Source organism: Halomonas sp. Y3 (assembly GCF_024137965.1).
Taxonomy (GTDB): Bacteria; Pseudomonadota; Gammaproteobacteria; order Pseudomonadales; family Halomonadaceae; genus Halomonas; species Halomonas mongoliensis.
On the sequence record NZ_CP099975.1, the window covers coordinates 3084707 to 3993642 of the forward strand.

834 protein-coding genes, 10 tRNA genes, 3 rRNA genes, 28 pseudogenes, 1 CRISPR repeat array, 2 riboswitches and 1 other annotated feature (1 of these 879 cut by a window edge) are annotated in these 908936 nt (G+C 65.8%); of the genes and pseudogenes, 353 read left to right on the forward strand and 522 right to left on the reverse strand.

What is annotated here, in order from left to right; translation table 11 throughout:
• The 7 genes from modA to gcl form a co-directional block, all read right to left on the reverse strand.
• Positions 1 to 741 carry the 5' portion of a molybdate ABC transporter substrate-binding protein gene (modA, locus tag NHL60_RS14595; RefSeq protein ID WP_253444915.1) on the reverse strand. The gene continues 87 nt to the left of window position 1, outside the view, so only the first 741 of its 828 coding nucleotides appear in the window; it begins with the start codon at positions 739 to 741; the stop codon falls past the left edge of the window.
• A 96-nt stretch (positions 742 to 837) separates the two neighbouring features.
• On the reverse strand, positions 838 to 1569 hold the full coding sequence (locus NHL60_RS14600) for a GntR family transcriptional regulator (protein WP_253444917.1): 732 nt from the start codon (positions 1567 to 1569) through the stop codon (positions 838 to 840).
• Between the two features lie 83 nt (positions 1570 to 1652).
• Positions 1653 to 3137 (reverse strand): pyruvate kinase, encoded by a 1485-nt coding sequence (gene pyk / locus NHL60_RS14605; RefSeq protein WP_253444920.1) that lies wholly within the window; start codon positions 3135 to 3137, stop codon positions 1653 to 1655.
• On the reverse strand, positions 3134 to 4453 hold the full coding sequence (locus NHL60_RS14610) for a glycerate kinase (RefSeq protein ID WP_253444923.1): 1320 nt from the start codon (positions 4451 to 4453) through the stop codon (positions 3134 to 3136). The genes pyk and NHL60_RS14610 overlap by 4 nt, the downstream gene beginning before the upstream one ends.
• A 226-nt stretch (positions 4454 to 4679) precedes the next feature.
• Positions 4680 to 5582, reverse strand: a complete 903-nt coding sequence (locus tag NHL60_RS14615) for a 2-hydroxy-3-oxopropionate reductase (RefSeq protein ID WP_253444926.1) — start codon at positions 5580 to 5582, stop codon at positions 4680 to 4682.
• Positions 5583 to 5631: 49 nt separating this feature from the next.
• Positions 5632 to 6411: a hydroxypyruvate isomerase gene (gene hyi, locus NHL60_RS14620; RefSeq protein ID WP_253444929.1), complete on the reverse strand. Its 780-nt coding sequence runs from the start codon at positions 6409 to 6411 to the stop codon at positions 5632 to 5634.
• A 28-nt stretch (positions 6412 to 6439) separates the two neighbouring features.
• Positions 6440 to 8215: a glyoxylate carboligase gene (gene gcl / locus NHL60_RS14625; RefSeq protein ID WP_253444932.1), complete on the reverse strand. Its 1776-nt coding sequence runs from the start codon at positions 8213 to 8215 to the stop codon at positions 6440 to 6442.
• A 227-nt stretch (positions 8216 to 8442) separates the two neighbouring features.
• On the opposite strand from gcl, the pseudogene NHL60_RS14630 reads away from it, so the two are divergent.
• A pseudogene (locus NHL60_RS14630) lies at positions 8443 to 8765 on the forward strand (IS3 family transposase); the annotation flags it as partial.
• A gap of 361 nt (positions 8766 to 9126) precedes the next feature.
• On the opposite strand, the gene NHL60_RS14635 reads toward NHL60_RS14630, so the two are convergent.
• The 6 genes from NHL60_RS14635 to aspT form a co-directional block, all read right to left on the reverse strand.
• Entirely contained in the window at positions 9127 to 10650 is a 1524-nt protein-coding gene (locus tag NHL60_RS14635) for a TolC family protein (RefSeq protein WP_253444935.1), read from the reverse strand.
• Positions 10647 to 12341, reverse strand: coding sequence for an FUSC family protein (locus NHL60_RS14640; RefSeq protein WP_253444938.1), 1695 nt, complete (start codon positions 12339 to 12341; stop codon positions 10647 to 10649). The genes NHL60_RS14635 and NHL60_RS14640 overlap by 4 nt, the downstream gene beginning before the upstream one ends.
• 124 nt (positions 12342 to 12465) lie before the next feature.
• Positions 12466 to 13533 (reverse strand): HlyD family efflux transporter periplasmic adaptor subunit, encoded by a 1068-nt coding sequence (locus NHL60_RS14645; protein WP_253444941.1) that lies wholly within the window; start codon positions 13531 to 13533, stop codon positions 12466 to 12468.
• The gene (locus tag NHL60_RS19675) at positions 13530 to 13874 is read right to left on the reverse strand and encodes a YtcA family lipoprotein (protein WP_367399359.1); all 345 of its coding nucleotides are present in this window, start codon (positions 13872 to 13874) and stop codon (positions 13530 to 13532) included. Before NHL60_RS19675 ends, NHL60_RS14645 begins: the two co-directional genes overlap by 4 nt.
• Entirely contained in the window at positions 13828 to 15267 is a 1440-nt protein-coding gene (locus NHL60_RS14655; RefSeq protein WP_218314611.1) for an IS66 family transposase, read from the reverse strand. The genes NHL60_RS19675 and NHL60_RS14655 overlap by 47 nt, the downstream gene beginning before the upstream one ends.
• 158 nt (positions 15268 to 15425) lie before the next feature.
• Positions 15426 to 17138, reverse strand: a complete 1713-nt coding sequence (aspT, locus tag NHL60_RS14660; RefSeq protein WP_253444943.1) for an aspartate-alanine antiporter — start codon at positions 17136 to 17138, stop codon at positions 15426 to 15428.
• Positions 17139 to 17500: 362 nt separating this feature from the next.
• Here aspT and NHL60_RS14665 point away from each other — a divergent pair, with 362 nt between their 5' ends.
• The 3 genes and pseudogenes from NHL60_RS14665 to NHL60_RS14675 all read left to right on the forward strand — a co-directional run.
• Complete coding sequence (locus NHL60_RS14665) at positions 17501 to 18898, forward strand: glutamate decarboxylase (protein WP_253444946.1); 1398 nt, start codon at positions 17501 to 17503, stop codon at positions 18896 to 18898.
• A 201-nt stretch (positions 18899 to 19099) separates the two neighbouring features.
• Entirely contained in the window at positions 19100 to 20254 is a 1155-nt protein-coding gene (locus tag NHL60_RS14670; protein WP_253444948.1) for a linear amide C-N hydrolase, read from the forward strand.
• Between the two features lie 202 nt (positions 20255 to 20456).
• Positions 20457 to 20695: pseudogene (locus tag NHL60_RS14675) on the forward strand (IS1380 family transposase); the annotation flags it as partial.
• Positions 20696 to 20746: 51 nt separating this feature from the next.
• Here the strand turns inward: NHL60_RS14675 and NHL60_RS14680 are convergent.
• The 4 genes and pseudogenes from NHL60_RS14680 to puuE all read right to left on the reverse strand — a co-directional run.
• Positions 20747 to 21160 (reverse strand): annotated as a pseudogene (locus tag NHL60_RS14680) (hypothetical protein); the annotation flags it as partial.
• Between the two features lie 68 nt (positions 21161 to 21228).
• Entirely contained in the window at positions 21229 to 21714 is a 486-nt protein-coding gene (locus NHL60_RS14685; RefSeq protein WP_253444951.1) for an ureidoglycolate lyase, read from the reverse strand.
• A gap of 9 nt (positions 21715 to 21723) precedes the next feature.
• Complete coding sequence (locus NHL60_RS14690) at positions 21724 to 22557, reverse strand: bifunctional allantoicase/(S)-ureidoglycine aminohydrolase (protein WP_253444954.1); 834 nt, start codon at positions 22555 to 22557, stop codon at positions 21724 to 21726.
• 9 nt (positions 22558 to 22566) lie between these two features.
• Positions 22567 to 23505 carry an allantoinase PuuE gene (gene puuE / locus NHL60_RS14695; RefSeq protein WP_253444957.1) on the reverse strand — a complete coding sequence of 313 codons (939 nt, stop codon included), beginning with the start codon at positions 23503 to 23505 and terminating at the stop codon, positions 22567 to 22569.
• A 381-nt stretch (positions 23506 to 23886) separates the two neighbouring features.
• Here puuE and NHL60_RS14700 point away from each other — a divergent pair, with 381 nt between their 5' ends.
• Together NHL60_RS14700 and NHL60_RS14705 are read left to right on the forward strand one after the other, a co-directional pair.
• Positions 23887 to 24633 (forward strand): aspartate/glutamate racemase family protein, encoded by a 747-nt coding sequence (locus tag NHL60_RS14700; protein WP_253444959.1) that lies wholly within the window; start codon positions 23887 to 23889, stop codon positions 24631 to 24633.
• Between the two features lie 139 nt (positions 24634 to 24772).
• The gene (locus tag NHL60_RS14705; RefSeq protein WP_253444962.1) at positions 24773 to 26149 is read left to right on the forward strand and encodes an NCS1 family transporter; all 1377 of its coding nucleotides are present in this window, start codon (positions 24773 to 24775) and stop codon (positions 26147 to 26149) included.
• An 81-nt stretch (positions 26150 to 26230) separates the two neighbouring features.
• Here NHL60_RS14705 and NHL60_RS14710 read toward each other — a convergent pair whose 3' ends face one another.
• From NHL60_RS14710 to uraH, 3 genes are all read right to left on the reverse strand, one after another.
• Positions 26231 to 26965, reverse strand: a complete 735-nt coding sequence (locus tag NHL60_RS14710; RefSeq protein ID WP_253444965.1) for a GntR family transcriptional regulator — start codon at positions 26963 to 26965, stop codon at positions 26231 to 26233.
• Between the two features lie 139 nt (positions 26966 to 27104).
• Complete coding sequence (locus tag NHL60_RS14715; RefSeq protein ID WP_253444968.1) at positions 27105 to 28304, reverse strand: urate hydroxylase PuuD; 1200 nt, start codon at positions 28302 to 28304, stop codon at positions 27105 to 27107.
• A 93-nt stretch (positions 28305 to 28397) separates the two neighbouring features.
• Entirely contained in the window at positions 28398 to 28751 is a 354-nt protein-coding gene (gene uraH, locus NHL60_RS14720; protein ID WP_253444972.1) for a hydroxyisourate hydrolase, read from the reverse strand.
• Between the two features lie 147 nt (positions 28752 to 28898).
• On the opposite strand from uraH, the gene uraD reads away from it, so the two are divergent.
• From uraD to NHL60_RS14735, 3 genes are all read left to right on the forward strand, one after another.
• A complete protein-coding gene (gene uraD, locus NHL60_RS14725; RefSeq protein ID WP_253444975.1) occupies positions 28899 to 29429 on the forward strand; it encodes a 2-oxo-4-hydroxy-4-carboxy-5-ureidoimidazoline decarboxylase in 531 nt (176 codons plus the stop codon).
• 306 nt (positions 29430 to 29735) lie between these two features.
• Positions 29736 to 31130 (forward strand): uracil-xanthine permease family protein, encoded by a 1395-nt coding sequence (locus NHL60_RS14730; RefSeq protein WP_253444978.1) that lies wholly within the window; start codon positions 29736 to 29738, stop codon positions 31128 to 31130.
• 115 nt (positions 31131 to 31245) lie between these two features.
• Positions 31246 to 31866 carry a phosphoribosyltransferase gene (locus tag NHL60_RS14735; RefSeq protein WP_253444981.1) on the forward strand — a complete coding sequence of 207 codons (621 nt, stop codon included), beginning with the start codon at positions 31246 to 31248 and terminating at the stop codon, positions 31864 to 31866.
• 93 nt (positions 31867 to 31959) lie between these two features.
• On the opposite strand, the gene NHL60_RS14740 is transcribed toward NHL60_RS14735, so the two are convergent.
• Both NHL60_RS14740 and NHL60_RS14745 read right to left on the reverse strand, forming a co-directional pair.
• On the reverse strand, positions 31960 to 32316 hold the full coding sequence (locus NHL60_RS14740) for a phasin family protein (protein ID WP_253444984.1): 357 nt from the start codon (positions 32314 to 32316) through the stop codon (positions 31960 to 31962).
• 158 nt (positions 32317 to 32474) lie between these two features.
• A complete protein-coding gene (locus tag NHL60_RS14745) occupies positions 32475 to 33182 on the reverse strand; it encodes a glutathione S-transferase N-terminal domain-containing protein (protein ID WP_253444987.1) in 708 nt (235 codons plus the stop codon).
• Positions 33183 to 33542: 360 nt separating this feature from the next.
• Between NHL60_RS14745 and NHL60_RS14750 the strand changes: the two genes are divergently transcribed.
• The 9 genes from NHL60_RS14750 to NHL60_RS14790 all read left to right on the forward strand — a co-directional run bounded on the left by NHL60_RS14750 (position 33543) and on the right by NHL60_RS14790 (position 44354).
• Entirely contained in the window at positions 33543 to 35243 is a 1701-nt protein-coding gene (locus NHL60_RS14750) for an L-lactate permease (RefSeq protein ID WP_253444990.1), read from the forward strand.
• Between the two features lie 174 nt (positions 35244 to 35417).
• Positions 35418 to 36920 carry a glycolate oxidase subunit GlcD gene (gene glcD, locus NHL60_RS14755; RefSeq protein ID WP_253444993.1) on the forward strand — a complete coding sequence of 501 codons (1503 nt, stop codon included), beginning with the start codon at positions 35418 to 35420 and terminating at the stop codon, positions 36918 to 36920.
• 14 nt (positions 36921 to 36934) lie between these two features.
• The gene (glcE, locus tag NHL60_RS14760; protein WP_253444996.1) at positions 36935 to 38035 is read left to right on the forward strand and encodes a glycolate oxidase subunit GlcE; all 1101 of its coding nucleotides are present in this window, start codon (positions 36935 to 36937) and stop codon (positions 38033 to 38035) included.
• A gap of 19 nt (positions 38036 to 38054) precedes the next feature.
• On the forward strand, positions 38055 to 39290 hold the full coding sequence (gene glcF, locus NHL60_RS14765) for a glycolate oxidase subunit GlcF (protein WP_253444999.1): 1236 nt from the start codon (positions 38055 to 38057) through the stop codon (positions 39288 to 39290).
• 10 nt (positions 39291 to 39300) lie between these two features.
• A complete protein-coding gene (locus tag NHL60_RS14770) occupies positions 39301 to 39702 on the forward strand; it encodes a heme-binding protein (RefSeq protein WP_253445014.1) in 402 nt (133 codons plus the stop codon).
• 71 nt (positions 39703 to 39773) lie between these two features.
• Positions 39774 to 40697: a DMT family transporter gene (locus NHL60_RS14775; protein ID WP_253445018.1), complete on the forward strand. Its 924-nt coding sequence runs from the start codon at positions 39774 to 39776 to the stop codon at positions 40695 to 40697.
• 93 nt (positions 40698 to 40790) lie between these two features.
• A complete protein-coding gene (locus NHL60_RS14780) occupies positions 40791 to 42362 on the forward strand; it encodes a bifunctional GNAT family N-acetyltransferase/carbon-nitrogen hydrolase family protein (RefSeq protein WP_253445021.1) in 1572 nt (523 codons plus the stop codon).
• A gap of 37 nt (positions 42363 to 42399) precedes the next feature.
• On the forward strand, positions 42400 to 43239 hold the full coding sequence (locus NHL60_RS14785) for a zinc-dependent peptidase (protein WP_253445024.1): 840 nt from the start codon (positions 42400 to 42402) through the stop codon (positions 43237 to 43239).
• 41 nt (positions 43240 to 43280) lie between these two features.
• Positions 43281 to 44354, forward strand: coding sequence for a tartrate dehydrogenase (locus NHL60_RS14790; RefSeq protein ID WP_253445027.1), 1074 nt, complete (start codon positions 43281 to 43283; stop codon positions 44352 to 44354).
• Positions 44355 to 44431: 77 nt separating this feature from the next.
• Here the strand turns inward: NHL60_RS14790 and NHL60_RS14795 are convergent, their stop codons facing one another.
• Together NHL60_RS14795 and NHL60_RS14800 are read right to left on the reverse strand one after the other, a co-directional pair.
• Positions 44432 to 45064, reverse strand: coding sequence for a cytochrome b/b6 domain-containing protein (locus NHL60_RS14795; protein ID WP_253445030.1), 633 nt, complete (start codon positions 45062 to 45064; stop codon positions 44432 to 44434).
• A gap of 2 nt (positions 45065 to 45066) precedes the next feature.
• Positions 45067 to 46608, reverse strand: coding sequence for a tetrathionate reductase family octaheme c-type cytochrome (locus NHL60_RS14800; protein WP_253445033.1), 1542 nt, complete (start codon positions 46606 to 46608; stop codon positions 45067 to 45069).
• Between the two features lie 292 nt (positions 46609 to 46900).
• Between NHL60_RS14800 and NHL60_RS14805 the strand changes: the two genes are divergently transcribed.
• Positions 46901 to 48295, forward strand: coding sequence for an FAD-dependent oxidoreductase (locus tag NHL60_RS14805; RefSeq protein WP_253445036.1), 1395 nt, complete (start codon positions 46901 to 46903; stop codon positions 48293 to 48295).
• Between the two features lie 14 nt (positions 48296 to 48309).
• Positions 48310 to 48651 carry a hypothetical protein gene (locus NHL60_RS14810; RefSeq protein ID WP_253445040.1) on the forward strand — a complete coding sequence of 114 codons (342 nt, stop codon included), beginning with the start codon at positions 48310 to 48312 and terminating at the stop codon, positions 48649 to 48651.
• Positions 48652 to 48739: 88 nt separating this feature from the next.
• Here NHL60_RS14810 and NHL60_RS14815 read toward each other — a convergent pair whose 3' ends face one another.
• Positions 48740 to 49600 carry a class I SAM-dependent methyltransferase gene (locus NHL60_RS14815; protein WP_253445043.1) on the reverse strand — a complete coding sequence of 287 codons (861 nt, stop codon included), beginning with the start codon at positions 49598 to 49600 and terminating at the stop codon, positions 48740 to 48742.
• Positions 49601 to 49703: 103 nt separating this feature from the next.
• On the opposite strand from NHL60_RS14815, the gene NHL60_RS14820 reads away from it, so the two are divergent.
• The 6 genes from NHL60_RS14820 (at position 49704) to NHL60_RS14845 (ending at position 54683) form a co-directional block, all read left to right on the forward strand.
• Complete coding sequence (locus NHL60_RS14820) at positions 49704 to 50255, forward strand: lipocalin family protein (RefSeq protein WP_253445046.1); 552 nt, start codon at positions 49704 to 49706, stop codon at positions 50253 to 50255.
• Positions 50256 to 50259: 4 nt separating this feature from the next.
• On the forward strand, positions 50260 to 51261 hold the full coding sequence (locus tag NHL60_RS14825; RefSeq protein WP_253445049.1) for a succinylglutamate desuccinylase: 1002 nt from the start codon (positions 50260 to 50262) through the stop codon (positions 51259 to 51261).
• Positions 51262 to 51488: 227 nt separating this feature from the next.
• Positions 51489 to 52259 carry an ABC transporter ATP-binding protein gene (locus NHL60_RS14830; protein ID WP_253445052.1) on the forward strand — a complete coding sequence of 257 codons (771 nt, stop codon included), beginning with the start codon at positions 51489 to 51491 and terminating at the stop codon, positions 52257 to 52259.
• A gap of 31 nt (positions 52260 to 52290) precedes the next feature.
• Positions 52291 to 52992 (forward strand): ABC transporter permease, encoded by a 702-nt coding sequence (locus NHL60_RS14835; RefSeq protein ID WP_253445055.1) that lies wholly within the window; start codon positions 52291 to 52293, stop codon positions 52990 to 52992.
• A gap of 1 nt (position 52993) precedes the next feature.
• On the forward strand, positions 52994 to 53722 hold the full coding sequence (locus NHL60_RS14840; RefSeq protein WP_253445057.1) for an ABC transporter permease: 729 nt from the start codon (positions 52994 to 52996) through the stop codon (positions 53720 to 53722).
• 193 nt (positions 53723 to 53915) lie between these two features.
• Complete coding sequence (locus tag NHL60_RS14845; protein ID WP_253445060.1) at positions 53916 to 54683, forward strand: transporter substrate-binding domain-containing protein; 768 nt, start codon at positions 53916 to 53918, stop codon at positions 54681 to 54683.
• A gap of 68 nt (positions 54684 to 54751) precedes the next feature.
• Here NHL60_RS14845 and NHL60_RS14850 read toward each other — a convergent pair whose 3' ends face one another.
• Together NHL60_RS14850 and NHL60_RS14855 are read right to left on the reverse strand one after the other, a co-directional pair.
• Positions 54752 to 55606, reverse strand: coding sequence for a cytochrome b5 domain-containing protein (locus NHL60_RS14850; RefSeq protein WP_253445063.1), 855 nt, complete (start codon positions 55604 to 55606; stop codon positions 54752 to 54754).
• On the reverse strand, positions 55603 to 56895 hold the full coding sequence (locus NHL60_RS14855) for a ferric reductase-like transmembrane domain-containing protein (RefSeq protein WP_253445066.1): 1293 nt from the start codon (positions 56893 to 56895) through the stop codon (positions 55603 to 55605). Before NHL60_RS14855 ends, NHL60_RS14850 begins: the two co-directional genes overlap by 4 nt.
• Positions 56896 to 57099: 204 nt before the next feature.
• Here NHL60_RS14855 and NHL60_RS14860 point away from each other — a divergent pair, with 204 nt between their 5' ends.
• Positions 57100 to 59124 (forward strand): PhoX family phosphatase, encoded by a 2025-nt coding sequence (locus tag NHL60_RS14860; RefSeq protein ID WP_253445068.1) that lies wholly within the window; start codon positions 57100 to 57102, stop codon positions 59122 to 59124.
• Positions 59125 to 59197: 73 nt separating this feature from the next.
• Here NHL60_RS14860 and NHL60_RS14865 read toward each other — a convergent pair whose 3' ends face one another.
• The 9 genes from NHL60_RS14865 to NHL60_RS14905 all read right to left on the reverse strand — a co-directional run bounded on the left by NHL60_RS14865 (position 59198) and on the right by NHL60_RS14905 (position 68407).
• On the reverse strand, positions 59198 to 60322 hold the full coding sequence (locus tag NHL60_RS14865; protein ID WP_253445069.1) for a 5-(carboxyamino)imidazole ribonucleotide synthase: 1125 nt from the start codon (positions 60320 to 60322) through the stop codon (positions 59198 to 59200).
• A gap of 28 nt (positions 60323 to 60350) precedes the next feature.
• Positions 60351 to 60863, reverse strand: coding sequence for a 5-(carboxyamino)imidazole ribonucleotide mutase (purE, locus tag NHL60_RS14870; RefSeq protein ID WP_253445072.1), 513 nt, complete (start codon positions 60861 to 60863; stop codon positions 60351 to 60353).
• Between the two features lie 82 nt (positions 60864 to 60945).
• Entirely contained in the window at positions 60946 to 62979 is a 2034-nt protein-coding gene (locus NHL60_RS14875) for a TRAP transporter permease (protein WP_253445075.1), read from the reverse strand.
• A gap of 10 nt (positions 62980 to 62989) precedes the next feature.
• On the reverse strand, positions 62990 to 63496 hold the full coding sequence (locus tag NHL60_RS14880) for a DUF1850 domain-containing protein (RefSeq protein WP_253445077.1): 507 nt from the start codon (positions 63494 to 63496) through the stop codon (positions 62990 to 62992).
• Between the two features lie 17 nt (positions 63497 to 63513).
• Entirely contained in the window at positions 63514 to 64473 is a 960-nt protein-coding gene (locus NHL60_RS14885; RefSeq protein WP_253445080.1) for a TAXI family TRAP transporter solute-binding subunit, read from the reverse strand.
• A gap of 164 nt (positions 64474 to 64637) precedes the next feature.
• Positions 64638 to 65852, reverse strand: a complete 1215-nt coding sequence (locus NHL60_RS14890; protein ID WP_253445082.1) for an NnrS family protein — start codon at positions 65850 to 65852, stop codon at positions 64638 to 64640.
• Positions 65853 to 65863: 11 nt separating this feature from the next.
• On the reverse strand, positions 65864 to 66868 hold the full coding sequence (locus NHL60_RS14895) for an ABC transporter substrate-binding protein (protein ID WP_253445085.1): 1005 nt from the start codon (positions 66866 to 66868) through the stop codon (positions 65864 to 65866).
• Positions 66865 to 67611, reverse strand: coding sequence for an ABC transporter ATP-binding protein (locus NHL60_RS14900; protein WP_253445088.1), 747 nt, complete (start codon positions 67609 to 67611; stop codon positions 66865 to 66867). Before NHL60_RS14900 ends, NHL60_RS14895 begins: the two co-directional genes overlap by 4 nt.
• A gap of 1 nt (position 67612) precedes the next feature.
• The gene (locus NHL60_RS14905; protein WP_253445093.1) at positions 67613 to 68407 is read right to left on the reverse strand and encodes an ABC transporter permease; all 795 of its coding nucleotides are present in this window, start codon (positions 68405 to 68407) and stop codon (positions 67613 to 67615) included.
• A gap of 195 nt (positions 68408 to 68602) precedes the next feature.
• Between NHL60_RS14905 and NHL60_RS14910 the strand changes: the two genes are divergently transcribed.
• Positions 68603 to 70699 (forward strand): TonB-dependent receptor, encoded by a 2097-nt coding sequence (locus tag NHL60_RS14910; RefSeq protein ID WP_253445096.1) that lies wholly within the window; start codon positions 68603 to 68605, stop codon positions 70697 to 70699.
• 34 nt (positions 70700 to 70733) lie between these two features.
• On the opposite strand, the gene lhgO is transcribed toward NHL60_RS14910, so the two are convergent.
• From lhgO to NHL60_RS14930, 4 genes are all read right to left on the reverse strand, one after another.
• Positions 70734 to 71930 carry an L-2-hydroxyglutarate oxidase gene (gene lhgO / locus NHL60_RS14915; RefSeq protein ID WP_253445098.1) on the reverse strand — a complete coding sequence of 399 codons (1197 nt, stop codon included), beginning with the start codon at positions 71928 to 71930 and terminating at the stop codon, positions 70734 to 70736.
• Positions 71931 to 72042: 112 nt separating this feature from the next.
• Complete coding sequence (gene glaH / locus NHL60_RS14920) at positions 72043 to 73023, reverse strand: glutarate dioxygenase GlaH (RefSeq protein ID WP_253445101.1); 981 nt, start codon at positions 73021 to 73023, stop codon at positions 72043 to 72045.
• A gap of 192 nt (positions 73024 to 73215) precedes the next feature.
• Positions 73216 to 74502, reverse strand: coding sequence for a 4-aminobutyrate--2-oxoglutarate transaminase (gene gabT / locus NHL60_RS14925; RefSeq protein WP_253445104.1), 1287 nt, complete (start codon positions 74500 to 74502; stop codon positions 73216 to 73218).
• 37 nt (positions 74503 to 74539) lie between these two features.
• Positions 74540 to 75994, reverse strand: a complete 1455-nt coding sequence (locus NHL60_RS14930) for an NAD-dependent succinate-semialdehyde dehydrogenase (protein ID WP_253445107.1) — start codon at positions 75992 to 75994, stop codon at positions 74540 to 74542.
• 140 nt (positions 75995 to 76134) lie between these two features.
• Between NHL60_RS14930 and NHL60_RS14935 the strand changes: the two genes are divergently transcribed.
• From NHL60_RS14935 to NHL60_RS19620, 5 genes are all read left to right on the forward strand, one after another.
• Positions 76135 to 77559, forward strand: a complete 1425-nt coding sequence (locus tag NHL60_RS14935) for a PLP-dependent aminotransferase family protein (protein WP_253445110.1) — start codon at positions 76135 to 76137, stop codon at positions 77557 to 77559.
• Positions 77560 to 78028: 469 nt separating this feature from the next.
• A complete protein-coding gene (gene dctP, locus NHL60_RS14940) occupies positions 78029 to 79048 on the forward strand; it encodes a TRAP transporter substrate-binding protein DctP (RefSeq protein WP_253445113.1) in 1020 nt (339 codons plus the stop codon).
• The gene (locus tag NHL60_RS14945; RefSeq protein ID WP_253445117.1) at positions 79041 to 79586 is read left to right on the forward strand and encodes a TRAP transporter small permease subunit; all 546 of its coding nucleotides are present in this window, start codon (positions 79041 to 79043) and stop codon (positions 79584 to 79586) included. Before dctP (NHL60_RS14940) ends, NHL60_RS14945 begins: the two co-directional genes overlap by 8 nt.
• A 61-nt stretch (positions 79587 to 79647) precedes the next feature.
• Positions 79648 to 80967, forward strand: coding sequence for a TRAP transporter large permease subunit (locus tag NHL60_RS14950; protein ID WP_253445119.1), 1320 nt, complete (start codon positions 79648 to 79650; stop codon positions 80965 to 80967).
• A 156-nt stretch (positions 80968 to 81123) separates the two neighbouring features.
• A complete protein-coding gene (locus NHL60_RS19620) occupies positions 81124 to 81402 on the forward strand; it encodes an XRE family transcriptional regulator (RefSeq protein WP_301271069.1) in 279 nt (92 codons plus the stop codon).
• A 95-nt stretch (positions 81403 to 81497) separates the two neighbouring features.
• On the opposite strand, the gene NHL60_RS14960 is transcribed toward NHL60_RS19620, so the two are convergent.
• From NHL60_RS14960 to NHL60_RS14970, 3 genes are all read right to left on the reverse strand, one after another.
• Entirely contained in the window at positions 81498 to 82979 is a 1482-nt protein-coding gene (locus NHL60_RS14960) for a hypothetical protein (RefSeq protein WP_253445125.1), read from the reverse strand.
• Positions 82980 to 83062: 83 nt separating this feature from the next.
• Positions 83063 to 84394: a cell wall metabolism sensor histidine kinase WalK gene (locus NHL60_RS14965; protein WP_253445128.1), complete on the reverse strand. Its 1332-nt coding sequence runs from the start codon at positions 84392 to 84394 to the stop codon at positions 83063 to 83065.
• Positions 84395 to 84464: 70 nt separating this feature from the next.
• Positions 84465 to 85142 carry a response regulator transcription factor gene (locus tag NHL60_RS14970; protein WP_253445130.1) on the reverse strand — a complete coding sequence of 226 codons (678 nt, stop codon included), beginning with the start codon at positions 85140 to 85142 and terminating at the stop codon, positions 84465 to 84467.
• Between the two features lie 228 nt (positions 85143 to 85370).
• Between NHL60_RS14970 and dsrO the strand changes: the two genes are divergently transcribed.
• From dsrO to NHL60_RS14985, 3 genes are read left to right on the forward strand one after another with little or no spacing between them, the layout of a single operon-like run.
• Complete coding sequence (gene dsrO, locus NHL60_RS14975) at positions 85371 to 86150, forward strand: sulfate reduction electron transfer complex DsrMKJOP subunit DsrO (protein WP_253445133.1); 780 nt, start codon at positions 85371 to 85373, stop codon at positions 86148 to 86150.
• The gene (nrfD, locus tag NHL60_RS14980) at positions 86131 to 87357 is read left to right on the forward strand and encodes an NrfD/PsrC family molybdoenzyme membrane anchor subunit (protein WP_253445136.1); all 1227 of its coding nucleotides are present in this window, start codon (positions 86131 to 86133) and stop codon (positions 87355 to 87357) included. The genes dsrO and nrfD overlap by 20 nt, the downstream gene beginning before the upstream one ends.
• Complete coding sequence (locus NHL60_RS14985) at positions 87350 to 90460, forward strand: molybdopterin dinucleotide binding domain-containing protein (protein WP_253445139.1); 3111 nt, start codon at positions 87350 to 87352, stop codon at positions 90458 to 90460. The genes nrfD and NHL60_RS14985 overlap by 8 nt, the downstream gene beginning before the upstream one ends.
• A 114-nt stretch (positions 90461 to 90574) precedes the next feature.
• Here the strand turns inward: NHL60_RS14985 and ilvD are convergent, their stop codons facing one another.
• The 9 genes from ilvD to NHL60_RS15035 all read right to left on the reverse strand — a co-directional run bounded on the left by ilvD (position 90575) and on the right by NHL60_RS15035 (position 100976).
• A complete protein-coding gene (gene ilvD / locus NHL60_RS14990) occupies positions 90575 to 92263 on the reverse strand; it encodes a dihydroxy-acid dehydratase (protein ID WP_253445141.1) in 1689 nt (562 codons plus the stop codon).
• Positions 92264 to 92342: 79 nt separating this feature from the next.
• Entirely contained in the window at positions 92343 to 94022 is a 1680-nt protein-coding gene (locus tag NHL60_RS14995; RefSeq protein WP_253445143.1) for a sigma-54-dependent Fis family transcriptional regulator, read from the reverse strand.
• Between the two features lie 88 nt (positions 94023 to 94110).
• Positions 94111 to 94560, reverse strand: coding sequence for a cyanase (gene cynS / locus NHL60_RS15000; protein ID WP_062375986.1), 450 nt, complete (start codon positions 94558 to 94560; stop codon positions 94111 to 94113).
• Between the two features lie 68 nt (positions 94561 to 94628).
• A complete protein-coding gene (locus NHL60_RS15005) occupies positions 94629 to 95567 on the reverse strand; it encodes an ABC transporter ATP-binding protein (protein WP_253445145.1) in 939 nt (312 codons plus the stop codon).
• Positions 95557 to 96405 carry a nitrate ABC transporter permease gene (gene ntrB, locus NHL60_RS15010; RefSeq protein WP_253445147.1) on the reverse strand — a complete coding sequence of 283 codons (849 nt, stop codon included), beginning with the start codon at positions 96403 to 96405 and terminating at the stop codon, positions 95557 to 95559. The genes NHL60_RS15005 and ntrB overlap by 11 nt, the downstream gene beginning before the upstream one ends.
• A 32-nt stretch (positions 96406 to 96437) precedes the next feature.
• A complete protein-coding gene (locus NHL60_RS15015; RefSeq protein WP_022524340.1) occupies positions 96438 to 97826 on the reverse strand; it encodes an ABC transporter substrate-binding protein in 1389 nt (462 codons plus the stop codon).
• 30 nt (positions 97827 to 97856) lie between these two features.
• Positions 97857 to 99191 (reverse strand): FAD-dependent oxidoreductase, encoded by a 1335-nt coding sequence (locus NHL60_RS15020; protein ID WP_367399331.1) that lies wholly within the window; start codon positions 99189 to 99191, stop codon positions 97857 to 97859.
• Positions 99188 to 100357 carry an acyl-CoA dehydrogenase family protein gene (locus NHL60_RS15030; protein ID WP_253445149.1) on the reverse strand — a complete coding sequence of 390 codons (1170 nt, stop codon included), beginning with the start codon at positions 100355 to 100357 and terminating at the stop codon, positions 99188 to 99190. The genes NHL60_RS15020 and NHL60_RS15030 overlap by 4 nt, the downstream gene beginning before the upstream one ends.
• Positions 100358 to 100400: 43 nt before the next feature.
• The gene (locus tag NHL60_RS15035) at positions 100401 to 100976 is read right to left on the reverse strand and encodes an OsmC family protein (protein ID WP_062375954.1); all 576 of its coding nucleotides are present in this window, start codon (positions 100974 to 100976) and stop codon (positions 100401 to 100403) included.
• Between the two features lie 365 nt (positions 100977 to 101341).
• Here NHL60_RS15035 and NHL60_RS15040 point away from each other — a divergent pair, with 365 nt between their 5' ends.
• The 3 genes from NHL60_RS15040 to NHL60_RS15050 all read left to right on the forward strand — a co-directional run bounded on the left by NHL60_RS15040 (position 101342) and on the right by NHL60_RS15050 (position 102514).
• Positions 101342 to 101704 carry a DUF5362 family protein gene (locus NHL60_RS15040; RefSeq protein WP_253445151.1) on the forward strand — a complete coding sequence of 121 codons (363 nt, stop codon included), beginning with the start codon at positions 101342 to 101344 and terminating at the stop codon, positions 101702 to 101704.
• A gap of 115 nt (positions 101705 to 101819) precedes the next feature.
• Complete coding sequence (locus tag NHL60_RS15045) at positions 101820 to 102107, forward strand: type II toxin-antitoxin system HigB family toxin (RefSeq protein ID WP_253445154.1); 288 nt, start codon at positions 101820 to 101822, stop codon at positions 102105 to 102107.
• Between the two features lie 2 nt (positions 102108 to 102109).
• On the forward strand, positions 102110 to 102514 hold the full coding sequence (locus NHL60_RS15050; RefSeq protein WP_253445157.1) for a type II toxin-antitoxin system HigA family antitoxin: 405 nt from the start codon (positions 102110 to 102112) through the stop codon (positions 102512 to 102514).
• Positions 102515 to 102591: 77 nt separating this feature from the next.
• On the opposite strand, the gene NHL60_RS15055 is transcribed toward NHL60_RS15050, so the two are convergent.
• Together NHL60_RS15055 and NHL60_RS15060 are read right to left on the reverse strand one after the other, a co-directional pair.
• Positions 102592 to 103287: a TenA family protein gene (locus NHL60_RS15055; RefSeq protein WP_253445160.1), complete on the reverse strand. Its 696-nt coding sequence runs from the start codon at positions 103285 to 103287 to the stop codon at positions 102592 to 102594.
• Entirely contained in the window at positions 103284 to 104690 is a 1407-nt protein-coding gene (locus NHL60_RS15060) for a sodium:solute symporter (protein WP_253445162.1), read from the reverse strand. The genes NHL60_RS15055 and NHL60_RS15060 overlap by 4 nt, the downstream gene beginning before the upstream one ends.
• Positions 104680 to 104790: riboswitch (TPP riboswitch) on the reverse strand. (Overlaps the previous gene by 11 nt.)
• A 206-nt stretch (positions 104791 to 104996) precedes the next feature.
• On the opposite strand from NHL60_RS15060, the gene NHL60_RS15065 reads away from it, so the two are divergent.
• Positions 104997 to 105917 (forward strand): HNH endonuclease, encoded by a 921-nt coding sequence (locus tag NHL60_RS15065; protein ID WP_253445165.1) that lies wholly within the window; start codon positions 104997 to 104999, stop codon positions 105915 to 105917.
• 5 nt (positions 105918 to 105922) lie between these two features.
• Here NHL60_RS15065 and NHL60_RS15070 read toward each other — a convergent pair whose 3' ends face one another.
• Positions 105923 to 106510: a peroxidase-related enzyme gene (locus NHL60_RS15070; RefSeq protein WP_253445167.1), complete on the reverse strand. Its 588-nt coding sequence runs from the start codon at positions 106508 to 106510 to the stop codon at positions 105923 to 105925.
• Between the two features lie 361 nt (positions 106511 to 106871).
• On the reverse strand, positions 106872 to 108371 hold the full coding sequence (locus NHL60_RS15075) for a CoA-acylating methylmalonate-semialdehyde dehydrogenase (RefSeq protein ID WP_253445172.1): 1500 nt from the start codon (positions 108369 to 108371) through the stop codon (positions 106872 to 106874).
• Between the two features lie 236 nt (positions 108372 to 108607).
• Between NHL60_RS15075 and NHL60_RS15080 the strand changes: the two genes are divergently transcribed.
• A complete protein-coding gene (locus NHL60_RS15080) occupies positions 108608 to 109555 on the forward strand; it encodes a LysR family transcriptional regulator (RefSeq protein ID WP_253445175.1) in 948 nt (315 codons plus the stop codon).
• A gap of 23 nt (positions 109556 to 109578) precedes the next feature.
• Here the strand turns inward: NHL60_RS15080 and NHL60_RS15085 are convergent, their stop codons facing one another.
• Positions 109579 to 111555, reverse strand: coding sequence for a diguanylate cyclase (locus NHL60_RS15085; RefSeq protein WP_367399332.1), 1977 nt, complete (start codon positions 111553 to 111555; stop codon positions 109579 to 109581).
• 364 nt (positions 111556 to 111919) lie between these two features.
• Here NHL60_RS15085 and katG point away from each other — a divergent pair, with 364 nt between their 5' ends.
• Positions 111920 to 114100, forward strand: coding sequence for a catalase/peroxidase HPI (katG, locus tag NHL60_RS15090; protein ID WP_253445178.1), 2181 nt, complete (start codon positions 111920 to 111922; stop codon positions 114098 to 114100).
• Between the two features lie 102 nt (positions 114101 to 114202).
• On the opposite strand, the gene NHL60_RS15095 is transcribed toward katG, so the two are convergent.
• Positions 114203 to 115675 (reverse strand): YdiU family protein, encoded by a 1473-nt coding sequence (locus tag NHL60_RS15095; protein WP_253445181.1) that lies wholly within the window; start codon positions 115673 to 115675, stop codon positions 114203 to 114205.
• A 663-nt stretch (positions 115676 to 116338) separates the two neighbouring features.
• Between NHL60_RS15095 and NHL60_RS15100 the strand changes: the two genes are divergently transcribed.
• The 3 genes from NHL60_RS15100 (at position 116339) to NHL60_RS15110 (ending at position 119839) form a co-directional block, all read left to right on the forward strand.
• Positions 116339 to 118039 (forward strand): sodium:solute symporter family protein, encoded by a 1701-nt coding sequence (locus NHL60_RS15100; RefSeq protein WP_253445184.1) that lies wholly within the window; start codon positions 116339 to 116341, stop codon positions 118037 to 118039.
• Between the two features lie 87 nt (positions 118040 to 118126).
• Positions 118127 to 118255 carry a putative transporter small subunit gene (locus tag NHL60_RS15105; RefSeq protein WP_253445187.1) on the forward strand — a complete coding sequence of 43 codons (129 nt, stop codon included), beginning with the start codon at positions 118127 to 118129 and terminating at the stop codon, positions 118253 to 118255.
• Between the two features lie 207 nt (positions 118256 to 118462).
• Complete coding sequence (locus tag NHL60_RS15110; RefSeq protein WP_253443272.1) at positions 118463 to 119839, forward strand: IS4 family transposase; 1377 nt, start codon at positions 118463 to 118465, stop codon at positions 119837 to 119839.
• 69 nt (positions 119840 to 119908) lie between these two features.
• Here the strand turns inward: NHL60_RS15110 and ltrA (NHL60_RS15115) are convergent, their stop codons facing one another.
• Complete coding sequence (gene ltrA / locus NHL60_RS15115; protein WP_253445189.1) at positions 119909 to 121198, reverse strand: group II intron reverse transcriptase/maturase; 1290 nt, start codon at positions 121196 to 121198, stop codon at positions 119909 to 119911.
• A gap of 770 nt (positions 121199 to 121968) precedes the next feature.
• On the opposite strand from ltrA (NHL60_RS15115), the gene NHL60_RS15120 reads away from it, so the two are divergent.
• Positions 121969 to 123336, forward strand: a complete 1368-nt coding sequence (locus tag NHL60_RS15120; protein WP_253444424.1) for an IS4 family transposase — start codon at positions 121969 to 121971, stop codon at positions 123334 to 123336.
• 37 nt (positions 123337 to 123373) lie between these two features.
• Here NHL60_RS15120 and NHL60_RS15125 read toward each other — a convergent pair whose 3' ends face one another.
• The 9 genes and pseudogenes from NHL60_RS15125 to NHL60_RS15160 form a co-directional block, all read right to left on the reverse strand.
• The gene (locus NHL60_RS15125) at positions 123374 to 124555 is read right to left on the reverse strand and encodes an IS4 family transposase (protein ID WP_253443267.1); all 1182 of its coding nucleotides are present in this window, start codon (positions 124553 to 124555) and stop codon (positions 123374 to 123376) included.
• A 130-nt stretch (positions 124556 to 124685) separates the two neighbouring features.
• Positions 124686 to 125951, reverse strand: coding sequence for a TRAP transporter large permease (locus NHL60_RS15130; RefSeq protein ID WP_253445191.1), 1266 nt, complete (start codon positions 125949 to 125951; stop codon positions 124686 to 124688).
• The gene (locus NHL60_RS15135) at positions 125948 to 126508 is read right to left on the reverse strand and encodes a TRAP transporter small permease (protein WP_253445194.1); all 561 of its coding nucleotides are present in this window, start codon (positions 126506 to 126508) and stop codon (positions 125948 to 125950) included. Before NHL60_RS15135 ends, NHL60_RS15130 begins: the two co-directional genes overlap by 4 nt.
• Before the next feature lie 15 nt (positions 126509 to 126523).
• The gene (locus tag NHL60_RS15140) at positions 126524 to 127507 is read right to left on the reverse strand and encodes a TRAP transporter substrate-binding protein (RefSeq protein WP_253445197.1); all 984 of its coding nucleotides are present in this window, start codon (positions 127505 to 127507) and stop codon (positions 126524 to 126526) included.
• Between the two features lie 132 nt (positions 127508 to 127639).
• A complete protein-coding gene (locus NHL60_RS15145; RefSeq protein WP_253445200.1) occupies positions 127640 to 128293 on the reverse strand; it encodes a flavin reductase family protein in 654 nt (217 codons plus the stop codon).
• Between the two features lie 93 nt (positions 128294 to 128386).
• Positions 128387 to 128875, reverse strand: coding sequence for a hypothetical protein (locus NHL60_RS15150; RefSeq protein ID WP_253445203.1), 489 nt, complete (start codon positions 128873 to 128875; stop codon positions 128387 to 128389).
• Positions 128872 to 129900 carry a tripartite tricarboxylate transporter permease gene (locus NHL60_RS15155; RefSeq protein ID WP_253445206.1) on the reverse strand — a complete coding sequence of 343 codons (1029 nt, stop codon included), beginning with the start codon at positions 129898 to 129900 and terminating at the stop codon, positions 128872 to 128874. Before NHL60_RS15155 ends, NHL60_RS15150 begins: the two co-directional genes overlap by 4 nt.
• A 91-nt stretch (positions 129901 to 129991) precedes the next feature.
• Positions 129992 to 130051 (reverse strand): annotated as a pseudogene (locus NHL60_RS19680) (hypothetical protein); the annotation flags it as partial.
• 261 nt (positions 130052 to 130312) lie between these two features.
• On the reverse strand, positions 130313 to 130594 hold the full coding sequence (locus NHL60_RS15160) for a hypothetical protein (protein WP_253445208.1): 282 nt from the start codon (positions 130592 to 130594) through the stop codon (positions 130313 to 130315).
• A 104-nt stretch (positions 130595 to 130698) separates the two neighbouring features.
• Here NHL60_RS15160 and NHL60_RS15165 point away from each other — a divergent pair, with 104 nt between their 5' ends.
• Both NHL60_RS15165 and NHL60_RS15170 read left to right on the forward strand, forming a co-directional pair.
• The gene (locus NHL60_RS15165; RefSeq protein ID WP_253445211.1) at positions 130699 to 131196 is read left to right on the forward strand and encodes a helix-turn-helix domain-containing protein; all 498 of its coding nucleotides are present in this window, start codon (positions 130699 to 130701) and stop codon (positions 131194 to 131196) included.
• Positions 131193 to 131486, forward strand: coding sequence for a helix-turn-helix domain-containing protein (locus NHL60_RS15170; protein ID WP_253445214.1), 294 nt, complete (start codon positions 131193 to 131195; stop codon positions 131484 to 131486). Before NHL60_RS15165 ends, NHL60_RS15170 begins: the two co-directional genes overlap by 4 nt.
• Positions 131487 to 131654: 168 nt before the next feature.
• On the opposite strand, the gene NHL60_RS15175 is transcribed toward NHL60_RS15170, so the two are convergent.
• Complete coding sequence (locus NHL60_RS15175) at positions 131655 to 132683, reverse strand: 5'-nucleotidase (protein ID WP_253445216.1); 1029 nt, start codon at positions 132681 to 132683, stop codon at positions 131655 to 131657.
• Between the two features lie 80 nt (positions 132684 to 132763).
• Positions 132764 to 133135: a YbaN family protein gene (locus tag NHL60_RS15180; RefSeq protein WP_367399333.1), complete on the reverse strand. Its 372-nt coding sequence runs from the start codon at positions 133133 to 133135 to the stop codon at positions 132764 to 132766.
• A 142-nt stretch (positions 133136 to 133277) separates the two neighbouring features.
• On the opposite strand from NHL60_RS15180, the gene NHL60_RS15185 reads away from it, so the two are divergent.
• Entirely contained in the window at positions 133278 to 134207 is a 930-nt protein-coding gene (locus tag NHL60_RS15185; protein ID WP_253445223.1) for a siderophore-interacting protein, read from the forward strand.
• 22 nt (positions 134208 to 134229) lie between these two features.
• Positions 134230 to 134811 carry a cytochrome b gene (locus tag NHL60_RS15190; RefSeq protein WP_253445225.1) on the forward strand — a complete coding sequence of 194 codons (582 nt, stop codon included), beginning with the start codon at positions 134230 to 134232 and terminating at the stop codon, positions 134809 to 134811.
• 12 nt (positions 134812 to 134823) lie between these two features.
• Here NHL60_RS15190 and NHL60_RS15195 read toward each other — a convergent pair whose 3' ends face one another.
• The 5 genes from NHL60_RS15195 to NHL60_RS15215 all read right to left on the reverse strand — a co-directional run bounded on the left by NHL60_RS15195 (position 134824) and on the right by NHL60_RS15215 (position 142988).
• Positions 134824 to 136173: a TolC family outer membrane protein gene (locus tag NHL60_RS15195; protein WP_253445228.1), complete on the reverse strand. Its 1350-nt coding sequence runs from the start codon at positions 136171 to 136173 to the stop codon at positions 134824 to 134826.
• The gene (locus NHL60_RS15200) at positions 136173 to 137534 is read right to left on the reverse strand and encodes an HlyD family type I secretion periplasmic adaptor subunit (RefSeq protein ID WP_253445231.1); all 1362 of its coding nucleotides are present in this window, start codon (positions 137532 to 137534) and stop codon (positions 136173 to 136175) included. The genes NHL60_RS15195 and NHL60_RS15200 overlap by 1 nt, the downstream gene beginning before the upstream one ends.
• On the reverse strand, positions 137531 to 139279 hold the full coding sequence (locus NHL60_RS15205; RefSeq protein WP_253445234.1) for a type I secretion system permease/ATPase: 1749 nt from the start codon (positions 139277 to 139279) through the stop codon (positions 137531 to 137533). The genes NHL60_RS15200 and NHL60_RS15205 overlap by 4 nt, the downstream gene beginning before the upstream one ends.
• Positions 139280 to 139504: 225 nt before the next feature.
• Entirely contained in the window at positions 139505 to 140059 is a 555-nt protein-coding gene (locus NHL60_RS15210) for a heme acquisition protein HasA (protein WP_253445237.1), read from the reverse strand.
• Between the two features lie 85 nt (positions 140060 to 140144).
• Complete coding sequence (locus NHL60_RS15215) at positions 140145 to 142988, reverse strand: TonB-dependent receptor (protein WP_253445240.1); 2844 nt, start codon at positions 142986 to 142988, stop codon at positions 140145 to 140147.
• A 192-nt stretch (positions 142989 to 143180) separates the two neighbouring features.
• Between NHL60_RS15215 and NHL60_RS15220 the strand changes: the two genes are divergently transcribed.
• Positions 143181 to 143582 carry an NUDIX hydrolase gene (locus tag NHL60_RS15220; protein ID WP_301271070.1) on the forward strand — a complete coding sequence of 134 codons (402 nt, stop codon included), beginning with the start codon at positions 143181 to 143183 and terminating at the stop codon, positions 143580 to 143582.
• Positions 143583 to 143608: 26 nt separating this feature from the next.
• Here NHL60_RS15220 and NHL60_RS15225 read toward each other — a convergent pair whose 3' ends face one another.
• From NHL60_RS15225 to NHL60_RS15235, 3 genes are all read right to left on the reverse strand, one after another.
• Complete coding sequence (locus tag NHL60_RS15225; RefSeq protein ID WP_253445256.1) at positions 143609 to 144217, reverse strand: biliverdin-producing heme oxygenase; 609 nt, start codon at positions 144215 to 144217, stop codon at positions 143609 to 143611.
• Positions 144218 to 144227: 10 nt separating this feature from the next.
• A complete protein-coding gene (locus tag NHL60_RS15230) occupies positions 144228 to 145226 on the reverse strand; it encodes a FecR domain-containing protein (protein WP_253445259.1) in 999 nt (332 codons plus the stop codon).
• A gap of 86 nt (positions 145227 to 145312) precedes the next feature.
• Entirely contained in the window at positions 145313 to 145849 is a 537-nt protein-coding gene (locus NHL60_RS15235) for an RNA polymerase sigma factor (protein WP_253445262.1), read from the reverse strand.
• Between the two features lie 127 nt (positions 145850 to 145976).
• Between NHL60_RS15235 and NHL60_RS15240 the strand changes: the two genes are divergently transcribed.
• Positions 145977 to 146492 (forward strand): methylated-DNA--[protein]-cysteine S-methyltransferase, encoded by a 516-nt coding sequence (locus NHL60_RS15240; protein WP_253445265.1) that lies wholly within the window; start codon positions 145977 to 145979, stop codon positions 146490 to 146492.
• Between the two features lie 4 nt (positions 146493 to 146496).
• On the opposite strand, the gene NHL60_RS15245 is transcribed toward NHL60_RS15240, so the two are convergent.
• The gene (locus NHL60_RS15245) at positions 146497 to 147336 is read right to left on the reverse strand and encodes a DMT family transporter (RefSeq protein ID WP_367399360.1); all 840 of its coding nucleotides are present in this window, start codon (positions 147334 to 147336) and stop codon (positions 146497 to 146499) included.
• A 151-nt stretch (positions 147337 to 147487) separates the two neighbouring features.
• Here NHL60_RS15245 and NHL60_RS15250 point away from each other — a divergent pair, with 151 nt between their 5' ends.
• From NHL60_RS15250 to recD, 4 genes are read left to right on the forward strand one after another with little or no spacing between them, the layout of a single operon-like run.
• Positions 147488 to 148462 (forward strand): LysR substrate-binding domain-containing protein, encoded by a 975-nt coding sequence (locus NHL60_RS15250; protein ID WP_253445271.1) that lies wholly within the window; start codon positions 147488 to 147490, stop codon positions 148460 to 148462.
• Between the two features lie 43 nt (positions 148463 to 148505).
• On the forward strand, positions 148506 to 152129 hold the full coding sequence (recC, locus tag NHL60_RS15255; RefSeq protein WP_253445274.1) for an exodeoxyribonuclease V subunit gamma: 3624 nt from the start codon (positions 148506 to 148508) through the stop codon (positions 152127 to 152129).
• Entirely contained in the window at positions 152126 to 155938 is a 3813-nt protein-coding gene (gene recB, locus NHL60_RS15260; RefSeq protein ID WP_253445277.1) for an exodeoxyribonuclease V subunit beta, read from the forward strand. Before recC ends, recB begins: the two co-directional genes overlap by 4 nt.
• Positions 155931 to 158300: an exodeoxyribonuclease V subunit alpha gene (gene recD / locus NHL60_RS15265; RefSeq protein WP_253445280.1), complete on the forward strand. Its 2370-nt coding sequence runs from the start codon at positions 155931 to 155933 to the stop codon at positions 158298 to 158300. Before recB ends, recD begins: the two co-directional genes overlap by 8 nt.
• Before the next feature lie 126 nt (positions 158301 to 158426).
• Here the strand turns inward: recD and NHL60_RS15270 are convergent.
• Positions 158427 to 158531 (reverse strand): annotated as a pseudogene (locus NHL60_RS15270) (IS5/IS1182 family transposase); the annotation flags it as partial.
• Positions 158532 to 158593: 62 nt separating this feature from the next.
• Positions 158594 to 159199, reverse strand: coding sequence for a LysE family translocator (locus tag NHL60_RS15275; RefSeq protein WP_253445283.1), 606 nt, complete (start codon positions 159197 to 159199; stop codon positions 158594 to 158596).
• A 232-nt stretch (positions 159200 to 159431) separates the two neighbouring features.
• Here NHL60_RS15275 and NHL60_RS15280 point away from each other — a divergent pair, with 232 nt between their 5' ends.
• Genes NHL60_RS15280 through NHL60_RS15290 form a run of 3 tightly spaced genes read left to right on the forward strand, consistent with a single transcriptional unit; the run spans position 159432 to position 161626 of the window.
• Entirely contained in the window at positions 159432 to 159641 is a 210-nt protein-coding gene (locus tag NHL60_RS15280) for a hypothetical protein (protein WP_169957623.1), read from the forward strand.
• Entirely contained in the window at positions 159638 to 159994 is a 357-nt protein-coding gene (gene tnpB / locus NHL60_RS15285) for an IS66 family insertion sequence element accessory protein TnpB (RefSeq protein WP_253445286.1), read from the forward strand. Before NHL60_RS15280 ends, tnpB (NHL60_RS15285) begins: the two co-directional genes overlap by 4 nt.
• Before the next feature lie 42 nt (positions 159995 to 160036).
• A complete protein-coding gene (locus NHL60_RS15290) occupies positions 160037 to 161626 on the forward strand; it encodes an IS66 family transposase (RefSeq protein WP_253445289.1) in 1590 nt (529 codons plus the stop codon).
• On the opposite strand, the gene NHL60_RS15295 is transcribed toward NHL60_RS15290, so the two are convergent.
• From NHL60_RS15295 to NHL60_RS15340, 10 genes are all read right to left on the reverse strand, one after another.
• Entirely contained in the window at positions 161623 to 162555 is a 933-nt protein-coding gene (locus NHL60_RS15295) for a fatty acid desaturase family protein (RefSeq protein WP_253445292.1), read from the reverse strand. The genes NHL60_RS15290 and NHL60_RS15295 overlap by 4 nt on opposite strands.
• Positions 162556 to 162778: 223 nt before the next feature.
• The gene (locus tag NHL60_RS15300; RefSeq protein WP_253445294.1) at positions 162779 to 163390 is read right to left on the reverse strand and encodes a LysE family translocator; all 612 of its coding nucleotides are present in this window, start codon (positions 163388 to 163390) and stop codon (positions 162779 to 162781) included.
• Positions 163391 to 163405: 15 nt separating this feature from the next.
• Positions 163406 to 164047 carry a molybdopterin-dependent oxidoreductase gene (locus NHL60_RS15305; protein ID WP_253445297.1) on the reverse strand — a complete coding sequence of 214 codons (642 nt, stop codon included), beginning with the start codon at positions 164045 to 164047 and terminating at the stop codon, positions 163406 to 163408.
• The gene (locus tag NHL60_RS15310) at positions 164037 to 164804 is read right to left on the reverse strand and encodes an SUMF1/EgtB/PvdO family nonheme iron enzyme (protein ID WP_253445300.1); all 768 of its coding nucleotides are present in this window, start codon (positions 164802 to 164804) and stop codon (positions 164037 to 164039) included. Before NHL60_RS15310 ends, NHL60_RS15305 begins: the two co-directional genes overlap by 11 nt.
• Complete coding sequence (locus tag NHL60_RS15315) at positions 164801 to 165205, reverse strand: DUF2000 domain-containing protein (protein WP_253445303.1); 405 nt, start codon at positions 165203 to 165205, stop codon at positions 164801 to 164803. Before NHL60_RS15315 ends, NHL60_RS15310 begins: the two co-directional genes overlap by 4 nt.
• Positions 165202 to 165798, reverse strand: coding sequence for a hypothetical protein (locus tag NHL60_RS15320; RefSeq protein ID WP_253445306.1), 597 nt, complete (start codon positions 165796 to 165798; stop codon positions 165202 to 165204). Before NHL60_RS15320 ends, NHL60_RS15315 begins: the two co-directional genes overlap by 4 nt.
• 126 nt (positions 165799 to 165924) lie before the next feature.
• Positions 165925 to 166761 carry an AraC family transcriptional regulator gene (locus tag NHL60_RS15325; protein ID WP_253445308.1) on the reverse strand — a complete coding sequence of 279 codons (837 nt, stop codon included), beginning with the start codon at positions 166759 to 166761 and terminating at the stop codon, positions 165925 to 165927.
• 112 nt (positions 166762 to 166873) lie between these two features.
• Positions 166874 to 167212 carry an AzlD domain-containing protein gene (locus NHL60_RS15330; protein ID WP_253445311.1) on the reverse strand — a complete coding sequence of 113 codons (339 nt, stop codon included), beginning with the start codon at positions 167210 to 167212 and terminating at the stop codon, positions 166874 to 166876.
• Positions 167191 to 167892 (reverse strand): AzlC family ABC transporter permease, encoded by a 702-nt coding sequence (locus NHL60_RS15335; protein WP_253445314.1) that lies wholly within the window; start codon positions 167890 to 167892, stop codon positions 167191 to 167193. The genes NHL60_RS15330 and NHL60_RS15335 overlap by 22 nt, the downstream gene beginning before the upstream one ends.
• The gene (locus tag NHL60_RS15340) at positions 167889 to 169877 is read right to left on the reverse strand and encodes a helix-turn-helix domain-containing protein (protein WP_253445317.1); all 1989 of its coding nucleotides are present in this window, start codon (positions 169875 to 169877) and stop codon (positions 167889 to 167891) included. The genes NHL60_RS15335 and NHL60_RS15340 overlap by 4 nt, the downstream gene beginning before the upstream one ends.
• Positions 169878 to 170205: 328 nt before the next feature.
• Here NHL60_RS15340 and NHL60_RS15345 point away from each other — a divergent pair.
• From NHL60_RS15345 to NHL60_RS15365, 5 genes and pseudogenes are all read left to right on the forward strand, one after another.
• Positions 170206 to 170788, forward strand: a pseudogene (locus tag NHL60_RS15345) (IS630 family transposase); the annotation flags it as partial.
• Positions 170789 to 170910: 122 nt separating this feature from the next.
• A pseudogene (locus tag NHL60_RS15350) lies at positions 170911 to 171635 on the forward strand (IS3 family transposase); the annotation flags it as partial.
• Positions 171189 to 171305 (forward strand) — a sequence feature (AL1L pseudoknot). (Overlaps the previous pseudogene by 117 nt.)
• Before the next feature lie 128 nt (positions 171636 to 171763).
• Positions 171764 to 173254, forward strand: a complete 1491-nt coding sequence (gene istA / locus NHL60_RS15355; RefSeq protein ID WP_253452147.1) for an IS21 family transposase — start codon at positions 171764 to 171766, stop codon at positions 173252 to 173254.
• Positions 173247 to 174020, forward strand: coding sequence for an IS21-like element helper ATPase IstB (gene istB, locus NHL60_RS15360; protein ID WP_133483961.1), 774 nt, complete (start codon positions 173247 to 173249; stop codon positions 174018 to 174020). Before istA (NHL60_RS15355) ends, istB (NHL60_RS15360) begins: the two co-directional genes overlap by 8 nt.
• 69 nt (positions 174021 to 174089) lie before the next feature.
• Positions 174090 to 174593 (forward strand): annotated as a pseudogene (locus NHL60_RS15365) (IS3 family transposase); the annotation flags it as partial.
• 36 nt (positions 174594 to 174629) lie between these two features.
• Here NHL60_RS15365 and NHL60_RS15370 read toward each other — a convergent pair.
• Together NHL60_RS15370 and NHL60_RS15375 are read right to left on the reverse strand one after the other, a co-directional pair.
• Entirely contained in the window at positions 174630 to 175787 is a 1158-nt protein-coding gene (locus tag NHL60_RS15370; protein WP_253445321.1) for a DNA/RNA helicase domain-containing protein, read from the reverse strand.
• Positions 175788 to 176160: 373 nt separating this feature from the next.
• A complete protein-coding gene (locus NHL60_RS15375; RefSeq protein WP_253445323.1) occupies positions 176161 to 177123 on the reverse strand; it encodes a LysR substrate-binding domain-containing protein in 963 nt (320 codons plus the stop codon).
• Positions 177124 to 177233: 110 nt separating this feature from the next.
• Between NHL60_RS15375 and NHL60_RS15380 the strand changes: the two genes are divergently transcribed.
• Genes NHL60_RS15380 through leuD form a run of 4 tightly spaced genes read left to right on the forward strand, consistent with a single transcriptional unit; the run spans position 177234 to position 181747 of the window.
• On the forward strand, positions 177234 to 178745 hold the full coding sequence (locus tag NHL60_RS15380) for a DASS family sodium-coupled anion symporter (RefSeq protein ID WP_253445326.1): 1512 nt from the start codon (positions 177234 to 177236) through the stop codon (positions 178743 to 178745).
• A gap of 46 nt (positions 178746 to 178791) precedes the next feature.
• A complete protein-coding gene (locus tag NHL60_RS15385; RefSeq protein WP_253445328.1) occupies positions 178792 to 179703 on the forward strand; it encodes an alpha/beta fold hydrolase in 912 nt (303 codons plus the stop codon).
• Positions 179700 to 181115: a 3-isopropylmalate dehydratase large subunit gene (gene leuC, locus NHL60_RS15390; RefSeq protein WP_253445331.1), complete on the forward strand. Its 1416-nt coding sequence runs from the start codon at positions 179700 to 179702 to the stop codon at positions 181113 to 181115. The genes NHL60_RS15385 and leuC overlap by 4 nt, the downstream gene beginning before the upstream one ends.
• A complete protein-coding gene (gene leuD / locus NHL60_RS15395) occupies positions 181112 to 181747 on the forward strand; it encodes a 3-isopropylmalate dehydratase small subunit (protein ID WP_253445334.1) in 636 nt (211 codons plus the stop codon). The genes leuC and leuD overlap by 4 nt, the downstream gene beginning before the upstream one ends.
• 248 nt (positions 181748 to 181995) lie before the next feature.
• Here the strand turns inward: leuD and NHL60_RS15400 are convergent.
• A protein-coding gene (locus NHL60_RS15400) for an IS3 family transposase (RefSeq protein ID WP_253445337.1) occupies positions 181996 to 183158 on the reverse strand; the annotation gives its coding sequence in 2 pieces (ribosomal slippage) (positions 181996 to 182900 and positions 182900 to 183158; 1164 coding nt in all).
• Between the two features lie 165 nt (positions 183159 to 183323).
• On the opposite strand from NHL60_RS15400, the gene NHL60_RS15405 reads away from it, so the two are divergent.
• Complete coding sequence (locus tag NHL60_RS15405) at positions 183324 to 184181, forward strand: site-specific integrase (RefSeq protein ID WP_253443977.1); 858 nt, start codon at positions 183324 to 183326, stop codon at positions 184179 to 184181.
• Positions 184174 to 185325 (forward strand): IS91 family transposase, encoded by a 1152-nt coding sequence (locus tag NHL60_RS15410; RefSeq protein ID WP_253445340.1) that lies wholly within the window; start codon positions 184174 to 184176, stop codon positions 185323 to 185325. The genes NHL60_RS15405 and NHL60_RS15410 overlap by 8 nt, the downstream gene beginning before the upstream one ends.
• Before the next feature lie 324 nt (positions 185326 to 185649).
• Here the strand turns inward: NHL60_RS15410 and NHL60_RS15415 are convergent, their stop codons facing one another.
• Together NHL60_RS15415 and NHL60_RS15420 are read right to left on the reverse strand one after the other, a co-directional pair.
• Complete coding sequence (locus NHL60_RS15415) at positions 185650 to 185955, reverse strand: hypothetical protein (protein WP_253445343.1); 306 nt, start codon at positions 185953 to 185955, stop codon at positions 185650 to 185652.
• On the reverse strand, positions 185956 to 186753 hold the full coding sequence (locus NHL60_RS15420; protein ID WP_253445346.1) for a hypothetical protein: 798 nt from the start codon (positions 186751 to 186753) through the stop codon (positions 185956 to 185958).
• Positions 186754 to 186810: 57 nt separating this feature from the next.
• Here NHL60_RS15420 and NHL60_RS15425 point away from each other — a divergent pair.
• Both NHL60_RS15425 and NHL60_RS15430 read left to right on the forward strand, forming a co-directional pair.
• A pseudogene (locus NHL60_RS15425) lies at positions 186811 to 187926 on the forward strand (IS256 family transposase); the annotation flags it as partial.
• A gap of 82 nt (positions 187927 to 188008) precedes the next feature.
• Positions 188009 to 189576, forward strand: a protein-coding gene (locus NHL60_RS15430) for an IS3 family transposase (protein ID WP_253445349.1) whose coding sequence is annotated in 2 segments (ribosomal slippage) — positions 188009 to 188474 and positions 188474 to 189576 — 1569 coding nt in all. Because the reading frame shifts where the segments join, the coding sequence is not laid out codon by codon here.
• A gap of 173 nt (positions 189577 to 189749) precedes the next feature.
• Here the strand turns inward: NHL60_RS15430 and NHL60_RS15435 are convergent.
• The 3 genes from NHL60_RS15435 to NHL60_RS15445 form a co-directional block, all read right to left on the reverse strand.
• On the reverse strand, positions 189750 to 190406 hold the full coding sequence (locus NHL60_RS15435) for a hypothetical protein (protein ID WP_253445352.1): 657 nt from the start codon (positions 190404 to 190406) through the stop codon (positions 189750 to 189752).
• A gap of 169 nt (positions 190407 to 190575) precedes the next feature.
• Positions 190576 to 190905, reverse strand: coding sequence for a DUF427 domain-containing protein (locus NHL60_RS15440; RefSeq protein ID WP_367399334.1), 330 nt, complete (start codon positions 190903 to 190905; stop codon positions 190576 to 190578).
• Between the two features lie 102 nt (positions 190906 to 191007).
• Positions 191008 to 192294: an MFS transporter gene (locus NHL60_RS15445; protein ID WP_253445357.1), complete on the reverse strand. Its 1287-nt coding sequence runs from the start codon at positions 192292 to 192294 to the stop codon at positions 191008 to 191010.
• A 274-nt stretch (positions 192295 to 192568) separates the two neighbouring features.
• On the opposite strand from NHL60_RS15445, the gene NHL60_RS15450 reads away from it, so the two are divergent.
• The 3 genes from NHL60_RS15450 to NHL60_RS15460 all read left to right on the forward strand — a co-directional run bounded on the left by NHL60_RS15450 (position 192569) and on the right by NHL60_RS15460 (position 194297).
• On the forward strand, positions 192569 to 192904 hold the full coding sequence (locus tag NHL60_RS15450) for an antibiotic biosynthesis monooxygenase (RefSeq protein ID WP_253445360.1): 336 nt from the start codon (positions 192569 to 192571) through the stop codon (positions 192902 to 192904).
• On the forward strand, positions 192901 to 193188 hold the full coding sequence (locus NHL60_RS15455) for a coiled coil domain-containing protein (protein ID WP_253445363.1): 288 nt from the start codon (positions 192901 to 192903) through the stop codon (positions 193186 to 193188). The genes NHL60_RS15450 and NHL60_RS15455 overlap by 4 nt, the downstream gene beginning before the upstream one ends.
• Before the next feature lie 107 nt (positions 193189 to 193295).
• Positions 193296 to 194297, forward strand: a complete 1002-nt coding sequence (locus tag NHL60_RS15460) for an ion transporter (protein ID WP_253445366.1) — start codon at positions 193296 to 193298, stop codon at positions 194295 to 194297.
• Here the strand turns inward: NHL60_RS15460 and NHL60_RS15465 are convergent.
• Positions 194269 to 194652, reverse strand: a complete 384-nt coding sequence (locus NHL60_RS15465; RefSeq protein WP_253445368.1) for a NifB/NifX family molybdenum-iron cluster-binding protein — start codon at positions 194650 to 194652, stop codon at positions 194269 to 194271. The genes NHL60_RS15460 and NHL60_RS15465 overlap by 29 nt on opposite strands.
• Before the next feature lie 158 nt (positions 194653 to 194810).
• Between NHL60_RS15465 and NHL60_RS15470 the strand changes: the two genes are divergently transcribed.
• A complete protein-coding gene (locus tag NHL60_RS15470; protein ID WP_253445371.1) occupies positions 194811 to 195239 on the forward strand; it encodes a hypothetical protein in 429 nt (142 codons plus the stop codon).
• Between the two features lie 39 nt (positions 195240 to 195278).
• Here the strand turns inward: NHL60_RS15470 and NHL60_RS15475 are convergent, their stop codons facing one another.
• On the reverse strand, positions 195279 to 195644 hold the full coding sequence (locus NHL60_RS15475; protein ID WP_253445374.1) for a hypothetical protein: 366 nt from the start codon (positions 195642 to 195644) through the stop codon (positions 195279 to 195281).
• 497 nt (positions 195645 to 196141) lie between these two features.
• On the opposite strand from NHL60_RS15475, the gene NHL60_RS15480 reads away from it, so the two are divergent.
• From NHL60_RS15480 to NHL60_RS15500, 5 genes are all read left to right on the forward strand, one after another.
• Positions 196142 to 196366: a hypothetical protein gene (locus NHL60_RS15480; RefSeq protein ID WP_253445376.1), complete on the forward strand. Its 225-nt coding sequence runs from the start codon at positions 196142 to 196144 to the stop codon at positions 196364 to 196366.
• A gap of 429 nt (positions 196367 to 196795) precedes the next feature.
• Positions 196796 to 197020 carry a hypothetical protein gene (locus NHL60_RS15485; RefSeq protein WP_253445378.1) on the forward strand — a complete coding sequence of 75 codons (225 nt, stop codon included), beginning with the start codon at positions 196796 to 196798 and terminating at the stop codon, positions 197018 to 197020.
• A 272-nt stretch (positions 197021 to 197292) separates the two neighbouring features.
• Positions 197293 to 199752, forward strand: a complete 2460-nt coding sequence (locus tag NHL60_RS15490) for a TonB-dependent receptor plug domain-containing protein (RefSeq protein ID WP_253445381.1) — start codon at positions 197293 to 197295, stop codon at positions 199750 to 199752.
• Between the two features lie 13 nt (positions 199753 to 199765).
• Positions 199766 to 200911, forward strand: coding sequence for a cytochrome-c peroxidase (locus tag NHL60_RS15495; RefSeq protein WP_253445383.1), 1146 nt, complete (start codon positions 199766 to 199768; stop codon positions 200909 to 200911).
• 49 nt (positions 200912 to 200960) lie between these two features.
• Positions 200961 to 201452, forward strand: coding sequence for a pentapeptide repeat-containing protein (locus tag NHL60_RS15500; RefSeq protein WP_253445386.1), 492 nt, complete (start codon positions 200961 to 200963; stop codon positions 201450 to 201452).
• 62 nt (positions 201453 to 201514) lie between these two features.
• On the opposite strand, the gene NHL60_RS15505 is transcribed toward NHL60_RS15500, so the two are convergent.
• From NHL60_RS15505 to pedF, 6 genes are all read right to left on the reverse strand, one after another.
• Positions 201515 to 202090, reverse strand: a complete 576-nt coding sequence (locus NHL60_RS15505) for a nucleoside deaminase (RefSeq protein ID WP_253445389.1) — start codon at positions 202088 to 202090, stop codon at positions 201515 to 201517.
• Between the two features lie 33 nt (positions 202091 to 202123).
• Positions 202124 to 202855 (reverse strand): oxygen-insensitive NADPH nitroreductase, encoded by a 732-nt coding sequence (nfsA, locus tag NHL60_RS15510; protein ID WP_253445391.1) that lies wholly within the window; start codon positions 202853 to 202855, stop codon positions 202124 to 202126.
• A 164-nt stretch (positions 202856 to 203019) separates the two neighbouring features.
• Positions 203020 to 204540 carry an aldehyde dehydrogenase family protein gene (locus NHL60_RS15515; RefSeq protein ID WP_253445394.1) on the reverse strand — a complete coding sequence of 507 codons (1521 nt, stop codon included), beginning with the start codon at positions 204538 to 204540 and terminating at the stop codon, positions 203020 to 203022.
• Positions 204541 to 204694: 154 nt separating this feature from the next.
• Positions 204695 to 205636 carry a quinoprotein relay system zinc metallohydrolase 1 gene (locus tag NHL60_RS15520; RefSeq protein WP_253445397.1) on the reverse strand — a complete coding sequence of 314 codons (942 nt, stop codon included), beginning with the start codon at positions 205634 to 205636 and terminating at the stop codon, positions 204695 to 204697.
• A 10-nt stretch (positions 205637 to 205646) separates the two neighbouring features.
• Complete coding sequence (locus tag NHL60_RS15525) at positions 205647 to 206480, reverse strand: quinoprotein dehydrogenase-associated SoxYZ-like carrier (RefSeq protein ID WP_253445400.1); 834 nt, start codon at positions 206478 to 206480, stop codon at positions 205647 to 205649.
• Positions 206481 to 206509: 29 nt separating this feature from the next.
• Entirely contained in the window at positions 206510 to 206920 is a 411-nt protein-coding gene (gene pedF, locus NHL60_RS15530; RefSeq protein WP_253452226.1) for a cytochrome c-550 PedF, read from the reverse strand.
• 425 nt (positions 206921 to 207345) lie between these two features.
• Here pedF and NHL60_RS15535 point away from each other — a divergent pair, with 425 nt between their 5' ends.
• The 4 genes from NHL60_RS15535 to NHL60_RS15550 all read left to right on the forward strand — a co-directional run bounded on the left by NHL60_RS15535 (position 207346) and on the right by NHL60_RS15550 (position 211166).
• A complete protein-coding gene (locus NHL60_RS15535; RefSeq protein WP_253452229.1) occupies positions 207346 to 209121 on the forward strand; it encodes a PQQ-dependent methanol/ethanol family dehydrogenase in 1776 nt (591 codons plus the stop codon).
• Positions 209122 to 209179: 58 nt separating this feature from the next.
• Positions 209180 to 209860: a pentapeptide repeat-containing protein gene (locus tag NHL60_RS15540; protein ID WP_253445402.1), complete on the forward strand. Its 681-nt coding sequence runs from the start codon at positions 209180 to 209182 to the stop codon at positions 209858 to 209860.
• Positions 209861 to 209863: 3 nt separating this feature from the next.
• Complete coding sequence (locus NHL60_RS15545; protein ID WP_253445405.1) at positions 209864 to 210442, forward strand: rhodanese-like domain-containing protein; 579 nt, start codon at positions 209864 to 209866, stop codon at positions 210440 to 210442.
• A gap of 61 nt (positions 210443 to 210503) precedes the next feature.
• On the forward strand, positions 210504 to 211166 hold the full coding sequence (locus NHL60_RS15550) for a response regulator transcription factor (RefSeq protein ID WP_253445407.1): 663 nt from the start codon (positions 210504 to 210506) through the stop codon (positions 211164 to 211166).
• A gap of 9 nt (positions 211167 to 211175) precedes the next feature.
• On the opposite strand, the gene NHL60_RS15555 is transcribed toward NHL60_RS15550, so the two are convergent.
• From NHL60_RS15555 to pqqA, 10 genes are all read right to left on the reverse strand, one after another.
• Positions 211176 to 213725: a PAS domain-containing hybrid sensor histidine kinase/response regulator gene (locus tag NHL60_RS15555; RefSeq protein WP_253445410.1), complete on the reverse strand. Its 2550-nt coding sequence runs from the start codon at positions 213723 to 213725 to the stop codon at positions 211176 to 211178.
• A complete protein-coding gene (nosP, locus tag NHL60_RS15560) occupies positions 213722 to 214924 on the reverse strand; it encodes a nitric oxide-sensing protein NosP (protein ID WP_253445413.1) in 1203 nt (400 codons plus the stop codon). The genes NHL60_RS15555 and nosP overlap by 4 nt, the downstream gene beginning before the upstream one ends.
• A gap of 36 nt (positions 214925 to 214960) precedes the next feature.
• Positions 214961 to 217393, reverse strand: coding sequence for an insulinase family protein (locus tag NHL60_RS15565; protein ID WP_253445416.1), 2433 nt, complete (start codon positions 217391 to 217393; stop codon positions 214961 to 214963).
• Positions 217377 to 219077 (reverse strand): hybrid sensor histidine kinase/response regulator, encoded by a 1701-nt coding sequence (locus NHL60_RS15570; protein ID WP_253445420.1) that lies wholly within the window; start codon positions 219075 to 219077, stop codon positions 217377 to 217379. The genes NHL60_RS15565 and NHL60_RS15570 overlap by 17 nt, the downstream gene beginning before the upstream one ends.
• Positions 219078 to 219094: 17 nt before the next feature.
• Complete coding sequence (gene ercA / locus NHL60_RS15575; RefSeq protein WP_253445423.1) at positions 219095 to 220258, reverse strand: alcohol dehydrogenase-like regulatory protein ErcA; 1164 nt, start codon at positions 220256 to 220258, stop codon at positions 219095 to 219097.
• A gap of 128 nt (positions 220259 to 220386) precedes the next feature.
• Positions 220387 to 221523 (reverse strand): pyrroloquinoline quinone biosynthesis protein PqqE, encoded by a 1137-nt coding sequence (pqqE, locus tag NHL60_RS15580; RefSeq protein ID WP_253445426.1) that lies wholly within the window; start codon positions 221521 to 221523, stop codon positions 220387 to 220389.
• Complete coding sequence (gene pqqD, locus NHL60_RS15585; RefSeq protein ID WP_253445428.1) at positions 221520 to 221795, reverse strand: pyrroloquinoline quinone biosynthesis peptide chaperone PqqD; 276 nt, start codon at positions 221793 to 221795, stop codon at positions 221520 to 221522. The genes pqqE and pqqD overlap by 4 nt, the downstream gene beginning before the upstream one ends.
• Positions 221792 to 222595 (reverse strand): pyrroloquinoline-quinone synthase PqqC, encoded by an 804-nt coding sequence (gene pqqC, locus NHL60_RS15590; RefSeq protein ID WP_301271071.1) that lies wholly within the window; start codon positions 222593 to 222595, stop codon positions 221792 to 221794. The genes pqqD and pqqC overlap by 4 nt, the downstream gene beginning before the upstream one ends.
• 39 nt (positions 222596 to 222634) lie before the next feature.
• Positions 222635 to 223564: a pyrroloquinoline quinone biosynthesis protein PqqB gene (gene pqqB / locus NHL60_RS15595; RefSeq protein ID WP_253445431.1), complete on the reverse strand. Its 930-nt coding sequence runs from the start codon at positions 223562 to 223564 to the stop codon at positions 222635 to 222637.
• A 102-nt stretch (positions 223565 to 223666) separates the two neighbouring features.
• Positions 223667 to 223738 (reverse strand): pyrroloquinoline quinone precursor peptide PqqA, encoded by a 72-nt coding sequence (pqqA, locus tag NHL60_RS15600; protein ID WP_253452235.1) that lies wholly within the window; start codon positions 223736 to 223738, stop codon positions 223667 to 223669.
• A gap of 138 nt (positions 223739 to 223876) precedes the next feature.
• Between pqqA and NHL60_RS15605 the strand changes: the two genes are divergently transcribed.
• Positions 223877 to 224740, forward strand: a complete 864-nt coding sequence (locus NHL60_RS15605; protein WP_253445435.1) for a sirohydrochlorin chelatase — start codon at positions 223877 to 223879, stop codon at positions 224738 to 224740.
• On the opposite strand, the gene NHL60_RS15610 is transcribed toward NHL60_RS15605, so the two are convergent.
• Both NHL60_RS15610 and NHL60_RS15615 read right to left on the reverse strand, forming a co-directional pair.
• A complete protein-coding gene (locus NHL60_RS15610; protein ID WP_253445438.1) occupies positions 224737 to 225489 on the reverse strand; it encodes a trans-aconitate 2-methyltransferase in 753 nt (250 codons plus the stop codon). The genes NHL60_RS15605 and NHL60_RS15610 overlap by 4 nt on opposite strands.
• Positions 225490 to 225526: 37 nt before the next feature.
• Positions 225527 to 226558, reverse strand: a complete 1032-nt coding sequence (locus NHL60_RS15615; RefSeq protein WP_253445441.1) for a C45 family peptidase — start codon at positions 226556 to 226558, stop codon at positions 225527 to 225529.
• A 232-nt stretch (positions 226559 to 226790) separates the two neighbouring features.
• Between NHL60_RS15615 and NHL60_RS15620 the strand changes: the two genes are divergently transcribed.
• The 4 genes from NHL60_RS15620 to NHL60_RS15635 all read left to right on the forward strand — a co-directional run bounded on the left by NHL60_RS15620 (position 226791) and on the right by NHL60_RS15635 (position 228006).
• Complete coding sequence (locus NHL60_RS15620; protein ID WP_253445444.1) at positions 226791 to 226994, forward strand: cold-shock protein; 204 nt, start codon at positions 226791 to 226793, stop codon at positions 226992 to 226994.
• Positions 226995 to 227132: 138 nt separating this feature from the next.
• Positions 227133 to 227345: a DUF3820 family protein gene (locus tag NHL60_RS15625; RefSeq protein ID WP_253445447.1), complete on the forward strand. Its 213-nt coding sequence runs from the start codon at positions 227133 to 227135 to the stop codon at positions 227343 to 227345.
• Positions 227346 to 227362: 17 nt separating this feature from the next.
• Positions 227363 to 227776 (forward strand): alternative ribosome rescue aminoacyl-tRNA hydrolase ArfB, encoded by a 414-nt coding sequence (arfB, locus tag NHL60_RS15630; RefSeq protein WP_253445466.1) that lies wholly within the window; start codon positions 227363 to 227365, stop codon positions 227774 to 227776.
• The gene (locus tag NHL60_RS15635; RefSeq protein WP_253445469.1) at positions 227773 to 228006 is read left to right on the forward strand and encodes a DUF1289 domain-containing protein; all 234 of its coding nucleotides are present in this window, start codon (positions 227773 to 227775) and stop codon (positions 228004 to 228006) included. The genes arfB and NHL60_RS15635 overlap by 4 nt, the downstream gene beginning before the upstream one ends.
• Here the strand turns inward: NHL60_RS15635 and NHL60_RS15640 are convergent.
• The 3 genes from NHL60_RS15640 to NHL60_RS15650 form a co-directional block, all read right to left on the reverse strand.
• Complete coding sequence (locus tag NHL60_RS15640) at positions 227994 to 229280, reverse strand: acyltransferase (RefSeq protein ID WP_253445472.1); 1287 nt, start codon at positions 229278 to 229280, stop codon at positions 227994 to 227996. The two genes, NHL60_RS15635 and NHL60_RS15640, sit on opposite strands and share 13 nt — an antisense overlap.
• On the reverse strand, positions 229277 to 230509 hold the full coding sequence (locus NHL60_RS15645; RefSeq protein ID WP_253445475.1) for a DUF3422 domain-containing protein: 1233 nt from the start codon (positions 230507 to 230509) through the stop codon (positions 229277 to 229279). The genes NHL60_RS15640 and NHL60_RS15645 overlap by 4 nt, the downstream gene beginning before the upstream one ends.
• Before the next feature lie 120 nt (positions 230510 to 230629).
• Positions 230630 to 231598: a magnesium transporter CorA family protein gene (locus tag NHL60_RS15650; protein ID WP_253445478.1), complete on the reverse strand. Its 969-nt coding sequence runs from the start codon at positions 231596 to 231598 to the stop codon at positions 230630 to 230632.
• Positions 231599 to 231768: 170 nt separating this feature from the next.
• On the opposite strand from NHL60_RS15650, the gene NHL60_RS15655 reads away from it, so the two are divergent.
• Positions 231769 to 232665, forward strand: coding sequence for a universal stress protein (locus NHL60_RS15655; protein ID WP_253445481.1), 897 nt, complete (start codon positions 231769 to 231771; stop codon positions 232663 to 232665).
• A gap of 31 nt (positions 232666 to 232696) precedes the next feature.
• Here the strand turns inward: NHL60_RS15655 and NHL60_RS15660 are convergent, their stop codons facing one another.
• Positions 232697 to 233404 (reverse strand): DUF3581 domain-containing protein, encoded by a 708-nt coding sequence (locus tag NHL60_RS15660; RefSeq protein WP_253445483.1) that lies wholly within the window; start codon positions 233402 to 233404, stop codon positions 232697 to 232699.
• A 142-nt stretch (positions 233405 to 233546) separates the two neighbouring features.
• Between NHL60_RS15660 and NHL60_RS15665 the strand changes: the two genes are divergently transcribed.
• Both NHL60_RS15665 and nhaD read left to right on the forward strand, forming a co-directional pair.
• Entirely contained in the window at positions 233547 to 236960 is a 3414-nt protein-coding gene (locus NHL60_RS15665) for a hypothetical protein (protein ID WP_253445485.1), read from the forward strand.
• Positions 236961 to 237160: 200 nt separating this feature from the next.
• Positions 237161 to 238645 carry a sodium:proton antiporter NhaD gene (nhaD, locus tag NHL60_RS15670; RefSeq protein ID WP_253445487.1) on the forward strand — a complete coding sequence of 495 codons (1485 nt, stop codon included), beginning with the start codon at positions 237161 to 237163 and terminating at the stop codon, positions 238643 to 238645.
• Positions 238646 to 238742: 97 nt separating this feature from the next.
• Here nhaD and NHL60_RS15675 read toward each other — a convergent pair whose 3' ends face one another.
• Positions 238743 to 239471 carry a trimeric intracellular cation channel family protein gene (locus NHL60_RS15675; RefSeq protein ID WP_253452238.1) on the reverse strand — a complete coding sequence of 243 codons (729 nt, stop codon included), beginning with the start codon at positions 239469 to 239471 and terminating at the stop codon, positions 238743 to 238745.
• Between the two features lie 76 nt (positions 239472 to 239547).
• Entirely contained in the window at positions 239548 to 239877 is a 330-nt protein-coding gene (locus NHL60_RS15680; RefSeq protein ID WP_253445490.1) for a hypothetical protein, read from the reverse strand.
• Between the two features lie 126 nt (positions 239878 to 240003).
• Here NHL60_RS15680 and NHL60_RS15685 point away from each other — a divergent pair, with 126 nt between their 5' ends.
• Genes NHL60_RS15685 through proX form a run of 3 tightly spaced genes read left to right on the forward strand, consistent with a single transcriptional unit; the run spans position 240004 to position 243221 of the window.
• A complete protein-coding gene (locus tag NHL60_RS15685) occupies positions 240004 to 241260 on the forward strand; it encodes a glycine betaine/L-proline ABC transporter ATP-binding protein (RefSeq protein WP_253445493.1) in 1257 nt (418 codons plus the stop codon).
• Positions 241257 to 242150, forward strand: coding sequence for a proline/glycine betaine ABC transporter permease (locus NHL60_RS15690; protein ID WP_253445496.1), 894 nt, complete (start codon positions 241257 to 241259; stop codon positions 242148 to 242150). Before NHL60_RS15685 ends, NHL60_RS15690 begins: the two co-directional genes overlap by 4 nt.
• Before the next feature lie 33 nt (positions 242151 to 242183).
• Positions 242184 to 243221 (forward strand): glycine betaine/L-proline ABC transporter substrate-binding protein ProX, encoded by a 1038-nt coding sequence (proX, locus tag NHL60_RS15695; protein ID WP_253445499.1) that lies wholly within the window; start codon positions 242184 to 242186, stop codon positions 243219 to 243221.
• A gap of 132 nt (positions 243222 to 243353) precedes the next feature.
• Here the strand turns inward: proX and NHL60_RS15700 are convergent, their stop codons facing one another.
• Positions 243354 to 244376, reverse strand: coding sequence for a DUF21 domain-containing protein (locus NHL60_RS15700; protein ID WP_253445502.1), 1023 nt, complete (start codon positions 244374 to 244376; stop codon positions 243354 to 243356).
• Between the two features lie 211 nt (positions 244377 to 244587).
• Between NHL60_RS15700 and NHL60_RS15705 the strand changes: the two genes are divergently transcribed.
• Together NHL60_RS15705 and NHL60_RS15710 are read left to right on the forward strand one after the other, a co-directional pair.
• Positions 244588 to 245085: a nodulation efficiency, NfeD-like protein gene (locus tag NHL60_RS15705; protein WP_253445505.1), complete on the forward strand. Its 498-nt coding sequence runs from the start codon at positions 244588 to 244590 to the stop codon at positions 245083 to 245085.
• Between the two features lie 6 nt (positions 245086 to 245091).
• The gene (locus NHL60_RS15710; RefSeq protein WP_253445508.1) at positions 245092 to 246141 is read left to right on the forward strand and encodes an SPFH domain-containing protein; all 1050 of its coding nucleotides are present in this window, start codon (positions 245092 to 245094) and stop codon (positions 246139 to 246141) included.
• A 45-nt stretch (positions 246142 to 246186) separates the two neighbouring features.
• Here NHL60_RS15710 and NHL60_RS15715 read toward each other — a convergent pair whose 3' ends face one another.
• From NHL60_RS15715 to NHL60_RS15740, 6 genes are read right to left on the reverse strand one after another with little or no spacing between them, the layout of a single operon-like run.
• A complete protein-coding gene (locus NHL60_RS15715) occupies positions 246187 to 246678 on the reverse strand; it encodes a GNAT family N-acetyltransferase (protein WP_367399335.1) in 492 nt (163 codons plus the stop codon).
• 4 nt (positions 246679 to 246682) lie between these two features.
• The gene (astB, locus tag NHL60_RS15720; protein ID WP_253445510.1) at positions 246683 to 248050 is read right to left on the reverse strand and encodes an N-succinylarginine dihydrolase; all 1368 of its coding nucleotides are present in this window, start codon (positions 248048 to 248050) and stop codon (positions 246683 to 246685) included.
• A complete protein-coding gene (astD, locus tag NHL60_RS15725) occupies positions 248047 to 249516 on the reverse strand; it encodes a succinylglutamate-semialdehyde dehydrogenase (RefSeq protein WP_253445513.1) in 1470 nt (489 codons plus the stop codon). Before astD ends, astB begins: the two co-directional genes overlap by 4 nt.
• Positions 249516 to 250562, reverse strand: coding sequence for an arginine N-succinyltransferase (gene astA, locus NHL60_RS15730; protein ID WP_253445516.1), 1047 nt, complete (start codon positions 250560 to 250562; stop codon positions 249516 to 249518). Before astA ends, astD begins: the two co-directional genes overlap by 1 nt.
• Entirely contained in the window at positions 250562 to 251644 is a 1083-nt protein-coding gene (locus NHL60_RS15735) for an arginine N-succinyltransferase (protein WP_253445519.1), read from the reverse strand. Before NHL60_RS15735 ends, astA begins: the two co-directional genes overlap by 1 nt.
• Positions 251645 to 251691: 47 nt before the next feature.
• A complete protein-coding gene (locus NHL60_RS15740; RefSeq protein WP_253445521.1) occupies positions 251692 to 252906 on the reverse strand; it encodes an aspartate aminotransferase family protein in 1215 nt (404 codons plus the stop codon).
• 133 nt (positions 252907 to 253039) lie between these two features.
• Here NHL60_RS15740 and NHL60_RS15745 point away from each other — a divergent pair, with 133 nt between their 5' ends.
• The gene (locus tag NHL60_RS15745) at positions 253040 to 253666 is read left to right on the forward strand and encodes a class I SAM-dependent methyltransferase (protein ID WP_253445524.1); all 627 of its coding nucleotides are present in this window, start codon (positions 253040 to 253042) and stop codon (positions 253664 to 253666) included.
• A 3-nt stretch (positions 253667 to 253669) separates the two neighbouring features.
• Here NHL60_RS15745 and NHL60_RS15750 read toward each other — a convergent pair whose 3' ends face one another.
• From NHL60_RS15750 to fabV, 3 genes are all read right to left on the reverse strand, one after another.
• The gene (locus tag NHL60_RS15750; protein WP_253445527.1) at positions 253670 to 254632 is read right to left on the reverse strand and encodes a GlxA family transcriptional regulator; all 963 of its coding nucleotides are present in this window, start codon (positions 254630 to 254632) and stop codon (positions 253670 to 253672) included.
• 78 nt (positions 254633 to 254710) lie between these two features.
• Positions 254711 to 254926 carry a hypothetical protein gene (locus NHL60_RS15755; protein WP_253445530.1) on the reverse strand — a complete coding sequence of 72 codons (216 nt, stop codon included), beginning with the start codon at positions 254924 to 254926 and terminating at the stop codon, positions 254711 to 254713.
• Positions 254927 to 254992: 66 nt separating this feature from the next.
• Positions 254993 to 256204, reverse strand: coding sequence for an enoyl-ACP reductase FabV (gene fabV / locus NHL60_RS15760; protein ID WP_253445533.1), 1212 nt, complete (start codon positions 256202 to 256204; stop codon positions 254993 to 254995).
• A gap of 179 nt (positions 256205 to 256383) precedes the next feature.
• On the opposite strand from fabV, the gene NHL60_RS15765 reads away from it, so the two are divergent.
• Positions 256384 to 256773, forward strand: a complete 390-nt coding sequence (locus tag NHL60_RS15765; RefSeq protein WP_253445536.1) for a hypothetical protein — start codon at positions 256384 to 256386, stop codon at positions 256771 to 256773.
• Positions 256774 to 256779: 6 nt separating this feature from the next.
• Here the strand turns inward: NHL60_RS15765 and NHL60_RS15770 are convergent, their stop codons facing one another.
• The 7 genes from NHL60_RS15770 to NHL60_RS15800 form a co-directional block, all read right to left on the reverse strand.
• Complete coding sequence (locus NHL60_RS15770; RefSeq protein ID WP_253445539.1) at positions 256780 to 257265, reverse strand: glutathione peroxidase; 486 nt, start codon at positions 257263 to 257265, stop codon at positions 256780 to 256782.
• A gap of 83 nt (positions 257266 to 257348) precedes the next feature.
• A complete protein-coding gene (locus NHL60_RS15775; protein ID WP_253445542.1) occupies positions 257349 to 257888 on the reverse strand; it encodes an NUDIX hydrolase in 540 nt (179 codons plus the stop codon).
• A 78-nt stretch (positions 257889 to 257966) separates the two neighbouring features.
• A complete protein-coding gene (locus NHL60_RS15780; RefSeq protein WP_253445545.1) occupies positions 257967 to 258587 on the reverse strand; it encodes a LysE family translocator in 621 nt (206 codons plus the stop codon).
• 10 nt (positions 258588 to 258597) lie between these two features.
• Positions 258598 to 259011 (reverse strand): nucleoside diphosphate kinase regulator, encoded by a 414-nt coding sequence (gene rnk / locus NHL60_RS15785; RefSeq protein ID WP_253445547.1) that lies wholly within the window; start codon positions 259009 to 259011, stop codon positions 258598 to 258600.
• Positions 259012 to 259158: 147 nt separating this feature from the next.
• Positions 259159 to 259329, reverse strand: a complete 171-nt coding sequence (locus NHL60_RS15790; protein ID WP_253445550.1) for a hypothetical protein — start codon at positions 259327 to 259329, stop codon at positions 259159 to 259161.
• A gap of 291 nt (positions 259330 to 259620) precedes the next feature.
• Positions 259621 to 260649 (reverse strand): linear amide C-N hydrolase, encoded by a 1029-nt coding sequence (locus NHL60_RS15795; protein ID WP_253445553.1) that lies wholly within the window; start codon positions 260647 to 260649, stop codon positions 259621 to 259623.
• Positions 260650 to 260757: 108 nt separating this feature from the next.
• On the reverse strand, positions 260758 to 261216 hold the full coding sequence (locus NHL60_RS15800) for a phospholipase D-like domain-containing protein (protein WP_367399336.1): 459 nt from the start codon (positions 261214 to 261216) through the stop codon (positions 260758 to 260760).
• Between the two features lie 16 nt (positions 261217 to 261232).
• On the opposite strand from NHL60_RS15800, the gene NHL60_RS15805 reads away from it, so the two are divergent.
• Complete coding sequence (locus tag NHL60_RS15805; RefSeq protein WP_367399337.1) at positions 261233 to 261367, forward strand: TIGR02450 family Trp-rich protein; 135 nt, start codon at positions 261233 to 261235, stop codon at positions 261365 to 261367.
• A gap of 24 nt (positions 261368 to 261391) precedes the next feature.
• On the opposite strand, the gene NHL60_RS15810 is transcribed toward NHL60_RS15805, so the two are convergent.
• The 3 genes from NHL60_RS15810 to NHL60_RS15820 all read right to left on the reverse strand — a co-directional run bounded on the left by NHL60_RS15810 (position 261392) and on the right by NHL60_RS15820 (position 263408).
• A complete protein-coding gene (locus NHL60_RS15810) occupies positions 261392 to 261868 on the reverse strand; it encodes a phosphate-starvation-inducible PsiE family protein (protein ID WP_253445556.1) in 477 nt (158 codons plus the stop codon).
• An 88-nt stretch (positions 261869 to 261956) separates the two neighbouring features.
• Positions 261957 to 262631: a glutathione S-transferase family protein gene (locus NHL60_RS15815; protein WP_253445558.1), complete on the reverse strand. Its 675-nt coding sequence runs from the start codon at positions 262629 to 262631 to the stop codon at positions 261957 to 261959.
• A gap of 162 nt (positions 262632 to 262793) precedes the next feature.
• Positions 262794 to 263408, reverse strand: a complete 615-nt coding sequence (locus NHL60_RS15820; protein ID WP_253445561.1) for a LysE family translocator — start codon at positions 263406 to 263408, stop codon at positions 262794 to 262796.
• Positions 263409 to 263672: 264 nt separating this feature from the next.
• Here NHL60_RS15820 and NHL60_RS15825 point away from each other — a divergent pair, with 264 nt between their 5' ends.
• The 3 genes from NHL60_RS15825 to NHL60_RS15835 all read left to right on the forward strand — a co-directional run bounded on the left by NHL60_RS15825 (position 263673) and on the right by NHL60_RS15835 (position 265763).
• Positions 263673 to 265112 carry an IS66 family transposase gene (locus NHL60_RS15825; protein ID WP_218314611.1) on the forward strand — a complete coding sequence of 480 codons (1440 nt, stop codon included), beginning with the start codon at positions 263673 to 263675 and terminating at the stop codon, positions 265110 to 265112.
• Between the two features lie 106 nt (positions 265113 to 265218).
• The gene (locus tag NHL60_RS15830; protein ID WP_253445564.1) at positions 265219 to 265584 is read left to right on the forward strand and encodes a hypothetical protein; all 366 of its coding nucleotides are present in this window, start codon (positions 265219 to 265221) and stop codon (positions 265582 to 265584) included.
• A 2-nt stretch (positions 265585 to 265586) separates the two neighbouring features.
• On the forward strand, positions 265587 to 265763 hold the full coding sequence (locus NHL60_RS15835) for a DUF1289 domain-containing protein (protein ID WP_253445567.1): 177 nt from the start codon (positions 265587 to 265589) through the stop codon (positions 265761 to 265763).
• A 515-nt stretch (positions 265764 to 266278) separates the two neighbouring features.
• On the opposite strand, the gene NHL60_RS15840 is transcribed toward NHL60_RS15835, so the two are convergent.
• The 5 genes and pseudogenes from NHL60_RS15840 to NHL60_RS15860 form a co-directional block, all read right to left on the reverse strand.
• Entirely contained in the window at positions 266279 to 268147 is a 1869-nt protein-coding gene (locus NHL60_RS15840) for a hypothetical protein (RefSeq protein ID WP_253445570.1), read from the reverse strand.
• On the reverse strand, positions 268144 to 268659 hold the full coding sequence (locus NHL60_RS15845; RefSeq protein ID WP_253445573.1) for an ABC-three component system middle component 2: 516 nt from the start codon (positions 268657 to 268659) through the stop codon (positions 268144 to 268146). The genes NHL60_RS15840 and NHL60_RS15845 overlap by 4 nt, the downstream gene beginning before the upstream one ends.
• Entirely contained in the window at positions 268647 to 269648 is a 1002-nt protein-coding gene (locus NHL60_RS15850; protein WP_253445576.1) for an ABC-three component system protein, read from the reverse strand. The genes NHL60_RS15845 and NHL60_RS15850 overlap by 13 nt, the downstream gene beginning before the upstream one ends.
• 138 nt (positions 269649 to 269786) lie before the next feature.
• Positions 269787 to 270029 carry a DUF2274 domain-containing protein gene (locus NHL60_RS15855; protein WP_253445579.1) on the reverse strand — a complete coding sequence of 81 codons (243 nt, stop codon included), beginning with the start codon at positions 270027 to 270029 and terminating at the stop codon, positions 269787 to 269789.
• Positions 270026 to 270334: pseudogene (locus NHL60_RS15860) on the reverse strand (TrbI/VirB10 family protein); the annotation flags it as partial. The gene NHL60_RS15855 and the pseudogene NHL60_RS15860, both read right to left, overlap by 4 nt.
• Positions 270335 to 270436: 102 nt before the next feature.
• Here NHL60_RS15860 and NHL60_RS15865 point away from each other — a divergent pair.
• Complete coding sequence (locus NHL60_RS15865; protein ID WP_253445583.1) at positions 270437 to 271741, forward strand: IS1380 family transposase; 1305 nt, start codon at positions 270437 to 270439, stop codon at positions 271739 to 271741.
• Between the two features lie 115 nt (positions 271742 to 271856).
• Here the strand turns inward: NHL60_RS15865 and trpA are convergent, their stop codons facing one another.
• The 7 genes and pseudogenes from trpA to NHL60_RS15900 form a co-directional block, all read right to left on the reverse strand.
• Complete coding sequence (trpA, locus tag NHL60_RS15870) at positions 271857 to 272582, reverse strand: tryptophan synthase subunit alpha (protein ID WP_253445585.1); 726 nt, start codon at positions 272580 to 272582, stop codon at positions 271857 to 271859.
• Positions 272579 to 273811, reverse strand: coding sequence for a tryptophan synthase subunit beta (gene trpB, locus NHL60_RS15875; protein WP_253445588.1), 1233 nt, complete (start codon positions 273809 to 273811; stop codon positions 272579 to 272581). The genes trpA and trpB overlap by 4 nt, the downstream gene beginning before the upstream one ends.
• Entirely contained in the window at positions 273808 to 275040 is a 1233-nt protein-coding gene (locus tag NHL60_RS15880; protein WP_253452248.1) for an aspartate aminotransferase family protein, read from the reverse strand. The genes trpB and NHL60_RS15880 overlap by 4 nt, the downstream gene beginning before the upstream one ends.
• Before the next feature lie 96 nt (positions 275041 to 275136).
• A pseudogene (gene pdxK / locus NHL60_RS15885) lies at positions 275137 to 276006 on the reverse strand (pyridoxine/pyridoxal/pyridoxamine kinase); the annotation flags it as partial.
• Positions 275961 to 276680 carry a glutamine amidotransferase gene (locus NHL60_RS15890; RefSeq protein WP_253445591.1) on the reverse strand — a complete coding sequence of 240 codons (720 nt, stop codon included), beginning with the start codon at positions 276678 to 276680 and terminating at the stop codon, positions 275961 to 275963. The pseudogene pdxK and the gene NHL60_RS15890, both read right to left, overlap by 46 nt.
• Positions 276677 to 277492, reverse strand: coding sequence for a YggS family pyridoxal phosphate-dependent enzyme (locus NHL60_RS15895; RefSeq protein ID WP_253445594.1), 816 nt, complete (start codon positions 277490 to 277492; stop codon positions 276677 to 276679). The genes NHL60_RS15890 and NHL60_RS15895 overlap by 4 nt, the downstream gene beginning before the upstream one ends.
• Positions 277492 to 278733: a benzoate/H(+) symporter BenE family transporter gene (locus tag NHL60_RS15900; protein ID WP_253445597.1), complete on the reverse strand. Its 1242-nt coding sequence runs from the start codon at positions 278731 to 278733 to the stop codon at positions 277492 to 277494. The genes NHL60_RS15895 and NHL60_RS15900 overlap by 1 nt, the downstream gene beginning before the upstream one ends.
• Before the next feature lie 107 nt (positions 278734 to 278840).
• On the opposite strand from NHL60_RS15900, the gene NHL60_RS15905 reads away from it, so the two are divergent.
• Positions 278841 to 280337, forward strand: a complete 1497-nt coding sequence (locus tag NHL60_RS15905; RefSeq protein ID WP_253445599.1) for a PLP-dependent aminotransferase family protein — start codon at positions 278841 to 278843, stop codon at positions 280335 to 280337.
• Positions 280338 to 280368: 31 nt separating this feature from the next.
• A complete protein-coding gene (locus tag NHL60_RS15910; protein WP_253445602.1) occupies positions 280369 to 281565 on the forward strand; it encodes an MFS transporter in 1197 nt (398 codons plus the stop codon).
• Here NHL60_RS15910 and NHL60_RS15915 read toward each other — a convergent pair.
• The 10 genes and pseudogenes from NHL60_RS15915 to NHL60_RS15960 all read right to left on the reverse strand — a co-directional run bounded on the left by NHL60_RS15915 (position 281562) and on the right by NHL60_RS15960 (position 290095).
• Positions 281562 to 283556, reverse strand: a complete 1995-nt coding sequence (locus tag NHL60_RS15915) for a relaxase/mobilization nuclease and DUF3363 domain-containing protein (protein WP_253445605.1) — start codon at positions 283554 to 283556, stop codon at positions 281562 to 281564. The genes NHL60_RS15910 and NHL60_RS15915 overlap by 4 nt on opposite strands.
• Positions 283557 to 283980: 424 nt before the next feature.
• The gene (locus NHL60_RS15920) at positions 283981 to 284580 is read right to left on the reverse strand and encodes a S26 family signal peptidase (RefSeq protein ID WP_253445607.1); all 600 of its coding nucleotides are present in this window, start codon (positions 284578 to 284580) and stop codon (positions 283981 to 283983) included.
• Positions 284577 to 285038, reverse strand: a pseudogene (locus NHL60_RS15925) (DUF2840 domain-containing protein); the annotation flags it as partial. The gene NHL60_RS15920 and the pseudogene NHL60_RS15925, both read right to left, overlap by 4 nt.
• Positions 285039 to 285068: 30 nt before the next feature.
• Positions 285069 to 286213, reverse strand: a pseudogene (locus NHL60_RS15930) (IS3 family transposase).
• 135 nt (positions 286214 to 286348) lie between these two features.
• Complete coding sequence (locus tag NHL60_RS15935) at positions 286349 to 286600, reverse strand: chromosome partitioning protein ParB (RefSeq protein WP_253445610.1); 252 nt, start codon at positions 286598 to 286600, stop codon at positions 286349 to 286351.
• Positions 286597 to 287235, reverse strand: a complete 639-nt coding sequence (parA, locus tag NHL60_RS15940) for a ParA family partition ATPase (protein ID WP_253445612.1) — start codon at positions 287233 to 287235, stop codon at positions 286597 to 286599. The genes NHL60_RS15935 and parA overlap by 4 nt, the downstream gene beginning before the upstream one ends.
• A gap of 286 nt (positions 287236 to 287521) precedes the next feature.
• Positions 287522 to 288364, reverse strand: a complete 843-nt coding sequence (locus NHL60_RS15945) for a replication initiator protein A (RefSeq protein ID WP_253452251.1) — start codon at positions 288362 to 288364, stop codon at positions 287522 to 287524.
• A gap of 26 nt (positions 288365 to 288390) precedes the next feature.
• The gene (locus NHL60_RS15950; RefSeq protein WP_253445614.1) at positions 288391 to 288675 is read right to left on the reverse strand and encodes an AlpA family transcriptional regulator; all 285 of its coding nucleotides are present in this window, start codon (positions 288673 to 288675) and stop codon (positions 288391 to 288393) included.
• A gap of 83 nt (positions 288676 to 288758) precedes the next feature.
• Positions 288759 to 289550, reverse strand: coding sequence for a DUF2285 domain-containing protein (locus tag NHL60_RS15955; RefSeq protein WP_253445617.1), 792 nt, complete (start codon positions 289548 to 289550; stop codon positions 288759 to 288761).
• Between the two features lie 322 nt (positions 289551 to 289872).
• Positions 289873 to 290095: pseudogene (locus NHL60_RS15960) on the reverse strand (DUF2958 domain-containing protein).
• Positions 290096 to 290379: 284 nt separating this feature from the next.
• On the opposite strand from NHL60_RS15960, the gene NHL60_RS15965 reads away from it, so the two are divergent.
• From NHL60_RS15965 to NHL60_RS15990, 6 genes are all read left to right on the forward strand, one after another.
• A complete protein-coding gene (locus NHL60_RS15965; protein ID WP_253445619.1) occupies positions 290380 to 290670 on the forward strand; it encodes a helix-turn-helix domain-containing protein in 291 nt (96 codons plus the stop codon).
• A complete protein-coding gene (locus NHL60_RS15970; RefSeq protein ID WP_253445621.1) occupies positions 290667 to 292448 on the forward strand; it encodes an SIR2 family protein in 1782 nt (593 codons plus the stop codon). Before NHL60_RS15965 ends, NHL60_RS15970 begins: the two co-directional genes overlap by 4 nt.
• 260 nt (positions 292449 to 292708) lie before the next feature.
• On the forward strand, positions 292709 to 293215 hold the full coding sequence (locus tag NHL60_RS15975; RefSeq protein ID WP_253445625.1) for a MarR family winged helix-turn-helix transcriptional regulator: 507 nt from the start codon (positions 292709 to 292711) through the stop codon (positions 293213 to 293215).
• Positions 293212 to 293988, forward strand: a complete 777-nt coding sequence (locus NHL60_RS15980; RefSeq protein ID WP_253445628.1) for a DNA alkylation repair protein — start codon at positions 293212 to 293214, stop codon at positions 293986 to 293988. The genes NHL60_RS15975 and NHL60_RS15980 overlap by 4 nt, the downstream gene beginning before the upstream one ends.
• Positions 293989 to 294002: 14 nt before the next feature.
• Positions 294003 to 294341: a DUF6616 family protein gene (locus tag NHL60_RS15985; protein ID WP_253445631.1), complete on the forward strand. Its 339-nt coding sequence runs from the start codon at positions 294003 to 294005 to the stop codon at positions 294339 to 294341.
• 305 nt (positions 294342 to 294646) lie between these two features.
• Entirely contained in the window at positions 294647 to 294946 is a 300-nt protein-coding gene (locus NHL60_RS15990) for a hypothetical protein (RefSeq protein WP_253445634.1), read from the forward strand.
• A gap of 158 nt (positions 294947 to 295104) precedes the next feature.
• On the opposite strand, the gene NHL60_RS15995 is transcribed toward NHL60_RS15990, so the two are convergent.
• The gene (locus NHL60_RS15995) at positions 295105 to 295491 is read right to left on the reverse strand and encodes an ATPase (protein WP_253445637.1); all 387 of its coding nucleotides are present in this window, start codon (positions 295489 to 295491) and stop codon (positions 295105 to 295107) included.
• An 805-nt stretch (positions 295492 to 296296) separates the two neighbouring features.
• On the opposite strand from NHL60_RS15995, the gene NHL60_RS16000 reads away from it, so the two are divergent.
• Genes NHL60_RS16000 through NHL60_RS16010 form a run of 3 tightly spaced genes read left to right on the forward strand, consistent with a single transcriptional unit; the run spans position 296297 to position 297502 of the window.
• A complete protein-coding gene (locus NHL60_RS16000) occupies positions 296297 to 296536 on the forward strand; it encodes a hypothetical protein (RefSeq protein WP_253445640.1) in 240 nt (79 codons plus the stop codon).
• A 53-nt stretch (positions 296537 to 296589) separates the two neighbouring features.
• Positions 296590 to 296895 (forward strand): helix-turn-helix domain-containing protein, encoded by a 306-nt coding sequence (locus NHL60_RS16005; RefSeq protein WP_253445643.1) that lies wholly within the window; start codon positions 296590 to 296592, stop codon positions 296893 to 296895.
• Positions 296861 to 297502 carry a reverse transcriptase family protein gene (locus NHL60_RS16010; RefSeq protein ID WP_253445646.1) on the forward strand — a complete coding sequence of 214 codons (642 nt, stop codon included), beginning with the start codon at positions 296861 to 296863 and terminating at the stop codon, positions 297500 to 297502. The genes NHL60_RS16005 and NHL60_RS16010 overlap by 35 nt, the downstream gene beginning before the upstream one ends.
• A gap of 3 nt (positions 297503 to 297505) precedes the next feature.
• Here the strand turns inward: NHL60_RS16010 and istB (NHL60_RS16015) are convergent, their stop codons facing one another.
• A complete protein-coding gene (gene istB, locus NHL60_RS16015) occupies positions 297506 to 298246 on the reverse strand; it encodes an IS21-like element helper ATPase IstB (protein ID WP_089680926.1) in 741 nt (246 codons plus the stop codon).
• Entirely contained in the window at positions 298233 to 299756 is a 1524-nt protein-coding gene (gene istA / locus NHL60_RS16020) for an IS21 family transposase (RefSeq protein ID WP_183334547.1), read from the reverse strand. The genes istB (NHL60_RS16015) and istA (NHL60_RS16020) overlap by 14 nt, the downstream gene beginning before the upstream one ends.
• Before the next feature lie 120 nt (positions 299757 to 299876).
• Here istA (NHL60_RS16020) and NHL60_RS16025 point away from each other — a divergent pair, with 120 nt between their 5' ends.
• Positions 299877 to 300263 carry a hypothetical protein gene (locus NHL60_RS16025; RefSeq protein ID WP_253445707.1) on the forward strand — a complete coding sequence of 129 codons (387 nt, stop codon included), beginning with the start codon at positions 299877 to 299879 and terminating at the stop codon, positions 300261 to 300263.
• Between the two features lie 29 nt (positions 300264 to 300292).
• On the forward strand, positions 300293 to 300655 hold the full coding sequence (locus tag NHL60_RS16030; protein ID WP_253445710.1) for a DUF2513 domain-containing protein: 363 nt from the start codon (positions 300293 to 300295) through the stop codon (positions 300653 to 300655).
• 53 nt (positions 300656 to 300708) lie between these two features.
• Here NHL60_RS16030 and radC (NHL60_RS16035) read toward each other — a convergent pair whose 3' ends face one another.
• On the reverse strand, positions 300709 to 301218 hold the full coding sequence (gene radC, locus NHL60_RS16035; RefSeq protein WP_253445713.1) for a DNA repair protein RadC: 510 nt from the start codon (positions 301216 to 301218) through the stop codon (positions 300709 to 300711).
• A 352-nt stretch (positions 301219 to 301570) separates the two neighbouring features.
• Positions 301571 to 301831, reverse strand: a complete 261-nt coding sequence (locus NHL60_RS16040; RefSeq protein ID WP_253445716.1) for a hypothetical protein — start codon at positions 301829 to 301831, stop codon at positions 301571 to 301573.
• Between NHL60_RS16040 and NHL60_RS16045 the strand changes: the two genes are divergently transcribed.
• The 3 genes from NHL60_RS16045 to NHL60_RS16055 are packed head-to-tail and all read left to right on the forward strand — an operon-like array spanning position 301830 to position 304091.
• Entirely contained in the window at positions 301830 to 302972 is a 1143-nt protein-coding gene (locus NHL60_RS16045) for a toll/interleukin-1 receptor domain-containing protein (RefSeq protein ID WP_253445719.1), read from the forward strand. The two genes, NHL60_RS16040 and NHL60_RS16045, sit on opposite strands and share 2 nt — an antisense overlap.
• Positions 302973 to 302975: 3 nt before the next feature.
• Entirely contained in the window at positions 302976 to 303563 is a 588-nt protein-coding gene (locus tag NHL60_RS16050) for a hypothetical protein (RefSeq protein WP_253445722.1), read from the forward strand.
• Between the two features lie 42 nt (positions 303564 to 303605).
• Positions 303606 to 304091, forward strand: coding sequence for a TIR domain-containing protein (locus NHL60_RS16055; RefSeq protein ID WP_249978257.1), 486 nt, complete (start codon positions 303606 to 303608; stop codon positions 304089 to 304091).
• 16 nt (positions 304092 to 304107) lie between these two features.
• Here the strand turns inward: NHL60_RS16055 and NHL60_RS16060 are convergent, their stop codons facing one another.
• From NHL60_RS16060 to NHL60_RS16085, 6 genes are all read right to left on the reverse strand, one after another.
• A complete protein-coding gene (locus NHL60_RS16060) occupies positions 304108 to 304770 on the reverse strand; it encodes a uracil-DNA glycosylase (RefSeq protein ID WP_253445725.1) in 663 nt (220 codons plus the stop codon).
• Positions 304767 to 305903 (reverse strand): nucleoside triphosphate pyrophosphohydrolase family protein, encoded by a 1137-nt coding sequence (locus NHL60_RS16065; protein WP_253445728.1) that lies wholly within the window; start codon positions 305901 to 305903, stop codon positions 304767 to 304769. Before NHL60_RS16065 ends, NHL60_RS16060 begins: the two co-directional genes overlap by 4 nt.
• A gap of 3 nt (positions 305904 to 305906) precedes the next feature.
• Positions 305907 to 306533, reverse strand: coding sequence for a hypothetical protein (locus NHL60_RS16070; RefSeq protein WP_253445731.1), 627 nt, complete (start codon positions 306531 to 306533; stop codon positions 305907 to 305909).
• On the reverse strand, positions 306533 to 307000 hold the full coding sequence (locus NHL60_RS16075) for a TIR domain-containing protein (RefSeq protein WP_249978261.1): 468 nt from the start codon (positions 306998 to 307000) through the stop codon (positions 306533 to 306535). The genes NHL60_RS16070 and NHL60_RS16075 overlap by 1 nt, the downstream gene beginning before the upstream one ends.
• 90 nt (positions 307001 to 307090) lie before the next feature.
• Positions 307091 to 307393: a DNA-binding transcriptional regulator gene (locus NHL60_RS16080; RefSeq protein ID WP_253445734.1), complete on the reverse strand. Its 303-nt coding sequence runs from the start codon at positions 307391 to 307393 to the stop codon at positions 307091 to 307093.
• A gap of 131 nt (positions 307394 to 307524) precedes the next feature.
• Positions 307525 to 307821: a hypothetical protein gene (locus tag NHL60_RS16085; RefSeq protein WP_253445737.1), complete on the reverse strand. Its 297-nt coding sequence runs from the start codon at positions 307819 to 307821 to the stop codon at positions 307525 to 307527.
• A 67-nt stretch (positions 307822 to 307888) separates the two neighbouring features.
• On the opposite strand from NHL60_RS16085, the gene NHL60_RS16090 reads away from it, so the two are divergent.
• On the forward strand, positions 307889 to 308167 hold the full coding sequence (locus NHL60_RS16090; protein WP_253452254.1) for an AlpA family transcriptional regulator: 279 nt from the start codon (positions 307889 to 307891) through the stop codon (positions 308165 to 308167).
• 8 nt (positions 308168 to 308175) lie between these two features.
• Here NHL60_RS16090 and NHL60_RS16095 read toward each other — a convergent pair whose 3' ends face one another.
• From NHL60_RS16095 to guaB, 7 genes and pseudogenes are all read right to left on the reverse strand, one after another.
• Entirely contained in the window at positions 308176 to 308700 is a 525-nt protein-coding gene (locus NHL60_RS16095; protein WP_253445739.1) for an AlpA family transcriptional regulator, read from the reverse strand.
• 3 nt (positions 308701 to 308703) lie between these two features.
• Positions 308704 to 308973: a hypothetical protein gene (locus NHL60_RS16100; protein WP_253445742.1), complete on the reverse strand. Its 270-nt coding sequence runs from the start codon at positions 308971 to 308973 to the stop codon at positions 308704 to 308706.
• A gap of 157 nt (positions 308974 to 309130) precedes the next feature.
• Positions 309131 to 309337: pseudogene (locus NHL60_RS16105) on the reverse strand (integrase); the annotation flags it as partial.
• 60 nt (positions 309338 to 309397) lie between these two features.
• Entirely contained in the window at positions 309398 to 310615 is a 1218-nt protein-coding gene (locus NHL60_RS16110) for an IS256 family transposase (protein ID WP_253442917.1), read from the reverse strand.
• A 103-nt stretch (positions 310616 to 310718) separates the two neighbouring features.
• Positions 310719 to 311780, reverse strand: coding sequence for an integrase arm-type DNA-binding domain-containing protein (locus tag NHL60_RS16115; protein ID WP_253445745.1), 1062 nt, complete (start codon positions 311778 to 311780; stop codon positions 310719 to 310721).
• Between the two features lie 299 nt (positions 311781 to 312079).
• Positions 312080 to 313657, reverse strand: coding sequence for a glutamine-hydrolyzing GMP synthase (gene guaA / locus NHL60_RS16120; protein ID WP_253445747.1), 1578 nt, complete (start codon positions 313655 to 313657; stop codon positions 312080 to 312082).
• Positions 313658 to 313666: 9 nt separating this feature from the next.
• Positions 313667 to 315136 carry an IMP dehydrogenase gene (gene guaB / locus NHL60_RS16125; protein WP_253445751.1) on the reverse strand — a complete coding sequence of 490 codons (1470 nt, stop codon included), beginning with the start codon at positions 315134 to 315136 and terminating at the stop codon, positions 313667 to 313669.
• A gap of 306 nt (positions 315137 to 315442) precedes the next feature.
• On the opposite strand from guaB, the gene NHL60_RS16130 reads away from it, so the two are divergent.
• From NHL60_RS16130 to NHL60_RS16140, 3 genes are all read left to right on the forward strand, one after another.
• Positions 315443 to 316000: a PRC-barrel domain-containing protein gene (locus NHL60_RS16130; protein ID WP_253445755.1), complete on the forward strand. Its 558-nt coding sequence runs from the start codon at positions 315443 to 315445 to the stop codon at positions 315998 to 316000.
• A gap of 117 nt (positions 316001 to 316117) precedes the next feature.
• Positions 316118 to 317491 (forward strand): exodeoxyribonuclease VII large subunit, encoded by a 1374-nt coding sequence (gene xseA, locus NHL60_RS16135; RefSeq protein WP_253445758.1) that lies wholly within the window; start codon positions 316118 to 316120, stop codon positions 317489 to 317491.
• A gap of 149 nt (positions 317492 to 317640) precedes the next feature.
• Positions 317641 to 318294 (forward strand): peroxiredoxin, encoded by a 654-nt coding sequence (locus tag NHL60_RS16140; protein WP_253445761.1) that lies wholly within the window; start codon positions 317641 to 317643, stop codon positions 318292 to 318294.
• 69 nt (positions 318295 to 318363) lie between these two features.
• Here the strand turns inward: NHL60_RS16140 and glrR are convergent, their stop codons facing one another.
• From glrR to NHL60_RS16195, 11 genes are all read right to left on the reverse strand, one after another.
• Positions 318364 to 319695 (reverse strand): two-component system response regulator GlrR, encoded by a 1332-nt coding sequence (gene glrR, locus NHL60_RS16145; RefSeq protein ID WP_301271113.1) that lies wholly within the window; start codon positions 319693 to 319695, stop codon positions 318364 to 318366.
• A gap of 123 nt (positions 319696 to 319818) precedes the next feature.
• Positions 319819 to 320394 (reverse strand): hypothetical protein, encoded by a 576-nt coding sequence (locus tag NHL60_RS16150; RefSeq protein ID WP_253445764.1) that lies wholly within the window; start codon positions 320392 to 320394, stop codon positions 319819 to 319821.
• A gap of 4 nt (positions 320395 to 320398) precedes the next feature.
• Complete coding sequence (locus tag NHL60_RS16155; RefSeq protein WP_253445767.1) at positions 320399 to 321895, reverse strand: sensor histidine kinase KdpD; 1497 nt, start codon at positions 321893 to 321895, stop codon at positions 320399 to 320401.
• 911 nt (positions 321896 to 322806) lie between these two features.
• Positions 322807 to 323721: a MurR/RpiR family transcriptional regulator gene (locus tag NHL60_RS16160; protein WP_253445770.1), complete on the reverse strand. Its 915-nt coding sequence runs from the start codon at positions 323719 to 323721 to the stop codon at positions 322807 to 322809.
• Positions 323678 to 324724, reverse strand: coding sequence for a C45 family peptidase (locus tag NHL60_RS16165; RefSeq protein ID WP_253445773.1), 1047 nt, complete (start codon positions 324722 to 324724; stop codon positions 323678 to 323680). The genes NHL60_RS16160 and NHL60_RS16165 overlap by 44 nt, the downstream gene beginning before the upstream one ends.
• On the reverse strand, positions 324717 to 325445 hold the full coding sequence (gene glnQ / locus NHL60_RS16170) for a glutamine ABC transporter ATP-binding protein GlnQ (protein WP_253445776.1): 729 nt from the start codon (positions 325443 to 325445) through the stop codon (positions 324717 to 324719). The genes NHL60_RS16165 and glnQ overlap by 8 nt, the downstream gene beginning before the upstream one ends.
• Positions 325442 to 326098, reverse strand: coding sequence for a glutamine ABC transporter permease GlnP (glnP, locus tag NHL60_RS16175; protein WP_253445778.1), 657 nt, complete (start codon positions 326096 to 326098; stop codon positions 325442 to 325444). Before glnP ends, glnQ begins: the two co-directional genes overlap by 4 nt.
• 78 nt (positions 326099 to 326176) lie before the next feature.
• Positions 326177 to 326914, reverse strand: coding sequence for a glutamine ABC transporter substrate-binding protein GlnH (gene glnH / locus NHL60_RS16180; protein ID WP_253445781.1), 738 nt, complete (start codon positions 326912 to 326914; stop codon positions 326177 to 326179).
• A 211-nt stretch (positions 326915 to 327125) separates the two neighbouring features.
• A complete protein-coding gene (argA, locus tag NHL60_RS16185) occupies positions 327126 to 328439 on the reverse strand; it encodes an amino-acid N-acetyltransferase (protein WP_253445783.1) in 1314 nt (437 codons plus the stop codon).
• 134 nt (positions 328440 to 328573) lie between these two features.
• Entirely contained in the window at positions 328574 to 329839 is a 1266-nt protein-coding gene (locus NHL60_RS16190) for an inorganic phosphate transporter (protein ID WP_253445787.1), read from the reverse strand.
• A 76-nt stretch (positions 329840 to 329915) separates the two neighbouring features.
• The gene (locus tag NHL60_RS16195) at positions 329916 to 330596 is read right to left on the reverse strand and encodes a TIGR00153 family protein (RefSeq protein ID WP_253445790.1); all 681 of its coding nucleotides are present in this window, start codon (positions 330594 to 330596) and stop codon (positions 329916 to 329918) included.
• 103 nt (positions 330597 to 330699) lie between these two features.
• Here NHL60_RS16195 and NHL60_RS16200 point away from each other — a divergent pair, with 103 nt between their 5' ends.
• A complete protein-coding gene (locus NHL60_RS16200; RefSeq protein ID WP_253445793.1) occupies positions 330700 to 331566 on the forward strand; it encodes a CYTH domain-containing protein in 867 nt (288 codons plus the stop codon).
• Between the two features lie 42 nt (positions 331567 to 331608).
• Positions 331609 to 332544, forward strand: a complete 936-nt coding sequence (locus NHL60_RS16205) for an ion transporter (RefSeq protein ID WP_253445795.1) — start codon at positions 331609 to 331611, stop codon at positions 332542 to 332544.
• A gap of 18 nt (positions 332545 to 332562) precedes the next feature.
• Here the strand turns inward: NHL60_RS16205 and NHL60_RS16210 are convergent, their stop codons facing one another.
• Together NHL60_RS16210 and NHL60_RS16215 are read right to left on the reverse strand one after the other, a co-directional pair.
• Positions 332563 to 333186 carry an L-threonylcarbamoyladenylate synthase gene (locus NHL60_RS16210; RefSeq protein WP_253445798.1) on the reverse strand — a complete coding sequence of 208 codons (624 nt, stop codon included), beginning with the start codon at positions 333184 to 333186 and terminating at the stop codon, positions 332563 to 332565.
• 27 nt (positions 333187 to 333213) lie between these two features.
• The gene (locus NHL60_RS16215; protein ID WP_253445800.1) at positions 333214 to 334158 is read right to left on the reverse strand and encodes a PHP domain-containing protein; all 945 of its coding nucleotides are present in this window, start codon (positions 334156 to 334158) and stop codon (positions 333214 to 333216) included.
• Between the two features lie 116 nt (positions 334159 to 334274).
• On the opposite strand from NHL60_RS16215, the gene NHL60_RS16220 reads away from it, so the two are divergent.
• Positions 334275 to 334574 (forward strand): YciI family protein, encoded by a 300-nt coding sequence (locus NHL60_RS16220; RefSeq protein ID WP_253445803.1) that lies wholly within the window; start codon positions 334275 to 334277, stop codon positions 334572 to 334574.
• A gap of 149 nt (positions 334575 to 334723) precedes the next feature.
• Positions 334724 to 336739, forward strand: a complete 2016-nt coding sequence (mnmC, locus tag NHL60_RS16225; RefSeq protein WP_253445806.1) for a bifunctional tRNA (5-methylaminomethyl-2-thiouridine)(34)-methyltransferase MnmD/FAD-dependent 5-carboxymethylaminomethyl-2-thiouridine(34) oxidoreductase MnmC — start codon at positions 334724 to 334726, stop codon at positions 336737 to 336739.
• Positions 336740 to 336746: 7 nt separating this feature from the next.
• Here mnmC and NHL60_RS16230 read toward each other — a convergent pair whose 3' ends face one another.
• From NHL60_RS16230 to ccmA, 13 genes are all read right to left on the reverse strand, one after another.
• Positions 336747 to 337016, reverse strand: coding sequence for a YheU family protein (locus tag NHL60_RS16230; protein ID WP_253445809.1), 270 nt, complete (start codon positions 337014 to 337016; stop codon positions 336747 to 336749).
• On the reverse strand, positions 337013 to 339088 hold the full coding sequence (gene ligA / locus NHL60_RS16235; RefSeq protein WP_253445812.1) for an NAD-dependent DNA ligase LigA: 2076 nt from the start codon (positions 339086 to 339088) through the stop codon (positions 337013 to 337015). The genes NHL60_RS16230 and ligA overlap by 4 nt, the downstream gene beginning before the upstream one ends.
• 143 nt (positions 339089 to 339231) lie before the next feature.
• Positions 339232 to 340845: a cell division protein ZipA gene (gene zipA, locus NHL60_RS16240; protein ID WP_253445816.1), complete on the reverse strand. Its 1614-nt coding sequence runs from the start codon at positions 340843 to 340845 to the stop codon at positions 339232 to 339234.
• A 226-nt stretch (positions 340846 to 341071) separates the two neighbouring features.
• Positions 341072 to 344566 (reverse strand): chromosome segregation protein SMC, encoded by a 3495-nt coding sequence (smc, locus tag NHL60_RS16245; RefSeq protein ID WP_253445819.1) that lies wholly within the window; start codon positions 344564 to 344566, stop codon positions 341072 to 341074.
• A gap of 19 nt (positions 344567 to 344585) precedes the next feature.
• Positions 344586 to 345833, reverse strand: coding sequence for a c-type cytochrome biogenesis protein CcmI (gene ccmI / locus NHL60_RS16250; RefSeq protein ID WP_253445822.1), 1248 nt, complete (start codon positions 345831 to 345833; stop codon positions 344586 to 344588).
• Positions 345830 to 346303: a cytochrome c-type biogenesis protein gene (locus NHL60_RS16255; protein ID WP_253445825.1), complete on the reverse strand. Its 474-nt coding sequence runs from the start codon at positions 346301 to 346303 to the stop codon at positions 345830 to 345832. The genes ccmI (NHL60_RS16250) and NHL60_RS16255 overlap by 4 nt, the downstream gene beginning before the upstream one ends.
• A complete protein-coding gene (locus NHL60_RS16260; protein WP_253445828.1) occupies positions 346294 to 346827 on the reverse strand; it encodes a DsbE family thiol:disulfide interchange protein in 534 nt (177 codons plus the stop codon). The genes NHL60_RS16255 and NHL60_RS16260 overlap by 10 nt, the downstream gene beginning before the upstream one ends.
• Positions 346824 to 348839 (reverse strand): heme lyase CcmF/NrfE family subunit, encoded by a 2016-nt coding sequence (locus NHL60_RS16265; RefSeq protein ID WP_301271072.1) that lies wholly within the window; start codon positions 348837 to 348839, stop codon positions 346824 to 346826. Before NHL60_RS16265 ends, NHL60_RS16260 begins: the two co-directional genes overlap by 4 nt.
• A 12-nt stretch (positions 348840 to 348851) precedes the next feature.
• A complete protein-coding gene (ccmE, locus tag NHL60_RS16270) occupies positions 348852 to 349367 on the reverse strand; it encodes a cytochrome c maturation protein CcmE (RefSeq protein WP_253452263.1) in 516 nt (171 codons plus the stop codon).
• A 1-nt stretch (position 349368) separates the two neighbouring features.
• Positions 349369 to 349608 (reverse strand): heme exporter protein CcmD, encoded by a 240-nt coding sequence (ccmD, locus tag NHL60_RS16275; RefSeq protein WP_253445831.1) that lies wholly within the window; start codon positions 349606 to 349608, stop codon positions 349369 to 349371.
• Entirely contained in the window at positions 349608 to 350348 is a 741-nt protein-coding gene (locus tag NHL60_RS16280; protein WP_253445834.1) for a heme ABC transporter permease, read from the reverse strand. The genes ccmD and NHL60_RS16280 overlap by 1 nt, the downstream gene beginning before the upstream one ends.
• A 10-nt stretch (positions 350349 to 350358) precedes the next feature.
• Positions 350359 to 351108 carry a heme exporter protein CcmB gene (ccmB, locus tag NHL60_RS16285; RefSeq protein WP_253445837.1) on the reverse strand — a complete coding sequence of 250 codons (750 nt, stop codon included), beginning with the start codon at positions 351106 to 351108 and terminating at the stop codon, positions 350359 to 350361.
• Positions 351095 to 351742, reverse strand: coding sequence for a cytochrome c biogenesis heme-transporting ATPase CcmA (gene ccmA / locus NHL60_RS16290; protein ID WP_253445840.1), 648 nt, complete (start codon positions 351740 to 351742; stop codon positions 351095 to 351097). Before ccmA ends, ccmB begins: the two co-directional genes overlap by 14 nt.
• 227 nt (positions 351743 to 351969) lie before the next feature.
• On the opposite strand from ccmA, the gene lexA reads away from it, so the two are divergent.
• Positions 351970 to 352455, forward strand: coding sequence for a transcriptional repressor LexA (lexA, locus tag NHL60_RS16295; protein ID WP_253445843.1), 486 nt, complete (start codon positions 351970 to 351972; stop codon positions 352453 to 352455).
• Complete coding sequence (locus tag NHL60_RS16300) at positions 352455 to 353075, forward strand: YigZ family protein (protein ID WP_253445846.1); 621 nt, start codon at positions 352455 to 352457, stop codon at positions 353073 to 353075. The genes lexA and NHL60_RS16300 overlap by 1 nt, the downstream gene beginning before the upstream one ends.
• Positions 353076 to 353081: 6 nt before the next feature.
• Here the strand turns inward: NHL60_RS16300 and NHL60_RS16305 are convergent, their stop codons facing one another.
• Positions 353082 to 353756, reverse strand: coding sequence for a GntR family transcriptional regulator (locus NHL60_RS16305; RefSeq protein ID WP_253445849.1), 675 nt, complete (start codon positions 353754 to 353756; stop codon positions 353082 to 353084).
• A gap of 169 nt (positions 353757 to 353925) precedes the next feature.
• Between NHL60_RS16305 and NHL60_RS16310 the strand changes: the two genes are divergently transcribed.
• From NHL60_RS16310 to NHL60_RS16340, 7 genes and pseudogenes are all read left to right on the forward strand, one after another.
• Entirely contained in the window at positions 353926 to 354498 is a 573-nt protein-coding gene (locus tag NHL60_RS16310; protein ID WP_253445852.1) for a chromate transporter, read from the forward strand.
• Positions 354495 to 355025 (forward strand): chromate transporter, encoded by a 531-nt coding sequence (locus NHL60_RS16315; protein WP_253445855.1) that lies wholly within the window; start codon positions 354495 to 354497, stop codon positions 355023 to 355025. The genes NHL60_RS16310 and NHL60_RS16315 overlap by 4 nt, the downstream gene beginning before the upstream one ends.
• 238 nt (positions 355026 to 355263) lie before the next feature.
• Positions 355264 to 356092, forward strand: a pseudogene (locus NHL60_RS16320) (gamma-glutamyltransferase); the annotation flags it as partial.
• A 282-nt stretch (positions 356093 to 356374) separates the two neighbouring features.
• Positions 356375 to 357478 (forward strand): TRAP transporter substrate-binding protein, encoded by a 1104-nt coding sequence (locus NHL60_RS16325; protein ID WP_253445858.1) that lies wholly within the window; start codon positions 356375 to 356377, stop codon positions 357476 to 357478.
• Position 357479: 1 nt separating this feature from the next.
• Positions 357480 to 357989, forward strand: a complete 510-nt coding sequence (locus NHL60_RS16330) for a TRAP transporter small permease subunit (protein WP_253445862.1) — start codon at positions 357480 to 357482, stop codon at positions 357987 to 357989.
• Positions 357990 to 357992: 3 nt separating this feature from the next.
• Entirely contained in the window at positions 357993 to 359318 is a 1326-nt protein-coding gene (locus tag NHL60_RS16335; RefSeq protein ID WP_253445865.1) for a TRAP transporter large permease subunit, read from the forward strand.
• 68 nt (positions 359319 to 359386) lie between these two features.
• Complete coding sequence (locus NHL60_RS16340; RefSeq protein WP_253445868.1) at positions 359387 to 360973, forward strand: gamma-glutamyltransferase family protein; 1587 nt, start codon at positions 359387 to 359389, stop codon at positions 360971 to 360973.
• Positions 360974 to 361099: 126 nt separating this feature from the next.
• Here the strand turns inward: NHL60_RS16340 and NHL60_RS16345 are convergent, their stop codons facing one another.
• From NHL60_RS16345 to NHL60_RS16355, 3 genes are read right to left on the reverse strand one after another with little or no spacing between them, the layout of a single operon-like run.
• Positions 361100 to 362422 (reverse strand): sodium ion-translocating decarboxylase subunit beta, encoded by a 1323-nt coding sequence (locus NHL60_RS16345; protein ID WP_253445871.1) that lies wholly within the window; start codon positions 362420 to 362422, stop codon positions 361100 to 361102.
• 10 nt (positions 362423 to 362432) lie between these two features.
• Positions 362433 to 364253: a sodium-extruding oxaloacetate decarboxylase subunit alpha gene (gene oadA, locus NHL60_RS16350; RefSeq protein ID WP_253445875.1), complete on the reverse strand. Its 1821-nt coding sequence runs from the start codon at positions 364251 to 364253 to the stop codon at positions 362433 to 362435.
• Between the two features lie 51 nt (positions 364254 to 364304).
• Positions 364305 to 364553 (reverse strand): OadG family protein, encoded by a 249-nt coding sequence (locus NHL60_RS16355; RefSeq protein ID WP_253445878.1) that lies wholly within the window; start codon positions 364551 to 364553, stop codon positions 364305 to 364307.
• Between the two features lie 179 nt (positions 364554 to 364732).
• Here NHL60_RS16355 and NHL60_RS16360 point away from each other — a divergent pair, with 179 nt between their 5' ends.
• Complete coding sequence (locus NHL60_RS16360; protein WP_253445881.1) at positions 364733 to 365692, forward strand: tRNA-dihydrouridine synthase; 960 nt, start codon at positions 364733 to 364735, stop codon at positions 365690 to 365692.
• A gap of 135 nt (positions 365693 to 365827) precedes the next feature.
• On the opposite strand, the gene NHL60_RS16365 is transcribed toward NHL60_RS16360, so the two are convergent.
• The 9 genes from NHL60_RS16365 to NHL60_RS16405 all read right to left on the reverse strand — a co-directional run bounded on the left by NHL60_RS16365 (position 365828) and on the right by NHL60_RS16405 (position 372958).
• Positions 365828 to 365904 (reverse strand) — tRNA-Arg (locus NHL60_RS16365).
• A 48-nt stretch (positions 365905 to 365952) separates the two neighbouring features.
• Positions 365953 to 366029, reverse strand: a tRNA-Arg gene (locus tag NHL60_RS16370).
• A 51-nt stretch (positions 366030 to 366080) separates the two neighbouring features.
• Positions 366081 to 366173 (reverse strand) — tRNA-Ser (locus NHL60_RS16375).
• A gap of 90 nt (positions 366174 to 366263) precedes the next feature.
• Complete coding sequence (csrA, locus tag NHL60_RS16380) at positions 366264 to 366461, reverse strand: carbon storage regulator CsrA (RefSeq protein WP_253445884.1); 198 nt, start codon at positions 366459 to 366461, stop codon at positions 366264 to 366266.
• Positions 366462 to 366660: 199 nt separating this feature from the next.
• Positions 366661 to 367911: an aspartate kinase gene (locus NHL60_RS16385; RefSeq protein ID WP_253445887.1), complete on the reverse strand. Its 1251-nt coding sequence runs from the start codon at positions 367909 to 367911 to the stop codon at positions 366661 to 366663.
• 105 nt (positions 367912 to 368016) lie between these two features.
• Positions 368017 to 370629: an alanine--tRNA ligase gene (gene alaS / locus NHL60_RS16390; protein ID WP_253445890.1), complete on the reverse strand. Its 2613-nt coding sequence runs from the start codon at positions 370627 to 370629 to the stop codon at positions 368017 to 368019.
• Between the two features lie 144 nt (positions 370630 to 370773).
• The gene (locus NHL60_RS16395) at positions 370774 to 371265 is read right to left on the reverse strand and encodes a regulatory protein RecX (protein WP_253445893.1); all 492 of its coding nucleotides are present in this window, start codon (positions 371263 to 371265) and stop codon (positions 370774 to 370776) included.
• Between the two features lie 3 nt (positions 371266 to 371268).
• Positions 371269 to 372330, reverse strand: a complete 1062-nt coding sequence (recA, locus tag NHL60_RS16400; RefSeq protein WP_253445896.1) for a recombinase RecA — start codon at positions 372328 to 372330, stop codon at positions 371269 to 371271.
• Positions 372331 to 372442: 112 nt separating this feature from the next.
• Entirely contained in the window at positions 372443 to 372958 is a 516-nt protein-coding gene (locus NHL60_RS16405; RefSeq protein WP_253445899.1) for a CinA family protein, read from the reverse strand.
• A gap of 506 nt (positions 372959 to 373464) precedes the next feature.
• On the opposite strand from NHL60_RS16405, the gene NHL60_RS16410 reads away from it, so the two are divergent.
• The 5 genes from NHL60_RS16410 (at position 373465) to NHL60_RS16430 (ending at position 379211) form a co-directional block, all read left to right on the forward strand.
• A complete protein-coding gene (locus NHL60_RS16410) occupies positions 373465 to 374061 on the forward strand; it encodes a DUF6088 family protein (RefSeq protein WP_168942966.1) in 597 nt (198 codons plus the stop codon).
• Positions 374054 to 375121 carry a nucleotidyl transferase AbiEii/AbiGii toxin family protein gene (locus tag NHL60_RS16415; RefSeq protein WP_253445903.1) on the forward strand — a complete coding sequence of 356 codons (1068 nt, stop codon included), beginning with the start codon at positions 374054 to 374056 and terminating at the stop codon, positions 375119 to 375121. Before NHL60_RS16410 ends, NHL60_RS16415 begins: the two co-directional genes overlap by 8 nt.
• An 8-nt stretch (positions 375122 to 375129) precedes the next feature.
• Positions 375130 to 376002, forward strand: coding sequence for a restriction endonuclease (locus NHL60_RS16420; RefSeq protein WP_253445906.1), 873 nt, complete (start codon positions 375130 to 375132; stop codon positions 376000 to 376002).
• 339 nt (positions 376003 to 376341) lie between these two features.
• Positions 376342 to 377349 carry an SIR2 family protein gene (locus tag NHL60_RS16425; protein ID WP_253445909.1) on the forward strand — a complete coding sequence of 336 codons (1008 nt, stop codon included), beginning with the start codon at positions 376342 to 376344 and terminating at the stop codon, positions 377347 to 377349.
• A 294-nt stretch (positions 377350 to 377643) separates the two neighbouring features.
• Positions 377644 to 379211, forward strand: a protein-coding gene (locus NHL60_RS16430; protein ID WP_249322131.1) for an IS3 family transposase whose coding sequence is annotated in 2 segments (ribosomal slippage) — positions 377644 to 378109 and positions 378109 to 379211 — 1569 coding nt in all. Because the reading frame shifts where the segments join, the coding sequence is not laid out codon by codon here.
• A gap of 38 nt (positions 379212 to 379249) precedes the next feature.
• Here NHL60_RS16430 and NHL60_RS16435 read toward each other — a convergent pair.
• Positions 379250 to 379534: pseudogene (locus NHL60_RS16435) on the reverse strand (DUF736 domain-containing protein); the annotation flags it as partial.
• A 745-nt stretch (positions 379535 to 380279) separates the two neighbouring features.
• On the opposite strand from NHL60_RS16435, the gene NHL60_RS16440 reads away from it, so the two are divergent.
• Positions 380280 to 380798, forward strand: coding sequence for a GNAT family N-acetyltransferase (locus NHL60_RS16440; RefSeq protein WP_253445912.1), 519 nt, complete (start codon positions 380280 to 380282; stop codon positions 380796 to 380798).
• Here NHL60_RS16440 and NHL60_RS16445 read toward each other — a convergent pair.
• The 3 genes from NHL60_RS16445 to NHL60_RS16455 all read right to left on the reverse strand — a co-directional run bounded on the left by NHL60_RS16445 (position 380768) and on the right by NHL60_RS16455 (position 383884).
• A complete protein-coding gene (locus NHL60_RS16445) occupies positions 380768 to 380950 on the reverse strand; it encodes a hypothetical protein (RefSeq protein WP_253445915.1) in 183 nt (60 codons plus the stop codon). The genes NHL60_RS16440 and NHL60_RS16445 overlap by 31 nt on opposite strands.
• Positions 380947 to 382980 (reverse strand): ParB/RepB/Spo0J family partition protein, encoded by a 2034-nt coding sequence (locus tag NHL60_RS16450; protein ID WP_253445918.1) that lies wholly within the window; start codon positions 382978 to 382980, stop codon positions 380947 to 380949. The genes NHL60_RS16445 and NHL60_RS16450 overlap by 4 nt, the downstream gene beginning before the upstream one ends.
• A 79-nt stretch (positions 382981 to 383059) precedes the next feature.
• Positions 383060 to 383884 (reverse strand): DUF932 domain-containing protein, encoded by an 825-nt coding sequence (locus NHL60_RS16455; protein WP_168942132.1) that lies wholly within the window; start codon positions 383882 to 383884, stop codon positions 383060 to 383062.
• Positions 383885 to 384439: 555 nt separating this feature from the next.
• Here NHL60_RS16455 and NHL60_RS16460 point away from each other — a divergent pair.
• The 5 genes from NHL60_RS16460 to NHL60_RS19690 all read left to right on the forward strand — a co-directional run bounded on the left by NHL60_RS16460 (position 384440) and on the right by NHL60_RS19690 (position 387933).
• Complete coding sequence (locus tag NHL60_RS16460; protein ID WP_168942096.1) at positions 384440 to 384964, forward strand: hypothetical protein; 525 nt, start codon at positions 384440 to 384442, stop codon at positions 384962 to 384964.
• Positions 384874 to 385902: an IS30-like element ISPsp7 family transposase gene (locus NHL60_RS16465; RefSeq protein ID WP_022964810.1), complete on the forward strand. Its 1029-nt coding sequence runs from the start codon at positions 384874 to 384876 to the stop codon at positions 385900 to 385902. Before NHL60_RS16460 ends, NHL60_RS16465 begins: the two co-directional genes overlap by 91 nt.
• Positions 385903 to 385920: 18 nt before the next feature.
• Positions 385921 to 386079 (forward strand): non-canonical purine NTP pyrophosphatase, encoded by a 159-nt coding sequence (locus tag NHL60_RS19685; protein ID WP_268870415.1) that lies wholly within the window; start codon positions 385921 to 385923, stop codon positions 386077 to 386079.
• Positions 386076 to 386870: an SIR2 family protein gene (locus tag NHL60_RS16470; protein ID WP_022964875.1), complete on the forward strand. Its 795-nt coding sequence runs from the start codon at positions 386076 to 386078 to the stop codon at positions 386868 to 386870. The genes NHL60_RS19685 and NHL60_RS16470 overlap by 4 nt, the downstream gene beginning before the upstream one ends.
• Before the next feature lie 295 nt (positions 386871 to 387165).
• Positions 387166 to 387933 (forward strand): NAD-dependent deacylase, encoded by a 768-nt coding sequence (locus NHL60_RS19690; RefSeq protein ID WP_022964665.1) that lies wholly within the window; start codon positions 387166 to 387168, stop codon positions 387931 to 387933.
• Between the two features lie 140 nt (positions 387934 to 388073).
• Here the strand turns inward: NHL60_RS19690 and NHL60_RS16475 are convergent, their stop codons facing one another.
• The 8 genes from NHL60_RS16475 to phnC form a co-directional block, all read right to left on the reverse strand.
• Positions 388074 to 388481, reverse strand: a complete 408-nt coding sequence (locus NHL60_RS16475) for a hypothetical protein (RefSeq protein ID WP_028615160.1) — start codon at positions 388479 to 388481, stop codon at positions 388074 to 388076.
• The gene (locus tag NHL60_RS16480) at positions 388435 to 389217 is read right to left on the reverse strand and encodes an MFS transporter (protein ID WP_028615159.1); all 783 of its coding nucleotides are present in this window, start codon (positions 389215 to 389217) and stop codon (positions 388435 to 388437) included. Before NHL60_RS16480 ends, NHL60_RS16475 begins: the two co-directional genes overlap by 47 nt.
• Positions 389214 to 389753, reverse strand: coding sequence for a TetR/AcrR family transcriptional regulator (locus NHL60_RS16485; RefSeq protein ID WP_022964664.1), 540 nt, complete (start codon positions 389751 to 389753; stop codon positions 389214 to 389216). The genes NHL60_RS16480 and NHL60_RS16485 overlap by 4 nt, the downstream gene beginning before the upstream one ends.
• A gap of 396 nt (positions 389754 to 390149) precedes the next feature.
• Positions 390150 to 391022: a LysR family transcriptional regulator gene (locus NHL60_RS16490; protein WP_022964663.1), complete on the reverse strand. Its 873-nt coding sequence runs from the start codon at positions 391020 to 391022 to the stop codon at positions 390150 to 390152.
• Positions 391016 to 392026, reverse strand: coding sequence for a phosphonate dehydrogenase PtxD (ptxD, locus tag NHL60_RS16495; RefSeq protein ID WP_022964662.1), 1011 nt, complete (start codon positions 392024 to 392026; stop codon positions 391016 to 391018). The genes NHL60_RS16490 and ptxD overlap by 7 nt, the downstream gene beginning before the upstream one ends.
• A gap of 8 nt (positions 392027 to 392034) precedes the next feature.
• Complete coding sequence (gene phnE / locus NHL60_RS16500; RefSeq protein ID WP_028615158.1) at positions 392035 to 392862, reverse strand: phosphonate ABC transporter, permease protein PhnE; 828 nt, start codon at positions 392860 to 392862, stop codon at positions 392035 to 392037.
• Between the two features lie 8 nt (positions 392863 to 392870).
• Complete coding sequence (gene phnD / locus NHL60_RS16505) at positions 392871 to 393734, reverse strand: phosphate/phosphite/phosphonate ABC transporter substrate-binding protein (RefSeq protein WP_022964660.1); 864 nt, start codon at positions 393732 to 393734, stop codon at positions 392871 to 392873.
• Positions 393734 to 394558 (reverse strand): phosphonate ABC transporter ATP-binding protein, encoded by an 825-nt coding sequence (gene phnC, locus NHL60_RS16510; RefSeq protein WP_023628720.1) that lies wholly within the window; start codon positions 394556 to 394558, stop codon positions 393734 to 393736. The genes phnD and phnC overlap by 1 nt, the downstream gene beginning before the upstream one ends.
• 247 nt (positions 394559 to 394805) lie before the next feature.
• On the opposite strand from phnC, the gene NHL60_RS16515 reads away from it, so the two are divergent.
• A complete protein-coding gene (locus tag NHL60_RS16515) occupies positions 394806 to 395207 on the forward strand; it encodes a VOC family protein (RefSeq protein WP_022964658.1) in 402 nt (133 codons plus the stop codon).
• 59 nt (positions 395208 to 395266) lie between these two features.
• On the opposite strand, the gene NHL60_RS16520 is transcribed toward NHL60_RS16515, so the two are convergent.
• Positions 395267 to 396834, reverse strand: a protein-coding gene (locus tag NHL60_RS16520) for an IS3 family transposase (protein WP_253445922.1) whose coding sequence is annotated in 2 segments (ribosomal slippage) — positions 395267 to 396369 and positions 396369 to 396834 — 1569 coding nt in all. Because the reading frame shifts where the segments join, the coding sequence is not laid out codon by codon here.
• Positions 396835 to 397199: 365 nt separating this feature from the next.
• On the opposite strand from NHL60_RS16520, the pseudogene NHL60_RS16525 reads away from it, so the two are divergent.
• From NHL60_RS16525 to NHL60_RS16540, 4 genes and pseudogenes are all read left to right on the forward strand, one after another.
• Positions 397200 to 397994 (forward strand): annotated as a pseudogene (locus NHL60_RS16525) (IS30-like element ISPsp7 family transposase); the annotation flags it as partial.
• A 77-nt stretch (positions 397995 to 398071) separates the two neighbouring features.
• Positions 398072 to 399639, forward strand: a protein-coding gene (locus NHL60_RS16530) for an IS3 family transposase (protein WP_253445922.1) whose coding sequence is annotated in 2 segments (ribosomal slippage) — positions 398072 to 398537 and positions 398537 to 399639 — 1569 coding nt in all. Because the reading frame shifts where the segments join, the coding sequence is not laid out codon by codon here.
• A 36-nt stretch (positions 399640 to 399675) separates the two neighbouring features.
• Positions 399676 to 399915: pseudogene (locus tag NHL60_RS16535) on the forward strand (transposase); the annotation flags it as partial.
• 184 nt (positions 399916 to 400099) lie between these two features.
• A complete protein-coding gene (locus NHL60_RS16540; protein WP_253445925.1) occupies positions 400100 to 400615 on the forward strand; it encodes a hypothetical protein in 516 nt (171 codons plus the stop codon).
• Positions 400616 to 400796: 181 nt separating this feature from the next.
• Here the strand turns inward: NHL60_RS16540 and radC (NHL60_RS16545) are convergent, their stop codons facing one another.
• Positions 400797 to 401306 (reverse strand): DNA repair protein RadC, encoded by a 510-nt coding sequence (gene radC, locus NHL60_RS16545; RefSeq protein WP_168942094.1) that lies wholly within the window; start codon positions 401304 to 401306, stop codon positions 400797 to 400799.
• A 478-nt stretch (positions 401307 to 401784) separates the two neighbouring features.
• On the opposite strand from radC (NHL60_RS16545), the gene NHL60_RS16550 reads away from it, so the two are divergent.
• The 5 genes from NHL60_RS16550 to fdxA all read left to right on the forward strand — a co-directional run bounded on the left by NHL60_RS16550 (position 401785) and on the right by fdxA (position 406688).
• A complete protein-coding gene (locus tag NHL60_RS16550) occupies positions 401785 to 401988 on the forward strand; it encodes an excisionase (RefSeq protein WP_155194220.1) in 204 nt (67 codons plus the stop codon).
• 124 nt (positions 401989 to 402112) lie between these two features.
• Positions 402113 to 402337: a helix-turn-helix domain-containing protein gene (locus NHL60_RS19695; RefSeq protein WP_155194219.1), complete on the forward strand. Its 225-nt coding sequence runs from the start codon at positions 402113 to 402115 to the stop codon at positions 402335 to 402337.
• Positions 402338 to 402358: 21 nt separating this feature from the next.
• Positions 402359 to 403609 carry a site-specific integrase gene (locus tag NHL60_RS16555; RefSeq protein ID WP_168942093.1) on the forward strand — a complete coding sequence of 417 codons (1251 nt, stop codon included), beginning with the start codon at positions 402359 to 402361 and terminating at the stop codon, positions 403607 to 403609.
• 20 nt (positions 403610 to 403629) lie between these two features.
• Positions 403630 to 406209 carry a DNA mismatch repair protein MutS gene (gene mutS / locus NHL60_RS16560; RefSeq protein WP_253445928.1) on the forward strand — a complete coding sequence of 860 codons (2580 nt, stop codon included), beginning with the start codon at positions 403630 to 403632 and terminating at the stop codon, positions 406207 to 406209.
• Between the two features lie 155 nt (positions 406210 to 406364).
• The gene (fdxA, locus tag NHL60_RS16565; protein ID WP_102627034.1) at positions 406365 to 406688 is read left to right on the forward strand and encodes a ferredoxin FdxA; all 324 of its coding nucleotides are present in this window, start codon (positions 406365 to 406367) and stop codon (positions 406686 to 406688) included.
• Positions 406689 to 407197: 509 nt separating this feature from the next.
• Here the strand turns inward: fdxA and eno are convergent.
• The 12 genes from eno to pilM form a co-directional block, all read right to left on the reverse strand.
• Positions 407198 to 408490, reverse strand: coding sequence for a phosphopyruvate hydratase (gene eno, locus NHL60_RS16570; RefSeq protein WP_253445932.1), 1293 nt, complete (start codon positions 408488 to 408490; stop codon positions 407198 to 407200).
• A gap of 32 nt (positions 408491 to 408522) precedes the next feature.
• On the reverse strand, positions 408523 to 409374 hold the full coding sequence (kdsA, locus tag NHL60_RS16575; RefSeq protein WP_253445935.1) for a 3-deoxy-8-phosphooctulonate synthase: 852 nt from the start codon (positions 409372 to 409374) through the stop codon (positions 408523 to 408525).
• A 5-nt stretch (positions 409375 to 409379) separates the two neighbouring features.
• On the reverse strand, positions 409380 to 411035 hold the full coding sequence (locus NHL60_RS16580) for a CTP synthase (protein ID WP_253445938.1): 1656 nt from the start codon (positions 411033 to 411035) through the stop codon (positions 409380 to 409382).
• 486 nt (positions 411036 to 411521) lie between these two features.
• On the reverse strand, positions 411522 to 412940 hold the full coding sequence (locus NHL60_RS16585; protein WP_253445942.1) for an FAD-dependent oxidoreductase: 1419 nt from the start codon (positions 412938 to 412940) through the stop codon (positions 411522 to 411524).
• A 169-nt stretch (positions 412941 to 413109) separates the two neighbouring features.
• Positions 413110 to 417561 (reverse strand): glutamate synthase large subunit, encoded by a 4452-nt coding sequence (gene gltB / locus NHL60_RS16590; RefSeq protein ID WP_253445945.1) that lies wholly within the window; start codon positions 417559 to 417561, stop codon positions 413110 to 413112.
• Positions 417562 to 417994: 433 nt separating this feature from the next.
• Complete coding sequence (gene aroB / locus NHL60_RS16595; RefSeq protein WP_253445949.1) at positions 417995 to 419104, reverse strand: 3-dehydroquinate synthase; 1110 nt, start codon at positions 419102 to 419104, stop codon at positions 417995 to 417997.
• A 4-nt stretch (positions 419105 to 419108) separates the two neighbouring features.
• The gene (gene aroK, locus NHL60_RS16600; RefSeq protein ID WP_253445952.1) at positions 419109 to 419651 is read right to left on the reverse strand and encodes a shikimate kinase AroK; all 543 of its coding nucleotides are present in this window, start codon (positions 419649 to 419651) and stop codon (positions 419109 to 419111) included.
• Entirely contained in the window at positions 419651 to 421705 is a 2055-nt protein-coding gene (gene pilQ, locus NHL60_RS16605) for a type IV pilus secretin PilQ (protein WP_253445955.1), read from the reverse strand. The genes aroK and pilQ overlap by 1 nt, the downstream gene beginning before the upstream one ends.
• Before the next feature lie 126 nt (positions 421706 to 421831).
• Entirely contained in the window at positions 421832 to 422320 is a 489-nt protein-coding gene (locus NHL60_RS16610; protein WP_253445957.1) for a pilus assembly protein PilP, read from the reverse strand.
• A 32-nt stretch (positions 422321 to 422352) separates the two neighbouring features.
• On the reverse strand, positions 422353 to 422973 hold the full coding sequence (locus tag NHL60_RS16615; protein WP_253445960.1) for a type 4a pilus biogenesis protein PilO: 621 nt from the start codon (positions 422971 to 422973) through the stop codon (positions 422353 to 422355).
• Entirely contained in the window at positions 422970 to 423539 is a 570-nt protein-coding gene (locus NHL60_RS16620; RefSeq protein WP_253445963.1) for a PilN domain-containing protein, read from the reverse strand. The genes NHL60_RS16615 and NHL60_RS16620 overlap by 4 nt, the downstream gene beginning before the upstream one ends.
• Positions 423536 to 424597, reverse strand: coding sequence for a type IV pilus assembly protein PilM (gene pilM / locus NHL60_RS16625; RefSeq protein WP_253445966.1), 1062 nt, complete (start codon positions 424595 to 424597; stop codon positions 423536 to 423538). Before pilM ends, NHL60_RS16620 begins: the two co-directional genes overlap by 4 nt.
• Before the next feature lie 266 nt (positions 424598 to 424863).
• On the opposite strand from pilM, the gene NHL60_RS16630 reads away from it, so the two are divergent.
• Together NHL60_RS16630 and NHL60_RS16635 are read left to right on the forward strand one after the other, a co-directional pair.
• On the forward strand, positions 424864 to 427392 hold the full coding sequence (locus tag NHL60_RS16630) for a penicillin-binding protein 1A (RefSeq protein ID WP_253445969.1): 2529 nt from the start codon (positions 424864 to 424866) through the stop codon (positions 427390 to 427392).
• Positions 427393 to 427504: 112 nt separating this feature from the next.
• A complete protein-coding gene (locus tag NHL60_RS16635; protein ID WP_253445973.1) occupies positions 427505 to 428254 on the forward strand; it encodes a YdiY family protein in 750 nt (249 codons plus the stop codon).
• 98 nt (positions 428255 to 428352) lie between these two features.
• Here the strand turns inward: NHL60_RS16635 and NHL60_RS16640 are convergent, their stop codons facing one another.
• A complete protein-coding gene (locus tag NHL60_RS16640) occupies positions 428353 to 429621 on the reverse strand; it encodes a malic enzyme-like NAD(P)-binding protein (RefSeq protein ID WP_253445976.1) in 1269 nt (422 codons plus the stop codon).
• Between the two features lie 257 nt (positions 429622 to 429878).
• The gene (gene rpmE, locus NHL60_RS16645; protein WP_253445979.1) at positions 429879 to 430091 is read right to left on the reverse strand and encodes a 50S ribosomal protein L31; all 213 of its coding nucleotides are present in this window, start codon (positions 430089 to 430091) and stop codon (positions 429879 to 429881) included.
• A gap of 174 nt (positions 430092 to 430265) precedes the next feature.
• Here rpmE and NHL60_RS16650 point away from each other — a divergent pair, with 174 nt between their 5' ends.
• From NHL60_RS16650 to tatC, 13 genes are all read left to right on the forward strand, one after another.
• Positions 430266 to 432500 carry a primosomal protein N' gene (locus NHL60_RS16650; RefSeq protein WP_253445982.1) on the forward strand — a complete coding sequence of 745 codons (2235 nt, stop codon included), beginning with the start codon at positions 430266 to 430268 and terminating at the stop codon, positions 432498 to 432500.
• 330 nt (positions 432501 to 432830) lie between these two features.
• On the forward strand, positions 432831 to 434516 hold the full coding sequence (gene argS, locus NHL60_RS16655; protein ID WP_253445985.1) for an arginine--tRNA ligase: 1686 nt from the start codon (positions 432831 to 432833) through the stop codon (positions 434514 to 434516).
• Between the two features lie 3 nt (positions 434517 to 434519).
• The gene (locus NHL60_RS16660; protein WP_253445988.1) at positions 434520 to 435245 is read left to right on the forward strand and encodes an SPOR domain-containing protein; all 726 of its coding nucleotides are present in this window, start codon (positions 434520 to 434522) and stop codon (positions 435243 to 435245) included.
• Positions 435246 to 435421: 176 nt separating this feature from the next.
• Positions 435422 to 435940: an ATP-dependent protease subunit HslV gene (gene hslV, locus NHL60_RS16665; protein ID WP_253445992.1), complete on the forward strand. Its 519-nt coding sequence runs from the start codon at positions 435422 to 435424 to the stop codon at positions 435938 to 435940.
• Positions 435941 to 435948: 8 nt separating this feature from the next.
• Positions 435949 to 437271, forward strand: coding sequence for an ATP-dependent protease ATPase subunit HslU (hslU, locus tag NHL60_RS16670; protein WP_253445995.1), 1323 nt, complete (start codon positions 435949 to 435951; stop codon positions 437269 to 437271).
• 227 nt (positions 437272 to 437498) lie between these two features.
• The gene (locus NHL60_RS16675; protein WP_253445998.1) at positions 437499 to 437882 is read left to right on the forward strand and encodes a gamma-butyrobetaine hydroxylase-like domain-containing protein; all 384 of its coding nucleotides are present in this window, start codon (positions 437499 to 437501) and stop codon (positions 437880 to 437882) included.
• Positions 437883 to 437980: 98 nt separating this feature from the next.
• The gene (gene ubiE / locus NHL60_RS16680; RefSeq protein ID WP_253452267.1) at positions 437981 to 438748 is read left to right on the forward strand and encodes a bifunctional demethylmenaquinone methyltransferase/2-methoxy-6-polyprenyl-1,4-benzoquinol methylase UbiE; all 768 of its coding nucleotides are present in this window, start codon (positions 437981 to 437983) and stop codon (positions 438746 to 438748) included.
• Positions 438748 to 439383 carry an SCP2 domain-containing protein gene (locus NHL60_RS16685; RefSeq protein WP_253446001.1) on the forward strand — a complete coding sequence of 212 codons (636 nt, stop codon included), beginning with the start codon at positions 438748 to 438750 and terminating at the stop codon, positions 439381 to 439383. Before ubiE ends, NHL60_RS16685 begins: the two co-directional genes overlap by 1 nt.
• Entirely contained in the window at positions 439383 to 441005 is a 1623-nt protein-coding gene (gene ubiB, locus NHL60_RS16690) for a ubiquinone biosynthesis regulatory protein kinase UbiB (RefSeq protein ID WP_253452270.1), read from the forward strand. The genes NHL60_RS16685 and ubiB overlap by 1 nt, the downstream gene beginning before the upstream one ends.
• 30 nt (positions 441006 to 441035) lie before the next feature.
• Positions 441036 to 441371, forward strand: coding sequence for a phosphoribosyl-ATP diphosphatase (locus tag NHL60_RS16695; protein WP_253446004.1), 336 nt, complete (start codon positions 441036 to 441038; stop codon positions 441369 to 441371).
• A 76-nt stretch (positions 441372 to 441447) separates the two neighbouring features.
• A complete protein-coding gene (gene tatA, locus NHL60_RS16700) occupies positions 441448 to 441711 on the forward strand; it encodes a Sec-independent protein translocase subunit TatA (protein WP_253446007.1) in 264 nt (87 codons plus the stop codon).
• Positions 441712 to 441717: 6 nt separating this feature from the next.
• Positions 441718 to 442158, forward strand: a complete 441-nt coding sequence (gene tatB, locus NHL60_RS16705; protein ID WP_253446010.1) for a Sec-independent protein translocase protein TatB — start codon at positions 441718 to 441720, stop codon at positions 442156 to 442158.
• Positions 442155 to 442925, forward strand: a complete 771-nt coding sequence (tatC, locus tag NHL60_RS16710) for a twin-arginine translocase subunit TatC (protein WP_253446013.1) — start codon at positions 442155 to 442157, stop codon at positions 442923 to 442925. The genes tatB and tatC overlap by 4 nt, the downstream gene beginning before the upstream one ends.
• A 152-nt stretch (positions 442926 to 443077) precedes the next feature.
• Here the strand turns inward: tatC and elbB are convergent, their stop codons facing one another.
• Positions 443078 to 443740 carry an isoprenoid biosynthesis glyoxalase ElbB gene (gene elbB / locus NHL60_RS16715; RefSeq protein ID WP_253446016.1) on the reverse strand — a complete coding sequence of 221 codons (663 nt, stop codon included), beginning with the start codon at positions 443738 to 443740 and terminating at the stop codon, positions 443078 to 443080.
• A 210-nt stretch (positions 443741 to 443950) separates the two neighbouring features.
• Between elbB and hemB the strand changes: the two genes are divergently transcribed.
• Both hemB and ppk1 read left to right on the forward strand, forming a co-directional pair.
• Positions 443951 to 444961: a porphobilinogen synthase gene (gene hemB, locus NHL60_RS16720; RefSeq protein WP_253446019.1), complete on the forward strand. Its 1011-nt coding sequence runs from the start codon at positions 443951 to 443953 to the stop codon at positions 444959 to 444961.
• Between the two features lie 43 nt (positions 444962 to 445004).
• Complete coding sequence (ppk1, locus tag NHL60_RS16725; RefSeq protein ID WP_253446022.1) at positions 445005 to 447206, forward strand: polyphosphate kinase 1; 2202 nt, start codon at positions 445005 to 445007, stop codon at positions 447204 to 447206.
• Positions 447207 to 447255: 49 nt separating this feature from the next.
• Here ppk1 and NHL60_RS16730 read toward each other — a convergent pair whose 3' ends face one another.
• The 9 genes from NHL60_RS16730 to rho form a co-directional block, all read right to left on the reverse strand.
• The gene (locus tag NHL60_RS16730; protein ID WP_253446025.1) at positions 447256 to 447768 is read right to left on the reverse strand and encodes a DUF3087 family protein; all 513 of its coding nucleotides are present in this window, start codon (positions 447766 to 447768) and stop codon (positions 447256 to 447258) included.
• 66 nt (positions 447769 to 447834) lie between these two features.
• Entirely contained in the window at positions 447835 to 448893 is a 1059-nt protein-coding gene (locus NHL60_RS16735; RefSeq protein WP_253446028.1) for a 3-deoxy-7-phosphoheptulonate synthase, read from the reverse strand.
• Between the two features lie 4 nt (positions 448894 to 448897).
• Positions 448898 to 449059: a hypothetical protein gene (locus NHL60_RS16740; RefSeq protein WP_253446031.1), complete on the reverse strand. Its 162-nt coding sequence runs from the start codon at positions 449057 to 449059 to the stop codon at positions 448898 to 448900.
• Between the two features lie 134 nt (positions 449060 to 449193).
• Positions 449194 to 449328, reverse strand: coding sequence for a hypothetical protein (locus NHL60_RS19625; protein WP_301271073.1), 135 nt, complete (start codon positions 449326 to 449328; stop codon positions 449194 to 449196).
• A 60-nt stretch (positions 449329 to 449388) separates the two neighbouring features.
• Entirely contained in the window at positions 449389 to 449517 is a 129-nt protein-coding gene (locus NHL60_RS19630; RefSeq protein WP_299311252.1) for a hypothetical protein, read from the reverse strand.
• An 89-nt stretch (positions 449518 to 449606) separates the two neighbouring features.
• Positions 449607 to 450320 (reverse strand): dihydromonapterin reductase, encoded by a 714-nt coding sequence (gene folM, locus NHL60_RS16745; RefSeq protein WP_253446034.1) that lies wholly within the window; start codon positions 450318 to 450320, stop codon positions 449607 to 449609.
• The gene (locus tag NHL60_RS16750; RefSeq protein ID WP_253446036.1) at positions 450317 to 451096 is read right to left on the reverse strand and encodes an NAD(P)H-flavin reductase; all 780 of its coding nucleotides are present in this window, start codon (positions 451094 to 451096) and stop codon (positions 450317 to 450319) included. The genes folM and NHL60_RS16750 overlap by 4 nt, the downstream gene beginning before the upstream one ends.
• Before the next feature lie 18 nt (positions 451097 to 451114).
• Complete coding sequence (gene ubiD / locus NHL60_RS16755) at positions 451115 to 452602, reverse strand: 4-hydroxy-3-polyprenylbenzoate decarboxylase (RefSeq protein WP_253446039.1); 1488 nt, start codon at positions 452600 to 452602, stop codon at positions 451115 to 451117.
• Between the two features lie 262 nt (positions 452603 to 452864).
• Positions 452865 to 454124 carry a transcription termination factor Rho gene (rho, locus tag NHL60_RS16760; protein WP_253446042.1) on the reverse strand — a complete coding sequence of 420 codons (1260 nt, stop codon included), beginning with the start codon at positions 454122 to 454124 and terminating at the stop codon, positions 452865 to 452867.
• Positions 454125 to 454548: 424 nt separating this feature from the next.
• On the opposite strand from rho, the gene ppx reads away from it, so the two are divergent.
• Complete coding sequence (gene ppx / locus NHL60_RS16765; protein ID WP_253446045.1) at positions 454549 to 456066, forward strand: exopolyphosphatase; 1518 nt, start codon at positions 454549 to 454551, stop codon at positions 456064 to 456066.
• Here ppx and tilS read toward each other — a convergent pair.
• The 18 genes from tilS to rpsB all read right to left on the reverse strand — a co-directional run bounded on the left by tilS (position 456024) and on the right by rpsB (position 476618).
• Positions 456024 to 457358 (reverse strand): tRNA lysidine(34) synthetase TilS, encoded by a 1335-nt coding sequence (tilS, locus tag NHL60_RS16770; protein ID WP_253446048.1) that lies wholly within the window; start codon positions 457356 to 457358, stop codon positions 456024 to 456026. The two genes, ppx and tilS, sit on opposite strands and share 43 nt — an antisense overlap.
• A gap of 4 nt (positions 457359 to 457362) precedes the next feature.
• The gene (gene accA / locus NHL60_RS16775; RefSeq protein WP_253446053.1) at positions 457363 to 458316 is read right to left on the reverse strand and encodes an acetyl-CoA carboxylase carboxyl transferase subunit alpha; all 954 of its coding nucleotides are present in this window, start codon (positions 458314 to 458316) and stop codon (positions 457363 to 457365) included.
• Positions 458317 to 458424: 108 nt separating this feature from the next.
• Positions 458425 to 461931 (reverse strand): DNA polymerase III subunit alpha, encoded by a 3507-nt coding sequence (dnaE, locus tag NHL60_RS16780; RefSeq protein WP_253446056.1) that lies wholly within the window; start codon positions 461929 to 461931, stop codon positions 458425 to 458427.
• Between the two features lie 22 nt (positions 461932 to 461953).
• Positions 461954 to 462580, reverse strand: coding sequence for a ribonuclease HII (rnhB, locus tag NHL60_RS16785; RefSeq protein WP_253446059.1), 627 nt, complete (start codon positions 462578 to 462580; stop codon positions 461954 to 461956).
• On the reverse strand, positions 462577 to 463809 hold the full coding sequence (gene lpxB, locus NHL60_RS16790; RefSeq protein WP_253446062.1) for a lipid-A-disaccharide synthase: 1233 nt from the start codon (positions 463807 to 463809) through the stop codon (positions 462577 to 462579). The genes rnhB and lpxB overlap by 4 nt, the downstream gene beginning before the upstream one ends.
• 2 nt (positions 463810 to 463811) lie before the next feature.
• Positions 463812 to 464579, reverse strand: a complete 768-nt coding sequence (gene lpxA, locus NHL60_RS16795) for an acyl-ACP--UDP-N-acetylglucosamine O-acyltransferase (RefSeq protein WP_253446065.1) — start codon at positions 464577 to 464579, stop codon at positions 463812 to 463814.
• Positions 464576 to 465019 (reverse strand): 3-hydroxyacyl-ACP dehydratase FabZ, encoded by a 444-nt coding sequence (gene fabZ / locus NHL60_RS16800; RefSeq protein ID WP_253446070.1) that lies wholly within the window; start codon positions 465017 to 465019, stop codon positions 464576 to 464578. The genes lpxA and fabZ overlap by 4 nt, the downstream gene beginning before the upstream one ends.
• Before the next feature lie 105 nt (positions 465020 to 465124).
• On the reverse strand, positions 465125 to 466162 hold the full coding sequence (gene lpxD, locus NHL60_RS16805) for a UDP-3-O-(3-hydroxymyristoyl)glucosamine N-acyltransferase (RefSeq protein ID WP_253446072.1): 1038 nt from the start codon (positions 466160 to 466162) through the stop codon (positions 465125 to 465127).
• A gap of 13 nt (positions 466163 to 466175) precedes the next feature.
• Positions 466176 to 466658, reverse strand: coding sequence for an OmpH family outer membrane protein (locus NHL60_RS16810; protein ID WP_253446075.1), 483 nt, complete (start codon positions 466656 to 466658; stop codon positions 466176 to 466178).
• Positions 466659 to 466717: 59 nt separating this feature from the next.
• Positions 466718 to 469057 carry an outer membrane protein assembly factor BamA gene (gene bamA, locus NHL60_RS16815; RefSeq protein WP_253446077.1) on the reverse strand — a complete coding sequence of 780 codons (2340 nt, stop codon included), beginning with the start codon at positions 469055 to 469057 and terminating at the stop codon, positions 466718 to 466720.
• A gap of 89 nt (positions 469058 to 469146) precedes the next feature.
• Entirely contained in the window at positions 469147 to 470505 is a 1359-nt protein-coding gene (rseP, locus tag NHL60_RS16820) for an RIP metalloprotease RseP (protein WP_253446081.1), read from the reverse strand.
• 39 nt (positions 470506 to 470544) lie between these two features.
• Positions 470545 to 471738, reverse strand: coding sequence for a 1-deoxy-D-xylulose-5-phosphate reductoisomerase (gene ispC / locus NHL60_RS16825; protein WP_253446085.1), 1194 nt, complete (start codon positions 471736 to 471738; stop codon positions 470545 to 470547).
• Positions 471739 to 471748: 10 nt separating this feature from the next.
• Complete coding sequence (locus NHL60_RS16830) at positions 471749 to 472549, reverse strand: phosphatidate cytidylyltransferase (RefSeq protein ID WP_253446088.1); 801 nt, start codon at positions 472547 to 472549, stop codon at positions 471749 to 471751.
• Positions 472542 to 473339 carry a polyprenyl diphosphate synthase gene (uppS, locus tag NHL60_RS16835; protein WP_301271074.1) on the reverse strand — a complete coding sequence of 266 codons (798 nt, stop codon included), beginning with the start codon at positions 473337 to 473339 and terminating at the stop codon, positions 472542 to 472544. Before uppS ends, NHL60_RS16830 begins: the two co-directional genes overlap by 8 nt.
• A gap of 55 nt (positions 473340 to 473394) precedes the next feature.
• Entirely contained in the window at positions 473395 to 473952 is a 558-nt protein-coding gene (gene frr / locus NHL60_RS16840) for a ribosome recycling factor (RefSeq protein WP_253446094.1), read from the reverse strand.
• Between the two features lie 4 nt (positions 473953 to 473956).
• Positions 473957 to 474718, reverse strand: coding sequence for a UMP kinase (gene pyrH, locus NHL60_RS16845; RefSeq protein WP_253446097.1), 762 nt, complete (start codon positions 474716 to 474718; stop codon positions 473957 to 473959).
• Between the two features lie 112 nt (positions 474719 to 474830).
• Positions 474831 to 475700, reverse strand: coding sequence for a translation elongation factor Ts (gene tsf / locus NHL60_RS16850; RefSeq protein ID WP_253446100.1), 870 nt, complete (start codon positions 475698 to 475700; stop codon positions 474831 to 474833).
• Positions 475701 to 475883: 183 nt separating this feature from the next.
• Positions 475884 to 476618, reverse strand: a complete 735-nt coding sequence (gene rpsB / locus NHL60_RS16855) for a 30S ribosomal protein S2 (protein ID WP_253446103.1) — start codon at positions 476616 to 476618, stop codon at positions 475884 to 475886.
• Positions 476619 to 476912: 294 nt separating this feature from the next.
• Here rpsB and map point away from each other — a divergent pair, with 294 nt between their 5' ends.
• From map to NHL60_RS16890, 7 genes are all read left to right on the forward strand, one after another.
• On the forward strand, positions 476913 to 477704 hold the full coding sequence (map, locus tag NHL60_RS16860; protein ID WP_253446106.1) for a type I methionyl aminopeptidase: 792 nt from the start codon (positions 476913 to 476915) through the stop codon (positions 477702 to 477704).
• Between the two features lie 4 nt (positions 477705 to 477708).
• The gene (locus NHL60_RS16865) at positions 477709 to 480393 is read left to right on the forward strand and encodes a [protein-PII] uridylyltransferase (protein WP_253446109.1); all 2685 of its coding nucleotides are present in this window, start codon (positions 477709 to 477711) and stop codon (positions 480391 to 480393) included.
• Between the two features lie 353 nt (positions 480394 to 480746).
• The gene (gene dapC / locus NHL60_RS16870; protein ID WP_253446112.1) at positions 480747 to 481946 is read left to right on the forward strand and encodes a succinyldiaminopimelate transaminase; all 1200 of its coding nucleotides are present in this window, start codon (positions 480747 to 480749) and stop codon (positions 481944 to 481946) included.
• A complete protein-coding gene (locus NHL60_RS16875; RefSeq protein WP_253446115.1) occupies positions 481946 to 482290 on the forward strand; it encodes an arsenate reductase in 345 nt (114 codons plus the stop codon). The genes dapC and NHL60_RS16875 overlap by 1 nt, the downstream gene beginning before the upstream one ends.
• 75 nt (positions 482291 to 482365) lie before the next feature.
• Positions 482366 to 483391, forward strand: coding sequence for a 2,3,4,5-tetrahydropyridine-2,6-dicarboxylate N-succinyltransferase (gene dapD / locus NHL60_RS16880; RefSeq protein WP_253446118.1), 1026 nt, complete (start codon positions 482366 to 482368; stop codon positions 483389 to 483391).
• Complete coding sequence (gene dapE / locus NHL60_RS16885; RefSeq protein WP_253446121.1) at positions 483378 to 484550, forward strand: succinyl-diaminopimelate desuccinylase; 1173 nt, start codon at positions 483378 to 483380, stop codon at positions 484548 to 484550. The genes dapD and dapE overlap by 14 nt, the downstream gene beginning before the upstream one ends.
• Positions 484551 to 484557: 7 nt before the next feature.
• Positions 484558 to 484959 carry a hypothetical protein gene (locus tag NHL60_RS16890; protein WP_253446125.1) on the forward strand — a complete coding sequence of 134 codons (402 nt, stop codon included), beginning with the start codon at positions 484558 to 484560 and terminating at the stop codon, positions 484957 to 484959.
• A gap of 90 nt (positions 484960 to 485049) precedes the next feature.
• Here the strand turns inward: NHL60_RS16890 and NHL60_RS19635 are convergent, their stop codons facing one another.
• Positions 485050 to 485514, reverse strand: coding sequence for a cold-shock protein (locus tag NHL60_RS19635; protein WP_301271075.1), 465 nt, complete (start codon positions 485512 to 485514; stop codon positions 485050 to 485052).
• Positions 485515 to 485609: 95 nt separating this feature from the next.
• Between NHL60_RS19635 and NHL60_RS16900 the strand changes: the two genes are divergently transcribed.
• A complete protein-coding gene (locus tag NHL60_RS16900) occupies positions 485610 to 485855 on the forward strand; it encodes a SlyX family protein (RefSeq protein ID WP_253446128.1) in 246 nt (81 codons plus the stop codon).
• 4 nt (positions 485856 to 485859) lie between these two features.
• Here NHL60_RS16900 and trxB read toward each other — a convergent pair whose 3' ends face one another.
• Positions 485860 to 486810 carry a thioredoxin-disulfide reductase gene (trxB, locus tag NHL60_RS16905; RefSeq protein WP_253446131.1) on the reverse strand — a complete coding sequence of 317 codons (951 nt, stop codon included), beginning with the start codon at positions 486808 to 486810 and terminating at the stop codon, positions 485860 to 485862.
• 150 nt (positions 486811 to 486960) lie between these two features.
• Positions 486961 to 487170: a CPXCG motif-containing cysteine-rich protein gene (locus tag NHL60_RS16910; protein WP_253446134.1), complete on the reverse strand. Its 210-nt coding sequence runs from the start codon at positions 487168 to 487170 to the stop codon at positions 486961 to 486963.
• A 204-nt stretch (positions 487171 to 487374) separates the two neighbouring features.
• On the opposite strand from NHL60_RS16910, the gene acnA reads away from it, so the two are divergent.
• A complete protein-coding gene (gene acnA, locus NHL60_RS16915) occupies positions 487375 to 490122 on the forward strand; it encodes an aconitate hydratase AcnA (protein WP_253446137.1) in 2748 nt (915 codons plus the stop codon).
• A 92-nt stretch (positions 490123 to 490214) separates the two neighbouring features.
• Here the strand turns inward: acnA and NHL60_RS16920 are convergent, their stop codons facing one another.
• The 12 genes from NHL60_RS16920 to radC (NHL60_RS16975) form a co-directional block, all read right to left on the reverse strand.
• Positions 490215 to 491891 carry an NAD-dependent malic enzyme gene (locus NHL60_RS16920; protein WP_253446140.1) on the reverse strand — a complete coding sequence of 559 codons (1677 nt, stop codon included), beginning with the start codon at positions 491889 to 491891 and terminating at the stop codon, positions 490215 to 490217.
• Positions 491892 to 492035: 144 nt separating this feature from the next.
• The gene (locus NHL60_RS16925; protein WP_253446143.1) at positions 492036 to 493244 is read right to left on the reverse strand and encodes a YeeE/YedE family protein; all 1209 of its coding nucleotides are present in this window, start codon (positions 493242 to 493244) and stop codon (positions 492036 to 492038) included.
• 368 nt (positions 493245 to 493612) lie between these two features.
• Complete coding sequence (locus NHL60_RS16930) at positions 493613 to 494968, reverse strand: IS1182 family transposase (RefSeq protein WP_253443240.1); 1356 nt, start codon at positions 494966 to 494968, stop codon at positions 493613 to 493615.
• Between the two features lie 69 nt (positions 494969 to 495037).
• Entirely contained in the window at positions 495038 to 496063 is a 1026-nt protein-coding gene (locus NHL60_RS16935) for a tryptophan--tRNA ligase (protein WP_253446146.1), read from the reverse strand.
• Positions 496064 to 496119: 56 nt separating this feature from the next.
• Complete coding sequence (gene ald / locus NHL60_RS16940; RefSeq protein WP_253446149.1) at positions 496120 to 497241, reverse strand: alanine dehydrogenase; 1122 nt, start codon at positions 497239 to 497241, stop codon at positions 496120 to 496122.
• Positions 497242 to 497310: 69 nt separating this feature from the next.
• Entirely contained in the window at positions 497311 to 497745 is a 435-nt protein-coding gene (locus NHL60_RS16945) for a thioesterase family protein (protein ID WP_253446152.1), read from the reverse strand.
• Between the two features lie 32 nt (positions 497746 to 497777).
• On the reverse strand, positions 497778 to 498095 hold the full coding sequence (locus NHL60_RS16950) for a DUF2007 domain-containing protein (protein ID WP_253446154.1): 318 nt from the start codon (positions 498093 to 498095) through the stop codon (positions 497778 to 497780).
• A gap of 2 nt (positions 498096 to 498097) precedes the next feature.
• On the reverse strand, positions 498098 to 499291 hold the full coding sequence (locus NHL60_RS16955) for a class I SAM-dependent rRNA methyltransferase (RefSeq protein WP_253446157.1): 1194 nt from the start codon (positions 499289 to 499291) through the stop codon (positions 498098 to 498100).
• A 16-nt stretch (positions 499292 to 499307) separates the two neighbouring features.
• On the reverse strand, positions 499308 to 500153 hold the full coding sequence (gene mutM / locus NHL60_RS16960; RefSeq protein WP_253446160.1) for a bifunctional DNA-formamidopyrimidine glycosylase/DNA-(apurinic or apyrimidinic site) lyase: 846 nt from the start codon (positions 500151 to 500153) through the stop codon (positions 499308 to 499310).
• A gap of 129 nt (positions 500154 to 500282) precedes the next feature.
• The gene (gene rpmG / locus NHL60_RS16965) at positions 500283 to 500438 is read right to left on the reverse strand and encodes a 50S ribosomal protein L33 (protein ID WP_086509014.1); all 156 of its coding nucleotides are present in this window, start codon (positions 500436 to 500438) and stop codon (positions 500283 to 500285) included.
• 27 nt (positions 500439 to 500465) lie between these two features.
• Positions 500466 to 500702 carry a 50S ribosomal protein L28 gene (gene rpmB, locus NHL60_RS16970; protein ID WP_253446163.1) on the reverse strand — a complete coding sequence of 79 codons (237 nt, stop codon included), beginning with the start codon at positions 500700 to 500702 and terminating at the stop codon, positions 500466 to 500468.
• A gap of 555 nt (positions 500703 to 501257) precedes the next feature.
• On the reverse strand, positions 501258 to 501932 hold the full coding sequence (gene radC / locus NHL60_RS16975; RefSeq protein ID WP_253446166.1) for a DNA repair protein RadC: 675 nt from the start codon (positions 501930 to 501932) through the stop codon (positions 501258 to 501260).
• A gap of 132 nt (positions 501933 to 502064) precedes the next feature.
• Here radC (NHL60_RS16975) and coaBC point away from each other — a divergent pair, with 132 nt between their 5' ends.
• The 5 genes from coaBC (at position 502065) to slmA (ending at position 506944) form a co-directional block, all read left to right on the forward strand.
• On the forward strand, positions 502065 to 503315 hold the full coding sequence (gene coaBC / locus NHL60_RS16980) for a bifunctional phosphopantothenoylcysteine decarboxylase/phosphopantothenate--cysteine ligase CoaBC (protein ID WP_253446169.1): 1251 nt from the start codon (positions 502065 to 502067) through the stop codon (positions 503313 to 503315).
• 93 nt (positions 503316 to 503408) lie between these two features.
• Positions 503409 to 503876: a dUTP diphosphatase gene (gene dut, locus NHL60_RS16985; RefSeq protein ID WP_253446172.1), complete on the forward strand. Its 468-nt coding sequence runs from the start codon at positions 503409 to 503411 to the stop codon at positions 503874 to 503876.
• 37 nt (positions 503877 to 503913) lie between these two features.
• Positions 503914 to 505308 (forward strand): phosphomannomutase/phosphoglucomutase, encoded by a 1395-nt coding sequence (locus NHL60_RS16990; RefSeq protein WP_253446175.1) that lies wholly within the window; start codon positions 503914 to 503916, stop codon positions 505306 to 505308.
• A 38-nt stretch (positions 505309 to 505346) separates the two neighbouring features.
• A complete protein-coding gene (gene argB / locus NHL60_RS16995; protein WP_253446178.1) occupies positions 505347 to 506255 on the forward strand; it encodes an acetylglutamate kinase in 909 nt (302 codons plus the stop codon).
• A 77-nt stretch (positions 506256 to 506332) separates the two neighbouring features.
• Entirely contained in the window at positions 506333 to 506944 is a 612-nt protein-coding gene (gene slmA, locus NHL60_RS17000) for a nucleoid occlusion factor SlmA (RefSeq protein ID WP_253446181.1), read from the forward strand.
• Positions 506945 to 507298: 354 nt separating this feature from the next.
• Here slmA and rpoH read toward each other — a convergent pair whose 3' ends face one another.
• The 4 genes from rpoH to ftsY all read right to left on the reverse strand — a co-directional run bounded on the left by rpoH (position 507299) and on the right by ftsY (position 511406).
• Entirely contained in the window at positions 507299 to 508165 is an 867-nt protein-coding gene (gene rpoH / locus NHL60_RS17005; RefSeq protein WP_253446183.1) for an RNA polymerase sigma factor RpoH, read from the reverse strand.
• A gap of 153 nt (positions 508166 to 508318) precedes the next feature.
• Positions 508319 to 509293 (reverse strand): permease-like cell division protein FtsX, encoded by a 975-nt coding sequence (gene ftsX / locus NHL60_RS17010; RefSeq protein ID WP_253446185.1) that lies wholly within the window; start codon positions 509291 to 509293, stop codon positions 508319 to 508321.
• Positions 509290 to 509958, reverse strand: coding sequence for a cell division ATP-binding protein FtsE (ftsE, locus tag NHL60_RS17015; RefSeq protein WP_253446186.1), 669 nt, complete (start codon positions 509956 to 509958; stop codon positions 509290 to 509292). Before ftsE ends, ftsX begins: the two co-directional genes overlap by 4 nt.
• Entirely contained in the window at positions 509955 to 511406 is a 1452-nt protein-coding gene (gene ftsY / locus NHL60_RS17020; RefSeq protein WP_253446189.1) for a signal recognition particle-docking protein FtsY, read from the reverse strand. The genes ftsE and ftsY overlap by 4 nt, the downstream gene beginning before the upstream one ends.
• 90 nt (positions 511407 to 511496) lie before the next feature.
• Here ftsY and rsmD point away from each other — a divergent pair, with 90 nt between their 5' ends.
• Positions 511497 to 512159: a 16S rRNA (guanine(966)-N(2))-methyltransferase RsmD gene (gene rsmD, locus NHL60_RS17025; protein WP_253446192.1), complete on the forward strand. Its 663-nt coding sequence runs from the start codon at positions 511497 to 511499 to the stop codon at positions 512157 to 512159.
• Between the two features lie 133 nt (positions 512160 to 512292).
• A complete protein-coding gene (locus NHL60_RS17030; protein WP_253446195.1) occupies positions 512293 to 512487 on the forward strand; it encodes a cell division protein ZapB in 195 nt (64 codons plus the stop codon).
• A 6-nt stretch (positions 512488 to 512493) separates the two neighbouring features.
• Here NHL60_RS17030 and NHL60_RS17035 read toward each other — a convergent pair whose 3' ends face one another.
• The 8 genes from NHL60_RS17035 to NHL60_RS17070 form a co-directional block, all read right to left on the reverse strand.
• Positions 512494 to 513060, reverse strand: a complete 567-nt coding sequence (locus NHL60_RS17035; RefSeq protein WP_253446198.1) for a GNAT family N-acetyltransferase — start codon at positions 513058 to 513060, stop codon at positions 512494 to 512496.
• On the reverse strand, positions 513050 to 513859 hold the full coding sequence (locus tag NHL60_RS17040; RefSeq protein WP_253446201.1) for a hypothetical protein: 810 nt from the start codon (positions 513857 to 513859) through the stop codon (positions 513050 to 513052). The genes NHL60_RS17035 and NHL60_RS17040 overlap by 11 nt, the downstream gene beginning before the upstream one ends.
• The gene (locus NHL60_RS17045; protein WP_253446205.1) at positions 513856 to 514167 is read right to left on the reverse strand and encodes a BolA family transcriptional regulator; all 312 of its coding nucleotides are present in this window, start codon (positions 514165 to 514167) and stop codon (positions 513856 to 513858) included. Before NHL60_RS17045 ends, NHL60_RS17040 begins: the two co-directional genes overlap by 4 nt.
• Before the next feature lie 66 nt (positions 514168 to 514233).
• Positions 514234 to 515658, reverse strand: coding sequence for an MFS transporter (locus NHL60_RS17050; RefSeq protein ID WP_253446209.1), 1425 nt, complete (start codon positions 515656 to 515658; stop codon positions 514234 to 514236).
• Between the two features lie 74 nt (positions 515659 to 515732).
• The gene (locus tag NHL60_RS17055) at positions 515733 to 516119 is read right to left on the reverse strand and encodes a hypothetical protein (protein WP_253446212.1); all 387 of its coding nucleotides are present in this window, start codon (positions 516117 to 516119) and stop codon (positions 515733 to 515735) included.
• A gap of 74 nt (positions 516120 to 516193) precedes the next feature.
• A complete protein-coding gene (lysS, locus tag NHL60_RS17060; protein ID WP_253446215.1) occupies positions 516194 to 517735 on the reverse strand; it encodes a lysine--tRNA ligase in 1542 nt (513 codons plus the stop codon).
• Between the two features lie 138 nt (positions 517736 to 517873).
• Positions 517874 to 518969 (reverse strand): peptide chain release factor 2 gene (gene prfB / locus NHL60_RS17065; RefSeq protein ID WP_253452275.1). Its coding sequence is split into 2 segments (ribosomal slippage): positions 517874 to 518896 and positions 518898 to 518969, totalling 1095 coding nucleotides; the frame shifts between segments, so codons are not numbered across the junction.
• A 276-nt stretch (positions 518970 to 519245) separates the two neighbouring features.
• Positions 519246 to 520598, reverse strand: a complete 1353-nt coding sequence (locus tag NHL60_RS17070) for an OmpP1/FadL family transporter (protein WP_253446218.1) — start codon at positions 520596 to 520598, stop codon at positions 519246 to 519248.
• A 307-nt stretch (positions 520599 to 520905) separates the two neighbouring features.
• Here NHL60_RS17070 and NHL60_RS17075 point away from each other — a divergent pair, with 307 nt between their 5' ends.
• The 4 genes from NHL60_RS17075 (at position 520906) to NHL60_RS17090 (ending at position 526385) form a co-directional block, all read left to right on the forward strand.
• Entirely contained in the window at positions 520906 to 521400 is a 495-nt protein-coding gene (locus NHL60_RS17075; RefSeq protein ID WP_253446221.1) for a MerR family transcriptional regulator, read from the forward strand.
• Between the two features lie 35 nt (positions 521401 to 521435).
• On the forward strand, positions 521436 to 524006 hold the full coding sequence (locus tag NHL60_RS17080; protein WP_253452278.1) for a heavy metal translocating P-type ATPase: 2571 nt from the start codon (positions 521436 to 521438) through the stop codon (positions 524004 to 524006).
• Between the two features lie 193 nt (positions 524007 to 524199).
• Positions 524200 to 524712: a GspH/FimT family pseudopilin gene (locus NHL60_RS17085; RefSeq protein ID WP_253446224.1), complete on the forward strand. Its 513-nt coding sequence runs from the start codon at positions 524200 to 524202 to the stop codon at positions 524710 to 524712.
• Between the two features lie 105 nt (positions 524713 to 524817).
• A protein-coding gene (locus tag NHL60_RS17090; protein ID WP_253445349.1) for an IS3 family transposase occupies positions 524818 to 526385 on the forward strand; the annotation gives its coding sequence in 2 pieces (ribosomal slippage) (positions 524818 to 525283 and positions 525283 to 526385; 1569 coding nt in all).
• Between the two features lie 37 nt (positions 526386 to 526422).
• Here the strand turns inward: NHL60_RS17090 and NHL60_RS17095 are convergent.
• The 16 genes from NHL60_RS17095 to rplU all read right to left on the reverse strand — a co-directional run bounded on the left by NHL60_RS17095 (position 526423) and on the right by rplU (position 541744).
• On the reverse strand, positions 526423 to 527853 hold the full coding sequence (locus tag NHL60_RS17095; protein WP_253446227.1) for a hypothetical protein: 1431 nt from the start codon (positions 527851 to 527853) through the stop codon (positions 526423 to 526425).
• 16 nt (positions 527854 to 527869) lie between these two features.
• The gene (locus NHL60_RS17100) at positions 527870 to 528658 is read right to left on the reverse strand and encodes a PilW family protein (protein WP_253446230.1); all 789 of its coding nucleotides are present in this window, start codon (positions 528656 to 528658) and stop codon (positions 527870 to 527872) included.
• Entirely contained in the window at positions 528655 to 529086 is a 432-nt protein-coding gene (gene pilV / locus NHL60_RS17105) for a type IV pilus modification protein PilV (protein WP_253446233.1), read from the reverse strand. The genes NHL60_RS17100 and pilV overlap by 4 nt, the downstream gene beginning before the upstream one ends.
• Positions 529076 to 529540 carry a GspH/FimT family pseudopilin gene (locus NHL60_RS17110; protein ID WP_253446236.1) on the reverse strand — a complete coding sequence of 155 codons (465 nt, stop codon included), beginning with the start codon at positions 529538 to 529540 and terminating at the stop codon, positions 529076 to 529078. Before NHL60_RS17110 ends, pilV begins: the two co-directional genes overlap by 11 nt.
• Before the next feature lie 7 nt (positions 529541 to 529547).
• Positions 529548 to 529958 (reverse strand): type IV pilin protein, encoded by a 411-nt coding sequence (locus NHL60_RS19640; RefSeq protein WP_301271076.1) that lies wholly within the window; start codon positions 529956 to 529958, stop codon positions 529548 to 529550.
• 109 nt (positions 529959 to 530067) lie between these two features.
• The gene (gene ispH, locus NHL60_RS17120) at positions 530068 to 531021 is read right to left on the reverse strand and encodes a 4-hydroxy-3-methylbut-2-enyl diphosphate reductase (RefSeq protein WP_253446239.1); all 954 of its coding nucleotides are present in this window, start codon (positions 531019 to 531021) and stop codon (positions 530068 to 530070) included.
• A 183-nt stretch (positions 531022 to 531204) separates the two neighbouring features.
• A complete protein-coding gene (fkpB, locus tag NHL60_RS17125; RefSeq protein WP_253446242.1) occupies positions 531205 to 531666 on the reverse strand; it encodes an FKBP-type peptidyl-prolyl cis-trans isomerase in 462 nt (153 codons plus the stop codon).
• Between the two features lie 102 nt (positions 531667 to 531768).
• Positions 531769 to 532314, reverse strand: coding sequence for a signal peptidase II (gene lspA, locus NHL60_RS17130; protein WP_253446245.1), 546 nt, complete (start codon positions 532312 to 532314; stop codon positions 531769 to 531771).
• The gene (gene ileS, locus NHL60_RS17135) at positions 532307 to 535153 is read right to left on the reverse strand and encodes an isoleucine--tRNA ligase (protein WP_253446248.1); all 2847 of its coding nucleotides are present in this window, start codon (positions 535151 to 535153) and stop codon (positions 532307 to 532309) included. The genes lspA and ileS overlap by 8 nt, the downstream gene beginning before the upstream one ends.
• A 10-nt stretch (positions 535154 to 535163) precedes the next feature.
• Positions 535164 to 536237 (reverse strand): bifunctional riboflavin kinase/FAD synthetase, encoded by a 1074-nt coding sequence (ribF, locus tag NHL60_RS17140; protein ID WP_253446251.1) that lies wholly within the window; start codon positions 536235 to 536237, stop codon positions 535164 to 535166.
• A gap of 316 nt (positions 536238 to 536553) precedes the next feature.
• Positions 536554 to 538077, reverse strand: coding sequence for a murein biosynthesis integral membrane protein MurJ (gene murJ, locus NHL60_RS17145; protein ID WP_253452281.1), 1524 nt, complete (start codon positions 538075 to 538077; stop codon positions 536554 to 536556).
• Positions 538078 to 538263: 186 nt separating this feature from the next.
• Positions 538264 to 538530, reverse strand: a complete 267-nt coding sequence (gene rpsT, locus NHL60_RS17150) for a 30S ribosomal protein S20 (RefSeq protein WP_253446254.1) — start codon at positions 538528 to 538530, stop codon at positions 538264 to 538266.
• Between the two features lie 187 nt (positions 538531 to 538717).
• On the reverse strand, positions 538718 to 539857 hold the full coding sequence (gene proB, locus NHL60_RS17155; RefSeq protein WP_253446256.1) for a glutamate 5-kinase: 1140 nt from the start codon (positions 539855 to 539857) through the stop codon (positions 538718 to 538720).
• 13 nt (positions 539858 to 539870) lie between these two features.
• Positions 539871 to 541058, reverse strand: coding sequence for an Obg family GTPase CgtA (gene cgtA, locus NHL60_RS17160; RefSeq protein ID WP_253446258.1), 1188 nt, complete (start codon positions 541056 to 541058; stop codon positions 539871 to 539873).
• An 85-nt stretch (positions 541059 to 541143) separates the two neighbouring features.
• On the reverse strand, positions 541144 to 541401 hold the full coding sequence (rpmA, locus tag NHL60_RS17165) for a 50S ribosomal protein L27 (protein ID WP_110070533.1): 258 nt from the start codon (positions 541399 to 541401) through the stop codon (positions 541144 to 541146).
• 31 nt (positions 541402 to 541432) lie between these two features.
• Positions 541433 to 541744 (reverse strand): 50S ribosomal protein L21, encoded by a 312-nt coding sequence (rplU, locus tag NHL60_RS17170; RefSeq protein WP_253446261.1) that lies wholly within the window; start codon positions 541742 to 541744, stop codon positions 541433 to 541435.
• Positions 541745 to 542027: 283 nt separating this feature from the next.
• Here rplU and ispB point away from each other — a divergent pair, with 283 nt between their 5' ends.
• Positions 542028 to 543023 carry an octaprenyl diphosphate synthase gene (ispB, locus tag NHL60_RS17175; RefSeq protein ID WP_253446263.1) on the forward strand — a complete coding sequence of 332 codons (996 nt, stop codon included), beginning with the start codon at positions 542028 to 542030 and terminating at the stop codon, positions 543021 to 543023.
• An 80-nt stretch (positions 543024 to 543103) separates the two neighbouring features.
• Positions 543104 to 543180, forward strand: a tRNA-Pro gene (locus NHL60_RS17180).
• Positions 543181 to 543275: 95 nt separating this feature from the next.
• Here the strand turns inward: NHL60_RS17180 and NHL60_RS17185 are convergent.
• The 4 genes from NHL60_RS17185 to NHL60_RS17200 all read right to left on the reverse strand — a co-directional run bounded on the left by NHL60_RS17185 (position 543276) and on the right by NHL60_RS17200 (position 547164).
• Positions 543276 to 543728: a universal stress protein gene (locus NHL60_RS17185; RefSeq protein ID WP_253446266.1), complete on the reverse strand. Its 453-nt coding sequence runs from the start codon at positions 543726 to 543728 to the stop codon at positions 543276 to 543278.
• 95 nt (positions 543729 to 543823) lie between these two features.
• Positions 543824 to 545329: a DASS family sodium-coupled anion symporter gene (locus tag NHL60_RS17190; RefSeq protein WP_253446269.1), complete on the reverse strand. Its 1506-nt coding sequence runs from the start codon at positions 545327 to 545329 to the stop codon at positions 543824 to 543826.
• A gap of 28 nt (positions 545330 to 545357) precedes the next feature.
• Complete coding sequence (locus NHL60_RS17195; protein WP_253446272.1) at positions 545358 to 546938, reverse strand: phospholipase D family protein; 1581 nt, start codon at positions 546936 to 546938, stop codon at positions 545358 to 545360.
• The gene (locus NHL60_RS17200; RefSeq protein ID WP_253446275.1) at positions 546925 to 547164 is read right to left on the reverse strand and encodes a hypothetical protein; all 240 of its coding nucleotides are present in this window, start codon (positions 547162 to 547164) and stop codon (positions 546925 to 546927) included. The genes NHL60_RS17195 and NHL60_RS17200 overlap by 14 nt, the downstream gene beginning before the upstream one ends.
• A 168-nt stretch (positions 547165 to 547332) precedes the next feature.
• Between NHL60_RS17200 and NHL60_RS17205 the strand changes: the two genes are divergently transcribed.
• Together NHL60_RS17205 and rapA are read left to right on the forward strand one after the other, a co-directional pair.
• Positions 547333 to 548148: a TlpA disulfide reductase family protein gene (locus NHL60_RS17205; RefSeq protein ID WP_253446278.1), complete on the forward strand. Its 816-nt coding sequence runs from the start codon at positions 547333 to 547335 to the stop codon at positions 548146 to 548148.
• Between the two features lie 98 nt (positions 548149 to 548246).
• Positions 548247 to 551195, forward strand: coding sequence for an RNA polymerase-associated protein RapA (rapA, locus tag NHL60_RS17210; protein ID WP_253446282.1), 2949 nt, complete (start codon positions 548247 to 548249; stop codon positions 551193 to 551195).
• Positions 551196 to 551220: 25 nt separating this feature from the next.
• On the opposite strand, the gene NHL60_RS17215 is transcribed toward rapA, so the two are convergent.
• A complete protein-coding gene (locus NHL60_RS17215; protein ID WP_253446285.1) occupies positions 551221 to 552126 on the reverse strand; it encodes a TIGR01777 family oxidoreductase in 906 nt (301 codons plus the stop codon).
• Between the two features lie 117 nt (positions 552127 to 552243).
• Here NHL60_RS17215 and NHL60_RS17220 point away from each other — a divergent pair, with 117 nt between their 5' ends.
• From NHL60_RS17220 to fabB, 11 genes are all read left to right on the forward strand, one after another.
• Positions 552244 to 553272 (forward strand): NAD(P)/FAD-dependent oxidoreductase, encoded by a 1029-nt coding sequence (locus NHL60_RS17220; RefSeq protein ID WP_253446288.1) that lies wholly within the window; start codon positions 552244 to 552246, stop codon positions 553270 to 553272.
• An 85-nt stretch (positions 553273 to 553357) separates the two neighbouring features.
• Entirely contained in the window at positions 553358 to 554278 is a 921-nt protein-coding gene (locus NHL60_RS17225) for a MerR family transcriptional regulator (protein WP_253446291.1), read from the forward strand.
• 5 nt (positions 554279 to 554283) lie between these two features.
• Positions 554284 to 555699, forward strand: a complete 1416-nt coding sequence (gene phrB, locus NHL60_RS17230) for a deoxyribodipyrimidine photo-lyase (protein WP_253446294.1) — start codon at positions 554284 to 554286, stop codon at positions 555697 to 555699.
• 40 nt (positions 555700 to 555739) lie between these two features.
• On the forward strand, positions 555740 to 556174 hold the full coding sequence (locus NHL60_RS17235; protein WP_253446297.1) for a nuclear transport factor 2 family protein: 435 nt from the start codon (positions 555740 to 555742) through the stop codon (positions 556172 to 556174).
• Positions 556175 to 556230: 56 nt separating this feature from the next.
• Positions 556231 to 557022 carry an SDR family NAD(P)-dependent oxidoreductase gene (locus NHL60_RS17240; protein ID WP_253446300.1) on the forward strand — a complete coding sequence of 264 codons (792 nt, stop codon included), beginning with the start codon at positions 556231 to 556233 and terminating at the stop codon, positions 557020 to 557022.
• A complete protein-coding gene (locus tag NHL60_RS17245) occupies positions 557019 to 558374 on the forward strand; it encodes an NAD(P)/FAD-dependent oxidoreductase (RefSeq protein WP_253446302.1) in 1356 nt (451 codons plus the stop codon). The genes NHL60_RS17240 and NHL60_RS17245 overlap by 4 nt, the downstream gene beginning before the upstream one ends.
• A complete protein-coding gene (locus tag NHL60_RS17250) occupies positions 558371 to 559150 on the forward strand; it encodes a DUF1365 domain-containing protein (protein WP_253446305.1) in 780 nt (259 codons plus the stop codon). The genes NHL60_RS17245 and NHL60_RS17250 overlap by 4 nt, the downstream gene beginning before the upstream one ends.
• Positions 559147 to 560418 (forward strand): cyclopropane-fatty-acyl-phospholipid synthase family protein, encoded by a 1272-nt coding sequence (locus tag NHL60_RS17255; RefSeq protein ID WP_253446307.1) that lies wholly within the window; start codon positions 559147 to 559149, stop codon positions 560416 to 560418. Before NHL60_RS17250 ends, NHL60_RS17255 begins: the two co-directional genes overlap by 4 nt.
• Positions 560419 to 560427: 9 nt before the next feature.
• Positions 560428 to 560955, forward strand: a complete 528-nt coding sequence (locus tag NHL60_RS17260; protein ID WP_253446309.1) for a DUF2878 domain-containing protein — start codon at positions 560428 to 560430, stop codon at positions 560953 to 560955.
• Between the two features lie 120 nt (positions 560956 to 561075).
• Entirely contained in the window at positions 561076 to 561591 is a 516-nt protein-coding gene (fabA, locus tag NHL60_RS17265; protein ID WP_119022599.1) for a 3-hydroxyacyl-[acyl-carrier-protein] dehydratase FabA, read from the forward strand.
• A 14-nt stretch (positions 561592 to 561605) separates the two neighbouring features.
• Positions 561606 to 562823, forward strand: a complete 1218-nt coding sequence (fabB, locus tag NHL60_RS17270) for a beta-ketoacyl-ACP synthase I (RefSeq protein ID WP_253446311.1) — start codon at positions 561606 to 561608, stop codon at positions 562821 to 562823.
• Positions 562824 to 562947: 124 nt separating this feature from the next.
• Here fabB and NHL60_RS17275 read toward each other — a convergent pair whose 3' ends face one another.
• The 4 genes from NHL60_RS17275 to NHL60_RS17290 form a co-directional block, all read right to left on the reverse strand.
• Complete coding sequence (locus tag NHL60_RS17275) at positions 562948 to 563676, reverse strand: 1-acyl-sn-glycerol-3-phosphate acyltransferase (protein WP_253446313.1); 729 nt, start codon at positions 563674 to 563676, stop codon at positions 562948 to 562950.
• Positions 563673 to 564566: a sugar nucleotide-binding protein gene (locus NHL60_RS17280; protein WP_253446316.1), complete on the reverse strand. Its 894-nt coding sequence runs from the start codon at positions 564564 to 564566 to the stop codon at positions 563673 to 563675. Before NHL60_RS17280 ends, NHL60_RS17275 begins: the two co-directional genes overlap by 4 nt.
• Before the next feature lie 55 nt (positions 564567 to 564621).
• Positions 564622 to 565272, reverse strand: coding sequence for a single-stranded DNA-binding protein (locus tag NHL60_RS17285; RefSeq protein ID WP_253446319.1), 651 nt, complete (start codon positions 565270 to 565272; stop codon positions 564622 to 564624).
• A 101-nt stretch (positions 565273 to 565373) separates the two neighbouring features.
• A complete protein-coding gene (locus NHL60_RS17290) occupies positions 565374 to 566762 on the reverse strand; it encodes an MFS transporter (protein ID WP_253446322.1) in 1389 nt (462 codons plus the stop codon).
• Positions 566763 to 566923: 161 nt separating this feature from the next.
• Here NHL60_RS17290 and uvrA point away from each other — a divergent pair, with 161 nt between their 5' ends.
• Positions 566924 to 569785 (forward strand): excinuclease ABC subunit UvrA, encoded by a 2862-nt coding sequence (gene uvrA / locus NHL60_RS17295; protein WP_253446324.1) that lies wholly within the window; start codon positions 566924 to 566926, stop codon positions 569783 to 569785.
• A 230-nt stretch (positions 569786 to 570015) separates the two neighbouring features.
• Here uvrA and rplQ read toward each other — a convergent pair whose 3' ends face one another.
• From rplQ to NHL60_RS17525, 46 genes are all read right to left on the reverse strand, one after another.
• Complete coding sequence (rplQ, locus tag NHL60_RS17300) at positions 570016 to 570408, reverse strand: 50S ribosomal protein L17 (RefSeq protein WP_110070687.1); 393 nt, start codon at positions 570406 to 570408, stop codon at positions 570016 to 570018.
• Between the two features lie 39 nt (positions 570409 to 570447).
• Entirely contained in the window at positions 570448 to 571446 is a 999-nt protein-coding gene (gene rpoA, locus NHL60_RS17305) for a DNA-directed RNA polymerase subunit alpha (protein WP_253446327.1), read from the reverse strand.
• Between the two features lie 79 nt (positions 571447 to 571525).
• Positions 571526 to 572146, reverse strand: coding sequence for a 30S ribosomal protein S4 (rpsD, locus tag NHL60_RS17310; protein ID WP_253446330.1), 621 nt, complete (start codon positions 572144 to 572146; stop codon positions 571526 to 571528).
• Between the two features lie 12 nt (positions 572147 to 572158).
• Positions 572159 to 572545 (reverse strand): 30S ribosomal protein S11, encoded by a 387-nt coding sequence (rpsK, locus tag NHL60_RS17315; RefSeq protein WP_013331014.1) that lies wholly within the window; start codon positions 572543 to 572545, stop codon positions 572159 to 572161.
• Between the two features lie 39 nt (positions 572546 to 572584).
• A complete protein-coding gene (rpsM, locus tag NHL60_RS17320) occupies positions 572585 to 572941 on the reverse strand; it encodes a 30S ribosomal protein S13 (RefSeq protein ID WP_253446333.1) in 357 nt (118 codons plus the stop codon).
• Between the two features lie 124 nt (positions 572942 to 573065).
• Positions 573066 to 573179 (reverse strand): 50S ribosomal protein L36, encoded by a 114-nt coding sequence (gene rpmJ / locus NHL60_RS17325; protein ID WP_008959154.1) that lies wholly within the window; start codon positions 573177 to 573179, stop codon positions 573066 to 573068.
• 76 nt (positions 573180 to 573255) lie between these two features.
• Positions 573256 to 574587 (reverse strand): preprotein translocase subunit SecY, encoded by a 1332-nt coding sequence (gene secY / locus NHL60_RS17330; RefSeq protein ID WP_253446336.1) that lies wholly within the window; start codon positions 574585 to 574587, stop codon positions 573256 to 573258.
• Positions 574588 to 575022 (reverse strand): 50S ribosomal protein L15, encoded by a 435-nt coding sequence (gene rplO / locus NHL60_RS17335; RefSeq protein ID WP_253446339.1) that lies wholly within the window; start codon positions 575020 to 575022, stop codon positions 574588 to 574590. It abuts the gene before it with no gap.
• A 3-nt stretch (positions 575023 to 575025) separates the two neighbouring features.
• Positions 575026 to 575208: a 50S ribosomal protein L30 gene (gene rpmD, locus NHL60_RS17340; RefSeq protein WP_253446342.1), complete on the reverse strand. Its 183-nt coding sequence runs from the start codon at positions 575206 to 575208 to the stop codon at positions 575026 to 575028.
• A 5-nt stretch (positions 575209 to 575213) separates the two neighbouring features.
• Positions 575214 to 575714, reverse strand: coding sequence for a 30S ribosomal protein S5 (rpsE, locus tag NHL60_RS17345; RefSeq protein ID WP_253446345.1), 501 nt, complete (start codon positions 575712 to 575714; stop codon positions 575214 to 575216).
• 11 nt (positions 575715 to 575725) lie between these two features.
• Positions 575726 to 576076 (reverse strand): 50S ribosomal protein L18, encoded by a 351-nt coding sequence (gene rplR / locus NHL60_RS17350; protein WP_023007536.1) that lies wholly within the window; start codon positions 576074 to 576076, stop codon positions 575726 to 575728.
• A 9-nt stretch (positions 576077 to 576085) separates the two neighbouring features.
• Positions 576086 to 576616, reverse strand: coding sequence for a 50S ribosomal protein L6 (gene rplF, locus NHL60_RS17355; protein ID WP_253446348.1), 531 nt, complete (start codon positions 576614 to 576616; stop codon positions 576086 to 576088).
• Positions 576617 to 576625: 9 nt separating this feature from the next.
• The gene (gene rpsH / locus NHL60_RS17360; protein WP_253446352.1) at positions 576626 to 577018 is read right to left on the reverse strand and encodes a 30S ribosomal protein S8; all 393 of its coding nucleotides are present in this window, start codon (positions 577016 to 577018) and stop codon (positions 576626 to 576628) included.
• Between the two features lie 32 nt (positions 577019 to 577050).
• Positions 577051 to 577356: a 30S ribosomal protein S14 gene (gene rpsN / locus NHL60_RS17365; RefSeq protein WP_253446356.1), complete on the reverse strand. Its 306-nt coding sequence runs from the start codon at positions 577354 to 577356 to the stop codon at positions 577051 to 577053.
• A gap of 10 nt (positions 577357 to 577366) precedes the next feature.
• The gene (gene rplE, locus NHL60_RS17370; protein ID WP_253446359.1) at positions 577367 to 577906 is read right to left on the reverse strand and encodes a 50S ribosomal protein L5; all 540 of its coding nucleotides are present in this window, start codon (positions 577904 to 577906) and stop codon (positions 577367 to 577369) included.
• Between the two features lie 18 nt (positions 577907 to 577924).
• Positions 577925 to 578242: a 50S ribosomal protein L24 gene (rplX, locus tag NHL60_RS17375; RefSeq protein WP_016419091.1), complete on the reverse strand. Its 318-nt coding sequence runs from the start codon at positions 578240 to 578242 to the stop codon at positions 577925 to 577927.
• A 14-nt stretch (positions 578243 to 578256) separates the two neighbouring features.
• Positions 578257 to 578628, reverse strand: coding sequence for a 50S ribosomal protein L14 (gene rplN, locus NHL60_RS17380; protein WP_183332926.1), 372 nt, complete (start codon positions 578626 to 578628; stop codon positions 578257 to 578259).
• A 52-nt stretch (positions 578629 to 578680) separates the two neighbouring features.
• Positions 578681 to 578941, reverse strand: coding sequence for a 30S ribosomal protein S17 (rpsQ, locus tag NHL60_RS17385; protein WP_253452282.1), 261 nt, complete (start codon positions 578939 to 578941; stop codon positions 578681 to 578683).
• Position 578942: 1 nt separating this feature from the next.
• Positions 578943 to 579134: a 50S ribosomal protein L29 gene (rpmC, locus tag NHL60_RS17390; protein ID WP_253446362.1), complete on the reverse strand. Its 192-nt coding sequence runs from the start codon at positions 579132 to 579134 to the stop codon at positions 578943 to 578945.
• Positions 579134 to 579547, reverse strand: a complete 414-nt coding sequence (rplP, locus tag NHL60_RS17395) for a 50S ribosomal protein L16 (protein ID WP_253446365.1) — start codon at positions 579545 to 579547, stop codon at positions 579134 to 579136. The genes rpmC and rplP overlap by 1 nt, the downstream gene beginning before the upstream one ends.
• 15 nt (positions 579548 to 579562) lie before the next feature.
• Entirely contained in the window at positions 579563 to 580261 is a 699-nt protein-coding gene (rpsC, locus tag NHL60_RS17400; protein WP_253446368.1) for a 30S ribosomal protein S3, read from the reverse strand.
• 11 nt (positions 580262 to 580272) lie between these two features.
• Positions 580273 to 580605 (reverse strand): 50S ribosomal protein L22, encoded by a 333-nt coding sequence (gene rplV / locus NHL60_RS17405; RefSeq protein ID WP_010626471.1) that lies wholly within the window; start codon positions 580603 to 580605, stop codon positions 580273 to 580275.
• 18 nt (positions 580606 to 580623) lie between these two features.
• Positions 580624 to 580899, reverse strand: coding sequence for a 30S ribosomal protein S19 (rpsS, locus tag NHL60_RS17410; protein ID WP_008959165.1), 276 nt, complete (start codon positions 580897 to 580899; stop codon positions 580624 to 580626).
• Between the two features lie 22 nt (positions 580900 to 580921).
• Complete coding sequence (rplB, locus tag NHL60_RS17415) at positions 580922 to 581749, reverse strand: 50S ribosomal protein L2 (protein WP_253446371.1); 828 nt, start codon at positions 581747 to 581749, stop codon at positions 580922 to 580924.
• A 17-nt stretch (positions 581750 to 581766) separates the two neighbouring features.
• Positions 581767 to 582063, reverse strand: coding sequence for a 50S ribosomal protein L23 (gene rplW / locus NHL60_RS17420; RefSeq protein WP_110070670.1), 297 nt, complete (start codon positions 582061 to 582063; stop codon positions 581767 to 581769).
• Positions 582060 to 582665, reverse strand: a complete 606-nt coding sequence (rplD, locus tag NHL60_RS17425) for a 50S ribosomal protein L4 (RefSeq protein WP_253446374.1) — start codon at positions 582663 to 582665, stop codon at positions 582060 to 582062. Before rplD ends, rplW begins: the two co-directional genes overlap by 4 nt.
• A 14-nt stretch (positions 582666 to 582679) precedes the next feature.
• Positions 582680 to 583318, reverse strand: a complete 639-nt coding sequence (gene rplC, locus NHL60_RS17430; RefSeq protein WP_253446377.1) for a 50S ribosomal protein L3 — start codon at positions 583316 to 583318, stop codon at positions 582680 to 582682.
• 165 nt (positions 583319 to 583483) lie between these two features.
• Positions 583484 to 583795, reverse strand: a complete 312-nt coding sequence (gene rpsJ, locus NHL60_RS17435) for a 30S ribosomal protein S10 (protein ID WP_045990862.1) — start codon at positions 583793 to 583795, stop codon at positions 583484 to 583486.
• A gap of 161 nt (positions 583796 to 583956) precedes the next feature.
• On the reverse strand, positions 583957 to 585150 hold the full coding sequence (gene tuf / locus NHL60_RS17440) for an elongation factor Tu (RefSeq protein ID WP_253446380.1): 1194 nt from the start codon (positions 585148 to 585150) through the stop codon (positions 583957 to 583959).
• A gap of 29 nt (positions 585151 to 585179) precedes the next feature.
• Positions 585180 to 587300, reverse strand: coding sequence for an elongation factor G (fusA, locus tag NHL60_RS17445; protein WP_253446384.1), 2121 nt, complete (start codon positions 587298 to 587300; stop codon positions 585180 to 585182).
• A gap of 48 nt (positions 587301 to 587348) precedes the next feature.
• Complete coding sequence (gene rpsG, locus NHL60_RS17450) at positions 587349 to 587819, reverse strand: 30S ribosomal protein S7 (RefSeq protein ID WP_253446388.1); 471 nt, start codon at positions 587817 to 587819, stop codon at positions 587349 to 587351.
• Positions 587820 to 587950: 131 nt separating this feature from the next.
• Positions 587951 to 588325 (reverse strand): 30S ribosomal protein S12, encoded by a 375-nt coding sequence (rpsL, locus tag NHL60_RS17455; RefSeq protein WP_110070664.1) that lies wholly within the window; start codon positions 588323 to 588325, stop codon positions 587951 to 587953.
• 160 nt (positions 588326 to 588485) lie between these two features.
• Complete coding sequence (gene rpoC, locus NHL60_RS17460; RefSeq protein WP_253446390.1) at positions 588486 to 592706, reverse strand: DNA-directed RNA polymerase subunit beta'; 4221 nt, start codon at positions 592704 to 592706, stop codon at positions 588486 to 588488.
• A gap of 83 nt (positions 592707 to 592789) precedes the next feature.
• Positions 592790 to 596869: a DNA-directed RNA polymerase subunit beta gene (rpoB, locus tag NHL60_RS17465; protein ID WP_253446392.1), complete on the reverse strand. Its 4080-nt coding sequence runs from the start codon at positions 596867 to 596869 to the stop codon at positions 592790 to 592792.
• A 235-nt stretch (positions 596870 to 597104) separates the two neighbouring features.
• Positions 597105 to 597476: a 50S ribosomal protein L7/L12 gene (gene rplL, locus NHL60_RS17470; RefSeq protein WP_253446395.1), complete on the reverse strand. Its 372-nt coding sequence runs from the start codon at positions 597474 to 597476 to the stop codon at positions 597105 to 597107.
• Positions 597477 to 597565: 89 nt separating this feature from the next.
• On the reverse strand, positions 597566 to 598072 hold the full coding sequence (gene rplJ, locus NHL60_RS17475) for a 50S ribosomal protein L10 (RefSeq protein ID WP_253446398.1): 507 nt from the start codon (positions 598070 to 598072) through the stop codon (positions 597566 to 597568).
• Between the two features lie 273 nt (positions 598073 to 598345).
• Positions 598346 to 599038, reverse strand: a complete 693-nt coding sequence (rplA, locus tag NHL60_RS17480; RefSeq protein ID WP_253446401.1) for a 50S ribosomal protein L1 — start codon at positions 599036 to 599038, stop codon at positions 598346 to 598348.
• Positions 599039 to 599040: 2 nt separating this feature from the next.
• Positions 599041 to 599472 (reverse strand): 50S ribosomal protein L11, encoded by a 432-nt coding sequence (rplK, locus tag NHL60_RS17485; RefSeq protein ID WP_016419070.1) that lies wholly within the window; start codon positions 599470 to 599472, stop codon positions 599041 to 599043.
• A gap of 90 nt (positions 599473 to 599562) precedes the next feature.
• On the reverse strand, positions 599563 to 600096 hold the full coding sequence (gene nusG, locus NHL60_RS17490; RefSeq protein WP_253446404.1) for a transcription termination/antitermination protein NusG: 534 nt from the start codon (positions 600094 to 600096) through the stop codon (positions 599563 to 599565).
• A gap of 8 nt (positions 600097 to 600104) precedes the next feature.
• Positions 600105 to 600473: a preprotein translocase subunit SecE gene (secE, locus tag NHL60_RS17495; protein ID WP_253446407.1), complete on the reverse strand. Its 369-nt coding sequence runs from the start codon at positions 600471 to 600473 to the stop codon at positions 600105 to 600107.
• Between the two features lie 71 nt (positions 600474 to 600544).
• Positions 600545 to 600620 (reverse strand) — tRNA-Trp (locus NHL60_RS17500).
• Positions 600621 to 600762: 142 nt separating this feature from the next.
• Positions 600763 to 600837, reverse strand: a tRNA-Thr gene (locus NHL60_RS17505).
• 23 nt (positions 600838 to 600860) lie between these two features.
• Positions 600861 to 600934: transfer RNA gene (locus NHL60_RS17510), tRNA-Gly, on the reverse strand.
• Positions 600935 to 600979: 45 nt separating this feature from the next.
• Positions 600980 to 601063 (reverse strand) — tRNA-Tyr (locus NHL60_RS17515).
• Positions 601064 to 601181: 118 nt separating this feature from the next.
• Complete coding sequence (locus NHL60_RS17520) at positions 601182 to 602021, reverse strand: type III pantothenate kinase (protein WP_253446410.1); 840 nt, start codon at positions 602019 to 602021, stop codon at positions 601182 to 601184.
• Entirely contained in the window at positions 602018 to 603001 is a 984-nt protein-coding gene (locus tag NHL60_RS17525) for a biotin--[acetyl-CoA-carboxylase] ligase (RefSeq protein WP_253446413.1), read from the reverse strand. Before NHL60_RS17525 ends, NHL60_RS17520 begins: the two co-directional genes overlap by 4 nt.
• Positions 603002 to 603350: 349 nt before the next feature.
• Between NHL60_RS17525 and NHL60_RS17530 the strand changes: the two genes are divergently transcribed.
• From NHL60_RS17530 to NHL60_RS17540, 3 genes are all read left to right on the forward strand, one after another.
• Positions 603351 to 603716, forward strand: a complete 366-nt coding sequence (locus NHL60_RS17530) for a transposase (RefSeq protein ID WP_253446415.1) — start codon at positions 603351 to 603353, stop codon at positions 603714 to 603716.
• A complete protein-coding gene (gene tnpB, locus NHL60_RS17535) occupies positions 603713 to 604048 on the forward strand; it encodes an IS66 family insertion sequence element accessory protein TnpB (RefSeq protein WP_253446418.1) in 336 nt (111 codons plus the stop codon). The genes NHL60_RS17530 and tnpB (NHL60_RS17535) overlap by 4 nt, the downstream gene beginning before the upstream one ends.
• An 80-nt stretch (positions 604049 to 604128) precedes the next feature.
• Positions 604129 to 605658: an IS66 family transposase gene (locus NHL60_RS17540; protein WP_253446421.1), complete on the forward strand. Its 1530-nt coding sequence runs from the start codon at positions 604129 to 604131 to the stop codon at positions 605656 to 605658.
• A gap of 204 nt (positions 605659 to 605862) precedes the next feature.
• Here the strand turns inward: NHL60_RS17540 and rrf are convergent.
• The 7 genes from rrf to lldD form a co-directional block, all read right to left on the reverse strand.
• A 5S ribosomal RNA gene (gene rrf, locus NHL60_RS17545) occupies positions 605863 to 605978 on the reverse strand.
• A 79-nt stretch (positions 605979 to 606057) separates the two neighbouring features.
• A 23S ribosomal RNA gene (locus tag NHL60_RS17550) occupies positions 606058 to 609046 on the reverse strand.
• Between the two features lie 331 nt (positions 609047 to 609377).
• Positions 609378 to 609453, reverse strand: a tRNA-Ala gene (locus NHL60_RS17555).
• Between the two features lie 6 nt (positions 609454 to 609459).
• Positions 609460 to 609536: transfer RNA gene (locus NHL60_RS17560), tRNA-Ile, on the reverse strand.
• Positions 609537 to 609634: 98 nt separating this feature from the next.
• Positions 609635 to 611173, reverse strand: a 16S ribosomal RNA gene (locus NHL60_RS17565).
• Together the 16S, 23S and 5S rRNA genes with 2 tRNA genes alongside form the textbook arrangement of a ribosomal RNA operon.
• A 587-nt stretch (positions 611174 to 611760) precedes the next feature.
• Positions 611761 to 614613, reverse strand: coding sequence for an FAD-binding and (Fe-S)-binding domain-containing protein (locus NHL60_RS17570; RefSeq protein ID WP_253446424.1), 2853 nt, complete (start codon positions 614611 to 614613; stop codon positions 611761 to 611763).
• Between the two features lie 72 nt (positions 614614 to 614685).
• Positions 614686 to 615843, reverse strand: a complete 1158-nt coding sequence (lldD, locus tag NHL60_RS17575) for an FMN-dependent L-lactate dehydrogenase LldD (RefSeq protein ID WP_253446427.1) — start codon at positions 615841 to 615843, stop codon at positions 614686 to 614688.
• Positions 615844 to 616203: 360 nt separating this feature from the next.
• Between lldD and NHL60_RS17580 the strand changes: the two genes are divergently transcribed.
• The 3 genes from NHL60_RS17580 to NHL60_RS17590 are packed head-to-tail and all read left to right on the forward strand — an operon-like array spanning position 616204 to position 620265.
• The gene (locus NHL60_RS17580; protein ID WP_253446430.1) at positions 616204 to 616989 is read left to right on the forward strand and encodes a GntR family transcriptional regulator; all 786 of its coding nucleotides are present in this window, start codon (positions 616204 to 616206) and stop codon (positions 616987 to 616989) included.
• A complete protein-coding gene (locus NHL60_RS17585; protein WP_253446432.1) occupies positions 616986 to 618890 on the forward strand; it encodes an ATP-binding protein in 1905 nt (634 codons plus the stop codon). Before NHL60_RS17580 ends, NHL60_RS17585 begins: the two co-directional genes overlap by 4 nt.
• Entirely contained in the window at positions 618883 to 620265 is a 1383-nt protein-coding gene (locus NHL60_RS17590; protein ID WP_253446435.1) for a sigma-54 dependent transcriptional regulator, read from the forward strand. Before NHL60_RS17585 ends, NHL60_RS17590 begins: the two co-directional genes overlap by 8 nt.
• Here NHL60_RS17590 and NHL60_RS17595 read toward each other — a convergent pair.
• The 3 genes from NHL60_RS17595 to NHL60_RS17605 form a co-directional block, all read right to left on the reverse strand.
• Entirely contained in the window at positions 620241 to 620912 is a 672-nt protein-coding gene (locus NHL60_RS17595; protein WP_253446437.1) for a metal-dependent hydrolase, read from the reverse strand. The two genes, NHL60_RS17590 and NHL60_RS17595, sit on opposite strands and share 25 nt — an antisense overlap.
• Positions 620913 to 621031: 119 nt before the next feature.
• Positions 621032 to 621583, reverse strand: a complete 552-nt coding sequence (locus tag NHL60_RS17600) for a gamma carbonic anhydrase family protein (protein WP_253446440.1) — start codon at positions 621581 to 621583, stop codon at positions 621032 to 621034.
• A 20-nt stretch (positions 621584 to 621603) separates the two neighbouring features.
• On the reverse strand, positions 621604 to 622944 hold the full coding sequence (locus NHL60_RS17605) for a sodium-dependent transporter (protein ID WP_253446443.1): 1341 nt from the start codon (positions 622942 to 622944) through the stop codon (positions 621604 to 621606).
• Between the two features lie 139 nt (positions 622945 to 623083).
• Here NHL60_RS17605 and prlC point away from each other — a divergent pair, with 139 nt between their 5' ends.
• The 5 genes from prlC to NHL60_RS17630 all read left to right on the forward strand — a co-directional run bounded on the left by prlC (position 623084) and on the right by NHL60_RS17630 (position 630710).
• The gene (prlC, locus tag NHL60_RS17610; protein ID WP_253446446.1) at positions 623084 to 625132 is read left to right on the forward strand and encodes an oligopeptidase A; all 2049 of its coding nucleotides are present in this window, start codon (positions 623084 to 623086) and stop codon (positions 625130 to 625132) included.
• Positions 625133 to 625196: 64 nt separating this feature from the next.
• Positions 625197 to 625442: a YheV family putative zinc ribbon protein gene (locus tag NHL60_RS17615; protein ID WP_253446449.1), complete on the forward strand. Its 246-nt coding sequence runs from the start codon at positions 625197 to 625199 to the stop codon at positions 625440 to 625442.
• A 1-nt stretch (position 625443) separates the two neighbouring features.
• Positions 625444 to 627150, forward strand: a complete 1707-nt coding sequence (locus tag NHL60_RS17620) for a Na/Pi cotransporter family protein (RefSeq protein WP_253446452.1) — start codon at positions 625444 to 625446, stop codon at positions 627148 to 627150.
• 280 nt (positions 627151 to 627430) lie between these two features.
• The gene (locus NHL60_RS17625; RefSeq protein WP_253446455.1) at positions 627431 to 628414 is read left to right on the forward strand and encodes a TAXI family TRAP transporter solute-binding subunit; all 984 of its coding nucleotides are present in this window, start codon (positions 627431 to 627433) and stop codon (positions 628412 to 628414) included.
• Between the two features lie 94 nt (positions 628415 to 628508).
• Positions 628509 to 630710, forward strand: coding sequence for a TRAP transporter fused permease subunit (locus NHL60_RS17630; RefSeq protein ID WP_253446459.1), 2202 nt, complete (start codon positions 628509 to 628511; stop codon positions 630708 to 630710).
• Between the two features lie 136 nt (positions 630711 to 630846).
• Here NHL60_RS17630 and metF read toward each other — a convergent pair whose 3' ends face one another.
• Entirely contained in the window at positions 630847 to 631689 is an 843-nt protein-coding gene (metF, locus tag NHL60_RS17635; protein ID WP_253446462.1) for a methylenetetrahydrofolate reductase [NAD(P)H], read from the reverse strand.
• Between the two features lie 114 nt (positions 631690 to 631803).
• On the opposite strand from metF, the gene NHL60_RS17640 reads away from it, so the two are divergent.
• A complete protein-coding gene (locus NHL60_RS17640; RefSeq protein WP_253446465.1) occupies positions 631804 to 632739 on the forward strand; it encodes an AEC family transporter in 936 nt (311 codons plus the stop codon).
• Here the strand turns inward: NHL60_RS17640 and ahcY are convergent, their stop codons facing one another.
• Both ahcY and NHL60_RS17650 read right to left on the reverse strand, forming a co-directional pair.
• Positions 632740 to 634149 carry an adenosylhomocysteinase gene (ahcY, locus tag NHL60_RS17645; protein WP_253446468.1) on the reverse strand — a complete coding sequence of 470 codons (1410 nt, stop codon included), beginning with the start codon at positions 634147 to 634149 and terminating at the stop codon, positions 632740 to 632742.
• A gap of 72 nt (positions 634150 to 634221) precedes the next feature.
• Complete coding sequence (locus tag NHL60_RS17650) at positions 634222 to 635142, reverse strand: LysR family transcriptional regulator (protein WP_253446471.1); 921 nt, start codon at positions 635140 to 635142, stop codon at positions 634222 to 634224.
• 116 nt (positions 635143 to 635258) lie between these two features.
• Between NHL60_RS17650 and NHL60_RS17655 the strand changes: the two genes are divergently transcribed.
• Complete coding sequence (locus NHL60_RS17655) at positions 635259 to 635621, forward strand: SMR family transporter (RefSeq protein ID WP_253446473.1); 363 nt, start codon at positions 635259 to 635261, stop codon at positions 635619 to 635621.
• Entirely contained in the window at positions 635612 to 635938 is a 327-nt protein-coding gene (locus NHL60_RS17660; RefSeq protein ID WP_253446476.1) for an SMR family transporter, read from the forward strand. Before NHL60_RS17655 ends, NHL60_RS17660 begins: the two co-directional genes overlap by 10 nt.
• A gap of 110 nt (positions 635939 to 636048) precedes the next feature.
• Here the strand turns inward: NHL60_RS17660 and metK are convergent, their stop codons facing one another.
• Positions 636049 to 637269: a methionine adenosyltransferase gene (metK, locus tag NHL60_RS17665; protein WP_253446480.1), complete on the reverse strand. Its 1221-nt coding sequence runs from the start codon at positions 637267 to 637269 to the stop codon at positions 636049 to 636051.
• Between the two features lie 279 nt (positions 637270 to 637548).
• Between metK and tkt the strand changes: the two genes are divergently transcribed.
• The 6 genes from tkt to fba all read left to right on the forward strand — a co-directional run bounded on the left by tkt (position 637549) and on the right by fba (position 644280).
• The gene (gene tkt, locus NHL60_RS17670) at positions 637549 to 639543 is read left to right on the forward strand and encodes a transketolase (protein ID WP_253446483.1); all 1995 of its coding nucleotides are present in this window, start codon (positions 637549 to 637551) and stop codon (positions 639541 to 639543) included.
• A gap of 165 nt (positions 639544 to 639708) precedes the next feature.
• Positions 639709 to 640068 (forward strand): CidA/LrgA family protein, encoded by a 360-nt coding sequence (locus NHL60_RS17675; RefSeq protein ID WP_253446486.1) that lies wholly within the window; start codon positions 639709 to 639711, stop codon positions 640066 to 640068.
• Complete coding sequence (locus NHL60_RS17680) at positions 640061 to 640777, forward strand: LrgB family protein (protein WP_253446489.1); 717 nt, start codon at positions 640061 to 640063, stop codon at positions 640775 to 640777. Before NHL60_RS17675 ends, NHL60_RS17680 begins: the two co-directional genes overlap by 8 nt.
• Before the next feature lie 67 nt (positions 640778 to 640844).
• Positions 640845 to 641924, forward strand: coding sequence for a type I glyceraldehyde-3-phosphate dehydrogenase (locus tag NHL60_RS17685; RefSeq protein ID WP_253446492.1), 1080 nt, complete (start codon positions 640845 to 640847; stop codon positions 641922 to 641924).
• Between the two features lie 36 nt (positions 641925 to 641960).
• Positions 641961 to 643130, forward strand: a complete 1170-nt coding sequence (locus tag NHL60_RS17690) for a phosphoglycerate kinase (protein WP_253446495.1) — start codon at positions 641961 to 641963, stop codon at positions 643128 to 643130.
• A gap of 85 nt (positions 643131 to 643215) precedes the next feature.
• Complete coding sequence (gene fba, locus NHL60_RS17695) at positions 643216 to 644280, forward strand: class II fructose-bisphosphate aldolase (RefSeq protein ID WP_253446498.1); 1065 nt, start codon at positions 643216 to 643218, stop codon at positions 644278 to 644280.
• A gap of 168 nt (positions 644281 to 644448) precedes the next feature.
• On the opposite strand, the gene NHL60_RS17700 is transcribed toward fba, so the two are convergent.
• Positions 644449 to 644754: a hypothetical protein gene (locus tag NHL60_RS17700; protein ID WP_253446501.1), complete on the reverse strand. Its 306-nt coding sequence runs from the start codon at positions 644752 to 644754 to the stop codon at positions 644449 to 644451.
• 396 nt (positions 644755 to 645150) lie between these two features.
• On the opposite strand from NHL60_RS17700, the gene NHL60_RS17705 reads away from it, so the two are divergent.
• Both NHL60_RS17705 and NHL60_RS17710 read left to right on the forward strand, forming a co-directional pair.
• Positions 645151 to 645840 carry an HAD family phosphatase gene (locus NHL60_RS17705; RefSeq protein WP_253446504.1) on the forward strand — a complete coding sequence of 230 codons (690 nt, stop codon included), beginning with the start codon at positions 645151 to 645153 and terminating at the stop codon, positions 645838 to 645840.
• A 72-nt stretch (positions 645841 to 645912) separates the two neighbouring features.
• Positions 645913 to 646287, forward strand: coding sequence for a translation initiation factor Sui1 (locus NHL60_RS17710; protein ID WP_253446507.1), 375 nt, complete (start codon positions 645913 to 645915; stop codon positions 646285 to 646287).
• A 6-nt stretch (positions 646288 to 646293) separates the two neighbouring features.
• On the opposite strand, the gene NHL60_RS17715 is transcribed toward NHL60_RS17710, so the two are convergent.
• Entirely contained in the window at positions 646294 to 647136 is an 843-nt protein-coding gene (locus tag NHL60_RS17715; RefSeq protein ID WP_253446510.1) for an NAD-dependent protein deacetylase, read from the reverse strand.
• A 121-nt stretch (positions 647137 to 647257) separates the two neighbouring features.
• Here NHL60_RS17715 and NHL60_RS17720 point away from each other — a divergent pair, with 121 nt between their 5' ends.
• Complete coding sequence (locus NHL60_RS17720) at positions 647258 to 648160, forward strand: nuclease-related domain-containing protein (protein WP_253446513.1); 903 nt, start codon at positions 647258 to 647260, stop codon at positions 648158 to 648160.
• A 15-nt stretch (positions 648161 to 648175) separates the two neighbouring features.
• Here the strand turns inward: NHL60_RS17720 and NHL60_RS17725 are convergent, their stop codons facing one another.
• The gene (locus tag NHL60_RS17725; RefSeq protein ID WP_253446516.1) at positions 648176 to 649525 is read right to left on the reverse strand and encodes a deoxyguanosinetriphosphate triphosphohydrolase; all 1350 of its coding nucleotides are present in this window, start codon (positions 649523 to 649525) and stop codon (positions 648176 to 648178) included.
• A 145-nt stretch (positions 649526 to 649670) separates the two neighbouring features.
• Here NHL60_RS17725 and NHL60_RS17730 point away from each other — a divergent pair, with 145 nt between their 5' ends.
• Complete coding sequence (locus tag NHL60_RS17730; protein WP_253446519.1) at positions 649671 to 649940, forward strand: type II toxin-antitoxin system Phd/YefM family antitoxin; 270 nt, start codon at positions 649671 to 649673, stop codon at positions 649938 to 649940.
• A 2-nt stretch (positions 649941 to 649942) separates the two neighbouring features.
• A complete protein-coding gene (locus NHL60_RS17735) occupies positions 649943 to 650263 on the forward strand; it encodes a type II toxin-antitoxin system RelE/ParE family toxin (RefSeq protein ID WP_253446522.1) in 321 nt (106 codons plus the stop codon).
• A gap of 1 nt (position 650264) precedes the next feature.
• Here the strand turns inward: NHL60_RS17735 and glnG are convergent, their stop codons facing one another.
• From glnG to glnA, 5 genes are all read right to left on the reverse strand, one after another.
• On the reverse strand, positions 650265 to 651677 hold the full coding sequence (glnG, locus tag NHL60_RS17740; RefSeq protein ID WP_253446525.1) for a nitrogen regulation protein NR(I): 1413 nt from the start codon (positions 651675 to 651677) through the stop codon (positions 650265 to 650267).
• Positions 651670 to 652716 (reverse strand): nitrogen regulation protein NR(II), encoded by a 1047-nt coding sequence (glnL, locus tag NHL60_RS17745; protein ID WP_253452285.1) that lies wholly within the window; start codon positions 652714 to 652716, stop codon positions 651670 to 651672. Before glnL ends, glnG begins: the two co-directional genes overlap by 8 nt.
• 289 nt (positions 652717 to 653005) lie before the next feature.
• Positions 653006 to 653572, reverse strand: coding sequence for a DUF4124 domain-containing protein (locus NHL60_RS17750; protein ID WP_253446528.1), 567 nt, complete (start codon positions 653570 to 653572; stop codon positions 653006 to 653008).
• Positions 653573 to 653734: 162 nt separating this feature from the next.
• Positions 653735 to 655111 (reverse strand): group II intron reverse transcriptase/maturase, encoded by a 1377-nt coding sequence (gene ltrA / locus NHL60_RS17755; protein ID WP_253446530.1) that lies wholly within the window; start codon positions 655109 to 655111, stop codon positions 653735 to 653737.
• Between the two features lie 533 nt (positions 655112 to 655644).
• Positions 655645 to 657051, reverse strand: coding sequence for a glutamate--ammonia ligase (gene glnA / locus NHL60_RS17760; protein WP_253446533.1), 1407 nt, complete (start codon positions 657049 to 657051; stop codon positions 655645 to 655647).
• Positions 657052 to 657564: 513 nt separating this feature from the next.
• On the opposite strand from glnA, the gene NHL60_RS17765 reads away from it, so the two are divergent.
• The 8 genes from NHL60_RS17765 to NHL60_RS17800 all read left to right on the forward strand — a co-directional run bounded on the left by NHL60_RS17765 (position 657565) and on the right by NHL60_RS17800 (position 666030).
• A complete protein-coding gene (locus NHL60_RS17765; RefSeq protein WP_253446536.1) occupies positions 657565 to 658131 on the forward strand; it encodes a hypothetical protein in 567 nt (188 codons plus the stop codon).
• A 124-nt stretch (positions 658132 to 658255) separates the two neighbouring features.
• A complete protein-coding gene (gene typA / locus NHL60_RS17770) occupies positions 658256 to 660103 on the forward strand; it encodes a translational GTPase TypA (RefSeq protein WP_253446539.1) in 1848 nt (615 codons plus the stop codon).
• Between the two features lie 123 nt (positions 660104 to 660226).
• Entirely contained in the window at positions 660227 to 660559 is a 333-nt protein-coding gene (locus tag NHL60_RS17775; protein WP_253446542.1) for a hypothetical protein, read from the forward strand.
• A gap of 124 nt (positions 660560 to 660683) precedes the next feature.
• Positions 660684 to 662129: a sodium-dependent transporter gene (locus NHL60_RS17780; RefSeq protein WP_253446546.1), complete on the forward strand. Its 1446-nt coding sequence runs from the start codon at positions 660684 to 660686 to the stop codon at positions 662127 to 662129.
• A gap of 88 nt (positions 662130 to 662217) precedes the next feature.
• Positions 662218 to 662997 (forward strand): ABC transporter ATP-binding protein, encoded by a 780-nt coding sequence (locus tag NHL60_RS17785; protein WP_253446549.1) that lies wholly within the window; start codon positions 662218 to 662220, stop codon positions 662995 to 662997.
• The gene (locus NHL60_RS17790; protein ID WP_253446552.1) at positions 662984 to 663688 is read left to right on the forward strand and encodes an ABC transporter ATP-binding protein; all 705 of its coding nucleotides are present in this window, start codon (positions 662984 to 662986) and stop codon (positions 663686 to 663688) included. Before NHL60_RS17785 ends, NHL60_RS17790 begins: the two co-directional genes overlap by 14 nt.
• A gap of 24 nt (positions 663689 to 663712) precedes the next feature.
• Positions 663713 to 664720, forward strand: a complete 1008-nt coding sequence (locus NHL60_RS17795; RefSeq protein ID WP_253446555.1) for a branched-chain amino acid ABC transporter permease — start codon at positions 663713 to 663715, stop codon at positions 664718 to 664720.
• Positions 664720 to 666030 carry a branched-chain amino acid ABC transporter permease gene (locus tag NHL60_RS17800; protein ID WP_253446558.1) on the forward strand — a complete coding sequence of 437 codons (1311 nt, stop codon included), beginning with the start codon at positions 664720 to 664722 and terminating at the stop codon, positions 666028 to 666030. The genes NHL60_RS17795 and NHL60_RS17800 overlap by 1 nt, the downstream gene beginning before the upstream one ends.
• Before the next feature lie 218 nt (positions 666031 to 666248).
• Here NHL60_RS17800 and NHL60_RS17805 read toward each other — a convergent pair whose 3' ends face one another.
• Entirely contained in the window at positions 666249 to 667454 is a 1206-nt protein-coding gene (locus tag NHL60_RS17805) for an ABC transporter substrate-binding protein (RefSeq protein WP_253446561.1), read from the reverse strand.
• A gap of 189 nt (positions 667455 to 667643) precedes the next feature.
• Here NHL60_RS17805 and NHL60_RS17810 point away from each other — a divergent pair, with 189 nt between their 5' ends.
• A complete protein-coding gene (locus NHL60_RS17810; RefSeq protein ID WP_253446565.1) occupies positions 667644 to 668705 on the forward strand; it encodes a C45 family peptidase in 1062 nt (353 codons plus the stop codon).
• Between the two features lie 95 nt (positions 668706 to 668800).
• Positions 668801 to 669574, forward strand: coding sequence for an enoyl-ACP reductase FabI (fabI, locus tag NHL60_RS17815; RefSeq protein WP_253446567.1), 774 nt, complete (start codon positions 668801 to 668803; stop codon positions 669572 to 669574).
• 28 nt (positions 669575 to 669602) lie between these two features.
• Here fabI and NHL60_RS17820 read toward each other — a convergent pair whose 3' ends face one another.
• Positions 669603 to 669875: a hypothetical protein gene (locus NHL60_RS17820; RefSeq protein ID WP_253446570.1), complete on the reverse strand. Its 273-nt coding sequence runs from the start codon at positions 669873 to 669875 to the stop codon at positions 669603 to 669605.
• A gap of 207 nt (positions 669876 to 670082) precedes the next feature.
• Here NHL60_RS17820 and NHL60_RS17825 point away from each other — a divergent pair, with 207 nt between their 5' ends.
• The 3 genes from NHL60_RS17825 (at position 670083) to NHL60_RS17835 (ending at position 673291) form a co-directional block, all read left to right on the forward strand.
• On the forward strand, positions 670083 to 670454 hold the full coding sequence (locus tag NHL60_RS17825) for a DUF6746 family protein (RefSeq protein WP_253446573.1): 372 nt from the start codon (positions 670083 to 670085) through the stop codon (positions 670452 to 670454).
• A 217-nt stretch (positions 670455 to 670671) separates the two neighbouring features.
• Entirely contained in the window at positions 670672 to 672096 is a 1425-nt protein-coding gene (locus tag NHL60_RS17830; protein ID WP_253446576.1) for a bifunctional enoyl-CoA hydratase/phosphate acetyltransferase, read from the forward strand.
• Between the two features lies 1 nt (position 672097).
• The gene (locus NHL60_RS17835) at positions 672098 to 673291 is read left to right on the forward strand and encodes an acetate/propionate family kinase (protein ID WP_253446579.1); all 1194 of its coding nucleotides are present in this window, start codon (positions 672098 to 672100) and stop codon (positions 673289 to 673291) included.
• Here NHL60_RS17835 and NHL60_RS17840 read toward each other — a convergent pair.
• Together NHL60_RS17840 and NHL60_RS17845 are read right to left on the reverse strand one after the other, a co-directional pair.
• On the reverse strand, positions 673288 to 673875 hold the full coding sequence (locus tag NHL60_RS17840; protein ID WP_253446582.1) for a DUF4202 domain-containing protein: 588 nt from the start codon (positions 673873 to 673875) through the stop codon (positions 673288 to 673290). The two genes, NHL60_RS17835 and NHL60_RS17840, sit on opposite strands and share 4 nt — an antisense overlap.
• Positions 673876 to 673969: 94 nt before the next feature.
• Complete coding sequence (locus NHL60_RS17845) at positions 673970 to 675043, reverse strand: DUF2235 domain-containing protein (protein ID WP_253446585.1); 1074 nt, start codon at positions 675041 to 675043, stop codon at positions 673970 to 673972.
• Between the two features lie 168 nt (positions 675044 to 675211).
• Between NHL60_RS17845 and NHL60_RS17850 the strand changes: the two genes are divergently transcribed.
• Entirely contained in the window at positions 675212 to 675535 is a 324-nt protein-coding gene (locus NHL60_RS17850) for an antibiotic biosynthesis monooxygenase (protein WP_253446587.1), read from the forward strand.
• A gap of 640 nt (positions 675536 to 676175) precedes the next feature.
• Here NHL60_RS17850 and NHL60_RS17855 read toward each other — a convergent pair.
• The 3 genes from NHL60_RS17855 to NHL60_RS17865 form a co-directional block, all read right to left on the reverse strand.
• Positions 676176 to 678062 (reverse strand): ATP-dependent endonuclease, encoded by a 1887-nt coding sequence (locus NHL60_RS17855; protein WP_253446590.1) that lies wholly within the window; start codon positions 678060 to 678062, stop codon positions 676176 to 676178.
• A gap of 99 nt (positions 678063 to 678161) precedes the next feature.
• A complete protein-coding gene (locus tag NHL60_RS17860; RefSeq protein ID WP_253446593.1) occupies positions 678162 to 679049 on the reverse strand; it encodes an FRG domain-containing protein in 888 nt (295 codons plus the stop codon).
• Positions 679050 to 679162: 113 nt separating this feature from the next.
• The gene (locus NHL60_RS17865) at positions 679163 to 680419 is read right to left on the reverse strand and encodes an ISL3 family transposase (protein ID WP_169957841.1); all 1257 of its coding nucleotides are present in this window, start codon (positions 680417 to 680419) and stop codon (positions 679163 to 679165) included.
• A gap of 496 nt (positions 680420 to 680915) precedes the next feature.
• On the opposite strand from NHL60_RS17865, the gene hsdR reads away from it, so the two are divergent.
• The 9 genes from hsdR to NHL60_RS17910 all read left to right on the forward strand — a co-directional run bounded on the left by hsdR (position 680916) and on the right by NHL60_RS17910 (position 694661).
• A complete protein-coding gene (hsdR, locus tag NHL60_RS17870; protein ID WP_253446596.1) occupies positions 680916 to 683342 on the forward strand; it encodes an EcoAI/FtnUII family type I restriction enzme subunit R in 2427 nt (808 codons plus the stop codon).
• Between the two features lie 118 nt (positions 683343 to 683460).
• Complete coding sequence (locus NHL60_RS17875) at positions 683461 to 684951, forward strand: class I SAM-dependent DNA methyltransferase (RefSeq protein ID WP_253446598.1); 1491 nt, start codon at positions 683461 to 683463, stop codon at positions 684949 to 684951.
• Positions 684948 to 686732, forward strand: coding sequence for a restriction endonuclease subunit S (locus NHL60_RS17880; RefSeq protein WP_253446601.1), 1785 nt, complete (start codon positions 684948 to 684950; stop codon positions 686730 to 686732). Before NHL60_RS17875 ends, NHL60_RS17880 begins: the two co-directional genes overlap by 4 nt.
• On the forward strand, positions 686723 to 690661 hold the full coding sequence (locus NHL60_RS17885) for an RNA-directed DNA polymerase (RefSeq protein WP_253446604.1): 3939 nt from the start codon (positions 686723 to 686725) through the stop codon (positions 690659 to 690661). The genes NHL60_RS17880 and NHL60_RS17885 overlap by 10 nt, the downstream gene beginning before the upstream one ends.
• Positions 690662 to 690681: 20 nt before the next feature.
• Complete coding sequence (locus tag NHL60_RS17890) at positions 690682 to 691386, forward strand: endonuclease NucS domain-containing protein (protein ID WP_253446607.1); 705 nt, start codon at positions 690682 to 690684, stop codon at positions 691384 to 691386.
• 63 nt (positions 691387 to 691449) lie between these two features.
• Positions 691450 to 691854: a transposase gene (locus NHL60_RS17895; RefSeq protein WP_253446613.1), complete on the forward strand. Its 405-nt coding sequence runs from the start codon at positions 691450 to 691452 to the stop codon at positions 691852 to 691854.
• On the forward strand, positions 691851 to 692963 hold the full coding sequence (locus tag NHL60_RS17900; RefSeq protein WP_253446616.1) for an IS3 family transposase: 1113 nt from the start codon (positions 691851 to 691853) through the stop codon (positions 692961 to 692963). Before NHL60_RS17895 ends, NHL60_RS17900 begins: the two co-directional genes overlap by 4 nt.
• A gap of 137 nt (positions 692964 to 693100) precedes the next feature.
• A protein-coding gene (locus tag NHL60_RS17905; RefSeq protein WP_253446617.1) for an IS3 family transposase occupies positions 693101 to 694275 on the forward strand; the annotation gives its coding sequence in 2 pieces (ribosomal slippage) (positions 693101 to 693356 and positions 693356 to 694275; 1176 coding nt in all).
• Positions 694272 to 694661, forward strand: coding sequence for a hypothetical protein (locus NHL60_RS17910; RefSeq protein WP_253446618.1), 390 nt, complete (start codon positions 694272 to 694274; stop codon positions 694659 to 694661). Before NHL60_RS17905 ends, NHL60_RS17910 begins: the two co-directional genes overlap by 4 nt.
• A 78-nt stretch (positions 694662 to 694739) precedes the next feature.
• Here NHL60_RS17910 and NHL60_RS17915 read toward each other — a convergent pair whose 3' ends face one another.
• Positions 694740 to 695486, reverse strand: coding sequence for an HIRAN domain-containing protein (locus tag NHL60_RS17915; protein WP_253446620.1), 747 nt, complete (start codon positions 695484 to 695486; stop codon positions 694740 to 694742).
• Positions 695487 to 695688: 202 nt separating this feature from the next.
• Between NHL60_RS17915 and NHL60_RS17920 the strand changes: the two genes are divergently transcribed.
• Positions 695689 to 696678 (forward strand): IS481 family transposase, encoded by a 990-nt coding sequence (locus tag NHL60_RS17920; protein ID WP_253446624.1) that lies wholly within the window; start codon positions 695689 to 695691, stop codon positions 696676 to 696678.
• A 158-nt stretch (positions 696679 to 696836) separates the two neighbouring features.
• Here the strand turns inward: NHL60_RS17920 and NHL60_RS17925 are convergent, their stop codons facing one another.
• The 3 genes from NHL60_RS17925 to NHL60_RS17935 form a co-directional block, all read right to left on the reverse strand.
• The gene (locus NHL60_RS17925) at positions 696837 to 697175 is read right to left on the reverse strand and encodes a hypothetical protein (protein WP_253452325.1); all 339 of its coding nucleotides are present in this window, start codon (positions 697173 to 697175) and stop codon (positions 696837 to 696839) included.
• A 57-nt stretch (positions 697176 to 697232) separates the two neighbouring features.
• Positions 697233 to 697616, reverse strand: coding sequence for a DUF4168 domain-containing protein (locus NHL60_RS17930; protein WP_253446628.1), 384 nt, complete (start codon positions 697614 to 697616; stop codon positions 697233 to 697235).
• Between the two features lie 121 nt (positions 697617 to 697737).
• Positions 697738 to 698763 (reverse strand): acyltransferase family protein, encoded by a 1026-nt coding sequence (locus NHL60_RS17935; RefSeq protein ID WP_253446630.1) that lies wholly within the window; start codon positions 698761 to 698763, stop codon positions 697738 to 697740.
• Between the two features lie 125 nt (positions 698764 to 698888).
• On the opposite strand from NHL60_RS17935, the gene NHL60_RS17940 reads away from it, so the two are divergent.
• Positions 698889 to 699761, forward strand: a complete 873-nt coding sequence (locus NHL60_RS17940; RefSeq protein WP_253446631.1) for an esterase family protein — start codon at positions 698889 to 698891, stop codon at positions 699759 to 699761.
• Positions 699762 to 699767: 6 nt separating this feature from the next.
• Here NHL60_RS17940 and NHL60_RS17945 read toward each other — a convergent pair whose 3' ends face one another.
• A complete protein-coding gene (locus tag NHL60_RS17945; RefSeq protein ID WP_253446634.1) occupies positions 699768 to 701018 on the reverse strand; it encodes a YbfB/YjiJ family MFS transporter in 1251 nt (416 codons plus the stop codon).
• A 216-nt stretch (positions 701019 to 701234) separates the two neighbouring features.
• On the opposite strand from NHL60_RS17945, the gene NHL60_RS17950 reads away from it, so the two are divergent.
• Both NHL60_RS17950 and NHL60_RS17955 read left to right on the forward strand, forming a co-directional pair.
• On the forward strand, positions 701235 to 701828 hold the full coding sequence (locus tag NHL60_RS17950) for a cyclopropane-fatty-acyl-phospholipid synthase family protein (protein ID WP_253446636.1): 594 nt from the start codon (positions 701235 to 701237) through the stop codon (positions 701826 to 701828).
• 12 nt (positions 701829 to 701840) lie between these two features.
• On the forward strand, positions 701841 to 702848 hold the full coding sequence (locus NHL60_RS17955) for an aldo/keto reductase (protein WP_253446639.1): 1008 nt from the start codon (positions 701841 to 701843) through the stop codon (positions 702846 to 702848).
• A gap of 89 nt (positions 702849 to 702937) precedes the next feature.
• Here the strand turns inward: NHL60_RS17955 and NHL60_RS17960 are convergent, their stop codons facing one another.
• Complete coding sequence (locus NHL60_RS17960; protein WP_253446642.1) at positions 702938 to 703624, reverse strand: PhoU domain-containing protein; 687 nt, start codon at positions 703622 to 703624, stop codon at positions 702938 to 702940.
• 24 nt (positions 703625 to 703648) lie between these two features.
• Complete coding sequence (locus NHL60_RS17965) at positions 703649 to 704788, reverse strand: Na/Pi symporter (RefSeq protein ID WP_253446645.1); 1140 nt, start codon at positions 704786 to 704788, stop codon at positions 703649 to 703651.
• 223 nt (positions 704789 to 705011) lie between these two features.
• Here NHL60_RS17965 and NHL60_RS17970 point away from each other — a divergent pair, with 223 nt between their 5' ends.
• Both NHL60_RS17970 and NHL60_RS17975 read left to right on the forward strand, forming a co-directional pair.
• Positions 705012 to 706190 (forward strand): UbiH/UbiF/VisC/COQ6 family ubiquinone biosynthesis hydroxylase, encoded by a 1179-nt coding sequence (locus NHL60_RS17970; protein WP_253446647.1) that lies wholly within the window; start codon positions 705012 to 705014, stop codon positions 706188 to 706190.
• Between the two features lie 62 nt (positions 706191 to 706252).
• Complete coding sequence (locus NHL60_RS17975) at positions 706253 to 706927, forward strand: hypothetical protein (RefSeq protein ID WP_253446650.1); 675 nt, start codon at positions 706253 to 706255, stop codon at positions 706925 to 706927.
• Positions 706928 to 707283: 356 nt separating this feature from the next.
• Positions 707284 to 710987: a CRISPR direct-repeat array (repeat unit 33 nt; unit sequence GTTTCTATCCGCGCGCCCCGGGCGGGGCGCGAC).
• 187 nt (positions 710988 to 711174) lie between these two features.
• Here the strand turns inward: NHL60_RS17975 and cas2 are convergent.
• The 10 genes from cas2 to cas3 form a co-directional block, all read right to left on the reverse strand.
• Positions 711175 to 711465 (reverse strand): CRISPR-associated endonuclease Cas2, encoded by a 291-nt coding sequence (gene cas2, locus NHL60_RS17980; RefSeq protein ID WP_253452289.1) that lies wholly within the window; start codon positions 711463 to 711465, stop codon positions 711175 to 711177.
• A 72-nt stretch (positions 711466 to 711537) separates the two neighbouring features.
• Positions 711538 to 712311: an IS21-like element helper ATPase IstB gene (istB, locus tag NHL60_RS17985; protein WP_133483961.1), complete on the reverse strand. Its 774-nt coding sequence runs from the start codon at positions 712309 to 712311 to the stop codon at positions 711538 to 711540.
• Positions 712304 to 713794 (reverse strand): IS21 family transposase, encoded by a 1491-nt coding sequence (gene istA / locus NHL60_RS17990; RefSeq protein ID WP_253452147.1) that lies wholly within the window; start codon positions 713792 to 713794, stop codon positions 712304 to 712306. The genes istB (NHL60_RS17985) and istA (NHL60_RS17990) overlap by 8 nt, the downstream gene beginning before the upstream one ends.
• Before the next feature lie 150 nt (positions 713795 to 713944).
• Positions 713945 to 714985: a type I-C CRISPR-associated endonuclease Cas1c gene (gene cas1c, locus NHL60_RS17995; RefSeq protein ID WP_253446653.1), complete on the reverse strand. Its 1041-nt coding sequence runs from the start codon at positions 714983 to 714985 to the stop codon at positions 713945 to 713947.
• Between the two features lie 5 nt (positions 714986 to 714990).
• Positions 714991 to 715629, reverse strand: coding sequence for a CRISPR-associated protein Cas4 (cas4, locus tag NHL60_RS18000; protein ID WP_253446656.1), 639 nt, complete (start codon positions 715627 to 715629; stop codon positions 714991 to 714993).
• 9 nt (positions 715630 to 715638) lie between these two features.
• On the reverse strand, positions 715639 to 716508 hold the full coding sequence (cas7c, locus tag NHL60_RS18005; RefSeq protein ID WP_253446659.1) for a type I-C CRISPR-associated protein Cas7/Csd2: 870 nt from the start codon (positions 716506 to 716508) through the stop codon (positions 715639 to 715641).
• On the reverse strand, positions 716505 to 716807 hold the full coding sequence (locus NHL60_RS18010; protein WP_253446661.1) for a GIY-YIG nuclease family protein: 303 nt from the start codon (positions 716805 to 716807) through the stop codon (positions 716505 to 716507). The genes cas7c and NHL60_RS18010 overlap by 4 nt, the downstream gene beginning before the upstream one ends.
• Entirely contained in the window at positions 716804 to 718582 is a 1779-nt protein-coding gene (gene cas8c, locus NHL60_RS18015; RefSeq protein WP_253446663.1) for a type I-C CRISPR-associated protein Cas8c/Csd1, read from the reverse strand. The genes NHL60_RS18010 and cas8c overlap by 4 nt, the downstream gene beginning before the upstream one ends.
• Positions 718579 to 719247, reverse strand: a complete 669-nt coding sequence (gene cas5c / locus NHL60_RS18020) for a type I-C CRISPR-associated protein Cas5c (protein WP_253446665.1) — start codon at positions 719245 to 719247, stop codon at positions 718579 to 718581. The genes cas8c and cas5c overlap by 4 nt, the downstream gene beginning before the upstream one ends.
• A gap of 349 nt (positions 719248 to 719596) precedes the next feature.
• Positions 719597 to 721822: a CRISPR-associated helicase Cas3' gene (gene cas3, locus NHL60_RS18025; RefSeq protein ID WP_253446666.1), complete on the reverse strand. Its 2226-nt coding sequence runs from the start codon at positions 721820 to 721822 to the stop codon at positions 719597 to 719599.
• Between the two features lie 483 nt (positions 721823 to 722305).
• On the opposite strand from cas3, the gene NHL60_RS18030 reads away from it, so the two are divergent.
• From NHL60_RS18030 to NHL60_RS18080, 11 genes are all read left to right on the forward strand, one after another.
• Positions 722306 to 722455, forward strand: coding sequence for a hypothetical protein (locus NHL60_RS18030; protein ID WP_253446668.1), 150 nt, complete (start codon positions 722306 to 722308; stop codon positions 722453 to 722455).
• Positions 722455 to 723189, forward strand: a complete 735-nt coding sequence (locus NHL60_RS18035) for a metal ABC transporter ATP-binding protein (RefSeq protein WP_253446670.1) — start codon at positions 722455 to 722457, stop codon at positions 723187 to 723189. The genes NHL60_RS18030 and NHL60_RS18035 overlap by 1 nt, the downstream gene beginning before the upstream one ends.
• Positions 723183 to 724073 carry a metal ABC transporter permease gene (locus NHL60_RS18040; protein ID WP_253446673.1) on the forward strand — a complete coding sequence of 297 codons (891 nt, stop codon included), beginning with the start codon at positions 723183 to 723185 and terminating at the stop codon, positions 724071 to 724073. Before NHL60_RS18035 ends, NHL60_RS18040 begins: the two co-directional genes overlap by 7 nt.
• Before the next feature lie 29 nt (positions 724074 to 724102).
• Positions 724103 to 725329, forward strand: a complete 1227-nt coding sequence (locus NHL60_RS18045; RefSeq protein WP_253446676.1) for a zinc ABC transporter substrate-binding protein — start codon at positions 724103 to 724105, stop codon at positions 725327 to 725329.
• A 131-nt stretch (positions 725330 to 725460) separates the two neighbouring features.
• Positions 725461 to 725769: a nucleotidyltransferase domain-containing protein gene (locus NHL60_RS18050; protein WP_253446679.1), complete on the forward strand. Its 309-nt coding sequence runs from the start codon at positions 725461 to 725463 to the stop codon at positions 725767 to 725769.
• Positions 725766 to 726293 carry a hypothetical protein gene (locus NHL60_RS18055; RefSeq protein WP_253446682.1) on the forward strand — a complete coding sequence of 176 codons (528 nt, stop codon included), beginning with the start codon at positions 725766 to 725768 and terminating at the stop codon, positions 726291 to 726293. The genes NHL60_RS18050 and NHL60_RS18055 overlap by 4 nt, the downstream gene beginning before the upstream one ends.
• A gap of 262 nt (positions 726294 to 726555) precedes the next feature.
• Positions 726556 to 727779 (forward strand): ABC transporter substrate-binding protein, encoded by a 1224-nt coding sequence (locus NHL60_RS18060; RefSeq protein ID WP_253446685.1) that lies wholly within the window; start codon positions 726556 to 726558, stop codon positions 727777 to 727779.
• Between the two features lie 240 nt (positions 727780 to 728019).
• Positions 728020 to 729573, forward strand: a complete 1554-nt coding sequence (locus tag NHL60_RS18065; RefSeq protein WP_253446688.1) for a fatty acyl-CoA synthetase — start codon at positions 728020 to 728022, stop codon at positions 729571 to 729573.
• 44 nt (positions 729574 to 729617) lie between these two features.
• Positions 729618 to 730724, forward strand: a complete 1107-nt coding sequence (locus NHL60_RS18070; protein WP_253452291.1) for an acyl-CoA dehydrogenase family protein — start codon at positions 729618 to 729620, stop codon at positions 730722 to 730724.
• 16 nt (positions 730725 to 730740) lie between these two features.
• Positions 730741 to 731928 (forward strand): beta-ketothiolase BktB, encoded by a 1188-nt coding sequence (bktB, locus tag NHL60_RS18075; protein WP_253446691.1) that lies wholly within the window; start codon positions 730741 to 730743, stop codon positions 731926 to 731928.
• Positions 731929 to 731961: 33 nt separating this feature from the next.
• Positions 731962 to 733614: a fatty acid--CoA ligase gene (locus NHL60_RS18080; RefSeq protein ID WP_253446694.1), complete on the forward strand. Its 1653-nt coding sequence runs from the start codon at positions 731962 to 731964 to the stop codon at positions 733612 to 733614.
• Here the strand turns inward: NHL60_RS18080 and NHL60_RS18085 are convergent.
• On the reverse strand, positions 733602 to 734639 hold the full coding sequence (locus tag NHL60_RS18085; RefSeq protein WP_253446697.1) for an AraC family transcriptional regulator: 1038 nt from the start codon (positions 734637 to 734639) through the stop codon (positions 733602 to 733604). The two genes, NHL60_RS18080 and NHL60_RS18085, sit on opposite strands and share 13 nt — an antisense overlap.
• 186 nt (positions 734640 to 734825) lie before the next feature.
• Here NHL60_RS18085 and NHL60_RS18090 point away from each other — a divergent pair, with 186 nt between their 5' ends.
• The gene (locus NHL60_RS18090) at positions 734826 to 735569 is read left to right on the forward strand and encodes an ABC transporter ATP-binding protein (RefSeq protein ID WP_253446700.1); all 744 of its coding nucleotides are present in this window, start codon (positions 734826 to 734828) and stop codon (positions 735567 to 735569) included.
• On the opposite strand, the pseudogene mgtE reads toward NHL60_RS18090, so the two are convergent.
• Together mgtE and NHL60_RS18100 are read right to left on the reverse strand one after the other, a co-directional pair.
• Positions 735477 to 736392: pseudogene (mgtE, locus tag NHL60_RS18095) on the reverse strand (magnesium transporter); the annotation flags it as partial. The gene NHL60_RS18090 and the pseudogene mgtE overlap by 93 nt on opposite strands.
• A gap of 112 nt (positions 736393 to 736504) precedes the next feature.
• Entirely contained in the window at positions 736505 to 737368 is an 864-nt protein-coding gene (locus tag NHL60_RS18100) for a LysR substrate-binding domain-containing protein (RefSeq protein ID WP_253446703.1), read from the reverse strand.
• An 88-nt stretch (positions 737369 to 737456) separates the two neighbouring features.
• Here NHL60_RS18100 and NHL60_RS18105 point away from each other — a divergent pair, with 88 nt between their 5' ends.
• From NHL60_RS18105 to NHL60_RS18125, 5 genes are read left to right on the forward strand one after another with little or no spacing between them, the layout of a single operon-like run.
• Positions 737457 to 738059: a TIGR00730 family Rossman fold protein gene (locus NHL60_RS18105; protein ID WP_253446706.1), complete on the forward strand. Its 603-nt coding sequence runs from the start codon at positions 737457 to 737459 to the stop codon at positions 738057 to 738059.
• A 10-nt stretch (positions 738060 to 738069) separates the two neighbouring features.
• Complete coding sequence (locus NHL60_RS18110; protein WP_253446709.1) at positions 738070 to 738786, forward strand: hypothetical protein; 717 nt, start codon at positions 738070 to 738072, stop codon at positions 738784 to 738786.
• Positions 738787 to 738813: 27 nt separating this feature from the next.
• Positions 738814 to 739209, forward strand: coding sequence for an NUDIX domain-containing protein (locus NHL60_RS18115; RefSeq protein WP_253446712.1), 396 nt, complete (start codon positions 738814 to 738816; stop codon positions 739207 to 739209).
• 22 nt (positions 739210 to 739231) lie between these two features.
• A complete protein-coding gene (locus tag NHL60_RS18120) occupies positions 739232 to 740119 on the forward strand; it encodes a DUF6024 family protein (RefSeq protein ID WP_301271077.1) in 888 nt (295 codons plus the stop codon).
• Positions 740112 to 740954, forward strand: a complete 843-nt coding sequence (locus NHL60_RS18125; RefSeq protein WP_253446718.1) for a DMT family transporter — start codon at positions 740112 to 740114, stop codon at positions 740952 to 740954. The genes NHL60_RS18120 and NHL60_RS18125 overlap by 8 nt, the downstream gene beginning before the upstream one ends.
• 515 nt (positions 740955 to 741469) lie before the next feature.
• Here NHL60_RS18125 and NHL60_RS18130 read toward each other — a convergent pair.
• From NHL60_RS18130 to NHL60_RS18140, 3 genes and pseudogenes are all read right to left on the reverse strand, one after another.
• Positions 741470 to 742006, reverse strand: a pseudogene (locus tag NHL60_RS18130) (IS3 family transposase); the annotation flags it as partial.
• A 59-nt stretch (positions 742007 to 742065) separates the two neighbouring features.
• Positions 742066 to 743283 (reverse strand): IS256 family transposase, encoded by a 1218-nt coding sequence (locus NHL60_RS18135; protein WP_253446721.1) that lies wholly within the window; start codon positions 743281 to 743283, stop codon positions 742066 to 742068.
• Positions 743284 to 743387: 104 nt separating this feature from the next.
• Positions 743388 to 743759 (reverse strand): annotated as a pseudogene (locus NHL60_RS18140) (IS3 family transposase); the annotation flags it as partial.
• A gap of 79 nt (positions 743760 to 743838) precedes the next feature.
• Here NHL60_RS18140 and NHL60_RS18145 point away from each other — a divergent pair.
• Positions 743839 to 744870: an IS110 family transposase gene (locus NHL60_RS18145; RefSeq protein WP_253446725.1), complete on the forward strand. Its 1032-nt coding sequence runs from the start codon at positions 743839 to 743841 to the stop codon at positions 744868 to 744870.
• Positions 744871 to 745157: 287 nt separating this feature from the next.
• Here the strand turns inward: NHL60_RS18145 and NHL60_RS18150 are convergent.
• Positions 745158 to 745421: pseudogene (locus tag NHL60_RS18150) on the reverse strand (transposase); the annotation flags it as partial.
• An 11-nt stretch (positions 745422 to 745432) separates the two neighbouring features.
• Here NHL60_RS18150 and NHL60_RS19700 point away from each other — a divergent pair.
• Positions 745433 to 745546, forward strand: coding sequence for a hypothetical protein (locus tag NHL60_RS19700; RefSeq protein ID WP_367399338.1), 114 nt, complete (start codon positions 745433 to 745435; stop codon positions 745544 to 745546).
• 82 nt (positions 745547 to 745628) lie between these two features.
• On the opposite strand, the gene NHL60_RS18155 is transcribed toward NHL60_RS19700, so the two are convergent.
• The 8 genes from NHL60_RS18155 to NHL60_RS18190 form a co-directional block, all read right to left on the reverse strand.
• The gene (locus NHL60_RS18155; protein ID WP_253446728.1) at positions 745629 to 746747 is read right to left on the reverse strand and encodes an SLC13 family permease; all 1119 of its coding nucleotides are present in this window, start codon (positions 746745 to 746747) and stop codon (positions 745629 to 745631) included.
• A gap of 217 nt (positions 746748 to 746964) precedes the next feature.
• Positions 746965 to 747906 (reverse strand): hypothetical protein, encoded by a 942-nt coding sequence (locus tag NHL60_RS18160; protein ID WP_253446731.1) that lies wholly within the window; start codon positions 747904 to 747906, stop codon positions 746965 to 746967.
• A 20-nt stretch (positions 747907 to 747926) separates the two neighbouring features.
• The gene (locus NHL60_RS18165) at positions 747927 to 749588 is read right to left on the reverse strand and encodes a hypothetical protein (RefSeq protein ID WP_253446734.1); all 1662 of its coding nucleotides are present in this window, start codon (positions 749586 to 749588) and stop codon (positions 747927 to 747929) included.
• Positions 749585 to 751372: a sialidase family protein gene (locus NHL60_RS18170; RefSeq protein WP_253446737.1), complete on the reverse strand. Its 1788-nt coding sequence runs from the start codon at positions 751370 to 751372 to the stop codon at positions 749585 to 749587. Before NHL60_RS18170 ends, NHL60_RS18165 begins: the two co-directional genes overlap by 4 nt.
• A 104-nt stretch (positions 751373 to 751476) precedes the next feature.
• Positions 751477 to 751896, reverse strand: a complete 420-nt coding sequence (locus NHL60_RS18175; RefSeq protein WP_253446740.1) for a hypothetical protein — start codon at positions 751894 to 751896, stop codon at positions 751477 to 751479.
• Positions 751897 to 751981: 85 nt separating this feature from the next.
• The gene (locus NHL60_RS18180) at positions 751982 to 754489 is read right to left on the reverse strand and encodes a TonB-dependent receptor (protein WP_253446743.1); all 2508 of its coding nucleotides are present in this window, start codon (positions 754487 to 754489) and stop codon (positions 751982 to 751984) included.
• 115 nt (positions 754490 to 754604) lie between these two features.
• Positions 754605 to 755591, reverse strand: coding sequence for a FecR domain-containing protein (locus NHL60_RS18185; protein ID WP_253446746.1), 987 nt, complete (start codon positions 755589 to 755591; stop codon positions 754605 to 754607).
• 29 nt (positions 755592 to 755620) lie between these two features.
• On the reverse strand, positions 755621 to 756163 hold the full coding sequence (locus NHL60_RS18190) for a sigma-70 family RNA polymerase sigma factor (RefSeq protein WP_253446749.1): 543 nt from the start codon (positions 756161 to 756163) through the stop codon (positions 755621 to 755623).
• Between the two features lie 98 nt (positions 756164 to 756261).
• Between NHL60_RS18190 and NHL60_RS18195 the strand changes: the two genes are divergently transcribed.
• The gene (locus NHL60_RS18195; RefSeq protein WP_253446752.1) at positions 756262 to 758799 is read left to right on the forward strand and encodes an FtsX-like permease family protein; all 2538 of its coding nucleotides are present in this window, start codon (positions 756262 to 756264) and stop codon (positions 758797 to 758799) included.
• Positions 758799 to 759953 carry a lipocalin-like domain-containing protein gene (locus NHL60_RS18200; protein WP_253446755.1) on the forward strand — a complete coding sequence of 385 codons (1155 nt, stop codon included), beginning with the start codon at positions 758799 to 758801 and terminating at the stop codon, positions 759951 to 759953. The genes NHL60_RS18195 and NHL60_RS18200 overlap by 1 nt, the downstream gene beginning before the upstream one ends.
• Positions 759954 to 760024: 71 nt before the next feature.
• Here NHL60_RS18200 and gloA read toward each other — a convergent pair whose 3' ends face one another.
• The gene (gene gloA / locus NHL60_RS18205) at positions 760025 to 760558 is read right to left on the reverse strand and encodes a lactoylglutathione lyase (RefSeq protein ID WP_253446758.1); all 534 of its coding nucleotides are present in this window, start codon (positions 760556 to 760558) and stop codon (positions 760025 to 760027) included.
• A 179-nt stretch (positions 760559 to 760737) separates the two neighbouring features.
• On the opposite strand from gloA, the gene NHL60_RS18210 reads away from it, so the two are divergent.
• Entirely contained in the window at positions 760738 to 761223 is a 486-nt protein-coding gene (locus NHL60_RS18210) for a C40 family peptidase (RefSeq protein ID WP_253446761.1), read from the forward strand.
• 6 nt (positions 761224 to 761229) lie between these two features.
• Here the strand turns inward: NHL60_RS18210 and NHL60_RS18215 are convergent, their stop codons facing one another.
• The 3 genes from NHL60_RS18215 to NHL60_RS18225 are packed head-to-tail and all read right to left on the reverse strand — an operon-like array spanning position 761230 to position 763636.
• Positions 761230 to 762612, reverse strand: coding sequence for a HAMP domain-containing sensor histidine kinase (locus NHL60_RS18215; RefSeq protein ID WP_253446764.1), 1383 nt, complete (start codon positions 762610 to 762612; stop codon positions 761230 to 761232).
• Positions 762609 to 763280 carry a response regulator transcription factor gene (locus tag NHL60_RS18220; RefSeq protein ID WP_253446767.1) on the reverse strand — a complete coding sequence of 224 codons (672 nt, stop codon included), beginning with the start codon at positions 763278 to 763280 and terminating at the stop codon, positions 762609 to 762611. The genes NHL60_RS18215 and NHL60_RS18220 overlap by 4 nt, the downstream gene beginning before the upstream one ends.
• Positions 763277 to 763636, reverse strand: coding sequence for a PepSY domain-containing protein (locus tag NHL60_RS18225; protein ID WP_253446768.1), 360 nt, complete (start codon positions 763634 to 763636; stop codon positions 763277 to 763279). The genes NHL60_RS18220 and NHL60_RS18225 overlap by 4 nt, the downstream gene beginning before the upstream one ends.
• Positions 763637 to 763747: 111 nt before the next feature.
• On the opposite strand from NHL60_RS18225, the gene NHL60_RS18230 reads away from it, so the two are divergent.
• The 3 genes from NHL60_RS18230 to thiE all read left to right on the forward strand — a co-directional run bounded on the left by NHL60_RS18230 (position 763748) and on the right by thiE (position 765894).
• The gene (locus tag NHL60_RS18230; protein WP_253446769.1) at positions 763748 to 764218 is read left to right on the forward strand and encodes a PepSY domain-containing protein; all 471 of its coding nucleotides are present in this window, start codon (positions 763748 to 763750) and stop codon (positions 764216 to 764218) included.
• Positions 764219 to 764317: 99 nt separating this feature from the next.
• Positions 764318 to 764420: riboswitch (TPP riboswitch) on the forward strand.
• A gap of 36 nt (positions 764421 to 764456) precedes the next feature.
• Positions 764457 to 765278, forward strand: coding sequence for a hydroxyethylthiazole kinase (gene thiM / locus NHL60_RS18235; RefSeq protein WP_253446770.1), 822 nt, complete (start codon positions 764457 to 764459; stop codon positions 765276 to 765278).
• The gene (gene thiE, locus NHL60_RS18240; protein WP_253446771.1) at positions 765268 to 765894 is read left to right on the forward strand and encodes a thiamine phosphate synthase; all 627 of its coding nucleotides are present in this window, start codon (positions 765268 to 765270) and stop codon (positions 765892 to 765894) included. The genes thiM and thiE overlap by 11 nt, the downstream gene beginning before the upstream one ends.
• Before the next feature lie 26 nt (positions 765895 to 765920).
• On the opposite strand, the gene mntR is transcribed toward thiE, so the two are convergent.
• Positions 765921 to 766355: a manganese-binding transcriptional regulator MntR gene (gene mntR, locus NHL60_RS18245; protein ID WP_253446772.1), complete on the reverse strand. Its 435-nt coding sequence runs from the start codon at positions 766353 to 766355 to the stop codon at positions 765921 to 765923.
• Between the two features lie 191 nt (positions 766356 to 766546).
• Here mntR and NHL60_RS18250 point away from each other — a divergent pair, with 191 nt between their 5' ends.
• From NHL60_RS18250 to NHL60_RS18260, 3 genes are read left to right on the forward strand one after another with little or no spacing between them, the layout of a single operon-like run.
• Positions 766547 to 767467: a zinc ABC transporter substrate-binding protein gene (locus NHL60_RS18250; protein ID WP_253446773.1), complete on the forward strand. Its 921-nt coding sequence runs from the start codon at positions 766547 to 766549 to the stop codon at positions 767465 to 767467.
• On the forward strand, positions 767448 to 768248 hold the full coding sequence (locus NHL60_RS18255) for a metal ABC transporter ATP-binding protein (RefSeq protein ID WP_253446774.1): 801 nt from the start codon (positions 767448 to 767450) through the stop codon (positions 768246 to 768248). Before NHL60_RS18250 ends, NHL60_RS18255 begins: the two co-directional genes overlap by 20 nt.
• A gap of 43 nt (positions 768249 to 768291) precedes the next feature.
• Positions 768292 to 769164 (forward strand): metal ABC transporter permease, encoded by an 873-nt coding sequence (locus NHL60_RS18260; protein WP_253452294.1) that lies wholly within the window; start codon positions 768292 to 768294, stop codon positions 769162 to 769164.
• On the opposite strand, the gene NHL60_RS18265 is transcribed toward NHL60_RS18260, so the two are convergent.
• The 7 genes from NHL60_RS18265 to NHL60_RS18295 form a co-directional block, all read right to left on the reverse strand.
• Positions 769159 to 770034 (reverse strand): DMT family transporter, encoded by an 876-nt coding sequence (locus tag NHL60_RS18265; RefSeq protein ID WP_253446775.1) that lies wholly within the window; start codon positions 770032 to 770034, stop codon positions 769159 to 769161. The two genes, NHL60_RS18260 and NHL60_RS18265, sit on opposite strands and share 6 nt — an antisense overlap.
• Positions 770035 to 770146: 112 nt before the next feature.
• Entirely contained in the window at positions 770147 to 771502 is a 1356-nt protein-coding gene (locus NHL60_RS18270) for a serine hydrolase (RefSeq protein WP_253446776.1), read from the reverse strand.
• Between the two features lie 157 nt (positions 771503 to 771659).
• Positions 771660 to 772703 carry an ABC transporter ATP-binding protein gene (locus NHL60_RS18275; RefSeq protein WP_253446777.1) on the reverse strand — a complete coding sequence of 348 codons (1044 nt, stop codon included), beginning with the start codon at positions 772701 to 772703 and terminating at the stop codon, positions 771660 to 771662.
• Positions 772700 to 773812: an ABC transporter ATP-binding protein gene (locus NHL60_RS18280; protein WP_253446778.1), complete on the reverse strand. Its 1113-nt coding sequence runs from the start codon at positions 773810 to 773812 to the stop codon at positions 772700 to 772702. The genes NHL60_RS18275 and NHL60_RS18280 overlap by 4 nt, the downstream gene beginning before the upstream one ends.
• Positions 773787 to 774764: an ABC transporter permease gene (locus NHL60_RS18285; RefSeq protein ID WP_253446779.1), complete on the reverse strand. Its 978-nt coding sequence runs from the start codon at positions 774762 to 774764 to the stop codon at positions 773787 to 773789. Before NHL60_RS18285 ends, NHL60_RS18280 begins: the two co-directional genes overlap by 26 nt.
• Positions 774761 to 775741 carry an ABC transporter permease gene (locus tag NHL60_RS18290; protein ID WP_253446780.1) on the reverse strand — a complete coding sequence of 327 codons (981 nt, stop codon included), beginning with the start codon at positions 775739 to 775741 and terminating at the stop codon, positions 774761 to 774763. The genes NHL60_RS18285 and NHL60_RS18290 overlap by 4 nt, the downstream gene beginning before the upstream one ends.
• Positions 775742 to 775803: 62 nt before the next feature.
• Positions 775804 to 777384 carry an ABC transporter substrate-binding protein gene (locus NHL60_RS18295; protein WP_253446782.1) on the reverse strand — a complete coding sequence of 527 codons (1581 nt, stop codon included), beginning with the start codon at positions 777382 to 777384 and terminating at the stop codon, positions 775804 to 775806.
• A gap of 310 nt (positions 777385 to 777694) precedes the next feature.
• Between NHL60_RS18295 and NHL60_RS18300 the strand changes: the two genes are divergently transcribed.
• From NHL60_RS18300 to NHL60_RS18320, 5 genes are read left to right on the forward strand one after another with little or no spacing between them, the layout of a single operon-like run.
• A complete protein-coding gene (locus tag NHL60_RS18300; protein ID WP_253446784.1) occupies positions 777695 to 777934 on the forward strand; it encodes a hypothetical protein in 240 nt (79 codons plus the stop codon).
• Between the two features lie 12 nt (positions 777935 to 777946).
• Positions 777947 to 779473 carry a sodium:solute symporter family protein gene (locus NHL60_RS18305; RefSeq protein WP_253446786.1) on the forward strand — a complete coding sequence of 509 codons (1527 nt, stop codon included), beginning with the start codon at positions 777947 to 777949 and terminating at the stop codon, positions 779471 to 779473.
• Positions 779474 to 779524: 51 nt separating this feature from the next.
• On the forward strand, positions 779525 to 780343 hold the full coding sequence (locus NHL60_RS18310; RefSeq protein WP_253446787.1) for a FadR/GntR family transcriptional regulator: 819 nt from the start codon (positions 779525 to 779527) through the stop codon (positions 780341 to 780343).
• Positions 780344 to 780392: 49 nt separating this feature from the next.
• On the forward strand, positions 780393 to 781670 hold the full coding sequence (locus tag NHL60_RS18315) for a Zn-dependent hydrolase (RefSeq protein ID WP_253446789.1): 1278 nt from the start codon (positions 780393 to 780395) through the stop codon (positions 781668 to 781670).
• Between the two features lie 6 nt (positions 781671 to 781676).
• The gene (locus NHL60_RS18320) at positions 781677 to 783092 is read left to right on the forward strand and encodes an amidase (RefSeq protein ID WP_253446791.1); all 1416 of its coding nucleotides are present in this window, start codon (positions 781677 to 781679) and stop codon (positions 783090 to 783092) included.
• A gap of 697 nt (positions 783093 to 783789) precedes the next feature.
• Here NHL60_RS18320 and NHL60_RS18325 read toward each other — a convergent pair.
• The 5 genes from NHL60_RS18325 to NHL60_RS18345 all read right to left on the reverse strand — a co-directional run bounded on the left by NHL60_RS18325 (position 783790) and on the right by NHL60_RS18345 (position 789743).
• The gene (locus NHL60_RS18325) at positions 783790 to 785094 is read right to left on the reverse strand and encodes a TRAP transporter large permease (protein ID WP_253446793.1); all 1305 of its coding nucleotides are present in this window, start codon (positions 785092 to 785094) and stop codon (positions 783790 to 783792) included.
• Between the two features lie 11 nt (positions 785095 to 785105).
• Complete coding sequence (locus NHL60_RS18330) at positions 785106 to 785717, reverse strand: TRAP transporter small permease (protein ID WP_253446795.1); 612 nt, start codon at positions 785715 to 785717, stop codon at positions 785106 to 785108.
• Positions 785718 to 785761: 44 nt separating this feature from the next.
• Entirely contained in the window at positions 785762 to 786778 is a 1017-nt protein-coding gene (gene dctP, locus NHL60_RS18335) for a TRAP transporter substrate-binding protein DctP (protein WP_253446797.1), read from the reverse strand.
• Positions 786779 to 786853: 75 nt separating this feature from the next.
• Positions 786854 to 788344 carry a CoA-acylating methylmalonate-semialdehyde dehydrogenase gene (locus NHL60_RS18340; protein ID WP_253446799.1) on the reverse strand — a complete coding sequence of 497 codons (1491 nt, stop codon included), beginning with the start codon at positions 788342 to 788344 and terminating at the stop codon, positions 786854 to 786856.
• 55 nt (positions 788345 to 788399) lie between these two features.
• The gene (locus NHL60_RS18345) at positions 788400 to 789743 is read right to left on the reverse strand and encodes an aspartate aminotransferase family protein (RefSeq protein ID WP_253446801.1); all 1344 of its coding nucleotides are present in this window, start codon (positions 789741 to 789743) and stop codon (positions 788400 to 788402) included.
• Between the two features lie 218 nt (positions 789744 to 789961).
• Between NHL60_RS18345 and NHL60_RS18350 the strand changes: the two genes are divergently transcribed.
• Complete coding sequence (locus NHL60_RS18350) at positions 789962 to 790879, forward strand: LysR family transcriptional regulator (RefSeq protein ID WP_253446803.1); 918 nt, start codon at positions 789962 to 789964, stop codon at positions 790877 to 790879.
• A 12-nt stretch (positions 790880 to 790891) separates the two neighbouring features.
• Here NHL60_RS18350 and NHL60_RS18355 read toward each other — a convergent pair.
• Positions 790892 to 791158 (reverse strand): annotated as a pseudogene (locus NHL60_RS18355) (L-serine ammonia-lyase, iron-sulfur-dependent, subunit alpha); the annotation flags it as partial.
• Between the two features lie 31 nt (positions 791159 to 791189).
• Here NHL60_RS18355 and NHL60_RS18360 point away from each other — a divergent pair.
• The 7 genes and pseudogenes from NHL60_RS18360 to NHL60_RS18380 all read left to right on the forward strand — a co-directional run.
• A pseudogene (locus tag NHL60_RS18360) lies at positions 791190 to 791789 on the forward strand (IS3 family transposase); the annotation flags it as partial.
• A 394-nt stretch (positions 791790 to 792183) separates the two neighbouring features.
• Complete coding sequence (locus tag NHL60_RS19705; RefSeq protein WP_367399361.1) at positions 792184 to 792462, forward strand: type II toxin-antitoxin system RelE/ParE family toxin; 279 nt, start codon at positions 792184 to 792186, stop codon at positions 792460 to 792462.
• A 70-nt stretch (positions 792463 to 792532) separates the two neighbouring features.
• Entirely contained in the window at positions 792533 to 792640 is a 108-nt protein-coding gene (locus NHL60_RS18365; protein WP_253452297.1) for a helix-turn-helix domain-containing protein, read from the forward strand.
• Between the two features lie 101 nt (positions 792641 to 792741).
• Positions 792742 to 793056, forward strand: a complete 315-nt coding sequence (locus NHL60_RS18370; RefSeq protein ID WP_253446805.1) for a hypothetical protein — start codon at positions 792742 to 792744, stop codon at positions 793054 to 793056.
• 95 nt (positions 793057 to 793151) lie between these two features.
• Positions 793152 to 794831 (forward strand): alpha/beta-hydrolase family protein, encoded by a 1680-nt coding sequence (locus NHL60_RS18375; protein WP_253446807.1) that lies wholly within the window; start codon positions 793152 to 793154, stop codon positions 794829 to 794831.
• Positions 794832 to 795112: 281 nt separating this feature from the next.
• Positions 795113 to 795232, forward strand: a pseudogene (locus NHL60_RS19710) (transposase); the annotation flags it as partial.
• A gap of 115 nt (positions 795233 to 795347) precedes the next feature.
• The gene (locus NHL60_RS18380) at positions 795348 to 796400 is read left to right on the forward strand and encodes a linear amide C-N hydrolase (protein WP_253446808.1); all 1053 of its coding nucleotides are present in this window, start codon (positions 795348 to 795350) and stop codon (positions 796398 to 796400) included.
• A 331-nt stretch (positions 796401 to 796731) separates the two neighbouring features.
• On the opposite strand, the gene NHL60_RS18385 is transcribed toward NHL60_RS18380, so the two are convergent.
• Positions 796732 to 797502, reverse strand: a complete 771-nt coding sequence (locus tag NHL60_RS18385) for an ion transporter (protein WP_253446810.1) — start codon at positions 797500 to 797502, stop codon at positions 796732 to 796734.
• 403 nt (positions 797503 to 797905) lie between these two features.
• Here NHL60_RS18385 and NHL60_RS18390 point away from each other — a divergent pair.
• The 6 genes and pseudogenes from NHL60_RS18390 to NHL60_RS18415 form a co-directional block, all read left to right on the forward strand.
• A pseudogene (locus tag NHL60_RS18390) lies at positions 797906 to 798339 on the forward strand (transposase); the annotation flags it as partial.
• A 31-nt stretch (positions 798340 to 798370) separates the two neighbouring features.
• Positions 798371 to 798823 (forward strand): META domain-containing protein, encoded by a 453-nt coding sequence (locus NHL60_RS18395; RefSeq protein WP_253446812.1) that lies wholly within the window; start codon positions 798371 to 798373, stop codon positions 798821 to 798823.
• A gap of 354 nt (positions 798824 to 799177) precedes the next feature.
• Positions 799178 to 800098, forward strand: a complete 921-nt coding sequence (locus tag NHL60_RS18400) for a 3-keto-5-aminohexanoate cleavage protein (RefSeq protein WP_253446815.1) — start codon at positions 799178 to 799180, stop codon at positions 800096 to 800098.
• Positions 800095 to 801051 carry an L-carnitine dehydrogenase gene (locus NHL60_RS18405; protein ID WP_253446819.1) on the forward strand — a complete coding sequence of 319 codons (957 nt, stop codon included), beginning with the start codon at positions 800095 to 800097 and terminating at the stop codon, positions 801049 to 801051. Before NHL60_RS18400 ends, NHL60_RS18405 begins: the two co-directional genes overlap by 4 nt.
• Entirely contained in the window at positions 801051 to 801506 is a 456-nt protein-coding gene (locus tag NHL60_RS18410) for a thioesterase family protein (RefSeq protein WP_253446822.1), read from the forward strand. Before NHL60_RS18405 ends, NHL60_RS18410 begins: the two co-directional genes overlap by 1 nt.
• A gap of 165 nt (positions 801507 to 801671) precedes the next feature.
• Complete coding sequence (locus NHL60_RS18415) at positions 801672 to 803285, forward strand: BCCT family transporter (protein ID WP_253446825.1); 1614 nt, start codon at positions 801672 to 801674, stop codon at positions 803283 to 803285.
• 23 nt (positions 803286 to 803308) lie between these two features.
• On the opposite strand, the gene NHL60_RS18420 is transcribed toward NHL60_RS18415, so the two are convergent.
• From NHL60_RS18420 to NHL60_RS18475, 12 genes are all read right to left on the reverse strand, one after another.
• Positions 803309 to 804283: a GlxA family transcriptional regulator gene (locus tag NHL60_RS18420; protein WP_253446828.1), complete on the reverse strand. Its 975-nt coding sequence runs from the start codon at positions 804281 to 804283 to the stop codon at positions 803309 to 803311.
• A 15-nt stretch (positions 804284 to 804298) separates the two neighbouring features.
• Entirely contained in the window at positions 804299 to 805288 is a 990-nt protein-coding gene (moaA, locus tag NHL60_RS18425) for a GTP 3',8-cyclase MoaA (protein ID WP_253446831.1), read from the reverse strand.
• Positions 805285 to 805701 carry a putative zinc-binding protein gene (locus NHL60_RS18430; protein WP_253446834.1) on the reverse strand — a complete coding sequence of 139 codons (417 nt, stop codon included), beginning with the start codon at positions 805699 to 805701 and terminating at the stop codon, positions 805285 to 805287. The genes moaA and NHL60_RS18430 overlap by 4 nt, the downstream gene beginning before the upstream one ends.
• A 43-nt stretch (positions 805702 to 805744) precedes the next feature.
• Entirely contained in the window at positions 805745 to 806488 is a 744-nt protein-coding gene (locus NHL60_RS18435) for a Crp/Fnr family transcriptional regulator (RefSeq protein WP_253446837.1), read from the reverse strand.
• Positions 806448 to 807701, reverse strand: a complete 1254-nt coding sequence (gene glp, locus NHL60_RS18440; RefSeq protein ID WP_253446840.1) for a gephyrin-like molybdotransferase Glp — start codon at positions 807699 to 807701, stop codon at positions 806448 to 806450. Before glp ends, NHL60_RS18435 begins: the two co-directional genes overlap by 41 nt.
• Positions 807698 to 808303 carry a molybdenum cofactor biosynthesis protein B gene (gene moaB / locus NHL60_RS18445; RefSeq protein ID WP_253446843.1) on the reverse strand — a complete coding sequence of 202 codons (606 nt, stop codon included), beginning with the start codon at positions 808301 to 808303 and terminating at the stop codon, positions 807698 to 807700. Before moaB ends, glp begins: the two co-directional genes overlap by 4 nt.
• A 181-nt stretch (positions 808304 to 808484) precedes the next feature.
• On the reverse strand, positions 808485 to 809306 hold the full coding sequence (locus tag NHL60_RS18450; protein ID WP_253446846.1) for a peptidylprolyl isomerase: 822 nt from the start codon (positions 809304 to 809306) through the stop codon (positions 808485 to 808487).
• A gap of 165 nt (positions 809307 to 809471) precedes the next feature.
• The gene (gene narI, locus NHL60_RS18455) at positions 809472 to 810161 is read right to left on the reverse strand and encodes a respiratory nitrate reductase subunit gamma (RefSeq protein ID WP_253446849.1); all 690 of its coding nucleotides are present in this window, start codon (positions 810159 to 810161) and stop codon (positions 809472 to 809474) included.
• A 13-nt stretch (positions 810162 to 810174) separates the two neighbouring features.
• Positions 810175 to 810954 carry a nitrate reductase molybdenum cofactor assembly chaperone gene (gene narJ, locus NHL60_RS18460; protein WP_253446852.1) on the reverse strand — a complete coding sequence of 260 codons (780 nt, stop codon included), beginning with the start codon at positions 810952 to 810954 and terminating at the stop codon, positions 810175 to 810177.
• Positions 810947 to 812527 (reverse strand): nitrate reductase subunit beta, encoded by a 1581-nt coding sequence (gene narH, locus NHL60_RS18465; RefSeq protein WP_253446855.1) that lies wholly within the window; start codon positions 812525 to 812527, stop codon positions 810947 to 810949. The genes narJ and narH overlap by 8 nt, the downstream gene beginning before the upstream one ends.
• Positions 812524 to 816300: a nitrate reductase subunit alpha gene (locus NHL60_RS18470; protein ID WP_253446858.1), complete on the reverse strand. Its 3777-nt coding sequence runs from the start codon at positions 816298 to 816300 to the stop codon at positions 812524 to 812526. Before NHL60_RS18470 ends, narH begins: the two co-directional genes overlap by 4 nt.
• A gap of 213 nt (positions 816301 to 816513) precedes the next feature.
• Positions 816514 to 817779: an MFS transporter gene (locus tag NHL60_RS18475; protein ID WP_253446861.1), complete on the reverse strand. Its 1266-nt coding sequence runs from the start codon at positions 817777 to 817779 to the stop codon at positions 816514 to 816516.
• A 155-nt stretch (positions 817780 to 817934) separates the two neighbouring features.
• On the opposite strand from NHL60_RS18475, the gene NHL60_RS18480 reads away from it, so the two are divergent.
• From NHL60_RS18480 to NHL60_RS18520, 9 genes are all read left to right on the forward strand, one after another.
• Entirely contained in the window at positions 817935 to 819872 is a 1938-nt protein-coding gene (locus NHL60_RS18480; RefSeq protein WP_253446863.1) for a type IV pili methyl-accepting chemotaxis transducer N-terminal domain-containing protein, read from the forward strand.
• A 6-nt stretch (positions 819873 to 819878) separates the two neighbouring features.
• Complete coding sequence (narL, locus tag NHL60_RS18485) at positions 819879 to 820544, forward strand: two-component system response regulator NarL (RefSeq protein WP_253446866.1); 666 nt, start codon at positions 819879 to 819881, stop codon at positions 820542 to 820544.
• Between the two features lie 289 nt (positions 820545 to 820833).
• Positions 820834 to 822426, forward strand: coding sequence for an antiporter (locus tag NHL60_RS18490; protein WP_253446868.1), 1593 nt, complete (start codon positions 820834 to 820836; stop codon positions 822424 to 822426).
• A 75-nt stretch (positions 822427 to 822501) separates the two neighbouring features.
• Entirely contained in the window at positions 822502 to 822957 is a 456-nt protein-coding gene (locus tag NHL60_RS18495) for a universal stress protein (RefSeq protein WP_183329735.1), read from the forward strand.
• Positions 822958 to 822994: 37 nt separating this feature from the next.
• The gene (locus tag NHL60_RS18500; RefSeq protein ID WP_253446871.1) at positions 822995 to 824494 is read left to right on the forward strand and encodes an MFS transporter; all 1500 of its coding nucleotides are present in this window, start codon (positions 822995 to 822997) and stop codon (positions 824492 to 824494) included.
• Positions 824495 to 824669: 175 nt separating this feature from the next.
• Positions 824670 to 825092: a hypothetical protein gene (locus NHL60_RS18505; protein WP_253446874.1), complete on the forward strand. Its 423-nt coding sequence runs from the start codon at positions 824670 to 824672 to the stop codon at positions 825090 to 825092.
• A gap of 13 nt (positions 825093 to 825105) precedes the next feature.
• A complete protein-coding gene (locus NHL60_RS18510) occupies positions 825106 to 825657 on the forward strand; it encodes a hypothetical protein (RefSeq protein WP_253446876.1) in 552 nt (183 codons plus the stop codon).
• 1 nt (position 825658) lies between these two features.
• A complete protein-coding gene (locus tag NHL60_RS18515) occupies positions 825659 to 826246 on the forward strand; it encodes a cytochrome c oxidase subunit 3 family protein (protein ID WP_253446878.1) in 588 nt (195 codons plus the stop codon).
• Between the two features lie 4 nt (positions 826247 to 826250).
• The gene (locus NHL60_RS18520; RefSeq protein ID WP_253446881.1) at positions 826251 to 826562 is read left to right on the forward strand and encodes a cytochrome C oxidase subunit IV family protein; all 312 of its coding nucleotides are present in this window, start codon (positions 826251 to 826253) and stop codon (positions 826560 to 826562) included.
• A gap of 75 nt (positions 826563 to 826637) precedes the next feature.
• Here NHL60_RS18520 and NHL60_RS18525 read toward each other — a convergent pair whose 3' ends face one another.
• The 15 genes from NHL60_RS18525 to NHL60_RS18595 form a co-directional block, all read right to left on the reverse strand.
• Positions 826638 to 826850, reverse strand: coding sequence for a hypothetical protein (locus NHL60_RS18525; RefSeq protein WP_253446885.1), 213 nt, complete (start codon positions 826848 to 826850; stop codon positions 826638 to 826640).
• A 12-nt stretch (positions 826851 to 826862) separates the two neighbouring features.
• Positions 826863 to 828803, reverse strand: a complete 1941-nt coding sequence (locus NHL60_RS18530; RefSeq protein ID WP_253446887.1) for a nitric oxide reductase activation protein NorD — start codon at positions 828801 to 828803, stop codon at positions 826863 to 826865.
• A gap of 19 nt (positions 828804 to 828822) precedes the next feature.
• Positions 828823 to 829632, reverse strand: coding sequence for a CbbQ/NirQ/NorQ/GpvN family protein (locus tag NHL60_RS18535; protein ID WP_253446890.1), 810 nt, complete (start codon positions 829630 to 829632; stop codon positions 828823 to 828825).
• A gap of 59 nt (positions 829633 to 829691) precedes the next feature.
• Positions 829692 to 831038, reverse strand: coding sequence for a cbb3-type cytochrome c oxidase subunit I (locus tag NHL60_RS18540; RefSeq protein ID WP_253446894.1), 1347 nt, complete (start codon positions 831036 to 831038; stop codon positions 829692 to 829694).
• Positions 831039 to 831088: 50 nt separating this feature from the next.
• Positions 831089 to 831535 (reverse strand): cytochrome c, encoded by a 447-nt coding sequence (locus NHL60_RS18545; RefSeq protein ID WP_253446897.1) that lies wholly within the window; start codon positions 831533 to 831535, stop codon positions 831089 to 831091.
• A 239-nt stretch (positions 831536 to 831774) separates the two neighbouring features.
• Complete coding sequence (locus NHL60_RS18550; protein ID WP_183329745.1) at positions 831775 to 832092, reverse strand: carboxymuconolactone decarboxylase family protein; 318 nt, start codon at positions 832090 to 832092, stop codon at positions 831775 to 831777.
• 78 nt (positions 832093 to 832170) lie between these two features.
• On the reverse strand, positions 832171 to 832566 hold the full coding sequence (locus tag NHL60_RS18555) for a SirB2 family protein (RefSeq protein ID WP_253446899.1): 396 nt from the start codon (positions 832564 to 832566) through the stop codon (positions 832171 to 832173).
• Between the two features lie 20 nt (positions 832567 to 832586).
• Positions 832587 to 833783, reverse strand: a complete 1197-nt coding sequence (locus NHL60_RS18560; RefSeq protein WP_253446901.1) for an NnrS family protein — start codon at positions 833781 to 833783, stop codon at positions 832587 to 832589.
• A gap of 104 nt (positions 833784 to 833887) precedes the next feature.
• Positions 833888 to 835414 carry a nitrite reductase gene (locus NHL60_RS18565; protein WP_253446903.1) on the reverse strand — a complete coding sequence of 509 codons (1527 nt, stop codon included), beginning with the start codon at positions 835412 to 835414 and terminating at the stop codon, positions 833888 to 833890.
• On the reverse strand, positions 835411 to 836280 hold the full coding sequence (cobA, locus tag NHL60_RS18570; protein WP_253446906.1) for a uroporphyrinogen-III C-methyltransferase: 870 nt from the start codon (positions 836278 to 836280) through the stop codon (positions 835411 to 835413). Before cobA ends, NHL60_RS18565 begins: the two co-directional genes overlap by 4 nt.
• 48 nt (positions 836281 to 836328) lie before the next feature.
• Positions 836329 to 837528: a heme d1 biosynthesis radical SAM protein NirJ gene (gene nirJ / locus NHL60_RS18575; protein WP_183329750.1), complete on the reverse strand. Its 1200-nt coding sequence runs from the start codon at positions 837526 to 837528 to the stop codon at positions 836329 to 836331.
• Positions 837529 to 837552: 24 nt separating this feature from the next.
• Positions 837553 to 838080: an Lrp/AsnC family transcriptional regulator gene (locus NHL60_RS18580; RefSeq protein ID WP_253446909.1), complete on the reverse strand. Its 528-nt coding sequence runs from the start codon at positions 838078 to 838080 to the stop codon at positions 837553 to 837555.
• Positions 838055 to 838537, reverse strand: a complete 483-nt coding sequence (locus NHL60_RS18585) for an Lrp/AsnC family transcriptional regulator (protein WP_253446911.1) — start codon at positions 838535 to 838537, stop codon at positions 838055 to 838057. Before NHL60_RS18585 ends, NHL60_RS18580 begins: the two co-directional genes overlap by 26 nt.
• Positions 838534 to 839052, reverse strand: coding sequence for an AsnC family protein (locus tag NHL60_RS18590; RefSeq protein ID WP_253446914.1), 519 nt, complete (start codon positions 839050 to 839052; stop codon positions 838534 to 838536). The genes NHL60_RS18585 and NHL60_RS18590 overlap by 4 nt, the downstream gene beginning before the upstream one ends.
• Complete coding sequence (locus tag NHL60_RS18595; RefSeq protein WP_253446917.1) at positions 839049 to 839522, reverse strand: Lrp/AsnC family transcriptional regulator; 474 nt, start codon at positions 839520 to 839522, stop codon at positions 839049 to 839051. Before NHL60_RS18595 ends, NHL60_RS18590 begins: the two co-directional genes overlap by 4 nt.
• Before the next feature lie 252 nt (positions 839523 to 839774).
• Here NHL60_RS18595 and NHL60_RS18600 point away from each other — a divergent pair, with 252 nt between their 5' ends.
• Together NHL60_RS18600 and NHL60_RS18605 are read left to right on the forward strand one after the other, a co-directional pair.
• Entirely contained in the window at positions 839775 to 840131 is a 357-nt protein-coding gene (locus NHL60_RS18600; protein ID WP_253446920.1) for a cytochrome c, read from the forward strand.
• A gap of 19 nt (positions 840132 to 840150) precedes the next feature.
• Entirely contained in the window at positions 840151 to 841359 is a 1209-nt protein-coding gene (locus NHL60_RS18605; RefSeq protein WP_301271078.1) for a cytochrome D1 domain-containing protein, read from the forward strand.
• 15 nt (positions 841360 to 841374) lie between these two features.
• Here the strand turns inward: NHL60_RS18605 and NHL60_RS18610 are convergent, their stop codons facing one another.
• Positions 841375 to 841773 carry a MarR family winged helix-turn-helix transcriptional regulator gene (locus NHL60_RS18610; protein WP_253446922.1) on the reverse strand — a complete coding sequence of 133 codons (399 nt, stop codon included), beginning with the start codon at positions 841771 to 841773 and terminating at the stop codon, positions 841375 to 841377.
• Positions 841774 to 841935: 162 nt separating this feature from the next.
• On the opposite strand from NHL60_RS18610, the gene NHL60_RS18615 reads away from it, so the two are divergent.
• Together NHL60_RS18615 and hmpA are read left to right on the forward strand one after the other, a co-directional pair.
• Positions 841936 to 842502 (forward strand): YIP1 family protein, encoded by a 567-nt coding sequence (locus NHL60_RS18615; protein ID WP_253446925.1) that lies wholly within the window; start codon positions 841936 to 841938, stop codon positions 842500 to 842502.
• A 112-nt stretch (positions 842503 to 842614) separates the two neighbouring features.
• Positions 842615 to 843784, forward strand: coding sequence for an NO-inducible flavohemoprotein (gene hmpA / locus NHL60_RS18620; protein ID WP_253446928.1), 1170 nt, complete (start codon positions 842615 to 842617; stop codon positions 843782 to 843784).
• A gap of 105 nt (positions 843785 to 843889) precedes the next feature.
• Here the strand turns inward: hmpA and ltrA (NHL60_RS18625) are convergent, their stop codons facing one another.
• The 7 genes from ltrA (NHL60_RS18625) to NHL60_RS18655 all read right to left on the reverse strand — a co-directional run bounded on the left by ltrA (NHL60_RS18625) (position 843890) and on the right by NHL60_RS18655 (position 852839).
• Positions 843890 to 845134 carry a group II intron reverse transcriptase/maturase gene (gene ltrA, locus NHL60_RS18625; protein ID WP_253446930.1) on the reverse strand — a complete coding sequence of 415 codons (1245 nt, stop codon included), beginning with the start codon at positions 845132 to 845134 and terminating at the stop codon, positions 843890 to 843892.
• Between the two features lie 653 nt (positions 845135 to 845787).
• Positions 845788 to 846246 (reverse strand): 2-hydroxyacyl-CoA dehydratase, encoded by a 459-nt coding sequence (locus NHL60_RS18630; RefSeq protein WP_253446933.1) that lies wholly within the window; start codon positions 846244 to 846246, stop codon positions 845788 to 845790.
• Between the two features lie 30 nt (positions 846247 to 846276).
• Complete coding sequence (locus tag NHL60_RS18635) at positions 846277 to 846981, reverse strand: succinate dehydrogenase iron-sulfur subunit (protein WP_301271114.1); 705 nt, start codon at positions 846979 to 846981, stop codon at positions 846277 to 846279.
• A 39-nt stretch (positions 846982 to 847020) separates the two neighbouring features.
• Positions 847021 to 847368, reverse strand: coding sequence for a hexameric tyrosine-coordinated heme protein (locus tag NHL60_RS18640; RefSeq protein ID WP_253446938.1), 348 nt, complete (start codon positions 847366 to 847368; stop codon positions 847021 to 847023).
• 367 nt (positions 847369 to 847735) lie between these two features.
• A complete protein-coding gene (locus NHL60_RS18645) occupies positions 847736 to 850846 on the reverse strand; it encodes an efflux RND transporter permease subunit (RefSeq protein WP_253446941.1) in 3111 nt (1036 codons plus the stop codon).
• On the reverse strand, positions 850843 to 852225 hold the full coding sequence (locus tag NHL60_RS18650; RefSeq protein WP_253446944.1) for an efflux RND transporter periplasmic adaptor subunit: 1383 nt from the start codon (positions 852223 to 852225) through the stop codon (positions 850843 to 850845). The genes NHL60_RS18645 and NHL60_RS18650 overlap by 4 nt, the downstream gene beginning before the upstream one ends.
• Positions 852222 to 852839: a TetR/AcrR family transcriptional regulator gene (locus tag NHL60_RS18655; protein ID WP_253446947.1), complete on the reverse strand. Its 618-nt coding sequence runs from the start codon at positions 852837 to 852839 to the stop codon at positions 852222 to 852224. Before NHL60_RS18655 ends, NHL60_RS18650 begins: the two co-directional genes overlap by 4 nt.
• Positions 852840 to 853141: 302 nt before the next feature.
• Here NHL60_RS18655 and ytfE point away from each other — a divergent pair, with 302 nt between their 5' ends.
• The 6 genes from ytfE (at position 853142) to NHL60_RS18685 (ending at position 858624) form a co-directional block, all read left to right on the forward strand.
• The gene (gene ytfE, locus NHL60_RS18660) at positions 853142 to 853798 is read left to right on the forward strand and encodes an iron-sulfur cluster repair protein YtfE (RefSeq protein WP_253446950.1); all 657 of its coding nucleotides are present in this window, start codon (positions 853142 to 853144) and stop codon (positions 853796 to 853798) included.
• Positions 853799 to 853992: 194 nt separating this feature from the next.
• Positions 853993 to 854988 (forward strand): peptidase U32 family protein, encoded by a 996-nt coding sequence (locus NHL60_RS18665; RefSeq protein ID WP_253446952.1) that lies wholly within the window; start codon positions 853993 to 853995, stop codon positions 854986 to 854988.
• Between the two features lie 10 nt (positions 854989 to 854998).
• Positions 854999 to 855919 (forward strand): U32 family peptidase, encoded by a 921-nt coding sequence (locus NHL60_RS18670; protein ID WP_253446955.1) that lies wholly within the window; start codon positions 854999 to 855001, stop codon positions 855917 to 855919.
• Between the two features lie 5 nt (positions 855920 to 855924).
• Complete coding sequence (locus NHL60_RS18675) at positions 855925 to 856665, forward strand: anaerobic ribonucleoside-triphosphate reductase activating protein (RefSeq protein WP_253446958.1); 741 nt, start codon at positions 855925 to 855927, stop codon at positions 856663 to 856665.
• 24 nt (positions 856666 to 856689) lie between these two features.
• Positions 856690 to 857826, forward strand: coding sequence for an AraC family transcriptional regulator (locus NHL60_RS18680; RefSeq protein ID WP_169956379.1), 1137 nt, complete (start codon positions 856690 to 856692; stop codon positions 857824 to 857826).
• A 204-nt stretch (positions 857827 to 858030) separates the two neighbouring features.
• Positions 858031 to 858624 (forward strand): DUF6448 family protein, encoded by a 594-nt coding sequence (locus tag NHL60_RS18685; RefSeq protein WP_169956377.1) that lies wholly within the window; start codon positions 858031 to 858033, stop codon positions 858622 to 858624.
• A 142-nt stretch (positions 858625 to 858766) separates the two neighbouring features.
• Here the strand turns inward: NHL60_RS18685 and NHL60_RS18690 are convergent, their stop codons facing one another.
• From NHL60_RS18690 to NHL60_RS18700, 3 genes are all read right to left on the reverse strand, one after another.
• Positions 858767 to 859093, reverse strand: coding sequence for a hypothetical protein (locus NHL60_RS18690; RefSeq protein WP_169956375.1), 327 nt, complete (start codon positions 859091 to 859093; stop codon positions 858767 to 858769).
• A 341-nt stretch (positions 859094 to 859434) separates the two neighbouring features.
• Positions 859435 to 860760 (reverse strand): HAMP domain-containing sensor histidine kinase, encoded by a 1326-nt coding sequence (locus tag NHL60_RS18695; protein WP_169956373.1) that lies wholly within the window; start codon positions 860758 to 860760, stop codon positions 859435 to 859437.
• Entirely contained in the window at positions 860757 to 861416 is a 660-nt protein-coding gene (locus NHL60_RS18700) for a response regulator transcription factor (protein ID WP_169956371.1), read from the reverse strand. Before NHL60_RS18700 ends, NHL60_RS18695 begins: the two co-directional genes overlap by 4 nt.
• 166 nt (positions 861417 to 861582) lie before the next feature.
• Between NHL60_RS18700 and NHL60_RS18705 the strand changes: the two genes are divergently transcribed.
• The 8 genes from NHL60_RS18705 to NHL60_RS18740 all read left to right on the forward strand — a co-directional run bounded on the left by NHL60_RS18705 (position 861583) and on the right by NHL60_RS18740 (position 870581).
• Positions 861583 to 861984 carry a PepSY domain-containing protein gene (locus tag NHL60_RS18705; protein ID WP_253446961.1) on the forward strand — a complete coding sequence of 134 codons (402 nt, stop codon included), beginning with the start codon at positions 861583 to 861585 and terminating at the stop codon, positions 861982 to 861984.
• A gap of 58 nt (positions 861985 to 862042) precedes the next feature.
• The gene (locus NHL60_RS18710) at positions 862043 to 862519 is read left to right on the forward strand and encodes a DUF2271 domain-containing protein (protein WP_253446964.1); all 477 of its coding nucleotides are present in this window, start codon (positions 862043 to 862045) and stop codon (positions 862517 to 862519) included.
• 28 nt (positions 862520 to 862547) lie between these two features.
• Positions 862548 to 864773, forward strand: a complete 2226-nt coding sequence (locus NHL60_RS18715; protein ID WP_253446967.1) for a PepSY domain-containing protein — start codon at positions 862548 to 862550, stop codon at positions 864771 to 864773.
• A gap of 239 nt (positions 864774 to 865012) precedes the next feature.
• Positions 865013 to 866299, forward strand: coding sequence for a ferric reductase-like transmembrane domain-containing protein (locus NHL60_RS18720; RefSeq protein WP_169956360.1), 1287 nt, complete (start codon positions 865013 to 865015; stop codon positions 866297 to 866299).
• 210 nt (positions 866300 to 866509) lie between these two features.
• Positions 866510 to 867652 (forward strand): AraC family transcriptional regulator, encoded by a 1143-nt coding sequence (locus NHL60_RS18725; protein ID WP_253446970.1) that lies wholly within the window; start codon positions 866510 to 866512, stop codon positions 867650 to 867652.
• Between the two features lie 217 nt (positions 867653 to 867869).
• Complete coding sequence (locus NHL60_RS18730; protein ID WP_169956356.1) at positions 867870 to 868103, forward strand: heavy-metal-associated domain-containing protein; 234 nt, start codon at positions 867870 to 867872, stop codon at positions 868101 to 868103.
• Between the two features lie 61 nt (positions 868104 to 868164).
• Complete coding sequence (locus NHL60_RS18735) at positions 868165 to 870024, forward strand: cation-translocating P-type ATPase (protein WP_253446973.1); 1860 nt, start codon at positions 868165 to 868167, stop codon at positions 870022 to 870024.
• A gap of 62 nt (positions 870025 to 870086) precedes the next feature.
• A complete protein-coding gene (locus NHL60_RS18740; RefSeq protein ID WP_253446975.1) occupies positions 870087 to 870581 on the forward strand; it encodes a hypothetical protein in 495 nt (164 codons plus the stop codon).
• A 98-nt stretch (positions 870582 to 870679) separates the two neighbouring features.
• Here the strand turns inward: NHL60_RS18740 and NHL60_RS18745 are convergent, their stop codons facing one another.
• The 5 genes from NHL60_RS18745 to NHL60_RS18765 all read right to left on the reverse strand — a co-directional run bounded on the left by NHL60_RS18745 (position 870680) and on the right by NHL60_RS18765 (position 877176).
• On the reverse strand, positions 870680 to 871432 hold the full coding sequence (locus tag NHL60_RS18745) for a ribonucleoside-diphosphate reductase (RefSeq protein WP_089677259.1): 753 nt from the start codon (positions 871430 to 871432) through the stop codon (positions 870680 to 870682).
• Positions 871433 to 871621: 189 nt separating this feature from the next.
• Positions 871622 to 873733: an adenosylcobalamin-dependent ribonucleoside-diphosphate reductase gene (locus NHL60_RS18750; RefSeq protein ID WP_253446978.1), complete on the reverse strand. Its 2112-nt coding sequence runs from the start codon at positions 873731 to 873733 to the stop codon at positions 871622 to 871624.
• A gap of 40 nt (positions 873734 to 873773) precedes the next feature.
• Positions 873774 to 874268, reverse strand: a complete 495-nt coding sequence (locus tag NHL60_RS18755; RefSeq protein WP_119021251.1) for an SCP2 domain-containing protein — start codon at positions 874266 to 874268, stop codon at positions 873774 to 873776.
• A gap of 275 nt (positions 874269 to 874543) precedes the next feature.
• Complete coding sequence (hemN, locus tag NHL60_RS18760) at positions 874544 to 875929, reverse strand: oxygen-independent coproporphyrinogen III oxidase (RefSeq protein WP_253446981.1); 1386 nt, start codon at positions 875927 to 875929, stop codon at positions 874544 to 874546.
• 65 nt (positions 875930 to 875994) lie between these two features.
• Positions 875995 to 877176 carry an NnrS family protein gene (locus NHL60_RS18765; protein ID WP_253446984.1) on the reverse strand — a complete coding sequence of 394 codons (1182 nt, stop codon included), beginning with the start codon at positions 877174 to 877176 and terminating at the stop codon, positions 875995 to 875997.
• Between the two features lie 77 nt (positions 877177 to 877253).
• On the opposite strand from NHL60_RS18765, the gene NHL60_RS18770 reads away from it, so the two are divergent.
• The 3 genes from NHL60_RS18770 to NHL60_RS18780 all read left to right on the forward strand — a co-directional run bounded on the left by NHL60_RS18770 (position 877254) and on the right by NHL60_RS18780 (position 878685).
• Positions 877254 to 877667 (forward strand): YbaN family protein, encoded by a 414-nt coding sequence (locus tag NHL60_RS18770; protein ID WP_253446987.1) that lies wholly within the window; start codon positions 877254 to 877256, stop codon positions 877665 to 877667.
• Between the two features lie 57 nt (positions 877668 to 877724).
• Positions 877725 to 878201, forward strand: a complete 477-nt coding sequence (locus tag NHL60_RS18775; protein WP_253446990.1) for an Rrf2 family transcriptional regulator — start codon at positions 877725 to 877727, stop codon at positions 878199 to 878201.
• Between the two features lie 172 nt (positions 878202 to 878373).
• Positions 878374 to 878685, forward strand: a complete 312-nt coding sequence (locus NHL60_RS18780) for a cytochrome c5 family protein (RefSeq protein ID WP_253446993.1) — start codon at positions 878374 to 878376, stop codon at positions 878683 to 878685.
• Between the two features lie 91 nt (positions 878686 to 878776).
• Here NHL60_RS18780 and NHL60_RS18785 read toward each other — a convergent pair whose 3' ends face one another.
• From NHL60_RS18785 to nosR, 6 genes are all read right to left on the reverse strand, one after another.
• Positions 878777 to 879304: a nitrous oxide reductase accessory protein NosL gene (locus NHL60_RS18785; RefSeq protein ID WP_253446996.1), complete on the reverse strand. Its 528-nt coding sequence runs from the start codon at positions 879302 to 879304 to the stop codon at positions 878777 to 878779.
• Between the two features lie 15 nt (positions 879305 to 879319).
• Complete coding sequence (locus tag NHL60_RS18790) at positions 879320 to 880150, reverse strand: ABC transporter permease subunit (protein WP_169956334.1); 831 nt, start codon at positions 880148 to 880150, stop codon at positions 879320 to 879322.
• On the reverse strand, positions 880147 to 881124 hold the full coding sequence (locus NHL60_RS18795) for an ABC transporter ATP-binding protein (RefSeq protein ID WP_253446999.1): 978 nt from the start codon (positions 881122 to 881124) through the stop codon (positions 880147 to 880149). Before NHL60_RS18795 ends, NHL60_RS18790 begins: the two co-directional genes overlap by 4 nt.
• Positions 881121 to 882425, reverse strand: coding sequence for a nitrous oxide reductase family maturation protein NosD (locus NHL60_RS18800; protein ID WP_253447002.1), 1305 nt, complete (start codon positions 882423 to 882425; stop codon positions 881121 to 881123). The genes NHL60_RS18795 and NHL60_RS18800 overlap by 4 nt, the downstream gene beginning before the upstream one ends.
• A gap of 86 nt (positions 882426 to 882511) precedes the next feature.
• Complete coding sequence (nosZ, locus tag NHL60_RS18805; RefSeq protein WP_253447005.1) at positions 882512 to 884425, reverse strand: TAT-dependent nitrous-oxide reductase; 1914 nt, start codon at positions 884423 to 884425, stop codon at positions 882512 to 882514.
• A 119-nt stretch (positions 884426 to 884544) separates the two neighbouring features.
• On the reverse strand, positions 884545 to 886701 hold the full coding sequence (gene nosR, locus NHL60_RS18810) for a transcriptional regulator NosR (protein ID WP_253447008.1): 2157 nt from the start codon (positions 886699 to 886701) through the stop codon (positions 884545 to 884547).
• A 203-nt stretch (positions 886702 to 886904) separates the two neighbouring features.
• On the opposite strand from nosR, the gene NHL60_RS18815 reads away from it, so the two are divergent.
• The 3 genes from NHL60_RS18815 (at position 886905) to NHL60_RS18825 (ending at position 888281) form a co-directional block, all read left to right on the forward strand.
• Positions 886905 to 887237, forward strand: coding sequence for a hypothetical protein (locus NHL60_RS18815; protein ID WP_253447011.1), 333 nt, complete (start codon positions 886905 to 886907; stop codon positions 887235 to 887237).
• 88 nt (positions 887238 to 887325) lie between these two features.
• Positions 887326 to 887646 (forward strand): c-type cytochrome, encoded by a 321-nt coding sequence (locus NHL60_RS18820; RefSeq protein ID WP_253447014.1) that lies wholly within the window; start codon positions 887326 to 887328, stop codon positions 887644 to 887646.
• 86 nt (positions 887647 to 887732) lie between these two features.
• Positions 887733 to 888281, forward strand: a complete 549-nt coding sequence (locus NHL60_RS18825; RefSeq protein ID WP_253447017.1) for a hypothetical protein — start codon at positions 887733 to 887735, stop codon at positions 888279 to 888281.
• A gap of 79 nt (positions 888282 to 888360) precedes the next feature.
• On the opposite strand, the gene NHL60_RS18830 is transcribed toward NHL60_RS18825, so the two are convergent.
• Positions 888361 to 890334 (reverse strand): TonB-dependent copper receptor, encoded by a 1974-nt coding sequence (locus tag NHL60_RS18830; protein WP_253447020.1) that lies wholly within the window; start codon positions 890332 to 890334, stop codon positions 888361 to 888363.
• 489 nt (positions 890335 to 890823) lie between these two features.
• On the opposite strand from NHL60_RS18830, the gene NHL60_RS18835 reads away from it, so the two are divergent.
• Entirely contained in the window at positions 890824 to 891507 is a 684-nt protein-coding gene (locus NHL60_RS18835; protein ID WP_253447023.1) for a sulfite exporter TauE/SafE family protein, read from the forward strand.
• Entirely contained in the window at positions 891504 to 892478 is a 975-nt protein-coding gene (locus NHL60_RS18840) for a sigma-54-dependent Fis family transcriptional regulator (RefSeq protein WP_253447026.1), read from the forward strand. The genes NHL60_RS18835 and NHL60_RS18840 overlap by 4 nt, the downstream gene beginning before the upstream one ends.
• 9 nt (positions 892479 to 892487) lie before the next feature.
• Here NHL60_RS18840 and NHL60_RS18845 read toward each other — a convergent pair whose 3' ends face one another.
• The 9 genes from NHL60_RS18845 to NHL60_RS18885 form a co-directional block, all read right to left on the reverse strand.
• A complete protein-coding gene (locus NHL60_RS18845) occupies positions 892488 to 892889 on the reverse strand; it encodes a copper-binding protein (protein WP_253447029.1) in 402 nt (133 codons plus the stop codon).
• Between the two features lie 94 nt (positions 892890 to 892983).
• The gene (locus NHL60_RS18850; RefSeq protein ID WP_253447032.1) at positions 892984 to 893535 is read right to left on the reverse strand and encodes a hypothetical protein; all 552 of its coding nucleotides are present in this window, start codon (positions 893533 to 893535) and stop codon (positions 892984 to 892986) included.
• 14 nt (positions 893536 to 893549) lie between these two features.
• Entirely contained in the window at positions 893550 to 895217 is a 1668-nt protein-coding gene (locus NHL60_RS18855; protein WP_253447035.1) for a NapC/NirT family cytochrome c, read from the reverse strand.
• Between the two features lie 166 nt (positions 895218 to 895383).
• The gene (locus tag NHL60_RS18860) at positions 895384 to 897003 is read right to left on the reverse strand and encodes a cytochrome D1 domain-containing protein (protein ID WP_253447039.1); all 1620 of its coding nucleotides are present in this window, start codon (positions 897001 to 897003) and stop codon (positions 895384 to 895386) included.
• 168 nt (positions 897004 to 897171) lie between these two features.
• A complete protein-coding gene (locus NHL60_RS18865) occupies positions 897172 to 897939 on the reverse strand; it encodes a Crp/Fnr family transcriptional regulator (protein WP_253447042.1) in 768 nt (255 codons plus the stop codon).
• Positions 897940 to 897961: 22 nt separating this feature from the next.
• Positions 897962 to 898846, reverse strand: coding sequence for a c-type cytochrome biogenesis protein CcmI (gene ccmI, locus NHL60_RS18870; protein ID WP_253447045.1), 885 nt, complete (start codon positions 898844 to 898846; stop codon positions 897962 to 897964).
• Positions 898847 to 898864: 18 nt separating this feature from the next.
• Complete coding sequence (locus NHL60_RS18875) at positions 898865 to 899338, reverse strand: cytochrome c-type biogenesis protein (protein WP_253447049.1); 474 nt, start codon at positions 899336 to 899338, stop codon at positions 898865 to 898867.
• Positions 899335 to 899898 (reverse strand): DsbE family thiol:disulfide interchange protein, encoded by a 564-nt coding sequence (locus NHL60_RS18880; protein WP_253447052.1) that lies wholly within the window; start codon positions 899896 to 899898, stop codon positions 899335 to 899337. The genes NHL60_RS18875 and NHL60_RS18880 overlap by 4 nt, the downstream gene beginning before the upstream one ends.
• On the reverse strand, positions 899895 to 901889 hold the full coding sequence (locus NHL60_RS18885; protein ID WP_253447055.1) for a heme lyase CcmF/NrfE family subunit: 1995 nt from the start codon (positions 901887 to 901889) through the stop codon (positions 899895 to 899897). The genes NHL60_RS18880 and NHL60_RS18885 overlap by 4 nt, the downstream gene beginning before the upstream one ends.
• 285 nt (positions 901890 to 902174) lie before the next feature.
• On the opposite strand from NHL60_RS18885, the gene NHL60_RS18890 reads away from it, so the two are divergent.
• Both NHL60_RS18890 and NHL60_RS18895 read left to right on the forward strand, forming a co-directional pair.
• Positions 902175 to 902765: a peptidylprolyl isomerase gene (locus tag NHL60_RS18890; RefSeq protein ID WP_253447058.1), complete on the forward strand. Its 591-nt coding sequence runs from the start codon at positions 902175 to 902177 to the stop codon at positions 902763 to 902765.
• A 22-nt stretch (positions 902766 to 902787) separates the two neighbouring features.
• Positions 902788 to 903153, forward strand: coding sequence for a DUF6164 family protein (locus NHL60_RS18895; protein ID WP_253447061.1), 366 nt, complete (start codon positions 902788 to 902790; stop codon positions 903151 to 903153).
• Positions 903154 to 903257: 104 nt separating this feature from the next.
• On the opposite strand, the gene ahpF is transcribed toward NHL60_RS18895, so the two are convergent.
• The 5 genes from ahpF to NHL60_RS18920 form a co-directional block, all read right to left on the reverse strand.
• Positions 903258 to 904814 carry an alkyl hydroperoxide reductase subunit F gene (gene ahpF, locus NHL60_RS18900; protein WP_253447064.1) on the reverse strand — a complete coding sequence of 519 codons (1557 nt, stop codon included), beginning with the start codon at positions 904812 to 904814 and terminating at the stop codon, positions 903258 to 903260.
• Between the two features lie 166 nt (positions 904815 to 904980).
• Positions 904981 to 905544: an alkyl hydroperoxide reductase subunit C gene (gene ahpC, locus NHL60_RS18905; protein WP_253447067.1), complete on the reverse strand. Its 564-nt coding sequence runs from the start codon at positions 905542 to 905544 to the stop codon at positions 904981 to 904983.
• A gap of 138 nt (positions 905545 to 905682) precedes the next feature.
• Positions 905683 to 906087 carry a ribonucleotide reductase subunit alpha gene (locus NHL60_RS18910; RefSeq protein WP_253447070.1) on the reverse strand — a complete coding sequence of 135 codons (405 nt, stop codon included), beginning with the start codon at positions 906085 to 906087 and terminating at the stop codon, positions 905683 to 905685.
• A 138-nt stretch (positions 906088 to 906225) separates the two neighbouring features.
• Entirely contained in the window at positions 906226 to 907266 is a 1041-nt protein-coding gene (locus NHL60_RS18915) for a proline racemase family protein (RefSeq protein WP_253447073.1), read from the reverse strand.
• Positions 907263 to 908456 carry a zinc-binding dehydrogenase gene (locus NHL60_RS18920; protein ID WP_253447076.1) on the reverse strand — a complete coding sequence of 398 codons (1194 nt, stop codon included), beginning with the start codon at positions 908454 to 908456 and terminating at the stop codon, positions 907263 to 907265. Before NHL60_RS18920 ends, NHL60_RS18915 begins: the two co-directional genes overlap by 4 nt.
• 191 nt (positions 908457 to 908647) lie before the next feature.
• Between NHL60_RS18920 and fadA the strand changes: the two are divergent.
• Positions 908648 to 908929, forward strand: a pseudogene (gene fadA, locus NHL60_RS18925) (acetyl-CoA C-acyltransferase); the annotation flags it as partial.
• Positions 908930 to 908936 lie beyond the last annotated feature (7 nt).

Here is a 908936-nt window from a genome sequence, read left to right on the forward strand (position 1 = left end):
CTCCTCCTGCAGCCAGGCGTAGAAGGCTCGCGCGGTCTCGCCGGCCCCTTCGACCAGCGCCATGCGCTGCACCAGGGGGGCGTGCCAGGACTCCGGAATCAGCACATGCTCGCTGCGCTCGGCCATCGCCGGGGCGAGCGCCAGGGACCAGGCCACCAGGCCACCGCGGGCGTCGCCGGAGAGCGCAAACTGAGCCGCCTGGGAGACGTTCTCGCCCAGCACTCGCAGCGGTGCCGTAGCCTCCCAGAGACCGGCATGTTCCAGCGCCTGCTTCGCCGCCACCCCGTAGGGGGCGTGCTCGGGGTTGGCCAGCGCCAGGCGCGGCCTGCCCTGCCCTGCCGCATGAGCCGCCAGCGCCTCACGCACTCCTGCCAGGGGAGCTTCCTCGCCCGGCAGATCATCGCGACCGGGGCGCTGCATCCACACCAGCCGGCCGATGGCGTAGACCACGCCCGCATCCTCGGTGCGCCCCTCATCATGGAGCGCCAGCACATAGGCCTCATCGGCGGAGAGGTAGAGCTCGAAGGGTGCCCCCTGACTGATCTGGCGGCGGAAGTTGCCGGAGGAGCCGAAGTTGAGGCGCAGGTCGCGGCCGGTCTCGGCGCGGAAGCGCTCGGCGGCCTCGGTGAGGGCAAACTGCAGATCCGAGGCCGCCGCCACCGTAGGCACATCGGCCTTGAGCAGGCCAGCCGGCAGCAGCAGCGCCAGGCCGAGCAGCCAGGCCGCGTATCGTGAACGCATGTAGGGACCTCCTGAGCGAGCGAACAGCGCGCATTGTCGTTCAGGCCAAGAGGAAACCACAAGTTGATAGGCCGACGCAGACGACCGCGATCTGGGTCAGGGCTCGGCGGCGGCTACGCCGAAGATCGCCTTGAGGTCGGTGACGCTCTCCCGGCTGCCGAGATCAAGCAGTCCCTCGAGGCTCTCCAGGTGGCGCACCACGGCATGGCGGGCGCCCTCGGCATCGCCTGAGCTCAGGGCCTCGAGGAGCCGCGGGTGGTCACCCTGCAGAAAGCAGGAGGCCAGCGTAGGGCGCTTGTAGAGGGCGATGACAATGGAGGTGCGCAACACCAGATCGGTGAGCATGGCGCCGAGCACCCGGTTGGGAGAGAGCTCGGCCAGGCGGTGGTGAATGGCCAGGGAGTGGGCGATACGCGCCGGCTCATCGCTGCGCTCATGGGCAGCGGCCTCCGCACGAGCCTCCGCCTGCAGGGCCGTCAGGGCGTCCCGGGAGAGCCTGCCAGCCAGCTGGGCGGCCACCTCCCCCTCCACCAGACGGCGGGCGTCGAAGGTCTCGCGGGTCTCCTCCACGCTGGGCGCGCGCACCCGGGAGACCTGGTTCGGCCGCTGGTCGACCACGTGGTCGGCGGCCAGCCGGGTCAGGGCCCGGCGCACCACCGAACGACTCACCCCGAAGATCTCGCCCAGGGCCACCTCGGGCAGTCGCGTGCCGGGCGCCAGGCGCTGGGTCAGCACCGCCTGGCGCACCTGCTCGACGATATGACGATCGCTGATCCGTTCACCCGCCCGTACGGCGGCCTCGACGTCTTCCTTCCAGGTCCTGCTCATGTCACGCCCCCGTGTCGCCTGGAGGCACCTTCGCACTTTTTGCCTCCACTGGCCACACGCCGCCGCCTTTATGTATACATGAACTAGACGCTATGACTCTCGTTCACGTCGAGGATCTTCATCGTGTTGGTCCCGCCGTGGGCGTTCATATGGTCGCCTCGGGTCAGGATCACATGGTCGCCCGGCTCGGCGACCCCCTTCTCTACCAGCAGGGCCAGGGCGCGGTCGTTGAGCTCGGTGGGGCTCATGTCGCTGGTGTCGAAGGGCAGCGACACCACCCCCCGATAGAGCGCCATGCGCCGCTGGGCCACGGCGCTGTGGGCCAGGCCGACGATAGGCAGGCCGGAGCGGATGCGCGAGGCGATCAGCGGCGTGTAGCCGGTGGAGGTCATGCAGGCGATGGCCGCCACGCCGGAGAGGTGGTTGGCCGCATACATGGCGGAGAGCGCGATGGTCTCGTCGATGCGCGAAAAGCCTTCATGGATGCGATGGCCGGAGGCCTGGGCGATACGTTCCCGCTCGGCCCCCAGGCAGACCCGATCCATGGCCTCGATGGTCTCCACCGGGAAGTCGCCGGCGGCGGTCTCGGCGGAGAGCATCACCGCATCGGTGCCGTCCAGCACGGCGTTGGCCACGTCGAACACCTCGGCCCGGGTGGGCAGGGGCGACTCGATCATGGACTCCATCATCTGGGTGGCGGTGATCACCGCCCGGTTGAGGGTGCGGGCACGCTTGATGATCCGCTTCTGCATGCCGATCAGCTGGGCGTCGCCGATCTCCACGCCGAGATCGCCGCGGGCCACCATGACCGCCTCGGAGGCCTCGATGATGCCATCCAGGGTCGCATCACAGGCCACGGCTTCCGCGCGCTCCAGCTTGGCCACCAGGCCGATCTCCCGGCCCGCCTCGCCGAGCAGATCGCGGGCCTCGTGCATGTCGGCGGCGCTGCGCGGAAACGACACCGCCAGGTAGTCGACGCCGATCTCGATGGCGGTAGCCAGGTCGGCCCGATCCTTGTCGGTGAGCGCCGGCGCCGAGAGGCCGCCACCCTGCTTGTTGATGCCCTTGTTGTTGGAGAGCTTGCCGCCCACCACTACCCGGGTATGGATCTCGCGACCCTTGACCGCGGTCACGTCCAGCACCACCCGGCCGTCGTCGAGCAGCAGGCGGTCGCCCTCGGCCACGTCGTCGATCAGCTGCTTGTAGTCACAGCCGACCCGGGAGGCGTCGCCGGCATCGCCCTCCAGCGCCATATCGAGGATAAAGGAGGCGCCCTCCGCGAGTTCCACGGCGCCGTCCGCGAAGCGGGCGATGCGAATCTTGGGGCCCTGGAGGTCGCCCAGGGCGGCGACGCTGCGGCCCTGGCGAGCGGCGATCTCGCGCACCTGCTCGAGGCGGCGGCGGTGGTCGGCGGCGCTGCCGTGGGAGAAGTTGAGGCGCACCACGTCGATGCCGGCCGCGATCATCGCTTCCAGTACGCCCTCGCGGTCGCTGGCCGGCCCCAGGGTAGCAACGATCTTGGTGCGGCGGATGGGAGCGTGGATGGGAGCGTGGGGGGGAAGCGTCATGGTGTCCTCGGCAAGACCAGAATGGCACGGAAATCGTTGACATTGGTGCGCGTCGGGCCGGTCACGATCAGCCGGTCGAGCGCCTCGAAGAAAGTATACGCGTCATTGCGTGACAGATGAGCGTTCGGGTCAAGTTTCATCGCCCCGGCCCGGGCCCAGTCCCCGGGGGCGTAGAGCGCCCCGGCGTTGTCCTCGGAGCCGTCGATGCCGTCGGTGTCGATGGCCAGGGCGTGAATCCCCTCGGCACCCTGGAGCGTCGCGGCAAGCCCCAGCAGGTACTCGACGTTGCGCCCGCCGCGGCCGTGGCCGCGCACCGTCACACTGGTCTCGCCGCCGGAGAGCAGCAGCAGGGGCCTGCCCCGAAGCGTGTCGCGCAGGGCGAGCGCCAGGCGCCCCTGGGCGCGGCCCAGCTCCCGGGCCTCGCCCTCCAGGTCATCGCCGAGCAGGCGCACCTCGACCCCGGCCGCCTCGGCGGCGGCACGGGCGGCCTCGAGGGCATCCGCGGCGCGCGCCAGCACCCGGGTCTCGTCACGGGCGAAGCCGGGGTCCCCCGGGCGGGGTGACGCACCGCCGGCGGCCAGGTGGGCGCGCATGCTGGCCGGCACCCGGATCGCATGGCGCTCGAGAATCGCCAGGGCCTCGGCCGGCGTGGAGCCATCCGGCAGGGTCGGGCCGGAGGCGACCAGGGAGGGCGCGTCGCCCGGCACGTCGGAGATCAGCCAGGTGACGACCCGGGCCGGATGGGCCGCCGCCGCGAGCCGGCCGCCCTTGATGGCCGAAAGGTGGCGGCGCACGGTGTTGATCTCGCGGATCGGCGCCCCGCAGCGCAGCAGCGCCCGGTTGATCGCCTGCTTCTCGGCCAGGCTGACGCCAGGGGCCGGCTGGCTCATGAGCGCCGAGCCGCCGCCGGAGATCAGCGCGATGACGAGGTCCTCCTCGCCGAGCTCGCCCACCGCCTCGAGCATGCGTCGGGCGGCCCGCTCGCCAAGGTCGTCGGGCATGGGGTGAGAGGCCTCGAGCACCTCGATGCGCTCGCAGGCCGTGCCATGGCCATAGCGGGTCACCACCAGCCCCGAGAGCGGGGCCTCGGGATGGTGGGCCTGCCAGGCGCGCTCCAGGGCGGCGGCCATGGCGGCGGCGGCCTTGCCGGCGCCCACCACCAGGGTGCGCCCGGCGGGGGGCTCGGGCAGCTGCCCCTCGAGCAGGGCATCGGGGTGCACCGCGGCCACGGCGGTGTCGGCCAGCTCGCGCAGCCAGGCGAGGGGGTCGGCCTCGCAGGGCAGCAGCGGTGTCTGCGGGGATGAGATCGCGGTCATGGGTGCTCCTCGCGGCGGGCCGGCGTCGACGGGGCCACCGCCGGCGGAAGAATACGATAGGGAATTCGGGGGTCGAAAAAGGCCCGGCGGCGGGCGGGGTTGCCTCCCGCCGCCGGGCAAGGTCGCCTTGCGGCGACCGGAAGGCAGACGACGACCCGACGCCTGCCCTCAGGGAGCAGTCATCTCCCTGTCGCCGCCGCCCCGAGAGCCGGGGCGGCGAACCGACTCATGCCGGGTTGGCCGGCGACTGGCCGACCTCGTGGCTGGCCAGGGTCTCCAGGGCACGCAGGATGCCGGCGTGGTCCCAGTCGGCGCCTCCCTGGGCGGCGCAGGCCTGGAACAGCTGCTGGGCGTTGGCGGTACCGGGCAGCGCAAGGTCGAGGCTGCGCGCCCCTTCGAGTGCCAGGTTGAGGTCCTTCTGGTGCAGCCGGATGCGAAAGCCCGGGTCGAAGGTGCGCTCGATCATGCGCGCGCCGTGGACGTCGAGGATCTTCGACTGGGCGAGGCCGCCGAGCAGCGACTCGCGCACCTTGGCCACGTCGGCACCGGCCTTCGAGGCGAACAGCAGCCCCTCGGCCACCGCCTCGATGGTCAGGGCCACCACGATCTGGTTGGCCACCTTGCAGGTCTGGCCGGCGCCGTGGCCGCCGATATGGGTGATGGTCTTGCCCATCACCTCCAGGATCGGGCGGGCGCGCTCGAAGCCGGCGTCGGTGGCACCCACCATGATGGTCAGGGCCGCATTGATGGCCCCGCCCTCGCCACCGGAGACCGGGGCGTCGACGTACTCGCCGCCCGCCTCATGGATGCGCCTGGCAAAGCCCTGGGTCGCGATGGGGGCGATGGAGCTCATGTCGATCACCAGGGTGCCGGGCTTGAGCCCCTCGATGACGCCGCCCTCGCCGAACAGCACCGCCTCCACGTCCGGGGTATCCGGGACCATGGTGATGATCACCTCGGCCTCGGCGGCCACCGCCGCGGGGTTCTCGAGCTCGCGCAGGCCCTTCTCGGCCAGGGTGGCGTCCAGCGTGCCGCGCCTGACGGTCACGACCTCGTGGCCGGCGTCCAGCAGGTGGCCCGCCATGGGACGGCCCATGATGCCGAGGCCAATAAATCCGATCTTGCTCATCATCACTCTCCTCTTGTCTCTCTTGTCGGGGTGATCCTGGGTAGAGGCGTCAGCGCCTTACCGCGTCCAGCCAGCCCAGCCCTTCCTCGGTGCGGCCCGCCGGCTTGTACTCGGCGCTGACCCAGCCCTCGTAGCCCAGGCGATCCAGGTGGGCGAACAGGAAGGGGTAGTGGATCTCGCCGCTGCCGGGCTCGTGGCGGCCGGGGGTGTCGGCGATCTGCACGTGGGCGATGCGCGCCAGGTGCCTCTCCATGGTCGGCGCCAGATCCCCCTCCATGATCTGCATGTGGTAGATGTCGTACTGCAGCTTGAGGTTGTCGCTGCCCACCTCGTCGAAGAGGGCGAGCGCCTGCTCGGTGCGGTTGAGGAAGAAGCCGGGGATGTCCCGGGTGTTGATCGGCTCGGCGACCAGCAGGATGCCGGCAGCCGCGAGCTTGTCGGCGGCGAAGCGCAGGTTCTCCACCAGGGTGGCGCGCGCCTGGTCGTCGCTCACCCCTTCTGGCTGGATGCCGGCCAGGCAGTTGACCTGGGTATTGCCCAGCACCCGGGCGTAGGCGATGGCACGCTCGACGCCCTCGCGGAACTCCTCGACGCGGTCCGGGTGGCAGGCGATGCCGCGCTCCCCGGCGGCCCAGTCGCCGGCCGGCAGGTTGAAGAGCACCTGGGTCAGGCCGTTGGCGTCCAGGCGCCGCCTGAGCTCCTCGGCCGGGTAGTCGTAGGGGAAGAGGTACTCGACGCCCTTGAAGCCGGCCTTGGCGGCGGCCTCGAAGCGGTCGAGAAACTCCACCTCTGTGAACAGCATGCTGAGGTTGGCGGCAAACTTGGGCATGGCAAACTCCTTGGGTCGTTATCGTTTCTCAGGTCAGGGCGGCGATGGAGGTGGGCGCATCCTCGTGGCACTCGGCCAGGGCCTCGAACTCGTTGACCCCGTCCAGGTCGGTGCCCATGGCGATATTGGTCACCCGCTCCAGGATCACCTCCACCACCACCGGCACGCGGTGTTCGTCGATCAGGCGGCGGGCCTCCTCCAGCGCCGGGGCGATCTCCTCGGGCCGGGTGACGCGCAGCGCCTTGCAGCCCAGCCCCTCCACCACCGAGACGTGATCCACCCCGTAGCCGTTGATCTCGGGGCAGTTGATGTTCTCGAAGGAGAGCTGCACGCAGTAATCCATGTCGAAGCCGCGCTGGGCCTGGCGAATCAGCCCCAGGTAGGAGTTGTTCACCAGCACGTGGATCCAGGGCAGGTTGAACTGGGCGCCGGCGGCCAGCTCCTCGACCATGAACTGGAAATCATAGTCGCCGGAGAGGGCGACCACCTCGGCCTCCGGGTCAGCGCGCCGCACCCCCAGGGCCGCCGGGATGGTCCAGCCCAGCGGGCCCGCCTGGCCGCAGTTGATCCAGTGGCGCGGCCGATAGACGTGCAGGAACTGGGCACCGGCGATCTGCGACAGCCCGATGGTGCTGACGTAGCGGGTGTTGCGGCCGAAGACGCTGTTCATCTCCTCGTAGACCCGCTGGGGCTTGACCGGCACGTCATCGAAATGGGTCTTGCGCAGCAGGGTGCGCTTGCGCTCCTGGCACTCCTCCGCCCAGCGTCCACGGCGCTTGAGCCGGCCGGACGCATCGAGCTCCCGGGCCACCTCGATGAAGAGTTCGAGCGCCGCCCGGGCGTCGGAGACGATGCCGTAGTCCGGCCCGAAGATGCGCCCGATCTGGGTCGGCTCGATGTCCACGTGCACGAAGGTGCGGCCCCGGGTGTAGGTCTCGACGCTTCCGGTGTGACGATTGGCCCAGCGGTTGCCGATGCCCATCACGAAGTCCGCGGCGACCAGGGTGGCGTTGCCGTAGCGGTGGGAGGTCTGCAGCCCCACCATGCCGGCCATCAGCGGATGGTCGTCGGGGATGGCGCCCCAGCCCATCAGGGTCGGGATGACCGGCACCCCGGTGAGCTCGGCAAACTCGAGCAGCAGGTCGCTGGCGTCGGCGTTGAAGATGCCGCCGCCGGCCACGATCAGCGGGCGCTCGGCCGCCTGCAGCATGGCGATGGCCTTCTCGGCCTGGGCGCGGGTGGCACGGGGCTTGAAGGCGGGCAGCGGCTCGTAGGTGTCGGGGTCAAACTCGATCTCGCTCATCTGCACATCGATGGGCAGGTCGATCAGCACCGGGCCGGGGCGCGAGGAGCGCATCAGGTGAAAGGCCTGCTGGAGGGCCCGCGGCACCTGTGCCGGCTCCAGCACGGTGACCGCCCACTTGGTGACGGGGCCGGCGATCGCCTGGATATCCACCGCCTGGAAGTCCTCCTGGTGCAGCCGGGCGCGGGGCGCCTGGCCGGTGATGCAGAGGATCGGGATGGAGTCGGCGCTGGCCGAATAGAGCCCGGTGATCATATCGGTACCGGCGGGACCCGAGGTACCGATACACACCCCGATATTGCCGGCCCTCGTTCGGGTATAGCCCTCGGCCATGTGGGAGGCACCCTCGACGTGACGGGCGAGGATATGATCGATGCCACCGACCTTGCGCAGGGCGGCGTAGAAGGGGTTGATGGCGGCGCCGGGCACCCCGAAGGCGACATCGATGCCTTCCTTCCTGAGCACGTGAACGGCGGCTTCCGCGGCGGTCATGCGAGCCATGACGAGATCCTCCAGTGAGGGTTATTGTTTTTGGAAAATCATTTTGTATGTCGAGACTAGGCCCAAAGCGAGGCGCCGTCAACAAATTTTGGAAAATATTTTCACAAACCAAGATAAGGAAAATAAACCAGCAATATCAAAGACTTGGAGCTCAGCAATGCCGGGCGATTGCTCACCCGGTCCCCTCAGACCCGGGCGTGCGGGATTAACATAGCCGGGGCGAGGCTTTGACGCCGGAACAGCGTGAAATTCAGGAGCTGAAAAAACGCAAGCTGCGTCGGGTAGAGGAAGAGAAGGAAATATTCAAAAAGGCTACCGCTCTCTTGATGTCGGACTCGCTGAGCAGTTCTCGGTAATCGAGCGACTTGAAGAGAGCCATGCGGTGCAGCACCTGTGTCGGGTGTTTGGGGTGCATCACAGTAGTTACCGGGCCAGCAGGAGAATTAAGCAGCTGGGGCTGGTGAGCACACAGCCGCCAAGCCATGCCTACAAGAAAGCTGATCAGCCGCATTTGGATGTCCCGAACCTTCTCGATCGCAAGTTCGATGTCGAGGAGCCAAGGCAGTCGGCCACTGATTATATGCTCGGTTACTACAGCAGCCTCAGGCCACACAGGCATAACGATGGACTGCCGCCGAATTTGGCAGAAAAGAACTACTGAAATGCACAAAGCTCAGTGGCCAAAACGCTGACCACCACACACAAAGACAACCCAAGAAAAACGCCGCACTCTAAATGTAGCTGCGCCTGAAAATAGTTCCACCCTGACCTCACCATAACATGACCTGCCTGCTGGATAGGTGGCAGGCACCACCATCCCAAAACTTTCGACAAGCACCTTTGATTAATTGTTAACTATTATTTCTTCGAAGGCACTTGCACGAACAGGTATCCTGCACCCCTAGGGCACTCTACAAACTCAACTGAGCATTGCCATGAGTAAGGCGCCCAGTGGCAAATGCGAGCCCTGTTGCCGCAGCAAAGGTGTCAGAAAAAGCCTGGGCTTGAATCAGGCGGGCATCATGCAACGCCAGCTTAGTTTGGCTGACCTCTGCCAGCGATGCCAAGCCATTTTCATAGAGCCCAAGGGCGGTGTCGTAGGTCTCTCGGCCGGCTTCCACCAGGGGGCCTGAGGCTGAATAGGCGGCAAGGCTACTATGCAAGAGATTGTATGATTCAATAATCTGCTGAGCAGCGATATTGCGAACTTCTAACAGATCTTCTTCGGCCGCTTCGGCCTGCATTCTTGCCTGCGTTAGTTGGGCTTGACGCCGACCTCCATCGAAAAGAGGCATTGTAACTATGACGCCCGCCAGGATCTCGTCCAGGGGACGGTTCATCGAAGCTCGCCCGCCGAAGCGGCTATCACTCAGGTCCAGTTGACCATGCACCTGGCCGACACTGGCCACAGCTGCCACCTTTGGCCTCGACTCTGCTGCGATCAGCTCTACTCCTGAACGAGATGCCCGTACCCTTGCCAGCGCTGCCTGGATGTCAGGTCGTAGCGCCAGGGAGGTTTCAATCAACTCGTCGAGTGGCCTGGGCACCTCCTGTGGAAGCGCCCTGTCTGCCAGGTCGGCAACCTGAATGGAGGAAAGGGGCGGTAGCCCCATGGTGTATATCAAGGTGGCGCGCGCGCGCTCCACCCGGCTTTCCGCCAAAGTTAGATCAAACTTCGCTCGTGCCTCGACCTGCTCCGCTTGGGCAACCTCTGCCCTGATGGCAAGTCCTTCCTGCAGTCTACCCCTGGCGACCCTGCTAAGAGTCTTCGCGTCGTCCAGTCGCTCCTGCTCGATTTGAACCATCGCTTTGGCTGCCATCAGTTGGAAGTAGGCCTCACTTACTTCGAAGATGATTCTCTGATGGGTTCCATGGAAGATGATATTGCTGGCCATGTAGGTCTGCTCAGCTATTTCTTTAGCTGCATCCCGTGCGCCAAAATCAAATAGCAACCACTCAATGGCAAGGTTGGGCACAACGTGATAACCCGTTGCCGTAAGACGGCCTGCCCCGATACCTAGCTCGGGAATAGCCGGCTCGGGGCGAGAGACCCTTTCATATCCCGCCAGAACGTTGGCGGAGAGCTGAGGGAGGTACGCGGACTCCACCACATTCACGGAGAGCTTTGCTTCACGGGCGCGAAGCCAGGCAGCACGCGTAGCGGGGTTATTACGCTGTGCAATATCGATCAGCTCCGGGAGCGTATTGCGATGTTCTGGATCCACATGCGCTGAAAGCTGGGGTGGAAGTTGAATGCGAGAGAGCGTAGGAGCAGGATCGCGCAGGGCAGCTGACAGAGCAGCACTGATGTCACCAGCTTGTAACGGCATATCTTCCATGACAGTCAGTGAGGTAGTGCGGGAGCTTTGCTGTGCGCACCCCGCCATAGCTAGGCAAAGCATAGCCAGCACAATTTTCCGGCGCTTACCTTTCATTCTTCCTCCCCTTCCTCATGCAGTGTGATGGCCAGTGCCAAAGCGCGCCTGAGAACAACATCATTACCTGCCGAAGCCTCCGTCAGATTTGAACGTTCATGCCTAGATGCCGCTGTCAGGGCTGCAGCAAGCGGCACTGCAGATGCCGTGCTAATAAGTGGTATGAGGCGCACAAGATTTAGGGTCACAGACAGCCGTTGTGAGCCGGATAAATATGCTTCCCCGGCGGGCCTCGGCCACTCGAATTTGATCACTTCGTCGGCATGCTTAGCAGCACTTATGTGGCGGTACACTGTTTCGAGATCGCCACTTCCCCGAAGCACTTTGGCCATGCTATCAAGCGCTTGATCGGTCTTGAGTCTGCGTGTAACACCCGAGCGCTCAGGCCAAAGCGATGAAAATATAATCCCTATTGTTACGATGCCCACAAGAATGCCGATGATGCGATAGCCTGCATCAGCTAGATCATAGTTAGGGCCAAAATTAAAAGGTGAACTTGGGAGCACGCAAATAAAGAAGGCAAGCGCCATTTGAAAGCCGGCATATTGAACCCTGTATGAGCCCGTAGCCACCCACCCTGAAATAAGGCTTCCTGTTGCGATCAACAAGAACAGGTGGCCTGGATCGCCAAGGTGAGGAACGACAAAGTAGACTGAAAAAACGCCCATTGCCACACCAACGAGGCAGCCGATAATACGTAACGTGCTTTTTTGTAGAGTATCGCCCGATGTGCTGAGCGCTACTACAAAACAGGTCACCATAGCCGTGTGAATATCGAAAAGCCCTATGCTTGTATACAATGAGTAGGTTATAAACACCGCCAGCAGAACTTTGAGGGAAAAGCGTATGTGAGCAGGGTTTTTAAAGGCATCATGATTGAGAAAAGGCTCTTTATCTTCACTCTTTAAAGAGGGAATAATTTCTTCACTTGGCTCGATATAGGCGCGTATAGCCCTCAAGGCGGGGCCGCTTCCCTGGGGAATTTTCACGGCCTCACCCTGAGAAATATGGTACAATATTTGGCTTAATTGAGGCTCATGAGCCCCCACTTCTGCTGTCGACTGTGCTGCCGCTACGAGCTGAAAGCTAGCTGATAGGCGGTGTGCTAGATGATCATGCTCTTCTTTGGAGACTTGACCTAGAAAGCGCGCCATACGCAGGTGATTTTCTCCAGCCACATTGCCTTCTTGAAGCAGGCGATCAGCTTCGTCCAGGGCGCCCCCTTCTAAATCTAAAAGGCGTGCCGACACCAAGAGCCGTTCATGAAGCCTCTTCTGCACCAGACGATATGGGCTACGGCCAGCAAATACGCCAAGGATGGCAAGCAGAACCATGGGTACGAAGACTACCATCCAGATCCATGTCAGTGCGCGAAGCACAAGCTCCGGCATGCCGGTATAGTCATAGGCAGAGAGAATGAAAACGATAATAAAGCCCAGTAAGCCTGCGGGTTCACCCAGCTTGCTTGCTCGTGCCAACCACATGCTGCCGAAAGTGACGCCAGCCATCATGGCCAGCCGAAGGGCCGGTGAACCTGCTACCAGCATCATAAGAAAAGCACTCAGGACAATAATGACGCTGGACGCAAGGATAAGACCGACACCGATGAGGATATTTTCGCCTGCATTATCTCTATACATCAAGAAGATGAGATAGCAGGAGAGAAGAGCTAGAGGGACCTGCAGCGTCATGGTTACTACTGCTGTCACTCCACATAGCACCGCGATATGCAGAGACATCAACAGGCGTCCGTCAAAGGGTCTGAGCTCTGTGAGCAATGACCTGAGGATACCGTAATGTGGTAGCTTCGAATTGCTACTCATGCGCTTTCGCCGAGTGGATGGTCACTGAGGCCGAGGCGCCGATGCGCATTAGCGACTCGGGGGGGGACTCAAGGCGAATGGTCACCGGGAAACGTTGAGCAACACGAACCCAGTCAACTGAGCTATCGACGACAGGAAGTCCGAGGATATTGATTTCATCTGTCGTTCTTACGCCATAGCCAAGGCTTTCGACCTCTCCACGCAGCCGCTGGTTGGGAGCCGACATCACGAAAACGTCAACCGGCGCTCCGGTTTCAATATTTGGTAGCTCAGTCTCACGAAACAGGGCAGACACCCTCCAGCCTTCTGTATCGATCAGTGTGAATAGCGGGGCGCCGGTCAGTACATGAGTGCCAACCCCAATATCAGCGCCGGTTATGCGACCTGAAACCGGAGCATAGACCGAAGTATCTCGTAGCTCGCGCTCGGCCATAGCGAGGGCGGCTCTCGCCATGGCCACCTGGGCCTGAGGAGCATCCAAAGATCCCACCAGCGTCTGAGCCGCTAGTTGCTGACCAAGCGTCTCCTCTAATGAGATCAGCGCATCTTGATGGAGTGAGCGAGCATTATCGACTTGTTGAGCCGTCACCATGCCACGGGGCAGCAGGTTTTCGAGCCGGTCCAGGGTTTGCTTGCTGAGCTCCACGTGATTGCGCGCACGATCGACCTGGCGGCCGGCAATCTCGGCGTTTGTTTGCTGCGTAGCAACCAGCCTACCGCCGGCTTCGACTTCTGCTTCGGCGAGACGTAATGCTGCACGTGCCTGCTCAACCCTGAGTTCATAGAACTCAGGGTCCACACGAAAGAGCAGGTCACCGGCCCGGACAAACTCGTTGTTCTTGAGATGCACTTCGGTAACACGTCCTGGTACGTTACTTGAGATAGGCACCGTAGTAGCTGTGATGGAGGCATGGTCGGTGCTCAGCGTTCTTTCCTGAAGCATGACGACCCAGAAACTGGCAATGAAAGCGCCTAAAACTATCGAAAATCCTAGGACTTTTGCTGCTAACGCTTGAAATGCTTGCCAGTTCATAGCCGGCCTAACTTTCTTCTCATTCATGTTGCCAGCCCCCCAGTCCAGAGTATCCAGATGATCACGCCACTCAAGATGGCCATACAAAAATACACGAACCCTGGGGCCGGGAGATGCTCATGCAGACCCGCACGAATCAGCAGTAACCTTGCCAGAACAGAGCATATGATACCGAGTAGGGCGGCCAGCAGCCAAACCGGGAAGAATGAGCCATATAGCGGTAGAGATGGAGCACGGTTATGCATGGTGCAGCCACTCATGAGCAGCGCAAGTATCATTGCCATCATGCTAGAAAACATAAGACTCTTGTAACTGTTTAGCTCACGCCGCCTGATCCGTGGCTGTAGGCTGCATGAAGGATGGCACATCACCCGCAAACAGTTGCTCCAGTGCGGTATGCGCCGCCACCCCTTGCTTGACGGCGGTCGAGAGGAAGCTGCGCATCCGGCAGAAGATCTCCGCCCCCTCCCAGGAGCGGAAGCAGCCCGAGATTTTCTGCTGGACCTTGGTCATTCGCAGATCGCGTTCCCCCTGGTTGTTGGTGAAGGGAGCGGCAGGGTCGTCGAGGAAGCGCAACACGTCGTCCTCGTACGCCTGGAGGCGTTCCAGGAGGTTGCGCGACTTGGTGCGCTTGGCCCGGCCTCGCGTTCCAGGTGGCGGTTTCACCGGCGGGGGGCACTCGGCGTCCCCTTTCGCCAGGCAATCTCGATAGCGCTGCCGCCAGGCTCGGGTCTCATCGGCCGAGAGGCAGCCGTCGGCCACCTCCACGGCGCGATGCATCTCCAACAACAGGTCATGCAAGGCCTTGGCCCATGCCTGGCCATCGTTCTCCCAGGCCGCTGTCAGCTCCCGAAGGTGGTGCGCATTACAGAGCGCGTGCCGGCAATCCGGATAGCGGTAGTAGGGCTTCCAGTGATCATGCACCAGCACGCCACGCACGAAGGGCAATACGCCGATGGCGTCCATCGCTTCCTGGCCGCGCTTGGGGTGCGGGGCCAACCAGGTCAGGGCCTCGTTGGAGGCGCTGTGTAGCCAGTAGCGTTTGCCACCGACCTGCATTCCGGTTTCATCGGCATGGACGGTGGCTGCTTCACGTAGCGCCGGGATCACCCACTCGGCGAACGCCTCGGCCCGCTGGTAGGCCTCCTGGTTGAAGGCGAACAGGGTGCCGGTGCTCAGCGACAGGCCGCACTGCGAGGTGAGCAACTCGCGGATACGCGCATAGGGCAACAGCTGATACTGGGAGAGATAGACGACATGCGCCTTGAGGCGAGGGCCATACTGGATGGGGCGAGTCACGCCCTCGGGGAATGGCGCCACGTAGCGTTGCCCCTGATCATCTTCGAGGACCTCAGCCTGATATTCGGTGACCACGGCCTGGATTACGATGTCCTGCACTTGGCGCGTTTCGACGCCGACCGGGCGGTAAGAACGCCCCTTGGGGAGTTGCCGACGATCGACACGGAGCTTGACCACCTCGTCGGGGTCCGTCACCGGCGCCAACGTCTTACCCTCATGCCCTGGCTGTCCGCCGGGGCGCCGCTCGCCTTTGGCGCGCGAGCGGCGCTGGCGATTGGGATCCTGGGACGGTGGCTTGCTGCTGTTGCGGCTACTGGTGGCCAGGCGATCGGCCATGAGCTTGACCAGCAACATCAGCACATCGATGGCCGCACGCAGCGACGGAGAGACCGTCTGGTCTTCCTTGAGCTGCTGTCGGACCCGCTCCAGAGCCTCGTCGACGTTGATATCGCTGATGGTCATGTCACCGCATAGATATGCCGAAGGATTAGGCACACTATGCCAGAAAAATCAGGTGGTTGGCGACAGGCTATCCGCAACCACCTGAATAGTTACAGACTCTTTTGATAAAGCACTATGCCTTCCATCACTGACAATACGTTTTTCTTAATTTTCACGATTTAGCTCCCGGACCCGACATGAAGGAGCAACACAATCGCCAGCCCCCAAAGGGTCAGCAGCGTATTGGATACCGCATAAGGAACTGTATAGCCGAGCATTGGGACATTGCTCTTGGCCACTTCTGACACCATGGCTCCAGAGGCTGTCGATGTTCTTGCTCCGCCACAACAGCCCAAGTTGATAGCAGGATCGAACCTGAAGATATATTTTCCGATCAGGGGCGCAAGAATCATTGGAACGCCGGTGGCGAATAGACCAGCAAAGAAGATGCCGAACCCCGCTTGCTGAAGCCCTGAAATGAAGGTTGGGCCTGCACTGATACCTACCACTGCTATGAACACATTCAGGCCAACGGAGTTCATGAACCAGAGCGTCGACTCTGGCACATTACCCATTCTAGGATTTACTGTTCGATACCAGCCAAGAAGAATACCTGCTATAAGTGCTCCGCCGGAAGTTCCCAGAGTAATCGGCACACCATGAATGGGCAGGATCAGCGAGCCGATCAATCCGCCTATGCAAATTCCCAGCCCAACCAGAACCATGTTGGTGATTGTCGCCGGTCGGTCGGCATAGCCCAGCGCATCGACTACCCTTTCAGTATGCGTTGCGGTGCCTGTGATGCGTACGATATCGCCCCGGTGCAGCTTGGTCTGGGCCAGAATAGGCACTTCCACGCCAGCGGAACCTCGGCGAATGCTGTTTAGGTAAACTCCTCTGGCAAAGGGTTCTTTGGCTAAATCAACCAACTGCTGCCCGTTGGCAGACTTGGACGTTATCAGTATGTCCACGGCCTCCACGGGTATATCGATAAGTTCTCGGTCTTCCACTTCTTCCGTCATGTTCGACAGAGCTACCAATGCCTGGCGGCGACCGGAGACCGCAACCACATCGCCGGCTGTCAGCACCAGGTCTGGCGTTAGCTCAACAAGCCGGCCATCACGGCGCAGCCCTTCGATGAACAAACGTTCACCAGCTGCTGCTTCCGCCTGGGTAAGGGTCATCCCATCCGTGCGGCCTCCTGCAGGAATCCGGAATGCCCGAATTTCATGCTGGTGCCAAGCACTCTCCATGCCACCTTCAGGGGCTCCAATGGAGTGCTCGCGCTCATAGCGCGCGCATTCCGCCTCAATGTCAACGCGCAGAAGCTTTGGACCCAGGTATGCCAAAATCCAGCCGGTACCCACCGTGCCGAAAATATAGGTGATGGCGTAGGCTACGGGAATGAGGTTTTCCTGGTCCGCAATCTCCTCTGGTGACATACCGGTGCGCGCCATGGCATCCGTGGCAATCCCGATTGAGGCGGAGATTGTCTGAGACCCTGCCAGTAAGCCGGCCGCCAGCCCCGGACCATATCCAGCAACGATGGCTGCGCCCGCCACACAGGCCAGAATTAGCACGCAGACGACGACAGCAAACAGAGCCTGAGGCAGGCCGTCGGAGGCAACTCCCCTAACGAACTGAGGTCCCACGCCAAACCCCACCGCAAACAGAAACATAATAAAAAAGATCGATTTGATTTGGTCGGATATGTCGATACCCAGTTGTCCAATGACGATGCCGGTCAACAGCGTTCCCGTAACCGCGCCGAGACTGAAAGAGCCAAACTTTCTTGCACCCACCCAGTACCCTACGGCGAGGGTGATGAAAATGGCAAGCTCAGGATGGGTGCGCAGCGTGACTGGAATCCATTCAATGAGATGGTCGACCATGTTGCCTCTTCCTTGAAATCGTGATTTATCAATGACTTAGGCTTTCATTAGAGGTGGCCATGTACGACAGCACACAAGCTCTTCCGCCAGATTTTATTAATATAGTGACAGGATTGCCAATTGTACAGAACAGAATGCGCACTAGTTAACTTTCCGTTGACAGGCGCCATGGAAACATCATGTAGGTTAAACTATGTGACCCACTTAAACCGCCAGCAACGCCATTGATCAAAAAAATCACTATAAAAACAATTGGTTATCTTTCATTTTTGACGTATGAGCAAATTTTCATGAAATTTACACCTGGATGGTCTATGGTGGAAATTGAGTGATTTCAAATGGAAAGCATGGAGAGAGCTGGCATGACCGAGAAGAATGACCTTACCTCAAGCAAAATGTCACCTTGGGACATGTTTAACATGGAAGTTCCCGAAGATCACATGCCACAACATGGAGCGCACCCACGTGCTGCCAAGGCTATTGTCAACAGTGAAGCTTGGACGGATGCACGTCCCGAGATGAACCTTTCATCATTTGTCACGACGTTCATGGAGCCTGAGGAAGTTGAGCTGGCGCGTGAGCATATTCTGAAGAATCATATAGATCACGACATGTATCCCCAGCTGTTCACCATGGAGCGCCGGATGGTGAAGTGGCTGCATACACTCTGGAATGGTCCTCGGAACGTCGAGCCCTATGGGGCTGCCACCGTTGGGTCATCCGAGGCTTGCATGCTTGCAGGCCTTGCTCATAAGTGGAATTGGCGACAGGCGCGCGAGCGGGCAGGCAAGGAGGCGACCCGCCCCAACATGGTGACAGGCGGCAATGTACAGATCGTCTGGAAGAAGTTTCTCCGTTACTTTGATGTTGAACCTAGAATTATCCCCCTCCAGCCTGGAAACTACCGTCTGACAGCCGAGCATCTAGATGAGTATGTTGATGAGAATACCATCTGCGTAGTGGCGATTGCAGGTCAGACTTTTACCGGTGAAGATGACGACATTCAAGAGATTCATGACTGGCTTGATGACTACGAGAATCGCACCGGCATCTCCATACCTATGCATATTGACGGGGCTTCAGGTGGGTTTGTTAATCCTTTTTGCTACCCTGAATATGAGTGGGACTTTCGCCTTCCTCGTGTGCAGTCGATCAACGCCTCTGGACATAAGTTTGGCCTAGTGCCGCCCGGTCTCGGCTGGGTAATATTCCGAGAAAAAAAGATCTTTAACGAGGATTTGATTTTTTACGTCAACTACTTGGGCGGTGAAATGCCTACCGCAACACTTAACTTCTCTCGCAACGCCGTACAGATTGCACTGCAATACTATGGCTTTATTCGGCTGGGCTTCGAAGGCTATCAGCGAATCATGATGAAAACGGTAGAAAACTCTCGATATCTTCGAGATCTGCTAGTGGAAAGTAGTTACTTTACCATCATGAACGAGACTCAGCGTATTCCCGTGGTGGCGCTGACCCTGAAGGATGAGTACAAGAACTTCAACGAATTTGACGTCTCGGCCAAGGTTCGCGAGCGCGGCTGGGTACTCTCCGCTTACACTATGCCGCCTGCGGCTGAGGAAGTTCGCTCACTACGTGTCGTGGTTCGCCCGCACCTCAATAGAAACGTCCTCAAGGGACTGGCGCATGATATCATCAGCGCCTGCAAGTGGCTGGAAGAGCATGGGGGAAACACTACGCCCCCCGCGCTGCACTCACACTCCTCGGAAGCATATAAAGTCGCACCCAGCAAGTGTTGAAGCGAATTATGGCTCGCGTTTTCTGCGGTAGGGCGCGAGCCTACAAGGCTATTTGCTTTAGCCGTACGTGAGGGCAGCAGGGTGTCGGGTTGTCTACAGTGTCGCCCTGCGGCAGGCAAGCATCAAGTACTCAAGAGTTACTCCTCTTGCACGGTAGTGCACCTCCCATCAGTATCAATGTCTTTTTTCAAGGGCAAGCATATGTCATTTCGTAAAAAAATAAGGCTGTCGGCTCTGGTCATCGCTGTTTCTGGCTTGGTCGCAGCGCCTTCGCTGCAGGCATGCACTTCTTTGCTCTACAGCGACTCACATAGTAACTTTTATGCGGGACGTACCCTAGAACTCCCCATGGAGCTTCCCTACAAGGTATCATACTTTCCACGAGGCACTACCTTCGGATCTCAGGCAAACAAACATCATGTTCTCGACTTCAGTGGAAAGAATGCCTTTCTTTCCATTGGTGTGCCGGACCCCTTATCCGGTGATGTCAAGGTGGTAGAAGGGCTCAACGATAAAGGGCTGACATTTAGCCTACTGGCTTTCCCAAGCGCAGAAGGTCCCATTGATATGGTGGACAATACCCAGGCAGTGCTGTCTGCCATTGACCTGGGCGCTTGGACTCTGTCTCAGTTTGATACGGTTACCGAGGTGAGAAGTGCGCTAGAGGAGCAGCCTACCATGGTGACGTCGCTACTTCCCGGAGGCCTGCTCAGCACGCCTTTTCACTATTCGCTCCATGATGCGGAAGGAAGTTCTATCGTCATTGAGTTCTTCAATGGTGAAATGAACATCATCGACAACCCTTTGGGGGTCATGACAAACGGCCCGGAGTTTTCCTGGCATTTGACGAATATGAACAATTATTCGCACCTGAGCAACATTGATCATTCGCGCCTTGATACAAAGGGAGTCAGACTAGAACAGCCTGATTCTGGGATTGCAACGGCAAGTCTTCCTTCTTCAAATACCTCGGTTGGTCGGTTTGTTCGTGCCTTTTACTATGCAAACTTTTCGGAAAAGGCAGAGACTTCCGAAGATGCTGTCTCGACACTTTCTCATATCATGAACAATTTCGACCGCCCTCGAGGCATCACGATGGATAACCGCTTCAAGGATGGTGTCGCCAATATTACTGCTCCGGGAGTGCATCACAGCCGAGTCTATACATCTGAGTATACCTCTTGGACCACCCTTACCGATCTTTCTCAGAGGAGGCTTTACCTCAGAACCTATGATAGCCTCAGTTACATTAGCTTTGATATCAACGAGTTAGCTGATGCTGGGGAACTAAGACATGTATCATTACGCGACCTCCACGGTGAGGGAAATGACATGACGGCTGCGTTATTGGATTGAAGAGATTTGCGAACGTCAAATAGTTCCTTGCAGGACTCGAAAGGAACTCTCGGTGGAGCACGACTGGCTGGCACTCTGTGTCGGCCAGTCAGGTAGCAGGTAGAGCTCCTGAATACTCGCCCAGAACACTATTGATCCCGCTTTATTTATGAGGCCGGCCTGAAAACGAAGATGGCGGATGGCATACTCTTGTAAAATCAGAGTGTTCTGCCAAGAACCTGATCCAAGAGAGCCATCCGCTATGGGTGAAAGCCCAACCCCTGGATTCTGTCCTGCAACGGGGCAGTCCGCGTTGAGCTCTACGGTCAATGCACCACCAACGACAGCAGCGGTGTGATTGAGGCGCTCGATGACAACCGGGTCGATCCGCGTCATCCGCTGCGCATTCGCCACTCGCTGGCCAGCCAGATACGCACCCTGGTGCTGCAACGGGCGATGGGCTAGATCGATCTCAACGATACCGACACGCTGGAAGCGCGCGACACCGAGTACCTGGGCCATTCGCCGGCTCCCATAGCTCCCACTTTTCTGATCGTGGATGTCCTTGACCTCCCAGTGCAGGCACTGGCGTTGCTCATCGTGTTCACGCTGACGCCAGGCATAGAACCTACTGCGGCTGAGGTCCATGACACGGCACAGCACCGCGACTGGGAAGGAGGCCTTCTCCGACTCGACGCACTGCTATCTCAGCTCGACTCTCCCGCGAAGAAGGCTGTGGTTTTTTTAAATATCCTTTTTAATCCTAACCTTAAGAACCTCTTCGCGCAGTTTCTTGATCTCGTCATCCCGCTCATCCGCCTGGTCGTCAGTCATGCCACCCTCCTGGTCACGTTGCTGGCGACACTAGGGGCCCAGCAGGCTGCGATCGATATCCAGCCGCCTGGCCGCCTCAGAGATGGCGTAGCCTCCTCAAGCTTCCCGGATGACCAAGCTTCGCCTGGCGCACACAGGATCTCAGTCCAGAAGCGTCTTGATCAGAGCGTCACGCGCAGCGCCAGCGGATGCTCGTCGCAGTTATTGCCCTCGCCGCCACGATCGACGACGAGAAACTCCCCTTCCCGCTCCAGCACCGACTGGATGACGTGCCAGGTGCCGGCGCGGTAGTTGACCCCCTGACGGCCGTCGGTGACGAAGGCGCGCACCTCGGCGGGATCGATGGTCTCGCCCGGCGGCGCCACGACCACCACAAACCTTTCTTCATGGAGCGGCATGAAGGCCTGGCTGCCCAGGGGGTGGCGCTCCAGGAAGTCGAGCTCCAGAGGAAGCGTCACCGGCTGGCTGACGAAGATACTGATCAGCGTCCGCGCGCCCTCCCCCAGGGTCTCGACCGTCGCCAGGTCGTGGTGGCGCCGGGTGCGCCCGGCGTTGATGGGAAACCACTCAGACGCCCGGGCGTCGATCACCTCGCCGAAGGGGGCGAAGGCCTCGGCGGTCAACGGCTCGGCTCTCAGTTCCAGCATGTCGTTCTCCTAACGGCCACCCAGGCGCAGCCTGGGATGGCGGTTGACGTCCTTGTAGAGCAGGTAGCGGAAGGGCCCCGGGCCACCGGCGTAGCAGGCCTGGGGGCAGAAGGCGCGCAGCCACATGAAGTCACCCGCCTCCACCTCCACCCAGTCCTGGTTGAGGTGGTAGACCGCCTTGCCCTCCAGCACGTAGAGGCCGTGCTCCATGACGTGGGTCTCGTCGAAGGGGATCACCGCGCCGGGCTGGAAGGTGACGATATTGACGTGCATGTCGTGGCGCACGTCGTTGGGATCCACGAAGCGGGTGGTGGCCCAGCGCCCCTCGGTGCCCGGCATGGGGTTGGGCTCGAGGTCGTTCTCGTTGGTGACGAAGGCCTCGGGCACCTCGATGCCCTCGACCCATTCATAGGCCTTGCGCACCCAGTGGAAGCGCACCGGCGCCTCGGCTTCGTTCCTGACCTGCCAGTCACTGCCCGGCGGGATGAAGGCGTAGCCGCCCGGCCCCATGGCGTGGCGCTCGCCGGCGAGGGTCAGGGTCATCTCGCCCTCCACCACGAAGAGCACCCCCTCGGCCTCGGGGTCGAGCTCGGGCCGCTCGCTGCCCCCGCCGGGGGCGACCTCCATGATGTACTGGGAGAAGGTTTCGGCGAAGCCGGAAAGCGGGCGCGCCAGCACCCACAGCCGGGTGCCCTCCCAGAACGGCAGGTTGCTGGTGACGATATCGCCGAAGACGCCCTTGGGAATCACCGCATAGGCCTCGGTGAACACCGCACGGTCGGAGAGCAGCTGGGTCTGGGGCGGATGGCCACCGGTGGGAGCGTAGTAGGTACGTGGTTTCATGGTATGTCCTCAGGCTTGCGGTGCCGGATGATGCTCGGCCCAGTGGCGGGCGATATCCACCCGACGCGCCACCCAGACCCGGTCGTGGGCCTCGATATGGTCCAGGAAGCGCTGCAGGGCGCGGAAGCGGCCCGGACGCCCCAGCAGGCGGCAGTGCATGCCGATGGAGAGCATCTTGGGAGACTCCTCCCCCTCCGCATAGAGCACGTCGAAGGCATCCCGCAGGTAGGTGAAGAAGTGGTCGGCGGTATTGAAGCCCTGGGGTGCGGCGAAGCGCATGTCGTTGGTGTCCAGGGTGTAGGGCACGATCAGGTGGTCATGCTCGACGCCCCGGCTGTCGGCCTCGCGGGTCCAGAACGGCAGGTCGTCGCCGTAGTAGTCGCTGTCGTAGAGGAAGCTCCCCTCGTCCAGCACCAGCCGGCGGGTATTGGGGCTGTCGCGGCCGGTGTACCAGCCCTGAGGCTTCTCGCCATAGAGGCGCTGGAAGATCGCCATGGCCTGCTTCAGGTGCTCGCGCTCGACCGCCTCCGGCACCTCCTGGTAGTGGATCCAGCGGTAGCCATGGCAGGCAACCTCGTGGCCCAGCTCCCTGAAGGCGTGGGCCACCTCCGGGTGGCGCTCCAGGGCCATGGCCACCCCGAAGACGGTGAGCGGCAGGCCGCGGCGCTCGAACTCGCGCAGGATGCGCCATACCCCCGCCCGGGAGCCGTACTCGTAGATCGACTCCATGCTCAGGTGGCGATCCGGATAGGCCGCCGCCCCGATGATCTCGGAGAGAAACTGCTCGGAGCCGGCGTCGCCGTGCAGCACGCAGTTCTCGCCCCCCTCCTCGTAGTTGAGCACGAACTGCACGGCGATCCTCGCCCGGCCGGGCCAGTTGGCATGGGGCGGGTTGCGGCCGTAGCCGATCAGGTCGCGAGGGTAGTCCGAGGCGCGGGTAGCGGTCATGGCAGAGCTTCCTGGTTGTTATGGATGTTGTTGGCGAGCGTTGGCGGCACACCGTCGAGGCGCCTGGCTGCCGGGCGCGTCTTGATAGCGCCACTTATGTATACAAAGACAAGATAAGTTGTCGTCAAGGTTAGTGCAACCGCCGAGATAAGTCCAATATTGTATACATTAAACTAGTAGTAATGTATGCATATGGTGTCTTTCCGCCGGCGTCTCGACCAAAGTCGAGCCCCGCCGGTTCGAGCGAAAAGGGGCGACACTAGAAAAAACCCTTTTATAACAGACAGCTGCACAAGCGCACACTTCGAGGAAGCGAAATTTGCCAAATACACAAAACAAGCCTATTTTGTGTACAAGTAAATCGAAAACCCAGGAGCTCCCATGCAGATACGCGTCATCAACCCCAACACCACCGCCGCCATGACGGCCACCATCGGCGAGGCCGCCCGCCGCATCGCCGCTCCCGGCACCCGCATCACCGCGACCCAGCCGCTGGACGGCCCGGTCTCCATCGAGAGCCACTTCGACGAGGCGATCAGCGCGGTGGGAGTGCTCGACCAGGTGCTCGCCGGTGAGCGCGAGGGCGCTGACGCCTACGTGATCGCCTGCTTCGGCGACCCGGGCCTGCTCGCCGCCCGCGAGCTGACCCGGGCGCCGGTGATCGGCATCGCCGAGGCGGCCTTCCACATGGCCGCCCTGATCAGCACCCGCTTCTCCATCGTCACCACCCTGGGGCGCACCGGCATCATCGCCGAGCACCTGCTGGAGCAGTACGGCTTTCGCCACCACTGCCGCCGGGTGCGTGCCGCCGAGATCCCGGTGCTGGACCTCGAGCAGAACGCCGATGCGGCCCTGGTGCGCATCATCGAGGAGTGCCGCCGCGCACGCGACGAGGATGGCGTCGGCGCCATCGTGCTCGGCTGTGGCGGCATGGCAGACCTCACCGACACCATCAACCGCGAGGTAGGCCTGCCAGTAGTGGAAGGCGTCACCGCCGCGGTCAAGCTTGCAGAAGCCCTGGTCGGGCTGGGTCTCGGCACCAGCAAGCACGGCGACCTGGCCTACCCGCGCCCCAAGCCGATGCTCGGCCAGTTCGAGCGCTTCGCCCACCTGGCCCCGGTCCGCTGACCGGCTGCCCGCGCCACCGGATAGTCAGCAGCACCCACGACAACAACAACCCGCTCCCCGGAGCACGCCACGCCGCAAGCCATCCCGGCATCTGGCCGGAAACATCTAACATCAAGCAGCGACTTGCGAGGTTCTCGACATGACCACTCCCACTTCACCGGCCACCGCCCAGGCGGCCTCCACGGCCCCCGAGGCCACCAGCCATCAGACCAAGGCCCCGGGCCAGGAGTCGCTAGCCCCCCAGCAGACTCGCATCATGGGGCGCACCTCCTACTTCCTGGCCTGGTTCGGCGGCTGCGTTTCCATCGGCACCTTCGCCATGGGCTCCAGCGTGGTGGGCACCCTCAACCTGATCCAGGCCACCCTGGCGATCGCCATCGGCTGCTTCGTGATCGGCATCGCGCTGGCCGTGAACGGCGCCGCCGGCTACAAATACGGGATTCCCTTCATGGTCCAGGCGCGCAGCGCCTTCGGCTTCGCCGGCACCCGGCTGCCCGGGCTGGTGCGGGCCGTGCCCGCGGTGGTGTGGTACGGCTTCCAGAGCTGGATCGGCGCCGGCGCGCTGAACATGGTATCGGCCACCCTGTTCGGCTTCGACAACCTGATCTTCTACTTCATCGCCTTCCAGTTCCTGCAGATCGGGCTCTCGGTAATGGGCTTCCAGGGCATCAAGTGGCTGGAGAACATCGGCAGCGTCTTCATCCTCGCCTCGCTGATGTACATGTTCTATGCCACGGTGCAGCGCTATGGCGACGAGCTCTCCGCCAGCCTGCTGACCATGGAAGGCTCCTGGGGCCTGCCATTCTGGGGCGCCACCATGCTCTTCCTGGGCATCTACAGCACCATGATGCTCAACGTCAGCGACTACGCCCGGGAGCACAAGAAGGGCACGCCCCAGAGCCTTCTCACCACCATCTACGCCATGTCGATCCTGCCCTGCACCCTGTTCATGGGCCTGATCGGCTACATGGTCTCCGAGGCCACCGGCACCGCCGACCCCATCCAGGTGTTTGCCAACGCCGTGGACAACACCCCGCTGCTGATGACCACCCTGCTGTTCATCGCCTTCGCCCAGGTGACCACCAACGTGCTCAACAACGTGGTGCCGCCCACCTACGTACTGATGGACGTCTTCAAGCTCAAGTTCACCACCTCCACGGTGATCGTCGGTCTGCTGGCCTTCGCCACCTTCCCCTGGAAGCTGGTGCAGCCCGACTCCGCCGCCGGCCTGCAGCTCTTCGTGCAGACCTACTCCGCCTTCCTCGGCCCGATCTTCGCCATCCTGGTGGTGGACTACTACATCATCCGTCGCCGTACCCTGGACCTCGGCAAGCTCTATGACGAGACCGGTCCCTACCGGGGCGTCAACCTGGCCGCGCTGATCGCCACCGCCGTGGGCATCGCCGCCGCCCTCACCTTCTCCGCGGTCTCCTGGTACGCCAGCCTGATCCCCGCCGGCGTCACCTACTACCTGCTGATGCAGCACTGGGCCCCCTGCCAGCGCTTCCGTCAGTAACTCCTCCCTCGCCCCCAACGCCAGCGCCCCGGACTCAGGTCCGGGGCGCTGGCGATTCATGGGGCAGGCGGACGCGGCTCGTCAGCGCCCGAAGATGCTGTGCAGGTCCGGCGCCTCTTCCGTCTCCTCGATGATGGAGAGCGACGCCTCGATGGCCTTGAGGTGGCGGCCCATGAAGGCCGCGGCGCGCTCGCCGTTGCCGGCCTCCAGGTAGCCGATCAGGTCGTCATGATCGTGGGACTCGCAGCCCAGGTGTCCGGCGTTGCCATAGACGGCGAGGATCAGCGAGGAGCGAGAACAGAGCCGGCCGACGAATTCGGCCAGGGTGGCATTGCCGGAGAGCTGGGCCAGGCGCTCGTGGAAGGCCGCCGAGAGCTTGATGGCCGTGCTCTGTTCGCCGGCCCTGAGCGCCTCGCGCTCACGGCGCGCCATGTCCCGCAGCTCCCTGACATCGTCATCGGTGATGCGCCGGGCCACCTCGGGCATCAGGCCGCACTCCACCATCTGGCGGGCATCGAAGACATCCTTGGCCTCGTCGGCGGTGGGGCGCGTGACGCTGGCCCCGCGGCGGGGGGTCAGGGTGACCAGCTGCTCAAGCGCCAGGCGCTGCAGGATCTTGCGGATACCGGTGCGGCTGACGCCGAACACCTCGGCGAGGGCATCCTCACGCAGGCGGGCGCCGGGCTTGAGCCGGTGCTCGATGATCGCATCGCTGATCGAGCGATAGATGGCCTCGTGACGCTCGGCGCCGTCGCCGTCCTTGCCGCGTCCGCTTCCCGACGCCTTGCGCTGGCTCTCGATATGGCGCTGACTCATCCCTCTCTCCCGGTAGCAGTTGGCCGCCCGTGGCGGGCGTCTGGAGATGATTGTATACGCCAGGCGGGCAGAGTCATCTCTTCAACGACAAGGACCCGCCGCGAGGCGGGTCCCTGCCGGGCGCGAGCACAGAGGGGCGTCATCGGGACCAGGCGGCGATGGCCTCGCGCTCCTCGTCGGTCATGCCGGTCATGTTGCCCAGGGGCATGTAGCCGCTGGCCACCACCTGCTGGATCTGGGCACGCTGGGCGGCGGTCTGCTGCGGGGAGTCATAGGCGACCCCGGCCGGCGGCGCGTTGAAGCCGGGCTGGGTGGGCTGGCTGGCATGGCAGGAGGCGCAGCGGGTCTCCATGATGGCGTGGACCTCCTCGAGGCTCACCGCGGCACGATCCGGGTCGGCGGCGGGTGACGGCGCGGGGGCGGCGATCCAGAACGCCAAGGCGATCAGCGCCACGCCGGCCGCCGGGTAGGCGGGCTTGATGCTGCCGGCATGCATCAGCACGAAGAACTGACGGATCAGGGCCCCGGCGAAGATGAACAGCGACATGATCACCCAGGCCTGCTCGTGGGAGTAGGCGAAGGAGTAGTGGTTGCTGATCATCAGCAGCACCACCGGCAGGGTGAAGTAGGTGTTGTGCACCGAGCGCTGCTTGCCGCGCTTGCCGTCCAGGGGGTTGGGGGCCTCGCCCGCCTTCATGGCGGCCACCATGCGGCGCTGGCCGGGAATGATCCAGAAGAAGACGTTGGCGGACATCGCCGTGGCCATCACCGCGCCGGTGATCAGGAAGGCGGCGCGGCCGGCGAAGAGCTGGGTGCTGAGCCAGGCCACCACCACCATCATGATGGCCACGGCGATGCTCAGCAGGCCATCTCGGGTCATGTCGGGACTGATGCGCTTGCACAGCTCGTTGTAGACCACCCAACCGCCGACCAGGAACAGCAGCGCCAGCACGTTGGCCTGCCAGCCGCTCATGTTGGCCGCCCACTCCCAGCTGGCGTTGGGATTGACAAGATAGAAGCTCGGGTTGGCCATGTAGAGCAGCACGAAGAGCGCGAAACCCGACAGCCAGGTGGTATAGGACTTCCAGAACGACCAGTGCAGGTCATCGGGCAGCTTGGCCGGCGCCGTGGCGTACTTCTGGTTGTGGTAGAAGCCCCCGCCATGCACCGCCCACATCTCGCCGAAGACCCCCTTGTCGCGGTCTTCGGCGGCCTTGGGTTTCTTGAGGCTGTTGTCCAGCATCACGAAGTAGATCGATTCGCCGATCCAGGCGATGGCCGCGATGACGTGCAGCCAGCGCAGCATGAAGTTGGCAAAGTCCAGCAGATAGGCTTGCATCAGGGGAGCCTCGACTCATGGCATTGTTGTTGGTGACCGAAGGTCAGCCTTGGTCTTGAAAACTGGCGAGTGCCGCCAACGCTCGGGATGAGGCTAGCTGCCGCGGTAGGTGGAATAGCCATAAGGCGACAGCAGCAGCGGCACGTGATAGTGCGCCTCGACATCGGCCACCCCGAAGCGCAGCGGGATCACGTCCAGGAAACGCGGCTCCTCGACCTCGACGCCCTGCCGGCGCAGGTAGTCGCCGGCGTGGAAGACCAGCTCGTACTCCCCGACGGTGAAATCATCACCCTCGAGGATCGGGGCATCGCAGCGCCCGTCGTCGTTGGTGACGACCTCCTTCAGGCGGGTACGGCTGCCGGCATCCAGGCGATAGACCTCGATGCGAATGCCCTCGCCGGGCAGGCCCCGGGCGGTATCCAGTACATGGGTGGTCAGGCGTCCCATTGTCTCGACTCCCTTAGGTGTTGGTTGATTGGCGGGTTGGATGGACGGCGGATGATTTTCCTGACAACATTTTTAGACCTTAAAAGAGTACATTTCAAAATATTTTTTGTATACATTGGCCTGCACCCCCCCAACCGGAGCCTCCCCATGACCGACAACAACAAGTTGACCCCGCGCCCCAGCGAGCTGGACAGGGCCGCCTTCGTCGCCGGCTACGGCGAGATCTACGAGCACTCCCCCTGGGTCGCCGAGCTGGCCTGGGAGCGGGGCCTCAACGAGGCCCATGACCGCCCCGAGGCCCTGGCCACCCTGATGGGCGAGATGCTGGAGAGCGCCTCCCCCGAGCGCCAGCTGGAGGTGATCCGCGCCCACCCGGATCTCGCCGGCAAGGCGGCGCTGGCCGGCACCCTCACCGACGACTCCACTCGCGAGCAGGCCGGCGCCGGCCTCGACCAGTGCTCCCCGGAGGAGATGGCCCGCTTCGAACGCCTCAACGAGGCCTACAAGGCGAAGTTCGGCTTTCCCTTCGTGATGGCGGTCAAGGGCAGCGACCGCTACGCCATCCTCGATGCCTTCGAGGTGCGCCTGGAGAACACCCCGGCCGAGGAGCGCCGCACCGCCGTGGAGCAGATCAATCGCATCGCCCTGTTTCGCCTGCAGGCTCGCGCCGAGGGCTGAGACTCGCACAGCGCTTCCGCCGATCGCAGTGGAAGCGCTGTTCCACGGGCCAACCCTCTTCATCCCCTAGCTGCTTCTCGCTGCCGCGCGGCAGGGCAGCCGACACCGCTCTCGCCACAAGGCAGCGACAACGCCTTGACCTGGAAGAGATCTACCAATGGAGTACCGAAAAAACCAGGCAATGTCTTTCATATGGAGAAATATTGTGTACATTAAATGGAAAGGATTGGTCTCAAACCTATAACAACCGACCAGTTCGCGACCCGCACGCCAGCATCAACAACAACCCAAGCTGCGAGCCTGACCATGACCAGATCCCGTTCCGCTCCCCACCCCGAGACGAACCCCACCCGCACCATCAACCGCGACCCGGATGCGATGCCGCCACTCTCCAAGGCGATTCCCCTGGGCCTGCAGCACATCATGGCGATGTTTGCCGGCAACGTGACGCCGCCGATCATCATCGCCGGCGTGATCGGCGCCGCCACCGGCGAGACGATCTTCCTGATCCAGGTGGCGCTCTTCGTGGCCGGGGTCTCGACCCTGATCCAGACCATCGGCGTGGGCCCCGTCGGCGCCCGCCTGCCCATCGTCCAGGGCACCAGCTTCGGCTTCCTGCCGGTGGCGCTCCCCCTGGCCAACGCCTTCGGACTGGCCGCCGTGCTCGGCGCTTCCTTCATCGCCGGCCTGCTGCAGATCGTGCTGGGGGCCTTCCTCAAGAAGATCCGCCACTGGTTCTCGCCGGTGGTCACCGGCATCGTGGTGCTGCTGATCGGCATCACCCTGATGCCGGTAGGCCTCAACTACGCCGCCGGCGGCGTGGGATCCGACGACTTCGCCTCACCCACCAACCTGCTGCTGGCGCTCTTCGTGCTGGTGGTGTGCATCGCCGTGCACCAGCTGGGCCGCGGCTTCGTCAAGGCCTCCTCGATCCTCTTCGGCCTGCTGGCCGGCTATCTGGTGGCCATCGCGCTGGGCATGGTGGACTTCACCAACCTGCGCGAGGCGGCCTGGTTCGCCGTGCCGAGACCGCTGCAGTACGGCATGGAGTTTCACCTCACCGCCATCGTCGGCATGGTGCTGATCATGTTCGTGGTGGGCCTGGAGACCATCGGCAACATCTCCGCCATCACCACCGGCGGCGCCGGCCGCCCGGCCAAGGACCGCGAGCTCTCGGGCGGCGTGATGGCCGACGGCGTGGCCACCTCCTTCGCCGCGCTCTTCAACACCCTGCCCAACACCGCCTACGCCCAGAACGTGGGCCTTATCACCCTGACCGGCGTGGTCAGCCGCCACGTGGTGACCATCGGCGGCATCCTGCTGATCTGCATGGGACTCTTCCCCAAGCTGGGCGGCCTGGTGGCGGCCATGCCCCACGCGGTGCTGGGCGGTGCCGGCGTGGTGATGTTCGGCATGATCGCCTCGGCGGGGCTCAAGATCATCCAGGAGTGCGAGCTCGACCAGCGCGCCATGCTGATCATCGCCGTCTCCCTGAGCCTGGGCATCGGACTGCCCGCCGTGGAGGCGATCTCCGAGACTATGCCCGGCCAGGCCGGCCTGCTGCTCAAGTCGGGCCTGGTGCCGGCGGCCCTGGCCGCGCTGCTGCTCGACGCCATCCTGCCCGGCAAGCCGAAGCGCCAACGCGGCGGCGAGGACGCCGAGGCCGAGATTCAGGCTCGCAAGACCGAACCTAGCGCCTGACGCTTCCCCGATAGGCCAGGCGCCGCCGGAGATCCCGGCGGCGCCTGTCGTTTCCGGGGGCAGCAGCGCTCGTCTCGGCTAGACTTCGAGGAGGGTGCACCGAGGAGGGGCTGTCATGTATCGAGATCGACGGGAGGCGGCCGAGCGGCTCGCCGAGCGCCTGGCCCACCTGAGGGGGGAGCACCCCCTGGTGCTGGCCATTCCCCGGGGCGGCGCCCCCATGGGCAGAGTGATCGCCGACGCCCTGGAGGGGGATCTGGACGTGGTGCTGGTGCGCAAGGTGGGCGCTCCGGGCAATCCCGAGTACGCCATCGGTGCGGTCAGCGAGGACGGCAGCGTGCACCTGGAGGAGCAGGCCGGGCAGTGCCGCCAGGAGTGGCTGACCAGGGCGATCGAGGAGCAGCGCCGGCTGATCGACGAACGCCGCCGCCGCTATACGCCGGTGCGCTCGCCCATCGACCCCGCCGGCCGCGTCGTGGTGGTGGTCGACGACGGCAGCGCCACCGGCGCCACCATGGCGGCGGCTCTCGCCACCCTGCGCCAGCGCGCCCCGGCCCGTCTCATCGCCGCCCTCGGCGTGGCGCCGCCGGATACCCTGGCACGGCTCGAGGCCCTGGCCGACGAGGTGGTCTGCCCCGAGGCACCGGCTCGCTTCGGTGCCGTGGGGCAGTTCTTCGCCGATTTCGGCCAGGTCGAGGATGACGAGGTAGTCAGGCTGCTCGGCAAGGCGCCCTGAAACGGGCCCCTCCCGCCACCTGGCAACGACAAGGGCCGCTCCTCTCGGGGCGGCCCTTGACACCCTGCTGCCGGCGAGCTGCCGGCGCCGCCCCTACTTGGCAGCGGCCGTGACGCTCTTCATGTTCGACTCGACCAGCTGCTGGCCCTTCTGCAGGTACTCCTGCCCCAGGCCGGAGAGCGCCTCGGCGTCTCCCTTGAGCTGCTCGTTGAACTGCTGGGTTGCCTTCTGCTGCCCTTCCAGCGCCTGGTTGAAGCCGTCGACGTCGCGCACCTCGACCCAGGCACGGGCCTGGGTGAAGCCCAGCTCGGTGTAGCGACGCGCCGCCTCCAGCTGAGTGGAAAACAGCTTCTCGTAATATTCCAGGGTCAGAGAGCCATAGGCCCGGACCGGCTCGGCAAACAGGGTCTGGAACTGCTCGGCACTCTTCCGAGTCGTTGCCTTGGTCATGGAACACCTCCATCTATCTCGGGAAGACACGCTTGGGTGACAGGGCTCGACGCCCGTGCTGCATTGCAACATAGCAGGCGATCTTGTGCGCCGCAACATGCCCGAGGCCCCATTTCTCTCACACTCCCGGACTTCCGCTGCTCATCACCAGGCAGCCTCTACCGGTAGGCCCCTTCCACATCGGTGATGCGCATGGCGCGGCGACCCAGGCCACCATGCTGGTCGAGCATGCGCTCCCGCCAGGCGTAGACCGGGTCGGCGTTGGAGACCAGGTCCGCGCTGGAGACGCAGCGGGCCCACATGAAGCTGCCGAAGACCAGATAATCCCCTGCCGCCGGCGCCTCGCCGTCGATATAGTCGGCCTCCTTGAGCCGGCCGCGCAGCGGCTCCAGGGCCGCATCCAGCTGGGACAGCCCCTTCGCCGGGGAGTGGAACTCCTCGAGGGTGCGGCCCAGGCGCTTCTCCCGGCTCTCGCGGAAGTAGTCGCGATCATCGGGATGGATGGCATTGAGCAGGTCCATGATGATGGTGCGCATCATTGCCGGCTGCAGGGAGCGCTCCGCATAGTGCTTGAGGAAACGAGCCCGCCCCTCGGCCAGGGAATCGCCGAACAGTGGGGACTCGGGGTAGGCGCGATCCAGGTAGCGCAGGATGGCGTAGCTGTCGGTGATCGTCTCGTCACCGTCGACCAGCACCGGCACCTTGTCGTGATCGGCAAAGGCCAGCGCCGCCCTGTCATTGAAGCGCCAGGGGCGGGTCTCGGCCTCCAGCCCCTTGTGGGCAAGCGCATAGCGCACCCGCCAGCAGTAGGGCGAGAAGCGCAGCCCCTCATCGATGCCGCAGAGATCAAAGAGCACCCGTGTCATGACCGTCCCCCATTGCAGTAAGCATACCTGCCGCAGTGTGCCAGCCTTTTCCCGCCCCCGCCACGCGGCATGCCGTGGTCCATCCGGCCCTGCCCTCCCTGTCCTTTAGTCTATAGTCGGGGCGCACCCCTGCCGTGCCGATAGCGGGCGCTCCCGAACAACCTCATGTTGGAAAAGGAGTTTTTCTATTTCAGATATCACGGAACAATGAAACATATTGGTAATACCAATTTTCCACCGCTAGCGGGTCAACGCTCGCCCGGCGTATCTTGCAGCCATCCGCCATGCCCTCCGGCAGGTGGGTCAACGCCATCTCAAGCCCAGACAACACCAACACAACAGTCGAAGGGAACCTGTCTCATGAATGACACCCTACTTGCACTGCTGGCCTTCACGCCTCTGGTGCTGGCCGGTGTGCTGCTGATCGGCCTGCGCATGCCGGCCAGGACGGCCATGCCTGCCGTCTACGTAGTCACCGCCCTCATTGCCCTGCTCGCCTGGGACATGAGCTTCAACCGGGTGCTGGCCTCGACCCTGCAGGGTCTGATCCTCACCGTGTCGATCCTCTGGATCATCTTCGGCGCCATCCTGCTGCTCAACACCCTGAAGCACTCCGGCGGCATCACGGCCATCCGCAACGGCTTCTCGGGCATCAGCCCGGACCGCCGCGTGCAGGCCATCATCGTTGCCTGGCTGTTCGGCTGCTTCATCGAGGGCGCCTCGGGCTTCGGCACCCCCGCCGCCGTCGCCGCACCGCTGATGGTGGCGCTGGGCTTCCCCGCACTCGCCGCCGTGGTGGTGGGCATGATGATTCAGTCCACCCCGGTATCCTTCGGTGCGGTCGGCACGCCCATCGTGGTGGGTGTCACCGGCGGCCTGGACCGCGCCGGCATCACCGAGACCCTGGAGGCCGGCGGCGCGAGCTGGATGGAGTACTTCCGCCTGATCGCCGGTGAGGTGGCCGTCATCCACGGCATCGTCGGCATCTTGATGCCGCTGATCATGGTGGTGATCATGGTGCGTTTCTTCGGCGCCAACCGCTCCTGGAAGGAGGGTCTCTCCATCGCCCCCTTCGCGATCTTCGCCGGCATCAGCTTCGTGGTGCCCTACATGCTGGCCGGCGTGCTGCTCGGGCCGGAGTTCCCATCGATGATCGGCGCCCTGGTCGGCCTGGCCATCGTCGTCCCGGCGGCCCGCCGCGGCTTCCTGATTCCCAAGCACAGCTGGGACTTCCCCGAGTCCTCTTCCTGGCCCGACCAGTGGATCGGCAAGCTCGAGATCAAGCTGGACGACATCGCCGGCAAGGCGCCGATCTCCACCCTGATGGGCTGGGTGCCCTACGTGCTGCTGGCCGTGATCCTGGTCGCCTCCCGCACCGTCGCCCCCTTCCGCGAGGCACTGCAGTCCCTCTCCTTCGGCTGGAGCAACATCCTGGGCGAGGCCGGCGTGTCCGGCAGCATCGAGCCGCTCTACCTGCCCGGCGGCATCCTGCTGATGGTGGTGCTGATCACCGCCCTGCTCCATCGCATGCGCGCCGGCGAACTCAAGGCCGCCTTCAGCGAGTCCTCGAAGACCATCTTCGGTGCCGGCTTCGTGCTGATCTTCACCATCCCCATGGTGCGGATCCTGATCAACTCCGGCGTCAACGCGGCGGACCTGGTCTCCATGCCGGTGGCCATGGCGCAACTGGTGGCCGACAGCGTGGGCGGGGTCTATCCGTTCTTCGCCCCGGCCGTGGGCGCCCTGGGGGCCTTCATCGCCGGCTCCAACACCATCTCCAACCTGATGCTGGCGGACTTCCAGTTCAACGTGGCCCAGCAGCTCGGCGTCTCCACCGCCTTCATGGTGGCCCTGCAGGCCGTGGGGGCGGCAGCGGGCAACATGATCGCCATCCACAACGTGGTGGCAGCCTCGGCCACCGTGGGCCTGCTCGGTCGCGAGGGCGAGACCATCCGCAAGACGATCCTGCCGACGATCTACTACCTCGTCGCCACCGGGATCATCGCCCTGATCGCCTTCTACATGATCGGCGTGACGGACCCGCTGATGCAGGTGAGTTGATGGCACGAGCATGACGCTCTCCGGGCCCCGCCGACCGACGGCGGGGCCCGGTCATTTCCCGGAATCCGGGGCACCGGAACCACGTTGATGAAAAAAATTTCCATAGAATTATGGAAATTTTTTTCATAAAATTGGTCCTACACTGAAGTGATGCCCTCCCGCTCAGGAGCCTCCATGAACACCCACTTCGATGAACGACTCGATGGCGGTCAGCCAGGACGCGATCAGTCCGAGGTGCTGGCCGACCTCCAGCAGGCGCTGCCCGGCATGACCCTGCTGCACCGCGAAGAGGACCTGCGCCCCTTCGAGTGCGACGGCCTCTCCGCCTACCGCGCCCTGCCGATGCTGGTCGCCCTGCCCGAGACCCTCGAGCAGGTCGAAACCCTACTCAAGCGCTGCCGGGCCCTGGGCGTGCCGGTGGTGACCCGCGGCGCCGGCACCGGCCTCTCCGGCGGCGCCATGCCGCTTGAACACGGCGTGCTGCTGGTGCTGTCGCGCTTCAACCGCATCCTCGAGATCGACCCCGATGCGCGCACCGCCCGGGTCCAGCCCGGAGTGCGCAACCTGGCGATCTCCGAGGCGGCCGCCCCCTACGGGCTCTACTATGCCCCGGACCCCTCCTCCCAGATCGCCTGCTCCATCGGCGGCAACGTGGCCGAGAACGCCGGCGGCGTCCACTGCCTCAAGTACGGCCTCACCGTGCACAACGTCATCAGGGTCGAGGTGCTGACTATCAAGGGGGAGCACATGACCCTGGGGTCGGACGCCCTGGACGCCCCCGGCTTCGACCTGTTGGCGTTGTTCACCGGCTCCGAGGGCATGCTCGGGGTGGTCACCGAGATCACCGTCAAGCTGCTGCCCAAGCCCGAGACCGCCAAGGTGCTGATGGCGAGCTTCGACGACATCGAGAAGGCCGGCAACGCCGTGGGCGCCATCATCGCCGCAGGCATCATCCCCGGGGGCCTTGAGATGATGGACAACCTGGCGATCCGCGCCGCCGAGGACTTCATCGGCGCCGGCTACCCGGTGGAGGCCGAGGCGATCCTGCTCTGCGAGCTGGACGGCGTGGAGGCGGACGTCGACGACGACTGCCAGACCGTGCGCCGCGTGCTGGAGAAGGCCGGCGCCACCGATATCCAGCAGGCCCGTGACGAGGCCGAGCGGGCGCTGTTCTGGGCCGGGCGCAAGAACGCCTTCCCCGCGGTGGGCCGCATGTCGCCGGACTACTACTGCATGGACGGCACCATCCCCCGCCGCGAGCTGGCCCGGGTGCTCAAGGGCATCGGCGATCTGGGCGAGGCGTACGGCCTTCGCGTGGCCAACGTCTTCCACGCCGGCGACGGCAACATGCATCCGCTGATCCTCTTCGATGCCAACCAGCCGGGGGAATTCGAGCGCGCCGAGGAGCTCGGCGGCCGCATCCTCGAGCTGTGCGTCGAGGTCGGCGGCACCATCACCGGCGAGCACGGAGTGGGCCGCGAGAAGATCCACCAGATGTGCGTCCAGTTTAGCCCCGGCGAACTTACGACCTTCCGTGCCGCCAAGCGCGCCTTCGACCCCGACGAGCTGCTCAATCCGGGCAAGAACATCCCTACCCCGGCGCGCTGCTCCGAGTTCCGCCTGACCAAGAGCGCCGGTGACGCCCCCGCCCCGACCGCCCCCGAGAGCCAAGGCTGAGAGACTTCGACGACATGGTGACGACTCACGACATTCCCGCGCATGACGCCAGCGAAGCGCTGGCCGAGCGCATCCGCCGCGCCGAGGCCGAGGGCACGCCCCTGCGCATCGTCGGCGGCGATACCAAGGCCTTCTATGGTCGTAGCGTTCAGGGTGAGGCCCTCTCGACCCGGGAGCACCGCGGCATCACCGAATATGACCCGGTGGAGCTGATCGTCTCGGTGCGCACCGGCACCCCGCTGCGCGAGCTGGAGGCCGCCCTGGCCGCCAACGGCCAGATGCTGCCCTGCGAGCCGCCCCACTTCGGCGAAGCCGCCACCGTGGGCGGCATGATCGCTACCGGCCTCTCCGGGCCGCGCCGCCCCTGGGCCGGCAGCGTGCGCGACTTCGTGCTGGGCACGCGGATCATCACCCGCCAGGGCAGCGAGCAGCGCTTCGGCGGCCAGGTGATGAAGAACGTGGCGGGCTACGACCTCTCGCGGCTGATGGTGGGCGCCCAGGGCACCCTGGGGCTGATCACCGAGGTCTCCATGAAGGTGCTGCCGCTACCCGGCGCCTCGCGCAGCCTTCACCTGGACATGCCGCTGGCCCGCGCCCTCGCGAAGCTCTCCGAGTGGGGCCGTCAGCCGCTGCCCATCACGGCCGCGGCCTGGCTCGACGGCGCCCTGCACCTGCGCCTGGAGGGCGGGCCAAGCTCCGTGGCCGCCACCGCCGAACGGCTCGGCGGCGACACGCTCAAGGCGGACTTCTGGGAGGCCCTGCGCGAGCAGCGCCTGGCCTTCTTCGCCAACGACGACGGCCGAGCCCTCTGGCGCCTCTCGCTGCCCCACCACACCCCGGCGCTGGAGCTGCCCGGCGTCGCGGAGACCGACGTGCTCTACGACTGGGGCGGTGCCCAGCGCTGGCTGAGAAGCGACCTCAACGCCGAGGCGATCCGCCAGGCGGCGGCCCGCGCTGGCGGCCACGCCACCTGCTGGCGAGGTGCCGGCGGGAAGCCGGTGGACGAACCCTTTACCCCGCTCGCCCCGGTACTCGAGAAGTACCATCGCAACCTCAAGGCCGAGCTGGACCCGAAGGGGATCTTCAACCCGGGCCGGCTCTACGCGGCATTCTGAGACTGACGGGAAACCCACGATGCAGACGCACTTTACCGAGGAAGACCTCAAGAAACCGCATATCCGCGAGGCGGACCGGGTGCTGCGCACCTGCGTGCACTGCGGCTTCTGCAACGCCACCTGCCCCACCTACCAGCTGCTGGGCGACGAGCGCGATGGCCCCCGCGGGCGCATCTACCTGATGAAGGAGATGCTCGAGGCCCCCGAGGGCGCCGACAAGGTGACGGAGGAGACCCGGCTGCACCTGGACCGCTGCCTGACCTGCCGCAACTGCGAGACCACCTGCCCCTCCGGCGTCGAGTACCACAAGCTGCTCGACATCGGCCGCGCCGAGATCGAGCGCCGGGTACCGCGCAAGCCCGCCGAGCGCGCCCAGCGCTATGCGCTGCGCAAGATGCTGGTGGAACCGAAGCGCTTCCAGGCGCTGCTGAAACTGGGCCAGACCTTCAAGCCGCTGGTCCCCGGCGCCCTCCGGGACAAGATGCCGCCGGCCCCCGTGGATGCCGGCCAGCGCCCCGACGGCAGGCAACACGCCCGGCAGATGCTGATCCTCGAGGGCTGCGTGCAGCCGGGGCTCTCGCCCAACACCAACGCCGCCACCGCCCGGGTGCTGGGTCGCCTCGGCATCGGCCTGACCCCGGTGGCTGAGGCCGGCTGCTGCGGCGCCGTGGACTTCCACCTGAACGCCCAGGAGGATGGCCGCGCCCGGGCCCGGGCCAATATCGACGCCTGGTGGCCGCACCTGGAGGCCGGCGCCGAGGCCATCGTCCAGACCGCCAGCGGCTGCGGCGCCTTCGTCAAGGAGTACGTCGACATCCTCAAGGACGACTCGGCCTACGCCGAGAAGGCCGCCCGGGTGAGCGAGCTGGCGAAGGACCTGGTGGAGGTGCTGCGCGACGAGGCACTGGACGATCTGAACGTGAAGCAGGACCGCAGGCTCGCCTTCCACTGCCCCTGCACCCTGCAGCACGCCCAGAAGCTCGGCGGCGCCGTGGAATCGGTACTGACCCGGCTCGGCTTCTCGCTGACCCCCGTGGCCGACGCCCACCTCTGCTGCGGCTCCGCGGGCACCTACTCCATCACCCAGCCGGAGCTCGCCACCCAGCTGCGCGACAACAAGCTCGACAACCTCGAGGCCGGCAACCCCGAGGTGATCGTGACGGCCAATATCGGCTGTCAGACCCACCTCAACGGCGCCAACCGCACCCCGGTACGCCACTGGATCGAGATCGTCGACGAGGCACTAACCCCCTGAGGACAACCCCATGAAGACCAAGCCCGTACTGACCCTGACCGACGTCAACGCCATCCTCGATGCCGCCGAGAAGGAGGCCGAGGCCAACGGCTGGGGCGTGACCATCGCCGTGGCCGACGACGGCGGCCACCTGCTCGGCCTGCGCCGCATGGACACCGCCCCGCCCTTCAGCGCCGACGTGGCCACCCAGAAGGCCCGCAACGCCTCCCTGGGCCGCCGCGAGACCCAGGCCTTCGAGGAGATGATCAACGGCGGCCGCACCGCCTTCGTCACCGCCCCCATGCAGTCTCTGCTGGCCGGCGGCGTGCCGGTGCTGGTGAATGGCGAGGTGGCCGGCAGCGTCGGCATCTCCGGCGTCAAGCCCGACCAGGACGTTCAGGTGGCCAAGGCCGGCGTCGCCGCCATCGCCTGAAGCGCCTGGCTGAAGTAAGCTTTAGAGCCCCGCCCCGGCGGGGCTTTCTTGTGACGGTCAACGAGGATGCCATGCCGCTGCTCTACTTCCTGCCCCCGCTGGGCGCCGTGCTGATCTGGTCAGGCAACATGACCATCAACCAGCTCACCGTCGGCGCCATCGCGCCGAGCAGCATCGCCTTCTTGCGCTGGGTGCTGGCGCTCGCCGTGCTCACCCCCTTCCTGGCACCTGCGGCCTGGAAGCACCGCGCGACGATCCGCCGCGAGTGGCCGAAACTCGCCGTGCTGGGGCTGCTCGGCATGGGGCTGTGGCAGGGGCTCGCCTACGTGGCCGCCGAGACCACCAGCGCCACCAACATGGGCATCCTGGCCGCCATGGTGCCGCTGCTCACCGTGCTGCTCAGCGCCCTGATCCTGCGCGAGCCGCCGAGCCTCGGCGGCGTAGCCGGCGGCGCCCTGGCGCTGATCGGCGTGGCCATCCTGCTGGGGCGCGGCAATCCGCTCTCGCTGCTGGAGCTGACCGTGGCGAAGGGCGACGCCCTGATGCTGGTGGCCGCCACCTGCTACGCCCTCTACGGGGTGATGCTCAAGCGCTGGCCCATCGGCCTGCCGCCCTGGGTGCTGCTCTATGCCCAGGTGATCTTCGCGGTGCTCTTCCTGCTGCCGCCCTACCTGATGGGCCCCATGACCCCGGTCGATTCGAGCAATATCGGCCTGATCCTCTACGCCGGCATCCCCGCCTCCATCATCACCACCTTCCTGTGGATGCTGGCGATCCGCCAGATCGGCGCCAGCCAGGCCAGCATCTTCATCAACCTGATGCCGCTGTTCAGCGCCATCATCGCCATGGTGGCCCTCGGCGAGCGCATCGCACTCTTTCACTTCCTGGGGGGCGCGCTGATCCTGGCCGGCGTGGTGATGGCCCAGACCCTGACCCGGCCGCTGCTGGCGGCCAGCGCCGCCGCGGCGCAGAGGGATGCCGACCGCTCGTGCTAGACTCGAATGCCAGACCCAGCATCCGCCCCAGAGCGGCTCCCTGAACAGACTCCCGCCGGGCCACCGGCTTCCCAGACATCATAAGGACGCCCCATGTCCCTCGACGACCTGCACCTGACGCTTCGCAACCTGACGCCAGAGGACTATCCGCAGCTCGAGACGCTGATGGACGCCGTCTATCACGACATCGGCGGCGCCTGGTCGCGGCACACCATCGAGACCCTGATCGACTCCTTCCCGGACGGCCAGGTGGCCATCGAGGACGACGGCCGCCTGGTGGGCATCGCCCTGACCGTGAGGGTCGACTACGACGAGTTCACCAATCCGCACAGGTACGACGACCTGATCGGCAAGCGCGAGGTGATCCTCGACGACCCGGAGGGCGACGCCATGTACGGCCTGGATGTGCTGATCCATCCGGAGTACCGCGGCTATCGGCTGGGGCGGCGCCTCTACGACGCCCGCAAGGAGCTCTGCCGCTCGCTGAACCTGCGGGCGATCCTCGCCGGCGGGCGCATCCCCCAGTATCACCAGCATGCCGAGGAGCTCTCCCCCACCCAGTACATCGACCGGGTGGCCCGCAAGGAGATCCACGACCCCATTCTCTCCTTCCAGCTGGCCAACGACTTCCAGGTCAAGCGCCTGCTGCGCGACTACCTGCCCGAGGACGAGAAGTCCCAGGGGTTCGCCACCCTGCTGGAGTGGAACAACTTCCTCTATGAGCCCGCCGAGCTGGTGCTCGACAACCGCAAGACCCAGGTGCGGGTGGGGGCGGTGCAGTGGCAGATGCGCGAGTTCGACTCGGTGGAGGCGGTGCTGCAGCAGGTGGAGTACTTCGTCGATGCGCTCTCCGGCTACAAGAGCGATTTCGCGGTCTTCCCGGAGCTCTTCAACGCCCCGCTGATGGGGCTGCAGGACCGCGCCGCCCAGCAGGACCAGATGGCCGCCGTCCGCTTCCTGGCCAGCTTCACCGAGCAGTTCAAGGCCGAACTGTCGCGCATGGCGGTCTCCTACAACATCAACATCGTGGCCGGCTCCATGATCGAGGTGGGCGAGGACGACCGGCTCTACAACATCAGCTACCTCTGCCACCGGGACGGCGAGATCGAGAGACAGGCCAAACTGCATATCACCCCCCAGGAGCGCCGCGACTGGGTGATCGAGGGGGGCGACGACCTCCAGGTGTTCGACACCGACGCCGGCCGGGTCGGCATCCTGATCTGCTACGACGTGGAGTTTCCGGAGCTGCCGCGGCTCCTGGCCGAGCAGGACATGGACATCCTCTTCGTGCCCTTCTGGACCGACACCAAGAACGGCTACCTGCGGGTGCGCCACTGCGCCCAGGCCCGGGCCATCGAGAACGAGTGCTACGTGGTGCTCTGCGGCAGCGTGGGCAATGTGCCCTCCATCGAGAACCTCGACATCCAGTACGCCCAGTCGGCGGTCTTCTCGCCCTCGGACTTCGCCTTCCCCCACGACGCCGTGCTCAACGAGACCACCCCCAACACCGAGATGATCCTCTTCTCGGACCTCGACCTGACCCGGCTGACCATGGTGCGCAACGAGGGCTCGGTGACCAACCTCAAGGACCGCCGCAAGGACCTCTTCGACCTGCGCTGGCGGGACTGGTCCTGGAAGTCCGGGGCGGACCTGGAGGAGAGCTGAGCAGAGAGCGCCAGAAGGGCCGAGTGGAGAAACGCCGATGCTGGAGCGCCTGAAACGCTGGCGGGAGTCGCGCTTTGCCGCCCGCCACCCCTTCCCCGACGACGCCTGGGCCGAGGCCCGGGCGCGCCTGCCGCTGCTCGCCGCCCTGGGTGACGGCGAGGCTGCGGCCCTGGGGGAGCGCGCCTGGCGCTTCCTGCATGCCAAGCGCCTGAGCCTGCACCCGGCGCTCGCCGAGGCCACGCCCTTCGACCTGCCTGCCCAGCTGGCGCTCGCCGCCCAGGCCTGCCTGCTGACCCTGGGCTGGAGCGACGAGGAGCACCAGGAGGCCTTCGCCAACGTCCACGAGGTGCTGATCCTGCCCGACGCCTTCCGACGCCAGGTAGAGGAGATGGACGAGTTCGGGGTGATGCACGAATACGTGGACGAGCGCGCCGGCGAGACCTCCCACCAGGGGCCGGTGGTGGTGGCCTTCCCGGACCTCATGGAGAGCGGCGACTGGAACGGCTTCAACGTGCTGATCCACGAGTTCGCCCACAAGCTCGACCTGGGCAACTCCCTGGACGTGGACGGCTTCCCGCCGCTGCCCGCCGACATCGACCCGCGGGAGTGGCACCGGGTCTTCATGGGCGTCTGGGAGGATCTCCAGGCGCATCTCGAGCGCGGCGAACCCACGCCCATCGACGACTACGCCGCCACCCACCCGGGGGAGTGCTTTGCGGTCTGCTGCGAGGCCTTCTTCACCGCCCCGGACCTGCTGCACCAGGCCTACCCGGCGCTCTATGGCCTGCTCGGCCGCTACTTCCGCCAGGCCCCCCTGGCCCGGCTGCCCGAGCGGGACCGCGCCGACATCGAGAGCACCCACCACGACCGCCACTGACTGGCCCTTACTCCATACAGCAACTTGACCAGGAGAGCAGCATGACCCAGCGCATCGCGGTAATTCCCGGCGACGGCATCGGCAAGGAGGTGATGCCCGAGGGGCTGCGCGCCCTCGAGGCCGCCGCTCGCCGCTTCGGCATCGACCTGGCACTCGAGCACTTCGACTTCGCCAGCTGCGACTACTACGCCGAGCACGGCAAGATGTTGCCCGACGACTGGTTCGAGACCCTGAAGGGCTTCGACGCCATCTTCTACGGCGCGGTGGGCTGGCCGGCCACGGTTCCCGACCACATCTCCCTGTGGGGGTCGCTGCTGCAGTTCCGCCGCCGCTTCGACCAGTACGTCAACCTGCGTCCCTGTCGGCTGCTGCCCGGTATCCGAAGCCCGCTCGCCGACCGCAAGCCCGGCGATATCGACTTCTACGTGGTGCGCGAGAACACCGAAGGGGAGTACTCCAGCGTCGGCGGCCGGATGTTCGAGGGCACCGAGCGCGAGGTGGTGATCCAGGAGACGGTGATGACCCGCCACGGCACCGACCGGGTGCTGAAGTTCGCCTATGAGCTGGCGGCCTCCCGGCCCAGAAAGAAGCTCACCTCGGCCACCAAGTCCAACGGCATCGCCATCACCATGCCCTGGTGGGACGAGCGGGTGGCCGAGATGGGCAGACGCTACCCCGACGTCGCCGTGGACCAGTTCCATATCGACATCCTCACCGCCAACTTCGTCATGCACCCGGACTGGTTCGACGTGGTGGTGGCCAGCAACCTCTTCGGCGACATCCTCTCCGACCTGGGGCCGGCCTGCACCGGCACCATCGGCGTGGCCCCCTCTGCCAACATCAACCCCGAGGGCACCTTCCCGAGCCTCTTCGAGCCGGTCCACGGCAGCGCCCCGGACATCGCGGGCAAGGGCATCGCCAACCCCATCGGCCAGATCTGGTCCGGCGCCATGATGCTCGAGCATCTGGGCCACCGGGAGGCCGCGGACGCCATCGTCGCCGCCTTCGAGGCGGTGCTGGCCGAGGGCGACAGGGCAGTGCTCACCCCCGACGTGGGCGGCAGCGGCACCACCGAGAGCCTGGGCCGGGCCATCGCGACACGCCTCGCGGGCTGATCCTTCCCCCCCTACCCCGGAAACGAAGCGGCCACCGCCATGGCGGGGGCCGCTTCGTGGTTCCGCACGTAGGCGACTCAGGGCGCTCGCGGCGGGTGCTTCACCTGCGCATCGTCGTGGACATCCTCCCAGCCGGTCACCATCGCCTTGATATGCGCCAGGGGCGTATGGCCGGCGGTGGCCAGGTAGACATGGATGATCAGGAAGGCCAGCATCAGGAAGGCGCCCAGGGCATGCAGCCAGGCCACCTGCTCGAGCCCCAGCCAGGCCGGCACGCTGTCGCGCACGCTGCCCCAGAACAGGTAGAGAAGCCCGGAGACCCATACCAGCGGGTTGATCACCAGCTTGACGCCCAGGTAGGCCAGGCGCTGCAGCGGGTTGTGCTTGCGCTCCACGGTGATCCGATAGGGGTGCGGCGCACCGACGAAGATGCCGTGGGCGTAGTAGCGCACCATGGCGCCGATACGCTCGGCGGTGGGAATGTAGTGCTTCCACTGGCCGGTGGTGAAGTGCCAGAAGATGGCGAACACCCAGAGGCCGATCAGCAGCCAGGCCGCCGCCTCATGCACGCGTACCGCCGTCTCGAAGCCGACCAGGCCGTGCACGCCGCGAATGCCGAAGCCGGTGAACAGCAGGGCGATGATCAGCGCCGCCTGGGCCCAGTGCCAGAAGCGCTCGAAGCGGGTGAAGAGATAGAGTCGCTCGCTCATGTTCAGTGCCCCTTGCTGCGGTTACGAGTGGCGAAGCGCATGGCCCCGTGGCCCAGCGCCCCCAGCAGCACCAGGCCGGCCAGGCCGAACCCGAAGCGGTCCAGCAGCTGATGGCGGTCGCGGCCCGGCATCCAGACGCCCTCTACGCCGGCCAGGCGGCCGTCATCGGCGTGGCAGGAGGCGCAGTCCAGGGCCATCTCGCCGGGTGCCACCATATGGGTGATCGGCCACAGCATCGAGGTCTCGACAAAGTCGAACTCGCCGCTGAAGGGCTGGCCCGCCAGCTCGGTCCCCGCCGCCAGCGCCTTGTCCCAGTCGTAGTTGTACCAGAAGGCGGTCTCGTCGCCGGGGATGGCCACCTGGGGCTTGAGCAGGGTCAGATGCACGGTGTCGTAGGGCTGCTTGCCCAGCGCCCGCTTGACCGGCCAGATGCGGGCATCGTCGGCACCCGGGGTGCCGTGATAGGCGTTGACCTCAACCCGCTCGCTGGGGTCGATCACCGTTTCCCCGGTCACGAAGGTGGTACTGCCATCCCACCAGAGGTACTCGGGAACCACGTTCTCGCCCGGGACGAAGTCACCCTTCTTGCTGTCGTAGATGACATAGCCATCCTCGTTCTTGATCTGGAAGGGGTTGCCCTCCTCATCCAGGCGGCCGGCGGTGGACCAGTCCCACTCCATCTTGGTCGGCACGCCGCCACGGGCAAACTCGGGAATATGGCAGGTCTGGCAGGCCAGCGACCGGGTGTGCTCGTTGAGGCGCTGGGCATGGGTGCCGCTCTCGTGGGGCTGACTGCCGTGGCAGGCCTGACAGGTGGCCGGGTTGCGCGCCTCCTGGCTGCCTCGGGTGATCGCCGGATGCGCATCCACCGCGGTGCCCTGGATGCGGCTGCCGGGCACATCATGGCCTTCGGTCTGGTGGCAGGTGCTGCAGCTGAAGTTGAGACCCGCGGCGTCCATGTGAACGTCGAGCTCGCGATGGGGATGGAAGAGCGAGGAGTCCAGGTCGCCGTGCTTCACGCCGTCGCCGCCGCCGCCGTAGAAGTGGCAGCTGCCACAGGTCTCCCGGGAGGAGGCGCCCACGTTCTGGGCCGCACGACTCAGGTCGGTCAAGGCCTCGTTGGGCCAGCCGGCCCAGCCGCCCTTCTTCACGTAGTCGCCGGTGTTGTGGCAGGCCAGGCAGTCGACCCGGGTCTCGGCGGTGAAGTCGAAGGTGTCGTCCTCCCAGCCATAGCCCACGTGGCAGGATTGGCAGAAGCCCTCGTTGGACTGGTCGGCAATACAGAAGGTATTGAGCATGGTGCGCTTGCCCAGCCGCTCACCGCCGTGGGGGTTCTCGTAGTCCCAGGTCCAGTGGCGAGTGCCCATCACCTGCTGTGCGGCCTCGGTATGGCAGCTCAGGCAGGCCTGGGTCACCTGATCGGCACTGGTAAAGGGCCCCTGCAGCTCCTCGAACCGGGTATGGTCCGCCGTGCTGGCCATGGCCGCCGACACCCACAGCGTCAACAGCAGCACAAGCCAGCGCCCCCCTCGTTTGATCGTCATGAATCTTTCCCCAGCGTCATCTTGTCATTGAAACCGTGGCGGCCCATGAGCCACCCGGTTCGGAGAAGCATGGCAGAGGCAAGGAAAGGAGGTTGTGATGCGGGTCAACAAATGGCGGGAATGCTGTCAAGACGCCACACTGCATTCATGGGCAACAAATGCACATACCTTGACTTGCGTCATGTTGCCGCAGACCAAGGTATAAGGTATGAGATTACGGCAGAATTATATAATAGCTGCGAATAAGATTATAACCACTGTTCCCCCCCGGCCACCACGCAGGAGTCCTCGCATGTCCCGCGTCCCCTTCTCTACGCCCCGGCTGGACCGGCGTCAGCTCCTCAAGCTGGGCGTCGGCGCCGGTGCTGCCAGCCTGCTTCCGCTGAGCGGCCTGCAAGCCCGCACCCTGTCAACCAGCGCCCGGATCGTCATCCTCGGCGGCGGCGCCGCCGGCATGGCCATGGCCAACCGCCTCTCCAACCGGCTCGATGGCGCTCGCATCACCATCGTGGAACCCAGGGAAACCCACCACTATCAGCCCGGCTGGACCCTGGTGGCCTCCGGCGTCTGGCGCCCGGAAAAGACCATGCGGCCCAACGCCAACTTCGTGCCCAGCGGCGTGACCTGGGTGCGCCAGCCCGCCGTGGGCATCGACGCCGAACAGCGCCGCGTCTCCCTGGCCGATGCCAGCGTGCTGGAGTACGACTACCTGGTGGTAGCCACCGGCCTGCAGCTCAACTACCACCTGATCGACGGCATGTCGCCGGACCTCGTCGGCACCCACGGCATCGGCAGCGTCTACGCCAGCATCGAGGGTGCCACCCGGACCCGGGACGCCATCGACGCCTGGATCGCCAGCGGCGGCGGCAAGGGCATCTTCACCGCCGCTCCCACCCCGGTGAAGTGCGCCGGCGCCCCCCTGAAGATGACCTTCACCACCCTCTCCCGCCTGGAGGATACCGGCCGCCGAGACGACTTCCAGGTCGACTACATGTCACCCGGAGCGGGGCTATTCAGCCAGCCCTGGATCAACGACTTCGTCAAGCAGCGCTTCGACGATCAGGGCGTCAACCGCCGCCACCACTACCGGCTCTCCGCCATCGACCCCGGCGCCCGCCAGGCCGAGTTCACCTTCGTCGGCCCGGACAGCGAGTTCACCTCCCACCATGAGCTGCGCGAAGCGGAGTTCTCCCAGGAGGGCGAGCGCAGGGTGATCGCCGACTACGACTTCATCCACGTGGTGCCGCCCATGAGCGCACCGGACTTCGTGCGCGAGAGTGACCTGATCGCCCGGGATGGCCCCTTCCGGGGCGAGTGGCTGGATGTGGACATCCATACCATGCAGCACAACCGCTATCCCGAGGTGTTCGGCATCGGCGACGTGATCGGGGCGCCGATCAACAAGACCGCCGCCAGCGTCAAGGCCCAGGCCCCGGTGGTGGAGGCCAACCTGCTGGCCCAGATGCAGTCACAGCCGCTGCCCGCCCGCCACAACGGCTACACCTCCTGCCCCATGATCACCGGGATCGGCAAGGCGATGCTGGTGGAGTTCGGCTACGACAACAACTTCGACTTCCTGCCCTCCTTCCCCTTCATCGACCCCCGCGATGAGTCCTGGGCGGCCTGGGTGATGAAGGATCGCATGCTGCAGCCGGCCTACTATGCCGTGCTCGAAGGCCAGGCCTGAGGAGAGGAGAGATAATGACGATTCAAGGTGCCTTCACCATCCTGATGTACGCCCTGGCGCCCTTCCTGTGGCTGATCGTGGCCGGCGTCGTGGTACTCGTGGCCGTCCAGCTGATCGCCCGGCTGCGCGGCTATCGCACCCTGGGCTATCGCTGCCTGGGCGCCAACCTGGCCGCGCTGCTGGTGGGCCTCTCGGGGCTCTGGTGGATTCCCGCCTTCACCAACTCCCGGCTCGGCTATGTGGCCACCGCCTTCGACTGGGTGGCGATGATCGGCGCCGTGATCGGCCTGGCCATCGCCGCCTGGCTGGTGCTGCACCCGCTCAGCTACCTGGTACGCGGCAAGCGCCAGGCCTAGCGGGAACCCGCCCCCGCCCGAGTGGGCGGGGATGCCGGCACGGGGTCTCATCGGCCCGGCACGCTCCCCGGCATCCGCAGGCCGATCCTCAGTCTGCCAGGCCCCAGCCCCCCTCCAGGATACGCACCTTGCCGGCCGCCAGGTTGCCGGCCAGGTTGCGCCCCATCTCGATGAACTCGGCGCCGAAGATCAGCGCCGGCCCCGGCAGCTGTCGCGCCGGCGCGGCGCCCGCCTCGCGACGACCGTGCTTGCGGCGCCAGGCCAGGGCCTCCTCGGTCACATCGCGTACGCAGACCGGCACGAAACCGGCCGCGGCCAGGCCCGCCTCCAGGGCCTCTCGAGGCCGCAGGTGACTGGTTGCCTCGCTGCGCGCCCAGGGCACCGGCAGCGCCAGCGGCTCGGGGTTGTCGCCGGCCACCACCTCATGCAGCAGCACCCGGCCGCCGGGGGCGAGCAGGCGGCGCCACTCGGCCAGCACCGCCGGCACGTCCGGCATATTCATCAGCGCATGCTGACACCAGACGAGATCGAAGCTGCCATCCGGCAGCGGCGTGCGAGCGGCATCGGCGCAGAGAAAGCGGGTACGCCCGGCGAGCCCCGTGGCCGCGCTCAGCCACTCCGCCGCCGCGATGAAGGCGGCGGTGATATCCACGCCGACCACCTCGCAGCCGAACTCCTCGGCCAGCAGCCTGGCGGCACCGCCGGTGCCGCAGCCCACGTCCAGCACCCGCTGCCCGGCCCGCACCTCACCGAGCCTTGCCAGGGAGCGACTGGCAGCGCGTCCGCCAAGATGCAGCTGGTCGATGCCGGCGATCTCGTCCAGGGTCAGGCGCCCGGGGTCCAGGCCCGCCTCCCGGAAGGCGGCCTGCAGCCTGTCACTCAGGCTTTCCCCGCCCCCTGCGGCGAGGGCATCATAGTGGGCATCAAGCTGGCGAGTGACATCGGTCATGGTGGCCTCCTGGCAGTGGGCGGGCCATCAGTCTAGCCTGCCGGCTCGTCATCCCCCATCCTGCAAAAGGTCGCAGTCGCCGGTGCCACGTCAAGGAGTCGCCATGCCCCGCCTTTCCCTGTTCGCTTCACTCGCCGTCCCCCTGCTGCTGGCCGGCTGCACCGGCATTCCCAGGGGCACCGAGCCTGTCACCGGCTTCGAGCTCGATCGCTACCTGGGTCCGTGGTACGAGATCGCCCGGCTCGACCACTCCTTCGAACGCGGCCTCGACTGCGTCACCGCCGACTACTCCCTGCGCGACGACGGCGGCGTGCGGGTGCTCAACCGCGGCGTGAACCTGACCGAGGGCGAGGTCAGCGAGGCGGAGGGCCGCGCCTACTTCATCGGGGACGAGGACGTGGGCCGGCTCAAGGTGAGCTTCTTCGGCCCCTTCTACGGTGGCTACAACGTGCTCGCCCTGGATGACGACTACCAATGGTCCCTGGTGTCCGGTCCGAACCGCGACTACCTGTGGATCCTGGCCCGCACCCCCACCCTGGACGAAGCGCTCTATCGCGACCTGGTCGAGCGCGCCGAAGCGATGGCCTTCCCGGTGGAGGAGCTGATCGTGGTGGACCAGGGCGAGGCCTGCGAGCCCTGGCGCGAGGAGGCCTAAGCTCATGCCCACCAGCGCCACGCTCGAGACCTGGCTTCGGGCAAGCATCGAGGAAGCCGAGTTTCCCGCACGGGGCCGGGTTCCCGGCGGGCACTTCCGCCGTCTCGGCCACGGCATGCTGGCGCTGCTGCCGGAGCAAGCCGCCCCAGAGGCCCGGGCCTGCGTGCTATCGGTGGGGGTTCACGGCAACGAGACCGCCCCCATGGAGCTGCTCGAAGGGGTGCTCGGGCGCCTGGCCAGGGGAGAGCTGCGTCTCGGCGCTCCGGTACTGCTGCTGCTCGGCAGCCCCGAGGCGACCCGCCGGGGGGTACGCTATGTGGGCACCAACCTCAACCGGCTGTTCCGCCGGGGGCTCGACGAGAGCGGCATGGAGCCCGATCGGGCCCGGGAGCTGATGGCGGCGGTGGACGGCTTCTTCGCCCGGCACGAGACGCTGCCGAGGCTGCACTACGACCTGCATACCGCCATCCGCGACAGCCGCTACCCGCGCTTCGTGGTCAGCCCCTATACCGAGCGTACCGCCGTGGAGATGGACCAGTGGCGCTGGCTCGCCGCCGCCGGCATCCAGGCGGTGCTCCACCAGCACCGCCACAGCTGGACCTTCTCCCACTACAGCAAGCACTACCACGGCGCCCAGGCCTTCACCGTCGAGCTGGGGCGCGCCCTGCCCTTCGGGCACAATGACCTGGCGCCCCTGGCCCCCATGGCCGCCCTGCTGGCCGCCCTGCTGACGGGGAGGGCGCCGGCGGAGGCGCCCCCGGGCCGGATGACCTTCTTCCGGGTGGCGCAGGAGCTGATGCGGGAATCCGAGACGTTTCGCCTGGCCTTCCCGGAAGCCACCGCCAACTTCACCGAGTTCCCCCCGGGTACCCTGCTGGCCGAGGATGGCCGTGCCGGCGAGACAAGGGTCGGGACGGCACCGCTGGCCGTGGTCTTTCCCAACGCCGAGGTGGAGATCGGCGCCCGGGCCGCCCTGCTGGTGCGGCCCGAGCCTCCTCCGGCGTGATGGCGGGCACCTGAGCCGGGCAGAGGGCAGAGGGCAGAAAAAGCCTTAAAACCACTACAATAGCAGGGTAGAATCTTGCCCCTTTGCCGATCAGCATCGACCCGGCGTCGCCGCACCCCCTGTGCCTTCCCCTGCTGCGGATGGCCGCCGCGCCGCTGGCATCGCCCCGCAAGGCGCCGCATACCCACGGCGTGACGCCGCGGCGACCCTGACCTGGAGCCCGTTCCATGGCCGAAACCCCGATTCCCCTGGAAGTCCGCAACATCAAGAAGCGCTTCGGCGACACCGAAGTCCTCAAGGGGCTGTCGCTCTCCGCCCACAAGGGGGATGTCATCACCCTGATCGGAGCCTCGGGCTCCGGCAAGAGTACCTTCCTGCGCTGCATGAACCTCCTCGAGCAGCCCGACGAGGGGGAGCTGATCGTCCACGGCGAGGAGATCCGCTTCCGGCAGACCCGCCGCGGCCGCGAGCCCGCCGACTGGAAGCAGGTGGTGCGCATGCGGGCCAGGCTCTCCATGGTCTTCCAGGGTTTCAACCTCTGGGCCCACATGACCCTGCTCGAGAACATCATCGAGGCGCCGGTGCACGTGCTCGGCAAGCCGAAGAAGGCGGCCATCGAGCAGGCCCAGGCGCTGCTCGAGCGGGTCGGCCTCTCCCACCGCGCCGATGCCTACCCGGCCCAGATGTCCGGCGGCCAGCAGCAGCGCGGCGCCATCGCCCGGGCGCTGGCCATGGACCCGGAGGTGATGCTCTTCGACGAGCCCACTTCGGCGCTGGACCCGGAACTGGTGGGCGACGTGCTCAAGGTGATGCGCGAGCTGGCCGACGAGGGGCGCACCATGATCGTGGTGACCCACGAGATGGGCTTCGCCCGAGACGTCTCCAGCCAGGTGATCTACCTGCACCAGGGCCTGGTCGAGGAGGCCGGCCCGCCGGAGCAGGTGCTGGGCAACCCCCAGTCGCCGCGCCTGAAGCAGTTCCTGGCCCCCAAGTACTGAGCGGCCCCCAAGTACCGAGCGAGAGAATACCATGCTGGATCTTCACGGCTACGGCCCGCGGCTGCTGGAAGGCGCCGGGGTCACCCTGCAGCTGGCGGTGCTGTCGCTGGCCCTGGCCATCCTGCTGGGCCTGCTCACCGCCAGCGCCCGGATGTCCCGCCACTGGCCCCTGCGCCAGCTGGCCACCCTCTATACCACCCTGATCCGCGGCGTGCCGGACCTGGTGCTGATGATGCTGCTCTTCTTCGGCGGCCAGATGGCGCTCAACGTGGTAACCGACGCCCTCTATGACCGCTTCGGGGTCGACTGGTACGTCAACCTCAACGCCTTCGCCGCCGGGGTGATCACCATCGGCTTCATCTTCGGCGCCTATATGGGCGAGACCTTCCGCGGCGCCTTCATGGCCGTGGAGCATGGCCAGATCGAGGCGGGCAAGGCCTACGGCATGACCCCCTGGCTGGTGTTCCGGCGCATCCGCTTTCCGCAGATGATGCGCCACGCCCTGCCCGGGCTCTCCAACAACTGGATGGTGCTGCTCAAGACCACGGCGCTGGTCTCGGTCATCGGGCTCTCGGACATGGTGCGGGTGGCCGCCGAGGCCTCCCGCGCCACCCACGAGCCCTTCACCTTCCTGATCCCGGTGGCGGCGGTCTACCTGCTGATCGCCAGCGTATCGGAGTGGCTATTCGCCCGGCTCCAGAAGCGCTACAACGTCGGCTTCGGAGGCCACTGACATGCCGGATATCTCACTCTGGTTCCAGGAGCTGCTGGCCGGCAACGTCATCTTCACGCCCACCACCCTCGGCTACTACTGGGATGGCCTGGTGACCACGGTGCAGCTGGTCTTCCTCTCGCTGGTCGCCGGCCTGGTGCTGGCGGTGCCTCTGGCCATCGGGCGCAGCTCCCGCCACCGCTGGATCAGCCTGCCGATCTACCTCTACACCTATGTGTTCCGCGGCACCCCGCTGCTGATCCAGCTCTACATCATCTACTACGGCGTGGTCTTCTTCGACGGCATCCAGCAGACCTTCCTCTGGCCGCTCCTGCGCGAGGCCTTCTATCCGGCGCTGATCGCCTTCACCCTGAACACGGCGGCCTACACCACCGAGATCTTCCGGGGCGCCATCAAGGCCACGCCCAGGGGCGAGATCGAGGCGGCCCGGGCCTACGGCATGTCGGACGCCCTGATGATGCGCCGCATCATCCTGCCCAGCGCCTTCCGCCGCGCCCTGCCCGCCTACGGCAACGAGGTGATCTTCATGCTCCACGCCAGCGCCATCGCCAGTGTGGTCACCCTGATGGACCTCACCGGCGCGGCACGCTTCGTCTATGCGCGCTTCTACGCCCCCTTCGAGGCCTTCCTCTTCGTGGCGGCCATCTACCTCTGCCTCACCTTCAGCATCCTCTACTTCTTCCGCTGGCTGGAGAAGCGCCTGCTGGCCCACTTGAGGCCCCAGGGCTGACGCCCGACCCACGCACCTCCTCACCCCGCCGCGGCCCCCTGCTCCTTCCGGCCGCGGCGCTCCCCCTGCGCGACAAAGCGTCAAACGCCCGTTGGAAAATCCGTCGCCAAGGGCTTTCGGCACCGCGGCGGCTGGGCTAGAGTCGTCTCCGTAGGCACCCCGGGTGCCGTCTCTCATCGCAAGGAGTTCCTCCATGAAGAAACTGCTGACCGTCTCGATCCTCGGCGTGGCCATGGCCGCCGGCACCGCCCAGGCCCGGGACTACGACCACGTGCGCATCGGCGTCGACGTCCCCTACGAGCCCATGGAGTACCGCGGCGCCGATGGCGAGCTGACCGGCTTCGACATCGACCTGGGCAACGCCCTCTGCGCCGAGATCGGCGTGACCTGCGAGTGGATCGAGCAGGAGTGGGACGGCATCATCCCGGGCCTGCTGGCGCGCAACTACGACGCCATCATGTCCTCCATGTCGATCAACGAGGAGCGCCGCCAGACCGTGCTCTTCTCCGACTCCTACATCACCATCCCCGGCGCCTGGTTCGCCCCGGCCGGCAGCGAGATCGAGGAGATCAGCGAGGAGACCCTGACCGACAAGAGCATCGGCGTGCAGCGCGGCACCACCTTCGACAGCTACGTCACCGACAACTACAGCGGCGTCGCCAGCATCAGCCGCTACTCCACCGCCGACGACATGGTGCTGGACCTGCAGGCCCAGCGCCTGGATATCGTCTTCCTGGAGTTCATCGTCGGCCAGGCCACCCTGCTTGACGCCCACGAGGACCAGTTCCAGGTGGTCGGCGAGATGGTCTCCGAGCCCGAGGAGTACTTCGGCGAGGGCTTCGGCATCGCCTTCCGCCAGCGCGACACCGCGCTCGCCGAACGCTTCAACGAGGCCCTGGCGACCCTCAAGGAAGACGGCACCTACGACGAGATCTACCAGCGCTACTTCGGCGACGAGTGATCCTCGGCACGCCATGAGCGACAAGCGGCCTCGCCATCGCGAGGCCGCTTGCGTTGGCAGAGGGTACCTCAGGGCCAGCTGTAGACGCCGCGGTTCAAGGCGTCGCGGAAGGCGGAGTGGACCTTGTTGCCGCGCAGGGTGGCGCCGCTGTAGCCGTCGATGTCCTCGGCCAGCCGCTCCGGCTCGTAGAGGGCGAAGATGGCGGTCAGCGGCTGGCCCTCGAGGGCCTCGGCGAGCTGCTGGTGCTGCGCCCACACCGGGAAGAGGTCGTCGTCCTCGTCCAGCCGGCGATAGTCCTCGCCGCGGTAGGCCAGATGGCGATAGCTGATGTTGGAGAGCCGGCCATCGCGCAGGTCGAACTGCACGTTGACCTGCATCTCGCCGCCGTCGCCGAAGACGCCCCGATAGCGGCCGTCCAGCGGCAGCCCCAGCAGCGCCCGGTGCAGGCGCTCGTCCTCGGCGGGCGAGAGCCGCACCGTGTCGCTGTCGGCTTCGCCTGCCGCCGCCTCGCCTTCCTCGGCCTGAGCCGCCGCCCCAGGTTCGATCGGCTCGCCCTCCTCATCCACCAGCCGGCCGATCAGGTACGCCTCAAGCATCCCCTCGGCCCGCGGGCTGTGGGGTACGCCGGGGCGCTTGTTGTCCCACCCCTCGGTGGACTCCCGACCGCACCACTCGAGGATCACCTCCTCGTCGGTGGGATGGTCGGGCACATAGTCGGTGATGTCGTAGACCCGACCGTGAATCGCCTTCCAGCAGCTCTCGGCGCCGTCGTGCTCGGCGAGCTCCTCGAGGGTGATGGGGTCCAGGGCGTCGTCGTCGGCCGCGTCACGGTCGCTGCTGGAGAGCGCCTGGATCGAGACCAGGGTGGCCAGACTCGCCACGAAGGCGACGAAGGCGGAGTAGGCGATCTTGTTGATGTTCATAGGAAGTCGAAGACCTCGCTGTGGATGCGTGAGGCGGGCACCCCCTGCTCGACCAGCAGCCGCTGCAGGTGGGCGTTCATGGCGGGCGGGCCGCAGAGGTAGATCTCCCGCTCGGTGAAGTCCGGGCAGTGCTCGCGCAGGAAGGCTTCGGTCATGCGCCCCTGCTCCCGGGAGAAGTGCTGGGTGAAGGTGAACCCCTCGACCCGCCCGGCGATATCTTCCAGCTCCTGCCGGTAGTAGGCCCGGGACTCGTCCTTGGCGAGATAGATCAGCTGCACTTGCCCCGCCACCTCGGCCCCGGCGGCCAGGTCGCGGGCGCCGCCCACGAAGGGGGTGATGCCGATGCCGCCGCCCAGCCAGAGCATGTCACGCTCGGGGAAACGCCGCCCGAAGAACTCCCCGTAGGGGCCCTCGACCAGCACCCGAGTCTCGGGGGTCACCGTCTGCAGGGCATGGCTGGCGTCGCCCAGGTCCTTGATGCCGATGCGCAGGCGCGCATCCGCAGGCGCCGAGGCGATGGTGTAGGGGTGCTCCTCGCCGCGCCCGTCGGCAAGGGACTCGTCCAGCGGCGAGAGGTAGACGAACTGCCCCGCCTCGTGGCGGATGCCGCTATCCTCGGGGCGCAGCACCAGCTCCACCACGCCCCGGGCCAGGGGCACCACCTCCTCGACCCGATAGGGATGGCGCCGCCTGGGCGCCACGCCCTTGCGCCAGGCGATGGCGCCGAGCCCGGCGATGCCGAGAAGCCACCAGGGCCAGGCCTCGCCGGCCAGCAGCAGGGCGTGCCCGAGCCCCAGCAGCAGCGCCGCCGCGGAGACAAGGTGCAGCCGCTTCCAGCGCTGGTAGTGAGGCTTGCCGAAGAAGTCGAAGGTGGGCGCCAGGAAGACCACCAGCGCCGCCCAGGCCAGCCAGCCGAGCCAGAGCGCCCCATGGGAGAACGGCGGGAAGAGGGTCGCCACCGCGGCGTCCAGGGAGGCCGGCACCGCAGCGAGCCCCAGCGCCAGGGCGTGGAGCATCACCAGGATAAAGGCGGCAAAGCCCAGCCAGTGGTGCAGGTGCCAGAGCCGCGCCAGCCCCCCGAAGGGGCGGTCGAAACCCGGCACCCGGCTGCTCACCGCCCCGGCCAGCAGCAGCATGGCGAGCCCCAGGATGCCGGCGACCCGGCCGATCCAGGTCAGCCAAAGCTCCGGCGGCCCGCCGAGGCCGCCCAGGCGCGGCAGCGCCACCGCAAGCGGCAGCAGCAGCGCCGCGATCAGGACCATATCGCCCGTTTTCAGCCGTCGTCGCATGCTCCCTCCCCTTTCACCGACTGACTGTACAGTGTCGCCGAAAAGCACCTCTCTTCAAGACTCGAAGTCTGGTGCCACCGAAGGTTTGATCCGGGTCAATAATCCGGCCTGTCACCGAAGTGACTCCATCCGTACACGCTGATGCAACACCGCCGGGGCAAGCTCTCCCACCGAGATACCCATCCTCATCCATGGAGAGCCCCCATGTCCCAGCATCAGTACCCCGGCCACGTCGACGCCGTTCTCGCCGATGGCGACGAGCCCATGAGCAACCCCTCGGCCAACGGCTACTTCGGCGACATCCTCGAGGCGCGCATCAGTCGCCGCGCCATGCTGCGCGGCAGCCTCGCCGCCGCCGTGGCCGGCGCCATGGCCACCAGCCTGCCCTTCGGCAGCGCCTTCGCCGCCGGTGGCGCCAGCGCCCCGGCGCCGAGCCTCGGCTTCAAGGCCATTCCGGTCAGCGCCGCCGACAGCGTGGTGGTCCCGGAAGGCTACCGGGTCAGCGCCATCCTGCCCTGGGGCACCCCGATCAGCGGCGACATGCCGGCCTTCTCGCTTGACGCCAGCGGCGAGGCCCAGGGGCACCAGGTGGGCAGCCACCACGACGGCGTGCACTTCTTCCCGCTGGAGGGCAGCTCCCGGGACGGCCTGCTGGTGATGAACCACGAGTACGTGGAGCCGCGCTTCCTGCACGCCGCCGCCGCGGGCCTGGCGCTGGACCGCAACGGCTTCCCCCAGAACGCCGACGGCAGCCGCGACGACGACCAGGTGCTCAAGGAGCTCAACGCCCACGGCGTCAGCGTGGTGCGCATCCGCGAGGACGACAGCGGCAAGTGGCAGGTGGTGGAGGACGCCCGCAACCGCCGCATCACCGGCCTGACCCCGATGCGCCTGGCCGGCCCGGTGGCCGGCACCGAGCATGTGGTGACGAAGTACAGCCCGGACGGCACCATGACCCGCGGCACCCTCAACAACTGCGCCCACGGCGTCACCCCCTGGAACACCTACCTGGCGGCCGAGGAGAACTGGGCCGGCTACTTCGCCAACGCAGACGCCGAGATCGATCGCCGCCAGGCCCGCTACGGCATCCAGACCCGCGACACCGGCCGCTACCAGTGGCACCGGGCGGCGAGCGGCGCCGACCAGTACGTGCGCTTCGACGCCAGCAGCCGCGGCGCCTCTCCCACCGAGGACTACCGCAACGAGCCCCACGCCTTCGGCTGGATGGTGGAGATCGATCCCATGGACCCGGCGGCCACCCCGGTCAAGCGCACCCACCTGGGCCGCTTCGCCCACGAGGGGGTAATCTTCGCCCCGGCGGTGGAGGGCCAGCCGGTGGTGGCCTACTCCGGCGACGACGCCCGCTTCGAGTACATCTACAAGTTCGTCTCCGCCCGCCCCTACCACGCCGCCACTGCCGACGGCTCCCTGCTCGACGAGGGCACCCTCTACGTGGCCAGGTTCCACGAGGATGGCCGCGGCGAGTGGCTCGCCCTGGCCCCCGGCGAGAACGGCCTCACCCCGGAGAACGGCTTCGCGGATCTCGCCGATATCCTGGTCAACACCCGCGCCGCCGCCGACCAAGCCGGCGCCACGAGGATGGATCGCCCCGAGTGGGGCGCGGTGGACCCGGCCACCGGCCAGGTCTACTTCACCCTGACCAACAACACCCGCCGCGAGGCGGGCGACGAGCACGCCGCCAACCCCCGCGCCGAGAACCACTTCGGGCATATCATCCGCTGGCAGGAAGAGGGCAGCCACGCCGGCACCCGCTTCGCCTGGGACCTCTTCGTGCTGGCCGGGGACGGCGACGACAGCCGCGATCTCGCCGGCGAGCCCCTGGGTCAGGAGGCGATCTTCGCCAGCCCCGACGGCCTGTGGATCGACGCCGACCGCCGGGTGTGGATCCAGACCGACATCAGCGAGTCGGTGATGAACACCGGTATCTTCGAGGTGTTCGGCAACAACCAGATGCTGGCCGCCAACCCCGAGACCGGCGAGATCCGCCGCTTCCTCACCGGCCCCGTGGGCCAGGAGATCACCGGCGTGGTGACCACCCCGGACCAGCGCACCATGTTCGTCAACGTCCAGCACCCGGGCGCCACCACCTCGGCCGAGGCCTTCGCCGCGGGCGAGCTGGTGAGCCACTGGCCGGACGGCGGCAGCGCCATCCCGCGCTCGGCGACCCTGGTGATCACCCGGGAGGACGGCGGCATCATCGGCGCCTGACGGTTAGCTCCCCGAAACGCAAGCGGCCCCGCCAGATGGCGGGGCCGCTTGCGTTGCCGACGGGGAGAGCCGTTCAGTCGGCCTGCTCGAAGCTGAAGCGCGGCGCCGGGGCCTCGGGCAGCAGGGCCGCGCAGGCGCGCACCCGCTCCATCAGCGCCTCGTGGGTCGGCGCCACCAGGTTGACGTGGGCCAGCTTGCGCCCGGGGCGCTCGCTCTTGTCGTAGCGGTGCAGGTGGGCGTCCGGCAGGGCGAGGACCGCCGCCGGGTCGCCCTCGCGGCCGATCACGTTGACCATGCAGGTGGGCATCCGCGCCGCGGTATCGCCCAGCGGCAGGCCCTGGATGGCCCGCAGGTGGTTCTCGAACTGGCTGGTCACCGCGCCGTCCATGGTCCAGTGGCCGGAGTTGTGCACCCGGGGCGCCATCTCGTTGGCCAGGAGGCTGCCGTCGGCGCACTGGAAGAGCTCCAGGGTCAGCACCCCCACGTAGTCGAGCTCGTCGAGCAGCGCGCGGATATAGCCGTCGGCGGTCTGCTGCACGCTGTCGTCCAGGTCCGGCAGGGGCGCCACGGAGTAGCGCAGGATGCCGTCCACGTGCTGGTTCTCGGCCATGGGGTAGAAGACCACCTCGCCGTCGCGGCCGCGCACGGCGATGATCGACACCTCCCGCACGAACTCCACGAAGGACTCCACGATCAGCTTCGGATGGTTGATCGAGCGCCAGGCCTGGGCCGCCTCGGCGGGGTCGCGAATCACCGCCTGCCCCTTGCCGTCATAGCCCTCGGTGACCGACTTGGCCACCACCGGACAGCCCAGCTCCCGGGCCGCGGCCTCGAGCTCGTCGGCGTGCTCCACCAGGCGGTAGGCCGGGGTGGGGATGCCCAGGCGGTCGAACAGCGCCTTCTCCTCGGCGCGGTTCTGACAGACGCGGATCGCCTCGCTGGAGGGGTAGACCGGCTTCACCTCCTCGATGGCCTGGACCAGGGAGACCGGCAGATGCTCGAACTCGTAGGTGACGAGATCCACCTTCGCCAGGAAATCGTCGAGCAGATGGTGCTGGTCGGTGTGGATCAGGACCTCACCGATCCCGGCGCTGGGGTGGCCGGTGGTATCCAGGAAGGTGAAGCGGTTGGCCAGGGGGTAGCCGGCCAGGGCCAGCATGCGGCCGAGCTGGCCGGCACCCAGGACGCCGATATTCATGGTTGCCTCCTTCATTCGTCTCTCCGGCTCAGGGCTGGGAGTCGGGACGGGGATCGGGGTTATCGAGCACCGTCTGTGTCTGCTCGGCCCGAAACGCCTCCACCGCGGCACGTACGGCCTCATCCTGCAGGCCGACGATCTGGGCGGCCAGCAGCCCGGCATTGGTGGCGCCGGCCTTGCCGATGGCCAGGGTACCCACGGCGATGCCGCCAGGCATCTGCACGATGGAGAGCAGCGAATCCAGGCCCTTGAGCGCCTTGGACTCCACCGGCACCCCGAGCACCGGCAGGGCAGTCTGGGAGGCCACCATGCCCGGCAGATGGGCCGCGCCGCCGGCGCCGGCCACGATCACCTGAAGGCCCCGCTCGGCGGCGGATTTGGCGTAGTCGAAGAGCAGGTCCGGCGTGCGGTGGGCGGAGACCACGCGGGTCTCGAAAGGCACGCCCAGGCGCTCCAGCATCGCCACGGCGTGCTCCATCACCGGCCAGTCAGACTTCGACCCCATGATCACGCCAACCTTCGGCGACTGTTCGGACTGCATCGATGCTCCTCGGCGACTGCCTGTTCAGGATAGAGAGTGCGGGAAGGAAAGCCGCACATTCTAGCCGTGCGGCCCTCCCCCGTCACCTTGACCGGCTGGACAGCGCCACCTCCCGCCGGCTGGCCAGCCAGTTGGCACCGATGGCCAGGACCATCACCGCCACCCCGGCGGCCTCCACCAGGAAGTTCGGCCAGAACACCGCCACGATGGCGCCGGCGATGGCCAGCCGCGGCAGCCACGACATCCGCGTGAACAGATACCCCTCCAGCGCCGCGGCGAAGGCCCCCAGGGCGAGGATCGCGATCAGGCCGTTCCAGGCCACCACCGCCCAGGGGCCGCCCACGATGATCTCCGGATTGAAGACCATGAACAGCGGGATCAGGTAGAGCCCCTTGGCGAACTTCCAGGCCTGGAAGCCGGTCTCCATGGGCTTGCTGCCGGCGATGGCCGCCCCGGCGAAGCCCGCCAGGGCGATGGGCGGCGTGACGTTGGAGTCCTGGGAGTACCAGAACACCACCAGGTGGGCGATCAGCAGCGGGATGCCGAACTCGGCGGTAAGCGCCGGGCCCACCAGCACGATCAGCACGATATAGCTGGCGGTGACCGGCAGCCCCATGCCCAGCACCAGGCTGGCCAGCAGCACCAGCAGCAGCGCCAGCACGATATTGCCGCCGGAGAAGGCCAGCATCATGGCGGAGAACTTCAGCCCCAGGCCGGTGAGGCCGACGATGCCGACGATGATGCCGGCCACCGCACAGGCCATGGAGACCGCCACGGCGTTGCGGGCGCCGAGCTCCAGGCCCTGCACCAGCTTCACCCAGCCGGCCCATAGCGTCGTACCGATGCTGGCCAGGGTCACCTTCTGGCCCTGGCGGGGGGCGACGAACAGAAACCAGATGGCGTAGCGCAGCACCGCCACGGCCAGCATGGTCACCACCGCGTAGAAGCCCACCCGCATGGGCGACATGTGCATCACCAGCAGCCACACCAGCACGCCCAGCGGCAGCAGGAAGTGCCAGCCCTCCTTCATCACCTCGCGCACCTGGGGCAGCTCGCTTCGGGCCATGCCCTGCATGCCCTGCTTGAGGGCGATGATATGCACGAAGAGGTAGACGGTAGCGAAGTACATGATCGCCGGCAGCACGCTGACCTTGACGACTTCCAGGTAGGAGACGCCGGTGTACTCGGCGATCAGGAAGGCCCCGGCGCCCATCAGCGGCGGCATGATCTGCCCGCCGGTGGAGGCCGCCGCCTCGATGCCCCCGGCCTGTCTGGGCTGGTAGCCCAGGCGCTTCATCAGCGGGATGGTGAAGGCACCGGTGGTCACCACGTTGGCGATGGCGCTGCCGGAGATGGAGCCCATGCCGGCGGAGGCGATGACCGCCGCCTTGGCGGGCCCGCCGCGCTGGCGCCCGGTGGCGGCATAGGCCAGGTCGATGAAGAATTTGCCGGCGCCGGTGATCTCCAGGAAGGCGCCGAACAGCACGAAGATGAAGATATAGGTGGCCGCCACCCCCAGGGGCAGGCCGAAGATCCCCTCCTGGCCCAGGTAGAGCTGGCCGACCACCCGGTCGATGTTGTAGCCGCGGTGCTCCAGGATGCCGGGCAGAAACTGGCCCAGCCAGGGCAGCTCGCCCCGGGGGCCGGCGAAGGCGTAGAGGATGGCCACGGCGCCGATGATGGTCATGCCGAGTCCCACCGCCCGGCGGCTCGCCTCCAGCACGGTGACCACGGCGATGCAGCCGACGACGATATCGGTCTGGCTCCAGAAGCCGGCGCGGCGGAAGATCTCGTCCAGGTAGAACACCAGGTAGCCGCCGGTCAGCAGGGCGCCGGCCAGAAACAGGCAGTCGAGGGCCCAGCCCAGCATGCCGCGCTTTCGATGCGGGCCGAACACCGGGAAGATCAGGAAGGCCAGCAGCATGATCAGCATCAGGTGGATGCTGCGCTGGTAGAAGAGCCCCAGGGGCTGGATACCGGCGGAGTAGAGCTGGAACAGGGAGAGTCCTACGGCCACCAGGGTGATCAGCCAGAGGATGGGGCGCGCCTGGATGGCGCCTCCCCCAGGCACGGTGACCTCGGGCGCAGTGGCGGCGGGCTTGGCGGATTCGCTCATGGGCGTCTCGTCAGGGAGTGGCTGCCGAGGTGCGCAGGTGGATCGTCACCCGTTCGCCGGCGGCCCGATCGCTCAGGCTGAGCCGGCGGCCCTCGTGCAGCAGTCGATGGTTGACCTCCGGGGAGCCGACCCGGAGGCGATAGCGGTTGCCGGGCACCGGCTCGTCGAGCCCCTCGATCCAGTAGCCGCCCTCCCCGTCGGAGACCTGCCGCCCGCGACCGGGAATATGGTCGAGGCCGGCGGCGAAGTCCGGCAGGTGGCTGCGCTCCAGCACCATCCGCCCCTCGCGGTGGCGATAGCAGTCCAGCACGGGAAAGCCGGCCACGGAGTGGTTCCACTCCAGGCACCAGGCCTCGCCCTCGGGCATCGGCAGGGAGGCGATCCGCCGGCCGCTGTCGGCGACCACCTCCAGCCGACCCGCATCGCCGGCCGACAGCGGCAGCGGGAGCAGCAGGCAGAGGGCAAGCGCCGCCGGCCCGGGGACACGGCGGCAGAGGTCATGGATCGGGGAAGGCATCGGCGTGCCCGCCTGGTTCAGGGGCTCTGGTGGTCCTGGACCTCGACGCCGATCTCCTCGTAGTAGCGCAGGGCGCCATCGTGGAAGGGCACCGGCGTGGAGTCGATGCTGAACGCCACGGTGGTGTCGTTGGCGGCCGGGTGCACGGCGATCAGCTCGTCGGTGTGCTCGAAGAGCAGCCTGGTCAGCTGGTAGGCCAGCTCCTCGTCCATCTCGCTGCTCACCGCCAGCACGTTGGGGATGCTGATGGTGTGCACCGTCTCCTCCATGCCGTCATACAAGCCGGCGCGCAGGTCATAGGGGGCGAAGACCGGCTCCGCTTCCCGGGCGTTGGCCACCTCTTCCTCGGAGAGTCCCACCAGGCGGATATCGCGGGTGGTGGCCAGGTTGAGGATGGAGCTGGTGGGCGGGCCCACGCTCCAGAAACCGGCGTCGATGTCGCCATCGCGGATGGCATCGGCGGTCTCGTTGAAGTTCAGGCGCTGGGGAGTGAAGTCGTCATAGGTGATGCCGTTGGCTTCCAGCAGGGCGCGGGCGTTGAGCTCGGTGCCGCTACCCGGCGCCCCCACGGAGACGCGCTTGCCGCGCAGGTCCTCCAGGGACTCCACGCCGGAGCCGGCCAGGGTGACCAGCTGCACGGCGTTGGGGTAGACCGAGGCCAGGGCACGGATATTGTCGAGCTGGCGCCCCTCGAAGTCGCCGGTGCCGCTGTAGGCCTGATAGACGGTATCGGCCAGGGCGAAAGCGAGATCGGAGTCGCCGCGCCACACCAGGCCCATGTTCTCCACCGAGGCCCCGGTGACCTCGGCCACCGCGCTGGCCCCCTCGATATGGCTGTTGATCATCTCGGCCAGGCCGCCGCCCAGGGGGTAGTAGACCCCGCCGGTACCGCCGGTGGCGATGGAGAGCTGCTGGGCCGCGGCCAGCGGGGCCGTCGCGATCAGCGAGGCGGCGACGGCGTACTTCATGGCATTCATGGCAATCCTCCGGGCTGAAACCCGTTTGTTGTATCGTTGTTGTCGGTGCTGGAGGGAAAGCACCTGAGGGAAACCTAGCATGGCCCCTGCGTGAGAGGCCATGGCCATATTTCTACGTTTTCAGATTTTTTCGGCAATTCCACCAAGGTCGCCTGGTCGCGCCGTCATCCCGGCAGGCCATCGGGGCGCGCCGTTACCAGATAGCGGGCATAGCCGAGGAGGTAGAGCCAGAAGGCGGCAAGCCACAGCAGCGCCGGCGCTAGCATGCCCAGCAGCAGGTAGTGCTGGGGCCAGGCCAGCGGCACGCCCACCCGCAGGGCACCGCCCAGCACCAGGCACCCCAGCGCCGGCCAGATGGCTCGGGGCAGGAGCAGGGGGCGGCCGGTATGGCGCAGGCCGGCGATGCAGAAGACGGCCAGGACGGCGGTGCCGATGGCCCCCACGAAGAGCGCATGGCGCCCCGCATAGGCGGGCCAGCTCTCCAGCAGGGCGGTCAGCCCCACCAGGGCCAGCCCCAGCGTCAGCCAGACATAGGCCAGGGTCAGCAGCAGCAGGTAGAGCCGACCCATGGCCCGCCCCCAGGGCCACTCGGAGAGCCGGTCGGCCTGGGCCGCCGCGGCGGCCAGGGCGACCCAGCCGGTCACCGGATGTCCCGGGGCCAGCAGGTCCGCCACCACGAACAGGCAGAGCACGGCCACGGCCAGGTGCTCCCGGGCCGGGGTCAACCGCTGCGGCCCCGCACGGCCGCTCTCCTTCAGCGCCGCCATGGCCACCACGCGCACGATGCGGGTCACGCTCACCGCGATCATCACCAGCAGCAGGTTGGCCGCCAGGTTGAGGATCGCCAGCATGCCCAGCCGGCCGGGCAACCAGCCCAGCCAGGCCAGATAGAAGGCCAGCTGGGAGAGACCATAGAGCAGCAGCAGGCCCCCCAGGCTCAGATGCCGCCGCCCCTCACCGCGAAGCAGCGCCGGCAGCGCCCAGGCCAGCAGCACCGCCACGAAGGCGAGGTTGATGCCCGCCACCACCAGCGCCGGCAGGCTCCCGGAGAGCCATACCGTCACGCGCCCCGCCAGCCACAGCGCCACCAGCCCGGCCAGCCGCCTGCCGGCGATGGGCGCCACGCCCGCCCAGGAGGGCACGGCGGTCAGCAGGAAGCCGGCCAGTGCCGCCAGGACGAAGCCGAACAGCATCTCGTGGCCATGCCAGGCCATCAGCGGCATGCCCATGGGCAGCGAGACGCGGTGCAGCATGCCGCCCACCCAGGGCAGCAGCGCCAGCGGCGCGTAGGCGGCCGCCAGCAGGAAGAAGGGGCGAAAGGCGTAGGCGAGGAGCGGCCAGGGTCTGCCACGGGCGGCATCGATAAGCACAAGCGACATGGCAAAGGTCCTCAGGAGCTAAGGTCGAGATAGAAGCCGGCGTCGGGCAGGCCGCCGCCGATGAAGCCCGGCGAGAGTTCGGCCAGGGCACCGAGGAAGCGCTCCAGGTCGGGGCGCGCCGCGGGAGCGTCGCGCATCTCCAGCCGCGTGCGCCGCACCGCCGCCTCTACCACCTCGGCGGAGAGCGGCGAGTGCGCCGCGCCCAGCCGCCCCGCCTCGGCGGGGTTGGCCAGGGTCCAGGCCACCGCCTCGGCCACCGCCGTCTGGAGGGCGCGCACCCCCTCCGGATGCGCCTCCAGCAGTTCCCGCCGACAGATGACGCCGGCCTGGGGCAGCGCCGCCGGCTCACCGGTGAGCCTGGCCCACTCCTCCTGGAGATCGAGCTCCAGGGGCGCCAGACCGAGCCCCACCGCCTGCAGGCGGGTGGAGGAGCGCATCGGTTCAGGCAGCACGACCACGTCCAGCCGGCGGGCCAGGAACATCTGCACGGTCTCGAAGGGGCTGGCGTGGTAGGTGATCCGCAGATCCTTCCCCACCTCCATGCCCAGGCGGCCCAGCAGGTAGCGCAACACCAGGTCGGGCATGTCGCCCCGCCAGGGGACCCCGATATGGCGCCCGGCCAGATCCTCGATGCCGGCCAGGGGGCCCCGCTCGGCCAGTACGCCGAGAGTGCCCCAGACGTTGACGTTGAGCAGCCCCACCTCGACGCCGCGGTTGTAGAGATTGGCCGCCACGTTGGTGGGCGTGGCGGTCAGCTGGACCTCCCCGCCGGCCACCCAGGCCCGCAGCTGGTCGGGGTCGCGCCAGGCGCGCAGCTCCCGCTCGCCGAACCACTCGGCCAGCCCCTCATGCTGCAGGGCCCGAGCCAGGATCACCTGGGGCAGGCCGTAGGGCGTGGCGGCGCGCAGGGGGGACCCGGCGGCGAGGCCGCTCACGGGCAGGGCCGCCAGGGTAGCCAGGCCTGCCGCCAGCTTCAGCAGCCGGCGGCGTTCGAGATCGATCATGGACGCTGTCATGACGCCACCGCCTCCTCGTCTTGATGGAACAGAAAGCTGCGAGCCACCGCGGGGTGGCGCAGCAGGGCAGCGGCCGCCTCATAGAGGAAGGCGGTATCGCGCTCGGCAAAGGGACGTGAAATGCGCTCCTCATGGACGATGCGCGCCGGCGACGGCGACAGCACCACCACCCGGTGGCCCAGGCGCAGCGCCTCGGTCAGGTCGTGGGTCACCAGCAGCGCGGCGATGCCGCGACGCGACAGCAGGTCGATCAGCAGCGCCTGGGCCTCGCTGCGCATGCCCACGTCCAGGGCGCTGAAGGGCTCGTCGAGGAGCAGCAGGTCGGCATCCACCGCCAGGGCCCGGGCCAGTGCCACCCGCTGCTGCATGCCCCCCGAGAGCTCGTGGGGGAAGTGGTCGAGCCGCTCGCCCAGCCCCAGCTCCTCGGCCAGGACACGGGCCCGGGACAGCCGCTCCCCGCGGGGCACGCCCAGCGCCTTGAGGCCCAGGGCGATGTTGTCGAGCAGCCTTCGCCAGGGGAGCAGGCGTCCCTCCTGAAAGACCATGGTGCTGCGGTGAAAGTCATCCAGGACGCGCCCCTCGCCGGGAGGCATCAGACCCGCCGCCAGGCGCAGCAGGGTGGTCTTGCCACAGCCGGAAGGCCCCACCAGGCAGACCGACTCGCCGGGGGCGATCTCGAGGTCGATGCCGTCGATAATCCGCGACATGCCCAGCACATGGCCCACACTCTCGAGTCTCAGCATCTCAGTGTCCTCCTCGCCCGGCCTGGCGCCAGGGCTCCATGCGGCGCTGCAGCGGGCGCAGCAGGCCGTGCTCGGCGGCCAGCAGCAGCGCCACCACCAGCACGATCCAGGCCATGGCGGCCGCGGTATCCAGGTTGACCCGCGCCATGGCCAGCCCCGCCCCGATGCCATCCTCGGTGGCAAACAGCTCGGCCATCACCGCCACCTTCCAGGCCACCCCCAGGGCAGTCACCAGGGCGGGAAAGACGTAGGAGACGATATGCGGCAGGGTGATATCCATGAAGCGCATCAGCGGTGGCAGCCTGAACACCTCGGCCATCTCCTGCAGCCGGCGGTCCAGGGTGAGGGCGCCCATCTGGGCGCCGGCAAAGGTCACCGGCAGCGTCGTCGCCATCACCGTATAGACCGCCGCCATCGAGCCGCTGCCGAACCAGAGAATGGCCAGCACGATCCAGGCGATGGGAGGAATGCCCAGCAGCACCGTGGAGACCGGCTCCAGGGCGCGCCCCAGGGTGCGCGACATGCCCGCCAGCAGGCCCAGGGCGGTTCCCGCCAGCCCGGCCAGGGCAAAGCCCAGCATGGCCCGCCAGGTGGTGGCCCAGATAGCACCGGCCGCCTCCCCTGCCTGCCACAGCCCGGCCAGGGCCGCCAGCGCATCCCGCGGCCCGGGCAGCAGGAAGCTGCCGTAGGCCAGGCTGCCCCACTCCCACAGCGCCACGAACAGCAGGATCCCGGTCAGGCTTCCGCCCCAGCCGAGCAGGGTCGCCACGCCCCTTGATGGCAGCGAACCTTTCATGAGCCAACCCCACCTGAAAACAAGAATGATTCGATTTTGCTTTATCCGGCCATATCGGACGTTGACGCCCGTCAACCGAATCGCCGATGGCGACCCTGGCCGCGCTCGCCTAGTCGGTCGCGACCCGTGACCTGAGTCAAAATACGAATCTAAATAAGATGCATTATATTCTCATCTTTATCGAGGAGGCTCCAGATGTCACTGCACCCCCGCTTTCACCGACTCACTCCCCTTGCGCTGGCCGTGGCCACTGCTGCCGGCTTCAGCCTGACCGCCTCGGCCCAGGAAGGCCCCGCCACCCTCTCCACCCTGACCGTGACCGCCAAGGGGTATGAGGCCGATACCCTGGACACCCCCAGCGCCACCCTCACCCTGGACGCCAGCGAGGCCTCCGCCACCGCAGGCGTCGGCAGCCTCTTCCGCGGCCAGCCGGGCACGGCGGTGCAGAGCGACGGCGCCTGGGGGCAGAACCCGGTGCTGCGAGGGCTCCAGAAGGAGAGCATCGTGCTGCAGGTGGACGGCGTGCGTCTCAACTCGGCCCAGCCCCAGGGCGCTCTGGCCTCCTTCGCCAGCCTGGGACTGCTGGAGAGCATCGAGGTGGTCAAGGGGCCCGGCTCGGTGCTGCACGGCTCGGGGGCCCTGGGGGGAGCGGTCAACCTGCGTACCCCTGACGCCACCTTCACCGACACCGCCACCCTCCAGGGGCGGGTATCGGCCAGCGCCGGGAGCGTCGACAAGAGCCTGGGCGGCGGCGCCCTCCTGCAGGCCGCCAACCCCGACCATGCCCTGGTGCTGGGTGCCACCGGGCGCGACGTGGGGGACTACGACACTCCGGAGGGGCGGGTCGAGAACAGCGGCTTCGAGTCGCACGCCTTCCTCGCCAAGTACGCCTTCCGGCTGGCCGAGGGCCACCGCCTGCAGCTCAACCTCCAGTACCAGGAGGATCGCGATGTCTGGTATCCCGGCTCGACCAAGAACGCGCCGGAGCCTTTACGGGAGGAGCTAGGACTTCTCAGTATCCACTCCCCGCGCCAGGAGCGGGAGCTCTACGAGCTGAGCTACGAGGGCGAGGTGGGCCCCGGCACCCTGGAGACCAGCCTCTACCGCCAGGAGGTGTTCCGCCAGATTCGCGGCTACTCCAGCGGCCTGGACCGCAACCAGGTGCGCAACGACGTCACCTTCACCACCGACGGCGCCCGCGCCCAGTACCGTCTGCCCCTGGGCGAGCGCCACCTGCTGACCCTGGGAGCCGAGGCCTGGGAGATGAGCGGCGACCCCCAGCGCTTCCGCTTCCAGGGGGCGAGCAATGATGAGGTTGCCAGCTCACCCTTCCGCAACGGCTTGATCGAGAGCCGCGGTGTCTTCGTGCAGGACGAGGTGATGTTCGACGACTGGACCCTGATGCTGGGGGCGCGCTATGACAGCGTGACCGGCGACGCCGACGTCAAGGGCAGCGGGCCCGGCGCCACCACCGAGGGGCTCAGAAACACCAGCGACACCCTCTCCTGGTCCGTTGGCGCCATCTACAACGCCTCGCCGCTGCTCAACCCCTACGTGAGCCTCGGCTCCGCCTACCGCGCCCCGGACATGCGCGAGCGCTTCGAGGACGCCGAGCGCGGCGACGGCTTCTTCCACCTGGGCAACCCCCAGCTCGACCCCGAGCAGTCCACCAGTCTGGAGATCGGCCTGAAGGGGCGCAGCGAGCGCGGCGAGTACCAGCTGGCGGCCTTCCATACCCGCATCGACGACTATATCGCCGGGCGAGTCACCGGCCTGACCAACCCGCAGGGCACCCCGATCAAGCGCACCGAGAACCTGGACCGGGTGGAGATTCAGGGGGTGGAGGCGGGCTTCGTCGTGCCGCTGGAGGGCGACCTGGGGGGAGGCGACTGGCGGCTGACCGGCAGCGCCACCTGGCTGCGCGGCACCAACAAGCAGGATGACGAGCCGCTCTTCCAGATGCCCGCCCCGGAGGCCACCCTGGGCATCGGCCAGCGCCCCGAACAGGGCTTTCACTGGCACGCCCAGGTGCGCGGCGTGGCCAGGCAGGATAGAACGGCGGACAGCTTCTCGAACGACACCGAACGGGCCACCCCGGGCTATGCCACCGCGGATCTCACTCTGGGCTGGAGCTTCGGCCCGGCGGGGGGCTTCAGCGACCTGGAGGCGGGGCTCGAGCTCACCAACCTCTTCGACCGCGGCTATCGCGAGCATCTCACCGACCAGCCGGAGGGGGGCGATCTGCTGGCGCCCGGCCGCGGCGCCCTGCTGAGCCTGCGCGGGCGCTTCTGACATCTTGTCTCGGCGGCGGGTGCCCCTGCTGCCCTCAGCCCTCCGCCATCGCCTTCACCTGCTCGACGATATGGGCACCGATGGGGATGGCGGAGGTCGCCGCGGGCGACGGGGCATTGCCCACATTGAGGGTGCGCCGGGTGTTCACGAACAGGAAGTCGTCGACCAGCCTGCCATCCCGGGAGACCGCCTGGGCGCGCACCCCGGCCGGGTAAGGCTCGAGGTCCTCGAGGGTCAGGCTCGGGCAGTACTTGCGCACCAGCTCCAGATACCCCCGCTTGTAGAGGGAGTTCTTCATCTCCACGAGACCCGGCCGCAGGTTCTTGCCCAGCACCTTGAGGATGCCGGGGTTGGTGAACATCCGCGCCATGTCGGTGAGCGAGATATCGCGCTTGTGGTAGCCCTCGCGCTTGAGCGCCAGCACCGCGTTGGGACCCACGGTGACGCTGCCGTCGATCATCCGCGTCAGGTGCACGCCCAGGAAGGGCATCGAGGGGTCGGGGATCGGATAGATCAGGTGGTTGACGATGGCATTGTGCTTCGCCGGCAGGCGGTAGTACTCGCCCCGGAAGGGACAGATGGTGAAACCCGGATCCCGGCCCAGCAGGCGGATCACCCGGTCGGCCATCAGCCCCGAACAGGTCACCAGGTAGCGGCCGGTGAACTCGCCGCCGCCGCTCTTCACCACCACCTCCTGGCTGCGCTCCTCCAGGCCGGTCACTTCGCAGCCGTAGCGGATCTCGCCGCCCATGCGCTCGAACTCGGCGGCCATGGCGCGGGTCACCGCGGCGTAGTCGACGATGCCGCTGGAGGGCACGAAGATGCCGCCGACCCCGGTGATATTGGGCTCGCGCTCGGCGAGTTCGCCAGCCGATAGCCACTCGCGCTCCAGGCCATTGGCCGCGGTGCGCTCCCAGAGCGCCTGCATGCGCTCCATCTCGAGCTCGCTGGTGGCCACCAGCAGCTTGCCGCAGGTGTCATAGGGGATGTCGTGGGCCTGGCAGAACTCGACGGTGGCGCGATTGCCGGCCAGGCAGAAGCGCGCCTTGAGGCTGCCCGGCGTGTAGTAGACGCCGGCGTGGATCACGCCGCTGTTGTGGCCGGTCTGGTGCATGGCCGGCCCCGCCTCCTTCTCCAGCAGCAGCATGCGCCGCTCCGGGTAGGCCTGCTTGAGCTGCATGGCGGTGGACATCCCCAGGATGCCGCCGCCGATGATGATGAAATCGTGCATCTTGTCTCTCCCGCTGAATTCGCGCTCGCCGAACACGCGAAAGCCACGCCGCCAAGGCGTGGCCAGGTTCATAGCATGACAACCGTCCGGGCTGCCGTCACTTCAGGCGCCATCACACCTGGCAAGGGTTGCGCAGGGTCTTGGCGTGGGTGAAGTAGCCGCGCTGGCGCATCAGCTCGCGGCGCAGATCGGGGTGCGGCGTGAAGCGGTCGCGGCCGTGCAGCCAGAAGTGGTTGTTGATCAGCAGGAAGCTGCCGACCGGGTTGGGCAGGGAGACGATGGCCGGGCTGTTCTCCAGGGACTCGGAGAGGTCGGTCAGCCAGTTGCCCTCTTCATAGTCCTTGGGCTGCACGAACTGGTCGATGTAGGCCATGACCGGACGCCCTTCGCAGTCCACGTCGAACACCGGGTGGAAGACGTCGCGGGCTACGTTCTTGCTGGGCGGCGCGGTCCAGCGCATCGGGCGATGGGCCAGCGGATGGGCGAAGAACTGCTCCAGGCCTTCCCAGTCGTCCAGGTGCAGCAGCAGGGAGTTGCCGCCCTCCATGTTCTGCTCGTCGATCTTCATCATCAGCACGTAGTCGGTGTCCTGCTCGACGAAGGTGCCGTCGTTGTGCAGCTCCATGACCCGGTGCGGCTGGCGCAGGTAGGAGTCGGAGTTATCGACGTTCTTGACCACGAAGCGCGCGTAGTACTGGCCGCTCATGGCGTCGTAGTTGGAGCGCCCCATCAGGTGGGCCACGGCGGTGGACACCTTGACCATGTCCTCGGCCTGCTCCACGGAGTCGAGCCCTTCCATCACCACCTGGAAACCGCCGGTGGCGCGATCCACCAGGGTATTGACCAGCACGGGCTGCAGGGTGTTGTCGCACAGGTCGTCGAGGATCTTCGCCACGCGGAAGCGCAGCATCGACTTGTACTCCAGCGCCTGTACCGGCCACTCGGCCACGGCTTCCAGGAAGGCGCTGACGACCTCGCGGGAGATGGTCAGCTGAAGCAGGCGGGGCGAGGCGGCAGACGGCGCCAGGGTGAAGCCGCGGATGTCGGCGGGCAGCGGCATGGCGACGGCGGGAAGCTGGGTCAGGATCGACATGTCAGGGTCTCCAGGGGGTGAGAGGGTGACTGCCCTCCAAAAATATCTACATTTTTGCTTTATGTCAAAATATATATTTAATGGCGATATAACTTCCTCGCCTGCCCTCAAGAACGACACCGCCGAGGCCAGGGGCCTCGGCGGTGAACGCCACGTGAGCGGAAGGAACGGGCCGGGCGCACCCGGCCCGCCTCAGGCGGTGATCGCCTCGAGGGAGTGCTCGATGATGGCGAGCCCCTCCTCCAGCACCGCGGAGGGGGCAGTGATCGGCACCAGCACCCGGATGGTGTTGCCGTAGAAACCGCAGGAGAGCAGGATCAGTCCCTGCTCGCGGGCCTTGGCGCAGAGCGCCTGGGCCTGGGCCGGGTCCGGCCGACCCTCGGCATCGAGCAGCTCGAAGGCCGCCATGGCGCCCAGGTTGCGCGCATGGCCCACCGGGGCGAAGCGCTCCTGCCAGACCGCGAAGCGCTCGGCCAGCAGGCGGCCCATCTGCTCGCTGCGCTCTAGGATGTTCTCCTCTTCGATGGCGTCGAACACCGCCAGCGCGGCCGCGCAGGAGAGCGGGTTGCCGCTGTAGGTGCCGCCCAGGGAGCCCGGCCCGGAGGAGTCCATCACCTCGGCGGTGCCCACCACCGCCGAGAGCGGCATGCCGTTGGCCAGGGACTTGGCGGTGGTCAGCATGTCGGCCTCGATGCCGCTGTGCTCCAGCGCGAAGAGCTTGCCGGTACGCGCGAAGCCCGACTGCACCTCGTCGACGATCAGCAGGATGCCGTGGCGGTCGCAGAGCGCGCGCAGCGCCTTGAGGTACTCCGGCGAGGCGATATAGAAGCCGCCCTCCCCCTGCACCGGCTCGATGACGATGGCCGCCACCCGGTGAGCCGGGATGTCGGTCTTGAAGAGCTTCTCGATGCCCTCGAGCGCCATCTCGTCGCTGATGCCGTGCAGCGGGTTGGGATACGGCGCGCGATAGACGTCACCCGGCATCGGGCCGAAGTCATTCTTGTAGGGCAGCACCTTGCCGGTCATGGCCAGGGTCATCATGGTGCGGCCGTGGAAGGCGCCGTCGAAGGTGATGACGCCGGAGCGGCCGGTGGCGGCGCGGGCGATCTTGACCGCGTTCTCCAGCGCCTCGGCGCCGGTGTTGACCAGCATCGCCTTGCGCTCCGGGCCCTTGACCGGGGCCTTCTCGCAGAGCCGCTGGCAGAGCTGGATATAGGGGGCGTAGGAGATCACCGCCGAGCAGGTGTGCATGACGCGCTCGAGCTGGTCCTGCACGGCCTTGACGATGCGCGGGTGGCGGTGGCCCAGGTTGAGCACGCCGATGCCGCCGGCGAAGTCGATCCAGCGCTGGCCGTCCTCGTCCCACAGCTCGGCGTTCTCGGCGCGGGCCACGAACTGGGCGGTGGGAGTGGCGGCGCCGTTGGCCACGAAGCGCTTCTTGAGCTCGTTGAGCTCGGCGTTGGTGAAGGTCTGGGTCATGGTGAGATCCTGGCAGAGTGTGGGTGACGCGGGGGGCTCAGAGCCCACCCACGCAGACGTACTTGAGCTCGGTGAACTCCTCGAGGCCGTGGCGCGAGCCCTCGCGGCCGAGGCCCGACTCCTTGACGCCGCCGAAGGGGGCAAGCTCGGTGGAGATGATCCCCTCGTTGACGCCGACCATGCCGTACTCGAGCCCCTCCATGACGCGCCAGATGCGGCGGTAGTCCCGGGCGTAGAAGTAGGCGGCCAGGCCAAAGGGGGTATCGTTGGCCATGGCGATCGCCTCCTCCTCGTCGCGGAAGCGGAACACCGGCGCCAGCGGGCCGAAGGTCTCCTCGCTGGCCACGGCCATCTCCGGAGTGGCATCGGCGATCACGGTGGGGGCGTAGAAGCTCTGGCCCAGCGCATGGAGGGTGCCGCCGCACAGCAGCCGCCCGCCCTTGGCCACGGCGTCATCCACGTGACGCTGTACCTTGTCGACGGCGGCCTGGTTGATCAGCGGGCCGATCATCACGCCCGGCTCGCGGCCGTCACCCACCGGCATCGCCGCGACCTTCGCGGCCAGGGCCTCGACGAAGGCGTCGTAGATTCCCTCCTGGACCAGGAAGCGGTTGGTGCAGACGCAGGTCTGGCCGGCGTTGCGGTACTTGGAGGCGATGGCCCCGGCCACGGCGGCGTCGAGGTCAGCGTCGTCGAAGACGATGAAGGGGGCGTTGCCGCCGAGCTCCATGGAGGCCTTCTTGACGGTGCCGGCGCACTGGGCCAGCAGCTTCTTGCCCACCGGGGTGGAGCCGGTGAAGGAGACCTTGCGCACGCGGGGGTCGGTGGTCAGCACCTCGCCCACCGACGCGGGGCTCGCCGCGGTGACCACGTTGATCACCCCGGCCGGGATGCCGGCCTCGCGGGCCAGGCGCGCCAGGGCCAGGGCGGTGAGCGGGGTCGCCTCGGCGGGCTTGATCACCACGGTGCAGCCGGCGGCGATGGCCGGGGCGCACTTGCGGGTGATCATCGCCATGGGGAAGTTCCAGGGCGTGATGGCCGCCACCACGCCGATCGGCTCGCGCAGCACCAGCAGGCGCTTGTCGGCGGCATGGGTCGGCAGGGTCTCGCCGGCCATGCGCTTGGCCTCCTCGGCGAAGTACTCGATGAAGCTGGCGCCGTAGGTCACCTCGCCGCGGGATTCCGCCAGCGGCTTGCCCTGCTCCAGGGTCATCAGCTCGGCCAGCCCCTCGGCCTCTTCCTGGATGCGCAGGAACCAGGCGCGCAGCAGGGCGGCGCGCTCCTTGGCCGTGGTCTTCTTCCAGGCGGCGCCGGCCGCCTCGGCGGCGGCCACCGCCTGGCGGGTCTCGTCGGCACCCAGGTCGGCCACCTGGGCCAGCCGCTCACCGGTGGCGGGGTTGGTCACGGGGAAGCTTGCGCTGCCGGTCAGCCAGGCCTCGCCCACCAGGGCGGCGGCCGTGCCGTCGATCAACAGCGAGTCGATCAGCGTCATGGGGGTCTCCTCTTGTCGGTATGGGGAAGCACGCTAGCAGCAAGGCGACCCGCCACCTATGGACCACTTCCCCGGCCAGGTGGACCAATCCTCACCCGCAGGGGATAATCGCCACACCTCGCGCCACCGTTGCCACCGCCATGCCGCCCCAGGTCTCCCTCGCCCCGCTTCTCGCCCGCGTCAGCCAGCAGCCCGAACGCCTGGGCAAGGGCGTACGCATCGAGCAGGCCCTGCGCCTGACGATCCTGCACGACTGGCCCGACGGCAGCCGGATGCCCTCCCACCGGCTGCTCTGCCAGGAGCTCAAGGTCGCGCGCGACACCCTGGCCCAAGCCATGCGGCGACTGGGGGAGGAGGGGCTCATCTTCACCGGGCAGGGCCAGGGCACCTGGACTCGCCGCCCGGTCACGCCGGACCCGACGCCGGCCGACGCCGCCCCGCGCCTCTCGACCCGGGCCGCCGCCATCCTGGACGCCCCCAGCGCCAGCGCCATCCAGAGCGGCGCCTTCATGCCCGGCATCCCGGACATCACCCAGTTCCCCATGGCCAAGTGGCGCGAGCTCTATGCCAGCGTCACCGTGCCGCGCAACGCCCTGCTGCTCTCCTACTCCGGCGGCGGCTACGGCCCGCTCAAGCGCGCCATCCGCGACTTCCTGTGGCGCTGGCGCCGGCTGGAGTGCGAGACCGACCAGATCATCATCACCGAGGGCACCCACAACGGCATCGAGCTGTGCGCCCTGGCGCTCACCGACGTGGGTGACCGGGTGCTGATGGAGTCCCCCTGCTACTGGGGGGCGCGCAACGTCTTCACTGCCGTGGGCGCCAGGGTCGACCAGCTCGCCTGGTCCCCGGAGGCGGGCCACTCCCCCGGGGAGGCGAAGGCCCCGGTGCGGCTGGCCTACTTCACCGGCTCGCACCACTACCCGCTCAGCGTGCCCACCTCCCGAGCGCACCGGCAGGCGCTCTGCGCGCGCCTCGCGCCCGACTTCGTGCTGGAGGATGACTACGAGTTCACCGGCGAGGATGGCGCCAACCTGATGTTCGACGGCCGCTCGCCCCGGCACCTGCTGGTCGGCTCCTTCTCCAAGCTGATGTTCCCCGGCCTGCGCCTGGGCTACCTGGTGGCCCCCCGGTCGCTGGTGGCGCCACTCAACCAGCTGCGCAGCGAGGTGTTCCGCGAGGGGCGCCTGCTGGACCAGGCCGCCCTGGCCCAGTTCATCGCCGAGGGGGAGCTGGACGCCTGGTACCGCCGTATCCAACGCGACTACCTGGCCCGCCAGCAGGTGATGCACGACCAGCTGGTGCAGGTGCCCGGCGTGCTCCACGTCTCCCCGCCCAGCCACTCCATCAGCCTCTGCGTGCAGTTCGCGCCGGAGGTGGATGACCGGCGCGTCGCCAGCCGCCTGCTGCAATCCCACCTCATCACCCGCCCGCTGAGCCCGGCCTGCGCCCCCGACGACCCGCGCAGCGGCCTGATCCTCGGCATCGGCATGCTCTCCGGCAACACCCTGGCCAGCGAAGCGGTACGCCTGCGCCACGTGCTGACGCGCTGCCTGGGGAGCTGACGCCCTGCCGCCCCTCTGCCACGCCAGTGCCCCCCTCTGCCACGCCAGTGCCCCCCTCTGCCCCACCCCGGCGGCTCGACCAAAGTTCCATGGACGCCCCTCATCCCCCTGAACACCCCGCCAGGCGTCCGTCAAGGCACCACGGGCAGCCGCCGCGGCCCGATTGGTCCATTTCGACGCGGCATTGGTCCATAGGCCGGCCTTGTCGATGCTGCTAGCGTGCCTTCCGTGCCTGAGGTGAACGGAAGCCGCTGCGACAAGGCCGCGGCGCCCTTCCGAAGAGTGTTAGCAGGGTAAAAATACCGACGCTAAATATAGAAATAATGGGAAAATTTCTATGGTCTGCATTTTTATCTTATGCTTAACTCGAACCACCGATGCACAATCGGCATCAAGGCTCGGACTCGCCGCCCGACAGCGAACAAGCAGACAACGAACAATCCGAAGAACCGACCACCAAGAGGCCTCCATGAAACTCTCCACCCTGTTCAAAGGCACCCTGACTACCTCGATCGCGGCATCCCTGATCGCCAGCCAGCTGGCCTACGCCGACAACATCCGTCTGCGCATGCACACCTTCTACGGCACCGAGGTGGATTCGATCGCCGCCGACCTGCGCGACCGGCTGCAGGAGGCCAGCGACGGCTCCATCCGCCTGCAGTTCTTCCGCGGCGGCGAGCTGGTCGACAGCGACCAGTTCGTGGATGCCGTGGCGCGCGGCACCATCGACATCGCCCACGGCGTCGGCAGCTACTGGCCGGGCCGCGTGGGCATCGGCACCATCGAGGGCGGCCTGCCGGGCGCCTGGGTCTCCGCCGACGAGGCCCGCGACATCTTCGCCAACCAGGGGCTGGACGAGCTGATCGCCGAGGCCTACGAGGAGCAGGGGGTCAAGCTGATCGGCCGCGGCTTCGGCAGCGATTATGGCCTGCTGACCCGCGAACCGGTCACCAGCCTCGATGACCTGCGCTCCATGCGCATCCGCGCCACCAGCTCCATCGCCACCGTGCTGGAGCAGTTCGATGTTCCCACCGTGTTCCTGCCCGGCCAGGAGCTCTACGTGGCGCTCTCCACCGGCGTGATCGACGGCGCCGTCTACGGCGGCCCGGTGGAGTACGAGCAGCTCAAGCTGCACGAGGTGGCCAAGCACTACACCGACATCAACCTGCTCAACCCGGGCTGGACCGAGAACGCGCTGATCAACCCGCGCACCTGGGAGCGCATGAGCGAGGAGCAGCAGACCATCCTGACCGAGGCGCTCGACCAGTACCTGCTCGACGTTCATCAGTGGCTGGAAGAGGGCAACCGCGCCGTGATCGAGGCGGGCGAGCTCTTCGAGATCGCCGAGCTGCCGGAAGAGGACTCCCGCCGCCTGGCCGAGGCCGCCTTGCCCATCTGGGAAGCCGAAGCCGAGAAGTCCGAGCGCAACGCACGCGCCGTGGAGATCCTGATCAACAACGCCATCGAACAGGGACGGATCAGTGAGTAATGTCACCCGCTACCTGAGGGTGCAGGATGGCCTTTCCGACTGGGTCGGGAGGGCTGTCTCCTGGCTGACGCTAGGGATCATCGGCGTGCTGCTGTACGAAGTGGTGGCGCGCTACCTGCTCAACGCCCCCACCGTGTGGGGGCACGAGCTCTCCACCATGTTCTTCGGCGCGCTGAGCATCCTCGCCGGCAGCTACACCCTCCGCCACCAGGGCCACGTCCGCAGCGACGTCGTCTACCGGCTGCTGCCCCCCAGGGGGCAGGCCTTCTGCGATGTGGTGATCTTCGTACTGGCGCTGGTGGTGCTGGCCGTGGTCTTCCGCATGGCGGTGGACTTCGCCTGGCACGCCTGGCGCATCGGCGAGTTTTCCAACCGCAGCGTCTGGCGTCCGCCGCTCTGGCCGATCAAGGCTACCATCCCGCTCGCCGTGGGGCTGCTGATGCTGCAGTGCCTGGCCGAGCTGGTACGCGGCATGCTGCGCCTGGCCGGCGTCACCTACGACGACCCCCGCGAAGATCCCGACGACAGCAACTCCTGACCCTGCGCCCGGGGCGGCTGCGTGCTCGGCCCCGAGGACACCTAATGACAAGAGCGTTCCTATGGCTGAACTCGAGCCCCTGACAATTACCGCCATCATGTTTTTCTCCATGCTGGTGCTCATGGCGATGGGGGCCCCCCTGGCTCTGGCGCTGATGATCTCCGGCATGGGCAGCGCCTACCTCATGTTCGGTCCAGGCGGCCTGGACCTGCTGCTGGCCTCGGCCTACAGCGCCATGGACAACTTCCTGCTGGTCTCCCTGCCACTGTTCATCTTCATGGGCCTGGTGCTCGAGAGGTCGGGCATCACCGACGACCTCTTCGAGATGATCCACAAGTGGATGGGCGGCATCCCCGGCGGCCTCGGCGTGGGGACAGTGCTGATCTGCGCGCTGATCGCCGCCATGGCCGGCGTCTCCGGCGCCGCGACGGTGAGCCTCGGCATCATCGCCCTGCCCGCCATGCTCAAGCGCGGCTACCACAAGCGCCTGGTCACCGGCACCATCATGGCCGGCGGCGCCCTGGGCTTCCTGATTCCGCCCAGCGTGCTGATGATCGTCTATGCCTTCCTGGCCCGGGAGTCGGTGGGCAAGCTGTTCGCCGCGGGCCTGATGCCCGGGCTGATGCTGGCCGGCATCTACATGGCCTACGTGCTGATCCGCTGCCGGCTCAACCCGGCGCTGGGCCCCGCCACGCCCCCCGAGGATCGCTTCACGACCCGGGAGAAGCTGCAGTCCCTGCGCCACGTCGTGGCCCCCGGGCTGCTGGTGGTCACGGTACTCGGCTGCATCATCGGCGGGGTGACCTCGCCCTCCGAGGCCTCCGCCGTCGGCGCCGCCGGTGCCCTGGTGCTCACCGCCCTGCGCGGCAGGCTCGACTGGAAGCTGCTGCGCTACGTGATGCTCAGCACCACCAGGATCACCGGCATGCTGATCTGGATCGCCATCGCCGCGGTCTTCTTCAGCCGCATCTACATGGGCCTGGGCGCCGGCATGGTGATCAGCGACCTGATCTACGACTACTCCCTGTCGCCCTACACGGTGATCCTCTTCATGCTCTTCAGCTTCTTCCTGCTGGGCATGTTCCTGGATGACTTCGCCATCCTCTTCATCACCGTGCCGCTCTACATCCCCATCGTGCGCGAGCTCGGCTTCGACACCACCTGGTTCGCGGTGCTGTTCATCCTCAGCATGCAGTCCGCCTACCTGACGCCCCCCTTCGGCTACAACCTCTTCTACATGCGGTCGGTGGCACCGAAGTCGATCACCATCGTCGACATCTACCGCTCCGCCCTGCCCTTCGTGGGCCTGCAGATCCTCGGCCTGGCGCTGATCGTGGCCTTCCCGGGCATCGCCCTGTGGCTGCCCAACCTGCTCTTCTAGCGCCATCTTCGGCACCATCGCGGGGGCCTGCCCGGCCCCCGCCCTTCGCCTGCCGCGGCGTCTTCTTCCTGCCACCAAAGCATCATCGAATCGACACTGGCAAAATCGCCGAAGAGACCCCATAGTGTGCATGTCGCAATCGCCCACTGGAGCATCATGAGTACTGCACGTCATACCCAAGCCGCGGACCAACTCGACCCCCCGCGAAGTAGCCCTGACCTCGACGTCAGGGACCTGGAAAAACGTACACGCCTCATGCGCATCGTGACTCGGCTGATCGCCGTCTCAGACCTCGGCTGCCGAGAGATCGCCCGCCGCGCCGGCCTGCCGGCCCAGAAGGTCAGCGACCTGCTCTCCGGCCGACTGGAGCATCTCTCCGTCGAGGAGCTGCAGCTGCTCTACCGCACCATCGACCCGGAGCCCACCGCACACTGAAGCCACATCGGTGTCCGAGCTCGATGACCCGAGATGCCAGCTGAAAAGAGCGCCCCGCGGGGCGCTCTTTTTCGTCATGTGGCGGTACGTTCCGCTCAGTCGAGCAGGGTCAGCAGCCAGTCGTTGTTGGCCCGGATGGCATCATAGAGCGCGCGGCTGCGGGCCTCGAGCTCGGCGTCGTCGCCCCAGTCGCCGGGGCGCTCGAAGGCCTCGCCACTGCGGTAGGCGTTGCCCGCCGCGGTGGCGAACCAGGCAATGGCGGCCACCTGGCGGCGCTCGTCGATCACCTCGCCATCGGCCACCGCCAGGCGGCGCTGCATGAGGCCGTCCTCACCCAACTGGTAGTCCAGCGCGGCGTTGAGGAGACGGTCGCTCAGCGCGCCGATGCCCTCGCCGAGCTCGGGGCGGGTCTCCAGGAAGCTGGAGGTGCCGTCGCGCTCGCGAAGGGTGCCGAAGCCGCCGGTCAGGTGGTTGAGGAAGCGCCACTGGCTCTCGGTGTCGACCCGCTCGCCGTCGGCCTTCACGCCCTCCTCGGTGTAGACGACCCGCTCGGCCATACCCCAGTCGCGCACCGCCTCATCGCTCTCCAGCAGCGCCAGGGTCATGTCGGCCTTGCGCTCGAAGAGCTGCTCGGCCAGGGCCCGGTCCTCCTCGTCGCCGAACACCTGAAGGATCTCGTAGAGGGCCTTGTGGCCACGCACCAGGCTGCCCAGGGTATCCAGGTGGTAGGCGCCGTCGTTGTCCAGGTCGTAGGTCTGGCGATCGCCGTCCCAGGCCGCGTCGAGGGTGCCGGCCAGGTTGCGGCTGATGGCGACCAGCCGTTCCAGCGTAATGCCGTGCGCCGCTTCCATGCGCTCCTCGCTGAGCTGGCCCATGTCATCGGCGCCGCCCGGCTTGTCCCAGCGCACCCAGGAGTAGGCCAGGCTGTGCAGCGCGTCCAGGCCGTGGGCCAGGCTGGCGGCATCGCGGTCACTGCCCACATCCTGGAAGCCGCGCTGGCCGTAGTGGCTCTGATAGAGGCGCTGGGTGATGGCCCCCAGGTAGCCCGCGGGGCCGTAGGTGATCGCGTTCTCCAGGCCATGGTCGGCCCAGCGGCCGCCGCTGTGGTGCATGTGGTAGCTGAAGGCGGCCTGGGCGAGGTCGGCCAGGTTCATCTCGCGCCCCGGTACCCATTCACCATTCTCCTGCACCATGGTGCCCACCGCGCCGTCGTCGGTGAAGAAGCCGGCGGCCTGATGCTGCAGGTCGAGCCAGGTCTGCCCCTGGGCCGCCATCGGGGCGTCGGCTAGTTCAGGGGCATAGTCCTCATGGCCCATCTCGCTGTCGCGCATGATGCGGCCGACGCTGGCCATGGCGTGCTGGACCGCCGAGATGTCGCGGTGATAGAGGGCCTCCTGATAGAAGAGCGCCTCGCCGTCATCGCCTACCTGGGCAGGGATGGGCAGGTCAACGCCGGCGGCCTCCGGCAGGGTGCCGTAGTTGGCCAGGGCCGGCAGGCTGGCGAGCGCCAGGCTGCCCATGCCGGCCGCCACGGCGCGGCGCAGCAGGGTCGGGGTCAGGCGTGGGGTAAGGGTCATCGGACTCTCCTTGTTGGCCAAGACATCACACGATGCCGAATCCTTACCTTAGCGCCCCTTCCTGAAATCCAACTGAAAGACCGTCACGGGGCCAGGGGGAGGGTCACCACCAGCCGGGTCCCTGCCCCCGGGGCGGAGAGCAGCCGGGCCTCGCCGTCGTGCTCGCGCGCCACCTCCTCGATGATGGCAAGCCCGAGCCCGGCGCCCCCCTGGTGGCGCTGTCGGGAGGGGTCCCCGCGGTAGAAGCGCTCGAAGGCGCGCCGGCGCTGCTCGTCGCTCATCCCCGGGCCGTTGTCGGCGATCTCCAACCGTGCCTGTCCCGCCTCGGCCGCCAGGCGGACGGTAATGGCCCCGCCAGACGGGGTATAGGCCACGGCGTTGTCCAGCCCGGCGCCCACCAGCCGGGCCAGCAGGTCGGCGTCGCCCACCACCCGAAGCCCCTCGGCCAGGTGGCAATCGAGCGTCTGCCCGCGCGCCTCGGCCTGGGGGCGGCGCAGGCGCGCCTGGCGCTCCACCACCGCATCCAGCGCCAGGCGCTCCCGGCGCAGCGAGAGGCCGCCGGCGTCGAAGCGGGCCAGAAGCAGCAGCGCCTCCGACAGCCGCCCCAGGCGGCGGACCTCGTCCCGAGCATCCACCAGGGTCTGGTGGTGGAAGTCATCGAGCCGCTCACGCCCCTCCCGCTCCACCAGGGCCAGGGCGGTGTTGAGCACGGTGAGAGGCGCACGCAGCTCGTGGGAGGCGCTGGCGATGAACTCTCGCTGCTGGCGAAGGGCCTGCTGCAGCGGCTGCAGGCTGCGGTCCGCCATCCACCAGCCGCCGAGGCCGGCCAGCACCACGAACCCCAGCGCCAGCACCAGCAGCAGCGCCAGCAGCTGTTCCAGGTGAGCCAGGCTGCCGCCCACGTCGGTGGCAGCATAGACGCTGCCGAGATAGCTCCCCTCGGCATCCTCCACCGGATGGCGCAGCAGGGCCAGCGTCAGGGCTCCCTCCTCGTCGGCCTGAATCTCCTCGAAGACCACCCGGCCCCGCGGCAGCGCGTTATCCTTGAGCAGCGCCAACACCTCGCCACGCAGGGATGGGCGGGTCTCGTTGCCGTGCACCAGCCGCGCATCGGGGCCCAACACGTAGTAGAAGGCGGTGCGATGGGGGCGAAAGCCGATGCTGACGTCCTCGGGACCGCGTCGGCCCGCCACCCAGGCCTCCAGATCCGGCTTGTGGACCTCCGCCTCGCGCTGGGCGAGCTGCACCAGCTCGCTCTTCAGCGACTGCTTCACCAGGGCCGAGTGCATCAGGTAGCCCACCAGCAGCACCGCGCAGAGGCCGAGCGCCATGCCCAGGGCGTAACGCCAGGCGAGGCGCCGCCGGCAGGCGTCGAGGTGAGCGAGGTCGTGGAGGGGGGGCGACGGTCGGGACATGGGGCCTCTGGGCAGCAGGCATGGCCGACCAGCATACCTCAGCGGCCTGAAAACCACCTGAAAGGTCCGCTCAGGCCTCGTCAGTAAAACGATAGCCCAGGCCGCGGAGGGTCTCGATGGGCTGGCGGGCGGCGACGCGCTCCAGCTTGCGACGCAGCAGGCGCAGGGTGGCATCGAGGGCGTTGTCGGTGACCGCCTGGTCGCGCCCCCAGAGACGCTCGTAGATCAGCTCCCGGGGCACGCTGTGGCCGGCGCGGCGCATCAGCAACTCGAGCAGCTGGAACTCCCGTAGGGTCAGCGCGACCGAGCGCTCGCCGTGGATCACGCGCCGATCGTCACACTCCAGGGTCCAGCCGCCCACCTGCAGGCAGCGCTGGCTCAGCGGGCGGCAGGCCCGGCGCCCCAGCGCCTCGAGGCGCGCCAGCAGCTCCTCGGGCTCGAAGGGCTTGAGCAGGTAGTCATCGGCCCCGGCGGCAAAGCCCTCGAGACGATCCTCCAGGGCGTCCCGGGCGGTCAGCATCAGGATGCCGCCCTCGAAGCCTTCGGCGCGGGCCCGCTGGCACAGCGAGATGCCCGCCTCGTGGGGCAGCATCCAGTCCAGCACCAGCAGGTCGTAGTCGCCCTGGGCCATCAGCGCCGCCGCCACCCGCCCGTCATGGGCCACGTCCACGGTGTGCCCGGCCTGGCGCAGCAGATGGTCCAGCAGCCGCGTCAGTCGTCCGTCGTCGTCCACCAGCAGCAGATACACCCTCACCTCCCTGTCGCATCCTGCACGTTATCGCCTTTCGAGGCTCGTGCAGAACGTGAAGAAATACAACAGTCTAGCCCAATGATTAAGGCAGCATTAAAAGCTTGCTAATAATCTCTTGATGCATATCAAGCCCCTAGACCTTGGTCGCAGGTAGGCTTTCCGGTGTCACCCCTTTCTTCCTGTCGCGGGGCGATCCCCCGCGACACCCAGGCCACCGGAGGCGCCATGGACCACCTTCGCCGCTCCCTTCTCGGCCAGCTCGCTCGCCTCAGCGCGGGTGCCGCCCTGATACCGCTCTCGAGCGTTGCCAGCGCCGGCATCAACAGCCAGCCGCCCCGCCGAGAAGGCGACCCCACCAAGCGCTACGGCATGCTCATCGACCTGCGCCAATGCATCGGCTGCCAGGCCTGCACCGTGTCGTGCCATATCGAGAACGACGCCCCCCTGGGCAAGTTCCGCACCACCGTCTCCCAGTACGAGGTGGAGCATCAGGAGACCGGCGAGCTTGCCACCTTCATGCTGCCGCGCCTGTGCAACCACTGCGAGAACCCGCCCTGCGTGCCGGTCTGCCCGGTCCAGGCGACCTACCAGCAGCAGGACGGCATCGTGGTGGTGGACAGCGACCGCTGCGTGGGCTGCGCCTACTGCGTCAACGCCTGCCCCTACGACGCCCGCTTCATCAACGACAGGACCCAGACCGCCGACAAGTGCACCTTCTGCGCCCACCGCCTGGAAGCCGGCCTGCTGCCGGCCTGCGTGGAGAGCTGTGTGGGCGGCGCGCGGATCATCGGCGACATGCGCGACCCGGAAAGCCAGATCAGCCGCATGATCGCGGAGCACCGCGACGAGCTGATGGTGCTGCAGCCCGAAAAGAACACCCTGCCCCAGGTCTTCTACCTCGGCATGGACGAGCGCTTCATCACGCGCCCGCTCGCCGAGCCGGTGGCCCTGGAAGTCCTCGACCCCCACGGCAAGGAGATGGGTTATGAATTCCATGGCCATTGAGCTGCTCGCGCCCCGCTACGCCATCGCCTGGTACCCCTGGGCGGTGCAGTACTTCTTCCTGATCGCGCTCTCCTACGCCACCCTGTGGCTGGCGGCACCGGCGCTGGTGTTCGGCAGGCAGCGCTGGCTGCCCACCGCGCGCCTGGCGATGCTGGCCTGCCTGACCACGACCCTGGTGGCCCCGGTGGCGCTGCTCGCCGACCTGCACCAGCCGCTGCGCTTCTGGCACTTCTACGCCTACGCCACCTCGAGCTCCTGGATGTCCATCGGCAGCCTGCTGCTGCCGCTCTACGTGGTGGGCGTGCTGCTGCTCGCCTGGCTGGCCTGGCGACCGGCGCTGCAGGCCAGCCGCCAGGCACCCGGCCTGCCGGGCCTCGCCGCCCGCCTGCTGTCGTTCGGCTCCGCCCCTACCCCGCGCGCGGCGCTGGTGCTGGTGGGCCTGGGCACCCTGGCGCTCTCCACCGGCATCATGCTCTACACCGGCGCCGAGCTTGCCGTGGTCAAGGCGCGCCCGCTGTGGAACACCGTCTGGCTGCCGCCGATGCTGGTCGCCACCGGCTTTATCGCCGCCGCCGGCCTGATCCTGGTGCTCAACCGGGTCAGCGGCCTGCGTGACCAGGCCACCATCGGCCAGATGCTCAGGGTGCTGCTGGGCGCCTGTCTGGTGGCCGGCCTCGTCGCCGGCAGCTGGTTCCTGGACGGCATCAACGCCAACGTCGGCTCGGTGGCCGCGGCGCTCGACTCGGTGCGCGCAAGCCCCTCCTGGCGCAGCACCGCCCTCTGGGGCGGCCTGACCGGGGTGGCCCTGTTCGGCGCCGTGCTCTACCTGCTCACCCGCCCCGCCGCCCGCCGCCCGGCCCTCTTCGCCTGGGCCTGGGTGCTGGGCCTGGTGGCCATCCACATGGGCTGGATGTTCCGCTGGGTGGTGCTGATGGACGTGCAGCACGTGGCCCGCAACAGCGCCGGCTTCCACCACTACGGCATCCCCGCCGGCTCCTCCGGCATCCTCGGCATCGTCGGCACCTTCGGCCTGTGGCTCGCCGCCGCCCTGGTGATCGACCTGCTGATCCCGTGGCGCCAGGCGCGCCAGGGCGGCAGCGCCGCCGACGTCTCGCTCTCGGACAGCACAGCGTCATCCGACAGCACCGCACAGTCCGACGCCCAACGCGCTGCACACAACATGGAAGGAGCGCCCCGCCATGGCTAAGTCCCCCGTCGATACCTCACGCCGCCGCTTCATGAAGGGTGCCGTCGCCGCCGGCGGTGCCGCCACCTTCGTCGCCGGCTACTCCGCCCCCCTGGCCAAGATGGCCAAGGGCGTCACCGGCAGCGCCGGCGAGACGCCGAAGCACCCGATCCACGGCAACTCCCTGGCGCCGGAGTATCGGGTCGACCTCGACAGCGGCGAACTGACCCTCAACCCGGACCAGCGCACCGCCTTCACCATCTGCTACGGCTGCACCACCCAGTGCGGCGTGCGGGTCCGCGTCGACAACGCGAGCGACCGGGTGCTGCGTGTCTCCGGCAACCCCTACCACCCGCTCTCCGCCGACGACCACCTGCCCATGCGCACCCCGGTGGCCGAGGCGCTGCGCCACGTCAGCGCCTACGGCGGCCAGGGCCAGGTCAACCGCTCCACCGCCTGCGCCCGCGGCAACGCCATGATGAGCCAGCTGGAGAGCCCCTTCCGCATCGACCACTGCCTCAAGCGGGTGGGCGAGCGCGGCGAGCGCCAGTGGCAGAAGATCTCCTTCGAGCAGCTGATCGAGGAGATCTGCGAGGGCGGCGACCTGTTCGGCGAGGGCCACGTGGACGGCCTGCGCGCCATCCACGACCATGACACCCTCATCGACCCGGAGAACCCGGAGTACGGCCCGAAGGCCAACCAGCTGATGGTGATGGAGGCCACCGACTACGGCCGCTCGGAGCTGCTCAAGCGCTTCACCCTCAACGGCTTCGCCACCCGCAACTACGGCCACCACGGCTCCTACTGCGGACTGGCCTTCCGCATGGGCTCCGGTGCCGTGATGAACGACCTGGGCGCCAACGCCCACGTCAAGCCGGACATCCAGAACGCCCGCTTCATCATGTACATCGGCACCGCGCCGAGCCAGGCGGGCAACCCCTTCAAGCGCCAGGGCCGGCTGATCGCCAAGGCGCGCGCCGAGGGCACCCTGGAGTACGTGGTGGTGGACCCGGCGCTCAACGCCGCCGCCTCCCACGCCGCCGACCACAACCGCTGGGTGCCGATCCGCCCCGGCACCGACAGCGCCTTCGCCATGGCCATCATCCAGTGGCTGCTGGACAACGAGGGCTATGCACGGGCGTTCCTCGAGCTGCCCGGCAAGGCTGCCGCGGACGCCGCCGGCGAGGCCACCCACTCCAACGCCACCCACCTGGTGATCGATACCGAAAACCACCCCCGCCGCGGCCGTTTTCTGATGGCCAGCGACCTGGGCCTGGCCGAGGCCGGAAGCGACGCCGATGCCCCCCTGGTGGTGGTCGACGGCGAGCTCGTTCACGGCGAGGAGGCGATGGCCGCCGAGCTCTTCGTCGACCGCGAGGTCGAGCTCGCCGGTTCGTCGGAAGGGCCTGGGAGCACCGTGCGGGTGAAGAGCAGCATGACCCTGCTGCGGGAGTCGGCCAACGAGTACGACCTGGCCACCTATGCCGAGCACTGCGGCATCCCCGAGGCCACCATCGTCGAGCTGGCAGAACGCTACGCCAGCCACGGCCGCCGCGCCGTGGTCAACTGCCACGGCGGCATGATGTCCGGCAACGGCTTCTACGCCGCCTTCGCGGTGCAGATGCTCAACCTGCTGGCCGGCAACTACAACATGAAGGGCGGCAGCGCCGTGGGCGGCGGCCAGTTCAACGGCTTCAGCCAGGGCCCCCGCTACGATCTCGTGGACTTCCCCGGCAAGCGCGGCCCCCAGGGCGTCTTCCTCTCCCGCTCGCGCTTCCCCTACGAGCGCTCCTCGGAGTACCGCCGCAAGGTCGAGGCCGGCGAGAACCCCTACCCGGCCAAGGCGCCGTGGCGCTCCTTCGCCCCGCCCACCCTCACCGAGCACCTGCCCTCGGCGCTGGACGGCTACCCCTACCCGATCAAGGCGCTGATCGGCTGCATGGCCAACCCCATCTACGGCCAGGCCGGGCTCGAGGCGATGATCGTCGACAAGCTCAAGGACCCGAAGCGCCTGGGGCTCTTCGTGGCGGTGGACGGCTTCATCAACGAGACCAACCGCTACGCCGACTACATCGTGCCCGACTCGGTGATGTACGAGGTATGGGGCTTCACCGGCGCCTGGAAGGGCACGCTGGGCCGCCTGACCACCGCCTGCTGGCCGGTGGTGGAACCGCGCCAGCAGAAGACCGCCGAGGGCGAGCCGGTGTGCCAGGACAGCTTCTTCATCGCCGTGGCCAAGCGCCTGGGCCTCGCCGGCTTCGGTGACGAGGCGATCCCGGATGCCGACGGCGAGCTGCACCCGCTCAACCGCGCCGAGGACTACTACCTGCGCGCCGCGGCCAACATCGCCTACATGGACGAGCCGCTGCCCGAGGCCGACGAGAGCGACATCGCCCACGCCGGGCTGGCCCCGCTGCTGCCGCGCCTCGAGCGCACCCTCAAGGAAGAGGAGCGCGGTCGGGTGGCCTACCTCTACGCCCGCGGCGGACGCTTCCAGGACGCCAGCGACCACTTCCGGGGCGAGCGGCTGACCAACGCCTGGCGTCGGACGCTCTGCGTCTACAACGAGGTAGTGGGCACCAGCATCGACACCATGACCGGCAAGCCCAACCGCGGCGTGCCCGGCCACAGCCTGCCGCTGCTGGCCAACCAGCAGACCATGCGCGAGGTGTTCCCCGAGGACGAATGGCCGCTGCTCGCCTTCTCGTTCAAGTCCAACCTGATGAACTCCTACGCCATCGGCAACGAGCGGCTGCGCATGATCAAGCCCTACAACCCGGTGCAGATGCATCGCCAGGATGCCGAGCGCTACGGCATTTCCCACGGCGACACCATCCGCATCGAGAGCCCCGGCGGCAGCGTGGTGGGCCTGGCGCTGGTCAGCGAGAGCGTGATGCCGGGGTCGCTGGGCATCGAGCACGGCTACGGCCACCGCGATCTCGGCGCCACGCCGCATGTGATCGATGGGGAGTCCCAGCCGGACATGCCCTGGCTGCGCGCCGGCATCAACATCAACGACCTGGGCTTCCGGGACCCGACCCGCAACGTGGACGGCACCTGGCTCGAGCCCATCAGCGGCGCCAGCGTGCGCCAGGGCCTGCCGGTAAGGGTCCGCCGCGCCTGAGCCAGCCGCGCCCGAACCAACCGAGCCTGGATCCACCACTGAAAGGCAGAGCGCCCCCGCCGGAAAACCGGCGGGGGCGCTGTCGTTGGCGCTCCTGTCAGCCGCGTGGCAGGCTCAGTCGAAGGCGTCGGTGACCGCCCCGGTGCTGGCGGAGCTGACGGTCCTCGCGTACTTGGCCAGCACCCCGCGGGTGTAGCGCGGCGCCGGCTGCTGCCAGGCGGCGCGGCGGCGCATCAGCTCCTCGTCGGAGAGGTCGACCTCGATGGTATCAGCCTCGGCGTCGATGGTGATCACATCGCCATCCTCCACCAGCGCCAGCGGGCCGCCGTCGAAGGCCTCCGGGGTCACGTGGCCCACCACGAAGCCGTGGCTGCCGCCGGAGAAGCGCCCGTCGGTGATCAGCGCCACCTCGCTGCCGAGCCCGCGGCCCATGATCGCCGAGGTGGGGGTGAGCATCTCGCGCATGCCGGGCCCGCCCCGGGGCCCCTCGTAGCGGATCACCACCACGTCGCCCGCCACCACGGTGCCGTCGTTGATGCGCGCCTGGGCCTCCTCCTCGGAGCCGAACACCCGGGCGGTGCCGGAGAAGCGCGTGCCCTCCTTGCCGGTGATCTTGGCCACCGCCCCCTCCGGGGCCAGGTTGCCGTGCAGAATGCGCAGGTGGCTCTCCGCCTTGAGGGGGCTGTCGAGTGCGGCGATGATCTTCTGGTCATCGGGATAAGGGGCGACACTGGCCAGGTTCTCGGCGAGTGTCTTCCCGGTCACCGTCAGGCAGTCGCCGTGGAGCAGGCCGGCATCGAGCAGGGTCTTCATCAGCGGCTGGATGCCGCCGATCGCCACCAGCTCGCTCATCATGTAGTGGCCGCTGGGGCGCAGGTCCGCCACCACCGGCACGCGCCTGCCGATGCGGGTGAAGTCCTCGAGGGAGAGCTCCACCCCGATGGTGCGGGCCATGCCGATCAGGTGCAGCACCGCATTGGTGGAGCCGCCGAGTGCGATCACCACGGTGATGGCGTTCTCGAAGGCCTCCCGGGTCATGATGTCCGAGGGCTTGAGGTCGCGTTCGAGCAGCTCGAGCACCGCGGCGCCCGCCGCCTCGCAGTCCGCGCGCTTGTCGCTGGAGACGGCGTTCTGCGCCGAGCTGCCGGGCAGGCTCATGCCCAGCGCCTCGATGGCCGAGGCCATGGTGTTGGCGGTGTACATGCCTCCGCAGGAGCCGGGCCCGGGGATCGCCGTCTCCTCGATCTGCTTGAGCTCGATCAGGTCGATGTCGCCGCGGCTGTGGGCGCCCATGGCCTCGAACACCGAGACGATGTCGGTGTGGCCCTTGCCGGGCAGGATGGTGCCGCCGTAGACGAAGACGCTGGGGCGGTTCAGCCGCGCCAGGCCCATCAGGCAGCCCGGCATGTTCTTGTCGCAGCCGCCGATGGCCACCAGGCCGTCGAAGCCCTCGCAGCCGGCCACCGTCTCGATGGAGTCGGCGATCACCTCCCGCGACACCAGCGAGTACTTCATGCCCTCGGTGCCATTGGCGATGCCATCGGAGATGGTGATCGTGTTGAAGATCACCCCCTTGCCGCCGGCGGCGTCGGCGCCGTCCCGGGCGTGCTCGGCCAGCTCGCCGATATGGCTGTTGCAGGGCGTGACCATGCTCCAGGTGGAGGCAATACCCACCTGGGGCTTGGCGAAGTCCTCATCACGAAAGCCCACCGCGCGCAGCATGGCGCGGCTGGCCGCCTTCCCGGGGCCGTCCACCACCTTGGCGGAGTGGCGGCGGCGGGGGTCCTTGGGGGTGTCGCTCATGGCGGGGCTCCTTGTGAAGATGGGGTAACCCTCAGAGGGTGGACCTCGAGCCCCGGGCTGTCCATAGCCGCCGGCCTGGCTAGTCGGCGAGCCCCAGCTTGTTCCAGCGGTAGCTGAACTGGCGAGGCGTCAGCCCCAGCAGCTGGGCGGCACGGGTCTTGTTTCCCCCGCTGCGCCGCAGGGCGTGGCAGAGCGCCTCGGGGCTGTGGGAGGTGGCCGGCACATAGGGGCGTACGTCGGCGACCGTCGCGGTGGCGCCCGGAAAGGGGCCCCCGCCCTCCCCCGGCAGCGGCCCGCCCGCGGCACCTCCCCCCGGCGCCCCGGCCGCCATCTCCTGCTCCCCGGGGAGGAAGCGCTCCACGTCCTCCGCCTCCAGGGCCGCCCGATCGGTCAGCAGCACCATGCGCTCGATCACGTTGCCCAGCTCGCGGATATTGCCCGGCCAGGGGTAGGCCTGCAGGCGCTCCAGCGCCCCGCCGGTGAGGTGGACGTTGCGCTGGTTGGCCTGGTTGATCCGGTTTAGGTGGTGCAGCGCCAGGGCCGGGATATCGCCGCTGCGCTCGGCCAGGGAGGGAAGCCGGATCGGGATGACGTTGAGCCGGTAGTAGAGGTCCTGGCGGAAGGCGCCCCGGGCCACCTCCTCCTCGAGGTGGCGGTTGGTGGCCGCCACCAGACGCACGTCGATGGCGAGTTCACTCTTGCCGCCCAGCCGGGTGATCGACCCCTCCTGCAGGGTGCGCAGCAGCTTGGTCTGCATGGCCAGGGGCAGTTCGCCGATCTCATCGAGAAAGAGGGTGCCGCCGTCGGCCTGCTCGAAGGAGCCCTGGCGCAGCGACTGGGCGCCGGTGAAGGCGCCCTTCTCGTAGCCGAAGAGCTCGGACTCGAACAGGGTCTCCGGAATCGCCGCGCAGTTGACCTTGATGAAGGGCGCCTCCCGCCGCGGGCTGGCCAGGTGCAGGGCCCGGGCGAAGAGCTCCTTGCCGGTGCCCGACTCCCCCAGCAGCAGCACGCTGGCGGTGGAGTCGGAGACCTGCTCGAGCTCCGTCACCGCCTGGAGCAGCCGCGGGGAGCTGCCGACGATGCCGTAGCGGCTGGCGCTGGAAGCCAGCGCCCGGGAGAGCAGCCGGTTCTGCTGCCGGAGGGATTCGGTGCGCGCCTGCATCTGGGCGTGCAGCTGCAGCAGCTGGCCGGCATAGGCCGCCAGCAGCTTGAGCATCTGCAGGTCATCCGCCAGGGGGCGCGGGCGGCGCCGTATCCGGTGGCAGGCCAGCACCCCCAGGGTGCGCTCGGCCACCCGGATCGGCTGGGCGATGAAAGAGACCGGGCCCTCCGGCAGCCGGCTGCGCGCCACCATCCGCCCCAGGAAGAGCGGGTCGCGGTCGATGTTCTGGCAGACCATCAGCTGGCCGGTGGCCAGCACCCGACCGGTGATCCCCTCGTGGAGCCCGTAGCGGCCCCGGGAGACCTCCTCCCGGGTCAGCCCGTAGGCGTAGCGGATCTCGCCGTGGCGGCCCGCCGCGTCCAGCAGCACGATCCGCCCCCGGTTGAGTCCCAGCAGCTCCGACAGCAGGTGCAGCATCTCCTGGAGCGCCGGCCCCGGGTCCGTCTTGCGCCCCGCCAGCGCCATCACCTGCTGCAGCAGCAGCATCTCCTGGGCCCGCCAGAAGGCGGGAGAGCGCTCGCTGTCGGGCTCCTCGGCCCGGCGTCCGCTCCGCTGCCGCGAAACCCGGCCTGTCTCCGTCTCGCACTCCCTCTCCATGTCGCTCCTCCCGCAACGCAGGTGCCCCCGGCCGGGCCGGGGGCAAGACATCGCGCCTCACGGCGCCTGTTCTCTGGTCGACGCCGGCTCAGTAGCTCTTGTAGGGCAGGAACTTGCCCGACAGCACCACCTTGACCCGGTCGCCGTTGGGGTTCTCCTCGCGCTGGATATCCATGGAGAAGTCGATGGCGCTCATGATGCCGTCGCCGAACTCCTCGTGGATCAGCTCCTTGATGGTGGTGCCGTAGACGCTGACCACCTCGTACCAGCGGTAGATCAGCGGGTCGCTGGGCACCTCGGTGGGCAGCGACCCCTTGTAGGGCACCACCTGCAGCCAGGCCACCGCCTCGTCGGGCAGGTCGAAGATCTCGCCCAGCACCTCGGCCTGCTGCTTGTTGAAGGTCATCTGGCCGAGGCAGCCGGCGGTGGTCCACTCCTTGCTCAGGCCCACGGCCTGGGCCACGTCGCTCCACTTCACGCCCTTGCTCACCTTGGCGGAGAGGATCATCTCGGTCACTTGCTTACGGTCGGTAATCATCGTGGTTTCTCCTGGTCACTCATCGAGGGGTACTGGGTAAAAGAGGCCGAGCGGGAAGCATCCCCGCCTCAGGCCGGGCCTGCCGCGGCGCGGCGGGGCGTATTCGTCGGCGGCTCATCATCCCGGGAGGCGACGACCTTCAGGGAGTCGAGCCCCGGCCGCACCACCCTGGGCTCGCCGTAGGCGGCCTTGAGGTCGCGCGTCTCCTGGAGCTTCTTCGAGCGGTGCACCAGGAAGTCCACCAGGTGGTTGCGCAGCCGGTAGAACTGGGGGTCGTGGTGCATCGTCTCCCGCTGCCGCTCCCGGGGCAGCGTATTGATGACGATCTCGGCGATATGGGCCCGGGGGCCGTTGCTCATCAGCAGGATCTTGTCGGCCAGCAGGATCGCCTCGTCCACGTCGTGGGTGATCATGAAGACGGTCTGACGGGTATCGGCGCAGATCCTGAGCAGCTCGTCCTGGATCACGCCCCGGGTCAGGGCGTCCAGGGCGCCGAAGGGCTCGTCCATCAGCAGCATCTTGGGCTCCACCGCGAAGGCCCGGGCGATGCCGACCCGCTGCTTCATGCCGCCGGAGAGCTCCGCGGGCTTCTTCTTCTCCGCCCCCGCCAGGCCCACCATCTTCAGGAAGCGGGCGCCGTGCTCGGCCACCTGGTTGCGCGACCACCCCGGATGGCGGGAGCGCACCGCGAAGGCGATGTTCTCCTCCACGCTCAGCCAGGGCAGCAGCGCATGGCCCTGGAACACCACGCCGCGATCGAGGCTCGGGCCGTCCACCTCCTTGCCGTCCATCACGATGCCCCCGCGGCTGGCCTGCTCCAGGCCGGCCAGGGCGTTGAGGATGGTGCTCTTGCCGCACCCCGAGTGGCCGATGATGCAGATGAACTCGCCCTTGTGGATGGAGAAGCTCACGTTCTCGAACACCGGCGGCAGATCGCTGCGATACTGCTTGGCCAGGCCCTCCACCTTGACGAAGGCCACTTCGCTGTCTTTCACATCATTCGACATAGGTCACCTTCCTCTGCAGTTGGGCAAACATCAGGTCCAGCAGCATGCCGATCAGGCCGATCATCAGGACCGCGAAGATCACGTTGTTCAGCGACAGGTTGTTCCACTCGTTCCAGACGAAGTAGCCGATCCCGGTCCCGCCCACGAGCATCTCGGCGGCGACGATGACCAGCCAGGCGATACCCATGGAGATCCGCATGCCGGTGATGATGGTGGGCGCCGCGGCGGGCAGGATCACCCGGAAGGCCTTGCGCAGGGGGTTCACCTCCAGGGTTCGCGCCACGTCCAGCCAGTCCTTGCGCACCCCCGCCACGCCGAAGGCGGTATTGACCAGCATCGGCCAGATGGAGCAGATGAAGATCACGAAGATGGCCGAGATGGTGGAGTCCTTGATGGTGTAGAGGGCGATGGGCATCCAGGCCAGCGGCGAGATGGGCTTGAGCACCTGGATGAAGGGGTTGAGGGTCTGGTAGAGCAGCGGCGACATGCCGATCACGAATCCCAGGGGGATGGCCACCGCCATGGCCAGCAGGAAGCCCGCCGCCACCCGCCACAGGGAGTGGGCGAGCTGGATGCCGATGCCCTTGTCGTTGGGGCCGTTGTCGTAGAAGGGGCTGGCCAGGTGGCCCAGAGCGCTGGAGGCGAACTCGCCAGGGGTGGGAAAGCCGGAGCTGCGTTCGCTCTCCGCGGAGAGCCCCATCAGCATGGCGTACTCCGGGTCCAGCGCCTCGTCGCCACCGCTGGCGGTGACCTGGGTCGCCGCATGCCAGATGCCGACCAGCACCAGCAGCAGCAGGCAGGAGAGCAGCCCGGCGCGCAGTTTCAGTGTCTTGTCCATGGTGTCATCCTCGATTCAGTCGGCTGTCGGGCTCAGGCCCGCGACAGCGGCAGGCTCTGCAGATACTCGTCGGCCCGATGGGGGTCGAAGGTGCGGCCCATGATCTCGAAGCTGGGGTAGCCATCCAGCGGCTCCTGCTCCGCCTCGGCCATGCCGAGCTCCGCCATCTGGCGCCTGGCGTCGGTCATCAGGAACACCTCCTCGGCCAGCGCCTTGAAATCCACCTCCTGCTTCAGGTAGCCCCAGCGCTTCATCTGGGTGAGCATCCAGGTCGCCATGCCGTACCAGGGCATCGGCTCGAAGCCGGAGCGGTCGGGCTGGTCCTGGATGCCGCCCAGGCCGTCGGCGTAGCGCCCGGTCAGCGCCTGGCGAATGACGATCTCCGGCTGGTTGAGGTAGTTGGGGGTGGAGATCGCCTCGGCGATGGTGCCGAGGTTGGCCGGATCCCGGGCCATGGCGGAGGCGTTGAGCACCGCCCGATAGAGCGCGGCGAAGGTGTTGGGATTCTCCTGGATGAACGCCTCGGACATGCCGAAGGAGCAGCAGGGGTGGCCGTTCCAGATCTCCTTGGTCAGCAGGTGCAGGAAGCCGATCTGGTCGTAGACGGCGCGCTGGTTGAAGGGGTCCGGCCCCAGGAAGCCGTCGATGTTGCCGGCGCGCAGGTTGGCCACCATCTCCGGGGGCGGCGTGACCCGAAGCTGGACGTCGTTGTCCGGGTCGAGGCCGTGCTCGGCCAGGTAGTGGCGCAGCAGGAAGTTGTGCATGGAGTATTCGAAGGGGATGGCGAAGCGGAAGCCCTTCCAGTTGCGCGGGTCGCGGTTGTCCTTGTGCTTCATGGCCAGGGTGATGGCCTGGCCGTTGGTGTTCTGGATGGTGGCCACGCGCATGGCCTGTCGCGACGAGCCGAGCCCCAGGGAGATGGCCAGCGGCATGGGCGCCAGGAAGTGGGAGGCGTCCAGCTCGCCGTTGAGCATCTGGTCGCGCACCAGGGCCCAGCCCGAGCTCTTGATCAGCGAGACGTTCAGCCCCTGTTCGGCGTAGAAGCCCAGCGGGTCGGACATGATCAGCGGCGTGGCGCAGTTGATGGGAATGAAGCCCACCCGCAGGTCCTTCTTCTCCAGCGGCCCCTGGCGCTCCTCGGCCATGGCCTGCAGGCTCTCCATGGGCAGCACGCTGGCGATGGCCGCCATGGCGCTGCCCATGCCCACCGCCTTGAGGAAGCGCCGCCGGGTGGCATCGTGGGGAAACAGTGCCTTGACCGCCGCCGCCTCCACAAAGTCCCGGGAGAGGGTATCGGGGTCCTGCGCCCTCGCCTGCCTGGCCGCTGCATCGTGGTCCGCCTGGCTCTGGTGCTGGCCGCAGCTGCAGCCGCCCAGGCGGGAGTCGCTCGAGTAGGGACGGTAGATATTGTTGTCGCTCATGGCTTGTCCTCGAAGGTGTTGTGCAAGGGGTCAGGCGGCGCGGCGGCCGGCGCCCACGCTCAGGGTGGCCAGGACGCGCTCGCCCTGGCGCTGTTCCATCTCGAGCCGCTCCGCGTCGTCGCTGACCGTGACCCAGTCGGCATCGGGATCCGGCCGACCGCTCAGGGTGATCGGCAGCTGCCGGGTCTTGAGGCGCACCACCGGCGCCGCGTGGCGGTAGCCCGGGTGGTCACGCTCCAGCAGCGCATGGGCCAGGGCCTCGGCCTGGCGCGCCAGCGGTTCGATGAAGCGACATGGCTGGCCCTCGATGGCGATGCAATCGCCCAGGGCGAAGATGCCGGGCACGCTGGTGGCCAGGGTGCGCCCGTCCACGCAGATCCCGCCGGCGAAGTCGAGCCCGGCCTGACGCGCCAGGCGCGGCTCGGTGGCAAGCCCGGTGGCGGCGACCACCTGATCCACCACCAGCCGCTCGCCGTCGGCCAGCTGCACCACCCGCTCCCCCGCCGCGTTGCGTTCGACGCCCGCGACCGCGACGTTCGGGTGCACCGCGATGCCCAGCGCCCGCTGGGCGGCCAGCAGGCGACGCCCGGCGGCCTCCGGCAGCAGTCCGGCCAGGGGGTAGGCGTGGCGGTCCAGCAGGCTCACGCGATGACCGGCCCGGGCGAGATCCTCGGCCAGCTCGCAGCCGACCATGCCGCCCCCCACCACCGCCACCCGCGCCGGCCCGTCGGCCAGGGCCCGCTGCAGCCCGCTCCAGCCGGCCAGGTCGTTGACCCGCCAGCAGTGCGCCTCGGGCAGCGCCGCGGGCAGCGCCGGCCGGGCGCCCATGGCCAGCACCAGGCCGGTGTAGCTCAGGGTGCCGCGGGTGGTACGCAGGCGGCGCGACTGCGGCGAGAGGCCGGTGACGAAGGTGCGGGGCAGCAGCTGCACGCCCAGGCGCCGCGCCGCCTCGCTCCCGGACTCCCGCACCAGGTCATCGGCGCTCTGGCCGCGGCTCAGCGCCACCGACAGCTCCGGCTTGTGGTAGCGGTCGCCCGAGCAGGCGGTCACCAGGGTGATCGGCAGGTCGCGATCCAGGGCCCGCAGGGCCTCCACCGCCGCCCAGCCGGCCAGGCCGGCGCCCACCACCACCGCACCGACGCGGCGGGGGCTGGCGTCGGCCGCCACGGCGTCCACCGGCTCCCTCGGCACGAAGGGCTCGAAGTCCGCCTTGGTCACGCCGCACAGCGGGCACTCCCAGTCGTCGGGGATATCCTCGAAGCGAGTGCCGGGGGCCAGGCCGCTGTCCGGGTCGCCCTCCGCCTCGTCGTAGATCAGGCCGCAGGCGCGGCAGATGTACTGCTGAAAGGGACGCTCCTCGCTCATGACGGCATCTCCTCGCGCATCAGGCGCGCCATCTCCCAGCGCAGGTGCTTGATGGCCGGCGTCACGATGGCCACGAAGTGCGCCTCGCGAATGCGCCGCTGGGGAGCCGCGCTCATCAGATAGCCCCTGGCCCCCTGGTGCAGCAGCGCCGACTGGGAGGCGCGCAGCGCCAGCTCGGCCCCCTGCACCCGGGCGTCCAGCACCTCGAGCAGGAAGTCGCGGCCGCCCTCGAAGGGGGTCTTCGCCAGCGTCAGGGCGCGCTGGCGCAGCTCGTCCAGCTCCGCCTGCAGGGCGTCGGGGCGCTCGTCGAGATGCTGGTTGACGTGCCCCAGCGCCGGCTCCACCTCGCGGATGGCGTCGATGCTGCCCTGGGTGACCCCCACCGCCATGCCGGTCTGCAGCAGGATGAAGGCGGCCTTGATGCGGGCGATGAAGGGGCGCGCCGGGTCGGCGATCAGCTCATCCTCGCCGACGAAGTAGTCCTTGAGGGTGATGCTCCAGGTGCTCGAGCCCTCCATGCCGGAGAAGGCCGGGCACTGGCGCAGCGCCACCTCCTCCCGGCAGTGCAGCACGAACATGATCTCGTGGGAGAGGCTGCCGTCGGCGCCCTCGACCCCGGCCAGGGCGCCGCAGTACTGGCCGGCGGCGATATGGCTCACCCAGGGCAGGGTGCCGCTGACCCGGTAGCCCCCCGGGACCCGCCGGGCCCGCAGCGCCAGGCTCTCGATCCCCGACAGCGCCTTCATGGGGTTGGAGAGCGCCGTGCCGCCGAAGCTGTCGCCACGGGCGTGGCGCTCCAGGAAGTCACCGCAGAGCGCCGGGTTGCCCGACTGCTCCAGGTAGAGGCCGAAGACATCGTGGGCCCAGACCAGAAAGCCGGTGGTGCCGCAGTGGCGGCTGACCTCGGCCATGGCGCCGATGGCCTGGTCGAAGCGCTGGCCGCGGCGGTCCAGGTGGGCCCCCAGGCCCCCGGCGCGCCCCAGGGACGCCATGATCTCCAGCGGGTAGTGGCCCCGGTCGATGCGTCCGGCCATCTCGGCCAGGGGGCCGGCGGCGATCCGCTCGACCCGCGACACGATATCGGCACTCGAGGCGTCGCCGGGTGGAAGCCCCGGGGCGGGGGGCGGCGCGGTGCGAACGGCGTTGGCAGTGGCGGCTTCGATCATGGTCATCTCTCCGTGCAGGCGTTCAGGGGTACGGTCGCGCGGCTTATTCCGGGTCCGCCAGGCTGATGCTGAAGGGGATGGGGTTACGCATGGTGTTGGCCACCGGGGAGTAGAAGTTGGCGTGCCGGACGATCTCGTCGAGCTCCTCGCGGCTGGCGTCGCCCTCGACCAGCACCTTGACGCGGATCTCCTGGAAGCCCATCTCGGGAGGCTGCTTCTCGGCGCCGCCGGCTCCCCAGGCGGCGGGGTTGCCGATATCCCCCTCCAGGAAGATCTCCAGGCGGCTCAGCTTGACCTGCTTCCAGGTGGCCACGGCGGTGATGCCCACCGCCAGGCAGCCGCCCAGGCCGGAGAGGACGATCTCGCCCGGCGCCGGCGCGGTATCCTCGCCGAACAGGTGCAGGGGCTCGTCCACCACCACCTGGTGCCCGCTGACGTGGCTGATGGTGCGGTACTGCCCTTCGGTGACGGTGTGGACCTTGTTGGTGCCCCGGGTGGCAGGGTTGCTGCGGCCCTTCTCGGCGAAGCCCAGCAGGCCGTCACGGTCGATGGGGCGCAGATAGTCGGAGCCGGTGGTGGCAACGGTGGCGGAAACGGTGGCTTCGGCGGCTTGGCTCATGGTGTTCTCCTGGGTGTCTCGAATTGCTTGATGAACGTTTTCACCAAGCAGTTGCAAGCCAGGCACCAGGAATGCCAAAAACCCTACTGAGTCTTTTATTTTCAGATACTTGAAAACCAGGCAAGGGACCTCGACCGATCCCGGGAAGCCCGACAATGTCGGACAGAGTGGCGACAATGTCGACAATTGGTGCGACGCACCATGCCAAGAGGCCATGGCGGTGCAGGGAAACTCGCCCCATCCACTCTGCCCGGACGGGGCATGGGGACGGCGACGCTGCTAGAGTGTCAGGCAGCACATCGCAGCGACGGCGCACCGATTCGCCTGTCGCCCCAACCCAGCCGTCAACCAACAGGGAGCGTTAGATGAACAACGATTCACAGGAGCTGCTGCGCGACATGGTCGAGCCGCTCTACCGCGGCAAGTTCTGGATGCAGCTCACCGGCGTTATGCTCATTCTCTCGGGCATCCTCACCGCCCTCTCCATCGTCGGACTGATCGTGGCCTGGATTCCGATCTGGGCGGGCTGGGTGCTGATGCAGGCGGCGGGCGCCGCCGGGCGGGTCTTCGAGAGCGGCGACTCCCGGGACATGAAGTTCGCACTCGGCAAGCTCAAGACCTACTTCACCATCTTCGGCGTGCTGATCCTCATCTACCTGGCCATCGCCGTGGGCGGAATGCTGTTCGGCGCCGTCGGCATGATGGGCATGATGGGCGGCCACATGTAGTCACCGGAACGACCCCGTCACGAGAGCGCCCCCGCCGGTCAACCGGCGGGGGCGCCATTGCCGTATCCGAAGGCAGAACCTATACTTTATAGCAAAATGCGATAGGGCAGCCGCCATGCATGTCATCACCCAGAAGCGCATCTGGGAAGCCAAGCAGAAATGGCCGCAGGCCGCCTCTGCCCTGGATGCCTGGTATCGGCTCATGAAGTCGAGCGAGCCCGGCAGCTTTGCCGAGATGAAGGCGCTGTTTCCCGCCACCGACAAGGTCGGCCGGCAGCATGTCTTCGATATCGGCGGCAACAAGATTCGTCTCATCGCCGTGGTGCACTATCGCTTCAGGAAGGTCTATATCCAGTACGTCCTCGATCATGCCGAATACGACAGGGGCACCTGGAAGGAGTGAACATGAACAGCATCGTCCAACAGGCGGCCGCCCACTGGCGCTTCGTGGCCCCACTGCTCAATGCCCCAGAATCGGAAGACGACTACGATGCCCTGGTCGCAGCGCTCGATGAGCTGCTGGAGCTGGTCGGAGACGACGAGGAGCACCCCCTGGCGAGCCTCGCCTCTCACATGGGTGACCTCATCGAGGAATATGACGATGCCCATCGCCCGATACCTGAGGTGAGGGGGGCCGACATGCTCCGCCACCTGATGCAGTGGCACAGCCTCGACCAGTCGAGCCTGCCGGAAGTCGGCACCCAATCGGTGATCTCGGAGATCCTCAACGGCAAGCGACGCCTGAACGTGCGCCAGATCAAGGCCCTAACCCAGCGCTTCGGGCTATCCGCCGATCTCTTCCTCGACTGAGGGGGCCTCCCCTCTTCCCCTGAGCAACGCCCACCGCAAGCAAGGCGGGTATGGCGACGGCTACCCGCGCAGCCCGCTCAGCGCGGCATCACGGCGTCGTGGAAGGCGCGCTCCCTGGCGACGGTCTCGCGGAAGCACTCGGCCATGCGGGTGAAGGCGGCGTCATCGAGCGCCTCGGCCTCCTCGTCCAGGCGGCGGCGCAGCCAGGCCACGAACTCCTGGAAGGCGGGGTTGTCGTGCAGGTCGATCCACTCCCCCACCAGGGGGTGCAGCCCCTCCACGCGGGTGATGCGCAGCGCCCACTCGAGATAGATCCACTCGGTGACCACCAGGGCGGCGAGGATCTCGGCATAGCCGCCGTCGCTTCCGGTTTCGCGCAGCAGCGCCTGGAAGGCGCGGGTCTCGGGCAGGTAGTCCGGCGCCTGGCGCTGGGCGGCGGGCACCGCGAAGGCCTCGAAGGTGCGCTGGAAGGTGCTGTTCTCGTCGCTGGTCAGCATGCCCATGAACTGCCCCAGCACCACCCGGTCGGCCATGCTCGGCGCACGGCCGATGGCGAAGCCGATCAGCGCGGTGAAGGGGTCCACGAAGCCGTAGTCCTGCACCATGTAGGCGGCGAAGTCGGTGCCGGCGAGGCGACCCTCGGCCATGGCGTCGAAGAGCGGGTGGTTCACGGTGGCGGACCAGTCGGGCTCGCTGATCTCGCGCAGCCAGTCGGTGAGGCGCGGCGCGTCCTGCTGCGCCGCCCAGGCGGTCCAGTCGGCTCGAGTCGTCATCGGGCATCTCCTTGGAGTGTCGGTTGGAATCTCGCCCCCGGGTACCGCCAGGCGATCAGCAGGCTCACCAGCGTGGAGGCGAGCAGCGCCCCCAGGAAGGGCGGAAGCGTCGGAATGCTCTCCGGGAAGGTGGCGGCGAGCACCCCGGCGGAGAGGCTCCCCAGGGTGATCCAGCCCGGCACGATCGCGCCGAGAAGACCCGCCACGCCGCCGGCCACCGCGGCGAGCGGCGACATGCGTCGCCACAGGCCCAGCAGCACCGGCAGCAGGATGGCCGCGCACAGGAGATCGGCGATCAGGAAGAGGCGCAGCACCGAGAAGCCCTGCAGCGCCACCCACACCACCGGCAGCATCAGCGCCACCGTGGCCAGGCGCGCCGCCCGCACCGAGAGACCGCGTAGGCCGGAGCTCGCCACCGCCATGGAGGCGATGGCGTTCTGCAGGGTATCGACGCTGGAGGCCACCAGGGTCACCGCCAGCACCAGGGCCGGCAGCGCCAGCCAGGCCGGCGCGGCGGAGAGCAGCGCGAAGAAGGGAATCGGCGGCTCGCCGAGCGGCAGCGCATGCATGGCCGCCACGATGCCGAGCCCGCCGATGGCCATCACCACCAGCAGGCTGCTGGCCCCGCCCAGCAGGGCCCCACGGGCCAGGGCGCGGTCATCCTCGGCGGCCCACACCCGCTGCCAGTAGCCCTGATGGAAGAGGTTGGCCGCGGTGACGGCGATCACCAGGGTGAGCGCCACCGAGAGCGCGCTGCTCGTGGGAATCGAGGGCATCACGGCTTCGGCCGGCATGGGCGGCAGCCACCACCAGGCCACGCCGCCCACCAGCACCAGCAGGGCCAGCAGCAGCCAGGCCTGCCAGCGGTCGGTGGCGAGGCTCGCCCGCAGCCCGCCCAGGGTGGTGTAGACCAGGGTGACCACCGCCACCCCGAGGATCACCAGCGCCGGCGGCACGTCGGAGAGCAGCGCGGCGATGGCGCCGATGGCGGTGAGCTCGGCGGCCAGGAAGATCGCCATGTAGGCCACCGAGACGAAGGAGACCCAGCGCCGCACCCCGGCGCCGTAGCAGGACTCCGCGAACTCGCCGATGCTGCGCCCCTGCGGCAGGTGGCGACGGATCGCCGGGCCGTAGAGCCCCAGCACGATAAAGGGCAGCGACGAGCCGATGGCGTAGCCGGCCAGCGCCACCGGCCCCACGAAGGCGCCGATCTCCGGCGGCGCGAAGAGGATCCAGGCCCCCATGCTGGAGGCCAGGAACGACAGGCCGATGGCCTGGGCGCCCTGGGAGTTGCGGGCGGTGACGTAGTCATCGAGCAGGCCATCGGCCCGGCGGGCCCGCAGGCCCAGGAAAGCAAAGCACAGAAGCGCCGCGCCGAGCACGGCAGACGTCAGGTAAGGCATGTCGCGCTTCCTCCGCCGGTATGAACCGGATCAGGTTCCAGGGTCGGCGCTTGGCCCTCTCAGCCCCCGCGGATGCGGCGGGACTCCCCTGGCGACAAGTGAATGAGTTGTGTGGGCCCGCCGCTGTCGGTAACGCGACGGGCCGGAGGCATCATAGCGAGGCCATGGGCTGGCGGCCAGAGGCTACGGGGTCACCACTGACCACCCGACCACGACGTTGGAGCCCTCTCGCGGCGAGACGATGTAAAAGCCACCCCTCTTGATTAGTATGAGCGGATACTATCGGCATAGAGCGGGGAGCAAGCCTTGCTGAATCTTGACACTCGTCTTCGACAAGCAGCCTTTCAGCGCCTTGAGGCCATCACTCGACAGTTTTCGAATGATGTCCCCTGGGAAGCCATTGCTGAACCTGTGCCTATGGGTGAAGAGACGTTCTATATCGCCAGCCGGGCCATTGGCATTTTCAAACCCAGACAGATGCCGGATGGCATTTTGAGCATCAAGACCGTGGTGCCCAAGCAGGGGCGAGTCAATATCTATTCCGATGGCGCAAGCGATGAGGGAGGCTTCTGGTACTCGCTTGAGGCGGGAGGAACAGCCAAGGCGGCAAATCGGCAGCTACTGATTAGCTATGAAAGGCAAGACCCCATCATCTACCTGATGGGCGTGGCTCCAGGTCGCTACTTCCCCTTATGGCCCTGCTATATCGATAGCGTGGACCTAGCTAGAGAGCTATGCCATGTCAGCATGCGCGAAAGAATCGGCGATGTGCGCCGTATCGCAGAGACCACCGGCACCTACGACGTCGATGAACTAGAAAAACGCTACGTCATCCGTGAAGCCAAAACGCGGGGTCATCAGGCAGAGTTCCGTGCACGCGTGATGCAGGCATACTCCAATCGCTGCGCTATGACCGGTCTACCCGTGCCACAACTGCTCGAGGCAGCCCATATCATCCCGGACCCGCATCCAGGGAGCACCACCGAAGTCAGCAACGGAATCTCTCTCAGCCGTCTTCACCATCGGGCTTACGATGCCGATTTGATTGGCATAGACCCCGACTACCGGATCCATCTAAATGACGACTTGCTATCGACACAAGATGGCCCGCTTCTCGAAAGCATGAAGCAGCTCAACGGCCACAAAATCTTCACCCCCAAGCGTTTGGATCAAAAGCCAAGCAAAGAGGCCCTTGAGCTGCGCTATCAGCAATTTTTATCTCGATAGAGCCCCTACTTCTCCCTCGCCACCCTACCCATCAGGTAGAACTCCTCGTTGGGCGGGGTGCCGGCGAGGGTGACCAGGCGGTTGGACATGCCGAAGAAGGCGGCGATGGCGCCGATGTCCCAGATGTCGCCCTGGGTGAAGCCGACCTCCAGCAGACGGGTCTGCCACTGGTCGGTGAGTTCGCCGACCTCCAGCCCCGAGTGCATGGCGAAGTCGAGCATCACCCGGTGGCGCTCGCTCAGATTCGCCACTCGGTGGTTGATGGCGACCTGGTCGGCCAGCAGCGGGTCCTTGCTGTAGATGCGCACCAGGGCGCCGTGGGCCACCACGCAGTAGAGGCACTGGTTGCGGGCGCTGGTAGCCACCACGATCATCTCCTTCTCCGCCTTAGTGAGGGTGTCGGACTCCCGCTCCATCAGGGCGTCGTGGTAGGCGAAGAAGGCGCGGAACTCGGCCGGGCGGTGGGCCAGCATCAGGAAGACGTTGGGGATGAAGCCGGCCTTCTCCTGCACCGCCAGCATGGCGTCGCGAATGTCCTCGGGCAGCTCCTGGATCGACTCGGGGATGGGAAAGCGGCTGATGGGCGCGGTCATGGTGACTCCTGGACTGTGGTTGTTATTGGAAAACATCAGTTAACGTCAACGTCAACAGGCTGTCCATACGGCGTGTGTCGAACCGGGTCCGAAAGGTACGGCGACCAGCCTGTCCAGCGGTGGTCTCCGCCGGGAGTCCTTCGGCCTCCAATCGCCCGGGGGACCCGGGCTCCTACAGAAAGACAGCCAAGGCAGCCATGAACCGAGACGGGAGGCCTGTGGCCTCCATTCGCCCGGCAGAGCCGGCCTCCCACAAGGGACCCGGGCTCCTGCAGAAAGACAGCCAGGGGAGCCGTGGACCGAAACGCACGCGGCCCCGCCTCTCTCGAGGCGGGGCCGCGTTGTTACCGAGCGGGTGTGATCAGCTCAGCGAGATGGTGCTGTTGATGCCGCTGGAGACGTTCTCGGGCTCGAACCAGCGGGCGGTGACGGTCTTGGTCTGGGTCCAGAAGGCGATGGCCTGCTTGCCGTTGGGGCCCAGGTCGCCCAGCTTGGAGGCCCGGGAGCCGGTGAAGCTGAAGTAGGCGACCGGCACCGGGATCGGCACGTTGATGCCGATCTGGCCGACGTCGATGTCGGTCTCGAAGCGACGCGCCACCCAGCCGGAGTTGGTGAAGATGGAGGTGCCGTTGCCGTTGGGGTTGGCGTTGATGAACGCGATCGCCTCGTCCAGGGTCTCGACGCTCACCACGCAGAGCACCGGGCCGAAGATCTCCTCGCGGTAGATGGTCATCTCCGGGGTCACGTCGGCGAACAGGGTCGGGCCGACGAAGTTGCCCTCGGGGTAGCCCTCGACCTGATAGCCGCGGCCGTCCACCAGCAGCTTGGCGCCCTCCTTCTCGCCGGCGGTGATCAGCCGCTCGACGCGTTCCTTGGCCTGGGGAGAGACCAGGGGGCCGAGGTCGGCGTCGGTCTGGGTGCCGGGGCCCACCTTCATGGTCCTGGTGCCCTCGACGATGTCCTCCAGCCACTCGCGGGCCTCGCCCACCAGCACCACCACGGAGTTGGCCATGCAGCGCTGGCCGGCGGCGCCGTAGGCGGAGCCGAGCAGGTTGTTGATGGCCTGGCTGCGGTTAGCGTCGGGCATGATCACGCAGTGGTTCTTGGCGCCCATCATCGACTGCATGCGCTTGCCGGCGGCGGCGGCGCGGTTGTAGAGCAGCGAGCCCACGTGGGTGGAGCCGATGAAGGAGAGCGCCTTGATGTCGCTATGGTCGGCGATCTGGTTGGCGACGTCCGGGCCACCGTGGACCACGTTGAGCACGCCGGCGGGGATGCCCGCCTCGTGGGCCAGCTCGACCAGGCGCATGGTGGAGGTGGGGTCCTGCTCGGAGGGCTTGAGCACGAAGGTGTTGCCGGTGGCGATGGCCAGCGGGAACATGAAGCAGGGCAGCATGATCGGGAAGTTGAAGGCGGTGATGCCCGCGCCCACCCCCAGCGGCTGGTGCATGGTATAAACGTCCACCTCGTTGGCGGCGTTCTCGGCCAGCTCGCCCAGCTGCAGGCTGGTGATCGAGCAGGCGTGCTCCACCACCTCCAGGCCGCGGCCCACCTCGCCTACGGCGTCGGGCAGGGTCTTGCCGTGCTCCTCGGTGATCAGCGCGGCGAGCTCGTCGGTGTGCTCGCGGATCAGCGCCTGGAGCTTGAGCATGATGCGCATGCGCTTGCCCAGCGGCACCTTGCGCCACTCCTTGAACGCCTCCTTGGCGCTGGCCACGGCGCGGTCCACCTCCTCCGCGGTGCAGAAGGGCACCCGGGCGACCACCTCCTGGGTGGCGGGGTTGACCACGTCGCGCCACTCCTGGCTCTGGGACTGGACCGGCTGGCCATCGATGAACATGGGAATTTCGCGGACTGACATGGAGCGCTTCTCCTTTACCTGTAGTGTCGCCGCCCGGGGGGCCGCCTTGTTGTTGTTACCGTCTGCCGAGTCGACATGCTGCGCCGACGTGGACCGCCCTGGCATTAGACTTTATGTGTATAAAAACACGAAAGCTGATGAGGACGAGTCTATCCAGAGGTCGGATGGCGCCACAATAGGCACTCGGGCACATTGCTTGTGCGCTGATGCACAACCATACCTATCCAGGAATCCCCATGCAGCTCGACTGGCAGGACATCCAGATCTTTCTCGAGGTGGCCCGCAGCCAGCGGCTCACCGACGCCGCCCGCCGCCTGGGGCTGGACCACTCCACCCTCTCCCGGCGCACCCGGCGCTTCGAGCAGAAGCTCAACGCCCAGCTCTTCGAGCGCAGCACCCACGGCTACCACCTCACCGAGGCGGGGCAGCAGCTGCTCGCCCATGCCGAGGAGATGGCCCGCCACGCCTTCGAGGCCGGAGAGAGCCTCACCGACAAGAACCACCAGATCAGCGGCCAGATCCGCCTGGGGGTCACCGAGGGCCTGGGTACCTGGGTGATCGCCCCCCTGCTCTCGGCCTTCTGCGAGCGCCATCCGGGAGTCACCCTGGACCTGCTCGCCCTGCCCCGGGTGGTCAACCTGAGCCGCCACGAGGCGGATCTCGCCATCACCGTGGAGCGCCCGGTCAGCCCGGGGCTTGTGATCTCGCGGCTCTGCGACTACCGGCTGCGCCTCTACGGCAGCGAGGGGTACCTCGAGCGTCACGGCACGCCGCAGCGGCTCGCGGAGCTTAGCCGGCACCGGCTGATCGGCTATGTGGATGACCTCATCTTCAGCGAGCAGCTCGGCTACCTGGCGCCGCTGCTCGACCCGGCGGTGGTGGACCCGCCGCCCCACTTCCCCCTGCGCAGCACCAGCGTCACCACCCAGCACGTGGCCGCCCGCCACGGCACCGGACTCGCCGTACTGCCCTGCTTCATGGCCGAGACGGACACCACCCTGACCAGCGTGCTGGATGATGAGGTGGAGATCGTGCGCCAGTTCTGGATCACCGCCCGCCAGGAGCAGCGCCAGCTGGCCCGGGTGCGCCTGCTGTGGGACTTTCTGCGCGAGGCGCTGGAGGCCAATCGCCCCTTCCTGATGGGGGAGCAGAAAGCGTTGGTGATCCCGCCTACGGTGCCCTGAAAGACACTCAGGTCCGGGCCAGGCTACCCACTGATGGCCGCGTCAGCGTTCACACTCACGGTGTTACGGCCCTGACGCTTGGAGGCGTAGCTGGCGGCGTCTGCCCGGGCCAGTACCGTCTCGATGGCATCATCGCCCTCCTGGAAGACGGTCAAGCCGATACTGGCGGTCACGAAGTACTCGCGGCCCTCGTGGCTGACACTCACCTGGCTCACCACGGCCCTGACCGTTTCGGCGATAGTCCCGGCCTGGCTCAGGGTGCAGCTCGGCAGCAAAAGGCCAAACTCGTCGCCCCCCTGGCGGGCCAGGTGGTCGCTGCGCCGCACTTCCCAGGCCACCACCTGGGCCACGCGCCGCAGCAGCTCATCACCGAGAGCGTGGCCGCCGTCGTCGTTGATCGGTTTGAAGTGGTCCAGGTCAAAGAGCATCAGGGCTGCGGGCGTGCCGGTCTTGGTGAAGTCGGCCAGCGCCTCCTCGAGGCGACGCTCGAAGCCGCGGCGGTTGAGCAGGCCAGTCAGCGGGTCGTGCTCCGCCTCCCAGCGCCGCAGGGCCTCCTCGTGGCGGCGCTCGGTGATGTCCTTGACCATCCCGACGATGCCGAGCGGCGCCTCGCCGCCCGCTACCGGGCTGGCGTGCACCTCCAGCCACAGCAGCTCGCCGCGGGCGTCATGCATGCGCAGCTGCCGCAGGAAGTCTTCCCGCCGGGTCAGGGCATGCTGCCAGAGGTCCAGGGCCCCCTCGCGGTCATCCTCATGGATGCGCTCCAGCACGGCCGCCGTGGTGGTGTCCGGCGCGAGCCCCAGCATGGCCACCAGAGCGGGGTTGAGGTAGTTGATCTCGCCATCAAGACTGGCCACGAACATGCCGGTCGGCGTCGATCCCAGTACGGCGTTCAGGAAGGCCTCGCGGTCGCGCAGCCGATGCAGCGCCTCGCTGCGCTCGCGTTCGAGGCGGTTGAAGGTCGCCGAGACCTGGCGCAGCTCCTGCAGGTCGGTGGAGAGCACCAGGCGCTGGCGCCGCCCTGCGCCCACCTCGCCGATCTGCGCCTCCAGGCGATGCAGCGGCGAGAGCTGACGCCCCACCCACCAGCGGGTCAGCGCCAGCAGCAGCAGGGCCGCCACCAGCCAGGTCCACCACAGCTGTTGCAAAAAGGCCTGCAGCGGTGCCAGCACCGAGCGACGCGGCATCATCATGGCCACCACCCAGTCGGCGTCCCACACCTGGCGGTAGGCCACCAGCAGGGTATCGCCCTGGAGCTCGTGGCGGGTTTCCCCCTGCCAGCCATCCAGCGCCAACTGGAAGTCCGGCGGGTCGAGCCGCGCCAGAGCATCGACAGCGCCGTTGAGGGCGCCCGGGACGAACAGGGGCTCTCCCTCGGCGGTAAAGATCGCGACGTGCCCCTGGTGCTCGAAGGAGAGCGAGGCGATGCTGCGGAAAAACTGGCCATGGGCCAGGTTGAGCATGCCCCCCACCACCCCGGCGAATGCGCCATCGTCCGTGAAGCGGGGCACCAGCATCAGCACCAGAGGCTCCCCGCTGGCGCGCCCGACGAAGGGCCGGCTCACGTAGGGCCAAGGCGAGTGGCGCAGCATCTGGAAGTATTCGGTATGGGTGGTCTCGAGCCCCACACGGCCCGGCAGCTCGGGAAGGTCGGCGACCACGCGACCCTCGGCGTCGCTCACCATGACGCCCTCGAAGTGGGCCAGCAGGCTGCGGTTCTGCCGAAGCAGAGCGGCGACGTCTTCACCGCTCCCGTCGGCCAGCTGGCCGGCCAGGTGCGAGAGCGCCATGAAGCGCTGGTGGAGGCGGTCCTGCAAGCCCCGGCCGAGCATCTCGGCCTGGTAGCCCAGGTGCGAATGGTTGGCGTCGCGGGCCAGGGTCTGGCCCATGCCCCAGGCCACGCCCAGCAGCAGGGCGATGATGACCAGCCAGGTCACCACCAGCCCTGCAAGAAGACGGCCCTGCAGCGTCTGCAGTGCCCGCCAGAAATTCCATGGCACCAGCCCTTTTCGCAACCTTCCCCCGGCGCTGCCCCGAATGACAACCAATGTCACAATTCGAGGGCATGTTACAACATTCGCCGCAAGAGGTTTACTTTCCCGAGGCCTGACGGGCCGCGTCAGGCGTAGCAGCTCCACCACCGCCTGCCGATTGAGATTGGCTATCGCAGCGGTCGACATTGCCGCATTGTGCTAATGGATCTCGGAGGAGTAGGTTAGGGGTGATCCGGACAGGAGCAGCGGCCGTCGCGCCCGCAAGGTTGGCGATGGTTGATATGGCTCATTGTCCCCCCGGGAAGTCATCGTCTATATAAGGATGGCTATTCCCGAAACGAAGCTCAACGCAGCCAAGATGGAGAGCGATATGGGTGATCAGCAGAACACTGGCAAGTGCCCGGTCATGCACGGCGGCAACACCGCTGCAGGCCATTCGAACATGGATTGGTGGCCGGAAGCGCTGAACCTGGACATCCTGCACCAGCACGATCGCAAGACCGACCCGATGGGCGAGGACTTCAACTATCGTGAAGAGGTCAAGAAGCTCGACTTCGAGGCGCTGAAGAAGGACATGCACGCCCTGATGACCGACAGCCAGGAGTGGTGGCCGGCGGACTGGGGTCACTACGGCGGCCTCTTCATCCGCATGTCCTGGCACGCGGCGGGCACCTACCGCATCGCCGACGGCCGCGGCGGCGGCGGCACCGGCAACCAGCGCTTCGCTCCCATCAACTCCTGGCCGGATAACGTCAGCCTGGACAAGGCGCGCCGCCTGCTGTGGCCGATCAAGAAGAAGTACGGCAACAAGGTCAGCTGGGCCGACCTGATCATCCTGGCCGGCACCGTGGCCTACGAGAACATGGGCCTGCCCTCCTTCGGCTTCTCCTTCGGCCGCGAGGACATCTGGCACCCCGAGAAGGACATCTACTGGGGGGCGGAAAAGGAGTGGCTGGCACCCTCCGACGAGCGCTACGGCAACGTCGAGAAGCCGGATACCATGGAGAACCCCCTGGCCGCCGTCCAGATGGGTCTCATCTATGTGAACCCGGAGGGCGTCAACGGCCAGCCCGACCCCATCAAGACCGGTGAACAGGTCCGCGAGACCTTCGCCCGCATGGCGATGGACGACGAGGAGACCGCGGCGCTGACCGCCGGTGGCCACACCGTGGGCAAGTGTCACGGCAACGGTGATGCCGATGCTCTGGGCCCGGAGCCCGAGGCGGCCGACGTGACCGAGCAGGGCTTCGGCTGGCACAACCCCAATATGCAGGGCAAGGCCGCCAACGCCGTCACCTCTGGCATCGAGGGCGCCTGGACCACCCATCCGACCAAGTTCGACATGGGCTACTTCGACCTGCTGTTCGGCTACGAGTGGGAGCTGAAGAAGAGCCCCGCCGGCGCCTGGCAGTGGGAACCGGTGGACATGAAGGAGGAAGACAAGCCCCTCGACGCCACCGACCCCTCCAAGCGTCACAACCCGATCATGACCGACGCCGACATGGCGATGAAGATGGATCCGAAGTACCGCGCCATCTGCGAGAAGTTCATGGCGGATCCCGAGTACTTCAAGGACTGCTTCGCCCGCGCCTGGTTCAAGCTGACCCACCGCGACCTGGGCCCGAAGAGCCGCTATATCGGCCCCGAGGCGCCCCAGGAAGACCTGATCTGGCAGGACCCGGTCCCCGCCGGCAGCACCGACTACTGCGTCGAGGCCGCCAAGCAGAAGATCGCCGAGAGCGGCCTCTCCATCGGTGAGCTGGTCGCCACCGCCTGGGACAGCGCCCGCACCTTCCGCGGCTCCGACATGCGCGGTGGCGCCAACGGTGCCCGCATCCGCCTGGCACCCCAGAAGGACTGGGAGGGCAACGAGCCCCAGCGCCTGGCCAAGGTGCTCAAGGTCTACGAGCAGCTCTCCGCCGAGACCGGCGCCAGCGTGGCCGACCTGATCGTGCTGGGCGGCAGCGTGGGCATCGAGCAGGCCGCCAGGGCCGCCGGCCACGATGTGCTGGTGCCCTTCATCCCGGGCCGCGGCGACGCCACCGCCGAGATGACCGACGTCGAGTCCTTCGAGCCGCTGGAGCCTGTGGCCGACGGCTTCCGCAACTGGCAGAAGAAGGACTATGTGGTCAAGCCGGAGGAGCTGATGCTCGACCGCGCCCAGCTGATGGGCCTGACCGCGCCGGAGATGACCGTGCTGGTCGGCGGCATGCGCATGCTGGGCACCAACCACGGTGGCACCAGGCATGGCGTCTTCACCGACCGTGAAGGCCAGCTGACCAACGACTTCTTCGTCAACCTGACCGACATGGCCTACACCTGGAAGTCCGCGGGCAACGGTACCTACGAGATCCGCGATCGCAAGAGCGATCAGGTGAAGTGGACCGCCAGCCGCATCGACCTGGTGTTCGGCTCCAACTCCATCCTGCGCAGCTACGCCGAGGTCTACGCCCAGGATGACAACCAGGAGAAGTTCGTGAAGGACTTCATCAAGGCCTGGACCAAGGTGATGAACGCCGACCGCTTCGATCTGGAGCAGTTCCAGAAGTGATCAGGGCCTGAGCCGGGCGCCCGCCCGGCTCATATCGGCTCACCGATACAGAGGCGCCCGGGGAAACCCGGGCGCCTTTCTTGTGCCTGAAGGCAGCAGCGATCAGGTGCCGCAGAATGTCCTGAAGACCTTCTCGGTGGCCGGCGCCGGCTCGGCGTACGCCTCCCGGCCGGGCTGCTCGGTGAAGGGGTCGGCCAGCACCTCGCGCAGGGCCTCGAAGGGGCCGAAGTCATCCTGCTCGGCGGCGGCGGCGATCATCCGCTCCACCTGGTGGTTGCGGGGGATATAGAGCGGATTGACGGCGTTCATGCGTGCGGCGATCTCGCCGGCACCGGCCGCCTCCCGGGCCAGGCGCTCCCGCCAGCGCGGCAGCCAGGCGCGCAGCGCCCCGTCGCTCTCGAAGCGCTCGAGCAGGGCGGGGGCGTCCTCCTCCACCGCCTCGCTCAGGCGGCGGAACGCCAGGGTGAAGTCCGCCCGGCCGGCCTCCATCGCCTCGAGCAGCGTCTCGGCCAGCTCGCGGTCGCCCTCCTCCTCCTGCACCAGCCCCAGCTTGGCACGAAACAGCGCCAGCCGCTCGGCCTCATGGCACGGCACGAAGGCCTCGATCACCGCCGTGGCCCGCTCGATGGCCCGCTCCTGATCCGCGTCGAGCAGGGGCAGCAGGGTCTCGGCGAAGCGCGCCAGGTTCCACTGGGCGAGCCAGGGCTGGTTGCGGTAGGCATAGCGCCCCTGCTCGTCGATGGAGCTGAACACCGTGGTCGGCGAGTAGGCCTCCATGAAGGCGCAGGGGCCGTAGTCGATGGTCTCCCCGGAGACGGCGCAGTTGTCGGTGTTCATCACCCCGTGGATGAAGCCGAGCCCCATCCATTTCGCCACCAGCGCCGCCTGGCGCCCGGCCACCGCCTCCAGCAGCGCCAGGTAGCGCTCGCCCTCCTCCAGGCCCTGGAGCTCTGGATAGTGACGCTCGATGGCCAGGTCGGCGAGGGTCCGCACCGCCTCCACATCGTCCCGGGCGGCGAAGTACTGGAAGGTGCCCACCCGCAGGTGGCTCGCGGCGACGCGGGTCAGCACCCCGCCGGGCTCCGGCACCCGGCGGAAGACCCGCTCGCCGGTGGTCACCGCGGCCAGCGCCCGGGTGGTGGGCACGCCCAGGCGGTGCATCGCCTCGCTCACCAGGTACTCTCGCAGCACCGGGCCCAGCGGCGAGCGGCCGTCGGCGCCCCGGGAGAAGGGGGTCATGCCGGCGCCCTTGAGCTGGATGTCGCGCAGCCGCCCGTCGCGGTCGACCACCTCGCCCAGCAGCACCGCCCGGCCGTCGCCCAGGCGCGGGTTGAAGTGGCCGAACTGGTGGCCGGCGTAGGCCTGGGCCACGGGCTCGGCGCCTTCCGGCAGGGCGTTGCCGGAGAACCACTCGGCGGCGCGCGCCTCGTCGAAGGCGTCGAGGTCGAAGCCCAGCGCCTCGGCCAGGGGGCGGTTGAAGGCCACCAGGCGCGGCGCGGGCACCGACACGGGGTCGAAGCGCTCGAAGAAGCGCTCGGGAAGGCGGGCATAGCGCAGGGTGAACTCGGGAAACATGGCGGCTCCGATAGGCGGCGGGGGCGTGAATACCCGAGTATAACGCTCGGAATTCTCCCTTTCGACCTATCGCCCCCATAGCGGGCTCAGTCCGCTGTCACCGGCGCCAGGGCCTCGCGGATCCGCTCGGCCAGGCACAGCAACCGGGTGGATTCGGCGAAAGTGCACGCAATTCCCCACGCTTTCGGAGGAGATTGGACATTCGCTTTTCGGGTGAGTAGGGTAATGTCCCCCGGATCAGGACAATATCGACAAAAAACCGATCCCTGACGTGCCGCGGCCCCAGCGCCCGGCCACCCTGGTCTTGCCTCACCGCAGACTGGATCGCCGTACCCTTCGACTGACCGTCGTCGACGCCATCGAGAGAGAAGGAATCCATGTCGCGCCACTACGCCGATGAGGGCCGGTGCATGCCGCGCCGCCCGCCGCCCGACCTCCCCTTAGCGGGGTAATGCCTCCACGGCAGGCTCTGCCGTGTTCGGTTGCCATCCCCTGACGCTGCGCCCATGCGCCGGCGGCACTCTGCTGCCTGCCTGCCCGCTCGCGGACCGACCGCTCGCGCCGTCACGGCCCCTGGCTCCCCCAGCATCGTCACTGCGTTCGGCACTCCGGCTCGCCCGGCGTGCCCGGGACGCCTCCGTTCCACCTACCGAGGGAATGCTCTTGAACAACGAGCTCTATCAATTCTCGACCCTGACGGTCCTTCTGCTGCTGCTCGCCTTCTACGGCGGCACCTACCTGATGACACTCGGCATCCGCAAGAAGAACGAGGACGCCGACGCCTTCATGGTCTCCAACCACCGCGTCGGCTTCGGCATCGGCGCGGCCAGCATGACCGCCACCTGGATCTGGGCGGCCTCCTTCTACGCCGCGGCCACCTCCGGCTACACCTACGGCGTCTCGGGCCCCATCCACTACGGCCTCTGGGGCGCGCTGATGATCCTCTTCATCTACCCCTTCGGCCGGCGCTTCCGCAAGCTCGCCCCCAACGCCCACACCCTGGGTGAGCTGATCCACGCCCGCCACGGCTCCTCCAGCCAGCTGATCCTGGCGCTCTCCAACGTGCTGGGCAGCGTGATCAGCCTGATGGTCAACTTCACCGCCGCGGGTGCGCTGGTCTCGGTGCTCTCGCCGCTCTCCTTCCAGGCCGGGGTGATCATCGCCGGCGTCGGCGTGCTGCTCTATACCCTCTGGTCGGGCTTTCGCGCCTCGGTGCTCACCGACTTCGCCCAGCTGGTGGCGCTCATGGCCATTGCCATCGTGATCATTCCCGCGGTGTTCTTCGCCATGGGCGGCCCCACCGAGCTGGTGGCCGGCCTCGACACCCTGACGCCGGAGCAGGCCAGCTTCTTCTCCATGGACGCCATCCTCAACCAGGGCGCGCCCTTCTTCGTCGCCGTGCTGGCCTACGCCATCGGCAACCAGACCATCTCCCAGCGCCTCTTCGCGGTGAACGAGGACCACATCAAGCCCACCTTCCTCACCGCCACCGTGGGCTACGGCGCCATCGTCATCGGCCTGGGCATGATCGGCCTGATGGCCCTGACCACCGGCATGGAGCCGCTCAACGGCGACATGAACAACCTGATCCCGCAGATGGTCTCCGGCTACCTGCCGCCGCTGTTCATCGCGCTCTTCTTCATCCTGGTGATCGGCTCGCTCTCCTCCACCGCCGACTCCGACCTCTCGGCGCTGTCGGCGATCATGATGGCCGACGTCTACGGCAAGAACATCGCCCGCGGCAAGGCCGACCCCAAGCGCATGCTGCTGGTGGGCCGCCTGACCATGATCATCGCCACCATGGTGGGCGTGGTCTTCGCCAGCTTCGCACTCGATATCCTGGTGATGCTGGTCTTCGTGGGCGCGCTCTGGGGCGCCATCGTCTTCCCGGTGATCGCCAGCTGCTTCTGGAACCGGGTCACCAACCAGGCCTTCACCACCTCGGTGCTGGTGGCCATGGTGCTCTTCTGCGTGGCGCGCTTCGAGCTGGTCTCCCTGGACGGCGGCAGCGGCCTCTTCTTCGAGCTGCTGGCAAGCGTGGGCGGCGGCGTCATCATCGGCCTGATGGTGTTCGGCTTCCTGGGTCGCACCGCGGGCTTCATCGCCGGCGTGCTGGCCCTGGTCGCCATGCTGGTCTTCGCCACCGGCTTCCTGCACGACTACACCGTGCTGCTGGCCTCGCTGACCGCCTATGGCGCCAGCACCGTGGTCTGCGTGGTGATGAGCCTGCTGAGCCGCCAGCCGGACTTCGACTTCGACACCATCCGCGAGCGGGTCGGCGACTATGACAGCCACGAGGAAGCCCCCGGCGCTGCCGACGACGACGCCCTCCCCGCCGCCACCCGCCTGGCGGGCCAGCGCTGATTGCGAGCGTTGCCCCTCACTCACACAGGCGCTGCCGTACTGCGGCAGCGCACCATGCTCCACAAGGCATGACAAGGGAGAACGAACATGACCGCCCTCTATGGTTTCTACGTCCTGATCTGGCCCGCCCTCACCCTGGGCGTGCTGGCGCTGATCATCCGCGCCGTGCTGCGCGACCGCCGCAAGGCGAAAGAAGAACAGCGCGAGCTGGTGTAGACCGCCAGCCAGCCGAACGCAACGGGCCCCTCATGGGGCCCGTTGTCGTTGCAGCCTCCGAGGCCTCCTTCGGGGTCAGACCCGAATGGCACTTACTTAAGGGCTAAAAGAGGCGTAACCCCTTGATATAAATGAAAACAGGCGTCGGATGAGGTATTGTGTAAGTCGCGAAACCACACACAACCCGCCAATCCAACGCCTGCTCTCATGACCTATCCTACTGATCTGCTTCACCAATGCCAACAGCGGCGCGTCGCGCATCATGCCAACCGCCCGGGTCACACCGAGCTATACGCTCAACTCCACGCGACTTTCGCAGCTTCCGGCCTGGATCAAGCGCTGCCGGCTTGTCGCCATCGGCTCTTTCCGCCCATGGTCACGCTGGAGACATTCATCGCGCAAGTCCTGGGAGCCGACGGCTCTTGCCAGCAAGCCGTCAACCGCCATCTCCTGACCTGGACACATCACCAGCAGGCCACGGCAAGCCCTCGTACGGGCGCCTACTGCCGGGCCCGGCAGCGACTGCCAGGCGATGTCATCGCCGACCTGACACGTCATCTTGGCCATACCCTGGCAGCAAGTATGCCCGCAGCCAGAACCTGGCAAGGCCGGCCCATCAAGCTGATTGACGGCACCACCGTGTCGATGCCGGATACGCCCGAGAACCAGCAACGCTTCCCCCAGCCAGGTAGTCAGAAGCCCGGCCTGGGCTTTCCGATGGCGCGCCTGGTGGTCATCATGGACATGAACAGCGGTGCGGTACTCAATGCCGCCATGGGTCCCTTGAAGGGCAAGGGGACGGGCGAGCATGCTCTGCTGCGGGAGATGCTCGACACCTTTGAGGCTGGAGACATCGTCATTGCGGATCGCTATTACCCGTCCTATGCCCTGGTCGCAGAACTGGCTGCCCGCGGTGTCGATGTGGTGATGCGCCAGCACTTCCGACGCGAGACGGATTTTCAGGCCGGCGACCCGCTGGGGCACAAGGATCACATTGCGACGTGGGAGAAACCCAAGAATCGCCGTGACTGGATGAGCCAAGCGGCGTTCAACGCCTTGCCGACGACGCTGTCGATGAGGGAGCTGGCGGTTGGCGGTATGGTTCTGATCACGACATGCACCGACAGAGCGGTGCCCCGTCAGCAAATCCAGGAACTCTATCAGATGCGTTGGCAGGTGGAGCTGCGCCTGCGGGACATCAAGACGACCCTGGGCATGGACCGGCTACGCTGCAAGACGCCCGCCATGGTGGAAAAGGAGGTGTGGGTGTATCTGTTGGCCTACAACCTGATCCGCCGTGTGATGGTGGAAGCCAGTGACTGGGCAGACTGCTTGCCTCAGCACCTCAGCTTCAAGCATACGGTGCAGATGGTGCGGCAGATCGCGGCACGTTCGCCGCTTCACGATCATGAGCGCGCTTGCCTCATGAAACAGATCACGACGCTTCGTGTGGGGCAGCGGCCGGGGCGGGTGGAGCCTAGAGCGCTAAAACGACGACCATCACCCCACCCGCTGTTGAAGACGCCGCGGCCAATAGCCCGAGAGCAAATCCGCCAGCATGGTCATCCGAAAAAGGTCGGGTAGACCGGGCGATTACTCGACCCGGCCCCCCACAGAGCCGGACGTGCGCGATTAACGCATCCGGCTCTTCAATCACCAGCTTCGCTGAAGGGTTCGTTGGTGCACAATCCTTGCCTTGGGTAACGGCAGGCGCTTGAGCAGCAGGTTGGCTTTATCCCACGAGAAGCCTCCCCGTTGAGAGCGACGTCTCAGCCATTTGACCCAGATCCGTCGGGCCTGATCCACAAGCGCTTTCAGCGCTTCATAATTGCCTGTGATGCCATAGTAGGCAAAGTGCCCCTTGACCTTCCGACATAGGTGGCGATGCTGGATCAGAAGGGGCTGGTGCCGATTCGCCCGGCACCAGACCGACAGGTGCCTCAAGGCTCGCTTGAGTCGATCCTTGGCCGTCTTCTGCTTGATAACCCAGTAACCGCGCCGGGACTTCCCCCAGTAGTGGGTGAAGCCCAGGAAGTCGAAGGTCTCGGCGCGCTGTCCACCGTGTGGCTGAAACCGTACCAGTCGGGTCTTGGCGGGGTGCAGGGTAAGGCCGAAGCGTGCAAAACGCCTGGGCAGTACCTCCAGCACCTTGCGGGCTTCGGCTTCGTTGCTGAAGGCGAGCACGGCGTCGTCGGCAAACCTTACCTCGAACGCGCGTCCACGCAGGCGTGGCTTGACGTCTTTCTCAAACCACTCGTCCAGCACATAGTGCAGGTAGATATTCGCCAGTAAGGGGGATATCACACCCCCTTGCGGGCTTCCTACCTCACCTTTCTGCCACTGCCCGGCCTCCAGGACTCCGGCCTTGAGCCACTTACCGATCAGGCGGAGGACGACACCGTCCTTCACTCGTTGCTGCAGAAACTCACGCAGGTGCCGATGGTCGATCGTGTCGAAGAAGGCTTGGATGTCCAGGTCAATGACCCAGCCACCTCCCATCGACATCAAGCTCTCCCTCACCGTCTCGATCGCCTGGTGCGCCGAGCGTCCCGGCCGGAAGCCGTACGAGCCGTCCAGAAAGTCGTACTCGTAGAGCGGCTCCAGCAGGGCCACTACAGCACGCTGCAGGACCTTGTCTTCGAAGGTGGGGATGCCGATCGGCCGTGTGGTGCGCCCATCTCCCTTGGGGATATGGACACGCCGCACTGGCGGCGCCCGGTAGCAACCACTCTTGGCCGCTTCCAGCAACCGCTGGATATTGGCCTCGAAGTCGCGCGCGAAGTCGTCCGCCGTCTGGCCATCAATCCCGACGGCGCCATCACGGCGCGTCATCAGGTAGGCCGTCTTCAGCCACTGGGCATCGATATGATGCGCCAGTGACGTGAAGGCACGCTGCGGGAAGCACTCTGCCAGTGCTGCTATCCGCACTTGTTTCGTGGACATGACCTCAGGTTCCTGTGCACCTGTCATGTTGCCCTCGTGCAGTTCTGATGATTGGCCGCCCCTTCCCTCCAGTGGGTCCCGTCGAGTCGGTTCCCCACCTTCCCGGGTACTATGAGCGACTCCGACTCCCGCCCCTCCATCCGGCTGGCTCCTTGTCGTCGCCTGGCCGTACCCCCTGAGTGCCTGCTGTTTGCTTCCGGTACCGTCAGGCACGACAGCACCGGACCGGGAGCTTTCTCGGCAGGCAGCCCCATGCCTGTCGTCCTGGTTTTCGGAGGAGAAGGACGGGCCTCCCAGGTTCCTGGGAAACCCCTATATGAACATGCCCTGCTCTTCGACCCCGGCGGCCCGCATCCGCCAAGCCATAAGGCGGAGACGTTTTGCCTTCCATTCTTAAGACAATGTCGGCAGCCACGTTTCACAATTTCGGGGCTCTATCACACGGCCTGCTCACTCGCTGTGTACGCTTCGCAGCGGCGGTTGCCCGACACCACGCAACACTCGCTACCGGCTGGTGGCTAGCCTTGGCCGGGTGGGACTTGCACCCACTGGGTTTCATTTCATCCTTTCAGCTGTTTGACACTGCTTCCCGGATGACCAGGCTTTCCCTGGCGCACCTTAAGTAAGTGCCATTCGGGTCAGACCCGAATGGCACTTACTTAAGGAATAGAGGAAGCGTAACTCCTTGATATAAATGAAAACAGGCGAGGGATGAGGTATTGTGTAAGTCGCAAAACCACACACAAACCGCCAATCCAACGCCTGCTTTCATGACCTATCCTACTGATCTGCTTCACCAATGCCAACAGCGCCGCGTCTCACAGCGTATCCGCCGCCCGGACCTCACCGAGCTGCGTGCTCAGCTCCATGCGGCCGGTGCCTCGTCAGGGCTCGATGAGGCGCTGGCCACTGACCGGCACCGACTCTTCCCGCCGACGGCCACCCTGGAAACCTTTGTGTCGCAGGTGCTGGATGCTGATGGCTCCTGCCAGCAGGCCGTCAATCGCCTCATGCTGAACCGAGAGCGTCCCGGGAGTGTTCGCACCGGCGCTTACTGCCGCGCTCGCCAGCGCTTGCCGGGGACGGTGGTGGCTGACCTGGCGCGGTACTTGGGTCGTTCGCTGGCCAAGGACGTTCCCTCTCGGTGGACGTGGCAGGGCCGGCCCATCAAGCTGATTGACGGGACGACCGTGTCGATGCCGGATACGCCAGAGAACCAGCAGCAGTTCCCTCAACAAACCAGCCAGACACCTGGCCTCGGGTTCCCGGTCGCCCGGCTGGTAGCCATCATGGACCTGAGCAGTGGCGCGGTGCTCAACGCCGCCATGGGGCCAGTCAAAGGCAAGGGAACCGGCGAACATGCGTTGCTGCGGGGGATGCTCGACACCTTTGAGCCAGGCGACATTGTCATCGCCGACCGCTACTTCCCCGCCTATGCCCTCATCGCGGAACTGGCATCTCGCGGCGTCGATGTCGTGATGCGCCAGCATTTCGCCCGGAAGACCGACTTTCAGGCCGGCACGCCACTGGGGAAGAAGGATCATATAGCGACCTGGCAGAAGCCCAAGGCGCGCCACGCGTGGATGAGCCAGGAGGCTTTTAATGCCTTGCCTGAAAGCCTGCCAGTGCGGGAGCTGGCGGTAGGCGGTACGATCCTCATCACGACGCTATGCTCGGCGAAGCACGCCCCCCGACAGCAACTGCAAGCCCTCTACAAGGGTCGCTGGCAGATCGAGCTGAGTTTCCGCGACATCAAGACGACGCTGGGGATGGAGGTGTTGCGCTGCAAGACGCCCGCCATGGTGGAGAAGGAAGTCTGGGTGTATCTGCTGGCGTACAACCTGGTCCGTCGGGTGATGGCCGTCTCCAGCAAGTGGGCGGACTGCTTGCCACACCAGGTCAGTTTCAAGCACAGTGTGCAGCTTTTTAGGCAGATAGCGCCATGTTCGCCTCTAACAGAGGCAGAGTACCAGCGTGTGATGCAGCAGATGACGACGATTCGGGTGGGTCAACGACCGGATCGGTTGGAGCCAAGAGCCATCAAGCGGCGACCTCGACCCCACCGGTTATTGCAAATGCCCCGCCACGAAGCACGTGAACAGATTCGCCAACACGGTCATCCGAAAAAGCTTAAGTAAGTACCATTCGGGTCAGACCCTGAGGCCTCCCCACGAATCATACGGTGACCGCCCGTTCGGCTTCTTGTCGCATCAGCCGGAGGAGCCTGTCCATTCGGCCCGCTGGATAGCGGGCCAGAATGGCTTCGCAGCCAAGCCGCCACAGCGAGAGGCTACGCCGTGATCGGCGCGTGTTGCTCTGATAGGCCGGCGCCTTCCCCGCTTGATCGAGGGATAAGCCGCTAGCCAGGAGTCGAAAGCTAGCCAGCATGGCGATGAGCAGCAGGATCTCGATGCGGCGTGCGCATCGGGTGCCATGCAAGTTGAAGGCAAATCCGAAGCGCTCACTCTTGATATCCCGAAACCCTTCCTCGATTTCCATGCGCCTGCTGTAGAGCTGTACGACCTTGGCGGCGGTATGGTGGCGGGGTGTCAGATTACTGACCAGCACCCAGGGTTCTCGATGCCCCTTGGCCACCTTGCGGCTTCGAGCGGCGCGTGACGCCCTGCCGTTCTTGTTGCGGTCTTTGCGCCCTCGGTAGGGGGCGCGGTACAGGTACAGGTGGGTCGCCAGTGACCGTGTCTTGGCCAGTGTGACGGAACCGCGCGCTGCTGGTTCGCGTGTCGCCAGCGGAAACAGTGATTCCAGGCGGCGCCAGTCGGATTCACCGTCGTGCCTCAGTTGAGTTGCCCCACGCACCCGGCCGACGTAGTACCAACCATACGCCTCGACAGCCCGTAACCAGGGCGTCTTGAAGCCGGCATCGGTGACCAGAATCGGCGTGGTCTGCGGCGGCAACATCCACGCCAGGTCAGCGAGGAGTGCTTTCTGACAACGGGGGCAGGCGTCCTTGTGGTGCACACGTTCATAGATCGGAAACGATCGCTTCCCGAAGGGGATCGCGGCACGCAGCAAAAAATGCTGCCCGCGGTCGTCGATCGGTGACCAATCGACTAGGATCACCGGATATCGCTGAGTGCCTACCAGCTGGCGAGCGACGTCCGCATAGAGCCATCGCCGCTCACGTTGCAAGTGAGGGTTGCCCAACAAACGATCGACACACTTGATCGCGTGCTTGGGCTTCGCCTGGCGCGGGAGCTGACGGCCGATTGCCGTCAGGGACAGCCGTTGCCCCATCAATAATGCCTCGACGCAGGTGGCCAGGGCATTGAAGCGTGTGGCATGCAGCAGGGAGGCTGAAGTCATCAGAATCTTGTGCAAGAATCGGGATGTCTGCATGGGCTCCTCGGCATATTGTTGGTTTGGCGATTAACAACATGCCTGCCCATGCAGACTTTTTTCAACCCTAATATTCTGATTTCCCTATGTTATTCGTGGGGAGGCCTCAGGGTCTGACCCCGAGGGGAGCTTAGCGGCCGATCAGGGCGGTGGTGAGCCAGGGCTGCCAGGCCAGCAGTACCAGGGTGGCGAGGCTCGCCAGCAGGAAGGGCAGCAGCGAGCGGAAGATGCGCATGGGCGAGGCGCCGGTCATGGAGGAGGCGATATAGAGCCCCGCCCCCACCGGCGGGGTGAGCAGCCCCAACACCAGGGTCAGGCAGACCACCACGCCGAACTGATAGGGGCTGATGCCGAACTGCTGGGTGGCGATGGGCAGCAGGATCGGCACCACGAGGATCAAGGCGGCGATGCCGTCGATGATCATCCCCACCACCAGCAGCACTGCGATCATCAGCAGCAGGAAGAGGAAGGGGTCGGTGGTCATGGCGGCGATCCAGGCCGCGGCCATCTGCGGCAGCCGCTCGTAGACGATCACCCAGCCGAAGACGCCGGCGGCGGCGATCAGCATGATCACGAGCCCGGCGTTCACCGCGGTGCGCTTGAGCACCGTCGGCAGCATGGCGAAGCGCAGGTCGCCGTAGAGGAAGCGCCCCAGCAGCAGGGCGGCGAGCGACGCCAGGGCCGCGGACTCCGTGGGCGTGGCCAGCCCCAGCAGGATGCCGCCGATGATGATCAGCGGAATGGCCAGCGCCGGCAGCCCCATCGTCAGCGCCGTCTTCGCCTCGGCCCGGGTGGGCCACTCCCCCTTGGGGTACTGCTTGACCAGCCCCACCACGGCGATGGCCAGGAAGAAGGTAAAGCCCAGCAGCAGCCCCGGCAGGATGCCGGCGATGAACATCTCGGCGATGGGCACCTGGGCCATGACGCCGAAGAGCACGAAGAGCATCGACGGCGGGATGATCGGCGAGAGCAGGCCCCCGGCGGCGGTGATCGCCGCGCTGTAGGGCTTGTCGTAGCCCTCCCGCTCCATGGCCGGCACCATGGCCCGGGACATGATGGCGATCTGGGAGGCCGCCGAGCCGACGATGGCCGCCATCATCATGTTGGCCACCAGGTTGATATAGGCGAGCCCGCCCCGAAAGCCCCCCACCAGCAGCCGCGCCAGGTCGATCAGCCGGCGGGTCACCCCGCCCTCGTTCATCAGCTCGCCGGCCAGCATGAAGAGCGGGATCGCCAGCAGGCCATAGCTCTCGATGGCCCCGAAGAGCTGCTGGGGGTAGGAGTCGAAGAGCACGCTGTTGCCCGAGGTCTGGATATAGACCATGGCGGTGAGGCCCAGCACCAGGGCAATGGGCACGGCGCCCAGCAGCAGCAGCACGAAGACCGCAATCGTCATGGCGTGGCCTCTGGCGGCGCCTGGCCGGGGTCACGCAGCCCGCGCAGGGCGCCGCCCAGGTTGACCAGGCCGTGGAAGGTCAGCGAGAGCGCGAACCAGGGCAGGATCAGCCACACCCAGAACTTGCGGATGCCAAGCGTCGAGGTGCGCTCCGAATAGATGAAGTTGAAGGTCTCCCCCTGGAAGGCGCGGAAGTCGAAACCCGCCTGGGCCAGCGCCAGGGGCTGGTACCAGCGCCAGCAGAGCCACAGCAGCAGCGCCGCGAACACCAGCACGGCGAGGTCCACCGCGGCCATCAGCAGCCGATGGCCGAAGCCCGACAGCAGGTCGCTGACCAGGGTGACCGAGATGCTCTGGCGGCGCTTGAGCACCGCGCTTGCGATCAGGAAGGTCATCCAGATCATGGCGTAGATGGCCAGCTCGCTGACCCAGTAGAGGGGGCTGCCCGCGGCGCGAAAGGCCACGTTGACCAGGATCAGCAGGGTGACCGCCGCCGCGAGCGCCGCGGCGGCGGCCTCCTCCAGGCGTGCCAGGCGATCGGAGAGGCGGGAGAGCATCGGCGCAGCGCCTCCTTACTGACGCAGGCGCTCGGCTTCCTCGCGCAGCGCCTCGAGCATGGGCGCCTTCTCGGCCCAGGTGGCCTCCCACTCGGCGATGGCCTCGCTGAAGAACTCGGCGTCGGCCTCGACGATATTGAGATCCAGCTGGCGGATCTCCTCCTCCTGGGCGGCGTCCATCGCCTGGAAGCCGGCCAGCACGTTCTCCAGGTGTTCGGCCATGGTGGTCTCGATCAGCTCGCGATCCTCGGCGGAGAGCTCGCGCCACACCCGACCCGACACCACCCCCACCATGGGAAACATCATATGGTTGGAGATCAGCAGGTTATTGGCCTGCTCGTGGAATTTGAGGATCAGGATCGAATCGAAGTCCATGTCGATGGCGTCCACCTGGCCGTTGGCCAGGGCGTCATAGACCTCGAGCAGCGGCATCGGCGCCGGCGCCGCCCCGGTGGCGGTGTAGAAGTCGCGAATCGGCTCGAAGGGGGTGATGCGCAGGCGCTGGCCGCGCATGTCCGCCTGGCTCTCGATGGGGCTGCGGCTGAGGACCTGGCGCATGCCCACCATGCCGTAGCCGAGCCCGACCAGGCCCACCTCGGCGGGCATCAGCTCGAGCAGCTCGGCGGCGGTATCGGAGCGCAGCAGCGCCGCGGCGTGATCCACACCGTCCACCAGGTAGGGGGCATAGAGGGCGCCGAAGTCCGGGATGCGGTTGGAGATCTCGGCGATGGTCAAAAAGGCCATGTCGAGTGCGCCGGTCTGCAGCTGCTGGACCATCTGCGCCTCGTTGCCGAGCTGCTGGGCCGGGTAGACGCTGACGCTGTGCTCGCCGCCGGAGCGCTCGTGCAGGCTCTGGGCGAAGGCCTCGGCCTCGGTGGACCAGAGGTGCTGGGGCGGCGTGATCAGCCCCAGGCGGAACTCCCGGGCCTGGGCGGTCAGGGAGGTGGCGGCCACGGCGGCGGCGGCCACGGCAAGCGTCAGCGTCTTGAGTCGGGTCATGGAGAGCCTCGTGTCGGTCCAGCGTGGCCCGGCCGTCTCGATGCAGTGCACGGCGGCGGGCCCTGTTATCGTCAGGCTGACGAGATTACCGCAGACGAGGCGTTGATGGCAGGGGCGACGACGTCGGCCCGGTCAGGAGGCTCCCCGCGCTTGGCGGCTCAGGGAGCTGCCCGAGGCGGGGCGCTCCACCTCGAAGAGGTCGGTGCAGCGGATGTAGTCGTTGCCCGCCAAGCGCCCGATGGGCCTGAGCCCGTCGGCATCCACGTGGCGGCCGTCCCAGAGGGTATCCTCGATGTGGATCGAGACCACCTCGGCCAGCACCAGATTGCCGGCCAGGGGCTGGTCACCGAAGCGGATGATCTCGCGCAGCCGGCAGCCGAAGGCAACCGGCGCGCCGGCCACCCTGGGCACCGAGACGCCGGGCATGGTGACCTTCTCGAGCCCGGCATGAATGAACTCATCCTCGCCGCGGGCAAGGCCCGCGCTGGTGGCGTTCATCTCCTGCACCAGCCCCTCGCCGCAGAGGTGCACCACGCACTCCTCCACCTCCTTGAGGTTGCGCACGGTATCCTTGGGGTTGGCGTCTCCGTCGAGCAGCGGCGAGAAACCGAGCACCGGCGGGTTGACGCTGACCACGTTGAAGAAGGAGAAAGGCGCCAGGTTGGCGTTGCCGGCGGCATCGAGGGTCGAGACCCAGGCTATGGGGCGCGGGCAGATGCTCCCGGAGAACAGACGATAGATCTTGCCCGGGCTGAGCGGGCTCTCTTCCAGCAGGTAGTCGCTCATGGCGGCGTCACTCCTTGGGGTTACGGGGTGCCGCCATGGTACGCCTGCCAGGCCCCGCGTCGACACCGCATGCCTCGGCGGGACCGCCGCGCGCTAGAACAACAGCGAGGGCGGCAGCGCGATGCCGATCATGCGCTGGAACAGCACCCACACCACCAGACCCACCAGCGGCGGCACGATCAGCAGCCCCTTGAGGCTGATGTTGGGCGCCAGCAGCGCGATCAGCGCCCCGTTGAAGAGCACCGTCGAGACCACCAGGCCCACGTTGAGCACCAGCCAGAAGTAGACCAGCCCCCCGCCGAGCATGACGGCAATGGAAACGCCGACAGCCACGAGGTCTTCAGGCTCGCTTCCCGGACGCTCCAGCGCACCGAGCCTGCCGCGCAGGGCAAAGAAGCCGAGCACTGCCAGCAGCCAGGCCGCCGAGCCAATCAGAAAATAGTAGGCCGTCTGGGGCATGATGTAGGAGGGCACCAGCGACGCCGGACGCCAGGCGCCGTACTGGATATGCAGCAGCCCGGCGATACCGAGCCCCAGCATCGCCGCCGCCGAGAGCAGCTCACGGGTCACTGTACGATTCATGCGCGTTTCCTCAAGGCAACGGTAAACAGCAGGATCAGCGCGAAGGCGGCCACATAGAAGCCGATCGCGATGGGACTGGTCACCAGCACCGTCCAGTCGCCGCGGCCCATGATCATCGCCTGACGCAGGGCGCGCTCGGCCCCCGGACCGATGATGAAGCCCAGCACTAGCGGCGCCAGCGAGAAGCTCATCAGGCGCAGCGTCACGCCCAGCGCCCCGGCGAACAGCAGCACCCAAACATCCACCACGGAGTTGTTGGCCGCGTAGGTGCCCACGATGGCCGGGATGAAGACCGCTGGAATCATGTAGCCCGGCTGGATCATGGCGATCCGCGAATAGTAGGGCAGCAGGATCTTGCCCAGCACCAGATTGACCAGGTTGGCGAAGATCAGCGTCAGGAAGAGCGCATAGATGATCGCGGTGTTGTCGGTCAGCAGGCTCGGCCCCGGCGTCATGCCCATCAGAATGAATGCCGCGCCGAACAGTGCCGCCGTGGCGCCGCCGGGAATCCCGAAGGCGAACAGCGGAATGAAGGTGGAGTCGCAGGTGGCGCTGTTGCCGGACTCGGCGCTCGCGATCCCCTCAAGGGACCCCTTGCCGAACTCCTCCGGCTTGCGCGAGAAGCGCTGGGCCAGGCCGTAGCTCATGAAGGCCGCCAGCGACTGCCCCGCCCCCGGCAGCGCGCCGATGAAGGTCCCCACGGCGGCGCCGATATAGGTGGCCTTGATGGTGGACTTGAACTCCGCCCAGGTCAGCTTGTCCTTGCGGATGTCATAGCCCTGCAGCAGGCTCGCCTGCTCCGCCACGCTGTCCATCAGCTTGTCGACCTTGCGCCGCCACAGCTTGGCCCCCTGGATCACCACCTCGGAGATGGCGAACACCCCTATCAGCACCGGGATCAGGCTCAGCCCACCAGAGAGCCCCGGCATCCCGAAGGTGAGGCGCGAGGCACCGGTGATGGGGTCGCGCCCGATCATCGCCAGCAGCACGCCGATGGCCGCCACCGCCAGCCCCTTGGCCACCATGCCCTGGCTGAATGCGGCAATCGAGCATCCGAATAGCCCCCTTGTAGATCTCCGCCAGCAAGCCCATGGCCATCGCCGGCTCCAGGAAGAAGACGAAGGTCAGCAGCAGAGCGATAGCCATGTCGCCGGAAAGCCCCGGGATGGCACCCATCGTGATGCCCAGCAGCACCCCGAGGAATACTTACATCAAGACATAGGGATGGAAGGCCAGCGCGCTGGCCTCGATAAGAAGGTCTACCATAAGCGCTCTCCCTCGAGGCTGGAACGTTCACGGCCGGTCGCAGCGATACCGCCCGGCGGCGCCGCTGAACGGGTCATGCCGGCTCAGTCGGGGGCGAGCAAGACGACGACGTCGCGGACCCGCTCGGTGGTGGCCTCGTAGACAGCGCGCGCTGTCGCGTCCCTGAACGTTCTACAGCCCGGCGGAGGCCTGATCGCTCATGGTCTGGGCGGTACCGGTCTCCAGGCCAGTGATGATGCACTCGGCAAGCTGATGCTGGACCTCCTCCGGCACGGAAGAGAAGTTGTAGACCAGCAGCGGCAGTTGCACCAGGCTGAGCGGGTCAGCATGGCCGAAGACCAGGGTGCTGGGCTCAACCCCGGCCAGCTCTACCCAGTCCTCGATGCTCTGGATCGCATGGTCGGCCTTGGCATAGTCGGTAGGCCTCCAAGCGGTGAGATGAACTATCGGCACCCAGTCCTCCACCTTCCTGGGCGTATCCCCCAGTGTCAGGATGACTGTCGTGCCCTCTGATACCCTGTTCCTATAAATCGACTAGGGGGCGAAAGGAGACACTCATGCCTCGTTACTCAGAGGAACGCCGGCAAGCCGTGGTCACCAAGCTGCTGCCTCCCCACAACCTCTCCCCGCAGGTGATCGCGGAGCAGGAAGGGATCTCGTTGGGCACTGTCTACAAGTGGCGCAAGGAAGCCCGTGCCGAAGGGCGCTGCCTGCCGGATGCGCTGGGCAAGGGCGCCGATGGCTGGTCATCAAAGGACAAGTTCAACACCGTGCTTGAGACCGCTTCGATGAACGCCCAGGAGACGGCGGAGTACTGCCGCCGCCGCGGGATCTACCCCGAGCAGCTGGAGCGGTGGCGCCATGACTGCGAGCAAGCCGCCAGCCTCTCGCACTCCGAACGCCAGCGTGAAGCCGATGAGGCCAAGCAGCAGCGCAAGCGCATCAAGGCGCTGGAAAAGGAGCTCGCCCGCAAGAACGAGGCCCTGGCGGAAACCGCAGCGTTGCTGGCCCTCAGAAAAAAGGCGAGGGCGATCTGGGGGGACGAGGACGCATGATCAGCACCCCAGATCGCCGACGCGCCATCGCGCTGATCGAAGAGGCCAGGGCCCAGGGAGCACGCCTGGAGACCGCTTGCCGCGAGCTGGGCATCACCGCCCGAACGTACCAGCGCTGGACGCGCGGCGGAACGCTGCACGAGGACCAGGGCCCTTTGGTCGACCGGCCGGTGCCGGCTAATGTGCTGACACCGGCCGAAGAGCAGGCGATTCTCGATGTGTGCCACCGCCCCGAGTACGCCAGCCTGCCGCCAGAGCAGACTTGTCGATTCCGCGCCAATCTAAATTAAGGCCATGACAAGCCCGAGCCCACTCGGCGGCAGGCGTGGACCTCAGGCTCTGGAGGCTCCTGCTCGGGGTGCCGTGGTACGACGTCGATGGGCCGCAGCGGATCGTGCCGCAGAACAGGCGATCGGTGGCCTGGCTGCTTGGCGGGGATGCTTCCAGCAGATTGACGCTTATGAATGACCCTCTTCCAGCGATGAATGGCCAGGTCGAATGGTGTTCTCCTGAATAGCGCCTAGCCCCTGGTTAAGTTGCCCGAACGGTACATGCACCGATGGCAAAAGATCGCTGGTGGCTGAGAGATGAGACGCCTGGTCGTCGAAGAAGATATGCGGCTTGATGATGCCGAGAACATGCTCCTTGGCGATGCCGCCGAGGAAATAGGCCTCGTTGACGGTCACGCCCCAGCTACGCATGGTATGGATGACCCGCTCATGGGCCGGCGCGTTGCGGGCCGTCACGATGGATACCCTGACCTTGGGCCGATAGGCGCCCTGGGTTTCCTCTTCGCGCTGCTTCTCCAGCATCTGGATGTGGGCGAGCTTGCGCAGAAACACGGCCAGCAAGCCCGCCGCGGGCGGTACCTGGGCATTGGCCCGTTCATACGCGTGAAATGCTTCGATCCCCTGCTGCTGGTAGATGGTTTCGGACTCGTCGGTGACCAGCACGCCGTCGAAGTCGAAGGCAATGCGCAGCTCCTCCTCATCGGTCAGATCGAGATCGCCCGATGACAGCACCTGCCCCGCCGGGTGCCCCGCCAGGATCGCCTGGTCGACATCCTGGCGATTGGCGGACAGGAAGAGGCTGATATTCAACGCCGGAATGAAGCGATGGGGGTAGCGCCCCTGGAGAAAGATAGCCCGCGTAATGCCCAGCTCATGGTGCTCGATCGACTTCATGACCCGCAGCCCGGTTTCCGGATCGTTGCGCGAGAGCAGCACCACCTCGATAGGCGGGTTGTCCGGGCTCAGCTCGTTCAACGACAGCAGGCGCTTGATGAAAGGGAAGGCAACGCCGGTACCGAGAGGCGTGTTCTCGTGATCGCGCTGGTAGACGCGATAAGAGGCTTCCCCCTGCTCACGGAAGACCCGATCGGACTCGGCCAGATCGAACAAGGCACTGGATGCCAGCCCGATTACCAGGCGTTCGCTGAGGTCATAGGCCATGGTCGTCGCTTGTTGCCGATCAAGGGTGGATTCCATTGACCATGCCCCAGGGAAGAGAATCGATCAAGCTTCGTCATTTCCGAACAGCACCCGGGGGTAAGCCTGGATCGTTCGTCTTAGCGCATGGGCCGAGAAGGCTCCGGTCGCGTAATCAGCCAGGCCGCCACCGCCACCAGTAGCGCTACGATCGCCCAGCGCAGCCAGCCCTCACCGAGGTGCAGCAGGATCATCACCATGCTGGCGCCGATCATTCCCACGGCGACGAACTTGGCTCGCCGTGGGATCGCCCGCTCCCTTTCCCAGTTCTCGAGCAGTGGCCCGACATGGCGCCGCGAGCGAATCCAGGCCTCGAAGCGCGGCGAGCCGCGAGAGGCGCAGTAGACCGCCGCCAGCATGAACTCCGTGGTCGGCAGTAGCGGCAGAAACAGGCCGAGAAAGCCCACAGCAAAGCTCAATGCCGCCAATGCCACCCATAACAATCGCACCATTACCATCGCCTCGTTAACCTACGGTTCATCCAATACCCATGAGAGTTAACGTTCCAGGCGGGGTTATTCATCATACTCAATATAATTGAGAATCATTACTACCAGTGATAGCATTCCCACCTCACCATGGGAGTCATCCACTATGCCTGGACGCACGAGCTATCGCCTTTTCGATATCACCCTGGCACGCCGTACCCAGGTCAGCCCATCGCTGGTCAGGTTCACCTTCACCGGGCCCCAGGTTGGCCAGATGGCCACTCACGCGCCGGACCAACGCATCAAACTGTTCTTTCCCAAGGACGCCAACGGCCTAGACGCGCTGTTCGAGATCGCCAAGCTGGAAGAGCACGACTGGTTCGGCGCCTATCGTGCCCTGCCCGACACCCAGCGCCCCCCTATGCGCACCTATACCATTCGCGCACTGCGCCCGGCACGCGGCGAAGTCGATGTCGAGTTCGTGCTGCATGGCGACAACGGCCCCGCCTCACGCTGGGCGATGCGCGCCCGCCCCGGCGACCGCCTGGCGATGACCGCCCCGCTGGCCAATGCCGGGGGCGAAAAGCTCGGCTATGAGTGGAAGCCACCGCGGGGTGTACGGCGCATCCTAATTATCGCCGACGAGACCGCCCTGCCGGCGGCCGCCGGCATCTTCGAAACACTCGACGACCTGCCTCTCGCCCCACGGGTAGAGGCCTTGATCGAAGTGCCGCGTAGCGATGATATCCAGCCCCTCTCTCCCCCCGCCAAGCTGCGCTGGTTGAACCGCGATAGCGAGCCGGATTGCCACCACGGCGACCTGCTGATGCGGGCCATCCGCGACATCGACCTGCACCAGGAGATCCGCGCCCTGGGCGGCCAATCGCATGGTGGCGCCACCGAGGGGCTAGACGAAGACGACGCCGCCCTGTGGGAGCCCGCCAGTCTCGACGACAATGCGCCTTTCTATGCCTGGGTGGCGGCCGAAACCAAGGTCACCCGACATATTCGCCACTATCTGGTCAATGAGTGCGGCCTGCCCAAGCAGTGCGTCACCAGCATGGGCTATTGGCGCCTGGGCAAGGCGGACAGCTGAACATCGCGTGGACCCCTGAGTCATGACAACACCGGCCAATCGCTGGCGAGACACCCCCGATCGCTATGGCCTCGTCAGCCGTCTCCTCCACTGGCTGACGGCAGCGCAAGTGATACTGTTATTCGGCGTTTTGTTGGCCTGGAAGGGATTCGGTGAGCACGCCGTCACCCTGCTGTTGGCAAGGATCGGCCCCCACGGCTCGCTGGGCGCCATGCTGCTGGTAACGACGCTGCTGCGCGCCATGTGGGCCTACCGCCAGCGCCATCACCGACCGCCCCGCCCACCAGGCTTGGGGGGATTGCTGGCTCGGAGCGTGCACCTGGCCTTCTATGCGCTGTTGATCCTGATACCGGCGATGGCCATCTTGCGTCAGTATAGCCGGGGCGGCCACCTGATCTTCTATGGCATGGAACTGATGCCGGAGGCGGAGCGCGAGATTGCCTGGATGATGGCGCCTGCCGATCTGCTGCACAGCACCCTGGCCTGGCTGCTGCTGGCACTGATCGCTGGCCATGTGGCGATGGCACTGGCCCATCGCCTGTGGCTCAAGGATGGCATCCTGGCGCGCATGCTGGGCAACCCCAGCCCCCAACAGGACACCTAACCAAACCCGCGCCTAACCTGCACCGAAAGCCTCCGCCACCCGTTCGATATCGCCAGCGTCGAGCACGCCCGCCTGCCAGCGTAGCGACAGCCAGGCGAGCAGGTAGTCGTAGCGGGCGCGGGCCAGGTCGCGCTGGGCTTCGACGTGCTGCTGTTCGGCGTTGAGGGCATCGAGGTTGGTGCGCTCGCCGCCGAGGATGCTGCGCCGGGTGGCATCGAGCCGCGCTTCGGCGGCGACCACGGCGTCGCGGTAGGCCTCGATGCGCCGCTGGCTGCTCAGGGTCATGCGGTACTGGCGCTCGACGTCGTTGAGCAGTTCGGCCATGGCGCCGTCAAGCTCGAAACGAGCCTGCTCCAGGGTGTCGCTGGCCTGACGGCTGGCGGCGCGCACGCGCCCTCCAGCGAATAGCGGAACCTGAACTTCCACGCCGATGCTGTCGGTGTCGTAGCGCTGCCCCACCTGATTCTCGGCGTTGGAGTCGGTGATCTGGCTGCGCGCCACCAGCCGCACGCTGGGCAAATGTCCGGCGCGCTGCTGGTTTCGCTGCTGCCGGGTGGCTTCGAGCAGGCTGCGCTGGGCGGCAAGCTCAGGGTTATGGGCCACGGCCAGCTCGCGCCACTCTTCAAGCGGCAGGAAGTCGGGCTCTTGCATATGCGCGGCATCGCTCAACGGCACCAGCGCCGCGGCTGGCAGGTGGCCGATCAATATCGCCAGGGCGTTGCGGGCATCCTGCCAACGGTCCTCGGCCTCGATCAGCTGTGCCGCCAGAAGCCTCCGCTGCGCCTCGATCTCCATCTGGTCGGTGCGAGTGCCCTCGCCGCCTGCCACGAAGCGTCGGCTGCGCTCGGCCTCCTCTTCCAAGGCTCTGCCATGGGCGCGCATCAGCACCACCTCCTCCTCGGCATAGAGGGCCTCGGTATAAGCCTGCAGCACCCGTACCGCCAGCGCCTGGCGCGCCCGCTCCAGGGTCAGGCCGGCGGCCTCGGCGCGTGCCTTACCCTCGCGGTACTGGGCGAATGCCGCTGCATCGAACAGCGGCTGGGTAAGGGTGAAACCAGAAGAGAAGCTGGTGTATTCCAGGTCCTGCCGGGTCGTACCCAAGGGAGTATCCTGACGAATCTCAGCGTCGTTGCGCATGCGGGTATAGCGGTAGCTCAGATTGGGCATCAGCGCGGCACGCCCCAGCGCCCGCTCATGGCTGCCCGCGGCGCTCTCGCTGCGGGCCGCTTGCCAGGTCGGGTCGTGCTGCAGCGCCAGCTCGTAGGCCTGGCGGAAATCCAGCGCCATGGCGGGCAGGGCCAGCAGTCCGCTCCCGGCCACCAGCAGCCAGGCGGCAAACCCGCGGCTAACCAGCTTATCCATCAGGCATCCCCCCAGGCGGTGCGAGCACGATCCAGCAGCGGCTTGAACAGGTAGTTGAGCAGCGTACGCTCGCCGGTGCGCACGAAGGCTTCCACCGGCATCCCGGCACGCAGCACGTCACTGCCCAGTCCCTCCAGGGCTTGCGCCGCCACTTCTACCTGAACGCGGTAGTAAGGCTCGCCACTGCGCTCATCGACCAAGCGGTCGGCGGAAACCTGGGCCACCTCGCCAGGCACCCTAGGTGTGGTGCTGCGCTCGAAGGCGGTGAAGGCAAGCTCCACCGACAGCCCAGCGTGCACCCGGTCGATATGCTCGACCGGTAACTGGCCCTCCACCAGCAGCGGCTCGTGCTCGGGGACGATCTCCATCAGGCGGCCGCCGGGCGCCACCACGCCGCCTTCGGTGTGCTGGGCCAACCCCACCACGATGCCTGCCGTCGGGGCGCGCAGTTGGGTATGGGTCAGCTCGAACTCCGCCGAGGTCAGGCGGCCGGCCAGCTCACGCATGCGCGAGCGTGCCTGGGTCAAGGCTTCGCGCACGTCGCGCTGATACTCCTCGCGGCGCTGGGTCATGCGCAGGCTGAGTTCGTCGATCTGACGCTCTGTCTGCTCCAGGGTGCCGCGGGCGGCGACCAGCTCCCCCTGCAGTTGGGCGTACTGGCTCTCGATCTCCAGTAGCCGGTTGCGCGGAATGTAGCCCTCTTCCGCCAGGCCGCGCAGGTTATCGCGCTGCTCGCCCAGCAGCGCCAGCCGCAGGCGCTTCTGCGTCAGCGATGCTTCTAGCCCGCTAGCCTGGGCGCGCTGGCCTGCCAGACTGGCGTCCAGCCCCGCCAGCTCCGAGGCGAGCGAGGCCTGACGGCTCTCGAACAGTTGGCGGTGCAGCGCCAGCACGGTCAGCCGTTCCGGGTCTGCCTGCTCGGTCAGCTCGGAGGGGAATTCGATGCTAATGAGACCGTCACGCTCCGCCTCGAGGCGAGCGATCTCCGCCAGGGTGGCGCTGTATTGGCCGCTCAGTACGTCCACCTCACTGGCATGGCGGGTGGCATCCAGGCTGACCAACACTTGGCCCTGGGTGACGCGGTCGCCCTCGCGCACCCACAGGCGCTCGACGATGCCGCCGCTGGGGTGCTCTACCGCCTGGCGGTTGCCCGACACCACCACGGTGGCGGGTACCGCAACGCCGTTGTCCAGCGGCGCCAGGGCCGCCCACACCACGAAGGCTACGAAGCCCGTCAGCAGCAGCCAGCCGCCCAGGCGACGCGGGCGCCGCCGCCGCTGCGCCATCGCTTGCCAGTCCGGCGTGGCCGACGCGATGGCAGTGCCGGTCTCGGCGCCATGCGCCGTATCGGGAGATAGGCTCATGCGCTGTTCTCCATCTGGTAGGGGCTATGCGCCATCAGGGTCGCACCGCGGGCAGCGGCCTGACGTGACGCCCCCGCCTGCAGTACCTCCTGGGTCGGGCCGAACCGCGTCTGCCGGCCGTCCTTCAATGCCAGCAGATGCGAGGTGGCCTTGAGCACCTGAGGCCGATGGGTGATCAGCACCACCGTCACCTTGCGCTCACGCAGCCACTGCAGGGCTGCCAGCAACGCCTGTTCGCCGGCGTCGTCGAGGTTGGCATTGGGCTCATCGAGCACCACCAGCGATGGTGGACCGTAGAGCGCCCGGGCCAGGCCAATGCGCTGCCGTTGGCCACCGGAGAGCCCCACGCCGCCGTCGCCCAGCGGCGTGTCATAGCCCTGGGGCAGCGATAGGATCAGCTCATGCACCCCAGCCGCCTTGGCGGCGGTAATGACCTGGGCCGAATCCGGCTCGGCAAAGCGCGCAATATTCTCCGCCACGCTGCCGGCAAACAGCTCCACGTCCTGGGGCAGGTAGCCGATGTGGGGCCCTAACTGGGCCTTGTCCCAGTGCTGGATGGCGGCGCCATCCAGCCGCACCGTGCCCACCTGGGGCCGCCATACGCCCACCAGCAGCCGCGCCAGGGTCGACTTGCCGGAACCGGAGGGGCCCACCACTCCTAGCGTGTCGCCCGGCGCCAGGCGAACATCGATCTGCACCAGAGTCGGTTTGCGGCCTCCCGGCGGCATCGCGCTAACGGCTTCTACCGCCACCTCGCCCCGCGGCGCGGGTAGCGCCATGCCCGTTTCGCGAGCAGGATGCGCCTCCAGCAGCGCCGCCAGACGCTGATACGCCAGGCGCGTGGTGCTCCACTGCCGCCAGGCGTTGATCACCTGGTCGATAGGCCCCAGCACGCGTCCCATCAGTATCGACCCCGCGATCATGGTGCCCGGGCTGATGGCGCCGCCCACCGCCAGCCAGGCGCCCAAGCCCAGCACCAGCGACTGCAGCGCCACGCGCAGGCTCTTCGATGCCGCGGTGATCAACGCCGTGCGCTCGCTGGCCAGCCCCTGCAGGGCGACGAAACCACCATGCAGCCGCGCCCAACGCTGCGACAGCGCACCCAGCATGCCCATGGCTTCGATGGCCTCGGCATGGCGCAGCTGGGCCTCGGCGGTGCTGGCTGCCTGTACCGACAGGCCGCCCGCTTCACGCAGCGGTGGCTGAGATAGCCGCTCGTTGAGCCACGCCAGGGCGACCAGTAGCAACGCGCCCGCCAATGCCAGGCAGCCGATCCAGGGGTGGAACAGGAACATCACCAATAGATAGAGGGGAAACCATGGAGCATCGAAGAAGGCGAAGATGGCGTTGCCGGTGATGAACTGGCGCAGCGAATCGAGATCCCGGGTGGCCTGGCCGGCCTGGGCACCCTGGCCGGCCAGGCCGCGCTCGAAGGCTGCTGTATAGGCCCGCTCGCCGAGCCGCTCATCCATGCGCTCGCCGACCTGGATCACCACCAGGCTGCGCACGTACTCCAGCGCCCCCATTAGCGCCAGCAGCCCCACCGCCATCAGCGTCAGCAGCAGCAGCGTGGTGGTGTTGCCCGAGGCCAGCACCCGGTCATAGACCTGCAGCATGTAGAGCGGCGGCACCAGCATCAGCAGATTGATCACTGCGCTATAGATGCCAACGCTGCGAAAGCCGCCGCGATAGGCACCCAGCGCCTGGCGTATCTCGTTACGCGGCTCGCCGCGCGAAGGTTTCATGGTGGACTGCCCCTAAATAAGCGTCGTGGAAACTCGGCGCGCCCCCGTCGGGGCCCGCTCATGTATCTGTTCCGCTCATCGCAGGGTCACGGTGGTCATGCTTGACATCGCGCCACTGCTGGCGACAATGCCAAGGCACCGCGCCCCGGGCACAAGGCCCGTGGCGCGGTGATCAAAGGTTGCGGCAAGGGGATTCCCCTTGCCTTTTTTATTAGGTGGCGATGCTCAGGCAGCCAGGGCGACGTCGAGGTCGCTGAACTCTTGCACACCCGTGGCGGAAGCCGGTGCAGGGAAGAGGTCCCCCAGTTGTGCGGTATCAAACTCGCTCTGAGTCAGCAGGCCTTCGGAAACGATGTAGTCTTCCAGCTCACCGATATTGCCATTCATCAGCCCCCAGACGATCTCGTGTACGTCATTTCCTGCACCGCTACCACTAGCGTCAAGGCCTTCGATGCCGAGCGCCCAGTCACTTAGCCCGAAGGCACCTCCTGTTGGCCCAGTGAGGCCATAGCCAAACTGGACGCTGTCCAGGTCTCCGGATAAAACGTGAGCGCCTAGGTCATACTGCAGCCCGTTCGTCGTGTCACTGCCTGCAATAAAGGCAAAATCATTGCCCGAACCGGTAATGGCATACTCCTCACCGGACAGACCGCCACTATTGAAGCCACCTGTATTTGAGTCACCATGGTCAGAGTTTTGGAAATCAAATGACCACTCCGCCAGGTAATCAGCCAAGCTCCAGTCTGCGAATTGAGCATCGTAGGTAATGTTAAAGGACATGATATGACTCCTTACTTGGTTTAAATGAAGGAGGTTCATCCCCCTTCATAGTATTCACCCATTGGGGTGAAATCGTACTCAGGGCCTAGAAACGGTATTCCAACATGCCCTGAAGTGTTCTCCCGCGGGCCAACGCCACGTTTGCAAGATTCGTATCCCCCATCGCGACCAGATAAGCCTCGTCAGTCACGTTATCCATGGCTAGACTAAAAGTTAGAGCGTCGGTCATATGGTAGAAAGCATAGAGATCATAGACCTCATATTTTGGCCATACAGCCAGGGCATAATTGGTATAGTCACGATCTTCGTAGTCGACGCTATTGCCTTCGCTATAGCGCCACCGTCCTCCGATATCCAGCCGCCCATCTAGGAAGCGGAAGCCCAGTGTGGCCGAAGCGCGATCCGCGGGCATAAAGACGGCATTACCCATAGCAGCAGCACAATTGACGATGCTGTTTCGCTCAGGGTCATCAACCGTGACGTAGCCATTTTGACGTACAGTAACGACACGGCCACTACTAAGCGTACGCTCTTGCTCGAACACTTCGCCGCTGGGCTCCCTGCGGCTTGCACCGCCGAGATAATATGGGTGATAACAGAACTCGTTACTGCCCATCATCTGGGTATAGCTCAAATCCGCGTAGGCGAATCCTGCATCATAATTTAGCTGATACTCCACGCCCTGGAAACGGGTGCTGTTCAGATTATTGACGTAGGCGGATTGGCCTAATGACGCCGAATGAAAAGCATATGGCAGGGTCACATTCGAGGCCATATAGGTGAAGTTATCAACTTTATTATCAAAATAGGCCACCTTCGCGGCGAAGCGATCGTTGCTGGTCAACAACCCACGCTTGATAATATTGAAGCCCGCCTCCCAGCTTTCCGAACGCTCTGGTTCCAAATAGGGATTGGGATACATTCTCTCAGAGCCGCCACCGTGTGGGCGGCCAGTCTGAAAGCTCTCGGTGACCGCAGGTGGTCGCCAACCCTTGCCATAACTGGTATAGAGCTGCAACCAGTCTACGCCAGGATTAACACCAACCCCCAAAGTAGGGGAAAGCCGACCATCATTACGGTCCACATCATAAGTGACAGGCACCTGACGCACTTGCCCTTCCGGATCCCAACTCGGAGTGTTGTCAATATACTGGCGTACCGTCATGCCAGTTTGTCCCTTGAGGCGGTAATGGTCATAGCGCAAGCCACCCCAAATCGATAGCCAGTCACCATACTGATAGTCAATATTGGCAAACAGACTACCCATCTGACGTTCGCCTTCCGGCGTCAGCCCCTCAACGTACGGCAGGTCAGTACTAATCGATGGTGAAGCCTGCTGGCCACCAGGCTTAAAGGTATCCTGGAATATTTCGGTGCCATAGTTGACTGCCAAGTCACCTGCGTCACCGAGATGAAAGCGTGACGTGTTTTGCGCCTGAGCACCTAACGTATCAGTTCGATAGATAGCAGTATAAGCAGGCGTTGTATACGGCGAGGTGGTTAGTTCATTATTCCATTGCTCGTTTTCAGTAGTAACAAAGTACAGCTTTGATGAAAAATCAACCAACTCATTGTCAGTGGGGTTGTATGCGTAGTCCAGTCCGTAACTTTTCGAGGTTATGTCACTCTCGCCCAGCAGCCGATACTCAATATCTTCAAGAATGCCTGATCTTGTCGTGTTTTCAAAGCGGGCATCGTAGGCTCTGGCATTTGTATCCAGATAAGTAAACTGAAGTCTGTGATCCGGATTTCCATCTATATTCCAACCAAACTTCGCTAGCCGGGAATCCATATTGCTGGAGGAGTACTCGACCGGACTATCTATAAACATTTGCAGCCGTCCTGGCTGCTGCCACTCCTGAGCGATTTCGTCACTGAGGTTGCCTACCCCGGAGGAGCCAGCATAGTAGTCGCCAAAATTTCGCTCACTATACGCCAGCAGCCCATCCACTTCTTCGTTGCCGAATGCGACAACTGCGCTACCAGTGAAGTGAGTTCCATTACCCTCGTCACCTATGCCATGGCCTGCCCGCAAGCGGCCGCCGTAACCTTTCTCGAGGTCTAGGAACTCACTGGCGCTGATAGTATTGAAAGTGGCAATACCACCGAGGACACCGGCCCCACCTTGGCCTGCGTTTGTTCCCTTATCGATAGTCACCTCTGAGATCAACTCAGGGTCGATATACATGGTGCCGTTACGTTGCTGGTGAGCATTCTGGTTGTAGTTCTGCCGCATGCCGTCGATATTCATATTGACGCGTCCATAATCCTGGATGCCGCGGATGTTCACTGATAGTCCAGGGTCACGTTGATCGACAGCGGAATATACGCCCGCCGTTTCTTCCAACATATCCGCGGCATGGCGAGGAGGCCGGCGATCGATCTGCTCGCGGCTGATCACACTCACCGAGCGCGGCTCGTGGTAGACCCAGTCGTCGCCCAGGCGGCCAGCGGTTACCGTCAGGGTGCTGAACATGACCTGATCGCCCATGGTGGTCATGGTGGCGGGCCGCGGCTCGACGAGTTCGGCAGTACGCGCATTACGGTATTCAACGGCCAATCCGCTTCCCACCAGCAGAGCATGCAGGGCCTCGTCGGCGGTCATCTCGCCCTGCAGCGCCGGCGCCACGCCACCGATGGCCCGGTCGTCCGGGCGCAGTACCGAGATGTTGGTAATGGCAGTGAATTCACCCAGCGAATAGAGCAACGACTGCTCGGGCAGATCGAAGCGGTAACGCTGCTGGGCGAGCGTCTGGTCATCGCCCTGCCCCGTCGTATCACGGCTTCCTCCCGTCTGCCCATGAGCTTCGCGCAGCCCGACGAGTATCACGAAAATCGTCAGCATCACGACGATGCCAGCCCCCTCCGCGACCTTGCGATAGAGACCTTTCCCCACGCCGGGTAGCCTCTCACTCTGTTCATGCTGCATGTGACGTTCCCTCTGCACCAGACTTATTGAATGATTTTGCTTCTCATTCAATAAACGTTCGAGGCTGAGGAGTTCCTCAATGATTCGGCCAAGATCGATTGCAATCGCGATGTTGCAGAGAACGTGCCAGCGTTACGCTAGAGTGGCAGGCTATGAGCACGGGGGCTCAAGCCTCGAAAGAAGGACAGTGCAGTGAAAACCATACCAGCCGCTTGTACCGTCATTCAGCGCGAGGATGGCGCCATCCTGATGGTGAAACGTCTTCACCCGCCCGAAGCGGGTTTATGGTCGGTGCCCGGTGGCAAGGTCGATCCAGGAGAGAGTTTGCGTGACGCCGCCGCTCGCGAGGCGTTCGAGGAGACGGGGTTGCGCGTCGAGGTTGGCCAGCGGCTCTGGACGGCACAGCTGGCCCGGGATGACGACATCATATACGAACTGCATGACTTCGCCGCTAGCCCCATCGGCGGTGTACTGCAAGCCGGTGATGACGCCGCCAAGGTGCGTTGGGTGCCTGCCGATCAGATAAGCAGTATGCCACTGGTCGCAGAACTGCTCGATCACCTACGCGCTGCGGGCTTGGCTCCCCGCCTGTAGTGATCTCGCTTGAGCGGATTGAACGTTCAACGCGCTAGCGAACGCGCCTGCGCTTCGACATAGGCGAAAGCCTCCTTGGCCCCAGCGACCGCCTGGGCGATGTCTGCCTCGCTTAGCGCTATCGCATCCAGTTGCTGGGTGAAGTGTCGCCAGTGCAGGCCGCGGCCATCGTCACTGGGCGCCAGGTGGCGCGCTCCGTAGCGGGCAGATAGCCCCAGCTCGGCGGCGCGCTTGAACAGAAAGGCCGCCCCCAGATTGGAGCCCTCGTTCACATACAGCCAACCCAGCAGATAGGACGCCGCCTCACTTGTCGGCGCTGCCAACGGCTTGGCCTTTGCCTGCCGCTCAGCGTCGACGTTCAAGTCCTGGCAGTCGCGTACCACGGCGGCGTATCGGCAGCGCGGGCCCAGGTCGGCGATCCAGTCGGCCAGCTGTGGATGGCGATAGCAGGGCAGGCAGCGCTGTTGAAAGCCATATTGCACCCGCAAGAAGCGCACATAGCCTTCCAGGTCGTCAAAAGGGCGCAGCGTCATGATCGCGTGATCGACCCGCTCATGCTGCTCTCGGGTGGCATGCTTGAGGCGCTTGCTGAGTGGCTGAACGGTGGTCTGCTCTGGCGGGGTTACGGTTTCCATGAGGGCCTCATCATAGGGAAGGGACAGTTTGCTGGGTAGCGTGCGCTGGCGACGCCAGCCAGGTAACGCCTGGCAGCCGCCTGACGGTTATCCCCAGGCTGGTTTCCAGGGCATCGAGAATGGCGTCGGGATCATGGGCGGGAAAGCTGCCGGAAAGCCGATAGGCCCCCGCCTCATCGCCGCTGACCACCACGCGCCCCGGCAGCATGCGCTCGAGCTGCACGGCCACCTCGTCGAGTGCGGTCTGGTCGAACAGCAGCTTGCCGCGGGCCCAGGCTAGCCGGCCCCTGGCATCGATCTCGCTGGGCACCCCAAGCGCTGCGCCACGCTGGAGCTCGATCATCTGGTCGGCACCCAGCACCTCCTGCTCGGTGCTGCCGCCACCCTGGCCATGGGAGACGGCGACACGCCCCTCCTCCACGGTGACACGGACACCACCGGCGCGACGCTCTACGGCAAAGCGCGTGCCCAATACCTCGGCTCTCGCCTCGCCGGCCAATACCGAGAAGGAGCGCGTCGGCTCATGGGTCACATCTACCCACAGCCGGCCTCGGCGCAGCGTCAGCTGCCGTCCGACATCCGTCATCTCGATATCCACGGCGCTATCGGCATCGAGAAACAGCCGGGTGCCATCTTCCAGCGTCACCTGCTGGCTATGCCCCGGCGCCGTGGTCAAGTCAGCCATCCACCTGTCGAATAGACCGGGATCGCGCCAGGCGCCGAAGCCGAGCAGCAGCGTCAGCAGCAGGCATGCTGCCGCCGCCCACGGCCAGGATTGGTGCGACGAGGCCGGGCGGGCACTCGCTTCGCGCTCGGCGAGCAACCTGGCCGGCGCTTCCACCGCTTGCCAGAGTCGCTCCGCCTCTGCGTAGGCCTCGGCATGACGCTCGCTCCGCGCCAGCCACGCCTCGAAATCACGCCGATCCGCCTCGTTGGCAGAGGGGGCTCTCAGGCGCAGAAACCAGGCCATGGCTTCATCGTCGAGCGTCTCCTGTGAAGGTAACGCCACCTTGGAACATCTCCTCATCGCACGCTCATCACTGTTTCGGCACTTGTGGTTGTCTTTTCTAATAACGCGTCAGTTGCCAAACTCCCTCATTCCTCGTCATGCCGACGTTGCCACTGGCGACATACCCGCATCGCTCGCATCATCTCCTTCTCCACGGTGCTCACCGACACCCCCAACCGCTCGGCAATGGCGGCATAGGTCTCGCCCTCGACGCGGTTGAGCAGGAAAATACGCCGCGTACGCGCCGGCAGTGCGTCCAACTCCGCCGTCAGGCCACCCCAGCGTTCCAACGTGGCGGCAATCGCTTCGGGACTAGGATGCGCGTCATCCTGCTCCTCTGCCTGAGCCCCCTCCTGGTGACGCTGACGTACCTTCTGGGCACGCAGATGATCGAGGGCCAGATTGTGCGCGGTACGATAGAGCAGCCCTACGGAATCATCTGCCCTCGGCTGGCGATGCCATAGCTTGACGAAGGTATCCTGAGCCAGATCTTCGGCTTCGGCCTCGTTGTCGACGATGCGGTTGATCCGCTGGACCAGTCGCGGGCGTTCCCCGAGGAACATCTTTAGCAGCGAGCGTGGTGAGGTGGGCATAGGGCAGGCAGCGTCACGTTGCGATGACATGGTTAGCGACACATCATGAAGCAAACGAGACGCATTATCAAAACAGCATCATGACGACACCGTGGACCTGCCGGCGTTGCTCATGCAACATCCAAGGACAACTGCAAGCCATTCGCAGAGGATGCCCATGCCGCTTGCCGACGCTTCCCTGACTCCCGGCTTCATGGTGGATTACTACCACCCTCCCTGTGCCGATGCCCTGGGCCTGATCCGCCTCCGCGCCAATCACGATGGCCTCACCGAGGTCGCGTTCGTCGCCAGCGAGGACGATGCTCCCCGACCGGGCGAGCTGACCGCGCGGGCCAAGGAGCAGCTCAAGGCGTACTTCACCGGCGCTCGTCGCGACTTCGACCTGCCGCTGGCACCGCATGGCACCGACTTCCAGCGCCGCGTCTGGGAGACACTGGCCAGCATCCCCTTCGGCGAGACTCGCTGCTACGCCGAGATCGCCGAACAGCTGCGCTGCAAGGGCGGCCAGCGCGCCGTGGGAGCGGCCAACGGCAAGAACCCCATCGCCATCGTGGTGCCCTGCCACCGGGTGATCGGCAGCGACGGGCGGCTGACCGGCTACGCCGGCGGCCTTGGCCGCAAGCAGTGGCTGCTCGCCCACGAAGCAGGTGAGGTGCCCCTCGCCCTGCTCTGACCTATCAGCGGGTGACGATTAGCAGACCAACCAGCAGCACCATGCCGCCCACCAAGAAGTTGGGCGTCAGCGGCTCGCCGAGCAGCAGCGCGCCAAACAGCACGCCGAATACCGGTGCCAGCAGTGAGAAAACGCCCAACTGCGAGGCGAAGTAGCGCTTGAGCAGCGCAAACCATAGCAGCAGTGCCGCCAGCGAGATCCCCAGCGTCTGGAAGGTCAGGCTGGCGACCACGGCAGCCGCAGGCAGCAACAGCAGGCCGGCGACGGCCAGTTGGTAGTAGAGCGTCTGCAGCGGAGGCGCTTCAGCGAGGGAAGAGCGCCGTATCACCAGCGTGGTCGCGGCCCAGGACAGGCCGGCCAACAGCCCCAGGATGTCGCCACGGAGGATATCGGCGGCATTGTCGATCTCGGTGTCTGGCGCCATGGCAAAGACCATCCCGCCAAACGCCAGCCCGATGCCCACCCACTGCCGCCGCGTCAACTGCTCACCCGGCACCAGCAGGTGCAATCCCAGGGCGGCAAACACCGGCGCCGTATAGAGAAACACCGACATATGCGATGCCAGGGTGTAGGTCAGCCCCCACGCCACGAAGGTGAACTCGGCGCTGAACCCCAACCCCACCAGCAGGCCGGGGCGCCAGTGAGTGCGCATATCGACCAAGCGGATGCCTTGCCAACGCACCAGGGCTGCCACCAGCAGCGCAGCGAGGGAGGAGCGTAGGGCAACCTGTGCCAGCGGCGAGATATCCGCCGCCACTAGCTTGATCGCTACCTGCTGAAAGCCCAGCGCCAGGCAGAACACGACCATCAGCACACTGGCCTGCAGATCGAGGTGGCAGCGCATCGCCGCGGGGCGCTCACTAGCCACAGGATTACTCAACGTGTTGGTATCTTGCATAGCACCTCCTCGATGACAATTAGCGCTCAGTTGAGCATTTGCCATAGGAGGCACCAACCGATTAACGTGATGGCCCAGGATCAGGAAAATTCACCCTATGAAGATCGAACGCCTGCCCCTGAACGCCTTGCGAGCCTTCGCCGAGGCGGCGCGAACGGAGAGTTTCAAGAGTGCCGCCAGCCGCTTGAACGTCACCCCCGGCGCGGTCAGCCGTCAGATCAAGCAGCTCGAAGCACGCCTGGGCATTGACCTCTTCACCCGTCACGCCAATGGTGTGCACTTGAACCCGGCCGGACGGCAACTGGCAAAAGATATCGATAGCGGCCTCGAGCGCATCGTCGCCGGGGTCATGGCGGCACGCGAGCGCGCCCACCAAGCGCCCCTGCTGACGCTTAGCGCGCCGCCATCCTTTATGCAGCTGTGGCTGTTGCCCCGTTTGGCGACGTTCGACGCCACGCTGGGCGGCCTCGATATTTCTCTGGATGCCAATCAATCGCTCACCACCCCTGCCTGGCAGGGGGCGGGCGCCCGCCTGGCGATTCGCTATGGCCGCGGCCCCTGGCCGGAGGCGCAAAGCCACCGGCTATTCGACGACGAGCTGTTTCCGGTCTGCGCTCCGTCGCTGCTGGCGCAGCACGGCCGCCCCCTGGAGCCGGCCGACTTGGCCGATCACACCCTGCTGGACGTGGCCTGGGAGTCGCTTCAGGGCATCAGCTTTCCCGGCTGGCAGGCATGGCTCGATGCCGCGGGAGTCGGCGACCGGGTCGTGACGCCACAGCGCCGCTACTCGCTGTTCAGTCTGGCCCTGGACCAAGCCATCGCCGGGCGCGGCATCATGCTGGCCAACCACCCTATCGCCATGGACCGCCTCGAAAGTGGCGTCCTCGTCCGCCCCTTCGGCGAGCGCCATGTGCTTGCCTCACCGCTGAACTACGACCTGCTGACCCCCCCTCGCGGCGAGGCACCGCCTGCGGTGGCACGCTTTATCGATTGGCTGCTGGACGAGGCCGCTGCGTTCGACCGGGACACGCATGCGAGTGGTCAGGCACCTGCGCATTTCACCGCCTACTGATTTGCGGCACCATGAGGCCTTGCCCCCGCAGGAAGTCACCACCATGCCGTTTGCTACCACGCCCCTCACTCCCGGCTTCATGGTGATCCACGGCAACCGCCTGGAGGCCCTGCGCGGCCTGGCGGTGGAGTGGATGCGCCGCCACCCCCTGGGGCCCCTGGAGAACGAGACGATCCTGGTGCAGAGCAACGGCATCAGCCAGTGGCTCAAGCTCGCCCTGGCCGCCGACGAAGCCCGGGACGGCGCCGGCATCGCCGCGGCGCTGGACGTGACCCTGCCGGCGCGCTTCCTCTGGCAGGCCTACCGGGCCGTGCTGGGAGAAGCAGCGGTGCCGCCGGTCTCGCCCTTCGACAAGCCGCGGCTGGTGTGGCGGCTGATGCGCCTGCTGCCCACCCTGCTGGACGCCTCCGTCTTCGCCCCTCTGGCGCGCTTCCTGGAAGGCGACGACGACCTGCGCAAGCGCCACCAGCTGGCCGAGCGCCTGGCCGACCTCTTCGACCAGTACCAGGTCTATCGCGCCGACTGGCTGGCCGCCTGGGCGGCGGGCGAGGACGTGCTGATCACCGCACGGGGCGAGGCCCGCCCGCTCGCCGAGGGCCAGCGCTGGCAGGCCGCGCTGTGGCGGGCGCTGCGCGACGATATCGCCGCGGACCTGGGCGAAGTGGGGCTCACCTCCAGCCGCGCCGCGGTGCATCGCCGCTTCCTCGAGGCGTGCCGAGCGCTGGGCGAGCGCCCTGCCGGCCTGCCGCGCCGCGTCATCGTCTTCGGCATCTCCTCGCTGCCGGCCCAGACCCTGGAAGCCCTGGCCGCCATGGCACGCTTCAGCCAGGTGCTGCTCTGCGTCCACAACCCCTGCCGCCACTACTGGGCGGACATCATCGAACACAAGGACCTCCTCCGAGCCGAGAGGAAGCGCCAGCGGCGCCGCCCCGGCATGCCGGCAGATCTGGCCGAGACCGAGCTGCACCTCCACGCCCAACCGCTGCTCGCCGCCTGGGGCAAGCAGGGCCGCGACTACCTGCGCCTGCTGGACGAGTTCGACGAGGCCCAGGCCTATCGGGGCCTCTTCGAGGGGGAGGCGCTGCGCATCGACCTCTTCGACTCCCCCCTGGAAGATGAGGAGGATCCCGAGCCCAGCCTGCTGCGCCAGCTGCAGGACGATATCCTCGAGCTGCGCCCCCTGGCCGAGAGCCGCGAGCGCTGGCCCGCCGTGGACCCGAGCCGCGACCGCTCGCTGCGCTTCCAGGTAGCCCACAGCGCCCTGCGCGAGGTGGAGATCCTCCACGACCAGCTGCTGGCCGCCTTCAGCGAGGACCCCAGCCTGCGCCCCCGGGACGTGCTGGTGATGGTGCCCGACGTGGACCAGTACGCCGCCGCGGTCCAGGCGGTGTTCGGCCGCCTCGCCCCCGACGACCCGCGCCATATCCCCTTCACCCTCTCCGACCAGGCGAGCCGCCACCGCCTGCCGCTGCTGATCGCCCTCGAACAGCTGCTGCGCCTGCCGGAGCTGCGCCTCTCGGTCAGCGACCTGCTCGACCTGCTGGAGGTGCCCGCCCTGCGCGCCCGTTTCGGCATCCCGGAGACGGCGCTGCCCACCCTGCGCCGCTGGATCGAGGGCGCCGGCATCCGCTGGGGGCTCGACGCCCGGCAGCGCCAGAGCCTGGAGCTGCCGGAGGGGCTCAGCGCCAACACCTGGGCCTTCGGCCTGCGCCGGCTGCTGCTGGGCTATGCGGTGGGCAGCGCCGCCGAGGGCCCCTGGCAGGGGGTGGAGCCCTATGACGATATCGGCGGGCTGGAGGCGGCGCTGGCCGGCCCCCTGGTCAGCCTGATCGACACCCTGGAGGCCCAGTGGCAGGCCCTGGCCGAGCCCTGCGACGTGGCCGGCTGGGGCGAGCGGCTGCGTGACCTGCTGGCCGCCTGTTTCCTGGCCGACGCCGACCGCGACCTGATGGCGCTGACCCGCCTCGAACAGGCCCTGGAAGCGTGGCAGGAGAGCGCCGAGGAGGCCGGGCTGACCGAACCTCTTCCGCTCTCGGTGGTGCGCGAGCACTGGCTCGCCCAGGTGGACGAGGCGAGCCTCTCCCAGCGCTTCCTGGCCGGGGCGGTGAACATCGCCACCCTGATGCCGATGCGCGCCATCCCCTTCCGCCACGTCTGCCTGCTGGGCATGAACGACGCCGACTACCCGCGGGTGCAGCGCCCCCTGGATATCGACCTGATGGCCCAGGACTACCGCCCCGGCGACCGCTCCCGCCGGGAGGACGACCGCTACCTCTTCCTGGAGGCGCTGCTCTCGGCCCGGGACCGGCTGACCATCAGCTGGGTGGGGCGCAGCATCGTCGACAATACCGAGCAGCCCCCGTCGGTGCTGCTGGGCCAGCTGCGCGACCATCTCGCCCGGGGCTGGCGGCTGGCGGGTCAGGAAAAGGGGGGAGAAGAGGAGCAGGAGGGCAAGGCGCTGCTCGAGGCGCTGACCACCGAGCATCCGCTGCAGCCCTTCAGCATCGCGTATTTCAAGGAGGGCTCGCCCCTCGGCACCTACGCCCACGAGTGGCGGGAGCTGCACCTGCCCGGTGGCGACGCCGAACCGGCCGCGGCGCCGGCGCTGGCCCCCTTCCGCCAGGAGTCGCCGCTGACCCTGGCTCAGCTGGGTGGCTTTCTCAAGGCGCCGGTACAGGCCTTCCATACCACCCGGCTCAAGGTCTTCCTGGAGACCGAGGCTCTGGAGCGCCTCGATCACGAGCCCTTCGAGCTCGACGGCCTCGACCACTGGCAGCTGCAGCACGCCCTGATCGAGGCGAGCCGCGCGGCGGTGGAGGCCGGGGAGCCCTTCGAGCCCGCCCTGGAGGCGACCCTGGCGCGCCTGGAGCGGGAGGGCCGCCTGGCCCTGGGCGGCTTCACCGAGCGCATGCGCGATGCCCTGGCCGAGCCCATGCCCAAGCTGTTCGAGGAGTACCGCCAGGTCCTGGAGGCCTGGCCCTACCCCCTGGCGGAGCCCCTCGGCGTCTCCCTGGACCTTCGGGAAGCCCTGGGCGACGGCCCGGGGCTGGAGGACTGGCTGGGCGAGCTGCGGGCCAACGACGCCATGGAGCGCTGCCGGGTGCTGCTCACCACCAGCAGCCTGGTCAACAAGGGCAGGTACCACTGGAAGCACTGGCTCGGCCCCTGGGTCGCCCACCTGGCCGGCCAGCTGGAGGGGCCCATGACCACGAGGCTGCTCTCCCGGGCCGGCGGCGGCACCCTGGCCCCGCTGCCCGCCGAGGAGGCCCATGCCCACCTGATGGCCATCGCCCGGGCCTGGCACCGCGGCATGCAGGCCCCCCTGCCCCTGGCCCGGGACACCGCCTTCGCCTGGCTGGAGAAGGGCGGCACCCCCGAGGCCATGGCCCGCTGCCTCGAGGGCCGCGCGGACGAGACGGACCAGAAGGCCTGGAGCGCCATGCAGACGGCGTTCCACGGCAGCGGCTTCAACCACGACCACGGCGAGCGCGGCCGCGACCCCTACCTGCTGCGCCAGTGGCCGGAACTGGAGGCGCTGGTGCGCTCGACCGAGGGTGGCGGTTTCGCCGCGCTGGCCGAGGCGCTCTATGCCCCGCTATTACAGGCGGTACGCAAACCGAAGGAGAAGAACGCCAGGGGCAACCAGGACAAGGGAGGCAAGGCATGAGCACCCAGGACCGTAACACGCCTCCTATCCTGGACCCGATTCGCCTGCCGCTCACCGGCAGCCGGCTGATCGAGGCCAGCGCCGGCACCGGCAAGACCTTCACCATCGCCCTGCTCTACGTGCGCCTGGTGCTGGGTCCCCGGGACGAGGCCGACACGGCGAGCTTCCCCCGCGCCCTCACCCCGCCGGAGATCCTGGTGGTGACCTTCACCAACGCCGCCACCCGGGAGCTGCGCGACCGCATCCGCGCCCGCCTGGTCGAGGCCGCCGAGGCGTTCCAAAGCCCCCTTGGGGGTCAGACCCCAAAATCCGCTGAGGGGTCTGACCCCCTGCTGGCCCTGCGCGACAGCTACCCCGAGGCGCGCTGGCCCGCCTGCGCCCGGCGGCTGCAGCTGGCCGCCGAGTGGATGGACGAGGCCGCTGTCTCCACCATCCACGCCTGGTGCCACCGCATGCTGCGCGAGCACGCCTTCGAGAGCGGCAGCCTCTTCTCCCTCGAGATGAACCTCGACCAGTCCGAGCTGGAGCTGGAGGTGGCCCGGGACTACTGGCGCAGCTTCTACTACGCCCTGGACGCCGAGGCCCTGGCGGTGGTCACCCGCTACTGGAAGAGCCCCGACGCCCTGGCCGAGGACGTGCGCCAGCTGAAGGGCCAGGTGGCGCTGCTGCCCGACGCCCCGCCTCCCGCCGGGGCGCTGGCCAGCATGCAGGCCGAGCGCGCGCGGGAGCTCGCCGAGCTCAAGGCCCCCTGGCCCACCTGGCTCGACGAGCTCGCCGAGCGGCTGGAAGCGGCCGCCGCCGCCAAGGCCTTCGACCAGCGCAAGCTCAACAGCAGGAGTCGTGCCGACTGGCTGGCAAGGCTCCGCCACTGGGCCCAGGACCCAGAGCTCGCCACCCCGGCGCTGACCGACGCCGCCTGGAAGCGCCTGACGCCCGAGGGCATCGCCGAGATCTGGAAGACGGACGAGCCCCTGGACCACCCCGCCCTGCGCGCCCTGGCCGCGCTGCCCGAACGGCTCGAGGCGCTGCCCGACGCCCGCGCCGACCTGCTGGCCCACGCCGTGCGCTGGATGAGCGAGCGCCGCGCCCGGGTGCAGCAGCGCCGCGCCGAGCTCGGCCCCGACGACCTGCTCGCGCGCCTCGACGACGCCTTCGCCGGCCCCTCCGGCCAGCTGCTGGCCGAGCAGATCCGCCGCCAGTTCCCGGTGGCCCTGGTGGACGAATTCCAGGACACCGACCCGGTGCAGTACCGGCTCTTCGACCACGTCTACCGCCTGGCCGAGGCCCCGGACCCCGAGGCCCCCAGCGGCATCCTGCTGATCGGCGACCCCAAGCAGGCGATCTACGCCTTCCGCGGCGCCGATATCCACACCTACCTGCAGGCGCGCCGGGACACCGCCGGCCGCCACGTCACCCTGGGCACCAACTTCCGCTCCGCCACCGCCATGGTGGCCGCCGCCAACCGGGTCTTCCAGCACGCCGAGGCGCACCCCGCCGGACGCGGCGCCTTCCTGTTCCGCTCCCCCGAGGGGGACAATCCGGTGCCCTTCCTGCCGGTGGCCGCAAAGGGCAGGAAGGAGTCCCTGACCCGGGACGGCGAGCCGCTGCCCGCCATGACCCTCTGGCATCTGCCTGCCGGGGAGGGCGGAGACAACGGGCTGAGCAAGAGCGCCTACTTCGACGCCATGGCCCCCCGCTGCGCCAGCCGCATGGCCGAGCTACTGATGGAGGGCCGGGCCGGACGCACCGGCTTCAGCGCGCCGGGCGAGCCCTTTCGCCCCCTCAAGCCGTCGGACCTGGCCGTGCTGGTCAACAACGGCAGCGAGGCCCGAGCGATCCGCTCAGCACTGCTGGCGCGCGGCATCAAGAGCGTCTACCTCTCCGACAAGGAGAGCGTCTTCGAGACCCCGGCGGCCCTGGAGCTGGAGATGTGGCTGGCCGCCTGCGCCGAGCCCGACAGCGAGCGGCGCCTGCATGGGGCCCTGGCCATGCCGAGCCTGGGATTATCGCTCGCCGAGCTGGACGCCCTGCAGCACGACGAACTGGCCTGGGAGTCGCGGGTGCTGCAGTTTCGCACCTATCATCGCCAGTGGCAGCGCCAGGGGGTGCTGCCCATGCTCCACCGCCTGCTGGCCGATTTCACCGTACCCACCCGGCTGCTCAGGAGTACGAGTGGGGAGAGGCATCTCACCGATCTGCTGCATCTCGGCGAGCTGCTCCAGGAGGCCAGCGCCGAGCTCGACGGCGAGCACGCCCTGCTGCGCCACCTGAGCGAGGCCCGGGCCCACCCGCCCCAGCAGGCGGATACCCATCGCCTGCGCCTGGAGAGCGACGCCGACCTGGTGCAGGTGATCACCATCCACAAGTCCAAGGGGCTGGAGTACCCGCTGGTCTTCCTGCCCTTTATCTGCGCCTTCCGCGAGAAGAAGGCCGGCGACCTGCCGCTGACCTGGCACGACGCCTCCGGGCGCCAGCGGCTCTCCCTGGAGCCCGACGAGACCGCCCTCGCCCGGGCCGACGACGAGCGCCTGGGGGAGGATCTGCGCAAGCTCTACGTGGCCCTGACCCGGGCCCGCCACGCCACCTGGCTCGGCATCGCCCCCCTCAGGGGGCTGGAGCGCAGCGCCGTCGGCCAGGTGCTCACCGCCGGGGCGCCGCTCTCGTCATCCTCGACGGACGGCCTGCTCGAGGCCCTCTTCCCCCTCGCCCAGGGCGCGGCAGAGACGGAGCTCAAGGTCGAGCCGGCGCCGGCACCCAGCGACCTCGTGGTGCCCATGGCAACGAGCGACGAGGCCCTGCGCGAGGCGCTCACCCCGGCCCGCCGCGCCCGGGAGCGCTGGTGGATCGCCAGCTACTCGGCGCTGCGCCTGGGGGGCGAAAGCATCGGTGGCGGGGAGGAAGAACCCGCTCTTCTGGAAGAGCCTGAAAGCGCTCTCCTTATAGAGCCCGAAACCGCTCTGGAAGCCACCGCCCGGGAGATGCGCGACGAGCCCAGCGACCCGGTCCAGGCCGCCCAGCCGGTAAGTGACGACTCGCTCCACCGCTTTCCCCGGGGCCCGGCGGCGGGCACCTTCCTCCACGGCCTGCTGGAGTGGGCCGGCGCCGAGGGCTTCGCCCGGCTGGCCGCCGAGCCCGAGCGGCTGAACGACACCCTGGCGCGACGCGCCAACCTGCGTGGCTGGCGCGAGCGCATCCCGGCGCTGCAGGCCTGGCTGCGCGGGCTGCTGGCCTGCGAGCTGCCGGTGCCGAACGCGCCCGAGGGCCCGGTGGCGCCGCTGCGGCTGGAGCGGTTGGAGAGCGCTCGCTATCAGGTGGAGCTGGAGTTCTGGTTCTCCGCCCATCGGGTCGACACTCGCCGGCTGGACGCCCTCGTAAGCGCTCACACGCTGGGCGGTGCCGCCCGGCCGGCCCTGGAGCGCGACCGCCTCAACGGCATGCTCAAGGGCTTCATCGACCTAGTGGTGGAGCACGAGGGGCGCTTCTACGTGCTGGACTGGAAGTCCAACTTCCTGGGCCGGGACGACGCGGCCTACTCCGAGGCGGCCATGGCGGAGGCGGTGCGCGAGAAGCGCTACGACCTGCAGTACTGCCTCTACCTGCTGGCCCTGCACCGCCTGCTGCGCTCGCGGCTGCCCGATTACGACATCGACCGCCACCTGGGCGGCGCCCTCTACGTCTTCCTGCGCGGCCTCAACGCCCCCTCCCGGGGCGTGCACCGCGAGCGCCCACCCCGGGAGCTGATCGAAGCGCTGGACGCCCTCTTCCAGGGCACCGATCTCCCCGACGACGCGGAGGCCCGCCATGAGTGACCGCTCACCCACCGCCGAGACCACCCCAAACGAGGCTGCCGGCGCCGAGGCCCTGCACGACAGCGCGGCCCTCTTCGCCCTGCTCGACCGCTGGGTGGCCCGCGGCTGGCTGCGCGCCCTGGACCGCGCCTTCGCCGCCTTCCTGGGCCGGGAGGTGCCGGACGCCCCCGCCCCGCTGCTGCTGGCCGCGGCGCTGGCCAGCCACCAGCTCGGCCGCGGTCACGTCTGCCTGGACCTGGAGCGCACCCTGGCCGAACCGGACCTGGCACTCTCGCTGCCCCCGGAGGGCGACAGCCTGGAGGACCCGCCCCCTCTGCCCAGCGCCCTGCTGGGTGAGCTCAGCCTCGCCGACTGGCAGGAAGCGCTCACTCACCCGCTGATCGTCGGCCACGGCCCCGGCAGCACCCCCCTGGTACTCGACGGCACCCGGCTCTACCTGCGCCGCTACTGGCACCACGAGCGCTCGATCCAGCACCATATCGCCGCACGACTGGACACCTCCCCACCCGGTAGGAGCCCGATGTATCGGTGGTCCGACATTTCGGCGAATGGTGCTCCTGGTGGGAGGCCGGCTCCGCCGGGCGAAGGCGCCGACAGGCGCCCGGATCAGGCCATTAACCTCGAAGCCCTCTCCCGAGCCCTCTCCGCCCTCTTCCCCGCAGGCCCCCAGCTGGACTGGCAGAAAACCGCCTGCGCCCTGGCCGCCCGCTCGCCCTTCGCGGTGATCACCGGCGGCCCCGGCACCGGCAAGACCACCACCGTGGTCAAACTGCTCGCCCTGCTGCAGACCCTGGCGCTGGGCGAAGGCCGCCGAGCGCTGCGCATCCGCCTGGCCGCCCCCACCGGCAAGGCCGCCGCCCGGCTCAACGAATCCATCGCCGGCCAGGTCAGCTCGCTTCAGCTGGAGGGTCTGGCGCCACTGCTGGCTGCCCCCGAGAAGCCTGAGGGCAGCAACCCATTGTGGGAGCCCGATTTATCGGCGAAGAAAGCGGCCTCCGAGTTCGACATCGAGTACCTGCGCCGCGCAATACCCACCGAGGTCACCACCCTCCACCGCCTGCTGGGCTCGCGCCCCGACACCCGCCACTTCCGCCATCACGCCCGCCACCCGCTGCCCCTGGACGTGCTGGTGGTGGACGAGGCCTCCATGGTCGACGTGGAGATGATGGCCGCGCTGCTCGACGCCCTGCCGCCCCGGGCCCGCCTGGTGCTGCTGGGCGACAAGGACCAGCTCGCCTCGGTGGAGGCCGGTTCGGTGCTGGGCGACCTCTGCGCCCGGGCCGAGGGGGGCCACTACAGGCCCGAGACCGCCGACTGGCTCGCCGAGGCCACCGGCCAGGCGCTGCCCCCGGAGATGATCGACCCCGCGGGCGCTCCGCTGGATCAGGCCATCGCCATGCTTCGCGTGAGCCACCGCTTCGACGCGGCCAGCGGCATCGGCCGGCTGGCCGAGGCGGTCAACCGCGATGCGGCGGGCCGCGAGAAGCGCACCGCCATCCGCGAGGTGCTCGGTCATGGCTACGCCGACCTCTCGCACCTCAAGCTGGAAACGGACAGGGATCGCGGCCTGGAACGGCTGGTGGTCTCGGGGCACCCCGCGGGCTTCCCTGATCGAGGAAAGCGCGCCGGCGAGGGGCGCGCGGTCAACGGCAGGACGCTGCCGCCGCCGGTAGGCTATCGCCACTACCTGGAGGTAATGCGGAGCCTGGACGCCATGAAGCGCGCGGCGCCGGAGGCGAGCCCGGATGGCGAGATCGACCGCGAGGCCCTGGACGACTGGGCCCGGGCGGTGCTGGCCGCCCATAGCCAGTTCCAGCTGCTCTGCGCCCTGCGCCGCGGCCCCTGGGGCGTGGAGGGGCTGAACGAGCGCATCCGCGCTGCGCTGGAGAAGGAGGGGCTGATCGACAGCGGCGACGGCCGCCGGCTCTGGTACCCCGGCCGCCCGGTGCTGGTCACCCGCAACGACTATGGCCTGGGGCTGATGAATGGCGATATCGGCATCACCCTGGCGCTGCCCGATACGGCAGCCCCGGGCGAGGGCGCCGCTCACCGGGGCCCGGCGCTGCGCGTCGCCTTCCCGGCAGGCGATGGCAGCGGGCGCATCAAGTGGGTGCTGCCCAGCCGCCTGCAGGCGGTGGAGACGGTCTACGCCATGACGGTGCACAAGTCCCAGGGCTCGGAGTTCACCCATACCGCCCTGCTGCTCCCCGACGCCCCCAACCCGATCCTTACCCGGGAGCTGGTCTACACCGGCATCACCCGGGCCAGGCACTGGCTCACCCTGGTCGAGACCGGGCGCGGCCAGCTGCTGGACGCGGTGGAGCGGCGGGTGATGCGGGTGAGCGGGTTGGGAGCCGGATGAGCGTTGGCACCCGCCCGTTTTCCCGCCACCTTGATGCGCTTATAGTGCAGCAGGCCAGCCTTTGGCCATAAGCCACCCAGTGTCAGGATGACTGTAGCGCCCTCTGATGTGTGATGTGACGGTATTCACCTGACGGTCGTCACGACGGGGACGCCCAGTCGTCTGCGGCGGCGAAACGATATCCTCGATGAGGGCCCAGCCGTGGTCGGAGATCTCGTAGCGTCCTGCCATGGGTCACCTATGCTGCTGCGACATAGGTGACATTAGCAAATTGGGGTTTTCGGACTAAACACCTAATAGGTCAGGATAACCGGCAGGATCGTGACGAGAAGCGCCGTGGCCATGACCACATTGAACGTTCGCAACTTGGCCGGCGTGTCGAGGAAGGTCGCGATGCGCACCCCAAACGCGGCCCAGATCCAAGAACTGGCGATGCCGATCGGCAGGAAAACCAGCGCCATCGCGGCGATCTGCGCATATTTGTCGAAGTCCAGGGACAGATACGCCGAAGTGGCGCCGATGGCCTGGGCCCACGCCTTGGGGTTGATCCACTGGAAGCCGGCGGCTTGCCAGAACGAAATGGGCCTGCTCTGCCGGGTACCACGGAGGGCATTAGCAGTGGCGATCAGATACGCTAGGTAGAGGATGTAGGCAAGCCCCACCATCCGCAGAACGCCGCGGACAACGGGAAACTGGAAGACATATCCGATCCCCACCGCGACGACAATCAGCATGGCCGGAAAGCCGAAGGCGACCCCCATCACATGGGGCATAGAGCGCTTCAGACCGAAATTCGCCCCCGAGGTGGCCAGCATGATGTTATTGGGGCCCGGCGTGAAGGTCATGACGAACGCGAAGCTGGCGATGGCCAGAAGCCAGGTGAGGTAGTCGTTAGCCATCGAGTGCCCCTCGGCTGGTGAATGGGTCCTGAAGGATATTGGCTTCCTTGCTGAAAATGTATTGATAGAAGGTTTTCCGTGTTGGCTTACGGTCACACTTTGTGAAGATCCCACCCCATTGCTCATCCCACTCCCGGTATATCGGATTCTCCGTAAGCGCTCCACAAACCCCATCTTCTGGCGATGACTAGTGTCCGTCAGACTGGTGTCATTCGATAGCAAGGAGGACACCATGACCGACCTGACCTCGACACAGGCCTACTGGCTGGGCCACCTGTTCCATGCCTCTTCCCGGCAACTGGCGCTGAGTGAATACGCCGAGGAGCAAGGACTGGAACTGGCGTCACTGCTGGCGTGGGAGCAGCGCCTGGAGGTACAGGGCGTGCCCGTGCCACCTCGCCACCGGCCGCTGCGCTTCGTCGCCGTGGAGGTGGCCCGATGATCCGGCCGGACACCCGGCTGCGCGTCTACCTGTGTCGCGAGCCGGTCGACATGCGCAAGCAGATCGATGGACTGGCCCTGCTGGTTCAGGAGGCCATGGAGCTCAACCCCTTCGAGGAGGCGGTCTTCGTGTTCGGCAACCGCCAGCGCGACAAGGTGAAGCTGCTGTTCTGGGAGCGTAACGGCTTCGTGGTCTGGTACAAGCGCCTGGAGCGGGAGCGCTTCAAGTGGCCGGACCGCCTGGAGGGCGACACCGTCACGCTCTCGGGCCAGGAGCTGAACTGGCTTCTGGATGGCTATGACCTCAGCGCCATGCGCCCCCATAAGGCCTTGGATCTTCAAGCGGTTGGCTGATTTTCTGCTGCTTTCAGCGGCGCCGCTTGGTAAAATGGCGGCATGATCTCACCGGCCTCGACACCTTCCGTCAGCGTCTCCCAACTGCAGCGCCAAGTGCGCGCTCAGCAGGAGGAGATTGCGCGTCTTCATCGCCTGATGGAGAAGAAGGAGGCTCAGTGGGAAGCCGCCAAGCAGTCCCTTTTTGAGCAACTCAAGCTGGCCATTGAAGGCCGGTTCGGTCCCTCTACCGAGAAGTACCGCGTCGAACAGGGTGATCTGCTCATCAACGAGGCCGAGGTGGCGGTCGATGAGGAAGAGGCCAGCGCCCAGGATGACACGGCTGACGCGCCGGCCGACCCCCACCAGCCGGCCAAGCGCCGTACCCGTGGCGGCCGCGTGGCGTTACCCCCCGAACTGCCCCGCGTCGAAGTGATCCATGAGCTCCCCGAGGATGCCCGTCATTGCCACCACGACGGCACCGAGCTCAAGGAGATCGGCAAAGAAATCAGTGAGGAACTGCACGTCGTGCCGGCGCGGATCGAGGTGATCCGCCATGTGCGCATCAAGTACGGCTGCCCAGACTGTGAAGAGGGCGTGCAGATCGCCCCGGCATCGGCCAAGCTGCTGCCCAAGAGCAATGCCAGCCCGACCCTGCTCGCCTACGTGGCCACCGCCAAGTACCAGGATGCCTTGCCGCTCTATCGGCAGAGCCAGATCTTTGCCCGGCACGGCATCGAGATCCCGCGCAACACCCTGGCCCGCTGGATGGTGCAGGTCGGCGAGCGGCTGATGCCGTTGGTCGAGGCCCTGCGACAGCACCTGCTGCAGGCCCCGCTGATTCACATGGACGAGACCACGCTACAGGTCAACGCCGAGGCCGACCGACCGGCGAGCTCAACGTCCTACATGTGGCTGCAACGCGGGGGGCCACCGGGCCAACAGGTGGTGCTGTTCGACTATGATGCGAGCCGAGCCGGCCGGGTGCCCGTGCGCCTGCTGGGTAACTACGCCGGTCGCCTGGTCACCGACGGCTACGAAGGCTATGCCGAGGTGGTGCGAAAGAACGGCATCACCCATGCCGGCTGCTGGGCGCACGCCCGTCGCAAGTTCGTCGAGGCCCAGAAAGTGCAGCCCAAGGGCAAGACCGGCAAGGCCGACTGGGCGCTCAACCAGATCCGCAAGCTCTACGCCGTGGAAACGCAGGCCAAGGCCCTGGAGCCCAAGGCGCGTCAGGCATTGCGTGATCAGAAGAGCCGCCCGCTGATCACCCAGCTGCGCGCCTGGCTCGACAAGTCGCTGACCCAGGTGCTGCCGAAGAGCGCGCTGGGCCGGGCGCTGCACTACCTGGAGGGCCAGTGGCAGCGCCTGACCCGCTTCCTCGATGACGGGTTGATCCCGCTGGACAACAACCCGGCCGAGAACGCCATTCGCCCCTTCGTCGTCGGCCGCAAGAACTGGCTGTTCAGCCACACACCGAGCGGTGCCCAGGCCAGCGCGGCAATCTACAGCCTGATCGAGACGGCCAAGGCCAACGGCCTCTCGCCCTACGAGTACCTGCAGTTCGTGTTCGAGACCCTGCCAACTCTCGGCGAGGATGACGACCTCGGCACGCTGCTGCCCTGGTGCTGGAAAGAGACTCTACCGGTCTAGCTCAGGCCGCAACAGGTGGGGTTGGTGGAGCGCTTACGATTCTCCAATCGCACTGCTTGCGACTTTGGCAGGTGCCACATAGGCACGTTCGGATTCAGGTGGTGCTCGAGATGATAGTTGTCATGATGGACGCCGGTGAGAAACCGCTCGAAGCGGTTGCCATTACGATTAAGTGTCATGTAAAGCCGGTCTCGCGACTCCCTGACTAGCGGAAAATGCTCAGCCATTTCGATAAACCAGCCCACGATCATCGCCGAGGTTACCAGAGGAACCAGCCAGAACACTACCAGCCAGTGAAAAATCCCGAAAAGCAGTGAACCGACCAATAGTGCCACCCAGATCAAGGTGAACAGCCAGGTATCAGTTTGTTGGGAGATGATCCTGTTGTCGTATCTGGCAGGAACTTGTCCCAGGAACCGATCACGGTACACATAGGGCAAGTACTGTAGAACCTTCATCCCAAGGAAGGCCTTCACGACGTAGGTCCAAAGGAACTCTAACTTCGTGCGTTTTTCATACAGACCTGCGGTCAGGTGCTGTTGGAAGTCCGGATCGTGGGCGGGATCGCCCAAGTGACCGTGATGCTGCGTCACATGAGTATAGCAGTAGCGCACGTATTTCTGCCCTACCAGATATCCCGACAGCACCGTGCCGGCAATCAGGTTCCAGTAGCGGTTTCTGGCGAGGGTATTATGTGACGCAGCATGCAGAAGATTGGCCAGCCCACGCTGTCGTGAGCCAATGACCAGCCAGGCCAAAGGATAAAACCACCAGGAGACTTTAAGGCACAGTGTAATGCAACTTCCCGTTATAAGATAATCTTTCGCCAAGTAAAGCAGGCAGTGCCAGTTATCGAGTATTGTAAGCCTCCTTATTTTCTTTTTGATCTCGAGGGGCTCAAAGCTGAGTTTGTTATCTTTCGCATCCATTCTTTTCCCATCCTTACAAGTCAATGATATAGAACGATCTTTGGCTCTCTTTCATACAGGTGGTATAACAGCAACAGTGAAGTGAAATCCAATGATTGAAAATCCCATCCGGACAAGAAGGCGGCCTGAATCAAACCAACGGGTCTTCGAGAAAGTTGGTATGGTTCATGAGAGCCCGCGAGGGCATCCGTCAGGTTATTACTATCACTGTACACCTGGCACACTAAGTTAATAAAAAATCAATCAAGAAGAAAGCAATTGATATGGAAAGAACGGCAGCCATCACAAGATTGAAAACCTTGAAATCAACGATGTGCTCTGACAACTTGCTTCCGACAAAAGTCCAGCCCCACAAAGAAAAAGCACAAATCACATAAAAAAGGCCGCTAAACAAAGCAAGCAGAGCGACATAGTTATCGCTCGTTGAAATATATATGGAAACAGCAGACAGGGACACGATCCAGGCTTTAGGGTTTGACACTTGCGCTATAATGCCAGATGAAAAACCAGGTGGAATATCAATGTTTTCATCATATGAATTAATACCAGAAGAAGCAGCAATTTTATATGCTAAATATAGCATATAGGAAGATCCGACAATAGCCATAACCTTTGCCACAATAGAGTAAGAAGTTATGAACGCCCCCAGACCAGCTCCTACAGATAACAAAATTGCGACAAATCCACTTGTAGCCCCAAGAACATAAGGAAGGCTTCGAAGAGGACCAAATCGGGCTCCTGACATAGCGGAAACGATATTTACAGGCCCAGGCGTCGCGGATGTGGCAAATGCAAACATGGCCATGGACGATATTGTTATCAAGATGTCATTCATGAGTCACCACATAGGTTACAAGTCGTGATCAGTAACTTCTCCATCGCCATCAAAGAAGAATTTGCGTTGCAGATCTACCGCATAATATTTTTTGGGCTGAATAATCCCGTTTTTATTATAGCCCGCATATTCTTCCCAATAACCAATTTCGAAATTCCGTGTTATTTCAATGCTAGAGATTGCCTTAACACATTTATATAGATACAAGCCAAAATCTATAAATCTAAGTGGATGTCCCTGCTCCAAAGGGAGCTCCTGACCATCTACCATATACGCCAACATGGCATCCCTTTTTACTGCGGAAGCGAGATGCACAGTAGAGTCATAAGCTCCCTTTCTGGTCCCATAGCTTAACTGCTTCATATAAAGTTTTGGATCATCATAATCGACACCAGCTAAATCTAGAACATCTCGAAGCAAGACGCCATCCCAATGCCGCTTGATGCTCCAGAGGCATACACAGACATTTCGACGGTTCTGGTAGATCTTGGGAAGGGACAATAAATCATCATAGGTGAGCTCAATTTTATCACCAACCTCACCGAAGATTCTTAGCCGCCATTTTTCGATATCAATCGGCACCACCCCCTCTTGAAAATAGCGTAGCGAGGAGGGTTTCTTATTCAGAAAGGGAGTGGTTTTGGTATTAACGTCCATTGAAACTTTCTCCTAATAAGACACACCGAAAACCAACTATGTTATCTCTTAATCCCGGATCATAGGAATCTCTACTTGCACAGCGTAAATTATCTTCATCATGAAGCCCAGAGCCGCCTTTCACAATGTGCGGAAGATCTTCTTGAATGAGGTAAACGGGATTGATCCGATAGTAATCCCAGTTATAGTTATTGCTCACATTATCTATACACCATTCATTGACATTCCCTGCCATGTCATGGCAACCCACTCGACTAGCGGCCTGAGGGTATGCGTTTACCTTGGTGCTACTTCGCTTAAGTTCAGCTGGCTCACAGCCGGGAGCATAATTGGCCATCTCTTCGGAGGGGGGCGCTTCACCCCAAGGATATGTATCCGTTCCCGACCCTGCTGCCATTTCCCACTGAGCCTCAGTCGGCAGCGTCTTTCCTTCATAAACTGAAAATGCCATAGCTTCCCACCAAGACACACCTGTAACAGGCTGCTCCGGCTGGTTCCAGAGAGGATCAAACCAGTATAGTGGTTCTGTGACATCCTTTTCCTTAACAAACTCCCACCCTTGGACTGACCAAAACTTTCTATTCTGATATCCACCATCCTCGACAAATTTTTTGAATCTAGCATTCGTGACTGGATACTTGTCTATCCAATAGGGTGAAAGAAAAACAGTGTTCACAGGGCCTTCATTCTTGAACAGACTGCTACCTCTTTTGAAAAATTCTGGCCTTATGTAGATCATATCCTTGGTTACAGTCATTTCAGCAGACCCAAATTTCCACTAATGCGGTTAATTGACTTTTTTTCACCGTATATTGCCAATCCGTGGATGATTAAATCGGTGCTTTTTGAATTAGAAACTTTTTCCTCGTAATCATTATAGCTTTTAGTGGCAAGTGCCATGTTGGTGAAACATGCAGAGTATAGGCCTTCTTCTTCGGCCTTTTCATGAAGGTCTTTTAGGTTCTCTGATGAAGTTTGCAAAATAGGTAGCGGAATCCTAGTTATACCTCTATAAACAACCCCTTCTTTAGTATTAACATCATGGCCGACAATCTCCGGAAAGGCTTTTCCTACGCTAAGGCTCAGAACGGCAGGGATATTCGCCTGTAACCCAGCAGGGAGACTGTTATCTACGATGATCACACCCTTCATGCTCATGAATATTCCTCTTTGCTTAAAAATAATGTCCAAAGCATTGGGATAATAAAAGTTTTACTGATTGGAACTAGGTTCTCCGCTTCGCAAGCCGGTCTTGTGGTTAGGCATGCATCTACATCCCCTATTGTCACCATGCGCGCTGCTTGGCTAGTAGAGTGAGCTTCTACCAGTTCATGTTCACGCCCTTCCAATAGTTTTCCTATTAGGTGTGAGGGGGCCTTATGCGAGGAGATGCGAATTTTGTCTTGGTGCTGGACGCTGGCTTTTGAGGCCAAAAGATATGGTGGAGTGGGAATAAAGAAGGCTGCGACTGGGATGTTTCTAGATGAAATATAAAACCTATTTATATGTTGATAAGCATTGGCCACAAGAAGGCCGGTTGCTTCTGGGTTAGCCAGCATATGTTGCTCAGCTGCTTCGTATGTGGAGAAAAGCTTTATTCTTGATTGGTTTCCTTTAATAATCTTCTTGGCTGCATGCTCGCTGCTTGTTCCTGGCGGACCTAGTGTCACTATGTCGAAGCACTCATATGCAACCTGCCTACGAGGCGTCACTAGGCTTAGGCTTTCGATAGGAAAAGATAGCGCATCCATGTCTCAGCCTCTTTTAACTGAATATCCCATAAAATCAATGTGGTGGAGACCTTAAAGGTGCATCAAAATTTCTACTGAGGGTGAGGTTCGCATAGGATAAAGCTGCTGTATTGCACGATCTAAAGGTCAGAGCGACTTGAACTGGCCGGGGGTTACACCAGTCATTTTCTTGAACACCCGAGTGAAGTGTGCTTGATCGTAAAATCCTAACTTCTGACTCACTTCACTAATTTGCTCCCTATTTCTCAATAGCCTCTTAGAGCACTTTACTCGTAGCATAGTCCAGTACGTATAAGGTGGCACCCCCATATGCTGCGTGAAGATGTTCAACAAATAATTTGGGTGAAAACCCACTTCTCCAGCCAAGGTGCCCAAAGAGATGTTTTCCTCGTCAAACACTCCGAATTCAAGATAGTCTGATAGCTGCCCTTCCAGATAGTTTTTAATTTTATTTACAGCACTAGGCTCTTTCCAGCCTCCCGTTAATGGAGCGCCACCATTCATTGCAAAAATATACTGAAGAAGATATGTAAGCTCGGTGTCTATAGCAAGCCTCCAGCCCTTATGATCATTCAGACTAAATCTCTTGCTTATATTCCTTAGCGAACTGGCTACGCAACCTCCACGATCTACTGGAGAGAATTCTTTAAATCCTGTCAACTTTACTTCAAGTAGCTCTTTGACTGATCTTTCACTGACATATAGCATCTTATATTTGAGAGATCTGCTTAAAGCATAGCCATCGTGCAGCTCATCAGGATTCATGAGTGTAAGAGTGCCTTTTGGAAAAACATTTTTCCCTCCCCGGTAATCATATCCTCCAACGCCATCCTCTATGACGCCTATTGAGAAGGCATCATGTGCATGCTTGCTAAATGGTCGGCCTTTTAAGTTTGCTTCTAAAATCTCAACGCCATCATGCCAGGCTAATTGATGCAGCCGACTTTTGATATTTGGATCCATGGAGGTAACTCCATTGATTGTATAAATGATCGGACGTAGAATTTCTTACTGCTTGCCTAAAGAAAGTTGGGGTTGTCATAATATTAATGGGTGGCATGAAAGACCTGAGACATCAAAAGCCGTTAATAAAATATGTGCATATTCCATAAAAAAACGTTCCAAGGACAGTCGGTATGGCGATGCCACTAAAAAAATTCTTGCATAAGATAATAATCAATAGTGCTACGTATATGTTCCAGCCCTGTGGCGCGAAGGGGGAGTCGAACAACATGGGAAATAGCGAGATCGTCAGCAACGCTGCCAATGCCGCAGGTCCAATGGCCGCTAGCAGCTGCCTGACGGAGCCTGGCAAGTTGCGGCGAGGCGCTGAGTGCTGCATGACCGGCAGCCACCGCAGCAGAAAGGTGACAATGCCAGCAAGCAAAATCGTCAGGTGGAGCGTCGAGAGCATGGCTTCCTCCTGAGCTGTGATGAGGCCGCTCCTAACAGCATCCCCAATGTAAGGGCGTGATAGCTTGGCAGTATCGTCTGGAGCAGGGCTGTAACCAGTACCGTAACCACAATAGTGCCGAGCCACTTCCGTACGCCGATCTCCAGTAACAGCACGAAGAACAACGCCGGCAGGATGAACTCCAGGGCCGCCGCCAGGGCGATAGGAAGCTGATCGATTTCTCCACCGAACGTCACACCCATCAGCGTGCCTGCCATCCAGGCGCCATAAGCACCGAGTTGCAGGCCCAAGTGCCACGCTTGTCGATCCTCTGGCGCAAGCTGGTCGAGACGTCCAGCTGCCGTGGCGAAGACCTCATCTGTCAAACCGAATGCCAGCAGGGGCGTAGGGTACCGCTTTCCCTGGGCCATTAGCTGTGGCATCAGAGCCGGGCCATAGAGCAAGTGGCGGGCATTCATCAGCAGCACGGCGCCGAGGGTGCCGAGCAGCCCCGCTCCTGATGTCAGCAGGGCGACGAGGATGAACTGACTTGCGCCGGCGAATACCACCATGGAGGTCAGCAGGGTGGACTGGGGCGACAGCCCCGCCTGTAGCGCGGTCAGGCCGAAGCCAAAGGCGATGGGCAGATAGCCAGCAGCGACGGAGGCACTGCCAGCGAGCCCTCTCAGGAAGGCATTCATGGTGCGCCCCCATGCTTACGGAAGGTGAAGACATGAGTACCACCTTGCCAGTCATCTGTACCCGTGGTAGCAAAGACGCGACGATGATGCAGCAGCTCGAACCCATTGAATCGAGCCAGTTCCAGGAAGCGCCGAGTATACGTCTTGCGCTCTACCTCATAATCAAAGCCGGCCACCATCGCTTGCATTTCTAGTCGAAAGAATCTGACGAAGACGCCGAGCGGGCAGTGAGCGGCCTGTTCCAGACCCTGACTATTCAGTCGGGATAGCAAGCTCCGGCAGCGCGTGACGGCTTCGTTGACCAAGCCGCGCTGCGCCTCGAGTACCGCCAGGCAGAGGGACTGGCGAATATCGTCGTGGCAACTTCGGGTATCTGCCGTAAATGCTCGGAGATCAGCGCGCTCCAGGCATGCTGTGCTAGCCAGGATATAGGCACTGTGATGAAGAACTAAGGCGCGTAGCCGGGTCTCCCGATCATGAAATTCGGGAAGAAACTCGTCGGCCACGCATAGCAGACCACCGGGTTGTAAAAGCTCCTGACACTTCTTGAGCATGAAGGGGGTGTTGAAGTGATGTGAGGCACCCACCGAGGTCAGGAGCCTCTGGCTGGCCGGAGGTGTAGCGAGTGCAAGGAAATCCCCGTGATGAGGTTTGATACGCTCTTGTCCTTTCGAGAGCGCCTTGAGATGGGCGATGGCGACGTCATCGGGTTCGACGGCTGTTACCCTTAGTCTTGGCAGTAGCTCGGTCAGCATCAGCAGGGCGGTGCCCGGGCCCGTGCCGATGTCCATGGCGTTGCCGGTTGCCAAGTCGCCGCCGAAGGCCAGGATGTCCTCTGCCATAGCGACCATCTGGCGAGCGTAAGCTGGGTGCACTAACTCATAGGCGGCGTAGTGGTCGACATCGATCCTGCTCGAAAAGGCTTCTGCTTCCTGAGAGGTTGCGTGTCGATTGAAGGGGGCTTCGAGCGTGACCGTGCCGGGCAAGGCTATGTCGCCACGCTGTAACGCGACTTCACTCGTCAGGCAGTCAAGGACAATGTATGGAGAGTGACGGTGTTTCTCCGACCGGACCGAGGTGTCAGGCAGGAAAGGAGATTCGGCCAGGCGCGCGAGCCGTCTGGCCTCGTCCAGAATATCGTCAACTCCCTCGAGAGGACTGGCCACAAAGGCCGAGGTGGTTGTCAGTGGTACGACTGCCCAGAAGGCGTCGTGAGAGTCGTGGCCAGCCACGCAGTAGATTGGCCAGGCATCACTTGCGCGCAAGCCGACATGCTCGATGACCTGCTCACCTATATCGTTGCTATCTTTTGGGGCATGGCGCAAACGTAGCAGGCTGCCCGTGAGCCCGGTGGAGGTCTCGATCGCCAGCCGGTGAAACAGGCTGCGGGCGCCTTCCCATTCCTGCGGCGTGTCGGGCCAGTCGATGGCTTGGTCCACGAGATGGAGGTGGCTGGCATCAGTGGGGTACTCGATGAACACGATTCCCACGGCTGGTTCGTCCGATGCGCCGTAGAGGTGTTCCACGTCTGCAGCATACTCACAGGATTCTCCAGGATTGAGTCGCTGGGGGCGCAGGGCATCACCCACCAGCATGCTTCCCTGTTGCACCACCACCCGCTCGCGAACGCCTGGTGCATGCGGTGCAGAGCGCCTGATGTGTCCGGCCGGCAGTGCCAGACGGTAAGTCTCGACGACCGGGTTGCTATCGTGTCGTTCGATTAAGCGAACAGACGCGCCCTGCCCGCTGAACTCGCCAGGCTCGGTTGGGCCGCTTCCATCATTGGCCACCAAGTCGCCGAAGGGCACGCCAAGCGCGTCGGCAAGTAGCCATAAGGTATCGATTGTCGGGTTTCCTTGGCCCGATTCCATCCTGGATAGCGTGGATTTTGCGATACCGCAGCGCTGGGCCAGGCCGGAGAGGGTTAGCCCCCTGTGCAGGCGAACACGTTTCAGGTTGCTGGCTAGAGTGGCGAGATGCTGCACTTCTTTCGTTCCTTAAAAGGGAATATGTTCCTTTTATAGAACGATCGAAGAGAAATTTCAAGCGCTCAACCGCATGGCGAGGCTGGTTGGAAGGGTTACCGTATTGCCGTGGGGGACGCCAGGTGCTGGCTCTCGGATCTCGTTTAGCCACCCGGGGAGCCAGCAACTATGCTGGGCGGTTATCGGCTTCGAAACCGCCTGTGGAGGAAGGCGGTCCCTCCAGCAGTTCCTATATTGGGTGAAGTGGCGGAGACACCGATCCTAACTAAGTGCCTGACCGAAAGTTTTCGTGCATAATGTGCGTAGGATAACTGACACGGACGGAACCATGGCAAGGCGCTTCGTTGCACCTCTCACTGAGTCTGAGCAGCAGACGCTGTCCTCCGCCTATCACCATGGTGAGAAGCGCGCCCTACGTCGACGTGCGCATGCCATCTTGCTGAGCGATCAAGGTCATACCATCGCTCAGATCTGTGAGATATTGCAGGTCCGCCGCGATGCCGTATCTCGATGGCTCAAACAGTGGGAGGTAGCAGGGCTTGATGGGCTGATCGACAAGCCGCGCAGTGGCCGCACGCCGGCCTTGGATGACGACGACCACCATCGGCTGCAGGAACTTGTCGCCGAACAGCCCCACCAGCTCCGCTCCTTGCATGCCCGCTTTCAGGAAGAGACGGGGAAAAACATCAGCATGGTGACGCTCCGCAGGGCGCTGAAAAAAAAATAGGCTCAGCTTCAAGCGTATTCGGTATTCACTGAAGGCACGGCGCGACGAAACGGATTTCCGCAACACTCAAGGCCTCCTCAAGGTGCTTCAGGAGCGGGAAGACCTGGGTGAGCACGAGCTCTATTACTTCGATGAGTCGGGCTTTTCGCAGTCGTCACCGGTTCCATACGCGTGGAGTCCCATTGCCCCCAGTGTCAGGATGACTGTCGTGCCCTCTGATACCCTGTTCCTATAAACCGATCAGGGGGCGAAAGGATGAACCGTACCGGGATTCCTGGAGGCGCCAAACCTTGAGAGGATGGAGCCATGAACACTTCCAAGCGATATGCACCTGAGGTCCGGCAGCGAGCCGTCCGCATGGTCTTCGACCACGAAGCCGACTACCCCTCCCAGTGGGCCGCTATCGGTGCCATTGCCCCCAAGATCGGCTGCACGCCAGAGACGCTGCGTAGTTGGGTCCGTCAGGCCGAGCGTGATGCAGGTCGTCGGGAAGGCGCGACCACGTCTGAACGCGAGCGGATCAAGGCTCTGGAGCGCGAGAACCGCGAGTTGAAGCAGGCCAACGAGATTCTCCGCAAGGCTTCTGCGTATTTTGCCCAGGCGGAGCTCGACCGCCGCGGCAAGTGATGATCGAGTTCATCGATGATCACCGGGAGTCGTACGGGGTCGAGCCGATCTGCCGAATCCTGCCGATCGCCCCGTCGACCTACTACGAGCACAAGGCCCGTGACGCCAAGCCTGATCGCGCACCACCCCGCATCCAGCGTGACCGCTGGCTGAGTGCCGAGATCCAGCGCGTCTGGGAGGAGAACTTCGGTGTCTATGGCATCCGCAAGGTCTGGCGACAATTGCATCGAGAAGCGATTCCCACCGCTCGTTGCACCGTCGAGCGCCTGATGCGCCATATGGGGCTGCGAGGCGTGGTGAGAGGCAAGCCAGTCCGTACCACCGTGCCAGATCCCAACAAGGCCTCGCCGGCGGACCTGGTGCGACGGCAGTTTCAGCCAGCTCAGCCGAATGCGCTGTGGGTGTTATAGGGCGACAATTACTCTGGCCGGCCGACGACAACTATTGTGGCCGGTTGCCCTAAGCTTGACCGCTTGTCCCGACCCACCAGGGAGCCGGTATGGCGGTCACCAGCCAACAGGTCACGCTCTATATGTCGCAACGCCAACAAGGCCAGACCCAGGAGGTCGCCGCCGCCAAGGCCGGCCTCTCCGTCAGAACCGCTCGCCGCCTCGAACGCCGGGCCGAGTCCTCTGAGCTGCCGGCACCACGGCACTGGCGAACCCGATCCGACCCCTTCGCCGATGTGTGGGAGACCACGCTCGTCCCCCAGTTGGCCGCTGCCCCGGGCTTGCAGGCACTGACCCTGCTGGAGTGGCTGCAGGAGCAGCACCCCGGCCAGTATCCGGACAGCCTGCTGCGCACCCTGCAGCGCCGGGTCAAGGGCTGGCGGGCCGCGCATGGCCCGGAGAAAGAGGTAATGTTCCCGCAAACCCATGGCCCCGGGCTGCGCGGCCTCTCCGACTTCACCGAGCTCAAGGGGATTGTCATTACCGTGGCAGGGGAGCTGCTTGATCACCGGCTCTACCACTTCCGCCTGGCCTACAGCGGCTGGTGTTATGTCCGGGTGGTGCTCGGTGGCGAGAGCTACCCCGCGCTGGCTGAAGGCCTGACCCGTGCGCTGGAGCGGCTTGGCGGTGTCCCCGCGGAGCACCGCACCGACAGCTTGTCGGCGGCCTTCCGCAACCTCGGCCGGGAGGCGGAAGCCGACCTCACCGAGCGTTATGCTGCCCTGTGCGCTCACTACGGCATGACGGCCACCCGTAATAACCCAGGGCGCGGCCATGAAAACGCCAGCATCGAGTCGCCGCATGGCCACTTCAAGCGGCGTCTGCAACAGCGCCTGACGCTGCGCGGCTCCCACGACTTCGCTAGCCTCGATGACTACCAGGCCTTCCTCGATGAGGTGACCACCGCGATCAACCGCCGCAACGCGGCCCGGATCACCGTCGAGCGTGGCGCGCTGCAGCCACTGCCCAGCCGGCCCGGTACCGACTACAGCGAGGTGACGGTGCGCGTCACTACCTCCAGCACCATCCAGGTGCGCAAGGTGCTCTACTCGGTGCCGTCCCGGCTGATCGGCGAGAACCTGCGGGTGCACCTTTACGATGATCGCTTGGTGCTGCATCACGCACAGCAAGCATTGCTGACGCTGAGGCGGCTGCATGCCACGCCGGAAAGCGGCCGGTTGCGGGTCATCGATTACCGCCATGTGATCGGCTGGCTGGTCCGCAAGCCCCGGGCGCTGGCGGGGCTGACGTTCCGCGACGACCTGCTGCCGAGTGCGGAGTGGCGCGAGCTGTACGCCCGGCTGACCGCCGCCTTGCCGGTCGCCGAGGCCTGCAAGCGCATCGTTGGCGCTCTGGCGTTGGCCGCCGAGCAGGACCAGGCCGAGGCGATCGCCAGTTACTGGCTGGGCGCCCTGGCGCGCGGGAAGAGCCCGACGCTGGCCGAGCTCCAGGCCCGCTTCGCCGCCACGCCGAGCGCCACGCTGGTTTTCCCCCAGGTGACTCAGCATGACATCGCCAGCTACAACCATCTGGTGCCCAGCGTGCCGACCACAGAGGTGTGCTGCCATGCCTGATGCCCAGACGCTGCCGCTGCTACTGCGACAGCTCCGCCTGCCCACCATGGCCGCCTGCTGGCCCCAGCTGGAAACCCGCGCCCGAGCCGAAAACTGGAGCCTGCCACAAACACTGGCCGCCCTATGCGAGCACGAGCTGGCCGAGCGTGAGCGACGCCGGCTGGCCCGGCACCTCAAGGAGGCCCGGCTGCCGGTGGGCAAGACGCTGGAGTCCTTCGAGTTCGACGCCATCGCGGCCGAGCAGCGCCGGCAACTGAGCGCCTTGGCCGGCGACACGCAGTGGGTCGACCAGGCTCACAACCTGCTGCTGTTTGGGCCCTCCGGCGTCGGCAAGAGCCACGTGGCGGCCGGGCTCGGGCATACGCTGGTCGACCAGGGTTACCGGGTGCGCTACGCCACCGCCTCAAGCCTGGTCCAGGAGCTCCAGGCTGCCAAGCAGGCACTGCGCCTGAGCGACGCCCTGATCAAGCTCGACAAGTACGCCGTGCTGGTGATCGACGATATCGGCTACGTCCAACGCAGCGAGGCCGAGACGTCAGTGCTGTTCGAGCTGATCGCCCATCGCTACGAGTCGGCCAGCCTGATCATCACCGCCAACCAGCCGTTCAGCGCCTGGGACAGTATCTTCCCCGACAGCATGATGGCAGTGGCCGCCATCGACCGGTTGGTGCACCACGCCACGCTGATGGAGCTGAGCGGGGAGAGCTACCGTAAGCGTGCTTATCAACGACAATTACAAGGAGGAAAAGCTGGGTCGTCGGACTGACGACAACTACCCACCCAACCGGCCATTTTAATTGTCGCCAAGCGGCCAAAGTAGTTGACGTCGCATAGGGTGTCGGATTTCACCTATGTCGCGACCTGGCAAGGCTTCGTCTATGTTGCCTTCGTCATCGACGCCTTTGCTCGGCGGATCATTGGCTGGCGAGTCTCCCGTTCACCCCGCACCGATATGGTGCTCGATGCGCTGGAGCAGGCGCTTCATGAACGGCCTCAGCGGCCTGGCAGCGACTTGATTCACCATAGCGATAGGGGCGTCCAATATGTCTCGATTCGATACACAGAGCGCTTGGAGGACGCCGGCATCGCCCCGTCTGTCGGGAGTGTCGGCGACTCATATGACAATGCGCTGGCCGAGACGGTGATCGGGTTGTTCAAGACGGAGGTCATCCGCCGAAGCGGGCCATGGCGGCACCTGGAGGCCGTTGAGTTCGCCACTCTGGAGTGGGTCGACTGGTTCAATCATCGGCGGCTCCTGGAACCGATCGGCAACATGCCGCCTGCTGAGCGAGAAGCGCTGTATTATGAGCAACAGGGTCAGGCCAAGATGGTGGCCTGACTCAAACCAACGAGTCTCCGAGAAAGCCGGTACGGTTCACTTCAGCGTGACTCGCTGTGCTTCATCGATGAAAAAGACCGATAACCGAGAAGCCATGATCACTTCCTTGATCTGGCTCTCTCCCATGTTTTGATACATGCCAGACTTTTCATTCAGGCGGTGGGCCTCATCCACGATTAGCGCGTGAAAAGTGTCTGGCGCGGTGTCCACGTAACTTCCCGAGCCTTTGAACAGGTTATCAATATGAGTTTTCTTTCGTGTGCCTGTCAGCCTCTTTTTGAATACCTCTCGCGGAGCTGAGTTGCGTGATACGTACTGCGTCATCATCTCGCGATTAGTCAGCTCTACCAGCAAGTTGATGGCGACCACGGACTTTCCAGTGCCTGGCCCACCCTTGACGATCAGACACTGCTTGTTGCCGCTGGTCGCTTGGTGGGCAAGATCGATGGCAGATTCATAAATCAGCTTCTGGTCATCAATCATCAGGAACTCGGCGTTGCCCTGCATCATTGATGCCAAGGCATCCGCCAGGTTCTTGCTGGGCTTTATCTCACCGTGCTCGATGCGATACATGATGTTGCTGCTATCGCCGTATTTGATGTGCTGGCTCAGAAACTTGGAAAGTTTCAAGGCATCCTGGGAAATAAAGACCGGGGCGCGGCGAGTATGGTGCTCGTAGAAGGGATCATTGATGGCGTCCCCCTGCTTCATGTTGTGCAGATAGGCGCAGGGCACCAAGCGGATCGACTCGGAGCGTACCGTCTCGTTGTAGTCCTCGATCAGTGCGCCATAGGACCACGCCTGATACGACGGATGGTTAGTCTCGCGTACGCCGCCGCCCAACTGGGTGCGCACGATGGCGTCCTTCTTCGTCACCTCGACGGACTGCCACTGTTTCAGCCCCACGATGACCGCCGCATCGTCCCGCTGGTGGTTCTTGCCGGTCAGGATGAAGTCCACGCGGCGATTGGTCAGCGGGATGTTGTACTCGATGGCCACTCCCGCCGATGCGGGAATGCCCTCGTCGAGCAGAACGCTCATCATGAAGCGCAGGGAGTTCTCCCACGACGACACCTCACTGCGCGGCGAGTTGCGGATCAGCCTGCGTGCCACCTCGTTCTCGATGGCGTCGGTGATGACGTTGGCTCGTACATCGTTGATGAACTGCTGCTTGGTGGCGTTGTAGACCAGCATACCCTAAAAATTCCTTTTATAAACAACTATTTATATAATTATAAATGTATATACATCGCATAATTATATGCACCCAACTGGCTGCTATAACATCAACTGAAGCTCATGTGCCAGCCACAGCGGGCTTGGGGAGCCATACTTACTTCAAACAGCTACGGCCCTGACGCGCACTTACTATTCATCGAGCTTGAAGCTCAGCAGTTTGCTGTCCAAGCCTTTTGCTGGGGAGGAAGGTCAGTCAATTGCCCCCGATCGCCGATAACATCTTCCGGTTAGCCAACACCGGAACAAGTGCTCCAGGGGCAACGCTCCAAGGCCCTAAATACCGCAGGCTTTGACCTTATTGGTAGAATTCAGGACTCGCATCAAAAAATCAGACCTCCAATTGCGAGAAGTGATGTTCCAAAAAATCCAGGCACACGCGAATTTTGGCCGAATTGGCAGCTCGAGTTGAATAAATTGCCCAAACATCTGCACTCTGACTGTAGTCGCTTAGTACTCGTACCAAGCTATTTTGCTTCAAAAGTGGTCCAACGTCCCACATGGAGCGTAGCAGGATGCCGCGGCCGTGCAATGCCCACTGCAGCACTATCTCGCCGTTATTTGAGGACAAGGGACCGCTGACACGAATACTCTGGGTGCGGTCGCCACACTCCAGGTCCCAGATACCGAAAGGGTTATTGCGTTCTTTGATGACGAGGCAATCGTGCTCAGTCAAATCATCCAGTGTAACCGGTGTCCCGCACCGCTCCAGATACCTGGGTGCTGCACAGAGCACGCGCTGATTCGAGATAAGATGGCGACTGATATGCTGGCCGGGCAAGTCGTCGCCCACTCGGATTTCCAGATCGAAGTCCTCTCCCACGATATCAACCACCCTATCAAACACCTCAAAGCGGATCTCCAATTCTGGAAACTGCTGCGCTAGTCCAGCGATGGCGGGTGCTACATGGTTGCGTCCAAACCCAAAACTGCTGCAGATACGCAGCAAACCGCGCGGGCTCTGGCGTGCATCGGACAGATCATCGAACAGGGTATGCATATCGTCCAGAATCTGCACCGCAGCACGTTCGGCCAGTTTCCCGTCATCTGTCAGCGCACAACGCCGGCTGGTTCGGTGAAACAGGCTAGTATTCAATACCTTCTCAAGAAGCCTTATGCGCTTGCTGACATAGGCAGGTGACACACCCAGCTCATCGGCTGCAGCCGTAAAGCTCTGTTTCCGAATGACAATCAGAAATACACGAAGGTCTTCCGGAAGCGGCCATTGTTTACGAATCGTGTTCACAGACATCACACCAAGCAGGTTACCTTCACGTAACGTAAATAATAGCATTGCTAGTGACAGATCCTGAAGCGACTCCTCAATTGATACCCAAAACGAAAAAAGTCCTCGTCGCCGAAGCCGATACAAGGGCTGCCCATGAGAACCAAAAGAGATGCTCCATGACCAGAAATACAACTACAATATCATCGCCCTCAGCTCGTACATTAACAGCACATCCCAATGGGGATGACAATACATCTAGCCATCTTGCCGCCCGGATCGGCTTCTATCTCGGACCGATCCTGTTAATTGCGTGCTTGGTGATTCCCCCACCCACGGGCATGCCCGTCTCCGCTTGGTCGACCGTGGGCATAACGTTACTGATCGCCACTTGGTGGTCGACCGAGGCTATCCCGATACCCATCACTTCCTTACTGCCCATCCTGTTGATTCCAACATTGGGTATCGGCGAAATCAGCGATGCCACCGCCCCCTACGCCAACCCGATCATCTATCTTTTCCTAGGCGGCTTCATAGTCGGCCTCGCAATGGAGCGCTGGAACCTGCACAGGCGCATCGCGCTCAACACGCTTATGCTGGTTGGTAGTTCCCCTTCGCAACAGATAGCCGGCTTTATGTTGTCCACGGCATTTCTCAGCATGTGGGTCAGCAACACAGCAACCACAATTATGATGTTGCCAATCGGCATGTCCGTGATCCACCTGTTTAATCGTGATGGAGACGACTCGGACAATGCTGAACGTACGCGCTTTGCTACTGCTCTGCTGCTGAGCATCGCTTATGCAGCAAGCATCGGCGGCGTTGCAACCCTGATCGGCACACCACCGAACGCGATGCTTGCGGGTTTTCTACAAGCGAATTACGACGTCTCTATCGGCTTCGGACAGTGGATGCTGTTGGGTATTCCGGTCGCGGCGACAATGCTTCTTTTCACGTGGTGGTGGTTGACTCGGCGCAGCTTTAAATTCCATAACGGGAACAGCCATGAACTGATTCGTGCAGAAATAGAAACGTTAGGTCCCTGGTCTAAGGCTGAAAAACTGGTCTTGGTGGTCTTTGCACTCACAGCACTTGGCTGGATCTTCAGGACGTTCATCACAAGCTACCTACCCGGTATCAACGACACTAGTATTGCTCTGATAGGCGCATTATCTCTATTTCTGATTCCGGTCGATACCAAGCAGCGCATCTTCCTGATGTGCTGGCAAGACGCCGTCAAGCTTCCTTGGGGGGTGCTGCTGCTATTTGGCGGGGGCCTGTCGCTGGCCGCAGCTATTCAGTCAACCGGGCTAGCCGAGTGGATCGCAAATAGCATCGGATCGCTTGGCACCTTACCACTACTGGGAATGATCGCACTGGTAGCGCTGGTCATTATCTTCCTGACCGAGGTTACCTCCAACACTGCAACGGCAGCCGCCTTTCTGCCGCTTCTTGCGGCGGTCGCCGTATCCCAAGGTTTCTCTGTGGAAATGATTGCCATACCCGCTGCAATAGCCGCCAGCTGCGCCTTTATGTTACCGGTCGCGACACCGCCTAATGCGATCGTCTTCAGCACTGGGCACATGCGGATACAGTCCATGGTAGCCACCGGATTTGGGCTAAATATCGTCGGTATCATGCTGATAACTATGCTAAGCTACTTCATTGTAGGTGCAATCTGGGCTTCCTAAACATTGCCCCCCCAACTTCATCACAACTTCACCAGGAGAAGTAACGATGTCTTCTAATCTTTGTCAGTTATTCCCCGGCTTCGAAATACAACATGTCGAGGTCGAGCCACAGATCTACATCAACGCTATCGTCGGCGGCAGCGGCCCAGCGCTACTATTATTACACGGCCATCCCCAGACACTTGCGATCTGGCACAAGGTAGCACCAACACTAGCCGAACATTTCACCGTGGTTGCGGCCGACCTTCGTGGTTACGGAGATTCATCGAAGCCAGTTGGCTTACCGGATCACTCGAACTACTCGAAACGGGTGATGGCACAAGATCAATTGACGTTAATGCGCCACTTGGGATTCGAAAGCTTCGACCTACTAGCACATGACCGCGGAGCTCGGGTGGCACACCGACTAGCTGTTGATCACCCGCAAGCAGTGTCACGACTGATCCTGCTCGATATCGCGCCGACACTTGCCATGTATCAGCAGACCAGCGATACGTTCGCTCGGGCCTACTGGCACTGGTTCTTTCTGATTCAGCCCGCATCGCTGCCCGAGCGTCTTATCGAAGCCGACCCCACAGCCTATATCATCGACGTGATGGGCCGGCGTAGTGCCGGTCTTGAGCCGTTCGATCCGCGAGCACTCGACGAATACCGGCGCTGCTTCGCGCTTGAGGGTACTGCTCACGGTGTCTGCGAGGATTATCGAGCCTCAGCAGGCATTGACATTGAACATGAACAGAATGATATCGATGCCGACCGACGGATCACAGCACCTTTGCTCGTGATGTGGGGCGAAAACGGCGTGATCCAGAAGTGCTTCAGACCACTTGAGGAGTGGCAGAAGCTGGCCGACAAGCTTGAAGGTGAGCCCCTTCCCTGCGGGCACTATATCGCCGAGGAAGCACCCGAGGCGCTACTCGCCAAGGTTCTACCCTTTCTGCTGGAGGTGGACGCATGAAACCGAAGACGCTGTATCGTAAAATAGTCGACTCACATACGGTTGCAGCATTGGACGAGCACAATCTTCTACTGTTCTGCGATCTACATCTCATGAACGAATACACCAGCCCGCAAGCCTTTGCGGGGCTGTACGAGCAGGACCGCGAAGTATCGATGCCGGGGCAGAACGTGGCCGTCGTGAGCCATATCATTCCCACGCATCCGACCCGGATTCGTGTTATCGAAGACACCGCATCGGCACTTCAGGCATCGAACCTGAAGAAAAACTGCGACCATTTCCATATTCCCCTGTTCGACACGAACGATGCCCTTCAAGGCATCGAACATGTGGTGGCTCCAGAGCACGGGATGATTCGTCCCGGCATGGTCGTAATCTGCGGAGACAGTCACACTACGACATATGGCGCGCTAGGAGCCTTGGGCTTCGGCATAGGAACCACTGAAGTGGAGCACGTACTGGCGACGCAAACGCTGGTCTACCGGCTCGCCAAGGACATGCGCATACGCATCGACGGAACCCTCCCCTCGGGTACGACGGCCAAGGATCTAGTACTCGCGGTAATCGGTCACATCGGAGCCCAGGGTGCTCGTGGCTACGTGGTCGAATACTACGGTACTGCCATTGATGCGTTATCGATCGAGGCACGTTTCACGCTGTGCAACATGACGCTCGAAGCCGGGGCCCGCGGCGCACTCGTGGCTCCCGATCAAAAGGCGATAGACTACGTGATGGCCCGCGCACCGGACATCACATCTGAGCATCATGACGCAGCGCTGGCGGCATGGCAGGACCTGCATTCCGACCCAGGTTGTACATTCGATGCCGAGTACCAGTTCGATGCCAGTGACGTCTCCCCTCAGGTAACTTGGGGTACCAGCCCCGACCAAGTGGTCGCCATCGACGAGCGCATCCCTGAGCTAGATGAACTCCCTGAGGGACCGGCGCGGAGAAGCGCCGAAAGGGCGTTCCACTACACTAGGTTGCAGGCGGGAGCTGCCTTGGAAGGCACTCCTGTTCAGCACGTTTTTATCGGCTCCTGCACCAACGGTCGGATCGAGGACCTACGTGCCGCTGCCAGCATCGTGCACAAGCGCCACGTCGCTCCGGGCGTCCGTGCGATGGTGGTACCCGGTTCCGGGGCCGTGAAAGCTCAAGCGGAAGCCGAAGGCCTCGATCGGATCTTTACGCAGGCAGGCTTCGAGTGGCGCAATTCCGGCTGTTCGATGTGCCTGGCAATGAATGACGATGTTTTAACCGAAGGCACACGCTGCGCTTCGACGACGAATCGCAACTTCGAGGGACGCCAGGGACGAGGTGCCATCACCCATCTAATGAGCCCGGCAATGGCGGCTGCAGCCGCTGTGGCTGGATACCTTACCGACGTACGTCGACTGGAGATCCTGCAATGACTGAGCATACTCGCATCAAGGGACGCTCTGCGTCGCTTCGCATAGAGAATCTCGACACGGACCAGATCATGCCCAAGCAGTTCCTCCGTGGCATTGACAAGTCAGGTCTGAAGGAGGGTTTGCTTTACGACCTTCGTTTCGACGCTCAGGGACAGGCACGTTCTGATTTTGTGCTCAACCAACCTTCATATGTCGGCGCATCAATTCTGATCGGTGGCTCCAACTTCGGCTGTGGATCAAGCCGCGAGCACGCGGTCTGGGGCCTCCAGCAGTTCGGCATTCGAGCCGTGATCGCTTCAAGTTTTGCCGAAATTTTCTACTCCAATGCAATGAACAACCGGTTGTTGCTGGTGACCTTGCCGCCAGAGAAAATCGCCCAGTTGATGGACGATGCCGATGCCCCCTCCAGGAATACGGTCGAGATCGACATCAAGGAGCAAAGCCTTACGAGCTATAGCGTTCAGGCTAATTTTGAACTGATGCCGCGTCACCTCAAAATGTTTCTTGAAGGTCTGGACAGTATCGGGCTTTCGTTGACCTATCAAAACGATATCTCAAAGTTCGCTGACCAACATTGGACTCACCAGCCCTGGTTGCGTGACGTGGCGGCAATCACTCATCGTCGTCTCTGAATCTTTAGAGTAAGAACTGGGTAATATAGTGAATCTGGCTGCCTGTTTTTTGAACAAACCGTGTCTCTGGTCTTCCCCCCCAGTGTCAGGATGACTGTCGTGCCCTCTGATACCCTGTTCCTATAAACCGATCAGGGGGCGAAAGGAGACACTCATGCCTCGTTACTCAGAGGAGCGCCGGCAAGCCGTGGTCACCAAGCTGCTGCCTCCCCACAACCTGATCTTACCCAGCATTGGTGGACACCGATCTAAGCGATCATTCGGGCCTCGAAGACCTCTGGGCTGATCATCCCAATCGCACTGTGCCGGCGCTGCCGGTTGTAGTCCAGTTCAATGTACTCGAACACCTGCCGTCGCATGGACTCCCGCGTTTCGAATCGCTCACCATGGATGGCCTCGACCTTGAGGCTGTGAAAGAAGCTCTCGGCACAGGCATTGTCGTAGCAGTTACCCTTGGCGCTCATGCTGCACTGGAGCTCGTAGCGGGTCAGCAGCGACTGATACAGCGTCGAACAATACTGGCTGCCGCGATCGGAGTGAACGATCACGCCCTTGGGCATCTTGCGGCTCCACAGGGCCATCTGCAGGGCATCACCCACCAGGTCGGCGGTCATCCGCTCGCTCATTGCCCAGCCGATGACCTTGCGCGAGTACAAGTCGATCAGCACCGCTAGATAGAGCCAGCCTTCACCCGTCGCGAGGTAGGTGATGTCGCCAACCCATTTTTGGTTGGGTGCCTCCGCAGCAAAGTCCTGTTTCAGGAGGTTAGGCGCCACGGGCAGCCCATGCCGTGAGTTCGTGGTGGCCTTGTACTTACGAGCCGCCTTGGCCCGCAGATTCTGGCGCCGAAGGCTTGCCGCCACGGTATTGCGGCAGATGGCGACCCCGGCATCGTTCAGGTCGTGGGTCAGCCTGGGGGCGCCTGAGCGCCCCTTTTTCTGCTGAAAGGCCAGTGCCACACGCTGGTCGGTGATGACCTGCTGGCGGCGCCGCGGTGACGGTTTGCCATCGCGCTGTCGCCAAGCGTAGTAGCCGCTACGTGCCACACCGAGGACAGCGCACATTCGCTGGATACTGAATGCCTGATGGTGCTGCTGGATGAAGGCGTACTTCACTTCAGGCTCTTCGCAAAGTACACCGCGGCCTTTTTTGTTATGGCCAGTTCCTCTGACATTTCAGCGAGTTGCCGCTTCAGCCGGGCGTTTTCATCAGCCAGTGATTGCTCGCGCTCGGAGGTGTTCTTCTTCTGTTGGGCCTTGGCGCGCCACTGATAGAGTTGGCTGGGCTGCAGGCCCAGCTCACGGGCGGCAGCGGCAGTGCCCACTCGGTCAGCGAGGGCAAGAGCTTCCTCGCGGTAGGCGTCGGAGTAACGGGCACGGGTCTTCTTCATCGGGGTAGCTTGCTTGGCCATGGGTCACCTCGTTGAGTGTACTACCTTAACGGGGTGTCCACTGTTGCTGGGCAAGGTCAGTTGAACTAAACCGCTTCGCGGTAGCTGTCGTCGAATCCTGTCTCTCGCTTTACCGAACCACACTGTTCATTGACCCCCGAGGGTCACTGAACAGGAGTGACGACGATGACTGCCTTACGACAGGCGATGATTGAGGCCATGCGTCAGCATGGCTTCGCACAACGCACCCAGCATACCTACCTGATGGTGATCACTGACCTGGCGCGCTATTTCCACCGACCGCCAGACACGTTGAGCCCTGACGACCTGCAGCGCTTCTTCAACCACCTGGTTCAGGAGCGCGGTTTGTCAGCCGCCAGCTGCCGCGTCTATCTGCACGGCGTGCGATTCCTGTACCTCCACGTGTTGCACTGGCCGTCGGTTGAGGTATCGCCCGTGGTGCCGAAGACACCGCAACGGATTCCGGAATTGCTGACTCGCGACGACGTCCGGCGGATCCTGGCCGCGTGCCAAAACCCCAAGCATCGCATGATGCTCGAACTGTGCTATGGCTGCGGGTTGCGCGTGAGTGAGGTCTGCCACCTGCGGGTCCGGGACATCGACAGCCAGCGTGGCCAGCTACGTGTCACCCAGGGCAAGGGCGCGAAGGATCGCATGGTCTTGCTATCGGTGACCCTGCTCGATCGCCTGCGTGATTACTGGCGTGCCTACCGGCCGCCGACTTGGCTGTTTCCGAGCGCGCTGTTCCCGGATCGCGCGCTGCATCCGAGCGCGCCGCAGAAGGCCTTTACCCAGGCCAAGCGCCAGGCTGGTATAGAACGGGTCGGTGGCATTCACAGCCTGCGCCATGCCTACGCCACGCATGTCCTGGAGCAGGGTATGCCCGTCCATCAGCTTCAACGGTTGCTGGGCCACCGAAGCGTCCAGTCGACGATGCGCTACCTGCACTGGCTGCCGGGCCAGCAGGGGATGAGTCAGGGCCCCATCGACCTGGTGGCCGGCCTGGAGGTGGCCCATGACTGAGACAGCCACCCTCCAACAGGCCCTGGCTCGCTTTTTCAATCCGGCCGGCCTGGATCGTCAGCGCCAACGCGTATGCCGCTATCTACTCGCCTGTCGCACCGAGGCGATGGGCGGGACGGTCTTGCAGTGTACGGACTGCGACCACACCCAGCCGCACTACTTTGGCTGTCGCGATCGCCACTGCCCGCAGTGTCAAGGCCGCGCCATGCATCAGTGGGCCGAGCGTCAGCAGGCGAACATCCTGCCGGTGCGCTACTACCACGTCGTGTTCACCCTGCCGCACAGCCTCAACGGCTGGGTCCAGCTTCACCCCGAGGTGATTTACCGACTGCTGTTCCAGAGTGCCTGGCACACCCTCCGATCCTTCGGTCGCGATCCCAAGCGTCTCGGCGGCGAGATGGGCATGAGCGCCGTGCTTCACACCTGGGGCCAGAACCTGAGCCAGCACGTGCACCTGCATTGCCTGGTCCCGGGCGGTGCGCTGGGCGACGATGGCGGCTGGCATGGGGCTCGCAGCCATTATCTGTTCCCGGTCCGAGCCCTGTCGCGCCACTTTCGCGGGCACCTGGTCAGTGGGCTGCGTCAGGCCGCCACGGCTGGCGAACTCCACCGAGTCACCCGGCCCGGTGACGTCGATGACCAGCTCAACGCCCTGATGGTCACCGAGTGGGTGGTTTACAGCAAGGACTGTCTCGAACACACCGACACGGTGGTGCGCTACCTGGCGCGCTACACGCGACGGATCGCTATCAGCAACGCCCGCATCCTCGCGGTGGACGACCGCCAGGTGACCCTGCGCTACAAGGACTACCGCGACCGTGATCGGCGGAAACAGCTCGTCCTCGATGGCGAGGAGTTCGTGCGCCGCTTCCTGCTCCACGTCCTACCCAAGGGGCTGATGCGGGTACGTCACTACGGCTTTCTGGCCAATCGTTGCCGGCGACGACGCCTGGCACAGATCCGCCAAGCGCTGGCAGTCGCTGAGGTGACGCCGGATGCCGATTCTGCCGCCAGCGACCCGGAGCCGACCTACACCTGCCCGCACTGCCAGCAACCGACACTGCGGGTGATCGGGACCCTCGCCCCGCGCAGACCCACATGTGGCCGACCACCGAACCACAGGGAGCAACGTTATCGAGCATGAAGTAACGCCATAACCCACAACGGACTCGACTATCCGGCCCGCTCGCGGGTTGCGGCGGCGCTCGTCTCGGTGATGGATGTTGGCGAGCAGGCGCGCTACATTGGGGCAAATTGGCCCCAGAGGGAACGGTGATCATGGTCAACATCACGGCTCGAACGCGTCACCACAGGTCTGTATCTGCGCGACCGGATGCCCCACCGGATGCCCCAGGCCGCACTCCGAAGAATACAATACCCTATAGAAGCTGCAGAGCAGCCTGATGGGCGGCTTAGTCCAACAGGCATTTATACGCCATGCTCCGCACGGCGAAGAAATGCTGAACAGTTATGCACCTATCTCGACTCCAAACTTCTTTACCCTGAGCTTATTAAGCTCACTCTCTGACGCAATTTTTTTAAGTGCTTCAGTTACTCTATTTGCGATTTCTTTCTGCTGATCACTGGCGTTGCCAAATTGACCAAATTTCAAACAAGTATAAATATAGGATGAAAGATGTTCGCCCTTTTCATTTTTGAATAACTGGTAGTATTCGTCAATTGACGTATTGGCAAGCACCTCTTCATCTTCCTGGCTCCATCCGTTCTTGCCTGCGATTCTTTTCAATACGTCAGCAGCACTTTCCACTGCCACCTACGCTTGATACATACCATTGAACTTGTTGACAATCTCTTCATCTCTGATATCACCGAAAAAATTAATCTCCCTCATGTTAAAAAGCTCCTTTTCGGCTTTACGTTGCTGGATATAGAAATCAATAATTTCTGAAGCTTTGCCCTCTTCACCAAGCTCTCTAAACAGCCTCACCGTTCCATTTAGGTTAGTTGGCGTTATATTTCTGACATTTTTCTTAAAGCTTTCATATAGTTTTGCAATCACTTCTTCTTCGTTGTCATCAAAGCTATCATGGTACAACTTCCAAGTTTCACTAAATGAACCTTCAGACTTTGATGCTCGTATTTTCTCGTTTTTCTTTGAGGCCTCATTTTTAAACTTTTCTTCTTCGATATATCCAGTTTTCACAGCTTCGGCAAGAACGAGATCTAGCTCATCAGTGCGCTGATATTCATAGCTACTAACCAAATTCTTCCATAGTTTTTTCTCTTCATCTTCTTCTTTTTCTTCACCTAGCCTCCATATGTCGTAACCTAGATTCGTTACAAATTCTAATGGAGGCGCCCCATCATTTGCGCAGTAGCAGCACCAAGAAAAAAGAGTCAATGAATGACGAACCTGATGTTCTATTTCTGGTTCATAATCAGCGCACAACGGAAGAACGATATTAACAAGCTGTTCAATTTTCTTCAGAACTCGAATATTTTTTATATCTAGCTTCTGAGTAAGCTCTGCGAGCTTTTCTCCGCTCTCGGCATCAGTATTGGTAACGTCCCGGGAAGAGGTGTAATTCAGACGGGAGGATGAGGTCACCATGGGCCTTCGATAAAGTTGCAAGTCGCCAAACACGCAACCAACCGAAGGAACCCCACGATGACCAACAAGAGCATGGCACTGACGGAGCTGCTTGAAAAGCGAGCGGTGGCACCGGACTTCCTGCGTGAGACGCTGGCCTTCATGCTCCAGGAGCTGATGGAGCACGAGGTGGCCGAGCTGTGCGGGGCCGATCGCCACGAGCGCTCCGAGGAGCGGGTCAACCGGCGCAATGGCTACCGGGAGCGGCCGTTGGAGACGCGTATGGGCCGAGTGGATCTCAAGGTCCCCAAGCTCCGCCAGGGCAGCTACTTCCCCGGCTTCCTCGAGCCGCGGCGGATGAGCGAGCAAGCGCTCACGGCGGTGGTGCAGGAGGCCTACGTGCAGGGCATCTCCACTCGTAAGGTCGACGAGCTGGTCCAGGCCATGGGGATGACCGGGATCTCCAAGTCGCAGGTCTCCCGACTGTGCGCCTCGATCGATGAGCGCGTCCAAAGCTTCCTGGAGCGGCCGCTGGAGGGGCACTGGCCCTACGTATGGCTCGACGCGACCTATATCAAGAGTCGAGAGCACGGCCCGGTAGCGAGCCAGGCGGTGGTGGTGGCCACGGTGGTGAATCAGGACGGCTACCGTGAGGTGCTGGGCCTCTCCGCAGGTCCGGCTGAGACGGAGGGCTTCTGGACGGCGTTCCTACGCTCGCTGGTGGCCCGGGGGCTGAAGGGCACTCGCCTGGTCATCTCCGACGCTCACGAGGGGCTGAAAAAGGCGATCGCGACGGTACTGACTGGGGCGGGCTGGCAACGCTGTCGAGTGCACTTCATGCGCAACGTGCTCTCGCAGGTCCCTAAGGCCCACCAGCCAGCGATCTCGGCGGCGGTGCGCACGGCCTTTGCCCAGCCGGATCAAGCCGCAGCGACGCGCCAGTGGCGGCAGGTGGCCGACAGCCTGCGTGAGCGTTTCGCCAAGGCGGCGGACTGCATGGATAGCGCCGAGGAGGACGTGCTGGCGTTCATGGCCTTCCCGAAAGATCACTGGCCGAAGTTGGCGTCCACGAACTGCTTGGAGCGGCTGAACAAGGAGATCAAACGGCGCAGCAACGTCGTCGGGATCTTCCCCAACAACGCGTCGGTGACGCGCCTGGTCGGAGCGGTACTGCTGGAGCAGAACGATGAATGGCAAGCCCCCAGTGTCAGGATGACTGTCGTGCCCTCTGATACCCTGTTCTTGTAAACCGACCAGGGGGCGAAAGGAGACACTCATGCCTCGTTACTCAGAGGAGCGCCGGCAAGCCGTGGTCACCAAGCTGCTGCCTCCCCACAACCTCTCCCCGCAGGTGATCGCGGAGCAGGAAGGGATCTCGTTGGGCACCGTCTACAAGTGGCGCAAGGAAGCCCGTGCCGAAGGGCGCTGCCTGCCGGATGCGCTGGGCAAGGGCGCCGATGGCTGGTCGTCAAAGGACAAGTTCAACGCCGTGCTTGAAACCGCTTCGATGAACGCCCAGGAGACGGCGGAGTACTGCCGCCGCCGCGGGATCTACCCCGAGCAGCTGGAGCGGTGGCGCCATGACTGCGAACAGGCTGCCAGCCTCTCGCACTCCGAACGCCAGCGTGAAGCCGATGAGGCCAAGCAGCAGCGCAAGCGCATCAAGGCGCTGGAAAAGGAGCTCGCCCGCAAGAACGAGGCCCTGGCGGAGACCGCAGCGTTGCTGGCCCTCAGAAAAAAGGCGAGGGCGATCTGGGGGGACGAGGACGCATGATCAGCACCCCAGATCGCCAACGCGCCATCGCGCTGATCGACGAGGCCAGGGCCCAGGGAGCACGCCTGGAGACTGCTTGCCGCGAGCTGGGCATCACCGCCCGAACGTACCAGCGCTGGACGCGCGGCGGAACGCTGCACGAGGACCAGCGCCCTTTGGTCGACCGGCCGGTGCCGGCTAATGCGCTGACACCGGCCGAAGAACAGGAAATCCTCGATGTGTGCCACCGCCCCGAGTACGCCAGCCTGCCGCCAGAGCAGATCGTGGTGCGCTTGTTCGATGAGGAGCAGCGCTACCTGGCCTCACCCTCGTCATTCTACCGGGTGATGCGCAAGCACCGCGAAATGGTGCACCGGGGCCGTGCCAAGCCACCTCAACGCCGCGCCAAGCCCACGACCTACCAGGCCACTGCGCCGAACCAGGTGTGGTCGTGGGATTGCACGTGGTTGGGCGGCCCGATCAAGGGGCAGCACTACTACCTGGTCATGATGGTCGACATCTTCAGCCGCAAGGTCACCGGCTGGGAGGTGTTCCTGGCCGAGTCGGCCCACAACTCCCGCACCGTGCTGGAGCGTGCCGTGCTGGCAGAACGGATCATTGACCAGCCGCTGGTGCTTCACGCGGACAACGGCAGCCCCTTCAAGGGCGCCACGCTGCTGGAGAAGCTGCATGAGCTCGGCATCACGCCCTCCTTCAGCCGACCGCGGGTCAGCAATGACAATCCCTACTCGGAGGCGCTGTTCCGCACCTGCAAGTACCGGCCCTGTTACCCCATACACGGGTTCGCCACGCTTAGCGACGCGCAAGAGTGGGTGGCCGGCTTCGTCCAATGGTACAACCACGAGCATCGCCACAGCGGGATCCGCCTGGTGACGCCGGCACAGCGCCATGCGGGCGAAGACAAGGCAGTGCTGGCCAAGCGCCACGTCATCAATCAGGCGGCGCGTGATGCCAATCCCGCTCGCTGGAGCGGCAAGACCCGCAACTGGACGCCGATCGGCACCGTGTCACTCAACCCGGAGCGGGAGCTCCAGGTCTCCGTCATCGAACCAGAAAAGCAGGTGGCGTGAATGACCTCAGAGGCGACAGATTCCTTGACAACTACCGCAAGTCAGCCGCCGGTACCTGAGCCTGGAGAGCCTGGCCCCGGTGCTCAAGGAGCCGACTGAGGCAGGCGCCGAACAATTGATTCACGAGGAGGCGGCGTAACAGTCAGCGAAGGCCGCGGTGGCCTCACCCGCTGTTACACCACTTGACGGGACACTACCTCAGTATTGAAGGCTATTTCAGCACTTTCAAAGGAAGTAGGATCAAACCTTAACTCAATATCGATTACTTTTTCCCTGTACTTTGTATAATCTTCTAAACCTTCCTCCTTGTCGTTCAAAAGCAATACAATCTTGCACTTTTTTTGCTCCTTTAGTTGTGACACTAACCCAAGCGCATCTTTCATCGACAAGCTTGCGCCTCTGCGTTCCAAATCATCAATGCATATCAGGGACTGATTTAGTGAGAGAAACGATATTGATTCAATTGCTGGTGTAAAGCTTTTCAACATCGACGCACCTTTAAACCAGCCTAGTGATTTTCGACCAAGGACTTCTAAAAGCCCCGTTGTATTGTTCTTGAATGTCTCAATATTAGCCTCTGTGCCAATCATTTCTCTTTTTATCGCATACTCGAATATCGTGTACTTGAACGCATCGAGTGAATTTATTCCGAATAGAGAGACATAAGAATATCGTTCGAGAGCAATGTTATTTGAGTTTTTTTCATCCAGCAAGAACTTGTTCCAACTATAAGTTTTCCCTACGCCCCATACCCCTTTGATAGCAAGCACTTCTGGCTTATCATTAGAAAGAAACTTTTGTATTTGTGACTTAACTATTTCGATGGACATGGCTAGATTCTTTTATGCAGCAGTTATATTATGTAGCATGCTAGATACCCCCAATGAACGTGCTCGCTGCCTTTCCGGCATGGCCGCTTTGGGTCGATAGCCGCCCTTCGCCCGATAAATCGGGCTCCTACAAGCCCCTTCGGTAATGGCGGAGCTGGTTTGAAATCAGTCATCCGCTGACTCCCCGGTAGAACACCAGACAGCCCGCGATATCCCCGATATTTTCCTTAGGCTGCTCATAACTCCACGCCACATCCTGGTGCTCGCCAAAGGAGAAGTAGGAGGCATCGCCCTTGAAGGGGCAGTGGGTCAGGGTGTCGGAGGGGGTCAGCAGGTCCATGCGCACGTCGTCGCGGGGCAGGTACTGCCGCGGCGGGTAGCCGCGTTCGCGCAGCTCGATGGCGCGGGTGGTGTCGGCCAGGACGGTGCCGTCGATGACGACCCGCACCCGGCGGGCGTGCGGGTGCAGGGTGATGCGGGGCTCGGGGGCATCGTCCATGATCATTCCCTGTGTGCTTTTTCTGATACGTCCACAGGGTAGCAGCCAGGGACGCAAATTTCCCTTCGCCCTTGGTGGCCAGAGGCCGGGCCCAGACTCTCCTCACGAGCCGGCGGCTGGCTGCTCCTCTTCCGCCTCGAGGGGGTCCTCCAGGGGCTCGCCCTCCTCGTCCAGGAGCTGGTGGTCGTAGGCCGCTTGGAGGCCGCTCTCCTCCTCGGCGGCCTCTTCCTCCTCCGCCTGGGCGATGGCGCCCGGGTAGAAGGGCGAGAGGATGGCCACCAGGATGCCCAGCGCGGCGAACATGGCGAAGGCATCGGCATAGCCGAAGCCCTCCACCAGGCTACCGACCACCGGCGAGCCGGTCGCCTGCCCGAGCGATACCGCCATGAAGGGCAGCACCGGCCCCACGGAAAGGCGGCCGGGCAGAAGGCGGATGCCGGTCATCAGGTAGAGCCCCGTCAGGCTCATGTAGGCCAGGCCGAAGACCAGCGCCGAGAAGGCCGTCAGCAGCGGCTGGTCGGGGCTGGCCGCGAGCAGGGCGAGGCTCGCCGAGAGCATCATCAGCATCAGGGCCTGGGTGATGGGCGGGTTGTTGCGATCGGCCAGGTCGGCCACCACCGCCCCGCCGAGGCCGGCCACACCCACCGCGAGCCACAGCCAGGCGGTGGCGCTGGCGGGCAGGCCGCCGAGGCTCACCACCAGGTCGGGCGCGAAGATCCAGTAGGCGGCGGAGACGAAGCCCATCAGGAAGGCGAAGAGCGAAAGCCGGACCAGCCGCGACCAGGGCAGCTCGTCGAGGGGCGGCGGTTCGGCTGCGTTGGCGGGCACGATCCGCGAGACCGAGGGCAGGAAGAGCCAGGCGGCGACCACGCCAAGGCCGGCCAGCACGGCGAAGGAGAGGTAGGCGAGGCGCCAGGCGCCAACCATGAAGAGCACCGTGGGCACCGCCACGATCACGCCGATGCTGGTGCCGGCATTCATCACCGAGCTGACCCGCCCGTGCAGCGAACGCCTGACGATCGCCTGCATGGCCGCCGTGAGCGCCGGCATCATCAGGCCGGTGCAGATCCCGCAGGCGAAGACCCCGGCGCCCAGCATCAGCGGGCCGCTGGCCTGGCTGATCAGCCAAAGCCCACCGGCGCCGAAGCCGCCGGAGAGCACCGCCGCGTAGCGGGCGCCAAGGTGGCGGGTGACGAGCGGCGCGACCGCCGTGGCCAGCAGGAAGCTGATCAGCGGCAGAGAACCGATGATGCCGATCACGTAGGAGGAAAGGCCCAGCTCCTCGCGGATCGGTGGCACGAAGAGCCCGAAGGCGAAGCGGGCGAGGCCGAAGCTGATCGCGATCAGTGCGGCCCCGAGTAGCGCGAATCCCGTGCTGGAAAGCCTCATCCTGCGTCCTCCGCCAGACTGCCACGAAGTGGTGGGTCGTAACCGGCGTCCGGTCGCCGCCCCTGGGTGCGCGATGGCGTGTCGGCACTCCCCCAGCGTGGAGCAGCATGGCGATATCGACAACCGTCGCGCTGTCACACGCGGAAATCTCACGCCGGCAACACCGCGGCGCCACCATGGCCACCTGCCCCCGTGCCTGAGTCCTGGCCGCGGCTTGTCGCGCCGCTGGCGAGCTGGCATCGTCGAGAGGCTGTCCCATCAACAGGAGATGCCCGTGTACATCGCCATGAATCGCTTCCGGGTCAACCCCGAGCGCGTGGAGGAGTTCGAACAGATCTGGCTGGAGCGCGAGACCCACCTGCAGGGGCTGCCCGGCTTCGAGGCCTTCCATATGCTGCGCGGACCGGAACGGGAGGATCATGTGCTCTATGCTTCCCATACCGTGTGGCACTCGCGGGAGGATTTCGAGGCCTGGACCCGCTCCGAGGCGTTCCGCAAGGCCCACGCCAGCGCCGGCAAGAGCAAGCGCGAAGGGCTCTACCTGGGCCCGCCGAACTTCGAGGGATTCGAGGTCATCCAGACCGTCGACAACGAGGAGACGACTCCATGAGCAACAAGGAAGCCTACGAACAGAAGCTGCAGGCCAAGTTGGACGAGTGGCAGGCCGAGATCGACAAGCTGCGCGCCAGGGCCAGGGGCGCCGAGGCCGAGGCTCGCATCGAGCGGGAGAAGGAGGCCGAACGCCTGGAGGCGAAGCGCGAGGAGATGCGCGAGAAGCTCAAGGAGCTGCGCGAGGCCGGCGACGACGCCTGGGACGATATCCGGGACGGCGCAGAACGCGCCTGGAAGTCCTTCAGCGACGCCTTCGAGAAGGCCAGGGACCGCTTCAAGTAAGCCCCTTGCGGCGCCAGCTCGGGCGCCGCTTCCCGGCCTCGCCGGCAGGACGGTGAGGCCAGGGTACCCCGGCATCAGGCCAACGACTTCCCGGCCAAGGAGGCGCCATGCCCGCCACCCGCGAGACTCCGCTCTCCCCCACCCTGGAGCGGCTGCACCTGGCGTGGGACCTGCTGATCATCGGGCTGGTGATCATCAACCTGGCCCTGCTGCTCTTCGACAGCCTCTTCCTACTCGCGCCCCTCAACGCCGCCTTCGAGGCCGCCGCGCCCGGGCTGCACGCCGCCTACGACCAGCATGTCCATGCCCGCTTCATCGCCATCGACCTGGCCTTCGTGGCGATCTTCATCCTCGATGTCCTGCTGGGCTGGGCGGTGGCCATCGCCGAGCGGCGCTACCACCGCTGGTTCTTCTACCCCTTCGTGCACTGGTACGACGTGCTGGGCTGCATCCCGGTGGGCGGCTTCCGGCTGCTGCGCCTACTGCGCGTCATCTCGCTGCTGCATCGCCTGCACCGGCTGGGGCTGATCGATGTGCGCCGCTGGTACCTCTATCGGGCGGTCGCCAAGTACTACGACATCCTGCTGGAGGAGCTCACCGACCGCATCGCCATCCGCATGCTCGACAACGTCCAGTCCCAGCTGCGCTCCGGCGACTCCCTCTCCACCCGGGTGGTGGAACGGGTGGTGCGGCCCCGCCAGCAGGCGCTGATCCGGGAGATCACCCAGCGCCTGGAGGCCATGGCGGGCAGCGCCTACGAACACAACCGACCGGACCTCCTGCGCTATGTGCGCGGCCTGGTCGGCCGCACCCTGGCGGAGAGCCCGGAGGTGCAGCGGCTCAGGCGCCTGCCGCTGGGCGGCCAGCTGACCCGCGGGCTCGAGGCCTCACTCGCCGACCTGGCCTGCCGCCTAGTCAACGAGGCCCTGGAGGGGCTGCAGTCGGCGGAGTTCTCCACCCTGGCGGAACACCTGGCCGAGAGCGGCTTCGACGCCTGGCTGCGCACGGACCCGCATACCGAACAGGTGACCGAACAGGTGCTGGTGGACATGCTGGAGCTGCTCAAGGAGCAGATCGCTGTCAAGGGGTGGCAGCAGCGCTATCGCTAGGCTTGCTCCGGGGCTTCGAGGGACGCCCCTGTTCGGCGCGGGTCAGTGGCTCCGCGCCGGATGGAATCCCTGGCCCCTCGGGGGGCACCATCATGCCCCGGGGCAGCCGATATACCTCCAGGCCCGCTCGCAGGAAGCGCCCCAGGGTACGCTGGCCGATATGGCGCACCAGCAGCCGCGAGACGCCCGCCTCCTGCAGGGCAGTCAGCAGCTTGCAGCGCCCGCTGCAGGTGTCGGCATTCATGGGGTTGTCGATCCAGCGGGGAGAGTCTCCCCCGACAACCAGCAGACGCGGGGATTTACCCAGATGGCCAGAAATATGCCCCTGGGTATTGACCGGAAATGCCGTGCTCATGCGCCTCTTCCTCCGTCGTTGTCGCTGTAGGCGTGTGACAGCTTCTCTCACAGGGTAATCGACAACGGCGCCGCCTTGCGTGCGACATTCTTCCGCACGGCGGCCTGCGCCGACTTTGCTAGGCTCACGGCTTCCCGACCTACAAGGAGCCGCCTCCCATGCGTCCTGTCATCCTGTTTTCCGCCCTGGCCCTGGCCTTCGCCAGCCATGCCACCGTCGCCGCCGAGCGCGATGTCTCGGAGCTGTCATCCCCCATCGTGCTGCTGACCCCGGCAGTGGCCAGAAACGCCGACCAGCTCAGTCTCAACGAGACGCAGCGTGAAGCCGTACAGGAGTGGATGGCCACCAGCCCTGCGGTACGCGAGGCCCTCGAAGACCGCGTGGTGGCGGCCCGGGCCGAGCTCCGCGAGATGATCGTGCAGGGCGAGGAGCGCGCGAAGCGCGAGGAGAAGGCCGCCGCTATCGGCGAGCTGGAAGCCGAGCTGCTGCTGATGCGCTCCGACTGTGCAGACCACTGGCGCAGCGTGCTCGACGAGGAGCAGTTTGCCCAGGCCCTCGAACTTGCCGGCCTGGCCGAAGCGCCCTGAGTCGGCCGGGGCCGCCTGTCACGAGCGGCCCCCGACGCTTCACGACGCCGACCCCATGACGCCCTCGAGCTCCTGCCGATAGGCCGCCGCGTGGCAGGCCGGGTCGACGGGAAAACGGCCGAGCTCGACCGCGAGTTCGAAGAAGCCCTGACGGGGCAAGGCCCCGCGGCGGCTGACCACCAGGGCGGCGATCAGCGGGCGCCCGGCCGCCACGTCCTCTCGCATCAGGGTTTCCAGCGCCACCGCTACCCGCCTGATGGTATGGGGCGGCACCAGCCCCAGGGCCTCGGCGGCCTGCTGGTAGGTGATCGGCACCCCCTCCGCGGGCAGCCCCTCGAGCAGTGCCCGCAGGCGCGGGGCCAGTTCGGCGCTTGCGCTCCCCGCTTCTTTCGCTTTCAAGGTCATCGGTTCGCCCTCCCCCGAGTCCTCACTGCCTTACCACGACGCCCCATGGTATCCGGGCGGCACCGCCCGCCGAAAGTCGGATAGCCGAGGCATCTAACGGGACGTATCATGCGCGCCAGTTGACCACCGGGGAGCACCTGCGAACCCCGTGATTCCGCCGCCAGGGTAATGAAACTACCCGAGGCGACGGCCCCTCTTCTGTATGTAGTCATACTACAACCTCCTCTGCGCCTAATGGCGCGTTGTTCTGTGCCTTGGCCTTCGTCATAGTGAAGCCATGGTTCAGGACAAGGCATCGCTACCCCGACCCGCGACCTGAACCCGGCTACAACCTGGCGCCATGCAAGACAGCTGATCCGGGCGCCAGCAGCGAAGGTCTTTCCAAGCTTGTAAGCCTCGCAGTTGCAGTATCGGGCACTTATCAGGCCCGACCGTAGCCAAGGCACCAGAAATGCCATCGAAGATGGCCAATGATGACCTTGCTTGAGGATTGAACCATGAACTGCATCCAGCTGAACCAACAAGCCGACCTGATCGCCAACACCTTCAGCAAGCTGGACCTCGCCAAGCTGGTGGTGGCCCTGAAGGGCACCGGTGAGTCGCTCCAGAATGCCGTCGAGGTGATCGACACCATCGACGCTCGCCAGGGCTACACCCTGCACGAGGCTTGGGAAGAGGTGCGCACCGGCGAAACTCGCCAGATGGCCACCAACGAAGACTGATCTCTCCTGCCGATTTTCCCCTGCCACATTGTGGTCTCTCTCCTCCCCTATCGGGGAGGAGTTTTTTTATTCTGCAAGGGTCGAGTGATATTCAGTAGCCTCATTACCTGATCCAGTCACTTTTCCCCTTTCTGTCGTCACTCCACAACATCCTCTTCGCCCAATGGCGCGTTGTTCATTGCCTGGCGCTACGCCATAGTGGAGCCATGGTTAGGGACAAGGCATCGCCACCGCGATCCAGCAACCTGAACCCGGCTACAACCTGGCGTTACGCAATCTTCCGATCCGGGCGCCAGCAGCGAAGGTCTTTCCAAGCTTGTAAGCCTCGCAGTTGCAGTATCGGGCTCTTATCTGGCCCGACATGAGTAGCCAAGGCACCAGAAATGCCACCCTAAATGGCCAATGATGACCTTGCTTGAGGATTGAAAAATGAACTGCATTCAGCTGAACCAACAAGCCGACCTGATCGCCAACACTTTCAGCAAACAGGACCTCGCCAAGCTGGTGGTGGCCCTCAAGAGTCACGGCGACTCCCTCCAGGATGCCGTCGAGGTGATCGACACCATCGACGCTCGCCAGGGCTACACCCTGAACGAGGCCTGGGAAGAGGTGCGCGCCGGCGAGAGCCGCCTGATGGCCGCCAACGACGACTGATTTTCGCAATTCCCCTCTGCCCCCCCCGGCCCACGGCCATAAGCATGCTCCTCCCCCTCGGGGAGGAGTTTTTTTGCGTTTGACATTTTTCATGCCAACAAGGCACTGACCTTGCATTGATCAGGTCAACATGCCTCCTGATCGCATACTTCCCCGCATCATGCGGCGTATTGCACAGGGTGCGTGAAGGACACACCAAACACAGGGATTGAAATGCGAATAATTATTATATAGATTATTATTAATACATCTCCTGCAGAATGGACCCCTGCATGCCTTCCTACCGCTCTTCGTTTTCACGTCTGGCTACCACGCTAGTAGCCACCAGCATCTCCTGTACTGCAGCCCATGCCGCGGAATCGAGGCTGCAGCTGTCGGATATCCTGATCACAGCACCCGCGGAGACTCCGGACACTCAGCGGCTTGAAGGCGACCAGGTGCGCAGCCGGGTACGCAGCGACCTGGCAGAAGCGCTGAGCCTGATTCCGTCTGTCAGGGTCGACGATACGGCCAGTTCCAGCCTGCGTCAGGGAGAGCTGAAACCAGCTGAGTTTTCCATTCGTGGCGCTGCCCCCTTCCAGAACCGCATCACGCTGGACGGCGCCAGCATCGACAGTTTTCTCGACCCCGGCCGCAAGACGCCTCCCGGCGTTGGCAGCGTGCCGGAGCGCACGGCGGTGGAGGGCCACTCGCAGGCGCTCTTCATCAACCCCGACTTCCTCTCATCCATCGAAGTTCTCGATACCAATATCTCAGCCCGCGAAGGGGGCTTCACCGGCGGCGTGGTCCGAGCAGAGACGCGGCGCTATGAGGGGCGCGACAGCTTCCAGATCAGCCATCGCCGCACCGACGACGGCTGGACACGCTTCCACGTGGATGAGGCTCAGGCCGCAGAGTTTCAGGATGGCGCTGGCCAGTATCCGACCGGCACGCCGGGTGAGTTCCAGCCCGACTTTCGCAAATCAAGCAGTGCAGTTTCCGGCACGACCCGCATCGGAGATATCGGCCTATTTGCCGGCCTGAGCGAGCAGCGCGCCACCCTTCACCAGCAGCGGTTGGCCAGCATGGACTTCGCCCAGTTTGCCGAGACGGGCCAGTTATTCAGCACCGGCGAATCGCAACGCCTGGACCGCTACTCTCGCTTTGCCACGCTGCGGGCGGACCTGCTGGAGCGCGACTATGACCTGAACGCGACGCTGGCCGTCAGCGACTACAGCGAAGATAGCTTTCTGATCAACTTCCTGGACTCCGACTTCCAGCGCGATACGCGAGGCATCAACCTCGGCATCAACCATGGCAGACGGCTCGGCGATTCCCGGCTCGACGCAAGTGTTTCCCTCGGTCACAGCCAGAACCGACGCCAGGCTATCAGCGACGAGCTCAACAACTATCAGGGCCGCAACTTCTATACCGAGGGGGCCTTCGTCGGCTCCTTCGGCAGCCTGGCCAACGAACAGTATACCGCCGGCGCACGTCTTGCCCTGACGACCCCTCTGGGCTCTGAGGAGCATAGCCTCAGCTATGGCGGAGAACTCAATGCAGCCCGCTATCAGCAGGTACGTGACCAGTCATTCACCGAGCGTACCTTCCAACCTCCCACGCCCCTGGGCCTGGCCACCGGCGGCATACCGGTCGACGAGCATATCCTGTTTCGGGAAGTCCACTACGATACCGGCACCATCCGCTTCAACAATCTGGACGCGGCGCTGTTTGCCGAGCTGGACGGCAGCGCCGGGCGCTTCTTCTGGCGACCCGGTATGCGACTGGAGCGAGACGGCTGGCTCGACAACGTCAATCTGGCACCGCGCCTGATGGCGGGCATCTATCTGGGCGAACAGGAGGAGTATCAGCTGCGTCTGGGCGCCAACCGCTATTACGGCAAGTCGTTTCTCTCCTACCGCCTTCGCGAGCGGGAAAAGTCGCTGCTGAACATTCGGCAGCGTACCGAGAGCTACAACCCGGACGCCCCGCTGGTCGAGGTTGATCCCGACCAGGAGTGGACATACCGCCAGCTGGATACTCCCTATGACGATGAATTCAGCCTCGGTCTCTACGGCCAGGTTCTAGGCGGCAGCGCCGGCCTGCAGGCTGTTCTTCGCCAGGGGCGCGACCAGATTCGCACCCAGCGGGACCCCGACAGCGACCTACGCTGGTTCGCCAACAGCGGGCGCAGCGACACCCACCAGCTGGATTTCTACTGGCATTCTGCCCCCTTTCACTGGGGCAGCAGTCTGTGGGCTATCAACGCCTCGCTCTCCTGGATGGACAAGACCACCGACGCAACTTACAGCGGGCGCTCCGGCGGCTACCTGGGAGCGGATCGCAGCGAACAAGAGGTCATCTTCGAGGGCGAGCGCATTCTTCGCGAGGAGCTGCCGGCCGCGGACTTCGCCACACCGGTCAGCGCCAATCTGGACCTTGTCACCCGCGCCTTCAACAACCGTCTGATCGCCACCAACAGCCTGTCATTCACCAACAGGGCTCGACAACTGCGGCGCACCGGCCGCGATGCCGAGACGGGGCTCGACGAGTTCGAGGTCACACGGCTGAGCAGCGCACTGCGCTGGGATCTGAGCGTGGAAGCCAGCCTGCTTGCAGGCGCGGCCTCGCCCTATCTCAAGGCCGATATCATCAACGTCGCCAACAGCCGCAACGCCATCAGTGCCGAAAGCGGCGTACAGCTCTTCGGCCTGGGCAGGCAGCTCTGGCTGGAAGTCAGCTACCGGTTCTGACGGGAGAGGCGCCATGATGAAACGCCTGACCGGCCATGGAAAGAAGATGATCATGGCAATGCTGCTGGGGACGCTGCCAATTACGGCGCTATTCCTGACGCTGCGCTCCTCTCCGGATGCACAGCTGATTGAACGCTATCGCGGCCCTCAGAGCGAGTGGCCGGCGCCCTGGATCGACGAAGGGGTAACGGCGGCTCCTCTGGCAACCCTGCCGCCAGACGTTCCCCACCCCGCCGACAACCCCGACAGCACTGCAAAGCGCGAGCTGGGCAAGCAACTCTTCTTCGAAAGGCGGCTGTCGCGTTCCGAACAGATCGCCTGCGCCTCCTGCCACGACCCAGACCTGGGGTGGGCGGATGGGCGGCGCCTTGCGATAGGGCACAACCGTCGGGTTGGCGACACCAATTCACCCACCGTAGTCAACGTGGGCTATCTGCAGGAAATTTTCTGGGATGGTCGCGCCGCCAGCCTCGAGGAGCAGGTGATCGCCAGCCTGAGCGACCCGCGGGAGATGGCGGCCGACCCAGAGCGGGCGGCGGCACGCATCGCTAACATCAGCGGCTATGCCCCTCTCTTCTCGGAAGCCTTCGGCGACAGCCGAGTAAACGCCGAGCGCATTGCTGCCGCGGTCGCCACCTTCATGCGCTCACTGCGCTTTGCCAATACCCCCTTCGATCGCTTCATGGCGGGCGAGACCGACCGGCTCGACGAGCGCCAGATTCGCGGCCTGCACCTGTTTCGCACCGAGGCACGCTGCATGAACTGTCACCATGGTCCGCTGTTAAGCGATGAGCGCTATCACCACCTTGGCACCTCTTTTCATAACGTAGGCAACTTCCAGGGGCGCTATCGAGTCACGGGCACCCCCGAGGATGTCGGCGCCTTTCGCACCCCGCCGCTGCGCGGTGCCGCCTCAACGCTGCCCCTTACCCACAGCGGCATGGCGCGCGACCTCGACACCCTGATTCGCCTCTACGAGATGGGCTGGTGGCAGAATGCCGACCTCGACGACAAGGGCAACAACATCCCTACCGCCCGTCTGTCTCCGCTTATCAAGCCCCTCTCCCTGAGCCGCCAGGACCGGGAAGACCTCAAGGCGTTTCTCGAAGCGCTGGACGGTCCGATGCCCTACATGCTCCCACCCGATGAGCTTCAGTGACGCCCTCCCGTCGCACCGACCCGTTTTCTCCCCCTGATGAGGACTTACCATGTCAGCTTCATCCCTGCTTCGCCCTCTTCTTCTGCCTGTCCTCGGGCTAACTCTTCTGCCGAACGTCGGATCCGGCGATGAGACGCACCGCATCGGCAGCTGCACGCTGGAGCCTGGCACCCGATGCACGCACCTGGCTTACGAGCTCAAGTACAAGGATCTCAAGCACCTGGACCTGCGCAACAGTGACTTCAGCCACACCAGCTTTCACGGCAGCTCGCTGGACGGCAGCGATCTACGCGGCGCCACCTTGGTAAACGCGGAGTTCGACATGGGCTCGCTCTCCGGCGCAGACCTGCGAGGGGCTGATCTGACAGACGCCTTCATGAGCCTTTCACGGATGCATCGTGTGGACCTGCGCGGCGCCACCCTGTTCAACGTTGACCTGCGCTACGCGGAAGGGGCTGCCAGCGCTCGCCTGGAGGGTGCCCGACTCTGCAATACGCGCCTGCCAGGTGGCGAACTCAGCCACCGAGACTGCCCGGAATGATAACAGGCCGACCGATAGGCGATCGTCGACATAGCGATAGCGGCAGGCAAGCATGCTAGTTATCACGGCTGACGAAAGGCGCCAAGCCCCTTCCAGTCCTCCAGGTCCAGCTCGGGCTTCTCCGCTCGGAAGCGGCCATAGAGCTCGATGCCCTGAGGGTCCTCGAGGATCTCCACCTGCACGCCCCGCTCTCTCAGCAGCGCCTCGGTGCCCGAGGCGTTGGTGATATCCCCCACCACCACCCGGGCGAAGCCGCGCATGTAAAGCAGAGTGGCGCAGATGTCGCAGGGGCTCAGGGAGGTGAAGAGCGTGGTGCGGCTGAAGTCGAGGCGCCCGGCGTCGCGAATGGCGGCGGTCTCGCCATGGTTGTAGGGGTGGCTCTCCTGCACCAGGGTGTTATGCCCCTTGCCGACGATGTGACGACTCTCGTTGTCGATGATCACCGCGCCGATGGGGCAGCCGCCCTCATCGTAGCTCTTGCGGGCCAGCAGCACGGCGATGCGCATCAGGTCGGCATCGCTCAGGCGACGCGTGAAGGCGTCGTCCATCAGCACCGGCAGGCTTGCGGTGGGCATATGGGCGATGGCGGACAGGGCCGCCTCGGTCACTTCCGTTTCGCCGTTCAGCAGCGTCTCCATGGGCACTCCTCGGTTGATCCTGTTCGCTCGGAATCACTTCATCTCGAAGCCGCGCTTGACCAGGAACTCCCGCATATGGGGGCGCAGCTTGGTATCGAAGAGCGGCGTGAGGTTCTGCGACCAGGTGCTCTGCTTGTTGCCGCCCTTACGCGACTGGTAGTAGGCGTGCATGGTGTCGTCGAAGGCGGCCACCAGCTCGCGGTCGTCGCTGTAGGTATCCTCCTTGAGGACCGCTTCCACCGGCAGGCGGGGCTTGACGTCCGGCTCATGGGCCGGGTAGCCGAGGCACATGCCGAACACCGGATACACATGGTCCGGCAGGCCCAGCAGGTCGCTGATCGCCTGGGGGTTGTTGCGCACGCCGCCGATATAGCAGATGCCGAGCCCCGCGGATTCCGCCGCCACGGCCACGTTCTGGGCCATCAGGGCGGTGTCCACGGTGGCTACCAGCAGCTGCTCGGTCATGCCGCGCACCACCCGGGCACCGGTGCGCTCGGCGGCCTCGGTGGGGCGCTTCATGTCGGCACAGAACATCAGGAAGGCACCGCAGCTGGCCACATAGCCCTGGCCGCCGGCCAGCTCGGCGATCTTCTCGCGATTCTCGGGGCGCGTCACGTGAATGACCGTATAGGCCTGCACGTGGCTGGAGGTGGCGGCTCCCTGGCCGGCGCGGATCAGCTCCTCGAGAAGCTCCCGGGAGACCGGCTGGTCGGTGAACTTGCGAATGGAGCGGTGGGACTTGAGCAGTTCGATGGTGGGGTTCATGGGGCCTCGCTGGCACGATGGAGGGGGAAACGCCTCTACATTAACGCTTTCCTCTCGCCGCTGCAGGCCCGCGCGGCATCTCGCACGAGGCAGATCCAGCGCAGAAAAAAGGGGCGGCAAGGCCGCCCCTAAACCACCACACGAGTGTCATCAGGGAGTGTCGATCAGAAGAAGCCCAGCGGGTTGGTGTCATAGCTCACCAGCAGGTTCTTGGTCTGCTGGTAGTGCTCGAGCGCCACCTTGTGGGTCTCGCGGCCGACGCCGGACTTCTTGTAGCCGCCGAAGGCGGCGTGGGCCGGGTACTGGTGGTAGCAGTTGGTCCACACCCGGCCGGCCTGGATGCCGCGCCCCATGCGGAAGGCGACGTTGATGTCGCGGCTCCACACCCCGGCGCCGAGGCCGAACTCGGTGTCGTTGGCGATGGCCAGCGCCTCGGCCTCATCCTTGAAGGTGGTCACTGCCACCACCGGACCGAAGATCTCCTCCTGGAAGACGCGCATCTTGTTGTTGCCCTTGAGCAGGGTCGGCTGGATGTAGAAGCCCTTGTCGATGCTCGGGTCCAGGCTCTCCTTGTCGCCACCGGTGAGGAACTCGGCGCCCTCCTCCCGGGCGATGTCCATGTAGGACATGATCTTGTCGAACTGCTCCTGGGAGGCCTGGGCGCCTACCTGGACGTCGGTGTCCAGCGGGTTGCCGCGCTTGATCCTGCCGACCTTCTCCATGACCTTGGCCATGAAGGCGTCGTACATGGATTCCTGGATCAGCGCCCGGGAGGGGCAGGTGCAGACCTCGCCCTGGTTGAAGAAGGCCAGCACCAGCCCCTCGGCGGCCTTGTCGATGAACTCGGGCTCGGCGTTCATGATGTCGGCGAAGTAGATGTTGGGGGACTTGCCGCCCAGCTCCACCGTGGAGGGGATGATGTTCTCGGCGGCGCACTTGAGGATATGCGCGCCTACCGGGGTGGAGCCGGTGAAGGCGATCTTGGCGATGCGCTTGCTGGTGGCCAGCGCCTGACCCGCCTCGGCGCCGTAGCCGTTGACGATGTTGACCACCCCCGGCGGCAGCAGGTCACCGACCAGCTTCATCAGCTCGAGGATCGAGGCCGGGGTCTGCTCGGCGGGCTTGAGCACCACGCAGTTGCCGGCGGCAAGGGCGGGGGCCAGCTTCCACACGGCCATCAGCAGCGGGAAGTTCCAGGGGATGATCTGCCCCACCACGCCCAGCGGCTCGTGGAAGTGGTAGGCCACGGTATTGGCGTCGATGTCGGCGGCGGTGCCCTCCTGGGCGCGGATGCAGCCGGCGAAGTAGCGGAAGTGGTCGACCGCCAGCGGCAGGTCGGCGTTCAGCGTCTCGCGCACCGCCTTGCCGTTGTCCCAGGTCTCGGCCACGGCCAGCATCTCGAGGTTCTGCTCGATGCGGTCGGCGATCCTGAGCAGGATGTTGCTGCGCTCGGCGGCGGAGGTCTTGCCCCAGGCCGGGGCGGCGGCGTGGGCAGCGTCCAGCGCCTTGTCGATATCCTCGGCGGTGGAGCGCGGGACCTGGCAGAACACCTCGCCGTTGACCGGGCTGACGTTGTCGAAGTATTCGCCCTTCACCGGCGACACGAACTCGCCGTTGATGTAGTTGCCGTAGCGCTGCTCGAAGCTGATGACGGCATCCGGGCTGCCGGGATTGGCGTAGATCATGACGCAACTCCTGTCTCTGTTGTTGTAGGGGCTCGCTCGGGCGGTGCGCCTCGGGTCTCGAGCCTGTCTTCAAGCGTAGAGGAATTCCCGACGGGCACTATCCTGCCATGGGCTCCCCTACGGGGGTCTTTAGTAGTAGTTGCAGGCGCCGACATCACGGCGCCTCCCCCCACAGCCAGCGCTGCTCGTAGCGGGGGTAGAGGTGGCTGAGGCTGCGGGTCAGCTCGTACTCCGCCAGGGCGAGGCCCGCAAAACGCTCAGGCAGCGGCGCCTCCCGCACCTGGTTGGCGGTGGCGCCTCGCGAGGCCTGCTCGTCGAAGTGTCGATCGAGCCAGGCCAGGTAGTCCCGAGTCTGCGCCAGGGCCGCACCCTCATGATCGACGGGGCCGTGGCCAGGCACCATCACCCGATAGCGCAGCGCCTCCAGCCGGTCGAGCTCCTCGATCCACGCCTGGAGCCCGGGAGTATGGGGCGTGGTGGCGGTGCGCTGGTGAAAGACCAGATCGCCGGCGAACAGCACCCCCGTTGCCGCGTCGAAGATAACCAGATCGGCACCGCTGTGGCCGCGGAAGGCATGCAGCTCGAGGGGGTAGCCGCCGAAGTCATGCCGCCCGGGCGCCACGGCGCGATCGGGCAGGCGCAGCCGGGTCCCGGCAAAGGCCTCGCCCAGCAGGCGCCTGAGGTTGGCCTCGAAGGCCGCGGCATCCCGGGCCATGGCCTCGGCGGTGCCGGCCAGGGCCAGCACCTCGGCGTTGGCGAAGGCCTGGTTGCCGAAGACGTGGTCCGGGTGGTGGTGGGTATTGAGCACCCAGCGCACCGGCTGCCCCGTCAGCGCCATGATCTCCGCCTCCAGGGCCTCGCCGAGGGTGCGGCTGGGCCCGCTGTCGATCAGCACCACGCCCTCTCCGGTGGCGATGACCCCCAGATTGGCGATCAGGCCGCAGTTGTCGGCGGCGATCTCCTCGCGAGCCCCCTCCACCACCCAGGTGGCCGGCGCCACCGGCGTAAGCTCAGGCTCGCAGGCCAGCAGCGGCGGCGCCAGCAGCGCCAGCACCGCGGCCAGGCCGGCGCGACCGCGCCTTGCATGACGCAACATGGCAGTCTCCCTAGAGGGCAATCGAGAAGCGGTTGCCGTTGTTGTCCCGGGCGCCGACCCGATACCCCCCCTCCAGAGGCTTCATGTGCAGGCCCAGGGCGGGGTTCTCGCTGACCGAGGCTTCGATGGCCAGGGTGGAGATGAGCTCGCCGCCGGCATCGAGCACCTCGAAGCGCTGGATATGAAAGGCCGGCTGGCTGGGAATCAGCCCGCTGTCCATGGGGTGCATCACCCTCAAGCGCAGCTGGCTCTGCTCGCCGTGGTCGAAGCGCCGCCCCGCCACCTCGCCGAAACGCTCTTCCCAGCGGCTCTCGGTCGTGGCGATGCCCGGCGTGGTGCAGCCACCCCCCTCGGCCTCGATATGCGTGGAGCCGATATGCCAGACGCCATGGCGCTGCACGGCGACGCGTACCGGCGAGGCCTGCTCCAGCCTCACATTGAGGGAGAGCCTGGGGAGCCCATGGCTGCGCGGGTCATAGTCGAAGATCAGGGGGATGGGGTTGAGCTCGACCCAGGCCAGCATGCGCTCGAAGTCGTCACCCAGCTCGCTGGCGTCGATATCCAGGGGCACCTGCCCGGAGTCCTCGGCAAAGCCGGGGGCGCTCAGCCGCACTCGGCTGTCGAAGACGTAGGGCGCATCGCCCAGATAGCGCTCTCGATAGAGCTCCCACATGAAGGACCCGAGCGGGTCCGCCGAGCTGGTGAAGGCCTCCTCGGCCGGGCCGGCTGGCGCCGGGCCTGGGCGCTCTGCGTCCCCCGCGCCCTGGGCCAGCCCCCACAGCGGTATGACGACCAGCGAACAGCCGCTCAGCCAGATGCCCAGGCGGTTGCGATTCTGCATCATCGGCACTTGCCTCCTCGGATGGCGTCGGATCAGCGGCCTGCCGTCTCGAAGCTGACGGTCTCGAGCCAGGCGCGTATGGCCCAGAGGCCCTCCTGGCTGACGTAGTCGGACATGCGCGGCATCAGCACGCGCCCGCCGCGCTCCGAGCCCTGGGTGACCAGCTCCTTGTACCACTCGTCTCCCCAGGCGCCGTTTTCCAGCTCGCGCAGATCCGGGGCGATGCCGCCGGACTTGGCCTCCAGCCCGTGGCAGGCCGCACAGTTGGCGTTATAGGCGGAAGCGCCCACGTCCACGGCGAGCTCATGCTGGGGGTGCTCTTCCCGATAGGGGTTCTCGTAGAGCCACTCATCGCCCAGGGGTTCCAGGCCGCGGGTATCCACCGGCTGCGGGGTCACATCGCCGTGGGAGAGCGCCTGGCCGGACAGCAGCAGCGCCAGCATCCCGGAGGCCAAAGCCGCCGAGGCGGCGTGCCGGCGGCGTGACGGTCGAGCAGTCGGTGTCATCTTGTTGTTGGTGGTGCAGCTCATGGTGCAGCCCTCGTCAAAGGAAAGGTGGAATCACCCTGCGAAGGCTAGGCAGCGGCCAGATATCCAGAAATGGCGCCTTGGTGGGCATCGCCTCCTTCCTTGGTCGTAGTGCCAAGTCAGTAGGCAAACCGGGACCAGAGTGCCTGAAACAGGAGGCCGGCCGCGCACTAGAGTGGAGTCCGATGGTCGGCAACCGCCCGACCCTTCGCTCACCTCGACATGGGAACCCCACCATGACAAGAACAACACCGATCGCCCGCCCCCGGCTCCCGATTCGCCTCAAGACCCTGACCGCCGCCGTGGCCTGCGCCTCGGCCCTGGGTCTCAGCGCCGCCAGCATGGCCACTCCCGTCACCTGGGAGGACATCCTCACCGACCACGAGAACACCGAGACGGTGCTGGGATACGGCATGGGCGTGCACGCCCAGCGCTACAGCCCGCTGGACAAGATCAACGCCGACAACGTGCACATGCTGACCCCGGCCTGGTCCCACTCCTTCGGCGACGAGATGCAGCGCGGTCAGGAGTCCCAGGCCCTGGTGCACGACGGCGTCATCTATGTCACCGGCTCCTACTCGCGGATCTTTGCCCTGGACGCCCGCACCGGCAAGCGGCTCTGGTCCTACAATCACCGCCTGCCCAACGACATCCGGCCCTGCTGCGACGTGGTCAACCGCGGCGCCGCCATCTACGGCGACAAGGTCTTCTTCGGCACCCTGGACGCCGGCATCGTGGCCCTGAACAAGGACACCGGCGAGGTGGTCTGGCGGGAGCGCTTCGGCAACCATCGCGCCGGCTACACCATGACCGGCGCGCCGACCATCATCCAGGACCAGGAGACCGGCCGGGTGATGCTGATTCACGGCTCCTCGGGCAACGAGTTCGGGATCGTGGGCAAGCTCTTCGCCCGGGACGTGGAGACCGGCGAGGAGATCTGGATGCGGCCCTTCGTGGAGGGGCACTTCGGCCGGCTCAACGGCGAGGATAGTACGCCCAGCGGCGACCCCAGCGCCCCCTCCTGGCCCGACGATCCCGACTCCGAGACCGGCAAGGTGGAGGCCTGGAGCCACGGCGGCGGGGCCCCCTGGCAGAGCGCCAGCTTCGACCCTGAGACCAACACCATCATCGTCGGTGCCGGCAACCCCGCCCCCTGGAACGGCTGGGCGCGCACCTCGCCGGACGGCCACCCCTCCGACTACGACAGCCTCTACACCTCGGCCCAGGTCGCCGTCGACCCCACCACCGGCGAGATCAAGTGGCACTACCAGCACACGCCCAACGACCACTGGGACTTCTCCGGCAACAACGAGATCGTGCTGTTCGACTACGAGGACGAGACCGGCCAGCTGGTCAGGGCCGGCGCCCACGCCGACCGCAACGGCTTCTTCTATATCACCGATCGCACCAACGGCGACCTGCTCGACGCCTTCCCCTTCGTGGACAACATCACCTGGGCCACCCATATCGACCTGGAGACGGGCCGCCCCGCCGAGGTCGAGGGGCAGCGCCCGCCCCGCCTGGAGGAGGGCCAGACCCGCTCCGAGCCGGTAGAGATCTCGCCCCCCTTCCTGGGCGGCAAGAACTGGAACCCCATGGCCTACAGCCAGGACACCGGGCTCTTCTACGTGCCGGCCAACCACTGGAAGGAGGACTACTGGACCGAGGAGGTGGAGTACAGCGAAGGCTCGGCCTATCTGGGCATGGGCTTCCGCATCAAGCGCATGTATGACGATCACGTGGGGATCCTGCGCGCCATCGACCCGCTGACCGGCGACATCGCCTGGGAGCACAAGGAAACGCTGCCGCTATGGGCCGGCGTGGTGGCCACCGCCGGCAACCTGGTCTTCACCGGCACCGGCGACGGCTACTTCAAGGCCTTCGATGCCGAGAGCGGCGAGGAGCTCTGGAGCTTCCAGGTGGGCACCGGGATCATCTCCCCGCCCATCACCTGGGAGATGGACGGCGAGCAGTACATCGGCGTGACCACAGGCTACGGTGGCGCGGTGCCGCTGTGGGGTGGCGACATGGCCGAGCTGACCCGGACGGTGGCACAGGGGGGCTCCTTCTGGGTCTTCAAGCTGCCGGACTTCGCCCGCGACCTGGCCGCCAACTGAGCCAGACGACCCCGCCGGCCGCCACGGGGCGGCCGGCTCTCTTCCGGAGGAGCGTCACATGTCCCATACCACTTCCCTGCGGCGTCATCTCGGCGGCCTCACCCTGGGGGCGCTGCTGCTCGGCCCCTCCCTGGCAGCGGCGGAGGACGCCGCCTACGAGGCGCCCGTTCACAACGGCTGCGTGCTGGAGGCGTACACCCAGTGCCCCGGCGCCGACCTTGCCGGCGCCGACCTCGCCAACCTGGAGCTGCACGGCGCCGACTTCTCCGGCGCCGACCTCACCGGCGCCGACCTGCGCCACGCCAACCTGCGCGGCGTCAACCTGGAGGGGGCCGACCTGCGCGGCGCCAACCTCAATCGCGCCCGAATGATCAACGCCAACCTGCGCGGCGCCGACCTCGGCCAGGCCAGCCTGGTGGGGCTCGAAAGCTGGAACCTGTTCGGCCAGGGGGCCATCTTCGACGGCGCCGACCTGACCGGCGCCAACCTGGAGTTCGGCCGCCTGACCAAGGCCAGCTTCCGCGACGCCATACTCCACGGCGCCAAGCTCGAGATGGCCTGGATGAACCGCACCGACATGCGCGGCGCCGACCTGCGCGACGCCAACCTGCAGGAAGCCAAGCTCAGCATGTCGCGGCTCGACCATGCCGACCTGAGCGGCGCCCGCCTGCACTACGGCAACTTCCAGCTGGTGCAGATGCAGGGCTGCACGGCCTGCCCCGTCGACTGGATGGACTGACCCATGTGGCCGCGGCTGGCGCTCACCGTGGTGCTTTTCGGGCCCTGGGTACCGGCCGCCGGCGACTCCTTCAACGCCGAGGGCTACCGGCTTCCCCCCTACCGCAGCGCCGTCACCGCCCCCCTGGAGGGGGCCACTCGCCTGAGCACCGAAGGGGTGTACGAGCTACTGCTGCAGCACGGCAGCGCCGTCTCGCTGATCGATGTCTACCCCCTGGCCTGGCAGGACGGCGTCTTCCTCCAGGCCTACCCGCACCTCTCGCTGCCCGGTGCCACCTGGCTGCCCAACGTGGGCAGCGCCGCACTCACGCCATCATGGCAGGCCTACTTCGTCGACGCCCTCGACCAGCTGGCCGATGGTCACCCCGAAACGCCGCTGGTATTCTTCTGTCGGCGAGACTGCTGGCTCTCCTGGAACGCCGCCCGCCGCGCCCGCGACCTGGGCTACCGGCGAGTCTACTGGTACCCGGATGGCATCGACGGCTGGCAGGAGGCCGGTCACGACCGGGAAGCGATATGCCCGGCTCCGCTGGGCGACCACGCCGCACTGAGTCCCTGCCAGCCCAGCGTCAGGGCGCGCTAGCGAAGGTGGGCGTGCGCTCGTCACCAGGCAGGTCCGTCAATAACAACGCAAGGCTCAGATCATGTACAAACTGCTGATCGCCGACGACCACCCGCTGTTTCGCGAGGCCATCGGCCGGGTGATTCAGGATGGGTTCGCCGGCGCCGAGATTCTGGAAACCGAGGATCTCGAGACGACGCTGGCCCTGGCCGGCGAGCATGAAGACCTCGACCTGGTCCTGCTGGACCTGAACATGCCGGGCATGAACGGCCTGGCGGGACTGATCGAGCTGCGCAACGCCATGCCCACCATTCCGGTGGTGATCATCTCCGCCGAGGAGGACAAGCAGGTGATCCTCCAGGCCGTCACCTACGGCGCCATGGGGTTCATCACCAAGTCTTCCCCCCGGGACAAGATGACCCGCGCCATCGAGCAGATTCTCGACGGCAACATCTACCTGCCGCCGGACATCATGCGGGAAACGGCCAAGACACGCCGCTCCCACCAGGAGTCGTCCATCTCGGCCCACCAGCTCGATACCCTGACCCGCAAGCAGCTACAGGTCCTCGAGCACATGACCCGTGGCGAGTCCAACAAGATGATCGCCTATCACCTCAATATCGCCGAGACCACCGTCAAGGCGCATGTCTCCGCCATCCTGCGCAAGCTGGGCGTCAGCAGCCGGGTCCAGGCCATCCTGGCAGCCAGCGATATCGACTTCAGCCGTTTTACCCGGCCGTCGTGAAGCCGCCTCTCACGGGGGGGTGACCAGCTGGGCCAGGGCCAGCCGGAGACGCAGGGGCTTCACCGGCTTGTGGAGCAGCTGGTAGCCCAGCGCGCGGACCTGCTGACGCAGGGCATTGCTGTGGTTGGCGGTAATCGCCATCACCGCCAGCGGATCGCGCCGGCGCGCATTGATCCGCTCGGCCACGGCGAGCCCGGTCTCGCCGTGATCCAGGTGATAGTCGACGATCAGCACGTCCGCCGCCGCTTCGGCCAGGTCCAGCTGGGCCGACAGCGCCGCCTCGCTCTCCGCCACCCAGACCCGACACTCCCAGCGCTCCAGCAGGGTCTTCATGGCGTGGCAGATATCGCTGTCGTTATCCACCACCCAGACCCGGCACCCCGCCAGATCGACCCGGCCGGCGGGCGGCGCCGGCAGGGCCGCCGCCCCGGGCGCAGCGGCGATCTCCCCATAGGGCAGGGTGATGCTGAACAGCGAGCCCGCCCCGACCCGGGAGCGCACCCGCAGCGGATGGTCGAGAATGCGCGAGATCTTGTCGGCGATGGAGAGCCCAAGGCCAAGTCCCCGGTCGCTGCGCACCGGCCCATCCAGGCGGCGGAACTCCTGAAAGATGGCCGCCTGTTCGGCTTCTTCAATGCCGATGCCGCTATCGCCGACCTGGATCTCGAGCCCGTGGGGGCGCCGCCGACACCCCAGCAGCAGACGCCCCTTCACGGTGTAGCGAACCGCATTGCTGAGAAAGTTGCGCAGGACCCGGCCCAGCAGCGAGATGTCGCTGACCACCACCGCCCGACAGGGCACATGGCGCAGCTCCAGCCCCTCACTGGCCGCCACCTGGCGGTACTCCCGCGCCAGGCCGTCGAGCAGCTCCGCCACGGGAAAGGCGCCGATGTCGGGGGTGATCACGCCGGCGTCCAGCCGCGAGCTGTCCACCAAGGTGGCCAGCAGCGACTCCACATCCTTGAGGGAGCGACCGATCAGGCCGACCAGCTCGCCGCCCTGGGACGTGGTGACCTGCTCCTCCAGGGCGCCCACGAAGAGCCTGGCGGCGTTGAGCGGCTGCAGCAGGTCATGACTCACCGCCGCCAGGAACTTGGTCTTGGAAAGGTTGGCCGCCTCGGCCTCGGTCTTGGCCTCGCGCAGGCGCTGCTCCGCCTGGGTGCGCTCGTGGATCTCGGCGCGCAGCTGACGATTGACCCGGGTCAGCTCGGCGGTACGCTCGCGCACTCGTTGCTCCAGGTTCTGATAGGCGTGGCGCAGCGCCTCGGTGGCGCGCCGCCGCTCGGTGATGTCGCGCACCAGCACGAAGACGCCGATCACACCGTCATCGCCGTTGCGGTGAGGCACATAGGAGCGCAGCAGCACCCGCTCCTCGCCGCTGGCGCCGGTCTCGGCCAGCTCGAAGGAGAGGCTCTCTCCCTGCAGCACCCGCTCCAGATAGGGAATCAGGCGCCGGCAGTGCGCCTCGCTGTGCAGCTCGTGCAGTTCGCCGCCCAGGCGCCTGCCCCGAGGCCAGCCGTACCAGCGTTCATAGCCGCGGTTGACGAAGGCGTAGCGCAGGTCTCGATTCAGGTAGGCGATCATCACCGGCAGCTCGTCGGTGATGGTGCGAATCCAGCGCTCCCGCTCCAGCAGGGTCTGGGCATAGTGGGTACGCTCGGTGATATCGGTGAAGGTCAGTACCCGGCCGCCGCCGGGCATGGGGTGGCCACGCACCTCCACGATGCGCCCGTCGGGGAGATGCTGCTCCCGAGCCGCGGCCAGGCTACGCACCTCGAGTCCCGCCACCAGCGGACCCAGACGCTCCAGCGGCACGGCCCCCCCGGTCGCCAGGGGAGCGGTGAGCCCGGCCAGGGCCAGGCAGCGCCGGTTGCACATCTCGAGGCAGCCGTCCGCCGCCACCACCGCCACCCCCTGGGAGAGGCTGTCGAGGGTAGCCTGGAGCAGCCGCGACTTCTCGGCCAGGGCGTGCTCGCGCTGAGCGCTCTCCTGCCGCTTGAGCTCGGTGATATCCACGTGCAGCACCACGCGCCCGCCGCCTCGGGTGGGGCGCTGATGCACCTGCAGCCAGCGTCCGTCGTGCAGCTGGTAGACGATGGAGCGGTCCTCCTTGCCCAGCCATTCACGCACCACCAGGCCCGAGCTGCGCGCCCGGTGGCGCAGGGCATCCAGGGTCATGCCGCGCCGCACGCGAATGCCCGCCGGCAACCAGAGCTCGGCGAAGCGACGGTTGAAGCGCTCGATGCGCAGGTCGGCATCGAACAGCACGAAGGCATCGGTAATGCTCTCGATGGCGTCGACCAGAGTCTGGCTGGCACGCTCCGCCCTCTCCCGGGCCTCCGCCAGCAGCCGATTGCTGCTGCGCAGCTCATGCAGGGTCTGGTTGAGCGCCCAGGTGCGCTCACGCACCTGCTCGGCCAGCAGGGCGGTATGCTCGAAGGCGGCGTAGGGGGCGCTGCGGGGCAGATTGCCCGCCTCGACCCGCTCGATCAGCGCCGCATTGATGCGCCGGAGCCGCTCCACCTCCCGGGCCAGGACCTCCTCCCGCGCTGTGGTCACGCCTGCTCTCCCGGCCGCGTCCGAGGCGGGCGCCCCAGATAGACGCCGGTAAAGGTCTGGTTGAGATGCAGGCCATCATAGTGTTCGCCATAGGTGTTGAAGCCCACCACTCGATAGCGCGACAGCAGCGACCTGGCCTGGGGAAGCAGGCCGTCCTGGTTCACCTCCAGCCGGCGCAGGCAGCAGTCGCAGCCGATCACCAGGCCGGGCTCGCCCAGGCGCTCGGCCAGGGTCTCCAGACCCGCCTCGAGCCCGCCAAGCAGCGGCGTGGGCGCCATGGCGGTCAGCACGATGCCGTTCTCCACGGCGCAGTAGAAGCTCAGGCTGTGGTCCGGGTTGACCCGCTGGATCGCCCGCACATAGCTGCGCTCGTTGAGCTTGACCGCCAGGGGATGGCGGGCGAAGACCTCGGCATCGAGCGCCTCGACGGGCACCCCCACCAGCCGCGCATACTCCAGGGCCGCGGGCTCGGCATTGAGCTCCAGCACCCGGCGCCGCTCGCGGTCCACCGCGGTCACTACCAGCTTCTCGCTGCGCGGCCGCAGATGGTGAGTGGAGAAGACCTCGAAGTCGAGCCGGGTATTGAGCATCACCACGGCGGCGGCCGCCGAGTGGAAGCGGCCGCCGCCGTAGACGTGGGTGCCCGCCAGCTTGTCGTCGCCGGCACTGCCGCCGAAGTGGGGAATGCCGGCCAGGGCGGCGTTGAGGGTCGCCAGCACCTGCTCCTCGCTGGCGGAGAGGCCGTCGAGCAGGGTCACGGCGAAGCTGTGCCCCTTGAGGGGCGCCACCCTGGCCGCCTGACACTCGCCGAGCAGGGTGTCGACCAGCGTCTGGGCGGCGGGCAGGCTGACGTTATCGAGGTCGTCGATCACCGCATGGGCGAAGGCGAAGTCGCGATCCGGAAAGCCGATGGCCACCACGCCACCCCGGGCGTAGCCTTGGGTGGTCAGCTCGCCGGCGGTGGTGCAGCCGCAGAGAGGCACGCCGCCGAAGTGGCGCTCCAGGGCCTGCCCCAGCGCGTCGAGGTCATACTCCGCGGAGCAGAAGAAGAGCACGCCGCTGGGCCGGCAGGACAGCAGGTGGTCCGCCAGCTGCCGGGCCGCCTCCTCGGGCGCGCCGGCGCAGGTGTGAGCAAAAGGGATGGCGTCCGGGCCGGACGGCGAGGTCGGCACCAGGGGCGTGGCAAGGGATGCGGTCATGGCCGGGCTCGCTCTGTCGACGAATGCCCTGCCAGTCTAGGGGGCCCCCGACCGGGGAGAAATAGCACTTGAGTGCCGCTCTCCGGCGGCCCCGCTACGACCAAGGTGGCATGCCGCGGCCTGAAGCCGATGCCATTGCCAGGCGTCCGGCCTGGCCAGCAGCCGCTCCAGACAGCCCCTCAGCACCTCGCCATCCAGCGCCTCCAGGGAACGCTCCAGCCGTCGCCAGTCGGGCTCACACGTTCCCTCCCGCAGCGCCTGCCACTGGCAGCGCCAGGCCTCGGCCTCGCTCTCGGGCACCGCCAGATCGGCGCGCAGTGCCGCCAGCCGTCGAGCCAGCTCGTCTCCTCCTGATGGCAGCAGGGCCCGCCCCTGCACGGCCAGGAAGTCCTCGATGGCCAACCGCAGCGTCTCGGCATCGGCCCCGGGCGACTGCACCACATAGCCCAGGCGCGGCCGCCCTGCCGCTTCCCGATAGCGCACCGCCGCCACATAGCCGAGCCCGCGACGCTCGCGCATCTCGGCCAGGAAGGGGCGGTCGTGGCACTGGCCCAGCAAGCGCAGGCAGAGCCGCTCCAGGGGCGTCGACTCCCCCTGGAGCAGCAGCATCAGGGCCGTCCCCTCGCCTTGCGGGGCAACCGATGCCTCCCGGCGCCGATCCGGCCTGCCGCCCGCCACGGCAGCGCTCGCCACCTCCAGCAGGCGCCGGCGCAGCATCGGCGCCGGGGGCGCCTCGGCCCAGCAGAGCGGCAGTGACGGCGTCGCCTCGGCCTGGCTCAGCCGCGCCAGCAGCCGCTGGGCCAGCAGCCCAGCGCCGGGCGCCCGAGGCAGGGCCGCCCGGGGCCAGGCCTCCAGCAGCGCCAGGGCCACGGGCGGCAGCGCCTCCTCACCGCGCAGGGCTAGCCAGGCGCCCCGGGCATCCTCACCCAGCCACAGCTCTCCGCCCCGGGCGCGGAAGGCCTGGCGCAGCGGCAGGCTGGCGGTCTCCCAGGCGGCCAGGCGCTCCCCCGACGCCGGCCAGCCGAGGCAGAGCCAGGGACGCCGGCTGGTACCGCCTCGCCACACCGTCAGGGGCCGCTCTGCGCAGCGTCTCGGCTCTCCTTGGTGACCGCGGCGCTGGCTCGCAGCGACCCAGCGCACCGGATCAGCATCTCCGGGCCAGGGAGGCGGTGGCGGGCCGCGCCGGGGCCAGGCCAGAGGCACCCAGGGCGTGGCGCTCTCCGGCACCCGGCGCACCTGCCCCGGCGGCAGCTCGCGGCAGGCGAGCAGCAGGCGCGGCAGCGTCCCACTCAACTGCACCGCCGGCGCAGGCGCCTCGGCCCGACAGCGATTCAGCGCACAGTGCCGGCGCACCTGACGCTGGGGCCACGTCGCCAGGGCTTCCTCCGGCAGCCGAGCGGGGGCGCCCGGGTCGTCGCTCCGGGCCAGCAGCGATGCCAGGCGGGAGCGGCACAGCTCGGCGGCCTCGCCCCAGTGCCGCTCGCCCGACTCGCTGAGACGCAGGGTCAGGGCCAGCGCCTCCCCGGCACCCTCCGGCCAGGCGGTGGCGGAGAGGTCCTGCAGCCAGCCGCGCCGACACAGCGCAGCGGCCAGCTCGCCATCCTCGAGCCCCAGCGCCAGCGCCTCCAGGGCATCGGCGTGCTGCGCCCGGGTTCCCGGCTGCAGGGGCCAGAGCAGCTCCAGGGCTCCGCTGACGCCCGGTGAACGCCAGGCGACGCCGCCGGGGGCCGTCCAGCGCCAGGCGACGGCGTTCGACACGCCCACGGCGTGCCCCCCTCCCCCGCCCGGCAGGCGCTGGCCGGCGGCCTGAATCGCCGCCCACTGATGGGCCAGCGGCTGCGGCGCCAGGCTGGCCAGCACCATGCGAGACGCCCGGTAGTGGCGGCGATGAAAGGCGCGCAGAGCAGGGCACGGCGCCCCCCCGAGGCTGAGCCGGTGCCCCGCATGGCAGCCTCGGGCAGGATGCTCCACCGCCACCAGGCGCGACAGGGCGGCAAGCCGATGCAGGGCCGGGTCGCCGCGGCGCGCCCGGAACTCGGCGTCGATCACCGCGATCTCCCTGGCCACCGCCTCGGGCGCCGCCTCGTCTGTCAGCAGATCCGGGGCGGCCACCAGGTCGACCAGGCGCGCCAGCCCCTCTGCCAGCTGCGCCGCCGGCAGGCTCAGGTGGTAGTCGGTGGTCGCCTCCGAGGTACGCGCGTTGTAGCGCCCGCCCACCGCGCCGACCCAGTCGGCCAGGGCGAGCCCATCGCGGCGCGGGTGAAACAGGCAGTGCTCGAGCAGATGCGCCAGGCCGCGGTGCCGCGGCGGTTCATCCAGCCAGCCGGCGGCCACGCCCAGCGCCAGCCGCGCCTGGCGCGCCGCCGGCACCTCGGCCAGGCGCACCTCGAGGCCGTTGGCCAGCCGTCCCTCGGCCAGGCGGCTGCCGGGCGGCAGCCCCCTTGGCGGCAGCTCACGCCAGTCCGTCATGGGTCAGCAGTCCATGCAGCAGCACCCGCAGCTTGCCGGGGCGCAGCGGCTTGTTGAGCACGTGGAGTCCGGCATCCCGCAGCCGCTGGCGCCACGCGTCGGAACGGTCGGCGGTGATGACGACCGCCGGCAGCGCCGGCGCCCGCCAGTGGGCGCGCAGCCGCTCGACCAGGGCATCGCCGGTATCGGGGCCGTCAAGGTGCAGGTCCACCAGCAGCGCCGCCGGCGCCTCGGGGCACGCCTCCAGCGCCTCCTCGACGTCCAGCGCCAGATGGCAGTCGAGCCCCCAGCCGCGCAGCAGCTGCCCCATGCCGACCAGGATGCTGGGTTCGTTGTCGATGACCAGCACCGGCTGGCCCGCGAAGCGCACCGGCGGCGGCGCCGGGCCGGGCGGCTCGCAGGGAGGCAGCGGCCGCCCGCGCGCCAGCGGCACCCGCACGGCGAAACAGGAGCCCTGCCCCGGCCAGGAGTCGACCCTGACCTCGAGCCCCAGTCGTGTGACGATGCGCTCCACGATGGCCAGCCCCAGCCCGACCCCCTGGCGGTCCCGGGCCCGGGATGCGCCCAGCTGGTGGAACTCATGGAAGATCACGCGGCGCTGGTCGGGCGGGATCCCGGGGCCGGTATCCCACACCTCGAGCCATACCGCCTCACCGCGGCGCCGGGTGCCCAGCAGCACCCGCCCGCTTTCGGTATAGCGGCAGGCGTTGGAGAGAAAGTTGCGCAGCACCCGGCCGAGCAGCCGGAAGTCGCTGTTCACTCGCCAGCGCCCCACCGCCTGGCGGACGCTCAGCCCCTTTTCCCGGGCCCGGGGCGCATACTCCGCCATCAGCTGACTGGCCAGCTCGCCCAGGCAGAAGTCATCTAGCTGAGGCTGGATGCGGTCATGATCCAGGCGGGCGATGTCGAGCAGGTCGGTCAGCAGCTCCTCGGCCCCCTCCAGCGAGAGGTGGATGCTGCGCGCCAGCTCCGCCTCGGCCGGGGCCAGGGGGCGCTCCTGCAGGGTGGCCACCATCAGCCGCGCGGCGTTCATGGGCTGCAGCAGGTCGTGGCTGGCCGCCGCCAGGTAGCGGTCCTTGCTGCGGTTGGCCTGTTCGGCGGCGTCTCGCGCGTCGCGCAGCTCGGCATTGAGCGCTTCGAGCTCCCGAGTGCGCGCCTGAACCCGGGCCTCCAGCTCGGCGTTGAGCTCCTCCAGCCGTCGCCGGGCACGCTCGCGCTCGGTGATGTCGGCCACGAAGGCCTCGACCAGCGAGGCCTCGCCGCCGTTGGGCTTGGGCAGCAGGGTCATGGAGACCGCCACCTCGTGGCCCTGGCGTCCCCGCAGCCGCGTGGTGAAGCCCGCCACCCGCCCCTCCCGCGCCAGCCGCCGGCGCAGGCGCTGCAGGTCGCAGGGGTCCACGAAGAGCGCCTCCAGCGTGGTGCAGCGCTTCAGGGTCTCCGCCACGGAGGCATCGCCCAGCATACTGGCCAGGGCGGGGTTGGCGGCCCGCAGCCCGCCGCTCATGGAGGCCTGGAAGATGCCGTGCAGGGCGTTCTCGAACAGCCACTTGTAGCGGTTGCGTTCGTTCTCGAGCTCGGCCATGCGCGCCGTCAGCTCGGGGTAGTAGCTCTTGCGCGCCGAGTGGCTGCCCAGCCCCAGCAGCTCGCTGACCGAGAAGCCATCCGGGTCGGTCGGCTTCTTCATGGACGTTGCCTCATCGGCTAGAGCGCCTCCTCGTAGACCACCGCCACATCGCGCTGGCTGGAGCGTCGCGGGTTGGTCAGGATGCAGGGGTCCTGCATGGCGTGACGGGTCAGCAGCGGCACGTCGCTGCTGCCGACGCCCACCTCGCCAAGCCGCCCGGAGAGGCCCACGGCGCGCTTCAGCTCGCCCAGGTGCGCCACCAGGCGCTGCTTCACCTGGCGCTGGGTCAGGCCGCGGCAGTCGATGCCCAGGGTCTCGGCCACCCGCATGAAGCGCTCGGGCGTGGCCTCGAAATTGTAGGCCACCACGTGCTCCAGCAGCATGGAGTTGCAGAGCCCGTGGGGCAGGTCGAGAAAGCCCCCGAGGCTATGGGACATGGCGTGCACCGCCCCCAGAATGGCATTGGAGAACGCCAGGCCCGCCTGCATGCTGCCCAGCATCACCTGAGCGCGCAGCTCGATATCGCCCGGGTTGGCCACCAGGGCGACCAGATGGCCATTGATCAGCCGCATCGCCTCCAGGGCATGGGCATCGGTGAGAGGCCCGCTGCCGGTGGAGACGAAGGCCTCGATGGCGTGCACCAGGGCATCGATGCCGGTGCAGGCGGTGAGAAAGGGGGTCATGGTGAGGGTGACGGCAGGGTCGATCAGCGACACGTCCGGCACCACCGACTTGCTGACGATGGAGAGTTTCAGGCGGCGGCTCTGGTCCGAGAGAATCGCGAACTGGGAGATATCCGCCGAGGTGCCCGCCGTGGAGGGGATGAAGATCAGCGGCGGAATCGGCACCCGCAGGGTGTCGACCCCTTCGAAATCGAGGATATGGCCGTCATGGGCCACCACGATGCCGATACCCTTGGCGCAGTCCATGGGGCTGCCGCCGCCGATGGCGACAATGGCCTGACAGGCATGCTCGCGGTAGACCTCGGCCCCGGCCATCACCTCCTCGACTCGGGGGTTGGGCGAGACCGCCGTGAAGCGTCGGCTATGGATGCCGGCAGCGGCCAGGTCCGCCTCCACTTCAGCGACCCAGCCCGCCGCGACTACGCCGGGGTCGGAGACCAGCAGGATGCGCTCGGCACCGAAGGTCTGGGCGTAGTTGGCCACGGCGTGACGGGAGCCCTCGCCGAAGATGATCTCGGGCGCCACGAACTTGCGCAGCGCCGTGATGCTGTGTGACATGGCGTTCCCCATGGGGTTGTCGTTATTGTACCCGGCGCCTTGCCGCTCGCCGGGTCGTCAGGGGTCAGTGCGGCAACGATGCCATGGTAGGGTGCGGCCACTCCGGCCGCCTTACACCCTTGGTCGGGCTATCCCCGCCAGATCAGACGCGAGTTGGCGCTGTTGCGGGCGGTGAGGTGCTCCAGCGGTGGCGAGCGGTGCGCCGCCTCCGCGCAGGCCTCCTCGATCAGCCGGTGCTCGGGGGACTTGCTGCAGACCGGGTCGGCAGCGGCGGGGTCGCCGGTCAGCAGGTAGGCCTGGCAGCGGCAGCCGCCGTAGTCCTGATGGCGCTCGTCGCAGCTGCGGCAGGGAGCCTTCATCCAGCCGTCGCCGCGAAAGCGATTGAAGGCCTCGCTGCGATGCCAGACCGCCTCAAGCGAGGCGTCGCGCACGTTGGGAAAGGTCATGGGCAGCTCTCGGGCGCTGTGGCACGGCAACACAGCACCGTCCGGCGCCACGGTCATGAAGATCGCTCCCCAGCCCCCCATGCAGGCCTTGGGCCGCTCGGCGTAGTAGTCGGGCACCACGAAGAGCAGACGCATCTCGCGCCCCCTGGCCGCGAGGCGCTCGCGCCACGCCTGGGTCACCGCCTCGGCCCGGGCCACCTGCTCGCGACTCGGCAGCAGGCCATCACGGTTGAGCCTCGCCCAGCCGTAGTACTGACAGGTGGCCAGCTCCACGGCGTCGGCGCCCAGTTCGTCACACAGGGCGATCAGCCGATCGACATCGTCGATGTTGTGGCGATGCAGCACCACGTTGAGCACCATGGGGTAGCCCGCCGCCTTGACCGCCCGAGCCATGGCCAGCTTGCGCCCGTGGGCCTTGGCGGAGCCCGCCACCGCGGCGGACACCTCCTCGTCGGCGGCCTGCAGGCTGATCTGAATATGATCCAGCCCGGCATCGCGCAGCGCCGCGATGCGCGCCTCGTTGAGGCCCACGCCGGAAGTGATGAGGTTGGTGTAGAAGCCCAGCTCCCGGGCCTCGCTCACCAGCGCCTCGAGGTCCTGACGCACCAGCGGCTCGCCGCCGGAGAAGCCCAGCTGGGCGGCTCCCAGCGCCCGTGCTTCGCGCAGCACGCCGCGCCACTGCTCGGTGGAGAGCTCCTCGCCATGGCGGGCGTAGTCGACGGGATTGGAGCAGTAGGGACACTGCAGGGGGCAGCGATAGGTCAGCTCCGCCAGCAGCCAGAGCGGCGCACCGGCGGAAAGTTCGGCATGGGTCCTCATGGGGTCACCTCGCGCAGCCAGCCCTGGCGGCAGGCATCGTTCAGGAAATCGTCGACGTCATCCGCCACGCCGCCGGCCGCCGGAAAACGCGCATCGAGCTCGGCCACGATGGCCGCCTGATCACGCCGGCCGTCCACCAGCGCGAGGATGGCGCCGGCGCTGTCGTTGAGCTGCACCATCCCCTCGGGGTAGAGCAGCACATGGCGCTGCTGGGCGGGCTCCCACTGCAGCCGCCAGCCGGGGCGCAGCGACAGGATACGGGCAAGGTTCATGAGAGCCCCCGGTGGTAGACGCGCCGGTCGGTGACGCTGTGGTAGGGCGGACGGCCGAGCTGATAGGCCAGGGTCATGGCGTCCAGCATGCTCCACAGCACGTCGAGCTTGAACTGCAGGATCCCCAGGGCCCGCTGCTGCCTCTCGGCGGTGTCGCAGACGGCCAGCGCCACCTCCAGACCGTGCTCCACGTCGCGCCGTGCCTCCTTGAGACGCTTGCGGAAGTAGCCGTAACCGGAGGCGTCGATCCAGGGATAGTGCTGCGGCCAGGTGTCGAGGCGACTCTGGTGGGCCTGGGGCGCAAACAGCTCGGTCAGCGAGGAGATCGCCGCCTCCTCCCAGGACGCCCGGCGCACGAAGTTGACGTAGGCATCCACGGCAAAACGCACGCCAGGCAGCACGTGCTCCTGGGACCAGAGCGCCTCGCGGCTGAGCCCCACCGCCTCGCCCAGGGCGAGCCAGGCCTCGATGCCGCCGTCGTCGCCGGCGTGACCGTCATGGTCCAGCAGCCGCTGTATCCAGCGCCGCCGGGTGGGCGCATCGTGGCAGTTGGCCAGCAGGGCGGCATCCTTCTGGGGAATCATCACCTGGTAGTAGAAGCGGTTGGCCACCCAGCCGCGGATCTGCTCCGGGGTGGCGCGACCGGCCGCCATGTCCACCTGATAGGGGTGATGAATATGGTAGTAGTCGCCCTTGGCCATCAGCGCCGCGCGAAAATCATCCGCCGACAGCGGCGACCGGGCGACGCCCGTCTCGGGGCCCGCTCGCGTGGCGCAGGGGTCTGTCCGGGTATTCAGCATGGCGTAATCTCCCTCTCCTGTTGCTTGCAGCCGGAGGCGTCACAGCATCAGTCGCATGCCGTCGAAGGCGACCTCGATGCCGTGCTCCTCGAGCACCCGGCGCTCTGCCGAACCTTCGTCGAGAATCGGGTTGGTATTGTTGATATGAATCAGGATGCGGCGGGTGGCGGCAGGCAGCGCATCCAGCTCGGCGATCATGCCGTGCTCGCCGGCCAGGGCCAGGTGCCCCATGGCCTCGCCGGTGGAGGTGCCGACCCCCAGGCGCTGCATCTCGTCGTCGTGCCAGAGGGTGCCGTCCACCAGCACGCAGTCGGCACGCTGCATCAGCTCGCGCACGGCATCGTCGGGCCGCCCCAGGCCAGGGCCGTAGAAGAGGCTCAGCCCCGAGAGGCGATCCTCGAACAGCAGCCCAAGATTATCCCCCACCCCGGGGGCGCCGCGGCGCGGCGAGTAGGGTGGGGCGTTGCTGTTCAGGGCCAGGGCGGTGATGGCCAGGCCGGGACAGCTGGGCACCGTGAAGGTCACCCGCTCGCGCCCCTCCTCCAGGGCGATGGGGCGCCAGCTCAGTCCGCCCTGCCAGTGCGCCAGCATGGGAAAGAGCGGGAAGCCCTGGCTCAGATCCTCGTGCACCCGGGGCGTGCACCAGACATCCAGCGGGCACCCCTCGCGCAGGGAGAGCAGACCGGTAACGTGATCGATCTGGGCATCCACCAGCAGCACCTCGGCGATGCCGCTGTCGCGCAGGCCGCGTCGCGGAAAGAGCTCAGGGGTTGTGTTCAGCTGAGCGCGGATATCCGGAGAGGCGTTGCACAGCAGCCAGCGCTGGCCATCCATGCTGACGGCAATGGAGGACTGGGTTCGCGGGGTCAGGCCGGGCCTGCCCTGACGCACCCCCTGGCAGTTGGGGCAGTTGCAGTTCCACTGCGGAAAACCGCCACCCGCTGCCGATCCGAGCACGATAAGCTGCATGGTGATGCCTCACGTTGTTGTTGTTCGAGGTCGTTATTCGACATCGTTGTTCGATGTCGTGGTTCGTTCGGGCCGGCCCCCGGCTGGGGCCGGCCGGCGGGCTCAGCGGTTGGCGATGTAGAGGGTCACCTCGAAGCCGAGACGCAGGTCGGTATAGTCGGGCTTGATCCACATGGTCCTTCTCCTGTTTTCTACTTGTCATGGGTGTTGGCAGCTGCCATTCACAGTTAAGCATCGGTGGGGGGACACGCATGCAGTACTTTGGAAGGAGCCCCCCTCCTCTCTTGGTTCCATCCCCGCACAGGACGTCCCATGCCTCCCTCGACTTCGATCGTGCTCCTCGACAACGGCTCCCTGCGCCCCCAGGCAACCCTCAACCTGCGCCGCCTGGCCGAGGCGCTCTCCGCGGCCTGCGGCGTGCCGGTGGAGGCCGCCTCGCTGCTGCACTCCCACAAGATTCCCGCCGAGGCGCTCGGCGGCGAGAAGGCCGTCACCCTGGGCCCGCTGGCCGAGCGGCTGGCGGCAGAGGGCGCCACCGAGCTGATCATCCTGCCGCTCTTCTTCGGCCCCAGCCAGGCGCTGACCCGCTACCTGCCCGAGCGCCTGGCGGAGGTCCAGGCCCGCTACCCGGCGCTCGCCGTCACGGTAGCGCGGCCCCTGGTGGATACCCTCGGCGGCGTGGACCTGCGCCTGGCGCAGCTGCTGGCCGACAATGTGCGCGAGGCCATGACAGGAGCGCGCCGCCCCACGGTGGTGCTGGTGGACCACGGCAGCCCCATTCCCGAGGTGGCGGCGGTGCGCAACTACCTGGCAGGCCAGCTGAGCGCCCTGCTCGCCGAGGAGGCCGAGCGCGTCACCTTCGCCTCCATGGAGCGCCGGGACGGCGATGAGTACCGCTTCAACGAGCCGCTGCTGGAGACCCTGCTGGCCGCCCCTGAGCTTGCCGGGCGCGAGGTGGTCCTGGCGATGCTGTTCCTCTCGCCGGGCCGCCACGCCGGCGAGGGGGGCGATATCGCCGAGATCTGCGCGGCGGCCATGGCCGCCTCGCCGGGCCTGACGGTGAGGCCCAGCCGGCTGGTGGGCGAGCATGACGGCCTGGTCGCGCTCCTCGCCGCTCGCCTCGAGGAGGGGCAGCGCGGCGCGCCGCTGCTGCTGGCGCTGCCGGCGTCGGGCTAGTCGCTGCCGGGCGCCACGCCGATGAAGAGGCGCATGGGGTACTCCCCCTCGGCGATCATGAAGGGTTCGTAGATGCCCTCGAGGTCCTGCTGGTGGAGCTCCAGCCCCTGGTCGCGGAAGGTCTGCTCCCAGGTCGCCTGGGTAAAGAGCCCCAGCCGGTGGTGATCCACCTGGACATCCAGCTCGCCCCCCTGACGAATCAGGAACACCAGCACGGCCTCGTACTGCTCGTCGCCGGGGGGCAGCACGTGGTTGTTCTCCAGCAGGGTGACGTGGATACCGTCGCGCTCGCCCACGTAAGCGAAGTTGTTGTCGTGGAACAGCTCCCGGGGCTTGGTCACCACCAGCAGGGCGCCGCCGGGCCGCAGGTGGTGGCGGGCGGTCTCGAAGGCCAGGACCAGGTCGTCGCGGCTGGCCATGTAGTCGATGCTGTCGGGGATCACCACGGCGTCGAACTGACGCCCCAGGCGAACGCTGCGCATGTCGCCCTGGTGGTACTCCACCTCGGGGTTGGCGCGCCGAGCCAGCCGCAGCATGGCGTTATTGAGGTCCACCCCGGTCAGGGAGAAGTGGCGCTTCAGGGCGCGGTCGTGGGCGCCGGCGCCGCAGCCCAGGTGCAACACCTCGCGAACCGGCCGCCGGGCGTGCTCCTCCATGAGGCGGTGATAGGTGGCCACCTCCTCCTCGACCCCCTGGGGGTCCTCGAGCCACGCCTCGGTCCAGGCCAGCTCGTCATAGGCTTTCCACATGGTCGCGCTCCTCGTCGGCACGGTTGATCGATACCCTCTACCCTGCGCCACTCCCCTGCCGGATGCCAGCCTCGCCGGGAACCTGAATGCGCCAGGTCACGCCCTGCGCCGCTATCCGAAAGAGCGCGGTGGCCAGGGTGTTCTCCTCGTCCGGGTCATCCGGGTCCCGGCGCAGGACCGGCAGCCCCTCCCCGCCGGTGTCATGCAGCAGGGCCAGGGGGTCACGCACCCCGGCGGCGAGCAGCGCCTCGCCGCGGCGCTGACGATCTGCCGAGGAGTCGGTGATCACCTGGGGCAGATCGAGCCGGAGGCAGTGGTTGGCGTGCAGGGCCGGCCCCTCGAGGCGCCGCCAGGCGCAACGGCCGGCCCCCACCTCGGCGCTGGCTACCTCGATCCTTCCTCCTTCGCCCCGGCCCGCCAGGGTGAAGTGGAAGCCGCCGCCGGCCGGGGCGGACTCGAGCAGCGCCCGGGCCGCGGGCAGGTCCGGCTGGCGCAGCAGCTCGCGACTGAGCACCATCCGCGGCAGCTCGGGCAGGACGCCGCTCAGGCGCAGGTTATTGACCGTCACCACCAGGCCCGCCTCGGTGACGCTGAAGGTATGCCCCGGCAGCGAGCCCGGGTAGCAGAAGCCGAGCAGCGCCGGCTGGCCGGGCGGCGCCAGCCGCGCCAGGAAGCACTCACCGTCCAGGCAGGGCAGGCCATCCTCGTTGTGGGCGATCAGCGGCTCGGGGCCCGGCAGTACCAGGGTGGTACAGCCGTCCGGCACGCCGGCCAGCAGATCGCCGCGGCAGTTCCAGGCCGCCACCTCACCAAGCGGCAGCGCCAGCCCCTCGGCGAGCCCCTCGAGCTCCTCCATCACCCAGGGCAGCCGCTCGGCGGTGGCGGCCAGCAGTCGCTGCACCCGGGCGGTGTGACGGGGAGCGGTCACCTCCCGCCACAGGGGCGTGGCCAACAGCCGCTCGTGCACGGCGCGCCTCCCTCGGCGCCCCAGCGCCAGGCCGAGCTCCCGATGGCTGCCGCCGGCCTCGAGCCAGCCCAGCCGGCTGGGACTTTCCTGCTGATCTGTCATGACGCCTCTTCCCGGCAGTTGAATGGAAACGCTTTTAAAAATAAAAGGCGAAAGGCTTTGACCCACCGATGGATACGTGACACCGTGTCTGCAGTTGGTTGGCAAGCAGCATGGTTTCAGCAGCATTCGAATTCTTTCGGCAGCCTGACATTATCTCCCTTGTTCTACCCGCTACTCATCTGGGTAATACCAGGAATATCGTAAGGCGCTCAGCGCGAAAGGATTTATTATCATGGCAACTGGCACCGTCAAGTGGTTCAACGATTCCAAGGGTTTCGGCTTCATTTCTCCGTCCGACGGCAGCGATGATGTCTTTGCTCACTTCTCCGAGATTCAGTCCGAAGGCTTCAAGTCCCTGCAGGAAGGTCAGAGCGTCTCTTTTGACGTGACCCAGGGCAAGAAAGGCCTTCAGGCGTCGAACATCAAGGCGCTCTGAGCCCCGCTCGGAACACGCCTCTCGAGCCTCGGCTCGACCAGCAGGGCCCGCCTAGGCGGGCCCTGTTGCGTTTTATGGCACCCGTTTTATGGCACCATGGTGCGGCGCCATCTTGCCCCACACACGCCGGGAGGAGACGTGAAGCCCGAAGACCTGCTGACCCTGGTGCGCATGCCCATGCCCTACGGCAAGTATGCCGGCCGCTTGATCGCCGACCTGCCCGGCCCCTACCTGGCGTGGTTCGCCCGGGAGGGCTTTCCCGACGGCGAGCTGGGCCGGCTGCTCGCCCTGATGCACGAGATCGACCACAACGGCCTGGGCGAGCTGCTCACGCCGCTGCGCCGTCGCTGAACCACGAGGAGCCCCCTATGCTGCGTATTTCCAACAGCGTGGAGCTTGGCGACTGGGAGATCGAGCTCAACGCGATCCGCGCCCAGGGCGCCGGTGGCCAGAACGTCAACAAGGTGGCCTCCGCCATCCACCTGCGTTTCGACATCCACCGCTCCAGCCTGCCGCCCTTCTACAAGGAGCGGCTGCTGGCGCTCACCGACCAGCGCATCACCCAGGACGGGGTGGTGATCATCAAGGCCCAGCGCTTCCGCACCCAGGAGCAAAACCGCGAGGACGCCCTGGCGCGGCTGCGCGAGCTGATCCGCGAGGCGGTGAAGCAGCAGCGGGCGCGCAAGCCCACCAAGCCGACCCGCGCCGCCAAGCGCAAGCGGGTCGACGCCAAGACCCGCAAGGGCAGGACCAAGGCACTGCGCGGGAAGGTGACCGAATGAGCCAGCACGAGCCCCCTGCCTCCGGGCGCCCCCCCTCCCCCTGCATCAAGGTGTGTCGCCCGGTGGGTGACACCTGCCTCGGCTGCTGGCGCACCCTGGACGAGATCGCCCGCTGGTCGCGGATGGACGACGCCGAGCGCGAGGAGGTCTGGCAGCGGCTGGACGCCCAGGCCCGGCGGGCCGCCGACGCAAAGGAGGCCGAACGGCAGGCCGAGGCTCAGCGCGGCTGAGGGTGAACCCGCAGCAGCCAGGAGGCCGCCGCCACGCCGGCCAGGCCGACCAGCGCCCCGGGCAGCGCGCCCAGCGCCATGCTGGCCAGGATGCCGGCGAAGAGCGCCACGCCGCCACTCACCACGGCCCGGCCGGCGGTGGCGGAGACGAGATCCCGGCGCCGGCGCATCTCGAAGGCCACCACGGCGGCCATCACCGGGGTGACCATCAGCAGGCAGAGCAGCAGCCACACCAGCCGTCCCCACCAGAAGCCCGCCTCCCCGGGCACTCCGGCGTCGATGGGTGCGCCGAGCCGCTCGCCCAGCCAGGCCGCCGGCAGCTCGGCAAACTTGTGCCACAGGTAGAGCGGCATGCCCAGGGCGCCAAGCAGCGTGACCGCACGGCGGATCGGACGCCGCGCCAGCAGCCGCCGGGCCGGCGCCTCGCAGGCCAGCACCGTGCCCACCTGGAGCCACATCACCCCCACCAGGGCCAGAGTGGGGGGCAGCAGGTTGCTGCGCCCGCCCACCTCGCCGTCCACCATGGCCAGCGGATAGCCGGAGGCCACGGTGGCGCCCAGCCACACCAGCCCCAGGGCCATGAACGTAAGCCCCGTGCCGGTCCCCGTGAAGCGCCCCTGGCGCCAGGCGATGCCCAGCTGCTGGGGCAGCAGCCACACCACCAGCAGGTTGAGCCAGCCCAGCAGGGTGGCGTGGTCGGTGGCCAGCTCCCCCAGGCGCAGCAGGTCCGCCGGGGAGCCAGGCCGCGCCCGCAGCAGGTCGATGAAGGCGGCAGTGGCCACCAGCAGCCAGACGGCGCGCAGCCCCAGGCGTCGGTCGGCCCGCACCGAGAGCGGCAGCAGCGCCTGGACCCCGAGCAGCATCAGCAGGAACCAGAGGTGGATGGTCAGGGAGTGGTTGAAGGGGGCCAGGAAGCGCCCCTCCATCAGGCGGGAGAGCATCGCCACCGCGGCCAGCACCGCCAGGTAGGTCACCGTGGGTCGCGCCAGGGCCAGGGCGCGACCCGCCCACCAGTGCAGCTGGCGGTGGCCGTCGCTGAGCCGCCGGCGCACCCCCAACGCGCTTACCGCCGCCGAGACGAAGACGAACAGCGGCACCACCTGCACCACCCAGGTGAAGATGCCAGCTCCCTCCCACACCACCAGCAGGTGGTCGGTGTCCACCAGGTAGCCCGCCTCCAGGCGCGGCAGGGTGGCCAGCCAGTGGCCGAGCACCACCACCAGCAGGGCGCCGGCCCGCAAGGCGTCCGGGTAGCGGTCGCGCTCCGTGCTCAATGCTGCTTCACCCGCCAGATGCGCCAGGCCAGTACCGCCAGGATGCCCAGCCCCAGCGGGGCAATGATGGCGGCGGCGATCTGGGGCACGATGGGCACGCCCAGCGCATCCAGGCTCTGCAGGCCCAGCTTGAAGAGGCTGAAGAGGTAGTAGCTGATCACGATGATCGACAGCCCCTCCACCGCCTTCTGGATCTTGAGCTGGCTGCTGGTGCGCTCGTTGAGGCTGCGTAACATCTCGGCGTTCTGCTCCTCGATCTCCACCTGGGCCCGGGTGCGCAGCAAGTCGTTGAGGCGTGCCACGCTTTCGGCCAGCTCCTCCTGGCGCCGGTGAATGGCGGCACAGAAGCGCACCAGGGGCTGGAAGCGGCGCTGGATGAAGACGCCCAGGCGCGGGCTCTCTCCCACCTTGACCTCGCGCAGCTCCTCGATGCGCGCATCGACGATGCGCCCATAGGCCTCGGTGGCGCTGAAGCGCAGCCGCGACCGGGCGCTGGCGTGCTCCAGGCGCGAGGAGAGCTCGGAGATGGCGGCCAGCAGCGGCCGCGAGCTCTCCTCCTGCTCCTCGGCGTTGCGCACCGAGAGCTCGTCCAGCTCGCGCTCGTAGGCGTCGAGCTCGGTGCGCATCTCACGGGCCAGGGGCAGGGCCAGGGAGGCCATCATCCGGTAGGTCTCGATCTCCAGCAGGCGGCGCGCCATGCGCCCCAGGCGGAAGCCATCCAGGGCCTGGTTGACCAGCAGCAGGCGATTGACTCCCTCGGGGGTGAGCCGGAAGTCGCTCCACACCGTGGCCTCGCCGTCGGCCACCTGGGAGCCGGCAGGGCCCTGGAAACCGTAAGCCTCGGGGCTGCCGGCCCAGCGGTGGGCAGCCTCCACCAGCAGCAGGGTGGCGCTGACCACCTGCTCCCGATAGGGGGTGATCAAGGCCTCCAGCAGCGGCGGCGTTTCCGGCCACAGCTTGCCCTCGGGCTCCCGTGGCACCATCAGGGTCAGGGTGAAGAACTCGGTATGCCGCTCCCACTTGAGGGCCATGCCGTCGATCTCGAGGATCTCCTGCACCACCTCGGGGTCGCGCTCCCGGTCAACGAGGGCATCGATGCGTGCCAGGAGCTCCTCGGCCTGCCCCTCCTGTTCGAGCATGGCGTAGTGGTGAACATGGGCCGGCCCGGCCAGGTGGATCGAAGGCCTGGCGTGCAGCTCGTTATGCAGCGCTTCGCGCAGTGGATGCATGGTGACTTCCCATCGGTAAAGCGTTCGAGATTGATCGTTGAGCAAAGTGTGGGGCCTGGCGGCATCCGGGCCAAGCGCTTGCGACAATGCGCCCTCCCCGTGCCGAGGGGGCAGGGGCACCTAGAACCACCCCTTGCGGCGGAACACCCAGGCCAGGGTCAGACCGATGCCCAGCATCATGCCGAGCACCACGAAGTAGCCGTAGCGATGCTCGAGTTCGGGCATATGCACGAAGTTCATGCCATAGATGCCGGCGATAAAGGTCAGCGGCACGAAGATGGCGGTGATCACCGTCAGTACCCGCATGGTGATGTTGAGCCGGTGCGAGGAGAGCGAGATATGCCCGTCCACCAGGTCGCCGCAGATGTCGTAATACATCTGGGTCAGGGTCAGCAGCCGCTCGAAGCGCTCGTGAACGTCATTGATGGCGTAGAGGGTCTCGCTGACCTCCCGGGGCAGGTGGGAGTAGTCGCTGGTGGTCAACTCCTCGGTGATCCCCAGGTGGTAGTTGAAGACCCGCCGCATCTTCACCAGCCGCGAGCGGTAGCCGATCAGCTGGCGCATCAGCTCGTCGCCGCCGCCGCCCACCAGCCCATCCTCCAGGTCGCTGAGCTGGTTCTCGAACTCCAGCAGGCTGTCCAGGTAGAAGCCCGCCGAATGGAACATCGCCTTGAGCGCCACCTGCTCGGGGGAGCGCCGCAGCAGCTCGACGCCGCCGTTGCCGAAAAGCCGGTCGATGCTCCGCGCAGGGCCGGGGTGCAGGCTGATCAGGTAGCGCTCGGCGATGAAGAAGGCGACCTGCTGGGGGACGAAGTTGAGCTCGGCGTCGAAGGCGGCGATGCCGCGATAGAGGACCAGGGTGTGCTCCTCGAACTCTTCGATCTTGGGGGGGTGGCGGTCGCGGTGGGCATCGTCGATGGCCATGGGGTGGCAGCCGAAGGCCTCGAGCAGGGCACGCTCCCGCTCCCGGGGCTCGCCCTGGAGGTCCACCCAGAGATGGGCATCGGGCATCTCGCGAAAGCGCTGGACCAGCTCCTCGCCCCCGGCCGTGGCCACTCCCTGGCTATCGATCAGCAGTGCTCGAATCATGCGGCGTCTTCCCTGGCGGCGGCGGCGACCCGCCCACTGCCCCTCACTCTAGCACTTAGAGCCACTCTCTCCCTGGCCCGCTGCCGATGGGCGACGTCAACGCCCGGAGGCTGGTAATCTAGTGTCAGCCGCGCCCCGGGGGGCGCCGACAGGAACCAAGGAGTGAATCGATGAGTGAGCAGGTCTCTCGGATCATCGTCCCAGTGGACGGTTCACCTACCGCCTCGGCCGCGGCCCGCCACGCCAGCCTGCTGGCCCGCCTGCTGGAGGTTCCGCTGCAGCTGCTGCACGTGATGCCGCTCAATCCGGCGGAGCTCTGTGACATCCCCGCCAACCGCCAGGCCGAGGCCGACCACGACCGCGCCGTGCGCCGCGAGATCGCCGAGGAGGCCTTCGTCAAGGCCCGGGAGGCGATCGACCCCGACCTGACGCCGGCCCCGGATGAAGTCGTCCTCGAGGACAGCACCTTTATCCGCCACCCGGAGCGCGCCATCGTCGAGCACGCCCGCAGCCAGCCCGACTGCCTGCTGGTGCTCGGCGCCCGCCACCTGAGCGAGGTAGGCAAGTTCGTCCAGGGCAGCGTCAGCAACGAGGTGGTGCACCGCGCCCGCTGCCCGGTGACCATCGTCCACGACGATGCCAGCATGCTGGAGGCCTCGGGCATCGGACGAGTCGTGCTGCCGGTGGACGGTTCCCGCCACGCCAACCGGGCCTGTGCCCTGGCCGCCGCCCTGGCCCGCAGCGCCCGGGTCCCCGTGGAACTGGTCTTCTGCCAGCCCGGCGGTCAGGCCGTCGGGACGGTCGACGACGAGGAGAGCCAGGCCGAGCGCGTCTTCCGCCTGGCCCGGGAGGCCCTGGGCGAGATCCCCGCCGGGGTGGAGGAGACGCTGCTGCACGAGGAGCGCTTCGCCGAGGCGATCGTGGGTCGGGCCCGCCACCACCTGGAGGAGCGCCCGATGATCGTGATGGGGCGGCGCGGGCTGGGCAAGTGGCGCGAGTCCCTGCTGGGCAGCGTCAGCCACCGGGTCATCGACCTGGCCCCCTGCCCGGTCACCGTGGTGGTGTAGGTCGCGAGGTCGTCGGCCGTAGCCGGCGACCTTACCCTTCGTAGGCGGCCTTGAGGCGGTAGAACTCGGCGACGATCTCGTCCATGGCGGCCGGGTCATAGTCGCACAGGCCGCTGACCACCAGCTTCTTGGAGCCGATGCCGATGGGCTCGCCGCCGGACTGGATGCGGAACTCCAGCAGGCAGTCGCCGCGCTTGCCGTTCACCTCCAGGGAGGAGTTCGAAAGCTCCAGGGCCGGCGCCAGCCCATCCAGGCGCTCCAGGGAGAAGCCCATGCTGTCGTAGATCACCAGGGGGCGGCGCGGATTGAACATCACCCCCTGCGCTTCCATCAGCGGTTTGAGGTAGTGGGGGAAGTTCTTGCCGGAGAAGGCCACGTAGCAGCGGGTAAAGGCCTCCACCACCGCCTCGTCACGGGTCACCTCGCCGCTGCGCTCCACCTCGAGGTAGCACTTGCCGCCCTCGTCGCAGACGCGGATTCGTCCGTCGTCGGACTCCTGGAAGCAGAGCGGCGTGCCGTCGCCGACCATGTTGAGAAAACGGAAATCCATCCGCTGGGAGAGGCCGAAGCGCCCGAGCACCAGGGCGAACAGCAGGTCCCCCGGCACGCAGAAGCGGCGTGCGTCCGGGTTGTGGATGGGGTTGTAATCGCCGGCGACTCCCTTGGCGAAACGACTGGCCTGCTCGGCGGAGATGGAGACACGGCCTCCTGCCGGCGTATGGAATTCATCGAGAAACATGCGTGCTGTGCCTGCCTTGCGTCGTTGGCGATCCAGTTCCTGCCGGCGGCTTGCCGGAGCGCAGATGATGCCATAAAACCCTGACCAACGGAGCCTCGCGAAAGGCTACCATGGGGCAGGGACCCAGGGAGGCAACGATCAGATGCCCGAAAGGAGAGCACGCAGGAGCCGAATACGGCGACTGGCCTTTGCGGCCGGCGTCGCCGTGGCGGCGCTGGGCGGGGCGGTACTCGCGACACCGACTCTGCTCGACAGCGCCTGGCTGCAGGCGCGGCTCTCGGCCCAGGAGGGGCTGACGGTGCGCTGGGAGGACTCCCGTCCCGGCTGGGGCAGCCTTGCCGTGACCTCCCTTGCCATCGAGCGCGACGACCCCACCCTGCCGCTGGCCCTGGAGGTCGCGAACGCACGCCTGGAGCTCGGCCTGCTCGACCTGCTCAGGGGGCGGCTGATGGTCCGCTCTCTGGAGGCCAGCGGCCTGGAACGCCTCGAGGTGGCCGGCCACCGGCTCGGCGGCGAGGGGCGGCTGACCCTCGACGGACTCAGCCTGACGCGGGATGACGTCGGCGTGGGACGGCTGACCCTGGCGCTGGAAAAGGCCGATATCAGCCGCGACGGCCTCGCCCTGGTGGAGGAGATCTCGCTCACCGCCGACCTGACCGCCACCCCCTTCGACCCCGCCGTCCACCCGGGTCAGGCGGCGCTGCGCTTCGTCTCCGGCGAGCTGGCGCTCGGCGCCCGTGCCGACGCCTGGGACCTCTTCACCCCCTACCTGGCAGAGCTCGGCTGGCTGGGCCTGGCCGGTCGCGGCAGCCTGGCCGGCGCCCTGACCCTGCAGGAGGGGGAGCTCGCGCCGGGCAGCCGCCTGACCCTGGATGCCCCGGCCCTCGCCGTCACCCTGGACGAGACCGTCCTGCTGGCGGAGTCGGGCGAGGGAGAGGCAGCGGCCTGGGCGCTCCCCGATGCCGCCTACCGCCTGCAGGGCCGGGGCAGGATCGCACTGGAGGTCGACGCCGAGGCCAGCCTGGCGGTCACCCTGTCGGACCTGGCCATGCACCAGGGCGACAGCCTCGCCCCGCTGCTCACCGGCCGGCACTTCCGCCTGGCGGCGCCGCTGCCCACTGACCTCGCCGCGCCCCTGGCGCCCCCCGCCACCGCCGAGCTGCGCTGGGCGGATGCCACCCTGCCCGATATCGCCGCCTTGGGCCGCTTCCTGCCTCCGGAGGGAGGCCTGGCGCTGGAGGGCGGCAGCGCGACCCTGGACGGCACGCTGCGCTACCGGGAGGGTCGTCTGGACGGCGCCTTCCGGCTGGCCGGCGAGGGGGTCGCCCTGCGTCTCCAGGAGCAGGCGCTGAGGGGGGACATGCGCCTCGACCTGGCCCTTGGCCTGCTCGACCCGGACGCCCGCCGCCTCGACCTCTCCGGCAGCCGGCTGCGCCTGGACGCCGTCAGCAGCGAGGAGGCCGAGCCGCTGAGCCTGGACCTGAGGCTGCAGGAGGCTCGCCTCGCCTCCCGGGTGCCCCTGGCAGCGCTGCGCGACCATCCCCATCCGCCCCTGGACGGCGAACTGGCCCTCTCTGGCCGCCTGGATCGGCTGGGCTTTCTCGACCCCTTCCTGGCCCGGCTCTTCGAGGGCCGGGGGGTGACCCTGAGCGGCGGCGGCGACCTGGAGGCCCGGGCCCGCCTGCGGGATGGTGCCCTGGACGCCGGCAGCCGGCTGGACGTGGCCAGCGACGCCCTGGGCGTGGGCCTGCCCTACCTGGCCGCCGAAGGGCACGGGCACTTCAGCGCCGAGTGGCGCGACCGGCCGGGCCGCCCGCTTCACCTGGCCGCGCGGCTGGAAGAGGCCTCGCTGACCCGCCACCGGGACGGCGCCCGGCTGCTGCAGGGCGCCAGCCTCGACCTGGAGGCACAGGGTGCACTGCCCGAGTCGGACGACACCTCCCTGCCCCTGAGCGCAGACATCGCCTGGCGGGACGCCCGCCTGCCCGATGTGGCGGTGCTGGCTCCCTACCTGCCCCCCGGCGCCCCCTTCGCCCTGCACGGCGGCAGCGCCGCCAGCGCAGGACGCCTGACGCTCCACGACGAGCGCCTCGGCGGCCGCCTGACCCTGACCGGGCAGCGCATCGCCGGCCGCCTGCTCGACGAGTCGGTGTCGGGGGAGCTGCACCTGGAGCTGGTCCTGCGCGATGCGGCACCGGACGGCAGCCGCCTCGACATCTCCGGCAGCCGGCTGTCGCTGGCGGCGGCCGCTCGGGGGGCCTCCGACGAGCAGCAGCTGGGCACCCTGCTGGTGGCTCGTGAGGCGCGCTTCAGCGACCTGGACGTCCCGGCAAGGCGCCGGGGCCGGCTGGTACTGGAGGGCATGGTGGACCGCCTGGGCTTCCTGGATCCCTTCCTGCCCGGGGCCCACGGCGTCACCCTTCGCGGACGGGGCCGACTGGAGGCGGACCTGCGCCTGAGCGGCGACCGGCTGCTGCCGGAGAGCCGCCTGCGCCTCGACGCCGATGACCTGGCAGTGGGCTTTCTCGACTACCGCGCCGAGGGGCGCGGCGAGCTCAGGGCCGGCATCGACGGCAGCGCCGCCACCCCCGGGGCCCGCCTGACCCTCACCCTGCCGCGCTTCGCCCTGCGCCGGGAGGCGGTGGGGCGCGGGGAGGCAGAAGCGCAACGCACCTGGCTGGCCGGCCGCCACCTGCGCCTGGAGACCCGGACCCCGCGCTTCTCCCTGAACCCCGCGGAGCTGGCCATCGATGACGTCACCACCCGGGTGTCACTGCCCATCGTCGAGGTGCCGGACCTCGGGCTCTACGCCGCCTACCTGCCCGAGGAGGCGGGCATCATCCTGGAGGGCGGCAGCGTCAGCCTGGAAGCCGAACTCGAGCTGCTCGGCAGGCGCGCCCGGGGCGACCTGCTGCTGCAGGCCTTCAACACCGAGCTTGCGCTGGCCGACCAGCGCCTCAGCGGGGACCTGCGCCTGGAGGCGCGGCTGCGCGACGGCGACCTCGAGGCACGGCGCTTCGACGCCTCGGGCTCCCTGCTGCGCCTGGACAACATCACCCGCCGGGACGCGGACGGCCAGGGCGAGGCGGGCTGGTGGGCTCGCCTCGCCCTGGAGGAGGGGCGGCTTACCTGGACCGAGCCCCTGGCGGTGGAGGCCCGGATCGGCCTTGCCATGCGCGACAGCGGCCTGCTGGCCAGGCTCTTCCTGGCCGGCGCCCGGGAGCGGGAGTGGCTGGGCCGGCTGCTGACCGTTCGGGAGGTCCAGGGCGAGGCCCGGCTGGGCATGAACGACCACGGCATCCGGCTTTCACAGGCCCGCCTCGACGGCGGCCCGCTGACGCTGCTGGCCGATCTCCACTTCCATAGCGAACGCCTCGACGGCAGCCTCTACGCGCGATTGGGCCGGCTGGCGGTGGGAGTCGAGCTCGAGGAGGGGGAGCGCACCCTGCGTTTCTGGCAGCCGCGCCGCTGGTATGAGGACGGCGCCGAAGGGGAACCGCCGGCGCTGGAGGAGACCACGCCGGAGGCGTTTCGCGAGGCGCTTCCCACCCCCTGACCCGGCTTCCCATGGGGGCACCCCGCAACCCGTGAACGGGTGTATGAAAAAAGGTCCCGAGAAAAGTCGTTAGCATGCAAAAAAAGCATGTAGAAAGGCTCTGGAATGGGCTCCCCCGCCATATTGCACTGCACCACTGCATGCTAGAATCGCCACGCTTTTACCCCCTCCCTGACCCCCTTCCACGGGACACTTCCGTCATGCTGACAATCGAAAGAACCTCCCCTCGGCCCCGGCGCCTCGCCTGGTGGTCATCTCTTGGCGTGCTCGCCACCCTTGCCCTGGTAGCCAGTCCGAGCGCCCACGCGGTCACCGGCTCCCTGGACATGACCGGCTCCCTGGTCGGCCTGCTTGCCGTGAGTATCTTCGTCCTCGCCTATGCCCTCGTTATGGGCGAGGAGAAGCTGCATATGCGCAAGTCCAAGCCGGTGCTGGTGGCGGCCGGCATCATCTGGTCGCTGATCGGCTGGGTCTATGTGCAGTCGGGCATGCCGGCCGAGGCCGAGCATGCCTTCCGCGAGACCCTGCTCGAGTTCACCGAGCTGATGCTCTTCCTGCTGGTAGCGATGACCTATATCAACGCCATGGAGGAGCGCCGCGTCTTCGACGCCCTGCGCTCCTGGATGGTGCGCAAGGGCTTCAGCTATCGCCAGCTGTTCTGGATCACCGGCGGCCTGGCCTTCGTCATCTCCCCCATCGCCGACAACCTGACCACCGCCCTGCTGATGTGCGCCGTGATCACCAAGGTGGCCGAGGGCGACAAGCGCTTCATCAACCTCTCCTGCGTCAATATCGTGGTAGCCGCCAACGCCGGGGGTGCCTTCAGCCCCTTCGGCGACATCACCACCCTGATGGTGTGGCAGGCAGGCCTGGTGAAGTTCTACGAGTTCTTCGAACTGCTGGTGCCCTCACTGGTCAACTACCTGATTCCGGCCGTGGTGATGAGCGCCTTCATCAAGAACCGCAAGCCCGACAGCCTGCAGGAGGACGTCTGGCTCAAGCGCGGCGCCCGGCGCATCATCGCGCTCTTCCTGCTCACCGTGGCCACCGCCGTGGCCTGCCACACCCTGCTGCACCTGCCGCCGGTGCTGGGCATGATGACGGGCCTTGGCTACCTGCAGTTCTTCGGCTACTACCTGCGGCGCACCCTGCCCCGCTCCCTGGAGAAGAAACGCACCCGCTACACCCAGCGCGGCGATGACAAGAAGCTGGCCCAGCTCGGTAGCGTGGTGCCCTTCGATGTCTTCAACCGTGTGGCGCGGGCCGAGTGGGACACCCTGCTGTTCTTCTACGGCGTGGTGATGTGCGTGGGCGGCCTCGGCTTCATGGGCTACCTGGGCATGCTCTCCGAGGCGCTCTACACCGGCTGGGATGCCACCTGGGCCAATATCGCCCTGGGCGTGATCTCGGCGGTGGTGGACAACATCCCGGTGATGTTTGCGGTGCTGACCATGCAGCCGGAGATGTCCCATGGCCACTGGCTGCTGATCACCCTCACCGCCGGCGTCGGCGGCAGCCTGCTTTCCATCGGCTCCGCCGCCGGGGTGGCCCTGATGGGCCAGGCCCGCGGCAACTACACCTTCATGGGCCACCTGCGCTGGGCCCCGGTGATCGCCCTGGGCTATGCCGCCAGCGTGGCGACCCACCTCTGGCTCAACGCCCACAGCTTCACCGTCTTCAACTGACGCCTCCACTTCCCCCGCAGCACCCCGGCGGCCGTTGCCGCCGGGCTCTCCTCCTCTATCTGCACTCCCCCTCCCCTCGCCGCTGGGCCACGACTCATCAGGAGCCGCGCCGACGGGACTCCCCCGGCTTGATCATTCGCACCCGGTACTTGGGACGCCCGGGGGCGGGAACCTTGCTCTCGTCCTGAACGGCCGGGGACGCCGGGGCGATCTCGACCCAGGCGAAGGTCGGCAGCGCCAGCCCCCAGTAGATGGCCGACAGGCGCAGGCAGAGGGTGGTCACGAGCGACAGGGCGATGGCCAGGGAACCGGGAGCCCCCAGGGCATCCAGGCCGACATAGGCGATGCCGCCGGCAATGGCCGCGGTGGCGTAGATCTCCTCCCGCAGCACCATGGGCACCCGGCGAGCCAGCACATCACGCACCATGCCGCCGGCCACCCCGGTAATCATCCCCATCAGTACCGCGACCAGGCCGGAGGTGCCGAGAAGAAGCGCCTTGTGAGCACCGATCACCACGAAGAGCGCCAGCCCGAAGGCGTCGGCCACCGGCAGGAAGACCCGTGACAGACGATGGATATAGTGAAAGCCGACGATGGAGAGCCCCACGGTGGCCAGGATCACCCAGAGGTAGGTGGGATCGGTGACCCAGAACACCGGCCGAACGCCGAGCACCAGGTCGCGCAGGGTACCACCCCCGATGCCGGTCACGGCCCCCAGCACCAGCATGCCGAAGGGGTCCATGCGCGACCGACAGGCAAGGATCACCCCCGACAGCGCAAAGACGATCACGCCCGCCATGTCCAGCCAGTAGATCAACCCGCTCAGCATCCCACTCCTCCTGTCGGCCAGAGACCCAAAGGCCGCACAGCATAGCCCAAAATACTCCCGAGGGAAGTCCCCTTCACCGCCCCGCCGTTGCCTGATGGGCGATGCCCCTCAAGAGCCTTCCCAGCACGTCGGCGCCGGTCAGGATACGCTTCTCCTCCCCCCAGAGCAGGATCACATCCTCGTCCAGCACATCATCCTCGCTGTGCTCGGGGCGCACCCGAAAGCGGCCGATCACCTCGCCGAGCGGGGTGTCCGGATCGCGGACCAGAATCGGCCGGTGGCAGCAGGCCAGCGGAAAGAGTTCCCCGCGGCCGAACAGGACGTCGCGCAGGAAGCCATTGTCGTCGAGCACCAGCCTCGGGGTAGCGGTCTCGTCGAGCAGAGCGACGGGGCTCTGCTGCATTGCAAAAACGCCAATTCCGCCTATTTTGTTAGATGGGGATTAGAAAAAGCCGGCGCCCCTCCTGGAACGGTTCGGCGTTGCCTCGAGGGAGCGCCGGTCGGCTCTGAAAGAGCAGGAGGTAGGGAATTGATACGCGCAGAAGGCGTTACCAAGATCTTTGGCCCGTCCCCGAAAACGGCACTGCCCCTCCTGGAAGCGGGCAAGCGCAAGAGCGATATCCAGGCCGAGACGGGGCAGGTGGTGGGCGTCAACAACGTCAGTTTCACCCTGGAGCCCGGCGAGGTGTTCGTCATCATGGGGCTCTCGGGGAGCGGCAAGTCGACCCTGATTCGCTGCATCAACCGCCTCCACGAACCTACCGCCGGGAAGATCTTCTTCCAGCACCCCGATGAGGGCGAGATCGAGATCACCCAGCTCGCGCACGAGCGCTTGAGACGACTGCGCAAGTCCCACATGAGCATGGTCTTTCAGCATTTCGCGCTCTTTCCCCACCGTAGCGTGCTCGACAACGTGGCCTACGGCCTGGAGGTCCAGGGCAAGCCGCGTGACGAACGCCATCACCATGCCCAGGAGATGCTGGAGATGGTCGGGCTCGGCGACTGGGGGCAGTCCTATCCGGCGGAGCTTTCGGGTGGCATGCAGCAGCGGGTCGGGCTGGCTCGGGCGCTGGCCACCGACGCCGAGGTCCTGCTGATGGACGAGCCCTTCTCGGCGCTCGACCCGCTGATCAAGGTCAACATGCAGGAGGAGCTGAAGAATATCCAGCAGCAGCTGGGCCGCACCATCCTGTTCATCACCCATGACTTGGACGAGGCCATGCGCATCGGCGATCACATCGCCATCATGGAGGAGGGGGAGATCGTCCAGCTCGGCACCCCCGAGGAGATCCTCGTCAACCCGCGGACCGAGTATGTGGCCCGTTTCGTCGAGCACGCCGACCCCACCGGCGTCATTACCGCCGGCACCATCGCCCTGCCCTTCGACAGCCAGACCTTCACGACGGTGAGCGAGGCCGACGGCGTGCGCTTCGTCGCCGCCGCTGACCAGCCGACGCTGCACTACGGCCTGGATGACCAGGGGCGGCTCAAGGAGGCCCGCCTGAACGAGCAGCGCCTCGAGATCCGCTCCCTCGACGAGGCGCTGGAAAGCGAGGCCCGCGGCGCCCGCCGCGAGGATCTGCTGATGCACTGCCCGCGGGAGACGGTGCTGCGTCGGGTGCTGCGCGGCCGCACCCGCACCGCCCTGCCCACCCTGGTGACCGACGCAGAGGGACGCACCACGGGCCTGATCGACGAGCTCCAGCTGATTCGCGGCATCCTCGAGAAGCGCGGGCCAGGCACCGATGCCGCCCCCCAGCCGACTGAGGAGGAGGCCACCCCATGAGCGAATTTCTCGAGCTGATGCGCCAGCTGATCACCGACCCTTTCGGACTGCTCGACGCCCTGCCGGTGCGCCAGTGGATCACCGACGCCGTGAACTGGGTAGTCAGCAACTTTCGCACCACCTTTCGGGCCTATATCAGCCCGCCGGTGCGTGGCGCCATGGAGCTGATCCAGGCGGGCCTGATGGCCATCCCCCCGGGGCTGTTCCTGATCGGCACCTTCCTGATCGGCTGGCGGGCGGCCTCATGGCGGGTCGGGCTGTTCAGCTTCATCGCCCTGGCCCTGGTGGGCTTCATGGGCGTCTGGAACGCCCTGGTGGTGACCCTCTCGCTGGTAATCACCGCGGTGCTGTTCTGCATGCTGATCGGCCTGCCGCTGGGCATTCTCTGTTCGCGCAGCGACCTCTTCGCCAAGGCTATGCGTCCCATCCTCGACATCATGCAGACCACTCCGCCCTTCGTCTATCTGGTACCGGCGGTGATGCTGTTCAGCATCGGCAACGTGCCGGGGCTAATCGCCACCATCATCTTCGCCATGCCGCCGATGATCCGCCTGACCAACCTGGGCATTCGTCAGGTACCGACGGAGTACATCGAGGCCGCCGAGGCCTTCGGCTCCACCCCGCACCAGACCCTCTGGAAGGTGCAGATTCCTCTGGCCCTGCCGACGGTGATGGCGGGGCTCAACCAGACCATCATGCTGGCGCTCTCGATGGTGGTGATCGCCGCCATCATCGGCGCCGGCGGGCTAGGCCTGGAGGTCTATGCGGGGCTCGAGCGGCTCAATATCGGCCAGGCCTTCGTCGGCGGCATCGGTATCGTGCTGCTGGCCATGGTGCTGGACCGGATCACCCAGGGACTGGGCGAGAAGGTGCCCGGCAAGGGCAAGTAGTCCCACCTGCACAATGCACACAGGAGGCATGTCATGCAGACCACAACAACACCTCGACATCCGCTGAAGCAGACTACCCTGGCCCTGTCGGCGGCCTGCCTGCTCGGCCTGGGCAGCCAGGCGGCGGCAGACGAGCAGCGACCCGGCGAGGGGGTGACGGTGCAGCCCGCCGTGGCCAGCTGGACCTCGGCGGTGCCGGTGAGCTGGACCTTTGTCGAGCTGCTCGAGGAGCTCGGCTACGATGTCCAGACGCCGATCTCGCTCTCCAACCCGGTGGCCTACCTGGCGATCTCGGAGGGAGACGCCGACTACTGGCCCAACGCCTGGTTTCCGCTGCACGAACCGCAGCTGCCCGACGGCTTCCATGACGTGGCAACCCTCTTCGACCCGCTCTGCAACGCCTGCGGCATTCAGGGCTACCTGGTCGACATCCCCTCCCTCGAGGAGTACGAGATCACCGGCATCGACGACTTCACCCGCGACGAGGTCAAGGCCGCCTTCGATGCCACCGGCGACGGCAAGGCCGATCTGTTCGGCTGCCCTCCCGGCTGGGGCTGTCACGAGGGCATCAACGCCATGCTCGACAAGTTCGAACTGCATGACCACATCAACCACGTTGACGCTGGCTATGCGGCCAACTTCGCCGAGGCGCTGTCGCGCATCCAGGCCGGCGAACCGGCGCTCTATTACACCTGGGGCCCCAGCGCCTGGCTGCTCTCCCTGGTCCCCGGCGAGGACGTGATGTGGATCAACGCTCCGGGCATCGTCGAGGACGAGGCCGAGCGCGCCGAGGGCGTCGAGGGCGCGGTCAGCGACCCCATCGAGATGGGCTTCGCCGCCGCCGATATCCAGGTCGCGGCCAACAACGACTTCCTCGAGGCCAATCCGGCCGCCGCCGAGCTGTTCCGCCAGGTGCGCCTGCCGCTGGACTGGATCAGCATGGTGGACGGCGAAATGGACGAGCAGGACCTCTCCGATGCCGAGGTACGACCGCTGGTCGCCGACTGGATCGCCGACAACCGCGATACCGTCGATGAGTGGCTGGACGCCGCCCGCGCCGCGGCCGAGTGATGCCACGCCGACAGCCGGCCTTCATACGCCCGCCGCCCCGCGGCGGGTGCAACCTGCCGCCTCCCCGGGCGCAGCTTCCCCGCGACGTGGCGCCGCGGCTGCCTGTCCCTGCCCAGCGAGCCCCCCGCCGCCTCAGCCCCTGGTCGCATCCTGATGGGCGATGCCCCTCAAGAGCCTTCCCAGCACGTCGGCGCCGGTCAGGATACGCTTCTCCTCTCCCCAGAGCAGGATCACATCCTCGTCCAGCACATCATCCTCGCTGTGCTCGGGGCGCACCCGAAAGCGGCCGATCACCTCGCCGAGCGGGGTGTCCGGATCGCGGACCAGAATCGGCCGGTGGCAGTAGGCCAGCGGAAAGAGTTCCCCGCGGCCGAACAGGACGTCGCGCAGGAAGGCATCGACATCGAGCACCAGGCGCGGGGTGGCGGCCTCGTCCACCAGCACCACCCGACTCCGCCCCGAGGCCTGCAGCGCCCGCAGGAAGGGGTCATCGGCGTGGCGGCGGAACTCGGGAAAGCGCGGCCTCGCTCCGTCGAAGGGCAGGGTAACGATGCTCGTCGGGTCGAGGCGCTCGCCCTCGCACCCCAGGGGCACATCGTCCAGGGCCAGGAAATTGATGGCCCCGCGCCCCTCTACCCGGTCGATCTCGGTCTCGGTGGACTCCATATGCAGGCGGATCAGCTGGTTGAGGTCCCGCTCCCGGTAGTAGGGGATCGCCTCGGGCCCCAGCCAGCGGTCCAGCACCCAGGCCGTGGGCCTGGCCACGGGCCAGAGCAGCAGCTGGTAGCCACGGATCAGCGGGGCCAGCAGCGATGCCATGCGCAGCGCATGGCGGGAGAAGAACGCCTGGGGGAGGATCTCGGCGCAGAGGGTGATGACGACGGTGGAGAAGAAGAAGGCCACCAGGGCCCCCATCACCGACCCGGAGAGCAGCGCCAGCAGCACATTGACCGCCACGTTGCCCCACAGGATGGTGACCAGCAGGAAGTTGGCGTCGTCGCGCAGCGCCTTGACCCGCAGGGCGCGCCGACTGCCGCGGCGCGACTCGATCTCCAGCTCCAGCTTGTTGATGGAGAAGAACGCCAGGTTGAGCCCCGAGAAGATCGCCGACTGGCTGAGGCAGAGCAGGATGCCGATCCAGGTCAGCAGGGTCATCGAGACCTCCTTGTCGGGCGTCGAGGAAAGGGAAAGCGCGCCGATGGCTCCCCGGGCGCCGGAGACGCCCCGCCGTTCTCCGGGCAGGCGTGGCCCCCGGGGCCTGAACCGAGTACCCTCGTGGAAACTTTTATGTACAGGCCCTCGCGTCTCCTGTCCGACCATAGCACGGCTTCGGACTCCACTCTGCCCCGAACTCAGGGAGAGCCCAATGGACTGGAACCCCGCCGTCATCTGGCTGATCGTCGCCCTGCTGCTGGGCCTTGCCGAGCTCGCCACCGGCGGGCTGGTGCTGCTGGCGCTGGGCGCCGCGGCCCTGCTGACCACGGCCCTGGCCGCCCTCGGCCTGTCGCTGCCCTGGCAGCTGCTGGGCATGGGCGTTTTCTCGGGTGTCCTGGTTCCGCTGGCGATCTGGGTGATCCGCCCCCGCTTCTCCCCCCGCGGCGTGGCCTACGGCACCACCGGCACCGGGGTGGAAAAGGGGCACACCTACACGACCCTGAAGCGCGACTTCGACGGCGCCAGCGGCATCAAGATCAACGGCGACTTCTATCGCCTGCGGGTCGTCGACTCGGATGAGAGAGGCGGCGGCGCAACCGACCTGCCCCCCGGCACTCGAGTCATCTTCCAGGCCTTCGATGGCACCACCGCCATCGTGCAGCTTGCCCATCCGGCGCCGGATTCCCGCGCCCGCCAACACACGGAGTAATTCCCCATGGACCTTCCCGTCAGCCCGGGGCTGATCATCGCCCTGATCGTCGTCGTTACCGGCATCCTGATCATCGCCAAGGGGCTGGTGATCGTCCGCCAGTCCGAGGTGATGGTGATCGAGCGCCTGGGGTCATTCAACCGGGTGCTGGAGAGCGGCATCAACATCATCGTGCCCTTCATCGACCAGCCCCGCGCCATCACCATGATCCGCTACCGCAAGCTGGGCGAGGAGTACCAGGCCATCACCAGCAGCGAGACGCGTATCGACCGCCGCGAGACGGTAATGGACTTCCCCGGCCAGCCGGTAGTGACCACCGACAACGTCACGGTGCGCATCAACGGCGCCCTCTACTACCAGATCATCGACCCCAAGCGCGCCGTCTACGAGGTGGAGAACATGAGCCAGGCGGTGGAGGTGCTGGCCAAGACCACCCTGCGCTCGGTGGTGGGCAAGATGGAGCTCGACAAGCTGTTCGAGTCCCGGGCCGAGGTCAACAACGAGATCCAGGCCGCCATGGAGGAGCCCGCCTCCAAGTGGGGGGTGAAGATCTCCCGGGTCGAGGTGCAGGACATCGCCATGCCCGAGGAGGTGGAGTCCGCCATGCGCCTGCAGATGGCCGCCGAGCGCAAGCGCCGTGCCACCGTGACCGAGGCGGAGGGCGAGAAGGCCGCCGCCATCGCCATGGCCCAGGGCCAGCGCGAATCGGCGATTCTCAACGCCCAGGGCGACAAGGAGTCGGCCATCCTGCGCGCCCAGGGCGAGCAGGAGTCGATCAAGCTGGTGCTGGGCGCCATCGGCGACAGCGAGGAGAACAAACGCACCGTGGTGGGCTATCTGCTCGGCCAGAGCTACATCAAGGCGTTGCCGACCATGGCCCAGGAGGGGGAGCGGGTCTTCGTGCCCTACGAGTCCTCGGCGCTGCTCGGCTCCATGGGCATGTTCCGCGAGATGGCCGGCTCCCCGGAGGACGCCGTGGCCAGCCACCTTCAGGCCAGCGGCAACCGCAGCGGCCTGCGCGGCGGCGTGGTGGGCGGAGCGGCCAGCGGCGGCTGAGTCGCGGCGCCCGCCGCCTAGGCGTGCCTCGCGGCGGGCGCAGGGTCATGCCCCCGCCAGGCGGCGCTCCATGATGATCACCCTTTCGCCGCGGTAGGGCACCCAGGCTTGCTCCTGCCAGCCGAGGCGCGCATAGAGCGCCTGCTGGTCCGGGGTAAACAGCCACAGTCGTTCGATGCCGGCCGCGCGGGCCTCGTCCTCTACCCGTCTCACCAGCCGCGAGGCGATCCCCTGCCCTCGCCACTCGGGCAGCACATAGACCGAGGCCAGCCAGGGGCCGAGGTCGTCGCGGCCGCTCATGTCATCGGCCACCAGGCTCGCCGTGCCCACCGGCCGCTCGCCCTGCAGCGCCACGAAGACCGAAGGCACGCCCGAGGGCCCGCACTCTGCCGCCAGTGATGCCCGCCGGGTGGCCAGGGTCTCCCCGGGGGAGAGCTGGCCCCACTGGTCGTGCTGCCAGCCGGCCACCCGGGCCAGATGGGGCGAGTCGGGCAGCAGCCGCTCGATCCGCACAGCCGCATCATCGCTCATGCTCATGCCCTCACCCCAGCTGGAAGGGGTAGACGCTGCCGATCTCCAGCAGGCGGCTCAGCTCATCCAGAGCGACGAGCGACTCCCGGGCCAGGGCCGGGTCGGCAAGCTCCTCCGGGGCCAGGCGGTCGCGGTAGTGGCGTTCGACCCAGGCGACCAGTTCGTCGTGCAGGGCGTGATCGAGCAGCACCCGGCCGGCCAGGGCGGCGCGCTCCTCGGCCGAGAGCACCACCCGCAGGCGCAGGCAGGCGGGGCCGCCGCCGTTGCGCATGCTCTGCTTGACGTCCTTCACCACCACCTCGCCGATGGGGTTGGCGCCGGCCAGCAGGTGGTCCTGCAGCGTGCGCCATACGCTCGCGTTCTCCTGGCACTCCCCGGGCACCACCAGGGTCATGGAGCCGTCGGGATTGGAGAGCAGCTGGGAGTTGAAGAGGTACGACCCGACGGCATCCTCCAGGCTCACCGCCTCCACCGGCACTCGCACCGGAATCAGCGGTGAATGCATCCGCTCGCGCAGCGCCTCCAGGGTGCCCGCCTCGTCCAGGAAGGCCATCTCGTGGTAGAGCAGCACGGGACCGTTGCCCACGCTGATGACGTCGTTGTGGAAGACGCCGGCGTCGATGGCCTCGGGATGCTGCTGGGCAAGGACCACCTGATGGTCGGCCAGGCCGTGCTGGCGGGCCACCGCCTGGCTCGCCTCCCGGGTCTGGCGCGCCGGGAAGCGCTTCGGGGCGGGGGAACTCTCCCCGCTCCAGCCGAAGGCCTCGCGGCCGTAGACGTAGAGGTGCACGCCGGGCTCGCCGTGGCCGCCGGCGAGTCGCGTATGGTTGGCCGCCCCCTCGTCGGAGAAGGCCGGGGTCGCCGGCAGCGCCGGATGGTGGGCGAAGTGACGCTCATGGCGGAAGATCGCCTGGAGCACCCGGCCCGTGGTGGCCGGCTCCAGAAAGCGATGGAAACTCGCCTGCAGGTTGGCCGGGGTGATGTGAACCCGGCCATCCGGCGCATCGACGCTCGGGGTCACGGTGGCGGCGTTGGCGGTCCACATGCTCGACGCCGAGCAGACCGCCCGCAGCAGCTGGGGCGCCTCCCCGGCGGCCCGGGCCAGCACCCGCTCATCGCTGCCGGTGAAGCCCAGCGCCCGCAGGGCGCCGAGGTCGGGACGCTGCTGGGGCGGCAGCACCCCCTGGAGATAGCCCGCCTCCATCAGCGCCTTCATCTTGGCCAGCCCCTGCAGGGCGGCTTCCTTCGGGTTGGCCACCAGGCCGCCGTGGCTCATGGAGGCGACGTTGCCCAGCGCCAGCCCCGCATAGTTGTGGGTCGGCCCCACCAGGCCGTCGAAGTTCACTTCCCGGTAGTCGGGGCGCCGCTCATCGCTCACAGGCTCACCCCCGGCGGCAGCTGGTCGGGCAGGTGGAGCTCCTCGCTCTCCATGGAGGCTACCGGATAGGCGCAGTAGTCCGCCGCGTAGTAGGCGCTGGGGCGGTGGTTGCCGCTCGCACCCACGCCGCCGAAGGGGGCGTCGCCGGAGGCGCCGGTGGTCTGGCGGTTCCAGTTGACGATGCCCGCCCGGATGCGCAGCAGGAAGTCCTCCCAGTCGGCGCGATCACCGCCGATCAGCCCGGCGGAGAGCCCGTAGCGGGTGTCGTTGGCCAGGCGCACGGCCTCGTCCCACTCCCCGTAGCGGTAGACCCTGAGCAGCGGCCCGAAGTGCTCCTCGTCGGGGACCTCCAGGCCGGTCACATCGATCAGCGCCGGCGAGAGCAGGCTGGTGTCCGCCTCGAGGCGCGCCATGCGGGCCAGTACCGTGGCCCCCCTGGCCTCCAGCGCCGCCTGGGCCGCGAGCAGGCCGTCGGCGGCGGCCACGCTGACCAGCCCGCCGTAGAAGGGAGCGGGCTCGCTGAACTGCCCCGCCACCCGCAGGCGCGAGATGGCATCGCCGAGGGCCTCCAGCAGGCGGTCCCCCACGGCTCCCTCGGGGACGATCAGGCGCCGGGCACAGGTGCAGCGCTGGCCGCCGGAGAGGAAGGCGGACTGCAGAATGACCAGCACGGCGGCGTCCTGGTCGGGCACATCCTTGACCACCAGGGGGTTGTTGCCGCCCAGCTCCAGGGCCAGGATCTTGTCCGGCTGGCCGGCGAACTGGCGATGCAGCAGCCCGCCGACCCGGGCGCTGCCGGTAAACAGCAGGCCGTCGATGCCGCGATGCGTGGCCAGCGCCTGGCCGGCGGCCGCCGCCCCCTGCACCAGGTTGATCACGCCGGCGGGCAGGCCCGCCTCCTGCCAGCACTGCAGGATAAGGTCGGCGGTGAGGGGCGCCTGCTCGCTGGGCTTGAAGACCACCACGTTGCCGGCCAGCAGGGCCGGCACCATATGGCCATTGGGCAGATGGCCGGGGAAGTTGTAGGGACCGAAGACCGCCAGCACCCCGTGGGGGCGGTGGCGCAGTACCGCCCGGGCATCGCCCAGGTCCCGCTGGCGCTCGCCGGTGCGCTCCTGATAGGCGCGGAGCGAGATCGCCACCTTGCCGATCATGGCGCCCACTTCGGTCCGCGCCTCCCAGAGCGGCTTGCCGGTCTCGTGGGCGATGGCGGCAGCCAGATCCTCCCGGTTGCGCTCCAGCACCTCGCGAAAACGCTCTACCAGCGCCTGGCGCTCGGCAAAGGGCGTCGCGGCCCAGGCAGGAAAGGCGTCGCGGGCGGCCTCCACGGCGGCCGCCACCTGCTCGGAGCTAGCGCCGCGCCCCTCCCAGAGGCGCTCCCGGGAGACAGGGTCATGCTTGGTGAAGCGTTCGCCCTCGCCGGCCTGCCAGGCGCTGCCCACCAGCAGCTCTCGTCTTGCCTTCATCAGCCTTCCTCCTCGCTGTCCAGGACTCTCAGGGGGGCGCCGCTCTCCACCTCCAGGCGCGCCGCCTCATCGGGGGAGAGCCGTATCACGCCCTCCTCGTCGGGGCCATGGCTCACCCAGGCGGCGCGAAAGTCGGCCATGACGGTGGTGGCCGCAAGCCAGCGGGGACGCCCCGCCGGCGCCGCCAGCCCCGACACCACCTCGGCGCGGCAGCGCCGGGAGAGGCGCACGCCGCGCACGTCGTCGATATAGGCCTCGACGGTGGGGCCGCCATCGAAGATGTCGATATACCCCTCCCAGCGCAGCCCCTCCTTCTTGAGCATGGCCAGGGCCGGACGGGTCTGCTCGTGCACCCGGCCGATGCAGGCCCGGGCCGCCTCGGAGAGAAAGGGAGTATAGATGGGGTATTTCGGCATCAGCTCGCCGATAAAGCTCTTCTGGCCGAGGCCGGTGAGACGGTCCGCCTCGTCGAAGTCGAGGGGGAAGAAGTTGGCCCCCAGGCAGTCCCAGAAGGGGCTTCTGCCCTGCTCGTTGAAGACGCCGCGCATCTCCGCCAGCACCTTGTCGGGGAAGCGGTCGCGAAACTCCGCCATGAACAGCCAGCGCATCATGGAGACCAGCGGCCCGTTGCGCTGCTCCCGGCGGTCGCCGCCCCGGTAGGCCGGGCGCAGGAAGAGCGAGGCCACCTCGGCATCGCCGGTATGGTCGGAGCAGAGAAAGAGGGTATCGATGGTGCGATGCAGGTCGAGCTGCACTGAAGAGTGGGCCAGGGTCCCCACCCGGTAGTGATAGAAGGGCACCTCGTGGCCCACCTCGCCCTCGATGGCGCAGCAGCCGGCCAGGCGGCCGCTGCCCTCGTCCTCCAGCACGAAGAAGTAGTTGCGCCGGTTCGCCGGCAGCCGCTCCTCGAAGGCGGCGATGGCCGAGTCGATCTTGGCGGCCAGGAAATCGCGGTTGTCGGGGAGCGAGGTAAAGCCCACGCCCGTTTCCCGAGCCAGGGCCTGGAGCTCGTCCAGGTCGCCCTGGGCGATGGGTCGGATACGCATCACAGCTCTCCCTCGTCATAGCCAGGCTCGTGGCCGTCGGCCTCCTCCAGGCCCGGCAGGGCCAGGGGCGCGGCCAGCACCGCCCTGCCATCCTCCACGCCCAGCTGGCGGGCGTGCTCCCGGGTCAGCATCAGCTGGCCGGTGGACGACAGCGCATAGCGCGCCACCACGCAGCGGAAGCCCTCCAGGGCCTGGTTGGCCACCATGGCCGGCGCGGCGTCCGGCAGGGTGCCGGCCGGACGCACCCGCACCGGATGCCAGGCGGCGCGCCGGAAGCTCTGCAACCGCTCGCGCTCCGCCTTGATCACCGGGCCGGCATCGAAGATATCCACGTGGCGCGAGCGCATGAAGCCCTCGGCCAGCATCTCCGCCAGGGCCCGCTCGTGGTCGGGATGCTCCCGGCCGATGGCGGCCCGGGCCCGCGGCGTCAGCAGCGGCAGATAGAGGGGGAACTGGGGCATCACCTCGGCGATAAAGCTCTTCGAGCGGATGCCGGCCAGGGCGTTGATCTCCTGGTAGTCACGGCCGAAGAAGTGGCAGCCCACGCTGTTCCAGAAGGGCGACTCGCCGGCCTCGTCCAGAAAGCCCGGAAAGGCCATGGCCAGCAGGGAGGCGAAGCGCTCCGGATACTGGGCGATGAACATCAGCCGGGCCCGACGCAGCAGGCTCTCGGCGCTGGTCCCCCGATAGCGGGGGTCCAGGGAGTAGGCGCACAGCAGACTCGCCTCCGAGACCTCGTGGGAGAGGGCCAGGGTCTGCACCTCCCGGCGCACGTTGAGCTGCTGGGAGGCGTGGATCAGCGTCTCCTGGCGGTAGGTGTAGTAGGCATCCACCGCCCCGGCCTGGGCGCGAATCGTGGCGGTGCCCACCACCTCGCCCCGCTCGAGATCCTCGAGCACGAAGGTGTAGTGCTCATCACCGGGGAAGGCCACCTCGGCGGCGAAGGCCTGGCGGGAGCGCACGATGCGCTCCTCCAGGCGATCACGATGCGCCGGCAGGTTGGTCAGCTGCGGGACGGCATCGCCGGCCAGGCGCTCGAGGGCCGGCAGGTCCGCAGGCAGCACGGGGCGAACGACCAGCATCTCGGGGCCTCCTCCAGGGAGAGCGCTCGCGGCAGCCGCGCTGGCGCTCACCGCTCGCCCACCAGGCGCGCCACGGCTCGCTCGAGGCGCGCCATGCCCTCGGCGATATCGGCCTCGGGAATCACCAGGGAGGGCGCCATGCGCAGCACGTTGGGGCCGGCCACCAGGGCCATCAGCCCCTCCTCCACCGCCAGGGGCAGGATCTCGCCGGCACGCCCCTCGAACGCCGGGGACATCACCGCCCCGATCAGCAGGCCCATGCCGCGGATCTCGCTGAACACGCCGTGCCTTGCGTTGATCGCCTCCAGATGCTCGCGGAACAGCGCATGGCGGCGCTTCACCCCCTCCAGCACCTCCGGGGTGTCGATGAACTCCACCGCCGCCAGCGCCACCGCCGAGGCCAGCGGGTTGCCGCCATAGGTGGAGCCGTGGGTGCCGAAGGCGAAAGCCGAGGCGACGCGGTCCGTGGTCAGCATGGCCCCCACCGGGAAACCGCCGCCTAGCGCCTTGGCGCTGGTCAGGATGTCCGGGGTCACGCCGAGCTGCTGGTAGGCGTAGAGGGAGCCGGTGCGCCCCACGCCGGTCTGCACCTCGTCGAAGATCAGCAGGGCATCGTGGGCGTCGCACAGCGCCCTGAGCCCCTTGAGGAACTCGATATCGCCGGGCAGCACGCCCCCCTCGCCCTGCATCGGCTCCACCATCACCGCACAGGTATCGTCGTCAATCAGGTCGCGAACGCTGTCGAGGTTGTTGTACTCGCCGTGGACGATGCCTCCGGGCACCGGCCCGAAACCCTGGGCGTACTTGGGCTGGCCGCCCACGCTGACGGTAAAGAAGGTGCGCCCGTGGAAGGACTGGGTGAAGGAGACGATACGGCTCTTGTGCTCGCTGACGTTGTCGTGGGCCCAGCGCCGCGCCAGCTTGAGGGCCGCCTCGTTGGCCTCGGCGCCGGAGGAGCAGAGGAACGCCTTGTCGGCGAAGGTGCGCTCCACCAGGGCGCGCGCCAGCTTGAGGGCCGGCTCGTTGGTGTAGACGTTGGAGACATGCCAGAGGGTATCGGCCTGGGCCTTGAGCGCCTCCACCAGCACCGGGTGGCAGTGGCCCAGGCCGTTGACGGCGATGCCGCCGGCGAAGTCGATGCACTCGCGCCCTTCCTGGTCCCACAGGCGGCTGCCCTCGCCGCGCACCGGAATCGCCTGCTGGGGGGCATAGTTGGGCACCATGTAGCGGTCGAAATCGGCGCGGGTCGGGGTCTGGCTCATGTCGCGGGTCCTCTGTGCATGATGGGGTGACTCCACCGAGTATAGGGACTTGCCGACACGACCGCTTTCACCGATGGGACAGGCAGTTGCAAAAAAGGCTAGGCTTGGAGCGATGCCGTGAGGAGGGCCACCGATGCTCAACACCACCCGCTGGAACCGCCTGCGCTACAGCCTCTATGCGCCGCTCTACGATGCCGTGGCCGAGCGCGCCTTCCGCAGACCACGACGCCTCGCGCTGGGTCAGGTGGTGTGGCAGCCCGGCATGCGGGTGCTGCTGGTGGGAGCGGGTACCGGGCTGGACCTGCCCTGGCTGCCCCGGGACGTGGAGCTCCACGCCACCGACCTCTCCCCCGCCATGGTCCGGCGCACCCGCCGCCGGGCCGAGGCCCTGGGCATGGACGTGGAGGCCACCGAGATGGACGCTTCTGCGCTGCGCTTTCCCGACGGCCACTTCGACGTGGTGGTGATGCACCTGATCCTGGCGGTAATGCCGGACCCGGCCCGCGGCCTTGCCGAGGCGCGACGGGTGCTCAGGGGGGACGGCCAGCTCTGCGTGATGGACAAGTTCCAGGCCGACGAACGCCCCGCCGGCATCGGCCGTCGCACCCTCAACGCCCTGACCAGCGCCGTGGCCACCGACATCACCCGCCAGGCGCGGCCGCTGCTGGAGGGTGCCGGCTTTCGCATCGAGCAGGACACGCCGGTGATGATGGGCGCGCTGTTTCGCGCCCTGATGGCAAGGCCGGCCAGGGACGGCTGAGCCTCAGCCCAGCCGCTCCTCGCGGGGTGACACGCCGAAGTGGTTGCGATAGGCCGTGGAGAAGTGCGCCGCCGAAGAGAAGCCGGTAAGCAGCGCCACCTCCCCCGCCGGCCGCTCGCTCTCCCGCAGCAGCCGTCGGGCTCGCTGCAGGCGCAGATCCAGGTAGTAGCGGCTGGGCACCGCCTGCAGGTGCTTCTTGAAGAGCCGCTCCAGCTGACGCCGCGAGACCCCCAGGTGCTCCGCCAGCTCGGCGGTGGTCAGCGGCTCCTCGATATTGGCCTCCATCAGCGCCAGCGCCTCCGTGAGGCTCTCCGGCGCGGCACCCGCGCTCGCCGCCGTCTGGGGCTCACTCCCCATCCGCACCCGTTCCAGCACGAAGTGGGCGGACACCCGCTCGGCCAGCTCGCTACCGTGGTGGCGGCCGATCAGGGTCATCATCATGTCCATGGCCGCGGTACCGCCACCGCAGGTCAGCCGTTCGCCGTCGATCTCGAACAGCTGGCGGGAGAGACGAATCCGCGGGTGGGCCAGGCGCACCGCCTCGAAGCGCGGCCAGGGCACCGTGGCCCGATAGCCGTCGAGCAGGCCCGCCCGGGCCAGCAGCTCAGCGCCGCCGCCGATGCCCACCATCAGTCGGCCCGGGACGGCCAGTTCGGCCAGCCGATCCAGCAGCGCCCCTTCGGCGCCCTCTGCCCCGGGGGCGCAGACCAGCAGGATATCGAGGGCGTCACCGGCCTCGGCCAGCCCAGACTCGCAGAGCAGCCGCTGACGGGAACCCGAGGTCACCGGCTGCCCCGCCAGGCTCAGGGTGGTCAGCGAATAGAGGGAGCGGCCGGCCAGCTGCCCGGCCACCGCCAGGGGCTCGGTGGCGCAGGCCTCGGTGAGCAGCGAGAAGCCGGAGAGTACCAGCACGCCAACCCGCCGGGAGCGGACTGGCGCGGCATCTGTAGGGGCGAATCGAGACATTGACGGGGTATCCGGAAACCGTCCCCCATCTTAACAGCAAGCGGCCGGGCGCAAAGGCCCGGCCGCGAGAGGAGGCTCCTACTGGGCGCCGCCGCTGTAGAGCAGCATGGCGGCCACCAGCAGGCCCAGCACCACGATGACGATGGGCAGCAGGCGCTGCATGGTCCTGGGCGGCGGCTTCTTCGCCTCCGGCTGACCGGCATCGGGCTCCGGGTTGTCGAAGTCCTCGGGTTCCAGCACCTCCTTGAGATGCTCGCGCTCCTCTTCCGGTGTCTTGCTCTCTCTGGTGTCCATACGGTCCTCCAGGGTCGGTAAGCCACCGCGTCGCAAGCCGGCTCGCCTGCCCGAACTCGCGCGCTGCTACAGGTTCACGACATCGAATTCCACGTCCGGGTTCACATCGGCGTCGTAATCGACGTCATCCCGCTCGAAGCCGAACAGCTTCAGGAACTCGTGCTTGTAACCAGCATAGTCGGTGATCGCGAAGAGGTTCTCGGTAGTCACCTGGGGCCAGAGATCCTTGCACGCCTGCTGGACGTCGTCGCGCAGCTCCCAGTCGTCCAGGCGCAGGCGGCCATCTTCATCGGTGCTGAACTCGCCCTGCTGACCCCGGGCTGAGTAGAGGTGCTCACCGAACAGACGGTTAAGCTGCTCGATGGTGCCCTCGTGGAGCCCCTTCTCCTTCATCACCTTGTAGACCATGGCGATGTAGAGCGGCATCACCGGAATGGCCGCGCTGGCCTGGGTCACCACCGACTTGAGCACCGCCACGTTGGCGCCGCCCTGGGTGGCCGCCAGGCGCTTGTCGATCTCGCCGGCGGCGCGGTCCAAGTCTTCCTTGGCCTTGCCCAGGGCGCCGTGCCAGTAGATCGGCCAGGTAATCTCGGTGCCGATGTAGCTGAAGGCCACGCTGCGGGCGCCCGGCGCCAGCACGCCGGCGCGATCCAGGGCATCGATCCACAGCTCCCAGTCCTCGCCGCCCATCACCGCCCTGGTGTCCTCGATCTCCTGCTCGGTGGCCGGCTCCACCTCGGCCTCGATGATGGTGTCCTTGTTGGTGTCGATGGCGGTGGCGCGGTAGGTCTCGCCGATGGGCTTGAGGCTGGAGCGCTTGAGCTCTCCGGAATCGGGCAGCTTGCGCACCGGCGAGGCCAGGGAGTAGACCACCAGGTCCACCTGCCCCAGGTCCTGCTGGATCAGCTCGATGGCCTTCTCGCGGGCCTCGTGGGAGAAGGCATCGCCGTTGATGGACTTGCTGTAGAGCCCCTCGGCCTTGGCGAAGCGGTCGAAGGCGGCGGCGTTGTACCAGCCCGCAGTGCCCGGCTTCTTCTCGGTGCCCGGCTTCTCGAAGAACACGCCCAGGGTGTCGGCGCCGTAGCCGAAGGCGGCGGTGATACGCGCCGCCAGGCCGTAGCCGCTGGAGGCGCCGATCACCAGCACCTTCTTCGGCCCGCTGGCCCTGTCCAGCCCCCGCGCACGGGTCGCCTCGATCTGCTCGAGCACATTCTTCTCGCAGCCGACGGGGTGGGTGGTGGTGCAGATGAATCCGCGTACCTTGGGCTTGATGATCACGTCAGACCTCGCTGTTCGTCGTTATCGGGCCGGCATCCGCCGGCCGGCTCTCATGGAGTGGCAATCGCCCTATTCTAGCGGCCGCGCCGGACGCTGTCCGCCCTTGCGCCGGCTCTTGAGACCCGGCCTCGACTGGGGCAGGATGCACGTCACGGCGGCAGGCCACGAGGAGGCACCCCATGAATGCACAGACCCTGGTCGACCAGCGCGGCGAGCTGTGGCTGACGCTGGCCACGCTGTGGCTGGAGCATGAGCCCAGCGAACGCGACTATGCCCGCATGATCGAGGTGATCGAGCGCCACGACCTGACGCTCAAGGAGCTGGAGTGGATCTTCCGGCTGGAGCTGGCGCCGGTGCTGGGGCGCCAGCAGATGTCGGTGGCGGGGGAGTGGCGCCGCTTCGACGAGCACAAGCTGATGAAGCAGCTGGTGGCGCACAACCTGCGCCTCAAGGGATGGCGGCGCGGCAGCTGGGCGCTTTTCTCGGGGTTGACCACCATGATGAGCCGGCATCGCTGGAACGAACTGATGGCCCGCCTGATGATCGAGCGGGGCGAGACACCCCCGTAAGGCCCCTCAGGCCTCGTCCAGGGCGATCTCCAGGGCTTCCCTGAGCGCCGCCTCGCCGTCCCGCGGGGCGAAGCGGCGAATCACCCCCCCGTCGCGCCCCACCAGGAACTTGGTGAAATTCCACTTGATCGCCGTGGTGCCGAGCACCCCCGGCGCCCCCCGGCGCAGCTCGACGAAGAGCGGGTGGGCGCCCGGCCCGTTGACCTTGACCTTCTCCATCAGCGGAAAGCTGACCTGATACTCCCGGGCGCTCAGGGTGCAGAAGTCCAGCGCCGACTCCGGCGACTGGCGAGCGAACTGATTGCAGGGGAAGCCGATCACCGCAAAGCCGCGTTCGCGGTAGCGGCGGTAGAGGCGCTCGAGCTCCCTGAGCTGCGGGGTGTAGCCGCAGCGGCTGGCAACGTTGACGACCAGCAGCACCTGGCCGCGCAGCGCGGCGAAGTTGAAGGGCTCTCCCTGGGCGGTCAGGCACCGGTAATCGTGGATGGACATGGTGGCAGCTTTGACTGAATCAACCATCACGATGCCACGCCCGCCGCGCGGACGCCAGCCCGCCTTTTCCACGCTGGCAAACGTCACGCTGCCAGCAGCCCGGCGTCGAGTAGCACCTGCACCGCCTGGCGGGTATCCGGCGTGACGCCGGGCAGCGCCAGGGCCTCCGCAGGCGTGTACCAGAAGGCATCGGCCACCTCTTCGGCCTGCAGCGTCAGGGGCCCGTCATGGTCGACCAGGAAGAGGCTGCCGAAGATGTGATTGCCCCCCTCGGCATGCACAAAACCACCCGCCGGGCGCAGGGCCACGCCGCGGATACCGAGCTCTTCGCCCAGCTCGCGGCGTGCTGCCACGTGCTCCGCCTCGCCGGCGCCCACCACGCCGCCGGCGGCCAGGTCGAGCCCGCCGGGGAAGACCTCCTTGGTCAGGGTTCGATGCTGCACGCAGATCTCGCCGCGGGCATTGCGCACCACCACGTAGGTCGCCCGATGCCAAAAGTGGAAGCGACGCATCTCGGTACGCCAGGCGCTGCCGCAGGGGCGATTGCGGGAATCCACCAGCTGGATGCGCTCACGGACCACATGGGGAATCGGCGGTGTCTCATCGCGAAGGGCGTCGGTCATGGGCATCTCCCGGGGAAATTCCCAAAGCCTACCCAGTCGGCGCCACGGCGTCACCTTGGCCCCCGGCGACTCGCCCCGCTAAGCCAGCAGCGGGCCGCTGACCACGCGCAGCGCCAGCCCCAGCAGCAGCAGGCCGGTAAGGCGATTGATCCAGTGGGAGCGGGCCTGCAGCCAGGGCAGCACCCGGGAGTGGGAGAGCCCCAGGGCCACCAGGGCATACCAGCCACCGTCGATGATCATGGCCGTCAGCACGATCACCGCCTTGGCCGCCAGGCTCATGTCCGGGGTCACGAACTGGCTGAGCAGGGCGATGAAGAAGAGAATCAGCTTGGGGTTGCCCAGCGCCACCAGCACCCCTTCCCGGGCGGCCTGGCGGCGCGTGGTCGGAGCCGCCCCCGCCGCCAGCGCCCCGGCACGCCCGGCGCGCAGGGCCCTGATACCGAGCCACGCCAGGTAGGCCGCCCCACCCCAGGTGATGACCTGGAACAGCGCCGGCTGCCGGACGATCAGCGCCCCCAGCCCCCACACCGTCAGCAGGGCATAGAAGCCCACGCCCAGGGCGTGGGAGAGCCCCGCGACCACGCCGGGAGCCCGGCCACCGCCCAGGGTATGGCGCAGTACCAGCGCCAGACTGGGCCCCGGAGACATGGCCCCCATGGCGCACACCGCCGCCAGGGAGAGCCACAGGGAGAACGGCATCGGGGCTTCCTCAGCGGTGGAACTGCTTCTCGCGCTCGGGCTGCCACAGGATGGCATCCACGCGCAGGCTCACCTGGTGGCCGTCGGGCAGATTCCAGTCGATCACATCGCCGACGCGAAGGCCGATCAGGGCAGCGCCCACCGGGGCCATGACCGAGATGCCATCTTCGGTGGTCGCCAGGGAGTGCGGGTAGACCAGGGTCCGGATCATCTGGCGGTTGCGGGTCAGGTCGGTAAACTGGATCCGGCTGTTCATGCTGACCACGTCGTCGGGAATCTCTTCCGGGTCGATGACCTCGCCACGCTCGAGCTCCTCCTCGAGGGCATCGGCCACGAACAGGTCCTTGTCACTGGCATCGTCGATCAGGCGCTGCAGGCGCTCAGCATCGAGGCGATTGATGATGATGGTGGGGCGGGATGACATGCGACCTCCTGGTAGCCCGTCAATGCATGGCGCAGAGTGAAACTTGGCGGCTATCCAATAAAAGATATCCAATAAAAACAGCCCTCCGCCCCCGTAGGGGGGAAGGACTGTCGACACCGCTCATCATAAGCTCAATGGCGCAGGATGTCAGGCCCCCGGCGTCGGGCCCCGACCGCGGCGGCCGGTTATCAGTACCACGGCACCCAGAACCGCAAGGGCCAGCCCCACGAAGGCCACCGGGTTCCAGGCCCGCCAGCCGTATAGCCCCAGCGCCACGCCCAGCACGATCAAGCCCCCGGCAAACCCCTTTACCCCCATGATGCGCTCCCCGACTGTCGCCACCACCCTAGCATGGGCCTCGCATAGGGACCCTGCAACCACCTGCGGAAACCGCTCGTTGACCATACCGGCCATACGGCACTGGGGAAATGATCAAAGGCACCTCCCTTTGCGGCTATGATCCAGCACCCTGACAGCAACCGAGGAGCAGCACGATGAACGCCATCAACCCCGAGAAGCGGCACCGCAGCTTGGCACTGCTATCGAAACCTGCTAACGGTTGAAGTTGCTGTTTCTGAAGCGGATCGCGCGTCTTCAAAGGTCGATGGCCTACTGCTTGGCCTTCGCCGCAGCTGCAGCCAATTGTCTTTCGAGCTCGAGAGTGAGGAAGTTCAGCGTGCCGCTGTCAGCGAACTTACCGCTGACTTCGCCGGCGATTCCGTGCTCGACAGTCAGTTCGTTCACGAGGTTGAGCTTCAGCTGGGGTGCGCCCTCGGTGAGGTCTAGGTCGCCCAGGTCGACCCAAACAATGTTGGGGCGGGTGGTCGACTCAAAAACGTAACGCTTGTTGGTCAGGTCGCTGACAGTCTGCCAAAGGGTCTGGGACGCATCAGGCTTGCCGGGGTCTGGGATACGGAACGGCTGTGCGGCGTTACGGATGACGCTGAACATGGCCGCGGTGGCCTGTAGCTGCGTCTTAGGCTGGTCCAGGCGACTCACGTAATACGCCGCCCGGGCGAATCGGTCGCTTGCGAGGGTTGACCCAGGAAGGGGTTGGTCGCCGCCAAGCCCACTGATGGTCCTGACCAGCTCAAGTTGCTGGTCGTACGTAGGTGAGTTCGTCATCACGCGGTATTCGCGGCTGTGGTAGACCTTGGGCTTACCATCGCTGTACTCGATGATGCACGAATCGCCCGTAGCGTCATCAAGGGCCAGGTGGATCGCCGGCGGTGCCCCACCGGTGGGGTCCATCATTTGCACCACTTGAACATCCGCCTTTTCGATCCATTCGACGGCTTCTGCTACGGTGGCGTAGTTGTCGAGGAAGTACTGCATCCAGATGGCCTGACTCAACTGAGTGCGGCTGTCTTCTGGGGTGCCGTAGTCCGACTCTGCCAGCCACAGCACGTGACCTGCCAGGCCGGCCTCATTCAGACCGTCGACCGAGATCATATCGAAGGCGGTCGCAACGACGCTCCCGTACTTCGATGTCCACGTCAGCTTCCCCTGCACTCCGTCGTCGCGTGTGATGCCTTTCGGCTGCGTCCACAAGTTTGTCATCAGGTCTTTGTGAAAGTCCATATTACGGCCGACGATGACCGCTCCGTTGGCATCTGGCCACATCACTCGTGTGCACATACGGCTACTCCTAACGTTACATTGCAATTGACACATTGCCAGAATAGGCCCGGCATTGCCCCTTCATTGTTGTATAGGCAGTGTAAATCACCTGCTGGGCGGTCGGCTTTAAAGGATTGGCTCCAGCATCGCGATGGTGTTGTTGGTTAACCGGCGGTGGCGGGGCCAATGAGCAACATCACCGGGATCAACACGCACAGCGCTGTCGAGGTAGTGCTGCTGACGTTGTCGGATCTGCTGGCTCAGCTTTGAGTTGTAGGTCAGGATGCTGTTCTCGTAACTGAGCTCGAAGCTGCGCCGGCCCATTTTGGCGGAGCCGATGAAGCTGATCTCACCATCGAGGGTGAGTGACTTGGTGTGCACTAGGCCACCGACGTACTTGTAGATTTGCACGCCGGCGGTAAAGTAGCTTGGCGTAATAGCTGCGGCTGGCAGCGGCTGCAACGCGGCTGTCATTGCGTTGAGGGAAGATAATGAGAGTCTCCGGGCGCTGGCACAGAGTGCGGCCTGTAAAGGTTCATTCGGCACATAGTACAGCAAGTGGACCGCGGCGAAGCCCCGGAACAAGGAGAAGCACTTCCTGGTGACGGCGCTTGAACGCGACGAGGAGGAGAACGTGGTCGCGGTGGTCCTCGAGGCCGTCTACACCCGCCGCGAGACCACCCTGCCCTGGCAGGACCTGAAGGACGACGCCACCTGGCTGATGGGCTGGCGGTGATCGTCCACGCCAGGTTTCAAAAGCCTAGTCCGGCTTGCCCACCAGCCAGTGGGTCACCCCCAGCGCCAGCACCACGGCGGCGATGGCGAGCATCTCCATGGCGGTGACGGTGGCGATATCCAGGATGATCACCTTCCGGGCGATCGCCATCAGCGCCGTGGCCACCACCAGGCGGATGGGCAGGATATTGGTGCCCAGGTAGAGGCGGATATTGATGAAGATCTCGACGGCGATCAGCACCACCATGAAGGCGCCGAAGATCACGAAGATATCGCTGACCTCGAAGAGCAGCACCGGCGGAGAGATGAACTTGGTGTAGAGCACATAGATGACATCCAGGACGCCCCAGATGATCACCAGCACCATCAGCACCGCCAGCAGCTTGATCGCCTGGCGGATGACAAGGTGGAGCCGCCGGATCAGCGGGTCCTCGTGCTCCTTGGGCAGCTCGTCATGCAGCAGCCTCGGTCCATGTCGTGCATCCTGATCATGCTGTTCCATCGCCGCCTCTCCCGGTAGCCCCCGGCGGGGGTCGAGTCCATTGATGCCCGAGCGCGCGACGCTGTCAATCCTTTCGCCCGCGGCCGGCTCAGGCTGCCCCGCCCATCCTCATGGCAGGCTCCGGCGAGATGCCCTGGGCCAGGGCCGCCTCCCGCTCCGCGGCCAGGGCGCGCTGGAAGGCTTCCCGCTGCTGCAGGCGCGCCCAATAGTCCGCTACGGCGGGCTTGAAGCGCTCTTCCAGGCCGATATGACTGGCCAGCAGCAGCGCATAGCCCACCGAGACGTCGGCGGCGGTGAAGCGCCCGGCACACAGGAAGGGCTCGCGCTCCAGGCGCGGCGCCAGGGTGCGCAGCCGCGAGAGGCACCAGCGGGCGTAGTCCTCCACCACCTGGGGCTGGCGCCGCTCCGGCGGCTCGAAGTGGCCGTAGCGCAGCACCAGGGTCTGGGGAAAGGTGAGGGTCGCCTCGCCGAAGTGCAGGAAGTTAAGGTAGTCGCCATAGGCCGGTTCACTCGCCGCCACCTCCAGCCCCGCCTCGGGACGGCGGGCGGCGAGGTACTGGCAGATGGCCGCGGACTCGGTCATGGCCACCTCGCCATCGAAGAAGGCCGGCACCGTGCCCAGCGGATTGATCTCGAGAAAGGCCTCGTCACGCATCCGGGGCGGGAAGGGGTGCATCACCAGCTCATAGGGCTGGCCCAGCTCCTCGAGCAGCCAGAGGGGGCGAAAGGAGCGTGCGCTAACGCAGTGGTGGAGTCGAGTCATGGCTGGGTTCCATTTCAGGCTTTAAGGGCATGGTGCCCCGGCACCGTCGATCGCGAAAGCCTCCGTTCCGCTGCCATCCAACGCTTCGCCGGAGCGGCACCCCAGCGAAGCAAGGTACCCGGGGCATTGAGCAAGCGGAAACTGGACTGCGCCCCCTTCCCTTCAAGGTCGGCGCATGGCGGCGACCAGAGCGCTCGCCCCGATCAGGCTGCCGGCACCTGCACGGTGAAGGATGCGGCGAAACCGGGCACTCAGCATCCGGCCGCCGGTAGTGGCCAGGAAGGTGAAGGCAAGATCGCTGAGCACGCCGATGGCCAGGAAAGTCGAGAACAGGATGGCCAACTGCGGCAGCAAGGGCTGGCTCGGTGTCACGAACTGGGGCATGAAGGCCATGAAGAAGGCCAGGCTCTTGGGATTCAGCGCGGTCACCAGAAAGGCCTTGGCCGTGCCGACTCGGATGTCCGTACCCGTCGGCTGCAGGTCGCCAAGCCGCCCCGCCTCACGCCACATCTTGATGCCCAGATAGAGCAGATAGGCCGCTCCGAGCCACTTGAACAGTTGGAACAGCTCGGCGGAGGCCATCAGCAGCGCGCCGACCCCGGCAAACGACAGGGTCATGGCCAGCAGGTCGCCCAGGAAGAAGCCCGGCAGCATGGCCAGGGCGGCGCGTCGCCCGCGGTTGATCCCGGTGGTCACCAGCAGCGCCACCGCGGGGCCGGGAGACACGATGATCAACAGGGAGGCCAGGCAGAAAGAGAGCCAGAGTTCCAACGGCATAGCGCGCTCCTCGCACGAGCGTCAAAGGGTGATATCGGTATTGTTCGGCATATGCTTAATCAAGCATCGCTGCCGCCACCTCGAAAAGCAACAGGGCGCGCCGCCCCGATTCCGTGCCATTGGCTCGACGCCCTCCCCCTCCCGGTTATCCCGCCTTTACCGGCCACGATTGTAACTATTCAGGTGGTTGCGGATAGCCTGTCGCCAACCACCTGATTTTTCTGGCATAGTGTGCCTAATCCTTCGGCATATCTATGCGGTGACATGACCATCAGCGATATCAACGTCGACGAGGCTCTGGAGCGGGTCCGACAGCAGCTCAAGGAAGACCAGACGGTCTCTCCGTCGCTGCGTGCGGCCATCGATGTGCTGATGTTGCTGGTCAAGCTCATGGCCGATCGCCTGGCCACCAGTAGCCGCAACAGCAGCAAGCCACCGTCCCAGGATCCCAATCGCCAGCGCCGCTCGCGCGCCAAAGGCGAGCGGCGCCCCGGCGGACAGCCAGGGCATGAGGGTAAGACGTTGGCGCCGGTGACGGACCCCGACGAGGTGGTCAAGCTCCGTGTCGATCGTCGGCAACTCCCCAAGGGGCGTTCTTACCGCCCGGTCGGCGTCGAAACGCGCCAAGTGCAGGACATCGTAATCCAGGCCGTGGTCACCGAATATCAGGCTGAGGTCCTCGAAGATGATCAGGGGCAACGCTACGTGGCGCCATTCCCCGAGGGCGTGACTCGCCCCATCCAGTATGGCCCTCGCCTCAAGGCGCATGTCGTCTATCTCTCCCAGTATCAGCTGTTGCCCTATGCGCGTATCCGCGAGTTGCTCACCTCGCAGTGCGGCCTGTCGCTGAGCACCGGCACCCTGTTCGCCTTCAACCAGGAGGCCTACCAGCGGGCCGAGGCGTTCGCCGAGTGGGTGATCCCGGCGCTACGTGAAGCAGCCACCGTCCATGCCGATGAAACCGGAATGCAGGTCGGTGGCAAACGCTACTGGCTACACAGCGCCTCCAACGAGGCCCTGACCTGGTTGGCCCCGCACCCCAAGCGCGGCCAGGAAGCGATGGACGCCATCGGCGTATTGCCCTTCGTGCGTGGCGTGCTGGTGCATGATCACTGGAAGCCCTACTACCGCTATCCGGATTGCCGGCACGCGCTCTGTAATGCGCACCACCTTCGGGAGCTGACAGCGGCCTGGGAGAACGATGGCCAGGCATGGGCCAAGGCCTTGCATGACCTGTTGTTGGAGATGCATCGCGCCGTGGAGGTGGCCGACGGCTGCCTCTCGGCCGATGAGACCCGAGCCTGGCGGCAGCGCTATCGAGATTGCCTGGCGAAAGGGGACGCCGAGTGCCCCCCGCCGGTGAAACCGCCACCTGGAACGCGAGGCCGGGCCAAGCGCACCAAGTCGCGCAACCTCCTGGAACGCCTCCAGGCGTACGAGGACGACGTGTTGCGCTTCCTCGACGACCCTGCCGCTCCCTTCACCAACAACCAGGGGGAACGCGATCTGCGAATGACCAAGGTCCAGCAGAAAATCTCGGGCTGCTTCCGCTCCTGGGAGGGGGCGGAGATCTTCTGCCGGATGCGCAGCTTCCTCTCGACCGCCGTCAAGCAAGGGGTGGCGGCGCATACCGCACTGGAGCAACTGTTTGCGGGTGATGTGCCATCCTTCATGCAGCCTACAGCCACGGATCAGGCGGCGTGAGCTAAACAGTTACCCACGATTTTCCGCGCAACATGCCCGCCGGTGATGTCGATTGCGGCTTCACCAGACGATTGTCCGTATCAAACCCAACGCACGGAAGTGCACCATGATCGCCAAACGCGAACGCGGCAAGCTGGAGCGGCGCCTGGTCGCCTCGCTGACCCACGCCTGCGAGCAGGCCAAGCCCCTGCTGCCCGGCTTCTGCTGGCTGACCCACGAGGTCGATTACCAGCGCTTTCCCGAGAGCCTGGTGGTGACCTGGGTATTCGACACCCACGCCCACCTGGCCCAGGCGCTCAAGGGCGATGCCCGGCACCACATCGATGAGCTGACCGCAGCGGCACTGGCCGAGGCCGGCGTCGAGGTCGGCGATGCCTCGCGACACCTCGACCTCGACAGCGAAGAGGCGTGCCAGCGGGAGCATGGCGGCGACTGGCAGCGGCGTCTAGACTCCAAGCCAACGAGGCACTGACTATGGCCAACACGATCGAGAGCCCCTGTGTGTCGGTATGCCAGCTTTCCAAAGGCCTGTGCACCGGCTGCGGTCGCAGCCTGGACGAGATACGCCAATGGAGGAGCATGAAGCGGCCCGAGAAGATGAAGACCGTGAAGCGCGCCAGCGAACGCTTGAAGAAACTCTCGCCACAGTGATGCCGCCGTGATTGGGCGGCGCTTGCCTCAGAGCCGAATCGTCCCGCGCAGATAGGGGGCCACCTGCCCGGTGAGGATGACCCGGTCGCCTCGGCATTCACAGGTCAACTGCCCCTGGCGAGCGCCCCCTTGCCGGGCCGTCACCTCCTTGTGTGGACCGGATACGCGAAGGGCCCGCCAATGGCGGGCCCTTCATAGCCTACAGGATCGCAGGGGCGATCACTCCCACTCAATCATCAACGAGGGTTCTAACCCATTGAAGGCAAAGGCTTCATGAAAGGCTGATTTTGGACTTTACCGTCGTTTTTACCGTCAGTATCACCAGCTCTTTGTTTCCGCGGGTGATGCAGCGATTTTTCCGGCGGCGGTGTTTTCCGCTCCATCATCAATCAAAAGGTATAGTACCAGAAGACGGCAACAGCATCCATATGACCAAGCCCCAGTCCCCTGCCCGACTTAGTGGCACTCGCGTAACCTCACGGCCAAGATGAAAGCGCCCCTCCCCCCGAGGACGATCACGTCTGTCTTGCCAACAAACCAAATCGGCCATTGCCTTCTAAGCCACTGAAGGTCTCAATACGAGCGACATCCCGGATAGCAGTCGGCGGATCAGAGTTTTCGATCACGATGAACTGCACCTTGCCCTTCATGCTAGCGAGGTGTTTGTAGAAATGTTCAGCAAGACCTGTCTTCTTGAGGATCTCTTCATCATCCGACAACTCACCATAGCGCGATGTCATCGGCTCACGATAAGTGAGCAACGGAGTGTCAAGAACTAGGAACCCAGGGTATGGAAGATCGTTTTCGATACAAAAAACAACAATGGCTACATTAAAAGCAGCATGGAGAATTGCTCTGACACCTTTTCCGTTGGCGGCACGAAGTTTTCCGGCAACGGTAATATCCATAGCTTCTGCGTCAAACTGCACCTTGTCTGCATCGGGAAAGCGCCATTCAGTTAGTACAGACTTCACTGTCTCACCAAACCGGAACAATGTAGTCGAATCCGGGCCTACTGATGGTGCATCGCCTTTACTACGTCGGGTTGGTTCGGCGTCGATTTCAGCTCTCCGGATAGATAGATTGGAGCGGCGCTTATAAAGGTCGAGAACATTTACTATTTCGGATCGCTTCGAAACATATATTTCGTAACTTCCTCGCAAAGAAGTTTCATGTGGGCGCGCCTTCTCAATCTCGCCATCGAGTCTATCAATCTCGTTTTTCTCCGAATCAATAGTCCGGCGCAGCCCTTCAGCCTCAGATTCAAGAGAAGCTATAGTTTGGGTCAGCTCACGTTGTTCACGTTCGATCTTGCGGGCCTCAGCGGCAGCAGCTTTATGCGCCATCGCAATTTCTTCCGCAGCATGGTTATGTTTTTGGGCATCAGACGGAGCACCACAGACCGGACAATCCATGTCGGTCATCGCCACAAGCACGAACCCTCCCTCCTCAATTGATTGCAGGCGCTGAAGGTCCGAGCTGTAGACAGCCTGTAATTTAGAGAATCGTTCAATCGTTAGATCAAGCTCTCCCGCCCTTTCTAATAACTCACGACGACGTTCTATGGTTTTTCGTCTTTTGGCTACAAGGGCATCAAGTTTTTCTTGAGCATCCTTTAGCCGAGAGGCAAGGTCACTTGCACTTCGCTCCAGTCGCCCAAGCTGCTCTTCAGTTTCCCTTTCATCTGGTGGATTCTCGCCGAGTTCCACATCGATCTGAGCAATCAACTCATCCACTAGTTCAATCTTCGCAGCCTTGGCCACTTTGCGTTCAGATGGTTTCGGTACTGTCACGGCAGCTGCGTCGTCAACACCGGTAAGCAAAAACTTGAACAGGTTCTGCTCAAAGGTACGCTGTGAAGGCGAACCTGAGGTAAAAACAGGGCTTTTCTCGGCAATTATGTCCTGCTCGGACACTACAACGTAGGGAGATAACAAGTAAATGGATAGTATATCCTTCTTGCAGTTGCCATCACGAACGACCGTTTTTCCGGCGACCCCCATCGCATCAAGCAATAAGTACGAAACGGTGTCAGTACGCTTCGAATCGTGCTGCTGACGTAACGCCAAGCCATCATTGACACCGGCCCTCTTGAGGAGCCCCTCATAGAGCCTGAACTGGCCGCCCTGCGTGGCACGGTAGAGCGTAACATCGCGACTATCAGGTAGTGTCAGACCTAGCCAAACCGATTCATAAGCAGCAATTTCTTCAATTCCGGGCAGACCCTTGGAAACACCGAGCATGAACAAAATGGCCTTCGATGCGAAGGATTTACCAGTATTCGAAGCGCCATAGATAATATTGAGCCCTTCATCAAACCCAAGTTCGGCAGGCTCAATGCCGGGACCAGTGAAGACGAGATGACGCAGCCTGATACCATTCATACTGAATGCCCCGAAGATGTGTCATCCGTAGTGAATTCCGTAGTCCAGCGCCCAATCCGGCCCTCAATGAGTTCCCGAATTTCAAAGCTCTCCTGCTGAGCAAAACGATCCGCCATCCATCTAGCTCGGTCTTTGAGCGCAAGAGAATAAGGCGCCTGCAGAAGCCCCACGTAACTTGGAGCCTCCTCACTGGCGCAAAACTCTATCCCTGCTTCGGTCTCAAACACTTCAACAAGGTGCATCTGCTGCATCATACGCAGGCTTCTCTCTACCAACTGGCGACGAACCAGGAGTTCGCCGGTACGATTAGGCAGATCGGGATGGAGACTTTCTGGTACGTCTTTTCCATCAATATCGCCTGTGTGTACGACCAGATGATCAAACCACGTCATTTCCATTAAATCGCAGTGACGTGGATAAAACGCCTCAAGCACAACCAAGGCCCGGATGCCTGTTTCAAGAGTGCTATTGAACGGATGTTTATCCAAAATACTGTCCTTTAACGATGCCATGGCAAACGCCCATCATTTGCGAACTGGTGGCAGGTCCCTTGTTTGACTTGAGGGCCTGCATGCTTCCCCAATATGCCGGATGGTTGCAAAATGGCAGCTTGCTGCATCACTTGACGCAGCCTCGCCAGCCCATTTTCATGATCATCACCATGGATTTCGACCACGCCGTGATAGATCTCATCCTTAAAATTTGGCAAGTAATCTTCAGGGGTAGAATCTCGATAAAACCTATCAAATGCCACCGAATCGAAGAAACGAGTACGCTGATCACGGAGATGTGTGCCGAACTCCGGACTGGCCAACGCTGCTGTTGCGTCTGGGAAAATTCCCGGACCTTTTTCTTCGTATAGTTTAAGGAGTTGTCCGATGTACGAAGATTCACAGACATCTATCTCATCTGGAACGACACCTCGTGGAGAAGGGCCAGGGTCTTCGTCAAACCACTTAACCAGAGCGGGTTTGCACGCGGGATCTTCGACAAGCCGCGCGGCATCGAGCCAATGGATCTGGGTGAAATCAAACGCTTTGATCGTGGCCTCAATCTCAGGGGTAAGCTGTATCGCCTGCTTTTCGACAAGCTTCCCTGAAATATCAGCATTCCAACGTTCGAGAAAGGCGGCCCTGAAGCGCTCAGGATGAGCGATAAACTGCTGCACCGCCCTGGCAACACCACGCGGTGCAACAAAAGTGTAAGAGCGCGGCAGCGAGTACTCGCCGGCTGTGGAGTGCATAAATATTTTACCGAGCTCAACGAGAGCCGAGCTTTCGGAAAGAGACTTGCTGAGCTGCTTGCATTGGAAGTTATCCCATGGACCTTCCATGCGCTTATCGGTCACATATCCCGTGACGTCTCGCCCCATATCACCTGTACCGCGCCAAAGCTCATGGCTGTGATAGTCTTTGCAGCGCTGAGCGAGCCAATCATTGACGAAGTCCTCCAAGCGATCTGCTGGAAGCGCGCGGATCAGGATGGCGTGGTTAATACGCAAAGGCAGCCCCCCTTAATTAGCCCTCAATCCCCTGCCACATTGCAAGTGAACCAATGTTATCCTTGCCGCCTTACCCCAGTTACTGCATCAACCCGAGACAGCATGCTGAATCCTGGCTGGCACCAACCATTTTAAATGCTATTCAGGCATATTGTTACCTTTTAGAGGTCGTGTCTTCCTGAACCCCCGATCCCCCGCCATGAACGCCTCCAACATATGCGGGATTAACGTCGCCGCATCGACCGCCTCGCCATAGGTCTGCGCGTGCAGCGCGGCGTAACGGTCCAGATCGGCCTTCAAGCTTGCTGGGCAGGCGAAGGTCAGCTTGCTGATCTCGGTCTTGGGCAGCGGCCCCAACCGCAGCTTGCGTGTCGTGCTCATTGCGAAGCTCCTCTATTGAAGCCTACCGGCTGGTAAGGCCGCAGCACCAAGTCGCGGTTGACGATGATGCGAACCGGCAACCCGGGCCGGCTGGTCAGAGTGGGCTGGATATTGAGGTTGCGACGTGTCACTTCCTGGCCGACCTGATTCACTGTGTCTTGCAGGCTGTCGCGGCCAGCGATGATGATCCGGTCGCCGTCCTGGCGGTTCTCCGGTGCGGCCAGTTCAGCGCCGACGCCCAGCAGTGTTGTCAGCACAGCGCCGGCGAAGATGCGGTCCCAGTGCCAGTCAACGCCATCCTCTAGCCTGGATAATGCATCAGACATGAAAAAGGCGGCTGAAAATCGGTTATAATTCAAGCTCCTACACAAGAATCAACCGCCTCAGCCGCCATGACAAAATGTACCATGCCGTCCGCCTCCTTTCCACGCTGCAGAGGTCGTCAGATCATCGCCCGTTTTGATGGCGGTGATGTCACTTCTGACGGCGGTATCCTGCTGCTGCGGCAGCTCGATCGCGAGATGGGCCTGACCCGCGCCGTCGCTCGCCGACTCAGCGACGAGCGCGACGCTCAGCGCTGCCTGCACCGCACCGAAACCCTGGTCCGGCAGCGCATGTTCGGCCTGGCACTGGGCTATGAGGATCTCAATGACCACCATGCGTTGCGTCACGACATCGCCCTGCAGACCGCCGTCGATACCGATGGCGTGCTCGCCAGTCAGTCCACCTTGTGCCGCTTCGAGCAGCAAGCTGACCGGGACTGGGCGATCACCATCCACGAGGAGATGATCGAGCAGTTCATCCGCTCGTTCCGGCGGCCACCCAAGAAGCCGCTCTACCTCGACTTCGATGCTACCGACGATCGGGTGCATGGCCAGCAGCTCGGGCGGCACTTCAACGGCTACTACAACCACTACATTTTCCTGCCGCTGTTCGTGTTCTGTGGCGACCAGCTGCTGGTCAGCTACCTGCGTCCGGCCTCGCTGGATGCCGCTCACCACGCCGGTGCCATCCTCGCTCTGCTGGTCCGTCGGCTGCGCCAGGCGTGGCCTGAGGTGAAGATCGTCTTCCGAGGCGACAGCGGCTTCTGCCGTCCGCTGATCCTCAACTGGTGTGACCGCCACGGCGTCGATTACATCATCGGCCTCGCCGGCAACAAGCGCTTGGCCAAGCTGGCTCTGAACATCGACTACGCGTCGGCCATCCGCTTCGAGAAGACCTGGGAGAAGGAGCGTGTCTTCGGCTTCATCGAGTACGCTGCCAAGAGCTGGAAGGAGCGTCGACGAAGGGTGATCGTCAAGTCCGAGACCAGCCGGCGTGGCTTCAACACCCGCTACGTGGTCACCAGCCTGCGCGGCTGCAGCGCCGAGTGGCTCTATGACCACCGCTACTGTGCCCGGGGCGAGATGGAGAACCGCATCAAGGAGCAGCAGTTCCTGTTCTCCGACCGCACCAGCTGCCACGAGTGGTGGCCCAACCAGTACCGGCTACTGCTCTCGGGGCTGGCCTATCTGCTCCTGGAGCGACTGCGTCGGATTTACCTCAAGCGCACCGACTTCGCCCAAGCCCAGGTCAATACCATCCGCCTGAAGCTGCTGAAGATCGGCGCCGTCATCACCCGCAACACGCGCACGATTCGGCTGATGTTGAGCAGCCAGTACCCGGAGCAAGACCTCTTCCTGAAGCTGGCTGGCAAACTGGTGCCTGGGTAGCGCCGCGGCGTGCTGTCCCCGGCACAGAAAACACATGGGGGTTGGGGGCAGTGCGTCCTGAGCGCAGAAAATTGATCAAGAAATAGCCAATCTCAAGCCCGGAGCGCCATCGTCTTCACCGAGCCTGAGATCTGGGAGCCTCTGGCCGGCCAGATGCAATATCCGGGCTAGCGGTATCGGCATCGCGGATGCCGAACCCGACGCCAACGGGAATGCGTACCTGCTGGCGGACACGCGCCAATGTGTCGCGTACCTGGGCCAGATCCAGCATGTTTGTGCCAGTGATGCCATTGACAGAGACACAGTAGACGTAACCGCCAGCGCGTTCAGCGACTTGGCGGATGCGCCGCTCGGTAGAGGTCGGTGCCAACAGGAATATCAGGTCGATGCCGTGGTGGCATAGTTGTGCGGCCAGGCCACTGGAAACTTCTGGTGGGTAATCGACTACCAGCACGCCATCCACACCTACTGCGGCGGCATCGGCAGCGAAGGCACCCGGCTGGCGCAGCAGGTCGTAGCGTTCGATGGGGTTGGCATAGCCCATCAGCACCACCGGCGTATCGCTGTCCGACTGGCGGAACTGTCGTACCTGTTCGAATACCTGTGACAATCCGATGCCGTGGCGCAGAGCGTGCTCGCTGGCAGCCTGGATAGTCGGGCCATCGGCGGATGGATCGGAAAATGGCACCCCCAGTTCGATGACATCGGCGCCGGCTTCGACCAGGACATGCATCAGAGCCGGAGTGATGTCGACATCGGGGAAGCCGGCAGTGACATAGGGGATCAGCGCCTTGCGCCCCTGCGACCGCAGGTGCTGGAAAGTGGTGTCGAGCCGGCTCATGGTTGGACTCCAGTGTCAGACTGGGACATCACCGTTTCCATGTCCTTGTCGCCCCGGCCGGACAGGTTGACCAGAATGACCTGCTCCCGAGGCAAGGTGGCCGCCAGCTTGACTGCGTGGGCGACGGCATGGCAGGCCTCCAATGCGGGGATGATGCCTTCCACACGGCTGAGTTGATGGAAGGCATGCAGTGCCTCGTCGTCGGTGGCCCCGACATATTCTGCGCGGCCGATCTCGTGTAACCAGGCGTGTTCCGGCCCGACACCTGGGTAGTCCAGCCCGGCACTGATGCTGTGAGTTTCCCGCACTTGGCCGTCATCGTCCTGAAGAATAAGCGAACGGTTGCCATGCAGTACGCCAGGACTGCCACGCTGGATCGACGCGGCATGCTGGCCAGTGTCCAGCCCCAGACCTGCCGCTTCGACACCGACCAGGCGCACTTCCTTATGCTTGATGTAGGGATGGAAGATGCCGATGGCGTTGCTGCCGCCGCCAACGCAGGCGATCACCACGTCGGGGTGCTGCCTTTCCAGGCCGAGGCGCTTGAGCAGTGCCGGCATCTGCTCCAGGCATTCCTTGCCGATCACAGTCTGGAAGTCCCGCACCATCGTCGGGTACGGGTGCATGCCAGCCACCGAACCGATCAGGTAGAAGGTATGATCGACGTTGGTGACCCAATCGCGGATTGCGTCGTTCATGGCGTCCTTGAGGGTCCGCGAACCGGAAGTCACCGGCACCACCGTCGCACCCAGCAAAGCCATGCGCTGGACGTTGGGACGCTGCCGAGCGATGTCCTCGCTGCCCATGTAGATCACGCACTCCAGGCCGTAGCGGGCGCAGATTGTCGCGGTGGCGACGCCATGCTGGCCCGCGCCGGTCTCGGCGATGATGCGCCGCTTGCCCATGCGTCGAGCCAGCATGGCCTGACCGATCACATTGTTAATCTTGTGGGCGCCGGTGTGGTTGAGGTCTTCGCGCTTGAGGAAGATGCGCGCACCTCCCGCTTCCTCGCTGAGACGACGGGCGTAGTACACCGGTGAGGGACGGCCGACGTAATCGGCCAATTCCTCCTCGAACTCAGCAATGAAGGTGGGATCGTCACGGTAGCGCCGATAGGCCACATGCAGTTCCTCGACAGCTTGCGCCAACGTCTCGCTGATGAAGCACCCACCAAAGCGACCGAAGAAGCCTTCAAGGTTGGGTTGGTCGTAGACTGGCTTCTGTATCATGTTGTCGACTCCTTCTGTACAGCCGCTTCAGTCGTGGTGGCACCAATCATCACGCTTGTCGACAACAAGCGAGTGACTCGCACCACGATGTCGTCGATTTGCATCTCATCGCAAACCAACGGCGGTAATAGCCGGATGACGGTGTCACGGGTTACGGTGATGAGCAGCCTCTGTTCCTCCAGCGCCCGCCCGACCAGCTCTTTGCAATTCCTGTCCAGCTCAATCCCTGCCATTAGTCCTTGGCCACGAATGGCGGTGACGTTCGGATGATCGCTCAGTGCCTTCTGCAAGCCGACGAGCAGGCGGGCGCCCAGTGCGGCGGCGCGCTCCGGTAGCTTGTCGCGGGCCATGATCTCGAGCACGGTACAGGCCACCCGACAAGCCAGTGGATTGCCGCCGAAGGTCGAGCCGTGCTGGCCGGGCGAGAACAGATCGGCTGCCGCGCCGCGCGCCAGACAGGCGCCGATGGGAAAACCGTTGCCCAGCGCTTTCGCCAACGTCATCACATCCGGCGTGATGTCCGCATGCTGGTGCCCGAACCAAGTGCCAGTGCGGCCCATGCCGGCCTGTATCTCGTCGAGCATCAACAGCCAGCCGTGTTGGTCGCACAGGGCACGCAGTTCACGCAGGTAGTTGGGGCTGGCCACGCGAATACCGCCTTCACCCTGAACAGGCTCGATCAACACCGCCACGATGTTGGGTTCCTGGGCCGCTACTTGACGGACTGCCTCAATGTCGTTGTAGGGCTGGCGCAGGAAACCGGGCAGCAATGGCTCGAAGCCTTGCTGTTTCGCGGGATTCCCAGTGGCGGAAAGCGTCGCAATGGTGCGGCCATGAAAACCATTTTCCATCACAAGGATTTTTGGCTCCGAGACCTGTTTGCGATGACCATGCAGCCTTGCCAGCTTGAGAGCGGTTTCGTTGGCCTCCGCGCCGGAATTGCAGAAGAAAGCCTTTTGCATGCCCGTCAACGCACACAGACGTTCGCCCAACCGTTCCTGCCAGTTGATGCGAAAAACGTTGGAGGTGTGCAGCAGCGTCCCTGCCTGTTTGGCGATAACGGTGGCGATCTCCGGGTGGGCGTGGCCCAGACTGGTGACTGCGACACCAGAGATGGCGTCCAGGTACTCCACGCCTTGTTCATCCCATAGCCGTGCGCCGCTACCGCGCACGAATGAAACGGGTTGACGGGCATAAGCCCTCATCAGATGGGAAGTAGCGGCTTGCATGGAAAAATCCTCGAGTCCGATTCGGTAGGTAAACTGGCGTACGCATTCGTGCGCCTGTATTTCATGGTTGTCGTGATGGCCTGCCATCGGTGGCAACAGCAGCTCGGCGCATTGCGTCTGTTTGGTATGACGTAGCGCTCGCACGACCTGGTAGCACGCTTGGGCGGCGGCCTCAGGCAGGCCCGCCCCGTTGAGCCAATGCCCGGTCAAGGTGGCGCAGAACAAGTCGCCGGTGCCCTTGACCGTGGCGTCGATACGCGGATGCGCGATGACCTTGGCTTGCGTGCGGGTGACGAGTACCACCTGCATCTCGTCCCGCGCCCAGGTATCGGGCGCGGCACTGGTCACCGCGACCCATTGGGTGCGTCCTTTCAACAAGGTGCGAGCGGCGGAGACTACGCTTTCGATATCGTGCACCGGCAGCCCTGTCAGGTACGCCAGTTCAAAGCCGTTCGGTGTCAGGCCATCGGCCAGTGGTAACAGCACTTGACGGTAGGTATCGACTAGCCGGGCATCGACGTAGATGCCGCAGTCGTGATCACCTATCACCGGGTCGATAACGACGCGCAGGTCTGTCCGCTCTTCCAGCAGCGCCCGAACCCAACACGCCAGGGCGTCAGCCTGTCGCGGATTTCCCAGGTAGCCGATCAGTATGGCACGCAAGGCATGCAGTGCCCCTCGTGCAGCCAGATCCTGCAAATAACCGTCAAACCACTCGGTTGGCAAAGCGCCGCCGTGCATCGTCGGGTAGTGTGGGGTGTTGCTGAACACCACTGTGGGAACTGCGGCTATCGATAACCCCAGCGCCTCCAGGGCCGGTACCGCAACGTTATTGCCCACCCGACCATAGACCACCTGTGACTGCACCGAGACCACATCCAACGATAGCGGTCGAGACGCCGTGAAAGGCGAGGCTTTGCTCATGGTGCCCCCTTTGACGAATAGGCATCGACCCCATCCAGCCATGCGTTGAACGCGGCCCGTGCCGCCAACGGCAAACTTGTTTGCAGAGTTTGTGCTTCGGCGCGCAAGGCGTACGGGTTGATGCCGGCCTGCATCAGCTCGCAGGCATGACTGACCAGCCAGCGTTCGATCTGACGGGGGTCGGCCTCCAAATGGCATTGCAGCGCCAGCACATGGCTCTCAATGCTGAACGCCTGGTTGGCGCAGATGGCCGTTCCTGCCAGCTGTGCTGCCCCTGGGGGAATGTCGAAGCGATCGCCATGCCAATGCAATACCGGCACCTTGCCCAGTGCCGTCAGGGGTGATGCCTCACCCTCCGGGGTTAGCGTCAATGGCGCGAAGCCGATTTCCTTGACGCCCATGCTGACTACACCCGCACCAAGCGCACGAGCGATCAGCTGCGCGCCCAGGCAGATACCCAGCAGCGGACGTCGGCTTTCCAGCCGCTGAAGAATCAGTGCCAGCTCGTCGTGGATGAAGGGATAGATGGCGTCATCGAAGGCACCAATCGGGCCGCCCAGTACCACCAGCAGATCGGCTGATGCCGTATCCACGGTACCCAGCTCGTCGGTGGAGGCATCCAGATAGCGCACGGCATAACCACGTGCCACAAGCAGCGGTTCCAACGTGCCGAGGTCTTCAAAGTCCAGATGGCGGATGGCAATGGCGGTTTTCATGGTTGTGACTCCTCTGTGCTGGGTTCGCCGGGCCAGTAGTGGCTGTCTGGCAAAGGGCGGGCACCGAAAATGGCCTGGCCGACACGCACCACGGTGGCGCCTTCCTCGATGGCGATCTCGAAGTCGCCGGACATGCCCATCGACAATTCATCCAGGCCGACGCCGGCGGGTGCGCTTTGCCACAGTCGGTCGCGCAGACTGCGCAGCAGCACGAAACATTGACGAACCCGTTCGGCTTCGCTGGAGAACAGCGCCAACGTCATCAGTCCGCGCACGCGTAACGCCGAGAATGCCGGCAGCGCCTGGACGAAGGCTGGCACCTCCTCGGGAGGCAAGCCGTACTTGCTGGCCTCGCCGGAGGTGTTGACCTGCACAAACACGTCCAGCGAGCGCCCTTCGAGGTGTAGGCGGCGGTCCAGCGCCTCGGCCACACGCAGGCTGTCCAACGCTTGGAATTCATGGGCAAAGCGCGCCACCAGCTTGGCCTTGTTGGTTTGCAGGTGGCCGATGACTGACCAGCGCAGATCGGTCAAATCCTGCATGGCCTCCCATTTGCGGTGGGCCTCCTGCACTTTGTTCTCACCCAGCATCCGGCAACCCGCGGCATGAGCCAGGCGCAGGCTAGTCTCGGGCTTGGTCTTGCTGACCGGCAGTAGACGTACCGTTGCGGGATCGCGTCCAACGCGATGGCAGGCGGCATCGATGCGCGCCTGTATCACCGTCAGGTTGTGTCGGAAATCTTCAACAGTCGTGGCCTCGGGATAGCGGCCATGCTGGTCATGAAGCGTCTGTGTGTCAGAGGGCGCCGGCATCAGTTCACCCTCTTGTTGAACGACGTCGGCGCAACGGCGGATTCCGGCGCCCGCTGCGGCAGCCGGCCATTGAGTACCGCATAGGCCACCAACCCGATCACAAGCCCCCAGAAGGCACCACCGATGCCCAACAAGGTGATGTTGGCCGCAGCCGCCAGGAAGGTAATCAGCGAGGCTTCCCGTGTCCTGGCATCGGCCATCGCGCTGGCGAGACTGCCGCCGATGGTGCCCAGCAGTGCCAACCCCGCCAACGTGGTGATGAACGTTGCCGGGAATGCCATGAAGATGGCGGCCAACGTTACCCCGAACACACCGACCAGAATGTAGAGCACGCCTGCGGCAATACCAGCGATCCAGCGCTTTGACGGGTCTTCATGTGCCTCGCGGCCGGTGCAAATGGCAGCCGTGATCGCGGCAATGTTGAAGGCATGAGAACCAAACGGCGCCATCAGCAGGGAGCCGAGCCCGGTAATCGTCACGATAGGGTTGGCACTGGTTTTGAAGCCATCGTTGCGCAGTACCAGCATGCCGGGCATGTACTGACCGGTCAGAGTAATCAGGAACAGTGGCAACGCCACGCTCAACACAGCGTTGAGCGAGAACGCCGGCATAGTGAAGACAGGGGCAGCCAGCTCCAGGCTCAACCCCGACAGATCGACACGATCCTGAATCAGCAGGAAGGCCAGTCCCAGCACCAAGATACCTACAACGGCATAGCGGGCCGAAAATCGCTTGAGCACCACATAGGCGACGATCAACAGCCCAGCCAGCAGCGGGTCAATGCTCATGCCGCCGAAGGCGCCGACACCGAACTGGAGCAGGATGCCAGCCAGCAGCCCAGCTGCCACGCCCGGTGGGATCAGGCGAATGACGCGCTCGAACCAACCAGACAGCCCAAGCACCACAAATGCTGCTGCCGAAATCAGGTAGGCACCCACCGCCTCGGCGTAAGGCGTTGTCGCCAGCGCCGTGACCAGAAACGCTGCCGCTGGCGTGGACCAGGCAGTGATGATCGGCTCGCGGGAAATCCAGCTCAGGATGATCCCTGTTACGCCCACGCCAATGGAAATCGACCACACCCACGAGGCCGTCAGCTCAGGACTGAGGCCTGCGACTTTGGCGGCCTGGAACACCAGGATGAACGTACCACCGTAGTTGACGATGACCGAGATCAGGCCGGCCACGACAGGGTGAGTGAGATCGTTCCAGCGGACGGACGAAGGTGAAGGGACGGATGACATGGCCTGATGGTGACTCCTGAAAAATGGATAAACAGGTTGTGAAACGTATTTATAGCTTTAAAATGGATGGATGTTCCCTGCCAATTTATTAAAGAGATACAGACCAATTGTTTAAGCATGCCCAACTTGAATCCGTCAAAGCCTGGATCGGCGACCCTGCGCATGGTGCCTTGCCGCTGCATGCGCGTGTGCAGCGGGCCATTCGTCAGTTGATCCTTGATGGCGCACTCGATGTGGGCAGACCACTGCCCGCGTCGCGCGCCCTGGCGAAGTCGTTGGGGGTTTCCCGCGATACGATCGAGTCGGCCTACAGCCAATTACATGCGGAAGGCTTCATCGAACGTCGTGTGGGCAGCGGCAGCTTCGTATCGGAGCGGACACAGCACCTATCAGGGCGTGGCAAGGCACGGCGCATGAAGACGCACAAGGAAACACCACGCCTCAGCCAGCGCGGTAGCGCCATGTTTCAGAGCGGCGGCGTGCGCGACTTCCTAATGCCGCGCGCCTTCGCGCCCGGCGTGCCGGAAACACGCAGCTTTCCACTTCAGACCTGGGAGCGGTTGGAGCGACAGGTGTTGAGGGAATACGGTACTCAGGCGCTGCTGCACAGCCCGCCACAGGGCATGGAGCCACTGCGGCGCGCCATCGCCGATTACGTCAATCTCGAGCGAGGGGCACGCGCCACACCCGAGCGTGTACTGGTGCTGACCAGCTCTCAGCAAGCCATGACTCTATGTGCCACCGTGCTGCTGGATGCCGGCGACCGGATCTTCATCGAAGATCCGGTGTATCACGGCGCGCGCAAGGCGTTCGATGCCGCCGGGTTGGAGTGCATACCTGTGCCACTGGATGTCGACGGTCTGCAAGTAGAGCACCTGCTTGAGTCACCGAAGGCACCCGATGAGCCAGCCAGGGCGGTATTCCTGACGCCATCACACCAATTTCCCACCGGGGCGACGCTGGCGCTGGACCGGCGGCTGGCAGTAATCGAATGGGCCAGGCAGCACCAGAGCTGGATCATCGAAGATGACTATGACAGCGAATTTCACTATGCCGGCAAACCCACCGCCTGCGTGCAGGGGCTTGATCCACACGAGCGGACGATCTACATCGGCACCTTCACCAAATCGCTGTTTCCTGGCCTGCGCATCGGCTACATGGTGTTGCCACCGCCACTGGTCGCACCCATGACCGTGGCCCGCACCCTATTGGATGGACACAGCGCGCCGATTCCGCAACTTACGCTGGCACGCTTCATTGAAGGCGGCCACTTCGGCGCACATGTTCGGACTATGCGTGCCATCTATGCCGAACGGCGCAACGTGCTGGCGCAGCTGGTAAGAAAACATCTGGCCGACTTCGTGGAACCGCGAGTGCCGGCCGGTGGCATGCAGATGCCATGTGTGTTCATCCGTGACATCCCCGAATGTGAGGCCGTGGAATCTGCGCGTCGGGCAGGAATCGACCTATTGGGACTGACAGCCCTGCATGCGTCGAGCAGACACAGAGCCGGTTTCCTAATGGGGTTTGCCGCCCATGCCCCCCACGAACTGGAAACTGCTGTCAAGAAACTCGCGAACGTGCTGCGTGCGTTGTGTCGCTGATCCCCAGCATGGGGACTAACGAGGGACAGGAATGAAATCGTCACCCAACGGGTTATTAGCCCAAGTATCCATCGCCCATCTGGTCAGCCATCTGCACATCATGGCGGTACCCGCTCTGTTGCCGCTGCTGCCTGGCGCCATGCAGGTCAGCTTTGTCGAGCTGGGCATTGCCATCGGTCTGTTCAACATCATTTCTGCGCTGGTGCAGGCACCTCTCGGCTTTCTCGTGGACCGACTGGGGGCGAGATGGATGCTGATGGCCGCACTCCTGTTGGGTGCGGCCAGTTTCGGGCTGGTCGCCGTGTTCCCCAACTACCCGTGCCTGCTCGCCACCATGATCCTGGCTGGGCTGGCAAATGGCGTTTATCACCCGGCCGATTATTCGCTGCTGTCGCGTGGCATGCCTGCGAACAGAATGGGCCGGGCGTTCTCGATCCATACCTTCGCAGGGTTCCTTGGCGGCGCTCTGGCGCCTCCCGTCATGGTCGGCGTTGCACTGCTCGTGGAGCCGCGCTGGTCCTTTGCCGTCGCGGCTCTGGCCGGATTGATAGCGTGGAGCGTAATGGCCATCAATCCGTCATTGCCGGATAGGCAACCTGATGCTGATATCGCCGAACCGCGCAAGGCCAAGGCTCGCCCAATTACCACGCCGGTGATGACCCTGGCCGTCCTGACCCTGCTGTTCACCCTGCTCAGCCTGAGCACTGGCGCCATCGAGAAGTTTTCCGTATCGGCGCTAGTCCAAGGCTTTGATGTGACGCTACCGGCGGCCAACCTGGCACTAACGGTTTTCCTGTTTGCCAGCGCCTTCGGCGTGTTGGCCGGTGGTGTGCTGGCGGATCGTACCGACAAGCACGGTTATGTGGCGGCAGCAACCTTCGCGTTAGCGGCACTCATCGTGGTGTTGGTGATCAGGATGCCGATGCCGCCCGTGGTCCTGGCTATAGCCCTGGGGGCAGCAGGTTTTCTGACCGGCATGGTGGCACCTTCGCGCGACATGCTGGTCCGTGCCGCATCCCCGGCGGGCGCTGAAGGTAGAACCTTCGGTATCGTCTCCACCGGCTTCAACGTGGGCGGCGTCATCGGACCACTCCTGTACGGCCTTCTGCTGGATCAAGGACTGGCCAGCAGTGTACTGTGGACGGCCGTTGGCTTCATGGCTGCAACCACCACTATTGTATTGCTTCAGGAGAGGCACCAGCGCATAAGGCCTGCAATGGCGGGCTAACCAATGGATGGCCCGCGTTGCCTGCCAATCTCCCAAGATACTCCGCCACCTCGCATTGTTGCCGCGATCTGCTGCCCCAGCCGCCGTTCGATCACCGGCTTCCACGGAACAAGGCTGAATCCCTTGCCGTCATCCAGCAGCGCGTAGCGTCCGCTGGCGAGCATTACGCTCCGTCGGTAGATACCTGCCACTCGCTGACCGTCAGCCACGGGGCGGTGCTCCAGTCCCATTTCTGCGGCGATATCTTGTGCGGCCTTGGCCAACTCCCGATTGCGCAGGGTAGCCAACAAATTACGCGCCAGAATCACGCGCAGGCCACGCCGCTCAGCCAATCCCTGTTCAGCCAGGAAGTCGGTGCGCTTCTGTAGCATGTTCCTGACCTCACTGCCGAAGCCCTGGTCGCCCAGTGCCTTACCTCTACCGATCAACTGCTGGTCCAGCCAGGTTGCGCCGATCGCGCGGGCCTGCCGTTCAATCGGCAGATGCGACTTCAGCTCCACCGCCACGCCGCCCAAGCGTTGCGCGTCATATTGGCGGCCACGTTCGGCCAGGTCGTCGGGCACTTTCCATAGCCCTTCGGCCACGCGCTCCACGATGCCGGCACGGCGCAGGGCTTCCAGCCGACGAACATGGGCGGCGACGACCTCCTGCGGATCACGGCCAGCCTTGGCCCGGCTTTGCTCGATTGCCAGGTGATGATCGGTACGATACAGGCCATCGCTAGCCAGAGAAGCGATGTTCTTGTCGGCCGCCCGTACCTCGGCGGAGCCGCGCACCTCCACCACCGCGCCGGTGGGATAGTTTGCCAGTTCGTCGCGGGCGTTCAGCGCAACGTAGTGGGCCTTGCCGTCGGTGCCGTCGATGACCAGATAACCCCGGTCGTGCAACTCATCGGCCAGCCCCTTCACTGCCACGCGGCCGATGACAGTACGGCCATCGTTGCCCGGCTCGAACATCACCAGCTCGCGCGGCTGGCCGCTCATGGCCCGCTGCATGGTGCGAATGATGTCGCCACGCTCGCCCAGGGCGCGCAGGGTCTTCTCCGCGTCGGCATGAATGACCCAGGTGCCGGGCTGCACTTCGTCGGCCAGGCCCAGGCGCTGCATGCGTTGCAGTCGACCGATCAACAGCAGGCGTTGGCGTTGAAACCGGGGTTCGTTGAAGCGTTCGATCTGCACCCGGCCATCCTCGCCGGCCTCGCGTTGCAAGGTGCGGTCGAGGTTCGTCCACCGCTCCTGTTCCACCTCGCGCTGCAAAGTCTGCTGGATTTCCAGTTCGGTGCGCGGCCCGAGCCATTCGGTCGCCAACTCGGCGGCGCGATGGCGGAAGCCGTAGCCGATGTAGTCGCCCGCAATGATGAGGTCTTTGCCGGTATCGTCGCGCCCGCGCACGATCAGGTGGGTATGCGGGTTGTCGGTGTTCCAGTGATCCACCGCCACCCAGTCGAGTCGCGTGCCCAGGTCGGATTCCATGCGGTTCACTAGATGCCGGGTGTAGGTTCTCAGGTCGTCCAGTTCGGCCCCGTCCTCAGGCGAAACGATGAAGCGGAAATGGTGCCGGTCGTCGGAGGCCCGCTCCTTGAAAGCGTCAAGGTCGGCCTCGTCAGTCTGCGGCCCGTAGGCCGGGCCCGGTTCGCCATCGCGGCCTGCGCCGTCGCGCTCGATGTAGCGCAGGTGCCTGGCGAGCGACTGCAGGCTGGCGTTGCGCTGATTGACCAGCAGCGTCTTGATGGTTACGCGCCGCGACATGGGCGTGAGCTTCGCACCGGCGAAACGCGCCGCCGTATGGCCACGCCCCAGGCGCGAGCCGGGACGCTGGCCGGTGCGTGCGCCACTGCCACCGGTTGCGGAATGGCGCATCGAGGACTTGCCGCCGCTGGCCTTGCCAGCCTGCTTGAGCACCTTGGACACGAAACTCTGGCCCTGGCCTTTGCCTCTGTTCTTCGGAGCACTGGGGCGCACCCGGAAATCATCGTCGCGGCGGTCGGTCATGGCAGTGCTCCTTGGAAGCTCTGGCGTGTCCAGGCGTGCAAAGCACGCGGACATGCCTGCATTGGCACGGGCCTCAACGCCTGTACGGCACGGCGGCGGAATCGCTTCGTGCCGCACCACCCCCATGTGCAGACAGGATCTGCGGGCGGCAAGGTGCCGCCCCCTTTTGTCTTGCCTTCCGCCTTTGTCCTTCGCCGGCGCTCAGGGCCTCGGCGGCCCGGCGGCGCTGAACTGCTGGCAGCCAGCCCACCGGCGAACGCGGCCATGGCCACTGGCCGGGCGCGTTCGAGGCAAGACGTCTGCACATGGGAAGGCAGCGCGGTTGCGCTCACACTGCACGAGCGACGACGCACGGAAAACCACCGACTCGGTACGCCCGAAGGCACAATGAGGCGCACAGCAACATGCAGCGAATCAGGAGCTATCATGGGCGGGCCTCTAGCCAGAGCGGGTGCGCGATGCCGATCACGGCGGATGCACTGACTGGCCCGAAATATCGACCGTCGAACGACGCCGGGTTGGTGGTGCTTAACAGGAACAATTCGCCAGGCCGAAGCTGCCGGCATTGCCGCCAGGATGGCAACGGGCGGCCCATACGATCAGCAGGCAATGTGGTCGCTACCGGCACACCGTCGATACGTACCTGATTGGCAGTAAGGCATACATGTTGCGGTGCGATGGCACCCACACGTTTCAGCAAAGGAACGTGACCTGGCAGGTATCCGCGCTGCGCCGCCAGCGCAGCGGCTTCTGGCGGCAAGGTGGTCAGAACGACGCTGCCGACTTCCAGTCGAGGCGGCAGCGGGCCGGATCGATGTTGCAGCGGATCGAGACGATACCAGCCCACAGCCACGCTGTCGGATGGGTTGTAGATCAGGCCCGGCAGAGGCTGCACGAAAGACGCCCAGGCCATTGCGGCAAGGCCGCAGACGGACAGGCCCATCAGCACGATGCGAGCGTGCCGACGCGAGCGAGGATGCGGCGAGGATTCAGAGGAGCGTGTCGCAGTGACATGAATCGTCATGACAGCGCCCTTACGGCCAGCCAGGCGGCGTGCCGCTCGGCGGTGTATTCGGGCAACGGCAAACGCGCAGTGAGCCGATTGGCGAGCGTACGCCAGTACGCGGGCGACACCGTTGCCGGTGCAATCCCCAGTGCTTCAATAGCGTCGATGCATTCCAGCACCGTGCGAACGCCATGGTCGCCTTGCGTGTGCAGCAACAGGCGTGCGCCGGGCTGCACACCAGGGATACGCTGTAGGGCATCCCGTGTCAGGCCAGCCTGCATCACCATGAGCTGCCAACGCACTGTGCCGTAGTCGTTGGCCTGCCAGAGGATGCGGCACAATATGGCGCTTGGCAGGAACACCGCCACGCGGCGCCAGCGATCGAACCGGATGATGCGCACGGGTTCGCCAAAGCGTAGGTAGAGCTTGAAGCGTGATTCGAGATAGGCCAGCGAGACGCGCGTCAGCGGTGCGCTGTTCTGGTCAAGTCGTAGCGGACACTTTTATTAAGCTGCTTCCGCGATTTTCTCGATCTCCCTCGGCGCGTGGTAGCCAAGGGTCGAGTGGAGCCGGCAGCTGTTGTACTCCATCTCGATATAGGTCACGACGTCGCGCCTCGCTGACTGGCGGGTCCAGTACCGCTGACCATCCAGCCATTCGCTCTTCAGAGAGCCGAAGAAGCGTTCCATGACCGCATTGTCCCAACAGTTCCCCTTGCGGCTCATGGAGGCCAGGAAGCCGTGCTGAACCAGTCGTTCGCGATACGCACGAGAGGCGTACTGGCTGCCGCGATCCGAGTGGTGGAGCACGCCTCGGGGAGGTCGCCGGCGGCCAATGGCCATCTCCAGGGCGTCCAGGGTGAGTGACGTCTTCATGTGGTCGGCCATGGCCCAGCCGATGACCTGTCGGTCGTAGAGGTCCAGCACGGCCGCCAGGTACAACCAGCCTTCCAGGGTCCAGATGGCGGTAATGTCGGCCACCCACGCCTGATTGGGCTCAGGCACCGTGAACTGCCGCTTGAGCAGGTTGGGAGCCACTGGCAACCCGTGGTCGCTGTCCGTCGTATGCCGGTAGCGGCGACGCTGTCGGCAGGCGACATCGGCTTCCTGCATCAGGCTACGTGCCTGATAACGACCGACTGTGTGACCTCTGCGATGGAGTTCCTTGGCCATTCGCCGGCTCCCATAGCTACCACGTTTCTGATCGTGGATGTCCTTGACCTCCCGGTGCAGGCACTGGCGCCGCTCATCGGGTTCACGCTGACGCCAGGCATAGAAGCCACTGCGGCTGACGTCCATGACACGGCACAGCACCGCGACTGGGAAGGAGGCCTTCTCCGACTCGATGAACTGGTATCTCAGCTCGACTCTCTCGCGAAGAAGGCCGTGGCCTTTTTTAAAACCTCCTTTTCAATCCGTAACTTACGCACTTCTTCGCGAAGCTTCTTGATCTCGGCATCCCGCTCATCCACCTGATCGTCAGTCACACCATCCTCTCGGTCACGTTGCTGGCGGCACCAGCGATCCAGCAGGCTGCGATCGATATCCAGCCGCCTGGCAGCCTCGGAGATGGCATAACCCTCTCCTCGCACCATGTTGACCGCCTCAGCCTTGAATTCGTCGGAGTACCGACGTCGCGTTTTCTTGGTCATGAACACCTCCAATGCCTCCAGTATGAGGCTTACCGGGGTGTCCGCTCCAATTAGACCAGTTCACGCTGTCGGCCTGACCGGGAAGCGTGACAAGCGCCGGTGGCGATGCAACCGGCGTCGCCAAAAGCGGTGTATTCATGATGGGTTCTCCGGGAACTCGCGTTCCAGCAAGGCACGCAGCAACTCGGCCACAGTCACGCCCTGCGTGAAGGCCGAGACCTTGATGCGCGCCCGCATCGCGGGCGTGATGTCGAGAGTCAATCGGGCGGTGTAGAGATCGCCCTTGTTGAGTGCGTCGGCGTCACCCTGACGAATCCACGCCTCCACATGTGGATTGGCGGGCGGACGCGTACCGATGCCGACGCGGTTGCTGCGTGCCTTGCTCATAACGGCCACCGCAGCAGTTCATCCACCAGCGCCGTGATTTCACGTGCCGCAATGCTGTCCGGCGCCGTTTCGCGTGCCAGGCGGCCAGCGGCCACGCTGTCGGCGAAGACGATGCGCTGGCGTACCTCTGCGCGTAATGCGGGCAACGGTTGTTCAGCCAGCGCCTGCCGGGCTTCACGCCCGATCACCGTGGTACTGACCCGTCGGTTGATGACAAAAGCCGCCGTTAGCTGCGGACGGAACACCTGGGCCTCGCGGACCAATGCCACCATCTCAGCACTGGCCCACAGGTCGTAGGGGCTGGGTTGTACCGGGATCAGTACGCGCTCGGCCGCCAACAGCGCGGAACGCGCCAGAGCGGCGATCCTGGGAGGCCCGTCGATGATGACGTGATCGGCCCGCCTAGCGAGTTCTGGCGCCTCCTGGTGCAACGTCTCGCGCGCGAGACCGACGGCACTGAACAGCCTGGGCAAGCCTTGCTGACTTCGGCGTTGCGTCCAGTCCAGCGATGAACCCTGCGGATCGGCATCCAGCAGGATGACATTCTGGCCGCGTAACGCGAGTTCGCCGGCGATGTGGGTGGCCAGCGTAGTCTTGCCCACGCCGCCTTTCTGATTGAGCAAGGCAACGATCATGGCGCGGCCCTCCGTGGTGGAAAGCGACGCAATGAACGGTTTGAAAAACGCCTTGGTTGTTGGTATTCGGTGGTTATCCACAGGCCCAATAACAGGGTTTTATTATTCGTTAGAAAGATATTTATGTTAGATATAAAGTTAAGGGTCGGAAAAACTCTTTCTGCCATTGGACTTACGTGCGATTTGCGCGTCTGATAGCACGATACGGGTGCGCCTGATAGCACGAGTCCCGGCGCGCCCGATAGCACGAGCCCATTCACAGCTTGTGCCGTTTTCATCCCCAGGCTTATCCCCGTGCCGTTTGCGGCACGGGCCGGAAGGCGAGAATGTCCGGTTCGCCGGGACAACGTTCGATGGACAGCTCGTAACCGGGCAGTGACTGCTTCGCCACCAGGGCGCGCAGGTCGCGGGCAAAATCGCGCGGCTGCGCCAGGCTGCCGGACTTGCGATACAGGTAAGGGACATCGAACTGCCAACCGTTTACCTGACGACCGCCATGTTTGCGCACCAGGCGGCACAGCCAGCGCTCGATGCCACCGGTGAGCCGGAAATACATCGGGTCGATGGTCAGCACCAGGGCGGCATCGAGCACGCCCGCATAGAACCAGTCCGGAAGGATCAGTTCTATGCCCATCGGTTTGCCGTTGGCATCGGCCAGCTCTTTCCACTCGTTGATCCACGAAAACCGGTGCAGACGCCGCCCGGTGGTCTCGCGGATGGAGGTGGCCACCGTGGTCGATTGCAGCCGGTCGAGAGCGGCCTTGAGGCGCTGGTAGTCCCGCAGCGAGGTACCGCGCTGGATGAAGCGCAGGATCTCGTAAGGTGTGGCCTGCATCCGGCGCGACGGCTGAATACCCGCATCGCGGGCCTCCACGATCTGGCTGGCAGCCCAGATCAGGATGTCGGCGTCCCAGATGGTGGCGATGCCGTGTTCCTGCGTGCCCTCCACGCGAAGGATAACGTTGCCGCTGCGAAAGTCGATCGGCGCGGTGCGCCGCGACTTGGCCAGCGAGAAGAAGGGATAGGACATCAGGTCTTGGGCATCGCGCGGCGCCATGTCTTCGCCCGGCAGTGCGCGGAACAGGTCGAGCTGTTCCCGCTGCCGGGCCGGCAGCGATGGGCCGGGCATGACGATGGACACCGGCGTGCCGTCGATCAGCGGCCATCACGGTAGTCACCCGCGTGGCGTTCGGCATATTCGGGATCGGACGTGGCCTCGTAACTGCGGTCATCGGCCCAGGCGTCGAGATCGGCCACGGCATACATGACGCGGCGGCCGAACTTGCGAAACTTGGGGCCGCCGCCGATCACGCGTTGTTTTTCCAGCGTGCGCGGCGACAGGCGCAGGTACTCGGCGGCTTCGTCGTTGGTCAGGTAGCGTTGGGGTTGCGCGGGCGTATCAGCAGCGGCGGCAGCAGGCCGCAAGGGAGCAGGTCGCATGGGATGCACCTCCATCGGTTGAAAACGTCCGGCCACACAGCGCGACCGGGTGGAGGCAGTCTCAAGAAACGTAGGGCGTTTGTTCAGGGATGTTTTGCGGCCACTGACGCACGTCCCTGTGCAACCGGTGGAAGTTGTGCCAGGCAGCGATAACCTCCACGCATCAATGTATTACCCCGACATACCAGACGACGCACGCGGGCGCGCAAAGCGCTGTCGGCGTGCCAGTCATCGGCAACAGCCTTGGCACCGAACAGCCCTTCGGCCACCTCGCGCTGGGACGCGCCTGCCAAGGTGGCGTCAAGCGCCTGCAAGGTGTGCAGTTCCAATAGGGTCGTAAGGGAGGGGCGCGGCCGCGTCAGCGCCACAGGGGTAATGCCAATGGCGGCGGTCAACTCGTTCAGGGAGGCAGCCAGCGCCTGGCAACGTGCCTGGGGCATGTCGCTGGCCCGGACGGCATAGACGTAAGCCATGCCATCGGCCAGGTCTGGCGCCAGCGCGAAGCGCAGGCAGCCACCCGCCCAACGGCTTACCAACAGCAAACGCTGGCCATCGTGGATCAGATGCTTATGGCCCGGAAGATGCCAAAGCGTGAAAGCTGCTGCGTCGGGCGGCGGATCAGCGTCCGGGTAGACCTGAAGCACAGCATCATGGTTGGGAAACCAGGCGGGGTGCGCGTCACGCGCATCCAGGGCCGGGTTTTCCAGTAGGCGCAGACCCCAGCGATGCCCCGCATCCAACCGGCGACGACGCCAGTCCTGGCGGTAATCAGGATGGCGGCGCAGGTACTCCCAAGCCAACCCTGGACCATCCAAATGCAGGATATAGAGATAGGCCGCTGTCGGATACCAAGACGCGGCGCTGCGATCAGCCATGGCGCAACCTCCCTCAGCTTGAGGTTCGTCGCCATGGCAGAAAGGCACGTTATGGAGCGGTCATCGAAGCGTCATGGATGAAACGTTAAACTGTCCGTATCAAGACCGATTGGCTCCAAAGCGTTGCGGGTTCCGTCCGAATGCGACGGCGGCTCGCCCCAAAACGGCGTGCCGCATCGGCCAGCCTGCCGAAAGCCACATCGGGCATCATGACTGTTTCGATCTGGCACGCACCACTTAGGTGCAAGGTTGCCCATTGAGACCCAAACGGTCTTGGGTCAGACCGAAAAAGACACAATGGGCCGCCGTTCGCCGTCCCGTCTCAGTCAGTGGCCGAGCCGCTTTCCTCGACCAGCCGCAGGTATTCCGACATCCACCGTACCGGCTGGAAGTAGCGATCACGCATCACGGGTTGCCGATGTGTCGTGCGCATCCAGCGTAAATAGGCGGACCACCGGCACCAGAGCTAAGATATCGCCATCGGCGAGGTCCTGACCGTTGGCGATCAACTGCGCGCGCTCTGCATCAGTGATGAGTGGAGTCATGACCACCCATTCTCCATGAAGAAACAAACCGCCGAACCACATCCCCTCTTGTACGTGGAAGCACCAAAGAGCAAAGCCACGAATTCACCGAAACGTAGACGCGTAAAAGCGCATTGGCGTAGGTCAGGAAAGACACAGATGCGACTCCTCGGATTTCACGCTATCCGCAAAAGCGGATTTCTGTAAAGGCACGAAGGCACAGAACAACACCAAATGAACACTATAGATTGTAGCCCTATAGGACGCAATAGGCTGTCATCTTGGTTTTTGAGGGGAAACCATTGGTGGCAGAACAGTACTCATTGGCGAAGGCATTGAAGGCAGTCAGAAAGGCGCGCGGCTTGAGCCAGGAAGCCTTCTCTGGGGTGTCCAGCCGTACCTACCTGAGCACCCTGGAACGCGACCTGAAAAGTCCCACCCTCAGCAAACTGGCCGAGCTATGCGAGGTAATGGAAATCCACCCGCTCACGCTGCTGACGCTGGCCTATGCTGGCAACGACCCCAAGAAAACAGATCAACTACTTGCACAGGTCCAGCAGGAACTCGAACTGCTCGGTAAGATTGAGGATCAATGACACTGCTCCGAAACGACCCGGTTACCCAACTCGCGTTCTCCGTCCATGAAAACAAGGGGGTCTTCGCCGTTCTGCTGGGGTCGGGCCTATCTCGATCCGCAGAAATTCCGACTGGCTGGGAAATTACCTTGGACTTGGTGCGTCGCGTGGCCATTGCCCAAGGGGTCGAAGAGCAGCCCAACTGGGCAAAATGGTATCGAGACCAAACAGGCCATGAACCGAACTACTCGGGGCTGCTGGAAGAGATCGCCAGTTCACCCGATGAGCGAAGAGCAATACTGCATCGCTACATTGAGCCAGACGAACAAGATCGTGATGAAGGCAGGAAGATTCCAACGAAGGCTCATCATGCCATCGCTCAGTTGGTCCGCTCTGGTCATGTCCGAGTCATCGTTACTACGAACTTTGACCGACTCATGGAAAACGCCCTGCGGGAACAAGGGGTGGAGCCTACTGTGGTGTCATCGGCTGATGCGCTGGCTGGTGCTGAGCCGCTTACGCATAGCCGTTGCTATCTATTCAAGCTGCACGGTGACTACAAAGATGCCCGTATCCTGAACACCGATCAGGAACTGAGTGCATACCCCGAAAGTTACGACAGGCTGCTCGATCGTATCTTCGATGAGCACGGGTTGATCATCTGCGGCTGGTCCGGGGAGTGGGATCATGCATTGCGTGCGGCTTTCCTGCGAGCACCTAATAGACGCTATCCAGTACATTGGGCGGTTCGGGGAGCATTGGGCTCCGGGGCAAGTGAACTGGCGGTGCATCGCGGCGTCAAGACGATCCCCATTGTAGGAGCGAACGAGTTCTTCCAACTGCTACAGCAACGGGTCGAAACACTTGAGCAAAGCCAACGTCAAAACCCGACAAGCATCGAACTGCTCGTTAATAGCATCAAGCGATACCTTTCAAGGCCAGAATATCGAATTCAATTGGACGAGCTGCTTTCGCAGGAAACAGAACGGTTGATGGTGCGGCTTGATGACCCGCAGTTTGCCCCTCATGGGCAGTGGAACCAGGAGGAGTTCCGATCTCGCGTCGAGCGATACAAGGCAGTGGCCGAGCCCTTGACACGCATGGCTGGCGTGTTGGGCAGATGGGGCGATGGCAATGAGCTGAACACGGTGTTGGATATCATTAGAGGTTTGTACATCCATGCCGGAAAAGTTGGCAATGGCTTGACTGTGTGGCTCGGCCTGCGCTCTTATCCTGCCGTTCTGGTGTTCACGGCCTACGGGGTCGGACTTACACGTTCGCACCGCTGGAAAACGCTACACGAATTCCTCGTTTCTCCTTGGCCGAGAGAATATCGAAATACCAAGAGAACTGTGTCCATGATGCTGCTCTGGGCTTGGAGAGGAGAAAAAAACGATCTCTGGACTCAGCTGGAAGGTTTGGACAATCACAAGACAGCCCTCAGCGATCACTTGTTTGATGTGATGAATGAATGGCGGTCCAGTTTTGCCGGCGTGTCGATGGAGTTCGAGTTGGTGTACGAAAGGTTTGAGACTCTGGCCGCATTGGCATATTTGGAAGAAGACAGCGAAGACCGTTTGGAACAGGCGTTCGCCAGTACACCTCATGGGCTGTTTGCCCGAATGCCCGTGGGGCGTGTAGGTTGGCATGAAGAATCGGCGGCTACGCTGCTGCAGGAGCTTCAGTCAGAAGCGATGATCACTGCCTTGCTGAACGCGGGATTCGCATACAAAAGTCGCCGCTTCCTCGAACTTTTCGTCGAGAGCCTGAAGCGCTACATCGACAAGATGTCTTGGTAACCCCGTTCTTCAGACAGTGACGGCCCCGCCCGGTGGACAGTACTCTTAGGCACAACCTGCTTCTGCAAGACGGAGCGTAGCCCCACGCCGCCCATTACGGCGGAGCATCAGCGCTGTCGGCGGATAGTGTGAAGAGCTGAATCCAAAGGCCCGTGACGGCGGGGACGGTACTAGGCGCGGCCCGGAAACCCGGCGACATACATTGACCGTGATTGCCCCTCCCCATATAATTAGCCGCCATACTATATGGCGGCATCATAATGAATCTTGAACAGAAATACGAGGCGCTACTGGCTGAAGCGCAGCGGCGCCAGCTTCCCGACGTGGCAGGCATCCAGCTTTGCTTCCAAACGCTCTCGCTGGCCAACGCCATCGACCGGAACTGTGCGGCGCGGCTGGCTCCGCACGGCCTCTCCGAGGGCCGCTTCGTTCTGCTGTTCCTGCTCAATTCCACCAACGAAGGGCTGGCTCCCAACGCGTTGGCCAAACAGGCGGGTGTCACAAGAGCCACGGTAACCGGTTTGCTGGACGGCCTGGAGCGAGAATCCCTGATTGAACGGCTGGCCGATGCCAGTGATCGCCGCGCGCTACGCATCCGGCTGACCCGCAAAGGAAAGAAGGTCGCCGAAAAGGTCTTCGACCAGCATGGCCGCTGGATCTCCGGATTGTTTGGCAACCTGTCCGTCTCCGAACGTGAGCAGCTGGCGGCCTTGCTCGACAAGGTGACGGGGAATCTGGATGTGACGACAGAAGGAAAGTCTTTATGAGAGAGTCAGCGCCGCGCAAGGGGGCGACCCGCGCCGCCGACATTCCTGCTGACGTGCTGAATGCCCTGTCCCACGGCAAACTGCAAAGTGCCACGCTGGTCGAGGGGCTGGCGCTCGACCAGGCAGTGCTGCTGCGCACGGTCTTTCCCGATTTGTCGCCACGCGCCCTGGAAGCCACCGACGCTGCCTGCCAGCTCGGCATCCTCAAGCGAATGGCAGGGATTGGGGCCGCGCTGCTGCACGAACTTGGTCCTACCGGCATCGCGCAATGCCAAGCCCATGCCTCGGACACTGTGCGCGGCTGGGCCTGTTTCATGATTGGCGCACAACCGGGGCCGGATTTGTCGACGCGACTGACGGCCATTCAGCCATTGGCCGACGACGCCCATTTCGGCGTGCGCGAATGGGCCTGGATGGCGGTACGTCCACACCTGACCCGGCAACTGGATACCGCCATCGAGTGCCTGGCGGCATGGGCAGTGCTGCCATCCGAACGCCTTCGGCGCTTCGCCAGTGAAGCCCTGCGCCCGCGCGGTGTGTGGTGCGCCCACATCGCGGCGCTCAAGCAGCAACCAGAGCAGGCGCTGCCTATCCTTTTGCCGCTGCGCGCCGACCCATCCACCTATGTCCAGGATTCGGTGGCCAACTGGCTCAACGATGCAGCCAGGGATCAGCCCGATTGGGTACGCAACCTGTGTGCGCAATGGCTGCAAGGCGAGCCCGCCGACGCTACGCACCGTATCTGCCAACGTGCCCAACGCAACCTGAAATGAAGGAGAACGCCATCATGCCGCACTACCTCGTCGAGCTTTACACGCCCAATACCGCATGGCGAGCGTTGCCATCCGACCTGCGGCAGCAGTTCCTTGACGGCATCCAGACGGCGATGCGCGGTTTGTCCGACCTGGGCATCGAAGTGCTGACCCTGGGCGAAACAGATATGAATATCGACCAGGCCAGCAAACATCAGTTTCTGGGGGTCTGGCGCTTCCCTGATCTACAAGCCAGGGATGCGCTGTTGGCGGGCATCAATGCCAGCGGCTGGTACGACTATTTCGACCATGTGAATGCCGCCAGTGATGACGGCGATTTTGCCCGTCATTTAGCCGCATTGGCGCTCGATTGATGATTCGCCGCGCCAGCGGCGGACGCATACCGTGCTGGGGGCATAGGTCGCTTGCACAGACTGCTGGTGGAGGCCCGAGTCATAGGTGGTTCTCCTCCCAGGCGGAGCGCCCCGATCGAGGCCAGGGCGCACTCCTTCAGTGCAGGTCAACTGGCCAGTACCTCGGCGGTTTCATCCGCCACGGGTACTGTTTCCTGACCGGGGACGCCCAAGCCAGCGGCAATATGGTCAAAGCGATGTGTCGTCAGCGGGAATCGCTATGCACAACACTGCACATTTTTTGATGAATAAGAGGAAACGTAAGCATGCAATTATTCCAGCGTATAGCAGCATCTTTCCAAACACGACGCACATGGCATCTACATGAATTGAGTGATTGGGTACTTGCTCCCCTTGGAGCCGCCTCATTCTTGATTGCTGGGTACTGGGCAATGGCGGTTACTCATGTTTTGCCTGATTTGGTTACCACGACGAATCAAACCGGGTTGACCTGGATTGGAGCTGCGGTTTTTACGTTTCTTGGTGGCCTGGGAGTGACCATCTGGTTCTACGGCTGCTTGGCGATGCGTTGCCATTCCATCCTGTTTGATCGGCATTTCCGCTGAAGCTGCGCTACCGGACAAGCAACCTCTTACCCTAGACGTAATAGTTACCATGGAGGCCTCACTGCGACGCAGGTGGGTGCGAGGACATCAGGTAACAGGCGCAACAGAAAAAAGGCGCATCGCCCCGCAGGGCGACGCGCCGGATGGTTGCCGTACGGTCAGTGCGCACACATCGCCTGCAGCTTCTCGATCACGCCAGGCTCAACGAAGACGCACGGCAGATCGACCGCGATCGGCGCATTGAACACCTTGGAGAATAGCTCTCGTTTCAAGTGTGCTAGGCGACCCGTGCAGTACGCCTGTTCAGGCTTCAAGCGGCCATCGGCCGCTGGCGAGCCGCTGCGCTCAGGATCGCATTCGACCAGTGCAACGAAACCGTCGTCGAAAAGCCGCTGGTGTTCGGCGCACAGGCCCAAGCCCGTCGTTGTGTAGCGCTCCATGCTCGCGCGCAGGCGCTTGTCGAGCAGGATGCTGCCAGTATCGAAGTGGGTGCCGCAGACCAAGCAGACACGGCGCTCCAGCGAAACATGCGATTTGTCGTTCATGATGACGATCTCCAGTTACTCGGGCGGAATTGCCCGGAACCGGCGCCAGCACGGCGCAGCGCAAGCAGTCAGGGGTCGCAGACGGCCGCCAGGACGCCAGCACGCATTGCGCGCGCAGCCCTTGACGGCGAGAACGCCGTGATACGGTGAAGGGAACAGCAAGACCGCCCCTCTACCTCTATCGCAGGCACGGACAGGCAAGCGTAGCGCGCAGGCCCGCAAGGGCGGAGGCATCAGGGATCAAGGCCGGACGGCCGTGATTCGGCACGAAGCACGGGGCGCAGCCCGCGAGCCCGACGGCGGTACGCCGGGATGCACTAGGCGTCAAGGTTCACTTAGAGAGAGGCCCGCTCAAGAGCTTCTTGTGCTGAACACTCACGGGTAAAGCACAAAATTCACTGTCAGTGACTTTTTGTTGACGCTTGCCGCTGATTGTGCTGTAATGATGTTGGCTAGGCGAACCGCCTAGGTATTTGTTCTTTGAAGTGGTGCTCTTACCGTAAAAGCGAAAGGTCAGCGTGTATTGCCTGAAGCGATTCAGGCCGCTCCTTCATCCAGTGTTGGAGATTTTGAGGCGAGGCAGGCCAGCAGCATCGGTCAGCCGCGAAGCTCGGCCCTCTAGCCGCCCGTGTGTTCCCGATTAGCCGTGCGATCTGCTGATTGTGAGCCGCACCAGATGGTTGCAGGGACGGGGCTTCAAAGCCGCGAAGACTGGTGTTGGGCTTGCGCATCGAGTTGGCTCCTTTCGGCCAATCGCCTTGTTACGGGGCTTCGGCGTTTTGCCGAGTTTACAAGGAGCACTCCAATGAAGTACGAAGCTTTGAAGAACACCATCGCAACGCTGCAAAAGCTGCGCGATGCGCATTACAGCCAACTCGATGCTGGCGCTCTGGCAGAACTGGATGATGTGTTGCAGCAACTACGCAGCATGCTTGAAGGTTCGGAAAGGCGGGAGCTTGAACGCGGTGAACTCGTGTTCCGGGCTCTGCGCATCACCGACATCGTCATCCGCGCAGTGAGTAATCTCACTGACTGGATGAAGTGATGAGAGTGAGCCAAGACGCAGCAAGCCCAATATTTGATTTATCGGAGTAACTCATGAACCTTGGACAAGCAATCAAGCTGTGCCGCACTCGGCGGGGAGTCTCCCAGGCTGATCTTGCACGTCAGGCGGAGTGCTCTGTTTCCTACCTATCCATGCTGGAAAACAACAAACGTGACCCAACGCTTTCCACCATGACCAAGATCGCACACGCATTGCGCGTGCCTGTGGGTATCCTCTTTTTCCTGGGAGCGGAAGGTGGCGACCTGGATGGCATTGACAAGTCGCTGCAAGGGGAACTTGCACGTACTGCCCTGGAATTGCTCAATGAGCCCACCAACAACCAACGCACCCTCATATAACCAACGTCGTATCGGCACACTGAATGCTCTGCACTTGCCATTGGGTATGTCTGTCGATGAACTGCTATCACTTGCCCAGCGAGCCGACGGTCTATACCGCATCGCAAAGTCCATTACCAAGCCGGATGGCAGCATCCGCAACACCTATGATGCCCTGGCACCGCTGAAGGAAGTCCACCGAAGGATCAAAAGCCAGATCCTAGATCATGTGGACTACCCACCCTATTTGACTGGAAGCGTCAAAGGCTGCGACTACAAAGTAAACGCCGCACTTCATACTAACGCCAGGATTGTCATCAACGAAGACATCAGCGGATTCTTCCCCTCTACCTCCGCAGAGCGCGTATTCAATATTTGGCGTGGACTCTTCGGTTTCAGTCAAGATGTGTCGCAATGTCTGACTCAACTAACCACTCGGCAAGGTGAGTTGCCACAAGGTGCCATCACCAGCTCGTTCCTGGCGAATCTCGTATTTTGGCAGGACGAACCAGCGCTACATGCGAGATTCGCATCTCAAGGACTTATCTACTCCCGCTACGTCGATGACATTTGTCAATGGCCATCAGAACTGACCCACCAGCGGTCAACAAAATTGACCCACCCGTGATCGTCAGCTGAGCGTCTTCTGCTTCAGCCGGTAGCTCTCCCCGCCGAGCAGGTAGAGGTGCGAGTGGTGGATGATCCGGTCGACAATCGGCACCGCCACGTTGTCGTCGTGGAAGAACTCCCCCCAGCTGGTGAAGTCCTTGTTGGTGGTGATGATCAGTGACCGGTGCTCGTAGAACCGGTTGATCAGCTGGAACAGCGCGTAGCGCGCCTGCCGGCTCATCGGCAGGTAGCCCAACTCATCGATCACCAGGGCGTCGACCTTGGCGAGCTTGTGCAGCGTCTTCTTCAGCTCGCCCTTCATTTCCGCCAGCTCCAGTTCCTCGACCAGGTCCAAGGCATTGCGGAACAGCACCCGGTAGCCGGCCTCGATGGCCTTCTGCCCGATACCGATGCTCAGATGGGTCTTGCCCACCCCCGGCGGGCCGATAAATACCAGGTTCTCGCGGTTGTCGAGGAAGGCGAAGTCCAGCAGGGCGTTAATCTGGCGCTTGGTGATGGTGGTCTGGTGCCGATAGTCGAACCCCTCCAGCCGCTTGTCGCTGGGGAATCCGGCCTGGCGCCGGTAGAGGTCGATACGCTTTGCCTCGCGGGTCTGGCGCTCGTGCTCGACCAGCATGTCGGCGAAGGCCAGGTAGGAGACCTCGTTGGCCTCGGCCTGGGCCAGCAGCTCGGTGAGGCCGCCGGCGATGGCGCCCAGCCGCAGGCTGCGGTAGCGCCCGGCGGTCAGCTCAAGCTGCCCCATGGGTCACCTCCTGCTGGCCGCTGGAGTGGCCAAGTCGGGCGTACTGAGCCAGCTCAGCCGGCGTCGTGTGAGGTCCGGCGGGGGCGTCACCGTCGTGATCCCGGCCTCTCGCCGTGGCGAGTCGGGCCGCCGCCAGCCGTTCCTTGAGGCCACCGGCGGTGAGGCGCTCCCGGGTGACCCAGTCAGCGATTAGCGCCAGATCCAGCTGAGGCTCGGCCTCCAGCACCTGCCTGGCGCCACGCAGCTGGTCCTTGTAGTGATGCGGTACGCTATGGCGCAGCTTGTCACAGAGTTGCCGGCCCAGCGACTCGCCGAGGTGGCGGGCGATAGCCTGCTCCAGATCGGTCTCCTGCTGGCGGAGATCGCGGTAGTGGTTCTCGTTGCGCAGCGTGCGGCCCTTGCCCAGGTGAAGGGCATGGGTGGCGATCTCATCGCCACTCTCCAAGTCGTGGATCGCCAGGCGGTTTTCCGCTTCCCGGACCCCGACTCGGCCCTGCTGGTAGGGCATCGGCACCGAGTACTTGTTGGCCTTCCAGGCGATCAGCCCGGTCTTGTCGACTCGGCGCGGGGCCAGGCCGTCGGCATCGCGGCCCACGCAGGCTGGGGTCAGGTAGGGGCGCAGGTGGCGCCGCTCCTCGGCGTCGAAGTGGGTCCACGGCTGCTGGCCGGTGGTGCCGTGAGTGCGCACGTTGGCGACCTCGTCGAGCCACTGGCGCACGTAAGCGCGCAGGTCGGCCTCGTCGCGGAACACCTCGCCATAGAAGGCATCCTGCTTGGCGTACTTCACCCCGGCCTCGACCTTGCCCTTGCTCTCCGGGTCGTAGCCGCAGCAGGCGCGGATCCGGAAGCCGGCGGTGGTGGCGTACTCATGGAAGCGCTGGTTCACCTCCAGCTCGCGGAACTGCTCGCTGATCACCACCATCTTGGTCTGGTCGTAGACGCACTCCTCCGGCAGGCCGCCGAAGTAGCGGAAGGCCTCGTCGTGCAGACGGATGAAAGTGACGGTATCGAGCGGCGACAGGCTGACGCCGACATAGGTCAGGCGCGAGTAGGAGAGCACGAACACCACGAAGTACAGGGGGCGCGACTCTCCGCCGATCATCACTTCGCGCAGTTCGCCCGGATCCACCTGGCACTGTACGCCGGGGACCATATCGAGCACCGGCTCATAGTAGCGCCGCTGCCGGCTGGCCACCGTGCTTTTTACCTGCTGTACGTAGCGCCGCAGGGTGCGCTCCGAGACCGCCAGCTCGCCGACCTTCTCGCGCAGCTTGCGGGCCACCTTGACGCTGCTCAGCCGGGGAAAGGTGCGCAGCAGGTAGACGATGTAGTCGCGGTGGGCGTCGAGCTTCTTCTCGCGCTCGCGGTTCGACTGCGCCGCCTCGATGGTGGCCTCGTCCTGGCGGAGGTACTTGCGGACGGTGTTGCGGGAGATGCCCAGCTCCTGGCCGATGGCACGGATCGACAGGCCTTGTCCTTCATCGTGTAACGCTTTGATCTTGTGAATCATTCCCCAGTCCTTCACATCTCCGTCCCGACCCTTGGCTGAGCCGACACGGTAGGTGGATGGTGGCAGCGCTGCCACCTCGGGGGTGGGTCAAAAGCGTTGGCCGGTACTGGGTCAATTTACTTGGCCATTAACAACATTGCTGTGTCATCAAAAGCGTTCCTGACTAATCCGGAAAAATCGGAAGTAGTGCGGCAAATATACGGTATGTTGCTCAAACATGGATATCAGCCCAAGCGGGCCAAACATGAGATTTCTACATCCGGCACTCGAATGGAAGTCACAAAGCTTTCCATCAACGCCAAGCCTGGTCTGGGGAAAGCCGTATACCGCAAAACTCGTGCTGCCGTACATGACATAGAGCAGCGCATAGAGAATGGAGAGGTGCTTTCGTTTGAACGAGGCCCCTATGCTCAAGCGATGGGGCGGGTGTTGCATCTGGAGCGGTTTCATCCAGGTAAGGCGGCCCCGCTGAAAAAGCGCCTGCTTGCGTTAAAGGAAGGCCAGTAGCCACGCCCACAGGGCAACATAGAGACAACATGAAAAGAGACTGGGATATTATCCGTGACGTCTTGATCGAAGTCGAAGCGCTGGACAGCGCTCAGTTTCAGAGCATTGAGTACGGTCCAGCCAACGAGAGCGACGAGCCTGAGAAAGATGCGCATGGCATTCTTCTATGGAAGGCTGGATTTATTGAAGGCAGTGATGCAAGTGATATGGATGGCGATGCCATCCACGCACAAGGGTTAACGTGGGCTGGTCATGACCTGTTGGACACGATTCGAAGCAAAGCCGTATGGGAGCGTATCAAGGCCACGGCGAAGGACAAAGGAATTGAATTGACATTCGACTCGGTTAAGGCGTTGGGTAAAGCTGCACTGGCTGCAATCATCGGCAGCTAACTCAGGTAGTCACGACCGAGGGCGCAGCAAAAAAGGGGCCTAAGCCCCCCGGGTCAAATCAGGCCACGTTCGGCAAAGGAAGTGGTGTCGCTACCGGCGACAACAACATGATCCAGCGTGCGCACATCCACCAGCGCCAGAGCATCCTTGAGTCGATTGGTGATGGCTTCATCGGCACGGCTCGGCTCAGGATTGCCGCTGGGATGGTTGTGCGAGAAGATCACCGCCGCCGCATTGAGCCGCAGCGCCTCCTTGACCACTTCTCGCGGATACACTGAAGCACTGTCGATGGTACCCCGGAACATCTCGGCGTACTCGAGCAGGCGATGCTGCGAATCGAGGAACAGCACCGCGAAGACTTCGTGCTCGAAGCCAGCCAGCTTGGCGCACAGGTACTCTTTGACGATAGTCGGTGAGGTGAAGGACATGCCCCGCTGCATTTTCTGGTCGATGACCTGGCGCGCGGCATCAAGAATTTGCTCCACCGACGCCGGCAGGTAACGCCCCTGAGCGTCACGCACCAGCAGAGAGGAATCGAGCGAGGAAAAAGACAATTGCATCATGATCGTGCTCCGGTTACTCGGGCGGAATTGCCCGGAACCGTGGCCAGCACGGCGCAGCGCAAGCTGTCACAGGGTCATGGACGGCTGTGGCCGCAAGCGTGCAAGGCACGCGCAGCCCTTGACGGCGAGAACGCCGTGATACGGTGAAGGGAACAGCAAGACCGCCCTCCCCACACCCACGGCCCCGTCTTTGGCATGCGGAGCGCGCAGGCCCACTAGGGCCGGAGGCGTCAGCGATGGAAGCCGAAGGGCGAGACGCCAACGGCGGCTCGATGCAAAGCACGACAGCGCGACCGGCCATGACTGCCTGGCCGGGGATGCCCCGATCAGCTATCTTTAAACCTGATTGTGGTCAGTGCCGTGCATCGGCCTGAAGGACGGCAGCATCCAGGAATCTAAAGACTGAAATGGCAGGCCGACCCACAGCGGTGATTGCAGAACCGACGGTGAATTGCTGGCAGGAGCGCTCTTCCGCAAGATCGTCTGTCGGGAAATACAAACAAGGCTGTAACGATTTAAAATAATGGGGTTGCTGCCGATATACTGCTTCTTCGTTCAGACAGGCTCGCACTTCGACAACCACGGTTGCTGCTGAAATCACAAGGAAGAACATGACCGCCCTCTATCAACTTGCAGTACTTGGTTCGCCAACCGATACCCAGCTTTCTGAGCTTGAAGAAATCGTCGAAACTGCCGTAGGCATGTTCAACTTGCGACTAGGGCATGAAGTTGGATGGGAGGTGCGCCCGGAAGAGTTTAACCCCGACCAACAGCGCTCATCCGCTGCGGTGTTTTTCGGGGGCGAGAATCCCCCCCTCGCCAACGTGGCGAAGTTGCTGGAGCGAGGCATCCCGTTACTGCCGATAGCATCCGACGTCAATCGAATTGACGCAGAGATTCCTGAATTACTGCGACCTCTCAACTGCTTAGCCTATGCCGCCAACGGGCCACAGCGTGTCGCGACCGCTTTACTTGAGTGTGTAGGGTTATTACCTCGCCAGCGCCGAGTATTTGTAAGCTACCGCCGAGGCGAAGCCCGTGAGGCAGCCTTGCAACTCTTCGATGCCTTATCCGCTCGACTATTCGATGTGTTTCTCGATACGCATGGGATTCCACCCGCGGAAGATTTTCAGACAATGCTCTGGCATCGCCTTTGCGATTCCGACGTTCTTGTGATGCTTGACACGCCAGCTTACTTTGAAAGCCGCTGGACAAGCGCAGAGTTCGGACGTGCTCTGGCGAAGGGCATCAGCGTCTTGAGGGTCGGCTGGCCAGACGCCACGCCTTCTGCTCGCACGGCAACAGCCAGCCGGGCAGAACTGTTGCCCGAGGAAGTCGATCCGGCCACGGGGCGCCTCGCAGATGGTGCAGTGGACCGCATCTGCCTGCAGCTTGAGGAAGTTCGCAGCCAGAGCCATGCAGTTCGTTCTGTCAATCTGGTAAGCAACTTGCGCAACGCTATTCAAACGATCGGCGGCCAAATCGTCGGAGTAGGCGCCAATAAGGCAGTTTATGTCCAGCTACCCGATGGACGGAGTGTGGTCGTCTATCCAACGGTCGGTGTTCCCACATCGACAACCCTGCATGACGCATCCACCAATTCGCCGGATCAATCGGTTGCCGTCGTTTATGATCATGTTGGCTTGCATCCCCGATGGCTGGGGCATTTGGATTGGCTGGGCCAGCATATCCACTCTGCGCGATGGGTCAAAGCCAGCGAGGCTGGCTGGCAATTTGCGGACTGGGAGGCCTGAATCGTGAGCGCAATCTTCCTTTCAGCCAGTGTCCCGCTAGTGGGCCGCGGCTCGTATCACGAGACTGCCAATCCATTCCTCATTCAGTGCGCTGTGAGGGAGTTGGTCATCGCCGTCATCCGTCAGCACAAGATCGTGTGGGGAGGCCATCCCGCTATCACTCCCATGATCTGGAGCATTTGTGAGGATTTGGGTGTCGATTATTCTCGGGCCGTGGTTCTGTATCAGAGCAGGTTCTTCGAGGATCGTTACCCGGATGAAAACGAACACTTTCACAATGTTGTCTTCACCGACGCAGTTCCCGATGACAGAGATGCGAGCCTGCTATTAATGCGGGAAAGAATGCTGTCGCGCGATGATCTCGTTGCCGCTGTTTTCATCGGTGGCATGGAAGGAGTGGAAGCCGAGCATGAACTCTTCAGACAATTCCATCCGGCCGCCAAGGTTCTGCCCGTACCGTCGCCAGGTGGGGCGGCTTTGAACCTAGCTAAGGACAAAGGCTATTTCACCGATGCAGATCTTGGCGATGTGGACTTTGCGCAACTTTTTCACACACACCTCGAATTAAACATTCATGGTGCAGCGGGCTGATTCTCCTCTGCCGATTCTTACTAGCCAACAAAAGGATTCGCCATGCCACGGAAAGTCTTCTATAGCTTTCACTATCAACGCGATAGTTGGCGCGCCTCCAAGATACGGAATATTGGTGTTGTGGAGGGCAACCAGCCAGCAAGCGATAACAAATGGGAAGAGGTAAAGCGAGGCGGCGAGGCCGCAATCAAGCGCTGGATTGACGATCAACTGCACGGGCGGACATGCACAATTGTTCTTATCGGAGCCGAAACGGCGAATCGCCCCTGGATTCGATATGAGATTGAGCAGTCATGGAATAGTGGCAAGGGGCTCTTGGGGATACGAGTCCATAAGTTGCTGGACCACAACCAACAACCATCAGTTACCGGGGCCAATCCGTTTGACGCATTTACCTTGAACGACGGTAGAAAGCTATCCACCGTCGTCCGCATGTACGATCCACCGGGGACCACGAGCAGCGCGGCCTATAACCACATCAGTGACAACCTGTCGGTCTGGATTGAAGCGGCGATCGCTGCTCGATAAGAAGCCAAGCCTCTCGTCAAAACAACGACCCAGTGCTCATGGGGTGTCCATAGAGCTCTGTGATTTGCTTCTGGAACTGGGTCTGTCCTCCGTAGCTAGGATGCCTCACGCAAATCACGGGCACGGAATCTATGATGCGATGAGCCGCAGCGGCGGCATCGTTACCGATGGCGACGATACGAGAGGGGCGTAGCAAGACAATAAGCTGTTGGAGCAATTCTTCGCCGGCTCGCCTCTCGCGCGCGTTGTGCTGCCGGTTGGTGAACGGATCTCCTGATTCATGCGGATGAAGAGGGAAGACATTCCAGAGGAAGATGCGGGCATCAATGTGTTCCAGCATGCCCCATATGACCGCGGCGGTTCGTTCGGCTACAGCACTACCTATCGTCGGCCGCTCGGCGACCTGATCGAGATTCCAACGCCTAGCGTGCTGGCTTATATGAACGTCGTCGGTCAGGGCTAACCCCGTACGGCGCCCTCCGCGGTATCCGAGGTCTCGTCCGATCCATATCGCGTCTACGGGCTCCTCGGTTGCACGACGCAACATAGCGGACAGTGCAGCGGCACGGCGACGTGGTGCATCGCGTCGATCATGGATTTCACAACGATCCGAATACGGATTGAAGCAGTTTTCGAACTGTAGCGAAGCAACTGCATCAACGAACGGGTGGATCTTCATTTTTCAGACTCAAGTGGCATGTATTTGATGGTGCGTTGTTCTCGGTTTCCAATGATCCAGCCACCTTGATTTGCCTTGAGCTGGCGGAAGACAGCATAGCCGTCAAGGATTGCCTTCTCCCAGAGCTTTAGCGGGCATTTCTCCACCTCGTAACCACTCACGAACTCGCCAATGGTCTTGAGAATCCCAAGTGAAACTTTTTCCTGGTCCTCGAAGAAATTCAATTCTTTGGCTCTGGAGAAAATCCAGGCTGTAAGTCCTTCCTCAACGACGATGGCCCGGCCACTGTCCTGCTCTTCATCGTATTTCGGATTGCTCTTTCGCTTGTGCTTGATCAGTGCCCGTATCACTGGCGACCAATGCAAGATGGCTACATAGGCGAAATGGAAGACATCATGGAACCGGTAGCCATCGCGGTCGGCGATATTGTCGGTCAGAGGGTCTCCAACGAATACACCCTTCCACTGGAGATAACTCTTTCCACTACCTCGTTGATTGACTCGGATTTTGAATTCCCGGGGTAGCTGTTCCTCAACTCCAAACGTACTGTCGAAATCAAGGCCGGCCAAATCATCCGCCTGCGGCTCCAAGAACGCGCCGCGAGCTTTCCGGAGATTGCCGCGAGCCACCTCCGAAAACGCAAGTTCGGCCGCGTGGATTGCATCCAGATAGGCCCGTGCGAAAGCAATCAAATCTGCACGTGCAGGCGCGCTTCCCAGCATGGCCGCCGCTGACTGCCCCAATCGGACTAATGTGGCATCCAACGAAGCAGTCGAGGCGACAGGCACAGCGATATAGGCCAACGCACCTTTAGTAATGTCACTTGCAGCGCCCACATTCTTGAAGTTCCCATGATTCGCAGCTTCCGCGAAGATCTCTTCAAGAGGAATCTGCAGGCGTCTGCAGATCGCGGCCAAGTACCAGAGGGTGTCGCCAAACTCTTCTTCTGCTGCCTTTTTGAACCCCGAGTAAGCCGTTCTCTCTCGAACACTTTTCTTGGCCGTAGCCATTATTCCGCCGACTTCTCCGTATAGACCTTGGAGGACCGGATTGAAGTCATTTGGATTGAGTACGTCTGTGGCTGCTATTTCCGCAGCGTAATCCGAGAGCAAGAGGGAGCCTTCCTTTTTCATCGGTCACCTTCGAAGAGTCAGCCATTCGAATGGAGCGCCCTGATAGCCGCTCAGATTAAAGCTGCGAACCCATTGCTCAAGGTTCTCAATCAGTTGCGCATCGTCAAAAGTGGTTAGGCCTATTCCCGTTTTGCATAGAGGGCGATTTTGCTGGTCTTTCAGTCCCTTGGGAAACTTCGGGCCCTCGCCCCCGAAATACACGAAGTCATTGCTGATCAGAACCCTATTGACACCTGTATCACGGATGACATGGTCCGGGTTGAGCGTGCCGTTGGGGCGGGAGTGAAATGAGTCTCGCTGCTGCCAGGCGATTCCAGGCGCAGCCCTGAAATAGATGTTGTCCCCGCAACTTTGCTTCCGACTCCCATTGCGGTACGGCTTCTTGCATTCAAACCGTGGATCTGCGCCATATTCGTCAAATGTCATCGCCTCGGTGACGCGCATCGCGTACACGAGATGCCCACCACGTCGGACAGTTTTATCATTGCTGCCACTGCCAACCACCCAATCACCGATGTCAGCGGATCGGCGGATATTGGGTTTGCAAGTCGCAAGCGTGCAGTAGCCATAGAAAGGATTGGGTGCGAAACCGCTGTCGTATCGCACCACATAGGAGTGAATGCGAGCCATCAGCAGGGGTGCCGCTTGAGTGGAACCGGGTCGCAGGCACCGCCGTCTGGCTTTTCCCACGAGTCCTTCCCGTTGATCGCGTCAATGATTGCATCGCCGTTCCACCCAACCAAGGCGTCGGCATATTCTTTCAGTGCCTCTGGAAGGTCGCATTCCTTCTCGCCATGCTCCCAAACACCAACAATGCGCTTGCCCTGTTTGGCCGCATATTCGATTTCCCAGTTCACCCAATCGCTATTCTTGGTCTGGGGGGAAACGTAGCAAATGAACACTCCAGCCCAGTTGATGGCCGGAGCAAGGATCTGCGTCTTTATGTAGTGCTCATCGGTAGCATTGTTGAACTTCCCTGTATGGATGGAGGAATCTCTGGCCTCAATCCCTTTTGGAGCCAACAGATCCTTCAGTTTCTGGAGTCCGTGATCGTCCTTATGGACATGGCTGATGAATACGTTCCTTTTCTCTGCCATCTGTCACCTCCATTATTTTTTTACATGGTTTGAAGTTCGTAACTATGTTTTCGGCCGCTGTGGTAGGAATCGCTGATCTGTTTGCCTTGATCAAATAATTGCCTGCAATCCCTTGTCGGCGATGACGTTAAGCAGCTTGAGCGCAGGTCCCGTGGGATGGGTTTCGCCTTGTTCCCACTTTCGCACAGTAGAAGCGGTGGTGTGCAGGTGGAGGGCGAACACCGGCTGGCTGAACTTCAACCTTTCGCGCAGGTGCTTGATGTCGGCAGCACTGAACTCCCGCACCGGCGGCGGGCAGATCGAGTCGAACTCGCGCATCGTCACCTTGCTGATCGCTCCCGCGCCGTGGAGCGCAGCCAAGTCGCCACGCAGGGATTCAATGATCTTGCTCACAATGCACCTCCAATAACACGCCCGCCTGCCACCGTGCGAAGTCCTTTCGCTTGAGGATGCGCGTCATCTCGACCTCAAAACTATACCCGATACGGGCATGATCTTCAATGTCCAAGTGCAATGGCCACCGTTCATGCAGTTGCGGCCTTCTGGAATTTGGTGAGCGCTGCATACCTTGCCTGATAGGACGTCAGGGCCTTATTCAGTGCGGGCTGCTTTTCTACATCGCGGTTGTGTACGGCGATGTCCCTGGTCCGCCGCACGTTAACGTCCGGTTCGTCAAAGTTCAGAAGATTGGCCATAGCCACCCAGCCATTACCGCCTTCCCTAGCTGTGACTCGCCCCAGCAGGTTGGCCCAATTGCCTTCAATAGCCACCATAACTCCATCGCCCCAAATCGCCTTGAGCACAGCATTGGAGTCATACATGGAATCCCAGCTACGCCAGCCCCTGCCAATACCAGGAACACCAGAGTACGAGGAATTACCTCAATATGTGGAGAGCCCCCCACTCCCCTTTCGCAGGACGATCCGCCGACAGGAACTGCGCCAGATCGTGCCCTTGGCCGAAACAACGATCTACGATCTGGAACGCCGTGGCGAATTCCCGCGCCGCTTCAACCTGACATCTCGCTGTGTGGTGTGGGACCTGGAGGAAGTGGAGGCCTGGATTGAGGAGAGAAAGCGACAATCCCGATCAGGAAAGGCAACCCCCTCTCCGGGACCAGACGTGAAGCAACGTATCACCCGTCCGGTCCGCGATCGCAACGACTGAGCGGCTGACTATGCGGTCAGCAGTTCCATCTTTACGTGGTCACGCACCGGATGACGAATGGCCTCCTTGGTGATATTCACTTGCAACGCCACTTTCGCCGCTTCCAGCACGCCAACATCTATTTGGTATCCCCCTCGCGCCTTGAGCCAGTCAAGCACTTCTGCGAGATGCCAGATCGAGGCGCTACCTTCGTGAACCGGCACGGGAAACGTCGCTCGGTGGGCAAGCATCAATTTCCGCATTGCCTGTCGGGAAACGCCCACGACGTCCGCCACATCGGTCAAACCAACAAGGTCTGGCGAGGCCTCGATCAGGCGCGCGGCAGGGACCGCGCTTTTGACATCGGCCAGAGCGGTGCGAACCGCCTCCTCCGCGCTGTCCGACTCACGGGAGAATTCCAGCGCCAGGCGACCCGGCTGCCCCACGCCCACCAGAGCGTCATCACAACCGGCAGCGCCCAGGCGCTCCACCAGCGCATCCAAGTCGCTGTCGCGGTCAGCCAACTGGTACTTCAGCGTAAAGATGTATTCCATGGCTCAATCCTCCGGTTCCGTCGCGCTCCGGCGCTTGTGGGTGGAACATTTGTCCACCACCCTGCGAAGCGCCCGGGCGTGGCTGCCGGGATTTCTCGGCGTACTCCACACACTTGCGATACAGAACTCACCGCAGCGGCATTCATCGTCATTGTAGGGGCAATAGATCTTGCCCCAGGCATGGGCACCGCCCACCTCGACTCGCCAACCTTCCTCTTCCGCATACCTGATCGCCGCTTCAATCTCTTTCTTCGGGTGTGATGGACGGGTCATTCCTTACCTCCAGTATGGGAATGACACCCAAGGTTGTCAAGTGACAACCTTGGGTCATGAAGCGCCTCCCCCTGGCCACCCCGCAGGTTCACAGAACGACCAGTGCCAGCACACCGTACTGGTACCGGGAAGCCAATGATCGCCATATTAGCGATACTCATACCGATGCCTTCAATACTGGCACCGACATGCTTTCCGGCATCAGGGACGGAACGTAGCTGCTCCCTTCCGCCCAGGCATCGATCATATTCGCCCACTCCTGCAGCATGTGCCGACGCTGCTCGGCGTACTCCGCCTTGTTGTACACCGCCCTCGAGGAGCGGCCATCTTCATGTGCCAAGGCCTTCTCAATCCAATCACGATTGGGTAGTGTCCCGTCAAGTGGTGTAACAGCGGGTGAGGCCACCGCGGCCTTCGCTGACTGTTACGCCGCCTCCTCGTGAATCAATTGTTCGGCGCCTGCCTCAGTCGGCTCCTTGAGCACCGGGGCCAGGCTCTCCAGGCTCAGGTACCGGCGGCTGACTTGCCATTCATCGTTCTGCTCCAGCAGTACCGCTCCGACCAGGCGCGTCACCGACGCGTTGTTGGGGAAGATCCCGACGACGTTGCTGCGCCGTTTGATCTCCTTGTTCAGCCGCTCCAAGCAGTTCGTGGACGCCAACTTCGGCCAGTGATCTTTCGGGAAGGCCATGAACGCCAGCACGTCCTCCTCGGCGCTATCCATGCAGTCCGCCGCCTTGGCGAAACGCTCACGCAGGCTGTCGGCCACCTGCCGCCACTGGCGCGTCGCTGCGGCTTGATCCGGCTGGGCAAAGGCCGTGCGCACCGCCGCCGAGATCGCTGGCTGGTGGGCCTTAGGGACCTGCGAGAGCACGTTGCGCATGAAGTGCACTCGACAGCGTTGCCAGCCCGCCCCAGTCAGTACCGTCGCGATCGCCTTTTTCAGCCCCTCGTGAGCGTCGGAGATGACCAGGCGAGTGCCCTTCAGCCCCCGGGCCACCAGCGAGCGTAGGAACGCCGTCCAGAAGCCCTCCGTCTCAGCCGGACCTGCGGAGAGGCCCAGCACCTCACGGTAGCCGTCCTGATTCACCACCGTGGCCACCACCACCGCCTGGCTCGCTACCGGGCCGTGCTCTCGACTCTTGATATAGGTCGCGTCGAGCCATACGTAGGGCCAGTGCCCCTCCAGCGGCCGCTCCAGGAAGCTTTGGACGCGCTCATCGATCGAGGCGCACAGTCGGGAGACCTGCGACTTGGAGATCCCGGTCATCCCCATGGCCTGGACCAGCTCGTCGACCTTACGAGTGGAGATGCCCTGCACGTAGGCCTCCTGCACCACCGCCGTGAGCGCTTGCTCGCTCATCCGCCGCGGCTCGAGGAAGCCGGGGAAGTAGCTGCCCTGGCGGAGCTTGGGGACCTTGAGATCCACTCGGCCCATACGCGTCTCCAACGGCCGCTCCCGGTAGCCATTGCGCCGGTTGACCCGCTCCTCGGAGCGCTCGTGGCGATCGGCCCCGCACAGCTCGGCCACCTCGTGCTCCATCAGCTCCTGGAGCATGAAGGCCAGCGTCTCACGCAGGAAGTCCGGTGCCACCGCTCGCTTTTCAAGCAGCTCCGTCAGTGCCATGCTCTTGTTGGTCATCGTGGGGTTCCTTCGGTTGGTTGCGTGTTTGGCGACTTGCAACTTTATCGAAGGCCCATGGTGACCTCATCCTCCCGTCTGAATTACACCTCTTCCCGGGACGTTACCCACGATTGAAGCCGACTTCATTGAGCAGCGTCGAGCCGGTACGGCGCAAATCGTGAACGGTGAAGGGTTCCAGCGGCAGTCCCTTTTTCCGCGCCTGCTCCGAAACCTTCAGAGTCACCCGATTCAGCGTGCCCATGGACATGCACTGGTCACCGTCATAACGAGCCGGGAGCAGGTACTTGGAACCACCGGCGCAGGTCTTCAGCGCGACCAGGATGTCCAGTGCCTGCCGGGACAAATAAACATTGTGGGGAAAACGGCGCTTCATCCGTTCCTTGGGAATGCTCCATACCCCGGTCTCAAAATCCACTTCATCCCAGGTCGCCTTGAGCAGCTCCCCTTTCCTCACCAGGGTCAACAGAATCATGCGCAGCGCCAGGCGAATGGTCGGCGATGTAGGGATGGTTTCCATCTCATGGACCATCAGACGGATTTCAGCGGGGGACAGCGCACGGTCCTTCGGCGCAAAGGTCGCGATGGACGAAGGGCTCACCTCGTCGGCCGGGTTGGCCACCTTCTCGCCGTGCATGATGGCATGTGCGTATACCTGTTTTACGATATCGCGGACATGGATGGCGGTTGCCGGCGCCCCGCGCTTCTTCACCTTCATGCACAGCGCCCGGAGATCGTCGGGTGTAATTTCCGCCAACAGCCGGTTCTTGAAGACCGGCAGGATATCGCGATCCACGATGTGCTTGCGCATGGCTCTGGTGCTGTCGGCCATGCCAGAGGCTTCCATCCACACATCGGTGAATTCGGCGAAGGTCTTCGCACGGGACAGACGGCGTTTTTCCCGCTGCTTCTCCTGAGCGGGAGAACGGCCCTCGGCAACCACTTTGCGAGCGTCCAGCAGGCGCTCACGCGCCAGAGCCAGGGAAATACCACCCGGCCCGTAACGGCCCAGGGTGAGGGTTTCGCGGCGGCCGTTGAGACGGTAGTCGTAGCGGAAGGTGATGGTGCCGGTTTTTGACACCGTCACGTACATACCATCGCGGTCGGCGACCTTGTAGGCGGCAGCTTTGGGCTTGAGTTTGCGTAGCGCTGTATCAGTCAGCATGTCAGGGGCTCTCCTGGGTTTGCGGTTGGTTACCGTCAAGGGGCAGGAGCCCTGATGATGTCCCTAAGCCCTTGTTATCAAAAGAAGTCAGGGCGTAGTTTTACCGTCATGCTGAAAATAGCCATGACGGTAATTGGGAGAGTCTTGCTTCGAGGGATTTGCGATACCGTCGCTTTTACCGACAGATATTTCTGCTTGCCGCCGATAGCCACCGATAGGTAACGCGACATAAATTCATAAAAATCATAAAGTTACGCCGCCCTCTCGATTGCTGCCGATAGTCCCTGAAAGACGTCTTTTCACTCCCACTCGATGGTCGCGGGCGGCTTGCTGCTCACATCATAGGTGACGCGGGAGACGCCGGAGAGCTCGTTGATGATGCGGTTGGAGACCGTTTCGAGAAGCTCGTAGGGCAGGTGGGCCCAGCGGGCGGTCATGAAGTCGATGGTCTCCACGGCGCGCAGGGCAATGACCCACTCGTAGCGGCGGGCGTCGCCCACCACGCCGACGGACTTCACCGGCAGGAAGACGGCGAAGGCCTGGCTGGTCTTGTGGTACCAGTCCGCCTTGTGCAGCTCCTCGATGAAGATGGCGTCGGCCTCGCGCAGGATGTCCGCGTACTCCTTCTTCACCTCGCCGAGGATGCGCACGCCCAGGCCCGGCCCCGGGAAGGGGTGGCGGTAGACCATGTCGTAGGGCAGGCCGAGCTCGAGACCGAGCTTGCGCACCTCGTCCTTGAACAGCTCGCGCAGCGGCTCCACCAGCTTGAGCTTCATGGTCTCCGGCAGGCCGCCCACGTTGTGGTGGGACTTGATCACGTGCGCCTTGCCGGTCTTGGCGGCGGCGGACTCGATCACGTCCGGGTAGATGGTGCCCTGGGCCAGGAAGTCCACGCCCTCGATCTTGGCCGCCTCGGCGTCGAAGACGTCGATGAAGGTGTTGCCGATGATTTTGCGCTTGGCCTCGGGGTCCGCCTCGCCCTCGAGGCGCGAGAGGAACTGCTCCTCGGCGTCGACGCGGATCACCTTGACGCCCATGTGCCTGGCGAAGGTCTCCATGACCTGGTCGCCCTCGGCCTTGCGCAGCAGGCCGTTGTCGACGAAGACGCAGGTGAGCTGGTCGCCGATCGCCTTGTGCAGCAGGGCCGCCACCACCGAGGAGTCGACGCCGCCGGAGAGGCCCAGCAGCACGTGCCGGTCGCCCACCTGGGCGCGTACGCGCTCGATCTGGTCCTCGATGATCTGGGCCGGTGTCCAGTTGCACTCGGCCTGGCAGATCTCGACCACGAAGTGCTCGAGGATGCGCTGACCCTGCAGGGTGTGGGTCACCTCGGGGTGGAACTGCACCCCGTAGAAGCGCTTCTCCTCCCAGGCCATGGCGGCGATGGGGCAGCTCGGGGTGGAGGCGGTCACGGTGAAGGCCTCGGGTACCTGGGCCACCTTGTCGCCGTGGCTCATCCAGACGTCGAGCAGGCTCTTGCCGGTGTCGTGGTCGATATGGTCGGCGATATCGCGGAACAGGGCGGTGGGCTCGTCGATGCGGATCTGGGCGTAGCCGAACTCGCGGACGTTGGAGCCCGCCACGGCGCCGCCGAGCTGCTCGGCCATGGTCTGCATGCCGTAGCAGATGCCCAGCACCGGCAGGCCCATCTCGAACACGCACTGGGGCGCCCGGGGCGAGCCCAGCTCGGTGACCGACTCGGGGCCGCCGGCCAGGATGATGCCGTTGGGGGCGTACTCACGGATCTCGGCCTCGGTGATGTCGAAGGCGCGGATCTCGGAGTAGACGCCGATCTCGCGCACGCGGCGGGCGATCAGCTGAGTGTACTGGGAGCCGAAGTCCAGGATCAGGATCTTGTGGGCGTGAATGTCGGTCATGTCTGGTCCTCAGCCCGCCCGATAGTTCGGGGCTTCCTTGGTGATCTGCACGTCGTGCACGTGGGACTCGGCGAAGCCCGCCCCGGTGATCTGGACGAACTGCGGCTTGGTGCGCATCTCCTGGATGTCGTTGCAGCCGGTGTAGCCCATGGAGGCGCGCAGGCCGCCCATCATCTGGTGAACGATGGCGCTCATCAGCCCCTTGTAGGGCACGCGACCCTCGATGCCTTCCGGCACCAGCTTCTCGGCGCCGGCGTCCTTGTCCTGGAAGTAGCGGTCGGCGCTACCCTGGCTCTGGGCCATGGCGCCCATGGAGCCCATGCCGCGGTAGGCCTTGTAGGTACGGCCCTGGAACAGCTCGACCTCGCCCGGGGCCTCCTCGGTGCCGGCCAGCAGGCCGCCCACCATCACGGCGCTGGCGCCGGCGGCAATCGCCTTGGCCAGGTCGCCGGAGAAGCGCACGCCGCCGTCGGCGATCAGCGGGATATCGTAGGGCTCCAGCGCCGCAGCCACGTTGGAGACCGCGGTGATCTGCGGCACGCCGACGCCGGCGACGACCCGGGTGGTGCAGATGGAGCCGGGGCCGATGCCCACCTTGACGCCATCGGCGCCCGCCTCGGCCAGATCCTTTGCCGCCTCGGCGGTGGCGATGTTGCCGCCGATCACCTGCAGCTGGGGGAAGGTCTGCTTGACCCAGCGCACCCGGTCGATCACCCCCTTCGAATGGCCATGGGCGGTATCGACGATGATCACGTCCACGCCGGCCTCGGCCAGGGCGGCGACGCGGTCCGGGGTCTCGGGACCGGTACCCACGGCGGCGCCGACCAGCAGACGGCCGTCACCGTCCTTGGCGGCGTGGGGGAAGGTGCGCGCCTTCTCGATGTCCTTGAAGGTGACCAGGCCACGCAGCTGGAACTGATCGTTGACGATCAGCATCTTCTCCACCCGGTGCTCCTGCATCTTGCCCTTGATGATATCCAGGCTGGTGCCTTCCGGCACGGTGACCAGGCGCTCGCGGGGGGTCATGATGTCGGAGACGCTGTCGCCGTGGTTGGGCTGGAAGCGCATGTCGCGCTCGGTGACCAGCCCCACCAGGGCCTCGCCCTCCACCACCGGGAAGCCCGAGAAGCCGTGCTCCTCGGCCATGGCCAGCAGGTCGGCCAGCTTGGCCTTGGGCCCCACGGTGACCGGATCCTTGACGATCACGCTTTCGTGCTTCTTGACCTTGCGCACCTCGGACGCCTGGTGGGCGATGGTCATGTTCTTGTGGATGATGCCGATGCCGCCTTCCTGGGCCATGGCGATGGCCAGGCGGGCCTCGGTCACGGTGTCCATGGCCGCGGAGACCAGGGGAATATTGAGGAAGAGATCGCGGGTCAGGCGGGTCCGGAGGCTGACGTCCTTGGGCAGGACCTCGGAGTAGCCAGGAACGAGCAATACGTCATCGAACGTAAGCGCTTCTTGAGCCATACGGAGCATAAGCGGCAACACCCAGTGAGCTGGTGGGAAGGGGGACGTGAAGTCAATCCGACATTATAGCGGCCGGGGGCGGGTCGCGTCACGGGGGCAGCGGCCAGGCAGGTCACCGGACGGGGGCAGCACGAACAGAGAAACACGATTCATTACCCACAATTACCGCGTCTCATCTAGGGTGAAGGGTACCCCTGACCGGCGTGGCGCACATGGACTGCCGCCCTCGCCGCCCGGCGCAGCAGCCGGGCCGCCCGGGCCGGGCCACGCCGAAACGGGGCAGGAACGCTGAACGACACGATCAAGGAGAGAAAGATGTCCTGCAAGAAGCACACCCTGACCCTTGCCATCGCCGCCCTGGCCGGCGGCCTCACCCTCGGCGCCCAGGCCCAGCCGGCCTACGAGCCCCAGGGCCTCTACTCCGCCGAGGATATCCTCGATGCCGACGTCTACCTGACCAGCGACCCCGAGGAGCGCGTTGGCGAGGTGGAAGATATCCTCTTCGACGAAGCCATGCAGGTCACCGCCCTGGTGATCGAGAGCGGCAGCGTGCTGGGCCTGGGCGGCCGCGACTTTATCGTCGAGTCGGGCCAGTTCACCCTGATGACCCATTTCGATGACGACGGGGACACCGAGCACCGCGTCATGCTGGAGGCCAGCGCCGAGGAGCTCGAGGGCTACCCTGTCTACAGTGACGACTGGTGGGAGCGAGCCCGCGAGCGCTCCCGGGAGGCCTGGCTGCAGACTCAGGAGGGGGCCGAGAGCGCCTGGCAGACCACCCAGGAGGGCGCGGAGCGCGCCTGGGAGACCACCCGCGAGAACGCCCAGCGCGCCTGGGAAGCGGCGCGTGACGCGGTCGGCGCCGACGACTGAAGCCCCCAGCCATCGGCAATTCTCGACGCCGGGCCCTGCGCCCGGCGTCTTCCGTCGGGGCCCCGCCGCCCCTGCCGGCATGGTAGGCTGGGCCGTTCTCTCAGCACGAGCCGCTCCATGGACGACACACCCGACGCCCTCTCCGTCAGCGAAGTGAACCGCCGCGCCCGCCGGACCCTGGAACAGGGGGTCGGCGAGCTCTGGGTGGAAGGCGAACTCTCCGGCGTGTCGCGCCCCACCTCGGGCCACCTCTACTTCACCCTCAAGGATGACCAGGCCCAGCTGCGCTGTGCGCTGTTTCGCACCCGCGCGCGCTTCGTGGCCGCCCCGATGCGCGACGGGGATCGGGTGCGAGTGCGCGGGCGGCTATCGATCTTCGAGCCCCGCGGCGACTATCAGCTGATTGCCGAGGCCGTGCAGGCGGCAGGGGTGGGCGACCTGCTGGCCGCCTTCGAGGCGCTCAAGGCACGGCTCGCCGCCGAAGGCGTATTCGCCAACGCTCGCCCCCTGCCCCACCCGCCTCGTCATCTGCTGGTGCTGACCTCGCCCACGGGGGCGGCGATCCGCGACGTGCTGGCGGTGCTGGCGGCGCGCTGGCCCCTGGCCCGGGTCACCCTGATACCGGTGCCGGTGCAGGGCCGCGAGGCCGCCCCGGCGATGATCTCGGCGCTGGGCCTGCTCAACCGTCAGGCCGCGCTGGACCCCGCCCGGGACGCCATCCTGATCACCCGCGGCGGCGGCAGCCTGGAGGACCTCTGGGCCTTCAACGATGAGCACCTGGCCCGGGCCCTCTTCCACTCAAGGCTGCCGGTGATGTCGGCGGTGGGCCATGAGGTGGATGTGACCCTGGCCGACTTCGCCGCCGATGCCCGGGCGCCCACCCCCTCCGCCGCCGCCGAGCAGCTGGTACCCGACCAGCGCGCGCTGGCCCAGCGCCTGGCCACGCTGGAAACGCGGCTGGCCAATGCCGTTCGCAGCCGCCAGGAGCGGGAGGGGCAGCGGCTCGACCACCTGCAGGCGCGGCTGCGCCACCCCGGTGAGGTGCTGGCCCGCCGCCGCGACACCCTGGCGCTGCTGCAGGCCCGGCTGCACCGCGCCCTGGCGGCCTGCCTGGAGGGTGAGCGCCGCCGTCAGCGTCACCTGGCGACGCGGCTGTCGGCCCAGGCACCGGCCCGGCGCCTTGCCGAGAGCCGGGAGCGGCTCTCCCGCAGCGCCGCGCGGCTGCATGCCGCCATGCCAAGGAGTCTGGCCGCTCAGCGCCAGCGGCTGGCGGCCCTGGCGAGAGAGCTGCAGGCGGTCAGCCCGCTGGCGGTGCTGGGGCGCGGCTATGCGATTCTCGAGGATGAGCGAGGCCAGGTGGTGCGCCGCGCCGGCGATACCGCTCCGGGCCAGACGCTCACCGCCCGGCTGGGCGAGGGGCGACTCGAACTCGAGGTCAGGAAGCAAGGGGCCTGCGACAACCTGCCTCGGCCGGAAAGCCCATCGGCCTGATAGGTTTTTGCATATGGATATTCCATAAGGCGATATATAGGATGGTACCCGAAGCCTGAGACGAGACGCGGGTCTCCATCACCAGGCGCCAGAGTTTCAGCGTGTGCCCCCCTGGCCACACGATTCGCTCAGCAGAGAGGAGATACACCATGTCACTGCGTATCAATGACGTTGTCCCGGATTTCGAAGCCGACACCAGCGATGGCCCCATCCGCTTCCACGAGTGGATCGGCGACAGCTGGGCCATCCTGTTCTCCCACCCCAAGGACTTCACCCCGGTCTGCACCACCGAGTTCGGCGCGGTGGCCCGCCTGGGCGAGGAGTGGAAGAAGCGCGGCACCAAGGTGATCGGCATCTCCACCGACGGCGTGGAAGAGCACAAGGCGTGGATCAAGGATATCGCCAGCTACGCCGACTGCGACGTCGGTTTCCCGATCATCGCCGATGAAGACCTCAAGATCGCCAAGCTGTTCGACATGCTGCCCGCCGACGCCTACCTGCCGGACGGCGCCACGCCGGAAGACAGCGCCACCGTGCGCTCGGTCTTCATCATCGGCCCGGACAAGCAGCTGAAGCTGGCCATGATCTACCCGATGAACGTCGGCCGTAACTTCGCCGAGGTGCTGCGCGCCCTGGATGCCCTGCAGACCGCCAACAGCCAGAGCATCGCCACTCCCGCCGACTGGACCGTGGGTCAGGACGTCATCGTGCCCCTGTCGCTCTCCGACGAGGAAGCGGTGGCCAGGTTCGGCAAGATCGACAAGGTCTTCCCCTACCTGCGCAAGGCCCCGCTGCCCCAGTAAGCGCAGCGAGAGCCGCCACGGGCTCGGCCTGTGACCCCGACGCCCCCTGCCCCGGCAGGGGGCGTCGCGTTATGGCCCACCCGGCTTGAAGGTGGCGGGCTCCAGGTCATGGCGCCCCAGCAGCTTGTAGAAGTCGGTGCGGTTGCGCCCGGCGATGCGGGCGGCCTGGGTCACGTTGCCTTCGGTGATCTTGAGCACCTTGATCAGGTAGCTGCGCTCGAAGGCGGCCCGGGCATCGTTGAAGGTGGGCAGGGCGCTCTCCTCGGCGGCCAGGGCCTGGGCCACCAGCGCCTCGGGGATCATCGCCGAGCTGGTCAGGGCCACGCACTGCTCCACCACGTTGACCAGCTGGCGCACGTTGCCCGGCCAGGCGCTGGCGGCCAGCAGGTTGAGGGCCTCCGGAGAGAAGCCCTTGACGAAGGGCTTGTGGCGCTCGGCGGCCTGGGCCACCAGGTGCTTGGCCAAGAGCGGCACGTCCTCGGCGCGCTCCTTGAGGGCCGGCAGGCGCAGGTTGACCACGTTGAGGCGGTAGTAGAGATCCTCGCGGAACTCCCCTTCGCGCATGGCGCGATCCAGGTCGCGATGAGTGGCGGAGATGATCCGCACATCGATGGGAATCGAGGTGGTCGAGCCCAGCGGTCGGACCTGGCGCTCCTGCAGGGCCCGCAGCAGCTTGACCTGCAGCGCCAGCGGCATGTCACCGATCTCGTCGAGAAACAGGGTGCCGCCATCGGCGGCCTGGAACAGGCCGTTGTGCTCGCTGATGGCACCGGTAAAGGCGCCCTTGGCGTGGCCGAACAGTTCGCTCTCCAGCAGCTGCTCCGGCAGGGCCCCGCAGTTGATCGCCACGAAGGGACGGTCGGCCCGCCGGCTGGCACGATGGATGGCCCTCGCCATCAGCTCCTTGCCCGACCCCGAGGGGCCGGTCACCAGCACGCTGACATCGGAGCCCGCCACCATGCGCGCCTGCTCGAGGAGGCGCTCCATGTCCGGGCTTCTGGTGATGATCTCGGCGCGCCAGGCGTCGTCACCCTCGGCGGCCGAGGCCGGCGCCTGGGCCAGGGCCTCGTCGATGGCGGCGAACAGCTCCTCCCGATCCACCGGCTTGGTGAGGAAGCTGAACACCCCCTCGCGGGTGGCACTCACCGCATCCGGAATCGAGCCGTGGGCGGTGAGCAGGATCACCGGCAGGCCCGGCACCTGTCGCTGCACCTCGCGAAAGAGCGCCAGGCCATCCATCTCGTCCATGCGCAGGTCGGTCAGCACCAGGTCGGGGCGGCTGAGCTCCAGGGCCTTGAGGGCATCGCGGCCGCTCTCGGCGGTGGTGACGCGGAAGCCACGGCTCTCCAGGCGCATGCCGAGCAGCTTGAGCAGGCTGACGTCGTCATCCACCAGCAGGATGTGCGGGCCGGCACCTCGACCACCAGGGCCGCGCGCACCCGGCGCCGCTCCACCGGCCTGACGGGCGCCCTGGGCGCGGGCCTGCAGGTGCAGGGGGGTCACGTGCTTCACGTCGTTCTCCTGTCAGTCGGTCTGCTGTCGCAGGTTGATGCTCTGCTCGATGGCGGTCAGCGCCTCGAGCTTCTCGGCTAGGGCGGCCTTCTCCTCCTCCAGCGCCGCGAGCCGACCCTCGGCGTCGGCCAGCTCGCCACGGACCCCCTCCAGGCGGCGCACCATGCTGCGCCGGCCCTCCAGCTCGTTGAGCCAGTAGCGCAGCAGCGGCTGCAGCGCCACCGGCGCCGACGCCAGATCGGCCTTGTAGAGCTCCGAGGCCTGGTCCCACTGGCGCTCATTGCCCCAGCTCAGGGCCACGGCCCGCGCCAGGCGCCGTTCGCTGGCGCTGCCCTCGAGCCGGGCCAGGATGGCGTCACGCCAGGCGCGATCGCCGCGCTGGGAGGCCAGGCCGAAGGCCACCCAGTCATCGAGCAGGCAGGCCGGATCGGCAAAGTCGGGAATGCCGCCCGGGCAGACGCTGGGCACGCTGTCGATCGCCGGGGCCGCATCGCGGCTGGCGCCCCCTCCGAAGGGAGCATCCGGCAGGAGCTCGCAGCCAGCCAGCCAGAGGGCGGTCATGCAGGCGAGCAGGGGGCGAAAACGCATGACATCAGTTCCTTGCAGGGTGGCTCGCCTCCTGGGCGAGCTCGGGGTTGAGGGGCATGAGGGGCAGGCTCGCGTGGAGCCCTGCCGGGAGGGTCAGGCGGAAACAGACGGCCAGCCGGGGATCCTCCACCAGCTCGAGCTGCCCCTGCTGGATCCGCGCGCAGTCCGCGGCCACCGAGAGCCCGATGCCGGACCCCTTGAGAGGCCCCTTGCGGCGCGCCTGCCCCTGGTAGAAGGCCTCGAACAGGCGCGGCCGATCGGCCTCGGCGATGGGCTCACCGCTGTTGGCCACCTCCACCTCCAGCCGGTCTCCACGCCGCCGAGCGCGGATCTCGAGCACACCACCGTCTTCACCGTAGGCGATGGCGTTGGAGATCAGGTTGTCCAGGAGACGCGAGGTGGCGGTGTGGTCCAGCGACCACTCCAGGGGGCCATCGAAGCTGCTGACCGCCATGCCCTTGTTGGCCAGCGCCAGGCGATGCTTGGCCAGCACCTCCCGCACCACGGTGGCGACATCCAGCCGCTCGGGCGTGACCTGACGGTTATGCTGCAGCAGGTTGTAGTCGAGCAGCTGCTCGATCAGCCGCTGCAGCTCGCCGCCGCTGGCATCGATCAGTTCGAGGATCTCGCGCTGGGGGGGCGACAGCTCACCGGCCACGCCGTCGGCCAGCAGGGCTGCACCCTCGCGAACGCTGGCCAGCGGCGTCTTGAGCTCATGGGACATATGGCGCAGGAACTGCTGCTTCTCGGCCTCGAGCTCCTCGAGCCGCGATGCCAGCCAGTCGAGACGCTCGTCGAGCTGCACCAGCTCTGCCGGCCCCTGTACCGGCCGCGCCGCACTGCGGGGGGCACCGCTGCCGATACCCAGGATACGCCGCTCCAGCTGGCGCACCGGGCGAATGATCAGCCAGGAGAAGAGCAGCATCAGCACCAGGCTGGCGGAGACCAGCGCCGCGGTCTGCAGCCAGAGGCGGGCCTGTACCGTCTCGGCCCGCTCGCGGATCGCCTCGATGCGGGCATCGATATGGCGGTTGGTGGCGCGACGCATCGACTCGGTACGCTCGGCGAAGGCGGGGAAGATCACCAGCTGCTGCTCGAAGAGCTCCCGAGGCAGCTCGGGCAGCCGCTCCAGCAGCTCCAGCTGACGCGCCAGCACGGCCACATCGTCCTCTTCACCCAGCAGCTCGCGCTGCTCGGCGAGCAGGTCGCGATACTCCCTGAGGCGCTCGACGTAGATATCGAGCAGGCTCTCCTGCTCGACCACCGCATACTGACGGGCGCTGCGCTCGAGCTCCAGCGCCAGGATGCCCAGGGTACGAGCGCGGCGGGTCTCCTCCACCGCCTGGCGCGCGCTGACGTCCGCCAGCCGCGAGAGCTCCGACAGGGCCTGGGCCGCCTGGAACATCAAGACGCCCAGCGGGAGCATCACCACCAGAAAGGCGAGCAGAACAAGCTGAAACAGCGAGCGGGGGCGCCAGCGACGCGTCACACGAATGGTCATGTCCAGCGTTCTTTGCAGGAGGATGGGTGGCAGAAAAAGTGGGGATACCGCCATCTTCTAGACCTTCAGGATACCAGAGTTCTGCCGGCCATCGCGGCGCCATGTTGCCTGCGCTGCCACCCGCGCGGCTGCCGGACGGAAAAAAAAGGGCCGGCAGAGCCGGCCCAAGTACGCAGGGAACTGAAGGGTCTGGAAAGCGAACCGCGCAAACCGCCTGACCGGTGCGGCAACGCGCTTTCCATGGGCCCGAGGGCCCCGAAGCCATGTGACCCCATCTGCCGCCAGGGGCTGGGGCCCCATGCGGGCAGCCTGCCTTGCGGCACACCACCCTGCTTCGTCTTCGGCACCACCGCCCCGGCCGAGCCGGCGGCGATGCTGCGCAATTCGATCCCCCCGCAGGGGGGAGAGGCATCCATGCCAGGGCATCCTTGCCCCTGAAGGTACGCGTCCTTGATCGAGTCGGTACCCGTCTCATCGCAACCTTGAGTCACACATCGCTAGGAGCAGACGCTGGTCGCTTCGCGGGTCGACACGCACAGGGCAGTGATTGCCTGACCCCCTTGGCGACCGAAGACGATTCGAGCCGTAGTGAATCGTCTCCGTTGCTCGCCTAGAGTACTGCCAACACCGTGCCAGAAACCTTGTGTTATCATTGAAAACAATGACTTAAAACTAGCTCCGGCGCTACTGACGCCAGAGCACGGCCGGAGCGGGCCCGCCAGGCACGAAAATCGGGGGAATTTCGTTGCCATATGGCGACGCCTACCTAGAGCCTCACGAAAAAATAGCTTTATAACAACAACTTAAAAAGTCACCCAATAGAGACAGCTGCCCCTCTCCTGACGCCTGAAAGCGACAGGGCGCCACGAAAGGGTTCACCACACCACCATCGAGAGCCCGACGACATGTCTTCAAGGCATCTCGATCCCCAGTTCTTCAATGAAGTGGTCACGTCGAGTGATCGCCGTGGCGGCATCATCCCCGGCCACAGTGGCACAAGCATTGATCAGGCACTCAGCCGCGGCGAAGAAGGCGACCATGCTATTGGAAATGAAGCTAGTCTCATGGGGCACCAGAATCGAGACACACGAGTGCCGCACCAGCGGAGAGCTCGCATAGTCGGTAATGATCAACGTCTTCACGCCGTGCTCATGGGCGAGGCGACAGACATCGACTACCTGACGCGTGTAGGGCTTGCAGCTAGCGGCCACCAACACGTCTCCTGGCGACATCGCCGCGAGGCCTTCGGCGATGCCGTTGCTGTAGTCGTTGAGCAACCCGACATCGGCGCGAATCATGCCCAGGCCATAGGCGATGAAACTACACAGGGCATGGAACTGGCGCACCCCATAAAGCCGAACCCGATCCGCTGACACCACCGCCTGGGCGAAGGCCTCGAGATCCACCTGCGAGAGCCCCTGCCCGAAGCGCTCGATGTTCTGTTGGTTCTCCGTGCAGAGCCTGACAGCTTGGGCCTTGAGGCACTGCCGGTCGGCCTGCAGCGCCGCGCTGGCGTGATCCCGGTAGAAGGATGCGGAGTGAGACAGTGTGCTACTCAGCAGCACACTCTGCAGGTCGCTAAAGCGCTCGTAGCCCAAAGAGCGCGCTAGCCGTGAGATGGTGGAGGGGTTGACCCCCAGATGGCGAGCAGCCGTGGAGATAGACAGCAGGGCCTGATCACCGTTAAGTTCGACCAGCCTTGCCAGCGCCTCCTGCGCCTTGGGCCCAAGGCGCAGATCAGACTCCCCCCGCGAGATGCGCAGGGAGAGTTCACGTAGGGCGTCAACCGTCTCGGGTGGATGAGCGGCACGGGTGGTGTCCGGCATAGAGGGGCGCAGCTCCTGGTCGATCATAAATTTGCCATGCTACTCCATCCGGGCCCGGTTGCATTACCGCCGTGGCCAAGGTGTTCTCTTGGTCGGGATCGTCCGGATCCTGGCGCAGGATAGGCAGCCCACTCCCCTGCCGGTCGTGAAGCACCGTTAGCGGATCGCAGTTTCCCTCCGCGATCAGCCTGTCACCTCGGATCTGGCGATCCCGGGACGAATCGGTAACGATCTGGTGCGCCAGCCCCCGAACATGGTGCAAGGCATGGTTGGCATGGACCCATGGCTTGACGATCTCTTGCGCCGACACCTCGCCCCCGCCGAACTCGACGCTGACAGCCGGACCGCCGGCGGCATCCGCCAGGGTAAAGTGGAAGCCGCCGCTGCCGGGGTGACGGCGCAGCAGCGACAGCGCCGACTCCACGTCGACCCGGTCGAGCACCGCGCGCCCCAGCACCATCCGCGGAATGTCCGGCGCCAGCCCGATCAGCCGCAGGTTGTTGACCGCCTGCACCAGGCCGGCGTTGTTGAATGCCAGGGTGTGTCCTGGCAGGGACCCCGGATAGCAGAAGGCGGTAAACCCCGGCCCCTGATCGGGCTCGCCCTCGAACATGAAGCAGTGGCCGGCAAGCTGCGGCAGGCCATCCTCATTGTGGGCGATCACAGAGCGGGTTCCCGGCACCACCAGGGTGGTGCAGCCGTCGGGCACGCTAGCCAGCAGGTCGCCGCGGCAGTTCCAGGCAAACACAGGCTCGACGGGCAGCCCCAGGCCCTCGGCAAGCCCCTCGATCTCAGCCCATATCCTAGGGAAGTGGCGCTGAGTGCTCGCGGCCATGCGAGCCATGGCCGGCTGATGCACCGGGTCGTTGAGGCGTTTCCATAGCGGGGTCGGCAGCAGCCGCTCGTGGAACGCGCGGCGACCCGCCCGGCCCAGCGCCCGGCCCAGGGTCCGGGGGGCGCCGCTGGCCCGCTGCCAGCCGATCAGAGGAGTGTGGTCAAACATGGCGTAGAAAATCCCTCATCCTGTCATTAGGTGGGCTATCGATCACCTCGGCCGGCTTGCCATCCACGGCAATCTTGCCGTGCTCCATGAAGATGAGCCGCGTACCGACCTGCTTGGCAAAGGACATTTCATGAGTTACCACCACCATGGTCATATGCTCGTCGGCCAGCGTCCGCATGACGTTGAGCACCTCTTGCTTTAGCTCAGGATCCAGCGCCGAAGTGGGCTCATCGAACAGCATCACCTTGGGCTTGATCGCCAGTGAGCGGGCAATCGCTACCCGCTGCTGTTGGCCGCCAGAGAGCTCATGGGGGTAATGCGCCTCCTTGTCGGCCAACCCCACCTTATCCAGCAGCTCGCGTGCATGACGCTTAGCCTCCTGACGCCCCACATGGCGCACCTGCCGCTGCCCAAAGGCGATATTTTCCAGAGCCGTCATCTGCGGAAAGAGATTGAACTGCTGAAACACCATGCCCGCCTCCTGGCGGATCTCGCGCAGCACCTTGTTCCCCCCCTTCACGCTTAACTGATCGACAATTAGGTCGCCTCCGCTGATCATCTCGAGGCCATTGATACAGCGCAGCAAGGTCGATTTCCCGGAGCCAGAAGGGCCCACCAGCACCACTACCTCCCCGCGGCGCACCTCCAGATCAACCTCATCAATCACTTTCAGTGAGCCGAAGTGTTTGGAAACATTGTGAAATTTAATAATGGCGCTCATAGAATTCTCATCCGCTTCTCGATCATCCGCAGGATCATCGTCAGGGTGCCGGTCATGATCAGGTAGAAAACCGCCACTGCCGTCCAGATTTCCACGGCGCGAAAGTTGGCTGCCATGATCTCTTGACCGGTTCGTGTGAGTTCGCTCACCCCAATCACAATGAACAGCGACGTATCCTTGAGGCTGACAATACACTGGTTGCCCAGGGGCGGAATCAGTCGGCGAAAGGCCAGCGGCCCCACGATGTAGACGATGACTTTCCAGCGCGGCAGTCCGATCGAGAGGCCTGCCTCGGTCAGGCCCTTGGAAATCGACAGCACCGCCCCACGGACGATCTCGGCAATATAGGCGCCCGCATTTATCATGATCGCCAGAATCGCCGTGGTCATCGGATCAATACGGATACTGGCCAGCACGGGAAGCGCAAAGTAAAGAAACATCACCTGGACAACGATAGGCGTGCCGCGAATCACCTCGACGTAAACGAAGGCGAGGCCATTGATGACATGCCCACCGTAGGCGCGCATCAGACCAACGATGGCACCGATCAGCATGCCGCCTGCCAGTCCCATTACGGTGATATAGAGCGTGACCCTGGCCCCGTCCATCAAATGGGGCAGGAATCCGGAGATGATGGACCAATCGACATTCATGCTCGAACCCCCGAGTTTCAATTTCGAGCGGGCGGGACACCCCACCAGCTCGGTGCTTTCTAGCAGGTGAAAGGAGGGTTACTGAGCGCCATCTTCGCCGAACCACTTGGCGTAGATTTCGTCGTAACGGCCATCTTCGCGCATGGATGCCAGCACGGCATTGACCGGCTCGACCAACTCACTGCCCTTGGGGAAAGCAATACCGTACTCATGCGCCATCATCTGCTCACCGACGGCCTTCACCTGGCCATCGCCGGCCGTCGCGATGTAATAGAGCACATTGGGCGTATCATGCATGGCCGCATCGACTCGCCCGGTCCGTAGCTCGAGATAGGCGTTATCGATGTTGGGAAACTGGCGCAGCTCGGTGTCGGTGAAATTCTCTCGAGCATAATCCGCCGCAGAGGTACCGGTACGCACGGCGAGGGTCTTGCCAGCTAGATCTTCGGCGCCTGTAATATCGCTATCCGCCGGCACCATAATTCGGAAACCGCTCTCATAGTAGCCGTCCGAAAAATCGATGACCTCGGCACGATCGGGTCGAATCGTGATGCCGGCGAGCGCAACATCGATCTGGCCAGTCTGCAGGCCGGGAATGATGCCGTTGAAGTCCATCGGCCGCAGCTCGTACTCGAGGTCCAGCTCATCGGAAATGATCTTCCACATATCGATGTCAAAACCGACATATTCACCATCCTGCATAAACTCGAAAGGGACGAAGGCCGTATCGGTGGCCACTACCAGACGGTCGGCCTTAGCGGTAACAGCGGCTAGAGAGAGTGCGGCGGCAGCCATCCAGGTTGTCGGCTTTTTCATGGAAGCGTTCCTCATCACTATTGATGTTGTTTGGGCAACGGAGGAGGAGCCTGACTGCCGCCATTGTGGGTGGTCGCGATTCGGCAGCGCCAAGTCCTGCAACTATATTTGCACATGATTTCACTCCGGGCAAATATTTGCATCAAGAAGGCGCGACAGTCTCGCGCCGGCAGGCTTCTGCTACCGGCGGCGTCTCAGGGTAAGGCAGCGCTCAGGCCAGCGCCTTGATCAGCACCTTGGACTTGCGGGCATGGTTGTAGGTATCACGCTTGAGCGGCGGCAGCGCCTCGATCTCGGCCAGGCGAAAGCCGTGCTCGAAGAACCAGTGGGCGGTATGGGTGGTCAGGGCGAAGAGTGAGTCGAGCCCGCGACGGCGCGCACGCCGCTCGATGTCCGCCAGCAACAGCTCGCCTCGACTGCCGCCCCGGTAGTCATCATGGACCGCCACGCAGGCCAGCTCACCCATGTCGGCGTCATTGAAGGTGTGCAGGGCGGCGCAGCCGATGATCATGCCGTCGCGCTCGATCACCAGGTAGTCATCGATCTCGTGCTCGAGGCGCTCCCGAGAGCGCGGCACCAGCATGCCGCGATGCTCCAGGGGTTCAAGCAGCTCCAGCAGGCCGCCGATATCGGCCAGCTCCGCCGGCCGCAGCTGCTCGTAGCGGTGCTGAGTGATCATGGTCCCCACCCCGTCGCGGGTGAAGAGCTCGCCCAGCAGGGCGTCGTGATCGTGCCAGGAGAGCAGGTGGGTCCGGGCCACGCCGTGACGGGCGGCCTGGCAGGCCGCCTCGAGATGCCGCGCCAGCTCGCTGCCCGGCTCAGCGCCGGCCAGCAGCGGCTCGGCCTCGGCGGGGGTCAGCTGACGCTGCATCTGACCGCTCTGGTCGAACAGCCCACAGGCTTCCCCCAGCAGGATCAGCTTGTCGGCGGAAAGCGCCATGGCGGCATGCTGGGCCACGTCCGAGGCGTTGAGGTCGAAGACCTCACCGGTGCTCGAGAACCCCAGGGGCGGCAGCACCACCAGCGAGCCCCGCTCCAGCAGTCCCTGAATGGCGGTGGCGCGCACCCGACGCACCTCACCGCTGCGGTCGAAGTCGACCCCGTCGCGCACCCCCAGCGGCTTGGCCATCACCAGGTTGCCGGAGACCGCGGTCAGCTCGACCCCGTGCATCGGGGTATTGGGCAGGCCCAGCGACAGCCGTGCCTCGAGCCAGAGCCGCTGCTCGGCGGCGGTCCGCTCGATGACACCCATCACCGCCTCGTCGGCGATCCAGCGCCCCTGATGCAGAGACGGGGTGACCCCGGCGTCATCCAACGCCTGCTGCACCTGGGGACGAACACCGAACACCACCACCAGCCGCACCCCCAGGGTGTGCAGCAGCGCCAGGTCCTGGATCAGCTGCTCCCCTCGCCCGCGCGCCATGGCCTCGCCCTCGATCAGAATGACGAAGGTGCGCCCGCGGTGGGCGTTGATATAGGGCGACGAGTTGCGAAACCAGTCGACAAAGGGGAAACGAGTGTCCAAGGCAACCCTCTTCGGCAGCGGATGCATGAGTGTCAGGCAGACGTTCGAGAATAGCAGAGCCGGGAAACCCGCGGCACCACCGGCAGGCAGGAAGCGGCAGGGCCCGCGATGCGAGCGGGCCCCGGGTCCGAGGCCTAGCCGAAGATTCCCTTGAAGGTAAAGAAGAAGAGGATGGAGAGGATGGCGCCGGCCGGCAGGGTGATCAGCCAGGACATCACGATGGTGCCGATCACGCTCAGGTTGAGTGCCGCCATGCCGCGGGCCAGCCCCACCCCCAGCACCGCCCCCACCAGGGTGTGGGTGGTGGAGATGGGCAGGCCGGTGCCCGAGGCGAGCACCACGGTGGAGGCGGCCGCCAGGGTGGCGGCGAAGCCGCGGCTCGGGGTCAGCTCGGTGATGCCGGTCCCCACGGTGGCGATGACCTTGTGGCCATAGGTGACCAGGCCGAAGACGATGCCACCGCCGCCCAGCACCAGCACCCACCAGGGCACCAGGGCGGCGCTGTCGATGACGCCGTCGCTGCGCACCACGCTGATCACCGCCGCCAGCGGCCCCACGGCGTTGGCCACGTCGTTGGAGCCGTGGGCGAAGGCCATGGCGCAGGCGGTAAAGATCATCAGCACGCCGAAGACCCGCTCCACGTTGCTGAAGCCGAAGTGGTCGTCGGCACGGCGCTCGTACTTGACGCGCCGCTCCATGAGGATGCCGAGCCCCATGATGGCCAGCCCCAGCAGGATGGCGAGCAGGAAGCTCTGGCCGAAGCTGAGGTCGAGGCCCACATGGGTCAGGCCCTTGGTCAGGGTCACCATGGCGACGATAAAGCCCACCAGGAAGACGTAGACCGGCACATAGCGCTTGGCGGCGGCGAAGGGGTCATGGGACTCGAAGATGAGGTGCTGCACCGACTTGAAGAGCACGAAGGCGATGGTGCCCGCCAGCACCGGCGAGACCACCCAGCTCGAGGCGATGGTGCCCACCTTCCCCCAGGCCACCGCCTCCATGCCCAGGCCCACGGCGCCGAAGCCGACGATGGCACCGACGATGGAGTGGGTGGTGGAGACCGGCCAACCCTTGGCGGAGGCCACCATCAGCCAGATGGCCGCGGCCAGCAGCGCCGAGAGCATGCCGTAGACCAGGAACTGGGGATCCGCATCGAGCAGCTCGGGGTCGATGATGCCGCCGCGAATGGTGGCCGTGACCTCGCCCCCGGCCAGCCAGGCGCCGAGAAACTCGAAGATGACGGCGATGATGATCGCCTGCTTGATGGTGATGGCCTTCGAGCCCACCGAGGTGCCCATGGCGTTGGCCACGTCGTTGGCACCGACGCCCCAGGCCATGAAGAAGCCGAACAGGCAGGCAAGAATGATGAAGACTTCGCCGTGCTGCGCGATGATCGACATAGGGGTTGGTTCCTATGTGGCTTGTCGAGAGTGGCGTGCGATGCCTGCCCGGCGGCGCCGGGCAGGCAAGATGGGGTCAGCGGGCCGTCAGGATCTGCAGACGGCTGCCGACGCGCTCGGCGCGATCGGAGAGCTCTCCGACCCAGTCGATGATCTTGTAGAGGAAGACCACATCCACCGGCGGCAGCTCGCTCTCCAGCTCGAAGAGCTGGCGGCGAATCGCCACCTGCTGGCCATCGGCCTGCTGCTCGAGGGTGTGCAGCTCGCGGATCAGGCGATGCATGACGTCGGAGACGTTGCGCCCGAAGCCGGACTCGAGGAGCGCCTCGAGCTCCTCCATGGCCTCCCGGGCCTGGGCGACGCAGGCCACCGCGGTGCGCATGTAGTCGCGCATGGGACCGGCCAGGGGCTCGGGCATCTGCATGCTGCGGCCGAGCATGATGCCGGTGATGTCGCGCACCTTGTTGGCCATCTTGTCCTGCACGCTGACCAGCTCAAGCAGGTCGGTGCGGGAGACGGGCAGGAAGAGGGTATTGGGCAGGTTGAGGCGCAGCTCGGTCTTGAGCTCGTCGGCCTCGTGCTCCAGCCGGGTGATGGTCTCGCGGACCCTCGCGGCCTCGGTCCAGTCGCCGGCCAGGGTGGCCTCGAAGAAGGGCAGCAGCTGGTCGGCGCACTCGTTGGCCTTGACGATATGCGCCAGCAGCGGCTGGAATGGCGAGCGACCGAACATCGCCGAGAATGGGTTGGGTGTCACCATGGAATTCTGTCGGCTTGGGGAATGGCGGCGACAGTATAGAGCCCCCCTCCGGCAGCGTCATGAAAAAATCCTCCAGAATTCATCACAGCGAGACACCATTGTCATGAGTCACGAGATCGAGCTGAAGCTCGCCCTGGGGCCGGAAGGGCCGGACGCCTTGCGCCAGCACCCGCTGCTGGCGGAACAGGCGCCGGTCGCCCGGCGCCTCGGCAACACCTATTTCGACACCCCGGAAGGCGACCTGGAGGCGGCGCGCATGGCGCTGCGCCTGCGGCGCATCGACGGGCGCACCCTGCAGACCGTCAAGACCAGCGGCGAGGGGGGCGGCGGCCTCTCGCGGCGCGGCGAGTGGGAGTGGGAGGTGCCAGGCCCCGAACTCGACCTGGCGGGCCTCGCCGGGCTGCCGCCGGCGACCCTGGGCCGCGGGGTGCTGTCGCGGCTCAGACCGCGCTTCACCACCGACTTCCGCCGGGAGAGCTGGCAGCTGGCCCACGTCGGGGCTCGCATCGAGGTGGCCCTGGACGAGGGGGAGATCCTGGCCGACGGCCGGCGGGTGGCGATCCGCGAGCTGGAACTCGAGCTCAAGGCCGGCGAGCCGGAAGCGCTCTGGTCCCTGGCCGAGGCCCTGGCCGAGTCGGTGCCGCTGCGCCCGGCGGATACCAGCAAGGCGGCCCGGGGCGGCGCCCTGCTGCGCGGTACCTGGAAGCTCCCCGAGGGCGTAGCACCCTCCGCCTGGCTGCAGCGCGCCGTGGTGGCCCTGGACGCCCTGGCCGATACCGGCGAGGCGCACTGGCGGGAGGCGGCCCGGGACGCCCTGAGCGGGCTGGCCGAGGCGAGCGGCGGCGAACTCGGCGAGGCGGCCCGGCGGCTGGCCGAGGGGCTGAACCGCGCCGACTGGCTGGCGCCCCCCTTCGGCCTCGACTTCCTGCGCCTGGCCCGCCGGCTGCCCGCCGACCGCCCGCTGGGCTGACTGGCGAGCCATCGGTGCCCCACCACCCACGGAGAGAGCCTGATGAACCTCGAGATCAGACCCGGCGGGGAAGGCCTGCGCACCCGCGCCTTCCAGATCATCTTCGAGTCGGATACCCCGGCGGCAAAGGGGTTCGATATCGCCCTGATCGTGATGATACTCGCCAGCGTGCTGGTGGTGATGCTCGACAGCGTGGCGGCCTATGCCGCTCGCTGGGGCGAGCTCTTCTTCTGGCTGGAGTGGGGCTTCACCATCGCCTTCACCATCGAGCTGGCGATCCGGCTCTACTGCCTGGAGCGACCGACGCAGTACCTGCGCAGCTTCTACGGGGTAGTGGATGTCATTGCGGTGCTGCCCACCTGGCTGGCGCTGATCGTCCCCGGCGCCCAGGCCCTGCTGATCGTGCGAGTGCTCAGGGTGCTGCGCATCTTCCGCATCCTGCGCCTGATGCAGTTCGTCGGCGAGGGGCGGCTGCTGGTCGAGTCGCTGCGCCGCGCCCTGCACCCCATCTTCCTGTTCCTGCTCACCGTCCTCTTTCTGGTCACCATCTTCGCCTCGCTGATCTACCTGATCGAGCCCGCCGAGGCCGGTTTCACCAGCATTCCCCAGGCCATCTACTGGGCCATCGTCACCCTCACCACGGTGGGCTACGGCGATATCGTGCCGGTCACCCCCCTGGGCCAGGGGCTCTCGATGATGGTGATGCTCACCGGCTACTCGATCATCGTGGTGCCCACTGGGGTCTTCTCCGCCCAGGTGATCCGCTCGATCCGGGAGGAGCGCTACTCCGACGAGGCCTGCCCAGGCTGCGGGCATGACAGGCACGAGCGAGGCGCCAGGTACTGCCTGAAGTGCGGCACCTGGCTCGACGAGGAGTCGCCGGACCCGCACCTTTCCGAGGAGGAGCGGGCGGCCTGGCACGAGGCCCGCAAGGAGAGCGACGCGGATGGCCAGGAGGGCGAGACGCCGCCGGGCTGAGCCGGCGGCAGCGGGCCACTACTCCCGGAAGGGCTCGACGTCGCCGCGTCCCTCGCGAAGGATCTTCGGGGGCAGCTCACGCAGATCCACCACGCTGGTGGGCTCCAGGTGGCAGGCGCCTCCGTCGATGATCAGGTCCAGATGGGCATCGAAGCGGTCGCGGATCTCCTCGGCGTCGGTCATCGGCAGGGTCTCGCCCACCGGGATCAGGGTGACGCTCATCAGCGGCTCGCCCAGCGCCTCGAGCAGCGCATGGGTGATGGCGTGATCCGGCACCCGCACCCCGATGGAGCGCCGCTTGGGGTGCAGCAGCAGCCGCGGCACCTCGTTGGTGGCCTGGAGGATAAAGGTATAGGCCCCCGGCGTGTGGGCCTTGAGCAGCCGGAAGACGGCGTTGTCCACCTTGGCGTAGGTGCCGATCTCGGAGAGGTCGGAGCAGACCAGGGTGAAGTTGTGCTTGTCATCCAGCGAACGCAGCCACTTGATCTTGTCGATGGCCTTCTTCTCGCCCAGGGAACAGCCCAGGGCATAGCCGGAATCGGTGGGATAGGCCACCACGCCGCCGGAGCGGATGATCTGGATCGCCTGGTCGATCAGACGCTTCTGGGGATTATCGGGGTGAAGCTGGAAGAACTGGCTCATGGTGTCGCTCCCTGTGCAGTGGCCGTGTCATCGATCGTGAGACGCTAGCGCCCGGGCCGCGTCCGCCTCCGCCGGGCCGCCAGCGAAGCCGGCCAGCCGCGGGTGGGTCCAGACCGGCGGGGTGGCGGTGCGCGGTACCGGGCTCATGCTGCCCGGGGCCAGATGGCCGCCGGGAAAGTGAAAGTCGCTGCCCACCGAGGCGAGGAGCTCGCGCTCCTGGAGCTGGCGGGCGAGGTCACGGGTCGCATCGGGATTCTGGAAGCCGCTGACCAGCTCCGCCGCCTGACCGCCCGCTTCCCGGAAGGCGTCCAGCAAGAGGCCGCGCTTGCGCCGGGTCAGGCCGTGGCGCAGCGGATGGGCGAGCACCGCCACTCCACCGGCGTCCAGCACCCAGGCCACCGCCTCGCCGAGCTCCGGCCAGTGGGACTTGACGTCGCCGGCCTTGCCGTCGCCCAGGTGCTTCTTGAAGGCGGTGGCGATATCGGGCACCAGCCCCGCCGCCACCAGGGCCCGGGCGAAGTCCGGCCGCCCCAGGGGGCGCTCGCTGCCGGCCTCCTCGCGAGCCCGGGCCAGGGCGTCGGCGAGCCCCACCTTCTCCAGGCGCTCGGCGATCTTGTGTGCCCGCTGCTCGCGCGCCTCGGCCTGGGCCGCCAGCCCCTGGACCAGGGCGCCGCGAGCCCCCTCCGGCAGCAGCCCCACCACATGGATATTGTGGCCCCGCCAGCGGGTGGAGAGCTCGGTGCCGGGGATCAGCGTTAGTCCCTCGCGCCCTGCCGCGGCGGCGGCCTCGGCCACGCCGGCCAGGGTATCATGGTCGGTAAGCGCCATATGGGTGAGCCCCCTGGCCTTGCAGAGGGCCACCAGCGCCGCAGGGGCCAGGGCGCCGTCCGAGGCGGTGGAGTGCATATGCAGATCGACGGAGAGCGGTTCGGGCTCGCCTTCGAAACGAGCGGGAAGTGATGGCATTGGCATGACGCCGACCGGCGACTTTGTCAGAATGGGTTTCCATGGTGCGCGCCAGGCCGAATCCGGTCAATCGCCGGCGCGCTTCGCGGCATCCGCCGCTCGACCCGAGGAGCCCCCCTGCCATGCTCTACGCCATCATCAGTGAAGATGTGAACAACAGCCTGGAACGCCGCCTGGCCGCCCGTCCGGACCACCTGGCCCGCCTGGAGACCCTGCGCGACGAGGGACGCCTGGTGCTGGTCGGCCCCCACCCGGCCATCGACAGCGAAGACCCCGGCGAGGCGGGCTTCACCGGCAGCCTGGTGGTCGCCGAGTTCGACAGCCTCAAGGAGGCCCAGGCCTGGGCCGATGCCGATCCCTACATGATCGCCGGGGTCTATGCCAAGGTGACCGTCAAGCCCTTCAAGAAGGTGCTGCCCTGAGCCCCTGAGGCGCCACGCTGTCCACAGGCAGGTTTTACACAGAGGCTGTGGATAACACTGTTGAAACGCCGCGGATGCCTTTCGCCAGCCGTGATGAGACGCCGCCGCGGCGCCATCGATCAAGAATCATCCACCCACCGGAGCCCTCCGTGACCGCCGCCCCCGATGGCCTGCCCCCGCTCGCCGCCCTGGAAACCGCCCGCCTCGACTGGCAGAGCGACGCCAGCGGCGAGGCCGCGCCGCACTCGGCCGCCTTCGACGACGTCTACTTCTCCCGCCACGACGGCCGCGCCGAGACCGGCCATGTCTTCCTGGCGGGTAACCGCCTGCCCGAGCGCTTCGCCGCCTGGCAGGAGAGGCGCCCCTTCGTGGTCGGCGAGACCGGCTTCGGCACCGGCCTCAACATGCTCTGCGCCTGGGCCTGCTTCGATGCCCAGGCCCCGGCCGACGCGCGGCTCCACCTGGTCTCCACCGAGAAGTTTCCCCTTGCCCGGGAGGAGCTGGCCCGGGCGCTTTCCGCCTGGCCCGACCTCGCCCCCCGCACCGCGGCACTGGTCGCCCAGTGGCCCGAGCCGGTGGCCGGCGTGCACCGCCTGTGGCTGGATGAGCGGGTCACCCTGGACCTGCACTTCGGCGATGCCGCCGAGCGGCTGGCGCTGCTCGAGGGCCGGGTCGACGCCTGGTTCCTGGACGGCTTCGCCCCGGCGAAGAACCCCGAGATGTGGCGGCCCGAGCTGTTCGAGGCGATGGCGGCCCACTCGCGCCCCGGCGCCACCTTCGCCACTTTTACCTGCGCCGGGGTGGTCAAGCGGGGCCTGGCAGCGGCGGGCTTCAGCTGGCGCAAGGTGCCGGGGTTCGGGCGCAAGCGCGAGATGCTGGCCGGCGACATCGCCACGCCACCCGGCGACGAAAGGCGCGCCCGCACGCCCTGGTTCACACCGCCTGCCGCCCGGCCCCCGCGGCAGGTGGCGGTGATCGGCGCCGGCATCGCCGGGGCCAGCGCCGCCGCCGCCCTGGCCCGACGCGGGGTCTCGGTGACCCTGATCGACCGCTTCGACCGCGCCAGCCTCGGCGAGACCCATCTGCAGGGCGCCCTCTACGTCAAGCTGGCCGTGGACACCAACCCCCAGAGCCGCACCTACCTGGCCGGGCTGCTGCACAGCCGGCGCTGGCTGGAGTGGCTGGACCCGGAACAGGCGCTGTGGCGCCCCAGCGGCGTGCTGCAGCTGGCCCTGAGCGAGAAGGAGCAGGCCCGCCAGGCGCGCTTCCTGGCCAACCACCCGCTGCCGGAGAGCGTGGTGCGCGGCCTCGACGCCGAGGCGGCCGGCGCCGCCGCGGGCATCGAGGTCCCCGGGCCGGCCCTGGACTACCCCTGCGCCGCCTGGGTCAGGCCGCTGGCGCTCTGCGCGAGCCTGGCCGCCACGTCGGGGATCACCCTTCGCCTGGGCGAGGTAACGGCACTGGACGGCGGCGCCGATGGCTGGTGCCTGACCCTGGCCGACGGCGAGCGGCTCGAGGCCGACCAGGTGGTGGTGGCCGGGGCCAGCGAGGCCGGCCGCTTCGCCCAGACCGCCGCCCTGCCCCTGCAGCCGGTGCGCGGTCAGGTCAGCCAGCTGCGGCTGCCCGAAGGGGCACCGCCGCTGGGCCGGGTGGTCTGCGCCGGGGGCTATGTGCCGCCGGCGGCGGACGGCGTGCTCAACTTCGGCGCCACCTTCGCCCCGGGGGAGACCGACCCGACGGAACGGGCGGCGGACCACGCCGCCAACCTGGCGGAGCTCGAGCGGGGCCTGCCCGCCTTCGTCGCCGCGCTGCGCGATGCCGGCACCGACCTCACCCCCGAGCGCCTCACCGGCCGGGTCGGCGTGAGGGCGGCCAGTCCCGACAAATCGCCCTATGCCGGGCCGGTGCCCGACGCCACGGCGTGGCGGGAGGACTATGCCCTGCTGACCAAGGACGCCACTCGGGTGCCCGAGGTGCCGGGACGCCACCACCAGGGGCTCTGGATCAGCGCCGCCCACGGCTCCCGGGGGCTGGCCAGCGCCCCGCTCTGCGCGGAGCTCCTCGCCTCGCGGATCTGCGACGAACCGCTGCCCCTGGAGCAGCCGCTCGCCGACCACCTGCATCCGGGCCGACGAATCATCCGCGAGCTGATCAGAGGGAAATAGGGAGGCCCTACCCCTCCTCCTCGTCATCGGCCAGGTCCCGCCCGAAGGCCCGCCACTGGGCCAGGGTCATCACCTCGGTGAGCTCGGTCTGCAGGTCGTGGGCGATGATCAGCTCTTCTCGCTCGAGCTGCCCACGGAGCTCCCCCACCCAGCCGCGCATCCCCTCGCCGGTGTCGGTGGTGTCGTAGCCCTGGCGGGTGACGAAGGCCTCCAGCAGGGCATCCAGGGTCTCGGCGGGCAGCATGCGCCAGGGCACCTCGATAAAGCGTCCGCTCATGCCTCGCTCTCCTCGTCGTCACTCTGGTTCATGTCGCTATCGCCGGCCTCCCAGGCGGCCAGCCGCGCCAGGAAGGCCGCCTCGTCGAGCACCGGCACGCCAAGCTGCATCGCCTTCTCCAGCTTGCTGCCGGCGGCCTCGCCGGCCACCAGCCCCGCGGTCTTCTTCGAGACGCTGCCGGCGACCTTGGCGCCCAGCGCCTGGAGGCGCGCCTTGCCCTGGTCCCGGGTCATGCTCGCCAGGGTGCCGGTGAGCACCCAGGTCTGGCCGGCCAGGGGCTTTGGCCGCTCGCCCACGGCCTCCTCCTCCCAGCGCAGGCCGCAGGCGATCAGGTCGTCGATGGTCTCGCGGTTATGGGGCTGACGGAAGAAGGTGTGCAGGTGGGCGGCCACGATGGGTCCCACGTCCTCCACCGCCTCCAGGGCCTCGACCTCGGCCTCCATCAGCGCCTCCAGGGTGCCGAAGTGGCGGGCCAGGTTGGCGGCGGTGGCCTCTCCCACCTCGCGAATGCCCAGGGCATAGATGAAGCGCGCCAGCGTCGTTGCCCTGGCCTTCTCCAGGGAGGCCACCAGGTTCTCCGAGGACTTCTGCCCCATGCGCGGCAGCTCGGCGAGCCGCTCGGCCTCCAGGCGGAAGAGGTCCGCCGGAGTGGTCACCCAGTCGCGCTCCACCAGCTGCTCGATCAGCTTCTCGCCGAGCCCGTCGATGTCCAGGGCGCGGCGAGAGGCGAAGTGCTTGAGCGCCTCCTTGCGCTGGGCCGGGCAGTAGAGCCCGCCTGAGCAGCGCGCCACCGCCTCGCCCTCCAGGCGCTCGACCTGGGAGTCGCAGACCGGGCAGCGCTCGGGGAAGACGATCTCCCGGGCATCCTCCGGACGCTCACCCTCCACCACCCGTACCACCTGGGGAATCACGTCGCCGGCCCGACGGATGGCCACGGTGTCGCCGATCATGACGCCGAGACGCGCGATCTCGTCGGCGTTGTGCAGGGTGGCGTTGGAGACGGTGACCCCGGCCACCGAGACCGGCTCCAGGCGGGCCACCGGGGTGATGGCGCCGGTGCGCCCTACCTGGAACTCGACGTCATTGAGCCGGGTGGTCTGCTCCTGGGCGGGAAACTTGAAGGCGATGGCCCAGCGCGGCGCCCGGGAGACGAAGCCCAGCTCCCGCTGCAGGCGCAGGTCGTCCACCTTGATCACCACGCCATCGATATCGTAGCCGAGACCGTCACGCCGCTCCCCCAGGGCTCGACAGTAGTCGACCACGCCCTCGGCGCCGCGCACCACGGCAAGCTCGCGGCTGGTGCGAAGGCCGAAGTCGCCCAGATGGGCCATCAGGGCGCTGTGGGTGGCATCGCCCGGGGCGGGCTCGATGCGCGCCACCTGATAGGCGCTGAAGCGCAGGGGGCGGGTCGCGGTGACCCTGGGGTCGAGCTGGCGCAGGCTGCCGGCAGCGGCGTTGCGGGGGTTGGCGAAGACCTTGCCCTCTTCGGCCCGGGCCCGGGCGTTGAGCGCCTCGAAGTCGGCGTGCTCGATGACCACCTCGCCGCGCACCTCCAGCAGCGCCGGCGGCCTGTCGCCGCGCAGCTTCAGCGGCACCGAGCGCAGGGTGCGCAGGTTGGAGGTGATCCCTTCCCCGGTACGACCGTCGCCCCGGGTGGCGCCGCTGACCAGCACGCCCCCCTCGTAGACCAGCGACACGGCTGCCCCATCCAACTTGGGCTCACAGCAGAAGTCGAGCGTCTCGGGATCGCACTCCAGGCGCTCCGCCACCCGCTGCACGAAGGCCGCCAGCTCCTCCTCGCTGAAGGCGTTGTCCAGGGAGAGCATGGGCACGGCGTGCTCGATCTCCGGAAAACCGGCATCCGGCGGCGCCCCGACCCGCTGGCTCGGGGAGTCCGGGGTCACCAGCTCCGGATGCTCGGCTTCGAGCGCCTGCAGCCGGCGCAGCCGGCGGTCATAGTCGGCGTCGGTGAGGCTCGGGTCGTCGAGAACATAGTAGCGGTAGTTGGCATCGTCGAGCTCGGCACGCAGGCGCGCGACCTCATCGAGAAGCTGCTGGTTGGGCTGGGTCATTGCGTCAGGGTTCTCGTCCAGGGCGAAGGCCTCGAAGCCCCCGCTTCGAAGCCGGTTATCGGCGCCTAGCTTACCAAAGCAACGACCCCCGGTGGGATGGACCGGGGGTCGTTGGCATACCGCTGGGCACAGAGCGCCTGGGACTAATTCACCTGATAGCGATGCAGGCGATGGCGACGGACGAACTCCTGCACCCGCTGACGGGCAAACTCCACGGTCTGGGCGGTCATCACGCTGTGATTCTCGTCTTTCAACTCGCCGCCGAGGTTTCGCACGATCACCATGGCGGTCTCCACCATGGCCTCGAAGGACGCGGAGGCGTCCTCCGCGCCAGGCAGCGGCATCAGCAGGGTGATGCCCGGCGTGCGGAACTCGTCCATGCCGGTGATGGGGAAGGTCCCCGGCTTGACCACGTTGACCATGGAGAACTGCAGGCGGCTCTCCGGGTCCTCGGTCTCGAAGCGGTGGAAGACCCCCATGTCACGGTCGTAGCGCAGGCCGCAGGCGAGCATCAGGTTGAGCAGAGCGGCACCGGAGAAGCCCTCCTCCTCCCGGGACATCACGCTGATGACGATAAGCTCGTCGGCGGCGCCCAGGGTCTCGCGAGCATGCTCCGCACTGACGTCATGGCGAAGCGCCTTCTCGAGCACAGGGTGCACGTGCACCTTGTCGCTCTGCAGTGGCTCCTCGGTGGCATAGGCGGACGGCTCGTTCGGATACGCCGTATCGTCGGCGGCCACTCCGGCACGCCGCGAGCGGGGCGGGGCAAAGAGCGGATCATTATCGTCGAACTCGGCGGCGGCCTGGGCCTCCTGGCGCTTCTGCTCGCGCTCGGCCTCGGCCTGCTCCCGGGCCAGCCGCTGACGCTCGGCCTCGAGGGCGGCCTTCTCCGCCTTCTCCTTCTCGCGGCGGGCCTTCTCCAGGCGCTTCTGGTCGCGGCGGTCGGCAAGGCTCTTCTGCAGCGAGGCGCCGAAACGCTTCATGGAAACGCCCATGCGCTGCGAGCCGCTCTTCAGGGAATCGCCCATGCCCTCCAGGTCGACCAGCCGATAGCGCTCGTCGTCCGGGTAGTCGTCATGGTCCTCGGGGTCCGCCGCCAGGGGCGCCTCGGTGCGGCTGGCGCTCTCGGCGGTCTCGTCATCCAGGGCGGAGAGACTCGGCTCGCGGCGCTCGGGCGCCTCCACGGCGGGCTCGCCCGAGGCAGGCGCGTGCTCAGTCGAACCGGCAGCAGCGCTGGCCTCGGCGCGGGGCGGCTTGCCCCGGTGGCTAGTCTCGGAGGTGGCCGGCGCCACGCCGGGGCTGTCGGCCGTCTCGGCGGCGCCAGGCGCGCCGGCGGGAGCCAGCGGGGCGGCGGGCGAAGCCGCCGCGGCATCTGGCTCACGGGAGGCCTGGAGGGCAGGCTCGCGCCGGGAGCGCTCGGTATCGCCCGGACTCCCTTCGTCCCTGGTGCCCTCGGCCTGCTGACGGAACCCGGCCAGCACGCGGGACGGGCCGGGGTGCTCCTGGCGCTCCAGCTTGGGTTTGGGCTGCACAGGGCTGTAGTCCGCGGGCCTGACGACGCGCGCCCCTCCGTTAGGCAGTTCCCAGTTGGCTTCTGCCTCCCGGGCCTCCAGATCTGGGTCGTCGTAGCGGGTGTCGTCGGCCGCTGCATCGAGTCGAGGAACACGCCGCTGGCGCTGCAGGCGACGCACCCCATCCACCACGATGAGGGTCACCAGCGCCAACCCCAGGATGATCAGCCACTCTCTAAGTTCCATGGGTCGTCAGCCTTTCGCTTAGGCGCCATGCCTGATGGTTGTCCGTCCATAGCATAGCGTGATCGCCGAAATAGGGGCCACTTCTTTTGATTATCGACCTCAGCGGCGCTCGCCTGCCGCAACGGTTCGGGCCCTTGCCGTCACCCTTCATTGATTCCCATGCATCCATGCGATGCAGCATGCTTTCTCTCCTTGTTACCCCTTTTAGGGTCCAGCTTCAAGTCCATCAGGCTTCGGCCAGGGCCGCCGCCTCCTCCACATCCACCGAGACCAGGCGCGATACCCCCGGCTCCTGCATGGTGACACCCATCAGCCGATCACCCGCTTCCATGGCGATCTTGTTGTGGGTGATATAGATGAACTGGACGCTTTCCGACATCTCCTTCACCAGCTTCGCATAGCGGCCCACGTTGGCATCATCCAGCGGCGCATCCACCTCGTCCAGCATGCAGAAGGGCGCCGGGTTGAGCTGGAAGATGGCAAATACCAGCGACAGGGCGGTCAGGGCCTTTTCTCCCCCCGAGAGCAGGTGGATGGTGCTGTTCTTCTTGCCCGGTGGCCTCGCCATGATCGCCACCCCGGTCTCCAGCAAATCCTCGCCGGTGAGCGTCAGCCATGCGGTTCCACCACCGAAGACTCGGGGGAAAAGCGACTGCAGGCCGGCGTTGACCCGCTCGAAGGTGTCGCGGAAGCGGGCCCGGGTTTCCTGGTCGATGCGCCGGATGGCGCGGTCCAGAGTCTCCAGCGCCTCGCTGAGCTCGGCGTGCTGGGCCTCCAGGTAGTCGCGACGCTCGGCCTGCTGGTCATACTCCTCGATGGCCGCCAGGTTGATGGCGCCCAGGCGCCGGATGCGCTCCCCAAGCTCCTCGAGCCGGGTCTGCCAGGCGGATTCGGTGGCGTTGGGGTCGAGCCCCTCGGCTAGGGTATGCTCGTCATGGCCGAGCTCGCGAAGCTGCTCATCCTGGGTCTCGGCCTTGAGGCGCAGCGCCTGCACCTGCAGGCGCGCCTCCTGGAGGCGCTCCCGAATCCCCTCCAGGCCCCGCTCATGGCCCTGTCGGGCCAGCTCATCCTCGCGCAGCCGCTCGACCAGCTCGGCGGCCCGGGCGCGCACCGCGTTAAGGGTGCGCTCCTCGCGCTCCCGGCGGTCGAGCAGCTCGTCGAGACGCTCCCGCCGCTCCTCACCGGGCTCACGCAGCAGCTCGCGCTCCTCCTCGAGCTCCTCCAGTCGCCCGCTCAACCGCTCGCGGGCCTCGCCGGCCCGGCCACGCTGCTCATCCAGGCCGCCGCGCTCGGTGGCGAGGCGCTCCTGCTCCAGGGCCAGGCGCTGCAGCTGCTCGGCCAGGGGGCGCTGACGGCTGCGCAGCGAGGCGAGCCGCTCCCTGGCCGCCTGGCGCTCGCGCTCCAGTCGCTCCCGGCGCTCGGCGCCCTCCTCCAGGCTCACCATGGCCTGCTGCCAGTGCGCCCTGGCCTCCTCGATGGCGAGCCGGGTCTCCTCCCTCGCCTCGGCCAGGCCGGCCAGCTCCTCGGCGAGCTCGGCGGCGCGCCCTTCGAGATGCTCCAGCCGGCTGGCCAGGCCGCTCTGCTGAACGGCCAGCTGCTGACGCCGCTGATCCAGGTCGCGCTCCTGGAGACGACACCCTTCCAGCTCGGCCTCGGCATGAGACACCGTCTCGGCGGCCGCCGCCAGGCGCTGCTCCTGCTCGGCCAGGCGCACCTCGACCTCGGCGAGAGCCGCCTGGACCTCGGCCTGACGACGCCGGCTCACCAGCAGCGCATCCGGGCCATCGCCCTGGCCGCGGTGGCGTACCCATCCCCGGCCCAGCCAGAGGCCGTCGGGGGTGAGCAGGCTCTCGCCGGGCGCCAGGCCATCCCGAGCAGCCCAGGCCGCCTCTCGGCTCTCGACGCAGCGAATGGGCGCCAGCCACTGGGCCGCGGCCCCCGCTCCCTTGACCCTGGCGGCCAGGCTGTTGCCGTCGGGGCGAGAGTCATCGCCCCCCGCCTCGACCAGGCCCAGCTCGGCCGGGGCGGGCGCCGCCTGGACCCGCTCATCCTCGGAAACCAGCCGGGCCCGCAGCCAGGGCGCCAGCACCCAGGAAACGGCGGCCTCCCAGCCCGACTCCACGTCGAGACACTCTCCCAGCCGGGGCGCCTCGGCCAGCCCCAGCTCTCCCAGGTAGGCCTCCAGCGCCTGGTCGTGGTCGGCCAGGCCGGCCTGGATCAGCGCCTCCAGGGAGGCCATCTCACCGGCGAGCTCGCTGCGCCGCTGGCGGTCGACCTCCCGGGCCTGCTCCGCGATCCGAGCCGCCTCGCGGGCTTCGTCCCGGGAGAGCGTCAGCGCCCCGCGGCGCTCGTCGAGGCCCTCACGCTCCAGCTCCAGCTCGGCCAGACGCTCGGCGACCTCGCCGCGCTGCTCGGCCAGCAGGGCGATATCGGGCAGCTCCTGCTGCTGCTGGCGGCGGCGCGCCTCGTCGGCGGCAAGCCGCTCCAGGCGGGACTCCAGCTCGCGCAGGCGGTCCTGGCTGCGTTCGGCATCCCGGCTGGCGCTGCGCCACCGCTCGCTGAAGGCCTCCCAGGCCGCATCGGCCTCCTCGGCCTCGGGCTCGGCCTCCTCCAGGGCGGCCTCCAGCTCCTCGAGCTCCCCCGCCACCACCTCGCGCTCCGGCACGAGCGCCTCCAGGCGCGCCTCCAGACGCGCCAGCCGCTCGCCGTCGTCCTCGCCCAGCCGGTCGAGCTCCTCGAGCTCCCGACGGGCGGCCTCGAGGTCCCGGGCCAGCTGGGCGTCACGGCTGCGCGCGTGCTCCAGGTCCTGCTCGAGGCGGGCGATGGCGGTGGTGGTCTCGAAGAAACGGGCCTGCTCGGCGTCGAGCTCCACGGCCAGGCGATCATGGTCGGCCCTGGCCTCCTCGAGGCGGGTCTCGCACTGGCGCAGCCCCAGCACCTCGCGCTCCACCGCGGTCTCCAGCTCCCGGACCCGGCTCTCCTCCTCGCCCTGGCTGGCGCGCAGAGCTCGGGCACGCAGCAGCGCCAGCTCACCCTTGAGCCGGTACTCCTCGTTCTTGAGGGTCTGATAGCGACGGGCCGCCTCCGCCTGGCGCCGGAGGCGCTCGAGCTGCTTGTCGAGCTCCTCGCGAATATCCTCCAGACGCTCCAGGTTCTCCTGGGTGCGGCGCATGCGGTTCTCGGTCTCCCGGCGGCGCTCCTTGTAGCGGGAGATGCCGGCGGCCTCCTCCAGGGTGGCACGCAGCTCCTCGGGGCGGGCCTCGATGAGCCGCGAGATCATGCCCTGGCCGATGATGGCGTAGGAGCGCGGGCCCAGGCCGGTCCCCAGAAAGAGGTCGGCGATATCCCGACGGCGACACTTCTGGCCGTTGAAGAAATAGCTGGACTGCGCCTCCCGCGTGACCAGGCGCTTGACCGCGATCTCGGCGTACTGGGCATAGGGGCCGCCCAGGGTGCCGTCGCGGTTGTCGAAGAGCAGCTCGATGGAGGCCTGCCCCACCGGCTTGCGACCGGTGGAGCCGTTGAAGATGACGTCGGTCATCGACTCGCCGCGCAGGGTCTTGGCGGAGGACTCCCCCATGACCCAGCGCACCGCGTCGATGATATTGGACTTGCCGCAGCCGTTGGGCCCGACGATGGCGGTCATATTGCCCTCGAAGGGCACCGTGACCGGGTCGACGAAGGACTTGAAGCCGACCAGGCGTATCGACTTGAGACGCATCAGCGCCTAACCGTCGGCGTCATTCGAAGACACGGTCGACCACCACCTCGACGGGGTCACCGTCGGTGGCACCCACCGGCACCCCCTCCAGGTCACCGAAGAGGTCGCCGGCCTGGGGCGTGGCATCGCCGCTGGCCGAGACGCGCACCATCAGGCGCGCCTCTCGCACCTGGGCCAGGCTCGCCTCGGGCGACATGGCGTTGCGCTCATCGAGCACGACCTCGACGGGCAGCTCCTCGGCACGGAACTGGGCCACGGCCAGGGGCGGCAGTTCGCCCTCCAGGTCCCGGGCCACCACGAAGACCGTGGCCTCGTCGCCCAGGCGTCCCTGGAGGGCCTCATCGAGGCGCACCCGCACGTGAATACCGGCGCCCTGGGCCTCGCCCATCACCGGCTCGGCGTCCGGCGTCACCCCCAGGCGCTCCTGGGCGATGCGGATGCCTTCGCGCAGCGCCTCGCCGGAGCCGGGGTCGGTCATGCCGGCAATGGCGCGCCGCCAGTAGTCGATGGCCGCCTCGTAGTTGCCGCGGTCGAAGGACTCGATGCCGAGCACGCCCAGCACCGTGGGCTGGCTGGAGTCCAGCGCCAGGGTCTCGTCCACCAGCGCCTGGACCCGGGAAGTGAGCTGGCGGTCGGCCACGAAGAACTCGATTTGGGCCAGGTTGCCGAGCAGCGAGGGGTGGCGTCCCTCGATCTCGATCAGCCGCTCCAGGGCGTTGATGGCCTGGGGGCCCTGCCCCATGTCGCGATAGAGCGGGAAGAGCGAGGCCCAGACATTGGGGTTGCCGGGCTGACGAGCCGCCTGCTCCTCCAGGCGCTCGACCATCATCGCCAGGGAGCCCTCGGGGTGGTTCTGCACCTCCTCCTGCACCGCCAGCAGCGCGAGGTCGCCCTCGGCGCCCTCCCGCTGGTACCAGAGCACGCTGGCGGCCACCACCAGCACCATCACCACCGGCACGACGACCCGGCCGGAGGCAGACGCCTTGAGCGGCGCACGCTCCAGGCTCTCGGTATCCTCCAGCAGGCTGCGCTCGAGTTCGAGGCGATCCTCCTCGTAGCGGGCCTGGTCGATATCGCCCCGCTCGAGGGCCGCCTCCAGGGAGGAGAGGCGGCGCTGGAAGATCGCCACGTTCTGCTCGGCGGTGCGATCGCTGGCCTCGTAGTCGCGCTGGGCATCGTGCAGCGCACGGGCGCGGCGCAGCGGCGCCACCAGCAGCCACAGGGCGGGCAGCAGCAGAAGGGCGAAGGCAATCCATAACAGAGTCATTCGGTTCTCTCGCGGTTGATCAGGGCTTGGAGGCGAGCACGCTCCTCCTCGGAGAGCGCCTGGGCGGAAGCGGTCTTGCGCGACCTCACGATCAGGACCACCACAATGGCCCCCAGCACCACCAGACCGGCCGGCAGCCCCCAGAGCAGGAAGGTACGACCCTCGAGCCTCGGGTTGTAGAGGATATAGTCGCCGAAGCGCTGCACCATATGGTCGCGAATCTCGATATCGGAGACGCCCTCCTGCAGCAGCAGGTAGATCCGGTCACGCATGTCGGCGGAGACCGGCGCATCGGAGTCGTTGATCGCCTGGTTCTCGCAGGTGGGGCAGCGCATCGAGGCGGTCAGGCTGCGGTAGCGCTGCTCCATGACCGGGTCGTCGAACTCGCGCACCTCGATGCCGGCCGCCTGGACCGTGCCGGCCACCAGCAGCAGGACGAGGGTCGTCAGCAGGGTTCGTATCAGCGCCATTTCTCCACCTCCGGCAGTATCTTGTCACGCACCTCGCCCGGCGAGATGTAGCCGACGTGGTGGTAGCGGATCACCCCGTCGGCATCCACCAGGAAGGACTCCGGGGCGCCGAATACGCCGAGCTCGAAGCCCAGCTCGTTATCCGGGTCGAAGACATTGATCTCGAAGGGGTTGCCGAACTCCTCGAGGAAGCCGAGCCCCTTCTCGCGGGTGTCCTTCCAGCTGATGCCCACCATGCGCACACCGTGGTGGTGGGCCAGGTCGAGCAGCTGCGGCATCTCGCGCTTGCACTCCGGGCACCACTCGCCCCAGACGTTGACCAGGGTCAGCTCGCCGGTGGTGAAGAGCGAGCGGTCGACCCGGCGCTCCGGGTCCTCCAGGGTCGCCAGGTCGAACTCCGGGAAGTCGCGCGCCATCAGCGCCGACTCCCGGTGGAAGGGGTTGAGCGACAGCCCCTGGTAGAGGAACAGCGACAGCGCCAGGAAGCCGATCAGCGGCAGCAGCAGCAGCAGGCGGCGCTTCATGCGGCCGCCTCCTTGCCCTTGCCGGAGGCGGCCTGGAGAGCGGCCTCCTCGGGGTCAGGCGCCGTGGCCATGCGGCGGTAGCGCTTGTCGTAGACGGCCAGCACGCCGCCGATGGACATCAGCAGGCCGCCGAGCCACATCCAGCGCACGAAGGGCTTGTACTGGACGCGCATGGCCCAGGTGCCGTCACCCAGATCCTCCCCCATGGCGACGTAGAGGTCGCGGAAGAAACCGGGGCGCAGCGCCACCTGGGTCATCGGCATGCCGGTGGCGATATAGAGCCGCTTCTCCGGGTTCATGGTGAAGCTGCGCTCACGATCGCCGCGCTGGACCTCGATCACCGCCCGGTCGGCCAGGAAGTTGGCACCGCGGCGGCTGGTCAGCTCGGTCATGGTGAAGGTGTAGCCGGCCACCTCCACGCTGGAGCCCGGCCCCATGCGCACGTTGCGCTCGATCTCGTAGTTGGAGACGACCGCGATCCCGACGATGGTCACCGCCACGCCCAGGTGGCCGAGCTGCATGCCCCAGTAGGCCAGGGAGAGCTTCTTGAGCCCTGCGCCGATGGAGCTGGCGTGACGCGTCTTGTCGTAGAGATCACGCAGCATGGGCAGCACGATCCAGAGCGCGGCGATCAGGCCGATGGCCACCGGCGCGCTCCAGCGCTCGGCGAAGATCAGCGGCAGCGCCGCGCCCAGGACCACGGACACCGCCGCGGCGACCCACAGCCGCTGGACCAGCAGGCTGGCCGAGGTGTCCTTCCAGCGCGAGATCGGCCCCATGCCCATGAAGACCACCATGATCAGGGTCAGCGGCACGAAGAGCGCATTGAAGTAGGGGGGCCCCACGCTGATCTTGCCCAGGTCTAGCGCATCGAGCAGCAGCGGATAGACGGTGCCCATCAGCACGGTGACCGTCATGATCACCAGCATGATGTTGTTGATCAGCAGCAGCGCATCCCGGGAGAGCCAGGTGAAGCCCACCTTGTGGCTGACCCGCGGGGCACGCAGGGCGAAGATCAGCAGCGACAGGCCAACGGTGATCCCCAGCAGGACCAGGATGAAGAAGCCCCGGGAGGGGTCGTTGGCGAAGGCGTGCACCGAGGTCAGCACCCCGGAGCGCACCAGGAAGGTACCAAGCAGCGACAGCGAGAAGGTGGAGATCGCCAGCAGCAGGGTCCAGCTCTTGAAGGCGCCGCGCTTCTCGGTCACCGCCAGGGAGTGCATCAGGGCCGTGCCGGTCAGCCAGGGCAGCAGGGAAGCGTTCTCCACCGGATCCCAGAACCACCAGCCGCCCCAGCCTAGCTCGTAGTAGGCCCACCAGCTGCCGAGCGCGATCCCCACGGTGAGGAAGGCCCAGGCCAGGTTGGTCCAGGGGCGCGCCCAGCGCGCCCAGGCGGCGTCCAGGCGACCGCCCAGCAGGGCGGCGATGGCGAAGGCGAAGACCACCGAGAAACCCACATAGCCCATGTAGAGCATCGGCGGGTGAAGGATCAGGCCGATATCCTGGAGCAGCGGGTTGAGGTCCGAGCCGTCCGCCGGCATATGGGGCAGGATCCGCTCGAAGGGATTGGAGGTGACCAGGATGAAGAGCAGGAAGCCCACGCAGACCAGGCCCAGCACGCCCAGCACCCGGGCGACCATGTCGCGGGGCAGCTCCCGGGAGTAGCGGGCGGCGAAGTAGCCCCAGCCGGCCAGCATCAGGCTCCACAGCAGCACCGAGCCCTCATGGTTGCCCCACACCGCGCTGAACTTGTAGTACCAGGGCAGCATGGAGTTGGAGTTGTTGGCCACGTTCATGACGCTGAAGTCGTCCAGCATGTAGCTGGCCGTCAGGCAGGCGTAGGCGATGGCCACGAACAGGAACTGCCCGGCTGCCATGGGCCGGGCATAGGCCATCCACAGCGGGCGGCGGGTCGCCGCGCCGGCCAGGGGCATCACCGACTGCACGATGGCCATCAGCAGGGCGATGACCAGGGCAAAGTGGCCGATTTCGGGAATCATCCTGATAAGCATGGGGTCTCCGGTTCAGTACGCGCTGCTGCTGGCGCCATTGGAGGCGCTGGCCTCCGCACGCTTGGCCGCCGCTTCAGCCTTCTGCTGGAAGTCCTCGGGCTTGTAGCCGGCATCTACCAGCGCCTGAGCCACCTCGGGGGGCATGTAGTTCTCGTCGTGGCGCGCCAGCACCTGGTCGGCCTTGAGGTAGCCGTCGTGCTGCAGCTGACCGACCACCACCACGCCCTGCCCTTCCCGGAACAGGTCGGGGAGGATGCCGCTGTAGTGGACGCGCAGGTCGTCGACGTAGTCGGTCACGTAGAACTCCACGTCCAGGCTGTCGGGGTTACGCACTACCGTCCCCTCCTTGACCATCCCGCCGGCCCGGATCTGTCGCTCGAAGGGCGCCTCGCCGGCGGCAATCTGGATGGGGCTGAAGAAGAGGTTGATGTTGGCACGCAGGGCATAGAGGGTCAGCCCCACGGCAATGGACGCCAGGACGAGCAGCCCCAGGATCACGTAGAGCTTCTGCTTGCGCTTTTGGGTCAGGCTAAGAGTCATGATGATTACCACCCACTTGATGTGAAACCTCGGCCATGTCGCCCCGCTCCGCCCCGAGGCGCTCCTCGCGACGCACCCGGCGCTGCAGGTTGCGCAGCAGCAGGCGCCGCTCGGCGCGGGCGTGCAGGACGATGACGATCAGCAGCCCGGCGGTCACGCCCCAGGCGGCCCAGACATAGGGGGCGTGCCCCCCCATGGCGAAAAACTCGTTCAGCGATTCGAAGGCCATCAGCGCTCCTCCGCGGCCAGGTCACGTACCCAGCGCTTGCTGGACTCGCGGCGCAGGATCTCGCTGCGGGTGCGCATCAGCGTCAAGGCAATGAAGAAACTGTAGAAGCCCAGCACCATGATCAGCAGCGGCGCCCACATCTCGGTGGGCATGGCCACGCGCCCGGTGATGGTGAAGGTGGCCGGCTGGTGCAGGGTGTACCACCAGTCCACCGAGTACTTGATGATCGGGATATTGATCACCCCCACCATGGCCAGCACCGAGGCGGCCCGGGAGGCGCTGTCGCGGCTCGTGAAGGCGCCGCGCAGGGCGATCACGCCCAGATAGAGAAACAGCAGGATCAGCATCGAGGTGAGCCGCGCATCCCACATCCACCAGGTGCCCCAGGTGGGCACTCCCCAGACCGCCCCGGAGAAGAGCGACACGAAGGTCATGGCCGCCCCCAGGGGCGCCATCATGGCGGCGGCCATGTCGGCCACCTTGATCTTCCAGACCATGTAGACCAGGCCGCACACCGCCATGCTGACGAAGATCGACTGGGCCAGGAAGGCCGACGGTACGTGGACGTAGATGATGCGGAAGCTGTTGCCTTGCTGATAGTCGGCGGGGGCAAAGGCGAGGCCCCAGACCGTACCGACCAGGATCAGGGTCGCCGCGGCGACCCAGAAGAACGGCTGCAACCTGGCACCGATGGCGTAGAACCACTTGGGGGAACGCAGCTTGTTAATGAAGGCCCACATGCCTCACCTCTCAACCGTTGATACTGATACGCAGCGATGCCGCCATGGCCCAGGGCGCCAGCATCAGCGCCAGGGCCAGCAGGGCACCCAGAATGGCCAGATGGGCCGCGACCCCGTCGCCGAGGATGGCCGCCTGTACCGCACCGGCACCGAAGATCAGCACCGGAATATAGAGCGGCAGCACCAGCAGCGACAGCAGCACGCCACCCCGGGAGAGTCCCACGGTGAGCGCTGCGCCGATGGCGCCGATCAGGCTCAGGCTGGCGGTGCCGAGTGCCAGCGAAACCGCCAGCGTCAGGTAGCTGCCGGCGGGCAGCGACAGCATGATCCCGAGGACAGGAGCCATCAGCGCCAGGGGCAGGCCGGTCAGCAGCCAGTGCACCGCCACCTTGGCCAGCGCCAGCATGGAGAGCGGCTGCGGCGTCAGCAGCAGCTGCTCCAGGGAGCCGTCGTCGTAGTCGCCGCGAAACAGGCTGTCCAGGGAGAGCAGCGCCGCCAGCAGCGCGGCAACCCACAGCAGGCCGGGGGCGATGGTGGCCAGCAGTTCCGGGTCCGGCGAGATACCGATCGGGAACAGGGTGATCACCAGCGCGAAGAAGACCAGCGGGTTGAGCACTTCGCTGCGCCGGCGCATCAGCAGCACCAGATCACGCTTGAGCGTTGCCCAGAGTGCGACCGCAAGGCCCGCGCCGGGTTCCCCGGTCGCCTCGACGGGGGTGCGGCTTTCTGTCGCAGGCGAGGGTGCGTTAGTGCCTGGCATGCTGCTGCCCTCCCCTGCCCAGGCGAATACGCCGCAGCTCGGCGGTGTCGCGCAGCTCGTGGTGAGTGGTCACCAGCACGCAGCCGCCGGCGCGGGCGTGAATCACCAGCCGCTCTTCCAGCGCCGCCACCCCGTCGCGGTCGATGGCGGTGAAGGGCTCGTCGAGCACCCACAGCGGCCGCGGCGTCAGTTCTAGACGGGCCAGTGCCACCCGGCGCTGCTGGCCGGCGGAGAGCTGCCCTGCGGGCACGTCCTCGAAGCCCACCAGGCCGACGGACTCCAGTGCCGCCAGGCGCGCCGCCTCATTACTGCGCGACCCGGCCAGCGCCTGGTACCAGGCCAGGTTCTCCAGAGGCGTCAGCGCCGCCTTCACGCCCGGCGCGTGCCCCAGATAGAGCAGGCTCTCGAGAAAGGCCTGCCGCGCCTCACGCATGGGCGCGCCATTCCAGTAAAGCTCCCCCTGGTAGTCAGCCAGCTGGCCGGACAGGATCTTCAGCAGCGTGGTCTTGCCGCTGCCGTTAGGCCCCTCGATGCGCACGATCTCGCCGGCGCGAATGTCCAGGTCGAGATCCTCGAAGAGCCAGCGATCATCCCGTTCACAGGCCAGTTTTCGGGCTTGCAGGCTCAGGCTCAAGGCACACTCCGTGCATGGGTAATTTGGCTCGAGACTCTACACGGAAAGCCGTTTTCCTGCCAGAAGAGCGGCTGCGTCAGCCAGTCGCGGTTGACCGGCGTCAAGCCTTCCGTCGCTAGGCGAATTTCGCCCCCCCTTGCGAACTGACCCGTCGCTGCTATGCTGTCCATGTACTGTATATCTCGACAGTATCCAGCCCGAGAGGCTGCCGACAGGAGACCCACACCATGCCCGCGAGCCCTACCCGCTTCCTGCTTCGCCGCCCCAACCTGCCCCTGGCCGAGGCCTGGGCCCTCCTCGACGACCCCGAGCCGGCAGGCACGCCCCTCGTCGAGATCCCCCTGCTCGGCAGCGTCTCGGCGGGGCTGCCCATCGAAGCCTGCGCCGACACCTCCACCATCCGGGTGCCCAGCTGCATGGTGCGCCGCAACACCTATGCCCTGAGAGTGCGCGGCAACTCCATGATCGATTGCAACATCTTCGACGGCGATGTGATCATTATCGAGCGCCAGGAGAGCGCCGAGAACGGCGAAACCGCCGTCGTGATGATCAACGACCAGGAGGTCACCCTGAAGAAGCTCTATATCGACCGCGCCGGCGTGCGCCTGCAGCCGGCCAACGAGCGCATGGCCCCCATCTTCCTGAAGAACAGCGACATCCAGGTGCTGGGGCTGGTCATGGGCGTCGTCCGCCAGGACGAGCTGGCCGCCTGATGCGCTACCCCGTCCCCGACCTGGCCGCCGGCCAGCGGCAGGAGAGCGAGATCGAGGTGGAGAAGAGCCGCTTCATCACCTGGCTCTGCCATGCCCCCGCGCCCCACGCCTTCGAAGCGCTGCTGGCCGAGGCCCGCCGCCTCCACCCGGGCGCCAGCCACCACTGCAGCGCCTTTATCGCCGGCCCGCCGGGGGAGCAGAACGCCATCGGCTTCTCCGACGACGGCGAGCCCGGCGGCACCGCCGGGCGCCCCATGTACCAGGCCCTGGAGGGCTCCGGCCTCGGCCAGGTAGGCTGCGTGGTCACCCGCTACTTCGGCGGCACCAAGCTGGGTACCGGCGGGCTCGCCCGGGCCTACGCCCAGGCCGTGCTCCACGGCCTGGAGGGCCTGCCGCGCCGCGAGGTGGTGGAGCGCCAACCGCTGCGCCTCGCCGTGGAGTTCGCCGGCGAGGCCGAGGCCCGGACCTGGCTGGCCGCCCAGGACATCCCGGTGGAGGCCGCCGACTACGCCGCCGAGGGGGTCATCCTCACCGCCGGCTGGCCAAGCGACACCCCCGTCGACCTCGGCGAACTCGAATCACGACTGCGCGGCAGGCTGATCCTGCTGCCTGCCCCCTGATTCGATTCAGGCGTCGGGCCGCTCCCCAAAGCTGCCCAGCGCTACCTCGTAGGAGCGCTGAATGTGGTCATCCATCAGCGCCCTGGCCGCTCTGGCATCACGGGCCAACGCCAGCGCCACCAGCTCACCGTGCTGAGTATCTAGCACCCGCCGCACCTCGGGGGCCTCAGGGGCCAGACGGCGATAGCGGTCGAACTGGTCATGAAGCTGCTCAATGAAGCGCAGTAACCAAGCGGACCCACAGGGCGCCACCAGCGTGCGATGAAAGCGCCCGTGGAGGTGCTCCCACTCGTCGACCTGCTCCGGGCACTCGTCGGCCCGCTTCAAACGATGGGCTGCGGCCAGCAGCTCCGACTCCCACTCCGCGTCGCCTCGCTCGATGGAGCGCACCAGCGCCATCCCCTCCAGCTCACGGCGCATCTCGGCGATGTCTTCCAGCTCATCGCGATCTAGCCGCGGCACCCGAAAACCCTTCTGGTTTTCCTGAATCAGCAGGCCATAGGCCGCAAGGCGATTGAGCGCCTCACGCAGCGGGCTCAGCCCAACGTCATAGCGCTCCTTGAGGGCACTGATGGCTATCTTCTCCCCAGCCTGGAAGCGCCCGTTGAGGAGCTCCTCCCGCAGGGTATCGTAGATAAGGCTTGACCGGGTCCGACCGCCCCTCCCCTCGAGTGCTCTCATACCACCTCCTGACCTTCTCGACGCGTCTCGCCCTGCCGCGAGAGGCATCCGTAATTGACGCCACAACGGACAGCATCCTATAGTCAAAATATAATCGATTTTTTACGGCATGCACGATATGTTATCTATTCGTCTGTGCCTGGTGCTATGACCGATACGGAAAACTCACATGCCTCCTAACCGCCAGGCGCCCATTGGCGCCCTCTTCTGGGCTTTCACCCGCATCGGCCTGCTCGGTTTCGGAGGTGGGCCCTCAATGATACCTCTGGTGCACCAGGAGGTGGTCAAACGCCACGCCTGGATGACGGATGAGGAGTTCGCCGACGTCCTGGCCATCGCCAACACCCTGCCCGGCCCCATCGCCACCAAGATGCCCGGCTACATCGGCTACCGGGTGGCGGGACTTGGCGGTTGTATCATCGCCGTGTCCGCGGTCATTGTGCCTATGATTGTTGCCATGATTCTGTTGCTCAGTGTCTTCAGCCACTACCGCGATGTCGACTGGATCCGAGGCATGGGGCAGTCCGTGGTGCCGGTGGTGATGGTGATGCTGGCTCAGCTAACTCTGGACTTCTGGCACAAGTCGCGCCTGGCGCTGGGCTGGGCTGTCAGCCTGGCCATGGCGGTCATAGCCGGCGTCCTCATCTACGGCCTAGGACTGCACCCGGGCTGGGTGATCGGAGCACTGCTGATCGCGGCCCTACTGCGCCCGGCCCAGAAGGCCTCGGAAACGCGCTCATGATCTACTGGGAGCTGTTTCTCGCCTTCTTCATCCCCAACATCATCGGCTACGGCGGCGGGCCTGCCATCATTCCACTGATCGAGGCGGAGGTGGTTGGGCGCTATGGCTGGATGAGCGCTCAAGAGTTTGCCGAGACCCTGGCGCTGGGCAACGCCCTGCCTTCTCCCATCGCCACCAAGATGGCAGGGCAAGTGGGCTTCGAGGTGGCCGGCACCGGCGGCGCCCTGGTGGCCGTGCTAGCCACGGTGGTGCCCTCGTTGCTGCTGATGCTGGGCGCCCTGGGGCTGCTCTATCGCCACCGCGACTCCCCCCGGGTCAAGCGCATGAGCCAGTGGGTGCGCCCGGTGATCGCTCTGATGATGGGCTGGCTGACCCTCGGCTTCTTCCTGGAGGGAGTCGGTGGCGCCGGCCTGCTGCACACTCTGGTGATCGGCGCCACCGCTGCCATCGCCCTGCTGCACTTCCGCGCCCATCCCGCCATTGTCGTGCTGGGAGCGCTCGTCTACGGAGGGCTCTTTCTCGGCTGACATCGCAAACCATCATCACCTGTCACCGAGCGCCTCCCGGCCACCGCTCTAAGGCATCCCTTTCACCCGAAAACTCCCGATAAATCTGCCGGGCACCGCCTGGGTCGACCCAAGGAGCTTTCGATGCGACACGATGCGCTTTACTACCCCAGCCCGTCCCGGCGCATAGCCGCCTTCGGTACCCGCGGCATGGTGGTCACCTCTCAGCCGGTGGCCGCCCAGGTGGGCATGAGCATCCTACAGCATCTGGGAAATGCCTCCCAACGGCAGTGGCCTGATCGTGCTGCAGGCGCTAGGCATGCTGGAGCGGCTGGGACCGGAGGGGCGCGATCCAGTGGAGACACTGCATCGAGGCTACCAAGCTGGCCTATATGGACGGCTTAGCCCATATCACCGAACAGAACGCCATGCGTCCGAGCGTCGAGCAGATGCTCGCCGACAGCTACCTCAAGGCTTGCGCCGGACTGATCGGCCACGAGGTCCTGGATCCGGTCCACGGCAATCCACTTACCGGCGGAACCGTCTATCTAGCCACCGCCGACGGTGAAGGCAACATGGTGTCGTTCATCCAGAGCAATTTCGAAGGCTTCGGCTCGAGCATCGTGGTGCCCGGCACCGGCATCAGCCTACAGAATCGCGGCTGGTCCTTCTCTCTGAATTCCGAGCACCCCAACGCCCTTGCCCCCGGCAAACGCACCTACCACACCATCATTCCCGGATTCGTCACCAGAAACGGCGAAGCGGTAGGCCCTTTCGGGGTGATGGGCGGCTACATACAGCCCCAGGGGCACGTGCAGGTGGTAACCGGCATGCTGCAGGACTACCTCAACCCCCAGGCAGCCCTCGACATGCCGCGCTGGAAATGGACTCAGGGCCGCACCGTCGAGGTGGAGCCACACGTCCCCGATCACCTCGCCCAGGCGCTGGCCCGGCGCGGCCACGACATCGTCAAGATGGCCGACTCGATCAGCTTCGGCCGCAGCCAGATCATCCAGCGCAACCGCGACAGCGGCGTGCTGAGCGGCGGCACCGAGCCGCGCGCCGACGGCGCCGTGCTACCCTGGTAATTGCCTGCCGGTCGTGCAAAGGCGATTCCAGCTCCCCATAACAGACGGCGCTCATATGGGCGCCGTCTGTTATGCAGGCACCCCCTCGCACTGCACCAGGATGTCGCCGCTATGCGTATCGCGACGCCATCCTGGTGCGACATAGATATGTGTCACTGCCGCTCGATACCGATGCTTGATAGCTAAATCTTTAAAAATAATAAAAATCGATTTTATGGCATGCGGCTTGCTACTTGATGAGTGCCAAGGATATTTCTCCAGCCCATCACGAAAGGTAGAGTCATGTCTCTTTCACGCCGCAAGTTCCTCACCGCAGCCGCAGCCTCGTCCACCGCAGGACTGATCCTCGGCGCACCCGCCATTGCCAACGCCCAGTCTCCCCGGCCCGTCAACTGGCGAATGACCAACGCCTACGGCCCGGGAGCGCCTTTCTATACCGAGGGCCCTGGCAGCCCCACCGACATTATCCAGAAAATAGGGGCCATGTCCGGTGGACGCTTCAACATCCAGCACTTCGCCGCCGGCGAATTGATTCCCGCCTTCGAAGGCTTCGAAGCCGTGCAAGCCGGCATCATCGAGATGAACGCCGCCAACAGCTACTTCTGGTCAGGCACCACCTTCGCCGCTCAGTACTTCACCACCGTGCCATTCGGCATGAGCTACATGGGTCACATGGCCTGGCTCTATCACGGCGGCGGACTTGAACTGTGGCAGGAAGTCTATGAGCCCTACGGCCTGGTTGCCCTGCCGATAAACAATACCGGGGTACAGATGACCGGCTGGTTCCGCGAACCCATTGAAGATGTCAATCAGCTCAGGGGGCTGCGCATGCGTATCCCGGGGCTCGCCGGCCAGGTCTATGCCGCGTTGGGGGTGGATGCACGGGTACTGCCGGGCGGCGAGATCTTCCCCGCACTGGAACGCGGTGTGATCGATGCCGCGGAATTCGTCGGCCCCTACCAAGATCGCCGCCTCGGCCTGCATAACGCCGCCAAGTACTACCACACCACCGGCTGGCACGAACCCGCCACCACCGGCGAACTGCTGATATCCAAGCCCCACTGGGACAGCCTGCCTGAAGATATGAAGATGATGGTGCGTAGCGCCTGCCAGGCGGCCTGCCTGGAGAGCCTGGCCTGGTCAGAAGCCGTCAACGGCGAAGCGCTCACCGACCTGGTGGAGAACCACGGCGTCACCGCTCAGGTACTGCCTGATCCCGTCCTGAAGGCGCTGCGCGAAGCGACCTTCGACACTCTGGAAACCGAAGCCAACGCCGATCCCATGGTGCGCAAGGTCCACGACAGCTATATGGCCTTCAAGGCCAAGCATGACCGCTGGGCCGGAGCCAGTGAAGGGCTGTGGCTCAAAGACATCCTGGGGGTGTGACATGCGCGCCGTGGAACGTATGGTCCACGGGCTCGAGGCGGTGGTCCGGCTATTTGGCTGGATCGCCGCCTGGATCTGCGTGGTCCTGGTCATACTGGTCGCCGGTGACGTATTGATGCGCTACCTCTTTCGGATCGGCGCGGTCTGGTTTCAGGAGCTGCAGTGGCACCTGATCTCTCCCATCGCCCTGTTTGGCATGTCCTATGCGCTGTACTCCGGTGAACAGGTGCGGGTCGATGTGTTCTATGAGCGCTTTCCGGAAGGACTGCGGCGCACTATCGAGGTGACCGGCGGCCTGCTGCTGCTGGCTATCGGGCTGTATGCAGCCTGGCTGACGCTGCCTTGGGTCAGTCAGTCGTGGCTGCGCAATGAAGGCTCCCCCAACCCCGGCGGGCTGCCCTGGCGCTGGGCGCTAAAATCCTTAATTACGCTCGGCTTTGTGCTGCTTGCCATGCAGAGCCTGGCGCATGTCCTGCGCCATGCCTTCGCCCTTCCGCCAAGAGGTGAATGATCGATGTCTCCCAATGAATGGCTCGCGCTCGGCATGATCGGCGCGTTCTTCGCTCTGCTGTTGATCGGTCTACCCGTCGGTATCGCCATCGCCAGCACTGCATTCTGCTTCGGCTTTATCGGCTTCGGGCCGGCACTCTTCAGCCTCTTGCCATCGCGCATCTATGGGGTGGTGACCAACTACACCTTCATGGCCATTCCGCTGTTCGTGTTCATGGGCGTGATGCTGGAAAGGTCCAGGCTAGCTGAAGAGTTGATCGACGTGGTGGGGCATCTTTTCGGCAACATCTCCGGCGGCATGGGCGTCGCCATCATCGCGGTGGGCGTGCTGCTGGGGGCCGCCACCGGCATCGTCGGCGCCACTATTGTCACGCTGGGGTTATTGACCCTGCCCACCCTGCTCCGCCGGGGCTATCCTAAGTCACTGGCCACCGGAATGATCTGCGCCTCGGGCACCCTGGGTCAGATCATTCCCCCAAGCCTGGTGCTGATCCTGCTGGCCGAGATCCTCGGCGAGTCGGTGGGCACCATGTTTGCGGCGGCGATGGTGCCCGGGCTGACCCTGGCGGCGATCTATATTGTCGCCATCCTGGTACTGGCGGCACTGCGGCCCGGCCTGATGCCACCGATTCCCGCCGCCGAACGAGCCGCACTCACGCGGGGGCAGCTGCTCCGCAAGGTAGTGCTGGTAGTAGGCCCTCCGGTAGGCCTGGTGGTAGCGGTGCTGGGCTCGATCATCGGCGGAATCGCCGCTCCCACCGAAGCCGCTGCCATGGGAGCACTGGGCGCTCTGCTATTCGTTGGCCTCTCCGGGCGCCTCAGCCTGCATCTCCTCAAGGAGGTCGCCACCGCCACCCTGATGATCTCGGCGATGGTATTTTTCATCCTGATCTGTGCCCAGGTGTTTGGCCTGACCTTCCGAGGGCTCGGTGGCGAGCACCTGGTGGCGAGGATGTTCGAGTGGGTCCCCGGCGGCGAGACCGGCGCCCTGTTGTTCATGCTACTGCTGATGTTCGTGCTCGGTTTCTTCCTCGAATGGATAGAGATCACCTATATCGCCTTGCCCCTGTTCCTGCCCTTCTTCGTGCAGATGGGAGTGGACATGGTATGGCTGGGAATCCTGGTGGGTCTGATCCTGCAGACATCGTTCTTGACCCCACCCTTCGGCTGGTCGCTGTTCTTCCTCAAGGGCGTGGCTCCCGATGATGTCTCAACGCTCGAGATCTACAAGGGTGCGCTGCCCTTCATCGCCCTGCAGTTCATGGCCGTCGCCCTGGTGTTCGCCTTCCCCTCGATCGCCACCTGGTTACCCGCCACGATCGGCTGGTAGGGCAGGGACACCACGATACCCGCTGCTGCCAGCAAGCTCGCTCTCATCCCTATCAAGAGGCACGCCCGATGATCCATACTCGACGCAGTTACGGCGGCATGTGTGTCGCCCCACACCACCTGGCAGCGGAGGCCGGTCGCGATGTGCTCAGGGCCGGCGGCAACGCTGTGGAGGCCATGGTTGCCGCCGCCGCCACCATTGCCGTGGCTTATCCGCACATGAATGCCATCGGCGGCGATGGCTTCTGGCTGATCCATGAACCCGGACGGCCACCGGTGGCCATCGATGCCTGCGGTGGCGCAGCCGGGCTAGCCACGCCCGCCTTCTATCGCGGACATGACGCCATCCCCGAACGCGGGCCCGAAGCGGCCCTGACCATGGCCGGCACGGTGGGCGGGTGGAGCGAGGCCCTGAAGGTTGCCGGCCGCTGGGGGTCGGCCGCTCCGCTGCCCGACCTGCTGGCCGACGCCATTCGCCATGCTCGGGACGGCGTGGCTGTCTCCAGAAGCCAGCAACAGCTTACCGTCAGACATCAGGCTCGCCTGTCGCAGAGCCCCGGCTTCAACGAGACGTTCCTGATCGATGGCCAGGCACCCCGCGAAGGCGAGCGGCTGCTCCAGCCGCGCCTTGCCGCGACCCTCGAGCACCTCGCCGCGGCGGGCCTTGACGACTTCTATCGCGGCGAGCTGGCCGCCAGCATGGCAAACGACCTGGATGCCGCTGGAAGCCCGCTGCGCCTGAATGACTTCAGCGGCTACCATGCCCGGCAGGTCACGCCCCTGGAGGTCAGTCTCGCAGACGCCACTCTCTATAATCTGCCGGCACCCACCCAGGGCGTAGCCTCGCTGATGATCCTCGCTCTCTACGAGCGGCTGAAGGTAGCCGAGGGCGAGAGCGTGGCGCACATCCATGGCCTGATCGAAGCGACCAAGCAATCCTTCCTGCTGCGAGACCGATATGTGACCGACCCCGGGCGCCTGCCCGAGCCACTCCAGGACCTGCTGGATAACGCTCACCTGGACCGCACAGCCGCCGAAATCGACATGCACAAGGCCCTGCCGTGGCCCCATGAGCCGGCCAGGGGGGATACCATCTGGATGGGCACCGTGGACCGCCAGGGGCGGGCAGCAAGCTTTATCCAGAGCATTTACTGGGAGTTCGGCAGCGGACTGGTGCTCCCGGAAAGTGGTGTGCTGTGGCAGAACCGCGGCATCAGCTTCTCTCTGGATGCCGACTCCCTGCGCGGACTGGGCCCGGGACGCAAGCCGTTCCACACCCTCAATCCGGCACTGGCGCGCTTTCATGACGGACGAACCCTGGTGTACGGCACCATGGGCGGCGAGGGCCAGCCGCAAACACAAGCTGCCGTGTTCTCCCGCTACGCCTTCCACGGCATACCGCTGCAGCAGGCGATCAGCGCACCTCGCTGGCTGCTGGGCCGCACCTGGGGCGAGAGCAGTACCAACCTCAAGCTGGAGTCACGCTTCCCCGAACATATGGTGGCAGCGCTTCGTGCGGCAGGGCACGATGTGGAGATGCTCCCTGAGGCCTACAGCGATACCATGGGACATGCCGGAGCCATCGTGCACCATCCGGACGGACTGATCGAAGGGGCTCACGATCCGCGCAGCGACGGCGGCGCCGCCGGCCACTGATCGACTCCCGTTGATGCCGTGAAGCGAGGAGCCGCCCGATTGCTGCTGCGCGGGCGCACAGCACATGGTGTAGACACGCCAACGGCGCCCCGAGGGGCGCCGTTGGCAGACACATACCGGCGAGCCTCAGCCCAGGTACTTGATCATCACCCCCGCCGCCACCGCCGAGCCGATGACGCCGGCCACGTTGGGCCCCATGGCGTGCATCAGCAGGAAGTTGTGCGGGTTGGACTCCAGCCCCACCTTGTTGGCCACCCGGGCCGCCATGGGCACCGCGGAAACCCCGGCGGCGCCGATCAGCGGGTTGATCGGCATCCGGCTCACCGCGTTCATCACCTTGGCCATGATGATGCCGGCGGCGGTGCCGATAGCGAAGGCCACCATGCCCAGAGCCATGATCCCCAGGGTCTCCACGGCCAGAAAGCTCTCGGCCATCAGCCGCGAGCCCACGGCCAGGCCCAGCACGATGGTGACGATGTTGATCAGGGCGTTCTGGGCGGTGTCGGTGAGGCGCTCGACCACGCCGCACTCGCGCATCAGGTTGCCGAAGCAGAACATCCCCAGCAGCGGCGCCGCATCGGGCAGGAAGAGCGCCACCAGCATCAGCAGGGCCAGCGGGAAGACGATCTTCTCCAGCTTCGACACCGGACGCAGCTGGGTCATGGTGATCTCACGCTCGCGCTTGGTGGTGAGCAGGCGCATGATCGGCGGCTGGATCATGGGCACTAGCGCCATGTAGGCATAGGCGGCCACGGCGATCGCCCCCAGCAGCTCCGGCGCCAGCACGCTCGACACATAGATCGAGGTGGGCCCGTCGGCGCCGCCGATGATGCCGATGGCAGCGGCCTGCTCGATGGAGAAGTCCATCCAGCCCATGGCCGACATGCCCACCGCACCGAAGACGGTGGCGAAGATGCCGAACTGGGCCGCCGCCCCCAGGAAGAGGGTGCGCGGATTGGCCAGCAGCGGCCCGAAGTCGGTCATCGCCCCCACGCCCATGAAGATCAGCAGCGGGGCAATGCCGGAGGCCACGGCCACCTGGTAGAAGGTGTAGAGCAGGCCGTCGCCGTAGCCGACGTTCATGGCCACGTCCTTGGCGGCGCGCAGCTGGTCCGGCGAAGCGCCGTTGTCGACCAGCGCCTTGAGGGTGGCACGCCACGCCTCCTCGCCGGCCAGCGGATCCAGGGTGGCCCCCAGGGCCGCCGCCATCTGGTGGAGCACCGCCGGGCGCGCCACCTCGATGGCCTGGTCCAGGGCCGAAATGGCCAGGCCCGCCTCGGGAATGTTGGCCAGGATCCCGCCGAAGCCGATCGGCACCAGCAGGAGCGGCTCGAACTTCTTGGCGATGGCCAGGTAGAGCAGCACCAGCCCCACCAGGATCATCACCGTCTGGCCGAGGGTCAGGTTATAGGCGCCCGAGCCCTCCCAGAGGGTCAGTAGATTCTCCATGACCGGCCTCTCAGAGCTCGATGAGTACGTCGCCGACGGCGACGCTGTCGCCCTCGCTGACCTTGACGGCGGAGACGGTGCCGGCGCTCGCGGCGCGCACCTCGGTCTCCATCTTCATGGCTTCCAGAATGATCACCACGTCACCCTCCTTGACCGCGTCGCCCGGGCGCACGTTGACCTTGAAGATATTGCCGGCCAGGGGGGCGGCGATGGTCTCGCCGGTGGCGGCCGGTGCGGCCTCGGCGGCGGGCTGGGCCGCCTGCTCCTTGACGTCGGCGATCTCGCCACCCTCGGCAACCTCGACCACATAGGCCTTGCCGTTGACCTTGACGGTGTAGGTCTCGGGGCCGGCGGACGCGCCCTGAACGGCCGGCGCCTTGGCGGCGGCTCCGCCCTTCGGCGCAGCGGCCGGCAGCTTGGCGTCGGGCGCCTGGGGCGCCGGCTCGAAGGCGTCCGGGTTGTCGCGGTTCTTGAGGAACTTCAGGCCGATCTGCGGGAAGAGCGCATAGGTAAGGACGTCGTCGATCTCACGCTCGCCCTCGGCCAGGCGGATACCGTCGGCCTTGGCCTTCCCCTTGAGCTCGGCGGCCAGCCTGTCCATCTCGGCCTCCAGCAGGTCGGCGGGGCGGCAGGTGATCGGCTCGCCGCCCTCCAGCACCCGGGCCTGCAGCTCCTTGTTGAGCTCGGCCGGGGCGGCACCGTACTCGCCCTTGAGCAGCGCCTGGACCTCCTTGGAGATGGACTTGTAGCGCTCCCCCATCATCACGTTCATCACCGCCTGGGTGCCGACGATCTGGGAGGTCGGGGTGACCAGCGGGATAAAGCCCAGGTCCTCGCGCACCTTGGGAATTTCGGCCAGGACATCGTCGAGCTTGTCGCCGGCGCCCTGCTCCTTGAGCTGGTTTTCCATGTTGGTGAGCATGCCACCGGGCACCTGGGCCACCAGGATGCGGGAGTCGATGCCCTTCAGCGAGCCCTCGAAGGCGGCGTACTTCTTGCGCACCTCGCGGAAATAGGCGGCGATCTCCTCGAGCAGCTCGAGATCCAGGCCGGTATCGCGCTCGGTGCCCTGGAGGATGGCCACCACCGACTCGGTGGGGCTGTGGCCATAGGTCATGGACATGGAGGAGATGGCGGTGTCGACGTTGTCGATGCCGGCCTCGGCGGCCTTGACGATGGTGGAGGTGGAGAGGCCGGTGGTGGCGTGGCACTGCATATGGATCGGGATATCCACGGCCTTCTTGAGCTTGGTGACCAGCTCGAAGGCGTCATAGGGCTTGAGCAGGCCGGCCATGTCCTTGATGCAGAGCGAATCGGCGCCCATGGCGGCGATGGTCTTGCCGAGCTCGACCCAGCCGTCCAGGGTGTGCACCGGGCTCACGGTATAGGAGAGCGTCCCCTGGGCGTGACCCTCGACGTTGCGCACCGCCTGGATGGCGCGCTCCAGGTTGCGGGGGTCGTTCATGGCATCGAAGACCCGGAAGACGTCGACGCCGTTGGTCTTGGCCCGCTCCACGAACTTGTCCACCACGTCGTCGGCGTAGTGGCGATAGCCCAGCAGGTTCTGGCCGCGCAGCAGCATCTGCTGGGGGGTGTTGGGCATGGCCGCCTTGAGCTCGCGGATGCGCTCCCAGGGATCCTCACCCAGGTAGCGGATGCAGGAATCGAAGGTGGCCCCCCCCCAGGACTCCAGCGACCAGAAGCCGACGCGATCGAGCTTCTCGGCGATGGGCAGCATGTCATCCAGGCGCAGACGGGTGGCGAACAGCGACTGGTGGGCGTCACGCAGGACGACGTCGGTGATACCGAGCGGGCGAGCGTTGTCAGTCATGGGTTTGACCTTGTGATAATCAGTAGGTGATAGGAAGGGTGGAAAAGGGGGTTAGCGGCGATGGCGCTGGCGATAGCGGTGCAGGGCGGCACCGATCACGGCCATCAACTCGTCATCCTGGCGAGCGGGCACCGGCGCGGAGGGGGAGGCAGCGGGCTTGGCAGGCTCGGGGGCGAAGCGCCGCAGGATCAGCGACATCAGGGTGACGGTAATCACCAGGACGGTAAGAAAAACAAAAACAAAGCCCATGCCGAGCCCCATCAGGGCCAGGCCTTCCTCCAGCAGCTCGAAATCCTGCATGCGGTGCCTCCATATGATCTTCAGCAACCATGCGGCGATCACTCATCAACATGGCGCCTTGCGCAATTTTTCTGATGCTATAACCTGCCAGATTGTCGACAAAATGCAATGGGGACATGGTGGAAGTCAGAGTTGTTAATTTACTACAAGAGGCGCCAGGCAGGCTCGGACTGGCCCCCATGGAAGGGGTCATCGATGCCCACACTCGGGCCCTGCTGACCCGTGAGCCGGGCTTCGACTGGACGGTCACCGAGTTCGTGCGCGTCGTGGATGCACGCCTGCCGCCCCGGGTCTTTCACAAGCATTGCCCCGAGCTTCTCGCCCCCGCCCTGACCACCCCCAGCGGCGTGCCGGTGCACCTGCAGCTGCTGGGCTCGGACCCCGAGGCGCTGGCCGCCAACGCGACCCAGGCCCTGACGCTCGGCGCCACCAGCATCGACCTCAACTTCGGCTGCCCCGCCAAGCTGGTCAACCGCCACGACGGCGGCGCCTCCCTGCTGCGCGACCCGGCTCGAGTCCGTCGCGTGGTGGCGGCGGTGCACGGCGCCGTGGGCGATGCCATCCCGGTCACGGCCAAGATCCGCCTGGGCTTCGCCGATCGCCGCCTGGCGCTGGCCTGCGCCCTGGCGGCCCAGGCCGGCGGCGCCCGCCAGCTGGTCGTGCACGCTCGCACCCGCAACGAAGGATACCGCCCCCCGGCCCACTGGGAGTGGATCGGACGCATCCGCTCTCGCCTTGCGATCCCCGTGGTGGCCAACGGCGATATCTGGAGCCTGGAGGACTACTGGCGCGCGCGCACCCTGTCAGGCTGCCGCGACGTGATGATCGGCCGCGGCGCCCTGGCCGACCCCTGGCTGGCGCCCCGCATCCGCCACTGGCAGAACACCGGCGAGCGCCTGCCGGAGACTCCCTGGGCGGCACGGGCCGAGATCCTGGGGCGTTTCGCCGAACGGCAGCGTAGCACGCTACCACCCCGCGTGGTCGCCTCCCTGATCAAGCAGTGGCTCAACCATATGCGCGCCCGCGACGCCGAGTCCGCACGCCGCTTCGAGGCGCTCAAGCGCATCAACGACCTGGATGCCCTGCTGGCGGGGCTGGCAGTGCCGGAAGGGGGCACAGAGGCAGCGGCGGAGGCATAAAAAAGAGGCGCACGTCGCAACGGCGACGGCGCCTCAAACGATCGCGAGGCCTGGCTGGGCCCCGGCTAGTAGAAAGGAGAGCGGAGAGTCCTGCGAAAGCAGAAGACCCGCCCTCGAAGAGGGCGGGTCTGAATCTGGCGCGCCCGGGAGGATTCGAACCTCCGACCACCTGATTCGTAGTCAGGTACTCTATCCAGCTGAGCTACGGGCGCGTAGTGCGATGATTAGCGTGATCGCCATCACGTATGACTGTTCTGAAGTGGCGCGCCCGGGAGGATTCGAACCTCCGACCACCTGATTCGTAGTCAGGTACTCTATCCAGCTGAGCTACGGGCGCACTTTCTTCAAGAGTGTTGACCAGACGATCCCGGCTTTTGGCTGAGGATCATGGCGGAGAGGGAGGGATTCGAACCCTCGATGAGGCTATAAACCCCATACTCCCTTAGCAGGGGAGCGCCTTCAGCCACTCGGCCACCTCTCCCTCATCAACACGGCGCATATCGTACCGTTTCCCAAGCGCCTTGTCCAGCGACGTTCGCCTCTTTTTTCCCGAGGCGAGCCAGAAGGCTCGCTACTCCTCCCGGCCCGGGAGCTCGTCATCGGCCTTCTCGCGCTGGATACGCTGATAGATCTCTTCACGATGCACGGCGACGTCCTTGGGTGCATTGACACCGATCCGGACCTGGTTCCCCTTGACGCCCAGCACCGTCACGGTGATGTCGTCTCCGATCATCAGGGTCTCGCCGACTCGGCGGGTCAGGATGAGCATGGCTGATCTCCTTCTCAGGCTTTAATGGAACTGTGTAGCAACGGGATATTCGCCGCGGGCGGGCGCGTCGCCTCATTATGTGCCACGACGTCTTCCGTGACCAATTCAGCAGCCGATGACACCTGACCTCCCCGTTGAAGGGAAGCCCGGTGACGGGCTCCCCTGTCAGCGTAGAAGGTGTCAGCCGCTCGGGACACGCTTATTCGCTCTCGATATCGCTCTTGTCGAGACCGAAGGCGGTATGCAGAGCGCGAACGGCGAGCTCCATCTGCTTCTCGTCGATCACCACGGAGATCTTGATCTCGGAGGTGGAGACCATGCGGATATTGATGGACTCGTCGGCCAGCACCCGGAACATCTTGGAGGCCACGCCGGCGTGGGAGCGCATGCCGACACCCACCAGGGAGACCTTGGCGATATTGTCGTCGCCGCGCACCTCGCCGCCGCCCAGATCGGGAATCACCTCCTCCTCGAGGATCTTGAGGGTCTTCTTGTAGTCCCCCTTGGCCACGGTGAAGGTGAAGTCGGTGTAGTCACCGGCCGGCGCCACGTTCTGGACGATCATGTCCACTTCGATATTGGCATCGGCGATGGGGCCCAGGATCCGCGAGGCCACGCCCGGCACGTCCGGGGTGTTGAGCAGGGTCAGCTTGGCCTCATTGGCGGTAAAGGCGATACCGGAGATCAGCGGTTCTTCCATGGAGTCCTCGTCTTTGTCGGAGTCTGCAACGATCAGGGTGCCGGGGCCGTCCTCGAAGCTCGAGACGACGCGCAGCGGCACGTTGTACTTGCCGGCGAATTCCACGGCGCGAATCTGCAGCACCTTGGAGCCGAGGCTGGCCAGCTCCAGCATCTCCTCCACGGTGATGGTCTCGAGGCGCTTGGCCTTGCTGCAGACCCGCGGGTCGGTGGTGTAGACGCCGTCCACGTCGGTGTAGATCTGGCACTCATCGGCCTTCAGGGCCGCCGCCAGGGCCACCCCGGTGGTGTCGGAGCCGCCGCGGCCCAGGGTGGTGATATTGCCCTCTTCATCCACGCCCTGGAAGCCGGCGACCACCACCACCTTGCCCTCGTCGAGATCCCCCTGGATCTCGTCGGTCTCGATACGCTGGATGCGCGCCTTGGTATGGGAGCTGTCGGTGAGGATGCCCACCTGGGAGCCGGTGTAGGAGGTCGCGGGCACGCCCAGCTTGTGCAGCGCCATGGCCAGCAGGGAGATGGTCACCTGCTCGCCGGTGGAGACCAGCATGTCCATCTCGCGGGGGGTCGGCTCGTCGTTGATCTCGTTGGCCAGGCCGATCAGGCGGTTGGTCTCGCCGCTCATGGCGGAGAGCACGACCACGACCTGGTCGCCGTTGTCGCGAAAGCCCTTGACCTTCTCGGCCACGGCCTTGATGCGCTCCACGGAGCCCACCGAGGTGCCGCCGAATTTCTGTACGTATAGTGCCATCTGCGATTTTTCCCTCGTGAGTCGGGCGCGTACGCCCGTATGAGTGAAAGGTGACTCTCTACGAACAGGGCCGGCGCCCTGCGGCGACCGGCCCTGCAACATCTCTTACGCGAGGCGCTCCTCGACCCAGGCGGGAACGCTCTCCAGGGCCCCCGGCAGGGCCGCTACGTCGCTCCCCCCGGCCTGAGCCATGTCGGCGCGGCCGCCGCCCTTGCCGCCGACCTGACCGGCCACGTGGTTGACCAGCTCGCCGGCCTTGACCCGGCCGGTAAGGTCGTCGGTGACACCGGCGATCAGGCTCACCTTGCCGGCGGCCTGGTCGGCCACGCCGAGCACGATGATGCCGGAGCCCAGCTTGTTCTTGAGCTGGTCGAGCATGCCGCGCAGCTCCTTGCCGGAGACCCCCTCCAGGCGGGTGGCCAGCACCTTGACCCCGGCCACCTCGGCCGCCTGGCTCAGCATGTCGCTGCCGGCGGCGCTGGCCAACTTGGCCTTGAGGCGCTCGAGCTCCTTCTCCAGGGCGCGGTTGCGCTCCACCAGGGAGTCGACGCGCTCCTCGACCTGCTCCGGCTTGGCCTTGAGGCGCTCGCCGATGCGGTTGAGCCGGGACTCCTGCTCACGGAACCAGGCCAGGGCCCCCTCCCCGGTGATCGCCTCGATCCGGCGCACGCCAGCGGCCGTTCCTTGCTCGCTGACGATATGGAAGCAGCCGATATCACCGCTGCGCGCCACGTGGGTGCCGCCGCACAGCTCGATGGAGAAGTCGTCGGCGCCGATGGTCAGCACCCGCACGCTGTCGGCGTACTTGGCCTCGAAGAGCGCCGCGGCCCCCTTGGCCTTGGCCTGCTCCAGGGTCATCTGCTCAACCCTGGTCGGCGCGTTGGCAAGAATCTGCTCGTTGACCAGACGCTCCACCTCGGCGAGCTGCTCGGGGGTCACGGCCTCGAAGTGGCTGAAGTCGAAGCGCAGGCGCTCCGGGGTCACCAGCGAGCCCTTCTGGGCCACGTGGTCGCCCAATACCAGGCGCAGCGCCTTGTGCATCAGGTGGGTGGCGGAGTGGTTGCGGATGGTGGCCCCGCGCAGCTCGGCGTTGACCTGGGGGCGCACCTCGTCGCCCACGGCCAGTTCGCCCTCCAGCAGCACGCCGTGGTGCAGGTGGTGGCCGCCCTGCTTCTGGGTATCGGTGACCAGGAAGCGGCCGCCGCCCTCCAGGTGCAGGTAGCCGGTGTCCCCCACCTGGCCGCCGGACTCGCCGTAGAAGGGGGTGCGGTCCAGCACCACCAGGCCGCGCTGCTCGGGCTCGAGGCCCTCCAGGGGGCTGCCCTCGCGGTCGACGATGGCGGTCACCCGGGCGCCGTCCTCCAGGCGGTCGTAGCCGGTGAAGGTGGTCTCGCCCTCCAGGTCCAGCGCCGCCCCGTAGTCGGCACCGAACTGGCTGGCGGCCCGGGCCCGCTCGCGCTGGGCCTCCAGGGCCCGCTTGAAGCCGATCTCGTCCAGGGTCACGCCGCGCTCGCGGCAGACATCGGCGGTGAGGTCGTAGGGGAAGCCGTAGGTATCGTAGAGCTTGAACACCGTCTCGCCGGGCAGCACCTCGCCATCGAGGTCGGCCAGGGCCTCCTCGAGCAGGCCCATGCCGTGCTCCAGGGTGCGAGCGAACTGCTCCTCCTCCTTGAGCAGCACCCGTTCGATCTGGTGGCGGCCATTGCGCAGCTCGGGATAGGCGTCGCCCATCTCGGCGTCGAGCGCCCCCACCAGCTTGTGGAAGAAGCTGCCCTTGGCGCCCAGCTTGTGGCCGTGACGGATGGCGCGGCGGATGATCCGGCGCAGCACATAGCCGCGCCCCTCGTTGGAGGGCAGCACGCCGTCGGCGACCAGGAAGGCGCAGGAGCGGATATGGTCGGCGATGACCCGCAGGGAGGGGTTGCGGGTGTCCTCATGGCCGGTATGCCGTGCCGCCGAGGCCAGCAGGTTCTGGAAGAGGTCGATCTCGTAGTTGGAGTGCACCCCCTGCATCACCGCGGCGATGCGTTCCAGGCCCATGCCGGTATCGATGGAGGGCTTGGGCAGCGGGTGCAGGGTGCCCTCGGCGTCACGCTCGTACTGCATGAACACCAGGTTCCAGATCTCGATATAGCGGTCGCCGTCCTCCTCGGGGCTGCCGGGAGGCCCGCCCCACACCTCGGGTCCGTGATCGAAGAAGATCTCGGAGCTGGGGCCGCAGGGGCCGGTATCGCCCATCTGCCAGAAGTTGTCCTCGTCGAGCTTGGAGAAGCGCTCGGGGTCGATGCCGACCTCCTCCTTCCAGATCTTCTCGGCCTCGTCATCGCTGACGTGGACCGTCACCCACAGCTTCTCCTTGGGCAGCCCCAGGGTCTCGGTGAGGAAGGTCCAGGCGAAACGGATGGCGTCGCGCTTGAAGTAGTCGCCGAAGCTGAAGTTGCCCAGCATCTCGAAGAAGGTGTGGTGGCGGGCGGTATAGCCGACGTTGTCCAGATCGTTGTGCTTGCCGCCGGCGCGCACGCAGCGCTGGGAGGAGGTCGCCCGCACGTAGGGGCGCGGATCGCGTCCCAGGAAGACGTCCTTGAAGGGCACCATGCCGGCGTTGGTGAACAGCAGGGTCGGGTCGTTGTCCGGTACCAGGGAGCTGGAGGGCACGACGGTATGGCCGTGCTCCTCGAAGAAACTCAGAAAGGCCTGTCTGATGTCTGCGCTTTTCATGGGGTATCCGTGGCGATGAACAGGGTGACCCGGCGGGCGACGCTGGCTCGAGGCGGACGCCGCGACGCGCCGACAACGGGCGTTTCACGGGGCCGCGGGCTGCCACCCGGGGCGTTCGCAAAGGGAGCCATTATAGCGCAGTTGTCAAGGGACTGAAGGGGCGTCCTCGTCCCAGGCGTGATCCAGGGCGTGGCGCACCTGCTCGAAATCGAAGCCGCGACCTGCCAGAAAGCGCTCGCGGCGGGCGCGTTCGCGGGGGGAATCGCCGGGGCCGGAGAAGCGCCGACGAAGGGTCTCGCAGGCCAGGGCGAACCAGTCGACCCCACCCTGCCCCTCCTGTTCGCTGAAGGCGCTGCGCACCAGCTCGCGGTCGATGCCGCGCCGCGAGAGCTCGACGCGAATCTTCAGCGGCCCCTGGCCGCGCAGGATGCGCGAGCGCAGGAAGCTCTCGGCGAAGCGCGTATCGGACTGCAGCCCCTCATCGGCCAGGGCGTCGAGGCACTCGGCCACGGCGGCCGAGTCATGCCCCTTCGCCGTTAGCCGACCCTCCAGCTCGGCGCGGGAGTACTCGCGCCGAGCCAGCAGGCGGATGGCGTCATCACGTGGCGTGGCGTCGGAATCGGCCGGGGCGAACATGGCTTAGAGCAGGTCGTCCTCGCGGCTGGCCTGGGCAGCCTCAGGCGCCTCGGCTTCCTCCTTCGGGGCCGGAGCGGCGAGCAGCTGGCCGCGAATCCCGCTCTCGATCTCCTCCATGACGGCCGGGTTGTCCTCGAGGAACTGGGCGGCGTTGGCCTTGCCCTGGCCGATCTTGTTGCCCTGGTAGCTGTACCAGGCACCGGCCTTGTCGATCAGGCTGCACTGCACCCCGAGATCGATCACCTCGCCGGCATGGTAGATGCCCTTGCCGTAGAGGATCTGGAACTCGGCCTGGCGGAAGGGCGGCGCCACCTTGTTCTTGACCACCTTGACCCGGGTCTCGTTGCCGGTGACCTCGTCGCCCTGCTTCACCGAGCCGGTGCGGCGAATGTCGAGGCGCACGCTGGCGTAGAACTTGAGGGCGTTGCCGCCGGTGGTGGTCTCGGGGCTGCCGAACATCACGCCAATCTTCATGCGGATCTGGTTGATGAAGACCACCAGGCAGTTGGCGTTCTTGATGTGACCGGTAATCTTGCGCAGGGCCTGGGACATCAGGCGGGCCTGCAGGCCGACGTGGGAGTCGCCCATCTCGCCCTCGATCTCGGCCCGGGGAGTGAGCGCCGCCACCGAGTCGATGATGATGACGTCGACGCCGCCGGAGCGCACCAGCATGTCGCAGATCTCGAGGGCCTGCTCGCCGGTGTCCGGCTGGGAGACCAGCAGGTCGTCGAGGTTGACGCCGAGCTTCTCGGCGTAGCTCGGGTCCAGGGCGTGCTCGGCGTCGATGAAGGCGCACACCTTGCCCTGCTTCTGGGCCTCGGCGATCACCGAGAGGGTCAGGGTGGTCTTGCCAGAGGATTCCGGCCCGAAGATCTCCACCACGCGGCCGTAGGGCAGGCCGCCGATCCCCAGCGCGATATCGAGGCCCAGGGAGCCGGTGGAGACCGCCGGCATGGCCACCCGGGGCGTATCGCCGAGGCGCATCACGGTCCCCTTGCCGAACTGGCGCTCGATCTGGGAAAGCGCGGCGTTCAACGCCTTGGAGCGGTTGTCATCCTGAGCCATCACGGGCCTCCTGATCAGGTCGTCGAGTGTCTTGGTACTGTATGACTGCACAGTAGTATGGCGAAAAACGCCGGCGGCGGCCAGCGAAACTTCCCCGACCGCCGCTCACGCCTCATCCGTTCGCTTCGAGGCGTCGGATCAGCCCCACCAGGGCCTCGCGCACCGCCCGTTCGCGCACCGCCCAGCGGTCGCCGGGATAGTGAAAGCGCTCGGACTCGGCGTCCTCGGCGCTGCCCCAGGCCAGCCAGACGGTGCCCACCGGCTTGTCGTCGCTGCCGCCGCCGGGGCCCGCCACGCCGCTGATCGCCACGCCGAGGCTGGCGCCGCTGTCCCGGCAGGCGCCCGTCACCATGGCCTCCACCACCTCGCGGCTTACCGCGCCGTGGGCCTCGAGGAGCGCCTCGGGCACGCCCAGCAGGCGACGCTTGGCGGCGTTGGAGTAGGTCACATAGCCGGTCTCGAAGTAGTCGGAGCTGCCGGCCACCGCGGTGATGGCGCTGGCCACCCCGCCCCCGGTGCAGGACTCGGCGGCGGTGACCATGGCTCCCTGCTGGCGGCAGAGCCGGCCCAGCCGCTCGGCCAGGGTGGTCAGGTCGAGGTTGGCCAGGTGGGCAGCGGAGTGCGGCATGTGAAGGACCTCCCGGATATCTTGCGGCGGCGCCTGACGGCATCGCTCTCTGGACGGTAGAATACTGACTTTTGCCAGCGAGTGCAGAGCCCGAACAGGATTCCGGATGTCACAGGCCACAAGCCCCTCCCATACCCCGATTGTGTAGCTAGACATGGCGGTCAACAACACAAAAATATGTGTTTTTAATTTAAATACAATTGGTTATGTAATTTACGCCACTCTACGCTGGAACGCGAAATTGGCTTAGATTGGCATGGTTTGGCGGGCAAATTGTCCCAAATTTGCCCCAAGAATCCGGCGTTCAATCTGGAGCATAGCGCAGCGTGTGTTGGCGTACTTAGCTGGCACTTGCCTGCGCTTCCACCACTGCGCTCCAGCATTCTTCACAACCTCGAAAACACCCACCTACCTTGACTCCATTACCTGGACACAAGTTGGCAGAGTCTTGCTGCTTTCATGATGTCAGAAACTGGTGTACCATTCTCACACAGTAGAGGTGTCCAATGAATACGTTGCCCGAGACCATTCTTCAACAAGCGCGATCCCTCCCCGAGGGAGGCGTTCTGTCGCCCAAAGAGTTCCTGCATCTGGGTAGCAGGTCGGCAGTGGATCAAGCATTCTCGCGGTTGGCCAAGGCCGGCAAGCTTTTGCGGGTGGCGCGCGGCACCTACGCTGCTCCGGTGGCCAGCCGGTTCGGTTCGCGCTCCCCTACCCCCGAGAAAGTCGTCAGGGCACTAGCCGAACAGAGCGGCGAAATCGTCGTGCCTCACGGGGCCAGTGCCGCCAACGCCCTGGGCCTGACACAGCAGGTTCCTATTCGCGAGGTCTACCTGACTTCCGGTCGGACCCGGAAGCTCAAGCTCGGCCGATCGGAAGTGCTGGTGAAACACGCACCACGCTGGATGTTGATCCTGGGTGCACGGCCGGCCGGCGCGGCCGTGCGCGCACTGGCCTGGATCGGGCCGGAGCACGCCGACGAGTCACTGGCATCGCTTCATCGCACCCTACCCCTCTCAGAATGGCAAGCACTGACCTCGGCACGAGCGACACTACCTGGCTGGATGGCTCAGGCCATCGGCAAGGAAGCGGCGCGTGGCTGAATACTTCTTTGATTTGAGCGAGCCGGATCAACGCGAGGCGCTGGAATACGCTCGCGCCGAAACTGGTCGCCCCGCCCACCTGCTCGAAAAGGACATTTGGGTGGTGTGGGCGTTACGCACTCTGTTCGAGTCGCCGCTGTCGGCTGATCTGACCTTCAAGGGTGGCACATCACTCTCGAAGGTCTACAAGATCATCGACCGCTTCTCCGAAGACATCGACCTGACCTACGACATCCGCAAGCTGATCCCGGACCTGATCGGCGAAGGAGGCGATTTGCCGGCAAGCCGCAGCCAGGCTGGCAAATGGACGAAGGCCGTGCGGCACCGACTGCCCGAGTGGATCACGCAGAACGTGCAACCGGTGATTCAAGCGGCCCTGACACGCGACCGCCTGGACGCCCGGCTCGAACTCGGTGGCCAAGACAACGACAAACTGTTTCTGCACTACCCTGCCCTGACGCAAGGCACAGGATACGTGGCACCTGTCGTCACGCTTGAGTTCGGTGGCCGTGCCACAGGAGAACCACACGAGGTATTTCGGGTGACCTGCGACATTGCAGAACACCTGCCCGAGGTGTCCCTCCCCACCGCCTCGCCGCTGGTCATGAGCGTCGCGCGCACCTTTTGGGAGAAAGCCACGACCGCGCATGTATTCTGCGCGCAGGGCCGTATCCGCAGTGAACGTTACGCGCGGCACTGGCACGACCTGGCCGCGATCGCACGAAGCCACCACTTCGCCGCCGTGATGGCGGACCGCTCGGTAGCAGCAGCCGTCGCTCGCCATAAGTCCCACTTCTTCATCGAGAAGGACGCTGGCGGCCAAGTCATCGACTACGCAGCGGCGACTTCAGGGCACCTGAAGATCGTCCCCGAAGGTGAGGCCAGGGTCGCTCTCGCAAAAGACTATGCGGCCATGTTGGCCGACGAAGTGATGGTGGGCGATGCCTTGCCTTTCGACGAATTGCTGAAGACATGCGCCAAACTCGAAGCAGAAGTCAATAACTACGTCGTTGCCATCAGCAATGACAACCAAAATCCAGGCTCTCAGCCTTTTCGGTGATAGTGCGTATGAGCAACATTCGATCCATCGACATGATGTTTATCGACGACGTGTTCGAGATGGAGGGCGGCTACGTCCTCAACTTCTCGGATCGTACCTTCGCGCAGTTTTTCGCCGCAGAACTCAATATCGACATCGACGACCCACTCTACGCGCGCAATGGTGGCTCAAAAGCCAAGCGCCTGCGCTGCTTCCTACAAACGGTCGATAAGCCAACCGTCGTCCGAACGTTAAAAGCTCTATGGGAGTACCGGGAGGCATTGCGGCAACGCTCTGAGCAGGCCGACAAGGTTCCAAACGCCCACGGCCGCCTCCTGTCATTGCTCAATCGGCTCGAAGGTCGGCCGGAGAGTGCCCCGTCACCAGGTCAAGCTCCGATTCCAGCATTCGATCGCCAGAAGCTGGCCCTGATTAAAAGCGATCTCCTCGCGATGACATCGCTAGAGGCGCATGCGCGTGGCTATGCCTTCGAGAAGTTTCTGCATGACTTGTTTGACACCTACGGGTTGGCGGCGCAAGAGCCATTCCGCCTGAAGGGCGAACAGATCGACGGCAGCTTTCAGTTCGGCAACGAGACCTACCTCGTCGAAGCCAAGTGGCACGGCAAGCCCATCGGTGTCGCCGAGCTTCATACTTTTCACGGCAAGATCGAACAGAAGGCCGCCTGGACTCGGGGGCTGTTCGTCAGCAATAGTGGTTTCACGGAAGATGGCCTCATCGCATTCGGCCGTGGCAAGCGCGTCATCTGCATGGACGGCTATGATCTCTACGAGACTCTGAATCGGGAAATCCCCCTCAACCACGTCCTCGAACGCAAGGTCCGTCGGGCGGCCGAAACCGGCTCACCGTTTGTGCGTGTTCGCGATCTTTTTCCGCATTGATGGTAAATAGGAAAGATGTAATAGAGCGAGAAAACCATAGCGGCTAGAGGCTTCAACGTGGCCTACGAATCCGAAAATGATCTCAATCAGTTGTGATGCAATTATTTCTATCAAGGGGGACAAGTGAAGGTACTGAGCGCAAATACTGGAGGCAATTGGCTTGAGCATCAGGCTCCCCCTCCTCCAGCTCCGGGCGAAGAACCTAAACCTGATGCGGCAACACAGGAATCGCGGCGAATTGTCTCGGACTTGTTCCGGTGTAACAACCTAGTTGTGCTATCGGGGCTCGGCACCTCAATGTGCGTTAGGGCACACCCTGGCGGCGGTGCACCGCCAACGATGAAGGATCTCTGGGATCGAGTCTCCGCACGCATAAACAGGGGTGAGATTGCAGGAATAGCCAATTTTGACCAAGTCCTAACGACAGTCGGGTACGCCGACAGGCCTAATGATATTGAGGCTCTGCTATCTCGCTGCCGCTTGGCCGAAAGCTTCCTCGCGGACCCTGAACGGACATTGATCGCCTCGTTTATCAAGCTGGCAGAACTAGAGATAGCGCTAGCGACAAACTTCGTTTGGCCGAACCATGCACTACCAGTGCATACCGAGTTCCTTCGTCGTGCAGCTAGGCGCACGAATCGAAAGTCCCGCGCGAAGATATTTACGACGAACTACGACCGATGCTTTGAGGAAGCCGGCAGGCAAGGTCGGTATGTTGTCGTAGATGGTTTTTCGCACACGTCTCCACCCACGTTCGATGCGGTTCACTTCACCTATGACATCGTGCGTCGATCGAAAGAGAGTGACACACAGGACTTCATACCGAACGTGTTCCATCTCTACAAACTCCATGGGTCTATTGACTGGACGCGCGACGAGACGACAGGCGAGATTTACAAATGGCACGGCACCGACAAGCCGCTGTTGATCTACCCAAGAAATTCGAAGTACGAACTTGCATTTGAGCAGCCGTACCTAGAAATGATTGCGGCATTTCAAGCGGCTCTACGTGAGCCGAATACTGGGTTGGTCGTGGTTGGCTTTGGCTTCAATGACAACCACCTCGCTGAGCCGATCATGTCGGCCCTGAGGTCAAACCTGAGTCTAAAGGCCGTGGCGATCGGGCCTTTTCTTGCACCCTGGGAGCAAGGCGTGCAGAACGGCCCGGGCGAAGCAGAAACAAACAAGTATCTGAGGCGAATAAAGGATCTAGCAGGCGCAGGCGATGCCCGCCTCGCACTAATTAACTGCGGTTTTGAGGATTTCATCTCATATGTTCCAGACCTGGCTGCTGAGTCCGATATGGAGCTGCACATTGAACGTCTCCGCCGTACGGAGCGTCCATGAGCAAGCTAATGATTGCACCATTCGATCAGAGTCGGTATGTCGGCACCGTATGTCATGTACGGCCAACTAACGCGGAAGTAAACCTACCCCTAGCCTCTACTCCTACCAGTTCACATTTCGCCGGATTCCCGGTCCCTGGCGGCCAAGTTGGTGAATTCGTCGTAATTGAAGGCGAGGAACACGCCGTGCTTGGGAGAGTCATTGAAGTTCGGCTTCCCCCCAGTGTCAGGATGACTGTCGTGCCCTCTGATACCCTGTTCCTATAAACCGATCAGGGGGCGAAAGGAGACACTCATGCCTCGTTACTCAGAGGAGCGCCGGCAAGCCGTGGTCACCAAGCTGCTGCCTCCCCACAACCTCTCCCCGCAGGTGATCGCGGAGCAGGAAGGGATCTCGCTGGGCACCGTCTACACCTGGCGCAAGCAAGCCCGCGCCGAGGGACGTTGCCTGCCGGACGCGCTGGGCAAAGGCACCGATGGCTGGTCGTCCAAGGACAAGTTCAACGCCGTGCTTGAAACCGCCTCGATGAATGCTCAGGAGACCGCGGAATACTGCCGCCGTCGGGGCATCTTCCCCGAACAGCTGGGGCGGTGGCGGCATGACTGCGAGCAAGCCGCCAGCCTCTCGCACTCGGAACGCCAGCGTGAAGCCGACGAGGCCAAGCAACAGCGCAAGCGCATCAAGGCGCTGGAAAAGGAGCTCGCCCGCAAGAACGAGGCCCTGGCGGAGACCGCAGCGTTACTGGCCCTCAGAAAAAAGGCGAGGGCGATCTGGGGGGACGAGGACGCATGATCAGCACCCCAGATCGCCAACGCGCCATCGCGCTGATCGAAGAGGCCAGGGCCCAGGGGGCCCGCCTGGAGGCCGCCTGCCGAGAGCTGGGCATCACCGCCAGGACGTACCAGCGCTGGACGCGCGGCGGCGAGCTGCACGAGGACCAGCGCCCTTTGGTCGGCCGGCCGGTGCCGGCTAACGCGCTAACACCGGCCGAAGAACAGGAGATCCTCGACGTGTGCCACCGCCCCGAGTACGCCAGCCTGCCGCCAGAGCAGATCGTGGTGCGCCTGTTCGACGAGGAGCAGCGCTACTTGGCCTCATCCTCGTCGTTCTACCGCGTGATGCGCAAGCACCACGAAATGGTGCATCGGGGCCGTGCCAAGCCACCTCAACGCCGCGCCAAGCCCACGACCTACCAGGCCACTGCGCCGAATCAGGTGTGGTCGTGGGATTGCACGTGGCTGGGCGGCCCGATCAAGGGACAGCACTACTACCTGGTCATGATGGTCGACATCTTCAGCCGCAAGATCACCAGTTGGGAGGTGTTCCTGGCCGAGTCGGCCTACAACTCCCGCACCGTACTGGAGCGGGCCGTGCTGGCCGAGCGGATCATTGACCAGCCGCTGGTGCTTCACGCGGACAACGGCAGCCCGTTCAAGGGTGCGACGCTGCTGGAGAAGCTTCACGAGCTCGGCATCACGCCATCCTTCAGCCGACCGCGGGTCAGCAACGACAATCCCTACTCAGAGGCGCTGTTCCGCACCTGCAAGTACCGCCCCTGCTACCCCACTGACGGGTTCGCCACGCTCGACAACGCCCGCGAGTGGGTGGCTGGCTTCGTGCAGTGGTACAACCACGAGCACCGGCACAGCGGCATTCGCTTGGTGACACCGGCACAGCGCCATGCGGGCGAAGATAAGGAGGTGCTGGCCAAGCGCCACGTCATCAATCAGGCGGCGCGTGACGCCAACCCTGCGCGATGGAGCGGCAAGACCCGCAACTGGACGCCGATCGGTACCGTGTCACTCAACCCGGAGCGGGAGCTCCAGGTCACCGTCGCCGAACCGGAAAAACAGGTGGCCTGAATGACCTCAGAGGCGACAGATTCCTTGACAACTACCGAGATCAGGTTGTGCGTGCCGTCTTCTTCTTCGATCAGGCGAGCATAGACGGTCGCCGGGAACGTGGGATCGTCGAGGGTTACGGACAGGTACTCCCGCCCGGCCTCGCTGGTTTTCTTCCACGCCGCGCCGATGTCGTGGCTTGCTGCCTGGAGGCGGAAGTCGGGGGCGTTCTCGCTGCTGCCCTTGTCGTTGGGAACCAGCTTGACCTTGACGTTGAGCGTCAGGGTGCGGATGGTGCCGGTGTAACCGTCTTTGTCTGCGGTGAAGGTGCCGATGTTGGCCATGATGTTTTCTCCTTTCGGTTGAACAAGGTTCGCGCCCATCGCGTCCTTGTTGTGATCCGGCCGGCGGGGGACGGGCTGGCTGCACCGCTTGCGGTCGCAGCGCAGTGGAGAACCGGGAGGCGAAAAGAATTTGTCCCGCGAGGAGCCGCGCAGCGGCGGGGAAATTGTTTTCACCGGACGGTTGCAGCCATGAAGCCCGAGGCGCAGCCGCGCCACCGCCAGGATTCACAACGAGACAAGGACGCATTGAGCCGAACCCTCCGAAAGGAGATGTGGCCGGCTCGGCATCCCCGCATGACGGCTGCTCCGGCTCGCCCGCTGACGCGGGCCAGGTCAACCACCCGACGACAGGCGGGAACGCCCCTGCCGCACCTTGCGGCGCCGGTCTTGAGGCGTAGCGTGGAATCTCCATAGCGGTGCCGGGCGAGTTGTCCGTAAACCGTCCTTCGTGATGCAATGGGCAGGAACCGCCAGCGTTGAGGGCGGCACGCATTTGCACAACCTGCCGCAGCAAGCGCTAGCGTGTTCGCCAGTGAGAGGCGCCAAGCATCGCGCGGCGGGGATAGCCCGCAGGGCTTTCCCCTGAAGGCAAGCGCAGCGCCGCAGGCGCGAAGGCGTGAGGGATCGAAGCCGAATGGCCGTGACAGCGAAGTCGGCACGGGGCGCAGCCCGAAAGCCCGGCGGCGCATTGCGCCGACACGCCCAGGCCGTTCTATATTTTCAGGAGGCAACCCAAGACAAACCCATGACCATCCAGCTCCGACACGAAACCCCGGACGACACTGCTGCCATCGAGGCAGTCACGGTTGCTGCCTTTGCCGATGCACCGCACACCAGCCACACCGAACAATTCATCGTGCGCGCCTTGCGCGCCGCCGACGAACTGACGCTTTCCATCGTGGCCGAAGAACACGGGCAGATCGTCGGCCACGTTGCGCTGTCCCCCGTCACGATCACGGATAGCCACCACCAGAAGGCCGAAGGCTGGTATGGATTGGGGCCGATCTCCGTCCTGCCACAACGGCAGGGGCAAGGCATCGGTTCACGCCTGATGGAACAGGCGTTGTCCGAACTGCGAGCCATGCGGGCCGCAGGTTGCGTGCTGTTGGGAGATCCCGCGTACTACGGGCGCTTTGGCTTTCAGGCCCATGCGGGCCTGCAACTGCCGGGCGTGCCGCCCGACTATTTCATGGCGCTGGCCCTGCATGGGTCAGTGCCGGAAGGCATTGCGCACTACAGCGATGCCTTCAACGCCGCCGCCTGAGCCAGCGCGAAGGCGGCGGCGTTTTGAATCGGCTGTTGGCCTTGAACACCGGGCGTGGTGCTGATCGCGGTTTTTCCTTCGTCTCGATGAGCCACCGCACAAAGCAAAGCGCCCCGGTCGAGGCCGGGGCACTTGCCTTCGGCGCGGGTCAAGCGGCTAGCGCCTCGGCGGGTTCATCCGCCACTGCCTCCGCATCCTCCGGGGCGTCCTGCTCCGGGCCTTCTTCCTGCGTTGCCTGCTGCGGGCCTCCGGCCTTGAAGATGGCGGGCATCCAGCCGGTGCCATCGGCCAGCCGCTCGGCTTCGCTGGCAATGTCGGCCTTCTTGAGCTTCGCCAGCCGGGTGACATGATCGGGTGCGAACTCGCCCACGGCTTCCAGAATCACGGCCTTCGAAACATGCCGGAAATAACCTTCGGCAGTCGGCTGCCACCATGTGGCCATGTCCAGCGCCACGGCCTGCGCCAGTTCCTTGCCGGATTGCCGCTGCGTGACTCGGGGCGTGACCACATCCACGGTGGCTGCCACGCATACCGCCAGCAACCGCACCAGTTCATCCTGCGGCATCGCCAACAGCGCGGCGAACAGTCCGGCGCTGTCTTCGGGCAGCTTCCCGGCCCACTCCTGTTGCAGTTCGCGCAAGGCCACGGCGGCAGGCGACTCCGGCCAGTCCGGGGCCATGCCTTCCAGCCGGTCTTGTACGGTCAGGCGCACACCCAGCGGCAGATCGTGGCCGTAGCGGCTGTTCTGCAAGACGACCTGCACCATGCCATGCACCACGGCAGCCAGCGCGGCTTGTGGATGCCGGGCGACTTCGATTTGCAGCGCGGCGGTACGATGGGCGCTCAACCGTTGCGCCAGCCGGTCGGACATGGCGGCGGCCTTGGGCGGTTCGGCGTCCTCGCCTTCGTCGTCGTTCCCGGCTTCCTCGCCGCCGAAACCCTGCCGCAACCGTTCCAGCGTGCGCAGCGCCTTGGCTTCGGCTTCGCGCATCAGGCCGCGATGCACCACCGCCTCGCCGCTGCGGTCGATGGTGACGATGGCACCCGCTGCGGCCTTCACGTTCGCGGCGTAGTCCTGCAAGCCATCTTCCAGCGCTTGCAACTGCTCGCCCAAAGCTTCGCCTTTCTCTTGCAGCGCATCAGCCTTTTCCTCCTCGTCAGCATCCAGCGAGGCATCCACGGCTTCGGCCAGCTCGTGCAGTTTGGCTTGCAGCTTCTCGATGCGCCCGGCTTCGCGCTTGGTCGGGTTGCGGCGCTCCCTCGGGGCACGCTGGAAGGATTGCAGGTCGGCATGGGTCACGGCGGGTGTGGCATCCACCCACGCCCATCCCTCGGCCTTCACCTCGGCGGCGATTCCCGCCAGCTTGTCTTGCGTCAGCCGTTCCAGCAACGCGGCGTCGGTCAGATAGATGCCCTCATCGCCTTCCGCGAACAGGTCGCGGCGGATGCCTCCGCCTGCCCGCTCGTAGGCGTCCAGCCCAACGAAGCGCACCAACGGATGCCGGTGGGCATCAATCTCGCGCTCGGTCAGGCGTTCGCGCAACGCGGACGGGCTACGCTGCCACGTCGGCGCATCATAGAACGCGGCCTCCTGCGCGGAATGGTCGTCGGTGATGGCAAGGGCCATCAACTGGTCGAGCGTGACGGCATCGGCCCGGTAGTCGGCCATCAGCCGGGGCGACACATTTGCCAGCTTCAAGCGGCGCTGCACCACCAGCGGCGTGACGCTGAAATCGGCGGCAATGTCCTCGATGGGCCGTCCTTCGGCCACCAGCGCGGCAAATGCCTCGAACTGGTCAGCCGGGTGCATGGCTTCGCGCTGCACGTTCTCGGTCAGGCTCACGGTGCGGGCACTGCCATCGGCCACCAGCAGGCACGGCACGTCCCAATCCTTCGGGATGCGGCGTTTTTTCGCCAGCAGCTTCAACGCGGCCAGCCTGCGGCCACCGGCCACGACTTCGTAATGCTCGCCATCACTGGCAAGGATCACGGTCAGGTTTTGCAGCAGGCCCACGCGGGCGATGCTGGCGGCCAGTGCGTCGATGGACTGGCCTGCGGTCTTGCGCACGTTGCGGCGCGACGGGCGAAGCTGCGACAGCGGCACCCGAATCAGATTCTGCGCCGGTGCGGCGGTTTCCAGCGTGGCAATAGTTTGGGTTGCGGTTTGGGTAATGGCGTTCATGGTGATACTCCTTGCGGTAATGGGGTGCAGCAGCGAAAGAAACGGCAAGGGCTGCTGCCTGCCCCTGCCGCGTAGGGGTTCAGGCTTTCAACTGGCGTAGGCCATCGGCCAGCAGCCACAGGGCGCGATTCAGGCGGACGTCCGAATCAATGCCCTGCACGGGGCGGGTGCTCTGGCGGCGTCCGTTGGCGCTGCGCCCGGACAGGCCGCCTTTGGTCAGGTTCTCTTGCGTCCGGTTGAACACGCTCCACAGATCGGGGCGGCGGTCGTCGAAGCGGCGCGGCATCAAGATTTGCGATTCGGTGATGGGCGCGGGCTTGTTCGGGTCGTCGTACTTGAGCGACAAGGCCGCACGGGCAAACACTTCGGCCTCGCCCTCGTCCAGCATGGTGGCCTGCATGGCTTCGCGGGATTCCTTCACCCGTTCAAAGCCGCTCAAGACTTCGTAAGCGCCTTCGATAACCTGTCCGGCCACGTCGCCCTTGTGGGGTACGCGCACGTCCGCCACCGTGTCACCGCACACCAAGCCGTTCTGGCAGACGAACCGGAAGGCACCGGCCAGCATTTGGTAACTGCTGGTGCCGTCGTGCGAGTTCAGCAGGATGATTTCATTGGCGATGGCGTCATTGATCTGGCTGGCATGGCGCAGGCGAATCAAGTGTTTCGTGTGTTCGCGCCTGCCTTCGTCGCGCACGCGGGTCTGCGCGACCATGAAAGGCTGAAACCCTTCCTTGCGAAGCTCGGTCAGCACTTGGCCGGTGGGGATGTAGGCGTACCGCTCGGAGCGGCTTTCGTGCGGGGCGTCCGCAAAGATGGACGGCGCTACCCTGTGGATTTGGTCATCGGACAGCGGGGAATCGCTGCGCAGTATCGGAGAACGGGAAGCGAAACGGGATGCAAGCATGGTCTTTCTCCTGACAAAAAGGGGTTGCTGTTCAAACCGCACACCGGATTCCTAGATTCGGAGCCCAGCCTTTCGGCTGTTCGGTGCGGTCGGCACGAAGAACCCGGTTGGCCTCGTTGCCACCGTCTTTCCTGAGTTCATCGCCCGCGACGGTCAGGAGCGCGCGGACGGGGGCCGTCAAGGAGGAAAGCGCAGGGGTTTGGTGCGGCCCGCAGGCGCAGCCGAGGACACGGCCCTGCGCGCCTTGACGGCACACGGGCGCGGGCTACAGTCGCGGACAAGGTGATGGAGTCAGGAAAGATGGCTGGACAGGCAACGGCCATCCCTGTGTGCCGACCGCACGGCAAGCGAAGCGCGCAGGCCCGGATCTGGAAGCCGGGCCGGAGGCGTCAGGGATGTGGAAGGCTGGCGATAACCAGTCCCATCAGGGATGAGCGAATAGCGAACCTGGAGCAGCGCGGTCCGCGAAGCGGAGACGTCAGACGGTTACATAAAAGTGGCATTATTTTTTTGATAGACTGAAGATATAAATACCCCCAACCCAGTAGGAATATTATGCAGAACCAGAGCAATGCAACATTTCACTATTGCTGCATTTACGCTGCAAAAGGCATTTACAATCCAAATCCGGAGTTGGATTCACTATTGCTGAAGGGTGAGAATATTGTGGTCCGACTTCTCGGATCAAATGCTTATGAAAGCCTGGTTGCGAGAGTTATTTCCCCGCTAGGCAAGGAAGGCATTGATGATCTTGATGACAAGGCTAGAGAAAAACTTGAACTTCGCCGAAATAGTCTGATCCTTCAAGCTCTGCATCATGCTGTGATTCACATCGAATCATGTCTACCGCTCGATGTTGTCAACAGTTATCACGAAGAAAACTCCGAATCGCCAGCCTACGTCAAAGCGCCGCTAAAATTAAATGCAGAATCTGGGCGGCGGCAAAAACTGAGTGCAACACCTGACCTTTCCGGTACGGTGCTGCCCCTATGTCTTATACCGAACTCAGCGTTGAAGAGCGCGCCACCATTCAAATCGGTCGTACCCAAGGCTTCAGCCTGCGCAGGATTGCCTGCTTGATCAACCGATCCCCTTCGACCATCAGCCGTGAGCTGCGCCGTAACCGAGGTGCTTGCGGTGGCTACTCGGCCCGCCTGGCCCAGCAGCAAATGCAGGCCCGCCGCCAGGTTTGTCGACCGATGCGAAAACTGTTGCCGGGTAGCGAGCGCTTCGAACTGGTGACCCATATGCTGCGTGAGCGTTTGTCTCCCGAGCAGATTGCCGGCAAGCTGCGCAGCATGAACATACCCAACCTGCGAGATGCCTACGTCTGTCGCGAGACGATCTACAACGCGATCTATGCCCTGCCAGTGGGTGAGCTGCGTAAGGAGCTGATCATCTGTCTGCGCCAAGGCAAGACGACGCGCCGGCCGCGCTCTGGTGGCGTGGATCGGCGCGGCCAGATCCCCGAGATGGTCAGTATTCATGTGCGCCCGCCGGAGATTGAAGACAGGCTGATGCCGGGGCATTGGGAAGGCGACCTCATCAAGGGTAAGGCCAACGCCTCGTCCGTCGGTACGCTGGTGGAACGCACCAGTGGCTACCTGATGTTGGTGAAGATGAACGACGCGACGGCGACTTCGGCGCTGGAAGGCTTCAGCGCCGCGCTCAATAGCATGCCGCTGGCGATGCGCAAGAGCATGACTTACGACCAGGGCCGGGAGATGGCGCGACACGCCGAGATCACCCAAAGAACCGGCGTGGCGATCTACTTCTGCGACCCGCATAGCCCCTGGCAGCGCGGCAGCAACGAAAACATCAACGGCCTGATTCGCCAGTACTTGCCCAAGGGCACAGACCTGTCGGTACATAGCCAGGAGGAGCTGGACGCCATTGCGCTGCAACTGAACATGCGACCGCGCAAGCGCTTCGACTTCAAATGCCCCATCGAGGTGATGGGAGAGGTCATGCAAAATGCCATGGCAATGCGGCATGATGCTCCGGCTTCAATTCAATAACCGTGTTGCACTCAGCTCCTGCAACCGCCGGGCTTTCAATGGGATTGCGTCTTCGTTCCGAATGGACACATTCAAACCTTCGCTGAAATGGGTGAGGCCAAGGACGAGATCTCCATGCGTCGTAAAGCCCTTGACCAGTTCGCGGCATACCTCAATTCCGTGAGAGGCGTGGAATGAACGCTGAATTATTCCATGCACACCGCACCAACAAGCTGATGCTGTTTGTAGGCGCCGGAGTGTCTGCCAATCTCAACCTACCAACCTGGAGCCAGCTGACATCTCACATTGCAACGGAACTGGGTTATGACCCCAAAATTTTCTCCACATATGGCACCGCGCTAGCGCTAGCGGAGTTCTATAAGAAGAAAAAGGGTAGTCTCGGGCCGCTGCGTAGCTGGATGGATCGTGAATGGCACAAGCGCGACGTAGACATCACTCAATCCGAGATTCATCGGCTAATCACCCTTGGAAAATTCTCGCGAATCTACACAACCAACTACGACCGGTGGCTAGAAATCGCCCATGACAAATTCGGCGTCCCATTCGATAAAATTGCAAGTGTAGCCGACCTAGTGTCCGTCACAGACGGCCGTCGCCAGATTGTAAAGTTTCATGGGGACTTCGATGATGACGCATCAATCGTCCTGGACGAGACCAGCTATTTCCAGAGGTTGAACTACGACTCGCCGTTGGATATCAAGCTCAGCAACGATGTCCTGGGGAACTCAGTGCTCTTCATCGGATACAGTCTATCTGACATCAATATCCGACTCCTTTTCTATCGGCTGACAGAAATGTGGGGGCGCTCCGCCATCTCATCTGCGAGACCAAAATCCTACGTTTTCACGAACCGGCCAAACCCGGTAGCACTGGAGGTTCTAGGGCAATGGGGAATCGAAATGATTGTTTCGGAGGAAGACGACCCAAAGAAAGCACTCACTGATTTCCTGAAGGAGCTAGTGAGCTAAGCATAGCTGAACGCGATTGAGTAGCTATCACCTTTAAGAATTGAGTCGACTTAGAGTGTGCTGGCGGTGTTGGGTGCCCGCTTCTGGCCGAAAGCGGTCTTTCGCATGGAGCCGCTTGCTGCCGCTCTGCTAGGGGAGCGTTTCGCAGGCACCGCCAGCAGAATTCGCGCAGATCCTGCAGCGGCCCCATTAATCCTTCGTCGTATAATCTGTATTGGCGTCGCAGGATAGGACGGGCTGGAGTCGAGCAACCGACGCAGTAACAAGGCTGCTTAAGGAGGCAGGAGATCAGGTCATGACCTATACCATTCCAGAAAAGATAATCGAGACGATACGGAAATCTAGACGAATGGTGATCTCCACCGGAGCGGGAATCTCCGCGGAAAGTGGGATAGCGACCTTTAGGGATCCGGTAGACGGACTCTGGTCTCAGTATGACCCGGAACTCCTTTCCACCCCGGAAGCTTTCCGCCGTGACCCGTCGCTAGTATGGGGATGGTACGAGACAATGCGCGGCCAGATGCGCAACGCATCTCCCAATCCAGCGCACCACGCCGTTACGGAGCTCACCGTGATTGTCCCTGAGGTCGCTTTAATCACGCAAAACATAGATGATCTGCACGAACGAGCTGGGGCTTCAGACGTAATACACCTTCACGGGAGAGTGTTTGATTCCCGGTGCTTCGCTTGTGCTCGACCTCACTATCGTCGAGACATACCAGCCACCCTTGGGGGGCCGATCGAGCCGCCTCGTTGCGGCCATTGCAACGGAAGGATTCGTCCAGGAGTGGTGTGGTTCGGGGAACAACTGCCCCAGCGCGACGTCAAGCGCGCTTTCGATGCTGCGAAGCGCTGCGACTGCCTCATTTCAATCGGCACATCTGGTGAGGTAAACCCCGCTGCGACCCTACCCGACATCGCTCTGGACTCGGGGGCAAGTGTCATACACGTCAACATTGACCCTTGGTGCCAGCACAGGCCCAACGAGTACTTGCTGGAAGGCCGAGCCAGCGAAATCATGTCGACAGTTCTAGCAGAGGCGTTCCCGAGCGGCAAAAGATAATGATCTGTACGTCACGCCAGCGGCCCACAAGCATTCGTCGCGAGAACAGATCAAGGATACCATCGGCGGAGCCCTAAGGTGGATATGGCGCCTCTATTTACAAACACCGCTGGCTCTTGGCCGGAAGCGGCCGGACGGAGTCAATTCAAAACAACTCCTTTTCTTCGCGGCTTGAAGAAAATGGCCACACAGGCGGCCGCAGCAAACATGGCCAGCGCACCGAGCGTGCCAATCGCGTTCATAGCTGCCCCGAACAGGGGGGTACCTATGGCCTGGCCGAGCGCTAGGCTGAGAAAAGGAATGCCCAGCCCAAGATCAGGACGATCCGGCATCAACTTGATGCCCTGAATCAGGAACACCCCGGTGGCTACGATGTAGGCCGCGCCGAACAGACCCATGGTGGCAAAGGCAAACACCGGCGAGAAAGCGGTCGCCGTCACACCCAGCGTGCTGATGGAGATCCCGAACAACGCGCAGCCATGAACGTGGGCTGTGCCGAACCTATTGGTCAACACGCCCGTCAGCGAGCCGCAGATACCGGAAAACACCCACCACGATCCAGACCCACGCCAGACGATCAGCCGCAAACTGAAAATCATTGCGCAGAATATCCGCCCCAAATGTCCAGACAGCAGTGCTCGCCGTCCCGGTCAACGCTGCACTTGCGCACAACGCCGGCACTCCAGGCCAGGTAAGGTATGGGAGGGAAAGCGTACCCCCTGGCTGAACGTGTCTGACAGGGGGTACAGCGAACCAGAGCCATAACGAGATCCCTGCGCCTATCAAGGCAAACAAACCGTAGAGCTCCCGCCATGCACCAGCCGCCAACAGCGCCGCCATGCCGGAAAACACGATTCCCGCCGCGGTGCCGGCATTGATCATTCCATTTGCCTTGGGGCTGTCGCGGTCATTGAAGCGTGCAGCAACAGCAGTGGCGAGCGGCGGCGAAGTTAACCCTGTACTCAATCCGGCCAGACCAATGCCCAGGCCCAGCGTCCACGCTGAAGAGGAAAACGTCACGATGCCCATGCCGGCCGTTGCCGCCAGTGCAGCTGCTAATGCGATGAACCGAGGACCCAGCTTCCCAACCCCGTAAAAAGCCAAAAGGATGCCGACGCAGTAAGCTGCAAAGGCGCTTCCGCCGACCCACCCAGCAGCGGTTACTCCCAGAGACAGGTCCTCTCGAATCTGCGGCAACAGCATCCCATACGCAAACCGCGCCAAGCCATATGAAAGGGCGGTCAAGGCAAAGCCCGCCGCCACCAGGTTCAGGTCGCGCTTCATGGCCGGTCAGTTCCAGCAAATGCAATCAGTGACAATGCCGCCTGCTTGGCATCGTCGATGACTGACGCGCCCGCTACACCGGCTCCGGCGGTGGCGCCCTCGAATAGGAGCCAGACCTGTGTGAACAGACGCTCATTGTTTTTCCCCAAAGCGAGCTTCACGCGTTCAGCCACCTCATTTCGAAACTCAGTCTTTTGGGCATCAACGAGCGAGACGACCTCCCTACTCGCCTGGGCATATTCGCTGCGCGCTCGCAGGAGCATACAGCCAAGCGTGCCGTGCTCCCGCACCCAAGCTCGAAGCGTATCGAAAAGCGCCTCGACGCTACCCGGCTGCGCTTGAAGCTGATCCATAAACGTGCGGTGCCGTTCCGCTAGAACGGCGAGCACCAGCCCGTTGCGCGAGCCGAAGTGTTTGTAGAGCGTGCGGGTGGAGATTCCAGAAGGCGCTATGAGACGGTCGATTCCGATGCCCCTAAAACCTTCCGCTTCAAACAGACGCGTAGCGCCATCAATTATTTCTGTACGTTTATTCATGCATCGAGTGTAAAACGATCGATTTACATGTCAAGCACCGGCTCTGAGTGGGCGCATCGCTGCGAAGCTAGTGGAAGATTGGCGTCTATCAGATTTCAGGCTCGCTCAAAGCGAAACGAAGCCGCGGATCCATCTCGAATCTTTCAGCCAATCTCTGGGTGACAGTCCGCATTTCGATTAGAAGGGACGGGGCAGCGCAGACTCACCGCCTTTGCTTGGCCTCATCGGCTATCAGGCCCGCTCCTGAGCCTGCGAACTATCGGTCACGGCCGAAGCGGGTCAGCGGAAAGGATGAGCATATAGATGGGCATTGTGAGCGCCAGCCACCTTGCGGACATCTCACCAGCCAGCACTTGGAAATAAGCTCTCACTTCACGTCGGCCGGGATTGAGGTCGTCACAATCCAGCTAGATCTGCCTCCTCCAATAAGTGCCGCACAAATCCCGGCGGGTGCAGATTTCCGGGAGGTTTGCGCCAGATCAGTTGGAGACGCTTTTCAAGCCCCGGGATGGGAAGAGCTACCAGCGCGCCACTGCGAACTTCGTCTTGTACTGCGGAAGCCATCACCAACGACACGCCGAGTCCCGCCCTGACCGCTTGTTTGACTGCCTCGGTGCTGCCTAGCTGCATACCGCTGCGAGGCACGCCCAGCTCGCCAAAGTATTCGGTCAGAAGCCGTCCGGTACCGCTACCCGGTTCACCTCCCAGCATCGGCAGGTCCACCAGACGATCACGTTCTATGCACCCTGCTTCAGCCAGCGCATGGTCGGGGCTGACGATAAGCACCAGCGGCTCGACCCGCCAGAGGCGGTGTTCGAAGTCGGGGTGAGGTAGCCACCATTCCATGATCGCGGCGTCGAGCTGGCCCGCCAGTAGCTGGTCGGCCACATCCGGGTTGGCGGCGATGCGCAGATCCACCTCGCCCCTCTCATTTGCGGTCGTCAGATAGCTGCGCACGAATGGCTGGAGAAGGTAGGTGCCGATGTTGGAGCTAGCCCCGACGCGCTCACGATTGCCATGCAGGGCTTCTAGCGCCCGGTCGTGCATGTCGAGCAAGGCGGTCGCATGCGGCATGAAGGCCAGCGCCCGTGTGGTAGGCTGGCAGCCGCTACGACTGCGCTGCACCAGCGTTACGCCGACCTGCTCTTCAAGCTTCTGCAAGTGCTGCGACACCGTCGGCTGGGCCAGCCCCAACGCCCTCGCCGCGCTCTGAAAACTGCCTGTTTGAACGATCGCTACCAGGCTCTTCAGCCAGACCGGATTCAACATGCGGCAGGCTCGGCCTGGGGCAGACGGTTCGCAGCGTTGATTGGGCGCGCACCTGCCAATGCCTGGATGATGTTCTGCGCTGCACAACGTTCAATCTCCAGGCGCACCGCGCGCACTGCCGACCCTATGTGCGGAGTGAACAGCGTATTCGGATGCGCGAGCAGCGCAGGATCGATCAGCCGCGGCCGGTCCGCGCGAGCCCAGTCTTCCATTTCGAATACATCCGCCGCATACCCGCCGAGCTGGCCTCGCTCAAGCGCCGCGAGCACGGCGGCTTCATCCACTACCGAACCACGACAGGGGTTTACAAGCAGAGCGCCCGGCCGTACGAGGGCAAGCAGCACGGCGTTGACCAGATGCTGGGTATCGGCATTCAAGGGAAGCGCCAGCAGGATGAAGTCCGAGCTGGCGAAGAGTTCGCTGCACGCCACCTGGCGCAGGCCGAGCCGTTGCTCGGTTTGTGTATCCAGAGCCTTCGCCTCGTGGTACTGCAGGGTCGCGCCCCATCCCTGCAAGCGCTCAGCCATGGCCAGTCCGATGGCGCCCATGCCAAGGATGCCGACCGTAGCGTTATCCAGCCCCGTGCCGTAGAACTGTGGTTGCCAGCCCTGGAACTCGCCAGAGCGGACGAACGCATCTGCTGCTCGCAGATGCCGCCCCAGCCCCACCGCCAGTCCAATCGCCAGCTCGGCAGTCGGGACGGTCAACAGATCAGGCACGAAGGTCAGCCAGACCCCGCGGGCAGTACAGGCGTCCACATCGAAATTGTCGAAGCCCTTGAGCGCGCAGCCGACTACACGCAGCTCAGGGCAGGCTTGAAGAAAGTCTGCATCGACCCGATCGGGCATGAACGCCATCATCGCCTGAGCATCGCGGCAGCGGCGCAGAATTTCCTCGCGCGTCAGCGTGCTGTCGGTCTGGTTGGTCATCAGCTCGCAATGTGGCGCCAGCAGTTGCAGGATCTCATCGTGTACCCGGTGAGTTATAACGAGTTTCGGCAGCATGGAGTTTCCTATTTGAAGCGTTTGCGCAGTACGCCGCTGAAGGCGTCTACCAATGTGACCATGGCCAGGATGACCAGCAGGATCGCGGCCACCTCCTGATACTGCATGATGCGCAGCGAGCCCATGAGTTCGAAGCCGATACCGCCGGCGCCAACCATGCCCATCACAGTTGAGGCGCGAAAGTTGTATTCCCAGCGGTAGATCGCCACGTCAGCGAACTGCGGCGTCACTTGTGGCAAAACCGCGTGGAGCAGCACTTGCATCGGCGTAGCCCCCGCAGCCCGAGCGGCTTCCACCGGCGCTTCGTCGACGTGCTCGATGGCCTCGGCGAAGAACTTGCCGACCATGCCGATCGAATGCAGACCCAGCGCAAGCACGCCTGGCAAGGCGCCGAACCCTACGGCTGCAACGAAGATGATGCCCATGATCAGCTCCGGCACCGACCGCAGGGCATTGAGCAGCACCCGGGCAACACCGAACACAAGGGGGTGCGGCGCCGTATTGCGCGCTGCAACGAAGGCCACCACCAGCGAGAACACCACTGCGATGGCCGTACCGGCGATGCTCATCGCCAAGGTGTCGATCAAGGGGCGAATCCAGCTTCGATAGCCCGAAAAGTCCGGCGGCATCGCCTCGCCTGCCAGGGTCGCGATGGAGGGCAGGCCGTTCAGCAACGTGGTGGCATCGAGCAGCCCCACGTACCAGCAGGCCAGCAGTACCACTCCGAGTACAATCGCCACCTGCCCCAGCTGGCGCCACCAACCGAGGCCGAAGCCTCGGAGGATGTGCTCGCGTTGCTCAGCAGGCAGCGCCTGCACGTCGTAATGAGTAGACATATCGGTGCTCACATCGTGGCGAAGTCGAGGCCGAGCAGCGATCCCATGTTGCGGATCACATCGTAGTCGGCGTCGGTGATGGGCGCGAAGGCCTCGGCCTTGAAGTTGCGCAGCACTTCGGGATCGTCGATACCGACGAACACATCCCGAACCTTGGTTTTCAGCTCGGGGCTCAGGTTGGAGCGCATCGCCCAGGGGTACTGGGGATATTCGCCGCTGTAACCGAGTACCTTCACTTTGCTCGGATCGATCAGGCCACGTTCGGCTACGTGATTGAAGATCACCTCCGACAGCCCACCCGCATCGGCGTTGCCGTTCGCCACGTTGACGGCAACGGCGTCATGCGTGCCGACAAAATGCTGTTCGTAATCCTGCCCACCCGTCAGCTCGGCCGTCTCGAGGAGAACGGTTTTGGGAATCAGATGGCTGGATGTCGAAGCCCGGTCACCGTAGGCCATCTTCTTGCCCTTGAGGTCGGCATAGTCGTTCACGCCTGACGCGACATTGGCGATGATCACCGAGCGATAGGTTGGCTTGCCGTCGATCACCATGGCAGCGAAGGGCTCGATGTCGCTTTTGCTTTTGGCCATGACGTAGGACAGCGGACCGAAATACGCCAGGTCGATACGGCCGAAACGCATCGCCTCGATCATCGAGGAATAGTCGGTGGTTACGATCAGCTGCACCTTCTTGTCCAGATGCTTTTCCAGATAATCCTTCAGCGGCTGGTTACGCTTGATCAGCTCGGAGGCGTTCTCGTCCGGTAGCAGGGCAACTTTCAGTACATCTGGATCGGCATCGGCCGCTACGGCGGACAAACTTGAAACAGCGGACAGCAAGCAGGTCAATAAGAGCGCGGATAAGCGTTTCATCAGGACATCTCCAGTGAAGGTTCGAGCATGACAGGTGGTTCGGCCGGAGCATTCGCTGGCTGAGTCGTAGAGCGGCCTGCATAGATGCGCTCAAGCTGCGCATCGGTGAGTTCCGAGGGCGCGGCATCGAAAACGATCTGAGAATCGGCCAGCCCGACGACGCGATCGGCGAAGCGGCGGGCATATTCGAGTTGATGCAGCGAAACGATGGCGGTGATCCCGTCTTCCTTACAAATGTCGCGCAGCAGTCCGAGAACGCGGACTGAGGTTGCCGGGTCGAGGCTGGCTACCGGCTCATCGGCCAGAATGATCGCCGGCTGCTGCGCTAACGCACGCGCGATGCCTACCCGCTGCTGCTGGCCACCGGACAATTTGTCCACTCGGCTCAGCGCCTTGTCTGCCAGTCCGACCCGGGCGAGGCAACTGAGCGCAATCTCCTGATCGGCACGCGGCAAAGGAAACAGCGAGCGGAGCGTGCTGTGAAAGGCCAGCCGGCCGGTCAGCACATTAGCCAGTGCGCTTTGACGTTCGATCAATTGATGGTGCTGGAAGATCATGGCGGTACGCCTACGATGCTGACGCAAGGCCGAGCCGCTGCCGAGCTCACCGAGTTCGCTGGTGACACTGCCGCCAGTGGGCGTGACGAGTCGATTGAGACTACGGAGCAAGGTCGACTTGCCTGCGCCCGAGAGACCAAGCAGCACGGTGAACTCACCACGCCGGAATGCAACCGAGGTATCGCTCAGGGCGGTCACGCCGCCTGGGTAGATGACGCTCAGTCGGTCGACCCAGAGCACGGCGTCCTGTATCGGGTGGGGTGTCATATGATCACCTTTCGCAATTTTACGGGCCGCAGAATTGCGGTTCGCAATGCAGAAGGTAAGCATTTTTTGTTAATGCACTGCTTCAAAATGATGACGATTCAATGAAAGCTGTGGATTTCCTCGCGAGAGCGAGAATGGCTAGGTCGACAGGCCAAATTTGTTCTCAGCGCATCAAAATCATTCAAGACCGCAGCAGAGAACCCTGACACCGTTATAGCCTACCACCCACTAACGGAGAGACACTCATATGGGCATTCGCTCCAGCAGTATTACTATCGTCACAGAAAGCCTTGTCGCCACGCGTCAGTTTTATGAACGACATTTTCAAGCCCAGCGATTGTTTGACTGCGGCTGGTATGTGGTGCTGCGTCTAAGTGGCCCAGCCGCACAGGAGATTTCCCTGATGCGTCCCCAGCAGGGAATGGAGCCGTTTAGAGGCGGTGCTTATGTTAATTTGGAGGTGGAAGATGTCGATCAACTCTACGCCAACCTGACGTGCGCAGGTCTAGAAGCGGTGAATCCGCTCGACGATCATCCATGGGGCGACCGCGGTTTCGGATTGGAGGATCCCAGCGGAGCTATCGTGTATTGCTATCAGCGCATTGAACCAGCCGACGAATTCAAGGCCTACTTCATCAAGGCCAACTGACAAATAGACTGTCGGTAGTAAGCGGTAGTTGTCAAGGAATCTGTCGCCTCTGAGGTCATTCACGCCACCTGCTTTTCTGGTTCGATGACGGTGACCTGGAGCTCCCGCTCCGGGTTGAGTGACACGGTGCCGATCGGCGTCCAGTTGCGGGTCTTGCCGCTCCAGCGAGCGGGATTGGCATCACGCGCCGCCTGATTGATGACGTGGCGCTTGGCCAGCACTGCCTTGTCTTCGCCCGCATGGCGCTGTGCCGGCGTCACCAGGCGGATCCCGCTGTGGCGATGCTCGTGGTTGTACCATTGGACGAAGCCGGCCACCCACTCTTGCGCGTCATCGAGCGTGGCGAACCCGTGTACGGGGTAACAGGGCCGGTACTTGCAGGTGCGGAACAGCGCCTCCGAGTAGGGATTGTCATTGCTGACCCGCGGTCGGCTGAAGGAGGGCGTGATGCCGAGCTCATGCAGCTTCTCCAGCAGCGTGGCGCCCTTGAAGGGGCTGCCGTTGTCCGCGTGAAGCACCAGCGGCTGGTCAATGATCCGTTCTGCCAGCACGGCACGCTCCAGCACGGTGCGGGAGTTGTGGGCCGACTCGGCCAGGAACACCTCCCAGCCGGTGATCTTGCGGCTGAAGATGTCGACCATCATGACCAGGTAGTAGTGCTGCCCCTTGATCGGGCCGCCCAACCACGTGCAATCCCACGACCACACCTGGTTCGGCGCAGTGGCCTGGTAGGTCGTGGGCTTGGCGCGGCGTTGAGGTGGCTTGGCACGGCCCCGGTGCACCATTTCGCGGTGCTTGCGCATCACCCGGTAGAATGACGAGGGTGAGGCCAGGTAGCGCTGCTCCTCATCGAACAAGCGCACCACGATCTGCTCTGGCGGCAGGCTGGCGTACTCGGGGCGGTGGCACACATCGAGGATTTCCTGTTCTTCGGCCGGTGTCAGCGCATTAGCCGGCACCGGCCGGTCGACCAAAGGGCGCTGGTCCTCGTGCAGCGTTCCGCCGCGCGTCCAGCGCTGGTACGTTCGGGCGGTGATGCCCAGCTCGCGGCAAGCAGTCTCCAGGCGTGCTCCCTGGGCCCTGGCCTCGTCGATCAGCGCGATGGCGCGTTGGCGATCTGGGGTGCTGATCATGCGTCCTCGTCCCCCCAGATCGCCCTCGCCTTTTTTCTGAGGGCCAGCAACGCTGCGGTCTCCGCCAGGGCCTCGTTCTTGCGGGCGAGCTCCTTTTCCAGCGCCTTGATGCGCTTGCGCTGCTGCTTGGCCTCATCGGCTTCACGCTGGCGTTCGGAGTGCGAGAGGCTGGCAGCCTGTTCGCAGTCATGGCGCCACCGCTCCAGCTGCTCGGGGTAGATCCCGCGGCGGCGGCAGTACTCCGCCGTCTCCTGGGCGTTCATCGAAGCGGTCTCAAGCACGGCGTTGAACTTGTCCTTTGACGACCAGCCATCGGCGCCCTTGCCCAGCGCATCCGGCAGGCAGCGCCCTTCGGCACGGGCTTCCTTGCGCCACTTGTAGACGGTGCCCAACGAGATCCCTTCCTGCTCCGCGATCACCTGCGGGGAAAGGTTGTGGGGAGGCAGCAGCTTGGTGACCACGGCTTGCCGGCGCTCCTCTGAGTAACGAGGCATGAGTGTCTCCTTTCGCCCCCTGATCGGTTTATAGGAACAGGGTATCAGAGGGCACGACAGTCATCCTGACACTGGGGGTAAGCAGCGACGTACAGTCGTTTTCGTGACGGCGACTTCGCTGCTCGGTCGACTGGACCGACTAACCGCTTTGGGAAGGAAAGCGCTTCTCCCCCGCCAGATGTTAAATTTGAGCGATGCGCATCCCTTATGAGGATTTGAAGAGCAGCGAGCTATAGCGCACGAACTTCCATATCGGAAATTTTCTTCTTCAAACAGGATGCTGGCCCGCGCCCAAACAAAAGGTGAACGGGGCGGCGGCAAAAACTGAGTGCAACACCTGACCTTTCCGGTACGGTGCTGCCCCTATGTCTTATACCGAACTCAGCGTTGAAGAGCGCGCCACCATTCAAATCGGTCGTACCCAAGGCTTCAGCCTGCGCAGGATTGCCTGCTTGATCAACCGATCCCCTTCGACCATCAGCCGTGAGCTGCGCCGTAACCGAGGTGCTTGCGGTGGCTACTCGGCCCGCCTGGCCCAGCAGCAAATGCAGGCCCGCCGCCAGGTTTGTCGACCGATGCGAAAACTGTTGCCGGGTAGCGAGCGCTTCGAACTGGTGACCCATATGCTGCGTGAGCGTTTGTCTCCCGAGCAGATTGCCGGCAAGCTGCGCAGCATGAACATACCCAACCTGCGAGATGCCTACGTCTGTCGCGAGACGATCTACAACGCGATCTATGCCCTGCCAGTGGGTGAGCTGCGTAAGGAGCTGATCATCTGTCTGCGCCAAGGCAAGACGACGCGCCGGCCGCGCTCTGGTGGCGTGGATCGGCGCGGCCAGATCCCCGAGATGGTCAGTATTCATGTGCGCCCGCCGGAGATTGAAGACAGGCTGATGCCGGGGCATTGGGAAGGCGACCTCATCAAGGGTAAGGCCAACGCCTCGTCCGTCGGTACGCTGGTGGAACGCACCAGTGGCTACCTGATGTTGGTGAAGATGAACGACGCGACGGCGACTTCGGCGCTGGAAGGCTTCAGCGCCGCGCTCAATAGCATGCCGCTGGCGATGCGCAAGAGCATGACTTACGACCAGGGCCGGGAGATGGCGCGACACGCCGAGATCACCCAAAGAACCGGCGTGGCGATCTACTTCTGCGACCCCCCCCAGTGTCAGGATGACTGTCGTGCCCTCTGATACCCTGTTCCTATAAACCGATCAGGGGGCGAAAGGAGACACTCATGCCTCGTTACTCAGAGGAGCGCCGGCAAGCCGTGGTCACCAAGCTGCTGCCTCCCCACAACCTTTCCCCGCAGGTGATCGCGGAGCAGGAAGGGATCTCGTTGGGCACCGTCTACAAGTGGCGCAAGGAAGCCCGTGCCGAAGGGCGCTGCCTGCCGGATGCGCTGGGCAAGGGCGCCGATGGCTGGTCGTCAAAGGACAAGTTCAACGCCGTGCTTGAGACCGCTTCGATGAACGCCCAGGAGACGGCGGAGTACTGCCGCCGCCGCGGGATCTACCCCGAGCAGCTGGAGCGGTGGCGCCATGACTGCGAACAGGCTGCCAGCCTCTCGCACTCCGAACGCCAGCGTGAAGCCGATGAGGCCAAGCAGCAGCGCAAGCGCATCAAGGCGCTGGAAAAGGAGCTCGCCCGCAAGAACGAGGCCCTGGCGGAGACCGCAGCGTTGCTGGCCCTCAGAAAAAAGGCGAGGGCGATCTGGGGGGACGAGGACGCATGATCAGCACCCCAGATCGCCAACGCGCCATCGCGCTGATCGACGAGGCCAGGGCCCAGGGAGCACGCCTGGAGACTGCTTGCCGCGAGCTGGGCATCACCGCCCGAACGTACCAGCGCTGGACGCGCGGCGGAACGCTGCACGAGGACCAGCGCCCTTTGGTCGACCGGCCGGTGCCGGCTAATGCGCTGACACCGGCCGAAGAACAGGAAATCCTCGATGTGTGCCACCGCCCCGAGTACGCCAGCCTGCCGCCAGAGCAGATCGTGGTGCGCTTGTTCGATGAGGAGCAGCGCTACCTGGCCTCACCCTCGTCATTCTACCGGGTGATGCGCAAGCACCGCGAAATGGTGCACCGGGGCCGTGCCAAGCCACCTCAACGCCGCGCCAAGCCCACGACCTACCAGGCCACTGCGCCGAACCAGGTGTGGTCGTGGGATTGCACGTGGTTGGGCGGCCCGATCAAGGGGCAGCACTACTACCTGGTCATGATGGTCGACATCTTCAGCCGCAAGATCACCGGCTGGGAGGTGTTCCTGGCCGAGTCGGCCCACAACTCCCGCACCGTGCTGGAGCGTGCCGTGCTGGCAGAACGGATCATTGACCAGCCGCTGGTGCTTCACGCGGACAACGGCAGCCCCTTCAAGGGCGCCACGCTGCTGGAGAAGCTGCATGAGCTCGGCATCACGCCCTCCTTCAGCCGACCGCGGGTCAGCAATGACAATCCCTACTCGGAGGCGCTGTTCCGCACCTGCAAGTACCGGCCCTGTTACCCCGTACACGGGTTCGCCACGCTCGATGACGCGCAAGAGTGGGTGGCCGGCTTCGTCCAATGGTACAACCACGAGCATCGCCACAGCGGGATCCGCCTGGTGACGCCGGCACAGCGCCATGCGGGCGAAGACAAGGCAGTGCTGGCCAAGCGCCACGTCATCAATCAGGCGGCGCGTGATGCCAATCCCGCTCGCTGGAGCGGCAAGACCCGCAACTGGACGCCGATCGGCACCGTGTCACTCAACCCGGAGCGGGAGCTCCAGGTCACCGTCATCGAACCAGAAAAGCAGGTGGCGTGAATGACCTCAGAGGCGACAGATTCCTTGACAACTACCGACCCGCATAGCCCCTGGCAGCGCGGCAGCAACGAAAACATCAACGGCCTGATTCGCCAGTACTTGCCCAAGGGCACAGACCTGTCGGTACATAGCCAGGAGGAGCTGGACGCCATTGCGCTGCAACTGAACATGCGACCGCGCAAGCGCTTCGACTTCAAATGCCCCATCGAGGTGATGGGAGAGGTCATGCAAAATGCCATGGCAATGCGGCATGATGCTCCGGCTTCAATTCAATAACCGTGTTGCACTCAGCTCCTGCAACCGCCCTGCTTTTAAATCCGTTTCTGCGGCAATGACATTTGCCAGAGGGAGTCTTCTCTCGAAAAATTATGATTTCATCCATGAGCAATACTATATTACGGATGGCAAGTCTTCGATAATAAAAAAGCTGCATCCTGCCATCATCTCCAATGGAGACTCAATGGCAGAACTCGATATGGAAGAGGTGCGAGTTGCAGAAAAAATGGCATCCATCTTCCATAGCGATAAAGAAATAAACGGAATAATTGACATATACTCAGAGTCTCTTACACCATACAAAAGAGGCCATCTTCACGCCTTTATTGCGGCATGGACAGCTCTTGAAATATTCATTGCAAAACAATTTAAAGAATTACAGTCAAGCATAACCATAAACATCAATGGCGCCACCTCACATAAGGATTTTTCAAGCCGCATGATTTCCGTCATGAATGACAAGTATCGCTTGGCAGATAAGTTTGCGGCCTTATCAAACTACTATGACAGCACAGATGCTGACAAAGACATAGCAGAGTTCAAGAGAATAAAAGAAATTAGAGATAAGTTCTTCCACAAGATGGAGGGGGAAGTGAAAAATTTGCCATTGGATCAGACTAGGCAATTGATCTCGAAATACCTTCAAATCTATCTTGAAAAAAAATATGAAGGTTTTGTTTTTCAAAGGGCTACTAGATAGCCAGCGTCATTGAAAGGGATGCACGTGTGTGGATAACTCGTTTAACGCGAGAACGCCGTCAAGATCGCCGACTCTCGTCAGGAAGCTCTAACCGCGTGAATTTCCGAGATACTGTCTAGCATTTTCAGAAGGGCCGTGCGCCCAGGCAGCTCAGCCAAAAAGGGGCCGAAGCCCCTAAGAATCAAATCAGGCCACGTTCGGCAAAGGACGTGGTGTCGCTACCGGCGACAACGACGTGATCCAGCGTGCGCACATCCACCAGCGCCAGTGCGTCCTTGAGCCGCTTGGTGATAGCCTCGTCGGCACGGCTCGGTTCGGGATTCCCGCTGGGATGGTTGTGCGAGAAGATCACCGCCGCAGCATTGACCCGCAGCGCCTCTTTGACCACCTCGCGTGGATACACCGAAGCACCGTCGATGGTGCCCCGGAACATCTCGATGTATTCAATCAGGCGATGCTGCGTATCGAGCAACAGCACGGCAAAGACTTCGTGCTCGAAGCCAGCTAGCTTGGTGCGCAGGTATTCCTTGACGACAGTCGGTGAAGTGAAGGACATGCCCCGCTGTATTTTCTGGTCGATGACCTGGCGCGCGGCATCAAGAATCTGATCTACCGACGCCGGCTGGTAGCGCCCCTGCGCGTCACGTACCAGCAGAGAGGAATCGAACGAGGAAAAGGACAGTTGCGTCATGATCGTGCTCCGGTTGCTGGGGCGGAATTGCCCGGAACCGGCGCCCGCACGGCGCAGCGCAAGCCGTCACAGGGTCACGACGGCCACGGCCGCAAGCGTGCGAGCACGCGCAGCCCTTGACGGCGAGAACGCCGTGATACGGTGAAGGGAACAGCAAGACCGCCCACACCCCGCCCACTGCACACCTGCCTTTTGGCAAGCGGAGCGCGCAGGCCCTCAAGGGCCGGAGGCGTCAGGGATCAAAGCCGGATGGCCGCGATTCGGCACGACGCACGGGGCGCAGCCCGCGAGCCCGACGGCGGCGCGCCGGGATGCCCGATGAATTGTCGTGACAGTGACGCGACAATTTCCCAAGGCCACTCCATGCTCACCTACGCCCCGCTACGCCCACACAGGTTTTCCACGCAGGTAACCTTCGTGACAATTTCTCCATGTCGATCGGCCACCGCGCCTGCCGTGGCCATGTCAGGAGAACCCCATGAGCAATCCCAGCCGATGGGTACTGATCAAGCGATTTGCCGAGGTCACTGGCTACAGCGAGAACGCCGTGCGCCACAAGGTCAAGAATGGAATCTGGGTGCAAGGGCGCATCTGGCGCAAGGCGCCGGACGGTCGCATTTTCCTGAACCTCGTCGAGTTCGAGCGATGGGTCGAAAGCGAAGCTCGCGTTACGTCGTTCTAGCCATCACGGAAGGCAATGCCGCAAGCCATCTGCCCGTTTGACAGCAAGACTTGCAATACGACCAATGGTCGTATAATGTTCAGATGTTGCCTGCGTAAGCAGCGAGTTATTGCCGTCCTTGCCCATGAGCCACTCGAAGAAGTCGCAAAGCCCAGTAGCCGCCGCTATCCGCGATGCCCGCATAGCAGCGGGCCTCACCCAATCGGAAGCGGCAGAGACGGCACGGGTATCACTACGTACATGGCAACACTGGGAGGCAGGTGACCGAGCCATGCCCCCCGGCCTGTTCGAGTTGTTCATGCTCAAGACCGGGCAATGGCCATTCAACGAAGACAAAGGGGTGAAGTAAGTAAGCATCAGAGGCAGAGATATGGCAGTCACAGAAGCCAGGAAGACCGGCTATACCGGCATCGAGATACACGGGCATTCCATCCGAGTGGACTTCATGTACAAAGGAGTCCGCCATCGGCATACCCTGGGCGTTGAGCCAACGAAAGCCAATCTCAAGCACGCCGCCGGCCTGCGTAGCGCAGCTCTGTTCGCCCTGAAATCCGGCAACTACAACGAAACCGACTACTTTCCCCATTCTCGACCGGCCGAAACTGTTGCCCAGACCAGCAAGCGCCTGGACGACCTGTGCGATCGCTACAAGCCACTCAAGGCGGTGGATATCACGCCGGAAACGCAATCACGTTATGAGAACGCACTGAACGTCTGCTTGGAGACGATAGGCCGCAACCGCCTGATCGACACACTGCTGCCGGCGGACATTCAGCAATTGCGTGTGGATCTGATCGCCACGCGCGCGGTTTCGACGGTCAACCACTATCTCGCCACCTTCTCCGGCTTCCTTTACTGGTGCGAGAACAATGGCTACTGCGGCGAACTTGGCAAGCATTGCGTGCGCTTCGCCAAGACCAGCAAAGACCCCGACCCGCTCTCCTTCGAGGAATACGATACGCTGATCGAGAAAGGCTGCCTGCACCCGATCGACAAAGCCGCCGTAACACTGGCGGTCTATACCGGCCTTCGTCCCGGTGAGCTACTGGCCTTGGCTATCGAGGATGTGGCGCCGGATTTCAGCAAGATTGTTGTACGTCGCTCGATCACCCAGTCCGTCACCTTCAAGGTACCCAAGACCAACAAGGAGCGCACGGTACTGCTGTTCCCGCCAGCACAGGACGCCCTGAAGGTGCTAATCGCCGACGCCGTACAGCGCGAAGCGGCCGCCCTGCCAGTCTGGCTCAACCGCCATGAATCCCGCACCGACCGTGTGCGCGTGCTGCTGTCGCCGAAGACGCAGGCTCGCAGAAAGGTGGTCAATGACTACTTCGTGCCGAGCGCCTGGAACACCAAGTGGGCCAATCTGATCCGGCGCGCGGGCATCCGGCCGCGCCCGCCGTATCAGACCCGCCATACCTACGCCTGCTGGAACCTGACGGCACGTGGCAACCTGGCCTTCATCGCCAACCAAATGGGCCACAGCGACTACTCCATGCTGGTGAAGGTCTATGGCCGCTGGATAGATTCAGAGTCCCCCAGGGAGCTTGAGCGTATCTGGGCGGGCATACAAAACATGGCTCGAATTGCCCCAAATTTGCCCCAAGAACTAGCGGCTTAAAATACAAATGGTTGATTTTAATGAGTAAAGTTGAAAACTCATCGCACACGCCCATGATGGCCCAGTACCTGAAGATCAAGCGCGAGCACCCCGAGGTGCTGCTTTTCTACCGCATGGGCGACTTCTACGAGCTCTTCTTCGACGACGCCCGGCGCGCCGCGGCGCTGCTCGATATCACCCTGACCCAGCGCGGCCAGTCCGCCGGCAAGCCGATCCCCATGGCCGGCGTGCCCTACCACAGCGCCGAGGGCTACCTGGCCCGCCTGGTGGCGGCCGGCGAGTCGGTGGCGATCTGCGAGCAGGTCGGCGACCCGGCGGCCTCCAAGGGCCCGGTGGAACGCCGCGTGGTGCGCGTCGTCACCCCCGGCACCCTCTATGACGAGGCGCTGCTGGACGCCCGGCGCGACAACCTGCTGGTGGCCGTGCACGCCGCCGGCGAGCGCTACGGCCTCGCCTGGCTGGAGCTCTCCAGCGGGCGCTTCAGCGTGCTGGAGGTGGAGGGCGAAGGGGAGATGCTGGCCGAGCTCCAGCGCCTGGACCCCGCCGAGCTGCTGGTGGCGGAGAGCCTCTCGCTGCCGCCGGCCCTGACCGGCCGCCGCGGCCTGCGACGCCAGAGCGACTGGCTCTTCGACCTGGAGAGCGCCAACCGCCTGCTCTGCGACCAGTTCCAGGTCCAGGACCTGCGCGGCTTCGGCTGCGCCCATCTCAGCGCCGCCCTCACCGCCGCCGGCGTGCTCATCGAGTACGCCCGGGACACCCAGCGCTCGCGACTGCCCCACGTCACCGCCATCGGCGTGGAGAGCCGCGACGATGCCGTGGTGATCGACGCCGCCAGCCGCCGCAACCTGGAGATCGACGTCAATCTCGGGGGAACCGGCGACAACACCCTGGCCAGCGTCCTCGACGTCACCGCGACGGCCATGGGCTCGCGGCTGCTCAAGCGCTGGCTCAACCGCCCGCTGCGCGACCTGGAGCGGGTCCGGGCCCGCCAGAGTGCCGTGGCCCTGCTGCTCGAGGCCGACGGCTTCGAGGCGCTGCGCGCTTCCCTCAAGGCGGTCGGCGACGTGGAGCGCACCCTGGCTCGGGTGGCTCTCTACAGCGCCCGGCCCCGGGACCTGGCCCGGCTGCGCGACGCCTTCAACGCCCTGCCGGAACTGGAGCAATCGCTTGCCGACTACGCCGAGGGCACGGCCCTGGATGAACTCCGGCGCCATATCCGGCCCTATCCCGCGCTCGCCGACACCCTGACCCGGGCCCTGGTGGAGAACCCCCCGGTGGTGATTCGCGACGGCGGGGTGATCGCCGAGGGCTTCGATGCCGAGCTCGACGAGCACCGCAGCCTGGCCGAACACGCCGGCGACTACCTGGTGAAGCTGGAGGCCCGGGAGCGCGAGCGCACCGGCCTGCCCGGCCTCAAGGTGGGCTACAACCGGGTCCACGGCTACTACATCGAGATCCCCCGGGCCCAGGCCAGGGAGGCGCCGGTGGACTATGTGCGCCGCCAGACCCTGAAGAACGCCGAGCGCTTTATCATCCCCGAGCTCAAGGAGTTCGAGGACAAGGCCCTCTCGGCCAAGTCCCGGGCGCTGGCTCGGGAGAAGCTGCTCTACGACGGCCTGCTCGACACCTTGAATGCCGAACTCGACGCCCTCCAGGCCAGCGCCCGGGCCCTGGCCTCCCTGGACGTGCTCTGCGCCTTCGCCGAGCGCGCCCGGGCCCTGGAGTTCTCCCGGCCTCAGCTGGCCGAGAGGCCGGGCATCGTCATCCGCGGCGGGCGCCATCCGGTGGTGGAGCAGGTCTCCGATGCCCCCTTCGTGCCCAACGACCTGGTCCTGGGCGACGATCGCCGCATGCTGGTGATCACGGGGCCCAATATGGGGGGCAAGTCCACCTACATGCGCCAGGCGGCGCTGATCGTGCTGCTCGCCCACACCGGCAGCTTCGTGCCGGCGGACGCCGCCGAGATCGGCCCGGTGGATCGCATCTTCACCCGCATCGGCTCCTCGGACGACCTGGCCGGCGGGCGCTCCACCTTCATGGTGGAGATGACCGAGACCGCCAGCATCCTGCACAACGCCACCGATCACAGCCTGGTACTGATGGACGAGATCGGCCGCGGCACCAGCACCTTCGACGGCCTCTCCCTGGCCTGGGCCAGCGCCGAGCATCTGACCCGCACCCGCGCCTTCACCCTGTTCGCCACCCACTACTTCGAGATGACCGCCCTGCCCGAGCAGGCCGAGGGGGTGGCCAACGTGCACCTGACGGCGGCGGAGCACCGCGACGGCATCGTCTTCATGCACCGCGTGGAAGAGGGGCCTGCCAACCAGAGCTACGGCCTGCAGGTGGCCCAGCTGGCCGGCGTGCCCCAGGGGGTGATCGCCCGCGCCCGGGAGAAGCTGGCCCAGCTGGAGCAGCAGGAGGTGGACCAGGGCAGCCGTTCGCCTCGCGCCGGCAGCAGCGCCCCGGCCCCCCAGCAGAACGACCTCTTCGCCAGCGCTCCCCATCCGCTGGTGGAGGAGCTCGGCGGGCTGGCCCTGGATGACCTGACGCCGCGCCAGGCCCTGGCGCTGCTCTACCGCTGGCGGGACGCCTTATAGCGAGGCGTGCCGCCCCTTCTCTTGCGAGGCCATGGGGCCACGACTAGAATGGTCAGATTCACCGCCGCCTTAGCATAAGAAACTCGGCTTTTATAACCGTTTCATCAACTATCCACCGTGGCCGAGCGACGCCGGCCCGAGGAAGGGAGAGTGGCATGACGTTCGTCGTCACCGAGAACTGCATCAAGTGCAAGTACACCGACTGTGTCGAGGTCTGCCCGGTAGACTGCTTCTACGAAGGGCCCAACTTCCTGGTGATCCACCCCGACGAGTGCATCGACTGCGCCCTGTGCGAGCCGGAGTGCCCCGCCGAGGCGATCTTCTCGGAAGACGAGCTGCCCGAGGGCCAGGAGCCCTTCATCGAGATCAACGCCGAGCTCGCCGAGGTGTGGCCCAATATCAGCGAGAAGAAGGACCCGCTGCCCGACGCCGAGGAGTGGGACGGCAAGCCCGGCAAGCTGGAGCAGCTGGAACGCTGAGGCCGGCGGCCGGCTCGACAGGCCGCACGCCACACGCCAAAAGAAACGCCGAATGTCTTGCGACATTCGGCGTTTCCGTTTCTGCCTGTCATGCTGGAGAACACCGGCAAAAAAGGCGGCCCGCAGGCCGCCCGCTCCTAGCTGTTCCTTGAGCGGCTCCCTCCGCCCTCTTCCCGTGATGCCTTCCCTGCCCGGAAGCGGCCTCCTGCCGCACCTGGCGCATCACTCAGCATCCCGTTGCATCCTGCCGAGAGCAGCGCGCCGCTCTCATGTCCCGAACTCATTCTCTCAGTTACACGGCACATCACAAGCCGCTGGCCGGCCGCCGTGGCCACGGACAGGGTGGCAGAGCACTCTCGGAAGGCGCAAATAAAATACCTTAAAATCAACATGATAATAAAAAACCGGCGCCACCAGGCGCCGGTTCTCCCGGACGAAGCGAGGCAATCTCTTACGCCACGTGTAAGCGATTTCCTACAAGACGCCCCGCAAAATACACCGGATGCCGCTTACTGCCCCTTGATCGCCGACAGGCCCGGGTAGGCAACCTTGCCCCCCAGCTCGCTTTCGATCACCAGCAGGCGGTTGTACTTGGCCACGCGGTCGGAGCGGCACAGGGAGCCGGTCTTGATCTGGCCGGCACAGGTGCCCACGGCGAGATCGGCGATGGTGGTGTCCTCGGTCTCGCCGGAGCGGTGGGAGATCACCGCGGTGAAGCCGGCATCCTGGGCCATGCGAATGGCGTCCAGGGTCTCGGAGAGCGAGCCGATCTGATTGAACTTGATCAGGATGGAGTTGCCGATCTGCTCATCGATGCCACGCTTGAGGATGCGGGTATTGGTGACGAAGAGGTCATCGCCCACCAGCTGCACGCGGTCGCCCAGCTTGTCGGTCAGCGCCTTCCAGCCGTCCCAGTCGGACTCGTCCATGCCATCCTCGATGGAGACGATGGGGTAATCGTCGCACAGGCCAGCCAGGTAGTCGGCGAAGCCGGCGGCGTCATACTGCTTGCCTTCGCCGGCGAGGTCGTACCGGCCCTCCTTGAAGAACTCGGAGGAGGCACAGTCGAGTGCCAGGGTGACGTCGCTGCCCAGCCGGTAGCCGGCGTCTTCTACCGCCTGCTTGATCACCGCCAGCGCCTCGGCGTTGGATTCGAGGTTGGGCGCGAAGCCGCCCTCATCGCCCACCGAGGTGGAAAGCCCCTTCGCGGAGAGCACCTTCTTCAGGGCATGGAAGATCTCGGCCCCCATGCGCAGGCCTTCGCGGAAGTTGGGCGCGCCCACCGGCTGGACCATGAACTCCTGGATGTCGACGTTGTTGTCGGCATGCTCGCCGCCGTTGAGGATGTTCATCATCGGCACCGGCATGCTGTACTGGCCCGGCTGGCCGTAGAGCTCGGCGATATGGGCGTAGAGCGGCACGCCCTTGGCATTGGCGGCGGCCTTGGCGGCGGCAAGCGACACCGCCAGGATGGCGTTGGCGCCGAGCTTCGCCTTGTTGTCGGTGCCGTCGAGGGCCAGCATGGCGTCGTCGAGGCCGCGCTGGTCGCGAGCGTCCATGCCCACCAGGCGCTCACGGATGGCGCCGTTGACCGCCTCGACGGCCTTCAGCACGCCCTTGCCCAGGTAGCGGGACTTGTCGCCGTCACGCAGCTCCAGGGCCTCCCGGGAGCCGGTGGAGGCACCGCTGGGGGCACAGGCCACGCCTACCGCACCGCTCTCCAGATGCACCTCGGCCTGCACGGTGGGGTTGCCGCGGGAGTCGAGCACCTCGAGGGCGCGAATATCGACGATCTTGGTCATGCGAGTTTCCTTCTTGTGTCAGCGTAGGGAAATCATTGGATGTCGAGGGGGGCGAAGCCCTTGACCAGCTCGTCGATGGCCTTGAGCTGGGCCAGGAAGGGCTCGAGCCGCTCCAGCGGCAGGGCGCAGGGGCCGTCGCAGAGGGCGGCATCGGGGTCCGGATGGGCCTCCAGGAAGAGCCCGGCGAGCCCCACGGCCACCCCGGCCCGGGCCAGCTCGGCCACCTGGGCACGACGCCCGTCGGCGCTGTCGGCGCGCCCGCCGGGGCGCTGCAGCGAATGGGTCACGTCGAAGAGCAGCGGCAGTCCGGTCTGCTTCATCTCGCCGAAGCCGAGCATGTCCACCACCAGGTTGTTGTAGCCGAAGCTCGAGCCCCGTTCGCAGAGCAGCACCCGGTCGTTGCCGGCCTCCTCGCACTTGCGAATGATATGGCGCATCTCGTGGGGGGCGAGGAACTGGGGCTTCTTGACGTTGATCACCGCCCCGGTGCGGGCCATGGCCACGACCAGGTCGGTCTGGCGGGCCAGGAAGGCGGGCAGCTGGATGACATCGGCCACCTCGGCCACCGGCGCCGCCTGCCAGGGCTCGTGGACGTCGGTGATGATCGGCACGCCGAAGCGCGACTTCACCTCGGCCAGGATCTCGAGGCCCTTCTCCAGCCCCGGCCCCCGATAGGAGTGGATGGAGCTGCGGTTGGCCTTGTCGAAGCTCGCCTTGAAGACGTAGGGCATGCCGAGCCGGCCGGTCACCTCGACGTAGGTCTCGGCCACCTCCATGGCCAGGTCTCGGGACTCCAGCACGTTCATCCCGCCGAACAGCATCAGCGGCAACGAATTGCCGGCCTTGAGGCCGGCAATCTCGATGGTTCTCTCGGGTGCGCTCATCCGGCTCACTCCTGGTGGGAGGCCTGGGCGCGAGTGCGCGCCGCCTTGTGCTCCAGCGCCGCATTGACGAAGCCGGTGAACAGCGGGTGGCCGTCACGGGGCGTGGAGGTGAACTCCGGATGGAACTGGCAGGCCAGGTACCAGGGGTGGTCGGGCAGCTCGACCACCTCCACCAGGGAGTTATCGACGCTCTTGCCGGAGACCACCAGGCCGGCCTGCTCCAGCTCCTCGATAAACTGGTTGTTGACCTCGTAGCGGTGGCGGTGGCGCTCGACGATCTCGGCGGCACCGTAGGCCTCCCGGGCCTTGCTGCCGCTCTTCAGCTGACAGACCTGGCCGCCCAAGCGCATGGTGCCGCCCAGGTCCGAGGCCTCGTCGCGCAGCTCGATCCTGCCTTCCGGGGTGATCCACTCGGTGATCAGGCCCACCACCGGGTGCTGGGTGTCGTGGGTGAACTCGGTGGAGTCGGCGTCCTCCCAGCCGGCCACGTTGCGGGCGAACTCGATCACCGCCACCTGCATGCCGAGGCAGATGCCGAGATAGGGAATGCCGTTCTCCCGGGCGTAGCGGGCCGTGGCGATCTTGCCCTCCACGCCGCGCTCGCCGAAACCGCCGGGCACCAGGATGGCGTCCTTGCCGGCGAGGCGCTCGGTGCCGTGGCGCTCGATGTCCTCGGAGTCGATGTAGTCGACGTTGACCTTGACCCGGGTCTGGATGCCGGCGTGGATCAGCGCCTCGTTGAGCGACTTGTAGGCGTCGAGCAGCTCCATGTACTTGCCGACCATGGCGATGTTGATCGACTTGAGCGGGTTGAGCTTGGCGTCGAGGACCTTGATCCACTCGTTGAGGTCGGCCTCGTCGGCCGTGAGGCGCAGCTTGTCGCAGACGATCTCGTCCAGGCCGTGCTCGTGGAGCATGATCGGGATGCGGTAGATGGTGTCGGCATCCTGGAGCGGGATGACGGCGCGCTCTTCCACGTTGGTGAACAGGGCGATCTTGCGCCGCTCGCTCTCCTCGAGCTCCACCTCGCTGCGGCAGATCAGGATATCCGGCTGGATACCGATGGAGCGCAGCTCCTTGACGCTGTGCTGGGTCGGCTTGGTCTTGGTCTCTCCCGCCGTTTTTATATAAGGCACTAACGTAAGGTGCATAAAGATCGCCCGGCTGGCACCCAGCTCGCTGCGAATCTGGCGAATCGACTCCAGGAAGGGCAGCGACTCGATATCGCCCACGGTGCCACCGATCTCCACCAGGGCCACGTCGAAGCCCTCGCCGCCCTCATAGACCCGGCGCTTGATCTCGTCGGTGATATGCGGGATCACCTGCACGGTACCGCCCAGGTAGTCACCGCGGCGCTCCTTGCGCAGCACGTGCTCGTAGACGCGGCCGGTGGTGAAGTTGTTGCCCTGGGTCATGCGCGTGCGGATGAAGCGCTCGTAGTGGCCCAGGTCCAGGTCGGTCTCGGCGCCATCTTCGGTGACGAATACCTCGCCGTGCTGGAAGGGGCTCATGGTGCCCGGGTCCACGTTGATGTACGGGTCGAGCTTGAGCATGGTGACCTTGAGGCCGCGCGCCTCGAGAATCGCCGCCAGCGAGGCCGACGCGATGCCCTTGCCGAGTGAGGACACAACGCCGCCGGTCACGAAGATATATCGTGTCATGGAGAACCTGTCGAAACGTGATCGGTAGGCCCGGCAGGAAGCCGCGCCAGGATGGGACGACAGGATAGCAGAGTGCGACCTTTGGCTCAATTTCAAGCCTTGGCAGCAGTTACCAGTGCCACGTCAGCGAAAGGCGCCGGGGACAGGCCGGAAAGGGGGTCCGTGGACCAGGGAGGGTCTAGGTAGCCCCCAGGGAGGGGTTCATGGCGCCCCCTTGGAGGCCTGTCGCCGGAAAAGCCTTGAGCGATGCTTCCATCTGCGATAGCCCCGCTTGGCAGCGCAGAGCCAGGGAGACCGCCGCCGGCGCCACGCCGAGCGAAACCCTGATGCTCCGCTCGCGGCCCGCGCGTCGCCGCACAACGTAATCCCTCACGGGTGCGGCTCGCTCGCCATCCCTGGCGAGCGCCACGCGGCCGCTTCGCTCCACATCAGCGCTCGGCTAAGGGCTTGTGCGGCGGCTCCCCGTCTCTCTGAGCAGTGCGGAGCCTAGACTCCCAGATAGTCCAGAATGCCCTCGGCGGCCTGGCGGCCCTCATGGATGGCGGTAACCACCAGGTCGGAGCCGCGCACCATGTCGCCGCCGGCGAAGATCTTCTCGTTGCTGGTCTGGAAGCGAAACCGGCCCTGCTCCGAGGCCAGCACCCGGTCGCGCTCGTCGAGCTCGATGCCCTGGCCGGCGAACCACTCGGCGGGGCTCGGCTGGAAGCCGAAGGCCACCACCACGGCGTCGGCGGGGATCACCTCCTCGGAGCCCGGCACCACCTCGGGGCGGCGACGGCCGTTCTCGTCGGCCTCGCCCAGGCGGGTGCGCACCACCTTCACGCCCTCGACCCTGCCCTCGCCCACCACCGCCACCGGCTGGCGGTTGAAGAGGAACTCCACGCCCTCCTCCCGGGCGTTGGCCACCTCGCGGCGGGAGCCCGGCATGTTCTCCTCGTCGCGGCGGTAGGCGCAGGTCACGCTGGCCGCGCCCTGGCGGATGGCGGTGCGGTTGCAGTCCATGGCGGTGTCGCCGCCGCCCAGCACCACGACCCGCTGCCCCTCGAAGGAGATGTACTCCTCGGGCGCCTTCTCGAAGCCTAGGCAGTGATTGACGTTGGCGATCAGGTAGTCCAGCGCCTTGTGCACGCCGGGCAGGCCCTCGCCGGGGAAGCCCCCCTCCATGTACTTGTAGGTGCCCATGCCCATGAAGACGGCGTCGTACTCCTCGAGGAGCTGCTCGATGGTGATATCGCCCCCGATCTCCACGTTGAGGCGGAACTCGATGCCCATCTCCTCGAACACCGCCCGGCGGCGCTCCATGACGCTCTTCTCGAGCTTGAACTCGGGGATGCCGAAGGTCAGCAGACCGCCGATCTCCGGATTGCGGTCGAAGACCACCGGCTTCACGCCGTTGCGGGCCAGGATATCGGCACAGCCGAGCCCCGCCGGGCCCGCGCCGATCACCGCCACCCTCCGGTCGGTCCAGGTGACCCGGGACATGTCCGGGCGCCAGCCCATGGCGAAGGCGGTATCGGTGATGTACTTCTCCACCGAGCCGATGGTGACGGCCCCGAAGCCGTCATTGAGGGTGCAGTCGCCCTCGCAGAGGCGGTCCTGGGGGCAGACCCGGCCGCACACCTCCGGCAGCGAGTTGGTCTGGTGGGAGAGCTCGGCGGCCTCGAGGATGTTGCCCTCGGCCACCAGCTTCAGCCAGTTGGGGATGTAGTTGTGGACCGGGCACTTCCACTCGCAGTAGGGGTTGCCGCACTCCAGGCAGCGGTGCGCCTGGCTGGCGGCCTCCTGGGGCTTGTAGGGCTCGTAGATCTCGGCGAACTCCCGCGAGCGGGTGCGGGCGTCCTTCTTCTGGGGGTCCTGGCGACCCACGTCGATAAACTGGAAGTCGTTGCTCAGACTGCTGGCCATGATGTCTCTCCTGGAAGTCCTGTTGGCCACCCGGCCGGGCTCCTGGCCCGGCGGGGCGCCTATCACCTTTGCCTGCGCCGGCTGGCGTCGCGCCATGCTCGCCCCGACTCGCACCGGGGTTCACTGACTCCGGCTGACGCCGCCTCTTATTCCGGCTGTCGCCGCCTCTCTACTCCGGCTGACGCCGGGATTGGGCCAACAGGCTGTTCAGGCTGGCCGCCTTGGGCTTCACCAGCCAGAAGTGGCGAATGAAGTCGCTGAAGTCCTCGAGGATGGCCTGACCCCGGGCCGAGCCGGTCTCCTCGACGAACTCCTCGATCACCTCGCGCAGGTGGCGGCGGTAGGCCTCCATGGATTCGGTGTTCACCCGGTGGATCTCCACCAGCTCATGGTTGTACTTGTCGACGAAGGTACGGTCCTCGTCGAGCACATAGGCGAAGCCGCCGGTCATGCCCGCGCCGAAGTTGACGCCGGTCTCGCCGAGCACCGCCACCAGGCCGCCGGTCATGTACTCGCAGCAGTGGTCACCGGCCCCCTCGATCACCGCGTGGGCGCCGGAGTTGCGCACCCCGAAGCGCTCGCCGGCGGTGCCGGCGGCGAACAGCTTGCCGCCGGTGGCGCCGTAAAGGCAGGTGTTGCCGACGATGGCGGTCCTGTGGCTCTCGAAGCGGCTGCCCCTGGGCGGGGTGATCACCACCTTGCCGCCGTTCATGCCCTTGCCGACATAGTCGTTGGCGTCGCCCTCCAGGTAGAGGTTGAGGCCCCGGGCGTTCCAGACCCCGAAGCTCTGGCCGGCCACGCCGGTGAAGCGGGCGGTCACCGGGGCCTCCTCGAGCCCCGCCTCGCCGTAGCGCTTGGCGATGGCGCCGGAGGTCAGGGCGCCCACGCTGCGGTCGCAGTTGGTGATGGAGAAGGAGAAGTCGCCGCCGCTCTTCTGCTCGATGGCGTCCTTGAGCGCCGCCAGCACCTCCTGGTTCTTGGCGCCCGGATCGTGGGGCACGTTGCGGCTCACCTGGCAGAACTGGGGCGCGTCCTCCGGCACGAAGTCGTTGCCGAGCAGCGGCGAGAGGTCCAGCTTGCGCTGGGAGGCGGTGACACCCTCCAGCGCCTCCAGCAGGTCGGTGCGGCCGATCAGATCGGTGAGCTGTCGCACCCCCAGCATGGCCATCAGTTCGCGCACCTCCTCGGCGATGAAGCGGAAGTAGTGCTTGACCATGTCGACGGTGCCGCGGAAGTGCTCGCCGCGCAGGAAGTCGTTCTGGGTGGCCACGCCGGTGGCGCAGTTGTTGAGGTGGCAGATGCGCAGGTACTTGCAGCCCAGGGCCACCATGGGCGCGGTGCCGAAGCCGAAGCTCTCGGCGCCGAGGATCGCCGCCTTGACCACGTCCAGACCGGTCTTGAGGCCGCCATCGGTCTGCAGGCGAATCTTGTCGCGCAGGCCGTTGATGCGCAGCGCCTGGTGCACCTCGGGCAGGCCCAGCTCCCAGGGGGAGCCGGCGTGCTTGATGGAGGTGATGGGGCTCGCCGCGGTGCCGCCGTCATAGCCGGAGACGGTGATCAGGTCGGCGTAGGCCTTGGCCACGCCGGTGGCGATGGTGCCGATGCCGGGCTCGGAGACCAGCTTCACCGAAACCTGGGCGTCCGGGTTGACCTGCTTGAGGTCGAAGATCAGCTGGGCCAGATCCTCGATGGAGTAGATGTCATGGTGGGGCGGCGGCGAGATCAGGGTCACGCCGGGCACCGAGTAGCGCAGCCGGGCGATCAGCGCGTTGACCTTGCCGCCGGGGAGCTGGCCGCCCTCGCCCGGCTTGGCGCCCTGGGCCACCTTGATCTGCAGCACCTCGGCGTTGACCAGATAGGCCGGGGTGACGCCGAAGCGCCCGGAGGCGATCTGCTTGATCTTTGAGGAGCGCACGGTGCCATAGCGGGCAGGATCTTCCCCCCCCTCGCCGGAGTTGGAGCGCCCCCCGGCCTCGTTCATGGCCTGGGCCAGGGCCTCGTGGGCCTCCGGGGACAGGGCGCCCAGCGACATGCCGGCGCTGTCGAAGCGCGGGATCAGGCTCTCGACCGACTCCACCTCCTCCAGAGGCAGCGGCTCGGCGGCGGGCTTCAGGGCCAGCAGGTCACGAATGGTGGCCGGCGGACGCTCGTTGACCAGGGCGGCGAACTTCTTCCACTTGGGGTAGCTGCCCTCCTGCACCGCCTCCTGCAGCGCCTTGACCACGTCGGGGTTGTAGGCGTGGTACTCGTGGCCGTGCACATACTTCACCAGGCCGCCCTGGCTGATGCCCTTGCGGGGGCTCCAGGCCTCGCGACCCAGCCACTCCTGCTGCAGCTGCAGCTCGGCGAAGCCGGTGCCCTGGATGCGCGAGGCCATGCCGGTGAAGCAGAGCTCCATCACCTCGTCGGCGAGCCCCACCGCCTCGAAGAGCTGGGAGCCGCGGTAGGAGGCCAGCGTCGAGATCCCCATCTTGGAGAGGATCTTGTAGAGCCCCTTCTGCAGCCCCTTGCGGTAGTTCTCCCGGGCATCGGCGGGGTTGCCGGTGAGCTCGCCGGTGTGCTGCATGTCGGCCATCACCTGGTAGGCGAGCCAGGGGAAGACCGCGGTGGCCCCCACCCCGAAGAGCACCGCCATCTGGTGGGCATCCCGGGCATAGCCGGTCTCTACCACGATGTTGCAGCGGGGGCGCAGCGCCAGCCGGCTCAGATGATGGTGCACGGCACCCACCGCCAGGGCGGCATGGATCGGCAGCTCGCCGCGCTCGAGGTCGGCGTCCGACAGCACCAGCACCACCTTGCCGCCGTTGACGGCCGCCTCGGCCTGGCGGCAGAGCTCGCGAATCGCCGCCTTGAGCCCGAGCGCCTCGGGATCATAGGCCATGCGCAGGCGGTGCGGGGCGAAGGCGGGATCCTGCTCCTCCACCAGGGCGGTGAACTTGCGCGGCGAGAGGATCGGCGTGGTCAGGATGATGCGATGGGCATGCTCCGGGGTCGCCTTGAAGACATTGAGCTCGGCGCCGATGCAGGTCTCCAGGGACATCACGATCGCTTCGCGCAGCGGGTCGATGGCCGGGTTGGTGACCTGGGCGAACTTCTGACGGAAGTAGTCGGTCAGCAGACGCTGCTTGCCGGAGAGCACCGCCATGGGCGTATCGTCACCCATGGAGCCCACCGCCTCCTGGCCGCTCTCGGCCAGCGGGCGCAGCAGCTGGTCGCGCTCCTCGAAGCTCACCTGGAACATCTTCTGGGCGACGTTCAGGGCGTCGCCGTCCATGCTGTGGAAGCTGGCAAGCTCGGTGAGCGCCGACTCCAGGTAGTGGGCCTCCTGCTTCAGCCAGCGCTTGTAGGGGTAGGCGGACTTGAGGCGTTCGTCGATATCGCCGGTATGCAGCACCTCGCCGGTCTCGGTGTCCACGGCGAGTATCTGCCCGGGGCCCACGCGCCCCTTGGCGACCACGTCCTCGGGCTGGTAGTCGTAGGTGCCGATCTCCGAGGCCAGGGTGATAAAGCCGTTCTTGGTGATCACCCAGCGGGCCGGGCGCAGGCCGTTGCGATCCAGCATGCAAAGCGCCTGGCGGCCATCGGTCATCACCACGCCGGCGGGGCCGTCCCAGGGTTCCATGTGCATGGAGTTGTACTCGTAGAAGGCGCGCAGGTCGCCGTCCATCAGCTCCACGTTCTGCCAGGCCGGCGGCACCATCAGGCGCACGGCGCGATGCAGCTCCATGCCGCCGGTCAGCAGCACCTCCAGCATGTTGTCCATGCTGGAGGAGTCGGAGCCCGTGGTGTTGACGATCTCGTCGAGCTCGGCGATCTCCGGCAGGCGCTCGCAGACGAAGTTCGCCTTGCGCGAATTGGCCCAGCCGCGGTTGGCCTCGATGGTGTTGATCTCGCCGTTGTGAGCCAGCAGCCGGAAGGGCTGGGCCAGCGGCCAGCGCGGCGCGGTGTTGGTGGAGAAGCGCTGGTGGAAGACGCAGATGGCGGTCTCCAGGCGCTCGTCGCCCAGGTCACGGTAGAAGGCCGGCAGGTCCACCGGCATCACCAGGCCCTTGTAGGAGATCACCTGCTCCGAGAGGGAGCAGACGTAGAACTCGGACTCGCTGCGCAGGGCCTGTTCGGCCAGGCGGCGGGCCATGAAGAGGTCGACCTCGAAGGTCTCGGCGCTGCCGTTCTTGCCCGGCTCCACGAAGAGGTGGCGGATGCGCGGCAGGCACGCCAGCGCCATGGGGCCGCAGACGCTCGGGTCCACGGGCACGTCGCGCCAGCCGCGAATCACCAGGCCCCGGGCGCGCAGCTCACCCTCGAGGGTGTCGCAGGCCTTCTCGGCCCTGGCATCGTCGTCGGGCAGGAAGACCACCCCCACCGCGAAGCGCTCGCCCAGGCTCACATCCAGGGCCTCTTCGGCCACTTCGCGCATAAAGGCCTCGGGCATCTTGAGCAGCAGGCCGCAGCCGTCGCCGGTCTTGCCGTCGGCGGCGATGCCGCCGCGGTGGGTCATGCAGGTCAGGGACTCGATGGCGGTGCGCAGCAGCTGATGGCTGGCGCGCCCCTCCATATGGGCGATCAGGCCGAACCCGCAGTTGTCGCGGAACTCGCCGGGCTGGTGGAGACCTCTGTTCATTGGCGTGCCTCGAGAAGGTGGTTTTATTACTGCACACCCCGTGGTATCTTAATGGGTTTTTTATTTTTCTATACGGCCCTTTCGGGCATCGGGGCTGCGCGACAAAAAGGTCGCCCAGCATAGTCACCGGCCGGCCGATCGCGCAACGCCACGACGCTCCCTACTTCAGAAAAATCACGACAAATCCGCTAGTTGCGAAACACTCCTTGATAAAAAAAGCCGCTGCGTCAACGACTTGCGACACCCATAAACGGTAATGCAACGATTCAGCCATGATGTAATACTTTAGTATAAAATCCGCCTTTTTATCCATGCGGATCACGCATAAGGCATACGGATAACACGCAACAGGAGCCACCGCCCGGCCGAAAAAAAGCGCCCGCACAGGGTGCGGGCGCCGGATGGGACAGCATGGGTAAAGGGAGCAGCGAGCTCAGTCGACCCGGGGAAACGTCTCGATCAGCGTCTCAAGGAGCTCCAACGGCGTCTCATCGTGCACGCAGGCATCGCCCAGGGCGCGCAGCAGCACCAGCCTCAGCCGACTGTCGATGTTCTTCTTGTCCAGGCGCATGCGAGCCAGGAAGTCCTCCACCGACATGTCGGCCGGCGCCGCCAGGGGCAGGCCGGCGGCCTCGATGATGGCCCGGGCGCGCGCCACCTCGGCCGCGCCGAGCCAGCCCAGGCGCGCCGAGAGCTCGGCGGCCATCAGCATGCCGGCCCCCACGGCCTCACCGTGCAGCCAGGCACCGTAGCCCTGGTGCGCCTCGATGGCATGGCCGAAGGTGTGCCCCAGGTTGAGCAGGGCCCGCACGCCCTGCTCGGTCTCGTCCTCGGACACGATCTCGGCCTTGATGGCACAGCTGCGCTCGATGGCCCGCGCCATCGCCTCGGGCGCCAGGTCGCGCAGCGCCGCCATCTCCCGCTCCAGCCAGGCGAGGAAGTCGACGTCGCGGATCAGGCCGTACTTGATCACCTCGGCCAGCCCCGCCGAGAGCTCCCGCGGCGGAAGACTGGCCAGGGTCTCGGTATCGATCAGCACCGCCCGGGGCTGCCAGAAGGCGCCGATCATGTTCTTGCCCAGCGGATGATTGACCCCGGTCTTGCCCCCCACCGAGGAGTCCACCTGGGAGAGCAGCGTGGTGGGCACCTGGATGAAGGCCACGCCGCGCTGGTAGCAGGCCGCCGCGAAGCCGACCATGTCGCCGATCACCCCGCCTCCCAGGGCAACCAGGGTACAGCGGCGATTGAAGCCCGCCTCCAGCAGGGCATCCCAGATGCGCTCGACGCTGGCCAGGGTCTTGGTCGCCTCGCCGTCGGGCAGCACCAGCTCGCGCACCTCGACGCCCTCCGGCAGGGAGGCGCGGCAGCGCTCCAGATAGAGGGGAGCCACCACCTCGTTGGTGACGATCATCACCTGACGGCCGGCCAGCCAGGGGGCCAGGGCATCGGGCTGGCCCAGCAGGCCGGGGCCGATATGAATGGGATAGCTGCGGCTGCCCAGCGACACCTCGAGGGTGCGGGAGCCGAAGGAAGTCTCGCTCATGGATTCACGCCTTGCATTTCAGGGGGTCGACCAGCCGCGTCACGCGGCGCACGATATCGTTGACCACTGCACGGGGGCCACGACGGTCGGTACGCACGGTGATATCGGCGGTGGCCCGGTAGAGGGGGTCGCGCACGCCGAACATCTCGCGCAGCACCGCCTCCTTGTCCGGCCGCTGCAGCAGCGGCCGGTTGCGATCCTTGGCGGTGCGTTTCAGCTGCTGCTCGACGGTGGTAAAGAGATAGATGACGGTGCCGCGGTCGCGAAGGATACGACGATTCTCCTCGCGCAGCACGGCACCGCCGCCAGTGGCGATCACCACGCCTTCGAGCCGGGTCAGCTCATCCAGCATCTGGGTTTCACGGTCGCGAAAGCCGACCTCCCCCTCCACGTCGAAGATCCAGGGGATGTCGGCGCCGCAGCGCGCCTGGATCTCATGGTCGCTGTCGTAGAAGTCGCGAGAAAGCTCGGCCGCCAGCAGGCGGCCGATGGTGCTCTTGCCGGCCCCCATAGGGCCGATCAGTATCAGGTTGGGTAGTGCCTGCATCAGCGAAGGACCACGCGATCGTCCAGTATTCGGGGAGTGATGAATACCAGCAACTCTACCTTTTCGTTACTCTCTTGGGTATAGCGGAACAGTCTTCCCAGCACCGGGAGGTCACCCAGGAAGGGGGTCTTGGACAGGCTGCGAATCTCCTCGGTCTGCAGGATCCCACCCAGCACCACGGTCTCGCCATCGTCGACCAGCACCTGCGTCTCTATCTCGTTACGGTTGATGGGAGGCTCATGCTGGGCGGTCAGCGTTTCGCCGAAGGTATCGTTGGTGATGATCACATCCATGATGATGCGGTTGTCCGGGGTGATCTGGGGCGTCACCTCCAGGGAGAGCAGCGCCTCCTTGAACTCTATCTGCGGATTCTCCTGGTTCTGCCCGGAAGTATAGGCACGCTCCTGGCCCTGCCGGATCACCGCCGGCCGCTGATTGGCGGTAATCACCCGAGGCTGCGACAGCGTATAGCTACGGCCCTCACTCTCCAGCGCCCTGAGCTCCAGGTCCAGCAGCAGATCGCCGGATACATAGCCGAAGGCAAAGGTGGTCATGGGTTCGCTGCTGCCCAGGTCAACGGCCAGCCCACCACCGGCTCGACTGAGTCCGCCCGGCGTGCGCCGATCGGTAGCGATGGTGGCAGAGCCGTTGTCGAAGTCGATGCGGCTGCCGCTGAAGGCCCCCCAGTTGACCCCAAGCTCCCGCGTCGCAGTATCGCTGGCGATCACGATGCGCGCCTCGATCTGAACCTGGCGCACCGCCACATCGAGACGGTCCAGTGTTCTCAGTATGGCATCGATCTGATCGGCGGTGTCCTGGATCAGCAGCATATTGGTACGCCGATCCACCGCCACCCGGCCCCGCTCGGTGAGCAGACCGAAGCCATCCTGGCCGCGCAGCAGCTCGGCCAGGTCCGAGGCTCGCGCGTAGCGAACCTCCACATACTCGGTCACCAGCGGGGCCAGAGTCTCCATCTGCTCCCTGGACTGGATCTCGAGCTGCTCACGCTGAGCCAGCTCCCCGGCAGGCGCCACCACGATGACGTTGCCCTCCTGGCGACTGGCCAGGCCGTGGCTCTTGAGGACCAGGTCGAGGGCCTGGTCCCAGGGCACATCCTCGAGGTTCAGCGTCACGCGACCCTGGACGCTGTCGCTGGCTACCAGGTTGAGGCCGGTGAAGTCGGCGATGATCGCCAGCACCGAGCGCACCTCGATATCCTGGAAGTTGAGGGAGATGCGCTCGCCGGTATAGGGGAACTGCTCGCGGACTCGCCGCTCACGCTCCTGCTGGGTCACCGGCTGAGCCTCGATGGTGAGCTGGCGGCCGCTCTGGGTGGAGACCATGGCGTAGTCGCCGCTCCCTTCGATATCGAGGGTGATGCCGTCGCGCCCGGCTCGCGGCGTGATGCGGCGCAGCGGGGTACCGAAGTCGGTCACATCGTAGACTTGGTCAAGCTCGGCCGGGAGCGCAACGCCCCGCAGCTCGGCGGTGATACGATTGCGACCGCTCTCGCGCACCCGGGCATCCACTCCGGCGCGATCGAAGGTCACCACCAGGCGTCCTGCCCCGGCGTCACCGCGCCGGAAATCGATATCCTCGACGCTGGGGCCGGCCGCCACGCTGCGGCTTGACGTCGGTGCGGCCTGGGCAGGCTGGGCGACCTCGGCCACACCGGCATCGGCGACACCACCACCGATGGCCAGCCGCAGCCGGTTGCCCTGCTCCCGGGTGCTGTAGGGCAGCGGGCCCTCCAGATCGAAGACCAGCCGAGTGCGCGAACCGGCCTCCAGGGCCGTGACCTGCTGCACGCCACCGATGCCCAGCGCATAGCGGCGCTGGTCGAGGCGATTGGCGGTTTCCATCAGGTCGATGGTCAGGCGTGCAGGGTCATCGAGGCGATAGCCTCGCACCTCGGGCACCGGTCCCGTGAAGGAAAGCTCGACCTCCAGCTCGCCGCCGCCGCCCTGCCAAAAATCGAGGCCTTCAAGGCTTGACGCCGCCATGGCGCCGACGGAAACCGACAGCAGCACGAGTATCGCCAAACCACGCTTCATGATCGACCGCATCATCCTGTTCCTGACTCCCCTGACTCCGACAGCCCTATCGACGACCGCACCGAAGACAGATTGTTGTGACACCTGTTGTACAGCATGTGCAGCTTCGCCATGCAGCATCGTTGTTCAATCCATCATCATCTCTCGGCGGCGTTCAACCCAGGCGCCTCGCTCGACGACCAGTTCCACCAGGGAGAGGGACGTATCGGTGATGCTCACGATCCGGCCGTGATTCAGCCCGAGATAGTTCCCTACCGAGAGCCTGTGCACCTGCCCCCCCGGCGCACGCACCAGCGCAGAGGGCTGACCGCCGACGCGCAGCGTACCGACCAGCTGTAGTTCGCTGAGGCCATGGGCCTCGAGCGGCTCTCGCTGGCGGTCCAGCTGAGGCATGACCGAAGCCCCATCGTCCAGCTCTCTCTCCACGCCCCTCGCCCGCATGATAAAGGGGCTTCGCAGCTCCTCGAGGTCATAGTCCACGCGCTCCACTCTCGGCACCTCCGGCAGCTCGAGCCCCTGGGCCCTGACAGCGTCACTGCGGATGGCAGCCAGCTCGCGCTCCAGGGCCACCAGCTTCGGATCGGCGCAGCCGGCGAGCAGGGCAGCGATCAGCACAGCGCCGCAGCACCCGATGGAGAGGCCACCTCTCATGACCCCCCCCCATCATGGCGGTAGCTGTAGGTCCGCGCCAGCAGCGACAGCCTCAGGTCCCGGGCGCCATCGGAACCTGGCTCCAGGGTAAAGTCATGCAGGGTCACGATGCGCGACAGGCTGGCCACATCGGCAACGAAGCTGGCAAGTCGGTGGTAGTCGCCACGCACCTGTAGATCGAACGGGCGTTCGATGAAGTGCTCCTGACTCGACGGAGAACGCAGTCGAATGAAGTCGATGGAGAGCTGGTTGTCGATAGCAGCTTCGCTGATGCTGTCGATGAGCGACGGCACCTCGGCCCCGGTCGGCAGCATCTCCTGCAGCGCTTCCATCCGGGCCTCGAGCTCCTCCATCTGCCCCCTGACGGTGTCGAGGTTGGCCGCCCGGAGGGACTTGCTGCGGAACTCCCTCACCAGCTCGACCTCCTGATCGCGCACCCGCTGCAGCTCCTGCTTGGCGGGGCTTACCAGATACCAGTGCATGCCGAGAAAGATACCCATGAAGAGAAGCAGGCAGCAGATCAACTGCAGCGACCACGGCCAGATGCCGGCCTCCTTGATGTCCAGCTCGCGCCAGTCCAGCTCCCGCAGGCGACGAATCTCGGCTTCCAGACTCATGGCGACTCCTCCGAGACGACCTCAACGACCGGCATCTGTTGGCGCATGCTCAGGCTGAAGCGCCGCTGACCGCCATCTCCCACTGCCTCCACCTCGGAGAGCACCGGCTCTGTGAACGCTGCTGCCGCCGCCAGCGCACGCAGCTGATCGGATACCTGCCAGTTGGTTTCCGCGTTGCCCGAGAGCCGCAGCGCCCCACCCTGGCGTTCGAGACGGGTGTAATGCACACCATCCACCAGGCTGGTGGTCAGATCGCGCATCACATGTACGGTCTGTGTTCGCTCCACCTGCAGCACCGAGAAGACCCGCACCCGCTCGAGCATCTGCCCGCGCACCGCCTCCAGCTCGCTGACCTCGCGAATGGCCGCATCAAGCTGGCGACTCTGGGCCTGTATATGCGCGTTGCGCTGCTGCTGGGCCTCCACCTCCTGCCCATAGTACCAACTCATGCTGTAGCCGCCGCCCAGGCCGAGTGCCGCCACCAAGACAAGCGCAACATGCAGCCGTCGGCTGCGACGCACACGCTGAGCCTCGCGCCAGGGAAGGAGGTTGATCTCGATAGTCATCCCCGGGACCTCATGGCCAGGCCGCAGGCGGTCAGCATCGCCGGCGCATCCGCAAACAGCGTCTGTACGTCAATACGGCCATTGACCTTCATCCGCGCCAGCGGATTGGCAATGACCACGTCCATTCCGCTCTCCCTCGCCAACTGTTCGGCCAGGCCGGGCAGCATGCCGGTCCCCCCCGCCAGTACCATGTGCCGAATCTCCTGGTTACGCCCGGCGGTGTAGTAGAGCTGCAGGGAGCGTCCCACCTGCTGCACCAGGGTATCCAGGAAGGGCGCCAGAACACTGCTCTCGTAGTCGTCGGGAAGGCCGCCGCGCTTCTTGGCCAGCCCCGCCTCGTCGAGGCTGAGCCCGTAGCGGCTGCGGATCTCCTCGGTCAGCTGGCGGCCGCCGAAGACGGTGTCACGGCTATAGACCACTCGCCCCTCGCGCAGCACATGGAAGGTGTTCATGGTGGCGCCGATATCCACCAGGGCCACGCAATCCTCGTCGCCAGGCAGCTGGGGCAACTGGTGGCGCACCTCGGTAAAGGCGCGCTCCATGGCGAAGGTCTCGACGTCCACCGCCTCCGGCATCAGCCCCGCCTGCAGCAGGGCATCGGTCAGCTGGCTGACATCCTGCTGCCGGCAGGCTACCAGCAGCACATCCTGCTGATCGGCATAGCGAGCGTTGAGGCCGAGTCGCTGGAAATCAAAGGCGACTTCACTGAACGGAAAGGGGATGTGCTTGTCTGAGTCGAGCTGAATGCGCGTTTCGATCTCATCGTCATTTAGGGAAGCCGGCAGCGTGAGCGTCTTGGTGATGGCGGCACTGGCAGAAACGGCAACCACGGCACGGCGGGTGTGCGGCTTGGCCTGCTGTACCGCTCGCGACAAGGCATCGACTACCTCCCCCATGTCCTGGATGCGCCGCTCGACCACCGCGCCCTCGCGCAGCGGCCGCACCGCATAGCTCTCGACCTGGTAGCTGGCGCCAGCACGCCTGAGCTCAACGAGCTTGACGGTTGCCGAGGTGATATCGACACCGATCAGTCCCTTGCTGGATGCCCTGAATCGCATCTCGGTCTTGTCCCTGCATGGTCCGTATGGATTACCGCTTGTAGTTACACCTATCTCTCACTGACAGGAGGTCGCTGAGGCCAGAGGACCTGCCCCTGTAATCAGAGGTTATATGATATTGCCGGCTCCCACACGACCAGCCGCACGGATCCCATGTCAACGCTGCGCTGGTGAGCCAACGACGAGATTCCTATAATGGTGGCTCAGCCGAGCCGGTCCCATCGCTACCGCACCGCCCCAGTTCCCTGCACGGATACCGCTTTTTCATGAAGTTTATCAGAACCCTGCTCTTCTCACTGGCCTGGCTGCTGGTGTCGCTCACCGCCGCCGCGGCCCTGGGCGTGGTGGGCGCCGCGCTCTACTTCGCCCCCGGACTTCCGGACGTGCGCCAGCTTCAGGACTTCGAGCTCCACTCGCCGCTGCGGATCTTTACCCGTGACGGCAAGCTGATCGGCGAATTCGGCGAGGAGCGCCGCATGCCGGTGGAGTACCACGAGATTCCCGAGGAGTTCATCCAGGCCCTGCTGGCCGCCGAGGACGCCCACTTCTACGAGCACCCCGGCGTCGACCCCCGCGGCCTGGCCCGGGCGGCCCTGGAGCTCGCCTCCAGCGGCGGCGAGATCCAGTCGGGCGGCTCTACCATCACCATGCAGGTGGCGCGCAACTATCTGCTGACCCTGGACCGGACCTTCACCCGCAAGATCCGCGAGATCCTGCTGGCCCTGCAGATGGAGCGCGTCCTCTCCAAGGAGGAGATCCTCGAGCTCTATGTCAACAAGATCTTCCTCGGCAACCGCGCCTACGGTATCGCCGCCGCCGCCGAGACCTACTACAACCGCCCTCTCGACGAGCTGACCCTGGCCGAGAAGGCGATGATCGCCGGCCTGCCCAAGGCCCCGTCCGCCTTCAATCCGCTGGCCAACCCGGAACGCTCGCTGATCCGCCGCAACTGGATTCTCTACCGCATGCGCCAGCTGGGGCATATCGACCAGGCCGCCTATGACGAGGCGGTCCAGGCACCGATCACCGCCCGCCGCTATGTCGCCCAGACCGAGGTGGACGCCGACTATGTGGCCGAGATGGCGCGCCAGTACGCCATCGAACGCTTCGGCGAGGAGGCCTACACCGCCGGCTACCGCATCCACACTACCCTGGACAGCGAACTGCAGCCCTTCGCCCGCCGCGCCCTGGCCGACGGCCTGATCGCCTACGACACCCGCCACGGCTGGCGCGGCCCCGAGCAGCGCGACATCCCGGCGAGTCTGGTCGAGGCCCAGGCCCGCACCGATCGCCGCGGCCTGGAGGAGGAGCTCGATGAATCCCCCGAGATCCTCGAGACCGCCCAGCGCGCCGCCGAGCGCAGCCAGACCGAGATCGAGGGCATCGAGGGCGATGTCAGCAACTGGGTTCAGGTGCTGGAGCGGACCCCCGGCTTCGGCCCGCTGCAGCCGGCCATCGTGGTGGAGAGCAGCGGTCGCGAGATGCGCGTGCTGACCCGCGGCGGCGAGCTGCGCACCATCGCCTGGGACGGGCTCTCCTGGGCGCGGGCCTACCGCAGCCCGCGGGCCCGAGGCCCGGAACCCGGCTCCGCTGCCGAGATCGCCAGCACCGGCGATCTCATCCGCGTGCTGGAGCGCGAGGACGGCACCCTGCGCCTGGCCCAGCGACCCGATGCCGAAGGCTCCCTGGTGGTGATGCACCCCGACACCGGCGCCATCCTGGCCCTGCAGGGGGGCTTCAGCTTCACGGCCAGCAAGTTCAATCGCGCCGTCCAGGCCCAGCGTCAGTCCGGCTCAATCTTCAAGCCCTTCGTCTACCTGGCGGCCCTGGACAGCGGTCTGATGAATGCCGCCAGCGTGGTCAACGACGCTCCCGTGGTGGTTCAGGACGGCAGCAACCAGCTGTGGCGCCCGGTCAATGCCAGCGGCGACTTCCTCGGCCCCACCCGCCTGCGGGTCGCCCTGGCGCGCTCGCGCAACCTGGTCACCATTCGCGTGCTCCAGCAGGTCGGCCTGGATGCCACCATCGATTTCCTCGAGGGCTTCGGCTTTGCCAGCTCGCGACTGCCCCGCGGCCTTTCCCTGGCCCTGGGCAGCGCCGACCTGACGCCGCTGGAGATGACCAACGCCTATGCGGTGCTGGCCAACGGTGGCTACCAGGTGACCCCCTGGTTCATCGAGCGCGTCACCCGGGGCGATGACGACACCCTGATCGAGGAGGCCACGCCCACCATCGTCTGCCGCGACTGCCGTGACGGCCAGACCGAGGTGGAGGTCGACGGGCGCCGCCACCCGGTGGCGCCCCGGGTGGTGGACCCGATCTCCGCCTACATCCTTACCGACATGCTGCGCGACGTCATCGAGAGCGGTACCGGCCGACGCGCGCTTGAGCTCGGCCGTGGCGATATCGTCGGCAAGACCGGCACCACCAACAACCAGCGCGACGCCTGGTTCGCCGGCTACAACGCCGACCTCGCCGCCACCGTCTGGATCGGCAAGGACAACAACGAGACCATCGCCGAATACGGTGCCAATGCGGCCCTGCCGGTCTGGATCGACTTCATGCGCGACGCCCTCGAGGGTCGCCCCGAGGCGAAGCATGAGCGCCCCGGCGGCCTGGTCACCGCCCGGGTCGACCCCGACAGCGGGCGCCGACTGCCCGACGGTCAGGGCGGCGGCATGACCGAGCTCTTCCACCCGGACCACCTGCCCGGCGTGCAGCCGCGCCGCGTCGAACGCGAGGTGGAGCAGCACAGCGGTTCCCAGGGCACCGGCTCCTACGAAGCGATCTTCTGACGCCTCGCGACCAGGGCGGCACGGACGCCGCCCTCTTCAACGCCCCTCATCAACAACGCACACCCCAAGCTCACACCCGCTGGGATTCACTCAACGGCCCCGGGGGATGCCCATGTCACACCCTGCCAGCCGCCTGCTGATCGTGGCACTTAGCCTCGGCGCAGGCGCCAATGTCTCCGCCAGCCCCTTCTACGCGCCGCCTCCCGTCGAGGAGAAGGCCCACGGCTTCAGCGGTGAGGCCGAACTCGGCTACACCCACCTCGCCGGCAATACCGACAGCCAGACGCTGATCGGCAAGAGCCAGCTGACCTGGCTGCGCGACCGCTGGACCCACCTGCTGCGCGGCGAGGTCCGCCATGTCTCCCGGGACGGCGAGGCCAGCGCCGAGCAGTATCGCCTGACCGGGCGTGAGCGCTACGACCTCGAGGGCCCCCACTATCTGTTCGGGTTCGCTCGCTGGGAGAAGGACCGCTTCAGCGGCTACGACCACCAGCTGGCCGCCATCGCCGGCTACGGCCGGGAGCTGATCCGCCACGAGCACCATCGGCTCTCGCTGGAGGCCGGCCCGGGCTATCGCCACGACCGCATCGACACGGAGCCCAACGCCTCCCTGGGCGTCGCCTATGGCGCCCTGGCCTGGCAGTTCGAAGCCAGCGAGACCACCACCCTGAAGCAGGAGCTCTCGGTGGAGGCCACCGACGACAACACCACCTCCCGCGCGCTCTCATCGCTGACGGCGCGGCTCAACTCGCGCCTGGCCCTGCGCCTCTCCCATGAAGTCAGGCGCAACTCGCAGCCGCCGGACGAAGCCAAGGCCCGCACCGACCACACCACCAGCGCCGCGCTGCTCTACAGCTGGTAGCTCACTTCACTCGACTTCCTCTCTCCCCCGGATACGACGACGCCGGCCCGAAGGCCGGCGTCGCGGAAGGCAATGTCCCGTGCGTTACACGCCGCATGCTACACGCCGTAAACGTCATCCACGCTCTTCAGCGGGTAGTGGGCCGGGTAGGGGCGGCGCGCCACGCCGGAGTCCACGGCCGCCTGAGCCACGGCGGAGGTGATGCGCTCCAGCAGACGCACATCCACCGGCGTGGGGATGATGTAGTCGCGGCCGAAGCTCATGCTCTCCTTCTCGTAGGCGTCCAGCACCGCCTGAGGCACCGGCTCCCGGGCCAGGTCCTTGAGGGCGTGAACCGCGGCCACCTTCATCTCCTCGTTGATACGGGTAGCGCGCACGTCCAGGGCCCCGCGGAAGATGAAGGGGAAGCCCAGCACGTTGTTGACCTGATTGGGGTAATCCGAACGGCCGGTGGCCATGATCACGTCGGGGCGCACCTCCCGGGCCAGGTCCGGGTGGATCTCCGGGTCCGGATTGGTGCAGGCGAAGACCACCGGGTTGGGCGCCATCTTGCGAATATGATCGGCGCTCATCAGACCCGGACCGGAAAGGCCCACGAAGACGTCGGCCCCATCGATGGCGTCGTCCAGGGTGCGCTTGTCGGTGTCGACGGCGAACATCGCCTTGTAGGGGTTCAGGCCGTCGCGCTCGGTGTGGATCACGCCGCGACGGTCGAGCATCACGATGTTCTCGGCACGCGCGCCGCAGGAGACCAGCAGCTTCATGCAGGCGATGGCGGCGGCGCCGGCCCCCATGCAGACGATGCTGGCGTCCTCGAGGCGCTTGCCGGCGATCTCCAAGGCGTTGAGCATGCCCGCCGCGGTGACGATGGCGGTGCCGTGCTGGTCATCGTGGAAGACCGGGATGTTGCACTGCTCGATCAGCGCCTGCTCGATCTCGAAGCACTCCGGCGCCTTGATATCCTCGAGATTGATGCCTCCCCAGGTATCGGCGATGCGCGCCACGGTATCGATGAAGGCCTGGGGGCTCTCGGCGTTGACCTCGATATCCACGGAGTTGATGCCGGCAAAGCGCTTGAACAGCACACCCTTGCCCTCCATGACCGGCTTGCTGGCCAGGGCGCCGAGGTTGCCCAGCCCCAGGATGGCGGAGCCGTCGGAGATGACCGCCACCAGGTTGCCCTTGCCGGTGTAGCGATAGGCGTTCTCCGGGTCGCGGGCGATCTCGCGACACGGCTCGGCCACACCCGGGCTGTAGGCCAGGGCGAGGTCCTTGGCGGTGGCGGTGGGCTTGGTCAGCTCGATGGAGAGCTTCCCGGGGATGGGCTTGGCGTGATAGTCCAGCGCGGCCTGTCTTGCGTCACTCATGTGGGTGAATTCCGGTCAGGGTGAAAATGTTGCACCACGATATAGAAAAAAGCCCCCGCGCTCAAGCTTGCGCCATTTCCTGCCTGTTGCACGCTCGTTTGACACCGATACCAACCATTTGCCGCAACTTATGGCTGAAGCTCCAGCCATAACCCAGGCCTTATCGACACCGCCGCCGCATCGGCCGCGGCGATCGGACCGAAAAAAACCCGCCTCGAAGGGCGGGTTTCCTGACAGGTCGGCGTACGCCTGGGCGATCAGCGCTTGAGTGCGGCACCGAAACGCTTGTTGAAGCGCTCGACGCGACCACCGGTGGTCGCCTGCTTCTGCTTGCCGGTGTAGAAGGGGTGGCACTGGGAGCAGACGTCCAGGGAGAAGTCCTGGCCGGAAGTGGAGCCTACCTGAAAGGTGGCACCACAGGAGCAGGTGGCGCTGACCGTCTTGTATTCGGGGTGGATACCTTGTTTCATCTTGAGCCTCGTTGAGCTGTATGCCGCCACCTGATCCGCTGCCAGGCACCGCATACGGGTTGTCTATCGGTCGCGCCGGTGGCAGGCGCGAGTGCAAACCGGTTGATCCCGCCCTGGCCGCACTCGGCAGGCAGGGAGGCGCAGCATTCTAGCAGAGCCAGTCCCGGAGGCCAATTGCCCACCACCTCTTCCCCCCGCGCCCTGGGCGTGGCGGTCCCCTCGCCGCTGCGCCGCCTGTTCGACTACCGCCCCGCCGGCACGCCGCCCCCCGGCGGCTGGGCACCCGGCCTGCGGGTGCGCGTTCCCTTCGGCCGACGCCAGGTGGTCGGCGTGGTGATGGAGTGCCGCGATCACAGCGAGCTGCCCCTGGCCGAGCTCAAGCCCGTCGTCGCCTGCCTGGACGCCGCCCCCCTGCCCGCCGACTGGCTGTGGCTGTGCCGCTTCACCGCCCGCTACTATCAGCACTCCCTGGGCGACACCTTCCACCAGGCCATGCCCACCCTGCTGCGCCAGGGGCGCGCCCTGGAGGGACGCACCCGGGAGCGCTGGCAGCTCACCGCCGCCGGCCGCGACACGCCCGCCGAGGCCCTCGCCCGCGCCCCCCGCCAGGCGGAGCTGCTGGCCATGCTCGCCCAGCACCCCCACGGCCTGGCCACCCAGGCGATCCTGGCCCAATCGTTTTCCCGCGAACAGCTCAGGGCGCTGGCCGCCAAGGGACTGGTGGCGTCTCACGAGGAACCGCTGACCGCTCGCCCCCTGCCCGACGCCGACCACCTGCTGGCCGAGCCCGCCCTGCCGCTCAACCGCGAGCAGGCCGCGGCCCTGGCCACCCTCCACGAGCGGCTGGATGCCTATCACCCCTGCCTGCTGGAGGGGGTCACCGGCAGCGGCAAGACCGAGGTCTACCTGCAGCTGATCGAGGCGGTGGTGGGGCGCGGCCGCCAGGCCCTGGTGCTGGTGCCGGAGATCGGCCTGACGCCCCAGACCCTGGCTCGCTTTCGGCACCGCTTCCGGGTGCCGGTGGTAGCGCTGCACTCCGGCCTTACCGACCACGAGCGCCTGGACGCCTGGGAGGCCGCCGCCAGCGGGCGTGCGCCCATCGTGATCGGCACCCGCTCGGCGATCTTCACCCCGCTGGCGCGCCCCGGGGCGATCATCGTCGACGAGGAGCATGACGGCTCCTACAAGCAGCAGGACGGGCTGCGCTACCACGCCCGGGACCTGGCCGTGGCCCGGGCCCACCACCACGGCATCCCGCTGCTGCTGGGCAGCGCCACCCCCTCCCTGGAGAGCCTCGCCAGGGGGCTCAGCGGCGAATGGCGCCACCTGCCGCTGACCCGCCGCGCCACCCGCCACGCCCCGGCCCGGCTGGAGCTGGTGGACCTGCGCGGGCGCCCCCGCCAGGGCGGCCTGATCCCGCCGGTCATGGAGGCCATCGAGGAGACCCTGGCGGCCGGCCATCAGGTGCTGGTCTTCGTCAACCGCCGCGGCTTCGCCCCCACCCTGGCCTGTCACGCCTGCGGCTGGCTGGCCGAGTGCGACGCCTGCGACGCCCGCATGACCCTTCACCGCCAGCCGCCGCTGCTCGCCTGCCACCACTGCGACCGCCGCCGCGCCCTGCCCGAGGCCTGTCCGGCCTGCGGCAGCATCGACCTGCGCCCCCTGGGCAGCGGTACCGAGCGCACCGAGGAGACCCTGGCCGCACGCTTTCCGAAGGTGCCGGTCTATCGCATCGACCGCGACAGCACCCGGCGCCGCGATGCCTTCGAGCAGGCGCTCGCCGAGGTGCGCCGCGGCGACCCCTGCCTGCTGGTGGGCACCCAGATGCTGGCCAAGGGCCACCACCTGCCCCATGTCACCCTGGTGGTAGTGGTCAACGCCGACGCCGGCCTCTATGCCAGCGACTTTCGCGCCCTGGAACAGAGCGCCCAGCTGCTGGTCCAGGTGGCCGGGCGCGCCGGGCGCGCCGCCCACCCCGGCCGCGTGCTGGTTCAGACCCTGCACCCGGAGGACCCGCAGCTGCGCCTGCTGGCGGAGCGCGGCTACGCCGCCCTGGCCGAGCAGCTCCTGGAGGAGCGTCGCGCCGCCGCCCTGCCCCCCTTTCGCTTCCTCGCCCTGCTGCGCCTGGAGAGCGCCAGGGAGGAGGCCGCCGGCGAGCTCGCCCGCCGCGCCGCCGGCGCCCTGCGCGGCTGGCTGGCCGAGCACGCGCTCGCGGTGGACTGCCTGGGCCCGGTGCCGGCCCCCATGGAGCGCCGCCAGGGCCGCTACCACCTGCAGCTGATGCTGAGCGCGGCGAAGCGCAGCGCCCTGCACTCGGCCTGCGCCTGGCTCACCGCCTGGCTGGAGGCGACCCCCGAGGCGCGGCGAGTACGCTGGTCGCTGGATATCGACCCCCAGACGCTGAGCTGAAAGCCGTAAACCGTAAGCCGTAAGCCGTAAGCCGTAAGCCGTAAGCCGTAAGCCGTAAGCCGTAAGCCGTAAGCCGTAAGCCGGGATGCTGCCATCACACCTCGCAACAAGGGGGTTCTTAAAGCTTAGAGCTTATGGCTTACCGCTTCGGGCGCAGCCCGGTTGGGCTTTAAAGCCGCGCCACAATTACCGATAATGGCCGGCCGTGCCCGCTAAAGGCTCCGTTTCCATGCCCACGCCCCGGGCGAGCGCCTCGTCACCGCCGGTTCATCGGCCGCTCGCTCCCCAAGGCGCCCCCAGGGCCTTCGCTCCAGGATAGAAGTTCGCCTCATGAAAGAGACCATCGTGACCCTGCTCGAGGGCGCCCTCGACACCCTCAAGCAGCAGGACCTGCTGCCCGCCGATATCGCCCCGACCATCAAGGTCGACCCGACGAAGGACAAGGCCCACGGCGACTACGCCACCAACCTGGCGCTGATGCTGGCCAAGCCCGCCGGCCGCAAGCCCCGGGAGCTGGCCGAGGCCCTGGTGGCCGCCCTCCCCGAAAGCGACGCCGTCAGCCAGGTGGAGATCGCCGGGCCCGGCTTCATCAACTTCTTCGCCGCCACCGACGCCGCCGCCCAGGTGGTGCGCCAGGTGCTCGACGCAGGCGACGCCTTCGGCCGCAGCCTGATCGGCCAGGGCCAGAAGGTGCAGGTAGAGTTCGTCTCCGCCAACCCCACCGGGCCGCTCCACGTGGGTCACGGCCGCGGCGCCGCCATCGGCGACTCCATCTGCCGCCTGCTGGAGGCGGTGGGTTATGACGTGACCCGGGAGTTCTACTACAACGACGCCGGCGCCCAGATCAGCAACCTGGCCCTCTCGGTGCAGGCCCGCGCCAAGGGGCTCGACCCCGACGACCCGAGCTGGCCCGCCGACGGCTACCGCGGCGGCTACATCATCGATGTGGCCAACAGCTACCTGGCCGGCGAGACCGTCCACGCCGACGACCGCCACGTTACCGGCCAGGGCGACCCGGAGGATCTCGAGGCGATCCAGGAGTTTGCCGTGGCCTACCTGCGCCGGGAGCAGGACCTCGACCTCAAGGCCTTCGGCGTCCACTTCGACGTCTACTTCCTGGAGTCCTCCCTCTACCGCGAGGGCAAGGTGGAGGCCACCGTCGAGCGGCTGATCGAGAAGGGCCACACCTATGAAGAGGACGGCGCCCTCTGGCTGCGCACCACCGACTTCGGTGACGACAAGGACCGGGTGATGCGCAAGACCGACGGCGGCTACACCTACTTCCTGCCCGACGTCGCCTACCACCTCGACAAGTGGCAGCGCGGCTTCACCACCGTGATCAACGAGCAGGGCGCCGACCACCACTCCACCGTGACCCGGGTGCGCGCCGGCCTGCAGGCCCTGGAAGCGGGCATTCCCCAGGGGTGGCCGGACTATGTGCTGCACCAGATGGTGATGGTCACCCGCTCCGGTGTGGAGGTGAAGCTCTCCAAGCGCGCCGGCAGCTACGTCACGGTGCGCGACCTGATCGACGAGGTGGGTCGCGATGCCACCCGCTTCTTCCTGGCCGCCCGCCGGGCCGACTCCCAGCTCACCTTCGACATCGACCTGGCGCGCTCCCAGTCCAACGACAACCCGGTCTACTATGTGCAGTACGCCCACGCCCGGGTGTGCAGCGTGATGCGCCGCGCCGAGGCCGACGGCCTGGCCTTCGACCACGCCCTGGCCACGGCCAGCCTGGGCCGGCTCGCGGAGGATCAGGAGAAGGCGCTGATGAACCGCCTGGCCCGCTACCCCGAGGTGGTCGAGCACGCCGCCGCCTCCCGGGAGCCCCAGCAGGTCGCCCAGTATCTGCTGGACCTGGCCGCCGACTTCCACACCTGCTACAACGCGGTGAAGGTGATGGTCGAGGATGACGCCCTGCGCAATGCCCGCCTGGCCCTGGGCCTGGCCACCCGCCAGGTGCTGCGCAACGGTCTCGACCTGATGGGAGTCAGCGCCCCCGAGGAGATGTAACCCATGGCGACCCGCAAGCAGCCGCCCAAGCGGCGCGGTGCTACCAGCAGCCGCCGCCAGACCGCACGCAAGCCCCGCCGCGAGTGGCGGCTGCCCGGCTGGGTCTGGGGCCTGGCCGGCCTGGTGGGCGGCTTTCTGCTCTCTCAGCACCAGCACGGGGTGGCGCCCTGGCAGGTGGAGGATTCGCCTCTGGCCACGGTGCTGCCGCGCAGCGCGCCGCCGGAACCGGAGGCCGCCGCCCCGGCCAGGCCCAGCGAACCGCGCATGCCGACCTTCGAGTTCTACACCCTGCTGCCGGAGTCGGAGGTGATCGCCCCCCGCGGGGAGATGCCCGCCTCCACGGCTCGGCCCCCGGCGCCCCCTCCTGCCGAGGAGAGCAGCGAGGCGGCGTCCGCCCAGGAGAGCGCCGACCCCATCGCCGAGGTGATCGCCGCCAACCTGGCGACCGAGCGCAGCGAGCCCACCGCCGCCGCCGAGCCCGCCAGCAACGGCCACCGCTACATGCTCCAGGCGGCCTCCTTCCGCGAATCCGGCGACGCCCAGCAGCTGCAGCGCCGCCTGCGCGACTTCGGCCTGCTGGCCCAGGTCAGCGAGGTCAGGGCCGGCGGCGGCGAGACCTGGCACCGGGTCCAGGTCGGCCCCTATGACGACAACCGCGAGCTCAGCCGCGCCCAGGACCTGATGGTCACCCAAGGCATCGAGCCGCTGCTGATCCGCCTGCAGAACTAGGCAATCACCCATTCACCGCTGCGCTCGCGACGTGGCTCGGCGACTTCATTGAAGCCTTGAATTCAGGGCGCTCCGCCCGCACCTCTCCCTTCAGCCTTATCGCGGCGCCCGGGGCCATGCCCCGCGGCGCCGAAAGTCATCGGGAGCCAGGCGCTCCCCCAAGGAGAGACTCCTCCATGACCACGATCGTATCCGTGCGCCGCGGTGACCAGGTGGCCCTGGCCGGCGACGGCCAGGTGTCGCTGGGCAACACCGTGATGAAGGGCAATGCCAGCAAGGTGCGCCGCCTCTACCGCGGCGAGGTGCTGGCGGGCTTCGCCGGCGGCACCGCCGACGCCTTCACCCTCTTCGAGCGCTTCGAGGCGCAGCTGGAGAAGTACCAGGGCAACCTGGTCAAGGCCGCCGTGGAGCTGGCCAAGGACTGGCGCACCGACCGCGCCCTGCGCCGCCTGGAGGCACTGCTCGCCGTGGCCAACAAGGACGCCTCCCTGATCATCACCGGCAATGGCGACGTGGTGGAGCCCGAGCGCGGCATCATAGCCATCGGCTCCGGGGGCAACTACGCCCTGGCCGCCGCCCGCGCCCTGCTCGAGAACACCGACCTCTCGGCCAGAGAGATCACCGAGAAGTCCTTGGAGATCGCCGGCGACATCTGCGTGTTCACCAACCACCACGTCACTCTCGAAACGCTCTGAGGCGCCCCATGACCCAGATGACCCCCCGTGAGATCGTCCACGCCCTGGACCAGTACATCATCGGCCAGCAGGACGCCAAGCGCGCCGTGGCCATCGCCCTGCGCAACCGCTGGCGTCGCATGCAGCTCGACAGCGACCTGCGTCAGGAGGTGACGCCCAAGAACATCCTGATGATCGGTCCCACCGGGGTGGGCAAGACCGAGATCGCCCGGCGCCTGGCCAAGCTGGCCCGCGCACCCTTCATCAAGGTCGAGGCCACCAAGTTCACCGAGGTGGGCTATGTGGGCCGCGACGTGGATTCCATCATCCGCGACCTGACCGAAGCCGCCATCAAGCTGGTGCGCGAACAGGCCAAGGAGGAGGTGGGCCACCGCGCCGAGGACGCCGCCGAGGACCGCATCCTGGATGCCCTGCTGCCGCCGCCCCGGGGCCAGGAGGAGGCGCCCCGCCAGGACAGCGGCACCCGCCAGATCTTCCGCAAGAAGCTCCGCGAGGGACAGCTCGACGACAAGGAGATCGATATCGAGCTGACCCAGCAGGGCCCCGGCATCGACATCATGACTCCGCCGGGCATGGAGGAGATGACCCAGCAGCTCTCCAGCCTCTTCTCCGGCATGGGCAAGCAGAAGACCGAGACCCGCCGGGTCACGGTGAAGGACGCCTTCGCCCTGCTGCGCGACGAGGAGGCCAGCAAGCTGGTCAACGAGGAGGAGATCAAGGCCCGCGCCATCGAGGCGGTGGAGCAGCACGGCATCGTCTTCCTCGACGAGATCGACAAGGTGGCCAAGGGCAGCGGCCAGTCCAGCGGCGGCGAGGTCTCCCGGGAGGGGGTGCAGCGCGACCTGCTGCCGCTGATCGAGGGCTCCACGGTCTCCACCAAGTACGGCATGGTGAAGACCGACCACATCCTGTTCATCGCCTCCGGCGCCTTCCACCTGTCGCGCCCCTCGGACCTGATTCCCGAGCTGCAGGGTCGCCTGCCGATCCGCGTGGAGCTCAACGCCCTGACCCCGGAGGACTTCAAGCGCATTCTCACCGAGCCCTCAGCGGCGCTCACCAAGCAGTACCAGGCGTTGCTGGCCACCGAGGGCCTCGAGGTGGAGTTCACCGCCGACGGCATCGAACGCATCGCCCAGATCGCCTGGCAGGTCAACGAGGGCACCGAGAACATCGGCGCGCGCCGCCTGCACACGGTGATGGAGCGCCTGCTCGAGGAGGCCTCCTACAAGGGCAGCGACATCGGCACGCCGCTGACCATCGACGCCGCCTACGTGGACTCCCAGCTCGGCGAGCTGGCCATGGACGAGGATCTGTCGCGGTATATCCTGTAACCCTGAGCAGCCGACGTTGGCAGCCTGGAAGCCGGTGTCGCACTCAGCGATCCCGTGAGCGCTGAAGCAGGCGAATCGCGGGCTGCGCGACGCCGGGGGCAGGTCGTAGAGGGGGGCCTATGCCAGGGATGGCATCGGTAGCGTCCAGGGATGGATTCACAGCGCCCCCTCGTAGACCTGTCGCCGGAGTAGTCGCGCTTTCACCAAGCCTGGACTGGAGCTGTGCCATGAGCGCCCCCATCCCCACCCGAGTGCACTACCACCGCAAGGCCCAGGAGCTGGAGCTCGGCTATGAGAACGGCGAGAGCTACCGGCTATCCGTGGAGTACCTGCGGGTCTTCTCCCCCTCCGCCGAGGTGCGCGGCCACGGCCGCGGCCAGGAAACCCTGCAGGTCGGCAAGAAGTTCGTCGGCCTGAAGGACATCACCCCGACCGGCCGCTACGCCCTCAAGCTGCACTTCGACGACGGCCACGACAGCGGCCTCTACAGCTGGGACTACCTCTGGTGGCTGATCGAGCAGCGCGAGGCCAACTGGGCCGACTACCTCCGCCGCCTGGAGGAGGCCGGCGCCAGCCGCGAGCCCCTGGGCATCGAGATCAAGCAGCTGTAAACGGCCCCCCGTCAAGACAACCGCCGCCGCGGGAGGCTACAATGGCGCCCATTCGAGGCAGCGGCCTCTCCCATGCAGCGATTCGGGAGCCCCATCGCATGAGCGCCAACCCCAGCTCCAGGGACAAGCAGACCACCCACTTCGGCTATCAGGAAGTGCCCGTCGAGGAGAAAGCCTCCCGTGTGGCCGACGTCTTCCACTCAGTGGCGGCCCGCTACGACGTGATGAACGACCTGATGTCCTTCGGCATCCACCGCCTGTGGAAGCGCCTGACCATCGAACGCTCCGGCGTGCGGCCCGGCCACAGCGTGCTGGATATCGCCGGCGGCACCGGCGACCTGACCCTGAAGTTCTCGCGCATGGTGGGGCCGCGCGGGCGCGTGGTACTAGCGGACATCAACGAGTCGATGCTGCGCGTAGGCCGCGACAAGCTCCTCGACCGCGGCGTGGGCGGCAACGTCGAGTATGTCCAGGCCAACGCCGAGTGCCTGCCCTTCCCGGACAACACCTTCGACTGCATCACCATCGCCTTCGGCCTGCGCAACGTCACCGACAAGGATGCCGCCCTGCGCTCCATGGCCCGGGTCCTCAAGCCCGGCGGCCGCCTGCTGGTGCTGGAGTTTTCCAAGCCGCCCAGCGCCCTGCTCTCCAGAGTCTATGACGAATACTCCTTCCGCCTGCTGCCGAAGATCGGCGAGGTGGTGGCCAGCGACGCCGACAGCTACCGCTACCTGGCCGAGTCGATCCGCATGCATCCGGACCAGGAGACCCTCAAGGGGATGATGGAAACGGCCGGTCTGGAGCGGGTCGAGTACACCAACCTGACCGGGGGCATCGTCGCCCTGCATCGCGGCATAAAGCTATAATGTTATTACTAGCCGGCCTGGAACGAACCCTCAACGCCCTGCTTGCCCGGGATCCCGCCGCCCCCTCGCGGCTGGCGCGCCTGGCCGGCCAGCGGCTGCTGCTGCGCCTGGAGAACCCCGAGCTGGCCCTGGCGGTGCACTTCCATCCTCAGGGGCTCGACCTGCTGCGCCCCGACGACACCGACGAGGCGGCCTTCGACGCGGTCGTGGAGCTGGATGCAGAGACCGCCGGCGCCCTGCTGGGCGGCGCCTCCATGGAGCGACTGATGTTCCAGGGCCGCCTGGCGGTACGCGGTCATATCGGCCTGCTCGAGGCGACCCGCGACCTGCTGCTCGACCTCGACCTGGACTGGGAAGGGGAGCTGGCCCGCTGGCTGGGTGATATCCCCGCCCACAGCCTGGCCGAGGGGCTTCGCCGCCTGGGCCGCTTCGGCCTGCGCACCCGGGAAGAGTTCTGCGCCGACCTCTCCGAGTACCTGGTGGAGGAGGCACGGCTGCTGCCCGGCCGCCCCCAGCTGGAGGTGCTGCGCGATCACCTCACCGAGCTCGAGGTCGCCGCCGACCGCCTCGAGGCGCGGCTGGCCAGGCTGCATCGCCGCCTGGCGGCCCGGCGCGACGCGCAGGCGGCCCCATGATGATGCTGCGGCTGCTGCGCATTCTCTGGGTGATCACCCGCTACCGGCTGGATACCCTGATTCCCCTTGAACGCCTGCCCTGGGCGCTGCGCACCCTCTTCAGGCTCTCGCCGCTGCGCCTGGTGCCCATCGGCGAGCGCTCTCGCGGGGCGCGGCTGCGCCTGGCGCTGGAGTCCCTTGGGCCGATCTTCGTCAAGTTCGGCCAGGTGCTCTCCACCCGCCGCGACCTGCTGCCGCCGGATATCGCCGACGAGCTCAAGCGCCTGCAGGACCAGGTCCCTCCCTTCCCCGGCGACCAGGCCCGGGCCGTGGTGGAAGACGAGCTCGGCATGACGGTGGCCCTGGCCTTCGCCCGCTTCGACCCGGAGCCGCTCGCCTCGGCCTCCATCGCCCAGGTGCATGGCGCCCGGCTGCACAGCGGCGAGGAGGTGGTGGTCAAGATCATCCGCCCCGGCATCCACCGGGTGATGCGCCAGGACATGGCGCTGATGTACCGCTTTGCCCGGCTGCTGACCCTGGTGCCCGAGGCGCGCCGCCTGCGCCCGGTGGAGGTGGTGCGCGACTACGAGGCCACCCTGTTCGACGAGCTCGACCTGCACAAGGAGGCGGCCAACACCTCCCAGCTCAAGCGCAACTTCAAGAACTCGCCGCTGCTTTACATCCCGGCCATCCACTGGGAGCTGACCCGCCAGCGCGTCATGGTACAGGAGCGCATCTACGGCATCCCCGTAGCCGACGTGGCCGCCCTGGAGGCCCAGGGGACCGACCTCAAGAAGCTCGCCGAGCGCGGTGTGGAGATCTTCTTCACCCAGGTATTCCGCGACAACTTCTTCCATGCCGACATGCACCCGGGCAATATCTTCGTCTCCCGGGAACACCCCCGGGACCCACAGTACATCGGCATCGACTGCGGCATCGTCGGCAGCCTGACCCGGGAAGACCAGGACTACCTGGCCCGCAACCTGCTGGCCTTCTTCCACCAGGACTACTACGAGGTGGCGGCCCTGCACATCGAGTCGGGCTGGGTGGGCGAGAACACCCGGGCCAACGAGTTCGCCGCGGCGATCCGCACCGTCTGCGAACCCATCCTGGAGAAGCCCCTCAAGGACATCTCCTTCGGCCAGGTGCTGCTGGGTCTCTTCCAGACCGCCCGACGCTTCGACATGGAGGTGCAGCCCCAGCTGGTGCTGCTGCAGAAGACCCTGCTCAATATCGAGGGGCTGGGGCGCCAGCTCTACCCGGACCTGGACCTCTGGAAGACCGCCAAGCCCTTCCTGGAACAGTGGATGCGGGAGCGCGCCGGCGTCAGCGGCTTCTGGGACTCCCTCAAGCGTCAGGCGCCCGAGCTGACTCGACAGCTGCCGGAGCTGCCCGTGCTGGCCCACCAGGCCCTCTCACGGGTCGACCAGGAGACCCGCCAGCGACGCCGCCAGGGCGAGGCGATCGGCGCCATCCGCCACCAGCTGGTGCGCCAGGGGCGGCGCGGCCGCCGGCTGCGCCTGGGGCTCCTCCTGGTGGCGCTGGCGCTGGCCTGGCAGCCGCTCTCCCAGTGGGCCGCGGACCAGCCCTGGCCGGCGTTGGCCGCCGCCGCCCTCGGCCTGCTACTGCTGGCCTGGCACTGACCCCTGAACCCTGCAACGGAACCTTAACTCATGAGCGATATTCTCGACCGGCTGCAAGCTGTCCTGGATCAACGCCGCCAGGCAGATCCGCAGGATTCCTACGTCGCCGCCTTGCATCACAAGGGCTTGAACAAGATACTCGAGAAAGTTGGCGAGGAGGCCACCGAAACCCTGCTGGCCGCCAAGGATGCCGAGGGCGGCGGCGAGGCCGAACGCCAGGCGCTGATCGCCGAAACCGCCGACCTGTGGTTTCATAGCCTGGTGATGCTATCGCATCTCGACCTCGACCACCGCGCCGTGCTCGACGAGCTGGGCCGCCGCTTCGGCGTCTCCGGCCACGACGAGAAGGCCGCAAGACCCCAGTGAGAACCGGGGCCAACCAGACAGACTCAAAGACAAAGGCTCCCGGACAGCCCGGGGCTACGACACAGAGGAAAGACCCATGTTAGGTGGTATCAGTATCTGGCAGCTGCTGATCGTACTCGGCATCATCATCCTGATCTTCGGCACCAAGAAGCTGCGCAACGTCGGCACCGACCTCGGCGGCGCGGTCAAGGGGTTCAAGCAGGCCATGAGCGAAGAGGAGAAGGCCGAGAAGAAGAAGGAAGAGGCCGAGGCGCAGGCTCGCGTGGACCACAAGGAGGAGACCAACACCTACGACGTCCAGGCCGAGCGTAAATCCGAGGAACAGGAAGAGCGCAAGTAAGCCGCCATGTTCGACATCGGCTTTCTCGAACTGATGTTCATCGGCGTGGTCGGCCTGCTGGTGCTGGGCCCGGAGCGGCTGCCCAAGGCGGCCCGCACGGCGGGTCTCTGGATCGGCAAGATCAAGCGCAGCGTCTCCGGCATGCAGCGTGAGATCAGCGCCCAGCTCGAAGCGGAGGAGCTGCGCCAGAAGCTCAACGAGCAGCAGAAGAAGCTCGACGACAGCGTGCGTCAGGTCCAGCGCGACGTGGAGAGCATCGCCGAGCCCGACCGCCCCGCCGAGGCGCCGGAGAAGGCGCCTGCCCCCAGCGCCGAACAGCGCCTGGACGACGCCCTGGCCCGCGCCCGCCGCGCCCCTTCGGAAGCCGACGCTTCGGAAGCCGCGGCGCCGAACGCCGATGAACCCACCGCGCCCTCCGCCTCCGACAAGGACGCCTCCTCACGATGAGCAACACCGGTGACCGCCCGGAACAGCCACAGGCCCCGCTGATCGAGCACCTGATCGAGCTCCGCTCGCGGCTGCTGCGTAGCGTGGTCGCCATCCTGGTGATCTTCCTGGGCCTCTACGCCTTCGCCAACGACATCTACCTCTTCGTGGCCCAGCCGCTGATGGCACTGCTGCCGGAGGGGTCCCAGATGATCGCCACCGAGGTGGCCTCGCCCTTCCTGGCACCCTTCAAGCTGACCCTGGTCGCGGCGGTCTTCATCGCCGTGCCCTATGTGCTGCACCAGGCCTGGGCCTTCGTGGCCCCGGGGCTCTACGACAACGAGAAGGCCCTGGCCATCCCCATCCTCACCTCCAGCGTCCTGCTCTTCTACGCCGGTGCGGCCTTCGCCTACTACGTGGTCTTTCCGCTGCTGTTCTCCTTCTTCACCCAGACGGGGCCGGAGAACGTGGCGGTGATGACCGACATCAACGCCTACCTGAACTTCGTCCTCAAGCTCTTCTTCGCCTTCGGGGTGGCCTTCGAGATCCCCATCGCCACCTTCCTGCTGATCGCCTCCGGCATCACCACGGTGGAGAGCCTCTCGAAGAAGCGCCCCTACATCATCCTCGGCTGCTTCGTGGTGGGCATGCTGCTCACCCCGCCGGACATCATCTCCCAGAGCCTGCTGGCGGTGCCCATGTACCTGCTCTACGAAGTGGGGCTGCTGTTCGGCCGCCTGGCGCGGCGCAAGAAGGCTCGGCGCGAGGCGGAGGAAGAAGACGCCTGAGCCATCAGCTGTAAGCTGTAAGCTGTAAGCTGTAAGCTGCTCTGCAGCCTAGAACAGATCGCCCCCATGGCAATACCATGGGGGCGATCTCACTTCCAGCTTCCAGGCGCGAAGTGCCGCTCTTCAAACTTCCGGCTCTAGCCGCTTCGCGGCTAGAGATCCATCAGCTCGTCGATGCGATCGACCAGCTTGAAGATGCCGACGGCCGCCTCGCTGATCCGGGTCGCCAGCATATAGGCCGGGGTGGTGACCACACGGTTCTCGAAGTCCACCACGATCTCCTCCACCCCGCAGCTGCGATGCAGGCCACCCATGGCACTGATGGCGCCGGAGACGCCCGGATCGTGGCCGATGGTCACGGCGATGCCGGGTCCCAGCAGCTTGGGCACCATCACCGGGGCGATGCACATCAGGCCGATGGGCTTGCGCGCCTCGTGGAACTCGCCCAGGGCCTCCGCCAGCGTCTCGAGCACCTCCATCTCGGCGCCCTTCTCCGCGAAGCTGGAGAGATTCTTGGCCGCGCCGAAGCCGCCGGGCAGGATCACGGCGTCGAACTCGTCGGCGGCCAGCTCGGCCAGCGGCGAGATCTCGCCCCGCGCCAGGCGCGCCGCCTCGGTCAGCACGTTGCGGGTTTCGCCCTCGGCCGCCTCGCCGCTGCGATGGTCGATGACGTGATGCTGCGCCATATCCGGTGCAAAGCAGCGATAGCCGATACCCAGCTGGTCAAGCCGCAGCAGGGTCAGGGTGGTCTCGTAGATCTCGGAACCGTCCTGGACGCCGCAGCCCGAGAGGATCACCGCCACCTGTTTGCTCATGCCTGTCTCCTTGCAGGATTCGCCCGCCGCCGAGGCAGGCCCGATATTCGAACCCCACACTCTAGAGCGAACGCCGGTAGGCGACAAGGCGAGACTTTCGGCGCACGGCTGCGCTGATATACTCGAGAACACACGGGTGACACTGTCACCCCACTGTCATCTTGCGTCGCCATACTCACCGGCAGTGGCGACCAACGCTGGAGAATCGCCTTGAGCTTCATGACCACCCGCCAGTTCCCCGCCACCCGCCTGCGCCGCATGCGCCGCGACGACTTCTCACGCCGCCTGATGCGGGAGAACACCTTGACCGCCGCCGACCTGATCTGGCCGGTCTTTGTTCTGGAAGGCGAGAACCGCCGCGAGGCGGTGCCCTCCATGCCCGGCGTGGAGCGTCTCTCCCTGGACCTGCTGATCGAGGAGGCGCGGGAGGCCTACGCGCTGGGCATCCCCGCTCTGGCGCTCTTCCCCGTCGTCGACGCCACCCTCAAGAGCGAGCTGGCCGAGGAAGCCTTCAACGCCAACGGCCTGGTGCAGCGCAGCGTGCGGGCGCTCAAGGCGGCCCTGCCCGAACTCGGCATCATCACCGATGTGGCCCTGGACCCCTACACCAGCCACGGCCAGGACGGCATCATCGACGCCCAGGGCTATGTGCTGAACGACCGCACCGTGGAGACGCTGCTCAAGCAGGCGCTCTCCCACGCCGAGGCGGGTGCCGACGTGGTGGCTCCCTCGGATATGATGGATGGCCGCATCGGCGAGATTCGCCGGGTGCTGGAGCAGGAACAGCTGCCCCACACCCGCATCATGGCCTACAGCGCCAAGTACGCCTCGCGCTACTACGGCCCCTTCCGGGACGCCGTGGGCTCCGCCGCCAATCTCGGCCGCGCAGACAAGAGCACCTATCAGATGGACCCGGCCAACGGCGACGAGGCGCTCCACGAGGTCGCCCTCGACCTCGCCGAGGGCGCCGACATGGTGATGATCAAGCCCGGCATGCCCTACCTCGACGTGGTGCGCCGGGTGAAGGAAGAGCTCCGGGTGCCCACCTTCGCCTACCAGGTGAGCGGTGAATATGCCATGCACATGGCCGCCTTCGAGAACGGCTGGCTGGACGCCGACAGCGTGATCCTCGAATCGCTGACCTGCTTCAAGCGCGCCGGCGCCGACGGCGTGCTGACCTATTTCGCCAAGCGAGCGGCCCGCCTGCTCGCCGCCCAGTAACGGAAGGGGCGCGGCCCCTTCCATGACCCCGTGAGAGTTGCCCATGGAAGACCGCAGCCCCGCACTCCCCGATGCGCCGCAGCCCGGTCCCGGCGAAGATGCCAGCGCCGAGCCGCCCGCGCCTCGCCTCAACCAGACCCGCACCGGCATCAAGCCCAAGGCGCCGCCGGATGCCGAGGCGGACCTTGCCGACCCGAGCCTCTACTTCAACCGCGAACTTTCCCACCTGCAGTTCAATATCCGGGTGCTGGAGCAGGCCCTGGATGAGGCGCATCCGCTGCTCAACCGGCTGATGTTCCTGCTGATCTTCTCTTCCAACATGGACGAGTTCTTCGAGATCCGGGTGGCCGGGCTGAAGCGCAGGGTCGCCATCGGCGACGAGAGCGCCAGCTTCGACGGCCGCTCGCCGCGCTCGGTGGTCGCGGAGATCTCCCGGGTGGCCCACGAGCAGATCGAGCGGCAGTACCGCATCCTCAACGAGGCGCTGCTGCCGGCACTGGAGGAGAAGGGAATACGCTTCCGCCGCCGCAGCGAGTGGACTCCGGCCCAGCGCGACTGGGTACGCGACTACTTCGAGGAGGAGATTCTGCCGGTGATCAGCCCCATCGGCCTGGACCCTTCCCACCCCTTTCCCCGGCTGGTCAACAAGAGCCTCAACTTCATCGTACAGCTGGAGGGCAAGGACGCCTTCGGCCGCGAAGGGGGGCTGGCCATTCTGCCGGCACCGCGCTCGCTGCCCCGGGTCATCGCCCTGCCCCGGGCGCTCTGCGACGAGGGCTTCGACGAGGCCGTCTTCCTCTCCTCCATGATCCACGCCCACGCCGGCGAGCTCTTTCCGGGCATGCAGGTGCGCGGCTGCTACCAGTTCCGCCTGACCCGCAACGCCGACATGACGGTGGACCCGGAGGAGGTGTCGGACCTCGCCTCGGCCCTGCGCGGCGAGCTCCTGGCCCGGCGCTACGGCAGCGGCGTGCGCCTCGAGGTGGTGGACACCTGCCCCGACGAGCTGGCGGCCTTCCTGCTCAAGGAGTTCGAGCTCGGCGAGGAGGATCTCTACCGGGTCAACGGGCCGGTCAATCTCACTCGCATGATGTCCCTGCTCGGCGAGGTGGAGCGCCCCGAGCTGCTCTACCGTCCCTATACGCCGGGGCTGCCCAAGAGCCTGCAGAAGAGCGGGAGCCTCTTCGACACCATCGCCGCCGGCGACATCCTGCTGCACCACCCCTTCCAGGCCTTCTCTCCGGTGGAGGAGCTGCTGGCCGAGGCGGCTCGGGACCCCTCGGTGCTGGCCATCAAGCAGACCCTCTACCGCACCGGCGCCGACTCCCCCATCGTGAGCTCCCTGGTGGAGGCGGCCCGCGGCGGCAAGGAGGTCACCGTGGTGGTGGAGCTGCGCGCCCGCTTCGACGAGGCGGACAACCTGGCCCTGGCGTCGCGGCTTCAGGAGGCCGGCGCCATCGTCATCTACGGCGTGATGGCCTACAAGACCCACGCCAAGATGATGCACATCGTGCGCCGGGAGAAGGGGCGGCTGCGCCACTACGCCCACCTGGGCACCGGCAACTACCACTCGAAGACCGCCAGGCTCTATACCGACTACAGCCTGCTGACCGCCAACGAGGCGCTCTGCGAGGACGTGCACCAGGTCTTCCAGCAGCTCTCGGGGATGGGGCGCGCCCGCCATATCGAAACCCTGCTGCACGCCCCCTTCACCCTCCACGACGGCATGGTGGCGATGATCGAGCGGGAGGCGGAACACGCCCGCAGGGGGCGCCGCGCCCACCTGATCATCAAGTGCAACTCCCTGACCGAGCCGAAACTGATCCAGGCGCTCTACCGCGCCTCCCGGGCCGGGGTGGAGTGCGATCTGATCATCCGCGGCCAGTGCTGCCTGCGGCCGGGCATCCCGGGCGTCTCGGAAAGCATACGCGTGCGCTCCATCATCGGCCGTTTCCTGGAGCACACCCGGGTCTTCTACTTCCACAACAACGGCAAACCCGAGGTGTGGGGCTCCAGCGCCGACTTCATGAGCCGCAACATGTTTCACCGGGTAGAGACCTGCTTTCCGCTGCTGGACCGCAAGCTGGCCGCCCGGGTGCGCAAGGACCTGGAAACCTACCTGGTGGACAACTGCCAGAGCTGGCTGCTGCAGCCCGACGGCAGCTACGTCAAGCAGCAGTCCGGCGACGCCGCGCCCATCAGCGCCCAGGAGACGCTGCTCTACGCCTACGCCGCCAAGGCCTGAGGGGCGCGCCTGCCGCCGCGCCGGTAGCGCGACGGCAGAGGCTCGGGCGTCAGCCGCGCTTGAAGGCGGCCAGGTCCTGGGGGTCGAAGCCGTCCACCGTTTCGGGCAGCCCGCGCTCCTGACGGAGTAGGCGGATCTTCTGGCGCTCGGCGATCAGCTCGGCGTCGTCATCCAGGGTGCGGCCATTGAGCTCGGCCAGCTGGGCCATGCCCTGGTGATAGAAGGTGAGAATGGAGAGCGCCGTGCCGTTGCCCTCCTCGACACCCCGGCGCAGGGCGGGCAGGTAGCCGCTGACCCGGGAGAGGTGGTGCTTGAGCTGCCAGACATAGCGCATCTCGGTCATCCAGGGGCGCTCGCGCAGCACCGCGAAGGTCAGGCTGGTCGCCACCAGGCCCAGCAGCACCCCCACCACGTTGAGCAGGAAGCCGCCGTCGAAGGCGGCCTGCAGCAGCTGGACGAAGACCAGGCCGAAGACGATCAGCTGGCCGGCCATGGCCAGGCTGATCATCTTCGCCTTGCGGCGGTAGGTCTCGGGGTCGTGCTGTTCGAACCGGAATGACATGGGGCCTCCTGGGGGCGAGCGGGAAATCGAGGTGATTATCCCGACTCGGCCCCCCGGGGTACAGGCCTACCTCAGCCGCTCGGCGGCGCCGAGCAGCAGGCGTTCGGTGGTTTCCCAGCCGATGCAGGCGTCGGTGACCGAGACGCCGTGGCGCAGCCGGCCGGGCGACAGCGCCTGCTTGCCCTCGTGCAGATGGCTCTCGATCATCAGCCCGGCCAGGGCCGTCTCCCCCGCCTCGCGCTGGGCCAGGACGTCGAGCAGCACCTCGCTCTGGCGGCGGTGGTCCTTGCGGGCGTTGGCGTGGCTGCAGTCCACCATCAGCCGCGGCGTGAGGCCGGCCTCCTCCAGGGCGCGGCGCGCCGCCTGGACGTGAGGCGCCTGGTAGTTGGGTTCGCCGTGGCCGCCGCGCAGCACCAGGTGGGTATGGGCGTTGCCGTCGGTGTCGCGAATCATCGGGCGCCCCTCGCCGTCCAGCCCGAAGTGGCTATGGGGATGGGCGGCGGCGCGCATGGCGTCCAGGGCCACGCCGATATCGCCGCCGGTGGCGTTCTTGAAACCCACCACGGCGTCGAGGCCGCTGGCCATCTCGCGGTGCAGCTGGGACTCGGTGGTGCGGGCGCCGATGGCCACCCAGGCCAGCAGGTCCTCCAGGTAGGGGGCCAGCATCGGCTGGAGCAGCTCGGTGGCTACCGGCAGGCCCAGCTCGGCGACGTCGCGCATCAGCCGACGCGAGACCTCGAGGCCGCGGGCCATGTCCCCGCTGCCATCCAGGTCGGGGTCGTAGGCGAGCCCCTTCCAGCCCACCGTGGTGCGCGGCTTCTCCACATAGACCCGCATCACCGGCAGCAGGCGGTCGGCGACCCGGGGCGCCAGCTCGGCCAGGCGGCGGGCGTACTCCAGGGCCGCCTCGGGGTCGTGGATGGAGCAGGGGCCGACCACCACCAGCAGGCGGTCGTCGCGGCCGGCGAGGATATCGCGAACGGCCTGGCGCTGGGCCTCGATCCGGCGGGTAAGCTCGGGGGCCAGGGTCAGTTCGCGGCGCAGGGCGTCCGGCGCGGGCAGGCGGCGCACGGGGGCAGCGGCAGGACGGGCGGGGTTCAGGGCGGCGGCAAGCGTGGCGTTCATGGTGTCATCGGCTCCGGGTAGCGGTCATACATCGTGTCGATCGGGTGCCACCGAACTCGCTACGGCCGGACGTGGCGGAGTGAGCCGACCGCAGCTCGCTAAATCGCCAATAGCCGTAATAGCCGATGAGGCCGGTCAGCGGGCGAATGGCGATGGATGCGGTCATGGTCTCTCTCCTTGATGTCATCTCTGTGTGGCATGCCGTGAAACGCAGAACCCCCGGGGCGGGTAGCCTTCCGGGGGTTCTGTCGGGAGGCGACCCTGGCGGGGCGTGCCTCTCGGCGATGTCGTGTCTGCTGCTCAGGACATGGCCGCCGGCACACCGGTCATAAAATAGCCATACCACCAGAAGCCCGCGCTCGCCCCCGTGCACGCGCCGGCGTCGCCTGCGTGGGCGGCGCTGTGGCAGTGCATGGCGGTGGCGAGTGGGGTCATGGTCGTCTCCTGGGCGATGGATTCATCCTGCCGCATCGAGCGGCGGCAGGCAAGTCCGTATCAGCCGGCAAACAGCTGGTACCAGCCGATGGTGGCCGGCAGGGCACTCATGGCCACGAGCACGATCAGGCCCATGATGATGGACAGCACGCCGCTGCTGTCACGGAAGTTCTCGTCATGTCCCGCCATGTGTCTCTCCTTCGGTTTGCTGTCAGGGTAGGTCCGCATTCTAGCGAAGAACCCGGCGGCGAGCACGCCACCTTGGTCGCAGGTAGGCGCTAGCGCAGGTGGCGGCCGCCATCCACTGGCAGGGTCGCCCCGGTCACGTAGCGGTTGTCGAGCAGGTAGCGCAGGGTCTGATAGATCACCCCGGGGCCGGGCACCATCTCCATGGCCGACTTGGCCCGCGCCTTCTCGACATAGGCCTCGTCGTCGCCCTCGTTGAGCATGATCAGCGCCGGGGCAATGGCGTTGACCTGGATCGTCGGCGCCAGCATGGCGGCGAAGGAGAGGGTCAGGTTGTCGAGCCCCGCCTTGGTGGCGGCGTAGGCGGCGTGCTTCTTCGACCCCTTCTGCACCACATAGTCGGTCATGTGCACGATATCGCGCTGGGGCTCGCTGCAGCGCTCCAGGAGCTCGCGTGCGTGCAGGTTGATCAGGTAGGGCGCCAGCATATGGATGCGGAAGAGCCGCTCGAAGGTGGCCCCCGCCTCGGGGCCGGTGGAATCCGGTGCCCAGTCGCTGGCGTTGTGGACGATCGCCCGCAGCGAGCTCGTCTCGGCCCTGAGCCGCTCGAGGAAGTCGAGGATGCCCGCCTCGCTTGCGAAGTCCGCCGGCAGGGTCACGATCCCCCGCTCCCGCAGCGCCGCAAGCTCCGGCCGCTCGCGGCGGTAGCTGATGATCACCGGGTGTCCGTCGTCCACCAGGCGCTCGGCGCAGTGGCGCCCCAGGCGCTGGGCGCCGCCGGTGATCAGGATCGGCGAGGCGCTCATGGGTGACTCTCCCGACGCAGGCTGCCGGTCACCGGAATCAGCGGGTCCCGGGGGGCATAGGCGAAGACGTCGGAGAAGGTGCGCGACGCCGAGAGCCCAAGCGAGGCGAGGACATCGACGCAGGCGTAGACCATGCCCGGCGAGCCGGAGAGGTAGACGTCATGGCCGGAGACATCCTCGAGCCCCGCGGCCAGGGCCTGGTCGATGCGTCCCCGGTGGCCGATGACGCCCTCCCCCGCCCAGGGCTCCTCCGGCGAAAGCTCGGTCACCGGATGGAAGCGCACCTTCGGATGGGCCTCGGCCCACTCCCGAGGCAGGCGCTCCAGGTAGAGCTGGCGCCGCTCCCGGGCCGCCCACCAGAGGTCGATCTCGCGCTCGGGGTCGGCGGCCAGCGCCGCCTCGACGATCGCCTTCATCTGGGAGAAGCCGGTTCCCGCCGCGACCAGCAGCAGCGGGCGGGTGCTGTCCGGGTCGAGCACGCAATCGCCGCCGGGCAGGCGCAGGGTCAGGCGGTTGGCGACCTGGACCAGGTCGCGCAGCCGGGCGGAGTTCTCCCGCTCCGGCCAGTGCTGGATATGCAGCTCGATCACGCCGTCGCCGCCGTGGGCGTTGGCAATGGAGAAGGGCACCCAGGTCTCGTCATCGAGCCTGAGTTCGAGATACTGCCCGGGGGCGTGGGCCACCGCCTCCGGGCGGCCCTCCAGCTGCACCCGAAAGACATCCGGGGTGAGGTCCTCGACCTCGTCGACCAGGCAGGTCAGGGTCCTTGGCGTCATGCGTGCCTCGTGGGGTTATCAGGGGGTCTTGTCGTCGGGAAGCTCGATGCCCAGCTCGTTCCAGCGCTCGCTGACGCGGGCCTTGACGGCCTCGTCCATGACGATGGGCACTCCCCACTCGCGGTCGGTCTCGCCCGGCCACTTGCTGGTGGCATCCAGGCCCATCTTGGAGCCGAGGCCGGAGACCGGCGAGGCGAAGTCCAGGTAGTCGATGGGGGTGTTCTCCACCATCACGGTGTCCCGGGCCGGGTCCATGCGGGTGGTGATGGCCCAGATCACGTCCTCCCAGTCCCGGGCGCTGACGTCGTCGTCGAGCACCACCACGAACTTGGTGTACATGAACTGGCGCAGGAAGCTCCACACCCCCATCATCACCCGCTTGGCGTGGCCCGGATACTGCTTCTTCATGGTCACCACCGCCATGCGGTAGGAGCAGCCCTCCGGGGGCAGGTAGAAGTCGACGATCTCCGGGAACTGCCGGCGCAGGATAGGAACGAAGACCTCGTTGAGGGCCAGGCCGAGAATGGCCGGCTCATCCGGCGGCCGACCGGTGTAGGTGGAGTGGTAGATGGCGCCGCGGCGCATGGTCATGCGCGTCACCGTGAACACCGGGAAGTGGTCGACCTCGTTGTAGTAGCCGGTGTGGTCGCCGTAGGGGCCCTCGGGCGCGGTGTCGTCCGGGTAGATGAAGCCCTCCAGGATGATCTCCGCCGAGGCCGGCACTTCCAGGTCGGCGTGGCCGCACCTGACCAGCTCGGTGCGCGAGCCGCGCAGCAGTCCGGCGAAGGCGTACTCGGAGAGCGAGTCCGGCACCGGCGTCACCGCGCCGAGAATGGTGGCCGGATCGGCGCCGAGTGCCACCGCCACCGGGAAGGGCTCGCCGGGATGGGCCTTCTGGAACTCCAGGAAGTCCAGGGCCCCGCCGCGATGGGAGAGCCAGCGCATGATCAGGCGGTTCTTCGAGAGCTTCTGCTGACGGTAGATGCCGAGGTTCTGGCGCTTCTTGTGGGGGCCACGGGTGATCACCAGGGGCCAGGTGACCAGAGGGGCGGCGTCGCCGGGCCAGCAGTGCTGGATCGGCAGGCGGTCGAGGTCGACCTCGTCGCCCTCATAGACGAGCTCCTGCACCGGCGCCGAACGCACCTTCTTCGGCCCCATGCTCATCACCTGCTTGAAGATGGGCAGCTTGTCCCAGGCGTCGCGAAAGCCCTTGGGGGGCTCCGGCTCCTTGAGGAAGGCGAGCAGCTCGCCCACCTCGCGCAGGGCAGCCACGGAGTCCTGGCCCATGCCGAGGGCCACCCGCTTGGGCGTACCGAAGAGGTTGCCCAGCAGCGGCATATCATGGCCCTTGACGTTCTCGAAGAGCAGCGCCGGGCCGCCGGCACGCAGGGTGCGATCGCAGATCTCGGTGATCTCGAGGTAGGGGTCCACCTCGGCGGTGATGCGCTTGAGCTCGCCCTGGGCCTCCAGGGCGCTGATGAATTCCCGCAGGTCCTTGTACTTCATTCGGGTTTCCCGGTTCCAGTACGACGAAAGGGGCAGCATAGCATGCTACCCCCCGGCCCTTCGTACAACGTTTGCACAGTTTTCTGCGCTCGGCGGCCCTTGCGCTGCTGACGAAACCCTTCAAGGCGAAGGCGTTGAAAGCTGGCCGTCGCGAGCGAAGGCGAGACAAGGCGGAAAACAGCGAAAGCGCGGAGTTTACTTCAGTAAATGAGCAGCTTGAGCTGTTTTCCAACGCAGTATCGCCAAGCGCAGCAGGCCAGAATCAACGCCGTTTCATGGCCTCGAAGAACTCGATGTTCGTCTTGGTATCCTTGAGGCGGTCGATCAGGAACTCGGTGGCCGCGGTGTCATCCATGGGGTTGAGCAGCTTGCGCAGGATCCACATGCGCTGCATCTCGTCCTCGGAGGCGAGCAGGTCCTCGCGGCGGGTGCCGGAGCGGCGGATGTTCATCGCCGGGTAGACGCGACGCTCGGCCAGCTTGCGGTCCAGGTGCGCCTCCATGTTGCCGGTGCCCTTGAACTCCTCGAAGATCACCTCGTCCATCTTGGAGCCGGTATCCACCAGCGCCGTGGCGATGATGGTCAGGCTGCCGCCCTCCTCGATGTTGCGCGCCGCACCGAAGAAGCGCTTTGGCTTCTCCAGGGCGTGGGCGTCGACGCCGCCGGTCAGCACCTTGCCGGAGCTCGGCACTACGGTGTTGTAGGCCCGCGCCAGGCGGGTGATGGAGTCGAGCAGGATCACCACGTCCTTCTTGTGCTCAACCAGGCGCTTGGCCTTCTCGATCACCATCTCGGCCACCTGGACGTGGCGCGCCGGCGGCTCGTCGAAGGTCGAGGCCACCACCTCGCCACGCACGGTGCGCTGCATCTCGGTGACCTCCTCGGGCCGCTCGTCGATCAGCAGCACGATCAGGTGGCACTCGGGATTGTTGCGGGTGATGGAGGTGGCGATGTTCTGCAGCATCAGCGTCTTGCCCGCCTTGGGCGGCGAGACCAGCAGGCCCCGCTGTCCCTTGCCGATGGGCGCGGTGAGATCGATGATGCGCGCCGTGATGTCCTCGGTGGAGCCGTTGCCGATCTCCATGCGCAGGCGCTCGTCGGGAAACAGCGGCGTCAGGTTCTCGAAGAGGATCTTCGACTTGGCGTTCTCGGGGCGGTCGAAGTTGATCTCGCTGACCTTGAGCAGGGCAAAGTAGCGCTCGCCCTCCTTCGGGGGGCGGATCTTGCCCGAGATGGAGTCGCCCTTGCGCAGGTTGAAGCGACGGATCTGGGAGGGCGACACATAGATGTCGTCGGGGCCGGCCAGGTAGGAGCTGTCTGCACTGCGCAGGAAGCCGAACCCGTCCTGCAGGATCTCGAGGACGCCATCGCCGTAGATCGGCTCGCCGCTCTTGGCGTGCTTCTTGAGGATGGCGAAGATAATGTCCTGCTTGCGGGAGCGCGCCAGGTTGTCGATGCCCATCTCGCGGGCGATCTCCAGGAGTTCCGGCACGGGCTTTTGCTTGAGTTCGGTAAGATTCATCGGTGTGTTCAGAGATTGCTCGTGGAAGCCGGGCGTCGATGCGCCGCAAATGACGGGGGGCGAGACGAAAACGCCGCATGGGGTGCGTTCAGAGCCCGGACAGGCTGCCACTCGCCGTCTTGCATCCAGATGGCCATGGGGAAGGCAACCGCCGAGGGCAGCCGGCCGATAGGGAGTCGAGGGAGCAGATTCGCTTTCGCCTGACCAGCGGCCACGGCAGGAACCGGGCTTCCGCTGAGTACAGTGGGCTGTCTGACGACTTGGAGTGACCGAGACGGGATCGCCGTGGAACGGTCGGAAAGCATTCGGAACAGGCGAACGCCTCGATACTAGACAAGGGAAGGCCCGAACGCAAGCCCTCAACAATTGACACGGCCGCAGGCGAGCCGCAACCTTTCCCCCAGTCAACTCGAAGGAAGCCACCATGACCTCGCCAGCGGATCCGGCCCCCACCCTCCCCCCGACGCGGCGGCTCGCCGCCATCGACCTCGGCTCCAACAGCTTTCACCTGCTGGTGGCCAACTACCAGGAGGAGCGCCTCCAGGTAGTGGCCCGCCTCGGCGAAAAAGTGCAGCTGGCGGCGGGCCTCGACGACGAGGGCCTACTCGACGAGGCCACCATGCAGCGCGCCCTGGACTGCCTGGCCCGCTTCGCCCCCTTCGTGGCCGACATCGCCCCGGGGCAGCTGCGGGTGGTGGGCACCAACGCCCTGCGCGACGCTGCCAACAGTCAGGCGCTGATCGAGCGCGCCGAAGCGCTGCTGGGCTGCCCGGTCGAGATCATCGCCGGCCGCGAGGAGGCGCGCCTGATCTATCTGGGCGCCGCCCACGCCCTGGCCGAGGAGGGCCGTCGCCTGATCGTCGACATCGGCGGCGGCTCCACCGAGTTCATCATCGGCGAGCGTTTCGAGCCCCAGGCCCTGGAGAGCCTGCGCATGGGCTGCGTCACCTTTACCCGGCGCTTCTTCGACGGAGGCGAGATCACCGAGAAGCGCATGCGCCGCGCCGAGCTCGCCGCCCTCTCGGAGCTGGCCAATATCCGCCGCCACTACCTGGCCCTGGGCTGGGAAGATCCGGTAGGCTCCAGCGGCACCATCAAGGCCGCTGCCGCGGTGATCCACGCCGCCGGCGACGGCCCTGAGGGGGTCATCACCCGGCAGGGCCTTACCGCCCTGCGCGAGCGGCTGATCAAGTGCAAGCGTCTGGACAGGGTGAGCCTGGAGGGGCTCAAGCCGGACCGCGCTCGGGTCTTCCCCGCCGGCATCGCCGTGCTCGGGGCCATCTTCGAGGCCTTCGACCTCGACCAGATGCGTTTCGCCGACGGCGCCCTGCGCGAGGGGGTGCTCTACGACATGGCAGGGCGCAACAGCCCCGAGGACTCCCGGCTCAAGAGCCTGGAGCTGCTCGAGCGCCGCTACGGCGTGGACGCCCGCCAGGCCGGCAACGTCGCCGCCACGGCCGGCGCGCTGCTCGGCCAGGTCCGCGACGCCTGGGGGCTCGACGACGACCAGGCCCGCTTCCTGGCCTGGGGGGCGCGCCTCCACGAGATCGGCCTGGCCATCTCCCACAGCCAGTTCCATCGCCACGGCGCCTATCTGCTGGAGCACTCCGACCTGGCCGGCTTCTCCCGCCCGGAGCAGCGCCTGCTGGCCTTCCTGGTGCGCGCCCACCGCCGCAAGTTCCCGCTCCGGGAGTGGCAGGCGCTGCCCGCCTCCGTGCACTCCTCCCACGCCCGGCTGGCCCGACTGCTGCGCCTGGCGGTGCTGCTCAATCACAGCCGCCCGGAGCAGCCGCCCGCGCCACCGCGCCTCGACGCCGACGGCGAGGCGCTGCGCCTCACCTTGCCCGGCGGTGACGACCCCATGCTGCTGCTCACCGACCTGGAGCAGGAGTGCGCCTATCAGCAGGCGGCGGGCTTCTCCCTGGAGCTCGCCCCCGCCTGAGCCCGCCACCCCTCGGCCAGCGCCAGCCAGCGCCCGGCCAGGGGGTCGAGCAGCGCCACCGGCGTCTCCGCTCCGCTGCTGCCCATCTGCCAGGCCACCAGCAGCCGCTGCCGCCGCCAGGGCGGCACCTCGAGCTCCTGCAGCAGCCGCTTGAGATCCCGGGAGCCGCGCCCCGCCAGGCGCAGGCGCTCGCCGCCCCGGCGGAGTCGAAGCGTCAGGTCGCCTTTCCCTGCCCCCTCCCCTTCCGTCGGCCCGGCCAGGCTCACCCCGCAGACGCCCAGTGGCGTGTGCAGCGGTGGTGCCCCCTCCCAGCGGCGCTCCCAGCCCGTCGGCAGCGCCGGCAGCGGCGCCATCAGGTACAGCCTACCTCGCCATAGTCGCGCCTCGGCGCCGGGCCAGGCGACGCGCGCCTCGCCGTCGAGGCGCGCCCCCAGCTGCGACAGCAGCGTTGCCAGGCGCGAGGCCGGCGGGGTGGGCAGCCCCAGCCGCTGGCAGGCGTGGCGCAGCAGCAGCCGCTGCCGTGGCGGCGAAAGCGCGCCAAGCTCGCCCGCCGCCAGGCAGGCGGGGTCGCCGCCGAGGCGCTCGAGGTCCAGCTCGGCCAGCTCGCCGAGCAGCGCCTCGGCCTCCCCGGCAAGCGCCGCGCTCCTGGCCAGCGCCGCGCCGGCCCGGGGCCAGCGCTCCTCGAGCCGCGGCAGCAGGGAGACACGCAGGAGGTTGCGATCCAGGCCCTCGTCGGCATTGGAGGGATCCTCCTCCCAGGCCAGCCCCCGCCGCGCCGCCTCGGCCTCGAGGGCCGACCGGGAAACCGTCAGCAGCGGGCGAGCGAGCGCCCTGCCCCGCCAGACGCGCCGCGACGGCATGCCGGCCAGGCCCCTCACCCCGCTGCCGCGCAGGGCGGCGAGCAGGAAGGTCTCGGCCTGGTCGTCGCGATGCTGGGCCAGCCAGAGGGTCTCGCCGGGGGCGACCCGGCGGGCGAAGGCGGCATAGCGCGCCTCCCGGGCCGCCCCCTCCAGGCCCTTCCCCGCGGCGAGGTCGACGGCAACCCGCTCGACGCAGAGCGGCACGCCAAGGCGCGAGCAGAGCCGCCGGCAGTGGCGCTCGAAGTCGTCGGCGGCGGCCTGGAGGCCGTGATGCACATGGAGGGCACGCAGCGGGCGGGGGTGGCGGCGGCAGGCGTCCGCGGCGAGGGTCAGCAGCAGGGAGGAGTCGAGGCCGCCGGAGAGGGCCACCCAGACGACGCGCCCCGGCGGGGTCTGGGCCAGGGCGCTGTCGATCACGGCCTGCAGGGGCATGGGATCAGGCGGGCATGCCATAGCTCATCAGGCGCTCGTAGCGGCGGGCGAGGAGGCTCTCCGTGTCCATCGCCGCGAGGCGGTCGAGGCTCGCCAGCAGCGACTCCCTGACCCGTTCGGCGGTGGCCAGGGGCTGGCGGTGGGCGCCCCCCAGGGGCTCCTCGATCAGGGTATCGACGAAGCCCAGTTCCTGCAGGCGCTCGGCGGTCACCCCCATGGCCTGGGCGGCATCGGCGGCCTTCTCGGCGCTGCGCCAGAGGATGGAGGCGCAGCCCTCGGGGGAGATCACCGAATAGGTGGAGTACTGCAGCATGGCCAGCTCGTCACAGACGCCGATGGCCAGGGCCCCGCCGGAGCCGCCCTCGCCCACCACGGTGGCCAGGATCGGGGTGCGCAGGCGCGACATCACCGCCAGGTTGTAGGCGATGGCCTCGGACTGGCCGCGCTCCTCGGCGTCGATGCCGGGATAGGCGCCGGGGGTGTCGATAAAGGTCAACACCGGCATCCGGAAGCGCTCGGCCATCTCCATCAGGCGGCACGCCTTGCGGTAGCCCTCAGGGCGCGGCATGCCGAAGTTGCGGCGCACCTTCTCCTTCACGTCGCGGCCCTTCTGGTGGCCGATCACCATCACCGGGCGGTCGTCGAGACGCGCCACGCCGCCGACGATGGCGGCATCGTCGGCGAAGTGGCGGTCGCCGTGAAGCTCGTCGAAGTCGGTGAAGACGTGCTCCAGGTAGTCCAGGGTATAGGGGCGCTGGGGATGGCGGGAGAGCTGGGAGACCTGCCAGGGGGTGAGATCCTTGAAGATGGACTCGGTGAGCTTGCGACTCTTCTCCTCGAGGCGCTCGATCTCGTCGCTGAGGTTGACCTGGCTGTCGTTGCCGACCAGCCGCAGCTCCTCGATCTTGGCCTGGAGCTCGGCGATGGGCTGTTCGAAGTCGAGATAGTTGGGATTCATTGGCGGACGGCCTTGTGGTGTTTCACCGCCCGGCCCGTGGCAGGCGGCGCGAAAAATGAGAAGTGGCAGGCATTATCGCACCGTGAACGCGGCGCGCAAGGCGATGCCTCAGCGGTACTTGAGCCGCACCCCGTCCTGCCCCTGCACCTCGCGCAGGCGGATCAGCAGCTCGTCGGTGGGCGCGACCCTCCAGTCCGCGTCGAGCTCCAGCCAACCGGCGGCCTCGGCATTGCGGTAGCGCAGGCGCACCGGCAGACCCTCGGCGTTGCGGTGGGGCTCCAGGCTCTCGCGCAGGGAGTCCACCAGCCGGCCGTTGATGGCTGCCCCGTCCAGGGAGAGCTCCACCGCCTGGCCGTAGCGGGTGCGCGCCGCCACCATGGGGGTGACCTCCTTGCCGCGCAGGCGCAGCCCTCCCGAGTAGTCGTCGGAGGAGACCTCCCCCTCCACGATCAGCACCTGATCGGGTTCGAGCTGACCGCGCAGCTGGTCATAGAGCTCGCCGAACAGCGACGCCTCGATGCGTCCGGTGCGGTCGTCCAGGGTCAGGAAGGCCATGGTGTCACCGCGCTTGGACTTCATGGTGCGCATGCCCACCACCAGGCCGGCGACCCGCTGGGGCTCACGCGACGGCTTGAGGTCGCTGATGCGGGTGGAGACGAAGCGCGCAAGCTCACCCTCGTACTCGTCGATGGGGTGGCCGGTCAGATAGAGCCCCAGGGTCTCCTTCTCGCCGGCCAGACGCTCCTTGTCGGTCCACTCCCGCACCCCGAGATAGTCGGCATAGACATCGCCATCCGCCCCGGCATCGTCGACGAAGGCCTCGCCGAACATGTCCATCATGCCCAGGTTCTGGTTGGTCTGGCTCTGGGCGGCGGCCTTGAGGGCATCCTCCAGCGCCGCCGCCAGCACGGCGCGGTTGGGGCCGAGGGTGTCCAGGGCGCCGGAGCGGATCAGCGCCTCCAGGGTGCGCTTGTTCATCCGCTTGGGGTCGACGCGGCGGCAGAAGTCGAAGAGGTCCTGGAAGGGGCCCTCCGCCTCCCGGGCCTCGACGATGGCCCCGATGGGCCCCTCGCCCACGCCGCGGATGGCGCCGAGGCCGTAGACCACCCGGGCCTGGTCATCCACGGTGAACTTGTAGCCGCCCACGTTGACGTCCGGCGGCGTGACGGTGAGCCCGAGGTTGCGGCACTCCTCGATCAGCGGCACCACCTTGTCGAGGTTGTCCATCTCGGTGGAGATCACCGCCGCCATGAAGGGGCCAGGATAGTGCGCCTTCAGCCAGGCCGTCTGATACGAGACCAGCGCATAGGCCGCCGAGTGGGACTTGTTGAAGCCGTAGCCGGCGAACTTCTCCACCAGGTCGAAGATGTTGCCGGCGAGCTCCTTGTCGATGCCGTTGGCCGCGCACCCCTCCATGAAGCCCGCGCGCTGCTTGGCCATCTCCTCGGGCTTCTTCTTGCCCATGGCGCGGCGCAGCATGTCGGCCTGGCCCAGGGTATAGCCCGCCAGCACCTGGGCAATCTGCATCACCTGCTCCTGATAGAGGATGATGCCGTAGGTGGGCTCCAGCACCGGCTTGAGCCACTCGTGCTGGTAGTCCGGGTGGGGGTAGGAGATCTCGGCGCGGCCGTGCTTGCGGTTGATGAAGTCGTCCACCATGCCCGACTGCAGCGGGCCGGGGCGGAACAGGGCCACCAGGGCGATCATGTCGTCCAGCGAATCGGGCAGCAGGCGCTTGATCAGCTCCTTCATGCCGCGGGATTCGAGCTGGAAGACCGCCGTGGTCTCGGCGCGCTTGAGCATCTCGAAGGTGGGGGCGTCGTCCAGCGGGATGCTGTCGATATCCAGCGGCCCCTGCCCCTCCACGGCACGCACCTTGTCGACCATCTCAAGTGCCCAGTCGATAATGGTCAGGGTGCGAAGGCCCAGGAAGTCGAACTTGACCAGGCCCGCGTCCTCGATGTCGTTCTTGTCGAACTGCACGACGAGCCCGGTGCCATCCTCGTCGCAGAGCAGCGGCGAGAAGTCGGTCAGCTTGGTGGGGGCGATCACCACGCCCCCGGCGTGCTTGCCGGTGCCGCGGGTGATGCCCTCGAGCTTGAGCGCCATCTCCCAGATCTCGGCGGCCTCGTCGTCGTTCTCGACGAACTCCTTGAGGGCCGGCTCCGCCTCGATCGCCTTGGCCAGCGTCATGCCCACCTCGAAGGGGATCAGCTTGGAGAGCTTGTCGCCCAGCGAATAGGGGCGCCCCTGGGCCCGGGCCACGTCACGCACCACCGCCTTGGCCGCCATGGTGCCGAAGGTGACGATCTGGGAGACGGCGTTGCGGCCGTAGCGGTCGGCCACATACTCGATCACCCGGTCACGCTTCTCCATGCAGAAATCGACGTCGAAGTCGGGCATCGAGACCCGCTCGGGGTTGAGGAAGCGCTCGAAGAGCAGGTCGTAGCCGATGGGGTCCAGATCGGTGATCTTCTGGGCGTAGGCCACCAGGGAGCCGGCGCCGGAGCCGCGGCCGGGGCCCACCGGGACGTCGTTGTCCTTGGCCCACTGGATGAAGTCCATCACGATCAGGAAGTAGCCGGGGAACCCCATCTGGATGATGACGTCGAGCTCGAAGTCCAGGCGCTCCCGGTAGCGCTGGTCGATCTCGGCATACTCGGCGCCATCGCGGGGGTAGCGCTCGGCGGGGAAGAGGAAGTCGAGGCGCTCGGTGAGGCCGTCGTGGGAGATCTTGCGGAAGAACTCGTCCTGGGTCATGCCCTCGGGAATCTCGAACTCCGGCAGGAAGATCTCCCCCAGGCGCACCTCCACGCTGCAGCGCGCGGCGATCATCACGCTGTTGGCGAGGGCCTCCGGGATATCCGAGAAGAGCTCGGCCATCTCCTCGGGGCTCTTGAGATACTGCTCCTCGCTGTACTTGCGCTCGCGGCGGGAGTCGTCCAGGGCCCGCCCCTCGCCGATGGCGACCCGGGTCTCATGGGCCCAGAAGTCCGCCTTCTCGAGGAAGCGGACATCGTTGGTGGCCACCACCGGGGTGCCGCTCTCCAGGGCCAGCTCCACCGAGAGATGCAGGCACTCCTCCTCCAGGGGGCGGCCGGTGCGAGTCAGCTCCAGATAGAAGCGCCCGGGGAAGGCGGCGTTCCACTCCGCGAGCAGCGCACGGGCCTCGTCGCCGTGGTCGCTGAGCAGGTAGCGGCCCACCTCGCCGTCGCGGCCCCCGGAGAGGGCGATCAGTCCCTCGCTCTGGGCCAGCACCCAGTCGCGCTTCAGCTCGGCGCGCCCCAGGCGCTGCCCCTCCATCCAGCCCCGGGAGATCAGCTCGGTGAGGTTGCGATAGCCCGTGTCGTTCATGGCCAGCAGGGTCAGCCGGTAGGGGTGCTCCTCGTCGTGGGGGTTGGCAAGCCAGAGGTCGGCGCCGATGATCGGCTTGATCCCGGCCCCCTGAGCGGCCTTGTAGAACTTGACCAGGCCGAAGAGGTTGGCCTCGTCGGTCATGGCCAGCGCCGGCATGCCGTGCTCCCCAGCCGCCTTGACCAGCGGCTTGAGGCGCACCAGGCCGTCGACCAGGGAGTATTCGGTGTGGACGCGGAGATGAACGAAGGGCGTGGTCATAGGGAGCTCGGGGCTTGGGTGTTCAGAACAGCGCCAGCTGGCGCTTGACCGGGGCGAAGGAGCGGCGGTGCTCCGGCAGCGCGCCGAGGCGCTCCAGGGCGGCCAGGTGCTCCCGGGTCGGGTAGCCCTTGTGGCGGGCGAAGCCGTAGTCGGGATGGCGGGCGTCGAGGGCCAGCATCTGGGCATCCCGGGCCACCTTGGCGAGTATCGAAGCGGCGGCGATGGCCGGGTGGCGGGCGTCGCCCTTGACCACCGGCTGCCCCGGCAGATGATGCCCGGGCAGGCGATTGCCGTCCACCAGCAGGTACTCCGCCGCCGGGGCCAGGGCGTCGATGGCCCGGCGCATGGCCAGGTGGGTGGCATGATAGATGTTGAGCGCATCCACCTCGGCGGGGCTGGCCTCGGCCACGGCGAAGGCCAGGGCCCGCTCGCGGATCTCGACGTCCAGCGCCTCGCGGCGCCGGGCGGGGAGCGCCTTGGAGTCGGTGAGCCCCTCGATGGGGCGCGCCGGGTCGAGGATCACCGCGGCGGCCACCACCGCCCCGACCAGGGGGCCGCGGCCCACCTCGTCGACCCCGGCCAGGCGCTCGCCGCGATAGTCGACCACCAGGGGCGGCAGCTCCCGGGGAGCGCCTCTCTGCCGGGTCAAGGCGCCGCCTCCTCGGCCCGCTCGGGGGCGACGCTCTCGGGCAGCGGCTCGCCGGCCACCAGCGCCTCGATAGCCTCGGCCGCGCGGCGGCTGGCATCGCGCTGCAGGCCTTGGTGCATCGCCGCGAAGCGCGCCTCCAGGGCGGCTCGGCCCGGGGCATCGTCGAGCAGCGCGCCGAGCCGGTCGGCGATCGTCTCGGGGCTCGCCGCCTCCTGGATCAGCTCCGGCACCAGGGTCTCCCGGGCGATCAGGTTGGGCAGCGAGATCCACTCGGTCTTGACCAGCCGCCTGGCGAGCCAGTGTGTCGCCGGCGCCATCCGGTAGGCCACCAGCATCGGCCGGTGGCAGAGCATCGCCTCGAGCGCCGCGGTTCCCGAGGCGAGCAGCACGGCATCAGAGGCCACCATCGCCTCCCGGGACTGGCCGTCGAGCAGGGTCAGGCGCTCTACCAGCGCGGAGCGTTCAGCAAGCAGCCCCTCCAGTTCGGCGCGGCGCTCGGGCGTGGCCGCCGGCACCACGATTTTCAGGTCCGGCCGGGCCGCGCAGAGGCGCTCGGCGGCGGCGAGAAAGGTCTCGCCCAGAAAGCGGATCTCGTTGGCCCGGGAGCCCGGCAGCAGCGCCAGCACCTCACCCTCGGCGGGCAGGCCCAGCGCCCCACGCGCCGCGAACCGATCGTTCTCGAGGGGCAGCTCGTCGGCCAGCGGGTGGCCGACGAAGGCCACCGGCACCCGGTGGCGAGCGTAGAAGGCTGCCTCGAAGGGCAGGAAGGTCAGCATGGCATCCACGGACTTCGCGATGCCCTTGACCCGCCCCTGACGCCAGGCCCAGACGGAGGGGCTGACGTAGTGGGCGGTAGTGAGCCCAGCCTCGCGCAGCTGTCGCTCCAGGCCCAGGTTGAAGTCCGGGGCGTCGATGCCGACCATGATATCGGGCCGCCAGGCCAGGGCGTCGGCCCTGAGGGCGCGCCGCACCCGGATCAGCCCCGGCAGGTGCCTGAGCACCTCGACCAGCCCCATCACCGAGAGGGTCTCCAGGGGGAAGCGGCTGTCGATGCCCTGCGCGATCATGCGCGGGCCGCCGATGCCGCGGAACTCGACGCCGGGGTGGCGCGCTTTCAGGGCGCGCATCAGGCCGGCGCCCAGGATATCGCCGGAGAGCTCACCGGCCACCAGATAGACGCGCTTGACGGCCCGCTGCTCGGGCGCCGCCATTTCCTGGGGATCCACCATCGTCAGCGCACGATGCCGCGGGAGGCGATCTCGATGGAGGCGGCGAAGGCCTCGGTCTCGGGCAGGTCGAAGCGGCTGCGTATCTGGGATAGCGCCTGCTCCACGGTGAGCCCCTGACGGTAGACCAGCTTGTAGGCCTCGCCCAGAGCGCGCATCGACTCCCTGGAGAAGCCGCGGCGTTTGAGTCCCACCAGGTTGAGGCCGTGGGCCTGGGCCGGGTTGCCGTTGATCATCACATAGGCCGGAGTGTCCTTGGTGATGATGGAGCCGCCGCCGGCCATGGCGTGGGTGCCGAAGTGGCAGAACTGGTGCACCGCGGAGAGGCCGCCGAGGATGGCAAAATCGCCGAGCTTGACGTGGCCCGCCAGGGTCACCTGATTGGCCAGGATGCAGTCGTTGCCGATCACGCAGTCATGGCCCACGTGCACATAGGCCATGAAGAGGTTGCGCGAGCCGATGGTGGTCTCGCCGCGGTCCTGGACGGTGCCGCGATGCAGGGTCACCCCCTCGCGGATCACGTTGTCGTCGCCCACCACCAGGCGGGTGGGCTCGCCGGCATACTTCTTGTCCTGGCAATCCTCGCCTACCGAGGCGAACTGGAAGATGCGGGTTCGCGCCCCCAGCGTCGTGGGCCCCTTGATGACCACGTGAGGACCGATGCGGCTGCCGGGCCCGATCTCCACATCGGGACCGATCACCGTGAAGGGGCCCACCTCGACGTCATCGGCGAGGCGCGCGGCGGGATCGACAAGGGCGGTGGGATGGATCAAGCAACCTTCCTCTCGGCACAGATGATCTCGGCCTCGCAGGCCAGCTCGCCATCCACGGTAGCATGGCAGGCGAATTTCCAGATGCCCCTCTTCTCGCGGATCACGTCGGCGCGCAGCTGAAGCTGGTCACCGGGCATCACAGGACGCTTGAAGCGCACGTTGTCGCTGCCCACCAGGTAGTAGACATAGCCATCGGCGGGCAGCTTGTTGACGGTTTTGAAGCCGAGGATGCCACAGGCCTGGGCCAGCGCCTCCACCACCAGCACGCCGGGCATGATGGGGTGATGGGGAAAGTGCCCATTGAAGAACGGCTCGTTGATGCTGACATTCTTGTAGGCGACGATGGATTCGCCGAGGCTCAGCTCGGTGACCCTGTCCACCAGCAGAAAAGGATAGCGGTGGGGCAGGTAGTCTCGAATCTCGTTGATGTCCATTACCATCGTCACAACCTCTGAAGTATCGGGAGCCCCGCCGTCCCGGCGGGTGCGAGCCGACGGCGCGGGCCGTCGGGCAGGCGGGGGATTATAGCGCCCCGGGCGCGACCCTCAACCGTCGCGCCCCTTCTCGAGCCGCGAGAGCCGCTTGGCGATGTCGTCGAGCTGCTTGAAGCGCACCGCGTTCTTGCGCCACTGGGCGTTCTTCATGGCGCCGGTACCGGAGGAGTAGACCCCGGGCTCGGTGATCGAGTTGGTCACCAGGCTCATGCCGGTGACCTGGACCCCGTCGCAGATCGTCAGATGGCCGGAGAGCCCCACGCCGCCGCCCAGCATGCAGTGCTTCCCGACCCGGGTGGAGCCGGCGATACCCACGCAGCCGGCCAGGGCGCTGTGGTCGCCGATCTGCACGTTATGAGCGATCTGTACCTGGCTGTCGATCTTGACGTCGTGGCCGATGACGGTGTCGCCGAGGGCGCCGCGGTCGATGCTCGAACAGCTGCCCACCTCGACGTCATCGCCCAGTATCACCCCTCCCAGCTGGGCGATCTTGTGCCAGCGCGCCCCGTCGTGGGCGAAGCCGAAGCCGTCGCCGCCGATCACGCAGCCGCTGTGCAGGATGGCGCGCTGGCCCACCACCACGCCGTGGCAGACGGTGGCGTTGGCGTGGAGCCGGGAGCCGGCGCCGATGACGCTGTCGGCGCCGACCACGGAGCCGGGCCCGATGATGACGTCATCGCCCAGGGTCACGCCCGCCTCGATGACGGCGCAGGGACCGACCTCGACACGCGCCCCCAGGCTGGCGGAGGGATCCACCACCGCCGAGGAATGCACACCGGCGGGCTCGCGGCCCGCTAGGGGATCGAAGAGCCGCGACAGGGCCGCATAGCCGAGATAGGGGTTGTCGAGCTCGAGGCGCGCCGTGGGGCAGGTCTCGCCATGCTGCGGATGGAGCAGCACGGCCGCGGCCCGAGCCTCCGGCAGGTCCTTGAGATAGGCGCGGTTGGCCAGGAAGGCCACTTGATCCGGGCCGGCTTCCTTGAGGGTGGAGAGGCCGACGATTCGCCGGTCGGCGTCTCCGACCAGTCGAGCTCCCAGGCGTTCGGCCAGTTCACCCAGGGTGTAGACAGGAGAGTTGCGTCGCGTCATCGGAACCGGGCCTTCACAGCATGGTATTGAGGATCTGAGTCAGCTCGGAGGTCAGGTCCTGCAGCGGCTGCTCCGAGTGCAGCACACCCATGGGCTCCACCAGCACCTTCACGCTGTGGCGGGTGATCAGCTGATCCACGGACCGCTCCAGATGTGGCTCGGCGCGCTGCAGGAACTGCTGCTCGGCCTGCTGGCGCGCCTGCATGATCTCGCTCATCAGCTGGTTGAGCTCGCCCACCTTGCGGTTGGCCTCCTGCCGCTCGCTGTCGGTGAGGCTGCCGGCGCGCTGCTGCAGGGCGTTCAGCTCCTGTTCCAGGGACTGGGCCTGGCGCTGCTGGCTGCCCACCCGGCTATCCAGCTCATCCATGGAGCGCTGGGCGGCGTCGGTCTCGAGCAAGGCGCGGCGCCAGTCGAGCATGGCGACGTCGGCCGCCTGGGCGGGCAGAGCCAGCAGCATCAGCAGGGCGAGGCCGAGGGCGGCGGTCAATCTACGCATCTCTCACTCCTTGAAGGGCCGCCCTTGCGGCCCGGCAGCGGTATGGGATCACGCCAGGGTCAGAAGGTCTGCCCCAGGGAGAACTGGAAGAACTGGGTGTCATCACCCGACTCGTCGTTGATCGGCTCGGCGATGCTGAAGGTCAAGGGCCCCACCGGCGTCAGCCAGGAGAGCCCCACGCCGACGCTATAGCGCAGGTCGCCCAGATCCACTCCGGAGCTGCAGTTCGAGGTACCGGTCTCGGTGGCATAGCAGTCGGTGAGGAAGGTATTGCCCGCATCCAGGAAGAGCGAGGTCTGCAGGGAGCGGCGGTCCTCGATAAAGGGCAGCGGGAAGAGCAGCTCGGCGCTCCCCTGCACCAGCACGTTGCCCCCCAGGGTGCGGTCGCGCCCTCCGGAGGGTGGCGGCGTGGTGCGCTGTCCCAGGGTGTTGGCGGTGAAGCCGCGCACCGAGCCGAGGCCCCCGGCATAGAAGTTTTCATAGAAGGGGTAGGGATCGCTGCCCACCGAGTCGGCGTACCCCAGCTCGCCGCTGAATTTGAGCGCCCAGTCGTGATTGTCGTTGAGCGGGAAGAGCTGACGGGCCTGGGCGCGCAGCTTGTAGTACTCGGCGTCGCTGCCGGGCACCGCGGTCTCCAGCGACAGGCGCTGATAGTTGCCGGCGGTGGGCATGATGCCGCGGTTGAGGTTGTTGCGAGTCCAGCTGGCGGTCAGCTTGAGGCTCTGGGCATCTTCGCCCTGGTCCTCCACGTACTGCTGGATCTCCTGGGCGGTGTCGCGATAAGTCTTGACCGTCAGGTCCTCCACCGCGGCGCCGAAGTTGAGACGGGTGATCTCGTTGATCGGGTAGCCGAAGTTGATCCCCGCGCCGTAGGCGTCGGTGGAGTAGGTGGAGATATCGGAGTCCTCGTAGTCGGTCTCGCGGTAGTAGAAGTTGTAGCCGCGGGAGATGCCGTCGAGGGTCCAATAGGGGTCGGTGAAGCCGAAGTTGACGCTAGTGAAGGTGTCGCTACGCTGAGCGCCGATGTTCACCCGGTTGCCGGTGCCCAGGAAGTTGGTCTGGGAGAGGCCCAGACCGTAGATGACCCCGGCGCTCTGGGAGAAGCCGACGCTGGCGGAGATGGAGCCGGAGGGCTGCTCCTCCACGGTATAGGTGACGTCGAGCTTGTCCGGCTCGCCGGCCACCGGACGCGTCTCCACGTCCACCTGGCGGAAGAAGCCGAGGCGCTCCAGGCGCTGGCGGGACTGCGTGATCGACTGGGTCGAGGCCGGCGCCCCCTCCAGCTGGATCATCTCGCGGCGCAGCACCTCGTCCTGGGTGGTGGTATTGCCGATGAACTCGATGCGGCGCACATAGGCGCGGCGGCCGGCATCGACCCGGAACGCCAGGTCCACGGTGTCGCCCGAGGCGGAGACCTCGGGAATGCCGTCCACGTTGGCGAAGGCGAAGCCCTCGGCGCCGAGGCGCGCGCGCAGCGCCTCGGAGGAGGCGGTCACGTCGCTGCGAGAGAAGACCTCCCCGGACTCGACCCGCAGCAGCTCTCGGGCCTCCCGCTCGCTGATCTGCAGGTCGCCCACGAAGCGCACGTCGCCGATGCGGTACTGGCGACCCTCGTCGACGTTGACGGTGATGAAGATCTGCGACTTGTCGGGGGTGATCGAGACCTGGGTCGACTCCACGTTGAAGTTGACGTAGCCGCGATCCAGGTAGAAGGAGCGCAGGCGCTCCAGGTCGCCGGCCAGGGCCTCACGAGAGTACTCGTCACGGGAGAACCAGCCGAAGATGCGACCGGGGCGATCGTTGAGCTCGAAGACGTCGCGCAGGGTGTCGTCGTCGAAGGCGCGGTTGCCGACCAGGTTGATCTGGCGGATGCGCGCCACGGCACCCTCGTTGATCTCGACGTCGACCTGTACGCGGCCCTCGTCGATCTCGCGCACGCTGGTCTCGATGCTGGCACTGTAGCGCCCCTGGCTCTGGTAGACGCCCTCCAGCTCACGCTGGATCTCGTCCAGGGTGGAGAGCTGGAGCACCTCACCTTCGGCCAGGCCTGCCTGACGCAGCCCCTGGCGCAGTTCCTGGTCGCCGATGCGGCGGTTGCCGGAGATATTGAGACGGCTGATGGTGGGTCGCTCCACCACCTGGATGATCAGCACGTCGCCGTCCCGGGCGAGACGGATATCCTCGAACATGCCAGTGGCGAAGAGGCTGCGGGTGGCCTCGGCCAGTTCCCGCTCGTCGACGCGATCGCGAGCGCTGACAGGAAAGGCGTTGAAGACAGAAGCGGCAGAGACCCGCTGCAGGCCTTCCACACGAATGTCCGAAACCTCGAAGGGTTGTGCCTGGGCCGTCCCGGCCCCGACGAGCAGCAGCGCTGCCAGTCCGATGGTCTTGATTCTCATGCAGTCGATTCGCTCGCGTTGATCTGCCAAACCTGTCCAGACAGGCACCTTATACATTTGTGCGGCTCGCTGACAAGACGAAGGGCCGCCTACCAGAGCCGCATCAGATCGAAATAGATTGCCATCAGCATCAGGGTGCCCACCAGCGCCAAGCCGATGCGCAGCCCGATCGCCTGGGCCTGCTCGGAGACCGGGCGCCCGCGCACCACCTCCATGAAGTAGTAGAGCAGGTGGCCGCCGTCGAGCACCGGGATCGGCAGCAGGTTGAGCACCGCCAGGCTGATGGAGAGATAGGCCAGGAAGCTGACGAAGCTCTCAAGCCCCGCCCGGGCCGAGTCGCCGGAGATCTGGGCGATGGTGATCGGCCCCGAGAGGTTCGAGGGCGAGATCAGCCCCACCAGCATCTTGCGGATGGCATCCACGGTGAGCAGGGTCATCTCGCCGGTGCGCGACACCGCCTGGCCCACCGCCGCCACCGGCCCGTAGCGGATCTCGCGGCGGTACTCCTCCGGCCACTCCACCGGGGCCACCCCGGCGCCGATATAGCCGATGGTGACGCCCTCTTCCAGCTCGTTGCTGCCGGGGGTGATGGCCAGGCTCAGGCGCTCGCCGTCACGCGCGACCTCAAGCGTCAGCGCCTCGCCCGGGCTCGCCCGCACGATGTCGACGAAGTGCATCCAGTCGTCCACCGGCGCGCCGTCCACCGCCAGGATCTCGTCACCGGCCTGAAGGCCGGCGGCGGCGGCCGCCTCGCCGGGCAGCAGCTGGCCCAGCACCGCCGGGAAGGGCGGGCGCCACGGGGTCACGCCGAGGCTCGGCAGCGGCTGGGGCGGGTCCTGGCGCACCAGCCAGTTCTCCACCGGCAGGCGATACTCCCGAGGCTCGGCGGTGGCGTCGGCGCGGGCGTCGACGGTGAGTTCGCCGCTCATGCCGATGGCGGCCACCAGCTTGAGGTTGATCTCGTCCCAGCCGCGCACCGCCTCGCCGCGCACCGCGACGATTTCCTGGCCGGCGACGAGGCCACCACGCGCCGCCGGCGAGTCGGGCTCGACGCTGCCGATCACCGGCGCCACCGTGGTGGTGCCGGCCACGAAGAGCGCCCAGTAGGCGACGATGGCGAGCAGGAAATTGGCCAGGGGGCCGGCGGCGACGATGGCGATGCGCTGCCACACCGTCTTGCGATTGAAGGCCTGGTCGAGCTCATGCTCGGGCACCGGGGCCTCCCGCTCGTCGAGCATCTTGACGTAGCCGCCCAGGGGAATGGCGGCCACCACGAACTCGGTGCCGTGGCGGTCGACCCGGGACCAGATCGGCTGGCCGAAGCCCACCGAGAAGCGCAGCACCCGGACGCCGCAGCGCCTGGCCACCCAGAAGTGGCCGAACTCGTGGAAGGTGATCAAAAGGCCCAGCACCACGATCACGGCCAGGATATTCTGGATCAGGCCCAAGTCAGTCTCCTCCAGGAAGCGTAATGAAATGACACGGGATCAGCGGCGAGCCAGCCACTCCCGTGCGGCGCGACGGGCGCCGGCATCGGCCTCAAGCACCGTCTCGAGGTCGCGGGCCGGGGCGATCGGCTCGATATCGCGCACCCGGGCGACCAGCTCGGCGATGCCGGTGAAGGCGAGGCGCCCCTCGAGGAAGGCCTCCACCGCCACCTCATTGGCCGCATTGAGCACCGCCGGCGCCGTGCCGCCCGCCGCCATGGCCTCCCGCGCCAGGCGCAGGCAGGGGAAGGCGGCCTCGTCCGGCGCCTCGAAGTCGAGCCGGGCGACCTGGAAGAGGTCCAGCGCCTCGACCCCGGCCTCGATCCGCTCCGGCCAGGCCAGCCCGTAGGCGATGGGGGTGCGCATGTCGGGGTTGCCCAGCTGGGCGATCACCGAGCCGTCGCTGTAGGCGGCCATGGAGTGGATCACGCTCTGGGGGTGCACCACCACCTGGACCTGCTCGGGCCGGGCGTCGAAGAGCCAGCACGCCTCGATCAGCTCCAGCCCCTTGTTCATCAGGGTGGCGCTATCCACCGAGATCTTGCGACCCATGGACCAGTTCGGGTGGGCGCAGGCCTGCGACGGCGTCACCTCGGCCAGCTCTCGAGCCGACCAGCCGCGGAAGGGGCCGCCGGAGGCGGTCAGCAGCAGCTGGGTCACGCCGTGGCGGGCAAGCCCCCCGCGGTGGTCAACGGGTAGACACTGATAGATGGCGTTATGTTCTGAGTCGATGGGCAGCAGGGTTGCCCCGCTTTTCGCCACCGCCTCCATGAACAGCGCCCCGGACATCACCAGGGCCTCCTTGTTGGCCAGCAGCACCCGCTTGCCGGCATCCACAGCGGCGAGCGTCGGCAGCAGGCCCGCGGCACCGACGATGGCCGCCATCACCACGTCCACCGCGGAGGCCTCGGCCACCGCCACCAGGGCGTCCGTGCCGCTCTCGACCTCGGTGGCCAGCCCCGCCTCGGCCAGGCGCGCCCGCAGCCAGGCGGCATCGGCCTCGCGGTCGAGCACCGCCACCGCCGGCCGATGTACCCGACACTGGGCCAGCAGCGCCTCTCGGGAGCGGTGGGCGGTCAGGGCATGGACCCGGTAGCGCTCCGGGTGGCGGGCGATCACATCCAGGGTGCTGGTGCCGATGGAGCCGGTGGCACCCAGCACGGTAACGGCCTGGCGACGCGGCTCGCCGCGCACTCCCCCCACCCTAGAGCCCCCCCATCATCAGCAGGGCAAACAGCGGGACGGCGGCGGTGAGGCTGTCGATGCGGTCGAGCACGCCGCCGTGGCCCGGCAGCAGCTGGCTGGAGTCCTTGATGCCGCGGAAGCGCTTGAGCATGCTCTCCAGCAGGTCGCCCAGCACCGAGACCAGGGTCACCACCAGGGTCGCCAGCAGCAGGGCCAGCCCGCCGCCGAGGCCGAGCCCCTGCCAGCTGGCAAACACCAGCGCCAGCGCGGCGGTGGCGACCAGGCCACCGGCCACCCCCTCCCAGCTCTTGCCCGGGCTTACCCTGGGCGCCAGCTTGCGCCGGCCGAAGGCGCGACCGGCGAAGTAGGCGCCGATATCGGCGCACCACACCAGCAGCAGCACGAAGAGCAGCCAGACCGCGCCGCTGTCGCGCAGCACATTGAGGCCGACCCAGGCCGGCAGCAGCACCCAGAGCCCCATCAGCAGGCGGCGCGTGGGCGAGCTCCACTGGGCCACGCCTGCGGGATAGCGGGTGACCCAGGTGAGGTTGACCAGCCAGCCGGCCACACCCAGCCACAGCGGCCAGGCCATCAGCGCCCCGCCACTGATCCATAGCATCAGCATGGCCATGGCCAGCACGCCCACCAGCATGAGGCGGTTGTCGCGCTGGCGGATGCCCGCCAGGTTGGTCCACTCCCAGCCCGCCAGCAGCACGATGGCCGCGGTGAAGAGGGCGAAGAACCCGCCGGAAAGGCCAAACAGGCCGGCCAGCATCAGCGGTGCCAGCCAGGCTGCGGTAATGATGCGCTGTCTAAGCACCTTGAGCCTCGATCTGTTCGTCGGTCATGCCGAAACGTCGCTGGCGCCGCTGGTAGTCGGCCAGCGCCTGGTCGAAGGCCTCGGCATCGAAGTCGGGCCACAGCAGTGGCGTGAAGTGGAGCTCGGCGTAGGCCAGCTCCCAGAGGATGAAGTTGGAGATGCGCTGCTCGCCGCTGGTGCGGATGCAGAGATCCACCGGCGCCACCCCGGCCAGGCTCAGCTGGCCGGCGAAGGCGGCCTCATCAATGGCGGAGGGGTCGAGCTCGCCGGCCGCCACCCGCTCCCCCAGGCGGCGGGCCGCCCGGGCCAGGTCCCACTGGCCGCCGTAGTTGGCGGCGATCACCAGGTGCAGGCGGGTGTTGTGGCGGGTCTTCTCCTCGGCCCGGGCGATATGCTTCTGGATCGAATCCGAGAAGGCCGAGGCGTCGCCGATCACCGAGAGGCGGATGCCGTTGGCATGCAGCTTGTTCACCTCCCGCTTCAGCGCCAGCAGGAAGAGTTCCATCAGGGCGCTGACCTCGGCCCGGGGACGCTTCCAGTTCTCGCTGGAGAAGGCAAACAGGGTCAGGGTCTCGATGCCCCGCTCGGCGGCGCGGCGGATGGTGGCACGCACCGCCTCCACGCCGGCATGGTGGCCGCGCACGCCGGAGAGCCCTCTGGCCCTGGCCCAGCGGTTGTTGCCATCCATGATGATCGCCACGTGGCGTGGCAGTGCGCCCCCTGGGACAGCGGGCGTGCCATCCGTGGCGCTGGAGTCTGGGGAGTGCGGTGACGTCATGGGGTCTCGCATCGGGGGGAGTGAATGAGAAGGCAGGAGGCCGCCCTCCTGGCGGCCCCGAACTTGCTCAGATCTGCATCAGATCCTGTTCCTTCAGCTCCAGCGTCTTGTCGATCTCGGCGATGTACTTGTCGGTCAGCTTCTGGATCGCATCCTCGGCCTGGCGCTGCTCGTCCTCGGTGATCTCCTTCTCCTTGAGCAGGGCCTTGACGTCACCGTTGGCGTCGCGACGCACGTTGCGCACCGCCACCCGAGCATTCTCCGCCTCCTGGCGGGCCTGCTTGATATAGCCCTTGCGGGTCTCCTCGGTGAGCATCGGCATCGGCACGCGGATGTTGTTGCCGGCGGTGGAGGGGTTGAGGCCCAGGTCGGAGGTCATGATCGCCTTCTCGACCTTGGGCACCATGCTCTGCTCCCAGGGCACCACTGAGAGGGTGCGGGCATCCTCGGTGTTGATGTTGGCGACCTGGTTCAGGGGCACCTGGCTGCCGTAGTAGTCGACGGTCACCGCATCCAGGATGCTGGAGTGGGCGCGACCGGTACGGATCTTGTTCAGGTTGCCATGCAGAGCGTCCACGCTCTTCTTCATGCGGGATTCCGCATCCTTCTTGATGTCATTGATCACGGTGTCAACCTCTGTCTATCAGCGTGCCTTCTTCGCCGCCCACCACCAGGTTGAGCAGGGCGCCGGGCTTGTTCATGTTGAAGACGCGGACCGGCATATCATGGTCACGCACCAGGCAGATGGCGGTCAAATCCATGACCCCCAGCTTCTGGTCCAGCGCGTCGTCGTAGCTCAGCTGGTCATACTTGACCGCGTCGTCGTGCTTGACCGGATCCTTGTCGTAGACCCCGTCCACCTTGGTGGCCTTGACCACCACGTCGGCATCGATCTCGATGCCGCGCAGGCAGGCCGCGGAGTCGGTGGTGAAGAAGGGGTTACCGGTACCGGCGGAGAACAGTACCACATCTCCGGAGGTGAGATAGCGGATGGCCGTACGGCGATCGTAGTGCTCCACCACGCCGCTCATGGGGATGGCGGACATCACCCGGGAGCGGATATTGGAGCGCTCCAGGGCGTCACGCATGGCCAGGGCGTTCATCACCGTGGCCAGCATGCCCATGTGATCACCGGTCACCCGGTCCATGCCCGCCTCGTTGAGAGCGGCACCGCGGAACAGGTTGCCACCGCCGATCACGATGCCGACCTGGACCCCGATACCGACCAGCTGGCCGATCTCCAGGGCCATGCGGTCGAGCACCTTGGGGTCGATGCCGAAGTCATGCTCGCCCATCAGCGCCTCACCGGAGAGCTTGAGCAGAATTCGCTTGTACTTCGACTTCTCGGCGCGGCCCTTGGCCGGCGACTCGACGTGATCGGATGTGGGCATGGCATCTCTCCTGGCATCAGCGGTGGCATGTCGGGGTGGCCGGAACGCACCGGCCGAATACGCGAAGGCGTGCGCTTGCGCGCACGCCATCGTCCTGCAGGAACCTGTGACCTTAGCTGCGCTTGGCCTGTTCCATCACTTCCTTGGCGAAGTCGACCTCTTCCTTCTCGATGCCCTCGCCCACTTCGAAGCGGGTGAAGCCTACCACCTCGCCGCCGGCCGCCTTGGCGAACTGGGCAACGCTCTGGTTCGGATCCTTGACGAAGGGCTGCTCGGTCAGGCTGTTCTCGGCCAGGTACTTCTTCAGGCGACCCTGGACCATCTTCTCGGCGATCTCGGCGGGCTTGCCGGCCATATCGGGCTGGGCGAGGATGATATCCTTTTCCTGGTCCAGCTGCTCCTGAGGCATGTCCTCGGGGCGGGCCACGGCCGGGTTGATGGCGGCGACGTGCATGGCGATATCCTTGGCCACCTCGGCGTTGCCGCCGGTCAGCACGGTCAGCACGCCGATGCGGCCGCCGTGGACGTACTCGCCCACCAGGCCACCCTCGACGGCATTGACCACCACGCAGCGGCGCACGCCGATGTTCTCGCCGATCTTCTGGACCAGCTGCTCGCGAGCGGTCTCCAGGTCACCGGCCATCACGGCGGCCACGTCTTCGCTCTTGGCGGCGAAGAAGGCGTCGGCGATCTTGTCGGCGAAGGCCTTGAAGTTGTCGTCGCGGGCCACGAAGTCGGTCTCGGAGTTGATCTCGACCATCACGCCGTAGCTGCCATCCTGGGCGACGCGGGTCACCACGGTGCCTTCGGCGGCGGTGCGGCCGGCCTTCTTGGCGGCCTTGAGGCCTGAGCTCTTGCGCAGGTTCTCGATGGCGACGTCGATATCACCGCCGGCCTCGGTGAGGGCCTTCTTGCACTCCATCATGCCGAGCCCGGTACGCTCGCGCAGTTCCTTGACCTGGGAGGCGCTGATAGCTGCCATGGGGTTCACCTCTGAATCTGTGTGTCAACGGATAGCGGACCCGTCGCTGGGACGAATCCGGCGAATACTGAGAAAAAAGGGGGCCTCGGCCCCCTTTCTCGTCTGTCCGGCCCCCTTTCTCGTCTGTCCGGCCGCCGTGGCGACGGCCACTCCGGCGCCGGCGAGCGGACAGACGGGCCGCGATCACTCGGCGGCGCTGTCGCTCTCTGCGGTGACCTCGACGAACTCGTCGGGACGACCTTCCTTCGCACGGGCGCAGGCGTCGGCGATGGCCTTGACGTAGATCTGGATGGCACGGATGGAGTCATCGTTGCCGGGGATCACGTAGTCGACGCCGTCCGGGTCGGAGTTGGTATCCACCACGCCGATGACCGGGATGCCCAGCTTGTTCGCCTCGTTGATGGCGATGCGCTCGTGGTCAACGTCGATCACGAACAGGGCGTCGGGCAGGCCGCCCATCTCCTTGATGCCACCCACGGACCGCTCGAGCTTGGCCTGCTCGCGGGTCGCCATCAGGACTTCCTTCTTGGTCAGCTTCTCGAAGGTGCCGTCCTGGTGCATGGCCTCGAGCTCACCGAGGCGCTTGATGGAGACGCGGATGGTCTTGTAGTTGGTCAGCATGCCGCCGAGCCAGCGATGGTTCACGAAGGGCATGCCAACGCGGTTGGCTTCTTCCTTGATGATCTTGCTGGCGCTGCGCTTGGTGCCAACAAACATGATCTTGTTGTTGGCCGCTGCCATCTTCTCGACCACGTCGATCGCCTCGTTGAGGGCCGGCAGGGTGTGCTCGAGGTTGATGATGTGGATCTTGTTACGGGCGCCGAAGATGAACTTGCTCATCTTCGGGTTCCAGTACTTGGTCTGGTGACCGAAGTGGGCGCCTGCCTTGAGCAGGTCACGCATGTTGACGTGTGCCATGGATGACTCCTGGAAAATCGGGTTAGGCCTCCACGCACCCCATGGATCCGACCGCCGCGCCTCGCGAGGAGACAACGACAGCACCCGGGACCATGTGCCGGTGCATGTGTGTTTTCAAGGCGTTACGTTGATTGTCGCCGTCGAGATCGCCACGCCCCTGACATCCGTACGCGAAAACCTGGGCGTATCGGGGTGCAGGAGGGTCGGGCGATTGCAGGAAGGCGCGCAGCTTTATACCATGGATCATCCGCAAGTTGAAGTCGCCAGGCGACCCCACCCTAGCCTCGAGATTCCATGAACGTACCCATCAAGACGCCCGACGAGATCGAGAAGATGCGCGAGGCGGGCCGCCAGGCCGCCAGCGTGATCGAGATGATCACCCCCTTCGTCAAGGCCGGCATCAGCACCGGCGAGATCGACCGCCGCTGCCACGACTATATCGTCGACGAGCTGGGCTCCACCCCGGCGCCGCTCAACTACCACGGCTTCCCCAAGTCGGTCTGCACCTCCATCAACCATGTGGTCTGCCACGGCATCCCCGACGACGGCAAGAAGCTGAAGAAGGGCGACATCATGAACCTCGACATCACCGTGAGGACCGCCGACGGCTACCACGGCGACTCCAGCGTGATGTTCGTGATCGGCGAGACCATCCAGGGCGAGCGGCTCTGCCGGGTCACCCAGGAGTGCCTCTACCGCAGCATCGCCCTGGTGCGCCCGGGCGCGCGCCTCTCCGAGCTGGCCCGGGCCATCCAGGGCCACGCCGAGGCCAACGGCTACTCGGTGGTGCGCGACTTCTGCGGCCACGGCATCGGCGCCGGCTTCCACGAGGACCCCCAGGTGCTGCACTACGACGGCTACGCCCCGGAGGCGGATATCGCCCTGGAGGCCGGCATGTGCTTCACCATCGAGCCCATGATCAACGTCGGCGACCACCGCACCAAGGTACTGCGCGACGGCTGGACCGCGGTCACCAAGGACCGCAGCCTCACGGCCCAGTGGGAGCACACCCTGCTGGTCACCGAGAGCGGCGTCGAGGTGCTGACCGCACGCAGCGACGAAGACCTCTCTTTCCTGGAGCGCTGAGCCCATGCTGCTCCACCACTACCGCTTCGCCCCCGACGAGAGCCTGTTCGACGTCGAGGCGTTTCGCGCGGAGCTCGCCGGCAGCCGCTCGCCCATCGCCCCCTTCAAGGCGGCGCTGCGCGAGATCCAGGCCCGGCTCGACGCGCGTTTCCGGGAAGGCGCCGATATCCGCGACCTCATCCACGGTCGCGCCTGGTGCCTGGACCGGCTGCTGGCGGTAGCCTGGGAGCAGCATGAGTGGCCCGAGGGTGAGGGCCTGGCGCTGCTTGCCGTGGGCGGCTACGGCCGCGGCGAGCTGCACCCCCACTCCGACGTCGACCTGCTGCTGCTGCTCGAGCAGGACGACGACGCCCCCTATCGGGAGCCGCTCACCGCCTTTATCACCTTTCTTTGGGACATCGGTCTGGAGATCGGCCACAGCGTGCGCTCGCTCAACGACTGCGTCCGGGAGGCGGAAAGCGACGTCACGGTGATCACCAACCTGCTGGAGAGCCGCACCGTGGCCGGCCCCGAGCGCCTGCGCGAGGCGATGAAGGCGCGCCTGGCGCCCGAGCGGCTGTGGCCCGCCGACCGCTTCTTCGAGGCCAAGTGGCAGGAGCAGATCAGCCGCCACCGCCGCTTCAACAACTCCGAGTACCACCTGGAGCCCAACATCAAGAGCTCCCCCGGGGGGCTGCGCGACATCCAGATGATCGGCTGGGTGGCCAAGCGCCACTTCGGCAGCCAGCGCTACGAGGACCTGGTGGCCGAGGGCTTCATGAACGACCCCGAGCTGCGCATCCTCAGCCAGGGCCAGGCCTTCCTGTGGCAGGTGCGCTACGCCCTGCACATGCTGACCGGCCGCGCCGAGGACCGCCTGCTCTTCGACCACCAGCGCACCATCGCCGAGCTGTTCGGCTTCCGCGACACCCCGGAGCGCCTGGCCGTCGAGCAGTTCATGAAGCGCTACTATCGCCACGTGACGGCCCTGGCCGGCCTCAACGACATGCTGCTGCAGCACTTCGACGAGGTGATCCTGCACGCCGGCGAGGCGCTGGAGACCACGCCGCTCAACGACCGCTTCGAGATCAAGGGTGGCTATATCCAGGCGCGCTCCCGCAGCGTCTTCCGGGACCGCCCCGCGGCGCTGCTCGAGCTCTTCCTGCTGATGGCCGAACACCCGGAGATCGAGGGGGTGCGGGCCGACACCATCCGCCTGATCCGCGACCACCGCCACCTGATCGACGACCTCTACCGAGACGACGTCCGCCACCAGAGCCTGTTCATGGCGCTGCTGCGCTCCGGCGGCAATGTGGCCCGCCAGCTCAGGCGCATGAACCGCTACGGCGTGCTCGGCAAGTACCTGCCGGAGTTCGGCCGCGCCGTGGGGCTGATGCAGCACGACCTCTTCCATATCTACACCGTGGACGCCCACACCCTGCGGCTGCTGAAGTTCATCCACGGCTTCCGCAAGCCGGCGGCCCGGGAGGAGTTCCCGGTGGCCGCCAACCTGGTCCACCAGCTGCCCAAGCTGGAGCTCTTGTGGATCGCCGGGCTCTTCCACGATATCGGCAAGGGGCGCGGCGGCGACCACTCGCTGCTCGGCGCCCGGGACGTGGAGGTGTTCGCCGAGCGCCACGGCCTCTCGACCCGGGATACCCGCCTGGTCAGCTGGCTGGTGGAGCACCACCTGACCATGTCCATGGTGGCCCAGAAGCGCGACATCAGTGACCCGGACGTGATCGCCGACTTCGCCCGCCTGGTGGGTGACGAGACCCGTCTCGACTATCTCTACCTGCTCACCGTGGCCGACATCAACGCCACCAACCCCACGCTCTGGAACGGCTGGCGCGCCTCGCTGCTGCGCCAGCTCCACGCCGAGGCCAAGCGCGCCCTGCGCCGCGGCCTGGAGAACCCCCTGGAGCGCGACGACTGGGTCAACGAGACCCGGGACGAGGCGCTCTCCCTGCTCGCCTCTGTGGGCGCCGACATGGCCCGGGTGGAGCGGCTCTGGGAGTCCCTGGGGGAGGAGTACTTCCTGCAGTATGCGCCCAGCGAGATCGCCTGGCAGACCCAGGGCATCCTCGCCCACGGCGAGAGCCAGCTGCCGCTGATCCTGATCAGCGCCCCGGCCGAGGACATGGCCGAGGGCGGCACCAAGGTGTTCATCCACACCCGCTCGGTGGACGACCTCTTCGCCGCCACCGCCGCCGCCCTGGACCAGCTCGGGCTCTCCATCCACGACGCCCGCATCGCCACCTCCAGCAACGACTGGACGCTGAACACCTTCATCGTCCTGGACGACCAGGGGCGCGCCATCCACGACCCGGCGCGCATCGAGGAGATCCGCGCCCACCTGGTGGAGGAGCTCGACGACCCGGACGACTACCCGGAGATCGTCACCCGCCACACCCCGCGCCAGCTGCGCCACTTCCGGGTCCCCACCGAGGTGATCATCGAGCAGGACCCGGCCAACGAGCGCACCCTGCTGGAGCTGATCGCCCCGGACCGCCCCGGCCTGCTGGCCCGGGTGGGGCGCATCTTCATGGAGCAGGACATCGCCCTCTCGGCGGCCAAGATCGCCACCCTGGGCGAGAAGGTGGAGGACGTCTTCTTCATCACCACCAAGGCCGGGGAGCCCCTCACCGACCCCGAGCGCCAGGCCCGGCTGCGCGAGCGGCTGGTGGAGGTGCTGGATGTCTCCGGCTAGGCCCGAGACGACAGAGTAGCGAGGAGCGCCGGGGATGGGGCGAAGAGGGGGTCCTATTCCAGGGGTGAGGAGCATTGCTCCGAACGGGCTGGCCATGGATGGCCAGCACCGGACCTGCAAGCGGAGCAGGACGCGAGAGCGAAGCAGGGAATCGGTAGCGCCCAGGGAAGGGTTCAGAGCGCCCCCTCGAAGGCCCGTCGCCGGATCAGCTCCAAGCGGCCAGGCAGGCAGGCGCTGCGTTTGAGGCATTCTCCCGCCTTCCCTATAATCAAGCCCCTTCCGACCACGTCTCACGACAACGACTCACATAACGACGCCCGAGGCCACGGCCGGCGAGGCGCGCCTGGACAGCCATGAACCCCGATCTCGACGTCCTCAAGCCCTATCCCTTCGAGAAGCTCGCCGCTCTCAAGGCCGGCGTGACGCCCCCAAAGGGGCTTGACCACGTGCCGCTGACCATCGGCGAGCCCCAGCACCCCCCCTACCCGGCGGCGCTGGCCACCCTGGTCGCGCGCCAGGCCGAGTTCGCCCGCTACCCCGCCACCGCCGGGCTGCCCGAACTGCGCCAGGCGATCAGCGGCTGGGCGACCCGACGCTTCTCCCTCACCGGCATCGACCCGGAGCGCCAGGTGCTGCCGGTCAACGGCACTCGGGAGGCGATCTTCGCCTTCGTCCAGGCCGCTCTGGATCGCACTCGCCCGGCCAAGGTGGCGATGCCCAACCCCTTCTACCAGATCTATGAGGGGGCCACCCTGCTCGCCGGCGGCGAGCCCCTCTATCTGGACTGCAGCGCCGAGAACGGCTTTCGCCCCGACCTCGACGCCGTGCCCGCCGAGACCTGGCGGGAGGTGCAGATCCTCTTTCTCTGCTCGCCGGGCAACCCCACCGGGGCGGTGACGCCCCTGGCCGAGTTCCAGAAGCTGATCCGGCTGGCCGACGAGCATGACTTCATCATCGCCTCGGACGAATGCTATTCGGAGCTCTACCTGGACGAGGCCGCCCCGCCGCCGGGGCTGCTCGAGGCCTGCGCGGCGCTCGGCCGCCACGACTACCGCCGCTGCCTGGTGTTCCACTCGCTCTCCAAGCGCTCCAACCTGCCGGGGCTGCGCTCCGGCTTCGTGGCCGGGGACGCCGAGCTGATCGCCCCCTTCAAGCGCTACCGCACCTACCACGGCTGCGCCATGGCCCTCCCCGTGCAGCGCGCCTCGATCACCGCCTGGAACGACGAGGCCCACGTGCGCGCCAACCGCGACGCCTACCGCGAGAAGTTCGCCGCGGTGACCGAGATCCTCGCCCCGGTGATGGCGTTCCCCACCCCGGAGGCGAGCTTCTACCTGTGGCCGGCGGTGCCCGGCGGCGACGACGAGGCCTTTACCCGGGCGCTCTACGCCGAGGAGCACGTCAGCGTGCTGCCCGGTAGCTATATGGGTCGTCCCGCCGCCAACGGCACCAACCCCGGCAGCAGCCGGCTGCGCCTGGCGCTGGTGGCCGAGGTCGACGCCACGGTGGAGGCGGCTCGCCGCCTGCGCCGCTTTATCGAAAGGAGGCTGTGATGTTCACCCTGTACGGCATCAAGAACTGCGACACCTGCCGCAAGGCCCGCAAGGCGATGGACGGCACCGGCATCCCCTACCAGTTCCACGACCTGCGCGAGGACGGCCTCTCCGCCGCCCTGCTCGAACACATCCTCGAGAAGGTGCCGGTGGTGGAGGCGCTCAACAAGCGCAGCACCACCTGGCGCAACCTCCCCGACGAGGAGAAGCAGGCGGTAGACGCCAACAAGGCCCGGGAGCTGCTGCTCGCCAACCCCACCCTGCTCAAGCGACCGCTGCTCGACACCGGCGACGAGATCCTCGTCGGCTACCGGGACGGCGACTATGACGCCCTGAGCGGCTAGGCCATCCAAACACGCGGCGGCCGCCCCGGCGGCACGCCTACCACCCGTATACGCCACCTCCACAAGGACACAGACATGCTCAGCTTTGCACTCGGTATCGGCACCCAGAACACCCAGGGCGACTGGCTGGAGATCTACTACCCGGCCCCGCTGCTCAACCCCGACGCCGGCCTGGTCAAGGCCGCCGCCAAGGCACTGGACGCCCCCGCCGGCAACGCCGCGGTGAGCTTCCTGCCCGAACAGTGCGCCGAGCTCGCCAGCGCCCTGCGCGACGCCGGCCACGCCGACCAGGCGGAGCTGGCCGAGGCCTTCGCCGCCAGCCAGCGCCCCCTGGTCGCCATGTTCCTGGAGAAGGACGACGCCCCCGAGACGGCCCCGGAGGTCTATCTCAAGCTGCACCTGCTCTCCCACCGCCTGGTCAAGCCCCATGGCCTGGACCTCACCGGCATGTTCGGCTTGCTGCGCAACGTGGCCTGGACCAGCGAGGGTCCCATCGACGTCCAGGAGCTCCCCGCCCGCCGCCTCAAGGCGCGCCTGGCCGGCCGCACCCTCTCCGTGGACTGCGTCGACAAGTTCCCGAAGATGACCGACTACGTGGTGCCCGGCGGCGTGCGCATCGGTGACACCGCCCGGGTGCGCCTGGGCGCCTACCTGGGCGAGGGCACCACCGTCATGCACGAGGGCTTCGTCAACTTCAATGCCGGCACCGAAGGTCCCGGCATGATCGAGGGCCGCATCTCCGCCGGCGTCATGGTCGGCAAGGGCTCGGATCTCGGCGGCGGCTGCTCCACCATGGGCACCCTCTCCGGCGGCGGCAACATCGTCATCAAGGTGGGCGAGGGCTGCCTGATCGGCGCCAACGCCGGCATCGGCATCCCCCTGGGTGACCGCTGCACCGTGGAGGCGGGCCTCTACCTCACCGCCGGCGCCAAGGTCACCCTGCTCGACGACCAGGGCCAGGAGGTCAGGACCGTGGCCGCCCGCGAGCTGGCCGGGCAGGACGACCTGCTGCTGCGCCGCAACTCCCAGAACGGCCGCATCGAGTGCCTGACCAACAAGAGCGCCATCGCGCTCAACGAGGCGCTGCATGCCCACAACTGATCCCGCCGGCCTCTCGCCCACCCTGCAGCTCGCCTTCGAGCTGCTGCGCCGCCCCTCGGTGACGCCGGACGACCTGGGCTGCCAGGCGCTGATGATCGAGCGCCTGGAGGCGCTCGGTTTCCGCGTGGAGCGCCTGCCCTTCGGCGACGTGGAGAACTTCTGGGCCACCCGGGGCCACCACGGCCCCCTGCTGGCCTTCGCCGGCCATACCGACGTGGTGCCGAGCGGCCCCCACACCCGCTGGGACTACCCCCCCTTCGAGCCCTGCATCGACGATGAGGGCATGCTGCGCGGCCGCGGCGCCGCCGACATGAAGGGGAGCCTGGCGGCCATGGTCACCGCGGTGGAGCGCTTCCTGGCGGCACATCCGGACCACCACGGCCAGATCGGCTTTCTGATCACCTCCGACGAGGAGGGGCCCGCGGTGGACGGCACTCGCGCCGTGGTCGAGCACCTGCGCGAGCGTCACGAGCGCCTCGACTACTGCATCGTCGGCGAGCCCTCCTCCACCGCCCGGCTGGGCGACGTGATCAAGAACGGCCGGCGCGGTTCCCTGGGCGGCGTGATGCACATCAAAGGGGTCCAGGGCCACGTGGCCTACCCCCACCTGGCACGCAACCCCATCCATCAGGCGATGCCGGCCCTGGACGCCCTGACCCGGGAGCACTGGGACGACGGCAACGACTTCTTCCCCGCCACCAGCTTCCAGGTCTCGAACTTCCGCGCGGGCACCGGCGCCACCAACGTCATTCCCGGCGAGGTGGAGGTGGTCTTCAACTTCCGCTTCTCCACCGAGGTGACCCACGAGGAGCTCCGCGCTCGCACCGAGGCGATCCTCGACGCTCACGGCCTGGAGTACGAGCTGGACTGGACCCTCAACGGCGAGCCCTTCCTCACCGCCGAGGGCGAGCTGGTGGAGGCCGCCGTGCTCGGCGTGGAGCAGGTCACCGGGCACCGTCCGGAGCTGTCGACCAGCGGTGGCACCTCCGACGGCCGCTTTATCGCCACCCTGGGCAGCCAGGTGGTGGAGCTGGGGCCCCTCAACGCCACCATCCATCAGGTCAACGAGCGCATCCGCGCCGCCGACCTGGATGAGCTGAGCCGGGTCTACGAGGCGATCCTCACCCACCTGTTCGTCAACGGCAGCGCCCGACCCTGAGGCATCCATGACCCCCGATAGCCAACCGCGCTACCCCGATATCGAGATCTACCTGGCCAAGGCCCCCATCGAAGGGGTGAGCGACTGGCTCGGCGCCGCCATCGGCGCCGAGCCCCTGGCCCCCGCCGGCAAGGGCAAGTGGCGCACCCGCGGCCACCACGAGGGGAGCGAGATCCCTGTGCTGCTGGTGGAGAAGGCCGCCGACGGCTACGCCAGCCTCTGGTTCGACAGCCCCGCCACCCCCTGGGAGAGCGACGCCGCCTGCGCCCGGTCTGCCGCCGCCCGGCTCGGCTGCGAGGTGCGCTGCTCCCTGGGCGGCTGGCAGCCCGGTGACGATCCGGACCGCTTCCTCCAGGTGCTGCCCGACGGCAGCGAGGAAGAGCTCCACTGGCCCGACTCGGGCCACTGAGCGGCCATTCGCACCCCGCAGGCCCCATAACGACAGCGCCCCGCACGAAGGCGGGGCGCTGTTATCAGGACCGACGGCAGGCGACGAAGATCAGGTGATCACCGTCACATCATCGGCCTGAAGCCCTCTTTCATTTTCGATGATGTGATAGCGGACCTTCTGCCCCTCGGCCAGGGTGCGATGGCCGCGGCCGCGGATGGCGCGGAAGTGGACGAAGACATCCTCACCGCTGTCGCGGGTGATGAAGCCGTAGCCCTTGTTGACGTTGAACCACTTCACCTCGCCGATCTCGCGATCGTCGCTCTCGACCTCGGCCAGGTTAACCAGCTGCGGGGTGAGCACGTTGACTGCCAGGGTGGCGAGAAGCAGCAGCAGGAAGACCGCCAGGGCGGCGGCGGCATAGACCACGGCGACGCCGCCGATCTCGAGGCTCGCGAACAGCGCCTCGGCAAGCTCCCCGCCGGCGAGGTGAACAAAGAGGGCGATCAACAGGGGCGCGGGGGCGGCCAGCAGCAGGCTGACCAGGGTGCAGCGAAACATGACCTTTCGATTCATGGACTCGAATGACTCTCTTGTTGGTGGATACTGGACGATAACGTTCTGGAGGTGGTGCCACGATGAACGGTGACACGCAACGAAGTGATTCTAACATGGGCGCCGATCGGGCGTCCCTCGACCTGATGGCGCGCCTGGAGGCGCTGGAGAGCCGTATCGCCTATCAGGAGCACTGGCTGGACACCCTGGACCAGGCGGTGGCCGCCCAGGAGCGGCGCCTGGCGACACTGGAGCGCATCAACGACCTGATGCAGGAGAAGATTCGCGAGCAGCAGCGGGCGCTGCAGGAGGGCGATGCGATGACACCTCGCCCCGAGGACGAGGTGCCGCCGCACTATTGAAGGTTTATAACTCGTCCAGGTAGCGCTCGGCGTCCAGGGCGGCCATGCAGCCGCTGCCGGCGGAGGTGATGGCCTGGCGGTAGACATGGTCCATGACGTCGCCGGCGGCGAAGACGCCCGGCACGCTGGTGGCGGTGGCGTTGCCCTCGAGGCCGGACTGCACCTTGATGTAGCCGCCGTTCATCGCAAGCTGCCCCTCGAAAATGCCGGTGTTGGGGCTGTGGCCGATGGCGATGAAGACGCCCGGCGCGGCCAGCTCCTTGGTCTCACCGGTCAGCGTGGACTTCAGGCGCACGCCGGTCACGCCGGTGTTGTCGCCCAGCACCTCCTCCAGGGTGTGGTTCCACTCCAGTACCACCTTGCCCTCCTCGGCCCGCTGGAAGAGCTTGTCCTGGAGGATCTTCTCCGAGCGCAGGCTGTCGCGGCGGTGCACCAGGGTCACCTTCGAGGCGATGTTGGAGAGATAGAGCGCCTCCTCCACGGCGGTGTTGCCGCCGCCTACCACCACCACCTCCTGGTTGCGGTAGAAGAAGCCGTCGCAGGTAGCGCAGGCGGAGACCCCCTGGCCCATGAACTTCTGCTCCGACTCGAGCCCCAGGTAGCGGGCGCTGGCACCGGTGGCGATGATCAGGGCGTCACAGGTGTAGGTGCCGTTGTCGCCCTTGAGGGTGAAGGGTCGGCTGCGCAGCTCCACCTCATGGATATGGTCGAAGAGCACCTCGGTGTCGAAGCGCTCGGCGTGACGCTTCATCCGCTCCATCAGCTCCGGCCCCTGCACGCCGGCATCATCGCCGGGCCAGTTGTCCACGTCGGTGGTGGTGGTCAGCTGGCCACCCGCCTGCATCCCGGTGATCAGCAGCGGCTTCAGGTTGGCGCGGGCCGCATAGACCGCGGCGGTATAGCCGGCCGGGCCCGAGCCCAGGATGATCAGGCGTTCGTGACGCACATCGCTCATGGAAGATACCTCGTGGATAGCGTTCAGGTTCTGAAGTGGCGCCATTGTACCAGTCGCGCCGGGATCCGGGCGCGGTTGAGCGGCTCCATAGCAAGGGGCTATCGAGATGGACACCGGGCCGCTGGGGTACCTTGCACTGACGCCGCGGGGCTACAGCACCTCGTCGTCGCGTCCCAGGGTCACGGTCAGCGCCTCCGGCTCGACGGGGTCGGCATCGATGCGCACCTGGATCGGCGCGCAGCAGACGTGGCAGTCCTCCCAGGTGAGCTGGCTGCCCTGGGAGGCATCCAGCAGCAGGTCGAAGGGGGCATCGCAGTAGGGGCAGCGTACCCGGCGCGGGCTCAGTGACTCTTCGTGCATGGAGACTCCCCGGCCGTCGCCGGCCTGTCACGGGATGGTGGCATCCTGGAACCGAAAGTCCCGGTCCGTTGCCTTTGAAGATGGTGGCCCGGCACCGCCGTTTCAAGCGTTCCCCCGGGCAGCGGTTGAAAACGCCGCCTATCATGACCATGTCCCAAGAATACCAGGATGGTTCGTTCACTCTCTCCGATGAGGAGGACACCGATGAGCACCGACGCGACCCCCGATACCCTCAAGACCCTCGAGGTGGGCGGCAGGACCTATCACTACTACAGCCTGCCCGAGGCCGCCCAGGCGCTGGGCAGCATCGAGCGGCTGCCCAAGACCCTCAAGATCCTGCTGGAGAACCAGCTGCGCTTCGCCGATGACGAGAGCGTCGCCCGGGAGGACATGCAGGCGCTGGTGGACTGGCAGAAGGAGGCCCGCTCCGACCGCGAGATCGGCTACCGCCCGGCCCGGGTGCTGATGCAGGACTTCACCGGGGTGCCCGGGGTGGTGGACCTCGCCTCCATGCGCGCCGCGGTGGAGTCACTGGGCGAGGACCCCGCCCGCATCAACCCGCTCTCCCCGGTGGACCTGGTCATCGACCACTCGGTGATGGTCGACAAGTTCGGCAACGCCACGGCCTTCCGGGACAACGTCGCCATCGAGATGGAGCGCAACCGCGAACGCTACGAGTTCCTGCGCTGGGGCCAGCAGGCCTTCGACAACTTCCGGGTGGTGCCGCCCGGCACCGGCATCTGCCACCAGGTCAACCTGGAGTACCTGGGCCAGACGGTCTGGACCAAGGAGGAGGACGGCAAGACCTTCGCCTATCCCGACACCCTGGTGGGCACCGACTCCCACACCACCATGATCAACGGCCTGGGCGTACTGGGCTGGGGCGTGGGCGGCATCGAGGCCGAGGCCGCCATGCTCGGCCAGCCGGTCTCCATGCTGATTCCCGAGGTGATCGGCTTCAAGCTCACCGGCAAGCTGCGCGAGGGCATCACCGCCACCGACCTGGTGCTCACGGTGACCGAGATGCTGCGCAAGAAGGGCGTGGTAGGCAAGTTCGTGGAGTTCTACGGCGACGGCCTCAAGGACCTGCCCCTGGCCGACCGCGCCACCATCGCCAACATGGCCCCGGAGTACGGCGCCACCTGCGGCTTCTTCCCGGTGGACGACGAGACCCTCAACTACCTGCGCCTGACCGGCCGCGACGACGACCAGGTGGCCCTGGTGGAGGCCTACAGCAAGACCCAGGGCCTGTGGCGCGAGCCCGGCGACGAGCCGATCTTCAGCGACACCCTGGCGCTGGACATGACCGAGGTGGAGGCCAGCCTGGCCGGCCCCAAGCGCCCCCAGGACCGCGTGGCCCTCGGCGACATGCGCGCGGCCTTCGAGAAGGTCATGGAAGAGGACGGCAAGCCGGTCACCTCCTCCGAGGAGAAGGGCCGGCTGTTTTCCGAAGGCGGCCAGACCGCGGTCGGCGTCGAGGAGAGCTACGAGCACCATGACAGTCAAGCGGTGGACCTCGACGGCGAGGCCTTCCGCCTCGACCCCGGCGCCGTGGTGATCGCCGCCATCACCTCCTGCACCAATACCTCCAACCCCAGCGTGATGATGGCCGCCGGCCTGCTGGCCCGGAAGGCCCGCGAGAAAGGCCTGACCACCAAGCCCTGGGTCAAGACCTCCCTCGCCCCCGGCTCCAAGGTGGTCACCGACTACCTCGCCGCCGCTGGCCTCAACGAGGACCTCGACGCCCTGGGCTTCCAGCTGGTGGGCTACGGCTGCACCACCTGCATCGGCAACTCCGGCCCCCTGCCCGAGGCCATCGAGAAGGCGATCGAGGACGCCGACCTCACCGTGGCCTCGGTGCTCTCCGGCAACCGCAACTTCGAAGGCCGGGTCCACCCCCTGGTCAAGACCAACTGGCTCGCCTCACCGCCCCTGGTGGTGGCCTATGCGCTGGCCGGCAATGTGCGCTGCGACCTGACGACGGACCCCATCGGCATCGGCAGCGACGGCGAGCCCGTCACCCTCAGGGACATCTGGCCGAGTCAGGCGGAGATCGCCGAGGCGGTGGCCCGGGTCAACACCGGGATGTTCTCCAAGGAGTACGCCGAGGTGTTCGACGGCGACGACGCCTGGAAGGCCATCGAGGTGCCCGAGAGCAAGGTCTACGAGTGGTCGGAGGATTCCACCTATATCCAGCACCCGCCCTTCTTCGAGGGCATGGGGCGGACGCCCGACGCCATCGAGGATGTTCAGGAGGCGCGCATCCTGGCGATGCTCGGCGACTCGGTAACCACCGACCATATCTCGCCGGCCGGCAGCATCAAGCCGGACAGCCCCGCCGGGCGCTACCTGCAGGAGCGCGGCATCAAGCCGGTGGACTTCAACTCCTACGGCTCCCGGCGCGGCAACCACGAGATCATGATGCGCGGTACCTTCGCCAACGTGCGCATCAGAAACGAGATGCTCGACGGCGTGGTCGGCGGCGAGACCCGCCACGTGCCCTCCGGTGAGCAGATGGCGATCTACGACGCCGCCATGCGCTATCAGGAGGAGGGCACGCCGCTGGTGGTGATCGCCGGCAAGGAGTACGGCACCGGCTCCAGCCGCGACTGGGCCGCCAAGGGCACCCGGCTGCTCGGCGTGCGGGCGGTGATCGCCGAATCCTACGAGCGCATTCACCGCTCCAACCTGATCGGCATGGGCGTGGTGCCGCTGCAGTTCCCCGAGGGGGAGAGCCGCCAGACCCTGGGCCTGACCGGCGACGAGCAGATCTCCATCGCGGGGCTCGCCGAGCTTACCCCGGGCGGCAAGGTGAAGGTGACGGTCAAGAGCGACAAGGGCGAGAAGCACTTCGAGGCGCTCTGCCGCATCGATACCGCCAACGAGCTGGAGTACTACCGCCACGGCGGCATCCTTCACTATGTGCTGCGCCGTATGATTGGGGCCGCCTAGGTAGTCGTCTGGCCTGCCGCGAAAGGCACCGAAAGGCGAAAGGCCCTGCCGGGATACCCGGCAGGGCCTTTTTCAATTCAGTGGATAGTGCGTCAGAAGGAGCGGCGACGGTAGGCACGATACGCCGGCGTCCAGCAGTTGCGCTCGATGGAGGCACGCAGCTTGAGGCCGTCGGTCTTCAGCGCCACGCCCTCCCCCTGGGCCTGGGCGGCCACATCGAAGGCGATCGCCTTGGAGAGCTCACGTATCCGGGTCAGCGGCGGCAGCAGCGCCCCCTCCCCCTCCTTGACGATGGGCGCCTCCCGGGCCAGCGCCCGGGAGGCCGCCATCAGCATGTCGTCGGTGACCCGCCGCGCCTCGGCCGCCACCACCCCCAGGCCGATGCCGGGGAAGATATAGGCGTTGTTGCACTGGGCGATGGGGTAGCTGCGCCCCCCATGCTCCACCGGCGGGAAGGGGCTGCCGGTGGCCACCAGGGCCGCACCGTCGGTCCAGCGGATCACGTCCTCGGGCAGCGCCTCCGCCTGGGAGGTGGGGTTGGAGAGCGGCATGATCACCGGCGTTTCGCAGCCCGCATGCATGGTGCGCACCACCTCCTCGGTGAGGATGCCCGGCCGCCCGCAGACCCCGATCAGCACCGTGGGCTGAATCCGGCGAATCGTCTCCACCAGGTCCTGGCCCTGCCAGCCCTCGGTAAGGGCCGGGTCGTGGGCCAGACGCGCCTGGAAGTCCCGCAGCCAGGTCTGGCCCGAGGTCACCAGCCCCTCCCGGTCCACCATGAAGATCCGCGCCCGGGCCTCCTTCTCGGTGAGCCCCTCGGCCTGCATGGCCACCACCACCTGCTCGGCGATGCCGCAGCCGGCGGAGCCCGCCCCCACGAAGACCACCCGCTGCTGGCCGATGCCCTCCTCGCGGGCCTGGCAGGCCGCCATCAGGGTGCCCACCACCACCGCCGCCGTGCCCTGGACGTCGTCGTTGAAGCAGCAGAGTTCGTTACGATAGCGCTCGAGCAGCGGCACGGCGTTGGCCTGGGCGAAGTCCTCGAACTGCAGCAGCACCTCGGGCCAGCGGCGCTTCACCGCCGTGATGAAGGTGTCGATGAACTCATCGTACTCCTCCTGGGAGATACGCGGATGGCGCCACCCCATGTACATGGGGTCATCCAGCAGCGCCTGATTGTTGGTGCCCACGTCGAGCATGATCGGCAGCGTATAGGCGGGGCTGATGCCGCCGCAGGCGGTGTAGAGCGCCAGCTTGCCGATGGGGATGCCCATGCCGCCGATGCCCTGGTCGCCCAGGCCCAGGATGCGCTCGCCGTCGGTGACCACGATCACCTTCACCTGCCCCTTGGTGGCGCTGCGCAGGATGTCGTCCATGCGGTGGCGATCCGGATAGGCGATAAAGAGGCCGCGGTGGTTGCGGTAGATATTGGAGAACTCCTGGCACGCCTTGCCCACGGTGGGCGTGTAGATGATCGGCAGCATCTCCTCCAGGTGCTCGGAGACCATGCGGAAGTAGAGGGTCTCGTTGTCATCCTGGATGGCGCGCAGGTAGATGTGCTTGTCCAGGTCGGTCTGGCACTGCTGGTACTGGCGGTAGGCCCGCTCGAGCTGCTCCTCGATGGACTCCACGCACTGGGGCAGCAGCCCGATCAGGTTGAACTCGATGCGCTCCTCCTGGGTGAAGGCGCTGCCCTTGTTGAGCAGCGGCATCTCCAGCAGCGGAGGGCCGGCATAGGGAATATAGAGAGGGCGCTTGTCGGTGGTCATCTCTGCTCTCGGTTGCGGTAACTGGAACGGGCCGTTGGCGCTCTGACGGCGCCTCGTCAGCACTCTACCATGCCCGAAACGACCGCGCCCCGGCCGAGGCCGGGGCGCAGTTCACGGGGCGTGTCCGCCAGGCGCGGGGCGGGCTCAGCAGCCCTTGGCCACCGGCTGGCGGCCCGCCTCGCCCTCGAAGAAGAGGGGCCGCAGGCGCACACCGAGCATGTTGCCGGCGAAGGCGGCGATGAGCCACACCCAGCCGTGCAGGCTGCCGGAGGCGATGCCCCCGAAGTAGGCGCCGATATTGCAGCCGAAGGCCAGGCGGGCGCCGTAGCCGAGCATGATGCCGCCGATCACCGCCGCCAGCACCGACTTGGCCGGGATGCGGAAGTTGGGAGCGAAGCGCCCGGCCAGGGAGGCCGCCACCAGGGCGCCGACCATGATGCCGACGTTCATCACCGTGGTGATATCGCTCCACACGCTGGCCTGCAGGGCCGCGGCGTTGCCCGGCGCCTGCCAGTAGCCCCAGCCGGTCACGTCGCCGCCCAGGAATTCGAAGCCCTTGGCGCCCCACAGGGCGAAGGCGCCAGTGACGCCCCAGGGGCGGCCGGCCAGGGCCAGGATGGCGTAGTTGAGCAGGGCCAGGGCCACGGCGCCGAACAGCAGCGGCCAGGGGCCGGTGAGCCAGCGGCGGTTGCCGGCGTCGATGCGGGGCGTCTGCTCCAGCTGGCCATGGCGGCGCTTCTCCATCACCAGGGTGAAGGCGGCGATGGCGGCGAAGAGCGCCAGGCTCACCGCGATGCCGCCACCCACGCCGGCGGTCTGCACCAGGGAGACCGGCTGCAGGGCGGGCAGGCTCTGCCACCAGGCGAAGTGGGCGGTGCCGATCACCGAGCCCACCACGAAGAACAGCAGGGTGATCAGCATGCGGGCGTTGCCGCCGCCGGCGGTGAAGAGGGTGCCGGAGGCGCAGCCGCCGCCCAGCTGCATGCCGATGCCGAACAGGAAGGCGCCGAAGATCACCGAGACACCTACAGGGGCCACATAGCCGCTCACCTCGGTGCCGAACAGGGTGCCGGCCCCCAGGGCGGGGAAGAAGAGCAGCACGGCGATGGCCAGCATCACCATCTGGGCGCGCAGGCCGCGGCCGCGGCGCTCGGTGATAAAGACCCGCCAGGCGGCGGTGAAGCCGAAGGCGGCATGGTAGAGCACCATGCCCAGCAGGCCGCCGATCACCATCAGGGCGCCGATACGGGCGCCGAAGGCGGCCCCCACGGCCAGGGCCCCCAGCAGCAGGGCGCCGGTGGCCACCGCGGGCACGGAAAGTCGGGAGCGTCGGGTCAGGGCGAGTTCACTCATGGCAGGCTCTCTCGAAGTCGGTCAGGGGGCTCTGGGGCCCCATAGAGCGAGCATGCTAATCATCTAAGCAAAGAACATAAAGAAATTTAAAAGAAAATATTAATAACTTTATAGAATATAAAAGAAACCTGATCCACCCGCCATCGCCTCGACACGAAGAAGGGGCCGAAAGGCCCCTTCCGGTCTCGCCGCGGGCATCGCCCTAGCAGTCTGTCGGACTTGAGGTTAATGGATGAGCTGAGGCGTGGGTTCTTCACCAACCCCCTGTGTTGGTGTTGGTGTGTGGCTCTTAACCTGCCCCTCAGCTTCTGCAAGGCGGTTCTGACGCCTTGCCTGCTGGCCGGTTGGGCGCGGCGAGCCCTCGGCCCTCAGCCCGCCGTCAACCGGTGCATCCGCTTGATATTCCACGCCATGGTGGCCAATCGCCACTCACCACTGACGTTCTCCAGGCCGCGCAGCGAGAACTGCCGGAACCCCATCACGTGCTTGATGATCCCGAAGACGGGTTCCACGGTATGTTTGCGCAATGCGTAGAGCGCTCGGCCCGCCTGCGTCTTCAAGCGGTGTGCCATTTGCTCGACGGGATCCTCGCTCGCCGGGGCAGGAGGATCAGCGGCGAAGCGCTCGAAGACCGGGAGGTGGTGGACGTCGCGCTGCATCGCCAACAGCGGTTCGATGCCATGGGCATGGCAGGCCTGGACATTGGCGCCACTGAAGTAGCCGGTATCGGCCAGCAGGTGGTCAGGTTTTTCCAGCGTTTCCGGGTAACCTTGCCAGGCCGTCAGTAGCGGCATGACTTGCTGCTTGTCATTGGTCGCCTGGGTGACGTGGACATGGGTCACCAACAGGCTGTCGGTATCAACCGCGGCTTGGGCGTTGTAGCACTGATCAAACCCCTTGCCGGTGACCGGCATGATGCGCGACTGCGGGTCGGTGAAATTGATCTGATCCTTGTCACGCGGGCCACCAGTGGGCGGTTCGGGGTCACGCCCACGGGGCTTCTTGCCGGCCTTGCGCTGCGCCTCCCGCCGCGCCACCTTTTCCTGATAGGCGGCTTGCTCGGTGGCGTCCCGCTCCTCGGCGCGCGCCTCGATCTTGGCCTTCGCCTCGGCGATGGCCGCCAGGCGGGCTTCACGGCGGGCAATCTCGGCGGGGATGTCCATGCCGTCGGCCGCGTCCTCCTTGTCCGCCGACTCGGCCCGCTCGGTCAGCGCTTTCACCTCTGCCCTGAACTGTGCCTCCAGCTTCTTGGCATGGCCATACGACAACGCCTTGTGCTTGCTGGCGTTGGCCTTGAGCTTGGTGCCGTCCAGGGCGATGGTGCCAAGCTTGAGCAGCTTCATCTCGCGGGCCAGCAGCAGCACCTGTACGAACAACTGTTCCAGTTCCGGCAGAAAGCGGCGGCGAAAGGTGGCCAGCGTGTCATGGTCGGGATGGGTATTGGCGGCCAGGTAGCGGAACGCCACCGAGTCATAGGTGGCACGCTCGATCTTGCGGCTGGAGACCACCCCGGTGGCGTAGCCGTAGATCAGCAGGCTCAGCAGCACCGCCGGGTGATGTGCCTTGGAACCCCGCCCCATGTAACGCCGGGTCAACGTCGAGAGGTCCAGTTGTTCGACAACATCGACAACGAACCGCGCCAGGTGACCATCGGGCAACCACTCGTCTACCGAAGGCGGCAGCAGGTAATCGGTCTGGCGGTCCACAGGGATGAAGCGGCTCATGGCGATCTTCTCAGCTCGGCGATGACGGTGGTCAGTATCTCACGGTGCGACGGAAAGTCCGACAGACTGCTAGACGAAGCGGCCCAGCCCTACCGCCTGGCGCAGGCGATCCATGGTCGGCGCCGCCTCTTCCCGGGCGCGTTCGGCGCCCTTCTTCAGCACCGCCTCGATATGGCCTGGGTCCTCCAGCAGCGCCTGGTAGCGCTCCCGGGGCTCGCGCAGCTGCTCGTTGAGGGTCTCGAAGAGACGATTCTTGGCCTCGCCCCAGCCGATGCCGTTCTCGTACTCGGTGCGCATGGCGGCGGTCTCCTCCGCCGTGGCGAAGGCGGAGTAGATCTGGAAGAGGGTGCAGGTCTCGGGGTCCTTGGGCTCGCCGGGCTCCAGGGAGTTGGTCTTGATCTTGCGCACCAGCTTCAGGAGCTTCTTCTCGGGGGCGAAGAGCGGGATGGTGTTGTTGTAGCTCTTGGACATCTTGCGGCCGTCCAGGCCGTTGAGCACCGCCACGTTATCGTCGACCACCGCCTCGGGCTGGGTGAAGTAGTCGCCCTTGTAGAGATGGTTGAAGCGCCCGGCGATATCCCGGGCCATCTCGATATGCTGGATCTGGTCGCGGCCCACCGGCACCCGGTTGGCGTTGAACATCAGGATATCGGCGGCCATCAGCACCGGGTAGCCGAACAGGCCCATGGTGATGCCCTTGTCGGGGTCCTGGTTGCCGGCGGCCTCGTTCTCCGCTACCGCCGCCTTGTAGGCGTGGGCGCGGTTCATCAGCCCCTTGGCGCAGACGCAGGAGAGCATCCAGGTCAGCTCCGGGATCTCGGGGATATCGGACTGCTGGTAGAAGATGGCGTTGTCGGTATCCAGCCCCAGCGCCAGCCAGGTGGCGGCGATCTCCAGGCGCGACTCCTGGACGCGCCCGGGCTCCTGGCACTTGATCAGCGCATGTAGGTCGGCGAGGAAGTAGTAGGACTGCACGGTCGGGTCCTGGCTCGCCTCGATGGCGGGCTTGATGGCGCCGACGTAATTGCCCAGGTGGGGAGTACCGGTGGTGGTGATGCCGGTGAGAACGCGGGTCTTCTCGGAAGCTGCACTCATGAGGAAAACGGACTCTGCTGTTCGTAAATGGCGGCTATGGTAACGCGCGCTCCCCATCAAGGCGACCGGAGCAGCGCCTGGGGCTCGGCCGCCTCGAGGCCGAAGGCCTCGGCCACCGCCCGATAGGCGACCTGGCCTGCATGCACGTTGAGGCCGGCCAGGAAGTGGGGGTCGTCGGCCAGGGCCTGCCGCCAGCCCTTGTCGGCCAGGGCGATCACGAACGGCAGGGTGGCGTTGGTGAGCGCCTGGGTGGAGGTGCGGGCCACGGCGCCGGGCATGTTGGCCACACCATAGTGGACGATGCCGTCGACCACATAGGTAGGGTCGGCGTGGGTGGTGGGACGGCTGGTCTCGAAACAGCCCCCCTGGTCGATGGCCACATCGAGCAGCACGCTGCCGGGCCTCATCTCCGCCAGCATCGCCCGGGTCACCAGCCGGGGAGCGGCGGCCCCGGGCACCAGCACCGCGCCGATCACCAGGTCGGACTCGCGCACCGTCGCCTCGATGGCATCGGCGGTGGCGAAGAGCGTCCGCATGCGCCCCTGATAGCGGTCATCCAGGACCTCCAGGCGCGGTATCGACTTGTCGAGCACCGTCACCTCGGCGCCCAGGCCCAGCGCCATGCGCGCGGCGTTCTCCCCTACCACGCCGCCGCCGATCACCGCGACCCGGGCCGGCGGCACCCCGGGCACCCCGGGCAGCAGCACGCCGGAACCGCCCTGGGCCTTCTCCAGGCCGTGAGCGCCGGCCTGGATCGCCATGCGCCCGGCCACGGTGCTCATGGGCGCCAGCAGCGGCAGGCCGCCCTGGCGGTCGGTGACGGTCTCGTAGGCAATAGCGGTGGCACCGCTTGCCATCAACCCCCGGGTCAGGGCCTCGTCGGCGGCCAGGTGCAGGTAGGTGAAGAGCGTCTGGCCGGAGCCCAGGCGCACAAGCTCCTCGGGCTGGGGCTCCTTGACCTTGAGGATCAGCTCGGCACTCTCCCACACCGCCGCTGCATCGGCCACGACCCGGGCACCGGCCGCCTCATAGGCGGCATCGTCGAAGCCTGCCCCCTCGCCGGCCCCGGCCTGCACCGTGACCGAATGGCCACGACCAACCAGCTCCCGCGCCCCGGCGGGGGTCAAGGCGACGCGGTACTCGTGGGTCTTGATCTCACGGGGAACGGCGATCTGCATGGTGGCTCCTTTGCCTGGCGTGTCCTGGCCCTCCATTACACCACAGCCCGACTCGCCCTGTCGGCACGCTCACTCCACCACGGCGGCCTCGCCGTAGATTCGCCGGTACTCCTCGGGCAGGCGCCGCGGGCGACCGCTGGAGAGCTCGATGCAGGCGAAGCGGGTGCGGGCCTTGAGCAGGGTGCGGCCATCGGCGGGGCGGACCAGCTGGAAGCGGCGGGTCAGGGTCAGGCGGCTGTCGTCGGCGATGATCCAGGTGGCCAGGGCCAGGCGGTCCCCTTCGAAGGCCGGGGCCAGGTAGTCCAGCTCGTGGCGATGCACCGCCATGCCGCGATCCAGCTCCCGGTAGCGCTCGAGGGTCAGCCCCAGGGCGTCGGAGTGGGCCCAGCTCACCCGCTCGATCCAGCGCAGGTACTCGGCGTTGTTGGCATGGTCGTACTCGTCGATGGCCGAGGGCTCGACGACGAGCTCGATCACGAAGGGGTCGGGCAGGTCCCACGCCATGGCAGGCTCCTTTCGCATCAGGGGCTCGGCGCTCAGGGGCGGTGCGCCCCGCAGCTCCAGCAGGTGTCGAAGACGCCCTCCAGCGACTCGCCGCAGCCGGGACAGCGCCAGGCCGGCGCTTCGCTCTCCCCGGACAGGGCATCGCGAATCAGCGCCTCGGCCCGCTCGCGGTTGTGGGGTTTCACCCACACCTCGGGCTCGCACTCCCCCAGGGGCAGCTCGCCGGCGCCGCCGCCCAGGGTCATGTTGCGCAGCTCGCCCGGAATGCCCGCGGCCTCCAGCAGGTTGCGCACATGGCTGACCAGCAGCGCGTTGGAGTGGGCGAAGACGCGCACCGAGTCGCCGACCATGATCAGTCCCGGAAGACCCGCACGCCCAGGGCCTTGAGATAGCTGGTCTCCGGAATCGCCGGATGCACCGGGTGATCCGGTCCCTGGTGGCCCTGGAAGAGGATCTGACCGTGGCGATCCTGGTGGCGCACCGCGCCGCGCACCGCGTCCACCAGCCGCTCCGGCGCCAGGTGCATGGAGCACGACGCCGACAGCAGCAGGCCGTCGCGGCCCAGCAGGCGCATCGCCTCGCGGTTGAGCTTGCCGTAGGCCCGCTCGCCGTTGGGGATGTCCTTGCGCTTCTTGATGAAGGCGGGCGGGTCGAGGATCACCACGTCGAACTCTTCGCCGTCGGCCTTGAGCGCCGCCAGCGCCTCGAAGGCATCGCCCTCGCCCACCGCCACCCGCTCGTGAAGGCCGTTCAGTGCGGCGTTCTCGGCCACCCGCTCGAGGGCCGCCGCGGAGGAATCCACGCAGAGCACCTCGCTGGCGCCGTGGGCGGCGGCCTGCACGCCCCAGCCGCCCACGTAGCTGAACAGGTCCAGCACCCGCTTGCCGGCCACGTGCTGGTTGAGCCAGGCGCGGTTGATGCGGTGGTCGTAGAACCAGCCGGTCTTCTGGCCGTCGAGCACCGGGGCGGCGAAGCGCACGCCGTTCTCCTCCAGCAGCACCGGGTCTGCCACCTCGCCCTTGACCACCTCGACGTAGCGCTCGAGGCCCTCCTGGCGGCGGCCGCTGGTGTCGTTGCGCAGCACCACCGTGGTCGGCGAGAGCACCTTGTCCAGGGCGTCGAGCAGCTCGGGCAGCACCGCCTGCATGCCGGCGGTATTGAGCTGCACCACCAGGGTGTCGGCGAAGCGGTCGATCACCAGGCCCGGCAGCAGGTCGCCCTCGCCGTGCACCAGGCGGTAGTAGGGGGCGGCGAAGAGGCGCTGGCGCAGGGCCAGGGCCTGGTTGAGCCGGTGCACCAGCAGCGAGCGGTCGAGCCCCTGCTTGGGCTCCCGGGAGACCAGCCGCGCGCAGATCAGCGAGTTGGGGTTGACGTAGGCCACCCCCAGCGCCTTGCCGTTGGCGGCCTCCACCACCACCTGCTGGCCAGGCTCGAGGCCCTTGAGCGGGGTGGCGCCGGTGTCGATCTCGTTGGAGTAGAGCCACAGGTGGCCGGCCTTGAGGCGACGGTCGGCGTGCTTCTTCAGGCGCAGGGAGGACAGGGTCATGGAAATCTCTCGCAAATCAGATCTGGCAGTGGGGGCAGTAGACGCTGGCCCGCTGCCCGAGGGTGACGAGGCGCAGCTCGGCGCCGCACTGCCGGCAGGGCTCGCCGTGACGGCCGTAGACGTTGAGGCGCTGCTTGAAGTAGCCCGGCTCGCCGGTACCGCTGACGAAGTCGCGCAGGGTGGTGCCGCCCTGGGTGATGGCCGCGGCCAGCACTTCCCGGGCGGCGGCGGCCAGGCGGTCATAGCGCTCGCGGCTGATGCGCCCGGCGGCGCGGCGCGGGTCGATGCCGGCCATGAAGAGCGCCTCGCTGGCGTAGATGTTGCCCACCCCCACCACCACGGCGTTATCCATCAGGAAGGGCTTTACCGCCACCCGGCGACCGCGGGAGAGCGCGAACAGGCGCTCGCCGTCGAAGGCGTCCGACAGGGGCTCCGGGCCAAGGCGCGCCAGGCGCGGGTCCTGCTCGGGGCTGCCGGCCAGCCAGTCGACAAAGCCGAAGCGGCGCGGGTCGTGGTAGCGCAGGATGGCGCCACCCTCGAGCACCAGGTCGATGTGGTCGTGCTTCTTCGGCAGCTCGCCGAGGCGGGCGATACGCAGGCTGCCGGACATGCCCAGGTGCCAGAGCAGGGTGCCGCCGGCCAGATGACCACCAGCTGAGTCGCCGCCGGCGAGCGGCACCAGCAGGTACTTGGCGCGGCGGGCGAGCTCGCCGATACGCGCGCCCACCAGGCGCTCCACCAGGTCTCCCGGCACCGGCACGCGCAGGCGCGGCTGGCGCACGATCACTTCACTGATCTCGCGCCCCTCCAGGTGGGGGGCAATACCGCGGCGGGTCGTCTCGACTTCGGGCAGCTCGGGCATGGCGGCGCTCGTTGGGCGGGGCTGTTGCGAAGGGCTCTGGCGGAGGCGGTCTACAAACGCCTGAACCCGGCTGACCAGGCAGCCGGGTTCAGAAGGACAGGTAGAACACCTGCGGAAGACGACCAAGACTTACTTGATCTTGGCTTCCTTGTACATCACGTGCTTGCGGACGACCGGGTCAAACTTCTTGAACTCGAGCTTGTCCGGGGTGTTCCGCTTGTTCTTGTCGGTGGTGTAGAAGTGGCCGGTACCGGCACTGGACACCAGCTTGATCTTGTCACGCATGACTGCTGCTCCCTGAATGGATATCGCTTAGACGGCGTCGCCGCGCTTGCGGAGGTCGCTGAGCACCGCTTCGATGCCCTTCTTGTCGATGATGCGCATGCCCTTGGAGGAGACGCGCAGCTTGACGAAGCGATTCTCGGACTCGACCCAGAAACGATGGGTGTGCAGGTTCGGCAGGAACCGACGGCGGGTCTTGCGCTGGGAGTGTGAAACGTTGTTACCAGTCACCGGGCGCTTGCCGGTAACCTGACATACTTTTGACATTGGAGCCTCCAACCGCTGGCCAGGTGTTCGATGGCCGCAGCGATCGAACCCTGAGTGTTCAAAACCTGTCGGGCAAACCGGGAGATCCCGTGAAATTTGACCCAAGGGAATTCAAAGGCTGCACTTTATACCAGAGACCGCCTCGCCGGGCAAGCGTGAAGCGGAGATCCAGCAGGACCCAACAGGGGGCGTAGTATGGCGCCGCAACAGGGGCGTGGCGCATGGGGCTTGGCGCACAGCGTCAGCCGGTGGCGGAGAGCATGCTTGCGACCCTGATTCCCGGGAGTCAGATCGACGTCAAACCCAGGAGCCGAGCGCAGCCGGGCACGCATTCTACCAAAGCGCCCAATAAAGCACCATAGTCCCCGACTGAAATCCGGGGCTATCGCAGCTGCTCCGAGGGGGAAAGCGAAAGGCGCCGGGGATAGGTCCGAGAGGGGGTCCGAGGACCAGGGACGGCCGAGGTAGCCTACAAGGAAGTACTCGTAGCGCCCCCTCGAGGGCCTGTCGCCGGAGAAGCCTTGAGCCGGGCTGCCATCTTCGATAGCTCCGGGCTTACAGCCACCCCCGCTCGGCGAAGGAGACCACCTCGCCATCCCCCACCACGAAGTGATCCAGCACCCGGATCTCGAAGAGCCCCAGCGCCTCGCGCAGCCGATCGGTGATGCGCCGGTCGGCGTCCGAGGGCTCGGCCACCCCGGAGGGGTGGTTATGGGCGAAGATGATCGCCCCGGCCCCCAGCTCCAGGGCACGGCGGGCCACCTCCCGGGGGTAGACCGAGGCGCTGTCCAGGGTGCCCCGAAACAGCGACTCGTAGCGGATCACCCGATGCTGGCTGTCGAGGAAGAGGGCGGCGAACTCCTCGTGGCCCAGGTGGCGCAGCTGGGCGGCCAGGTAGCGGCGCACCAGGGTCGGCGAGGTGAGCGCCTCGCCCCGGGCCAGCTGGCTCGCCAGGTGGCGCCGGGAGAGCTCCAGAGTCGCCTGGAGCTGAACGTACTTGGCGCTGCCCATGCCCCGGGCGGCGCAGAAGCGCTCGCGGTCGGCCTCCAGCAGCTGGCGCAGCCCGCCGAACTCCAGCAGCAGGTCCCGGGCGAGATCCACCGCCGAGCGCCCCTGAACCCCCACCCGCAGGAAGATCGCCAGCAGCTCCGCATCCGACAGCACCTCCGGCCCCAGCGCCAGCAGCTTCTCCCGGGGGCGCTCCCCCTCCGGCCAGTCCCTGATCGACATCTTCGGCTCCCTGCTCCGCCACCCGTCTGTTGACCAGTGTAGCCGCTGGCGGCTCGCAGGGTGCCTGCGCTACGCAAGGCTGGACGCCAGTGGTAAGGTAGGCGGCTGACAATCGCGCTCCGGACAACGCCCATGTCATCGCTTCCCGCCTCGTCACGCCCCGGCCACAAGGTGCTGCTCGGCATCAGCGCCGGCATCGCCGCCTACAAGAGCGCCATGCTCGCCCGCCTGCTCAAGCAGGCCGGCTGCGAGGTGCGCGTGGTGATGACCGAGGGTGCTCAGGCCTTTATTACCCCGCTCACCCTGCAGGCGCTGACCGGCGAGCCGGTACGCACCTCCCTGCTCGACCCCGAGGCCGAGGCCGGCATGGGGCATATCGAGCTCGCCCGCTGGGCCGATACCATCCTGATCGCCCCGGCCACCGCCGACCTGATGGCGCGGCTGGCCGCCGGCATGGCCGACGACCTGCTCACCACCCTCTGCCTGGCCAGCCAGTCGAGGAAGGTGATGGCGCCGGCCATGAACCAGGCCATGTGGTCCCACCCGGCGACGCAGCGCAACGCGGCCCGCCTCGCCGAGGATGGCTGGCGCCTTTTGGGGCCTGCGAGCGGCGACCAGGCCTGCGGCGACGTGGGCCCGGGCCGCATGCTGGAGCCCGAGGCGATCCTCGAGGCCCTGCTGGCGCTCTTCCAGGCGCCCGAAGCCGCGGGCCTGGCCGTGACCATTACCGCCGGCCCGACCCGGGAGCCCCTGGACCCGGTGCGCTACCTCTCCAACCACAGCTCCGGCAAGATGGGCTACGCCCTGGCCGAGGCCGCCGCCGAACTGGGCGCCCGGGTCACCCTGATCAGCGGCCCGGTCAGCCTGCCCTGCCCGGCGGGGGTCGAGCGCCTCGAGGTGGAGACGGCCGTGGAGATGCACGAGGCGGCCCAGCGCCTGGCGCCCGAAAGCGACCTCTTTATCGGCTGCGCCGCCGTGGCCGATTACCGCGCCGAGAGCGCCGCCGAGCACAAGATCAAGAAGGTGGAGGGCGAGGAGGAGCTCGTGCTGCGCCTGGTGAAGAACCCCGACATCATCGCCGCCGTGGCCGCCCTGCCGACGGAGCACCGCCCCCTGGTGGTGGGCTTTGCCGCCGAGACCCGAGACCTCGCCACCTACGCCAGGGACAAGCTGGCTCGCAAGGGGCTCGACATGATCGTCGCCAACGACGTCTCCCGGGAGGGGCTCGGCTTCGGCAGCGACCACAACGCCGCCCTGCTGCTGTGGCGCAGCGGCGACGGCGGGGTCGATCAGGAGAGCCTCGACCCCCAGCCCAAGCGCGAGATGGCCGGCGCCGTGATCCGCCGGGCGCTGGCCTGCCTGGCCCGGCCGCCGAGCCGCTGAAGGCCCAGAGCGACGCAGGCGGCCCCGCGGGCCGGCCTGCGTCAGCCCCGACTCATCCAGCCCCTCTCTCAGGCATACCCAGCAGGAAGACCGATGCCCCGACCCGACACCAAGCCGCGCCTGGCCGTGAAGCTCCTCGACGAGCGCCTGCGCGACCACCTGCCCCGCTACGCCACCGACGGCTCCGCCGGCATGGACCTGCGCGCCCTGCTCGACGCCCCCCTCACCCTGGCCCCCGGCCAGTGCGAGCTGGTGCGCACCGGGCTCGCCATCCATATCGCCGACCCCGGCCTCGCCGGCATGATCCTGCCCCGCTCGGGGCTGGGCCACAAGCACGGCATCGTGCTCGGCAACCTGGTCGGCCTGATCGACTCCGACTACCAGGGCGAGCTGATGATCTCGGTGTGGAACCGCGGCCAGCGCGACTTCACCCTCGAGCCCTTCGAACGCCTCGCCCAGTACGTGCTGGTCCCGGTGATGCAGGCCGAGCTCGAGGTGGTCGACGACTTCGACACCAGCCTCCGCGGCGCCGGCGGCTTCGGCAGCTCCGGCCGCCACTGACGCCTCTGACGCTACAAGGACAAGGAAAGGACACCCCATGACAGCCGAACGCCAGACCGTTCCCGCCTCCATCTTCCGCGCCTACGATATCCGCGGCATCGTCGACGACACCCTCACCGAAGCGAGCGTCGAGGCGATCGGCCGCGCCATCGGCAGCGAGGCCGCCGCCCGAGGCGAGTCTACCGTGGTGGTGGCCCGGGACGGCCGCCTCTCGGGCCCCCGCCTCAAGGATGCCCTGGTGCGCGGCCTGACCGCCGCCGGCCGCGACGTCATCGACGTCGGCATGGTGCCCACGCCGGTGCTCTACTTCGCCACCCACGCCCTGGACGGCACCGCCTCCGGCGTCATGGTGACCGGCAGCCACAACCCGCCGGACTACAACGGCTTCAAGATCGTGCTCGGCGGCGAGACCCTCTCCGGCGAGGCGATCACCGCCCTGCACACCCGCATCACCACGGGCGACCTGGCCGAGGGCGCCGGCAGCGTGCGCGAGGTGGACGTGCGCAGCGCCTACCTGGCGCGGATACTGGCCGACGTGCGCCTGGCCCGTCCCCTCAAGGCGGTGGTGGACTGCGGCAACGGCGTGGCCGGCGAGCTGGGCCCGCAGCTGATCGAGAAGCTCGGCGTCGAGACGCTCCCGCTCTTCGCCGAGATCGACGGCACCTTCCCCAACCACCACCCGGACCCGGGCAAGCCGGAGAACCTCCAGGACCTGATCCGGGTGGTGCAGGAGAGCGGCGCCGATATCGGCCTGGCCTTCGACGGCGACGGCGACCGCCTGGGGGTGATCACCCCCGCCGGCCGGATGATCTACCCCGACCACCTGATGATGGCCTTCGCCGAGGACATGCTCGAGCGCAACCCGGGCGCCAAGGTGATCTTCGACGTCAAGTGCACCGGCAACCTGGCTCGGGTGATCGATGAGGCCGGCGGCGAGCCGGAGATGTGGCGCACCGGCCACTCCCTGATCAAGGCGCGCATGAAGGAGACCGGCGCGCAGTTGGCCGGCGAGATGAGCGGGCATATCTTCTTCAAGGAGCGCTGGTACGGCTTCGACGACGGCCTCTACGGTGCCGCCCGCCTGCTGGAGATCCTTTCCCGCCAGGAGGAGGACGCCGACGCCTTCTTCGACCGCTACCCCCAGGACCTCGGCACCCCGGAGATCAACGTCACCGTCACCGACGAGACCAAGTTCGACCTGGTGGCCCGCCTGGCCCGGGAGGGCGACTTCGGCGAGGAGGGGGTGAAGACCACCCTGGACGGCATCCGCGTCGACTACCCGGACGGCTGGGGCCTGTGCCGCGCCTCCAACACCACGCCGGTGCTGGTGCTGCGCTTCGAGGGCAAGAGCGAGGCGGCACTCGAACGCATCAAGGCGCAGTTCGCCGCCGCCCTGGCCAAGGTAGCGCCGGAGCTGGATCTGGCGCTGTAGCCCCACACTAGCTGGACAGAACACAAGGAAGGATGGACATGACCGAACAGACCCGCGACCCCCGCCTGGTGGTAGAGGTACTCTCCGAGGCGCTGCCCTATATCCAGCGCTTCACCGGCAAGACCGTGGTGGTGAAGTACGGCGGCAACGCCATGACCGAGGACACCCTGATCGACTCCTTCGCGCGCAACATCGTGCTGATGAAGGAGGTAGGCATCAACCCGGTGGTGGTGCACGGCGGCGGCCCGCAGATCGGCGACCTGCTCAAGAAGCTCAACATCGAGTCGCGCTTCGTCAACGGCATGCGGGTGACCGACGCCGAGACCATGGACGTGGTGGAGATGGTGCTGGGCGGCCTGGTCAACAAGGGCATCGTCAACCTGATCAACCAGTGCGGCGGCAAGGCGATCGGCCTCACCGGCAAGGACGGCAGCCAGATCCGCGCCCGCCAGCTCAAGGTGGAGCACCAGACCCCGGAGATGACCGTTCCCGAGATCATCGACATCGGCCACGTGGGCGAGGTGGAGCATATCTCCACCGACCTGATCGAGATGCTCGCCGAGCGCGACTTCATTCCGGTGATCGCCCCCATCGGCGTGGATGCCGAGGGCCACAGCTACAACATCAACGCCGACCTGGTGGCCGGCAAGGTGGCCGAGGCCCTCTGTGCCGAGAAGCTGATGCTGCTGACCAACGTGGCCGGCCTGATGAACGCCGAGGGCGAGGTGCTGACCGGGCTGACCACCGCCCAGGTGGACGAGCTCATCGCCGACGGCACCATCCACGGCGGCATGCTGCCCAAGATCCGCTGCGCCCTGGAGGCGGTGAAGGGCGGCGTGAAGAGCGCCCATATCATCGACGGCCGGGTCCCCCACGCCACCCTGCTGGAGATCTTCACCAACGCCGGGGTGGGCACCCTGATCACCGACGCCAGCCAGCAGGGCTGACGCCTCCCGCTGCGGCCTTTGCGTCGCGGCGGGCACCCGACTAGCATGGGTCGACCATTAGAAAAGAAAAGAACACTATGACGCAGGCAACCCCACCCCCCAGCCGTCGCGAGCAGATCCTGCAGGCGCTGGCCCTGATGCTGGAGGAGGACAGCGGCAAGCGCATCACCATCGCCGCCCTGGCGAAGCAGGTCGGCGTCTCCGAGGCCGCCCTCTACCGCCACTTTCCCAGCAAGGCGCGCATGTTCGAGGGGCTCATCGAGTTCATCGAGGAGACGCTCTTCGCGCGGATCACCCGCATCCTGGAGGAGAGCCCCGAGGCGCTGCCCCGCTGCGGGGCGCTGCTCACCCTGCTGCTCGCCTTCGCCGAGAAGAACCCGGGGCTCTCCCGGCTGCTCGACGGCGGCGTTCTCACCGGCGAAACGGCGCGGCTGCGGGTGCGCATCCACCAGCTCTTCGAACGGCTCGAGACCCAGCTCAAGCAGATCCTGCGCGAGGCCGAGCTCCGCGAGGGGCGCCGCCCCAGCCTGCCCGCCCCCGCCGCCGCCAACCTGCTGCTGGCCGCCGCCGAGGGGCGCATCAGCCAGTACGTGAGAAGCGACTTCCAGCGCCGCCCCACCGAGCACTGGGAGGACCAGTGGGCGCTGCTCTCGACGCAGCTGCTCAGGGAGGCGCCGCAGACGGCGTAGCCGGAACCGGATTGCAGAAACGTCGCAGGCGCCCGATCTATCGGCGATAAACGCCAGAGCCCCGCCGGACTCTCATCCGACGGGGCTCTTCGCTTCCAGATCGCGCAGAATCTGCGCTCCTACAGCAGGGCGACAGAACGCCGTGGGGGGCGACAGAACGCCGTGAGGGAAGGTCGGCAGAAGGCCGTGGGAGCCCGATTTATCGGCGATTTGGCGGCGCCACCCACGGTGGCTGGCACCGCGGGAGGCCTGCGGCCTCCATCGCGCAGAATCTGCGCTCCTACAGGAGGTCGGCAGAACGCCGTGGGGGGCGACAGAACGCCGTAGGAGCCCGATTTATCGGCGATGGAGGCCTTACGCCACCAGGGCGTCACCGATCTGCTGGCGGATCTTCTTCATGGCGTTCTTCTCGAGCTGGCGGATGCGCTCGGCGGAGACGCCGTAGACGTCGGCCAGCTCATGCAGGGTCGCCTTCTCCTCGGCCAGCCAGCGGCGCTGGAGAATGTCTCGGGAGCGCTCGTCCAGGGCCGCCATGGCCAGCTGCAGGCGGCGGGTGGCATCATCTTCCCAGTCACTCTCCTCGAGCTGGGTGGCCGGGTCGGCGGAGGCGTCATCGAGGAAGTGCACCGGCGCCTGCCAGCTGCTCTCCTCGTCCTCGTTCGGCGCCGCGTCGAAGCCGGCGTCATGGGCGGAGAGGCGGCCTTCCATCTCGCGCACCACCTCGGGCTTGACGTCGAGATCCTTGGCGATGGCGTCGACCTCGTCGCTGTTCAGCCAGGCGAGGCGCTTCTTGGCGCTGCGCAGGTTGAAGAAGAGCTTGCGCTGGGCCTTGGTGGTGGCGACCTTGACGATGCGCCAGTTGCGCAGCACGAACTCGTGGATCTCGGCCTTGATCCAGTGCACGGCGAAGGAGACCAGGCGCACCCCCTGGTTGGGGTCGAAGCGCTTGACCGCCTTCATCAGGCCGATATTGCCCTCCTGGATCAGGTCCGCCTGGGGCAGGCCGTAGCCGGAGTAGCTGCGAGCGATATGCACGACGAAACGCAGGTGCGACAGGACCAGGCGGCGAGCCGCCTCCAGGTCGCCCTCGTCGTGCAGGCGATAGGCCAGCTCGCTCTCCTCCTCGGCGGTCAGCATCGGGATGCTGCCCACCGCCTGAAGGTACCCGTTGAGGTCGTGCCCCGGGGAGAGTTGGCCCACCGGAAGAAGACTGGTGCTCATGTGCAGGATGTCTCCTCGTTAGCCCAGGAATCCATTGGCATACGCTTGCCTATGATGCCAGAAACCGGAAAAAGTTCCATGAAATCACGGGATAGCCCGTGAATCCCATGCGGACGGCGGTCTGCTCGCAGGCCCTGCTCTCGCCTCGTGCCGCTAACGCGGCTTGACCTGGGCGAGGTGGCGGCTGACGGCGATCCAGGCGCCCAACCAGCCAAGCAGTATACTACAGCCTACCAGGGTCACGGAACCGACCGCCCCAAGCTGGGGCAGGCTGAAGCTCGCCCCGTAGCTGGCCGCCAGGGCCGCGACCGGCGCGGCCAGCCACTCGCTGCCAAGCGTCAGCAGCCCCCAGGCCATGAGGCCGCCGCCCAGCCCGTACCAGGCCCCGCTGTAGAGGAAGGGGCGGCGCACGAAGGCGTGGGTGGCCCCGATCAGGGTCACCACCTCGATCTCCCGCCGGCGGTTCTCCACCGCCAGGCGAATGGTATTGCCCACCACCAGCAGCACCCCGCCACCGAACAGCACCCCCAGCGCCAGGGCGACCCGCCGCCCCAGCTCAGCCAGGTGGCGCAGCCGCTCGATCCAGGCCAGGTCCAGGCGCACCTCATCGACCCCCGTCACCGACTCGAGCTCGGCGGCCAGGGCACGCACCGCCGCAGGCGCCGGGTCCGCGGGGCTCACCACCACGCTTGCCGGCAGCGGATTCTCCTCCAGTCGCCCCAGAGCATCGGCCAGCCCCAGGGAGTGCTGGAACTCCGCCATGCCCTCGGCGGCGGTGATCAGCCGGGTGCGCGCCACCCCCTCCCGGGCAGCCAGCGCCTCCTCGATGCGCGCGGCCTGGGCCTCGTCCACCCGATGCTCCAGGTAGACGGTCAGGGTCGCGCTCTCGGTCAGCTCGCTGTCGAGCAGCCGGGCACTGTCCAGGGTCAGCCAGAGCGCCGCCGGCAGCACCAGGGCGATGGCGATGGCCAGCATGGTGACCAGGCTGTCGAAGGGGGCGCGCAGCAGGCGCCAGCTGCTGTCCAGGGCCATGGCCCGATGGTGGCGCAGCCAGCCGCGAAAGCGGCTGGAGGAGCGGGTACGGTGGGTGCGGGCCCCGCGGGGCGGCGCCTCGGGACGGCGACTCATGCGGCCTCCTGATCGGCCACCAGGCGCCCGTCGCGCAGGCGCAGGATGCGGTGGCGCAGCCGGGCGATCAGCGCCAGGTCGTGGCTGGCGATCATCACCGTGGTGCCGATGCGGTTGAAGTCCTCGAAGAGCCCCATGATGTCGGCGGAGAGCTGGGGGTCGAGGTTGCCGGTGGGCTCGTCGGCCAGCAGCAGAGCCGGCTTGTTGACCACCGCCCGGGCGATGCCCACCCGCTGCTGCTCGCCGCCGGAGAGCTCGATGGGCAACGCCTTCTCCCGATAGAGCAGCCCCACCTTGTCCAGCGCCGCCCGCACCCGGCGCGCCGCCTCCCGGGGCTCAACGCCCTGGATCTCCAGGGGCAGCGCCACGTTATGGAAGATCGAGCGGTCGTGGAGCAGCTGGTGGTCCTGGAAGACCACGCCGATCTGGCGCCGGTAGAAGGGCACCTGGCTGGGGTGGAGCCGGCCGATATCGTGCCCCGCCACCAGGATACGCCCCCGGCTGGGGCGCTCCAGGCGCATGATCAGCCGCAGCAGGGAGCTCTTGCCGGCACCGGAGTGGCCGGTCAGGAAGACCATCTCGCCGCGGCGCACGCGAAAATCAAGGTTGGCGAGCGCCTCGAAGCGCCCGCCGTAGCGCTTGCCCACGTGCTCGAAGACGATCATTTCTCGGCGTCGTTCCCGTCACGGTCGAAGAGGGCGTCGACGAAGTCGTGAGCCGCGAAGGGGCGCAGGTCGTCCAGGGTCTCACCGACCCCGATGAAACGGATCGGCGTGCCAAGCTGCTTGGCCAGGGCGAAGATGATGCCGCCCTTGGCGGTACCGTCGAGCTTGGTCAGGGTAATCCCGGTGATCGGCACCGCCTCGTTGAAGGTGCTGGCCTGGGAGAGGGCGTTCTGGCCGGTGCCGGCGTCGAGTACCAGCATCACCTCGTGGGGGGCGGTGGCGTCCACCTTGCCCATCACCCGATGGACCTTCTTGAGTTCCTCCATCAGGTGGGCCTTGTTGTGCAGGCGACCGGCGGTATCGGCAATCAGCACATCGACGCCCCGCGCCTTGGCGGCGGCCACGGCGTCGAAGATCACCGAGGCGCTGTCGGCGCCGGTGTGCTGGGCGATCACCGGTACCTGGTTGCGCTCCCCCCATACCTTGAGCTGCTCCACCGCGGCGGCGCGGAAGGTATCGCCGGCGGCCAGCATCACGCTGCGCCCCTCGCGCTGGAAGCGCTGGGTCAGCTTGCCGATGGTAGTGGTCTTGCCCACCCCGTTGACCCCCACCACCAGGATCACGAAGGGGCCCTCCCCCTTGGGCGGCAGGGTCAGGGGCGCGCTCACCGGCTCGAGGAGGTCGGCCAGCTCCTCCTGGAGGGCGCGGTAGAGCGCCTCGCTGTCCTGGAGCTCCTTGCGGGAGACTCGAGCGGCCAGGCGGTCGATGATCTCGGTGGTGGCCTCGATGCCCACGTCCGCCAGCAGCAGCTGGGTCTCGAGGTCCTCCATCAGGTCGTCGTCGATCTGCTTCTTGCCGAGGAAGAGATCCGCCAGGCCGTCGGTCAGATTGGCGCGGGTCTTGCCGAGGCCGGCCTTGATGCGCGCGAACCAGCCCTTCTTCTCCCCGGCCTGGGGCTTCTCCTGCAGCGCGGCGGGAGCGGGAGCGGGAACAGGCGCCGGCTCGGGCTCGGGTTCCGGCTCGGGTTCAGGCTCGGGCTCGGGTTCGGGCTCGGGTTCAGGCTCCGGCTCGGGTTCAGGCTCGGGTTCGGGTTCAGGCTCAGGCTCGGGCTGCGGCTCCGGCTCGGGCTCAGGCTCGGGTTCGGGTTCAGGCTCGGGCTCGGGCTCAGGCTCGGGCTCGGGCTCGGGCTCAGGCTCGGGTTTCGGCTCGGGCTGCGGCTCGGGTTTCGGCTCGGGCTCGGGTTCGAGCTCGGGCTGCGGCTCAGGTTCTGGCTCGGGTGCCGGGGCCGTATCGCGGGCCGCCTCGGGCGCCGGCGGCTCGGAGCGCCCCTCCGGCTCAGCGGTCTCCTCCCCCTCGGCGGATTCAACAGCCTCCTCCTGACGCTCCTGCTCCTGGCGGGTCGCCTCTTGTTCCTGCTGCTTCTTCTTGCGCTTGAAAAAACCGAACATGGACAGAATCAGCCTTGCGAATAAACGAATCGCCACATCCTACCACCGCCCACCATGACTGTGGATAAGCCGCCGGGTACAATCCCCGCCATGACACGACGCCCACCACGCCCCCGCCGCTCCGGCAGGCCCGCCGGCGACGGCCGGCCCGGCAGCAAGAGCGCCGGCCGCCAGAGCCACGGCCGCCGGGACGCCGGCCGCCTGCGGATCATCGGCGGCGACTACCGCCGCCGCCTGCTGCCGGTGCTCGACAGCCCCGGCCTGCGCCCCACCCCGGACCGGGTGCGGGAGACCCTCTTCAACTGGCTGACCGCCGCCCTGCCCGGCGCCCGGGTGCTGGACCTCTTTGCCGGCACCGGGGCGCTGGGCCTGGAGGCGCTCTCCCGGGGCGCCCGGGAGGCCACCTTCGTGGAGCGCGATGCCCGGGTGGCCGCACAGCTTCGCGAGAACCTGGCCACCCTGGGCGCCGACACCCAGGCTCGAGTGGTCGGCGCCGATGCCGCCAGCTTCCTCGCCGGCCCCGCCGCGCCCTGCTCCCTGGTGTTTCTCGACCCCCCCTTCCGCATGGGGCTCGCCGCGCCCTGCTGTGCGGCCCTGGAGGCGGGCTGGCTGGATGAGAACGCCTGGATCTACCTGGAGACCGAGGCGGAGCTCGCCCCCGAGGTGCCGGCCAACTGGCAGCTCCATCGGGAGGTGCGCGCCGGCGACAGCCACGGGCGGCTCTACCGGCGGGCGGCAGCTCAACAACCTTGAGCGTCGCAGCAAGACGATGCTTGCTGAGGCCGAAGCGCGGCGTTACGCTGCTGCCCAGTCATCCACCAAATACAGGCTCGGCCTCGGGGAGCTTTCCAGCAGGCCCCTTCCAGAAGGACATCAGGAGAAGTATATGAGCATCGAACTCTTCAACCGGCTCGAACAGAAGGTCACCAGTGCCGTGGAGGCCCTGGAACTGCTGAAGATGGAAGCCGAGGAACTGCGTGAGGAAAACGCCCGCCTGAAGCAGGAGCGCGAAGAGTGGGAGCGCCGCCTGACCGCCGTGCTCGGCAAGCTCGACGAGATCGAGTCCACCGAAACGGCCTGAGCCGGCTCAGTCGCCGGCGGCGCCCGCCGCCAGCGCCAGCGACATCAGCAGCGCATCTTCTCGCGCGCCAGCCGCCGCCCCGCCCTGTCGGGGCGGCGTCGTTTCCGGCGATTGGCCGGTGCCCGGCAGCGGCGGATAGTAACCGCGACGCCGGCCGTCCTCCTGAAAGCCCCCACGGCGATAGAGGGCGATGGCGGCCGCATTTCCCGCCCGCACCTCCAGCAGCAGCCGCTCGCTGCCCCAGCCCCGGGCCTGATCAACCACCGCCGCCAGCAGCTTCAGGGCAAGCCCCTGGCCGCGCCGGACCTCGCTCACCAAAAGCGCCTGCAGCTCCGCCTCGAAGGGGAGCCGGGCCGCCACCGCATAGCCCACCAGCCCACCCTGCTCCACCGGCGCATTGCGCTCCATCAGGCCGAAGACCGCCGCGGCAGGGTCCGCCAGGGCCGCCCCAAGCGAAGACTCGGAGCCGCCCATGGGCCAGCCCTGGGCCTCCTCCAGCGCCACCAGGGCGGGCAGGTCGGCCTCGGTCAGGCGCACCAGCATCGGCCTCTTCCCGCTCGGACTAGCCTTCATCCGGCGCCTCCTCCGCCGCCTCGCGCCACGCCTCCCCAAGGTCCAGCAGCCGAGGCAGCAGCTCGCGCTTGGCCGCGGCGCTCTCTGCCAGCTCGCCCAGCGCCGGCCCCCGCCAGGCGGGGAGCTCCAGCAGCAGGCAGCGCTCGCCTTCCAGGCCGAGCACCTCGTCCAGCGCCGGCTCGCTGCCGAACAGCAGCAGGCGCTCGGGCGACCAGCCGCGCCGTCGCGTGCCGTCGATAAAGGCTCTGAGGCCCTCCCGGGCCTCCTCTCGGGGCTCATGGACCGCCAGCCCCTCCTGGAGCGGCCAGCGAAAGGGCTGAAACACCGGCAGCGGCGCCGCGATGCCCGCGGCGCGCAGCAGGTTGGCCAGCAGCTTGAGCTCCACGGGCTCGGGGGCCCGCTCGCCGGCCAGGACCAGCAGCCAGCGCCCCTCCAGGCAGGCCACCTGGAAGGCGAAGCGCAGCGCCTCACCGGACGCCTGGGCTTCTGGTGCGGCAGGCTCGGGCGCCACCGCGGTCTTGTCCACCGGCGCCTCGCCCAGCAGGGCGCGGGCCATGCCGGGCCGCGCCTGGCGTGCGGCCCGGGGCGGCTCCGCCTCGGCGGGCGCCGGGGCCGGAGCCTCACGGGCCTCCTCCAGCAGCGCATGCAGCCGCTCGCCCGGCGCTTCCGCGGCGGGCGCTTCGGGCAGCTCCCAGTCGCAGGCCGGGGTCGGGCGCGCATTGGGCAGCGCATAGCGCGCCACCCAAGCGGTCAGGCCCATGGCCTCCAGATACTGCAGCCGCTGAGGCCCGGTGGTCACGACTTGTTGGCGCCCTGACAGTCCGGGGAGTCGGGGCGGCGCTGACCGCTCGCTTCCCACTCGCTCGGGGTGTAGAGATGCAGCGCCAGGGCGTGGACCGGCCCTGAGAGCTCATCGGCCAGCACGGCGTAGATCTGCTGGTGGCGCTTGACGGGCATCAGCCCCTCAAAGCGCGTGGAGACCAGCGTCACCTTGAAATGGGTCTCGGAGTTGGGCGGCACGGCGTGCCGATGGCTCTCGTTCTCCACCGCCAGATAGGCGGGCTCGAGGGCCTGAAGCTTCTCTTCGATGGTGGCCTGTATGCGCATGTCGGCTTCCGGGTGATGAAGTGGAGGATCCATTGTACTCGCTCTGTCGAGCAGGAACGATGCGACTCACTCACGCGCCGCTGCTGCCTCACGCGCCGCTGCCTCCCGGGCATGGCGCTGGGCGGCGCCGGCCATCGGCACCCGGGCCAGGCTGGCACCCAGCGCCAGCAGGGTGAAGAAGGCGCCCAGCCAGAGGGTCGCCTGGATCGGCATGCCGGTGGCCAGGAAGGCGCCCACCAGAGCCACCCCGAACGACTGCCCCACGGTGCGCGAGGTGCTCATCACCCCGGAGGCGTTGGCGCTGCGCTCCCGGGGCACCGTGCCCATCAGCTCACGGTTGTTGGGGGGCTGGAAGAGCCCGAAGCCGACCCCGCACAGCAGCATACGCCACAGCACGTCGACCACCGACGCCTCGGCGCCGAGCCGCGCCAGCAGGGCCAGCCCCAGAAGCAGCAGGCCGAGCCCGGCGCTGGAGAGCAGGCTGGGGTTGAGCCGGTCGGCCAGGCGCCCGGCCCGGGGCCCCACCAGCATGATGGCCAGGGGCCAGGGGGTGAAGAGCCAGGCGGTCTCCAGCGGAGTAAAGCCCATCTCCTGCTGGAACAGGAAGGAGAGCGCCACGAAGGCCAGCCCCTGGCCCACGAAGGCGGTGCCCTGGGCCACCAGCGCCAGGCTGAAGCGCGGCTCCCGGAAGATATCCAGCGGCATCAGCGGATGGGGGGCGCGACGCTGGCGGCCCAGGAAGAGCGTGGCGGCCGCCAGGCTCACCCCCAGCCAGGCCGCCACCTGCCATGCCGGCATGCCGTGGCCGACCCCGTCCATGGCCAGGAAGAAGCCGCACAGCATGGCCACCGAGAAGAGCGCGCCGGCCCAGTCGAAGCCCCCCTCGCGGCGCGCCTCCCGGGGCAGCGCCCGCCAGGCCAGCACCAGGGCCACCGCCCCCAGGGGCAGGTGCAGCGCGAAGAGCCAGGGCCAGTCGGCCACCGAGAGCAGCACCCCGCCGACCGCCGGCCCCGCCGCATAGCCGCCGGCCACCACCAGGGCGGAGAGCCCCAGGGCGCTGCCCAGCAGCCGCGAGGGAAAGACCTGCCGGTAGATGGAGGGGCCGATGGAGAGCATGGCCGCCGCCCCCAGCCCCTGCAGGGCCCGGAAGAGCAGCAGGCTCTCCAGGCTCGCCGAGAGCGCCGCCCCCAGGGAGGCCAGGGTGAAGACGCCGACCCCGGCCACGTAGATGCGTCGGCGGCTGAGCAGCTGGCTCAAGGCGGCAAACACCAGCAGGAAGGCGGCGCAGCTGATCTGGAAGAGGTTGGTGACCCACACCGCCCGGGAGGCGGGCACCTCGAGACTCGCCGCGATGGAGGGCAGCGCGATATTGATCATGGTGGTATCCACCACCGCCATCAGGGTCCCGAGGATCAGCGCCAGCACCGCCAGGCGCCGCTCGGGGCCCGGCAGGCCGTCATCTCCCTCGCGGGTATCGAAGAGTCGGCTCATTCCATGTTCCGTCGGGGTTGAACACGAAGAAACCGGCCGAAGCCGGTTTCCATGGGCCAGCGTTCGGGCTGGGCCTAGTCCTGGTCGACGTCCAGCAGCAGCGAGTCGTCGATCTCGGAGATCTCCAGTGCCGCCTCGTCGTCGAGGTCGATGGCCAGGTAGCTGTGCTCCACCTGCAGAAAGCGCTGGAAGAGCGGCCAGTCGACGGTTTCCGGCCACTGGCGCTCGTCCTCTTCCCAGGCGCGCAGCTCGGTCTCGAGGATCTCGAGATAGCGCTCGCGCACGAAGGCCTCCAGGGCCTCCGGGGTGTCCATCTCCGGGATCAGGTAGACGGTGCTTTCGCGCTCGACGTCGGCCAGCGCCAGGTCGTCGTCACCGAGGGTGGGCTCGAGCCCGTTGATCCAATCCACGAAGTGCTGGGTCGGGCGGACGCTCAGGGCAGAGCGGTTGAGCAGTTTCATGGCGGTCTCCTCGACGTCGAAACGACGACCATTATGGGCGCTGGCCGCGGGGTTTACCAATGCTTCCCGCCCCCTCACTCCACCTCGGGGCGCATGGCCGGGAACAGCAGCACATCGCGGATCGAGGCGCTGTCGGTCAGCAGCATCACCAGGCGGTCGATGCCGATGCCCTCGCCGGCGGTGGGCGGCAGGCCATATTCGAGCGCACGCACATAGTCGGCGTCGTAGTACATCGCCTCGTCGTCGCCGGCCTCCTTCTCCGCCACCTGCTCGCGGAAGCGCTCGGCCTGGTCCTCGGCATCGTTGAGCTCCGAGAAGCCATTGGCGATCTCGCGGCCGCCCACGAAGAACTCGAAGCGCTCGGTGACGAAGGGGTTGGCGTCCTTGCGCCGCGCCAGCGGGCTCACCTCGGTGGGGTACTCGGTCACGAAGGTGGGCTGCTTGAGACGGTGCTCCACGGTCTTCTCGAAGATCTCGATCTGGATCTTGCCCAGGCCCCAGCCATCCTTGACGTCGATGTCCAGGCGCTCGGCGATCTGGCGGGCGGCGGACTCGTCGGCCAGCGCCTCGGCGTGGATATCCGGGTTGTACTCGAGGATCGAGTCGAAGACGGTGATCCGCCTGAGCGGGCTGCCGAAGTCGTACTCGTAGTGCTCGAGCACCTCACCCTCGCTGTTGCGCACGGTGTTGACCACGGTGGTGGTGCCCAGCACCTCCTGGGTGATGCTGCGCAGCATCTCCTCGGTGAGGTCCATCAGGTCGTGGTAGTCCGCGTAGGCCTGATAGAACTCGATCATGGTGAACTCGGGGTTGTGCCGAGTGGAGAGGCCTTCGTTGCGGAAGTTGCGGTTGATCTCGAAGACCTTCTCGAAGCCGCCCACCACCAGGCGCTTGAGGTAGAGCTCCGGCGCGATGCGCAGGAACATGTCGATATCCAGCGCGTTGTGGTGGGTCTTGAAGGGGCGCGCCGTGGCACCGCCGGGGATCGCCTGCAGCATGGGGGTCTCCACCTCCATGTAGCCGCGGGCCTCGAAGAAGCGGCGCATGGCGCTGATCACCCCGGCGCGGGTCTCGAACACCTGGCGGGAGTCCGGATTCATGATCAGGTCCACGTAGCGCTGGCGGTAGCGCGCCTCGAGATCGGTGAGGCCGTGGAACTTGTCGGGCAGCGGGCGCAGGCTCTTGGTGAGCAGCTTCGCCTCCACCATCATCACGTAGAGGTCGCCCTTGCCGGACTTGTGCACCGGACCGCGGGCGGCCACCAGGTCGCCGATATCCCAGCCCTTGATGTCCTCGAGCACCTCGGCGGGCAGGCCCTTCTTGTCGACGTAGAGCTGGATCTGGCCGCTGACGTCCTGGATGACGATGAAGGGGCCGCGCTTGCGCATGATGCGTCCGGCCACGCCGGCCTGGCGGTTCAGCGCCTCCAGCTCCTCCTTCTCCTTGTCGCCCAGCTCCTCGATCAGCTCGGCGGCGTGGCTGTCGCGGCGGAAGTCGTTGGGGAAGGCGCTCTCGCCGCGCTCGGCGGCCTGCTCGCGGCGCGCGGCCAGCTTGGCGCGACGCTCGGCGATCAGGCGGTTCTCATCGTTCTGCGGGGAGGGGCTCTCGTTGGCCATTTCGCTACCTGTTGGAAATCTTTGATAAGGAAACTGGGACACGCTTGCCGCTATAGCCGCGCGAGCCTGGTGGGAGGCCGGCTCTGCCGGGCGAAAGGAGGCCGAAGGCCTCCCCGCTTCGCGGTTCCAGACGGGTAACTACAGACCCTGCTTCAGGCTGGCGACAATAAACTGGTCCAGATCACCATCCAGCACCTTGTCGCAGTTGCTGGTCTGCACGCCGGTGCGCAGGTCCTTGATGCGCTGGTCATCCAGCACGTAGGAGCGGATCTGGCTGCCCCAGCCGATATCGGCCTTGGAGTCTTCCGCCTCCTGCTTGGCGGCGTTGCGCTTCTCCATCTCGTGCTCCCACAGCTTCGCCTTGAGCTGCTTCATGGCGAAGTCGCGGTTGGCGTGCTGGCTGCGCTGGCTCTGGCAGGCCACCACGATGCCGGTGGGCTCGTGGGTGATCCGCACCGCCGAGTCGGTGGTGTTGACGTGCTGGCCGCCGGCGCCGCTGGAGCGGTAGGTGTCGACGCGCAGGTCCGCCGGGTTGATCTCCACCTCGAAGCTGTCGTCGATCTCCGGCGACAGGAACACCGAGCAGAAGGAGGTGTGGCGACGGCCACCGGAGTCGAACGGGCTCTTGCGCACCAGGCGGTGCACGCCGGTCTCGGTGCGCAGCCAGCCGAAGGCGTGGTCGCCCTGGATATGCACCGTGGCCGACTTGATACCCGCCACCTCGCCGGCAGAGAGCTCGATGATCTCGGCCTTGAAGCCGTGATGCTCGGCCCAGCGCAGGTACATGCGCAGCAGCATGTTGGCCCAGTCCTGGGCCTCGGTGCCGCCGGAGCCCGACTGGATATCCAGGTAGGCGTTGTTGGCGTCCATCTCGCCGGAGAACATGCGGCGGAACTCGAGCTTCTCGAGGCTGCCCTGCAGGCCCGCCAGCTCCTTCTCCACCTCGGCGACGGTGTCCTCGTCCTCCTCCATCTCGGCGAGCTCGAGCAGGTCGCGGCTGTCGGCCAGGCCCTGCTCCATCTCGTCGATGGTCTCGACGACCAGCTCCAGGGAGGCACGCTCCTTGCCGAGCTTCTGGGCGTAATCCGGATCGTTCCAGACGCCCGGGTCCTCGAGCTCCCGGGAGACTTCCTCTAGCCGGTCTTTCTTCTCGGCATAGTCAAAGATACCCCCTCAGGACGTCTGTCCGCTCAGACAGGTCCTTGATGAGGTTGTGGATGGGGTTGGTTTCCAGCATGGCATGCTCGCCTGAATCTGCGGTGGAAAAACGGCCGCCGCGGCGCGGCATGGCGCCTGGGCCGCGGCGGCTCGGAAAAGTCATCCATTGTAGCGAACCTGGCGCCGCCCCGCATCCGCCGCGGAGCGGCTTCCGGGCAGCACCGCTATCGCCGATAAATCGGGCTCCCACCATAAAAACGGCCCCTATCAGCGATCGCCTTCCGCGGCCTGGGCCCAGACGCAGGAAACCCGGCCGAGGCCGGGTTCCCGTATCGCGCTGGCTGGCTGACACTTAGAAGCGGTAGGTCAGCTGGGCGCCGAAGCCGTGGGCCTCGTTCTTGTAGTCGGCGGAGTAGCTTGCTCCCCCAACGGGGACGCCGCCAGTCGCTTCACTTGCCAGGAGGTCACTGCGCTCCTGACTGACGCTAGTGCCTCGCTCGGTCAGGTAGGAGTAGGCGAAGTCCAGGGTCAGGTCGTCGGTCGGGCTCCAGCCTGCACCGATGGAGAAGATGCGGCGGTCGTCAGACGGAATCCGTACGCTACGACGATCATTGTTGGTCGGCGTGAAGTCCAGGGTGATACCGGCACGCAGCGCGAGCTGCGGATTGAGCTGGTACTCACCGCCCAGCGAGTAGGCCCAGGCGTTGGAGTAGTTCTGGATTTCCTGGGTGATGGTGTCGCCCTGGCTGCCCGTGACCAGGATCTGATCGAAGCGGCTCCAGCGCACCCAGGAGGCCCCCGCCATCAGCTTCAGGCGATCGGTCATCTCTTGAGTGATGGAAAAGTTCACGGTTTCCGGCGTGCTCAGGTCCAGATTGGCATCGTCGGCACGCACCACATTGCCCGCGGGATCATAGGCGCGAAAGTCACCGGTCAGGGTGTAGTCCACCTTGGAGCGATAGGTCAGGCCCAGCGTCGTCTCGGGAATCGGCTGATAGATGACGCCGATATTGTAGCCCCAGCCGTCGTCGTCACCCTCGACCCGCGAATCGATATCGTTAGCGGCATTGAAGCCAGGCTCCGAGGGCAGCTGGCGGCGCAGCTCGCCATCAACGCGGTTGTAGGTGATGCCGGCACCCACCGCCAACTGGTCATTGAAGCGGTAGGAGACCGTAGGCTGGGCGCTGATGACCGTCAGCTCGGTGTAGTTACCGAAATAGCGCCCCTGGAAGTCACCTTCATAATCGGTCTTGGAGCCGAAGGGGGCATAGACCCCGAAGCCGAAGGCCAGACGCTCATTGACCGGATGGGCGTAAAAGGCGAAGGGCACCAGAGTCCCGGGCACCATGTCGCCATCATTACCACCGGGAATATCGCCGATGGGCACCTGTACCCCCATGGGCGCTCCACCCTGAGCAACTCCCGCATCCAGCGTACGCTGGGCTTGGACGTTCTTGATATCGCTATTGACGTTCAGATAGGTCCCACCGGCCGTTACCTGGGCGCGATCCAGGAACGACATGCCGGCCGGGTTGCCGAAGACGATGGTGGCGTCGTTGACGTTGGAGCTACGCCCGGCGTGGCCATAGCCCTGGCCGCTGACGCTCTGCTCGTTGATCTGGTAGCCGCCGGCGTGGGCCTGGCTGGCGAGGGCAGCGGCGGCGATGGCCACGGCCAGGGAGAGGCGATTGAACTTGTTCTTCATGAGATCCATCCCTTGCGGTTCTATTGTCGCGTTGGCGCTGGCGTGTGCTCGCGGTGGAGACGCGCGCTTGCCCTCCCCTTTTCTCGCAACCCAACGGGCGTTTCAACCCCAAACGCTCGTTTTAATGACGCAATCGCTAATACTTTGGTTGCATGACCGTTTGATTGATCGAACTTTCAGGGAGTTAGGCAATACAGCCGTGACGGTACCACTCCCTTGCTTATCCGCCTTGACCCTTGGGTAACACATAGGTTTTACACTGAGGTCATTCGCAGACAGCGCGAGAAAGGCATCAGCGAGGCACCCCATGAAGGTAAGCGAACTGGCGAAGTCCGCCGGCGTCACCGCCGAGACCGTCCGCCACTATGTGCGCGAGGGGCTACTGCACCCGGAGCGCCACCCCGACAACGGCTACCAGCTCTTCGAGCGGGATGACCTGGAGCGGCTGCGCTTCATCCAGCGCGCCCGCACCCTGGGCTTCGGCGTGGCCGAGATCCGCGAGATCCTCGCCCACGCCGACCAGGGCGACTCCCCCTGCCCCATGGTCCGCGACCTGCTGGCCAGCCGGCTGCCGGAGATCCAGGCGCGCATCGCGGAGCTTCAGGCCCTGGCCGCGCGCATGGAGCAGGCCCTCGAGACATGGGCCGAGATGCCCGACGGCACCCCGGATGGCCACAGCCTCTGCCGGTTGATCGAAAGCTTTCCGGAGCCGCTGTGTGACAACCCGCGCGACAACCATGAGCGCAGCAACGACGACCACCGCACGCCCATCGGCGCCACATCCAGCGAGGAGACCCAGTGAACGCTCGCACCCCACTCGAACGTATCGTGCCCGGCATGAGCTGCCAGGGCTGCGTGAAGCGCATGCGCGAGGCGATCCAGGCCCGGGACCCGGAAGCCGAGGTGGTCGGCACGCCGGCCGAGAAGCACCTGGCCGTTACCACCACCCTGGACGAAGACGCCCTGGACCAGGCCCTGTCTGATGCCGGCTACCCCCCCGGCGAGCTCGAGGAGGACACGGGCAAAAACACTGGCGAGGATGCGGGCGCCGAGACGCCGGACAGCAGGGAGCCCAGGGCAGCCGAATCGGCGCCCGCCGCCGAGAGCGCGGCTCCAGCGGCATCCGGCGAGGAGCGCGCCACCGCTCGACGCCTCTCCATCAGCGGCATGACCTGTGCCAGCTGCGTGAAGAGCGTGCAGCAGGCGCTGGAGCGCACGCCGGGCGTGGTCAGCGCCGAGGTCAACTTCGGCACTCATACCGCCCAGGTTCGCGGCAGCGCCGGCGAGGCCGAGCTGATTCGCGCCGTGGAGGCGGTAGGCTACGAGGCCGAACCGATCCTCGACCTGCGCCAGGCGGAGGAGGCCCGGGCCGAGAAGGACGCCCGGGAATACCGCCGCCGCCTCAAGGGCAGCTTCTGGTCCCTGGCCCTGGCGGTGCCGCTGATGGCCAGCATGTTCTTCTACCACCCCCACCCCGTGGGCATGGGGCGGCTCTTCTGGCTGGTGATCGGCCTCTTGACGCTGGCCGTGATGGCAGGGCCCGGCCGCCATTTCTTCATCAACGCCTGGAAGAATCTCAAGCACCATCAGGCCAACATGGACACCCTGATCGCCATGGGCACCGGCACCGCCTGGATCTACTCCATGGGCGTGGTGGCCTTCGCGCCCTGGCTCCCCCACGTGGCCCACGGCATCTATTTTGAAGCCTCGGCCATGATCATCGGCCTGGTGCTGCTCGGCAACGCCCTGGAGCTGCGCGCCCGGGGGCGCACCAGCGATGCCCTCAAGCGGCTGCTGGACCTGCAGAGCCGCACCGCCCGGGTGATCCGCGACGGCGAGGAGCGCGAGCTCGACATCGACGCGGTGCGCGAGGGCGACCAGATCCGCGTGCGGCCCGGCGAGCGCCTGCCGGTGGATGGCGAGGTGACCGAGGGGCAGAGCCATATCGATGAATCCATGCTCACCGGCGAGCCCCTGCCGATGGCCAAGGCCGCCGGCGACGAGGTGAGCGCCGGCACCGTGAATGGCAAGGGCTCGCTGGTCTACCGCGCCACCCGGGTCGGCGCCGACACCCGCCTGGGGCGCATCACCGAGCAGGTCGCCAGCGCCCAGAACTCCCGGCCGCCCATCGGCGAGCTGGCCGACAAGGTCTCCAGCATCTTCGTGCCGTCGGTGATGATCATCGCCGTGCTTACGGCGCTTGCCTGGTTCAACTTCGGCGCCGAGCCCCGGGTGATTCATATGGTCGTGACGGCCACCACGGTGCTGATCATCGCCTGCCCCTGCGCCCTGGGCCTGGCCACACCCATCTCCACCATGATCGGCGTGGGCAAGGCCGCCGAGCACGGCGTGCTGGTGAGAAGCGGCGAGGCGCTGCAGGTGGCCAGCAGGCTCACCACCCTGGTGGTGGACAAGACCGGCACCCTCACCGAGGGCAAGCCCAGCGTGACCGAGGCCGAGGTGATCGACGGCGACAGGCAGGCGCTGCTGGGCCTGGTGGCGGCCCTGGAGCGCGGCTCCGAGCATCCCCTCGCCGCGGCTCTGCTCTCACACGCTGAAGAGGCCAGCGCCGAGGCCGCCGAGATTCGCCACTTCGAGAGCGTGACCGGCGGCGGCGTGAAGGCCGAGACCCTTGAGGGCAAGCCGCTGCTGCTGGGCAACGCCCGCCTGCTGGAAGAGGCCGGCATCGAGCTGGCCGGCGGCCGCGAGAAGGCCGGCGAACTGGAGGAAAAGGCGCGCACCGTGGTTTACCTCGCCGTGGATGGCAGGCTCGCGGCGCTTTTCGGCATCAGCGACCCGCTGCGCCACGACACCGTGGCGGCGGTCAAGCGGCTGCAGGCCGACGGCCTCAAGGTGGTGATGCTGACCGGCGACAACGAGCACACCGCCGCCGCCATCGCCCGGGAGGTGGGCATCGACGAGTTCCGCGCCGGCCTCCTGCCCGAGGACAAGCACGCCGAGATCGAGCGGTTGCAGGCGGCGGGCGAGAAAGTCGGCATGGTGGGCGACGGCATCAACGACGCCCCGGCCCTGGCCCGAGCCGACGTGGGCTTCGCCATCGGCCAGGGCACCGACGTGGCCATCGAGAGCGCCGGCATCACCCTGATGCGCGGCTCGCTGCACGGCGTGGCCTCGGCCATCGAGATCAGCCGCGCCACGCTCACCAACATCAAGCAGAACCTGGTGGGCGCCTTCGGCTACAACACGCTCTGCATTCCCATCGCCGCCGGGGTGCTCTACCCGATCACCGGCATGCTGCTCTCGCCGATGATCGCGGGCGTTGCCATGTCGCTCTCCTCCGTCACGGTGGTGAGCAACGCCAACCGCCTGCGGCTGTTCCGCCCCGGCGGCGAGGCCGCCGGCAGCCCACAGGGCAAGAACGCACAGGACAAGGAGGCTACCGCATGAGCTGGCTTATCAACCTGGCCGGTATGGCCCTGATCGCCCTGATCGTCTGGTGGTTCTGGATCGGCCGCTAGACGTCGGCACGCGTCAGCCAAGGCTTACAGCACGCGTCGGGGATGGCTGACAGAGCCATCCCCCGTTCGGGCTAACCTGACAGGTATTCACTTGCCGCCGATGCGCGTGCCAGGAGGAGGTCATGCGCCTCCACGCCGAGCGGGGTCTGACGCTTGCCGAGCTGCTGGTGGCGATCGCGGTACTGTCGCTTATCGTCACCGTGGGCGTTCCCGGCTATCAGCGCTTCACCGCCCGCAACGAAGTCGCCACCGAGGTCCTGCGCCTGCAGACGGCGCTGGCCATGGCGCGCAATACGGCGATCACCCGCCGCGCTACCGTGACCCTCTGCCCCAGCGCCGACGGCGTGCAGTGTCAGATTGCCAACAACGCCAGCGGCGAGGCCTGGCTAGCGCCGCTGGTCATCTTCGAGGGGCGGGGCGAGCCCGGCGACCCGCTGCTGCGCACCTTCGGCGAGAGCCGCCTGGTATCGCTGACCTACCGCAACGACAACCGCCCGGTGCGCTACACCGCCCTGGGCCGCTCCGGGGGGCATAACGGCACCTTTCGGCTATGCGGGCGGCTGGAAACAGGGGCCAAGGTAGTGGTCAGCAATATGGGGAGGGTGAGGATGGGGAGCGAGAGCCCCTTATGCTGACTCCCGCCCCGGACCGCCGTCTACTACCCCCCAGTGTCAGGATGACTGTCGTGCCCTCTGATACCCTGTTCTTGTAAACCGACCAGGGGGCGAAAGGAGACACTCATGCCTCGTTACTCAGAGGAGCGCCGGCAAGCCGTGGTCACCAAGCTGCTGCCTCCCCACAACCTCTCCCCGCAGGTGATCGCGGAGCAGGAAGGGATCTCGTTGGGCACCGTCTACAAGTGGCGCAAGGAAGCCCGTGCCGAAGGGCGCTGCCTGCCGGATGCGCTGGGCAAGGGCGCCGATGGCTGGTCGTCAAAGGACAAGTTCAACGCCGTGCTTGAAACCGCTTCGATGAACGCCCAGGAGACGGCGGAGTACTGCCGCCGCCGCGGGATCTACCCCGAGCAGCTGGAGCGGTGGCGCCATGACTGCGAACAGGCTGCCAGCCTCTCGCACTCCGAACGCCAGCGTGAAGCCGATGAGGCCAAGCAGCAGCGCAAGCGCATCAAGGCGCTGGAAAAGGAGCTCGCCCGCAAGAACGAGGCCCTGGCGGAGACCGCAGCGTTGCTGGCCCTCAGAAAAAAGGCGAGGGCGATCTGGGGGGACGAGGACGCATGATCAGCACCCCAGATCGCCAACGCGCCATCGCGCTGATCGACGAGGCCAGGGCCCAGGGAGCACGCCTGGAGACTGCTTGCCGCGAGCTGGGCATCACCGCCCGAACGTACCAGCGCTGGACGCGCGGCGGAACGCTGCACGAGGACCAGCGCCCTTTGGTCGACCGGCCGGTGCCGGCTAATGCGCTGACACCGGCCGAAGAACAGGAAATCCTCGATGTGTGCCACCGCCCCGAGTACGCCAGCCTGCCGCCAGAGCAGATCGTGGTGCGCTTGTTCGATGAGGAGCAGCGCTACCTGGCCTCACCCTCGTCATTCTACCGGGTGATGCGCAAGCACCGCGAAATGGTGCACCGGGGCCGTGCCAAGCCACCTCAACGCCGCGCCAAGCCCACGACCTACCAGGCCACTGCGCCGAACCAGGTGTGGTCGTGGGATTGCACGTGGTTGGGCGGCCCGATCAAGGGGCAGCACTACTACCTGGTCATGATGGTCGACATCTTCAGCCGCAAGGTCACCGGCTGGGAGGTGTTCCTGGCCGAGTCGGCCCACAACTCCCGCACCGTGCTGGAGCGTGCCGTGCTGGCAGAACGGATCATTGACCAGCCGCTGGTGCTTCACGCGGACAACGGCAGCCCCTTCAAGGGCGCCACGCTGCTGGAGAAGCTGCATGAGCTCGGCATCACGCCCTCCTTCAGCCGACCGCGGGTCAGCAATGACAATCCCTACTCGGAGGCGCTGTTCCGCACCTGCAAGTACCGGCCCTGTTACCCCATACACGGGTTCGCCACGCTTAGCGACGCGCAAGAGTGGGTGGCCGGCTTCGTCCAATGGTACAACCACGAGCATCGCCACAGCGGGATCCGCCTGGTGACGCCGGCACAGCGCCATGCGGGCGAAGACAAGGCAGTGCTGGCCAAGCGCCACGTCATCAATCAGGCGGCGCGTGATGCCAATCCCGCTCGCTGGAGCGGCAAGACCCGCAACTGGACGCCGATCGGCACCGTGTCACTCAACCCGGAGCGGGAGCTCCAGGTCTCCGTCATCGAACCAGAAAAGCAGGTGGCGTGAATGACCTCAGAGGCGACAGATTCCTTGACAACTACCGCTACCTCCAGAAAAGTATCCTAGGGTCCTCTAAGCTAGCCCCCCCACCAAGCTGAAAGCCTTCTAAACCTTCTGCAAACGTTACACTACCCGCACCGCTCACCTCTACATTCTTCCCCAGAAGGGATCCGGCAACCCCACCACTTCCAGTTACCCTTATATTTGAGTAGGGCGCATAAATTGCAACCTGAGACTGATTATTACCATCCACCGTCACACCGGGGCTGCCGGAAGCTTGCTGATATGCACTAAAAATCGCCAATGCCGGTCTGAGCTCCCCACTGCCAGTTTGACGGACAAATTCATCTGATACCTGCAAGTTAGTGCCACCACCCAAATTCACCTGACCCGTAGTATAAACGCTCAAGCTTGCACCTTCATCTATAGTAAGACTTGCATTCCCCCCGAGATCAAAGACCCCATCAACAATAAGCGTTACATCCCCCTTCACCACAAGCTCGCTTAGCCGCCCTTGCGTCAACAAATCACCATCAACCTTTACAGTGAGGCTCTCTCCTTCGCTCCCCAAAAAGGTAGTAGACGCATCGCTATTACCAGCACCGCCCGTCAGGGTGAGCCCGCGAGGACCTGTGTTAAAGCAGTGCGCGCAACCAGCCATACTAAACCAGTCACCAAGAGCTTGACCTGAGGGGGATTCCATCGCACTCGTAAAAAAATCACCTAGCCCGCCTGACTCGGCACGAACCTCTAGAACATCACATCCCTCAGGGTGTATATCCTGACCAGTTTGATAACTTGCAACCACTTCCATTTTTGCTGCATCGCCCTGCCACCAGGGCGGATAGTCTGGGGTTGCTTCACCTATGGCTGCCGACGCGGGAGGAGAAACACCGCCTGACATGATCAGACTGGAGCCAGCAACGACCTTGCCGTTGACTTGCCCACTTCCTGAAAGCTCTACATTTTCACACGCCTCAACCGCGGAATTGAAAGGCGAAATACCGCCAGGAACACCCAGCAAAAAAATCAATTTCACCTGCTCACTCTCCGCCAGAACCTTACGGCCATCGCCTATAAGGGCAGCCATAGCGACAATGCAGCCATCATAATTTTCGCAGCTATCAAAGATCCGAAAGTAGCACTCGACACCGTCAGGGCAGTCTGCCTCCACCGCGTCTTCAGAAAAGAACTCCTCCCCTGCGTAAAGATAGTTATCATTAGTGAAAGACTCCCAGCTCATTCCACTCAACTCATCCATATCTACCAAGGAGTCCCATTCATGCTCTTCTCTTTCACTCCATCCTTGAGCAGCCGCCACCTCAGCGGCCATCTGCACGTCTGAAGCGGCCCGATAGTTCCCCGCCAGCCGCTCATCGACCTGAGAAGACTGCATGCTCATCAGACCCAGCGTTAGCGAAACGGCCAGCAGCGACATCACAACGATTAACGCGACGCCTTTTTGTTTATGCATTTACAACCTCTACTACTCAAATACATATTCTAATAATATTAAATATGCTAATTCTAATGAGCCTGCAGTTCCTACCCTCCTCGGGGTCGGGATCGGGATCGGGATCGGGATCGGGATCGGGATCGGGATCGGGATCGGGACCGGGACCGGGACCGGGACCGGGACCGGGACCGGGACCGGGATCGGGGCCGGGGCCGGGGTCGGGGTCGGGACCGGGGAGGACGGAAGTACCGCCACCCACAGCCCTCGTGCGATTCATGGCATGAAAGACAAGAACATCCGGATCTGGCTTATTGCCTGTGGGCACAAGCTGAAACACTATAGAGACAACGCCGTCCTCGATATATTCATCAAGCACATAAAACCCTGGTCCATCAGGACCTAAAAATCCCCGAACCAGCTCTTGAAAAGCATCGTTAGTTGCACTCCCAGCACATTCTTTTACCCTTGACTCCAAGGCACCACGACTGTTGCCGCCGTCTGAAATATCTTTTAGGCGATAAGCCTTGACAATGTCATCACCCTGCGAACAGCCAGATGAAAAGTCACCTCTATTTTTCAGACGAAGATTCAAAACCTCACCATCCCACTCGTCACCATGCCAATCAGCTCGCCGAATATCTCGCAGCAGCGTCTCCACGGCGAAATTGACCGCCGCCTGTTTTTCACTCAGCCGGGTAATACGCTCGCTGGTCTGAGAGAGGGAGATAAACAGCTGACCGGCGCCCAGGATTACCACCAGGCTGACGACCATGGCAACCATCAGCTCGACAAGGGAGAAACCATTTTGCCGCTTCATTTTCATAACTGGGGCAGCCTGACATGGTAAATAAATTCAGGCTTTTCGCCTGAAGCGCGCGGCTCGTCCCATGAAATGGTTATAGTGAACCCACATTCAGAACTTGATCCATTCGACTCGGAATCTACGTCGCTTGAGTCGCTAAAGCCAGGCAGATAGCCGCTCCAGGCATCATACCAGTCGATTCCGTTATTACCTTCCCTGGCATCACTCCAGTTAGGACAGGTACCACCGGCTATCTGCGCCCAGAGCCGCTCCTGGGCATCCTGGGCCGCCAGGGTAGCGATGGAGCGCTGGTAGGCGATATGGGCACTCTGCAGCGCGTTCAGCTGCATGGCGGCGGCACCCAGCATGCCGATGGAGAGCACCAGCAGGGCAATCAGCGCCTCGATCAGGGAGAAGCCCCGGCTCGTATGAAATCTTTCAGCTCTCATCATCGCTGTCCCTTCTGCCAACCCGACCCTGGCGGGATACCTCCAGCACGCGGTCCTCGATGCCGTCATTGGATGAGCTTAGCGTGATCCGGCAGTCATCGGGACAGCCACTGCCTGCCACCGGCTTACCCAAAGCGTCGAAGGTCAACGACAGTTCAGCCGGCGATACCTGCGTTCCCGCCCCCTGCAGGCTGCGCAGCACGGTGTCATCCGCTGCCGTGACCCGATAGCCCCAAGGAGTGTTGTGAGTGAGCTCGAAGGTAACCTCGGCACGCCGTTTGATCGCCTCGCTGCGAGCATAATTCAGGCCGGACAACATCAGATTGTAGTCCGACGCCATGCGGTTCACCGCCATGGTGCGCTGAAAGCCGGGTACCGCCACGGAAGCCATGATGGCAATCACGGCCAGCACCACCAGCAGCTCGAGCAGGGTAAAACCGCGCGCTCGTCTCATGGGGCGGTTACCAGCATCCGCTGGGGCCGCGGCTACCGTCGCTGCTCAGCGTAAGATCGCCATCGCAGCCATCGCGCCGCGCCGTGCTTGCCGTGATGAGATATCCCTGCCCTCCGTTCTGAGGCGCATAGGTAATGGCATAGTTGCCGTCAGGGGAAGTGTCGGTGATCGAACAGTCGCCATAGCTGTAGCTGCGGGTATAGCAGCGCTCGAGCTCTCCTGCTGCGATATTCAGCCCGGCCTGGGCATCGGCGCGCAGCGAGCGCTCCACATACCGCTGATAGCCGGGAATCGCCACCGAGGCCAGAATGCCGACAATGGCCACGGCGATCAGCAGCTCGACTAGGGTAAAGCCGGCGCAGCCCCTCGGCGACGCGGCGGGCGTGCGGGAGCTGCGGCGAGAGCTTGGCGAATTCACGCGATATCCCCTCCACACTTCGTTACATCATGTTTCAGTATGTGGCAAGACGGGGATTTTTGATAGGGCCCCGCGCAGGGCGTTCAGCCCCTGCGCGGAGGGCGCCAGCCTATTCGCTGACGATGACGCGCTCGCGCAGCTCGCGAGGCATGGAGAAGGTGATGGTCTCGGCACGGCCGTCGAGCTCCTCGGGAGCCGCGGCGCCCAGGTCCTGGAGACGCTGGATCACCCCCTGCACCAGCACCTCCGGCGCGCTGGCGCCGGCGGTGACGCCTACGGCCTTGACTCCCTCCAGCCAGGCGGGATCGATCTGCTCGGCGTTGTCGATCAGGTGGGCCGGGGTGCCGATGCGCTCGGAGAGCTCGCGCAGGCGGTTGGAGTTGGAGCTGTTGGGGCTGCCCACCACCAGTACCAGATCGCTGCCCGCGGCCAGTTCGCGCACGGCGTCCTGGCGATTCTGGGTGGCGTAGCAGATGTCGTCCTTGCGCGGCCCCTCGATCTCCGGGAACTTGGCGCGCAGGGCGTCGATCACCTTGGCGGTGTCGTCCATGGAGAGCGTCGTCTGGGTGACGAAGGCGAGCCGGCTCGGGTCCTTCACCTCGAGGGTGGCTACGTCCCCTTCATCTTCCACCAGGTAGATGGCACCGCCGTGGGAGGTGTCGTAGCGCCCCATGGTGCCCTCCACCTCGGGGTGCCCCTCGTGGCCGATCAGCACACACTCCTGGCCGCGGCGGGCGTAGCGCAGCACCTCCAGGTGGACCTTGGTGACCAGCGGGCAGGTGGCGTCGAACACCTTGAGGCCGCGGCGCTCGGCCTCCTCCTGCACGGCGCGGGAGACGCCGTGGGCGGAGAAGATCACGATGACGTCGTCGGGCACCTCGTGGAGCTCCTCAACGAAGACCGCACCGCGCTCGCGCAGGGTGTCCACCACGAAGCGGTTGTGGACCACTTCATGGCGCACGTAGATGGGCGGCCCGAAGACGTCCAGCGCCCGGTTGACGATCTCGATGGCGCGGTCGACGCCGGCGCAGAAGCCGCGGGGGTTGGCCAGTTTGATCTGCATGAGTCTCTGCCTTGATGCGTCAGGGGCATCTGCTGGTTGATTCGTTGGGGGCTGACCGCCGAGGCCGATCGCCGATAAATCGGGCTCCTACAGGGGCCCTTGGCGATACCTCAGCGGCTGATCGCCGATGAATCGGGCTCCTACAGGGCCGGGTGGCACCGCCGGGGCGCCCTCAGCTCCGCCTTAGTGGGTCGTGGCGGGCTTAACGTCTATGACTTCCACCTCGAAGGTCAGGGTACGCCCTGCCAGCGGGTGGTTGAAGTCCACGTCGACCATGTCGCCATCGATGGCGCTGATCACCCCGGGCAGCTCGCCGCCGGAGGGGTCGGCGAAGGACATCACCGTGCCCACCTCCAGCTCCTCGTCGCCGAAGTCGTCGCGCTTGAGGCGCTGGATGTTCTGGGGGTTGTGCTGGCCGAAGGCGTGCTCCGGGGTGATCTCGAAGCTACCGCTCTCGCCGGCGGCCATGCCCTTCATGGGATGCTCGAAGCCGGGCGGCAGGTTGCCGTCGCCCACCTGGAAGGTGGCGGCGGCCTTGTCGCGGGTGGAGTCCACCACGGTGCCGTCTTCCAGCTTGAGGGTGAAGTGCAGGGTCACTTCCATGCCCTCGTCGATGCGGTACTGCTGGCTGTTCTGGTCGGTCATGGGATCTTGGGCTCGGTAAAAATGATTAGGTTCGGGGCAGCGCCGGGCCGCCAATCGCCGATAAATCGGGCTCCTACAATGTCGTTGCCATGCGCTGGTGGCTCAGCTGCGCTGGCGGGCGCGGCGCTTCTCGCCGAACACCGACTCCCAGATCAGGCCGATGGCCCCCAGGGTGATGCCGATGTCCGCGATATTGAAGGCCGGGTAGTACCAGCCGGCGACGTGGAAGGAGAGGAAGTCCACCACGTAGCCGTGCACCAGGCGGTCGTAGAGGTTGCCCAGGGCGCCGCCGATGATGCCTGCCAGAGACGCCGCCAGCAGCGTCTCGTCGCGCTTCAGCCGGGTCAGCCAGATGGTCAGGCCGAAGCTGGCCCCCACCGCGATGGCGGCGAAGAACCAGCGCTGCCAGCCCGGGTGGTCGGCCAGGAAGCTGAAGGCCGCACCGGTGTTGTGCAGCAGCGTCAGGTTGAAGAAGGGCAGCACCTCCACCGGCCGGGCGTACTCCAGCCAGGCGCTGGCGGCGTACTTGGTGGCCAGGTCCAGCACGATGATCGCCACGGCCAGCCACAGCCAGCGCAGCGGGCGCTGCATGGGCGGCACTTCCGGGTGGCTGGAAGGGCCGCCGCCGCTCGGCTTGGCGTCAGGCATAGAGGCGCGTCTCGCCGGGGCCCTCGGGCAGGTTGCTCACGCAGCGCCCGCAGAGGTCGTCGTGGCCTTCGTGCTGGCCCACGTCCTCGCGGTGGTGCCAGCAGCGCTCGCACTTTTTATGGGCGCTTGCAGCCACGGCCACCTTCAGGCCGGGAAGCTCGGTGGCCTCGGCGCTCTCTCCTTCACCCTCGGCCTCGGCGAGGGGCTTGAGGGTCACCTCGCTGGTCAGCATCACGAAGCGCAGCTCCTCGCCCAGCTTGGCCAGGGTGGCGTGCAGGGCGTCGTCCACGTAGAGGGTGACCTCGGCGGCCAGGCTGCCCTTGATGGTCTTGGCGTTGCGAGCGTCCTCCAGGCACTTGTTGACCGCCTGCTTCACCTCGAGCACCTGCTCCCAGAAGTCGCGGCCCATCTCGGCGCCGTCGTCCAGGGTCCCCAGGCCCTGGTAGTACTCCTCCAGCAGCACGCTGTCGCCGCGCTCGCCGGGGATATTCTCGAAGATCTCCTCGGCGGTGAAGCTGAGGATCGGGGCGATCCAGCGGGAGAGCGCCTCCACCACCTGGTAGAGGGCGGTCTGGGCGCTGCGCCGGGCCAGGGAGTCGGTCTGAGTGGTGTACTGGCGATCCTTGATCACGTCCAGGTAGAAGCCGCCCAGCTCCCGGGCGCAGAAGCCGTGGACCTGCTGGTAGACGTCCAGGAAGCGGTACTCCTCGTAGGCGGTCTCGATGCGCGCCTGCAGCTGGGCAGCGCGGTCCACCACCCACTGGTCCAGGGCCAGCATCTCGCCGAAGGCCACGGCGTCGCGGCTAGGCTCGAAGCCGTTGAGGTTGGCCAGCAGAAAGCGCGCGGTGTTGCGGATGCGGCGGTAGACGTCGGCGGTGCGCTTGAGGATCTCGTCGGAAACCGCCATCTCGTTGCCGTAGTCGGTGGAGGCGACCCAGAGGCGCAGGATGTCGGCGCCGAGCTTGTCCATCACCTCCTGGGGGGCCACCACGTTGCCCATGGACTTGGACATCTTGCGGCCCTGGGCGTCCACGGTGAAGCCGTGGGTGAGCAGCCCGCGGTAGGGCGGGTGGCCGTCGATGGCGCAGCCGGTGAGCAGCGAGGAGTGGAACCAGCCGCGGTGCTGGTCGGAGCCCTCCAGGTAGAGGTCAGCGCGGGGGCCGGCCTCGTGGCCGTGGGGATGCGAGCCGCGCAGCACGTGGCGGTGGGTGGTGCCGGAGTCGAACCAGACGTCCAGGGTATCGGTGACCTTGTCGTAGTCGGCGGCCTCGTCGCCGAGCAGCTCCGCCGGGGCGAGGCGGAACCAGGCGTCGATGCCCTCCTTCTCCACCCGCTGGGCGGCCTCCTCCATCAGCTCGACGGTGCGCGGGTGCAGCTCGCCGGTGGCCTTGTGCAGGAAGAAGGGGATCGGCACGCCCCAGTTGCGCTGGCGGGAGATGCACCAGTCGGGGCGGTTGGCGATCATGCTGTGCAGGCGCGCTTGGCCCCAGGCGGGCGTGAAGCGGGTGGCCTCGATGCCTTCCAGGGCGCGCTCGCGCAGGGTCTTGCCATCTTTGCCCTTCACGTCCATGCCCACGAACCACTGGGCGGTGGCGCGATAGATCACCGGGGTCTTGTGGCGCCAGCAGTGCATATAGCTGTGGGTGATGCGCTTGTGGGCCATCAGCGCCCCGACCTCGGCCAGCTTCTCGACGATCTGCGGGTTGGCCTTCCAGATCAGCTGGCCGCCGAAGAAGGGCAGGTCGTCGACGTAGACGCCGTTGCCCTGTACCGGGTTGAGCATCTCATCGAAGCTCATGCCGTAGGCGCGGCAGGTATTGAAGTCGTCCACGCCATAGGAGGGGGCCGAGTGGACGATGCCGGTGCTGCCCACCTCGCTCTCCACGTAGTCGGCCAGGTAGACCGGGGAGAGGCGATCATAGAAGGGGTGGCGGAAGTTGACGTGCTCCAGGGCCTCGCCCCGGGCGGTGGCGATCACTTCGCCCTGCAGCGCGAAGCGCTCGAGGCAGGACTCGACCAGCTCCTCGGCCAGCAGCAGCAGCCGCTCGCCGGTATCCACCAGGGCGTAGGTGAACTCGGGGTGGACGTTGAGCGCCTGGTTGGCGGGTACCGTCCAGGGGGTGGTGGTCCAGATGACGATGGCGGCCGGCTTGGGCAGCGCCTCCAGGCCGAAGGCGGCGGCCAGGCGGTCGGCGTCCTCCACCGGGAAGGCGACATCGATGGCGTCAGACTGCTTGTCGGCGTACTCCACCTCGGCTTCGGCGAGGGCCGAGCCGCAGTCGAAGCACCAGTTGACGGGCTTGAGCCCCTTGAAGACGTAGCCCGCCTCGACCATCTCGGCCAGGGCGCGAATCTCGCCCGCCTCGTTGGCGTAGTCCATGGAGCGATAGGGGTTCTCCCAGTCGCCCATCACCCCCAGGCGCACGAAGTCGCTCATCTGCCCCTGGATCTGCTCGGCAGCGTACTCGCGGCAGAGCTCACGGGCCCGCTCGGCCTCCAGGTGCTTGCCGTGGGTGACCTCCACCTTGTGCTCGATGGGCAGGCCGTGGCAGTCCCAGCCGGGCACATAGGGGGCGTCGAAGCCAGCCAGATTCTTCGACTTGACGATGATGTCCTTGAGGATCTTGTTGACGGCGTGACCGATGTGGATGCTGCCGTTGGCGTAGGGAGGGCCGTCGTGAAGCACGAACAGCGGCCGGCCCTGGCGCTCCTCGCGCAGGCGGTGGTAGAGGTTCTTCTCCTGCCACTCGGCCAGGCGCTCCGGCTCACGCTTGGGCAGCATGCCGCGCATGGGGAAATCGGTTTCTGGCAGGTTCAGAGTGTGCTTGTAGTCGCTCATATCCTGGGGGTCAGCCGTCGTCGTGGTCGGCGGGGGTCCCCGCCGAGGAATCGGAAGTCACGGCCTCGCGCGCCAGCGGCGCCGATGCCAGAGGAAGAGAATCGTCGTTATTCAGGCCGGGGCGCGGACCTGCGCCGGCTTCGGGGCGCTGTAAAGTGTGCTTGGAAAAGTACGCGCGGGCGCGGCGCTGGTCGGCCCCGATCTGCTGCTTCAGGGCGTCGAAGTGCTCGAACTTCACCTCGCCGCGCAGCTTGGCGCAGGGGAACACCGTCAGGCGCTGACCGTAGAGGTCGCCGTCGAAGTCGAAGAGGTGCACCTCCAGCACCGGCCGGTTGCTGCCCAGCGTGGGGCGCCAGCCGATATTGGCCACGCCCGTCCGTCGTCCGCCGTCGGGCAGCTCGCAGACCGCCGCATAGACGCCGTGCAGGGCCAGGGAGCGCACCGGCTGAGGCAGGTTGGCGGTGGGCACGCCGATGGTGCGGCCGAGCTTCTGGTCGGACACGACCCGACCGCCCAGGCGGTAGGGGCGGCCCAGCAGGCGAGCCGCCGCCTCGAAGTTGCCGCTGGCCAGCAGGGTGCGAATCCGCGTGCTGGAGACGCGGTCGTCGTCGACGGTGAAGGTACGGGTGTGCTCGACGCTGAAGCCGCGCCGCTCGCCCACTTCGGCCAGCAGGTGGAAGTCGCCGCGGCGGTCGCAGCCGAAGCGGAAATCGTCGCCCACCACCAGGTGGCGCACGCCGAGGCCGGCGATCAGAACCTTCTCGATGAAGGCCTCGGCGGTGAGGCCGCGCAGGGCGTCGTTGAAGGGCAGGCAGAGCACCCGTTCCACCCCCGCCTCGCCCAGCAGGCGCACCTTCTCGCTGAGGCGGGTCAGCCGCGGCGGCGCCTGGTCGCCGGCGAAGAACTCCCGGGGCTGAGGCTCGAACACCACCACGGTGACCGGCAGCTGGAGCGTGGCGGCCTGCTCGCGGCACTGATCGAGAATCGCCTGGTGGCCGCGGTGGACCCCATCGAAGTTGCCGATGGTGGCCACGCAGCCGCGATGCTCGTCGCGCAGGTTGTGCAGTCCTCGGATCACTTGCATGGCTTGCGAGCCCCGCTGCCAGGAAGATAGACGTAAAGTCGGCGATTATACCGGACAGCGAGCCCCTTGACAGCCGGGGCGGGCTTGTCCTGGCAATCCAGCGCGATTCGTTGCAGGGCACCCTGTGGGAGCTCGGGTTCCCCGAGCGAATGGAGACCGAAGGGCTCCTAGCGGCATGCGCCAACGCTAGCAACACCGCCGGGGCGCCTGCGGCGCCATTCGCCCGGCAGAGCCGGCCTCCCACAAGGTCCGGTCAGCCGGCAGGCGCCCGGTCAAAACCGCTATCGCCGATAAATCGGGCTCCTACACATTCAGGTCAGCTCTTCATCCGGAAGTGCCGGAGGCGCACGCCGGTGGCGGCGAGCCAGGCGAAGTAGACCGCCGCGCCGGCCACCACCAGGGCGGCCAGCCAGGCCACTCGCGTCCAGACGCTCCAGCCCAGCCAGGCCTGCCAGTCGGGCGCGATCAGCCACAGGCCGACCCCCATCACCGCACAGCCGCCCAGCAGCTGCACCGCATAGCGGCCCCAGCCGGGCTGGAACACCAGCACCCGCTCCTTGTGGAGCAGCCAGCCCAGCAGGCCGGCGTTCAGGAACGCCGAGAGCGCCGTGGCCAGCGCCAGGCCGGCGTGGGCCAGGGGCCAGATCAGGATCAGGTTGAAGACCATGTTGGCGACCATGGCGATGATGCCGACCTTCACCGGCGTCTTGGTGTTCTGGCGGGCGAAGAAGCCCGGCGCCAGCACCTTGATCAGCATGAAGGCCACTAATCCAAACGCATAGGCCCTGAGGCTCATGGCCGCCATGGCGATGTCATGCTCGGTCATGGCGCCGTAGTGGAACAGCGAGATCAACAGCGGCTCGGCGAGTATCGCCAGCGCCAGGGCCGCCGGCAGCCCCAGCAGCAGCACGGCGCGGATCGCCCAGTCGAGCATCTCGCTGAAGTGCTGGCCGGACTGCTCCGCGTGGCGTTTCGAGAGCGCCGGCAGGATCACGGTGCCGATGGCGATGCCGAAGACCCCCAGAGGCAGCTCCACCAGGCGGTCGGAGTAGTAGAGCCAGGAGACGCTGCCCGGCGCCAGCAGGGAGGCGAGGATGGTGTCGAGCAGCAGGTTGATCTGGGAGACCGAGACGCCGAACAGCGCCGGCGCCATCAGCACCATGATCTGCTTCACCCCGGGGTGCACGAAGCTCGGCCAGGGCCTGGGCATCAGCCCCAGGCGCACCAGGAAGGGCACCTGGAAGGCGAGCTGGGCCACGCCGGCGATCAGCACCCCCCAGGCCAGGGCCATGGCCGGCTCGGTCATCAGCGGGGTGAGCAGCAGGGCGGCGCCGATCAGCGAGAGGTTGAGCAGCACCGGTGTGAAGGCCGGGATGGCGAAGCGGTTCCAGGTGTTGAGCACGCTGCCGGCGAAGGCCGTCAGCGAGATCAGCAGCAGGTAGGGGAAGGTGAGCCGCAGCATGTCGGCGGTGAGCGCCAGCTTGGCGGGGTCGCGGCCGAAGCCGGGGGCGAAGACCCACACCAGCCAGGGGGCGGCCACCATGAACAGGGCAGTGAGCAGCGCCAGCACCACGGTGAGGCTGCCCGAGACGGCGTCGAGCAGCTCGCGCACCTCGCGCTTGCTGCCCCGGGTGGCGTACTCCGAGAGCACCGGCACGAAGGCCTGGTTGAAGGCCCCCTCGGCGAACAGCCGGCGCATGAAGTTGGGGATCTTGAAGGCGACGAAGAAGGCGTCGGCGCCGCTGCCGGCGCCGAACAGGGTGGCCACCACCACGTCGCGCACCAGGCCCATCACCCGGGAGAGCATGGTCATCACGCTGACCACCAGGCCCGAGCGCATCAGCCCACCGGCCTTGGGGGCCACCACCTTGTCCTGCTCGTCCACCGGCGCGGGTGGCGACTGTTCGCGATCCGTCACGTCTGGGTCCTCACCTGTCTGACAGCCACAAAAAAACCGGCCGCAGCCGGTCTTTCTGCTGGAGGCCCGCCCGAGCGGGGCGAGTCACTCCGTAGGCGTCCGGTCTGCTCAGGCAGCCAGGGCCTTGATGCGCGCGTTCAGGCGGCTCTTCAGGCGGGCAGCCTTCTTCTTGGAGAGCACGTCCTTGTCGGCGATGCGGTCGATGACGCGCTGGGCCTGCTTGAACTCGGCCATGGCGGTGGCGTGGTCGCCGCCGCCGATGGCCTTGATGACGCGCTTGATGTAGGTGCGCACCATGGAGCGCTGACCGGCCTTCAGTACACGACGGCCTTCGGCCTGACGGGCGCGCTTGCGAGCTTGCTTGCTGTTTGCCACTGCTATTGTCTCCTTGGAGATTTTTCGCCGCCCGTGTGGTGACGGCTTCTATAACGTATTGATCCGGCAGGAAGGCGTGAGCCTTTCCGCCGGCCTGGGCCATCTGGCCGACCGCTTGACATCAGCGGTCGTTCACGGGCCGTGTCTGAGAGGATGGCGTATCCTATCATAGCCCTTGCCAAGCTTGCTATAGCACCACCAGGTTGTCGCGGTGGATCAGCTCCGGGGCCTCCATAAAGCCGAGGATCGCCTCGATCTGATGGCTCGGCTTGCCGAGGATGCGCGCGGCATCGTCGGCGCCGTAGTTGACCAGCCCCTTGGCGACGCGCTGCCCGGTCTCGTCCACGCACTGCACCATGTCGCCGCGGCGGAACTGCCCCGCCACCGCCCTGACCCCCACCGCCAGCAGGCTGGAGCCGCTCTCGCGCAGCACCTTGACCGCCCCGGCATCCAGGGTGAGGGTGCCGCGCACCTGGAGCTGGCCGGCCAGCCAGCGCTTGCGCGCCGCCATGGGGGCCTGGTCCGGGTGCAGCAGGGTGCCCAGGCGCTCGCCGGCCATCAGCCGGGTCAGCACCTCGGGCTGGCGGCCGCTGGCGATGGCGGTGTAGGCGCCGGAGCGCGCCGCCAGGTGCGCGGCGCGGATCTTGGTGGCCATGCCGCCGCGGCCCAGCGCCCCGCCGCCGCCGGCCACCGCCGCCAGCGCCGGGTCGTCGGCGCGCCCCTCGCTGATCAGCCGCGCCTCGGGGTTGCCGCGCGGGTCGGCGTCGAAGAGCCCCTCCTGGTCGGTGAGGATCACCAGGGCATCGGCCTCCAGCAGGTTGGCCACCAGGGCCCCCAGGGTGTCGTTGTCGCCGAAGCGGATCTCGTCGGTGACCACGGTGTCGTTCTCGTTGATCACCGGCACCACCCGCAGGTCGACCAGGGTGCGCAGCGCCGAGCGGGCGTTGAGGTAGCGCTTGCGGTTGGAGAGGTCGTCATGGGTCAGCAGCACCTGGGCGGTGAGCAGGCCGTGGCGGGCGAAGTGACCCTCGTAGCACTCGGTGAGGCCGTTCTGCCCTACCGCGGCGGCGGCCTGCAGCTCGTGCACCGCCGAGGGGCGCGCCTGCCAGCCGAGACGCACCATGCCGGCGGCCACGGCGCCGGAGGAGACCAGCACCACCTCCACGCCGCGGCGATGCAGGGCGGCGATCTGGTCGACCCAGCCGCCGATGGCGGCCTCGTCGAGGCCGCGGCCGTCGTTGGTCAGCAGCGCGCTGCCGATCTTCACCACCACCCGGCGGGCGCCCGTCAGCGCCTCGCGGCCCGCCACCTGCTCGTTGCTTTCCATCGGCTCTCGACCCTCAGGGCGCGTATTCGACCTCGACGTCGTAGTCGTCGTCATCGAAGTCATCATCATCGTCATCGGCACGCTTGCGCCGGCGGCCCAGGCGCGCCTCGGTGCGGGCCACCGCTTCGTCCTCCATGCGGGCTCGCATCTCGCGGGCGCGCTCGGCGGCCTCCTCGTCCTCGTTCTCCAGCTGGCGCTGCTCGGTGAGCCAGCGGTGGGCGGCCTGGACCAGGGCGTCGGTGCCGTCGGCGGAGATCGCCGAGATGCGGAACACCGGCCCCTCCCAGCCCAGGCGGCGCACGATCTCCTCGGCCTTCGCCTCGCGCCCCTCGGCGGGAAGCAGGTCGAGCTTGTTGAGCACCAGCCAGCGCGGCAGCTCGGCCAGGGCCGGGGAGAACTCGCCCAGCTCGTGGATGATCGCCTCGGCGGCCTCCACGGGGTCGGACTCGTCGAAGGGCGCCACGTCCACCACATGGAAGAGCAGCCGGGTGCGGGTCAGGTGCTTGAGAAAGCGCAGCCCCAGGCCGGCGCCCTCGGAGGCCCCCTCGATCAGCCCCGGCACGTCGGCCATCACGAAGTGCTCGTGCATGCCGAGCTTCACCACGCCCAGGTTGGGCACCAGGGTGGTGAAGGGGTAGTTGGCCACCTTGGGCTTGGCGGCGGAGACGGCGCGGATCAGCGTCGACTTGCCGGCATTGGGCATGCCCAGCAGGCCCACGTCGGCCATCACCTTCATCTCCAGGCGCAGGTTGCGCCGCTCCCCTTCCGTGCCCGGCGTGGTCCGCCGCGGCGCGCGATTGGTGGAGGACTTGAAGTGGATGTTGCCGAGCCCCCGGCGACCGGCCTGGGCCACCAGCACCACCTGCCCGATCTCGGTGACATCGGCGATCACCTCCAGGGTGTCCTCGTCGATCACCGTGGTGCCCACCGGCACCTTGATATGCAGGTCTTCCCCGGCCTTGCCGCTCATCTGGCGACCCATGCCGGGCTGGCCGTTCTGGGCCTTGTAGAAGCGCTGATACTTGAAGTCGATCAGGGTGTTGAGGGCGTCATCACCGATCAGGTAGACGCTGCCACCGTGGCCGCCATCGCCGCCGTCGGGGCCGCCCTTGGGCACGTACTTCTCACGGCGGAAGCTGAGGCAGCCATTGCCCCCCTTGCCGGCCTCCACGATGATCGAGGCTTCGTCGACGAACTGCATCTGTCACTCTCCTGACGGTATCTACCGTCATGATACAAGAAGGCCCCGCCATGGCGGGGCCTTCCTGCGGCAAGGGTCAGGCGTCTCAGGCAGAGACGACGCTGACGAACTTGCGGTTCTTCGGACCCTTGGTCTCGAACTTGATCACACCGTCGTTCAGGGCGAACAGGGTGTGGTCGCGGCCGAGGCCAACGCCGACGCCGGCGTGGAACTTGGTGCCGCGCTGACGCACGATGATGTTGCCGGCGGTGACGGCCTGGCCACCGAACAGCTTGACGCCAAGGCGCTTGGATTCTGAATCGCGGCCGTTACGCGTGGAGCCGGCTGCCTTCTTATGTGCCATGGAAAAATCCTCCGTTCAGGGGATGGACCGCTTAGGCGGAGATCCCGGTGATCTTGACTTCGGTGAACCACTGACGGTGGCCCTGACGCTTCATGCTGTGCTTGCGACGACGGAACTTGATGATGGTGACCTTGTCGCCACGGCCGTGGGAGACGATCTCGGCAGAGACCTTGGCACCCTCGACCAGCGGAGCGCCGACCTTGACGTCGTCGTCGCTGCCGACCAGAAGCACTTCGTCGAAGTCGATGGACTCGCCGGTCGGGACTTCGATCTTCTCGAGCTTCAGGGTCTGGCCTTCCTGAACGCGGTACTGCTTGCCACCGCTCTTGATTACTGCGTACATGGTTTCTCTCCAGGACTCATCGGGGGTTGGCTCTTGATCGACCTGCTTCGAGTGGCGCCCCTTTCGGCACCATCTGACAGGGAGCGGGATGAGTGGGCCGCGCATTATAACCGCGGGCAGAGGGCGACACAACCCGATCGACGATTGCCCCGACGCCCGCCCGACAGCCGCGAGCGGGCTGCCTTGACGCCCAAGAGGGGGCCCCATAGCATGGCCGGCAACCCGATGGCCAGAGGGGGCCGCCAAGCCCCGGCCCCACCATTTCCCTGTCGAAATCGCCCACATGCCTGCCAACGCCACTACCGAAACCGCCGCCCCCTCGCCGATCCACGCCGTGGTCGCCGACGACTTCGCGGCGGTCAACCGCACCATCATGAGCCAGCTCGGCTCGCGGATCCCGCTGGTGGAGACCATCGGCCAGTACATCATCCAGAGCGGCGGCAAGCGCCTGCGCCCGCTGCTGGTGCTGCTGGCGGCCCGCTCCCTGGGCTATGAGGGCGAGCGCCATATCACCCTGGCCACCCTGATCGAGTTCATGCACACCTCCACCCTGCTCCACGACGACGTGGTGGACGAGTCGCACATGCGCCGCGGCAAGGCCACCGCCAACGACGCCTGGGGCAACGCCCCCTCGGTGCTGGTGGGCGACTTCCTCTACTCGCGCTCCTTCCAGATGATGGTGGAGGTGGGCTCCATGCGGATCATGGAGGTGCTCTCCTCGGCCACCTGCGTGATCGCCGAGGGCGAGGTGCAGCAGCTCACCAACGTGGGCAACCCGGACATCGACGAGGCGGCCTACTTCGAGACCATCCAGGGCAAGACCGCCATGCTCTTCGAGGCGGCCAGCCACAGCGGCGCCATCCTCGCCGAGGCCACCCCGGAGCAGGAGACCGCCCTGCAGTACTACGGCCGCTACCTGGGCCTCGCCTTCCAGCTGATCGACGACCTGCTCGACTACCAGGGCGACGCCGAGGCCATGGGCAAGAACGTCGGCGACGACCTGGCCGAGGGCAAGCCGACCCTGCCGCTCATCCAGGCCATGGCCCGGGGCACCCCGGAGCAGGCTGCCCTGATCCGCCGCGCGATCCGCAATGGCGGCCTCGACCAGCTGGACGAGGTGCTCGAGATCGTCAACGCCACCGGCGCCCTGGCGTACACCCGCACCCGGGCCGAGGAGATGGCCGACCTGGCGCTGGCAGAGCTCGAGAAGCTGCCCGCCTCGCCCTATCGCGACCGCATGGCGGACCTGGCCCGTCTGGCAGTGGAGCGCCAGTCGTAAGCCACGCCCGCCACTCGGGGCTTGCAAAGCCCGCGCCGGCGGGTATAATGCGACCCCGTTGAGGCATCAGCCCAACGCGTCGGAGCGTAGCTCAGCTTGGTAGAGCGCTGCCTTCGGGAGGCAGAGGTCGTAGGTTCGAATCCTGTCGCTCCGACCACGAATTCAAGGCCTTGCGGTTCTCCGCAAGGCCTTTTTCGTATGCCCGGCAGGCCCGAAGGGCGCCGCCTTCCGACGGCTGCGCCCGCCGGCGCCTCAGGTCACCGTGATCACGCTGCAGCCGGCGGTATGGCTGACCCGGTGGGAGACGCTGCCCACCACCATGCCCTTGAGATCGCTCATGCCGCGGCTGCCCATGACGATGGCGTCGGCCTTGAGCTCCTCGGCGGCCTCGATGATGCGCTCGCCGGCCTTGCCCTGGCGCACCAGCGCCTTGACCTCGAGGCCGGCCAGATCCACCGCGGCCTTGGCCTTGTCGATCACCTTCTCACCGGCCTTGCGCACCCCCTCGGCCAGCTTCTCGCGCTCGGCCTCGGACATGGGCTCGGTGCTGCCGCCCACCAGGATGCCGATATTGTCGGGAGTCGCCTCGGCGACGTTGAGCAGATGGAGAGTGCCGCCGCCGCTGCGCGCCAGCTCGGCCGCCACCGCCAGCGCCTTTTCCGCATGAACGGAGCCGTCGACGGGAACCAGTAGGGTCTTGTACATGGCGTGAATGCCCTTGTTCGCTGTTATGGAGGAAGGGGGAAGGCTCCCCTGCCCCTTCAGACTAGACCCTGTGCACGTTTCGGCAATGCCCTGGATCAAGCCGCCCAGCCGAAGCCCAGCAGCGGCATGGCCAGCGCGAACACCACCAGGGTGATCACCACCAGCGCCGCGACGCTGATCAGGGCCCCGGCCCGCACCATCTCGGCCACGCTCAGCTTGCCGCTGGCGAAGACCACGGCGTTGGGCGGCGTGGCCACCGGCAGCATGAAGGCGCAGCTGGCGGCCATGGCCACCGGCACCGAGAGCAGCAGCGGGCTCGCCCCCAGGCTGACGGTGAGCGAGGCGGTCAGCGGCAGGATCGCCGCCGCGGTGGCGGTGTTGCTGGTCACGTGGCTCATCAGCATCACCGCCAGGGCCACCATGGCCACCATGGTCCAGACGGGCCAGCTGCCGAAGACGCCCAGCCCCTCGGCCACCACGGCGGCGAGCCCGCTCTCCTCGATGGCGGTGCCGAGGCTGAGCCCCCCGCCCACCATGATCAGCACGCCCCAGGGCAGGTGCTTGGCGCTCTCCCAGTCCATCAGGAACTGGCGCTGGCGCCAGCGAGCCGGCACCACGAAGAGCAGCAGGGCCCCGATGATGGCGATGCCGGCATCGCTGAGCTCCAGCCCCAGGGCGCCCTCCAGCAGCGGCCGGGTGATCCAGGCCAGGGCGACCAGGGCGAAGATCGCCGCCACCCGCAGCTCGGGGCGGGTCATGCGCCCCAGATCCCGAGCCTGATCGGCCAGCATCTCGGCCACCCCGGGCACCTCGCTGCGCTCCACCGGGTAGACCAAGCGGGTGAGCAGCCACCAGGCCAGGGCCAGCAGCAGCAGCGACGGCGGCACGGCCACCGCCATCCACTGGGCGAAGCCGATCTCGATGCCGTAGCTGTCCCCCATGAAGCCGGCCAGCAGGGCGTTGGGGGGCGTGCCAATCAGGGTGCCCATGCCGCCGATATTGGCGGCCAGGGCGATCCCCAGCAGCAGGGTCAGCGCCATGTGACGGCTGGCGCCGGCGCCGCCCTGGCGCTCCAGCATGGCCAGCACCGAGAGGCCGATGGGCACCATCAGCGCCGCGGTGGCGGTGTTGCTGACCCACATGCTCAGGGCCGCGGTGGCCAGCATGAAGCCCGCCACCAGGCGGTCCGGGCGGCTGCCGGAGACCCGCAGCACCAGCATGGCGATGCGCCGATGCAGCCCCCAGCGCTGGATCGCCTCGGCCAGCAGGAAGCCGCCGAGGAAGAGAAAGATCAGCGGGTTGGCATAGGGCACCGCCACCGAATGGATGGTGCCCACGCCGAGCAGCGGCAGCAGCGCCACCGGCAGCAGGGCGGTGACGGCGATGGGCACCGGCTCCAGCACCCACCAGGCCGCCATCCAGGCGGTCAGCGCCACCACCTGCCAGGCCGCCAGGGGCATGCCGGCGGGAGGCTCCAGCAGCAGCAGCAGGGCCGCCGCCAGGGGGCCGAGGAAGAGGCCCAGGGTGACCTTGAGGCGCTGGCGGCGAGCCTGGCGCAGCTCGGCCTCCTCGGGGGCGTCAGTCGATGGCAGCTCGCTCATGGCGGCACTCCTTCGCTAGTCGTTCGCGCTACAGCCAGCGCTCCAGGCGCAGCAGGCGGCTCAGCCAGGCGTTGGCATGGCGCCAGGGGCCGCCGGGCTCGCGGGCAAGGCGCAGCGTCTCATCATCCTGGCGCATCTCCCAGCCCAGGCGACCCTCCTCGTCCAGGGTAACCGCATAGCTCAGCGCCGGGCTGGCCCCTACCTCCACCAGCTCCCGGAACTCCCGGGCCAGGCTTTCACTCTCCGCCAGCACGCCCACCTCGCTGTTCCACCACACCGAACGCGGGTCGGCGTTGGGCGACCCCACGAAGACGGTGTCGTCGTCCACCGCCAGGGCCTTGATATGCAGCGCCGAGGCGGAGCTTCCCGGCACGCCGATGGCGGCCTCCTCGCCGTTGGCGTGCTCGGCGCGCAGCTCGAAGAGCGCCACCCCGCTCTTCAGCAGGTCACGGCGATAGGGCATATAGGCGCCATGCACCACCGGCACGTCGGTGGCCTCCAGGGAGTTGGTGACCACCTGCACCTCGACACCCCCTTCGGCCAGCGCCTGCAGCGCGCGACTCCCTTCGGCGGTGGGCACGAAGTAGGCCGAGACCAGGCTGAGACGCGCCTCCGGCGCCAGCCGCGACCAGAGCCGCCCGCCCATGGTCTCGTCGAGCGCCGGGCGCCCGCGGCGGGCCGGCTTGCCGGGCGGGTCCCACAGCGCCTCGGCCCGCCCCCAGTGGAGGGCATCCACCAGCCGGCTGCGCTCGCGCTCCTCGTGGCGCCGGCGCAGGGCGGCGAAGTAGTCGGAGTCGTTCTCCTCGGCCAGCCAGGCGGCGAGCCGGTCGCGCAGAGCGCGCCAGGCCTCGGCGTCGGCGCGATGGTAGCGGCCGACCGGCTGGGCCAGGCCGTGATTCCAGTAGAGGTCGAAGCTCATCGACAGGGGGGCCACCACCTCCCCCAGGGTCAGCAGGTCGAGGTCGGCGAAGTTGCGGGGTTCGCTGGCGTTGTAGTACTCGTCGCCCAGGTTGCGGCCGCCGACGATGGCCAGGGCGTTATCGGCCACCCACAGCTTATTGTGCATGCGGCGGTGGTGGCGCGGCAGCACCGGGATGGTGGCCAGCACCCGGGTGGCCAGGTTGGCGCGCCCCACCGGCAGCGGGTGAAAGGCCCGCACCTGCACCCGAGGGTGGCTATCCAGGGCCACCAGCCGCTCCCCCTGCCCCACCGCGCCGATGTCATCGATCAGCAGGCGCACCTCGACCCCGCGTTCGGCGGCGTCCAGCACCTGCGCCAGCAGCGCCCGGGTGGTGAGGCCGTCGCCCATCAGGTAGGTCTGGATATCCAGGCGGCGTTCGGCCCGGGTGGTGAGCAGGGCGCGCACCGCGAAGGCGTCCTTGCCGTTGGCCAGCAGCGCCATGCCGCTCTGCCCCGGGTGCGCCTCGGCCTGCTCGGCGGCCCAGCGCCCCAGCCCGGTCTCGGCCACCTCCCAGGGCGGCAGCGCGTGGGAGTGCTCTCGGGGCACCGGAGCGCCGGCGCAGCCCGCCAGCAGGCTCAGCGCCAGCAGCAGCAGCCACAGCGCCGCCGACCGGTAGCGGCCCGGGCGGCGCGCCTCAGGTATCGCCATCGTCGTCGGCCAGCCGTCGCGCCAGCGCCTTACGCGCCTTGTTGCGCCGGTAGAGGCGCACCAGGGCGGTCCCCAGCGCCACCGTCACCATGGCCGCCAGGGTCCAGCCCTGCCAGGGGCGAGCGGCGTCGCCCATCAGCGTTTCCAGGGTGATGATCAGGATGAAGCCCAGCGCCTGGCTGGCGATGGCCAGGGCGCGCAGGGTGTCGAAGGCTGACTTGGCCATGGTGGCTCCCGTGACGAGGGTCGCTGACGGATGACAGCCATGCCGGCCGGCAGTAGGCTTGGCATGGAAAGGGACGGCGGCGTCCCGAGGGTGCCCAAGTGTAACCGCTAAGGCGCCGATCGCCGACCCTGCAGCGCCACCCCACCTCTGCCATGACCAGGAGCCCCCATGGATGCCATCGCCCTCGGCCCCGTGCTGATCTCGGTGCCGCGCCTCTACGCGCTGGGCGCCGCCGCGCTGCTGCTGGCGCTCAGCGCCTGGCTGCTGGGCCTGCCGAGGCGCGAGCACGCCCGCTGGTTCAATGGCCTGGTGCTGGCCTGGCTGGTGGGGGCGCGCGCCGGCCACGTGCTGACGCACCTGGAGGCCTATGCCGCCGCCCCTCTGGATATCCTCAAGCTGTGGCAGCCGGGCTTTCACGGCCTCTGGGGGCTGCTGGCCGCCCTGATCTGGACCGGCTGGACGCTGCGCCATCACCTGCTGCGGCTGATCGGCGCCATGGCGCTGACCGTGGGGGCGGCGAGCCTCTGGCTGGTGCTGATGACCCTGGCACCGCTGGGCGGCGGCATGCCCATCGACGAGCTGCCCGATATCACCCTGGAGACCCTGGACGGCGACAGCGTCAACCTGCGCGACCTGCGGGGGGAGACGGTGGTGCTCAACCTCTGGGCCACCTGGTGCCCCCCCTGCCTGCGCGAGATGCCGCTGCTGGCCGAGGCCGACGCCCGCGACGGCGTCACGGCGGTGATTGCCAACCAGGGCGAGGAGCTGCTGCAGGTGGCCCGCTACCTGGACGATCAGGGGCTGGCGTTCCGCTACCCGCTGCTCGACCCGCGCCAGGAGCTGATGGTGCTGCTGGCGTCCCCCGGCCTGCCCACCACCCTGCTGTTCGACGCCTCCGGGCGCACCGTGGAGCGCCACGTGGGCGAGCTCTCCCGGGCCCAGCTCGGCGCCTGGCTCGACCGCCACGGCGCCGAGAGCCCTTAAGCCCCGCGAGGCTTTGCTGTAAGATACCGCGCCCTGTTCGGTCCGCCCCGTCCCGGCGGCCATGAGCGCACCCAATCTTCAGCATCCTCCGAGGCATCATGAGCGACTTCTCCCCCGGCCAGCGCTGGATCAGTGACGGCGAGGCCGAACTCGGCCTGGGCACCATCCTCAGCGTCGACCCCCGCAGCGTCACCGTGCTGTTCGGCGCCAGCCAGGAAACCCGCACCTACAGCAGCCGCCAGGCCCCGCTCACCCGGGTGGTATTCGGCAGCGGCGACCGCATCCGCGCCGCCGAGGGCTGGACCCTCACCGTGGACGACACCAAGGAGGTCGGCGGGCTGATCGTCTATATCGGCGAGGACGAACAGGGCGAGCTCACCGAGCTGCCCGAGGCGCGGCTCGCCGACACCATGCAGTTCGACCAGGCCCGCGACCGCCTGCTCACCGGCCAGGTGGATCGCAACGACTGGTTCGACCTGCGCTTCCGCACCCTGCACCATCACCACCGCATCGAGCAGAACCCGGCGCTCGGCCTGGCCGGCCCGCGCATCGACCTGATCCCCCATCAGCTCTATATCGCCGACGAGGTCTCGCGGCGCCACGCGCCCCGGGTGCTGCTGGCCGACGAGGTGGGGCTCGGCAAGACCATCGAGGCGGGGCTGATCCTGCACCGCCTGCTGCTCACCGGGCGCGCCGAGCGGGCGCTGATCCTGGTGCCGGCGAGCCTCTGCCACCAGTGGCTGGTGGAGCTGCTGCGCCGCTTCGCCCTGGAGGTGACCCTGCTCGACGAGCAGCAGAGCCTGGCCCACGGCGACGCCAACCCCTTCGAGGCCGGCCAGATCATCCTGGCCAGCCAGGACTGGCTCTTCGCCAACCCCCACCGCCAGTCCCAGGCCCTGGCCTGCCGCTGGGACCTGCTGATCGTCGATGAGGCCCACCACCTGGACTGGAGCGAGGAGAAGGTGGGCCCGGGCTACGCCTGCGTGACCCGCCTGGCCGGCGAGAGCGAGGGGGTGCTGCTGCTCACCGCCACCCCAGAGCAGATGGGGGTGGCAAGCCACTTCGCCCGCCTGCGCCTGCTCGACCCCGACCGCTACCATAGCCTCGAGCGCTTCCGCGAGGAGGAGGCCCACTATGTGGAGGTGGCCGAGGCCATCGACGCCCTGGAGCGCCTGCCCGGCGAGGCCGCGGACCGCGAGCGGGTCGCCGCGGTGATCGACGAGGCCGACAGCCTGGCGCTGCTCGATACCCTGGCCAACCCCGAGGCCAGCGAGGCCCAGCACGCGGCCGCCCGGGACCAGCTCCGCGACCAGCTGCTCGACCGTCACGGCACCGGCCGGGTGATGTTCCGCAACAGCCGCCGCCACGTGGGCGGCTTCCCGGAGCGCCGCCTGCACGTCACCGAGCTCGCACCGCCCTCCGCCTACCGCCGGGTGCTGCGCAAGCTGGAGCGCGACGAGGACTACCTGGACGAGCTGCTGATCGAGACCGGCCTCGACCACCCTGAAGTGCTGATCTATCTCGACGCCATGTACCGGGCACTTGCCGACGACCCCTTGAACGAGGAGCCCTGGTGGCAGATCGACCCCCGAGTCAACTGGCTGCTGGAGCGGCTGGCCGATGACGGCGAGGGGGGACTCGCCGGCGACAAGGTGCTGGTGATCGCCCACGACCGGGAGACCGCCCAGGGGCTCGCCGAGGCGCTGCGGGTGCTGGGCGGCTACCACGCCCCGGTGTTCCACGAGGGGCTCTCCCTGGTGGAACGCGACCGCGCCGCCGCCGCCTTCGCCGACGAGGAGGAGGGGTGCCAGGTGCTGGTCTGCTCGGAGATCGGCTCCGAGGGGCGCAACTTCCAGTTCTGCCGGCACCTGGTGATGTTCGACCTGCCCATCCACCCGGACCAGCTGGAGCAGCGCATCGGCCGCCTGGACCGCATCGGCCAGCGCCACGCCATCGAGCTCCACGTTCCGGTCTTCGAGGCCAGCCCCGGCGAGAAGCTGCTGCGCTGGTATCGGGACGGCATGGACGCCTTCCGCGCCCCCCACGGCATCGGCAGCGAGATCTTCGACGCCTTCGGCGACGCCCTGGCCGAGGCGCTGCTCGACGAGGAGGCACTGGCCGAGGTGGTCGAGGAGACCCGGACCTTCTTCGAGAGCCGCCTGGCCGAGCGCGACGCCGGCCGCAACCGCCTGCTGGAGCTCAACGCCTGCCGCCCGGAGCGCGCCGAGGCGGTGGCCGCGGCGATCCGCGAGCTGGATGAGGACCGCGCCCTGCCCCGCTACCTGGACCTGGCCCTGGACATCTTCGGGGTCGACAGCCAGGAGCTGGGCGGCGGCATCCAGCACCTGACGCCCAGCCAGCAGATGCTCGACGGCCTGCCCGGCCTGGCCAAGGGGGAGGAGGGCTTCTCGGCCACCTTCTCGCGGCTGCGGGCCCTGGCCCGGGACGACGTCCAGCGGCTCTCCTGGGAGCATCCGCTGCTGCGCGAGATGATGGGACGGATTCTGGACGGCACCATGGGCAACACGGCGCTGGCGCTGCTCAAGCATCCGGCGCTGCCCGCCGGCCGCATGATGGCGGAGCTGGTGTTCCGCACCCACTGCCCGGCGCCGCGGAAACTGCACCTCAACCGCTTCCTGCCGCCCACCGCGGTGCGCGTGCTGCTGGACGAGTCCGGCGCCAACCTCACCGACAAGATCTCCTTTACCGGGCTCGCGAAGAACCTGCAGAAGGTCAAGAAGGCCATGGCCCGGGACCTGATCCGCAGCCGGCTCGAGGTGCTGCGCGAGCTGCTCGACCGCGGCGAGGGGGAGGCGGAGCGCGAGCTGCCCTCCATCGTCGAGGCGGCCCAGGGGCGCATGCGCGAGGCCCTGGACGGCGAGCTGGCGCGACTCACGGCGCTCGCCCGCCACAACCCGGCGGTGCGCGAGGACGAGATCGCCGCCCTGCGCGCCGAGCGCCAGGCGCTGGACGAGGCCATCGAGGGCACCCGCCTGCGCCTGGACTCGGTGCGCGTCATTGTGACGGTGGGCGAAGAAGCAAGGTAGACGGGGCTGTTCCGGCGACAGGCCTTCAGCCCAGAATATCCGCCAGGGCGGCGTCCAGGGTCTCGAACTGGAACCGGAAGCCCGCCTCCTGGAGACGCTTCGGGCGCATGTCGGCACCGGTCAGCAGCAGCCGTGACATCTCACCGAAGGCGGTCTTCAGCACGATGGCGGGCACCGGGAAGATGGCCGGGCGCTTGAGCTGCTTCGCCAGGGTGCGGGTGAACTCGGCGTTGGTGACGGGATGGGGGGCGCCGGCATTGAAGGCGCCCTCCAGCTCGTCGTTGGCGAGCAGGAAAAGGATCGCCTGCACCAGGTCCTCCCGGTGCACCCAGGGCATGAACTGCTTGCCGCTGCCGAAGCGCCCGCCCAGCCCCAGCTTGAAGGGGGGCAGCATCTTCTCCAGGCTGCCGCCGCCGGCATCGAGCACCAGGCCGATGCGCAGGATGGCGACCCGGGTACCGTAGTCCGCCGCCTCCCGGGCGGTCTCCTCCCAGCGCTTGCAGAGCCGGTGGGCGAACTCGTCGTGGGGCGGCGTCTCCTCGGTCACCTCGCGGTCGCCCTGGTCGCCGTAGTAGCCCATGGCCGAGGCCGACACCATGACCCGCGGCGCTCGCCCGCCGCTGCTCTTGAGCTGCTCGCAGAGAATGACCAGGTCGCGGGTGATATTGACCCGGGACTCGATCAGCCGCGACTTCTGGTCGTCGCTCCAGCGCCTGGCGGCGATGGACTCGCCGGCCAGGTTGACGATGGCATCGGGCGGGGTGTCGACGAAGTCGAGCACCGAGCGGCGGACCTCCGCCCCCTCGGGAAGCCGTTTGCGCACCGCCTCGGGGTCCCGGGAGACCACCAGCAGCCGATGGTCCGCCTCGGCCAGGCGCTGGCATAGCCGCTGCCCCACGAAACCGCTGCCACCGGTGATAAGCACTCGCATTGGGATCTCCTTGTCTGTCATCGATATGGACCCGGCCGAAGCCAGTCGCTGCCATAGGTTATACAGCTGTTGTACACTTCTGCTAGTCTAGCTGAAAACCCCGGAGGCAACGCGTCGATGCGCTCACCGCTCTCACACTCTACCGCCATCATCGGCGCCGGCATCGCGGGCCTCGCCTGCGCCAGGGCCCTGGACGCCGCCGGGCTGCCGGCCACCCTGTTCGACAAGGCGCGCGGCCCGGGCGGGCGCATGTCCAGCCGGCGCCTGCCGGAGGCGGTGGTCGACCTCGGCGCCCAGTTCTTCAGCGTGCGCGACCCCGACTTCAGCCGCCAGGTCGAGGCCTGGCGCCGGGCCGGCTGTGCGGCGCCCTGGCCCACCTCCCTCTGGTCGGCAGAGGCGGGCCGCTGGCAGCGCCATGCGGACGACCTGGCACGCTTCGCCGGCGCGCCGCGCATGAGCGCCGTGACCCGCCACCTGGCCTCGGGCCTGGAGGTGGTCGCCGGCACCCGCATCGAGCGCCTGGAGGGAAGTGCCGGCCGCTGGACGCTGGTGGATGAGCGCGGCGCGCGCCACGGCCCTTTCGCCCGGGTGGTGATCACGGCTCCCTCGCCCCAGGCCCAGGCTCTGGTGGCGCCCCACGACGCCACCCTGGCCGCGGCCTGCGAGGCGGTGGTCCAGCGCCCCTGCTGGGCCGCCTGGGCGCTCTTCGACGCGCCACTGCCCGCCCTGCCCGGCGTGGACGACGGCTGGCAGGCGGTGCGCCTGAACGATCCACGGCTGCGCTTCGTCACCCGCAACCAGCTCAAGCCGGGGCGCCAGGAGCAGGGCGAGAGCCTCAGCCTGCTGGCCAACCTCGCCTGGAGCGAAACGCGCCTCGAGGAGAGCCCCGAGGCCATCGGCGAGGCGCTGCTCGAGGCCTTCCGGGAGGCACTGCCCGCGGGCGTGCACCTGCCGGCCCCCAGCGCCCTGGGTGCCCACCGCTGGCTCTACGCCCAGCCCGAAGAGAGCGGCGTCGGCGAGGCGGACTACCGCCTGTCGGCCAGCGGCCTGGCCCTGTGCGGCGACGGCTGGCGCGGCCCCCGGGTCGAGGACGCCTGGCTCTCCGGCCACCATCTCGGCGAGGCCCTGGCGGCCGACGCCCCATGAATCGACCGCGACAGGAGTCCGCCATGTCAGCCATGTCAAATGTCCAGGCAGTGAGTACCGACAGGATCCGGGAGGCGGTTTCGCCATGAACGACCACTCGCAGCACGGCAGCGATACGCCGCTCTATCCGATTCGCGAGGTCTCTCGCCTGACCGGGGTGAACTCGGTCACCCTGCGCGCCTGGGAGCGCCGCTACGGCCTGATCCAGCCCCAGCGCACCCCCAAGGGCCACCGCCTCTACACCCGCGAGGATATCGAGCGGGTGGAGCAGGTCCTGCAGTGGCTCAACCGCGGCGTGCCGGTGAGCCAGGTGCGCGAGCTGCTCGACCGCCCCGAGGCGAGCGAGGCGCCGCCGGCCGACGTCAGCGACTGGCCGGGGCAGCGCGCCCAGCTGGTGACCGCCGCCGAGGCGCTGGACCTCGAGCGCCTGGCCACCCTCCACGACCGCTCCCTGTCGCTCTACCCCGTCTCGGTCTGCCTCGCCGAGCTCTGGGCCCCCGCCGTGCGCGAGCTGGAGGAGCGCTGGGGGGAGCGGCTCGGCGACACCCTGCAGCGCCTGACCCTGGAGGCCTTCCTGCGCACCCGCATCGGTACGCGCCTGCTGCACGCCAACGAGCAGGCCCGGGGCCCCGTGCTGCTGCTCGTGCCGCTGCCCGATGACCCCGGCACCCTGTGGCGCCTGCTGGCCGCCCTGGCCGCCAGCGACCGGGGCTACCGGGTCGCCCTGCTGGATACCGAGCTGCCCTTCGGCGAGCTGCCCCTGGCGGTGGAGGCCCTGGGCGCCAGCGGCGTGCTGATGGCCGGCAGCCACGCCGGCCGCAGCGACCTGGTGCGGCGCCAGCTGCCGCGCCTGGCCGAGCAGCTCGAGGTGCCCCTGGCGCTGTGCGGCCCGGTGGCGCGCATCCGCGAGGCCGACCTGGCCGACAGCGGGGTGGCCATGCTCGGCGATGACCTGGCCCAGGCCATGAACGGTCTCGCCGGCCTGCTGCCGCCCGCCGGGGAGTAAACGCCATGGCCGCTACCCTGATGTGGTTTCGCAGCGACCTGCGCGTCCAGGACAACCGCGCCCTGGCGGCGGCCGCCGCCCGCGGGCCGGTGGTGGCCGTCTTCCTGCGCGCCCTGCCCCACTGGCGGCGCCACGGCCACGGCGCCAATCAGCTCGACTTTCGCGCCCGGGGGGTGGCGGCCCTGAAGGCGTCGCTGGCCGGCCTCAACATCCCCCTGCTGCACCGCGATATCGACGACTTCAGCGAGGCCCCCACGGCCCTGCTGGAGATCGCCCGGGAGCACGGCGCCACCGCCCTGCACTTCAACCACGAATACCCGCTGGACGAGCAGCGCCGCGACGCCGCCGTGCTCGCCGCCTTCCGGGAGGCCGGCCTCGAGGCCCGGGGGCACCACGATGCCGTCGCCTTCGCCCCGGGGGAGCTCCTCACCGGCAAGGGCGACTACTACGGCGTCTTCACCCCCTTCTCGAAAAGCTGGCATCGCCAGCTGACGGCCGAGCGCCTGGCCCTGGCCGATACTCCCGCCCCCCAGGCGGAGACCGGTATCGCCTCCGACCCCCTGCCCGAGCTGCCCGACCTCGAGGACGCCCCCATCGACGGCCGCCACTGGCCCGCCGGCGAGGGGCCCGCCGCCGACCGCCTGGAGCGTTTCCTGCGCTTTCGCGGACGCTACTACGCCAAGCAGCGCGACTTCCCGGCCATTCGCGGCACCAGCGAGCTCTCCCCCTACCTGGCCCTGGGCATGCTCTCCCACCGCCAGTGCCTGCAGGCGGTGCTGGCCGAGAACGGCGGCAGCCTGGCCGAGGGCGATGCGGGCCTGGTGGCCTGGGTCAACGAGCTGGTATGGCGGGAGTTCTACCGCCACGTGGCGGTGGGCTTCCCCCAGGTGTGTCGTTACCGCCCCTTCCAGGCCCACACCGAGGCGCTGGCCTGGCGCGATGACGACGAGGGCTTCGCCGCCTGGTGCGAGGGGCGTACCGGCTATCCCATCGTCGACGCCGCCATGCGCCAGCTCGTCGCCACCGGCTGGATGCACAACCGCCTGCGCATGATTACCGCCATGTTTCTCTCCAAGCACCTGCTGATCGACTGGCGGCGCGGCGAGGCCTTCTTCATGCGCCACCTGGTCGACGGCGAGTTCTGCGCCAACAACGGCGGCTGGCAGTGGGCCGCCTCCACCGGCACCGATGCGGCCCCCTACTTCCGCATCTTCAACCCCACGACCCAGTCGAGCCGCTTCGACCCCGAGGGCACCTTCCTGGCCGAGTGGCTGCCGGCGCTGGCCGAGCTGCCGGCCAAGGCCCGCCACGCCCCGCCCCGGGACCTGCTCGGCGGCGTCGACTATCCGCCTCCCATCGTCGACCACAAGGCGGCCCGGGCCCGCGCCCTGGAGGCCTTCAAGGCCCTCAAGGCCGGCTGAGGCCGCGCCCCCGCCCTCCCATCCACCGCCGGAGCCGAGCATGACCGCCGACGAGCGCCTGGAGGCCTTCTGCGCCTTCTTCAATAAACTGGACAAAAGCTGTACAAGAGAGCTCTACGAGTTCTATACTCCTGACGTGCTCTTTATCGACCCGCTTCACCGGATAGAGGGCTCAAGGGCGCTGGAGCGCTACTTTGCGACCCTGTACGAGAATGTGACAGCGTGCCGTTTCCGCTTCCACGACCGTCAGGCCTCGGGCCAGCAGGCCTTCGTGACCTGGACCATGCAGCTGGTCCACCCGCGGCTGAACGGCGGGCGCGAGATCGAGGTCGAGGGCTGCTCCCAGCTGACCTTCGCCGAGGACGGCCGAGTGGCCCGGCACCGCGACTACTTCGATGCCGCCGCCCTGCTCTACGAGCGCCTGCCGCTGCTGGGCGGGGTCATACGGATGGTGAAGCGACGAATCGACGGCTGACCGGGGGCATCCGGCGGCCGCCAACACCGGCGCACCGCGCCGACCCAGGAGGTCCCATGCCCCTCGATGGCAAGCAACGCATCTGGCTCACCGGTGCCACCTCAGGCATCGGCCGCGCCCTGGCGCTGCGCCTGCTGGCCGATGGCCACCGGGTGGCGCTGAGCGCGCGCAGCGAATCGGCCCTGGCCGAGCTCTCCGAGGGGCATGCCAACGCCCTGCTGCTGCCCCTGGACGTGAGCGATCGCGCCGCCGTGGCACGCGCCGGGGAGCGCCTGGCGGAGGCCTTCGGCGGGCTGGACCTGGCGCTGCTCAACGCCGGCACCTGCGAGTACCTGGAGGCTCGCTCCTTCGACGTGGACCTGGTGGAGCGGGTCTTCGCTCCGAACTTTCACGGCGCCATCTACTGCATCGATGCCGCCCTGCCGCTGCTGCGCCGGGCCAGGACCGAGGGGGGCCGGCCGCTGCTCGCCGCCACCTCCAGCGCCGCGGCCTACCTGCCGCTGCCCCGGGCCGAGGCCTACGGCGCCTCCAAGGCGGCGCTCAGCCACTTTCTCGAGTCCCTGCGCCTGGACCTGCACGGCGAGGGTATCGACGTCAGCCTGATCCACCCCGGCTTCGTGAAGACCCCGCTGACCGACCGCAACGACTTCGCGATGCCGCTGCGTATCGAGGCCGCCCAGGCCGCCGAGGCGATCCTCCAGGGGCTCGCCCGCCGCCGTCTGGATATCCACTTCCCGCGCCGCTTCACCCTGCTGGTGAAGCTGATGGGGCTGCTGCCCCCGGCGCTGCGCTACCGCCTGGGCCTGCGCCTGGTGCGCCAGCCTTCCACCGCGGAGACCACCCCATGACCGCCTTTCAACACCCCTCCGGAATGGCCGTGCCCAGGCGCCGCATCGCCGTGGTCGGCAGCGGCATCGGCGGCATGGCCGCCGCCTGGTACCTGTCGAGCCGCCACCAGGTCACCCTCTTCGAGGCAGACGAGCGCCTGGGCGGACACACCGCCACCGTGGATGTCGAGCTGGACGGCAGGCACTACGCCATCGATACCGGCTTTATCGTCTTCAACGACTGGACCTACCCCCACTTCCAGCGGCTGCTGGCGCGGCTGGGGGTGCGCACCCAGCCCACCGAGATGAGCTTCTCGGTGCACGAGACGGCCCGGGACTTCGAGTACAACGGCCACACCCTGGCGAGCCTCTTTGCCCAGCGCCGCAACCTGCTGCGGCCGAGCTTCTACCGCCTGCTGCGCGATATCCTGCGCTTCAACCGGGAGGCGACCCGGGCCCTGGAGAGCGGCGACCTGGCCCCGTCCATGACCCTGGGCGAGTGGCTCGCGGCCAACGGCTACAATGAAGCCTTCCAGCGCCGCTACCTGCTGCCCATGGGGGCGGCCATCTGGTCCGGCAGCCTCCAGGAGCTGCGCGACTTCCCGCTGCAGTTCTTCGTGCGCTTCTTCCGCAACCACGGCCTGCTCTCGGTAAACGACCGTCCCCAGTGGCACACCCTGGTCGGGGGCTCGCGCAGCTATATTCCGGCGCTGACCGCCCCCTATGCCGGCCGCATCCGGCTCTCGACCCCGGTGCGGGGCATCCGCCGCCTGGTCGACGGCGTGGAGCTGCGCACCGACGCGGGCAGCGAGCGCTTCGACGAGGTGGTGCTGGCCTGCCACGCCGACCAGGCGCTGGCCATGCTGGAGGACCCGACCCCCGCCGAGCGGGAGATCCTCGCCGCCCTGCCCTACCAGGATAACGAGGTGGTGCTGCATACCGACACCCGCCTGCTGCCCCGCCGTCGCCGGGCCTGGGCGAGCTGGAACTACCGGCTGGACGACCGCGACGAGGGCCAGCGCATCTCCGTCACCTACGACATGAACATCCTCCAGCGGCTCGAGGCGCCCCACACCTTCTGCGTGACCCTCAACGACGGCGACGCCGTCGCACCGGACAAGGTGCTGGGACGCTTCACCTATGCCCACCCCCAGTTCACCCTGGCCGGCGAGGCGGCCAAGGCGCGCCACGCCGAGATCTCCGGCGCCGCCCTGCACACCCACTACTGCGGCGCCTACTGGCGCAACGGCTTCCACGAGGACGGCGTCTGGAGCGCCCTGCGGGTGGCCCGCGCCCTGGGCTGCGACGAGGAGGAGCCGCGTCCCGGCGAGCCCGGCTGGGCCCCCGCCGTTCCGGAAGAGAGCGCCGCATGAGCTGCCCCCCCCGCTCCCGGGTCTACCGCGGCACCCTGCGCCACCGGCGCTTCCTGCCGCGCACTCACGCCTTCACCTACCGGGTGTGGATGGCCTGGCTGGACCTGGACGAGCTGCCCGCGCTGTTCGACGGCGTCCCCGGCTTCAGCGCCCGGCGCCGCGCCCTGGCGCGGTTTCGCCGCGACGACTACCTGGCCCCCCACGACCGGCCGCTGAAGGAGGTGGTGCGCGAGGAGCTGGAGAAGCAGCTGGGGTTCGCGCCCGACGGGCGCATCTGCCTGCTGACCCAGCTGCGCCTGCTGGGGGTGGGGTTCAACCCGATCTCGCTCTACTACGCCTTCGACGCCTCGGGCGAGCTGCGTGCCGTGCTCGGCGAGGTGAGCAATGTGCCCTGGGGAGAGCGCGTCCGCTACGCCTGCGCCGTGGACCCGAGGCGCCAGAGCCACGCCGCCGAGTTCGCCAAGGCGATGCATGTCTCGCCCTTCAACCCCATGGAGATGACCTACCGCTGGCGCTTCAACACTCCCGGGGGCCAGCTGCTGATGCATATGGAGAACTGGCAGGCGGGCGAGCGCCACTTCGACGCCACCCTGACCCTCGAGGCCAGCCCGGCGACCCGGGGCGAGCTGCTGCGCACCCTGATGCGCCAGCCCTGGATGAGCCTCAAGACCCTGGCCGGCATCCACTTCGAGGCCCTGCGCCTGTGGCTCAAGCGCGTGCCGATCCATGACCACCCCGGCCCCGACCCGAGATCCCGTGAGGAGAGTTCATCGTGAACACCCTGCGCTCTGCTAGCACCACCCGCCCCCTGGCGGAGGAGACCGACCGCCTGACCCGCTGGCTGCAACCGCGCCTGCTGGCCCAGCTCGACCGCCTGGAGGGCGGCCAGGTGACCCTGATCGAGGGGCACCGCCGCCATCGCCTGGGCCAGGGCGGCGAGCTGAACGTCACCCTGGTGGTGCGCAACAGCCGGGTGTGGAAGCGCCTGGCCCTGGGGGGCACCGTGGGCGCCGCCGAGGCCTACATGGACGGGGACTGGGATGCCGACGACCTGGTGGCCCTGGTGCGTCTCTTTGCCCTCAACCTGGAGCGGGTCAACGGCGAGATGGAAAACGGCACCGCGCGGCTCGGCCGCTGGCTGCTGACCGCCCTCTATGGCCTGCAGCGCAACAGCCTCAAGGGCTCCCGACGCAATATCGCCGCCCACTACGATATCGGCAACGAGCTCTTCGCCACCTTCCTGGACAAGCACCACCGGATGTACTCCAGCGCCGTCTTTCCCTACCCGGAAGCGAGCCTGGAGGAGGCCTCCACCTTCAAGCTGGACCTCATGCTCGACCGCCTGGACGTGCGCCCCGAGCATCACCTGCTGGAGATCGGCACCGGCTGGGGCGGGCTCGCCATCCACGCGGCGAAGACCCGCGGCTGCCGGGTCACCACCACCACCATCTCCGAGGAGCAGCACGCGCATACCGCTCAGCGCATCGCCGAGGAGGGGCTCGGCGATCGCATCACCCTGCTCAAGCGGGACTACCGGGAGCTTCAGGGGCGCTTCGACCGGCTGATCTCGGTGGAGATGGTGGAGGCGGTGGGGCACCAGTACCTGGACACCTACCTGGCCACCCTCGACCGGCTGCTGACCGACGACGGCCAGGCCATGCTCCAGGCGATCACCATTCGCGACCAGCGCTTCGAGGAGGCCAAGCGCGAGATGGACTTCATCAAGCGCTATATCTTCCCCGGCGGCTTCCTGCCCTCCCATCGCGCCCTGCTCGACGGGCTGGCCCGCCGCACCTCACTCAACGTGCTCTCCCTGGACGAGATCGGCCTCCACTATGCGCGCACCCTGCGCGAGTGGCGCCACCGCTTCGAGGCCAGCCTGGAGACCGTGCGCAAGCTCGGCTATGACGAGCGCTTCATCCGCATGTGGCGCTACTACCTCTGCTACTGCGAGGGGGGCTTCCTGGAGCGCACCATCGGCACCTGCCACCTGCTGGTGGCCAAGCCGGGGGCGCGACCGGCGCCCCAGACCGGCGGCCTGTGAGGGCGTTCCGTGCTCGCCGCCCTGCGTGAGCCCGCCGGCCGCCGGCTGCTGATCAACTTCACCGCCTTCGAGCTGGGCTGGCTGGCCTGCGTGCTGGGGGGGTCGGCGATCGGCGCCCTGGCGGCGGCGGCGATCCTCGCCCTGCACCTGGGCTGGCAGGCGCGCCCCGGGGAGTGGCGCTGGCTGGCGGGCTTCGCCCTGCTGGGCCTGGCGGTGGACGGCGGCCTGCACCTGGCCGGCGGCTTCGATTTCGGCGAGGCCACGCTGGCCTTCGGCCTACTGCCGCCCTGGCTCTGGCTGCTCTGGCCGCTGTTCGCCACCCTGCTTCACCACTCCCTGGCCTGGCTCTGGCAGCGCCCCTGGCTGGCGGTGGTCGGCGGCGCCCTCAGCGGCCCCCTCTCTTACTACGCCGGCGCCCGCCTGGCGAGAGTCGAGCTCGCCCCCTGGCTGCTGCCCGCCCAGGCGCTGGTATGGGGCCTGCTCTGCCTGTGGCTAACCGTTCGCCTCGGCCGCGGCGAGCGCAGCACCCGGCCCTGAGCCCTTCCGCTGCGCTCTCGGCGTGCATTCCCCCTGCGTGGACAGTAGACTTAATGCCAGTCGCCTGGCGGCGGCCACGTCGCTGCCGCGCACAATAACTTCGACCTTCGGAATGACTCAGTGACCAAGCAACACTCCTTTGATCGCGAAGAACTGCTGGCCTGCTCCCGCGGCGAGCTGTTCGGCCCGGGCAATGCGCAGCTGCCGGCCCCCAACATGCTGATGCTCGACCGCATCACCCGCATCTACGAGGATGGCGGCGACTTCGGCAAGGGAGAGCTGATCGCCGAGCTGGATATCCACCCCGACCTGTGGTTCTTCGACTGCCACTTCCCCGGCGACCCGGTCATGCCCGGCTGCCTGGGGCTGGATGCCATGTGGCAGCTGGTCGGCTTCTACCTGGGCTGGCTGGGCAACCCCGGCCGCGGCCGCGCCCTGGGCTGCGGCGAGGTGAAGTTCACCGGCCAGATCCTGCCCGATGCCAAGAAGGTCACCTACAAGATCGATATCAAGCGCATCATTACCCGGCGCCTGATCCTCGGCATCGCCGACGGCACCGTGTCGGTCGATGGCCGCGACATCTACCAGGCCACCGACCTGCGCGTGGGCCTGTTCACCTCCACCGCGAACTTCTGAATCAGGAGGCTTCCATGCGACGAGTGGTAGTCACCGGCCTGGGTATCGTGTCCTGTCTGGGCAATGACCGTCAGGCCGTTCTCGAGGCGCTCAAGGAAGGGCGTTCCGGTATCCGTTTCAAGGAGGAGTACGCCGAGCGCGGCTTCCGCAGCCAGGTGGCAGGGGTGGTCGATATCGACCTGGACGCCCTGATCGACCGCAAGCTGAGACGCTTCATGGGCGACGCCGCGGCCTTCGCCTATGTGAGCATGGCCCAGGCCATCGAGGACTCGGGGCTGACCCCGGAGATGGTCTCCAGCGAGCGCACCGGCCTGATCGCCGGCTCCGGCGGCGCCTCCAGCGCCAACCAGGTCGAGGCCGCCGACGTGATGCGCGAGAAGGGCCTGCGCCGGGTGGGTCCCTACCGGGTCACCCGCACCATGGGCAGCACCGTCTCCGCCTGCCTGGCCACGCCGTTCAAGATCAAGGGGGTCAACTACTCGATCTCCTCGGCCTGCGCCACCTCCGCCCACTGCATCGGCAACGCCATGGAGCAGATCCAGATGGGCAAGCAGGACGTGGTCTTCGCCGGCGGCGGCGAGGAGGAGCACTGGACCCTCTCCTGCCTGTTCGACGCCATGGGGGCGCTCTCCACCCAGTACAACGAGAGCCCAGAGAAGGCCTCCCGCCCCTATGACCAGGCCCGCGACGGCTTCGTCATCGCCGGCGGCGGCGGCATGCTGGTGCTCGAGGAGCTGGAGCACGCCCGCGCCCGCGGCGCGAAGATCTACGCCGAAGTGGTCGGCTACGGCGCCACCTCCGACGGCCACGACATGGTCGCCCCCTCCGGCGAAGGCGCCATGCGCTGCATGCGTCAGGCCATGGCCACGGTGGACGGCAAGATCGACTACATCAACACCCACGGCACCTCCACCCCGGTGGGCGACGTGGCCGAGCTCAAGGCGATCCGCGAGGTGTTCGGCAACACCACCCCGGCCATGAGCTCCACCAAGTCGCTGACCGGCCACTCCCTGGGCGCCACCGGCGTGCAGGAGGCGATCTACTCGCTGCTGATGATGGAGAACGACTTCATCGCCGCCTCGGCCAACGTCGAGACCCTCGACGAGCAGGCCGACGGCTTCGATATCGTCACCCAGCGTCGCGATGGCGTGAACATCGAGCGGGTGCTCTCCAACAGCTTCGGCTTCGGCGGCACCAACGCCTGCCTGGTGCTGGAGAAATTCAAGGACTGAGTTCAAGGACTGGGCTCGAGGAGTGAGCCCGACAGCCTGCCCGGCAGACACGAGAACGGCGCCCCGCGGGGCGCCGTTCTCGTTCGCGTCTCGTCATCGGGCCCTGCCGTCAGCCGGGTGCCCCTCAGGCCGACGGTCGCGGCACCTCGGAGATCTCCGCCAGCCGGGCCTCGATCCACGCCTCCACCTCGACCAGCACCTCCTCCGGCGTGCGGCCGGCGGTCGCGATGGGCTCGCCGACTACCAGGGAGAGCCGCCCGGGATTCTTGATCCAGTGGCGCCCCGGCCAGCGTTCGCCGGCGTTGTGGGCCACCGGCACCACCGGCACCCCGGCACGGCAGGCGATCACCGCACCGCTCTTGTTGTAGCGCTTGCGGTGCCCCGGTGCGACCCGGGTCCCCTCCGGAAAGATCAGCACCGAGAGCCCCTCGTCCAGGCGCTGCTTGCCCTGGGTCAGCACCTGCTTCATGGCCCGGGCGGGCCGGCTGCGGTCCAGGGCGATGGGATGCAGCAGGCGCAGCCCCCAGCCGAACAGCGGGATGCGCAGCAGCTCCTGCTTGAGCACGGTGCAGACCGGTGGCTTGAGGATCTGCAGGTAGATGGTCTCCCACTCGCACTGGTGGTTGGCCAGGATAACGCAGGCCCCCTCGGGCAGGTGCTCGCGGCCGCGGATCTCGTAGCGCACCCCGCAGGCCCAGCGAAACCAGGCGGTGATCAGGTGGTTGTAGACGTTGAGCAGGCGGTAGCGGCCGCTCAGCGGCAGCAGCGGCGCCAGCGGCAGGAAGAGCACCCCGCACACCAGCATGACCAGGAAGTAGCCGACGTAGAAGAGCAGGCTGCGCAGGGCATTCATGAGGACGCGGGTCCCTCCGGCGACTCCTGGCAGCGATGGTTGGCCTGGCACCAGGCGTCCAGCATGGTCCCCACCTCCAGCCGCCAGGGTTTCTGGTGCACGCCGAATACCTCCAGCACCCGCCGGCAGTTGAGCACTCGGCGCAGCGGGTGGTCGTGGTGGTGGTGCAGCGCCTTGACCTCGCCCAGGGTCACCTGCTCGCCGCGCCCCTCGAGGCGGGTGGCGAGCTGGGTGCGCACCATGGAGACGAAGGTGTAGACGCTGACCGGCTCGGTGCCCGCCATATGGTAGCTGCCCCAGGCACCGGCCCCGCAGTGCTGCTGCTGGAGCATGCCGATCAGCGCCATGGCCACGGCGTCCGCCGAGGTGGGGCAGCAGGTGACGTCGGCCTCGCCGCGCACCTCGCGACCGCTCACCAGGGTGTCGATCAGCTCGGCCAGCCAGGCGTGGCCACCCTCCAGGGCAAACAGCGGGCCCAGGCGCACGATCAGGTGGCGCGGATGCTCCGCGCGAATGCGGTCGCCGGTGACGACCAGGCGGCGCAGGCTCTCGTCACGGGGGCGCGGAATGACATGCTCGTCGATGGGCTCGGCGAAGCCGTCCTCGTAGAGCTGGTCGGAGACGCACCACACCAGGGGGACGCCCGCCTCCCGGCAGCGCTCCATGCACTGCTCCACCGCCTCGGCGTGGGCGCTGACCTCCGCCGGCGCCGCCCGGATGGGGCGCGACAGCGGCGGAATGATCAGCGCATCCGGCGCCACCTCGGCAAGCCGTTCGGCATCGACCACGCTGGCGGCGTCGATCACCAGCTCGGTGTCGCTCCGCCGGTTGGCCTCTCGCGCCAGTGCCAGGCTCAGGCAGTGGCCGGCATCCAGTATCAGCAGCTTCACTCGTGCTCCTCCCTGCGCCCCCGGGGCTCCCGGTGTCCCGCGTCCGACAAGGTGGTCAGAACGGGATTTCGTCATCGAAGTCGTCGAAGCTGCCAGGATCCGGCGCCCCGTAGTTACCCTGCTGGTTGCCCTGCTGGCCCTGCTGCTGCTGGCCGCCCGGCTGGGCCGGCGCGGGGCGCTGCTGGGGCTGGGCCGGCCGCTGAGGCTGACCGCCGAAGCCGCCGCCCTGCTGAGGCTGACCGCCGAAGCCGCCGCTCTGCTGAGGCTGGCCACCATAGCCGCCGCCCTGCTGGGGCGCACCGCCGCCGTACTGACCGCCCTGATAGCCCCCCTGCGGGGCCTGGCCACCGCCCTGGAAATCACCGCCGCCTCGAGAGTCGAGCATCTGCATGTCGTTGACCACGATCTCGGTGGTGTAGCGGTCCTGGCCGTCCTGGCCCTGCCATTTGCGGGTCTGCAGGCGCCCCTCGACGTAGACCTTGCTGCCCTTCTTGAGATACTGCTGGGCGATCTCGGCCAGCTTGTTGAACATCACCACGTTGTGCCACTCGGTGCGCTCCTGGCGCTGGCCGGACTGCTTGTCCATCCAGGTGTCGGTGGTCGCCAGCCGCAGGTTGGCGACCGGCGCACCGGAGGGCATGAAGCGAACCTCGGGATCCTGTCCCAGGTTGCCGATAAGAATGACCTTGTTGACGCCGCGGGCCATTTGGGACTCCTTTAATCATGAATGCATGTGTCTGCAGGCAGGCCTGCAGGATGGCGCATCGGGCGCCCGGTTGCGAGCGCGGCCGAGGGTTGCGCTCTCCCTCAGGCGCGCTCCTTGCCATTATCGATCACTCTGGCCAGCGCCTGCTCGTCGAGGCGCTGGCGATCCACCTTCAGGTAGGCCAGCCGCTCCTCGGGCACCACCAGCACGTCCTCCACACCTGCCACCTCGGCAAAGCGCGCGGCGAGGCTCTCCAGGGCCGTTCCCTGGTGCTCCTCATCCAGGGCCACCACCTCGCTGGCCAGGTGGGGCGGCGGTGACATGCCCGCCATGGCCGCCAGCCAGCCCAGCGCCAGCAGGCCGGCCCCGACAAAGACCGCGGAGAGGCCCCACTGCTGGGCCAGGAAGCCGCCCAGCACCCCGCCCAGGAAGGCGCCCAGGAACTGGCTGGTGGAGTAGACCCCCATGGCGGTGCCCTTGGCGCCCGCCGGGGCCAGCTTGCTGAGCATGGAGGGCAGGGTCGCCTCGAGCAGGTTGAAGGCCACGAAGAAGAGCCACAGCCAGGCCAGCAACCCCCAGAGGCCGCCACCCAGCCCCGCCATGCCGCCCAGGCTCAGGGCGATGGCGCCGATGGCGGCCAGACACATCGCCTTCATCTGACGGCGCTTCTCGGCCAGGATCACCAGCGGAATCATGCCGATGAAGGCCAGCAGCATCACGCCCAGGTAGGTGAGGCCGTGACGCTCCACCGCGATGCCGGCCTCCACCAGCCGGAAGGGCACGGCAACGAAGATCGCCATCAGGACCAGGTGCAGGGCGAAGATGGAGAGGTCCAGGCGCAGCAGGTCCGAGCGCCCCAGGGTCGACCCGAGCTGGGCCCGGTCGATGCCCACGTCGCGATGGCGCAGGCGCCGCGGCGCAGGCGGCACCAGCCGCCACAGAACGATGAGCCCCAGCCCCGCCAGTAGCGCAGTGAACCAGAACACCGAGGAGAGCCCGAAGGCGGCGGCCAGCCAGGGCCCCAGCACCATGGCCACGGCGAAGGCCACGCCGATGGAGAGGCCGATGGTGGCCATGGCGGCGGTGCGCACCTGCTCCCGGGTCTGGTCGGCGAGCAGCGCCATGATGGCCGCGGCCACCGCCCCGCTGCCCTGCAGGCAGCGCCCCAGGATCACGCCGCCGATGCTATCGGCGTTGGCCGCCACCACGCTGCCGACCAGGAAGAGCAGCAGGCCAAAGGCGATGACCGGCTTGCGGCCGAGGCGGTCGGAGAGAGCGCCGAAGGGGATCTGCAGCACCGCCTGGGTCAGGCCGTAGACGCCCAGCGCCAGCCCCACCAGCAGCGGCGTGGCGCCGACCAGCTCATCGGCGTAGAGCGCCAGCACCGGCAGCACCATGAACAGGCCCAGCATGCGCGTGGCATAGAGGCCAGCCAGGCCGGAAATGGCACGCCGCTCGGCGGGGAGCAGCAGCCCGGAAACCTTTCGCATAGGGTTGTTGACGTTCCATGCTCGGGTGCGAGGCACCCCTGAGTGAATCGCATATTCTAGCGGCTCGCCGCCACCCAGGGAAAGCCGCACCCCGGCGTTGCTTTGCCGCCGCCGCGGGCGGGCCCGTATAATCGATCTTTTGCCGCGGCCACGAGGTAGGAATGGACAGGATTCTGGTCAGGGGTGCGCGCACCCACAACCTGAAGGAGATCGACGTCGAGCTGCCCCGGGACAAGCTGATCGTGGTCACCGGGCTCTCCGGCTCCGGCAAGTCGTCGCTGGCCTTCGATACCCTCTATGCCGAGGGGCAGCGCCGCTACGTGGAGTCGCTCTCCACCTATGCCCGCCAGTTCCTGTCGATGATGGAGAAGCCCGACGTCGACCATATCGAGGGGCTCTCTCCAGCGATCTCCATCGAGCAGAAGTCCACCTCCCACAACCCCCGCTCCACGGTGGGGACCATCACCGAGATCTACGACTACCTGCGCCTGCTGTTCGCCCGGGCCGGCACGCCCCGCTGCCCGGAGCACGGCGAGGACCTGGAGGCCCAGACCGTCTCCCAGATGGTGGACCAGGTGCTGGCCCTGCCCGAGGGCAGCAAGCTGATGCTGCTGGCCCCGGTGGTCAAGGGGCGCAAGGGGGAGCACCTGCAGCTGCTGGCCGAGCTGCGCGCCCAGGGCTTCGTGCGCGCCATGATCGACGGCCAGGTGCTGGAGCTCGACGACGTCGCGCCTCTCGACAAGAACAAGAAGCACGACATCAGCGTGGTGGTGGACCGCATCAAGGTACGCGACGGCCTCCAGCAGCGCCTGGCGGAGTCCTTCGAGACGGCCCTGGGTCTCTCCGACGGCGTCGCCATGATCCACTTCATGGAGGGCGAGCGCGAGGATATCGCCTTCTCGGCGCGCTTCGCCTGCCCCCAGTGCGGCTACTCCATCGCCGAGCTGGAGCCGCGCATGTTCTCCTTCAACAACCCCGCCGGCGCCTGCGCCACCTGCGACGGCCTGGGGGTCCAGCAGGTGTTCGACCCCGAGAAGCTGATCAGCCATCCGGAGCTCTCTCTGGCGGAGGGGGTGATCAAGGGCTGGGACCGGCGCAGCGTCTTCTACTTCAACCAGCTCCAGGCCGTGGCGGAGCACTACCGCTTCACCCTGGAGACCCCCTGGCAGGAGCTCGCCCGCCACGAGCGCGAGGTGATCCTCCACGGCAGCGGTCACGACGAGATCGCCTTCCACTACGTCAACGACCGCGGCCGCAAGGTGACCCGCCACCACCCCTTCGAGGGGGTGCTGCCCAACCTGCAGCGGCGCTACCGCGAGACCGAGTCCAATATGGTCCGGGAGGAGCTGGCCCGCTACATCGCCGTACAGCCCTGCCCCGCCTGTCACGGCTCCCGGCTGCGCAAGGAGTCCCGCCACGTCTTCATCGACGAGCACACCCTGCCGCAGATGGTGCACCTGCCCATCGGCGAGGCCTGGCGCTACTTCAAGACCCTCGAGCTGCCGGGCCGCCGCGGCGAGATCGCCGTGAAGATCGTCAACGAGATCCACGCCCGCCTGGAGTTCCTGGTCAACGTGGGGCTCGACTACCTGACCCTGGAGCGCAGCGCCGACACCCTCTCCGGCGGCGAGGCCCAGCGCATCCGGCTGGCGAGCCAGATCGGCGCCGGCCTGGTGGGGGTCATGTATATCCTCGACGAGCCCTCCATCGGGCTGCACCAGCGCGACAACGACCGCCTGCTCAAGACCCTGGAGCATCTGCGCGACCTGGGTAACACCGTGATCGTGGTGGAGCACGACGAGGACGCCATCCGCGCCGCCGACCATGTGCTCGACATCGGCCCCGGGGCCGGGGTCCACGGTGGCCGGGTCATCGCCCAGGGCACCCCCGAGGCGGTGATGGCGACCCCAGAGTCGCTCACCGGCCAGTACCTGGCCGGCACCCGGCGCATCGAGGTCCCGCCCTGGCGGATTCCCGGCAACCCGGAGAAGGTGCTCCGCCTGGTGGGGGCCACCGGCAACAACCTCCAGGACGTGACCCTCGAGCTGCCGCTGGGGCTCTTCATCTGCGTCACCGGCGTCTCCGGCTCCGGCAAGTCGACGCTGATCAACTCGACCCTGATGCCCATCGCGGCCCGGGAGCTCAACCACGCCACCAGCCTCACCCCGGCTCCCCACCGCGGCATCGAGGGGCTCGATCAGCTCGACAAGGTGATCGACATCGACCAGAGCCCCATCGGCCGCACGCCGCGCTCCAACCCGGCCACCTACACCGGCATCTTCACCCCGATCCGCGAGCTCTTCGCCGGCACCCAGGAGGCGCGCTCCCGGGGCTACAAGCCGGGGCGCTTCTCCTTCAACGTCAAGGGCGGGCGCTGCGAGGCGTGCCAGGGCGAGGGGATGATCAAGGTGGAGATGCACTTCCTCCCCGACATCTACGTGCCTTGCGACGTCTGCAAGGGGAAGCGCTACAACCGCGAGACCCTGGAGATCCAGTACAAGGGCAAGAGCATCGACGAGGTGCTGCAGATGACCGTGGAGGACGCCCTGGCGTTCTTCTCCCCGGTGCCGGCCATCGCCCGCCGCCTGCAGACCCTGCTCGACGTGGGACTCTCCTATATCCGCCTGGGGCAGAGCGCCACGACGCTGTCCGGCGGCGAGGCCCAGCGGGTCAAGCTGGCCCGGGAGCTGGCCAAGCGCGACACCGGCAAGACCCTCTATATCCTCGACGAGCCCACCACCGGGCTGCACTTCGAGGATATCCGCCAGCTGCTCACCGTGCTGCACCGCCTGCGCGACCACGGCAACACCATCGTGGTGATCGAACACAACCTGGACGTGATCAAGACCGCCGACTGGATCGTCGACCTCGGCCCCGAGGGCGGCTCCGGCGGCGGGCGCATCATCGCCGAGGGCACCCCGGAGCAGGTGGCCAAGATGGAGGCCTCCCATACCGGGCGCTTCCTCAGGCCGCTGCTGGAGCGGGCCGAGCAAAGCAAGAAAAGGACAGAAAGCGTCAACTGATGCCCCAGAGGGCAGCGGCGCCGGGGGCAGGCCTGGAGGGGGTCCTACGCCAGGGATGGCGTCGGTAGCGCCCAGGGAGGGGTTCACAGCGCCCCCGCTCAGGCCTGTCGCCGGAAAAGCCGCGGATTCAGCCCACTCACCGGAACTCCTCTCAGCATGCCCAAGATGAAAAAAACCGGCCCCTCGAGAGGGGCCGGTTTGGCGTGCCTTGGCGGAAGGCCGGTCGAGGATCACTCCTCGGCGGCAGCTTCCTCGGCCTCGACGACCGGACGGTCGACGAGCTCGACGTAGGCCATGGGGGCGTTGTCGCCGGTGCGGAAACCGCACTTGAGAATACGAACGTAACCGCCCGGACGCTCGACGTAACGCGGACCCAGCTCGTTGAAGAGCTTGCCCACCGCTTCCTTCGAGCGGGTGCGGGCGAAAGCCAGACGACGATTGGCGACGCTGTCCTGCTTGGCCAGGGTGATGAGCGGCTCGATGACGCGACGCAGCTCCTTGGCCTTGGGCAGGGTTGTCTTGATGACCTCATGCTCGATCAGCGACACGCTCATGTTCTTGAACATGGCCTGGCGATGCGAGCTGGTCCGATTCAGATGACGACCACTCTTACGATGACGCATGGTTGTGATTCCTTACCAAACTGGGACTCGAGTCGGCGCTCACGCGGAGGCCTTGTCGTCCTTCAGGCTAGCCGGCGGCCAGTTCTCCAGCCGCATGCCCAGGGAAAGACCGCGCGCTGCCAGAACGTCCTTGATCTCGTTCAGGGACTTCTTGCCGAGGTTGGGGGTCTTCAGCAGCTCCACTTCGGTGCGCTGGATCAGATCCCCGATGTAGTAGATGTTCTCGGCCTTCAGGCAGTTGGCGCTGCGAACGGTCAACTCGAGATCGTCTACGGGGCGCAGCAGGATAGGATCGATATGATCCTCTTCCTCTTCCACTTCCTGTTCCTTGTCGGCTTCCAGGTCGACGAACGCACCCAGCTGCTCCTGCAGGATGGTGGCGCTGCGACGGATTGCCTCTTCCGGATCCAGGGTGCCATCGGTTTCCAGGTTGATGATCAGCTTGTCGAGGTCGGTGCGCTGTTCAACACGCGCGGCCTCGACGCTGTAGGAAACACGACGCACGGGGCTGAAGGTCGCATCCAGCTGCAGGCGGCCGATGGCACGAGATTCATCGTCGGCGCCGACGCGGGCATCTGCCGGCTCGTAGCCGCGACCGCGCGCCACCTTGAGCTGCATCTTCAGCTCGGCGCCCTCATTGACATGGGCGATGACGTGGTCGGGGTTGACGATCTCGACATCGTGGTCGAGGGCGATATCACCCGCGGTCACGACGGCCGGGCCCTGCTTGTTCAGCGAGAGCATCGCCTCGTCGCGGCTGTGCATCTTGATCGCCACGTCCTTGAGGTTCAGGAGGATCTCGATGACATCTTCCTGGACGCCTTCGATCGCGCTGTACTCGTGATCGACGCCGCTGATCTCGGCTTCCACCACGGCGCAGCCGGGCATGGACGAGAGCAGGATACGACGCAGTGCGTTGCCCAGGGTGTGGCCGAAGCCACGCTCGAAGGGCTCGAGCACGATCTTCGCGTGATGTGCGCTGATCTCTTCGACCTTGATGTCGCGCGGACGAAGAAACTCGGTCACTGAACGCTGCATATGTACACCTATCAGGCTGCCAAACGGATACTCGGTACTCGGAGCCGACCCCCGTCAGGGGGTCGGGCGCTAGCAGCGCTTACTTGGAGTACAGCTCGACGATCAGGGCCTCGTTGATGTCGGCAGTCAGGTCGCCACGCTCGGGCAGCGCCTTGAAAGTGCCTTCCATCTTCTTGGCATCGACCTCGATCCAGGTCACATCGCCGCGGTTGGCGGCGATGGACAGGGCGTTCTGGATGCGCGCCTGATTCTTCGCCTTCTCGCGAACGGAGACCACGTCACCCGGCTTGACCTGATAGGACGCCACGTTGACGGTCTTGCCGTTCACGGCGATGGCCTTGTGGCTGACCAGCTGACGAGCCTCGGAGCGGGTCGAGCCGTAGCCCATGCGGTAGACGACGTTGTCCAGTCGGGATTCGAGAAGCTGCAGCAGCACTTCGCCGGTCGCGCCCTTGAGACGGGCCGCTTCCTTGTAGTAGTTGCGGAACTGCTTCTCGAGTACGCCATACATACGACGTACTTTCTGCTTCTCGCGAAGCTGCAAGCCGTATTCGGAAAGACGCTGACGGCGCTGGCCGTGCACACCCGGAATCTGCTCGGATTTGCACTTCTTCTCGAAGGGAGTGACACCGCTCTTCAGAAAGAGGTCGGTCCCCTCACGACGAGACAGTTTGCACTTCGGTCCAATATAACGAGCCATGAATCTGTCTCCTTAAACGCGGCGTTTCTTCGGCGGACGGCAGCCATTGTGGGGAATGGGCGTCGCGTCGGTGATGCTCTGCACGCGGAAGCCGGCGGCGTTGAGTGCGCGCACGGCGGATTCACGGCCAGGACCGGGGCCCTTGACCAGCACGTCGACGTTTTTCACACCATACTCGGCTGCAGCGGTCGCTGCACGCTCGCTTGCTACTTGAGCAGCGAACGGGGTGCTCTTGCGAGAACCACGAAAACCCGAACCACCGGCAGTCGCCCAGGAAAGAGCGTTGCCCTGGCGGTCTGTGATCGTAATGATCGTGTTGTTAAAAGAGGCGTGGATATGCGCTACCGCATCCACCACCTGCTTTTTAACCTTTTTACGGTTGCTACGCGGGTTAGCCATGTTGATGTTTCTTCCTGTCTTTACGCCAGAACGTGCGTGTTATTTGCGGATCGGCTTGCGCGGGCCCTTACGGGTACGCGCATTGGTCTTCGTACGCTGACCACGCAGCGGAAGACTACGACGATGACGCAGACCACGGTAGCAACCCAGGTCCATGAGACGCTTGATATTCAGCGTGACATCACGGCGAAGGTCACCTTCTACGGTGTACTTGCCGACCTCGGAACGCAGGGTGTCAAGCTCTTCGCTAGACAGCTCCTGGATCTTGGTGGTCGGCGCGATGCCGGACGCGGCACAGATCTCCTGTGCGCGAGTGCGGCCAATCCCGAAGATATAGGTCAGCGAGATCGCCGCATGCTTGTTGTCCGGGATATTGACGCCTGCAATACGGGCCATCAGCTTACTCCGAAATTTGAGCGGCTTGCTCGTTGGGTCATCTACAAAAGGCGCAACAGCATACCCCTTTACCCCGGAAAGGGCAAGAGGCATGCCGGCGCCGGTCCATCACAGTGCCAGGGGATCAGCCCTGACGCTGCTTGTGCCGCGGCTCGCTGCAGATGACGCGGACAGCGCCATTGCGACGAATGATCTTGCAGTTGCGGCACATTTTCTTTACGGAAGCTCGAACTTTCATCGTTCCTCTCCAAGGTTGGCTCGCGCCGCGGACCGATGCCTCGACCCGCGGCGCGCCAATTCACGTGCGGCACGCCTCAGCGCATGATGCCGCCGCTGCCGTAGCCTTTCAGGTTGGACTTCTTCATCACCGACTCGTACTGGTGCGACATGAGGTGCGACTGCACCTGGGCCATGAAGTCCATGATGACCACCACGATGATCAGCAGGGCCGTGCCACCGAAGAAGAACGGCACGTTCCAGGCCACGATCAGGAACTGGGGCATCAGGGAAACCGCAGTGATGTACAAGGCGCCGAACAGGGTCAGACGGGTCATGACCTTGTCGACATAGCGAGCGGTCTGCTCGCCCGGACGAATCCCCGGCAGGAAGGCACCCGACTTCTTGAGGTTGTCGGCGACGTCCTTGGGATTGAAGACCAGCGCTGTGTAAAAGAAGCAGAAGAATACCACCGCCGCGGCGAAAAGCAAGATGTGCAGCGGCTGACCCGGGCCAAGGGCCTGGGAAGCGCGCTGCAGCCACTCGAGGCCGTCACCTGAACCGACCCACTGCCCCATGGAGGCGGGGAACAGCAGGATGCTCGAGGCGAAGATGGGCGGAATCACGCCCGCCATGTTCACCTTGAGCGGCAGGTAGCTGCTCTGGCCGGCATACATCTTGTTGCCCACCTGGCGACGCGGGTAGTTCACCGTGATGCGGCGCTGACCGCGCTCGATGAACACCACGAAGGCCACGGTGGCCACACCCAGGGCCGAAAGGGCCAGCAGCGGCAGCACGTTCCAGGCGCCCTCGTTGCGAGCCAGCTCGAAGGCCTGACCGACGGCGCCGGGCAGGCCGGCGACGATACCGGCGAAGATCAGCAGCGAGATACCGTTGCCGATCCCCTTCTCGGTGATCTGCTCGCCCAGCCACATCAGGAACACCGCACCGCACACGAAGGTGACGATGGCGGTGAAGTAGAAGCTGAAGTCGGCCGTATAGGCGATGCCCTGGCTGGCCAGGCCCACCGACATGCCGGTGCCCTGCACCAGGGCGAGCAGCACGGTGCCGTAGCGGGTGTACTGGCTGATCTTGCGACGGCCGGCCTCGCCCTCCTTCTTGAGCTGCTCAAGATGGGGCGAGACGGCAGTCAGCAGCTGCATGATGATCGACGCCGAGATGTAGGGCATGATGCCCAGCGCCATGATGCTCATGCGCTCCAGGGCGCCACCCGAGAACATGTTGAACATGCCCAGGATGGTGCCCTGCTGCTCCCTGAACAAGGCAGCAAGCTGGTCAGGATTCATACCGGGCACGGGGATGTGGGCACCGATTCGGTACACCACGATGGCGAGGAGCACGAAGCGCAGACGCGCCCACAGTTCACTCAGACCGCTGCCCATCGCCGGCATCTTTCCTGACTTGGCCATTTAGTCCTCTACCTTGCCGCCGGCGGCTTCGATCGCGGCACGGGCACCCTTGGTGACCTTGATGCCGCGGACGGTAACCGCCTTGTTCAGTTCGCCGGAGAGGATCACCTTCGCGTGCAGCGTGGCGTCCTTCAGCACGTTGGCCTGCTTCAGGGTCTCGAGGGTGACTTCGTCACCGGCAACCTTGGCCAGTTCGGCCAGGCGCACTTCCTCGGAGACCAGCGACTTCATGGAGGTGAAGCCGAACTTCGGCAGACGACGCTGCAGCGGCATCTGACCGCCCTCGAAGCCGGGCTTGACGCTGCCGCCGCTGCGTGACTTCTGGCCCTTGTGACCACGGCCGCCGGTCTTGCCCAGACCGGAGCCGATGCCACGACCGACACGCTTCTCGGCGTGCTTGGAGCCCGGTGCCGGGCTCAGGCTATTGAGTTTCATGGATTACTCTCCCTCAACGCGCACAAGGTAGTTCACCTTGTGGACCATGCCGCGCACGGCAGGGGTGTCTTCCAGTTCAACCGTATGACCGATGCGGCGCAGCCCGAGGCCCTTCATGGTGGCCTTGTGCTTGGGCAGGATGCCGATGGTGCTGCGGGTCTGGGTAACCTTGATCGTTGCTGCCATGGTGCTCACCCCGTGATTGCTTCGACGGACAGACCGCGCTTGGCGGCGATGTCTTCCGGCGCTTGCATGGAGGTCAGGCCCTTGACGGTAGCCCGCACCACGTTCACCGGGTTGGTGGAACCGTAGCACTTGGCCAGAACGTCATGGACGCCCGCCAGTTCCAGCACGGAGCGCATGGCGCCGCCGGCGATGATACCGGTACCTTCGGAGGCCGGCTGCATGTACACCTTGGAGGCGCCGTGACGGGCCTTGACCGGGTACTGCAGGGTGCCACCCGCGAGGTTGACCTTGACCATGTTGCGGCGAGCCTGGTCCATGGCCTTCTGGATCGCGACCGGCACTTCACGCGCCTTGCCACGACCGAAGCCGACCCGGCCCTTGCCGTCGCCTACGACGGTCAGGGCGGTGAAACCGAAGATACGGCCACCCTTGACCACCTTGGCGACACGGTTGACCTGGACCAGTTTCTCCTGGAGGTCGCCGCTTTGCTGTTCGTTCTTCGCCATCGTAAAACCCTTTAGAATTCCAGGCCGCCTTCACGAGCGGCGTCGGCCAGGGCCTTGACGCGGCCGTGGTACTTGAAACCGGCACGATCGAAGGCTACCTGGGTGATGCCTGCTTCTTTAGCGCGTTCGGCAATCAGCGCGCCCACCTTGGCGGCGGCGTCGGCGTTGCCGGTAGCACCCTCACGCAGGGCCTTGTCCAGCGTGGAAGCGCTGGCGAGGACCTTGCCACCATCCGGCGAGATGATCTGCGCGTAGATGTGACGGGGGGTACGGTTGACGCACAGGCGATACACGCCCAGCTCGCGGATCTTGGCGCGAGCGCGGCGGGCACGACGGAGACGAGATTCTTTCTTCGCGTTCATAACCCTGCCTTACTTCTTCTTGGCTTCTTTGCGACGCACCTGCTCGTCGGCGTACCGGACACCCTTGCCCTTGTAGGGCTCGGGCGGACGGAAGGCGCGGATTTCCGCGGCAGCATGGCCGAGCTTCTGCTTGTCCGCGCTCTTCAGCACGATCTGGGTGTTCTTGGGCGTTTCCGCCGTGACACCCTCAGGCAGCGTGTAATCGACCGGGTGCGAGAAGCCCAGTGACAGATTGAGCGTCTGGCCCTTGGCCTGGGCACGATAACCGACGCCGATGATTTCGAGGGTCTTGGTGAAGCCTTCGTTCACGCCGGTGACCAGGTTCTGAACCAGGGCACGGGTGGTACCGACCATGGCCCAGCTCTTGGCGGACTCACTCGGAGTGAAGGTCAGCTGACCCTCTTCCTGACCGATCACCACGTCGGGGTGAATGGTCAGTGACAGAGTGCCCTGGCCGCCCTTGGCGGTCAGCTGGTCACCGTCGAACTTGATCTCGACGCCAGCGGGCACTTTTACCGGATATTTGGCTACGCGGGACATTCCAAACTCCTAGAATACGGTGCAGATGACTTCGCCACCGACACCGGCCTTGCGAGCCGCGCGATCGGTCATCACACCCTGAGAGGTAGTGACAATCGCGATTCCCAGACCATCGGCGACCTTCGGCAGCGCGTCCTTGCCCTTGTACTGACGCAGGGACGGCTTGGACACGCGCTGCAGGTGCTCGATGACCGGCTTGCCCTCGAAGTACTTGAGGGTAACGGTCAGCTCGGGCTTGGCGCTATCGGCCACCGCGAAGTCGGTGATGTAACCCTCTTCCTTCAGCACGCGGGCCACCTCGACCTTCAGCTTGGAGGACGGCATGGTGACCGTCTCCTTGGTGGCCATCTGCGCATTGCGGATACGGGTAAACATATCCGCCAGAGTGTCTTGCATGCTCATTTACGTTGCGCTCCTGATATCTCTACGTGGCGTTACCAGCTGGACTTCTTGAGCCCGGGCACGTCGCCACGCATGGCGGCTTCACGCAGCTTGTTGCGGCCGAGACCGAACTTGTTGTAGAAGCCGTGCGGACGGCCAGTGACGCGACAGCGGTTACGCTGACGCACCGGGCTGGAGTCGCGCGGCAGCTGCTGCAGCTTCAGCGTTGCCTCGAAGCGCTCTTCGTCGGAAGCGTTCACGTCCTGGATGATCGCCTTGAGCTCGGCACGCTTGGCGGCGTACTTCGCTACCAGCTTGGTGCGCTTGAGCTCACGCTCTATCATGCTCTTCTTTGCCATGGTCCCACCCTTATTTCTTGAACGGGAAGTTCAGCGCGCTCAGCAGCGCACGACCTTCGTCATCGGTGTTGGCGGTGGTGGTGATGGTGACATCCAGACCACGGATCCGATCGATCTTATCATACTCGATCTCCGGGAAGATGATCTGCTCACGCACCCCCATGGAGTAGTTGCCACGACCGTCGAAGGACTTCGGGTTGAGACCACGGAAGTCACGAACGCGGGGGATCGCGATATTCACCAGGCGATCGAGGAAGTCCCACATGCGCTCGGAGCGCAGGGTCACCTTGATCCCGATCGGCCAGCCTTCACGCACCTTGAAGCCCGCGATGGACTTGCGTGCCTTGGTCACCATCGGCTTCTGACCGGAGAGCTTCTCCATGTCACCGATGGCATTCTCGATCAGCTTCTTGTCGCTGGTCGCTTCGCCGATACCCATGTTCAGGGTCACCTTGGTGATCCGGGGTACCTGCATAACGTTGGCGTAGCTGAACTGCTCTTTGAGTTGAGCCACCACCTCGTTCTGATAACGTTCTTTCAAGTTCGCCATTTTGCTACCCGACTCGCGTTAGGCGTCGATCTGCGTCTGCGTCGACTTGTAGATACGTACCTTGGTACCGTCTTCCTTAACCTGGAAGCCGACGCGATCCGCCTTACCGGTCTCCTGATTGAAGATGGCTACGTTGGACGCGTGAATCGGAGCCTCGCGCTCGACGATACCGCCCTGATTGCCCGCCATGGGGTTGGGCTTGGTGTGACGCTTGATCATGTTCACACCGGACACGACAAAGCGGTCGTCCTTCAGGACGCGCTTGATAGTGCCTCGCTTGCCCTTGTCCTTGCCGGCGATGACGATCACTTCATCGTCACGTTTGATCTTTTGCATATCCGCCTCGCTCCTTACAGCACTTCAGGCGCCAAGGAAATGATCTTCATGAACTTCTCGTTCCGAAGCTCACGGGTCACCGGCCCGAAGATACGGGTACCGATCGGCTGTTCGTTGGTGTTGTTCAACAGAACCGCCGCATTTCCGTCGAAGCGGATCAGCGAACCGTCGGGACGACGGACGCCACTACGGGTGCGAACCACCACCGCCTTGAGGACCTGGCCCTTCTTGACCTTGCCACGCGGAATGGCTTCCTTCACCGTGACCTTGATGATGTCGCCAACGTGGGCGTAGCGACGGTGTGAACCGCCCAGCACCTTGATGCATTGCACCCGGCGCGCCCCGCTGTTGTCGGCGACATCCAGCATTGTCTGAGTCTGAATCATCGGTTTTCTCCAAACCTAATCTGACTGCACTGGTTTGACAGGCGTGAGCCGATCAGCCCTTGGCCTGCTCGACCACCTCGACCAGCGTCCAGGACTTGTTCCTGGACAGCGGACGGCACTCCTGGATGGAGACCGTGTCACCGGCCTTCGCCTGGTTCGCCTCGTCATGGGCGTGCAGCTTGGTGGAGCGCTTGACGTATTTTCCGTAGATCGGGTGACGCTCACGGCGCTCGATCATCACGACGATGGACTTGTCCATCTTGTCGCTCACCACCTTGCCGGTGAGCGTACGGGTTTTCTTCTCTGCGGCCATCTCAGTCACCTGCCTTCTCGTTGAGCACAGTCTTCACCCGGGCGATGTCCCGACGAACCTGCTTGAGCAGATGAGTCTGGCTGAGCTGGCCGGTGGCCTTCTGCATGCGCAGGTTGAACTGCTCGCGGAGGAGTTCGAGGAGCTGACTGTTCAGCTCGTCGACTGACTTTTCACGAATTTCCTGGGCTTTCATCACATCACCGTCCGTTTCGCAAAGGTGGTGGATACGGGCATCTTCTGGGCGGCGAGAGAGAAGGCCTCACGAGCCAGCTCTTCGGACACGCCCTCGATCTCGTACAGGACCCGGCCCGGCTGGATCTGTGCGACCCAGTACTCGACGGAGCCCTTGCCCTTACCCATACGGACTTCGAGAGGCTTCTTGGAAATCGGCTTGTCCGGGAATACGCGGATCCAGATCTTGCCGCCACGCTTGACGTGACGGGTGATCGCACGACGGCCGGCTTCGATCTGGCGCGCAGTAATGCGGCCGCGACCGGTTGCCTTCAGGCCGTATTCCCCGAAGCTGATCTTGCTCCCGCGATGCGCCAGGCCACGGTTACGGCCTTTCTGCATCTTGCGGAATTTCATACGCTTGGGTTGTAACATCGACTCGCTCTCCCCTTACCTGGAACCTTTCTTCTTGGAGGGCGCGGCCTGAGGCTGCTTCGCCTTGGCGCGGACCTCTTCGATGCCCCCGAGGATCTCACCCTTGAAGACCCACACCTTGACACCGATGATGCCGTAGGTGGTCTTGGCCTCGTAGGTGGCGTAGTCGATGTCCGCACGCAGGGTGTGCAGCGGAACACGACCTTCCCGGTACCACTCGGTGCGAGCGATCTCGGCGCCACCCAGGCGACCGGAGAGCTGCACCTTGATGCCGCCGGCACCCAGACGCATGGCGTTCTGTACCGCACGCTTCATGGCGCGACGGAACATGACGCGGCGCTCGAGCTGGCCAGCGATGTTCTGAGCAACGAGCATGGCATCCAGCTCGGGCTTGCGAACTTCCTCGATGTTGACGTGCACGGGCACGCCCATCATCGCGGTGACCTCACGACGCAGGCGATCGACATCCTCGCCCTTCTTGCCAATCACGATGCCCGGACGGGCGGTGTGAATGGTGATGCGTGCGTTGTTGGCCGGACGCTCGATGGTGATGCGGCTCACGGAGGCGTTCTTGAGACGCTCTTCCAGGAAGCGGCGCACTTCGAGGTCGTTGTTCAGCTTGTCGGCATAGGCGCCGCGCTCGGCATACCAGACCGAGGTATGGTCCTTGACGATACCCAGGCGGATGCCTGTCGGATTGACTTTCTGACCCATCTGGTCGACTCCTACTTCTCGGCTACCTTGACGGTGATGTGGCAGGTGCGCTTCAAGATACGATCCGCGCGGCCCTTGGCACGCGGCTTGATACGCTTGAGCGTCATGCCCTCATCGACGCAGATGGTCGAGACACGCAGCTCGTCGATATCCATGCCGTTGTTTTCTTCCGCATTCGCGATGGCGGACTGCAGCACCTTCTTGACCAGCTTGGCAGCCTTCTTCGGTGAGAAGGTCAGCAGGTCGAGCGCCTCGGCGACCGGCTTACCGCGCACCTGGTCAGCCACCAAACGGGCCTTCTGGGCGGATAAACGAGCGCCACGCAGCTTAGCTGTGACTTCCATCTCTCAATCCTCTCTGGCTTACCGTTTGGCTTTCTTGTCCGCCGCATGACCGCGATAGGTGCGGGTAGCAGCGAATTCGCCCAGCTTGTGGCCAACCATTTCCTCGGAGACATGCACCGGGACGTGCTGGCGACCGTTATGGACTGCAATGGTGAGCCCGACCATGTTGGGCAGGATCATGGAGCGACGCGACCAGGTCTTGATCGGTTTGCGGTCGCTCTTCTCCACTGCAGCCTCAACCTTCTTCAGCAGATGAAGGTCAATAAAGGGACCTTTCTTCAGTGAACGTGGCACAGCCGTTACCTCTTAATGTCTGTTACTTGGCCTTGCGGCGACGAACGATCAGCTTGTCGGTGCGCTTGTTCTTACGGGTCTTGTGGCCCTTGGTGGGGATACCCCACGGGGAGACCGGGTGACGACCACCGCTGGTGCGGCCTTCACCGCCACCGTGCGGGTGATCCACCGGGTTCATGGCCACGCCGCGAACGGTCGGACGCACACCTCTCCAGCGCTTTGCACCGGCCTTGCCAAGCTGACGCAGGCTGTGCTCGGAGTTGCTCACTTCACCCAGGGTCGCGCGGCACTCGCTCAGCACCTTGCGCATCTCGCCGGAGCGCAGACGCAGGGTGGCGTAGTTGCCTTCGCGGGCGACCAGCTGGGCGCTGGTGCCGGCGCTGCGAGCGATCTGGGCGCCCTTGCCGGGCTTGAGCTCGATGCAGTGCACGGTGGAACCCAGCGGGATGTTACGCAGCGGCAGGGCGTTGCCCTTCTTGATGGCTGCGTTCACGCCGGACTCGAGCTTGTCGCCTGCGCTCACGCCCTTGGGCGCGATGATGTAGCGACGCTCGCCGTCCAGGTACTTGAGCAGCGCGATATGGGCGCTACGGTTCGGATCGTACTCGAGGCGCTCAACGACGGCGGGGACGCCATCCTTGGTGCGCTTGAAGTCAATGATCCGGTAGTGCTGACGGTGACCACCGCCCACGTGGCGGGTGGTGATGCGACCGTTGTTGTTACGACCACCGCTGCGGGACTGCTTCTCGAGCAGCGGCGCATACGGCTTGCCCTTGTGCAGGTCGTTGCCAACGATCTTGACGACGTGGCGACGGCCGGCGGATGTGGGTTTGGTCTTGACGATTGCCATTGTCCGTACTCCTGCCCTTATTCGGCGCCAGAGAAGTCTTCAAGGGTCTCACCGGCGGCCAGCGTAACGTAGGCCTTGCGGTAACCCTTGCGATGACCCAGACCGTGCGCGGTGCGCTTGGTCTTGCCCTTGACGTTCAGCGTCTGAACGCGGTCGACCTTCTTGCCGAACAGAGCCTCGACGGCCTTCTTGATCTCGGGCTTGGTCGCGTCGCTGGCCACCTTGAACACGTACTGGTTGCGTTCGGCAGCCATGGCGGCCTTCTCGGTCACGTGCGGACCCAGCAGGACCTTGAATACACGCTCCTGGTTCATGCCAGCTTCTCCTCGAATTTGCGCAGGGCGGAGACGGTGACCAGCACCTTGTCGAAGGCGACCAGGCTCACCGGGTCAGCGGCGGCCACGTCCACCACATCCACGTTGGGGATGTTGCGGGCGGCCAGGTAGAGCTTCTCGTCGACCTCTTCGGTGACGATCAGCACCTTCTCCAGGCCCAGCTCTTCGAGCTTGGCGACCAGCTGCTTGGTCTTGGGTGCCTCGACGGTGATCTCCTCGACGGCCACCAGACGCTCCTGGCGAACCAGCTCGGAGAGGATCGAGCGCATCGCCGCACGGTACATCTTGCGGTTGACCTTCTGGCTGTGGTCCTGGGGACGCGCCGCAAAGGTCACGCCGCCGCTGCGCCACAGCGGAGAGCGGATGGTACCGGCACGAGCGCGGCCGGTGCCCTTCTGGCGCCACGGCTTCTTGCCGCCGCCACGCACGTCGGAACGGTTCTTCTGGGCGCGGGTGCCCTGGCGACCACCGGCCAGATAGGCGGTGACGACCTGATGCACGAGCGCTTCGTTGAATTCTTTGCCAAAGGTGACGTCGGACACTTCGACGGTGCCGGCGCCGGCAGCAAGATTCAGATTCATCGGTGTATTCCCCTTCAGCCTGCTTTCACGGCGCTGCGCACGATGACGTCACTACCGGTGGCACCGGGCACGGCGCCCTTGACCAGCAGCAGGTTGCGTTCGGCGTCTACGCGCACGACTTCGAGGCTCTGGACGGTGCAACGAACGCTGCCCATCTGACCAGCCATCTTCTTGCCCTTGAACACGCGACCCGGGGTCTGGCACATGCCGATGGAGCCCGGCGCACGGTGGGACAGGGAGTTACCGTGGCTGTTGTCCTGGGTACGGAAGTTCCAGCGCTTGACGGCGCCCTGGAAACCCTTGCCCTTGGAGGTGCCGGTCACGTCGATCTTCTGACCAGCTTCGAAGAGGGATACGGTGAATTCGCCGCCCACTTCCGGAGCCTCATCGCCTTCTTCAAGACGGAACTCCATCAGCGAACGACCGGCCTCGACACCCGCCTTGGCGAACTGACCCGCCTGGGACTTGGTGAGGTGCTTGGCCTTGCGGGAGCCGGTTGTCACCTGAACCGCGGCGTAGCCGTCGGACTCGACGGTCTTGACGCGAGTGATGCGGTTGGGCTCAACCTCGATCACGGTTACGGGCACGGATGCGCCATCTTCGGCAAAGACGCGGGTCATCCCGGCCTTCTTACCGACCAAACCGATAGTCATACTCAGTCTCCTATAGTGTACGGGGCTATCACCCGCTATGGCTGCCCTTTCCAGAGCATTCCACTAGCACGTTGTATGGCGCCTCACGGCGCGGCGGCTGCTGCTCATCCAAGCTCTTCGAAAGAGGCGACGAGCGCTGGGCCGCGAGTGTCTAGTGTGGAAATATCAGTCGAGCTTGATCTGCACGTCCACGCCAGCGGCGAGATCGAGCTTCATCAGGGCATCGACGGTCTTTTCCGTGGGCTCGACGATGTCGAGCACACGCTTGTGGGTACGAATCTCGTACTGGTCGCGCGCGTCCTTGTTGACGTGCGGCGAGACCAGCACGGTGTACCGCTCGCGATTGGTCGGCAGAGGGATCGGACCACGAACCTGAGCGCCGGTACGCTTGGCGGTCTCTACGATCTCCGCGGCGGACTGGTCGATCAGGCGATGGTCGAAGGCCTTCAACCGAATGCGAATCTTCTGGTTCTGCATTAGCCCTTAACTCCAATGGATCTCGACGGCGCGAGCCGTCTACCCACGCATTCAAAGGATGCGCATTATAGGTGCGCCGCGGAAGAGTGTCAAACACTCTCCGCGGTGCGCAGAAAGGGGGCCCCTGACGGAGCCCCCTTCGATCGCCATTCAGCCGAAGCTTACTGGACGATCTTGGCCACGACGCCGGCGCCGACGGTGCGGCCGCCTTCACGGATGGCGAAGCGCAGGCCTTCGTCCATGGCGATCGGGGCGATCAGGGTGACAACCATCTTGACGTTGTCGCCCGGCATGACCATCTCGACGCCTTCCGGCAGCTCACAGGTACCGGTGACATCAGTGGTACGGAAGTAGAACTGCGGACGGTAGCCCTTGAAGAAGGGAGTGTGACGACCACCCTCTTCCTTGGACAGCACGTACACCTCAGCCTCGAACACGGTGTGCGGGTTGATGGTGCCCGGCTTGGCCAGAACCTGACCACGCTCGACCTCGTCACGCTTGGTGCCGCGCAGCAGGGCGCCGACGTTCTCACCGGCACGACCTTCGTCGAGCAGCTTGCGGAACATCTCGACACCGGTAACGGTGGTCTTGGTGGTGTCACGGATACCGACGATCTCGATCTCTTCGCCGGCCTTGACGATGCCGCGCTCGATACGACCGGTCACCACGGTGCCGCGGCCGGAGATGGAGAAGACGTCCTCGATCGGCATCAGGAACGGCTGGTCGATAGCGCGCTCCGGCTCCGGAATGTACTCGTCCAGGGCCTTGATCAGGTTGGCAACGGCGGTGGTGCCCATGCCGTTCTCGTCCTCACCGTTCAGCGCCATCAGGGCAGAACCGGTGATGATCGGAGTGTCGTCGCCCGGGAAGTCGTACTCGTTCAGCAGCTCGCGAACTTCCATCTCGACCAGCTCGAGCAGCTCCTCGTCGTCGACCATGTCGGCCTTGTTCAGGAACACGACGATGTACGGAACGCCAACCTGACGGGACAGCAGGATGTGCTCGCGGGTCTGCGGCATGGGGCCGTCAGCGGCGGAACAGACCAGGATAGCGCCGTCCATCTGGGCAGCACCGGTGATCATGTTCTTGACGTAGTCGGCGTGACCGGGGCAGTCGACGTGAGCGTAGTGACGCTGCTCGGACTGGTACTCCACGTGAGAGGTGGCGATGGTGATACCGCGCTCACGCTCTTCCGGGGCGTTGTCGATGGTGTCGAACTCGCGCCAGTCACCACCGAAAACCTCGGCGGAGACGCGGGTCAGGGCCGCAGTCAGAGTGGTCTTGCCGTGGTCGACGTGACCGATGGTGCCGACGTTGACGTGCGGTTTGGAACGCTCAAATTTTTCCTTAGCCACTGCTATAACCTCTTTACGTTAGCTAACGGTTAACCGTTTTGGTTGATGACGGCTTCAACGACGCTGGACGGCGCCTCTTCGTAATCCGCAAACTCCATGACGTAGCTTGCGCGGCCCTGGGTCTGAGAACGCAGATCGGTCGCGTAACCGAACATCTCAGCCAACGGAACCCGAGCGCGGATGATCTTGCCCATGGAGGAGTCATCCATGCCCGAAACAAGGCCGCGACGGCGGTTCAGGTCGCCCATGACGTCACCCATGTAGTCCTCGGGGGTCACGACCTCGACCTTCATCACCGGCTCCAGCAGCACGGCCTTGGCCTTCTTGGCACCTTCTTTGATCGCCATGGAAGAGGCGACCTTGAACGCGGTCTCGTTGGAGTCCACGTCGTGGTAGGAACCATCGTACAGCGTAACCTTGACGTCGATCATCGGGTAGCCCGCGATGACACCGTTCTGCAGCTGCTCGTAGGCCCCTTTCTCGACGGCCGGCACGTATTCCTTGGGAACCACGCCGCCGACGATCTCGGAGGCGAATTTGAAGCTCATCTCTTCATCTTCGCCCTTGTCTTCCTTGGTGAGCGGCTCGATGCGCAGCCAGACGTGGCCGTACTGGCCGCGACCGCCGGACTGGCGCACGAACTTGCCTTCCTGCTCCACCGTGCCGCGAATGGTCTCGCGGTAGGCCACCTGCGGCTTGCCGATGTTGGCCTCGACCTTGAACTCGCGACGCATGCGGTCGACGATGATGTCCAGGTGCAGCTCGCCCATGCCGGAGATGATGGTCTGGCCGGTCTCTTCGTCGGTCTTGACGCGGAAGGAGGGATCCTCCTGGGCCAGCTTGCCCAGCGCCACGCCCATCTTCTCCTGGTCGGCCTTGGACTTGGGCTCCACGGCCACGGAGATGACGGGGTCCGGAAACTCCATGCGCTCCAGGATGATCTTGTCTTCCTGGTCGCAAAGGGTATCACCGGTGGTGACGTCCTTCATGCCGATACAGGCGGCGATATCGCCGGCGCGCACTTCCTTGATCTCCTCGCGGGAGTTGGCGTGCATCTGGACGATACGGCCGACGCGCTCCTTCTTCATCTTCACGGAGTTGAAGACGCTGTCGCCGGACTTCAGCACGCCGGAGTAGACGCGGATGAAGGTCAGGGTACCAACGAAGGGGTCGGTGGCGATCTTGAAGGCCAGGGCAGCGAAGGGAGCGTTGTCGTCCGCCTCGCGAGTGGCCACGGTGCCGTCCTTGTCGTCCAGCTCACCCTCGATGGCCTTGACCTCGGTGGGTGACGGCAGGTACTCGATGACCGCATCCAGCACCGCCTGCACGCCCTTGTTCTTGAACGCGGAGCCGCAGGTGACCAGGACGATCTCGTTGTCGAGGGTACGACGACGCAGGCCGGCCTTGATCTCTTCCTTGGTCAGCTCACCGCCTTCCAGGTACTTGTCCATCAGCTCCTCGGACGCCTCGGCGGCGGCCTCGACCATCTGCTCGCGGTACTCCGCAGCGGTCTCCTGGAGCTCGGCCGGAATATCGACGAGGTCATAGGTGGTGCCGAGGTCAGCCTCGTTCCACTTGATGGCCTTCATCTCGATCAGGTCGATGACGCCCTGGAACTCCTCCTCGGTGCCCCAGTTGATCTGGATCGGCACGGCGTTGGCGCCCAGGCGATCCTTGAGCTGATCGACGACCATGAAGAAGTCGGCACCGGTGCGGTCCATCTTGTTGACGAACACCATGCGCGGCACTTCGTACTTGTTGGCCTGACGCCACACGGTCTCGGTCTGCGGCTGAACGCCGGAAGAGCCGCACAGCACCACGACAGCACCGTCGAGAACCCGCAGGGAGCGCTCCACCTCGATGGTGAAGTCGACGTGCCCAGGGGTGTCGATGATGTTGATGCGGTGCTCATCGAACTGGTGGTTCATGCCCTTCCAGAAGGTGGTCACGGCAGCGGAGGTGATGGTGATACCCCGCTCCTGCTCCTGCTCCATCCAGTCGGTGGTGGAGGCGCCTTCGTGAGTCTCGCCCAGCTTGTGGTTGACACCGGTATAGAACAGCACGCGCTCGGTCGTGGTGGTCTTGCCGGCATCGACGTGTGCGACGATACCCAGGTTGCGGTAGCGGTTTAGTGGAGTCTTGCGAGCCACGGTGGAACTCCCCGTTGGTTGGCGGTGCGATGATTGGCGCTACGCTTATCAGAAGCGATAGTGCGAGAAAGCCTTGTTGGCTTCCGCCATGCGGTGCACGTCTTCACGCTTCTTGACCGCGGAGCCCTTGCCTTCGGCGGCATCGAGCATCTCGCCTGCGAGGCGCTGCACCATGGTCTTCTCGCCGCGACGACGAGCCGCATCCACCAGCCAACGCATGGCCAGCGCCTGACGGCGGGACGGGCGAACCTCGACCGGCACCTGATAGGTCGCACCGCCGACGCGGCGGGACTTCACCTCGACCATGGGCTGGATGGTTTCCAGCGCCTTGTCGAAGATCTCCAGCGGGTCTTCATTACTGCGCTCGGCAACCCTGTCCAGCGCACCGTAGACGATACGCTCAGCTGTGGACTTCTTCCCGCTGACCATCAGGTGGTTCATGAACTTAGCCAGACGCTCGCTTCCGAACTTGGGATCCGGGAGGATCTCGCGCTTGGCCGCAACTCTTCTTCTAGGCATGATAAGCCCTCTGTTGAAGGGTCCTTCAGGTAAACCCGAGACTCCCGCACGCTCGACTCGAACCCGCGACGCTCGACCTTACTCTTATCAGACCGATATCAATTCTGGATGAATGCGTGTACCGAGACCTATCAGGCCTTGGGACGCTTGGCGCCGTACTTGGAACGGCCCTGCTTACGGTTCTGCACGCCGGAGGTGTCCAGGGCGCCACGCACGGTGTGGTAGCGAACACCGGGAAGGTCCTTGACGCGGCCGCCGCGGATCAGGACCACGGAGTGCTCCTGCAGGTTGTGGCCTTCACCACCGATGTAGGACGAGACCTCGAAACCGTTGGTCAGGCGCACACGGCAGACCTTACGCAGGGCCGAGTTCGGCTTCTTCGGGGTGGTGGTGTAGACGCGGGTGCAGACGCCGCGCTTCTGCGGACAGGCCTGCAGCGCCGGCACGTCGCTCTTGCTGACGGGGCGCTTGCGCGGCTTGCGCACGAGCTGATTAATCGTTGCCATGGGTAGTAGCTGACTCCAATGGGTTGCCTTGGCCTTTTCCAGGGGTGCGGGCGTACCCGCCCCACTGTTAAAGGCTGCGCATTCTAATGGCTGACACCGGCTGCCGTCAAGAGCGGCGGCCCTCCCCCGCGGGGAAAGCCGCCGCGCCTAAGCGCTCGGGTCAGAGCTCCTCGTCGCCGGAATCCAGCGCGGTAAGCTGGGCGCCGAGCTCCTGCTCCACGTCGTAGGCCGACGGGGCCAGCAGGCGGTCGGTGTCCTCGCGCCGACGGCGACGCTCCGCGTGGTGGGTCAGGCCGGTACCGGCCGGGATCAGACGACCCACCACCACGTTCTCCTTCAGGCCGCGCAGGTAGTCGCGCTTGCCGGTGACCGCCGCCTCGGTCAGCACCCGCGTGGTCTCCTGGAAGGAGGCAGCGGAGATGAACGACTCGGTGGCCAGGCTGGCCTTGGTGATACCCAGCAGTACCCGCTGGTACTTGGCCGGGAATTTCTCTGCCTTCTCGAGGCGAGCATTCTGCTCCAGCACCCGCACCAGTTCGACCTGGTCGCCGGGGATGAAGTCGGAATCACCCGCGTCGGTGATCTCCACCTTGCGCAGCATCTGACGCACGATCACTTCGATGTGCTTGTCGTTGATGCCCACGCCCTGGAGGCGATAGACCTCCTGGATCTCGGCGGTGATGTACTTGGCCAGCTCCGCCACGCCCAGCAGCCGCAGGATATCGTGGGGGTTGCTGGGGCCGTCGGAGATCACCTCGCCCTTCTCGACGCTCTCGCCCTCGAAGACCGCGATCTGGCGCCACTTCGGGATCAGCGCCTCGTAGGGGTCGCCGCCGCCCTCGGGGGTGATGGTCAGGCGACGCTTGCCCTTGGTCTCCTTGCCGAAGCTGATCACGCCGCTGATCTCGGCGAGGATGGCCGGCTCCTTCGGCTTGCGCGCCTCGAAGAGGTCGGCCACGCGGGGCAGACCCCCGGTGATGTCTTTGTTGCCGGACGCCTCCACCGGGATGCGCGCCACGATCTCGCCGACGCCGATCCGCGAGCCGTTGTCCGCGGTGACGATCGCCTTGCCGGGCAGCAGGTACTGCACCGGGGTATCGGAACCGGTCACGGTAACCGGCTTGCCGGCCTCGTCGTTGAGCAGGATCATCGGGCGCTTGTCGCGGCCGGCCATGGGCCGTGCCGCCGCCTCGATCACTTCGATGGAGGAGAGGCCGGTCATCTCGTCCACGGTACGGTGGATGGTGAGACCCTCCTCCATCTCCGCATACTGCACGGTACCCTCGGCCTCGGCCACGATGGGGTGGGTGTGGGGGTCCCACTTGGCCACCGCCTGACCGGCCTCCACGGCATCCCCCTCCTTGACGGAGAGCTCGGCCCCGTAGGGCAGCTTGTAGTACTCGCGCTCGCGGCCGTGGTCGTCGGCAACGGCCAGGGCGCTGGAGCGAGAGACCACCACCAGCTTGCCGTCGCCACGCTCCACGAACTTGATGTTGTGCAGGCGCACCTTGCCGCCGTGCTTGACCTGGACGCTGTCCACTGCGGAGGCCCGGGAGGCCGCGCCGCCGATGTGGAAGGTCCGCATGGTCAGCTGGGTGCCCGGCTCGCCGATGGACTGGGCCGCGATGACGCCCACCGCCTCACCGATGTTGACCTGATGCCCGCGGGCCAGGTCGCGACCGTAGCAGGCGGAGCAGACGCCGTGGGCGGTCTGACAGCTGATGGCGCTGCGCACCACGATCTCGTCGACGCCCATGGTGTCGAGCTCGGCACACCACTTCTCGTCGAGCAGGGTGTTGCGCGGGATCAGCACCTCTTCGGTTGCCGGGTCGATGACGTCCTGAGCCACCACGCGGCCGAGCACACGCTGGGCCAGGGAGACGATGATGTCGCCGCCCTCGATGACCGGGTGCAGGGTCAGACCCTCCTCGGTGCCACAGTCGGTCTCGGTGATCACCATGTCCTGGGCCACGTCCACCAGGCGACGGGTCAGGTAACCGGAGTTGGCCGTCTTGAGTGCCGTATCCGCCAGACCCTTACGCGCGCCGTGGGTGGAGATGAAGTACTGGAGTACGTTCAGGCCCTCACGGAAGTTGGCGATGATCGGCGTCTCGATGATGGAGCCGTCCGGCTTGGCCATCAGGCCGCGCATGCCCGCCAGCTGACGAATCTGGGCGGCACTACCCCGGGCGCCGGAGTCGGCCATGATGAAGACGCTGTTGAAGGAGTCCTGCTCGACCTCGTTGCCCTCGCGGTCGACCACGGTCTCCTTGGAGATGCCGACCATCATCGCCTTGGCCACCTTGTCGTTGGCCTTGGACCAGATGTCGATCACCTTGTTGTACTTCTCGCCGGCGGTGACGAGGCCCGAGGAGAACTGGTCCTCGATCTCCTTCACCTCCTCCTCGGCGGCCTCGATGATCTCGGCCTTGGCGTCCGGGATGACGAAGTCGTTGACGCCGATGGAGGCGCCGGACCAGGTGGCCAGGCGGAAGCCGGTGTACATCAGCTGGTCGGCGAAGATGACGGTCGGCTTGAGGCCGGCGCGACGATAGACCTCGTTGAGCAGGCCGGAGATCGCCTTCTTCTTCATCGGCTGGTCGATCAACGCGAAGGGCACGCCCTCGGGCAGGATGCGGAACAGCAGCGCACGGCCCACGGTGGTGTCATAGAGGCGGCGGTGATGGCTGCGCTCGCCGCTCTCCTCATCGACATCCACCTCGTCCAGGCGCACCTTGACCCGGGCGTGCAGCGCCACGTTCTGGGTGCCGAAGGCGCGCTCCACCTCGTCGAGGTTGGCGAACACCATGCCCTCGCCCTTGGCGTTGATCTTCTCGCGGGTCATGTAATAAAGACCCAGCACCACGTCCTGGGAGGGCACGATGATCGGCTCCCCGTTAGCCGGCGACAGCACGTTGTTGGTGGCCATCATCAGCGCCCGGGCCTCGAGCTGGGCTTCCAGGGTCAGCGGCACGTGGACCGCCATCTGGTCACCGTCGAAGTCGGCGTTGTAGGCGGCACACACCAGCGGGTGCAGCTGGATCGCCTTGCCCTCGATCAGCAGCGGCTCGAAGGCCTGGATGCCGAGGCGGTGCAGGGTCGGGGCGCGGTTGAGCAGCACCGGGTGCTCGCGGATGACGTCGGCGAGGATGTCCCACACCTCGGGCAGCTCGCGCTCGACCATCTTCTTGGCGGCCTTGATCGTGGACGCATGGCCCAGCGACTGCAGCTTGGAGTAGATGAACGGCTTGAACAGCTCCAGGGCCATCTTCTTGGGCAGGCCGCACTGATGCAGGCGCAGGGTCGGGCCCACGGTGATGACCGAGCGGCCGGAGTAGTCGACGCGCTTGCCCAGCAGGTTCTGACGGAAGCGGCCCTGCTTGCCCTTGATCATGTCGGCCAGGGACTTCAGCGGGCGCTTGTTGGAGCCGGTGATGGCGCGGCCGCGACGGCCGTTATCCAGCAGGGCGTCCACCGCTTCCTGCAGCATGCGCTTCTCGTTGCGCACGATGATGTCAGGCGCATTGAGGTCGAGCAGCCGCTTGAGGCGGTTGTTGCGGTTGATCACACGACGGTAGAGGTCGTTGAGGTCGGAGGTCGCGAAGCGGCCGCCATCCAGGGGGACCAGCGGACGCAGGTCCGGCGGCAGCACCGGCAGCACCTCCATGACCATCCACGCCGGGGCGTTGCCGGAGTTGTAGAAGGCCTCGAGCAGCTTGAGCCGCTTGGAGAGCTTCTTGATCTTGGTCTCGGAGTTGGTCTGGGGGATCTCCTCGCGCAGGCGATCGATCTCCTCGCCGAGGTCGATATCCTTGAGCAGCGCCTGAACCGCCTCGGCGCCCATGCGGGCATCGAAGTCGTCACCGAACTCCTCGAGGGCCTCGAAGTACTGCTCGTCATTGAGCAGCTGGCCGCGCTCGAGGGTGGTCATGCCCGGATCGATGACCACGAAGCTCTCGAAGTAGAGCACGCGCTCGATGTCGCGCAGGGTCATGTCCAGGAACATGCCGATGCGGGACGGCAGCGACTTGAGGAACCAGATATGGGCGACGGGGCTTGCCAGCTCGATATGGCCCATGCGCTCGCGGCGCACGGCGGCCTTGGTGACCTCCACGCCGCACTTCTCGCAGATGATGCCGCGATGCTTCATCCGCTTGTACTTGCCGCACAGGCACTCGTAGTCCTTCACCGGGCCAAAGATCTTGGCGCAGAACAGGCCGTCACGCTCCGGCTTGAAGGTCCGGTAGTTGATGGTCTCCGGCTTCTTCACCTCGCCGTAGGACCAGGAGCGGATCATGTCCGGGGACGCCAGGGTAATCTTGATCGCGTCGAACTCTTCGGACTGAGACTGCGATTTGAGGACTTTCACCAAATCTTTCATGGGGTCGGCTCCGCTGCGGAGTTGTCATGGGCGGGGGCGACTTGCGCCCCCGCGGACCGTCATTCTGTGAAGCGTCGGCCGCCTCAGCTCTCGAGCTCGATGTCGATGCCCAGCGAGCGGATTTCCTTCACCAGCACGTTGAAGGATTCCGGCATGCCCGCCTGCATGGTGTGATCGCCATCCACGATGTTCTTGTACATCTTGGTGCGACCCTCCACGTCATCGGACTTGACGGTGAGCATCTCCTGGAGGGTGTAGGCGGCGCCATAGGCTTCCAGGGCCCACACCTCCATCTCACCGAAGCGCTGACCACCGAACTGCGCCTTGCCGCCCAGCGGCTGCTGGGTGACCAGGGAGTAGGAGCCGGTGGAACGGGCGTGCATCTTGTCGTCCACCAGGTGGTTGAGCTTGAGCATGTACATGTAGCCGACGGTCACCGGACGGTCGAAGGCGTCGCCGGTACGGCCGTCGTAGAGGGTCATCTGGCCCGAATCCGGCAGGTCGGCGAGTCGCAGCAGATGCTTGATCTCGCCCTCCTCGGCGCCGTCGAACACCGGCGTGGACATCGGCACGCCCGCCTTGAGGTTCTTCGCCAGGGCGATCACCTCCTCGTCGCTGAGGCTCTCGAGCTCCTCGACCCGGGTACCCGGGGTGGAGTTGTAGACCTGACCCAGGAAGTCGCGCAGCTGAGCCACCTGCTGCTCGCGGGCATCGCGCAGCATGGCGTCGATCTTGCGGCCCAGGCCCCAGGCGGCGAGGCCCAGGTGGGTCTCGAGGATCTGCCCGACGTTCATCCGCGACGGTACGCCCAGCGGGTTGAGGACCACGTCCACCGGCTCGCCGTTGTCGTCGAAGGGCATGTCTTCGATGGGCATGATCGCCGAGATGACACCCTTGTTACCGTGACGGCCGGCCATCTTGTCGCCGGGCTGCAGGCGACGCTTCACCGCCATGTAGACCTTGACGATCTTGAGCACGCCCGGCGCCAGATCGTCGCCCTGGGTCAGCTTGCGCTTCTTGTCCTCGAAGCGCTCGTCCATCTCGCGGCGGCGATTCTCCAGCTGCTCGTCGGCCTGGGCCAGCAGCTCGTTGAGGGCCTCATCCTGCAGGCGCAGCTTGAACCACTGCTGGCGCGGCAGCTCCTCGAGATAGCTCTCGGTGAGCACGTCGCCCTTCTTCAGCTTGGGACCGCCGTTGACGACCTCGCCGTTCAGGGTGCGCTTGAGACGCTCGAAGGTGGCATCCTCGGCGATACGGTAGGTCTCCTGGAGATCCTTGCGCACCTCGTCGAGCTGCATCTGCTCGATGGCCAGCGCACGGGAGTCCTTCTCCACGCCGTCGCGGGTGAAGACCTGGACGTCGATGACGGTACCGCGCATGCCGGTGGGGGCACGCAAGGAGGTGTCCTTAACGTCGCTGGCCTTCTCGCCGAAGATGGCGCGCAGCAGCTTCTCTTCCGGGGTCAGCTGGGTCTCGCCCTTGGGCGTGACCTTGCCGACCAGGATGTCACCCGGCCCCACTTCGGCACCGATGTAGACCACGCCCGCCTCATCCAGCTTGGAGAGCGCCGACTCGCCCACGTTGGGGATATCGGAGGTGATCTCCTCCGGCCCCAGCTTGGTGTCGCGGGAGACGCAGGTCAGCTCCTGGATGTGGATGGTGGTGAAACGATCCTCCTGGACCACCCGCTCGGAGAGCAGGATGGAGTCCTCGAAGTTGTAGCCGTTCCAGGGCATGAAGGCGATGCGCATGTTCTGGCCCAGGGCCAGGTCGCCCATGTCCACGGAGGGGCCATCGGCGAGGATGTCGCCGCGCGCCACCTGGTCACCGGGGCGCACGATGGGACGCTGGTTCTGGCAGGTGTTCTGGTTCGAGCGCACGTACTTGGTGAGGTTGTAGATATCGACGCCGGCCTCGCCGCCGATGATCTCGTCTTCGCTGACCCGCACCACGATGCGCTTGGCATCCACGGAGTCGATGACGCCGCCGCGGCGCGCCACGGCGCAGACGCCGGAGTCGCGGGCCACGAAGCGCTCCATGCCGGTGCCGACCAGCGGCTTGTCGGCGCGCAGGGTGGGCACCGCCTGGCGCTGCATGTTGGCCCCCATCAGGGCGCGGTTGGCGTCATCGTGCTCGAGGAAGGGAATCAGCGCCGCGGCCACGGAGACCACCTGACGCGGGGAGACGTCCATCAGCGTCACCTGCTCGGGACGCATGAAGGTGGTCTCGCCCTTGTGACGCACCTGCACCAGGTCGTCCGCCAGCTTGCCGGCCTCGTCCACGGTGGCGGAGGCCTGGGCGATGACGAAGTCACCCTCCTCGATGGCGGAGAGGTGCACCACCTCGTCGGTCACCTGGCTGTCTACCACCTTGCGGTACGGCGTCTCCAGGAAGCCGTAGCTGTTGGTGTGGCTGTAGGTGGCCAGGGAGTTGATCAGGCCGATGTTGGGACCTTCCGGGGTCTCGATCGGGCAGAGGCGGCCGTAGTGGGTGGCGTGAACGTCGCGCACCTCGAAGCCGGCCCGCTCGCGGGTCAGGCCACCCGGGCCAAGCGCGGAGACGCGGCGCTTGTGGGTGACCTCGGAGAGCGGGTTGTTCTGGTCCATGAACTGGGAGAGCTGGCTGGAACCGAAGAACTCCTTGACCGCCGCGGCGACGGGCTTGGCGTTGATCAGGTCCTGGGGCATCAGGCCCTCGCTCTCGGCCATGGAGAGACGCTCCTTGACCGCGCGCTCGACGCGCACCAGGCCCACGCGGAACTGGTTCTCGGCCATCTCGCCGACGCAGCGGATGCGGCGGTTGCCCAGGTGGTCGATGTCGTCCACCTCGCCGAAGCCGTTACGGATGTGGATCAGCTCCTTGAGCACGTCAAGGATGTCGCCCTTGTCAAGCACGCCGGAGCCGGTGTCGCTGTCGCGACGCAGGCGGCGGTTGAACTTCATGCGACCGACGCCGGAGAGGTCGTAGCGGTCCGCGGTGAAGAACAGGTTGTGGAACAGCGTCTCGGCAGCCTCCTTGGTGGGCGGCTCGCCGGGGCGCATCATGCGGTAGATCTCGACCAGCGCCTCGAGCTGGGAACCGGTGGTGTCCAGCTTGAGGGTGTCGGAGATGAAGGGGCCGCAGTCGAGATCGTTGGTGTAGAGGGTCTCGAGACGGGTCACGCCCGCCTGGCCCAGCTTCTCGAGCAGCTCCGGGGTGATCTCGGTGTTGCAGGGGCAGATCAGCTCGCCGGTATTGGGGTCGACCTGGTCATGGGCCAGGGTCTTGCCGAAGAGGTACTCCATCGGCACCTCGAGGCGCTCGAGGCCGGCCTTCTCCAGCTGGCGGATATGCTTCTGGGTAACGCGGCGCCCCTCCTCGACGATCACGGCGCCATCGGCGTCCTTGATGTCGAAGGTGGCGGTTTCACCGCGCAGGCGCGACGGCACCAGCTCCACGGAGAAGCCTGACTTCTCGACGTGGAAGACGCTGGTCTCGAAGAACTCACCCAGGATCTCCTCGGCGCTCATGCCCAGCGCGCGCAGCAGCACGCTCGCCGGCAGCTTGCGACGACGGTCGATACGCACGAAGACGCTGTCCTTCGGGTCGAACTCGAAGTCGAGCCAGGAGCCGCGGTAGGGAATCACGCGGGCCGAATAGAGCAGCTTGCCGGAGGAGTGGCTCTTGCCCTTGTCGTGGTCGAAGAAGACGCCGGGGGAGCGGTGCAGCTGGGAGACGATGACGCGCTCGGTGCCATTGACAACGAAGGTGCCGTTCTCGGTCATCAGGGGGATCTCCCCCATGTAGACTTCCTGCTCCTTGATGTCCTTGATCGCCTTGTTAGACGACTCCTTGTCGTAGATGATCAGGCGCACCTTCACACGCAGCGGCGCCGAGTAGGTCACACCGCGCAGCTGGCACTCCTTGACGTCGAAGGCCGGGGTGCCGAAACGGTAGCTGACGTACTCCAGGGCGGCGTTGCCGGAGAAGCTCTCGATCGGGAAGACGGACTTGAAGGCGGCGTGCAGGCCGACCTCCATCCGCTCTTCGGGCGAACGGTCCTGCTGGAGGAAGTCGTAGTAGGAATCAAGCTGGATCGCCAGCAGGTAGGGCACATCCATCACTTGGGGCAGTTTGCCGAAATCCTTGCGGATGCGTTTTTTCTCAGTGTATGAGTAAGCCATCTGTATTCCCCAGCTTGTTCACCATGGGTGACCGATGCGTGGTCGGCGCCACCCGACGGGAGCGGCTCCGTCAGGCGATGAAGGCAAGCGCCGTGGGGTCGCTCGCCTTCGGAATTCGGCTGGCGTTTCTGCGGCTCTGCGCAGAGGCCAGTGACAACAGAAAAAGGCCGGCAGCGGGTGTCCCGCCACCAGCCGTGGAAGCTTACGCAGCGCGTGAAGCCATGGAGCCCAAGTCTTACTTGAGTTCCACGCCTGCGCCGGCTTCTTCCAGCTTGGCCTTGGCCGCTTCTGCGTCTTCCTTGGACATGGCTTCCTTGATGGTCGCCGGCGCGCCGTCGACGGCACCCTTGGCTTCCTTCAGGCCCAGGCCAGTGATCTCGCGGACCACCTTGATGACGTTGACCTTCTTGTCACCGGCGCTGGTCAGCACCAGGTCGAACTCGGTCTGCTCTTCGGCAGCGGCTTCAGCGCCGGCAGCCGGGCCGGCCATCACGGCGGCGGCAGCAGAGACGCCGAACTTCTCTTCCATCGCTTCGATCAGCTCGACCACTTCCATGACGGACATGTCGGCGACGGCGTTGATGATGTCTTCTTTGGTCAGTGCCATTGTCACAATTCCTAACTTTGCGGGAGTCGCGGTAGCCCGTCGACTCGGGATTCAATGTTCGATTCAGGCGGCCAGCAGGAGTTCGCCGATCAGGCGGCTTCTTCTTCCTGCTTCTGGTCGCGCAGGGCGGCCAGGGTACGGACCAGCTTGCCGGCAGACGCTTCCTTCATGACGGACATCAGCTTGGCGATGGCCTCGTCGTAGGTCGGCAGGGTCGCCAGGCGGTCGATATCGGCAGCCGGGATCAGCTCGCCTTCGTAGGCCAGCGCCTTGACTTCGAAGTCCTTCTCTGTCTTGGCGAACTCCTTGAACAGACGGGCGGCAGCGCCCGGGTGCTCGGTGGAGAAGGCCAGCAGGGTCGGACCCACGAAGCTCTCGTTCAGACACTCCCACTGAGTGCCTTCGAGGGCGCGGCGTGCCAGGGTGTTGCGAACAACACGCAGCTGGACGCCATTCTCGCGGGCCTGCTTGCGCAGGTCGGTCATCTTGCTGACCGTGACGCCACGAGAATCGGCAACTACGACGGAGAGCGCATCCTTGGCCGCTTCACTGACCTCGGCAACAATCGCCTTCTTGCCTTCGAGTGCTAGTGGCACAGTGATCACTCCTTCGTGCCGGAACCTCGCAATGAGGATTCCGGTGGTTACCATCTCCTCCGCGCCTGCCCGGGGACAGGGCGGAGGTCCTGGGTGATGGTGCTCACCAGAAGCCTGGCGGCCACACCATCTGCGCAGGCCATCCCGGAGGGATGATTAAGCCGCCCTTCACGAGGAGGGGCGGCACCTGCGGTCTTTGACGGTGCCCCGCCGGCGAGTCATGACTCGACACGGGGACCGCAAAGTTCTTGCAATCGTTCGACCGCTGCCCGATCAGACCAGGGCAGAGTGGTCGAGGGTCAGACCCGGGCCCATGGTAGTGGACAGGGTGACCTTCTTGAAGTAGATGCCCTTGGAGGCGCTCGGCTTCAGGCGCTTCAGGTCGGCGATCAGCGCCTCCAGGTTGCCCTGGATGGCGGCAGCATCGAAGTCGACCTTGCCAAGGGTGGTGTGGATGATGCCGTTCTTGTCGGTACGGAAGCGCACCTGACCGGCCTTGGCGTTCTTGACCGCAGTGGCCACGTCCGGGGTCACGGTGCCGACCTTGGGGTTCGGCATCAGGCCGCGCGGGCCGAGAATCTGGCCCAGCTGGCCGACGACGCGCATGGCGTCCGGCGAGGCGATGACCACGTCGAAGTCGAGCTGGCCCTTCTTGACCTGCTCGGCCAGGTCTTCCATGCCGACGATATCGGCACCGGCTTCCTTGGCCGCATCGGCATTGGCACCCTGGGTAAAGACGGCAACGCGCACGTCTTTGCCGGTACCGTTGGGCATCACGGTTGCGCCGCGAACCACCTGGTCGGATTTACGCGGATCGACGCCCAGGTTGATGGCGACGTCCAGCGACTCCTTGAACTTGACGGTGGAGAGCTCGGCGAGCAGCGCCACGGCCTCTTCCAGGGAGTAGGCCTTGGTCGGATCGACCTTCTCACGAATCAGTTTTGCACGCTTGGTCAGCTTGGCCATGATCAGAGACCCTCCACGTTCAGGCCCATGCTGCGGGCGCTACCGGCAATGGTACGCACAGCGGCGTCGAGATCGGCAGCCGTCAGATCCGGCTCCTTGGTCTTGGCGATCTCTTCGAGCTGCTCGCGGGTCACGGTGCCAACCTTCTTCTTGTTCGGCTCACCGGAGCCGGACTTGATGCCAGCGGCCTTCTTCAGCAGGACCGCGGCGGGCGGGGTCTTGGTGACGAAGGTGAAGCTGCGGTCGGAATAGACGGTAATCACCACGGGAGTGGGCAGACCCGGCTCGATCTCCTGGGTCGCGGCGTTGAACGCCTTGCAGAACTCCATGATGTTCACGCCGTGCTGACCCAGGGCGGGGCCGACGGGGGGACTCGGGTTGGCTTTGCCAGCTGCGACCTGCAGCTTGATGTAAGCCTGTACTTTCTTGGCCATATTGGACTCCAGTTGGGTAGTAGCGCCTTGCGGCTCCCCGGTGATGCGGCCGCCTCAGCGACCGCCTTGCAGATGACAGGACGAGAAGGGTTACTCCTTCTCGACCTGTGCGAATTCCAGCTCGACAGGAGTGGCACGACCGAAGATCAGCACGCTGACCTGGAGGCGACTCTTGTCGTAGTTGACCTCTTCCACCACGCCGTTGAAGTCGGCGAAGGGGCCATCGATGACGCGAACGGACTGGCCCGGCTCGAACAGCGTCTTGGGGCGGGGCTTGTCGGTGCCGTCCTGGACGCGGCGCAGGATAGCGTCCGCTTCCTTCTGGGTGATCGCGGCCGGCTTCTCCTTGGTACCACCGATGAACCCCATCACGCGGGGTGTCTCGTTGACCAGGTGCCAGGTCTCGTCATCCATCTCCATCTCGACCAGCACATAGCCGGGATAGAACTTGCGCTCACTCTTGCGGCGCTTGCCGTCACGCATCTCGACGACTTCTTCGGTCGGCACCAGGATCTCGCCGAAGCGATCCTCCATGCCATACATCTTCACGCGCTCCTTGAGGGAGCGCATGACATGCTTCTCGAAGCCGGAGTAGGCGTGCACGACGTACCAACGCTTGGACATGAGGGCTCCTAACCAATGACGCCGGACATCGCCCAGCCAAGAAGAGTGTCGATCAGCCACAGCATCAGACCCACGACCAGCACGGCCACCAGCACGATGCCGGTGGTCTGTACGGTCTCGGGGCGGGTCGGCCAGACCACGCGCTGAATTTCCTTCTTGGCGGCGCGGGCCAGCTCGGCCAGCTCGCGGCCCTTGGCGGTGGTCAGGGCCACCACGCCGGCCAGCGCGCACAGCACAACGACGCCCAGCACACGGTAGAGCAGGGCCTGATCGGCGAACCAGGTATTGCCGACGACGGCCAGAACCAGCAGAGTGACGACAACCGCCCACTTGAGCCCGTCGTGGCGCGACTCCTGCACCTCGGCGTTATGTTTCATGGAACGAGACTCCTCAGGGCGCGGCAATCGAAACGTGAAAACATCTGGGGACTCGCCAGCCTGGGGAAGACTGGCAGGCCAGGAGGGAATCGAACCCCCAACCTGCGGTTTTGGAGACCGCTGCTCTGCCAATTGAGCTACTGGCCTGTATCTGCCTTGCGACCACCCTTTGCAGGCGGCTTCATAACAGCGGGCGCCATGTTAGCGAATCGAGCTCCGCCTGGCAACCCCTTTCCGCACAATCGCTGCCGGAAAGAGAAAAGGCGAGCCTTAGCTCGCCTTTTCAATGTGGAGCTCATGGACGGATTTGAACCGTCGACCTCACCCTTACCAAGGGTGTGCTCTACCCCTGAGCTACATGAGCATAACCTTTGCATCGCGAGATGCTGGAGCGGGCAGCGGGAATCGAACCCGCACCATCAGCTTGGAAGGCTGAGGTTCTACCATTGAACTATGCCCGCCTACCCACTCTTGCTACCTGACCCCAGACGGGATCTGGCGAAATCTGGTGGAGGGGGAAGGATTCGAACCTTCGAAGCTTTCGCGGCAGATTTACAGTCTGCTCCCTTTGGCCACTCGGGAACCCCTCCAACTGGTGGCACATCTTACCACCTCACTCCTCGGTGTCAAGATGCTGTTTTCTCAGCTTTCTCGACAAGGAAGCTTGGACAGCGCCCTTCGCTTCCCCTTGGAACGCGGCGCATTGTGTCAAAGCAGCATGGAGAATGCAAGCCCTGCCCGAATCTTTTCCAGCGAAACCGGGGGTGGCACCCGCGGAGCCCCCGACATCCGACCGGCGCGCTCGGCGGCGGTCAGCGGGAAACAGGCCTCCAGGCCGCCATAGACCATGTCCGGCCAGACGGCATGGGGCACCTGGAGCCCCCGAGAGACGACCCGGGCATCACCGCCGGTCAGCAGCAGCGGCAGGGCCACCCCTTCCATATCGCACACTTCGGCATAGACGCGGTTGATGGCGCTGACCGCGGCCATGTAGATGCCGTGGTTGACCGCCTCCACCGTGCGCCTGCCCGGCGCCAGGAGCTCCTCGGCCTCGCTGTCGGGATCGATCGCCACGTTGCGGGTGCCGAGCTTGAGGCTCTCCTTCATCAGCCTCAGGCCCGGCAGGATATAGCCCCCCAGGTGGCGCCCACCCGGCAGCACGAAGTCGATAGTAATGGCGCTCCCACAGTCCACCGCGCAGCAGCCGCCGGCCAGCTGGTAGCCGGCCAGGGCTCCGAGCCAGCGATCGACGCCGAGCCGCTCCGGCTCCTCGTAGCCGTTGGCGACCCCCAGGGCCTCGGGCGTGGAGCGCGCCACATGCACGTTGCCAACCTGACGCTGCAGCAGGGCCACCGTCTCCTCCAGCACCGCCCGACGCGCCACGCTGGAGATGCGCACCGCTTCCACGATATCGAGATCGGGAATATCGGAGCCCGGGCGCCACTCCTCCCGGGTCCAGACCGCGCCCCGGGAGCGAATCTCGCTGCTGTCGGCATCCTTGAGCCGCCACTTGGTGAGGGTGTTGCCGATATCGAGGTCCAGGATCATGGGCGAACCCGCAGGCTTATCTCGCCGCCGGCCAGGCGCTCCAGGCACCCCTCCCGACGAACCAGCAGGTTGCCCGTGGCATCCACCCCCTCAGCGACTGCCGGCTCACGGCGCTCACCGCGCAGGATATCCACGTCGTATCCGGCAAAGGCGTGTCGTGCGTTCCAGGCCTCCTGCCAGGCGGCAAACCCCTGCTCCTCGAAGTGCGCCACCAGGGGCATCAGCGCTTCGATCAGCTCCACGGCAAGGTCATTGCGGGAGAGCCCGGGGGCCTGGTCGTGGACCGCCGCTGCCGGCTGATCCAGCCCCTTCCGGAACCCCGGGGGGAGGCCCACGTTGATCCCCATGCCGATGACCACCTCACAGGGCCCTGCGGCGTCGCCGGAGACCTCCACCAGGATCCCGGCCAGCTTGCCAAGCCCGCCCTCAGGCAGCTCGAGCAGCACGTCATTGGGCCACTTGAGCCGCGGCTCGACGCCATGGCCTTCCAGGACCTGGGCAAGGGCCACCCCCACGGCGAGGCTGAGCCCCTCCAGGGAGGCAACGCCTGACTCGACCCGCCAGCCCAGCGACAGCATGAGGCTCTGCCCCCAGGGCGTATTCCAGGCGCGCCCACGCCGGCCGCGGCCGGCGGTCTGCTGCTCCACCAGGCAGACCTCGGCATGGCCGGCGCCCTGCTCGAAGCGTTCGCGCATAAAGGCATTGGACGAGGGCAGGGTCTCCTCCACGAAGAGCCGGGAGAGGTAGCTTCGGGCCTCCCGCGAGAGGCCTGCCACGATACGACCACCGTCCAGGAGCTCCAGCGGCTCGGCCAGGCGATAGCCCTGCCCTTTCACCGCCTCCATGGCGATCCCCAGCGCCTCCAGCTTGCGCAGCTGCTTCCAGACGGCAGCCCGCGATACGCCAAGCCGCTCACCCAGCTGCTCGCCGGAGTGGAACTCGCCATCGCTCAGCAAGCGAATCAGGTCTCCGATGGTCATGCGTCGCTCTCTGACGGGAAAGGACTCATTCTAGCGGATGGGGTGCCTCACCGAAAACTTTCAAAGCGACCTCATACCAGGCGCCGCCTCCTGATGCACCTCGCCCCATAACGACGACACCCCAGCCACTGAGGACTGGGGTGTCTGAGAAAACGGCGAACGGAAATGGCGCACATGAAAAAACCCCGAGCAACTGAATGCCCGGGGTTTTCTCGGTATAAGTGCCTGACGATGATCGCGCCGGGCTCCGGGGGCCGGCACTCCGTAACGGGCCGGTGAACACGCCTTCCGCGGAACCCTCTGGCCAGCGACATTAGGTGCCCACGTAACAATAGATGGGCACCTATTCATGACATCCCCAAGCACCGAACGTGAGATCCGTCGCCGCCGTCGCTACGCCCCGTCGTTCAAGGCCAAGATCGTCGCGGCCTGCCTGGAGGGCGACGCTTCAATTGCCCAGGTCGCGTTGCAGCACGGGCTCAACACCAACCTCGTCCAGACCTGGATCCGCAAGGCCAAGCGGCAGAGCCAACTGCCGGCGGTGCCGGATTTTGTGCCCCTGCCGGTGCCGCCACCGGCCGACCTGCCAACGCCACCTGCCACTGCCAGCGAGATCTGCATCGAGCTGCCCTCATCACAGGGCACGATCACCGTGCGTTGGCCGGTCGCCGAGGCGGCCCAGTGTGCCCACTGGCTAAAGGGGCTGCTGGGATGATCCGCATCGACGAGATCTGGCTGGCCATCGAGCCGCTGGACATGCGCGCCGGCCCGGACACGGCCCTGGCCCGCGTGGTCAAGGTGTTCGGCGCGGCGCGCCCGCACTGTGCCTATCTCTTCGCCAACCGGCGCGGCAACCGCATGAAGGTACTGATTCACGATGGCCTGGGCGTCTGGCTGTGCGCCCGGCGCCTGAACCAGGGCAAGTTCCACTGGGCCGGTAACTGGCACGGCGATCGCGTCGCGCTCTGCCCCGAGCAGGTGACGGCGCTGGTTCAAGGCCTGCCCTGGCAGCGTCTCGGCGCCGGCGGAGTGATCTCCGTCGTGTGATCCGCGGCACAGACGTGGCGGCCCGGCTATTCGCGGATGCGCTAATCCCGCTGTCAGCGTCGGGCTGGCATACTCGTCGGATGACCACGTCGCCCGATCTGTCTCAGCTCTCACCCGATCAGCTCCGCCATCTGGCGGCAACGCTGATGTCTCAGGTGGAAGAAAAGGACAAAGCCCTCCGCCACCGCGAGCAGGTCAACCAGAAGCTGACCTATGAATTGGCATTGCTCAAGCGCCACGCCTTCGGCAAGCGCAGCGAGCAGCTCAACGTCCTGCAGATCAGCCTGCTGGAGGAGGTGGTGGATGCCGACATCGCCGCCATTGAGGCCGAGCTGGAAGACCTGGCGCTGACGTCTCCCGCACCGGCGGCGAAGAAGGCCCCCAAGCGCGCTCCCTTGCCCCCCGAACTGCCGCGCACCGAGATCCACCATGACCCGAAGAGCGAACATTGCGCCTGCGGCTGCCAGCTGCGGCGGATCGGCGAGGAGATCAGCGAGAAGCTCGACTACACGCCGGGCGTGTTCCACGTCGAGCGGCATATCCGTGGCAAGTGGGTCTGCGACCAGTGCGAGACGCTGACCCAGGCGCCGATGCCGGCGCAGATCATCGACAAGGGCATCCCCACCGCCGGCCTGCTGGCCCAGGTGCTGATCGCCAAATATGCCGATCATCTGCCGCTCTATCGCCAGGCACAGATCTTTACCCGCGCCGGCGTGGCGATTCCGCGCTCCACCCTGGCCGAATGGGTCGGCATCTGCGGCGTGCGGCTCCAGCCGCTGATTGATGCCCTGCGTGACCTGCTGCTCCGCGAGCCGGTGCTGCATGCCGACGAGACGCCGGTGCCGATGCTGGCTCCGGGCAAGAAGAAGACGCACCGCGCCTACCTCTGGGCCTACGCCACCACGCCCTTCGCCGGGTTACAGGCGGTGGTCTACGACTTCAGCGAGGGGCGCGGTGGTCAGCATGCCCGCAACTTCCTCGGCGACTGGCGAGGCAAACTGGTGTGCGACGACTACAGCGGCTACAAGCAGAGCTTCGCCAACGGCGTCACCGAAATCGGCTGCATGGCCCACGCCCGGCGCAAGTTCGTCGATCTGCACGTGGCCGACAAGAGCCAGATCGCCGGTCAGGCCATTGAGCTGATCGGTCAGCTCTACCAAGTGGAGCGCGAGGCCCAGTCACTGAGCGCTGAAGAGCGCCAACGGCTGCGAGAGGCAAGAGCGAGGCCTATCGCCGACGCGCTGCAACGCTGGATGTTGGCTCACCGAGAGAAAGTGCCGAACGGCTCGGCGACAGCGAAAGCGCTGGATTACAGCCTGAAGCGTTGGGCGGCGCTGACGCGCTACCTCGACGACGGCGGGTTGCCGATCGACAATAACCGAGTCGAGAACCTGATTCGTCCCTGGGCGTTGGGTCGCAGTAACTGGCTGTTCGCCGGATCACTGCGCAGTGGCCAGCGCGCCGCCAACATCATGAGCCTGATCCAGTGCGCCAAGCTGAATGGCCATGAGCCCTACGCCTACCTGAAGGACGTGCTGGAACGGCTGCCGACCCAGAAGGCCAGCCAACTCCACGAACTCCTGCCCCACCACTGGCAACAACCCGGCTGATCACTGACAAGCGGTGATGCCCGGTCGCTTACGGCACTCCGGGACTCTACTCGTCTCATCCTGAGACTCGCCCTACGGGCCCGCTGACGCGGTTCCCGTTTGTTCCCGACAAACGGGTCCATGGGGAGAGCCCTGGTTCGTCACGCTGCCGCCATGCGAAAAACCCCGACCATCTCACGATGATCGGGGCTTTTCTGTATAAGTGCCTGACGATGACCTACTCTCACATGGGGAGACCCCACACTACCATCGGCGCTGAGCGGTTTCACTGCTGAGTTCGGCATGGGATCAGGTGGTTCACGCACGCTATGGTCGTCAGGCGAAAAGGGTGTGAATCATGCTGAGATACGTCTCGCGTACCCGGCGTCGTCTGTTATCGACAGACCCCTTGGGTGTTATATGGTCAAGCCTCACGGGCCATTAGTATCGGTTAGCTCAACGCCTTGCAGCGCTTCCACATCCGACCTATCAACCAGCTGGTCTCGCTGGGCCCTTCAGGAGGCTCGAGGCCTCAGGGAAGTCTCATCTTGAAGGGGGCTTCCCGCTTAGATGCTTTCAGCGGTTATCCTGTCCGCACATAGCTACCCGGCAATGCCACTGGCGTGACAACCGGAACACCAGAGGTGCGTCCACTCCGGTCCTCTCGTACTAGGAGCAGCTCTTCTCAAACTTCCAACGCCCACGGCAGATAGGGACCGAACTGTCTCACGACGTTCTAAACCCAGCTCGCGTACCACTTTAAATGGCGAACAGCCATACCCTTGGGACCGACTTCAGCCCCAGGATGTGATGAGCCGACATCGAGGTGCCAAACACCGCCGTCGATGTGAACTCTTGGGCGGTATCAGCCTGTTATCCCCGGAGTACCTTTTATCCGTTGAGCGATGGCCCTTCCATACAGAACCACCGGATCACTAGAACCTACTTTCGTACCTGCTCGACGTGTCTGTCTCGCAGTCAAGCACCCTTATGCTCTTGCACTCAATGCACGATTTCCAACCGTGCTGAGGGTACCTTCGTGCTCCTCCGTTACGCTTTGGGAGGAGACCGCCCCAGTCAAACTACCCACCACACACGGTCCTCGATCCGGATAACGGACCTGAGTTAGAACGCCAATGATGCCAGGCTGGTATTTCAAGGTTGGCTCCACCCGAACTGGCGTCCGGGTTTCAAAGCCTCCCAGCTATCCTACACAAGCAACATCAGCGTCCAGTGTGAAGCTATAGTAAAGGTTCACGGGGTCTTTCCGTCTAGCCGCGGGTACACAGCATCTTCACTGCGATTTCAATTTCACTGAGTCTCGGGTGGAGACAGCGTGGCCATCATTACGCCATTCGTGCAGGTCGGAACTTACCCGACAAGGAATTTCGCTACCTTAGGACCGTTATAGTTACGGCCGCCGTTTACCGGGGCTTCGATCAGGAGCTTCGCTTGCGCTAACACCATCAATTAACCTTCCGGCACCGGGCAGGCGTCACACCCTATACGTCCGCTTACGCGTTTGCAGAGTGCTGTGTTTTTAATAAACAGTTGCAGCCACCTGGTATCTTCGACCGCTTCGTGCTCCGACCGCGAGGGCCTTCACACTAATGCGGCGTGCCTTCTCCCGAAGTTACGGCACCATTTTGCCTAGTTCCTTCACCCGAGTTCTCTCAAGCGCCTTGGTATTCTCTACCTGACCACCTGTGTCGGTTTGGGGTACGGTCTCACTGTATCTGAAGCTTAGAGGCTTTTCCTGGAAGCGTGGCATCGATGACTTCCTGACCGTAGTCAGTTCGTCTCGCCTCTCGGCCTTAGGATCCCGGATTTGCCTGAGATCCCAGCCTACTGGCTTTCACCAGGACAACCAACGCCTGGCTCACCTAGCCTTCTTCGTCCCCCCATCGCAATACAGTGAGGTACGGGAATATTGACCCGTTTCCCATCGACTACGCCTTTCGGCCTCGCCTTAGGGGCCGACTCACTCTGCTCCGATTAGCGTCGAACAGAAACCCTTGGTCTTCCGGCGGGGGAGTTTTTCACTCCCCTTGTCGTTACTCATGTCAGCATTCGCACTCGTGATACCTCCAGCAAGCCTCTCGACTCACCTTCATCGGCTTACACGACGCTCCTCTACCGCGTGCCTGCATCCTTAAGCCTACTCATCATGATCCGCCCACCCAACTCAACGTTCGGGGAGCGCTTGAACGTCGCTTCGCGACGTTAATCGAATAGCCTTAAGTGATGCAGGCACACCCGTAGCTTCGGTACCTGGTTTGAGCCCCGTTACATCTTCCGCGCAGGCCGACTCGACTAGTGAGCTATTACGCTTTCTTTAAAGGATGGCTGCTTCTAAGCCAACCTCCTAGCTGTCTGAGCCTTCCCACATCGTTTCCCACTTAACCAGGATTTGGGGACCTTAGCTGACGGTCTGGGTTGTTTCCCTTTTCACAACGGACGTTAGCACCCGCTGTGTGTCTCCCACGCTTGCACTCACCGGTATTCGGAGTTTGCCTCGGGTTGGTAAGTCGGGATGACCCCCTAGCCGAAACAGTGCTCTACCCCCGGCGGTGATACGTGAGGCGCTACCTAAATAGCTTTCGAGGAGAACCAGCTATCTCCGGGCTTGATTAGCCTTTCACTCCGATCCACAAGTCATCCAAATCTTTTTCAACAGATCCTGGTTCGGTCCTCCAGTTGATGTTACTCAACCTTCAACCTGCTCATGGATAGATCGCCCGGTTTCGGGTCTATTCCCAGCGACTGGTCGCCCAGTTAAGACTCGGTTTCCCTACGCCTCCCCTATACGGTTAAGCTCGCCACTGAAAATAAGTCGCTGACCCATTATACAAAAGGTACGCGGTCACAGAACGAGTCTGCTCCCACTGCTTGTACGCACACGGTTTCAGGATCTATTTCACTCCCCTCTCCGGGGTTCTTTTCGCCTTTCCCTCACGGTACTGGTTCACTATCGGTCAGCCAGGAGTATTTAGCCTTGGAGGATGGTCCCCCCATGTTCAGTCAAGGTTTCACGTGCCCCGACCTACTCGATTTCACATGATCAGATTTTCGACTACGGGGCTATCACCCACTATGGCCGCGCTTCCCAGCGCGTTCGCCTAATCAGTCACATGCTTAAGGGCTGGTCCCCGTTCGCTCGCCGCTACTGGGGGAATCTCGGTTGATTTCTTTTCCTCAGGGTACTTAGATGTTTCAGTTCCCCTGGTTCGCCTCCCGACACCTATGTATTCAGTGCGGGATACCCAGCTTGTGCTGGGTGGGTTTCCCCATTCAGAGATGCCCGGGTCACAGGTTGTTTGCCACCTCGCCGAGCCTTATCGCAGGCTTCCACGTCTTTCATCGCCTCTGGCTGCCTAGGCATCCACCGTGTGCGCTTAATCGCTTGACCATATAACCCCAAAGGGTCTGGTCTGCGATAACGTACGACATTGCCGGATACGCTTGAGACGTATCACTTGTTTCTTCTGGATCACTCCAGAAGGAACGTTTGTCAGCATGATTCACATTGTTAAAGAGCGACTGTCAATCGACAGTCATAAACCTGACATCTTTTGCTGCGATGCTGGCTTATGACTGCAGATCCGATCAGGTAAGACTGCTGTAGGGGAGACGATGGTGGAGCCAAGCGGGATCGAAGTCGAACGCGACCCTGGCGCGACCTCCTGGTGCCGGCAAGCGCTCTCCCAGCTGAGCCATGACCAAGTTCCCCGAGAGGAAATTGGTGGAGCCTAGCGGGATCGAACCGCTGACCTCCTGCGTGCAAGGCAGGCGCTCTCCCAGCTGAGCTAAGGCCCCGCTAAATGGTGGGTCTGGGCAGATTTGAACTGCCGACCTCACCCTTATCAGGGGTGCGCTCTAACCAACTGAGCTACAGACCCGGCTTCCAACCACTGGGTCCGCGACCCAAACAGTCTTTTGCTCTGGTCGATCAGGTAATTCATTGTGAGCACTTGTCGCGAGTCGGTGACGTCGTCGATAAGGAGGTGATCCAGCCGCAGGTTCCCCTACGGCTACCTTGTTACGACTTCACCCCAGTCATGAACCACACCGTGGTGATCGCCCTCCGAAGTTAGGCTAACCACTTCTGGTGCAGTCCACTCCCATGGTGTGACGGGCGGTGTGTACAAGGCCCGGGAACGTATTCACCGTGACATTCTGATTCACGATTACTAGCGATTCCGACTTCACGGAGTCGAGTTGCAGACTCCGATCCGGACTGAGAACAGCTTTATGGGATTAGCTCCACCTCGCGGCTTTGCAACCCTTTGTACCGTCCATTGTAGCACGTGTGTAGCCCTACCCGTAAGGGCCATGATGACTTGACGTCGTCCCCACCTTCCTCCGGTTTGTCACCGGCAGTCTCCTTAGAGTTCCCGCCATTACGCGCTGGCAAATAAGGACAAGGGTTGCGCTCGTTACGGGACTTAACCCAACATTTCACAACACGAGCTGACGACAGCCATGCAGCACCTGTCTGAGAGTTCCCGAAGGCACCAAGGCATCTCTGCCAAGTTCTCTCGATGTCAAGGGTAGGTAAGGTTCTTCGCGTTGCATCGAATTAAACCACATGCTCCACCGCTTGTGCGGGCCCCCGTCAATTCATTTGAGTTTTAACCTTGCGGCCGTACTCCCCAGGCGGTCGACTTATCGCGTTAACTGCGCCACAAAGGTCTCAAGGACCCCAACGGCTAGTCGACATCGTTTACGGCGTGGACTACCAGGGTATCTAATCCTGTTTGCTACCCACGCTTTCGCACCTCAGCGTCAGTGTCAGTCCAGAAGGCCGCCTTCGCCACTGGTATTCCTCCCGATCTCTACGCATTTCACCGCTACACCGGGAATTCTACCTTCCTCTCCTGCACTCTAGCCTGACAGTTCCGGATGCCGTTCCCAGGTTGAGCCCGGGGCTTTCACAACCGGCTTATCAGACCGCCTACGCGCGCTTTACGCCCAGTAATTCCGATTAACGCTCGCACCCTCCGTATTACCGCGGCTGCTGGCACGGAGTTAGCCGGTGCTTCTTCTGTGGGTGATGTCCTTCCTCGGGAGTATTAATCCCAAGGCTTTCTTCCCCACTGAAAGTGCTTTACAACCCGAGGGCCTTCTTCACACACGCGGCATGGCTGGATCAGGCTTTCGCCCATTGTCCAATATTCCCCACTGCTGCCTCCCGTAGGAGTTCGGGCCGTGTCTCAGTCCCGATGTGGCTGATCATCCTCTCAGACCAGCTACGGATCGTCGCCTTGGTGAGCCATTACCTCACCAACAAGCTAATCCGACATGGGCTCATCCGATAGCGCAAGGTCCGAAGATCCCCTGCTTTCTCCCGTAGGACGTATGCGGTATTAGCCTGGGTTTCCCCAGGTTATCCCCCACTATCGGGCAGATTCCCATGCATTACTCACCCGTCCGCCGCTCGACGCCTGGAAGCAAGCTTCCATCGTTTCCGCTCGACTTGCATGTGTTAGGCCTGCCGCCAGCGTTCAATCTGAGCCATGATCAAACTCTTCAGTTTAAGATCATATAGTGCATTAAGTGCACCAAACTTGGCTCAAGGTTCAAACGTTTCTCAAAAGACCCGGAGGTCTTGACGAGTCGCTTGCCTTGATGGCTCTGTGACTGGTCACCGAACTCATCGACAAGCGCCCACATGAATTACCTGATCGATTGTTAAAGAGCGGCTTCGAACTCTCGGGCGAACCCTGTGGAGTGAAGCGTCTCGCTGTGCTGCCGACCGGAGCAGGCTCTCTTGAACTCTTCGCCTGTCGTCAGCGCCCCGCGAGGAAGGCGTATTCTACCGATTCGCTTCAGCGTGTCAAGCGGTGGTTGGCGATGCGCTGCATCCCGACCGACTTCTGCTGACTGCCCGCCCCATCCTGCCGAGGCGACTGCGAATCCAGTGGCGCACATTCTAGCGAATCTACGGCGATTGTCAACTGAAAGTTTTTCGAAGCGTTTCAAAAAACTCAGACAGATCAATCACTTCTGCCACCTGTTACCGCCTGCAACCTTGCTGGTCACCGGCAGCGGATGCGTACTTTACGGTTTTCCCCGGGGCCCTGCAAGCCCTTCCGGTAAAAAAGTTTCAGGAAGGGCTCTTCTCTAGTTTGCAGCCTCTCCCGCAGGCTGGCTGGCCCGATCCAGCAGCGAGAGAATCGAGCGGTAGGGAATGCCGCCATGCTGCGCCAACCCGATCTCGCAGGTACGCGAATTGGAGTAGCCCGCGCTGCACGCCTCCACCTGCCCGGCAAGCCCCGCCAGCGCCGAGGCGTTCAGTTCCGGCGTCGCGAATCCCTTGTCGCCGGCGAAGCCGCAGCAGGTGATCTCGGCAGGCACCACCACCTCCCGGGCGCAGGCGCGAGCCAGGGCCACCATCTTCTCACCGAGGCCCATATGGGTGCTCGAACAGGTCACATGCACCGCGACCCGCTCGTCCAGCGGAGAGAGGGTGAGGCGCGGCAGCAGGTGGTCATGGGCAAAGGCCACCGGTTCGCTGATCGCCAGGCGCTTATCCAGGCGTGACTGCAGGTGCAGCACGCAGGGGCTGGTGTCCATCAGGATCGGAAAGCGCCCGTTCTCGCTTGCCACCAGCAGTTCGCGATTCAGCTCCCCTGCCTTGCGAGCCGCCTCCTCGAACTGCCCCTTGGAGTTGAAGGCCATGCCGCAGCAGAGCCGGTCGACACCCTCGGGAATGGTCACCTCGAAGCCCGCCTTCTCCAGCAGCGACAGGGTGATCTCCATGGCGGAGCGCCTCTCCTCGCGATCCTGTCGACTGGCGCCGAATACCCGAGTAGCACAGCTGGGCAGGTAGACGACCCTGTCCCGGCCCGGCGCCGAGGACGCCTGACCGAGCACCCTGACCGGTGCGGCCTGGGGTAGCGCCGGGGTCCACTGGGGAAGGCGCTCTCCGCTGAGGCGGCGCGCACTACCGCTGACCTTCTCCATCAGGTCGTCGCCGAGCACCCGGTTGACCGTACTGGCGACGTTCAGGGCCCCTCGCGCTACGCGGGTCGCCCCGGAGAAGTGACGTCCCACACGATGGGCCAGGCCGGCCCGACTCGCCAGGCGCTCATGGCGAAGTTCGCGCACCAGGTCGCCGGTATTGATGCCCACCGGACACTGGGTGGCGCAGAGGCCATCCGCGGCGCAGGTCTCATCAACGGCATAGCCGCCGTCGACCCGCAGCCTCGCCAGGCGCTCGGCCTCCTCGCTGCCGGCCGCACCGCCTAGCGCCTCCAGGCGAGCCATCTCGCGGGCGATGACGATGCGCTGACGCGGCGTCAGGCTGAGGTCCTTCGAGGGGCAGACATGCTCGCAGAAGCCGCACTCGATGCACTTGTCGACGATCTCGTGAGCCGCCGGCAGCGGCTTCAGGTTTTCCAGATGCAGGGTGGGGTTGCGACTCAGGATCACCTCGGGATTGAGCAGGTTCTCCGGGTCGAACAGCGCCTTGATCTCCCACATCAGGGCGTAGGCGTCGGCGCCCCACTCGAGCTCCACATAGGGAGCCATGTTGCGCCCGGTGCCGTGCTCGGCCTTGAGAGAGCCGCCGTACTCGACGCCCACCAGCTGGGCGACCTCGTCCATTAGCGCCTGGTAGCGCTCCACCTCGCCGGGCTTCTCGAACCCCTGGGGAAAGACGAAGTGCAGGTTGCCCTCCAGGGCGTGGCCGAAAAGAATCGTCTCCGCATAGCCGTGGCGATGGAAGACATCGGTCAGCGCCAGCACCCCCTCGTCGAGGCGTTCGATGGGAAAGGCCACGTCCTCGATGATCACCGTGGTGCCGGTCTCGCGCACCGCGCCGACCGCCGGGAAGAGCCCCTTGCGAATCTTCCAGTACAGCTCGTAGGTGGCCGGCTCGCGGGTGAAGGTGACCGGTTCCAGGGTGCGGATACCCTCCAGGCTCGCCTGCACCTCTGCCATGCGCGCCGCCAGCTCCTCCTCGTCATGGCCGCGCACGTCGATCAGCAGCGCCGCCGCCCCGTCCGGCAGGGTGCGCAGGGCCTCGGGCATGCCGGGCTTGTCTTGCACCGAGCGCAGGGCGGCGCGATCCATCAGCTCCACGGCGGAGACCGGCGAGGGCTTGAGGGCGATAGTGGCCCGACAGGTGGTGGCCATGTCGGGGAAGAAGGCCAGCGCCGCCGCCTTGCAGGGCTCGTCCACCACGCTGTCGTAGGTGATGGCGCTGAGAAAGCCCAGGGTGCCCTCGGAGCCGATCATCAGGTGCTTGAGGATCTCGATGCCATCCTCGAAGTCGACCAGGCTGTTGAGGGCATAGCCGGTGGTGTTCTTGAGGCGGTACTTGTGGCGGATTTTCTCGGCGAGCGCCTCATTGGCGCGGGTCTCGGCGGAGAGGCGCTCCAGCCCCTCGATCAGTCCGGCATGGGAGCGCCGGAAGGCCTCGCGGCTGGCCGGGTCGGCGGTATCCAGCAGGGTGCCGTCGGCCAGGATCACGCGCAGGTCGCGCAGCGTGCGATAGCTGTTCTGGGCGGTGCCGCAGCACATGCCCGAGGCGTTGTTGGCGGCGATGCCGCCGATCATGCAGCTGTTGATGGAGGCCGGATCCGGGCCGATCTTGCGCCCGAAGGGCGCCAGCAGCTGGTTGGCCCGGGCACCGATCACTCCGGGCTGCAGGCGGATCACACGCCCCTCGTCGAGGATCTCGTGGCCGCGCCAGCCGCGGCCGAGCTGGATCAGCACCGAGTCGGTCACCGCCTGGCCGGAGAGCGAGGTGCCGGCGGCCCGGAAGGTCACCGGGATCCCCCGCGCACGGCACTCGGCCAGCGTCCGCTGCAGCTCCGCCTCGCTCTCGGGGCGCACCACCAGCTTGGGAATCAGCCGATAGAAGCTGGCATCGGTGCCATAGGCCAGGGTGCGCAGCGGGTCATCGATCAGCCGCTGCGCGGGGAGCACACCGCGCAGGGCCTCGAGCAGTTGCTTGTAGGCAGTATCCATGGAGATTCCCGGTCAGCAGAGGTGGGAGGCAGCGCCAGGAGGTAGCCCAGCGGTGTCATTCGTCCGATGCCGTCACTCGGCCAGCGCTTCGGCGGCACTCGCGACCAGGGAGTCAGGGCCGAGGTCGGCGATGGTGCGCGCGCCGGTCAGCGTCATGGCAACGCGCATCTCCTTCTCGAACAGCTCAAGCAGATGGACCACACCAGACTCGCCGGCAGCGGCAAGCGCATAGATAAAGGCGCGCCCCAGCAGCACGGTATCGGCCCCCATGGCCACCATGCGCACCACGTCGAGACCGTTGCGCAAGCCCGAATCGGCCAGAAGGGCAATATCCCCCTTCACGGCATCGGCAATGGCAGGCAGGGCGCGCGCGGTCGAGGGCACGCCATCGAGCTGACGACCGCCATGATTGGAGACCACAATGCCGTCAGCGCCGAAGCGAACCGCATCGCGGGCGTCCTCGGCATCGAGTACCCCCTTGATGATCATCGGGCCGTCCCAGAACTCGCGAATCCACTCCAGGTCTTGCCAGGAAATGGAAGGGTCGAAGTTGTCGCCCAGCCAGGCAATGTAGTCCTCGAGCTCCGTGGGCTTGCCGCGATAGTCCGACACGTTGCCCAGATCATGGGGGCGACCGTGAAGGCCCACGTCCCAGGCCCAGAGGGGGTGAGCGGCAGCCTGGAGCATGCGCCGAATCGCGCCGTGCTTGCCGCTCATGCCGGAATGGGCGTCGCGGTAGCGCGCTCCGGGCACCGGCATATCAACAGTGAAGACCAGCGTCTTCACGCCGGCGGCCTTCGCCTTTTCCAGAACGTGCTTCATGAACCCCCGGTCCTTGAGCACATACAGCTGGAACCAGATGGGGCGGTCGATCGCTGCGGCCACCTCGTCGATGGGGCACACCGACACCGTCGAGAGAGTGAACGGAATCCCCTTGCTGGCCGCGGCGCGTGCCGCCTGAACCTCGCCACGCCTGGCGTACATGCCGGTCAGGCCCACCGGCGCCAGCGCCACCGGCATAGCAAGCGATTCACCAAACAGCTCAGTGCCAAGCGACAGCGTTGACATATCCTTCAATACGCGCTGGCGCAGTGCGATACCGGCAAGGTCCTCGACGTTGTGCCGCAGGGTATGCTCGGCGTAGGCGCCCCCGTCGGCATAGTGAAAAAGAAAGGGTGGCAGGCGACGCCGTGCAGCCTGGCGGTAGTCTGTGGGGGCGGAAATGATCATGGCGGACTCTGTGTGCGGTTGTTGCGCTATTAAGGCAGCATCGCCGGTGATGGCCCCGCCGGCGTTCGGCAGGAGGCAGCGGAGTGGCCGAAAGGTGCGCAGAGCGGCGATACAAATTGGTAAAACCAAATTACCGAAATGGAGAAAGCCACATTATGGAGAGGCTCGCACAGTGTCAAATCGCGGCGAGGAATTTACCGCCCAATACCCCTATACTTTGGTATTAGCCAACAAAAACCCCAGATAAATCGCTGATATAAAATCAATTTTTCACGCCATTGCTGCATTGCACTGAAGCGGGAAGCACGCCATTATTGGTAATACCAATTAAGCGACTCGAAGACCTTCCAGGGAGCACCGATGGTTTATCAACCTGTTCGCCAACCACGCCTTGCCGATGTGATCACCGAGCGCCTCGAGGCGATGATCCTCGAGGGCAGCCTCAAGCCCGGGCAGCGCCTGCCCCCCGAGCGCGAGCTGGCCGAGCAGTTCGGGGTCTCCCGGCCCTCCCTGCGCGAGGCGATCCAGAAGCTGTCGGCGCGCAACCTCCTGGTGAGCCGTCAGGGGGGCGGCACCTTTATCTCGGAGGCGCTGACCAGCGGCTATAGCGACCCCATCCTGGAGATGCTCTCTCGCCACGGAGAGTTCCACCTGGACCTGCTGGAGTTCCGCGACGCCATGGAAGGCCTCTCCGCCTACTATGCGGCGCTGCGCTCAACGCCCACCGACAGGGCGCTGCTGATCAAGCGCTTCGAGGAGCTCGACGCCTGCTTCCAGGGCAAGGACCCGGCCCGGGAGGCCAAGGCCGACGCCGCCTTCCACCTGGCCATCGCCGAGGCCGCCCACAACGTCCTGCTGCTGCACACCATTCGGGGCATCTTCCACCTGCTGGAGAGGAGCATCGTCGACAACCTGGCCCACCTGTTCGAGAAGGAAGAGGCTCGCGGCCAGCTGATGACCCAGCACCGCGCTCTGCTGGACGCCATCCTCGAGGGGCGCGCCGAGGACGCCCGGGACCGGGCCCACGAGCACCTGGTCTACGTGGAGGAGGGCCTGCTGGAGCTGGCCCGCGCCGAGACCCGCGCCCAGCGTGCCCTGCGGCGCGCCCAGGCAATGCCGGCACCGCGCCGGGAAGCCGCCTCGTGAGGGTAGCGCCCAGCTGGCGAACCCTGCTGCTGCTGGCAGCCCCCCTGGGGCTGGCCCTGGTCATGTGGCAGTCCGCCCTGGTGGCCCGTGACCAGGCCCTGCAGACCCTGCAGCAGGACGCCGAGAACGAGCTACGCCTCTCCGCGGCGGGGCTGACCGGCCACCTCTCACGTCACGACTACCTGCCGCGGCTGCTCGCCTCCCGGGAGGGGGTCCAGCGCTTTCTCTCCTCGCCACATGCCCAGGACGCCATGCCGCTCAACCTGCTGCTGGACCGCTTCCGGGCCACCGCCGACGTCTCAGACGTCTACCTGCTCGACCGCCACGCCGACACCCTGGCCGCCAGCAACTGGCACCGCCCCAACACCTTCATCGGCCAGAACTATGCCTTCCGCAGCTACTACACCGACGCCATCGCCGGGGGCCAGGGGCGCTTCTACGGCCTGGGCGTGCAGTCCCTGGAGCGCGGCTACTACTTCTCGTCGCCGGTCTGGCTCGATGACACCCAGCCCGACTCCAGCCCCGACGGGGTCATGGTGGTCAAGGTGCTGCTCGACGCCGTGGAGGAGAGCTGGGCCGACCAGGACGCCGAGCTGCTGGTCACCGACGAGGACGACATCATCTTCATGGCCAGCCGGGCGGAGCTGCGCATGACCTCCCTCCACCCCCTCTCCGAGGAGGAGCGTCAGGCGCTGCTGGCCACCCGCCGCTATGCCGACGAGCCGCTGACCCACTCCGGCGTCGAGGTGCTCGAGCACCGCGGCGCATACAGCCGCTTGGTTCGCTTCACTGATGGCCCCCTGGCCGGCCCCCGCTACCTCAGCGTCACCCGTCCCATGACCGAGTTCGGCTGGCAGATGCATATCCTCAAGCCGCTGAACCCGGTGCTGCAGGCCCAGTGGGTCTCGGCCCTGCTGGCCGGCGGCCTCTACGGCATCGTGCTGCTGGGCGGCGGCATCGGCTGGCAGCGCCTGCGCCTGCGCCGGGAGCGCGAGCAGTTCGCCGAACGCGAGCGCCAGACCCTGGCACGGGCCAGGGACGAGCTGGAACGCAGCGTTGCCCACCGGACGCGCGACCTGGTGGAGACCAACCGCCGGCTATCCGGCGAGATCGAGGAGCGCAAGCGCGCCGAGGAGAGCCTGCGCCAGACCCGCGACGAGCTGATCCAGGCCGCCAAGCTGGCGATGCTCGGACAGCTCGCCGCCGGCATCAACCACGAGCTCAACCAGCCCCTGGCCGCCATCCGCGCCTATGCGGAGAACGCTCGCACCTTCCTGGCGCGCCAGCGCCTGGAGAGCGCCGACCTCAACCTCGAGCAGATCGTCGAGCTGACCGCCCGGATGTCGGAGATCAGCGCCCAGCTGCGCCAGTTCTCGCGCAAGAGCGGCGAAACCCTCACCGCGGTCTCCCCCGAGGCCTGCTTCGACTATGCCCTGCGCCTCTTCCAGGCTCGGCTGCGGGAAACCGGCGTGGAGGTGGTCCGCCGCTGGCCCGAGCAGGCCGTCTGGGTACGCGCCGACCTGGTCCGCCTCGAACAGGTACTCGTCAACCTGATCGGCAACGCCCTCCAGGCCATGGCCGGCACCGCCGCCCCGCGCCTGGAGCTCACCATCGACACCCAGGGCGATCAGGTCGTGATGAGCGTGGCCGACAGCGGGCCCGGCATCCCCATCGAGCACCTGGGCCAGATCTTCGAACCCTTCTTCACCACCAAGCCCACCGGCAAGGGCCTCGGACTCGGCCTGTCGATCTCCTCGCGCATCATCGATGACCTGGGCGGCAGCCTGACCGCCGCCAACTGCCCCGAAGGGGGAGCCCGCTTCACCATCCGCCTGCCCCGACACGCCATCCCATCCCCCGGCGGAGCCACCACCCACCAGGAGACTCTTCCCCATGCATGATCCGGCGGCTATCCCGGTGATGATCATCGACGATGAACCCCACCTGCGGATCACCGCCGGCCAGACCCTGGAGCTGGCCGGCTACGCACCCGCGCCCTACTCCGGCGCCGAAGAGGCGCTCGCCGCCCTGGCCCCGGACTTTCCCGGCGTGGTGGTCAGCGATATCCGCATGCCCGGCATGGACGGCATGGCGCTGCTGCGCGAGGTGCGCCAGCGGGATCCCGACCTGCCGGTGATCCTGATTACCGGTCACGGCGACATCTCCACGGCGGTGGAGGCGATGCGCGAAGGCGCCTGGGACTTCCTCGAGAAGCCCTTCGCCGCCGAGCGCCTGGTGGAGGTAGTGCGGCGCGGCGTCGAGAAACGCCGCCTGAGCCTGGAGAACCGCGCGCTCAAGGCCGAGCTGGAGGCCCAGCAGTCAGCCCTCGGCCCGCGGCTGGTGGGGCGCACCCCGGCCATCCAGCGCCTCGCCGCCATGGTGCAGCGCATCAGTCAGGTGGATGCCGACGTGCTGCTCTACGGCGAAACCGGCGCCGGCAAGGACCTGGTCGCCCGAGCCATCCACGAACGCAGCCAGCGCGCCAGCCACCCCTTCGTGGCCATCAACTGCGGCGCGGTGCCCGAGAGCACCATCGAGTCGGAGCTGTTCGGCCACGAGAAGGGCGCCTTCACCGGCGCCGTGGAGCGGCGCATCGGCAAGTTCGAGCACGCCAGCGGCGGCACGGTGTTCCTGGACGAGATCGAGTCGATGCCCCTGTCACTGCAGGTCAAGCTGCTGCGGGTACTGCAGGAGCGCAGCGTGGAGCGACTGGGCGCCAATGTGCCGATTCCCCTGGATATTCGCGTGATCGCCGCCACCAAGGTGGACCTCAAGGCCGCCGCCGAGGCCGGGGAATTCCGCGAGGATCTCTACTACCGGCTCAACGTGGTCACCCTGCCCATTCCGCCCCTGCGCGAGCGCCGCGAGGACATTCCACTGCTCTTCCAGCACTTTGCAGTGGTCGCCGCCAACCGCAGCGGCCTGGAAGCGCCGCCCCTGGACGCCGCCGGCATCAGCGCCCTGCTGGCCCACGACTGGCCGGGCAACGTTCGCGAGCTGCGCAACCTGGCGGAGCGCTACGTGCTGCTGGGCGCCGCCTTCGACTACCGCCTGGAGGCGCTGCTGGAGGGCGCCGAGAGCGAGGCCGGCGAGCTTCCGCTACCCCAGCAGGTGGAGCTGTTCGAGAAGAGCCTGATCGACCAGGCGCTGGCGCGCCATCGCGGCCGGGTCACCGAAGTGGCCGAGGGGCTGGGCCTGCCGCGCAAGACCCTCTACGACAAGCTGAAGAAGTACGGCCTCAAGGCCGAGGACTACCGCCAGAGCGCCGCGCCCTGAGCCAGCAGGCTCCACAGCGGCGCCAGCGGAGGCAGCCAGGGCAGAAGGTTGACCGCCGCCAGCAGCATCACCAGAGAGTTGCCCGGGGAGCGCCAGTCGAAGGGCTTGAGGGCCGTGCCGAAGGAGCGTTTGATGCGCGCCCCGGTGAGGTCGACGCTGTAGAGCTCATCCAGCGCCAGATGGATCACGAAGCCCAGGGTCACCGCCACCCCGTGGGCCCAGGCCAGGGTATCGGGCTGGGCAAACAGCCGATGGCTGAGCGCTGCAGTCACCAGGCCACAGAGCCCGGCCGCCAGCAGCGAGTGCCAGAGGCCGCGGTGCACGGTAAAGCGCGAGAACAGCCTTGCGCCCAGATAGCGAACGCCGAGATAGATGGCGCCGCAGGCTAGCAGCAGGCCACCGGTATCGAGCCGCCCCTGCAGCAGCAGGGCTCCGGCCACCACCGCCGGCACCGCCAGCAGGTTGAAGATCAGCCGGATGGCCTTGGAACGGTCGGCGTCGATATCGGGCAGGATGCCCCCGAAGGTCACCAGCGCCAGCACCGGCAGGGCCTCCCAGGCCGTCCACAGGCCCGCCTGCCAGCCGCCATGGGCGGCCACGGCGCCGCCGGCGGCGGCCACGCCAAGATGGGTGCGAAAATCGGCCATGCCGGGGCGAGCCCTCGATGAACTGCAGAAATGCGTACTGGATAAATCGCCAGATTATCACCGCCTCGGCATGGGGAAACAATGGCTTAGGAAATTATTCCTTCATTGCCACCGAGTCGTCACCCCTGGGCCTGACCCAGGTATTCATCCTTGAGCCTGACATAGTTGCCGGCGGTATAGGGGAAGAAGGCGCGCTCCTTCTCCTTGAGGGGACGCAGCGCCTTGGCCGGATTGCCGGCATAGACGTAGCCGCTCTCCAGGCGCTTGCCCGGGGTCACCACCGCGCCGGCGGCGATGATCACCTCGTCCTCCACCACGGCGCCGTCCATGACGATAGCCCCCATGCCCACCAGGATGCGGCTGCCCAGGGTCGCACCGTGCAGGATCGCCTTGTGGCCGATGGTGACGTCGTCGCCGATGGTCAGGGGGAAGCCGCCGGGATTGAAGTCGCTGGCGTGGGTGATATGCAGCACGCAGCCATCCTGCACGCTGGTACGCGCGCCGATGCGGATGCGGTGCATGTCGCCGCGCACCACCGCCATGGGCCACACCGAGCTGTCATCCCCAAGCTCCACATCGCCCAGCACCAGGCTGGCCGGATCGATATAGACCCGCGCACCGAGCCGGGGAGTGGTGTCCTTCCAGGGGCGAATCGCCGTTGTCGCGCTCATCGTGAAATCCTCGTGTCGGTTCAGAACAGGCCGGCCACCAATACTACCAGCGTCAGGGGAATGGCGACCCAGCGCACCAGGCCGCGCCAGACGGCGAAGGCGCCGGGCGTCACGCCGAGCGCCCGGCGGGCCGCCTCCTCGGACATCACCCAGGCGGCGAAGATGGCGATCAGCAGCCCCCCCAGCGGCAGGAAGATCTCCGGCGGGATGGTGCTGACCAGCTCGAAGGCGTTCATGCCGAACAGCGGTCGCCACTCGGCCAGGGTCGAGAAGGAGAGCACGCTGAGCAGCCCCACCAGCCAGACCGCCAGGCCCACCAGGGCCGCCGCCGGGCCGCGGGCGAGCCCCAGTCCCTGCAGGGTCGCCACCATGGGTTCGGCCAGGTTGATCGAGGAGGTCCAGGTGGCCAGCAGCAGCAGCAGGAAGAAGACGCTGAGCCAGAGCGCCCCCCAGGGCAGCTGGGCGAAGGCGACGGGCAGGGTGACAAACATCAGCCCCGGCCCCTCGCCCGGGTCCATGCCCTGGGCGAAGACCACCGAGAAGATGGCGATGCCGGCCAGCAGCGCCACCGAGACATCCAGCACCGCCACGGCGCCGGCGGCACGGGGCAGGCTCTGACGGTCCGGCATGTAGGCGCCGTAGGCCATCAGCGCGCAGGCCCCCACCGCCAGGGTAAAGAAGGCGTGGCCCATGGCGTGCATCACCACCAGCGGCGTCACCGCCGAGAAGTCGGGCATGAAGAGCCAGGCCAGGGCCGGACCGAAGCCCTCGGTGGTGGCGGCGTAGCCGGCCAGCAGCAGCAGCAGCACGTAGAGCAGCGGCATCAGCAGGTTGTTGAGCCGCTCCAGCCCCTTGGCCACGCCGGCGGCCACCACCAGCATGGTCATGGCCAGGAAGAGGGTATGGTTGAAGGTCATGCGTCCCGGGTCGGCCAGGAAGGCATCGAAGCCGGCCCCGATCTCGGCGGCCGAGGCCCCCACGAAACCGCCGTTGATGGAGGTGACCAGGAACTCGATGGACCAGCCCGATACCACCGAGTAGAAGGAGAGGATGCAGAACACCGTGAAGGCCCCGAACAGCCCCAGGAGCCGCCAGTGGCGGCTGGCGCCGACCTCGGCCGCCAGGTGGCCCAGGGACGCCACCGGGCTGCGCCGGCCGGCGCGCCCCACCATGATCTCGGCCATCATCACCGGCAGCCCCAGCAGCAGCACGAAGGCAATATAGAGCAGCAGGAAGGCCGCTCCGCCGTTCTCGCCGGTGATATAGGGGAAGCGCCAGATGTTGCCCAGCCCCACCGCGGCACCGGTTACCGCCAGGATAAAGGCGCGCCGCGTGCTCCAGCGCTCCAGGGTCTCGCTCATCGTCTGCCCTCCCGCCGGGCCATCATGAAAGGCGGCAAGCCTAGCAGGCCGGCTCCTGCCGGCCAAACGTACGCATTGAAACCCGGGCCCGGCGCCCGCATCTAAGCCTCATTACACTCCCCCGACCCCCGAGGTGCGCATGTCCCGCAACCCGCTGCTCGAATCCCATGAGCTCCCCCCCTTCCACGAGATCCACGCCGACCAGGTGGTACCGGCCGTGGAGGAGCTGCTGGCCGAGAACCGCCGCGCCATCGAGGCGCTGGTCGAGCAGGCGAGCCGCGAGGCACCCAGCTGGGCGAGCCTGGCCGCCCCCCTGGAGTCCCTCAACGACCGCCTCTCCCGGGCCTGGTCGCCGGTCTCCCACCTCAACGGCACCATGAACAGCCCCGAGCTACGCGAGGCCTATCAGGCCTGCCTGGGCAAGCTCTCCGAGTACAGCACCTGGCTCGGCCAGCATGAGGGGCTGTTCCGCGCCTGGCAGGCCCTCAAGGAGGGGCCGGCCTGGGCCGAGCTCGACGCGGGACAGCGCCGCACGGTGGAGAACACCCTGCGCGACTTCCGCCTGGCCGGGGTAGACCTGCCCGCCGAGCAGAAGCAGCGCTACGGCGAGATCAAGGCGCGCCTCTCGGAGCTCGGCAATACCTTCTCCAACCAGCTGCTCGACGCCACCCAGGCCTGGCACCTGGACCTCGCCGACGAGAGCCGCCTGGCCGGCCTGCCGGAGAGCGCCCTTGCCGCCCTGCGCGCCAACGCCGAGGCCAAGGGCCAGGCCGGCTATCGGATCACCCTGGACTTCCCGAGCTTCTTCCCGGTGATGAGCTACGCCGACGACCGCGAGCTGCGCCGTGAGGTCTATACCGCCTTCGTGACCCGGGCCTCCGATCAGGGCCCCCACGCCGGAGAGTACGACAACGCCCCGATCATGGAGGAGACCCTGGCCCTGCGCCGGGAGCTCGCCGAGCTGCTCGGCTTTGCCACCTATGCCGACCTGTCGCTGGCCACCAAGATGGCCGAGTCGCCCGCTCAGGTGCTCGACTTCCTCGAGGACCTGGCCCGCCGCGCCGTGCCCCAGGCGAAGGAGGAGTTCGCCGAGCTCGAGGCCTACGCCCGGGAGGAGCTGGGCATGGCCGAGCTCGCCCCCTGGGACGTGGGCTACGCCAGCGAGAAGCTGCGCGAGGCGCGCCACGCCATCTCCCAGGAGCAGCTGCGCCCCTACTTCCCCGCCCCCCGGGTGGTGGATGGTCTCTTCCAGGTGGTGGAGCGGCTCTTCGGCGTCACCTTCGAGGAGGACAACGAGGCGCCCCGCTACCACAAGGATGTGCGTTTCTTCCGCATCCTGGAGGGCGGTACTCCCATCGCCGGCTTCTACCTGGATCTCTACGCCCGGGAGGGCAAGCGCGGCGGCGCCTGGATGGACGAGTGCCGGGTTCGCCGCCTGGAGGGCGACAGCCTCCAGCTGCCGGTGGCCTACCTGACCTGCAACTTCACCCGCCCGGTAGGCGACAAGCCCGCGCTGCTCACCCATGACGAGGTCACCACCCTCTTCCACGAGTTCGGGCACGGCCTGCACCATATGCTGACCCGGCAGACGGTGGCGGACATCTCCGGCATCAACGGCGTGGCCTGGGACGCCGTGGAGCTCCCCAGCCAGTTCATGGAGAACTACTGCTGGGAGCGCGAGGGCCTCGACCTGATTGCCGGCCACGTGGAGAGCGGCGAGCCGCTACCCGCCGAGCTGCTGGAGAAGCTCCAGGCGGCCAAGAACTTCCAGTCCGCCATGGGCATGGTGCGCCAGCTGGAATTCTCGATCTTCGACCTGCGCCTGCACCACGAGCTCGAGGCCCCCGCGGCCGATGAGGTCCAGGGGCTGCTCGACGAGGTGCGCAGTCGCGTCTCGGTGGTGCCCCGCGCCCCCTTCAACCGCTTCCAGAACGGCTTCAGCCATATCTTTGCCGGCGGCTATGCCGCGGGCTACTACAGTTACAAGTGGGCCGAGGTGCTCTCCGCCGACGCCTGGAGCGCCTTCGAGGAAGCGGGTATCTTCGACCCCGAGACCGGCCGCCGCTTCCGCACCGAGATCCTCGAGCAGGGCGGCGCCCGGGATGCCGCCGAGCTGTTCCGCGCCTTCCGCGGCCGCGAGCCCAGCGTCGAACCGCTGCTGCGCCACAGCGGCATCCGGGCGGCCTGAACCGTCCCCCCTGCCGCCGAGCCGGCCTCGGCGGCATCGCCTTCCCTTCACCCCTGGAGACAACATGGCCGTAGCCAAACGCTTTATTGCCGGCGCCATCTGCCCGCGCTGCGCGGAGATGGACCGCATCCGCAGCTGGGAACAGCACGGCATCCGCTACCGTGAGTGCGTCAGCTGCGACTTCTTCGAGCAGCTGCCCATCGAGGACGAGACACTTCCCGAGCTGACCACCCGCGTCAACCAGGCGCGCGAGGAGCAGAGCCAGGAGGACTTCCAGCCGGTGAAGATCCTCGACCCCAAGGGACACTGACGTGAATCGCCAGGGAGTGGCAGAGGCGCTGCTGTCGCGGCGCCACCACCTGGAGGCGCTGGGGCTTGCCGCCGCCGCCGCCCTGCTGCTGGCGCGCATGGACCTGGCCACCCTGGCCGCCGGGCTCGGCCTCTTCCTGTGGGGCATGACCCACCTGAGTGACGCCATCAAGCGCCTCTCGGGCGGCACCCTGAACCGCTGGCTCCACGCGGCCACCCGTCATCCCCTGCGCGCCATCGGCGTCGGCGCCACCGCCACGGCGCTGGTGCAGTCCAGCTCCCTGGTCACCCTGCTCTCGCTCTCCTTCGTCGGTGCGGGCCTCGTCGCCCTGCCCGGCGCCATCGCCCTGCTGTTTGGCGCCAACCTCGGGACCACCACCGGCGCCTGGCTGATCTCCGGCTTCGGCCTGCGCTTCGACCTCGCCCACTTCGCCATGCCCTTCCTGGCCCTGGGGCTGCTGGGCTCGCGAGTGCTCAAGGATGGCCGCGCCGCGGCGGCCGGCGTGCTGCTGGGCATCGGCCTGCTGTTTCTCGGCATCGACTTCATGAAGCTCGGCTTCGAGGCGTGGCAGGACGGCCTCTCCCTGGACGGCCTGGCCGGCGGCAGCATCTGGCACTGGCCGCTGTTCGTACTCTTCGGCATCGTCGCCACGGTAGTGATGCAGTCGAGCCACGCCACCCTGCTGATTACCCTGGCGGCTCTGGCCGGCGGACAGCTGCCCTACCTGCCGGCCCTGGCCATCGCCATCGGTGCCAATATCGGCACCACCGTCACCGCGGTGCTGGGGGCGCTGGGCGCCGGGGCGGCGGCAAGGCGCCTGGCCGGCGCCCACGTGGTGTTCAACCTGGTCACCGCCGCCGTGGCCCTGGCGCTGCTGGTGCCGCTGGCCTGGCTGGTGGATGAGCTGGCCGAGCTGATCGGCCTCGCCGCGGACGCCTGGCCGCTCAAGCTGGCGCTCTTCCACACCCTGTTCAACCTGCTGGGCATCGCCCTGATGCTGCCGCTGATTCCGCGGCTCGCCGCACGGCTGGAGCGCGCCTTCCCCGAGCCTGCGCGCATCCCGCCCGCCCAGGCACGCTACCTGAACAGCACCGCCCTGGAGCACGCCGACACGGCACTTGCCGCCATGGAGCAGGAGTGTCAGCGCCTCAACCGGCGCGCCTACCACCTGCTCTGCTCGGCGATCCTGATGCCCAGCGCCGACGTCATCGGCCACCCGCCCAGCCGGGAGGCGGTCAAGGCGCGCATCGACCCCAGCGCCTGGCCAAAGGTCAACGCCCGCTATCACGAGCAGATCAAGCCGCTGATGGCGGAGATCCTCGACTTCTATGCCCGACTCGACATGCCCCTCACCGACGCCCAGCAGGCGCGGCTCGCCACCCTCTATTCGCGCACCCTGCGCATGGTGGAGGCGGTACGCTTCGGCGAGGTGCTGCAGCGCAGCCTGATGCGCCATGCCGCCCCGGCCAGCCCCCTGCGCGAGGCCCATGACGATATCCGCCTGGCCCTGGCCCGGGGCCTCAACCGCCTGGCCGTCGCACCGGAGTCGGCGGATGTCACCTCGCCCATCGACGAGGTGCGCGAGCAGTGGCAGCAGGCCCTGGCCGAGCGGCTGCGTCAGCACCGCCTGGACCCCTGGCTCGCCTCCTCGCTGATGAACGATCTGCATCAGGCGACGCGCCTGATGGGAGCCCTGACGCCCGCCTGACCCTCGTGCGGATTTCCGCACACGGTCACCCCCGCCGGCGTGCGGTGATCCGCCACCGGCGACCCGCCGCCTCTTCGACCAAGGTCTCAAAGCGCCAGCGCAATTGATTGAAATCATGGCTTTTGATGGCGTCTGGCCCGACCCTTGCCATGTACAGCGTTGAATCGCCTTCTCGCTCGGCGGCGGCAGGCTCCAGGGGAGCTGCCAGACTGTGCAGGCAACTGCACGGGCCCACCGACCGGGGGCACCATCCAACAATCACATGTCTCGGAGTCACGCCATGCGTCACCTCTCCACCAAGCTTCTCGCCGGCACCGTCGCCGGTTCCCTGCTGGTCGCCGCAGCCGCCGCCCAGGCCGACCGCAGCGACTGGCCCTCCAACTTCACCGTGGGCACCGCCAGTCAGGGCGGCACCTACTACGTCTACGGCTCCGGCTGGGCCAACCTGGTAGCCGACGAGCTGGGCCTCTCCGGCGGCGGCGAGGTGACCGGCGGTCCGACCCAGAACCTGGCACTGGTGCATACCGGCGACCTGGCCTTCGGCCTGACCACCATGGGCCCCGCCGCCGATGCGGTGAAGGGCGAGAGTCCGCTGGCTCCCGGCATCCCCATGGACAACGTCTGCGCGCTCTTCCCGATGTACGAGACCCCGTTCTCCATCACCGCCCTGCGCAGCTCCGGCATCGAGTCGATCTCCGATATCCCGGACGGCGCCCGCATCGGCTTCGGCCCTGCGGCCTCCACCTCCGACACCTACTTCCCGGCCATCCTCGAGGAGCTCGGCGTCGACTTCCAGCGCCGCAACGGCGGCTGGTCCGACCTGGGCGGCCAGCTTCAGGACGGCCTGCTGGACGTCATCGCCTTCGCCGCCGGCATCCCGATCCCGGCGGTCAGCCAGCTCGAGGTGCAGACCAACGTCAACATCATCGAGTTCACCGAGGAGGAGCAGGCCACGGTGCTGGAGAACTTCCCGGTCTCCGAGTTCTGGATTCCCGCCAGCACCTACAGCACCCTGGAAGAGGATGCCCGGGCGGTCTCCATGTGGAACTTCGCCATCTCCCGCTGCGACCTGCCGGAGGACTTCATCTACGAAGTCACCAAGGCGACCATGGAGAACAACGACAAGATGCGTAACGTACACCGCTCCGCCGAGACCACCATCCCGGAGAATATCGTGCACAACACCGTGCTGCCCTTCCATCCGGGTGCGGCGCGCTGGTACCAGGAGAACGGCTACGAGATCGACGAGTCGCTGATCAACTAAGCCCTTCCGCTGGCACACCTCGCCCCGCCCCGGCAGCGCCGGCGCGGGGCTTGTCGTCCCCAAGCCGTCTACCCCACCCAAGGGTGAATGTCCCATGAATCACACCCCCGACCCGCACAAGGGCTCCGAGGATGCCGCCCCGCACGTCCCCGACACCGTTGCCGAGGGCGTCGACGAGGAGATCGTCGAGTCAAACCGCCGCCTCTACGTCGGCTGGCAGTGGCTGCTCTTCGGCGCCCTGGCCATCATCTACGCCACCTTCCACCTGGTCTCCCTCAACGTCTACCCGATGGAGACCTGGTCGTTTCGCATCGTGCATATCGCCGGCGCCCTGATCCTCGGCTTCGCCCTCTACACCGGCACCCGCTTCGCCGGCGAGGCCAGCGTCAGGCAGTCGCCGCCCTGGCTGGGCTGGATCAGCTACGCGCTGCTGATTCCTGCCGGCTACGCGCTCTTCCAGGTCTGGCGCATGAACCAGATGATCGCGGGCGGCGCCATGCGCATCGACCCGGCTATCGAGGCCTGGCACTTCGGCTACCCGCTGATCTTCGCCGTCAGCGCCGCCATCCTGCTCTCCTGGACCTATCGCCAGGTGCGCCAGAAGCTATCGCCCCCCGACCTGGTGCTGATGGTCGGCGCCCTGGCCGTGGCCGGCTACCTGATCCTGATCTTCGGCACCCCGCTGCGCGCCTCCACCGGTACCGCCTTCGCCCCCATCGGCATCTCCTATGCGGCACTGGCCGGCTCGCTGCTGATCCTCGAGCTGACCCGCCGCGTGGCCGGCATGGCCCTGGTGGTGATCTCCGCCATCTTCCTGGCCTACGTCTGGGCAGGCCCCTACCTGCCGGGCTTCCTGGGCTATCCGGGGCTCTCCTTCAACCGCTTCTTCAGCCAGCTCTATACCGATACCGGCATCCTCGGCCCGACCACCGCGGTCTCCTCGACCTACATCATCCTCTTCATCATCTTCGCAGCCTTCCTGCAGGCCTCCAAGGTGGGCGACTACTTCGTCAACTTCGCCTTCGCCGCGGCCGGCCGCGCCCGGGGCGGCCCCGCCAAGGTCTCCATCTTCGCCTCGGGCCTGATGGGCATGATCAACGGCACCAGCGCCGGCAACGTGGTCTCCACCGGCTCCCTGACCATCCCGCTGATGAAAAAGGTGGGCTACCCGGGCCGCAGCGCCGGTGCCATCGAGGCCGCCGCCTCCACCGGCGGGCAGATCATGCCGCCGATCATGGGCGCCGGCGCCTTCATCATGGCCGAGATCACCGGCATCCCCTATACCGAGATCGCCATGGCGGCGATCATCCCCGCCATCCTCTACTTCCTCTCGGTCTACTGCATGGTGGACTTCGAGGCGGCCCGCAAGGGCATGCGCGGCATGCGCAAGGACGAGATCCCGCTCTTCTCGAAGCTGGCCAAGCAGGTCTATCTCTTCGCCCCCATCATCATCCTGATCGCCGCGCTGTTCATGGGCTACTCGGTGATCCGCGCCGGCACCCTGGCCACCGCCTCCGCCGCCGTGGTGAGCTGGCTCTCTCCCAACAGGATGGGCATCCGCGAGATCCTCAAGGCGCTGCAGCTGGCCGGCACCATGTCGATCCAGATCATCGCCGTCTGCGCCTGCGCGGGCATCATCGTCGGCGTGATCTCGCTGACCGGCGTGGGCGCGCGCTTCTCCTCCCTGCTGCTGGGTCTGGCCGGGGTCAGCCAGCTGCTGGCGCTGTTCTTCGCCATGTGCATCTCGATCCTGCTGGGCATGGGCATGCCGACGACCGCCGCCTATGCGGTAGCCGCCTCGGTGGTGGCCCCCGGCCTGATCAATATCGGCATCCAGCCGCTGGTGGCGCACTTCTTCGTGTTCTACTTCGCGGTGGTCTCGGCGATCACCCCGCCAGTGGCCCTGGCCTCCTATGCCGCGGCGGGCATCTCCGGCGACAACGCCATGGCCACCTCCGTGACCTCCTTCAAGGTCGGCCTGGCCGCCTTCATCGTGCCCTTCATGTTCTTCTACAGCCCGGCCATGCTGATGGAGGGCACCTGGCCGCAGATCCTGCGGGTCGGCGTCACCGCCACTCTGGGGATCGTGCTGCTGGCGGGCACCGTCCAGGCCTGGTTCTTCGGGCCGGTGAAGCTGTGGCAGCGCCTGGTGATGTTCGTGGGCGCCATGTTCATGATCTACGGCGGCATCTACACCGACGTGGCCGGCCTGGCCATCGGCGCCGCCCTGTTCATGATGCAGCGCAAGCTGCACGGCGGCGGCGGCTCGCCCCAGGCAGCCACCAGCAGCGGCTGACCGGCAAGGGCCTGCCCGGCGGGCCCTCTTCCCGGGCCGCGGTCGCCCCAACGCGCGAGGCCCCGCCATTGGCGGGGCCTCGCGCATTTATCGTGTCTCGTCCTCGGCGTAGGCGGTGACTCCCGGCCGCGCCCTCTCAACCAACAATGTTATCCAGAACCTTTAGGGTCGGGGCGGCCTGGTTCAGGGTGTAGAAGTGCAGCCCCGGGGCGCCGCCGTCGAGCAGACGCTGGCAGAGGCGCGAGATCACCTCCTCGCCGAAGGCCGCGATGGCCTCGCTGTCGTCGCCATAGGCCTCGAGCTGCTTGCGGATCCAGCGCGGAATCTCGGCTCCGCAGGCGTCGGAGAAGCGCGCCAGCTTGGTGTAGTTGGTGATCGGCATGATGCCCGGCACGATGGGCGCCTCGACGCCCAGGGCGCGCGCCCGCTCCACGAAGTGGAAGTAGGCGTCGGCATTGAAGAAGTACTGGGTGATGGCGAGGTTGGCGCCGGCCTTCATCTTGCGGGCAAAGTTCTCGACATCGCGGTCGAAGCTCGGCGCCTGGGGATGCGACTCCGGATAGGCGGCCACGGCGATCTCGAAGTGATCCCCGCTCTCCTCGCGAATGAACTCGACCAGCTCGTTGGCGTAGCGCAGCTCGCCGATGCCGCCCATGCCCGAGGGCAGGTCGCCGCGCAGGGCCACCAGGCTGTTGATCCCCTCCTCGCGATAGCGTGCCAGGAGCTCCCGCAGCTGCCCCTTTTCGCTGCCGATGCAGGAGAGGTGGGGCGCCGTGGTAATGCCCGAATCACGCACCTGACGCACCGTGTTCAGGGTGCGATCCTGGGTGGAGCCGCCGGCCCCGTAGGTCACCGAAAAGAAGCGCGGCCCGCGCTCCGCCAGGGCATCGCGCACCTTGACCAGCTTCTCCCGGCCGGCATCGGTGTTGGGCGGGAAGAACTCGAAGCTGATACCCAGCGGATGTTCCTGCGTGCTCATCGGATGACCTCATGAAAACGTTGCATAATGGTGCCATTGTGACCGCTGCATGTTCGGGGCTCCAATGAAAGATTCGCGGCCCCATCATCAATCTTCTTCAAGTTCGGAGATTCCATGACCGTCCTCGACCCGGCGACCCTGATGGGCCCGCTCTGGACCCTGCTGGCCTATATCGCCCTGGGCTGGCTGGCCGCCCGGCGGCTGGCCATCGACCCGCGCCCCATCGCCACCCTGCTGATCTATCTGGTCGCACCGCTCACCTTCTTCCGCGGGCTGGTCCAGGGCGGCCCCACGCCGGACTATCTGCTGCTGACCCTGGCCGCCTTCCTGGTTTCCAGCCTGCTGGCCCTGGCCGTGCACCGCCTGACGCGGCACCGCTTCCCCCCCCAGGAGAGCGCCCTGCTCGCCTTCTCCGCCGGCACCGGCAACACCGGCTACTTCGGCCTGCCGGTGGCCATGGTGCTGCTGCCGCCGGAGGGCGTGACCCTCTACCTCTTCTGCGTGCTGGGCATCACCCTCTACGAGTTCACGGTGGGCTTCTACCTCTCCGCCCGGGGGCAGTTCTCGGTGGCCGACAGCCTGACCAAGATCGTGCGGCTACCGCTGGTCTACGCCTTCCTGGCGGCGCTGGTGGTCAGCGGCCTGGACCTGACAGTGCCGGAGGCCGCCATGCAGGGCCTGGCGGTCTTTCCCGCCACCTATACGCTGCTCGGCATGATGATCATCGGCATGACCCTGGGGCGGGTCTCGCTGCGCGAGATCGACGGCCGCTTCATGGCCGCCTGCGTGGCGGTGCGCAGCGTGATGTGGCCGCTGCTGGCCCTGGGCAGCGTGCTGGCCCTGCAGTCCCTGGTGCCGCTCTCCCGGGAGATGGCCATGGCGCTTTTGCTGCTGGGGGTGGTGCCCATGGCCGCCAACGTGGTGGTGGTGGCCATGGAGCTCGGCATCGCCCCGGCCAAGGGGGCGCTCGCCGTGCTGGCCACCACCCTGGCCGCCCCGCTGCTGATCCCGCTCTACCTGACGCTGATGATGCGGCTGGCGGGACTGTGATCAATAGCGGTAGCTGTCGGGCTTGTAGGGGCCGTCGGCGGGCACGCCGGTGTAGGCCTCCTGGGCCTCGGTCAGGCGAGTGATCACCCCGCCGAAGCCCTCCACCATGTAGCGGGCCACCTCCTCGTCCAGATGGCGGGGCAGCACCCTGACCGCCAGCGCCTCGCGCTTCTCTTCCGCGGGCAGCTCGGCGAAGCGCCCCTGGTAGAGGTGCATCTGCGCCAGCACCTGGTTGGCGAAGGAGCCGTCCATCACCCGTGACGGGTGGCCGGTGGCATTGCCCAGGTTCACCAGCCGCCCCTCGGCGAGCAGGATCAGATAGTCGCGGCTCTCGGGGTCGAAGTGGCCCGGCCGGCTGTCCCGGTAGACCTTGTGCACCTGGGGCTTGACCTCCTCCCAGTGCCACTGGCGACGCAGGAAAGCGGTATCGATCTCGCTGTCGAAGTGGCCGATATTGCACACCACGGCCCCCGGCTTGAGGGCCTCGAGCATGGCCGCATCGCAGGCGTCGATATTGCCGGTGGCGGTCACCACCAGGTCGATTCTCTGCAGCAGCCCGCGGTCGACGCTCTCGGCGCCGCGATTGAGGCCGCCAACGTAGGGCGAGGCCACCTCGAAGCCGTCCATGCAGGCCTGCATGGCGCAGATCGGGTCGATCTCGGCCACCTTGACGATCATCCCCTCCTGGCGCAGCGACGCCGCCGAGCCCTTGCCCACGTCGCCGTAGCCCACCACCAGCGCCTGCTTGCCGGCCAGCAGATGGTCGGTGGCGCGTTTGATGGCATCGCTCAGGGAGTGGCGACAGCCGTACTTGTTGTCGTTCTTCGACTTGGTCACGGCGTCGTTGACGTTGATGGCGGGCACCCTAAGCAGGCCATCGCGCAACATCTCCTGCAGGCGATGCACCCCGGTGGTGGTCTCCTCGCTGATGCCGTGGATGGCGTCGAGCCGCTCCGGATACTTGTCGTGCAGGAGCGCGGTAAGGTCGCCGCCGTCGTCGAGCACCAGGTTGGGGGTCCAGCCGTCGGGCCCCTCGACGGTCTGCTCGATGCACCACCAGAACTCCGCCTCGCTCTCGCCCTTCCAGGCGAACACCGGGATGCCGGCGGCCGCGACAGCCGCGGCGGCATGGTCCTGGGTGGAGAAGATGTTGCACGACGACCAGCGCACGCTGGCGCCCAGATCGACGAGCGTCTCGATCAGCACCGCGGTCTGGATGGTCATGTGGATGCAGCCGGCGATGCGCGCCCCCGCCAGGGGCCGAGCGTCGCGATACCTGGCGCGGATCGCCATCAGGGCGGGCATCTCGGTCTCGGCGATGCGAATTTCGCGGCGGCCCCACTCGGCCAGGGCGAGGTCCGCCACCTTGAAGTCCTGACGGGTGGGGGGAGTCACGGCGGGCTGGGTCATGGGTCACCTCTTCCAGGGAGCAGGGTGACCTTCACTATAGGCCGCCCGCGCCGCGTCCCGCCAAGCCCCCTCTCAATCCATCAACGGCCGTCCAGCCAGCCGGCCATGCCGGGCCAGGTAGCCCCTCAGGCGCTCCAGCAGCCAGTTGGTGATTCGGCCATCGCGGAAGTCGCGGGAGCGCAACGCCACGAAAGCCTGGGGCTGCACCGCTTCGGGGTGGGCCAGCAGGGTCAGCCGGCCGTCCTCGAGGCGCTCCCTCGCCAGCGGCGCCGGCACCAGCGCCCAGCCGATGCCGTCGCTCGCCATATCGCGCATCAGCTCGAAGTGGGAGACACCGATGCGCTGACGCACATCGAGCCGCGCCTGGCGCAGCCCTCCTTCCCCGTACCAGCTCTGGGCGATGAAGGGGTGCTCGCGCAGGTCCCGCTGGGTCACTCGACCCAGCCGGGCCAGCGGATGCTTGGGCGAGACCACCATCAGCATGTCCACGTCTCCCAGCACCAGCCGCTCGCTGCCGGCCACGTGGATCTCCTCGTCCATGACCCCGAGCCCCAGATCCACGGCGCCCTCGGCCAGCGTCGTCGCCAGCTCCGCCGCCGGCGAGAGGCCGAAGCCCAGGCTCAGAGCGGGAAAGGTAGCGCTCATCTCCGCCACCAGATCACGCCAGAAGGCTTCCGGCAGCGCATCGTCGCGGGCGATACGCAGCAGCGCCTCTTCGCCTTCCAGGTGGCGATGACAGCGCGCCTCGATGGCCCGGGCCAGGTCGCTGAGGCGCCGGCAGTCATCCAGCAGCTCCAGCGCCAACGGCGTAGGCGCCAGGCGGTTGCCGCGGCGCTGAAAGAGCGTCACACCGAGCTGATCCTCCAGCGCCGATAGGCTCATGCTGACCGCTCCCCGGCTCTTGCCCAGCGCCCGTGCCGCCGCGGCGATGGAGCCGCGATGGCAGGTCTCCAGCAGCTCCTCGATCTGAATCAGCGTCATGTTGAGCGGCACGGCAGCTCCTCGGACTTGCGCATCAGGCGTCAGAATAGCTGACGCCGAGCGATTATGGCAGGCACCCGGCCCCACCTAGAATGGCACCCCACCCCATGACACGGAGAGACATTTTTATGCTGCTTGCCTGGACCTTTCTGTTGCTGGCGATCCTGACCGAGGTCTCCGGCGTCAGCACCATGAACCTGCTGAGCCAGGAGGGCGGCCCACTCGGCTACCTGGTCATGTACGCCTGCATCGCCCTCTCCTACGTCTTCCTGGGCTTCGCCGTGAAGCGCATCGCCGTGGGCGTGGCCTTCGCCATGTGGGAAGGCGTCGGCATCGCACTGATCACCGCCCTGTCGCTGCTGGTCTTCGACAGCGTGCTGTCGACCCAGGAGCTGGTCGGCCTCGGCCTGGTGGTGGTGGGTATCGTGATGATCAACGCCGGCGAAGTGCATGCCCCGGCCGCCGTAGAGGAGCACACAGCATGTCGCTGATCGGTCTGCCGCTGCTGCTGGTGGTGGGCGCCGCCGTCCTGGACGTGGCCGCCAACCTGCTGCTCAACCTCTCCGACGGCTTTCGCCGTCGAGGCTGGGGCATCCTGGCCATCCTGCTGGTGCTCGGGGCCTTCACCCTGCTGGCTCAGGCGGTCAGGCACATGGACCTGGCCATCGCCTATGCGACCTGGGGCGCCCTGGGCATCCTGGGCACCGCCCTGGGCGGCCGCTGGTGGTTCGGTCAGCGCCTCAACGCCCTGGGCTGGAGCGGCATCCTGGTGGTCATCATCGCCGTCATCGTGATCAAGACGGCCTGAGCGGGCCGCTCACCGCCCGCCCGCGAGCCATACGGCAGCGCCCGGCCAGTTCTGCTGGCCGGGCGCTGTCCCGTTCACCGGGGTGATACAGAAGGCTCGGGCGCCGGGCGTCAGAGACCAGCGGCCTGGCGCAGGGCGTTGGCGCGGTCGGTCTTCTCCCAGGGGAAGGCGGTGAAGGTCTCGGTATGCTCCTCGCCCTGGGTATCGGTCCAGGTGTAGGAGGTCTCGAAGGGCTCGCGGCCGAAGTGGCCGTAGGCCGCGGTGAGCCGGTACATGGGGTGCAGCAGGTCGAGCATGCGGGTGATGGCGTGGGGGCGCAGGTCGAAGTGCTCGCGCACCAGTTCGATGATCCGTGCGTCGTCCACCTTGCCGGTGCCGAAGGTGTTGATGGAGACCGAGGTGGGCTCGGCCACGCCGATGGCGTAAGAGACCTGGATCTCGCACTTGTCGGCCAGCCCCGCGGCGACGATGTTCTTGGCCACGTAGCGGCCGGCGTAGGCGGCGCTGCGGTCCACCTTGGAGGGGTCCTTGCCGGAGAAGGCGCCGCCGCCGTGGCGGGCCATGCCGCCGTAGGTATCGACGATGATCTTGCGCCCGGTCAGGCCGCAGTCGCCCACCGGACCGCCGATCACGAACTTGCCGGTGGGGTTGATGTGATACTGGGTAGTCTCGGAGAGCCACTCGGCGGGAATCACCTGCTCGATGATCTCGCGCTTGACCATCTTGCGCAGCTCCTCCTGGTCGATGCCCGGATCGTGCTGGGTGGAGAGCACCACCGCCTCCACCGCGCAGGGCTTGCCCTCGGCGTCGTAGCGGAAGGTGACCTGGCTCTTGGCATCCGGGCGCAGCCAGGGCAGCAGGCCGTGCTTGCGCAGCTCCGCCTGGCGCTCCACCAGGCGATGGGCGTAGTGGATCGGCGCCGGCATGAAGGAGTCGGTCTCGTTGGTGGCGTAGCCGAACATCAGCCCCTGGTCGCCGGCCCCCTGGTCCTCGGGGTGGCTGCGATCGACCCCCTGGGCGATATCCAGGCTCTGCTTGCCGATCAGGTTGAGCACGCCGCAGGTCTCACCGTCGAAGCCCACGTCCGAGGAGGTGTAGCCGATATCCAGGATCACCTGGCGCACCAGCTCCTCCAGGTCGACCCAGGCGGAGGTGCTGATCTCGCCGGCGACGATGGCCACCCCGGTCTTGACCAGGGTCTCGCAGGCCACCCGGGCCTGCTTGTCGCGGGCAATGATGGCGTCCAGCACCGCATCGGAAATCTGATCGGCAATCTTGTCCGGATGCCCCTCGGAAACGGACTCGGAAGTAAAGAGGGAGTATTCGCTCATGGCGTCCTCGACCTTGTGTGGTGCGGCAGTGCGACTGCGCCGGATGATCTGGGCGGCGCGAACGGGCGCGAAGCCCTGGCCTTTTGGGGCCAAGAGTCTACACCCTGGGGCAGGGCGAGGCATCCACGATTTGAAGCGCGGCGTCAAGTCGGCGACAATAAAGGGACCGAATTCGATTCCGCCGCGAGCGTCCCGCGGCGGCTTACCCCAGCCGGAATGCCTGCCTTCGCTGCTCCCCCAGCGAAGGCAGGCATTCTGCCGCAGGCGAGGAGCTACCCAATGCCGTCCCGTTTCGAACTGGCCAATGCCATTCGCGCCCTGTCCATGGATGCCGTCCAGCGGGCCAAGTCCGGCCACCCCGGTGCGCCCATGGGCATGGCCGATATCGCCGAAGTGCTGTGGAACGACTACCTCAAGCACAACCCGGCCGACCCCAAGTGGCCCGACCGCGACCGCTTCGTGCTCTCCAACGGCCACGGCTCCATGCTGCTCTACTCCCTGCTGCACCTCAGCGGCTATGAGCTGAGCCTCGAAGAGCTGCAGGGCTTCCGCCAGCTCCACTCCAAGACCGCCGGCCATCCGGAATACGGCTACGCGCCGGGCGTCGAGACCACCACCGGCCCCCTCGGCCAGGGCCTGGCCAACGCCGTGGGCATGGCCATCGCCGAGAAGACCCTGGCGGCACAGTTCAACCGCCCCGGGCACACCATCGTCGACCACAATACCTATGTGTTCCTGGGCGACGGCTGCCTGATGGAGGGCATCTCCCACGAGGTGTGCTCCCTGGCCGGCACCCAGAAGCTGGGCAAGCTGGTCGCCTTCTACGACGACAACGGCATCTCCATCGACGGCGAGGTCGAAGGCTGGTTCACCGATGACACCGCCAAGCGCTTCGAGGCCTACGGCTGGCACGTGGTGCCCAACGTCGACGGCCACAAGCCCGAGGAGATCAAGGCCGCCATCGAGCTGGCGAAGAGCCACGACGACAAGCCGAGCCTGATCATCTGCAAGACCGTCATCGGCTTCGGCGCCCCCAACAAGCAGGGCAAGGAGGAGTGCCACGGCGCCCCCCTGGGTGAGGAGGAGGTCGCCGCCGCCCGCCAGCAGCTCGACTGGCCCCACGCCCCCTTCCACATCCCGGAGCCCGTCTACCAGGGCTGGGACGCTCGCAAGCAGGGCAGCGCCGCCCAGAGCGAGTGGCAGGCGCGCTTCGAGCGCTATCGCGAAGAGTATCCGGCGCTGGCCCGCGAGTTCCAGCGCCGCCTGCAGCGCAAGCTGCCCGCCGACCTGAAGAGCGAAGCCCTCCAGGAAAAGGCCAACCAGGCCGAAGAGAGCATCGCCAGCCGCAAAGCCTCGCTCAACTGCCTCAACGAGCTGGGCCCGCAGCTGCCCGAGCTGCTGGGCGGCAGCGCCGACCTGGCGCCCTCCAACCTGACCTTCTGGAACGGCGCCAAGGCGATCACCCCGGAGACGCCGGACGGCAACTATCTGCACTACGGGGTGCGCGAATTCGGCATGGGCGCCATCATGAACGGCATCGCCCTGCACGGCGGCTTCGTGCCCTACGGCGCCACCTTCCTGATCTTCATGGAGTACATGCGCAACGCCGTGCGCATGGCGGCCCTGATGGATCAGCAGGCGATCTTCGTCTTCACCCACGACTCCATCGGCCTGGGCGAGGATGGCCCCACCCACCAGCCCATCGAGCAGCTGGCCAGCCTGCGCTCCACTCCCAACCTGGCCACCTGGCGCCCCTGTGACGCCGTGGAAACGGCTGCCGCCTGGGATGCCGCCCTCAAGCGCCACTCCGGCCCCTCCGCCCTGGTGCTCTCCCGTCAGAACCTGCCGCACCAGACCCGTACCAAGCAGCAGCTGGGCAATATCCAGCGCGGTGGATACGTCCTCAAGGACAGCGAAGGTACTCCGGAGCTGATCCTGATCGCCACCGGCTCCGAGGTCGGCCTGGCCATGGACGCCGCGGCCGAGCTCGAGCAGGCGGGCCACGCCGTGCGCGTGGTCTCCATGCCCTCCGCCTTCCGCTTCGACGGCCAGGAGGCCGAGTACCGCGAGAAGGTGCTGCCGAGCAGCGTCACCAAGCGGATCGCCATCGAGGCGAGCCATCGCGACTACTGGTACAAGTACGTGGGCCTCAACGGCCGCGTCATCGGCATGAGCACCTACGGCGAGTCCGCGCCGGCCGGCGACCTGTTCAAGCACTTCGGCTTCACCGTCGAGAACCTGGTGCAGGAAGCCAGGGAGCTGCTGGAGGGCTGATCCTCTCCGCTTCCGCTGCCCAGAGTGACAGGGGGCGCAGCCAGTCGGCTGCGCCCCCTTTGTTTTCAACGCAGCGCAACGTCTTCAGCGCCGCGCGGCCTCGGGACAGCCGATAGCGTGCTAACATGCCACTTCGATTCCGCCTTCTCTTCTCAAGGAGCCTCGATGCCCGTTCTGCGCGGTTTTCTCTGGCTGCTGGGCTTCCTGCTGCTCGGCGATGCGCTGGTCACCCTGACGGGGCTGCCGGTCTCCGCCGGCGTGGCGGGCATGCTGCTGCTCACCCTCTGGCTGGTGCTTCGGGGCAGCGTGAATGCCGATATCGCCGCCGCCGCCCGGCCGCTGATCAATGTGCTGGCCATGCTGATCATGCCCGGCGTCGTCGGCGTCTTCTTTATCCTCGATAGCCTGAGCGGCCAGTGGGCGGCGATCCTCGGCGCCCTGGTGGGGGGTACCCTGCTCAGCGTCTTCACCACCCTGTGGCTGATGCGCCGCCTGATCGTCGGGGAGGAGCCCGGCCGTGAGTGAGCTCCTCGACCACCTGCTGGCCACCCCGCTGCTGGCCATCGCCCTGACGCTTGCCGCCTACTTCGCCGGCGCCCGGCTGTTCCGCCTGGTGGGCGCACCGAGCTGGTGCCCGCCGATTCTGGTCGCCGCCCTGCTGCTGGCCGGGGTGCTGGCGCTGACCGGCATCGACTACGCCGACTACCGGGAGGGGGCCGGCTGGCTGATGCTGCTGCTGGGCCCGGCCACCGTGGCCCTGGGGCTGCCGCTCTACCAGCAGATGGCTCATATCCGCGACCTCTGGCGGCCGCTGCTGGTCTGCCTGCCCATCGCCTCCGCCATGGCGGCCCTCTACGCGGTGGCCATCGCCTGGCTGCTGGGCGCCTCGCCGGAGGTGATGGCCTCCCTGGCGCCGAAGTCGGTCACCGCCCCCATCGCCATCGGCATCACCGAACAGCTCGGCGGCTCGGTGGCGCTGATGATGGGGGGCCTGCTGCTGACCGGCGTTGCCGCCATCGGCTTCGTCGACCTGGTGGCCCGCGGGCTGGGCATCCGCGACCAGCGCCTGCTGGGGCTCGCCCTGGGTATCAACGGCCACGCCCTGGGCACGGTGCGCGCCTTCGAGATCGGCCCCACCGCCGGCGCCTTCGCCTCCCTGGGCATGAGCCTCACCGGCATCCTCACCGCCCTGCTGCTGCCACTGGCCTGGCGGCTGCCGGGACTCGCCGGCTGAAGTGCGCTAGAATTGCGCCTTTCATTTCCCTCGTGACACCCCGCGACCTGGAGCCTCCACCACCGCCATGGCCTACCGCATCGCCATCAACGGTTACGGCCGCATCGGCCAGTGCGTGCTGCGTGCCCTGTTTGAAGAACAGAGGGCCGAACAGCAGAGAGCCACACGGCAGCGGGGCAGAGCGATCGGCGAGAGCGCTGCGTCGCTGGAGATCGTCGCCATCAACGAGCTCTCGGATCTCGATACCATCGCCTACCTGACTCGCTATGACACCACCCACGGCCGCTTCCCCGGCGAGGTGGAGACGGGTGACGGTCGCCTGGTCATCGATGGCCACCCCATCCGGGTGCTCTCCGAATCCGACCCCGAGCGCCTGCCCTGGCGGGAGCTGGGCATCGACCTGGTGCTGGAGTGCTCCGGCAGCTTCAAGGATCGCGCCACGGCATCCCGCCACCTGGCGGCCGGCGCCGGCCGCCTGCTCTTCTCCCAGCCGGCGGAGAGCGACGTGGACGCCACCATCGTCACCGGCATCAACGACGGCGACCTGGCCGCCTCCCACCGCATCGTCTCGGCCGCCTCCTGCACCACCAACTGCCTGGTGCCGGTGCTCACTGTGCTGGACGAGGCCCTGGGCATCGAGCACGGCGTCACCACCACCATCCACTCGGCCATGAACGACCAGCCGGTGATCGACGCCTACCACCAGACCGATCTGCGCCTGACCCGCTCGGCGATGCACTCCATCGTGCCGGTGGATACCGGCCTGGCCCTGGGCATCAACCGCCTGGTGCCCCACCTGGCCGGGCGCTTCGAGTGCCTCCATGTCCGGGTGCCGACCATCAACGTCTCGGCCATGGATATCAGCCTCACGGTGCGCCGGGAGACCAGCGCCGCCGAGGTCAACGCCCTGCTCGCCGAGGCGAGCCGCGGCCGACTGGCCGGGCTGCTCGGCTACACCGAGGAGCCGATGGCCTCGGTCGACTTCAACCACGATCCGCGCTCCGGTATCGTGGACGCCACCCAGACCCGGGTGGCCGGCGGCCGCCTGCTCAAGCTGCTGTGCTGGTTCGACAACGAGTGGGGATTCGCCAACCGCATGCTCGACGTCGGCCGGCGCCTGGCCGCCCTGCCCCTCGACACCCCTTGACCGCTTTTCGTTTGCTCAGATGAGGAACACGCCCCGATGAACGTGCGCAAGATGACCGACCTCGACCTCAGCGGCCAGCGCGTGCTGATCCGCGAGGACCTGAACGTGCCCGTCAAGCACGGCAAGGTGACCAGCGACGCCCGCCTGCGCGCGGCGCTGCCCACCATTCAGGCCGCCCGGGATGCCGGCGCCAAGGTGATGCTGATGAGCCACCTGGGCCGTCCCACCGAGGGCGAGCCCGCCGAGGAGTTCTCCCTGGCGCCGGTGGCCGAGCAACTTGGCGAGCTGCTGGGCCGTCCGGTGTCCCTGGTCAAGGAGTACCTCGACGTGGCGCTGGACCTGGCCGACGGCGAGGTGGTGCTGCTCGAGAACGTGCGCTTCAACGCCGGTGAGAAGAAGGATGAGGAGACCCTGGCCCGGCAGTACGCCGACCTGTGCGACATCTACGTGATGGACGCCTTCGGCACCGCCCACCGCGCCCAGGCCTCTACCCACGGCGTGGCGCGCTTTGCGCCGGTGGCCTGCGCCGGCCCCCTGCTGGCCGCCGAGCTCGATGCCCTGGAGAAGGCGCTGGCCACCCCGGCCCGGCCCTTGACCGCCATCGTCGGCGGCTCCAAGGTCTCCACCAAGCTCGACGTGCTCAACGCCCTCTCCGAGAAGTGCGACCAGCTGATCGTCGGCGGCGGCATCGCCAATACCTTTATCGCCGCGGCGGGCCACAATGTCGGCAAGTCGCTGCATGAGGCCGATCTGATCGACCAGGCCAAGGCCCTGATGGCCAGGGTCGAGATCCCGCTGCCCACCGACGTGGTGGTGGCCACCGAGTTCTCCGACGCCGCCGAGGCCGTGGTCAAGCCGGTGGACCAGGTAAGCGACGACGAGATGATCCTCGACATCGGCCCCGAGAGCGCCACGCGCCTGGCCGCCATGCTCAAGGACGCCGGCACCATCCTCTGGAACGGCCCCGTGGGCGTGTTCGAGATCGACCAGTTCGGCCACGGCACCGAGGTGATCTCCCGGGCCATCGCCGAGAGCCCGGCCTTCTCCATCGCCGGCGGCGGCGACACCCTGGCCGCCATCGACAAGTACGCCATCGCGGACCGGGTCTCCTACATCTCCACCGGCGGCGGCGCCTTCCTCGAGTACGTGGAGGGCAAGACCCTGCCGGCAGTGGCCGCCCTCGAGGCAGCCGCCGAGCGGGCCTGATAGACTCCAGGCACTCATTACCCCATCTCCCCAACGACCGACTCGCGGCGCCCCGGGCGCCGCGGCCACGCAAAAAGGTGACACCATGGCACTGATCAGCATGCGCCAGATGCTGGACCACGCCGCCGAGTACGGCTACGGCGTTCCGGCCTTCAACGTCAACAACCTCGAGCAGATGCGCGCCATCATGGAAGCCGCCGATCGCACCGACTCCCCGGTGATCGTCCAGGCCTCCGCCGGCGCCCGCAAGTACGCCGGCGCCCCCTTCCTGCGCCACCTGATCCTGGCCGCGGTGGAGGAGTTCCCGCATATCCCGGTCTGCATGCACCAGGACCACGGCACCAGCCCCGCGGTGTGCCAGCGCTCCATCCAGCTGGGCTTCTCCTCGGTGATGATGGACGGCTCCCTGGGCGAGGACGGCAAGACCCCGATGGACTACGACTACAACGTCGACGTCACCCGTCGCACCGTGGAGATGGCCCACGCCTGCGGCGTCTCCGTGGAGGGCGAGCTGGGCTGCCTGGGCTCCCTGGAGACCGGCATGGCCGGCGAAGAGGACGGCATCGGCGCCGAGGGCAAGCTGGACATGGAGCAGCTGCTCACCGACCCGGAGGAGGCCGCCGAGTTCGTCAAGGCCACCGGCGTGGATGCCCTGGCCATTGCCATCGGCACCAGCCACGGCGCCTACAAGTTCACCAAGCCGCCCACCGGCGACACCCTCTCCATCCAGCGCATCAAGGAGATCCACGCCCGCATCCCCGACACCCACCTGGTGATGCATGGCTCCTCCTCGGTGCCCCAGGAGTGGCTCGAGGTGATCAACCGCTATGGCGGCGAGATCCCCGAGACCTACGGCGTGCCGGTGGAGGAGATCGTCGAGGGCATCAAGCACGGCGTGCGCAAGGTCAACATCGACACCGACCTGCGCCTGGCCTCCACCGGGGCGGTGCGTCGCTTCCTGGCCGAGAACCCCAGCGAGTTCGACCCGCGCAAGTTCCTCAAGGAGACCGTCTCCGCCATGCGCGACGTCTGCATCGCCCGCTACGAGGCCTTCGGCACCGCCGGCCACGCCTCGAAGATCAGGCCGATCAGCCTGGAAGCCATGGTCGCCCGCTACGAGAGCGGCGAGCTGGCGCCCAAGGTGAAGTAAGGCGCCGACGCCTGCCCGCCGCGGCAGGCGAGCACCGCAAGGGGCGGCCCACCGGGCCGCCCCTCGTCGTTTCCGTACCCAGCCGCCTCCCACCAACGACGACGCCCCCGGCCAGGGCCGGGGGCGTCAGTGAGGAAGCGGCTTCCTCGGAGGGGAGTGGCGAGGCGATTACCAGGTGGATTCCTCGTCCTCGTCAGGGGTCTCCCACTCCTGCTCTTCCTCTTCGTCGAAGGTCCACTCCTCTTCCTCATTCTCGTACTCGGTCTCGTAGTCGGAGCCTTCGGCCTCAGTGCCCGCGAAGGGGTCGTCGGTGCCGGCACCGCCCCAGTTCTCATCCGGGGCCGGCTCCTCATGCGGCGCAGGCTCCTGGGGCTCATCGGGCTGCTCGCCGAAGCCGAAGGCCAGCGGGCTTGCGGTCAGGCCAACGGTGATACCGAAGATACCGAGCTTCTTGAGAAATTCCTTGGACATCATGTTCGCGCCTCCTGTGGGGTCTGAACCTGAGTTTCCTGAAATGAAGCCTCCTGGCTTCCTGTACCGGCGGCGAGCCTGTCGTCCTGCGCCACCGGGTCCTGCTCGCCCAGAGAGTTGCAGAAGCCGGGCCAAGCCGTGCCATGAAAACGAAAAATAAATTAAAATCATAACGTTGAAATAACCCCCGCCGGCCGAAAGGCTCGCTCCGGACGCCGCACCGGGGTGGTAAAATCTGACACATGGGGCCCGCCGACACAGCCCGCCGGCCCCGAAGGACCCGATGAAGCATCTCTGCCCCCATCCGGCTCCAACAACGGAAACAGTGTTCACAAAAACCTGAAACTAGGCTTTAATATTCACATGATCACGCTCGGCAATTTCCCGCGAGGTTAGGTGATGGGCCGCCCCCTCTGTCTGCTCTTCGACTGCGACGGCACCCTGGTCGACAGCGAGCCGCTGCTCGCCGACGAAATGGCCACGGCGCTCAACGCCGTGGGCCTGCCCTTCCAGGCCAGCGACTACGTGGGTGAGTTTCGCGGGGCACGCTTCCGGCGCATCGTCGCCGCCTTGGAGAACCGCCACGGCAGCGTCGACCCGGCGGCGCTGGAGCCCCTGGAGGCGACCATGCGCGCCAACCTGAACCGCCGCCTGGCTACCGAGCTCACCCCCATCGAGGGCGCCAGCGAAGCCCTGGCCGCCCTGGCCGACTACCCCATGGGCGTGGTCTCCAACGGTCCCGAGAGCAAGATCCGCACCTCCCTCGGCGCCACCGGCCTGGATACCCTCTTCGGCGACCGCCTCTTCAGCGCCTATACCGCCAACTGCTGGAAGCCCGACCCCTGCCTCTATCGCTATGCCGCCAGCGCCCTGGGCTATTCACCGGAGCAGTGCCTGGCCATTGAGGACTCGGTGGTGGGCGTCAAGGCGGCTTTGGCGGCCGGCATGCGCGTGGTGCACCTCAATCGCTACCCCGACGTGGAGGAGACGCCGGAGGGCGCCATCATGATCACCAGCATGTTCCAGCTGCCCGCCGTGGTGGCCCGGGTGGTCATGGAGCCGGTCCTGGCCCGCGCCGCCGGGCGCTGAACCCCATGCAGCCGGCGCCCGCCGGCGCTATCATCGCCCCGACACCTTATTCACCCTTTCGGGAGTCTTCTCATGCCTTCTCTGCAGGATCAGCTACGCGGCCTCGTCTACTCCACCGAGCACGGGGAGCTCTGCCCCGACTGCCGCGAGCCGGTGGCCGCCTGCCGCTGCGCCGAACTCGCCGAACAGGCCCGGCTGGCCGAGCTCGACGGTATCGTGCGCCTGCGCCGGGAAACCAGCGGCCGCAAGGGCAAGGGGGTCACCACGGTCACCGGCGTGCCGCTCCCCGAGGCGGAGCTCAAGGTCCTGGCCAAGCAGCTGAAGAAGGTGTGCGGCACCGGCGGCGCCGTGAAGGAGGGGGTGATCGAGATCCAGGGCGACCAGCGCGAGCGGCTCAAGGCGGAGCTGGAGAAGCGCGGCTATACCGTCAAGCTGGCCGGCGGCTGAGAGGCCTCAGGCACCGCCTTCACAGAGGGCCCGCAGCGCCGCCAGGGAGGCCTCCACCGGCGCCTCCACCTTGAGGGCGTAGAGGTCGTCGGCGCGGGTGCGGCCGAGGTTGAAGCAGGCAATGGGCTTGCCCTCCCGGGCGGCCGCCCGAGCGAAGCGGAATCCCGAATAGACCATCAGCGAGGAGCCCACCACCAGCAGCGCATCGCTCCTCTCGAGCAGGCCAAAGGCACGCGCCACGCTCTCCCGGGGCACGCTGTCACCGAAGAAGACCACGTCGGGCTTCCAGATGCCGTGCCCGCAGCGGCTACAGTCGGGCACCCGGAAGTCGGAGAAGTCCGCCTCCAGGTCGGCGTCGCCGTCCGGCGCGGCCCGGGCCGACACCTCGGCCCAGCGCGGGTTGAGCCGCGCCAGCTCGGCGTGCAGGTCGTGGCGCATGCGGTTGGCGCCGCAGCCCATGCAGCGCACCCGGTCGGCCCGGCCGTGCAGATCGATCACCCGCCGGGAGCCGGCCCGCTGGTGCAGGCCGTCGACGTTCTGGGTGATGATCCCCGCCACCCGGCCCAGCGCCTCCAGCTCGGCCAGCCGCCGGTGGGCGGGATTGGGGCGCGCCTCACCGAGCACCCGAAAGCCCGCCAGGGCCCGCGCCCAGTAGCGCTGGCGCGCCGCCTGGCTGCCCATGAACTGCTGATGCTGCATGGGCGGCGAGCGCTTCCAGGCGCCGGCGGCATCCCGGTAGTCGGGAATCCCGCTGGCGGTGCTGATGCCCGCCCCGGTCAATACCGCCAGGCGCGGATGGCGCCGGGCAAAGCCCGCCAGGGCCTCGAACTGTCGCGATTCCAGTGTCACCGGCTGCTCCACGCGCCTCTCCTCGCCGCTTACCGAGTGAAAGAGAATGGCCCCGTGGGGGCAAGGTTGTCTAGAATGGCCGCAGACTCCGCCTCTCCCACAGATGGGCAAGGAACCCCCGATGGCCTGGCTGGAATACCTGCTTCCCCTGATCTTCCTCTTTCCCCTCGCCGCCCTGGCGGTGATCGTGGTGGCGCTGCGCAACCTCCATGACGCCCGGGTGCGCTCCCCCTTCGATGCCCATCCGCTGCGGGAACCCGGCCAGGGGCTGCGCGACCGCCTCGACGGCGCCTTCGCCGGCCTCTTCCTCAACGGCGCCCTGGGGCCCATCGCCACCCTGGCCCCGCTGGTCTACGGCATGGGGCGCATGCTCTTTGCCAGCGATCAGGACTGGATCGAGTGGGGGCTCTACGGGATGCTCAGCACCCTGCTGGTGCTGCTCTTCTGCTTCCTGCTGATGCGCGACTTCCAGCGTATCCGCCGCCTGAAGCTGGGGCTCGCCTGCGAGCTGGCGGTGGGCCAGGAGCTCGAACGCCTGATCCGCCCCGAGGCGCACCCCTACTACGTCTTCCACGATGTGCCCGCCCGGGGCACCCGCATCGACCATGTGGTGGTGACCCCCTGCGGCGTCTTCGTGGTGGAGACCCGTGCCCGCACTCGCCCCTTCACCCCGTCGGGCAAGGAGATCAACCTGGTCACGGTGGAGCGGGAGCGGCTGCGCTTCCCCGGCTGGAGCGAGCACGCCCCCCTGGAGAAGACCCGCGAGCTGGCCCAGTGGATGGCGGGCTGGCTCTCCGAACTGACCAGACGCGAGGTGCCGGTCATGGGGGTGCTGACCCTGCCCGGCTGGGACGTCGATGCCCGCCAGGGCCCTGAGGATCTACTGGTGGTCAGCGGCCAGGGGCTGGCCGCTCAGCTCGCCGCGCTCTGCCCCGGCGAGTTCGACAACGAGACCCACGACGCCGTGATCGGCGTGCTGCTGGAGCGGGCCGCCCGCCTCGAGCGCCTGCCCGAACGGGACTGAGCCGCCCTCGCCGGCTCAGTCCCCCCTGAGCCGGCCGCCCATCTCCTGAGCCAGGTCCACCGCATAGTGGTCGGTCATGCCGCCGATGAAGTCGAGCATGCGCCGGTAGCTGTCATAGAGGCTCCAGGAGGGGCGCGGCGTGTTCTCGCCGATCAGCGCCAGTACCCGCTGGTGCTTGAAGGTGGAGCGGCCGCTGTGGTGCAGCTCGTGTGCCGCACCGATAAAGGCCTCGAGCAGGATCCCGAGCGTCGTATAGGCCCCGATCTCCAGCTTCGCCTTGCGCTCGTTCTGGAAGATGCGTTCCCGGGCGAGCTGCTTGGCCGCCTTGACCCCCCAGTCCAGATCGGGATGGCAGAGCTCGAGCAGGTCCTGGCGCAGCCGTCCGCTCAACAGCTCCCCCTCGTGCTGCACGAAGACCGCGCCGACGTCGTTCACCGCCCGCTCCATGGCCGCCCCGCGCAGGGCGGCGATGCGCCGCCGCTGGGAGACCCGGTGGCGCTGCATGGCGGCGTAGTCGGCGGGGGCGCCGCCGGCGATCTGGGTCAGGATCTCGGCCACTTCATCGAAGCGCAGGATCCCCATCTCCAGGCCATCCTCCAGGTCGAGCAGGGCGTAGCAGATGTCATCGGCAGCCTCCACCAGCCAGGCCAGCGGATGGCGGCACCAGCGCTGCGGCCCGTTGGGCAGCAGCCCCAGGCGCTCGGCCACCTCGGCCAGCAGGTGGCGCTCGCTCTGGTAGCAGCCGAACTTGCCGGCCGCCCCGCCGTGCTCCACGGTCCAGGGGTACTTGAGCATGGTGCCCAGCGTCGCCGTGGTCAGCCGCATGCCGCCGCGGAACTGGTTGTACTCCACCTGGGTGACGATGCGAAAACCCTGGGCGTTGCCCTCATAGGTAAGCAGGTCCTGCTTCTCGAGGGGCGAGAGCCCCTCCAGCAGGCCGCTGCCGTCGCTTTCGGCCCGGGCGAACCAGTCGCGGATGGCATATTCGCCGGCGTGGCCGAAGGGCGGGTTGCCGATATCGTGGCCCAGGCAGGCGGCCTGGACGATCACGCCGAGATCCGCCGGGGTGATCCAGGCCGGCAGACGGCCGCTGAGCCGCTCGCCGACGATCATCCCCAGGGAGCGCCCCACGCAGCCCACCTCCAGGGAGTGGGTCAGGCGGGTGTGGATATGGTCGTTGTCGGTCAGGGGGTGCACCTGGGTCTTGCGCCCCAGGCGCCGGAAGGAGCCGGCGAAGACGATGCGGTCGTGATCCTTGTGGAAGGGGCTGCGGCCGATCTCGTCGCGCTCCCCGCCGGGGCGCTCCTCGCGCCGGTCGTGCAGGCGGCTCGGGTCCAGCAGCCGCTCCCAGCTCATCTGCGTCATGGGCATGCTCTCCTTGAGAGCCCCATTCTGGCAGCCCCGGCCGCCGCCGCCCAGCCCTGACGCACGTCGTTGGCCCAGTCCCCGGTTGCCGCGGCACCAAATCCGGACTAAATTCAGTCCACACATCCATGCGGAACCGAACGCCATGAAGTACTCAGAGAACATCAAGCCGATCAGTTACCTGAAGGCGAATGCCGCCGAAATTTCCCGGACGCTCAACGAGCTGCGCGAGCCCATGGTGATCACTCAGAACGGCGAGGCCAAGATGGTCGTGCAGGACATCAGGAGCTATGAGCAGACCCAGGAGACACTGGCACTGCTCAAGATCCTGGCGCTTGGCAGCCAGGAGGTCGAGCAGGGCAAGACGCTGGATGCGGCCGAGTGTTTCAACCAGTTGCGCCGAGGAGAGCGCTAGCGGTGGCGCTGCAGGTCGAACTCACTGCCTCGGCCTTCGAGGACCTTCGCGAGCTCTACGACTTCATTGCCGAAGACTCGCCCCCTGCGGCCGAGCGGCTTCTCGCCGCCATCGAGGCGCGCATCATGTCGCTGGGGCAGCACCCCGAGCGCGACAGCCATCCCCGTGAGCTGCTGGAGCTGGGTATCCGGGACTATCGCCAGGTCATCGAGCCGCCGGTACGCATCCTCTATCGTCAGCATCGCGAGCGGCTCATCGTCTACCTGATTGCCCACAGCCGCCGTGACATGCAGCGGCTGCTGGCGCGCCGACTCCTGAGCTGACTCACTCGCCGTCCGCCAGCGCCGGCAGCAGCGTCTTGAGCTTGCGGGTCAGGGTGTTGCGGCCCCAGCCCAGCAGTTCGGCGGCTTCGCCCTTGCGCCCGCCGGTATGGCGCAGGGCGGTCTCGATCAGGATGCGTTCGAAATCCGGCACGGCCTCCTCCAACAGGTGGGTGTGCCCCGCCGCCAGGGCGCGGTCGGCCCAGTCTCGGAAGGCCGTCCGCCAGTCACCGCTGACCGTCCCGCTGCCGTCGTCGGCGCGCAGCTCCGGGGGCAGGTCTTCCACCAGGATCTCGCGACCGGAGGCCATCACCGTCAGCCAGCGGCAGGTGTTCTCCAGCTGGCGCACGTTGCCGGGCCAGGCCATGCGGGTCAGATGGGTCTCGGCCTCGGGCGTCAGCACCTTGATATCGGTGGCGAGCTCCTTGGCCGCCTCGGCCAGGAAGTGGCGGGCCAGCCGCGGAATGTCCTCGCGACGCTCGGCCAGCTTCGGCAGGTGCACGCGGATCACATTGAGCCGGTGGAAGAGGTCCTCGCGAAAGCGCCCATCCTCCACCAGGCGCTCCAGGTCCTGGTGGGTGGCGGCGATGATGCGCACGTCCACCTTGACCGGCGTATGCCCCCCGACCCGGTAGAACTCCCCGTCGGCCAGCACCCGCAGCAGGCGGGTCTGGGTCTCGGCGGGCATGTCGCCGATCTCGTCCAGGAAGAGGGTGCCGCCGTTGGCCTGCTCGAAGCGCCCCTGGCGGGTCGCCGTGGCCCCGGTAAAGGCACCCTTCTCGTGGCCGAACAGCTCGGATTCGATCAGGTCCCGGGGGATCGCCGCCATGTTGAGGGCGATAAAGGGCTGGCCCGCCCTGGGGCTGTGCTGATGCAGGGCCCGGGCCACCCGCTCCTTACCGGTGCCCGACTCGCCGTTGATCAGCACGGTGATATGGGAGTGGGAGAGCCGGCCGATGGCGCGGAACACCTCCTGCATGGCCGGCGCCTCGCCGATGATCTCGGCATCCAGCCCCTCGGGCACGACGACCGGGCGCTGGCGCTCCCGGGCGTGGGCCACCGCGCGACGCACCAGGGCCAGCGCCTCGTCGACGTCGAAGGGCTTGGGCAGGTACTCGAAGGCCCCGCCCTGGTAGGAGGCCACGGCGCTGTCCAGGTCGGAGTGAGCGGTCATCACGATCACCGGCAGGTCCGGGTGGGCCTCGCGCACCCGGGCCATCAGGTCGAGGCCGTCGATGCCGGGCATGCGGATATCGGTCACCAGCACGTCCGGGGGGTTGTCGAGCAGGCCCTGCAGGGCGCTGTCGGCGCGCTCCATGCACTCCACCTTCAGGTCGGGCTGGGCGAGCGCGCGCTCCAGCACCCAGCGGATGGCGCGGTCGTCATCGACGATCACCACGCGTGCGACGTCAGTCATGGCGCTTCTCCAGGGGTATCAGCAGTCGAAATTCGGTGTGGCCGGGCTCGGAGTCGCACTCGATCAGGCCCTGATGCTGGTGCAGGATCGCCTGGGCGATGGAGAGCCCCAGGCCGCTGCCCTCGGCGCGGCCGGAGACCATGGGGTAGAAGAGGGTCTCGCGCAGCGCCTCGGGGACCCCGGGGCCGTTGTCGACCAGCGCCACCTCGCACACCAGACGGTGGCGCTCGGCCCCCAGGGTGAACTGGCGCCGCGCCCGGGTGCGCAGCACCAGCCGGGGGTCCGGCGTCCCCGCCTCGCTCATCGCCTCCACGGCGTTGCGGGCCACGTTGAGCACCGCCTGGATCATCTGCGCCTCGTCACCGGCCAGGTCCGGCAGGCTAGGGTCATAGTCGCGCTCGATGGCGACCCGGGGATGTTCGGCGAGCAGCAGCGACCTGACCCGCTCCAGCACCTTGTGGATATTGAGGGGCTCGTGGTGGGTCATGCGGTTGGGGCCGAGCATGGAGTCCACCAGGTCGCGCAGACGGTCCACCTCCTCGACGATGATGCGGGTGAACTCCCGCTGGCCGGGGTCGTCGAGGTCGCGCTCCAGCAGCTGGGCGGCGCCGCGGATGCCCCCCAGAGGGTTCTTTACCTCGTGGGCCAGGCCGCGGGTCAGCACCTTGATGGTCTCCTGGCGGGTCAGGAGCGCCTCCTCCCGGGAGATCTGCATCAGCCGGTCACGGGGCTCGACCTCCAGCAGCAGCTCCTCCCGGGAGAGCGGCGTCACCGTGTAGTCCACCACCAGGGCATCACCGGCCAGCATCACCAGGCGCGCCTCCCGCTGGGTGAAGGGGTGGAACTCGTCACGGGCCTTGCCGAGCACCTCGCCGAGCCCGTCGTCGCTCTCCATCAGCTGGCAGAGCCTTGCCCCCTGCACGCGTCCCAGGCTGATCGCCAGCAGCGCCTCGGCGGCGGGGTTCATCCACTGCAGTCTCAGCTCGCCATCGAGCAGCACCACGGCGGTGGTGAGGTGCTCCATCAGGCGCTGATACATCGAATCGGCCATATCGGCTCCACGGCTTCCCATCGCTATCTCCTGGCTCCTGCGGGATGTTCTGCAAGAAGCGCGCCAGGCCGGCCGGGCTCATGCCCCGGGGCTTGCCGGGCGATAAGGGGGCGGCTCTGCACCAAAATAGTGCACAAACGCCTGGCCTGCACCCGCCCATGACCTCAGATGGTGCGACGCCTGCACGGTCTCAGTTCAGCCGAGAGGCATCCCGCGCCTCCTGGCGGCGCAGGGGCGCCTTCCGGGCGCCGCGGCCAGGGTGCCCAGCGAGGGGGAGCTAATCGGCCGGGCGGTTGACGCTGGTCCGGTGCACATGGACGGTGACCGGCGAGGTGCGGTGGCGCACTGCCCCGCTGCTGTCCAACAGCTCCGCCTGCAGCACATGCTCGCCGGGGTCCATGTTGGCCACCATGAAGGCCGTGGTATGCATTGCCGACTGGCTGACCTGGCCATTCACCAGCAGCCGCACGCGGTGATCCTCACGCAGCTCGGGCTCAATGCCAAGCTCCACCGCGACATTGCCCGCGACCCCCACCGGAAAGGCCTGTTCATGGATAGGCGAGCGCATCCGGAAGCTGTCGTAGGGCATGAAGGGCTGGCCCGGCGAGGTTCTGGGGGCCGGCGCGGCGCCACCCTCGAGCCGTGGCGCCGGCGCGCCGGTGCGCACCTCGCCGCTGGAGGGCACCACGGTCAGCGGCGCCAGCTCCACCTGCTCGCCGCCTCGTTCGGGGTTGTCGGTAAACACCACCCTGCCCTGGGCATCGGTGATGCGATAGATCGTCTGGGCCTGAGCCGCCAGGCTGAACGATAGCCCCACCGTCAGTGCCAACATGACCTTGTGCATGACTCCTCCCCCGCGCTGCCGCCTGCCCGGCGTATCGTGACAGCCTGATCCGAATCTCGCCCCTGCTGGATAGTGAAATCGAGTAGGAGGGGGAGTCGCCTCCCCCGTCCTCTCACACCACCGGGCATACGGTTCCGTACCACGGCGGTTCACGAAGAACGACTAAGCCCTCTTGACCGTATCGAGTACCGAGATCAGGCCCTGCTGCTCGAACCATTTCCGTGGCAAAGCCTGATTCATGTGCGAGGCGCCGGCGTTCCACCAGGGACCTCGCCCATTCCCCGCTGATTTCCAGGCACGCTTGTCGCCCAGGCCCAGCGCCAGTAGCTTGCGCCGCCGGGTCCATGGGCGCTTCCACTGCCGCCAGATCACGCAGCGCAGTCGACGGCGTATCCATTGATCCAGCACTTCCAGGGGGTGCCTTACATCGACAAGGCGGAAGTAATTGGCCCAGCCCCGCAGGACGGGGGCCAGCTCCTCAATGACTCGCCGTATGTTGCGCCCCCTGCCGCGCTTGAGGATCTCGCGGACACGCTGCATCAGGCGCTGCAGGCTGGCCTTGGCCAGCGTCAGCTTCGGCAACTTGTGCCGGGTCAGCGTGTAACCCAGGTACCCCCGGTTCCAGGGTCGGTCCACCGCACTCTTGTCGCCATTGACCGTCAGCCTGAGCGAGCTCTCGAGAAAATCACTCAGACTGGCCATGACGCGCTCGCCCGCTCGCCGACTCCTGACATACACCTGCATGTCATCGGCGTAGCGGCAGAAGCGGTGACCGCGGCGTTCCAGCTCCTTATCCACGTCATCCAGCAGGATATTGGCCAGCAGCGGGCTGAGTGGCCCGCCCTGGGGCGTGCCCTGCCGGCGTGGCGCGGCCAGGCCGTCCTGGAACATCCCGGCTTCCAGATAGCGTCGGATCAGGCGCAATGCTCGCTTGTCGCGGATGCGGCGCGCGACCCGCGCCATCAGCAGGTCGTGGTTTACCCGGTCGAAGAAGGCTTCCAGGTCGAGGTCGACCACCCAGCGGTGGCCGGCAGTGACATGGGACTTCATCGCCGAGACGGCCTGCTGGGCACTGCGCCCAGGGCGATAGCCGTAACTCGATGCGGAGAATTCCGGATCGAAGATCGGCGTCAGCACCTGAAGCAGAGCCTGCTGAATCAGCCGGTCGGTAACCGTGGGGATGCCGAGCTGTCGCGTTCCGCCCTTGGGCTTGGGGATCTCGACGGCTCGGATCGGGCTGGGGTGGTACTCACCGGCCAGTAGCCGTTCGCACAGCGTTGGCCAGCATTCCTTCAGGTGGTCGGCCAACTGGTGGACCGTCATGCCATCGGCACCCGGCGCCCCCTTGTTGGCGACCACCCTTCGGTAAGCCCGCGCCATGTTGGCCTTCTCTACCACGGCTTCCATGAGCGGGGCGGGCTCCGCTTTCGTCCACGATGACGACGCCGGGACCGTCTCGACGCCCACCGGCCGGGACCCGGGGTACTGCCCCTGCCCCTCTGGGTGGGTGGCGGTATCAGCGCCACTTTCTGCCTTCATGATCGATCCTCGAGACATCATCGCCTACTCGCGGTTCTTCATGTTCGGCCCTTGGTGTCGGGGTGAGTCGACACTTACTATGGCCTCTGCTGACGTCTGGTGGCCCATCCCGCCGCCTCTCGGCGCCGGTAGCACCGTGGCAGACCACCAGACCTCCCAGGGTAAGACGCGCGACCTTCCTCCCATCTACCCGCCGCATTTACTGCCGCCCCTTCCGGATAGCTATCGGGCTTCGGGTAACTTGGCGCCCTCGCCCAGGTGCGACAGCCTCGTATGCGATTTCTGTCCGTCAGGCCGGGAGTTTGCCTTCAGCTTCCTTCAGATTCCGCCTCGCGGCGGACACCCTTGCTGTTCGGCTAGCGGTTCCCGCTATCAGGGTCCGCAGGGGACTTTCACCCCCAAGTCATCCCGAGGCACCACCCTCGGGAACAGCACCTATCGGTGCTACGCGCCATGCCTGGCGCACCAAGATAAAGGGGTTCCGCCATGGCGGAACCCCTTTCGTCTCTCAACGTCGCTGGATCGCAGGAGGATCAGCAGCTGTAGTACATGTCGAACTCGATCGGGTGGGTGGTCATGCGGATGCGCTCCACATCTTCCATCTTCAGCTCGATATAGGCATCGATCATGTCGTCGGTGAAGACACCGCCCTCGGTCAGGAAGGCGCGATCCTTGTCCAGCGCCTCCAGGGCCTGGTCGAGGCTATGAGCCACGGTCGGCACCTTCTTGCCCTCTTCCGGCGGCAGGTCATAGAGGTTCTTGTCCATGGCGTCGCCGGGGTGAATCTTGTTCTTGATGCCGTCGATGCCGGCCATCAGCATCGCCGCGAAGCAGAGGTAGGGGTTGGCGGTCGGATCCGGGAAGCGGAGCTCGACGCGCTTGCCCTTGGGGCTGGCGGTGTAGGGGATGCGGATGGAGGCGGAGCGGTTGCGGGCCGAGTAAGCCAGCATCACCGGCGCCTCGAAGCCCGGCACCAGACGCTTGTAGGAGTTGGTGGAGGCGTTGGCGAAGGCGTTCAGGGCCCGGGCGTGCTTGATGATGCCGCCGATGTAGTAGAGAGCCATCTCGGAGAGACCCGCGTACTCGTCGCCCGCGAACTGGTTGTTGCCATCCTTCCAGAAGGACTGGTGGACGTGCATGCCACTGCCGTTGTCGCCGACCAGCGGCTTGGGCATGAAGGTGGCGGTCTTGCCGTAGGCGTGAGCCACGTTGTGGATCACGTACTTCATCTCCTGGACCTCATCGGCCTTCTTGACCAGGGTGTTGAACTTGATCCCGATCTCGTTCTGGCCGGCGTTGGCCACCTCATGGTGGTGCACCTCAACGGTCTGGCCGATGGCCTCCAGGGTGTTGCACATGGCGCCACGGATATCGTGGAAGCTGTCTACCGGGGGCACCGGGAAGTAGCCACCCTTGACCCGCGGGCGGTGGGCCAGGTTGCCGCCCTCGATGGTACGGTCGGTGGCCCAGGCGCCCTCTTCGGAGGTGATCTTGTACATGGAGCCCTCGATATCGGACTTCCAGTGCACCTCGTCGAAGATGAAGAACTCAGGCTCGGGGCCGAAGAAGGCGGTGTCGCCCAGGCCGGTAGACTGCAGGTAGGCCTCTGCGCGCTTGGCGATGGAGCGCGGGTCACGCTCGTAGCCCTGCATGGTGGCCGGCTCGATAATGTCGCAGCGCAGCACCAGCGTGGAGTCCTCGGTGAAGGGGTCGAGGAAGGCGGTGCCATCTTCCGGACGCAGGATCATGTCCGACTCGTTGATGCCCTTCCAGCCGGAGATGGAGGAGCCGTCGAACATCTGACCGTTCTCGAAAAATTCCTCATCGATGTCACGGGCCGGGATGGTGACGTGCTGCTCCTTGCCGCGGGTATCGGTAAAGCGCAGGTCGACCCACTTCACGTCGTGTTCTTCAATCAGGGCGAGAGTCTTGGCAGACATGGTGTCCTCCGGTTGAGCGGTGCTCGGGGCGTTGAGGTGTTGCGAAGTTGTAGCATGCCGTGGGCACTCTGCCCACGACCACCGGGCATGACCCGATGCTGCCCAATACAATGCACGCCCCATGCCAGAATTGCACCCAGATGCAACAGGACATTGGCACAGGGCTGATTTGAAAGACAAAAACATCCCCGACAAGCGCACCACCCTGACCCGGGCCCTGCGCCTTTTCGTGGCTCACCGTCGCCTCTGCCCTCGTTTCGCACCATGTTGGTGCAATAACCGTTTTCCATGCACTGCTGCAGGGCACGCACGGTCCGACCGGCGAGTATGGTCCTGTCTCAGTCCCGGCAGAACGAGAATTGCGCCACGCCGGGGTGGCGCAACTTCACACGTAAACTCTTTGATACTAAAGGACGCTTATAGATACAATATATTACAGCAGCATACCCCCACCAGCAGCGCCTCTCGGCCGCTGGCCACCCTCCATCGCTGCGGCCAACTGTCGGAGCTCGCATGGCTACCTTCACCGCCTGCATTCTGATCGACGCCCGCAGTGCCGGCGCCAGGCTGCCCCGGCAGCTGGCGGTCGTGGCACCGCTGGCGCAGGCCTCAGGCGATGTCACCTTTACCCTCTGGGTACTGGATGACACCGGCGATACGCGCCTGCCGCGCATCGCCCAGCGCTTCGGCGCACGCCTGGTGTCGGCAACACCGCTGCCGCTGGGCCAGCGACTGAACGAAGCCATTGCCCTCAGCAATGGCGGCGTGCTGCTGTTTCCCGGCATCGGCAACGCCACCAGAGCGGAGGCCCTGGCACGGCTGGCGGCCGAGGTCGCCGCCGGAAAGCTCGACGCCGCTACCCTGCCCACCCGGCACGCTGGATGGCTGGCGCGCCTGCTGGCCAGGCTGCGGCGGCTGCCCAGCGGCGATGGCCTCTGCCTGTCCCGCAGCTGGTTCGAACGCATCGGCGGCTGCGACCCCGAGCTCGATGAGCGAGCCCTCGGGGAGCTGCTCGAACGCCTGCAGGCCTGCGGCGTCCGGATCAGGCCCGCCCGCGTTGACAGCCCATCGAAAGCGTAAATCCGCTATTCCCGGACCGGGGTAGGCTGTACAATGCTGGCCCAACCTCCCTACCCCACGCGCCCAGGGCACTGAATCGTTACGTGCAAGGAGGGTGCGCCTCTAATTCGATGAGCAGCAATCTATGACCACCGCAACGCCTTCCGAGATCGCCAATCTCCGGAACATCGCCATCATCGCCCACGTTGACCACGGCAAGACCACCCTGGTCGACAAGCTCCTCAGCCAGTCCGGCACCCTGGACCGCAAGGCCGAGGGACAGGAGCGGATCATGGACTCCAACGACCAGGAGCGTGAGCGCGGCATCACCATCCTGGCCAAGAACACGGCGATCCGCTGGAACTCGCCCGACGGCGAGGAGTACCGCATCAACATCGTGGATACCCCCGGACACGCCGACTTCGGCGGCGAGGTCGAGCGGGTGATGTCCATGGTGGACTCGGTACTGCTGCTGGTGGATTCGGTCGACGGCCCCATGCCGCAGACCCGCTTCGTCACCCAGAAGGCCTTCGCTCAGGGCCTCAGGCCCATCGTGGTGGTCAACAAGATCGACCGTCCCGGCGCCCGCCCCGACTGGGTCATCGACCAGATCTTCGACCTGTTCGACAATCTCGGCGCCACCGACGAGCAGCTCGACTTCCCGATCATCTACTGCTCGGCCCTCAACGGCATCGCCGGCCCCGACCCCGAGGAGCTGGCCGAGGACATGACCCCCATGTTCCAGGCCATCGTCGATATCGTCGAGCCGCCCAAGGTGGAGCTGGATGGTCCCTTCCAGATGCAGATCTCGGCGCTGGACTACAACAGCTATGTGGGCGTCATCGGCCTGGGCCGCATCAAGCGCGGCGCGGTGAAGCCCAATCAGCAGGTCACCGTCATCGGCACCGACGGCGCCACCCGCAAGGGCAAGATCGGCCAGGTGATGACCCACCTGGGCCTGGAGCGCGTGCAGACCGAAGAGGCCACCGCCGGCGACATCGTCTGCATTACCGGCATCGACTCCCTCTCCATCTCCGACACCCTGTGTGACCCGGCCGCCGTCGAGGCGCTGCCGCCGCTCTCCGTGGACGAGCCCACCGTCTCCATGACCTTCCAGGTCAACGACTCGCCCTTTGCGGGCAAGGACGGCAAGTTCGTCACCAGCCGCAACATCAAGGATCGCCTCGACCAGGAGCTGATCCACAATGTGGCGCTGCGCGTCGAGCAGGGCGAGACCCCGGAGAAGTTCATCGTCTCCGGCCGCGGCGAGCTGCACCTCTCGGTGCTGATCGAGACCATGCGTCGCGAAGGCTTCGAGCTGGCCGTGGGCCGCCCCGAGGTGATCATCAAGGAGATCGACGGCGTCAGGCAGGAGCCGTACGAGGAGGTGATCATCGACTGCGAGGAGCAGCACCAGGGCGCCATCATGGAGGAGCTCGGCTACCGCAAGGGCGAGATGACCAACATGAACCCGGACGGCAAGGGCCGGGTGCGTCTGGACTTCATCATCCCCGCCCGGGGCCTGATCGGCTTCCGCGGCCAGTTCATGACCCTGACCTCCGGCACCGGCATCCTGACCAGCCGCTTCGACCACTACGGCCCGCTGAAGCCCGACGCCGCCACCGAGCGCCGCAACGGCGTGATGGTCTCCATGGTCGACGGCAAGGCGCTGGCCTATGCGCTCTACGCCCTGCAGGACCGCGGCCGCCTGATCATCGATCACGGCACCGAGGTCTACGAGGGCATGCTGATCGGCATCCATAGCCGCGCCAACGACCTGGTGGTCAACCCCACCAAGGGCAAGAAGCTCGACAACATGCGCGCCTCCGGCAACGACGAGAACATCGTGCTGACCCCGCCGGTGAAGTTCTCCCTAGAGCAGGCCATCGAGTTCCTGGACGACGACGAGCTGGTGGAGGTCACCCCCAACCACCTGCGTCTGCGCAAGAAGTTCCTCAAGGAGCACGAGCGCAAGCGCGCCAGCAAGAAGTAAGGCCGGCCGCCACGCCTGAAGACGCCCGCCCGGGAACCTCCCGGGCGGGCGTTGTCGTTTCCGCGAGTCACATCTTCTATGCTGAAGGCCTGACAGCCCCTGCCACCCAACCAGGAGAGCAGCATGCACAAGCACGTGGAGTGGGACGACCCCGGCGCCGACAGCGTGATGCGCCACTTCGAGAAGGACCCCATGGGCCACTCGGCCCCCGGGCGCGGCGACATCCTCTCGGCCCGCTACCAGGGCACCGTGGTGCGCATTCGGGTCGAGGCCTACGTGGAGGGCACCAGCATCGGCGAGGTGGCAGCGATCATCGCCATCAACAATGGCCGCCGCCTCAAGTCCCACGGCAAGCTCGCCCTGGGCGATACCGTACGCCTGCCGGACGAGTCCAGGGCGCTGGAGCCTCGCATCGGCCAGCAGGACGACGACGAGGAAGAAGAGCAGGAACAGTAGTCGATAGCGACACCATCGCCGAACTTAACGGCCGGTAAACGCTAGCCAGCTGGTTCCCGAGTGCGTTTTGTCGCAAAGTGGCGGCACGGCCCACAAGGCCATACGAATCGCATCCGGAGCCTCCATGAGCAAGCATAACGTCTGGACCCACAAGGGCACCTTCCTGCTGGCCGCCGTCGGGTCGGCGGTGGGACTCGGCAACCTGTGGCGCTTTCCCTACCTCACCGGCGAGAACGGTGGCGGCGCCTTCATCCTGGTCTACGCCCTGACCATCTTCGCCGTGGGCATCCCCATCCTGATCGCCGAGACCATGCTGGGCCGCGCCAGCCGCCGAAGCCCTATCATGGGCATGCGCTTCCTCACCCGCACCCACAACACCTCGCGAGCCTGGGAGTCCATCGGCTGGCTGGGGGCCGCCTCGGCCTTCCTGATCCTGAGCTTCTACTCGGTGATCGCCGGCTGGGCCATCCACTACACCTGGCAGATGCTGACAGGCTCGCTATCCGGCGCCGATGCCGAGACCATCGGCGAAGGCTTCAACGCCCTGCTCGCCTCCCCGGCCCTGCTGACCTTCTACCACACCCTCTTCATCATCGCCTCGGGGCTGATCGTGGGCATGGGCATCCACAAGGGCATCGAGAGCGGGCTGCGCATCCTGATGCCGGCGCTCTTCGTGATCCTGCTGCTGGTGCTGGGATACGGCGTGGCCAACGGCGACTTCGGCGCCGCGGCCAGCTTCCTGTTCACCTTCAACCTGGCCGACCTCAGCCTCGAGGGCTGGCTGGCCGCCATGGGGCAGTCCTTCTTCACCCTGAGCCTCGGCATGGGCGCCATCATGGCCTACGGCGCCTACATGTCCAGCGAGCTCTCGCTGACCCGCACCGCCGTCTCCATCGCCATCGTCGACACCGCCGTGGCCATGATCGCGGGCCTGGCGATCTTCTCGCTGGTGTTCGGCGCCGGCCTCGACGCCGGCCAGGGACCGGGGCTGATGTTCGTCACCCTGCCGCTGGCCTTCGCCGAGATGCCCTTCGGCGCCCTGATCGGCGGGGTCTTCTTCATCCTGGTGCTGGGGGCCGCCATCAGCTCCTCCATCTCGCTGATCGAGCCGGTGGCCGCCTTCCTGGTGGAGCGCTTCGACCTCACCCGTCCCCAGGCGGTGTTCGGCATGGTCGTGGCCAGCTGGGCCCTGGGCCTGCTCACCGTGGTCAGCTTCAATATCTACGCCGAGGGCACCCTCTTCCACACCCTCTTCGGCCGCAGCGCCTTCGACTTCATCGAGCTGCTCACCAACATCTTCATGCCGCTCGGTGGCCTTCTGATCGCGCTCTTCGCCGGCTGGGCCCTGACCCACAGCGAGGTGATGAAGGAGATGCGCACCAACGAGACCTGGTTCGCCATCTGGCGCTTCCTGGTGCGCTTCGTGGCCCCGGCGGCGGTGGCCTTCGTCTTCTTGCGCGCCATTCCCCAGGTGGAGGGCTATCTCATCCCCACCATCGGCGCCCTGGTGATCGTCGGTGCCTTTGCCGCCGGCCGCACCTTCCTGGTGGATGACAGCCAGGAGCGCTAGCAGGATACCCGCCGCCCGCACCGCGGGCGGCGCCCAGGCATAACAGGCCACCAACAGCGGCCATCAACAAGAACAACAGGACAGTGCCATGGCAGCCATGATCGAGGTGCGTCACGTCAACAAGGCCTTCGGCGGCCTGAGGGTCATCAACGACTGCTCCCTCCGGGTCGAGAAGGGCTCCATCACCGGTCTGATCGGCCCCAATGGGGCCGGCAAGTCGACCCTCTTCAACATCATCGCCGGCGCCCTGCCGCTGGACAGCGGTCAGGTGCTGCTCGACGGCGAGGAGATCACCAACCGCCCCGCCAACGAGCTCTTCCACAAGGGGCTGTTGCGCACCTTCCAGATCGCCCACGAGTTCTCCCAGATGACCGCCCTGGAGAACCTGATGATGGTGCCGCCGCGACAGGCCGGCGAGCAGCTTTTCAGCGCCTGGCTCAAGCCCGGCGCGGTGCGAGAAGAAGAGACGGAGGTGCGCCGCAAGGCCCTCGAGGTGATCGACTTCATCGGCCTCTACCACGTGCGCAACGAGCTGGCCGGCAACCTCTCCGGCGGCCAGAAGAAGCTGCTTGAGCTCGGCCGCACCATGATGACCGACGCCCGGGTGGTACTGCTCGACGAGATCGCCGCCGGGGTCAACCGCACCCTGCTGGGCGACCTGGTGGAGAACATCGAACGCCTCAACCGCGAACTGGGCTACACCTTCCTGGTCATCGAGCACGACATGGAGATGATCGCGAGGCTCTGCGATCCGGTGATCGTGCTGGCCCAGGGCAGCGTGATGGTCCAAGGCACCATCGAGGAGATCCAGAACAACCCCGAGGTCATCGAGGCCTACTTTGGAGCGTCCCACGATGCCACTGCTTGATGCCCGCGACGTGCACGGCGGCTACGGCGGCATGAACATCCTCAACGGGGTGGACATGGCCATCGAAGCCGACGAGATCGGCGTCATCGTCGGCCCCAACGGCGCCGGCAAGTCCACCATGCTCAAGGCCATCTTCGGCCTGCTCACCGTCTCCCAGGGAGAGATCCTGCTGCGCGGCGAGCCGATCCACAACCTACCCCCCAACAAGCTGGTGCAGAAGGGCATGGGCTTTGTCCCCCAGGAGAAGAACGTCTTTCCGAGCATGACGGTTCAGGAGAACCTGGAGATGGGGGCCTTTCTCAAGCCCCAGAACGTCAAGCGCATGCTGGGCCAGATCTACGACTTCTTCCCACCGCTCTTCGACAAGCGCCACCAGCCCGCCGGCGAGCTCTCCGGCGGCCAGCGCCAGATGGTGGCCATGGGCCGAGCGCTGATGGCCGAGCCCAGCCTGCTGCTGCTCGACGAGCCCACCGCGGGCCTCTCACCGCTCTACATGAACGAGATCTTCGAGCAGGTGAAGCAGATCAACGCCGCCGGCGTGGGCATCCTGATGGTGGAGCAGAACGCCAAGCAGGCACTGGCCATCGCCGACAAGGGCTTCGTGCTGGCCGCCGGCCAGAACCGCTTCACCGATACCGGTGCCGCTCTGCTGGCGGACCCGGAAGTGGCCAAGAGCTTCCTGGGCGGCTGAGCCAGAGGCAGGAGAACAACCGTCGTGAACGAACTCGTCTTCTTCATCAACAACGTGATCATCGCCGGCAGCGTCACCGGCTCGATCTACGCCATCGGCGCCATCGGCGTCACCCTGATCTTCAGCATCATGCGCTTCGCGCACTTCGCCCACGCCGATATGATGACCTTCGGCGCCTTCATGGTGCTGCTGCTCACAGCGGCCTTCCCGGGCGTGGGCGGCATCGTCGGGCTGCCCACTCCGGTGGTGATGCTGCCGGCGGCCATGGTGCTCACCGCCCTGCTCGCCGTGGGCATCGACAAGGCCTTCTACAAGCCGCTGCGCGCCCACGGGGTCAAGCCCATCGTCATCGTCATCGGCTCGCTCGGCGTCACCCTGATGCTGCAGGGGCTGATCCGCCTCTTCGCCGGCACCAGCGGCCAGAGCCTCTACATGGCCGGGGAGCGCAAGGAGATCTATCGCCTCGCCCTGCCCTTCGAGGGGGTGCGCGCGCCCATCGTGATCACCGAGCCCCAGATCATCCTCTTCGTGCTGACCATCGCCTGCGTGGTGGGACTGCACCTCTTCCTCAACCGCTCGCGACTGGGCAAGGCGATGCGCGCCATGTCCGACAACCCCGACCTGGCGCGAGCTTCGGGCATCAACACCAACGCCATCGTGGCGGTGACCTGGGTGATAGCCGGGGGCCTGGCGGCCATCGCCGGCACCCTGCTCTCCCTGGACGTCACCTTCAAGCCCGACCTCAGCTTCTTCCTGCTGCTGCCGATCTTCGCCGCGGCCATCGTCGGCGGTGTGGGGCACCCCTGGGGCGCCATTGCCGGTGGCTTCGTGGTGGGCTTCGCCGAGACCCTTGCGGTGTTCAACTGGGCGGTGCTGCTGAGACCCATCGCCCACCACTTCCCCGAGTGGCTGGAGCTGCCGCGCAACCTGGCCTTCGTCGGCACCGAGTACAAGATCGTGGTGCCCTTTTTCATCCTGGTGGCCATCCTGGTATGGCGTCCCACCGGCATCTTCAAGGGCAAGGTGATCTGATGAACACTCAAGACAAGCGCCGCGCAGACCTGGTCAACGCCCCGTCGCGCTTTCCCCTGCGCGAGGTGGTGCTGTTTGCCGCCCTGCTGGCGGCCATCCTCGGCGTCTACCTGGCCATGGGTGCCGCCTACAGCACCCGCATGCTGGTGGAGGCCGCCTGCTACGCCATCCTGGCCCTCGGCCTCACCATCCAGTGGGGCTATGCCGGCCAGTTCAACGCCGGCGTCATGGGCTTCGTGGCCCTCGGCGGCTACTGCGCCATGGCCTTCAGCGTGCCGGTGAACCCCGCCTTCTGGGACAGCGAGCTGCCCGGGGAGCTGGCCCGGGTACTGCTCTACGCCGCGGCCGCGACCCTGCTGGTCGTTGGCGCCACCAGGCTCGACCGGCTGGGCGTGCCGAAGCGGCTGCGCACGGTGATTGCCGTCGTGCTGGCGGTGGTGCTCTACCTGGTGGTGATCAGCCTGCTGCGCGGGGTCACCGGCGAGATCCAGTCCCGGGCGGGCTTCGTGGGTGGGCTCGGCCTGCCGGCCTGGACCGGCTGGATCGTCGGCGGGGCGCTGGCCGGGGCCGTAGGCTACTTCATCGGCCATATCTGCCTGGGCCTGCGCAGCGACTACCTGGCCATCGCCACCCTGGGCATCGCCGAGATCATCAAGGCCTTCCTCAAGAACTCCGACTGGCTGACCCGCGGCACCGCCACCGTCTCGCCACTGCCCTGGCCCACCCCGGGGCCGGCGGAGCTGGGCTTCACCCTGGCCCGAGCGCTCTACCTCTCGGTGACGGCGGTGCTGATCGCGATGATCTTCTTCCTGCTGCACCGCGCCTACCACGCCCCCTGGGGCCGCATGGTGCGCGCCATCCGCGACAACGAGGTGGCCGCCTCGGCCATGGGCAAGGACATCAACAAGCGGCGCCTGGAGATCTTCGTGCTGGGCTGCATCCTGATGGGCCTGGGCGGCGGCGTGCTGGCCACCTTCAACAGCCTCTTCGACCCCAACGGCTATCTGCCCCTCAACCACACCTTTCTGGTGCTGGTGATGGTGATCCTGGGCGGGCCCGGCAACAACCTGGGCACCATTTTCGGCGCCATGGCGGTCTACATCATCTGGATCATGTCAGAGCCGCTGGCGCTGGCGGTGATGAACCTGGCGGTGCACCTGGGCGATCTCTGGTTCGGCTGGGAGCCGCCGCGCAATATCGAGAGCCGCGCCCTGCAGGCCCGGGTCTTCGTGATCGGCTTGCTGATCACCCTGGTGCTGCGCTTCGCGCCTCAAGGACTCTTACCTGAAAAGGTCAGGCACCACGGGTAGGCTTTATCGAAAACTGTCTACGCTCGGCCATACGGCGTTAAAAATCAGCTCAAGGTACTCATTTACAGCTGTAAACTCCGTCCTTTCGCTGATTTTTGCCTTGTCTGGCCTTCGCTCGACGACTTTTCGAAAAAAGCCTTATCAACGTGAAAGGCCCCGGCGGGAAACCGCCGGGGCCTTTCTGGTCAGAGTGCTCGGATCAGCTCAGTGTCAGGCGCTCAGGGCTCGACGAAGCCCTTGCTGACGAAGCGGCCGTCCTCGACCACCATCTCCACCACCACGCCCGGCACGTCGCCGTTCTCGTCGAACTCGTGGCTGCCGGAGGCGCCCTCGTAGTTGATCTCTACCCCCTGAGCGATCAGCTCCACGGCCTTCTCCCACTCGCCGGGCAGGATGATCTCGCCCGGCTCGCTGGCCACGCTGCGCAGCACCGCGGAGAGCCCCTCGCGCTCGGCGCTGCCGTTCTGCTCGATGGCCAGGGCCACCAGGAAGGCGGCATCGTAGGCCTGGGCGGCGAACACGGCACTGGGGTCGATGCCGGCGGCCTCGGCGGCCTCGTTGAACAGCTCGGTGCCCGGCAGATCGGGGCTGCCCGGGCGGGTGGCGATCATGCCCTCCAGCACGTCGGCGCCCACCGCCTGGACCAGGCTATCGCCTACCATCCCGTCGGCGCCCACATACTGGGTAAACATGCCGCTCTCGTAGGCCTGGCGCAGCACCGTCTGGCCGGAGGTGTCGGCATAGGCCAGCACCACCAGGGTGTCGGCGCCGCTGGCCGAGAGTGAGCCCAGCTCGGAGCGGTAGTCGGCGCGGTTGTCCTCGTGGGCCAGGTTCTCGGCCACGGTGCCGCCGCCGGCCTCGAAGGCCTCGCTGAAGGCCTCCGACAGGCCGCGGCCGTAATCGTTGTTCACATAGGTCACGGCTACATAGTCGATGCCCTTGTCGAGCACCAGCTTGGCCAGCATCTCGCCCTGAAAGGCATCGGAGGGGACGGTGCGGAACACCAGGTCGTTGTCGTCCAGCTCGCTCACCGCCGGTGCCGTGGAGGCCGGCGAGACCATCAGTACGCCGCCGGGAATCGCCGCGTTGTTGGCCGCGGCGATGGTCGCCCCGGTACAGAGCGCGCCGACGATAGCGGTGACGTTCTCGGTGTTGACCATGCGGTCCGCCGCGTTGGAGGCCGCCGAGGCGTCGGCACAGGTGGTATCACCGCTGGGCATCACCAGGGTCTGCCCCCCGAGGATACCGCCCTGCTCGTTGACCTGCTGCACCGCCAGGCGCGCCCCTTCGAAGATAGGCGGCGTCAGGCTCTCGATGCCCCCGGTGAAACCGCCCAGAAAACCGACCTTCACCTCGGCCTGGACCGCGCCGGCCAGGCTCAGCGCTGAGGCCGCAATGGCCATCGACAGGATGCTCTTCTTCATGTTGTTGTCCCGTTGGTTGCGAATAATATGCTGGTGACTCCCACGCTCAATCTGGAACGCCCCGCGGGAAATCTCAAGCCGTCGCTACCAACGCTGGCGGTGCCGTCCGTCAACCTCAGAGCGAGGCGGCGCGTGACGCCAGCAGACCTATACTGAGACTCTACCCCGCCAGGAGGAGGCGCTCGAACCATGCTGCAGCAGCTGCTTACCGTCACAGAACTCAGCGGCAGCCGCCGCGAGATCGGCCTGGCCCACGGCCGTACCCACGCCCTGCTGATCCAGCGTAGCCTGGAGGTCTACGACCGGCTCTTCCACGACTTCGTGGGCATCCGCTGGGTGCGGGCCCGGGCCGAGGCCAAGCGCTTCGGGCGAATGATCGAGCGCAGCTTTCCCGAGATCCTCGAGGAGATGGACGCCATCGCCGAGGGGGCCGGCGTCGAGCCCATCGATATCCTCACCCTCAACTGCCGCAGCGAGATCTCGCTGACCCGGGCCAGCGGCGGCTGCTCCGCCTTTTCCCTGGCCCACGCCGGCACCCAGTGGCTGGCCCAGAACTGGGACTGGCGCACCGACCAGCTGCACAACGTGGTAGCGCTGAGGATACAAGGCCGGGACGCCGCGCCCCTAGTCAGCGTCGGCGAGGCGGGCATGGTAGCCAAGATCGGCCTCAACGCCCACGGTATCGGCGTCTGCCTCAACGCCATCCGTTCGCAAACCTGCGGCGAGGGGCTGCCGATCCACGTGGCGCTGCGCAAGATCCTCGAGAGCCCCGATATGGAAAGCGCCCTGGCGGTGGCCAGCCGCGACCGGGTCTGCTCCCCCGCCCACTTCCTGGTAGCCAGCGCTTCGGGAGAGGCGGTGGGGCTCGAGGTGCACCCCGGCGAGCCCGGTCGGCTCGGGGCCGAGGGCGGCGTGGTCACCCACACCAACCACCTCTACGCCCCGGACGCCACCGCCCAGGTAGAGGACTTCCCCCGTCCGGATTCGAGGCCGCGACTGGTACGCCTGGACGACCTGCTGCGTCAGGCGCTGCCCGCCAAGGGCCCCGTGGATGAGCACACCCTGTTCGAGATTCTCGCCGACCACCACGGCGAGCCACTCTCGATCTGTCGCCACTTCAATCCCGCCCAGCCCCCGGAGGAGCGCATGGAGACCCTGTTCGGCGTGGTCATGAACCTCACCGAGCGGCGCCTAACCCTGCGCCACGGCAAGCCCTGCGAGACCGAGGAGACGCTGGTGGTGGCCCTCTGAGCCGCCCAGCCTCATAACAGCGGCCACATGCCGCGCCCGATTCGCTATACTGGCCACCGACTTGCTGCAATGCAGCGCAAACAGGACCCAAGACGATGGCCGATTCACCCTTCTCACTTCACGGCAGGGTTGCCCTGGTCACGGGGCTTGCCAACCGCGACAGCATCGCCTTCGGCTGCGCCCAGGCGCTGCAGCAGGCGGGCGCCCGGGTGGTGGTCACCCACATGCCCGGCGCGGAGCGCTTCGTCCACCCCCTGGCCGAGGCGCTCGGCAAGGCCGAACTGATACCCTGCGACGTTCAGGATGATGCCCAGCTCGCCGCGCTGTTCGAGCATATCGCCAGCCGGCATGGGCAGCTCGACGTGATGGTGCACTCCATCGCCTACGCCCCGCTGGAGGATCTGCGCGGTCGCCTGATCGACGCCTCCCGCGACGGCTTCCTGCTGGCCATGGACGTCTCCTGCCACTCCTTCCTGCGCATGGCGCGGCTGGCCGAGCCGCTGATGCCCAGGGGAGGCACCCTGCTCAACATGTCCTACCTCGGCGCCGAGCGGGTGGTGGACAACTACGCCCTGATGGGCCCGGTCAAGGCGGCCCTGGAGTCCATGACCCGCTACCTGGCCGCCGAGCTGGGCCCCCAGGGCATTCGCGTGCATGCCGTTTCGCCGGGGCCCATCCGCACCCGTGCCGCTTCCGGCCTCAAGGACTTCGACGCCCTGGCCGACACCAGCGAGGCCCGCGCCCCGCTGCGCCGCCTGGCCACCGTGGAGGACGTGGGCAACGCCGTGGTCTACCTGGCATCCCCCGCCGGCGCCGCCACCACCGGCAGCGTCCACTACGTCGACGGCGGCGACAACATCCGCTATTGAGCGGCGCCTCTCCACGGCGAGCGCGGCCTCAGCCGGAGCGCCGCCGCCAGGCCCCCAGCCGCGGCGGCGTATCCAGCTCTCCCTTCAGGTACTGCTCGGTGGTCAGCAGGAAGAGCCGCCGGAACAGGTCGTGAACCGCCTCTTCCCGGCGCAGTTGAAACAGCTCCCGCTCCTCCTCGCTCAGACCGGCCGGTTCTCTCGGATACTCCCAGGCCACCCGCACCGAGCCGGTGGTGGCATCGCAGATCTGCAGCGTCGGCTGGGCGCCATTCCTGAGCCCGGTGTTGATGCGATATGTCATGTCGACCTCCCGAATCAAGGCGATAAATGATAACAATTATCATTAGCGAGTGATAAGCTAGGTCGATTCCAGCCCCCTGTCAAACCTGCTCTGGATCAAATCCTGGCAGGATGCCACCGGCGCTCGGCGACCCGACCTTGCCGGGCTGCCGGAAAAGGGGTAAATTCTCTCTTGCGAATAGTTTTCATTACCAAAAAGGAGCCCGCCATGAAAAAAACGCTGCTGCTGAGCACCCTCCTCGCCGGCCTGCTGACCACCGCCGTCCAGGCCCATGACCACAGTGACGAGCGCCCCGCCCACTTCAAGGGTAAGGCGTCACCCGACCTGACCACCGCGGTGGCCAACTTCTCCACCTACAACCAGCAGCTGGCCGAGATCCTCGCCGCCGACGAACTCGGCCTGGAGGACCTGGGGGTGATCCACGAGCTCACCTACACCCTGGAGACCATCACCGAGCAGGTCGCCGAGATGGCCATAACCCTGGAAGAGGTGCACCAGGGCTCCGAGACCGGGGACTTCGAACGGGTCCAGAGCAACGGCGCCGCCTACCTAGAGGCCGCCCAGACACTGGTTCCTTAGGAGCAAGGGCCCACAAGCGCAACGGGCGGGCCACTCACATGGCCCGCCCGCCTGTTGCACGCTCGTTACCGGCACCTCCGCCAACCCGGCGTGGTTGTACCTTCACAGCCATCGGCGGTATCGCAAGGTCGCACGGGGCAGCGCAAGGAGGCCAGTGACAGGCTATGATGGGGGCTGAATTTGCTGCATCGCAGTAACCACCCTCGGAGCCGCCCCCATGGACGCCCCCCAAGACGATAGCTTCATCGAGAACCGCACCTTCGACGAGATTCAGGTAGGCGACGAGGCGCACCTCGAGAAGCGCCTGACCCTGGACGACATCAAGCTGTTCGCCATCATGTCCGGCGACGTCAATCCCTCCCACGTGGACGACGATTTCGCACGCAGCTCACGCTTCCAGGAGGTCATCGCCCACGGCATGTGGGGCGGTGCGCTGATCTCCACGGTGCTGGGCACCCAGCTGCCAGGCCCCGGCACCCTCTACCTCGGGCAGACGCTGAGCTTCCGGGCGCCGGTCGCCCTCGGCGACGTGCTCAAGGTCAGCGTTCGCGTCAGCGCCAAGGAAGACGCACGCTCCCAGCTGACCCTCGACTGCCGCTGCGAGAACCAGAGAGGCAAGGTGGTGATCGAGGGCGAGGCCCGGGTGCTCGCCCCCACGGAGAAGATCCGCCGGCCCCGAGCCGTGCTGCCCAGGGTGCGCCTGGCCGAGCGCGGCCGCCTGCACGAGATCCTCTCCGCCGCCGACCATCCCCCCGCCATTCCCGTGGCGGTGGTGCACCCGGTGGACGATGTCTCGCTGACCGGCGCCGTAGCCGCCGCCCACCAGGGCCTGATCATCCCCCTGCTGGTGGGCCCGGAGGCGAAGATCCGCGCCGCAGCGGATGCCGCCCGGCTCGATATCAGCGAGTTCGAACTGATCGATGTGCCCCACAGCCACGCCGCCGCGGAGCGCGCCGTGGCGCTGGTGCGGGAGGGGCGCGCCGAGGCCCTGATGAAGGGAGCCCTGCACACCGACGAGCTGATGCACGAGGTACTCAAGCGCGACGGCGGCCTGCGCACCGAGCGCTGCATCAGTCACGTGATGGCCTTCGACGTGCCGACCTACCCGCGCCCGCTGTTCATCACCGACGCCGCCATCAATATCTCCCCCAACCTCGACCAGAAACGCGACATCATCGGCAACGCCATCGAGCTGGCCCACGCCCTGGGCAATCACGACCCCAAGGTGGCCATCCTCTCCGCCGTGGAGACCGTCAATCCGCGGATGCCCTCCACCCTGGATGCCGCCGCCCTGTGCAAGATGGCCGACCGCGGCCAGATCAAGGGCGGCACCCTGGACGGACCGCTGGCCTTCGACAACGCCATCTCGGAGAGCGCCGCGCGCACCAAGGGCATCGACTCTCCGGTGGCGGGCCGCGCGGACATCCTGGTGGCCCCGGACCTGGAATCCGCCAACATGCTGATGAAGCAGCTGACCTACCTGGCCGATGCCACCGGCGCCGGCCTGGTGCTGGGCGCCCGGGTCCCCATCATCCTCACCAGCCGCGCCGACGAAGCCATCACCCGCATGGCCTCCTGCGCTCTGGCCCTGCTGGTGGCCGACCACCAGAAGCGGCAGGGCCTGCCCGAGCAGGGAGCCTGAGATGCGCCATATCCTGACCCTCAACAGCGGCTCTTCCAGCCTCAAGTTCGCCCTCTACCCGCTGGCGGGTGTCGCTTCCCTCGACGCCCTGAAGCCCCGCTATCGCGGCAAGTTCTCGGGGCTCAACGGCGGCACGCCCCGCTTGACGCTCAAGGATGGGGAGGGCACCCTCCTGGACGTCGACATGGGTGAGCTGCCCGCACGGCTTGAGCTGCCGGGCGCCACCGAGCGCCTGCTGGGCTGGCTCGACGACCTTCCCGACCTGGCGCTGGCCGTGGTGGGGCATCGGGTGGTGCACGGCGGCCGCGCCTACCACCGCCCGGTGCGGCTCACACCCGAGATCATCGACGCGCTCAAGGCGTTCGAGTCGCTGGCACCGCTGCACCAGCCCTTCTGCCTGGCGCCGGTGGCGGCACTGGCCGAGCGCTATCCCGAGCTGCCCCAGGTGGCCTGCTTCGACACCGCCTTCCACGCCGACCAGCCCGAAGTCGCCCGCCAGTTCGCCCTGCCCCGGGAGCTGACTCAGCGCGGGCTGATCCGCTACGGCTTCCACGGTCTCTCCTACGACTACATCAACCAGGTGCTGCCGGCCTACCTGGGCGATGCCCCCGGCGAGCGGGTGATCGTCGCCCACCTGGGCAACGGCGCCAGCCTCTGTGCCATCCGCAACGGCCAGAGCGTGGCCTCCACCATGGGCTTCACCGCCATCGAGGGGATGCCCATGGGCACCCGCAGCGGTAGCCTCGACCCCGGCCTGGTGCTGCACCTGATCCAGCAGGAGGGCATGAGCGCCGACGAAGTCACCGAGCTGCTCTACAAGCGCTCCGGCCTGCTCGGCGTTTCCGGCATCAGCGGCGACATGCGCGAGCTGCTCGAAAGCCCCGCGGAAGAGGCACGAGAAGCGGTGGCGCTCTACGCCTACCGCGCCGTGCGCGAGATCGGCAGCCTGGCGGCCGCCCTGGGCGGGCTCGACCAGCTGGTCTTCACCGCCGGCATCGGCGAACGCGCCGGCCCGGTGCGCGAGGCCATCTGCCGGGGCTGCGAGTGGCTGGGCCTCGAGCTTGATCCCGACGCCAACCGCCGCGACGCCAGCCGCATCAGCCGTGCCGAGAGCCGCGTGGGCGCCTGGGTGATCCCCACCGACGAGGAGCGCATGATCGCCTGGTACAGCGCTCGCCTGCTGGACCAGGGCTAGCTTCCCAACGCCTCCTCCACCAGACCGCGCGCCGCATCGCTCATGGGCAGGCCCAGCGCCAGCTCATGGGCCTGCGGCGACATCTTCTTCCAGGTCATCTGCACGATGCGGATCAGGTGATCGTGGTCGATCTGCCGGGCGAAATCGGCGAAGTAGTTCTCCAGGAACACCAGGCAGGCGCAGTCCTCCACCGCCTGGGAGCCCGGCTCGCGCCCGAGCCCCTGCTTGCGGATCATCCGCTCCACCGCCTCGGCGGCCTCATCGGCATAGCCCGCCTCGCGCATCAGCGCGGCGGTGGTCTCCCCGGCGCGCCGGCCCTGGTCGCGTCGCCAGGTCAAGTAGCCCACCCGCCCTTCCGGGTAGTCGCTGCGCGGCACCTGCCAGCGCTGCAGGTGCTGGCCGCGCACCGCCAGGCTCACCAGCTCATCGGGCCGCTCATGCAGCCGCTCCAGCCAGGCGCTCATGCGCCCGGCGTGCCACAGCTCCCGAGGCACGGCCTCACCCGCCACCTCCACGCTCCGCGGATCCTGTGCGTGAAGCGCATCCAGGGCGGCCAGGGTCTTCGCATAGGGGGTCTCGGACATGCCCACTCCTCGTGATCGATAACGGCAGTGACAGCCTATCACCCAAGCGGGGCCGCCAGGGTGATCGTCCGGGGAATCGCGAACAGGGGCCGGACTACTCCAGCGGCGGCACGCACCTCGCCCGCACCAGAGTCGACGGCCGGTAGCGGCGATCTTCTCGCCAGCGGCGCCATACCGAAGGGTCGATGGTCACGCCGAGGGCCGGATTGCCTTGGTGGTCCTGGGCATGACGCCGGTAGTGGCGGCCATCGCCACCCCGATCCCGCAGGGAACGATAGCGTCGGTAGAGCCCCTTCATGAAGTCGCGATAGGAATCCCTCGGCGCCATGCGATGGGCATCGGCCGGGACTTCCGGCATATGCAGCGACAGCCCGGCCGCCTGCGCCTTCTCGCACATCCACGCATAGCCCAGCGTGGCCAGCGGATCGAACCCGCCATCATCCATCCGGTAGCCGCCGCCCACGTTGGCGTGAGCGCCGATGAACCAGCGCTGCTCCACCTCCTCCTGGCAGGGCTTCTTCGCGCCGCTGGGGTGCGTCCACAGGGCGATATCATAGGCCTTGCGGTGCTCATCCAGCGCCATCGCCTGATAGGCCCGCCGCACGATGGATGACAGCTCGGTATCGTGCCAGGCATAGCGACCATGCTCCGAGAAGCTGGTGCCGGGAATCCCCAGGGCGCCCACGGTGTCCCAGACCCCGAGGCAGTGGATCTCGATCTCGCGGCTGTAGCGTTCACGGAACCGATGGCAGACCGCATCCTTTGGCGTCACTTTCCCGTTGCGGTAGAGCTGTTCCGCTTCCTTGACGAGCCTCGGCGTGGCGACTCTCAGCAGCCCGCACTTGCGGATCATCCCCACCAGGCTGCGAGCCGTGTAGGCGCCCCGGCTGAAGCCGAAGACGAAGACCTGAGTGTTTGCGCAGTAGTGCCGAACCAGCCAGTCATAGCCACTCTGCAGGTTGCGGCTCAGCCCCAGCCCGAAGGCGCCACCCGCCAGGCGCTCCCACTGCCGCGTGCCGACACCGGGCTCGTAATAGAAGCGCTGGCGAACCCCCTGCCCATCGTAGTCATGGATATCCCGCGCCAGCCGGTAGACGTTGGTGCGATCCTGGGGGTCGTTCCAGGTGCCATCGAACAGCAGAACCAGGCGCTGAGTGGGTTGAGACATGAGACGACTCCCCTTTGCCGAGGTGCTTGCGCGGCTCCGAACGCGCCGCCCCGCCTCAGGGTCGAGGCATGGCTTAAAGATAGGAAAGGCCGCGGCACCACGCCATGGGGAGGCGGCATCTCCCGCCGGTTGCGTATCCTCAGAGGGAGAACCGGCAAGGAGTCACGCATGAAATATATCTTCGAGGTGCATATCCGCGACGGCTACACCGCCGAGGACTACGCCGAGGCCTGGGTGCGCGCCAGCGAGATCATCCAGCGGGCGCCGGGGGCTCGCGGCACCGAGCTGCATCGCAAGATCGACGACCCCAGCACACTGATCGCTATCGCCCACTGGGACAGCAAGGCCAGCCGCGACGCCATGGAGGCCGAGCCCGACCCGACGGTGAAGGCGATCATCAGAAGCGCCGCCCCCTGCTGCGAGATCCGCCTGATCGGCGAGTTCGAGGAGCCGGAGTGGGTGGTGATGCCGCCCTCGGACACGCCCGAATAGCTCTACGCGCCACCGGCGCAGGCAGGGGTACCCGCCACAGGGGGTGGGCATCGCAGACTCGTCGTCAGGGCCTCCCGGGATCGGGGCAGTCGGGGAAGCGGGGCGGATAGGCGCTCATGAAGGCGTGGCGCCGAAGACCCGGTTGTCGGTCACCGCCTTCTAGCCGAATTCGGGGGTATTGGTCTTGCCCAGGACCACCGCCCCAGCCTCGCGCAGCAGCCGCGCCCCCTGAACGGCAGGAGACGCACTCACCCCACCACACTGCAAAATACCCATAATCGGTGATGACACGCTGTGAAATGGTCAATCCATGGTTTCAGACAAGCAGGAGAAGCCAGGATTTTGCCGGCCCTTTACCGTGCGGACGTTCTTGAGGCTCTTGGTCAGAAAGTGCATCGCTTCCATCCAAGCCTTCAGTGTGCCTAACGTAGAAACGTTTACGAAATTGCTTTACGCGAATCCGCCCCGCCAGAGTCTCCTGGCGGGGTGGTCAGCGCGTGAAAAAAACGACCATATGATTCATGGCCGCTACCGGCCAGGAGCGGCCATTGAAATTTTCTTAATATATAACGCCTTGCTCACCGGAAAATTGGGAGCGCAACGAGTAGTTTTTCCGCGTGCAGCAAATTGTCATACCGCGTCATGAACCCATAGTGTTGTTAATTATAGTAAATAGCTTAGCGAATCGATCCATCGTAGTATCGGTAAAGCTCATATTTAAGTGAGACCGTAGCAATGTTTCCGAAACCTCTCCATGGTCGAATGAGGTGTTTATCTTTGCCTCAATTCGTTTAACAATACGATTGCCGCCTGGGAGGTCTGACAATTTTATCGACGACCCAAATGTCTCGTTATAAATTTTCAAATAATCGCCTTCACTGAACAAATCCTCCAAATCAGCATGATTTGACTCGATGGCAGCATTGGCCAATATTAAACGACTGGGTTTTAACAAGCCGTTATGACTCATATTTGTTACCCGCTGCATCCCCTTCGTATCAGAATCAGCTAGTACCGTTATATCAAGATGTGGACCGATCAAACTGACAAACGTTGGTATGTTAGTTGCCCCTCCTGCAGGAAGAATTCGCCATTTAGCATCAAGAAAACTTCGTGATGACACCTTACATAACGAGCTCATTACAGACAAATAAATAAAGTCTGATGTACCCTCCACAACTAAATTATTGGAACCAACAAATAAGCTTTGTGCAATATCATAACCAAGGGCCGCTTGAAGAGGAAATAGACTATCAGGATCAGAAGACAATATATCTGGAGAGACTACAGCACCTAGAGGCGGACCTTTATCTTCGACTATCCTAGCTCTTTCTAGTCTGTCAGCTTCAACCATAAAAGGCGAGTGGGTTGTATAGAGCACTTGTGACTCACTTGCCAAACGCTCGTTAATAAACCTAAGAAAATCAGCCTGAGCCTTTCCATGTAGCGTTAACGCTGGCTCATCAAGAAGTACGATTGGATTGCTTTTATTTTCAAACTCCGAAAAGGCGGCGAGAAACGAAAAAAACCACTGAAACCCCGAAGACCGCTGAGTAAAGTTATTTGAATATCCTGTTCGTTTATCGCGGAGACGAATATCCAAGAACCTTGAAACCGCGGTCGTTCCATTGGAAGCTCTTTGAGTTTCCTTGTCTACATCAATCAAAACCTCTAACTGTGGGTTTTGTTTCCAGTATTCGAAAACTTGGTTAGTTAAATCGATTTGAACCGCCTCTAGCTCACCCTTGCGAAGCTCATAATTATCATTCGCTAATTGTTCAGGTTCAGTTCCAGCTAATGCAAGAAGCGCCCTTGCAGCTTGGAGCCCACTTTCTCCTGGACCTTCCTCACTTGTAGAAGATAGCTCTCGAAAATCGATGCGCCCTGGGAGCGTACTGTATGAAGTGAATCTAAAAAAAGATGGAAGTCGCTTGATCAAGATTGGATTCACAACCGACCATGCAGAAGCGCCTTCTAACCCCTTGGCCTCAATTTCTTTTATTGCAGCACCAATATTGCTGTCATCCTGACCTTCCTTCTCTTTAGCCTCAGAAAGCAGAGCAAAAAGGGCTTTTGAATCCTCCGCATTCACAAACTCTTTTTCCTTTAAAGAGTTATTGGCGCATATATTCTTAACAAGCTGCTTATCGTTACACGAGATAGACCATTTCCGCTTCCCAGCATAGTTCTTTGACACCGTAAATTCGTGACCAGTTAAAACATCAGACCCAACAAGACTCTCTACTTCTTCTATATCTTCACTTTCAAGAGTAAGCGTTACGGAAATTGGTGTCTGCTCAGCCAACTCACCTTTCCGACGGTCAGAAACAACTAGCCATCGCGGATAATGCTCATCCACGTTAAAGGTTTCGTCATAGGAGGGGTTGAAATAATAAAGCGCTTCCAAGATGCCTGACTTACCAGCTTCATTTTTGCCAACAAGACAGGTCACCATTTCATCGACTGAGATTTCTCCCGAGTCAACTACATTTCGGAACTTCTTAACTCTAAAGGACTTTAATATCACTTTTTTCTCCTTTAACTCTGCAGTGTTTGGCTAGCGGAATAACGCCTAGCTTTGCGGTACCGGAGCGCAAGCGTAGGTGCGTCCGACAACAGCAATTTTTTATGGCCTGGCTTTAAGATGCGAAATCCCAAATGAAGAAAACCCAGTGTAGTCTGGATAAATTGTCGCATGTGTGTAGCCGAAGAGCTTTTCCAGCCGATGTCGAATCTCTTTTTTGGCTGAAGCTTTGATTCGGAATGTGTAGAGAGCTCCAGTGGTTACGCCGCCATGCTTTGGGTCAAACTTATGGGGCCGCAATGCAAGGCAACATGCTTTGTGTGCATCCTCAATATTCCAGAACCCATTTTTACCCCCTTTGGGGAATTGAAACCTTTTACCGTCTGGTTTAATTGATCCAGCAACTCCACCGAACAAAAAACCACCATTCTGAGCAGCTATTCGTCCATCTAGGTTGGGCGGTTTCCAGGCAAAAACGTTGGTAGTCCAAAAGTGCTTATCAATTTTAGGGATATAGGACTTCCCCCATGGCCTCACCAGAGAGTCCTCCCATTGCCTCCATTCATTGTTTTCGTTAATCAACCTGTCGGTCACATCAATGGCGAACAAACGAGCATCGGACTCCTCCAACACTGACCGTCCGTTGTCCCACTTCTTTTCAACAGCAAACCATGCCCCTATCCATGCGTTAAAGGTAATATCAACGAGTCTGGTAGGTGCGCCATAGTGCTGCAGCATCGCAAGCTGGTTCAGAATCGACAGCCGACCTGACTGGTCGGACCAATGAAGCCCCCAGCGATGAAGGTTAACCAAAATTTTATCTTCCTCAGAAGCAAACTCCTTTTCCTTTAGTGTGCCCCCTTTGGTGAGAGCCATTCGGCGATATAGCGAACTATGGAGAGCCCAGTCTGCGCAGACCAAACCACGCCAGGCAAACTGGATGCCTCTTTTCTGAGAACGCTCTGCCAACTTGTTGATAACCTCAACCAACTCATCAAACGTTGAGATTTTTTTTCAAAGGGTTGCCAGAAATCCGCTACATCCATTTAAGCTCCTAAGCCATAGGTATTAGACCGCGTGCCTGATATTGGTTCTTCGTCGTTTCATGTGGATTTGGCCTGATCGAACAGGCGGCCCACCGGGCTGCCAATCAGGTAGATCATGGCGATGAAGTTGGCCTCGTTCCGGTAGCCGCGTGCGCGTGACCGAGCCGCCTGGAACAAGCCGTTCATCCCTTCCAGTCGTGCGTTGGTCAGTCCCGAGATCCACCGCCTGACTACCGCGTCGGCGTGCCGCTCCAGCGTCGCCAGGGCCTTCCCCATCGGCTTCAGGAGAGGCTTCTCCGAGACCGCCGCCTTCATGACCTTGAGGTAGTTCGTGATACGCCACCGAGCCGCTCGCGGCGTCGGGGCCTTCTGGATCCAGCGCAGCTTCTCCTTGATCACCCAGGCATCGGACGTGGCGCTCTGGTCGGCCACCAGTTCCTGGAGCGCCGCCAGCTGCTTGGGCGTCAGGTTCTCGTTTTCCAAGCTCTTCAGCAGAGCCCAGCGCAGCGACTTGGGGTGCCCCTGCTCCCGGCGCTCCTTCTTGCGCACTTCGTCCAGCCGCTTAGTGAAGGTCTGCACGATATGGAACCAGTCGACCGTAACCTCGGCCTTGGGAAGGTGCTCGGCCACGCCGCTGAGGAAGGCTTGTGACATGTCGCAGACGACCTCGACCACGTTGTCCGGATCGCCGCCATGGGCCGCCAGGAAGGCGCTGAAGGCCTTGATGGTGTCCTTGCCGTGGCCTGGGACGGCGAAGATCACCGGCTCCTGCTTGCGCTGCATGTCGAGGAACACAGTGACGTAGCGCTGGCCGCGTCGGGATGCGGTTTCATCGACGCCGACGGTGGCCACATTGCTCAAATCCAGTTCCCCCAGCATGCGGCCGACGTAGTGGTGCACGATGCGCCACAGCCGCTTGTCGGAGATCTCCAGCTGCCGGGAGACGGCCAGTACCGGCATTTCCTTGACCAGCGACATGGCGGCTTGCTCGAACAACAGGGTGAAGTCGCTGCCTGGCCGGGCCCAGGGCACCTCGATGCGCTTGACGCCATGCTCCGGGCACTTGGTGCGGGGCACGCGGGCGTGCAGGTGGCAGTGATGCTGGAAGAAGTTCAGATGCCGCCAGGTCTTGTTGGAGAAGTCGTGAGCCGGACAGGCCTCACCGCACTCAGGGCAGGGGTAGAGGCTGCCGCGCTCGGCCTCGACGTAGAGGTCCAACCGGTGGGGCGATACGGAGGTATCCAGGTGCTGGTCCTTGAGGATCCAGGGCGCTTCCAGGCCCAGGCCGAGGGTCAGAATCTGGGTGCCGTCCATGCCATGCCTCCTGTCGTCGTGGAGGTCATATCCTGGCCCAGCTCAGGGGGCGAATTCCACACCCAACGACGAAGAGCCCTGATATTCCACTTGAACGCGCACGTGCGTTTAATAATGTCACGCTGCCGGCCTCGTTCACCAATGCATTCTTTGCACAACCATACCGCGCAGACCAGTCGTTGGAAACTACTGCCTCTCAACAAGGTGCAAGTAATTTTCACACAGACTGTCGCGAATTTTTACCTGCAGCGAACGGCATCTATCCGCCCTCCACGTCGATGATCCGACATATGCCGCACCCTGTATGACGGTCCGCATTGGGTCGATAGCTGCCGCCAATTTAAAATCCCCCCCCTCGCAACACTACCTCCCCCCTCTCCCAGCACTGGCCTGGCTTGCCGACCGAATGACCTCAGCCTAGCACAGGATGCTTAGCCTGCTCGGCTAGCGTAAGCTTGGATAACCAATGCCCGCCACCGACAAGCAGGATGCTGACATGGACAAGAAGGCCCTCAGCGAACGGGACATCTGCACCAAGTTCATCACCCCGGCGCTGGCGCACGCCGGCTGGGACATCCAGACCCAGGTGCGCGAGGAGGTCTCCTTCACCGACGGGCGCATCATCGTGCGCGGGCGGCTGCATATTCGCGGCAAGCGCCGCCGCGCCGACTACTTGCTCAGCTACCACAAGAACCAGCCCATCGCGGTGATCGAGGCCAAGGACAACAAGCACGGCCTCGGCGACGGCATGCAGCAGGCGCTCGCCTACAGCGACGCCCTGGACGTGCCCTTCGTGTTCTCAAGCAACGGCGACGGCTTCCTGTTCCACGACCGCACCGGTCTCGGCAGCCAGACCGAAACCGTGCTCGGCCTCGACGACTTCCCCTCCCCGGAGATGCTCTGGGAACGCTACTGCCGCTACCGGGGCCTGGGGCCCGCCGAGCGCTCCGTGGTGGAGCAGCCCTACTACGACGACGGCAGCGGCCGCAGCCCGCGCTACTACCAGCGCATCGCCATCAACCGCACCGTAGAGGCGGTGGCCCGCGGCCAAAACCGCATACTGCTGGTGATGGCCACTGGCACCGGCAAGACCTTCACCGCCTTCCAGATCATCTGGCGGCTGTGGAAGGCCAAGCAGAAGAAACGCATCCTCTTCCTCGCCGACCGCAACATCCTGGTCGACCAGACCAAGAACAACGACTTCAAGCCCTTCGGCCAGGCGATGACCAAGGTCACCAACCGCACGGTGGACCCCTCCTACGAGATCTACCTGTCGCTCTACCAGGCGGTGACCGGCAGCGAGGAGGAGCAGAACATCTACCGGCAGTTTTCGCCGGACTTCTTCGACCTGATCGTCATCGACGAATGCCATCGGGGCAGCGCGGCGGTGGATTCCGCCTGGCGCCGGGTGATCGACTACTTCGCATCCGCCACCCATATCGGCCTGACCGCCACGCCCAAGGAGACGAAAGAGGTCTCCAACATCGACTACTTCGGCGAGCCGCTCTACACCTACTCGCTCAAGCAGGGCATCGAGGATGGCTTCCTCGCCCCCTACAAGGTCATCCGCGTGGATATCGACCGCGACCTGCAGGGCTGGCGGCCAAGCAAGGGGCAGCGCGACAAGTTCGGCCAGGAGATCGAGGACCGCATCTACAACCAGAAGGACTTCGACCGCCAGCTGGTGCTGGAGCCGCGCACCGAGCTGGTGGCGCGCAAGATCACCGAGTTCCTGGAAGGCAGCGACCCCTACCAGAAGACCATCGTCTTCTGCGAGGACATCGACCACGCCGAGCGCATGCGCCAGGCACTGGTCAACCTCAACCCCAAGCGGGTGGCGGAAAACCGCAAGTACGTGATGCGCATCACCGGCGACGAGGCCGAGGGCAAGGCGGAGCTCGACAACTTCATCAACCCCGAGGCGCGCTACCCGGTCATCGCCACCACCAGCAAGCTGATGACCACCGGCGTCGACGCCCAGACCTGCAAGCTGATCGTGCTCGACCAGCGCATCCAGTCGATGACCGAGTTCAAGCAGATCATCGGCCGCGGCACCCGCATCAACGACGACTACCACAAGCACTGGTTCACCATCCTCGACTTCAAGAAGGCCACCGAGCTGTTCGCCGATCCCGACTTCGACGGTGACCCGGTGAAGGTCTACCAGCCCGGCGCCGACGACCCCGTCACGCCGGATGATGAGCAGGAAGAGAGCGAGACAGCAGTGGAAGGCGTCGAGGAAGGGCTCGCCGGCTACGAGCTGGAGGATGGCGCCACCTGGCAGAACGACGACGCCACGGCCGCGCCCGATACCGGCTTCGGAGACGATGAGGGCCAGGGCAAGCGGGTGAAGTACGTAGTCGATGACGTCACCGTCAGCGTGGTGGCCGAGCGGGTGCTGTATCACGATGCTAATGGCAACCTGATCACCGAGAGCCTGCGCGATTACACCCGCCAAAAGGTGAAGGAGCAGTTCGCCTCCCTCGACGACTTCCTGCGCCGCTGGCACGACGCCGAGCGCAAGCAGGCGATCCTCGACGAGCTGGCCGAGCAGGGCATCTTCTGGGAGGAGCTGACCGCCGAGCTCGGCAAGAAGCTCGGCGACGAGCCCGACCCCTTCGACGTGATCTGCCATATCGCCTTCGATCGCCCGCCGCTGACCCGCCGGGAGCGCGCCGAGCAGGTGAAGAAGCGCGACCTCTTCGGCCGCTACGAGGGTCAGGCGCGAAAGGTGCTGGAGTCGCTGGTGGAGAAGTACGCCGACGCCGGCATCACGCCCATCGAGGACCCCAAGGTGCTCACCCTGGCTCCCTTCAGCGCCATCGGCGCCCCCATGGAGCTGGTCAATGCCTTCGGCGGCAAGGCCGGCTACACCCGCGCCGTCCACGAGCTGGAAGATGCCCTCTACCACTCCAGCGGCTGACCGGTATCCTGTCGCCATTCGCCATCGCGCCACCCGGCGTTATCCATACCCCGATGCCGCCCCTCCCGCCTGTGGATGAGCCGGCATCCGCCCAGCATCGCAAGGAATCGACACCCCCATGAGCATCAGCACCACCATCAAGTCCATCCAGGACATCATGCGCAAGGACGTCGGCGTCGACGGCGACGCCCAGCGCATCGGCCAGCTTGTCTGGATGCTGTTCCTGAAGATCTTCGATGATCGGGAGCAGGAGTGGGAGATGTTCGACGACGCCTACCGCTCGCCGATCCCCGAGCCGCTGCGCTGGCGCCGCTGGGCCGCCGACCCCGAGGGCATGACCGGCGACGAGCTCAAGGAGTTCGTCGATACCATGCTATTCCCCGGCCTGCAGCAGCTGCAGCCCCGCGGCGACGACACCCGGGCCGTGGTGATCCGCAACGTCTTCGAGGACGCCTACAACTACATGAAGTCCGGCCAGCTGATGCGCCAGGTCATCAACCGGCTGCAGGACGGCATCGACATCAACACCCAGGCCGACCGTCACCAGCTCGGCGACATGTACGAGCAGATCCTCAAGGACCTGCAGAGCGCCGGCAACGCCGGCGAGTTCTACACGCCGCGGGCGGTGACCGAGTTCATGGTCAATCGGGTAGACCCCAAGCTCGACGAAATCGTCATGGACCCGGCCTGCGGCACCGGCGGCTTTCTCACCTGCACCATCGAGCACAAGCGCAGCCGCTACGTGCAGACCCCGGAGGACGAGCAGACCCTGCAGGCCAGCATCCGCGGCATCGAGAAGAAGCCCCTGCCCCACCTGCTGGCCACCACCAACCTGATCCTCCACGGCATCGAGGTGCCGGAGCAGATCCGCCACGACAACGCCCTGGCCCGCCCGCTGATCAGCTGGGGGCCCAAGGAGCGGGTGGATGTGATCATCGCCAACCCGCCCTTCGGCGGCATGGAGGAGGACGGCATCGAGACCAACTTCCCCCAGGCCTTCCGCACCCGGGAGACCGCGGATCTGTTCATGACGCTGTTTATCCAGCTCTTGAAGGAGGGCGGCCGCGCCGCCGTGGTGCTGCCGGACGGCTTCCTGTTCGGCGAGGGCATGAAGACTCGCCTCAAGGAGAAGCTGCTTTCCGAGTGCAACCTGCACACCATCGTTCGCCTGCCCAACGGGGTGTTCAACCCCTACACCGGCATCAAGACCAACCTGCTCTTCTTCACCAAGGGCCAGCCCACCGAGCAGATCTGGTACTACGAGCACCCCTACCCCGAGGGCTACAAGAGCTACAGCAAGACCAAGCCGATGCGCTTTGCGGAGTTCGCCACCGAGATCGACTGGTGGGGCGAGGAGTGCGACGGCTTCGCCGCCCGGGAGGAGACCGAGCAGGCCTGGAAGGTCGGCATCGAGGAGATCAAGGCGCGCAACTACAACCTGGATATCAAGAACCCCCACCAGGGCGAGCAGATCAGCCACGACCCGGAGGAGCTGCTTGCGAAATATGCCCAGCAGCAGGCGGAGATCCAGGAGCTGCGCGACCAGCTCAAGCAGATCCTCGGCGACGCGCTGAGCCATGCGACTTCCAGGGAGGGCGAACAGGCATGAGTGCGCGTGAGCTGATTACCGACCACCTCGACCTCTGGACCGGCGCCGTCACCTCCAGATCGACAGCGGGCAGAGGACGCAATGGAAAGATCGAGCTCACCGGCATCAAGAAGCTGCGCGAGCTGATTCTGGAGCTCGCCGTGCGCGGCAAGCTGGTGGAGCAGGACCCCGACGACGAGCCCGCCAGCGTACTGCTGGCGCGCATCGCCGAGGAGAAGGCCCGGCTGGTCAAGGAAGGGAAGATCAAGAAGCCTAAGAAGCTGCCGGAGGTTGCTCGCAACGACCTTCCAGCCCCGTTGCCGAGAGGGTGGGTGGCAATAACATTATCTCATCTTGGGGTATTCTGTGGGGGCAAGACCCCTAGCAAATCCAAGGGCGAATTCTGGGATGGGGATATTCCGTGGGTCACCCCCAAAGACATGAAGTTCGCCGAGATCACTGACACTAAGGATCACGTAACTGATGCAGCAACGGCTTCTGGAGGCCTTGAACTTCTTCCACAAAGCGCTGTACTTTTCGTAGTTCGAAGTGGCATTCTCCGGCGCATGTTCCCCACCGCTATAACGCGCACTCAGTGCACCATCAATCAAGACCTGAAGGCACTACAATTATTCAAGCCAGACATGGCACGATACATCCAAATCATGTCTTGGGGTTTTGAAGGATTCATCCTGACCAATCTCACCAAAACTGGCACAACGGTAGAAAGCTTAAAATTCAGCGATTTCGCTTCACAAGCATTCCCTCTCCCACCTTTGGATGAGCAACACCGCATCGTCGAAAAAGTCGACGAGCTGATGGCCCTCTGCGACCGACTGGAGCAGCAGGTCGGCGACCAGCTGGAAGCCCATGAGGTGCTGGTCGATACCCTACTCGACGCCCTCACCCGCTCCGCCGATGCCGCCAAAGTGGGCGAAAACTGGGCCCGCATCGCCGAGCATTTCGATACCCTGTTCACCACCGAAGCCAGCATCGACAAGCTGAAGCAGGCCATCCTTCAGCTGGCGGTGATGGGGCGGCTGGTGGAGCAGGATCCCAATGACGAGACTGCAAGCATGCTGCTGGGCCGTATAGCCGGAGAGAAGGCACGGCTGGTCCAGGAAGGGAAGATCAAGAAGTCGAAGTCGCTGCCACCGGTCAGAGACGAAGAGCGTTCCTATGCTACTCATGAAAACTGGGTTTGGGCTAGGTTTCAAGATATAGCCAATGAGATATCTACTGGCCCTTTCGGGTCCATGATTCACAAACATGACTACGTAGACGATGGCGTACCATTGATCAATCCATCACATATGATCAACGGACAAATTCAGGAAGATAGGTCCGTCAGCGTTACAGCACATAAGGCGGAAGAGCTATCCAGCTACAAGCTAAGTTCAGGCGACATCGTGATGGCCAGGCGTGGCGAGGTTGGCCGATGTGCTATCGTCACCGATAGGGAGGCCGGTTGGCTATGTGGCACAGGAAGCTTCGCACTGCGCTTCTACAAAAATATCAGTCGCAGATATATTCTGATGATGTTTTCAACAGTTGCCGTTCGTGGTTACCTGGCCGGCAACTCGGTTGGCACGACAATGACCAATCTTAACCATGGCATTTTAAACAAGATGCCAGTCGCCCTCCCTCCGAAAGATGAACAACACCGTATCGTCGAAAAAGTCGACGAGCTGATGGCCCTCTGCGATCAGCTCAAGGCCCGCCTAGGCGAGGCCGGCGAGACCCAAACCAAGCTGGCAACAAACATTGTAGAGAAAACCATCCAGGAAGAATCATGCCAATAAAACAAAAGGAGTACGACAACCTTGCTTTAACAGATCGTTATCTTACAGACCCGCTACTTCTCGCGCTAGCTTGGAAGAAAGCACACGACTATGTCCGAAATATCAACTGGTACGCAGATAATTTTGAGCTAGACAAATCCGCTATAAACCTTGCCGAACGCTGCAAGGAGTGGGGTGCGGAAATTGAAAAAGGCGTTATATTTTCACCACTCGACCTTGTACCAGCGCCAAAAAACCAAGAGTGGGAGTTCAAGAGCCTCAGTAAAGCAAACGATGAGAAGGGACAAGCATACTGCGTTGAGTGGGGGCCTAAAGAAGAAACAAAAACAAGATTAAGACCTCTGGCTCATATCGGAATAAAAGAACAAACAATTATGACGCTGGTGATGATGTGCTTAGCCAACAAAGTTGAAAGTGAACAAGGTGACCCATCGATCAGCTACGAAGAAGTTCATAAAAAGAAAGTCGTCAGCTACGGCAATAGACTTTATTGCAAATATTCTGATGATGGAGAGGCTGAGCATAATTATGGCGCCACAACAACTTACAGCAAGTTTTTCACGGACTATCGTAAATTTCTACAGCGCCCTTACTACTTTGCCAATCAATCTCTACCTGAAAAATCACCCGACGAAGAGGTGTATCTAGTTGAGCTTGACCTAACGCAGTTTTTCGATTTGATTGATCGAAAAAGGCTGAATGAGCTTGTCCTGAAACTAGCAGAAGAACAAGAAGAGCATCAGGCCGAAAAGCAGGCAGCTTCAAAGAAAACTCTTAAGTCATTTGAAGACTGGGAGTGGACAAGCTGTGCAGAGAAAGGATATTTTCTCTGCGAAACTGAAATAGTAAAAACCCCACCTAAAGGATTGCCGCAAGGGTTAGTTGCTTCCGGTTTTTTATCAAATATTTACATGCTGAGCTTTGATACCTATATGTCAGAGCACATGGGAGAGGCGATCCCTCTTAAAGAAAAAGGAAATGGCCTTAAATTAACTCTTATTGATTACTGCCGGTATGTTGATGACATGCGACTTGTGGTTGCAGGTCCAAGCAGAAAAATATATAACAACAAGAGTCCAGCAAAGGATATTAAGGATGCTGTTAGCAATTGGCTAGACGTTAAGTTAGAAGAAATTAATTTGCATTTAAACAAAAGCAAGACCAAGGTTGAGGTTTACCGAGGAAAGTCAAAAGGAATATCCACGTCGCTAGAGGAAATACAAAGCAAAAGCAGTGGGCCAGTGTCCTTTGAAGATACGGGAGAGTTGCTTAATCAGCTTGAATCACTGCTAATTATCTCTGGAGATGCAGCGTCACAGCAAACGGGAGAAAACTGCAAGATAAATCGGCTTGCGCTAATTGAAAAAAGCGTTTTTGACGTACGTGAGGACACACTTAGACGCTTCGCGGCAAATAAGATATCCAGAATGCTTAATAGCATGCGTCACTTCACATCTCGTGACGTCGATAGCAACGAAAAACCGCTACCTGGTGAGTGGGACTATCTTCAAGAACGTCTTGCGCGCCGTTTGGTGGCTTGCTGGTCGCGTGACCCCGCTCTAGTCTTACTACTCAAGAAAGGGTTAGAGCTGTTCCCCAGCCCGAAGCTGATAGAGCCCGTACTTGAGCAAATTAGTCATCTCTTAAGCAATGGAGACTCCACTTGTCAGAAGTATACCAAACAAGTTGCCATAGCCCGTTATTGCCTTGCAGAAATATTAAGGCATTCGGCCATTTCAATTCACAGAAAAGACCCACAAGCCATACCAGCTCAAGCTGATAGCGAAGCTTACTTTGACCTGCTTCAGGACTATGCTGCTAAAATTTTAGAAGATTCATCTGGCAGTGTAAGCAACGACAATGAAGTCAAGTGTTTTGACTTGCTTTCAGATCAGGCTCGCTTCTTGTTAATGACACGCCTTGACACAGTACTTGAAAGGTCATCAGGTAACTCCGAACAAGACATCATTTTCAAGCTGGCGAAAGGTTATCGATATATCACACAGGCACCAGAATCCCAAGACTCGCAATGCCTTGCGACATGCATTCTTATTTCTAGTCAGCTAGTGACAGACCTCAAGCCAGTAATACGTGCCGCAAGTTGTTTTCTGGACTCCCCCGGCGTGGATGCTAAAAATGTGCTTGAAAGAGTTGCAATTAATTCACCTTCTTTAGTGAGAAGCATAATTCTCCATGCCAGACCTCTGACCTATTCTTGGTATAAACTCCCTTTCACAAAAGAGCTTTCTGAAAGGCTATATATTTATGTTAAACCTTCAGCAAAGCCTTTGTCTGAAATAACAAGCCCTATAGAAATTTACAAGCTAAGCAGCAGAAATGACAATCCTTTTGCAAATGAAATAATGGCCTTGAAGCTTATGCATGGACTTTTAGGAGAGTCCAAAAGGTTTAATCAAGAAAGCGATGAAAATATTGTTGACCTTAGCCGCACAAAGGTTTCGCTTGCAAGGAAGATTAAAAAGGGAGAAAAAAGCCATTCAACGATTGTGGGGTACTCTTCTCCACCTAGTTACGAGACGTTTGATTTAGAGATTCGCGTTGATAGAATTGAATTTCACGCTTCGCTTGCCGAGCTTTCTAGCCATCTGCGACTAGAGCATTTCGGAGATTCAGGTGAGAGCTATCATGAAGCGTCCGTTCTACAAAAAATCTCATTAGCTATGCGTGCAATTCTCGCAGGCTCTGCAGACCCGACTGGGTTTGGTCAATCAATAACACCTAAAATAGGATATAGAGGGATAAAGTCCACTAGTTTCAAGCGACAATTTGGAATGATGACTTCCCCGGAATCTCTCGCTGGGGAGCAGGCACAATTCTCTGCATGGTTAACTACCTTGCTGTCTAAACTACTAAAATGGCCTGGAATACATGTCAATGACCAAGGTTTTCAGTGGCCAAGAGAATTCACGATTGAAAATGTAAAAAAACTTATAGAAGAACGTCTTTCGGCGCTAAAGAAGAGTTATTGCACGCTTTCAAGCATGCCAGGACTTCCTGAGCTTGTCTCTCCGGCATGGGACGAGAGTAAGAGAAGTTTAGTTGTCGCTATGGTTCAGTCCAAACTGCCTTTTAAGAAAGATTTTTCACAGTATGGGCTTATGCTGGATAATCCTGATTATAGGGCAAAACATCGGCGGCATGTTGCTCGCATAGCCAAATTAGTGATTCAGCACATAGAGGCTCAGCACATTGAAACGCCAGAAGATGGATCACAGGAGAATCATACCGACCTGATAATATGGCCAGAACTGGCTGTTCACAAGGATGATATAGACATCCTTGTACAACTCTCTCGCAAGACTCATGCCATCGTTTTTTCCGGTCTGTCTTTTATGCACCAAAATGGCGTCAAAGGCCCTAATAACTGCGCTTTATGGATTGTCCCTAGAAAGCATAATGGGAATCAGCATGAAATCATGAGGCTGCAGGGGAAGCAGCACATGATGAAAGATGAGCTGGGAGTGAGTCCTTGGCGGCCCTATCAACTAATGCTTGAACTTAGACACCCAAAATTCAAAGACAAAAGAGGGTTTGTTATGACAGGAGCGATTTGCTTTGATGCGACTGATATAGCCCTAAGCGCTGACTTGCGAGATAAATCTAACGCATTTCTTGTGCCTGCACTGAACCAAGATGTGAACTCCTTCGACACCATGGTAGATGCATTGCACTATCACATGTATCAACCTGTTGTGCTTGTAAATTCCGGAGAGTTTGGGAGTTCTTATGCAAAAGCCCCTTACAGAGATGCACACAAGCGACTTATTGCCCACTCATCAGGAAACAATCAAGTTGCAATTAATACCTTTGAAATAAATATGTTTGATTTCCGTCGTGATGGAGTAGGCAAGAGCATGCAGTCAGGCATTGAATTGAAAACGGCCCCTGCTGGCGTAAATAACACCTAATAGAGGAGATGTTATTAATTATGGCCATCAAGCAGGGCATCTGGAAACTGGCGGATAGCGCCGGCGAGCCACCACGCAAGCTGCGCGCCGCGGGGCTGGCCGACGAGGGGCTGCTGGAAGAGCAGATCATGCAGGACGTGGCGATCCTCAATCGAGACTGGCTGCTGATCGGCCGCCAGGTGCGCACCGCCTTCGACAAGCTGGTCGACCTGCTGGCCATCGACGCCAACGGCACGGTGATCATCATCGAGCTCAAGCGCGACAAGACCCCACGGGACGTGGTGGCCCAGGCCATCGACTACGCCTCCTGGGTGGTCACCCTGGCCGACTACCAGCTGATCGATATCTACCAGGCGTTCGCCGAGCGCTATGGCAGGCCTCACGCCACCCTTGGCGAGGCCTTCGAGGCCAAGTTCGGCATCCCGCTGGATAGCGTGACGCTCAACGAGAGTCATCAGCTGGTGTTGGTCGCCACCCGGCTCGACGCCAGCAGCGAGCGCATCATCACCTACCTCAACGACCACGCTCAGCTGTCGATCAACGCCATGTTCTTGGCCGCCTTCGAGGATGGCGGCAACCGCTACCTGAGCCGCGCCTGGATGATCGACCCGGACGAACCCAGCCAGCCCGTGGCCCGCAAGGCGAAGAAGGAGCCGTGGAACGGCGAGTTCTATGTCTCTTTCGGCCCTCACTATCCGTGGGCCGATCCCTGTGTGTCAACCTGAATCCATACACCGGCTCTGTGAGTTAAGCTCAATATCAGAGCCCGAGGTTCAGGAGCCCGTATCATGCCAAAACCGCCAACCGAGCTGCCCGATCATCAGGTCACGCCGAACCCCAAGCTGGAGAAGCGCACGCGTCGTCAGTTCTCGACCGAGTACAAGCTGCGCATCCTCGCGGAAGCGGATGCTTGCCAGCATGGTGAGCTCGGGCAGCTGTTACGCCGCGAAAAACTCTACAACAGCCAGCTGACGACATGGCGTAAGGAGCTTGCCGAGAGCGGCGTGGAGAAGCTCCACAAGACCGCCCCGGGGCCGACCCCGAGCAAGACGCCGGAGCAGAAGCGTATTGAGGCACTGGAGCGAGAGAATGCCCGTCTTCAGCAACGGCTTTCGACCGCCGAAGACTGCCTGTCGCTCCAAAAAAAAGCCTTATCGATGCTCGATCGCCTGAACAATGGGAGCGAACCATGATCACGGTGCTCGAAGAGCGCCCGGCGTACCTCCCAATGGCCATGGCCTGTCGAGCTCTGGGCATCAACCGCAGCACGGTGTACGCCTGGCGAAAGCGTCGCGATGAGCTTTCTACAGAGGCATCGACTTCACGCCGGCACTGCCCGCAGCCCCGAGCCCTGTCGGCCGAGGAGCGAGCGCAAATGCTGGAGATCTCGCATAGCGAGCCCTATCGGGATCAGCCGGTGTATGAGATCTACCACGACCTGCTGCAGCAAGGGATCTATCTCGGCTCGCTCAGCACGTGGTACCGGCAGCTGCGTGAGGCCAAGGAGAGCGGTGACCGCCGTCCTCAGCGTGCGCCCCAACACCATGCCGTGCCACGTATCACAGCAAGGGCCGCCAATGAGGCCTGGACATGGGACATCAGCAAATTGCCCACGCGGCGACGCGGCGTCTACCTCAATCTCTACGTGGTGCTGGACCTCTACAGCCGCTTCATCGTGGCCTGGATGGTCTCCCACAAGGAGAATGCCGCCTTGGCTCAGCAGCTCTTCCAGGAGGCGGTGGATCGCTACGGCATCCCGCATGGCGCGCTGACGCTCCACCAGGACCGAGGCTCGCCGATGATCGCACGCAGCTACCTGGACCTCATGGGGGAACTGGGGGTGACGTGCAGCCACAGCCGCCCGAGGGTGAGTAATGACAACCCGTTCAGCGAAAGCCAGTTCAAGACCAGCAAGTACCAGCCCGACTATCCCGGGCGCTTCGAGAGCATCGTCCATGCCCGGCAGTGGTACAACGCTTACGTTGACTGGTACAACCTGCAGCATCATCACAGTGGCCTGGCTGGCTTCACGCCGGAGCAGGTCTTCACTGGCCGATACCGCGAGATTGCAGAGATCCGCCAGCGAGCGCTCGATGACAGCTTCGAGGCGCATCCCGAGCGGTTCACGCGCGGGCGCCCCAAAGTGGCGATGCCGCCGGCCAGCGTCTCGATCAATCCAGTACAGCCCGATGACGACGACCCGGCACCCTATAGCGTGGTGAACTTCCCGACCCTACCGGCGGCAAGCGACACCGCGACGAAATCGACATTAATTTTTAACAAGCTGTCCGAATCAGGTTGACAGGTTCCGCGATGCCCGGCGCCTCGGCTTTATCTGCGGCGGCGGCGCGGCCTGGTACTCCAAGTGTAGTGGCATAGTGAATCTGGCCACCTGATTTTGAGTGTATGATCACTCCCATGGATAGTCAGGTGCAGATGATGACGAAGAAGAGAACATTCAGCCCAGAGTTTCGTTTGGAGGCGGCCCAGCTCGTGGTCGATCAGGGTTACACGCTCAAGGCAGCGTGTGAGGCCATGGGTGTTGGCAAATCCACCATGGAATATTGGGTGCGCAGGTTGCGGGCTGAGCGGAAAGGCAAGGTACCGCTGAAAGGTGAAGCTATGACGCCGGAACAGCGTGAAATTCAGGAGCTGAAACGCAAGCTGCGTCGGGTGGAGGAAGAGAAGGAAATATTAAAAAAGGCTACTGCTCTCTTGATGTCGGACTCCCTGAGCAATTCTCGATAATCGAGCGACTTGAAGAGAGCTATGCGGTGCAGCACCTGTGTCAGGTGTTTGGGGTGCATCGCAGTAGCTACCGGGCCTGGCGTGACCGGGATAAAAGGCCCTGCGAGGCTGAGCAGAAGCTGCTGGACCAAGTTGTCGAAGCACATGCCGTCAGTAACGGTTCTGCCGGCGCTCGCAGCATTGCCAAAATGGTCACGCAAGCGGGTACGCCGCTGAGTCGTTACCGGGCCAGCAGGCGGATGAAGCAGCTGGGGCTGGTGAGCACGCAGCCGCCAAGCCATGCCTACAAGAAGGCTGATCAGCCGCATTTGGATATCCCGAACCTTCTCGATCGCAAGTTCGATGTCAAGGAGCCAAATCAGGTATGGAGCGGCGACATCACCTACATCTGGACAGGGGCTCGCTGGGCTTATCTTGCTGTGGTCATCGACTTGTATGCGCGTAAACCTGTAGGCTGGGCACTGTCGTTGTCTCCGAATACGGAACTGGTGAAGAAAGCGCTAACCATGGCCTATGAGTCGCGTGGAGAGCCATCGGGGCTCCTATTTCACTCAGACCAGGGCTGTCAGTATACCAGCCTGGCATTCCGACAGATGCTCTGGCGGTACCAGATGACCCAGAGTCTAAGTCGCCGCGGAAATTGCTGGGACAACGCCCCGACAGAGCGTTTTTTCAGGAGCTTCAAGTCGGAGTGGATGCCAGAGATTGGCTACTCTGATGTTGCCATGGCGAAGAAGTCGATCACTGACTATATGCTCGGTTACTACAGTAGCCTAAGGCCGCACAGGCATAACGATGGACTGCCGCCGAATGTGGCAGAAAAGAACTACTGGAATGCTCAAAAATCAGTGGCCAAAAACACTTGACCACTACAAAGACCCTGGCCATGCTCTCCGAAGGCGACCGGGTATGGGTCTATATCCCCAAGACCGGCTATGTGGGCGTGGGCGAAGTGACCGGCGAGCGCTGCCGTGCCGACGAATACCGTTTCGACACCCCGGATGGGCCCATGACGCTTCCCGAGATGACGCTGATCGAAGGCTACCCGCAGATCGATCCGACCAAGGATGACGACGATGCCGAGTACCTGGTGCCGGTGCGCTGGCTGCACACGGTCAGCCGAGAGGAAGCCTTCAGCGAGGTGGGCCTGTTCGGCAACCAGAACACCGTCTGCAAGCCGACCACGCCCAAGTGGTCGCATACCGTGGAGCGCCTAAAGCAGGCGTGGCGCCTCGGCGACGAGAGCACATAAGAACCCCCGCGTAAGCTCGTGAGAGCCAAGAGGCGGGGGCCGTGTTGACATATATGGACGGCGTTCAGCGCATTAGGCTCAAGCCTGCATCCGGAACACATTGGCCGGCATCGCCGGCCGGTCATCCAGCCGGATCCGGGTCAACACATAGACCAGGGGGCGCTCTGGGCTGCCATTGATGCGGAACACCTCGCCGTCGAGGGCAGCACCCCGGTCCAGCATGCGGTGAAGCATGTCCAGGTGTCCCCGTGGAACATAACCGAGCTTTCGTCCGGCGCTCTCCATCCTGATAGCGTGTGCATCAACCTGGTTTTCAGGCTCCGGCACGAACTGCACGGGATCGCCCTGATTCAGCTCTGAGGCGTCGAGTTCGGCTTCATGGCGGAACCCGGCCACCTCCACTAGCACCTCGAAGGCTTCAGGCGGATCATCGAAGGGATGAACCAGCTCGAAGCCATCGTTGGGCAGCTTGGCACCGCTGTAGCCCAGCAGGGCGAAGTCGCTGATCTCGGCATCGGCAGGGATGGCACGCAGCTCCAGATAGCGGCTGAAATCCCCTCGGCTCCGCGGCGGCAGACGCCGCTTGAAGGCCTCCATCACCTGGTGGCTATGCTCCGCCTGCTTCAGCGGGAAGGCCGGATGGCCCTCGAAGCCCATTTGCTTCGCCTCTACTATCTCGGGGCCGTGGTCATATTGAAGCACCACCTGACCGCCCTTCATCACCAGCTGGCCCACGCGATAGCGAGAGCGCTTCTTGCTCTCGCGAGCCTGCCAGTAAAGCAGCAGCCGCTGTGGTTCCACCAGATGTTCGATAAAGCGGGTCATGTCAGTTCTCCAGCGCCTCTAGCAGTCGCGGCCCCTGCCAGCCCGGAATCAAAAAACCCCTCAGCAACATCACCGCAAAGCGGATCCGCCGATCGGGGCCGTGTTGGTAGTTGTCGGGTCCCGGATGATCAAATCGCCTATAGGAGTTATCCTTTGCTAGCCGCCAGGGGGCTTCTTCAGCAATTCATCCGGGAACAGGTTCATGGACATCAAGCTGCATAAACAAGCGACGACGACACCGAAGATCCGTGCCGAGATCCAGGCAGCCCCCTCCAGCATCACGGACAGCGAGCTGGCCCGGCAGTATGGCGTCGCTACTGCGACCATCCAGCGATGGCGTTACCGCGACGATGTCTATGACCGATCGCATACCCGTCACAACCTCCTGGCCACGCTCACAGCTGAGCAGGAGGAGGTGCTGATCACGGCTCGTGAGTTCCTGCGCCTCGGCCTGGATGATCTCCTCGTCGTGGCGCGTGAGTTCCTGAACCCCGGCTTGTCGCGCTCCGCCCTGCATCGCATGCTCAAACGGCGTGAGGTGCCGACGCTGGCGGAACTGGCGCGGCAGGATGCCGGTGGCGACGAGAAACCCCGGCACAAGCCCTTCAAGGACTACGAACCGGGCTACGTGCATATCGACATCAAGCACCTGCCCCAGATGCCCGACGAGGAGAAGAAACGCTACCTGTACGTTGCCATCGACCGTGCGACACGCTGGGTCTACCTGGAGGTGCGACGCAGCCAGTCCGCGAAGGATGCTCGGGCGTTTATGAAGGAAGTGGAGAAGAAGGCACCTTTCAAGATCCAGACGGTGCTGACCGACAACGGCAAGTCGTTCACGGACCGCTTCACGCGGGCAGGTGAGCGCAAGCCCAGCGGGCACCATCCCTTCGATCAGGAGTGCCAGGCCCATGGTATCGACCATCGCCTGATCAAGCCGGGAAGGCCACAGACGAACGGCATGGTGGAGCGGTTCAACGGCCGCATCAGCGACGTGCTGGCCACCCGGCGGTATACCTCAGGCGAGGACCTGGAGCAGACGCTCAAACGCTACGCTTGGCTGTACAATCACCACATCCCGCAGAAGGCGCTGCATCATCAAGCACCGATCACGGCGATGAAGGAGTGGCAGGCCAAGCGACCAGAGTTATTTACCAAGCGGGTAATCAATCACACGGGACCCGACAGGTAGTTACTATAACACCCCTTCGCAACCTGCCCACCTCCCACAAAAAACCCCCGCGGGGTGCGGGGGTGAAGGACGCGGTCCGGCCGGACATGCCGAGGGGATGGGGAAACACTGGCCGGCCGCGCCGGGGAACACCATAGAGAAGGCTTGATGCCCTGGGCTTACCAGTCGCTCTGCTCCTGGTCGTCGGACATCTCCCATTCGCCCTGGTCATCGGGCTGAGCGGCGCCCTCGCCGCTGGGCATCGGCTCGGTGCCGCTGCCGAAGCCGGGCTCTTCCGCCGGGGTGCCCGGCTCGGCCGGGGCGCCCGGGTCCGCCATGGGGTCGGCGGCAGGGTCGGCCGGCTGGGCCGCGGGGTCAGCCGGCTGGGTGGTCATGGGGTCGGCGGGATCATGCTCGTCGGCCGCCGGGGCGTGCATGTCGCCGAAGGCCAGGGGGCTGGCCAGCAGGCCGAGAGATACGCCCAGAATACCGGCTCTCTTCAGGAGTTGCTTCGTCATCATGCTTCGCTCTTCATCCATAGGGTGATCGAGTCGTGATATCGAAGTGGGTCAGTCTCAGGACTGCGCCATCTCCTGAACGCGCTGCATCAGCTCGGGGTCCTGCTGGACGGCCATGCCGATGGCGTTGAAGGTATCCACGTCGAGACCGCCGTCTTCAACCGCTTCGACCATCTTGTCGTTGGCCTCCATCTGCACCTCCTGCTGGGCGGCCTCATCCTCGGCGGCCTGCAGGCGCTCGGTGTACTCCTCGGAGATCACCACAATCTCCTGGGAGACCTCGGCAAACTGCTGCAGCTGCTCATCGGAGAAGTCCATCGCCGGGGCGGCGGCCTGGGGCTGCTCGGGAGCGGCGGCCGGGTCCTGCTGGGCGTGAGCGGTGGCAGACATCAGGCCGGCGCTGAGCAGGGCGGCAGAGAACAGGGCGGTCATCCGTTTCATTGATTCCTCCAAGTGCCCCCCGCCAGGGGGAGCGTTTTATGCATGTGCCCCCTGTGACGATAGCCCCTGGCTCGCGTTCAGAATTTTCCGGTAAGGGTTGGTAACAGAATGATTCATGGCGTCATGCCACCCGCAGCCGCTTGCCGAAGAGCAGCCCGCCCCACGCCTGGCGGTTGACCACCAGGTTCCAGGCGATGGAGCCCACCAGGCCCACCGCGGCCAGCGCCAGCGCATAGAGCGGCAGCGGCAGGCGCTGGCCGGGGTCGAGGAGGTCGACCAGATTGAAGAACATCGGATGCGCCAGGTAGATGCCGAAGGAGAACTCGTTGAGGCGCCTGACCAGCAGCGGCGCCGGCCGGCCGCGCAGGCGTCCCATGAGCCAGAGGGTGAAGAGCACGAAGAGGGGAACCACCCACACCTCCTTGGAGGAGTACTCCAGCCAGCCGGGCAGGGAGAGCAGCACCACCAGGCCGACCATGGCCATCAGCCAGGACGGCCGTGCCAGGGCGTCGAGCCAGGCGGGGCGCTCGCCGGGCCGGGCGTGATAGTGCTTCACCAGCACCAGCGCCAGGAAGAAGAGGTAGAGCCATCCCAGCGGAGCGATCCAGTGCAGGTAACCGGGCGGCAGGCTGCTGCGCCACTGCCAGAAGCCCCACCAGCCCATGCTGATCAGGCTGCCGATCACAAGCCACAGGGTAGCGGGCAGCCAGCGCTCCAGGTGCAGGCGGCCATAGAGCCAGTAGAAGGCGTAGAACTGGGCGGCGATGATCAGGAAGTAGCCGTGCCAGCCGGCGTAGACCAGGTATTCGCGCAGGGTCTCCCAGAGGCCGGCCTCCACGCCGACAGCGCGCAGGCGCAGGCGCAGGAACTCCGCCACGGAGTAGGCCAGGCCGTAGACCAGGTAGGGCACCATCACGTACTTGACCCGGCTGCCGAGAAAGCCACGGGGAATACGGTTCCCGTAGCGCATCGAGAACAGGAAGATCGAGATGAAGATGAAGATCGGGGTGCCGAGCACCGTGGGAATGCGGGCGAGGTCGGTGGCCAGGGTATCGAGGCGCTGGTTGAGATGGTCGAGGAGATGGAAACTGAACACGGCCAGGCAGCCATAGGCGCGCAGCCAGTAGATTTCCTCGATTCGCTGCATGTCGCGGCTCCCTGGGTCCTCGTGTGGGTTGAACGCCTCCTGTACGCCTGTTGTCGGACCGCGACAGGCAGCATGAATTCCCTTCATGGGAAAACGGCATCCATCCACCCACGGGAGGCCACATCATGAGAGCCGCCAGAGGCGTTGCCCTGTGTATCCTGATGCTCCTGCTGCTGGCCGGCCAGGCGCTGGCCAGCCAGGTGTCCCACCACCGCTTCCACTCGGAGCTGCTGGGGCGCGACTACCCCTACACCCTCTACCTGCCCGAGGGATACCACGACTCCGGGCTCGAATACCCGGTGCTCTACCTGCTGCACGGCTCCTTCGGCAGCGACCGCGACTGGGTCACCCGAGGCGCCCTCAAGGAGATCGCCGACCGCATGATCCGCCAGGGGCGCATTCCGCCGGCGCTGATCGTGATGCCGGGCAGCCAGAGCTGGTGGGTCGATGGCCACAACGAACCGGCCCGCAGCGCCTTCCTCGAGGAGCTGCTGCCCCACGTGGAGGAGGTCTGGCGGGTGGTGCCCGAGCGCGAGTGGCGCGGTATTGCCGGGCTCTCCGCCGGCGGCTACGGCACCGTCAATTTCATTCTCGAGCGGCCCGAGCTGTTCGCCGCCGCCGCGGCCCTGAGCCCGGCCAGCTACTACCCCCTGCCCCCGGCCAACTCCAGCGCCCGGGAGCACGCCGCCTTCCTGACCCCGGAGGGGCGCTTCGATGCGGACCTCTGGCAGCGGCTCAACTATCCCGCCCATCTCGACAGCTACCTGACACAGGACTACGTGGTGCCGCTCTACCTGAGCGCCGGCAACCGCGACGTCTTCGATGCGGTGGGCCACGCCCGCCGGCTGCAGGCCGCCCTGGAAGAGAACCAGCCGGGCCAGGTGCCGCTGGAGGTGCTCTCCGGCGGCCACACCTGGCGAGTGTGGCGGGCCAGCCTGGGGCCGGCGCTGGCCTTCATGTTTCGCTACCTGCAGCCGCCGCTCTCCCCAGAGGAGTAAGGCGGCTCAGGTGTGCGCCGGCACTCTCGCCTCATCGTCCAGCCGCTGGGCCGTGCGATCCACCAGGCGCAGCCAGACCAGCAGCCCGGCCCCCAGGGCCACGAAGCCGCCGGCCAGCCAGAGGCCCACGGCGTAGTGGCCGCTGGCCTCGGCCAGCATGCCGGTAAGGGCCGGGGCGACGATCTGGGCGACCCCGTAGGCGAGCGTCATGCGCCCCATCATCCTGGCGGGGCTCTGGGGATAGAGCCGGCCGGCCATGGTCAGCACCAGGCTCACGCAGCCCAGGAAGGTGCCGCCATAGAGCACGGCGCTGAGCAGCACCCCGGCCAGGCTCGAGGTCATGGCCGGCAGCAGGATGCCCACCACCTGCAGCGCCATGGCGGCGATCAGGGCGCCCAGATAGCCGAGGCGGCGCGCCACCAGGTCCCACAGCATCACGGTGGGCGCCGCTGCCAGCCCCACCAGGGCGAAGGTCCAATTGCCGGCACCGGCCAGCAGCGGCTCGCGCTCGATGATGGCGACGATAAAGGTGGCGCTGACCACATAGCCGTAGCCGGCACAGAAGTAGGCGGCCAGCATCAGGCGCATGAAGGTTCGGCTGGGCGGCTCCGCCTGGCGCTGCCCGCCGCCTCCGCCCGCCAGGGGCTTCTCGGGGCGCGGCAGCCAGCGCCAGGCAGGCACCAGCAGCACCACACCCAGCAGGGCGAAGCCCCACCACTGGGCCTGCCAGTCCAGCGCGAAGCGCATCATCAGCTCCACGGCCAGGGCGGCCAGCAGCATGCCGAGCCCCACCCCGGCGAAGTGGATGCCCAGCTCGCCGCGGTGGCGGTTCTGGATCAGCCAGTGGAGGATCAGCCCCGAGGCCAGCAGCATGGCGCCGCTGCTGGAGAAGCCGGCCACCAGGCGCATGGCCGCCCAGAGCCAGAAGCTGTCGGCAAGCGCCATGCCCGCGGTGGAGAGCACCGCCAGGAGCAGGGTCAGGCGGTAGAGGGTGTCCTTGAGGCGAAGGCTGCTGATGGAGGCCGCGGTAAGCGCTCCCAGCATGTAGCCGGCATAGTTGAGGGCGGCCAGCCAGCCGCCCTGGGCGTCACTGAGCCAGGCCTGCTGCTGCATCACCGGCAGCAGCGGCGTGTAGGCGAAGCGGGCGATACCGATGCAGAGCAGCTGGCTGAATACCCCGGCCAGCAGCACCCGGTAGCGCGGGGAGAAAAACCCAGGGGAAGGCGCCCCGAGCGATGATGATGTAGGCGTGGCCATGCCTGGCGCTCCTGATGTCCGCGTTGTCGTTGTGTCGCTGTGTCGTTTGGACGCTAAGGGTTCTACCTTAACTCGACTTGCCAGACATCACCCCCCCGACGAAAGCCAAGGAGAGGCCCCGGCGTGACGTCGCCGAACACCGACATGTTGCTGCCACTTTGTCGGCATAACTTGCTACTCTCGTGCTCTGATCACCCCAACAGGAGAGTTGCCCCCATGTGGGACGAACGCTACAGCACGGATGACTACGTCTACGGCACCGAGCCCAACGACTTCCTGCGCGAGCAGGCCGAACTCATCGGCGAGGCGCCCAAGCGCGTGCTCTGCCTGGCCGATGGCGAAGGCCGCAACGGGGTCTACCTGGCGGGGCTCGGCCACTGGGTCACCTCGGTGGACGCCTCCTCGGTGGGCCTGCGCAAGGCCGCCCAGCTGGCCGAGGAGAAGGGCGTGGCGCTGACCACCCTCAACGCCGACCTCACCGCCCACGAGTTCGAGCCGGAGTCCTATGACGCCGTGGTCTCGATCTTCTGCCACCTGCCGGCGGAGGGGCGCCCCCACCTGCACCGCCAGGTGATCCGCGCCCTCAAGCCCGGCGGCGTGCTGATTCTCGAGGCCTATACGCCGGCGCAGGCGAGCCGCAACACCGGCGGCCCCGGCACCCCAGACCGCACCCTCACCGCCGCCGAGCTCGAGGCGGACTTCGCCGAGCTGGAGATCCAGCTCAGCCGGGAGTGCGAGCGCGAGGTGCTGGAGGGCCGCGGCCATACCGGCCCGGGCTGCGTGGTGCAGTTCATCGCCCGCAAGCCCTGACGAGGAGCCGCCATGTCATCCCTGACCTCTCGCCTCGCGGCCCTGGCCTCCCCCGCCATCGGCCTGGGCTGCATGAACCTCTCCCACGGCTACGGTCAGCGCGTGCCGGAGGCCGAGGCGCTGCGCGCCCTGGAGGCCGCCTTCGAGATGGGCTACCGCCACTTCGATACCGCCACCCTCTACGGCGCCACCGCCAACGAGCGGCTGGTGGGCAAGGCCCTCTCGGCCAAGCGCGGCGAGCTGCTGCTGGCCAGCAAGTGCGGCATGGCCATGGACCCCGAGCAGGGCAGGAAGGTGATCGACGGCCGCCCGGCTACCCTGCGCCGCCAGTGCGAGGAGAGCCTGGCGCGCCTGCAGACCGACCATATCGACCTCTACTACCTGCACCGCTGGGACCGTCAGGTGCCCATCGAGGAGAGCGTGGGCGAGCTCGGGCGGCTGGTGGAAGAGGGCAAGATCGGCGCCGTCGGCCTCTCCGAAGTCTCGGCTCAGACGCTGAGACGCGCCCGGGCCGAGCACCCCATCGCCGCGGTACAGTCGGAGTATTCGCTCTGGACCCGCAACCCCGAGATCGCGGTGCTCGAGGCGTGCCGCGAGGCGGAGACGCTCTTCGTGGCCTTCAGCCCCCTGGGGCGGGGTTTCCTGACCGGGGCCGTCAGGCAGCGCGAGCGCCTGGCGGAGGGCGACATGCGCCGCGGCATGCCGCGCTTCAGCGACGAGCACCTGCCTCGTAACCTGGCGCTGCTGGCCGAGTTCGAGGCCGTGGCCCGGGAGCTCGAGGTCAGCAGCGGCCAGCTGGCCCTGGGCTGGCTAAGGGCCAAGGGGGAGGACATCCTGCCGATCCCCGGCACCTGCTCCGTGGCCCATATGCGCGAGAACCTGGCCGCCGAGGGGCTGCGCCTGGAAGCCACCACGGTGGCGCGGCTCGACGCCCTCCTGGCCCCGGAGCGCATCGCCGGCGCCCGCTACGGCGAGGCGCAGCAGGCCGAGGTGGACACCGAGGAGTTCGAGCAGGCCTGAGGCACGCCCTGGCAGCACGAAGAACCCCGCGCCGGCTCACGCTGGCGCGGGGTTCTCGCTGTCAGAGGCGAGTCGCCGGGGCGAGGGCCTCAGTCCAGGGCGCGGTCGTCGGCCTCGCTGGGGAAGTCCAGGTCCTCCAGCCGGCCGGTGACCGCGGTGGCGATATTGGCCAGGTGAGAGGCGACCCGCTTGTAGTGGCGGGCCAGCAGGGAGTAGGCCACCGCCTCGTGGAACTCGATGGCCTGCTCCTCGCGCAGCAGCGCCTCGATCAGCCCGTCACAGCGCCCGCGGATCTCGCGTGCGGCGCTGATCACGCGGTGGGCCCTGGCCTCGTCGGAGTCGCGGGTGGCAGCGATCAACTCCTTGAACAGGCCGTTCAGGCGCTCGGCTGCCTCGTCCAGGGGCTGCTGGTAGCGCTCCACGTGAAAGCCTTCGCTGTAGAAGACGCCGACCTCGAAGACGTTCTTGCAGTAGTCGCCGATGCGCTCGGCGTCCTTGGCCACGCTCATCAGCGCCAGGCAGATCGCCACGTCATGGCCCGGGTTGACGGTCAGGTGACGCAGCACCTTGCGGCGGATGGAGCGCTCCAGCTCGTTGACGGCGCCATCGCGCTGATAGAGCGGCTGACGCACCTCCTCGGCGGGCACGGTGCTGTAGAGCACCTCGTTGGCGCGGGCGAACATCCAGGCGCCGTGCTCCAGCATCCGGGTCAGGTCGGCGTAGGCCTCGTCGATGCTGTTTTCCGAGGTGAGCGCGCTATAGAGCTGTTTGAACATGGGGAACCTCCCGGTTGGCCGCGCTCAGCGCAGGCGCATGAACAGTTCGGTGATGGTGATGCCGACCAGCGGCACCACCAGGAATACGCCGATCAGGAACAGGAAGGCGTAACGTATCTGCTTGCCGGCCAGCCGCCCGTACCAGGTGGCTATGCGCAGCGGAATGACCCGCAGCGGCCACCAGACGAGGGTGCCGGTCAGGTTGAAGATGACATGGAACAGCGCCACCGTCATCGCCGCGGCGACGGGATTGGCGGTGGCCGCCAGCACGCTGGTCACGGTGGTGCCCAGGTTGGCGCCCATCATGAAGGGTAGCACTCGCCGCAGGCGCACCACCCCGGCACCGGCCAGGGGCACCATCAGGCTACTGGTAATGGAGCTCGACTGCACCAGCACGGTGGAGACCACCCCCACCCCATAGGCCCGGGCGTCGGTGCGGAAGAAGTAGGTGCGAAACAGGCCGTCCATATGGCGCAGCAGGGCGCCGCGCAGGTTCTGGACCATGAACACCAGGGCGGTGAACATCAGCGCGAGGCCGATGCCGGCCGTCAGCAGACCGGCCGATGCCGGGCTCGGCATCAGGGCGGCGCCGATCCAGTTGGCGCTGTCCACGATGGGCGCGGTGATCACCTTGATCGGGCTGTTGGGGCGCGCGACCTCCTCCAGGCCGATCAGCTCGGCGAGCCAGCCGGCCAGGCGCGAGAAGATGCCGCGCCCCGCCTCGTGGAACATGCCGGTGAACCACTCCAGGGGAAAGACGATCAGCACGGTTAGGATATTGAAGAAGTCGTGCATCATGGCCGCAGTGAAGGAGCGCCGGAAGTTGCGCTTGATGCGCACGTTGGCCAGGGCCACGATCACCCCGGTCACTGCGGTGCCGATATTGGCCCCCATGATGGCGAAGACCGCAGTGCCCAGGGTCATCTCGCCGCTGGCCACCAGGGTGACGATCAGCGCCGAGGTGAAGGAGGAGCTCTGCACCACCATGGTGACCAGCACGCCGGCCATCAGGGCAATGAAGGGGTTCTCGCCATAGGCGAAGGCCCGGGTCAGCATATCGCTGGCCCCGCCAAAGGTACCCAGGCCCGAGCCCAGCACGTTGAGGGCGGCCAGGAACAGGTACAGGCACAGGCCAGCGTAGATGCCTCGCAGCCAGGCGGGCACCTCTTGAGTGGCCTGACGGGCGAGTGCAGGACGATCGGTTGAAGGTCCGAGATTCGACATGAGCGGTCTGCCGTGTTTGGTGAACGATCCCTTCGTGACGCTTTGGTGACAAATCCATGTCAGTGCGCGCAACGTAGCGCCACTATATGACACTTTGATGACGACTGGGCCACCTTGGGCCCAATACCACCGCCCGGGCAGACCCCAACTGAGGAGAGCAGCAATGGATGAGACCCTGGATGTCATTATCGCGGGGGGCGGCATGGTCGGTGCCGCCGTGGCGGCGGCGCTGGGCCAGGCCGGCCTCTCGGTGGCCCTGGTGGAGGGCGGCGACCCGCCCGCGGCGGTGGCCGACGACGCCCCCTTCGACCTGCGCGTCTCGTCGCTGAACCTCGCTTCCCGGCAGCTGCTGGAGGCCGTGGGTGCCTGGGATTTCATTCCCGCGGCTCGCCGCTGCCCCTTTCTCCATATCGAGGCCAGCGACGAGGAGGAGCGGCACCATATCCACTTCAGCGCCGCTGAACTGGGTGTGGACAACTTCGGCCACTTCGTCGAGAACCGGGTGATTCGCCGCGCCCTGTGGCAGCGGCTGGCCGAGCTGCCCACGGTCACGACGCTCTGCCGGACGGGCCCGGTGGCCTGGGTGCCAGGGGGCCACCGGAGCCTGCTGGAGCTCGACAGCGGCCGGATGCTGGCCGCCCGCCTGGTGGTGGGCGCCGACGGCGCGGGCTCGCGGATTCGCGAGCTGGCCGGCATCGAGACCCGGGACCAGGACTACCACCAGCGCGCGCTGATCGTGAACGTGGAGACACGCCTGCCCCAGCAGGACGTCAGCTGGCAGCGCTTCACCCCCGCCGGCCCCCAGGCGATGCTGCCGCTGCCCGGCCACCATGCCTCCCTGGTATGGTACGGCAGCCCCGAGGCCACCCTCGCCCGGGAGGCCCTGGATGACGACGCCCTGCGCCAGGCCATCGAGGCGGCATTTCCCAGCCGCCTGGGCGGCATCGAGGGCATCACCGGCCGCGGCAGCTTCCCCATCCGCCGCCGCCACGCCGAGCGCTATGTGCGCCAGCGCCTGGCCCTGGTGGGCGACGCCGCCCACGTCATCCACCCCCTGGCCGGCCAGGGCCTCAACCTGGGGCTGCAGGATGCCGAGGCGCTGAGCCGCCGGGTGATCGCCGCCTTCCAGGCCGAGGACGATCCGGGCGGCCGCCAGCCGCTGGCCGGCTATGCCCGCGAGCGCCGCCCCCAGACCCTGGCGATGATCGCCGCCATGGAGACCTTCCACCATGTCTTCACCGGCGCCGCCCCGCTGCGTCATGCCGGCGGTGCCGGGCTCTCCGTGGCCGAGCGGCTGGCCGGCGCCAAGCGCCAGGTGATGCGCCACGCCCTGGGGCTGTAGGGCGACAGACCTGAGCCCTCCACGGTGCTAGTCTGTGGTCATTGCCGCTCCTGGAGATAACCATGCCGCTGCCCGCCTCGATCCGCCGCTGCGCCGCCGTCTGCCTGGCCGGCCTGCTGCTGCCGCTGCCCGCCCTGGCCCAGGGCCCTGATGCCGAATGGCAGGCCGTTGATTCGGCCCTGGCCGACGGTGCCCGTCATGCCGGCTACTGGCAGGCGGGCTGGACGACGATCTATGCCGGTAGCCTAGCGCTCAACGCCTGGCAGGCCAGCGAGTCGAGCAGCCGCGACGACCGCTACGACGCCCGCGTCGGCGTGGTGAAATCGGCCCTCGCCCTGGGCGGCATGTTCCTCGACCGCCAGCCCCACTCGGCCGCCTACCGCGAGCTTATGGCCGGCGAACCGGACGATATAGAAGGCGCTCGAGCGCTGCTCGAGGCCGTGGCCGCGGAGGAGCAGCGCAGCCGCAGCTGGGAGGCACGGCTCGGCTCACTGGCCATCAACACGGCGGCAGGGCTACTGATCGCCGTGGGCGACGGCCGCGAACGCGACGGCGCCATCAACTTCGCCACCGGCATGCTGATCAACGAGTTGCAGCTGCAGACTCAGCCACGCCAGGCCACCGCCGCCATCAACCGCTTCCAGCCGGTCAGCGCCTCCGTAGGCGACCTGCACCTCGAAGGTGAGTACGCCCTGCTGGTGGGGCCAAGCCAGCTGGGCATCGCGCTGCGCTACTGACCCGTAGCGCAGAGGCCTCAACGTCAAATCTTGCTTGCCTGCACCGGCGATGAAGCTTCATGGCTCGGTTGGCACCGCTTCTGTATTTCTTGCGTTAGTGAATGCCGCCAGACTCTTTACGGGCACTCTTTGCCGGGCAGTACCTCTGGCCCCAGAGTGATTTTTCAGTCACGTTGAGAATCAGCCACGGATCACAGGGGCTTTTGGTTACGCCCCGCGCCTGCGGGGAGCAGCTCGCTTACGCCAGTTCGATGAAGCCCATGTCGTCTTCGACTTTCTAAGCTGCGTGTGCGGCAGTTCAAAAGCATGCGAACCACTACGACTGCGCTCTCGTACCTTCGACCCCAAGCCTGCTCGCTTCTATCCGCACGACCCGTGCGGGCCGCGACGCCGGAAGTCATTTCACACATGCAGAAGCGCTCGTTTCTATCCGCGCGCCCCGGGCGGGGCGCGACGCGACGGCGCCGTTACCGTCATGCTCACCTCGGTGTTTCTATCCGCGCGCCCCGGGCGGGGCGCGACCATCAGCAAGGTTTCTAAATTCTTGTTGGTAGGTCTGTTTCTATCCGCGCGCCCCGGGCGGGGCGCGACCTTACATGGATGGCGTTGCTTTTGATGGTGTTCAGTTTCTATCCGCGCGCCCCGGGCGGGGCGCGACCCCGACCGCATTGCGGTGATCCTCGGCGACAGGCTGGTTTCTATCCGCGCGCCCCGGGCGGGGCGCGACCCGCGTCTACCGCACAGACGGCACTCGCCATTGGCTAGTTTCTATCCGCGCGCCCCGGGCGGGGCGCGACCTCGCTGTCGGTGGCGAGGCCGTCAAACGCCTGGCGGTTTCTATCCGCGCGCCCCGGGCGGGGCGCGACCCGTTCTTCCGCTCGACCTCGATGTAAGCCTCGCTGTTTCTATCCGCGCGCCCCGGGCGGGGCGCGACCACCGTCGAAGTCACCATCCAGGTGCCCGGCGAAGGTTTCTATCCGCGCGCCCCGGGCGGGGCGCGACGCTACACGGCTGCCCATCTACCTGATGCGTGACGGCAGTTTCTATCCGCGCGCCCCGGGCGGGGCGCGACACGGCGCGGCGGCATGCGCACGCGGGCCTCTACGTGTTTCTATCCGCGCGCCCCGGGCGGGGCGCGACCCCGACCGCATTGCGGTGATCCTCGGCGACAGGCTGGTTTCTATCCGCGCGCCCCGGGCGGGGCGCGACATCCTGCTGATCGACAGCATCGACGTGGTGGTGGTCGTTTCTATCCGCGCGCCCCGGGCGGGGCGCGACGGCCTGAATGGCCCTGTATGGATAGCCATAAACGTTTCTATCCGCGCGCCCCGGGCGGGGCGCGACCCGCGGGACAAGCCACGCCTCACGATCTGGTGGGTGTTTCTATCCGCGCGCCCCGGGCGGGGCGCGACCCTGGTGCGCCGACTACACCGAAGACCTCTCCGGCGTTTCTATCCGCGCGCCCCGGGCGGGGCGCGACCACTTGGGCTGCTCGCCTTCGGGCAAATCCTTGAAGTTTCTATCCGCGCGCCCCGGGCGGGGCGCGACCCGTATGCCGGCACCGGCCCGCACCGCCCGGCTGGTTTCTATCCGCGCGCCCCGGGCGGGGCGCGACGCCGATCTACTACATGGACTGCAACGGCGCCGCGTTTGTTTCTATCCGCGCGCCCCGGGCGGGGCGCGACGACCGACCACGACAACCAGCACCTGGTGATATGGTTTCTATCCGCGCGCCCCGGGCGGGGCGCGACGCCAAGCGCTTCTTCGGTACCGCCCTTGAGTTCAAGTTTCTATCCGCGCGCCCCGGGCGGGGCGCGACAGCGCTGGGCGGCGATCAGCAGGCAGTGCGGATCGTTTCTATCCGCGCGCCCCGGGCGGGGCGCGACGTGTTCTACAACTTGGCGATGATGCCCGGCTGGCAGTTTCTATCCGCGCGCCCCGGGCGGGGCGCGACGATAAAAAAGATGAGCACTTAATTAACGGCACTTGGTTTCTATCCGCGCGCCCCGGGCGGGGCGCGACTTGGCGGCGATAGGGTGTCCGGCCTTCACTATTGGGGTTTCTATCCGCGCGCCCCGGGCGGGGCGCGACTTGGCGTAGATCTCGCCCTTGTTCTTCTGGCGAGTGTTTCTATCCGCGCGCCCCGGGCGGGGCGCGACCTTGGCGTAGCGGCTGGTGGCGCGGTAGTCGTTGCGTTTCTATCCGCGCGCCCCGGGCGGGGCGCGACCAGAGCACGGGCTGCCGGATGCGCCCGGGCATGCGTTTCTATCCGCGCGCCCCGGGCGGGGCGCGACCCACCCCATACTCCATTGCTCTGGGGCCCTATGCGTTTCTATCCGCGCGCCCCGGGCGGGGCGCGACATGGCGGCGCGGCCCATCAGGCGCGGGATGCGGTCGTTTCTATCCGCGCGCCCCGGGCGGGGCGCGACCGGTGTGGGGCGGCGCCGGGAGCGGCATCCAGTGTGTTTCTATCCGCGCGCCCCGGGCGGGGCGCGACCCGGCAACCTTCCTGCCGGCACCGTGCTGGCGCTGTTTCTATCCGCGCGCCCCGGGCGGGGCGCGACGCTGGGTTTCCAGCGGGGTGAGCATCTGCAGCGGGTTTCTATCCGCGCGCCCCGGGCGGGGCGCGACCAGCGGCATCGTGTCGGCGATGTGGCCGCAGTGGTTTCTATCCGCGCGCCCCGGGCGGGGCGCGACCGGCGAGCAGCTCAAGGCCGCCCAGCCCGCACCGGTTTCTATCCGCGCGCCCCGGGCGGGGCGCGACATCGCCGCCATCGGCATCAGCCTGAACCCCGCCAAGTTTCTATCCGCGCGCCCCGGGCGGGGCGCGACGCGACTGGCCGTAGGCAAGCAGTGGCGAGACAAGTTTCTATCCGCGCGCCCCGGGCGGGGCGCGACGTCTTGAAGGTCTTGCTGGCGGTGAAGGTCATGGCGGTGTTTCTATCCGCGCGCCCCGGGCGGGGCGCGACTCGCCGAGAGCGGCAACGCCACCGGGCACAACATGTTTCTATCCGCGCGCCCCGGGCGGGGCGCGACTGGGAGAGGTGGAGGTGGAGCCACTGGAAGAGGAGTTTCTATCCGCGCGCCCCGGGCGGGGCGCGACGACTGCGGGACCACGCTCCTGCACGCAACGCCAGAGTTTCTATCCGCGCGCCCCGGGCGGGGCGCGACTCTCCGAAAAGCTCCGCCACCATTGCCTGTTTTTGGGTTTCTATCCGCGCGCCCCGGGCGGGGCGCGACGCTATGAACGACGTGATCCGCGCCAGCAACGTCCTGTTTCTATCCGCGCGCCCCGGGCGGGGCGCGACCTGACCGCAGCGATCAACGAGGTGGACTACGTGCCGTTTCTATCCGCGCGCCCCGGGCGGGGCGCGACCAGTCTCGTCGGAGTGACATGGCGACCTCCATGAGTTTCTATCCGCGCGCCCCGGGCGGGGCGCGACGCCTCGGCGCGTGCTATGGCCTTGAGGCGGGCGAGGTTTCTATCCGCGCGCCCCGGGCGGGGCGCGACCCCATCCTGCGCCTGATGCACAACCGCAAGGAGCCGTTTCTATCCGCGCGCCCCGGGCGGGGCGCGACGTTCACTACGTGGCCCGGGGCGAGATGCCCGAGGAGTTTCTATCCGCGCGCCCCGGGCGGGGCGCGACCCGGTGCTGGAGGCGTACACGCCGAGGGGGCAGGTTTCTATCCGCGCGCCCCGGGCGGGGCGCGACCACCTCGTTGATCGCTGCGGTCAGCGAGCTGAGGGTGTTTCTATCCGCGCGCCCCGGGCGGGGCGCGACTATCCTCAGCGGAGTGGCTGAGCCGCTCGGTCTCGCTGTTTCTATCCGCGCGCCCCGGGCGGGGCGCGACACCATCCACCGCGCCCAGCGGTGGTATTTGTACGTCGTTTCTATCCGCGCGCCCCGGGCGGGGCGCGACCTCGCATTCAGGGCACTGCATACCAATGTGCTCGTGGTTTCTATCCGCGCGCCCCGGGCGGGGCGCGACGGCGAGGTGGTGGTGGGATTGGTCGATCTTCATGCTGGTTTCTATCCGCGCGCCCCGGGCGGGGCGCGACTGTTCCTTTATAACGCATTGAAATGCCGATCAAAATAGGCAGCATCTTGCGAAACTGCCAAAGTAACGCAGGAGAAGCACCCTTCAATCGGTCGATAAATCTAAAAATCTCTCAAAATCATGTTCTTAAAGAGCTGCGAACCCACCGGGAAAGCGCCGGACGCTAGGGGTTCGCAAGACTAGGGAAATCAGAAAACGAGCGGCCCGTTCATATCCAAGGCAGGCTTGGCGCCGATATGCTCGATTCGATTCTTCCAGTTCCTGCCCAGGAAATAGAAGCGCAGGCTATCGACTTCATCGTCGATCAGGTCGATCAACCGCTGTCGCAGACGCACCCATTGGTCGGGGTCGACCTCGATCTCGAATACCGAGAACTGCACTCGTTGCCCAACATCACGGCAGGCCTTCGCGACGCGACGCAGCCGACCCTCACCACCTTCGGATGAGGTGCTGACATCGTAGCTGACCAAAACCATCATCGCTGTATGCGACGTCAACTACTTTGGCCGCTTGGCGACAATTAAAATGGCCGGTTGGGTGGGTAGTTGTCGTCAGTCCGACGACCCAGCTTTTCCTCCTTGTAATTGTCGTTGATAAGCACGCTTACGGTAGCTCTCCCCGCTCAGCTCCATCAGCGTGGCGTGGTGCACCAACCGGTCGATGGCGGCCACTGCCATCATGCTGTCGGGGAAGATACTGTCCCAGGCGCTGAACGGCTGGTTGGCGGTGATGATCAGGCTGGCCGACTCGTAGCGATGGGCGATCAGCTCGAACAGCACTGACGTCTCGGCCTCGCTGCGTTGGACGTAGCCGATATCGTCGATCACCAGCACGGCGTACTTGTCGAGCTTGATCAGGGCGTCGCTCAGGCGCAGTGCCTGCTTGGCAGCCTGGAGCTCCTGGACCAGGCTTGAGGCGGTGGCGTAGCGCACCCGGTAACCCTGGTCGACCAGCGTATGCCCGAGCCCGGCCGCCACGTGGCTCTTGCCGACGCCGGAGGGCCCAAACAGCAGCAGGTTGTGAGCCTGGTCGACCCACTGCGTGTCGCCGGCCAAGGCGCTCAGTTGCCGGCGCTGCTCGGCCGCGATGGCGTCGAACTCGAAGGACTCCAGCGTCTTGCCCACCGGCAGCCGGGCCTCCTTGAGGTGCCGGGCCAGCCGGCGTCGCTCACGCTCGGCCAGCTCGTGCTCGCATAGGGCGGCCAGTGTTTGTGGCAGGCTCCAGTTTTCGGCTCGGGCGCGGGTTTCCAGCTGGGGCCAGCAGGCGGCCATGGTGGGCAGGCGGAGCTGTCGCAGTAGCAGCGGCAGCGTCTGGGCATCAGGCATGGCAGCACACCTCTGTGGTCGGCACGCTGGGCACCAGATGGTTGTAGCTGGCGATGTCATGCTGAGTCACCTGGGGGAAAACCAGCGTGGCGCTCGGCGTGGCGGCGAAGCGGGCCTGGAGCTCGGCCAGCGTCGGGCTCTTCCCGCGCGCCAGGGCGCCCAGCCAGTAACTGGCGATCGCCTCGGCCTGGTCCTGCTCGGCGGCCAACGCCAGAGCGCCAACGATGCGCTTGCAGGCCTCGGCGACCGGCAAGGCGGCGGTCAGCCGGGCGTACAGCTCGCGCCACTCCGCACTCGGCAGCAGGTCGTCGCGGAACGTCAGCCCCGCCAGCGCCCGGGGCTTGCGGACCAGCCAGCCGATCACATGGCGGTAATCGATGACCCGCAACCGGCCGCTTTCCGGCGTGGCATGCAGCCGCCTCAGCGTCAGCAATGCTTGCTGTGCGTGATGCAGCACCAAGCGATCATCGTAAAGGTGCACCCGCAGGTTCTCGCCGATCAGCCGGGACGGCACCGAGTAGAGCACCTTGCGCACCTGGATGGTGCTGGAGGTAGTGACGCGCACCGTCACCTCGCTGTAGTCGGTACCGGGCCGGCTGGGCAGTGGCTGCAGCGCGCCACGCTCGACGGTGATCCGGGCCGCGTTGCGGCGGTTGATCGCGGTGGTCACCTCATCGAGGAAGGCCTGGTAGTCATCGAGGCTAGCGAAGTCGTGGGAGCCGCGCAGCGTCAGGCGCTGTTGCAGACGCCGCTTGAAGTGGCCATGCGGCGACTCGATGCTGGCGTTTTCATGGCCGCGCCCTGGGTTATTACGGGTGGCCGTCATGCCGTAGTGAGCGCACAGGGCAGCATAACGCTCGGTGAGGTCGGCTTCCGCCTCCCGGCCGAGGTTGCGGAAGGCCGCCGACAAGCTGTCGGTGCGGTGCTCCGCGGGGACACCGCCAAGCCGCTCCAGCGCACGGGTCAGGCCTTCAGCCAGCGCGGGGTAGCTCTCGCCACCGAGCACCACCCGGACATAACACCAGCCGCTGTAGGCCAGGCGGAAGTGGTAGAGCCGGTGATCAAGCAGCTCCCCTGCCACGGTAATGACAATCCCCTTGAGCTCGGTGAAGTCGGAGAGGCCGCGCAGCCCGGGGCCATGGGTTTGCGGGAACATTACCTCTTTCTCCGGGCCATGCGCGGCCCGCCAGCCCTTGACCCGGCGCTGCAGGGTGCGCAGCAGGCTGTCCGGATACTGGCCGGGGTGCTGCTCCTGCAGCCACTCCAGCAGGGTCAGTGCCTGCAAGCCCGGGGCAGCGGCCAACTGGGGGACGAGCGTGGTCTCCCACACATCGGCGAAGGGGTCGGATCGGGTTCGCCAGTGCCGTGGTGCCGGCAGCTCAGAGGACTCGGCCCGGCGTTCGAGGCGGCGAGCGGTTCTGACGGAGAGGCCGGCCTTGGCGGCGGCGACCTCCTGGGTCTGGCCTTGTTGGCGTTGCGACATATAGAGCGTGACCTGTTGGCTGGTGACCGCCATACCGGCTCCCTGGTGGGTCGGGACAAGCGGTCAAGCTTAGGGCAACCGGCCACAATAGTTGTCGTCGGCCGGCCAGAGTAATTGTCGCCCTATAATCGCTGCGCTCTCCTTACCAGATCATTTCCACAGGAAGGGTGGATAGGTATCCAAATCACCGCGCAGATAGCGCGCCAGTAATTGCGCCTGCAGAATCGGCAGCATGCCTATTGGCGCCTTCTCGCCAATAAAGGCATGGTTGAGCTCTTCACGCTTCCGCTCCTGATAGGCAGTCAGCACCGTCTTGCGCGCATCGTCAGTCAGCACCACGCCGCCACTTTCAGCAACCGTGAAATCCTTTTCCCGAAGCTGGCGACGATTGACCAGAGACAGCGCCAACCGGTCACCCAACAGCGGTCTGAACTCTTCAGCCAGGTCGAGTGCCAAGCTGGGCCGCCCGGGCCGGTCGCGGTGCAGGAACCCTACTGCAGGGTCCAGTCCAACGCTTTCCAGCGCCGAACGGCAGTCGTGGGTCAGCAGCGTATAGAGAAAGGACAGCAGCGCATTGATGCGATCACGCGGTGGGCGGCGGTTGCGGCCGGTGAAACGAAAGGCTTCGCCATCATGACGGATGAGACTATCGAAGACGCTGAAATAGACTTGCGCAGCCTCCCCTTCAAGGCCTCGCAATCCATTGGTCAGAGGTTCTCGCAGCAGGTCACGTGCGATTCTGCTCAGGCGAGTGCACGCCCTTTCCAACCCTTCTCGCTCGGCCGGGGCCAGCTTGCTGCCGTAGTCACGCAGCCCCCTGGAGATTACCACTCGCTGATTATGTACCTTGCCGATCAATACGCCACGAACGATGGCAGCACACTCGACTTCGTCATCGCTGGTGCGGTACTGGGTACGCCTCAACAGCACGTTGCCGGATACCGGCCCCTCAATACGTGCGAGGAACTTACCATTGGGCGACAAGTGAGTGATGGTAACCCCCTGCTCAGCACAGAACCCCATCAGCGGCGGCGATACCAGCACCCTGCCGAAACACACCAGTGACTCGAGCATATGGATGGGCAGTCGTGCTCGCTCCTTACCCTCGACGTTCATGACCACGTTGGCCCCATCTTTTCTGAGCCAGGCTCCTTCGGTGGTGATGTAGAGCGTATTGAGCTGACGGCGCATGCTACTCACTCATCCAGAAATTGAATTTGACGCGCCAACCAGCGGCCTGCCGAGCGTTGCTTGCCCATTACTTGCGGTTGGCAGGCATCGATCAGCGAGCAGTGGTCGCAGCGCTTGGGCTCGTAGGTGGCGGATGGCGTGTGGTTGCTATCGAAGAGGGCACGTGTCTCTGTGATGACTCGCAAGGTCAGTGCCCGCAGCTCTTCGTCGAAGGCGACGGTCTTTCGCCGCCGTGTCTTGCCGTAGTAGAGCGCGCCCTGCTCGATCGAGACATCCAGCATCTCCTCCAGGCAGAGTGCTTGAGCACACAACTGCACCTCATCGGCACGATGTGCCTTGGGCCGACCACGCTTGTATTCGATGGGCCTCACCACGTGAGGATGCCGGGATTCATCGAACTCCACCACATCGGCAACCCCGGTCAGTCCCAGCACTTCACTGGCCAGTGGAAGTGCCATGGCGGTATGGATGCCCCGTCGACGCTCATGGCCCAGATTATCGGCGCGCTCATGCAAGATGCGCCCTTCCGCCGTGTAGCGATTTTCCGCCCACTGCTGTTCGAGATGGATCAGCGCGCACTGGCGCGGACAGAACAGCATATGCTGTAGTGCCGAAAGCGGGATCAGACGAGCATCATCCTCCATACCATTCGCCTACAGTTTCTCGTCGACGCTGACACCGGCCGGCAAGGCCTCGGCATCGATGGAAACGCGATAGTCGCTGTAGTGACGAGCCGGCGTATCTTCCTCGCCTTCGACACGCTGGACTTTCACGCTGTCGAACAGCCGGTGCGCCGGGGCATTGCCCATCGGGTGGTCATGCTTGAAGACGATTAGCTTGCGTGCCGACATCTCGCCCCGCGCGGCGGAGCGGTCATGTTCGAACATATTGACCAGCGCACGCCACAGCAGCTCGAGATCGTCATTCGAGAAACCGGTGCGCTCGGCGAGCTTGGCCGATATGTAACCGTGCGCACGATAGAGGCCATAGGGGATGATGTGCTTGCGGCCCATGGTGCGCTCCTTCTCGAGGTCGCGCTCGTTGGTGACCGCCATGCGGGTGATCGAGACCTCCATCGGCACCACCGGGTCAATGGAGCTGGCAAAGGCCATCTGCACCGGGCCACGCACCTGGCCGGAGTTGACCTCGGTGGTCATCACCGCGCCGAAGGTGCGCACATCGAAGAAGTTCTGGCACATCCAGGCGGTCAGCTCGCGCGCCTTGGCCTGATCCTTCGGCAGCTTCTTGGCCTCGGGCTTGATGTCGAGCGCATCATAGGCTTTCTTGTGCTGGTTGTTGAGCACCGACTTCTCTTGCATATAGATGGCGTAGCCGGCATCTTCTTCCTTCTCCAGGGCGACGTAGTTGCGGATCTTTCGCTTGAGGCAGACATCGGTCACTAGGCCCTGGTTGGTCTCCGGATCAAGCCTCGGCAGGTTTCCGGCATCGGGATCGCCGTTGGGATTGCCGTTGGTGACATCAAACAGCAGCACAAATTCGTAACGGTTGGCGATGGCAGTCATTGTGTATCTCCCTGAATAGCTTTCTTTAGTGCCGGCCAGCGGTTGTATCCGATATCAGGATCATTGGAGCGATAGGCTCGAATCATCTCGACTTCCTTGGCACTCACCTCGCGATCACTCGCACCTTCTGATTCCCAAATAATTTCCTTGCGAATCGTAAAGTCACGCCTCTGCTCACGGCTGAAGTCTCTCGCAATCAACTCACCACTGGCACTACCAAAATAATTAATACTGTCAGTCAAGTCCTTGCCAATATAAATTTTTCCGTTCGGGTAGGTGATTTTGTAAACCACTTTCATCCCGAGACTTCATCATTTTCAGCCTTTTTCCGGAATCGCGCTTTCGACTGGTGGTAATAACCAATTGCGAAACGCCCTTGATCCTCAATACGCAGGCTCCTTGGAAACTTCTCTCCCAGACCATCGATGATGGTAGCGATCTCTTCTTCTATTTTATGCGCCAGCCCTCCCTTGTCCTTCTTGCGCATGCTCGACAAGTGATGCTGCACATTACGCAACAGCATGGGAAACACACTGGCCGGCGTTGCCGAGGCGGCACCGTAATAGCGATCACGAATGGTGGCATTCACCTCGTTACCGAGCGCGCCGCGCTGAGCGCTTTCCAACTCGGCGAATAGCCTGCCCAGCAAATAGCCGGGGTGGGTGGAATGAGGATCGAGACTCACGGGCACCTCCTGAGTGGTCAAGTTCGAATGCATCGCAAGGCGGGCCTCGCGCGCGAGCACCGCCTTACAAAGTGCGACGCGAATACCGCTGACCTTGCCGTCATTGCGAAACCGCATAACGATGTTATTAAGTAAAGATCGTGGGTAGCGTGATCCCGTCAGAATGGAGCGTACCAGCTCCCCTGCGAGCTGCGGCAGCACATCCTCAGACTTCGGCCTATCGCCATGAATAGGTGCCGTCTGCAGAGCAAGCCGCCACGCTCCCGGCGTTATGCCTTTCCAAGGGGAAGGCTCTAGCGACATGTCTTGGTGATGGTGGGCATAGTGCTGCGCCAAGTGCTCTAGGCTGTCGACATACCAGAAGCGCACCGATAGGCGCGCCGCGTTGGGTGCCAATCCCAGTACGAAAAACTGGGTATCCGCTTCCAGCATCGGATCAAGCTCTGACAGGATGCGCCCCTCTGAAACCTGTTGCATCAGGGTGCCTAGTTTGGCGGCCTCCTGCTCATCGCTGGGCGGCTCGTTGAGCATGGCGAAAAAGCCCTCGGCTGCCTCGGCATGCGCCCTATCCCTGGCTTTGGCCCAGAACACCACCGTTGCATCACCGATCTGCAAGCGCTGGTGATTGTCAGCATCACCTCGCAGCAAGTAATTCAGCGCTGTCGAATAGCCAAAGATAGCTGACTTACAAACCGAAGCATTGCTCTGCCCCTTATTGCCATATGATTCATAAGCAGAGCTATTGAATGAAACAAGAGAAGCCCCTGATGACTGAGAGCCCTTAACGCCTTTAATCTTAGGGTGATCGGTCCCCAAGGGGGCAATATGACCAGTTATAAGGCACTGCCCTGATACCCCTGCGCCACTTTCAAGAGCGGCACCCCATAGCCGGCGCGCTTCCCAATTCTCATGCAGGTACTGCCGCTGGCCATCGAGCCGGAATATTATATTAGCGTCCAAGATATCTTCGCTATATCCAGGTAACTCAGAGAGCTTCTCCGGCTCCCATTGGTCAAGCAACCTCAGAAAGGCGCTCAGGTTAGGATCATCGCTCTCGCCGAACAGCGACAACTGGCGGGCCTTGAATGCCACATGCTCATCGGCCAGTCGCTTACTTTCATTAGCAGTCACACCAAGGGCATAGGCGGTCTTGTCCCACAGAGGATAAGCGTGGATGCCCGAGGTACGCCCCTTATCCACAGGCACCTGAAAAGAGCTTGGCCGTGGTTTCTTACCAGAGGTATCGCGCAGATCGATGATCTGTAACGGCTTTCCATCTTGGGAAAACACCAGACAGAAACTGACTTTCTCACTGCTGAAACCCGGGAGCGGCACCTTCTTTTCTTCCGCTAGCCGATGATAGTAGTCATTGAGAGCCGTAAGAATCATGCCAGCGCCTCCTCGAAAGACGGCACCTCGATCACGCCATCCTGCATTCGGGCGCGAAAGAAGCGCGGCGTCTTGCCGTTAGCGAAGTCGATATCGTGCAGCATGAAGCCGAGATCGCGCTCACCGTTCAGCTGTGGATCGACCCATGGCATGTCACCTTCGGTTTCAACCAGGGCAAATGCAGCCGGAAACTCTCGCGTACCCAAGCATGGCATGTGGAAGCACTGCCCCTGCCGGGCACGGCGATTGAAGATATCCAGGTGCTTACCGGGCGTATCGCTCTCGTCGGCACGCGAGGTGAACTCGAAGTGAGCCTCGATGACATAGCCGACATCACGCAATATCGTGGCAGCGCGCTGTTGGCGGTTCTGGTCGACGTAGTAGGCCACATCGTCAACACGCCCCGCCTTCATTGCCTTGGAGACAGTAGAAGCGGGCAGTTTTCCCGCCACTTCGTTACGGCGCAGCGACTCGAAACGGATCGGTTTCAACACATGGATACGATCCACGCACCAGCGAATTGCCGGCTTCCAGTGAATCGCCTCCAGAATGCCTCGTACCGCAGACGGTGTGATCACATCATAGGAGACACGCTCGACCTTCATCTCGGGCCGCGTAAAGCAGGCCCGCTCCCCCCAGATATGCAGACGGACTCCATATGCCATCGTTACGTCCTTTGGTAGAGATCCGCACCCCGACAGGTCGGGGTGACATATAGTAAGTACAACTGATAGGTTTCTATCCACTCCCTCACATAAACCAGACCAACCAGATAGGTAGCGCTGCTGCCAGGGAGACCAATAGCCAAATCCTTCTAGTAGGCGCTTCAAGCCTAAAAGCCGCTGCCCCCCATTCCATGGCCAGCAAGACTCGTCCTCTGCGAATAGTACACAGCAGGGTGAACACTCTTGGATCTCGCTGATGGTCGGGGGGCATGGCCTGCTCTCAGCTCAGTGTGGCTGTCCACCAGGCTAGCCCCCTTCTTGGCAAACATCAAGTTCCTATCAGTTGTACTTATAAAATCAAACTCTCTGCCTTCATGTACGTAGGCTCGCTCCAATTCAATCCTAGACGCTCGTCATAGAGGTCCTCGTTGACCAGCATCATGAATTGCTCACCGAACTTGTCGGGCTCGACAGCCACGATGGCACCGACCCGCTCCAGCGCGGCGAAGCCCTGCTGCGGCACCTGAACCGTATAAGGCTGCAGCTTGCGGGCGATGCCTCCTACCCCCTCGGCATAAGCCAGCTCCCTCAGCGCATCCCGGGCCTTGACATCGTAAGGGACGATCACGGCACGCTGATTGTTCTCAATCATGCGAAACTTCTGCTCGAGGGTTTCGAAGGGCAGCCCTTCGATACGGCCATTTTCGATCAGCTTCAGCAAACCATGCTTATCTAAAGCCTGGGAGCCCTGCTGCCAGTACAGCAGCCGGAAGTAGGCCTCTATTGCTGTCAATGAAAGTGGATCGTCACCGTGCTGCCTGAGCACTTCCCGAGTCACCTGGGCAAACTGCTTGAGCTCGGGCGGTGGTGCCCAGTCGTCATTGGCGATGGCGAAGATGGCGACCTCACTGTCGCAGGCACTGCGTCTACCTTCACGGTTGCAGCGCCCGGCCGCCTGGGCGATGGAGTCCAGACCCGCCTCGGCGCGCAATACACGTGGGAAGTCGACATCGACACCCGCCTCTATCAGCGAGGTCGAAACTACCCGGCAAGGTTTGCCAGACTTGAGGGTCTGACGTATCTCGGCCAGTACTTGGCGACGATGTACGGCGCACATCGAAGTGGTGAGGTGATAGGCGCCAGGCTGATCTGCTATCGACTCGAACAGCGCCCGAGCATGACGACGGTTGTTGACAATGCACAGCACCTGCTTGGTCGCAAGCAGTTCGTCGCGCAGCTTCCCATCGTCAAGCGTGCCGATATGGCGCACGGAGACGCGCTTGAGGTCGCGATAAAGCTTGTCGGGGCATTCCGCAAGCTCGTGCATGCCCCGAAAGCCACCCTGAAAGCTGCGCTCGGGATCGTCGGTTTCGACCAGTGCCGGCTGGGTCGCCGTGCACAGCACGATACTGGTGCGATAGTTCAGCGCCAGCTCATCCAGTGCCGCCACACTGGGCCGCAAAAGCGGCAGTGGCATGGTCTGCGCCTCGTCGAGGATCACCACGCTGCCCGCAATGTTGTGCAGCTTGCGGCAGCGCGAGGTCTTGGCGGCAAACAAGCTCTCGAAGAACTGCACCGCCGTGGTGACAACAATCGGCGCATCCCAGTTTTCGCTATCACGACGCAGCTTGTCGATGGTATGGCGGTCACTCTGGCTGCCGGCGTCGAAGGCGCTATGGTGCTCCAGCACGGCTGCCTCGCCATGCTCTCCCAGGGCATTGCGAAACACCGCTGCGTTCTGCTCCACGATACTGGTAAAGGGAATCACATAGATCACCCGATCCATGCCGTGGGCAATGGCGTGATCGAGAGCGAAAGCCAGCGAGGCCAGTGTCTTGCCTCCACCTGTCGGTACTGTCAGCGAGAACCGACCGGGAGGCAACTCGGCTTGAGCGCGAACATGGGAGAGGATCTCTCCACGCTGGCGATTGACGTCGCTGTCTGCCTTGAAGCCGCCCAGATGTTCATCCAGGGCATCACGAAGCACCTCCAGCGACGGCCCGCCACCACGCGCGTGAGGCACGCCATTTTCATGCACTGCATAGAAGGTCTCGGTATCGACAAAGTCGGCATCGACCAGGCAGGAGAAGACCATCCGCGCTAGAAAGGCATACTGGAAGAAGGCCCTGTCGCGACGCATCTGAAAGTGTGCTGGTGGGGGAAGTTCGTGAGGCAGAGCTATCTCTTGCTGCCATGCCGGGTCGAGAGGTGGCAAGTCGGCTTCCAGGCGGTTTTTCAGCGGCGTGCGCTCACCCGCATCCCGTCCATTGGCCAGCCCTGCATGGTGGCCGGCGATCAGGTAAGCCAACAGAGGGCCAAGCTGCGGATATTTCTCGATGGCGACATGGGCGCCAGCCGTGGAGTGATCGACTCGCACTGGCGAGCCCTCCAATCGGCGCTGGAAGGGTTCGGTGTACTTGCCAAGGTCGTGGAGCAGTCCGGTGGCCTCGCCCCATGGGCCTGCACCGAAGCGCTCAGCCCGCGCTGCGGCCATTCGCCCTACAGCACTTAGGTGACTTTCAAGTGACTGCCAGGCGGACTTTTCTTCATTCGGAATCGAGTGTGCGTAATACATGCATCCCTGCTCATGCTGGCTGTCGAGATTCCCCTCCACAGCTAAGCACCTCTAAACCTGCCTTGCCACCTCCACACTGAATATCCAAGACTCATCGGCATGGCCTTGATGCATGTCACATCCAGACACTGCCGTCTTTGGCCGGCTAGTGAGAGCGATTTACACGCTCAGGCGAGCTCTATATTTTCAAATCCCCCGTGTCACTCTCAGCCAACTACGGCTGCACAAGGTGCAACGCCTGGTAGCGCCCCTGCAAACCTCCCACTGGGCCAGCCAGCTCCCCGGTCAAGCTCTGACGCAACTTACCTCTCTGAGCCATGTGCGCAGCAGCTCACGCACGCAGGGCCGCCCCAGGGCCTTTGCCCCTCCCACGCGCCATGCCACAATTCCCGCCGCACTGGCTCACGGCCACGAAGCGCCACGGTTTCTGGGCGCTTACTGTTATGTTATAACTTCTTGTTGTCGTCACGAGGTACCGCTCCCATGGCACACCGCGCACACCGGCACCGCCTGGAAGGGCCCTGCCACTTCTCTCTCATGTCGCTGTCGGTCGGCCGCCGGCTGATGCTGGTGCTGCTGCCGCTGGCACTGCTCTGGCTGGCGGTTTCCTGGGCCGCCGGGTGGTGGGGCTGATGGCAGATGCAAACGCTCGCCTGCGGCTCTGCGACCTGCAGCTCGCTCAGGGCAGCCGCACGGTGCTTGAACACATCAGCGGCGAATTCCGCGACGGGGCCATTACCGCCCTGATCGGCGCCAACGGCACCGGCAAGAGCACGCTGATCCAGGGCATCATGGGCATGCTCAAGCCCATCGCGGGGCGCGTGGAGTGCTCGGTGCCCAAGGAGCGCCGCGCCTGGCTGCCCCAACAGCTGGCCCTGGACCTCACCTTTCCGATGAGCGTCGAGGAGCTGGTGATGACCGGCAGCTGGCCCAGCCACGGGGCCCTTAAGGGCTACTGTGCCGCCCACTATCGCAAGGGTCGCGAGATCATGGCGCGGCTGGGCATCTCGCATCTGGCCCACCGCCCCCTGGGCGAGCTTTCCGGCGGCCAGCGTCAGCGCGCCCTGATCGGCCGCACCCTGATGCAGGAGGCGGAGCTGCTGCTGCTGGATGAGCCTTTCGCCAACGTCGACGCCGAAACCGTGGAGGTGCTGATGCGGGTGCTGCGCGACATGGCCAGCGAGGGCGCCACCATCATCGTGGTGCTCCACGACATGGAGCAGCTCGCCCGCCTGGCCGACGAAACGGTGGTGCTGGCCAGCGGCCATGCCCGCTGGGTCAGCGTGGAGAGCGTGCTTCAACCGCTGCGAAGCGCCGCGCCCGCGTCCTTTCTTTCCCAGGCCATCGGCGGAGTGAGCCCATGTTGACCCTGCTGCACGAATGGCTGATCGCCCCCTTCGACTACGGCTTCATGAAGCGGGCCCTGATCGCCAGCTTCGCCCTGTCCCTGGCCGCTCCGCCCATGGGGGTCTTCCTGGTACTGCGCGGCATGAGCCTGATCGGCGATGCCATGGCCCATGCCATCCTGCCCGGCGTGGCGCTGGGCTTCCTGCTGGCCGGCTTCTCGCTGCCGATGATGAGCCTCGGGGGCATCCTCTCGGGGCTGCTGGTGGCGGTGCTGGCGGGAAGCGTGTCCCAGATGTCCGGCCAGCGCGAAGACGCCGCCATGGCCAGCTTCTTCCTGATCTCCCTGGCCGCCGGGGTGATGATCATCTCGCTGGGCGGCAGCAGCGTGGACCTCACCCACGTGCTGTTCGGTTCGATACTGGCGGTCAACACGACCTCGCTGCTGCTGATTGCCGCCATCAGCAGCCTGATCGTGATCACCCTGGCGGTGATCTTTCGTGCCCTGGTAGTGGAATGCCTGGACCCGCTCTTCCTGCGCGGCCAGGGGGTGCGCGGCAGCCTGGTCCACGGCGTCTTCCTGGGCCTGGTGGTCCTCAACCTGACCGCCGGCTTCCAGACCCTGGGCACCCTGATGGCGGTGGGCCTGATGATGCTGCCGGCCACGGCGGCGCGCTTCTGGAGCAAGCGCCTGGAGGGCCTGATCGCCGTTGCTATCGGCATCGCCCTGGTCGCCAGCACCGGGGGACTGCTGCTCTCCTATCACTTCAACATGCCCTCCGGCCCGGCCATCATTCTGCTCGCCGGCGTCGGCTATGTGTTCTCTGCCCTGTTCGGGAGTCAGCACAGCCTGCGGCGGCGCCTGCGCCGCCGTGCGGCCCCCCTGGGTGCACCCGAGCCTCACTGAGCACTCATCACACCAAGGAGTCCTGCCCCATGAGCATCATCAAGCCTTCCGCTGCCCTGATCGGCGTCTCGGCCATGCTGGCACTGCCCGCCGCCATCGCCGCCGAGCGCGTGCAGGTAGTGACCAGCTTCAGCATCCTCGCCGACATGGTCGAGAACGTCGGCGGCGAGCACGTCGAGGTGACCTCGCTGGTCGGCCCCGACAGCGACGCCCACGTCTACTCCCCCACCCCGCGCGACGCCCGCGCCCTGGCCGACGCCGACCTGGTGGTCTTCAACGGCCTGCTGTTCGAAGGCTGGATGGAGCGCCTGCTCGACTCCAGCGACTATGCCGGCCCGCTGGTCACCGCTACCGACGGCATCGACAAGCTGGAGTACCACGGCCACGATCACGGGCACGACCATGATCATGACGACCATGGCCACGATCACGGGCATGACCACGATCATGACGACCATGGCCACGACCACGATCATGACGACCATGGCCACGACCACGATCACGACGACCATGGCCACGACCACGATCATGACGACCATGGCCACGACCACGATCATGACGACCATGGCCACGACCACGGGCATGACCATGATCACGACGACCACGGCCACGACCACGGGCATGGCAACGACCATGATCACGTCCATGGCGACTACGACCCCCACGCCTGGCAGGATCTGGCCATGGGCCAGGTCTACGTCGGCAATATCCTGGAGGGCCTGATCGAGGCCGACCCGGACAACGAAGCGGCCTATCGCGAAAACGCTGAGCGCTATATCGCCGAGATGCAGGCCATGGACGAGGAGATGCGGCGGCTGATCGGCGAGATCCCCGCCTCCACCAGCATCATCACCGGCCATGACTCCTTCGGCTACTTCGCCAACGCCTACGGCCTTAACTTCCTCTCGCCGGTGGGGCTCTCCACGGAAGCCGAGCCCAGCGCCGGCGACATGGCGCGGCTGATCGACGTGATCCGCGAGCAGAACGTCCGCGCGCTGTTCCACGAGAACATGACCAGCCCGGCGATCATCCGCCAGCTCGCCGAGGAGACCGGCCTGCCCATCGCCGGCACCCTCTACTCCGACGCCCTGGCCGCGGAGGGCGAGGCCAGCACCTATCTGGGCATGATGCGCCACAACGCCCAGACCCTGCATGACGCCCTGGCCGAGCCGGGCCACGATGATCATGACCATGGGCACGATCACGATCACGATCACGATCACGATCACGATCACAGCCATGGTCACGACCACTGAGCCAGCGGCTCAAGCAGGAACCAGAGGGCGCCTTCGGGCGCCCTTCATGTTAACGACGACCATGCCGCTTCGGGTTGGTGCTAGACTCCTGGTGTCATGCGCATTGAAGTCTTGGCAAGCAAGGAGCCCCCATGCGACTCACCCAGGCACAGCGCGAGATCGTTCTCAGCAGCGTTCACGAGCTTGCCGGCAAGGCTACACAGGTCCGCGTATTCGGCTCACGTCTCGATGACTCACGCCGCGGCGGCGATCTTGATCTGCTACTGATATCGGAAGTACCCATCCCGCTTCTCATCCGCGCTGAGCTCAAGCAAACGCTCGAAGCGAGACTGCAACTGCCTGTGGATATAGTGAATTATGCACAGGATGCCGAGCCGACACCCTTCCAGGCTATTGCTATGCATCAGTCTCTAGCACTCGATATCGAGGATGCCGCATGACCCAGGACATCCTCGATGAACAACGGCGGCATATGGCTCTGCTTCTGGAAGCCATCCAGCGCTGTGCCTGGTTTCTCCATCAGTCCGAGGCCAAGATCGACTGGCCCATCGACCCCGAGTGGCTTGCAGAGCACAAGAAGGATGTCGACCTTTTCGAAACGCTCGCGGCGATCAATGAGCGATTCGCCAAGCTTCAGGACTCCCTGGCATCTTCCATGCGCCACAGCGCCCTGCTGGCAGCGGAGCCCTTCGACAGCTTCCTCAAGATTCTTGCCTTCTTCGAGAAACAAGGTGTTATCGAGTCAATCAGTGACTGGCAACGCTGCCGAGCAGTACGCAACATGGCCGCTCACGACTATGCAACCAGTTATGCGGAAATAGCGGAACATTTTAACCTGCTCCATGAACTTTCCGTCGTGCTTCTGCTTGCATCCCGCCACATCATTGCCTGGAGCGCCGAACAGCTCGATATATCGCCCGCCAGTCCGGATTTTTCTGCCGAGTTCGACAGCATCTTCATGTAAATACATGCTCGTCCGGGTAGCACGAGGGCGCCTTCGGGCGCCCTTTTACGTGCTCGGCCAGCCTGGCCGCTTATGCCCTTTCTACGACCTTATGCTTAGCCATACCGCCGAAACTGGCGTTCATATTGGCAGGAATTGCAAAAAACCTGGCTCGATCGATCAACACCGGCCCCCGCTTTATTCCTAATATGGAGCCGGGACATGCGCTCGCCGCCTGTCCCAACACAGCCAAAACACACAACAACAACGCAAGGGCTTCTCCATGATCAATACCCGCCAGTTTGCACTGGGTACGCTCGCTGCCTCCGTCATGCTCGCCTCCCAGGCCGGCGCCACCGAAATTACCGACAACGAGATCCGCATCGGCTACCTGGCCGACATGTCAGGCGTCTACCGCGACCCCATCGGCCCCCTGGGGCTCGACGCCATCCAGATGGCCATCGAAGACGTGGGCGGCAGCGTGGCCGGCGCCGATATCGTGGTCTTCAGCGCCGACGACCGCAACAGCGCCGACGTAGGCTCCAGCGTCGTGCGCGAGTGGATCGACGAGCGCAACGTCGACATGGTCACCGGGCTGGTGGCCTCCTCGGTGACCCTGGCCGCCGTGCGCCTGCTGGAAGAGGAGAACCGCCTCGGCCTGGTCAACGGCGCCGTCTCTTCCGGCGTCACCAACGAGAGCTGCTCGCCCAACCACATCCACTGGGTCTATGACACCTGGGCCATGTCCAACGGCACCGCCCGCGCCATCACCGAGGAGGGCAACCCCAACTGGTACCTGCTCAGCGCCGACTACTCCTTCGGCCATGCCCTGGAGCGCGACGTGGAAAGAGTCGTGCTGGAGAGCGGCGGCAACATCGTGGGGAGAGCCCGCCACCCCTTCCCCAGCAACGATTTCTCCTCCTTCATGCTCCAGGCCCAGGCCTCGGGCGCCGATGTGATCGCCCTGAACAACGCCGGCTCCGACACCATCAACGCCATTACCACCGCCAGCGAGTTCGGGATCACCCAGGCGGGCCAGATCCTGGCCGGCATGGTGCTGTTCAGCACCGACGTGCGCAGTATCGGGCTCGATGCCGCCCAAGGGCTGCAGTTCACCACCGCCTGGTTCTACGACCGCGACGAGGAGTCCCGCGCCTGGGCCGAGCGCTTCCGCGAGCGCACCGGCAGTATGCCCACCCAGGTCCACGCCGGCCTTTACTCCAGCACCCTGCACTACCTGCAGGCGGTCGACGCCATCGGTACCGACGAGGCTCAGGCGGTGCGCGAGCAGATGGCGGCCACACCGATCAACGATATCTTCGCCACCGGCGGCTATATCCGCGAAGACGGCCGCATGGTGCACGACATGTATCTGGTGGAGGTGAAGTCACCGGAAGAGGCCGCCGACGAGGATGACCTCTTCCGCCTGGTGCGCACCATTCCCGCCGAAGAGGCCTTCCGCCCGCTCTCCGAGAGCCAGTGTCATCTGGTCAATCAGAGCAGCTGACCATCGCCGGGAGCCCAGCCCATGACGTCGACCATCAAACCGCCTCATTCAGGCCTCAAGGCCTCGCTGCTCTGGGTGCTGTGCCCGGAGGAGTTCGAGACAGAAGCCCGCCCGCCCCAGGCTAGGAACGGCAGGCCTGCAGTGCATGCCCAGGCTGCCGGCGCGGCGTCGAACCGGGCGGCACTCCCTCTCGATGAACGACCGGACGGATCCATGAGGTAGCAGACGATGACAAGTACGATGACAAGCACAAGAACAGCGATTCGCACTCAGCAGAACACCATCGGCGCCGCCCTAAACCGCAGCGCCCGCAAGCACGGCGGCAAGCTGGCCCTGGCCTTCAACGACCGCCGCTGGCGCTACGGCGAGCTGAACCTGGCCGTGAACCGGGTGGCCAACGCCCTGCTCGACGCCGGCCTCGCCCCCGGTGACCGCCTGGCGGTCTACGGCAAGAACTCCGACGCCTACGTCATCGCCTGGCTGGCGGCGACCCGGGCTGGCCTGGTGCACGTACCGGTGAACTACGCCCTCACCGCCGAGGAGCTCGGCTATATCCTCGAGCAGTCCGGCGCCGCCGGCCTGCTCAGCGACCTCAGCCTGGCCGAGAACGTCGCCGCCGCCACCGAGGGTATGTCGCTGCCTCTCACCGGCACCTTGCATGCCGGGGGCAATAGCGGCTTCGATGTGCTGGCCATGGCCACCGGCGCGGGCAGCGCCGCCGAGCCGGAGGTGGCCGTAGAGGGAGCAAGCCTCGCCCAGCTGCTCTACACCTCCGGCACCACCGCCGCCCCCAAGGCGGCGATGATGACCCACCAGGCGCTGCTCGCCGAGTACATGGCCTGCATGGTGGAGCTCGACATCAAGGGCGACGAACCGATGCTGGCCGCCCTGCCGCTCTACCACTCCGCTCAGATGCACGTCTTCCTGATGCCGGCGCTGCTGCTGGGCGCGCCGATCCACCTGCGCGAGGCGCCGCTGCCCGACGACTGTCTGGCCCAGATCAGCCGCCAGGGCATCGTCTCCTTCTTCGCCCCGCCCACGGTGTGGATCAGCCTGCTGCGCCACCCCGACTTCGAACGCTCCGACCTGAGCCGCCTGAAGAAGGCCTACTACGGCGCCTCCATCATGCCGGTACCGGTGCTGGAGGAGCTGCGCCAGCGCGTTCCCGGGGTGGGGCTCTACAACTGCTACGGCCAGAGCGAGATCGCCCCCCTGGCCACGGTGCTGCGCCCGGAGGAGCACGACGAACGCCCGGCCTCGGCGGGGCGCCCCATCCTTACCGTGGAGACCCGCATCGTCGACGCCGAGATGAACGACGTGGCCCCGGGGGAGCACGGCGAGATCGTCCACCGCTCGCCCCAGCTGCTCACCGGCTACTGGGACAAGCCGGAGATGACCGAGGAGGCCTTCCTCGGCGGCTGGTTCCACTCCGGCGACGTGGGCTACTTCGACGAGGCGGGCTACCTCTACGTCGTCGATCGCATCAAGGACGTCATCAACACCGGCGGTGTGGTGGTGGCCAGCCGCGAGGTGGAGGAGGGGCTCTTCCAGCACCCCGCCGTCTCCGAGGTGGCGGTGATCGGCCTGCCCGACGAGAAGTGGATCGAGGCGATCACCGCCGTGGTGGTGCTCAAGGAGGGCGAGACGGCCAGCGAGGAGGCGCTGATCGCCCATGCCAAGGGCGTCATGGCGCCCTACAAGGTGCCCAAGCGGGTGCTCTTCGTCGACGCCCTGCCCAAGAGCACCGCCGGCAAGATTCTCAAGCGACACCTGCGCAAGGAGCTGAACGCGTGACCCAGGATATTCACCAGGATGAGCTGACCCCGCTGTTCCACGACATGATCTGCCGCTTCCTGGAGCAGGAGGTGGCCCCCCACTACGAGGCCTGGGAGGCGGCCGGCGAGATGCCGCGGGCCATGTGGCAGCGTATGGGCGACGCTGGGCTGCTGGGCATCGACATGCCCGAGACCATGGGCGGTGCCGGCGCCGATTTCGCCATCACCCAGCTCGCCGTGGAGGAGATCTCCCGGCAGGGCTTCGGCGGCCTGGCCAGCGCCTACAACATCCACGCCAACATCGTCATGCCCTACCTGCTGCATATCGCCACCCCGGAACAGCAGCAGCGCTGGCTGCCGGCCATGGCCCGCGGCGAGGTGATCGGCGCCATCGCCATGACCGAGCCCGGTGCCGGCAGCGACCTGGCCGCCATGAAGACCCGCGCCCGGCGCACCGAAGGCGGCTGGCGCCTGGACGGCAGCAAGCTCTTCATCACCAACGGCCAGGTGGCCGACCTGGTGATCGTCTGCGCCAAGACCGATCCGGAGGCGGGCGCCAAGGGGGTGTCGCTCTTCCTGGTCGACACCGCCCTGCCCGGCTTCTCCCGGGGCCAGCCGATCAAGAAGATCGGCCAGCACGCCAGCGACACCGCCGAGCTCTTCTTCGACGGCATGGAGCTCCCCGCCGACGCCCTGCTCGGCGAGGAGGGCCAGGGATTCGCCTACCTGATGCAGGAGCTGCCCCGGGAGCGCCTCGGCGTCGGCGCCCAGGCCCTGGGCGCCATGGAGGGGGCCCTGGCGCTGACCCTGGAGTACGTCAAGGAGCGGCGCGCCTTCGGCCAGCGGGTGGGCGACTTCCAGAACACCCGCTTCACCCTGGCCGAGGTGCAGGCCGACATCGAGCTCGGCCGCGCCTATCTCGAGAAGTGCATGGCGCAGTACCGCCGGGGGGCCATGGGCCCCACCGAGGCCGCCATTCTCAAGCTGCGTCTCACCGAGATGCAGTGCGCCACCGCCGATACCTGCCTGCAGCTCTTCGGCGGCTACGGCTACACCCGCGAGTACCCCATCTCGCGCTTCTATCTGGATGCCCGGGTACAGACCATCTACGCCGGCACCTCGGAAATCATGAAGGAAGTCGTTGCCCGCTCCCTGCTGGGCAAGGCCTGAACCAGGAGAGAACCCCATGCGTCTGGATTCCGTTGTCATTCTGGGCGGTGCCCGCACCGCCATCGGCGGCTTCGGCGGCAGCCTCTCAGGCCTTGCGCCCCAGGAGCTCGGCACCGTCACCGCCCGGGAGGCGCTGGCCCGCTCGGGCGTCGAGGCGGCGGCCATCGACCATGCCGTCTACGGCCATATCATCACCACCGGCCCCGAGGACGCCTACCTGGCGCGGCATATCGCCCGGGAGAGCGGCGTGCCCGACGAGGCCGGCGCCTTCAACGTCAACCGGCTGTGCGGCTCCGGGGTGCAGGCCCTGCTCTCCGCCGCCCAGCAGATCGCCCTGGGCGACAGCCGTCTGGCCCTCGCCGGCGGCGCCGAGTCCATGAGCCGCGGCGCCTACCTGCTGCCGCCCCAGGCGCGCAGCGGCCTGCGCATGGGTCACGCCTCGGTCACCGACCTGACCCTGGGGATCCTCAGCGACCCCTTCGGCAGCGGCCACATGGGCTGCACCGCCGAGAACATCGCCAGCCGCCACGGCCTGACCCGGGAGGCGGTGGACCGCTTCGCCCTGGAGAGCCACCGGAAGGCGGCCCGGGCCATCGCCGAGGGGCGCTTCGAGGAGCAGATCGTCCCGGTCACCGTGCGCGACGGCCGCCAGGAGCGCGTCTTCGCCCAGGACGAGCACGTGCGCGAGGGCGTCACTCTGGAGGACCTGGCCCGGCTTCGGCCCGCCTTCCAGAAGGAGGGCGTGGTTACCGCCGGCAACGCCTCGGGCCTCAACGACGGCGCGGCGAGCCTGGTGCTGGCCCACGCCGACGAGGCCGAGCGGCGCGGCCTCTCGCCCCGCGCACGCTTCCTGGTGGGCACTACCGCCGGGGTCGAGCCCCGCCTGATGGGCCTGGGGCCGATCCCCGCCGTGCGCCGCTGCCTGGAGCAGGCCGGCCTCGCTATGGCCGATATCGACGTCATCGAGTCCAACGAGGCCTTCGCCGCCCAGGCCATGGCGGTGGCCGACGAGCTCGGCTTTCCCGCCGAGCGGCTCAACCCCAACGGCGGCGCCGTGGGCCTGGGCCATCCGGTCGGCGCCACCGGTGCCATCCTGGTCATCAAGGCCCTGGCCGAGCTTGAGCGCATCGGGGGCCGCTACGGCCTGATCACCCTCTGCATCGGCGGCGGCCAGGGCATCGCCCTGCTGATCGAGCGCTGCTGACGTAACCCCGGACAACCACGAGGAGACACGCCGATGACCACCGTTCACCCCAGGATCCTGCCGCCCACCCCCTCGGCCACCAACCCGCCGCTGCTGATCGGCGAGCTGCTGGAGAGCGGCGTGCGCATGGCCGGCGACAACCAGATCATCTACCGCGACCTCGGCCGCCACGACTACCGCCGCTTCCGCGAACGGGTGCATCAGCTCGCCCACCTGCTCACCGCTCAAGGTATCCGCGCCGGCGACGTGGTGGCGGTGCTCGACTGGGACAGCCACCGCTACCTGGAGGCCTTCTTCGCCATCCCCATGCTGGGGGCCATCCTGCACACCGTGAACGTGCGCCTCTCGCCGGAGCAGATCCACTACACCATGGAGCACGCCGAGGACGACTTCGTGCTCGTGCATCGCGACTTCGTCCCCCTGCTGGAGGGGCTCCACGAGCGGCTGCCGCGCATCCGCGGCTACCTGCTCTGCCAGGAGGAGGAAGCCCCTCTCGAGACCACCCTGCCCCTGGTGGGCGAGTACGAGGCGCGGCTGGCCGAGCAGCCCCGCCACTACGACTTCCCCACCTTCGACGAGAACGCGGTGGCCACGCTCTTCTACACCACCGGCACCACCGGCAACCCCAAGGGGGTCTACTTCACCCACCGCCAGCTGGTGCTGCACACCCTGGGCGAGGCCAGCACCTTCCAGGCACCGGGCTTCGAGCTGCTCGACCGCGACAAGGTCTACATGCCGATCACCCCGATGTTCCACGTCCACGCCTGGGGCGTGCCCTACACCGCCACCCTGCTCGGCGCCACCCAAGTCTACCCCGGGCGCTACGAGCCGGAGATGCTGATCAAGCTGCTGGTCAGCGAGAAGGTGGACTTCTCCCACTGCGTGCCGACGCTGCTCGGCATGGTGGTGAACGCCGAGCCGGTCGCCTCGGGCAAGGTCGACCTCTCCGGCTGGAAGCTGCTGATCGGCGGCAGCCCCCTGACCCCGGCGCTGGCCCGGCGCGCCCATGAGCTCGGCATCGACACCCGCAGCGCCTACGGCATGTCGGAGACCTGCCCGCTGCTCACCGCCGACATCCTGCCCCGGGATATCGCCGAGGCCGACTTCGAGACCCAGCTGCCGTGGCGCTGCAAGGCGGGCGTGCCGGTGCCCCTGGTACACCTGCAGGTGGTGGACGAGGCCGGTACGCCGCTGCCCCAGGACGGCGAGAGCGTGGGTGAGGTACGGGTCCGCGCCCCCTGGCTGACCCAGGCCTACTACAAGGAGACCACCCGCAGCGAGGAGCTATGGCGGGACGGCTGGCTGCATACCGGCGACGTGGCCACCCTCGACGAGCGCGGCTTCCTCGAGATCCGCGACCGCATCAAGGACGTGATCAAGACCGGCGGCGAGTGGGTCTCCTCCCTGGAGCTGGAGAACCTGATCGGCCAGTGCCCGGGCGTGGCCGAAGTGGCAGTGATCGGCGTGCCCGACGAACAGTGGGGCGAGCGTCCCGCCGCCCTGGTGGTACCCCGGGACCTCAACGCCCCGCCGACCGGTGACGAGGTGCTGGCCTTCCTGAAACGGTTCGTCAGCGAGGGGCGCATCAACCGCTGGGCGCTGCCCTCCTCCATCCGCTTCGTCGACGAGATCCCCAAGACCAGCGTCGGCAAGCTGGACAAGAAGCGCATCCGTCAGGAGGCGTGAAGGGCGCGCCTCGGGCGCTCCAGGGGCTCCGCCAGCGCCCGCCGGTAGGCTGCGGGCGTATCGCCCGTCCAGCCCCGGAAAGCGCGGCTGAAGCAGGCCTGGTCCTGGAACCCCAGGGCTTCGGCCAGGGCGGTCAGGGGCTGTTCGCTGCGCATCAGCGCCTGGATGGCAAAGTCCCGGCGGCACTCGTCCTTGACCGCCTGGAAGCGGGTACCCTCTGCGGCGAGGTGCCGGGAGAGGGTACGCACCGACATATGCAGCGCCTCGGCCACCTCCGCCACGCTGGCCGAGTAGGCGCCGTGGCGGGTGAGGTGCTCGCGCACCCGGTGGGCGAGCAGGCGCTCCTCGAAGGAGACATAGAACCAGTCCGCCGGGGCCCGCTGCAGGAAGGCCCCCAGGTGCTGCTTGGTCTGGCGGATCGGCTCGTCGAGCACCGCCCGGTCGAAGTAGATGGCGGTCTGGGGGCAGTCGAAGAGCACCCGGCCGGGGTAGAAGTAGCGGTAGTCGGCGCTATGGGCGGGCTCAGGGTAGGCGCACTCCATCAGCAGCGGCGGAATCTTGCGGGCGATCATCCAGGAGGCGATGCCGTGGAGCAGCTTGAGCATCAGCTCATGGACCAGGATGCGGCTGCCGGCCGGAGGCCGGTGCTCCACCAGGCCGATGCGCACCCGCGCATCGCCGTGGCTGACCTCGTAGCCGAAGTCGTCCAGCAGGATGCGAAAGAAGAGCCGATAGCGGTGCAGGGCCACCTTAAGGGTCGGCGCCTCCAGCAGGCTAAGGCAGAGCAGCTTGAGGGTGCCGCCGCGCAGGGGGCGGGAGAAGAAGCCCGGCGTCTCGTCGTCGCACTCGTTGACCAGCAGGCGGTAGAGGGTCGCGAACTGCTCCACGGTGACTCGCCCATGGGGAGCGTCGAGCCAGCCCGGCGAGATGCCGGCGCGGCGCAGCAGGCTGGCGCGCTCGCGGTGCAGCTGGGGCACCCCGCGAAACAGCTCGCCGACGAAGTGTCTCGACACCGTAACGGTCACGCTTCCCTCCCCTCTTCAGGCCGCCCTTCAAGCCGTTCGCCCTTCCAGCCCTCGGTTATACCCGATCGCGGCAGCGCCGACACTCCTCCCTCCGTCGCCTGGGGCTGCCGGGCGTTCTGTGCCAACATGCTCCCTGGTTCGCCTCACGTCATGCCAGCGCCCCGTGCCCACACTAGGGAGACCGCCATGCTCGAGCTTCGCCAGGTTCACAAGGCCTATGCCACGCCCCAGGGGCCGCTGAGCGTGCTGGCCGGAGTCGACCTGACCCTGGCCCCCGGCGAGAGCCTGGCGCTGATGGGCGAGTCGGGCAGCGGCAAGTCGACCCTGCTGCACCTGGCCGCCGGCCTCGACCTGGCCGACGCCGGCGAGGTGCGCCTGGGCGACCACGACCTCGCCACCCTGGCCGAGCCCGCCCGGGCGCGGCTGCGCCGAGAGGCGGTGGGGCTGATCTTCCAGCAGTTTCACCTGGTCCCCAGCCTCACGGTGCTCGACAACCTTCGCCTCCAGGCGCGGCTGGCCGGCGTGGAGGACCCCGCCTGGTCGAAGCAGCTGCTACAGCGCCTGGGCCTGGACGGCCTGGAGCGCCGCTACCCGGAGCAGCTCTCCGGCGGCCAGCAGCAGCGCCTGGCCATCGGCCGCGCCCTGGCCCCGCGCCCGGCGCTGCTGCTGGCCGACGAGCCCACCGGCAACCTCGACGAGGCCACCGCCGGCGAGGTGCTCGCCCTGCTGCTCGAGCTGGTCGCCCAGGCCGGCTGCGCCCTGCTGATGGTGACCCACAGCCCCCAGGTGGCCGCTCCCCTGGACCGCTGCCTGCGCCTCACCCACGGCCGGCTGTGCTCAGCTTCCGGGCAGGCCGAGGATGGCGGTGGCGATACCGAAGTAGATCAGTACCCCGGAGGCATCGGCGATAGAGGTGACCAGCGGCGCTGACGCGGTGGCAGGGTCCAAGCCGAACTTGTTGAGGATGAACGGCAGGATCATGCCGATCAGGCTGCCTACGATCACGATGATCACCATGCTCAGCGCCACGACCGTGGCAATTTCCACGTTGGCACGGAAAACGCCCACCACGGAGACGGCCAGCGCCATGGTCAGGCCCAGGCCGATGGCCACCATGACCTCCCCGCCCGAGCAGCTTGGCCCAGTCGCGGCTGCGCACGTCGCCGGTGGCCATACCGCGCACCATCAGGGTGGCCGCCTGGGAGCCGGCGTTACCGCCGGAGTCGACCAGCAGGGGCAGGAAGAAAACCAGGGCGATATAGGCCTCGATGGTCTCCTCGAAGTAGGCGATGCCAGCTCCGGAGAAGATGTTGACGAAGACCAGCAGCACCAGCCACCCCACACGCTTGCGGTAGAGCTCCTGAAGGCTGGTGGTACGGAGGCTGCCTTCGATCTTCCCCACCGAGACACCCTTGTGCATATCCTCGGTGGCCTCTTCCTCGGCCACGTTCATGGCGTCGTCATAGGTCACGATGCCTACCAGGCGACTGTTCCCATCCAGCACCGGCACCGCGAGCATGTCGTAGCGGGAAATCAAGCGGGCCACTTCCTCCTGGGCGGCATCGGTCGTGGTGTTGATCACCTCCTTGATCATGATGTCGTCGACGAGCTTTTCTGCGCCTGCCACCATCAGCTGGCGCAGCGAGAGCGTGCCCGCAAGCCGCCCATCACCATCCACGATATAGAGCTGATAGACGGTCTCGGCATCCGGTGCGGTCTGGCGGACGTGCTTCAACACCTGGGAAACTGTTAATACTAATACAGAGAAGGGAAAGTAGGGAGAACGAGATTTTGTCCCAACTTCACCAGCGCTGAAAGTCGCAGGTCAGCTGCAAGTGTCGAAACAGGGTCACGAAAACTTCCCATCAGCCACTTATCTTCATGCTCAACCATTGGCAAAAGGCTGCTATTTCAGAAATCTTTTCCGCATCGCTCCTGTAATAGAAAGAGGTGGCCCTGCCCGAATCCACAAAGCCAAAGGGTGCTATCAGCTTTCCTTCATTAATTGCCCTATCTACAAGGAAGCGGGGGGTAATAGCCAGCCCGAGCTTGGCTTTTGCCGATTCAATGCAAAGCGTCAAACTCTCTAAGGTCATTCCCACGGAGCCATCCAGGCTGACACCGGAGATTCCAGCCCACTCCTGCCATGCTTTTCCGTGAGAGCTAGCATGTAGAAGATATTGGCCTTTAAGCGAACCCTCTTTGTTATAATACTGTGGAGCGCAAACTGGACCAATATAATTATCAATCAAGTGCCTGGAAGTAATGCTCGACAGATTGTTAATACCTTCATCAGCGATCATCAAGTCGAATCGTCCTTTGAAGAGAGAATAGATGTCATTTTCGGCACTTACAACCACATCAATTTTCTCAGACCCCCTATTGAACTCGGATAGCAGCGGAATTACCCAATATATCAAAAAACTGGATGCGCACCCCAGGTGAATAACTTTTTTTCCCTGAGCGTCACGTATTCCTGCACACGCCTCCTCAAGAACCTGAAAAGAGTAAGAGCAAGCCTCCTTGAGCCTCTTTCCATTAGCAGTTAACTGAATTCCACTGTTTGATCGAATAAAGACCTTAGCACCCAACCAGTCTTCTACTAAGCCTATCTGATATATAATAGCAGCATGCGTCATATTCATGCTTCGAGACGCTTGGGTGAAGCTTTGATATTCAGAGGCAGCCTCAAAACATGACAGAGCCTTTAGTGACGGCAATTTTCTCATTCTCAAAAACCTATTAACAGCGGCTGTAAAAAAAACCTGCTATACATTATAGCAACAGGGGGGTATAGTTCCAAAAAAAGGTGGCGTTATGATAGAAGATGCTCTTGTTGAATTAGACAGCATAAAAAGCTATGAACGTTCAAGTGAGTTTCATGTTGCTATTTTTGGCAGCGCAAGAATAGAAAAGGACTCAATTTACTACAGACAAGCCGCCGACCTTTCTTACTCACTTGCTGTAAGAGGCTGCCAGCTTGTTTCAGGAGGTGGCCCAGGAATAATGCTAGCGGTTTCAGAGGGGTCTGTAAAGGCAAAGAAGCTCTCAATAGGTCTAAACATATCCCTTCCATTTGAGCCACCTGATTACTCTATGCAAGGAAAGAGTTTCGTATTTAAGAACTTTTTCACAAGGAAGCTTGCATTTACAAGCTATTCCGACGCATTTATATGCATGCCTGGAGGAATGGGCACACTGGATGAGCTCTTCGAAGTTCTGACTCTTATGCAGACTGGAAAGATGGATAGGAAGCCGGTTGTGCTATTTGGCAACGAGTTCTGGAGCCCTCTAATAAAATGGCTTCAAGACGCTCTTGATCGGCACAAAACTATCGCCAATGACGATCTGGACCAGCTATTTTTAACGGATGATTGCCAAGAGGCCGTCATGTATCTAATGAAAAGCATCACAAAGTAAGGATAATGTTATGACACAGAAAAAACCTCAACTCGTCATGTTTACTGGAGGCCGTGACAGCACGTTGGCGGCCTGCCATCTCATGTTACAAGGAATCCCGGTCCATTTGTATAGCGGCAACAGCGGCTGCTCACTGCATCGCGACATCCTTAAAGTTCGCGTGCAAGAACTCAAGAAACGGTTCGGCAATCTTGTAGTAGAACATACCGTTGAAGACATTAGCGGGTCATTTCGCTCTATTGCAATAGCCGACATCGAAAGGGATATTCTTGAAGATAAAAAGAACCTTGTTTTGCTGGGTGAGAAAATCGCTCTTCACGCCCACATAATTGACTATTGCAATAGGAGTGGCATAGATACCATCAATGATGGCATTGCATTTTACCAGCGAGAGTTTCCCGAGCAACGAATGGTCGCCAAGGATTATTTCATTAGCGTGATTGGTGATTATGGAATAGCTTATAACAGCCCGATCTACGAGTTCGCTAAGTCTTCAGATGATGTAAAGTACAGACTGCTACAGATTGGTGTGTCGACTAAGTCACTTGAAGGAATCTCAGTCTTCGCTGATAGTTTCACAACACCCTCAGACGAAATTATTATGAATTACCTAAATCGCAAAGAACCAATCTTTAAGGATATCGTAGACTTCCTCACTGGGAGCAACCTGGAGGTGAGCTATAAGGAGAGTTCGTCAACAAGTACAAAATGTTACGCCTACACATAATCCCGAACCAAGAAACAAAGGTACCACATGATTATCAAGTGTGCGGGCATAATTCTGGAAAACGGCAAGCTCCTCGTTGTCCGAAAAAAAGGTTCCGATGTATTTCTCTCGCCGGGTGGAAAGATCGAACGTGGAGAGTCTCTTCAGGATTGTGTCATTCGTGAGATCAAAGAAGAGATTGACGTAGATGTGCAAGGCTTGCATTTTATGGGAACCTATACGTCGCAGTCGGCTATCGAGAATAACAGAATCACCCTGCACGCTTGGTTTGTCGAATTCTCAGGGGTTGTCAAAGCCAGTTCGGAGATTGAAGAAATTCGCTGGATTGGGCTGGGTGATATTGAGACTGGTTTAAAGGTGGGCTCTGTTTTTCTTGATCATGTCATACCCTATTTAAAATCCAAGGGGCTAATAGCAAATTAAGTTCTGATAGGACATATAAACTATGGATGTTGGCGCGCTGAATCCTAGACTAAGAAAAAGCATGAGTGGAGATTACTACAAGGAATGCCAAGCTATACGCGAGGAGATAAAGCAAGAAATCAGACCCCAAATCGGAGATCGTCATAGTATATACTTGCTTTCAAACACAACTCATGGTCTTTTGACAATATTGTCTTATTTGGCCTCAGCAAGAAATCTAATTAATGCGCCAGGGAGTCTGTATCCAGGATATCACTTTCTGCGATTCGATGCAGAAACATATCATCAGTGGACAATCAAAACACATGTTTGCCCTTTATCAGGAAAGGTTATAGAAGAGCGAGGGTTGCTTGATGACTACACCGTAATTGATGGCGCCCAATCGTTTTTCACTGCCAGTTACCACTCCTCCCTCTTGTGCTCCAAGATATTTATTGCCCCGTTTCATAAGAATCTAGGGGTTCAAGTGGGGCTGGGTATACTAGCAATAGATAATGATATAGACAACCCACACCTACATGAAATTGCAAAATCTGCCGAGAGCGGATCTTACAACATCGGCCTTCTTCAATCGACTCTGACGAATCTCACGAATTTCAAATCAGAAGCCTCAGGCTTGTATAACTGCACAGTAATAAATGTCAACAAAGAAATTCTCAAGTTTTCAGACAAACATCAAGTGGAAATAGTCACCCCGCCTGGTTTGCAAGGTCCATTTATTTGCCTAAAAGCGAATTCGGGATCGACGTGGCCTGAGAGTTTTCAGAGCTTCGGGTTTGGAGCAAAACATTTTTCTTCTCAAGGAATCTTGCGCATATCGAAATTTACTCCAGGCTCGATTGAAGAGCGAGTAGATTATACAGAAAAATTTTTTGAGGCTCTACAATATATAGCAGGCCGCCATGTTTAATTCAAACTTCTCAAAGGGCCACGCTATTGCGTTGATTGGCGCGTTCGTCCTAAGCATGGACACACTATTTTTAAGGCTTATTGACTCAGATCCTGCAGTCGTCGCTTTCTGGCGTGGCGTGCTAATGTTTGTAGCAGGTGGAGGAGTTTTTCTAGCTATCCATAGATTCTCTGGGCACAGTATTGTGAAGTACAGTTTGAAAGGATATGCAGTTGCGCTATTCTATGGCGCAGCGTCGATTTTCTTCACTTTTAGCGCCATGTCCACTGGAGTTGCCAATTTGTTGATTATATTGTCAACCACACCTCTGTGGGCCGCTATTGGATCATACCTGTTTCTTAAAGAAGGCATTAGTGCAAAGACCATCACTTCATGTCTGCTTGCCTTCTTGGGAATGCTTGTAATATTCACTGGCAAGATAGGAACAGGACTAAATTCTGGTGATTTTTTTGCCCTTATGGCAGCTTTTTGTATGGCAGGAGCTTTTATCTTATCCCGTGTTTGCAAGGATAATTTGCTGCTCGCTCCGTGTCTGGGCGGGGGCATGTCCGCAGTATTCTTGCTTCCTTTTGTTATCTCCGATGATATCTTTGCGATCAATAACCCCCTATTCATGCTGATAGAAGGGGGAGTAATCATGCCCGTTGCGTTAGGGTGCCTGGCCGTGGCACCACGATTCATTCGTGCTGATAAGGTAAGCCTTTTCCTCCTCCTAGAAACCATCTTAGGGCCTTTCTGGGCATATATTTTCCTCAACGAGCCTGTCTCTACATACACATTTTTAGGGGGTTTTATTGTGATTTCTGCATTGCTATTCAATGTATCCCGAGCATGAAATTTCAAGGTATATTAAAAAAATGACCCCGTATGTTTAAAACAATAGCTACGAAATCGGCTAGCTGGACGATTGCTCGACCTACCCCCACTGATACAGCATGCACGATTAGCTCACTCGTCACCCCAATAACTAGTTCAGCCAAGGCTCCACTGCTGTATAATCCGCGCAGCAGGTAGGGGTAGTAGCTGGAGCAGTTGATTCGCATTTCCCCACGAGAAGTAAACTCGTTGTAATCAGCGTATCATCCACTTCACCCGCACCAACCGTGCTTGTCAGCGTTATAAGTTCGTAAATGGGTGTGTGTGGGGGGGGGGGGTACGTAAAATCTTCACTGATGTTTACACACTCGGTGTAGAAACAGCAGGCAGGGTAGAATATTGCCCCTAGTGCCGTAGTAGGCGTAGCGCCCCTCTACTTTCCGCCTCAGCTTCCTGAGAAATCGTCATGCTGTGATAAGCCTTGGCTACACGCTGGTCGAGGACTGATCTTACCCAGCATTGGTGGACACCGTTCTAAGCGATCATTCGAGCCTCGAAGGCCTCTGGGCTGATCATCCCAATCGCACTGTGCCGGCGCTGCCGGTTGTAGTCCAGTTCAATGTACTCGAACACCTGCCGTCGCATGGCCTCCCGCGTTTCGAATCGCTCACCATGGATGGCCTCGACCTTGAGGCTGTGAAAGAAGCTCTCTGCACAGGCATTGTCGTAGCAGTTACCCTTGGCGCTCATGCTGCACTGGAGCTCGTGGCGGGTCAGCAGCGACTGATACAGCGTCGAACAATACTGGCTGCCGCGATCGGAGTGAACTATCACGCCCTTGGGCATCTTGCGGCTCCACAGGGCCATCTGCAGGGCATCACCCACCAGGTCGGCGGTCATCCGCTCGTTCATTGCCCAGCCGATGACCTTGCGCGAGTACAAGTCGATCAGCACCGCTAGATAGAGCCAGCCTTCACCCGTCGCGAGGTAGGTGATGTCGCCAACCCATTTTTGGTTGGGTGCCTCCGCAGCAAAGTCCTGTTTCAGGAGGTTGGGCGCCACGGGCAGCCCGGTAGTGTCCCGTCAAGTGGTGTAACAGCGGGTGAGGCCACCGCGGCCTTCGCTGACTGTTACGCCGCCTCCTCGTGAATCAATTGTTCGGCGCCTGCCTCAGTCGGCTCCTTGAGCACCGGGGCCAGGCTCTCCAGGCTCAGGTACCGGCGGCTGACTTGCCATTCATCGTTCTGCTCCAGCAGTACCGCTCCGACCAGGCGCGTCACCGACGCGTTGTTGGGGAAGATCCCGACGACGTTGCTGCGCCGTTTGATCTCCTTGTTCAGCCGCTCCAAGCAGTTCGTGGACGCCAACTTCGGCCAGTGATCTTTCGGGAAGGCCATGAACGCCAGCACGTCCTCCTCGGCGCTATCCATGCAGTCCGCCGCCTTGGCGAAACGCTCACGCAGGCTGTCGGCCACCTGCCGCCACTGGCGCGTCGCTGCGGCTTGATCCGGCTGGGCAAAGGCCGTGCGCACCGCCGCCGAGATCGCTGGCTGGTGGGCCTTAGGGACCTGCGAGAGCACGTTGCGCATGAAGTGCACTCGACAGCGTTGCCAGCCCGCCCCAGTCAGTACCGTCGCGATCGCCTTTTTCAGCCCCTCGTGAGCGTCGGAGATGACCAGGCGAGTGCCCTTCAGCCCCCGGGCCACCAGCGAGCGTAGGAACGCCGTCCAGAAGCCCTCCGTCTCAGCCGGACCTGCGGAGAGGCCCAGCACCTCACGGTAGCCGTCCTGATTCACCACCGTGGCCACCACCACCGCCTGGCTCGCTACCGGGCCGTGCTCTCGACTCTTGATATAGGTCGCGTCGAGCCATACGTAGGGCCAGTGCCCCTCCAGCGGCCGCTCCAGGAAGCTTTGGACGCGCTCATCGATCGAGGCGCACAGTCGGGAGACCTGCGACTTGGAGATCCCGGTCATCCCCATGGCCTGGACCAGCTCGTCGACCTTACGAGTGGAGATGCCCTGCACGTAGGCCTCCTGCACCACCGCCGTGAGCGCTTGCTCGCTCATCCGCCGCGGCTCGAGGAAGCCGGGGAAGTAGCTGCCCTGGCGGAGCTTGGGGACCTTGAGATCCACTCGGCCCATACGCGTCTCCAACGGCCGCTCCCGGTAGCCATTGCGCCGGTTGACCCGCTCCTCGGAGCGCTCGTGGCGATCGGCCCCGCACAGCTCGGCCACCTCGTGCTCCATCAGCTCCTGGAGCATGAAGTCCAGCGTCTCACGCAGGAAGTCCGGTGCCACCGCTCGCTTTTCAAGCAGCTCCGTCAGTGCCATGCTCTTGTTGGTCATCGTGGGGTTCCTTCGGTTGGTTGCGTGTTTGGCGACTTGCAACTTTATCGAAGGCCCATGGTGACCTCATCCTCCCGTCTGAATTACACCTCTTCCCGGGACGTTACCGGCAGCCCATGCCGTGAGTTCGTGGTGGCCTTGTACTTACGAGCTGCCTTGGCCCGCAGATTCTGGCGCCGAAGGCTTGCCGCCACGGTATTGCGGGAGATGGCGACCCCGGCATCATTCAGGTCGTGGGTCAGCCTGGGGGCGCCTGAGCGCCCCTTTTGCTGCTGAAAGGCCAATGCCACACGCTGGTCGGTGATGACCTGCTGGCGGCGCCGCGGGGACGGTTTGCCACCGCGCTGTCGCCAAGCATAGTAGCCGCTACGTGCCACACCGAGGACAGCGCACATTCGCTGGATACTGAATGCCTGATGGTGCTGATGGATGAAGGCGTACTTCACTTCAGGCTCTTCGCGAAGTACACCGCGGCCTAATGGAATGGTCCGCCCCGCCTTAGCTACCCTTGGGGGCGTCCCCATCAAGACTGGAGCAACATCAGGAGGGCGAACCATGTCCATTGCAACCATCGGCATCGACATCGGCAAGAGCAAGTTTCATGTCTGCGGCCTCGATGAACGCGGCCATGTGACGCTACGCAAAATGTTCTCCCGTACGGCACTCATCCGATTTCTGGCCAATACGCCGCCTGCCCGTGTTGCCACCGAGGCCTGCGCCGGCGCCCACTTCATTGGCCGCAAGGCCGAATCCTTCGGCCACGAGGCCCGGCTGCTACCCGCTCAGTATGTCAAGGCCTATGTGAAATCTCAGAAAAACGACTACGCCGACGCCGAAGCTATTGCCGAAGCAGCGACACGGCCCACGATGCGCTCGGTGCCCGTCAAGCCTGCCGACCGCCAGGCACTACAGCTCCTGCATCGGCAGCGCAGCGGCTGGATCGCTGAGCGTACAGCGCTTGCCAATCGCATCCGCGCCATGTTGCTGGAGTTTGGCATCACGATCCCCAAGAACCTCTCACAGCTGCGCAAGCAACTGCCTTTGGTAATCGAGGATGCCGAGAATGAGCTGCCGGACCGGCTACGCCAGCTCCTCGTGGAGCTGTGGGAGGACATGATACGCCTGGACGAGCGGCTCACGTCACTCAATGCGGAACTCGACATTTATGCGCGCACGGATCCTCAAACGAAACTCCTGCTGAGCATCCCCGGTGTTGGCCCTATTGTCGCCACGGCGCTGATTTCCGGCATCGGCAATGCCGGCGCTTTTCGCAAAGGCCGGGACCTTGCCGCCTGGCTGGGCCTGGTGCCACGACAATACAGCACTGGTGGCAAGACGCGGCTGCTGGGGATCGGCAAGCGCGGCAACCGTCACTTACGCATGCTACTCATCCATGGGGCTCGCGCCGTGCTCCGAGTCATCAGCAACCGCCAAGAGGATGACGGACTTCGACGCTGGGTCGAACGTGTCACAGCGCGCAAGCACCCGAACGTAGTCGCGGTGGCCCTGGCCAACAAGATTGCGCGGGTTGTCCATGCTGTACTGCGTCATCAGGTCCCCTTTGAAGCACGGTTGATAAGTTCTTGAATTCAAGCGTGCAAGAGGTTCAAAACTTGTTTTTCAGGGAGTTAGTTCCCACCGAGTGAATGCAAGCGCCGGAAATTGATGGCGGAAACAGGTCACCGGCATATCGAGAGCCTGGTCAAAAAAGCGGCCCGTACAGAGGTCAGCGGCTTATTCAGGAACGGTATGCGCGGATCTCCATCGTGGCCCGGGAGCGTCCACGACGGTCCCATACAGAGGTCGGATACATTAGCGCAATCCTGTCCCCGTCACAGTAGAAGGCACTTGCATCACAGGGGCGGACCATACATTTTTGTTATGGCCAGTTCCTCTGACATTTCAGCGAGTTGCCGCTTCAGCCGGGCGTTTTCATCAGCCAGTGATTGCTCGCGCTCGGAGGTGTTCTTCTTCTGTTGGGCCTTGGCGCGCCACTGATAGAGTTGGCTGGGCTGCAGGCCCAGCTCACGGGCGGCAGCGGCAGTGCCCACTCGGTCAGCGAGGGCAAGAGCTTCCTCGCGGTAGGCGTCGGAGTAACGGGCACGGGTCTTCTTCATCGGGGTAGCTTGCTTGGCCATGGGTCACCTCGTTGAGTGTACTACCTTCACGGGGTGTCCACTGTTGCTGGGCAAGATCACATGCGGATCTGGTAGCCCTCACGGGCACCTACAACAACCTGGTGAGAATGTGGTCGGAGTGTTGATATGAATTGAAAATGGCTTCACGAGTAGACTGTTTCGACTTGACCGGCGCTGAAAGGCGCCGGTTTTTTCATCCTGCCAGCCTCAGTGCGGAACGAACCGAAGCAGCAAATAGGCCCCCAGCAAGCTGATGAACAGCATCGGTATCGACCAGGCATGGAAGGCCACCCAGAGCCCCTGCTGGCGGCTGAGTCGCAGGGCGATCAGATTGGCAAGCGAGCCGATGGCAAGACCGAAGCCGCCGACGTTGACGCCCCAGGCCAGCCAGTACCACTGCTCGGAGAAGGGTGCCAGGAAGATGGCCGCCGGCACGTTGGAGATCAGCTGCGAGAGCAGCGCCGCCCCGGTGACCTCACCTCCGGGCAGGGCAATGAGTCCATCGGCTACCTTCATCATGAAGGGCAGCTGGGCAAGCAGGCCCAAGTCGATGAACATCAGGATGAAGATGGCCAGAATCAGCCAGTCCACTCCCAGCAGCACCTGCCGCCAGCAAAGCAGGAACAGTGCCAGCACCCCGGCAAGCGCCGGTAGCGTCAGCCCGAACTCCACCAGCAACAGGAACACCGGGTAGCAGAGCAGCGAGACGCGAAACAGCCGGCTGTGAACGTAGGTGCGCGTCATGTCCATATTCACGTCCACTCGACGGCCGGGAAAGGCGACGGCGGTCAGCAGCAGCAGGACCCCAAGCATCCAGCCGGCGATGGGCAGCATGGCCAGGAGGAAGGTGATGAAACTGTCGCCCGATAGCTGCCACAGAAAGAGATTCTGCGGATTGCCGATGGGGCTGACCGCCGAGCCGGCGTTCACCGCCAACGCTTCGAAGATGATCAGGCGACCGATGGGCAGCCGCGCCATGTTGCCGAGGCTGACGGTCAACGGCACGACGATGAAGAGCGCCACGTCGTTGGTGATCACGGCGGACAGCAGCGCGGCGAAGAGCACCATGGCTAGGGCCAGCCGACGTTCGCTGTGCATGTGTACCAGCAGCCAACGCCCGGCCTGCGCCAGCGCGCCGCTGTCTTCCAGCCCGCGGCTCAGCACCATCAGGCCGGCCAGGATGGCGATGGTATGCCACTCGACCAGCTGGGGCAGCAGGCGCCACTTCTCCGGCATCATGGCAATCAAGGCCAGAAACGCCAGCACCAGCGCCAGCAGCATCAGGTCCTCGGAAAGGCGGGAATATACGTAGCGCAGCAGTCTCAAGGTTCTACACGCCTATATCGTAATGGGTCATTGTCCGGTCTGGGCTCGTGCTGCCCGTTGGCCTCGAGAATCGCCTTCACCAGCGGTATGCATTCGGCGCACTTGGGTTTGCACTCCAGGCGGCAAAAGCAGGCGCGAACGCTAGCGGCGCCTTGGCTGCAGGCAGCCTGGAAATCTTCAGCGCTGAGATTGTGGCAGCTGCAATAGGTTTTTTCGCTCATGTGCCGACCTGCTGACGCTGCAAGTGCGGGATCAGCGAACGCACCAGCGCCGGGTAGGCCTCCTGCCAGCGCGTGTAGACGCGGCCGACGTTGCCCAGGGGCTTGGAGAGCAAGCGCAGGTTGATGATCAGCGCACTCAGCTCGGCCAGGGTAATGTCGGCAAGCGCCGGCCCCACGTCCAACCACATCGCCAGCAGGGCAAGGCCGGCAAACGACACCCAGAGCACCACATCGCTGGCGTTCTCGGCAAACCACTTGCTCACGTGCATATTCAGCACTGCGAAATAATAGCGCTCCTGATGACCGTAAAGAGACTGTTGATCGCGGCTCCCCGCGGTTTCCGCAATGCCCGACTGGGTATCGAGGATCTGCTGGCTGCTATGGCGAATGCGGCGGCCGAAGAACCACACGAACAGCAGCGTAGGCACCATGCTCAGCACCAGCACCGGCACCCAGTGCGCGCCCAGCGACAGCTGCCATAGAAGCACCGAGCTGGTGACGGTGATGATGGTCCAGATGTCCTTGTAGATGACCTGGAACCCCTTCTTCGCCACATCGCTGCCGAATAGCACGTGCGCGACGTCCTGCGAGACGTTACCGAGGGTGTGGCGCTCGAGGTAGCTGCGCTGCATGACGATGATCAGCCGGGTCTCGAGCAGCTTGCTGAGTATCGACTCGGCGAAGTCGGCCAGGATCAAGCCGGCGGTGATGGCCAGAAAGAGCGGCAGGAATTCCGGCAGCAAGGCCCAGGGGTCGACCTCGCCCTGCTCGATGCGCTGCACGGTGCTCTTGCTCAGCCAGGCAAAGGCGGGAGAGAGGGCGGCAGCCAAGGCCGCCGCCCCTAATAGGCAAAGCAGGGTCCAGCGCAGCCGCAGCAGCACCCGCGCCATCTCCCTGAGCAATAGCTTCCAGGCGCGATACTTCAGCTCGGAAGACACCGGCATCTCCGCCTGGGTCATCATGGCAGCGCGAGGATCACGCAGCGGTCGGTGATCAGGCGCGGCGCCATGCCAGTGACGCTCTTGACTGCGGGCAGCCAAGCCTCGAGCGCAGCCCACCTGGGCGCCTCGGCGGCTTCATCGAGCACCCAGCCGTTGGCCTGATTCCACACCAGCAGCCCCCGCTCTGAGGCAAAGGCCTCTTTCAGCCGCTCTGCCCCGTTCGGATGAGCAAGCGGTTTCAGCGACCGAGCGGTCACCTCGAACAGCTGGCCGCCGCTGAGCACCCAGAGGGTCTTGCCCGTGGCAAGCAGCGGTTGGCAGGGAGCCTGGAACATCGCCTTGACTTCGCCCCGACCGGTGCTCGAATCCACCAGCAGCAGGCGTCCGTCCACCATGCCGACCCAGAGGCCGCTGCCCTCGGCAAGCAGGGCGTGCACCGTGGCATCGCCGACGGCCTCGATCCAGGTGAGCTCCTTGGGTCGATCCGCCGCCGAGAGGAAGAGCCCGGCCTTGGAGCCCAGCGCCAGGCGATCGCCGACGAAGGCAAGGTAGGTCAGCTCGGCGAAGTGGGGTTGGGGGGTCAGCTTGACGTGCCGCCAGGAGGCGCCGTTGTCCCAGGAGCTGAACAGGCCGCGCTGAGTCGCCATGTACCAGGCGCCGTCCGCTGAGCATGCCAGCCCCTCGGCGTCCAGCGCCGCCCACTCGGCCGCAGCCGGCTGCCAGTGGCCGCCGCCGTCGTCGGAAAAGAAGGTGCCGAAGGTGGCGGTCGCCAGGATGCGCCCCTCGTCCAGGCTCCACAGTCGCTTGATCTTAGCGGCCGAGGGCGGCACGGCATGGCCGGCGAACACGTCGTGCACTCGCCCGCCGCCAAGCTCGACCAGGAAGGCGCCGGTGATTCCGGCCACCAGGGCCCGCCCTTCCGGCATCAGAATAAGCTGCTCGGCCTCGGCAAACCGCGGCTCCTCCAGCTCGACGCTGGTGCCGTTGGCGAATTCACACACCAGCTTGTTGCCCACCACCCAGGCACGCGCCGCCTCGCTTTCGCCAGCGGCGCTGAAGGGGCGTTTCTGATGGCGTACCGGGCTGCCGATGCGCCAGAGCCCGCGCCAGCGTGTGAGGTATCCGTCCTTCCAGGCTGCGAGGATGCCGTCGTGGTACCCGGTTTCCAGCTCCAGCGTCCAGCTTTCGCCGTGGTCGGTGGATACCAGCAGCGCCGGGCGCGCCTTGTTGCCCTGCTTCTTGCAGTAGGCCAGCAGGCGGCCCCGTTCGGCGGCCAAGCCGATGATCTCGGTGTGGCCCTGGCCATAGCAATGGCGCCAGCCATCCGCCTCCAGCCGGTAGAGGCCGCGCTTGCCGCCGGCCACAGTCGCCCCCTCGCGGCACAACAGAGCCTTTGCCTCGTCACGGGGCAAGGACGGCAGGCGCTGCTGCAGGCCGCCGTCGACGTCGGTTCTGGCAAGCACCTGACCCTCGGCACCGCTGGCGCCAACCAGCAGCCCTGCCTCGCTCGCCGCCAGTACGCTGATGCGCAGCCCCTGCCATTCAGGGATGACCTCGAGCTTGGCGTCGCGCAGCCGATAGAGGCCGGCAGCGCTGCCAAGCCAGATATCGCTCCCCTGCTGTACGGCCGCCTTTACCTCCGGCCGGCGGTAGGCATCGAGTTGATCCACACGACTCATGGCACGAGCTCCTTTTCTGCGGTATGGCCTGCGGTTTCGAGACAGGGCAGCGAAACGGTTCGTAGCTGTCGCCGGTCGGTGGTGAGTGCGCTGCGACCATCGCCGCAAATACAGGCGTGGCGCACGCCAGCCGGCCAGTCGGACAGCGCCTGGAGCGGTTCCTCGCCGCCGCACCAGCGCCAGGCGCTGCGCTCGTTCCAGACCAGCAGACGCTGCTGCGAGTCGCTTGCGATGTAGTAGTCGCCGGCCTGCGGCTGGGGCATCATCTCTTCGATCACGACAGGGCCCTCGCCTGCGCACGCAAGGCGGAACAGCCGCTCGCCGCTGGCGATCAGGCAAGCGCTCAGCGTTCCACCGATCTGGGACTCGAACACCGGCACCTGGCCCGGCGCGGTCAGCGGCTGGGCTTGCTCCTCGACAGGGTCATAGCGCCACAGCCGGTCCTGGCCTGCCCCGTGGGTGCCTACCAGCAGCTGCTGCCGCTCGTTATCGGTGAACAGCGCCTCGATGGCCTGCTCGCCAAACGCCGCGACCCGGGCGATGCGCTCGGGTGACGCCAGCGGGGCAACCAGCAGGCCTGTCTTGGTGGCGATGAAGAGCTGCCCGCCGACGACCGCCAGGCCGCCGCGCAGTTCGCAGTAGTGAGGCAGCTCGGCCAGCTTGAACTTCACGTAGCGCCAGCGCCTGCCGTTGTCGTCGCTGACGAACAGGGCGCGCTGGCAGCCCAGCCACCAGCGGCCATCGTCGCTGCGCATCAGGTGCTCGGCATCCAGCACCGCCCACTCGGCGTCGGCGGCCTGCCAGGTTTGCCCGTCGTCTTCAGAGCGGAAGGTGCCATAGGTGGCGGTGGCCAGCAGCACCCCGTCGTCCAGCTCGAAGATGCGCTTGAGCTTGCCCAGCCCGGCAGGCCCGGCGGCTTCGCCGAAAAGATCGGTTACCCGGCCATGGCCGGGTTCGACCAGATAGGCCCCCTGCACGCCGGCGACCAGGAAGGCATTGCCCTGCTCCAGCGGCAGCAGCCGCTCGGCTTCGGCGAGCAGCGGGTGTTCGAAGGCAACGCGGGCGTGGCCCTCCTGCTGGTACTCCAGCTTGGTGCCGTCCAGCACCGCCCAGCGGTCGCCGGCCAGGAAGCCTGCGGTCAGCGGGTGCTTCTTGTAGCCGCTGGTGGTGTAGCGCTCTCGGCACCCCTTCCAGCGAGTGATCAATCGCCGCTCATCGGCGGCGAGGATGAGATCCTGATAGTCGCCCAGCGACTCGACGTGCCAGCTCACCCCAGCGTCATGGGTCTCGATCAGCGCCGGCTTGGCAGCCGCTCCCAGCTTCTTGACCGAGGCACGGATGTGCTCGGCCTGCTGGCTGGAGACCCACAGCACCTCGCCCCAGCCGGCAGGGTCACGGAACAGGCACTGCCAGTCGCTTGCCTGGGCGGTGTCGGCCAAAGGCAGCCGGTACAGGCCGCGCTTGGTGCCGGCCAGCAGGTGCTCGGCCTGGGCATGCAGGCACTTGATCTTCTGGCCCGCTGGACGCGGCAGCTCGCGCCGGGGCTGCCACTGGCTGTCGCACAGGTGGAGGGCCTGGCCACTGTCGTCCTCCAGCAGCACCAGGTAGCCCTCCGGTGCGGCAACGGCCTGCTGCACCGGACGGCCACGCCAGGCGGGCACTTCCCTCAGCTGCTTGTCATGCAATTCGTACAATCCGGTCTCAGCGGCCAGATAGATGCCTGTCGCTCCGGCAAGCACTCCCTTGACCTGGGGTCGCTCGAACGCCGCCAGCTCTCTGCTCATGTCACTGATCTCCTGGGTATGACCATAGGGGCGGACAGCGGGGCGTCCCTGCCCCGGATGTCGCTCGACATCCGGCCCTTGCCGCAGCCGCCGCCATCGGCGTCTTACTGCTTGTTGCGACCGTCGAGTTCCAGCTTGCGGCTGCTGATGTTGCCGTTCTGGTCGATGGTGTGCAGGTGCACGTACTCGCGATGATCCTTGTCGTCGTGCTTGATCTTGATCTTGCGGATGCGCTGCGGCGCTTCGACTTTCACCGCGGCACGCCCGGACTCCGGCAGCACCTCGATGACGTGATCGAATACGGCGGGCTCGGACCCACCCAGCAGCTTGCGGGTGGTCTCGTCGTAGATGACGTCGTAAACCTTGCCGTCGCGCAGGTAGTTCACGCTGGTCTCGACCACGCCATGGGCATGGGCGGTCACGATTTCGAGAATCTGTGCGCCTTCGACGAACCCCGACAGGGCCTGGCGGGTCTCCTCGGGCAGCGAGCCGAAATCGTTTACTACGCGCTCTTGTTCAGCCATCGTCATCGTCATTGACTCCTTGGGTTTTCTTCTTTGAATGAAGCGCCCGTACGGGCGCATGGCTTTCTCGCAAGCGAGAAAAGGGTTAGAAACGAGCCTCGATGCCCAGCCACAGCGTTCGGGGGATACTCACCGTGCGGTACTCCGTGTGACTGAGTTGGCCACCCTGATCGAAGAAGGCCTTCGGCCCGGACTCCTGCTCGTTGAAGAGATTGCTCGCTTCGAAGCGCACGCGAGTGGTGGGTGAAATCGGATAGCTGCCGGCAAGATCCACCGTGGTCAGCGAATCGAAACGCTTGCGGCTGAACTCGTCCTCTTCCGTGCGCTTGCCGTTATGGCTGGCTGCCAGCGAGAGCTGCATGCCCGAGCGCGGGCTGATCCAGTCGATACCGGCCGCCACCAGATAGTCCGGCTCGCCGAAGAAGGGCACTTCACGCCCGCTCTGCAGCCGCATGCTGCCGTCGAAGAGGGTCTGATTGCTCCAGAGGTGCACCCCTTCGAGCCAATCGATACCCATCAATCCCAGGTGGAGGCGTTGCTCCAGCTCCAGGCCGCGCAGGGTTCCGCGCTCGATGTTCCTTGGCTGCACGACGTCGCGATTGCCCTCTTGCTCACCGGTGCGGGCGTTGACGATCAGGTCATCGATGTCCTTGTGGAAAACCGTTGCGGCGAGGAAGGTATCCGGCGTCGACCAGACCAGGCCCAGATCGCTGTTGATACTGGTGGAAGAGGCAAGCTCGGGATTGCCGACGATGATCTCGCGGCCCCTTTGCACGCGGGAGGGGGTGATCTGGTCCAGCTGCGGTCGGTTCTGCGTGCGGGATACAGCGCCGTGCAGAGTGAACGCCGGGCTCAGCTGCCAAGCGGCATGCAGGCTGGGGCCGACATGAAGGTTGTCGCTACCTTGATGGACGCTCCCCCCTTCACCGTCGTTGCTGCGTGCAGACAGGCGATAATCTTCGACCCGAACGCCAGGCTCTACACGAAGCTGATCGTCGAAGAACAGGAACTGCTGGCGCAGCCAGCCGGCGAGATAGTCTTCCCGCAGGGAATACTCGTCGCCACTTCCCGACTCCCTGGCTTCGCCGTTTTCGATGACCGTCTTGGTTCCATCGCGCTCGTTGCGACGAGCCTGTACACCGAATTCCGCCTTGCCCAGGCCGGCAGCGTCCCATGAATAGGACAGCGCACTGCGAAGCTCAAGCAGATCGTCGGTGAGTTCGTCGTCCGTCTGCGTCACATCATGCCGGTGCAGTGCGCCATCGCGGTAGCGCAGTCGCACTTCATCCATGCTGCCATTCTGGTCGCTGCGGAAGGCCGACACCCTGCCTTCGGTCTGCCACTGCTCGCCGAGTTCATGCTCCCAGCGGAAGTTGCCGCCGTACGTCAGCGTGCTGTCCTCACCCGCACGAAAACGATTGTCCTGACGTCCGTTGGCCTCGGTGGTGAGGCGCTCATCCTGGACGCTGAGGGACTCCGCCATCAACAGGGGCTCGAGCTCCAGGTATGTACGATCCGAAGTCCAGCCGAACTTGGTGAAGGCGCTGACCCGGTTGACGTCCTTGCGGTCGCTCCTCTCGAACAGCTCGCGGAAGCTGCCGTCGGCGTTCTCCTCGACGGCTCGGTGAGCGCGCCGATGCGGCACGCCGCTGACATCCAGTCCGCCCAGCATGCTGAATTCGTCGGTCACGGGTCCGCCGGCCCAGATACTGGCACGGCCGGCGAACATGCCCTCGCCGTCTCCCTCATTGACCTGCCCGCCCATGACCTGGGCGCGGCCTTCAAACTGCTCGGGCGCTCGCCGGTAGCGGATGGAGACACGACCGCCTATTCCATCGTGCTCGATGTCGGCGGTCGGGTTGCGAATGACCCGCACCTCATCGACGAGGCTGGTGGCCACCGTGCCCAGCGACAGGTTGCGCCAGCGATTGCTGCCGGGAATGTTGACGCCATCCAGCTCGACGCGAGTGAACTCCTTGTCGAGCCCCCTGACCCTGACCTCCTGCTTCTCGGCCGGCGAGGTGGAGAACATGCCCGGCATGCGATCCAATGCCTTGCCGATATGCTCGTCGGGGAAGCGCTGCATTTGCTCGCTGCCGAGAATCAGGTCCGGACGCAGGGAGTGCAGCCGCTTCTCCTCGTTGGCGTGGATATCTTCGTAGACATTCAGCCACTGGCCTTCGACGAGCACAGTAGAAAGCTCGACGACATCGCCGTGCGAGGCAGGGAGCAAGGTCACGCTATCCGATGCGGTGAAGCGGTAACTCAATCCACTGCCGGCCAATATGGCGCGCAGCGCTTCGCTGACCGTGTAGGCGCCGCTCAGCCCTTGGCTGGTCTTGCCTTGGGTAAGATCAGGGTCGAAGGTTAAGGCCAGACCTGTCTGCCGCGCCATGGCATTGAGCGCAGCGGTCATCGAGCCGGCAGGAATATCGAAGTGCTGGCGTGCCTCGGCTTGCAGCTGGGTGCCGGCCGGCTGGGCCAGGGCCGGCTGGGCCAGGGCCGGCTGGGCCGTCGCCAGGCCAACGGTCGCCGTCATCGCGGCCACCAGGCTCAGCAAGCGAGCGGGACGCTTGGTGATGCGAGAGTGCATGGGAATGGATCCTCTTGCAGGTTTTTTCCTGGTTCTATGGGTAATGACGAACCAAACCCGAAGAGGGACAGTGCGAATACGAATTTTTCTTGTTGATTGAAGCGGGCCCAGCGTGTCAGGGCTGGCGAGTGACGCGAACCACGAACGGCATGTAGCGACTCACCTGGATAGGCTGGCTGGAGGCCAAGGCGTTCAGGGCCCGGTCGAGATCGTCCAGCGGCAGGGTGCCGGATACCCGCAAGCCGGCCAGCGCCGCCTCGTCATAGCTGAGCAGCCCTCGCTGATGGCGGTTCAGGGTGTGCAGTACCTGGGTCAGCGGCAGGTCGTCGACTTCCAGTTGCCCCCGGACCCAGGACGCCTGGGCGTCGGCATCCACGCTTTCGACAGGGCCTAGCTCCAGCTGGCTGGATCGTGCCCGCTGGTTGCGCTCCAGACGCACGCACTCCTCGACGACGCGCTGGCACAGCTCCACGCGAGATTCCTGGACCGTCACGCTGAGGAAGGTTTGCCCCGTGTTTTCCAGCCGCTGTGCCGTGAACTGGGTGCCCAGGGCCCTGGCGCGGCCTTCAGGCGTGACGACATCCAGAGGTCGTTCGCTATCCGGCGCGACCGTGATTTGCAGCTCGCCGCCACGCAGGTAAATGACACGGCGATCATCGCGATAGTCGATGTCCACCGCTGTACCCGTGTTCAACACCAGCTCGCTGCCATCGGGAAGAACGACATGCTTGCGCTCGCCCAGTACGGTGTAATGATCGGCCAGGAGGTGCATCGGAGAGTCGAGTCCCGAGACTAGCCATCCCAGGGGCAGTAGGGTCAAGAGCATCAGCGTCAATGCCGAGGCACCCAGCCAGCACCGGCTTAGCCGACGTTCATCACGAAAGGTCCGTTCCAGGGCCGCGCGGCTCCCGGGACGGGCTGCGCATGAAAAGCTCTGCCAGGTGGCGTCCATGGCCTGCCAGGCTTGCTGATGCTCGGAGTGGGCGGACAACCAATGCTCGAAGGCATCGCTGTCGCCGGGAAGCGGCTCCTCCAGCCTTATGCGCCATTCCGCCGCTGCTTGCAGAGCATGCTCATAGCGCTCGGCATCGGCGTCGGGCAAAGCGGAATGGCAATCTCGAGGCGGCAGACTCATGGCAAGGCAGGGCAGCGAGCAGCTAAAGATGGAGAATGCAAGGCCTTGTGGCAGTGCAGCAGGGCCTGAGCCATGTACTTCTTGACCATACTGATGGAGACGCCCAGTTCCTCGGCAATCTCACCCTGGGCCATGCCGTCCAGCCGGCTCATCAGAAAAGCGCGACGGGGCTTGTCCGGCAACTCCTGGACCAACCGGGCCACCCACTCAAGAAGGTCCAGCCACTCGTTGACCTCTTCTGCGGAAGGCGCATGCAAATGTTCCTCGGCGAACGCCGTCTGTACCTCCAGCCAGGCCTGCTCCAACCGCGCCCGGCGACTGTCATCGATGACCAGGCGAGTGGCAATTCGGGTGAGAAACGCACGGGGCTGATCGAGCTTTTCCACGGGTGGGCGCACCAGCAAGCGGAGAAAACTCTCCTGGGCAAAGTCCGCCGCCCGCTCTGGGCAGCCAGTACGACGATGCAGCCAGCCTTGCAACCAGCCATGATGGTCATGGTAGAAGCTCTCGATAGAATAGGCGGTGCATGGGCTAGCCATGGAAGACCTCGAATGAAAAATATAGTGATAACTATTCTCATTCTATTGCGGCACCTACCGCTAATCAAGAACATGTCTCACCGCGAAATGGCGTTTGAATGCTGACTGTGCTGGCGACCCTGCTCTCCCACTATCGGCGCCACCCGGGGCAGCTCGCCATGCTGCTGCTGGGGCTCTGGGTGGCCAGCGCCCTGTGGAGCGGCGTCCAGGCCATCAACGCCTCGGCCCGGGACAGCTACGCCCGGGCCGAGGCGCTCTTCTCCACCGACCTGGATCGCCTGGAGCGCCGCGACGGCGAGGCGCTGACCCGAGACGACTACCTCGCCCTGCGCCGGGCCGGCCTGCCCCTCTCCCCGCTGCTGGAGGGGGAGCTTGCGGCCCCGGACGGCACCCGCCTGACGGTCATCGGCATCGACCCGCTCACCCTGCCCGGCAGCAGCATCTTCGCCACCGCCGGCGGCACCGCGGCAACGGGCACGGGCGATGTCACCGACTTTCTGACGCCCCCCTGGCAGACGCAGCTGGCCCCCGACAGCCTGGCCGCTCTGGAAGTGGCGCCCCGGGAGGCGCCGGGCGCCACTCCCCTCCTGGCCGACGGCCAGCGCCTGCCGCCGCTGATTCTCGCCCCCGCCCTGCCGCCGGATACCCTGGTGATGGATATCGCCGCCGCCGCGGCCCTGCTGGCAGGCAGCGGAGAGATAAAGAGCGGCGAGCGTATCACCCGGCTGGTGGCCGCGCCGGGCGCCCTGGCCGAGGCGCCGGCGGGATATGCCCTGACCCGGGCCGAGACGCTGGTTTCTCCCGGCCAGCTCACCGAAAGCTTTCACCTCAACCTCACCGCCCTGGCTCTGCTGTCGCTGATCGTCGGGCTCTTTATCGTTCAGGCGGCGCTGGGCCTGGCCCTGGAGCAGCGCCTGGGGGTACTGCGCACCCTGCGCGCCTTGGGGGTCTCCGGCCGCGCCCTGGTGGCGGCCCTGGCCCTGGAGCTTGCCCTGCTCGGTATCATCGGCGCCCTGGCCGGCATCGCCAGCGGCGTCTGGCTGGCCCGCGCGCTGCTGCCCGACGTGGCCGCCACCCTGGGCAGCCTCTACGGCGCCGGGGTCGGCGCCGAGCTGCGCCTGCCCTGGCACTACTGGGTCGGCGGTCTGGCGGTGACCCTGGGCGGGCTGCTGCTGGCCGGCAGCGGCGTGCTGTGGCGCGCCTCGCGGCTCAGCGTGCTGGGGCTGGGACAGGCCCGGGCGTGGCGGGTCGGCTTCCGCCGCCAGCTCGGCGCCATGGCCATCACCGGCACGGTCGCGGCGCTGGGTGGCCTGGCCCTGGCGGCCTGGCTTGCCTCCCAGCCGCCGGGGGAGGGGCTGGTGGCCGGCTTTGCCCTGGTCGGCGCCATGCTGATGGCCAGCGCCCTCTGGCTGCCGCCGCTGCTCGGTCTCGCCCTGGCCGGGCTGACCCGCCTGCTGCGCCGCCGCCCCCTGGCCCAGTGGGCCCTGGCCGACCTGCAGCTGCAGCTGCCGCGGCTGTCGCTTGCCATGATGGCGCTGCTGATCGCCCTCTCCGCCAACCTCGGCGTCAGCAGCATGGTGGGGGGCTTTCGCCTTACCTTCCTGGAGTGGCTGGATCAGCGCCTGGCCGCCGAGCTCTACCTGCGCCCCCCGGCGGAGCAGTTCGAGGCCATCGACGCCTGGCTGGCCGAACAGCCGGACGTCGCCGAGCGTCTCGCCACCGCGCGCAGCGACGCCCAGCTGCTGGCCGTCGCGCCCGGCGGCGGAGAGGCGGATACTGCGGTGCAGCGCCCGGTCTCCGTCTACGGCATCACCCCCGGCGCCACCCTGACGCCCCGCTGGCCCCTGGCGGGGCCCCAGGGCAGCCGGGAGACGGCCTGGGAGGCCTTTGGCCGCGGCGATATCTTCATCAACGAGCAGCTGGCCGTGGCCGAGGGCATCAGCCCCGGCGACCGGCTGCGCCTGAGCTCCCCCCGGGGCGAGATCACGCTGGCGGTTGCCGCCGTCTACCCGGACTACGGCAATCCCAGGGGGCAGGTGCTGATGGCCACCTCCTATCTCACCGAGCGCTTCGCCGCGCCGCCGGGCTCGCTGGGGATCGCCCTGGCGCCCGGCGCCGATGCCGCGGCGCTCTCTGCCCGGCTGCTCGACGCCTTCGACCTGCCCCGGGACAGCCTGATCGACCAGGAGGGCGTGAAACGCATCGCCACCGAGATCTTCGAACGCACCTTCACCATCACCCGAGCGCTCAACGCCCTGACCCTGGGGGTGGCCGCTCTCGCGCTGCTGGCCAGCCTGCTGGCCCAGGCCAGCGAGCGGCGCCGGCGGCTGGCGCCGCTCTGGGCACTCGGCGTTCCCCGAACGCGTCTGGGCCGGATCCAGCTCGCCCAGCTGGGCGGAACGGCCCTGGCGGTGGGCCTTGTCGCGGTGCCGCTGGGCATCGCCATCACCTGGGGGCTGGTGGCGGTGATCAACGTGGCGGCCTTCGGCTGGCGCCTGCCGCTACACCTCTTCCCCGGCGAGATCCTGCTGACCCTGGCCACCGCCGTGGGCGTGGCCCTGATTGCGGCTGCGCTGCCGGCGGTGCGGCTGTGGCGCACCCCGCCCCGGGACCTGCTCGCCGAGGAGGCTGCCTGATGCGCCCCCTCCTGTCTTGCCGACTTGCCGCGCCGCTGCTGGCCTCGGCGCTGCTCCTGGGAGGCTGCGGCGAGGCGCCGCCGGCCCCGAGCGCCGGCTTCGCCGGCCTGGGCGAGAGCGCCGAGGGCTATACCCAGGCGCGCCCCGGCACGCCGCTGCGCTTCCCCGAGGACCACGGCGCCCACCCGGACTACCGCATCGAGTGGTGGTATCTCACCGCCAACCTGGAGGACGAGAGCGGCGAGCCCCTGGGCCTGCAGTGGACTCTCTTCCGCCAGGCCCTGATGCCCCCCGCCCAGCGCCCCGCGCCCGGCCCCTGGGTCGCCGACCAGCTGTGGATGGCGCACCTGGCAGTCTCCCGGGGAGAGCAGCACGCCGTGGCCGAGCGCTTCGCCCGCAGCCACTCCGCCGACCCGGCCGGCGGCCAGGCCGGGGCCGTGGCCCACCCCTTCCGGGCCTGGCTGGACGACTGGGAACTCGTCACCCGGGTGGAGGCGCCCGATGCCGATACCTTCGAGCGCCTTACCCTGACCGCCTTCGACGGCGAAGGGGAAGAGCGTGCCGGCTATCGCCTCGACCTCACCGCCGAGGGTCCCCTGGTGCTGCACGGTGATGCCGGCTTCAGCCAGAAATCCGCCGACGGCCAGGGCTCGATGTATGTCAGCCAGCCCTTCTGGCGGGTGGAGGGCGAGGTGGTGCTGGCAGGCGAGACTCACGAGGTGAACGGCCGGGGCTGGCTCGACCGGGAGTGGAGCAGCCAGCTGCTGGGGCCCGAGCAGGCGGGCTGGGACTGGTTCTCGCTGCACCTGGACGACGGCCACCGCCTGATGGCCTTCCAGCTGCGCGGCGGCGGCGAGGCCGGCGGCGACTACCGCTCCGGCACCTGGATCAGCCCCGAGGGAGAGCCCCGGGCGCTGGCGCCGGATGAGCTTGCCCTCACGCCGCTCGCCACCTCGAGCGTCGTCGGCCGCGAGGTGCCCACCCGCTGGCGCCTGGAAGTGCCCGCGGCGGAGCTCGACCTGATCGTCGAGGCGCCCCACGCCGAGCGCTGGATGGACACCACGGTGCCCTACTGGGAGGGGGAGGTGATCGCCCGGGGCCGCGACAGCGACAGGCGCCTGGGAATCGGCTATCTGGAGATGACGGGCTATTGAGCCCGCCTCGCTGACGACGAAAGGCGCCGCTTCTGTGAGGGCGGCGCCGTCGCATCAAGCCGTGCCCGGGCTCAGTCGCCCAGGGCGGCCAGCCGGTCGGCCTGGACCACCTCGATCCAGTAGCCGTCGACGTCCTTCACGAACACCACGTTCTTCATCTTGCCCTGATCGGAGCGTTTGACGAACTCGACGCCGTTGGCATCGAACCAGGCCTCGGCGGCCTCCAGGTCCGGCACCGAGAAGCAGATATGGCCGAAGCCCTGAGGCTCGGCGTTGCCGTCATGGTAGGCGAAATCGGCCTGGTTCTCGGTGCCCCAGTTGTGGGTCAGCTCCAGCAGCCCCTTCTGACTGAAGGTCCAGACGGTGCGATCTCCCTCTTCTTCGGGCACCGCTTCGCCCTCCTCCAACTTGGCCAGGAAGTAGAGCGAGAAGCGCATCTCCTCGAAGTCGAGACGCCGCAGCACGCTCATGCCGAAGACCCGGGAGTAGAAGGCGAGCGCCTTCTCCGGGTCCTTCACTCGCAGCATGGTGTGGTTGAGGCGAAATCCGGCGGAATCGGCGGTGGGGGTCTGGACCCCGGGATGCTGCTCGCCCTGAAAGCTCATGACGGCTCCTTGCTCGTGATGTGGTTCCCAGAGGATGGGGGCAACGGGGGCCTTTTTCCAGCCCCGGGATGCTCGCCCACGGCCACCCGTCGCCTTGGGCCGAGGGCGTCGGCACCGCTTCCCCCGGCCCCTGGCAGAGGCTAATGTAGGAGGATACCCACTGCCCGGGAGCCTTCGGCATGCCCACCCCGCCCGCCTGGCGCCTCTCCCTCTGCCTGCTGCTGCTGGCCCTGCTGGCCGGCTGCGCCGGCCGCGAACTCGCCGTCCATGACCCGGCCCCCGGGGAGGGCCTCTCCATGGAGCGGGCGCTGATCCTCTCCTCCGCCGAGAGCGCCCTGGGCACCCCCTACCGTTTCGGCGGCAACACACCCGACGCCCTGGACTGCTCGGGGCTGGTGGAGCTGGCCTACCGCACCGCCGGCATTCCGGTGCCGCGCACCGCCGACGACCAGTTCCGCGCGCTGCCGTCCGTGGACCGGGCCCGCCCCGGCGACCTGCTGTTCTTCGATACCGCCGGACGCGGCAAGGCGAGCCACGTGGGCATCTACCGCGGCGACGGCCAGATGATCCACGCCCCGGGGCGCGGCCGCCGGGTGGAAACGGCGCCGGTGGAGATCGCCTACTGGCAGGAGCGCTTCCTCGGCGCGGCCGCTGCGGCCCCCTGAGCCGGCCTATCCATCCTGCCGATCCGGCGGGCCGGCCTCGGTCAGCGGCCGCGTCGGCAGCCAGACCCTCACCGCCAGCCCCCCCAGCCGCGAACGGTCCAGGCTGAGGCTCCCCCCGTGGAGGGCCACCAGGTCGGCGACGATGGCCAGGCCCAGGCCGCTGCCGGAGCGCACCTCATCGAGTCGCGCCCCCCGGGCCATGGCCTGCCGGCGCTGCGCCTCGCTCATGCCGGGGCCGTCATCCTCGACCTCCAGCCAGCTGCCCCCCGCCTCGCTGCGCCCGGCGAGGATGACCCGGCTGTCGGCCCAGCGCAGGGCGTTCTCGAGCAGGTTGCCGACCAGCTCCTGGAGGTCCTGGGGGTCCATGCGCAGCGTCATCGCCTCCGGCAGCGAGTGGTTCAGGCGAATGCCGCGCCGCTCGGCCAGCCGCCCCAACCCCTCCAGCACCGGCGCCAGCACCTCGAGGCAGCGGATCGGCCGATGCAGCCCGGCCTCCCCCGCGGCGGAGGCCCGGGCCAGGTGGTGGCGAACGGCCTCGTCGATGCGCCTGAGTTCGGCCTGCATGCGCTGGCGCTGCGGCTCCTCGAGACCATCCGCCTGGGTGTAGAGGACGCTCACCGGGGTCTTGAGGGCGTGGGCCAGGTTGCCGGCGGCGTGGCGGGCCCGCTCCATCAGCCGCCGATCCCGGGCCAGCACGGCGTTGATGGCGCCGGCCAGCCGCGACAGCTCGCCGGGCAGCCGGGTATCCAGACGCTCGGCGTCGCCGTTCTCGACGGCATGCAGGTCGGCCTGCAGGCGGCGCAGCGGCGCCAGTGCCCAGCGCACCTGGGCCGCCAGCGCAACCAGCAGCAGCAGGGCCAGCCCCAGCAGGGAGAGCCCCAGCAGGCGGGTGAAGCCGGCGAGCTCCGCGTCCAGCGCCTCCCGGCTGAGCGCCACCCCGACGTGCAGCGGCGCCTCGAGGGGGGCAAGGCGGATATCGCGTTCGATCAGGCGCAGCGGCACGCCCCTCGGCCCCGTGACGTCACGCACCTCGGGGCCCGAGGACGGCACCACCGGCAGCCGCTGGTCCCACAGCGAACGCGATGTCAGCACCCGCTCGGCGCCGTCGCTGACCTGCCAGTACCAGCCCGAGAAGACCTGCTCGAAGCGCGGATCGCCCAGCGAACGCTCGTGGAGCAGCCGCTGCTCGACCTCGTCGTAGCGCACCTCGGCGATGACCACGTTGAGCAGGGCCGCGAGGCGCTCGTCGAAGGCGGCGGTGGCGGACGCACGAAAGTGGTGGGCGAGGCCGAGGCCCGCCAGGGGCAACGAGACCAGGATCACCAGCAGGGCGGCCACCAGCAGGCGAGTGGCGAGGGAGGCCCGCGCCAGCGAGGGCAGGCGACTCATCCGGCCTCCTCGCCTCCTGTCAGCCGATAGCCCTGGCCGCGCAGGGTCTCGATATGCGCGGCCCCCAGCTTGCGGCGCAGCCGGCTGACCTGGACATCGATGACGTTGGAGTCGGGCTCGTGGTCCCGGTCGTAGACGTGCTCGGCCAGCTCGCTGCGGCTGACCACCCGCGGGGCGGCATGGGCCAGGTAGGCGAGCAGCCGCGCCTCCTGGGCGGTGAGGCTCACCGGGCAGCCGGCGCGGGTCACGCTGCCGGTGTGGGTATCGAAGGCCAGGTCGCCGATGCGCAGCACCGGGTGGGCATGGCCGTGGCTGCGCCGCACCAGGGCGCGCAGCCGGAAGAGCACCTCGGCGGTCTCGAAGGGCTTGGTGACGTAGTCATCGGCGCCCGCCGAGAAGCCCGCCGCCTTGTCGGCCCAGCGGGTGCGGGCGGTGAGCACCAGCACCGGCAGCGCGATGCCATCCGCGCGCCACTGGCCCAGCCAGCGGGTGCCGTCGCCATCGGGCAGCCCCAGGTCGAGGATTGCCGCATCGTAGGTCTCGGTGCGCACCAGGAAGTCGGCCTCGCCGCCGCTGGCCGCCCGCTCCACCAGCACCCCGCCGCCGGCCAGGGCCTCGCCCAGCGCCTCCGCCAGGGCAGGATCATCCTCCACCAGCAGTACCTTCATGGACGGCGCCTCATGTCGTCGATGCCCACCCCCTCGATGCCGATCAGCTCGCCGCTGGCGCCATCGAACTCGAACTCCACCCGCTGGCCCCGGGGGCCGAGCATCTCCACCTCGTACACCAGCCGGCCCTCCTCGCGCTCCAGCTCCACCTCCAGCACCTGGCCCGCATAGTGGGTCTCCAGCCAGTCGAGGATGGCGGTCATGGGCACCAGCTCGCCGCGATTCACGCGGTCATGGAGGTCCTGCCAGTCGTCGTCGGCAGACGCCGGAAGCAGGCCGGCCAGGGCGAGCAGCAGCACCAGGACGACGGCGAGGCCCGGACGGAAAGAGGCGGAGAAGGGGAACGAAGGGTTCATGGGGGCAGCTTGCCAGCCATAACATGAATGCAGCATGAACGAGACCGTCAGCTCCCGGCAAGGTCGCGGGTGGTACAAGGGTGTCGTACCCAACAGAGAGGAGTTCATCCCATGACCATCAAGATGCTGTTCGCCGGTTCTCTCGCCGCCCTGGCGCTGGGCGCCACCGCCGCCCTGGCCGATGATGCCCTGCCCGTGGGCAGCCTCGACGCCGTGCTCGAGCGGGGCGCCGCCTATGGCTTCACCCACTACCTGGAGCTCGAGGCCAAGGAGCGCGGCCAGGTGGAGATCGAGGGCTGGCTCGACGAGGAGTGGCAGGCCGAGGTGCGGCTCGCCCTGGAGAGCGGCGAGCTCTACAAGGAGTCCCGCAAGCGCAGGGACGACGGCCCCTGGGGCATGAGCGAGGCCGAGGTGCGCCTGGCCATGGAGGTCGCGGTGGCCGAGGGCATGGCAGAGTTCGAGGAGGTCGAGATCAAGCGCGACGGCCTGATCGAGATCGAGGGGCGCGACGAGGACGGCCGCGAACTCGAGGTGACCACCCGCCGGGGCGAGGAGGAGGCGCTGAAGGTCGAGCGCGACTGACCGACCGCCGACCACCTGAGAAAGGCAGAGGCCCGGGGTGCCGCCAGCGCCCCGGGCCTCTGCGGTCTTTACAGCCGTGCAGCGGGCAGGGATAGTGTGGCCTGACGACAGGGGCGCCGCGGTGATGTCAGGCCGCGGCTGAGAGGCACCCTTGGAACCTGACCCGGATCATGCCGGCGTAGGGAGTCGTGCAGCCAAGGACCTCGCCTGCCTGCACCTCCCGCGCCCGGGAGGCCCCATGCCCACACCGACTCCTTCGCGGATCGACCTCGCGGCCCATCTGGCCCGAGTACGCCAGCGCGCTCCGCTGGTGCACAACATCACCAACCTGGTGGCCATGAACTCCATGGCCAATGTGCTGCTGGCCATCGGCGCCTCGCCGGCCATGGTGCACGCCCGGGAGGAAGCGGCCGAATTCGCCGCCATCGCCGACGCCCTGACGCTCAATATCGGCACCCTCTCCCCCCACTGGGTAGAGGCCATGGACGAGGCCGCCGAGGCGGCCCGCCTGACCGGCAAGCCCTGGGTGCTGGACCCGGTCGCCGTGGGCGCCACCGCCTACCGGCGCACCACCGCCGCCCGGCTGCTGGAGCGCCTGCCCACGGTGGTACGCGGCAACGCCTCCGAGATCATCGCCCTGGAGGCCGGCGGCTCGGGCGGGCGCGGCGTGGACAGCAGCGACCCGGCCGAGGCCGCCGAGCAGGCCGCGACTCGCCTGGCCCGTCGGGTCGGCTGCGTGGTGGCGGTCACCGGCGAGGTGGATCTCGTCACCGACGGCCGCCGCCTGGCCCGGGTCCGCGGCGGCCACCCCCTGATGCCCAGGGTCACCACCCTGGGCTGCGCCCTGACCGGCGTCGTGGCGGCGTTTCTGGTGGGGGCCGAGGACCCCTTCGAGGCGACCGTGGCGGCGCTGGCGTGCTACGGGGCCGCGGGCCAGGGGGCCGGCCAGGGCGCCCGCGGCCCCGGCAGCTTCGCCGTGGCCTTCCTCGACGCCCTCCACACCCTGGAGGGCGACGCCCTCGATGCCCTTCCCCCTCTGGAGTTTCACGATGCGACTTGACCTCTCCCTCTACCTCGTCACCGATCCCCGCCTGTGCGCCGAGCGCGGTCTGGTGGAGACCGTGGTGGCCGCGGTCCGCGGCGGCGCTACCCTGGTACAGCTGCGTGACAAGCACGCCTCCGACGGCGAGATGATCGACCAGGCGCGCCGGCTCAAGGCGGCACTCGCCGGCAGCGGCGTGCCGCTGCTGATCAACGACCGCCTGGCCGTGGCGGTGGAGAGCGGCGCCGACGGCCTGCACATGGGCCAGGACGACGGGGAGGTGGCCGCCGCCCGAGCGGCGCTGGGCGAGGGCGCGATCCTGGGCCTCTCGGTGCAGACCCTGGCGCAGATGGCGCGGGTGGACGCCGAACGGCTCGACTACCTGGGGCTGGGGCCGGTATTCGCTACCTCGAGCAAGCACGACCACGCCGAGCCGCTGGGCTTCGAGGGACTGGCCAGGCTGGCGGCGGCAAGCCCGCTGCCGGCGGTGGCCATCGGCGGGCTCAAGGCCGAGCACGCCGACGCCGTGCGCCAGGCGGGCGTCCTGGGTCCGGCGGTGATCTCGGCGATCTGCGGCCGCCCCGACCCGGAGGCCGCGGCAAGGGCGTTTACGGGTGGTGGCAGACTCGACTGAGGCAAGGGCAAGCGGCGGGCGGCGGCTCAGCCGCGGCAGTGCTCCCGGGTGAAGCGCTCCATGGCCTCGAGGGTCTCGCGGCTGACATGATGCTCCATGCCCTCAGCATCGATCCTTGCGGTGCTGTCGCTGACGCCGAGGGTACGCAGGAACTGCAGGACGATGGCGTGGCGCTTGCGTGCCATTTCCGCCATGGCCTCCCCCTTCTCGGTCAGGAAGAGAGAGCGATAGGGCTGACTATCCACCAGCCCCTGGGACTTGAGACGGGTTACCGTCTTGGACACGGTCGCCTGGCTGACCCCCATGCGCGCCGCGATATCGGCCGAACGCGCCTCCCCCTGGTACTTCAGCAGGTCGCCGATCAGCTCGACATAGTCCTCGAGAAGCTCTGTCTCGTGAGCATTGCGCACGGCGGCGTACTGCCGGACGTGCTGTTCGCACGGCGGCAGAGCGTCTGACATGTGCGGGTCGGGGGTCGAGTCGGGCGGGGAGGCAGTCATGGTGGGCAATATAACCACTCACCGAAGCGAGCGGCAACTCGAGGGCAGCCGCGGCACTGCGCCACGGGAAAAAAGTTAGCCAAGGCTAAGACATTGTGCCTATACTGAGTTCCATTATCCTGCCTGTCTCAACGCCTTCAGGAGATCCCCACATGACATCGATCAAGCCCCTTCTGCTCGGCCTGAGCCTTGCCGCCCTGCCCACTGCCGCACTGGCGGACACCTCCCCGCTGCGCGTGGCGGCGACCTTCTCGGTGCTTGGCGACCTGGTAGCGCAGGTCGCAGGCGACGAGGCCCGGGTCGAACTGCTGGCCCCGGTCGGCGCGGAGGTCCACGAGTGGGAGCTGGTGCCCAGCAACTTCATGGCACTCGAGTCCGCCGACGTGGTCTTCTACAACGGCCTCGATCTGGAGGCCTGGATCGGGCAGGTCAATGCCACCGTCACGCGGGGCACCCCGGTGGTCGCCCTGGCCGAAGCCAGCGACTATCCCACTCAACCCATCGTGACCGGCGACTACGCCGGCCAGGCCGACCCTCACCTCTGGATGGACCCCCGCGCCGCGGCGGAGTATGTTCGCGTCATTGCCGAGGTTCTGGGCGAGGCGCGGCCCGAGGCGGCCGATGCGTTCGCCGCCCGTGCCGAGGAGAGCGCCAACCGCCTGCATGCGCTGTACGATGAGCTGCAGGAGACGCTGGCCGTGATACCCGAGGAGCGCCGTCTGCTGATCACCAGCGAAGCCGCCTTCATCTACTTCGCCGAGGCCTTTGGCTTCGAACATGACGGCATCTGGGGGACCAACTCCGAGGAAGAGGGCACCCCGCGCCAGATCATGCGTATCGTGGATCTCATCGAGGAGCGTCGTCCGGCGGCCCTCTTCTGGGAGAGCACCATTTCCGACCGGCACGTGCGCAGCGTCGCCGAGGAGACCGAGGTGGCGATTGCCGGGCCGCTGTTCGTCGACTCGCTGAGCGAGCCGGAGGGCGAAGCACCCGACTACGCCAGCATGCTGCGCCACAACGCCCGCCTGCTGGCCGACACGCTGGGAGATGCCGATGGAACCACCGATCGCTGACAGGGTGCCAGCCCTCGAGATCAACGGGCTCTACGCCGCCTACCATCAGGAGCCGGTGCTGGAGGACGTATCCCTCTCCCTGCCCCAGGGGCAGTGGACCGCCATCGTGGGCCCCAACGGCGGCGGCAAGTCCAGCCTGCTCAGCGTGGTGGTCGGCAGCCTGCCGCCCCTGCGTGGCGAAGTGAGGATTTTCGGCCGGCCGGCGCTGGCCCAACGCCAGAGGGGCCGCATTGCCTACATGGCCCAGCAGGAACGCATGGAGTGGGACTTTCCCATCTCAGTGCGCGACACCGTGATGACCGGACGCTTCGGCATGATGCGCCGTGACCCGCTGTGGCAGCGCCTGCTGCCCAGGCGCTGGGCCAACCCCGCCCACCGCCGGGCCGTGGAGGAGGCCCTCGACGATGTCGATATGCTCGACATGGCCAGGCGGCCCATCGGGGCGCTGTCGGGTGGGCAGAAGAAGCGCGTGATGCTGGCCCGTGCCCTGGCCCAGCAGGCGCCCATCCTGCTGCTGGACGAGCCCCTGGCCGGCGTGGACCCGCCCAGCGAGGCGCTGATCATGGCCAGCCTGGAGCGCCAGCGCCGTGCCGGCCGCACCCTGATCATGGTGACGCACGACCTGCCTGGCGCCCGGGCACATGCCGATCAGGTGCTGCTCATCAATCGCACCGTCATCGGCATGGGGGCACCGGAGACGATGCTCAGCGACAGCATGCTGGCACGACTGGCCATTGGCGTCCCCCCCACCGCTGACAAGGAGAGACACGTTGCCGCTTGACGCCCTGGCCACCGGCCTGATCGAGACACTGACGGCGGCGCTGATGATGGTGGTGGGCCTGCTGCCCGACAGCCTCGCCGCCCCCTTCGAGTACCGCTTCATGCAGCGTGCCCTGCTCACCTCGGTGCTGGTGGGCGCCACCTGCGGGCTGCTCTCCTGCTTCGTGGTGCTCAAGCGCTGGTCGCTGCTGGGAGACGCCATCTCCCATGCGGTGCTGCCCGGCGTGGCGATCGCCTACCTGCTGGGCTGGCCCTTCTTCGTCGGCGCCTTCGTGACCGGCGCCCTGACGTCGCTCGGCATCGGCGCCATCGAGCGCCACACCCGCATCAAGTCGGATGCCGCCATGGGCCTGATGTTCACCGCCGCCTTTGCCCTGGGCATCGTGATCATCAGCAAGATCACCACCAGCACGCACCTGATGCATATCCTCTTCGGCAACGTGCTGGGCGTACAGACCCCGGCGCTGATATTGACCCTGCTGGCCAGCCTGGTGGCCGTCCTGACGATCTGGCTGGCCTTCCGCCCCCTGCTGCTCTACACCTTCGACCCTCAGCAGGCCCAGGCACTGGGCTTCAACGTCAGCGCCATCCACTACGGCCTGATCCTGCTGCTGACCCTGACCATCGTCGCCAGCCTGGAGACCGTGGGCATCATCCTGGTGGTGGCCATGCTGATCACCCCCGGCGCCACGGCCCACCTGCTGACCGATCGCTTCGGCACCATGCTGGCGATCTCGGTCGCCGTCGGCGTCACCTCGGCGGTGGCTGGCTTGGTGCTCTCGGTGCGGCTGGACGTCGCCTCGGGTGGCGCCATCGTCCTGGTGGCCTCGGGACTCTTCCTGATCGCCCTGCTGGCAGGCCCTCGGCACGGCCTGGTGGCACGCTACTGGCGGCGCTGGCGCTTCAGGGCCTCATGAGGTCGGGCGGCGTTTCAGGGACGTCCGCCCCTCGCGGTAGGCGATGGCCAGGCCGCTGCCGATGATCAGCACGCTGCCCACGAAGACCCAGAGGTCGGGCATCTCGCCCCAGAACCACCACCCCAGCAGCACCGCCCAGAGCATGGCGGTGTAGTCGAAGGGGGCGGCGATGGCCGCCGGCGCATGGCGGAAGGCCAGGGTGATGAAGGCCGTGGCCCCGACCCCGAGGATGCCGGCCGCGCAGAAGGCCACCCAGTGGCCGGCCTGGGGGGGCTGCCACACCCAGGGCAGCGCCAGGCCGGTGAGCACGAAGGGCACCAGGGTCATATGGAATACCATGGCCCAGAGGTGTTCGCTGCTGCCCCAGCGCCGGGCGGTGATCAGCATCAGGGCGTAGAAGAACGCCGCCCCCACCAGCACCAGGGAGCCGGGATGGAAGGCCTCACCTCCCGGCCGCACCACGATCAGCACGCCGAGAAAGCCCGCCAGGGAGGCCGCCAGCACCGGCCCCTCGATGCGCTCCCCCAGCAGCGGAACAGCGAGCAGGGTGACGAAGAGCGGTGCCACGAAGGCGATGGCGGTGGCCTCGGCCAGGGGCAGGAGGGTCAGCCCCAGCACGAAGCAGACCATGGTGCCGGTATAGGTCAGCCCGCGCAGCAGGTGCACGCCGGGGCGCCGGGTGCGCAGCTTGCGCAGGCCGCCGCCGAAATGGGCCAGCAGCGCGATCAGCGGCAGCGAGACCAGGGTACGAAAGAAGATGATCTGCAGCGGCGAGTGCACCTCGCCGAGCCACTTGGCGATGGCGTCGCCCATGGCCAGGCAGAGCACGCCCAGGCACATGAAGCCGATTCCTTTGAACGATGCCGACATCTTTCCTCCCTGGTCCTGCCCCTGACCCAAAAGCACCACCCCGCCGGCCCGGACGGGCGGCGGGGTGGTCACCATGGAAGAGGCTAGCGGGGCCGTTGCAGTCCGGCAAGGGTCAGCGCGCGGCGTTGATCACCATGCAGTCCATTCCCTCCTGGGCGAGGCTGCGGCAGGCGCGGTAGGCCTGGTTCTCGTCGAGGTTGACCAGCCGGGCGCGGAAGATGGTCTGCGCCCCGGCCACCTCGTCGATATCCACCCTCGCCTGCAGCAGGTCCCGGCTGAGCCGGTCGGCGGCGCGGCTGGCCAGGCTGCGGGCGTTGTCGTGGCTAGCGAAGGCACCGACCTGGACGCCCCAGCTGCCGCTGGCGCCGACCGGCTCCAGGCGGTGCTGGGTGTCGCTGCGGACGGGCGCCGGCTCGCTGCGCGCGATCAGCTCGCGAATGGGGTCGTTGGCCGACCCCTGGGCGGCCTGTGGCGAGCCGGCGCTGGCCGGGGGCAGCGGCTCAGGCACCTGCAGGCTTGCCAGCTGCACCTCCGGCTCCCGCGCCGGCGCGGCCGGTGACGGCGACTGTACCGGTGCAGCGGCCGGCATGCCGTCGATGCCCATGCGGTCACCGGAGAAATCGGCCTGGGCGACCCAGTCGCCGCGACCATAGAGGGAGGCGCGCACGAAGCCGCGATCGAGCAGGTCGGCCATATGGGTATCCCGGGAAGCCGCGGTGAAGCCCCCCATGACCACCGACACCAGGCGGCGACCGTCGCGCACCGCCGAGGTGGCCACGTTGAAGCCGGAGGCACGGATAAAGCCGGTCTTCATGCCGTCGGCGCCGGGATAGTTACGCACCAGCCGGTTGTGGCTGTTGTGGGTGGTGCCGCGGTAGGTGAAGCTCTGCCGGGAGAAGTAGTGGTAGTACTGGGGGAAGTCCTGCATCAGGCGGATGGAGAGGGTCGCCATGTCCCGGGCCGTGGTGGTCTGGCCGTTGTCGGGCAGGCCGGAGGCGTTGCGGAACACGGTATGGCGCATGCCCAGCTCCCGCGCCTTGGCGGTCATCATCTGGCCGAACTGGCGCTCGCTGCCGCCCAGGGCCTCGGCCACCACCACGGCCACGTCGTTGGCGGAGCGCACCACCAGCGCCAGGATCGCCTCCTCCACGGTGATGGTGGAGCCACGCTTGAGCCACAGCTTGGAGGCAGGCATCGCCTCGGCCTGGGCCGATACCGGCAGCGGCTGGTTGAGGCGCATGGCCCCCTTCTCCAGCTCCTCGAAGAGCAGGTAGAGCGTCATCATCTTGGTCAGCGACGCCGGATAGCGCGTCTCGTCGGCGTTGGCGGCGTGCAGTACCTCGCCGCTCTCCACGTCCACCACGATGGCGGCGTAGCGCGGGTTGGCCTGGGCCGTGCTGGACATCACGATGGCCAGGCACGCCAGCAGCGTGATCACGCCGACGAGCCGGCCGCGAAGTCTGGTCATGGCTGCGGTCACCATATGCGTTCCCTCTGAAGTCCCCTCGGTGCCCCCTGCAGGGCCCGCTTTCCCCTTCATTATGAACCGGAATCGGCCGCTGTACAGGCCGCCAGGCCGGGAAAGCAGCGGTTTCCGGCGCTTTCACATTTCTCCTGCTCCGGGATCAGTCGAGACGCCCCTCCTCCACGGCGTGGCAGGCCACCTCGCTGCCATCGCTTCTGGCGATCAGCGCCGGCACCTCGGCCTTGCAGCGCTCATTGGCATGGTGGCAGCGCGGATGGAAGGCGCAGCCCGAAGGCGGATGCACGGGGTTGGGCACCTCCCCCTGGATGACGGTGCGTTCGCGCCCCTCCCCCTCCAATGACGGCACCGCCGCCAGCAGCATCCGCGAGTAGGGGTGGTGCGGGGTGGCGAAGAGCTGATCCGACGGGGCGATCTCGGCGATGCGCCCCAGGTACATCACCGCAATGCGGTCGGCCATGTGCTTGACCACCGCCATGTCGTGGCTGATGAAGAGGTAGGTGAGTCCGTACTCCTGCTGCAGGTCCTTCATCAGGTTGAGGATCTGGGCCTGCACCGAGACATCCAGCGCCGAGGTGGGCTCGTCGCAGACCATGAACTCCGGCTCGTTGGCGAGCGCTCGAGCGATGGAGATGCGCTGGCGCTGACCGCCGGAGAACTCGTGGGGGTAGCGGTTGGCGTCCGCCGCCGACATGCCCACCTGCTCGAGCAGCTCGCCCACCCGGCGGCGCCGGTCGACGCTGCTCATCTCGGGGCGGAAGAAGCGCAGCGGCTCGCCGATGATGGTGCCCACCCGCCACAGCGGGTTGAGGCTGGCGTAGGGGTCCTGGAAGATCATCTGGAAGCGCTGGCGGATCGCCGCCGACCGGCGGCCGGAACGCCGGGCCAGGTCGCTGATCTCCTGGCCGTCGAAGACCAGCCGGCCGCGGGTCAGGCCGTAGAGCCCGACGATCAGCCGGGCCACCGTAGACTTGCCGCAGCCTGACTCCCCCACCAGGGCGAGGGTCTCGCCGCGGCGGATGGTGAAGCTCACCCCGTCCACGGCCTTGAGCGTCAGCTTATCGGTACGCTCCAGCACCCGGTTGAGCCAGGGCTTGGAGACGTCGAAGTGGCGCGCCAGGTCGCTGGCCTCCAGCAGCACCTCGCTGCGGTTCGACCCCGCCTGAACGGGCTGCGTCGGGCTCATCGGGTCGCCTCCTGCGTGTCTTGCGGCGCCTCACGGCGCGCCACGGGGTTCTCCGGGTCGTGCAGCCAGCAGGCCGCCTGGCCGGCGCCGGCGGGCAGCAGCTCCGGGCGCTCGGTGCGGCAGCGCTCGGCGGCGTGGGGGCAGCGCGGGTTGAAGGCGCAGCCCGCGGGAATCGCCGCCAGACGCGGCATGGCGCCCTCGATCTGGTAGAGCCGCTCGCGGCGCTCGGCGAGGCCCGGGATGGAGGCCATCAGCCCCTCGCTGTAGGGGTGCTGCGGCCGTCGAATCACCTCGTTCACCGGGCCGATCTCGATCAGCCGCCCCGCATACATCACGGCGACGCGATCCGCGGTCTCGGCGATCACCCCCATGTCATGGGTCACCAGCATCACCGCCGCGCCGCGCTCGGCGCAGACCCGCTTGAGCAGCGCCAGGATCTGCGCCTGCACCGAGACATCCAGCGCCGTGGTGGGCTCGTCGGCGATGATCAGCTCCGGTTCCGCGGCCAGCGCCAGGGCGATCACCACCCGCTGGCGCATGCCGCCGGAGAACTGGTGCGGGTAGCTGTCCAGCCGGGTCTCGGGGGCGGGAATGCCCACCTCGCGGAGCAGCGCCAGGGCTCGCTCCCGGGCCTGCTTCTCATTCATGGGCAGGTGGGCGCGAATGGTCTCCACCAGCTGGTCGCCGATGGAGAAGAGCGGATTGAGGCTGGTGAGCGGGTCCTGGAAGATCATGCCGATATGGCGACCGCGCAGGGGCACGAAGTCCTCCTCGGCGAGGTCGTCGATGCGTCGCCCCGCGAGGCGCACCTCGCCGCCGGCGATATGGCCCGGCGGCTCCAGCAGGCGAATCACGGCGTTGCCGGTCATCGACTTGCCGGCACCGGACTCGCCCACCACGCCGAGCACCTCGCCCGGGGCGATATCGAAGGAGACGTCGTCCAGGGCCACCAGGGTGGCGTGGCGGGTGGGGAACTCCACCCGCAGGTGGCGCACACAGAGCACCGGCTCGCGCCCGCCGTCGGGCGGGTGGCTCGCCGCCGCGGCGTTGCGGTCGTCTGGCGCTTGCTCGACGGCGCCCGGTTCAGCGGAGCTTGGGGTTGAGGACATCACGCAACCAGTCTCCCAGCAGGTTGACGGAGAGCGCCAGCAGCAGCAGCGCCACCCCGGGGAAGAGCAGGATCCACCACTCTCCCGAGAACATGTAGTCCTGACCGACCCGTATCAGGGTCCCCAGGCTCGGCTGGGTGGCCGGCATGCCGACCCCCAGGAAGGAGAGCGTCGCCTCGGCGATGATGGCGAGCGCCAGGCCAATGGTGCCGATCACCAGCACCGGGCGCAGCACGTTGGGCAGGATGTGCTGGAAGAGGATGCGGTGATCCGGCAGGCCGATCACCCGTGCCGCCTGCACGTACTCCTTGCCCTTCTCCACCATGGTCGCCCCGCGTACCGCTCGGGCGTACTGCACCCAGTCGGAGAGGCCGATGGCGATGATCAGCACGATGATCGCCACCTCGGCGTGCATGGAGCGCGGCAGGAAGCCGCGGATCACGCCGAAGATCAGCAGGGCCATCAGGATCGACGGGAAGGTGAGCTGGACGTCGGCGATGCGCATGATCAGGGCATCGCGCCAGCCGCCGCGGAAGCCGGCCATCAGGCCCAGCGCCGTGCCCAGCGCCAGGGCGAAGAGCACCGCGGCGAAGCCCACCAGCAGCGAGATGCGCGAGCCGTAGAGAATCGCCGAGAAGACGTCGCGGCCCTGGCTGTCGCTGCCCAGCAGGTAGAAGTTGCCGGTGAAGTCCGAGGTGGTCAGCGGCGGCGTGAAGGCGTCGATCAGCTCCAGCTGGCGCGGGTCGAAGGGGTTCTGGGGGGCGATCCAGGGGGCGAACAGGGCGCCGGCGAACATCGTCAGGGTGACCAGGGTGGCCAGTATCACCACCGGCTGGCGCTGCCAGGAGTAGACGATATCGCTGTCCAGGAAGGTGCGTAGCCGGCTCGGCCTCTTCGGGGCAATGGGCGCCGCGACGGCCGCGCTCTCAGAGGGCTTGGGCTGCTGGCTCATTTGGCACCTCCCTGCACGCGCAGGCGCGGGTCCACGGCGTAGTAGAGCAGGTCGACCACCAGGTTGATGACCACGAACACCAGGGCAATCATCATCAGGTAGGCGGCCATCACCGGGATGTCCACGAAGCGCACCGCGGTGATGAATAGCGCCCCCACCCCGGGCCACTGGAACACCGTCTCGGTGATGATGGCGAAGGCGATGATGGTGCCAAGCTGCAGGCCGATGATGGTGATCACCGGGATCAGGGTGTTCTTCAGCGCATGGCGCAGGTTGACCACCCGCTTCGAGAGCCCTCGGGCCCGGGCAAACTTGATGTAGTCGGTACGCAGCACCTCGAGCATCTCGGCGCGCACCAGGCGCATGATCAGGGTGAGCTGGAAGAGCCCCAGGGTGATCGCCGGCAGGATCAGCGAGCGCAGGCCGCTGGTCGTAAGCAGGCCGGTGGTCCACCAGTCGCCCAGGCGCACCGTCTGGCCGCGGCCGAAGGCGGGCAGCCAGCCCAGCTCCACGGCGAAGAGGTAGATCAGCAGGATGCCGATCAGGAAGGTGGGCAAGGACACCCCGATCAGCGAGGCGGTCATGATGAACTTCGACAGCCAGCTGCCCCGCTGGATGGCGGTATAGATGCCGAGCACGATGCCCATGACCACGGCGAAGATCGCCGAGATGATGGCGAGCTCCAGGGTCGCCGGCAGGCGCTCCATGATCAGGTCGGTGACCGGCCGCGCCGAACGGTAGGAGATGCCGAACTCGAACTGGGCAGCATTGACGACGAACTGCCAGAACTGCACCACCACCGGCTGGTCGAGACCCAGCTGGGCGCGCAGGGCGGCCCGGTCGGCCTCGGTGGCCTCCTGGCCGAGCATGTTGAGCACCGGGTCGCCGACGTAGTGGAACAGCGAGAAGGAGATGAGCGCGACCACGAACATCACGAAGATGGCCTGCAGCACGCGCTGGATCAGGAAGGCTAGCATGGGGTCTCCACGTCATCGCCCCCCGGCCGCGGATGGCCGCCGGGGAGCGGGCACGGTCACGATCAGCGGTTGAACTTCAGGTACTTGAAGTGGGGGGTGTTCTCGCTCTGCACCTGGAAGTCGATATCGTCGCGCATCGACCAGGTGAGCATCTGGTGGTGGATCGGGATATAGACGATATCGTCGTGCACGATCTGCCACGCCTCCTCGATCATGGCGTTGCGCGCCTCCTCGTCGGTCTCCTGACCCATGGCCACGGTCAGCTCGTCGACCCGCTCGTCGGAGTAGCCGGTGAAGTTCCAGCTGCCCCGCTCCCCCGCCTTGGTGTGGTAGAGGTAGTTGAAGACATACTCGGAGTCCATGGTGGGCACGCCCCAGCCCAGCATGTAGAAGTCGTACTCCTCCCGGGCCAGCTCGGCGAAGTGCAGCGAGCGGGTCTGGGCCACCAGGTCCACGGTGATGCCGATGCGCGCCAGCATGCTGACCACCGCCTGGCAGATCTGCTCGTCGTTGACGTAGCGGTCGTTGGGGCAGTGCAGAGTGACCCGGAAGCCTTCGCCGTAGCCCGCCTCCTCCATCAGCTGCTGGGCGCGACCGGCGTCGGCCGGCAGCACCACATCGAGCTCCTCGGAGTAGCCGTTGACGAAGGGGGGCGCGATCATCCCGGCGGGCTGGGCGTTGCCGCGCATTACCGCCACCTGGATGGTGTTCTGATCCACGGCAAGATCGATGGCCTCGCGCACGCGGCGATCGGCGAAGGGGTTGCCCTCGGCATCGCTGGCGCGCAGCTCCATGGCGCCCAGGTCCATGCCCAGGAAGATGGTGCGGTTCTCCGCCCCCTGCTCGTTCTTCAGGCCCGGGGCGTTGGCCAGGCGCTCGATATCCTGCACCGGGGTCTCCTGAAGCAGATCCACCTCCCCGGAGAGCAGCGCCGCCACCCGGGTCGCCGCCGACTCGATGGGGGTGAAGATCAGCTCGGAGATCTCCATGGGGTAGTGGTCGATGCCCCAGTAGTCGTCGTTGCGCTCGAGCACGGTACGCACGTCGGGCTCACGGCTCACCACTCGGAAGGGCCCGGTGCCGTTGGCATTGCGCACCGCAAAGGTCTCCTCGCCGGCGGCATAGTTCTGCGGCTCCTCGACGCCGTGCTCCTCGGCCCACTCGCGGCTCATGATGAAGAGGTTGGTGAGGTTGTTGGGCAGCAGCGGATTGGGGTCGTGGGTCTCCACGTGCACCGTATGGTCATCCGCGGCCCGCACCTCCTTGATGGAGGTAAGCAGGCCGCGCATGTCGGCGTGCTCGTGGCGCGCCCGGTTCAGCGAGAAGACCACGTCATCGGCGGTCAACGCCTGGCCCTCGTGGAAGGTCACCCCCTCGCGGATCTCGAACACCCAGACGTGGGGGTCCTCCTCGTGGACATACCAGTCGGTGGCCAGGCCCGGCTGGTACTCCACGTCCATGTCCTGATAGATCAGCACGTCGAAGATTTGATGGTTCAGCGCGTGGGTCGGTCCCTCGTTCTGGGAGTGGGGGTCGAGGGTCAGGCCGTCGGCGGAGCGCGTCCAGCGCAGGGTCTCGGCATGGGCAGCGGAGGCGACCATGGCGGCCGCCATGGCGGAAACGAGCAGTGTCTTCCTGAACATCTTGTTGTTCCTCGTTCAAGCGTTTGAGGGGCGAATGCCCTATCAAGGGTTTCTCCCATAACGTAGACGAGAAATGGAGGCGCCGGCCGTCAACGCTTTCAGCGCCGCCCCGCTCAGCTCTCGATGGCGCCAACACCCCCATTCCGCCCGCTTACCGTCTTGAGCAGCTTGACAGGGGCAACCCAGAGGTCTAAACCTGTATTTGTACGTATAAATACAATAATTGCCTTAGCGCCAGCACCAGTACCCCCTCCTGCGGCATCGGCCGTGAGGGATTACCGCCCCACCAACCAAAACAAGGGGATGTAAGATGAGAAAGACCCTTCCTCCACGTAAACTTGCCATATACGGCGGCATGCTGTTGGGCTTCGTGATGCTCGAAAGCCCGATGATTATGATCGCCAACAAGATCGACCCCATGATCATGGGAGCACCGTTCCTGTTTGTCTGGAACCTCGGCTGGTGGGCCTTCCTCACCGGCCTGTTCCTGCTGGCCTACCTGACGAATTGGGGAAGCAGCAGTGTGCCTGCTCCCCAGCGCAACCGTTAAGGAGGCCGCACCATGACCGGTAGCATCTTTATCATCGCAGCGTTCATGATCATTCCTCTGCTAGTAGGGGTGGTCTCCGCCAGGAAGTCTCAAGGCACCAGCGAGGATTTCTTCGTTCAAGGTCGAGCGATGGGCAGCGTCGCCGTCTTCTTCACAGTGGCAGCCACCTGGTGGAGCGCCTTTGCCTTTCTGGGCTCGAACGCAACGTTCTATACCAGCGGCCCTGTCTATCTGACTGCACTCGCTTGGAATCTACTGTTTGGTTTCATGTACTACTGGGTGGGTAAGCGCGTCTGGTTCCTGGGCAAGCGCTTCAACTATCTGACCCCATCCGACCTGATGGGCGATTTCTATAACAGCGAGGCACTGCGCATTCTGGTCGTCTTGATCACTCTGGTGTTTACAGTGCCCTATCTGCAGATCCAGCTGACCGGCGGCGCCTACCTGATCGAGGTGGCTTCCGGTGGCGCTATTCCCTTCTGGCTGGCAGCCCTGCTCTTCTACTTCATCATCATCGTTTACGTGTGGATTGGTGGTATACGAGCGATCGCCTGGACCGATGTGATCTACGGCGCGCTGCTGTTCTTCGGCATGATGTATGCCGGCTACTACATATCGCAGCAGGTGGGTGGTCCGGCTGCCCTTTTCGCTCAGCTTCAGCAGAGCTCACCCGACCACCTGACCATGCCGGGACCCAACGGCAACATGGGCTACAGCATGTGGTTCTCGTTGTTCGTGATCGTGGCAATCGGCGCTTTTATGGGCCCGCAGATCTGGCTGCGCATGTACTCAGTGAAGAGTGGGCGCCTGTTCAATCTGATGCCCTTCCTGCTGGGGCTGGCGGCCTTCGCCTACTTCGGCTCCGTGCTGACCGGCTATACCGGTGTGCTGCTCGAACCTGGCCTGGAAAATGCAGACCAGATCCTGCCAGTCATGCTGATGAACTATGCACCATATCTGCTCGCCTCCCTGATCATGGCTGCCGGTGCTGCCGCTGCCATGTCAACCGCCAACTCGCAGATCCATGCGGTCTCAACTGTGGTGACCATGGATATCTACCAGCGCTATGTGAACCGCAAAGCGAGTCAGGCGCGCATCGTGACCATCGGCCGCCTTTCCCTGGTCGCCTTCTCCTTGGCCGCCTATATCCTGGCACTGACCGTGCCTGGCCTGCTGGTGACCATCGGCATCGCCGCCCTGGCGGGCACCGCCCAGCTGATTGTGCCAACTATCGGTGCCATCACCTGGCGTCGCGCCCATCCGATGGCAGCCTTCTGGGGCCTGCTGACCGGCGTACTCTGTGTGCTGGTGCTTACCTATGGCCCTACCGTCAGTAACCCGCTGGGACTGCATGCCGGCATCTGGGGGCTGCTACTCAACGGTGGGCTCTTCGTTGGCCTGAGCCTGGTGCTCAAGCGGAAGGATCACGAAGTGGTCGAGCGCTTTGCCCTGGCTCGTCAAGAGTACGATGCTGAATATCACCCGGAGCGTCTGGAGGGCGCCTCTCAGCCTGTTGGCGAGGCGGCTACGGCACGCTGATATATCTCAAGGGGCCTGCTCGGCAGGCCCCATTTTTACAAGGAACCATCCATGGTCCAGACCCCGATACCGCGTCGTCGACAGAAGCTGGCTGAACTGATCAGCGACGACATCAAGCGCTGGATCGCGACCGAGGGAATGACCGAAGGCGATCGCCTTCCCAATGAAAAGACCCTCATGGAACTCTACGGCTGTGCCAAAGGTACGGTGCGCGAAGCCCTGAAGATCCTGGAGGTCGAAGGGCTAGTGACTCTGAAAACGGGGCCGGGCGGCGGGGCGATCTTACACACCCCGAGCATGGAGCCAGCCAGCCGCATGCTGCGCAACTTCCTGCACTTTCGCTCATTAGATGGCCACCAGGTCTATCAGCTGCGTCGCCTGCTGGAGGTGGAGCTGGCGGTCTCCGTCGTGGGGAAGCTAAGTCCCGAGGCGCTGGAGAGCCTTGCCGCCAATATCGACGCCTGCGAATGCCACCACCCAAGCGAGGAAGATCAGCGGCGCCAGCGCTTTCTCGAGCTGGAGTTTCACAACCTGCTGGCCAAGGCCTGCCCCAACCCACTGCTCGCCTTCATGTGTCGTTTTCTCAACGACATGCTCCGCGACCTGGTGGTCGTCAAGAAGGCCTATATACCGGAGCGCAAGCAGTTCGACGAGGCCAACCACCGCTACCACCGCGAGCTGGTCGAGGCGTACCGCAATGAGGACAAGGAGCGGGTGCGCCAGCTGATGGACGAGCACATGCGGGATGCCGAGGCCCATATGTCCGCTCTGGAGGCCGAAATGGCCGACCAGATGCTGATCTCCCAGGAAACCTTGTTCGACGCAGAGCAAGGCTCACCACTGCTGCAACTTATCAAGCAAGCTCGCTGAGCACAGCGCAACAAGCCGTGCCTATCACACAATCACAAAGAGGCGACCTATGACCATTGCTAACGTTCTGCGCCCCACTACCGAGCTACGTACCGACCGTGAGCGCCTCTGGCAGGCACTCATGGAAATGGCCAAGATTGGCGCCACCCCAAAGGGGGGCGTGAACCGCCAGGCCTTCACCGACCTTGACCGCCTGTCACGAGACCTGTTTATCGAGTGGTGCCGCGCCGAGGGGTGCACCATCCGGATCGATGCCATTGGCAATATCTTCGCTCGCCGCGAAGGCCAGGAGTCCGACAGTCCAGCCATCATGACCGGCAGCCACCTCGACAGCCAGCCCACCGGCGGCAAGTTCGACGGCGTTTACGGAGTGCTGGCCGGCTTGGAAGTAATTCGCACCCTGAATCAGCATGATATCCGAACACGAGCCCCCATAGAGGTCGTCGCCTGGAGTAATGAAGAGGGGTGCCGTTTCGCGCCCTGCATGATGGGCTCCGGGGCCTTCACCGGCCAGCTAGCATTGGAGGAGATGCTGGCCCGCACCGATGCCGAGAATATCAGCGCCGGTGACGCCCTTGAGGCCATTGGCTACCGAGGGGAAGACTGCGTCACTCCTGACCATATCAAGGCATATTTCGAGTGTCATATCGAGCAAGGGCCGCTTCTGGAAGACACCGGCAATACCGTCGGGGTCGTCGTGGGGGCCCTGGGCCAGAAGTGGTTTGACCTTACCCTGACCGGGCTGGAGGCCCATGCTGGCCCGACCCCGATGCCGCTGCGCCGTGATGCGATGGTCGGGGCAGCCGAGATTACCCAAGCGGTCAACCGCATTGCCAACGCGCATCAGCCCCACGGCCGTGGCACGGTCGGGGTCGTCAACCTGCACCCAGGCTCGCGCAACGTCATACCCGGCCAGGTAATGATGACGATTGACCTGCGCCACTTCGAGAGCGAGACACTCACCGCCATGGCCGAAGAGCTCCACCAGGTGATCCAGGAGACGAGCCAACGCCATGGTTTGGCGTTCGAGCTGACGCCTACGGCGGATTTCTTACCGGAGCACTTTGCCGAGAGCTGCGTGGGGGCGGTACGTCGTGCTGCCGAAGCCATCGGCTGTTCGCACATGGATATCGTCAGCGGTGCCGGTCACGATGCCATCTTCATGGGGCGTGTCACCCAGGCTGGCATGATCTTCGTCCCCTGCGAAAACGGCATCAGTCACAACGAAATCGAGAATGCCAAGGCGAGCGACTTGAATGACGGCTGCAACGTGCTGCTTCACGCCATGCTGGAGCAGGCCGGAATCGCAGGCGAAGCCGTGGAGTGATATGCCATGACCATGACCGCCCTTCCGACACAACTCGCCGACCTGAGCGCCGTTGAGGCGCTCAGCTTGTTTCGCCACCGAGAACTTTCGCCGGTGGAGCTGACCCAGGACTGCCTGGCGCGCATCCGTCGTGACAACCCCGCCGTCAACGCTTTCGCCCATGTAGACGAAGTGGGCGCACTAGCCGCCGCGCGCGCTTCCGAGGCACGCTGGCAGGCCGGTACGCCCAGCGGCCCTCTCGACGGCATCCCCACCACCATCAAGGATCTGACGCTGACGGCTGGCATGCCGACCCGATTCGGTTCAGCGACCAGCAGTCCTGACGGCCCCTGGGAAGCCGATGCCCCGGTCAGCGGCCACCTACGTGAAGCCGGCGCGGTGATTATCGGCAAGACCACTTCGCCCGAGTTTGGCTGGAAGGGCGTGACAGACAACCCCCTTCACGGTGTCACCCGCAACCCCTGGGATCACCGCCTGACGCCAGGCGGCTCCTCGGGCGGCGCTGCGGCAGCGGCAGCGCTGAACCTCGGTCTGCTCCACCAGGGCAGCGACGCTGGCGGCTCGATTCGCATCCCCTGCAGCTTCACCGGCACCTTCGGCATCAAGCCCACTTTTGGATGGGTGCCTCAGTGGCCGGCAAGCGCAATGAGCCTGCTCTCGCACCTGGGCCCGATGACCCGCACCGCCGCCGACAGCGCTCTGATGCTCAGTGTCATGGCTCAACCCGATACCCGAGACGGCTATCTCGGCAACCCGCGCGCCGATGACTGGCTGAGCCCGCCTCCCGACTCTCTGGCAGGATGGAGAATCGCCTTCAGCCCCGACTTGGGCTATGTGGATGTCGCACCGGACATTGCGGCCCGCGTCAGGGAAGCCGTGGAAGCGCTGCAAGCGCTGGGCGCCACGATCGAGGAGGTGGATCCAGGTTTCGACTCTCCACTGGAGGTCTTCAATACCCTCTGGTTTGCCGGCGCGAGCCAGGTACTGGAGCGCCTGGATAGTGCCCAGCAGTCATTGCTGGATCCGGACTTTCTGGCTATTGCCCGGCGAGGTGCCGCGATTCCATTGCGCGACTACCTCACCGCTTGCCGCACCAGGGAGCAACTCATCGCGAAGATGCAGGGGTTCCATGAGCGCTATGACCTGCTGGTAACGCCCACCATGCCCATTGCCCCGTTCGAGGCGGGGCATAACGTTCCACCAGGTGGTCATTATCGTGAATGGATGGACTGGACACCCTTCAGCTACCCCTTCAACCTGACGCAACAGCCGGCAGCCTCGCTGCCCTGCGGCCTGGATGCCCAAGGCTTGCCGGTCGGCCTTCATGTCGTGGGACCTCGATTCCAAGACCTCAAAGTCCTTCATGTAGCGCAGTTACTTGAAGCCCACCTCCCTAGGTATTCCCCCCCGGCTCCCAGCTAGCATCTTTTATTTTCAAAGAGTCTTAACGGGCACCACTTGGTGTCCGTTAATACTATATGCCTTCTACCATATAACCTAGCACACGGCCATCCTAAATAACCTTATTATCAGCAGCAGGCACTCCTTCAGCTAATTTTATCCAACACTTATGGACATCGAGATAAGCGATCATTCGGGCCTCGAAAGCCTCTGGGCTGATCATCCCAATCTCTATATTCCGGCGCTGCCGGCTGTAGTCCAGCTCAATATTCTAGAACACCTATCGGCGCACAATCTCCCAAGGTTCAAAAGACACCCCCACAAGCAGTCACTTTCACTTGACTTAGGCTTTTTTTCAGCAGCACCCTTTGGCCTTCAGTGTTCCCATCTTGACTAACACCACAGTACCGCGACATTGCAAACAAAACAATTATGCCTTTGTCTTTCTAAGTCAGGCGGACCACCCTAGGGGTGAACTACACAGCGACAAAGATCCTGAACAAGACGAGCTTAATGATCTTTCCCAGCACTCGCCACCAGCTGATCATCAGCATCATGAAGAGCATGGGCAGGGGTACCAAGGTTGTCAGTCGGATGATTTATAGGTGCCGCGACACGTCCTCCTTCTTCCTGAATATCCGTGCCGCGCCTCCCGAAAAGTGCGATGAAACAAACATTTAATCACTACAGCGCCCACTATTTCTGGGCAGGTTAAAAATTAGGCAATGCCAAGGAGCCACCTAGGCAGTGCGAGTGATAGCTCTGGAATAAAGGTGACAATCATTACCATTGGAAGATGGCCTAGAAGAAGAAATTTCATGGTTATTCCAAAGTACTTGTCCAGCGAAATTTTACTCACGCCAGCTGCCATATAGAGCATAGGTGCGCAGGGTGGTGAGACATTACCTAGTCCCAAGTTCACGCCAACGATTGCTGCGAAATGGATTGGGTGTACGCCAATCGCAGTAGCCAAGGGGAGTAACACTATCGCAGCAAGAATGCTGCCAGAGATGTCGTCCACAATCATGCCAATCAGCAACAATACTAGGTTTATCAGAAGCAGGATGACCACTGGATTGTCGGAGAGACCAAGAAGGAAAGTGGTGACCTGTGTGGGTACCTGTTGCAGAATCATCGCACGGCTCATCATGAACAAAAAGAAGAGCACGGCTATAATTGAGCCAATGGTTACGGCGGCTTGTATCAACCCCTTCCAGAATGCCCTGTAACTCAAAGTTCGGTAGAGGGCGAAGCCAGCGAAGGTCGCATAAACTAAGGCAATGGCTGCAGCTTCGGTGGGAGTGGCTATCCCACCATAGATGGTGCCGAGGATGATCACCGGCATTAGCAGTGCCCAGCTTGCATTACGGCCACTTTTAAGCACCTTGAGGCTTGCCTCCCGGAGTGGCAGCCTCTCGTCGACCTCAATATTTGGGTTGTTGCGCAAAAAGAAGAAGTTCAGCCCCACGTAGATTATCATCAAAAGAACGCCAGGGATTACTGTTGAAAGAAAAGCTGCGCTTACAGAGAGTCCACCAGTCACGGCGAAGACTATCATCGGCACCGAGGGTGGGATTAATAATGCTAGGACTGATGAACAAGCAACGAGCGAAGTAGCATGCCCCACCGGGTAACCTTCATGCACCATACGCGGAATCATGATTTGACCGATCGCCGCGATGGCAGCCGAAGAAGAGCCGGAAATGGCCCCAAATAGTGCACAGGTAATCACCGTCACTGCCCCTAGGCCGCCCTTGATTCGGCCGACGAAGGCGTTGATGAAGTTGAGCAGGTGGTTAGAAATTCCGGCCTGGGCCATCACCATGCCGGCTAGTATAAAGAGCGGAAGGGCCAGCAAAGCAAAGCTGGTTGTGGTCTGGAATGCGTAAGGGATTAGAAAGGAGATGTCGGAGCCAGTGGCAAGAAGGTATATCAACGCGCCGAGCCCGAAGGCAAAAGCGATCGGCATACCCAGAAGCAAAAGCGCTACTATGATCCCGATCGCAAGGGAAAAGATCAGCATCGTGTCCTCTCTTAGTGTTGGTGTTGTTGGTTTTTAAGACGGCGAAGTTCCAGAAACTGATTGATGCTTTGCATGACCAGCGCCAACAACGCGCCAGCAAAGCCGACGATTAGCGAGCTGGACCAAAGCCATCTTGGCCAGCGCATGTATGAGCTGAGGCGTCCACGGTCGAAGTCGAACATTGCGTATTTGATGGCAAAGTATCCGAATACTGCGCACACGCCTATGCTAATAATCGACATGCAGAGGTTAACCATCTGTATGCGAGCGGGGGACTTTACTGCTAGTTCTAATATTCCACCTCGAATATGCTCTCCTTGGCGGGTTGCGTAGGCGAAGGCGGGAAAATAAACCCAAGCGCCGAGCAATAAGGCGATCTCCTCAATGCCAAGAAAAGGCGAGTTGAAGAGGTAACGCATCAGTACTTGGCTGAACATCAATCCACCCAGCAGAATGCTGAAGACTGCAAGTGAACTTTTGAGCAGCCAAGCATAGGCAGCCTCGAGCTTGAGGAACGCTGAGTAGATGGGGCCCACAGGAAAATCAGGGACGGCAATGACTTCTGGCCGTGAACTCTTCTGATGTCCCTCTTCTGAGCCGTGATTCTTGTCTTGTATAGGCATCACGTCCTCCATAGGAAAAGGCCCGCATGAGCGGGCCTCTGTGCTTATTCGATACCGGCTGCCTGCCTCAACTTAGACATGATCTCCGGGCCGACGAGCTCCTCCATTACCGGCCACTCCGTCTCATGCACAATCTTCGCAGCTGCGTCGATTTGTTCGTCACTGAGCTCAACCACGTTAATGCCAGATTCGCGCACTTTGTCAATAAAGTCATTACTTAGGCTTTCGGCCTTGTCCCAAGACCACAGCACGGTATTATCAGCAGCATCCTGCAGAAAATCGCGATTTTCTGCAGAGAGGCCATCCCACCAGTCCTTGTTGACTAACCAGAAGGCAGTTTCAAAGTAGTCATTGGTGAGCACGTTGGTTTCCAATACATCGCGTTGTTGATAAGTTTCCACTGCTGTAGAGAAAGCGCGTGCATCAACAGTGCCAAGCTGCAAGGCAGTGTAAACTTCTGATAAAGGAATCGGGACTGAGGCGAAACCTAGACTATTAAATCGATCAATGGCGATAGGTACCGGTGGTACTCTGGTCTTTAGATTCTGGCCATCTTCCGGGAAGTTAACAGGTGTTTTTCCTACGCCTTTGCGAATAACCAATGATCCAAAATCTGTCGGAATGATACCAATGGCATGCAGGTCAAGGTCATGGAAAATCTCATTATACACTTCCAGCATTTCGCCGCCGGGGCCATAAACTTCACGTGCATCTTCCCAATTTGAGACTACATAACCAAGCCAGGAGAGGTCGAGTCGTTGGTCAAACTCGGAAGCTCCCCAAGTGATTGACATAGGCACTACGCCCTGCATTGACTGCTCAAAGAGGGAGGTCCAGTCGCCTAGGTCACCCCCCGGATGATAGGCAACACTGAGATTTTCACTCTCTTCTAGTTGCTCGATAAAACGTTCTGATATCGAATGAAATACGTGGTCGCTAGGCATTGCATGGGCGAATATGAATCTTTCATTTGCCTGAACACTAACAGCAAATGAAGCTCCCATAATTGCTGAAATTGAAATGGCAAGACGAAGTTTTTTATGCTTGAATTTGGTTTTCATTTCTCTTCCTTTTTTAGCCATTGTTATAGTAAGCAAATCAATCATCTCTAATGATTATTTTTCTTTTTCAGCATGTCAAGATGGAAAAGAGAACTGCGCCCCCTCGCGCACGCCGGCCGAGGGCCAGCGCTGGGTGATGGTCTTGCGCCGGGTATAGAAGCGCACCGAGTCGGGGCCATAGGCGGACAGATCGCCGAACAGCGAGCGCTTCCAGCCGCCGAAGCTGTGGTAGGAGACCGGCACCGGCAGCGGCACGTTGATGCCGACCATACCCACCTGAATGCGATCGCTGAAGTAGCGCGCCGCCTCGCCGTCCCGGGTATAGATGCAGGTGCCGTTGCCGTACTCATGCTCGTCGATCAGCCGCATGGCCTCCTCCATGGTGTCCACCCGCATCACCAGCAGCACCGGGCCGAAGATCTCCTCCTGGTAGCAGGTCATCTCGGGGGTCACACGGTCGATGAGGGTACCCCCTACATAGAAGCCCCCTTCATGGCCGGAGACCTGCACGCCGCGACCATCCACCACGATGGTGGCGCCCTGCTGCTCGGCGCTATCGATGTAGCCACACACCTTCTCCTGGTGGGCCTTGGTGATCACCGGGCCGAAGTCGTTCCCGGCATCGTGGCAGGGACCTACCTTGAGGGAGGCCATCTGCTCCTGCATCTTGGCGATCAGGGCGTCGGCGGCCTCGTCGCCCACCGCCACCGCCACCGAGAGCGCCATGCAGCGCTCGCCAGAGGAGCCAAAGGCGGCCCCGTTCAGGGAGCTGACCACATTGTCCATGTCGGCATCGGGCATGACGATGGCGTGGTTCTTGGCACCACCCAGGGCCTGGCAGCGCTTGCCGTTGGCGCTGGCCCGGGAGTAGATGTACTCGGCAATGGGCGTGGAGCCAACGAAGCTGACCGCCTGGACCCGGGGATCGTCGAGCAGGGTATCCACGGCCTCCTTGTCGCCGTTGACTACGTTGAGCACGCCGGCAGGTAACCCCGCCTCCAGCGCCAGCTCGGCGATAAACAGCGCCGAGGTGGGGTCACGCTCGGAGGGCTTGAGCACGAAGGTGTTACCGCAGGCGATCGCCATGGGGTACATCCATAGCGGCACCATGGCGGGGAAGTTGAAGGGGGTGATGCCGGCCACCACGCCCAGCGGCTGGAACTCGCTCCAGGAGTCGATGCCGGGCCCGGTGTTCTTGCTGTGCTCGCCCTTGAGCAGCTCGGGAGCCCCGCAGGCGTACTCCACGTTTTCGATACCGCGGGCCAGTTCGCCCTGGGCATCGTGAACGATCTTGCCGTGCTCTTCACCGACCAGGCGCACGATCTCATCGGCATGCTCCTCGAGCAGCTGCTTGAAGCGGAACATCACCCGAGCCCGCTTGGCCGGCGGCGTGTCGCGCCAGGCCGGAAAGGCCGCCTGAGCAGCGGCAATGGCCTCTTCAACGGTTGCCTTGGCGGCCAGGCTGACTTGGCCCTTCACCTCACCAGTGGAGGGGTTGTAAAGATCCTGGCTGCGCTCTTGGCGATCGACGCGAGCGCCGTTGATCAGGTGGCCGAGTGCTGTCATGGATTACCTCTTTTGCTGTTGCGTTGTTGTGGGAAGGTTCCGTCGTGAGAAATATTCAAGCCAGCTCGCCGATGGCGTCGCCCAGGACATTGACGATCCGATCGATCTCCTCATTCTCAACGATAAAGGGCAGGCCGAGTTGAATGGTGTCGCCGCCGTAGCGAACATAGAAACCCTTCTCCCAGCACTTCATGGCGATCTCGAAGGGGCGGCGGGCCGGCTCACCGGGGTAGGACTCGATGGTCAACGCCCCGGCGAGGCCGTAGTTGCGAATATCGCTGATATAGCGCGTGCCCTTGAGGCCGTGCAGCGCCTCCTCGAAGAGCGGGCTCACCTGCTGGACGCGCTCGATGAGTTTCTCCTGCTCCAGGATGTCGAGGGAGGCCAGGGCCGCGGCACAGGCCACCGGGTGGCCGGAGTAGGTGTAGCCGTGGGGCAGCTCGAGCATGTAATCGGGACCGCCCTGTTCCATGAAGGTCTGGTAGATCTCGCCCTTAACCATCACCCCGCCCATGGGTACCGCGCCGTTGGTCAGCTGCTTGGCAAAGTTCATCATGTCGGGGACCACGCCGAACGCCTCGGCGCCGGTCATGGCGCCCATGCGCCCGAAGGCGGTGATCACCTCGTCGAAGATCAGCAGGATGTCGTGCTGATCGCAGATCTCGCGCAGCCGCTGCAGGTAGCCGACTGGCGGCGGGATTACCCCGGCGGAGCCGGCCAGGGGCTCGACGATCACGGCGGCGATGTTGGAAGCATCGTGCAGGGCGATCAGCTCCAGCAGCTCTTCGGCCTTCTCTGCGCCGCGCTCGGGCATACCGCGGGTGAAGGCGTTCTCGGCCATCAGGGTGTGGGGCAGGTGGTCGGCGTCCACGCCCTGGCCGAACAGGGCGCGGTTGGCGCCGATGCCGCCCAGGCTGATACCGCCGAAGTTGACCCCATGATAGCCCTTGGCGCGACCGATCAACTTGGTCTTGGTGGGCTTGCCCTTCTTGCGCCAGTAGGCACGGGCGATCTTCAGGGAAGTATCAGCGCTCTCGGAGCCGGAGCCCGTAAAGAAGGCGTGGTCCAGCCCTTCCGGCGTCAGCTCACGCAGGCGATGGGCCAGCTCGAAGGCCTTGGGGTGGCCGAACTGGAAGGCCGGCGCATAGTCCAGCTCGCGCAGCTGGCGGCTGACGGCGTCGGCGATCTCCGGCCGCGAGTGGCCGGCGCCGCAGGTCCAGAGGCCCGACAGGCCGTCGAAGATCCGACGCCCATCGGCATCGATCAGGTAGCTGCCCTGGGCCTCGACGATGATGCGCGGGTCGCGCTTGAACTGCCGGTTGCCGGTATAGGGCATCCAGTAGGCGTCCAGCTGCTCGGAACTCAAACCGGCGGCGTGACGAAACTGCTGTGCGGTCATGGCGTTAGCCTCCCTGACTGTAGGTATCGCCGGCAGATATCAAGAGCGGTATCGCGACCGGCATCGACCTGGGTACAAGGTTCAAGCTAGCCCTTTGTTTGCATTACTTAAACCACAAGGTATTTAATCTCATGCAAGCGATTGGTTAACTTAAATTCCGCCAGCCGCATACCCACCACAGCACGGCTGTGGGGCACGACAGCCAGAGGAGGCGCACGATGGCACAGCGCAGGAGCACCCCCATGGGACAGCTCGGGGACACCGATCTAAGACTCCTGCGGATCTATCGCAAGGTGGTGGAGTGCGGGGGGTTTTCTGCCGCTGAGGTGGCACTAGGCATCAGCCGCGCTGCCATCAGCATGGCGATGAACGACCTGGAGACACGGCTTGGCCTGCGCCTCTGTCAGCGCGGACGCAGCGGCTTCGCCCTGACCAACGAGGGTACAGAGGTCTACGAATCGACTCTTCAGCTGCTCGCCGCTGTGGAGGGGTTTCGTACTCGAGTCAACGGCCTGCATGCCCAGCTCAAGGGCGAGCTCAATATCGGCATCACCGACAATCTGGTAACGATGCCCCAGATGCATATCACAGATGCACTCAGCGCGCTCAAGGAACACGGCCCCGAGGTGCGCATTAACATTCGCATGATCCCCCCCAGCGATATCGAGATGGCAGTGCTCGACGGTCGCCTCCACACCGGAGTAATTCCCGATCTCAAGGTGCTACCGGGGCTGCATTACCTCTCGCTCTACGCCGAGGAGTCACGCCTCTACTGCTCCAATGAACATGCGCTGTTCGATGTGGAGAGCATCGACGAGGCGACGCTGTCCGACTACGATGCCGTGGTCCCGGCCTATGCCCAGACCTCCGAGATCAAGGAAGTTCATGAACCGCTGAAGGAGGCCGCCTCGGCCAGCGACCGCGAAGGCATCGCCTTCCTGATCCTCTCCGGCCGTTTTATCGGCTATCTGCCGACCCACTACGCCGAAGGCTGGGTCCGCGATGGGCGCATGCGCGCCCTGCGCCCTGAGAGGTGGCGTTACTGCACTCACTACAGCGCCATCACACGCAAGGGCGCACCGCCCAACCTGGTGCTGGAGTGCTATCTGGAGGAGCTGGCCAAGCTGGTGCAGTGATAGACAGCAGACTCAGCACTCGATGGCGTTGACGGCGAGGACTCCCACCGAGGTCTCCTTGTACTTCGCCTGCATGTCGGCGCCGGTGTCGCGCATGGTGCGGACCACCTTGTTCAGGGAGATGAAGTGCTCGCCGTCGCCGCGCAGCGCCATCTGGGCGGCGTTTACCGAAGCGATGGCGTTGTGCTCGATGCAGGGCTCCTGCACTAGGCCGCCCACCGGGTCGCAGGTCAGCCCAAGGTTGTGCTCCAGGCCGATCTCGGCGGCGTTCTCCACCTGGCCCACGCAGCCCCCATCAATGGCGCGGAAGCGGCGCCAGAACCTCCGGGCCAAGGCGGCTCGTAAGTACAAGGCCACCACGAACTCACGGCATGGGCTGCCCGTGGCGCCCAACCCCCTGAAACAGGACTTTACTGCGGAGGCACCCAACCAAAAATGGGTTGGCGACATCACCTACCTCGCGACGGGTGAAGGCTGGCTCTATCTAGCGGTGCTGATCGACTTGTACTCGCGCAAGGTCATCGGCTGGGCAATGAGCGAGCGGATGACCGCCGACCTGGTGGGTGATGCCCTGCAGATGGCCCTGTGGAGCCGCAAGATGCCCAAGGGCGTGATAGTTCACTCCGATCGCGGCAACCAGTATTGTTCGACGCTGTATCAGTCGCTGCTGACCCGCCACGAGCTCCAGTGCAGCATGAGCGCCAAGGGTAACTGCTATGACAATGCCTGTGCCGAGAGCTTCTTTCACAGCCTCAAGATCGAGGCCATCCACGGTGAGCGATTCGAAACGCTGGAGGCCATGCGACGGCAGGTGTTCGAGTACATTGAACTGGACTACAACCGGCAGCGCCGGCACAGTGCGATTGGGATGATCAGCCCGGAGGCCTTCGAGGCCCGAATGATCGCTTAGAACGGTGTCCACCAATGCTGGGTAAGATCATTTCTTGGGTACCCGTCAGTACTGAACAGCCACACCGGGGACAAACGAATGCCGCGCTCCATTGTACCGCCCGCGCAAACCGATTAAATTCACAAAAAAACCACTACACGGATGAGAAATTGTGCCCGACCCCCCACCCTCAGATACACATTCCCAACCAGACAGACGGCCTGTGCCGCCGGTCACCGGATGCCATGGAAATGCTTTCAGCGAGGCAGTCTATTGAAAATCAACAAGTTGCGGAAGAGCTGGCGTATTTGAATACGTCAGCTTTGTTGCATAACAGTCAAGCCCTTCCCCCGAGCCACTTTGCGCATTAGCGCTTGACGTTATTAACGCACTGCGCCATCATTAATCAACGATCATATCGTTTAAGTGCAAGGATATCGATAAGCTGGCAAACGGTCGCCGCGGCAGATGCTTTGTCAATTTCGAGCGCGCTGCCTTAAGAAAGCTTCGGCAACTCCAGGCTGCACGTCAGCTGGATGATCTTGAAATACCGCCCGGGAATATGTTGGAGCCGTTGCATGGTGACTGTGACTGCCAAGGCCAGCACAACATTCGAGTCAACAGGAAGCTCTGGGTTTGCTTCCGCTGGACCAGGGCTGGTGCGGAAGATGCTGGAATTGTTGATCACCATTAGGATATAAGTCATGCGCAATATAAAAGCTATAATGCCAGGAGAGTTACTGAAGGAAGAGCTTCCTGAGCCGATGGGTATCTCTCAATACCGTGTGGCTAAAGAAATTGGGGTGCCTGCTCAGAGAATAGGCCAGATTGTTGCTGGGAAGCGTTCGATAACCGCAGACACGGACCTTTGACTTTGTCGCTTCTTTGGCTTTTCCAATGGCTATTGACTACGATCTCCGGCTGCCTACGACACTGAAGATTGCGGAAGAAGCCTTTGAGGATCAACTGAAGAATGTTCGCCCATGGAGTGCTGCATCAAAAGTCGGGCACAGGGCATAAAAAATTAGAAAAAATCAGGGTCAGGTCCAAATTGATTAAGCTGCTGAGAGGCACCTCAAAAACCCCCTCCCTATTGGCTTTTAGCGCCCTCACAGAGGCGCGCTCGCGCCGCCGCCCCAAAACTGAGCTTAATTTGAGCCTGAGACATGTGGGTGTGCTGGTTGGTTATGATTTTCGGTTTGGCGAAGTACCCGCCTCGATCCGGCTGAGATATCATCATCAGTTCGGTGCTAAAAATCGCCTTGGATTCGGTCTTCCTGCTTACTAGGCTTCCCGTCGGCAATGAATCAGTAGAATGATTTTCATTTCTCTCGAATTTGAGTATTATTTTCTTCGCAACCAACCCGATCAGCGAGGCCATTAATGGATCGTATTTATTCTGTATTTCGGCGCCATTTTTGCGGAGCTGGAATTGTAATTGGCGCTTTGTTCTTTTCCGCCTCGCTAACTCCTAGCCTCATCCCGCGCAGCTTCGAAGTACAGGGCATCCTTGGAGGGGTGGCATTCAGCGCAGGATACGGCATTGGCGTTTTTCTTGTTGCTACGTGGCGCTACTTACAATTGCCGCCGCTTCATGAGAGCATTCTAAAGCCCACAAGATTGATTCTGTCCGCACTCATATTAACTGCAACAATCATTGGACTGTATAATTCTTCGGGTTGGCAGAACTCCGTTCGCGGGGCCTTGAATATGGAGCCGGTGGACAGCGCCTACCCTGTAAGCGTCAGCATCATAGCCATTCTGACCTTCGGCTTCCTGTTGCTTTTGGCGCGTGGAATCATCGCGCTTGGGCGGACCGTAGCAAACAGGCTTGATAGGTTTCTCCCACGAAGAGTCTCAATCATCGCTGGTGCAGCGGTGACGCTCATGGTCGTTACGACACTCGCAAATGGTCTCTTGATTGAGCATGCTTTCCGTCTCTTAGACAGGTCCTTTGCGGAACTCGACGCATTACACGAACCAGATCGACCGCAGCCTTCAATCGTAGAGCGCGCCGGCAATCCGTCTTCACGGCTGGAATGGCCAAAACTGGGTCGAGCAGGAAGAGAGTTTGTTGCATCGGGTCCTACAGCAGAAGATATCAACAAAATCACTCAAAGAACCGCAGTTGAACCCATACGTCTGTATGCTGGTCTGCGAGTCGCGGAGACACCCGACGAGCGCTCACAGCTCTTGCTTGATGAACTCATTGAGCTGAACGCATTTGATCGCGCCGCCCTTGTTGTCATCACGCCCACAGGTACAGGCTGGGTCGATCCGTCTGCGATCGATGGCTTGGAATACTTATATGATGGCGATACTGCCAGTGTCGCTTTGCAGTACTCTTATTTGAACAGCCCAATGTCGTTGGTATTCCAGTCAGAAAACGGCCTTGAATCATCACAAAGCCTTTTTCGAACCATCTATAGCTATTGGAAGAAACTCCCTGCCGACCAGAGACCCAAGCTTTACCTGCATGGGCTCAGCCTGGGTGCGTTCAACTCTCAGCGATCCATTACTTTCCTTGATCTTCTCGAAGATCCCATCGACGGCGCTGTCTGGAGTGGAACGCCTTTTCCAAGCGAGACATGGCGGACAATCACCGCAAGCCGAGACGCAGGTTCGACCGAGTGGTTACCGGTGTATCAGGGTGGACGATTTGTCCGATTCATGAACCAGAATGGCATCCCTGAGGGCAATATTGCATCTTGGGGCAATGTTCGCATTGTCTACTTGCAGTATGCTAGTGATGCGATCACGTTCTTTGACAAAAACCTGCTCTACAGAGAATCCGATTGGATGAAGGATCCAATAGGTCCTGATGTTTCTCCTCTACTGAGATGGTATCCGGTTGTCAGCATGCTTCAATTACTGGTCGATATGCCGCTATCTGATAGTGTGCCGATAGGGTATGGCCATGTATACGCGCCAGATCATTATCTGGATGCCTGGCTGAAAGTCACAGGAGTTGAAAACTGGAGTTCTGAAAAAATTGATGAACTTAAAAGGCATCTGCATTTGAGGGCCTCGGATGCGGATGGCTACGAGCATCGGGGCGGATGAGCCTGAAATAGCGGCCGCAGTTCAGGGGAGCAATTTCCATGCAAACTTCTGGCATGTGGGTTATCCGTGCGAAATTGGGGTAAGGTTAGAATGGCACTTACTTAAGATCTTTCGGATGACCGTGTTGCCGGATCTGTTCACGTGATTCGTGGTGGGGCATTTGCAATAACCAGTGGGGGCGAGGCCGCCGCTTGATGGCTCTCGACTCCCCCACTGTCAAGCTAGTTGGAACCTCAGCGGCTATTAGACTCTGAACCCTGGAGGGGCGAGACGAGGCTCCCATGAAGTACTCCGACGGGCGCCGGGAATCCATCCTCAAAAAACTGCTCCCGCCGCACAACCGCACCATAGCGGAGGTGGCCGAGGAAGAAGGTATCTCGGCAACCACGCTGTACAACTGGCGGAAGATGGCCGGGCTATTGCTTGGCTACACGGCAATAGCCATACTTCTAACCTTGAAACTCCACCGGGACGGCACGCCCCGCGAGAACTCACCCAAACTCAACAGGATCCGTCATGAGAACAAAACGAACCGCACTGCTCGCCGCCTTGTTGCTCGCCACCACCACAGCAAGTACCCATGCCGAAGCCTGTACCCGTGTGGTTTACCAGGGACCAGAGCAAACCATCATCACCGGCAGGTCGATGGATTTCACCATCGACATCCCGGCCAATCTCTGGTTGTTCCCCCGAGGCATGGAGCGCCATGGCGAGGCAGGCCCCAACTCGATCAGCTGGACATCCCGATACGGGAGCATCGTAGCCAGTTCCTGGGACATCGCATCGCCGGATGGTATGAACGAACGGGGTCTGGTGGCCAATCTGTTGTGGCTGACGGCCTCGACGTATCCCCCCTTTGACCCAAGCGGCGACACACCGGGGCTGACCGTGGCGGCCTGGGCCCAGTATGCGCTAGACAACTTCGCGACCGTGGCGGAGGCCGTAGCGGCTTTCGAAAAGGAAGAATTCGTGGTGGTCTCGGATGTCATTCCCGGCACCGACAGGTTCACCACAGTACACCTGGCCCTGTCGGACGCGGACGGCGACAGTGCCATCCTGGAATACATCGAAGGTAATCTGGTGATTCACCACGACGCCAGCTACCAAGTGGTCACCAATGACCCAACCTACGAAGACCAGCTGGCGATCAAGAACTACTGGCAGCAGATCCCGGGTACCATTTTCCTGCCAGGCACCAATCGAGCCTCCGACCGTTTCGTGCGGGCCAGCTATTATATCGACGCGATCCCACAAACCAGTGACCCACGCACGGCGGCGGCCAGCGTCATGAGCGTGGTCCGCAATGTCTCGGTTCCCTATGGCATCAGCAACGAGGACCAGCCACACATTTCCAGTACACGCTGGCGCGTGGTCTCCGATCAGAAGAACCTGGTCTACTACTTTGAAAACGTGCTCACGCCAAACACCGTCTGGGTTGACCTGAAGCAGGTCGACTTCGACGCTGACCAACCGGTTGGCAAACTGAAGCTGGATGACGACGAGGTCTATGCGGGCAACGCACTGAAATACTTCAAGCCAACGGAACCATTCAGGTTCCAGGGACTGTAATCACCACGATCACGGCGGGATGGCGGCGGCGTTCACCAGATCGGTGCGCGGCACATGGCACCAAGGTGCGCCAACCCTCTACGTTGCCCACGGGCAAATCTGCCCGGCTGTAGCGAAAGGCATGCCAAACCCCACGCACTGCGGCCAACCGTTGCGCCAGAGCCCGCGTTGTTTTGTGGGAGGCCAGCCCTCTGGCCGATGCCGGCGGGGGGGTGAACCCACCAACGGGGGCCATGCCACCGTTGGCGGGCATGCTCGCCGTCAGCATCGCGGCGAGGGCGTCTCGAACGGTTTTCGAGGCACCGCATTGGCGATCGCGCTTGCCAGCCTGTTATGAAACACCCTTTTCTTTCATGCTGCGCGTCTCCTGTATCGCCTCGCTGACTGCTCCGGCGATGATGCCAGCGGGCATGGCGACCAGGCCAACGCCCGAAATTGCCGTCAGTGACGCGAAAAACCGACCCATATTGGTAATCGGATACACATCACCATAGCCAAGCGTCGTAATGGTCTGCACGGCCCACCACATGGACCGTGGAATGCTGCCGAAATGATCCGGCTGCACACTAGCCTCCAGCAAGTACAGCACCGTGGATGAGATGATCAAGAGCATCAGCGCGGCCCCCGCGCTAAGCATTAGCTCGAACTTTCGCGCCGACAGCGCCTTGCCCAGCAGCTCCATCGCCGAGGAAAACCTGCCAAGCCGGGCGATACGCAAGACACCCAGCAGTCGGGCCAGACGGAGGATAAATCCGCCCGCGCCAAACTCCGCCATCAGAATCAGGACGATACAGGCCAGATCCAACAGCGAGGCGGGTCGGATAGCGTAATGAAGCACGCTGTCATAACGAGGATTTTCCGTACTGCTCCACAGTCGCGCCAGATACTCGATCACGAAGACCACCACCAGTACCGTCTGGACGTAGAAAAACCAGGTTTCTCGGCTTTCTTTGAACAGCGGCTCCGTCTCCAGAATCGAGAACAGCACCGATAGCGCGATGAGAACCACGATCGCGGCGTTGGTGCGCGACAGCCCTTGCTCCCTTGTCAGCTCCGGGTCGAGCGAAGCGGCAACCCGCTTGCGTATATCTTTCAAGTTCATGAACTCCCGTATCCAATCAATGAGGGTGCCGGCGGTCACAATTAACGAGAAGGCACCTCTAACAAGAGGGTACCTCGAAAGGTTTTTCGAGGTACCCAAGAGACTCGCCAGGTCTTTGTATCTAGCAATCTGGAGGCCTCCTTCGCCGCCACCGCCCGCGGCACTGAATTATCGGCTCCAACCATTTGGCAGCACTCCCGCCTGGGGGTCAGTTCTGATGGCCATTGACAGCCGTCGAGCTCAACGCGGATGGACCCGTTGCATGACGGAATCCAGGGAGATACGCTTTCGCCCATAGTGGATGGCTTTCTTGGATCAGGTTCTTGGCGGAACGCACTAATTCCACGAGAGAATACCATCCGCCATCTTCGTTTTCAGGCCGGCCCCGTGAATAAGCCGGGTTCATGACATCTGGGTGGCCGAGACCCGCGGCGAGGCACACAAGGCCTTTGATCGCACGGTGAAACGCTTCGAGGCCAAATACCCCAAGGCGTTGGCGTGCCTGGTCAAGGATCGGGACAAGTTGCTCGCGTTTCACGACTACCCGGCAGAGCACTAGGTGCATATTCGCACTACCCAACCGATCGAATCGACCTTCGCCACGGTCCGGCTGAGGACCAAGCGTAGCCGGCCCGGGCGACGACCCTGGCGATGGTCTTAAAGCTGCTCCAGAGCGCTCAGAAGCACTGGAGGCGCATCAAGCACTTCCAGAAGCTGGAGCTGGTCGTCAGCAACGTCAAGTTCCAGGATGGAGAGCAGGTAACCGATCGGTCAGGCAGGAATGCAACCTGTCCGCCATCCACCAGATTTGACGATAATTCCCACCGAGTGGTCTGATAAGGCTTCTAAATGGCGCTGGAATGATCCTATGAAACAGAAATTTGCTCTTTTAGCCCTGCTGGTCAGCACGATGGTCTTGACCGGCTGTGCCGGGCTTGACGCGACCCCCGGTGGAGGTGCCGGCGATGAACCGCTGGAAAATACTTACTGGAAGCTGGTGACAGTGGGCGAGCGTCAGGCGGTGGCCGTCACCGAGACACGCGAGGCGCACCTGGTGCTGCACGCTGAGGAGGCTCGACTGGCTGGCTCCACCGGCTGCAACCGCATGATGGGGGGGTACGAACTTGATGGCGACCAGCTGAGCTTTGGTCAGCTGGCCACCACCATGATGGCGTGTCCCGGCGACGTAATGGAGTTCGAACGCGAATTTCTCGATGCCCTAGGCGACGTCGCCAGTTGGCAAGTCGAGGGCGAAAGCCTGACGCTCGTCGATGGTGAGGGCGAGGCACGTGTCCGCTTCAAGGCGGTGCACCTCTACTGAACCGAATAGCCCTGGAAGCATCGCCTTCGATCTCGGGCCCCCGGAGCGGCGCTGTGTCGCGTCGGGTGCCCTTGTCTTAATCGGCGCTGGCGAGTCGCTGACGCAACCTTGGCAGCCTGCGTGCGACCGGCGGCAAGCGGGCCGCCATGAGCAGGGCAGATGCCAGGGCATACATGACCCACGCCCCCAGGTTCGCGCGCACCACCTGATCGCTAACGCGCTGAGCGGAGGCCGCCGCCCTCGCCACCCAGACGTCGCATTTCGCACATAAAAAGTCGCACCACGAAAATTCCCTTCGCGCCTCCTCCCCCACACTGCTCCTGACATCAGCCATCCGTTCCTCAGGAGCCGACCATGAACCGCAACGTCATCCTCACCTGCGCCGTCACCGGCGCCGGCGACACCACCGCCAAGAGCCCCCATGTGCCGGTCACGCCGAAGCAGATCGCCGACGACTGCATCGCCGCCGCCAAGGCCGGGGCCAGCGTGGCACACATCCACGTGCGCGACCCCGACACCGGCGCCGTCAGCCATTCGCTCGACCACTTCCGCGAGGTGATGGAGCGCGTGCGCGAGGCGGAGGTGGATATCGTCATGAACATCACCGCCGGCGGCGGCGGCGACTGGATCCCCGACGCCGAGGACCCCACCCGCGGCGGGCCGGGTACCGATATCCAGACCCCGGCCGAGCGCCACGCGCCGGTGGATGAGCTCTTGCCCGAGCTCTGCACCCTGGACTGCGGCAGCCTCAACTTCGGCGACATGGTCTACGTGAACCCCGCCGACTGGCTGCGCGAGCACGCCCGCCTGGTGCAGGCCGCCGGCGTCAAGCCGGAGCTGGAGTGCTTCGATCTGGGCCACGTCTGGTTCGCCCGCCAGCTGCAGCAGGAGGGGCTGATCGACGGCGCCCCCCTCTACCAGCTCTGCCTGGGCATCCCCTGGGGCGCCGAGGCGGACACCGAGACCCTGCTGGCCATGCGCAACAAGCTGCCGGCAAGCGCCCACTGGGCCGCCTTCGGCATCGGCCGCCACCAGATGCCCATGGCCGCCCAGGCGGTGCTGCTGGGCGGCCACGCCCGGGTCGGCCTGGAGGACAACCTCTATCTGAAGAAGGGCACCCTGGCCACCAATGCCCAGCTGGTGGAGCATGCCGCCACCCTGATCGAGAACCTCGGCGCCCGGGTCATGACCCCCGCCGAGACCCGCGCCCACCTGGGGCTGCGCGACCCGCAGAGCGTCCAGCCGGTAGCGAAGCGCGCAGGAGGTGAGGCATGAGCCGCAAGCTCTCCGTGATCGGTACCGGGGTGATCGGCAACGGCTGGATCGCCAGGGCCCTGGCCCGGGGCTGGGACGTGGTGGCCTTCGACCCGGCCCCGGAGGCCCCGGCACGCACCCGCGCCTTCGTCGACAACGCCTGGGCCTCGCTGACGCGCCAGGGCCTGGCCGAGGGGGCCAGCCCCGCCCGGCTCACCTTCGTGGATAGCCTGGAGGCGGCCGTGGCCGGCGCCGATCTCATCCAGGAGAACGTGCCGGAGCACCTGGACCTCAAGCGCGAGATCCTCGCCGCCCTGGACGCCGCCGCGGCGCCGGAGGTGCTGATCGGCTCCTCGACGTCCGGCTTCAAGCCCAGCGACCTGCAGCGGGACTGCGCCAAGGCGCCCGGGCGGGTGCTCGTCGCCCACCCCTTCAACCCGGTCTACCTGCTGCCGCTGGTGGAGCTGGTCGGCGGCGAGGCCACCAAGCCAGCCGAGGTCGAGCGCGCCGCGGCGCTCTACCGGGAGCTCGAGATGCGCCCCCTGGTGGTGCGCCGGGAGATCGAGGGGCATATCGCCGACCGGCTGATGGAGGCGCTGTGGCGCGAGGCCCTGCACCTGGTCAACGACGGCGTGGCGACCACCGAGGAGGTGGACGCCGCCGTGGTCTACGGCTGCGGCCTGCGCTGGTCGCTGATGGGCACCTTCCTGACCTTCCACCTCGCCGGCGGCGAGGCGGGCATGCGCCATATGCTCGAGCAGTTCGGCCCCGCCCTGAAGCTCCCCTGGACCAAGCTCGAGGCCCCGGAGCTCACCGAGGAGCTGATCGACCGGGTGGTCGAGGGGTGCGAGCATCAGGCCTCCGGGCGCCCGGTGGCCGAGCTGGACCGCCGTCGGGACGACTTCCTGGTGGAGCTGCTCGACCTGGTCCAGAAGTACTGGCCCGAGGCCGAGGGCCTGGAGGGGCGCATCTGATGGAGATCCTCGCTACCCGCGTCGCCCCGGAGTGGGTCGACTACAACGGCCACATGAATGACGCCGAGTACGCCCGGGTCTTCTCCCTGGCGGTAGAGGCGCTGATGGAGCATATCGGCCTCGATGCCGAGGGGCGTGCCCGTCACGGCTATACGCTCTACACCCTGGAGACCCACCTCTGCTACCGCCGGGAGGCCCACGAGGGGGAGCCGCTGAGCGTGGCGCTGACCCTGCTGGACCGCGACGCCAAGCGGCTGCACGTCTTCTTCGCGCTCAACGACGCTGAGGGCAACCTGCTGGCCACCAGCGAGCAGATGCTGATGGGCATGAACCAGGAGAGCGGCCGGCCCGACGCCTTCCCGGCGCCGGTGGCCGAGGCGATCACCGCCCTGCCCCAGGCCGAGACGGGCGCCTGGCCGGAGCTCGCCGGGCGCACCATCGCCATTCGGCGCTGACAGCGCAGCAACGCCGGACCGCCCGCCACCGCGGGCGGCCCACCGGGACTGCCGGCCCGACGCCCGGCCAAGGAGGACAAGAACATCGCTACGCCAACTCCCCCCCACCGCCCCTCATCGCCGCCCAGCAACGCTTCGCCCAGAGCCGAACTCAACACCGACTACATGGTGACCGAGCTCGCTCAGGGCGGCGTCTTTCAGGGCATGCACAAGGGCATGACGCTGACCAGCGGCGGCCTGGTGCTGCTCTTCGTACTCTTCACCGGGCTCGGCTCGGAGACGGCCGGCAACCTGTTCGGCACGGCACGCACCTGGATCGAGACCACCTTCAGCGGCTACTACCTGGTCACGGTGATGCTGCTGCTGGCGGTCTGCGCCTTCATCGTCTTCAGCCGCTACGGCAGCGTGCGCCTCGGACCCGACGACAGCCGCCCCGAATTCAGCAACTTCGCCTGGCTGGCCATGCTGCTCTCGGCGGGTATCGGCATCGGCATTCTCTTCTTCGGCGTCGCCGAGCCGGTCTTCTACCTGGATGACACCGGCGCCTTCGGCTATCCCAACAACCCCCATGCCGACATGGCCGGCGCCACCGCCATCGGCCACGAGCGGGCCATCGATGCGCTGCGCGTCACGCTCTTTCACTGGGGGCTGCACGGCTGGGCGATCTACGTGATCGTCGGCATGTCGCTGGCCTACTTCGCCTACCGCAAGGGGCTGCCCCTGGCGCTGCGCTCGGCGCTCTACCCCTTCGTGGGCGATCGCATCTTCGGCCCCCTCGGCCACCTCTTCGATATCCTCGGCGTGCTCGGCTGCGTCTTCGGCGTGGCCACCTCCCTGGGCCTGGGCGTCAGTCAGATGGCGGTGGGCCTGGAGCGCCTGGTGGGCGTCGGCTCGGGCCTCTCGACCCAGCTGCTGCTGATCGCCGGGATCTCGGCTATCTCCATCTTCTCGGCGGTCACCGGCGTGCGCCGGGGCATTCGCGTGATCTCGGAGATGAACGTCTGGGTCTCGCTGGCCGTGGTAGGCATCTTCCTGGTCGGCGGCCCCACCCTGTGGCTGATCATGGCCTTCGGCGAGACCCTGCTCGACTACGCCATCAACTTCATCCCCATGGGGCTGTGGCACGCCGACGAGCCGGGCACCGCCGAGTGGCAGCAGGGCTGGACCATCTTCTACTGGGGCTGGTGGCTCGCCTGGGCGCCCTTCGTGGGGCTCTTCATCGCGCGCATCTCCAAGGGGCGCACCCTGCGTGAATTCGTGCTGGGGGTGCTGCTGGTTCCCACCCTGATCATCTTCGTCTGGCTGATCATCTTCGGCGGAAACGCCATGTATCAGGAGCTCCACGCCGCGGGCGGCCCGGGCAGCGCCGGCATCATCGAACTGGTCAACGCCTGGCAGCTGCCGGCGGCGCTGTTCGCCACCGCCGACGGCATCGTCGGCACCGGCGCCTTCGGCTGGCTGCTCTCGGCGATGATGGTGTTCCTGCTGATGAGCTGGTTCGTCACCTCCTCGGACTCCGGCACCCTGGTGCTGACCACCATCCTGTCGCTGGGCGACGAGGAGCCGCCGGCGCGCTTCCGGGTCTTCTGGGGCGTGGTGATCGGCCTGGTCGCCGCGGTGCTGCTGGTGGCCGGCGGCCTCACCGCCCTGCAGACGGCGCTGATCGCCGCCGCCCTGCCGCTGAGCGTGGTGATCCTGGTGATGACCGCCGGCGTGCTGCTCTCGCTGTTCCGCGAGAGCCTCGACGCCAGACGGCGGCGCCGCCTGAACGAGCGGTAGGCCGACCTGGCGGTGTTCCGCCCCTAGCCGCTGCCGGCCCGCCGCCGTATCTCGCGCGGCGGCTGGCCGTAGCGCTCCTTGAAGGCGCGGGAGAAGCTGGAAGCGGAGGCGAAGCCGCAGGCCAGGCTCACCGCCAACACGTCGAGGTCGGTCTCGGTCAACAGGTAGTAGGCGCGCCCCAGGCGCAGGCCGAGGTACCAGCCCTGGGGCGTACTGGAAAGGGTGTCGGCAAAGAGCCGCTGCAGCTGGCGCGGGGTGATCCCGCAGCGCCGGGCAATCTCGGCGAGGGACAGCGGCGCCTCGAGATGGCGCTCCATCAGCGCTACCGCCTGCACCAGGCGGCGATTATGGGTACCCAGGCGGCGCGCCAGGGTCATGCGCTGCTGGTCGCTGCGGTTGCGCAGCCGGTCATGGATCAGCTGTTCGGAGACATCCACCGCCAGGCGGGTGCCGTGGCGCCGGGCAATCACCTCCAGGGCCATGTCCATGGCGGCGGCGCCACCGGCACAGGAGAAACGCCGCGGCCCCAGCTCGAACAGCTCGTCGGAGGTCTCGACGGCAGGAAAACGCTCGCGGAACGCCGGCAGGCTCTCCCAGTGCAGGGTGACCCGCTCGCCCTCGAGCAGCCCCGCGGCGGCGAGCAGGAAGCAACCGGTGTCGAGCCCGCCCAGGGCGCAGCCGGCCTGGTCCAGGCGGTGTAACCAGGCCATCAGCGGCCGGCTCAGGTGCGCCTCGGGCGCGAAGCCGCTGCACACCGCCAGGGACGGCAGGGCGTGGACGTCGCCCGCCGGCTGGTCGACCATCAGGGTCATGCCGTTGCTGGCGGTGACCGGCTGCCCATCCAGACCGAACAGGGTCCAGTCGAACAGCGGCCGACCGCTGATACGGTTGGCGATGCGCAGCGGCTCAACGGCCGAGAAGAAGGCCATCATCGAGAAGCGCGGCAGCAGCAGGAAGCCCACCGGTTCGGGCAGAGGCCCTGTGTAGTCCAGTCGCACGCACCCTGCCTCTCGTTACCCGCCCGTCATGTTCATGAAGCGCACCACCTGGACGTCGCCGTCGGTGGTGAAGTGGTGGCGCTCTGGCTTCTTCGTCATGGCGGCGACGATGGCGGCCTTGAGGCGCTCGGCGTCGCCGGGGTGGCGGCGCAGCACGGCGCGCAGGTCCACGGAGTGCTCGTTACCGAGGCAGAGCAGCAGGCGCCCCTCGGCGGTAACGCGCACCCGGTTGCAGGCGTCGCAGAAGTTGTGGCTGTGGGGCGAGATAAAGCCGATCCGGCTCTCGGAGTCCGCCATGCGGTAGTAGCGCGAGGGACCCAGCGTCGTCTCGGTGGTGGGCACCAGGGCATGGCGGGACTCGATGATCCCGCGCACCTCGTCGCTCGAGCAGAAGGTGGAGGCGCGGTCGTGGCCGATCGCCTGGCCCAGCGGCATCTCCTCGATAAAGCTGATATCCACCCGCTCCCGGCGCGCAAACTCGACCAGGTCGAGCACCTCGTCGTCGTTGCGCCCCTTGAGGATCACGGCGTTGAGCTTGATGCGCTCGAAGCCCGCCTCCCTCGCGGCACGGATGCCGGCAATCACCCTGGCCAGGTCACCGGTGCGGGTCAGGGCGCGGAAACGCTGCGGGTCCAGGGTGTCGAGGCTGACGTTGAGGCGCTTGAGGCCGCCCTCGCGCAGGGCCCGGGCGTGCTTGACCAGGCCGGCGCCGTTGGTGGTCATGGCGAAGTCGCGAAGGCCCGGCAGGGCGCCGACCTCCGACACCAGGGTCTCGATGCCGCGCTTGACCAGGGGCTCGCCGCCGGTGAGGCGGATCTTCTCCACGCCCAGCTCCACGAAGGCGCGGCACAGGGTGGCCATCTCCTCCAGGGTGAGCACCTGGGCGCGGGGCAGGAAGGTCATCTCCTCGGCCATGCAGTAGACGCAGCGGAAGTCGCAGCGGTCGGTGACCGAGAGGCGCAGGTAGCGGACGGTGCGGCCGAAGCCGTCGACGAGGGCGCTCATGCGCGGGCCTTCGCAGGCTCGACGACGGCTTCGGCGTCCATGGGCAGCCGGGCGATCAGTTCGCCCACGTCGCTTGCCACCTCGGCGACGGTAGCCTCGTCATAGAAGTGGCCGCGGCGCTTGCGCAGGCCGCGCTCGTAGAGCCTCACGTGTTCGGTGGGGGCGACGCCGGCATTGGCCAGGCAGTGGCTGGCACAGTGCATCTGGCAGCCGTCGATGGCCACGATGGGCCGACCGGAGCGGGCGGTACGGACCAGGCCCGGCACGCCGCCGCCAACGCCGGCGATGCAGGACATCTCCGCCACGCCGCCGTGATCCAGGCGCAGCGCCACGTCGTTGGCCAGCTGGGCCACGTCGGAGCAGCCGGAGCAGGAGTAGACCAGGGTACGGGGCTTCTTGGTGGCTCGGGACATGGTGCCTCCCTATTCCGATATACGCCCGACGTCCCGAAGGAGGTCAGTCGTCGGTCATCATGAAGTCGCGCAGCTTCTGCTCATCCAGCACGGTGAGCCGCTGGCGATCGATATTGATGGCGCCGCTGTCGCGCAGCTTGGCCAGCAGTCGAGAGAGCGTCTCGGGGGTCATGGCGAGCTGGGCCGCCAGCCAGCGCTTGGGAATCGTCAGGCGCACGACTTTCGGGCTGCGGCTGCGCCCGGAAGGCAGCTGGCGCAGCACATAGCTGACCAGCCGCGACATGGCATCGCCCTGGGTCAGCAGCGCCAGGTCCTCGAGGCGATCGGTGAGCTCCAGTGCCAGGCGGCTCATGAACTCGGCGCGACACTCGGGCTGGCGATCCAGGATCTCCCGGCAGTGCGCCGCCGGGATCGACAGCACATGGGTACGGCGCAGGGCCTCGGAGGAGTATAGGTAGACGCCCTCCCGGGAGACCATGCTCAGCTCGCCCAGGGTGCCGCCGCGCTCCACGCAGCGAATGGTGGCCATGCGGCCGTCGCCGGCGCTGCGCACCAGGCGCACGGTGCCGCTGATCACGATATGCAGCCACTCGGCCGGGGTGTCCTGGCGAAACAGCCACTCGCGGCTCTTTAGGGTGCACAGCTCACCGATACCCAGCAGGGCTTCCACCTCTTCATCGGAGAGGCCCGTCAGCCAGGGCACACCGCGCACCAGGTCGCGCAGCTGGCGCGGATTGAACAGCAGCTCAGTCGAGGAACTGGGCTGTGGGGCAGTATCCGTAGGCATGGCCTTTCTCCACATTCTTGTTGGCGTCTATCACCAGGTAGCCATGGGCCTGACTTGCCGCGCTCAGCATATGGGACCCCTGGCCACCGGCCAGGTGTGCCACCGGCGCTCCGGCACTCCAGTCGAGTACCACCCTGAGCAGTTCGCGACGCCCCTTGGGCCCGCGTCGCGAGAAGCCCGCGGCAACCGGGAACTGCTGAAGCGGTGCCGCCTGGCGGCCCTGGCGCACCTGCACGAAGGGCAGCCCCAGGAACTGCCAACCCACCAGCGAGGCCACGGGATTGCCCGGCAGGGCGATCAGCGGGGTGCCGGTATGCAGGGACTCGCCCAGGTAGCCAAGGGCGAAGGGCTTGCCGGGCTTGATGCCCACGCCGTGAAAGGCAATGCCGCCCAGCCGCTCGATGACCGGGCGCACATGGTCCTCTTCTCCTACCGAAACGCCGCCCGTACAGACTACCAGATCGGCCTCGTCACGGGCCCTGGCAAAGGCCTGATGCAGGTCAAGGGGAGTGTCCGCGATGACGCCCAGATCGAGCACCTCGCAGCCGGACTGAGCCATCAGCGCGCTCAGCATGGCGCGATTGCTGTCATAGACCTGGCCCGGTGCCCGACGGGTACCGGGCTCGATCAGTTCGTCGCCGGTGGAGATCAGCGCAACGGTCAGCCGCTGCAGGACCTTGACCTCGCCGACGCCGTGGCTGGCCAGCAGGGCGATGGCCGCGGCGTCCAGGCGGGCGCCGGCGGGCAGCAGCAGCGCACCCCGGCGGGTCTCCTCGCCGCAGCGGCGAATATTGGCCCCCTCCGCGACGTCACCCTCGACGTGCATGCGCCCCTCGGCATCCAGGGTCACCCGCTCCTGGGGGACCACCGCATCGGCGCCCAGGGGTAGCGGCGCACCGGTGAAGATCCGCGCGCAGCCCCCCTCGGGAAGCTCCAGCACGCCGGCCCCGGCCGGCACGCGCAGGGCTACCGGCAGGCCTTCCGGGCCCAACTCGGCCAGGCGCAAGGCGTAGCCGTCCATGGCGCTGTTGTCGACTCCGGGCATGTCGAGGGTCGCGAGGAGATCCTCGGCCAGCACCCGACGATAGGCCTCACCCAGGGCGATCGTCTCGATGCCGTCGACGGGGCGTGCCGCGGCGACCATGCGGCCGCGGGCGTCGAAGAGGTCGAGCAGCCCGGGAGTCACCACCTCGGCACATCCGCAGCCGCTCATGACTCGGTCTCCTTACGCGACGCCGTGGAGTCGGTCGAGGCACCCTCACTAGGTGGCTGGCGGCTGGCGCAGCGCCGCGCCGCCTCGGGCAACACCATGGCCACGAAGTTGCAGGGCCGGGTGCGGGCATCGAGCTGGGCGGCCAGGATGCCGTCCCAGGCGGTGGCGCAGGCCTTGGGCGAACCGGGCATGGCGAACACCAGGGTGCGGTCGATCACCCCGCCCACGGCCCGGGACTGGATGGTGGAGGTGCCGATGCTCTCGAGCGACAGGTGGCGGAACAGTTCGCCATAGCCGTCGATGGCCTTGTCAAACAGCGGCATCAGGGCCTCCGGCGTGGTATCGCGCCGGGTGAAGCCGGTCCCGCCGTTCACCAGCACCACCTGGATGTCGTCACGCACCACCCACTTGGAGACCACCGCACGGACGCGATAGATATCATCCGGCACGATGCGCCGCTCCACCAGGGCGTGGCCCGACTCGGTGAGGCGCTCGGCCAGCAGGTCGCCGCTGCCATCCTCGTCGAACCCTCGGGTATCGGAGACGGTCAGCACGGCGATGCCGAGCGGGGCGAAGGGGGTATTGGCGTGGACATGGGCCATGGGGTCCTCCTGACCGCCCGCGGGACGGGCGGCGGCAAGCAAGAGAAATATCAGCAAGGTGTAGAAATCGCCGAGAAGGATGAAGCGCAAGGCGCAAGGCGCGCAGCAACCGGAGCCTAGTGGTTTCTAGGTGAGGATTGCGAGCGCCGCGCAACGCAGCGATTCGCCTGCGCAGGCATTTCTACTGCATCAGCGAGTTGGCGCTGTCGTCATCCAGGGCAATGCCCTCGACGCCGATCTCCGACTCCAGCACCAGCAGGTAGTGGCGCAGGGAGCGGCGGGTAGACTGCTCGCGCAGGCTGTGACGCACGCGCTCGGCCACCTGCTCATAGGGCAGCTCGCGGCCCTCGACGCGCTCGTCGATGGCGATCAGGTGCCAGCCGTAGCGAGAGGCCAGGGGACGGTCGTGCAGCCCCTCGGGAAGGTGCTGCAGGGCGCGGTCCAGCTCGGCGACGGTCTGGCCCGGGGCCAGCCAGCCCAGCTCGCCGCCCTGCTCCTTGGAGGGGCAGGCGGAGAAGCGCATGGCGAACTCGGTGAAGCGCTCGGGCGAGGACGCGAGCTCCTTGAGCAGCTTCTCGCCCTGGCGGTAGCCGGCATCCCGGGCCTCGGCGTCGTCCGGCGCGGCAGGCAGCAGGATATGGCGCACCTTCATGCGAGTCGGCTCGCTGAATCGCTCGGCGTGGGCGGCGTGGAAGCGGCGGCAGTCCTCCTCGGAGGGCTCGGGAATGTCGAGCTCCTGCTCCAGCAGGGCGGCGATGGCGGCATCGCCCTCGTCGAGCGCCTCGGCGGAGGCCTCGAGCAGGCCGAGGGCCGCGGCCCGCTGGCGCAGCAGCTCGCGCACCACCAGCGCCCGGGCCGCCTTGAGCTGGGCGGTGCCGGCGGAATCCGCCGGGTGGAACTGCATCTCCTGGGCGATGGCGGCCTCCTCGATGGTGGCCCCGCCGACCTTGATGGGAGGGGGACTGGCGCCCCCCGGAATCATCTCGATATCGATCTTCTGCATGGTGATAAATCCTTGGTGCACAGGCGCTGAGTCTTGAGGGCGCCGGGGACAGGTCATCGAGGGGGTCCTATGCCAGGGATGGCATCGGTAGCGCCCAGGGAGGGGTTCACAGCGCCCCCTCGTAGACCTGTCGCCGGAAAAGCCCGGTCCTGTTTCAGCCTGGTTTCAGCCCCGCTTGCGCACGAGCTGGTAGCGACGGGTGATATAGCCGAACGGAACGCTCCACACGTGGACCAGGCGCGAGAAGGGGAAGAGCAGGATGATGGTCAGCCCCAGGAAGATGTGCAGCTTGTAGATCCAGGAGACGTTCTCCATGTAGGCCGCCGCGCCGCCGCCGAAGAAGACGATGGCCTGGGCCCAGTTGGAGAGGGTCAGCATCATCTCGCCGTCCATGTGGCCCAGCGAGAAGATGATGGTGATCATGCCCAGGAAGGCCTGGAAGACGATCAGCCCGAGGATCAGGGTGTCCATGGTGCTGGAGGACGCGCGCACCCGCGGATTGAAGATGCGGCGATGCAGCAGCATGGCGCCACCCACCAGGCACATGGCCCCGGCGATGCCGCCCACCACGATGGCCAGCAGCTGCTTGGTGCCGGCATGCAGGAAGGGCGAGTAGACCCAGTGCGGCGTCAGCATGCCGAACAGGTGGCCGAAGAAGATCACGATGATGCCGATATGGAAGAGGTTGCTGCCGAGGCGCATGTTCTTCGACGACAGCATCTGGCTGGAGCCGGTCTTCCAGGTGAACTGGCCGTGGTCATAGCGCAGCAGGCTGCCGACCAGGAACACGGTGCCGACCAGATAAGGGTAGTAGCCGTAGATCAGGTGGTCGAGATAGGTGCCGAATGCGGACATGGTGATTCTCCTGTTAACGACCCGTCACCGGAGGCATCGCCTCGGGTGAGAGAATGCGAACGGCCTCGCTCTGCACGCCCTGCTTGCGCTCGGCCAGGCGACGGCCCTCGGCCGACTGCAGGGCGCAGTCCTGGTCGGACTCGGCGGAGAAACGCACCGCCTCCTCTTCCCAGACCGCATCCAGCGCCTCGGGGGTGTTATCGGGGGCCTCGGCCTGGACCTCCTCGCGGTGGGCATCGGCCTCGGCCTCGGCACCGATCAGCGCCAGCAGCGCCCTCGGGACCAGGGCATGGTCGGCATGACGCTCCTCGAGACGCGCGGTGAGCAGGCCGAGGATGTGGCGGATCTCGCCCAGCCAGCGGCCGATCTCGCCCTCGTCACGGGTCGAGAGGTACTCGAGGAAGACCGGCAGGTAGTCCGGCAGCTCCCGGGCGTCCAGCGCGAAGCCGGCGGCGTTGTACTCGTCCATCAGGTCGACCATCGCCTGGCCGCGATCGCGGGACTCGCCGTGCACGTGCTCGAACAGCAGCAGCGAGGTGGCGCGTCCCTTGTCGAACAGGGCCACGTACTCGGACTGCAGCTCGAGCAGGTCGGCCTCATTGATGCGCTGGCACCAGTCCATCAGGGCGGTGCGCAGGGGCGCCGCGAGGCGGCGCTCCTGGTCGATGATCTCGATGAGCTCGCCGGCCGCGGCCTGGAGCTCCTCGGTGGGGTAGTCGAGCAGGCGGGCCAGCACGCGCAGGCTGCGCATGCCGACGACGGGCTCGGCCATCTTGAGGGCTGCTTCAGCCATGACGCACCTCCTCTGCTTTCTCGTCGCGCCGCCCATCGCTCTGCGGATCGAAGGATTCCACCGGCTTGACCAGGGTGGTGGTCTGGGAGCGGCCGTTGAACAGGCTCGGCTTGCTCTCACCGTGGCAGCCGTCGCCGAAGCTGAAGCCGCAGCCGCCGCGCTCCGGGAAGGCCTCCGTGGCCATCTCGCGGTGGCTGGTGGGGATCACGAAGCGATCCTCATAGTTGGCGATGGCCAGGTAGCGGTACATCTCCTCGACCTGGGCCTCGGTCAGCTCGACGTCCTCCAGCACCTCGGCATTGGGCTTGCCGTCCACGTGCTTGCCGCGCATGTAGAGGCGCATCGCCATCAGGCGCTTGAGCGCGAGGACCACGGGGGCCTCCTCGCCGGCGGTAAGCATGTTGGCCAGGTAGCGCACCGGGATGCGCAGCGACTCGATCTTCGGCATCACGCCGTCGAACTCGATCTTGCCGGCCTCGGCGGCGGACTGGATCGGCGAGAGCGGCGGCACGTACCAGACCATCGGCAGGGTGCGGTACTCCGGGTGCAGCGGCAGCGCCAGGCCCCACTCCATGGCCATCTTGTAGACGGGCGACGCCTGGGCGGCCTTGATCACGTTCTCGGTGATGCCGTCCTTCCGCGCCTGGGCGATCACTTCCGGGTCGTTGGGATCCAGGAAGATCTCGCACTGGCGGTGGTAGAGGTCGCGCTCGTCCGGGGAGCTGGCCACTTCCTCGATGCGGTCGGCATCGTAGAGCAGCACGCCGAGGTAGCGGATGCGGCCCACGCAGGTCTCGGAGCAGATGGTCGGCTGCCCGGACTCGATGCGCGGGTAGCAGAAGATGCACTTCTCGGACTTCCCGGTCTTCCAGTTGTAGTAGATCTTCTTGTAGGGGCAGCCGGAGATGCACATCCGCCAGCCGCGGCACTTGTCCTGGTCGATCAGGACGATGCCGTCCTCCTCGCGCTTGTAGATCGCGCCGGAGGGGCAGCTCGCCACGCACGCCGGGTTGAGGCAGTGCTCGCACAGGCGCGGCAGGTACATCATGAAGGTGTTCTCGAACTGGCCGTAGATGTCGGCCTGCACCTTCTCGAAGTTCATGTCGCGGCGACGCTTGGCGAACTCGGTGCCGAGGATCTCCTCCCAGTTCGGGCCCCACTCGATCTTGTTCATGCGCTCGCCGGAGATCAGCGAACGCGGGCGCGCCACCGGCTGGTGCTCACCGATCTTGGCGGTGTGCAGGTGCTCGTAGTCGAAGGTGAACGGCTCGTAGTAGTCGTCGATCTCCGGCAGGTCGGGGTTGGCGAAGATGTTCGCCAGCACCCGCCACTTGCCGCCGATCTTCGGCTCGATCTTGCCGTCCTTGCGACGCAGCCAGCCACCCTTCCACTTGGTCTGGTTCTCCCACTCCTTGGGATAGCCGATGCCGGGCTTGGTCTCGACGTTGTTGAACCAGGCGTACTCGACGCCTTCACGGCTGGTCCAGACGTTCTTGCAGGTCACCGAACAGGTGTGGCAACCGATGCACTTGTCGAGGTTGAGGACCATGCCTACCTGGGAACGAATCTTCATTTCACGGCCTCCTGCACGTAGTCATTGCCCTCGCCATCCAGCCAGTCGATGTGCTTCATCTTGCGAACCATGACGAACTCATCGCGGTTGGAACCGACGGTGCCGTAGTAGTTGAAGCTGTAGGAGAGCTGCGCGTAGCCGCCGATCATGTGGGTCGGCTTCGGGCAGACCCGGGTCACGGAGTTGTGCATCCCCCCGCGGGTGCCGGAGACCTCGGAGCCCGGCACGTTCACCTGGCGCTCCTGGGCGTGGTACATCATCACCATGCCGCTCTTGACCCGCTGGCTGACCACGGCCCTCGCGGCGATGGAGCCGTTGGCGTTGTACAGCTCGACCCAGTCGTTGTCCTCGATGCCCACCTCGGCGGCGTCGGTCTCGGAGAGCCAGACCACCGGGCCGCCGCGGTTCAGCGTCAGCATCAGCAGGTTGTCCGAGTAGGTGGAGTGGATGCCCCACTTCTGGTGCGGCGTGATGAAGTTCAGCGCCTTGCTCTTGAAGCCGTTGTCGGCCGGCGCCTCGAAGCTCACCAGGGTCTTGGTGTTGATCGGCGGACGGTAGGTCAACAGGCTCTCGCCGAAGGCGCGCATCCAGGCGTGATCCTGATAGAACTGCTGGCGGCCGCTCACGGTGCGCCACGGAATCATCTCGTGCACGTTGGTGTAGCCGGCGTTGTAGGAGACGTGCTCGTCCTCGAGGCCGGACCAGGTCGGGCTGGAGATGATCTTGCGCGGCTGGGCGACGATATCGCGGAAGCGGATCTTCTCCTCTTCCTTGTTGATCGCCAGGTGGGTGTGATCCCGGCCGGTGATCTTGGAGAGCGCGCCCCACGCCTTCACCGCCACCTGGCCGTTGGTCTCCGGTGCCAGGGTCAGGATCATCTCGGCCGCGTCGATGGCGGTCTCGATCTGCGGGCGACCCTTGGAGGAACCCTCCAGCTTGCGATGGTTGAGTTTGCCGAGCAGCTCCACCTCGGAGTCGGTGTTCCAGCTGATGCCCTTGCCGCCGTTGCCGATGCTCTCCAGCAGCGGACCGATGGAAGTGAACCGCTCGTAGGTCTCGGGGTAGTTGCGCTTGACCTCGATCAGCGCCGGCATGGTCTTGCCGGGGATCGGCTCGCACTCGCCCTTCTTCCAGTCCAGCACTTCGGGCTGGGCCAGCTCGGCGGGGGAGTCATGCTGGTGCGGCAGGGTGACCAGGTCGGTCTCCTCGCCCAGGTGCCCCACGCAGACCCGGGAGAACTCCTTGGCGATGCCCTTGTAGATATCCCAGTCGCTGCGCGACTCCCACGCCGGGTCGGTGGCCGCGGTCAGCGGGTGGATGAAGGGGTGCATGTCCGAGGTGTTGAGGTCGTTCTTCTCGTACCAGGTGGCCGTCGGCAGCACGATGTCCGAGTAGAGGCAGGTGGAGGACATGCGGAAGTCCAGGGTCACCACCAGGTCGAGCTTGCCTTCCGGCGCCTCGTCGTGCCACTTCACCTCTTCCGGCTTCTGGCCGCCGAAGTCGCCCAGGTCCTTGCCCTGGATACCGTGGCGGGTGCCCAGCAGGTACTTGAGCATGTACTCGTGGCCCTTGCCGGAGCTGCCCAGCAGGTTGGAGCGCCAGATGAAGAGGTTGCGCGGGAAGTTCTGGGGGTTGTCCGGATCTTCCGCGGCGAAGGCCAGCTTGCCGGCCTTGAGCTGCTCGACGGCATAGTCCTTGGTGGACAGGCCGGCGGCCTCGGCGGCCTTGGCCAGGCGCAGCGGGTTGGCCCCCAGCTGGGGCGCGGAGGGCAGCCAGCCCATGCGCTCGGAGCGCACGTTGAAGTCGATCAGGCTGCCGGTGTACTTGCTGTGGTCGGCGAGCGGGGAGAGGATCTCCTTGATCTCGAGCTTCTCGTAGCGCCACTGGGAGGAGTGGTTGTAGAAGAAGGAGGTGGAGTTCATGTGGCGCGGCGGACGGTTCCAGTCCAGGCCGAAGGCCAGCGGGGTCCAGCCGGTCTGCGGGCGCAGCTTCTCCTGGCCGACATAGTGGGCCCAGCCGCCGCCGCTCTGACCGATACAGCCGCACATGATCAGCATGTTGATCAGGCCGCGGTAGTTCATGTCCATGTGGTACCAGTGGTTCATCGCGGCACCCACGATGATCATGGACCGGCCCTGGGTCTTGTCGGCGTTCTCGGCGAACTCCCGGGCGATGCGCGCGACCTGCTCGGCGGGCACGCCGGTGATCTTCTCCTGCCAGGCGGGGGTGTAGGGCTTCACCTCGTCCAGGGACTTGGCGCCGTCATCCTCGCCCTCTTTACCGAAGCCGCGGTCGATGCCGTAGTTGGCACACATCAGGTCGAAGACGGTTACCGCCAGCACATCGCTGCCGTCGGCCTTCTTCAGGCGCTTGGCGGGCAGGCTGTGGTAGAGCAGCTCGTCGCTGGCCCCGCCGCTCTCGACATGGTCGAAGTGCTCGTGCTTGAGCCCGCCGAAGTAGGGGAAGGCGACCTTGGCGACGTCGTCGTGGTGGTCGGCCAGGGTCAGCAGCGGCTTGATCTCGTCACCGGCAGAATCGCGGGGCTCGAGGTTCCACTTGCCCTCCTCGCCGCTCTCCTGACCCCAGCGGAAGCCGATGGAGCCGCGCGGCACCACCAGCTGATCGCGGGTCTCGTCCCACGCCACGGTCTTCCACTCGGGGTTGTTGTTCTCGCCCATGCCGTCGGCGAAGTCGCTGGCGCGCATCTGCTTGCCCGGCACGTAGCTGCCGTCCTCGCGCTGCTCCAGCTCCACCAGGAAGGGCATGTCGGAGTACTGGCGCACGTACTCGGTGAAGTAGGTGCTGGGCTTCTCGAGGTGGAACTCCTTGAGGATCACATGGCCCATGGCCATGGCGATGGCCGCATCGGTGCCCTGCTTGACCGACAGCCACTCGTCGGTGAGCTTCGAGACCTCGGCGTAGTCCGGGGTGATGGAGACGGTCTTGGTGCCCTTGTAGCGCACCTCGGTGAAGAAGTGGGCGTCCGGGGTACGGGTCTGGGGCACGTTGGAGCCCCAGGCGATGATGTAGCCGGAGTTGTACCAGTCGGCGGACTCGGGCACGTCGGTCTGCTCGCCCCAGGTCTGGGGGCTGGCCGGCGGCAGGTCGCAGTACCAGTCATAGAAGCTCATGCAGACGCCGCCGATCAGCGACAGGTAGCGGCTGCCCGCGGCGTAGCTGACCATGGACATGGCAGGGATCGGCGAGAAGCCGATGATGCGATCCGGGCCGAACTGCTTGGCGGTGTAGACGTTGGAGGCGGCGACCAGCTCGTTGAGCTCGTCCCAGTTGGCCCGCACGAAGCCGCCCATGCCCCGGGCGCGCTTGTACTGCTTGGTCTTGGCGGGATCCTCGACGATGGAGGCCCAGGCGTCGACCGGGTCCTTCTTCTCCTTGAGGGCGTCGCGCCACAGCTTGAGCAGCGGCTTTCTGATCAGCGGGTACTTGAGGCGGTTGGCGCTGTAGAGGTACCAGGAGTAGCTGGCGCCCCGCGGGCAGCCGCGCGGCTCGTGGTTGGGCAGGTCCGGGCGGGTGCGCGGGTAGTCGGTCTGCTGGGTCTCCCAGGTGACCAGGCCGTTCTTGACGTAGATCTTCCAGCTGCAGGAGCCGGTGCAGTTCACCCCGTGGGTGGAACGCACGACCTTGTCATGCTGCCAGCGCTGACGATAGCTGTCCTCCCAGCCGCGCGACTCCTCGCGGGTCTCGCCATGCTCGTTGGCGAAGGGCTCGCGGGCCTTGCGGAAGAAGTTCAGCCGATCAATGAAGTGACTCATGGTCGATCTCCAGGCTTCTTGGAAAGTGGGTGTGACCGCCCTGGGCCACCCGGCCTGTCGTGCAGCGTGGCGCAGTGAACCGCACGCCAGACAGGAACCTTGCAGAGGATTCTGGGCGAACAATCGACGGATTACTGCCCGGTTACCTCCATATACCGCCCCTCTACCCCCAAGGTGATAGACCCGCCGAACGAGGGGGATAAGCGCGGCGACTCAGGCCCGCCCGGCGCGGCCGCTGGCGTGGTCCCAGACCATCACCAGCATGCACACGACCAGCGAGCCATAGAGGAACATGAAGCCGGCGGTGCGGATGCCGACCCACTCATTGCCCACCACGAAGACCAGCGGCAGCAGGGCGGCGAAGAGCCCGCCCAGGGTCAGCGCCAGGCCGCCCACCAGGGGCATCTCGTCGCGGTGGTCGCGGTGGATCAGACGCATCAGGCTGCCCTTGCCGACCCCCATGGCCGCCCCCATCAGTGAGAGCAGCAGCAGGAAGCCCCCGAGCGGCGCCTCGTAGTGCAGGGTAATGGGGGCATGCACCCCCTCGACCCGCATGGTGAAGGGGGGGTAGGAGAGCAGGAACAGGCAGACCAGCACGAAGGCGCTGACCCACCAGCGCAGGGCACGGAAGTCGCGCCGATCGGCCCAGGCCCCGCCGATCACCTGGCCGATGCCCACCGCCAGGACGAAGGGCACCGCCGTCAGGGCAGCCTGCTTGAGTTCGAGCTGGTACTGGGCGCTCAGATAGGCCGGCAGCCACAGTGCCAGCGCCACAAAGGCGCCGTAGAAGAAGCTGTAGACCAGTGCCAGGCGCCACAGCCGCCAGCAGGCCAGGCGGGCCAGCAGTGCCGGCAGCGCGGGGGGAGCGCTCGGCTCCGCCTCGAGGTCGTCGGCAAAGAGCCACAGCAGGGCGGCCACCACCAGCACCGGCAGCAGGTAGAGCAGCGGCGCGCTGCGCCAGCCGTAGGCCTGGCTGACCAGCGGCAGCAGCAGGTAGCTGAGCCCGGCCCCCACCATGCCGGCGCCATAGAGGCCCAGCGCCAGGCCGGCGTGGCGCCGTGGGCAGAGCCCCGCCACATAGACCAGCCCCGCCGAGAGCGACCCGGCGCCGAGGCCCAGGCCGGCACCGGCGAGCAGGAAGTGGTAGTAGTCCCGGGAGTGGGAGAGCCCCCACAGGAAGGGGCAGATCAGCAGCAGGCAGGCGATCATCACCCGCCGCCCGCCTAGTCGTTGTGCCAGCAGCGCCATGGGCAGCGCGGCCAGGGCGCCCATCGCCATGGGCATGGCCAGCAGCACGGCGAAACGCACCTCGCCGAAGCCAAGCAGTGCCTTGAGCTCGACCCCCAGCACCGCGAAGATGGTCCAGCTGGCGAAGACCAGCGCGAAGGCCAGCGGCGAGAGCAGCACGACCACCAGGGGCCGATAGCCCCCAGTCGGCTCCTGGTCGAGCTCTGGGTCGAACTGCTGGGCGGCTGGCATCATCGGGGGCCGGAGAAGGAGTGGAGTCTCGAAAGAGTCTCGGGAGCTCACCCCCGGGGGTCAAAGGGGCATCGGAGGTATGCGTTCTACCCCCAAGGGTGTAGTAGACTGGTCGAGAGCTCCGAACCATCTCCCCCGACCCATCTCGAGGCGCGATGAAACTGCTGCGACACTCCCTGGTGGCCCGGATCACCGCCTCGCTGCTGGCCATCAGCGCCATGGCGCTGGTCAGCATCGTGGTGACCATGACCGTGGCGGCCGACAGCCGCGGCGACGCCGCCGCCATCAACATGGCCGGCTCGCTGCGCATGAACACCTACCAGATCGTCAGCGCCCTGCAGCGCTTTGATCAGCGGCCCGGTGCCGAGACCCGCGCCCAGGTAGCTGAGCTGGCCGAGCGCTTCGAGCAGCGCCTGGCCAGCCCCGAGCTCAACGACGCCCTGCCCCGGGCCCAGGACCATGTCCTGCAGCACCAGCACCGCCAGCTCCAGGCGCGCTGGGCCGAGGAGCTGGCCCCCCAGGTGGCGCGGGCGACCGCCGGCGGCGACGTCGCGCCCGACGCCCTGCGCGAGACCCTGGACGAGCTGGTCGCCGAGATCGACGCCTTGGTCACCCTGCTCGAGCAGAACAGCGAATCGAAGATCCAGCTGCTCAGCGCCCTGCAGATCCTCTTCCTCGCCCTCACCGCCGTGGTGGTGGTGATCGCCCTCTACGATATCCGCCACAACCTGGTGATGCCGCTGCGCCACCTGGTGGTGCTGGCCCGGGAGGCCGCCCACCGCAACTTCGACCACCGCACCCGGCTCTCGGGCAGCGACGAGCTGGCCCTGCTGGGGCGCACCTTCGACGCCATGGCCGAGGAGCTCGGCGCCAGCTACGCCGAGCTCGAAACGCGGGTCTCCAGCAAGAAGGCGGAGCTCGAGCGCAGCAACCGCGCCATGCAGGTGCTGCACGACGGCAGCCGTGCCCTCTACGGCGGCGGCAACGACCTCTGCGCCAGCGCCGCCCCCATGCTGCGCCGCCTGGAGCAGCTGCTCCAGATCGGCCCCATCCGGCTCTCGCTCCACGACCCCCACGACGAGCGCGATATCCCGATACTGGCCACCCACTCGGCGCGCCGCCCCGAGTACTGCCGCGACCACGACTGCCACGCCTGCCTGCTCGACCCCCAGCCGCTGACGCTGCAGGCCACCGAGGCCGGCGAGTGCCAGCTGCTGCCGGTGAGCGTGGGCGACCTGATGCTCGGCACCCTGGAGGTCTGGTATCCGCGGGACGTGCCGCTCACCGACAGCGTGAAGCGCCTGCTCAACGCCCTGGCCGACCAACTGGCCACCGCGGTCTACCTGCAGCGGCGCATCGAGGAGCAGCAGCAGGTGACACTGATGAACGAGCGCACCATCATCGCCCGGGAGCTCCACGACTCCCTGGCCCAGTCGCTCTCCTACCTGAAGATGCAGGTGGCGCGCCTTGAGCGCATGCAGGCCAAGGGGGTGGGGCCGGAGACCCAGGCCCCGGTGTTCGACGAACTGCGCACCGGCCTGGACAGCGCCTACCGCCAGCTGCGCGAGCTGCTCACCACCTTCCGCCTCAAGCTCGAGGGCCCGGGACTCGCCAGCGCCCTGCGCCAGACCGTCACCGAGTTCGGCGAGCGCCTCGAGACCCGCATCGACCTGACCGTCGACCTGCCGCCCCATCTGCTCAATCCCAACGAGGAGATCCACGTGCTGCAGGTGGTGCGGGAGTCGCTGGCCAACGTGGTCAAGCACGCCAACGCCCACTGGGTGGCGGTATCGGTCACCTTCCGCAGCGCCCGACTCCATGTCACCATCGAGGATGACGGCGTGGGCCTCGCGGACGACAGCTCGCCGCCCATGCACTACGGCCTGGTGATCATGCGCGACCGGGCCGAGACCCTGGGCGGCCGCCTGACGCTGCAGAACCGCGCCGGCGGCGGCACCCGGGTGGAGCTGGTGTTCACCCCCCAGACCGCCCGCCTGATCAGCCAGCACGTCGGGGCGGAGAGCCGCCCCGCCACCCCCGTCGACCCTCGGGTCGACGCCATCGCCACCGACCGCCAAGGCCACAGGGAATAAGCCAGGATGACCGACACCTCCCACGACACCCCCGCCAGCATCCTGATCATCGACGACCATCCGCTGCTGCGCCGCGGCGTCTCCCAGCTGCTGGAGCTGGAAGAGGACATGGCGCTGATCGGCGAGGCCGGCGAGCCCGTGGAGGGCATCCGCCTGGCCCTGGCGCTCGATCCCGACATGGTGCTGCTCGACCTCAACATGCCCGGCATGAACGGCATCGAGACCCTCAAGCGGCTACGCGAGGAGGGCTTCGCCGGCCGGGTGGTGATGTTCACCGTCTCCGACCACGAGGAGGACGTGGTGGACGCCCTGCAGGCGGGCGCCGACGGCTACCTGCTCAAGGACATGGACCCGGACGAGATGATCCGCCAGCTGCGCCAGGCGTCGCTGGGCCGCATGGTGATCAGCGAGAGCCTCACCGCCCTGCTGGCCGGAGCGCTGCGCAGCCAGCGCAGCCAGCCGGCGGCCCCCGACATCCAGAGCCTCACCCAGCGCGAGCGAGAGATCCTGCGCGAGCTGGCCGGCGGGCTCTCCAACAAGATGATCGCCCGCAAGCTCGACATCACCGAGGGCACGGTGAAGGTGCACGTCAAGCACCTGCTCAAGAAGCTCAACCTGCGCTCGCGGGTGGAGGCCGCCGTGTGGGCGGTGCAGGAGGGCATCGAGCGCTGACCCCGCGAGGGATATCCCGCGGTTCTGTGTGGATACCTCCAAATAATCCGGGGGCCCCTGCGCCCCCCTCGCCCCCTACTCCCCTCAAGAAAAATCCCATCTCAAGCAATGGGTTGCCGCTTATCCCCCACTACCTCCCTGGAGGTATCCCGCCGTTTTCCGGCCCCTTTCGCCACGTTTCGCACCTCAACGGTCAGGCGTATCTTTCCCCCCAAGGCTCACCGTCTTGATATCGGTCAACCGATGCCGGACGCCACGAGCACACCGCTAGACCTCAAGGGGAAATGCCATGACCAGGAAGAATGCCGACATCGAACACTGGGATGTCGAGAACGAGGAGTTCTGGGAGAAGGAGGGCAAGAAAGTTGCCACCCGCAACCTGTGGATCTCCATCCCGAGCCTGCTGATGGGCTTTGCCGTCTGGTTGATGTGGGGGATGATCACCACCCAGATGCAGAACCTCGGCTTCCCGTTCACGGTGGGTGAACTCTTCACCCTGACCGCCCTGGCGGGGCTCTCCGGGGCCACCCTGCGCATCCCGGCCTCGTTCATGATCCGCATCGCCGGCGGGCGCAACACCGTCTTCCTGACCACCGCCCTGCTGATGTTCCCGGCACTGGGGACCGGCATCGCGCTGATGAATCCCGAGACGCCGCTGTGGGTCTTCCAGGCCCTGGCGCTGCTCTCCGGCATCGGCGGCGGCAACTTCGCCGCCTCCATGAGCAACATCTCCACCTTCTACCCGAAGAAGCAGCAGGGCTATGCCCTGGGCATGAACGCCGGGCTGGGCAACTTCGGCGTCACCACCATGCAGATCCTGATCCCGCTGGTGATGACCGTGGGCCTCTTCGGCGCCATCGCCGGCGGCCCCATGGAGCTGCAGAGCGCCAGCGGCACCCTGATCGGGCGCATCGAGGCGGGCACCGATACCTGGATCCAGAACGCCGGCTTCATCTGGCTGGTCTTCCTGATCCCGCTGGCCTTCGCCGGCTGGTTCGGCATGAACAACCTGCGCACCATCACCCCCGACCCGGGCACTCCGGCCCAGGCCTTCGGCAAGATCCTCGGCCTCTACGCCGTGGGGGCGGTCACCAGCGTCATCGGCATGCTGGCCCTGGTATGGCTCAACATGTGGATCGCCGTCCCGCTGACCATCGTGCTGACCGTGGTGCTGCTGCGTCTGATCCCCGGCGACATCAAGCCGAACATCCAGAAACAGTTCGCGATCTTCTCCAACAAGCACACCTGGTCGATGACGGTCCTCTACATCCTGACCTTCGGCTCCTTCATCGGCTTCTCCGCGGCCCTGCCGCTCTCCATCAACGTCATCTTCGGCAACATGATGGAAGTGGCCGCCGACGGCACCGTCACCCGCGTGGCCAACCCCGACGCCCCCAGCGCCCTGACCTGGGCCTGGATCGGCCCCTTCGTCGGCGCCCTGATCCGCCCCATCGGCGGCTGGATCTCCGACAAGGTGGGCGGCTCCATCGTCACCCAGATCATCTCGGTGATCATGGTGGTGGCCTCCGCGGTGACCGGCTACGTGATGATGCTGGCCTACAACGCTACCGACCCGAACAGCTACTTCGCGCTCTTCATGATCCTGTTCGTGATCCTGTTCGCCGCCAGCGGCATCGGCAACGGCTCCACCTTCCGCAGCATCGGCGTGATCTTCGACCAGCACCAGAAGGGCCCGGTGCTGGGCTGGACATCCGCGGTCGCCGCCTACGGCGCCTTCATCGCCCCGCGGGTGATGGGCGAACAGATCCAGGCCGGCACCCCCGAGCTCGCCATGTACGGCTTCGCGATCTTCTACGCGGTCTGCCTGGTGATCAACTGGTGGTTCTACCTGCGCAAGAACGCCTACGTGAAGAACCCCTAACCCGCCCTGACCACACGCCCGGTGGCCGGGAGAACCCGGCCGCCCCGCCTCTACCCCGGATGCTGGAGGTGCCCCATGAAGATCATGATCGCCTATGACGGTTCGCGGAATGCCAAGCTGGCACTGGCCCGGACCATCACCATGTTTCACGCCATGTCGCCGCTGATCGTGCTGGTCGGCGTCGCCGAGAACCCGCGTGACTCCACCGACGCCAACGAGGACCTCTTCCAGGAGGAGTACCGGGAGCTCAAGGCCGACCTGGAGGAGGCGGTCGAGGTGGCCGTGAAGGAGGGCCTCGACGCCGAGCTGATCATCGCCGAGGGCGACGCCCGCAAGATGCTGCTCGACGCCACCAAGCGCCTGTCGCCGGACATCCTGGTGATCGCCCGCCACAGCCAGAAGCCCGACGGTGGCTTCATCGCCCAGTCGCTGAGCTACTTCGTCGACGAGCTCGACTACATGACCTTCGGCAGCGTCAGCTCCTTCCTGACTCGCCGCGCCGAATGTCCCCTACTGATCCTGCCCAGCTGATCGGCCCCGTTCGCCTTGCGAAAAGGATGACACGACCATGAAAGTCGCTGACCTGTTCAAGGTACGCACTCCGGAGATCAGGGCCCTGCACCTGACCTGGATCGCCTTCTTCATCACCTTCTATGTCTGGTTCAACATGGCGCCGCTGGCTACCAGCATGCTGCGCGACGTCGACTGGCTGACCCAGGACCATATCCGCCTGTTTGCCATCTGCAACGTGGCGCTGACCATCCCCGCGCGGATCATCGTCGGCATGGCGCTGGACCGCTTCGGCCCGCGCCGGGTCTTCTCGATCCTGATGGTGGTCATGGCGATTCCCGCGCTGATGTTCGCCTTCGGCAACAGCATGACCCAGCTGCTGGTCGCCCGCCTGGTGCTGAGCTCCATCGGCGCCAGCTTCGTCGTCGGCATCCACATGACCGCGCTGTGGTTCAAGCCCAAGCACATCGGCTTCGCCGAGGGCTTCTACGCCGGCTGGGGCAACTTCGGCTCCGCCGCCGCCGCCATGACCCTGCCCACCATCGCCATCGTCTGGTACGGCGGCGACGAGGGCTGGCGCTGGGCCATCGCCCAGAGCGCCTTCGTGATGGCCGCCTACGGCGTCTTCTACTGGTTCGCCATCACCGACGGCCCCGATGCCACCTCCCACCGCAAGACCCGCAAGGCGATGGCCATGGAGGTCAGCAGCTGGGCCGACATGGTCAAGCTGATCCTGTGGACCATCCCGCTGGTCGGCGTGCTGGCGATCCTGGTGTGGCGCATCCAGAACATGGGCTTCATGTCCACCACCGCCGCGGTGATCGCCTACCTCGCGATCGTGGCCATCGTGATCTACCAGGTGGTGCAGATCATTCGCGTCAACGTGCCGATCCTCAGGAAGGGCGTGCCGGAGGACGACAAGTACCACTTCAACAGCGTCGCCGCGCTCAACACCACCTACTTCGCCAACTTCGGCGCGGAGCTCGCGGTGATCTCCATGCTGCCGATGTTCTTCGAGCAGACCTGGGGCCTCTCCGCCGCGGCCGCCGGCCTGATCGCCTCGTCGTTCGCCTTCGTCAACCTGGTGGCGCGCCCCATGGGCGGCGCGGTCTCCGACCGCATGGGCAACCGGCGCTTCGTGATGCTCAGCTACATGTTCGGCATCGGCGTCGGCTTCACCCTGATGGCGATGATGAACTCCAGCTGGCCGCTGATCCTGGCGATCGCCATCACCATCTTCACCTCCTTCTTCGTGCAGGGCTCGGAGGGCGCCACCTTCGGCATCATCCCGTCGATCAAGCGCCGCATCACCGGCCAGATCTCCGGCATGGCCGGCGCTTACGGCAACGTGGGGGCGGTGGTCTACCTGACCATCTTCACCTTCGTCACCCCGACCCAGTTCTTCTACATCCTGGCGGCAGGCGCCTTCTTCAGCTGGCTGGTCTGCTTCATCTGGCTCAAGGAGCCCGAGGGCGCCTTCGCGGACGAGTACCATATCTCCTCCGTGGACCGCATGATCGCGGAGCAGGAACAGCTCAAGGCCGAAGGCAAGACCTGAGCTTCCTTCACTCTTCCACCCACTCCCTGCGCCCGGCCCCGCCGGGCGCAGGCGTTCCAGGCGCCAGCCAAAGGCCATTGATTTGATTTCCGACAATGTCGCTGGGGTATTCCGGCGGCATAGTAGTATTCAGGATGCATGGTTTCAGGAAGCCCCCGACAGGAGACCCGTCGACATGTCCCACACCGACACCACGCTTGCACCCGACACCCGGGGCCGCGGCCTGGCCGCCGTCATCTACGTGCTCTACCTGGGCAGCATCATGGCGGTGGTCACCGCGCCGATCGGCGTGCTGATTGCCCACCTGCGCCGCGGCCGGGTTTCGCCCCTGGCCGACAGCCACCTGCTGTTCCAGATCCGCACCTTCTGGCTGGGCGCCCTGGCCGGCGCCGGCGCCCTGGCGGCCTGGAACCTGCTGGGCTGGGTCGGCGCCCCCGCCTGGGCCTCCTGGACGCTGGGCTACGGCTTCTTCACCGCCTGCCTGGTCTGGACCATCGGCCGCTGCGGCGTCGGCATCCAGCGCCTGATGGCCGGCCAGCCGCTGCGCGACCCGCGCAGCCTGCTGTTCGGCGGTGCCGCGGTGCGCCTGGATGACTGACGGAGCCGCCGCCATGACCCACACCCCGCAGCGCCGACGCTCCACCGCCGTTACCGGCCTGGCCTGGGGATTCATCCTCTTCTCGCTGGCAGTGATGGGGCTGCTCGCCCTGCCCCTGGCCCCGGGCGAGGGGCTGGCCGCCAGCCTGGGCGTCGAGGCCGGCAGCGGCGGGCTGACAGGCGGCGTGGCCTGGCTGGCCGAGCGCCACAGTGGGGTGGCTGGCCTGCTGGCTATCGGCGCGCTGGTCACCCTGACTCTGGCCATCGCCCTGCTGCGCCGACGCTGCTGGGCGAGGCGCGCCTTCGTCGCCCTCATGGCGGCCGGTTTCGTGGGCGTGCTGGGCGGCGCGGCGCTGACGCCGCTGACCTTCGGCCTGCTGCCGGAGGCCACCACCGAGGCGGCGATCAACACCCAGGAGCCCGTCGCCGGGTTGATCGGCCTGCTGGGCGGGCTGATCCTCGCCGCCACCCTGCTCACCGTGCTGTTCGCCTGGGCCGGCTGGAAGCTCACCACCCCGGCGGTACGCGACGAGTTCGAGCCGGCGACCACCTCGACGGAGGGCTGAGATGGCCGAGCAGGACGCTCGACAGGAGACGACACTGCCCAATCCCGGCTGGGGGCCGCTCTCGGCGCTGCCGGGCAATCCGCTGATGTGGGTGCTGATCCTCAGCGAGATGCTGGTGTTCGCCGCCTTCTTCGGCCTGTTCGCCTGGCTGCGCGCCGGCGAGCGCGAGGTGTTCGACGCCTCCCAGCAGCTGCTCGACCCGGTGGCCGGCGGACTCAACACCCTGGTGCTGCTGACCAGCGGGCTGTTCGCGGCCCTGGCGGTGCAGGCCATCGGCCAGGGCGAGCGGCGTCGCTGCCGCCAGTGGCTGGCCGGCGCCTTTGTCCTGGGGGTGGTGTTCTGCGTGGTCAAGGTGGTGGAGTACGCCGACAAGCTCGGCCAGGGCCTTGCACCCGAGACCAACACCTTCTTCACCTTCTACTACCTGCTGACCGGCTTCCACTTCGCCCATGTGCTCTTCGGCCTGGGGCTGATCGCCCTGGTGGCCTGGAAGCTCTCCCACGACAACGTGGAGACCGCCGCCGCCTTCTGGCACATGGTCGACCTGATCTGGATCCTGCTCTACCCCATCCTCTACCTGCTGAGGTAAGCCCATGGGCGACACGACGCGTATCGGAGGCGACCCGGCCACCCGCCGGCTGCTGATCACCTGGGCCGTGCTGATGGGCCTGACCCTGATCACCATGGCCTCGGCCCGGCTGGGCGGCGAGGCGCGCCTCGAGGCGCTGCCGCTGTGGTCGGCGGGCCTGCTGCTGGCCACCACCTTCTTCAAGGCGCACCGAGTGCTGATGGTCTACCTGGGCCTTCGCGCCTCGACGCCGGCCTGGCGCGGCGCCTTCACCGGCCTCACGCTCTTCACCCTGCTGCTGGTGGGCGCCGGCTACCTGGTGGCCCAGGCAGCATAGCGAGCCTGCCCCCCAATGAGACGCGCCGCCCACGTAGGCGGCGCGTCTCGTTACTGCGGCAGTAACTGGGGGCCTTCAGGGCGGCGGGCCGACGCCGGCCCAGTCGGCCAGGTGGCGGCCCAGCCAGATCAGTCCCCACACCGCGAAGGGCACCACGAACATCACCAGGATGCCCCAGTCGCGGGTGTTGATCAGCCAGGCCAGCGGGGTGATCACCGCCAGGGCCACCAGCAGCCCCACCACCACGGCAATGGCCGGACGGGGATTCGACACGCTGTCGTTTCTCATGGCCGGCCCTCCTCAGTGACCGATGATCTGGCGGTAGATGCCCGGCAGCGCCTGGGCCAGGTGCTCGGGCCGGTTGACGATGGCGTAGCTGCCGCGGCCGAAGAGGTGCGAGACGTACTGGTGCGCCTCGCGGTCCACGGTGACGCCGAACACCCGCACCTCCTGCTGGCGCGCCTCGAGCACCGCCTTGCGGGTGTCCTCGATGCCGTAGCGCCCCTCGTAGTAGTCGGTGTCGTTGGGCTTGCCATCGGTGATCACCAGCAGCAGGCGGTGGCGATTGGGTCGCTTGGCCAGTTCCCCGGTCACGTGGCGGATCGCCGGCCCCATGCGGGTGTAGTGGCCGGGCCTGAGGGCCGAGACGCGCCGCGCCACCCGCTCGCCCATGGTCTCCTCGAAGCCCTTGATGGTGTTGACCCACACCTTCTGGCGCCGGTGGGAGGTGAAGCAGTGGATGGCGTAGTCGTCGCCGCAGCCGGCCAGGCCGTGGCCCAGCACCAGCAGCGCCTCCTTCTCCACGTCGAGCACCCGGCGGTCGTCCAGCCAGGCATCGGTGGAGAGCGAGACATCGATCAGGATATCCACCGCCAGGTCGCGGGCCTGCTCGCGGGCCGACATGTAGAGGCGGTCGCTGGCCTCGCCGGTGGCGGCCAGGTCGCAGCGCGAGCGGATCACCGCATCCATGTCGAGCTCGGAGCCGTCGACCTGGCCGCGCAGGATCTCGCGGCGCGGACGCAGCGCCTCGAACTCCCGGCGCACCCGGCGGATGCGCCGCCGGGTGGCGTCGTCGGGCTCCCACTGCTCGCCCTCCTCGCTCTGCAGGTCGGTGAGCACCTGGCAGTGGTCGGGCAGGTAGCGCTGCTTGCGGTAGTTCCACTCCGGGTAGAGCTGCCTGCCGCGCAGCCGCTCGCCCAGCGCCTCGTCTGGCGGCAGGTCGAGGTCGACCTTGAGCCGGGTCGCCGCCCGCTGCTTGTGCGGGCTGATGACGATCTCCTCGATCTGCTCGGCGGCGCGCTTGGCCTCCTCGTCCTCGTTGTCCTCCACCAGGCGGTTGAGGTTCACCATCTCGGTCCAGGAGAGCATCTTCTCGAAGCGGTTGGCGACCAGCGGGTCGTTGCGCTCCGTCTCGTCCTGGTGGCGGCGCTCGGCCTTGCGCTTGCCCTCGCTGGCCTGCTGGGCGCTGTTGGCCTCGCCGTCGTGGGGATCGTCGTCGTCCTCCTCGCGGCCCAGGCCGACGCCCAGGTCGACCACCTGGCCCCACAGCGGCACCGGCAGCGGGGGGCGATAGCCCCGCGGCGCCCGGAACGCCGCCAGGGAGACCGCCGGGTCGGCCACCGCCGCGGCCATGGAGGCGGCCCAGCCGTCCAGCGGCGAATCGTCGCCCAGCAGGGCCCGCAGCGTGGCCTCCAGGGCCTGCTCCATGGGCGGCAGCTTGCGCCGCACCGGGCGCACCGCCAGCAGGGCCGCACAGAGCTCGCGATAGCGCTCGGCAAGGCCGGGGAAACGCGCCAGGGCCGCCTCGGTGGCCCGCATCGCCTCGCGCAGCCGGGCCAGGTCATCCTGCAGCGGGTCGGCGTGGCGCGTCGGATGCCGGGCCACCGCCAGGTAGGCGGTCAGCCAGAAGTAGAGGTCGCGGTTGAGGCGCGCCTCGGGGAAGAGATCCAGGGTCGGCGGCAGCAGCAGGTGCTCCTCGTCGCGACGCGCCTGGTCCACGGCCTCGTCATCGAAGCCGAGGCGCTGGCGCAGCGAGAGGCGGTGCGACGAGCTGCGCGCCACGATGGCGGCGACCTCCAGGCCGCACTCGCCGCCGCTGGCGCGGAAGAAGACGCCGAGCACGTGGCGCAGCTCCTCCAGGGCCACGGCGGCCTCGGGATGGCGCCGGTAGCTGGCAGCGCTGGAGGCCCAGCGGTGCCAGTGGCGGCCGACGAGCTCCTCGACCTCGAGAAAGTGCAGCATGGCGGACTCCCCCCTCGGTTCAGCCGAAGGTTGCGTTGATGGCTTCCAGCAGCCCTTCCTGGACGTCCAGATCGTCGGTCAGCGGCTCCACCAGGGTGGCGCGGGTGGCCTCCAGGATCGGCATGCCGGCCTGGATCAGGGTGGCGCAGTAGACCAGCAGGCGCGTAGAGACCCCCTCCTCCAGGTCCTGGCCCTTGAGCTCGCGCAGGCGGGCGGCGAGGTTGACCAGGGCGGCACAGCGCTGGTGGGACAGGCCGCTCTCCCGGGCCACGATGCCACACTCCACGTCGGGGGGCGGGAAGTCGAATGACATCGCCACGAAGCGCTGGCGGGTGCTGGGCTTCAGGGACTTGAGGATGTGCTGGTAGCCGGGGTTGTAGGAGACCACCAGCATGAAGTCGTCGGGCGCCTCGAGCAGTTCGCCGGTGCGCTCCAGGGGCAGCAGGCGGCGGTCGTCGGTCAGCGGGTGCAGCACCACGGTGACGTCCTTGCGCGCCTCGACCACCTCGTCGAGATAGCAGATGCCGCCCTCGCGCACGGCGCGGGTCAGCGGGCCGTCGACCCAGCGGGTCTCGCCACCCTGCAGCAGGTAGCGGCCGGTGAGGTCGGCGGCGGTGAGGTCGTCATGGCAGGAGACGGTGAACAGCGGCCGCCCCAGCTTCTCCGCCATATGGGTCACGAAGCGGGTCTTGCCGCAACCCGTGGGGCCCTTGAGCAGCAGCGGCAGGTGCTGCCGATAGGCCTGCTCGAAGAGGGCGCATTCATTGCCGACCGGCTGGTAGAAGGGCAGCTCCCGGTCGAGCTCGGACACCGTTGCGGTATGGGACATGGGTCACTCCAGGGGTTTCACCGGCGGGCCGCGGCAGGGGCCGCGACCCGCCGGGGGGCTCACTCGGTGGCGGTCAGCGGCTTGCTGGTGGCGGGCACCTGCTCGCGCGCCGGCCCGAAGACCGCGTAGATGAACATCACCGCGGCGAGACCCACGAAGATGCCGGTGCCGAAGCGGAACACGTAGAACAGGTCGAGCTGGTCCTGGATCTGCATGAAGTTCATGCCGAGCACCCGCTGCAGGTGGGTCTGGACGACGCCTGCGAAGGTCAGGGTGAAGGTCATGAACCACATGGCGGAGGTCATGATCCAGAAGGCCCACATGTTCAGCACCTGGTTGTAGGGCTGCACGCGGCGCAGCTGCGGCATGGCGTAGGTGATGACGCCCAGCACCAGCATCACGTAGGCGCCGTAGAAGGCCAGGTGGCCGTGGGCCGCGGTGATCTGGGTGCCGTGGGTGTAGTAGTTGATCCACGACAGGGTGTGCATGAAGCCCCACACGCCGGCGCCGAAGAAGGCCACGGCGGCACTGCCCATGGTCCACAGCATGGCGGCCTTGTTGGGGTGGTTGCGGTTGCCCTTCCAGAACATGTAGAAGGCGAACACCACCATGGCGAAGAACGGGATCACCTCCAGGGTGGAGAAGATGCTGCCGATGGGCTGCCAGTAGCCGGGGGTGCCGATCCAGTAGTAGTGGTGGCCGGTGCCCAGCAGGCCGGAGAACAGCGCCAGGCCGACGATGACGTAGAGCCACTTCTCGATGATCTCGCGGTCGACGCCGGTCATCTTGATCAGCAGGTAGCCGAGCAGGGAGGCCATGATCAGCTCCCACACGCCTTCCACCCAGATGTGGACGATCCACCACCACCACAGCTTGTCCAGTGCCAGGTTATCGGGGTTGTAGAAGGCAAACAGCCAGAACACCGCGGCCAGCCAGAGGCCGAGCATCAGCACCATGTTGATGGCCGTCTTGCGCCCCTTGAGCATGGTCAGGCTGGTGTTGAACAGGAACATCAGGAAGGAGATCGTGATCAGGATCTTCGACCAGAGCGGCTGCTCGAGGTAGTGGCGCCCCTCGTGGATGCCGAACTGGTAGCTGATCAGGGCCCCGGCGCCGGCGATGGCGAAGATCGCCAGCTGCAGGTAGGCAAGGTTGGGGCTGAAGATCTCGTTCTCGGCCTCCTCGGGCATCAGGTAGTAGGTGCAGCCCATGAAGCCGATCAGCAGCCAGACGATCAGCAGGTTGGTATGGCTGGTACGGGTGATGTTGAAGGGCATGGCCTCGGACATGAAGTGAGGCCAGACATAGGCGGCGGCGGCGGCAAGACCGAAGACGATCTGCAGCGCGAACAGCGCCATCGCGACCATGAAGAATGGCAGGGCCACCCTTTGCGTTTCATATTTCATCGGTTCGGCTCTCCTGGGTTCGGGAATCCGGCGGGGTCATGGCGTCCGGATCAACCGGCCGGATGGGGCGGCCAGCCCTGGGTGTCGATGGCGTCGGTCCACTCGAAGAAGTCGATCAGCGCCTGCATCTCTTCGTCGTTGATCTCGAAGTAGGGCATCTGACGACGGTTCGGGGCACCGGTGGGCTGGGCACGCATCCAGGCCGCCAGGGCCATGCGGGCCCCCTCGGGGTTGTCGTGGCCGCCATAGCGGGTCCAGACGTTGCCGATCTCCGGGGCGAAGTAGGAGCCTTCACCGAGGATGGTGTGGCAGTTGATGCAGTTGTGCTCCTCCCAGACATGCTTGCCCTGCCGTACGGAGTCCGTCATCGGCTGGGTGGACGTATTGACGATGTAGAAATGGCTGTGAGCCGTCAGCGCGGCAAACACCAGGAAGAAGAACAGCGACCCGCCATAGAAGATGTTGCGGGCAGCTGCCTTTGTCAGGCCTTCGGTCATGGACCATACCCCCTTGCTCGTCTTGCATTCTTGTCGAAACCGGCGGCCCGCGTTTGTCGCTGCGCACCCGCCGTTTCCGCCCCCTTTAATATGCATTCAGCATGCATGTTAAAGAGTAGCAGTCGGGACCCGTCCATGACTTTGACGAGGGTCAATAGGGAGTGGCCGGAAGGCGGCAACAGGGGCTTGCCAGACGCGGCAAGGGGGGAAGCCGGCAGCGAACTGCCGGCAGGGAGGCATCACGCCTCGGTGAGATCCTCGATCCAGGTCAGCGCGGCCACGCCGCTGGGCAGGCCCAGGGTCGGGATGGCCAGCATGGCCACCTGCTTCAGCGCCTCGGGAGATTCGCCCTCCTCCAGCCCGCGGCGGGCATGGGAGTGCACCGCGCCCTCGGAGCGCGCGCCCACGGCCAGCGCCAGCTTGACCAGGCGCCGGGTACGGGCATCCAGAGGGCCCGCCTCGGCGCACGCCTTGCCCAGGGCGGCATAGGCGTCCCACACCTCGGGAAACTGCTCGGCGACCTGGCCGGCGCCGGAGGGAAGATCCTGTTGGCTCATGAAGTCACTCCTTGTCGGTGGTTATCGGACACGCCGCCCCAGTATAGGGAGCCTCGACGCTCCGCGTCATGCCGTGCCTCAGCCGGCCGCCAGCCAGGAGAGCGGATCATGGCGGATCGCCGCCCCCAGCATGTAGAGGAAGGTGGCCACCGCGGCCAGGGCCGCGGCACCGCGTACCGCGGGCGTGGGGCCGCGCTTGATCGCCATCGTGCCCAGCCCGATGTAGAGCAGCAGGGCGATGAGCTTGGCGGCCAGCCAGGGGTGCTGGTGGGGCCACATCTTGAGCATCACCATCAGCAGCACGCCCAGCGTCAGCAGCAGGGTATCGATCAGGTGGGGCAGCACCTTCACCCAGCGGCGCTGACGCCAGGGCGACTCGCGCACCGACCACCAGGCCCGCAGCATGAAGAACAGCAGGCTCAGGGTCGCGGCGGTGACATGCAGGTGCTTGACCAGGAAATAGTGTTCGAGCATTGGCAGCCTCCCGTGCGCCGTCAGCCGTCCTTGCCGTCGACCCGGCCCGTGGTCAACGGCACCGCGTAGTGGAACAGGAAGATCAGGTAGGCGATGCACCAGAAGACGATGCTCAGGTTGTAGGTCCAGTGGGTGATCTGCGGGAAGAGCGCCAGCACCGGCGAACGCAGCAGGGCGCCGGCGAACATCAGCCCCAGGGCCACGCCGATGCCCGGCAGGGTGCGGATCGGCCGGCCGGTATGCCCCAGCGAGACCCGCGCCATCATCGCCAGCATCATGCTAGCGATGCCGCCGATGGCCAGGGCATGCAGCGCCAGCTCCACGCGGAACACCCCGGTCAGTGCCAGGGCCCACATCACCAGCCCCACCACGATGAAGGCATAGCTCAGGTGCAGCCCCCACAGCAGCGGCTCGGCAAGGGTATGCTGCCCGCCCCAGCGGGCCAGGCGCACCGCGTTGGCGGCGGCGGCCACCAGCATGGTCCAGCCCTGCAGGCCCCGGGGCAGCTCGACCTCGAGCAGCACCGCCAGCTGCAGCAGCACCACCGCGTAGATCGACCACAGCGCCAGCCGCTCCAGCATCGGCCACTCGGCGGGCTTCGGGCGGTCGAGCCGCCGGGAGGTGAAGAAGGGGATCACCCGGCCGCCCAGCAGCACCATCAGGGTGGCGATCAGCAGCACCCCCAGGTAGCCGCCCTCGCGGATCGGCGGCAGCTGTCCGCGCATCACCCCCAGGTGCATGGCCAGATTGGCCACCGCCATGAGCAGGAAGAGCGGCACAAAGACCAGGTTGCGCCACTGGCGCACCGCCACCACCATCCGCCCCAGGGCCAGCGCCGCCAGGGGCAGGAAGGCCACGTCGATGACCAGCAGCAGCAGGGGCGGCAAGCCCATGGGAAAGGCGATCAGCAGCCTCGCCAGCAGCCAGACCCCGACCAGGCCCAGCAGCGGAGCGCCGCGCAGGCTCGGCTGGCCGGTCCAGTTCTGGGCCGCGGTGAGCAGGAAGCCCACCGCCACCGCGGCGCCGAAGCCGAAGATCATCTCGTGCTGGTGCCACCACATCAGCCCGCCATGGGGGCGCAGCAGGATATCGCCGTGCCAGAAGGCGAACCACACCACCATGGCCAGCACGCTGAACAGCGAGGCCAGCAGGAAGAAGGGGCGGAAGGCGAGCCGGGCGATGGGCATGCCGGCCGGCTCGGGTTGGGGTGACTGCATGGCGAGATTCCCGACGGTTGCACTGGGGGTGTTTTCCCCATTGTGCCTTGCCCGGGACCGCCGGGACCATGACAGGTATCAAGAATGCTTCTTATCTCGACCGATCAGTGGCTGGTGCCCTCCTCGTACTGGGTCTTGTTCCAGACGTTGTACTTGCCCGAGGGCTTGCGCATGGGCATGCGGTCCAGCTCTTCCAGGGTGTTGGCATCGAGCTTCAGCAGGTAGCCGTCGTCGTCCCAGATGCTCAGCAGCAGGGTCTCGCCGCGGCGGTCGAACTCCACGTGGGCGGCGGTCTTGCCGGGCTCCGGGATCAGCGTCTCGACGATCTCCAGCGACTGCTTGTCGATGACGTGGATGCGGTCATGGTGGGGGCCGAAGAAGACATCCACCCAGGCGTAGGGCGAGTTCTCGTGGCTGCGCATGAAGAAGCCGGGGCCATCGGTCTCGAGATGGGTGATCAGCGACCAGTCGCTCATGTCGAACACCGAGACCTGCCCCTTGTCGATGTGGGGGATCGCCATCACCCGGCGGCCGTCCAGCTCCCAGGTGATGCCGGCGCCCAGGTGCGGCATTCCCTCCAGGGGCAGGTCCGCCACCTTGCGCTCCTCGTCCATGTCGAACACCTGCCCGCCCTGGCCGCCGCGGGCCGCGCCCACGATGTAGCGGTACGACTGATCGAAGAAGAAGTCGTCCAGGTAGTCGGGGGCCTCCATGCGGTGCAGCGCGAAGTCGCCGACGATGGCCTCGTCGCCCTCGGCGCGCTCCTCGGGCCAGCGGATCTCCCACACCTCGGGAATGTCGCGCAGGGCCGCCACAAAGCTGTTGCGCGGTGGCGCGGTATAGACGGCACTGACCCGCGAGGTCTCGCCGTCGAGCCCCTCCACCGGGATCACCGCGATCAGGTCCAGATCACGCGCGTCGAGCAGCACCAGGCTGTGGGGCAGGTAGTTGCCGGCCAGCACGTAGTGGCCATCGGCGGAGACGGCGATGTTGCGCATGTTGATCCCCGCGCGCACCTCGGCGGTGACCTCCAGGTTGTAGATATCGTACTTGGTCACCCAGCCGTCCCGGGAACCGAAGTAGACATAGCGGCCGTCCGGGCTGTACTTGGGGCCGCCGTGCAGCGCATAGCGGCTGGGAAAGCGAGCGATGCGCTCGAAGCGGTCGCCGTCGAGCAGGCTGACATGGTGGTCGCCGATCTCCACGACGATGAAGAGGTTCTTGAGGTCCTCGACCTCGAACACCGGCGTATCGGGCAGGCTGCCGTAGGGGTGTCGCACCTCGTGGCTGGCGAGGATGTCGGTCTCCTCCCAGCGGGGCTCGTGCTCGGGCGGCGTGAAGATCCACTCGGCCAGCGCCGCCACCTCCTCCTCCGAGAGCAGCTCACGGTAGGCGGGCATCTGGGTGGCGGGTCGGCCGTCGTGGATCACCGAAACCGCCTCGTCGTGCTTGAGCCGCGAGAGGTTGTCCGGCAGCAGCGCCGGCCCGATGCCACCCAGTCGGCTCACGCCGTGGCAGATGGCACAGTGGCGGTTGTAGAGCATGTTGGGGTCCGGCGCCTCGGCCAGGGCCGGCAGCGCCGGCGCCAGCAGCCCCAGCAGGCCACCGAGCAGCAGGGCGGGTCGTATCACAGCGCGACCCTCCCGGGCATCGGGTGGGGGAAGGCGGCCAGCGCGGCATCCGGCTCGCGGGCCAGGCGGGTCATGGCCGGCGCCAGAGTATCGGCGAGAGTCACCACCTCGCCCACCACGATCAGGGTGGGGGGCCGGAAGGCCTCGCGCTCGATCACCTCGACCAGATCGCCCAGGGTGGCCAGCACGTGGCGCTGCTCCGGGGTGGTGCCGCGCTCCACCAGGGCGACCGGGGTGGCGGCGGGCATGCCGTGGCGCTGCAGCTCGCGGCGGATCATCGCCGCGTTGGCCAGGCCCATGTAGAACACCGTGGTGTGGTGGGGCACGGCCAGGGCCGCCCAGTTCAGGTCCAGCTCCCGGTCTCCCTTGCAGTGGCCGGTGACGAAGGTGACGCTCTGGGCGTAGTCGCGGTGGGTCAGCGGGAAGCCGGCGTAGCTGGAGCAGCCCGAGGCAGAGGTGATGCCCGGCACCACCCGGAAGCCGATGTCGTGCTCGATCAGGGCCTCGGCCTCCTCGCCGCCACGGCCGAAGATATAGGGATCGCCGCCCTTGAGGCGCAGCACCCGCTCACCCTCGCCGGCCAGGCGCACCAGCAGGGCGTTGGTCTCCTCCTGGGTCAGGGCGTGGCAGCGCGAGGCCTTGCCCACGTAGAAGCGACGCGCCTCGGGCCTGGCCATGGCGAGGATCTCGGCGGAGACCAGCCGGTCGAACACCAGGCAGTCCGCCTGCTGCAGCAGCGACAGGGCGCGCAGGGTCAGCAGCCCCGGGTCGCCGGGGCCGGCGCCGACGATGGCCACCTCGCCGCGGCCCAGCGGCGCCTCGTCGAGGTCGAAGCTCAGGTGTTGTGTCTTGCGGAATGCCGTCATGGCTCGCTCTCCCGGGATGTCACGGTCATGGTCGTCGCCTGGCGCGGCTCAGAGCTCGGTGGCCTGGATGGCCTCATAGGGCGCCGCCACGCGCCGGTCATGGCCCTCGTCGACGCCGATCTCGGCGTTGGTCAGGTAGCAGCCGGGATCCTCCTCCCAGGGATCGCCGGTCACCTTCCAGGCCCGCACGCGGGTATTGCCGTTGCAGATGTCGAGGAAGCGACACTCGGCACAGCGCCCCTTGAGCGGCCGAGGGCGCTGGCGGAAGCCGGCCATCAGCGGATCGGAGGTGTCCCGCCAGATCTCGGAGAAGGGGCGGCTGCGCACGTTGCCCAGGTCGTGGTCCCACCAGAAGGTGTCGGGGTGGACGTTGCCGAGGTTGTCGATGTTGGCGATGTGCTCGCCGGAGGCGTTGCCGCCCCAGTTGACCAGGCGCTGTTTCAGGTCGTCGGCCCGGTCGGGGAAGTGCTCACGGGCCCACATCAGCAGGAAGGGGCCATCGGCATCGTTGTTGCCGGTGACGTACTCGCGCTCCACGCCACGCTCGAGCTCCGCGCGGCAGTGGTCGAACAGCCGGGTCATGGCGTCGCGGGTCATGCGGTACCAGGCGTCCTGCTTGCTGTGGCGCCGGCCGCGACCGCCGTAGTTGAGGTGAGAGAGGTAGAACTTGTCGACGTCGTGCTCGTCGAGCAGCGCCAGGATGTCGCCCAGCTGCTCGTAGTTCTCGCGGGTCAGGGTGAAGCGCAGGCCCACCTTGATGCCGCGCTCCTTGCACAGCTTCACCGCATGCATGGACTCCCGGAAGGCGCCCTGGCGCTGGCGGATGACGTCGTGGGTGGCCTCGAGGCCGTCGATGCTGATGCCCACGTAGTCGTAGCCGACGTCGGCGATCTCGTCGATGTTGGACTCGTCGATCAGGGTGCCGTTGGTGGAGAGCCCGGTATAGATGCCCAGTTCCCGGGCACGCCGCGACAGCTCGAAGATGTCCGGCCGCATCAGCGGCTCGCCGCCGGAGAGGATCAGCGCCGGCACCCGGAAGCCGTGCAGGTCGTCGAGGACCGCTCGAGCCTCGGCGGTGGAGAGCTCCCCGGCGAAGTCGATGTCCGCCGAGGTGGTGTAGCAGTGCTTGCAGGTCAGGTTGCAGCGACGGATCAGGTTCCAGATCACCACCGGACCCGGCGGCTTGCGGGCCGGCGCGAGCGGCGTCGGCTCCATCAGGGACTTGATATAGCGGGTGACGCGGAACATGCGGACCTCCTCCTGCGGCGGGCCTCAGCCCGGCCGGTCGGACCGCCCTGCGAGCCGCAGGCCGGTCTTCTTGAGAATGCGAGAGCTGTAGAGGATGCGATGGTCCCGGCAGGCACTGCCGAGCAGCTCGCGCAGGGTGTCGGCCTGCGCTTCCACCTCGGCGCGGGTGCGCCCGTGGAGCATGGCGAACAGGTTGTAGGGCCAGTCCGGCAGGTGGCGCGGGCGCCGATAGCAGTGGCTGACGCCGGGCAGCCGGGCCACCTCGCGGCCGAGGCGGTCGATCCGGGCATCGTCCACGTCCCACACCGTCATGCCGTTGGCCACGTAGCCGAGCCGGTAGTGGTTGGGCACCGCGGCGACCCGGCGCACGATGCCCGCCTCCTGCATCCGCGCCAGGCGATCGCGCACCGCCTCGCCGGAGAGGCCCAGCGGCCGGCCCACCGCGCCCCAGGGGTCGGGCACCAGCGGCAGCCCCGCCTGGGTGGCCAGCACGATGGCGCGATCGGTGGCGTCCAGCCACGCGGCGTCAGACGGGCAGGTGGAGACGGACATGGAATTCCTCCTGCTTGGGCATGTTGAACACGAGCAGGCCGGTGGCGGCCTCGATCTCGGCGATTACCTGGGCGATACGCTCCGGGGTCTCGGTGGCCAGCACGAACCACATGTTGAGACGGTGCTCGCGACGGTAGTTGTGGGCCACCTCGGGGAAGGCGTTGACCGCCTCGACGACGGCGTCATAGTCCCGCTCCGGCACCGCCAGGGCCGCCAGGGTCAGGCCGCCGCCGAGGCGCTCGGCGTGGTACATCGGGCCGAAGCGGCTGAGCACTCCGCTCTCCAGCAGCCGCTCCAGGCGGTAGAGCAGCTCGCCCTCGGAGAGGCCAAGCTCCACGGCCACCACCGCGTAGGGCGAGGCGACCAGCGGCAGGCCATCCTGCAGGCGATTGATGATGCGCCGGTCGGCGGCATCGAGCTCCGCCGGCGCCGGTCGGGTGGCATACGCGGTGGTCATGGGCGCTCCTCGCGGGTATAGCGGCCGCCGTGCTGCCGGTAGGCCTTGAGGCTGAACAGCACCCGGTGAGGCGTGGCCTGCAGCGCCTGGCGCTCGACGATCTCGTCGAGGGCGGCCAGCACGCGCTCGCGGCGCGTGCCGTGGATCATGCAGAACAGGTTGTAGGGCCAGTCGGGCAGGCGCCGCGGCCGGCGGTAGCAGAGGGTGACGGCGGGCTCGGCGGCCAGGCGTCGGCCCAGCTCGGCCACCTCGTCATCGGGCACGTCCCACACCACCATGGCGTTGGCGGTGATGCCCAGGGCGCGGTGGCGCACCACCAGGCCGAGGCGCTTGACCAGCCCCTCGGCCTGCCAGCGGCGCACGCAGGCCATCACCTCCGCTTCGCTCAGGCCGCACTGTTCGGCCAGCGCCTGCCAGGGGCGCGGCACCAGCGGCAGCCCCTGCTCGACCAGGGCGCGCAGGCGGCGCTCGGCGAGGGGCTCTGCGCAGGCGGGAGCCGGCTGTCGGGCGTTCATGGCGCCTCCAGTTCATGCCAGGGGATCGGGAAGCCGAGGTCGATATGGAACCCCTCGAGCATGGGCAGGCGCAGGATCTCGCGCTCGAGCTCCGCCTCCAGGGCATCGAGGCGAGCCTCGAGGACGGCCTCGTCCGGCGCGGTCATCACGAACCAGAGGTTGAAGTCGTGCTCTCGCAGGTAGTTGTGGTTCACCCCCGGGGCGCGGTTGATCGCCTCGGCCACGGCATCGCGGGCCTCCTCGGGCGCGGCCACCGCGGCCAGCAGGCTGGCCCCGGCACGGGCGTGGTCGAAGACCGCGCCGACACGGCTCAGCACGCCGCTCGCCTGGAGCCGCTCGAGACGGCTGATCACCTGATCCTCGCTGGCGTCCAGGCGCTCGGCCATGGCCGCGAAGGGACGCTCGCAGACCGGCAGGCCACGCTGGTAGAGGTCGATCAGTTGGCGATCCAGGGAGTCGAGTCTGGCCATCCGGCGGTGTGCCTCCGAACCGATAAGATGCTTTCATGAAGCATCTTACCTGCACGGCATCCCGGGCAAGCGGTGATATCCACCGTGGTTGACGCAAGTCAAAAGAGGTATTTTCAATGTGGCTTCACGGCCACGGGGGCTTCTCAACCGGCCCCCCGATTGATATCCGTCAAGGCGCCACCCCGCCGCCGGTCGGACACTGCAGCCAGATCCGCCGCCGCCGGCTGCCGACATCCGCTGCGAGAGACGCCCATGCTTCCGTCCGCCCGATTCCTGATCTGCCTGAGCCTGCTGCTGCCACTCGCGGCGGTGGCCGGCGACGGCGAGGCCTCGCCCGATGCCGAACGCCTCGATGCCGAACGCCTCGAGACCCTGCTCTACCAGGACTGCGGCTCCTGCCACGGCATGACCCTGCGCGGCGGCCTCGGCCCCGCCCTTCCCCGAGACCGCATGCAGGCGCTCAGCCCCAAGGCGCTCACCCACATCATCCGCCACGGCATCCCCGGCACCGCCATGCCCGGCTGGGAGGCCCTGCTCAGCGAAGCGGAGGCCCGCTGGATCGCCGACCACCTGCAGACCGATAACCGCCTGACGTCCCTGGACGACTGATGCTCCCGAGGAGACCCCCATGCCGCTGATTCGCCCCCTGAAGACCCTGGTTGCCGCCGGCGCCCTGTCGCTGCTGGCCGCCGGCCCTGCCCTGGCCGAGCCCGCCGTGGAACTGCGCGGCACCGGCGACCTGGGCGTGGTGATCGAGCGCGCCACCGGCAGCGTGGCGCTGGTCGACACCACGCACAAGACGGTGCTCAGGCACGTCGAGGGCTTCGGCGACCTCTCCCACGCCTCGGTGAAGTTCACCCGCGACGCCCGCCACGCCTTCGTGTTCGGCCGCGACGGCGGGCTGACCCGGCTCGACCTGCTCACCGGCGAGATCGACGGGCGCATCATCCAGGGGGGCAACAGCATCGGCGGCGCCATCTCCCAGGACGGCCGCTACGTGGCGGTGGGCAACTACGAACCGGGCGGCGTGAAGGTCTTCGACGTGGAGACCATGGAGCTGGTCGTCGACGTGCCGGCCACCTACGAGAAGCCCGACGGCACCACCGACCAGGCCAAGGTGGTGGGCGTGGTGGACGTGCCGGGCAACAGCTTCGTCTTCAGCCTGTTCGAGGCCGGCGAGATCTGGACCCTGGACATGTCCACCGAGGAGCCCGAGGTGACCCGCTATCGCGACGTGGGCAGCATGCCCTACGACGCCCTGATCACCGCCAACGGGCGCTACTACATCGCCGGGCTGTTCGGCGAGGACGGCATGGCGCTGCTCGACCTCTGGCACCCGGAGAAGGGCGTACAGCGCATCCTGCCCGACTACGGCCGCGGCGAGGAGCGCCTGCCGGTCTACAAGATGCCCCACCTGGAGGGCTGGGCCATGGCCGGCGACCAGGCCTTCTTCCCCGCCGTGGGCCGTAACGAGGTGCTGGTGGCCGACACCGGCGACTGGTCGCTGACCGATCGCATCGAGGTCCACGGCCAGCCGATCTTCGTGATGAGCCGCCCCGACGAGCAGCAGGTGTGGGTCACCTTCGCTCACCCGAACAACGACCGCGTTCAGGTGATCGACACCCGCACCCACGAGGTGATCGAGACGCTCTCCCCCGGCGAGTCGATTCTGCACAAGGAGTTCACCCCCCGCGGCGAGCACATCTGGATCTCCGCCCGGGACAGCGGCCACGTGGTGGTCTACGACACCCGCACCTTCGAGGAGCTGGCCCGCCTGCCGGCGGAGTCGCCCAGCGGCATCTTCTTCACCCACCGGGCCCACCGCATCGGGCTGTGAGCCGGCCGGGCCGCCTCAGGGCAGGTCCGGCCAGCCGGGCAGCTGGAACTCCTCCTGAAGGTGGCGCAGCTCCGGCTGGTGCAGCTCGGCGATCCGGGCGGCGAGCTCGGCGCCCTTCGGCAGCAGATGGACCTCGATACGACGGCGATCCTGACGAGCCGGGCGTCGCTCCACCAGGCCCAGCTGCTCGCAGCGATCCACCAGGGCCACGGTGCCGTGGTGCTTGGCCTGCAGGCGCTCGGCCAGCTCCCCCACCGTGGCCCACTCACGTCCCTCGAACCCCTTGAGATGCAGCAGCAGCTGATACTGCAGCGGCGTCACACCATGCTGCCGGCAGATATCCTCGCTCTGGCGCAGGAAGCAGCGCAGCTGGTAGCGGAAGTGCGACAGACGCTGGAAATCCTGCTTGGTCAATCCTGTTCCCTTGTTCATGCAAGCCCCATTGCGTCTCGACCGGCGCCTTGACAGGCATCCGGGGGAAGTCTAAATCTGAAAATATCACAATATGATATTAATCTTCCGCCGCGGCATCACCCTCCCGGGGTGTCCGCCTTGCGCCATGAAGAGGAGAGCCCCATGAACCCGATCACCGTCGTCCGACTGCCCTTCACGCGCAGCGTCGGCTGGAAGGAGCTCCAGCAGCGCCGCCCCTCCATTCCGCTGCTGGCCTGGGCCATCGTCTTCCCGATGTCGCTGCTGCCGCCGGTACTGCTCTACTACGCCGGCACCCACTACGGGGACGCCTTCGTCGCCGGCTTCGCCGACCGGGAGTGGCGCTTCATCACCACCATCCTGTTCCTGGCGGAGCTGCTGACCTTCTTCGTGATGGGCTGGCTGATCCACGCCGTCGTGAACAGCAGCCGCCAGCTCAGGATCGACTATCAGGACGCCTACCTGCTGGCCGCCCTGGCCCCGCTGCCGCTGTGGTCCTCGGCGATCGTGCTGCTGATCCCCAGCCTGCTGCTCAATGCCCTGGCGGTGCTGGTGGCGCTCGGCATCTCCATCAGCCTGGTCTATCACGGCCTCCAGGCCCTCTGCCAGCGCCAGGATGAAGACGTGGAGACCATGGCGGCAACCTATACCATCATGGCCGCCGGGGTGCTGGCCTGGGGGCTGCTGATGGCCATCGTCTGGGCCTACTGACCCGGTGCGACATCCTGTACCAGGGCAGGGGGTAGCGATCGCCACCTTTAAGATGTATTTTACATGCATCTTAAAAAACACTCCCCCCGACGAACCCGAAGAGGAGCCTGTCATGCTGACCCCTGCCCAGGAAGCCCTGATCGCCGCCACCGCCCCCACCGTCGCCGAGCATCTCGACGCCATCACCCAACGCTTCTATCCGCTGATGTTCGACCGCTACCCCGAAGTGAAGCCGCTGTTCAACGAGGCCCACCAGGCCGACGGCGGGCAGCCGAGGGCCCTGGCCGGCGCCGTGCTGGCTTATGTGCAGCTACGCCATGATCGCGAGAAGGTGCGCGAGACCCTGGCCACGGTGGTCAGCAAGCATGTTTCGCTCGACATCCGCCCCGAGCACTACCCCATCGTCGGCGAGTGCCTGATGGCCGCCATCGGCGAGGTGCTCGGTGACGCCGTGACACAGGAGATCGCCGCCGCCTGGAGCGGTGTCTACGAGGAGCTGGCCGGCCTGCTGATCGAGCTGGAGGAGTACCGCTATCGGGAGTTCGAGCAGCGCCCCGGCGGCTGGCGCGGTACCCGCACCTTCCGCATCGTCGAGACCCGCCAGGAGAGCGCGGTGATCCGCTCCTTCGTGCTGGCGCCCGTGGACGGCGAGCCGGTGGCCGAGCATGCCCCGGGCCAGTACATCGGCGTCCGGCTGACCCTCGACGGCGAGCCGCTCTATCGCCACTACAGCCTGTCGGCCCTGCCCGACGGCCGCACCTACCGGATCTCCGTCAAGCACGAGCCGGAAGGCCGCGCCAGCCGCCACCTGCACGACGCCATGGCGGTGGGCGATACCCTGGAGCTGCTGCCACCGGCCGGCGACCTGACCCTGGCCGAGGGTAGCGAGCCGCTGCTGCTGGCCTCCGGCGGGGTCGGCCAGACGCCGATGCTGCCTCTGGCCCGCCAGGCGCTGGCACAGGGCCGCCGCGTGGTCTACCTGCACGCCGCCCTGGATGCCGACCATCACGCCTTCCGCGACGAGGTCGCGGCCCTGGCCGAGGCGCACCCGGAACAGCTGCACACGGTGACCGTCCACGAGCGCGGCGAGGCGGCCGACCATACCGGCCGCGTCGACCGCGCACTGCTGGCGCGGCTGCTGCCGGAGGACGCACGCTGCTACACCGTGGGCCCCCAGGGCTTCATGAGCGCCGTCGATCGGGCCCTGGCCGAACTGGGTGTGCCGGCCGAGCGCCGCCACCACGAGCACTTCGGCCCCTCGCGCCCCCTCGACGCCGCCTGAGGCGGCTCGGCTCCACCGACGATCGGGTAGGGGCCGGGGTCACCCCCGGCGCCCTCCCACACCACCGTACGTACGGTTCCGTATACGGCGGTTCATGAAGAACGACTAAGCCCTCTTGACCGTATCGAGTACCGAGATCAGGCCCAGCCGCTCGAACCACTTCCGCGGCAGGGCCTGATTCATGTGCGAGGCACCGGCGTTCCACCAGGCGCCTCGCCCATTTCCCGCTGATTTCCAGGCACGCTGGTCGTCCAGGCCCAGCGCCAGGAGCTTGCGGCGCCGGGTCCCTGGGCGCTTCCACTGCCGCCAGATCACGCAACGCAGTCGGCGACGTATCCAACCATCCAGCGCTTCCAGCGGCCGCTCTACGTCGACGAGGGAGAAGTAGTTGGCCCAGCCCCGCAGGACCGGGGTCAACTCTTCGATAACGCGCCGTATGTTGCGCCCCCTGCCACGCTTGAGGATCTCGCGGACACGCTGCATCAGGCGCTGCAGGCTGGCCTTGGCCAGCGTCAGCTTCGGCCGCTTGTGCCGGGTCAGCGTGTAGCCCAGGTACCCCCGGTTCCAGGGTCGGTCCACCGCGCTCTTGTCGCGATTGACCGTCAGCCTGAGTGAGTTCTCGAGAAAATCACTCAGACTGGCCATGACGCGCTCGCCCGCCCGCCGACTCTTGACGTACACCTGTACGTCGTCGGCGTAGCGGCAGAAGCGGTGACCGCGGCGTTCCAGTTCCTTGTCCACATCACCCAGCAGGATATTGGCCAGCAGCGGGCTGAGTGGCCCGCCCTGGGGTGTGCCCTGCCGGCGTGGTGCGACCAGGCCGTCCTGGAACATCCCGGCTTCCAGATAGCGGCGGATCAGGCATAACGCTCGCTTGTCGCGGATGCGGCGCGCGACCCGCGCCATCAGCAGGTCGTGATTCACCCGGTCGAAGAAGGCTTCCAGGTCGAGGTCGACCACCCAGCGATGGCCGGCAGTGACATGGGCCTTCATCGCCGAGACGGCCTGCTGGGCACTGCGCCCTGGCCGATAGCCGTAACTCGATGTGGAGAATCCCGGATCGAAGATCGGCGTCAGCACCTGCAGCAGCGCCTGCTGGATCAGCCGGTCGGTAACCGTGGGGATGCCGAGCTGTCGCGTTCCGCCCTTGGGCTTGGGGATCTCGACGGCTCGGATCGGGCTGGGGTGGTACTCACCGGCCAGTAGCCGTTCGCACAGCGTTGGCCAGCATTCCTTCAGGTGGTCGGCCAACTGGTGGACCGTCATGCCATCGGCACCCGGCGCCCCCTGGCTGGCGACCACCCGACGGTAAGCCCGCTCCATGTTGGCCTTCTCTACCACGGCCTCCATAAGCGGGGCGGACTCCGCTTTCGTCCACGGTGACGACGCCGGGACCGTCTCGACGCCCACCGGCCGGGACCCGGGGTACTGCCCCTGCCCCTCTGGGTGGGTGGCGGTATCAGCGCCACTTTCTGTCTTCATGATCGATCCTCGAGACGTCATCGCCTACTCGCGGTTCTTCATGTTCGGCCCTTGGTGCCGGGGTGAATCGGCACTTACTATGGCCTCTGCTGACGTCTAGTGGCCCATCCCGTCGCCTCTCGACGCCGGTAGCACCGTGGCAGACCACCAGACCTCCCAGGGTAAGACGCGCGACCTTCCCGCTTATGCCTGTCGGATATACGTCATGGCGTTCCGTGCAAGTACCGGGCTTTGGTGACGTGTGCCACCTCACCCCGCCATGACGCCTCGTATCCGCTTCCTGTTCGTCAGGCCAGCGTTTTGCCTAAGGCTTCCTTCAGATTCTCCCTCGCGGGAGACACCCTTGCCGTCGGCTAGCACTTCCCCTTGCCGGGCGTGCAGGGGACTTTCACCCCCAAGTCATTCCAAGGCACCACCCTTGGAAACAGCGCCAGTCAGGCGCTGCGCGCCATGCCTGGCGCACACACGAAGCGCCCCGGCATATGCCGGGGCGCCATCGTTGGCGAGTCCGCGGAAACGACTCAATACGTCTCGAGGCGGGCGAGGTCCCGGGTCTGCAGCCGCGCCTCGGCCTCCTGCTGTTCGGCAAGATGCTGGAAAAGCTCGACCTCTTCGGGAATCGAGGCCAGCTCGGCGCGCAGCCGATACATGTCCTCGAGGGTCTGGTGGGCGGTCATTACGTTGGCCAGGATATCCTGCACGTCATGACAGCCCAGGCAGGGGGGAATGCGCTCCAGTACGGCGGGGTGGCCGAACTCCTGGCTGTCGATCAGCCAGGTGGTCAGGAGCCCCTGATCGGCATCCTCGAGATAGGCTGCAATGCCCTCCTGCAGGCGCCGCTCGCGGTCGGCGAGGAACACCAGCGCCATGCGCATGCGCTCATCGGCTGCCGCCTCCGCTAGCCGGGCATACTGCACACCCAGCTGCCTGTGGAAATCATGGATCCACTCGAGCAGATCCTTCACCTGTCGAAAGGCCATGGTCTACCTCCCGTTGCTTCGGCATGGGGGTCAGCTGCCGCGCGCCAGCAGCATCGCCTTGATCTGGCCGATGGCGCGCATCGGGTTGAGCCCCTTGGGGCAGACCCAGGTGCAATTGGCGATCTGCCGGCAGCGGAACACGCTGAAGGGGTCGTCGAGGGTGGCCAGCCGTTCGTCGGTGGCGGTGTCGCGACTGTCGATCAGGAAGCGATAGGCCTGGATCAGGCCGGCCGGGCCGATGTACCTGTCGGGATTCCACCACCAGGAGGGGCAGGCCGAACTGCAGCAGGCGCAGAGGATGCACTCGTAGAGGCCGTCGAGCTTCTCGCGATCCTCGGGGCTCTGACGTCGCTCGATGGCGGGGGGCGCCTGGTCGTTGATCAGCCAGGGCCGGATCTTCTCGAACTGGCGGAAGAAGAGACGCTGGTCGACGACCAGGTCGCGGATCACCGGCATTCCCGGCAGCGGACGCAGGATCAGGGTGTCACCGCCGCCCAGTACCTCTTCCACAGCTGTGATACAGGCCAGGCCGTTCCTGCCGTTGATGTTCATGCCGTCGGAACCGCACACCCCTTCCCGGCAGGAGCGCCGATAGGCCAGGGTGGCATCCTCCTGCTTCAGGTGCTCGAGGACGTCGAGCACCATGGCCTTGCGGAAGCGCTCCTCGACCTCCAGCGTCTCCATCCGTGGCAGGTCATCCTGCTCGGGATGATAGCGATAGAGCCGCACCTGTATCATGACGTTGCCCTCCCCGCCTCGGCCAGCGACACACGGTCACTCGCGCCAGTAGTTGTTGGCTGCGGCGACGGTCTGGAAATGCGTGGCGATGACGTGGGAGGCCGCGATCAGGCTGTCGGGCACATCGTGATACTCGGCTCGCTTCTGACGGCGGATCTCGGCATCCTTCTGGGTAGCCGCCACCCCCTTCTGGGACAGGGTGATGGCCAGGGCGAAGCCTTCCTGAGGGGTCTCGGTGATCAGGCTCGGCAGCCAGGTATCCTCTGTGGATGACGCCTCGTGCTCATCCGCACCGGCGATGCTGCCCAAGGCCAAGGCTGTCGCCAGCATCAGCCCAACGGCGACCTTCAGTCGAAAAGATGACGGGTGATGGATAATGGTCATGATGGCCTCCTCTCCTGTTCCGACTTAAAAGATGCAAAATATATACTTCTTTAAAGCTAGCCAAGAAATCACCGCCGTCAAGCGAGCTCGGCGGCGCGTCAGGGCTATCGCAGATGGCAGCCCCGCTCAAGGCTGATCCGGCGACAGGCCCTCGAGGGGGCGCTACGAGTACTTCCTTGTAGGCTACCTCGGCCCTGCATCGCTCTCGCGTCCCGCTCCGCTTGCAGGTCCGGTGCTGGCCATCCTCGGCCAGCCCGTTCGGAGCGGTGCTCCTCACCCCTGGTCCTCGGACGCCCGCTCCGACCTGTCCCCGGCGCCTTTCGCTATCGCCCTGTCGGTAACTGCGATAGCCCTGGGCGGCGCGTCGTTATCGATGGACATCGCTGCGGACCCACCCCCAGTCGTCCAGCAGCACGTAGAGCGCCGGGATCACCAGCAGCACCAGCACGGTGGCGCTGAGCAGACCGAACACCACGGAGATCACCAGCGGCTTGATGGCCGCCGCCTGGGAGCTGGTCTCGGCCAGCAGCGGCAGCAGCCCGGCGATGGTGGTAGTAGACGAGATCAGGATGGCGCGCAGCCGGTCGCGGCTGGCCTGGCCGGCGGCCGCCACCGCCTCCAGCCCGCGCTCGCGGTGCGTCTTGATGAAGTGGATCAGCAGGATGGCGTTGTTGACCACGATACCGGCCAGGGAGGCCGCGCCGATCAGCGAGGGCATGGAGAGGTAGTAGCCCATGAGCACGTGTCCCCAGATGGCGCCGATGAAGGCCAGCGGAATCGAGAGCATGACGATCAGCGGCTCCACGTAGCTGCGGAACTGGAAGGAGAGGATAACGAAGATCCCCACCAGACCGATCAGCAGCCCGCGGCCGATGGAGCTGCCGGTCTCGGCGGAGCGCGCCACCTGTCCCTCGAAGGAGATCTCCACCCCGGGATGCCGCTGGCGGAACTCGCTCAGCCAGCCGCTGCCGGCGAGGTCATCGACGACGGCCTGACCGCTGGCCTGGCGCGCATCCACGTTGGCTTCCACGGTGACGGTGCGTCGGCCGTCGATGCGGGTGATGCGCGCCCAGTCGCGCCGCTCCTCGGCGTTGGCCACCACTTCCAGGGGCACCCGGCGCCCGTCGGGCAGGGCGATGGTCAAGTCGGCCAGGTCGTCGAGGGAGCTCCTGTCCGCTTCGGCCAGGCGGATCAGCACCTCGATCTCCTGGTCACCGATGCGCAGGGTGTCGGCGATCTCCCCCAGCAGCGCCGCACGCAGCTGGCCGGCCACCTCGTCGGCGGCGAGCCCCAGGCCATGGGCGCCCTCGGCCAGGGAGAAGGCCAGCTGGGGCTTGCCCAGGCGCAGGTCATCGATGACGTTGTAGACGGCCGCGTAGGCCTCGAGATGCCCTCCCAGCTCCAGCGCCGCGGCCTTCATGGCAGCGAGATCGTCTCCTGTCAGGCGCACCTCCACCGGCACGCCGGCGGGGCCGAAGCCAGGCTCCTGGATGATCAGCCGCTGCAGACCCTCGATCTCGCCGATCGCCTCCCGCCAGGCGGCGGTCAGCTCCTCCAGGGTCACCCGGCGACGCTCGGCGGTGAGCAGGTCGACGATGACGGTGGCCACATGGGGGCCGGCCTCCCGGGCGCTGGGGTTGTGGTTGAAGCGCACCTGGATCGCCTCGACCAGGGAGGCGCCTCCCGGCTGTGCCGGCGAGAAGCGGGCATCGAGCTCACGCATCGCCGCCTCGACCCGCTCGACCACCGCCTCGGTGCGCGCCAGGGGGGAGCCCTGGGGCATCAGGATGCGCGCCTCCAGCACGTCGCCATCGATATCCGGCATCGCCTCGCTGCCCACATGCCCCCCGGCCATGAAACCGGCCGAGCCCAGGATGATGGCGAGCACGAGCCCCAGCACCGCATGCCGAAAGCGGATCGCCTGGTCGGCCAGCCCCCCGACGGCCTCGCGAAAGCGCGCGAAGCGTCGCTCGAAGGCGGCCCGGAAGCGGGAGTCGTGGCCCTCGGCCAGCTTCCCCTCGCTGCCCTTGAGACTGCCCTTGAGATGATGCGGCAGGATCCAGAACGCCTCGATGAGGCTCGCCGCCAGGGCCGCGATCAGCACCACCGGCAGCACTTCCAGCACCGCCCCCAGCTCCCCGGCCAGGAAGGAGAGCGGCGCGAACACCGCCACCGTGGTCAGGAACGACGAGAGCACCCCGGGCAGCACCTGGCGGGTGCCCGAGACCACCGCCTCCAGGGGCGAGGCACCCTCGCTGGCGTGGGCGGCGATGTTGTCGGTGATCACGATGGCATCGTCCATGACGATGCCGATCGCCATCAGCAGCGCCACCAGGGTGATCATGTTCATCGACAGCCCGGTCAGGGCCATGACGATGAAGGCGCCCATGAAGGCAGCCGGCAGGCCCAGCACCGCCCACAGGGCCAGCCGCGGGCGGAAGAAGAGGCTCATCACCAGCACCACCAGCACCAGACCCATCAGGCCGTTGCCCACCAGCATCTGCAGGCGGTCGCGGACGATGCTGGTCGCATCCTGGGTCAGCGTCAGCGAGATGCCGCCGTCGAAACGATGACGCTCGGCCTCGAGCAGCGACTCGAGCCGCTCCTTGACGGTCAGCGCATCGTCGCGCAGCGCCTTGCTCACCTCCAGCACCAGCGCCGGCTCGCCGTTGAAGCGGACCTGCTCCTCGGCGCGCTCGCCGCTCTCGGTGATGGTGGCCAGCTCGCCCAGGGTCAGCTCGCCGCCGCCGGCGTCGGAGACCACCACCAGCTCGGCCAGCTCGGCGGGCGAGCGACGCTGGTCGGTGAAGCGCAGCAGGAGATCCCGGTCGGCGGTCTCCAGGGTGCCCAGGGGCAGGTCGAGGCTCTGGCCGGCCACCCGTCGCGCCAGCTCCCGCGCCGAGAGGCCGTGCTGCCCCAGCACCTCGCGGGGCACCTCCACCTGCCACTGACGCTGGGACATGCCGTGAATTGCCACCCGGGCAACGCCGGGCAGGGTCATGATGCGCTCCTCCAGGCGCAGGGCGTAGTCTTCCAGCTGGCGCCTCGGCATATCACCGGACACTGCCACCGCGGCCACCAGGTCGCTGCGGTGGAGCTCGCGCACCACCGGGGGATCGGCGCGGGCCGGCAGCTCGGTAATGGCGCTCACCTCGGTGTCGATCTCGTTGAGGAAGCGGATGGCGTCGCCGCCGGCGGCCATGGTCGCCGTGGCGTTGGCCAGGTTGTCCTGGGCCACGCAGCCGAACTCGTCGAGAAACTCCACCCCCTTGACGGCATCGAACAGGCGCCGGCAGATCGCATCCTCGACGTCGGCGGCGCTGGCCCCCCGATAGACCACCTCCACGGACACCTCCACCGGGCGGTAGTCGGGGAAGGTCTCGCGCTTGAGATGAGGGGCGGCAAACAGCCCGGCGGCCAGCAGCAGGATCAGCAGCAGGTTGGCGGCGGTGGGGTGGGCGGCAAACCAGCGGATCATGGCCGCTCTCCCGCCGCGGCATCACCCCGGGCCCGGGCGGCCAGGCGCGCCTCGGCGGCCTCGTCCCGTCGCACGGCGAGCGCCATGCCCTCGATGGCCGGCTGCAGGTCGTCGAGCACCACCCGTTCCCCCGGGGCCAGGCCCGCCTCGATCACCGCCAGCCCTGCCTGCTGGAAGGCCACGGAGACCGGGCGTCGCATCAGGCGCCCCTGCTCATCGGCAAGATAGAGCTCACCCTGGTGAAGCGCCGACGACGGCACCACCATCGAGGCCTCGGGGCCCCCGGCCGAGAGCCTCACCCGGGTATACATGTCGCGCTGCAGCGGTGGATGATCGGGGGGGCGCGCATCACGCCAGGGGTGCTCGACCCTGACCACCACCCGCACGGCGCGGGTGGCCGGATCGAGGCCGCTGGCCACGCGCACCACCCGGCCCTGCCAGCCCACGCCGGGGGCCCCGACCAGCTCCAGCTCTGCATCAATCGCATCGAGGTCGATGCGCTCGCCGAGGTCCAGGGTGCCGGGTGGAAGCTCGGCCGGGGCCACACGACCCAGCAGGCGACGCATCGCGGTGAAGGGAATTCGCGCCTCCACCTCGGCGGCGGCCAGGCTGTCCGCCTCGAACAGTCGCTGGCCCACACTGACGAACTGGTGTAGCTCCACCGCCACCTCGGCCAGGCGCAGGTCATAGGGCGCTTCAAAGCGGGTATCCGCCAGGTCCTGACGAGCCTGGGCCAGGCGCACCGCGGCGCGCTCACGCTGGGCCTCGAGCACCTCGCGCCGCGCCGGCAGCAGCGCCAGGCCATTCTCCAGCGATGCCACCGCCTGGCGCTGCCCTAGGGTGCTGCGCCGCTGGGCATCGCGCTGGGAGGTCGACACCGACCCGCTGGCCGCCAGGCGCTCGATGCGCGACAGTTCCTGTTCGGCCAGGGCCAGGGCCTGGCGTTCCAGCGCCAGCAGGCGATCGGTGTTCTCCTCCTCGGCGGCAAGCTGGGCCAGCTCGCCGGCCAGGCTGGCCAGCTCCGCCTCGGCCTCGGCGATGGCCAGCTCATAGCGGCTCGGGTCCAGCGCCAGCAGCAGGGTGCCCTCATGCAGCAGGGTGCCGCTCTCCAGCGCCGGATGGCGCTCCACCACCCGGCCCGAGACGTTAGCCACGGCCTGCCAGGTCTCGGCGGGGCGCGCCGCGCCGTGGCCGCGCGCCTCCAGGCGAAACGCCAGGGGACGGGCCTCGATCACCGCCACCGCGGCCGGGGCAGGCGGCGTGTCGCTGCGCTCCGGCACCTGGCGATTGGCTACAAAAAAGACCAGCAGCGCCACGCCCACGGCGGCTCCCGCCAGCACCATGAGCCCTCGGCCCAGTCGCTTCGCCCGGGTGCTCATGCCTCACCTCCGCGATCCGCTTGAATACCGTGTCGATAGAGGTCGAAGGCCGCCGGCCCACGGTCGACGATCCCGGCCACGTCACCGTCGATCAGCGCCTGCAGCACCAGCCCCTGGAGGCAGCCGATGAACTGGGCCGCCGCGGCGTCCAGGTCGAGCCCGGGGCGCAGCTGGCCGCGTCGCTGGCCCTCCTCGAGCCACCCTGCCAGGCGCTGCCGATAGGTCGCCAGCAGGCCCTTCACCATGCGGCTGGCCGGGGTGGGACAAGGCTGCTGCAGCTGCCCCATCAGCAGGCGCGGCACCCCGGGATGCTCGGCGATGAAGGCCACATGGGCCAGGAACATCGCCTCCAGCGCTTGCAGGGGGTCCTCGGCGCCCTCGGCGGCGGCACCGACCCGAGCCATGACACGCTCGGCCACCCAGGCCACCACCGCCTCCCAGATGGCCTCCTTGTTGGGGAAGTGGCGAAACAGCGCCCCCTGGGTCACCCCCATGCGGCTGGCGATGCGGCCGGTGGTCAGGGTCGCGGGATCCTCCTCGCCACACAGGGCGACGACGGTCTCCACGGTGCGCTCCCGGCGCTCGTCGGCGGGGAGATGCTGGCGTTGGGACATACTCATGCCTCGAAAGATAGTAATTGATTACTATCTAGCATGATGGCGAGCGTACCGCCTGCCGACATCATGCGACGCTGACCTCGGTCAAATTAATGGCACCCAATACCGCCCGGCAGCGTCTCCTGGGCCTTGGGCGATGAGGGGCGAGATGGGGGGCGACAATTCGCCCCATGTCAGCTCCACCATAAAGAGGTATTAAATATACATCTTTAAGGCGCTACCTCGATCCACCTGCCAGCGACGTCGGTTATTCCACCCCGCCAGTCGGGCAGAGCACATCACCCCAGGAGGACCTCACTATGAGCCTGATCGAACAGACCGTCGGCCGCACCGCCCTGACCCTGCCGGGCGCCACCCGGGTATTTCGCGATCACAACATCGACTTCTGCTGCGGCGGACGCATCAGCCTGCGCGAGGCCGCCGAGCGCATCGGCCTGGCCCCCGAGGCCCTGGTCGCCGAGCTCGAGGCGCTGCCGCAGGGCACGAGCGAGGAGCGCGACTGGCGGGAGGCCAGCAATGACGAGCTGATCGACCATATCCTGACCCGCTATCACGACGTCCATCGCCAACAGCTTCCGGAGCTTGTGCGCATGGCGCGGCGCGTCGAGCAGGTCCACGGCGAGCGGGACACCTGCCCCAACGGCCTGGCCGACCTGCTCACCACCATCCACCAGGAGATGGAGAGCCATATGCAGAAGGAGGAGCAGATCCTCTTCCCGATGCTGCGCCGGGGCATGGGCGCCCAGGCCCAGGGGCCCATCGCGGTGATGCGCCACGAGCATGACGACCACGGCGAGAACCTCGAGCAGGTGCTGGCGCTGACCGACAACATCACCCCGCCCAAGGGCGCCTGCACCACCTGGCGCGCCCTCTACACCGGGCTGCGGGAATTCCGCGACGACCTGATGCAGCACATCCACCTGGAGAACAACCTGCTGTTCGAACGCGCCGGCTGAACGATGTCGCGCTGACCCGCCCGTCACGGCCCCCGCCCGGGGGCCGCTTGCGTTCAGGAGTGCTTGGATTCAAGAAAAAGTGCCGACGCCTGGCCCGCCCGGACACCCAACCCGGGTCCCCCATGACCCGCGTCAAAAGGCCAGGCGGGATAGTCGACTACCATAGTCGGGATTCCCACGACAGGAGGCTCACCATGGAGCTCGTCTGCCCCGCCGGCAACTTGCCTGCCCTTAAGCGCGCCGTGGATGAAGGGGCCGATGCCGTCTATTTCGGCTTTCAGAACACCACCAACGCCCGCCAGTTCGCCGGCCTCAACTTCACCGACAAGCGTGCCCGGGAGGGCATCGACTACGCCCACGCCCGCGGCAAGAGGGTCTTCTGTGCCATCAACACCTACCCGCAGCCGGATGGCTGGGCGATGTGGACCCGCGCCGTGGACCAGGCCGCCGACCTCGGCGTCGATGCCCTGATCATGGCCGACATGGGGCTGCTCGACTACGCCGCCCGCCGCCACCCGAACCTCGCCCGCCACCTCTCGGTGCAGGGCTCGGCCACCAGCTTCGAGGCGCTGCGCTTCTATCACGAGCAGTTCGGCATCGCGCGGGCCGTGCTGCCGCGGGTGCTCTCGATTACCCAGGTGCGTGACCTGGCCAAGCAGAGCCCCGTGGAGCTGGAGGTGTTCGCCTTCGGCAGCCTGTGCATCATGGCCGAGGGGCGCTGCTACCTGTCGTCGTATCTCACCGGTGAATCGCCCAACACCCGCGGCGTCTGCTCGCCGGCGGCCCATGTGCGCTGGGAGGAGACCCCGGAAGGGCTGGAGTCGCGCCTCAACGGCGTGCTGATCGACCGCTACGGTGAGGGCGAGAACGCCGGCTACCCCACCCTGTGCAAGGGGCGTTTCGAGGTGGGCGGCGAGACCTACCACGCCATCGAGGAGCCCACCAGCCTCAACACCCTGGAGCTGTTGCCGGAGCTTCAGGAACTGGGCATCGCGGCCGTCAAGATCGAGGGTCGCCAACGCAGCCCGGCCTATGTATCGAAGGTCGCCGGCATCTGGCGCCAGGCCCTGGATCGCCTGGAGCGCGCGCCGGGCCGCTTCCAACCCGAACCCGCCTGGATGACCGGCCTCGGCGAGGTCTCCGAAGGCAGCACCACCACCCTGGGCGCCTACGAGCGCCGCTGGAAATAGGAGAGAGCCCATGTCCGCTACCCCCACGCTCCAGCTGTCGCTCGGCCCGGTGCTCTTCTACTGGACCCGCGAACACTACGCCAACTTCTATCGCGAGGCCGCCGACTGGCCGGTGGAGGTCGTCCACCTAGGCGAGTCGGTCTGCTCACGGCGCCGCGACATGAAGCTCGACGACTGGCTTGGCATCGGCCGCGAGCTGACCCAGAGCGGCAAGCAGGTGGTGCTCTCGAGCCAGACGCTGATCGAGTCCGAGGCCGACCTGCGCGACCTGCGCAAGCTGTGCGACAACGGCGAGTTCCTGGTCGAGGCCAATGACCAAAGCGCCCTGCAACGCCTCTCGGCGGCGGGCCAGCCCTTCGTGGCCGGTGCCGCTCTCAACCTCTACAACCCGGCCACCCTTGCCGTGCTCTCCCGCGCCGGTATGCAGCGCTGGCAGGCGCCGGTGGAGATGTCCCGGGACGACCTCGCCCGCCTGCTGGAGGACTGCCGCGAGCAGGGGATCGAGGCCCCCTGCGAGGTGTTTGCCTACGGCCACCTGCCGCTGGCCTGGTCATCGCGCTGCTTCACCGCGCGGCGCTACCAGAAACCCAAGGACCGCTGCCAGTTCGTCTGCCAGAAGCACCCGGAGGGCCTGGCCCTGCGCTCCCAGGAGTCCCAGCAGGTATTCACCCTGAACGGCATCCAGACCCTCTCGGGGGCCTGCCAGGACCTGCGCCACGAGGTGCCGGACATGGCCGGGATGGGCGTCGGCGTGGCACGCCTGAGCCCGCGCCCCGAGGGCATGGCGGAGGTGGTCACGGCCTTCGATGCCGCCCGCCGCGGCGAGCTGCCCACCCCCGATCCACTCAGCCTGGTCGACGCCGAGATCTGCGACGGCTACTGGCACGGCCGCCCCGGCATGGACCACAGCCGAGCCGCCAGCCTGGGGTGAGCGCCATGGTGATCCCCCTGGTCCCCGAGCCCGGCGCCGCGATCCGTCTGCCCATTGCCGGCTTCGAGGCCCGGGACGACCACGCCTTTCCGGGGCGGCGGGCGGCGGTGGTCTACCTGCAGGGCTGCCCCCTGGCGTGCGGCTACTGCGAGACGGCGAGCCGCATGGGGCCGGCCCGCCGCGCCGCCCCGGGGGAGTGGCCGGCCATGGAGGCGCTGCTCGCCACCCGGCTGGGCGAGATCGATGCCGTGGTCTTCAGCGGCGGCGAGCCCACCCTGCATCCTGATCTGCCCGCCGCCGCCGACGCCTGCCGGTCACTCGGACTGGCGGTGGGCCTGCATACCGCCGGGCCCTACCCGGAGCGCCTGGAGGCGCTGCTGCCGCGGCTCGACTGGGTGGCCCTGGATACCAAGGGGCGCGGTGCCGACTTCGACCGCATCGGCGGCCGGCACGGCATCTGGCAGCGCCACGCCCGCAGCCTGTCGCTGCTGCTGGAGGGCGACATCCCCTTCGAGTGCCGCACCACGCTGCACTGGCGCGACTTCACCCTGGAGGAGCTCGAGCGACTGGCCATGACCCTGGCCGACTGCGGCGTACGTCGCTACGCTATCCAGCTGGCCCGGCGGGAACACTGCCTCGACCCCGGCTACCGGGAAGCGGTGGAGGACGCCCCGCCCCGGGAGGCCCTGGAAACCCTGGCCAGGCGACTCAAGCGCCACTTCGAGCACCTCAAGCTGCGAGGCTGACGCGAACCATCAAGGCGAGCCATCATGTATCTGACCCTGGTCGATCTGCTGCTGGCCACCAGCATCATTCAGTCGCTGGGGCTGGCCGTCTTCCTGCTGTTGCCCGAGACGTTCCGGCTGATCAGCAACCGGCTGCTGGCAGCCAGCGTCCTGACCTTCGCCGCCGGACTCGGTGAGTTCTTTCTCTACTCCACCGGCCTGGCGCTGGAGCACCCCAACCTTGCGTATCTGGGCACCCTGGTCGGCCTGCTGCAGGCCGGCCTGCTCTACATCTATGCGCAATCCCTGATGTATAGCGACTTCCGCCTGCTGCCCCGGCACGCCCTGCACACCCTGCCGTTCTGGGTGATATCCGCGATCTTCCTGGTCGAATACTACCTGCAGCCCACGGAGGTGAAGCTGGAGATCCTGGTCGACCGTGACCACCCGGGAGTCCTCACCTCACCGCTGCTGGCGGTGGCCATCCATCTGGTATTTCTCGGCTATCTGTGGGCCACCATCCACGCCCTGACCCGCTTCGGCACCTCGGTACGACAGCTCTTCTCCAACCTGGAGAACAAGCAGCTGGCCTGGTTGCGCACCCTGCTGATCCTGTACGCCATCGCCTGGCTCATCAGCCTCTTCTACTGCCTCTCCGCCCATGTCTACAGGGATCTCGTGAGTGTCACGGCGGTATCCGCCGTCGGTGCCATTTCCGGCTTCCTGTTCATCAACTATCTGCTGATAAACGCCCTCCGCCAGCCGAGCATCTTCTCGGGGTTGAGCACCGACGAGGTGCAGCTGGCGGAAAGTGAAGCGCCGGGCCGGGCCGCCCTGGTCAGCGCGGAGAACGCCGCGCTGCTGCGCCACCTTGATCGCCACATGGCCGAGGCCCGACCCTACCTGGATGCCAACCTCAGCGTGGACCAGCTGGCCCGCCAGCTCGGCGTCCCCTCCCGGGAGCTGTCGCGGGCCATCAACGAGGGGCTCGGCAAGAACTTCTTCGAGCTCGTCAGCGACTACCGCATCGCCGAGGCCCGCCGTCAGCTGGAAGCCGCCGAAGCCGGCACCACCATCCTCCAGGTGATGTATGACTCGGGCTTCAACTCCAAGTCGGTCTTCAACACGGCATTCAAGAAAGCCACCGGGATGACCCCCAGCGCCTATCGCGCCCGCTCATGACCGCCCGACGCGCTCATCGAGCTGGCCTCGAAGTTCGACTTTCCGAAATACGCCGCAAGAACCATCAAAATATTGATATCAAAGGACTTATGACGAGGTTCGACCGCAGGCCTTCGAACGACCCCGGCGTCTTCACTCCCTAATATGGAAGCACAGTCGATCAGTACCTCGACTGGCCCATCCACGATTTCGGAGCAAGACACCATGACCCTGCCACTTCGCAAACACCTTCTGGCCATCGCTACCACTTCCGCCCTCGCCCTGCCGCTGGCCACCCCCGCATTCGCCCACTGCGATGCCTTGGACGGCCCGGTGATCTCGGAAGCACGACTCGCGCTGGAGTCGGGCGATATCACGCCGGTTCTCAAGTGGATCCCCGCCGACGATGAGGCAGAGCTCGCGTCCATGTTCGACAAGACCCTCGAGGTGCGCGCGCTCGGTGACAATGCCCGGGAGCTGGCTGACCAGCAGTTCTTCGCCAAGTTGGTAGCAACTCACCGCGCCTATGAAGGCGCGCCTTTCACCGGCATCAAGCCGGCCGGTGAGATTGACCCTGCGGTTCAGCTCGCCGACAGGGCGTTGGAAGAGGGCGAGATCGATACCTTTCTGGCCCGCCTCGTCGAGAAGTTCGAACAGGAGACACGCTCGGCCTTCGAGACCACCCTGGCAGCCAGGCAGCGAGCCGGTGATAACCCCGAGCTGGGACGAGAGTTCGTCGATCACTATGTGCACTACGTCCACTATCTGGAGGATGTACACAATGTGATCGCGGGCAACGCCAGTGCTCATGATCACTGAGCGCCAGCCCCCAGAAACGCCATCGCCCCGGGCCACTCTCGTGACCCGGGGCGGTGCGCTCTAACGGCTGACGGCCAGCGGTGCACTCAGCGTTTTTTCAGTTCTCCTTATTTTTCCCTTCCCCATGGCCCATCACGAACGATCAGAGATCATGCAGCGTGACACCGAGCCCCCGCGACCATTCCTGCAGCTTGTTGCGGTGCTCAGTGACGGCGCTCTGCGGTAGCCGGGACATGGGCTCAGGGGAAGACGACGTGGCCTTCACGACGGGCGCTGGCGCAGCCGCCAGGGGCAGCGTGACGCCCAACCCCCTGGACCACTCCTGAAGCTTGTCGTGATGCTCCATGAAGGCGACCTGCGGTATTCGGGGCGTGGTCTCCCAGGAAGCCTGCTCTGCTGCCGCGGGGACGACAACGCCAGCCAGGAGCATTACACCGCTAACGAGACCAATGATATGACGACGGCTCATGATGTTATCCTCCTTCCTCATCGATCGAGGAAGTTTGACTGCCGAGCGGAGGGTTCCACCCGGCTCATCAACAGTCTGGCAAGGCAGGCTTACACGGCGCTGAAAGAACCCAAATATCGATGCATTTTTTCGGCTCGCGCCATGCGCAGTGTCTACCGGATGGAATCGCGACTGCCTATCAGGCCATAGGCTTGCGAACATGCGGGACACTGCCAGCGCCGAGCGCTCCTTGAGCCATGAAGCGACCATAGCAGGTCCATACCGCCGCCCTTAAGGAAGACGTCGTGCATGATGATCAGGTGTCGGGTTTCCATCAGCATACCTTTGACACTTGTCAAGGCTCACGGCGGTAACCGCAGACTCGCCTCGAAACCATCCTTTCGTCCTGACGCAGGGGCGAGGAGCGTCAAGGTGACACCAGCCCCCTCGGCGATCGCCTGGGCGATGGCGAGTCCCAGGCCGGAGCCGCCGGCCCGGGTATTGCCCCGGGTGAAGCGGTCCGTCAGCCGAGCGAGCACCTCCGCCGGAATCACCGGTCCCGCGTTGACCACCCGCAACACGCCTTCGCTCGACAGGGCGACCTCGACGGGCCGATCGTCCTGCCCATGCTTCAGGGCATTTTCGATCAGATTACGCAGCAGAATCGCCAAGGCATCCGGATCGATCGATGAAAGGATTCGCGCTTCCTTGGGCAGTGAAAGTTCGAGGCGCACCGCGGAAACACGGCGAAAGTCGTCGACGACATGAGCGATGATCGGCCGGACGTCCTGGGGTGTTTCGGCCAGGAGGTCACTGCCCTCCGCCTTGGCCAGCTGCATCAGCTTCTCCGACAGCCGCGAAAGCTGGCGCAGCGACGCCTCGATGCGAGCCGCCCGATCCTGCAGCCGCCCCGGCGGCGCTTCATGGCGCAGACGCTGCACCTGGGCCAGGGTCGCCGCCAGGGGCGTGCGCAGCTCATGGGCGCTGTTAGCCGTGAAGCTGCGTTCGGACTCCAGGGCGCGGCGCAATCGCTCCAGCAGATGGTTCACCGCCTCGGCGATGGGCACGAGTTCCGCCGGCAGGCGCTTGCCCTCCACCAGCGACAGGTCCCCTGCCCCGCGCGCCTCGAGCGCATCACGATACGCTCTGACTCCACTCAAGCTATGACGCACGAACCACCAGATGCCAATAAGGCTCAGTGGTATCAGCCCCACCAACGGCAAGAGCAGCATCACGATCGCTTGCCATTTTGCCTGGCGTCGAGAGGCAAGCGGCTCGGCGACCTCGATGAAAAGGGTATCGCTGATCGCGGTGGTGCCGTAGAGCCGATGCGTTGCCGTGCTGCGCAGCCCCGCCTGAGGCGTCTCCGGGAAAGTGGACGGATCGATGTCATGCGAGGCGAGCAACGGCGTGCCATCCATTCCCCGAACCAGGTAGGTAATGTACTCCTCGTGAGGGCGCAGGGCGGCCACCTGCTGGAGCAGGCCGGCATCTTCACGGTTGTAGATTTCGACGACGGCCAGGGACAGGATGCGTTGCGCGGTCTCTTCCAGGGAACTATCGAGGGTCCTGTCGATGGTATGTTCGACGATCAGCGCCGTGACCGTGGTGGCGACCAGCCAGAATAGCGTCACCCCGAGGGTCAAGCCGAGGCCGAGACGACGCTGCAGGCTAATCGGCCGGCTCATCTCCGCCCCAGCCGATAGCCCATGCCACGTACGGTCTCGATGCTGGCATGTCCCAACTTCTTGCGCATGCGGCTGATATGAACCTCTACGGTATTGCTTTCGATCTCCGCGCCGAAGGCATACAGGTGATCCTCGAGTTGAGCCCGGGACAACAGCGCTCCGGGATGTTGCACGAGCGACTCGAGCAGCGCCCATTCCCGTGCCGTCAGCTCGACGCCGTGTCCGGCCCGGAGCACCGAATGATTGACCAGATCGATCTCCAACTCACCCACGCGGATCAGCGGATTGGGATTGCCACTGTAACGCCGCGCCACGGCGGCGATCCGAGCGGACAGCTCCGACAGGTCAAAGGGCTTGACCAGGTAGTCGTCCGCGCCGGCGTTCAGCCCTTCAATACGGTCAGATATCTGATCCCGTGCGGTCAAGATAATCACCGGCGTGGTATCGCCTGCCTTGCGTCGGCGCCTCAGAAAATCGAGTCCTCGGCCATCGGGCAGCATCAAGTCAAGCAGAATCAGATCGTAGGCGGTCGTCGCGACGCTCGCTTCAGCGTGCTTCAAGCACTGCATCCAGTCCACGGCATGGCCATCTTCGCTGATCTGTTCGCGCACCGCCTCGCCCAGAGAGGGCGCATCCTCGATCAGTAATATGCGCATATCCCATTTTCTCCTGAGGTCACAGACACCCTGAGCCTAACGGGTCTGCCTGACGGCAACCTGAACGGGACCGACTCGCCCATACATCGAAGCAGTCGTATCCACGTCAGATTCCTGTCAGGTGATCCGCTTACAGTGACAAGGTGAACATCATCTGGAGAAAACCATGAAAACGCCACTGTTTGTCACCACCACGCTGGCCACCATCCTGGCGAGTGGAATGACCCTAGCCGATGACGACTGTCGTGATCCGGTCGCCGACTGGCAGCCTCACGACGCCCTGCGCCAGCAGCTCGAGGCCAAGGGCTGGGAGGTACGCCGCATCAAGGTCGATGACGGCTGCTACGAGGTCAAGGGCCTCGATCAGGAGGGCAACGAGGTCGAGGCGGAGTACGCCCCGGCATCGCTGCGCCTGCGCAAGCTGGAAATCGAATACGACTACGACGACAAGGAATACGACCGCTCTGATGACGACGACGACAGCGAAGCTACCAGCCGGCGCTCGGAGTCTCGCACCGGCCCCGACAGCGGCATCGTCAGCGGCAAGCCGTCCGTCCGCATCGAGTGATGCGTTGTTTCATAAGGACACTAGATTGCCCGAGACCAACATGTGACGGAGACAGACGATGAAAAGACTCACCCTTGCTCTTGCCCTCAGCCTTGCCGCCGCCATCGCGCTACCGGCCCTCGCCCAGGCGCGGGATGTGACCTTCAATACCGAGCTGATAAACTACGGAGGCGACGGCGCCTATGTGGCGCTCTACCTCACCGATGCCGACGGCCAATACCAGGGCACACTCTGGATCGCCGGAGAGAAGTCGAAATACTACAAGCACCTGCGCGACTGGGCGCGGGGCAGCGGCCAACGCAGCAGCGAATATGACGGGCTGACCGGTGCCAGCGTCGGCAACGGACGTACCCTGAATATCACCCTCGACATTGCCGATGAGCTGATCGACGCAGGGTATGAGGTGCGCGTCGACACCGCCGTCGAGGACATGCGCGACAATCGCGCCGACGTCGTCGTCCCGCTGACCACTGAGGGTGCAGGCAAGTCGGTCTCCGGCCGTGGCTATGTGCAGTCGTTCCACTACACCTTCTGATTCTGATCGAACAGGGAGCACAAATACCATGCTACGCCAGCTTCATTCGCTACCCGGCCTGATCGCGGCGCTGTTCGTCATCGTACTCACGGTGACCGGGGCGATCCTATCGCTCGATCCGGCCCTCGAGCGGGCGGGGACCACGGTGCCCGCCGCCGGGCAGATCAGCGTCGCCGAGCTGGCGGGCAGGGTAGCGGAGCATTACCCGGGGGCCGAACAGATCGAGCGCACGCCCTCGGGCACGCTTATCGTCTATTACACCCAAGACGGACAGGTGGGAGCCGATCGCGTGGATCCGCGCACCGGACAGGCCATCGCTCCCTATGAGCCGTCGCCGTTCTCGCGCTGGGTGAAGAACCTGCACCGCTCCCTGCTGCTCGATATGCCCGGTCGCGCGGTGGCGGGCATCACGGCGCTGGCGATGATCGTGCTGGCGATCTCCGGCGCCATGCTGCTGGCCGCTCGCCTAGGCGGATGGCGCCAGTTGCTCCGCCCGGTGCGCGGCACACTTAGCCAGCGGCTGCATATCGAACTCGGTCGGGCGGCGATTCTCGGCCTGCTGCTGTCAGGGCTGACCGGATCCTATCTCTCCGCCACCACCTTTGGCCTGGCCCCGGAGGGCGTAGAGGCCGAGCCCGAATTCCCTCTAGAGGTCGCTGGCGGCCCTCCCGCCGCCATCGATACCCTGCCGGCCCTGAAGGCAACAGACTTAAGCGACCTGCGAGCGCTGGTCTATCCCTACCCGGACGAGCCCACGGACATCTACTCCCTGGGTACCGATCAGGGTGCCGGATATATCGATCAGGCCAGCGGCGAGTGGCTCTCCTACCTGCCCCATGACGCCACTCATAAGTTCCATGAATTCATCTATATGCTGCATACTGGTGAGGGCCTCTGGTGGCTTGGCCTGATCCTCGGCCAGGCCGCCCTGATGGTGCCGGTGATGGCTGTGACCGGCCCGATCATCTGGTGGAAGCGTCAGCGGTCCAAGCCGAAACTCGCCGCCAACAGCGGGCCGAACACCGCGGATAGCGTGATCCTGGTCGGCAGCGAAAGCAACACGACCTGGGGCTTCGCCAGGACCCTGCACGACAGCCTGGTTCGAGAGGGCCACCGCGTGCATACCGCCCCCATGAACCGGCTGGCCTCTCGCTATCGCGGCGCGAAACGGCTGTTCATCCTCACCGCGACCTACGGGGATGGCGATGCGCCGGCCTCGGCCAACCGTTTCCTGGCGCGGCTAGAGAAGATCACCAGGACCCCGGAGCTCCCGGTAGCCGTGCTGGGCTTCGGTGATCGACAGTTCCCGCAGTTCTGCGGGTTCGCGAAGAAGGTCGAGACGGCGCTCACCGCCAAGGGCTGGCCGCAGCTGCTGCCGCTCGACACCATCGACCGACAGTCAACCCAGGAGTTCGCCCGCTGGGGCAACGCGGTGGGCAAGGTACTCGGCATCGAGCTGACGCTGGTCCATACTCCAGTGCGACCACGCACCACCCCCCTGGAACTCGCCGAGCGGGTGGATTACGGCGCCGACGTGCAGGCCCCCACCGCCGTGCTGCGCTTCAAGGCGCCTGAAGGTGGTGGCAGGAGCGGCCTGCTTAGTCGTCTGTTGGGGCGCACCGGCCTGCCGCCTTTCGAGGCCGGCGACCTGGTCGGCATCCTGCCACCGAACAGCCCGGTGCCGCGCTTCTATTCGCTGGCCTCGGCCTCAAAAGATGGCACCCTGGAGATCTGCGTGCGCCAGCATCCCAGCGGCCTATGTTCAGGCTTCCTTCATGCGCTGCCGATAGGCGGCACCATCGACGCCTTTATCCAGCCCAACCCGAACTTCCGCCCCGCCTCCGGCAAGGCGCCGATCGTGCTGATTGGCGCGGGTACCGGCATCGGACCGCTGGTCGGTTTCATCCGCCACAACAAGGCGCATCAAGCCATGCACCTCTATTGGGGCGGCCGCAATCCGCAGTCCGACTTCCTCTATGAGCCCGAACTGAACGTCTATCTCGAGGACAGGCGGCTGACGAAGCTGAACACGACCTTTTCCCGCGTCGATGAGCGCGCCTATGTACAGGACAAGCTCATCGCGAATGGCCCCGAACTGCGCTGGCTGATCGAGAAGGGCGCGCAGATCTTGGTTTGCGGCGGCCGGGATATGGCAAAAAACGTCATGGCGGCGCTGAATGACATAGTCGCACCGCTGGGCATGGACGTGGCGACGCTCAAGGCTCAGGGGCGCTATCGTGAGGACGTTTATTGACCTAAGCCCCTGAGCCACCATGGTGGCATGGCCGCCAATAAAGACGCCCCAGGTCGCTTGCGTCCCGGGGCGTAAGCAAGGCCATGAGGGCAGTTCAGGTCGTCCGGACTGCGTTATCTTCACTCGGAACAGCCTCAGGCCGGAGTGACGGTTTCGAAGCCTGGATTCATAGAGACATTTAAGGCTGGTGTCAGGTTAAGGCTTCAGAATTTAAACAAACTTAAGCCGGAGTTTGTTTTATGCCTAACATACGTACCAGCATCACCCTTTGCCTGCTTTTGGCAACTCAAATCAGCTTCTGGGCCCCGGGGCTGAGCTATGAGCAGTTACTGACACTCAGTGGATACCTTGCCATCAATTTCATGTCCATCACCATGGTGCTGGCTACCCGGCCTGGATGGCTGGAGTCGCCGTTGGGTGGTCTGGACAGCATGTATCAGCTGCATAAATGGACCGGTATTCTGTCCGTAAGTTTTGCGCTGACACACTGGCTGACCGAAATGGCGGATGATGGTCTCGAAGCGCTGTTTGGCTCGGATCGGAGCTTGCAGGAAGCACACTTTTCGGGCCTGCTGGACGGCCTCCAGGATGGCGCTGAAGACTTGGGCGAACCCGGCCTGTATCTGTTGCTGTTTCTGGTTGTCATTACCCTGACCCGGTTGGTGCCCTACTATTACTGGCGTTACCTGCACCGGGTGATGCCGCTGATTTATCTGGCACTGGCAGCCCATGCAGTGTTGTTGGCTCCGCTGAAGTGGTGGCAACAACCCACCGGCTGGCTGATGGCACTGTTGATTGTGGGTGGTGCCGCCGCAAGCCTGCAATCGCTGACCGGGCAAATTGGAAGGACCCGCCGCTACAAAGGACTGGTTCAGGCCATCAAGCAGACATCATCCAACATCACGGAAGTCGTCTGTGACATGGGCAGGCGGTGGCCAGGGCATCAAGCCGGACAATTCGCCTTGGTGACCTTCGACCGGATTGAAGGGGCGCATCCTTTTAGTCTGTCCAGCGCTGACAACGGCAGCGGGCAGCTCAGTTTCCACATCAAGGCACTGGGAGACTACACCCGCGATATTCCGCAACGGCTCAGCAGTGGCCAGGCAGTTACGATCGAAGGCCCTTATGGTCGTTTTGATCCCGCCAGCGGCAGAAAAAACGCCCAGCAGATCTGGGTGGCCGGTGGCATAGGGGTCACGCCGTTTCTGGCGGCGCTGGAGAAACGCCTGTTCGATGCCGACCCCGCACGCCCGGCGATCACGCTGCACTACTGCACCGCCGGCGCCGTGGATGATCCGATGGTGGCTCGCCTGCAACGGCTGACGGAACAACTGCCGGATGTCTCGCTGCATCTCCACGACAGCCGGCAGGGACAGCGATTGACCGCGGATCGACTGCGTCTCCACGACCGCCGAGTGGATCTCTGGTTCTGCGGACCCAAGGGCCTGGCCAGCACCCTGCGCAGTGGCCTGAAGCAGCGCTCGCTTTCCCTACGTTTTCATCAGGAAAGCTACCAGTTCCGCTGAACGGCCGGGGCGCGGCCACGACGCGCTACACTGCGGCCAGCCACAGCCGGAGTCGCCGCCGGGGCAGCCATCCAGCATGCTCGGTTCGGCGTTGCATTCCGAGCAGTGGCGAGCACGGGAGGCGTCGCCGCCAGCCGGCGATGCTCGCCTCGTCCCGCGAGGCTGTGGAAGGGCTGGCGCGACTGAGCGTAGAGGAAGCGGAGAAGCAATATGTACCTGACATTGGTCGATATCCTGCTGATCACCAGTATCGTGCAGTCTCTGGCCCTGTCTGCTTTCCTGCTGCTGCCGGAGACGTTCCGCGTGGTCAGCAACCGCCTGCTGGCAGCCAGCGTTCTCACCTTTGCCGCGGGCCTCGCCGAGGTCTTCCTCTATTCCACCGGGCTCGCCCTCGAGCATCCAAACCTGGCCTATCTGGGCACCCTGATCGGCCTGCTCCAGGTGAGCCTGCTCTATCTCTACGCGAAGTCGCTGATGTATCGTGACTTCCGGCTCGTTCCTGGGCACGCCATCCACAGCCTGCTGTTCTGGGTGATCTCAGCCATCTTCGTGGTGGAGTACTACCTGCAGCCCGGCGAGGTGAAGCTGCAGATCCTGATGAGCCGCGACCACCCGGGAGTCCTCGCCTCACCACTGCTGGCGGTCGCCATCCATCTGGTATTTCTCGGCTACCTGTGGGCCACCATCCGTGAGCTCGGCAGCTTCGGCACCACGCTACGACAGCTCTTCTCCAATCTCGAAAGCAAGCAGCTGGCCTGGCTGCGCACGCTGTTGATCGGCTACGCCTGTGTCTGGACCGTCAGCCTGTTCTACTGCCTCTTTGCGCATATCTACAAGGATCTTGTGAGTGCCACGGCGGTATCCGCCGCCGGAGCCATTTCCGGCTTCCTGTTCATCAACTATCTGCTGATAAACGCCCTCCGCCAGCCGAGCATCTTCTCGGGGTTGAGCACCGACGAGGTGCAGCTGGCGGAAAGTGAAGCGCCGGGCCGGGCCGCCCTGGTCAGCGCGGAGAACGCCGCGCTGCTGCGCCACCTTGATCGCCACATGGCCGAGGCCCGACCCTACCTGGATGCCAACCTCAGCGTGGACCAGCTGGCGCGCCAGCTCGGCGTGCCCTCCCGGGAGCTGTCGCGGGCCATCAACGAGGGGCTCGGCAAGAACTTCTTCGAGCTCGTCAGCGACTACCGCATCGCCGAGGCCCGCCGTCAGCTGGAAGCCGCCGAAGCCGGCACCACCATCCTCCAGGTGATGTATGACTCGGGCTTCAACTCCAAGTCGGTCTTCAACACGGCATTCAAGAAAGCCACCGGGATGACCCCCAGCGCCTATCAAGCGCAGCACTCCGCCTAGCCAGCCCTCCCCCCTCCCTCTTTCCGGTTCGACTTTCATCAAACTGAACCTAGAACTCATATCCCATTGATATATAAGAAGTTTTCAGCAACAAAGAAAAAGGTTCGAGTCCGCACTACCGAACGACCCGACAGGGTCCGCTCGCTATGATGGAGTCAACGCTGAGCAGCCAACTTCTGGCCTGGCTCATGACTTCACCATGACGGAGCAGACGACCATGACGACTTCCACTCTGAAAACCACCACCCTGCGTTCCGACGAGTTCTCCTGCCCCAGCTGTGTCGACAAGATCGAAACCCGGCTCAAGGGGCTCGAGGGCGTCGAGTCCGCCGAGGTGAAATTCGCTTCCGGCCGGGTACTCGTCAGCCACGATCCGGCAAAGGCCTCGGTGCGCGCCCTGGTCGATGCCGTGGCCGAGGTCGGCTTCAACGTCAAGCCTTCGGCCATCTGATCGGAGCGTTCGCGCAGGCAGGGGGCACTCCCGCCCCCTGCCAATCGTCCAGGAGAGACTCATGAAACAATGGAACACCTGGGGCGTGGTCATCGCCTCTGGCCTGTTGATCATCGCGTCCTGGCTCACCGGCTCGGACCTGCTGATGATCGCCGCCGCCGCGGTGGCGGGCTACCGGATTGCCATCTCCGCCTACCAGGCCCTGCGCATCAAGACCATCTCCATCGACCTGCTGGTCATCGTCGCCGCGGTCGGCGCCCTGTTCATTCACAACTACTGGGAATCCGCCGCGGTGACCTTTCTCTTCGCCCTCGGCGGCGCCCTGGAAAGGGCCACCCTCAACAGGACCCGCCAGGCCCTGTCAGACCTGGTGGAGGCCGCCCCCGAAACGGCGACCGTGCTGCGTGACGGGGAGCCGCAAACCGTCGAGGTGTGGGAGCTCGTGCCCGGCGATATCGTACTGATCCGCAACGGTGAACAGGTACCTGTCGATGGCACTGTGATCTCGGGCCATGGCGGGGTGGACGAAGCCAGTATCACCGGCGAGTCGGTGCCTGCCGAGAAGGCCGAGGGCGTGGAGGTATTTGCCGGCACCTGGCTACGCTCCGGCGTGCTGCGCGTCAAGGCCGTCGGCATCGGAGCCGACACTGCCCTGGCCAGAATCATCCATCGCGTCGAGGACGCCCAGGATGCCAAGGCCAGGACCCAGACCTTCATGGAGAAGTTCTCCCGATACTACACGCCCGGGGTGATGCTCACTGCGCTGATCATCGGCCTGCTGACGCGCAACGTGGAGCTGGCCCTGACCCTGCTGGTCATCGGCTGTCCGGGCGCACTGGTCATTTCCATCCCGGTGTCCATCGTCGCTGGCATTGGCCGCTCGGCCCGGGACGGTGTGCTGATCAAGGGCGGTGAATACCTTGAAACTGCCGCTCGGGTCAGCGCCGTGGTGGTCGACAAGACCGGCACCCTGACCAACGGACGCCCTGAACTGACCGACGTGGTGGCGCTGGATGACGCCTGGAGCGAGGATCAGGTACTCGCCCTGGCCGCCCGGGCGGAAACCGCCTCGGAACACCCCCTGGCAGAGGCGATCATTCGCGGCGCCAAACAGCGCCAGCTGGCCGTGGCGATGGTCGAGCGCGCCGAGCCGGTGACCGGCAAGGGCATCCGCGCCGACGTCGATGGCCATACCGTCGCCGTGGGCTCCGCCGACCTGCTCGATCACACCCCCGACAACGAACGCATCCTGGCACTGAATGCCGCCGGCAAGACCGCCATGTTCGTCGGCGTGGACGGCCGCGCCGTGGGGATCGTGGCGGTTGCCGACACCATCCGCGACGACGCCCCGGCCGCCATCCAGGCCCTGCATGACAGCGGCATCAAGGTGGTCATGGCCACCGGTGACGCCCGGCGTGTCGCCGAAAGCGTGGCGACGGAGCTTGGCGTGGACGAAGTGCACGCCGAGCTGCTGCCCGAGGACAAGCTGACGCTGGTCGAGGCGCTGCAGCGCCAGGGACATACCGTGGCCATGGTGGGCGACGGCGTCAACGACACCCCGGCGCTCGCCCAGGCCGACATCGGAGTGGCCATGGGCGCCGCCGGCTCACCCGCCGCCATCGAAACCGCCGATATCGCGCTGATGGCCGACCGCCTGCCCCGCCTGCCCTATGCCCTGGGCCTGGCCAGGCGGACGGTGAACACCATGCGACTCAATATCGCCATCGCCCTGCTGACCGTGGCCGTGCTGCTGGCCGGGGTGCTCTTCGGCGGCGTGACCATGGCCATCGGCATGCTGGTTCATGAAGCGTCGGTACTGCTGGTCATCCTCATCGCCATGCTGCTGCTGCGTCCCACCCTCAAGGAGAACAGACAGACAACAACGCAGCACCATGAACCCGCGGATGCCCTGACGTCATGATCACCGGCAGCATCCTTCCTTACCACCACCAATCCATCCATACCGAGAACGGGAGACTCAAGATGTCGATCAAGCTTTCCACTGCCCTCATCCCCTTTACCCTGGCGGCCGCACTGGCGGTTTCCGGAGCCGGCCTGGCGGCCGATACGGCGGTGCACGACCATGACCATGGTGACACCCCCTTCGAACTGCAGCTCAACGACGGCGAAAAGTGGGCAATCGACGCCCCGCTGGCTAAGGCCATGGGCGATATCAGCCTGGTGATGCGCGGTTCCATCGACGCCATCCATGAGGACCAGCTGCCGGCAACGGAGTACGTCCCCCTGGCCGAGCAGATCAATGACAGCGTCGCTTACATGGTGGAGAACTGTGAACTTCAGCCCGAGGCCGACGCCCAGCTGCACATGATCATCGCCCAGCTGGTGACCGGCGCTGACAAGATGGCCGGCAACAATGTCGACGCCACACCCCGGGGGGGAGCGGTTCAAGTGCTGGGGGCACTAGAGGGCTATGAGCGCTATTTCGATGACCCGGACTTTGTGGCTGTCATTCACTGAGTCACACCCCGGCAACAACGAAATCCGGCGTGCCTTGCACGCCGGATTTTCTGGTTGCTGCCTGTCAGGAAAGGCGACTCACCCGCCGAGCAGATGGCTCAGCCGCACTTGGACCAGCCGCAGCCGGAGTAGCAGGTGGGGCAGCCGTCCATCATGATCAGCTCGCCGTTGCACTCGGGGCAGTGGCCGACCACGGTGGGGCCGTCGCCCTTGGCATGGGCGGCCTCCTCGGCCTTGCGCTCGGCCTGCTCGATCTCCTCGGCGGTGGGCGGCACCCACAGGTGGCCGCTGGCCTGGCGCTGGGCGTAGCGGGCGACCAGCTCCTCCACCGGCACCTGGTTGCCGTCCTGGTCGAGGAAGCCGCGGCGGTAGAGGATCTGCTGGATCGACCAGGCGATCGCCGCGACCTCGGAGTCGTGGAACACCGGCTTGCCCCAGCGGTTCATGCCGCAGCGCACCAGGCCCTTGTCCCAGGCCACCTTGCGCAGGTCGGCCACCGCCTGGGTGACGTAGCCGCCGCGGGCGGCCAGCGACAGGCTGCGCATGGTGGCGGTGATCCACTGGTGCTCGCTGGAGAGCTGGCCGGAGGGGAAGAAGAACTCCACCGGACGCTCGATCACCACCCGCTTGCCGTTGAGCACGCCCTCCACGGGCATGAAGGAGACCAGCAGGTAGACCTTCTTGCGCCCCTCGGCGCCGACGTAGGAGATCTTCTCCGACACGGCCTCCAGGGTGCCCTCGGGACGCGACGGTATGCGCACCGTGAGCGGGTTCTCCTCGGGCAGCGGCGGCTCTTCCACCGCCTTCTTGACACTGTAGGAAACGATCTTGGAATTGATCTCGACGGCCATCAGGGGGCTCCTCCGGAAAGTTGTTGGGTGGCACTGGGCATCCATCGCTCGGGGCTGATCCGGCGAAGAGCCTGCGAGGAGGCGCTGTAAACCCATCCCTGGGCGCTACCGACGCCATCCCTGGCGTAGGACCTCCTCTTCGGCTCTTCCCCGGCGCCCCTTGCTAAAGGCAACCAGGGAAACAATGGCTTACCACTTGCCATAGGTGCCTTCCTTCAGCGCGTCATAGAGGTTCGCCGCGTTGTGCTCCTCGCCGTCGTAGATGACCTTCTCGTCACCGGCCAGCTCCACGCTCTCGCCATTCTCCAGCTCGAAGACGTAGGTGGTGTTCTTGAGGTCGTCCTCGCGCACCAGCACCCCCTGGAAGGCCTCCGGATTGAAGCGGAAGGTGGTACAGCCCTTGAGCTTGCTCTGGTAGGCGTCGAGGTAGAGGTCCTTGAACTCCTCGAAGGGGAACTCGGTGGGCACGTTCACCGTCTTGGAGATCGCCGAGTCGACCCAGGCCTGGGCGGCGGCCTGCACCGCCACGTGCTGCTTGGGGCTCACCGCGTCGGCGGTGATGAAGTAGTCGGGCAGGTCGCTCTCCACGGCGTCGGCGGCGATGAAGTGGCGGTAGGCCGCCAGCTCGAAGGAGACCACCTCGACCTGCTCCTTGGTCTTCTTGCCCGACTGGATGACGTTGCGGAAGTAGCGGTGCGAGAACGACGGCTCGATGCCGTTGGAGGCGTTGTTGCCCAGCGACAGCGAGATGGTGCCGGTCGGCGCGATGGAGCTGTGGTGGGTGAAGCGCGCACCATGCTCGGCGAGTGCCGCGACCAGCTCCGGCTCCACCTCGGCGACCTTCTGCATGTAGCGGCTGTAGCGCGCATGCAGGATGCGACCGGGCACCTTGTCGCCGATCTCGTAGCCGTCCTTCTTGAGCTCCGGGCGCTCACGCAGCATCTTCGGGGTGATCTCGTAGTCCTCGGCCAGTGCCGGGGCCATGCCCTTCTCGCGGGAGAGTTCCAGCGCCTGCTTCCAGCCCTCGATGGCCAGGTTGCGGCTCACCTCCTCGGTGAAGGCCAGCGACTCCGGCGAGCCGTAGGGGATCTTGAGCATGGTCAGGGTGGAGCCCAGGCCCAGGAAGCCCATGCCATGGCGGCGCTTGGCCTCGATCTCGCGACGCTGGCCTTCCAGCGGCAGTCCGCTGATCTCCACCACGTTGTCGAGCATGCGGGTGAAGATCGCCACCACCTGGCGATAGCGCTCCCAGTCGAAGCGCGGCTTCTTGCCGAAGGGGTCGATCACGAAGCGCGTCAGGTTCACCGAGCCCAGCAGGCAGGCGCCCTCGGGCGGCAGCGGCTGCTCGCCGCAGGGGTTGGTGGCGCGGATCTCCTCGCAGAACCAGTTGTTGTTCATCCGGTTGACCTGGTCGATCAGGATGAAGCCCGGCTCGGCGTAATCATAGGTGGAACGCATGATGGTGTCCCACAGCTCACGGGCCTTGATCACCTCGACGATGCGGCAGGCCACGCGACCCTCGGCGTCGACGGTATAGCCCTCCTCCACCACCGGCCAGTCGCGGTAGATCAGCTCGCTCTCCTCGACGTCATCCTTCTCGCCGGCGTGCAGCGGGAAGGCCAGCGGCCAGTCGGTGTCCTTCTTCACCGCTTCCATGAACTCGTCGGTGATCAGCAGGCTGAGGTTGAACTGGCGCAGGCGACCCGACTCGCGCTTGGCCTCGATGAACTGACGCACGTCGGGGTGGCCGACGTCGAAGGTTCCCATCTGGGCGCCGCGGCGGCCACCGGCGGAGGCCACCGTGAAGCACATCTTGTCGTAGATATCCATGAACGCCAGGGGGCCGTTGGTGCCGGCACCGGCGCCGAACACGAAGGCACCCTTGTGACGCAGGGTGGAGAACTCGTAGCCGATGCCGCAGCCAGCCTTGAGGGTCATGCCGGCGTCGACCACGGAGTCGAGGATATCGTGCATGGAGTCGCGGATGGTGCGCGACACCGTGCAGTTGATCAGGCTCACCGCCGGCTTGTAGGCCTCGGCGCCGGCGTTGGACATGATCCGCCCGGCGGGGATGGCGCCGTTCTCCAGCGCCCAGCGGAACTTGGGCAGCCACTCGTCGGCCTGCTTGCCCTCCACCGCGGCCAGGGCCCGCGCCACCCGCTCCCAGGTCGCCGCCACGTCCTTGTCCACGGGCTTGCCGTGGCGGTCCTTGAGGCGGTACTTGGCGTCCCAGATGTCACGTGACGGGCCCTGCAGGGGGACCTCGCTGGATGACTTCACGGCCTTGGTGGAAGTGCTCATGCGGATGGCTCCGGAAGTAAGTCGGTTTATCGGAAAAGGGTCAGGTCGTGCGTCTTGCCAGCCGCTCCAGGCGGACCAGCAGTTCACCGAAGGGCCCCTGGGCCAGCCCCTCCTCGCGACCGTCGAGGAGGTTTTTGACCATCAGGCCCAGCTCGGTGTCGCCCTCGATCAGCAGGCGGCGCTGGAAGAACAGGGCGTCGGGGTCCTCGCGGCGGGTGGCCAGGCAGAGGAACTCGCGCCAGCCGCCACGGATGGAGGCCTCGCCGGGCTCGGTACAGACCCTGAGGCGCTCGTTCTCGAGGGTCAGGGTCAACGCCACGCCGAGATCCTCGATGGCCAGGGTGATGCGGCGCCCCTCGAGGGCGTCGAACTCCCCCTCGGCCAGGGGCTCGGCGAAGGTGCGGTTGAGCAGCGGTTCCACCAGGCGGCGCTTGACGCCGACCGGCACGCGCGGATCGACGGCGCGAATCAGGCGGGCGGGTGCGGGAAGGCGCGGCAGGGCCTGTAACGGTAAAGGCAACAACGGCAGGGACATGACAGCTCTCCTGAGGATAACCACGCGGCCGAGGCCGCCGAACCGTTCATCCTAGGCCGGTGTTCCCCGGGCTGCACTGACATGCATCATGTCGCCGGACAGCCCTCGATCACCCGCGGCCCGCCTACCATATATAGACCATATCGCCTCGGCAAGCCCCATATCTGGTGCAGGCGAGGCGACATCATGACCCATTTTCATTTGACAGCGAGAGAGCCGCGGCGTGGCGCGGCCAGGGGCGGGAGACGACGCGTCGATCGGCTGCGCCGACTCGCTCAGACGGTGCGCGAGTAGCGGTTCTCTTCGGGCTTGAGATAGGCGTCGAAGGCCATGGCGGCATTGCGCATCATCAGCCGTCCGGCGGGCAGCACCTCGATCTCACCCTCGCGGATCGCCAGCAAGCCGTCGTCGGCCATCTCCTGCAGCTGCGCCAGGGCGTCGGCGAAGTAGTCGCGGAAGACGATACCGTGGGCGGCCTCGATGGTGGCGAAGTCGATGCGGTTGTGGCACATCAGGGCGTTGATCACGTCGCGGCGCAGGCGGTCATCGGCGTTGAGGCGGTAGCCGCGGAACACCGGCAGGCGCCCTTCCTCCAGGCGATGCTGATACTGGGCGGTCTCCTTTACGTTCTGGCTGTAGGTGTCGCCCACCTTGCCGATGGAGGTGATGCCCAGGGCGATCATGTCGCAGTCGGCGTGGGTGGAGTAGCCCTGGAAATTGCGCTGCAGGGTGCCGTTCTCGCGGGCCAGGGAGAGCTCATCGTCGGGCAGGGCGAAGTGGTCCATGCCGATATAGACGTAGCCGGCGGCGGTGAGGCGGCGGATGGTCAGCTCGAGCAGCTCCAGCTTGCGCTCCGGCGGCGGCATGTCCTCGGGGCGGATCAGCCGCTGGGCCTTGAACAGCTCCGGCAGGTGGGCATAGCTGTAGGTGGCGATGCGGTCCGGGCGCAGGGCGATGATCTTGTCGAGGGTGGCATCGAAGCTGGCCACCGTCTGCAGCGGCAGGCCGTAGATCAGGTCGACGCTCACCGATTCGAAGCCGGCCTCCCGGGCGGCATGCACCAGTGAGACGACATCCTCCTCGCTCTGCACGCGGTTGACGGCCTTCTGCACGTCGAGATCGAAGTCCTGCACCCCGAAGCTCAGGCGGTTGAAGCCCAGGTCATGGAGCTCGTGGATCTGCTCGGGAGTCACGGTGCGCGGGTCCACCTCCAGGGAGAACTCGCGCTCGGCGGGCGGAGCGAAGTGGAAGGCCTCGTCCAGCGCCGCCATCAGCTCGCCGAGCTGGGCGTTGCTCAGGTAGGTCGGGGTGCCACCGCCCAGGTGCAGCTGGGTCATGCGCCGCGACTCGTCGAACAGCGCGCCCTGCACGCGGATCTCCTGCTTGAGCCACTCGAGGTACTCGGCGGCCCGCTCGGTGTTGTGGGTGATGATCTTGTTGCAGGCGCAGTAGTAGCAGAGGCTCTTGCAGAACGGGATATGCACGTAGACCGACAGCGACTTGGGCGTCTCGGCCCGGTTGCTGCGCTCGGCGGCGGCGCGGTAGTCGTCCTCGGCGAAGGCCGCATGGAACTGGGGCGCCGTAGGGTAGGAGGTATAGCGCGGCCCCGGGCGGTCGTACTTCTCCACCAGGGGGCGATCGAACAGCAGGTCGTCTTGCATCGTGAAACAGCCTCTTCAACCGGGGGCGGCACCGCGGCGCCGCCGTATGGGGCAGAGTATGCCATTCAGGGCCCGGCGCGTCGGTACCCTTCTCGAGGTAGCTGACCTGGATCAAGCCTGCGGCGCGCCGTGCGGCGGCACCAGTGGAGCAGGCGCCAGGCGGCAAGCCCCCAGGCCAGGCTCCAGAGCGCGGCGGAACTCCACAGCAGGGCCAGCCAGTGCTGGCCGGCATCCAGCGCCAGCAGGCGCAGCAGCGCGGCCAGGGAGAAAAGCAGCGCCAGGGGCAACAGCAGCGTCTCCGCCTCGGGGCGCGCCTTGGCGCGCAGGATCGCCTGGCGCAGCATGATGCCGGAGGCCAGGGTGCCGAGCGCCCCGATGGTGAAGGCGTGCAGGGTGGCGCTGGCGTGGGGCTGCTGCCACCAGGCCCGGGCCAGCAGCAAGAGGCCCACCCCCAGCCAGGCGTAGCCCACCATGAGCCCCAGCAGGTCGGGTCGCCCGCGGCAGGCCCAGGGCCGCCAGCGCCATAGTCGCCACAGCACCAGCAGCCCGGCCGCCAGAACCAGCCCCGCGGCCAGCGGCCGCAGCGGCGGCCACAGCATCAGCAACGGCGTCACCCCGAGCAGCACGATCAGCGCCGCCTCGAGGCGCGGCTGGACCCCCGCCCCGGCCTGGCGCCGGCTCGCCATCAGGTGGCCGTTCACCGCCGGCGCCAGCACCCGCCCGCCCATGAACACCATCAGCAGCACCAGCCACAGCACCCCCTGATGCATCACCAGCGCCGTGGTCGGCATGGCGCCCAGGTGGCGCCAGACCAGGGTGACCAGGGCCAGCAGGCAGAGCAGGCCCAGCAGCGGCGAGAGCACCCGGTTGCGCCACTTCTTGGCGGCGATGAAGCGCGGCACCAGGCGCCAGCCGAGCAGCAGCACGAAGGCCCCATCGGCCAGGATCACCGGCAGGGCGACGGGCCACAGCAGGCCGCCCAGGCGTGCCGCCAGCCAGAGGCCGCCCAGTAGCCAGAGCCAGCGCTGGTTGAGCGGCCCCAGCAGGTAGCCGGCGATCACCGCCAGGGCGAAGCCGAACAGCAGCTCGCGACCATGTGCCGCAGGGGAGGCCAGCAGCGGCACCTCCTGCAGGTGATAGAGTGACAGCAGGGAAAGCGGCACCAGCAGGGCCGCGTGCAGGGCCGCCAGCGGGAAGAGCCAGCGCCAGGCCGGAACGGTGGAAGCGGTTCTCCCGGGGCGATTCACGGAAGGCTTTGCGTCACTCTTTAACATGCATGTAAAATACTATTTATTGAGCATCGCCGCCACGGGGGAGGTTCTGCATGACACACCCGGTCTCGCGTATCGCCTGGAGCGGGCTGGCCTATGGCTGCATCGGCCTGGGCACCGCCGGCCTGGTAGTGCCGCTGCTGCCCACCACGCCCTTCCTGCTGGTGGCGGCCTGGGCCGCCCCCAAGGGCTCCCCGCGGCTGGCCCGATGGCTGCACGCGCATCCGCGCCTGGGCCCCACCCTGCACGCCTGGCGGGAGCAGCGCGCGGTGCCGCGCCGGGCCAAGCGGCTGGCGCTGGTGCTGCTGCTGATGAGCTGGCTGGTGCTGTGGGTCGGCGGCGCGGCGCCCGCCGTGCTGGCACTGACCGGGCTGCTGTTCTGCGGCGTGGCAGGCTTCCTGCTGACGCGACCCGATGCCGCAGGCGATGGCGCCCTCACGGCAACGAGCGATAAACTGATAGAATAGAAGCGTCTTATCTTATCAAGTTTGACTAATATCAAGCAGAGAGGTGGCAGCCCTCGTATGCACCTGACCCGCTTTACCGACTACTCCATTCGCGTGCTGATCTACCTGGCGGCGAAGGGGGAAGCGCGATCCACGATCCATGAGATCGCCACCAGCTTCGATGTCTCCCGCAACCACCTGATGAAGGTGGTCCAGGACCTGAGCCACAAGGGCTACATCACCGCTATTCGCGGCAAGAACGGCGGCCTGCTGCTCAAGAAGGCCCCCGAGGAGATCCGCCTGGGCAGGCTGGTGCGCGATACCGAGAATGACCTGGAGCTGGTGGAGTGCTTCGGCGACAGCAACGAGTGCAAGATCACCCCGGCCTGCCGGCTCAAGCCGATCCTGGCCGAGGCGCTGCGTGCCTTTCTCGCCGTGCTCGACAAGTACACCCTGGCCGACATGCTGGGCCCCCAGCAGCCGCAGCTGGTCGAGCTGCTGAGAATCGAGCCATTGGCCAGCAAGGCCGGCAGCACCCCGCCGCTGGCCTCCTGACGGCCGCCGGCTTGCGCTGCCGGGCGGCGTCGGCGATGCTTGAAAGTGCGTTTTGCCATGACATGGGTCATGGCTGCCCACGGCGCCCTGCGCCATCATGGGCCCAGACATCGGAGGCATCGGCGGCATCCGATTTTTTCACCGCCTAAAGATGCATTCTGGAGACATGTTCATGAAGCGACTGGCTACCCTCACCCTGTCTGGCGTCGCCGCCCTGGCCCTCTCGGCCGCCGTCCAGGCCGAGCCCGACGGCGAGGCGATCTACAACCAGGCCTGCATGGCCTGCCACATGACCGGTGCCGCCGGCGCGCCCATCAAGGGCGACGAGGCCGCCTGGGCCCCGCGCCTGGAGCAGGGCATGGAGACCCTCTACGACCACTCCATCAACGGCTTCCAGGCCATGCCGGCCCGCGGCGGCTTCACCAACCTCAGCGACGAGGAGGTGAAGGCCGCGGTGGACTTCATGCTCGAACCGGTGCTTTAAGCCGCAGGGCAGGCACCCGACCAGAAGCGCCCCCGGCAGCCAGGCTGCCGGGGGCGCTGCGTTTCCGGGCCGGGCAGCCGCCCGGCGCTATCTACATCATCCGCTCGATATGCGCCCGGGCCAGATCGTTGAGCACCTGGATATCGATCTCATCAAAGCGAAGTAGCCGCCCGTCGTGCTCCGCCATGAAGGCCCGGGCCGCCTCCTCGCTGCCGAAGGAGGCCAGGGTCGGGCCCATGGCGCCAAACACCGGGTGCTCGGTCACATAGACCGCCACATCGGCAGGAATGAAGGCGTCGTCCGAGGGGTGGTCCCAGTCGGTGATGCCCATGTCGTGGACGAAGGCCTGGTGCAGCTGGGGCACCGAGTCGGGCTGCAGCAGCCAAACGAACATGTCCGAGGTGGAGCAGAAGGTCAGCAGCCGCCCGTCGCGCAGGCAGGCCTGGGCCTTGGGGCCCGGAAACTCGGCGATGAACATCCCGCATACCGCGCACTCGTCGTCGTCGCGGAAGGGGCGCGGCTCGCAGGCCGCGGCCACCTCCTCCTCGCCGCCGCAGCCGGCAAGCCCTGCCAGGGTCACGCCCCCCAGCACGATGATGAACTTCCTGCGTGTCAGCATGGGTCGGTTTCCTTGTCAGATCTCGCGGCGGCGGAAGATCCACAGCGCCAGGCCCAGTGGCACCGCCACCCAGGCCAGCAGGGCGCCCAGCAGCAGCACCGGGTGGAAGGCCGCATCGGCGCCGATGGAGGCCAGCCCCGCCTGAGTCCGCGCCGCCTCGAAGAAGGTCAGGTTGACGATGCGGAAAATGTCGGTGGGGTTGAGCAGCAGCAGGTAGTGGAAGAGCCCCTCGCTGACCTGGCCGCCGGTGCCCACCAGCACCCCCAGCAGCGCCAGGTCGTAGACGATGACGAAGAAGAACCACACCACCAGAGCGATGCCCGCCGCGCGTGACTTCTCCGCCACGCTGACGCTGATCAGGTAGGCGAAGCCGATGAAGGCCCAGCCCAGCAGCATCGCCGAGAGGATGAAGAGCGCTAGGGCCGCCACCAGCTCGCCGAGCAGCTCCACGCTGCCGAAGGCGGCGATCACCGCGCCGGCCACGCCGAAGCCCACCAGGGTGGAGACGCCGAGGATCGCCGCATGGCCGAGGAACTTGCCGGCGAGGATCTCGACCCGGCTCATGGGGTAGGTGAGCAGCAGCAGCAGAGTGCCCTGCTCGTCCTCGCCGACGATGCTGTCGTAGGCCAGCATCAGGGCGATCAGCGGAATCAGGAACACCGCCAGGCTCGACAGGCTGACGATGGTGGTGGAGACCCGGGTGAAGCCCACCTGGCCGGAGGCCGCGGCGCCGAAGTAGGCCAGGCCGATGGCCAGCAGGCCGAATACCAGGGTGATCGCCAGCACCCAGCGGTTGCGCAGGCCGTCGCGGAACTCCTTGCCGGCCACGATCATCAGGTTTCTCATGCGCTCACTCCCTGCTGGGCGTCGAGGGTCGCCGCCGGGGCCGGCTCGGCCGCCCCGCGGTTGCGGATGGTGCCGTCGAAGTGGGCATAGAGCGACTCCAGGGTGGGCGGCTCCAGGTCCAGGTCGGCGGTCTCGGGGTCGGCCATCAGGCTGCGCAGCACCGCCAGCTTGGCACGCACCGGCACCTTGAGCTCGATTCGGCCATCCCCCGTCACGCGGGCCAGCACCCCGTGAGGCCGCAGCGACTCGGCGAGGCTCTCCGCGGCCCGGGTGGTGCGCAGGCGCATCACCAGCGGCAGGTCGGCGGCCTCGCGCAGCTCATCGATGCTGCCCGAGGCGAGCATGCGCCCCTGGCCCAGGATCGCCGCGCGGTCGATATGGCGCTCCACCCCGGGCAGCACGTGGGAGCAGAGGATCACGCTGACCCCGCGGCCGCGCAGCTCGTCGACCATGCCGTAGAAGTCGCGGGTGGCCATGGGGTCCAGCCCCACGGTGGGCTCGTCGAGCAGCATCAGACGCGGCTCGCCGATCAGCGCCTGGGCGAGGCCAAGGCGCTGGCGCATGCCCTTGGAGTAGGTCTTCACCCGGCGGTGCATGGCATGGCCCAGGCCCACGCGCTCCAGCAGCGGCTCGACGACACCGTGGCCGATGCGCTTGAGGCGGGCGAAGTAGTCGAGCACCTCGAAGCCCGAGAGCTGCTCGTAGAACTGCACGTTCTCGGGCAGGTAGCCCAGGCTCAGGCGCAGATCGTTGGCCGCGGCACCGCCGGGGTCGTGGCCGAACACCCGGAGCTCACCGCTGGTCGGCCGGATCAGGCCGAGGATCAGCTTCATGGAGGTGGACTTGCCGGCGCCGTTGTGGCCCATCAGGCCCAGCACCTCGCCCTCGCCCAGGGTCAGGCTCACCTCGTCGAGAGCGGTCAGCTTGCCGAAGCGCTTGCCGACCGAGCGCATCTCGATCACGGGTTGGGTCATTGCACTATCTCCGCCATCCAGTCGGGAAGGGCCATCAGCGGATGGCTGTCGCGTACGCCCGGAGGGCGCAGGATCGGGAACTCGCGCTGCACCCAGCGCAGCACCTGCACCGCCGGGCTGTTCATCAGGATCTTGGCCATGGGGTAGGTCCAGATCAGGCGATCCACCGAGTCGTTGGGTTCGTAGGGGATATCGCCCAGGCCGTCACCGCTCAGGTCCCAGCCCAGGTAGTCGCTCCAGTAGTTGCCGCGCCCTTCGAAGGACCACTCCTGCTCGCGCAGCGCCACATACTTCACCTGGGTCTCGTTGCCGACGAAGGCGTTGCCGTGGAACTCGTTGTCCTCGGAGCCGGCGGTCATGTGGATGCCGATCTCGGTGCGCGCGAAGAGGTTGTCGCGTATCTCGTTGAACAGCGAGTTGTAGACGAACAGCGCCTTGCCCTCGCTGCCGCTGATGGCATGGCCATCGGGTGCCGCCGCCATGCCGCCGCGCTGGGCCTCGATGGCGACGTTCTCGGCGATCACCGAGTGCACGATGAAGTTCATCAGGAAGCCGTAGTTCTGATCGCGCTCGGAACGGTTACCGACGACCTCCAGGTGGCGCGACTGCATCAGCGCATAGCCCAGGCGGTTGTTGCGGGTGACGTTGTCGCGCACCACGTTGTTCTGGGAGAACATGTAGTGCACGCCGTAGCGCTGGTCGCGCAGCAGGTTGCCGATCAGCCGGTTGTCGTTGCTGACGTCGATGTAGATGCCGTCGCGGGCCTCCCACACCTCGTTGTCGCGGATCTCGGCACCGGTGACGTTGTAGAGCTGCAGGCCGTTGCCACGGTCCTGGGAGCGCAGCGAGGTATCGCCGCTGATGCGGTTGCCGATCACCTTCACATCGGGCACGGCATCGAGCCAGATGCCGAAGCCGCGGGCCTCGATGCGGTTGTTCTCGATGACGGCGCCTTCGGCCTCGCGGGCCACGAAGATGCCACTGTCGATGTCGGTGATGTTGGCACCGTCCTCGCGGATGTGCAGGTCGCGCACCGTGGCACCGGGGGCGGCCACGGTCAGCACGCTGCCGCTTCGCTGCCCGTCGAGGATGGCCCCGGGCTCGCCGACCAGGGTAAGGGGCACCTCGATCACGAAATTGCCGAGGTGGACGCCTTCGGCCACCCGCACCGTATCACCGGGCGCGGCGGCTTCCAGCACCTGCTGCAGGGGGGTCTCGCCGGGCACGGCCCGCCATTCGGCGGCCGGGGCGAGACTCGGCAGCAGCAGGAGAAGAAAGGGGAGCAGCCATCTTGCTTGCATGGTGGTCTCTGCCTGTCGAAGGGGCCTGCCGGGCCGGCGCGGGGCGCCGACCCGGCAGGTGCTGCCGATGGACTATTGCCGCAACATCAGGCCGGCTCGACCAGCAGGCGGCCGACCATCTCCATGTGCAGCGCGTGGCAGAACCAGTTGCAGTAGTACCAGAACACCCCGGGCTTGTCGGCCGTGAAGGTGATCGAGGCGGTCTGCAGCGGGCTGATCTCCATGCTCACCCCGTGGTCCACGACGCAGAAGCCGTGGGAGAGGTCCTCGATGCGATCGAGGTTGGTGATGGTCACGGTGATCTCGTCACCCACCTTGGCCGGGATCTCGGTGATGCCAAAGTTGGGCGCTACCGAGGTCATGTAGACCCGCAGCTTGTTGCCGTCGCGGATGATGGTGTTGTCGGTCTCGACATTGACGCCATCCTCTTCGGCCTGCCGGATGGTCTCGGCGAAGTAGGGGTCGTCGCGATCCCAGACCTGCTTGGTCTGGATCTGGTCGCGGCGGATGATCACCGCATCGTGGGGCTCGGCGAAGGTCGGGGTGTCGTGGAGCAGCACCATCTCGTCGCCGGAGATATCGATCATCTGATCGTTCTCGGGATGCAGCGGGCCCACCGGCAGGTAGCGGTCCTTGGAGAACTTGTTCAGCGAGAACAGGTACTTACCATCGGCATCCTTGGACTCCGAGAGGGTCGCATGGTTGTGGCCCGGCTGGTAGTGGACGTCGATCTTCTGACGGATGTACTCGACGTCCTCGCCGTTGTAGTGGCGCACGGCGTCTTCCATGTTCCACTTCACCACCTGGCTGTCGATGAACAGGGTAGTGTAGGCGTTGCCGCGGCCGTCATAGGTGGTGTGCAGCGGCCCGAGGCCCAGTTCCGGCTCGGCGGCGATCACGTCGCGCTCGTCGTCGAGGTTGCCCTCGAAGAGGTCGTCGAGCTTGGCGATCTCGATCATCGACACGGTGGGCGACAGCTTGCCGGCGGCGATGAAGTACTTGCCGTCGGTGGAGGTATTGAGGCCGTGGGGGTTCTTCGGCACCGGCACGTAGCGGGTCACGTTGAGGTCGGAGCTCTTGCGGCCGTCCACCACCGGCACATCGGAGTCGCCGATGGTCATGTAGTTGCCCTCGGCCACCGCCGCCTCGATGCGCTCGATGCTGAACACGGTCACCCAGTCGCGATCGGCGCGCATCTTGCCGGCCAGGTCCACCGCGCCCTCGGAGTTGTAGCAGGTGGCGGCGGCGTACTTGCCGGTGTAGTCGGCGTCCATGTTGTCCAGGTTGCCATCCACCATCACCTGCCACTTCACCTCCATGCTATCGGCGTCGATGGCATTCCACAGGGTGTAGTACTTCGACGGGTCGTTGATATCGCGGCCATCGTTGGGCTGCGGGATCATGTACTCGCCGTTGGCGAACACATAGCCAGAGCGCGGGGCCTTCTGCAGGCGCAGGCCATGGATGGCCTGGACGTTGGGCACCGTCACCATGGCGTCGGTCTTGAAGACGTCCAGGCGGATCCGGGCGACGCGGGTGTTGGCCTTGTCGTTGATGAACAGGTAGCGCCCGTCGTGGCTACCGTCGGTGTAGCTGATATGGGGGTGGTGGGCATCGCCGTTGGTGAAGCGGTGGCTGTCGCCCATGATGCGCTTGGACTCGTTGGTCATCCCCCAGCCGGAGGCCGAGCAGTGGTTGAACACGGGGATGCGCATGATCTCGCGCATGGAGGGCACGCCGTAGACGCGTACCTCGCCGCTGTGGCCGCCGCTCCAGAAGCCGTAGTACTCATCGAGCTCACCCGGTGCCACATGGATATTGGCGGCGCTGCCGTGGCTGGCCGCCTGGGCCGGCTGGCTGCGGGTCATCGCGCCCACGCCCGCCACGCCGGCGGCGCCGGCCATGCTGACCGCTCCTACCGCGGCGCTGCCCGCCAGAAAGCGGCGGCGCCCCTCGTTGACGGTACCGGTGGGCTTGTCACCCTTATGCTTGTCGCTCATGACGCTTCTCCGTTTCGTTGTCGCTTTCTTGCGATGCCGACTCTGCGGCCGGCCTTCTGCTTCCGTCGCCGCCTCGGCCGTGGCCGAGGCGGCTCCCGGTTCACTGCTCGGCAGCCGCCTCAGGCACCGTCTCCGGACACCTCGGCAGCGGGAATCCGCCGGCTCTCGGCCACCTTGCTGCTCAGCCGGGTCGCCTTCTCGCGCTTCTTCCGCTGCACCACCATGGGCGGGCACTTGCGGTCGTTGTGATAGGTCACCTGGCAGTCCAGGCAGTAGTGGCACTCGTTGGGGTTGATCCGGCCGTCGGGATGGATCGCCTGGATATGGCACTCGTTGGCGCAGATCTGGCAGGGCTTGCCGCACTCCTTGTGGCGGCGCAGCCAGTCGAACAGGCGGATGCGCGCGGGGATCGCCAGGCCGGCGCCCAGCGGGCAGACATAGCGGCAGTAGAACTTGTGGTTGAAGGCGCTGATCACCAGCAGCAGCACCGCGTAGAACACGAAGCCCCACTCACGCTGGAACTTGAGTAGCACGGCGGTCTTGAAGGGCTCCACCTCGGCGTAGATCTCGGCCTGGCCCAGGGACTGCAGGGAGAGGGCGAACAGCCCCAGCAGGATGATGTACTTGAGCGCCCAGAGCCGCTCGTGGACCGCGAAGGGCAGCTCGAACTGCGGCACCTTGAACTTCAGGGCCACCGCGCTGATCAGCTCCTGCATGGCGCCGAAGGGACACAGCCAGCCGCAGTAGACGCCGCGCCCCCACAGCAGCAGGGTGACCGCCACGAAGCTCCAGAGGATGAACATCATCGGATCCATCAGGAAGGTGGACCACTGGAAGTCGGTGAACAGGGCGTTGGCGAAGGTGAGAATGTTGACCACCGAGAGCTGGGCCAGGGCGTACCAGCCGATGAAGACCACGGTGTAGACCAGGAAGGAGTAGCGGATCGTGTGCAGCAGGCGCGGCCGCCTGGCCAGCCAGTCCTGGAACAGCAGGATGAAGGTGAGCAGGACGAGGCCGGCGCCCAGCACCACGATATGCATGACGCGGTCTTCCCACACCGAGACCCACAGCGGGCGCGTCTCGTCGTCGAGCATGGCGTCGGCGACGGGCTCGGGAATCACCAGGAAGCGCTCGGGCACCTTGAGCTCGGCGTCGAAGCCGGCGAACTCGGTGTCCAGGGCCCCCACCTGGCGGCGCACCAGCAGCTCCAGCTCCCAGGGCTGGCCCGGGTCGAAGCGGGTCTCCTCGCGCAGGATGAAGATATCGCGTTCGGAGAAACGCGGCGCGCCCTCGGCCTCGACGCCCCACAGGCGGCGCATGTCGGCATCGTGGAACTGGTCGGTGCGCCCGCCATGGTGAATCATGATGCGATCGTAGATGCCGCCGCGCACGAAGCCGGAGCCCTTGAAGGAGTAGCGCCCGTTGGCCATGATCGCCAGGGCGTGCTCGCCCTCGGCAAGCCCCTCCATCAGCTGCTCGAACTGGCGCTCGCCGAGGAGGTTGCGGCCCACGGTGGGCACGTTGAGGTAGGCGAAATAGAGGTCAATGAAGGTCTCGTCCTCGCGCCCTTCCGGGGCCGCCTCGACGCCTTCGGCAGCGGTGCCGATGAAGGCCTCGTCCACCTCGCCGCGGGTCAGGGAGAGGTGGCCGATGGCTCCCTCCTCCACCAGTTCGTCCCAGCTCGCCTCCTCGAAGACCTCTTCACGCACGGTGGCGGGCTCGGCCACGCCGGCCTCGAGAATGCCCAGCTCCCGGGCCACCTGCCGCGCCGAGCGCATGATCCCCTCGCCCATCACCACCACGGTGACGGTGGCGCCGGAGATGGCGTCCACATGCTCATAGCCCTCGCGCCGCTGACGCGACAGACCCACGCGGACCTTCTGGCGCACCGACTTGCCGGCATACTGCTCGACGAAGTCGTCGAGCACCGTCTCGGGAATCCCCACCAACATGATCGGCTCGGAGTGGTCGAGCACCTCGACCCCGGTGATGCGGCCATCCATCGCCATGCCGACCCGCATGTTGACCGGGTGGCCGGAGTAGGCGGGAATCGGCGCGATATCGTTGGTCTCGAAGACATAGCCAACGGTCTCGCCATCGCGCAGCACCGGCAGCACCGGCGGCTCCTCGATGGGCTCGCCTACCGCATCCGCCTCGGGGAACACCACCGGCAGCCACTCGGCCGCCTGGGCCGGCGTCGTCAGGGCCGCATTCGACACCACGACGGCCATCAGCAGCGCCAGGGTCAACAGCCAGGGTCGCAGAAAACTTGTCACGAGACGCTCCACTCCGGTTCAGTCAGGCCGGCGCATAATATGCATCCGGAAAACCTCTTTAAGGGTGAAGCATGGGATAGTTTGCCGGGCCCGACAACGCACCCAGATCAAGGTATTCGCCTTTTCCCCCTGTGAGTCGGGTGCTATGTTGACCGGGACGCCCTTCCGGGCGGGCTCGGCTCACCCCCAGGAGACTCACGCCCATGGACACCCCGGCTGCCATCCGCCACCCCCTGATTCACCAGCAGCGCTTCCTGGTCACCGAGATGAACTTCCAGCTCGGCAAGATCCCCGCGCCGATCCGCATCCGCTGCTATCGCGAGGCCGGCAGCGAGCGCGTCACCTGCGAGCAGAGCCACTACCTGCAGACGCCGCTGCAGGCCGAGCCCTCCTTCGAGAACAGCGACGACCACCCCAGCGTTGACGAGGCCCTCGCCGCCATCACCGACGAGATGGTGGTCCAGTACCAGCAGGCGGAGCAGGCCGGCCACCGCCCGAGTGACGACTGGCTGCTGCCGAGCCGCGACTTCGACTGAGCGCGAGCCCGGCATGACTTGCATCAAGAGCACTCTCTGCCGGCCCGCCTAGACTGGACCCAGGTTCCCTCGATGGAGTGAGCGGGTCATGTCGATCATCCCCTCGGCCGCCCTGGCCCTCCTGTTGACCCTCGCCGCCCCGGCGGCCCTTGCCGAGCGCGCGTCTGCCGAGGGCGACCCCGACCGGGGTGCCGAGCTGGCCTCGCTTTGTACCGGCTGCCACGGCCACGATGGCCGCAGCAACATCTCCCGCTATCCCAGCATCGCCGGCCTCGACCCCGAGGTGTTCACGGCCGGCATGCAGGCGCTCCAGGCCGGCGAGCGCGGCCACCTGCTCAAGCGCATGACCCGCAGCCTGAGCGAGCAGGAGATCGCCGACCTGGCGGCCTACTTCACCACTCTGGAGTAGGGGCGCCGGCAGCCGGGCACCGCGTCGGCATCAACCACCGCGCGCCGGGGTGCTACCATCATGGCCTCGCCCCGAGGAGCCCGCCGATGCCCAAGCCCATCCCGCCCGCCGCCGTGCTGCTGGCCACCCTGATGACCACCGCCAGCGCCAGCGCCGCCATCTACAACACCGTCGATGCCGAGACCCACGGCCAGTGGCAGTCGCTGACCCTGACGCTGGGCGAGGAGCGCCACTATCGTGCCCTGGAGGGCAGCAGCTACAGCGACTCCCTGTTCAGCGTCAACGTCACCCCCGGGGCCTGCGAACGGCCCTGGCTGGAGCTGCGCGTGGACCTGGGCGAGCGCCAGCCGGAGAGCCGGGTGGTCAACCGCGTGCCCGCCGACCTGCGGGTGGACCACGAGACGATCCACGGCGGCGAGGCGGAGTTCATCACCGAGCGCGGTGACAGCGGCTTCTACGTGCAGCTCTTCCTCGAGGAGCAGGCGCTGCTGCTGGAGGAGATGGCCAGCGGCGAGACCCTTCGCTTGCGCCTGATGCGCGGCGAGGACGATCCCTGGTTCATGGTGTTCTCCCTGGAGGGTGCCGCCGAGGCCATGGCCCGCGCCCGGCAGCAGTGCCTGGACGACCTCGGCTGAAAGACACGCGCGAGGCGAAAACGACGGCGCCCCGCCCTCCTTTCGGAGGGCGGGGCGCCTGCCTCGGGCCCGGGGACGGCTAGAAGCGGGTGGTCAGGTTGGCCCAGACGATGCGGCCCGGCTCGTTGACCGGCTGGGCGGAGGCCCCCAGGTCGGCGCTGCCGTTCTGGATATGCTCGGCGTAGGTGCGACCGAAGAGGTTGTCGACCCCAAGGGTCAGGGTGGTATTGCCGAACAGCTCACGGCCGCCATAGGCGGAAACGGTGGCGAATCCAGGGGTTTCCCTGGTATCCAGGCTGTAGATGGTGCCCTGCCCCTCGGCGATGCGGTCCTGGCGAGCCACGCCGCGCAGCAGCACGCCGCCGAAGTAGGCATTCCGGGCATAGTCGAGGCCCAGGGTTGCCTCCAGCGGCGGGGTCTGGGCCAGCGGGCGATCCTCGCTGGTGTTGTTGCTGCGCACCCAGGCCAGGGTCGAGGTCAGGCCCCAGCTGTCGGTGAGCCGCAGGCGCATATCGGCCTCGAGGCCATAGGTCCTGGCATCCACGTTATCAGCACTCCGGCCCCCTTCGGTGACCAAAATGTAGTCGTCATACCAGCCATGGAAGAGCGACAGGTTGGCGCTGAGCCTGTCGCCGTGCCAGCTGGCCCCGGTATCCAGCTGAGTCAGGGTCTCGGTCTCCAGGTCGAAGACCCGACGGCGCTCCCAGAAGTCCCCGGCACGCTCGGCGCGCCCCACCCCGGCGAAGAGACTCAGCGGCTGGGGCTCCAGGGCGTACTCGTAGCGGGCGAAGCCGCTCCACAGGGTCGAGCGTGAGGTTTCTCCCCGTTTTGCTCCGCCGAAGCCTTCGAGGCGGGCAAAGCCGTCGGCGCTGCGCGCCTCGGCCTCGCTGCGATCCACGCGCAGGCCCAGGGTGATCCAGCTGCGTTCGGAGAGCTCCTGCTCAACCTCGGTGAAGACGCCGTAGTCCTTGAAGCGCGCCACCTCCTGGCGCGGCAGGTCGCGGTAGGCGAAGGCCTGCATGCCGCCGGCACTCCGGAAACGGTGCTCGTTCTCGGCATAGTCCATCCCCACCGCCATCCGAGTGGCGGGCGCCAGCTCCAGCTCGGCGGCCAGGCGCCCGCCCAGGGTACGGCGGTCCGGGTTCTGTACCATCGGCATGCCCGGCGGCTGGCGCAGGGTGTAGTTGTCCATCACGTGGTCGACGTCGTTGTAGTAGAGCTGCAGCTCCACCTCGTCGAGCCAGGGGGTGATGTCCCGGCGGCTGGCGGTCAGGGTATAGCCGGTACGGTCGAACTCGGTGCCGTCCATTCCCCGGTCGTCGTAGGCCGCCTCGGCGTCGCTGCGGTCGAAGGCAAGCTCGATGCGCGTATCGGGGTCGGGGGTCCAGCCGACGATGGCGGTACCGCTCCAGCGGTTGTAGCTCGAGTGCACCTCCTCGCCGTCCCCGTCCTCGTAGTTGTCCTGGTCGGAGAGGGTGCCGATCAGGCGCACATAGCCCTCCCGATTGCCGGCGGTGATATCGCCCACCAGATCGAAGCGGTCGTTGCTGCCCAGGGTGGTACTGGCGAAGCCCTCCACGGTGGACTCGCTCAGCTCGGGCTTGTCGCGCTCGAAGCGCACCACCCCGGCCGGAGCCACGCCGTAGCGCACGCTCTGGGGCCCCTTGATCACCTCGACCCGGTCATAGGCCTGGGGGAAGATATAGGCGGTTGGCGGGTCCATGCGCCCCCCGCAGCCCCCTAGAATATTGGCGCCATCAGCCAGGATATTGAGCCGCGAGCCGCCCAGGCCGCGCAGCTCGGGATCGCCGCTGGTGCCCCCCTTGCGGCTGACGCTGAAGCCGGGGACCGACTTGAGGAAGGCGCCACCGTCGGCGGCGGGCAGCGGCAGCTGCGGCGTGCGGGCAGCGGTGGAGACCCGGTAGGGGTCGGTCATGGCCGGCGCGGTGATCACCATGGTCGACATGGCGGGCTCGGCGGCGGCGGCCTGCCAGGCGGCCAGCGAGACGGCGGCCGCCAGGCCGGTGCGGAGAAAGCGAGAGGCGTGCGACATCAATCCTGTTCCCTGAGGTTCCTGTAGACACGGCTTAATGAGCAATTAATGTGCCATCGCGCCTCTTCCACGCGCGGCAGGGGTCAGGAGGAGGAGACATCGCCCGCCGGGCACCTCTGGGAGGGGCATTTGGCCCACCGGCTGTGGCATATGCCACAGCCGGCCGCCCCGCCCGGGTCGACATCCGGCTCCCCGAGGCGTCGCTGCGCAGCCGCCACGCAGCCCGCCGGGCCCGGGTGGGCGGCGTGGCGGACAAAAGAAAGCCCCCTGAAAAGGGGGCGAAGCACGTCAACGAAACGGTACCTAGCCTATGCACCTTCCGTGCCAGGATCGGAGGCATAACCCTATATCGAGCTCTCCTGTTGATGCATGGCACCCCGCCATATATCGCCTCCTCGCCCCGAGGACCTGCCGCGGCCAGTGCGATAGAATCAGGGCCAACTCAGGACTCACACCCGGTAAGCCGAAGCGTTCAGGAGACCCTTGCCGATGCCGGCCGAATGGACCGTGGCCTTCCTGCTGGGACTGCTCAGCAGCACCCACTGCCTGGGGATGTGCGGCGGCATCGCCGGGGCCCTCACCTTCAGCCTCTCCCCCGAGGTTCGCCGCCAGCCCCGCTGGCTGATGGCCTTCAACCTGGCCTACAACCTGGGCCGGATCACCAGCTACGTGGTGGCCGGGGTGCTGGTGGCCGCCAGCGCCGGCTGGCTGATGGGCCTGGTGGGCACGCCGGACCGCCTGGTCATGGGCAGTCTGGGCATGCTCTTCCTGGTGGCCGTGGGGCTGCATATCGCCGGCTGGTTTCCCCGTTTTTCGCGCATCGAGTCGCTGGGGCGGCCGCTATGGCGGCGCCTGGAGCCGCTGGGGCGTCGGCTGCTGCCGGTGCGGCGCCTGACGCAGGCCTGGGGATTCGGGCTGGTCTGGGGCTGGCTGCCCTGCGGGCTGGTCTACTCGGCGCTGCTCTACGGGATGACCACGGAGAGCGCCCTGCGCGGCGGGCTCTTCATGCTCTTTTTCGGGCTGGGCACCCTGCCCATGCTGTTCACGGTGGGGGTGATGGCGAGCCGCGTAGCCGCCACCCTGCGCCATCCCGCTATCCGCCGGCTGGCCGGGCTGGCCATCATCGCCCTGGCCCCCGTGCCGCTGCTGATCACCCAGTGGGGAGTGTCATGACGCAAGCCCAGGAGCACAAGATGCTCGCCGCCGAGCTTATCGGCGAGTCACCCGCCTTGCAGAGCGTGGTGCGCTCTGCTCGCCTGGTGGCCGCCACCGACGCCACGGTGCTGATTCTCGGCGAGAGCGGCACCGGCAAGGAGCTGATGGCGCGCCTGGTACACCGCGAGAGTCGCCGCGCCGGGGCCCCCTGGGTCACGCTCAACTGCGCCGCCATTCCGGTGGACCTCGTCGAGTCGGAGCTCTTCGGCCACCGCCGCGGGGCCTTTACCGGCGCCCAGGCCGACAAGCGCGGCCGGGTCCAGCAGGCCCACGGCGGCACCCTCTTCCTGGACGAGGTCGCCGAGTTGCCCCTGGCGGCCCAGGGCAAGCTGCTGCGCTTCCTGGAAAACGGCGAGTGTCAGGCCCTGGGAGCGGACCGGGCCGAGCGGGTAGACGTGCGCATTCTTGCCGCTACCCATCAGGACCTGCGCGCCCGGGTGGAAGCCGGCACCTTCCGCGCCGACCTCTTCTACCGGCTTCACGTGATCCCCCTGGAGCTGCCACCCCTGCGCGAGCGGGACGGCGACGTGCCGCTGCTGGTCAAGCGCTTCTGCCGCGAGCTGGCGGGTCGCCACGGCGTGGAGGCTCCCACCTTCACCCCGGCGCTGCTCAGGCGCCTGGCCGCCTATCCCTGGCCGGGCAATGTCCGCGAGCTGCGCAACCTGGTGGAGCGCTGCGTGGTCCTGCTGCACGGCCAGACCCTGACGCCGGAGAGCCTCCCCGAGGGGTGGCTGGCGCCCCTGGCAACGCCGGCAACCGGCGGAGGCTGGCAGCTGCCTTCCTGCGGCCTGAGCCTGGAGGCGCTGGAGATCGAGCTGATTCGTCAGGCACTGGCCCAGACCGGGGGCAACCGCACCCGGGCCGCCGACCTGCTGGGGCTGACCCGGGATACCCTCCTCTACCGCATGAAGAAGCACACCATCGCCTGAGAGGGCGGCTCAGTGGCCGATCATCTCGCGCAGCCCCTCCGGCAGCTCGAGCTCGGTGTCGGCCGGCAGCGCCTCGATGGCATCGGCATACCAGGTCATGCCCTCCTTCACCTTGCCCGTCATGGTGAAGCGGATCCGCTCGCCCTCGGCAAGCCCGGGGGCCGCGTCGTCCTCGGCCAGGCGCAGGTTCATGCGCATGGCACGCATCACCCCGGGGATCTCCTCGTGGGCCACGCTGATGCGGTGCGCCTCGGCGTCATAGCCCAGATAGATGCCACGCACCTCATGGCGGGACTCCGTCATCTCCCCCTGGGCATGGCCGTGGTGGCTGTGGTGGCCGTGATCGGACGCCTGGGCCTGGGTGACGGCTCCCGCCAGCAGGGCGGCGGCCAGTAGAACGGTAGGCTTCATCTCGTTACTCCTCGCTATCAGCGGATCAGGGTGTCAACGCATAAAGGGGCCGCCCCTAAGGGCGGCCCCAGGTAGGGCATGATGGCGACCGCGACTACGGCTGGCCGGAGAGCCGCCGGTTATCCAGATACTCCACGGTCAGGTACTCCTCGAAGGTCCACAGCCGCACGAAGCGGTCTCGCTGCTGCTCATCGCCGCCCCAGGCGGTGAAGGCCAGCGGGGTAGCCGGCATGCCCTCGGCAAGCTGCTCCAGCCACCACTCGGCCATCTCCTCCCCCCATGGCTGGCCGTACTCGGCCGTCAGCCGTTCCTTGACCGCGGGGTGATCGTCCACCTCGGGATGGAAGGCCACCACCAGCGCCAGCTGCTCACTGCCCGCGGGGAAGACATAGCGCAGGTCGGTCTCCACCGCAGGGTCGCCGCCCAGGCGGCCATCGATCAGCAGGTCGCCGTCGGCGGTCTGCTCCTCGCTGACGTCGGTCACGCCATCCTCGATCAGGCGCTCGCGCACCTCGTCGGGCGACATGCCGAACTCGGCGCTGCCGTAGCCGGTGATGGTCGGGGCGGCCAGGGCCGCCCCGGCGACCAGCAGCAGGGCCGGCGCCAGGGCGCCGATCCAGCCGCGGAGTTGCCTCGCTTGATTCATTCCACCTCCTTCTTTCAGCGCTCGATGCGCATGGCGTTGATCTCGACCATCTCCTCGTCCACCTCCTCGGCACCGAACATCAGGCCGTGCTGCCAGGAGACATGGTGGAAGCGAGAGGAGGCATGATCATCGTGAAGCGCAAAGTTGATGTTGTACTTGCCGTCCAGGGAGAGCGGCTTGTCGCCCTGCTGACCGGTGCGCAGGGCGCGGGTCATATAGGCGGTCCAGATACCGTCCTCCTTGCCGGCGCTGAACACCACCGCCTCGCTCTCGTCGAAGTGGCGCTGCTCGAGGATATAGCCGGACTCGGTGCGCTCGCTGCCGCTCTTGAAGCGCGCCATGTCCAGGTAGACCCCGCCGCCGAACAGCTCGTCGATCTCCTCCTGCTCCTTGAGCTTGTCCCAGCCGCCGCGGGCGGCGCCGCGACGACCGCGCACCTCGATCTCGGTCCGGCTCTCGGAGAGGTACTTGGTCACGCCCTCCATCAGCGCCAGGCGCTCGGCCAGCTCGCTCTGCTCCAGGGCCTCCTGGTCGGGGGCATCGGGCATATAGGTAGAGTCGTGGTGGCAGCTGGCCCAGCAGCCGCCGCGGTCGGCCATGTCGACGCGGTCATCGGCGAAGCTGACGGTCAGCTTGATCTCGTTCTCCGGGTCCATCATGCCGCCATCGACGAAGGGCAGCGGCGCATGCTCGGCGTCTTCCCACTGGAAGCGCATGTAGAGATAGTCGTCGTCGAAGGCGGTCTGCACCGTCATCGGGATATGGCCGCGCTTGTCGCCCAGGTCATAGGTCTCGATCTTCTCGGCACTGGTTGCCAGGGCGCCGATATCGGCCTCCTCGCCGGCGTGACACCAGATGCAGCGATCGCCGAAGCTGAAGGCGCGACCGCCGCCGTGCTCGCTACCGTCCTGGATCCACTCGATGGAGGCCTGGCCCGGCATGAAGAGGGTCACGTCCAGCACCGGCACCTCATCCCAGGCCAGGGTGGAGGCGATATCGCCTTCGGCGGCCACGGCCTCGCCCAGCTCCTCGGCCTCCAGCGGCATTGCCGGCTCGCCGCGCTCGGCAAGATCGGTCTCCGGCTCGTCGTGCTCGAAGCGGGCGGCCCACACCTCGGACTCGTCCCAGGCCTCGGGCAGCTCGTGGGCGATGCCCTGGTGGCACTCGATGCAGGTCTGGCCCTGCTCGAAGGCGCGGGCGTGTTCACGAGAGGCGCGGGCCGGCTGCTGCTCCAGGTCCATGGCGGACCAGTCGTGACAGTTGCGGCACTCGCGAGAGTCGGTGCGCAGCATGGAGCGCCAGACGTTCTCGGCCAGCTGCAGGCGCTTGCCCTCGAACTTCTCCTTGGTGTTGATGGTCCCCAGCATCCAGTGCCATACCTCGCGGCTGGCCTCGATCTTGCGGATCATCTTGGGCCCCCAGGCGTCGGGCACGTGGCAGTCGGAGCAGGTGGCCCCGACGCCCGACTTGTTGTGGTAGTGGGGGCGGTCCTTGTACTCCTCGTAGACCCAGCTCATCTCGTGGCAGGCGGAGCTGCAGAACTTCATGTTGTTGGTGGCTTCCATCACCGTGTTGAAGCCTCCCCAGAAGAGGATACCGGCGACGAAGAAGACCGCCACGGCCCCCAGCGACGCCCCCATGATCGTGAACTTGCGCCAGTTGCGCAGTCGCTCCCTCAGCATGTCAATCTCCCGAAAATGTCATGACAGCAGATGCCTGCTCTCGAGATGCCTTGCTTTCGTTATGGTGTCCGGCCCCTTGCCCAGCCACTCCGACTGCCTGTTTCCGGAACGACACGAATGGCTGGAAAAGGAGCCGGAGCGCCCAGGGGCGCTCCGGCGGATCGGCTTAGCCGTGCTTGTACTTCGCCTTGCGGTTGTAGACGTTGAACTTGCCGGTCGGCGTGTAGAGGTTCTCGACCCGAGCCTTCTCCTCCATGGTCTTGTCATCGAAGATCACGATGGCGCCGTCCTCCTGGTGGCCGCGGCCGCGGGCCCAGATGGAGACCCACACCTCTTCGCCGGACTGGTCGTACTCGAAGTGCAGGGCAACGGCATCATGCTCGGCGGGACGGTCGGCAACGTGAATCGGCGTCAGCTCACGCGTCTCCTTGTTCATGACCTGGATCCACTGGTTGACGTCGGCCTCCGGGTGCATGGACTGGTCGATCCAGACGTGCGGAGAGTTCGGGTGGCTGCGCAGGAAGAGCCCCGGGCCGTCGGTCTCGACGATGTCGCAGATCTGCCAGGCGTGTTCCGGATAGTTCTCCGGATCGGTGCCCCAGAAGGACATGCGGCCTTCACCCAGATGGGTGGTACCAGCCACCGGACCACACTCCGGGTCTACCCAGTTGGCGCCCGGCCCCGGGTGCGGAATCGCACCGGTATCGAGCAGGCTGACGAGCTTGCGCTCCACGGTATCGACGAAGGCCATCCGATTGCTGAAGTTGGCCGCGATCATGAAGTAGCGACCGGTGGAGTCGAAGAAGCCGTCGTGCAGGAACTCGGCAGACTCGATCTTGTCGATGCGCAGGTTCTCGAGGTCGCTGTAGTCGACCTGCCAGATCATCCCGGTCTCCTTGACGTTGACCAGGAAGGAGGGCGCCATGGGCGTGTCATAGAGTGCCGCCACCCGGGCCTCATGGACATACTCACCCTTGGTGTTGTAGCCGCGGGTGGAGACGACCTTGAGCGGCTCCATGGTGTGGGCGTCGGCGATCACGAAGTGGGGGGGCCAGTAGCCGCCACCGATGACGTACTTGTTCTCCCACTCGCCGTACTTGGACACCGCCACGTCACGAGCGTCGATACCGATGAACACCTCGGCGGTCACCTGGGGCGGATCCATCCAGAGGTCGATCTTGGAGAGGCGGCCGTCACGGCCCTGGACGTACCAGAAGCGGCCGTCGGAGCTGGACTTGGCCACGTGCACGGCGTAGCCGGTCTCGGCCTCGGTGACGAGCTGCTTGGTGTCGCCGTCGATGATGCCCATGGCGCCACGGTCACGCAGGATGGTGACCATGAAGTTTTCCCAGTTGAGGTCGTGCTGGGGCGAATCCGGCCACTCCTCTTCCGGCACGATAATCTTCCAGGTCTCGCGGATATCGGCGAGCGACATCTCCGGCGGCTCTTCCGGAGGCTGCTGGATGTACTTGGAGATCAGGGTGATCTCCTCGGGATCCAGGATACCGTCGAAGTTGTTCATACCGCCTTCGGTGCCCAGAGTGATGATGCTCTCCAGACGACGCTGACCCATGCCGATGGTGTCTTCCGGCAGCAGGCCGGGGCCGGTCGCGCCACCGCGAAGGGTGCCGTGACAGCCGGCGCAGCGCTGGAAGTAGATGTTACCGGCGCGGTCCATCTCCTCGGCGGTCATCTCCGGTGCATCAGCCTGCACGCCGCCCGCCATCATGGCGGCCAGCGGGAAGCTGAGGGCGAAGATTCCCTTGCTCAGTGCTTTCTTGTGCATAACGTGCCTCGCTCTGTTTCCCCGTGGGGTAAGGTCTGGAAGGAGTCTCACAAGGCCCGGGCCTGCAGCCAGTCAAACCCGGTGACACCCTCCACCTGCGTATAAGTAGTAGCAGCTTTACCTCTTTGCTCACTTGACCACTGTCAAGTGGCAAACCGTCGCGTTGACTTATGTCATGGGAGGCGACGAAAGGAAGTGGGAGACCCGCGTGCCATTGAGACCAGGACAGGCCGGCAGGGGACGCGACTCTCCCCCGCGGACCAGCAGGCGCAGCGCCGGCAGGTCCTCGAGATGGACGCAGTTGCGCTCGCAGCGCACGCCGAACGAACGCAGGCGCGCCAGGGCCCGGGAAAAGCTCTCGGGCTTCATGCCCAGGCGCCCGGCGATCAGCATCTTGTCGCAGGGCAGACAGACGGTGGTGCGAACAGCGTCATCGGGGCAGAGGGAGAGCAGGAAGGCCGCCAGCCGCTGGTGGGTCGACTGGTTGGTGAGCTGATCGATCTGCAGCACCAGGGAGCGCAGCATGCCGGTGAGGTTGGCCAGCAGGTTGAGGGTCAGGTCGCGATGCTCGAACAGGGTGTCCAGGAAGGGCTCGGCCGGGAAGATCATCAGCCGGGCCTCCTCGGCGACGCTGGCGTTCACCGGAAAGCCCTGGCGATCGAACATCGCCGCCTCGGCGAAGGACTCCCCCCGGGTGAAGAGCCCCACCAGGCACTCGCTGCCGTCGGGGCTGTCGCGGAAGAGCTTCACCCAGCCGTCGAGCACCACGTAGAAGCGATCGGCGGGCTCACCCTCGGCAAAGAGGCGGGTGCCGCGAGCGCAGCAGCGCTCATGGGCCCCCCTGGCCAGCAGCCCCAGGGTTTCCTCGGAAAGACCGGCGAAGAGCGGCACCTGGCGCACCGTCCGCAGGGTCTCCCGGCTGAAGCGATAGGTCATCTCGGCCTCCTCGCTGGCGCCATCAGGGCTGCTGCAGCTGCATCAGGTTGCCGCGGATCACCTCGGCCTCGGCGGTGCCTTCCGGCAGCACCGCCAGCAGGCGCTCCCAGTAGGCGCGCGCCTCGTCATGGGCGCCGACCTGATAGGCCCGGGTACCGGCCAGCCAGAGCCCCTGGGCGTGCTCGGGGTCGATGGCCAGCGCCTGCTCGATGAGCGCCGCAGGCTCCCCCTCCAGGCTGCCTTCAATTTCCGCCAGCACGTCGGCGTAGCGAATCAGCACCTCGGGGTCGCGGTCGCCGCCGTGGCGCAGCGCCTCGCGCAGCGCGCGCCCCGCCGCCTCGAACTCGTCGAGGAAGGTGAGGGTGCGCCCCAGCAGCACCCAGCCCTGAAGGTCATCGGGGTTCTGGGCCAGGCGCGCCTGGAGCCCCTCTACCAGGCGACTGAACTCGCGCACCATCTCCTCGTCGCTGGGCTCCTCCTGGACCAGGGGGGGCATGGCCTGACCCGCCGGGGCTCGGGCGGCGAACACCTCCTCGCTGTAGCCCACCGAGAGGTAGGTGCCGATCGCCAGGAAGGGCAGCAGCGCCATGCTGGCCACCGCCGCGACCTGAGCCAGGCGACGCTGCCGGCGAGTGTCGCTGCCGGCGCCGACGGCGTCCTCCAGCACGCCGCTGTCGAGCAGCTCGCGCTCCAGGTCGGCCAGGGCACGGGCGTGGCGCTCGGCCGTCAGGGTGCCGCTGGCCAGGTCCTGGTCGAGCTCGGCCACCCGGTCGCGGTGTACGGCCAGCAGCACCTCGCGACGCTCCGGCGACTCGACGCCGCGGGGCTCGCGCAGCAGCGGTATCAGCACGAAGGCCAGGGCCAGCACGCAGAGGCCCAGGGCCAGCAGCAGAAAGACGCCATTCATCTCGTCGGACCTCCGGGGTCAGTCGCCACGGCGCAGGCGCTCCAGCGCCGCACGCTCCTGGTCGGTGAATTCGGGTTCATCATCGAGGCGGCTGCGCCGGCGCATCACCTGCCACCAGACCAGCAGGCCGCCGCCGAACAGCAGGAAGGGGCTCGCCCAGAGCAGCGCCGTATTGGCCTGCAGCGGCGGCCGATAGCGCACATAGTCGCCATAGCGAGCCACCATGAAATCGACGATGGCCTCGGCGGTCATGCCGTCCCGGGTCATCTGATAGACGCGGCGGCGCATGTCGGCGGCGAGCTCGGCGTTGGACTCGTGGATCGTCTCGCTCTGGCACACCGTGCAGCGCAGCTCCCGGGTCAGGGTCTCGTACTGCTGGCGCTGGGCCTCGCTGTCGAAGTCAAGCGGCTCGCCGATGGCCGTGGCCAGGGCGATGCCGGGCGAAAGCGCCAGGGCCAGCAGCATCAGCAGGCCTGCCATCCAGCGGCTCATGTCGTCCTCCCCGCCGGTTCGGCTGCCCGGCGCTGTTCGGCTCTCAGTTTTTCAATCAGGGGCAGCACCTCGTCGAGCAGCAGCTGGCGGGAGAGCGGGCCGATGCGCTTGTAGCGAATCACCCCTTCGGCATCCAGCACATAGGTCTCGGGGGTGGCGTAGACGCCCCAGTCGATGCCGGCATCCCCCGCGGGGTCGTAGGCGATGGTGCGGTAGGGGCTATCGGTCATCTCCAGATAGCGCAGCGCGGCGTCGCGCTCGTCCCGGTAGTTGAAGGCGTGGATGGGGATGCCGCCCCGGGCCAGCTCCATCAGCAGAGGCTTCTCCTGGCGGCAGGTGCTGCACCAGGTGGCCCAGACATTGACCAGGGCCACCTCGCCGATGAAGTCCTGCTCGGTCAGGAGCACCTCGGGATCCTCCAGGGACTCCAGCATGAAGGCCGGCGCCGGCTGGCCCACCAGGGGCGAGGGCAGGTCCCGGGAGTTGAGCCCCAGGCCCAGCAGCAGCAGGCCGAGCAGGGCCGTGACGGCCACCAGCGGAATCAGCAGCTTGAGCTTCATGAGGCGGTCACCTCCCGGCCGATGCCCGGCTTGGCCGCCGCCTCGCGCTCGCGGCGGCGGGCCAGCCGATAGCGCTTGTCACAGGCCGCCAGCAGGCCGCCCAGGGCGAGCAGGATGGCGCCGCTCCACATCCAGGCCATGTAGGGCTTGTAGTAGAGCCGGAAGCTCCAGGCGTCCCCCACCAGCCGCTCGCCCAGGGAGACATAGACGTCGCGGGTCGCCGCGCGATGCAGCGAGGCCTGGTGCATGGGGTTCTGGGGCTGGGTGTCGTAGTAGCGGCGCTGGGGCAGCAGGGTGGCCACCGCCCGGCCGTCGCGGGTCACCGCAACCACCGCCTGGTCAGCGTCATAGTTGGGGCCACGCACCTCCTCCAGGCGCAGCAGGGTGAAGTCGAAGCCCGCCGCCGAGGTGGTCTGGCCGGGCTCCATGCGCACGTCGCGCTCCACCTCGTAGGTGTTGACCATGGCGATGGCGATCACCACCATCGCCAGGCCCAGGTGGGCCAGGTGCATGCCCACGAAGCTCGGGCGCATGACCCGGCGCAGGCGCCTTGTCAGCGGCTGGCGTGAGCTGCCCAGGCGCTTATGGATATCGAGCAGCGCGGTAAGGATGATCCAGCTGCCCAGCATCAGCGAGAGCGCGGTCAGCGGGCGCCAGGCGCCCATGGTCAGCGGCCAGAGGCCGCCGGCCACGACGCTTGCCAGCAGCACCCAGCGCAGCTGGCGCACTACCTCGGCGGGGCTGGACTGCTTCCACATCACCGTAGGGCCGAGGCCCACCAGCAGCAGCAGTGGCAGCATCAGCGGCGCAAACACCGCATCGAAGTAGGGGGGGCCCACCGAGATCTTGCCCAGGCCGAAGGCGTCGAGCACCAGGGGGTAGAGGGTGCCGATAAAGACCGCTACGCAGGCCACGGTAAGCAGTACGTTGTTGGCCAGCAGCAGCGACTCCCTGGAGAACCAGTGGAAGCCGCCGCCGAGGCCGACCCGGGGCGCCCGCCAGGCGTAGAGGGTCAGCGAGCCCAGCAGGGTGGCCGCCAGCATGGCCAGCAGGAAGACGCCGCGATCCGGGTCGGTGGCGAAGGCGTGCACCGAGGTGATCACCCCGGAGCGCACGATGAAGGCCGCCAGCACCACCAGCGCGAAGGTGATGATGGCCAGCATCAGGGTCCACACCTTGAAGCCGCCGCGCTTCTCGGTCACCGCCAGGGAGTGGAGCAGCGCCGTGGCGGTGAGCCAGGGCAGGAAGGAGGCGTTCTCCACCGGATCCCAGAACCACCAGCCGCCCCAGCCCAGCTCGTAGTAGGCCCACCAGGAGCCCATGGCGATCCCCAGGGTGAGAAAGACCCAGGCGACGATGGTCCAGGGGCGCGACCAGCGCGCCCAGGCGGCGTCCAGGCGCCCCCCCATCAGCGCCGCCATGGCCAGGGCGAAGACCACCGCGGTGCCCACATAGCCCATGTAGAGCAGCGGCGGGTGCAGGATCATCCCCGGGTCCTGGAGCAGCGGATTCATGCCGCGGCCATCCATGGGACCGGGCACGATGCGGTCGAAGGGGTTGGAGGTGAAGACCGTGAAGGCGATGAAGGCCACCGACACCATGCCCATCACCGCCAGCACCCGGGCCAGCATCTCCCGGGGCAGCGAGCGGCTGAAGCGGGCCACCGCCACGCCCCAGGCGCCGAGGATGGCCACCCAGAGCAGCAGCGACCCCTCGTGGCCGCCCCACACCGCGGTGATCTTGTACATCAGCGGCTGGCTCAGCGCCGAGTGGCTGGCCAAGTAGCGCACGCTGAAGTCGCTGACCACGAAGGCCCAGGTCAGGACGCCGTAGGCGATCGCCAGGAAGACGAACTGGCCGCTGGCCAGGAAGCGCCCCGTGCGCATCAGCCTGAGGCTGCCGGTCTGGGCGCCCACCAGCGGCAGCACGCTCTGCAGCAGCGCCAGGCAGAGCGCCAGGATCAGCGCGAAGTTACCGAGTTCCGCCACCATATCTGCTGCACCCTCCCGCCGCTGGTGACACCCGACCGACGGCCGGGCCTGGATTCACCGGGCCGGCGACAGGCGCCGACCCTCATGCAGCGATGGTCCGGGAATCCCCTCATAAGATCCATACTAGATACCTCTTTTCCACCCTCCTCCGTGACCCATGTCAAACATTAACGGACGCTGGATAAACGCAATCACCGGCCAGGCGCTGACAGCGCTGACATGGGGCCTTATGCTGGGAACCCTGACTTTCCGACCATCGATTTCCACAACCAGGTGAGACCTCTCGTGAAACGCCCGCTGATTCCCGCCCTGCTGCTTGCCGCCGCCCTGCCCCTGGGCCTCGCCGTCTCTACCGCCCAGGCCGAGGAGGGCACCTCTCCCGACGTCATCCTGCACACCAGCCACGGCGCCATCGGCATCGAGCTGTTTCAGGCCGAGGCCCCGGAGAGCGTCAACAACTTCCTCACCTATGTGCAGGAGGGCCACTACGACGGCACCATCTTCCACCGGGTCATCGACGGCTTCATGATCCAGGGCGGCGGCTTCGACGCCGAGATGCGCCAGAAGGCGACCCGCGACCCCATCACCAACGAGGCCGACAACGGCCTGAAGAACCGCCGCGGCACCCTGGCCATGGCGCGTACCGGCGCGCCCCACTCCGCCACCGCCCAGTTCTTCATCAACGTCGCCGACAACGGCTTCCTGGACCACGTCAGTCCGCAGTCGGGCCAGACCTGGGGCTACGCCGTATTTGGGCAGGTGGTGGAAGGCATGGAGGTAGTCGACGCCATCCGCCGGGTGCCCACCGGCCGCCAGGGCCCCTTCCAGGACGTGCCCCGGGAGCCCGTGGTGATCGAGCGCGCCGAGCTGCCCTGAGCCGGCCAGACAGGAGAGCGATGTGGCAAGACTGCTGTTTCGGCTGGGCAACGTGCCCGACGAGGAGGCCGAGGAGGTGCGTGCCCTGCTGGACGCCCGCGGCTTCGACACCTACGAGACCCAAGCCGGCTTCTGGGGGCTCGGCGTGGCGGCCATCTGGCTCCATGACGAGAGCCAGTACGAGGCAGCCCGGGAGGTGCTCGACGCCTACCAGGAGGGGCTGGCCGAGCGGATGCGCCAGGCGCGCGACGACCTGGTCGAGCGGGGCGAGGCCCCGACCCTGTGGTCGCGCCTGCGCCACCACCCCGTGCGCATGCTGCTGGTGGCCGTGGCGGTGGCGGTGATCCTGTCCCTCACCCTGCTGCCCTTCCTGTGGCTGATGAACTGAGCTGTCACGGCCGACCATGAGAACGACGACGCCCCCGCAGGCCTGGCCTGCGGGGGCGTCGCTGTGAAGGGCGGGGGCCGGGAAGAAGCGCCCGGCCCCGCCGATCAGCTGCGGATCAGGTGGTCGAAGGCGCCAAGCGCGGCCTTGGACCCTTCGCCCATGGCGATGATGATCTGCTTGTAGGGCACCGTGGTCACGTCGCCGGCGGCGAAGATGCCGGGCACGCTGGTCATGCCGTGGGCGTCGGTGATGATCTCGCCGCGCTCGGACATCTCCACCGGTGAGCCCTTGAGCCACTCGGTGTTGGGCACCAGGCCGATCTGCACGAAGATGCCTTCCAGGTCGAGGCGCTTGGTCTCGCCGCTGGCGCGCTCCTCATAGGTGAGGCCGTTGACGCGGGCACCGTCGCCGTTCACCTCGGTGGTGCGGGCGCCGAGGATGATGTCGACGTTGGGCAGGCTCTTGAGCTTCTTCTGGAGCACGGCATCGGCGCGCATCTCGTCCATGAACTCGATCAGGGTCACATGGCCGACGATGCCGGCCAGATCGATGGCCGCCTCGACGCCGGAGTTACCGCCGCCGATCACCGCCACGCGCTTGCCCTTGAACAGCGGGCCGTCGCAGTGGGGGCAGTAGGCCACGCCCTTGTTGCGGTACTCGGCCTCGCCGGGCACGTTCATCTCGCGCCAGCGGGCACCGGTGGCCAGCACCAGGGTCCGGCTCTTGAGGCTCGCGCCCGACTCGAACTGCACCTCGTGCTCGCCGCCCGGCTGGGCCGCCGGCACCAGCTTGACCGCACGCTGCAGGTTCATGATGTCGACCTCATACTCCTTGACGTGCTCCTCCAGCGCCGCGGCCAGCTTGGGGCCCTCGGTGTGGGGCACGGAGATGAAGTTCTCGATGGCCATGGTATCGAGCACCTGGCCGCCGAAACGCTCGGCGGCAACGCCGGTGCGGATGCCCTTGCGCGCGGCGTAGACCGCTGCCGCGGCGCCGGCCGGGCCGCCGCCCACCACCAGCACGTCGAAGAGGCCCTTCTCATTGAGCTTGGCGGCCTCGCGCTTGGCGGCACCGGTATCCACCTTGGCCAGGATCTGTTCAAGGCTCATGCGGCCCTGATCGAAGAGCTCGCCGTTGAGGTAGATGCTCGGTACCGACATCACCTGGCGCTCCTCGACCTCATCCTGGAAGAGGGCCCCGTCGATGGCCACGTGGTGGACATTGGGGTTGAGCACCGCCATCAGGTTCAGCGCCTGGACCACGTCAGGGCAGTTCTGGCAGGAGAGCGAGAAGTAGGTCTCGAAGCGCAGCTCGCCCTCGAGACTCTGGATCTGCTCGATCACCTCCTGGCTGGCCTTGGGCGGATGGCCGCCGACCTGCAGCAGGGCCAGCACCAGGGAGGTGAACTCGTGGCCCATGGGCAGGCCGGCGAAGACCACGCCGGTCTCCTCACCGGGGCGGTTGATGGCAAACGACGGCTTGCGGGCGTCCTGGCCGTCGCTGCGCAGGGTAATCTTGTCGCTCAGGCCGGCGATATCGGTCAGCAGACCGTGCAGCTCCTGAGACTTGGCGCCGTCATCGAGGGACGCGACGATCTCGAACGGCTGGGTGACCTTTTCCAGATAGGCTTTGAGCTGGCTTTTCAGATTGTCGTCCAACATGACAGCGGTTTCCTTCATGTTCGCGAAACGGGATCACAAGGAGGCCGTGCGAGCGCCGAAGGCGTCGCCCGAGACATGCTTGTGACGGGTAGAAAACACCCGGGCAGCAGGTGCCCGGGTGGGAAGCGGCGAGGCCCGGGGCGGGGCCTCGCGGCAGGGGCAGATCTTAGATCTTGCCGACCAGATCCAGGGACGGAGCGAGGGTCTCTTCGCCTTCCTTCCACTTGGCCGGGCAGACTTCGTTCGGGTTGTTGCGAACGTACTGGGCGGCCTTGAGCTTGCGCAGGCTCTCGGTGACGTCGCGGGCGATAGCGTTGTCGTGGATCTCGAGGGTCTTGATCACGCCGTCCGGGTCGATCACGAAGGTGCCGCGCAGGGCCAGACCGGCTTCTTCGATGTGCACGCCGAAGGCGCGGGTCAGCTGGTGGGTCGGGTCACCGACCAGCGGGAACTTGGCCTTGCCGACCGCCGGGGAGGTCTCGTGCCACACCTTGTGGGAGAAGTGGGTGTCGGTGGTGACGATGTAGACTTCGGCACCGACCTTCTGGAACTCCTCGTAGTGGTCGGCAGCGTCCTCGACCTCGGTCGGACAGTTGAAGGTGAAGGCGGCCGGCATGAAGATCACCACGGACCACTTGCCCTTCATGTTCTCTTCGGAGATCTCGACGAACTCGCCGTTATGGAAGGCGGTGGCGTTGAACGGCTTGATTTCAGTATTGATCAGGGACATTCGAGAGTGATCCTCTAGACTTTGGTATGAAGATGAACTGGAATACGGAGCGCATGTTAGCCCGCATTCTTCGATAGCGTAAATTGAATGGTGGCATCGAGGCGATAATTCAACCCTATGGGTGATGACACCCCGATGTCAGCCGATCTGGACGGCCTCGCCCTGGCGGTCCAGCGCCAGGAACTGATCGACGCTGCCCATCTTGAGCGACTCCACCATGCGCTCGAGCTGGGCCTCGGCCTGCTCGGCGCTCGGCGCCTCGCCGCCGCGGCCGGAGAGCGCCCCCACGAAGAGGATGTCCCACTCGATGCCGGTCTCCTTCGACTCCGCCACCAGGGCGGCCATGTCGGAGAGCTCCTCGGGCGCCTTGTCGACGCATAGCACCGGGGTGAGCACGCCGCCGACGCCCTGCTCGAAATTCCGGCGCTGCTCGGCGGTAGGGTTGTCGGGCAGCTCGGCCCGGGTGAAGACGAACAGCAGCCGCTGGGCGTCGGGCTGCAGGCGGGCCTCGCCGAGCAGGTCGGCAAAGTTGGTGATGGCCATGGAAGCCTCCGGAAAAAGGGGGTGAATGACCGTCAGCCTGCCCCCTTTCTCGCGAGGGCTCAAGGGGCTGGCGGGCATGCCGGCCGAGTCTAGGTGGCGGGGTCAAGGTTATCCCCGGCGCCCCTCGGTGCGTTCGCCTCAGCCCTGGCGAGCGGTCAGGATATGGTGCAGGCCATCGCACGCCACCAGGGGGTCGTCGCAGTTGACCACCACCTCGGTATGACCGAGCACATAGGCCTTGCCGGTGATGGTGTTCTCCACCACGGCGTGGGGCCCCTCCCGGCGAGTGTCGGTGAAGGTGCCGATGAAGCCGGTCTCGCGCAGGGAGACGGTCTCCAGCCGGTCGCCGGGCTGGATGCGCCCCTCATGGTGCATCAGCGCCAGGCGCGCCGAGGTGCCGGTGCCGGTGGTGCTGCGGCAGATCACCCCCGGGTGCACGTAGGTCGTGGAGCGGGAACGGTAGAAGCCGTCCGCCACCTGCTCCACCGGCCCCATGAAGTGCAGGAAGGGCAGCGGGCCCACGTCGCCCAGGGTGTAGTGGGAGAAGCCCCGCTCGGCCTGGATCGCCTCGACGATGCGGTGGGCGCACTCGGCCAGGGCCCGCTCCTCCTCCCGCACCAGGGAGAAGCCGAGCTCGGTGGCGTCCACCAGGGCGTAGAAGCCGCCGCTGTAGGCCACGCTGTAGGTCACCTCGCCGATGCCCGGCACCTGGATCGACGCACGATGGGTGTCGATGTAGCTGGGCAGTCCCTCGCAGGTGATCGCCTCCACCACGCCGTTCTCCACCCGGGCCTCGATCTTGACCCGCCCCGCCGGGGCCTCCAGGGTGAAGTGCTGCACCCCCTCCCGCTTGGGCACGATGCCCGCCTCCAGCACCGCCGTGGCGGTGCAGATGGTGTTGGAGCCGGAATAGATCGGGTAGCCCATCACCTCCATGATGATGTAGCCGGCGGCGGCCTCGGGATCGGTGGCCGGCACGACCAGGTCCACCGACATCTCGGGGATGCCGTAGGGCTCGAAGAGCAGCAGCTTGCGCAGGCCGTCGGCATCGTCGCGCAGGTAGTGCATCTGGTCGCGTACGGTGTCGCCGGGCAGCGGCGCGATGCCCCCGAGCACGATGCGGCTGACGTCGCCGCCGGCGTGGGTGTCCATCATCTGGAAGGTCAGCGGGCGGCTCATGGGCGCGGCTCCTGGCGGGCAGAGGGGGAAGCCAGGGCGAAGGGGGCGCCGTGCGTGTCCCACTCGGCGTCAGGGACGATGACGATCTTGCCCAGGAAGTTGCTGCCGCGGCTGACGAAGTAGCGCTCGGCCTCGTGGAGCTCGGAGAGCGGGAAGGCGGCGTGGAGCACCGGCCTGAGCTCACCGGAGCGGATCCAGGCGATGAGCTGCTCCGCCTCCTCCCGGGTGCCGTGGGAGACGCCGAAGAGCTGCACCTGATAGAGATAGATGCGCGTCCAGAGGATCTCCGAGATATTGCCGCCGCTGGCCCCGGCGATGGAGAGCCGCGGGTAGGTGCTCCGCGCCTTCATGTCGTGGATCATGGTGTCGATGAACAGATCGGTCATCTCGCCGCCGACCAGGTCCATCACCGCATCGATGGGCGCGCCGCCGGTGGCCTCGAGTACCCGGGGCACGAAGGTGGCCAGATCGCCGCGGTCGATCACCGCCTCGGCCCCCAGCGCCTTGAGCGCCTCGGCCTTGTCAGGCTGGCTTACCGCGTAGGGAATCGCCCCGACGATGCGGCAGAGCTGGATCAGCGCCGTGCCCACCCCGCCGCTGGCGCCGGTGACCAGCACCCGCTCGCCGGCGGCGACGTTCGCCGAGGTCATCATGTGGTAGCCGGTCTGGTAGGAGCACATCCCCATGGCGGCGAGCTCGGCATCTTTGATCTCCGGGTTGGGCACATGGTGGAACTGGTCCGAGGGCACCGCCACGTACTCGGCGAAGCCGCCGTCGGCGCCGTGGCCGTAGTAGTCCGGGGTCAGGTTGATATCGCGGCGGGCGTCCGGGTAGAGGTTGAAGTCGAGCAGGCCGCGCTCGCCGATCCGCACCGGGTCGACCCCCTCGCCCACCGCCGCCACGCGCCCGGCAATATCGGCGCCCTGGATCCGCGGGAAGGTGAGGGTCGGCTCGCCGCCCATGGCAAAGGAGGTGACCTGGCCCTTCTTCACCGGGTAGAGCCCCTCGCGGGCCTTGCGGTCGGTGTTGTTCTTGGCGGTGGCGGTGACCCGCACCAGCACCTCGCCCGGCCCCGGCCGGGGCACCGGCACGTCGTCGCGGTAGACCAGCCGGTCGACGTCGCCGTGCCCGGTTAGCAGCATGGCCGACATGGTGGCGGGAATCGCGGTATCAGCAAGGGTGTCTGCCATCTGCTGCTGCCTCCTCTCGTTGGGTTCGGGTTGACGCACAGGGCTTTCGGCAGGCAACCGAAAGCCCTGATTCGCAAGACGAGACGATAGCAGAGGCACCCGGGGACGACCGAGGGGGCCACCCGGTATTTCGGCCTCCCATTCTTTCTGTTCTTACCGCACGGAAGTTGCGATTCTTTCGGCTGGCCACGGGCCTGACCACCGACGACATCCAGGCCGTGTAGCTCAATGAGGCCTTCGCCGCCCAGGGCCTGCCGGTGCTCAAGGACCTCAGCTTCCTCGATGCTCTGGATGACAAGGTCAACCTCAACGGCGGCGCCATCGCCTTGGGCCACCCCCTGGGCTGCTCGGGCACGCGTATCAGCACCACCCGGCTCAACGTGGTGCAGCAGCGCGATACTACCCTGGGGCTTGCCACCATGTGTATCGGCATGAGCCAGGGAGTGGCCACGGTGTTCGAACGCTTGAAGTAGGCTCCCC

Coding starts and splice junctions, on each gene's coding strand:
- NHL60_RS16555 (WP_168942093.1), top strand. CDS start 402,359: ATGGCAGTCACAGAAGCCAGGAAGACCGGCTATACCGGCATCGAGATA.
- rpsG (WP_253446388.1), bottom strand. CDS start 587,819: ATGCCTAGAAGAAGAGTTGCGGCCAAGCGCGAGATCCTCCCGGATCCC.
- NHL60_RS15420 (WP_253445346.1), bottom strand. CDS start 186,753: ATGGTGACCTCATCCTCCCGTCTGAATTACACCTCTTCCCGGGACGTT.
- NHL60_RS16095 (WP_253445739.1), bottom strand. CDS start 308,700: ATGGAATACATCTTTACGCTGAAGTACCAGTTGGCTGACCGCGACAGC.
- cas3 (WP_253446666.1), bottom strand. CDS start 721,822: ATGTATTACGCACACTCGATTCCGAATGAAGAAAAGTCCGCCTGGCAG.
- bamA (WP_253446077.1), bottom strand. CDS start 469,057: ATGAGAATCAAGACCATCGGACTGGCAGCGCTGCTGCTCGTCGGGGCC.
- NHL60_RS17875 (WP_253446598.1), top strand. CDS start 683,461: ATGAGCATCAGCACCACCATCAAGTCCATCCAGGACATCATGCGCAAG.
- NHL60_RS14865 (WP_253445069.1), bottom strand. CDS start 60,322: ATGAATATCGGCGTCCTGGGTGCCGGCCAGCTCGGCCGCATGCTGGCC.
- NHL60_RS17590 (WP_253446435.1), top strand. CDS start 618,883: ATGCATGATCCGGCGGCTATCCCGGTGATGATCATCGACGATGAACCC.
- NHL60_RS15030 (WP_253445149.1), bottom strand. CDS start 100,357: ATGATCGAAGCCGCCACTGCCAACGCCGTTCGCACCGCGCCGCCCCCC.
- NHL60_RS14740 (WP_253444984.1), bottom strand. CDS start 32,316: ATGACCAAGGCAACGACTCGGAAGAGTGCCGAGCAGTTCCAGACCCTG.
- rpoA (WP_253446327.1), bottom strand. CDS start 571,446: ATGCAGCGTTCAGTGACCGAGTTTCTTCGTCCGCGCGACATCAAGGTC.
- NHL60_RS17240 (WP_253446300.1), top strand. CDS start 556,231: ATGCCCCTCGATGGCAAGCAACGCATCTGGCTCACCGGTGCCACCTCA.
- NHL60_RS18090 (WP_253446700.1), top strand. CDS start 734,826: ATGCTCGAGCTTCGCCAGGTTCACAAGGCCTATGCCACGCCCCAGGGG.
- NHL60_RS19620 (WP_301271069.1), top strand. CDS start 81,124: ATGAGTACTGCACGTCATACCCAAGCCGCGGACCAACTCGACCCCCCG.
- rpsB (WP_253446103.1), bottom strand. CDS start 476,618: ATGGCACACGTCAACATGCGTGACCTGCTCAAGGCAGGCGCCCACTTC.
- ftsX (WP_253446185.1), bottom strand. CDS start 509,293: ATGAGTCGCCGTCCCGAGGCGCCGCCCCGCGGGGCCCGCACCCACCGT.
- istA (WP_253452147.1), top strand. CDS start 171,764: ATGTCGCAACGCCAACAAGGCCAGACCCAGGAGGTCGCCGCCGCCAAG.
- NHL60_RS16460 (WP_168942096.1), top strand. CDS start 384,440: ATGCAGAACCAGAGCAATGCAACATTTCACTATTGCTGCATTTACGCT.
- NHL60_RS18495 (WP_183329735.1), top strand. CDS start 822,502: ATGAAGATCATGATCGCCTATGACGGTTCGCGGAATGCCAAGCTGGCA.
- NHL60_RS15170 (WP_253445214.1), top strand. CDS start 131,193: ATGATCAGCACCCCAGATCGCCGACGCGCCATCGCGCTGATCGAAGAG.
- ilvD (WP_253445141.1), bottom strand. CDS start 92,263: ATGAGCGACACCCCCAAGGACCCCCGCCGCCGCCACTCCGCCAAGGTG.
- NHL60_RS15275 (WP_253445283.1), bottom strand. CDS start 159,199: ATGGCTAACGACTACCTCACCTGGCTTCTGGCCATCGCCAGCTTCGCG.
- NHL60_RS17600 (WP_253446440.1), bottom strand. CDS start 621,583: ATGAGCGCGACAACGGCGATTCGCCCCTGGAAGGACACCACTCCCCGG.
- NHL60_RS15335 (WP_253445314.1), bottom strand. CDS start 167,892: ATGAATGCCTTCCTGAGAGGGCTCGCTGGCAGTGCCTCCGTCGCTGCT.
- NHL60_RS15680 (WP_253445490.1), bottom strand. CDS start 239,877: ATGCAGCAGAGCCCCGTCGCTCTGCTCGACGAGACCGCTACCCCGAGG.
- rpmG (WP_086509014.1), bottom strand. CDS start 500,438: ATGCGTGACAAGATCAAGCTGGTGTCCAGTGCCGGTACCGGCCACTTC.
- cynS (WP_062375986.1), bottom strand. CDS start 94,560: ATGATTACCGACCGTAAGCAAGTGACCGAGATGATCCTCTCCGCCAAG.
- thiE (WP_253446771.1), top strand. CDS start 765,268: ATGCGACTTGACCTCTCCCTCTACCTCGTCACCGATCCCCGCCTGTGC.
- NHL60_RS16340 (WP_253445868.1), top strand. CDS start 359,387: ATGATCCATACTCGACGCAGTTACGGCGGCATGTGTGTCGCCCCACAC.
- rnk (WP_253445547.1), bottom strand. CDS start 259,011: ATGTCATCCCGCCCCACCATCATCATCAATCGCCTCGATGCTGAGCGC.
- NHL60_RS16345 (WP_253445871.1), bottom strand. CDS start 362,422: ATGGAGAATCTACTGACCCTCTGGGAGGGCTCGGGCGCCTATAACCTG.
- NHL60_RS15475 (WP_253445374.1), bottom strand. CDS start 195,644: ATGACCTTGAAAGCGAAAGAAGCGGGGAGCGCAAGCGCCGAACTGGCC.
- dctP (WP_253446797.1), bottom strand. CDS start 786,778: ATGAAAACCAAATTCAAGCATAAAAAACTTCGTCTTGCCATTTCAATT.
- NHL60_RS16130 (WP_253445755.1), top strand. CDS start 315,443: ATGTCCTGCAAGAAGCACACCCTGACCCTTGCCATCGCCGCCCTGGCC.
- NHL60_RS18255 (WP_253446774.1), top strand. CDS start 767,448: ATGGAACCACCGATCGCTGACAGGGTGCCAGCCCTCGAGATCAACGGG.
- rpsJ (WP_045990862.1), bottom strand. CDS start 583,795: ATGCAGAACCAGAAGATTCGCATTCGGTTGAAGGCCTTCGACCATCGC.
- NHL60_RS17835 (WP_253446579.1), top strand. CDS start 672,098: ATGCGCCATATCCTGACCCTCAACAGCGGCTCTTCCAGCCTCAAGTTC.
- NHL60_RS18055 (WP_253446682.1), top strand. CDS start 725,766: ATGACCCAGGACATCCTCGATGAACAACGGCGGCATATGGCTCTGCTT.
- NHL60_RS18500 (WP_253446871.1), top strand. CDS start 822,995: ATGAAAGTCGCTGACCTGTTCAAGGTACGCACTCCGGAGATCAGGGCC.
- NHL60_RS18835 (WP_253447023.1), top strand. CDS start 890,824: ATGCCGGCCGAATGGACCGTGGCCTTCCTGCTGGGACTGCTCAGCAGC.
- NHL60_RS15775 (WP_253445542.1), bottom strand. CDS start 257,888: ATGACCGACGCCCTTCGCGATGAGACACCGCCGATTCCCCATGTGGTC.
- NHL60_RS18325 (WP_253446793.1), bottom strand. CDS start 785,094: ATGCTGATCTTTTCCCTTGCGATCGGGATCATAGTAGCGCTTTTGCTT.
- NHL60_RS16420 (WP_253445906.1), top strand. CDS start 375,130: ATGAGCAACATTCGATCCATCGACATGATGTTTATCGACGACGTGTTC.
- NHL60_RS16925 (WP_253446143.1), bottom strand. CDS start 493,244: ATGAGTGAACTCGCCCTGACCCGACGCTCCCGACTTTCCGTGCCCGCG.
- NHL60_RS18225 (WP_253446768.1), bottom strand. CDS start 763,636: ATGAACCCTTCGTTCCCCTTCTCCGCCTCTTTCCGTCCGGGCCTCGCC.
- NHL60_RS17775 (WP_253446542.1), top strand. CDS start 660,227: ATGCACAAGCACGTGGAGTGGGACGACCCCGGCGCCGACAGCGTGATG.
- leuD (WP_253445334.1), top strand. CDS start 181,112: ATGACTGAGCATACTCGCATCAAGGGACGCTCTGCGTCGCTTCGCATA.
- NHL60_RS18725 (WP_253446970.1), top strand. CDS start 866,510: ATGTACCTGACATTGGTCGATATCCTGCTGATCACCAGTATCGTGCAG.
- NHL60_RS18715 (WP_253446967.1), top strand. CDS start 862,548: ATGCTACGCCAGCTTCATTCGCTACCCGGCCTGATCGCGGCGCTGTTC.
- pyrH (WP_253446097.1), bottom strand. CDS start 474,718: ATGCCCACATCCGATCACGTCGAGTCGCCGGCCAAGGGCCGCGCCGAG.
- NHL60_RS18200 (WP_253446755.1), top strand. CDS start 758,799: ATGCGCCCCCTCCTGTCTTGCCGACTTGCCGCGCCGCTGCTGGCCTCG.
- phnC (WP_023628720.1), bottom strand. CDS start 394,558: ATGACACCCCACCCGATACAGGACGCCGTGCTCTGGGTCGACCGACTG.
- NHL60_RS17765 (WP_253446536.1), top strand. CDS start 657,565: ATGGCTACCTTCACCGCCTGCATTCTGATCGACGCCCGCAGTGCCGGC.
- NHL60_RS16470 (WP_022964875.1), top strand. CDS start 386,076: ATGAACGCTGAATTATTCCATGCACACCGCACCAACAAGCTGATGCTG.
- NHL60_RS19675 (WP_367399359.1), bottom strand. CDS start 13,874: ATGTGCCATCCTTCATGCAGCCTACAGCCACGGATCAGGCGGCGTGAG.
- uvrA (WP_253446324.1), top strand. CDS start 566,924: ATGGACAGGATTCTGGTCAGGGGTGCGCGCACCCACAACCTGAAGGAG.
- NHL60_RS14810 (WP_253445040.1), top strand. CDS start 48,310: ATGACGATTCAAGGTGCCTTCACCATCCTGATGTACGCCCTGGCGCCC.
- pqqC (WP_301271071.1), bottom strand. CDS start 222,595: ATGCTGAATACCCGGACAGACCCCTGCGCCACGCGAGCGGGCCCCGAG.
- rpmA (WP_110070533.1), bottom strand. CDS start 541,401: ATGGCACATAAGAAGGCAGCCGGCTCCACGCGTAACGGCCGCGATTCA.
- NHL60_RS16140 (WP_253445761.1), top strand. CDS start 317,641: ATGTCACTGCGTATCAATGACGTTGTCCCGGATTTCGAAGCCGACACC.
- NHL60_RS18365 (WP_253452297.1), top strand. CDS start 792,533: ATGGGTATCTCTCAATACCGTGTGGCTAAAGAAATTGGGGTGCCTGCT.
- glnL (WP_253452285.1), bottom strand. CDS start 652,716: ATGTATCAGCGCCTGATGGAGCACCTCACCACCGCCGTGGTGCTGCTC.
- NHL60_RS15440 (WP_367399334.1), bottom strand. CDS start 190,905: ATGGACGATGCCCCCGAGCCCCGCATCACCCTGCACCCGCACGCCCGC.
- NHL60_RS17580 (WP_253446430.1), top strand. CDS start 616,204: ATGGTTTATCAACCTGTTCGCCAACCACGCCTTGCCGATGTGATCACC.
- narH (WP_253446855.1), bottom strand. CDS start 812,527: ATGAAGATTCGTTCCCAGGTAGGCATGGTCCTCAACCTCGACAAGTGC.
- NHL60_RS18550 (WP_183329745.1), bottom strand. CDS start 832,092: ATGAGCCAACAGGATCTTCCCTCCGGCGCCGGCCAGGTCGCCGAGCAG.
- NHL60_RS15525 (WP_253445400.1), bottom strand. CDS start 206,480: ATGATGCAGAATCGCAACCGCCTGGGCATCTGGCTGAGCGGCTGTTCG.
- NHL60_RS17675 (WP_253446486.1), top strand. CDS start 639,709: ATGCCCGTTCTGCGCGGTTTTCTCTGGCTGCTGGGCTTCCTGCTGCTC.
- pilM (WP_253445966.1), bottom strand. CDS start 424,597: ATGCGATTCAGGGCATCCAGCAAGGGACTGATCGGTGTCGATATCACC.
- dnaE (WP_253446056.1), bottom strand. CDS start 461,931: ATGACCACGCCCTTCGTTCATCTCCGCGTCCACACCGAATACTCCCTG.
- hslU (WP_253445995.1), top strand. CDS start 435,949: ATGACCCAGATGACCCCCCGTGAGATCGTCCACGCCCTGGACCAGTAC.
- NHL60_RS16000 (WP_253445640.1), top strand. CDS start 296,297: ATGAAGTACGAAGCTTTGAAGAACACCATCGCAACGCTGCAAAAGCTG.
- guaA (WP_253445747.1), bottom strand. CDS start 313,657: ATGACCGACATTCACGCCCACAAGATCCTGATCCTGGACTTCGGCTCC.
- NHL60_RS16045 (WP_253445719.1), top strand. CDS start 301,830: ATGACCGCCCTCTATCAACTTGCAGTACTTGGTTCGCCAACCGATACC.
- NHL60_RS15405 (WP_253443977.1), top strand. CDS start 183,324: ATGACTGCCTTACGACAGGCGATGATTGAGGCCATGCGTCAGCATGGC.
- NHL60_RS18615 (WP_253446925.1), top strand. CDS start 841,936: ATGAACCCGATCACCGTCGTCCGACTGCCCTTCACGCGCAGCGTCGGC.
- NHL60_RS14880 (WP_253445077.1), bottom strand. CDS start 63,496: ATGCCTTCCCCGATCCATGACCTCTGCCGCCGTGTCCCCGGGCCGGCG.
- NHL60_RS18640 (WP_253446938.1), bottom strand. CDS start 847,368: ATGACCATTATCCATCACCCGTCATCTTTTCGACTGAAGGTCGCCGTT.
- rpmE (WP_253445979.1), bottom strand. CDS start 430,091: ATGAAACAAGGTATCCACCCCGAATACAAGACGGTCAGCGCCACCTGC.
- NHL60_RS18065 (WP_253446688.1), top strand. CDS start 728,020: ATGACAAGCACAAGAACAGCGATTCGCACTCAGCAGAACACCATCGGC.
- NHL60_RS14985 (WP_253445139.1), top strand. CDS start 87,350: ATGGCTAAGTCCCCCGTCGATACCTCACGCCGCCGCTTCATGAAGGGT.
- NHL60_RS17205 (WP_253446278.1), top strand. CDS start 547,333: ATGGATGCCATCGCCCTCGGCCCCGTGCTGATCTCGGTGCCGCGCCTC.
- NHL60_RS16230 (WP_253445809.1), bottom strand. CDS start 337,016: ATGAGCGGACGCTTTATCGAGGTGCCCTGGCGCATGCTGCCCGCCGAG.
- NHL60_RS15500 (WP_253445386.1), top strand. CDS start 200,961: ATGTCAGCTTCATCCCTGCTTCGCCCTCTTCTTCTGCCTGTCCTCGGG.
- prlC (WP_253446446.1), top strand. CDS start 623,084: ATGTCCCGCAACCCGCTGCTCGAATCCCATGAGCTCCCCCCCTTCCAC.
- NHL60_RS15040 (WP_253445151.1), top strand. CDS start 101,342: ATGAACAACGATTCACAGGAGCTGCTGCGCGACATGGTCGAGCCGCTC.
- NHL60_RS17570 (WP_253446424.1), bottom strand. CDS start 614,613: ATGGATACTGCCTACAAGCAACTGCTCGAGGCCCTGCGCGGTGTGCTC.
- NHL60_RS18470 (WP_253446858.1), bottom strand. CDS start 816,300: ATGAGTCACTTCATTGATCGGCTGAACTTCTTCCGCAAGGCCCGCGAG.
- NHL60_RS17940 (WP_253446631.1), top strand. CDS start 698,889: ATGAGAGCCGCCAGAGGCGTTGCCCTGTGTATCCTGATGCTCCTGCTG.
- NHL60_RS14860 (WP_253445068.1), top strand. CDS start 57,100: ATGTCCCAGCATCAGTACCCCGGCCACGTCGACGCCGTTCTCGCCGAT.
- rapA (WP_253446282.1), top strand. CDS start 548,247: ATGAGCGACTTCTCCCCCGGCCAGCGCTGGATCAGTGACGGCGAGGCC.
- NHL60_RS14735 (WP_253444981.1), top strand. CDS start 31,246: ATGTATCGAGATCGACGGGAGGCGGCCGAGCGGCTCGCCGAGCGCCTG.
- NHL60_RS15200 (WP_253445231.1), bottom strand. CDS start 137,534: ATGAGCCTATCTCCCGATACGGCGCATGGCGCCGAGACCGGCACTGCC.
- glp (WP_253446840.1), bottom strand. CDS start 807,701: ATGAGCGGCTGCGGATGTGCCGAGGTGGTGACTCCCGGGCTGCTCGAC.
- NHL60_RS17850 (WP_253446587.1), top strand. CDS start 675,212: ATGAAATATATCTTCGAGGTGCATATCCGCGACGGCTACACCGCCGAG.
- NHL60_RS17630 (WP_253446459.1), top strand. CDS start 628,509: ATGAATCACACCCCCGACCCGCACAAGGGCTCCGAGGATGCCGCCCCG.
- NHL60_RS16030 (WP_253445710.1), top strand. CDS start 300,293: ATGAAAAGAGACTGGGATATTATCCGTGACGTCTTGATCGAAGTCGAA.
- NHL60_RS17865 (WP_169957841.1), bottom strand. CDS start 680,419: ATGGACGGCACCCAGATTCTGACCCTCGGCCTGGGCCTGGAAGCGCCC.
- rplE (WP_253446359.1), bottom strand. CDS start 577,906: ATGGCGAACTTGAAAGAACGTTATCAGAACGAGGTGGTGGCTCAACTC.
- NHL60_RS16325 (WP_253445858.1), top strand. CDS start 356,375: ATGTCTCTTTCACGCCGCAAGTTCCTCACCGCAGCCGCAGCCTCGTCC.
- NHL60_RS15445 (WP_253445357.1), bottom strand. CDS start 192,294: ATGAGGCTTTCCAGCACGGGATTCGCGCTACTCGGGGCCGCACTGATC.
- slmA (WP_253446181.1), top strand. CDS start 506,333: ATGACGCAGGCAACCCCACCCCCCAGCCGTCGCGAGCAGATCCTGCAG.
- map (WP_253446106.1), top strand. CDS start 476,913: ATGAACGTACCCATCAAGACGCCCGACGAGATCGAGAAGATGCGCGAG.
- ltrA (WP_253445189.1), bottom strand. CDS start 121,198: ATGTCCACGAAACAAGTGCGGATAGCAGCACTGGCAGAGTGCTTCCCG.
- NHL60_RS15880 (WP_253452248.1), bottom strand. CDS start 275,040: ATGCAAGCCGCTACTTCCCATCTGATGAGGGCTTATGCCCGTCAACCC.
- NHL60_RS16585 (WP_253445942.1), bottom strand. CDS start 412,940: ATGGCCAGCAGTCTGAGCAACGACTTCCAGTTTATCGACGTGGGTCGC.
- phnD (WP_022964660.1), bottom strand. CDS start 393,734: ATGAAACGCTTATCCGCGCTCTTATTGACCTGCTTGCTGTCCGCTGTT.
- NHL60_RS17615 (WP_253446449.1), top strand. CDS start 625,197: ATGGCCGTAGCCAAACGCTTTATTGCCGGCGCCATCTGCCCGCGCTGC.
- NHL60_RS17790 (WP_253446552.1), top strand. CDS start 662,984: ATGCCACTGCTTGATGCCCGCGACGTGCACGGCGGCTACGGCGGCATG.
- alaS (WP_253445890.1), bottom strand. CDS start 370,629: ATGAAAAGCGCAGACATCAGACAGGCCTTTCTGAGTTTCTTCGAGGAG.
- NHL60_RS15705 (WP_253445505.1), top strand. CDS start 244,588: ATGGACTGGAACCCCGCCGTCATCTGGCTGATCGTCGCCCTGCTGCTG.
- NHL60_RS14635 (WP_253444935.1), bottom strand. CDS start 10,650: ATGAAAGGTAAGCGCCGGAAAATTGTGCTGGCTATGCTTTGCCTAGCT.
- NHL60_RS18115 (WP_253446712.1), top strand. CDS start 738,814: ATGATTATCAAGTGTGCGGGCATAATTCTGGAAAACGGCAAGCTCCTC.
- NHL60_RS15915 (WP_253445605.1), bottom strand. CDS start 283,556: ATGACCGACCGCCGCGACGATGATTTCCGGGTGCGCCCCAGTGCTCCG.
- NHL60_RS19630 (WP_299311252.1), bottom strand. CDS start 449,517: ATGGCGGGACATGACGAGAACTTCCGTGACAGCAGCGGCGTGCTGTCC.
- ccmD (WP_253445831.1), bottom strand. CDS start 349,608: ATGGCCTTCGAATCGCTGAACGAGTTTTTCGCCATGGGGGGGCACGCC.
- bktB (WP_253446691.1), top strand. CDS start 730,741: ATGCGTCTGGATTCCGTTGTCATTCTGGGCGGTGCCCGCACCGCCATC.
- NHL60_RS15845 (WP_253445573.1), bottom strand. CDS start 268,659: ATGGCATCGTTAAAGGACAGTATTTTGGATAAACATCCGTTCAATAGC.
- NHL60_RS18785 (WP_253446996.1), bottom strand. CDS start 879,304: ATGCTGACACGCAGGAAGTTCATCATCGTGCTGGGGGGCGTGACCCTG.
- NHL60_RS16360 (WP_253445881.1), top strand. CDS start 364,733: ATGGAAGGGGTCATCGATGCCCACACTCGGGCCCTGCTGACCCGTGAG.
- dut (WP_253446172.1), top strand. CDS start 503,409: ATGCCCCGACCCGACACCAAGCCGCGCCTGGCCGTGAAGCTCCTCGAC.
- NHL60_RS15175 (WP_253445216.1), bottom strand. CDS start 132,683: ATGGAATCCACCCTTGATCGGCAACAAGCGACGACCATGGCCTATGAC.
- rsmD (WP_253446192.1), top strand. CDS start 511,497: ATGACACGACGCCCACCACGCCCCCGCCGCTCCGGCAGGCCCGCCGGC.
- NHL60_RS18270 (WP_253446776.1), bottom strand. CDS start 771,502: ATGACCAGACTTCGCGGCCGGCTCGTCGGCGTGATCACGCTGCTGGCG.
- NHL60_RS17950 (WP_253446636.1), top strand. CDS start 701,235: ATGTGGGACGAACGCTACAGCACGGATGACTACGTCTACGGCACCGAG.
- NHL60_RS15895 (WP_253445594.1), bottom strand. CDS start 277,492: ATGCCGGCGCCCTCTGACACACAGACGCTTCATGACCAGCATGGCCGC.
- NHL60_RS16060 (WP_253445725.1), bottom strand. CDS start 304,770: ATGAAGATCCACCCGTTCGTTGATGCAGTTGCTTCGCTACAGTTCGAA.
- NHL60_RS15155 (WP_253445206.1), bottom strand. CDS start 129,900: ATGGTGGCCAAGGGGCTGGCGGTGGCGGCCATCGGCGTGCTGCTGGCG.
- NHL60_RS18295 (WP_253446782.1), bottom strand. CDS start 777,384: ATGTTCAGGAAGACACTGCTCGTTTCCGCCATGGCGGCCGCCATGGTC.
- NHL60_RS18880 (WP_253447052.1), bottom strand. CDS start 899,898: ATGAAGCTCAAGCTGCTGATTCCGCTGGTGGCCGTCACGGCCCTGCTC.
- NHL60_RS19695 (WP_155194219.1), top strand. CDS start 402,113: ATGAGCCACTCGAAGAAGTCGCAAAGCCCAGTAGCCGCCGCTATCCGC.
- NHL60_RS15070 (WP_253445167.1), bottom strand. CDS start 106,510: ATGACCGCGCCCATCAGCCGCTTTCCCATCCCCGAGTCGATCCAGGAG.
- nfsA (WP_253445391.1), bottom strand. CDS start 202,855: ATGAACCCCACCATCGAACTGCTCAAGTCCCACCGCTCCATTCGCAAG.
- NHL60_RS18605 (WP_301271078.1), top strand. CDS start 840,151: ATGCCGCTGATTCGCCCCCTGAAGACCCTGGTTGCCGCCGGCGCCCTG.
- NHL60_RS17110 (WP_253446236.1), bottom strand. CDS start 529,540: ATGAGACGAGCGCGCGGTTTTACCCTGCTCGAGCTGCTGGTGGTGCTG.
- pqqB (WP_253445431.1), bottom strand. CDS start 223,564: ATGCAGCTTATCGTGCTCGGATCGGCAGCGGGTGGCGGTTTTCCGCAG.
- NHL60_RS18590 (WP_253446914.1), bottom strand. CDS start 839,052: ATGAACGCCCGACAGCCGGCTCCCGCCTGCGCAGAGCCCCTCGCCGAG.
- NHL60_RS17225 (WP_253446291.1), top strand. CDS start 553,358: ATGAACGACCACTCGCAGCACGGCAGCGATACGCCGCTCTATCCGATT.
- NHL60_RS16260 (WP_253445828.1), bottom strand. CDS start 346,827: ATGAAGCGCCGCCTGCTGCTGCTGCTGCCGCTGATCGGCTTCCTGGCG.
- NHL60_RS16945 (WP_253446152.1), bottom strand. CDS start 497,745: ATGGCGTGGGACCTGCCCGACCCCTTCGTGATCGAGCTCGTCGTCGAG.
- ltrA (WP_253446930.1), bottom strand. CDS start 845,134: ATGGAGGCCGTGGTAGAGAAGGCCAACATGGAGCGGGCTTACCGTCGG.
- cas1c (WP_253446653.1), bottom strand. CDS start 714,985: ATGCGCCGTCAGCTCAATACGCTCTACATCACCACCGAAGGAGCCTGG.
- NHL60_RS14840 (WP_253445057.1), top strand. CDS start 52,994: ATGCCGGATATCTCACTCTGGTTCCAGGAGCTGCTGGCCGGCAACGTC.
- tatB (WP_253446010.1), top strand. CDS start 441,718: ATGTTCGACATCGGCTTTCTCGAACTGATGTTCATCGGCGTGGTCGGC.
- NHL60_RS14805 (WP_253445036.1), top strand. CDS start 46,901: ATGTCCCGCGTCCCCTTCTCTACGCCCCGGCTGGACCGGCGTCAGCTC.
- NHL60_RS16900 (WP_253446128.1), top strand. CDS start 485,610: ATGGGCGCCGATCGGGCGTCCCTCGACCTGATGGCGCGCCTGGAGGCG.
- oadA (WP_253445875.1), bottom strand. CDS start 364,253: ATGACTGACAACGCTCGCCCGCTCGGTATCACCGACGTCGTCCTGCGT.
- NHL60_RS15215 (WP_253445240.1), bottom strand. CDS start 142,988: ATGCAGCATGAACAGAGTGAGAGGCTACCCGGCGTGGGGAAAGGTCTC.
- puuE (WP_253444957.1), bottom strand. CDS start 23,505: ATGACCGCTACCCGCGCCTCGGACTACCCTCGCGACCTGATCGGCTAC.
- NHL60_RS15120 (WP_253444424.1), top strand. CDS start 121,969: ATGACCTATCCTACTGATCTGCTTCACCAATGCCAACAGCGCCGCGTC.
- NHL60_RS15370 (WP_253445321.1), bottom strand. CDS start 175,787: ATGCTGGTCTACAACGCCACCAAGCAGCAGTTCATCAACGATGTACGA.
- NHL60_RS15980 (WP_253445628.1), top strand. CDS start 293,212: ATGAGAGAGTCAGCGCCGCGCAAGGGGGCGACCCGCGCCGCCGACATT.
- NHL60_RS17055 (WP_253446212.1), bottom strand. CDS start 516,119: ATGAAACTGCTCAACCGCTCTGCCCTGAGCGTCCGCCCGACCCAGCAC.
- NHL60_RS15955 (WP_253445617.1), bottom strand. CDS start 289,550: ATGGCTGATCGCAGCGCCGCGTCTTGGTATCCGACAGCGGCCTATCTC.
- NHL60_RS17690 (WP_253446495.1), top strand. CDS start 641,961: ATGAACGTGCGCAAGATGACCGACCTCGACCTCAGCGGCCAGCGCGTG.
- NHL60_RS18710 (WP_253446964.1), top strand. CDS start 862,043: ATGAAAAGACTCACCCTTGCTCTTGCCCTCAGCCTTGCCGCCGCCATC.
- NHL60_RS15505 (WP_253445389.1), bottom strand. CDS start 202,090: ATGGAGACGCTGCTGAACGGCGAAACGGAAGTGACCGAGGCGGCCCTG.
- hsdR (WP_253446596.1), top strand. CDS start 680,916: ATGGACAAGAAGGCCCTCAGCGAACGGGACATCTGCACCAAGTTCATC.
- NHL60_RS16385 (WP_253445887.1), bottom strand. CDS start 367,911: ATGGCACTATACGTACAGAAATTCGGCGGCACCTCGGTGGGCTCCGTG.
- NHL60_RS14960 (WP_253445125.1), bottom strand. CDS start 82,979: ATGACCCTTACCCCACGCCTGACCCCGACCCTGCTGCGCCGCGCCGTG.
- NHL60_RS16255 (WP_253445825.1), bottom strand. CDS start 346,303: ATGGCGCTGATACGAACCCTGCTGACGACCCTCGTCCTGCTGCTGGTG.
- NHL60_RS18430 (WP_253446834.1), bottom strand. CDS start 805,701: ATGTCCCGAGCCACCAAGAAGCCCCGTACCCTGGTCTACTCCTGCTCC.
- NHL60_RS18850 (WP_253447032.1), bottom strand. CDS start 893,535: ATGAATCAAGCGAGGCAACTCCGCGGCTGGATCGGCGCCCTGGCGCCG.
- NHL60_RS18290 (WP_253446780.1), bottom strand. CDS start 775,741: ATGCTAGCCTTCCTGATCCAGCGCGTGCTGCAGGCCATCTTCGTGATG.
- NHL60_RS17975 (WP_253446650.1), top strand. CDS start 706,253: ATGCCGCTGCCCGCCTCGATCCGCCGCTGCGCCGCCGTCTGCCTGGCC.
- ftsE (WP_253446186.1), bottom strand. CDS start 509,958: ATGATCGTCTTCGAGCACGTGGGCAAGCGCTACGGCGGGCGCTTCGAG.
- NHL60_RS15135 (WP_253445194.1), bottom strand. CDS start 126,508: ATGCTCTCCCGCCTCTCCGATCGCCTGGCACGCCTGGAGGAGGCCGCC.
- rplN (WP_183332926.1), bottom strand. CDS start 578,628: ATGATTCAGACTCAGACAATGCTGGATGTCGCCGACAACAGCGGGGCG.
- NHL60_RS15520 (WP_253445397.1), bottom strand. CDS start 205,636: ATGTTGCGTCATGCAAGGCGCGGTCGCGCCGGCCTGGCCGCGGTGCTG.
- ispH (WP_253446239.1), bottom strand. CDS start 531,021: ATGCAGATCAAACTGGCCAACCCCCGCGGCTTCTGCGCCGGCGTCGAC.
- NHL60_RS16010 (WP_253445646.1), top strand. CDS start 296,861: ATGAGCCCACCAACAACCAACGCACCCTCATATAACCAACGTCGTATC.
- NHL60_RS18250 (WP_253446773.1), top strand. CDS start 766,547: ATGACATCGATCAAGCCCCTTCTGCTCGGCCTGAGCCTTGCCGCCCTG.
- NHL60_RS18510 (WP_253446876.1), top strand. CDS start 825,106: ATGACCCACACCCCGCAGCGCCGACGCTCCACCGCCGTTACCGGCCTG.
- secE (WP_253446407.1), bottom strand. CDS start 600,473: ATGAAACATAACGCCGAGGTGCAGGAGTCGCGCCACGACGGGCTCAAG.
- NHL60_RS14705 (WP_253444962.1), top strand. CDS start 24,773: ATGACCACTCCCACTTCACCGGCCACCGCCCAGGCGGCCTCCACGGCC.
- csrA (WP_253445884.1), bottom strand. CDS start 366,461: ATGCTCATCCTGACCCGCCGAGTCGGCGAGACCCTGATGATCGGAGAC.
- NHL60_RS18070 (WP_253452291.1), top strand. CDS start 729,618: ATGATCTGCCGCTTCCTGGAGCAGGAGGTGGCCCCCCACTACGAGGCC.
- lldD (WP_253446427.1), bottom strand. CDS start 615,843: ATGATCATTTCCGCCCCCACAGACTACCGCCAGGCTGCACGGCGTCGC.
- gcl (WP_253444932.1), bottom strand. CDS start 8,215: ATGGCTCGCATGACCGCCGCGGAAGCCGCCGTTCACGTGCTCAGGAAG.
- NHL60_RS16410 (WP_168942966.1), top strand. CDS start 373,465: ATGAATACGTTGCCCGAGACCATTCTTCAACAAGCGCGATCCCTCCCC.
- NHL60_RS16075 (WP_249978261.1), bottom strand. CDS start 307,000: ATGGCAGAGAAAAGGAACGTATTCATCAGCCATGTCCATAAGGACGAT.
- NHL60_RS18535 (WP_253446890.1), bottom strand. CDS start 829,632: ATGTCCCATACCGCAACGGTGTCCGAGCTCGACCGGGAGCTGCCCTTC.
- istB (WP_133483961.1), bottom strand. CDS start 712,311: ATGCCTGATGCCCAGACGCTGCCGCTGCTACTGCGACAGCTCCGCCTG.
- NHL60_RS18685 (WP_169956377.1), top strand. CDS start 858,031: ATGACCCTGCCACTTCGCAAACACCTTCTGGCCATCGCTACCACTTCC.
- glaH (WP_253445101.1), bottom strand. CDS start 73,023: ATGTCGATCCTGACCCAGCTTCCCGCCGTCGCCATGCCGCTGCCCGCC.
- NHL60_RS15715 (WP_367399335.1), bottom strand. CDS start 246,678: ATGAGCATGAGCGATGATGCGGCTGTGCGGATCGAGCGGCTGCTGCCC.
- NHL60_RS18310 (WP_253446787.1), top strand. CDS start 779,525: ATGGTCCAGACCCCGATACCGCGTCGTCGACAGAAGCTGGCTGAACTG.
- NHL60_RS18380 (WP_253446808.1), top strand. CDS start 795,348: ATGAGAACAAAACGAACCGCACTGCTCGCCGCCTTGTTGCTCGCCACC.
- accA (WP_253446053.1), bottom strand. CDS start 458,316: ATGAATCCCAACTATCTCGACTTCGAACAGCCCATCGCCGAGCTCCAG.
- NHL60_RS18145 (WP_253446725.1), top strand. CDS start 743,839: ATGTCCATTGCAACCATCGGCATCGACATCGGCAAGAGCAAGTTTCAT.
- NHL60_RS18555 (WP_253446899.1), bottom strand. CDS start 832,566: ATGCTCGAACACTATTTCCTGGTCAAGCACCTGCATGTCACCGCCGCG.
- NHL60_RS16280 (WP_253445834.1), bottom strand. CDS start 350,348: ATGTGGGCCTTCATTAACAAGCTGCGTTCCCCCAAGTGGTTCTACGCC.
- trpB (WP_253445588.1), bottom strand. CDS start 273,811: ATGATACAGAAGCCAGTCTACGACCAACCCAACCTTGAAGGCTTCTTC.
- dctP (WP_253445113.1), top strand. CDS start 78,029: ATGAAACTCTCCACCCTGTTCAAAGGCACCCTGACTACCTCGATCGCG.
- NHL60_RS18280 (WP_253446778.1), bottom strand. CDS start 773,812: ATGTCCTCAACCCCAAGCTCCGCTGAACCGGGCGCCGTCGAGCAAGCG.
- NHL60_RS15455 (WP_253445363.1), top strand. CDS start 192,901: ATGAGCAACAAGGAAGCCTACGAACAGAAGCTGCAGGCCAAGTTGGAC.
- ltrA (WP_253446530.1), bottom strand. CDS start 655,111: ATGAAGGCAGAAAGTGGCGCTGATACCGCCACCCACCCAGAGGGGCAG.
- rpoH (WP_253446183.1), bottom strand. CDS start 508,165: ATGAGCACCAGTCTTCTTCCGGTGGGCCAACTCTCCCCGGGGCACGAC.
- ppx (WP_253446045.1), top strand. CDS start 454,549: ATGACCTCGCCAGCGGATCCGGCCCCCACCCTCCCCCCGACGCGGCGG.
- NHL60_RS14715 (WP_253444968.1), bottom strand. CDS start 28,304: ATGCAAGCCTATCTGCTGGACTTTGCCAACTTCATGCTGCGCTGGCTG.
- NHL60_RS17935 (WP_253446630.1), bottom strand. CDS start 698,763: ATGCAGCGAATCGAGGAAATCTACTGGCTGCGCGCCTATGGCTGCCTG.
- katG (WP_253445178.1), top strand. CDS start 111,920: ATGGGTGATCAGCAGAACACTGGCAAGTGCCCGGTCATGCACGGCGGC.
- NHL60_RS15250 (WP_253445271.1), top strand. CDS start 147,488: ATGAAGATCGAACGCCTGCCCCTGAACGCCTTGCGAGCCTTCGCCGAG.
- NHL60_RS15515 (WP_253445394.1), bottom strand. CDS start 204,540: ATGATCTACGCCAATCCCGGCAGCCCGGATGCCGTCATCAGCTTCGAG.
- NHL60_RS15325 (WP_253445308.1), bottom strand. CDS start 166,761: ATGGATCCAAATATCAAAAGTCGGCTGCATCAATTAGCCTGGCATGAT.
- NHL60_RS14770 (WP_253445014.1), top strand. CDS start 39,301: ATGAAGACCAAGCCCGTACTGACCCTGACCGACGTCAACGCCATCCTC.
- ercA (WP_253445423.1), bottom strand. CDS start 220,258: ATGTCACACAGCATCACGGCGCTGCGCAAGTTCGTGGCGCCCGAGATC.
- rplA (WP_253446401.1), bottom strand. CDS start 599,038: ATGGCCAAGCTGACCAAGCGTGCAAAACTGATTCGTGAGAAGGTCGAT.
- NHL60_RS18745 (WP_089677259.1), bottom strand. CDS start 871,432: ATGGCCGTCGAGATCAATTCCAAGATCGTTTCCTACAGTGTCAAGAAG.
- NHL60_RS16810 (WP_253446075.1), bottom strand. CDS start 466,658: ATGCGTAGATTGACCGCCGCCCTCGGCCTCGCCCTGCTGATGCTGCTG.
- NHL60_RS15245 (WP_367399360.1), bottom strand. CDS start 147,336: ATGCGCTGCCACCTCGATCTGCAGGCCAGTGTGCTGATGGTCGTGTTC.
- argS (WP_253445985.1), top strand. CDS start 432,831: ATGAAAGAGACCATCGTGACCCTGCTCGAGGGCGCCCTCGACACCCTC.
- rplP (WP_253446365.1), bottom strand. CDS start 579,547: ATGTTACAACCCAAGCGTATGAAATTCCGCAAGATGCAGAAAGGCCGT.
- NHL60_RS15225 (WP_253445256.1), bottom strand. CDS start 144,217: ATGGAAACCGTAACCCCGCCAGAGCAGACCACCGTTCAGCCACTCAGC.
- tsf (WP_253446100.1), bottom strand. CDS start 475,700: ATGGCAGCTATCAGCGCCTCCCAGGTCAAGGAACTGCGCGAGCGTACC.
- NHL60_RS14910 (WP_253445096.1), top strand. CDS start 68,603: ATGTCACTGCACCCCCGCTTTCACCGACTCACTCCCCTTGCGCTGGCC.
- NHL60_RS14815 (WP_253445043.1), bottom strand. CDS start 49,600: ATGACCGATGTCACTCGCCAGCTTGATGCCCACTATGATGCCCTCGCC.
- NHL60_RS18630 (WP_253446933.1), bottom strand. CDS start 846,246: ATGGCCTTTCGACAGGTGAAGGATCTGCTCGAGTGGATCCATGATTTC.
- NHL60_RS15835 (WP_253445567.1), top strand. CDS start 265,587: ATGGCCAACACGATCGAGAGCCCCTGTGTGTCGGTATGCCAGCTTTCC.
- rplX (WP_016419091.1), bottom strand. CDS start 578,242: ATGCAAAAGATCAAACGTGACGATGAAGTGATCGTCATCGCCGGCAAG.
- NHL60_RS15410 (WP_253445340.1), top strand. CDS start 184,174: ATGACTGAGACAGCCACCCTCCAACAGGCCCTGGCTCGCTTTTTCAAT.
- narJ (WP_253446852.1), bottom strand. CDS start 810,954: ATGGCTGAAGCAGCCCTCAAGATGGCCGAGCCCGTCGTCGGCATGCGC.
- NHL60_RS18665 (WP_253446952.1), top strand. CDS start 853,993: ATGGAGCTCGTCTGCCCCGCCGGCAACTTGCCTGCCCTTAAGCGCGCC.
- NHL60_RS16685 (WP_253446001.1), top strand. CDS start 438,748: ATGTTATTACTAGCCGGCCTGGAACGAACCCTCAACGCCCTGCTTGCC.
- ribF (WP_253446251.1), bottom strand. CDS start 536,237: ATGCAAGTGATCCGAGGACTGCACAACCTGCGCGACGAGCATCGCGGC.
- NHL60_RS17880 (WP_253446601.1), top strand. CDS start 684,948: ATGAGTGCGCGTGAGCTGATTACCGACCACCTCGACCTCTGGACCGGC.
- NHL60_RS16205 (WP_253445795.1), top strand. CDS start 331,609: ATGAACCTCGAGATCAGACCCGGCGGGGAAGGCCTGCGCACCCGCGCC.
- pyk (WP_253444920.1), bottom strand. CDS start 3,137: ATGACGCTTCCCCCCCACGCTCCCATCCACGCTCCCATCCGCCGCACC.
- cas8c (WP_253446663.1), bottom strand. CDS start 718,582: ATGATTCTTACGGCTCTCAATGACTACTATCATCGGCTAGCGGAAGAA.
- NHL60_RS14875 (WP_253445075.1), bottom strand. CDS start 62,979: ATGAGCGAATCCGCCAAGCCCGCCGCCACTGCGCCCGAGGTCACCGTG.
- NHL60_RS14835 (WP_253445055.1), top strand. CDS start 52,291: ATGCTGGATCTTCACGGCTACGGCCCGCGGCTGCTGGAAGGCGCCGGG.
- NHL60_RS14780 (WP_253445021.1), top strand. CDS start 40,791: ATGTCCCTCGACGACCTGCACCTGACGCTTCGCAACCTGACGCCAGAG.
- NHL60_RS16100 (WP_253445742.1), bottom strand. CDS start 308,973: ATGACCCGTCCATCACACCCGAAGAAAGAGATTGAAGCGGCGATCAGG.
- NHL60_RS17190 (WP_253446269.1), bottom strand. CDS start 545,329: ATGAGCGAGCTGCCATCGACTGACGCCCCCGAGGAGGCCGAGCTGCGC.
- NHL60_RS17800 (WP_253446558.1), top strand. CDS start 664,720: ATGAACACTCAAGACAAGCGCCGCGCAGACCTGGTCAACGCCCCGTCG.
- dsrO (WP_253445133.1), top strand. CDS start 85,371: ATGGACCACCTTCGCCGCTCCCTTCTCGGCCAGCTCGCTCGCCTCAGC.
- NHL60_RS17685 (WP_253446492.1), top strand. CDS start 640,845: ATGGCCTACCGCATCGCCATCAACGGTTACGGCCGCATCGGCCAGTGC.
- NHL60_RS18300 (WP_253446784.1), top strand. CDS start 777,695: ATGAGAAAGACCCTTCCTCCACGTAAACTTGCCATATACGGCGGCATG.
- NHL60_RS14750 (WP_253444990.1), top strand. CDS start 33,543: ATGAATGACACCCTACTTGCACTGCTGGCCTTCACGCCTCTGGTGCTG.
- NHL60_RS15210 (WP_253445237.1), bottom strand. CDS start 140,059: ATGTCCTTTAACATTACCTACGATGCTCAATTCGCAGACTGGAGCTTG.
- NHL60_RS16920 (WP_253446140.1), bottom strand. CDS start 491,891: ATGACCACCGACAAGCGCCCTCTCTATATTCCCTATGCCGGCCCTCCG.
- NHL60_RS17640 (WP_253446465.1), top strand. CDS start 631,804: ATGACCGTCCTCGACCCGGCGACCCTGATGGGCCCGCTCTGGACCCTG.
- moaB (WP_253446843.1), bottom strand. CDS start 808,303: ATGGCCCATGTCCACGCCAATACCCCCTTCGCCCCGCTCGGCATCGCC.
- ispB (WP_253446263.1), top strand. CDS start 542,028: ATGCCTGCCAACGCCACTACCGAAACCGCCGCCCCCTCGCCGATCCAC.
- fabZ (WP_253446070.1), bottom strand. CDS start 465,019: ATGGTAATGGACATCAACGAGATTCGAGACTACCTGCCCCACCGCTAT.
- NHL60_RS17625 (WP_253446455.1), top strand. CDS start 627,431: ATGCGTCACCTCTCCACCAAGCTTCTCGCCGGCACCGTCGCCGGTTCC.
- glnG (WP_253446525.1), bottom strand. CDS start 651,677: ATGACTGACGTCGCACGCGTGGTGATCGTCGATGACGACCGCGCCATC.
- NHL60_RS18845 (WP_253447029.1), bottom strand. CDS start 892,889: ATGAAGCCTACCGTTCTACTGGCCGCCGCCCTGCTGGCGGGAGCCGTC.
- NHL60_RS14775 (WP_253445018.1), top strand. CDS start 39,774: ATGCCGCTGCTCTACTTCCTGCCCCCGCTGGGCGCCGTGCTGATCTGG.
- NHL60_RS16040 (WP_253445716.1), bottom strand. CDS start 301,831: ATGTTCTTCCTTGTGATTTCAGCAGCAACCGTGGTTGTCGAAGTGCGA.
- NHL60_RS15480 (WP_253445376.1), top strand. CDS start 196,142: ATGAACTGCATCCAGCTGAACCAACAAGCCGACCTGATCGCCAACACC.
- NHL60_RS14845 (WP_253445060.1), top strand. CDS start 53,916: ATGAAGAAACTGCTGACCGTCTCGATCCTCGGCGTGGCCATGGCCGCC.
- NHL60_RS16465 (WP_022964810.1), top strand. CDS start 384,874: ATGTCTTATACCGAACTCAGCGTTGAAGAGCGCGCCACCATTCAAATC.
- NHL60_RS16615 (WP_253445960.1), bottom strand. CDS start 422,973: ATGAGTCTGGAAGCCGAGATTCGTCGCCTGCGGGAGCTGGACTGGCGC.
- NHL60_RS16485 (WP_022964664.1), bottom strand. CDS start 389,753: ATGAATAAACGTACAGAAATAATTGATGGCGCTACGCGTCTGTTTGAA.
- NHL60_RS15460 (WP_253445366.1), top strand. CDS start 193,296: ATGCCCGCCACCCGCGAGACTCCGCTCTCCCCCACCCTGGAGCGGCTG.
- NHL60_RS16540 (WP_253445925.1), top strand. CDS start 400,100: ATGGCAGAACTCGATATGGAAGAGGTGCGAGTTGCAGAAAAAATGGCA.
- NHL60_RS18490 (WP_253446868.1), top strand. CDS start 820,834: ATGACCAGGAAGAATGCCGACATCGAACACTGGGATGTCGAGAACGAG.
- NHL60_RS19690 (WP_022964665.1), top strand. CDS start 387,166: ATGACCTATACCATTCCAGAAAAGATAATCGAGACGATACGGAAATCT.
- NHL60_RS14685 (WP_253444951.1), bottom strand. CDS start 21,714: ATGCTGGAACTGAGAGCCGAGCCGTTGACCGCCGAGGCCTTCGCCCCC.
- cgtA (WP_253446258.1), bottom strand. CDS start 541,058: ATGCAGTTCGTCGACGAAGCCTCGATCATCGTGGAGGCCGGCAAGGGG.
- NHL60_RS15780 (WP_253445545.1), bottom strand. CDS start 258,587: ATGCCGTTCTCCCTGTGGCTCTCCCTGGCGGCGGTGTGCGCCATGGGG.
- NHL60_RS18260 (WP_253452294.1), top strand. CDS start 768,292: ATGATGGTGGTGGGCCTGCTGCCCGACAGCCTCGCCGCCCCCTTCGAG.
- NHL60_RS14795 (WP_253445030.1), bottom strand. CDS start 45,064: ATGAGCGAGCGACTCTATCTCTTCACCCGCTTCGAGCGCTTCTGGCAC.
- NHL60_RS18815 (WP_253447011.1), top strand. CDS start 886,905: ATGGACACCCCGGCTGCCATCCGCCACCCCCTGATTCACCAGCAGCGC.
- NHL60_RS15465 (WP_253445368.1), bottom strand. CDS start 194,652: ATGAGCACGGCATTTCCGGTCAATACCCAGGGGCATATTTCTGGCCAT.
- NHL60_RS18830 (WP_253447020.1), bottom strand. CDS start 890,334: ATGTCGCACGCCTCTCGCTTTCTCCGCACCGGCCTGGCGGCCGCCGTC.
- recB (WP_253445277.1), top strand. CDS start 152,126: ATGAGCACCCAGGACCGTAACACGCCTCCTATCCTGGACCCGATTCGC.
- NHL60_RS18230 (WP_253446769.1), top strand. CDS start 763,748: ATGACCATCAAGATGCTGTTCGCCGGTTCTCTCGCCGCCCTGGCGCTG.
- NHL60_RS14800 (WP_253445033.1), bottom strand. CDS start 46,608: ATGACGATCAAACGAGGGGGGCGCTGGCTTGTGCTGCTGTTGACGCTG.
- NHL60_RS18220 (WP_253446767.1), bottom strand. CDS start 763,280: ATGAAGGTACTGCTGGTGGAGGATGATCCTGCCCTGGCGGAGGCGCTG.
- NHL60_RS18105 (WP_253446706.1), top strand. CDS start 737,457: ATGATAGAAGATGCTCTTGTTGAATTAGACAGCATAAAAAGCTATGAA.
- NHL60_RS15140 (WP_253445197.1), bottom strand. CDS start 127,507: ATGACCCGACTCAAGACGCTGACGCTTGCCGTGGCCGCCGCCGCCGTG.
- NHL60_RS14690 (WP_253444954.1), bottom strand. CDS start 22,557: ATGAAACCACGTACCTACTACGCTCCCACCGGTGGCCATCCGCCCCAG.
- hslV (WP_253445992.1), top strand. CDS start 435,422: ATGACCACGATCGTATCCGTGCGCCGCGGTGACCAGGTGGCCCTGGCC.
- NHL60_RS18525 (WP_253446885.1), bottom strand. CDS start 826,850: ATGAGAAACGACAGCGTGTCGAATCCCCGTCCGGCCATTGCCGTGGTG.
- NHL60_RS16110 (WP_253442917.1), bottom strand. CDS start 310,615: ATGACCAACAAGAGCATGGCACTGACGGAGCTGCTTGAAAAGCGAGCG.
- NHL60_RS17780 (WP_253446546.1), top strand. CDS start 660,684: ATGAGCAAGCATAACGTCTGGACCCACAAGGGCACCTTCCTGCTGGCC.
- NHL60_RS18545 (WP_253446897.1), bottom strand. CDS start 831,535: ATGACCGAAGGCCTGACAAAGGCAGCTGCCCGCAACATCTTCTATGGC.
- NHL60_RS17520 (WP_253446410.1), bottom strand. CDS start 602,021: ATGATCCTGGACCTCGATATCGGCAACACCCTCACCAAGTGGCGGCTC.
- NHL60_RS17525 (WP_253446413.1), bottom strand. CDS start 603,001: ATGACCATCGGAGACCTGATTCGCTTGCTGAGCGATGGCGAGTTCCAC.
- fabB (WP_253446311.1), top strand. CDS start 561,606: ATGCGACGAGTGGTAGTCACCGGCCTGGGTATCGTGTCCTGTCTGGGC.
- NHL60_RS18700 (WP_169956371.1), bottom strand. CDS start 861,416: ATGCGCATATTACTGATCGAGGATGCGCCCTCTCTGGGCGAGGCGGTG.
- rpmD (WP_253446342.1), bottom strand. CDS start 575,208: ATGGCAGCAACGATCAAGGTTACCCAGACCCGCAGCACCATCGGCATC.
- glnH (WP_253445781.1), bottom strand. CDS start 326,914: ATGAAAAAGCCGACAACCTGGATGGCTGCCGCCGCACTCTCTCTAGCC.
- NHL60_RS18780 (WP_253446993.1), top strand. CDS start 878,374: ATGAAGCGACTGGCTACCCTCACCCTGTCTGGCGTCGCCGCCCTGGCC.
- rplQ (WP_110070687.1), bottom strand. CDS start 570,408: ATGCGTCATCGTAAGAGTGGTCGTCATCTGAATCGGACCAGCTCGCAT.
- NHL60_RS15080 (WP_253445175.1), top strand. CDS start 108,608: ATGCAGCTCGACTGGCAGGACATCCAGATCTTTCTCGAGGTGGCCCGC.
- istA (WP_183334547.1), bottom strand. CDS start 299,756: ATGATTCACAAGATCAAAGCGTTACACGATGAAGGACAAGGCCTGTCG.
- NHL60_RS17250 (WP_253446305.1), top strand. CDS start 558,371: ATGAGCTGCCCCCCCCGCTCCCGGGTCTACCGCGGCACCCTGCGCCAC.
- rpsH (WP_253446352.1), bottom strand. CDS start 577,018: ATGAGCATGCAAGACACTCTGGCGGATATGTTTACCCGTATCCGCAAT.
- NHL60_RS18655 (WP_253446947.1), bottom strand. CDS start 852,839: ATGTCCCAACGCCAGCATCTCCCCGCCGACGAGCGCCGGGAGCGCACC.
- ptxD (WP_022964662.1), bottom strand. CDS start 392,026: ATGCTGCCGAAACTCGTTATAACTCACCGGGTACACGATGAGATCCTG.
- pqqE (WP_253445426.1), bottom strand. CDS start 221,523: ATGAGGACCCATGCCGAACTTTCCGCCGGTGCGCCGCTCTGGCTGCTG.
- NHL60_RS15655 (WP_253445481.1), top strand. CDS start 231,769: ATGAGTGAGCAGGTCTCTCGGATCATCGTCCCAGTGGACGGTTCACCT.
- NHL60_RS15470 (WP_253445371.1), top strand. CDS start 194,811: ATGCGTCCTGTCATCCTGTTTTCCGCCCTGGCCCTGGCCTTCGCCAGC.
- NHL60_RS14900 (WP_253445088.1), bottom strand. CDS start 67,611: ATGCTGAGACTCGAGAGTGTGGGCCATGTGCTGGGCATGTCGCGGATT.
- NHL60_RS18050 (WP_253446679.1), top strand. CDS start 725,461: ATGCGACTCACCCAGGCACAGCGCGAGATCGTTCTCAGCAGCGTTCAC.
- NHL60_RS18215 (WP_253446764.1), bottom strand. CDS start 762,612: ATGAGTCGCCTGCCCTCGCTGGCGCGGGCCTCCCTCGCCACTCGCCTG.
- NHL60_RS17045 (WP_253446205.1), bottom strand. CDS start 514,167: ATGCGCATACAGGCCACCATCGAAGAGAAGCTTCAGGCCCTCGAGCCC.
- argB (WP_253446178.1), top strand. CDS start 505,347: ATGACCGAACAGACCCGCGACCCCCGCCTGGTGGTAGAGGTACTCTCC.
- NHL60_RS16160 (WP_253445770.1), bottom strand. CDS start 323,721: ATGCCGGACACCACCCGTGCCGCTCATCCACCCGAGACGGTTGACGCC.
- NHL60_RS16220 (WP_253445803.1), top strand. CDS start 334,275: ATGCTCTACGCCATCATCAGTGAAGATGTGAACAACAGCCTGGAACGC.
- NHL60_RS15910 (WP_253445602.1), top strand. CDS start 280,369: ATGAAATCGTCACCCAACGGGTTATTAGCCCAAGTATCCATCGCCCAT.
- uraD (WP_253444975.1), top strand. CDS start 28,899: ATGACCGACAACAACAAGTTGACCCCGCGCCCCAGCGAGCTGGACAGG.
- lpxB (WP_253446062.1), bottom strand. CDS start 463,809: ATGGTGGATCCCCAGGAAATGGCGGCGCCCGAGCAGCGGGCCGTCAAG.
- NHL60_RS17245 (WP_253446302.1), top strand. CDS start 557,019: ATGACCGCCTTTCAACACCCCTCCGGAATGGCCGTGCCCAGGCGCCGC.
- NHL60_RS18560 (WP_253446901.1), bottom strand. CDS start 833,783: ATGCAGTCACCCCAACCCGAGCCGGCCGGCATGCCCATCGCCCGGCTC.
- NHL60_RS18585 (WP_253446911.1), bottom strand. CDS start 838,537: ATGACCACCGCGTATGCCACCCGACCGGCGCCGGCGGAGCTCGATGCC.
- NHL60_RS16580 (WP_253445938.1), bottom strand. CDS start 411,035: ATGACACGATATATCTTCGTGACCGGCGGCGTTGTGTCCTCACTCGGC.
- phnE (WP_028615158.1), bottom strand. CDS start 392,862: ATGTCTACTCATTACGACGTGCAGGCGCTGCCTGCTGAGCAACGCGAG.
- astD (WP_253445513.1), bottom strand. CDS start 249,516: ATGAAGGCAAGACGAGAGCTGCTGGTGGGCAGCGCCTGGCAGGCCGGC.
- NHL60_RS18035 (WP_253446670.1), top strand. CDS start 722,455: ATGGCAGATGCAAACGCTCGCCTGCGGCTCTGCGACCTGCAGCTCGCT.
- NHL60_RS15735 (WP_253445519.1), bottom strand. CDS start 251,644: ATGCTGGTCGTTCGCCCCGTGCTGCCTGCGGACCTGCCGGCCCTCGAG.
- nosP (WP_253445413.1), bottom strand. CDS start 214,924: ATGACCGCATCCCTTGCCACGCCCCTGGTGCCGACCTCGCCGTCCGGC.
- lysS (WP_253446215.1), bottom strand. CDS start 517,735: ATGGCCAACGAGAGCCCCTCCCCGCAGAACGATGAGAACCGCCTGATC.
- NHL60_RS18345 (WP_253446801.1), bottom strand. CDS start 789,743: ATGACCGCACAGCAGTTTCGTCACGCCGCCGGTTTGAGTTCCGAGCAG.
- NHL60_RS18450 (WP_253446846.1), bottom strand. CDS start 809,306: ATGCAGAAGATCGATATCGAGATGATTCCGGGGGGCGCCAGTCCCCCT.
- NHL60_RS18135 (WP_253446721.1), bottom strand. CDS start 743,283: ATGACCAACAAGAGCATGGCACTGACGGAGCTGCTTGAAAAGCGAGCG.
- murJ (WP_253452281.1), bottom strand. CDS start 538,077: ATGCGCTCGGGCCTGGTGGTCAGCGTGATGACCATGCTCTCCCGGGTG.
- NHL60_RS15485 (WP_253445378.1), top strand. CDS start 196,796: ATGAACTGCATTCAGCTGAACCAACAAGCCGACCTGATCGCCAACACT.
- NHL60_RS15290 (WP_253445289.1), top strand. CDS start 160,037: ATGATCTCACCGGCCTCGACACCTTCCGTCAGCGTCTCCCAACTGCAG.
- cas4 (WP_253446656.1), bottom strand. CDS start 715,629: ATGGAGGATGATGCTCGTCTGATCCCGCTTTCGGCACTACAGCATATG.
- lexA (WP_253445843.1), top strand. CDS start 351,970: ATGCCCGCGAGCCCTACCCGCTTCCTGCTTCGCCGCCCCAACCTGCCC.
- NHL60_RS15950 (WP_253445614.1), bottom strand. CDS start 288,675: ATGCGACCTGCTCCCTTGCGGCCTGCTGCCGCCGCTGCTGATACGCCC.
- NHL60_RS18680 (WP_169956379.1), top strand. CDS start 856,690: ATGTATCTGACCCTGGTCGATCTGCTGCTGGCCACCAGCATCATTCAG.
- NHL60_RS17970 (WP_253446647.1), top strand. CDS start 705,012: ATGGATGAGACCCTGGATGTCATTATCGCGGGGGGCGGCATGGTCGGT.
- NHL60_RS18520 (WP_253446881.1), top strand. CDS start 826,251: ATGGGCGACACGACGCGTATCGGAGGCGACCCGGCCACCCGCCGGCTG.
- proX (WP_253445499.1), top strand. CDS start 242,184: ATGCAGACCACAACAACACCTCGACATCCGCTGAAGCAGACTACCCTG.
- NHL60_RS18400 (WP_253446815.1), top strand. CDS start 799,178: ATGAACCGCAACGTCATCCTCACCTGCGCCGTCACCGGCGCCGGCGAC.
- NHL60_RS15865 (WP_253445583.1), top strand. CDS start 270,437: ATGCCGTCCGCCTCCTTTCCACGCTGCAGAGGTCGTCAGATCATCGCC.
- NHL60_RS17215 (WP_253446285.1), bottom strand. CDS start 552,126: ATGCGAGTGCTTATCACCGGTGGCAGCGGTTTCGTGGGGCAGCGGCTA.
- NHL60_RS15305 (WP_253445297.1), bottom strand. CDS start 164,047: ATGGACGTTAATACCAAAACCACTCCCTTTCTGAATAAGAAACCCTCC.
- NHL60_RS15985 (WP_253445631.1), top strand. CDS start 294,003: ATGCCGCACTACCTCGTCGAGCTTTACACGCCCAATACCGCATGGCGA.
- zipA (WP_253445816.1), bottom strand. CDS start 340,845: ATGGAACTTAGAGAGTGGCTGATCATCCTGGGGTTGGCGCTGGTGACC.
- NHL60_RS16930 (WP_253443240.1), bottom strand. CDS start 494,968: ATGAGCCGCTTCATCCCTGTGGACCGCCAGACCGATTACCTGCTGCCG.
- rplK (WP_016419070.1), bottom strand. CDS start 599,472: ATGGCCAAGAAAGTACAGGCTTACATCAAGCTGCAGGTCGCAGCTGGC.
- fdxA (WP_102627034.1), top strand. CDS start 406,365: ATGACGTTCGTCGTCACCGAGAACTGCATCAAGTGCAAGTACACCGAC.
- rpsL (WP_110070664.1), bottom strand. CDS start 588,325: ATGGCAACGATTAATCAGCTCGTGCGCAAGCCGCGCAAGCGCCCCGTC.
- NHL60_RS17840 (WP_253446582.1), bottom strand. CDS start 673,875: ATGTCCGAGACCCCCTATGCGAAGACCCTGGCCGCCCTGGATGCGCTT.
- NHL60_RS15840 (WP_253445570.1), bottom strand. CDS start 268,147: ATGAATGGTATCAGGCTGCGTCATCTCGTCTTCACTGGTCCCGGCATT.
- NHL60_RS18770 (WP_253446987.1), top strand. CDS start 877,254: ATGACACACCCGGTCTCGCGTATCGCCTGGAGCGGGCTGGCCTATGGC.
- folM (WP_253446034.1), bottom strand. CDS start 450,320: ATGAGCGCCTCGCCGATCCTGATCACCGGCGGCGCCCAGCGCCTGGGG.
- NHL60_RS17285 (WP_253446319.1), bottom strand. CDS start 565,272: ATGGCCCGCGGCGTCAACAAGGTCATTCTTATCGGCAACCTGGGACAG.
- NHL60_RS15970 (WP_253445621.1), top strand. CDS start 290,667: ATGACACTGCTCCGAAACGACCCGGTTACCCAACTCGCGTTCTCCGTC.
- NHL60_RS18730 (WP_169956356.1), top strand. CDS start 867,870: ATGACGACTTCCACTCTGAAAACCACCACCCTGCGTTCCGACGAGTTC.
- NHL60_RS19625 (WP_301271073.1), bottom strand. CDS start 449,328: ATGACCCCACTCGCCACCGCCATGCACTGCCACAGCGCCGCCCACGCA.
- NHL60_RS14820 (WP_253445046.1), top strand. CDS start 49,704: ATGCCCCGCCTTTCCCTGTTCGCTTCACTCGCCGTCCCCCTGCTGCTG.
- NHL60_RS18395 (WP_253446812.1), top strand. CDS start 798,371: ATGAAACAGAAATTTGCTCTTTTAGCCCTGCTGGTCAGCACGATGGTC.
- NHL60_RS18010 (WP_253446661.1), bottom strand. CDS start 716,807: ATGAAAGTGGTTTACAAAATCACCTACCCGAACGGAAAAATTTATATT.
- NHL60_RS15095 (WP_253445181.1), bottom strand. CDS start 115,675: ATGTTTCCCGAGTTCACCCTGCGCTATGCCCGCCTTCCCGAGCGCTTC.
- NHL60_RS15330 (WP_253445311.1), bottom strand. CDS start 167,212: ATGCTCTCGACGCTCCACCTGACGATTTTGCTTGCTGGCATTGTCACC.
- elbB (WP_253446016.1), bottom strand. CDS start 443,740: ATGAGCAAACAGGTGGCGGTGATCCTCTCGGGCTGCGGCGTCCAGGAC.
- trpA (WP_253445585.1), bottom strand. CDS start 272,582: ATGAGCCGGCTCGACACCACTTTCCAGCACCTGCGGTCGCAGGGGCGC.
- NHL60_RS17655 (WP_253446473.1), top strand. CDS start 635,259: ATGCTGCTTGCCTGGACCTTTCTGTTGCTGGCGATCCTGACCGAGGTC.
- NHL60_RS14640 (WP_253444938.1), bottom strand. CDS start 12,341: ATGACGCTGCAGGTCCCTCTAGCTCTTCTCTCCTGCTATCTCATCTTC.
- ccmI (WP_253447045.1), bottom strand. CDS start 898,846: ATGAATGGCGTCTTTCTGCTGCTGGCCCTGGGCCTCTGCGTGCTGGCC.
- NHL60_RS18330 (WP_253446795.1), bottom strand. CDS start 785,717: ATGCCTATACAAGACAAGAATCACGGCTCAGAAGAGGGACATCAGAAG.
- phrB (WP_253446294.1), top strand. CDS start 554,284: ATGGCCGCTACCCTGATGTGGTTTCGCAGCGACCTGCGCGTCCAGGAC.
- NHL60_RS17900 (WP_253446616.1), top strand. CDS start 691,851: ATGATCACGGTGCTCGAAGAGCGCCCGGCGTACCTCCCAATGGCCATG.
- NHL60_RS17290 (WP_253446322.1), bottom strand. CDS start 566,762: ATGCGAAAGGTTTCCGGGCTGCTGCTCCCCGCCGAGCGGCGTGCCATT.
- NHL60_RS15205 (WP_253445234.1), bottom strand. CDS start 139,279: ATGAAACCTTCGCGCGGCGAGCCGCGTAACGAGATACGCCAGGCGCTG.
- NHL60_RS16935 (WP_253446146.1), bottom strand. CDS start 496,063: ATGAGTGCAGCTTCCGAGAAGACCCGCGTTCTCACCGGCATCACCACC.
- rpsM (WP_253446333.1), bottom strand. CDS start 572,941: ATGGCCCGTATTGCAGGCGTCAATATCCCGGACAACAAGCATGCGGCG.
- NHL60_RS16195 (WP_253445790.1), bottom strand. CDS start 330,596: ATGGTGACACCCAACCCATTCTCGGCGATGTTCGGTCGCTCGCCATTC.
- NHL60_RS15020 (WP_367399331.1), bottom strand. CDS start 99,191: ATGAGCGAGGAGCGTCCCTTTCAGCAGTACATCTGCCGCGCCTGCGGC.
- NHL60_RS17920 (WP_253446624.1), top strand. CDS start 695,689: ATGGACATCAAGCTGCATAAACAAGCGACGACGACACCGAAGATCCGT.
- NHL60_RS17805 (WP_253446561.1), bottom strand. CDS start 667,454: ATGAAGAAGAGCATCCTGTCGATGGCCATTGCGGCCTCAGCGCTGAGC.
- NHL60_RS18120 (WP_301271077.1), top strand. CDS start 739,232: ATGGATGTTGGCGCGCTGAATCCTAGACTAAGAAAAAGCATGAGTGGA.
- NHL60_RS17750 (WP_253446528.1), bottom strand. CDS start 653,572: ATGCACAAGGTCATGTTGGCACTGACGGTGGGGCTATCGTTCAGCCTG.
- guaB (WP_253445751.1), bottom strand. CDS start 315,136: ATGCTCCGTATGGCTCAAGAAGCGCTTACGTTCGATGACGTATTGCTC.
- NHL60_RS16735 (WP_253446028.1), bottom strand. CDS start 448,893: ATGAACGCCACGCTTGCCGCCGCCCTGAACCCCGCCCGTCCTGCCGCT.
- NHL60_RS15300 (WP_253445294.1), bottom strand. CDS start 163,390: ATGAATGACATCTTGATAACAATATCGTCCATGGCCATGTTTGCATTT.
- pedF (WP_253452226.1), bottom strand. CDS start 206,920: ATGCTGGCGCTGCTGCTGTCCGGCCAGGCGCTCTCCCACGGCGATGTG.
- ytfE (WP_253446950.1), top strand. CDS start 853,142: ATGAGCCTGATCGAACAGACCGTCGGCCGCACCGCCCTGACCCTGCCG.
- astA (WP_253445516.1), bottom strand. CDS start 250,562: ATGCGTATCCGACCCATCGCCCAGGGCGACCTGGACGAGCTCCAGGCC.
- NHL60_RS15900 (WP_253445597.1), bottom strand. CDS start 278,733: ATGTCATCCGTCCCTTCACCTTCGTCCGTCCGCTGGAACGATCTCACT.
- NHL60_RS15105 (WP_253445187.1), top strand. CDS start 118,127: ATGACCGCCCTCTATGGTTTCTACGTCCTGATCTGGCCCGCCCTCACC.
- NHL60_RS16425 (WP_253445909.1), top strand. CDS start 376,342: ATGAAGGATCTCTGGGATCGAGTCTCCGCACGCATAAACAGGGGTGAG.
- NHL60_RS18125 (WP_253446718.1), top strand. CDS start 740,112: ATGTTTAATTCAAACTTCTCAAAGGGCCACGCTATTGCGTTGATTGGC.
- eno (WP_253445932.1), bottom strand. CDS start 408,490: ATGACCAAGATCGTCGATATTCGCGCCCTCGAGGTGCTCGACTCCCGC.
- NHL60_RS14600 (WP_253444917.1), bottom strand. CDS start 1,569: ATGAGCAGGACCTGGAAGGAAGACGTCGAGGCCGCCGTACGGGCGGGT.
- NHL60_RS18415 (WP_253446825.1), top strand. CDS start 801,672: ATGGTGACCGAGCTCGCTCAGGGCGGCGTCTTTCAGGGCATGCACAAG.
- recD (WP_253445280.1), top strand. CDS start 155,931: ATGAGTGACCGCTCACCCACCGCCGAGACCACCCCAAACGAGGCTGCC.
- NHL60_RS16065 (WP_253445728.1), bottom strand. CDS start 305,903: ATGAAAAAGGAAGGCTCCCTCTTGCTCTCGGATTACGCTGCGGAAATA.
- NHL60_RS17705 (WP_253446504.1), top strand. CDS start 645,151: ATGGGCCGCCCCCTCTGTCTGCTCTTCGACTGCGACGGCACCCTGGTC.
- NHL60_RS16165 (WP_253445773.1), bottom strand. CDS start 324,724: ATGTTTGACCACACTCCTCTGATCGGCTGGCAGCGGGCCAGCGGCGCC.
- NHL60_RS17890 (WP_253446607.1), top strand. CDS start 690,682: ATGGCCATCAAGCAGGGCATCTGGAAACTGGCGGATAGCGCCGGCGAG.
- NHL60_RS16640 (WP_253445976.1), bottom strand. CDS start 429,621: ATGAGTGACGCAAGACAGGCCGCGCTGGACTATCACGCCAAGCCCATC.
- rpsC (WP_253446368.1), bottom strand. CDS start 580,261: ATGGGTCAGAAAGTCAATCCGACAGGCATCCGCCTGGGTATCGTCAAG.
- NHL60_RS16055 (WP_249978257.1), top strand. CDS start 303,606: ATGCCACGGAAAGTCTTCTATAGCTTTCACTATCAACGCGATAGTTGG.
- tkt (WP_253446483.1), top strand. CDS start 637,549: ATGCCGTCCCGTTTCGAACTGGCCAATGCCATTCGCGCCCTGTCCATG.
- rplW (WP_110070670.1), bottom strand. CDS start 582,063: ATGAACCAGGAGCGTGTATTCAAGGTCCTGCTGGGTCCGCACGTGACC.
- arfB (WP_253445466.1), top strand. CDS start 227,363: ATGCTGCGTATTTCCAACAGCGTGGAGCTTGGCGACTGGGAGATCGAG.
- NHL60_RS15240 (WP_253445265.1), top strand. CDS start 145,977: ATGCCGCTTGCCGACGCTTCCCTGACTCCCGGCTTCATGGTGGATTAC.
- fabI (WP_253446567.1), top strand. CDS start 668,801: ATGGCCGATTCACCCTTCTCACTTCACGGCAGGGTTGCCCTGGTCACG.
- NHL60_RS18475 (WP_253446861.1), bottom strand. CDS start 817,779: ATGCCAGCCGCCCAGCAGTTCGACCCAGAGCTCGACCAGGAGCCGACT.
- nrfD (WP_253445136.1), top strand. CDS start 86,131: ATGAATTCCATGGCCATTGAGCTGCTCGCGCCCCGCTACGCCATCGCC.
- NHL60_RS14655 (WP_218314611.1), bottom strand. CDS start 15,267: ATGACCATCAGCGATATCAACGTCGACGAGGCTCTGGAGCGGGTCCGA.
- metK (WP_253446480.1), bottom strand. CDS start 637,269: ATGAGCGAATACTCCCTCTTTACTTCCGAGTCCGTTTCCGAGGGGCAT.
- cas5c (WP_253446665.1), bottom strand. CDS start 719,247: ATGGCATATGGAGTCCGTCTGCATATCTGGGGGGAGCGGGCCTGCTTT.
- NHL60_RS17925 (WP_253452325.1), bottom strand. CDS start 697,175: ATGACGAAGCAACTCCTGAAGAGAGCCGGTATTCTGGGCGTATCTCTC.
- NHL60_RS17810 (WP_253446565.1), top strand. CDS start 667,644: ATGCTGCAGCAGCTGCTTACCGTCACAGAACTCAGCGGCAGCCGCCGC.
- NHL60_RS18885 (WP_253447055.1), bottom strand. CDS start 901,889: ATGGTGGCGGAACTCGGTAACTTCGCGCTGATCCTGGCGCTCTGCCTG.
- NHL60_RS15130 (WP_253445191.1), bottom strand. CDS start 125,951: ATGACGATTGCGGTCTTCGTGCTGCTGCTGCTGGGCGCCGTGCCCATT.
- NHL60_RS17710 (WP_253446507.1), top strand. CDS start 645,913: ATGCCTTCTCTGCAGGATCAGCTACGCGGCCTCGTCTACTCCACCGAG.
- rplU (WP_253446261.1), bottom strand. CDS start 541,744: ATGTACGCAGTAATCAAGAGCGGTGGCAAGCAGTACCGCGTTCAGGAA.
- typA (WP_253446539.1), top strand. CDS start 658,256: ATGACCACCGCAACGCCTTCCGAGATCGCCAATCTCCGGAACATCGCC.
- cas7c (WP_253446659.1), bottom strand. CDS start 716,508: ATGACTGCCATCGCCAACCGTTACGAATTTGTGCTGCTGTTTGATGTC.
- NHL60_RS17100 (WP_253446230.1), bottom strand. CDS start 528,658: ATGAAAATGAAGCGGCAAAATGGTTTCTCCCTTGTCGAGCTGATGGTT.
- NHL60_RS18385 (WP_253446810.1), bottom strand. CDS start 797,502: ATGAACTTGAAAGATATACGCAAGCGGGTTGCCGCTTCGCTCGACCCG.
- NHL60_RS15545 (WP_253445405.1), top strand. CDS start 209,864: ATGTGGCCGCGGCTGGCGCTCACCGTGGTGCTTTTCGGGCCCTGGGTA.
- NHL60_RS16335 (WP_253445865.1), top strand. CDS start 357,993: ATGTCTCCCAATGAATGGCTCGCGCTCGGCATGATCGGCGCGTTCTTC.
- NHL60_RS17720 (WP_253446513.1), top strand. CDS start 647,258: ATGGCCTGGCTGGAATACCTGCTTCCCCTGATCTTCCTCTTTCCCCTC.
- glnQ (WP_253445776.1), bottom strand. CDS start 325,445: ATGAGCGCCATTATTAAATTTCACAATGTTTCCAAACACTTCGGCTCA.
- NHL60_RS15975 (WP_253445625.1), top strand. CDS start 292,709: ATGAATCTTGAACAGAAATACGAGGCGCTACTGGCTGAAGCGCAGCGG.
- NHL60_RS15310 (WP_253445300.1), bottom strand. CDS start 164,804: ATGACTGTAACCAAGGATATGATCTACATAAGGCCAGAATTTTTCAAA.
- rpsN (WP_253446356.1), bottom strand. CDS start 577,356: ATGGCAAAGAAGAGCATGATAGAGCGTGAGCTCAAGCGCACCAAGCTG.
- NHL60_RS15125 (WP_253443267.1), bottom strand. CDS start 124,555: ATGCAGACATCCCGATTCTTGCACAAGATTCTGATGACTTCAGCCTCC.
- NHL60_RS18405 (WP_253446819.1), top strand. CDS start 800,095: ATGAGCCGCAAGCTCTCCGTGATCGGTACCGGGGTGATCGGCAACGGC.
- glnA (WP_253446533.1), bottom strand. CDS start 657,051: ATGTCTGCCAAGACTCTCGCCCTGATTGAAGAACACGACGTGAAGTGG.
- pilV (WP_253446233.1), bottom strand. CDS start 529,086: ATGAGAGCTGAAAGATTTCATACGAGCCGGGGCTTCTCCCTGATCGAG.
- NHL60_RS14790 (WP_253445027.1), top strand. CDS start 43,281: ATGACCCAGCGCATCGCGGTAATTCCCGGCGACGGCATCGGCAAGGAG.
- NHL60_RS18740 (WP_253446975.1), top strand. CDS start 870,087: ATGTCGATCAAGCTTTCCACTGCCCTCATCCCCTTTACCCTGGCGGCC.
- NHL60_RS15945 (WP_253452251.1), bottom strand. CDS start 288,364: ATGCCCGGCCCATCGCTGCCGGCCCGGCAGCGGGAACAGCTCGACCTG.
- NHL60_RS14730 (WP_253444978.1), top strand. CDS start 29,736: ATGACCAGATCCCGTTCCGCTCCCCACCCCGAGACGAACCCCACCCGC.
- NHL60_RS17725 (WP_253446516.1), bottom strand. CDS start 649,525: ATGACGCAGATGAGCTGGGAGCGGCTGCTGGACCCGAGCCGCCTGCAC.
- NHL60_RS15540 (WP_253445402.1), top strand. CDS start 209,180: ATGTCCCATACCACTTCCCTGCGGCGTCATCTCGGCGGCCTCACCCTG.
- NHL60_RS15380 (WP_253445326.1), top strand. CDS start 177,234: ATGACCAGAAATACAACTACAATATCATCGCCCTCAGCTCGTACATTA.
- NHL60_RS15690 (WP_253445496.1), top strand. CDS start 241,257: ATGAGCGAATTTCTCGAGCTGATGCGCCAGCTGATCACCGACCCTTTC.
- mutM (WP_253446160.1), bottom strand. CDS start 500,153: ATGCCCGAGCTGCCCGAAGTCGAGACGACCCGCCGCGGTATTGCCCCC.
- NHL60_RS18340 (WP_253446799.1), bottom strand. CDS start 788,344: ATGACAGCACTCGGCCACCTGATCAACGGCGCTCGCGTCGATCGCCAA.
- NHL60_RS16085 (WP_253445737.1), bottom strand. CDS start 307,821: ATGTATGACTCCAATGCTGTGCTCAAGGCGATTTGGGGCGATGGAGTT.
- dapE (WP_253446121.1), top strand. CDS start 483,378: ATGCCCACAACTGATCCCGCCGGCCTCTCGCCCACCCTGCAGCTCGCC.
- rplR (WP_023007536.1), bottom strand. CDS start 576,076: ATGAACGCGAAGAAAGAATCTCGTCTCCGTCGTGCCCGCCGCGCTCGC.
- NHL60_RS17845 (WP_253446585.1), bottom strand. CDS start 675,043: ATGTCTCAACCCACTCAGCGCCTGGTTCTGCTGTTCGATGGCACCTGG.
- recA (WP_253445896.1), bottom strand. CDS start 372,330: ATGGCTCAGGATGACAACCGCTCCAAGGCGTTGAACGCCGCGCTTTCC.
- leuC (WP_253445331.1), top strand. CDS start 179,700: ATGAAACCGAAGACGCTGTATCGTAAAATAGTCGACTCACATACGGTT.
- NHL60_RS18645 (WP_253446941.1), bottom strand. CDS start 850,846: ATGATCCGCTGGTTTGCCGCCCACCCCACCGCCGCCAACCTGCTGCTG.
- NHL60_RS18855 (WP_253447035.1), bottom strand. CDS start 895,217: ATGCTGAGGGAGCGACTGCGCAACTGGCGCAAGTTCACGATCATGGGG.
- NHL60_RS15790 (WP_253445550.1), bottom strand. CDS start 259,329: ATGGGGGTAAAGGGGTTTGCCGGGGGCTTGATCGTGCTGGGCGTGGCG.
- NHL60_RS15920 (WP_253445607.1), bottom strand. CDS start 284,580: ATGACGATTCATGTCACTGCGACACGCTCCTCTGAATCCTCGCCGCAT.
- NHL60_RS15710 (WP_253445508.1), top strand. CDS start 245,092: ATGGACCTTCCCGTCAGCCCGGGGCTGATCATCGCCCTGATCGTCGTC.
- rpsQ (WP_253452282.1), bottom strand. CDS start 578,941: ATGGCCGCAGAGAAGAAAACCCGTACGCTCACCGGCAAGGTGGTGAGC.
- NHL60_RS18265 (WP_253446775.1), bottom strand. CDS start 770,034: ATGTCGGCATCGTTCAAAGGAATCGGCTTCATGTGCCTGGGCGTGCTC.
- NHL60_RS14610 (WP_253444923.1), bottom strand. CDS start 4,453: ATGACCGCGATCTCATCCCCGCAGACACCGCTGCTGCCCTGCGAGGCC.
- kdsA (WP_253445935.1), bottom strand. CDS start 409,374: ATGAGCGCACCCGAGAGAACCATCGAGATTGCCGGCCTCAAGGCCGGC.
- metF (WP_253446462.1), bottom strand. CDS start 631,689: ATGAGCACGCAGGAACATCCGCTGGGTATCAGCTTCGAGTTCTTCCCG.
- NHL60_RS17895 (WP_253446613.1), top strand. CDS start 691,450: ATGCCAAAACCGCCAACCGAGCTGCCCGATCATCAGGTCACGCCGAAC.
- ahpF (WP_253447064.1), bottom strand. CDS start 904,814: ATGTTGGACGACAATCTGAAAAGCCAGCTCAAAGCCTATCTGGAAAAG.
- ahpC (WP_253447067.1), bottom strand. CDS start 905,544: ATGTCCCTGATCAATACTGAAATCAAGCCGTTCAACGCCACCGCCTTC.
- NHL60_RS16310 (WP_253445852.1), top strand. CDS start 353,926: ATGCCTCCTAACCGCCAGGCGCCCATTGGCGCCCTCTTCTGGGCTTTC.
- NHL60_RS17825 (WP_253446573.1), top strand. CDS start 670,083: ATGAAAAAAACGCTGCTGCTGAGCACCCTCCTCGCCGGCCTGCTGACC.
- NHL60_RS16635 (WP_253445973.1), top strand. CDS start 427,505: ATGTCACACCCTGCCAGCCGCCTGCTGATCGTGGCACTTAGCCTCGGC.
- NHL60_RS17185 (WP_253446266.1), bottom strand. CDS start 543,728: ATGTACAAGACCCTACTGGTTCCCGTCGACGGCTCCGTTCATGCGGAA.
- NHL60_RS15235 (WP_253445262.1), bottom strand. CDS start 145,849: ATGTCATCGCAACGTGACGCTGCCTGCCCTATGCCCACCTCACCACGC.
- NHL60_RS14930 (WP_253445107.1), bottom strand. CDS start 75,994: ATGACGCTGATCGACTCGCTGTTGATCGACGGCACGGCCGCCGCCCTG.
- tatA (WP_253446007.1), top strand. CDS start 441,448: ATGTTAGGTGGTATCAGTATCTGGCAGCTGCTGATCGTACTCGGCATC.
- NHL60_RS16155 (WP_253445767.1), bottom strand. CDS start 321,895: ATGACCATTCGTGTGACGCGTCGCTGGCGCCCCCGCTCGCTGTTTCAG.
- NHL60_RS16865 (WP_253446109.1), top strand. CDS start 477,709: ATGCTGCTCCACCACTACCGCTTCGCCCCCGACGAGAGCCTGTTCGAC.
- radC (WP_253445713.1), bottom strand. CDS start 301,218: ATGATGCAATTGTCTTTTTCCTCGCTCGATTCCTCTCTGCTGGTGCGT.
- nosZ (WP_253447005.1), bottom strand. CDS start 884,425: ATGAGCGACAAGCATAAGGGTGACAAGCCCACCGGTACCGTCAACGAG.
- NHL60_RS15315 (WP_253445303.1), bottom strand. CDS start 165,205: ATGAGCATGAAGGGTGTGATCATCGTAGATAACAGTCTCCCTGCTGGG.
- NHL60_RS17605 (WP_253446443.1), bottom strand. CDS start 622,944: ATGAGCGAGACCCTGGAGCGCTGGAGCACGCGGCGCGCCTTTATCCTG.
- ubiD (WP_253446039.1), bottom strand. CDS start 452,602: ATGAAGTACAAGGACCTGCGGGAATTCATCAGCGCCCTGGAGGCCCAG.
- NHL60_RS15035 (WP_062375954.1), bottom strand. CDS start 100,976: ATGAGCCAAGCCGCCGAAGCCACCGTTTCCGCCACCGTTGCCACCACC.
- NHL60_RS15570 (WP_253445420.1), bottom strand. CDS start 219,077: ATGAAGAAGCCGACCGACCCGGATGGCTTCTCGGTCAGCGAGCTGCTG.
- NHL60_RS18540 (WP_253446894.1), bottom strand. CDS start 831,038: ATGAAATATGAAACGCAAAGGGTGGCCCTGCCATTCTTCATGGTCGCG.
- NHL60_RS15320 (WP_253445306.1), bottom strand. CDS start 165,798: ATGGATGCGCTATCTTTTCCTATCGAAAGCCTAAGCCTAGTGACGCCT.
- nhaD (WP_253445487.1), top strand. CDS start 237,161: ATGCTGACAATCGAAAGAACCTCCCCTCGGCCCCGGCGCCTCGCCTGG.
- nirJ (WP_183329750.1), bottom strand. CDS start 837,528: ATGTTCCGCGTCACCCGCTATATCAAGTCCCTGATGGAGCCGACGCCG.
- NHL60_RS18915 (WP_253447073.1), bottom strand. CDS start 907,266: ATGAGCCGCCCGCTGACCTTCCAGATGATGGACACCCACGCCGGCGGC.
- NHL60_RS14965 (WP_253445128.1), bottom strand. CDS start 84,394: ATGTCCCGACCGTCGCCCCCCCTCCACGACCTCGCTCACCTCGACGCC.
- NHL60_RS16490 (WP_022964663.1), bottom strand. CDS start 391,022: ATGTTGAATCCGGTCTGGCTGAAGAGCCTGGTAGCGATCGTTCAAACA.
- cas2 (WP_253452289.1), bottom strand. CDS start 711,465: ATGATGGTTTTGGTCAGCTACGATGTCAGCACCTCATCCGAAGGTGGT.
- NHL60_RS16440 (WP_253445912.1), top strand. CDS start 380,280: ATGACCATCCAGCTCCGACACGAAACCCCGGACGACACTGCTGCCATC.
- NHL60_RS18865 (WP_253447042.1), bottom strand. CDS start 897,939: ATGACCTATCGCTTCAGCCGGGAGACCCTGCGGACGGTGCGCCAGGTG.
- xseA (WP_253445758.1), top strand. CDS start 316,118: ATGGACGACACACCCGACGCCCTCTCCGTCAGCGAAGTGAACCGCCGC.
- moaA (WP_253446831.1), bottom strand. CDS start 805,288: ATGAGCGCCCTCGTCGACGGCTTCGGCCGCACCGTCCGCTACCTGCGC.
- NHL60_RS14850 (WP_253445063.1), bottom strand. CDS start 55,606: ATGAACATCAACAAGATCGCCTACTCCGCCTTCGTCGCCTTCGTGGCG.
- mntR (WP_253446772.1), bottom strand. CDS start 766,355: ATGTCAGACGCTCTGCCGCCGTGCGAACAGCACGTCCGGCAGTACGCC.
- NHL60_RS16620 (WP_253445963.1), bottom strand. CDS start 423,539: ATGACTATCGAGATCAACCTCCTTCCCTGGCGCGAGGCTCAGCGTGTG.
- NHL60_RS16210 (WP_253445798.1), bottom strand. CDS start 333,186: ATGAGCCAGTTCTTCCAGCTTCACCCCGATAATCCCCAGAAGCGTCTG.
- tilS (WP_253446048.1), bottom strand. CDS start 457,358: ATGCCCCTGCAGGCCGTGATCGACAGCGCCCTGGCCCAGACCCCGCCG.
- NHL60_RS18695 (WP_169956373.1), bottom strand. CDS start 860,760: ATGAGCCGGCCGATTAGCCTGCAGCGTCGTCTCGGCCTCGGCTTGACC.
- NHL60_RS14905 (WP_253445093.1), bottom strand. CDS start 68,407: ATGAAAGGTTCGCTGCCATCAAGGGGCGTGGCGACCCTGCTCGGCTGG.
- NHL60_RS15615 (WP_253445441.1), bottom strand. CDS start 226,558: ATGACAGATCAGCAGGAAAGTCCCAGCCGGCTGGGCTGGCTCGAGGCC.
- rplL (WP_253446395.1), bottom strand. CDS start 597,476: ATGGCACTGACCAAAGAAGACATCATCAACGCCGTCGCCGACATGTCC.
- NHL60_RS17530 (WP_253446415.1), top strand. CDS start 603,351: ATGACATCCCCAAGCACCGAACGTGAGATCCGTCGCCGCCGTCGCTAC.
- lhgO (WP_253445098.1), bottom strand. CDS start 71,930: ATGCACGATTTCATCATCATCGGCGGCGGCATCCTGGGGATGTCCACC.
- secY (WP_253446336.1), bottom strand. CDS start 574,587: ATGGCCAAGTCAGGAAAGATGCCGGCGATGGGCAGCGGTCTGAGTGAA.
- rplB (WP_253446371.1), bottom strand. CDS start 581,749: ATGGCAATCGTCAAGACCAAACCCACATCCGCCGGCCGTCGCCACGTC.
- NHL60_RS18650 (WP_253446944.1), bottom strand. CDS start 852,225: ATGAGCACCCGGGCGAAGCGACTGGGCCGAGGGCTCATGGTGCTGGCG.
- NHL60_RS15820 (WP_253445561.1), bottom strand. CDS start 263,408: ATGCCGTTGGAACTCTGGCTCTCTTTCTGCCTGGCCTCCCTGTTGATC.
- NHL60_RS18315 (WP_253446789.1), top strand. CDS start 780,393: ATGACCATTGCTAACGTTCTGCGCCCCACTACCGAGCTACGTACCGAC.
- NHL60_RS16550 (WP_155194220.1), top strand. CDS start 401,785: ATGAGCAATCCCAGCCGATGGGTACTGATCAAGCGATTTGCCGAGGTC.
- NHL60_RS14830 (WP_253445052.1), top strand. CDS start 51,489: ATGGCCGAAACCCCGATTCCCCTGGAAGTCCGCAACATCAAGAAGCGC.
- NHL60_RS15825 (WP_218314611.1), top strand. CDS start 263,673: ATGACCATCAGCGATATCAACGTCGACGAGGCTCTGGAGCGGGTCCGA.
- NHL60_RS18195 (WP_253446752.1), top strand. CDS start 756,262: ATGCTGACTGTGCTGGCGACCCTGCTCTCCCACTATCGGCGCCACCCG.
- NHL60_RS18920 (WP_253447076.1), bottom strand. CDS start 908,456: ATGGCAGACACCCTTGCTGATACCGCGATTCCCGCCACCATGTCGGCC.
- NHL60_RS17820 (WP_253446570.1), bottom strand. CDS start 669,875: ATGACATATCGCATCAACACCGGGCTCAGGAATGGCGCCCAGCCGACG.
- NHL60_RS18080 (WP_253446694.1), top strand. CDS start 731,962: ATGACCACCGTTCACCCCAGGATCCTGCCGCCCACCCCCTCGGCCACC.
- NHL60_RS16455 (WP_168942132.1), bottom strand. CDS start 383,884: ATGCTTGCATCCCGTTTCGCTTCCCGTTCTCCGATACTGCGCAGCGAT.
- NHL60_RS14825 (WP_253445049.1), top strand. CDS start 50,260: ATGCCCACCAGCGCCACGCTCGAGACCTGGCTTCGGGCAAGCATCGAG.
- NHL60_RS14890 (WP_253445082.1), bottom strand. CDS start 65,852: ATGTCGCTTGTGCTTATCGATGCCGCCCGTGGCAGACCCTGGCCGCTC.
- NHL60_RS16695 (WP_253446004.1), top strand. CDS start 441,036: ATGAGCGATATTCTCGACCGGCTGCAAGCTGTCCTGGATCAACGCCGC.
- NHL60_RS18285 (WP_253446779.1), bottom strand. CDS start 774,764: ATGAGCCAGCAGCCCAAGCCCTCTGAGAGCGCGGCCGTCGCGGCGCCC.
- NHL60_RS18775 (WP_253446990.1), top strand. CDS start 877,725: ATGCACCTGACCCGCTTTACCGACTACTCCATTCGCGTGCTGATCTAC.
- istB (WP_133483961.1), top strand. CDS start 173,247: ATGCCTGATGCCCAGACGCTGCCGCTGCTACTGCGACAGCTCCGCCTG.
- mutS (WP_253445928.1), top strand. CDS start 403,630: ATGAGTAAAGTTGAAAACTCATCGCACACGCCCATGATGGCCCAGTAC.
- ftsY (WP_253446189.1), bottom strand. CDS start 511,406: ATGTTCGGTTTTTTCAAGCGCAAGAAGAAGCAGCAGGAACAAGAGGCG.
- NHL60_RS18210 (WP_253446761.1), top strand. CDS start 760,738: ATGCCCACCCCGCCCGCCTGGCGCCTCTCCCTCTGCCTGCTGCTGCTG.
- NHL60_RS18410 (WP_253446822.1), top strand. CDS start 801,051: ATGGAGATCCTCGCTACCCGCGTCGCCCCGGAGTGGGTCGACTACAAC.
- NHL60_RS16355 (WP_253445878.1), bottom strand. CDS start 364,553: ATGCAGGATTTCGAGCTGCTGGAGGAAGGCCTGGCCCTGATGGGGCTC.
- ppk1 (WP_253446022.1), top strand. CDS start 445,005: ATGGAAGACCGCAGCCCCGCACTCCCCGATGCGCCGCAGCCCGGTCCC.
- NHL60_RS17540 (WP_253446421.1), top strand. CDS start 604,129: ATGACCACGTCGCCCGATCTGTCTCAGCTCTCACCCGATCAGCTCCGC.
- NHL60_RS15830 (WP_253445564.1), top strand. CDS start 265,219: ATGATCGCCAAACGCGAACGCGGCAAGCTGGAGCGGCGCCTGGTCGCC.
- gabT (WP_253445104.1), bottom strand. CDS start 74,502: ATGACCCAGACCTTCACCAACGCCGAGCTCAACGAGCTCAAGAAGCGC.
- proB (WP_253446256.1), bottom strand. CDS start 539,857: ATGGAAAGCAACGAGCAGGTGGCGGGCCGCGAGGCGCTGACGGGCGCC.
- NHL60_RS15810 (WP_253445556.1), bottom strand. CDS start 261,868: ATGGAACAGCATGATCAGGATGCACGACATGGACCGAGGCTGCTGCAT.
- rpoC (WP_253446390.1), bottom strand. CDS start 592,706: ATGAAAGATTTGGTGAAAGTCCTCAAATCGCAGTCTCAGTCCGAAGAG.
- NHL60_RS16675 (WP_253445998.1), top strand. CDS start 437,499: ATGAGCGCCCCCATCCCCACCCGAGTGCACTACCACCGCAAGGCCCAG.
- NHL60_RS14615 (WP_253444926.1), bottom strand. CDS start 5,582: ATGAGCAAGATCGGATTTATTGGCCTCGGCATCATGGGCCGTCCCATG.
- NHL60_RS18375 (WP_253446807.1), top strand. CDS start 793,152: ATGGATCGTATTTATTCTGTATTTCGGCGCCATTTTTGCGGAGCTGGA.
- NHL60_RS14785 (WP_253445024.1), top strand. CDS start 42,400: ATGCTGGAGCGCCTGAAACGCTGGCGGGAGTCGCGCTTTGCCGCCCGC.
- NHL60_RS18170 (WP_253446737.1), bottom strand. CDS start 751,372: ATGAGCAGAGAGCTGGCGGCGTTCGAGCGACCCCAGGTCAAGGGAGTG.
- NHL60_RS18790 (WP_169956334.1), bottom strand. CDS start 880,150: ATGAGAAACCTGATGATCGTGGCCGGCAAGGAGTTCCGCGACGGCCTG.
- NHL60_RS15995 (WP_253445637.1), bottom strand. CDS start 295,491: ATGAACGACAAATCGCATGTTTCGCTGGAGCGCCGTGTCTGCTTGGTC.
- NHL60_RS18175 (WP_253446740.1), bottom strand. CDS start 751,896: ATGGCTGAACAAGAGCGCGTAGTAAACGATTTCGGCTCGCTGCCCGAG.
- NHL60_RS14855 (WP_253445066.1), bottom strand. CDS start 56,895: ATGCGACGACGGCTGAAAACGGGCGATATGGTCCTGATCGCGGCGCTG.
- NHL60_RS15605 (WP_253445435.1), top strand. CDS start 223,877: ATGCCTCCCTCGACTTCGATCGTGCTCCTCGACAACGGCTCCCTGCGC.
- NHL60_RS15990 (WP_253445634.1), top strand. CDS start 294,647: ATGCAATTATTCCAGCGTATAGCAGCATCTTTCCAAACACGACGCACA.
- NHL60_RS14895 (WP_253445085.1), bottom strand. CDS start 66,868: ATGACAGCGTCCATGATCGATCTCGAACGCCGCCGGCTGCTGAAGCTG.
- NHL60_RS18595 (WP_253446917.1), bottom strand. CDS start 839,522: ATGGCCAGACTCGACTCCCTGGATCGCCAACTGATCGACCTCTACCAG.
- NHL60_RS18750 (WP_253446978.1), bottom strand. CDS start 873,733: ATGAGCACTTCCACCAAGGCCGTGAAGTCATCCAGCGAGGTCCCCCTG.
- NHL60_RS17830 (WP_253446576.1), top strand. CDS start 670,672: ATGGACGCCCCCCAAGACGATAGCTTCATCGAGAACCGCACCTTCGAC.
- ligA (WP_253445812.1), bottom strand. CDS start 339,088: ATGACCCAGCCCAACCAGCAGCTTCTCGATGAGGTCGCGCGCCTGCGT.
- rpsK (WP_013331014.1), bottom strand. CDS start 572,545: ATGGCTAACCCGCGTAGCAACCGTAAAAAGGTTAAAAAGCAGGTGGTG.
- NHL60_RS14710 (WP_253444965.1), bottom strand. CDS start 26,965: ATGAGTCAGCGCCATATCGAGAGCCAGCGCAAGGCGTCGGGAAGCGGA.
- NHL60_RS18580 (WP_253446909.1), bottom strand. CDS start 838,080: ATGTCCGTCTCCACCTGCCCGTCTGACGCCGCGTGGCTGGACGCCACC.
- cobA (WP_253446906.1), bottom strand. CDS start 836,280: ATGACGGCATTCCGCAAGACACAACACCTGAGCTTCGACCTCGACGAG.
- radC (WP_253446166.1), bottom strand. CDS start 501,932: ATGTCGATCAGGGACTGGCCGGAGGGGGAGCGCCCCCGGGAGAAGCTG.
- rplV (WP_010626471.1), bottom strand. CDS start 580,605: ATGGAAGTCACAGCTAAGCTGCGTGGCGCTCGTTTATCCGCCCAGAAG.
- NHL60_RS19635 (WP_301271075.1), bottom strand. CDS start 485,514: ATGAATCGAAAGGTCATGTTTCGCTGCACCCTGGTCAGCCTGCTGCTG.
- gloA (WP_253446758.1), bottom strand. CDS start 760,558: ATGAGCTTTCAGGGCGAGCAGCATCCCGGGGTCCAGACCCCCACCGCC.
- NHL60_RS15890 (WP_253445591.1), bottom strand. CDS start 276,680: ATGAAAACCGCCATTGCCATCCGCCATCTGGACTTTGAAGACCTCGGC.
- NHL60_RS17220 (WP_253446288.1), top strand. CDS start 552,244: ATGCGCTCACCGCTCTCACACTCTACCGCCATCATCGGCGCCGGCATC.
- NHL60_RS18275 (WP_253446777.1), bottom strand. CDS start 772,703: ATGAGCCCGACGCAGCCCGTTCAGGCGGGGTCGAACCGCAGCGAGGTG.
- NHL60_RS17275 (WP_253446313.1), bottom strand. CDS start 563,676: ATGAATGCCCTGCGCAGCCTGCTCTTCTACGTCGGCTACTTCCTGGTC.
- NHL60_RS15550 (WP_253445407.1), top strand. CDS start 210,504: ATGTACAAACTGCTGATCGCCGACGACCACCCGCTGTTTCGCGAGGCC.
- NHL60_RS14935 (WP_253445110.1), top strand. CDS start 76,135: ATGCCGCCCCAGGTCTCCCTCGCCCCGCTTCTCGCCCGCGTCAGCCAG.
- NHL60_RS14645 (WP_253444941.1), bottom strand. CDS start 13,533: ATGAATGAGAAGAAAGTTAGGCCGGCTATGAACTGGCAAGCATTTCAA.
- nusG (WP_253446404.1), bottom strand. CDS start 600,096: ATGTCCAAGCGTTGGTACGTCGTGCACGCCTACTCCGGCTTCGAGAAG.
- rpsD (WP_253446330.1), bottom strand. CDS start 572,146: ATGGCTCGTTATATTGGACCGAAGTGCAAACTGTCTCGTCGTGAGGGG.
- recC (WP_253445274.1), top strand. CDS start 148,506: ATGCCGTTTGCTACCACGCCCCTCACTCCCGGCTTCATGGTGATCCAC.
- NHL60_RS17960 (WP_253446642.1), bottom strand. CDS start 703,624: ATGTTCAAACAGCTCTATAGCGCGCTCACCTCGGAAAACAGCATCGAC.
- NHL60_RS18705 (WP_253446961.1), top strand. CDS start 861,583: ATGAAAACGCCACTGTTTGTCACCACCACGCTGGCCACCATCCTGGCG.
- NHL60_RS16730 (WP_253446025.1), bottom strand. CDS start 447,768: ATGTCATTCCGGTTCGAACAGCACGACCCCGAGACCTACCGCCGCAAG.
- rplF (WP_253446348.1), bottom strand. CDS start 576,616: ATGTCCCGCGTAGCCAAATATCCGGTAAAAGTGCCCGCTGGCGTCGAG.
- radC (WP_168942094.1), bottom strand. CDS start 401,306: ATGACGCAACTGTCCTTTTCCTCGTTCGATTCCTCTCTGCTGGTACGT.
- dapD (WP_253446118.1), top strand. CDS start 482,366: ATGCTCAGCTTTGCACTCGGTATCGGCACCCAGAACACCCAGGGCGAC.
- pilQ (WP_253445955.1), bottom strand. CDS start 421,705: ATGAAGCGTGGTTTGGCGATACTCGTGCTGCTGTCGGTTTCCGTCGGC.
- NHL60_RS17050 (WP_253446209.1), bottom strand. CDS start 515,658: ATGAGCCGACTCTTCGATACCCGCGAGGGAGATGACGGCCTGCCGGGC.
- NHL60_RS16190 (WP_253445787.1), bottom strand. CDS start 329,839: ATGTCGATCATCGCGCAGCACGGCGAAGTCTTCATCATTCTTGCCTGC.
- NHL60_RS15075 (WP_253445172.1), bottom strand. CDS start 108,371: ATGTCAGTCCGCGAAATTCCCATGTTCATCGATGGCCAGCCGGTCCAG.
- glnP (WP_253445778.1), bottom strand. CDS start 326,098: ATGAATGTCGATTGGTCCATCATCTCCGGATTCCTGCCCCATTTGATG.
- NHL60_RS17080 (WP_253452278.1), top strand. CDS start 521,436: ATGAGCTGCCAGGGCTGCGTGAAGCGCATGCGCGAGGCGATCCAGGCC.
- tnpB (WP_253445286.1), top strand. CDS start 159,638: ATGATCCGGCCGGACACCCGGCTGCGCGTCTACCTGTGTCGCGAGCCG.
- NHL60_RS18110 (WP_253446709.1), top strand. CDS start 738,070: ATGACACAGAAAAAACCTCAACTCGTCATGTTTACTGGAGGCCGTGAC.
- rplC (WP_253446377.1), bottom strand. CDS start 583,318: ATGACTATCGGTTTGGTCGGTAAGAAGGCCGGGATGACCCGCGTCTTT.
- NHL60_RS17930 (WP_253446628.1), bottom strand. CDS start 697,616: ATGAAACGGATGACCGCCCTGTTCTCTGCCGCCCTGCTCAGCGCCGGC.
- NHL60_RS18690 (WP_169956375.1), bottom strand. CDS start 859,093: ATGAGCCGTCGTCATATCATTGGTCTCGTTAGCGGTGTAATGCTCCTG.
- narI (WP_253446849.1), bottom strand. CDS start 810,161: ATGTCCGCATTCGGCACCTATCTCGACCACCTGATCTACGGCTACTAC.
- NHL60_RS15610 (WP_253445438.1), bottom strand. CDS start 225,489: ATGTGGAAAGCCTATGACGAGCTGGCCTGGACCGAGGCGTGGCTCGAG.
- tnpB (WP_253446418.1), top strand. CDS start 603,713: ATGATCCGCATCGACGAGATCTGGCTGGCCATCGAGCCGCTGGACATG.
- NHL60_RS18040 (WP_253446673.1), top strand. CDS start 723,183: ATGTTGACCCTGCTGCACGAATGGCTGATCGCCCCCTTCGACTACGGC.
- NHL60_RS15795 (WP_253445553.1), bottom strand. CDS start 260,649: ATGTGCACACGAGTGATGTGGCCAGATGCCAACGGAGCGGTCATCGTC.
- rpmJ (WP_008959154.1), bottom strand. CDS start 573,179: ATGAAAGTTCGAGCTTCCGTAAAGAAAATGTGCCGCAACTGCAAGATC.
- rpmC (WP_253446362.1), bottom strand. CDS start 579,134: ATGAAAGCCCAGGAAATTCGTGAAAAGTCAGTCGACGAGCTGAACAGT.
- NHL60_RS17075 (WP_253446221.1), top strand. CDS start 520,906: ATGAAGGTAAGCGAACTGGCGAAGTCCGCCGGCGTCACCGCCGAGACC.
- NHL60_RS17595 (WP_253446437.1), bottom strand. CDS start 620,912: ATGGCCGATTTTCGCACCCATCTTGGCGTGGCCGCCGCCGGCGGCGCC.
- NHL60_RS15435 (WP_253445352.1), bottom strand. CDS start 190,406: ATGTCCATCGAAATAGTTAAGTCACAAATACAAAAGTTTCTTTCTAAT.
- NHL60_RS16740 (WP_253446031.1), bottom strand. CDS start 449,059: ATGACCGCATCCATCGCCATTCGCCCGCTGACCGGCCTCATCGGCTAT.
- NHL60_RS16315 (WP_253445855.1), top strand. CDS start 354,495: ATGATCTACTGGGAGCTGTTTCTCGCCTTCTTCATCCCCAACATCATC.
- uraH (WP_253444972.1), bottom strand. CDS start 28,751: ATGGGACGCCTGACCACCCATGTACTGGATACCGCCCGGGGCCTGCCC.
- NHL60_RS15660 (WP_253445483.1), bottom strand. CDS start 233,404: ATGTTTCTCGATGAATTCCATACGCCGGCAGGAGGCCGTGTCTCCATC.
- glcD (WP_253444993.1), top strand. CDS start 35,418: ATGAACACCCACTTCGATGAACGACTCGATGGCGGTCAGCCAGGACGC.
- NHL60_RS15635 (WP_253445469.1), top strand. CDS start 227,773: ATGAGCCAGCACGAGCCCCCTGCCTCCGGGCGCCCCCCCTCCCCCTGC.
- rplO (WP_253446339.1), bottom strand. CDS start 575,022: ATGAAACTCAATAGCCTGAGCCCGGCACCGGGCTCCAAGCACGCCGAG.
- lpxD (WP_253446072.1), bottom strand. CDS start 466,162: ATGACGCGACGCAACTCTCCTGTCTACACCCTGGGTGAACTGGCCGAA.
- NHL60_RS15180 (WP_367399333.1), bottom strand. CDS start 133,135: ATGGTGCGATTGTTATGGGTGGCATTGGCGGCATTGAGCTTTGCTGTG.
- NHL60_RS15490 (WP_253445381.1), top strand. CDS start 197,293: ATGCCTTCCTACCGCTCTTCGTTTTCACGTCTGGCTACCACGCTAGTA.
- NHL60_RS17660 (WP_253446476.1), top strand. CDS start 635,612: ATGTCGCTGATCGGTCTGCCGCTGCTGCTGGTGGTGGGCGCCGCCGTC.
- dapC (WP_253446112.1), top strand. CDS start 480,747: ATGAACCCCGATCTCGACGTCCTCAAGCCCTATCCCTTCGAGAAGCTC.
- acnA (WP_253446137.1), top strand. CDS start 487,375: ATGAGCACCGACGCGACCCCCGATACCCTCAAGACCCTCGAGGTGGGC.
- NHL60_RS16115 (WP_253445745.1), bottom strand. CDS start 311,780: ATGCTGACTGATACAGCGCTACGCAAACTCAAGCCCAAAGCTGCCGCC.
- NHL60_RS15620 (WP_253445444.1), top strand. CDS start 226,791: ATGGCAACTGGCACCGTCAAGTGGTTCAACGATTCCAAGGGTTTCGGC.
- NHL60_RS15110 (WP_253443272.1), top strand. CDS start 118,463: ATGACCTATCCTACTGATCTGCTTCACCAATGCCAACAGCGGCGCGTC.
- NHL60_RS18045 (WP_253446676.1), top strand. CDS start 724,103: ATGAGCATCATCAAGCCTTCCGCTGCCCTGATCGGCGTCTCGGCCATG.
- NHL60_RS15150 (WP_253445203.1), bottom strand. CDS start 128,875: ATGAATCGTACAGTGACCCGTGAGCTGCTCTCGGCGGCGGCGATGCTG.
- NHL60_RS18435 (WP_253446837.1), bottom strand. CDS start 806,488: ATGCCTACGGATACTGCCCCACAGCCCAGTTCCTCGACTGAGCTGCTG.
- ccmB (WP_253445837.1), bottom strand. CDS start 351,108: ATGCCAGGCACTAACGCACCCTCGCCTGCGACAGAAAGCCGCACCCCC.
- NHL60_RS14700 (WP_253444959.1), top strand. CDS start 23,887: ATGCAGATACGCGTCATCAACCCCAACACCACCGCCGCCATGACGGCC.
- NHL60_RS16910 (WP_253446134.1), bottom strand. CDS start 487,170: ATGCACGAAGAGTCACTGAGCCCGCGCCGGGTACGCTGCCCCTACTGC.
- NHL60_RS15855 (WP_253445579.1), bottom strand. CDS start 270,029: ATGAGCACGACACGCAAGCTGCGGTTGGGGCCGCTGCCCAAGACCGAG.
- NHL60_RS18515 (WP_253446878.1), top strand. CDS start 825,659: ATGGCCGAGCAGGACGCTCGACAGGAGACGACACTGCCCAATCCCGGC.
- NHL60_RS18795 (WP_253446999.1), bottom strand. CDS start 881,124: ATGACCCAACCCGTGATCGAGATGCGCTCGGTCGGCAAGCGCTTCGGC.
- NHL60_RS18030 (WP_253446668.1), top strand. CDS start 722,306: ATGGCACACCGCGCACACCGGCACCGCCTGGAAGGGCCCTGCCACTTC.
- NHL60_RS16955 (WP_253446157.1), bottom strand. CDS start 499,291: ATGACCCTGTCCTCCCTGCGCCTGAAGAAGCACGCCGACCGTCGCCTC.
- rho (WP_253446042.1), bottom strand. CDS start 454,124: ATGAATCTTACCGAACTCAAGCAAAAGCCCGTGCCGGAACTCCTGGAG.
- ileS (WP_253446248.1), bottom strand. CDS start 535,153: ATGAGCGACTACAAGCACACTCTGAACCTGCCAGAAACCGATTTCCCC.
- NHL60_RS17885 (WP_253446604.1), top strand. CDS start 686,723: ATGCCAATAAAACAAAAGGAGTACGACAACCTTGCTTTAACAGATCGT.
- NHL60_RS18720 (WP_169956360.1), top strand. CDS start 865,013: ATGCCTAACATACGTACCAGCATCACCCTTTGCCTGCTTTTGGCAACT.
- istA (WP_253452147.1), bottom strand. CDS start 713,794: ATGTCGCAACGCCAACAAGGCCAGACCCAGGAGGTCGCCGCCGCCAAG.
- NHL60_RS16950 (WP_253446154.1), bottom strand. CDS start 498,095: ATGGTCGGCGACTCGGTGCGCGTCTTCGCCCACTCCAACGCGCTGCTG.
- NHL60_RS15745 (WP_253445524.1), top strand. CDS start 253,040: ATGCTCAACACCACCCGCTGGAACCGCCTGCGCTACAGCCTCTATGCG.
- NHL60_RS15740 (WP_253445521.1), bottom strand. CDS start 252,906: ATGAGCCAGACCCCGACCCGCGCCGATTTCGACCGCTACATGGTGCCC.
- NHL60_RS18350 (WP_253446803.1), top strand. CDS start 789,962: ATGGCACAGCGCAGGAGCACCCCCATGGGACAGCTCGGGGACACCGAT.
- NHL60_RS15190 (WP_253445225.1), top strand. CDS start 134,230: ATGACAACACCGGCCAATCGCTGGCGAGACACCCCCGATCGCTATGGC.
- glcE (WP_253444996.1), top strand. CDS start 36,935: ATGGTGACGACTCACGACATTCCCGCGCATGACGCCAGCGAAGCGCTG.
- aspT (WP_253444943.1), bottom strand. CDS start 17,138: ATGGTCGACCATCTCATTGAATGGATTCCAGTCACGCTGCGCACCCAT.
- tatC (WP_253446013.1), top strand. CDS start 442,155: ATGAGCAACACCGGTGACCGCCCGGAACAGCCACAGGCCCCGCTGATC.
- NHL60_RS16990 (WP_253446175.1), top strand. CDS start 503,914: ATGACAGCCGAACGCCAGACCGTTCCCGCCTCCATCTTCCGCGCCTAC.
- NHL60_RS15770 (WP_253445539.1), bottom strand. CDS start 257,265: ATGTCCATCCACGATTACCGGTGCCTGACCGCCCAGGGAGAGCCCTTC.
- NHL60_RS14665 (WP_253444946.1), top strand. CDS start 17,501: ATGACCGAGAAGAATGACCTTACCTCAAGCAAAATGTCACCTTGGGAC.
- ahcY (WP_253446468.1), bottom strand. CDS start 634,149: ATGACCCAGCCCGCCGTGACTCCCCCCACCCGTCAGGACTTCAAGGTG.
- NHL60_RS15295 (WP_253445292.1), bottom strand. CDS start 162,555: ATGGATGCGAAAGATAACAAACTCAGCTTTGAGCCCCTCGAGATCAAA.
- ntrB (WP_253445147.1), bottom strand. CDS start 96,405: ATGGACAAGACACTGAAACTGCGCGCCGGGCTGCTCTCCTGCCTGCTG.
- NHL60_RS16150 (WP_253445764.1), bottom strand. CDS start 320,394: ATGCGTTTTCGCCCCCTGCTCGCCTGCATGACCGCCCTCTGGCTGGCT.
- NHL60_RS16395 (WP_253445893.1), bottom strand. CDS start 371,265: ATGTTCGCCCCGGCCGATTCCGACGCCACGCCACGTGATGACGCCATC.
- NHL60_RS17955 (WP_253446639.1), top strand. CDS start 701,841: ATGTCATCCCTGACCTCTCGCCTCGCGGCCCTGGCCTCCCCCGCCATC.
- NHL60_RS16070 (WP_253445731.1), bottom strand. CDS start 306,533: ATGGCTCGCATTCACTCCTATGTGGTGCGATACGACAGCGGTTTCGCA.
- rplD (WP_253446374.1), bottom strand. CDS start 582,665: ATGAATCTGAATCTTGCTGCCGGCGCCGGCACCGTCGAAGTGTCCGAC.
- NHL60_RS16750 (WP_253446036.1), bottom strand. CDS start 451,096: ATGACGCCAAGGACCCTGACCTGCCTGGTCGACGAGGTCGAGGACCTC.
- lspA (WP_253446245.1), bottom strand. CDS start 532,314: ATGCCTGACGCCAAGCCGAGCGGCGGCGGCCCTTCCAGCCACCCGGAA.
- fba (WP_253446498.1), top strand. CDS start 643,216: ATGGCACTGATCAGCATGCGCCAGATGCTGGACCACGCCGCCGAGTAC.
- NHL60_RS17035 (WP_253446198.1), bottom strand. CDS start 513,060: ATGAAGGCTAGTCCGAGCGGGAAGAGGCCGATGCTGGTGCGCCTGACC.
- NHL60_RS17730 (WP_253446519.1), top strand. CDS start 649,671: ATGAAGTACTCAGAGAACATCAAGCCGATCAGTTACCTGAAGGCGAAT.
- NHL60_RS16890 (WP_253446125.1), top strand. CDS start 484,558: ATGACCCCCGATAGCCAACCGCGCTACCCCGATATCGAGATCTACCTG.
- NHL60_RS14995 (WP_253445143.1), bottom strand. CDS start 94,022: ATGGAGAGGGAGTGCGAGACGGAGACAGGCCGGGTTTCGCGGCAGCGG.
- NHL60_RS17915 (WP_253446620.1), bottom strand. CDS start 695,486: ATGACCCGCTTTATCGAACATCTGGTGGAACCACAGCGGCTGCTGCTT.
- NHL60_RS17785 (WP_253446549.1), top strand. CDS start 662,218: ATGGCAGCCATGATCGAGGTGCGTCACGTCAACAAGGCCTTCGGCGGC.
- NHL60_RS16330 (WP_253445862.1), top strand. CDS start 357,480: ATGCGCGCCGTGGAACGTATGGTCCACGGGCTCGAGGCGGTGGTCCGG.
- aroB (WP_253445949.1), bottom strand. CDS start 419,104: ATGAGCGAGACTTCCTTCGGCTCCCGCACCCTCGAGGTGTCGCTGGGC.
- NHL60_RS18180 (WP_253446743.1), bottom strand. CDS start 754,489: ATGCACTCTCGCATCACCAAGCGTCCCGCTCGCTTGCTGAGCCTGGTG.
- rpmB (WP_253446163.1), bottom strand. CDS start 500,702: ATGTCAAAAGTATGTCAGGTTACCGGCAAGCGCCCGGTGACTGGTAAC.
- ubiE (WP_253452267.1), top strand. CDS start 437,981: ATGAGCGCCAACCCCAGCTCCAGGGACAAGCAGACCACCCACTTCGGC.
- narL (WP_253446866.1), top strand. CDS start 819,879: ATGACCGACACCTCCCACGACACCCCCGCCAGCATCCTGATCATCGAC.
- NHL60_RS18840 (WP_253447026.1), top strand. CDS start 891,504: ATGACGCAAGCCCAGGAGCACAAGATGCTCGCCGCCGAGCTTATCGGC.
- NHL60_RS18755 (WP_119021251.1), bottom strand. CDS start 874,268: ATGTCCCTGCCGTTGTTGCCTTTACCGTTACAGGCCCTGCCGCGCCTT.
- NHL60_RS16200 (WP_253445793.1), top strand. CDS start 330,700: ATGAGTCACGAGATCGAGCTGAAGCTCGCCCTGGGGCCGGAAGGGCCG.
- NHL60_RS16630 (WP_253445969.1), top strand. CDS start 424,864: ATGAAGTTTATCAGAACCCTGCTCTTCTCACTGGCCTGGCTGCTGGTG.
- NHL60_RS15055 (WP_253445160.1), bottom strand. CDS start 103,287: ATGACGACTCGAGCCGACTGGACCGCCTGGGCGGCGCAGCAGGACGCG.
- rpoB (WP_253446392.1), bottom strand. CDS start 596,869: ATGGCTTACTCATACACTGAGAAAAAACGCATCCGCAAGGATTTCGGC.
- NHL60_RS15645 (WP_253445475.1), bottom strand. CDS start 230,509: ATGCATCCACTGCGCGAAGCGCTGCATAACGAGCTGCACGCCAGGCCT.
- NHL60_RS18370 (WP_253446805.1), top strand. CDS start 792,742: ATGTTCGCCCATGGAGTGCTGCATCAAAAGTCGGGCACAGGGCATAAA.
- NHL60_RS15045 (WP_253445154.1), top strand. CDS start 101,820: ATGCATGTCATCACCCAGAAGCGCATCTGGGAAGCCAAGCAGAAATGG.
- NHL60_RS18165 (WP_253446734.1), bottom strand. CDS start 749,588: ATGAGTCGTGTGGATCAACTCGATGCCTACCGCCGGCCGGAGGTAAAG.
- fkpB (WP_253446242.1), bottom strand. CDS start 531,666: ATGACCGACCAGAACAGCCAGCAGTACCGCATCGACGAGGGCATGGAA.
- NHL60_RS14670 (WP_253444948.1), top strand. CDS start 19,100: ATGTCATTTCGTAAAAAAATAAGGCTGTCGGCTCTGGTCATCGCTGTT.
- NHL60_RS17945 (WP_253446634.1), bottom strand. CDS start 701,018: ATGGCCACGCCTACATCATCATCGCTCGGGGCGCCTTCCCCTGGGTTT.
- NHL60_RS18305 (WP_253446786.1), top strand. CDS start 777,947: ATGACCGGTAGCATCTTTATCATCGCAGCGTTCATGATCATTCCTCTG.
- NHL60_RS15385 (WP_253445328.1), top strand. CDS start 178,792: ATGTCTTCTAATCTTTGTCAGTTATTCCCCGGCTTCGAAATACAACAT.
- NHL60_RS18600 (WP_253446920.1), top strand. CDS start 839,775: ATGCTTCCGTCCGCCCGATTCCTGATCTGCCTGAGCCTGCTGCTGCCA.
- NHL60_RS15015 (WP_022524340.1), bottom strand. CDS start 97,826: ATGAGCGACAACAATATCTACCGTCCCTACTCGAGCGACTCCCGCCTG.
- NHL60_RS18505 (WP_253446874.1), top strand. CDS start 824,670: ATGTCCCACACCGACACCACGCTTGCACCCGACACCCGGGGCCGCGGC.
- NHL60_RS17085 (WP_253446224.1), top strand. CDS start 524,200: ATGCGCCTCCACGCCGAGCGGGGTCTGACGCTTGCCGAGCTGCTGGTG.
- NHL60_RS18675 (WP_253446958.1), top strand. CDS start 855,925: ATGGTGATCCCCCTGGTCCCCGAGCCCGGCGCCGCGATCCGTCTGCCC.
- NHL60_RS14950 (WP_253445119.1), top strand. CDS start 79,648: ATGGCTGAACTCGAGCCCCTGACAATTACCGCCATCATGTTTTTCTCC.
- NHL60_RS15700 (WP_253445502.1), bottom strand. CDS start 244,376: ATGACCCTGCTGACCTGGATCGGCATCCTGCTCTGCCTCAGCCAGTCG.
- NHL60_RS18100 (WP_253446703.1), bottom strand. CDS start 737,368: ATGAGAAAATTGCCGTCACTAAAGGCTCTGTCATGTTTTGAGGCTGCC.
- uppS (WP_301271074.1), bottom strand. CDS start 473,339: ATGCGAGACCCCATGACGTCACCGCACTCCCCAGACTCCAGCGCCACG.
- ccmI (WP_253445822.1), bottom strand. CDS start 345,833: ATGACTCTGTTATGGATTGCCTTCGCCCTTCTGCTGCTGCCCGCCCTG.
- NHL60_RS16215 (WP_253445800.1), bottom strand. CDS start 334,158: ATGCCAATGCCATCACTTCCCGCTCGTTTCGAAGGCGAGCCCGAACCG.
- NHL60_RS18060 (WP_253446685.1), top strand. CDS start 726,556: ATGATCAATACCCGCCAGTTTGCACTGGGTACGCTCGCTGCCTCCGTC.
- NHL60_RS16405 (WP_253445899.1), bottom strand. CDS start 372,958: ATGCCGCACTCCGCTGCCCACCTGGCCAACCTCGACCTGACCACCCTG.
- coaBC (WP_253446169.1), top strand. CDS start 502,065: ATGTCATCGCTTCCCGCCTCGTCACGCCCCGGCCACAAGGTGCTGCTC.
- NHL60_RS18800 (WP_253447002.1), bottom strand. CDS start 882,425: ATGCAAGCAAGATGGCTGCTCCCCTTTCTTCTCCTGCTGCTGCCGAGT.
- NHL60_RS17095 (WP_253446227.1), bottom strand. CDS start 527,853: ATGCATAAACAAAAAGGCGTCGCGTTAATCGTTGTGATGTCGCTGCTG.
- NHL60_RS18825 (WP_253447017.1), top strand. CDS start 887,733: ATGCCCAAGCCCATCCCGCCCGCCGCCGTGCTGCTGGCCACCCTGATG.
- pqqD (WP_253445428.1), bottom strand. CDS start 221,795: ATGAACCTTGCCCGTATCCTGTCGCTGCGCCCCGGCTGGCGGCTGCAG.
- NHL60_RS16450 (WP_253445918.1), bottom strand. CDS start 382,980: ATGAACGCCATTACCCAAACCGCAACCCAAACTATTGCCACGCTGGAA.
- NHL60_RS18670 (WP_253446955.1), top strand. CDS start 854,999: ATGTCCGCTACCCCCACGCTCCAGCTGTCGCTCGGCCCGGTGCTCTTC.
- NHL60_RS15050 (WP_253445157.1), top strand. CDS start 102,110: ATGAACAGCATCGTCCAACAGGCGGCCGCCCACTGGCGCTTCGTGGCC.
- smc (WP_253445819.1), bottom strand. CDS start 344,566: ATGCGTCTCAAGTCGATACGCCTGGTCGGCTTCAAGTCCTTCGTCGAC.
- hyi (WP_253444929.1), bottom strand. CDS start 6,411: ATGCCCAAGTTTGCCGCCAACCTCAGCATGCTGTTCACAGAGGTGGAG.
- NHL60_RS18910 (WP_253447070.1), bottom strand. CDS start 906,087: ATGGCCATCACCAACTTTGCCGACCTGCTCGGCGAGGCCCGCCTGCAG.
- NHL60_RS18320 (WP_253446791.1), top strand. CDS start 781,677: ATGACCATGACCGCCCTTCCGACACAACTCGCCGACCTGAGCGCCGTT.
- trxB (WP_253446131.1), bottom strand. CDS start 486,810: ATGAGCGATGTGCGTCACGAACGCCTGATCATCCTGGGCTCGGGCCCG.
- NHL60_RS17195 (WP_253446272.1), bottom strand. CDS start 546,938: ATGGCGATACCTGAGGCGCGCCGCCCGGGCCGCTACCGGTCGGCGGCG.
- NHL60_RS15650 (WP_253445478.1), bottom strand. CDS start 231,598: ATGATTCGAGCACTGCTGATCGATAGCCAGGGAGTGGCCACGGCCGGG.
- NHL60_RS17200 (WP_253446275.1), bottom strand. CDS start 547,164: ATGGCCAAGTCAGCCTTCGACACCCTGCGCGCCCTGGCCATCGCCAGC.
- glcF (WP_253444999.1), top strand. CDS start 38,055: ATGCAGACGCACTTTACCGAGGAAGACCTCAAGAAACCGCATATCCGC.
- NHL60_RS18820 (WP_253447014.1), top strand. CDS start 887,326: ATGTCGATCATCCCCTCGGCCGCCCTGGCCCTCCTGTTGACCCTCGCC.
- NHL60_RS15195 (WP_253445228.1), bottom strand. CDS start 136,173: ATGGATAAGCTGGTTAGCCGCGGGTTTGCCGCCTGGCTGCTGGTGGCC.
- NHL60_RS15145 (WP_253445200.1), bottom strand. CDS start 128,293: ATGAGCGACTACCTGCTGGAAGAGAGCCCGCTCAGCCCGGGCAAGATC.
- NHL60_RS18190 (WP_253446749.1), bottom strand. CDS start 756,163: ATGGCTAGCCCATGCACCGCCTATTCTATCGAGAGCTTCTACCATGAC.
- NHL60_RS14885 (WP_253445080.1), bottom strand. CDS start 64,473: ATGAATGCCATGAAGTACGCCGTCGCCGCCTCGCTGATCGCGACGGCC.
- istB (WP_089680926.1), bottom strand. CDS start 298,246: ATGGGGCAGCTTGAGCTGACCGCCGGGCGCTACCGCAGCCTGCGGCTG.
- NHL60_RS17235 (WP_253446297.1), top strand. CDS start 555,740: ATGACCGCCGACGAGCGCCTGGAGGCCTTCTGCGCCTTCTTCAATAAA.
- NHL60_RS18875 (WP_253447049.1), bottom strand. CDS start 899,338: ATGAGCCGCTGGATGGCAGGCCTGCTGATGCTGCTGGCCCTGGCGCTT.
- ald (WP_253446149.1), bottom strand. CDS start 497,241: ATGCAGATCGCCGTTCCCCGTGAGATCAAGACCCACGAGTACCGCGTC.
- NHL60_RS16480 (WP_028615159.1), bottom strand. CDS start 389,217: ATGAAGCGCGACCTGAACCTGGTGGCGGCGGGCTTTGCCTTGACCGCC.
- parA (WP_253445612.1), bottom strand. CDS start 287,235: ATGATCGTTGCCTTGCTCAATCAGAAAGGCGGCGTGGGCAAGACTACG.
- NHL60_RS15060 (WP_253445162.1), bottom strand. CDS start 104,690: ATGCCTTACCTGACGTCTGCCGTGCTCGGCGCGGCGCTTCTGTGCTTT.
- NHL60_RS15935 (WP_253445610.1), bottom strand. CDS start 286,600: ATGAGCAAGGCACGCAGCAACCGCGTCGGCATCGGTACGCGTCCGCCC.
- ubiB (WP_253452270.1), top strand. CDS start 439,383: ATGATGCTGCGGCTGCTGCGCATTCTCTGGGTGATCACCCGCTACCGG.
- aroK (WP_253445952.1), bottom strand. CDS start 419,651: ATGCAGGCACTACCCAACCTGATACTGATCGGCCCTATGGGGGCCGGC.
- rpsE (WP_253446345.1), bottom strand. CDS start 575,714: ATGGCGAAGAACGAACAGCAAAGCGGCGACCTCCAGGAGAAACTGGTC.
- NHL60_RS15375 (WP_253445323.1), bottom strand. CDS start 177,123: ATGCTATTATTTACGTTACGTGAAGGTAACCTGCTTGGTGTGATGTCT.
- NHL60_RS15495 (WP_253445383.1), top strand. CDS start 199,766: ATGATGAAACGCCTGACCGGCCATGGAAAGAAGATGATCATGGCAATG.
- NHL60_RS15165 (WP_253445211.1), top strand. CDS start 130,699: ATGCCTCGTTACTCAGAGGAACGCCGGCAAGCCGTGGTCACCAAGCTG.
- NHL60_RS16305 (WP_253445849.1), bottom strand. CDS start 353,756: ATGAGAGCACTCGAGGGGAGGGGCGGTCGGACCCGGTCAAGCCTTATC.
- NHL60_RS17700 (WP_253446501.1), bottom strand. CDS start 644,754: ATGATGTCCAAGGAATTTCTCAAGAAGCTCGGTATCTTCGGTATCACC.
- hemN (WP_253446981.1), bottom strand. CDS start 875,929: ATGCAAGACGACCTGCTGTTCGATCGCCCCCTGGTGGAGAAGTACGAC.
- NHL60_RS16660 (WP_253445988.1), top strand. CDS start 434,520: ATGGCGACCCGCAAGCAGCCGCCCAAGCGGCGCGGTGCTACCAGCAGC.
- NHL60_RS15535 (WP_253452229.1), top strand. CDS start 207,346: ATGGCCACTCCCGTCACCTGGGAGGACATCCTCACCGACCACGAGAAC.
- NHL60_RS18530 (WP_253446887.1), bottom strand. CDS start 828,803: ATGCTGCACTTTCTCGAGGTCGAGGAGCTCGTCGGCCGCCACTGGCAC.
- NHL60_RS14745 (WP_253444987.1), bottom strand. CDS start 33,182: ATGACACGGGTGCTCTTTGATCTCTGCGGCATCGATGAGGGGCTGCGC.
- NHL60_RS17070 (WP_253446218.1), bottom strand. CDS start 520,598: ATGAAGAACAAGTTCAATCGCCTCTCCCTGGCCGTGGCCATCGCCGCC.
- NHL60_RS15765 (WP_253445536.1), top strand. CDS start 256,384: ATGAATGCACAGACCCTGGTCGACCAGCGCGGCGAGCTGTGGCTGACG.
- NHL60_RS17030 (WP_253446195.1), top strand. CDS start 512,293: ATGAGCATCGAACTCTTCAACCGGCTCGAACAGAAGGTCACCAGTGCC.
- NHL60_RS16005 (WP_253445643.1), top strand. CDS start 296,590: ATGAACCTTGGACAAGCAATCAAGCTGTGCCGCACTCGGCGGGGAGTC.
- NHL60_RS18860 (WP_253447039.1), bottom strand. CDS start 897,003: ATGCACAAGAAAGCACTGAGCAAGGGAATCTTCGCCCTCAGCTTCCCG.
- hmpA (WP_253446928.1), top strand. CDS start 842,615: ATGCTGACCCCTGCCCAGGAAGCCCTGATCGCCGCCACCGCCCCCACC.
- NHL60_RS15565 (WP_253445416.1), bottom strand. CDS start 217,393: ATGACGGACTGGCGTGAGCTGCCGCCAAGGGGGCTGCCGCCCGGCAGC.
- NHL60_RS15185 (WP_253445223.1), top strand. CDS start 133,278: ATGCCTGGACGCACGAGCTATCGCCTTTTCGATATCACCCTGGCACGC.
- NHL60_RS15755 (WP_253445530.1), bottom strand. CDS start 254,926: ATGGACACCAGAGAGAGCAAGACACCGGAAGAGGAGCGCGAGCATCTC.
- NHL60_RS18480 (WP_253446863.1), top strand. CDS start 817,935: ATGAAACTGCTGCGACACTCCCTGGTGGCCCGGATCACCGCCTCGCTG.
- NHL60_RS16875 (WP_253446115.1), top strand. CDS start 481,946: ATGTTCACCCTGTACGGCATCAAGAACTGCGACACCTGCCGCAAGGCC.
- purE (WP_253445072.1), bottom strand. CDS start 60,863: ATGCAGTCCGAACAGTCGCCGAAGGTTGGCGTGATCATGGGGTCGAAG.
- NHL60_RS15815 (WP_253445558.1), bottom strand. CDS start 262,631: ATGACTCGACTCCACCACTGCGTTAGCGCACGCTCCTTTCGCCCCCTC.
- NHL60_RS15750 (WP_253445527.1), bottom strand. CDS start 254,632: ATGTCTCGATTCGCCCCTACAGATGCCGCGCCAGTCCGCTCCCGGCGG.
- thiM (WP_253446770.1), top strand. CDS start 764,457: ATGCCCACACCGACTCCTTCGCGGATCGACCTCGCGGCCCATCTGGCC.
- NHL60_RS16515 (WP_022964658.1), top strand. CDS start 394,806: ATGGGCATTCGCTCCAGCAGTATTACTATCGTCACAGAAAGCCTTGTC.
- NHL60_RS18735 (WP_253446973.1), top strand. CDS start 868,165: ATGAAACAATGGAACACCTGGGGCGTGGTCATCGCCTCTGGCCTGTTG.
- NHL60_RS15280 (WP_169957623.1), top strand. CDS start 159,432: ATGACCGACCTGACCTCGACACAGGCCTACTGGCTGGGCCACCTGTTC.
- NHL60_RS16265 (WP_301271072.1), bottom strand. CDS start 348,839: ATGCTTATCAGGATGATTCCCGAAATCGGCCACTTTGCCCTGGTCATC.
- NHL60_RS16300 (WP_253445846.1), top strand. CDS start 352,455: ATGCGCTACCCCGTCCCCGACCTGGCCGCCGGCCAGCGGCAGGAGAGC.
- NHL60_RS15005 (WP_253445145.1), bottom strand. CDS start 95,567: ATGTCGAATGATGTGAAAGACAGCGAAGTGGCCTTCGTCAAGGTGGAG.
- gltB (WP_253445945.1), bottom strand. CDS start 417,561: ATGAACAGAGGTCTCCACCAGCCCGGCGAGTTCCGCGACAACTGCGGG.
- NHL60_RS15665 (WP_253445485.1), top strand. CDS start 233,547: ATGCCCGAAAGGAGAGCACGCAGGAGCCGAATACGGCGACTGGCCTTT.